This is a genomic window from Kosakonia sp. H02, from assembly GCA_030704225.1.
Taxonomy (GTDB): Bacteria; Pseudomonadota; Gammaproteobacteria; order Enterobacterales; family Enterobacteriaceae; genus Kosakonia.
Map to the genome: position 1 here is coordinate 1552083 of CP131915.1, position 922746 is coordinate 2474828.

At 54.2% G+C, this 922746-nt stretch carries 836 protein-coding genes, 15 tRNA genes, 1 other RNA gene, 13 pseudogenes, 2 riboswitches and 1 other annotated feature (2 of these 868 running past the window's edge); of the genes and pseudogenes, 461 read left to right on the forward strand and 404 right to left on the reverse strand.

From position 1 onward, the window contains the following. From tolA to pnuC, 10 genes are all read left to right on the forward strand, one after another. On the forward strand, positions 1-399 hold the 3' portion of the coding sequence (gene tolA, locus Q5705_07395; GenBank protein WLI78355.1) for a cell envelope integrity protein TolA. 813 nt of this gene lie to the left of the window's left edge; the window shows 399 of its 1212 coding nt (coding positions 814-1212); the start codon falls outside the window, past its left edge; it ends in the stop codon at positions 397-399. A 131-nt stretch (positions 400-530) separates the two neighbouring features. Next, a complete protein-coding gene (gene tolB, locus Q5705_07400) occupies positions 531-1823 on the forward strand; it encodes a Tol-Pal system beta propeller repeat protein TolB (GenBank protein WLI78356.1) in 1293 nt (430 codons plus the stop codon). 33 nt (positions 1824-1856) lie between these two features. Continuing rightward, on the forward strand, positions 1857-2372 hold the full coding sequence (gene pal, locus Q5705_07405) for a peptidoglycan-associated lipoprotein Pal (protein WLI78357.1): 516 nt from the start codon (positions 1857-1859) through the stop codon (positions 2370-2372). Between the two features lie 9 nt (positions 2373-2381). After that, positions 2382-3185 (forward strand): cell division protein CpoB, encoded by an 804-nt coding sequence (gene cpoB / locus Q5705_07410; GenBank protein ID WLI78358.1) that lies wholly within the window; start codon positions 2382-2384, stop codon positions 3183-3185. Between the two features lie 164 nt (positions 3186-3349). After that, positions 3350-3425 (forward strand) — tRNA-Lys (locus Q5705_07415). A 136-nt stretch (positions 3426-3561) separates the two neighbouring features. Continuing rightward, a tRNA-Val gene (locus Q5705_07420) sits at positions 3562-3637 on the forward strand. Between the two features lie 3 nt (positions 3638-3640). Continuing rightward, positions 3641-3716 (forward strand) — tRNA-Lys (locus tag Q5705_07425). 121 nt (positions 3717-3837) lie between these two features. Further along, a tRNA-Lys gene (locus Q5705_07430) sits at positions 3838-3913 on the forward strand. A gap of 400 nt (positions 3914-4313) precedes the next feature. Then, complete coding sequence (nadA, locus tag Q5705_07435; GenBank protein WLI78359.1) at positions 4314-5357, forward strand: quinolinate synthase NadA; 1044 nt, start codon at positions 4314-4316, stop codon at positions 5355-5357. Positions 5358-5407: 50 nt separating this feature from the next. Then, complete coding sequence (gene pnuC, locus Q5705_07440) at positions 5408-6127, forward strand: nicotinamide riboside transporter PnuC (GenBank protein ID WLI78360.1); 720 nt, start codon at positions 5408-5410, stop codon at positions 6125-6127. Here pnuC and zitB read toward each other — a convergent pair. After that, complete coding sequence (gene zitB / locus Q5705_07445) at positions 6124-7056, reverse strand: CDF family zinc transporter ZitB (protein WLI78361.1); 933 nt, start codon at positions 7054-7056, stop codon at positions 6124-6126. The two genes, pnuC and zitB, sit on opposite strands and share 4 nt — an antisense overlap. Positions 7057-7176: 120 nt before the next feature. Further along, the gene (locus Q5705_07450) at positions 7177-7563 is read right to left on the reverse strand and encodes a YbgS-like family protein (protein ID WLI78991.1); all 387 of its coding nucleotides are present in this window, start codon (positions 7561-7563) and stop codon (positions 7177-7179) included. A 318-nt stretch (positions 7564-7881) separates the two neighbouring features. Between Q5705_07450 and aroG the strand changes: the two genes are divergently transcribed. Continuing rightward, the gene (aroG, locus tag Q5705_07455; protein ID WLI78362.1) at positions 7882-8934 is read left to right on the forward strand and encodes a 3-deoxy-7-phosphoheptulonate synthase AroG; all 1053 of its coding nucleotides are present in this window, start codon (positions 7882-7884) and stop codon (positions 8932-8934) included. 76 nt (positions 8935-9010) lie between these two features. On the opposite strand, the gene gpmA is transcribed toward aroG, so the two are convergent. The 7 genes from gpmA to modE form a co-directional block, all read right to left on the reverse strand. Further along, the gene (gene gpmA / locus Q5705_07460) at positions 9011-9763 is read right to left on the reverse strand and encodes a 2,3-diphosphoglycerate-dependent phosphoglycerate mutase (protein ID WLI78363.1); all 753 of its coding nucleotides are present in this window, start codon (positions 9761-9763) and stop codon (positions 9011-9013) included. Between the two features lie 205 nt (positions 9764-9968). After that, positions 9969-11009, reverse strand: a complete 1041-nt coding sequence (galM, locus tag Q5705_07465) for a galactose-1-epimerase (GenBank protein WLI78364.1) — start codon at positions 11007-11009, stop codon at positions 9969-9971. Beyond that, entirely contained in the window at positions 11003-12151 is a 1149-nt protein-coding gene (gene galK, locus Q5705_07470) for a galactokinase (protein WLI78365.1), read from the reverse strand. The genes galM and galK overlap by 7 nt, the downstream gene beginning before the upstream one ends. A 2-nt stretch (positions 12152-12153) precedes the next feature. Then, positions 12154-13200, reverse strand: a complete 1047-nt coding sequence (galT, locus tag Q5705_07475) for a galactose-1-phosphate uridylyltransferase (GenBank protein ID WLI78366.1) — start codon at positions 13198-13200, stop codon at positions 12154-12156. A 10-nt stretch (positions 13201-13210) separates the two neighbouring features. Then, a complete protein-coding gene (gene galE / locus Q5705_07480; protein WLI78367.1) occupies positions 13211-14227 on the reverse strand; it encodes a UDP-glucose 4-epimerase GalE in 1017 nt (338 codons plus the stop codon). Between the two features lie 239 nt (positions 14228-14466). Further along, on the reverse strand, positions 14467-15942 hold the full coding sequence (gene modF / locus Q5705_07485; protein ID WLI78368.1) for a molybdate ABC transporter ATP-binding protein ModF: 1476 nt from the start codon (positions 15940-15942) through the stop codon (positions 14467-14469). 67 nt (positions 15943-16009) lie between these two features. After that, positions 16010-16798, reverse strand: coding sequence for a molybdenum-dependent transcriptional regulator (modE, locus tag Q5705_07490; GenBank protein WLI78369.1), 789 nt, complete (start codon positions 16796-16798; stop codon positions 16010-16012). 163 nt (positions 16799-16961) lie between these two features. Between modE and Q5705_07495 the strand changes: the two genes are divergently transcribed. The 4 genes from Q5705_07495 to modC all read left to right on the forward strand — a co-directional run bounded on the left by Q5705_07495 (position 16962) and on the right by modC (position 19826). Next, complete coding sequence (locus tag Q5705_07495; protein ID WLI78370.1) at positions 16962-17123, forward strand: AcrZ family multidrug efflux pump-associated protein; 162 nt, start codon at positions 16962-16964, stop codon at positions 17121-17123. 178 nt (positions 17124-17301) lie between these two features. Then, on the forward strand, positions 17302-18078 hold the full coding sequence (modA, locus tag Q5705_07500) for a molybdate ABC transporter substrate-binding protein (GenBank protein ID WLI78371.1): 777 nt from the start codon (positions 17302-17304) through the stop codon (positions 18076-18078). Further along, complete coding sequence (gene modB / locus Q5705_07505) at positions 18075-18764, forward strand: molybdate ABC transporter permease subunit (protein ID WLI78372.1); 690 nt, start codon at positions 18075-18077, stop codon at positions 18762-18764. The genes modA and modB overlap by 4 nt, the downstream gene beginning before the upstream one ends. Before the next feature lie 3 nt (positions 18765-18767). Further along, on the forward strand, positions 18768-19826 hold the full coding sequence (gene modC / locus Q5705_07510; protein WLI78373.1) for a molybdenum ABC transporter ATP-binding protein ModC: 1059 nt from the start codon (positions 18768-18770) through the stop codon (positions 19824-19826). A 17-nt stretch (positions 19827-19843) separates the two neighbouring features. On the opposite strand, the pseudogene Q5705_07515 reads toward modC, so the two are convergent. After that, a pseudogene (locus Q5705_07515) lies at positions 19844-19969 on the reverse strand (GNAT family N-acetyltransferase). A gap of 79 nt (positions 19970-20048) precedes the next feature. Here Q5705_07515 and Q5705_07520 point away from each other — a divergent pair. Together Q5705_07520 and Q5705_07525 are read left to right on the forward strand one after the other, a co-directional pair. Next, on the forward strand, positions 20049-20807 hold the full coding sequence (locus Q5705_07520) for a DUF4225 domain-containing protein (protein ID WLI78374.1): 759 nt from the start codon (positions 20049-20051) through the stop codon (positions 20805-20807). Between the two features lie 2 nt (positions 20808-20809). Next, complete coding sequence (locus Q5705_07525) at positions 20810-21133, forward strand: hypothetical protein (protein WLI78375.1); 324 nt, start codon at positions 20810-20812, stop codon at positions 21131-21133. Positions 21134-21204: 71 nt separating this feature from the next. Here Q5705_07525 and Q5705_07530 read toward each other — a convergent pair whose 3' ends face one another. Further along, positions 21205-22023, reverse strand: coding sequence for a pyridoxal phosphatase (locus Q5705_07530; protein ID WLI78376.1), 819 nt, complete (start codon positions 22021-22023; stop codon positions 21205-21207). 156 nt (positions 22024-22179) lie between these two features. Here Q5705_07530 and pgl point away from each other — a divergent pair, with 156 nt between their 5' ends. Next, complete coding sequence (gene pgl, locus Q5705_07535) at positions 22180-23175, forward strand: 6-phosphogluconolactonase (GenBank protein WLI78377.1); 996 nt, start codon at positions 22180-22182, stop codon at positions 23173-23175. A 62-nt stretch (positions 23176-23237) separates the two neighbouring features. On the opposite strand, the gene Q5705_07540 is transcribed toward pgl, so the two are convergent. From Q5705_07540 to bioA, 4 genes are all read right to left on the reverse strand, one after another. Continuing rightward, a complete protein-coding gene (locus Q5705_07540) occupies positions 23238-24521 on the reverse strand; it encodes a putative acyl-CoA thioester hydrolase (protein ID WLI78378.1) in 1284 nt (427 codons plus the stop codon). Positions 24522-24634: 113 nt separating this feature from the next. Further along, positions 24635-25111, reverse strand: coding sequence for a kinase inhibitor (locus Q5705_07545; GenBank protein WLI78379.1), 477 nt, complete (start codon positions 25109-25111; stop codon positions 24635-24637). A 13-nt stretch (positions 25112-25124) separates the two neighbouring features. Continuing rightward, complete coding sequence (locus Q5705_07550) at positions 25125-25805, reverse strand: type 1 glutamine amidotransferase domain-containing protein (GenBank protein WLI78380.1); 681 nt, start codon at positions 25803-25805, stop codon at positions 25125-25127. Between the two features lie 51 nt (positions 25806-25856). Continuing rightward, complete coding sequence (gene bioA / locus Q5705_07555) at positions 25857-27149, reverse strand: adenosylmethionine--8-amino-7-oxononanoate transaminase (protein ID WLI78381.1); 1293 nt, start codon at positions 27147-27149, stop codon at positions 25857-25859. 86 nt (positions 27150-27235) lie between these two features. On the opposite strand from bioA, the gene bioB reads away from it, so the two are divergent. Genes bioB through bioD form a run of 4 tightly spaced genes read left to right on the forward strand, consistent with a single transcriptional unit; the run spans position 27236 to position 30878 of the window. Further along, entirely contained in the window at positions 27236-28276 is a 1041-nt protein-coding gene (gene bioB, locus Q5705_07560) for a biotin synthase BioB (GenBank protein ID WLI78382.1), read from the forward strand. Next, positions 28273-29427, forward strand: coding sequence for an 8-amino-7-oxononanoate synthase (gene bioF, locus Q5705_07565; protein WLI78383.1), 1155 nt, complete (start codon positions 28273-28275; stop codon positions 29425-29427). The genes bioB and bioF overlap by 4 nt, the downstream gene beginning before the upstream one ends. Continuing rightward, a complete protein-coding gene (gene bioC, locus Q5705_07570) occupies positions 29414-30163 on the forward strand; it encodes a malonyl-ACP O-methyltransferase BioC (protein WLI78384.1) in 750 nt (249 codons plus the stop codon). The genes bioF and bioC overlap by 14 nt, the downstream gene beginning before the upstream one ends. Then, on the forward strand, positions 30156-30878 hold the full coding sequence (gene bioD, locus Q5705_07575; protein WLI78385.1) for a dethiobiotin synthase: 723 nt from the start codon (positions 30156-30158) through the stop codon (positions 30876-30878). The genes bioC and bioD overlap by 8 nt, the downstream gene beginning before the upstream one ends. On the opposite strand, the gene Q5705_07580 is transcribed toward bioD, so the two are convergent. Beyond that, positions 30820-31542, reverse strand: a complete 723-nt coding sequence (locus tag Q5705_07580) for an ATP-binding cassette domain-containing protein (GenBank protein ID WLI78386.1) — start codon at positions 31540-31542, stop codon at positions 30820-30822. The genes bioD and Q5705_07580 overlap by 59 nt on opposite strands. 749 nt (positions 31543-32291) lie before the next feature. Here Q5705_07580 and uvrB point away from each other — a divergent pair. Beyond that, entirely contained in the window at positions 32292-34313 is a 2022-nt protein-coding gene (gene uvrB / locus Q5705_07585; GenBank protein WLI78387.1) for an excinuclease ABC subunit UvrB, read from the forward strand. 120 nt (positions 34314-34433) lie between these two features. On the opposite strand, the gene pmrB is transcribed toward uvrB, so the two are convergent. The 4 genes from pmrB to yvcK all read right to left on the reverse strand — a co-directional run bounded on the left by pmrB (position 34434) and on the right by yvcK (position 38876). Continuing rightward, complete coding sequence (gene pmrB / locus Q5705_07590) at positions 34434-35546, reverse strand: two-component system sensor histidine kinase PmrB (GenBank protein ID WLI78388.1); 1113 nt, start codon at positions 35544-35546, stop codon at positions 34434-34436. Continuing rightward, positions 35546-36220, reverse strand: coding sequence for a two-component system response regulator PmrA (gene pmrA / locus Q5705_07595; protein ID WLI78389.1), 675 nt, complete (start codon positions 36218-36220; stop codon positions 35546-35548). The genes pmrB and pmrA overlap by 1 nt, the downstream gene beginning before the upstream one ends. Further along, positions 36217-37860 (reverse strand): phosphoethanolamine transferase EptA, encoded by a 1644-nt coding sequence (gene eptA, locus Q5705_07600; GenBank protein ID WLI78390.1) that lies wholly within the window; start codon positions 37858-37860, stop codon positions 36217-36219. Before eptA ends, pmrA begins: the two co-directional genes overlap by 4 nt. Positions 37861-37967: 107 nt before the next feature. Continuing rightward, positions 37968-38876 carry a uridine diphosphate-N-acetylglucosamine-binding protein YvcK gene (gene yvcK, locus Q5705_07605; protein ID WLI78391.1) on the reverse strand — a complete coding sequence of 303 codons (909 nt, stop codon included), beginning with the start codon at positions 38874-38876 and terminating at the stop codon, positions 37968-37970. A gap of 227 nt (positions 38877-39103) precedes the next feature. After that, a riboswitch (molybdenum cofactor riboswitch) is annotated at positions 39104-39248 on the forward strand. Here yvcK and moaA point away from each other — a divergent pair. The 6 genes from moaA to Q5705_07635 all read left to right on the forward strand — a co-directional run bounded on the left by moaA (position 39236) and on the right by Q5705_07635 (position 42702). Then, positions 39236-40225, forward strand: a complete 990-nt coding sequence (moaA, locus tag Q5705_07610) for a GTP 3',8-cyclase MoaA (protein ID WLI78392.1) — start codon at positions 39236-39238, stop codon at positions 40223-40225. Its footprint overlaps the riboswitch before it by 13 nt. 19 nt (positions 40226-40244) lie before the next feature. Further along, positions 40245-40757: a molybdenum cofactor biosynthesis protein B gene (gene moaB / locus Q5705_07615; protein ID WLI78393.1), complete on the forward strand. Its 513-nt coding sequence runs from the start codon at positions 40245-40247 to the stop codon at positions 40755-40757. Positions 40758-40760: 3 nt separating this feature from the next. Continuing rightward, positions 40761-41246 (forward strand): cyclic pyranopterin monophosphate synthase MoaC, encoded by a 486-nt coding sequence (gene moaC, locus Q5705_07620; GenBank protein WLI78394.1) that lies wholly within the window; start codon positions 40761-40763, stop codon positions 41244-41246. Further along, complete coding sequence (gene moaD / locus Q5705_07625; protein WLI78395.1) at positions 41239-41484, forward strand: molybdopterin synthase sulfur carrier subunit; 246 nt, start codon at positions 41239-41241, stop codon at positions 41482-41484. The genes moaC and moaD overlap by 8 nt, the downstream gene beginning before the upstream one ends. Position 41485: 1 nt before the next feature. Then, positions 41486-41938, forward strand: coding sequence for a molybdopterin synthase catalytic subunit MoaE (gene moaE / locus Q5705_07630; protein ID WLI78396.1), 453 nt, complete (start codon positions 41486-41488; stop codon positions 41936-41938). A 56-nt stretch (positions 41939-41994) separates the two neighbouring features. Beyond that, positions 41995-42702: a Bax inhibitor-1/YccA family protein gene (locus Q5705_07635; GenBank protein WLI78397.1), complete on the forward strand. Its 708-nt coding sequence runs from the start codon at positions 41995-41997 to the stop codon at positions 42700-42702. Positions 42703-42763: 61 nt separating this feature from the next. Here Q5705_07635 and Q5705_07640 read toward each other — a convergent pair whose 3' ends face one another. Genes Q5705_07640 through Q5705_07650 form a run of 3 tightly spaced genes read right to left on the reverse strand, consistent with a single transcriptional unit; the run spans position 42764 to position 45731 of the window. Beyond that, positions 42764-43729 (reverse strand): lysylphosphatidylglycerol synthase domain-containing protein, encoded by a 966-nt coding sequence (locus Q5705_07640; GenBank protein ID WLI78398.1) that lies wholly within the window; start codon positions 43727-43729, stop codon positions 42764-42766. Further along, on the reverse strand, positions 43729-44973 hold the full coding sequence (clsB, locus tag Q5705_07645; GenBank protein ID WLI78399.1) for a cardiolipin synthase ClsB: 1245 nt from the start codon (positions 44971-44973) through the stop codon (positions 43729-43731). The genes Q5705_07640 and clsB overlap by 1 nt, the downstream gene beginning before the upstream one ends. After that, positions 44970-45731 (reverse strand): endonuclease/exonuclease/phosphatase family protein, encoded by a 762-nt coding sequence (locus Q5705_07650; GenBank protein ID WLI78400.1) that lies wholly within the window; start codon positions 45729-45731, stop codon positions 44970-44972. The genes clsB and Q5705_07650 overlap by 4 nt, the downstream gene beginning before the upstream one ends. Positions 45732-45864: 133 nt before the next feature. Here Q5705_07650 and Q5705_07655 point away from each other — a divergent pair, with 133 nt between their 5' ends. Further along, on the forward strand, positions 45865-46275 hold the full coding sequence (locus Q5705_07655) for a YbhQ family protein (GenBank protein WLI78401.1): 411 nt from the start codon (positions 45865-45867) through the stop codon (positions 46273-46275). Here the strand turns inward: Q5705_07655 and Q5705_07660 are convergent. Genes Q5705_07660 through Q5705_07685 form a run of 6 tightly spaced genes read right to left on the reverse strand, consistent with a single transcriptional unit; the run spans position 46237 to position 52141 of the window. Beyond that, on the reverse strand, positions 46237-47343 hold the full coding sequence (locus Q5705_07660) for an ABC transporter permease (protein WLI78402.1): 1107 nt from the start codon (positions 47341-47343) through the stop codon (positions 46237-46239). The two genes, Q5705_07655 and Q5705_07660, sit on opposite strands and share 39 nt — an antisense overlap. Positions 47344-47352: 9 nt before the next feature. Continuing rightward, the gene (locus tag Q5705_07665; GenBank protein WLI78403.1) at positions 47353-48486 is read right to left on the reverse strand and encodes an ABC transporter permease; all 1134 of its coding nucleotides are present in this window, start codon (positions 48484-48486) and stop codon (positions 47353-47355) included. Then, on the reverse strand, positions 48476-50215 hold the full coding sequence (locus Q5705_07670; GenBank protein WLI78404.1) for an ATP-binding cassette domain-containing protein: 1740 nt from the start codon (positions 50213-50215) through the stop codon (positions 48476-48478). The genes Q5705_07665 and Q5705_07670 overlap by 11 nt, the downstream gene beginning before the upstream one ends. After that, positions 50208-51203 (reverse strand): secretion protein HlyD, encoded by a 996-nt coding sequence (hlyD, locus tag Q5705_07675; GenBank protein WLI78405.1) that lies wholly within the window; start codon positions 51201-51203, stop codon positions 50208-50210. The genes Q5705_07670 and hlyD overlap by 8 nt, the downstream gene beginning before the upstream one ends. Further along, positions 51200-51877 (reverse strand): transcriptional regulator CecR, encoded by a 678-nt coding sequence (cecR, locus tag Q5705_07680; GenBank protein ID WLI78406.1) that lies wholly within the window; start codon positions 51875-51877, stop codon positions 51200-51202. Before cecR ends, hlyD begins: the two co-directional genes overlap by 4 nt. Before the next feature lie 36 nt (positions 51878-51913). Then, the gene (locus Q5705_07685) at positions 51914-52141 is read right to left on the reverse strand and encodes a hypothetical protein (protein ID WLI78407.1); all 228 of its coding nucleotides are present in this window, start codon (positions 52139-52141) and stop codon (positions 51914-51916) included. Between the two features lie 56 nt (positions 52142-52197). On the opposite strand from Q5705_07685, the gene rhlE reads away from it, so the two are divergent. The 3 genes from rhlE (at position 52198) to ybiB (ending at position 57020) form a co-directional block, all read left to right on the forward strand. Next, positions 52198-53598 (forward strand): ATP-dependent RNA helicase RhlE, encoded by a 1401-nt coding sequence (rhlE, locus tag Q5705_07690; GenBank protein ID WLI78408.1) that lies wholly within the window; start codon positions 52198-52200, stop codon positions 53596-53598. Positions 53599-53890: 292 nt separating this feature from the next. Then, positions 53891-56032 (forward strand): ATP-dependent DNA helicase DinG, encoded by a 2142-nt coding sequence (gene dinG / locus Q5705_07695; protein WLI78409.1) that lies wholly within the window; start codon positions 53891-53893, stop codon positions 56030-56032. 25 nt (positions 56033-56057) lie between these two features. Next, complete coding sequence (ybiB, locus tag Q5705_07700; GenBank protein WLI78410.1) at positions 56058-57020, forward strand: DNA-binding protein YbiB; 963 nt, start codon at positions 56058-56060, stop codon at positions 57018-57020. 111 nt (positions 57021-57131) lie between these two features. Here ybiB and ybiJ read toward each other — a convergent pair whose 3' ends face one another. The 3 genes from ybiJ to Q5705_07715 form a co-directional block, all read right to left on the reverse strand. Next, on the reverse strand, positions 57132-57392 hold the full coding sequence (gene ybiJ / locus Q5705_07705; GenBank protein WLI78411.1) for a DUF1471 family protein YbiJ: 261 nt from the start codon (positions 57390-57392) through the stop codon (positions 57132-57134). Positions 57393-57677: 285 nt separating this feature from the next. Next, on the reverse strand, positions 57678-57944 hold the full coding sequence (locus Q5705_07710) for a DksA/TraR family C4-type zinc finger protein (protein ID WLI78412.1): 267 nt from the start codon (positions 57942-57944) through the stop codon (positions 57678-57680). A 141-nt stretch (positions 57945-58085) separates the two neighbouring features. Further along, the gene (locus Q5705_07715; protein WLI78413.1) at positions 58086-59078 is read right to left on the reverse strand and encodes a hypothetical protein; all 993 of its coding nucleotides are present in this window, start codon (positions 59076-59078) and stop codon (positions 58086-58088) included. Positions 59079-60308: 1230 nt separating this feature from the next. Here Q5705_07715 and Q5705_07720 point away from each other — a divergent pair. From Q5705_07720 to Q5705_07740, 5 genes are all read left to right on the forward strand, one after another. After that, on the forward strand, positions 60309-60623 hold the full coding sequence (locus Q5705_07720; GenBank protein ID WLI78414.1) for a phage holin family protein: 315 nt from the start codon (positions 60309-60311) through the stop codon (positions 60621-60623). Continuing rightward, complete coding sequence (locus tag Q5705_07725; GenBank protein WLI78415.1) at positions 60623-61009, forward strand: M15 family metallopeptidase; 387 nt, start codon at positions 60623-60625, stop codon at positions 61007-61009. Before Q5705_07720 ends, Q5705_07725 begins: the two co-directional genes overlap by 1 nt. Further along, complete coding sequence (locus Q5705_07730; protein ID WLI79091.1) at positions 61006-61374, forward strand: hypothetical protein; 369 nt, start codon at positions 61006-61008, stop codon at positions 61372-61374. The genes Q5705_07725 and Q5705_07730 overlap by 4 nt, the downstream gene beginning before the upstream one ends. After that, a complete protein-coding gene (locus Q5705_07735) occupies positions 61322-61543 on the forward strand; it encodes a hypothetical protein (protein ID WLI78992.1) in 222 nt (73 codons plus the stop codon). The genes Q5705_07730 and Q5705_07735 overlap by 53 nt, the downstream gene beginning before the upstream one ends. Before the next feature lie 101 nt (positions 61544-61644). After that, complete coding sequence (locus Q5705_07740; GenBank protein ID WLI78416.1) at positions 61645-62529, forward strand: endonuclease/exonuclease/phosphatase family protein; 885 nt, start codon at positions 61645-61647, stop codon at positions 62527-62529. A 311-nt stretch (positions 62530-62840) separates the two neighbouring features. Here the strand turns inward: Q5705_07740 and Q5705_07745 are convergent, their stop codons facing one another. Beyond that, positions 62841-64262 (reverse strand): RHS repeat-associated core domain-containing protein, encoded by a 1422-nt coding sequence (locus Q5705_07745; GenBank protein WLI78417.1) that lies wholly within the window; start codon positions 64260-64262, stop codon positions 62841-62843. A gap of 468 nt (positions 64263-64730) precedes the next feature. Between Q5705_07745 and Q5705_07750 the strand changes: the two genes are divergently transcribed. Continuing rightward, the gene (locus tag Q5705_07750; GenBank protein WLI78418.1) at positions 64731-65006 is read left to right on the forward strand and encodes a hypothetical protein; all 276 of its coding nucleotides are present in this window, start codon (positions 64731-64733) and stop codon (positions 65004-65006) included. A 278-nt stretch (positions 65007-65284) separates the two neighbouring features. Here Q5705_07750 and Q5705_07755 read toward each other — a convergent pair whose 3' ends face one another. Continuing rightward, complete coding sequence (locus Q5705_07755; protein WLI78419.1) at positions 65285-70249, reverse strand: RHS repeat-associated core domain-containing protein; 4965 nt, start codon at positions 70247-70249, stop codon at positions 65285-65287. A gap of 17 nt (positions 70250-70266) precedes the next feature. After that, positions 70267-71481, reverse strand: a complete 1215-nt coding sequence (locus Q5705_07760; protein ID WLI78420.1) for a hypothetical protein — start codon at positions 71479-71481, stop codon at positions 70267-70269. Positions 71482-72078: 597 nt separating this feature from the next. Here Q5705_07760 and Q5705_07765 point away from each other — a divergent pair. Together Q5705_07765 and Q5705_07770 are read left to right on the forward strand one after the other, a co-directional pair. After that, a complete protein-coding gene (locus tag Q5705_07765) occupies positions 72079-72867 on the forward strand; it encodes a LysR family transcriptional regulator (GenBank protein ID WLI78421.1) in 789 nt (262 codons plus the stop codon). Between the two features lie 266 nt (positions 72868-73133). Then, positions 73134-73508 carry a hypothetical protein gene (locus Q5705_07770; GenBank protein ID WLI78422.1) on the forward strand — a complete coding sequence of 125 codons (375 nt, stop codon included), beginning with the start codon at positions 73134-73136 and terminating at the stop codon, positions 73506-73508. Positions 73509-73576: 68 nt separating this feature from the next. Here the strand turns inward: Q5705_07770 and Q5705_07775 are convergent, their stop codons facing one another. Both Q5705_07775 and Q5705_07780 read right to left on the reverse strand, forming a co-directional pair. After that, positions 73577-74020 carry a cupin domain-containing protein gene (locus Q5705_07775; protein ID WLI78423.1) on the reverse strand — a complete coding sequence of 148 codons (444 nt, stop codon included), beginning with the start codon at positions 74018-74020 and terminating at the stop codon, positions 73577-73579. Positions 74021-74198: 178 nt separating this feature from the next. After that, complete coding sequence (locus Q5705_07780) at positions 74199-75056, reverse strand: alpha/beta fold hydrolase (protein WLI78424.1); 858 nt, start codon at positions 75054-75056, stop codon at positions 74199-74201. Between the two features lie 381 nt (positions 75057-75437). Between Q5705_07780 and iraM the strand changes: the two genes are divergently transcribed. Further along, entirely contained in the window at positions 75438-75788 is a 351-nt protein-coding gene (iraM, locus tag Q5705_07785) for an anti-adapter protein IraM (protein WLI78425.1), read from the forward strand. Positions 75789-76407: 619 nt separating this feature from the next. Here iraM and Q5705_07790 read toward each other — a convergent pair. Next, entirely contained in the window at positions 76408-77022 is a 615-nt protein-coding gene (locus Q5705_07790; protein ID WLI78426.1) for a flavin reductase family protein, read from the reverse strand. A 95-nt stretch (positions 77023-77117) separates the two neighbouring features. Here Q5705_07790 and rlmF point away from each other — a divergent pair, with 95 nt between their 5' ends. Then, positions 77118-78053, forward strand: a complete 936-nt coding sequence (rlmF, locus tag Q5705_07795) for a 23S rRNA (adenine(1618)-N(6))-methyltransferase RlmF (GenBank protein WLI78427.1) — start codon at positions 77118-77120, stop codon at positions 78051-78053. Here the strand turns inward: rlmF and ybiO are convergent. From ybiO to rhtA, 6 genes are all read right to left on the reverse strand, one after another. Continuing rightward, the gene (gene ybiO, locus Q5705_07800) at positions 78043-80286 is read right to left on the reverse strand and encodes a mechanosensitive channel protein (GenBank protein WLI78428.1); all 2244 of its coding nucleotides are present in this window, start codon (positions 80284-80286) and stop codon (positions 78043-78045) included. The genes rlmF and ybiO overlap by 11 nt on opposite strands. A 118-nt stretch (positions 80287-80404) precedes the next feature. Continuing rightward, the gene (glnQ, locus tag Q5705_07805) at positions 80405-81127 is read right to left on the reverse strand and encodes a glutamine ABC transporter ATP-binding protein GlnQ (protein ID WLI78429.1); all 723 of its coding nucleotides are present in this window, start codon (positions 81125-81127) and stop codon (positions 80405-80407) included. After that, positions 81124-81783 carry a glutamine ABC transporter permease GlnP gene (gene glnP / locus Q5705_07810; protein ID WLI78430.1) on the reverse strand — a complete coding sequence of 220 codons (660 nt, stop codon included), beginning with the start codon at positions 81781-81783 and terminating at the stop codon, positions 81124-81126. The genes glnQ and glnP overlap by 4 nt, the downstream gene beginning before the upstream one ends. A 203-nt stretch (positions 81784-81986) precedes the next feature. Then, positions 81987-82733 (reverse strand): glutamine ABC transporter substrate-binding protein GlnH, encoded by a 747-nt coding sequence (glnH, locus tag Q5705_07815; protein WLI78431.1) that lies wholly within the window; start codon positions 82731-82733, stop codon positions 81987-81989. A 364-nt stretch (positions 82734-83097) separates the two neighbouring features. After that, positions 83098-83601 carry a DNA starvation/stationary phase protection protein Dps gene (gene dps, locus Q5705_07820; protein WLI78432.1) on the reverse strand — a complete coding sequence of 168 codons (504 nt, stop codon included), beginning with the start codon at positions 83599-83601 and terminating at the stop codon, positions 83098-83100. Positions 83602-83898: 297 nt separating this feature from the next. Beyond that, the gene (rhtA, locus tag Q5705_07825; GenBank protein ID WLI78433.1) at positions 83899-84786 is read right to left on the reverse strand and encodes a threonine/homoserine exporter RhtA; all 888 of its coding nucleotides are present in this window, start codon (positions 84784-84786) and stop codon (positions 83899-83901) included. A gap of 363 nt (positions 84787-85149) precedes the next feature. Here rhtA and ompX point away from each other — a divergent pair, with 363 nt between their 5' ends. Continuing rightward, a complete protein-coding gene (gene ompX, locus Q5705_07830; protein ID WLI78434.1) occupies positions 85150-85665 on the forward strand; it encodes an outer membrane protein OmpX in 516 nt (171 codons plus the stop codon). Positions 85666-85734: 69 nt separating this feature from the next. Here ompX and Q5705_07835 read toward each other — a convergent pair whose 3' ends face one another. Continuing rightward, entirely contained in the window at positions 85735-87324 is a 1590-nt protein-coding gene (locus Q5705_07835; GenBank protein WLI78435.1) for a phosphoethanolamine transferase, read from the reverse strand. A gap of 277 nt (positions 87325-87601) precedes the next feature. Next, complete coding sequence (gene mntS / locus Q5705_07840; protein ID WLI78436.1) at positions 87602-87733, reverse strand: manganase accumulation protein MntS; 132 nt, start codon at positions 87731-87733, stop codon at positions 87602-87604. A gap of 186 nt (positions 87734-87919) precedes the next feature. On the opposite strand from mntS, the gene mntR reads away from it, so the two are divergent. The 9 genes from mntR (at position 87920) to Q5705_07885 (ending at position 98583) form a co-directional block, all read left to right on the forward strand. Beyond that, the gene (mntR, locus tag Q5705_07845; protein WLI78437.1) at positions 87920-88390 is read left to right on the forward strand and encodes a manganese-binding transcriptional regulator MntR; all 471 of its coding nucleotides are present in this window, start codon (positions 87920-87922) and stop codon (positions 88388-88390) included. Further along, positions 88387-89496 (forward strand): anion transporter, encoded by a 1110-nt coding sequence (locus tag Q5705_07850; GenBank protein WLI78438.1) that lies wholly within the window; start codon positions 88387-88389, stop codon positions 89494-89496. Before mntR ends, Q5705_07850 begins: the two co-directional genes overlap by 4 nt. A 100-nt stretch (positions 89497-89596) precedes the next feature. Further along, positions 89597-90706, forward strand: coding sequence for an HlyD family secretion protein (locus Q5705_07855; protein ID WLI78439.1), 1110 nt, complete (start codon positions 89597-89599; stop codon positions 90704-90706). Then, positions 90703-92274, forward strand: coding sequence for a DHA2 family efflux MFS transporter permease subunit (locus Q5705_07860; protein ID WLI78440.1), 1572 nt, complete (start codon positions 90703-90705; stop codon positions 92272-92274). The genes Q5705_07855 and Q5705_07860 overlap by 4 nt, the downstream gene beginning before the upstream one ends. Positions 92275-92276: 2 nt before the next feature. Next, on the forward strand, positions 92277-93800 hold the full coding sequence (locus tag Q5705_07865; protein ID WLI78441.1) for an efflux transporter outer membrane subunit: 1524 nt from the start codon (positions 92277-92279) through the stop codon (positions 93798-93800). A 101-nt stretch (positions 93801-93901) separates the two neighbouring features. Next, complete coding sequence (locus tag Q5705_07870) at positions 93902-94942, forward strand: aldo/keto reductase (protein WLI78442.1); 1041 nt, start codon at positions 93902-93904, stop codon at positions 94940-94942. Between the two features lie 187 nt (positions 94943-95129). Further along, entirely contained in the window at positions 95130-96506 is a 1377-nt protein-coding gene (locus tag Q5705_07875; protein ID WLI78443.1) for a glycoside hydrolase family 1 protein, read from the forward strand. A 24-nt stretch (positions 96507-96530) separates the two neighbouring features. After that, positions 96531-97850, forward strand: coding sequence for a PTS transporter subunit EIIC (locus tag Q5705_07880; protein ID WLI78444.1), 1320 nt, complete (start codon positions 96531-96533; stop codon positions 97848-97850). A 16-nt stretch (positions 97851-97866) separates the two neighbouring features. Continuing rightward, the gene (locus Q5705_07885; protein ID WLI78445.1) at positions 97867-98583 is read left to right on the forward strand and encodes a GntR family transcriptional regulator; all 717 of its coding nucleotides are present in this window, start codon (positions 97867-97869) and stop codon (positions 98581-98583) included. A 116-nt stretch (positions 98584-98699) separates the two neighbouring features. On the opposite strand, the gene ldtB is transcribed toward Q5705_07885, so the two are convergent. Next, complete coding sequence (gene ldtB, locus Q5705_07890; protein WLI78446.1) at positions 98700-99620, reverse strand: L,D-transpeptidase; 921 nt, start codon at positions 99618-99620, stop codon at positions 98700-98702. Positions 99621-99827: 207 nt separating this feature from the next. Between ldtB and Q5705_07895 the strand changes: the two genes are divergently transcribed. Then, positions 99828-101420 (forward strand): ABC-F family ATPase, encoded by a 1593-nt coding sequence (locus Q5705_07895; protein WLI78447.1) that lies wholly within the window; start codon positions 99828-99830, stop codon positions 101418-101420. Between the two features lie 31 nt (positions 101421-101451). Here Q5705_07895 and Q5705_07900 read toward each other — a convergent pair whose 3' ends face one another. Both Q5705_07900 and Q5705_07905 read right to left on the reverse strand, forming a co-directional pair. After that, positions 101452-103818: a glycoside hydrolase family 31 protein gene (locus Q5705_07900; protein WLI78448.1), complete on the reverse strand. Its 2367-nt coding sequence runs from the start codon at positions 103816-103818 to the stop codon at positions 101452-101454. Positions 103819-103832: 14 nt separating this feature from the next. Further along, the gene (locus Q5705_07905) at positions 103833-105134 is read right to left on the reverse strand and encodes an MFS transporter (GenBank protein WLI78449.1); all 1302 of its coding nucleotides are present in this window, start codon (positions 105132-105134) and stop codon (positions 103833-103835) included. A gap of 192 nt (positions 105135-105326) precedes the next feature. Here Q5705_07905 and Q5705_07910 point away from each other — a divergent pair, with 192 nt between their 5' ends. Next, positions 105327-106400 (forward strand): LacI family DNA-binding transcriptional regulator, encoded by a 1074-nt coding sequence (locus Q5705_07910; GenBank protein WLI78450.1) that lies wholly within the window; start codon positions 105327-105329, stop codon positions 106398-106400. Here the strand turns inward: Q5705_07910 and Q5705_07915 are convergent. The 6 genes from Q5705_07915 to moeA form a co-directional block, all read right to left on the reverse strand. Then, positions 106397-107656, reverse strand: coding sequence for a DUF1479 domain-containing protein (locus Q5705_07915; protein WLI78451.1), 1260 nt, complete (start codon positions 107654-107656; stop codon positions 106397-106399). The two genes, Q5705_07910 and Q5705_07915, sit on opposite strands and share 4 nt — an antisense overlap. Positions 107657-107805: 149 nt before the next feature. Beyond that, the gene (locus Q5705_07920; GenBank protein WLI78452.1) at positions 107806-108621 is read right to left on the reverse strand and encodes a Cof-type HAD-IIB family hydrolase; all 816 of its coding nucleotides are present in this window, start codon (positions 108619-108621) and stop codon (positions 107806-107808) included. 235 nt (positions 108622-108856) lie between these two features. After that, positions 108857-111289 (reverse strand): formate C-acetyltransferase/glycerol dehydratase family glycyl radical enzyme, encoded by a 2433-nt coding sequence (locus Q5705_07925; GenBank protein WLI78453.1) that lies wholly within the window; start codon positions 111287-111289, stop codon positions 108857-108859. Positions 111290-111293: 4 nt separating this feature from the next. Further along, positions 111294-112193: a glycyl-radical enzyme activating protein gene (locus Q5705_07930; GenBank protein WLI78454.1), complete on the reverse strand. Its 900-nt coding sequence runs from the start codon at positions 112191-112193 to the stop codon at positions 111294-111296. A gap of 117 nt (positions 112194-112310) precedes the next feature. Next, positions 112311-113063: a molybdopterin-synthase adenylyltransferase MoeB gene (gene moeB, locus Q5705_07935; protein ID WLI78455.1), complete on the reverse strand. Its 753-nt coding sequence runs from the start codon at positions 113061-113063 to the stop codon at positions 112311-112313. 2 nt (positions 113064-113065) lie between these two features. Then, positions 113066-114298, reverse strand: a complete 1233-nt coding sequence (moeA, locus tag Q5705_07940) for a molybdopterin molybdotransferase MoeA (GenBank protein WLI78456.1) — start codon at positions 114296-114298, stop codon at positions 113066-113068. A gap of 170 nt (positions 114299-114468) precedes the next feature. Between moeA and gsiA the strand changes: the two genes are divergently transcribed. The 4 genes from gsiA to gsiD are packed head-to-tail and all read left to right on the forward strand — an operon-like array spanning position 114469 to position 119796. Beyond that, positions 114469-116340, forward strand: a complete 1872-nt coding sequence (gene gsiA / locus Q5705_07945; GenBank protein ID WLI78457.1) for a glutathione ABC transporter ATP-binding protein GsiA — start codon at positions 114469-114471, stop codon at positions 116338-116340. 33 nt (positions 116341-116373) lie between these two features. Next, positions 116374-117912 carry a glutathione ABC transporter substrate-binding protein GsiB gene (gene gsiB, locus Q5705_07950; GenBank protein WLI78458.1) on the forward strand — a complete coding sequence of 513 codons (1539 nt, stop codon included), beginning with the start codon at positions 116374-116376 and terminating at the stop codon, positions 117910-117912. Positions 117913-117961: 49 nt separating this feature from the next. Beyond that, positions 117962-118882, forward strand: a complete 921-nt coding sequence (gene gsiC, locus Q5705_07955) for a glutathione ABC transporter permease GsiC (GenBank protein WLI78459.1) — start codon at positions 117962-117964, stop codon at positions 118880-118882. A gap of 2 nt (positions 118883-118884) precedes the next feature. After that, positions 118885-119796: a glutathione ABC transporter permease GsiD gene (gsiD, locus tag Q5705_07960; protein ID WLI78460.1), complete on the forward strand. Its 912-nt coding sequence runs from the start codon at positions 118885-118887 to the stop codon at positions 119794-119796. A 76-nt stretch (positions 119797-119872) separates the two neighbouring features. On the opposite strand, the pseudogene rimO reads toward gsiD, so the two are convergent. Further along, positions 119873-121205 (reverse strand): annotated as a pseudogene (gene rimO, locus Q5705_07965) (30S ribosomal protein S12 methylthiotransferase RimO). Here rimO and Q5705_07970 point away from each other — a divergent pair. Next, entirely contained in the window at positions 121197-122990 is a 1794-nt protein-coding gene (locus Q5705_07970; protein ID WLI78461.1) for a recombinase family protein, read from the forward strand. The pseudogene rimO and the gene Q5705_07970 sit on opposite strands and share 9 nt — an antisense overlap. Positions 122991-123501: 511 nt before the next feature. Here Q5705_07970 and Q5705_07975 read toward each other — a convergent pair. After that, the gene (locus Q5705_07975; GenBank protein WLI78462.1) at positions 123502-124092 is read right to left on the reverse strand and encodes a hypothetical protein; all 591 of its coding nucleotides are present in this window, start codon (positions 124090-124092) and stop codon (positions 123502-123504) included. A 159-nt stretch (positions 124093-124251) separates the two neighbouring features. Here Q5705_07975 and Q5705_07980 point away from each other — a divergent pair, with 159 nt between their 5' ends. From Q5705_07980 to Q5705_08005, 6 genes are all read left to right on the forward strand, one after another. Then, positions 124252-124461, forward strand: coding sequence for a hypothetical protein (locus Q5705_07980; GenBank protein WLI78463.1), 210 nt, complete (start codon positions 124252-124254; stop codon positions 124459-124461). Positions 124462-124595: 134 nt separating this feature from the next. Further along, positions 124596-125114, forward strand: a complete 519-nt coding sequence (locus Q5705_07985; protein ID WLI78464.1) for a hypothetical protein — start codon at positions 124596-124598, stop codon at positions 125112-125114. 10 nt (positions 125115-125124) lie between these two features. Further along, positions 125125-126528 (forward strand): PAAR domain-containing protein, encoded by a 1404-nt coding sequence (locus Q5705_07990; protein ID WLI78465.1) that lies wholly within the window; start codon positions 125125-125127, stop codon positions 126526-126528. Beyond that, positions 126521-126928 carry a hypothetical protein gene (locus Q5705_07995; GenBank protein ID WLI78466.1) on the forward strand — a complete coding sequence of 136 codons (408 nt, stop codon included), beginning with the start codon at positions 126521-126523 and terminating at the stop codon, positions 126926-126928. Before Q5705_07990 ends, Q5705_07995 begins: the two co-directional genes overlap by 8 nt. 351 nt (positions 126929-127279) lie before the next feature. Continuing rightward, on the forward strand, positions 127280-127468 hold the full coding sequence (locus tag Q5705_08000) for a hypothetical protein (GenBank protein ID WLI78467.1): 189 nt from the start codon (positions 127280-127282) through the stop codon (positions 127466-127468). Beyond that, positions 127468-128358 carry an alpha/beta hydrolase-fold protein gene (locus Q5705_08005; GenBank protein ID WLI78468.1) on the forward strand — a complete coding sequence of 297 codons (891 nt, stop codon included), beginning with the start codon at positions 127468-127470 and terminating at the stop codon, positions 128356-128358. Before Q5705_08000 ends, Q5705_08005 begins: the two co-directional genes overlap by 1 nt. A gap of 48 nt (positions 128359-128406) precedes the next feature. Here Q5705_08005 and Q5705_08010 read toward each other — a convergent pair whose 3' ends face one another. Next, a complete protein-coding gene (locus Q5705_08010; GenBank protein ID WLI78469.1) occupies positions 128407-129030 on the reverse strand; it encodes a glutathione S-transferase family protein in 624 nt (207 codons plus the stop codon). A 223-nt stretch (positions 129031-129253) separates the two neighbouring features. Then, positions 129254-129352: riboswitch (guanidine-I (ykkC/yxkD leader) on the forward strand. A gap of 57 nt (positions 129353-129409) precedes the next feature. Here Q5705_08010 and Q5705_08015 point away from each other — a divergent pair. From Q5705_08015 to Q5705_08055, 9 genes are all read left to right on the forward strand, one after another. Then, on the forward strand, positions 129410-130468 hold the full coding sequence (locus Q5705_08015) for a putative urea ABC transporter substrate-binding protein (GenBank protein ID WLI78470.1): 1059 nt from the start codon (positions 129410-129412) through the stop codon (positions 130466-130468). Between the two features lie 18 nt (positions 130469-130486). Beyond that, entirely contained in the window at positions 130487-131302 is an 816-nt protein-coding gene (locus Q5705_08020; protein ID WLI78471.1) for an ABC transporter permease subunit, read from the forward strand. Next, complete coding sequence (locus Q5705_08025; protein ID WLI78472.1) at positions 131299-132111, forward strand: ABC transporter ATP-binding protein; 813 nt, start codon at positions 131299-131301, stop codon at positions 132109-132111. The genes Q5705_08020 and Q5705_08025 overlap by 4 nt, the downstream gene beginning before the upstream one ends. Then, the gene (locus Q5705_08030; GenBank protein WLI78473.1) at positions 132080-132799 is read left to right on the forward strand and encodes an urea carboxylase-associated family protein; all 720 of its coding nucleotides are present in this window, start codon (positions 132080-132082) and stop codon (positions 132797-132799) included. The genes Q5705_08025 and Q5705_08030 overlap by 32 nt, the downstream gene beginning before the upstream one ends. Positions 132800-132810: 11 nt before the next feature. After that, positions 132811-133440, forward strand: a complete 630-nt coding sequence (locus tag Q5705_08035) for an urea carboxylase-associated family protein (protein ID WLI78474.1) — start codon at positions 132811-132813, stop codon at positions 133438-133440. Between the two features lie 152 nt (positions 133441-133592). Next, positions 133593-137195, forward strand: coding sequence for an urea carboxylase (gene uca, locus Q5705_08040; protein ID WLI78475.1), 3603 nt, complete (start codon positions 133593-133595; stop codon positions 137193-137195). Further along, the gene (atzF, locus tag Q5705_08045; GenBank protein ID WLI78476.1) at positions 137192-138991 is read left to right on the forward strand and encodes an allophanate hydrolase; all 1800 of its coding nucleotides are present in this window, start codon (positions 137192-137194) and stop codon (positions 138989-138991) included. Before uca ends, atzF begins: the two co-directional genes overlap by 4 nt. A gap of 101 nt (positions 138992-139092) precedes the next feature. Beyond that, a complete protein-coding gene (locus Q5705_08050) occupies positions 139093-139476 on the forward strand; it encodes a biofilm formation regulator BssR (protein ID WLI78477.1) in 384 nt (127 codons plus the stop codon). A 128-nt stretch (positions 139477-139604) separates the two neighbouring features. Further along, positions 139605-140711, forward strand: a complete 1107-nt coding sequence (locus Q5705_08055) for a PQQ-dependent sugar dehydrogenase (protein WLI78478.1) — start codon at positions 139605-139607, stop codon at positions 140709-140711. Between the two features lie 50 nt (positions 140712-140761). Here the strand turns inward: Q5705_08055 and Q5705_08060 are convergent, their stop codons facing one another. Next, the gene (locus Q5705_08060; protein ID WLI78479.1) at positions 140762-141391 is read right to left on the reverse strand and encodes a glutathione S-transferase family protein; all 630 of its coding nucleotides are present in this window, start codon (positions 141389-141391) and stop codon (positions 140762-140764) included. Positions 141392-141624: 233 nt separating this feature from the next. Between Q5705_08060 and dacC the strand changes: the two genes are divergently transcribed. Beyond that, positions 141625-142827 carry a serine-type D-Ala-D-Ala carboxypeptidase gene (dacC, locus tag Q5705_08065; protein WLI78480.1) on the forward strand — a complete coding sequence of 401 codons (1203 nt, stop codon included), beginning with the start codon at positions 141625-141627 and terminating at the stop codon, positions 142825-142827. Between the two features lie 31 nt (positions 142828-142858). Here the strand turns inward: dacC and deoR are convergent, their stop codons facing one another. Both deoR and ybjG read right to left on the reverse strand, forming a co-directional pair. Continuing rightward, a complete protein-coding gene (gene deoR / locus Q5705_08070) occupies positions 142859-143617 on the reverse strand; it encodes a DNA-binding transcriptional repressor DeoR (GenBank protein ID WLI78481.1) in 759 nt (252 codons plus the stop codon). 64 nt (positions 143618-143681) lie between these two features. Beyond that, positions 143682-144290 (reverse strand): undecaprenyl-diphosphate phosphatase, encoded by a 609-nt coding sequence (gene ybjG / locus Q5705_08075; protein WLI78482.1) that lies wholly within the window; start codon positions 144288-144290, stop codon positions 143682-143684. A gap of 252 nt (positions 144291-144542) precedes the next feature. Here ybjG and Q5705_08080 point away from each other — a divergent pair, with 252 nt between their 5' ends. Next, positions 144543-145775: an MFS transporter gene (locus tag Q5705_08080; GenBank protein WLI78483.1), complete on the forward strand. Its 1233-nt coding sequence runs from the start codon at positions 144543-144545 to the stop codon at positions 145773-145775. Between the two features lie 31 nt (positions 145776-145806). Here Q5705_08080 and Q5705_08085 read toward each other — a convergent pair whose 3' ends face one another. Then, entirely contained in the window at positions 145807-147009 is a 1203-nt protein-coding gene (locus Q5705_08085) for an MFS transporter (GenBank protein WLI78484.1), read from the reverse strand. 80 nt (positions 147010-147089) lie between these two features. Between Q5705_08085 and Q5705_08090 the strand changes: the two genes are divergently transcribed. The 4 genes from Q5705_08090 to Q5705_08105 all read left to right on the forward strand — a co-directional run bounded on the left by Q5705_08090 (position 147090) and on the right by Q5705_08105 (position 149210). Next, positions 147090-147632, forward strand: coding sequence for a TetR family transcriptional regulator (locus tag Q5705_08090; protein WLI78485.1), 543 nt, complete (start codon positions 147090-147092; stop codon positions 147630-147632). Positions 147633-147701: 69 nt separating this feature from the next. Further along, positions 147702-148166: a hypothetical protein gene (locus tag Q5705_08095; GenBank protein WLI78486.1), complete on the forward strand. Its 465-nt coding sequence runs from the start codon at positions 147702-147704 to the stop codon at positions 148164-148166. A 229-nt stretch (positions 148167-148395) separates the two neighbouring features. Further along, complete coding sequence (locus Q5705_08100) at positions 148396-148782, forward strand: hypothetical protein (GenBank protein ID WLI78487.1); 387 nt, start codon at positions 148396-148398, stop codon at positions 148780-148782. 11 nt (positions 148783-148793) lie between these two features. Next, on the forward strand, positions 148794-149210 hold the full coding sequence (locus tag Q5705_08105) for a DUF4225 domain-containing protein (GenBank protein WLI78488.1): 417 nt from the start codon (positions 148794-148796) through the stop codon (positions 149208-149210). Between the two features lie 13 nt (positions 149211-149223). On the opposite strand, the gene Q5705_08110 is transcribed toward Q5705_08105, so the two are convergent. Next, on the reverse strand, positions 149224-149550 hold the full coding sequence (locus Q5705_08110) for a hypothetical protein (GenBank protein WLI78489.1): 327 nt from the start codon (positions 149548-149550) through the stop codon (positions 149224-149226). 449 nt (positions 149551-149999) lie between these two features. After that, on the reverse strand, positions 150000-151685 hold the full coding sequence (locus tag Q5705_08115; GenBank protein ID WLI78490.1) for an aspartate:alanine antiporter: 1686 nt from the start codon (positions 151683-151685) through the stop codon (positions 150000-150002). A gap of 282 nt (positions 151686-151967) precedes the next feature. Between Q5705_08115 and Q5705_08120 the strand changes: the two genes are divergently transcribed. The 11 genes from Q5705_08120 to Q5705_08170 all read left to right on the forward strand — a co-directional run bounded on the left by Q5705_08120 (position 151968) and on the right by Q5705_08170 (position 163376). Beyond that, positions 151968-152339 (forward strand): inner membrane protein YbjM, encoded by a 372-nt coding sequence (locus Q5705_08120; GenBank protein WLI78491.1) that lies wholly within the window; start codon positions 151968-151970, stop codon positions 152337-152339. 84 nt (positions 152340-152423) lie between these two features. Beyond that, positions 152424-153146, forward strand: a complete 723-nt coding sequence (nfsA, locus tag Q5705_08125) for an oxygen-insensitive NADPH nitroreductase (protein WLI78492.1) — start codon at positions 152424-152426, stop codon at positions 153144-153146. A 72-nt stretch (positions 153147-153218) separates the two neighbouring features. After that, entirely contained in the window at positions 153219-154121 is a 903-nt protein-coding gene (rimK, locus tag Q5705_08130; GenBank protein WLI78493.1) for a 30S ribosomal protein S6--L-glutamate ligase, read from the forward strand. Between the two features lie 82 nt (positions 154122-154203). Then, positions 154204-154683 carry a YbjN domain-containing protein gene (locus Q5705_08135; GenBank protein WLI78494.1) on the forward strand — a complete coding sequence of 160 codons (480 nt, stop codon included), beginning with the start codon at positions 154204-154206 and terminating at the stop codon, positions 154681-154683. Positions 154684-155031: 348 nt separating this feature from the next. Beyond that, positions 155032-156144 (forward strand): spermidine/putrescine ABC transporter substrate-binding protein PotF, encoded by a 1113-nt coding sequence (gene potF, locus Q5705_08140; protein ID WLI78495.1) that lies wholly within the window; start codon positions 155032-155034, stop codon positions 156142-156144. A 139-nt stretch (positions 156145-156283) separates the two neighbouring features. Next, a complete protein-coding gene (gene potG, locus Q5705_08145; protein WLI78993.1) occupies positions 156284-157417 on the forward strand; it encodes a putrescine ABC transporter ATP-binding subunit PotG in 1134 nt (377 codons plus the stop codon). 9 nt (positions 157418-157426) lie between these two features. Further along, positions 157427-158380, forward strand: coding sequence for a putrescine ABC transporter permease PotH (gene potH, locus Q5705_08150; GenBank protein ID WLI78496.1), 954 nt, complete (start codon positions 157427-157429; stop codon positions 158378-158380). Next, a complete protein-coding gene (gene potI, locus Q5705_08155; protein WLI78497.1) occupies positions 158377-159222 on the forward strand; it encodes a putrescine ABC transporter permease PotI in 846 nt (281 codons plus the stop codon). The genes potH and potI overlap by 4 nt, the downstream gene beginning before the upstream one ends. A gap of 73 nt (positions 159223-159295) precedes the next feature. Further along, positions 159296-159766 carry a DUF2593 family protein gene (locus Q5705_08160; protein WLI78498.1) on the forward strand — a complete coding sequence of 157 codons (471 nt, stop codon included), beginning with the start codon at positions 159296-159298 and terminating at the stop codon, positions 159764-159766. A 42-nt stretch (positions 159767-159808) separates the two neighbouring features. Next, positions 159809-160936 (forward strand): 23S rRNA (uracil(747)-C(5))-methyltransferase RlmC, encoded by a 1128-nt coding sequence (gene rlmC, locus Q5705_08165; protein ID WLI78499.1) that lies wholly within the window; start codon positions 159809-159811, stop codon positions 160934-160936. Positions 160937-161048: 112 nt separating this feature from the next. After that, positions 161049-163376, forward strand: a complete 2328-nt coding sequence (locus Q5705_08170) for an FdhF/YdeP family oxidoreductase (GenBank protein ID WLI78500.1) — start codon at positions 161049-161051, stop codon at positions 163374-163376. Between the two features lie 50 nt (positions 163377-163426). Here Q5705_08170 and artJ read toward each other — a convergent pair whose 3' ends face one another. The 6 genes from artJ to Q5705_08200 form a co-directional block, all read right to left on the reverse strand. Next, complete coding sequence (artJ, locus tag Q5705_08175; protein WLI78501.1) at positions 163427-164158, reverse strand: arginine ABC transporter substrate-binding protein ArtJ; 732 nt, start codon at positions 164156-164158, stop codon at positions 163427-163429. 173 nt (positions 164159-164331) lie between these two features. Then, positions 164332-165000 (reverse strand): arginine ABC transporter permease ArtM, encoded by a 669-nt coding sequence (artM, locus tag Q5705_08180; protein WLI78502.1) that lies wholly within the window; start codon positions 164998-165000, stop codon positions 164332-164334. Beyond that, positions 165000-165716, reverse strand: coding sequence for an arginine ABC transporter permease ArtQ (gene artQ / locus Q5705_08185; protein WLI78503.1), 717 nt, complete (start codon positions 165714-165716; stop codon positions 165000-165002). The genes artM and artQ overlap by 1 nt, the downstream gene beginning before the upstream one ends. Before the next feature lie 6 nt (positions 165717-165722). Beyond that, positions 165723-166454, reverse strand: a complete 732-nt coding sequence (artI, locus tag Q5705_08190) for an arginine ABC transporter substrate-binding protein ArtI (GenBank protein ID WLI78504.1) — start codon at positions 166452-166454, stop codon at positions 165723-165725. Positions 166455-166473: 19 nt separating this feature from the next. Further along, entirely contained in the window at positions 166474-167202 is a 729-nt protein-coding gene (gene artP, locus Q5705_08195) for an arginine ABC transporter ATP-binding protein ArtP (protein WLI78505.1), read from the reverse strand. 208 nt (positions 167203-167410) lie between these two features. Continuing rightward, positions 167411-167926: a lipoprotein gene (locus Q5705_08200; protein WLI78506.1), complete on the reverse strand. Its 516-nt coding sequence runs from the start codon at positions 167924-167926 to the stop codon at positions 167411-167413. Between the two features lie 101 nt (positions 167927-168027). Here Q5705_08200 and Q5705_08205 point away from each other — a divergent pair, with 101 nt between their 5' ends. After that, positions 168028-168876, forward strand: a complete 849-nt coding sequence (locus tag Q5705_08205; GenBank protein WLI78507.1) for an N-acetylmuramoyl-L-alanine amidase — start codon at positions 168028-168030, stop codon at positions 168874-168876. Positions 168877-168890: 14 nt separating this feature from the next. Here Q5705_08205 and Q5705_08210 read toward each other — a convergent pair whose 3' ends face one another. The 4 genes from Q5705_08210 to poxB form a co-directional block, all read right to left on the reverse strand. Then, positions 168891-169904 carry an NAD(P)-dependent oxidoreductase gene (locus tag Q5705_08210; GenBank protein ID WLI78508.1) on the reverse strand — a complete coding sequence of 338 codons (1014 nt, stop codon included), beginning with the start codon at positions 169902-169904 and terminating at the stop codon, positions 168891-168893. Between the two features lie 90 nt (positions 169905-169994). Further along, positions 169995-171431 (reverse strand): DUF2867 domain-containing protein, encoded by a 1437-nt coding sequence (locus Q5705_08215; protein ID WLI78509.1) that lies wholly within the window; start codon positions 171429-171431, stop codon positions 169995-169997. Between the two features lie 10 nt (positions 171432-171441). Continuing rightward, positions 171442-172440: a low-specificity L-threonine aldolase gene (ltaE, locus tag Q5705_08220; protein ID WLI78510.1), complete on the reverse strand. Its 999-nt coding sequence runs from the start codon at positions 172438-172440 to the stop codon at positions 171442-171444. Between the two features lie 38 nt (positions 172441-172478). Then, complete coding sequence (poxB, locus tag Q5705_08225) at positions 172479-174197, reverse strand: ubiquinone-dependent pyruvate dehydrogenase (protein ID WLI78511.1); 1719 nt, start codon at positions 174195-174197, stop codon at positions 172479-172481. 152 nt (positions 174198-174349) lie between these two features. Here poxB and Q5705_08230 point away from each other — a divergent pair, with 152 nt between their 5' ends. Continuing rightward, positions 174350-174778 (forward strand): DoxX family protein, encoded by a 429-nt coding sequence (locus Q5705_08230; protein ID WLI78512.1) that lies wholly within the window; start codon positions 174350-174352, stop codon positions 174776-174778. A gap of 95 nt (positions 174779-174873) precedes the next feature. Here the strand turns inward: Q5705_08230 and hcr are convergent, their stop codons facing one another. From hcr to Q5705_08245, 3 genes are all read right to left on the reverse strand, one after another. Continuing rightward, on the reverse strand, positions 174874-175842 hold the full coding sequence (gene hcr, locus Q5705_08235; GenBank protein WLI78513.1) for an NADH oxidoreductase: 969 nt from the start codon (positions 175840-175842) through the stop codon (positions 174874-174876). A gap of 10 nt (positions 175843-175852) precedes the next feature. Further along, on the reverse strand, positions 175853-177505 hold the full coding sequence (hcp, locus tag Q5705_08240; protein WLI78514.1) for a hydroxylamine reductase: 1653 nt from the start codon (positions 177503-177505) through the stop codon (positions 175853-175855). A 149-nt stretch (positions 177506-177654) separates the two neighbouring features. Next, a complete protein-coding gene (locus Q5705_08245; protein WLI78515.1) occupies positions 177655-178554 on the reverse strand; it encodes a lysine exporter LysO family protein in 900 nt (299 codons plus the stop codon). A 175-nt stretch (positions 178555-178729) separates the two neighbouring features. Between Q5705_08245 and Q5705_08250 the strand changes: the two genes are divergently transcribed. The 3 genes from Q5705_08250 to macB all read left to right on the forward strand — a co-directional run bounded on the left by Q5705_08250 (position 178730) and on the right by macB (position 183559). After that, the gene (locus tag Q5705_08250) at positions 178730-180388 is read left to right on the forward strand and encodes an ATP-dependent endonuclease (GenBank protein ID WLI78516.1); all 1659 of its coding nucleotides are present in this window, start codon (positions 178730-178732) and stop codon (positions 180386-180388) included. Between the two features lie 112 nt (positions 180389-180500). Further along, on the forward strand, positions 180501-181616 hold the full coding sequence (gene macA / locus Q5705_08255; GenBank protein WLI78517.1) for a macrolide transporter subunit MacA: 1116 nt from the start codon (positions 180501-180503) through the stop codon (positions 181614-181616). Beyond that, positions 181613-183559 carry a macrolide ABC transporter ATP-binding protein/permease MacB gene (gene macB, locus Q5705_08260; protein ID WLI78518.1) on the forward strand — a complete coding sequence of 649 codons (1947 nt, stop codon included), beginning with the start codon at positions 181613-181615 and terminating at the stop codon, positions 183557-183559. The genes macA and macB overlap by 4 nt, the downstream gene beginning before the upstream one ends. 63 nt (positions 183560-183622) lie before the next feature. Here the strand turns inward: macB and cspD are convergent, their stop codons facing one another. Then, on the reverse strand, positions 183623-183844 hold the full coding sequence (cspD, locus tag Q5705_08265; protein WLI78519.1) for a cold shock-like protein CspD: 222 nt from the start codon (positions 183842-183844) through the stop codon (positions 183623-183625). Positions 183845-184315: 471 nt separating this feature from the next. Between cspD and Q5705_08270 the strand changes: the two genes are divergently transcribed. From Q5705_08270 to clpA, 3 genes are all read left to right on the forward strand, one after another. Further along, positions 184316-185575 (forward strand): hypothetical protein, encoded by a 1260-nt coding sequence (locus tag Q5705_08270; protein WLI78520.1) that lies wholly within the window; start codon positions 184316-184318, stop codon positions 185573-185575. A 328-nt stretch (positions 185576-185903) separates the two neighbouring features. Beyond that, a complete protein-coding gene (gene clpS, locus Q5705_08275) occupies positions 185904-186224 on the forward strand; it encodes an ATP-dependent Clp protease adapter ClpS (protein ID WLI78521.1) in 321 nt (106 codons plus the stop codon). Positions 186225-186255: 31 nt separating this feature from the next. Beyond that, complete coding sequence (gene clpA / locus Q5705_08280; GenBank protein WLI78522.1) at positions 186256-188544, forward strand: ATP-dependent Clp protease ATP-binding subunit ClpA; 2289 nt, start codon at positions 186256-186258, stop codon at positions 188542-188544. Positions 188545-188686: 142 nt separating this feature from the next. Here the strand turns inward: clpA and infA are convergent, their stop codons facing one another. The 5 genes from infA to trxB all read right to left on the reverse strand — a co-directional run bounded on the left by infA (position 188687) and on the right by trxB (position 194569). Then, entirely contained in the window at positions 188687-188905 is a 219-nt protein-coding gene (gene infA / locus Q5705_08285; GenBank protein ID WLI78523.1) for a translation initiation factor IF-1, read from the reverse strand. A 288-nt stretch (positions 188906-189193) separates the two neighbouring features. Then, on the reverse strand, positions 189194-189895 hold the full coding sequence (gene aat, locus Q5705_08290; GenBank protein ID WLI78524.1) for a leucyl/phenylalanyl-tRNA--protein transferase: 702 nt from the start codon (positions 189893-189895) through the stop codon (positions 189194-189196). A gap of 105 nt (positions 189896-190000) precedes the next feature. Then, the gene (cydC, locus tag Q5705_08295) at positions 190001-191722 is read right to left on the reverse strand and encodes a cysteine/glutathione ABC transporter ATP-binding protein/permease CydC (protein WLI78525.1); all 1722 of its coding nucleotides are present in this window, start codon (positions 191720-191722) and stop codon (positions 190001-190003) included. Further along, the gene (cydD, locus tag Q5705_08300) at positions 191723-193489 is read right to left on the reverse strand and encodes a cysteine/glutathione ABC transporter permease/ATP-binding protein CydD (GenBank protein WLI78526.1); all 1767 of its coding nucleotides are present in this window, start codon (positions 193487-193489) and stop codon (positions 191723-191725) included. Positions 193490-193603: 114 nt separating this feature from the next. Continuing rightward, on the reverse strand, positions 193604-194569 hold the full coding sequence (gene trxB / locus Q5705_08305; protein ID WLI78527.1) for a thioredoxin-disulfide reductase: 966 nt from the start codon (positions 194567-194569) through the stop codon (positions 193604-193606). A gap of 362 nt (positions 194570-194931) precedes the next feature. Here trxB and Q5705_08310 point away from each other — a divergent pair, with 362 nt between their 5' ends. The 7 genes from Q5705_08310 (at position 194932) to Q5705_08340 (ending at position 204387) form a co-directional block, all read left to right on the forward strand. Continuing rightward, the gene (locus Q5705_08310; protein WLI78528.1) at positions 194932-195069 is read left to right on the forward strand and encodes a hypothetical protein; all 138 of its coding nucleotides are present in this window, start codon (positions 194932-194934) and stop codon (positions 195067-195069) included. Between the two features lie 52 nt (positions 195070-195121). Further along, entirely contained in the window at positions 195122-195616 is a 495-nt protein-coding gene (lrp, locus tag Q5705_08315) for a leucine-responsive transcriptional regulator Lrp (GenBank protein ID WLI78529.1), read from the forward strand. A gap of 120 nt (positions 195617-195736) precedes the next feature. Then, positions 195737-199471: a DNA translocase FtsK 4TM domain-containing protein gene (locus tag Q5705_08320; GenBank protein ID WLI78530.1), complete on the forward strand. Its 3735-nt coding sequence runs from the start codon at positions 195737-195739 to the stop codon at positions 199469-199471. Positions 199472-199589: 118 nt separating this feature from the next. Beyond that, a complete protein-coding gene (gene lolA / locus Q5705_08325; GenBank protein WLI78531.1) occupies positions 199590-200201 on the forward strand; it encodes an outer membrane lipoprotein chaperone LolA in 612 nt (203 codons plus the stop codon). Positions 200202-200210: 9 nt separating this feature from the next. After that, positions 200211-201554 carry a replication-associated recombination protein RarA gene (gene rarA, locus Q5705_08330; GenBank protein WLI78532.1) on the forward strand — a complete coding sequence of 448 codons (1344 nt, stop codon included), beginning with the start codon at positions 200211-200213 and terminating at the stop codon, positions 201552-201554. A gap of 91 nt (positions 201555-201645) precedes the next feature. Continuing rightward, positions 201646-202938 carry a serine--tRNA ligase gene (gene serS / locus Q5705_08335; protein WLI78533.1) on the forward strand — a complete coding sequence of 431 codons (1293 nt, stop codon included), beginning with the start codon at positions 201646-201648 and terminating at the stop codon, positions 202936-202938. A 300-nt stretch (positions 202939-203238) separates the two neighbouring features. Next, positions 203239-204387, forward strand: coding sequence for an MFS transporter (locus Q5705_08340; GenBank protein ID WLI78534.1), 1149 nt, complete (start codon positions 203239-203241; stop codon positions 204385-204387). Positions 204388-204454: 67 nt separating this feature from the next. On the opposite strand, the gene pflA is transcribed toward Q5705_08340, so the two are convergent. From pflA to ycaO, 4 genes are all read right to left on the reverse strand, one after another. Then, positions 204455-205195, reverse strand: coding sequence for a pyruvate formate lyase 1-activating protein (pflA, locus tag Q5705_08345; GenBank protein WLI78535.1), 741 nt, complete (start codon positions 205193-205195; stop codon positions 204455-204457). A gap of 194 nt (positions 205196-205389) precedes the next feature. Continuing rightward, positions 205390-207672, reverse strand: coding sequence for a formate C-acetyltransferase (pflB, locus tag Q5705_08350; protein ID WLI78536.1), 2283 nt, complete (start codon positions 207670-207672; stop codon positions 205390-205392). Between the two features lie 51 nt (positions 207673-207723). Next, positions 207724-208581 carry a formate transporter FocA gene (gene focA, locus Q5705_08355; GenBank protein ID WLI78537.1) on the reverse strand — a complete coding sequence of 286 codons (858 nt, stop codon included), beginning with the start codon at positions 208579-208581 and terminating at the stop codon, positions 207724-207726. A gap of 406 nt (positions 208582-208987) precedes the next feature. After that, a complete protein-coding gene (gene ycaO / locus Q5705_08360; GenBank protein ID WLI78538.1) occupies positions 208988-210748 on the reverse strand; it encodes a 30S ribosomal protein S12 methylthiotransferase accessory factor YcaO in 1761 nt (586 codons plus the stop codon). A 137-nt stretch (positions 210749-210885) separates the two neighbouring features. Between ycaO and Q5705_08365 the strand changes: the two genes are divergently transcribed. The 13 genes from Q5705_08365 to Q5705_08425 all read left to right on the forward strand — a co-directional run bounded on the left by Q5705_08365 (position 210886) and on the right by Q5705_08425 (position 225808). Beyond that, positions 210886-211578, forward strand: a complete 693-nt coding sequence (locus Q5705_08365; protein ID WLI78539.1) for a DUF421 domain-containing protein — start codon at positions 210886-210888, stop codon at positions 211576-211578. A gap of 162 nt (positions 211579-211740) precedes the next feature. After that, positions 211741-212826 (forward strand): 3-phosphoserine/phosphohydroxythreonine transaminase, encoded by a 1086-nt coding sequence (gene serC / locus Q5705_08370; GenBank protein ID WLI78540.1) that lies wholly within the window; start codon positions 211741-211743, stop codon positions 212824-212826. A gap of 67 nt (positions 212827-212893) precedes the next feature. Then, complete coding sequence (aroA, locus tag Q5705_08375; GenBank protein ID WLI78541.1) at positions 212894-214177, forward strand: 3-phosphoshikimate 1-carboxyvinyltransferase; 1284 nt, start codon at positions 212894-212896, stop codon at positions 214175-214177. A 165-nt stretch (positions 214178-214342) separates the two neighbouring features. Beyond that, entirely contained in the window at positions 214343-215026 is a 684-nt protein-coding gene (cmk, locus tag Q5705_08380; GenBank protein WLI78542.1) for a (d)CMP kinase, read from the forward strand. 116 nt (positions 215027-215142) lie between these two features. After that, positions 215143-216816, forward strand: a complete 1674-nt coding sequence (rpsA, locus tag Q5705_08385) for a 30S ribosomal protein S1 (GenBank protein ID WLI78543.1) — start codon at positions 215143-215145, stop codon at positions 216814-216816. 181 nt (positions 216817-216997) lie between these two features. Further along, on the forward strand, positions 216998-217282 hold the full coding sequence (ihfB, locus tag Q5705_08390) for an integration host factor subunit beta (protein WLI78544.1): 285 nt from the start codon (positions 216998-217000) through the stop codon (positions 217280-217282). Positions 217283-217499: 217 nt separating this feature from the next. Further along, positions 217500-219764: a ComEC family protein gene (locus Q5705_08395; GenBank protein WLI78545.1), complete on the forward strand. Its 2265-nt coding sequence runs from the start codon at positions 217500-217502 to the stop codon at positions 219762-219764. Positions 219765-219800: 36 nt separating this feature from the next. Further along, a complete protein-coding gene (gene msbA, locus Q5705_08400; protein WLI78546.1) occupies positions 219801-221549 on the forward strand; it encodes a lipid A ABC transporter ATP-binding protein/permease MsbA in 1749 nt (582 codons plus the stop codon). Next, positions 221546-222523 carry a tetraacyldisaccharide 4'-kinase gene (lpxK, locus tag Q5705_08405; protein ID WLI78547.1) on the forward strand — a complete coding sequence of 326 codons (978 nt, stop codon included), beginning with the start codon at positions 221546-221548 and terminating at the stop codon, positions 222521-222523. Before msbA ends, lpxK begins: the two co-directional genes overlap by 4 nt. A gap of 45 nt (positions 222524-222568) precedes the next feature. Continuing rightward, positions 222569-223798 carry a winged helix-turn-helix domain-containing protein gene (locus Q5705_08410; protein WLI78548.1) on the forward strand — a complete coding sequence of 410 codons (1230 nt, stop codon included), beginning with the start codon at positions 222569-222571 and terminating at the stop codon, positions 223796-223798. 53 nt (positions 223799-223851) lie between these two features. Continuing rightward, the gene (gene ycaR, locus Q5705_08415; protein ID WLI78549.1) at positions 223852-224034 is read left to right on the forward strand and encodes a protein YcaR; all 183 of its coding nucleotides are present in this window, start codon (positions 223852-223854) and stop codon (positions 224032-224034) included. Beyond that, complete coding sequence (gene kdsB, locus Q5705_08420; protein WLI78550.1) at positions 224031-224780, forward strand: 3-deoxy-manno-octulosonate cytidylyltransferase; 750 nt, start codon at positions 224031-224033, stop codon at positions 224778-224780. The genes ycaR and kdsB overlap by 4 nt, the downstream gene beginning before the upstream one ends. 134 nt (positions 224781-224914) lie before the next feature. After that, positions 224915-225808, forward strand: coding sequence for a YcbJ family phosphotransferase (locus Q5705_08425; protein WLI78551.1), 894 nt, complete (start codon positions 224915-224917; stop codon positions 225806-225808). On the opposite strand, the gene elyC is transcribed toward Q5705_08425, so the two are convergent. Next, the gene (elyC, locus tag Q5705_08430) at positions 225785-226564 is read right to left on the reverse strand and encodes an envelope biogenesis factor ElyC (protein ID WLI78552.1); all 780 of its coding nucleotides are present in this window, start codon (positions 226562-226564) and stop codon (positions 225785-225787) included. The two genes, Q5705_08425 and elyC, sit on opposite strands and share 24 nt — an antisense overlap. 118 nt (positions 226565-226682) lie before the next feature. Here elyC and cmoM point away from each other — a divergent pair, with 118 nt between their 5' ends. The 7 genes from cmoM to Q5705_08465 all read left to right on the forward strand — a co-directional run bounded on the left by cmoM (position 226683) and on the right by Q5705_08465 (position 237325). Continuing rightward, positions 226683-227477: a tRNA uridine 5-oxyacetic acid(34) methyltransferase CmoM gene (cmoM, locus tag Q5705_08435; protein ID WLI78553.1), complete on the forward strand. Its 795-nt coding sequence runs from the start codon at positions 226683-226685 to the stop codon at positions 227475-227477. After that, positions 227470-228792 (forward strand): chromosome partition protein MukF, encoded by a 1323-nt coding sequence (mukF, locus tag Q5705_08440; protein WLI78554.1) that lies wholly within the window; start codon positions 227470-227472, stop codon positions 228790-228792. The genes cmoM and mukF overlap by 8 nt, the downstream gene beginning before the upstream one ends. Then, complete coding sequence (gene mukE / locus Q5705_08445) at positions 228773-229477, forward strand: chromosome partition protein MukE (GenBank protein ID WLI78555.1); 705 nt, start codon at positions 228773-228775, stop codon at positions 229475-229477. Before mukF ends, mukE begins: the two co-directional genes overlap by 20 nt. Further along, entirely contained in the window at positions 229477-233925 is a 4449-nt protein-coding gene (mukB, locus tag Q5705_08450; protein ID WLI78556.1) for a chromosome partition protein MukB, read from the forward strand. Before mukE ends, mukB begins: the two co-directional genes overlap by 1 nt. 185 nt (positions 233926-234110) lie before the next feature. Further along, positions 234111-235913, forward strand: a complete 1803-nt coding sequence (ldtD, locus tag Q5705_08455; GenBank protein WLI78557.1) for a L,D-transpeptidase — start codon at positions 234111-234113, stop codon at positions 235911-235913. Between the two features lie 189 nt (positions 235914-236102). Continuing rightward, positions 236103-236651, forward strand: a complete 549-nt coding sequence (locus tag Q5705_08460; protein WLI78558.1) for a YcbK family protein — start codon at positions 236103-236105, stop codon at positions 236649-236651. Positions 236652-236677: 26 nt separating this feature from the next. Beyond that, positions 236678-237325, forward strand: coding sequence for an MBL fold metallo-hydrolase (locus Q5705_08465; GenBank protein WLI78559.1), 648 nt, complete (start codon positions 236678-236680; stop codon positions 237323-237325). A gap of 42 nt (positions 237326-237367) precedes the next feature. Here Q5705_08465 and Q5705_08470 read toward each other — a convergent pair whose 3' ends face one another. The 4 genes from Q5705_08470 to pncB form a co-directional block, all read right to left on the reverse strand. Then, entirely contained in the window at positions 237368-238558 is a 1191-nt protein-coding gene (locus Q5705_08470; GenBank protein ID WLI78560.1) for an amino acid aminotransferase, read from the reverse strand. Between the two features lie 185 nt (positions 238559-238743). Then, a complete protein-coding gene (gene ompF, locus Q5705_08475; GenBank protein WLI78561.1) occupies positions 238744-239862 on the reverse strand; it encodes a porin OmpF in 1119 nt (372 codons plus the stop codon). A 614-nt stretch (positions 239863-240476) separates the two neighbouring features. Continuing rightward, positions 240477-241877 carry an asparagine--tRNA ligase gene (gene asnS / locus Q5705_08480; GenBank protein WLI78562.1) on the reverse strand — a complete coding sequence of 467 codons (1401 nt, stop codon included), beginning with the start codon at positions 241875-241877 and terminating at the stop codon, positions 240477-240479. Between the two features lie 159 nt (positions 241878-242036). Further along, the gene (gene pncB, locus Q5705_08485) at positions 242037-243239 is read right to left on the reverse strand and encodes a nicotinate phosphoribosyltransferase (protein ID WLI78563.1); all 1203 of its coding nucleotides are present in this window, start codon (positions 243237-243239) and stop codon (positions 242037-242039) included. 264 nt (positions 243240-243503) lie between these two features. On the opposite strand from pncB, the gene pepN reads away from it, so the two are divergent. Then, entirely contained in the window at positions 243504-246116 is a 2613-nt protein-coding gene (gene pepN, locus Q5705_08490) for an aminopeptidase N (GenBank protein WLI78564.1), read from the forward strand. Between the two features lie 44 nt (positions 246117-246160). Here the strand turns inward: pepN and ssuB are convergent, their stop codons facing one another. Genes ssuB through ssuE form a run of 5 tightly spaced genes read right to left on the reverse strand, consistent with a single transcriptional unit; the run spans position 246161 to position 250411 of the window. Beyond that, a complete protein-coding gene (gene ssuB, locus Q5705_08495) occupies positions 246161-246937 on the reverse strand; it encodes an aliphatic sulfonates ABC transporter ATP-binding protein (GenBank protein WLI78565.1) in 777 nt (258 codons plus the stop codon). After that, positions 246934-247722 carry an aliphatic sulfonate ABC transporter permease SsuC gene (ssuC, locus tag Q5705_08500; protein ID WLI78566.1) on the reverse strand — a complete coding sequence of 263 codons (789 nt, stop codon included), beginning with the start codon at positions 247720-247722 and terminating at the stop codon, positions 246934-246936. Before ssuC ends, ssuB begins: the two co-directional genes overlap by 4 nt. Positions 247723-247729: 7 nt before the next feature. Further along, the gene (ssuD, locus tag Q5705_08505; protein WLI78567.1) at positions 247730-248875 is read right to left on the reverse strand and encodes an FMNH2-dependent alkanesulfonate monooxygenase; all 1146 of its coding nucleotides are present in this window, start codon (positions 248873-248875) and stop codon (positions 247730-247732) included. After that, positions 248872-249843 (reverse strand): sulfonate ABC transporter substrate-binding protein, encoded by a 972-nt coding sequence (locus Q5705_08510; protein WLI78568.1) that lies wholly within the window; start codon positions 249841-249843, stop codon positions 248872-248874. Before Q5705_08510 ends, ssuD begins: the two co-directional genes overlap by 4 nt. After that, complete coding sequence (gene ssuE, locus Q5705_08515) at positions 249836-250411, reverse strand: NADPH-dependent FMN reductase (protein ID WLI78569.1); 576 nt, start codon at positions 250409-250411, stop codon at positions 249836-249838. The genes Q5705_08510 and ssuE overlap by 8 nt, the downstream gene beginning before the upstream one ends. Positions 250412-250659: 248 nt before the next feature. Between ssuE and pyrD the strand changes: the two genes are divergently transcribed. Together pyrD and zapC are read left to right on the forward strand one after the other, a co-directional pair. Beyond that, a complete protein-coding gene (pyrD, locus tag Q5705_08520) occupies positions 250660-251670 on the forward strand; it encodes a quinone-dependent dihydroorotate dehydrogenase (protein ID WLI78570.1) in 1011 nt (336 codons plus the stop codon). 168 nt (positions 251671-251838) lie between these two features. Further along, on the forward strand, positions 251839-252381 hold the full coding sequence (gene zapC / locus Q5705_08525) for a cell division protein ZapC (protein ID WLI78571.1): 543 nt from the start codon (positions 251839-251841) through the stop codon (positions 252379-252381). Here zapC and Q5705_08530 read toward each other — a convergent pair. Next, entirely contained in the window at positions 252378-253487 is a 1110-nt protein-coding gene (locus Q5705_08530; protein ID WLI78572.1) for a YcbX family protein, read from the reverse strand. The two genes, zapC and Q5705_08530, sit on opposite strands and share 4 nt — an antisense overlap. Positions 253488-253587: 100 nt before the next feature. On the opposite strand from Q5705_08530, the gene rlmKL reads away from it, so the two are divergent. The 6 genes from rlmKL (at position 253588) to rmf (ending at position 261517) form a co-directional block, all read left to right on the forward strand. Further along, a complete protein-coding gene (gene rlmKL, locus Q5705_08535; protein ID WLI78573.1) occupies positions 253588-255696 on the forward strand; it encodes a bifunctional 23S rRNA (guanine(2069)-N(7))-methyltransferase RlmK/23S rRNA (guanine(2445)-N(2))-methyltransferase RlmL in 2109 nt (702 codons plus the stop codon). 12 nt (positions 255697-255708) lie between these two features. Then, on the forward strand, positions 255709-257616 hold the full coding sequence (locus Q5705_08540; GenBank protein ID WLI78574.1) for an ABC transporter ATP-binding protein: 1908 nt from the start codon (positions 255709-255711) through the stop codon (positions 257614-257616). A gap of 11 nt (positions 257617-257627) precedes the next feature. Continuing rightward, a complete protein-coding gene (gene pqiA, locus Q5705_08545; protein WLI78575.1) occupies positions 257628-258896 on the forward strand; it encodes a membrane integrity-associated transporter subunit PqiA in 1269 nt (422 codons plus the stop codon). Beyond that, positions 258886-260523 (forward strand): intermembrane transport protein PqiB, encoded by a 1638-nt coding sequence (gene pqiB / locus Q5705_08550; protein WLI78576.1) that lies wholly within the window; start codon positions 258886-258888, stop codon positions 260521-260523. The genes pqiA and pqiB overlap by 11 nt, the downstream gene beginning before the upstream one ends. Further along, positions 260523-261095: a membrane integrity-associated transporter subunit PqiC gene (gene pqiC / locus Q5705_08555; protein WLI78577.1), complete on the forward strand. Its 573-nt coding sequence runs from the start codon at positions 260523-260525 to the stop codon at positions 261093-261095. The genes pqiB and pqiC overlap by 1 nt, the downstream gene beginning before the upstream one ends. A 254-nt stretch (positions 261096-261349) precedes the next feature. Beyond that, positions 261350-261517 (forward strand): ribosome modulation factor, encoded by a 168-nt coding sequence (rmf, locus tag Q5705_08560; GenBank protein WLI78578.1) that lies wholly within the window; start codon positions 261350-261352, stop codon positions 261515-261517. A 71-nt stretch (positions 261518-261588) separates the two neighbouring features. Here the strand turns inward: rmf and fabA are convergent, their stop codons facing one another. Together fabA and Q5705_08570 are read right to left on the reverse strand one after the other, a co-directional pair. Next, positions 261589-262107 (reverse strand): bifunctional 3-hydroxydecanoyl-ACP dehydratase/trans-2-decenoyl-ACP isomerase, encoded by a 519-nt coding sequence (fabA, locus tag Q5705_08565; protein WLI78579.1) that lies wholly within the window; start codon positions 262105-262107, stop codon positions 261589-261591. A gap of 78 nt (positions 262108-262185) precedes the next feature. Then, positions 262186-263937, reverse strand: coding sequence for a Lon protease family protein (locus Q5705_08570; GenBank protein ID WLI78580.1), 1752 nt, complete (start codon positions 263935-263937; stop codon positions 262186-262188). Positions 263938-264119: 182 nt separating this feature from the next. Between Q5705_08570 and matP the strand changes: the two genes are divergently transcribed. Next, positions 264120-264578 (forward strand): macrodomain Ter protein MatP, encoded by a 459-nt coding sequence (matP, locus tag Q5705_08575; GenBank protein WLI78581.1) that lies wholly within the window; start codon positions 264120-264122, stop codon positions 264576-264578. Positions 264579-264650: 72 nt separating this feature from the next. On the opposite strand, the gene ompA is transcribed toward matP, so the two are convergent. Then, positions 264651-265700: a porin OmpA gene (ompA, locus tag Q5705_08580; GenBank protein WLI78582.1), complete on the reverse strand. Its 1050-nt coding sequence runs from the start codon at positions 265698-265700 to the stop codon at positions 264651-264653. Between the two features lie 367 nt (positions 265701-266067). Then, a complete protein-coding gene (gene sulA, locus Q5705_08585) occupies positions 266068-266577 on the reverse strand; it encodes an SOS-induced cell division inhibitor SulA (protein WLI78583.1) in 510 nt (169 codons plus the stop codon). A gap of 216 nt (positions 266578-266793) precedes the next feature. Here sulA and Q5705_08590 point away from each other — a divergent pair, with 216 nt between their 5' ends. Beyond that, complete coding sequence (locus tag Q5705_08590) at positions 266794-267414, forward strand: TfoX/Sxy family DNA transformation protein (GenBank protein WLI78584.1); 621 nt, start codon at positions 266794-266796, stop codon at positions 267412-267414. On the opposite strand, the pseudogene yccS reads toward Q5705_08590, so the two are convergent. Both yccS and Q5705_08600 read right to left on the reverse strand, forming a co-directional pair. Next, positions 267411-269637 (reverse strand): annotated as a pseudogene (gene yccS, locus Q5705_08595) (YccS family putative transporter). The gene Q5705_08590 and the pseudogene yccS sit on opposite strands and share 4 nt — an antisense overlap. A gap of 15 nt (positions 269638-269652) precedes the next feature. Next, positions 269653-270099 (reverse strand): YccF domain-containing protein, encoded by a 447-nt coding sequence (locus Q5705_08600; protein WLI78585.1) that lies wholly within the window; start codon positions 270097-270099, stop codon positions 269653-269655. A gap of 122 nt (positions 270100-270221) precedes the next feature. Here Q5705_08600 and helD point away from each other — a divergent pair, with 122 nt between their 5' ends. Continuing rightward, positions 270222-272276, forward strand: a complete 2055-nt coding sequence (helD, locus tag Q5705_08605) for a DNA helicase IV (protein ID WLI78586.1) — start codon at positions 270222-270224, stop codon at positions 272274-272276. Between the two features lie 26 nt (positions 272277-272302). Here helD and mgsA read toward each other — a convergent pair whose 3' ends face one another. After that, positions 272303-272761: a methylglyoxal synthase gene (gene mgsA, locus Q5705_08610; protein WLI78587.1), complete on the reverse strand. Its 459-nt coding sequence runs from the start codon at positions 272759-272761 to the stop codon at positions 272303-272305. Between the two features lie 136 nt (positions 272762-272897). Here mgsA and Q5705_08615 point away from each other — a divergent pair, with 136 nt between their 5' ends. Further along, positions 272898-273311, forward strand: a complete 414-nt coding sequence (locus Q5705_08615) for a CoA-binding protein (GenBank protein WLI78588.1) — start codon at positions 272898-272900, stop codon at positions 273309-273311. Between the two features lie 27 nt (positions 273312-273338). Here Q5705_08615 and hspQ read toward each other — a convergent pair whose 3' ends face one another. Then, the gene (hspQ, locus tag Q5705_08620) at positions 273339-273656 is read right to left on the reverse strand and encodes a heat shock protein HspQ (protein WLI78589.1); all 318 of its coding nucleotides are present in this window, start codon (positions 273654-273656) and stop codon (positions 273339-273341) included. A 60-nt stretch (positions 273657-273716) separates the two neighbouring features. Beyond that, positions 273717-274907 carry a 23S rRNA (cytosine(1962)-C(5))-methyltransferase RlmI gene (rlmI, locus tag Q5705_08625; GenBank protein WLI78590.1) on the reverse strand — a complete coding sequence of 397 codons (1191 nt, stop codon included), beginning with the start codon at positions 274905-274907 and terminating at the stop codon, positions 273717-273719. 92 nt (positions 274908-274999) lie between these two features. On the opposite strand from rlmI, the gene yccX reads away from it, so the two are divergent. Then, complete coding sequence (gene yccX, locus Q5705_08630) at positions 275000-275281, forward strand: acylphosphatase (GenBank protein WLI78591.1); 282 nt, start codon at positions 275000-275002, stop codon at positions 275279-275281. Here the strand turns inward: yccX and tusE are convergent. After that, complete coding sequence (tusE, locus tag Q5705_08635; GenBank protein WLI78592.1) at positions 275278-275607, reverse strand: sulfurtransferase TusE; 330 nt, start codon at positions 275605-275607, stop codon at positions 275278-275280. The two genes, yccX and tusE, sit on opposite strands and share 4 nt — an antisense overlap. An 86-nt stretch (positions 275608-275693) precedes the next feature. Further along, complete coding sequence (gene yccA, locus Q5705_08640; protein WLI78593.1) at positions 275694-276353, reverse strand: FtsH protease modulator YccA; 660 nt, start codon at positions 276351-276353, stop codon at positions 275694-275696. A 272-nt stretch (positions 276354-276625) separates the two neighbouring features. Between yccA and Q5705_08645 the strand changes: the two genes are divergently transcribed. Together Q5705_08645 and Q5705_08650 are read left to right on the forward strand one after the other, a co-directional pair. Next, the gene (locus tag Q5705_08645; GenBank protein ID WLI78594.1) at positions 276626-278254 is read left to right on the forward strand and encodes an ABC transporter substrate-binding protein; all 1629 of its coding nucleotides are present in this window, start codon (positions 276626-276628) and stop codon (positions 278252-278254) included. A 138-nt stretch (positions 278255-278392) separates the two neighbouring features. Further along, a tRNA-Ser gene (locus tag Q5705_08650) sits at positions 278393-278480 on the forward strand. 143 nt (positions 278481-278623) lie between these two features. Here Q5705_08650 and Q5705_08655 read toward each other — a convergent pair. Then, positions 278624-279103 carry a hypothetical protein gene (locus Q5705_08655; protein ID WLI78994.1) on the reverse strand — a complete coding sequence of 160 codons (480 nt, stop codon included), beginning with the start codon at positions 279101-279103 and terminating at the stop codon, positions 278624-278626. Beyond that, positions 279096-279917, reverse strand: coding sequence for a winged helix-turn-helix domain-containing protein (locus Q5705_08660; GenBank protein WLI78595.1), 822 nt, complete (start codon positions 279915-279917; stop codon positions 279096-279098). The genes Q5705_08655 and Q5705_08660 overlap by 8 nt, the downstream gene beginning before the upstream one ends. A 901-nt stretch (positions 279918-280818) precedes the next feature. Between Q5705_08660 and Q5705_08665 the strand changes: the two genes are divergently transcribed. The 18 genes from Q5705_08665 (at position 280819) to Q5705_08750 (ending at position 300136) form a co-directional block, all read left to right on the forward strand. Further along, positions 280819-283080 carry a filamentous hemagglutinin N-terminal domain-containing protein gene (locus Q5705_08665; GenBank protein ID WLI78596.1) on the forward strand — a complete coding sequence of 754 codons (2262 nt, stop codon included), beginning with the start codon at positions 280819-280821 and terminating at the stop codon, positions 283078-283080. 170 nt (positions 283081-283250) lie between these two features. Next, the gene (locus tag Q5705_08670; GenBank protein ID WLI78597.1) at positions 283251-283553 is read left to right on the forward strand and encodes a hypothetical protein; all 303 of its coding nucleotides are present in this window, start codon (positions 283251-283253) and stop codon (positions 283551-283553) included. Positions 283554-283721: 168 nt separating this feature from the next. After that, entirely contained in the window at positions 283722-285257 is a 1536-nt protein-coding gene (locus tag Q5705_08675; protein ID WLI78598.1) for a ShlB/FhaC/HecB family hemolysin secretion/activation protein, read from the forward strand. 17 nt (positions 285258-285274) lie between these two features. After that, on the forward strand, positions 285275-285646 hold the full coding sequence (gene acpS / locus Q5705_08680; GenBank protein WLI78599.1) for a holo-ACP synthase: 372 nt from the start codon (positions 285275-285277) through the stop codon (positions 285644-285646). 18 nt (positions 285647-285664) lie between these two features. After that, complete coding sequence (locus tag Q5705_08685) at positions 285665-286420, forward strand: SDR family NAD(P)-dependent oxidoreductase (GenBank protein WLI78600.1); 756 nt, start codon at positions 285665-285667, stop codon at positions 286418-286420. 3 nt (positions 286421-286423) lie between these two features. Continuing rightward, positions 286424-286990, forward strand: coding sequence for a 3-hydroxyacyl-ACP dehydratase FabZ family protein (locus Q5705_08690; protein ID WLI78601.1), 567 nt, complete (start codon positions 286424-286426; stop codon positions 286988-286990). 3 nt (positions 286991-286993) lie between these two features. Continuing rightward, positions 286994-287275: a phosphopantetheine-binding protein gene (locus Q5705_08695; GenBank protein WLI78602.1), complete on the forward strand. Its 282-nt coding sequence runs from the start codon at positions 286994-286996 to the stop codon at positions 287273-287275. A gap of 32 nt (positions 287276-287307) precedes the next feature. Then, positions 287308-288495, forward strand: a complete 1188-nt coding sequence (locus Q5705_08700; GenBank protein ID WLI78603.1) for an aminomethyltransferase family protein — start codon at positions 287308-287310, stop codon at positions 288493-288495. Positions 288496-288561: 66 nt separating this feature from the next. After that, positions 288562-291120 carry a beta-ketoacyl-[acyl-carrier-protein] synthase family protein gene (locus Q5705_08705; protein WLI78604.1) on the forward strand — a complete coding sequence of 853 codons (2559 nt, stop codon included), beginning with the start codon at positions 288562-288564 and terminating at the stop codon, positions 291118-291120. Between the two features lie 4 nt (positions 291121-291124). Next, the gene (locus Q5705_08710; protein ID WLI78605.1) at positions 291125-292351 is read left to right on the forward strand and encodes a beta-ketoacyl synthase N-terminal-like domain-containing protein; all 1227 of its coding nucleotides are present in this window, start codon (positions 291125-291127) and stop codon (positions 292349-292351) included. Further along, positions 292348-293346: an ATP-binding protein gene (locus Q5705_08715; GenBank protein ID WLI78606.1), complete on the forward strand. Its 999-nt coding sequence runs from the start codon at positions 292348-292350 to the stop codon at positions 293344-293346. The genes Q5705_08710 and Q5705_08715 overlap by 4 nt, the downstream gene beginning before the upstream one ends. After that, positions 293343-294050, forward strand: coding sequence for an ABC transporter ATP-binding protein (locus Q5705_08720; protein ID WLI78607.1), 708 nt, complete (start codon positions 293343-293345; stop codon positions 294048-294050). Before Q5705_08715 ends, Q5705_08720 begins: the two co-directional genes overlap by 4 nt. Next, complete coding sequence (locus Q5705_08725) at positions 294034-294690, forward strand: hypothetical protein (GenBank protein ID WLI78608.1); 657 nt, start codon at positions 294034-294036, stop codon at positions 294688-294690. The genes Q5705_08720 and Q5705_08725 overlap by 17 nt, the downstream gene beginning before the upstream one ends. Continuing rightward, positions 294691-296001, forward strand: coding sequence for an ABC transporter permease (locus Q5705_08730; protein ID WLI78609.1), 1311 nt, complete (start codon positions 294691-294693; stop codon positions 295999-296001). A gap of 14 nt (positions 296002-296015) precedes the next feature. Next, positions 296016-296795: an outer membrane lipoprotein-sorting protein gene (locus tag Q5705_08735; protein WLI78610.1), complete on the forward strand. Its 780-nt coding sequence runs from the start codon at positions 296016-296018 to the stop codon at positions 296793-296795. Next, positions 296792-298180, forward strand: coding sequence for a hypothetical protein (locus Q5705_08740; GenBank protein ID WLI78611.1), 1389 nt, complete (start codon positions 296792-296794; stop codon positions 298178-298180). The genes Q5705_08735 and Q5705_08740 overlap by 4 nt, the downstream gene beginning before the upstream one ends. A gap of 11 nt (positions 298181-298191) precedes the next feature. Continuing rightward, complete coding sequence (locus Q5705_08745) at positions 298192-299121, forward strand: ACP S-malonyltransferase (protein ID WLI78612.1); 930 nt, start codon at positions 298192-298194, stop codon at positions 299119-299121. A gap of 13 nt (positions 299122-299134) precedes the next feature. Then, complete coding sequence (locus Q5705_08750; protein WLI78613.1) at positions 299135-300136, forward strand: hypothetical protein; 1002 nt, start codon at positions 299135-299137, stop codon at positions 300134-300136. Positions 300137-300215: 79 nt separating this feature from the next. Here Q5705_08750 and Q5705_08755 read toward each other — a convergent pair whose 3' ends face one another. Continuing rightward, the gene (locus Q5705_08755; GenBank protein WLI78614.1) at positions 300216-300788 is read right to left on the reverse strand and encodes a LuxR C-terminal-related transcriptional regulator; all 573 of its coding nucleotides are present in this window, start codon (positions 300786-300788) and stop codon (positions 300216-300218) included. A gap of 382 nt (positions 300789-301170) precedes the next feature. Between Q5705_08755 and Q5705_08760 the strand changes: the two genes are divergently transcribed. Beyond that, the gene (locus Q5705_08760) at positions 301171-302553 is read left to right on the forward strand and encodes a diguanylate cyclase (GenBank protein WLI78995.1); all 1383 of its coding nucleotides are present in this window, start codon (positions 301171-301173) and stop codon (positions 302551-302553) included. Position 302554: 1 nt separating this feature from the next. Here the strand turns inward: Q5705_08760 and Q5705_08765 are convergent, their stop codons facing one another. Beyond that, positions 302555-303448, reverse strand: a complete 894-nt coding sequence (locus Q5705_08765) for an AraC family transcriptional regulator (GenBank protein ID WLI78615.1) — start codon at positions 303446-303448, stop codon at positions 302555-302557. 162 nt (positions 303449-303610) lie between these two features. Here Q5705_08765 and Q5705_08770 point away from each other — a divergent pair, with 162 nt between their 5' ends. Together Q5705_08770 and Q5705_08775 are read left to right on the forward strand one after the other, a co-directional pair. Next, positions 303611-304327 carry an SDR family oxidoreductase gene (locus tag Q5705_08770; GenBank protein WLI78616.1) on the forward strand — a complete coding sequence of 239 codons (717 nt, stop codon included), beginning with the start codon at positions 303611-303613 and terminating at the stop codon, positions 304325-304327. Positions 304328-304337: 10 nt separating this feature from the next. After that, positions 304338-305177, forward strand: a complete 840-nt coding sequence (locus Q5705_08775; protein WLI78617.1) for an SDR family oxidoreductase — start codon at positions 304338-304340, stop codon at positions 305175-305177. A gap of 43 nt (positions 305178-305220) precedes the next feature. Here Q5705_08775 and Q5705_08780 read toward each other — a convergent pair whose 3' ends face one another. Next, positions 305221-306012, reverse strand: coding sequence for an SDR family oxidoreductase (locus tag Q5705_08780; GenBank protein WLI78618.1), 792 nt, complete (start codon positions 306010-306012; stop codon positions 305221-305223). A gap of 121 nt (positions 306013-306133) precedes the next feature. Further along, positions 306134-306583, reverse strand: a complete 450-nt coding sequence (locus tag Q5705_08785) for a helix-turn-helix domain-containing protein (GenBank protein WLI78619.1) — start codon at positions 306581-306583, stop codon at positions 306134-306136. A 149-nt stretch (positions 306584-306732) separates the two neighbouring features. On the opposite strand from Q5705_08785, the gene agp reads away from it, so the two are divergent. Beyond that, complete coding sequence (agp, locus tag Q5705_08790; GenBank protein WLI78620.1) at positions 306733-307971, forward strand: bifunctional glucose-1-phosphatase/inositol phosphatase; 1239 nt, start codon at positions 306733-306735, stop codon at positions 307969-307971. Positions 307972-308012: 41 nt separating this feature from the next. Here the strand turns inward: agp and Q5705_08795 are convergent, their stop codons facing one another. Both Q5705_08795 and wrbA read right to left on the reverse strand, forming a co-directional pair. Beyond that, positions 308013-308240 (reverse strand): YccJ family protein, encoded by a 228-nt coding sequence (locus tag Q5705_08795; GenBank protein ID WLI78621.1) that lies wholly within the window; start codon positions 308238-308240, stop codon positions 308013-308015. A gap of 20 nt (positions 308241-308260) precedes the next feature. Further along, positions 308261-308857: an NAD(P)H:quinone oxidoreductase gene (wrbA, locus tag Q5705_08800; protein WLI78622.1), complete on the reverse strand. Its 597-nt coding sequence runs from the start codon at positions 308855-308857 to the stop codon at positions 308261-308263. A 393-nt stretch (positions 308858-309250) separates the two neighbouring features. Here wrbA and Q5705_08805 point away from each other — a divergent pair, with 393 nt between their 5' ends. Beyond that, positions 309251-309424 (forward strand): general stress protein, encoded by a 174-nt coding sequence (locus tag Q5705_08805; protein WLI78623.1) that lies wholly within the window; start codon positions 309251-309253, stop codon positions 309422-309424. Positions 309425-309592: 168 nt separating this feature from the next. Continuing rightward, the gene (gene rutR / locus Q5705_08810; GenBank protein ID WLI78624.1) at positions 309593-310231 is read left to right on the forward strand and encodes an HTH-type transcriptional regulator RutR; all 639 of its coding nucleotides are present in this window, start codon (positions 309593-309595) and stop codon (positions 310229-310231) included. Here the strand turns inward: rutR and Q5705_08815 are convergent. After that, positions 310228-310623: a lysozyme inhibitor LprI family protein gene (locus Q5705_08815; GenBank protein ID WLI78625.1), complete on the reverse strand. Its 396-nt coding sequence runs from the start codon at positions 310621-310623 to the stop codon at positions 310228-310230. The genes rutR and Q5705_08815 overlap by 4 nt on opposite strands. Before the next feature lie 415 nt (positions 310624-311038). On the opposite strand from Q5705_08815, the gene Q5705_08820 reads away from it, so the two are divergent. The 6 genes from Q5705_08820 to Q5705_08845 all read left to right on the forward strand — a co-directional run bounded on the left by Q5705_08820 (position 311039) and on the right by Q5705_08845 (position 317817). After that, entirely contained in the window at positions 311039-312022 is a 984-nt protein-coding gene (locus Q5705_08820; protein WLI78626.1) for an autoinducer 2 ABC transporter substrate-binding protein, read from the forward strand. A gap of 106 nt (positions 312023-312128) precedes the next feature. Beyond that, the gene (locus tag Q5705_08825) at positions 312129-313628 is read left to right on the forward strand and encodes a sugar ABC transporter ATP-binding protein (protein ID WLI78627.1); all 1500 of its coding nucleotides are present in this window, start codon (positions 312129-312131) and stop codon (positions 313626-313628) included. Then, the gene (locus Q5705_08830) at positions 313621-314610 is read left to right on the forward strand and encodes an ABC transporter permease (protein ID WLI78628.1); all 990 of its coding nucleotides are present in this window, start codon (positions 313621-313623) and stop codon (positions 314608-314610) included. Before Q5705_08825 ends, Q5705_08830 begins: the two co-directional genes overlap by 8 nt. Position 314611: 1 nt before the next feature. Beyond that, a complete protein-coding gene (locus tag Q5705_08835; protein WLI78629.1) occupies positions 314612-315565 on the forward strand; it encodes an ABC transporter permease in 954 nt (317 codons plus the stop codon). Positions 315566-315580: 15 nt separating this feature from the next. Next, positions 315581-317218, forward strand: coding sequence for an FGGY-family carbohydrate kinase (locus tag Q5705_08840; protein ID WLI78630.1), 1638 nt, complete (start codon positions 315581-315583; stop codon positions 317216-317218). Then, on the forward strand, positions 317215-317817 hold the full coding sequence (locus tag Q5705_08845; GenBank protein ID WLI78631.1) for an SIS domain-containing protein: 603 nt from the start codon (positions 317215-317217) through the stop codon (positions 317815-317817). Before Q5705_08840 ends, Q5705_08845 begins: the two co-directional genes overlap by 4 nt. A 153-nt stretch (positions 317818-317970) precedes the next feature. Here the strand turns inward: Q5705_08845 and Q5705_08850 are convergent, their stop codons facing one another. Both Q5705_08850 and putA read right to left on the reverse strand, forming a co-directional pair. After that, positions 317971-318330, reverse strand: a complete 360-nt coding sequence (locus Q5705_08850; protein ID WLI78632.1) for a DUF943 family protein — start codon at positions 318328-318330, stop codon at positions 317971-317973. Positions 318331-318535: 205 nt separating this feature from the next. Further along, entirely contained in the window at positions 318536-322495 is a 3960-nt protein-coding gene (gene putA / locus Q5705_08855; protein WLI78633.1) for a trifunctional transcriptional regulator/proline dehydrogenase/L-glutamate gamma-semialdehyde dehydrogenase, read from the reverse strand. A gap of 416 nt (positions 322496-322911) precedes the next feature. Here putA and putP point away from each other — a divergent pair, with 416 nt between their 5' ends. The 5 genes from putP (at position 322912) to phoH (ending at position 329247) form a co-directional block, all read left to right on the forward strand. Further along, positions 322912-324420, forward strand: coding sequence for a sodium/proline symporter PutP (gene putP / locus Q5705_08860; GenBank protein ID WLI78634.1), 1509 nt, complete (start codon positions 322912-322914; stop codon positions 324418-324420). A gap of 212 nt (positions 324421-324632) precedes the next feature. Then, positions 324633-325466: an iron uptake transporter permease EfeU gene (gene efeU, locus Q5705_08865; protein ID WLI78635.1), complete on the forward strand. Its 834-nt coding sequence runs from the start codon at positions 324633-324635 to the stop codon at positions 325464-325466. Positions 325467-325505: 39 nt separating this feature from the next. Beyond that, positions 325506-326633, forward strand: coding sequence for an iron uptake system protein EfeO (gene efeO, locus Q5705_08870; protein WLI78636.1), 1128 nt, complete (start codon positions 325506-325508; stop codon positions 326631-326633). 5 nt (positions 326634-326638) lie between these two features. Further along, entirely contained in the window at positions 326639-327922 is a 1284-nt protein-coding gene (gene efeB, locus Q5705_08875; GenBank protein WLI78637.1) for an iron uptake transporter deferrochelatase/peroxidase subunit, read from the forward strand. Positions 327923-328458: 536 nt separating this feature from the next. Next, positions 328459-329247, forward strand: a complete 789-nt coding sequence (gene phoH / locus Q5705_08880) for a phosphate starvation-inducible protein PhoH (protein WLI78996.1) — start codon at positions 328459-328461, stop codon at positions 329245-329247. Positions 329248-329549: 302 nt separating this feature from the next. Here phoH and fabF read toward each other — a convergent pair whose 3' ends face one another. The 3 genes and pseudogenes from fabF to Q5705_08895 all read right to left on the reverse strand — a co-directional run bounded on the left by fabF (position 329550) and on the right by Q5705_08895 (position 331937). Next, positions 329550-330830, reverse strand: a complete 1281-nt coding sequence (gene fabF, locus Q5705_08885) for a beta-ketoacyl-ACP synthase II (protein ID WLI78638.1) — start codon at positions 330828-330830, stop codon at positions 329550-329552. Between the two features lie 19 nt (positions 330831-330849). Further along, positions 330850-331307: pseudogene (locus tag Q5705_08890) on the reverse strand (hypothetical protein). Between the two features lie 24 nt (positions 331308-331331). Next, positions 331332-331937: a helix-turn-helix domain-containing protein gene (locus Q5705_08895; GenBank protein WLI78639.1), complete on the reverse strand. Its 606-nt coding sequence runs from the start codon at positions 331935-331937 to the stop codon at positions 331332-331334. A 195-nt stretch (positions 331938-332132) separates the two neighbouring features. Here Q5705_08895 and dkgB point away from each other — a divergent pair, with 195 nt between their 5' ends. Then, positions 332133-332936, forward strand: a complete 804-nt coding sequence (gene dkgB, locus Q5705_08900; protein WLI78640.1) for a 2,5-didehydrogluconate reductase DkgB — start codon at positions 332133-332135, stop codon at positions 332934-332936. A 36-nt stretch (positions 332937-332972) separates the two neighbouring features. On the opposite strand, the gene yafC is transcribed toward dkgB, so the two are convergent. Further along, entirely contained in the window at positions 332973-333869 is an 897-nt protein-coding gene (gene yafC, locus Q5705_08905) for a DNA-binding transcriptional regulator YafC (protein ID WLI78641.1), read from the reverse strand. A 217-nt stretch (positions 333870-334086) separates the two neighbouring features. On the opposite strand from yafC, the gene Q5705_08910 reads away from it, so the two are divergent. Next, positions 334087-334887 (forward strand): endonuclease/exonuclease/phosphatase family protein, encoded by an 801-nt coding sequence (locus Q5705_08910; GenBank protein ID WLI78642.1) that lies wholly within the window; start codon positions 334087-334089, stop codon positions 334885-334887. A 61-nt stretch (positions 334888-334948) separates the two neighbouring features. On the opposite strand, the gene mltD is transcribed toward Q5705_08910, so the two are convergent. Both mltD and gloB read right to left on the reverse strand, forming a co-directional pair. Beyond that, positions 334949-336319, reverse strand: coding sequence for a murein transglycosylase D (mltD, locus tag Q5705_08915; protein ID WLI78643.1), 1371 nt, complete (start codon positions 336317-336319; stop codon positions 334949-334951). A gap of 73 nt (positions 336320-336392) precedes the next feature. Further along, positions 336393-337148 (reverse strand): hydroxyacylglutathione hydrolase, encoded by a 756-nt coding sequence (gloB, locus tag Q5705_08920; protein ID WLI78644.1) that lies wholly within the window; start codon positions 337146-337148, stop codon positions 336393-336395. A gap of 33 nt (positions 337149-337181) precedes the next feature. Between gloB and Q5705_08925 the strand changes: the two genes are divergently transcribed. Next, positions 337182-337889 (forward strand): class I SAM-dependent methyltransferase, encoded by a 708-nt coding sequence (locus tag Q5705_08925; GenBank protein ID WLI78645.1) that lies wholly within the window; start codon positions 337182-337184, stop codon positions 337887-337889. Here Q5705_08925 and rnhA read toward each other — a convergent pair. Beyond that, on the reverse strand, positions 337886-338458 hold the full coding sequence (rnhA, locus tag Q5705_08930; GenBank protein WLI78646.1) for a ribonuclease HI: 573 nt from the start codon (positions 338456-338458) through the stop codon (positions 337886-337888). The genes Q5705_08925 and rnhA overlap by 4 nt on opposite strands. Here rnhA and dnaQ point away from each other — a divergent pair. Both dnaQ and Q5705_08940 read left to right on the forward strand, forming a co-directional pair. Beyond that, on the forward strand, positions 338412-339143 hold the full coding sequence (gene dnaQ / locus Q5705_08935) for a DNA polymerase III subunit epsilon (GenBank protein ID WLI78647.1): 732 nt from the start codon (positions 338412-338414) through the stop codon (positions 339141-339143). The two genes, rnhA and dnaQ, sit on opposite strands and share 47 nt — an antisense overlap. A 134-nt stretch (positions 339144-339277) precedes the next feature. Beyond that, positions 339278-339354, forward strand: a tRNA-Asp gene (locus tag Q5705_08940). 102 nt (positions 339355-339456) lie between these two features. On the opposite strand, the gene xni is transcribed toward Q5705_08940, so the two are convergent. The 5 genes from xni to queF all read right to left on the reverse strand — a co-directional run bounded on the left by xni (position 339457) and on the right by queF (position 345787). Further along, on the reverse strand, positions 339457-340209 hold the full coding sequence (gene xni / locus Q5705_08945) for a flap endonuclease Xni (GenBank protein WLI78648.1): 753 nt from the start codon (positions 340207-340209) through the stop codon (positions 339457-339459). A gap of 112 nt (positions 340210-340321) precedes the next feature. Further along, a complete protein-coding gene (locus tag Q5705_08950) occupies positions 340322-341689 on the reverse strand; it encodes an L-serine ammonia-lyase (protein ID WLI78649.1) in 1368 nt (455 codons plus the stop codon). A 57-nt stretch (positions 341690-341746) separates the two neighbouring features. Then, the gene (locus tag Q5705_08955) at positions 341747-343036 is read right to left on the reverse strand and encodes an HAAAP family serine/threonine permease (protein ID WLI78650.1); all 1290 of its coding nucleotides are present in this window, start codon (positions 343034-343036) and stop codon (positions 341747-341749) included. A gap of 450 nt (positions 343037-343486) precedes the next feature. Further along, on the reverse strand, positions 343487-344851 hold the full coding sequence (gene ppnN, locus Q5705_08960) for a nucleotide 5'-monophosphate nucleosidase PpnN (protein WLI78651.1): 1365 nt from the start codon (positions 344849-344851) through the stop codon (positions 343487-343489). Positions 344852-344941: 90 nt separating this feature from the next. Then, positions 344942-345787, reverse strand: a complete 846-nt coding sequence (queF, locus tag Q5705_08965) for an NADPH-dependent 7-cyano-7-deazaguanine reductase QueF (protein WLI78652.1) — start codon at positions 345785-345787, stop codon at positions 344942-344944. Positions 345788-345855: 68 nt separating this feature from the next. Between queF and syd the strand changes: the two genes are divergently transcribed. The 8 genes from syd to Q5705_09005 all read left to right on the forward strand — a co-directional run bounded on the left by syd (position 345856) and on the right by Q5705_09005 (position 354280). Continuing rightward, on the forward strand, positions 345856-346401 hold the full coding sequence (syd, locus tag Q5705_08970; GenBank protein ID WLI78653.1) for a SecY-interacting protein: 546 nt from the start codon (positions 345856-345858) through the stop codon (positions 346399-346401). Between the two features lie 631 nt (positions 346402-347032). Continuing rightward, entirely contained in the window at positions 347033-347362 is a 330-nt protein-coding gene (locus tag Q5705_08975) for a YqcC family protein (protein ID WLI78654.1), read from the forward strand. Continuing rightward, the gene (truC, locus tag Q5705_08980) at positions 347362-348159 is read left to right on the forward strand and encodes a tRNA pseudouridine(65) synthase TruC (GenBank protein WLI78655.1); all 798 of its coding nucleotides are present in this window, start codon (positions 347362-347364) and stop codon (positions 348157-348159) included. The genes Q5705_08975 and truC overlap by 1 nt, the downstream gene beginning before the upstream one ends. A gap of 2 nt (positions 348160-348161) precedes the next feature. Further along, a complete protein-coding gene (locus tag Q5705_08985; protein ID WLI78656.1) occupies positions 348162-348611 on the forward strand; it encodes a flavodoxin in 450 nt (149 codons plus the stop codon). Between the two features lie 382 nt (positions 348612-348993). Then, entirely contained in the window at positions 348994-350349 is a 1356-nt protein-coding gene (locus Q5705_08990; GenBank protein ID WLI78657.1) for an MFS transporter, read from the forward strand. Next, positions 350349-351689: an enolase C-terminal domain-like protein gene (locus tag Q5705_08995; protein ID WLI78997.1), complete on the forward strand. Its 1341-nt coding sequence runs from the start codon at positions 350349-350351 to the stop codon at positions 351687-351689. The genes Q5705_08990 and Q5705_08995 overlap by 1 nt, the downstream gene beginning before the upstream one ends. Positions 351690-351709: 20 nt before the next feature. Then, a complete protein-coding gene (gudD, locus tag Q5705_09000) occupies positions 351710-353050 on the forward strand; it encodes a glucarate dehydratase (GenBank protein ID WLI78658.1) in 1341 nt (446 codons plus the stop codon). Positions 353051-353137: 87 nt separating this feature from the next. After that, complete coding sequence (locus Q5705_09005) at positions 353138-354280, forward strand: glycerate kinase (protein WLI78659.1); 1143 nt, start codon at positions 353138-353140, stop codon at positions 354278-354280. 102 nt (positions 354281-354382) lie between these two features. Here Q5705_09005 and barA read toward each other — a convergent pair whose 3' ends face one another. Further along, entirely contained in the window at positions 354383-357151 is a 2769-nt protein-coding gene (gene barA / locus Q5705_09010) for a two-component sensor histidine kinase BarA (protein WLI78660.1), read from the reverse strand. A gap of 57 nt (positions 357152-357208) precedes the next feature. Between barA and rlmD the strand changes: the two genes are divergently transcribed. The 5 genes from rlmD to eno (Q5705_09035) all read left to right on the forward strand — a co-directional run bounded on the left by rlmD (position 357209) and on the right by eno (Q5705_09035) (position 365020). Beyond that, positions 357209-358510, forward strand: a complete 1302-nt coding sequence (gene rlmD / locus Q5705_09015; protein WLI78661.1) for a 23S rRNA (uracil(1939)-C(5))-methyltransferase RlmD — start codon at positions 357209-357211, stop codon at positions 358508-358510. A 52-nt stretch (positions 358511-358562) separates the two neighbouring features. Then, on the forward strand, positions 358563-360800 hold the full coding sequence (gene relA / locus Q5705_09020) for a GTP diphosphokinase (GenBank protein ID WLI78662.1): 2238 nt from the start codon (positions 358563-358565) through the stop codon (positions 360798-360800). Positions 360801-360859: 59 nt separating this feature from the next. After that, a complete protein-coding gene (mazG, locus tag Q5705_09025) occupies positions 360860-361651 on the forward strand; it encodes a nucleoside triphosphate pyrophosphohydrolase (GenBank protein WLI78663.1) in 792 nt (263 codons plus the stop codon). Positions 361652-362003: 352 nt separating this feature from the next. Beyond that, the gene (gene pyrG, locus Q5705_09030) at positions 362004-363641 is read left to right on the forward strand and encodes a CTP synthase (glutamine hydrolyzing) (protein WLI78664.1); all 1638 of its coding nucleotides are present in this window, start codon (positions 362004-362006) and stop codon (positions 363639-363641) included. 80 nt (positions 363642-363721) lie between these two features. Beyond that, on the forward strand, positions 363722-365020 hold the full coding sequence (gene eno / locus Q5705_09035) for a phosphopyruvate hydratase (protein ID WLI78665.1): 1299 nt from the start codon (positions 363722-363724) through the stop codon (positions 365018-365020). 58 nt (positions 365021-365078) lie between these two features. Here the strand turns inward: eno (Q5705_09035) and Q5705_09040 are convergent, their stop codons facing one another. Continuing rightward, a complete protein-coding gene (locus tag Q5705_09040; protein WLI78666.1) occupies positions 365079-365906 on the reverse strand; it encodes a MurR/RpiR family transcriptional regulator in 828 nt (275 codons plus the stop codon). A gap of 169 nt (positions 365907-366075) precedes the next feature. Between Q5705_09040 and Q5705_09045 the strand changes: the two genes are divergently transcribed. From Q5705_09045 to queE, 3 genes are all read left to right on the forward strand, one after another. Continuing rightward, positions 366076-367635 carry a maltose/glucose-specific PTS transporter subunit IIC gene (locus tag Q5705_09045; GenBank protein WLI78667.1) on the forward strand — a complete coding sequence of 520 codons (1560 nt, stop codon included), beginning with the start codon at positions 366076-366078 and terminating at the stop codon, positions 367633-367635. Between the two features lie 2 nt (positions 367636-367637). Continuing rightward, entirely contained in the window at positions 367638-368327 is a 690-nt protein-coding gene (locus tag Q5705_09050; GenBank protein WLI78668.1) for an N-acetylmannosamine-6-phosphate 2-epimerase, read from the forward strand. 121 nt (positions 368328-368448) lie between these two features. Further along, entirely contained in the window at positions 368449-369120 is a 672-nt protein-coding gene (gene queE / locus Q5705_09055; protein ID WLI78669.1) for a 7-carboxy-7-deazaguanine synthase QueE, read from the forward strand. 46 nt (positions 369121-369166) lie between these two features. Here queE and queD read toward each other — a convergent pair whose 3' ends face one another. Then, the gene (gene queD / locus Q5705_09060) at positions 369167-369526 is read right to left on the reverse strand and encodes a 6-carboxytetrahydropterin synthase QueD (GenBank protein ID WLI78670.1); all 360 of its coding nucleotides are present in this window, start codon (positions 369524-369526) and stop codon (positions 369167-369169) included. A 305-nt stretch (positions 369527-369831) separates the two neighbouring features. Here queD and cysJ point away from each other — a divergent pair, with 305 nt between their 5' ends. From cysJ to cysH, 3 genes are read left to right on the forward strand one after another with little or no spacing between them, the layout of a single operon-like run. Then, the gene (gene cysJ / locus Q5705_09065; GenBank protein WLI78671.1) at positions 369832-371637 is read left to right on the forward strand and encodes an NADPH-dependent assimilatory sulfite reductase flavoprotein subunit; all 1806 of its coding nucleotides are present in this window, start codon (positions 369832-369834) and stop codon (positions 371635-371637) included. Continuing rightward, the gene (gene cysI, locus Q5705_09070; protein WLI78672.1) at positions 371637-373349 is read left to right on the forward strand and encodes an assimilatory sulfite reductase (NADPH) hemoprotein subunit; all 1713 of its coding nucleotides are present in this window, start codon (positions 371637-371639) and stop codon (positions 373347-373349) included. The genes cysJ and cysI overlap by 1 nt, the downstream gene beginning before the upstream one ends. Positions 373350-373408: 59 nt before the next feature. Next, positions 373409-374143 carry a phosphoadenosine phosphosulfate reductase gene (gene cysH / locus Q5705_09075; protein WLI78673.1) on the forward strand — a complete coding sequence of 245 codons (735 nt, stop codon included), beginning with the start codon at positions 373409-373411 and terminating at the stop codon, positions 374141-374143. A 128-nt stretch (positions 374144-374271) separates the two neighbouring features. Here the strand turns inward: cysH and Q5705_09080 are convergent, their stop codons facing one another. Continuing rightward, complete coding sequence (locus Q5705_09080; protein ID WLI78674.1) at positions 374272-375855, reverse strand: gamma-glutamyltransferase family protein; 1584 nt, start codon at positions 375853-375855, stop codon at positions 374272-374274. 144 nt (positions 375856-375999) lie between these two features. Between Q5705_09080 and Q5705_09085 the strand changes: the two genes are divergently transcribed. Continuing rightward, on the forward strand, positions 376000-376878 hold the full coding sequence (locus tag Q5705_09085; GenBank protein WLI78675.1) for an NAD(P)-dependent oxidoreductase: 879 nt from the start codon (positions 376000-376002) through the stop codon (positions 376876-376878). A gap of 62 nt (positions 376879-376940) precedes the next feature. Here the strand turns inward: Q5705_09085 and arsC are convergent, their stop codons facing one another. The 3 genes and pseudogenes from arsC to Q5705_09100 form a co-directional block, all read right to left on the reverse strand. Beyond that, positions 376941-377366, reverse strand: coding sequence for a glutaredoxin-dependent arsenate reductase (gene arsC, locus Q5705_09090; GenBank protein WLI78676.1), 426 nt, complete (start codon positions 377364-377366; stop codon positions 376941-376943). Between the two features lie 33 nt (positions 377367-377399). Then, positions 377400-377507: pseudogene (locus Q5705_09095) on the reverse strand (ArsB/NhaD family transporter). Positions 377508-377534: 27 nt separating this feature from the next. Beyond that, complete coding sequence (locus Q5705_09100) at positions 377535-377855, reverse strand: metalloregulator ArsR/SmtB family transcription factor (GenBank protein WLI78677.1); 321 nt, start codon at positions 377853-377855, stop codon at positions 377535-377537. Between the two features lie 330 nt (positions 377856-378185). Here Q5705_09100 and Q5705_09105 point away from each other — a divergent pair, with 330 nt between their 5' ends. Genes Q5705_09105 through Q5705_09135 form a run of 7 tightly spaced genes read left to right on the forward strand, consistent with a single transcriptional unit; the run spans position 378186 to position 385955 of the window. Further along, positions 378186-378902, forward strand: a complete 717-nt coding sequence (locus Q5705_09105) for an FCD domain-containing protein (GenBank protein WLI78678.1) — start codon at positions 378186-378188, stop codon at positions 378900-378902. Further along, positions 378899-379912, forward strand: coding sequence for an ABC transporter ATP-binding protein (locus Q5705_09110; GenBank protein ID WLI78679.1), 1014 nt, complete (start codon positions 378899-378901; stop codon positions 379910-379912). The genes Q5705_09105 and Q5705_09110 overlap by 4 nt, the downstream gene beginning before the upstream one ends. Then, positions 379909-380976, forward strand: coding sequence for an ATP-binding cassette domain-containing protein (locus tag Q5705_09115; protein ID WLI78680.1), 1068 nt, complete (start codon positions 379909-379911; stop codon positions 380974-380976). The genes Q5705_09110 and Q5705_09115 overlap by 4 nt, the downstream gene beginning before the upstream one ends. A gap of 11 nt (positions 380977-380987) precedes the next feature. Then, positions 380988-382502: an ABC transporter substrate-binding protein gene (locus Q5705_09120; protein WLI78681.1), complete on the forward strand. Its 1515-nt coding sequence runs from the start codon at positions 380988-380990 to the stop codon at positions 382500-382502. A 22-nt stretch (positions 382503-382524) separates the two neighbouring features. Continuing rightward, positions 382525-383469: an ABC transporter permease gene (locus Q5705_09125; protein ID WLI78682.1), complete on the forward strand. Its 945-nt coding sequence runs from the start codon at positions 382525-382527 to the stop codon at positions 383467-383469. Beyond that, on the forward strand, positions 383469-384344 hold the full coding sequence (locus Q5705_09130; GenBank protein WLI78683.1) for an ABC transporter permease: 876 nt from the start codon (positions 383469-383471) through the stop codon (positions 384342-384344). The genes Q5705_09125 and Q5705_09130 overlap by 1 nt, the downstream gene beginning before the upstream one ends. Positions 384345-384353: 9 nt before the next feature. Continuing rightward, a complete protein-coding gene (locus tag Q5705_09135) occupies positions 384354-385955 on the forward strand; it encodes a gamma-glutamyltransferase family protein (protein WLI78684.1) in 1602 nt (533 codons plus the stop codon). 498 nt (positions 385956-386453) lie between these two features. Here the strand turns inward: Q5705_09135 and Q5705_09140 are convergent, their stop codons facing one another. Together Q5705_09140 and fadE are read right to left on the reverse strand one after the other, a co-directional pair. Beyond that, on the reverse strand, positions 386454-387224 hold the full coding sequence (locus Q5705_09140; protein ID WLI78685.1) for an amidohydrolase: 771 nt from the start codon (positions 387222-387224) through the stop codon (positions 386454-386456). 113 nt (positions 387225-387337) lie between these two features. Further along, positions 387338-389785 (reverse strand): acyl-CoA dehydrogenase FadE, encoded by a 2448-nt coding sequence (gene fadE, locus Q5705_09145; protein WLI78686.1) that lies wholly within the window; start codon positions 389783-389785, stop codon positions 387338-387340. A gap of 237 nt (positions 389786-390022) precedes the next feature. Between fadE and lpcA the strand changes: the two genes are divergently transcribed. After that, positions 390023-390604, forward strand: a complete 582-nt coding sequence (lpcA, locus tag Q5705_09150) for a D-sedoheptulose 7-phosphate isomerase (GenBank protein ID WLI78687.1) — start codon at positions 390023-390025, stop codon at positions 390602-390604. A gap of 45 nt (positions 390605-390649) precedes the next feature. After that, positions 390650-391417, forward strand: a complete 768-nt coding sequence (locus tag Q5705_09155) for a class II glutamine amidotransferase (protein ID WLI78688.1) — start codon at positions 390650-390652, stop codon at positions 391415-391417. On the opposite strand, the gene dpaA is transcribed toward Q5705_09155, so the two are convergent. Continuing rightward, positions 391388-392125 (reverse strand): peptidoglycan meso-diaminopimelic acid protein amidase, encoded by a 738-nt coding sequence (gene dpaA, locus Q5705_09160; protein ID WLI78689.1) that lies wholly within the window; start codon positions 392123-392125, stop codon positions 391388-391390. The genes Q5705_09155 and dpaA overlap by 30 nt on opposite strands. Before the next feature lie 203 nt (positions 392126-392328). On the opposite strand from dpaA, the gene dinB reads away from it, so the two are divergent. After that, positions 392329-393384 carry a DNA polymerase IV gene (dinB, locus tag Q5705_09165; GenBank protein WLI78690.1) on the forward strand — a complete coding sequence of 352 codons (1056 nt, stop codon included), beginning with the start codon at positions 392329-392331 and terminating at the stop codon, positions 393382-393384. A 38-nt stretch (positions 393385-393422) separates the two neighbouring features. Here dinB and pepD read toward each other — a convergent pair whose 3' ends face one another. Next, positions 393423-394880: a cytosol nonspecific dipeptidase gene (gene pepD / locus Q5705_09170; protein ID WLI78691.1), complete on the reverse strand. Its 1458-nt coding sequence runs from the start codon at positions 394878-394880 to the stop codon at positions 393423-393425. A gap of 257 nt (positions 394881-395137) precedes the next feature. On the opposite strand from pepD, the gene gpt reads away from it, so the two are divergent. From gpt to crl, 3 genes are all read left to right on the forward strand, one after another. Beyond that, the gene (gene gpt / locus Q5705_09175) at positions 395138-395596 is read left to right on the forward strand and encodes a xanthine phosphoribosyltransferase (GenBank protein ID WLI78692.1); all 459 of its coding nucleotides are present in this window, start codon (positions 395138-395140) and stop codon (positions 395594-395596) included. Between the two features lie 105 nt (positions 395597-395701). Next, entirely contained in the window at positions 395702-396946 is a 1245-nt protein-coding gene (frsA, locus tag Q5705_09180) for an esterase FrsA (GenBank protein ID WLI78693.1), read from the forward strand. 57 nt (positions 396947-397003) lie between these two features. Continuing rightward, a complete protein-coding gene (crl, locus tag Q5705_09185) occupies positions 397004-397402 on the forward strand; it encodes a sigma factor-binding protein Crl (GenBank protein WLI78694.1) in 399 nt (132 codons plus the stop codon). Positions 397403-397459: 57 nt separating this feature from the next. Here crl and phoE read toward each other — a convergent pair whose 3' ends face one another. Beyond that, positions 397460-398533, reverse strand: a complete 1074-nt coding sequence (phoE, locus tag Q5705_09190; GenBank protein ID WLI78695.1) for a phosphoporin PhoE — start codon at positions 398531-398533, stop codon at positions 397460-397462. A gap of 294 nt (positions 398534-398827) precedes the next feature. Here phoE and proB point away from each other — a divergent pair, with 294 nt between their 5' ends. The 5 genes from proB to Q5705_09215 all read left to right on the forward strand — a co-directional run bounded on the left by proB (position 398828) and on the right by Q5705_09215 (position 402313). Next, positions 398828-399931 (forward strand): glutamate 5-kinase, encoded by a 1104-nt coding sequence (gene proB / locus Q5705_09195; protein ID WLI78696.1) that lies wholly within the window; start codon positions 398828-398830, stop codon positions 399929-399931. A gap of 11 nt (positions 399932-399942) precedes the next feature. Further along, positions 399943-401196, forward strand: coding sequence for a glutamate-5-semialdehyde dehydrogenase (gene proA, locus Q5705_09200; protein WLI78697.1), 1254 nt, complete (start codon positions 399943-399945; stop codon positions 401194-401196). Between the two features lie 111 nt (positions 401197-401307). Continuing rightward, positions 401308-401383 (forward strand) — tRNA-Thr (locus Q5705_09205). Positions 401384-401582: 199 nt separating this feature from the next. Beyond that, positions 401583-402101 carry a DUF2778 domain-containing protein gene (locus tag Q5705_09210; GenBank protein WLI78998.1) on the forward strand — a complete coding sequence of 173 codons (519 nt, stop codon included), beginning with the start codon at positions 401583-401585 and terminating at the stop codon, positions 402099-402101. Beyond that, positions 402098-402313 (forward strand): hypothetical protein, encoded by a 216-nt coding sequence (locus tag Q5705_09215; protein ID WLI78698.1) that lies wholly within the window; start codon positions 402098-402100, stop codon positions 402311-402313. The genes Q5705_09210 and Q5705_09215 overlap by 4 nt, the downstream gene beginning before the upstream one ends. A 46-nt stretch (positions 402314-402359) precedes the next feature. Here the strand turns inward: Q5705_09215 and Q5705_09220 are convergent, their stop codons facing one another. Then, complete coding sequence (locus tag Q5705_09220) at positions 402360-402722, reverse strand: helix-turn-helix domain-containing protein (GenBank protein WLI78699.1); 363 nt, start codon at positions 402720-402722, stop codon at positions 402360-402362. A gap of 89 nt (positions 402723-402811) precedes the next feature. Here Q5705_09220 and Q5705_09225 point away from each other — a divergent pair, with 89 nt between their 5' ends. Then, the gene (locus Q5705_09225; GenBank protein WLI78700.1) at positions 402812-403594 is read left to right on the forward strand and encodes an SDR family oxidoreductase; all 783 of its coding nucleotides are present in this window, start codon (positions 402812-402814) and stop codon (positions 403592-403594) included. Between the two features lie 45 nt (positions 403595-403639). Here Q5705_09225 and zinT read toward each other — a convergent pair whose 3' ends face one another. Beyond that, entirely contained in the window at positions 403640-404284 is a 645-nt protein-coding gene (zinT, locus tag Q5705_09230; protein ID WLI78701.1) for a metal-binding protein ZinT, read from the reverse strand. A gap of 315 nt (positions 404285-404599) precedes the next feature. Between zinT and Q5705_09235 the strand changes: the two genes are divergently transcribed. Further along, complete coding sequence (locus Q5705_09235; GenBank protein WLI78999.1) at positions 404600-404773, forward strand: general stress protein; 174 nt, start codon at positions 404600-404602, stop codon at positions 404771-404773. 276 nt (positions 404774-405049) lie between these two features. Then, positions 405050-405127 (forward strand): hypothetical protein, encoded by a 78-nt coding sequence (locus Q5705_09240; GenBank protein WLI79000.1) that lies wholly within the window; start codon positions 405050-405052, stop codon positions 405125-405127. A 58-nt stretch (positions 405128-405185) separates the two neighbouring features. Here the strand turns inward: Q5705_09240 and Q5705_09245 are convergent, their stop codons facing one another. Further along, a complete protein-coding gene (locus tag Q5705_09245; GenBank protein ID WLI78702.1) occupies positions 405186-405473 on the reverse strand; it encodes a SelT/SelW/SelH family protein in 288 nt (95 codons plus the stop codon). 212 nt (positions 405474-405685) lie between these two features. On the opposite strand from Q5705_09245, the gene Q5705_09250 reads away from it, so the two are divergent. The 4 genes and pseudogenes from Q5705_09250 to Q5705_09265 all read left to right on the forward strand — a co-directional run bounded on the left by Q5705_09250 (position 405686) and on the right by Q5705_09265 (position 410326). Further along, on the forward strand, positions 405686-408058 hold the full coding sequence (locus Q5705_09250) for a TonB-dependent receptor (protein WLI78703.1): 2373 nt from the start codon (positions 405686-405688) through the stop codon (positions 408056-408058). Between the two features lie 65 nt (positions 408059-408123). Beyond that, positions 408124-409176, forward strand: coding sequence for a ChuX/HutX family heme-like substrate-binding protein (locus Q5705_09255; GenBank protein ID WLI78704.1), 1053 nt, complete (start codon positions 408124-408126; stop codon positions 409174-409176). After that, positions 409173-409991: a hemin ABC transporter substrate-binding protein gene (locus Q5705_09260; protein ID WLI78705.1), complete on the forward strand. Its 819-nt coding sequence runs from the start codon at positions 409173-409175 to the stop codon at positions 409989-409991. The genes Q5705_09255 and Q5705_09260 overlap by 4 nt, the downstream gene beginning before the upstream one ends. Then, positions 409991-410326: pseudogene (locus Q5705_09265) on the forward strand (iron chelate uptake ABC transporter family permease subunit). Before Q5705_09260 ends, Q5705_09265 begins: the two are co-directional and overlap by 1 nt. Before the next feature lie 195 nt (positions 410327-410521). Here the strand turns inward: Q5705_09265 and Q5705_09270 are convergent. After that, on the reverse strand, positions 410522-411358 hold the full coding sequence (locus Q5705_09270; GenBank protein WLI78706.1) for a glycosyltransferase family 8 protein: 837 nt from the start codon (positions 411356-411358) through the stop codon (positions 410522-410524). After that, the gene (locus Q5705_09275; protein WLI78707.1) at positions 411355-412737 is read right to left on the reverse strand and encodes a D-arabinono-1,4-lactone oxidase; all 1383 of its coding nucleotides are present in this window, start codon (positions 412735-412737) and stop codon (positions 411355-411357) included. Before Q5705_09275 ends, Q5705_09270 begins: the two co-directional genes overlap by 4 nt. 167 nt (positions 412738-412904) lie before the next feature. Between Q5705_09275 and Q5705_09280 the strand changes: the two genes are divergently transcribed. Next, positions 412905-413924, forward strand: a complete 1020-nt coding sequence (locus tag Q5705_09280; GenBank protein WLI78708.1) for a LacI family DNA-binding transcriptional regulator — start codon at positions 412905-412907, stop codon at positions 413922-413924. A 70-nt stretch (positions 413925-413994) separates the two neighbouring features. Here Q5705_09280 and Q5705_09285 read toward each other — a convergent pair whose 3' ends face one another. The 15 genes from Q5705_09285 to ampH all read right to left on the reverse strand — a co-directional run bounded on the left by Q5705_09285 (position 413995) and on the right by ampH (position 430182). Further along, the gene (locus Q5705_09285) at positions 413995-414759 is read right to left on the reverse strand and encodes an HpcH/HpaI aldolase/citrate lyase family protein (protein WLI78709.1); all 765 of its coding nucleotides are present in this window, start codon (positions 414757-414759) and stop codon (positions 413995-413997) included. Between the two features lie 29 nt (positions 414760-414788). Next, positions 414789-415571, reverse strand: a complete 783-nt coding sequence (locus Q5705_09290) for a fumarylacetoacetate hydrolase family protein (GenBank protein ID WLI78710.1) — start codon at positions 415569-415571, stop codon at positions 414789-414791. Positions 415572-415598: 27 nt separating this feature from the next. Beyond that, positions 415599-416561, reverse strand: a complete 963-nt coding sequence (locus tag Q5705_09295; protein WLI78711.1) for a D-2-hydroxyacid dehydrogenase — start codon at positions 416559-416561, stop codon at positions 415599-415601. Positions 416562-416634: 73 nt separating this feature from the next. Then, positions 416635-417945: a tricarballylate/proton symporter TcuC gene (gene tcuC, locus Q5705_09300; GenBank protein WLI78712.1), complete on the reverse strand. Its 1311-nt coding sequence runs from the start codon at positions 417943-417945 to the stop codon at positions 416635-416637. Between the two features lie 120 nt (positions 417946-418065). Beyond that, positions 418066-419337, reverse strand: a complete 1272-nt coding sequence (gene eno / locus Q5705_09305; protein ID WLI78713.1) for a phosphopyruvate hydratase — start codon at positions 419335-419337, stop codon at positions 418066-418068. Next, entirely contained in the window at positions 419334-420362 is a 1029-nt protein-coding gene (locus tag Q5705_09310; protein WLI78714.1) for an aminoglycoside phosphotransferase family protein, read from the reverse strand. The genes eno (Q5705_09305) and Q5705_09310 overlap by 4 nt, the downstream gene beginning before the upstream one ends. Before the next feature lie 290 nt (positions 420363-420652). Continuing rightward, complete coding sequence (locus Q5705_09315) at positions 420653-421192, reverse strand: 2-oxo-tetronate isomerase (protein WLI78715.1); 540 nt, start codon at positions 421190-421192, stop codon at positions 420653-420655. Between the two features lie 58 nt (positions 421193-421250). Next, on the reverse strand, positions 421251-421700 hold the full coding sequence (locus Q5705_09320; GenBank protein WLI78716.1) for a DUF421 domain-containing protein: 450 nt from the start codon (positions 421698-421700) through the stop codon (positions 421251-421253). Between the two features lie 10 nt (positions 421701-421710). Next, positions 421711-422211 (reverse strand): hypothetical protein, encoded by a 501-nt coding sequence (locus Q5705_09325; GenBank protein WLI78717.1) that lies wholly within the window; start codon positions 422209-422211, stop codon positions 421711-421713. An 87-nt stretch (positions 422212-422298) separates the two neighbouring features. Continuing rightward, a complete protein-coding gene (eutC, locus tag Q5705_09330) occupies positions 422299-423072 on the reverse strand; it encodes an ethanolamine ammonia-lyase subunit EutC (protein ID WLI78718.1) in 774 nt (257 codons plus the stop codon). Further along, positions 423069-424457, reverse strand: coding sequence for an ethanolamine ammonia-lyase subunit EutB (locus Q5705_09335; GenBank protein WLI78719.1), 1389 nt, complete (start codon positions 424455-424457; stop codon positions 423069-423071). The genes eutC and Q5705_09335 overlap by 4 nt, the downstream gene beginning before the upstream one ends. Before the next feature lie 9 nt (positions 424458-424466). Next, positions 424467-425843 carry an ethanolamine permease gene (gene eat / locus Q5705_09340; GenBank protein WLI78720.1) on the reverse strand — a complete coding sequence of 459 codons (1377 nt, stop codon included), beginning with the start codon at positions 425841-425843 and terminating at the stop codon, positions 424467-424469. Between the two features lie 225 nt (positions 425844-426068). Further along, the gene (locus tag Q5705_09345) at positions 426069-427790 is read right to left on the reverse strand and encodes a GNAT family N-acyltransferase (GenBank protein ID WLI78721.1); all 1722 of its coding nucleotides are present in this window, start codon (positions 427788-427790) and stop codon (positions 426069-426071) included. Positions 427791-427933: 143 nt separating this feature from the next. Beyond that, the gene (hemB, locus tag Q5705_09350) at positions 427934-428905 is read right to left on the reverse strand and encodes a porphobilinogen synthase (GenBank protein WLI78722.1); all 972 of its coding nucleotides are present in this window, start codon (positions 428903-428905) and stop codon (positions 427934-427936) included. Between the two features lie 119 nt (positions 428906-429024). Then, the gene (ampH, locus tag Q5705_09355) at positions 429025-430182 is read right to left on the reverse strand and encodes a D-alanyl-D-alanine-carboxypeptidase/endopeptidase AmpH (GenBank protein ID WLI78723.1); all 1158 of its coding nucleotides are present in this window, start codon (positions 430180-430182) and stop codon (positions 429025-429027) included. A 190-nt stretch (positions 430183-430372) separates the two neighbouring features. On the opposite strand from ampH, the gene Q5705_09360 reads away from it, so the two are divergent. The 3 genes from Q5705_09360 (at position 430373) to Q5705_09370 (ending at position 433378) form a co-directional block, all read left to right on the forward strand. Beyond that, complete coding sequence (locus tag Q5705_09360; GenBank protein ID WLI78724.1) at positions 430373-430906, forward strand: isochorismatase family protein; 534 nt, start codon at positions 430373-430375, stop codon at positions 430904-430906. Positions 430907-431035: 129 nt separating this feature from the next. After that, positions 431036-432256: a peptide antibiotic transporter SbmA gene (gene sbmA / locus Q5705_09365; protein WLI78725.1), complete on the forward strand. Its 1221-nt coding sequence runs from the start codon at positions 431036-431038 to the stop codon at positions 432254-432256. Between the two features lie 12 nt (positions 432257-432268). Beyond that, the gene (locus tag Q5705_09370) at positions 432269-433378 is read left to right on the forward strand and encodes a DUF1615 domain-containing protein (GenBank protein ID WLI78726.1); all 1110 of its coding nucleotides are present in this window, start codon (positions 432269-432271) and stop codon (positions 433376-433378) included. On the opposite strand, the gene Q5705_09375 is transcribed toward Q5705_09370, so the two are convergent. Next, a complete protein-coding gene (locus Q5705_09375; protein WLI78727.1) occupies positions 433375-433683 on the reverse strand; it encodes a DUF2755 family protein in 309 nt (102 codons plus the stop codon). The genes Q5705_09370 and Q5705_09375 overlap by 4 nt on opposite strands. Positions 433684-433950: 267 nt before the next feature. Here Q5705_09375 and Q5705_09380 point away from each other — a divergent pair, with 267 nt between their 5' ends. Continuing rightward, positions 433951-434187 (forward strand): DUF2754 domain-containing protein, encoded by a 237-nt coding sequence (locus tag Q5705_09380; protein WLI78728.1) that lies wholly within the window; start codon positions 433951-433953, stop codon positions 434185-434187. 3 nt (positions 434188-434190) lie between these two features. On the opposite strand, the gene ddlA is transcribed toward Q5705_09380, so the two are convergent. Beyond that, positions 434191-435291, reverse strand: a complete 1101-nt coding sequence (gene ddlA, locus Q5705_09385; protein ID WLI78729.1) for a D-alanine--D-alanine ligase — start codon at positions 435289-435291, stop codon at positions 434191-434193. Between the two features lie 106 nt (positions 435292-435397). Between ddlA and Q5705_09390 the strand changes: the two genes are divergently transcribed. From Q5705_09390 to Q5705_09415, 6 genes and pseudogenes are all read left to right on the forward strand, one after another. After that, a complete protein-coding gene (locus Q5705_09390; GenBank protein WLI78730.1) occupies positions 435398-436081 on the forward strand; it encodes an extensin family protein in 684 nt (227 codons plus the stop codon). Between the two features lie 170 nt (positions 436082-436251). Beyond that, on the forward strand, positions 436252-437448 hold the full coding sequence (locus Q5705_09395) for a multidrug efflux MFS transporter (GenBank protein ID WLI78731.1): 1197 nt from the start codon (positions 436252-436254) through the stop codon (positions 437446-437448). Between the two features lie 191 nt (positions 437449-437639). Then, positions 437640-437900, forward strand: coding sequence for an anti-adapter protein IraP (gene iraP / locus Q5705_09400; protein ID WLI78732.1), 261 nt, complete (start codon positions 437640-437642; stop codon positions 437898-437900). A gap of 102 nt (positions 437901-438002) precedes the next feature. Then, positions 438003-438299: pseudogene (locus Q5705_09405) on the forward strand (alkaline phosphatase). 175 nt (positions 438300-438474) lie between these two features. Further along, positions 438475-438795 (forward strand): phosphate starvation-inducible protein PsiF, encoded by a 321-nt coding sequence (gene psiF, locus Q5705_09410; GenBank protein WLI78733.1) that lies wholly within the window; start codon positions 438475-438477, stop codon positions 438793-438795. A 169-nt stretch (positions 438796-438964) separates the two neighbouring features. Continuing rightward, complete coding sequence (locus Q5705_09415; GenBank protein ID WLI78734.1) at positions 438965-440488, forward strand: FAD-dependent oxidoreductase; 1524 nt, start codon at positions 438965-438967, stop codon at positions 440486-440488. Positions 440489-440526: 38 nt separating this feature from the next. Here Q5705_09415 and proC read toward each other — a convergent pair whose 3' ends face one another. Beyond that, a complete protein-coding gene (proC, locus tag Q5705_09420; protein ID WLI79001.1) occupies positions 440527-441333 on the reverse strand; it encodes a pyrroline-5-carboxylate reductase in 807 nt (268 codons plus the stop codon). A gap of 130 nt (positions 441334-441463) precedes the next feature. Between proC and Q5705_09425 the strand changes: the two genes are divergently transcribed. From Q5705_09425 to ppnP, 5 genes are all read left to right on the forward strand, one after another. Continuing rightward, a complete protein-coding gene (locus Q5705_09425; GenBank protein ID WLI78735.1) occupies positions 441464-441925 on the forward strand; it encodes a YaiI/YqxD family protein in 462 nt (153 codons plus the stop codon). A gap of 202 nt (positions 441926-442127) precedes the next feature. Then, positions 442128-442652, forward strand: coding sequence for a shikimate kinase AroL (aroL, locus tag Q5705_09430; protein ID WLI78736.1), 525 nt, complete (start codon positions 442128-442130; stop codon positions 442650-442652). A gap of 50 nt (positions 442653-442702) precedes the next feature. Further along, positions 442703-442894 carry a protein YaiA gene (gene yaiA / locus Q5705_09435; protein ID WLI78737.1) on the forward strand — a complete coding sequence of 64 codons (192 nt, stop codon included), beginning with the start codon at positions 442703-442705 and terminating at the stop codon, positions 442892-442894. 232 nt (positions 442895-443126) lie between these two features. Continuing rightward, a complete protein-coding gene (locus tag Q5705_09440; GenBank protein ID WLI78738.1) occupies positions 443127-443804 on the forward strand; it encodes an AroM family protein in 678 nt (225 codons plus the stop codon). Between the two features lie 88 nt (positions 443805-443892). Beyond that, positions 443893-444177 carry a pyrimidine/purine nucleoside phosphorylase gene (gene ppnP, locus Q5705_09445; GenBank protein ID WLI78739.1) on the forward strand — a complete coding sequence of 95 codons (285 nt, stop codon included), beginning with the start codon at positions 443893-443895 and terminating at the stop codon, positions 444175-444177. Between the two features lie 46 nt (positions 444178-444223). Here the strand turns inward: ppnP and rdgC are convergent, their stop codons facing one another. Further along, complete coding sequence (rdgC, locus tag Q5705_09450; GenBank protein WLI79002.1) at positions 444224-445135, reverse strand: recombination-associated protein RdgC; 912 nt, start codon at positions 445133-445135, stop codon at positions 444224-444226. Between the two features lie 99 nt (positions 445136-445234). On the opposite strand from rdgC, the gene mak reads away from it, so the two are divergent. After that, positions 445235-446143, forward strand: coding sequence for a fructokinase (gene mak, locus Q5705_09455; GenBank protein WLI78740.1), 909 nt, complete (start codon positions 445235-445237; stop codon positions 446141-446143). A gap of 33 nt (positions 446144-446176) precedes the next feature. On the opposite strand, the gene sbcC is transcribed toward mak, so the two are convergent. Beyond that, on the reverse strand, positions 446177-449317 hold the full coding sequence (gene sbcC / locus Q5705_09460; GenBank protein ID WLI78741.1) for an exonuclease subunit SbcC: 3141 nt from the start codon (positions 449315-449317) through the stop codon (positions 446177-446179). Beyond that, positions 449314-450516: an exonuclease subunit SbcD gene (gene sbcD, locus Q5705_09465; protein ID WLI78742.1), complete on the reverse strand. Its 1203-nt coding sequence runs from the start codon at positions 450514-450516 to the stop codon at positions 449314-449316. Before sbcD ends, sbcC begins: the two co-directional genes overlap by 4 nt. Positions 450517-450714: 198 nt before the next feature. On the opposite strand from sbcD, the gene phoB reads away from it, so the two are divergent. The 5 genes from phoB (at position 450715) to malZ (ending at position 457819) form a co-directional block, all read left to right on the forward strand. Next, positions 450715-451404 carry a phosphate response regulator transcription factor PhoB gene (gene phoB / locus Q5705_09470; protein WLI78743.1) on the forward strand — a complete coding sequence of 230 codons (690 nt, stop codon included), beginning with the start codon at positions 450715-450717 and terminating at the stop codon, positions 451402-451404. Positions 451405-451425: 21 nt separating this feature from the next. After that, positions 451426-452724, forward strand: a complete 1299-nt coding sequence (gene phoR / locus Q5705_09475) for a phosphate regulon sensor histidine kinase PhoR (GenBank protein WLI78744.1) — start codon at positions 451426-451428, stop codon at positions 452722-452724. 407 nt (positions 452725-453131) lie between these two features. Next, positions 453132-454451, forward strand: coding sequence for a branched-chain amino acid transporter carrier protein BrnQ (brnQ, locus tag Q5705_09480; GenBank protein WLI78745.1), 1320 nt, complete (start codon positions 453132-453134; stop codon positions 454449-454451). 84 nt (positions 454452-454535) lie between these two features. Next, the gene (gene proY / locus Q5705_09485; GenBank protein WLI78746.1) at positions 454536-455885 is read left to right on the forward strand and encodes a proline-specific permease ProY; all 1350 of its coding nucleotides are present in this window, start codon (positions 454536-454538) and stop codon (positions 455883-455885) included. Between the two features lie 116 nt (positions 455886-456001). Beyond that, a complete protein-coding gene (gene malZ / locus Q5705_09490; GenBank protein WLI78747.1) occupies positions 456002-457819 on the forward strand; it encodes a maltodextrin glucosidase in 1818 nt (605 codons plus the stop codon). Positions 457820-457861: 42 nt separating this feature from the next. Here the strand turns inward: malZ and acpH are convergent, their stop codons facing one another. Next, positions 457862-458443, reverse strand: coding sequence for an ACP phosphodiesterase (gene acpH / locus Q5705_09495; GenBank protein ID WLI78748.1), 582 nt, complete (start codon positions 458441-458443; stop codon positions 457862-457864). A gap of 94 nt (positions 458444-458537) precedes the next feature. Here acpH and queA point away from each other — a divergent pair, with 94 nt between their 5' ends. The 10 genes from queA (at position 458538) to Q5705_09545 (ending at position 470334) form a co-directional block, all read left to right on the forward strand. Further along, on the forward strand, positions 458538-459608 hold the full coding sequence (gene queA / locus Q5705_09500) for a tRNA preQ1(34) S-adenosylmethionine ribosyltransferase-isomerase QueA (GenBank protein WLI78749.1): 1071 nt from the start codon (positions 458538-458540) through the stop codon (positions 459606-459608). A gap of 51 nt (positions 459609-459659) precedes the next feature. After that, on the forward strand, positions 459660-460787 hold the full coding sequence (gene tgt / locus Q5705_09505; protein WLI78750.1) for a tRNA guanosine(34) transglycosylase Tgt: 1128 nt from the start codon (positions 459660-459662) through the stop codon (positions 460785-460787). Between the two features lie 21 nt (positions 460788-460808). Beyond that, positions 460809-461141, forward strand: a complete 333-nt coding sequence (gene yajC / locus Q5705_09510; GenBank protein ID WLI78751.1) for a preprotein translocase subunit YajC — start codon at positions 460809-460811, stop codon at positions 461139-461141. A 27-nt stretch (positions 461142-461168) separates the two neighbouring features. Next, on the forward strand, positions 461169-463016 hold the full coding sequence (gene secD, locus Q5705_09515; GenBank protein ID WLI78752.1) for a protein translocase subunit SecD: 1848 nt from the start codon (positions 461169-461171) through the stop codon (positions 463014-463016). A 10-nt stretch (positions 463017-463026) separates the two neighbouring features. Further along, entirely contained in the window at positions 463027-463998 is a 972-nt protein-coding gene (gene secF, locus Q5705_09520) for a protein translocase subunit SecF (GenBank protein ID WLI78753.1), read from the forward strand. 234 nt (positions 463999-464232) lie between these two features. Next, positions 464233-464859 carry a response regulator gene (locus Q5705_09525; protein WLI78754.1) on the forward strand — a complete coding sequence of 209 codons (627 nt, stop codon included), beginning with the start codon at positions 464233-464235 and terminating at the stop codon, positions 464857-464859. A gap of 16 nt (positions 464860-464875) precedes the next feature. Then, complete coding sequence (locus tag Q5705_09530; protein ID WLI78755.1) at positions 464876-465577, forward strand: Hpt domain-containing protein; 702 nt, start codon at positions 464876-464878, stop codon at positions 465575-465577. A gap of 72 nt (positions 465578-465649) precedes the next feature. Continuing rightward, complete coding sequence (locus tag Q5705_09535) at positions 465650-467743, forward strand: ATP-binding protein (protein WLI78756.1); 2094 nt, start codon at positions 465650-465652, stop codon at positions 467741-467743. 249 nt (positions 467744-467992) lie between these two features. Continuing rightward, positions 467993-469480, forward strand: coding sequence for a glycosyl hydrolase family 18 protein (locus tag Q5705_09540; protein ID WLI78757.1), 1488 nt, complete (start codon positions 467993-467995; stop codon positions 469478-469480). An 83-nt stretch (positions 469481-469563) separates the two neighbouring features. Then, entirely contained in the window at positions 469564-470334 is a 771-nt protein-coding gene (locus tag Q5705_09545) for a lytic polysaccharide monooxygenase (GenBank protein ID WLI78758.1), read from the forward strand. 52 nt (positions 470335-470386) lie between these two features. On the opposite strand, the gene Q5705_09550 is transcribed toward Q5705_09545, so the two are convergent. Further along, entirely contained in the window at positions 470387-471070 is a 684-nt protein-coding gene (locus Q5705_09550; GenBank protein WLI78759.1) for a response regulator transcription factor, read from the reverse strand. Between the two features lie 230 nt (positions 471071-471300). Between Q5705_09550 and gspG the strand changes: the two genes are divergently transcribed. From gspG to Q5705_09615, 13 genes are all read left to right on the forward strand, one after another. Then, complete coding sequence (gspG, locus tag Q5705_09555; GenBank protein ID WLI78760.1) at positions 471301-471723, forward strand: type II secretion system major pseudopilin GspG; 423 nt, start codon at positions 471301-471303, stop codon at positions 471721-471723. Positions 471724-471725: 2 nt separating this feature from the next. Next, positions 471726-472175, forward strand: coding sequence for a lytic transglycosylase domain-containing protein (locus Q5705_09560; protein ID WLI78761.1), 450 nt, complete (start codon positions 471726-471728; stop codon positions 472173-472175). Positions 472176-472180: 5 nt separating this feature from the next. Next, positions 472181-473359: a type II secretion system F family protein gene (locus Q5705_09565; GenBank protein ID WLI78762.1), complete on the forward strand. Its 1179-nt coding sequence runs from the start codon at positions 472181-472183 to the stop codon at positions 473357-473359. Continuing rightward, complete coding sequence (locus tag Q5705_09570) at positions 473359-474996, forward strand: GspE/PulE family protein (protein WLI78763.1); 1638 nt, start codon at positions 473359-473361, stop codon at positions 474994-474996. The genes Q5705_09565 and Q5705_09570 overlap by 1 nt, the downstream gene beginning before the upstream one ends. Further along, positions 474974-475660, forward strand: coding sequence for a hypothetical protein (locus Q5705_09575; GenBank protein ID WLI78764.1), 687 nt, complete (start codon positions 474974-474976; stop codon positions 475658-475660). The genes Q5705_09570 and Q5705_09575 overlap by 23 nt, the downstream gene beginning before the upstream one ends. Positions 475661-475884: 224 nt before the next feature. Beyond that, positions 475885-476187: a hypothetical protein gene (locus Q5705_09580; protein WLI78765.1), complete on the forward strand. Its 303-nt coding sequence runs from the start codon at positions 475885-475887 to the stop codon at positions 476185-476187. Positions 476188-476195: 8 nt separating this feature from the next. Beyond that, positions 476196-476744 (forward strand): hypothetical protein, encoded by a 549-nt coding sequence (locus Q5705_09585; GenBank protein ID WLI78766.1) that lies wholly within the window; start codon positions 476196-476198, stop codon positions 476742-476744. Then, positions 476741-477247, forward strand: a complete 507-nt coding sequence (locus Q5705_09590) for a hypothetical protein (protein WLI78767.1) — start codon at positions 476741-476743, stop codon at positions 477245-477247. The genes Q5705_09585 and Q5705_09590 overlap by 4 nt, the downstream gene beginning before the upstream one ends. Beyond that, the gene (locus Q5705_09595) at positions 477244-479106 is read left to right on the forward strand and encodes a secretin N-terminal domain-containing protein (GenBank protein WLI78768.1); all 1863 of its coding nucleotides are present in this window, start codon (positions 477244-477246) and stop codon (positions 479104-479106) included. Before Q5705_09590 ends, Q5705_09595 begins: the two co-directional genes overlap by 4 nt. Beyond that, positions 479106-479579 (forward strand): type II secretion system protein, encoded by a 474-nt coding sequence (locus Q5705_09600; protein ID WLI78769.1) that lies wholly within the window; start codon positions 479106-479108, stop codon positions 479577-479579. Before Q5705_09595 ends, Q5705_09600 begins: the two co-directional genes overlap by 1 nt. After that, on the forward strand, positions 479566-479922 hold the full coding sequence (locus Q5705_09605) for a prepilin-type N-terminal cleavage/methylation domain-containing protein (GenBank protein ID WLI78770.1): 357 nt from the start codon (positions 479566-479568) through the stop codon (positions 479920-479922). The genes Q5705_09600 and Q5705_09605 overlap by 14 nt, the downstream gene beginning before the upstream one ends. Then, positions 479912-480430 carry a hypothetical protein gene (locus Q5705_09610; GenBank protein WLI78771.1) on the forward strand — a complete coding sequence of 173 codons (519 nt, stop codon included), beginning with the start codon at positions 479912-479914 and terminating at the stop codon, positions 480428-480430. Before Q5705_09605 ends, Q5705_09610 begins: the two co-directional genes overlap by 11 nt. A 7-nt stretch (positions 480431-480437) precedes the next feature. Further along, positions 480438-481181, forward strand: coding sequence for a prepilin peptidase (locus Q5705_09615; protein WLI78772.1), 744 nt, complete (start codon positions 480438-480440; stop codon positions 481179-481181). Here the strand turns inward: Q5705_09615 and Q5705_09620 are convergent. The 6 genes from Q5705_09620 to Q5705_09645 form a co-directional block, all read right to left on the reverse strand. After that, the gene (locus Q5705_09620; protein ID WLI78773.1) at positions 481169-482335 is read right to left on the reverse strand and encodes a hypothetical protein; all 1167 of its coding nucleotides are present in this window, start codon (positions 482333-482335) and stop codon (positions 481169-481171) included. The genes Q5705_09615 and Q5705_09620 overlap by 13 nt on opposite strands. After that, entirely contained in the window at positions 482332-483123 is a 792-nt protein-coding gene (locus tag Q5705_09625; protein ID WLI78774.1) for an outer membrane lipoprotein-sorting protein, read from the reverse strand. Before Q5705_09625 ends, Q5705_09620 begins: the two co-directional genes overlap by 4 nt. 30 nt (positions 483124-483153) lie before the next feature. Further along, positions 483154-484551, reverse strand: a complete 1398-nt coding sequence (locus Q5705_09630) for an FtsX-like permease family protein (protein ID WLI78775.1) — start codon at positions 484549-484551, stop codon at positions 483154-483156. Positions 484552-484561: 10 nt separating this feature from the next. After that, positions 484562-485245, reverse strand: a complete 684-nt coding sequence (locus tag Q5705_09635; protein ID WLI78776.1) for an ABC transporter ATP-binding protein — start codon at positions 485243-485245, stop codon at positions 484562-484564. 169 nt (positions 485246-485414) lie between these two features. Beyond that, positions 485415-486299 carry a nucleoside-specific channel-forming protein Tsx gene (locus Q5705_09640; GenBank protein WLI78777.1) on the reverse strand — a complete coding sequence of 295 codons (885 nt, stop codon included), beginning with the start codon at positions 486297-486299 and terminating at the stop codon, positions 485415-485417. 297 nt (positions 486300-486596) lie between these two features. Beyond that, entirely contained in the window at positions 486597-487139 is a 543-nt protein-coding gene (locus tag Q5705_09645; protein ID WLI78778.1) for a DUF3251 domain-containing protein, read from the reverse strand. A gap of 152 nt (positions 487140-487291) precedes the next feature. Between Q5705_09645 and nrdR the strand changes: the two genes are divergently transcribed. The 6 genes from nrdR to pgpA all read left to right on the forward strand — a co-directional run bounded on the left by nrdR (position 487292) and on the right by pgpA (position 491394). Next, entirely contained in the window at positions 487292-487741 is a 450-nt protein-coding gene (gene nrdR / locus Q5705_09650) for a transcriptional regulator NrdR (protein ID WLI78779.1), read from the forward strand. Positions 487742-487743: 2 nt separating this feature from the next. Next, the gene (gene ribD, locus Q5705_09655; GenBank protein ID WLI78780.1) at positions 487744-488847 is read left to right on the forward strand and encodes a bifunctional diaminohydroxyphosphoribosylaminopyrimidine deaminase/5-amino-6-(5-phosphoribosylamino)uracil reductase RibD; all 1104 of its coding nucleotides are present in this window, start codon (positions 487744-487746) and stop codon (positions 488845-488847) included. 89 nt (positions 488848-488936) lie between these two features. After that, positions 488937-489407 carry a 6,7-dimethyl-8-ribityllumazine synthase gene (gene ribE / locus Q5705_09660; GenBank protein ID WLI78781.1) on the forward strand — a complete coding sequence of 157 codons (471 nt, stop codon included), beginning with the start codon at positions 488937-488939 and terminating at the stop codon, positions 489405-489407. Positions 489408-489426: 19 nt separating this feature from the next. Beyond that, positions 489427-489846, forward strand: coding sequence for a transcription antitermination factor NusB (gene nusB, locus Q5705_09665; GenBank protein WLI78782.1), 420 nt, complete (start codon positions 489427-489429; stop codon positions 489844-489846). A gap of 77 nt (positions 489847-489923) precedes the next feature. Next, the gene (gene thiL / locus Q5705_09670; protein ID WLI78783.1) at positions 489924-490901 is read left to right on the forward strand and encodes a thiamine-phosphate kinase; all 978 of its coding nucleotides are present in this window, start codon (positions 489924-489926) and stop codon (positions 490899-490901) included. Then, complete coding sequence (pgpA, locus tag Q5705_09675) at positions 490879-491394, forward strand: phosphatidylglycerophosphatase A (GenBank protein ID WLI78784.1); 516 nt, start codon at positions 490879-490881, stop codon at positions 491392-491394. The genes thiL and pgpA overlap by 23 nt, the downstream gene beginning before the upstream one ends. Positions 491395-491450: 56 nt before the next feature. On the opposite strand, the gene Q5705_09680 is transcribed toward pgpA, so the two are convergent. From Q5705_09680 to xseB, 4 genes are read right to left on the reverse strand one after another with little or no spacing between them, the layout of a single operon-like run. Further along, positions 491451-492425: an aldo/keto reductase gene (locus Q5705_09680; protein WLI78785.1), complete on the reverse strand. Its 975-nt coding sequence runs from the start codon at positions 492423-492425 to the stop codon at positions 491451-491453. A gap of 59 nt (positions 492426-492484) precedes the next feature. Further along, complete coding sequence (gene dxs, locus Q5705_09685) at positions 492485-494347, reverse strand: 1-deoxy-D-xylulose-5-phosphate synthase (GenBank protein WLI78786.1); 1863 nt, start codon at positions 494345-494347, stop codon at positions 492485-492487. A gap of 28 nt (positions 494348-494375) precedes the next feature. Then, the gene (gene ispA, locus Q5705_09690; GenBank protein ID WLI78787.1) at positions 494376-495275 is read right to left on the reverse strand and encodes a (2E,6E)-farnesyl diphosphate synthase; all 900 of its coding nucleotides are present in this window, start codon (positions 495273-495275) and stop codon (positions 494376-494378) included. Further along, positions 495276-495518, reverse strand: coding sequence for an exodeoxyribonuclease VII small subunit (xseB, locus tag Q5705_09695; GenBank protein WLI78788.1), 243 nt, complete (start codon positions 495516-495518; stop codon positions 495276-495278). 204 nt (positions 495519-495722) lie between these two features. On the opposite strand from xseB, the gene thiI reads away from it, so the two are divergent. Next, positions 495723-497171, forward strand: a complete 1449-nt coding sequence (gene thiI, locus Q5705_09700) for a tRNA uracil 4-sulfurtransferase ThiI (protein ID WLI78789.1) — start codon at positions 495723-495725, stop codon at positions 497169-497171. Positions 497172-497214: 43 nt separating this feature from the next. Here thiI and yajL read toward each other — a convergent pair whose 3' ends face one another. Further along, complete coding sequence (gene yajL / locus Q5705_09705) at positions 497215-497808, reverse strand: protein deglycase YajL (protein ID WLI78790.1); 594 nt, start codon at positions 497806-497808, stop codon at positions 497215-497217. Then, positions 497771-498682: a 2-dehydropantoate 2-reductase gene (gene panE / locus Q5705_09710; protein ID WLI78791.1), complete on the reverse strand. Its 912-nt coding sequence runs from the start codon at positions 498680-498682 to the stop codon at positions 497771-497773. Before panE ends, yajL begins: the two co-directional genes overlap by 38 nt. A 139-nt stretch (positions 498683-498821) precedes the next feature. Between panE and Q5705_09715 the strand changes: the two genes are divergently transcribed. Further along, the gene (locus Q5705_09715; protein WLI78792.1) at positions 498822-499313 is read left to right on the forward strand and encodes a YajQ family cyclic di-GMP-binding protein; all 492 of its coding nucleotides are present in this window, start codon (positions 498822-498824) and stop codon (positions 499311-499313) included. A 40-nt stretch (positions 499314-499353) separates the two neighbouring features. On the opposite strand, the gene Q5705_09720 is transcribed toward Q5705_09715, so the two are convergent. The 8 genes from Q5705_09720 to Q5705_09755 all read right to left on the reverse strand — a co-directional run bounded on the left by Q5705_09720 (position 499354) and on the right by Q5705_09755 (position 508331). Further along, positions 499354-500715 (reverse strand): MFS transporter, encoded by a 1362-nt coding sequence (locus tag Q5705_09720; GenBank protein WLI78793.1) that lies wholly within the window; start codon positions 500713-500715, stop codon positions 499354-499356. Positions 500716-500861: 146 nt separating this feature from the next. Beyond that, entirely contained in the window at positions 500862-501749 is an 888-nt protein-coding gene (gene cyoE, locus Q5705_09725) for a heme o synthase (protein ID WLI78794.1), read from the reverse strand. Between the two features lie 11 nt (positions 501750-501760). Continuing rightward, positions 501761-502090, reverse strand: a complete 330-nt coding sequence (locus Q5705_09730; protein WLI78795.1) for a cytochrome o ubiquinol oxidase subunit IV — start codon at positions 502088-502090, stop codon at positions 501761-501763. After that, positions 502090-502704, reverse strand: a complete 615-nt coding sequence (locus Q5705_09735) for a cytochrome o ubiquinol oxidase subunit III (protein ID WLI78796.1) — start codon at positions 502702-502704, stop codon at positions 502090-502092. Before Q5705_09735 ends, Q5705_09730 begins: the two co-directional genes overlap by 1 nt. Further along, entirely contained in the window at positions 502694-504685 is a 1992-nt protein-coding gene (cyoB, locus tag Q5705_09740) for a cytochrome o ubiquinol oxidase subunit I (protein ID WLI78797.1), read from the reverse strand. Before cyoB ends, Q5705_09735 begins: the two co-directional genes overlap by 11 nt. Before the next feature lie 16 nt (positions 504686-504701). Then, on the reverse strand, positions 504702-505649 hold the full coding sequence (gene cyoA / locus Q5705_09745) for a cytochrome o ubiquinol oxidase subunit II (GenBank protein ID WLI78798.1): 948 nt from the start codon (positions 505647-505649) through the stop codon (positions 504702-504704). A 586-nt stretch (positions 505650-506235) separates the two neighbouring features. Next, positions 506236-507711: a muropeptide MFS transporter AmpG gene (gene ampG, locus Q5705_09750; GenBank protein WLI78799.1), complete on the reverse strand. Its 1476-nt coding sequence runs from the start codon at positions 507709-507711 to the stop codon at positions 506236-506238. A gap of 41 nt (positions 507712-507752) precedes the next feature. Beyond that, a complete protein-coding gene (locus Q5705_09755) occupies positions 507753-508331 on the reverse strand; it encodes a lipoprotein (protein WLI78800.1) in 579 nt (192 codons plus the stop codon). Between the two features lie 300 nt (positions 508332-508631). Here Q5705_09755 and bolA point away from each other — a divergent pair, with 300 nt between their 5' ends. From bolA to Q5705_09800, 9 genes are all read left to right on the forward strand, one after another. Next, positions 508632-508949 carry a transcriptional regulator BolA gene (gene bolA / locus Q5705_09760; protein WLI78801.1) on the forward strand — a complete coding sequence of 106 codons (318 nt, stop codon included), beginning with the start codon at positions 508632-508634 and terminating at the stop codon, positions 508947-508949. A gap of 351 nt (positions 508950-509300) precedes the next feature. Continuing rightward, entirely contained in the window at positions 509301-510599 is a 1299-nt protein-coding gene (tig, locus tag Q5705_09765; GenBank protein WLI78802.1) for a trigger factor, read from the forward strand. A gap of 289 nt (positions 510600-510888) precedes the next feature. Beyond that, positions 510889-511512, forward strand: coding sequence for an ATP-dependent Clp endopeptidase proteolytic subunit ClpP (clpP, locus tag Q5705_09770; protein ID WLI78803.1), 624 nt, complete (start codon positions 510889-510891; stop codon positions 511510-511512). Positions 511513-511641: 129 nt separating this feature from the next. Beyond that, positions 511642-512916, forward strand: a complete 1275-nt coding sequence (clpX, locus tag Q5705_09775) for an ATP-dependent protease ATP-binding subunit ClpX (GenBank protein ID WLI78804.1) — start codon at positions 511642-511644, stop codon at positions 512914-512916. A gap of 184 nt (positions 512917-513100) precedes the next feature. Next, positions 513101-515455: an endopeptidase La gene (gene lon, locus Q5705_09780; protein WLI78805.1), complete on the forward strand. Its 2355-nt coding sequence runs from the start codon at positions 513101-513103 to the stop codon at positions 515453-515455. A gap of 208 nt (positions 515456-515663) precedes the next feature. Beyond that, positions 515664-515936, forward strand: a complete 273-nt coding sequence (hupB, locus tag Q5705_09785; protein WLI78806.1) for a nucleoid-associated protein HU-beta — start codon at positions 515664-515666, stop codon at positions 515934-515936. Between the two features lie 209 nt (positions 515937-516145). Further along, complete coding sequence (gene ppiD, locus Q5705_09790; protein WLI78807.1) at positions 516146-518020, forward strand: peptidylprolyl isomerase; 1875 nt, start codon at positions 516146-516148, stop codon at positions 518018-518020. A gap of 147 nt (positions 518021-518167) precedes the next feature. Continuing rightward, the gene (locus tag Q5705_09795; GenBank protein WLI78808.1) at positions 518168-518539 is read left to right on the forward strand and encodes a helix-hairpin-helix domain-containing protein; all 372 of its coding nucleotides are present in this window, start codon (positions 518168-518170) and stop codon (positions 518537-518539) included. Positions 518540-518634: 95 nt separating this feature from the next. Beyond that, a complete protein-coding gene (locus tag Q5705_09800) occupies positions 518635-519042 on the forward strand; it encodes a YbgC/FadM family acyl-CoA thioesterase (GenBank protein WLI78809.1) in 408 nt (135 codons plus the stop codon). A gap of 75 nt (positions 519043-519117) precedes the next feature. On the opposite strand, the gene queC is transcribed toward Q5705_09800, so the two are convergent. Both queC and Q5705_09810 read right to left on the reverse strand, forming a co-directional pair. Further along, positions 519118-519813 carry a 7-cyano-7-deazaguanine synthase QueC gene (queC, locus tag Q5705_09805; protein ID WLI78810.1) on the reverse strand — a complete coding sequence of 232 codons (696 nt, stop codon included), beginning with the start codon at positions 519811-519813 and terminating at the stop codon, positions 519118-519120. A 66-nt stretch (positions 519814-519879) separates the two neighbouring features. Continuing rightward, the gene (locus tag Q5705_09810; GenBank protein ID WLI78811.1) at positions 519880-521577 is read right to left on the reverse strand and encodes an SgrR family transcriptional regulator; all 1698 of its coding nucleotides are present in this window, start codon (positions 521575-521577) and stop codon (positions 519880-519882) included. A 99-nt stretch (positions 521578-521676) separates the two neighbouring features. Here Q5705_09810 and cof point away from each other — a divergent pair, with 99 nt between their 5' ends. Next, entirely contained in the window at positions 521677-522495 is an 819-nt protein-coding gene (gene cof / locus Q5705_09815; GenBank protein ID WLI79003.1) for an HMP-PP phosphatase, read from the forward strand. Between the two features lie 44 nt (positions 522496-522539). Here cof and Q5705_09820 read toward each other — a convergent pair whose 3' ends face one another. Continuing rightward, positions 522540-523586, reverse strand: a complete 1047-nt coding sequence (locus Q5705_09820; protein WLI78812.1) for a PLP-dependent cysteine synthase family protein — start codon at positions 523584-523586, stop codon at positions 522540-522542. Positions 523587-523701: 115 nt separating this feature from the next. Between Q5705_09820 and Q5705_09825 the strand changes: the two genes are divergently transcribed. The 5 genes from Q5705_09825 to amtB all read left to right on the forward strand — a co-directional run bounded on the left by Q5705_09825 (position 523702) and on the right by amtB (position 529657). After that, complete coding sequence (locus Q5705_09825) at positions 523702-524160, forward strand: Lrp/AsnC family transcriptional regulator (GenBank protein WLI78813.1); 459 nt, start codon at positions 523702-523704, stop codon at positions 524158-524160. A gap of 52 nt (positions 524161-524212) precedes the next feature. Continuing rightward, a complete protein-coding gene (locus Q5705_09830; protein WLI78814.1) occupies positions 524213-525976 on the forward strand; it encodes a SmdA family multidrug ABC transporter permease/ATP-binding protein in 1764 nt (587 codons plus the stop codon). Beyond that, a complete protein-coding gene (locus Q5705_09835; GenBank protein ID WLI78815.1) occupies positions 525969-527747 on the forward strand; it encodes a SmdB family multidrug efflux ABC transporter permease/ATP-binding protein in 1779 nt (592 codons plus the stop codon). Before Q5705_09830 ends, Q5705_09835 begins: the two co-directional genes overlap by 8 nt. A 253-nt stretch (positions 527748-528000) precedes the next feature. Then, positions 528001-528339 carry a P-II family nitrogen regulator gene (gene glnK, locus Q5705_09840; protein ID WLI78816.1) on the forward strand — a complete coding sequence of 113 codons (339 nt, stop codon included), beginning with the start codon at positions 528001-528003 and terminating at the stop codon, positions 528337-528339. 31 nt (positions 528340-528370) lie between these two features. Beyond that, on the forward strand, positions 528371-529657 hold the full coding sequence (gene amtB / locus Q5705_09845; protein ID WLI78817.1) for an ammonium transporter AmtB: 1287 nt from the start codon (positions 528371-528373) through the stop codon (positions 529655-529657). A 70-nt stretch (positions 529658-529727) separates the two neighbouring features. Here amtB and tesB read toward each other — a convergent pair whose 3' ends face one another. Then, on the reverse strand, positions 529728-530588 hold the full coding sequence (gene tesB / locus Q5705_09850; protein WLI78818.1) for an acyl-CoA thioesterase II: 861 nt from the start codon (positions 530586-530588) through the stop codon (positions 529728-529730). A 216-nt stretch (positions 530589-530804) separates the two neighbouring features. Here tesB and Q5705_09855 point away from each other — a divergent pair, with 216 nt between their 5' ends. Continuing rightward, positions 530805-531374: a YbaY family lipoprotein gene (locus Q5705_09855; protein WLI78819.1), complete on the forward strand. Its 570-nt coding sequence runs from the start codon at positions 530805-530807 to the stop codon at positions 531372-531374. Positions 531375-531410: 36 nt separating this feature from the next. On the opposite strand, the pseudogene Q5705_09860 reads toward Q5705_09855, so the two are convergent. Continuing rightward, a pseudogene (locus tag Q5705_09860) lies at positions 531411-531734 on the reverse strand (MGMT family protein). A gap of 153 nt (positions 531735-531887) precedes the next feature. On the opposite strand from Q5705_09860, the gene ffs reads away from it, so the two are divergent. Then, positions 531888-531984: signal recognition particle sRNA small type (gene ffs / locus Q5705_09865), an RNA gene on the forward strand. Between the two features lie 40 nt (positions 531985-532024). Here ffs and Q5705_09870 read toward each other — a convergent pair. After that, positions 532025-533446: a PLP-dependent aminotransferase family protein gene (locus Q5705_09870; GenBank protein WLI78820.1), complete on the reverse strand. Its 1422-nt coding sequence runs from the start codon at positions 533444-533446 to the stop codon at positions 532025-532027. An 84-nt stretch (positions 533447-533530) separates the two neighbouring features. Between Q5705_09870 and Q5705_09875 the strand changes: the two genes are divergently transcribed. From Q5705_09875 to Q5705_09890, 4 genes are all read left to right on the forward strand, one after another. After that, a complete protein-coding gene (locus Q5705_09875; GenBank protein ID WLI78821.1) occupies positions 533531-534142 on the forward strand; it encodes a hypothetical protein in 612 nt (203 codons plus the stop codon). A 233-nt stretch (positions 534143-534375) separates the two neighbouring features. Beyond that, positions 534376-534627 (forward strand): hypothetical protein, encoded by a 252-nt coding sequence (locus Q5705_09880; GenBank protein WLI78822.1) that lies wholly within the window; start codon positions 534376-534378, stop codon positions 534625-534627. Further along, positions 534624-534842 carry a hypothetical protein gene (locus tag Q5705_09885; protein ID WLI78823.1) on the forward strand — a complete coding sequence of 73 codons (219 nt, stop codon included), beginning with the start codon at positions 534624-534626 and terminating at the stop codon, positions 534840-534842. The genes Q5705_09880 and Q5705_09885 overlap by 4 nt, the downstream gene beginning before the upstream one ends. A gap of 282 nt (positions 534843-535124) precedes the next feature. Beyond that, positions 535125-538196, forward strand: a complete 3072-nt coding sequence (locus Q5705_09890; GenBank protein ID WLI78824.1) for a beta-galactosidase — start codon at positions 535125-535127, stop codon at positions 538194-538196. A gap of 5 nt (positions 538197-538201) precedes the next feature. Here Q5705_09890 and Q5705_09895 read toward each other — a convergent pair whose 3' ends face one another. Both Q5705_09895 and Q5705_09900 read right to left on the reverse strand, forming a co-directional pair. Further along, entirely contained in the window at positions 538202-538747 is a 546-nt protein-coding gene (locus Q5705_09895; protein WLI78825.1) for a flavin reductase family protein, read from the reverse strand. Positions 538748-538775: 28 nt separating this feature from the next. Next, positions 538776-540344, reverse strand: coding sequence for an EAL domain-containing protein (locus Q5705_09900; GenBank protein ID WLI78826.1), 1569 nt, complete (start codon positions 540342-540344; stop codon positions 538776-538778). A 98-nt stretch (positions 540345-540442) separates the two neighbouring features. Here Q5705_09900 and Q5705_09905 point away from each other — a divergent pair, with 98 nt between their 5' ends. Continuing rightward, positions 540443-541159 (forward strand): GntR family transcriptional regulator, encoded by a 717-nt coding sequence (locus tag Q5705_09905; protein ID WLI78827.1) that lies wholly within the window; start codon positions 540443-540445, stop codon positions 541157-541159. Position 541160: 1 nt separating this feature from the next. Here the strand turns inward: Q5705_09905 and Q5705_09910 are convergent, their stop codons facing one another. Beyond that, entirely contained in the window at positions 541161-542360 is a 1200-nt protein-coding gene (locus Q5705_09910) for an enolase C-terminal domain-like protein (GenBank protein ID WLI78828.1), read from the reverse strand. A 276-nt stretch (positions 542361-542636) separates the two neighbouring features. Here Q5705_09910 and Q5705_09915 point away from each other — a divergent pair, with 276 nt between their 5' ends. Next, a complete protein-coding gene (locus Q5705_09915) occupies positions 542637-544007 on the forward strand; it encodes a PTS transporter subunit EIIC (GenBank protein ID WLI78829.1) in 1371 nt (456 codons plus the stop codon). 1 nt (position 544008) lies between these two features. Here the strand turns inward: Q5705_09915 and Q5705_09920 are convergent. The 4 genes and pseudogenes from Q5705_09920 to Q5705_09935 all read right to left on the reverse strand — a co-directional run bounded on the left by Q5705_09920 (position 544009) and on the right by Q5705_09935 (position 546595). Next, positions 544009-544581: pseudogene (locus tag Q5705_09920) on the reverse strand (methionine ABC transporter permease). A gap of 237 nt (positions 544582-544818) precedes the next feature. Next, positions 544819-545034, reverse strand: a pseudogene (locus Q5705_09925) (ATP-binding cassette domain-containing protein). Further along, positions 545031-545542 (reverse strand): annotated as a pseudogene (locus Q5705_09930) (MetQ/NlpA family ABC transporter substrate-binding protein). The pseudogenes Q5705_09925 and Q5705_09930 overlap by 4 nt, the downstream one beginning before the upstream one ends. Positions 545543-545566: 24 nt before the next feature. Further along, the gene (locus tag Q5705_09935; GenBank protein ID WLI78830.1) at positions 545567-546595 is read right to left on the reverse strand and encodes an isopenicillin N synthase family oxygenase; all 1029 of its coding nucleotides are present in this window, start codon (positions 546593-546595) and stop codon (positions 545567-545569) included. 261 nt (positions 546596-546856) lie between these two features. Here Q5705_09935 and Q5705_09940 point away from each other — a divergent pair, with 261 nt between their 5' ends. Both Q5705_09940 and ykgO read left to right on the forward strand, forming a co-directional pair. Next, positions 546857-547117 carry a type B 50S ribosomal protein L31 gene (locus Q5705_09940; GenBank protein ID WLI78831.1) on the forward strand — a complete coding sequence of 87 codons (261 nt, stop codon included), beginning with the start codon at positions 546857-546859 and terminating at the stop codon, positions 547115-547117. A 3-nt stretch (positions 547118-547120) separates the two neighbouring features. Further along, positions 547121-547261, forward strand: a complete 141-nt coding sequence (gene ykgO, locus Q5705_09945) for a type B 50S ribosomal protein L36 (GenBank protein WLI78832.1) — start codon at positions 547121-547123, stop codon at positions 547259-547261. On the opposite strand, the gene Q5705_09950 is transcribed toward ykgO, so the two are convergent. From Q5705_09950 to acrA, 6 genes are all read right to left on the reverse strand, one after another. Beyond that, complete coding sequence (locus Q5705_09950) at positions 547258-547737, reverse strand: YlaC family protein (GenBank protein WLI78833.1); 480 nt, start codon at positions 547735-547737, stop codon at positions 547258-547260. The two genes, ykgO and Q5705_09950, sit on opposite strands and share 4 nt — an antisense overlap. Positions 547738-547837: 100 nt before the next feature. Next, positions 547838-548407: a maltose O-acetyltransferase gene (gene maa / locus Q5705_09955; GenBank protein WLI78834.1), complete on the reverse strand. Its 570-nt coding sequence runs from the start codon at positions 548405-548407 to the stop codon at positions 547838-547840. A gap of 78 nt (positions 548408-548485) precedes the next feature. Beyond that, positions 548486-548704 (reverse strand): HHA domain-containing protein, encoded by a 219-nt coding sequence (locus tag Q5705_09960; GenBank protein WLI78835.1) that lies wholly within the window; start codon positions 548702-548704, stop codon positions 548486-548488. Positions 548705-548727: 23 nt separating this feature from the next. Further along, positions 548728-549102 carry an Hha toxicity modulator TomB gene (gene tomB / locus Q5705_09965; GenBank protein ID WLI78836.1) on the reverse strand — a complete coding sequence of 125 codons (375 nt, stop codon included), beginning with the start codon at positions 549100-549102 and terminating at the stop codon, positions 548728-548730. A gap of 512 nt (positions 549103-549614) precedes the next feature. Beyond that, the gene (acrB, locus tag Q5705_09970) at positions 549615-552764 is read right to left on the reverse strand and encodes a multidrug efflux RND transporter permease subunit AcrB (GenBank protein WLI78837.1); all 3150 of its coding nucleotides are present in this window, start codon (positions 552762-552764) and stop codon (positions 549615-549617) included. 22 nt (positions 552765-552786) lie between these two features. After that, positions 552787-553980: a multidrug efflux RND transporter periplasmic adaptor subunit AcrA gene (gene acrA / locus Q5705_09975; GenBank protein ID WLI78838.1), complete on the reverse strand. Its 1194-nt coding sequence runs from the start codon at positions 553978-553980 to the stop codon at positions 552787-552789. A gap of 142 nt (positions 553981-554122) precedes the next feature. Here acrA and acrR point away from each other — a divergent pair, with 142 nt between their 5' ends. Then, positions 554123-554776, forward strand: coding sequence for a multidrug efflux transporter transcriptional repressor AcrR (acrR, locus tag Q5705_09980; GenBank protein ID WLI78839.1), 654 nt, complete (start codon positions 554123-554125; stop codon positions 554774-554776). Positions 554777-554902: 126 nt separating this feature from the next. Beyond that, positions 554903-558265: a mechanosensitive channel MscK gene (mscK, locus tag Q5705_09985; GenBank protein ID WLI78840.1), complete on the forward strand. Its 3363-nt coding sequence runs from the start codon at positions 554903-554905 to the stop codon at positions 558263-558265. Positions 558266-558282: 17 nt separating this feature from the next. On the opposite strand, the gene rsmS is transcribed toward mscK, so the two are convergent. Both rsmS and priC read right to left on the reverse strand, forming a co-directional pair. Then, entirely contained in the window at positions 558283-558438 is a 156-nt protein-coding gene (gene rsmS / locus Q5705_09990) for a pleiotropic regulatory protein RsmS (GenBank protein ID WLI78841.1), read from the reverse strand. Positions 558439-558451: 13 nt separating this feature from the next. After that, complete coding sequence (priC, locus tag Q5705_09995; GenBank protein ID WLI78842.1) at positions 558452-558979, reverse strand: primosomal replication protein N''; 528 nt, start codon at positions 558977-558979, stop codon at positions 558452-558454. A gap of 66 nt (positions 558980-559045) precedes the next feature. On the opposite strand from priC, the gene Q5705_10000 reads away from it, so the two are divergent. The 11 genes from Q5705_10000 to Q5705_10050 all read left to right on the forward strand — a co-directional run bounded on the left by Q5705_10000 (position 559046) and on the right by Q5705_10050 (position 570186). Beyond that, positions 559046-559423 carry a DUF454 family protein gene (locus tag Q5705_10000; GenBank protein ID WLI78843.1) on the forward strand — a complete coding sequence of 126 codons (378 nt, stop codon included), beginning with the start codon at positions 559046-559048 and terminating at the stop codon, positions 559421-559423. A gap of 151 nt (positions 559424-559574) precedes the next feature. Further along, positions 559575-560126, forward strand: coding sequence for an adenine phosphoribosyltransferase (gene apt, locus Q5705_10005; GenBank protein WLI78844.1), 552 nt, complete (start codon positions 559575-559577; stop codon positions 560124-560126). Between the two features lie 122 nt (positions 560127-560248). Continuing rightward, positions 560249-562180 (forward strand): DNA polymerase III subunit gamma/tau, encoded by a 1932-nt coding sequence (dnaX, locus tag Q5705_10010; protein ID WLI78845.1) that lies wholly within the window; start codon positions 560249-560251, stop codon positions 562178-562180. Continuing rightward, positions 561513-561577 (forward strand) — a sequence feature (DnaX frameshifting element). (Overlaps the previous gene by 65 nt.) A gap of 81 nt (positions 562181-562261) precedes the next feature. Beyond that, complete coding sequence (locus tag Q5705_10015) at positions 562262-562591, forward strand: YbaB/EbfC family nucleoid-associated protein (GenBank protein WLI78846.1); 330 nt, start codon at positions 562262-562264, stop codon at positions 562589-562591. Then, positions 562591-563196 carry a recombination mediator RecR gene (gene recR / locus Q5705_10020; GenBank protein WLI78847.1) on the forward strand — a complete coding sequence of 202 codons (606 nt, stop codon included), beginning with the start codon at positions 562591-562593 and terminating at the stop codon, positions 563194-563196. The genes Q5705_10015 and recR overlap by 1 nt, the downstream gene beginning before the upstream one ends. Before the next feature lie 109 nt (positions 563197-563305). Then, positions 563306-565180 carry a molecular chaperone HtpG gene (gene htpG / locus Q5705_10025; protein ID WLI78848.1) on the forward strand — a complete coding sequence of 625 codons (1875 nt, stop codon included), beginning with the start codon at positions 563306-563308 and terminating at the stop codon, positions 565178-565180. 171 nt (positions 565181-565351) lie between these two features. Next, on the forward strand, positions 565352-565996 hold the full coding sequence (adk, locus tag Q5705_10030) for an adenylate kinase (GenBank protein WLI78849.1): 645 nt from the start codon (positions 565352-565354) through the stop codon (positions 565994-565996). Between the two features lie 113 nt (positions 565997-566109). Further along, complete coding sequence (gene hemH, locus Q5705_10035) at positions 566110-567072, forward strand: ferrochelatase (protein ID WLI78850.1); 963 nt, start codon at positions 566110-566112, stop codon at positions 567070-567072. Positions 567073-567135: 63 nt separating this feature from the next. Then, positions 567136-568440, forward strand: a complete 1305-nt coding sequence (locus Q5705_10040) for an inosine/guanosine kinase (protein ID WLI78851.1) — start codon at positions 567136-567138, stop codon at positions 568438-568440. A gap of 174 nt (positions 568441-568614) precedes the next feature. Further along, positions 568615-568863, forward strand: a complete 249-nt coding sequence (locus Q5705_10045; GenBank protein WLI78852.1) for a helix-turn-helix domain-containing protein — start codon at positions 568615-568617, stop codon at positions 568861-568863. After that, positions 568864-570186, forward strand: coding sequence for a type II toxin-antitoxin system HipA family toxin (locus Q5705_10050; GenBank protein ID WLI78853.1), 1323 nt, complete (start codon positions 568864-568866; stop codon positions 570184-570186). It abuts the gene before it with no gap. Between the two features lie 106 nt (positions 570187-570292). Here the strand turns inward: Q5705_10050 and ybaL are convergent, their stop codons facing one another. Next, the gene (gene ybaL / locus Q5705_10055; protein ID WLI78854.1) at positions 570293-571969 is read right to left on the reverse strand and encodes a YbaL family putative K(+) efflux transporter; all 1677 of its coding nucleotides are present in this window, start codon (positions 571967-571969) and stop codon (positions 570293-570295) included. 449 nt (positions 571970-572418) lie between these two features. Here ybaL and ushA point away from each other — a divergent pair, with 449 nt between their 5' ends. After that, a complete protein-coding gene (ushA, locus tag Q5705_10060; GenBank protein WLI78855.1) occupies positions 572419-574071 on the forward strand; it encodes a bifunctional UDP-sugar hydrolase/5'-nucleotidase UshA in 1653 nt (550 codons plus the stop codon). Positions 574072-574075: 4 nt separating this feature from the next. On the opposite strand, the gene ybaK is transcribed toward ushA, so the two are convergent. The 4 genes from ybaK to Q5705_10080 all read right to left on the reverse strand — a co-directional run bounded on the left by ybaK (position 574076) and on the right by Q5705_10080 (position 578508). Continuing rightward, positions 574076-574555, reverse strand: coding sequence for a Cys-tRNA(Pro)/Cys-tRNA(Cys) deacylase YbaK (gene ybaK, locus Q5705_10065; GenBank protein ID WLI78856.1), 480 nt, complete (start codon positions 574553-574555; stop codon positions 574076-574078). Positions 574556-574630: 75 nt separating this feature from the next. Further along, complete coding sequence (locus tag Q5705_10070; protein WLI78857.1) at positions 574631-575440, reverse strand: TraB/GumN family protein; 810 nt, start codon at positions 575438-575440, stop codon at positions 574631-574633. Positions 575441-575525: 85 nt separating this feature from the next. Beyond that, entirely contained in the window at positions 575526-578024 is a 2499-nt protein-coding gene (gene copA, locus Q5705_10075) for a copper-exporting P-type ATPase CopA (GenBank protein WLI78858.1), read from the reverse strand. Between the two features lie 187 nt (positions 578025-578211). Next, a complete protein-coding gene (locus tag Q5705_10080; protein WLI78859.1) occupies positions 578212-578508 on the reverse strand; it encodes an NINE protein in 297 nt (98 codons plus the stop codon). Between the two features lie 206 nt (positions 578509-578714). On the opposite strand from Q5705_10080, the gene cueR reads away from it, so the two are divergent. Then, positions 578715-579125 carry a Cu(I)-responsive transcriptional regulator gene (gene cueR / locus Q5705_10085; protein ID WLI79004.1) on the forward strand — a complete coding sequence of 137 codons (411 nt, stop codon included), beginning with the start codon at positions 578715-578717 and terminating at the stop codon, positions 579123-579125. Between the two features lie 3 nt (positions 579126-579128). Here the strand turns inward: cueR and Q5705_10090 are convergent, their stop codons facing one another. From Q5705_10090 to tesA, 5 genes are all read right to left on the reverse strand, one after another. Then, the gene (locus tag Q5705_10090; protein WLI79005.1) at positions 579129-579587 is read right to left on the reverse strand and encodes an NfeD family protein; all 459 of its coding nucleotides are present in this window, start codon (positions 579585-579587) and stop codon (positions 579129-579131) included. Next, the gene (locus Q5705_10095) at positions 579587-580501 is read right to left on the reverse strand and encodes an SPFH domain-containing protein (protein ID WLI78860.1); all 915 of its coding nucleotides are present in this window, start codon (positions 580499-580501) and stop codon (positions 579587-579589) included. Before Q5705_10095 ends, Q5705_10090 begins: the two co-directional genes overlap by 1 nt. Positions 580502-580584: 83 nt before the next feature. Continuing rightward, entirely contained in the window at positions 580585-581439 is an 855-nt protein-coding gene (locus tag Q5705_10100; GenBank protein WLI78861.1) for a co-chaperone YbbN, read from the reverse strand. A 60-nt stretch (positions 581440-581499) separates the two neighbouring features. Continuing rightward, positions 581500-582270 carry an SDR family oxidoreductase gene (locus Q5705_10105; protein ID WLI78862.1) on the reverse strand — a complete coding sequence of 257 codons (771 nt, stop codon included), beginning with the start codon at positions 582268-582270 and terminating at the stop codon, positions 581500-581502. 28 nt (positions 582271-582298) lie between these two features. Beyond that, entirely contained in the window at positions 582299-582922 is a 624-nt protein-coding gene (tesA, locus tag Q5705_10110; GenBank protein ID WLI79006.1) for a multifunctional acyl-CoA thioesterase I/protease I/lysophospholipase L1, read from the reverse strand. Here tesA and ybbA point away from each other — a divergent pair. The 6 genes from ybbA to Q5705_10140 all read left to right on the forward strand — a co-directional run bounded on the left by ybbA (position 582893) and on the right by Q5705_10140 (position 590140). Next, positions 582893-583579 (forward strand): putative ABC transporter ATP-binding protein YbbA, encoded by a 687-nt coding sequence (gene ybbA / locus Q5705_10115; GenBank protein ID WLI78863.1) that lies wholly within the window; start codon positions 582893-582895, stop codon positions 583577-583579. The genes tesA and ybbA overlap by 30 nt on opposite strands. Then, entirely contained in the window at positions 583576-585990 is a 2415-nt protein-coding gene (ybbP, locus tag Q5705_10120) for a putative ABC transporter permease subunit YbbP (GenBank protein ID WLI78864.1), read from the forward strand. Before ybbA ends, ybbP begins: the two co-directional genes overlap by 4 nt. 182 nt (positions 585991-586172) lie before the next feature. Continuing rightward, on the forward strand, positions 586173-587318 hold the full coding sequence (locus Q5705_10125; GenBank protein ID WLI78865.1) for a porin: 1146 nt from the start codon (positions 586173-586175) through the stop codon (positions 587316-587318). 253 nt (positions 587319-587571) lie between these two features. Then, on the forward strand, positions 587572-588408 hold the full coding sequence (locus tag Q5705_10130; GenBank protein ID WLI78866.1) for a MetQ/NlpA family ABC transporter substrate-binding protein: 837 nt from the start codon (positions 587572-587574) through the stop codon (positions 588406-588408). A gap of 57 nt (positions 588409-588465) precedes the next feature. Beyond that, a complete protein-coding gene (gene sfbB / locus Q5705_10135; protein WLI78867.1) occupies positions 588466-589488 on the forward strand; it encodes a virulence-associated ABC transporter ATP-binding protein SfbB in 1023 nt (340 codons plus the stop codon). Further along, on the forward strand, positions 589481-590140 hold the full coding sequence (locus Q5705_10140) for a methionine ABC transporter permease (protein ID WLI78868.1): 660 nt from the start codon (positions 589481-589483) through the stop codon (positions 590138-590140). Before sfbB ends, Q5705_10140 begins: the two co-directional genes overlap by 8 nt. 49 nt (positions 590141-590189) lie before the next feature. Here the strand turns inward: Q5705_10140 and mnmH are convergent, their stop codons facing one another. From mnmH to ppiB, 5 genes are all read right to left on the reverse strand, one after another. Continuing rightward, positions 590190-591263 carry a tRNA 2-selenouridine(34) synthase MnmH gene (gene mnmH / locus Q5705_10145; protein ID WLI78869.1) on the reverse strand — a complete coding sequence of 358 codons (1074 nt, stop codon included), beginning with the start codon at positions 591261-591263 and terminating at the stop codon, positions 590190-590192. Between the two features lie 114 nt (positions 591264-591377). Further along, positions 591378-592442, reverse strand: coding sequence for a 5-(carboxyamino)imidazole ribonucleotide synthase (purK, locus tag Q5705_10150; protein WLI78870.1), 1065 nt, complete (start codon positions 592440-592442; stop codon positions 591378-591380). Continuing rightward, the gene (purE, locus tag Q5705_10155; protein ID WLI78871.1) at positions 592439-592948 is read right to left on the reverse strand and encodes a 5-(carboxyamino)imidazole ribonucleotide mutase; all 510 of its coding nucleotides are present in this window, start codon (positions 592946-592948) and stop codon (positions 592439-592441) included. Before purE ends, purK begins: the two co-directional genes overlap by 4 nt. A 128-nt stretch (positions 592949-593076) precedes the next feature. Then, entirely contained in the window at positions 593077-593799 is a 723-nt protein-coding gene (gene lpxH, locus Q5705_10160; protein ID WLI78872.1) for a UDP-2,3-diacylglucosamine diphosphatase, read from the reverse strand. A 3-nt stretch (positions 593800-593802) separates the two neighbouring features. Further along, entirely contained in the window at positions 593803-594297 is a 495-nt protein-coding gene (gene ppiB, locus Q5705_10165) for a peptidylprolyl isomerase B (GenBank protein WLI78873.1), read from the reverse strand. A 174-nt stretch (positions 594298-594471) separates the two neighbouring features. On the opposite strand from ppiB, the gene cysS reads away from it, so the two are divergent. Continuing rightward, positions 594472-595857 (forward strand): cysteine--tRNA ligase, encoded by a 1386-nt coding sequence (gene cysS / locus Q5705_10170; GenBank protein WLI78874.1) that lies wholly within the window; start codon positions 594472-594474, stop codon positions 595855-595857. A gap of 54 nt (positions 595858-595911) precedes the next feature. On the opposite strand, the gene malI is transcribed toward cysS, so the two are convergent. From malI to folD, 4 genes are all read right to left on the reverse strand, one after another. Beyond that, positions 595912-596928, reverse strand: a complete 1017-nt coding sequence (gene malI / locus Q5705_10175; GenBank protein ID WLI78875.1) for a Mal regulon transcriptional regulator MalI — start codon at positions 596926-596928, stop codon at positions 595912-595914. A gap of 70 nt (positions 596929-596998) precedes the next feature. Then, positions 596999-598498: a PTS transporter subunit EIIC gene (locus Q5705_10180; GenBank protein ID WLI78876.1), complete on the reverse strand. Its 1500-nt coding sequence runs from the start codon at positions 598496-598498 to the stop codon at positions 596999-597001. 226 nt (positions 598499-598724) lie between these two features. After that, positions 598725-598937 (reverse strand): ribosome-associated protein YbcJ, encoded by a 213-nt coding sequence (gene ybcJ, locus Q5705_10185; protein ID WLI78877.1) that lies wholly within the window; start codon positions 598935-598937, stop codon positions 598725-598727. A gap of 1 nt (position 598938) precedes the next feature. Further along, positions 598939-599805, reverse strand: a complete 867-nt coding sequence (gene folD / locus Q5705_10190) for a bifunctional methylenetetrahydrofolate dehydrogenase/methenyltetrahydrofolate cyclohydrolase FolD (GenBank protein WLI78878.1) — start codon at positions 599803-599805, stop codon at positions 598939-598941. Between the two features lie 530 nt (positions 599806-600335). Between folD and fimA the strand changes: the two genes are divergently transcribed. The 5 genes from fimA to sfmF all read left to right on the forward strand — a co-directional run bounded on the left by fimA (position 600336) and on the right by sfmF (position 605785). Beyond that, entirely contained in the window at positions 600336-600902 is a 567-nt protein-coding gene (fimA, locus tag Q5705_10195) for a type 1 fimbrial major subunit FimA (protein WLI78879.1), read from the forward strand. 101 nt (positions 600903-601003) lie between these two features. Next, entirely contained in the window at positions 601004-601696 is a 693-nt protein-coding gene (gene fimC / locus Q5705_10200; GenBank protein ID WLI78880.1) for a type 1 fimbria chaperone FimC, read from the forward strand. Positions 601697-601770: 74 nt separating this feature from the next. Beyond that, on the forward strand, positions 601771-604263 hold the full coding sequence (locus Q5705_10205) for a fimbrial biogenesis usher protein (GenBank protein WLI79007.1): 2493 nt from the start codon (positions 601771-601773) through the stop codon (positions 604261-604263). 4 nt (positions 604264-604267) lie between these two features. Further along, the gene (gene fimH / locus Q5705_10210) at positions 604268-605275 is read left to right on the forward strand and encodes a type 1 fimbria D-mannose specific adhesin FimH (GenBank protein ID WLI78881.1); all 1008 of its coding nucleotides are present in this window, start codon (positions 604268-604270) and stop codon (positions 605273-605275) included. Between the two features lie 9 nt (positions 605276-605284). Further along, positions 605285-605785: a fimbria assembly protein gene (gene sfmF / locus Q5705_10215; GenBank protein ID WLI78882.1), complete on the forward strand. Its 501-nt coding sequence runs from the start codon at positions 605285-605287 to the stop codon at positions 605783-605785. 60 nt (positions 605786-605845) lie between these two features. Here the strand turns inward: sfmF and fimZ are convergent, their stop codons facing one another. Together fimZ and Q5705_10225 are read right to left on the reverse strand one after the other, a co-directional pair. Beyond that, entirely contained in the window at positions 605846-606478 is a 633-nt protein-coding gene (gene fimZ / locus Q5705_10220) for a fimbria biosynthesis transcriptional regulator FimZ (GenBank protein ID WLI78883.1), read from the reverse strand. A 611-nt stretch (positions 606479-607089) separates the two neighbouring features. Beyond that, complete coding sequence (locus Q5705_10225) at positions 607090-607707, reverse strand: LuxR C-terminal-related transcriptional regulator (protein WLI78884.1); 618 nt, start codon at positions 607705-607707, stop codon at positions 607090-607092. A gap of 467 nt (positions 607708-608174) precedes the next feature. Between Q5705_10225 and Q5705_10230 the strand changes: the two genes are divergently transcribed. Both Q5705_10230 and Q5705_10235 read left to right on the forward strand, forming a co-directional pair. Further along, positions 608175-608251 (forward strand) — tRNA-Arg (locus Q5705_10230). 186 nt (positions 608252-608437) lie between these two features. Next, the gene (locus Q5705_10235; GenBank protein WLI78885.1) at positions 608438-608905 is read left to right on the forward strand and encodes an Hsp20 family protein; all 468 of its coding nucleotides are present in this window, start codon (positions 608438-608440) and stop codon (positions 608903-608905) included. 86 nt (positions 608906-608991) lie between these two features. Here the strand turns inward: Q5705_10235 and Q5705_10240 are convergent, their stop codons facing one another. Continuing rightward, positions 608992-609174, reverse strand: a complete 183-nt coding sequence (locus Q5705_10240) for a YnfU family zinc-binding protein (protein ID WLI78886.1) — start codon at positions 609172-609174, stop codon at positions 608992-608994. A 361-nt stretch (positions 609175-609535) separates the two neighbouring features. Between Q5705_10240 and Q5705_10245 the strand changes: the two genes are divergently transcribed. The 3 genes from Q5705_10245 to Q5705_10255 all read left to right on the forward strand — a co-directional run bounded on the left by Q5705_10245 (position 609536) and on the right by Q5705_10255 (position 613477). Then, complete coding sequence (locus Q5705_10245) at positions 609536-609760, forward strand: hypothetical protein (protein ID WLI78887.1); 225 nt, start codon at positions 609536-609538, stop codon at positions 609758-609760. 280 nt (positions 609761-610040) lie between these two features. Continuing rightward, the gene (gene ascB / locus Q5705_10250) at positions 610041-611444 is read left to right on the forward strand and encodes a 6-phospho-beta-glucosidase (protein ID WLI78888.1); all 1404 of its coding nucleotides are present in this window, start codon (positions 610041-610043) and stop codon (positions 611442-611444) included. A gap of 131 nt (positions 611445-611575) precedes the next feature. Beyond that, entirely contained in the window at positions 611576-613477 is a 1902-nt protein-coding gene (locus Q5705_10255; GenBank protein ID WLI78889.1) for a beta-glucoside-specific PTS transporter subunit IIABC, read from the forward strand. Between the two features lie 45 nt (positions 613478-613522). Here Q5705_10255 and Q5705_10260 read toward each other — a convergent pair whose 3' ends face one another. Together Q5705_10260 and Q5705_10265 are read right to left on the reverse strand one after the other, a co-directional pair. After that, entirely contained in the window at positions 613523-613927 is a 405-nt protein-coding gene (locus Q5705_10260) for an H-NS family nucleoid-associated regulatory protein (GenBank protein WLI78890.1), read from the reverse strand. Between the two features lie 467 nt (positions 613928-614394). Further along, positions 614395-614757 (reverse strand): annotated as a pseudogene (locus tag Q5705_10265) (LysR substrate-binding domain-containing protein). Between the two features lie 195 nt (positions 614758-614952). Between Q5705_10265 and Q5705_10270 the strand changes: the two are divergent. Further along, the gene (locus tag Q5705_10270) at positions 614953-616044 is read left to right on the forward strand and encodes an NADH:flavin oxidoreductase/NADH oxidase (GenBank protein ID WLI78891.1); all 1092 of its coding nucleotides are present in this window, start codon (positions 614953-614955) and stop codon (positions 616042-616044) included. A gap of 66 nt (positions 616045-616110) precedes the next feature. Here Q5705_10270 and Q5705_10275 read toward each other — a convergent pair whose 3' ends face one another. The 3 genes from Q5705_10275 to Q5705_10285 form a co-directional block, all read right to left on the reverse strand. Next, positions 616111-616308 carry a hypothetical protein gene (locus Q5705_10275; protein ID WLI78892.1) on the reverse strand — a complete coding sequence of 66 codons (198 nt, stop codon included), beginning with the start codon at positions 616306-616308 and terminating at the stop codon, positions 616111-616113. A gap of 155 nt (positions 616309-616463) precedes the next feature. Continuing rightward, entirely contained in the window at positions 616464-617357 is an 894-nt protein-coding gene (locus Q5705_10280; protein ID WLI78893.1) for a proline iminopeptidase-family hydrolase, read from the reverse strand. Positions 617358-617439: 82 nt separating this feature from the next. Beyond that, positions 617440-618192, reverse strand: coding sequence for a LuxR family transcriptional regulator (locus tag Q5705_10285; protein ID WLI78894.1), 753 nt, complete (start codon positions 618190-618192; stop codon positions 617440-617442). A gap of 248 nt (positions 618193-618440) precedes the next feature. Between Q5705_10285 and Q5705_10290 the strand changes: the two genes are divergently transcribed. The 5 genes from Q5705_10290 to Q5705_10310 are packed head-to-tail and all read left to right on the forward strand — an operon-like array spanning position 618441 to position 623730. Further along, positions 618441-619379, forward strand: coding sequence for an ABC transporter permease (locus tag Q5705_10290; protein ID WLI78895.1), 939 nt, complete (start codon positions 618441-618443; stop codon positions 619377-619379). Further along, on the forward strand, positions 619376-620221 hold the full coding sequence (locus Q5705_10295; protein ID WLI78896.1) for an ABC transporter permease: 846 nt from the start codon (positions 619376-619378) through the stop codon (positions 620219-620221). The genes Q5705_10290 and Q5705_10295 overlap by 4 nt, the downstream gene beginning before the upstream one ends. Then, positions 620218-621198, forward strand: coding sequence for an ABC transporter ATP-binding protein (locus tag Q5705_10300; protein ID WLI78897.1), 981 nt, complete (start codon positions 620218-620220; stop codon positions 621196-621198). Before Q5705_10295 ends, Q5705_10300 begins: the two co-directional genes overlap by 4 nt. Beyond that, positions 621198-622235 carry an ABC transporter ATP-binding protein gene (locus tag Q5705_10305; protein WLI78898.1) on the forward strand — a complete coding sequence of 346 codons (1038 nt, stop codon included), beginning with the start codon at positions 621198-621200 and terminating at the stop codon, positions 622233-622235. Before Q5705_10300 ends, Q5705_10305 begins: the two co-directional genes overlap by 1 nt. After that, positions 622216-623730, forward strand: coding sequence for an ABC transporter substrate-binding protein (locus tag Q5705_10310; protein WLI78899.1), 1515 nt, complete (start codon positions 622216-622218; stop codon positions 623728-623730). The genes Q5705_10305 and Q5705_10310 overlap by 20 nt, the downstream gene beginning before the upstream one ends. 41 nt (positions 623731-623771) lie before the next feature. Here Q5705_10310 and Q5705_10315 read toward each other — a convergent pair whose 3' ends face one another. Beyond that, positions 623772-624704 carry a nucleoside recognition family protein gene (locus tag Q5705_10315; protein ID WLI78900.1) on the reverse strand — a complete coding sequence of 311 codons (933 nt, stop codon included), beginning with the start codon at positions 624702-624704 and terminating at the stop codon, positions 623772-623774. A 109-nt stretch (positions 624705-624813) separates the two neighbouring features. After that, entirely contained in the window at positions 624814-624909 is a 96-nt protein-coding gene (locus Q5705_10320) for a YoaK family small membrane protein (GenBank protein WLI78901.1), read from the reverse strand. 523 nt (positions 624910-625432) lie between these two features. Here Q5705_10320 and Q5705_10325 point away from each other — a divergent pair. Then, positions 625433-625777 (forward strand): helix-turn-helix domain-containing protein, encoded by a 345-nt coding sequence (locus Q5705_10325; GenBank protein WLI78902.1) that lies wholly within the window; start codon positions 625433-625435, stop codon positions 625775-625777. Between the two features lie 41 nt (positions 625778-625818). On the opposite strand, the gene ompC is transcribed toward Q5705_10325, so the two are convergent. The 4 genes from ompC to Q5705_10345 form a co-directional block, all read right to left on the reverse strand. After that, the gene (gene ompC, locus Q5705_10330; protein WLI78903.1) at positions 625819-626946 is read right to left on the reverse strand and encodes a porin OmpC; all 1128 of its coding nucleotides are present in this window, start codon (positions 626944-626946) and stop codon (positions 625819-625821) included. A 566-nt stretch (positions 626947-627512) separates the two neighbouring features. Beyond that, positions 627513-627932 carry a helix-turn-helix domain-containing protein gene (locus tag Q5705_10335; protein ID WLI78904.1) on the reverse strand — a complete coding sequence of 140 codons (420 nt, stop codon included), beginning with the start codon at positions 627930-627932 and terminating at the stop codon, positions 627513-627515. A gap of 62 nt (positions 627933-627994) precedes the next feature. Further along, positions 627995-629230, reverse strand: a complete 1236-nt coding sequence (locus tag Q5705_10340) for an HDOD domain-containing protein (protein WLI78905.1) — start codon at positions 629228-629230, stop codon at positions 627995-627997. Between the two features lie 557 nt (positions 629231-629787). Further along, the gene (locus Q5705_10345; protein WLI78906.1) at positions 629788-630555 is read right to left on the reverse strand and encodes an SDR family NAD(P)-dependent oxidoreductase; all 768 of its coding nucleotides are present in this window, start codon (positions 630553-630555) and stop codon (positions 629788-629790) included. Between the two features lie 182 nt (positions 630556-630737). Between Q5705_10345 and Q5705_10350 the strand changes: the two genes are divergently transcribed. Then, complete coding sequence (locus Q5705_10350; protein ID WLI78907.1) at positions 630738-632075, forward strand: aspartate aminotransferase family protein; 1338 nt, start codon at positions 630738-630740, stop codon at positions 632073-632075. A gap of 35 nt (positions 632076-632110) precedes the next feature. Here the strand turns inward: Q5705_10350 and Q5705_10355 are convergent, their stop codons facing one another. From Q5705_10355 to Q5705_10395, 9 genes are all read right to left on the reverse strand, one after another. Further along, positions 632111-632815, reverse strand: coding sequence for an ABC transporter ATP-binding protein (locus tag Q5705_10355; protein WLI78908.1), 705 nt, complete (start codon positions 632813-632815; stop codon positions 632111-632113). Further along, on the reverse strand, positions 632802-633638 hold the full coding sequence (locus tag Q5705_10360) for an ABC transporter ATP-binding protein (GenBank protein ID WLI78909.1): 837 nt from the start codon (positions 633636-633638) through the stop codon (positions 632802-632804). Before Q5705_10360 ends, Q5705_10355 begins: the two co-directional genes overlap by 14 nt. Beyond that, entirely contained in the window at positions 633631-634464 is an 834-nt protein-coding gene (locus Q5705_10365) for an ABC transporter permease (protein WLI78910.1), read from the reverse strand. Before Q5705_10365 ends, Q5705_10360 begins: the two co-directional genes overlap by 8 nt. Then, on the reverse strand, positions 634464-635492 hold the full coding sequence (locus Q5705_10370; protein ID WLI78911.1) for an ABC transporter permease: 1029 nt from the start codon (positions 635490-635492) through the stop codon (positions 634464-634466). Before Q5705_10370 ends, Q5705_10365 begins: the two co-directional genes overlap by 1 nt. Positions 635493-635547: 55 nt before the next feature. After that, positions 635548-637116, reverse strand: coding sequence for an ABC transporter substrate-binding protein (locus Q5705_10375; GenBank protein WLI78912.1), 1569 nt, complete (start codon positions 637114-637116; stop codon positions 635548-635550). 172 nt (positions 637117-637288) lie between these two features. Beyond that, a complete protein-coding gene (locus Q5705_10380; protein ID WLI78913.1) occupies positions 637289-638785 on the reverse strand; it encodes an FGGY-family carbohydrate kinase in 1497 nt (498 codons plus the stop codon). A 15-nt stretch (positions 638786-638800) separates the two neighbouring features. After that, on the reverse strand, positions 638801-640219 hold the full coding sequence (locus tag Q5705_10385) for an L-fucose/L-arabinose isomerase family protein (protein ID WLI78914.1): 1419 nt from the start codon (positions 640217-640219) through the stop codon (positions 638801-638803). 36 nt (positions 640220-640255) lie between these two features. Then, positions 640256-641203: a transketolase C-terminal domain-containing protein gene (locus tag Q5705_10390; GenBank protein ID WLI78915.1), complete on the reverse strand. Its 948-nt coding sequence runs from the start codon at positions 641201-641203 to the stop codon at positions 640256-640258. Further along, a complete protein-coding gene (locus Q5705_10395; protein WLI78916.1) occupies positions 641196-642026 on the reverse strand; it encodes a transketolase in 831 nt (276 codons plus the stop codon). The genes Q5705_10390 and Q5705_10395 overlap by 8 nt, the downstream gene beginning before the upstream one ends. Before the next feature lie 285 nt (positions 642027-642311). On the opposite strand from Q5705_10395, the gene Q5705_10400 reads away from it, so the two are divergent. Continuing rightward, the gene (locus Q5705_10400) at positions 642312-643265 is read left to right on the forward strand and encodes a sugar-binding transcriptional regulator (protein ID WLI78917.1); all 954 of its coding nucleotides are present in this window, start codon (positions 642312-642314) and stop codon (positions 643263-643265) included. Positions 643266-643277: 12 nt separating this feature from the next. Here the strand turns inward: Q5705_10400 and Q5705_10405 are convergent, their stop codons facing one another. The 7 genes from Q5705_10405 to Q5705_10435 all read right to left on the reverse strand — a co-directional run bounded on the left by Q5705_10405 (position 643278) and on the right by Q5705_10435 (position 650776). Then, on the reverse strand, positions 643278-643799 hold the full coding sequence (locus Q5705_10405) for a GNAT family N-acetyltransferase (protein ID WLI79008.1): 522 nt from the start codon (positions 643797-643799) through the stop codon (positions 643278-643280). 12 nt (positions 643800-643811) lie between these two features. Further along, positions 643812-644081 carry a DUF1778 domain-containing protein gene (locus tag Q5705_10410; protein ID WLI78918.1) on the reverse strand — a complete coding sequence of 90 codons (270 nt, stop codon included), beginning with the start codon at positions 644079-644081 and terminating at the stop codon, positions 643812-643814. Between the two features lie 85 nt (positions 644082-644166). Further along, positions 644167-645255 carry an ABC transporter permease gene (locus Q5705_10415; protein WLI78919.1) on the reverse strand — a complete coding sequence of 363 codons (1089 nt, stop codon included), beginning with the start codon at positions 645253-645255 and terminating at the stop codon, positions 644167-644169. Position 645256: 1 nt separating this feature from the next. After that, complete coding sequence (locus Q5705_10420) at positions 645257-646771, reverse strand: sugar ABC transporter ATP-binding protein (protein WLI78920.1); 1515 nt, start codon at positions 646769-646771, stop codon at positions 645257-645259. Further along, positions 646772-647380 carry a DUF2291 family protein gene (locus tag Q5705_10425; protein ID WLI78921.1) on the reverse strand — a complete coding sequence of 203 codons (609 nt, stop codon included), beginning with the start codon at positions 647378-647380 and terminating at the stop codon, positions 646772-646774. A 12-nt stretch (positions 647381-647392) separates the two neighbouring features. Further along, a complete protein-coding gene (locus Q5705_10430; GenBank protein WLI78922.1) occupies positions 647393-648334 on the reverse strand; it encodes a D-ribose ABC transporter substrate-binding protein in 942 nt (313 codons plus the stop codon). A gap of 189 nt (positions 648335-648523) precedes the next feature. Next, a complete protein-coding gene (locus Q5705_10435; GenBank protein ID WLI78923.1) occupies positions 648524-650776 on the reverse strand; it encodes a TonB-dependent siderophore receptor in 2253 nt (750 codons plus the stop codon). Between the two features lie 257 nt (positions 650777-651033). On the opposite strand from Q5705_10435, the gene fes reads away from it, so the two are divergent. Genes fes through entF form a run of 3 tightly spaced genes read left to right on the forward strand, consistent with a single transcriptional unit; the run spans position 651034 to position 656384 of the window. Continuing rightward, complete coding sequence (gene fes / locus Q5705_10440) at positions 651034-652239, forward strand: enterochelin esterase (protein WLI78924.1); 1206 nt, start codon at positions 651034-651036, stop codon at positions 652237-652239. 27 nt (positions 652240-652266) lie between these two features. Continuing rightward, a complete protein-coding gene (locus Q5705_10445) occupies positions 652267-652485 on the forward strand; it encodes an MbtH family protein (GenBank protein WLI78925.1) in 219 nt (72 codons plus the stop codon). Beyond that, on the forward strand, positions 652482-656384 hold the full coding sequence (gene entF / locus Q5705_10450; GenBank protein WLI78926.1) for an enterobactin non-ribosomal peptide synthetase EntF: 3903 nt from the start codon (positions 652482-652484) through the stop codon (positions 656382-656384). Before Q5705_10445 ends, entF begins: the two co-directional genes overlap by 4 nt. Before the next feature lie 98 nt (positions 656385-656482). On the opposite strand, the gene fepC is transcribed toward entF, so the two are convergent. The 3 genes from fepC to fepD are packed head-to-tail and all read right to left on the reverse strand — an operon-like array spanning position 656483 to position 659273. Further along, positions 656483-657283, reverse strand: coding sequence for an iron-enterobactin ABC transporter ATP-binding protein (fepC, locus tag Q5705_10455; GenBank protein ID WLI78927.1), 801 nt, complete (start codon positions 657281-657283; stop codon positions 656483-656485). Next, positions 657280-658272, reverse strand: coding sequence for an iron-enterobactin ABC transporter permease (gene fepG / locus Q5705_10460; protein ID WLI78928.1), 993 nt, complete (start codon positions 658270-658272; stop codon positions 657280-657282). The genes fepC and fepG overlap by 4 nt, the downstream gene beginning before the upstream one ends. Further along, positions 658269-659273, reverse strand: a complete 1005-nt coding sequence (gene fepD, locus Q5705_10465) for a Fe(3+)-siderophore ABC transporter permease (protein WLI78929.1) — start codon at positions 659271-659273, stop codon at positions 658269-658271. Before fepD ends, fepG begins: the two co-directional genes overlap by 4 nt. A gap of 112 nt (positions 659274-659385) precedes the next feature. On the opposite strand from fepD, the gene entS reads away from it, so the two are divergent. Further along, positions 659386-660621: an enterobactin transporter EntS gene (gene entS / locus Q5705_10470; protein WLI78930.1), complete on the forward strand. Its 1236-nt coding sequence runs from the start codon at positions 659386-659388 to the stop codon at positions 660619-660621. Between the two features lie 57 nt (positions 660622-660678). Here the strand turns inward: entS and fepB are convergent, their stop codons facing one another. Beyond that, a complete protein-coding gene (gene fepB, locus Q5705_10475) occupies positions 660679-661605 on the reverse strand; it encodes a Fe2+-enterobactin ABC transporter substrate-binding protein (protein ID WLI79009.1) in 927 nt (308 codons plus the stop codon). A 218-nt stretch (positions 661606-661823) separates the two neighbouring features. Here fepB and entC point away from each other — a divergent pair, with 218 nt between their 5' ends. From entC to Q5705_10510, 7 genes are all read left to right on the forward strand, one after another. After that, entirely contained in the window at positions 661824-662999 is a 1176-nt protein-coding gene (gene entC / locus Q5705_10480) for an isochorismate synthase EntC (GenBank protein ID WLI78931.1), read from the forward strand. A 9-nt stretch (positions 663000-663008) separates the two neighbouring features. Further along, positions 663009-664619, forward strand: a complete 1611-nt coding sequence (gene entE, locus Q5705_10485) for a (2,3-dihydroxybenzoyl)adenylate synthase EntE (protein WLI78932.1) — start codon at positions 663009-663011, stop codon at positions 664617-664619. 10 nt (positions 664620-664629) lie between these two features. Continuing rightward, the gene (locus Q5705_10490; protein ID WLI78933.1) at positions 664630-665481 is read left to right on the forward strand and encodes an isochorismatase; all 852 of its coding nucleotides are present in this window, start codon (positions 664630-664632) and stop codon (positions 665479-665481) included. Further along, the gene (gene entA, locus Q5705_10495) at positions 665481-666236 is read left to right on the forward strand and encodes a 2,3-dihydro-2,3-dihydroxybenzoate dehydrogenase EntA (GenBank protein WLI78934.1); all 756 of its coding nucleotides are present in this window, start codon (positions 665481-665483) and stop codon (positions 666234-666236) included. Before Q5705_10490 ends, entA begins: the two co-directional genes overlap by 1 nt. Then, on the forward strand, positions 666237-666650 hold the full coding sequence (gene entH, locus Q5705_10500; GenBank protein WLI78935.1) for a proofreading thioesterase EntH: 414 nt from the start codon (positions 666237-666239) through the stop codon (positions 666648-666650). A gap of 170 nt (positions 666651-666820) precedes the next feature. Continuing rightward, the gene (gene cstA, locus Q5705_10505; protein ID WLI78936.1) at positions 666821-668926 is read left to right on the forward strand and encodes a pyruvate/proton symporter CstA; all 2106 of its coding nucleotides are present in this window, start codon (positions 666821-666823) and stop codon (positions 668924-668926) included. A 17-nt stretch (positions 668927-668943) separates the two neighbouring features. Further along, on the forward strand, positions 668944-669141 hold the full coding sequence (locus Q5705_10510; GenBank protein ID WLI75044.1) for a YbdD/YjiX family protein: 198 nt from the start codon (positions 668944-668946) through the stop codon (positions 669139-669141). 43 nt (positions 669142-669184) lie between these two features. Here the strand turns inward: Q5705_10510 and Q5705_10515 are convergent, their stop codons facing one another. Further along, entirely contained in the window at positions 669185-669928 is a 744-nt protein-coding gene (locus tag Q5705_10515; GenBank protein ID WLI75045.1) for a 3-oxoacyl-ACP reductase family protein, read from the reverse strand. 110 nt (positions 669929-670038) lie between these two features. On the opposite strand from Q5705_10515, the gene Q5705_10520 reads away from it, so the two are divergent. Continuing rightward, positions 670039-670629, forward strand: coding sequence for a TetR/AcrR family transcriptional regulator (locus Q5705_10520; protein ID WLI75046.1), 591 nt, complete (start codon positions 670039-670041; stop codon positions 670627-670629). Between the two features lie 41 nt (positions 670630-670670). Here Q5705_10520 and Q5705_10525 read toward each other — a convergent pair whose 3' ends face one another. Both Q5705_10525 and Q5705_10530 read right to left on the reverse strand, forming a co-directional pair. Beyond that, positions 670671-671747: a Fic family protein gene (locus Q5705_10525; GenBank protein WLI75047.1), complete on the reverse strand. Its 1077-nt coding sequence runs from the start codon at positions 671745-671747 to the stop codon at positions 670671-670673. Between the two features lie 141 nt (positions 671748-671888). Then, positions 671889-672977, reverse strand: a complete 1089-nt coding sequence (locus Q5705_10530; protein WLI75048.1) for an oxidoreductase — start codon at positions 672975-672977, stop codon at positions 671889-671891. 162 nt (positions 672978-673139) lie between these two features. Between Q5705_10530 and Q5705_10535 the strand changes: the two genes are divergently transcribed. From Q5705_10535 to Q5705_10550, 4 genes are all read left to right on the forward strand, one after another. Beyond that, positions 673140-674645 (forward strand): sugar ABC transporter ATP-binding protein, encoded by a 1506-nt coding sequence (locus Q5705_10535; protein WLI75049.1) that lies wholly within the window; start codon positions 673140-673142, stop codon positions 674643-674645. Next, positions 674638-675633: an ABC transporter permease gene (locus Q5705_10540; GenBank protein ID WLI75050.1), complete on the forward strand. Its 996-nt coding sequence runs from the start codon at positions 674638-674640 to the stop codon at positions 675631-675633. Before Q5705_10535 ends, Q5705_10540 begins: the two co-directional genes overlap by 8 nt. 17 nt (positions 675634-675650) lie before the next feature. Beyond that, on the forward strand, positions 675651-676715 hold the full coding sequence (locus tag Q5705_10545; protein ID WLI75051.1) for a sugar ABC transporter substrate-binding protein: 1065 nt from the start codon (positions 675651-675653) through the stop codon (positions 676713-676715). A gap of 119 nt (positions 676716-676834) precedes the next feature. Beyond that, on the forward strand, positions 676835-678079 hold the full coding sequence (locus tag Q5705_10550) for an LVIVD repeat-containing protein (protein ID WLI75052.1): 1245 nt from the start codon (positions 676835-676837) through the stop codon (positions 678077-678079). Positions 678080-678086: 7 nt separating this feature from the next. Here Q5705_10550 and mtnK read toward each other — a convergent pair whose 3' ends face one another. Next, positions 678087-679286: an S-methyl-5-thioribose kinase gene (gene mtnK, locus Q5705_10555; GenBank protein WLI75053.1), complete on the reverse strand. Its 1200-nt coding sequence runs from the start codon at positions 679284-679286 to the stop codon at positions 678087-678089. Between the two features lie 102 nt (positions 679287-679388). Here mtnK and mtnA point away from each other — a divergent pair, with 102 nt between their 5' ends. Further along, on the forward strand, positions 679389-680399 hold the full coding sequence (gene mtnA / locus Q5705_10560; protein WLI75054.1) for an S-methyl-5-thioribose-1-phosphate isomerase: 1011 nt from the start codon (positions 679389-679391) through the stop codon (positions 680397-680399). A 61-nt stretch (positions 680400-680460) separates the two neighbouring features. Here the strand turns inward: mtnA and Q5705_10565 are convergent, their stop codons facing one another. From Q5705_10565 to Q5705_10605, 9 genes are all read right to left on the reverse strand, one after another. Next, positions 680461-681027: a hypothetical protein gene (locus tag Q5705_10565; GenBank protein WLI75055.1), complete on the reverse strand. Its 567-nt coding sequence runs from the start codon at positions 681025-681027 to the stop codon at positions 680461-680463. An 81-nt stretch (positions 681028-681108) separates the two neighbouring features. Further along, positions 681109-681534, reverse strand: a complete 426-nt coding sequence (locus Q5705_10570; protein WLI75056.1) for a hypothetical protein — start codon at positions 681532-681534, stop codon at positions 681109-681111. A gap of 101 nt (positions 681535-681635) precedes the next feature. Continuing rightward, a complete protein-coding gene (locus Q5705_10575; protein WLI75057.1) occupies positions 681636-682760 on the reverse strand; it encodes an acyltransferase in 1125 nt (374 codons plus the stop codon). Positions 682761-682920: 160 nt separating this feature from the next. Further along, entirely contained in the window at positions 682921-684219 is a 1299-nt protein-coding gene (locus Q5705_10580; protein ID WLI75058.1) for a sorbosone dehydrogenase family protein, read from the reverse strand. Next, positions 684216-684650, reverse strand: coding sequence for a hypothetical protein (locus tag Q5705_10585; GenBank protein ID WLI75059.1), 435 nt, complete (start codon positions 684648-684650; stop codon positions 684216-684218). The genes Q5705_10580 and Q5705_10585 overlap by 4 nt, the downstream gene beginning before the upstream one ends. 128 nt (positions 684651-684778) lie before the next feature. Continuing rightward, positions 684779-685933 carry a hypothetical protein gene (locus Q5705_10590; protein ID WLI75060.1) on the reverse strand — a complete coding sequence of 385 codons (1155 nt, stop codon included), beginning with the start codon at positions 685931-685933 and terminating at the stop codon, positions 684779-684781. 287 nt (positions 685934-686220) lie between these two features. Continuing rightward, positions 686221-686763, reverse strand: a complete 543-nt coding sequence (locus Q5705_10595) for an acireductone dioxygenase (GenBank protein WLI75061.1) — start codon at positions 686761-686763, stop codon at positions 686221-686223. Beyond that, entirely contained in the window at positions 686760-687449 is a 690-nt protein-coding gene (gene mtnC, locus Q5705_10600; GenBank protein WLI75062.1) for an acireductone synthase, read from the reverse strand. The genes Q5705_10595 and mtnC overlap by 4 nt, the downstream gene beginning before the upstream one ends. Beyond that, positions 687446-688060 carry a methylthioribulose 1-phosphate dehydratase gene (locus tag Q5705_10605; GenBank protein ID WLI75063.1) on the reverse strand — a complete coding sequence of 205 codons (615 nt, stop codon included), beginning with the start codon at positions 688058-688060 and terminating at the stop codon, positions 687446-687448. Before Q5705_10605 ends, mtnC begins: the two co-directional genes overlap by 4 nt. 116 nt (positions 688061-688176) lie before the next feature. Between Q5705_10605 and Q5705_10610 the strand changes: the two genes are divergently transcribed. Next, the gene (locus Q5705_10610) at positions 688177-689337 is read left to right on the forward strand and encodes a pyridoxal phosphate-dependent aminotransferase (protein WLI75064.1); all 1161 of its coding nucleotides are present in this window, start codon (positions 688177-688179) and stop codon (positions 689335-689337) included. A gap of 33 nt (positions 689338-689370) precedes the next feature. On the opposite strand, the gene dsbG is transcribed toward Q5705_10610, so the two are convergent. Then, the gene (gene dsbG, locus Q5705_10615; protein ID WLI75065.1) at positions 689371-690117 is read right to left on the reverse strand and encodes a thiol:disulfide interchange protein DsbG; all 747 of its coding nucleotides are present in this window, start codon (positions 690115-690117) and stop codon (positions 689371-689373) included. 361 nt (positions 690118-690478) lie between these two features. Between dsbG and ahpC the strand changes: the two genes are divergently transcribed. Continuing rightward, on the forward strand, positions 690479-691042 hold the full coding sequence (ahpC, locus tag Q5705_10620; GenBank protein WLI75066.1) for an alkyl hydroperoxide reductase subunit C: 564 nt from the start codon (positions 690479-690481) through the stop codon (positions 691040-691042). Positions 691043-691223: 181 nt separating this feature from the next. Continuing rightward, on the forward strand, positions 691224-692789 hold the full coding sequence (gene ahpF, locus Q5705_10625) for an alkyl hydroperoxide reductase subunit F (GenBank protein WLI75067.1): 1566 nt from the start codon (positions 691224-691226) through the stop codon (positions 692787-692789). A gap of 100 nt (positions 692790-692889) precedes the next feature. Here ahpF and uspG read toward each other — a convergent pair whose 3' ends face one another. The 4 genes from uspG to dcuC all read right to left on the reverse strand — a co-directional run bounded on the left by uspG (position 692890) and on the right by dcuC (position 696291). Further along, entirely contained in the window at positions 692890-693318 is a 429-nt protein-coding gene (gene uspG / locus Q5705_10630) for a universal stress protein UspG (protein WLI75068.1), read from the reverse strand. 146 nt (positions 693319-693464) lie between these two features. Beyond that, positions 693465-693875, reverse strand: coding sequence for a nucleoside diphosphate kinase regulator (gene rnk / locus Q5705_10635; protein ID WLI75069.1), 411 nt, complete (start codon positions 693873-693875; stop codon positions 693465-693467). 137 nt (positions 693876-694012) lie between these two features. Then, entirely contained in the window at positions 694013-694816 is an 804-nt protein-coding gene (rna, locus tag Q5705_10640; protein WLI75070.1) for a ribonuclease I, read from the reverse strand. Positions 694817-694917: 101 nt separating this feature from the next. After that, positions 694918-696291 (reverse strand): anaerobic C4-dicarboxylate transporter DcuC, encoded by a 1374-nt coding sequence (gene dcuC, locus Q5705_10645; protein ID WLI79010.1) that lies wholly within the window; start codon positions 696289-696291, stop codon positions 694918-694920. Between the two features lie 349 nt (positions 696292-696640). Here dcuC and Q5705_10650 point away from each other — a divergent pair, with 349 nt between their 5' ends. From Q5705_10650 to cspE, 7 genes are all read left to right on the forward strand, one after another. Then, positions 696641-697048, forward strand: a complete 408-nt coding sequence (locus Q5705_10650; protein ID WLI75071.1) for a DUF2946 domain-containing protein — start codon at positions 696641-696643, stop codon at positions 697046-697048. Between the two features lie 59 nt (positions 697049-697107). Beyond that, the gene (locus Q5705_10655; GenBank protein WLI75072.1) at positions 697108-697455 is read left to right on the forward strand and encodes a copper-binding protein; all 348 of its coding nucleotides are present in this window, start codon (positions 697108-697110) and stop codon (positions 697453-697455) included. 12 nt (positions 697456-697467) lie between these two features. After that, positions 697468-698721 carry a TolC family protein gene (locus Q5705_10660; protein ID WLI75073.1) on the forward strand — a complete coding sequence of 418 codons (1254 nt, stop codon included), beginning with the start codon at positions 697468-697470 and terminating at the stop codon, positions 698719-698721. Continuing rightward, complete coding sequence (locus Q5705_10665) at positions 698721-700166, forward strand: efflux RND transporter periplasmic adaptor subunit (protein ID WLI79011.1); 1446 nt, start codon at positions 698721-698723, stop codon at positions 700164-700166. Before Q5705_10660 ends, Q5705_10665 begins: the two co-directional genes overlap by 1 nt. Beyond that, positions 700163-703282: an efflux RND transporter permease subunit gene (locus tag Q5705_10670; GenBank protein ID WLI75074.1), complete on the forward strand. Its 3120-nt coding sequence runs from the start codon at positions 700163-700165 to the stop codon at positions 703280-703282. Before Q5705_10665 ends, Q5705_10670 begins: the two co-directional genes overlap by 4 nt. 159 nt (positions 703283-703441) lie before the next feature. Beyond that, positions 703442-704005: a lipid IV(A) palmitoyltransferase PagP gene (gene pagP / locus Q5705_10675; protein ID WLI75075.1), complete on the forward strand. Its 564-nt coding sequence runs from the start codon at positions 703442-703444 to the stop codon at positions 704003-704005. Positions 704006-704188: 183 nt separating this feature from the next. Next, positions 704189-704398: a transcription antiterminator/RNA stability regulator CspE gene (gene cspE, locus Q5705_10680; GenBank protein ID WLI75076.1), complete on the forward strand. Its 210-nt coding sequence runs from the start codon at positions 704189-704191 to the stop codon at positions 704396-704398. 58 nt (positions 704399-704456) lie between these two features. Here cspE and crcB read toward each other — a convergent pair whose 3' ends face one another. Beyond that, a complete protein-coding gene (gene crcB, locus Q5705_10685; protein WLI75077.1) occupies positions 704457-704840 on the reverse strand; it encodes a fluoride efflux transporter CrcB in 384 nt (127 codons plus the stop codon). 89 nt (positions 704841-704929) lie between these two features. On the opposite strand from crcB, the gene Q5705_10690 reads away from it, so the two are divergent. Beyond that, positions 704930-705718 carry a deaminated glutathione amidase gene (locus Q5705_10690; protein ID WLI75078.1) on the forward strand — a complete coding sequence of 263 codons (789 nt, stop codon included), beginning with the start codon at positions 704930-704932 and terminating at the stop codon, positions 705716-705718. A 128-nt stretch (positions 705719-705846) separates the two neighbouring features. After that, on the forward strand, positions 705847-706044 hold the full coding sequence (gene tatE / locus Q5705_10695; protein ID WLI75079.1) for a twin-arginine translocase subunit TatE: 198 nt from the start codon (positions 705847-705849) through the stop codon (positions 706042-706044). A gap of 68 nt (positions 706045-706112) precedes the next feature. Here the strand turns inward: tatE and lipA are convergent, their stop codons facing one another. The 5 genes and pseudogenes from lipA to Q5705_10720 form a co-directional block, all read right to left on the reverse strand. After that, a complete protein-coding gene (lipA, locus tag Q5705_10700) occupies positions 706113-707078 on the reverse strand; it encodes a lipoyl synthase (protein WLI75080.1) in 966 nt (321 codons plus the stop codon). A gap of 210 nt (positions 707079-707288) precedes the next feature. Further along, the gene (locus Q5705_10705; GenBank protein WLI75081.1) at positions 707289-708242 is read right to left on the reverse strand and encodes a YbeF family transcriptional regulator; all 954 of its coding nucleotides are present in this window, start codon (positions 708240-708242) and stop codon (positions 707289-707291) included. 306 nt (positions 708243-708548) lie between these two features. Further along, positions 708549-709190: a lipoyl(octanoyl) transferase LipB gene (gene lipB / locus Q5705_10710; GenBank protein WLI75082.1), complete on the reverse strand. Its 642-nt coding sequence runs from the start codon at positions 709188-709190 to the stop codon at positions 708549-708551. Positions 709191-709277: 87 nt separating this feature from the next. Continuing rightward, complete coding sequence (gene ybeD / locus Q5705_10715) at positions 709278-709541, reverse strand: DUF493 family protein YbeD (GenBank protein WLI75083.1); 264 nt, start codon at positions 709539-709541, stop codon at positions 709278-709280. A 102-nt stretch (positions 709542-709643) separates the two neighbouring features. After that, positions 709644-709946: pseudogene (locus Q5705_10720) on the reverse strand (serine-type D-Ala-D-Ala carboxypeptidase). Between the two features lie 94 nt (positions 709947-710040). On the opposite strand from Q5705_10720, the gene Q5705_10725 reads away from it, so the two are divergent. Beyond that, positions 710041-710823 (forward strand): hypothetical protein, encoded by a 783-nt coding sequence (locus Q5705_10725; GenBank protein WLI75084.1) that lies wholly within the window; start codon positions 710041-710043, stop codon positions 710821-710823. A 1420-nt stretch (positions 710824-712243) separates the two neighbouring features. Here Q5705_10725 and Q5705_10730 read toward each other — a convergent pair. From Q5705_10730 to Q5705_10750, 5 genes are all read right to left on the reverse strand, one after another. Further along, a complete protein-coding gene (locus Q5705_10730) occupies positions 712244-713323 on the reverse strand; it encodes a hypothetical protein (GenBank protein ID WLI75085.1) in 1080 nt (359 codons plus the stop codon). After that, on the reverse strand, positions 713310-713951 hold the full coding sequence (locus Q5705_10735; GenBank protein WLI75086.1) for a hypothetical protein: 642 nt from the start codon (positions 713949-713951) through the stop codon (positions 713310-713312). The genes Q5705_10730 and Q5705_10735 overlap by 14 nt, the downstream gene beginning before the upstream one ends. After that, positions 713944-716031 (reverse strand): AAA family ATPase, encoded by a 2088-nt coding sequence (locus tag Q5705_10740; protein ID WLI75087.1) that lies wholly within the window; start codon positions 716029-716031, stop codon positions 713944-713946. Before Q5705_10740 ends, Q5705_10735 begins: the two co-directional genes overlap by 8 nt. 10 nt (positions 716032-716041) lie before the next feature. Beyond that, entirely contained in the window at positions 716042-717313 is a 1272-nt protein-coding gene (locus tag Q5705_10745) for a DNA methyltransferase (GenBank protein ID WLI75088.1), read from the reverse strand. A 785-nt stretch (positions 717314-718098) separates the two neighbouring features. Next, positions 718099-718284 (reverse strand): hypothetical protein, encoded by a 186-nt coding sequence (locus tag Q5705_10750; protein ID WLI75089.1) that lies wholly within the window; start codon positions 718282-718284, stop codon positions 718099-718101. Positions 718285-718529: 245 nt separating this feature from the next. Here Q5705_10750 and Q5705_10755 point away from each other — a divergent pair, with 245 nt between their 5' ends. The 3 genes from Q5705_10755 (at position 718530) to Q5705_10765 (ending at position 721162) form a co-directional block, all read left to right on the forward strand. Beyond that, a complete protein-coding gene (locus Q5705_10755; GenBank protein ID WLI75090.1) occupies positions 718530-718967 on the forward strand; it encodes a hypothetical protein in 438 nt (145 codons plus the stop codon). Next, complete coding sequence (locus Q5705_10760) at positions 718936-720204, forward strand: relaxase/mobilization nuclease domain-containing protein (protein ID WLI75091.1); 1269 nt, start codon at positions 718936-718938, stop codon at positions 720202-720204. Before Q5705_10755 ends, Q5705_10760 begins: the two co-directional genes overlap by 32 nt. A 286-nt stretch (positions 720205-720490) precedes the next feature. After that, positions 720491-721162, forward strand: coding sequence for a hypothetical protein (locus Q5705_10765; GenBank protein WLI75092.1), 672 nt, complete (start codon positions 720491-720493; stop codon positions 721160-721162). 317 nt (positions 721163-721479) lie between these two features. On the opposite strand, the gene Q5705_10770 is transcribed toward Q5705_10765, so the two are convergent. After that, positions 721480-721893 carry a hypothetical protein gene (locus Q5705_10770; protein WLI75093.1) on the reverse strand — a complete coding sequence of 138 codons (414 nt, stop codon included), beginning with the start codon at positions 721891-721893 and terminating at the stop codon, positions 721480-721482. Between the two features lie 559 nt (positions 721894-722452). On the opposite strand from Q5705_10770, the gene Q5705_10775 reads away from it, so the two are divergent. Beyond that, positions 722453-723301 (forward strand): replication initiation protein, encoded by an 849-nt coding sequence (locus Q5705_10775; GenBank protein ID WLI75094.1) that lies wholly within the window; start codon positions 722453-722455, stop codon positions 723299-723301. After that, positions 723298-723552 (forward strand): plasmid replication protein, encoded by a 255-nt coding sequence (locus Q5705_10780; protein WLI75095.1) that lies wholly within the window; start codon positions 723298-723300, stop codon positions 723550-723552. Before Q5705_10775 ends, Q5705_10780 begins: the two co-directional genes overlap by 4 nt. A 452-nt stretch (positions 723553-724004) precedes the next feature. Here Q5705_10780 and Q5705_10785 read toward each other — a convergent pair whose 3' ends face one another. From Q5705_10785 to Q5705_10805, 5 genes are all read right to left on the reverse strand, one after another. Then, positions 724005-724208 (reverse strand): AlpA family transcriptional regulator, encoded by a 204-nt coding sequence (locus tag Q5705_10785; protein WLI75096.1) that lies wholly within the window; start codon positions 724206-724208, stop codon positions 724005-724007. 120 nt (positions 724209-724328) lie between these two features. After that, entirely contained in the window at positions 724329-725198 is an 870-nt protein-coding gene (locus Q5705_10790) for a DUF6387 family protein (GenBank protein WLI75097.1), read from the reverse strand. Positions 725199-725309: 111 nt separating this feature from the next. Continuing rightward, positions 725310-726557: a tyrosine-type recombinase/integrase gene (locus Q5705_10795; GenBank protein ID WLI75098.1), complete on the reverse strand. Its 1248-nt coding sequence runs from the start codon at positions 726555-726557 to the stop codon at positions 725310-725312. A 189-nt stretch (positions 726558-726746) separates the two neighbouring features. Continuing rightward, positions 726747-726831: transfer RNA gene (locus Q5705_10800), tRNA-Leu, on the reverse strand. A 185-nt stretch (positions 726832-727016) separates the two neighbouring features. Beyond that, complete coding sequence (locus Q5705_10805) at positions 727017-727469, reverse strand: lysozyme (GenBank protein WLI75099.1); 453 nt, start codon at positions 727467-727469, stop codon at positions 727017-727019. A gap of 235 nt (positions 727470-727704) precedes the next feature. Here Q5705_10805 and Q5705_10810 point away from each other — a divergent pair, with 235 nt between their 5' ends. Further along, positions 727705-728724 (forward strand): NAD(P)-dependent alcohol dehydrogenase, encoded by a 1020-nt coding sequence (locus Q5705_10810; protein ID WLI75100.1) that lies wholly within the window; start codon positions 727705-727707, stop codon positions 728722-728724. 430 nt (positions 728725-729154) lie between these two features. Here Q5705_10810 and Q5705_10815 read toward each other — a convergent pair whose 3' ends face one another. The 4 genes from Q5705_10815 to Q5705_10830 all read right to left on the reverse strand — a co-directional run bounded on the left by Q5705_10815 (position 729155) and on the right by Q5705_10830 (position 733250). Next, positions 729155-730792, reverse strand: a complete 1638-nt coding sequence (locus Q5705_10815) for a dihydroxyacetone kinase subunit DhaK (GenBank protein WLI75101.1) — start codon at positions 730790-730792, stop codon at positions 729155-729157. A gap of 161 nt (positions 730793-730953) precedes the next feature. Then, a complete protein-coding gene (gene lptG / locus Q5705_10820; protein WLI75102.1) occupies positions 730954-732036 on the reverse strand; it encodes an LPS export ABC transporter permease LptG in 1083 nt (360 codons plus the stop codon). Beyond that, positions 732036-733136 carry an LPS export ABC transporter permease LptF gene (gene lptF, locus Q5705_10825; protein ID WLI75103.1) on the reverse strand — a complete coding sequence of 367 codons (1101 nt, stop codon included), beginning with the start codon at positions 733134-733136 and terminating at the stop codon, positions 732036-732038. Before lptF ends, lptG begins: the two co-directional genes overlap by 1 nt. A gap of 63 nt (positions 733137-733199) precedes the next feature. Continuing rightward, the gene (locus Q5705_10830; GenBank protein WLI79012.1) at positions 733200-733250 is read right to left on the reverse strand and encodes a hypothetical protein; all 51 of its coding nucleotides are present in this window, start codon (positions 733248-733250) and stop codon (positions 733200-733202) included. A gap of 153 nt (positions 733251-733403) precedes the next feature. Between Q5705_10830 and pepA the strand changes: the two genes are divergently transcribed. The 3 genes from pepA to Q5705_10845 all read left to right on the forward strand — a co-directional run bounded on the left by pepA (position 733404) and on the right by Q5705_10845 (position 738290). Next, the gene (gene pepA, locus Q5705_10835; protein WLI75104.1) at positions 733404-734915 is read left to right on the forward strand and encodes a leucyl aminopeptidase; all 1512 of its coding nucleotides are present in this window, start codon (positions 733404-733406) and stop codon (positions 734913-734915) included. Positions 734916-734991: 76 nt separating this feature from the next. Further along, complete coding sequence (gene holC, locus Q5705_10840) at positions 734992-735435, forward strand: DNA polymerase III subunit chi (protein ID WLI75105.1); 444 nt, start codon at positions 734992-734994, stop codon at positions 735433-735435. Further along, positions 735435-738290, forward strand: coding sequence for a valine--tRNA ligase (locus Q5705_10845; protein WLI75106.1), 2856 nt, complete (start codon positions 735435-735437; stop codon positions 738288-738290). Before holC ends, Q5705_10845 begins: the two co-directional genes overlap by 1 nt. Positions 738291-738350: 60 nt before the next feature. Here the strand turns inward: Q5705_10845 and Q5705_10850 are convergent, their stop codons facing one another. Beyond that, positions 738351-739553 (reverse strand): DUF898 family protein, encoded by a 1203-nt coding sequence (locus Q5705_10850; GenBank protein ID WLI75107.1) that lies wholly within the window; start codon positions 739551-739553, stop codon positions 738351-738353. Positions 739554-739744: 191 nt separating this feature from the next. On the opposite strand from Q5705_10850, the gene Q5705_10855 reads away from it, so the two are divergent. Further along, entirely contained in the window at positions 739745-740248 is a 504-nt protein-coding gene (locus Q5705_10855; protein ID WLI75108.1) for a GNAT family N-acetyltransferase, read from the forward strand. A gap of 57 nt (positions 740249-740305) precedes the next feature. Here Q5705_10855 and rraB read toward each other — a convergent pair whose 3' ends face one another. Beyond that, on the reverse strand, positions 740306-740734 hold the full coding sequence (rraB, locus tag Q5705_10860) for a ribonuclease E inhibitor RraB (GenBank protein ID WLI75109.1): 429 nt from the start codon (positions 740732-740734) through the stop codon (positions 740306-740308). A gap of 163 nt (positions 740735-740897) precedes the next feature. Between rraB and argF (Q5705_10865) the strand changes: the two genes are divergently transcribed. Beyond that, complete coding sequence (argF, locus tag Q5705_10865; protein ID WLI75110.1) at positions 740898-741902, forward strand: ornithine carbamoyltransferase; 1005 nt, start codon at positions 740898-740900, stop codon at positions 741900-741902. Between the two features lie 36 nt (positions 741903-741938). Here argF (Q5705_10865) and Q5705_10870 read toward each other — a convergent pair whose 3' ends face one another. After that, entirely contained in the window at positions 741939-742391 is a 453-nt protein-coding gene (locus tag Q5705_10870) for a YhcH/YjgK/YiaL family protein (GenBank protein WLI75111.1), read from the reverse strand. Positions 742392-743068: 677 nt separating this feature from the next. Here Q5705_10870 and arcA point away from each other — a divergent pair. From arcA to Q5705_10895, 5 genes are read left to right on the forward strand one after another with little or no spacing between them, the layout of a single operon-like run. Further along, entirely contained in the window at positions 743069-744289 is a 1221-nt protein-coding gene (arcA, locus tag Q5705_10875) for an arginine deiminase (protein WLI75112.1), read from the forward strand. 10 nt (positions 744290-744299) lie between these two features. Continuing rightward, a complete protein-coding gene (gene arcC / locus Q5705_10880) occupies positions 744300-745211 on the forward strand; it encodes a carbamate kinase (protein ID WLI75113.1) in 912 nt (303 codons plus the stop codon). 18 nt (positions 745212-745229) lie between these two features. Continuing rightward, a complete protein-coding gene (gene argF, locus Q5705_10885; GenBank protein ID WLI75114.1) occupies positions 745230-746234 on the forward strand; it encodes an ornithine carbamoyltransferase in 1005 nt (334 codons plus the stop codon). A 48-nt stretch (positions 746235-746282) separates the two neighbouring features. Next, positions 746283-747686 (forward strand): YfcC family protein, encoded by a 1404-nt coding sequence (locus tag Q5705_10890; GenBank protein WLI75115.1) that lies wholly within the window; start codon positions 746283-746285, stop codon positions 747684-747686. Between the two features lie 60 nt (positions 747687-747746). Beyond that, positions 747747-748226, forward strand: coding sequence for an ArgR family transcriptional regulator (locus Q5705_10895; protein ID WLI75116.1), 480 nt, complete (start codon positions 747747-747749; stop codon positions 748224-748226). Between the two features lie 3 nt (positions 748227-748229). On the opposite strand, the gene Q5705_10900 is transcribed toward Q5705_10895, so the two are convergent. Beyond that, on the reverse strand, positions 748230-748334 hold the full coding sequence (locus Q5705_10900; GenBank protein WLI79013.1) for a hypothetical protein: 105 nt from the start codon (positions 748332-748334) through the stop codon (positions 748230-748232). On the opposite strand from Q5705_10900, the gene Q5705_10905 reads away from it, so the two are divergent. From Q5705_10905 to ridA, 4 genes are all read left to right on the forward strand, one after another. Beyond that, positions 748326-748472 (forward strand): pyrBI operon leader peptide, encoded by a 147-nt coding sequence (locus Q5705_10905; protein ID WLI75117.1) that lies wholly within the window; start codon positions 748326-748328, stop codon positions 748470-748472. The two genes, Q5705_10900 and Q5705_10905, sit on opposite strands and share 9 nt — an antisense overlap. Then, positions 748465-749400, forward strand: a complete 936-nt coding sequence (gene pyrB / locus Q5705_10910; GenBank protein WLI75118.1) for an aspartate carbamoyltransferase — start codon at positions 748465-748467, stop codon at positions 749398-749400. The genes Q5705_10905 and pyrB overlap by 8 nt, the downstream gene beginning before the upstream one ends. A gap of 13 nt (positions 749401-749413) precedes the next feature. After that, positions 749414-749875 (forward strand): aspartate carbamoyltransferase regulatory subunit, encoded by a 462-nt coding sequence (gene pyrI, locus Q5705_10915; GenBank protein ID WLI75119.1) that lies wholly within the window; start codon positions 749414-749416, stop codon positions 749873-749875. 73 nt (positions 749876-749948) lie between these two features. After that, the gene (gene ridA, locus Q5705_10920; GenBank protein WLI75120.1) at positions 749949-750335 is read left to right on the forward strand and encodes a 2-iminobutanoate/2-iminopropanoate deaminase; all 387 of its coding nucleotides are present in this window, start codon (positions 749949-749951) and stop codon (positions 750333-750335) included. Between the two features lie 126 nt (positions 750336-750461). On the opposite strand, the gene Q5705_10925 is transcribed toward ridA, so the two are convergent. Both Q5705_10925 and mgtA read right to left on the reverse strand, forming a co-directional pair. Next, a complete protein-coding gene (locus Q5705_10925) occupies positions 750462-752846 on the reverse strand; it encodes a family 20 glycosylhydrolase (GenBank protein WLI75121.1) in 2385 nt (794 codons plus the stop codon). 160 nt (positions 752847-753006) lie between these two features. Then, positions 753007-755697 (reverse strand): magnesium-translocating P-type ATPase, encoded by a 2691-nt coding sequence (gene mgtA / locus Q5705_10930; GenBank protein WLI79014.1) that lies wholly within the window; start codon positions 755695-755697, stop codon positions 753007-753009. A gap of 341 nt (positions 755698-756038) precedes the next feature. Here mgtA and treR point away from each other — a divergent pair, with 341 nt between their 5' ends. From treR to nrdG, 3 genes are all read left to right on the forward strand, one after another. Next, complete coding sequence (gene treR / locus Q5705_10935; protein WLI75122.1) at positions 756039-756986, forward strand: trehalose operon repressor TreR; 948 nt, start codon at positions 756039-756041, stop codon at positions 756984-756986. Positions 756987-757358: 372 nt separating this feature from the next. Continuing rightward, on the forward strand, positions 757359-759494 hold the full coding sequence (nrdD, locus tag Q5705_10940; protein WLI75123.1) for an anaerobic ribonucleoside-triphosphate reductase: 2136 nt from the start codon (positions 757359-757361) through the stop codon (positions 759492-759494). Between the two features lie 95 nt (positions 759495-759589). Beyond that, entirely contained in the window at positions 759590-760054 is a 465-nt protein-coding gene (nrdG, locus tag Q5705_10945) for an anaerobic ribonucleoside-triphosphate reductase-activating protein (GenBank protein ID WLI75124.1), read from the forward strand. Between the two features lie 73 nt (positions 760055-760127). Here the strand turns inward: nrdG and Q5705_10950 are convergent, their stop codons facing one another. Beyond that, entirely contained in the window at positions 760128-760859 is a 732-nt protein-coding gene (locus Q5705_10950) for an SDR family oxidoreductase (protein WLI75125.1), read from the reverse strand. A 99-nt stretch (positions 760860-760958) separates the two neighbouring features. On the opposite strand from Q5705_10950, the gene Q5705_10955 reads away from it, so the two are divergent. Next, entirely contained in the window at positions 760959-761345 is a 387-nt protein-coding gene (locus Q5705_10955) for a helix-turn-helix domain-containing protein (protein WLI75126.1), read from the forward strand. Positions 761346-761508: 163 nt separating this feature from the next. Further along, on the forward strand, positions 761509-761988 hold the full coding sequence (locus Q5705_10960) for an Rrf2 family transcriptional regulator (GenBank protein WLI75127.1): 480 nt from the start codon (positions 761509-761511) through the stop codon (positions 761986-761988). A 67-nt stretch (positions 761989-762055) separates the two neighbouring features. On the opposite strand, the gene oqxB is transcribed toward Q5705_10960, so the two are convergent. Together oqxB and Q5705_10970 are read right to left on the reverse strand one after the other, a co-directional pair. Beyond that, a complete protein-coding gene (oqxB, locus tag Q5705_10965) occupies positions 762056-765208 on the reverse strand; it encodes a multidrug efflux RND transporter permease subunit OqxB (GenBank protein WLI75128.1) in 3153 nt (1050 codons plus the stop codon). A 23-nt stretch (positions 765209-765231) separates the two neighbouring features. Beyond that, positions 765232-766407, reverse strand: a complete 1176-nt coding sequence (locus Q5705_10970; protein ID WLI75129.1) for an efflux RND transporter periplasmic adaptor subunit — start codon at positions 766405-766407, stop codon at positions 765232-765234. 334 nt (positions 766408-766741) lie between these two features. Between Q5705_10970 and Q5705_10975 the strand changes: the two genes are divergently transcribed. Then, complete coding sequence (locus Q5705_10975) at positions 766742-767104, forward strand: helix-turn-helix domain-containing protein (GenBank protein WLI75130.1); 363 nt, start codon at positions 766742-766744, stop codon at positions 767102-767104. A 7-nt stretch (positions 767105-767111) separates the two neighbouring features. On the opposite strand, the gene Q5705_10980 is transcribed toward Q5705_10975, so the two are convergent. Then, a complete protein-coding gene (locus Q5705_10980) occupies positions 767112-768032 on the reverse strand; it encodes an AraC family transcriptional regulator (protein WLI75131.1) in 921 nt (306 codons plus the stop codon). A 105-nt stretch (positions 768033-768137) separates the two neighbouring features. Here Q5705_10980 and Q5705_10985 point away from each other — a divergent pair, with 105 nt between their 5' ends. Beyond that, positions 768138-768971: an oxidoreductase gene (locus tag Q5705_10985; GenBank protein WLI75132.1), complete on the forward strand. Its 834-nt coding sequence runs from the start codon at positions 768138-768140 to the stop codon at positions 768969-768971. Positions 768972-768973: 2 nt separating this feature from the next. On the opposite strand, the gene Q5705_10990 is transcribed toward Q5705_10985, so the two are convergent. The 10 genes from Q5705_10990 to Q5705_11035 form a co-directional block, all read right to left on the reverse strand. Next, on the reverse strand, positions 768974-770884 hold the full coding sequence (locus Q5705_10990) for a PRD domain-containing protein (GenBank protein WLI75133.1): 1911 nt from the start codon (positions 770882-770884) through the stop codon (positions 768974-768976). 40 nt (positions 770885-770924) lie between these two features. Further along, complete coding sequence (locus Q5705_10995; GenBank protein WLI75134.1) at positions 770925-771662, reverse strand: KDGP aldolase family protein; 738 nt, start codon at positions 771660-771662, stop codon at positions 770925-770927. Beyond that, entirely contained in the window at positions 771659-772777 is a 1119-nt protein-coding gene (locus Q5705_11000) for a DgaE family pyridoxal phosphate-dependent ammonia lyase (GenBank protein ID WLI75135.1), read from the reverse strand. Before Q5705_11000 ends, Q5705_10995 begins: the two co-directional genes overlap by 4 nt. Further along, complete coding sequence (locus Q5705_11005; GenBank protein ID WLI75136.1) at positions 772761-773894, reverse strand: amidohydrolase/deacetylase family metallohydrolase; 1134 nt, start codon at positions 773892-773894, stop codon at positions 772761-772763. The genes Q5705_11000 and Q5705_11005 overlap by 17 nt, the downstream gene beginning before the upstream one ends. 42 nt (positions 773895-773936) lie before the next feature. Then, a complete protein-coding gene (locus Q5705_11010; GenBank protein ID WLI75137.1) occupies positions 773937-774578 on the reverse strand; it encodes a DUF4310 family protein in 642 nt (213 codons plus the stop codon). Between the two features lie 9 nt (positions 774579-774587). Further along, positions 774588-775364: a DUF4311 domain-containing protein gene (locus Q5705_11015; protein ID WLI75138.1), complete on the reverse strand. Its 777-nt coding sequence runs from the start codon at positions 775362-775364 to the stop codon at positions 774588-774590. Positions 775365-775415: 51 nt separating this feature from the next. Further along, positions 775416-775712, reverse strand: a complete 297-nt coding sequence (locus Q5705_11020; protein WLI75139.1) for a DUF4312 family protein — start codon at positions 775710-775712, stop codon at positions 775416-775418. A gap of 2 nt (positions 775713-775714) precedes the next feature. Then, entirely contained in the window at positions 775715-776077 is a 363-nt protein-coding gene (locus Q5705_11025; GenBank protein ID WLI75140.1) for an SFCGS family glycine-rich protein, read from the reverse strand. A 10-nt stretch (positions 776078-776087) separates the two neighbouring features. After that, positions 776088-776426, reverse strand: a complete 339-nt coding sequence (locus Q5705_11030) for a glycine dehydrogenase (protein WLI75141.1) — start codon at positions 776424-776426, stop codon at positions 776088-776090. A 246-nt stretch (positions 776427-776672) separates the two neighbouring features. Then, a complete protein-coding gene (locus tag Q5705_11035) occupies positions 776673-777560 on the reverse strand; it encodes a LysR family transcriptional regulator (GenBank protein WLI75142.1) in 888 nt (295 codons plus the stop codon). Positions 777561-777675: 115 nt separating this feature from the next. Here Q5705_11035 and Q5705_11040 point away from each other — a divergent pair, with 115 nt between their 5' ends. Beyond that, positions 777676-778635 carry a quinone oxidoreductase gene (locus Q5705_11040; GenBank protein WLI75143.1) on the forward strand — a complete coding sequence of 320 codons (960 nt, stop codon included), beginning with the start codon at positions 777676-777678 and terminating at the stop codon, positions 778633-778635. Between the two features lie 41 nt (positions 778636-778676). Here Q5705_11040 and cybC read toward each other — a convergent pair whose 3' ends face one another. Together cybC and pmbA are read right to left on the reverse strand one after the other, a co-directional pair. Next, positions 778677-779063, reverse strand: a complete 387-nt coding sequence (gene cybC, locus Q5705_11045) for a cytochrome b562 (GenBank protein ID WLI75144.1) — start codon at positions 779061-779063, stop codon at positions 778677-778679. 56 nt (positions 779064-779119) lie between these two features. Then, positions 779120-780472, reverse strand: coding sequence for a metalloprotease PmbA (pmbA, locus tag Q5705_11050; protein ID WLI75145.1), 1353 nt, complete (start codon positions 780470-780472; stop codon positions 779120-779122). 94 nt (positions 780473-780566) lie between these two features. On the opposite strand from pmbA, the gene yjgA reads away from it, so the two are divergent. Next, positions 780567-781121 carry a ribosome biogenesis factor YjgA gene (gene yjgA / locus Q5705_11055; GenBank protein ID WLI75146.1) on the forward strand — a complete coding sequence of 185 codons (555 nt, stop codon included), beginning with the start codon at positions 780567-780569 and terminating at the stop codon, positions 781119-781121. Positions 781122-781217: 96 nt separating this feature from the next. Here yjgA and mpl read toward each other — a convergent pair whose 3' ends face one another. After that, a complete protein-coding gene (mpl, locus tag Q5705_11060) occupies positions 781218-782600 on the reverse strand; it encodes a UDP-N-acetylmuramate:L-alanyl-gamma-D-glutamyl-meso-diaminopimelate ligase (GenBank protein ID WLI75147.1) in 1383 nt (460 codons plus the stop codon). A gap of 243 nt (positions 782601-782843) precedes the next feature. Between mpl and fbp the strand changes: the two genes are divergently transcribed. Next, positions 782844-783842: a class 1 fructose-bisphosphatase gene (gene fbp / locus Q5705_11065; protein WLI75148.1), complete on the forward strand. Its 999-nt coding sequence runs from the start codon at positions 782844-782846 to the stop codon at positions 783840-783842. A gap of 255 nt (positions 783843-784097) precedes the next feature. On the opposite strand, the gene Q5705_11070 is transcribed toward fbp, so the two are convergent. From Q5705_11070 to ytfQ, 5 genes are all read right to left on the reverse strand, one after another. After that, positions 784098-785663: a methyl-accepting chemotaxis protein gene (locus Q5705_11070; GenBank protein ID WLI75149.1), complete on the reverse strand. Its 1566-nt coding sequence runs from the start codon at positions 785661-785663 to the stop codon at positions 784098-784100. A gap of 108 nt (positions 785664-785771) precedes the next feature. After that, positions 785772-786773: a galactofuranose ABC transporter, permease protein YjfF gene (gene yjfF / locus Q5705_11075; protein WLI75150.1), complete on the reverse strand. Its 1002-nt coding sequence runs from the start codon at positions 786771-786773 to the stop codon at positions 785772-785774. After that, positions 786760-787785, reverse strand: a complete 1026-nt coding sequence (gene ytfT, locus Q5705_11080) for a galactofuranose ABC transporter, ATP-binding protein YtfT (GenBank protein ID WLI75151.1) — start codon at positions 787783-787785, stop codon at positions 786760-786762. The genes yjfF and ytfT overlap by 14 nt, the downstream gene beginning before the upstream one ends. Positions 787786-787795: 10 nt before the next feature. Continuing rightward, complete coding sequence (gene ytfR, locus Q5705_11085) at positions 787796-789298, reverse strand: galactofuranose ABC transporter, ATP-binding protein YtfR (protein WLI75152.1); 1503 nt, start codon at positions 789296-789298, stop codon at positions 787796-787798. Positions 789299-789352: 54 nt separating this feature from the next. Further along, positions 789353-790309 (reverse strand): galactofuranose ABC transporter substrate-binding protein YtfQ, encoded by a 957-nt coding sequence (gene ytfQ / locus Q5705_11090; GenBank protein WLI75153.1) that lies wholly within the window; start codon positions 790307-790309, stop codon positions 789353-789355. Between the two features lie 400 nt (positions 790310-790709). Between ytfQ and ppa the strand changes: the two genes are divergently transcribed. Beyond that, positions 790710-791240 (forward strand): inorganic diphosphatase, encoded by a 531-nt coding sequence (ppa, locus tag Q5705_11095; GenBank protein ID WLI75154.1) that lies wholly within the window; start codon positions 790710-790712, stop codon positions 791238-791240. 161 nt (positions 791241-791401) lie between these two features. Here the strand turns inward: ppa and Q5705_11100 are convergent, their stop codons facing one another. Genes Q5705_11100 through tamA form a run of 3 tightly spaced genes read right to left on the reverse strand, consistent with a single transcriptional unit; the run spans position 791402 to position 797264 of the window. Continuing rightward, a complete protein-coding gene (locus tag Q5705_11100) occupies positions 791402-791752 on the reverse strand; it encodes a gamma-glutamylcyclotransferase (GenBank protein ID WLI75155.1) in 351 nt (116 codons plus the stop codon). A 2-nt stretch (positions 791753-791754) separates the two neighbouring features. After that, the gene (gene tamB / locus Q5705_11105) at positions 791755-795534 is read right to left on the reverse strand and encodes an autotransporter assembly complex protein TamB (protein WLI75156.1); all 3780 of its coding nucleotides are present in this window, start codon (positions 795532-795534) and stop codon (positions 791755-791757) included. Beyond that, positions 795531-797264: an autotransporter assembly complex protein TamA gene (gene tamA / locus Q5705_11110; GenBank protein WLI75157.1), complete on the reverse strand. Its 1734-nt coding sequence runs from the start codon at positions 797262-797264 to the stop codon at positions 795531-795533. Before tamA ends, tamB begins: the two co-directional genes overlap by 4 nt. Positions 797265-797511: 247 nt before the next feature. Here tamA and msrA point away from each other — a divergent pair, with 247 nt between their 5' ends. Both msrA and Q5705_11120 read left to right on the forward strand, forming a co-directional pair. Further along, complete coding sequence (msrA, locus tag Q5705_11115; protein ID WLI75158.1) at positions 797512-798156, forward strand: peptide-methionine (S)-S-oxide reductase MsrA; 645 nt, start codon at positions 797512-797514, stop codon at positions 798154-798156. 181 nt (positions 798157-798337) lie between these two features. Further along, positions 798338-799672: a hemolysin family protein gene (locus tag Q5705_11120; GenBank protein ID WLI75159.1), complete on the forward strand. Its 1335-nt coding sequence runs from the start codon at positions 798338-798340 to the stop codon at positions 799670-799672. Between the two features lie 76 nt (positions 799673-799748). Here Q5705_11120 and Q5705_11125 read toward each other — a convergent pair whose 3' ends face one another. After that, complete coding sequence (locus Q5705_11125) at positions 799749-799955, reverse strand: DUF1107 domain-containing protein (GenBank protein ID WLI75160.1); 207 nt, start codon at positions 799953-799955, stop codon at positions 799749-799751. Between the two features lie 335 nt (positions 799956-800290). Here Q5705_11125 and Q5705_11130 point away from each other — a divergent pair, with 335 nt between their 5' ends. Further along, positions 800291-800848, forward strand: a complete 558-nt coding sequence (locus tag Q5705_11130) for a YtfJ family protein (protein ID WLI75161.1) — start codon at positions 800291-800293, stop codon at positions 800846-800848. Here the strand turns inward: Q5705_11130 and cysQ are convergent. Then, complete coding sequence (gene cysQ, locus Q5705_11135; GenBank protein WLI75162.1) at positions 800838-801581, reverse strand: 3'(2'),5'-bisphosphate nucleotidase CysQ; 744 nt, start codon at positions 801579-801581, stop codon at positions 800838-800840. The genes Q5705_11130 and cysQ overlap by 11 nt on opposite strands. A gap of 190 nt (positions 801582-801771) precedes the next feature. Between cysQ and cpdB the strand changes: the two genes are divergently transcribed. The 4 genes from cpdB (at position 801772) to Q5705_11155 (ending at position 806545) form a co-directional block, all read left to right on the forward strand. Further along, positions 801772-803715, forward strand: a complete 1944-nt coding sequence (gene cpdB, locus Q5705_11140; GenBank protein ID WLI75163.1) for a 2',3'-cyclic-nucleotide 2'-phosphodiesterase — start codon at positions 801772-801774, stop codon at positions 803713-803715. A gap of 35 nt (positions 803716-803750) precedes the next feature. Next, positions 803751-804599, forward strand: a complete 849-nt coding sequence (locus Q5705_11145) for an SDR family oxidoreductase (GenBank protein ID WLI75164.1) — start codon at positions 803751-803753, stop codon at positions 804597-804599. Positions 804600-804679: 80 nt separating this feature from the next. Next, a complete protein-coding gene (locus tag Q5705_11150; GenBank protein ID WLI75165.1) occupies positions 804680-805504 on the forward strand; it encodes an AraC family transcriptional regulator in 825 nt (274 codons plus the stop codon). A gap of 75 nt (positions 805505-805579) precedes the next feature. Continuing rightward, positions 805580-806545 (forward strand): DMT family transporter, encoded by a 966-nt coding sequence (locus Q5705_11155; GenBank protein WLI75166.1) that lies wholly within the window; start codon positions 805580-805582, stop codon positions 806543-806545. Positions 806546-806571: 26 nt separating this feature from the next. Here the strand turns inward: Q5705_11155 and Q5705_11160 are convergent, their stop codons facing one another. Continuing rightward, entirely contained in the window at positions 806572-808227 is a 1656-nt protein-coding gene (locus Q5705_11160) for a methyl-accepting chemotaxis protein (GenBank protein WLI75167.1), read from the reverse strand. Between the two features lie 273 nt (positions 808228-808500). Between Q5705_11160 and ytfE the strand changes: the two genes are divergently transcribed. Further along, a complete protein-coding gene (ytfE, locus tag Q5705_11165) occupies positions 808501-809166 on the forward strand; it encodes an iron-sulfur cluster repair protein YtfE (GenBank protein WLI75168.1) in 666 nt (221 codons plus the stop codon). Positions 809167-809226: 60 nt separating this feature from the next. On the opposite strand, the gene cycA is transcribed toward ytfE, so the two are convergent. Continuing rightward, positions 809227-810639, reverse strand: a complete 1413-nt coding sequence (gene cycA / locus Q5705_11170; GenBank protein WLI75169.1) for a D-serine/D-alanine/glycine transporter — start codon at positions 810637-810639, stop codon at positions 809227-809229. A 296-nt stretch (positions 810640-810935) separates the two neighbouring features. After that, positions 810936-811556, reverse strand: coding sequence for an FKBP-type peptidyl-prolyl cis-trans isomerase (fklB, locus tag Q5705_11175; protein ID WLI75170.1), 621 nt, complete (start codon positions 811554-811556; stop codon positions 810936-810938). Between the two features lie 265 nt (positions 811557-811821). On the opposite strand from fklB, the gene Q5705_11180 reads away from it, so the two are divergent. Beyond that, a complete protein-coding gene (locus Q5705_11180; GenBank protein ID WLI75171.1) occupies positions 811822-812451 on the forward strand; it encodes a LysM-like peptidoglycan-binding domain-containing protein in 630 nt (209 codons plus the stop codon). Between the two features lie 20 nt (positions 812452-812471). On the opposite strand, the gene Q5705_11185 is transcribed toward Q5705_11180, so the two are convergent. The 5 genes from Q5705_11185 to rpsF all read right to left on the reverse strand — a co-directional run bounded on the left by Q5705_11185 (position 812472) and on the right by rpsF (position 814991). Next, entirely contained in the window at positions 812472-813401 is a 930-nt protein-coding gene (locus Q5705_11185) for a DMT family transporter (protein ID WLI75172.1), read from the reverse strand. 150 nt (positions 813402-813551) lie between these two features. Next, positions 813552-814001 carry a 50S ribosomal protein L9 gene (gene rplI / locus Q5705_11190; protein WLI75173.1) on the reverse strand — a complete coding sequence of 150 codons (450 nt, stop codon included), beginning with the start codon at positions 813999-814001 and terminating at the stop codon, positions 813552-813554. Between the two features lie 41 nt (positions 814002-814042). After that, a complete protein-coding gene (gene rpsR, locus Q5705_11195) occupies positions 814043-814270 on the reverse strand; it encodes a 30S ribosomal protein S18 (protein WLI75174.1) in 228 nt (75 codons plus the stop codon). 4 nt (positions 814271-814274) lie between these two features. After that, positions 814275-814589 (reverse strand): primosomal replication protein N, encoded by a 315-nt coding sequence (priB, locus tag Q5705_11200; protein WLI75175.1) that lies wholly within the window; start codon positions 814587-814589, stop codon positions 814275-814277. Between the two features lie 6 nt (positions 814590-814595). Further along, entirely contained in the window at positions 814596-814991 is a 396-nt protein-coding gene (gene rpsF / locus Q5705_11205; GenBank protein ID WLI75176.1) for a 30S ribosomal protein S6, read from the reverse strand. 344 nt (positions 814992-815335) lie between these two features. Between rpsF and yjfY the strand changes: the two genes are divergently transcribed. After that, on the forward strand, positions 815336-815608 hold the full coding sequence (gene yjfY, locus Q5705_11210; protein ID WLI75177.1) for a DUF1471 family protein YjfY: 273 nt from the start codon (positions 815336-815338) through the stop codon (positions 815606-815608). A 47-nt stretch (positions 815609-815655) separates the two neighbouring features. On the opposite strand, the gene yjfP is transcribed toward yjfY, so the two are convergent. Next, positions 815656-816399, reverse strand: coding sequence for an esterase (gene yjfP / locus Q5705_11215; protein WLI75178.1), 744 nt, complete (start codon positions 816397-816399; stop codon positions 815656-815658). Positions 816400-816584: 185 nt separating this feature from the next. On the opposite strand from yjfP, the gene bsmA reads away from it, so the two are divergent. From bsmA to Q5705_11230, 3 genes are all read left to right on the forward strand, one after another. After that, positions 816585-816914 (forward strand): biofilm peroxide resistance protein BsmA, encoded by a 330-nt coding sequence (bsmA, locus tag Q5705_11220; protein WLI75179.1) that lies wholly within the window; start codon positions 816585-816587, stop codon positions 816912-816914. 120 nt (positions 816915-817034) lie between these two features. Then, complete coding sequence (gene yjfN / locus Q5705_11225; GenBank protein ID WLI75180.1) at positions 817035-817322, forward strand: DUF1471 family protease activator YjfN; 288 nt, start codon at positions 817035-817037, stop codon at positions 817320-817322. A 170-nt stretch (positions 817323-817492) separates the two neighbouring features. Continuing rightward, entirely contained in the window at positions 817493-819427 is a 1935-nt protein-coding gene (locus Q5705_11230) for a Cache 3/Cache 2 fusion domain-containing protein (GenBank protein WLI75181.1), read from the forward strand. Here Q5705_11230 and Q5705_11235 read toward each other — a convergent pair. Then, positions 819424-821043 (reverse strand): isovaleryl-CoA dehydrogenase, encoded by a 1620-nt coding sequence (locus tag Q5705_11235; protein WLI75182.1) that lies wholly within the window; start codon positions 821041-821043, stop codon positions 819424-819426. The genes Q5705_11230 and Q5705_11235 overlap by 4 nt on opposite strands. A gap of 193 nt (positions 821044-821236) precedes the next feature. Between Q5705_11235 and Q5705_11240 the strand changes: the two genes are divergently transcribed. Then, positions 821237-822526 carry an MFS transporter gene (locus Q5705_11240; protein ID WLI75183.1) on the forward strand — a complete coding sequence of 430 codons (1290 nt, stop codon included), beginning with the start codon at positions 821237-821239 and terminating at the stop codon, positions 822524-822526. Between the two features lie 26 nt (positions 822527-822552). Here the strand turns inward: Q5705_11240 and rlmB are convergent, their stop codons facing one another. The 21 genes from rlmB to nnr all read right to left on the reverse strand — a co-directional run bounded on the left by rlmB (position 822553) and on the right by nnr (position 844052). After that, complete coding sequence (gene rlmB / locus Q5705_11245; GenBank protein ID WLI75184.1) at positions 822553-823284, reverse strand: 23S rRNA (guanosine(2251)-2'-O)-methyltransferase RlmB; 732 nt, start codon at positions 823282-823284, stop codon at positions 822553-822555. Between the two features lie 225 nt (positions 823285-823509). Continuing rightward, positions 823510-824289, reverse strand: a complete 780-nt coding sequence (locus Q5705_11250; protein WLI75185.1) for an ABC transporter ATP-binding protein — start codon at positions 824287-824289, stop codon at positions 823510-823512. Continuing rightward, positions 824289-825059 carry an ABC transporter permease gene (locus Q5705_11255; protein ID WLI75186.1) on the reverse strand — a complete coding sequence of 257 codons (771 nt, stop codon included), beginning with the start codon at positions 825057-825059 and terminating at the stop codon, positions 824289-824291. Before Q5705_11255 ends, Q5705_11250 begins: the two co-directional genes overlap by 1 nt. Next, a complete protein-coding gene (locus Q5705_11260) occupies positions 825056-826063 on the reverse strand; it encodes a glycine betaine ABC transporter substrate-binding protein (GenBank protein ID WLI75187.1) in 1008 nt (335 codons plus the stop codon). Before Q5705_11260 ends, Q5705_11255 begins: the two co-directional genes overlap by 4 nt. Before the next feature lie 55 nt (positions 826064-826118). Further along, on the reverse strand, positions 826119-826871 hold the full coding sequence (locus Q5705_11265) for an amino acid racemase (protein WLI75188.1): 753 nt from the start codon (positions 826869-826871) through the stop codon (positions 826119-826121). Continuing rightward, complete coding sequence (locus Q5705_11270; GenBank protein ID WLI75189.1) at positions 826864-827880, reverse strand: D-cysteine desulfhydrase; 1017 nt, start codon at positions 827878-827880, stop codon at positions 826864-826866. Before Q5705_11270 ends, Q5705_11265 begins: the two co-directional genes overlap by 8 nt. A 183-nt stretch (positions 827881-828063) precedes the next feature. Next, positions 828064-828465 (reverse strand): hypothetical protein, encoded by a 402-nt coding sequence (locus Q5705_11275; GenBank protein WLI75190.1) that lies wholly within the window; start codon positions 828463-828465, stop codon positions 828064-828066. Positions 828466-828752: 287 nt separating this feature from the next. Continuing rightward, entirely contained in the window at positions 828753-829031 is a 279-nt protein-coding gene (locus tag Q5705_11280; GenBank protein ID WLI75191.1) for a hypothetical protein, read from the reverse strand. 69 nt (positions 829032-829100) lie between these two features. Further along, positions 829101-831536 (reverse strand): ribonuclease R, encoded by a 2436-nt coding sequence (gene rnr, locus Q5705_11285; GenBank protein ID WLI75192.1) that lies wholly within the window; start codon positions 831534-831536, stop codon positions 829101-829103. A gap of 38 nt (positions 831537-831574) precedes the next feature. Continuing rightward, entirely contained in the window at positions 831575-832000 is a 426-nt protein-coding gene (nsrR, locus tag Q5705_11290) for a nitric oxide-sensing transcriptional repressor NsrR (protein WLI79015.1), read from the reverse strand. 149 nt (positions 832001-832149) lie between these two features. Next, complete coding sequence (gene purA / locus Q5705_11295) at positions 832150-833448, reverse strand: adenylosuccinate synthase (protein WLI75193.1); 1299 nt, start codon at positions 833446-833448, stop codon at positions 832150-832152. 102 nt (positions 833449-833550) lie between these two features. Then, entirely contained in the window at positions 833551-833748 is a 198-nt protein-coding gene (locus tag Q5705_11300) for a DUF2065 family protein (GenBank protein ID WLI75194.1), read from the reverse strand. 75 nt (positions 833749-833823) lie between these two features. Further along, positions 833824-834828: a protease modulator HflC gene (gene hflC, locus Q5705_11305; GenBank protein ID WLI75195.1), complete on the reverse strand. Its 1005-nt coding sequence runs from the start codon at positions 834826-834828 to the stop codon at positions 833824-833826. A 2-nt stretch (positions 834829-834830) separates the two neighbouring features. Beyond that, positions 834831-836087 carry an FtsH protease activity modulator HflK gene (gene hflK / locus Q5705_11310; GenBank protein WLI75196.1) on the reverse strand — a complete coding sequence of 419 codons (1257 nt, stop codon included), beginning with the start codon at positions 836085-836087 and terminating at the stop codon, positions 834831-834833. An 80-nt stretch (positions 836088-836167) separates the two neighbouring features. Next, positions 836168-837448 (reverse strand): ribosome rescue GTPase HflX, encoded by a 1281-nt coding sequence (gene hflX, locus Q5705_11315; GenBank protein ID WLI75197.1) that lies wholly within the window; start codon positions 837446-837448, stop codon positions 836168-836170. A gap of 75 nt (positions 837449-837523) precedes the next feature. Beyond that, a complete protein-coding gene (gene hfq / locus Q5705_11320; protein WLI75198.1) occupies positions 837524-837829 on the reverse strand; it encodes an RNA chaperone Hfq in 306 nt (101 codons plus the stop codon). A gap of 96 nt (positions 837830-837925) precedes the next feature. Continuing rightward, positions 837926-838876, reverse strand: a complete 951-nt coding sequence (gene miaA, locus Q5705_11325; GenBank protein WLI79016.1) for a tRNA (adenosine(37)-N6)-dimethylallyltransferase MiaA — start codon at positions 838874-838876, stop codon at positions 837926-837928. Next, positions 838869-840728: a DNA mismatch repair endonuclease MutL gene (mutL, locus tag Q5705_11330; GenBank protein ID WLI75199.1), complete on the reverse strand. Its 1860-nt coding sequence runs from the start codon at positions 840726-840728 to the stop codon at positions 838869-838871. Before mutL ends, miaA begins: the two co-directional genes overlap by 8 nt. 10 nt (positions 840729-840738) lie before the next feature. Further along, the gene (gene amiB / locus Q5705_11335) at positions 840739-842070 is read right to left on the reverse strand and encodes an N-acetylmuramoyl-L-alanine amidase AmiB (GenBank protein WLI79017.1); all 1332 of its coding nucleotides are present in this window, start codon (positions 842068-842070) and stop codon (positions 840739-840741) included. 16 nt (positions 842071-842086) lie between these two features. After that, on the reverse strand, positions 842087-842548 hold the full coding sequence (tsaE, locus tag Q5705_11340; GenBank protein WLI75200.1) for a tRNA (adenosine(37)-N6)-threonylcarbamoyltransferase complex ATPase subunit type 1 TsaE: 462 nt from the start codon (positions 842546-842548) through the stop codon (positions 842087-842089). After that, positions 842541-844052 (reverse strand): bifunctional ADP-dependent NAD(P)H-hydrate dehydratase/NAD(P)H-hydrate epimerase, encoded by a 1512-nt coding sequence (nnr, locus tag Q5705_11345; protein ID WLI75201.1) that lies wholly within the window; start codon positions 844050-844052, stop codon positions 842541-842543. The genes tsaE and nnr overlap by 8 nt, the downstream gene beginning before the upstream one ends. 14 nt (positions 844053-844066) lie before the next feature. On the opposite strand from nnr, the gene queG reads away from it, so the two are divergent. After that, positions 844067-845206: a tRNA epoxyqueuosine(34) reductase QueG gene (gene queG, locus Q5705_11350; protein WLI75202.1), complete on the forward strand. Its 1140-nt coding sequence runs from the start codon at positions 844067-844069 to the stop codon at positions 845204-845206. Between the two features lie 269 nt (positions 845207-845475). Here queG and Q5705_11355 read toward each other — a convergent pair. The 6 genes from Q5705_11355 to orn all read right to left on the reverse strand — a co-directional run bounded on the left by Q5705_11355 (position 845476) and on the right by orn (position 846926). Continuing rightward, positions 845476-845551, reverse strand: a tRNA-Gly gene (locus Q5705_11355). 73 nt (positions 845552-845624) lie between these two features. Further along, positions 845625-845700: transfer RNA gene (locus Q5705_11360), tRNA-Gly, on the reverse strand. 73 nt (positions 845701-845773) lie between these two features. Then, positions 845774-845849 (reverse strand) — tRNA-Gly (locus tag Q5705_11365). Positions 845850-845911: 62 nt separating this feature from the next. Next, positions 845912-845987, reverse strand: a tRNA-Gly gene (locus Q5705_11370). A gap of 62 nt (positions 845988-846049) precedes the next feature. After that, positions 846050-846125: transfer RNA gene (locus Q5705_11375), tRNA-Gly, on the reverse strand. Positions 846126-846380: 255 nt separating this feature from the next. Then, positions 846381-846926, reverse strand: a complete 546-nt coding sequence (gene orn / locus Q5705_11380; GenBank protein ID WLI75203.1) for an oligoribonuclease — start codon at positions 846924-846926, stop codon at positions 846381-846383. A gap of 94 nt (positions 846927-847020) precedes the next feature. On the opposite strand from orn, the gene rsgA reads away from it, so the two are divergent. The 3 genes from rsgA (at position 847021) to mscM (ending at position 852503) form a co-directional block, all read left to right on the forward strand. Continuing rightward, on the forward strand, positions 847021-848076 hold the full coding sequence (gene rsgA / locus Q5705_11385) for a small ribosomal subunit biogenesis GTPase RsgA (GenBank protein WLI75204.1): 1056 nt from the start codon (positions 847021-847023) through the stop codon (positions 848074-848076). Between the two features lie 101 nt (positions 848077-848177). Then, positions 848178-849149: an archaetidylserine decarboxylase gene (asd, locus tag Q5705_11390; protein ID WLI75205.1), complete on the forward strand. Its 972-nt coding sequence runs from the start codon at positions 848178-848180 to the stop codon at positions 849147-849149. A 21-nt stretch (positions 849150-849170) separates the two neighbouring features. Then, positions 849171-852503, forward strand: a complete 3333-nt coding sequence (gene mscM, locus Q5705_11395; GenBank protein WLI75206.1) for a miniconductance mechanosensitive channel MscM — start codon at positions 849171-849173, stop codon at positions 852501-852503. 105 nt (positions 852504-852608) lie between these two features. Here the strand turns inward: mscM and Q5705_11400 are convergent, their stop codons facing one another. The 3 genes from Q5705_11400 to epmA form a co-directional block, all read right to left on the reverse strand. Further along, on the reverse strand, positions 852609-852923 hold the full coding sequence (locus Q5705_11400) for a YjeO family protein (protein WLI75207.1): 315 nt from the start codon (positions 852921-852923) through the stop codon (positions 852609-852611). Next, positions 852924-853637: a hypothetical protein gene (locus tag Q5705_11405; GenBank protein WLI75208.1), complete on the reverse strand. Its 714-nt coding sequence runs from the start codon at positions 853635-853637 to the stop codon at positions 852924-852926. Positions 853638-853865: 228 nt separating this feature from the next. Further along, entirely contained in the window at positions 853866-854843 is a 978-nt protein-coding gene (gene epmA / locus Q5705_11410; protein ID WLI75209.1) for an elongation factor P--(R)-beta-lysine ligase, read from the reverse strand. 308 nt (positions 854844-855151) lie between these two features. On the opposite strand from epmA, the gene frdA reads away from it, so the two are divergent. The 5 genes from frdA (at position 855152) to Q5705_11435 (ending at position 859060) form a co-directional block, all read left to right on the forward strand. Further along, positions 855152-856942, forward strand: a complete 1791-nt coding sequence (frdA, locus tag Q5705_11415; GenBank protein ID WLI75210.1) for a fumarate reductase (quinol) flavoprotein subunit — start codon at positions 855152-855154, stop codon at positions 856940-856942. After that, positions 856935-857669: a succinate dehydrogenase/fumarate reductase iron-sulfur subunit gene (locus Q5705_11420; protein ID WLI75211.1), complete on the forward strand. Its 735-nt coding sequence runs from the start codon at positions 856935-856937 to the stop codon at positions 857667-857669. The genes frdA and Q5705_11420 overlap by 8 nt, the downstream gene beginning before the upstream one ends. A 10-nt stretch (positions 857670-857679) precedes the next feature. Further along, the gene (gene frdC / locus Q5705_11425) at positions 857680-858075 is read left to right on the forward strand and encodes a fumarate reductase subunit FrdC (protein ID WLI75212.1); all 396 of its coding nucleotides are present in this window, start codon (positions 857680-857682) and stop codon (positions 858073-858075) included. A 10-nt stretch (positions 858076-858085) separates the two neighbouring features. Next, positions 858086-858445: a fumarate reductase subunit FrdD gene (gene frdD / locus Q5705_11430; protein WLI75213.1), complete on the forward strand. Its 360-nt coding sequence runs from the start codon at positions 858086-858088 to the stop codon at positions 858443-858445. Positions 858446-858529: 84 nt separating this feature from the next. Beyond that, complete coding sequence (locus tag Q5705_11435; GenBank protein WLI75214.1) at positions 858530-859060, forward strand: lipocalin family protein; 531 nt, start codon at positions 858530-858532, stop codon at positions 859058-859060. Here Q5705_11435 and sugE read toward each other — a convergent pair. Next, positions 859057-859374: a quaternary ammonium compound efflux SMR transporter SugE gene (sugE, locus tag Q5705_11440; protein ID WLI75215.1), complete on the reverse strand. Its 318-nt coding sequence runs from the start codon at positions 859372-859374 to the stop codon at positions 859057-859059. The two genes, Q5705_11435 and sugE, sit on opposite strands and share 4 nt — an antisense overlap. A 265-nt stretch (positions 859375-859639) precedes the next feature. Here sugE and Q5705_11445 point away from each other — a divergent pair, with 265 nt between their 5' ends. Next, a complete protein-coding gene (locus Q5705_11445; protein WLI75216.1) occupies positions 859640-860236 on the forward strand; it encodes a LuxR C-terminal-related transcriptional regulator in 597 nt (198 codons plus the stop codon). A gap of 29 nt (positions 860237-860265) precedes the next feature. Here the strand turns inward: Q5705_11445 and ecnB are convergent, their stop codons facing one another. From ecnB to efp, 3 genes are all read right to left on the reverse strand, one after another. Next, positions 860266-860412: a lipoprotein toxin entericidin B gene (ecnB, locus tag Q5705_11450; GenBank protein ID WLI75217.1), complete on the reverse strand. Its 147-nt coding sequence runs from the start codon at positions 860410-860412 to the stop codon at positions 860266-860268. A gap of 107 nt (positions 860413-860519) precedes the next feature. Next, a complete protein-coding gene (locus Q5705_11455; protein ID WLI75218.1) occupies positions 860520-860651 on the reverse strand; it encodes an entericidin A/B family lipoprotein in 132 nt (43 codons plus the stop codon). A 57-nt stretch (positions 860652-860708) separates the two neighbouring features. Beyond that, positions 860709-861275, reverse strand: coding sequence for an elongation factor P (gene efp / locus Q5705_11460; protein ID WLI75219.1), 567 nt, complete (start codon positions 861273-861275; stop codon positions 860709-860711). A 41-nt stretch (positions 861276-861316) separates the two neighbouring features. On the opposite strand from efp, the gene epmB reads away from it, so the two are divergent. Beyond that, positions 861317-862345 (forward strand): EF-P beta-lysylation protein EpmB, encoded by a 1029-nt coding sequence (epmB, locus tag Q5705_11465; GenBank protein ID WLI75220.1) that lies wholly within the window; start codon positions 861317-861319, stop codon positions 862343-862345. A gap of 85 nt (positions 862346-862430) precedes the next feature. Here the strand turns inward: epmB and Q5705_11470 are convergent, their stop codons facing one another. The 4 genes from Q5705_11470 to Q5705_11485 form a co-directional block, all read right to left on the reverse strand. Further along, a complete protein-coding gene (locus Q5705_11470; GenBank protein WLI75221.1) occupies positions 862431-864068 on the reverse strand; it encodes a methyl-accepting chemotaxis protein in 1638 nt (545 codons plus the stop codon). A 334-nt stretch (positions 864069-864402) separates the two neighbouring features. After that, entirely contained in the window at positions 864403-864756 is a 354-nt protein-coding gene (locus tag Q5705_11475; GenBank protein ID WLI75222.1) for a DUF4156 domain-containing protein, read from the reverse strand. A gap of 159 nt (positions 864757-864915) precedes the next feature. Then, complete coding sequence (locus Q5705_11480; protein ID WLI75223.1) at positions 864916-868947, reverse strand: Ig-like domain-containing protein; 4032 nt, start codon at positions 868945-868947, stop codon at positions 864916-864918. A 68-nt stretch (positions 868948-869015) separates the two neighbouring features. After that, entirely contained in the window at positions 869016-869456 is a 441-nt protein-coding gene (locus Q5705_11485; protein WLI75224.1) for a hypothetical protein, read from the reverse strand. Between the two features lie 498 nt (positions 869457-869954). On the opposite strand from Q5705_11485, the gene Q5705_11490 reads away from it, so the two are divergent. Next, a complete protein-coding gene (locus Q5705_11490; protein WLI75225.1) occupies positions 869955-870527 on the forward strand; it encodes a winged helix-turn-helix domain-containing protein in 573 nt (190 codons plus the stop codon). Positions 870528-870608: 81 nt separating this feature from the next. Here Q5705_11490 and groL read toward each other — a convergent pair whose 3' ends face one another. Together groL and Q5705_11500 are read right to left on the reverse strand one after the other, a co-directional pair. Beyond that, complete coding sequence (groL, locus tag Q5705_11495; GenBank protein ID WLI75226.1) at positions 870609-872255, reverse strand: chaperonin GroEL; 1647 nt, start codon at positions 872253-872255, stop codon at positions 870609-870611. Positions 872256-872295: 40 nt separating this feature from the next. Next, positions 872296-872589, reverse strand: a complete 294-nt coding sequence (locus tag Q5705_11500) for a co-chaperone GroES (GenBank protein ID WLI75227.1) — start codon at positions 872587-872589, stop codon at positions 872296-872298. Positions 872590-872828: 239 nt separating this feature from the next. Here Q5705_11500 and yjeH point away from each other — a divergent pair, with 239 nt between their 5' ends. Beyond that, entirely contained in the window at positions 872829-874085 is a 1257-nt protein-coding gene (gene yjeH / locus Q5705_11505; protein WLI75228.1) for an L-methionine/branched-chain amino acid transporter, read from the forward strand. A gap of 31 nt (positions 874086-874116) precedes the next feature. Here the strand turns inward: yjeH and Q5705_11510 are convergent, their stop codons facing one another. Next, positions 874117-874575, reverse strand: a complete 459-nt coding sequence (locus tag Q5705_11510) for an FxsA family protein (protein ID WLI75229.1) — start codon at positions 874573-874575, stop codon at positions 874117-874119. A 337-nt stretch (positions 874576-874912) separates the two neighbouring features. Here Q5705_11510 and aspA point away from each other — a divergent pair, with 337 nt between their 5' ends. The 5 genes from aspA (at position 874913) to Q5705_11535 (ending at position 880454) form a co-directional block, all read left to right on the forward strand. Then, positions 874913-876349 (forward strand): aspartate ammonia-lyase, encoded by a 1437-nt coding sequence (gene aspA, locus Q5705_11515; GenBank protein WLI75230.1) that lies wholly within the window; start codon positions 874913-874915, stop codon positions 876347-876349. A 117-nt stretch (positions 876350-876466) separates the two neighbouring features. Then, entirely contained in the window at positions 876467-877768 is a 1302-nt protein-coding gene (locus tag Q5705_11520; GenBank protein WLI75231.1) for an anaerobic C4-dicarboxylate transporter, read from the forward strand. Positions 877769-877852: 84 nt separating this feature from the next. Further along, positions 877853-878176, forward strand: a complete 324-nt coding sequence (cutA, locus tag Q5705_11525) for a divalent cation tolerance protein CutA (protein WLI75232.1) — start codon at positions 877853-877855, stop codon at positions 878174-878176. Then, the gene (locus tag Q5705_11530; protein ID WLI75233.1) at positions 878152-879831 is read left to right on the forward strand and encodes a protein-disulfide reductase DsbD; all 1680 of its coding nucleotides are present in this window, start codon (positions 878152-878154) and stop codon (positions 879829-879831) included. Before cutA ends, Q5705_11530 begins: the two co-directional genes overlap by 25 nt. Before the next feature lie 47 nt (positions 879832-879878). Beyond that, positions 879879-880454 carry a transcriptional regulator gene (locus Q5705_11535; GenBank protein WLI75234.1) on the forward strand — a complete coding sequence of 192 codons (576 nt, stop codon included), beginning with the start codon at positions 879879-879881 and terminating at the stop codon, positions 880452-880454. Here the strand turns inward: Q5705_11535 and Q5705_11540 are convergent. Together Q5705_11540 and Q5705_11545 are read right to left on the reverse strand one after the other, a co-directional pair. After that, complete coding sequence (locus Q5705_11540; protein WLI75235.1) at positions 880451-881041, reverse strand: LysE family translocator; 591 nt, start codon at positions 881039-881041, stop codon at positions 880451-880453. The genes Q5705_11535 and Q5705_11540 overlap by 4 nt on opposite strands. A 37-nt stretch (positions 881042-881078) precedes the next feature. Then, positions 881079-881924, reverse strand: coding sequence for an AraC family transcriptional regulator (locus Q5705_11545; GenBank protein ID WLI75236.1), 846 nt, complete (start codon positions 881922-881924; stop codon positions 881079-881081). A 182-nt stretch (positions 881925-882106) separates the two neighbouring features. Between Q5705_11545 and Q5705_11550 the strand changes: the two genes are divergently transcribed. The 10 genes from Q5705_11550 to Q5705_11595 all read left to right on the forward strand — a co-directional run bounded on the left by Q5705_11550 (position 882107) and on the right by Q5705_11595 (position 889932). Further along, positions 882107-882182 (forward strand) — tRNA-Phe (locus Q5705_11550). Positions 882183-882893: 711 nt separating this feature from the next. Further along, positions 882894-883106 carry an RNA chaperone/antiterminator CspA gene (gene cspA, locus Q5705_11555; GenBank protein WLI75237.1) on the forward strand — a complete coding sequence of 71 codons (213 nt, stop codon included), beginning with the start codon at positions 882894-882896 and terminating at the stop codon, positions 883104-883106. A 278-nt stretch (positions 883107-883384) separates the two neighbouring features. Then, positions 883385-883819, forward strand: coding sequence for a RidA family protein (locus Q5705_11560; GenBank protein ID WLI75238.1), 435 nt, complete (start codon positions 883385-883387; stop codon positions 883817-883819). 4 nt (positions 883820-883823) lie between these two features. Beyond that, a complete protein-coding gene (locus tag Q5705_11565) occupies positions 883824-884498 on the forward strand; it encodes a DUF1028 domain-containing protein (protein ID WLI75239.1) in 675 nt (224 codons plus the stop codon). A gap of 4 nt (positions 884499-884502) precedes the next feature. Further along, positions 884503-885660 carry an acetylornithine deacetylase gene (gene argE / locus Q5705_11570; GenBank protein ID WLI79018.1) on the forward strand — a complete coding sequence of 386 codons (1158 nt, stop codon included), beginning with the start codon at positions 884503-884505 and terminating at the stop codon, positions 885658-885660. 122 nt (positions 885661-885782) lie between these two features. Then, the gene (locus Q5705_11575) at positions 885783-886931 is read left to right on the forward strand and encodes an ABC transporter ATP-binding protein (GenBank protein WLI75240.1); all 1149 of its coding nucleotides are present in this window, start codon (positions 885783-885785) and stop codon (positions 886929-886931) included. 6 nt (positions 886932-886937) lie between these two features. After that, on the forward strand, positions 886938-887933 hold the full coding sequence (locus Q5705_11580; protein WLI75241.1) for an NAD(P)H-quinone oxidoreductase: 996 nt from the start codon (positions 886938-886940) through the stop codon (positions 887931-887933). Further along, on the forward strand, positions 887930-888544 hold the full coding sequence (locus Q5705_11585; GenBank protein ID WLI75242.1) for a glutathione S-transferase N-terminal domain-containing protein: 615 nt from the start codon (positions 887930-887932) through the stop codon (positions 888542-888544). Before Q5705_11580 ends, Q5705_11585 begins: the two co-directional genes overlap by 4 nt. A gap of 12 nt (positions 888545-888556) precedes the next feature. Next, complete coding sequence (locus Q5705_11590; protein WLI75243.1) at positions 888557-889006, forward strand: type II 3-dehydroquinate dehydratase; 450 nt, start codon at positions 888557-888559, stop codon at positions 889004-889006. Beyond that, the gene (locus tag Q5705_11595) at positions 889003-889932 is read left to right on the forward strand and encodes a glyoxylate/hydroxypyruvate reductase A (GenBank protein ID WLI75244.1); all 930 of its coding nucleotides are present in this window, start codon (positions 889003-889005) and stop codon (positions 889930-889932) included. Before Q5705_11590 ends, Q5705_11595 begins: the two co-directional genes overlap by 4 nt. Before the next feature lie 21 nt (positions 889933-889953). Here the strand turns inward: Q5705_11595 and Q5705_11600 are convergent, their stop codons facing one another. Continuing rightward, positions 889954-890916, reverse strand: a complete 963-nt coding sequence (locus Q5705_11600) for a LysR family transcriptional regulator (GenBank protein ID WLI75245.1) — start codon at positions 890914-890916, stop codon at positions 889954-889956. 343 nt (positions 890917-891259) lie between these two features. Here Q5705_11600 and Q5705_11605 point away from each other — a divergent pair, with 343 nt between their 5' ends. From Q5705_11605 to Q5705_11625, 5 genes are all read left to right on the forward strand, one after another. Next, entirely contained in the window at positions 891260-892291 is a 1032-nt protein-coding gene (locus Q5705_11605) for an ABC transporter substrate-binding protein (GenBank protein ID WLI75246.1), read from the forward strand. A gap of 62 nt (positions 892292-892353) precedes the next feature. After that, positions 892354-893208: an ABC transporter permease gene (locus Q5705_11610; GenBank protein ID WLI75247.1), complete on the forward strand. Its 855-nt coding sequence runs from the start codon at positions 892354-892356 to the stop codon at positions 893206-893208. 1 nt (position 893209) lies between these two features. Continuing rightward, positions 893210-894028: an ABC transporter permease gene (locus Q5705_11615; protein WLI75248.1), complete on the forward strand. Its 819-nt coding sequence runs from the start codon at positions 893210-893212 to the stop codon at positions 894026-894028. A gap of 130 nt (positions 894029-894158) precedes the next feature. Further along, positions 894159-895409, forward strand: a complete 1251-nt coding sequence (locus Q5705_11620) for an NAD(P)/FAD-dependent oxidoreductase (GenBank protein WLI75249.1) — start codon at positions 894159-894161, stop codon at positions 895407-895409. 76 nt (positions 895410-895485) lie between these two features. Next, complete coding sequence (locus Q5705_11625; protein WLI75250.1) at positions 895486-896628, forward strand: alpha-hydroxy acid oxidase; 1143 nt, start codon at positions 895486-895488, stop codon at positions 896626-896628. 27 nt (positions 896629-896655) lie between these two features. Here Q5705_11625 and Q5705_11630 read toward each other — a convergent pair whose 3' ends face one another. Then, positions 896656-897444, reverse strand: a complete 789-nt coding sequence (locus tag Q5705_11630) for a helix-turn-helix transcriptional regulator (GenBank protein ID WLI75251.1) — start codon at positions 897442-897444, stop codon at positions 896656-896658. A gap of 110 nt (positions 897445-897554) precedes the next feature. Between Q5705_11630 and Q5705_11635 the strand changes: the two genes are divergently transcribed. Genes Q5705_11635 through Q5705_11645 form a run of 3 tightly spaced genes read left to right on the forward strand, consistent with a single transcriptional unit; the run spans position 897555 to position 900632 of the window. After that, complete coding sequence (locus tag Q5705_11635) at positions 897555-899564, forward strand: FUSC family protein (GenBank protein ID WLI79019.1); 2010 nt, start codon at positions 897555-897557, stop codon at positions 899562-899564. Further along, positions 899557-899772 carry a DUF1656 domain-containing protein gene (locus Q5705_11640; GenBank protein WLI75252.1) on the forward strand — a complete coding sequence of 72 codons (216 nt, stop codon included), beginning with the start codon at positions 899557-899559 and terminating at the stop codon, positions 899770-899772. The genes Q5705_11635 and Q5705_11640 overlap by 8 nt, the downstream gene beginning before the upstream one ends. After that, a complete protein-coding gene (locus Q5705_11645) occupies positions 899769-900632 on the forward strand; it encodes an HlyD family secretion protein (protein WLI75253.1) in 864 nt (287 codons plus the stop codon). Before Q5705_11640 ends, Q5705_11645 begins: the two co-directional genes overlap by 4 nt. Positions 900633-900785: 153 nt before the next feature. Here the strand turns inward: Q5705_11645 and Q5705_11650 are convergent, their stop codons facing one another. Next, entirely contained in the window at positions 900786-901547 is a 762-nt protein-coding gene (locus Q5705_11650; protein ID WLI75254.1) for a DeoR/GlpR family DNA-binding transcription regulator, read from the reverse strand. A 202-nt stretch (positions 901548-901749) separates the two neighbouring features. Here Q5705_11650 and Q5705_11655 point away from each other — a divergent pair, with 202 nt between their 5' ends. From Q5705_11655 to Q5705_11665, 3 genes are read left to right on the forward strand one after another with little or no spacing between them, the layout of a single operon-like run. Beyond that, the gene (locus Q5705_11655; GenBank protein ID WLI75255.1) at positions 901750-902763 is read left to right on the forward strand and encodes an SIS domain-containing protein; all 1014 of its coding nucleotides are present in this window, start codon (positions 901750-901752) and stop codon (positions 902761-902763) included. Continuing rightward, positions 902760-903680, forward strand: coding sequence for an ROK family protein (locus Q5705_11660; GenBank protein ID WLI75256.1), 921 nt, complete (start codon positions 902760-902762; stop codon positions 903678-903680). Before Q5705_11655 ends, Q5705_11660 begins: the two co-directional genes overlap by 4 nt. Positions 903681-903705: 25 nt before the next feature. Continuing rightward, positions 903706-905124 (forward strand): sugar porter family MFS transporter, encoded by a 1419-nt coding sequence (locus tag Q5705_11665; protein WLI75257.1) that lies wholly within the window; start codon positions 903706-903708, stop codon positions 905122-905124. An 88-nt stretch (positions 905125-905212) separates the two neighbouring features. Here the strand turns inward: Q5705_11665 and Q5705_11670 are convergent, their stop codons facing one another. The 10 genes in view from Q5705_11670 to Q5705_11715 are tightly spaced (each overlapping or abutting the next) and all read right to left on the reverse strand, a layout consistent with a single transcriptional unit that may run on beyond the window. Further along, on the reverse strand, positions 905213-906568 hold the full coding sequence (locus tag Q5705_11670; protein ID WLI75258.1) for an ABC transporter ATP-binding protein: 1356 nt from the start codon (positions 906566-906568) through the stop codon (positions 905213-905215). After that, complete coding sequence (locus tag Q5705_11675; protein ID WLI75259.1) at positions 906568-907248, reverse strand: energy-coupling factor transporter transmembrane component T; 681 nt, start codon at positions 907246-907248, stop codon at positions 906568-906570. Before Q5705_11675 ends, Q5705_11670 begins: the two co-directional genes overlap by 1 nt. After that, positions 907229-907822 (reverse strand): MptD family putative ECF transporter S component, encoded by a 594-nt coding sequence (locus Q5705_11680; protein WLI75260.1) that lies wholly within the window; start codon positions 907820-907822, stop codon positions 907229-907231. Before Q5705_11680 ends, Q5705_11675 begins: the two co-directional genes overlap by 20 nt. After that, positions 907819-909561, reverse strand: a complete 1743-nt coding sequence (locus Q5705_11685; protein ID WLI75261.1) for an ABC transporter ATP-binding protein — start codon at positions 909559-909561, stop codon at positions 907819-907821. The genes Q5705_11680 and Q5705_11685 overlap by 4 nt, the downstream gene beginning before the upstream one ends. Then, the gene (locus tag Q5705_11690) at positions 909558-911288 is read right to left on the reverse strand and encodes an ABC transporter ATP-binding protein (protein ID WLI75262.1); all 1731 of its coding nucleotides are present in this window, start codon (positions 911286-911288) and stop codon (positions 909558-909560) included. Before Q5705_11690 ends, Q5705_11685 begins: the two co-directional genes overlap by 4 nt. Continuing rightward, positions 911282-912010, reverse strand: a complete 729-nt coding sequence (locus tag Q5705_11695) for an alpha/beta fold hydrolase (GenBank protein WLI75263.1) — start codon at positions 912008-912010, stop codon at positions 911282-911284. The genes Q5705_11690 and Q5705_11695 overlap by 7 nt, the downstream gene beginning before the upstream one ends. After that, on the reverse strand, positions 912007-913017 hold the full coding sequence (locus tag Q5705_11700) for a Gfo/Idh/MocA family oxidoreductase (protein WLI75264.1): 1011 nt from the start codon (positions 913015-913017) through the stop codon (positions 912007-912009). The genes Q5705_11695 and Q5705_11700 overlap by 4 nt, the downstream gene beginning before the upstream one ends. Continuing rightward, on the reverse strand, positions 913014-914090 hold the full coding sequence (locus Q5705_11705; protein WLI75265.1) for a hypothetical protein: 1077 nt from the start codon (positions 914088-914090) through the stop codon (positions 913014-913016). The genes Q5705_11700 and Q5705_11705 overlap by 4 nt, the downstream gene beginning before the upstream one ends. After that, positions 914087-919363, reverse strand: coding sequence for an AMP-binding protein (locus Q5705_11710; protein ID WLI75266.1), 5277 nt, complete (start codon positions 919361-919363; stop codon positions 914087-914089). The genes Q5705_11705 and Q5705_11710 overlap by 4 nt, the downstream gene beginning before the upstream one ends. Then, positions 919360-922746 carry the 3' end of an amino acid adenylation domain-containing protein gene (locus Q5705_11715; protein WLI75267.1) on the reverse strand. 3459 nt of this gene lie beyond the right edge of the window, so 3387 of the gene's 6846 nt are visible here — the last part of the coding sequence; its start codon lies off the right edge, out of view; it ends in the stop codon at positions 919360-919362. The genes Q5705_11710 and Q5705_11715 overlap by 4 nt, the downstream gene beginning before the upstream one ends.

Consider the following 922746-nt stretch of genomic DNA (forward strand, 5'->3'; position numbering starts at 1 on the left):
GCCGCCGAAGGCGTAGATGACTTATTTGGCGACTTAAGTTCCGGTAAGAATGCGCCGAAAACAGGTGGTGGATCGAAAGGCAACAATGCAGCGCCGGCAGGTTCAGGTAACACTAAGAACAACGGTGCGTCGGGTGCAGACATCAGTAACTATGCAGGGCAGATTAAAGCGGCCATTGAAAGCCGTTTCTATGATGCCTCTTCCTACACGGGGAAAACCTGTACGTTACGCGTCAAACTGGCACCGGATGGCATGCTGTTAGATATTCAGTCAGAAGGGGGCGACCCGGCACTTTGTCAGGCTGCGCTGGCAGCCGCAAGACAGGCAAAAATGCCGAAGCCGCCAAGTCAGGCTGTCTATGAAGTGTTCAAAAATGCGCCGCTGGATTTCAAACCTTAAGGTACACTTTCTCTTCGCGACCTTGCGGGGGATGGTGTGAAGGTGGTTCCAACGCGGGTAGTTTTGTCTTATTGGTTTGTTAAAATTCTGCTAAGTTATCGCGGGTTTTCCGCCCGGATAAGGGAGATATGATGAAGCAGGCATTACGTGTTGCATTTGGTTTTCTGATGCTGTGGGCAGCGGTGCTGCATGCAGAAGTACGTATCGAGATCACCCAAGGGGTGGACTCGGCACGCCCGATTGGCGTTGTGCCTTTCCAGTGGGCCGGGCCGGGTGCCGCGCCTGAAGATGCGGGCGGTATCGTTGCGGCGGATCTGCGCAACAGCGGTAAATTCAACCCGCTCGATCGTTCCCGCTTGCCGCAGCAGCCGGGTAGCGCTCAGGAAGTTCAGTCGGCCGCATGGTCAGCCCTGGGCATTGATGCGGTGATTGTCGGTCAGGTGACCCCAAATCCTGACGGCAGCTACAACGTGGCTTACCAGTTGGTGGATACCGGCGGTGCGCCGGGTACCGTACTGGCGCAAAACTCTTTTAAAGTGAACAAACAGTGGCTGCGCTATGCCGCCCATGCCGCCAGTGACGAAGTGTTCGAAAAACTGACCGGTATTAAAGGCGCATTCCGCACCCGTATCGCCTATGTGGTGCAGACCGCAAACAGCCAGTTCCCGTATGAACTGCGCGTCTCGGATTACGATGGTTACAACCAGTTCCTCGTACATAAATCGCCGCAGCCGCTGATGTCTCCGGCATGGTCTCCGGACGGCTCTAAACTGGCCTATGTGACCTTTGAAAGCGGTCGTTCTGCGCTGGTTATCCAGACGCTGGCGAACGCCAGCATCCGCCAGGTGGCTTCCTTCCCGCGTCACAACGGCGCACCGGCGTTCTCACCGGACGGGACTAAGCTGGCGTTTGCGCTGTCGAAAACCGGTAGCCTGAATATCTACGTGATGGACATTGGTTCTGGCCAGATCCGCCAGGTGACCGATGGTCGCAGCAACAACACCGAACCGACCTGGTTCCCGGATAGCCAGAACCTGGCCTTCACCTCTGACCAGGCGGGTCGTCCGCAGGTTTATAAAGTCAATGTTAATGGCGGCGCGGCTCAGCGTATCACCTGGCAGGGTTCTCAGAACCAGGATGCAGACGTCAGCAGCGACGGCAAATTTATGGTGATGGTAAGCTCTGACGGTGGTCAGCAGCACATCGCTAAACAGGATCTGGAAGCGGGTGGCGTGCAGGTTTTATCGTCAACGTTTCTGGATGAAACGCCAAGTCTGGCACCTAACGGCACAATGGTCATCTATAGCTCTTCTCAGGGAATGGGATCCGTGCTGAACCTGGTTTCTACAGATGGGCGTTTCAAAGCGCGTATTCCGGCGACTGATGGACAGGTTAAATTCCCTGCCTGGTCTCCGTATCTGTAATAATAAATAAATATTTATAAAGGAATCAAAGAAATGCAACTGAACAAAGTGCTGAAAGGCCTGATGCTGGCTCTGCCAATTATGGCAATCGCTGCATGTTCTTCTCATAAGAACAACGCAAGCGACCAGAGCGGCGAAGGCATGATGGGTGCTGGCACTGGCATGAACGGTAGCGGCAACATGTCCTCTGAAGAACAAGCGCGTCTGCAAATGCAGCAGTTACAGCAGAACAACATTGTTTACTTCGATCTGGACAAGTATGACATCCGTTCTGATTTCGCAGCGATGCTGGATGCTCACGCAAACTTCCTGCGTAGCAACCCGTCTTACAAAGTTACCGTAGAAGGTCACGCGGACGAACGTGGTACTCCGGAATACAACATCTCCCTGGGCGAACGTCGTGCTAACGCCGTTAAAATGTACCTCCAGGGTAAAGGCGTTTCCGCTGACCAGATCTCCATCGTTTCTTACGGTAAAGAAAAACCCGCAGTACTGGGTCACGACGAAGCGGCTTACGCTAAAAACCGTCGCGCCGTACTGGTTTACTAAGAGAATTGCATGAGCAGTAACTTCAGACATCATCTGTTGAGTCTGTCGTTACTGGTTGGCATAGCGGCCCCCTGGGCCGCTAATGCTCAGGCGCCAATCAGTAGTGTCGGCTCAGGCTCGGTCGAAGACCGCGTCACTCAACTCGAGCGTATTTCGAATGCTCATAGCCAGCTTTTAACTCAACTCCAGCAGCAACTCTCCGATAATCAGGCCGATATTGATTCCCTGCGTGGTCAAATCCAGGAAAATCAGTATCAACTGAATCAGGTGGTTGAACGCCAACAGCAAATTTTGCAGCAAATCGGCAATTTGAGCAGCGGCGGGGCGGGGCAGACGCAGCAGGCTTCTGGCGATCAGAGCGGTGCAGCAACGCAGGCTCCGGCGGCAGCTGCGGGCGCGAATAACGGCTCGGCCAACTCTGGCGCGCCGGTACAAAGCGGTGATGCCAATACCGATTACAACGCAGCGATTGCCCTGGTACAGGATAAATCCCGCCAGGATGACGCTATCACCGCGTTTCAAAACTTCGTCAAAAAGTACCCTGATTCAACCTATATTCCGAATGCCAATTACTGGCTCGGTCAGTTGAATTACAACAAGGGTAAAAAAGACGATGCGGCGTATTACTTCGCCTCCGTGGTGAAGAATTTCCCGAAGTCGCCTAAGGCACCGGATGCGATGTACAAAGTCGGTGTGATTATGCAGGACAAGGGAGACAGTGCAAAAGCGAAAGCGGTCTACCAGCAGGTGGTCAGTAAATACCCTGGTACCGATGGCGCGAAACAAGCGCAAAAACGCCTTGGTTCGATGTAATGCATAGCGCATGACCAGAAATTGCGGTTTTTCTGGTCTTGTCGCATGAATCATAAGCAGTTAAGTTGCCCTGGTCGAAATTGTTGTTGCGCTGAGTTCTTAAATCAGTAATATATGCCGCCGTTGCCACGGGATATCTCTTAAGCCTGATGCGACGCAAAAGTGGGTCGTTAGCTCAGTTGGTAGAGCAGTTGACTTTTAATCAATTGGTCGCAGGTTCGAATCCTGCACGACCCACCACTTTAACCTCGCGGTGGAGAGGTTAAGCGTGAAGGATAACGTTGCTTCAGCAACGGCCCGTAGGGCAAGGCGAAAGCCGAGTCATCCTGCATGACCCACCACTTTAAAGATGGAAACATCTTTCCAGCGTAGTATCGGGTGATTAGCTCAGCTGGGAGAGCACCTCCCTTACAAGGAGGGGGTCGGCGGTTCGATCCCGTCATCACCCACCACTCGGGTCGTTAGCTCAGTTGGTAGAGCAGTTGACTTTTAATCAATTGGTCGCAGGTTCGAATCCTGCACGACCCACCAATTTAACCTCACGGTGGAGAGGTTAAACGTGAAGGATACGGTTGCTTCAGCAACGGTCCGTAGGGCGAGGCAAAGCCGAGTCATCCTGCACGACCCACCACTTCGAAGAATACCCCGTAAAGGGTCGTTAGCTCAGTTGGTAGAGCAGTTGACTTTTAATCACTTGGTCGCAGGTTCGAAACCTGCCCGACCCACCAATTTAACCTCGCGGTGGAGAGGTTAAACGAGAAGGATACTGTTGCTTCAGCAACGGTCCGAAGGGCGAGGCAAAGCCGAGTCATCCTGCACGACCCACCAATGTAAAAAAGCGCCCTAAAGGCGCTTTTTTACTATCTGCGATTTGGAAAGATTCGAACCCTTCTCGCCGGATGGCGGCTACGTCTCTCCATGAACCTCATCCTCCCAGGCCTGCTAAGCGCAGCGCCAGCAGGCGTTACCACCACATACTTCCCACCGCCATTGATGCTAAAAATTCACAGCGACAATAGATGCGCAATCAGCTATCTTGTTTAGTATATAAAACACAGGCGGCGTGATAACGCCATTCTGAACCGTTGTTCTGGTTATTCAGTTAAGCAAGCAAAACGAGTAAGCAAAATGAGCGTAATGTTTGATCCCGAAGCCGCAATTTACCCTTTTCCGCCCAAACCCACGCCGCTGAGCCAGCAAGAAAAGCCGTTTTATCGCGAAAAAATCAAGCGCCTGCTTAAAGCGCGAGACGCGGTGATGGTCGCGCATTACTACACTGATCCGGAAATTCAACAACTGGCGGAAGAGACCGGCGGCTGCATTGCAGATTCGCTGGAAATGGCGCGCTTTGGCGCCAGACATCCCGCCTCAACGCTGCTGGTCGCCGGTGTGCGTTTTATGGGGGAAACCGCCAAAATCCTCAGCCCGGAAAAAACCATCCTGATGCCGACACTCCAGGCGGAATGTTCGCTCGATCTCGGCTGCCCAATTGACGAATTCAGCGCCTTTTGCGATGCCCACCCGGACCGCACGGTGGTGGTCTACGCTAACACCTCGGCGGCGGTTAAAGTCCGTGCCGACTGGGTAGTAACTTCCAGTATTGCCGTTGAATTAATTGAACATCTCGACAGCCTCGGCGAAAAAATTATCTGGGCGCCGGATCGCCACCTCGGAAGCTATGTGCAGAAACAGACCGGCGCAGATGTGCTGTGCTGGCAAGGCGCATGCATTGTCCACGACGAATTTAAAACGCAGGCTCTGCTGCGCATGAAAGCGCTTTACCCCGAGGCGGCGATTCTTGTGCACCCGGAATCACCGCAATCCGTAGTCAACCTGGCAGACGCCGTGGGTTCCACCAGCCAGTTGATTAATGCCGCAAAAACATTGCCACACACGCAACTGATCGTCGCCACTGATCGCGGCATCTTTTATAAAATGCAGCAGGCGGTTCCGGAAAAAGAGTTGTTCGAAGCGCCAACCGCCGGAGAGGGGGCGACCTGTCGCAGCTGCGCACACTGCCCGTGGATGGCAATGAACGGCTTACAAGCGATTGCTGAAGGGCTGGAGCAGGGCGGCGCTGCGCATGAGATACAAGTCGATGCCGCATTGCGTGAAGGCGCGTTACTGCCGCTTAACCGCATGCTGGATTTTGCAGCTACACTACGGTCCTGAACGACGTTTTTAAAAATAAATAACGCGTAACATTACGCTCTGGGGAGAGAATGGATTTTTTTAGTACGCAGAACATCCTGGTGCATATTCCCATTGGCACCGGCGGATACGATCTTTCATGGATTGAAGCCGTAGGTACGCTGGCGGGTCTTCTCTGCATCTGGCTGGCGAGCCTCGAAAAAATCAGCAATTACGCCTTTGGGCTGATTAACGTCACGCTGTTCGCCATTATCTTCTTTCAGATTCAACTCTATGCCAGCCTGCTATTGCAGCTCTTTTTCTTCGCCGCCAATATTTATGGCTGGTATGCCTGGTCGCGCCAGACCTCCCAAAACGAAGCTGCGCTGCAAATCCGCTGGTTGCCACTGCCGAAAGCGCTCGCCTGGCTCGCCGTTTGCGTTGTCGCGATCGGCCTGATGACCCTCTTTATCAACCCGGTTTTCGCCTTCCTGACACGCATCGCGGTAGGCATTATGCAAGCCCTGGGGCTGAACGTCGTGATGCCGGAACTGCAACCCGATGCTTTCCCATTCTGGGACTCCTGCATGATGGTGCTCTCTATCGTGGCGATGATTTTGATGACGCGTAAATACGTCGAGAACTGGCTGCTGTGGGTGATTATCAACGTCATCAGCGTGGTGATTTTCGCCCTGCAAGGCGTATGGGCAATGTCGCTGGAATACATGATCCTGACATTTATTGCCCTTAACGGCAGCCGGATGTGGATTAACAGCGCGCGTGAGCGGGGTTCTCACGCGCTTTCACACTAATGATGGTGTCCGTGATGGTGTTCAGGCTGCATCTCGCCCAGATGGCAATCTGACCCTTTACAGGGCTGGTACTCCATCTGCACTGTCGCATGGGCGATATCATAATGGTGCGCCAGAAAATGGTGGATCTCGCCGAGCAGCTTGTCATGATCGCGCGGCGGGATAACCTGCACATGCAGCGTCATCAGCGGCTTTTCCCCCACCTGCCAGACATGCACATGATGAACATCGCGCACTTCCGGAATTGCCCGACGCAAATGGCGCTGCAACGCGCCAATATCCATTGAACCCGGCACGCCTTCCAGCAACTCGTTAACGCTCTCTTTCATCAACCGCCACGCGCTACGCAACACCAGCGCAGAGACCAGCACGGAGAGAACCGGGTCAATCGGCGTCCAGTTAGTCAACATAATCACCAGTGCGGCGACAATCGCTCCCACCGAACCCAGCAAATCGCCCAGCACGTGCAGGGCTGCGGCGCGCACGTTCAAATTCTTCTCTTCACTGCCGCGATGCAGCAACCAGAACGCCAGTATATTTGCCAGCAGGCCAGTAATGGCGATAGTCATCATGGTGAAACCCGCAACCGGCTGTGGATGTTGAAAACGTTGAATCGCTTCCCAGACAATCCACACGGTAATCAGCACCAGCGCGAGCGCATTCACAAAGGCGGCCAGTGTCGTCAGGCGCAGCCAGCCAAAAGTGCGCTGTGCGCTGGGTGGCTGGCGGGCAAACCAGACTGCCAGTAAGGCGAAAAGCAACGCCGCCGCGTCGGTCAGCATATGACCCGCATCGGCCAGCAGCGCCAGCGAGCCGGAAATAATTCCGCCCGCGACCTCAATAAGCATGAAAACAGCGGTAACCGTAAAGGCCAGCAGCAGACGGCGAGCGTTAGCATCGGCAGGCGTATGCGAATGTGAATGCGCCATGAGGGGATCTATCCTTTTAAGCGTTGGGTAACGTCTACATCATTGCAGATTTTTATCGGGCGGGGAAAAAATAAGGAGAGCCGAAGCTCTCCTCTTTATTACGGATTACGGCTTCACGGCTTACTGCGTGGTGCCGTCGGTTTTGGTATTGACATCATTAGTGGTGTCGCTACCGGTCTCGACTTTTTTGTTGATGTCCGGGCAACGACCGTCTTTGCACATCGTATTTTTGTGCACTTCCTCTTTACTCATATGATCGGATTGATGATTCATCTGAGTCGAAGTGGAGTTGGTATTAGTGTTGCCGGTGTTGATATTGCTGTTATCAACATTATTTGGCGCAATGTTATCTTTCGCGTCAGGTGCCACCTGGCCCGCTTTAGCTGCGGCATTCGCATCGCCATTGCCATTGCTGCTGTTGGATGCAGCGTCAGCAGCATACGCCGCGCCACCTGCCAGGGTCAGGGTAGTCGTCAGTAAAAGTGTCGCTAATTTGTTCATTTTCATCATGATGCTCCTGTTCTGGTCGTTTTTACCGCGCCAGGCGTCGGCAAAAGCTGCGCGAACGAATTATCACGCTCAGTGGTCAAAGATGTCATTTCTGCCAACAACGGCAGCATGGAATAACGAAAAAATGCAAAACTAAGGTATTTACAGTTAAAAAGTGTAGTCGGGAAATACCTGCTTGCTACTTTTATGCACGCTTTATATCAATTCCAGGAATTATCCGCCCGAAGTGTAAAATCATGTTTACACTTCGCCGCAAGCGAGATAGATTGGACGGATTGCTTTTATTACAGAAAATATGTTCACACTGGAAAGATCATGGATTATCAGAACGACGATTTACGTATTAAAGAGATCAACGAGTTATTGCCACCTGTCGCACTCCTTGAAAAATTTCCCGCTACCGAAACCGCAGCCAGGACTGTTTCCCTGGCACGCAAAGCGATTCATCAAATTCTGCGTGGTAACGATGACCGCCTGCTGGTGGTGATTGGCCCATGTTCTATTCATGATCCTGTTGCGGCAAAGGAATATGCCTCGCGCCTGCTGGCGCTCCGTGAAGAATTAAAAGGCGAGCTGGAAATTGTTATGCGCGTCTATTTCGAGAAGCCGCGCACCACCGTAGGCTGGAAAGGGCTTATTAACGATCCGCATATGGATAACAGTTTCCAGATTAACGATGGCCTGCGTATTGCGCGCAAGTTGTTGCTGGAAATTAACGACAGCGGCCTGCCTGCTGCGGGCGAGTTCCTCGATATGATCACCCCGCAATATATGGCGGATTTGATGAGCTGGGGCGCGATTGGCGCGCGTACCACGGAATCACAGGTGCACCGTGAACTGGCTTCCGGCCTTTCCTGCCCGGTGGGTTTCAAAAATGGCACCGACGGCACCATTAAAGTGGCGATTGATGCTATCAACGCGGCTGGCGCGCCGCACTGCTTCCTCTCCGTGACTAAATGGGGGCATTCCGCCATTGTTAACACGGCGGGTAATGGCGACTGCCATATCATTCTGCGCGGCGGTAAAGAGCCGAACTACAGCGCGAAACATGTGGCTGAAGTGAAAGCGGGTCTGGAGAAAGCCGGGCTGGAGCCGCAGGTGATGATCGATTTCAGCCATGCCAACTCCAGCAAGCAGTTTAAAAAGCAGATGGATGTCGGTGTGGATGTTTGCCAGCAGATTGCCGGGGGTGAAAAAGCGATTATCGGCGTGATGATCGAAAGCCATCTGGTCGAAGGCAACCAAAATCTTGAGAGTGCAGAAGCGCTGGTGTACGGCAAGAGCATCACCGATGCCTGTATTGGCTGGGAAGATACTGATGTGATTCTGCGCAAACTGGCGAATGCGGTAAAAGCGCGTCGTAGTTAAAAAACGAAGCCCGGGAGCGCGATGCTCACCGGGCCTGTAACAGAAGCCGGGCATTAACACTGTCCGGCTTTTTTTATTACTTCGCTTTACCCTGGTTTGCTACCGCAGCAGCTTTCGCGGCGATCTCTTCCGCGTTACCCAGATAGTAATGCTTCAGCGGTTTGAAGTTTTCGTCGAACTCATAAACCAGTGGCACGCCGGTCGGGATGTTCAGTTCGAGGATCGCTTCTTCGCTCATGTTGTCGAGGTATTTCACCAGCGCGCGCAGGGAGTTACCGTGTGCGGCGATGATCACGCGCTCACCGCTTTTCAGGCGCGGCAGAATAGATTCGTTCCAGTAAGGGATCACGCGATCGATGGTCAGCGCCAGGCTTTCCGTCTGCGGCAGCTCCGCGTCGGTCAGTTTGGCATAACGCGGATCGTGGCCCGGGTAACGCTCATCATCTTTGGTCAGTGCTGGCGGGGTGACGGCAAAGCCGCGACGCCATTGTTTCACCTGATCGTCACCGTATTTTTCTGCGGTTTCTGCTTTGTTCAGACCTTGCAGCGCACCATAGTGACGTTCATTCAGTTTCCAGCTTTTCTCTACCGGCAACCATGCCTGATCCAGTTCGTCCAGAACATTCCAGAGCGTATGGATGGCACGTTTCAGCACAGAGGTATAAGCAAAATCAAACGTGTAGCCTTCCTCTTTCAGCAGCTTGCCTGCCGCTTTCGCTTCGCCAACGCCTTTTTCAGACAGATCGACATCGTACCAACCGGTGAAGCGGTTTTCATTGTTCCACTGGCTTTCGCCGTGACGAACCAGAACCAGCTTAGTAACAGCCATACACTTACTCCTGTGAGCCTGATTGAATGATAACAATTCTCATTATATTGCCAGAGCGAAAGCCCGGGCAACGAATACCCTTAACCATAGCGAAAATAGCCGCTCAGTGTAAGGTGCTTGTGAATAAGAGGTTATGATTCAGCAATATTTGGCGTAAATTTCAGCGAAATACGGTTAAAAAGCCCTCCATCAGGAGGGCGGGGGATTACAGCGCGGTGAAGTGATATTCCGTCAGGCTGACATACTCATCGCCGGGGCGCAAAACGCAGTCCGGCTGCGGGTAGTCCGGGCGATTAGGGCTATCGGGCAAAAACTCGCTCTCCAGCGCCAGACCTTGCCAGGCGCTGTAGGTTTTGCCGCCACGCGCCGGGGTGCCTTCAAGAAAATTACCGGAATAGAACTGCAACGCGGGCGCGCTGGTGTAAACCGCCATCTGAAGCTGCTTATCCGCAGACCACAACTGAGCGGCAGGTTGGCTGGCATCGCCTTTGGCCTGCAACAAATAAGCATGGTCGTAACCTTTGACTGCGCGCTGGTCTTCTTCGCTGAGAAACTCTTCCGCCACGGTTTTGGGTGTGCGGAAATCGAAACTGGTCAGCGCCACTTTTTTCAGCCCGCCGGTCGGAATGCCCATCTCATCCACGGGCAAATAGGCATCGGCCAGCAGTTGCAGTGTGTGGTTACGTACGTCGGACTGCTCACCATCAAGGTTAAAGTAAGCATGGTTAGTCAGATTCACCGGGCACGGCTTATCGGTAGTCGCGCGGTATTCAATCGATATGCGGTTATCTTCGCCGAGGCGAAAGTGCGCCGTGGCGTTAACATTGCCCGGATAACCCTGGTCGCCATCCGGCGAAGTGAGGGAGAAGAGCACTTCGCTGTCATTCTGGCGTTCGATGCGCCAGCGGCGTTTATCAAAGCCTTCCGGCCCGCCGTGCAATTGGTTTTCACCCTGGCTCGGTGTCAGCGTGTATTCGACACCGTCAACGGTGAAACGGCTCTTCGCGATGCGATTGGCGTAGCGGCCTACCGAAGCACCCAGAAATGCGGTCTGCTCCCAATAGTGCTCCGGCGAGGCACAGCCAAGCAGCGCCTCGCGTACGGAACCGTCTTTCAACGGCACGCGCGCGGAAAGCAGCGTCGCGCCCCAGTCCATCAATGTGACAACCATCCCGGCGTTATTGCGCAGGGTGATCAGACGTACCGGCAGGCCGTCGGGGGCCGCCGTAGAAGTTTCGTTTAGCACTGTCCCGCTCCCTGAGAAGGTTTGCAAACATAGAACGTTTCTTTAATACCGGTTTTCGCTTCGTACTCTTTTTCCACCGCCTGTTTCACGGCAGGCACCAGCGCTTCCGGTACCAGCGCAACGACACAGCCGCCAAAGCCGCCACCGGTCATACGCACACCGCCTTTATCACCGATGGTCGCTTTAACAATTTCAACCAGCGTATCGATTTGCGGCACGGTAATTTCGAAATCATCGCGCATCGACGCATGGGATTGCGCCATCAGCTCACCCATGCGTTGCAGATCGCCTTTTTCCAGCGCGGCAGCCGCTTCCACGGTGCGGGCGTTTTCGGTCAGCACGTGGCGAACACGTTTAGCGACCAGCGGATCTAACTCATGGGCGACGGCATTAAATTTATCCAGGCTGACATCGCGCAGCGCTTTTTGCTGGAAGAAACGCGCGCCGGTTTCACACTGTTGGCGGCGGGTGTTGTATTCGCTGCCCACCAGCGTGCGTTTGAAATTGCTGTTGATGATGACAATCGCCACGCCTTGCGGCATGGAAACCGCTTTGGTGCCGAGGGAGCGGCAGTCGATCAGCAGTGCGCTGCCTTTTTTACCGAGGGCGGAAATCAGCTGATCCATGATGCCGCAGTTGCAGCCGACAAACTGGTTTTCTGCTTCCTGGCCGTTAAGGGCAATCTGCGCGCCGTCCAGCGGCAGGTGGTAAAGTTGCTGGAACACGGTACCGACCGCCACTTCCAGCGATGCAGAAGAGCTCAGCCCCGCGCCCTGCGGCACATTGCCGCTGATCACTAAATCGGCACCGCCGAAGCTCGCATCGCGCTGTTGCAGATGTTTCACCACGCCGCGCACGTAGTTTGACCATTGCTGGCTGTCATGAGTCACGATAGGCTCATCCAGCGAAAACGCATCGCTCTGGTTGTCATAGTCGGCGGCAATCACCCGCACTGTGCGATCGTTACGCGCCGCACAGCTAATCACTGTTTGATAATCAATGGCGCAGGGCAGCACAAAACCGTCGTTATAGTCGGTGTGTTCACCGATCAGGTTGACGCGGCCTGGTGCCTGAATAGTGTGGGTGGCAGGGTAGCCAAATTTTTCAGCAAACAGGGATTGTGTGTTCTCTTTCAGGCTCATTGTTATTCTCCGGATTCGCGAAAATGGATGTCACTGACCGCACGCAGACGTTCAGCGGCTTGTTCTGCGGTCAGATCGCGCTGGGTCTCGCCAAGCATTTCGTAGCCCACCATAAATTTACGTACCGTGGCGGAGCGTAACAGCGGCGGGTAAAAGTGCGCGTGTAACTGCCAGTGAGCGTTATCCTCGCCATTAAATGGCGCGCCGTGCCAGCCCATTGAGTAGGGGAAAGAGCACTGGAACAGGTTGTCATAACGACTGGTCAGCTTTTTCAATGCCAGCGCTAAGTCACTGCGCTGCGCATCGCTTAAATCCGTAATGCGCTGCACGGGCGCTTTCGGCAACAGCAAGGTTTCAAACGGCCAGGCGGCCCAGTAAGGCACTACCGCCAGCCAGTGCTCCGTTTCTACCACCGTCCGGCTGCCGTCTTTCAGTTCACGCTGAACGTAATCCACCAGCATCGGCGAACGGTGCCCGGCAAAGTACGCTTTTTGCAGGCGGTCTTCACGTTCTGCTTCGTTCGGCAGGAAGCTGTTTGCCCACACCTGACCATGCGGATGCGGGTTGGAGCAGCCCATCGCCGCGCCTTTGTTTTCAAACACCTGAACCCACGGGTAGGTCTGACCCAGCTCAGCCGTTTGTTGCTGCCAGGTTTTCACCACTTCTTCCAGTGCGCTGACGCTCAGTTCCGGCAGCGTTTTGCTGTGATCCGGCGAGAAGCAGATAACACGGCTGGTGCCGCGCGCGCTCTGGCTGCGCATCAGCGGATCGTGGCTTTCCGGCGCGTCCGGCGTGTCGGTCATCAGTGCCGCAAAGTCATTGGTGAACACATAGGTGCTGGTGTAATCAGGGTTTTTATCCCCGGTCACGCGGGTGTTTCCGGGGCAGAGGAAACAGTCCGGATCGTGCGCAGGCAGCGTCTGTTTTGCCGGTGTCTCCTGCGCCCCTTGCCAGGGGCGTTTTGCACGATGCGGAGAGACCAGAATCCACTGATCGGTAAGCGGGTTGTAACGGCGATGTGGGTGATCGACCGGATTAAATTGCGTCATTGCCATTCCTTTAATCTGGATAGCCCTGCGGGTGGCGTGACTGCCAGCGCCAGGTATCTTCTGCCATTTCTTCAAGTGTACGGGTTACGCGCCAGTTCAGCTCTTTATCGGCTTTGGTGGCATCGGCCCAGTAGGCCGGGAGATCGCCTTCGCGGCGCGGCGCGTAGTGCCAGGCCACCGGTTTGCCGCAGGCTTTGCTGAACGCATTGATAACATCCAGCACGCTGCTGCCGACACCGGCACCGAGGTTATAAATATGCACGCCCGGTTTGCCCGCCAGTTGCTGCATGGCGGCAACGTGGCCATCGGCCAGATCCATCACATGAATATAGTCGCGCACACCGGTGCCGTCCGGGGTTGGATAATCGTTGCCGAACACCGCCAGGGAATCGCGACGGCCGACTGCCACCTGAGCGATGTACGGCATTAAGTTATTCGGGATGCCCTGCGGATCTTCGCCCATATCCCCTGACGGGTGCGCACCCACCGGGTTGAAATAGCGCAGCAGCGCAATGCTCCACTCCGGCTGGGCTTTTTGCAGGTCGGTGAGGATCTGTTCCACCATCAGTTTGCTTTTCCCGTACGGGCTTTGCGGTGTGCCGGTCGGGAAGCTTTCAACATACGGGATTTTCGGCTGATCGCCGTAAACGGTGGCGGAGGAACTGAAAATGAAGTTTTTCACATTGGCGGCGCGCATGGCGTTAATCAGGCGCAGCGTACCGTTGACGTTGTTGTCGTAGTACTCCAGCGGCTTAGCGACGGATTCGCCCACCGCCTTCAGCCCGGCGAAATGAATAACGGCTTCGATGGCGTGATCGTGGAGGATCTCTGCCAGCAGTGCTTCGTCGCGAATATCGCCTTCCACAAACAGCGCCGGTTTACCGCCAAAGCGCTCAATTTGGTTCAACACGCTGCGCTTACTGTTGCAGAGGTTGTCGAGGATGATAACGTCATGGCCGTTTTGCAGCAGTTGGACGCAGGTATGACTTCCAATGTAACCGCTACCACCTGTAACCAGAACTCGCATATTTGACTCCATCAAGCGTTTGATATGAATTAACCTTAGCATAACAGAGAGGGGAAAAGTGTGACTTGCGATAAAATAGTGGAATCGTTTACACCTAACTCCTCTGCCGTGCAGCGACGCAGGCGAGGCCGGCAAAAGCCGGACTACGCCCAGGGGAGGTTATAAGTCATTGACGCCAGTCAGGCAATCAGCGCACAGGACAAAAGTCTCTATTCCAGATGTTCGCCAGAACAAACCGGTTACACGACAGTTGCACCAAGCTGATAACGATATCCCTCATCCTGCGGGATAAATTCGAGCCGGTGAGTGATGCAGGAGGGCGCATCACTTGCATGGTGAGAAACAAACAGCAATTGAGTTTCACCTTCACCGATCAGCACATCAATAAAGCGGCGGATTAACTGGCGGTTTAGCGGGTCTAAACCCTGCAACGGCTCGTCGAGAATAAGCAGCGTCGGGTGTTTCACCAGTGCGCGCACAATCAGTGCCAGCCGCTGCTGACCCCATGAAAGGCTGTGGAAAGGCGCGTCGGCGGTACGGGCGTCAAAACCAAGAATATCCAGCCACTGCTGCGCCAGCTTGTGCTGTTTGTCTGACACGGCCTGGTAAAGGCCAATTGAGTCGAAGTAGCCAGAGAGGATAACGTTACGCACCGTGGTGCTGACGCGATAATCCAGATGCAGGCTGCTGCTGACATAGCCGATATGTTTTTTGATATCCCAGATAGTTTCCCCGCTGCCGCGACGGCGGCCAAACAGCGTCAGATCGTTGCTGTAACCCTGCGGATGATCGCCGGTTATCAGGCTCAGCAGCGTTGATTTGCCCGCGCCGTTTGGCCCGGTGATTTGCCAGTGCTCGCCTGCGTTTACCGTCCAGGAAAGGTGGTTAATGATCGGCTTGTCGTTATAGGAGACCACGCCATCGTTAAGCACAATCAGCGGAGCGGCGGCGTCGAGGGTTTCGCGGGCGGGCGCGGCATCCGGCTCTGGCAACGTCATACCCGCCAGTTTCTCACTGTGGGCCAGTTGCGCGATCAATGCCTGCTGTAACAGTGCGGTTTTCTCGCCGGTTTCGGTCAGGGTGCAATCCACCAGTACGCCAGCGTTTTGCACAAAATCGGGGATCTCATCAAAGCGGTTAAGCACCAGCACAAGCGTGTAACCCTCGGCGTTTAAACGTGCCAGAAGTTCAGCCAGTTGCTGGCGGGAGTTAACATCCAGGCCGTCAAACGGCTCATCCAGAATCAGCAATTCCGGCTCAGACATCAACGCCTGGCAGAGCAAAGTTTTACGGGTTTCGCCGGTAGAGAGGTATTTGAAGCGCCGATCCAGCAGATGGGTAATGCCAAACTGCGCCGCGAGCGCTGCGCAACGTTGAGGATTTTTAACCTCATCCTGAATGATTTCGGCGGTAGTGCGCCCGGTATCGTCTTCACCGGGGCTGAGCATATCGGTGTTGTTGCGTTGCCACTCTTCGCTGACCAGCTTTTGTAACTGCTCGAAAGAGAGGCGGGTCAGTCGGGTAAACTGGCACTGGCGCTCGCCATTAAGCAACGTCAGTTCACCCGCCAGGGCGCGAGCCAGCGCCGATTTTCCACTTCCGTTCGCCCCGACAAAGGCCCAGGTTTCTCCCGCGCGCAGCGTTAACTGTTCAAGATGCAGCGTGCGGGTATCGCTAAGACGAAACGTGCCTTGCGAAATTTGCAATGATGACATGACATATCCCATTTTTTGCAGCACAGACGCTCAGGGATACGTACAATGCCGCAACTTGTCAATGGCATCAGCACAACGTGGCGAGAATCACCCGATCGGCATTAAAATATGCCGTCACCTGCTGCTGTTCCTGCAAATTATCAGCGTCTATCGATGGCACCGTGGCGCACAAGACCTGGCCGTCCGGCAGCGTCATCAGCACTTCGCTTTGCTGTTCGCCGCGCTCAATATGGCTGATACGCCCGCTGAGCTGGTTATCCGCCTGCGTTGCTTTCTGCGCATCCTGCGTGATATTGACCCACGGCGCTTTCAGCAGCACCAGCACCTCTTTGCCTTCATCCAGGCCCAGCCGTTCGCCGCTTTGCGCGGTGATCGCCACTTTCAGGCGCGTTTCGCCATCAGCCAGCAGCACATCAACATGCTGCTGCACCTGCTGATGATCGCGGGCGGTAATCGTGCCGAACCACTGATTGCGGGCGCTGGTTTGCAATGAGAAGCGGGAAATGGCTGCCAGCAGGCTGTTCAGCGGCAGGGCGTCGTCATCGCTCAGCACATCAAACGCTTTTTGCTGGATCTGACCGAGCAGGTCATAAAGCTGGATCAGGCGCTGACCATAACGCGTAACCACCGCGCCGCCACCGCCTTTGCCGCCGGTAGCGCGGTCAACCAGCGTCTGTTCGCTGAGCTGATTCATCTCATTGATGGCATCCCACGCGCTTTTATAGCTGATGCCAGCATTCTTTGCGCCCTGGCTGATAGAACCGGTTTGCGCAATCTGTTTTAACAGCGAGATGCGGCGCGGATCGGCAAAAAGACGCTGCTGGAGTTTGAGAGTAAGGAGAATTTCAGCCTGCATTACGCAATGTCCTGGCAAAAAGGCTATTGTGAAGGAAAAGCGCTGGCAAGCCTAGCCTGGCGCGGATATCCATAGCAACGCTGCGAAATCAATCGCACAAAAGGCGAGTGTTTTTCATCGCGTTCAGGCTAGAATGCCGCATTCCTACTTTCTGGAGACGACCATGTTAGAGTTGTTGAAAAGCCTGGTTTTTGCCGTGATTATGGTTCCCGTGGTTATGGCTATTATCCTCGGGCTGATTTATGGCCTGGGTGAAGTGTTCAACGTGTTTTCCGGCGTTGGACGCCGCGAAAACCGCCGCGATCAATCCAGCCAGTCGCACTGATCCTTTCCAAAACGCCCACATTCGTGGGCGTTTCTCTTTCTGCCATTCAAGATCTTATGCATTCTGGCCGATATATTTAGATAGGTTTTAATTCTTGATGGGTATTACCTGAGTGCTGAACAACTCTGGTAATATCGTTATGTTTTTTTCTATATAACGATACTTACAGGAGTGAAGAATGGCACGTACATGGCTACGCCTTTTTGCCGGAGCGACATTAACGCTTTCCGTTGCCGGGCATGCGCTGGCACAAGAGGGTAAAATCACCATTTTTGCCGCAGCGTCATTGACCAATGCGATGCAGGATATCGCGGCGGCCTATAAAAAAGAGAAAAACGTCGAGGTCGTTTCCTCGTTCGCTTCCTCTTCGACGCTGGCTCGCCAGATTGAAGCGGGCGCGCCGGCAGATCTGTTTATTTCAGCCGATCAGAAATGGATGGATTATGCGGTAGAGAAAAAATCTATCGACACGGCGACCCGCGAAACCCTGCTCGGCAATAGCCTGGTGGTGGTTGCACCGAAAAGCAGCGCGCAGGGCAACATTAAGATTGATGCAAAAACGGACTGGAACAGCCTGCTGAAAGGCGGACGTCTGGCCGTTGGCGACCCGGATCACGTTCCGGCCGGCATTTATGCCAAAGAGGCGTTACAAAAACTCGGGGCCTGGGAGACGCTCTCGCCGAAACTGGCTCCGGCGGAAGATGTACGCGGTGCACTGGCTCTGGTTGAACGCAGCGAAGCGCCGTTGGGCATTGTCTACGGCTCCGATGCGGTCGCCAGCAAAGGGGTGAAAGTGGTCGGCACTTTCCCGGAAGATTCACACCAAAAAGTGGAATACCCGCTGGCTATTATTGACGGGCATAAAAACGCAACGGTAAGCGCGTTTTATGACTACCTGAAAGGCCAGCAGGCTTCTGAAATTTTTAAACGTTACGGATTTACGACGCACGAATGATATTGACGGATCCCGAATGGCAGGCTGTTTTGCTCAGCCTTAAAGTCTCTTCCCTGGCGGTATTACTCAGTTTGCCCTTTGGGATTTTCTTTGCCTGGTTACTGGTGCGCTGCACCTTTCCGGGCAAAGCGCTCCTCGACAGTGTGCTGCATCTTCCGCTGGTGCTGCCGCCAGTGGTGGTCGGTTACTTATTGCTGATTGCCATGGGCCGACGCGGTTTTATCGGCCAGTGGCTGTACGACTGGTTTGGCATCACCTTCGCCTTTAGCTGGCGCGGTGCAGTGTTAGCCGCCGCGGTGATGTCTTTTCCGCTGATGGTGCGCGCTATCCGCCTGGCGCTGGAAAGCGTCGATACCAAACTTGAACAGGCGGCCCGCACGTTAGGTGCCGGGCGCTGGCGCGTTTTTCTCACCATCACCTTACCGCTGACCCTGCCGGGGATTATTGTCGGTACGGTACTGGCGTTTGCCCGATCGCTGGGTGAATTCGGCGCGACCATCACCTTTGTTTCCAATATTCCGGGGGAAACGCGTACGATTCCTTCGGCGATGTACACCCTGATCCAGATGCCGGGCGGCGAAAGCGCTGCCGCGCGCCTGTGTATTATTTCGATTGTTCTGGCGCTGATTTCCTTGCTGATTTCAGAGTGGCTGGCACGTATTAGCCGCGAACGGACAGGGAGATAAGCCATGCTGGAACTCAATTTCACCCAGACGCTGGGCACGCATCAATTACGCATTGCCGAAGCACTGCCCGCCAGCGGGATCACCGCCATTTTTGGCGTGTCCGGTGCCGGAAAAACCTCGTTGATTAATGCCATCGGTGGCCTGACGCGCCCGCAAGAGGGCCGCATTGTGCTTAACGATCGCGTGCTGTTCGATACCGATCGCAAAATTTGTCTGCCGCCTGAGAAACGCCGCGTTGGTTATGTGTTCCAGGATGCCCGTCTGTTCCCGCACTACAGCGTGCGCGGCAATCTGCGCTATGGCATGGCGAAATCGATGGCCGGGCAGTTTGATAAGCTGGTGGCGCTGTTAGGCATTGAACCGCTGCTCGAGCGTTTGCCCGGCAGCCTGTCCGGCGGCGAAAAGCAGCGCGTGGCGATTGGCCGCGCCTTATTAACCGCGCCGGAATTAATGCTGCTGGACGAGCCGCTGGCGTCCCTCGATATTCCCCGTAAGCGTGAGCTTTTGCCGTACCTGCAACGTCTGGCGCAGGAGATCAATATCCCGATGCTGTATGTCAGCCACTCGCTGGATGAGATCCTGCATCTGGCCGATAAAGTGATGGTGCTGGAAGCGGGCGAGGTGAAAGCTTTTGGCAATCTGGAGGAAGTCTGGGGAAGCCGGGTGATGAACCCGTGGCTGCCGCCGGAGCAGCAGAGCAGCGTGCTGAAAGTGGTAGTGCTGGAGCATCATCCGCATTATGAAATGACGGCGCTCGCGCTGGGCGATCAGCATATCTGGGTGAATAAAGTCGATCGCCCCATTAAAAGCGCGCTGCGTATTCGCATTCAGGCGACAGATGTGTCGCTGGTACTACAGCCGCCGATGAATACCAGTATTCGTAATATTCTGCGCGCCAAAGTCGTGCAGTGTTTTGATATCGACGGGCAGGTAGAAGTGCAGCTTGAAGTCGGCAGCCGCACCGTGTGGGCGCGTATCAGCCCCTGGGCCAGAGATGAGCTAAGTGTGAAACCCGGCCAGTGGCTGTACGCACAAATCAAAAGCGTGTCGATTACGGCGTAATTTACAGGAAATGGGCATTAACATTTAGGCAATGCCAGGAATAATGTCCTTTCCTGAGTGGTTGAAGCCTTAAAGCCATGGTGCATATAGAACCGCTTAGCGTCCTTCGTGAGCGCATGTACCACAATTGCCCGGACGAAAATTTGATGATGCGTGCGCCATCGGTCAGCAATGACAGTATAGTTAGTCAGCGTTACCTAACAGTAAGAAAGGGATGACTACATGTATGCACACAACCGGGATAAAGATGAATTTGAGCGTAAGAGCTTCGAATTCCTGAAACTTGCTCATAATCTGTCAACGAGGCATCTACAGTACTTACGTTCAGATTTTTACTCTAAAGCAGGAAAGTTTGTTCGGGATCTCACTAATGATATACATGCCAATTGCCTCACTTTTAAAGGTGCAGCTGAGTTACTACAGCACGAGATCCAGGAACTCAGTCGTCAGGACGTAGAACTCGTCGCCAGACAGGCAAAGCTATACGCAATAGTAAGAAAAGAAAAAATAGATAATTTGATGCAGATTGGCCTGCATCAGGTGGGCTTTGTCGGTGGGGGTTCACAGGTTTTCGGCGGCGCGGGGATATGTGTTGCGTCTTTAGGCGCTGCATGTGCTGGCTACGGTGTACCGATGCTTTTGCATGGAGTTAATAACGTTTATGAAAACGGCTATTATCTTCTGTTTAGAGAAAACGCATCAGGCACGGTTCGTGATGCTTACCGTTATGCAGCAAATAAATTAGGTTTCGGCAACCAGACCGGTGATTTAATTTATGGTGCTGTGGATATTTCCACTGCTGGCTATGGCGCTTTTCGCAAGGTATTTGAGCCCCGCGAGAAATCCTGGAAATTGTGGGACGAAATGTATAACGATTATTTTTATGGGTGGCAACAAATGAGCAAAGTTGCACTTGGAAATGACATGCTTAGTAGTGGTGTTACTGGCTGGTCTATGTATCAACTGTCAGGCGAGCAGTAATAATGGCACAGGATATTGTTTTCAACTCACCGTCATGGCTGCCAGTTGTTTTATATTATTTACTTTCATTGGCTATAGTTTTCGGTTTAATGCTGGGAAAGGTCAACGTAAACAGAAAGCATTCACGATTGCTTTTTATTTTTTATACTCTGTTTGTCTTTGGGATTGGCGCTATCCAGTTTTGTTTGGCTATACATGGCACCTCATTCCTGAAAGGCTTTCTCCATATTAATTATGATATAGATGATTCTTACTCGATTCGCTTCGGCGCCTTCGCTTTTGCGCTCTTATCATTTGTCGCAACGCCACGTAATAAGTATCGCTAGTCGGCAAGAAAGCACGGCGTACAGCCCTGTTTTACAGGCTGTACGCACTCACCAAAAGCGTGACCGCCTGATTACAGCAGTTCTTTATAGATAAACCTGGCGATGCTATCGACGGTATTATCGCCAATCACCACGTTGGCATGGGCTTTGACCGCATCGTCGGCATTGCCCATGGCAACCCCGACACCTGCCGCTTCCAGCATGCTGATATCGTTGTAATTATCACCAAAGGCGACAACATCTTTCATTGATAACCCCTGAGATTCCACCCATTCGCGCAGGCGCTTGCCTTTGCTGTTGCCGGCGCGGGCAATATCGACTTGATCGTGCCAGGACCATTCGCACTCCAGCCCCAGCGACTGTTCGACGTGATGGACACAGGTTTTCAGCTTTTGCGTATCTTCATCGGTCAGGGCGAATTTCCAGATGGCGTCAACCTCTTTTGCGGCGGCGCGCAGGGAATCGACCTGCTGGAACACCGGGCGCTGCTCCGGCGGCAATGCCTGCGCCCAGGTATTGGTGCGCAGCACATGGCCGGTCGGTTTTTCGTAGAGCATAGCGTTATCGACATACATCAGGCCGTGCACCTGGTGCTCATCCAGCAGCGTGATAAGTTGCTGGGCTTGCGAAACCGGCAATGGATCGGCGGATAACATTTTTTTTGCATGATAATCATACAAATAAGTGCCATTACAGCAAATTGCAGGTGTATCCAGCGCCAGTGCCTGATAAAAAGGATGAATGGCAACATGATGCCGACCGGTCACGATAATGGGTTGATGCCCGGCGGCTTTTGCGCGAGCCAGTGCTTCCAGGGACGAGGGCAAAAGCGTTTTTTTCGGGGTGAGGAGCGTACCGTCTAAATCCAGTGCAATAACGCGCGATGTCATATCGTATTCCGTGGTCGTTGTTGAAATTCAAGTGTCCGGGGATGGTACACCGGGTCACCGGATGAGCAAAATCTGACGCCGAATTTAAGCATCAACCTACAAAAACGGCTATCCTGGTTACTTAACGCAGAGAAGATTTAGAGGAAAGGAGTGTTCATGAAACAAACCGTTTATACCGCCAGCCCAGAAAGCCAGCAGATCCACGTCTGGCGTTTGAATCCAGAAGGTACCCTGACGCTCGCCCAGGTGGTGGATGTTCCCGGCCAGGTGCAGCCAATGGTTGTCAGCCCGGATAAACGTTACCTCTACGTGGGCGTTCGCCCTGAATTTCGCGTTATCGCTTACCGCATTGCGCCGGATGATGGCGTGCTGACTTACGCTGCCGAAGCGCCACTGCCGGGCAGCCCGACCCATATTTCCACCGATCACAGCGGGCGTTTTCTCTTCAGCGCCTCCTATAACGCCGGTAGCGTCAGCGTGGTTCGTCTTGACGACGGCATTCCGGGCGAAATTGTGGATGTGGTCGAAGGGCTGGAAGGCTGCCACTCTGCCAATATCTCCCCGGACAACCGCACGCTGTGGGTTCCGGCGCTGAAACAGGATCGTATTTGCCTGTTTACCCTCGCCGATGATGGCAGTCTTTCCGCGCAGGATCCGGCGGAAGTGGCTACTGTTGAAGGGGCCGGTCCGCGCCATATGGCCTTCCATCCGAATCAGCGTTTTGCCTACTGCGTTAACGAACTGAACAGCACGGTAGATGTGTGGCAACTGAGCGATCCGCACGGCAAGATCGAATGCGTGCAGACGCTGGATATGATGCCGCCAGATTTCACCGGCACTCGCTGGGCCGCAGACATTCATATCACGCCGGATGGCCGTCATTTATATGCCTGCGACCGCACCTCGAGCACCCTGACCATTTTCTCTATTTCGGAAGATGGCAGCGTGCTGGCGGTAGAAGGTTTCCAGCCTACGGAAACCCAGCCGCGCGGCTTTAATATCGATAACAGCGGTAAATACCTGATTGCCGCCGGGCAGAAATCCCATCACATTGCGCTGTATGAGATTGCCGGTGCGCAGGGGCTGCTGAGCGAGAAGGCGCGTTACGCTGTCGGTCAGGGGCCAATGTGGGTGGTAGTAAACGCGTTTTAATTACGCCTGATCCGGGCATAAAAAAACCTCGCATTGCGAGGTTTTTTGTTATTGCGGCTAACTTACTTCTTCGGCTCAGCCACAACCTGGCTACCCACGCCGCGGTTGTTGAATTCCCAGAAGCGGTTGAACTGCGCATCGTTCAGATCGCGCTGCACGTTGCCTTTATCATCCACCGTGCCGGTATTGCCCGCATAGGCACGACCGGAAACGGTCGCATCGGCCCACGGTTTCGCCACGTTAAAGCCTTCGTTAATCACGCTATCGCGAATCACAACCTGGCCATTGGTGTTGCTGTCGATATCCAGCGAACGGCCCAGTTGCGCGACACCGTCACCGGCGGCGTTAAAGCGGCTGTTCACCGCGAGGAAGCCGTAAAAAAGGTTAGACTGCGTCGCCGGAGCGAACACGTAGCCTTCCTGCTGAGTACGGGAGTTCACCACGCGGAAATCGGTGTTATCAAACACCACCGCACCGCGACCGGCAACGATATCCACATCACCTTCCAGATAGCTGTTGGTCACCAGCGTACGGGTCTGACGATCGCTACGCAGCGTGTTATCGACACCGCTGTTGGTGACAAAGAAGGTATTCTGGCGGCCCAGAATGTTCACGTTGTTGATCTGCACCTTATCGCCATCGCTACGCAGTGCCACCGCCTGGTGGTTGCCCGCGTCCACGCTGTCGCCCAGCGTGTTCTGAATGGTCAGGTTTTGCAGTTGCAGGCCATTGTTCTGTGACCAGAACACCGCTGAACACATCACACCCACGGTTTGGGTGCGTTTGCTCTGGCAGTTATCGAACATATACCAGGCAGGTTTACCCGGCATATATTTGCCCGATGGGTTCACCAGGCGGCGCCAGCTGGCCGGATCGATTTCAGAGTCGATCGCCTGGCCGATTTTCACATCCGCCGCTTTCTCACCGGTGCCGTAAATGGTCACGCTGCCCGACGCCGCCGGAACATAGACGGTGCCTTCATATTCACCCGGCATCACGGCAATGTACTGACGCTCGCTGGCGTGTTTATTAATGGCCGCGTCAACCGCCGCCTGAATGGTGGTATGCGTCACGCCCGGCGTACCCGCTGGCCCAACGACGAAATTCGCTTTTTCCGGCAAACGAATGGCGTAAGGTTTCCATGGCGCGCTATTAGAGGCCAGGGAGATGAAATACCGATCTGCCGTGAAGTTTTTCGCTTCACCCGCGCTAAGGATGGGGCGCGCGGAGGTACCCGGTGCAGCTTGTTCAGACGGACGTTCAGCCGGCGGGGTTGAGCTACAGGCGGTCAGTGTCACGCCAAAAGCGAGCGCCAGCGCCAGACGGGAAACCGATGATGTGTTCAAGGGGTGCTCCAGACTATGCAAGTTGAAATGAATGGCTCAAAGCCTGCTTTTTTATACTAAGTTGAGCGAAACGGGAAGCCGATTTGCACAATCGGCTGTAAATCCCGTGTTTTTTAGCTGAAAAGGGCGGTGATCGACGCGCTGGCGAGCGAATGGAAATGCACATTGAAGCCGACCATCGCGCCGCTGGCGCTCTCATCGACATCAAGATGATCCACATCCAGCGCGTGAACGGTGAAGATATAACGGTGGGTTTCGCCTTTCGGTGGTGCAGCGCCGCCGTAACCGGCTTTACCGAAATCGGTGCGCGTTTGCACGGTGCCGTCCGGCAGCGCGGCGATACCGGAGCCGGAGCCTTGCGGCAGCACGCGGGTATCTGCGGGAAGATTCGCCACAATCCAGTGCCACCAGCCGGAGCCGGTGGGCGCATCCGGGTCATAACAGGTCACGACAAAACTCTTTGTCCCGGCGGGCACCTCGTCCCACGCCAGATGCGGAGAGATATTGTCGCCGTCATAGCCCATGCCATTGAACACATGACGTAGCGGCAACTTCTCGCCGTCGCGTAAATCATGACTGACCAGCTTCATTTGTGCTCCTTGATTAGCGATGCAGTAGTTTCAGCAACTCTTGTGCGGTCTCGGCGGAAGACGCCGGGTTCTGCCCGGTAATCAAATGCCCGTCGGTCACCACATGAACGCCCCAGTCATTGGCGCGTTCGAATTGCCCACCCGCTTGTTTTAACGCATCTTCCACTAAAAACGGAACCACTTTGGTCAGGCCGACCGCTTCTTCTTCGCTATTGGTAAAACCGGTCACCCGTTTACCCTGCACCAGCGGTGAACCGTCCGGTTTGTGGGTATGACACAGCACGCCCGGTGCGTGGCACACCGCCGCCACCGGTTTGCCCTCGGCCCAATATTTTTCAATCAGGGCAATCGAAATAGGGTGCTCCGCCAGATCCCACAGCGGGCCGTGGCCGCCGGGGTAGAAAACTGCATCGTAATCACTGGCGGAAATGCTGCTTAGCGCCAGGGTATTCGCCAGCGCCTGCTGGGCTTTTTCATCTTTGCGAAAACGTTCGGTGTCCTGGGTTTGCGCATCAGGCTCATCACTTTTCGGATCGAGCGGCGGCTGCCCGCCTGCCGGTGAGGCCAGCACAACGTCCAGCCCTGCATCCTGAAAGACATACCAGGGCGCGGCAAACTCCTCCAGCCAGAAGCCGGTCTTTTTGCCGGTATCACCGAGCCTGTCATGCGAGGTCAGTACCATTAAAATTGCCATGTTTCCTCCGGATCTCAGATCAGTAATCCAGAAGTGTAGTGCATCCCCCGGTTATTCGTCGGCGAACAGGTCATGGCGCAGGACGGCGGCATTCACGGCGTGCGTTAAACGCGAGAGCAGTTGCGGGGTGATGATATACGGCGGCATAAGATAAATCAGGCGACCAAACGGGCGGATCCACACGCCTTGTTCCACAAAGAAACGCTGAAGTGCTGCCATATTCACCGGCGAGCGGGTTTCCACCACGCCGATTGCGCCCAGTACCCGCACATCCGCCACGGTGTGCGCCGCTTTCGCCGGGGCCAGTTCGGCTTTAAGTTGCGCTTCAATGGCCGCCACCTGGCTCTGCCATTCGCCGCTTTCAAGGATGCTGAGGCTTGCCGCCGCCGCCGCGCATGCCAGCGGATTACCCATAAACGTCGGGCCGTGCATAAAGCAGCCCGCCTCGCCGTTGCTGATGGTTTCGGCAACGTCACGCGTGGTCAGGGTTGCCGAAAGTGTCATGGTGCCGCCGGTCAGCGCCTTGCCGAGGCACAGAATGTCCGGCGTAATGCCCGCATGTTCACAGGCAAACAGCTTGCCGGTGCGGCCAAAACCGGTGGCGATTTCATCGGCTATTAACAGGATCCCTTCGCGATCGCACATCTTACGGATGCGTTTTAGCCACTCCGGGTGATAAATGCGCATCCCGCCCGCGCCCTGCACGATGGGTTCGAGGATCACCGCCGCGATTTCATGACGATGGGCCGCCAGCAGGCGCGCAAACGCGACCATATCGTGCTCGTCCCACTCGCCATCGAAGCGGCTTTGTGGCGCAGGCGCAAACAGGTTTTCCGGCAAATAGCCTTTCCACAAACTGTGCATCGAGTTGTCGGGGTCGCACACCGACATCGCGCCAAACGTGTCGCCGTGGTAGCCGTTGCGAAAGGTGAGAAAACGCTGCCGCGCCTCGCCTTTCGCCTGCCAGTATTGCAGCGCCATTTTCATCGCCACTTCCACAGCGACCGAACCGGAATCGGCAAGAAACACGCACTCCAGCGCCTCGGGTGTCATCGCCACCAGTTTGCGGCACAGATCAATCGCTGGCTGATGGGTGATGCCGCCAAACATGACATGGGAAACCGCGTCGATTTGCCCTTTCATCGCCGCATTCAGCGCCGGGTGACCATAACCGTGGATCGCCGCCCACCAGGAGGACATACCGTCCACCAGCCGCTCGCCGCTGGCGAGTTGCAGCTCGCAGCCCTGCGCAGAGTGCACCGGGTAGACGGGAAGAGGAGAGGTCATGGAAGTGTAAGGATGCCAGATATGGCGTTGATCGAAGGTTAAATCGTCCGGGGTCATAATCGACTTGTAAACCAAATTAAAAAGTTTTAGGTTTACGAGTCTACACCGAATAACGATTTTACAACACCTTTTGGAGATGCCCGATGGCTCACCACGCACGCTGGACTTTGTCGCAAGTCACCGCCCTGTTTGAAAAACCGCTCCTCGATCTGCTGTTTGAAGCGCAGCAGGTTCACCGTCAGCATTTTGACCCGCGCCAGGTGCAGGTCAGCACGCTGTTGTCGATCAAAACCGGGGCCTGCCCGGAAGATTGCAAATATTGCCCGCAGAGCGCCCGGTATAAAACCGGGCTGGAATCTGAACGCCTGATGGAAGTCGGGCAGGTGCTGGAATCTGCCCGCAAAGCGAAGCTGGCCGGTTCCACGCGCTTCTGCATGGGCGCGGCATGGAAAAACCCTAACGATCGCGATATGCCTTACCTCGAACAGATGGTCGAAGGGGTAAAAGCGATGGGGCTGGAAGCCTGTATGACGCTCGGCACGCTCAATGAAAACCAGGCCCAGCGTCTGGCTCACGCCGGGCTGGATTACTACAACCACAACCTCGATACCTCGCCAGAGTTCTACGGCAATATCATCACCACCCGTACTTATCAGGAGCGTCTCGACACGCTGGATAAAGTGCGCGATGCCGGGATCAAAGTCTGTTCTGGCGGCATTGTTGGCTTAGGTGAAACGGTGAAAGACAGAGCCGGTTTGCTGCTGCAACTGGCGAACCTGCCTACGCCGCCGGAAAGTGTGCCGATCAACATGCTGGTGAAAGTGAAAGGCACGCCGCTTGCTGATAACGATGACGTCGATGCATTTGATTTTATTCGCACTATTGCCGTGGCGCGTATCATGATGCCCACCTCGTATGTGCGCCTCTCTGCCGGTCGCGAGCAGATGAACGAGCAAACTCAGGCCATGTGCTTTATGGCGGGAGCGAACTCCATCTTCTACGGCTGCAAACTGCTGACCACGCCGAACCCGGAAGAGGACAAAGATCTGCAACTGTTCCACAAACTGGGGCTGAACCCGCAGCAAACCGGGGTGCTGAACGGCGATAACGAACAGCAACAGCAAATTGAGCAACAACTCCTGCACGCCGACACGGATCAGTTCTACAACGCGGCCGCCGTATGACCTGGCAAGAGACCATTGATGCCGCGCTGAGCCAACGCCGCGCGGCAGATGCCCTGCGCACGCGATTAACTGTCGGGCAGGGCGCAGGGCGTTGGTTAACCCTTGACGGGCAGCGTTTTTGTAACTTTTCGAGTAATGATTATCTCGGCTTAAGCCAGCATCCAGCGGTCATCCGCGCCTGGCAACAGGGGGCGGATCGCTACGGTGTCGGTAGCGGTGGCTCCGGGCATGTTACCGGTCATACGGCGGCGCATCAGGCGCTGGAAAGTGAACTGGCGGGTTGGCTCGGGTACGATCGCGCGCTGCTGTTTATCTCCGGCTTCTCAGCGAATCAGGCAGTGATCAGCGCGCTGACTGGTAAAGATGACCGCATCGTCGCCGATAAACTCAGCCACGCCTCACTGCTGGAAGCCGCCACCCTCAGCCCGGCGCAGTTGCGCCGTTTCGCCCACAACGATGTCGGGCAACTGAGCATGCTTCTGGACAAACCGATTGACGGGCACCAGCTTGTGGTGACCGAAGGCGTTTTCAGTATGGATGGCGACAGCGCGCCGCTCACGGCAATTGCCGGAGCAACGCAGCAAGCACAGGCGTGGCTGATGGTCGATGACGCCCACGGCATTGGCGTGCTGGGTGAGCAGGGGCGCGGCAGTTGTTATTTGCATGGTATCAAGCCGGAAATCCTCATTGTCACCTTTGGCAAAGGCTTTGGCGTGAGCGGTGCGGCGGTGCTGTGCAGCGCCAGCGTTGCCGACTATTTAGTGCAGTTCGCGCGCCATCTGATTTACAGCACCTCAATGCCGCCCGCGCAGGCGGTGGCGTTGAGCGCGTCATTGCAGGTTATCCGCAGCGCGGAAGGCGACGCCCGGCGGGAAAAACTCGCTGCGCTGATTGCGTGTTTTCGCCAGGGCACGCGCGCAATGAATCTAAAGACGACCGACGCCAGCAGCGCGATTCAGCCGCTGATCGTCGGTGATAATCGCCGCGCCTTGCAGCTTGCCGAACGCCTGCGCCAGCAGCAGATTTTCGTCACCGCGATTCGCCCGCCCACGGTGCCACCCGGCACGGCGCGTTTGCGCCTGACGTTAACCGCTGCCCACGAGCCGGAGGATATCGACCGTTTGCTGGAGGCGTTACATGCCGGTGAATAAACAGGCCGTAGCCGCCGCGTTTGGCCGCGCCGCGCAAAGCTATGCCCGCCACGATGAATTGCAGCGCCTGAGCGCCGATCGGCTGCTGTCGCAACTGGACGATATCACGCCTGCGCGCGTGCTGGATGCCGGTTGCGGGCCGGGCACCATGAGCCGTTACTGGCATGCGCAGGGTTGCGAGGTAACCGCGCTGGATCTCTCACCGTCAATGCTCGATGAGGCGCGCCGCCAGCACAGCGCCCGGCGCTATATCGCCGGGGATATTGAAGCGATGCCGCTGGAAGCGGCGCAATTTTCACTGGTGTGGAGCAACCTTGCGGTGCAGTGGTGCGACGATTTGCGCCAGGCCGTCAGCGAGCTTTATCGCGTAGCGCAACCCGGCGGCTGCGTGGCGTTTACCACCCTTGCTGAAGCCTCGCTACCAGAGCTGAACCAGGCCTGGCAGGCGGTAGATACGCTGCCGCATGCCAACCGTTTTTTACCGGTGCAGGCCATTGAGCAGGCATTGCGCGGCTGGCACGTGCGAAGCGGGGTGGAGAACATCACTCTTTATTTCGATGATGCCGCCAGCGCGCTGCGATCGCTCAAAGGCATTGGCGCAACGCACCTTCATGCGGGCAGGCAGCAGGGGCTGACGCGCGGCAAGCTGCAACGCCTGGAGCTCGGCTGGCCGCAACGGCAGGGAAAATTCCCGCTGACGTATCAACTTTTTTGGGGAGTAATCAAACGTGACTGAACGCTACTTTGTCACCGGAACCGACACCGAAGTGGGGAAAACCGTCGCCAGTTGTGCGCTGTTACAGGCGGCAAACCTGCGCGGTTTACGCAGCGCCGGTTACAAACCGGTGGCCTCCGGCAGTGAAATGACCGTAGACGGGTTGCGTAACAGCGATGCGCTGGCCTTACAGCAGCACAGCAGCCTGCCGCTGGTGTATAAAACGGTGAACCCGTATACCTTCGCTGAGCCGACTTCGCCGCATATTGTCAGTGCCGATGTCGGTGAGCCCATTGAGGCTGAAGTGATGTCAGCCGGTCTGCGGCATCTGGAAACGCAGGCCGAGTGGCTGCTGGTGGAAGGCGCAGGTGGCTGGTTCACGCCGCTGTCCGACACGCTGACCTTTGCCGATTGGGTGAAAGAGGAACAACTGCCGGTGATCCTGGTGGTAGGCGTGAAGTTGGGTTGCATCAACCATGCGATGTTAACCGCACAGGCGGTTCGCCAAGCGGGTTTACGGCTTGCGGGCTGGATTGCCAATGACGTGGTCAAACCGGGTAAACGTCATCAGGCGTATCTGGAAACGCTTCGGCGCGTGATGCAGGCTCCGCTAATTGGCGAAATCCCCTGGTTTGCCCACGCGCCGGAACAGGAAAAAACAGGTCATTATCTCGATCTCAGCGTACTGACTCCGGCGACATCCAGTGCGCCAGCATCGGATCATCTAACTGCCTGATATCCCCTTCGGCCACGTTGCGTCCGCGATGCAACAGGCAGAAGCGGTCAGCGACCCGGCGGATCAGCGACAGTTGCTGCTCCGCCAGTAATATCGTCATACCGAACTCCTGATTAAGCCGCACGATCAAATTGCCCAGTTTATGGATAAACGCCTGGCCCAGCCCGCGCGTCGGTTCGTCCAGAATCAGTAACTGCGGGCGGGTGATCAGCGCCCGCGCCATCGACAACTGCTGCTGATTATCTTCTGACAATAGCGCGCCGCGTAACTGGCGCAGCCCATAGAGTTCCGGGAACAGGTCGTAAATATCCCGGCTCATTGCGCTGCCTGGATCGCTGGCGGCGCGCATTGCCACATGGAGATTCTCCTCCACCGTCAGTTGCGAAAAGATCCGCCGGTCCTGCGGAACATAACCGATACCCACCGCGCTGCGGTGTTCGGCTTGCAGCATCAGCAGGTCACGCGGCGGTGCGCCAGCTTCCTGCCAGATCATGCTGCCGCTTTCGACAGGTAAAACACCGGTGATGCAATTCACGAGCGTGGTCTTGCCCATGCCGGGCAGGCCGATCACTGACGTGCATCTGCCGGGGGTTAAATCGAGGTCCACGTCCCATAAGGTATGTTGGTTGCCGTAATACTGGTTTACTGCCCGTAAGCTCAACATTATCCGCTCCTTGTCCGGATCTGGTGTCAATAAGGATTTGCAAAAGGCTTGCCAGAACCCGTCAAAGGAGCTTTTTTTCGGATAGCGCTGAGAAAACGTGCGATTAATATGTGATGAGACACAATCCCAGGTAAAAATTCTGCACTTTGCCGGTGCTTAGCGTGGCGGCTGTTGGTGCAGAAAAGCCGCAAAATGTGAGGATGATCTCATGCAGATCCCGCGTTTCGTTAGCTGATAATTATCAAAAAGAAGTGATAAAAATTTTTTAGTCAGCCGTTTTTGGGCCGAAAGGGGAATTTGGCGGAAGGCGGGGTGTCCGGCCTGGCGGCAGTTATCCACTATTCCTGTGGATAACCTTGTGTATTAGAGTTAGAAAACGCGTGGCAAGCGAGAGACGACGCGGCTTGCGCCTGAATTGATGCGAAACCGGACTTTTTTGTATTTCCTTTTAATATTAATGAGTTATATAAAAGCAATGCCTGTAAGAAAAGTGTCACCCCTTGCCACAAAACTTTCAAACGCGGCCTTGACAAATGTTAAAAGATGTAAAGTTCTGGGGATAACCTCAACGGCAGGATCTATTATCTTGTCCACATTGAAATTTCAGGCAGGAAGCTGTGCCTTAACGGGGGGTAGAACATATTGGCGATCTCGTTACTGTTTTTTTATCCAGTATCAGTGGTTGGCAAAAGCCAGAAGGGTGAGTAAAATATCTTACCTGCCCGCTCATTCCTTCATCAGGTGCATTCATGAGTAAACCGTTCAAACTGAATTCCGCTTTTCGCCCTTCAGGCGATCAGCCTGAAGCAATCCGTCGCCTCAAGGAAGGGCTGGAAGACGGTCTCGCGCACCAGACGTTGCTCGGGGTAACCGGTTCAGGGAAGACGTTCACCGTGGCGAATGTGATTGCCGATCTGCAACGCCCAACGATGGTGCTGGCACCGAATAAAACGCTGGCGGCTCAGCTCTATGGCGAGATGAAAGAGTTCTTCCCGGACAATGCGGTGGAGTATTTCGTCTCCTACTACGACTACTACCAGCCGGAAGCCTATGTCCCGAGTTCGGATACCTTTATCGAAAAAGATGCCTCGGTGAACGAACACATCGAGCAGATGCGTTTATCGGCCACCAAAGCACTGCTTGAGCGGCGCGACGTGGTAGTGGTGGCATCCGTTTCCGCTATCTACGGTCTGGGCGATCCCGATTTGTACCTGAAGATGATGCTGCACCTGACCAAAGGGATGATCATCGATCAGCGCTCTATTCTGCGCCGCCTGACCGAGCTGCAATACACCCGCAACGATCAAGCGTTCCAGCGCGGGACATTCCGCGTGCGCGGCGAAGTTATCGATATCTTCCCGGCGGAATCGGACGACCTGGCGCTGCGCGTCGAACTGTTCGATGAAGAGGTAGAGCGCCTGTCGCTGTTCGACCCGCTGACCGGCCATATCGAATCAACTATCCAGCGTTTTACCATCTACCCGAAAACCCACTATGTGACGCCGCGTGAGCGCATTATACAGGCGATGGAAGAGATCAAAGTCGAACTGGCGGATCGCCGCAAATCGCTGCTGGCAAACAACAAATTGCTGGAAGAGCAGCGCCTTAGCCAGCGTACGCAGTTCGATCTGGAGATGATGAACGAGCTGGGTTACTGCTCGGGGATCGAAAACTACTCGCGTTATCTTTCCGGGCGCGGGCCGGGCGAGCCGCCGCCGACGCTGTTTGATTACCTGCCAGCGGATGGCCTGCTGATTATCGACGAATCCCACGTTACCATTCCGCAAATTGGCGGGATGTATCGCGGTGACCGCGCGCGTAAAGAGACGCTGGTGGAGTACGGTTTCCGTCTGCCGTCGGCGCTGGATAACCGCCCGCTGAAGTTCGAAGAGTTCGAAGCGCTGGCTCCGCAGTCGATTTACGTCTCGGCGACGCCGGGTAACTACGAGCTGGAAAAATCGGGCGAAGAAGTGATCGACCAGGTGGTGCGCCCGACCGGGCTGCTCGATCCGATTATCGAAGTGCGCCCGGTTGCCACTCAGGTGGACGATCTGCTGTCGGAAATCCGCAAGCGCGTGGAAATCAACGAACGTGTGCTGGTCACCACGCTGACCAAACGCATGGCGGAAGATCTTACCGAATATCTGGAAGAGCACGGCGAAAAGGTGCGTTACCTGCACTCGGATATCGATACCGTCGAGCGTATGGAAATTATCCGCGATTTGCGCCTGGGTGAGTTTGATGTGCTGGTGGGCATCAACTTGCTGCGTGAGGGGCTGGATATGCCGGAAGTGTCGCTGGTGGCAATCCTTGATGCGGACAAAGAGGGTTTCCTGCGTTCCGAGCGTTCGCTTATCCAGACCATCGGTCGCGCGGCGCGTAACATCAATGGTAAAGCGATTCTGTACGGCGATAAAATCACGCCGTCAATGGCGAAAGCGATTGGCGAAACCGAACGCCGCCGCGAGCGACAGCAGCGCTATAACGAAGAGCACGGTATTACGCCGCAGGGTCTGAACAAGAAAGTGGTGGATATTCTGGCAATGGGCGAAGGGCTGGCGAAAACGCGCGCCAAAGGGCGCGGTAAATCCCGTTCGCCTGTGCAGGTGGAAGCCGCTGAGCTGGCGCTGACGCCAAAAGCACTGCAACAGAAAATTCATGAACTGGAAGGGCAGATGATGCAGCATGCGCAGAATCTGGAGTTCGAAGAGGCGGCGCAAGTGCGCGACCAGCTTCATCAACTGCGCGATCTGTTCATTGCTGCGTCTTAATGTTGGCTTAACAAACTTTGCGCAAACTCTCCTTCAGTTCGCTGGAGGAAAGTCTGATGCAACACATTAACATTCGTGAATTTATCGCCGTCGCCTTTGCGCTGGCATTAGTGATTGGCTTCACTCATCTGTGGGTGCTGAGTTACTGAGCATCCCTTTGTCGGGCGGCGCAAATTTTATCCACGCCCGCACGCCGCTTTGTGTCTGGCGGTTGTGCAGGAAAAACTGTGCGTCATGCAGTTGCGCGATCCGCGAGACAATACTCAATCCCAGGCCGGTGCCGCCGTACCGGCTGTCCATGCGTACAAACGCCTTGCTAAGCTCCCCACTGCGACTTTCGTCAATGCCAGGGCCTTCGTCTTCCACCGCGAGGATCGGCGTTTCAGCGCGTTCTACACGCACGGTAATGGCGGATCCCTCCGGACTGTAGCGATGCGCATTCTCCACCAGGTTTCTCACCAGCAGGCGCAACAGCGTGGCATCGCCCGCCACCGCCATATCATCGCTGTTGACCGGCACAACTAAACGCTGATCACGCGCGACCAGCATTGTCGTCAGCTCCTCTGTCATCGGCAGCACCACATCTTTCAGCAGCATTACTTGTTGATAGCTACCCGCAGAAAATGACTGCCCGACTCGGGCAAGCAGCAGCAACTGCGCAATATTTTCCGTCATCTGATCGAGACGCTGCACCAGCGGATCGACATTCACACCGTTGGTTTTTGCCATTAACTCCAGATGCAAACGCAGCCCGGCGAGCGGGGTACGCAGCTCGTGGGCGACGTCAGCGGTAAAAAGCCGTTCCCGGTCGAGGGTTAATGTCAGCCGGGAAACCAGTTCGTTAATCGAGGAGGTCACCGCTTCCACTTCGCTGACGCTATGGTTCAGGGTGATTGGCTGCAAATTATTCGGCGTGCGTTTGTTCAGCTCGCGCTGAAGCTCGGACAGCGGGCGGGTAATGGCTTTTACCGCCTGCATACAGATCAGCAGCGCGAGGCCGATAATCAGCAGGCTGGGCACCAGCAGGCTGGCGACCGCTTCGCGCACTTCATGCTCGATATGCTTGCGGTTGTTATGGTTATGGATAGCGCTTTGCACCAGCAACTGGATTTGCTCTTCGCTTTCATGCCACAGCCAGAAGACGCTGACCAACTGGCAAAACAGCAGAATGCCGCCGATAGTCAGCAGCAAACGGCGGCGCATACTCCAGTGCCGGAAATTGAAAAGGACCATTAATCAGTGTGTTCCTGCGGTTGTACCAGCATATAGCCAAACCCACGCACCGTACGTATGCGGGACTTACCAATCTTGTCCCGCAGGTTATGAATATGCACTTCCAGCGTGTTGGTAGAGGGTTCGTTATCCCAGTTGTAAATATCGTTGTAGAGAATTTCCCGGTGTACCGGGCTTTCTGCTTTCAGCATCAGGCGTGATAACAGCGCGTACTCTTTTGGTGTCAACTCCAGCAACTGCTTATCCAGCCACGCCTGGCGACGGGTCACGTTCAGCGTCAGGTTGCCGTGGGTGATTTCATTATCGCCCTGATTATGATGACGACGCAGCAGCGCGCGGATGCGGGCATTCAGTTCATCCAGCGCGAAGGGTTTTATCAGATAATCATCCGCGCCGGTATCCAGCCCGGCAACGCGATCTTCAAGGGTATCGCGGGCGGTCAGGATCAGCACCGGCTGGGTATATTTTTCCCGTCGCAGCCGGGTTAGCAGGTGCAAACCATCTTCATCGGGTAGCCCTAAATCAAGCACAATCAGGCTGTAATGACCATTTGCCAGACACAGCGTTGCTTCGTGGGCGGTGGAAACACCATCACAGGCGTAGCCTTCGCTTTGCATCGCCAGAATCAACCCCTGCAACAGCAGGGCATCGTCTTCAATCACCAGAATTTTCATTTCACCTGCTCCCGGCACGGCATGAGAATATCCTCTTCTGAGCGGTACTCTTTCGTGCTGACGCCCAGTATACCCAACATGGTCGGGAAGAGGTTGTCCTGAGAAACCGCCTTCTCCCGCGCATTTTTCTGCAAACATTGGCCGTTGATGCCATAACGTTTTTGATAATCCGCCGACAGCCAAATAAGCAACGGAACCTGTTTTTGTGTATCAGGCGCAATCGAGTACGGCAGCCCGTGCAAATAGACACCATTTTCGCCAAGCGACTCTCCGTGATCCGAGAGATAGATCAGGCTGGTGGTGTATTTATCCTGTTTTGATTGCAGCAATTTAATCGCTTTATCAACAATATAGTCGACATACAAAATCGTGTTGTCGTAGGTGTTCACCAGTTGCTGCCGGGAACAGGTCTGAATTTCATTGGTATCGCAGGTCGGAGTAAATTTCCTGAACTGAGAAGGGTAACGGTGGTAATAAGTAGGCCCGTGACTACCAATCGTGTGTAAAACAATCAGCCCGTCGCCCGGTAATTTATCGATATCGCGGGCGAGATCGCGAAATAAGATCTCGTCCTGGCATTCCCCTTCAATGCAGTAATCAGCGAGGTTAAATTGCGTCATATCTTTATGCGGCACGCGATCGCATACGCCTTTGCAGCCGCCGTCATTTTCATTCCACAACACGTTAATTCCGGCGCGCTGCACAATATCCAGTAACCCTTCGCGGTGATGGGCCAGTTGATCGTCGTAATGGGCGCGTGTCATTCCTGAAAACATACAGGGCACGGAAACCGCCGTGGCGGTGCCACAGGACGTGGCGTGCGGGAAATAGATAACATTGTCCTGTTTTAATAGCGGGTTAGTTTCCCGACTGTAACCGCCGAGGGAAAAATCGGCCGCGCGCGAAGTTTCGCCCAGCACCAGAATGGTCAGGTTTTTACGCGGGCCGTTTTGCATTTCCGGACGTTGACGCGCATCTTCACCGATGCGTACCAGCGGCAGGTTGTCCATGCGGTTGTGGGCATACCACGACAGCGACGCGGTAATGGAATTCGACGGGCTGAGCGATTTCACCAGCTCCTTATTATTGCGAAACAGCGAGGCGTAATCTTTATAAAACAGCAGCGCAACGGCGACGATAATTAACGCTGAAATCAGCACGCTGGTAACGCGTAGCAGAATGCTGCGTACCCCGGAGCGGCTGGGTTTAATTTTTATCCACCAGGCAATAATCACCGGCAGCAGGCCGGTTAATAACAGTGTCAGCACCATTTTTGTCGACATTAAGGCGAAACTTTCCGCCGGTGTAGTGTCGAGAATATTGGTGATCATTGAGCGGTCGATGATGATGCCAAAGGTCGAAATAAAATATTGCGCGGCGGCGCTGACCAGCACAAATACAGTCAGCACCAGGCGATCAAGGCGAATAAACGAGGCCAGCGTCAGCACAATATTCATCACGCTGAAGGCCACCAGCGGCATGGAAATAAACACCAGCCAGTTATGTACGCTGTTGACCGGCAATAACTGAAAGGCCTGGTGATAAAAGGCGATATTGAGGCCCAGCGCAATAAAGAACGCAAAGAGAAGGATAACGTGAAGACGGCTTAAGGTTGGCCGACAAAAGTGCAGCTTGCGCATACTCAGTTCCTGCAATGAAAGTAGCGCTATGCTGACAGCCGTTTTTTAAGCCAACCTTAAGAAATTAAGCAATGCGCTGGCAGGAAGCAAAAATCCCTGCCAGCGCATTAACCCAATTGCTGTACCGCTTTTTCCAGCGCACTGCGCAGCAAATGGCGGTCGTGACGATAGGGAATATCGCTGGCTTCCAGCTCTTCCTTAATAATCAGCCTGTCCGTCACCGTGCTGACATCCACTTTTGGCCCGACAATCGCCGCATCGATAATGCGCTTGCCGATGTACTGTTCCAGTATCGCCAGTTTATCGGCAAGCGACAGGCGGGCGGCGGCGGGGCTGAGTTCTTTACCGAGGTTGCCGATATAGACCACCGGCGCTGGCGTGCGGCGCAGCGCCTGCGCCAAATCATCAAGCAGCAGCAGCGGCAGCAGGCTGGTGTAAAAACTGCCGGGGCCGATAATAATCAAATCCGCTTCGGCAATTGCCTGCACCGCTTCGCGGGTGGCATGGACTTTGGGCGACAGCATCAGTTCCTGCACCGGCGCGTGAAGCTGGTCAATATTGACTTCACCGTAGACGACATTGCCTTCACTGTCCGTCGCCATTAAATCCACCGGCTGTTCGGACATCGGGATCAAAAAGGCATCTACCTTTAATAAGTTGCGAATTAAATTGATCGCTTCCAGAGGCCGCACGCTCAGGTGATCGAGCGCCTTTAACATCAGGTTTCCGAGGTTATGCCCGGAAAGTTCGCCATTCCCGCTAAAACGATACTCAAACATTGCCGAGGCCACGCTCGGTTCGGTAATCAATTGGTTCAAACAGTTACGCATATCGCCCCAGGCGATGCCGCCTTCAGAGCGGCGAATTCGCCCGGTCGAACCGCCGTTATCGGTGGTGGTGACAATGCCGGTCAGCCGCGATCCCAGCGAGGCAAGGGAGGACATCACACGCCCGAGGCCATGCCCGCCGCCGAGGGCGACAACACGATCGAGGTCTGCAAGGGTGCGATTACGCATAATTGCTCCTTATGAATTTTTTGTCGCGCTACGGTAGCGTAAATACCACTAAAAGACGATGCCGTGCAGAGCGGAAAATGACACATATCAAAGCAAAAGCGCGATTTTCGCGTAGTCTGTAACGAAAATGCACGATCAAGTCGCTATGTATTATTTTATATAGCGACAATCATGATGGCGAAATTCCGACTATCGCGCTACTATCGCCAACAGCAATTTTAGCGTTACTACATAACATACACTCAAGCCTCAGCCACCTAAGTCGACAGATACGGTGCTTTGGCCGTAGCAGAGCAAAGGCTCTTGCTGCCAGGGTGCAGGAAGAAATGACTGCATCTCCCGTATTTGGAAAGGTGTACATGGCCTCACAACTGACTGATGCGTTCGCGCGCAAGTTTTACTACTTGCGTTTGTCGATTACCGATGTGTGCAATTTCCGTTGCACCTACTGTCTGCCGGACGGTTACAAGCCGGGCGGCGTCAACAACAATGGCTTTCTCAGCGTCGATGAAATTCGTCGTGTGACCCGCGCCTTCAGCGCGATGGGCACCGAAAAAGTGCGCCTGACGGGCGGTGAACCGTCGCTACGTCGCGATTTTGCTGACATCATCGCCGCAGTGCGTGAAAACAGCGCCATCCGCCAGATTGCGGTGACCACCAACGGTTATCGCCTCGCCCGCGACGTTGCCCAGTGGCGCGACGCCGGGTTGACCGCCATCAACGTCAGCGTCGACAGCCTCGACGCCCGCCAGTTTCACGCCATTACCGGCCAGGATAAATTCCGCCAGGTGATGGACGGTATCGATGCCGCTTTTAGCGCTGGCTTTGCCAAAGTCAAAGTCAACACCGTGTTAATGCGCGACGTTAATCACCATCAACTCGACACCTTTCTGGCGTGGATCCAGACGCGCCCCATCCAGCTACGCTTTATTGAACTGATGGAAACCGGTGAGGGGAGCGAACTGTTTCGCAACCATCACCTCTCCGGCATGGTTCTGCGCGACGAACTGCTTAAACGCGGCTGGATCCACCAGTTGCGCCAGCGCAGTGACGGCCCGGCGCAGGTCTTCTGCCATCCCGATTATGTCGGTGAAATCGGTCTTATCATGCCGTATGAAAAAGATTTCTGCGCCAGTTGTAACCGCCTGCGCGTCTCCTCCACCGGCAAACTGCACTTGTGTTTGTTTGGCGATGGCGGCGTGGATTTGCGCGACTTGTTGCAGGCTGACGCACAGCAGTCAATGCTCGAACAGCGGATCTCTGTTGCGTTAACGCATAAAAAGCAGACCCACTTCCTGCATCAGGGCAACACAGGCATTACGCAAAACCTTTCATACATAGGCGGTTAAACCGCAAGGAGAGTGTGACATGAGCCAGGTCAGCGCGGAGTTTATCCCGGTCAGGCTTGCTATTTTGACGGTGTCCAGCCGCCGTGGTGAAGAGGACGATACCTCCGGCCATTTTCTGCGCGATGCCGCGCATGACGCCGGGCATCAGGTGGTTGATAAAGCGATTGTCAAAGAGAACCGCTACGCCATTCGCGCGCAGGTCTCCGCGTGGATCGCCAGCGACGAGGTACAGGTCGTATTGATTAACGGCGGCACCGGCTTTACCGAGGGCGATCAGGCTCCCGAAGCGCTGTTGCCGCTGTTTGACCGCGAAATTGAAGGCTTCGGCGAAGTGTTCCGTATGCTCTCGTTTGAAGAGATTGGCACCTCGACGCTGCAATCCCGCGCGCTCGCCGGTATCGCCAATAAAACGCTGATTTTCGCCATGCCCGGCTCGACCAAAGCCTGCCGTACCGCATGGGAAAATATCATTGCGCCGCAGCTCGATGCGCGCACGCGCCCGTGTAATTTCCATTCCCATTTGAAGAAGTAAGTTATGTCCCAACTGACCCATATTAATGCCGACGGCGAAGCGCATATGGTGGATGTCTCCGCCAAAGCGGAAACCGTGCGCGAAGCACGCGCCGAAGCGTTTGTCACTATGCAGCCGCAAACCCTGGCGATGATTGTTGATGGCAGCCACCACAAAGGTGATGTCTTCGCCACAGCGCGTATTGCCGGGATTCAGGCGGCAAAACGCACCTGGGAGCTGATCCCGCTCTGTCATCCGCTGCTGTTGAGCAAAGTGGAAGTGCTGTTGCAGGCGCAGCCGGAACACAATCGCGTGCGCATTGAAGCCGTTTGCCGCCTGAGCGGAAAAACAGGTGTGGAGATGGAAGCGCTAACGGCGGCGTCCGTTGCTGCGTTAACCATCTACGATATGTGCAAAGCGGTGCAGAAAGATATGGTGATTGGCCCGGTGCGCCTGCTGGCGAAAAGCGGCGGCAAATCAGGTGATTTCAGGGTGGATAGCGATGCTTAAGGTACTGTTTTTCGCGCAGGTGCGTGAGCTGGTGGGCTGTGACAACATCACTATTGATACTGTTTTCCCCTCCGTTGAGGCGCTGCGCCAGCATCTTGCCGCACAGGGCGACCGCTGGGCGCTGGCGCTGGAAGAGGGCAAATTGTTGGCGGCGGTGAATCAGACCTTAGTCAGTTTTGATCACCCGTTGGCGAGCGGCGACGAAGTGGCCTTTTTCCCGCCGGTCACCGGAGGCTGAGATGCGTGAAACGCGAATTTGTGTCGATCGTGCCGCGTTTAATGTTGGTGAAGAGTACACCTGGCTGGCGGCCTGCGACGAAGACGGCGCAGTGGTAACCTTCACCGGCAAAGTGCGTAATCACAATCTGGGCGACAGCGTCAGTGCGTTAACGCTGGAGCATTACCCCGGCATGACGGAAAAATCGCTGGCGGAAATTGTTGAGGACGCGCGCAGCCGCTGGCCGCTCGGGCGCGTGATGGTTTATCACCGCATTGGCGAACTCTGGCCGGGGGATGAAATTGTCTTTGTCGGCGTTGCCAGCGCGCACCGCAGCAGCGCGTTCGACGCCGGGCAATTTATTATGGATTACCTGAAAACCCGTGCGCCGTTCTGGAAGCGTGAAGCCACGCCGGAAGGGGAGCGATGGGTTGACGCTCGCGACAGCGATAAACAGGCAGCGAAACGCTGGTAATGCCCTGCCAATGATGTGTTAACCTTATAGTGTTAACCCATCAATCAGGAGTGATTATGGATCGTTTCCCTCGTTCCGATTCTATCGTGCAGCAAAGCCGTACCGGCCTACAAACCTATATGGCACAGGTGTATGGCTGGATGACCTGTGGCCTGTTACTGACCGCGTTTGTTGCGTGGTATGCCGCGCGCAGCGAAGCCATCATGAGCTTCGTCTTCTCCAGCCAGATTACATTCTTTGGCCTGATTATCGCCCAGCTGGCGCTGGTGTTTGTCCTCTCCGGGCTGATTCATAAACTGAGCCCGGCGCTGGCGACCGGCCTGTTTATGCTCTATTCCGCCTTAACCGGCCTGACGCTCTCCAGTATTTTGCTGGTTTACACTTCCCAGTCGATTGCCGCCACCTTTGTGGTGACCGCCGGGATGTTCGGCGTGATGAGCCTTTACGGCTACACTACCAAACGCGATCTTAGCGGCTTCGGCAATATGCTGTTTATGGGGCTGATTGGTATCGTACTTGCGTCATTGGTCAACTTCTGGCTGAAAAGCGAAGCGTTGATGTGGGCGGTGACCTATATCGGCGTGGTGATCTTTGTCGGGCTGACGGCGTATGACACGCAGAAGCTGAAAAGCATCGGTCAGCAGATTGATGTCAGCGACAGCTCGCTGCTGCGCAAGTACTCGATCCTCGGCGCATTAACGCTCTACCTCGACTTTATTAACCTGTTCCTGATGCTGTTGCGCATTTTCGGCAACCGCCGTTAATCGACATTTGCCGGATGGCGGCTTGTGAACTGCGCCTCATCCGGCTACACCGCCCACGCAACTACTGTTGCGCCATCGCTTTTTCATTTTTCTCGCGCAGTTTCTTCGCCCGGCTTTCCAGCAGCAGGTAGCAAATCAGCGCCAGTAAGAGCGGCAGGAAGTAATAGAGCACACGATAGGCGAGCAGGGCAGCGATAATAATCCCCTGTGACACATGCTCGCCAGCCAGCAGGGCAATAAACACGGCTTCCAGCACGCCGATCCCCGCAGGAATATGCACGATCACCCCGGCAATACTGCTTACCAGCAGCACGCCCAGCACAAAGAAGAAGTCGGCGCGCATCCCCAGCAAAATCCAGATAATCGCCCCCATCGCCACCCAGTTGGCGCTGGAGATAACCATCTGCGCCACGGCGAATTTCCATGACGGCAGAACCAGTTTGTGGCCTTTAATGGTGGCATGGCGGCGTTTAGCAAAGGCACAGGCCCACAGATAAACAGCAATCACCAGCAGTAACACCACGCCGACGATGCGCAGCGTATTCTCGTCGATATACCAGTGCGCCGGGATCTGCACTACGCCAAAGGTAAAAATCAGCCCGCCGAGCAGAATATAGCCCAGCCAGTTGGTGGTGATACTGAGCGAGAAAATACGCGTAATGGTGCTGCCCGGTAAACCGAGGCGCGAGTAGAGGCGGTAACGCATACCAATCCCGCCGACCCAGGTACTGAGCGTCAGGTTAAAGGCATAACAGATAAACGACACCAGCATCACCTGGCGTTTTGCCAGCTTATGCCCGCAATAAGCGCGCCCCAGCAAATCATAAAAGCCGTACAGCACATAGCTGATAATCACCAGCGCCACGGCGCTGAGCAGGGCGGTGCGGTTATAGTCGCGGATGACCTTCCAGACATCTTCCCAGTTCACCTTTTGCGCATACAGCACCAGTAACACCACCACGGCGATAAAAAATACCACCGTGAGAATTTTTTTAGCCAACCGCCAGCGCGGATGTGATTTTGACATCAGGGTTTTGCTCCGGAGTGCTGTGCGTCATTACGATCCTGGGTTTCCATTTCCGGCTGCACAGGCGGCCCCACCTCGGCAAGTTTCGGCGTATGCGCCGGTAACCAGCCCACCAGCGCCGGGAAATGGCGCAAAAAGTGGAACACCACAATGCTCTTACCGAGGTTCCACCAGGTACGTTTGGGGGCCATGGATTCATCCACCCGTTTACAGTCGTGCTCGATAATGGCCTGCAAATTTTCGCGCAGGGTCTGGTTGAACTCACGGTCATGAATGATGAGATTCGCCTCCAGATTCAGCGATAAACTCAGCGGATCGAGGTTGCTGGAACCCACTGTTGCCCAGTGATCGTCCATCAACGCCACTTTGCCGTGCAGCGGACGGCGGCGGTATTCGTAGACCTGCACACCGCCTTTCAGCAGATAGTTATAGAGCAGCTCAGCGCCCACTTTCACAATCGGCATATCTGGCTCGCCCTGCACAATCAGCTTCACGGTAACGCCGCGACGCGCAGCATTACGCATCGCGTGCAATAAGCGATAGCCGGGGAAGAAGTAAGCGTTGGCGATAATCACTTCTCGGCGGGCATTGGCCAGCATTTTCAGGTAGTGGCGCTCGATATCATCGCGATGATCATCATTGTCGCGCCAGATAAACAGCACCTGCGCTTCGCCCGGCTTGCGGTTCTCTTCCGGGCGATGACGCCGCCGCTGCCACCAGCGCTTCGCCGGGGCATTTTCGGGCAGGTTTTCCAGTTCGAATTGCAGAATGTCTTCCACCACCGGGCCTTCGACGCGCACGGCGTAATCCTGCTTAGCTTGCGGGCCGTAGCTGGAGAGATGTTCAGCGGAGTAGTTAATGCCGCCGACAAAGGCGACGGTATTATCAATCACGACAATTTTTCGGTGCATGCGGCGAAAGACGTTGGTGCGCATGCCGAATACGCGCGGGCGGGGATCGTAGTAACGGATAATCACGCCTGCCGAGGTCAGTTCATTAACGAACGTGTCGCTTAAATCGGGCGAACCATAGCCGTCGAGCAGCACTTCAATGCTGACGCCGCGCTGTGCCGCGCGCAGCAGGGCGCGATGCAGTTCTTTACCCACTTCGTCTTCGAACCAGATAAAGGTCTCCAGAATTATCTTTTGCTGCGCCTTATCAATGGCGTCGTACAGTGCCGGATAGTAGTTCTCTCCATTTTCCAGCAACTGGATGCGGTTACCGTCCCGCCAGCTACATTTCATAGATGGATCTCCGCACTTAATGGGGCATGATCGGACAGATGACGCCAGTTACGCAGCGGCAATGTGGTCGGCGCACTGGCGTTGGCGTTTTTCACGTAAATACGATCGAGTCGCAGCACGGGCAGGCTGACCGGGAAGGTTCGCGCAGGGCGACCGTTGGCGCGGGTAAAAATCTCTTCAAGCCCCGCCTGCACTTTCAGTGGGTGATTGGCTTTTTGCCGCCAGTCGTTAAAGTCGCCCGCCACCACCACCGGTTCATTCTCCGGCAGGGAATTTACCCACTCAGCCAGCATGTTGAGCTGGGCCTGGCGGTGCGCTTCCCGTAAACCCAAATGCACGCAAATAACGTGGAGCGGATGCCCAAGATCCGGCGGCACAATACGGCAATACAACAGGCCGCGCTTCTCACTGCCATCAACGGAAACGTCGCGATTTTCATAATACTCAATAGGATAGCGGGAGAGTACCGCATTGCCGTGGTGACCTTCCGGGTAGACCGCATTGCGCCCATAAGCGAAATCGCTCCACATGGTATCGGCAAGAAATTCGTAATGGGTGGTGTCCGGCCAGTTTTCGACATGCAACGGATGTACCTCGTGCGCGCCCATCACTTCTTGCAGGCAAACAATATCGGCACTGACGGTACGCACCGCATCACGCAGTTCCGGCAAAATAAAGCGCCGGTTAAACGTGGTAAACCCTTTATGGGTGTTGATAGTAAGCACTTTTAGTGAAAATGGTCGCGCGTGTTGGGTCATACCTCTCCTGCCAGCGTCACTCTCCTCTATGAAAATAAATTGTAGTCCCTGTCACAAAAAAGGGCGGGGTTACGGAATTTTCCGTAAATACGGGTACTCTTTTAAAAGATAAAAATCCTTCCGGAGAGATGCCATGAAGTGGCAACAGCGTGTTCAAGTGACGACAGGTCTCAGTTGCTGGCAGATTATGTTGCACATATTGGTTGTGGCGATATTAGTGATGGGCTGGATGAGCGGCGCGCTGGTGCGCGTGGGTTTAGGGCTGTGCGTGCTTTATGGCGTGACCGTGCTGCTAATGCTCTTTTTCCAGCGCCACCACGATGCAGGCTGGCGCGGCATTGGCGATGTACTGGAAGAGTTGACCACCACCTGGTATTTTGGCGCCTCGCTGATTGTTATCTGGCTGCTCTCCCGCGTACTCCAGAACAACTATCTGTTGGCGCTGGTCGGGCTGGCGATCCTTGCCGGCCCGGCGGTTGTGTCACTATTAACAAAAGAGAGAAGATTAAACGGTATGTCGTCTAAACATGGCATACGCCGCTGAACCCGTGGTCGCCGCAATCGCCAGCAGCGGCCACACGCTCCCCCAGATAATGCTCAGACTGGCATCCTTCAGGTAAATCTGCTTAGTAATATCGGTAAAGTGTCGAATCGGGTTGATCCACGTTAAATTCTGCAACCAGACCGGCATATTCTCGATCGGCGAGACAAACCCCGACAACAGTATCGCGGGCATCATAAAGACAAATACCCCGATAAATGCCTGTTGTTGTGTGGTACAGAATGAAGAAATCAGCAGGCCAAACCCCACCAGCGACAAACCGTAAACCAGCATAGTGAAATAGAACAGCAGCAGCGATCCGGCGAAGGGGATCTTATACGCCAGAATACCGAAGATAAGCACAATCGATGCCTGTAAGCACGCCACAATCAACGACGGTACCGCTTTGCCGATAAAGATCTGCCAGGTCGCCAGCGGTGAAACGAGCAGTTGATCGAACGTGCCTTGTTCGCGCTCGCGCGCCACAGAAAGCGAGGTCACCGTCATCACGCCGATGGTGGTGATCATCGCAATCAGTGACGGCACAATAAACCATTTGTACTCCAGATTCGGGTTATACCAGTTGCGAACCACCAGCTCGCTGTTATTCGGTTTCACCTGCCCGTTAAGCAGTTCTTCCTGATAATTCTTCACCACCTGCTGCAAGTAATTAGCAGCGATCTGCGCGCTGTTAGAGTTGCGCCCGTCGAGGATCAACTGCATTGGCGCAGATCTACCACTATCCAGATTGCGGGAAAAATCAGCCGGAAAACGCACCAACAACAGCGCTTTTTGTGTGTCGATAACCGGGCGGATCTCCTGCGGGCTTTTCAGCAGCAGAACATGAGTAAAGGCGCTGGCGCGAGCAAAACGTTGGGTTAATTCGACTGCGTGTTTACCATTATCTTCGTTGTAAATACCGATGGTGGCGTTGGTCACTTCAAGCGTGGCAGAGAAGGGGAACAGGAGAACCTGAAACACCACCGGAAGAATAAGGATGGCGCGAGTTTGCGGCTCGCGTAACAGTGATTGCAACTCCTTGCGGATAAGCGTCAATAAACGATGAAACATGGGTTGTCCTTAATCCAGTCTACGTTTCGTTTTCAGCCAGGTCAGGCCGATAAACATCACGGCCGACGCCACCAAAAACAGCGTGTTAATGGTCAATACCAGCGGAATATTGCCTGCCAGAAACAGGCTTTGCAGCGTACTGACGAAATAGCGCGCCGGGATAATATAGGTCACCACGCGGATAATCGCGGGCATGCTGTCTATTTGAAAGATAAAGCCGGAAAGCATAATCGACGGCAAAAAGGCAGCATTCAGCGCCACTTGCGCGGCATTAAACTGGTTACGCGTGGTGGTGGATATCAGCAGACCCATACCAAGGGTGCTGAGCAAAAACAGGCTGCTTATCAGAAACAGCAGCGTCAGCGAACCGCGATACGGCACGCCAAGAATAAATACCGACACCAGCATACAGAGCAGCATCGCCAGCATACCGAGAACGTAATAGGGAAGGAGCTTACACAGCAGCAATTCGGCGCGCGTGATTTCGGTTGAGAGCAGCGCCTCCATGGTGCCACGCTCCCACTCGCGGGCCACCACCAGCGAGGTGAGGATCGCGCCAATCACCGTCATGATAATGGTCACCGCGCCGGGAATAATAAAGTGCTGGCTAATCGCCGCCGGGTTAAACCAGTAGCGTGTCTGCACGTCAATCAGTGGGGTAAATTTCTGCCCACGGTCTTCAGCGCGCTGCTGTTGCCAGAGTTGCCAGATGCCCTGCAAATAGCCTTGCACAAAGTTAGCGGTGTTTGGCTCGCTGCCGTCGGTTACCACCTGAATCGGCGCGTTGTCACTCGCGCGCGCCATCTGCGCATCAAAATTGACCGGCACCACCACCAGGCCACGGATTTGCCCGGCCTGCATCATGCCAATCAATTGCTGGCGGTTATCGCTGATGGTGGCGTCGATATAGGGCGAACCGGTCAACGTATGGGTAAAGTCCAGCGCCTCTGCGCTGCGCTGCTCCAGCAATACGCCGACGCGCAGTTTGCCTGAATCCAGATTAATGCCGTAGCCAAATATAAACAGCAGCATTAGCGGGATCACCACGGCAATCAGCCAACTGCTCGGGTCGCGAACAATTTGCCGCGTCTCTTTAATGCACAGCGCCTGTATGCGACGCCAGGAGAGGGTTTTAATGCTCATCGCTATGCTCCTTATCCCAGTTATGGATAAGCGTGATAAACGCATGTTCCATGGTGGGATCCGGGTGGTCATCATCAGCGGTCAGCGCTTTCAGTGCATCCGGCGTCCCGCTGGCAATTAGCTTCCCGCGATAGACCAGCCCGATGCGATCGCAATACTCCGCCTCATCCATAAAGTGAGTAGTCACCATCACGGTGACGCCTTTTTCCACCATGGTATTGATATGCAGCCAGAATTCGCGCCGGGTAAGTGGGTCGACGCCGGAGGTCGGTTCATCAAGAAACAGAATATCCGGCTCGTGCATCAGCGAACAGGCTAGCGCCAGACGCTGCTTAAAACCGAGCGGTAGGGCATCCGTCGCGTGGCGGGAAATGTTTTTCAGGCCAAAGGCATCGCTCATGCGGGCGATCTTCTCGCTTTGCGCTTTACCGCGCAGGCCGTACACGCCGGAGAAAAAGCGCAGGTTTTGCTCCACGGTCAGGTTGCCGTACAGCGAAAACTTTTGCGCCATATACCCCAGGTGCTGGCGCGCTTTGCCGGAACTGACTTTCAGATCCATATTCAGCACCAGCGCCTGGCCGTCCGTTGGCACCAGCAGACCGCACATCATTTTAAAGGTGGTGGACTTGCCTGCACCGTTCGGGCCGAGCAGGCCGAAAATCTCGCCGCGCTTGACGGCAAAGTTAACGTGATCGGTGGCGGCGAAATCACCAAATTTCTTGGTCAGGGATTTGGCTTCAATCACCGTCTCCTGCGGGTTGCTTTCCACTCGGTGCAGGATCGCGCCGAGCGGCGATTCCGCTGCACCCGCGCCGCCCAGCAGATCGATAAACGCATCTTCAAAGCGCGGTGCGGTCTCTTCAATCTGTAAGGCGGGCATATCCGGCGCGTTTCGCACGGCATCTGCGTGCGCCTCTTTTTTCAGGATCATGCGTACCGAACGGCCCTGAATGACGCCGTCGCTGACCTCGGGCAATTTGAGGATCCGGCGCAGTAAGCGGCGGTTGTTCTCCTGCTCACAGGTGACTAAAAAGCTGCGTCCGGCCATGCTTTGCGTCAGCGCTTTCGGCTCCCCCTGATACAGCAGTTGCCCTTCGTTCATCAGCAATACATCGCGGCATTGCTCGGCTTCGTCCAGGTACGAGGTGCTCCAGAGAATGAGCATTCCTTCGCCAGCCAGTTCATGCACCATTTGCCACAGTTCGCGGCGCGAGATCGGATCGACGCCGACGCCCGGTTCATCAAGCAAAAGCACTTTGGGCTGGCCTACCAGCGTGCAGGCCAGCCCCAGTTTTTGCTTCATGCCGCCAGAGAGCTTGCCCGCCAACCGGTCGGTAAAGGGGGCGAGGGCGGTAAACTCCAGCAGCCTGGCAAATGTCTGGCGACGTTTCTCCCCGTTGACGCTGCGCAGATCGGCATACAACGTGAGGTTTTCCATCACCGTTAAATCTTCATACAGGCCAAATTTCTGCGGCATATAACCGAGCATGGCGTGCAGTTCGCTGTCGTTGCTAATCGGATCCAGCCCCATAACCCGCACGCTGCCTTCGTCCTGCTTCATTAGCCCGGCAAGTATGCGCATCAGGGTGGTTTTCCCCGCGCCATCCGGGCCGACCAGCCCGGTGACATACCCCGCGTTGATTTCACAATCGAGCCGCGCCACGGCAGGCTTTTCCATACCGGGAAAACGTTTTATCAGCCCATCGAGTTGGATAGTTGCCTCATTCATGACGCGACTCACCGTTAAAACGCAGGGTGACTGGCATTCCCTGACGCAGGCTGTCGTCGGCATCGGTCACGATAATGCGCAGGCGATAAACCAGGTCAGTACGCAGATCCGGGGTTTCAACGGTTTTAGGGGTGAATTCGGCGGTCGGTGAGACGAAGCCAATTTTGCCGTGGTACGGCTGGTTCGGGCGGCCATCGGTATAAAGCAGAATTTCCTGTCCAGGTTTTGCCTGGTACAAATTGCGCTCGTCGACATAGGCACGTACCCAGACCGGGCGAGTAAGAGAGAGAGTTAATACCGTGCTCCCGGCGTTGAGCATGCTGCCAGGTTCAACGGCGCGGGTCAGCACCGTACCATTACTCGGCGCCACCAGCATGGTGTCATGCAAATCGAGTTGCGCTTGCGCCAGCGCGGCCTGTGCTTGTTCAAGGCCAGCTTTGGCTTGCGCTATCTCTTGCGGGCGATTACCGGCGCGGTACTGGCTCAGTTTATCCTGTGCGGATTTCAGCGTGGCCTGCGCTTGATCCCGTGAGGAGCGGGCGTTTTCCAGATCGTTTGCCGAAATCACTTTGCTGTTCCACAGCCCTTGCTGGCGCTGATAGAAATTCTGTGCGTAATCGTATGCCGCCTGCGCCTGGTTAACGGCTGCGACGGCCTGGGCTATCTCTTCATCGCGGTAGCCCGCGGTGGCTAATTCATATTTTGCCTGCGCGGTCGACACGTTGGCCTGCGCCTGAAGCAGGGCGTTTTCATAGGGCGCTTTGTCCATCTCGCCCAGTCGTTGCCCCACCTGCACGCTATCGCCTTCATCGACGTTCAGCGCGGCAAGCCGCCCGCCGACGCGAAAGCTTAAATTGACCGTACGGATGTCGACATTCCCGTACAGCGTAAGCGTATTTTCCTGTTTACTTTGATACCACATCCAGCCGCCGCCGAGGGCGGCAAGTAAAGCCAAAACAATCAACACCACGACGATGTGCTTTTTCATAACTCCGGACTCCTGTGCGTTAATCCTTGCAAGATAAGATCGATATGGCAGGTGATAACCTGAATGATCAGTGCCGTTTTCTCTTCGTCAAACTGCGTCCACCCGGCACGCAGCAAAATGGTTTCCCGACCGAGGCGGAACGCGAGGATTTGGCCGATTAACGCATGAGCATGGATGATGGTTTGCGTATCGTCGGCATCGCGTCCAGTGTAACCAGCGAGCAGGTTGGTGAAGTGTCGGTGCATCGGGGCAATAACCTGCTCATGCACCATCTGGTAAGCTCGCGTCGGGGAGAGTTGTTCGCGGGAGATAAATTTGCTCAGGTTGAGCGTTTCGTCATGCGTCAGCAACGTAATCATATTTTGGCTGGCGCGGTGAATCAGCTCGCGCATTGCGGCTTTATCAGGATTCGGCTGTGCAAACAGCGCTTCGGCAGCCTGTACGTGAGGGCGAAAATTTTCGCTAATAAAGTCGGCGACCCACTGCGCACAGGCGAGGTATAAGTCCTCTTTTGATCCGAAATAGTAAGGGATCGCGGCAATATTTTGCCCGGCCAGCGCGGCGATATCCCGCGTAGTAGCGTGCAAGCCATATTCGCCAAACTGCGCCAGTGCGGCGGCGATTAACTGGTTTTTGGCCTGCTCACCTTTAGTGGTCGACGGTGTTGTATTCATGGGATCAATAAAAGTTAATCAATCGATTGATTAACTTTACGCTGCGAGGGAAAGCTTGTCCAGTTGGCAGTCTAAAAGTGTGATTGAAGTAGAATTTATTGCGCTGAAGACAACAACGCGATGCGAGTGCAAAACATCGAACGAGGCGGTGAAATCGACATCTATATTTTGCAGACCAACCCCTGAGGGATATTTTATGCGCCGGATCACAAAAGCTGATACACTCCGCTCCTTCATGACATTGTGGTTTTTGTCATTAGTCACATTATTATCTCCTCGAAAACTACACCTGTTACAGGTCGGGGCGGTGCGGAGTTGTTATGTCATTTGATGCCCTTGGCCTGAATCCGGAAATCCTGCGCGCTGTTGCCGAGCAGGGTTACCTTGAGCCAACCCCTATTCAGCAGCAGGCTATTCCGGCGGTGCTGCAAGGCCGCGACCTGATGGCCAGCGCCCAGACCGGCACCGGTAAAACCGCCGGTTTTACCCTGCCGCTGCTGCAACGCCTGGTGCAAACTGAACCTCATGCCAAAGGCCGTCGCCCGGTGCGCGCGTTGATCTTAACGCCGACCCGTGAGCTGGCAGCGCAGGTGGGGGAAAACGTACGTGAGTACAGTCAGTACCTGAATATCCGTTCTATGGTGGTTTTCGGTGGGGTCAGCATTAACCCGCAGATGATGAAACTGCGTAGCGGTGTGGATGTGCTGATTGCGACGCCTGGTCGTCTGCTCGATCTTGAACACCAAAATGCCCTGAAACTGGATAGCGTCGAAATCCTCGTGCTGGATGAAGCTGACCGCATGCTGGATATGGGATTTATCCATGATATTCGCCGCGTGCTGGCGAAACTTCCGCCGAAACGTCAGAACCTGCTGTTCTCCGCAACTTTCTCTGATGAGATCAAGCAACTGGCGGAAAAACTGCTGCGTAACCCGCTGGAAATCGAAGTGGCGCGTCGTAACACCGCTTCTGAACAAGTCACCCAGCATGTCCATTTCGTTGATAAGAAACGCAAACGGGAACTGTTATCACAGATGATTGGTCAGGGGAACTGGCAGCAGGTGCTGGTCTTTACCCGTACCAAACATGGCGCCAACCACCTGGCGGAACAGTTAAATAAAGATGGCATTACCAGTGCGGCTATCCACGGTAACAAAAGCCAGGGCGCACGTACCCGCGCGCTGGCCGATTTTAAATCCGGCGGCATTCGCGTGCTGGTGGCAACGGATATCGCCGCGCGCGGTCTGGATATCGAAGAGTTGCCGCATGTGGTGAACTACGAACTGCCAAACGTGCCAGAAGATTACGTGCACCGTATCGGCCGTACCGGACGCGCCGCAGCCACCGGTGAAGCGCTGTCGCTGGTCTGTGTCGATGAACACAAACTGCTGCGCGACATTGAACGCCTGCTGAAAAAAGAGATCCCGCGCATCGCTATTGAAGGCTATGAGCCGGATCCGTCCATCAAAGCCGAGCCTATCCAGAATGGTCGCGGCCAGGGGGGGGCACGTCAGGGCAGTGGACGTGGGCAGGGCGGCGGCGGTCGTGGTCAGTCCGCACCGCGTCGCAATGAGGGCGAGGCGCAAAAACCGCGCGCACCGCGTCGCAGCGAAGGTGGAGCCGCTAAAGCCGAAGGTGGGCGCCGTCTTGATGACGGCGCGAAACCGGCCGGTAATCCAACCCGTCGTCGTCGCCCGCGTAAGCCGTCTTCCGCGCAGTAATCACATGTTTTTGATGTTCCAGGTCGGATAAGCGTCAGCGCCATCCGGCAATCGAAGCCGCCATCGGGCCATTTCCCGGATGGCGGCTTCGTCTTACTCAGCCCGCAAAGGTTTAGTTACACGTCACTTTTTTGGTACAAATCTCACAGCGTTGGGATTGTGTCCCGCTGAAAACGGCAAACCGAAGAGTGACTTTTATACGAGCGTGATTCCATAACGGCAAAAAGAGTTAACTCCCGGGCGCTAAAAGTGCCACAATAGTGGTCGTTTATACAGTGCTTCAGGTTTTCTCATGGCTCTTACCGCCGCGCTCAAAGCGCAGATCGCCGCCTGGTATAAGGCGTTGCAACAACAGATCCCGGACTTTATCCCCCGGGCACCGCAGCGGCAGATGATTGCCGATGTGGCAAAAACGCTGGCGGGCGATGAAGGGCGTCATCTGGCGATTGAAGCGCCAACCGGCGTCGGGAAAACCCTCTCATATCTTATTCCGGGCATTGCGATTGCCCGCGAAGAACAAAAAACGCTGGTGGTCAGCACCGCCAACGTTGCCTTGCAGGATCAGATCTTCAGTAAAGACCTGCCCTTGTTGCGCAAAATTATCCCCGATTTACGTTTTACCGCCGCCTTTGGTCGTGGGCGCTATGTCTGCCCGCGTAATCTGGCCGCGCTCGCCAGTAGCGAGCCAAATCAGCAAGATTTGCTGGCGTTTCTTGACGATGAATTAACCCCGGGCAACCAGGAAGAGCAGAAGCGCTGCGCGGCGCTGAAAACCGATCTCGACAGCTACAAGTGGGACGGCCTGCGCGATCACACCGATAAAGCCATCAGCGATGATTTGTGGCGGCGTCTTAGCACGGATAAAGCCAGTTGCCTGAACCGTAACTGCCATTACTACCGTGAATGCCCGTTCTTTGTCGCGCGGCGTGAAATCCAGGAAGCGGAAGTGGTAGTGGCAAACCATGCGCTGGTGATGGCGGCGATGGAGAGTGAAGCGGTGTTGCCGGAGCCGAAAAACCTGCTGCTGGTGCTTGATGAAGGCCACCATCTGCCGGATGTCGCTCGCGATGCGCTGGAGATGTCGGCGGAAATCACCGCATCCTGGTATCAGTTGCAACTTGATCTGTTTACTAAACTGGTTGCCACGTGCCTTGAGCAGTTTCGCCCGAAGACCACGCCGCCGCTGGCAACGCCGGAGCGGCTCAACGCCCATTGCGAAGAGCTATTCGAACTGATCGCCTCGCTGAGCAATATTCTCAATCTCTACCTTCCTGCCGGGCAGGAAGCGGAACACCGCTTTGCTATGGGCGAACTGCCCGATGAAGTGATGGAGATTTGCCAGCGGCTGGCGAAACTCACCGAGATGCTGCGCGGGCTGGCGGAGCTATTTCTTAATGACTTAAGCGAAAAAACCGGCAGCCATGACATTGTGCGCCTGCATCGGGTGATTTTGCAGATGAACCGCGCGCTGGGCATGTTCGAAAGCCAAAGCAAATTGTGGCGGCTGGCCTCAATGATGCAGGCTTCCGGTGCGCCGGTCTCCAAATGGGTGACGCGGGAAGTGCGCGAGGGGCAACTGCATTTGCTGTTCCACTGCGTCGGCATTCGCGTGAGCGATCAGCTGGAAAAACTGCTCTGGCGCAGCGTTCCGCATATTGTGGTGACCTCAGCGACCCTGCGCTCGCTGAACAGTTTCAACCGTTTACAAGAGATGAGCGGCCTGAAAGAGAAAGCGGGCGATCGCTTTGTCAGCCTCGACTCGCCGTTCAATCATGTCGAGCAGGGGAAAATCGTCATCCCGCAGATGCGCTACGAGCCGCTGATGGAGAATGAAGAGCAGCATATTGCCGAAATGGCGACCTGGTTTCGCCTGGAAGTGGAGAGTAAAGCCCATCCGGGGATGCTGGTGCTGTTCGCCAGTCAGCGCGCCATGCAGCTATTCTTAACCTACGTGGCGGATTTGCGCCTGTTGCTGCTGGTGCAGGGCGATCAGCCGCGTTACCGGCTGGTGGAGTTACACCGTAAACGCATTGATGGCGGCGAGCGCAGCGTGCTGGTTGGTTTGCAGTCCTTCGCCGAAGGGCTGGATCTGAAAGGGGATTACCTGACTCAAGTGCATATTCATAAAATCGCGTTTCCGCCTATCGACAGCCCGGTGGTGATCACCGAAGATGAGTGGCTGAAAAGCCTCAAACGCTACCCCTTTGAAGTGCAAAGCCTGCCGAGTGCGTCGTTTAACCTGATTCAGCAGGTGGGGCGTTTGATTCGTAGCCACGCGTGCCGGGGTGAAGTGGTGATTTACGACAAACGGCTGCTGACCAAAAACTACGGCAAACGGCTGCTCGACGCGCTGCCGGTGTTTCCGATTTCGCAACCGTTGATGCCTGACGTTATAGTGAAGAAACCAGAACAAAAGCGCCGCAAGCGCCGTTAACGATGTAAGCACGCAAGGAGCTTCCATGGATTACCGCACCATCATCAAAGAGGTCGGCCGGGGTAAAAATCACGCGCGGGATCTCGACTTTGACACGGCCCGCAGCCTGTATACGCATATGCTGAACGGGGACGTACCGGAACTGGAGATGGGCGGCATTCTGATCGCCCTGCGCATTAAAGGGGAAGGCGAGGCCGAAATGCGCGGCTTCTACGCCGCCATGCAGGAACAGACCTTCAAACTGACGCCGCCGGTGGCAAAGCCGATGCCGATTGTCATTCCCAGCTATAACGGCGCGCGTAAACAGGCGAACCTAACGCCGCTGCTGGCGATTTTGCTGACCAAGCTCGGTTTCCCGGTGCTGGTGCACGGCGTCAGCGAAGATCCCTCCCGCGTGGTGAGCGAAACGATTTTTGCGCTGTTAGGCATTGAGGCGACAACGCACGCCGGCCAGGCGCAGGCAAAACTGGAAGGTCACCAGCCGGTTTATGTGCCTGTAAGCGCGCTGTGCCCGGCGCTGGAAAAACAGCTTGCGCTGCGCTGGCGGATGGGCGTGCGCAATAGCGCGCATACGCTGGCGAAGCTGGCGACGCCGTTTGCGGAAAACGCAGCGCTGTGCTTATCCAGCGTTTCGCACCCGGAATATCTGACGCGTGTTGGGAAATTTATTGCTGATATTGGTGGACGCAGTTTGTTAATGCACGGCACGGAAGGGGAGGTGTACGCCAACCCGCTGCGCTGCCCGCAGATAAACCTGGTGGATTCGCAGGGGGAACGCGTTCTTTTTGCGCGTCATGACGCGCTGCAACCGGCAACTGGTGGGGCGGCGAAAGATGCTGACAGTACCGCGCGCTGGATTGAACACTGCCTGAGCGGGCGCGAAGCGGTGCCGGAATCGCTGAAAATTCAGCTGGCCTGTTGCCTTGTGGCAACCGGTGAAGCGGAGACGCTGGAAGCCGGGCTGGCGCGGGTTGCGCAGACGTTTTGATAAAAAAAAGCCCGTCATCAAATGAGACGGGCATAAAAGGGTAACAACAGGGTCAATGAGGGTGGTGCACCCGACAAAGGGTTAAAATGCCGGGGTAAGACTTCGGTTCGGTTATTTATAGATAACCGCGGTGCCGCTCAGTTTGTTATTGCCGGTCGTGGAAGTGATGCTATAACCAGACGCGCCAGCCGCTTGTGCTTTTGCCGCCAGGCGAGCTTCCAGACCGTCCAGAGTGGTTGCACCGTGAGCGGAAACGACACCGATTTTATCCATGCTATCTGTCTGAGCAGGGTTTACAGACTGTGCCGCGAAGGCACCGAAAGAGAGCGTAGACAGGGCAACAGCAGCAACAGCATATTTGATGGTTTTCATAGGTAATCTCTCGCAGGTTATTCTGTGTGTGGGACGATGTTCCGTCGATGTGATGAGTATCACTGTTTTTTGCCAGAGAGAAAATCGAAGAGAATTGACGACCTTATTCTAAAAAATTGAATAATCGTTAATTGATTGAATTAAAAAGAGTTAATTTAAGCAGGCGCAGGTTTTTGTCCCGGCTCCATGCGGTGGCTGTTTTTGCGGCACATTTTGCTACTTATGGGGCGGGAAAGTATGGATGTAAAGGCAACCGCTTGCGCTGGCTACATCGGTCAGGAAAAGTCAACGTAGCTGGCTATCTTTCGAACCTCTGCGATTATATCCTGAGAATGTAGAGTTATGTAAATCTTTCTCCTGTTGGCATTTCACGCACAACCGCACGCCGGGTATCGCCTGGCGACGTGCTTCCGGGATCGGTTCCCCGCACTCCTCACACTCTTTCAGGCTTTCGCCGCCGGGGATATCGCGGCGAGCGCGAGCAACCGCATCTTCAATCGTGCTGTCGATCTGTTGTTGTACTGCATCATCGTTTGCCCAACCTGAAGCCATAACGTCTCCTCCTTTATTACTCTAAGTATAGACACTGACTGGGGCATATAGGCCAGATAAGCGTGGTTTGCAGGTGGGAAGCTTGCGCCTCGCCACCTGCTCCGATGAGTGTGGATTAAGGGAAACTTCTGGTTGTTACGATTAAAGTACAGCCGGTAAAGGTTGTTTACGATGCCCCAGCATACCCATCGCTCCCGCCAGTATAGCTTCAACAATAAGCATGAAGAATGTGAACCAACCTGTCCTGGCTGTAGCCGCTGCTGCTTTTTCACCTGCTTCGCGAGCTTTCTGCTCTGCCTGTTGTTTTAGCTCCTCATATTTCGCACGCGCCTGCTGATAGGTTTTTTCGGCCTGGTTAACAACCTGCTCAGCTTCCTCATCGGTTTTACCGGTACGCGCCTTAATAATATTTTTCAATGCGTCACGATCAGCTGCCTGGAATGTTGCTTCATTACGGCTAATAAGCCCCTGAATAAAGCCTGTAAGTTCGGTATCGTTCGTTTGTGGAGCGTTGGCTGTGGTATCTGCCTGCTGCTGGGCATTGTCCACTTCATTGTCTACAGAATTTTGCAAATTCTCAGGTTGTAATTCTGGCTTCCCTGTCTGGCGTAGCGTTGTCTCGAGTTCATTCTGTAAGTCGTCAAGATTGATGTTATTTTCTTTCAACTTCTCTTTTGCCATGTCTGTTATTTGTGGCGCAGCGGCAGATGCTCCGCTGCCCAACATTTGTAACCCCGAACCGGCAACATTCATTACGCCGCTCATCGTGTTATTTACCACGACAATCAGAAACCAGGCGCAGATTAATGTGTTTACACCAAACATTAACAGACCGTGCAGGGCGCCTTCCCTCGAAGCCAGATATCCGCTGGCATACGCACCAGCGGCAATGGAGAGCAACATACTGAGACCTGTCCAAATTGCAGCCCCTACGCCCAGGCCATCGAGAGGATTCCTTTCCTGCAATGGATCAATGGTACTCGCGCCAATTGCCGTACCTAAAATAGTTAATAGTAGATAAATCACCATAGAGATAATAACGCCTGCAAAAATAGCACTCCACGATATACGTTTCAGTGGAATATAGGCCGCGTTGTCATAAGGCTTACCCGCAGGTATTGTTTTTTCGATCATCCTGATATCTCCTTGAATAACCATATATTAAATGAACTAGTTTCCATAAGGTAACATAACCATCTGAACTAATGGCTATATACGACATACAATAATGAAGCGTTGTCAGCTGATTTAAGGGTAGCCATAAAAAGAAAAAATGCATAATTCCATCAGCAGATACCGGCATTTTTTACGACGAGCAAGAGAAGAAAATATCCATATGAAAACGCAGCAGCTTGTTATTGACATCTTTTAGACGACCTAAGCCAGCGTGAATGGAGCCATATAACCACTAATATCTAAAATAGTTACAACATACGTATTGATACATCATATAACCTTCACTTAAGCTTTTGCATTTTAAATTTTCCCCAGGGATGAATTTGCCTTGTATAGGGGGATATATCTGCCATTTTTTTACAAAGCTGTTACGTTTGGTTTATAATGCTTATTACATTTAAAATGTTAGCACAGATTTGATATGGAACTTCTTAACATTATTATTGTTACACTACTTTTTGCGATAAATTGCGTAGCTTTATTTTTATATTTTCGCGACAAGAAAAAGCTCAACTATTTGCAAATGAAACGCGAAGAATGTAATTGGTGTGATTTACCAGGAGACCGTTCGGCTAACCAAAAAACGTTGAGTCAACTTGAGAAGGAAACAAGATTTTCTCTGAAAACGACGCGTACACTTTTTATAATGACCACAATTTACACCTCGATAGTATTATTAATGTGTTTCACCTCAGTATGATTTCCCTCCGGAATAAGTAGCGGCTGGTTTTTTTTCAGAGGTAGGGGTAATCATTTTTTTGCTTATCTCTATCTTCTGTATGCATTTATATCCTTTTTGCCTAATCTATTGCACGCAAACAGATGTTTCAATGCAATTCCAGATATGCTTTTCCCTGGGGTTTGTAACTGGCAATAATAGCAATGATATCAATCCTAAATTTTATCTAATTGTCTTATGTGGTCATGTAACAGAAATATGCAGATTTTTTAAGCATATTCAAGCATTTCATGTTTCATTGCATTTTATTTTTTAATCCGAAAGCAATAAAAAATGAAAACTATTTTGTTGGCAATGGTTATATATTTTCACTAGCTTACTTATGAAATCATAAACAAGAAGTTAAGCAGGGTCCCTGTAATATCCTTTGAGGGGAAAGCATCACGGCGGTTTAATATTAAGTGCAGTATGTCTTCGCCGTATTTATAAGCGCAAGGAGTCAGATATTTATGATGCTTCAAAAACCATTTCCTGACGATATTCAATCTATTTCTTGGCTGATAGTCGGGTCCTTTTCTGCCTGGGGTGGGCTGGTCCGTTACCTTATGGACAGCGAGTTTGCGGCCCGCCGCTGGTCATGGATGGCCGTCTTTTCTCAAATAATTATTTCCTGCTTCACAGGTTTCCTGGGCGGCTTTTATAGCTATGAGCAAGGCTTGAGTGAATATAGAACACTCATGGTGGCCGGAATATGCAGCACATTAGGCAGCACTCTGCTCCGTTGGGTGTGGAAACGAGTTTTACAAAGACAAGAGGATAAATAATGAGCCGATTACTTACTCAGCGCAGTGAACAGGCGTTATGTGGCGTTCATCCGGAATTAGTCAGGGTAGTCCGCCGGGCTTTAGAATTAAGTCCTGTAGATTTTATCGTTATTGAAGGGCTGCGTAGCCAGGAGCGGCAGCGGGAATTAATGCAGGCAGGTGTCAGTCGCACCTTAAAGAGCCGTCATCTCACTGGCCACGCCGTGGATTTAGCCCCCTGGGTGAACGGAACTATCCCCTGGAATGACTGGCAGGCTTTCACGAACGTGGCGTTGGCTATGAAATCTGCCGCACAGGAATTGAATGTTTCGCTGGTTTGGGGGGGGGACTGGAAAACCTTTCGGGATGGGCCGCATTTTGAATTATCCCGGGAGGCTTACCCGTGAATTTGATCGCCGCTCTCCGTACCGCGGGTATGGCGTTACTTTGTCTGGTTATTTCAGCCGGTGCCCTTAAGCTGTATTTACAGAATCGCCAGTTACAGTTGCTGCTAAAACAAAATATGCAACTGACGACGCAAGCAGAGCACCTGAATAACCGATTACTTCAGATACAAGCCCAGGCTGCCGCCTTGTCAACGACGCTTGCCCGTCAGCAGCAGCAGCAAAATAAACTGGAGGAAACTAATTATGCTATTCGTCAACGATTACATAAAGCGTTGGCTCAGGATTACTGTGCCGGCCAGCCTGTGCCTGACGATGTTGTCCGGTTGCAGCGAGAAGGCTTTAAAAATATCGCCATGCCCAATTAACCTTGTACCACTCAGTTTGCTGGAACCCTGCCGGGCACCAAATTTTGATGTTCAATCATGGGGGGACTATCCTGATTATGTTGTACGGTTGGACCTGGCGCTGGAAAAATGCAACACCGATAAAATGACTGTCGCCGACTTGCTCAGAAAAATATCTGCTGAGCAATAAAAACCCAGCAGAATAAAACTTAAACTTTTCGAAGTTAGATCAGGAGGAATATTTTAATTCTTCTGGTCTATGTCTATGAAAATCAATGACAAGGAGTAAATATGAGTATTTCACAGTTTGATATCATCGATTATTCAGGACATTCCGTTTATGACTCACTAAACGATGTTTCTAATAGTCCTTTACGGCTACATACACTGACATACAACATTAAATATCCACCACCGCGAACTTCGTCACCCACAAGGACCGGGAAGATTGGTCTGGCATTAAAGCAGATTGGTAACAATTATGACGTTATCGCTTTGCAAGAGTGTTTTTTTGAAAATTATTATGAGGACATTATCGAGAAATCCTCAACTCAATCCTCCTCCTATTGTTATTATTCGAATATTGTTGGGTATCCTGATGACTTTCTTTTGAAAGATTCAGGTGGTGTGGTTTTTTTAAGTAAATGGCCAATTGTAAACCAGTGGGAACATGTTTTTACCATTAATACGATTGATGACGGTTTGGGGCGGCAACAAAAAGGCGTTATCGCCATTGAAATTAATAAAGATGGCCAGCATTATTATTTGGTCTCAACACATACTTCCCCTTATGAAAAACATGCTGATACCAGGAAAAGCCAGCTAAACGAAGTCAGGACATTCATTCGTGAAAATCTTGTTGCTGATTATCCTGTAATAGTTATGGGTGACCTTAATATCATACGTGGCTCCTCAGAAGAAAATACCATATATGAAGTCATCCCAGAGCTTAAACATATTGTTGACAGCGGTTATTATCAATACTCATGGGACTGCTTACTTAATGAATTAGTTGACGATGAAGAAGAGAATACGCTTGACTATCTTTTTTACTGGAATGACGATTTTCATCGGATTCCCGGTATAGCGAATGCAAAAATTGTTCGTCCTGTAGAAAATGGTGAGACAGATCTTTCAGACCACTTTGCCGTCCAGGGGATTTTTAATTTTGAGTGATAATGGCAGCTGTATAAGAATATTCTAAGTTTCTGAATAAGTACTGATCTTAAGATCCTGTCTGCTTCAGATTTGCTTTTCCCGAAAAGTTATATCTGTCGTGGAAACTAGTGTGAATCTGAAGCAATGGCGTTAATTTAAAGATAAAGAAGGTCCACGCTCGTCGTGGATTTTCTTCATCCTGAACTATAAGAAATGATATAGAGAAGTACGTTAACCTTCTATTTTATTATCTTTTTTCTACATTTTTCTCCGGAGATACTTTACCTCCGGAGCTTGTTGTACTCTGCTATTATGAATGCTGCATATATTCATGGTTTAAATCTGACAGGATCAAAATTCCATTGCCAGTGATCCGTAGAAAAAACTGGATAAGGGTTTGTTTTGCGTATCTCAAATATATACTTTTGAGAAAAATTACTTTTCATAAATTCAAGCCCAGCATCTCCATATGTTGCAGCAGCTTCATATAATATTTTATTTAAAACATTTACTTCAAAATTACCTGTGACGGTTCCGCGGTATGATTTAACAGGGAGGCCTGACAATGTAGCAAACTTCTGGCCAAAAGCTTCTTCTTTACCATTCCCTGAAAAACACATAATGGTTCTGATATGATCATATTCACTTAAATTTTTCCGCTTACTAATGATAGAAAATAATTCACTAGCGTCCTGATTTTCACCTGATGAACGAGCAATACGCGCGCTGCCATTTTCTTCTAATGCACCGTGAGCGACTAAATTAAGCCTTTTCCCTCCTTTATATGTATCGTCGAACAAATAAATATCTCTTCCCATTGGATCAAGGTTTTTCATCGTTCCCCCTAACGCAAAATTTTCGCTTTGCGCATGGGAACCTCCCTTTAAAGTCTTCAGCCCTGTTAATTTCAGTCCCGCAGCCATACCAGCAATGCCCGTAGCCATAGAGACCCAGCCCAGCACCGACGCTGCCTGCGGGTTCGTGTCTTCCGCTGCTCCGCTCGCTATCGCTGTCACATCCGCCATCACGCCCAGGCCACCGACGACCAGTGTTGACGTTGATGCTGCGCCCACTGCCGCCATAACGCTGCCTGCCGCCGCGATGGACGCCCCAGCAGTAACAACCGATAACGTCAGCCCAATTGCTCCCGTAACAATACCCAGGATCCCCTGCCAGCTGATATGCCCTGACGGGTCAGTGTGGTTCACCGGATCCCCGGCGCAGTAGGCGTACGGGTTAATTCCCCCTGAACCAAAGGGGCTCAGGCTGTCCGGGCAGTTAAAACGCATCAGTACCGGGTTATAGGCGCGGTAGCCGTTGCCCAGGTGATAACTGCCGCTAACAGGATCGGCACGTTCACCGTTAAAGCCCGGTAGCAGGCTGGATGCTGCTCCGCTGCCGTACGGCGACCAGACATGGAGCTTGCCGGTCTTCTGCTCCCCGCTGCGCGACCACATCAGGCTGTCATGATGATCGACCGCTGTCAGCGTCAGCGTGCTGCCGTCACTTACCCCCAAACAGGTGTGCCCCATCTTGAGCAGGCGCGTTTCCCGGCCCTGACCGGCCAGCTCTGCGCTGCGATACTTCAGTTGATGGGGGGCGCTGTCTTTTCCTGGGGTTTTATCGGTTTTTAAACTACGTTGACTCGCATTTAATTGTTTGGCATTGGTATCCAGGTTTCTGAAAATCGCTTCAGAAGAAGTCGGGATTTTAGAATTAGTGGGTTTTCGATTATTTGAGCAATTTGACATTTAATTATCCTCCAAAAAAAGAAGAGATGAGGGGGGTGTTAAATAAATTGATGGATGGTTACTTCTCATAGTGGAAGGGTTCGGCTCTGCAAACAATAATAGAAAAGATTAGAATGTGTTTCTTAGTTATTAAAAATGCTTAACCATCAGAGCCAACCATTTCCGTTATGAGAATATAATTTCGCATCACTTTAATCTGCGCGATTGATTACTTCAGTGGGATATATTACCAGTTTCAGTAATGCGGTATTGCTGGCCGCGATGAAACCAGAAGTGAAGAAAGTAAATAAGATTAGCAACAATACAAGGTGTCTTTCCTCCGATTGCTCCAGGGTTACACCGTCATTATATGCACCGGCATTATCTGGTGTTTTATGAAGAAAAATTACAGAATTTCATATTCGCGTATAAGCTTTAATCCAGTGAAGTCCCTGGCCAACAGTGAGACAAAAAGTAACAGGAGAGATTATGAAAATTTTCGTCACCAATGCTCAGGGAGAGTTAAAACAGGTCGAAGGTGAAAGTGTCGTACTGGAGCTGGAGAACGGCAAAACGGTAGAGCTGGCCGATCTCAGTAACCGCCTGGATTACCCTCATGCCGTTACTCTCTGGGGAGGAAGACAACCGCAGGAGAACTGGACTAAAGAGGACCTGCGTCTCACAGAGCAGCTAAACCTGACACTGATAGCCGGAAACTGCGTCAATATCTGGCCCGGACGGGCAAAAAAGGGAACTGTTGAGTAAAATTTATTCTTTAGAACAATAGCTTATTACTCAATAGTAATTGACATGGCATCAGCTTTACGCTTGCCTCAACTCGCTATCTGGCGGGTTGGGCCTGTAGGTTGGAGAGTGGGGGCGCGTTCAGATTGCTGCTTGCCACTGTGCTTTCTGGATAAGGTAAGCAACTGGGGTAACGACAACATCACTGATGTACCATAAAATAAAGTTATGAGGTTTCCACGGTGAACGTGGAAACCTCATAAGCAGCTATATATCAGACAGTAAAAATTTATTCAGAATTAAGCTCCTTTAAGCACCTCCGGATCCAACATCGAAAGGAGACTTTCGCTTGTAACTAAATTATCCCATACAATAGAAAAGCTGGATCTTCTCTCTGTAGGTTCAACTCGTCTTATTATAAGTTTCTCTTTGGCATAGGGAGTATTCATCATATATGATTCAAGTATGCCTTTATTATTGACCTTCGGTCTCCAAAAGACAAAACTTCCCGTTTCTTTTTCAGTAGTGAAAATACCCAGGACGACTCCCTTCCCATCGCGAATATTAGCGTAATATTTGGCTGATTCAAATTCATTGGTAATATATCCACCAAAGCTTTGTTTCGCGATTATTTTATTAGCCGCTTTTTTTGTTGTCCCATGATAGCCTATAAGTTTCTCCTCAGAAGCTGTTGCTCCTGCATTTTCAGAAAAAACATGTGATGCTGATTCTGAGTTTAAAATACGAGAATTACTTGCTATCTGGACCGAACCATTATTGCTCCTGCTACGTAATGGGGCTGTAGCGGTCATCTCGTTTATGCTGCTATTTTCAGCTGACAAAGTATTTCGCTGACGCCACACATTTTTTGCCGCCTTAATGCCCTTAACCCCTCCCTTAAATCCAGCAGCCAGACCGGCAAGACCCGTAGCCATAGAGACCCAGCCCAGCACCGACGCTGCCTGCGGGTTCGCGTCTTCCGCTGCTCCGCTCGCTATCGCTGTGACATCCGCCACCACGCCCAGGCCGCCGACGACCAGCGATGTTGTGGATGCTGCGCCCATTGCAGCCATCACTCCGCCAGCCGCCGCGATGGAGGCACCGGCCGTGAATACCGACAATGCCAGACCAATCGCACCGGTAACGATACCTACGATCCCCTGCCAGCTAATATGCCCTGACGGGTCGGTATGGTTGACCGGATCCCCGGCGCAGTAGGCATACGGGTTAATTCCCCCTGCGCCAAAGGGGCTCAGGCTGTCCGGGCAGTTAAAGCGCATCAGCACCGGGTTATAGGCGCGGTAGCCGTTGCCCAGGTGATAACTGCCGCTAACGGGATCGGCGCGTTCACCGTTAAAGCCCGGTAATTGGTCGTCCGGCTCCCCGCTGCCGTACGGCGACCAGACATGGAGCTTGCCTGTCTTCTGCTCCCCGCTGCACGACCACATCAGGCTGTCATGATGATCGGCTGCCGTCAGTGTCAGCGTGCTGCCGTCGCTTACCCCCAGGCAGGTATGCCCCGTTTTGAGCAGACGTGTTTCCCGACCTTGCTGCGCCAGCACCTCGCCGACCAACTCTGCGCCGCGGTAGTACAAGTGATGGCTATCTCCTTCACTGACGCGCTGGATGACCAGCCTGTTCAGGGCGTCGTAGCCGTAGCTGCCGCCGGGCAGGCCTTCTCCGCTGACACCGCACAACCTGCCGGTAGCGTCATACTCCAGCGTGCGGCCCGCCTCGTCGGAAATCAGACGTCCGTCGTCGTCATAGTCCAGCTCGATAATTTGCGGGTAACTGCTATGGGTATGCGTTACTGTCGACAGCTGCGTCGGGTCGGCTGCATTTTCATAGTGGTACACCGCCGTGTCTTCGCTGCCGTCGGCCAGCGTGGTGGTGACGGTGGTCAGATTGTTCAGCGCATCGTACCGGTATGTCTGTGCCGTCATTTCATGCCCGTATGCATCCAGCGGCAGGCTGCTGCCCGTCACTGTATACACCTTCAGACGGTTACGGCTGTCATAATCGTACTGCTCCGTCCTGATTTCTTTATCATTTTGCTCTGTGGTTCGGCTCTCCAGCAGACCATTTTGTAGCCAGGACTGAGTGACTATGAGCGTAGTACCACTGCTATCCGTTACTGTCCGGGTGATTTCACGCCCGAAGTCATCGTAGCCCAGTGTGGTCGTCAGGGTGGCCTGCGTGGCACAGTCTGTCACGGTCTGCACATGCAGGCGACCCAGGGCATCATAGTCAAGGATTACGGTCAGAGCCTCGTCGGTGATGACTTTCACCCGACCATGTTCGTCCCGCTCATACTCCGTCCTTTTACCCGTGATATCAGTGTAGCTTACAGCTTCCCCGGCCAGCGTACGGGTCCAGAGGGCCTTACGGGATGTTCCCTCCAGCGTGAAGGTTTCCTCCTTCAGATTACCGGACGGATACCACACATTGGTATTCTCTGTATCACCTTCCTGCGCCGATTGCAGATCGCCTGTACTGGTATCGTAGATGAAGATCTGAGTGACTCCATCTGCCGTCAGGCTACTCACCAGGTTACCCAACTCGGGAATATAGGTATATTGCAGCGTTTTTCCTGATGGTTGCGTTACCGTGGAAGGCACCGGGCTGACACCGTCATAGGCATATGTGGTGGTCCGCCCACCGATAACCCTTTCTTTCACGCGACCGAGGCTGTCAAATGTCTGCGTACCCAGTAACCAGGTTTGCAACTGCCCGTTCGCATCTGGTCCGGTTACGCTGATGCTGGCAACCTGGTCTCCGGTCAGGTGAGGGGCATAGGTACGGCGCACCGTGCTGCCGTCCGGAAGTGTCTGCGTCAATACACGCCCGTAAGCATCATAGGTTCGCGTCGTTTTATTGCCTCGCTCATCCGTTTCCGTACGCATCTGGCCTAGTCCGTCCCACTCATAGCGGCGGACGCCTTCTGTCTTACCGGACGTGTCAACACGACTTTCAGTGACGGGTAGACGGCTTTGCGTATCGTAGTCGGTGGTTACTTTGCCTGAAATCAGGCTCTCATCGTCCACGTTGCCCTGCATAAACAGCGTCCTGACCAGCGCCACCGGATCGATTTCTTGCTGGCTTTGCGTGCCGTCAGAGAACTCCTGTGTACGAACGAAACCCCAACCATCATGCTTCGCCGCACTATCAACACGGTACTGCTCTGATGAAACGGTCAGCCAGTCGCTACCGGCGCCGGAAACCACTTCGCCCAGGGCGTTATAATTTCTTGACGACACTTCATACCATTTTTGCGTCTCATCCTTATCAAAGCGCTGCCGGCTGATTTCCCGGCCAGATCCGTCCAGATATATTTTCACTTTATTGCCGACCGCATCGGTTGCGGTGGTAACAGGGCCGGTGTTTTCAATGGAGTAAGACCAGGTACTGGTGTTTTCATATTGCGTGCCCGGCGCAACGGTACGGGTCAAAGGTCGACCCAGTCGATCATGGGTATACGAGACAGTGACGCCCTGTACGTCCGTTTCCGCCAGAGTATGCCCCAGCCAGGCGTGGCGCAGAATTGAGCGGCTGGCTGTCAGACCATCGTGCCCGGTCAGGCTTTCTGTCTGGAGAAGACCCTCATGAGTGGCTTTATAGGTGAAGTCCTGCCGGCTGGTATAAGATTCATCAACCGTTACGTCCGGTGTAATAACGGAGGTACGGGTCTTCTCGCGGCCGAACGCCACGGTGTCCACCGGATCAGTGAAGTATTCCTTGCGCGTGACGATGCGCGTGCTGCCGATAGCTTCCGTTACCGTGTCAGCTACCACGGCGTAGCCGTCGCTGCCGCTCAGCTTCTTCCAGGTGTTAACCGAAACGGTAGCAGGCTCATCCCCATAAATCTGGCGAGGAGTGACCGTTTTGCTTTTTAGCCAGCGGGTGAAGCCGTACGGATCTGCCGGACAGGCGTCACCTTCGCCCTCAGCCGGATAGTAGACATATTCCGTGACGGTGCCGTCCGGGCTCTCCTGGCGCAGCGGGTTTCCCGCCTCGTCAAACTCAGTCCGGGTTACACGTGTGCGGGGTTCCGTACTGCTGCCGTCATTCCAGGTTTCAGTCTGGATGCGGGGGAGGGCATACTGCGCTGGCTGCTCCTCAAACGACGCGCCGGGTTTGGCGTGATAGTCCGTCGCCTGCGTGTAGGTTTTACCGCTCCGCAGCGTGGTTTCGGACACCTGCAAATGGTAGCTGTTATAGCGACGAGTCACCGTGCTAAGCACTGTACTGCCGTCGGTATCCATCACCTTAGCCGTGGAACCATACTGGTAATCAGCAAGTAAAATATTCAGCATCTGGTCAGTATTCGGCTGCCATTGGTTCAGGCCCGCATCTTTACCGAGGTAATTTTTCTGCGTCCAGTCCCATAGCGTGACACTCGGGGGCTGCCCACCACCGGGAGTGACAGTGTGCCGGTACACGCAGGGCAGGTCGGGCAGGCCTGCAATTTCTGGAAACTTCATACCGGTATCGGTGTAGTAATCCACCGTTTCCTTCTGGCCTGTAGGGAAGGTCAGGCCGGTAATGGCGCGGTAATTTTTTTGCGGCCCCACGTCGCCATAGTCAAACGTCCAGACCAGCGCTGGCTCGTCAGCATTACTGGTCACGCTGATCAGATGGTTGTTGGTGAATCTGAACACCATGTTGTACCTGGCATCAGCAACGTCCGGCAGCAGCGTAAATTTTGTCGTGGCCACGGAGTTATCCGGATAAGTCACGGAGCACAGTACCGTTCCATCATCATCTGTTACTTCGCTCAGACGAGCAGGGGTGTAAGAGGAATCCCACTTCAGCGTCAGGCCGCGCCCGTCGGGCGCAGTAATGCGCGAAGGGACGTATACCTCCTTGTGCAGGGACAGAAGCTCGGTGAGCCCGGACTTGTGAATGATCTGGCAGTGGCTGTCGTCCGTTTTTTTAAGGACAAAGTTTTTGAGTTTCTTCTGTTTAACGCTCAGGGTCCTGGTGTCGACACGGTACTCTTCCCCGGAGGAAAGCTGGAGTTTCCCGGTGCGTGTATCGCAGGAAGAGAGGTTAAGACCGAAACCGATGCCAAACCCATGGTTAATGTCCGACAGGGGGTTATACATCAGCGAAAGTGAAAGCGCCGGGCCAGCCAGCGACCCGGAATGAAGGTTTGCCAGCGGCAGACTGACATTAAACAACCCGGTCCGGGGGTCTACCCCCCCGGAAACAGTGCTGATAAAGTTAGCCGCCTGTGAATAAAAATCTGTATTTTTAGTTTTCATCAGGAGTTCATCCGTTATCAGTTAGGTAAAAGGGAAATGCCGCCATCGGTGTCGTTGCTGAACTCAATAGACAGCTCGTTCTCGTTACCGTAGTTATCAATAAAATAAATGACGGCTGGTTTGGCTATTTCACCACCGGATGGACGGCAGTGTTTACCCCAGTACAGCTCGGAGGAGTTGGGAATATGAAGCTGGTAGCAGTAGACAAGGAACTGTGTGTCGCTCGCTGAAGCCTTGCTATAAGGGTTAGTTGGGTTCTTGCCAGAAAAACGCGGCCAGTAAACCCAGGTAGAACCATCATATTCCCCGTCGGGTTCCCCGCTGAAATAAAATGCTGGCCAGCCTTCTTGCCCCATGCCTTCATAATTAGAGTTCAGATAATACTCATACCCCATATCAAGTCCGTTGGCGGGCTCTACATACCAGGTGTTGAGGTAGCCACCTTGCGCATCATTGGTCAACTTCATGGCTGCGGCGCCTTCCTTCTGCGTGAGCCAATTGAGCACTTGATAATAAGAAGGGATCCCCTGGCTGCGCATTTCTTTATAAGCAAGTTCGTAACCATTATTCAAAGAGATACTGATCTTTTTATGTCGAACAACACAATTGTTCGTTGTCCAGTGGCCATGCGGGTCGTATTTAATCTGGCTGCGGCGCTCAAAATATTCGCTGTTAATTTCCCATTCTCCGGCTGTCATTTTGAGCGCGTTCTGCGTGTCATATTTAAACGGCGTGACGGCCGTTACTGGTACCGACATTTTCTCTGCGCCGTTTGCCAGGTCTGACGTAGTAAAGTGACGGCCGTCATCCAGATCCAGGCGAACGGCAATACGATTTGTATTGATATCATCGGTATATACAAAGAATTGAATAGAAACCGATCCTGTATCACGTGGGTTCTGAGAAGGCTGCGTTTCATCGGCACTAATGACGTTGTTAGGAATTTCCCGGCAGTATTCATTTTTAGTCTTCGAGAAACACCAGCCCTTATTTCCATCACGCGTAAGTTTTTCGTCGGACGCCGCATGACAGAGGCTCAGACAGCGTAGCCATTCTTCTGTAGGAATATTGAGAATGACTTCATCGCCACCATCAACGGCTTTAACGGCCTTAGCAATAATTTCAATCGCAAGCTGGTTTCTGCCGTTTGCGTAAATATGCGGAGCCGCTGATCCGGAAGCAGCCTGAATAGTAAGTTCGACGGATGTTAAGTCTTTAAAAGAATCAGTCATTATATAAATCTCCAATAATGGTCAGTAGTGAGTGGAAATAAAGGGAAGTCATTTCCCGGGCTTATAGTGTCGATATTTATGTTGTGAGGCAATAAGATTATTAATTAACTTTTGTTTTTTAAGGTGTATATTTTGTTGAAAGCTTCATGTTTCGCGAGATTTCTTCCTGTAAAGAGACTATTTAACGAGGTAACCACATCAATACATTAAGAATTAGAATCTACTCATGGTGGCTTAATATAATCATTTCAAATGGCAATGTGCAGTGGAAATTAGAGGGGGGTTCTACAGAACAGATTTCTCAATTAGATAAATTCTATTCCATAGAAATTAATTTTTATCCCTTCGCATAAAGAATATATTCAGGTACGTCAAATGCCTTCAATACGGTTAATTTATAAGCAATATATGCTTGTAAAGGTGCTTTAAGTTAATAATCCTGGAGTGAGTAAAATCGCAAACAAATATCATTACCATTTAACTTAAGCTAAACGTTAATTTCTGTTTAAGTGTGAACAAAATCTATAATTTATTTATGTAACAATACCGGAAGTAAACGATATAACTCTCTTTTACGTAATAAAAGTGAGGTGTATTATGTTTGTAACGAAAGCGCTGAAAGTGTTTATCACTCTGTATCAAGAAAAAAACCTGAAGTCGGCAGCTGACAGGCTATGCCTAACGGTACCACCGGTCGCAAGAATGCTGAAACTTACGGAAGAGTGGCTTGGTGAGCAGTTGTTTATCAGCGAGCGTAATCGCCTTATTCCCACTCAAGTAGCAGATTGTGTTTATCAGCAACTTTACACGCATTACTGCGCTCTGGAGCAGTTTAATGGTAAACATAAAGCTTCGTTCCGGATCTCTTCTCCTCATGCGGGCAGATCAATTATGGCTAATTTGCTCGCGCTCTGTCCGAAAAAACTCACTGAACGGATCAGCGTTAGATATGCAGGCAGCATGCATCCAGCTGATGATATTTTTATAAGCCTGTACCCATGCGTACAGCTACCACGGTTTGAAATGCACCGGACAGATATGGTGCTGGAGCTTCAATGTGTCGAATCCGTTTGGGAACATTGGCGGGACATTCCAGTCCTGAGCGAACAAAGCCTCGAACGACTACCACAGTTCAAGCGCGTCATGGAGGAGTTGTCCAAATGTGGACATAATGGAAGTACACGAAGAGTGGATAATTCAGTATGGCTTAATGATGCATTTGAACATGGCGAAGGGCTTTATTTCCGACGTCCGCAGAATGGAACCGGGGGCTACAGGGCTCTGCCCTTTGTTATTCATTTACCATTATATATTTATATCAATGGCGTAAAAAAAGATGCTCAGCATGAAAGATTTATAACAAATTTAAAGAATGAAACACTTTAAGAATATTAAACTATAACAAAAAGTAACCTGGCGGGCTCTACTCTCACTATAAGTAATCAAACTTACCACTTTGCAGGTAGCTATTGGTCATAGCTGCCTGCATAAACGGAAAAGACAGGACTGATTGTTGGTTATTTTTATTTTCTGGTTAAGTTCATAGAATAAATATGCATGTGTCAGGATAGACTTAATTTCACATCCAATACTGGCAGAAATGTCTTTCTGGCATATACTTATATTGCATCGTAAGTGTAGGGGAGGAAATAATGTTAAGGAATATTAGTGGCCTTTTTTCTATTGTCTTAAATATATGTCTGTTAGGATATACAGCGCTGACAATTAATCGTTTTGGAATTCCTCATGAGTTAAAAGGATATATCATTATGATAGTGATGATTGTGGCGCCTGTGTTGAATATATTTTTTATCAATTATGCGAAAAAGCACAATGGTAAAGCACATAAAATCAGGAAGGGTGTTTTTTTCTCTGCCCTGCTTATTAACGGGCTTCTAACTGTTGTGGCGGTTTACTGGATATTTGCAGGTATATTATCCCAGGTCCAGGGAAGACTATTAATATTAATGTTGATAGCTTGTATAATTCTGTCGGTTAACACTGTCCGTTTAGAGAGAAAAAATTAGCTCAGGCAATGGTAATATAAATAAGAATAAAGAGAAAGGAGGCGTATAAGCCTCCTTTCTGGGTAGCGTTAATCTGCTGGTTTAGATAATGGAATTCCCCTTGCTCCTGCATAAAATACGATTAAGGTTGTTCCTTCTTTGCCGGTATAGCCGCGATGTGCGCTATTAACCATTTCAGGCAATACTTGACCAGTGCTTAAACTCATTTTTTGTCCGGTATCCTTTTTTTCCACTGTGAGCCTGCCGCGTAATACATAAGCAACATTAGGTATCGGATGTTCATGCCACGAAAGGCTGGTATAGGGAGGTATAGTAATTTTCAGGGTTGTTAGCTGAGTTTCGCCCTCAGGGTATCGATTATAAGTTACACCGTCCCATGATTTTGCTGTTTCGCTTAGTTTTTCAATAATAATCCCATCCTGATTATTATTAGCTTGAGCTTCGCTAAAAAAAGATATTACAGAAATAATGACGAGCTTTAAAGAAATAAGTAACCGGCTTGATTTACGCATAATAAACACCATGTCAATGTAGATAATTAATGATTGGCTAAAGGGTTGTGTTAGATAATAACTTCTTATATAAAATCCCTGCAAAATTATTCAGTCCTGTGGAACTGTTTTGATTATAAAAGCAGGGGTTTTCACTTACTGGCGATGGATACCTCCTTTCATTGTCATCAAAAAATAATTATTGTAATAAGTGAGTTCTAAACCAATCAATTTGCAACTTGCTGACTCTGGCAAAGTATTCGCCAGCATACATATCATAATGTCTTGCATTTTCTTCAATATAAAAACTTTTCTTATCAGCCTTTACAGCATTAAACAAAGCTTGTCCTTGTTCAGGCGGGTTAACGATATCTTTGCCAGCAGCAATGACTAAAGTTGGACAAGTTACTTTTTCGGCGTTAATCGCCGGTTTATAAAGTAATGTGTTTCTAACAGTCAAAAAGGGTATTTTTATATTCAATTCAGGATGATTGATTTTATTTTCATCGAAGAAATGCCTGGAGTCAGGATCATTTAAGATCCGGTTCACACCTACGAAAATCTCTTTCCCTGTGTTTTTCTTTTTTTCGTGCATACTATTTAGACTAGTAATGAAATTGTCTTTTTCACTGTCAGTCATATTGCTTGTAACAATCTCTTCGCCATCAGCGAACGCAAGTTGACTGACAATACATTTAACAAAAGGATTATTTACAGCAGCGCCAAAAACATGGCAACCACCAAACGAAGTCCCCCAAAGAGCAATTCTATTTTCATCTATCTCAGGTTGTTTTCTCGCCCAATCCAGAACAGAAAGAATATCTTTAATTTGTTTCTCAGGTTCAATTCGGCCTCGCTCTCCATCACTGTCACCAAAACCTAAATAATCAAAAGTTATAGTTGAAAAACCAGCTTTATTAAAGGCCTCGGCAAAGTCTGGCAACAGAATTTCCCGAATGCCACAAAAGCCATGGCAGAGAATAATCACCGCAAATTTACCTTTGCCCTCTGGTTTTTGAAAGGTTAGGGCAATACCGTCGGAAGTTTTATAATCCATATGTTACATACACCTTAAAGTTTTAGAAGTATAGAGAATAGAAACAAACACTTAGAGCAATGACAAAATTGAACAATAACGCTTGCAAGTCAAAATAAGTAACTTACTCATAAACAAGCGTGTCATTAAAATACTAATCCATTAGTAATATGATATATAAAGTCTGTCGTTTATAAATGTATATTTTTTAATCACCAGGCATTGATCGTACTTAGAATAAACTCAAATAAAATAATAAGTTACAGGAAGAGATTATATTAATTGATCAATATCAATGGCTTAGATTTGATATACATACTAGCTTTAAACAATAAACAACATCGGTAATGTTTGGTAATTAAAGACTTTGTCCGTGGATATATGTCATCTAAAGGAGAACTCATGGAGTGGTTAGTCATTAACACTATTGTATGTCCTTTTTCTGGAACTGCTTTTTCAGCGGTACAGGCGGTAAGAAACTTAAAATTAATAATATGGTATTCTGCCGAAGAATTATTAGACCCCGGAGATGTATTTCATCCTTTTAGTAACTTACTTATTGTTAATAAGAAGCCGAGGAAAATTGTAATCTATAGCGTGCAAGCATTTAATAATAATCGATGGTATCAATTGAAAAATAGCTTAGGTTGCCCAAAGAATAATGATAAAGGCAATGAGTTATGTAAAATTAAGTCCCTTTGTCGTTTCAGGCTATGCCCTTATGAAAAAGAAATGAATATAGTTTACCATTAAAAAATTAGCGCTATGAGCATACAAGTCCTCTGGAAAATTAGTTGTTTTTTCTGAGATTCACTTCATTTATAAGACGAGAATTATATAAAGCCGCCTTTCATTTGAAATCATTATAGATGTTGTGGTTTTGAAATTAAAAGAATTTTTAACTCTTTTAATGCATATGAATGGATTAAATAGTTAGAAAAATAAGGTGGGGTGGAATTTGATATTATGTCAATAGATATTAGATGAATCTTAGATTTCTAATTATTTCTTTTTGTTTTAGCTGTTTACAAATAATCTCTGTTTCACGCGCCGTATCACCAATGCTACCTGAATATATATTTTATCTTTAATCTATAGTTACAATTAAGACGGAGCTTAACCCTAATACACCATTTTTCGACTGGAGATGATAACCGATAAAACTATTTCCAGGATTATTTTTGCTAGCGTAACGAATTTATCTCCCGACTACCAGCGGTTATTATATTTCTGCAATGAATCCACGCCGGTAGCCAGCTTTTGTCATTGCGGTGGGGCTTATTCGAAGACCTCAAAACTGACGCCACAGATGGCTGTGGCGTCGGGTCCGGTTAAGGATTCTGCCACCGCATTATGCGGCCTGGCGACCCGGTTAACGGTTATCCGGGCGGATCAAATCAAAGCGTAATTCATCGCTGATGCCGTAATAGGCCGTTGGCCCGCCTGCGCGTAACACTGGCTGCGCTTTCGCGGTCTGATAAACACCGTCTTCCAGCAGCGATTCGTCGATATGTACCGCCACCACTTCTCCCAGCACCAGCCATGTGTCCACCGGCGTACCATCGGCGGCGGTGAGCTGAATACACTGCGAAAGGCGGCACTCGAAGTTAACCGGGCTTTCGGCCACGCGCGGCGCGCTAACAATACGGCTTGCTGCGGGGGTCAGACCTGCGCGCAGAAACTCATCCTCACCGTGCGCCAGCGACGCGGAGGTCTCATTCATCCGCACTGCCAGTTCGCGGGTGGTCAGGTTCCAGACAAACTCTTTGGTTTCGGTGATATTTTGCACACTGTCTTTCCAGCCGCTGCTGGCGAACCCGATAATCGGCGGGCGATAGTTAAAGCAGTTAAAAAAGCTGTATGGCGCAAGGTTGCGCTGACCCTGGCTATCCTGCGAGGCAATCCAGCCGATCGGGCGCGGGCCAATAATGGCATTCAGCGGGTCGTGCGGCAGCCCATGTCCCTTTGCGGGTTCATAAAAATACATAGCGTGTCCTGATTGGCAAAAAGTTTCTTCAGCCTCACTTATTTACCCAGCCAGCGTCAACGGGTATCTTACGCCGCTGTTAACAGGAGAATGCCATGAATGCCCAGAAGCCGGGTTTGCACCCGCGTAACCGCCACCACAGCCGCTACGATCTCGACGCCCTGTGCGCCGTTAACCCGTCGTTGCGCGCCTTTATCACCACCAACCCGAATGGCGAAGAGACGATCAATTTTGCCGATCCATTGGCGGTGAAAGCGTTAAACAAAGCGCTGCTGGCGCATTTCTATGGCGTACGTGAATGGGATATCCCGGACGGCTTTCTCTGCCCGCCGGTGCCAGGCCGCGCGGATTATGTCCACCATCTCGCCGATGTGCTGGCCGAAAGCCATGACGGCCAGATCCCAACACAGGCCAGCGTGCTGGATATCGGCATCGGCGCAAACTGCATCTATCCGCTGATTGGCGCGCATGAATATGGCTGGCGCTTTACCGGCAGCGAAGTCAATGCCGACGCTTTTGCCAGCGCACAGGCAATCATTGCCGCCAATCCAGGACTGAGTCGCGCGGTGCGCCTGCGTCGGCAAAAAGATCCGGCGGCAATCCTCACCGGCATCATCCATAAAAACGAGTCTTATGACGCCGTTATCTGCAACCCGCCCTTTCATGATTCGGCGCAAAGCGCGCAGGCAGGCAGCGAGCGCAAACGCCGCAATTTAGGCCAGTCGGTACAGGACGCAGCCAACTTTGGCGGGCAGCAACAGGAGTTGTGGTGCGAAGGCGGCGAAGTGGCATTTATCAAAACGATGATTGCTGAAAGCAAACAGTTTGCCCACCAGGTGCTGTGGTTCACTTCGCTGGTCTCTCGCGGCGATAATCTGCCGGAACTTTATCGCGCCCTGACACAAGTGGGCGCAGTGAAAGTGCAAAAAAAAGAGATGGCCCAGGGGCAAAAACAGAGCCGCTTTATTGCCTGGACATTTCTTGATGAAGCCCAGCGTAAACGCTGGGCGCAGACCCGTTTTAAAGGGTAGGTTCAGCGGGCGGCGGTGAGCCAGTGGGCGACGCGGGCTGTTGCTGTGGCATGCTGCCGGGCGCAGAAATCATCTGGTAGGTCTGCACCGGCGGGCGCACATCGGCAAGGTCGAAATGCTTTTTCACCATCGTGTCGAGGGCGAAACGTACCGTCCACTGTTTCAGCGGCAGGGTAGTGAACGTCACGCGCAACGTAAAGGCGGTGTTGGTCAGCCCGACCAGCCCGGCAAACGATGGCTCGCCGATAATCAGCCCGCGAATATCTTCCTGCTCCATCAACTCCGCCACAGCATCTTTCAGCGCCTGATTTGCTTTATCCGTATCTTCACGGCGATCGACATCGTAATTCGCTACCACCGACCCAATGCCGCGCACAAAGTTGGCGAAGGTGGTTATCGATGACCACGGAATGATGTGGTACGCGCCCGTGTCCTGCCGCACCCCCACAGAGCGGATCGACATGCGCTCCACGGTGCCGGTGAGCGCGCCGATGGTCACCAGATCGCCGGTGTTCATCCCATTCTCGAACTGAATGAATATCCCGGTAATAATATCTTTCACCAGAGTTTGCGAACCAAACGAAATCGCCAGACCCAGCGCCCCGGCACCGGCCAGCAGCGGCGCGATGTTAACGCCAATTTCCGACAGCACAATCATCACCGTAATGGTACTTATCACCACCGCCAATGCGTTGCGAAACAGCGTCAGCAAGGTGCGCGTGCGTGCGCTCGGCAATGGGCGGCCATGAATATCCGACGCCAGCCGGTTTTCGATAATACTCGCCAGCAGCGTCCAGCCCACGGCCGAGAAAAAGAGGATCAGCGCAATGCGGATCAGTATGTCGATGGTCTTCTCCCCGGCACCGTAATTAAGCCAGTGCCAGAAATCAAACAGCCGCCACGCATTGAGCAGCAGCATGATTGTGATACAGACCACCAGAAAGCGTGCGGTTTTCATCGTTGCCGACAGCCAGCCATTGAGCCTTTTTTGCAGTTCCGGGTAGTTGCGTTGCACCTGCGGCGACAGGGTGATGGTTTTATCCAGCCAGCGGGACAACACGCCGGAAACAAACGCGGCGATGCTCAGAATAGCGAGGCTGCTGAGCGATGCACTCATCATAAATTTCAGGCTGTTGCCGGGATCAAACAGCGAGAAGAAGAACAGCACAATAAAGTAGGCGCAGGCGAGCCAGTGCCAAATCAGTGCGAATGCGCGGATAAACAGGCTGAAAAAGGCCAGCGAGTTATCCGCCAGGGTAATTAAGTTGTGCTGGATCTCCTTCTTATTATGAAAGATGAGATAGAGCGCCCAGGCGGTGATAAACAGCATGATCATGACATTAGCGAGCGCGCCAAACTGCACGTTGACCTGGTTGGAAATAATCGGCACCGCCACCAGCAAGCCATAGCCAATCAGGCTACTTAATGCGCTGAGGCGCAAATGCCAGTAACGCGCGGTCTCATCGCGGATGCGAAACGGGCGCAGATCGGGAAAGTGCGGGCAGAAAATCAGCCGCAAAATGGCTTTGAAGAACTCGATCAGCGCAAAGGCATTAAGGAACAGACTTTGCTGAAAGGCGATGGTGCTGTTGCCACCATTCAGATTCGCCCGCAGGATCTGCCCGACAAACAGGGTTAGGGCCAACAGTAATAAGTCGATAATAAACGCGCCGATAATCATGGCGGGCAACTGGAGCCAATTACTGCTGTCGCGATTTTTACGCCGCCCCCAGTCGCCCATCTTGCGATAGAGCGGCGAGACGCAGAAGCGGATCAACAGCCAGAAGGCGAAAACCAACACCGCTAACAGCAAAAAATGGCTGGCGGCATTGGTAAACGTTTGCGGGTTAAAGGCTTTGTGCGGTGAACCGGTGATATTGCGATAAAGCTGGGCGAAGCGCGTGGCCAGCGCCTCGCCGTAGTAATCGGCGACTTCGGTCACATTCTCCAGCACTGTTTTTTGCTCTTCCACCGCCGGGGGCGAGATAACCGGTACCGGCTCTTGCGGCGGCGCGGTGGCGACTTTGCGCAGTTGGTCGATTAACTCTTTACGCGAATCATCGTTTTCTAACACGTCCGCCAGAGCGCCATAGGCGGCTTTCTTCTGTTCGACATTGGGTTCAGTGGTTTCGGCGGATGAGGGTGTGCTGGTCGCGGCAGGGGTGATACCGGGGATCGTCGCAGCCTGTAGCGGCGCGCACAGCAAACCAATCACTAATAAAATCCACGGCATAGCTCCTCCGGTGAGAAAATCCCGCAAAATGATAAGTATAGATGTCGGGAAGCGCCGGAGAGGAATTGAGAACAATCTGGGTAAAGAAAAACCCCTCCGGGCGGAGGGGCTGGGCAAATCAGGAAACGTGTTGCAGGAATTCCTGTAGACGCTGGCTCGGCGGATTTTCAATCAACTGCTGCGGATTGCCATCTTCAGCAATGCGGCCTTGATCAATGAAAATCAGGCGGGAGGCCACTTTTTCGGCAAAGCCGATTTCGTGGGTCACAATCACCATCGTCATGCCTTCTTCGGCCAGATCCTGCATCACTTTCAGCACTTCGTGGCGCAGTTCCGGGTCAAGCGCGGACGTTGGCTCATCGAACAGCATCATTTTCGGTTTCACCGCCAGTGCGCGGGCAATCGCCACACGCTGTTGCTGGCCGCCGGACAGTTCAGACGGATAGTGATGCGCACGCTCGGCGAGGCCGACTTTCGCCAGCAGATCTTTTGCCAGCTTCTCTGAGTCCGCTTTGTTGCTGCCACGCACGCGCAGCGGGCCAAACATCACATTTTCCAGCGCCGTCAGGTGCGGGAACAGGTAGAACTGCTGGAAAACCATGCCCGCTTCCTGGCGGATCAGGCGATCGTCGACTTTCGGATCGTTCACTTTCAGGCCGTCAACAATCAGGTCGCCGCTGGTAATCTCTTCCAGCTTGTTAATGCAGCGCAACAGCGTGGATTTACCGGAGCCGGACGGCCCGATAATGACCACCACTTCGCCCTGGGTAATGTTCAAATCGATATTGTGCAGCACCTGGGTTTTACCGAAGTGCTTGGAAACGTTTTTAAATTCAATCACAGGATTTTCATCCTTTTTTCAAGACGGCGAAGCACGATATTGAGCGCCTGGGTAATGATCAGGTAGATAACGCCAACGGCGGTCCAGATTTCCAGCGCACGGAAGTTCCCGGCGATGATCTCCTGCCCCTGGCGGGTCAATTCAGCCGCGCCGATAACAATAAACAGCGAGGTATCTTTGATACTGATGATCAACTGGTTGCCGAGCGGTGGCAGCATACGGCGCAGCGCCAGCGGCAGGATGACGTAGCGAATGGCTTCGCGACGCGACAACCCTAATGCCAGGCCCGCTTCACTGAATCCTTTGTGAATTGACAGCACGGAACCGCGAGTAATTTCCGCAATATATGCGCCTGAGTTGATCATGATGGTGATCACGGCGGCGGAGAAGGTATCGATACGCAAATCCGGCATCGCCATCGGCAGCGCGAAGTAAATGTACATCACCTGCACCACAATCGGCGTGCCGCGGACAACTTCGATGAAAATCAGTGCGATGTGGTTAATGATCCAGCCGCCATAGGTGCGGGCTAAACCGGCCAACAGGCCGATAACAATACCGCCAGCCAGACCGAGGATCGAAATCCACAAGGTCATTTTGGCCCCGTCCAGCAATAGCGGAATGGCGGGCCAGATGGCGCTCCAGTCAAACTGCATATATTAGTTCCTGTATACCGTGGTAAAACACTTCATCCTTCAAGCTGCCTCTTTGTTGGCTGCGTCTGCTCACCCCAGTCACTTACTGCTGTAAGCTCCTGGGGATTCGCAAACTTGCCGCCGCGACGCAACTTGAATGATTTTGTGTTGATATGAAGGGGGCGAAGTCCGCCCCCGAATTGTAACGCTTTATTTTCTAATGATTATTTAGGTTCGGAACCGAACCATTTTTTGTAGATTTCGTTGTAGGTGCCATTCTCATGCAGCGTTTTCAACGCACCGTTCACTTTCTCACGCAGTTCGTCGCTGCCTTTCGGGAACGCAATACCGTACTGCTGGGCTTCCAGTGAGTCGCCAACGGCTTTGAACTGACCGTTACCGGCGGTTTTGATGAAGTAGAGAATGTTCGGCGTGTCGTGCAGAACCGCGTCAGCGCGGCCGGTACCCAGTTCCATATAGGCGTTGTCGATGTTCGGGAACTGGCGCAGATCTTTGGTTTTGATATTGGCTTTTGCGTAATCAACAGAACCGGTGCCGCTCTTCACTGCCAGCACTTTGCCATCGAGATCTTTTACGCTTTTCACGTCATTGTTGTTGGCTTTTACCATCACCAGCAGGCCGCTTTTGTAGTAGCCGTCGGAGAAATCGATAGCCTTTTTACGCTCTTCAGTAATAGTGATCCCGGCCAGTGCCAGATCGATATTTTTCGTTTGCAGCGCGGGGATAATGCCGCTGAAATCCATCGGCTTCAGTTCATAATCCAGTTTCAGCTCTTTCGCCACCGCTGCCCACAGATCCACGTCGAATCCAACGTATTTGTCGCCTTGTTTGAACTCGAAAGGAACGAATGCAGTGTCGGTTGCCACAACCAGTTTTTTATCAGCAGCCTGGGAAGAAACGGCAAAAGCGAGGGTGAGTGCAGCCAGGGAAAATTTCAGTGCAGACTTCATAGTTTTTCCTTTTGTATCCGGGGAGCGAGCCCCTGCGAGAATGAACGCAGTATGAAAAAATCGTGCCAGGTTTACAACCTATTGTTTTGTAAAGACGAAGCTTTAGCCACTTGCACGCCTGGCGTGGCAACGAGGCGGTAATGCACCATTTTGAGTCACTATTTTGGTGCGTCGACCAACCATTGCCGCAATTGCTCTTATTTAGCGCAGAAGACGGGGGTAAAACAATCGTTTATTAACAATTTTGTGATGGGATAATTACGAAGTGGTAACTTTAATACGGCAAAAGAAGAAAAAGTACGCACCATAAAAGTGCAAACCCCCGCACCGAAGGCGCAGGGGTGTCATAGGTAAAGCAAATGGCTTATTCGATATTGGATTCGATGAACCACAGGAATTTATCCAGATCGCGGGAAGCGGCAGTCAGGATGTCAGCGGTATCTTCATCTTTCGCTTCGCCGATTCCTTTACGTACTTCGTTGGCAACGATGGCATAACGATCGGCCAGTTCTTTCAGATGATCCTGAACGCTGTGAATGTCCAGCGGGTAGCTTTTCAGCGCGGTTTTGCTGTTAATCACCTGCGTGGTACCCAGCGCAACACCGCCCAGCTGTACAACGCGCTCTGCCATGGTATCGAGGTGATCGATCAACGCGGTACGGAACTGATCCAGCATTTCATGCACAGCAATAAAGTTCGCGCCGCGCATGTTCCAGTGGGCCTGTTTGGTAATCAAAGACAGGTCAGTGAAATGGATCACCTGGCGATTCAGCAGCTCAATGGTCGCTTTTTTCTCGCTATCCGATACATCGTTACGGGTATAAAGCAGATTAGACGCTTTCGTTTTAACCAGTTTAGCGGTACTCATAATCTCATATCCTCTTGATGTTTGTGTCCCAGGTAAATACCGGAACTAAGTATAGCACCAGATTAACCTTATCCTGTTTTGGCTATGCCTATCGGTTCGATAGAGTAGTTAAAATATAGGATACAATTTCAAGAAATAACAACTAATCGAATGAATTGTAAGACAATTCTAAAAGTGAGGAGGCCGGGCAGTAAGAATAATTCTATTTTATGCGGGACATGACGATAAGTAAGAAATAATGACAACACGCCGGAGAATTATTCAGCATAAGGGCAATCTCATGCTGAATAATATTATTTAACCGATATCCACTTCTTTTATTGCCGCTTCCCGGCGCAGCGTTAACGTGGAGCCCATCGAGGCGATGACAATCGCCATCAGCGCCAGCACCTGCTGGAGTGCCAGGGTTTCGCCGAGGAAAATCATTCCCGATATCGCTGCTAATGCCGGTTCCATGCTCATCAATGTGCCAAACGTCCGGGTCGGCAAACGAGTGAGGGCGATCATCTCCAGTGAATAGGGCAGTGCGGTGGACAAAATCGCCACGGCAATGCCCAGCGGTAATATCGACCAGTGCCACAGCAATTCACCGGCCTGAATGGCACCGAGCGGCACAAAAATCACTGAGGCAATTAAAGATCCCAGCGCAACCGTCGCCGGGCCATGCTCTTCGCCTGCGCGCTGGCCGGTGATGATATAGATAGCCCAGCATGCCCCGGCCCCCAGCGCTAACGCGGCACCGCCCAGGTCAACATGCGCCACATCTTCCCCCAGCGGCAACAAATACCACAGGCCAAGCACCGCGAGAATAACCCAGATAAAATCCACCGGACGGCGGGAAGAGAAGAGCGCGACGGCCAGCGGACCGGTGAATTCCAGCGCCACGGCAATGCCGAGCGGCACGGTCTGGATAGCTAAATAGAACATGTAATTCATTGCGCCGAGCGCCAGGCCGTAAAACAGCAGCGGCAAACGCTGCTCACGGGTGAAGCGCAAGCGCCAGGGTTTGAAAATTATCACCAGAATGAGAGTACCCAGCGCGAGGCGCAGCGCAGTAACGCCCGGCGCACCAACCAACGGGAAGAGGGATTTCGCCAGCGACGCGCCTCCCTGAATTGATGTCATGGCGATAAGTAAAACGACCACCGGTACCCATACCGGTAATTTACGAGGCACAACAGGCATCCTTTCTCCCGTCAAGTTATGTCAATTGGCGTAAAACTGTCAGTCTACGTGAAATTGTTTTCGCGCGGTTGCCCGTTTGTTGAAAAAAACCTACAAAAAATCCGTAAAATGGTCGGCAGCCGCTGGTTTATTAAGCCATTCATTTAAGAATAATCTGGATGAATGTGCCACATAATGCGAACCATAATGGCGCGTTATGTGGGAAAAACTCAGATTTATGAAAGAGTTGGTTAGTGGCGGAAACTTTCTGTTACATGAAATGGCACTTTAGACTCTATTTCTCGCAAAGAGTTTCCTCATAAGTTTTGATATATTTAAAAACGCAGGACTCAGGAATTACTTGAAGCACATTTGAGGTGGATTATGAAAAAAATTGCATGTCTTTCAGCACTGGCCGCTCTTCTGGCGGTTTCTGCAGGTTCCGCAGTAGCAGCTACTTCTACCGTTTCTGGCGGTTATGCTCAGAGCGACGCTCAGGGTATCGCGAACAAAACTAACGGTTTCAACCTGAAATATCGCTATGAGCAGGACGACAACCCGCTGGGAGTTATCGGTTCCTTTACTTACACCGAAAAAGATCGTACCACCGGTGAAGGCGTTTATAACAAAGCACAGTACTACGGCATCACTGCTGGCCCGGCTTTCCGTCTGAACGACTGGGCAAGCATCTATGGCGTTGTGGGTGTTGGCTACGGTAAATTCCAGCAGACCGAAGACGTTGCTAAAGTTTCTGACACCAGTGACTACGGCTTCTCTTACGGTGCAGGTTTGCAGTTCAACCCGATGGAAAACGTTGCTCTGGACTTCTCTTACGAGCAGAGCCGTATTCGTAGCGTTGACGTTGGCACCTGGATTGCCGGTGTTGGTTACCGCTTCTAATCGCTTTCGCGATAATAAAAAATCCGCCTGTCAAGGCGGATTTTTTTTGCCTGCAAACAGCATAGACCGTTAACGTTTTTTGCGCGTATCGAAAACGTCCATTCCCAGGTGGTTGTAGTCCACTTTCTGCAATTTAAAGTTGGTAATGTACGCAGGCCCGCTTTTTTGCTCAGAGATAAAGCGATACGAATTTTTGATTTGCGTGGCGGTAATGCCTGTCCATTGCGAAAAAAAGCTCAAAAAATCATTTGCCGAACGGCGCGCCTTAATCAGCCTGTGTTTTGTCGCATCGCTCGACAACACCATAAACGGCACCTGGAAGTTCTGCTGGAAATGGTCATCATGGGCCAGATACTGCGCCTCTTTCCCGCGCTCTTTAAACGCCAGCCCGTGATCGGAAAAATAGACCATCGAGAAACTCTCGCCGCTGTTGCGCAGTTGCGAATAGATCTTGCCGAGCAAATCATCCGTCTGGGTTATCGAATAGAGATAGCAGGAGGTCTCTTTCGACTGCACAAATTCGTTGTATTTACCGCCGGTGCGATCGCACGCCTGCGGATGCGAGCCCATTAAATGCAGCACAATCAGCTGTGGCTGGGTACGTTTAACGCTCAGCACCTGATTGGTGAGCTTTAACAGATCGTCATCGCGGGTATTTTTATCCGCTTCGAAATCGCCTCTTTTCAGGAACTGCACTTCATCAGCGCGTTTCGCAATGCTGGCGATAGCGGTGTCATATTCGCCAATTTGCCCCTGATTGGAGAACCACCAGGTCTGGAAACCGGCGCGGTTTGCCAGCGTAACAAAGTTATCCTGATATTGCGATTTGTTGTCCACCACGCGGTTTAACGTCAAACCGAGGGATTTCTGCGTCGAACCGCTGGCAGAAATGTAATCCGTAAACAGGTAGCCGTTTACCTGGCTGGCAAACGGGGTGTTATTCCAGTGGCCGCCAAAAGCCCCAAGGGCATCGCGGCGCGCACTTTCACCAATCACCACCACATAGGTATGGTATTGCGGTTTGACGGCCGTGACGGTCCAGGTGTCTTTCATACTGGAGAGTTGCGCCATGTTCTCTTCTTCTTCCACCACTTCGTGGTAGTTGTACGCCACATCGCGTACAAAGCGCAGCACCGGGACACCGGTATCAATCAGGCGAAATTCAAAACCGCGAAAATGGTTTTGTACCGGGCCGATAAAATAGGACGCCACGCAAAACAGCACGCCGAGCGTGTCCCATTTCAGCCACGGTGTAGAAGGCACCGTCACGCGGCGGCGCAGCGAAACCACACCCAGCGCGAAAATAAACAGGCCAATAACGTAGTGATACCACGGGAAAATAGTGAGGATTTCCGTCGACTCTTCCATATTGGTCGAGCGCAGAGCCAGCAGCGTATTGAAGTTGGGTGCGCCGTAAGCCTGACCAAACGGAAAATAGCTGGCGGCAATCAGCGAGGTGATACCAAGAAAGATTTTTTGCGCGCGCGGCGCGTGACGCCAGAGTACGCAGAGTGCGCAGGTCAACACCACCGCATACAGCACGCTGAATTCGTAACCAAGAGCAAAATTGATTAACAGGGATTGTAGAAAGTAGAAACCAATCCACGGGTTAACAACCTGGCCGCGGAGGACAACGGATTCTTTAAGAATTATGCTCATAGAAGACTTCGTGAAACGCCATGTGATCACCCTGGCGTAAGGGTCAAAACCTGCCGGACAGTGCCTGGAGAAGAGAAGGGGATCCGCTTCTGCGATGCGCAATTTGTGCAGGGCTGCGCAAAGATAAAGCGAGGCGCAGATAAGGTCAACAGTAGCTAAGCGGTTGTTTTGAGAGAATGATTGCAAATCCAGCAAAAACACGCGGATTTTCAGGAAAACCGGTCAGTATGATGGGGAAATGTGACAGAAAAATGAAGCGGCGTGCCGCGACGCCGCATTAGTGTGAAGGTTTGTCGTTGCTTTGCTGTGGTTTGCCGTTGACCATATCGCACAGCATATTCAGCAGCATTAAACGAACCTTAAAGGGAGAGTGACTAAACACGCGCATACACCTCTTGAACTCATTCATCGTAACCTCCTTCCATTTGCACTCCTTCATCCATGAAGAGTGAACGCATTACATACAGATATAGCACAGGCTATATTGTATAGCTATGGCTAATACGTTAATTTTTTGTGCTGGTTCATGGATGGTTTACAATGGCGCTTCTTTTATATGATGCTGCACAGGCGTCACACCGTCAGGGGAAGAACTATGAACCGTCGCGCAGGTAAGCAAACAATAAAAAAAGTGACGCTGGTTAATGTCGAAGAGCACGTTGAGGGCTTTCGTCAGGTACGTGAAGCGCATCGTCGCGAGCTTATCGATGACTATGTTGAGCTGATTTCTGATTTGATCCGCGAAGTGGGTGAAGCCCGCCAGGTGGATATGGCTGCACGGCTCGGCGTCTCGCAACCGACGGTGGCGAAAATGCTCAAAAGGCTGGCAACGGTCGGCTTAATTGAGCAGATCCCATGGCGCGGCGTTTTTCTCACCGCCGAAGGGGAAAGGCTGGCGCAGGAAAGCCGCGAGCGCCATCAAATTGTCGAAAGCTTCTTATTAGTACTGGGCGTCAGCCCGGATATCGCCCGTCGCGACGCCGAAGGTATGGAACACCACGTCAGCCAGGAAACCCTTGAATGTTTCCGCCGCTTTACGCTGCAACACGAGACGCCGCCTGAATGAACCTGCCGTTTTTCCGCGCGATGGCGCGTGACCGGTTTCTGCATCTGTTACTGCTCATCGGTATTGCACTCTGCTTTTTTGCCCCCTTCGCACCAAAGACATGGCCTGCTGCCATTGACTGGCACACCATCATTACGCTCAGCGGGTTAATGCTGCTGACCAAGGGTGTGGAACTGAGCGGCTATTTTGATGTTATCGGGCGGCGCATGGTCCGCCGTTTACATCATGAGCGTCGGCTGGCGATGTTTTTGGTCCTGGCCGCCGCGCTGCTTTCCACCTTTCTCACCAATGATGTCGCCCTGTTTATTGTCGTCCCGTTGACCATTACGCTGAAAAAACTGTGCGAAATCCCGGTCAACCGGCTGATTATTTTTGAAGCGCTGGCGGTCAATGCCGGATCGCTGCTCACGCCCATCGGCAATCCGCAAAACATTCTGATCTGGGGTCGCTCGGGCCTCTCTTTTCCGGCATTTATTTGGCAAATGGCACCGCTGGCGCTGGCGATGATGGCGACGCTGCTGGTGCTGTGCTGGTTCTGTTTTTCGCCTAAAGCGCTGACGTACCATAGCGGCACTACGGCGCCGCAGTGGCAGCCCCGGCTGGTGTGGAGCTGTCTCGGGTTTTACCTGATTTTCATCATCGCCCTGGAGTTGAAACAGGAACTGTGGGGCCTGGCGCTGGTCGCTGTCGGGTTCTTATTTCTGGCGCGCCGGGTAGTAATGCGCGTCGACTGGACATTGCTGCTGGTATTTATCGCCATGTTTATTGATGTCCATCTCCTGACCCAGCTTCCGCTATTGCACGACATTCTGACCCGTACCGGTCATCTCTCCCCATCGGGTTTATGGTTGACGGCGATTGGCCTGTCGCAATTTATCAGCAACGTTCCCGCCACCATTTTGCTGCTCAATTATGTCCCACCGGATACGCTGCTGGCGTGGGCGGTTAACATTGGCGGCTTTGGTTTATTACCCGGCTCGCTGGCGAATCTTATCGCGCTGCGTATGGCGAATAATCGCCGCATCTGGTGGCGCTTTCATCTCTATTCCCTGCCGATGTTGCTGTGGGCCGCACTGGTCGGATACGGACTATTCTTAGTCAGATAGTGCTGATTTGTCAGTTTATCCTGGAAAATGTATTGCAACCGCCTAACTTTAGGTAACGGCGCATTCCCCGCGCCGTTACCTGACAGGAACGTTGCGATCTATGGCAGAAAACACAACTCAACCTGACGACGTTCAGGACAACGAAAACGAAAAGCAAGACGAAAACACCCGTAAACGCCCCGGAAAAAAACCGCTGATCATTCTCGCCATCGTCGTGGGCGTGATGGTGGTGGTTGCGCTGGTGTGGTGGTTACTTACCCGTAATGAAGAGACCACCGATGACGCCTTCACCGATGGCGATGCGGTAACCATTGCACCGAAAGTGGCGGGCTACGTCACCGAACTGCGGGTAAAAGATAACCAACGGGTGAAAAAAGGCGATTTGCTGGTGGTTATCGATCCGCGCGATGCCACCGCGCAGCGCGATCAGGCCCAGGCGCAGTTAGGGCTGGCAACGGCGCAGCTTCATCAGGCGCAGGCACAATTGGCGCTCTCGAAGGTGCAATATCCGGCGCAGCGTGATGAAGCCCGTGCGCAGGTGCTGAAAGCGAAAGCGGATCTCGCCAATGCTGAAGCCGCCTATCGCCGCCAGCGCGGCGTCGATCCCCGCGCCACCACGCAACAAAATATTGATAGCGCCAACGCGCAGTTGCGTAGTGCGCAGGCACAACTTGCCAGTGCGCAAGCACAGCTGGAAGTGGCCGAACAAGTGCAGTTGCAAATCCGCCAGCAGGAAACCAACGTCGAAGCGCGTCAACAGCAGGTCGAGCAGGCAAAAGCCCAGCTTGAAACTGCGAATCTGAATTTGTCGTGGACGAATGTTCGCGCGCCGTTCGATGGCTATGTCACCAAACGTAACGTGCAAACCGGCACGTTGGTGCAGGCCGGGACGGCGCTATTTTCGCTGGTGTCGCCCGATATCTGGGTGGTGGCTAACTTTAAAGAGTCGCAGCTTGAACGCATGCGTCCGGGCAATAAAGTGGCGGTGAAAGTGGATGCCTGGCCGGATCTTGAGCTGGAAGGGCATATCGACAGTATCCAGCAGGGGAGTGGCTCGAAATTCGCGGCCTTCCCGTCGGAAAACGCCACCGGTAACTTCGTGAAAATCGTCCAGCGCGTGCCGGTCAAAATCGTTATCGATAAAGGGCTGGATCCGAACAAACCGTTGCCGCTGGGGCTTTCCGTTGAACCGAAGGTTACGCTGGAATGACCGATCACAGTCATGAAAACTGGCGACCGGCCAGTAACCCGTGGGCGGTGGCGTGGGTCGTCACCCTCGCGGTGTTTATGGAGATCCTCGATACCACCATTGTTAACGTGGCGCTGCCGCACGTGGCAGGGTCGCTCTCCGCCAGTTATGACGAATCCACCTGGGTGCTGACCAGCTACCTGGTGGCGAACGGTATCGTACTGCCGATTTCCGCCTTCTTAAGCCGCACCTTCGGGCGCAAACAGTTTTTCCTGATTTGCATTGTGATGTTTACCGTCTGCTCGTTTTTGTGCGGTATTGCCACCGAGCTGTGGGAAATCATTCTGTTTCGTATTTTGCAGGGCTTTTTCGGCGGCGGTTTGCAGCCCACACAGCAGTCGGTATTGCTTGATTACTTCAAACCGGAAGATCGCGGCAAAGCCTTCGGCCTTTCGTCAATTGCAATTATTGTTGCCCCGGTTCTCGGGCCAACGCTCGGCGGCTGGATAACGGATAACTACTCGTGGCGCTGGGTGTTCTTCATCAACATTCCGGTGGGGATTGTGACGGTACTGGCGATTTACCAGTTGCTGGAAGATCCGCCGTGGGAGCGCAAATCAAAACAGAAACTCAGCATCGACTGGCCGGGTATTGGCCTTATTGCCCTCGGTCTGGGCTGCCTGCAAGTGATGCTCGATCGCGGTGAAGACGAAGACTGGTTCCAGTCCGATTTTACCCGCATCTTTGCCGTACTCACGGCGGTGGGGATTGTCGGCGCCATCTACTGGCTGCTGTATGCCAAAAAGCCGGTCGTCGATTTGCGCTGTATGGCCGACAAAAACTTTGCCGTCTCCAGCCTGCTGATGGCCGGTATGGCAATGATCCTCTACGGCAGTTCAGTGGTTATCCCGCAACTGGCGCAGCAGGATCTCGGTTATACCGCCACCTGGTCGGGGCTGGTGCTGTCGCCCGGCGCGGTGCTGATCGTGCTGACGATCCCGCTGGTGCTTAAACTGATGCCGATCGTGCAGACGCGCTGGATAATCGCCTTTGGCTTTTTCTGCCTGGCGGCCTCGTTCTGGTGGTCGCGCACGCTGACGCCGGATATCGACTTTGAGACGCTGGTGTTGTTCCGTAGCGCGCAGTCGATTGGCCTCGGTTTCCTGTTTGTGCCGCTGACCACCATCGCCTTTATCACCATTCCCCGGCAGCTTAACGCTGACGCGGCGGCGCTGTTTACCATGTTTCGTAACGTGGCGGGATCGGTCGGTATTTCGCTGTCAACGGCGGCGATCACCGAGCGTTCGCAGGCGCACATGTCTCATTTGGCCGAGCACACCTCGCCCTTTAATGAACAATTCCAGCTGGCGCTACGTTCGATGGCTGAGGCTATCCGTAATTTCACCAGCGTGGCGGGCGATCCGTTCTCTAACGCCACCGGACAGATGTACAAAGCGATGATCGCCCAGTCGCGCTTTCTGGCGTACATCGACGTCTTCACCATACTGAGCGTCGTGGCGGTTTTATTGATCCCATTTTGTTTATTGCTTTCGCCGATCAAGAGCGAAGGCAGCGCAGGAGCACATTAAATATGGCATGGCGTCGTTTTCCCGTAACCTTTCTGTCACTGTGGCTTGCAGGCTGCGCGGTGGGGCCGGATTACCAGGCTCCCCAGCCGCAAACGCCCGCGCGCTGGAATGATCCGGGTGATGCTTCGGTCAACTCGCAGGCCACTTCTCAGGCCATCAACCCACGCTGGTGGAAGACCTTTAAATCACCGCAACTGGACAGCCTGATTGAGCGAGCCATCGCCGGGAATTTGTCTTTGCAACAAACCGTGCTGCGCATTGCCGGTGCGCGTGAGCAGATAAACCAGGCCGGGGGCGCGTTCTTGCCATCGGTCAACGGTTCGCTACAGGCCACACGCCAGCAACTGGGCATTGAAGGCGAGCTGAAATCTCATGATGTGTACGGGCAACTCAACGATGTCGATCCGGCCATCAGCGGCGCGCTTGGCGCATTGACCCAGCCGGTCAATCTCTATCAGGGCAGCTTTGATGCGCAGTGGGAGCTGGATTTGTGGGGCAAAGTCCGCCGCCAGGTGGAAGCGGCCTCGGCGCAGCAGCAGCAAGCCATTGAACAGCGTAACGACGCGTTGGTGTCGCTGGAAGCGGAAGTGGCGCGCGCCTGGTTACAACTGCGCGGGGCGCAGAGCATCATCGCAACATTGAATACGCAGATTGAGAGTGCGCAAGAAACCTTCACTCTGACGGAAAACCGGCAGAAGGGCGGGTTATCACCGCAACTGGACGTGGAAAATGCCCGTGCGCAGGCGGCAAACCTGGAAGCCCAACTGCCGCAGTACCAGGCACAGGAGCGCCAGGCGATGAATGCGCTGGCGGTGCTGCTCGGCAAAACGCCGGGTGCGCTGGACAGCGAATTGCGCACGACGCAGCCGCTACCGGCGCTGCCGGATATCGTGCCGACTGGTATTCCTTCAACGCTGGCGCGCCGTCGCCCGGACGTACGTGAAGCAGAAGCCAGCCTGCATGCGGCCACCGCGCAGATTGGTGTTTCTGTCGCGCAGCTTTTCCCGAGCCTCACCCTGAGCGGCCAGTTTGGTCTGCGCAACAGCGAAACAAACTGGCTGACGGACTGGAGCAGCCATTTCTACAGCTTCGGCCCGCAGGTCTCGATCCCGATTTTCCAGGGCGGTCGGCTGGTGTCGAGCGTCAAACTGGCGCGGGCGCAGCAGGGTGCGGCGGTGCTTAATTATCGCCAGACGGTGCTCAGTGCGTTAAGCGATGTGGAAAATGCGCTGGTCAGCTATCGCGCCGATCAGCAGCGCGAAGCGAGCCTCGATAAAACGCTGGATGCGCTGCAAAGCGCATTCTCGCTGGCCAGCGACAGCTATCGCAAAGGCATTGCCAGTTTTCTTGATGTGCTCGACGCCCAGCGTCAACTGGCGCAGGCCAGCCAGCAGCGCGAACAGGCGCGGGTACAAAGCAGCCTTGATTTAGTGGCGCTGTATAAAGCGCTCGGCGGCGGTTGGGAACCGTATCAAAATGTGCAACTGCCTGATTACAAAGTGTTTGGCGATGCACCGCGTGGATAATGAGAGGATTGGGCAAGAAACAGGCAGGATCCTCACATTCGCCGCGCGGATGGATTGCGTATAACTGTTTGCGTCAACTAAACAGATGAGGAGACGCCACAATGCGCTACAAAAAACTCGGCAATACCGGACTGTTTGTTTCTGAACTGTGCCTCGGTACCATGACTTTCGGCGGTCAGGAAGGCATGTGGGGCAAAATCGGTCAACTGCAACAGGCACAGGCGGAGCAACTGGTCGGCAGCGCTCTTGATGCAGGCATTAACTTTATCGACACCGCCAACGTCTATTCCGGCGGTCGTTCGGAAGAGATAACCGGCCAGGCCTTAAAAAACCTCAATGTACCGCGTGAAGATGTCATCGTCGCCACCAAAGTGTTTGGTGAAACCGGCACCGCCGGGGTGAACTCGCGCGGCAGTTCGCGTTATCACATTATGAACAGCGTGAAAGAGAGCCTGAAGCGCCTGCAACTGGATCATATCGATCTCTATCAACTGCATGGTTTTGACCCGGCCACGCCGATGGAAGAGATGCTCTACGCGCTGGATAACCTCGTACAGCACGGTCATGTGCGTTATATCGGCGTCTCCAACTGGGCAGCATGGCAGATTGCCAAAGCGCTGGGCATTTCTGAACGCCTTGGACTGGCGCGGTTTGCCTCGTTGCAGGCGTATTACACCATCGCCGGGCGCGATCTGGAGCGCGAACTGGTGCCGATGATGCAGAGTGAAAATGTCGGTCTGATGGTCTGGAGCCCACTGGCGGGCGGTTTGCTGAGCGGGAAATATGGTCGTGACGGCCAGGCAGAAGCAGGTGGTCGCCGACTGGAGTTTGATTTCCCACCGGTGAACAAAGATCGCGCCTTTGACTGCGTGGATGTAATGCGCACTATCGCTGACAGCAAAGGGGTTTCGGTGGCGCAAATCGCGCTGGCCTGGCTGCTGCATCAGCAGGTGGTCACCAGCGTCATTATCGGCGCGAAACGCCCGGAACAACTGGACGACAACATTGCCGCCACGGCAATTCAATTGAGCGATGACGAGCTGCAACAGCTTGATGCCGTCAGCGCGTTGCCGCGCGAATACCCCGGCTGGATGTTAGAACGCCAGGGCGAGTATCGCCATAATCAGTTGAAACAGCAGTAATTTAACCCCTTCCACAACCTTCCACAGGCCGGATGAGCGTTTGAGCGCCATCCGGCATTTTTTTATTCCATCCGGCAAAATCTTTCGAAAACCGTCACAAAACTGCGCTCCTCTCTTTGCCTGTTTTTTCGCCATTCGCTATATGACTAGTCATATACACGAAATGACTAGTCATGGAGAAAGCGCGATGAGCAAAACCTTACCGACCGGCTTTTTATGGGGAAACTCCGTTTCCAGCATGCAGACCGAAGGCGCATGGAACGAGGGCGGAAAAGGGATGTCGGTCTACGATATCCGCGAAGCCAGCGAATTTGCCTCCGACTGGAAAGTCGCCACCGATTCTTACTACCGTTACCACGAAGATTTCGATTTGATGCAGGACCTGGGCATGAACTGCTACCGCTTCCAGATTGCCTGGAGCCGCGTTTGCCCGCAGGGCGACGGCGAGTTCAACGAAGAGGGCATCGCCTTTTACGACCGCTTTATTGACGATCTGCTGGCGCGTGGGATTGAACCGATGGTCTGCCTGTACCATTTCGATATGCCGCTGGCGCTGGCTGAGCAGTACAACGGTTTCGCCGACCGGCGCGTACAGGATGCCTTTGTGCGCTACGGCAAAAAGATGATCGACTGCTTCGGTAAAAAGGTGAAGTACTGGCTCACCTTCAACGAGCAGAATATTTACCACATGCCCGGCGCGTTTCAGGTGGGCGGCTATCTGAAAGGCGAGAAAACCCTGCGCGAGTTATACCAGATTCAACACCACGTGATGATGGCGCACGTGCTGCTCACGCACTACCTGCACGACACCCAGCCCGGCAAACTGATGGGCGGCATGCTGGCGCATCAACTGATTTACCCGGCGACCTGCAAACCGCGTGATGTCTTCTGCGCCACGCAATATGACGAATTCCTCAACCAGAACCTGCTGCGGGTTTATGCTGGCGAAGGATACAGCCCGGAAGTGTTGGCGGTGGTGGATCGGGAAGGCTTTCGCGATATCTACCGCGACGACGATTTAGCGCAAATCGCGCGGGTGAAAAACGATTTTATGGCCTTCAGCTACTACGCCAGTAAAACTCTGGACAGCGATGCCATCTCACCGGACACGCCAGTCAATTACTACCTGCAACAGGGCGATAAAGCCAACCCGTATCTCGACGCCACGGAATGGGGCTGGCAAATCGATCCCCTCGGTTTTCGCGCCATCATTACCCGCTACTACAACGACTGGCGCTTGCCGGTGTTCCCGATTGAAAACGGCATCGGCGTGATTGAAGAGTGGGACGGCGTGAACCCGGTTGATGATGAGTACCGCATTGCTTACCACCGCGATCATATCCAGGCGATGCAGGACGCCATCTTTGAGGACGGCGCACAGGTGATGGGCTATCTCGGCTGGGGGCTTATCGACATTCTCAGTTCGCAGGGTGATATGCGCAAACGCTACGGCGTGGTGTATGTCAACCGGGAAAACCACGATCTGAAAGATATGAAGCGCGTACCGAAAAAGAGCTACCGCTGGCTGCAACAGGTGATCCGCAGCAACGGGCGCGATATGTAACGCATTAAGTGAGAGGGCAGCGTAATGTCGGAATCTAAAATCACGCCGAATATGCAGTCATTCGTCGATAAGTTCGTTGAGTTCTCCGCCCGTCTGGCGAACCAGGTGCATCTGCGATCGCTTCGCGATGCCTTCGCCGCCGTGATGCCGATTTTTATCCTCGCCGGGCTGGCAGTGCTGATCAATAACGTTATCTTCCCCTGGGTGTTTGAGGGGGAAACACTGGCGCGCTTTAAAGTCTGGGGCGAAGCGGTAATTAACGGCACGCTGAATATCGCCGCATTATTGATTGCGCCGATGACCGCCTGGTCGCTGGCGCGCAATAAGAATTTCGATAACCCGGTGTCGGCGGTGGTCATTGCGCTCTCCAGTTTTATTATCATGATGCCAATGCAGCTAGATGTGGTGCCGGTGGGCGGCAAAACCGCAGTCACCGTCGGCCAGATGTTGTCGTTTATTAATATCGGTTCGACGGGGATTTTCGCCGGGGTGATTATCGGCCTGCTCTCGACCGAGCTGTTTATTCGTGTTTCCAGCGTGAAGCGGTTCTCCATTTCGCTGGGGGACAACGTGCCGTCGGCGGTGGGGAAATCCTTTTCGGCGCTGATCCCCACCATCATTACGCTCTCGTTATTTGCCATTGTTGCCGCGCTGCTGGCGAACCTGCTGCACACGGATTTGATCCACCTGATCACCACGCTTATCCAGCAGCCGCTGCGCCAGATCAACACCAGCCTGCCGGGCACGCTGTTTATCTACAGCTTCGGCAACTTCCTGTTTACGCTCGGTATTCACCAGACCGTGGTCAATGGCGTGATCCTTGAGCCGCTACTGCTTATTAACACCAATGAAAACATGCTGGCGTTTGCTAACGGGCAGCCGATCCCTCATATCATCAACAATATTTTTGTGCCGACGTTCGGCATGATTGGCGGTACGGGGAGCACCATTTCCTTACTGATTGCGATCTTCATTTTTGCCAGACAGCAATCGGCGAAACAGGTGGCTCGGCTCGCCATTTCGCCGGGGTTATTCAATATCAACGAACCGGTGATTTTCGGCCTGCCGATTGTCTTTAACCTGCCGCTGATGATCCCCTTTGTGCTGTTACCCGCGCTTGGCATCCTGTTTGCCTGGTTTTGTACCACCATGGGCTGGATGGCGCGCTGCGTAGTAATGATCCCGTGGACAACACCGCCGATTTTAAGCGCCTGGCTGGCTACAGCGGGCGACTGGCGAGCGGTGGTGGTTCAGTTGATAATCATCATCTTTGGTGTATTCTTCTACCTGCCTTTCCTCAAAATTGCCGAGAGAGTGGCCTTAAGAAACAATGGGATAGACTAAATTACCGGGACGGGTCATGGCGGCAAAATACATTACCATTGCGCGGGAAATTAAACGGCGCATCCTCAGCCAGCAGTATGCTGCCAGCGCGCCGTTGCCGGACCAGTTTGCGCTGGCGGCGGAGTTCAATACCAGCCGCATGACCATTCAACAGGCGATGCGTCAGCTAATTGTCGAAGGGCTGGTCTATACCCGCCAGGGGCAGGGAACGTTTATTCGCAAAAACTTCCTGCAACTGTCGCGCTGGGATCTGCCCGGGAGCGACTATTACGGCGCGACCAAAACCTGGGAAAATGTCGGTGAAGTCACCAGTAAAATCATCCGTTTTGAGCTGCGTTTTGCCACGGAAAAGGAGCAGGCGTCGCTGCTGGTTGGCCCGGACGAGCCGGTGTATGACTTTATTCGTCTGCGTTTGCTGGAAGGGGAGCCGGTGTCGCTGGAGTTTACGCTGATGCCGGTAAACCTGGTGCCGGGGTTAAACCGCACACATCTGGAAAGCTCGGTGTTTCGCTATGTGCAGGAAGAACTGGCGTTAAAGATTATGGGCTCGTACCGCATTGTCCGCGCGCTGAAACCCTGGGACGAAGATAAGCAGTATCTTAACTGCGAAGAAACCGATCCGGTGCTGGAAGTGGAGCAGGTGATTTATCTGGAAGATGGCACGCCGCTGGAGTACGCCCATTGTCATTACCGCTACGATCACGGCGGGATTATTGTGGTCAATAACGGATAAAAAAAAGCGGAGCATTGTCTCCGCTTTTTTCTGCCGGATGGCGGCTGATGCCTTAGCCGGCCTACGGGTTTTGTAGGCCCGGTAAGCGCAGCGCCACCGGGCAATCAAACCACAGATTAGTTCAAACGCACCGGCATCCCGGAACGGTTCTGGATAGCTTGATCAACCACGTTCGAATCCACATCTGACTGATTCGTCACCGTTTGCACCGCTTTGGTCAGTGCGATTGGCACGATTTCGCCGCCGGTGAACTGCGCTTCCGTGGTGGAGAGCGGGTTATGCACTTCAATGTAACGGCTGCCATCCGGCTCGGTGGTGGCTTTTACCGGCTCATCAATAAACTGCACGCGCGTGCCGACCGGCACATTCTCGAACAGGAATTTGATGTCGTCATTACGCAGACGCACGCAGCCGTGGCTTACGCGCAGGCCGATACCGAAGTTGGCGTTAGTCCCGTGGATGGCGTACAGGCGACCAATATAGAGCGCGTACAGACCCATCGGGTTATCCGGGCCTGCCGGAACCACGGCTGGCAGCGGTTGGCCCATCGCCACATACTCCGCATGCATTTTGGCCGTCGGCGTCCAGGTCGGGCCGGCTTTCTTACGTTCAACTTTGGTGGTCCAGGCAATCGGGGTATCTTTACCCAACTGGCCAATACCGATCGGCAACACAATCACGGTGTTGGTGCCTTTCGGATAGTAGTAGAGGCGCATCTCCGCACTGTTAATCACAATCCCTTCATGAACGGTGTCCGGCAGGATCAACTGCTGTGGAATGTTCATCACTGTGCCGCCTTTCGGCAGATAGGCGTCAATGCCCGGATTTGCTTCCATCATGTTGGACAGACCCATCTGGTATTCAGCCGCGAAATATTCCAGAGGCTGGGTGTTGCCTTCAGGAATGGTCACGACCTGGTTCTGACCAATCAAACGGCTGCCATCGGTCGGCAGCGGATAAGTAACAGCAGACGCGCTATTGCAAAATCCCACGACAGCAAAGGCCGCCGCGAAAAGAGTTTTTAATTTCATATTCATGTTGTGCGAGATTATTGCCACACTGGCCGTTGGGTTGAGAATGCAGGAAGCGCATTATATGTGCATTCCACCGTCCAGGGAATTCGGATGTTTACGAAATCACACTTTTTTCCCTTTGTGTGCAGTTTAGCGGCCAGACAGCGGGCAGGAATCTAATTCGGAATTGTGGCATAATATGGCGTTTGTCACATATTTCAGGATATCGCCGTGTTAGTCACCAGCAACGTCACCATGCAGTTCGGCAGTAAGCCGCTGTTCGAAAACATTTCCGTCAAATTTGGCGGCGGCAACCGTTACGGCCTGATCGGCGCGAACGGGAGCGGTAAATCCACCTTTATGAAGATCCTCGGCGGCGATTTAGAACCGTCGCTGGGTAACGTCTCTCTCGATCCGAATGAGCGCATCGGTAAGCTGCGCCAGGATCAGTTCGCCTTTGAAGAGTTCAGCGTGCTCGACACGGTGATCATGGGCCACGCGGAACTGTGGGACGTGAAACAGGAACGCGACCGTATTTATAGTCTCGCGGAAATGAGTGAAGAAGACGGCTACAAAGTGGCCGATCTCGAAGTGCTCTACGGCGAAATGGATGGCTACTCCTCCGAAGCGCGCGCGGGTGAACTGCTGCTCGGCGTCGGTATTCCGGTTGAGCAACATTACGGCCCGATGAGCGAAGTGGCACCCGGCTGGAAGCTGCGTGTGCTGCTGGCGCAGGCGCTGTTTGCCAACCCGGACATCCTGCTGCTCGATGAACCGACCAACAACCTGGACATCGATACCATTCGCTGGCTGGAACAGGTGCTCAACGATCGTGACAGCACCATGATCATCATTTCGCACGACCGTCACTTCCTGAACATGGTCTGCACCCATATGGCGGATCTCGACTACGGCGAGCTGCGTGTTTACCCGGGTAACTACGACGAATACATGACCGCCGCAACCCAGGCGCGCGAGCGTCTGCTGGCCGATAACGCCAAGAAGAAAGCGCAGATCGCTGAACTGCAATCCTTCGTCAGCCGCTTTAGCGCTAACGCCTCGAAATCCCGCCAGGCAACGTCTCGCGCCCGCCAGATCGATAAGATCAAACTGGACGAAGTGAAAGCCTCCAGCCGTCAGAACCCGTTTATCCGCTTCGAGCAGGATAAGAAACTGTTCCGTAATGCGCTGGAAGTGGAGCAACTGACCAAAGGGTTTGATAACGGTCCGCTGTTTAAAAACTTCAATCTGCTGCTGGAAGTGGGCGAGAAAGTCGCCGTCCTCGGCACCAACGGCGTGGGTAAATCGACGCTGCTGAAAACCCTGGTGGGCGAACTGACGCCGGATAACGGCACGGTGAAATGGTCGGAAAACGCGCGCATTGGCTATTACGCGCAGGATCACGCTGCGGAATTTGATAACGATCTGACGGTGTTCGACTGGATGAGCCAGTGGAAACAGGAAGGCGACGACGAGCAGGCGGTGCGCAGCATTCTCGGGCGTTTACTGTTCAGCCAGGACGATATCAAGAAACCGGCGAAGGTGCTCTCCGGCGGTGAGAAGGGCCGTATGCTGTTCGGTAAGTTGATGATGGAAAAACCCAATATCCTCATCATGGACGAACCGACCAACCACCTGGATATGGAATCGATCGAATCCCTGAACATGGCGCTGGAGATGTACCAGGGCACGCTGGTTTTCGTCTCCCACGACCGTGAGTTTGTTAGCTCGCTGGCAACCCGTGTGATTGAGATTACGCCGCAGCGCGTCGTTGATTTCAGCGGAAATTATGAAGATTATCTGCGTAGCCAAGGTATTGTGTGATAAGAAAATGGCCGGATATTCCGGCCATTTTTTACGCAAACATCCACTCTGTCGCCGCAACGCCATTGATCAATAACCGGCGTTTTTCGCCTGCGGGCAGCGTCATTTTCAATGCTTTCCACGCCGGGCGATAATCGCCACGTGCGTTGACCTGCACATCAATCGTCTCGCCGTCGCACACCATTTCCCACTCCAGCCACAGCGCATTGCCGTCTTTATAACCCCAGGTCTCGCCGTCATCCTCAAACAACAAGCCGCTGGAGCGCCCCGTGCCTTTCACCGGGAACAACTGCAATTCACGGCTCGTATCCGCTTTGGCATCCACATGGCGGATGCGCTCGCTTAACGGCAAACCCGCGCCTGCGCGCACCAGCAGCGGCAGTGTTTCCAGCGGGGCAGCCAGCGTGACCCATTGACCGGGCGCGTACCAGGCCCCGCTATAAAAATCGTACCAGCCGGTCTCATTGGCAGGCAGCCAGACGCGGCGCTCGCGCTGGCCGGGTTCCACGACGCTTGCGACCAGAATATCGCGCCCGAGCAGGAAATCGTCGCACTCCTCAAAGGTCTGCGCATCGTGCTCGTGATCGAGGAACGTGGGGCGCAACATCGGCTCATCATCGGCATGGGCTTGCCACAACAGCGTATAGAGATAGGGCAGCAGGCGGTAGCGCAACTCAATGGCGCTGCGGATCGCGGGCGTTACCGCCGGGTACATCCACGGTTCATTCACCGTGTGATCGTCATTCCACGAGTGAATGGTAAAACGCGGATGCATCACGCCGTTTTGTACCCAGCGCACAAACAGCTCCGCATCGGGTTTATCGCCGGAAAAACCGCCGACATCGTGCCCGACGTTATACAAGCCGGACAAACTCATGCCGAGGCCCATGCGTGTGTTATAGCGCAGCGTATCCCAGTTGGTGCGGTTATCGCCGCTCCAGGTCTGCACATAGCGCTGCATCCCGGCGCAGCCGGAGCGGGAAATCAGGTACGGGCGTTTTTGCGGCGCGAAACGTTGCTGGGCTTCCAGCGAGGCGCGCATCATCAGAAGCGGCATCACCGGGCGAATATGTTTAATGGCAATCTCCCGGCCAAACCCCGCGCAGCGCGCTTCGCCGTCCCACACTTCAAACTCGTTATTGTCATTCCACGTGGAATCAATTCCCATCTCCAGCAGTTGCGTGGTCACGCCTTCCTGCCACCAGGCAATGGTCTGCGGGTTGGTGAAATCAAGATTCGACCCTTCGTCATCCCAGAAACTGGAGCGTTCCGGCGCATCGGTCTGCGAATCACGAATAAACAAGCCTTTTTCCGCCACCTCGTTGTAGCGCGGGTGATCCTGCAACAGGCACGGTTTGATATTCGCCGCCAGCTTCAGCCCGGCATCGTGAAACGCCTGGCTCATCACCTTCGGCTGCGGCACTTTGTCGTCATTCCAGTTAAAGACGTAGCGTTTGCCGTTAATTGAGGTGTAGCCGGAAGAGAGCTGGAACGAATCGCAGGGGATCGCGTGCTCCTCGCACAGGCGAATAAAATTCATCAACTGGTTTTGCGCATCCGGCGCATCGGTGTAGTGCATGGTCGAACCGCTGTAGCCGAGGCTCCATTTCGGCCCGAACAGCGTTTTCCCCGTCAGGCGCACAAACGCTTTGGTGACATCCAGCGCTTGCTTGCCGGTGAATATGTAGTAATCGATATCGCCTGCTTCCGCCTGCCAGCGGCGATAGGCGGTGTGGTAGTTATCGATCTCGTTACCCAGATCCAGCCAGCAACTGCTGAGATTGTCGTAAAACAGGCCGTAACTGATGTCATCGCGGTGGGTGAGGGTAAACGGAATATGCTTGTACAGCGGATCGGTGCTCACCGCGTTATAGCCCATCGCATCAAGGTTGCGCATTTCATAGCGCTGGCCGGTGCGTTGCAGGTTGCCCGCTTTCTCGCCGAGGCCGTAAAAGCGCTCCTCTTTTTTACGGCTGAGATAGTGCGCCACGCCGTCGCCGTGAGCGTTAATCAAATAGGCGCTGGTCGGGCGATCGCTTGCCAGCCACTGCCACTCACCGGCGTCATCGCGGTAATGCCACTCCAGCCACAGCGGTTGATGCACGGTCACGCGCAGCTTTTTGCTTTGCACCGTCAGCGTCTCCTGCTGCTGGCTCAGGGACCATTCCGGCAGGGTAAAACCGGATAAATCTTCACGCGGGCGACCTTCCCACGGCACATCATCGGCGGGTGCAATGCTCCATGTTCTGTCCAGTGCCAGCTCGCCTTTGCGTTTGAGCAGCACGCGGAACAGGTTCTCTTCCAGCACATACAGGCACAGCGTATGTTGCCCGTCCACCCGCAGTTCAATATGGTGAGCGGTCTGTTTTTGTAACGTCCAGTTCTTCAGGGTTTTCATAGCAACTTCCACAATCAGGCGCGTTTTGCGCGACGTTCAGCAATAAATGCCACCAGGAACAGAGCGCCAATCAGGTCAAAGAAACCCATGGCAATAAACAGCGGGTTGAAACCAATCTTGTCGGCGGTCACGCCAATTAACAGGGAAAAGAGGAAGCTTGCGATCCACGCCGCCGAACCGCGCATGCCATTCACCGTCGCCATCTGGCCTTTATCGAACGACTCAACGACTAGCGCGCTTAACATGCAGGAGATTATCTGATGGCCGAAGCCGCCAATCGAAATCAGCACAATGGTGATGTACGGATCGCGCGTAATGGCGACGATAGCGAGCGAAATCATCAGAAACGCGCCGGTGACCGAACTGGCGACCACCGAGTTAACGCGGGTGCAGCCAAACCAGCGGGTATAGAGTTTGGTCAGATAACCACTGGCGATACTGCCGAGATCGGCGGCAAGGAACGGCAGCCAGGCGAACATCGCAATCTGTTTCAGATCCATGCCGTGCTCTTTTGCCAGATAGAGCGGCACCCAAAAGCTCAGCACCGCCCACGCCGGTTCAGCCATAAAAGCGGGAATGGCGATACCGTAAAAACGCTTGTTTTTCGACACGGTTTTGAGCGCGGTCAGGAAGGGGAGTTTCACCGCAGGCGGTTCGTTATCCTGCTGGATAAAGGCCAGTTCTTCGTGGCTCAGGTTCGGGTGTTTTTCCGGGTTGTGATAAAACGCCCACCACAAAATCACCCACAGCAGCGCCAGTACGCCGGTAAACATAAACGCGCCCTGCCAGCCAAACGAGGCATGCGCGAAGTAGATAATCGGCGGCGCGAGCATCGCGCCAATCGAGAAACCAACTCCCGCCCAACCGGCAGCCACCGGACGTTCTGATTTCGGGAACCATTCGCCAATGGTTTTGGCGTTCGCAGGCGTCGCGGCCGCTTCCGAGGCACCCATGGTGAAACGCAAAATCGCCAGGTGCAGCCAGGTGCCCGCCCCGGCGTGAAAAATACAGGCCAGCGCCCAGATAATGGCGCACACCATAAAGCCGATTTTCAGGCCAATCACATCGATCAGCCAGCCACACAGCGGCTGGAAAATCGTATACGCCAGTTGGAACGCGCCGACAATCCACGAATATTGCTCGGTGGTAATGCCGAGGCTGCTTTTCAGTTCCGGTGCCAGAATACCCAGCGAGTTCCGGGTGATGTAGTTCACCGTCACGCCAAATAAAAACAGCACCAACATCCACCAGCGTAATTTTTTGACGATCCGTCGGCTGCTGGTTGCCGCCACATCCTGGTTAATGCTCTGGCTCATTTTTTTCTCCGCATCGCGTTTTTGTAGGGGTGATTTAACCTGCGGGAGAAAAAACGGCGGCTAAAGCGGATTTTGTGCAAGGATTCTCATCAATAGTGCAAAAGATGCGCCAAACTCATTATCAGCCCATTGATGACAGCCTTTTCGGTTCATGAAAATTTTCCCATTTCACAAACGGAGCAAGATCACAGAATGGATAAAAAGCTCAAAATCAGCGAAATTGCCCGGCGAACTGACCTGTCGACCAGCACCGTTTCCCGCGTGCTGGCGGGAAAAGCCAACACCAGTGAAAAAGCCCGCGCCGCCGTGCTGGCCTGCGCCCGCGAACTTGGCGTGATGGAGGGCATCGCCGCCGGGCGCTTACTGCTCAATAACCTGATTGTATTCGCGCCGCAGCGCGCCTTCGATGAGCGTTCCGATATCTTCTATTACCGCGTGATCCAGAGCATTAGCAAAGCGCTGGAGCCCCACGATGTGCGGCTGCGTTTCTGTGCGCTGGAGGAGCTGGACAGCGACGCCAATGAATTTCTCGCCCGCATGAACGCGTCGGAAACCCAGGCCGCCATTCTGCTCGGCATTGACGATGCGCATATTCATGAACTGGCCGCCGATCTCGGCAAACCCTGCGTGTTAATTAACTGCCGCGACGGGCGTATGCGTTTACCGTCAATCGCGCCGGATCACCGCACCATTGGCGAGTTTGCCGCCAGTTATCTCTTCGATATGGGCCATCGCGATGTGGTGACGGTAATGTGTCTGCGCCGCTACACCATGGATTTGCGCCTGGCGGGGATAAAAGCGGCCTGGCAGCAGCATAACCTGCGCTTTAACAGCAAGCGGGATTTGATAACCGTGCCAAGTTTTAGCGCCAAAGAGGCGGAACAGCGGGTGGCGGAGTGGCTTGACGATCCGGCGCATAAAACGCCGCCGACCGCCTTTCTGGTGGGCGGGGATTTTATGGCTGAAGGCACCGTGCGCGCCCTGCAACAGCGCGGCCTGCGCGTGCCGCAGGATGTGTCGGTGATGAGTATCGATGCGTTTAATCTGGCGGCCATTCAGGATGTGCCGTTAACCGCGGTGCATGTCCCGCGCGATGAACTGGGCGTTGAAGCGGTGCATCTGTTGCAGCAGCGGCTGATTCGCCCGCAGGCCACCGTCGGATCGTTACTGCTGAACGGCCAGCTTGCAGTGCGCGAATCGGTACGGCGGATACGTCCGGGACAGCAACGCACCGCCGTTGCGCGCGAAGGGCTCTACGACGCTTAAACCTCGATGCCGAGCGCGCGTTTGCCGTGGATATTGAGATCGTTTAGCGTAAAGCGGCCTGACCAGTCGCTTTCGTAGTTTTCCCGTGGGAAATCCCCCGGCGATGCGCCTTGCTCCAGCGCCACTTTCACTTTGCGGGCGTAGGCGAGGTTTTTCTCGCACAGCGGCGCGGCGGGAATATACATCACATTGCCCCAGCCTTGTTGGTTCTCCACCGGTGCCACCGAGTGGATCACATCGCAGTGCCACCACACCGAATCCCCGGCCTCCAGCGCCGGAATGCTGGTCAGCGCCTCAATCAGCAGCGGATGCCACTTCTCCGAAACCGGCAGTACGCGACCGGGCGCAACGCCGCACAGTTCATCTTCCGGCACATCATCCAGCAGCGGGCGCAGCAGGATGTACGCCATCGCTTCCGGGATCGGCACGACATGCAGCAAACCCTGGCCGGGGATCATATCCGACAGCGCTGTCCAGCCCTGGAAAGTACGGAACACGGAGCATTTGGTGGTGTTGTCCACCGTGTACTCTTCCACTTCGGTGCGGTGCGCGGCGTCCCACGGATCGTACTCATCAAGCTTGCCGTTAAACACATTGGCAAAGACGCGCTGATAAGCGGGCAGGAGCCAGCGCTCCAGCGCGCCGGAATCCGTATGCGCGCCTAACCCTTTTGAAGTGGTGCCCGGCGGGCGGCGGCGGATGCGATCCGGGTAAATCACGCTCACGTCCGGGTTGAACCACTGGCGGCCTTCGCTTTCAAAGCGCCACAGGCGATTGAGGAACGACTGTACTGCCGCCATTTCGTCGCTCTGGCGCGCCTGCATTTGCGCCTGCGACCAGTAAATCGGGTAGATTTCCGGGCGCGAGGCTTCCAGCGTGCCGAAAAAGCTGTCGCCGGGGCCTTTATAAACCTCGTCGAAATGGTTTTCGTCGAGGTAATCAAGCATTGATCGATCCCAGCCGAGTGCCTGTTCGCGCGGGAAGTGGCCTTTGATCACCGCGCAACCGCGCTGCTTGATAAGCGCACGCTGTGCATCGGTGACGCGACCTGCGGCAATATCGCTGTAAGCCAGTTGCGGCCAGACGGATTCGCCGCGCGCTTTCAGCGCATTGATTTCTGCCACGCGGGTGGCGATTCGCTCGCTGAGTTGGTCAAAGACGCGTTGCACATCGCCGATATGTGCACGCAAGGCCTGTTTCATCTGCCGGATAGCCGCGTTGTGATCGGCGGGCAGCGTCTCGCTGGTAAACGTCATAGATGCCTCTCATCTTTCATTCGAAAGTTATTAAGCTTGCAAATGATAATCTAAGTTAAAAATAAGTTAATGCAAGTTTAAAAACTTGATGAGTTGCACAAAGCGGAAAAAAGAAGGGGAGAGGCCGACGCCAGCGCGTCGGCAGAAGATCAATGGTCGAACGGGGCGACGTTATCCAGCACGGCCTGAATCACATTCAGCGCACCGTGATGGTTGTTGTCATCGGTTTGATGGTGGGCAATGGCTTTGATCGCCTCACCGGCGTTGCCCATGGCAAACGAATAATGAGTCATGCGCAGCATTTCGGCGTCATTACCGCTGTCACCGATGGTGACGCACTCCTGCGGCGAGATTTTCCAGCGCTTAAGCAGACGCGTAATGCCGTTGGCTTTATGCAGGCCGGGAATAATCAAATCGACAAAGCCAAACCCGCTGGTGACCGGTTTCATAATGCCGTCCAGCGAGACATGCAGGGCGTCAATCAACTGCGGGATATCGCTGTCCGGCAGGTTCAGGGAGAACTTAAACAGCGTGTCGTTAATCTGCGTGAAGTCGCGCACCGGTTTTAAGCGGTAATAGTGTTTCGACATCAGTTCGACAAATTCCGCCGGGGCGTTTTCGCTCACATACGCGCTCTCCAGACCACACGCGACAAAGTTCAGGCCGCCATCTTTTAATAATTCACCCATTACCACCTGCGCTTCGTGGCGGGTCAGTTCCCCGTGGAACAGTTGTTGACCGTGCTCGTAGACCAGCGCGCCGTTTTCGGCGACGAAAGAGATGGTTTCTTTAAGCTCCGGGAAGAAGGAAATCAACTGGTAATACTGGTTGCCGCTGGCGACAACGAACTCAATATTACGTTTCTGAAGTTGCTCGAATTGCGCCATAAATCGCGTGCGATCGTACTGCTTGGCGTCATCAAGGAAAGTTCCGTCCATATCAGTGACGATAACTTTGACGGTCATACATAGCGCTCCTGAATGTAACTGCGACGAGGAACATTCTAGAGAGTATGTGACCAGAAGCACAAATTTTATTTCGAATGAAAGTTTAACCGTCGTCTTTCGAGCCGCAGGTGTGTTGGCTGCGGTGGCTTACCCCGGTCATTTACTTTTTGTAAACTCCCGGGGATGCGCCACCTTGCCGCCTTCCTGCAATTCGAAATACTTGGTTAAAGCGTAATGGTTTCTAACCTTAAAATCATAACGTATGTTCCGTGCGGGCAATGATATCGTCCTGCGCATCCGGCGACAGGGCGGTGAAAAACGCCGAATACCCGGCGACGCGCACCACCAAATCGCGGTACTGGTCGGGGTGCTGTTTCGCCGCCAGCAGCGTCTCGCGCGAGACAATGTTGTACTGAATATGCCAGCCCTTATGCACCTCGAAAAAGGTGCGCAGCAGCGCCATCAATTTCTGCCGATCGCCGTCATGCTCAAGCGTGGCCGGGTTCAGCTTCTGATTAAGCAGCACGCCGCCAAGGATCGCGCTGACCGGCAATTTGCCGACGGAGTTAATGACCGCCGTTGGCCCTAAATGATCGGTCCCGGACGCCGGGCTTGCGCCTTCTGCCAGCGGCGTGTGGGCTTTACGGCCGTCCGGCGTTGCCATGGTTGCTGCACCAAACGGCACGTTTGCGGAAATCGATGACGTTCCGGCGTAGTAATTGCCGCCAATCGGCCCGCGGCCGTAACGCGGGTTGTGATACTGCTTCAGTTCATCGATATAGGTTTGATAGGCGCGAACCAGCAGGGCATCAACGCTGTCATCGTCATTGCCATATTTCGGCGCGCTGTTTATCAGCCGCTGGCGTAGTTGTTCGTGGGTCAGACCGTCGAAATCTGCCGCCAGCGCGTCTGCCAGTTGCTGCTGGCCGATAGCGCCTTGATCGAAAACCAGCTTTTTCACTGCCGCCAGGCTGTTGCCGAGATTGGCGATGCCCACCTGCAAACCGGAAACCCAGTCATATTTCGCGCCGCCCTGCTTGATACTTTTCGCCCGTTCGATGCAGTCATCGACCAGTGCGGAGCAGAGAATATCCGGCACGTTCTCTTCCAGCATGGTGTCTACGACATATTCGATCTCAATGGATTTGCGCGTGTAATAACGGATCTGCGCGTCCCAGGCCTGCACTATCTCGTCGAAAGCGGCGAAATTGCCTGCTGAGAGCGCCTGCGTTTGCGGCAGGAAAATTTTGCCGCTGGTGGCATCGCGACCGCCTTCCAGCGCCGCCAGCATTACCCGGGCGAAGTTGATAAAACTCATGCCGGTGCAGCGGTAGCCCCATTTGCCGCCGACGGCGGTTTCAATACAGCCGATGGCGGCGTAGTCATAAGCATCGGCGGGTTCAACGCCGAGTTTGATAAATTCCGCGATCACGATTTCATCGTTATTAAAAGCAGGCATGCCAAAGCCGCAGCGGATCACCTGCACGCAGGCATCAAGAAAATCATTACTCATTCCGGCGTGGTAGCGCACGCTGAGGTTTGGCTGGGTGGAGCGCAGGCGGCCGCAGGACTCAAGAATGGCGTAAGAGAGCGGGTTGACCGCATCCCGCGCTTCGCCGTTGTGGAATTGCTGCCCGCCAATCGTCACGTTCTGGTACAGCGGGCTGCCCGCCGAGGCTTTCGAGTGCGAGCCGGAGCGGATTTTGTTCACTTCCAGCAATTTCAGCCAGCAGCTATGCAGCAGTTCAATGGCCTGCTCGCGTGGCAGGGATTGTTGCAGTTCGACATCGCGACGATAGAACGGATAAAGGTACTGATCCATCCGGCCAAACGAAACGGAATGGCCGTTGGATTCAATCTGCAAAATCAACTGGATGAAGTAGCACAGTTGCAGCGCCTGCCAGAAGGTTTGTGGCGGCTGATGGGCAATAAGCTGGCAGTTTTCCGCCATCATTAGCAGTTCGTCGCGGCGGCTTTCGCGCGGCTCTTCCCCGGCCATGTTGCGTGCCAGTTCGGCAAAGCATTCGATATGCAGGCTGACGGCGTTAAGCACAATATCAATCGCTTTCAGGAACTGTTCGCCGTGCAGATCCTCAAGCACCGTCAGGTTGATGCGTGCGCGGCGCTCATCGACCTTCGCACGCAGGCCATCAAGCCCCTTTTCCAGCAGCAGCGGGAAGTTCACGGCCAGGTGCGCATCGCCGGAGGTCATATTGCCTTCGGCTTTGATAATGCCGGTTTCCAGCAGAGCTTTTTGCTCGTCGGTAAACATGCCATAGCAGCGATCCTGCACCGTTTGCCCGCGCCACCACGGGCAAATCTCATGCAGCACGCGCTTGTTTTCATCGCTCACCGCAAAGCCTGCGCCGGGGCGGTCTGCCAGGTCATCGATCTCTTTTTCAATCCATGAAACCGTGTATTCCGGGAAGATCGGCGCGGCGCGAACCTCGCTTGCCTGGTTGCCGATAATCAACTCGTCATGTTTGATCCAGATGGTGCGCTGCGCCAGGTGGTGCGCCAGCGCCAGCGCGCGACGTACCGGCAGCGGTTTGTCCATATTTTGCTGATAAACCTGCGTGTAGTGCAGGGCGCGCTCGGTGCAGACCGGCGGTTTAACAATGTGCACCAGCGCGGTTTTGTGCGCCTTGATGCGCTCAGTCAGCGTCGTTAATTGCAGTGTGGTCATGGCGTTATCCTCGTAATGTCGCCGTCAGCCCTTTCTGGCTGGCAAAAGCTTCTGCAAACGCCAGCAGTTGCGGCGCGTCGAGCGGCTTTTCAGGGGCGGTGTAAGGTTCGCCGAGCAGGTGGTATTTATTGATGCCCAGCGTGTGATACGGCAGAAAGTGGATGTCGCTGACGTGCAGTTCGTCGGCGGCAAAGGTGGTGATGGCTTCAATGGAGGCTTCATCGGCGTTAAAACCGGGGATCAGCGGCACGCGAATAATCATCTTTTTCCCGGCCTGGGCGAGGCGTTTTAGGTTATCAAGCACGCGCTTTGCGGATCCTCCCGTCCAGTGATGAAACGCCGTTTCGTCCACGTGTTTTAAATCAGCAAGGAATAAATCCACAAACGGCAGGGAGGGCTCAATATAGCGCCACGGCACGTGCAGGCAGGTTTCCACTGCCGTATGAATGCCCTGCTGGTGGCTGGCCTGCAACAGTTCTTGCGACAAACACGGGTTCATAAACGGCTCGCCACCGGAAAGGGTCATACCGCCGCCGCTGCGATCGTAAAACGGTTTATCACGCAGTACGGTCGCCATGATCGCTTCTGTGGATTTCACTTCGCCGCAGACGCTTAAAGCCTGGGTCGGGCAACAGTCGGTGAGGGTATCAAGTGCCTCGTCGTTGAGTTTTTCGCGGTGGATAACCAAACCGTTCAGCGCGCGTTCAATTACCGCGGGCGCGGCGTGCTGGCATAACGTGCAGTCTGCCAGGCAAAGGCGTGGGTCAAACAGCAGATCCCGCGTGCGGGCGCGGCTTTCCGGGTTCTGGCACCAGCGGCAGCTCAGTGAACAACCTTTCAGAAACACTACCGTGCGAATACCGGGGCCATCATGCGTGGAGTAGCGCTGGATATTGAAAATCATGAATCATCTCCATACTTTTCATATGGAGATTAAAGTACTTTCGAATGAAAGTTGTTGTGACGAGGATCGAGGTTTAAAAGATGTGCCGGATGGCGGCGAACAACCATCCGACAGAGGTTACTTACCGCAAACCTCGCAATCAGGATTGCGCAGCAGTTTCATTTCGCGAAACTGGCAGGTCATTGCATCGTACATCACGATTTTGCCTGCCGCGGGCGTGCCGTAATGGGTCAAAACCTTAATGGCTTCCATCGCCTGCAAGGAACCAATCACCCCAACCAGTGGAGCCATCACGCCCGCTTCCACGCAGGTCAGCGCATTTTCGCCAAACAGGCGGCTCAGGCAGCGGTAACACGGCGCATTTTCAGCCCAGGTAAAGACGCTGATCTGCCCCTCCATACGGATTGCCGCCCCGGACACCAGCGGCACTTTATGCTGAAAACAGCCGACGTTGAGCTGATTACGAATGGCGACGTTATCGGTGCAATCCAGCACTACATCATGCGCGGCGATCTGCGCGAATAACGCCTCTTCATCCAGCAGCGCATTGATAGCCGTGTACTGCACGTTCGGGTTAATGCGCAGCAGCGATTCGCGGGCGGAGTCCACTTTCGCTTTACCGATATCGGCATCGCCGTGCAGCGTCTGGCGTTGCAGGTTTGAGAGGGCGACAGCATCAAAATCAAGCAGAGTCATATTGCCTGCACCCGCTGCCGCCAGATATTGCGCGGCGGCGCAACCCAGGCCGCCCAGGCCGACCACCAGCACGTGAGCGGCGTTTAACCGCTCCTGGCCGTCAAAATCAAACCCGCGCAAAATAATTTGCCGGTTGTAACGCATCATCTCCGAGTCGCTGAGTTCTTCGACCATCGTTAGCCTCCGAAGAGATGGTTAAACATCTCCACATCCACCCATTCACCTTCCCCTACATTGCCGCGCTCGCGCTCCAGCACCACAAAGCAGTTGCCCTGGCTAAACGAACTGAAAATGTGTGAGCCCTGATGCCCGGTGGAGCGCACCTCCAGCGTGCCATCTTCGCCACGGCTGACAATGCCGCGCTGGAAATCAAGACGACCCGGCGACTTTTTCAGGCGACCCACCACGCGGGCGCGAAAACGCAGCGGCGTAACGTCTTTGGTATTTCCGCTCAGTTTCGCCAGCAGCGGCTGCACCAACTGGTAAAAGGTGAGGGTGGCAGAAACCGGGTTACCCGGCAGGCCGCAGAACCAGCTATTTTTCAGCTTGCCGAAGGCAAAAGGTTTGCCGGGTTTGATAGCCAGTTTCCAGAAAGCAATTTCGCCCAGCTCATCAAGAATGGTTTTGGTGTAATCCGCTTCGCCAACCGAGACGCCGCCGGAGCTAATTACCACATCGGCCTGGCTGTCGGCGGCAATAAAGGTGTCGCGCAGTTTTTGCGGATCGTCCGGGATGATGCCAAGGTTAATCACATCAACACCAAGTTGTGCCAGCATCAGATGCACCGACAAACGATTGGTATCGTAAATTTGCCCGTCCGCCAGCGGTTGCCCCGGCAGTTGCAATTCATCGCCGGTGGAAAAGAGCGCCACGCGCACTTTACGCACCACGTCCACGAGCGCAATGCCCAGCGAGGCCAGCACCGGCAGTTCGGCTGCGGTCAGTTTGGTTCCGGCGGCGAACACGCTGGCGCCCTGGGTGATATCTTCGCCTGCGCGGCGGATGTTCTGGTTGGCACGCACGTCGGCGGTAAAACAGATGCCGGTATCCGTCTGTTCAGTCTGCTCTTGCATCACCACTGCATCGCACCCGGCGGGGATCGGCGCGCCGGTCATAATGCGCACGCAGGTGCCAGCGGGCCAGACGCCATCGAACGGCTGTCCGGCAAAGGCTTTGCCCGCCACCGGCAGCGGATTACCGCTGTTGATATCCGCAAGGCGGACGGCGTAACCATCCATTGCCGAATTATCAAAACCCGGCACATTCAGCGGAGAAATAATATCCTGCGCGACCACGCGGCCAAAACAGGCCACCAGCGGCAGCGTTTCGCGGTCAGTAAGCGGTGAAATGCGTGACAGCATCTGTGACAGGGCCGTCTCAAGGGAGATCAGACCATTTGTAGATTCCATAGTTAATATCCAGTCAACGCGTGAAGCGGTCATTATGGCAGAAAAGGGCTGCGCTCAACACGACTTGCATCTAGCTCATTGTTATCACATTGCTTTACATCGTTGTAACGACTTTCTATAGTCAGAAATCGTCTTCAGCGCAGGCAGAGATTGTGAAAAAGGAGAGTGGGGTGTCGCAAGGCTTAGAACCCGAGGCGGACGTGGTCCTTGACGTCAGCCATCTGAATATTGCATTCAGCGATGATAAACAGCTTACCCCGGTGGTACGTAACCTCTCTTTTACCCTGAAAAGGGGTGAAACACTGGCGATTGTCGGGGAATCCGGCTCCGGGAAATCCGTCACCGCGTTGTCTTTGCTGCGTTTGATTGAGCAGGCGGGCGGCGAAGTAAGCTGCGATCATATGTGCCTGACGCGTCGCAACCGGCAGAAAGTCGATCTGAACAAGCTCTCCTCCTCGCAGATGCGCAGCGTGCGCGGGGCGGATATCGCGATGATTTTCCAGGAGCCGATGACCTCGCTAAACCCGGTCTTTCCGGTCGGTGAGCAAATTGCCGAGTCGATTCGCCTGCACCAAAAACTGGGGCGCGAGGATGCGATGACCGAAGCGCGGCGGATGCTCGATCTGGTGCGCATTCCCGAAGCGCAGTCCATTTTATCCAGTTTTCCTCATCAACTTTCCGGCGGCATGCGCCAGCGCGTGATGATTGCCATGGCGCTCTCGTGTCGCCCGGCGGTCCTGATTGCCGACGAGCCCACCACCGCGCTGGACGTCACTATTCAGGCGCAAATTCTGCAACTGATCGCCGTGCTGCAAAAAGAGATGTCGATGGGGGTTATTTTTATTACCCACGATATGGGCGTGGTGGCGGATATTGCCGATCGCGTGCTGGTGATGAACCAGGGCGAAGCGGTGGAAACCGGCAGCGTTGGGCGGGTTTTTCGCGACCCGCAACATCCTTACACCAAAGCGCTGCTGGCGGCGGTGCCGAAGCTTGGCGCGATGAACGGCAGCAACCTTCCGCGCCGCTTCCCGCTGATTTCGCCGAAAAACCCTCAGCTTCAGGAAGCGGAAACCGAGCAGGATACCGTGGTGCCCGGCGAGCCGATTTTGCAGGTGCGGGATCTGGTCGCCCGTTTTCCGCTGCGCGGCGGCCTTCTCAATCGCGTGACCAAAGAAGTGCATGCGGTAGAAGGCGTTAGCTTCGATCTGTGGCCCGGGGAAACGCTTTCGCTGGTGGGGGAATCCGGCAGCGGTAAATCCACCACCGGGCGCGCGCTGCTGCGGCTGGTGGAAAGTCAGGGCGGGTCGATTACCTTTAATGGTGAGCGGATCGATACCTTATCCGACCATAAGATGAAGCCTATCCGCCGCGATATTCAGTTTATTTTTCAGGATCCCTACGCGTCGCTCGACCCGCGCCAGACGGTGGGCGATTCAATAATCGAGCCGCTACGCGTACATAACCTGTTGGGTGAAGCCGAAGGTCGCCAACGCGTGGAGTGGCTGCTGGAGCGGGTAGGGCTGAAGCCGGAGCACGCCTGGCGTTATCCGCATGAGTTCTCCGGCGGGCAGCGCCAGCGCATCTGTATTGCCCGCGCGCTGGCGCTAAACCCGCGAGTGGTGGTGGCCGATGAATCGGTTTCGGCATTAGATGTCTCTATTCGCGCGCAAATTATTAACTTATTGCTCGATTTGCAGCGTGAAATGGGGATCGCTTTTCTGTTTATCTCCCATGATATGGCCGTCGTGGAGCGCATCAGTCACCGGGTGGCAGTGATGTATCTGGGGCAAATTGTTGAAATTGGCCCGAGACGCGCGGTATTTGAAAACCCGCAACATCCTTACACCCGCAAACTGATGTCGGCGGTTCCGGTCGCCGATCCGGCGCATCAGCCGGCGCAACGGGTGCTGTTATCGGACGATATGCCCAGCAATATCCGCAAACGCGGCGAATCAATGCAACGCGTACAGTTGCAAAACGTGGGGCCGGGACACTTTGTTGCCAGAACGACGCCGGGCAGCACGCAATCCCGTTTTTAATTGATTACTGACAGGGTTCTTCAGGAGAGCAGTATGACAGACATCGTTTCCCGACACTGGCGGGCCGTTGCAGGCGTGATATTCGCGCTGACCGCCCTTCCGTCTTTCGCCGCGAAAGACGTGGTTGTCGCTGTGGGATCCAATTTCACTACCCTTGATCCTTATGACGCCAACGACACGCTGTCGCAGGCGGTGGCAAAGTCTTTCTATCAGGGGCTGTTTGGCCTCGATAAAGAGATGAAGCTGGTCAATGTGCTGGCGGAGAGTTACACCGTTTCCGACGACGGGATGGTGTACACCATTACGCTGCGCAAAGGGGTGAAATTCCAGGACGGGACGGATTTTAACGCCGCGGCGGTAAAGGCGAACCTCGATCGCGCCAGCAACCCGGCAAACAGCCTCAAACGCTATAACCTGTATAAAAATATCGACAAGACCGAGGTTGTGGATGACAGCACGGTAAAAATCACCCTTAAACAGCCGTTCTCGGCGTTTATCAATATTCTGGCGCACCCGGCAACGGCGATGATTTCGCCCGCGGCGTTGCAAAAATATGGCAAAGAGATCGGTTTTCACCCGGTCGGCACCGGCCCGTACGCACTCGAAGCCTGGAACCAGACCGATTTTGTGAAGGTGAAAAAGTTTACCGGGTACTGGCAGCCGGGCTTGCCCAAGCTCGATTCCATCACCTGGCGCCCTGTGGTGGACAACAATACCCGTGCGGCCATGCTGCAAACCGGCGAAGCGCAGTTCGCGTTTCCCATTCCGTATGAGCAGGCGGAAGTGCTGAAAAGAAACAGCAAGCTGGAGCTGGTCGCCAGCCTGTCGATCATGCAGCGCTACATCAGCATGAACGTGACGCAAAAGCCGTTCGATAACCTGAAAGTGCGCGAAGCGATTAACTACGCCATTAATCGCCCGGCGCTGGTGAAAGTGGCCTTTGCCGGTTTCGCCACGCCAGCCACCGGCGTCGTTCCGCCGTCGATTGCTTATGCGCAGGCGTATAAACCCTGGCCTTACGACCCGGCAAAAGCCCGCGAGTTGCTGAAAGAGGCCGGTTACCCGCAGGGCTTCAGCACCACGCTATGGTCATCCCATAACCACAGCACCGCGCAGAAAGTGTTGCAGTTCACCCAACAACAACTGGCGCAGGTAGGGATAAAAGTTCAGGTCACGGCGATGGATGCCGGGCAGCGTGCGGCGGAAGTGGAAGCAAAAGGGCAGCAGCAGAGCGGTGTGCGCATGTTTTATACCGGCTGGTCGGCCTCTACCGGCGAAGCGGACTGGGCGTTATCGCCGCTGTTTGCTTCCTGGAACTGGCCGCCAACGCAGTTCAATACTGCCTTCTACAGCAACCCGCAGGTGGATAAAGATTTCGCCGATGCGCTGAAAACCACCAGCACAGATGAGAAAGCACGTTTGTACAAACACGCGCAGGATGTCATCTGGCAGGAGTCGCCGTGGGTACCGCTGGTGGTGGAAAAACTGGTTTCAGCCCATAACAAGAAGCTGACCGGTTTTTACATCATGCCCGACACCGGGTTTAGTTTTGATAACGCTGATTTGCAATAGATAACTCACTCCGCCTTGCAGGATGGGAGGCGGCGTGAGGGAAGATAACATGCTGAATTATATTATTAAACGCCTGCTGGGCCTGATCCCCACGCTGTTGATTGTGGCCATTATGGTGTTTCTGTTTGTGCATTTGCTTCCGGGGGATCCGGCGCGGCTGATTGCCGGGCCGGAGGCAGATGCACAGGTGATTGAGCTGGTTCGCCGCCAGCTTGGGCTGGATCAGCCGCTGTGGGTGCAGTTCTGGGATTACATCTCAAACGTGGTGCAGGGCGACTTCGGCATCTCGATGGCCTCCCGTCGCCCGGTGGTGGATGAGATAGCCAGCCGTTTTATGCCGACGCTGCTGTTAACCATCACCAGTATGATTTGGGCGATGCTGTTCGGGCTGGGCGCGGGGATTGCCGCAGCCGTGTGGCGCAACCGCTGGCCGGATCATCTCGGCATGGCGCTGGCGGTTACCGGGCTCTCTTTCCCGGCTTTTGCGCTGGGGATGCTGCTGATGCAGGTCTTTTCCGTGGAGCTTGGCTGGTTGCCCACCGTGGGTGCAGATACCTGGTGGCATTACATTTTGCCGTCATTGACGCTCGGTGCGGCCGTGGCAGCGGTAATGGCGCGTTTTACCCGCGCGTCGTTTGTTGAAGTGCTGAATGAAGATTATATGCGCACCGCGCGCGCCAAGGGGGTGAGCGAACGTTGGGTGATCCTCAAGCATGGTCTGCGCAATGCGATGATCCCGGTGGTGACGATGATGGGGCTGCAATTTGGCTTTTTGCTTGGCGGCTCGATTGTGGTGGAGAAAGTCTTTAACTGGCCGGGGCTGGGCCGTTTGCTGGTGGATTCCGTTGAAATGCGCGATTACCCGGTTATCCAGGCCGAAGTGCTGCTCTTTTCGCTGGAATTTATTCTTATCAACTTAGTGGTGGATGTGCTTTACGCCGCCCTTAATCCCGCTATCAGGTACAAGTAAGGATGCGATTGTTAAACTGGCGTCGACAGGCGATTTTAAATGCCATGCCCGCGGTTAAACCGGGACATGTGCGCACTCCGTGGCATGAGTTCTGGCGACGATTTTGTCGCCAGCCCATTGCAATGACCGCCGGGCTGTTTGTGCTGCTGCTGATCCTGCTGGCGATCGTTGCGCCGTGGATTGCCCCGTTTGATGCGGAGAACTATTTCGATTATGACCGGCTGAACGAAGGGCCGTCGCTGGTGCACTGGTTTGGTGTCGATTCGCTGGGGCGCGATATCTTAAGCCGCGTGCTGGTCGGCGCGCAGATCTCTCTTGCCGCCGGGGTCTTTGCGGTGCTGATTGGCGCAGCCATTGGTACCGTGCTCGGCCTGCTGGCGGGTTACTACGAAGGCTGGTGGGACCGCATTATTATGCGCATTTGCGATGTGCTGTTTGCTTTCCCCGGCATTTTGCTGGCGATTGCTGTCGTCGCGGTGATGGGCAGCGGCATGGCGAATGTGATTATCGCCGTCGCCGTCTTTTCTGTCCCTGCCTTTGCCCGCCTGGTGCGCGGTAACACGCTGGTACTGAAGCAGCAGACGTTTATTGAATCGGCGCGCAGCATTGGTGCCAGCGATGCGGTGATTTTGTTCCACCATATTTTGCCGGGTACTGTGTCGTCGATTGTGGTCTATTTCACTATGCGAATCGGCACGTCGATTATCTCTGCCGCCAGTTTGTCCTTCCTGGGCCTGGGTGCGCAGCCGCCTACGCCGGAGTGGGGAGCAATGCTCAACGAAGCGCGCGCCGATATGGTGATTGCGCCCCATGTGGCACTGTTTCCATCGCTGGCGATTTTCCTGACGGTGCTGGCGTTTAACCTGTTGGGCGATGGCCTGCGCGACGCGCTGGATCCAAAAATTAAAGGCTGATGACTTGTAAACCGGATTCGTAGGCCGGATGGTGACGACCCGCCTTATCCGGCCTACGGAGTTCACTGCAAACGCGTTAAACGCGCGTGCCCCAAAGGTCATATTCATCGGCGTTTTCCACTTTTACGCGGATAACTTCGCCCGGTTTGACGCGGGTTTCACCGTTCAGATAGACCGCGCCGTCGATCTCTGGCGCATCTGCCATGCTGCGACCAATCGCCCCTTCTTCGTCCACTTCATCAACAATCACCAGGATTTCGCGACCGATTTTCTCTTGCAGACGTTCCGCCGAGATCTGCTGTTGCAACTGCATAAAGCGATTCCAGCGCTCCTCTTTGACCACTTCTGGTACCTGATCCGCCAGTTCGTTAGCCGTTGCGCCTTCGACCGGGCTGTATTTGAAGCAGCCCACGCGATCCAGACGTGCTTCGGTGAGGAAATCCAGCAGCATCTGGAAATCTTCTTCGGTTTCGCCAGGGAAGCCGACAATGAAGGTGGAGCGCAGCGTGAGTTCCGGGCAGATCTCACGCCAGCGTTTAATGCGCGCCAGTTGGCGATCGACCGAACCTGGGCGCTTCATCAGTTTCAAAATACGCGGGCTGGCGTGTTGCAGCGGAATATCGAGGTAGGGCAGGATCTTGCCTTCCGCCATCAGCGGGATCACGTCATCAACGTGCGGATAGGGGTAGACGTAGTGCAGGCGCGTCCAGACACCGAGTTTCGCCAGTTGCTCACACAGGCCGACCATGCTGGTTTTCACCGGCTCGCCATTGTGAAAACCCATGCGGTGTTTTACATCAACGCCGTAGGCGGAGGTATCCTGGGAGATCACCAGCAGCTCTTTTACGCCCGCATCGACCAAGCGTTTCGCTTCGGCCAGCACATCGCCAATCGGGCGGCTGATTAAATCGCCACGCATCGACGGAATGATGCAGAAGGTGCAACGGTGATTACAGCCTTCGGAAATTTTCAGGTACGCGTAGTGGCGCGGCGTCAGTTTTACGCCCTGTTCCGGTACCAGGCTTAAGAAGGGGTTGTGCTGCGGTTTCGGCACATAATGGTGAACATGGGAAAGCACCTGCTCGTAGCTGTGCGGCCCGGTGATTTCCAGCACTTTGGGGTGCACTTCGCGGATGTGATCTTCTTTTGCCCCCAGGCAGCCGGTCACAATCACTTTGCCGTTTTCGTTCAGCGCTTCGCCAATGGCTTCCAGCGACTCCTGCACGGCGCTATCGATAAAGCCGCAGGTGTTCACAATCACCATATCGGCATCGTCGTAAGTCGGCACGACATCGTAGCCTTCAGTACGCAGTTCCGTGAGGATACGTTCAGAATCCACCAGGTTTTTTGGGGCCTAAAGATATAAATCCTACTTTCGGTTGACTAGTAGGTGTTTTAGTATGGGACATGTAGATTTACTCACATTGGATCAATGGCGCGGGATTTTAATGTCATCCAAGCAGAAATTATACAGCTATGTGCGTTGGTCAAGCGAGAAACAATCAACGGGAACCTCTTTCGAAAGGCAAACGGCTAGGGCGAAGCAGTATGCTTATGATAACGGTCTTGAGTATGTCGAGATCAAAGATGCTGGTGTGTCTGCTTTCAAAGGTAAAAACTCGACTCAAGGCCAGTTAGGCGAATTTATCGCTAGCGTTGAGAAAGGTCTAATACCTAAAGATAGCTGGCTGTATGTGGAAAATTTTGATCGTATAACCCGTGAAGAAGTCACCGATGCGAATGCACTTTTCCTGCGTTTGATAAACATGGGGTTAACGATAGTTACGGGCATGGACCAGCGTGTTTTCACACGCGAAAGTGTGAATAAGAATCCGACGGATCTTATGCTTTCCATCCTAATGTTCATGCGTGCCCATGAAGAAAGTAAGACGAAATCTGACCGGGTTAACTCGCATGTACTAGCACTGTTGGCGCGTGAAAAACAGGGACTTCCTGTAAACATTAAAGCTGTTGGTAGGCATCCATTTTGGATAGATGACAGTGGTCCAGATAACGAGAAGGTTAAAGAACATCCTGAATACTGGCAGCCTGTCCAAGATGCAGTAAGGCTGTTCCTTGAAGGGCACGGTGCCTTTTATGTCACTAATTATTTGAACGAAAATTACTCCCCACCTCCTGCATTTAAAAATAAGACACGCAAAGCAGGAGGTTGGTCACAACAAGCTTTAAATAAAATGAGGAGCAATCAGGCATTGGTAGGGGCAAGGATTTTTACCTTGTCGGGTAAACCATATCACCTTGAAAATTACTATCCACCTCTTTGTACCCCAGGAGAGTTTGCACAGCTTCAGGACATTAAAGCGAATAACAACAGATACAGTGGCAAAGTATCTACGGCGATCAGTCTCCTTGGGGGAATGCAGATTATTCGATGTGGTCACTGTAACGGGACTATGACAGCTTTCCTACAGCGAGGACAATTGCGCTATATCTGTGAATATGGGCGTGCAGGTGGAAGTTGCAATGCTTGGAGTGTGAAAGCTTCTATTGTTGAGCGCTGTCTGATGCCCGTTCTGATCACGGGTTTTTTGATGGGGGCATACAAAACGCACAGTGATCTAACCTCGTTAGATGAAGAGTCAGACGAGCTAAAAGAAAAGCTTATTAAAATTCAGTCCCAGCAAGATCACGTTATTGATGCGATAGCTGAGTTCGGTAGAACGACAAAGTTTGATGCTAAGTATAAGGAGTTGGAAAAGGAAGAGCAGGTGATTAGTGGGAAGTTGCAACAGCTTGGTCAGTTGAAGGCGCTGTACGCAACGACAAAAGACTTCTCGGAGAACATTGCAGGCTTTGTTGCTGAGCAATGTCATTGGCTGATTATCTCGGATGTACATAATTCAAGACGAGAGCAGTTAAGGGAAAATGTACGTAGGGTCATCAAGTCAGTAATCGTCACAAAGAAAAACCGATGTATTCGCATAGAGTTTCAACTCATTACCGGTGAGCCTTTTGTTTTTACAGGCAGCAAATCGCCGGACTACGAAGTATTCCTCCCTCGCCGGATTCATGACATCCCGCCTGATGCTACAGAAGATGAAAAGTCTGAATGGAAAAGGTCAGATCATGAGTACAACAAGCATTTTTTGAAGCTTTGGTATGAGGTGGTCAACAAAGATTTCCTTTCACATTATCCAGAGATCGACGGGAAGGATTTTTGGCCCAAAAGATAATTGATAATAATTCTCATTAGCATTGGTTTTTGGGGCTGATTATGATAAAATAACCTCTGTGATGAATAACTTACAGAATAGAAGAGGACATTTTGTGCACCGCCTTAACCCCGCCAGCGCCAGGCACAGGGGATCGCCAGAGCTAAAGCTGAAAACAAGTACAAAGGCAGACCAGCAGATACCAATCTGCGAAGTAAGGTTGAGTCGTACCTCACCAAAGGCGGGAACACATATGCGGAGATAGCGAAACTGTGTGATTGTTCCGTTGGCATGGTCGCCAAAGTAAAGAAGCTCCTCGAAACCGCCTGACAGATAACAACCACCACCAGCACCCTACGGATATTTGGTAAAGAATCAGCGTGACCCTTGCGAGCGGAGGAAATCCGTTAGGCCGTGCTGAGAGTGCGACTGTGATATTTACGCCGCTGGCGGTGTGCAAGGTGGGGGTACTTCCGAAACCGTTCTGGCGGGGGAGTATGGTATCGGGGGATTACTCCCCCTGTGCGGTCAACTACTCAAGCAAACCACTCAACGGCGCTAACGTCACGTAAATATAATTGTCGTCGCGCTCTTCAATGGTGATGGGCATATCAATGCCATTACTCAACACCGCCTTTGCCCGGTAGTTTTTGTCTGATACCTTCCTCACGTCCTCCACAACCAGACACTTCACCTCACTCCCTTTGTCTTTGAATATAGAAGTCGTAATCTCGCACGCGCTCGTCTTTAGTGCTTCGCTGTTATCCCAAACAACGGCGATGGAGGAGCAACCCAACGCAATTGCAATGTATGCGAAGAACCACGCCCATCGTTTACTCAACTTCTCGCCAGCAGCTTTAACCCTGCCGTAAACATAAAGGGGAGGAAAAACGAGAATCCCCAGAGCCGAACCGACAAAATGCGGTTCGGATTCGTAGCCAGACTTAACCATCTCCTTTTGGTCGAAAATCACACAGACGATGGCGGTCACATAAAAAACTGCGAGAGCAGCCTTATCGTTCATGGTGAGAAAGTAAGTTGCCGGGAACAGTAACGGGATCGCCATGTAGATATAGAAGTACAGATTCTTTTGTTTCAGTTGGTTAGTAGTCAAAACAGCCATCCTTTCATGCTGTGAAGTGAAAATTCAAAGACACAATGCTAACCACTTTCATGAATTAAATCGATTATATCGATCATTTTTTCAGATCGATATAGGTAAAATATCTTTAAGATGACGCTCAACAATGAGCCTGCCCTGATAACAGCGAGGAGATACAGAATGAAAGGTTATGCAGTAATACTTTGTGGCTTGATGGTGGCCTTCAACGCCAGCGCCGGGCGCGTGACCATGAGCAACCCGGACCAGACAACTACGGCGAACGGGCAGACCTTATGCGTGTACAGCAACAGCATTTACACATTCACCTACGTCACCAGGTCGAAGCATTGCCCATACAGCAAAACCTTTGATACTTCACGGGCTGAATGAAAACAAGAAAAACATTCATACAAACAATATTTCAAAACGCAGTTTCATTTGAGGGAAAACCACTTCCGGCGAATGGGTGTTATTTGTACAATGGGTATTGAATACAGACAAATTCACAGCAAGCAGAGGGACTTATGCAGCAGTATACCAACGAACTTACTCCAGAGATTCTGGCTTCTTTTGATAAACCAGCTTTCAGTAATGAGCAACTTTCCGGAATGACTGAGGAATGGCAGGAGTTCCTTGCTAAACAGCAGGCTGACTTGAAACAGCATCCTGTTATTGAGATCTACCGCATCGCGGTTGAAGGAAGTCTGACTCGTGACGGCGGCATACTCAAAACTGCAACTGCTACTACGGAAATAGAGATCAGCAACGGTCAAAAACTGCGAGTAGCTCAAACTCTGGATACTGTTGTTTATCCCGATGGCACAGAAGCGGCAATAATAAGTGGCGCAGGCGAAGCTGGACATAATGGCACTGGGCAAAGCGTTGCACTTGTTGGCAGTCACCTCAGCAATGGTGATGAAATAATAAGCACACCACAAGGTACAGCAATACTGGTGCTTCGCCGTGGCATCCCGGCAGCTAAAGGATTTCTTGCTGACCATTTCGAAGTAGAAAAAGTACCTGAAACAGAGCTGACTCATTGAGGGATCAAAGATGGTTACGCAAAGAACGCTTGCAAAGCTGGGTAATAAAACGAGGTTCGGCCACATTGTTTCCGCCTCATCAACTATTTTTGATGAAGACCACAATCCATTGGTGAGGGCTGGTGATAAAGCATGGTGTGATGTTTGCAAAGGTGCTTTTGAAATCAATGCAACCTATACCGGACTCCTCGAAGATGGCCTTATCGCGGGTGATGGTGATCTGGTTTTATGTCACTGCAAAGATAACTTTGTGATCGCTATATCTGGTTTTACAGGTGAACGTCATCCGGGAATGATGACCGCTAAACCAACAACCTTGGGAATAGCCCCGAAACAACAAACTCAGCAAGAGCCAGAACAACATGCCCAGACAGCTAAAAAGAAACGCGCTGGTGTAGATGCTGGTTTTTGCGTAGTCCCTCGACAGTCGACAACCGAATCTTTCGAAAGCATCCTGTTTGCTGGAGGTCAGCCAGAAGGAACCCGAGAACTTTACCGCTCATTGAATGGTGCAGGTAAGGAATATAAAGCGGGATCTATTCTGCTGGTGGTTGACCCTGATAAGCAGGACAACGAACAGATCGCACACATGCAAGCGGCAAAACAGCGCATTGATACTGCGTTAGCGCCCCTCTCACACCAGCAGGCAAACTTCCTTTTCAAACATAAAGACACCATTGAGATGTTTGCAGCCGCTGCGACTACTGCAAACGATGCTGCCGGAAATGCAGGAAGAGCGACGGAAGCAGCGAAGGGATATTTCGAGAGAGTCGAAAAAATTCTCGTCGAGATCGAGAAGACATACAAAAACCAGTACATCACCAGCGGCACGCTGATTGGCGAACAGTTTTTTGTTGAGCGCCGTCGTTTGTTCGGTCAACTCGATAGCGTGCTGAAGATGTTCATGAAGCATCGCTTCATGTTCAGCGAGTACACGGATCTGAAAAGTGCCCTTGGCCTCTCCAGCCGTTCAATCACACACCGCTGGAACGAAACAGGCGTTAGCGATATTGAAGGTTACGCGACGCACATCGAAAAGTTGGCAAAGTACGTGAAGCTGATGGAAACAGCCGGGAAGATTGGCCTTGGCCTGTCAGCCCTTGATACTGCTGCGAAGATTACCGAAGCCTGCACAGTTGGACGAGATTGTGAGAAAACCGCTTTTACTTCCATTGGTGAGTTTGCGGGCAGCTTAGCAGGGGGGGCTTTGGCAAGCAGAATTATCCAAGGCAGCGCAGCAAGTTCAATCTGTGCCGTAGTACTGGGAGCTGCAACCATAGAGGCTGGTGGTGCAGGTGCCTTGCTCTGCACGATCGGCGTAAGCGGTGGTATAGCATACGGGAGTGATAAAGCATTATCTGCGGTAGGAGAGTACTCCGGCGAGCTTTTATACAAGGTAAGCAGCAATGATTAATATTCCAGATAAAGTATTCCTCGTGGCTACTTGCCTTGGTACTGTGTTCATCATTGCCAGTGTAATAGCCTCACTTCTGAACAGGAAAAGATTTAAGGAGGTCTGCCAGCTATACAAAGAGAAGTTCGGTAGCCTTCCTGATGCTGTAGTGCTATTCGAGAATGTTAACTCGCTTTATTACAAGGGGGCATATGGCATAAAAACACAGTTCATATTCATGCCGCTGTTGTGGAATAAAAGCTCTATATTGACCAAGAATGATGACAAAGACTTCATCCGGGGATTACCGAAAAGGATTATCAGGCCTTTCTATGTAGAAGCATTTCTTGGTCTGATTAGTATAGTATTTTTTGTCATTGCTGGGATTTTGATGCTGGCGATAAAACGCGGTTGGGTGTGAAAGGCGCGTCTATTGTAGATCTTTACTCTGCAACACAAACTGAGATACAGTCTGCGACACACGACAACCCCAGCGCCGCAGATGCCTGACGTATGGTTGAACGAACCCGGCTTATCGGTCAGCATCAACCCCACGAAGAACCTCGCCTCGGCGGGGTTTTTGCTTTCAAAATGCAAAGAAATAGACTAAAGAGACAATGTATTATTTTTGACTTTTGGGAGCCAAGAGAGACAAAGCCGATTTTCGGCTGCGGGTTCACATTGCTCATAGTTCAAAAAGTAATCAGTTATAGGATCTTAGGGCAGGGATTGTACAGGGCTATCGCCTGGAATTACAGGGGGAGGTGTGCTTGTGGATGAGTTAGTCAGTTTCTTTGCCGACATGCTGAAAAAATCCCTGGTTCTGATTAGCAAAGCGCCATCAGGCGTTATTCTATCTGTTGCAATCAAGAATAATTCCCATTACCGTTTGCCCCGTCTATTTCATCTTTCAGCTGGAGCCGTGGAAACGGCGCTGCTGATGCACAGGGAGAATGGGTAATGCCTGACCGTTTTGACATCGTGCGCCTGGCGGCGTTGGTTTTACTGCTACTTTGCACAAAAACGGGTTACTCGCGACCCGATATGTCGCCACTCGGGCCGAACATCGCCGATCGAGGCTCGGCGTATTATCGCTTCACCGTGAACACTTTCGATTCCAGTGATGGTCAACGGCATTACAAAGTGTGGACAGGGATACCCAATATAACCCCGCCGAAAGAGGGCTTTCCTGTGCTTTATATGCTGGACGGCAATGCGGTGATGGACAAATTATCGGATGCGTTTTTGCAGAAATTATCCGCAGCACATCCTCCCGTGCTGGTCGTTATTGGCTATCAAACGGCGCTGCCCTTTGATCTGGATGCCAGGGCCTATGACTACACGCCCGCCACAAAAGATAATCCGCAGGCGTTTCGCGGCAGAGCGGGCGGCGGCAGCGACATATTTCGCCATCTGCTGGAAAAGACCATCGCGCCGGTAGCAGAGAAGGGCATTAAGATTGATGAAAATAAGCGTGGGCTATGGGGACATTCTTACGGCGGGTTATTTGTCATGGACGCCTGGCTAAAATCGACATTTTTTAACGCTTATTACGCCGCCGTACCTTCACTGGCGCAGAATAATTTTGCGCTGCTCAACGAAGTACAATCGACCCCTCAAAACCGCGCCAGCGCGAAGCATCTGTACATTCTGGAAGGGGACGGAGATCGCGGTAAAAAAGATGAAAATAAAGGGCCTGATGTGCTGCATATCGTGCGTAACACGGTCTCGCAACTCAACGAAAAGGGGGTATCCGCAACCTACCGGCTCTATCCGGGGCTGACCCACGGCGCGATGTTTACGGCCTCGCTTTACGCCGCGTTATTACAGCAAGCTGACGCCGCGCGATAGTTCGCTTCCATTAACCTCGTAAACATGGCGGGCGCCTGGCTCGCGGCTCTACGCCATCCCATTATTCCCGTGGCGCAAAAACGCCGGGCGCTGGTTCAGACGGGCAAACCACGCGTCAATGGCTGGCATCTCCGGGTGTTCAAACGGGGTCATCTTCCAGCGGTTCACCGAAAGCCCTAAAACCACATCTGCCAGCGTGAAGGTATCGCCTGCCGCCCATGCACCGGTGCGCTGCAACTGCTGCTCCAGAATGCCCACGCAGTGGTTCCACTCTTTGATCCCCGCCGCAATAGCGTGCGGATCGTTATAGTCCGGGTTTTTGCGCACCAGCGCCGGGACGACATAACGCCAGGCGTTATTAAATTCGCTGGCCTGCCAGTCCATCCAGCGTTCGACATTAGCGCAGGCTTGCGGCTCGGTGGGCAGCAGATCATCCCGTCCCACTTTTCGCACCAGATAACGGCAAATGGCGTTGGATTCCCACAGCACAAACCCGTCGTCAATCAGCACCGGCACCATAGCGTTTGGGTTCAGGGCGCGGAATTCATCGGTCTGCGTCGAGGCAAAACCGCTGCCGTAATCCTCCTGGAGATAATCCAGCCCCACTTCTTCGCAGGTCCAGAGCACTTTGCGCACATTGATTGACGTCGTTTTGCCAAGAATTTTAAGCATGATGAGAATGTCCGTCCGCGTGATTACTTGTTTAAAAACAATACACCAGCCGAATGCTTTTCGGCCACTGTCGGCGAGCACCAGTCTGGTGCAATGCGTTATCGTGGTTCCCCAAAACAGGGACAGTGAAGCGACAAAAACATCGTAACCCGCGGATTAGCAACGCTAAACAATCTGGCACAGGCCTTGCAAAACTGATTCGGCAGTGCAACACACAATTTGAAAAATAGCTGGCTAGGGTTCCGGTTCACGTTAGTGAATGGCTGGTCCAAGAGCTGGCGACCTCTGAGAGGTTACACGGCGGGACAAAAACCCGGGAGACAGCAGCACCAAAGGGTGTCGCGCTGCCCCTTAATTTTGTGCCAACCAGAGGTCAAGAATGAAAAAATCTCCCTTACTTCGCTCACTTGTGCTGTCGCTGGCGATGCTGGTCACTTTCCCCACCTTTGCCGCAGTGAAAAAAGAGTTCAACGTCTGCTGGACCATCTACGCCGGATGGATGCCGTGGGGCACCATCAGCAATCAAAAAATCATCGACAAATGGGCCGATAAATACGGCATCAAAATCAATGTGGTTCAACTGAACGACTATATCGAATCCATTAATCAGTACACGGCGGGTCAGTTTGACGGCTGCACCATGACCAATATGGATGCGCTGACCATTCCAGCGGCGGGCGGTGTCGATACCACGGCGCTGATCCTCGGCAGCTACTCCGAAGGCAACGACGGCGTGGTGATGAAAGGCGAAGGCAAAACCCTGAGCGACCTGAAAGGGATGAAGATTTACCTGCCGGAACTCTCCGTTTCCCACTATTTGCTGGTGCGCGGGCTGGAAAAAGCCGGGCTGGCGGAGAAAGATGTCACCGTGGTGAACACCTCAGATGCGGATATCGTCTCCGCCTTCGCTACGCCAAATGTGCAGGCCGCTGTTGCCTGGAACCCGCAGCTCTCCGTTATTAAAGGCACGCCGAAAACCACCGAAGTGTTCAGCTCCTCGCAAGTGCCCGGCGAGCTTATCGACATGATGGTGGTCAACAGCGAAACCCTGAAAGACAACCCATCCCTTGGTAAAGCGCTGACCGGGGCGTGGTACGAAATGATGGGGCTGATGAAAGCCCAGGATGCCACGGCGTTGAACGCGATGGCTGCCGCGTCCGGCACCGATCTGGCCGGTTATCAGGCACAACTGAAAACCACCCACCTGTTTTATACCCCGCAGGACAACATCGCGTTTGTTACCTCGGCGGAGCTGGCGAAAACCATGCAGCGCGTGGCGCAGTTCTCCTTTGACAAGGGCCTGCTGGGCGACGGCGCGCAGAGTGCGGATTTCATCGGTATGTCCTTCCCCGGCAATGTCACGCAGGGCGATGCCAGTAACGTGAAGCTGCGTTTTGACGACAGCTTCGTGAAAATGGCCGCTGCCGGCACGCTGTGATAACGGACGGAGTTTCCCATGCGACATATTAATCGCCATCCCACCAACGGTATGCGGCTGATGCTGATCCTGCTGCCTTTTGTCCTGCTGCTGGCGGCGTATTTTATGGGGTCGGCGGTCCGCCTGGAGGCCAATCCGCAGGACAAACTGTTACCTGGCCTGCAACAGATGCTGGACGCACTGTCGCGGATGGCGTTTTCCCCGGACAAACGCAGTGGCGACTACCTGTTCTGGGTCGATACGCTGGTCAGTCTCGCCCGGCTGCTGACCGGGCTTGCGATCGCCTCGCTGATTGCCTTGTGCATTGGCATTGCTTCCGGTGTTTTTCCGCTGTGGCGCGCTTCGCTGTCGCCGTTGATGACGGTGCTGTCGATGATCCCGCCGCTGGCGATTTTACCGGTGCTGTTTATCGTTTTTGGCCTGGATGAGCTCTCCAAAGTGATGCTGATTGTTATCGGTATTACGCCGATGCTCGCCCGCGACCTTGAACACCGCGCCTGCGAAATCCCGTCGGAGATCCTTACCAAAGCGCAAACCCTTGGCGCGAATAGCTGGACGATTATCCTGCGCGTGGTGCTGCCGCAGTTGCTGTCGCGCCTGCTCACCTCACTGCGTTTACTGCTCGGTTCGGCGTGGTTGTTTCTTATCTCGGCAGAGGCTATCTCCTCTACCGCCGGGCTGGGTTACCGCATTTTCCTCGTGCGCCGCTATATGGCGATGGATGTCATCATTCCGTATGTCGTGTGGATAACGCTGCTGGCGTGGCTGATGGATCTGGCGCTACGCCAGTTACACAGCACCTGTTTCCCGTGGGCGCAAGGAGGGCGGGCATGAGTTTTATCACCATCAACAATATCTGGCAGGAGTATGGCGACCATGTGGTGCTGGAGCGCCTGAATTTGCAGGTCAAAGAAGGCGAGTTCTGCTCGATGGTGGGCGCGTCCGGCTGCGGCAAATCAACCTTCTTACGTCTGCTGCTCGGCCAGGAAGCGCCGAGCCGGGGCGCCATTACGCTCGACGGCAAGCCCTTAAGCGCCGAGCCGGACCGCAACCGGGGCGTGGTGTTCCAGCGTTATTCGGTGCTCCCGCACCTGAACGTGCTTGATAACGTCACCCTCGGGCTGGAATTGCCGCAATCGCCGCTGTTCGGGCGGCTGTTCGGCGCGAAAAAGCGTGCGGCGCGCGAGCAGGCGGGGCAGATGCTGGAGAAAGTCGGTCTCGGTCACGCCCTGCAAAAATACCCGGCGCAACTCTCCGGTGGCATGCAGCAACGCCTTGCCATTGCCCAGGCATTTATTATGCAGCCGCGCGTTTTACTGCTCGATGAGCCGTTTGGCGCGCTCGACCCCGGCATCCGTAAAGAGATGCACGCGCTTTTGCTGCAACTGTGGGGCGAAACACGCATGACAGTCTTTATGGTCACCCACGATCTGTCCGAAGGCTTCAACCTTGGCACCCGCTTACTGGTGTTCGACAAGGTGCGCATCGACCCCCACGCGCCCAACGCCTATGGCGCGCGCATTACCTATGACATCCCGCTCAATGAGACGCGGCTTTCAGCCCTGAGCGGTGCAATGCCCGATAACGTTTATGCATTACGGAGTGAATCTCATGACCACAACCTCAACGACACTGCGCGATGAGATCCTGCCCGGCGGCGGCCATCTCTCGTTTGTTCTCAAACGCGGGCAGATCCTGCGAATGACCGATATCGAAGGCGGCGCGAACGTCAGCCTGATGATGCTCAACGCCCACGAAAAGAGCGAACGCCTGAACCTGCCGGACACCCTGAAAGGCCAGCACACCGCGCGCCTGACCGCCGGGCACTGTTTCTACTCCGATATGGGGCGCGTACTGGCGGGCATCATTGCCGACACCTGTGGCTGGCACGATCCTTTTGGCGGCGTGTTGAATGCCGCCGAAGTGGCGGAAAAATACGGCCAGAGCCGCTACCAGGAACTGCGTAACGGCTATTACCGCAACGGCACCGATAACCTGCTGGTGGAGATGGGCAAATGGGATCTCAACCTCGAAGACCTGCTGATGGTGGTCAACTTTTTCAGCAAAGTGACGGTTGATGAAAACGGCCAGTTCCGCTTCCACCAAGATCATTCGCAACCGGGCAATTATGTCGAACTTTACGCGCCAATGGATGTGCTGGTGGTGCTGACCGCGCTGCCACACCCGATGGATCCCGCGCGGGACTATGCGCCGCGCCCGGTACAACTGAACTGGCGGCAGACAGAGGATGAGCAGGCGGCTATCAACGCGCTGCTGACGCGCCCGGAAAACGAACGCGCGTTCACCAACACCCACCTTTTCGCCCTGTAAGGAGAGGCATCATGACTATCAGTGAACAATCCCCTGAACAGGCCACTTTCCGCCATGTGATCCCGGCGGGCGAGCCGTATCTGTTTGAAGTAAAAAAGGGCCAGACTCTGCGCCTGCTGGATCTCGAAGGCAACCAGGCTATCGATACGCTGCTTTATAACGCCGATAACCCGCGCGAACGCTACGATCCCCAGCGCACCCTGCGTCGGCAGAACAATGCGTATCTCACCACCGGCAGCGTACTCTATTCGAACCTGGGCAACCCATTACTCACCATCGTTGCTGATACCTGCGGGCGTCACGACACCCTTGGCGGTGCGTGTGCGCAGGAGAGCAACACCGTGCGCTATGCGCTGGACAAGCGTCATATGCATAGCTGTCGCGATAACTTTCTCTGCGCCTGCCTGCACGATGGCCGCCTGCAAAAGCGCGACATTGGCGCGAATATCAACTTCTTTATGAACGTGCCGGTCACGCCGCAGGGCGGGCTGACTTTTGAAGATGGCATCTCCGCGCCGGGGAAATACGTTGAGTTACGCGCCGAGTGCAATGTGATTGTGCTGATCTCCAACTGCCCGCAGCTTAACAACCCCTGCAATGGCTGGAACCCGACCCCCGCCGAGGTGCTGGTATGGAACTGAAACCGACACGCTGGCAGCGCCTGCGCCAGATGATTTACCACCTGTTTGCCGTTCGCGCCGGGCGCATCCTGCCGTAAACGCGTTTTCCCCATGGACGACCATGCGGTGAGCCGATGACCGGCGGGACGACCCGCCACGATTGAGTGTTAACTATGTTTACGAAATTACTGATCGCCAACCGCGGGGCGATTGCCTGCCGTATTCTGCGCACCCTGCGCGCCATGGATATTGGCGGCGTGGCGGTCTATTCCGATGCGGATATCAGCAGCCTGCATCTGCGCGAAGCCGATGAAGCGATTAGCCTTGGCGATGGCCCGGCGGCAAACACCTACCTGGTCACGGAAAAAATCATTGCCGCCGCCCGTGAAAGCGGGGCGCAGGCTATTCACCCCGGCTACGGCTTTCTTTCTGAAAACGCCGCCTTTGCCGACGCCTGTGAAGCGGCGGGGATAGCGTTTGTTGGCCCGACGCCGGAGCAACTGCGCCTGTTTGGCCTGAAACACACGGCACGTGCGCTTGCGAAAGCGCAGGGCGTACCGCTGCTCGAAGGCACGGAACTGCTGGCCGATATCGGCGAAGCGCTGGACGCTGCCGAAACGGTCGGTTACCCGGTGATGCTGAAAAGCACGGCGGGCGGCGGCGGGATCGGTATGCGCGTCTGTTATCGCGCGGACGATCTGCGCGAAGCGTTCGATGCGGTAGTGCGGCTGGGGAAAAACAACTTTAGCGACGCGGGCGTATTTATCGAAAAGTACATCGAACGCGCGCGCCATCTCGAAGTGCAGCTTTTTGGCGACGGTGCGGGCGAGGTGATCGCCCTTGGCGTGCGCGACTGTTCCGTGCAGCGGCGCAACCAGAAAGTGCTGGAAGAAACTCCCGCACCCAACCTTCCGGCGGGCATGGAAAACGCGCTCTGCGCGGCGGCTATCACGCTTGGCAAGGCGGTGAATTACCGCAGCGCCGGTACCGTCGAGTTTGTTTATGACAGCGACGCCGGGCGTTTCTATTTCCTCGAAGTGAACACCCGTTTGCAGGTGGAACACGGCGTCACCGAACAGGTGTGGGGCGTGGATCTGGTGCGCTGGATGATTGCCCTCGCCGCCGGAGAGTTGCCGCCGCTGGCGGTGCTGCGCGACAGCCTGACGCCGGAAGGCCATGCGATTCAGGCGCGGGTTTATGCCGAAGATCCGGGCCGTCAGTTCCAGCCTTCGCCGGGCCTGTTAACCGAAGCTGTCTTTCCTGCCGACGATCGCCGCGCCCTGCGCATTGATAGCTGGGTGGAATCCGGCTGTGAAGTGCCGCCGTTTTTTGATCCGATGCTGGCGAAAATCATCGCCTGGCAGCCGACGCGCGAGGCGGCGCTCACCGCGCTGCATACCGCGCTGGGCGAAACCCGGCTCTACGGCGTGGAAACTAACCGCCGCTACTTACAGCAGATCCTCACTTTTGTGCCTTTCGCCAGCGGTCAACCCTGGACGCGCTGCCTGGACGGCTTAACGTACCAGGCCAACACCGTCGAGGTGCTGAGCGCCGGGACGCAAACCACGGTGCAGGATTATCCGGGTCGACTGGGTTACTGGGCGGTTGGCGTGCCGCCTTCTGGCCCGATGGACAGCCGCGCCCTGCGCCTTGGCAACCGCCTGCTCGGTAACGACGAAAATGCCGCCGCGCTGGAAATCACCCTGAGCGGCCCGACGCTGAAATTTAACTGCGACACACAGATAGTGGTAACCGGAGCGGACATTCCTCTGACGCTTGAGGGCGAAGCGCTTGAAAACAACCGCCTCTTTAGCGTGCGTGCCGGGATGACGCTGCGCATGGGGGATATCAGCGGCGATGGTGTGCGCAGCTATCTCTGCCTGCGGGGCGGGTTTTGCGTGCCGGAGTATCTTGGCAGCAAAAGCACGTTCACCCTCGGTCAGTTTGGCGGCCATGCCGGACGCGCGCTACGCACCGGCGATGTGCTGCACCTTGCGGCGCTGGAAAATGAAGCGGTGGAGGCAGCATTGCCGCAGGCGCTGCGCACCACGTTTGACGCTGTGCGCGAACTGCGGGTGATTTACGGCCCGCACGGCGCGCCGGAGTATTTCACACAAGCCTCTGTCACCACCTTTTTCGCTACCGACTGGGAAGTGCATTTCAACTCCAGTCGTACCGGCGTGCGGCTGATTGGCCCGAAACCAGAGTGGGCGCGCGACAGCGGCGGCGAAGCCGGGCTGCATCCGTCCAATATTCACGACAACCCGTATGCCATTGGCGCGGTGGATTTTACTGGCGATATGCCAGTGATCCTCGGCCCCGATGGCCCAAGCCTGGGCGGGTTTGTCTGCCCGGTGACGGTGATTGAGGCTGACCTGCACAAGGTCGGGCAACTGAAAGCCGGGGACAAAGTGCGCTTTGTTCCGGTGGATATTGCCACCGCGCGCCGTCTGGCGCAGGCGCAAACGCAGCAAATCGCCACGCTTTCGCTGGTCGATATCGCCTGGCAGCCCGCAGCGCTTGTGTCGCCGGTGGTGTTGACGTGCGGTGACGCCGACAAACGGCTGGTAGCCCGGTTATCCGGCGATACGCACCTGCTGCTGGAAATTGGCGAGCCGGAGCTGGATCTGGTGCTGCGCTTTCGCGCTCACGCCTTAATGCAGGCGCTGGAGGCGCTGGCATTGCCGGGCGTTATCGATTTAACGCCAGGTATTCGCTCATTGCAAGTGCATTACCAGCCGGAAAGCGTAAGCCTGGCGCAACTGCTGGAAATTGTCGCCGGGCTGTGGCAAACGGTTTGCGAGCGTCAGAACCTGGATGTGCCGTCGCGCGTGGTCTGGCTGCCGCTGTCGTGGGACGACCCGGCGTGCCAGAAGGCTATCGACAAATATATGACCACCGTGCGCCGCGACGCGCCCTGGTGCCCGAGTAACCTGGAGTTTATCCGCCGGATTAACGATCTGGCGAATATCGATGAGGTCTACAAAACGGTGTTTGATGCCCGCTATCTGGTGATGGGGCTGGGCGATGTCTATCTCGGCGCGCCGGTGGCGACACCGCTCGACCCGCGCCACCGGCTGGTGACTACCAAATACAACCCGGCGCGCACCTGGACGGCGGAGAACTCGGTCGGCATCGGCGGCGCGTATCTCTGCGTGTATGGCATGGAAGGGCCGGGCGGCTACCAGTTTGTCGGGCGCACGCTGCAAATGTGGAATCGCTACCGCGATGTCGCTGATTTCGGCGGCAAACCCTGGCTGCTGCGCTTTTTTGATCAGATTCGCTTCTACCCGGTTTCCGCCGATGAACTGCTGACTATTCGCCGCGACTTCCCGCTCGGGCGCTATCCGCTGCGCATCGAGCACACCACGCTGCAACTGGCCGAGTATCAGCGCTTTCTCGACGAGGAAGCGCAGAGCATTGCCGAATTCCGGGCTCATCAACAACGCGCCTTTGACGCCGAGCGCGAGCGCTGGATTGCCAGCGGTCAGGCGCATTTTGATAGCGCCGATGTACCGGCAGACGAAAGCGATGATGCGCCGCTGCAACCGGGGCAACAGGGGATTGATAGCCCGATTTCCGGCAATTTATGGCAGGTGAATGTCACGGCAGGCAGCCCGGTGCGGGAAGGGGATGTGCTGGTGGTGCTGGAATCTATGAAGATGGAGATCCCGCTGCTTGCCACACAAGACGGCGTGGTAAGTCAGGTGCGCGTTCAGCCGGGTTCCCCGGTACGCGCGGGGCAATGTGTGGTGGTGGTGGAGAAAAGCGTATGACGCATCCGTTTGATTTGCGCCTCGACGCGCTGGCCGGGGCTTATCAGCAAGGGCGTTTGACGCCCCGCGAGGTGATTAGCCAGCTACGGGCGCGGGCAGTTGAACTCAATTCCGAGTTTCACGCCTTTATTCATATTCTCAGCGAGCAAGAGCTGGAGCCGTATCTGGCGGCGCTCGACGATGTGCCACCCGCATCGCTGCCGTTATATGGCGTGCCGTTTGCCATCAAAGACAATATCGATTTAGCAGGCGTTCCCACTACCGCCGCCTGCCCGGCGTTTGCGTATACCGCAAACCAGCATGCAACGATTGTCGCGCAGCTTATCGCCCTAGGCGCGGTGCCGCTGGGTAAAACCAATCTTGACCAGTTTGCCACCGGGTTAAACGGCACGCGTTCACCTTATGGCGCGTGTCGCAACAGCGTCCATGCCGATTACCCGGCAGGCGGCTCCAGTGCGGGTTCCGCGCTGGCGGTGGCGCTCGGCATTGCCAGCTTTGCGCTCGGTACTGACACCGCAGGCAGCGGACGCGTTCCGGCGTCGCTTAATAACCTGCTCGGGCTAAAAGCGACCAAAGGGTTACTCTCCACGGCGGGCGTGGTACCCGCCTGCCGCACCCTCGATTGCGTCACGTTCTTTACCGCCACGGCCGCCGAAGCCAGCCAGTTACTGGCCTTGACGGCGGTTCAGGACTCGCGTGATGACTACAGTCGTCGCAACCCGGCGTGGAATGACGCCCTGGCGTTTGGCACACCGGAGCCGGGTTTTCGCTTTGGCGTGCCGGATAAGCTGGAATTTCTCGGCTGCGCGCAGAGTGAAGCGATGTTTCACGCGGCGAAAGCGCGGTTGACAGCACTTGGCGGTGTGCCGGTGACTATCGATTTCACGCCTTTCCTGGCGGCGGCGCGGCTGCTGTATGAAGGGCCGTGGGTGGCGGAGCGTTACCATGTGGCCGGAACGTTGATTGAACAGCAGCCAGAGGCGGTGTTGCCGGTGATTCGTGATGTGCTGCAAAAAGCGCCGTCGACCAGCGCGGTCGCGGCCTTTGACGCCCAGTATCAATTGCAGCGCTATAAAGCGCAGTGCGATGCCATTCTCCACGATCTGGCGTGCGTGTTAACGCCGACCTATCCGCGCCCGGTGACGCTGGCGGAGCTGGCTGACGAACCGGTGAAACGCAATGCCGATTTGGGGTATTACACCAACTTTATGAACCTGCTGGATTACGCGGCGGTGGCGGTTCCGGTGGGCATCATGAACGGCGGTTTACCCTCCGGCATTACGCTGTTTGGCCGGGCCTTTACCGACCAGTATCTGCTGAGCCTTGCCGATGCGTTGCAACGCCAGCAACCGCTGACATTATGTGGCGACAGAGCGATGACGGGAGACGCGCCGGTACGCCCTGCGGGCAACGATCGTATGCAGATTGTGGTCTGCGGCGCGCATCTTGATGGCCTGGCGCTTAATTATCAACTGCGCCAGCGGGGCGCAACCCTGCGCGGTGCTGCCCGCAGCGCGCCGCATTACCGTTTATATGCACTGGCGGACGGCAAGCGGCCTGGCATGGTACGCGACAGCGAGCAGGGCGCGGCGATTGCGCTGGAAGTGTGGGAACTGCCCGGCAGTGAAATGGGATCGTTTCTGGCAGGCATTCCTGCCCCGCTGGGGCTGGGGAAAGTGGAACTGGAAGATGGACGCTGGCTAACCGGCTTTATTTGCGAACATCAGGGCTTGCAGGACGCACAGGAGATCACCGCCTGGGGCGGCTGGCGGGCATGGCTTACGCGTGCGGTGTAAAAGATCGTCAAATTCGTACAATTCTTAATCGCGGCCAGGATTTTGTACAAAAAACGGCCATACTATTAATCTGCCCAATGGCTGACAAGGGAGGTAAAAGTATGACCGCTGATGAACTCGCACGTCGTTTGTTGTTAAAGTTGATTACCGCCAGAACAGACCTTGCGGCCTATATCCAGATGCGCAAAGCGAAAGGGTATATGTCGATCAGTGAAAACGATCGTCTGCGGGAGGGGTTCTTTGCACTGGCTCTCGAGATCCGCAATAAGGGCGAAAGGCTGCACGGGTTGCAGGACAGTGACTCGCGCAGCGCCATGTACAGTGCAGAAGAAGCGCTCTCTTCTGCGGCAGTCACGTTAATGAGCGGGCGACAGGATTGCCCCACCTACATCTCTGTGAATGTCGACAAGCTGGAGCGTTCGCTGAATATCCTCAATTACAGCATTCAGTATTTGAGTGAACATTCGCCGCTCGAAGAAGCCTGAGACGCACGCGTGTAAAAATGAAGGGGAGGCGACTCCCCTTTGTTATTTAAGCTTTTGTAAAAGCAAACCCGCCGGGCTTTCCGATGGCTAACCTTTATCCAGGCTCACCGCTTAATAAAGGAGTGCATATGCGCCGTGTTCCCCTGTTATTGCTGTTTCTCACCGCCTCTGTCTTTGCCGCGCCGCCAGCGGTCAAGGTTGATGTGCTGCAAACCAAACTCGATCACCCCTGGGCGCTGGCGTTTTTGCCCGATAACCACGGGATGTTAATCACCCTGCGCGGCGGGCAGCTCCGTCTGTGGCAGGCGGATAAAGGGCTTTCCGATCCCATTACCGGTGTGCCGCAAGTCTGGGCGCAGGGACAGGGCGGCTTGCTGGATGTGGCGCTGGCACCGGATTTTGCCCAGTCGCGCCGGGTCTGGCTAAGCTTCGCCGAAGCGGGCAACGATGGCAAAGCCGGAACCGCCGTCGGCTATGGCCGCCTGAGCGACGATTTCAAACACCTTGAAGATTTCCAGACCGTGTTCCGCCAGCAACCTAAGCTTTCAACCGGCAACCATTTCGGTGGTCGGCTGGTGTTTGATGGCAAAGGCTATTTGTGGATTGCGCTCGGTGAGAATAACCAGCGCCCGACGGCGCAGGATCTGGATAAATTGCAGGGCAAGCTGGTGCGCCTGACGGATCAGGGCAACGTCCCAGACGATAATCCGTTTGTGGGCAAGCAGGGCGCGCGCGCGGAAATCTGGTCGTACGGTATTCGTAACCCGCAGGGAATGGCCATCAACCCGTGGAGCAATGCGCTGTGGCTGAATGAGCACGGCCCGCGCGGCGGGGATGAGATCAATATTCCCGCAAAAGGCAAAAACTACGGCTGGCCGATTGCCACCTGGGGGATTAACTACAGCGGGTTGAAAATCCCGGAAGCGAAGGGCGAGATCGTTGCCGGTACGGAGCAGCCGATCTTCTACTGGAAGCAGTCTCCGGCGGTGAGCGGGATGGCGTTTTATAACGCCGACACCTTCCCGCAGTGGAAAAACAAGCTCTTTATCGGCGCGCTGAAAGATCAAGATCTGATCGTGATGAACGTTAATGGCGACAAGGTGACGGAAGAGGGCCGCATTTTGGGCGATCGCAAGCAGCGTATCCGCGATGTGCGCGTCGGACCGGATGGGTATTTATATGTGTTGACCGACGCGAACGACGGCGAGTTGTGGAAAGTCAGCCCGACGTCGTGATATTGCCGGATGGCGACAACGAAGCCTTATCCGGCAATCACGCCATCTTGTCAGGTCACCGGGATCATTACGGTGTTCTGAAACCCGGGACGCTCGCAAAGCTGGGCATACCAGCGCTGCAAATGCGGGCGCGGTGCCCAGCTTAGCCCTGGAATGTTAAAAAGGTTATACACGAACGGGCCGACGGCGATATCGCCACAACCAAACGCGTCCCCGGAGAGCCAGGCCTGTTTTGCCAGTTCGTCATCAAGCAGGGCGAACAGGCCTTCAAGGGCTTCTTTGGCCGCCTCAAGCGCGGCGTGGTCGCGTTTTTCCGGCGCGGTACGCACCAGCCCCATCAGCAACGGACCGTGTTTCGGGGCCAGCGTGCTGAGCGCCCAGTCCATCCACTTTTCCCCCTGCGCACGTTTGGCGGGAGAATCCTCCCACAGCCGATCCTGACCATATTGCGCCGCGAGATAGCGCACAATGGTGTTTGATTCCCACAGCACCACGCCGGTTTCATCGTCGCGCAGGAGCGGCACCAGCCCATTCGGGTTCATTGCCAGATACTCGGGATCTTTATTCAGGCCAAACTGCCCGCCCGCCAGAATGTGTTCGTATGGCAACTCCAGTTCTTCCAGCAGCCAGCGTACTTTTTTGACATTCGTCGAATTATTCCTGCCCCACAGCGTTATCATTTTTCCCCCTGCGCAAATGAATGATTCAGTGATATTCATCGTGAGCGAAAGTTAACGTTCTGGCAACGGTTAAGAAAAAGATCGTGCAAATGGAGCGCAACACGCTGTTATTGCATAAACTTTAATAACTTTACCCAGTAGCGGTTTTTTTCGTTTCGTTTGTGCGCTATTACTCACCGTTTGTTGTGGCACGGTGTTGTGACGTTTATTGAATGGATACTCGGGTGGCCTATATGACGCATTTCTCTTTATCCCTTCGCGGCCTGATGGCAGGCTCTGCGCTGTTGGTTTTCTTCTCTCCTTCGTTATATGCAGTGGAACAAACGCCAGGCGCGCCGCAGGTTGATGCCCGCGCATGGATGCTGATGGATTACGCCAGCGGCAAAGTGCTGGCGGAAGGAAACGCCGACGAAAAACTCGATCCTGCCAGCCTGACCAAACTAATGACCAGCTATGTAGTCGGCCAGGCGCTGAAAGCCGGAAAAATTCATCTCACCGACACCGTGACCGTCGGGAAAGACGCCTGGGCGACCGGCAACCCGGTGCTGCGCGGCTCGTCACTCATGTTCCTTAAACCGGGCGATCAGGTCTCGGTGGCTGATTTAAACAAAGGTGTGATTATCCAGTCTGGCAACGATGCCAGCATTGCGATTGCCGATTATGTTGCCGGTAGCCAGGATTCATTCGTCAGCCTGATGAACAGCTACGCGCAGAAGCTCGGCCTCACCAATACCACCTTTAAAACCGTGCACGGGCTGGATGCGCCGGGGCAGTTCAGTACCGCGCGCGATATGGCGCTGCTCGGCAAGGCGTTAATTCGCGATGTGCCAGACGAATACGCCATCCATAAAGAGAAAGAGTTCACCTTCAATAAAATTCGCCAGCCAAACCGCAACCGCCTGTTGTGGAGCACCAGCATGAATGTGGACGGCATGAAGACCGGGACCACAGACGGCGCGGGTTACAACCTGGTGGCCTCGGCGACGCAGGGGGATATGCGCCTGATTTCTGTCGTGCTGGGGGCGAAAACCGACCGCATCCGCTTTAATGAGTCAGAAAAACTGCTCACCTGGGGCTTCCGCTTCTTTGATACCGTCACGCCCATCAAACCGGATGCCACCTTTGTCAGCCAGCGCGTCTGGTTCGGCGACAGCAGCGAAGCAAAACTGGGTGCAGGTGATGCGGGCTCGATCACCATTCCTAAAGGTCAGTTAACTAATCTGAAAGCGAGTTACACCTTAACGCAGCCGGAGCTTGAAGCGCCGCTGACCAAAGGCCAGGTGGTGGGCACCATTGATTTTCAGTTGAATGGCAAAACCATTGAGCAGCGCCCGCTGGTGGTGATGGAAGCGGTGAACGAAGCCGGTTTCATTGGCCGGATGTGGGATTTTGTCTTACTGAAATTCCATCAGTGGTTTGGCGGCTGGTTCTCATAAATACGCACAGACCGTGCTCTTACGGGCGCGGTCAGTACATCAGCGTAATAGACTGGCTTTTTACTGCGCTCAGCAGGTCATCGTCCGGGCGGCAGTCGCTCACTATCACGTCAAACTGGTTTAGCGGCCCCATGCAGGCTGCGCGCACTTTGCCGAACTTACTGTGATCGACCACCAGCACATGGTATTGCGCGCTGGCCATCGCCCAGTGCTTCACCGGCAACTCTTCCAGATTAAAACAGGTGACGCCCTGTTGCGCATGCACACCCGCGGCGGAATAGAACGCGATGTCCGGGCGCAGGTTGCTCAGGGTTTCATTGAAATTCAACGGCTTGAAAATGGCATTGCTGGCGTGAAACTCACCGCCGCACAGAATAGCGCGACACAGTTTTTTTTCCTGGAGCGCCAGAAAGGTGTTCAGCGAGTAGCAAACGCCGGTGAAGGGCAGATCGTGAGGAATGGCATCGATAATCCACGGCGTGGTGGTGCCACAGTCAAAAAAAGCCATTTGATGCGGCTGTAACAGGCTGGCGGCAAGCGTTGCGGCGCGGCGTTTCTCATCCACCAGCCGGTTTTTTTGATCGCTCAACAGATAGTGGCTGGCGGAGCGGGGCTCCAGCACGATATAACCGCCGAGTAACACCACAGGTGCGCTGTTGGCGCTAAGATCGCGGCGAATGGTCATTTCGGATACGCCAAGTAGCGTTGCGGCCTCTTTCAGATGCAGTTTATCGCTGCGCTTCAGCGCCGCCAGCAGCTGGCTTATCCGTTCGTCACGTCTTGTTTCCATAGTTCACCTGAATAAAAGAAAGCCCTGCATAAGCAGGGCGTTTATCTTACCTGCGCCCTGGCGCTTAGTCACGCACCCAGCCGCGGCGAATCAGGAAGGCAAAACAGAGCCGGTAACCCTGCTGCGCACCGCGATAGAGCGCGGTACCAAAGCTCTGCCACAGAATTTGCGCTGTCAGGCAGCCGCAGATCCCCACCAGCAAACCGCCGAGCATATCCATCGGCCAGTGGACGCCAAGATAAACCCGCGACCAGGCAATCGCCAGGCCCGTGAGCATCAGCGCTGCGCCGGACCAGAAACGGTGCCAGGCGAGGAAGGCGACGGCGAAAGTGAAGATCACCGTGCCGTGATCGCTCGGGAAAGAGTCATCTGCCGAATGTTGCAGGAAGTTGTAGCCCACATGATCAACAAAGGGCCTGTCGTGCGGGAAGGTATGGCCTAAAATCCATGAGAGGCTGAGGCTGACGATAATCGCCAGCGCGACTTTAATCACTAACTGACGTTGTGCGCTGACCTGGCTGCGTGGCCCCCACAGCCAGAGACCTGCCGCCAGCAGTGGCACAATGTTAATCAGATCTTTGGCAATAAACACCGCGAAGGTGATAAGCCAGCGCGGAGAGTCCGGCGTGGCGTTGATCCAGTAGAACAGAGTGTGATTCAGGCTCTCTAACATAGGCTTGTTACTCTTTGATGACACAATTTTGACCAAAGCGACCACCTTAAAAGCGGTGCGACAGTGGGTAAAGGGGTTTTGTCTTACTCGTCTGAGAGTTAGACGATTCCTGGATTCACGTTACGCCACGACGCTTAAGCGAACCTTAAACGGGTAAAAAAGTGCTGTATCTGTTTTTAATTGATAATTCACTACCGCCGCCGGGTGGCTTTGATTACACTCTGCGCGATTTTTCATAGATGAAGAGATTGCATGCAAAACCATACCCTTTCCGGCCAACGTCTGGGACGACGGGCGCTGTTGTTTCCCCTCTGCCTGGTGCTCTACGAATTCTCCACCTATATCGGCAACGATATGATTCAACCCGGCATGTTGACGGTAGTGGAGCAGTACAACGCGGGGATTGAGTGGGTACCAACTTCAATGACCGCTTACCTGGCGGGCGGCATGTTTTTACAGTGGCTACTGGGGCCGCTCTCGGATCGTATTGGCCGCCGCCCGGTGATGCTTACCGGCGTGGTGTGGTTTATCGTCACCTGCCTCGCAACGCTGCTGGCACAAAATATCGAACAATTTACGCTGCTGCGCTTTTTGCAGGGCATCAGCCTCTGTTTTATTGGCGCGGTGGGGTATGCGGCGATTCAGGAGTCTTTTGAAGAAGCGGTATGCATTAAGATAACCGCGCTAATGGCGAACGTGGCGCTGATAGCACCGCTGCTTGGCCCGTTAGTCGGCGCAGCGTGGGTACATGCCGCGCCGTGGCAGGGGATGTTTGTGCTGTTCGCGCTGCTGGCGGCGGTCTCTTTCTTCGGGCTACAGCGTGCAATGCCGGAAACCGCTACCCGGTTGGGTGAGAAGCTCTCATTTAAAGCTTTGTGGCGCGATTACGCCGAAGTGATGAAAAACCTGCGTTTCGTCGCCGGATCGCTGGCGATTGGTTTTGTCTGCCTGCCGCTGCTGGCGTGGATTGCCCAGTCGCCGATTATTATCATCAGCGGCGAGCAGCTCAGCAGCTATGAATATGGGCTGTTGCAGGTACCGATTTTCGGCGCGTTGATCGCCGGTAACCTGGTGCTGGCACGTCTGACCGCGCGCCGCACTGTACGGTCACTTATTATTTTGGGCGGCTGGCCGATTGTGGCGGGTTTGTTGCTGGCAGCCGTCGCTACGCTTGCATCGTCCCATGCGTATTTGTGGATGACGGCCGGGCTGAGCCTTTACGCGTTTGGTATTGGTCTGGCGAATGCCGGGCTGGTGCGCCTGACGCTGTTTGCCAGCGAGGTGAGTAAAGGCACGGTGTCGGCGGCGATGGGCATGTTGCAGATGTTTATCTTTACCGTCGGCATTGAGATCAGCAAACACGCCTGGTTGCTCGGCGGCAACGGCTTATTCAGCGTGTTCAATTTGCTTAACGGCGTAGTGTGGCTGGGGCTGATGGTGGTGTTCCTGCGCGATAAACGCGTGGGAAATTCTCTTGAGGGATAAGGCGGCAGCCGTGCAGGCCGCCGCGCGAATATTAGCTCATCCCGGCCTGGGCTTCTGGAGCCGGTCTGGCGACGGCGCGGGCCACCAGCGCGGCTACCAGCACCAGGCTTAACACCACCAGCATTGCGCTGCGCAGGCCGTAGTGCTCACCGAGGAAACCGAGAAGCGGCGGGCCAACGAGGAATGCCAGATAGCCCGTCGTGGCCACCACGCTGACGCGGGTCGCCGTATCCGGGCCGGTATCGCTGGCGGCGGAAATAGTCAGCGGGAAACCGAGCGAGGCGCCAAGCCCCCACAAAATCACCGACACGCCCGCCACCCAGGCGCTGTCGACAAAGATAATCAGGCCAATGCCCAGCGCGCCCATTAATGCACTGGCGCGCACTACCGCCACGCGGCTGTAACGGTCAATAAACCAGCCGCCACAAAACCGTCCCACCGTCATGCCGAGCGTAAAGCCGGTATAAATCAGCGACCCGGACGTCGGGCTAAAGCCGTGGCCGTCCACCATCAACAGCGGCAGCCAGTCGTTGGCGGAACCTTCGGCAAACGCCATCGCCAGCACCACTACGCCGATCAACAGCAGTTGCGTATCGCGCCAGAACGGCATGCCTTTTTTGCCGTGCGCATTCTCTTCGCCACTGTTTTTGCCGGTGCCCTCCGGGATTGCCGCAATGGCCAGCATAATCGGCACAATCGCCACCAGACCGGCCAGCAAAATATGCACGTTTGCGGCGACGCCGAAGGCGGTTAACGACATGCCGATCCCGGCCCCGACTAACGTGCCAAAACTGTAAAAGCCATGCATCATCGGCAGCACGGTTTTGTTCATCTCCTGCTCGACGATCGCGCCTTCAATATTCATTGCCACTTCGCCCGCGCCCAGGCTGCCGCCAAAGCAGGCCAGCCCAAGGGCAAACAGCAGCGGTGAAGCAAACCACAGCGCGATACTTAACATCACCATTCCGATGACAGAGAAAGACATGCTGGCGCGAATCACTTTGCGCGCGCCAAAGCGTTTAACCAGCCATCCCGAAGAGAGAATGCCGCTCATCGAACCGACCGACAGGCCGAACAGCACCGCACCCATTTCGGCCGTGGAGACAGATAAAATATCGCGGATGGCCGGGGTGCGCGTGGCCCATGACGCCATTAATAAGCCGGGTATAAAGAAGAAGGTAAACAATGCCCATAAACGGTATCGCAGGGCTTTTCGGGGGGCGTTAGCGGTCATAACTTCACATCAACCAATGAAAAGATGAGAAAACAGTAGCAAGTAAGTGTACATTTGTACATAAATCAGTGAGAGGATTTATGGCCCGACGTCCAAACGACCCCCAGCGGCGCGATCGCATTCTTGAAGCAACGCTCGAAATGATTGCTGAACACGGCATTCATGCGGTAACGCACCGCAAAATCGCCAATTGTGCGGATGTGCCGCTCGGCTCGATGACCTATTACTTTTCCGGCATCGACGCGCTGCTTGAAGAGGCGTTTAGCCGCTTTACGCAGCAGATGTCGTTGCAGTATCAGACATTTTTCGATGATGTCGGCAGCCCTGAACAGGCGTGCGAAGCGATCACCGGGCTGATTCACAGTGCACAAGTTACCACCGCGCGCAATATGGAACTGATGTATCAGCTTTATGCCTTTATGAGCCGCCAGGCGACGTTAAAAAGTGTAATGCAAAACTGGATGCAAACCAGCCAGGCGACGCTTGAGCGCTGGTTTGATCCGGTGACGGCGCGCGCATTAGATGCCTTTATCGAAGGGATGACGCTGCACTTTGTGATTGACCGCGAACCGCTAAAGCGTGCAGAGATCCGCTTGATGGTGGGAAGAATTGCAGGGTGTTGATGGCGAGTGTGGCGTTATCAATGTAAAAATAAAGGCATTACAATTTCTTAACGATCAAGCAGGCAAGGAATGGTAGTCAATACAGCGATGTGGTTAGTGTCCTCTGCGGCGTTTTTCGCCTGGATTTTTTGCGTCACCCTGAAAAAGACCTTCCGTACCAACGCGAAATATTTTGGCATGTTGATTGTGGTGCATTTATCGCTGAGCATTACGGCTATCGCGCTGAAAAAGCACGGCATCGTTGTGCTGCATAAAGACTCTGCCCCATGGTTACGTACGTATATCGGATTGTTTCTTAAAAGCTATATGGCGTTAGTGATGATGATGTTAACGAGCTTTTTTATTGCGCTGGTCAGCAAAGGGGCGCCAAAAATGACGCATTTCCATAAAACTTATAATGCCGCCAACCTGCATCGTAACCCACTGAAATTTTACCTGCGTCGGGAGTCTGGCATTGTCTGGGGTTATCGGCTGTTCGTTATGATGGGCGGCGTTTATGTGCTGTGGGCGATATGGTTTAAATTGCCGTTTTGATGGGGATGGACGTACCGCTAGCTTAAGATGATGAGTTGCTGGAAACTCCCCGGATATCAGTTGGCCTGCTGTACCGGCGGTGTAGGCCATTCTCCCTTATACCAGGTTAGCCGCATATACCAACGAAGACACATGTCGAGGATGCGGCAAAAGTTCACAATGTAACCATAATATGATTAAGTTAGTTGCAGCGTTATATCAGGTATGAAACCGGAATGGATAAGAAAAAATGGATATATATCTGAACCAGAACAGGTCTACTAATTACTATTCTGCCATGGCGCAGATAGAAGCAAACTCTCTGTGGAACGTAGCAACGCAGGTTGCCAGCGCACACTTTAAAGATGGGCTGACCCGTATCAGGTTCCTTGATGAAATCAAAGAATTCATGAGTGCGCAGCTTAACGGTATCCGTCAGGCTAAGAATGATGACCTGTGCAAAGTGTGCATAACTAATTTAAAAGCCGAACGCGATAACCTTAAGATTCAGGACAGAATGTTGCGCACCGGTGAGGCTTATCTGGCTGCCGCCGTAAAACTTTATGAAGAAAATGGGAAAATTGTTGGTTATGTGATTGGCGCAGTAGGGGGGGCGTTGGCGCACTGCAGATTGTAGGTGGTGCATCCATGGCAATTGGATCCGCTACTACAGGGAATGTCCTGGGAGTCATTGCTGGAGCAACGCTGATCTTTCATGGAACCAGTAATCTGCTGGAAAATGTGGATAAGCTAAGTGGAGCGGCGAATCCGATAAATATTGCTCAGGATGCGTATATGGGGGCGGCAGAGTTTCTGGGATTTGAGCGTAAAACAGGCATGTTGGCATATCAGGGTATGAATCTGGTCACATCTGTATATGGCATATTCCGTCCGATGCTTAAACCTGAAAGCTGGCGGCTGTATGATTGGTTATCCAATGACTTTTATCGCAAAGTGTCAACTATGACTCGTCCGGCGCTGGCAATTGAAGTGGGCAAATCCGGCCAAAAACTTTATACAATGGGCAAAACATATAATACCAATGAGAAACAATTTGCTCGGTAGGCGAAAAGGAGGGTTATCCCTCCTTGCGTAAATATTTCACAGCCTTCCATGAAACAGACAGAGGTGCCATTCCCAATATAAAAAGACTTAAAACGATAATTATGGCGAAATAAATCAATCCATTACCGTAATCTCTTGTAACAGTGGCATAGGTGGTAAAAAGCAGTAAACCAATGACAATGAGCCAGGACGTATAGAAACGTCTTTTTAGCTCAACTAAAAGCGAATGCAGAGTGCGATCTTTACGCTGTGGTTCCTCAAGTATTGCACGTAAATTAGCGATATTTTTATCAGTAAACCCGTATGACCGAAGTTTCGTTTCCTGTTGTGCGTCTATCACCCTTCACTCCTGAACTTTGAATACTCCTGTCTGAATTATAGAAAACAATAACAGCTATAGAAGACCAAGAACAGATTCACCAATCACTGAAACCACCAGTCTCTCCATTGTGCCAGTGGGCAGACAAAGCCCGCCACGTGCGCCGCGCGCATAACAGCCAGAACATAAGCATACCCTCTCAATCCAGAGAGATTGCTTTATGGCTCGGGATTAACATCACGCGCCACGCTTGAAGCGCTGCCACCACGTATCTTGAACGGCTTCTCTAAATGGCTATTTATTAGAGCCATAAATTTCAGGCAACAAAAAACCCATCAACCTTGAACCTAATCGGCGGGGTTGATGGGCTCCACAAAATGGGGACATCAAAGAAAAGCAGTGGCACTAGTTATGACTGACACCCCAGAAAAAAGTTCTGCGCATAACCGAAATATTTTTCAGCTTCAGACTTATCCGAGACCAGGCCAGATAATAATGATCAATGTCCCTGCTAACGTCAGCAGCACGTTGGCAATCGCATAGGTTCCGGCATAGCCCAGCGCCGGAATATTGCTGCGCGCGGTATCGCTGATAATCTCCATTGCCGGAGCGCAGGTGCGGGCACCCATCATCGCGCCGAACAGCAGGGCGCGGTTCATCTTTAACACATATGCCCCAAACAGGAAGCAGATCAGCACCGGCACAAGGCTGACAATAAGACCGGCGATCAGCATCTGTCCGCCCACTGCGCCAAGCCCGTTGCCAATCCCGCTCCCGGCGCTTAAGCCGACACCGGCCATAAACACCATCAGACCGAACTCTTTCACCATCATCAGCGCGCCCTGGGGGATATAGCCGAAGGTTGGATGGTTGGCGCGCAGGAAGCCGAGCATAATCCCGGCGAACAGCAGACCGGCGGCGTTACCGATGCCAAAGCTGAACGTGCTGAACTGGAAAGTGATCATGCCGATCATCAGGCCGACAATAAAGAAGGCGCAGAAAGCGAGGAGATCGGTCACCTGGCTGTGAATCGAGATAAAGCCGATACGGTCGGCGATGGTTTTCACCCGGCGTGCATCACCGCTGACCTGCAACACATCGCCTTTGTTCAGCACGATATTGTCATCAATCGGCATTTCAATCTGGCTGCGGATCACGCGGTTAAGGAAGCAACCATGATCGGTCAGCTTTAACTGCGCCAGACGGCGACCAACGACGTTATGGTTCTTTACCACCACTTCTTCGGTAACGATGCGCATATCCAGCAGATCGCGGTCGAACACCTCTTTGCCGTTACGGAAACTGGGATCGAGACGTGCGTGCGCATCCGGGTAGCCGACCAGTGAAATTTCATCGCCCATTTGCAGCACAGCATCTCCGTCCGGGTTGGCGAGAATACCGTTGCGGCGAATACGTTCGATATAACAACCGGTCTGGCGATAAATGCCCAGTTCGCGCAGGTTCTTGCCGTCCGCCCACGCCACCAGTTCCGGCCCGACGCGATAGGCGCGGATCACCGGCAAATAAACTTTACGATGGGCATCCGTATCCAGACCGCGCTCGCGGGCGATCTGCTGGGCGCTGGTCTGCAAATCCTGATGTTGCAGCTTGGGTAAATAGCGCGCGCCGAAAATCAGGCTAACCAGACCAATCAGATAAGTTAACGCATAGCCGAGGCTGAGATTATCCAGCGCGCTTGAAAGCTGGCTGCTCTCCATGCCGGTATGGCGTAGCGTATCGCCCGCGCCCACCAGCACCGGGGTTGAGGTCATCGACCCTGCCAGCATCCCGGCCGTCAGGCCGATATCCCAGCCAAACAATTTGCCAAGCCCTAAAGCAATCAACAGCGCGCTACCGACTAATACCAACGCCAGCATCAGATAATTCTTGCCGTCGCGAAAAAAAATAGAGAAAAAATTCGGCCCAGCCTCAACACCAACGCAGAAAATAAACAGCATAAAGCCGAGGTTTAACGCATCTGTGTTTATGCTGAAATGTTGCTGACCTAATAATAAAGAAACGACCAAAACGCCAATGGAATTACCAAGTTGTACTGAACCCAAACGTAATTTACCGAGACAAAGCCCGAGTGTCAGAACGACAAACAATAACAGTATGTAATTCCCATTTAACAAATCTGCGACGTTTATATTCACGGAGGCTAACTTCTTGTTTACTTGTAAGCTGTTGATAGAAATGGTGATTTAAGCTAGTGTTTTGTCTATGCGCTGGCGTATGAAAAAAAGCAGTGCAACACCAGACACTCCTCACAAAACAAAAACAAGCTGTTAGTTTAATCGCAATAGATAACAACGGCTAGTGAGAATCGCGTATTCGCGTGGGTGCTTTTTCTGGCAAGGATTGCCGCAACGTTTTATCTGTCCGACATTCTTTTGAACGGTATAAACAGCGAAAAGAGAAAAAGTCAGGAGGATTGTTTGAAGAATAGGCGAAGTTGGGTCGGCGTTATTTGTTGCTCTTTACTTTTTATCGCTGTGTGCCTCTCTCTGGTCATCAATATGAAGGGCGTATTGCCTGCGCCTGGCGATCCGGCGGTCGGTTTACTGTTTTTCATGGTGCCCGGTATTGTCGCAGGCTTAGTTGCCCGCCGCCGCCGGGCCATTGTACCGTTGGTTGGAGCCGTCCTGGCCGCACCAGTCTGCTACCTGTTAATTCACTTACTTTTAACGCCAGTGCGATCATTCTGGCAGGAAGTGGCCTGGCTGTTTAGCGCCGTTTTCTGGTGCGGAATGGGCGGTCTGGGCTGCTATTTTGTGCACAAACTCTTTAAGCCACGTAAGCGGCTCTGAAATACGTTGTGCAAATTCCGCCTACTGCGCTCGCCGTCGCGTAGCCTATACTGGAGGTCTTGTTTATCCGGGGGATTATTCAACATGACACCCACTATTGAATTGCTGTGCGCCCATCGTTCCATTCGCCATTTTACCGACAAGCCTGTTACCGGGGCGCAGCGCGACGCCATTATCGCCAGCGCTCAGGCAACATCGAGCTCCAGCTTTTTGCAGTGCAGTTCCATTATCCGCATCACCGATCGCGCAATACGCGAGCAACTGGTGACGCTGACCGGCGGGCAAAAGCACGTGGCACAGGCGGCAGAATTTTGGGTATTCTGCGCCGACTTTCATCGTAACTTTGAAATTTGCCCGGAGGCGCAGCCAGGCCTTGCTGAGCAACTGCTGCTCGGCGTGGTCGATACCGCGTTGATGGCGCAGAACGCTTTTACGGCGGCGGAATCGCTCGGGCTGGGTGGCGTTTACATCGGCGGTATTCGTAACAACATTGAAGCGGTGGGGGAACTGCTTAACGTGCCGAAACACGTGTTGCCGCTATTTGGTCTGTGCCTTGGCTGGCCTGCGGATATACCGGATCAGAAACCACGCATGCCGGCGAAACTGATGGTGCATGAAAATCACTATCAACCCCTGGATCGCGATCTACTGGCGCAGTACGACGATGAGTTAGCCCACTATTATCTGACGCGTGACAGCAATACCCGCCGCGATACGTGGAGCGATCATATTCGTCGCACCATTATTAAAGAGAATCGTCCGTTTATTCTCGATTACTTGCATAAACAGGGCTGGGCGACGCGCTAATTCCCGTTCATCCTGCCCAACGCTGCGTGTATCATACGCAGGCTTCGACTGGTCTTCTGCGAGAGGTGCAGGGTGAAAATAGCCATATTATCCCGGGATGGAACGCTCTATTCCTGTAAACGCCTGCGCGAAGCTGCGATGCAGCGCGGGCACCAAATCGAAATCCTCGATCCTCTCTCCTGTTACATGAATATCAGCCCGGCGGCGTCGTCGATTCATTACAAAGGCCGCCAGCTTCCCCATTTTGACGCGGTGATCCCGCGTATCGGTTCGGCTATCACTTTTTATGGCACCGCTGCGCTGCGCCAGTTTGAAATTCTCGGCAGTTATCCGCTCAATGAATCGGTCGCCATTACCCGCGCCAGAGACAAGCTGCGTTCGTTGCAGTTGCTGGCACGCCAGGGGATCGACCTGCCCATTACCGGCATTGCCCACTCGCCCGATGACACCAGCGATCTGATCGACATGGTGGGCGGCGCGCCGCTGGTGGTGAAACTGGTCGAAGGCACGCAGGGCATCGGCGTGGTATTGGCAGAAACCCGCCAGGCGGCAGAGAGCGTGATCGACGCTTTTCGCGGCCTCAATGCGCACATTCTGGTGCAGGAATTTATCGCCGAAGCGAAAGGGTGCGATATTCGCTGCCTGGTGGTGGGCAACGAGGTGGTTGCGGCCATTGAGCGGCGGGCGAAAGCGGGAGATTTTCGCTCCAACCTGCACCGGGGCGGGCAGGCAACCCTTGCCACCATTACCCCGCGCGAGCGCGAAATGGCGCTGGCCGCCGCACAAACGCTGGGGCTGGACGTGGCAGGCGTCGATATTTTGCGTGCCAAACGCGGGCCGCTGGTGATGGAAGTTAATGCCTCGCCAGGTCTTGAAGGAATAGAAAAAGCCACCGGGCTGGATATTGCCGGGCGCATGATCCAGTGGATCGAACGCCACGCGACGCCAGGTTTTTGCCTGAAAACCGGCGGCTAAGTCTATTTTCCTGCGTTACGCATGGTACGCCCCTGGCTTTTTGCGTAAGCTAGGGGCAATTTTTCCCTAAGAGAGTTGTTTTATGGATTCGCTGGTCGTTCCTGGTCTGGATACGCTTCGTCACTGGCTCGATGAACTGGGCATCAATTTTTTTGAATGCGATAACTGCCAGGCGCTGCATCTGCCGCATATGCAAAATTTTGATGGCGTGTTCGATGCAAAAATCGACCTGGTTAATGATATTTTGCTCTTTACCGCCATGGCGGAAGTTAAACCTTCTGCGCTGCTGGCGCTGGCAGGCGATCTTTCCGCCATCAATGCCAGCTCATTAACCGTAAAAGCGTTTCTCGATATTCAGGATGATAATCTGCCGAAGCTGGTGGTTTGCCAGTCCTTAAGCGTTGCGGCAGGCGTTGCTTTCGAGCAATTTGCCTGGTTTATGCGCCAGAGCGAAGAGCAGATTTCGATGGTCATTATGGAGGCCAGCGCACATCAGTTGCTGTTCACTGCCGGGGAAGAAGATATGATGCCTGGCGAAGAGTCGCACAATTTTCTTCACTGATTCCCACTGCCATTAGCGCAGTCGCTACCATAGCGGCTGCATAACAAATGTTTTTATACTGCTATTAACCTTTCTTTAAAGAATTATTCACCGTCATTTCGTGCGATACGGCTTTTCCCATCGACACTTTCTGCATAAAAATTGATAAAAGGCGTTTTTTAATCTGCCCTATAGCCTGAAACCCTGGCTACAGTTATTCTTGCCGTGCTTAAAACAGCATGCGGCGTCTGCCCAAAGAGCTTTCTCCTCAAGTGCTGTGCAGAGTGACAAAATATGCATGATTCTTGCATATCCTATGATGCGTACACTTAGTTCGTATGTTAACGAGCTTTCCAGAAGGAATGAGAAATGACTGCCTTGAACAAAAAATGGGTATCGGGTCTTGTTGCGGGTGCGTTAATGGCTGTCTCTGCCAGCACGCTCGCCGCCGAACAAAAGACGCTGCATGTTTACAACTGGTCTGATTATATTGCGCCGGACACCGTTGCAAATTTTGAAAAGGAAACCGGCATCAAAGTCGTTTACGACGTGTTTGACTCCAACGAAGTGCTGGAAGGTAAATTGATGGCGGGCAGCACCGGTTTCGATCTGGTCGTGCCGTCAGCCAGTTTCCTTGAGCGCCAGCTCGCGGCAGGGGTGTTCCAGCCGCTGGATAAGAGCAAGCTGCCGAACTGGAAAAACCTCGATCCGGAAGTGCTGAAAATGGTCGCTAAGCACGACCCGGATAACAAATACGCCTTCCCGTACCTGTGGGCTACCACCGGCATTGGCTACAACGTCGATAAAGTGAAAGCGGCGCTCGGCAAAGATGTGCCGCTGGACAGTTGGGATCTGGTGCTGAAACCCGAAAACCTGGCAAAACTGAAAAGCTGTGGCGTTTCCTTCCTCGATGCGCCAGAAGAGATCTTCGCCACCGTGCTGAACTACCTTGGCAAAGATCCCAACAGCAACAAAGCGGATGATTACACCGGCCCGGCAACAGAACTATTGCTGAAGCTACGTCCGAATATCCGTTATTTCCACTCTTCTCAGTACATCAACGATCTGGCAAACGGCGATATTTGCGTCGCGATTGGCTGGGCAGGTGATGTCTGGCAGGCGGCAAACCGCGCGAAAGAAGCGAAGAATGGGGTGAATATCTCTTACACCATTCCGAAAGAGGGCGCGCTGGCGTTCTTTGATGTCTTTGCGATGCCTGCCGATGCAAAAAACAAAGACGAAGCTTATCAATTCCTTAATTATATGATGCGCCCGGATGTTATTGCCCACATCAGCGACTATGTGTACTACGCTAACGGTAACAAAGCGTCGCAACCGCTGGTCAGCGCTGAAGTGCGCGAAAACCCGGGTATCTACCCGCCAGCCGATGTCTTTGCCAAGCTGTTTACGCTTAAAGTTCAGGATCCGAAGATCGATCGCGTCAGAACCCGCGCATGGACAAAAGTTAAAAGTGGCAAATAAATCAAACATCTGAACGGTAAATGTGCTGCACCGAAACGGTGCGGTCGCCCCAACATGGACAGAGGTACTGCGCCTCTGTCCTGTCATTTGTACGACAACCTGTTGAAACAGGGTGATGTTTATGCCGGAGAGCACTGGAGTGAATGACGCTATTCCCCGCCCGCAGGCGAAGAGCCGCAAGGATCTGACGCCGTTGCTGGAAATCCGTAACCTGACCAAATCTTTTGACGGCCAGCATGCCGTTGATGATGTCAGCCTGACTATTTACAAAGGCGAAATTTTTGCCCTGCTCGGCGCGTCCGGCTGCGGCAAATCCACGCTCCTGCGCATGCTGGCAGGTTTCGAGCTGCCCACTCAGGGGCAAATTATGCTCGATGGCGTCGATCTGGCGCACGTGCCGCCCTATCTGCGTCCCATCAATATGATGTTCCAGTCTTACGCGCTCTTCCCACATATGACGGTGGAGCAGAACATCGCGTTTGGCCTGAAACAGGACAAGCTGCCAAAAGCGGAAATTACCAGCCGCGTTGCCGAAATGCTGAGTCTTGTGCACATGAGCGAGTTCGCCAAACGTAAGCCGCATCAGCTTTCCGGTGGTCAGCGTCAGCGCGTGGCGCTGGCACGCAGCCTGGCGAAGCGCCCGAAACTGCTACTGCTTGATGAGCCGATGGGCGCGCTGGATAAAAAACTGCGCGACCGCATGCAATTAGAAGTGGTCGATATTCTTGAGCGCGTCGGCGTCACCTGCGTGATGGTGACCCACGATCAGGAAGAGGCGATGACCATGGCCGGACGTATCGCGATCATGAATCGCGGCAAGTTCGTGCAGATTGGCGAGCCGGAAGAGATTTACGAGCACCCGACCACTCGATACAGCGCCGAATTTATCGGTTCCGTGAATGTCTTCGAAGGGCTGCTGAAAGAGCGCCAGGACGATGGTCTGGTGATTGACTCGCCGGGGCTGGTTCACCCGCTGAAAGTTGACCCGGATGCCTCGGTGGTGGATAACGTGCCGGTGTACGTTGCGCTGCGCCCGGAGAAAATCATGCTTTGCGACGAGCCGCCTGTTGATGGCTACAACTTTGCCGTCGGCGAAGTGGTGCATATTGCCTATCTCGGCGATCTGTCGATTTATCACGTGCGTTTGCAAAGCGGGCAGATGATCAGCGCCCAGTTGCAGAACGCGCATCGCTACCGTAAAGGCGCGCCAACCTGGGGCGATGAAGTTCGTCTCTGTTGGGACGGCGATAGTTGTGTGGTTCTGACGGTTTAAGGAGCGGTGATGAGTACACTGGAGCCCCCGGCCCGCGTTGAAAAACCGGGCGGTTTGACATTATGGCTGGCGCGCCTTCAGATGCGCCACGGGCGCAAACTGGTTATTGCGCTGCCCTACATTTGGCTGATCCTGCTGTTCCTGCTGCCGTTTTTGATCGTCTTCAAAATCAGCCTCGCTGAGATGGCGCGCCAGATCCCACCCTATACCGATCTGATTGAGTGGGCCGACAGCCAGCTCACCGTCACGTTAAACCTCGGTAATTTCCTGCAACTGACGGACGATCCGCTCTATTTTGAAGCTTATCTCCAGTCCTTGCAGGTGGCGGGTATTTCGACCCTTTGCTGCCTGCTGCTCGGCTATCCGCTGGCCTGGGCGGTGGCTCACAGCAAATCATCAACGCGTAATATCCTGCTGCTGCTGGTGATTTTGCCGTCGTGGACCTCGTTTCTGATCCGCGTTTATGCATGGATGGGGATTTTAAAAAACAACGGCGTGCTGAATAACGTCCTGCTGTGGTTGGGGGTTATCGATCAGCCGTTGACCATTTTGCATACCAATCTTGCAGTCTATATCGGCATTGTTTATGCCTATCTGCCATTTATGGTGCTGCCGATTTACACCGCGCTGACGCGCATTGATTATTCGCTGGTTGAAGCCTCGCTGGATCTTGGCGCACGTCCGCTGAAAACCTTCTTCAGCGTGATTGTGCCGCTGACCAAAGGTGGGATTATCGCCGGTTCGATGCTGGTGTTTATCCCGGCGGTGGGCGAGTTTGTTATCCCGGAACTGCTCGGCGGACCAGATAGCATCATGATTGGCCGCGTGCTGTGGCAGGAGTTCTTTAATAACCGCGACTGGCCGGTCGCCTCGGCGGTTGCCGTTATCATGCTGCTGTTGCTGATTGTGCCGATCATGTGGTTCCACAAACATCAGCAGAAACAGACGGGGGAGAAGACATGAACAATTTACCGGTTGTGCGTTCTCCCTGGCGCATTCTGATCCTCGTGATTGGCTTTACATTCCTCTACGCGCCGATGCTGATGCTGGTGATTTACTCCTTCAACAGTTCAAAGCTGGTGACGGTGTGGGCGGGCTGGTCGACGCGCTGGTACAGCGAGCTGTTTCACGATGATGCGATGATGAGCGCGGTGGGCTTAAGCCTGACGATTGCCGCCTGCGCGGCGACGATGGCGGTCATCCTTGGCACCATTGCGGCGGTGGTGATGGTGCGTTTTGGCCGCTTTCGTGGCTCCAACGGCTTTGCATTTATGATAACCGCGCCGCTGGTGATGCCGGATGTGATCACCGGTTTGTCCCTGCTGTTGCTGTTTGTGGCTCTTGCGCACGCCATTGGCTGGCCTGCGGATCGCGGCATGTTGACCATCTGGCTGGCGCACGTCACCTTCTGTACCGCCTATGTGGCGGTGGTGATTTCGTCACGCCTGCGCGAGCTTGACCGCTCGATCGAAGAAGCGGCGATGGATTTAGGCGCAACGCCGCTGAAAGTCTTTTTCGTTATCACGCTGCCGATGATCATGCCAGCCATTGTTTCCGGCTGGCTGCTGGCATTTACCCTCTCGCTGGATGATCTGGTGATCGCCAGTTTTGTCTCCGGGCCGGGTGCGACCACGCTGCCGATGCTGGTTTTCTCCAGCGTGCGCATGGGGGTGAACCCGGAAATCAACGCCCTGGCAACGCTTATCCTCGGCGTGGTCGGAATTGTTGGTTTTATCGCCTGGTATATGATGGCGCGCGCGGAAAAACAGCGTATCCGCGATATCCAGCGTGCAAGACAAGGCTGAACTCATTAGAATCGGGAAATTGTGTCACTGATGCCGCGCTTGTCGCGGCATTTTTCACAGGGAAATCATCGGATTGGGGTTCTTCAAGAAAAGCGTTCATCACGCGACGTTGAACGTACCGGCGCTGGTGCAGGTGGCGGCTATCGCCATCATTTCCATTCGCTGTGTTGATGTATTGATGATTTTTAACTTACTGGGTTGGCGCGGCCTGCTGGATTTTGTCCATCGCAGTGCGCAGACCTGGAGCCTGACGCTGATTTTTCTTGGCAGCCTGCTGCTGGTGTTTATCGAAATTCTCTGCGCCTTTTCGGTCATCAAAGGCCGCAGTTGGGCGCGCTGGCTTTACCTGCTTACGCAACTTGTCGCCACCGGTTATTTATGGGCCGCCTCGCTGGGCTACGGCTATCCGGAACTGTTCAGCATTGCCGGCGGCTCGCGCCGGGAAATTTTCCGTTCGCTGATGATGCAAAAATTGCCGGATTTACTGGTGCTATTTCTGCTGTTTGTCCCCGCGCCGAGCCGACGCTTTTTCCGCCTGCAATAACGGTGGTACAATCCCGACCCCCGCAAATCGAAAGGCTTTATTATGCAGTGCGCTCTCTTTGATGCCGGTCGCTGTCGTTCCTGTCAATGGATCGAACAACCGGTATCCACACAACTTTCCGCCAAAATGGACGATCTTCATGGCTTGCTGGCGGCATTACCGGTTGAAGCGTGGTGCGCACCCGTCAGCGGCCCGGAGCAGGGGTTTCGCAATAAAGCCAAAATGGTGGTCAGCGGCAGCGTCGAAAAACCGCTGCTGGGGATGCTGCATCGCGACGGGACGCCAGAAGATCTCACCAGTTGCCCCCTTTACCCCGACGCGTTTGCCCCGGTTTTCGCCGCGCTAAAACCCTTTATCGCCCGCGCGGGCTTAACGCCGTATAACGTGGCGCGCAAACGCGGCGAACTGAAATACCTGCTGTTAACCGAAAGTCAGCAAGATGGCGGCATGATGCTGCGTTTTGTGCTGCGTTCAGAGACGAAGCTGGAACAGTTACGTGCGGCCCTGCCGTGGTTGCAGGCACAGCTACCGCAACTGAAGGTTATTTCGGTAAATATTCAGCCAGTGCATATGGCCATTATGGAAGGGGAGACGGAGATCTTTCTGACTGAACAACAAGCGCTGGCGGAACGTTTCAACGGCGTGCCGCTGTGGATCCGCCCGCAAAGCTTCTTCCAGACTAACCCGGCTGTTGCCAGCCAGCTTTATGCCACCGCGCGCGACTGGGTGCGGGCGCTGCCGGTAAACCATATGTGGGATCTCTTTTGCGGCGTCGGCGGTTTTGGCCTGCACTGCGCAACGCCCGAAATGCGGCTCACCGGCATTGAAATCGCGCCGGAAGCCATTGCCTGCGCAACGCAATCGGCGCAGGCGCTGGGCCTGAATAATCTGCATTTCCAGGCGCTGGATTCCACCCGTTTTGCCACGGCGCAAGGCGATGTGCCGGATCTGGTGTTGGTGAACCCGCCCCGGCGCGGTATCGGGCGCGAGCTGTGTGAATACCTGAGCCGCATGGCGCCGCCCTTTATCATCTACTCAAGTTGTAATGCCGCAACGATGGCGAACGATCTCGCGTTGTTGCCGGGGTATCGCATTGCTCGGGTGCAACTCTTTGATATGTTTCCCCATACTGCGCATTATGAAGTGCTGACGCTGCTTATCAGGCGTTAAATCTCCCGCTTAAACGCCTTTTTGCGCGACTATATTCTCGTTTTTACCCCCCACATCGGCAATTTTTGTACCAGGCTTAAGCAAAAAGGGTCATCAGACAATGTGGGGCAGAATGAAAGAGCAAAAACGATCAACGATTGGTATTGCACCTTATGGCGGTTCAGCAGGCGGCTGGGGTGCGTTAAAAGCGGTTGCCGATGCGTTACGCGGCCAGATGTCCGTCAAGCAGGACGTGATTGCACTCTTCAGAGTAAACCAGCCGCAGGGCTTTGACTGCCCTGGCTGCGCCTGGCCCGATCCGCAGCACACCTCATCCTTTGAATTTTGTGAAAACGGCGCGAAGGCCGTCTCCTGGGAGGCGACCAGTAAACGCGCGACGCCGGAATTTTTCGCCACGCACACGGTGAGTGAACTGTGGGAGCGAAACGCGTTTGAGCTGGAAGGCGAGGGGCGCTTAACGCACCCGATGAAATATGATGCCGCCAGCGATACGTACCAGCCCATTGCATGGGAGACCGCTTTTCGCGAAATCGGCGAGCTGCTGCGTAGCTATGACGATCCCAACAGCGTCGAGTTTTACACCTCCGGGCGCGCCTCGAACGAAGCCGCTTTTCTCTGGCAACTGTTTGCCCGCGAGTACGGCACTAACAATTTCCCGGATTGCTCCAACATGTGTCACGAACCGACAAGCGTCGGCCTGCCGGAATCCATTGGCGTTGGCAAAGGCACCGTAGAGCTGGAAGATTTTGACCATTGCGATCTGGTGCTGTGTATCGGCCATAACCCCGGCACTAACCACCCGCGGATGCTTGGTACACTGCGTGAAGTTTCCAGACGCGGCGCAACCATTGTTGCCATCAACCCGCTGCGCGAAAGGGGGCTGGAGCGTTTTACGTCACCGCAAAGCCCGATTGAGATGCTGGCCTTAAGCTCAACCAAACTGGCGTCGACCTACTACAAAGTGCGGGTCGGCGGCGATGCCGCGATGCTGAAAGGGGTGATGAAGATCCTGCTGTCGATGCATGAAGAGGCGCTGGCAAAAGGCGAGCCGGGTGTCATCGACGAAGTGTTTATTCGCCAGCACACGCGGGGGTTTGAGGCGCTGAAAGCCGATCTTGATGCGACCGACTGGGATCATATTCTTAAAGTCTCTGGCATGGAGCGCAAAGAGATCCAGAACATCGCCCGGCTGTATGCCGACGCGGAACGCACCATTATCTGTTACGGCATGGGCATCACCCAGCACCAGTACGGCACACAGAACGTGCAGCAAATTGCTAACTTGCTGCTGCTGCGCGGCAATATCGGCAAACAGGGGGCGGGCATTTGTCCGCTGCGCGGTCACTCGAATGTGCAGGGCGACCGTACCGTCGGCATTACCGAAATCCCGTATCCTGAGCTGCTCGATAACATCGAAAAAGTCTTTGGCTTTAAACCGCCCCGTGAACACGGGCATGGCGCTGTAGCGGCGATTCAGGCGATGCGTGACGGTAAAGTCAACGCGCTGCTGTGCCTCGGTGGCAATCTGGCGGAAGCGATTTCCGACCCGCTTACGACGTTCCCGGCGATGCGCAAGCTCGATTTGGTGGTGCATATGGCCACCAAACTGAACCGCTCGCACCTGCTGTTGGGCAAACATAATTATCTGTTGCCGGTGCTGGGACGTACCGAAACGGATATGCAAGCCTCGGGCGTGCAGAGCGTGACGGTGGAAGATTCCATGTCGATGGTCCATGCCTCGCGCGGCACATTAACGCCCGCTTCGCCGCACCTTAAATCAGAACCTGCGTTGGTTGCTGCGCTGGCGAAAGCGACGCTGCCGGACACGGTGGTCGACTGGGAAAAAATGGTCAGCGATTACAGCTATATTCGTGATGCCATCGAAGCCGTCTTCCCGGCATTCAGCAATTTCAACGAGCGGGTGAAAAAACCGGGTGGATTCCGCTTACGCAATACCGCTTCTGAGCGCGTGTGGAATACGCCGTCGGGCTTTGCCGAATTCAAAGTGATGCAGGGGATTAATGAAGATCCACGTTCGCTGAAATGCCACGATCTGGTGCTGACCACATTGCGTAGCCACGATCAGTACAACACCACGCTGTATGGGCTGAACGACCGTTATCGCGGCGTCACCGGGCGGCGGGATGTGCTGTTTATTAATGCCGATGAGGCGGAAAAACGCGAATTGCGCGTTGGCGATCAGGTCAATATTGTGGCTCTCGATCCTGACGGTAACCTGACCTCGCGGCGCATGGAAAATCTGACTGTTGTGGTGCTGGATATGGCACCCGGTTCGGTGGGCGCGTATTACCCGGAGGCGAATATTCTGGTGCCGCTGGATAGCCACGATACCAAAAGTGGGATCCCGGCGTATAAAAGCATCCCGATTGCGATGGAGCGCGTCGAGGTGCCGGTTGTCACATCGGGCGCGCGGCGTTAAAGGGAGTCAGGCCCGGTAAGCGAAGCGCCACCGGGCAAAGCATCCCACGATTACTGCGGGAACCACTGATCGCTGATTTTCTGGTACGTGCCGTCAACTTTAATCGCTTTCAGCGCGGCGTTCAGTTTTTCCAGAAGTGCTTTGTTATCCGGGCGCACGGCGATGCCGAGGCCGGTGCCGAAGTATTGCGGATCGGTCACTTTCGGCGTCGCTGCACCCAACTGTGGGTTGGTTTTCAGCCACTCGTTGACCACTGCCGTATCGCCAAAGACGCCATCAATACGGCCATTTTTCAGGTCAATAATCGCGTTCTGGTAGCTGTCATACGCCACGGTAGTCACTTCCGGGTGTTTATCCTGCAAATATTTCTGATGGGTGGTGCCGTTTTCCATGCCGATGCGTTTGCCTTTGAGATCCTCAAAGGATTTGAAGGCATCTTTTTTGGCAATCACCAGCGCGGAGTTGGCGTAGTACGGGTCGGTAAACGCAACCTGCTTGCTGCGCTCCGGCGTAATGTCCATACCGGAAATCACGGCGTCATATTTTTTAAATTTCAGCGACGGGATCAGGCTGTCGAAGGCGTGGTTAGTAAAGGTACAGTTCGCCTGCATCTGCTTGCACAGCGCGTTTGCCAGATCGATATCAAAACCGACAATGTTGTTATTCGCATCCATTGATTCAAACGGCGGATAAGTGGCGGAAACGCCAAAGTTAATTTTATCGGCGGCAGAGGCACCTGCGGCAACCGTGGCGAGAAGGGCGGCCAGTATCAGTTTTTTCATTATATTGAACTCCTGTCTGTCTATCTTATTGTTGTTACCGTGTCTGCGGCATGGGGCTAACCATGCCATTAAATGAATTTATATTCAAATATCATGATTAATTATTTTATCGATGACAAAAATAAAGGCGAGTAATGAGTGCATTAGCTCGCCTTTGATTGTTATTTATGCAATTAGCTGCGTCGTTCGAACGCCAGCGCTTTGCTCTCAATCAGGCGCATCATCAGCGTCAACAAGCCGTTGACCACCAGATAAATCAAGCCTGCCGCGCCAAACACCGTGACGTCATAGGTGCGCCCATACAGCAACTGGCCGTGTCCCATTACTTCCATCAGCGTAATGGTGTAGGCCAGCGAGGTGCTTTTAAACACCAGCACCACTTCGTTGGAGTAGGAAGAGAGCGCGCGTTTAAAGGCATACGGCAGCAAAATCGCCAGCGTATCTTTCTTGCTCATCCCCAGCGCACCGCAGGATTGCCACTGCCCGTCCGGGATGGCGCGGATCGCCCCGTAAAACAGTTGCGTGGTGTAGGCCGCGCTGTTCAGTGACAGCGCCAGCATCGCGCAAAGCCACGGTTCAGAGAGCAGATGCCAGATCACCGGATAATTTTGCAGCGACGGGAATTGCCCCGGCCCGTAATAAATCAGGAAGATCTGCACCAGCAGCGGCGTGCCGGTAAACAGCGTAATGTAGCCGCGCACTATCTGCACCAGCACCGGCGTTTTCAGCGTAAGCACGATGGTAAACAGCACCGACAGGATCAGGGCCGCAATCAGCGAAGCCACGGTCAGCGTCAGACTGGTATGCAGGCCTTTGAACAGCTCAGGCATAAACTCAAGCATTATCCCGGCCTCCGTTCAAAACGCGTCGCGCGCAGGTCAATGCGTTTAAGCACCCACTGGCTGAACAAGGTGATCACCAGATAGATTGCCGCCGCCACGATATACCAGGTAAACGGCTCCTGAGTGCGGGTGGCGATACTTTTGGTTTGCAGCATCAAATCGTTAACGCTTATCAGCGACACCAGCGCGGTATCCTTCAACAGCACCAGCCACTGGTTGCCCAGCCCCGGCAGCGCATGACGCCACATTTGCGGCATCACCAGACGAAAGAAAATCGCGCCTTTCGACAACCCCAGCGCCTGGCCGGACTCGCGTTGCCCGTCCGGCACCGCTTTTAACGCACCGCGCAGGGTTTGCGAGGCGTAAGCGGCGTACAGCAAGGAGAGGGCGATCACGCCGCACAGGAACGGACTGACATCGAAGTTTTCAATCTGCATCTGCACCGGGATCTGCACAACGCCCAGGTTGATGACAAAGCCGTCCGAGAGCATCAGCAGCAATTGCGAGGAGCCGAAGTAGATAAACAGCACCACCAGGATTTCCGGCAGGCCGCGAAAAATCGTCACCAGCGCGGTGCCAATCCAGGCGATGGGACGCCACTTAACGGACTCCCAGACAGCAAAGATCATCGCCAGAATCAGGCCGATGATCAGTGCGCAGACGGCAAGGCCGACGGTCATCCCGGCGGCGCTTGCTAAAGGAAAAAATTCATTCATTCAGGATTACTTCTGGAACCATTTGTTATAGATGGTCTGGTACGTTCCATCTTTCTTCACTTTTTCCAGCGCAGTGTTGAATTTCTGCTGCAACTCGGTGTTGCCCTGGCGAACGGCAATGCCAAGGCCCGTGCCGAAGTAATCTTTATCGGTCACTTTATCGCCCACGGCGGCCAGTTTGGCGTCCGCTTTCAGCCACTCGGTCACCACCGCCGTGTCACCAAATACCGCATCGATACGGCCGTTTTGCAGATCCAGACGCGCGTTCTGGTAGCTGTCGTAAGGCACGGTGGTGATTTCCGGGTGTTTATCGGTGATGAATTTCTGGTGCGTGGTGCCGTTCTGCACGCCAACGCGTTTGCCTTTCAGCTGATCAACACTTGCGAATTTGCCCTGTTGACCCACGAACAGCGCAGAGTTGTCGTAATACGGTGTGGTGAACAGCACCTGTTTTTCACGCTCCGGGGTGATGTCCATACCGGCCATCACGGCGTCAAAGCGGCGGAATTTCAGGCTTGGGATCAGGCTGTCAAACGCCTGGTTGGTAAAGGTACAGGTTGCGTCGATCTCTTTACACAACGCATTAGCCAGGTCTACATCAAAGCCAACAATTTTATTGTTAGCGTCGGTGGATTCAAACGGAGGGTAGCTCGCTTCGGTGGCGAAACGAATGGTCTGGGCTGCTGTGGCGCTAAGGCTGACGCTTGCAAGTAGCGCGGCAATCAGTACTTTTTTCATTGTCATTATTCCCGGGTCTTCAGTGAGATAGGTAGTATTTAAACGCGTCGGTCTGCGGCGCAGCAAAGCAGCCCGCATCCCCTTGCTCAACAATGTGACCGTTTTCCATATACACCACGCGACTGGCCGTCTTGCGCGCCACTTCCACTTCGTGGGTCACGATAACTTGCGTAATACCGGTTTCCGACAGCTCACGAATGATGCTGACGATCTGCGCGGTGATCTCAGGATCGAGCGCAGCAGTAGGTTCATCAAACAGCAGCACCTGCGGCTCCATCATCAGCGCGCGGGCGATAGCGACACGCTGTTGCTGCCCGCCGGACAAATGCAACGGATAGCGATCGCTATACGGTTTGAGACGTAAACGCTCCAGCAGCTTTTCAGCCCGTTCCAGCGCCTGATCTTTGCGTAACCCAAGCACGCGGCACGGAGCTTCAATCAGGTTTTGCTGCACGGTTAAATGCGGCCAGAGATTATATTGCTGAAACACCATGCCCACGTTCTGGCGTAATTCGCGGATCGCTTTATCAGACGGGGTTTTGGCGAAGTCAAAATGATTGCCTGCAATGGTCAACTGGCCGGAGCGTGGCATTTCGAGCAGGTTGAGTACGCGCAACAGCGAACTTTTACCCGCGCCGCTTGGGCCGAGCAGCACCAGTGTTTCACCCTGCGGGCAATCCAGTGTGATATCGAACAGCGCCTGATGTGCGCCGTAAAAGCAATTGATGCTGTTTAATTTAATACTCATCGAAGCAGTCTGATAGCAATTGAGGCCGCAAATAGTAACGTTGACAGAATAGTTATGCAATATTTGTGCGTTAAAACTTAAAAATAAACCAGGTTACTACATAAAGTTAGCACAAAATACCGAACGGCGAGGGAAGCAGGTATAAATGTCGGCATTCCTTATGGAATGCCAGACATTTTATGGGGGTTAAGTTTGCTTTACTGAATAATCAACGATGTTCAATCGACTGGCGCAGCGTCCCGGCCGGGGCGTGAACCGTGCCGCCAAGATAGCGCACATCATCAATGGCCCAGCACTGTCCTTCGCGGATCATCAACACTTCATCCTGCCAGTGCTGATCGCCTTTGGTCAGCGTTACGCGCAGTGGAATATTCCGCGCATCGCTATTCGGAATGGTCGATGCGCTGGCGACATCGGCGTGCTCTGGCGCAACGGTGCGGCTGGAGAACGGATCGGCTTTCAACAGCGTGTTATTGCGCGCGTCGCGGTTGGCGGCGGTGAGCATTTTTGTTAAATCATCACTCAGGTAAGGACGCAGCGCGGACCAGTCGGTACCCGGATGGGCAATGCGGTAGTCGTAAAATTGTTGTGCCACGGTGTCGGGGCCGCCTTCTACGCACGGACCGACGCGTGAGCCGGTATCCTTATAGGCGGGCGTCACGGTGGTACAGGCGCTTAAGAGCAGCGCGCCCGGCAAGACGAAAGTCAAAACTGAATAGTGCATATGGATTTCCTTATTTCTGTTCAGAAGTCACGACTTTTCAAGAATAGTGTATTGAACCCATAATGTGTGTTGTAACGCATTGAACGTTAAAAGGGAGAGTGATGAAAAAGTGGGGATTACTGCTGCTGGCGCTCATGTTGGCAGGCTGCGCCAGTGATAAGGACAAAGAGAAAGAGGCAGGCGTTATCGAAAAGCCGGGCTATCAACTTGTTACCGGCTACCGGGCGCAAGCGGCTTATCCGCGCATCAAAGTGTTGGTTCTCCATTATACGGCCGATGATTTTGATGTCTCGCTGGCGACACTACTGGGAAAAGAGGTGAGTTCTCACTATTTAATCCCGGCGCATCCGCCGCGGGAAAACGGCAAACCGCGCATCTGGCAACTGGTGCCGGAGCAGGATCTCGCCTGGCATGCCGGCCCCAGCTTCTGGCGCGGTGCAACGCGCATCAACGATACCTCCATTGGCATTGAGCTGGAAAACCGCGGCTGGCAGAAAACGGCGAGCGGGAAAACGTTCGCCCCGTTTGCGCAAGCGCAAATTAATGCCTTGATTCCATTAGTAAAAGATATTGTCGCGCGTTACCACATTGCTCCGGAGAATGTGGTAGCCCATGCGGACATTGCGCCGCAGCGTAAAGATGATCCCGGCCCGCAATTTCCCTGGCAGTTGTTAGCGGCGCGGGGAATTGGTGCCTGGCCCGATCCGGCGCGCGTGGCATTTTACCTTAACGGCCGCGCGGAATATGAGCGGGTCAACAGCGCGACACTGCTGGATTTGCTGGCGCGTTATGGCTACGACGTCAAACCGTACATGACACCGCTGCAACAAAAGCGGGTGATCATGGCGTTTCAGATGCATTTTCGCCCGGCGCGGTGGGACGGCGTCGCTGATGCTGAAAGCTTAGCTATCGCCGAGGCGTTACTGGAAAAATACGGCCAGGCGGGATGATCCCTGCGACCCGCTTAACGGTGCAGTTTGCCGTGATCTTTCAGCCAGTACGCCGTGCGTTTGATGCCCTCATCCAGTGTCACAATCGGCGTATAGCCCAGCTCCTGCTGCGCGCGGCTGATATCCAGCGTGAAATCAAAATTAAGCTTCGAGACGCCGTAATGGGTAAACGCCGGCTCTTTCGCGCGCTTGTCGCCAAAGCGCTCCATACTGCGGGCGACCATATCGAGCATGGCATAAGGCACCGAGCGAATGCGGCAGTGAATATTTAGCTCATCAATCAATGTCTGCACGATGCTGCGCAGGGATCGCGGTTCGCCATTGGTGATGTTATAGGCGCGCCCGGAAGGCAGCGTATCGCAGTGCTGCTGGCTTGCCAGCCACATCGCATGGACCGCATTTTCGTAATAGGTCATATCCACCAGCGCATCGCCACCGCGCGGCAATAATACGCTGCGGTAATGTTGCATCATCTGCGCCAGGCGCGGGATAAAGACTTTATCGTGGGGGCCGAACAGGCTTTGCGGGCGCAAAATCGTAAACCGCGTATGCGGGTTAGCCTGCGCCAGCAAATCAATCACCTGTTCACCAGCGGCTTTACTGCGGGCGAACTCGTTGGCGAAGCGCGACGGGCGGAAATCTTCGTTGATGTCGTGATGGTGGTGATAATCAAAATAGAGAGAAGGGGAGGAGATATGAATAAAGTTACGCACGCCCCAGGCGACAGCCCATTCTCCAAGGCGGCGCGTGGCACGTACGTTGGCAAGATCGAACGCTTCCTGGGTTCCCCACGGCGAGGTGAAGCTGGAGCAGTGCCACAGCGTATCGATATCGGCGAGCATCACTTTCGCCTGCGAAGAGACCAGTTGAGTCAAATCGGCATGGACAAATTCCGCGCCCATTTTACTGAGCAGTTTGCCCATCGCTTCATTGCGACCGGTCGCCCGGACGGTAATGCCTTTTTGACGCAGATATTCGACGGCGTTTCGGCCTAAACCGCTGGTTGCGCCCGTGACCAGTACCTTCATATCAATCCACTGTGTTAAGCGTTTATCGCGGGCATTCTTCCGTGAATCACGCCCCGATGCAATGAGATTGTTAAAAGAAAAGCGTCCTGCTCAGACTTTTTCACTACTTTCTTCCGCAAGCCTGGCGATTTGCTGCGCCATGCCGCGAAAGATAAACAGATGCGCCGGGAACATTAACAGCCAGTAAAACAGCCCCGGCATGCCGTGCGGATGCCACCAGGCGCGTACGTCCAGCACCCGGTGATCGCCGTTGTCCGTCAGGGTAAAGGTCAGCCGCCCAAGCCCCGGCGCTTTCATCCCAAACAGCAACGCGAGTTGTTGTTCTGGCTCGACGATGATCACTTTCCAGCTATCCACTGCATCACCCACCTGTAAAAAGGGGCGCTCCGGTCGCCCGCGCGGCAAAGTATGGCCGATCACACCGTCCAGCGCGGCGCGGGTTTGCCACAGCAGATTGCCGAAAAAGTAGCGCTCTTTGCCGCCGATGCGGTTCACTACTTCCCATAGCGCCTGCGCACTGGCGCGGGTTTTCACGCTATAACCGGCCTGTTTCGGGTAGTAGCCATATTGTGGACGCCAGCGGGAAAACGCCTGTGGGTCGTAACCCCAGTCGCTTGAATTCACCAGCTTTTCCTCTTCCTGCAAGGTGCGGCGCACGGCGTCATCAAAGGAGATTAAGCTCTGCGGGATCAGACGACGCAGCGCGCGGTCATCGGCCAGCAGATCGTGCTTCAATCCCTGAATTAGCGCTTTGGCAATGGTGGGCGGCACGGAGGTGATGAGATGCAAAAACCAGACGGAAATCAGCCGCGTCGGCAACGGCAGGGGAATGAGCGGGCGATGTACGCCGCTAACCGCCATAAAGTGGCTAAACTGCTGCTGGTAACTCAACACTTCCGGCCCGGCGGCCTCAAACACCCGATGTTCGTTAGCCGGATGATTCAGCAACTCAAGCAGGTAATGCATTAAATTTTCCAGCGCAATCGGCGTGGTTCGTGAACGCACCCAGCGCGGCGGAGTAAGCACTGGCAGGTTAAACACCATATCGCGCATCACTTCGAAGGCCGCCGAACCGGCACCGACAATGATCCCGGCGCGTAGTTCGGTGACCGGTACGCCCGCCGTGCGCAGCAGATCGCCAGTATATTGCCGGGCCAGCAGATGATCGGAGTGTGTTGCGCCTTTTGCCTGTAACGAACTCAGAAAGATCACCTGCTTGACGGATGACTCGCGCAGCGCATCGCGCACATTGAGTGCAATTTGCCGTTCATGGGCGACGAAATCCCCGCTCTCGCCCATGCTGTGCACCAGATAGTAGAGCGTATCGATATCAGCAAGCAGTGCCGGTAAGTCCTGCGGCCAGAAGAGATCAATGGCGTGATAGCTCACGCCCGGCAACGCCTGTTTTTGCAAACGCGCTACGTGCCGCGCCGCCGCTTTTACCTGATGTCCCTGCTGGCTTAATGCCTTTACCAGCCGCTGGCCGATATAGCCGCTGGCGCCGAGCACGCCAATCCGCTGCGCCACGTTTCGCTCCTTAGCGCTGTAAAAAGGCCTGCCAGTGGCGCACTAATTCGGTCAATTGCTGGCGATTAACATCCAGATGCGTGACCAGGCGCACCACCGGTGAAACGTTTACCAACACGTCGCGCTCGCGCAGAAACGCGCCCAGCTCAGCGGCATCATCGCCCATGCGTACAAACAGCATATTGGTGTCGTGACGCATCACATCCGCGCCAATCTCGCGCAGTTGCGTTGCCAGCCAGGCGGCGTTGTCGTGATCCTCTTTTAACCGCGCGACATTGTTTTTCAGCGCATAGAGACCCGCTGCGGCGAGAATGCCCGCCTGGCGCATCCCGCCGCCGGTCATCTTGCGCCAGCGGTTAGCGCGGGCGATATAGGCTCGTTCGCCCACCAGCAGCGACCCCACTGGCGTACCAAGGCCTTTGGATAGGCAGATAGTGAACGAGTCGCAATAGTGCGCGATATCTTTTAATTCGCAGCCATATTCCACCAGCGCATTGAAGATACGCGCGCCATCAACGTGCAGCGCCAGCCCGCGCTCGCGGGTAAATTCCCACGCCTGTTTCAGGTAGTCGCGCGGCAGGACTTTGCCGTTGTGGGTGTTTTCCAGGCTGAGCAATTTAGTGCGCGCGAAGTGGATATCATCAGCTTTGATCTTCGCCGCGACTTTATCTAGCGGCAGGGTGCCGTCAGCGGCCGCGTCGATGGGCTGAGGTTGAATGCTGCCGAGCACCGCTGCGCCACCGGCTTCGTAGAGGTAGTTATGCGCGCCCTGACCGACGATATACTCTTCGCCGCGCTCACAATGGCTGAGCAGCGCCACCAGGTTGGCTTGCGTGCCGGTAGGCAGAAACAGGGCGGCTTCTTTGCCGCTGAGGTCAGCGGCGTATTGTTGCAGTTCGTTCACCGTCGGGTCGTCACCGTAAACATCATCTCCGACCGGGGCGGCCATCATCTGTTCCAGCATGGCGCGGCCTGGTCGGGTTACGGTATCACTGCGTAAATCAATCACGGCATTTCCTTAACTTGCGATAGGTAATGCCCTCTGTTTTACCTGAGCCAGTTGGTTTTCGCCAGTTCGATAACCTCGTCGCCGCGCCCGCTGATAATGGCGCGCATCATATACAAACTGAAGCCTTTGGCCTGCTCCAGCTTGATTTGCGGCGGAATAGCCAACTCCTCTTTCGCCACCGTGACATCGACCAGCACCGGGCCATCAATGGAGAACGCGCGTTGCAGCGCCTCATCAACATCGGCGGATTTTTCCACGCGGATGCCGGTAATGCCGCAGGCTTCGGCGATGCGGGCAAAGTTGGTGTCCTGCAATTCAGTGCCGTCAGTGAGATAGCCGCCCGCTTTCATCTCCATCGCCACAAAGCCGAGCACGCTGTTGTTAAAGACGATGATTTTTAGCGGCAGCTTCATCTGCGCCACCGAGAGAAAATCACCCATCAACATGCTGAAACCGCCATCGCCGCACAGCGCCACTACTTGCCGGTCCGGGTAGGTGGCTTTCGCGCCGAGCGCCTGCGGCATGGCGTTCGCCATCGAACCGTGGTTAAAAGAGCCAATCAACCGGCGTTTGCCGTTCATTTTCAAATAACGTGCTGCCCAGACGGTGGGCGTGCCGACATCGCAGGTGAAAATCGCGTCATCAGCAGCAAAATGGCTGATTTGCTGCGCCAGATATTGCGGGTGTATCGCTTTCTCGCTCGGTTTCGCCAGTTCATCCAGCCCTTTGCGCGCATCACGGTAATCTTCCAGCGCTTTATCAAGGAATGTGCGGTCGGTTTTCGCCTCCAGCAGCGGCAACAGGGCGGCGAGTGTGGCTTTGATATCGCCCACCAGCGCCATATCGACTTTACTGTGCGCGCCGAGGCTTGCCGGGTTGATATCAATCTGGATGATTTTCGCGTCGGTCGGGTAGAACGCACGATAGGGGAATTGCGTGCCGAGCAGCACGAGCGTGTCGGCGTTCATCATGGTATGGAAGCCGGATGAAAAACCAATCAGCCCGGTCATGCCGACATCGTAAGGGTTGGCATATTCCACATGCTCTTTGCCGCGCATGGCATGCACGATGGGGGCGTTGAGTTTACCGGCAAATTCCAGTAGTTCTTTGTGTGCCCCGGCGCAGCCGCTACCGCACATCAGCGCGACATTGCTGGAGTAGCGCAGCAGTTGCGCCAGTTTATGCAGCTCTTGCTCTGTGGGCACGACAACCGGTTGCGGCGCGCTGTACCAGTGGCTGCTGGCGCTTTCCGGCGCGGGCTTCAGCGCCACATCGCCTGGCAAGACCACCACGGAAACGCCTTTGTTGAGTATGGCTTTGCGCATGGCGATCGCCAGCACTTGCGGGATCTGATCCGGGTTGGAAACCAGCTCGCAATAGTGGCTGCACTCGCGAAAGAGTTCTTGTGGATGGGTTTCCTGAAAATAGCCGCTGCCGATTTCGCTCGACGGAATATGCGCGGCGATGGCGAGCACCGGAACATGGTTGCGGTGGCAGTCAAACAGGCCATTGATTAAATGCAAATTACCCGGCCCGCAGGAACCTGCACAGACCGCCAGTTCGCCGGTCAGTTGCGCTTCCGCGCCAGCGGCAAAGGCGGCGACCTCTTCGTGACGGGTTGGCATCCAGTCGATGGTGCCCATGCGGTTCAGGCTGTCGCTAAGTCCGTTAAGGGAGTCACCGGTGACGCCCCAAATCCGTTTTACGCCAGCCTGTTCCAGGGTTTTGGCGATATACGCGGCCACTGTCTGTTTCATGATGACGCTCCTTTTTGTGATCGTGCTTACAAGCTTAGACAATGAAGCGGTCACGGAGCGGAATTATTATGTCCATAAGTAAAACGGGGGTTTATTTTAATTACGAAACGGCATAGTTTTGTAACTGTCGATGAAAACAGGAATCATTTCAAATGGTTAAATCATTGTTAAATTCAGTCAATAATATGTTCTCCCATGACGATTTTGGTCGGCTGCTGTTACGTCTGGCGGTCGGTGGCCTGATGTTATTCCACGGGCTGCACAAATTAATTGGTGGTGTCGATGGGATTGCCGGGATGCTGGTGGCGAAAGGGTTTCCCGGTTTCATTGCCTACGGCGTGTTGGTGGGCGAAGTGCTGTGTCCGATTTTGATTATTCTCGGCATTTTTACGCGTCCATCGGCATTGGTGCTGGCATTCACCATGGTTGTGGCGTGGTTGATGGTGGATACTGAAATTACCTTTACGCTGGATAAAACGGGCGCATGGGCAATTGAAAGCGTGGTGTATTACTTTATCGCCGCGCTGGCGATCGCGTTTATGGGCGCGGGGCGTTATTCCGTGGCTCCCGCCTGGAAGTGAAATAATGCCGGATGGCGCTAAGCGCTTATCCGGCCTACAAAATCACATTCTCGTAGGCCGGATAAGGCGTAGCCGCCATCCGGCAATTCAATTCATCACGCCAATACTAAATCCCCCTGCGGGTGGCAGGAACAAGCCAGCACAAAACCGTCGGCAATCTCCTGTTCCGTCAGCGTCATGGTACTGCTCACCGTATACTCCCCAGAAACCACCTGCGTTTTACAACAGCCGCATACGCCCGCACGACAGGCGGCGTTGACCGGGACTTTATTGCTTTCCAGCGCCTCCAGCAGCGTGCTACCCACCGGCGCGTAGAAGGTTTTCACCGGCGACAGCTTGCTGAATTTCAGCCCGCTGGTGGCGGCTTCAGCCACTGGTGTGAAGAACTGCTCTTTAAAGAAACGCGTTACGCCGAGCGCTTTCACTTCTTGCTCTACCCATTCCATATACGGCGCAGGACCGCAGGTCATCACCGTGCGCGAGGCAAGATCCGGCACGGCGTTGAGCAGGTCGCGACTCAAACGACCCGATGCAAAGCCAGCAGTGGCGTTGTTCTCTGCCACCAGCGTCACCGGGTAGTTGCGCCACTCGTCGGCAAAAATCACGTCGTCCGGTGAACGCACATTGAAAATCACCTGCACATCGGCCTGCGGGCGGTATTTCGCCAGCCAGCGACGCATTGACATAATCGGCGTCACGCCGCACCCTGCCGCCAGCAGCAACAGCTTATCGTTCGGTTCGTTATCGCAGGTGAATTCCCCCTGCGCATCGGAAAGCCATAGATAATCGCCGCGTTTCACTTCGCGCGTCAGCCACTGCGAGCCTGCACCTTCATCAATCCGGCGGATGGTCAGCGTAATGTATTCGCTGATGCCCGGCGTAGACGAAATGGTATAGGCGCGAAGCGTCTGCGCGCTGTTGCGAATACTCACCAGCGCGTATTGCCCGGCGCGGTACGGATAGTAATCGTGGCACAGCAGCGAGAGCGTCCAGACATCCGGCGTCTCCTGGCGGATGTGATGAACCTGCATACGCCACGGGCACTGAGGGGTTGGCATGGTCATAAATCGCTCCTTACGCGCTCAGCAACTGCTGCATATCCTGTTCTACGGTAGTGACCTGGCGCAGGCCAAATTTCTCGTTCAGAACCGCCAGCAGATCCGGGGTCAGGAAGCCCGGCGCGGTCGGCCCGGTGACGATATTTTTGACGCCGAGAGAGAGCAGGGTCAGCAAAATCACAATCGCTTTTTGTTCGAACCAGGAGAGCACCAGCGACAGCGGCAGATCGTTGACGCCGCAGCCCAGTTTGTCTGCCAGCGTGACCGCCAGAATAATCGCCGAGTAAGCATCGTTACACTGTCCGGCATCGACCAGGCGCGGCAGGCCTTCAATATTGCCGAAATCAAGTTTGTTAAAGCGGTATTTACCGCAGGCCAGCGTCAGGATCAGGCAATCGTCCGGTACCTGGGTGGCGAAATCGGTGAAGTAGTTGCGTTCGCCGCGCGCGCCGTCACAGCCGCCCACGAGGAAGACGTGACGCAGTTTTTCACGGCTCACCAGATCGATCAGCGTATCGACCGCGCCCAGCAGGGTCTGGCGACCAAAACCAACGGTGATCAGGTGTTCGATTTCGCTAAACGGGAAGCCGGACATCTGCTGCGCCTGGCGGATCACAGGGGCAAAATCGTCGCCTTCCAGGTGATTGACGCCCGGCCAACCGACGATGCTGCGCGTCCAGATACGATCATCATAAGAACCAACAGTCGGGTCGATAATGCAGTTTGAGGTCATCACAATGGGGCCAGGGAAGCGGGCAAACTCCACCTGCTGATTTTGCCAGCCACTGCCGTAATTCCCGACCAGATGTTTGAATTTACGCAGCTCCGGATAACCGTGCGCTGGCAACATTTCACCGTGGGTATACACATTAACGCCGGTACCTTCGGTTTGTTGCAGCAGGTTATAGAGATCTTTCAGGTCGTGCCCGGAAATCAGGATGCATTTACCGGCCACCGCTTTCACGTTCACCTGGGTGGGCGTCGGGTGACCGTACATGCTGGTTTCACCGGCGTCGAGAATGCTCATCACGCTGAAGTTCATCTGGCCAATTTCCATTGAACACTCCAGCAGGGCGTTCATATCCGCCGGCCAGGTGCCGAGCCACGCCATAATTTTGTGGTAACGCGCATAAATATCGTTGTCGTACTGACCCAGCACATGCGCGTGTTCCATATAGGCCGCCGCGCCTTTCAGGCCGTACAGGCACAGCAGGCGCAGGCCAAGAATATTTTCGCCAATCGTGGCTTTGTCTTTGTTCGGTGTGAATTCCGCCGCCTGGCGCTGTAACGCGCCAAGATCCTCGCTCACCAGGTGCAGATCCGCCATCGGGTTATCAACATGGGCGTGTGGATCAATAGCGAGGCACAGGGCTTTCAGCGCTTCACGTTTGGCGATCGCTTCGCGGGCGTAGCCAACAATGCGCGCAGAGTCGAAATTCACGTTGGTCAGCGTTGAAAAGAAGGCACGCGGCGCGAAGTTGTCAATCTCATGGTCAATCAGATCGTAATCACGCGCTTTGCAGGCCCAGGCAGAGAGCCCCTGTAACGCGGCAATCAGCAAATCCTGAAGATCGGAGGTTTCAGCAGTTTTCCCGCACATCCCCTGCGCGTAAGAACAGCCATTGCCTGCCGGGGTACGGATGGTTTGTTCACATTGCACACAAAACATGGTCACACCTTCTTTTGTTAAAGTTATATTTTAAATACATGTTTAAGATTAGGCTTATGTGCTGGGGCGTGAAAGGGCTTTTGTCGGTAATCTACGGGGATATTGATTTAGCGCAATTTTGGCGGCAAAAATTTACCGCCAAAGCGGTATCAGGCAGAAAAGAACGCCATCAGTAACGGCACCAGCAGGCTCAGAAGAAAGCCGTGCACAATGGCGGCAGGCACCAGTTCAAGCCCGCCAGAACGTTGCAAAACGGGCAGGGTGAAATCCATCGAGGTTGCGCCACACAAACCCAGCGCGGTAGAGCGGCTGCGGCCCACCAGACCCGGAATCAGCATAATGGCAATCAGTTCACGCGCCAGATCGTTAAAGAAGGCGGCGCTGCCAATTACCGGGCCAAAGGATTCCGTCAGCAAAATGCCAGATAACGAATACCAGCCAAAACCGGAGGCCATCGCCAGACCGGTTTTCAGCGGTAGATCGAGGATCATGGCATTGATGATACCACCCACCAGCGAACTGGCCGCCACGACTACGGCGATAATTATCCCGCGACGGTTGAGCACAATCTGTTTGAGGGTCATACCGCTATTGCGTAGCTGGATGCCCACCAGCAGGAGCAGGAAAATCAACGTATATTCGCTGGCATCGGTGGCGTGCTGCAAAAAGGCCAGCCCGCTCAGGCCAATCACAAAACCGAGCACCACCACGCCGCACAGGCGTAAAGACTCCAGCGCCATCGCCACGCGCGAAGGCAATTTTTCCAGTTGGTGATGATGATTCCACGGTAACGAGCGTTCCAGCCACAGCAGCGCAACGGCGTTGCACAGCAGAATAATCACTACGCTTACCGCTGAATAGTGCAATATCGACAGCAGGTTAGCGCTAAGGTTATCGAGAAAGGCAAGGCTGATACCCATGAAAAACAGGATCAGATAAACAATCCAACTGAGCAGTTTATTAATCAGTTTGAGTGCGCCAGTGTGACGCAGAGGGATAAGATAACCCGCGATCAGAGGCAGAAGAATAATTAACAATCCTGAAAACATGAACAGCCCGAATCCTTAAAGAAATTTAAAAGCACGCACACACTACCGAAAGGCGGAAAGTGAGTAAAGCTGCGAAATCTGAGAGATTTTATGCAATGGATAGCCATCGTCGGGGTGAGATCATCCCGCTATACTTCTTGCGCAGGGAGAATGCAGCAAACAGAGCGGAGGGTGCATGATTCTGGAGCGTGTAGATATTGTGGGTTTTCGCGGTATTAATCGGTTATCGCTGATGCTCGAAAAAAATAACGTGCTGATCGGCGAAAATGCGTGGGGCAAATCGAGCCTGCTGGATGCGCTAACACTGTTACTGTCGCCACAAACGGATCTCTACCATTTTGTTCGCGACGACTTTTGGTTCCCGCCGGGCGATATTCAGGGGCGCGAACACCATCTGCACATTATTCTCACCTTTCGCGAATCTGAACCGGGGCGGCATCGCACCCGGCGCTACCGCCCGCTGGCGGCGTGCTGGGTTCCTGGCGATGACGGTTATCACCGCCTCTTTTACCGCCATGAAGGTGAGCTCTCGGAAGAGGGCAGCGTAATGACACTGCGCGGTTTCCTTGATGCACAAGGTCATTTGCTGCCGCTTGATGATATTGATGAATATGCCCGCCATCTGGTGCGGCTGTCGCCGGTATTGCGTTTACGCGATGCGCGTTTTATGCGCCGCATTCGCAACGGTAGCATGCCCGATACACCGCTGATGGAGTCCACCGCGCGGCAGCTTGATTTCCTCTCGCGCGAGCTGGTTTCCCGCCCGCAAAACCTTACCGATGCGCAGATCCGCCACGGCCTGTCGGCAATGGTGCAACTGCTGGAGCACTATTTTGCCGAGCAGGGCAGCGGGGCGTCGCACCAGCGTCTGATGCGCCGCCGCTCCCATGATGAGCAGCGAAGCTGGCGCTATCTCGACATTATTAACCGCATGATCGATAAGCCCGGCGGGCGCATGTACCGGGTGATCCTGCTGGGCTTTTTCTCGACCTTGTTACAGGCCAAAGGTACGGTGCATCTCGACCGCGATGCGCGCCCGTTGCTGCTGGTGGAAGATCCTGAAACGCGGCTGCACCCGATTATGCTCTCTGTCGCCTGGCAATTGCTGAACCTGCTGCCGCTCCAGCAGGTCACCACCACGAACTCCAGCGAGTTGCTTTCCCTCACGCCGGTGGAACATGTATGTCGGCTGGTGCGCGAGTCTTCGCGCGTGGCTGCCTGGCGGCTGGGGCCGGGCGGGTTAAGCGCCGAAGATGGGCGGCGCATTGCGTTTCACATTCGCGCTAATCGCCCTGCTTCGCTGTTTGCGCGGTGCTGGCTGTTGGTGGAAGGCGAGACGGAGACCTGGGTGATTGGCGAGCTGGCGCGCCAGTGCGGTCACCATTTTGACGCCGAAGGGATCAAAATCATCGAATTTGCTCAGTCGGGTTTAAAACCGCTGGTTAAATTCGCCCGGCGCATGGGCATCGAGTGGCATGTGCTGGTCGATGGCGACGAAGCGGGGAAAAAATACGCGGCTATCGTACGTAGCCTGCTGGATAACGATCATGAGCGAACCCGGGAGCATTTAACCGAGCTGCCCGCGCGGGATATGGAACATTTTATGTACCGCGAAGGGTTTGACACTGTTTATCATCGTGTGGCGCAACTGCCTGAACACGTGCCGATTAACCCCCGGCGGGTGATCGCCAAAGCGATACATCACTCATCGAAGCCGGATTTAGCCATTGAAGTGGCAATGGAGGCGGGCAGGCGCGGTGTCGAGTCGGTGCCGCCACTGTTTCGTAAAATGTTCTCCCGCGTGCTGTGGCTGGCGCGCGGGAGAGCGGATTAGGTTTCGCCGGGAAAGCGATATCGCATAAAAAAGGCAACTTGAGGTTCCTCTGCGGATTTGTTTCGTTAAAATCGCTTTCTGTACACCGCATGTCCGATTACTTGGGATATTTATGAAACTGAAGGGAAAACGCAGGACAGGACTCATTGCGCTTGTCGTCATTGTTTTACTGGCGGCTTTTTGGCTGTGGGGGAAGTTAAACGCGCCGGTAGTACAATACCAGACGCTGATTGTCCGCCCGGGCGAGCTGCAACAAACGGTGCTGGCCACCGGAAAACTGGATGCGCTACGTAAAGTCGATGTCGGCGCACAGGTCAACGGCCAGTTAAAAACGTTGTCGGTCAATATCGGCGACAAAGTGAAAAAGGATCAATTGCTGGGCATTATCGATCCGGATCAGGCTGAGAACCAGATTAAAGAAGTTGACGCAACATTGATGGAGCTACGGGCGCAGCGCCGCCAGGCGCAGGCCGAGTTGAAACTGGCGCAGGTGACCTATGCCCGCCAGCAGAAACTGGTGCAAAGCCACCTTGTTTCCCGCCAGGATCTCGACACCTCGGCGACGGATGTGGCGGTGAAAGAGGCGCAAATTGGCACTATCGATGCGCAAATCAAACGCAACCAGGCCACACTGGATACGGCGAAAACCAACCTTGATTACACCCGCATTCTGGCCCCGATGGCCGGTGAAGTGACGCAAATCACTACGTTACAGGGACAAACGGTGATCGCGGTGCAGCAGGCACCGAATATCCTTACCCTTGCAGATATGAGCACGATGCTGGTGAAAGCGCAGGTCTCCGAAGCGGATGTGATTCACCTCAAACCGGGGCAGAAAGCGTGGTTTACCGTGCTGGGCGATCCGGGAACCCGCTACGAAGGCGTGTTAAAAGATATTTTGCCGACGCCGGAAAAGGTGAACGACGCCATTTTTTATTACGCGCGTTTTGAAGTGCCTAACCCGCAGGGTGTGCTGCGCCTCGAAATGACCGCGCAGGTTCATATTCAACTCACCGGGCAGAAAAATGTGCTGACCATTCCGCTGTCGGCCCTCGGGGAACCGGTAGGTGACAATCGTTATAAAGTGAAAGTGCTGCGCAATGGCGAAACCCGCGAGCGGGAAGTGACGCTCGGCTCGCGTAACGATACCGAAGTCGTGGTGGTCAAAGGCCTTGATGCTGGCGATGAAGTAGTCATCGGCGAGCAGAAAAACGGAGCGGCGCAATGACGGCGTTGCTTGAGCTGAATAATATTCGCCGCAGTTATCCGTCCGGCGACGGGCAGGTTGAAGTCCTGAAAGGCATCACCCTGAATATCAATGCCGGTGAAATGGTGGCGATTGTCGGTGCGTCCGGCTCCGGCAAATCGACGCTAATGAACATTCTCGGCTGTCTGGATAAACCGACCAGCGGCACCTACCGCGTGGCGGGCACGGATGTTTCCACCCTGAGCGGTGATGCGCTGGCACAGCTTCGCCGCGAGCATTTCGGTTTTATCTTTCAGCGTTACCATCTGCTTTCTCATCTTTCCGCTGCGCAAAACGTCGAAGTCCCGGCGGTGTACGCTGGAACCGAGCGCAAAGCACGGCTGGCACGGGCAAAAGAGTTGCTGGCGCGGTTGGGGCTGGAGGAGCGTACGGATTATCAACCGTCGCAGCTTTCCGGCGGCCAGCAGCAGCGTGTCAGTATTGCCCGCGCGTTGATGAATGGCGGGCAGGTGATTCTGGCCGATGAACCTACCGGTGCGCTGGACAGCCATTCCGGCGAGGAGGTGATGGCTATCCTGCATCAACTGCGCGATCGCGGCCATACGGTCATTATCGTTACTCACGATCCGCAGGTCGCCGCGCAGGCCGAGCGGGTTATTGAGATCCGCGACGGCGAGATAATCAGTAACCCTCCGGCAAAGCAGGCTGTTACCCCGTCCGCACAGCACGATATGGCGATTGCGCAAGCGGGTGGCTGGCGGCAGTTTGTCAGCCGTTTTCAGGAGGCGTTGACCATGGCCTGGCGGGCGATGGCGGCGAACAAAATGCGCACTTTGCTCACCATGCTCGGCATCATTATTGGCATTGCTTCTGTGGTGTCGATTGTGGTGGTGGGGGATGCGGCGAAACAGTTGGTGCTGGCAGATATCCGCTCCATCGGTACCAACACCATTGATGTCTACCCCGGCAAAGATTTTGGCGATGACGAACCGCAGTATCAGCAAGCGCTGAAATATGACGATCTGCTCGCTATCCAGAAGCAGCCGTGGGTGCGTTCCGCCACACCTGCGGTGTCGCAAAATTTGCGTCTGCGTTACGGCAATATTGATGTGGCAGCCAGCGCGAATGGCGTGAGCGGGCAATATTTTAATGTTTATGGCATGACCTTTAGCGAAGGCGCATCGTTTAATGCCGAGCAGCAGAATGGCCGCGCGCAGGTGGTGGTGCTCGACAGTAACACCCGTCGGCAGCTTTTCCCTGACAAAGCCAGTGTGGTAGGTGAAGTGATTCTGGTGGGGAATATGCCTGCTACGGTGATTGGCGTCGCGCAAGAGAAGCAGTCGATGTTCGGCAGCAGCAAGATCCTGCGCGTCTGGTTGCCCTACAGCACTATCGCCGGGCGCATTATGGGCCAGTCGTGGCTGAACTCTATTACGGTGCGTGTGAATGAGGGCTACAGCAGCGAGCAAGCGGAGCAACAACTGACGCGGCTGCTCAGTTTGCGCCACGGCAAAAAGGATTTCTTCGTCTGGAATATGGACGGCGTATTAAAAACGGCAGAGAAGACCACACGGACGCTACAACTGTTTCTCACCCTGGTGGCAGTCATTTCACTGCTGGTTGGTGGTATTGGCGTGATGAATATCATGCTGGTGTCCGTCACCGAGCGTACGCGCGAAATTGGTATCAGGATGGCGGTAGGCGCACGGGCGGGCGACGTGCTGTCGCAATTTTTGATTGAGGCGGTTTTCGTTTGCCTGGTGGGTGGCGCACTGGGCGTGACGTTGTCGATGCTAATCGCGTTTACGTTGCAGCTTTTTTTGCCCGGCTGGGAAATTGGATTTTCACCAGTGGCGCTGCTGACCGCGTTTTTATGCTCAACGTTCACCGGTGTGCTGTTTGGCTGGCTACCCGCCCGCAATGCCGCCCGACTCGACCCGGTGGATGCGCTGGCCCGCGAGTAATAAAAATGCCAGCCTCATGGGCTGGCATTTAACTGCATCATGTACACAGTGAAGTAACAGGCGTCAGGCCATCGCTTCCAGTTCAACGGGCACGATAAGACTGGCATGATTGCCTTTAGGGCCCTGGTGTACATCAAACCGGACAGTCTGCCCGGCCTTTAACGTTCTGTAACCATCCATCTGGATGGTGGAATAGTGCGCGAAGATATCTTCGCCGCCGCCTTCAGGGCAGATAAAGCCAAACCCTTTGGCATTGTTGAACCACTTAACAGTACCCGTTTCCATGCTTCGACATCCTTCGTAAATCTTATTAAGTAAGATGGAATGAACCGGTGGTGGAGTAGCGGGTTGTTCAAAACCTCGCCAACTCTCGACTGTACAATTTAGATAATTCGTATAACGCGTCAAGCCTTTGGCGGGGATTCTGGGAGGCGGCGCATCAATTCTTTGAAGCAGTTAACGCTATGACAAAGAAATGTGACGGAGCTCTCGAATATTAGCGTTTTGCGCGCGTGTGTTACGCAATATTCCAGTAAATCTAATCAAATCAATGATGAGTTTTAATTACTTATTATTTTCCGTGAATTATCTGAAAGTAATGTTATCCCTGTGTTGAGCATGATAATGCGATTATTCAATACAGGAGGGAGAAAATTCCTGGCTATTATGAAAAATTAAGGGGTGAAAAAGTGCGGTGCTGGCAGGTTACTATTAACGAAGGAAAGTTAATGTAATTAAAAATGGGATGTAAATATCTTGAAAGCTTTTAAAAAAATATCGCTGGCGTTGCTTGTGTCTGCCGCAATTATTAATTCCTCTTCTGTTATTGCTGAAACTGTTGATGCCGCGCCAGCTAATATGGCCGTTAAAGGCAATCATTATCCGCTGGTCTTTGTTCATGGCTTAGCGGGCTGGGGGACGGATGAAATGCTGGGCTTTAAATACTGGGGCGGTTTTGATGACACAATTGCTTATTTAAACGGTAACGGTGTTGAATCTTATGCAGCGGCAGTCGGCCCGGTTTCAAGTAACTGGGATCGCGCGGTTGAGTTGTATTACTACATTAAAGGCGGCACGGTGGATTATGGTGCTGCACATTCGCAAAAAGCGAACCATGCCCGCTACGGGAAAACCTTTCCGGGTCTCTACCCGAAATGGGATGAGCACCATAAAATCCATTTAATTGGTCATAGCATGGGGGGATTATCCAGTCGCCAGCTAGTGGATATGTTGCAGGATGGTAACGAGGAAGAACGCGCTTACCATGAAGCTCACCCGGAAACAGAAATCTCGCCGCTTTTCGAAGGGGGTAAAGATTATGTTTTCAGCGTGTCCACCGTTGCCACGCCTAACAATGGAACTTCTTATGCGCAAAACAAAAACTTGATTGTTGGCCTTGCTGAAGATTTGATTCGCAGCGCGGCCAGCATTGCCGGAGTGACATCGCTATCGTCATTTGTTTATGATTTTAAATTAGATCAGTTCGGCTTACGCCGTGACCCGGATGAAAGTCTGTCTGACTATATTGACGACGTGTTCGCCAGTAGCATCTGGAATTCCAAAGACATCGCTTCTTATGATTTGTCGGTTGTTGGCGTGACGGCGAATAAAAAGAATATTGAGACTAAGCCCAATGTCTATTATTTCTCGTATACCGGGACAACTACCGTTGGCGTGCCGTTCACTTCCTGGCAGATCCCCTCTGTTTATACCAACCCAGCGTTAGTCCCTTCTGCGACCTATATGGGTAAAACAACCTCCGATCCTGAAACTCCTTTAATCACTGCTGCATGGACGCCGAATGATGGAGAGGTCAATGTCGTGTCCAGTTCCTATCCCTTCGGTGATAATGCAAAACCGTATGATGGTAATCCTGTTAAAGGACAATGGAGTTATTATCCGGTTATGAAAGATTGGGATCATTTAGATTTTATTGGCCTGGATGTTATTCCACAAGCGTACGTAAACGAATTTTATGCAGATATGGCGACTACATTATTGGCGCTGGATAAATAATTATTTTTCTGATAAAAAAGCGAGCCCTTAGTGGTTCGCTTTTTTATTTAAACGTCTTGTAAAAATAAGCAGATAAGATTCTTCGAAACATGAATTTTTTTTACATTAGCAAAATAGCAAGGATTGCCAAAATAACCTATAATATCGCAATATAATGAGTTACTAGCAGTATGTTCCTTCACAACCTTTCAGTTTATGCTGTTATTCAACCGCAGGGCGATCCATTATAGTTGCCTGACATCTGATGCTGACTGAAAAAGCATCTAAACTCATGTAATCGGCCGATTAGAAGCAGCCGGTATCTGTAACCTAAGATGAAGCGCTAACGATGGGCAAGAGCAATAGCTGGCTGGATTTTGACCAATTGGCGGAAGAGAAACTGCGCGACGCGCTCAAACCGCCATCGATGTACAAAGTGATGTTAATGAACGATGACTACACGCCGATGGAATTTGTTATTGACGTGCTACAAAAGTTCTTTTCTTATGATGTAGAACGTGCAACGCAACTGATGCTTACGGTTCACTATCACGGTAAGGCCATCTGCGGTGTTTTCACTGCCGAGGTCGCGGAGACGAAAGTTGCCATGGTGAACAAGTACGCCAGGGAGAACGAGCATCCGTTGTTGTGTACGCTGGAAAAAGCCTGAAGTCAGGCAATAAAACTTGGGGGAGGTGCCTATGCTCAATCAAGAACTGGAACTCAGTTTAAACATGGCTTTCGCCAGAGCGCGCGAGCACCGACATGAGTTTATGACTGTCGAGCACTTGTTACTGGCTCTGCTCAGTAACCCCTCGGCCCGCGAAGCGCTGGAAGCGTGTTCAGTGGACCTGGTGGCGCTGCGACAGGAACTCGAGGCCTTCATCGAACAAACCACACCCGTACTGCCGATGAGCGAAGAAGAGCGCGACACTCAGCCGACGCTCAGCTTCCAGCGTGTTCTTCAGCGCGCGGTGTTCCACGTTCAGTCTTCCGGGCGCAGCGAAGTGTCCGGCGCGAACGTGCTGGTTGCCATTTTTAGCGAGCAGGAGTCGCAAGCGGCTTACCTGCTGCGCAAACACGAAGTCAGCCGCCTCGACGTGGTGAACTTCATCTCTCACGGCACGCGTAAAGACGAGCCAGGCCCATCCTCTGACGCGGGTAGCAGCAGTGGCAGCCAGGCGAGCAGCGAAGAGCAAGCAGGCGGGGAGGAACGTATGGAAAACTTCACCACCAACCTTAATCAGCTTGCTCGCGTGGGAGGTATCGACCCGCTGATTGGTCGTGGTAAAGAGCTTGAGCGTGCGATTCAGGTGCTCTGCCGTCGCCGTAAAAATAACCCACTGCTGGTAGGAGAGTCTGGCGTCGGTAAAACCGCCATTGCCGAAGGGCTGGCCTGGCGTATTGTGCAGGGTGATGTGCCGGAAATTATGGCCGACTGCACCATTTACTCGCTGGACATCGGCTCGCTGCTTGCAGGTACCAAATACCGCGGTGATTTCGAGAAGCGTTTCAAAGCGCTGCTGAAACAGCTTGAGCAGGACAACAACAGTATTCTGTTTATCGATGAGATCCACACCATCATCGGTGCAGGGGCTGCGTCGGGTGGGCAGGTCGATGCCGCGAACCTGATTAAGCCGTTACTGTCGAGCGGTAAGATTCGCGTGATGGGATCGACGACCTATCAGGAATTCAGCAATATCTTCGAAAAAGATCGCGCTCTGGCGCGTCGCTTCCAGAAAATCGATATCACTGAGCCGTCCGTAGAGGAAACGGTGCAGATCATCAATGGTCTGAAACCGAAATATGAAGCGCACCACGATGTGCGTTATACGGCAAAAGCGGTGCGTGCAGCGGTTGAGCTGGCGGTGAAATATATCAATGACCGTCATCTGCCGGATAAAGCCATCGACGTTATCGACGAAGCGGGTGCGCGGGCGCGTTTGATGCCAGTGAGCAAACGTAAGAAAACCGTCAACGTGGCGGACATCGAATCGGTTGTTGCCCGTATCGCGCGTATTCCTGAGAAGAGTGTTTCCCAAAGCGATCGCGATACGCTTAAAAACCTGGGCGACCGCCTGAAAATGCTGGTGTTTGGTCAGGATAAAGCGATTGAGGCTTTAACCGAAGCCATCAAAATGAGCCGTGCAGGCCTGGGGCAAGACCATAAACCGGTAGGTTCCTTCCTTTTTGCCGGCCCAACCGGTGTGGGTAAAACCGAAGTCACGGTACAGCTGTCGAAAGCGCTGGGTATTGAACTGCTGCGTTTCGATATGTCCGAGTATATGGAGCGTCACACCGTGAGCCGTTTGATCGGTGCGCCTCCGGGATACGTTGGTTTTGACCAGGGCGGTTTGCTGACTGATGCGGTTATCAAGCATCCCCATGCGGTTCTGCTGCTTGATGAGATTGAGAAAGCACATCCGGACGTCTTTAACCTGCTGTTGCAGGTAATGGATAACGGTACGCTGACCGATAACAATGGGCGTAAAGCGGATTTCCGCAATGTGGTGCTGGTGATGACCACCAACGCCGGGGTGCGTGAAACCGAGCGTAAATCCATTGGTCTTATTCACCAGGATAACAGCACCGATGCGATGGAAGAGATCAAAAAGATCTTTACGCCGGAGTTCCGCAACCGTCTGGACAACATTATCTGGTTCGATCATTTGTCTACCGATGTTATCCATCAGGTGGTCGACAAATTTATCGTCGAGCTTCAGGTGCAGTTGGATCAGAAAGGTGTGTCGCTTGAAGTCAGTCAGGAAGCACGCGATTGGTTGGCCGAGAAGGGTTACGACCGCGCAATGGGCGCTCGCCCAATGGCGCGTGTAATTCAGGATAACCTGAAAAAACCGCTGGCTAACGAACTGTTATTCGGTTCGCTGGTTGATGGCGGCCAGGTCACGGTGACGTTGAATAAAGAGAAAAATGAGCTGGAGTATGGTTTCCAGAGTGCGCAGAAGCACAAACCGGAAGCCGCGCATTAATCTCTGTTGTTAAGTGACAAAACCGGGTTCTCAGAAACCCGGTTTTTTTATGCCTGCATTAAGCAACAAAAATACAAAAGACCGGAGTTACCCGGCCTTTAAATTTCAATATGTGCACGTATTGTTGTGCTAGCGGAAGATCTTAGCGGCTACGGAAGACAATGCGGCCTTTGCTCAGGTCGTACGGGGTCAGTTCCACAGTCACTTTATCGCCCGTCAGAATGCGGATGTAGTTTTTACGCATTTTACCGGAGATATGCGCAGTGACCACGTGACCGTTTTCCAGTTCTACGCGGAACATCGTATTAGGTAACGTTTCAAGAACGGTACCCTGCATCTCAATATTGTCTTCTTTGGCCATCTAATCCTCGGGGGTATCACTACCATAATTTTTGAACCGGCAAGATAATGCCGAAGTTCGTCTGTTAAGTAAAGATTCGTGCTGATAAAACACAGCAAAACAACTTTTGCCCATTCCCCGCACGCCACAGCCGGAGCGCGCGCAATGCGCAACCGTAAAGGGGAGCGGTGAAGTAAAACGAAGGGCATCCCTGATACGAACGACTCCCGGATGAGGCGGGGCAACAGGCAAAAGCTGCTACGAGCGACCATTATAACACTCTAAGCACAAATGTGCCGAAAACATTCTTCACTGCGACAGGAACAGCCGACGCGGCACCCAAAAATGCGAAGGGAGCGGATGCTTACGCAATTCGGCGATATGCTGCAAATAATCCCTGCGGGGGATTTCAACTGCGCCAAGGGAGGCGGTATGGCTATTCAACACCTGACAATCAATCAATTTACCGCCCATGCGCACGAACTCGTCGCTGAATACCAGCAGCGCCGTTTTTGAGGCGTTCACGCGGCGGCTGAACATCGATTCACCGCAAAACAGCGCCCCCTGAGCAACGCCATACATACCGCCCACCAGCGCATCGCCCTCCCACACTTCGATCGAGTGCGCATGTCCCAGTTCATGCAACCGGTGGTAGGCCATCACCACATCAGGCGTTATCCAGGTCCCTTCTGCACGATCTTCCGCGCAGCCGTCGATAACCTGGCCGAAAGCGTGATTCAACGTAACGCGATAAGGGGAGGTTTTATGAAAGCGCTTCATGCTGCGGCTGACGTGAAACGTTTCTGGCCACAGCACGGCGCGCGGATCGGGCGACCACCAGAGGATCGGGTCGCCGGGGGAAAACCAGGGGAAAATTCCCCGCTGATAAGCCATCAATAACCGCGCCGGGCTTAAATCACCGCCGAGCGCCAACAGCCCGTTGGGCTCACGCAGCGCCGCTTCCGGCGAAGGGAAAGCAATAGAATGACGAGAAAGCTGAACCAGGCGCATGACCGCAACGCTCCACAACGCGACTAGGGACCCTTCTAAATATCGTCATGATGTGCGTTTCACTTTAGCGCTGCTGGAGCAAGAACGACAAAATGACAATACCCACTACAGACGCTGCTTAAACTGGTAATACCGCCCCTGTTTCGCCATTAACGCTGCGTGATTACCTTGCTCAATAATTTGTCCGTTGTCCATCACAATTATCCGATCGCAGCGCGACAGTCCGCGCAGACGATGGGTAACCATTAACAGGGTTTTACCTTTCATCACATCATTAAGTAATTCAAGTATTTGACTCTCAGTTGAGGCATCCAGACCTTCGGTCGGCTCATCCAGTAACACCAGCGGAGCGTCATGCAATAACGCACGCGCAATCGCCAGGCGGCGAAGTTCACCCCCAGAAAGCTGACGCCCACCTTCGCCAAGCCAGGCATTCAGGCCGTTATCGTCGAGCAATTTCTCCAGCCCGACACGAACCAGCATCGAACTCAGCATTTCATCGCTGGCCTGCGGCGAGGCCAGCAATAAGTTATCGCGCAACGTTGCGCTGAACAGATGCACCCGCTGCGGCACCATGCTGATGAGGTTGCGCAGCGCGGGTTCAGCGTAATGGGTCAGCGGCTGATCATTTAAACGGATCTCACCCTGCTGTGGATCCCAGGCGCGCGTCAACAGTTGCAGCAGCGTCGATTTCCCACAGCCGGTACGACCGAGGATCGCAATATGTTCCCCTGCGGCAATCGACAGGGAGATATTCTCCAGTGCTTTTTGCGGCTGCCCTGGATAGCTAAACGACAGCGCCGAAAACTCGATGCCGACCTGCGTCGGAACAGGGCAGTTATCATCAGGAAAAGTGACTTCCGGCTGACAATCAGTGAGTTGCGTAATGCGGGTGGCCGATGCGATGACTTGCCCAAGATGCTGGAAGGCGGCCGTAACCGGCGCCAGCGCTTCGAAAGCGGCCAGCGCGCAAAAGACAAACAGCGCAATCAGCGCGCCGGGTTGCGTATTGCCGCCCACATCGCCGGCGGCGAACCACAGCATTGTAATCACCGCCGCGCCGCTAATTAACAGCATCAGCGCCTGGGAGATGGCACTCAAATCGGACTGACGACGCTGGGCGTCATGCCAGCTCAGCTCCGTATTTTCCAGTTGATCGCGGTAACGCTGGCTGGCGCCAAAAATGGTTAACTCCGCCTGGCCCTGCAACCAACTGGTTAACTGCTGGCGATATTGCCCGCGCAGAGCCGTAAGATTTTCACCAACGGGTTTACCCGCGCGATAAAACAGCGGCGGCAGCACGAGTAATGTTGCCAGCATGATACCGCTCAACATCAGCGCCAGAGAGATGTCCAGCACGCTTAAACCAACCAGCACAACCATGATCACGGCGAGCGCCCCCACCAGCGGGGAAATAACGCGTAAATAGAGGTGATCCAGCGTGTCGACATCCGCAACCACGCGGTTCAGTAATTCGCCCTGACGAAAGCGTGCCAGCCCGGCAGGGGAAAGTGGTAACAGTTTGCTGAACGTGGAAACGCGCAAATGTTCCAGTACGCGAAAGGTCGCGTCGTGGCTGACCAGACGCTCAAAATAGCGCCCGGCGGTACGCGTAATGGCCGCGCCGCGCACGCCTGCTGCGGGCAGCATATAGTTGAAACTATAAATTCCGGCAACGCCAACCACGGCGGACGCCGACAGAAACCAGCCCGAAAGGGTTAGCAGACCGATGCTTGCCAGCAGAGTCACAATTGCCAGAATGACGCCCAGCGTCAGCATCCATTTGTGGCGTTTATACAACGCCAGATAAGGCAGTAAGGCGCGCATTTAAATCTCCTCCTGGCGATGGGCAAGGAGCCCGGCAAATGTCCCTTGCGCGGCGGCAAGTTCGGCATAGCTGCCTTGTTCAACAATTTGCCCATCCTGCATGACCCAAATTGCATCCCATTCGCCCAGGTTTTCTAACTGGTGCGTCACCATCAACGTGGTCTGTTGATGAGAAGCCTCCGTCAGCGCCTGCATCACACGCTGCTCGCTGTGCGCATCAAGGCTGGCAGACGGTTCATCCAGCAGGAGCAATTGACAGGAAGAGAGCAGGGCGCGGGCGACGGCCACACGTTGCGCCTGGCCGACAGAGAGGCGAAAAGCCTGATCGCCGGGTTGCGTTTCCAGTCCTTCCGGCAACAGTGGCAGGAACTCGCTCACCCAGGCTTTATCCAGTGCAGCCTGGAGCTCAGCGTCGCTGGCATTGGGGCGCGACAACACGATATTTTCGCGCAACGTCGTTGCCGGAAGCTGGGGGTTTTGGCCGACCCAGCTAATCGCCTCGCGCCAGGCATCCGGATTGAGCGCGTTTAACTCAACGCCGTTGACGCAAAGCGAACCGTCATAAGGCAGGAAACCGGAGAGCACATTAATTAGCGAACTTTTCCCCGAGCCGCTACGACCCACAACCACCACGCGCTGACCGGCTGCCAGCGTGAAGTTGAGCGGCCCGGCGAGCACGGCCCCATCGGGCGATTTCAGTCGCAGATCGCGCGCCGTCAGCGTCACCGGTTCATCAGATTTCAGAACGATATCGCCACGTTGCGGATGGGCGAGCGGGGCTTCCATAAAGGTTTTCAGGCTATCGGCAGCGCCAATCGCCTGTGCTTTTGCATGGTAGAAAGTCCCGAGATCGCGCAGCGGCTGGAAAAACTCCGGTGCCAGCACCAGCGCAAGGAAACCGGCAAACAGTGTGACGCCGGTACCGTAATGGCCAAAATTCAGCTCACCGAGGTATGAGAAACCGAAATAGACCGCCACCAACGCAATGGAGAGGGAGGCGAAAAATTCCAGCACCCCGGAAGATAAGAAGGCCAGGCGCAGCACTTCCATGGTCCGGCTGCGAAAATCCTGCGAAGCACGACGAATATTGTCGGTTTCCGCTTCGCCACGGCCAAAAATACGCAGGGTTTCCATGCCGCGTAAGCGATCAAGGAAATGGCCGCTCAAACGCGCCAGTGCTTTGAAGTTGCGGCGGTTAGCATCGGCTGCGCCCATGCCGACCATCGCCATAAACAGCGGGATCAGCGGCGCGGTGCCGAGCAAAATCAGCGCGGCCGCCCAGTTAATGGGGAAGATGGTGATAACAATCAGCAGCGGCACGCTGGCGGCCAGTGCCATTTGCGGCAAGTAGCGGGCGTAAAAATCGTGCATATCGTCGATTTGCTCAAGGATTAGTGTTGCCCAGCTGCCTGCGGGCTTCCCCTGGATCCAGGCCGGGCCCGCCTGTTGCAGGCGATCCAGTACGCGGCGGCGGATCTCAAAGCGAATACGTGCTCCCGCGTGAAAACCGACACGCTCGCGCAACCACACCACCCAACTGCGCAGGATAAAAATCAACACCAGCAGGGTGAAGGGAAGCAGCAGGGCTTCGCGCGGGATATTCTCCATAATCATATGATTGAGGATGCGCGCCAGGATCCACGCTTGTGCCACGATCAGTACGCCGCTGACCACCCCAAGAAGGCGGGAAAGCGTCAACCAGCGACGGGAAATGATGCTTTGCTGTTTTAACCAGCGAGTAAGTTCTTGCTGACGGGTTTTATTCATTGCGCGCTTAGCAGGTGAAGTTATCGGATTTTTAGCCTGCGCAATGTTACAACGGAGCAAAAATAAAGGCGACTTATAGTCGCCTTATTTACCTTTGTTACTGACTTGTAAAGATTATTTACTTTCAGCCAGCCCGTCGAGATAACGTTCTGCATCCAGCGCGGCCATACAGCCGGTGCCCGCAGAAGTGATCGCCTGACGATAGATGTGGTCCATCACGTCACCCGCTGCAAAAACACCCGGGATGCTGGTCTGCGTTGCGTTGCCGTGAATACCGGACTGCACCTTAATGTAGCCGTTTTCCAGCTCCAGCTGACCGTCGAAAATCGCGGTGTTCGGGCTGTGACCGATCGCCACAAACAGGCCAGCAACGTCCAGTGACTCAACGTTGTCTGCGTTTTGTGTATCGCGCAGACGCAGGCCGCTCACGCCCATCTGATCGCCAGTCACTTCTTCCAGCGTACGGTGGGTATGCAGCACAATATTGCCGCTTTCCACTTTATCCATCAGGCGTTTGATAAGGATTTTTTCCGCGCGGAAAGTGTCGCGACGGTGAATCAAATGCACTTCAGAGGCGATGTTCGCCAGATATAATGCTTCTTCCACTGCGGTGTTGCCCCCGCCGATGACCGCCACTTTCTGGTTGCGATAGAAGAAACCGTCACAGGTCGCGCAGGCGGATACGCCGCGGCCTTTATAGGCTTCTTCTGAGGCCAGCCCCAGATAACGTGCGGAAGCGCCGGTGGCGATGATCAAGGCATCGCAGGTGTATTCGCCGCTGTCGCCGACCAGACGGAAAGGACGGTTTTGTAAATCAACGCTGTTGATGTGATCGAAAATGATTTCAGTTTCAAATTTGGTGGCATGTTCATGCATGCGTTCCATCAGCAGCGGCCCGGTCAGATCGTGCGGGTCGCCCGGCCAGTTTTCCACTTCGGTCGTGGTGGTGAGCTGGCCGCCTTTTTCCATACCGGTTATCAGAACCGGCTGTAGGTTTGCGCGCGCAGCATAGACCGCAGCGGTATAACCGGCAGGGCCTGAACCAAGGATAAGCAGCTTACTGTGTTTGGCCGTACCCATGAGATCCTCATTGTTGTTTGGCAGACATTGGGCTGGATTGTAGGGAATTTACCGGCGTAAAAAAAGGGCGCAGCGATTTTGTTAACGATATGTGTAATAGAAATGACCGATGACCCGGCGATGTTTCACCCTCGAGATATAACAATTTCTACTGAGAAAAAGTCAGTTATAAGGTGAATAAATGAGGATTAGAGAGTGACCTTGATGAATATCTGGCATGTTGTACTAAAAAAAGATGTTTTGCTTTGACAATCCCCTGCGCTTTTGCGAAAACATCAAAGGAAGAAAAAAAAGCAGTATTTCGCGCGTGAAGTAAATGCACGCATGTAAATGCCATTTTACCGTGCTAGCGAAATCTACGTATGGCGTGGACAGACGCCATTCGTGATATCGATAGCGGCCACAGGCAACGGTCTTCTCAATACTGCCCCTGGGATTATGCGTCGCGTGAATATATTTGCGCCCTGCTTAATACGATGGGCAACGATCCTGAACAGTGAAGTGCACAGGGTCAAGACAGGAGTAGGGAAGGAATACAGAGAGACAATAATAATGGTAGATAGCAAGAAGCGCCCTGGCAAAGATCTCGACCGCATCGATCGCAATATTTTGAACGAACTGCAAAAAGATGGGCGTATTTCCAACGTCGAGCTTTCTAAACGAGTGGGGCTTTCCCCGACGCCGTGCCTTGAGCGCGTGCGCAGGCTGGAAAGACAAGGGTTTATTCAGGGCTATACGGCGCTGCTTAACCCGCATTATCTGGATGCATCACTTCTGGTATTTGTTGAGATTACTCTGAATCGTGGCGCGCCGGATGTGTTTGAGCAATTCAACGCTGCTGTGCAAAAACTTGAAGAAATTCAAGAGTGTCATCTGGTTTCAGGCGATTTCGACTACCTGTTGAAAACGCGCGTACCGGATATGTCGGCTTACCGCAAGCTGTTAGGGGAAACTCTGCTGCGTCTGCCTGGCGTTAACGACACCCGCACTTATGTAGTGATGGAAGAAGTCAAACAGAGCAATCGTCTGGTAATTAAGACGCGCTAATACGGAACAGGTGCACAATCGCTGTTTTTTGATTACACTCCTGTTAATCCATACAGCAGCAGTGCCGGGGAGACCCGGCGCTGTTGTCCGTTTTAGCATGAAAGCCCTGGAGAGCCTGTCTTGAGCCAGGAATACACCGAAGACAAAGAAGTCACATTCAACAAGCTAAGCAGTGGACGCCGACTCCTGGAGGCGTTGCTGATCCTCGTTTCTCTTTCTGCCGTCTGGCTGATGGCAGCGCTTTTGAGTTTTAACCCGTCCGACCCAAGCTGGTCGCAAACGGCCTGGCATGAGCCGATCCACAATCTCGGTGGGGTGCCCGGCGCATGGCTTGCCGATACGCTGTTTTTCATCTTCGGCATCATGGCTTATACCCTTCCGGTGATCATCATTGGCGGCTGCTGGTTTGCCTGGCGTCATCGCGCCAGTGAAGATTACATCGACTATTTCGCCGTCTCTTTGCGCACAATTGGTGCGTTGGCGCTGATCCTCACCTCTTGCGGTCTGGCCGCGATAAATGCCGATGATATCTGGTACTTCGCGTCAGGTGGCGTGATTGGCAGCTTGTTGAGCACCACTCTGCAACCGTTGCTTCGCAGCAGCGGCGGTACGCTTGCTTTATTGTGCATCTGGGCCGCCGGGCTAACCCTGTTTACTGGCTGGTCGTGGGTCACCATCGCCGAGAAAATCGGCAGCGTCATTTTGAATATTCTCACTTTTGCCAGCAATCGTACCCGCCGCGATGACACGTGGGTCGATGACGATGAGTATGAAGAAGAGGATGAATACGAGGATGACGAGGCATCGAATGCCCCGCGGGAATCCCGTCGTGCCCGTATCCTGCGCGGTGCACTGGCGCGCCGAAAACGCATCGCTGAGAAGTTCGCCAATCCAATGGGGCGTAAAACTGACGAAGCGTTATTCTCCGGTAAACGCATGGATGATGACGAAGAGGTCGCTTACAGCGCGCGCGGCGTGCCTGCGCAAGCTGATGATGTGCTGTTTTCCGGCCATCGCGCTACGGAAACCGAACAAGAGTACGATCCGCTATTTAATGGTCATAGCGTAATGGAACCTGTCGCTGCCGCAGCTGCTGCGACGACCGCCGCCACGCAAGCTTATGCGGCACCCGCCGAACCAGTGGTGCAAACACCGCAGCCGGAATGGCCCTATGCGCAACCACCTGCGTCGCAGGGCGTATCGCAATATACTCAGGAACCACCTTATGAGCAGCCTGCGCCCGAATGGCAGCAGCCTGTTGCTCAAGAGTACTCGCCCTCTGATGCGCCAGTAACACCGCAGGAGAATCTCTATGCACAGACGCCGCATGAGACTCTGCCATGGCAAGAAAACGAACCGCAAATTGCGCCAGCGCCAGAGACGATTCTGGAGCCGGAGCCGATTGTAGAAGAAGTCAAACAGTCCCGTCCGCCACTCTACTATTTTGAAGAAGTTGAAGAGAAGCGCGCGCGCGAGCGTGAGCAACTGGCCGCCTGGTATCAGCCGATCCCTGAGCCTGTTCAACCCGAACCGGTAGCCAAACCCAGCACGCCGTCAATGCCGATACCTCCGGTGGTTGACCCGTCCGTTGTGCCTGTCTCCGCGGGTGTGCAGCAAGCGGCGGGCAATGCCGCAGCCGCAGCAGCGAGCGCGCCGGTCTTCAGCCTGGCCGGTGGCGCACCGCGTCAGCAGGTGAAAGAGGGGATTGGCCCGCAGCTTCCTCGCCCAAATCGTGTTCGCGTACCAACGCGTCGCGAGCTGGCCTCTTATGGCATTAAACTCCCTTCCCAGCGCATGGCCGAAGAGCGAGCGCGGGAAGATCTGCGTCAACAGAATCCTCATCTCTCCGATGATGATGTCGAAATGCTGCAACAAAATGAGCTGGCGCGTCAGTTTGCCGCCACTCAGCACGATCGCTACGGTGATGAGTACCAGCATGAGACACCGCAATTTCACGCGCAGCAGCCTGCGCTGGAAGAGGATGACGCGGAAGAAGCCGAGCTTGCTCGCCAGTTTGCTGCATCTCAGCAACAACGCTATGGCGGGGATCAGTTGGCCGGTACGCAAGCCTTTATGCCCGAGGATTTTGACCTCTCGCCGTTGAAAACGCTGGTCGATGACGGCCCGAGCGAACCGCTGTTTACGCCGGGCGTGATGCCGGAGCCGGAAGCGCCTGCACAGCCACCGCAACATTTTCAACAGCCACAACAACCTTATCAGCAACCAGTACAGCCGCAGCATTATCAGCAGCCTGTGCAACAGCCGCAGCAACACCACCAGCAGCCTCAACAACCGGCTCCGCAACCGCAGGAGAGCCTGATCCACCCGCTGTTGATGCGTAACGGCGACAGCCGTCCGGTGCAGAGGCCGACCACGCCGCTTCCGTCACTGGATCTGCTGACACAGCCGCCAGCGGAAGTCGAACCTGTCGATACCTTTGCTCTGGAGCAAATGGCGCGTCTGGTTGAAGCGCGTCTGGCCGATTTCCGCATCAAAGCTGATGTGGTGAACTACTCGCCAGGTCCGGTTATCACACGTTTTGAGCTGAACCTGGCGCCGGGTGTGAAGGCCGCGCGTATTTCTAACTTGTCCCGCGACCTGGCGCGTTCTTTGTCGACCGTTGCCGTGCGTGTGGTCGAAGTTATCCCGGGCAAGCCATATGTCGGCCTGGAACTGCCGAATAAGAAACGCCAGACCGTTTACCTGCGCGAAGTGCTGGACTGCGTGAAGTTCCGCGAAAACCCGTCGCCGCTCACCGTGGTTTTGGGTAAAGACATTGCCGGCGATCCGGTGATTGCCGATCTGGCGAAAATGCCGCACTTGTTGGTTGCCGGTACCACCGGTTCCGGTAAGTCGGTCGGGGTTAACGCCATGATCCTCAGCATGTTGTATAAAGCGACGCCGGAAGATGTGCGTTTCATCATGATCGACCCGAAAATGCTGGAGCTCTCCGTTTACGAAGGGATCCCGCATTTGTTGACCGAAGTGGTCACGGATATGAAAGACGCCGCCAACGCCCTGCGCTGGAGTGTCAACGAGATGGAGCGTCGCTATAAACTGATGTCCGCGCTGGGCGTACGTAATCTTGCGGGCTATAACGAGAAAATCGCCGAAGCCGCGCGGATGGGCCGCCCGATCCCGGATCCTTACTGGAAGCCGGGCGACAGCATGGATGCTCAGCATCCGGTGCTGGAAAAACTGCCTTACATCGTGGTGCTGGTCGATGAATTCGCCGATCTGATGATGACCGTTGGCAAGAAAGTGGAAGAGCTGATTGCGCGTCTGGCGCAGAAAGCGCGCGCCGCCGGTATCCACCTGGTGCTGGCAACCCAGCGTCCTTCCGTCGACGTTATCACTGGTTTGATCAAAGCCAACATCCCGACGCGTATTGCCTTTACCGTGTCGAGCAAAATTGACTCCCGCACCATCCTCGATCAGGGCGGCGCGGAATCTCTGCTCGGCATGGGCGACATGCTGTACTCCGGTCCGAACTCTACGTCTGCACCGGTGCGTGTCCATGGCGCGTTTGTCCGCGATCAGGAAGTTCACGCCGTGGTGCAGGACTGGAAAGCGCGCGGCCGTCCGCAATACGTCGACGGTATTACCTCCGACAGCGAAAATGAAGGCGGTGCTGGCGGTTTCGACGGCGGCGAAGATCTGGATCCACTGTTCGACCAGGCAGTCAACTTTGTGACAGAAAAACGCAAAGCGTCGATCTCGGGCGTACAGCGCCAGTTCCGCATCGGTTATAACCGCGCGGCGCGCATTATTGAACAGATGGAAGCGCAAGGCATCGTCAGCGAACAGGGACATAACGGAAACCGTGAGGTGCTGGCTCCGCCGCCGTTTGATTGATTGCAAATTTGGGTAAAAAACTAAAATTCAGTCTTTTCTTCTGTCTCTCCTGGTGCCCGTTACCTAGAGTGACAGAAGTATTCTCCCGCGTCGGGAGTGACGTATCTGAGGAACGACAATGAAAAAAATCGCCATGGTTTGTGCGCTGATGGGCAGTTTGCTGGCCAGCAACGTATGGGCGGATGCGGCAAGCGATCTCAAAAGCCGCCTTGATAAAGTGAGCAGTTTCCACGCCAGTTTTACCCAGAAAGTGACCGACGGCAGCGGTGCCGCGGTACAGGAAGGCCAGGGGGATTTATGGGTGAAACGCCCTAATTTGTTCAACTGGCATATGACCCAGCCGGACGAAAGCGTACTGGTGTCCGACGGTAAAACCCTGTGGTTTTATAACCCGTTCGTTGAGCAGGCAACGGCAACCTGGCTGAAAGATGCGACCAGCAACACGCCGTTTATGCTGATTGCCCGTAACCAGACCAGCGACTGGCAGCAGTACAATATTGAGCAAAAAGGCGACGATTTTGTGCTGACGCCAAAAAGCAGCAGCGGCAACCTGAAGCAGTTCACTATCAATGTGGGTCGTGATGGCACAATTCATCAGTTCAGCGCCATTGAGCAGGATGACCAACGCAGTAGCTATCAGTTGAAAGCACAGCAAAATGGCGCAGTTGACGCATCAAAATTCACCTTTACCCCGCCGCAGGGCGTAACGGTTGACGATCAACGTAAGTAAGAGGCGTGCATGAGCAACATGTCGCTCGATTTTTCCGATAATGCGTTTCAACCTCTGGCCGCCCGTATGCGGCCAGAAAATTTAGCGCAGTACATTGGCCAGCAACATCTTCTGGCCGCAGGCAAGCCCTTGCCGCGCGCCATTGAAGCCGGGCATTTGCATTCGATGATCCTCTGGGGGCCACCGGGAACGGGGAAAACAACCCTCGCGGAAGTGATTGCCCGTTATGCCAATGCGGATGTTGAGCGTATTTCTGCGGTAACCTCTGGCGTGAAAGAGATCCGTGAAGCCATTGAGCGCGCGCGTCAGAATCGCAATGCCGGGCGGCGCACCATCCTGTTTGTCGACGAAGTTCATCGTTTCAACAAAAGCCAACAAGATGCATTTCTGCCGCATATTGAAGACGGCACGATTACCTTTATCGGTGCGACTACCGAAAACCCCTCTTTTGAACTCAATTCTGCCCTGCTTTCCCGGGCGCGTGTTTACCTGCTGAAATCCCTGACCACGGAAGATATTGAGCACGTCCTGACTCAGGCGATGGAAGATAAAGCCCGCGGTTACGGCGGTCAGGATATCGTTCTGCCGGACGATACCCGGCGGGCCATTGCTGAGCTGGTTAATGGCGATGCGCGCCGGGCACTAAACACGCTGGAAATGATGGCGGACATGGCGGAGCTCGACGACGCCGGAAAACGCGTTTTAAAGCCGGAACTGTTGACCGAAATTGCTGGCGAGCGTAGCGCGCGCTTCGATAACAAGGGGGACCGTTTCTACGACCTGATATCCGCCTTCCACAAATCCGTACGCGGTAGCGCACCGGATGCCGCGCTCTACTGGTACGCACGCATTATTACCGCCGGTGGCGATCCGCTGTATGTGGCGCGCCGTTGTCTGGCCATCGCCTCAGAAGATGTGGGAAATGCCGATCCCCGTGCGATGCAGGTGGCGATTTCCGCCTGGGACTGTTTTACCCGGGTCGGCCCCGCTGAAGGTGAACGCGCTATTGCGCAGGCCATTGTTTACCTGGCCTGCGCACCGAAAAGCAATGCAGTTTATACCGCGTTCAAAGCGGCAATGGCCGATGCGCGCGAGCGCCCGGATTTTGACGTGCCTGTCCATTTGCGTAATGCACCGACCAAACTCATGAAAGAGATGGGGTATGGTCAGGAGTATCGTTACGCGCATGATGAACCCAATGCTTATGCCGCAGGCGAAGAGTATTTCCCACAGGAAATGGCACAAACACGCTATTACCGTCCCACCAGCAGAGGACTTGAAGGCAAGATTGGCGAAAAGCTCGCCTGGCTCGCTGAACAGGATCATAAAAGCCCTATAAAACGCTATCGCTAGTGCGGGCGTTGCGGTAAGGTTACGGCTTATACCCACGGTCGCAGGCTGCGATCGTGCTCTTTTATTTCAATTCGATAAGCACAGGAAAAGCATGCTCGATCCCAATCTGCTGCGTACCGAGCCAGACGCAGTCGCTGAAAAACTGGCACGCCGGGGCTTTAAGCTGGATGTAGATAAATTACGCGCGCTCGAGGAGCGTCGTAAAGTCTTGCAGGTTAATACTGAAAACCTTCAGGCAGAGCGTAACTCGCGATCGAAATCCATTGGCCAGGCGAAAGCACGCGGGGAAGATATCGAGCCTTTACGCCTGGAAGTCAACAAGCTGGGTGAAGAACTGGACGCGGCGAAAGCCGAGCTGGAAACCCTACAGGCAGAGATCCGCGAGATTGCCCTGACCATTCCAAACCTGCCTGACGACAGCGTTCCGGTTGGTCGTGATGAGAACGATAACGTTGAAGTCAGTCGCTGGGGCACACCGCGCCAGTTCGATTTTGACATTCGCGATCATGTCACTCTTGGCGAAATGCACAGCGGGCTCGATTTTGCCGCGGCGGTAAAACTGACCGGCTCCCGTTTTGTGGTGATGAAAGGGCAGATCGCCCGTATGCATCGCGCGCTGGCGCAGTTCATGCTGGATCTGCATACCGAACAACACGGCTACGCGGAAAACTACGTGCCGTATCTGGTGAACCACGACACACTGTACGGTACGGGCCAGTTGCCAAAATTTGCTGGCGACCTGTTCCATACTCGTCCGTTGGAAGAAGAGTCTGACAGCAGCAACTATGCACTGATCCCGACCGCAGAAGTGCCGCTGACCAACCTGGTGCGTGATGAGATCCTCGACGAAGAGGCGCTGCCAATCAAAATGACCGCGCATACACCGTGCTTCCGCTCTGAAGCTGGTTCTTACGGCCGTGATACCCGAGGTCTTATCCGTATGCATCAGTTCGACAAAGTCGAGATGGTTCAAATCGTTCGCCCGGAAGATTCAATGGCGGCGCTGGAAGAGATGACCGGTCATGCAGAAAAAGTACTGCAACTGCTCGGTCTGCCATACCGTAAAGTGCTGCTCTGTACTGGTGATATGGGCTTTGGCGCATGCAAAACCTACGATTTGGAAGTGTGGGTCCCGGCGCAGGATACCTACCGCGAAATCTCTTCCTGCTCTAACGTGTGGGATTTCCAGGCGCGTCGTATGCAAGCGCGTTGCCGCAGCAAGTCCGACAAGAAAACCCGTCTGGTGCACACGCTGAACGGATCCGGGCTGGCAGTCGGTCGTACGCTGGTTGCGGTGCTGGAAAACTATCAGCAGGCTGATGGTCGCATTGAAGTACCGGAAGTGCTGCGTCCGTATATGAACGGGCTTGAGTACATCGGTTAATCGCCGGTTCTGAATATTTCTGAAAAGCGCCTACGGGCGCTTTTTTATTGCTTATTTTTCAGCGCTGTTTGGCCGTAAATCATCATGAATTTTTTCGACTGATAAATTTGAGCACTCTGCGAAATATCCTTCATTAATCAATATGCTGTGAAATTTTCTTCGCACCCGGACAACGCAGTAGATAAGTTTTACGAATCGTCGTACCGCAAAACCCGCCAGGGCCTGAAAACAGTGGATTGACAATGTTTTTGCCAGTGGCATGATGCGCACGAAATCTGAACTTCCTCACGGTTTTTACCCATGACCACCTATACCCGGCCGGTGCTATTACTGCTCTGTGGCCTGATGCTGTTGACCCTGGCGATCGCGACGCTGAACACGCTCGTGCCACTTTGGCTCGCCCATGAAAATCTGCCAACGTGGCAGGTCGGCATGGTTGGCTCTTCCTATTTCACCGGTAATTTGCTCGGGACGTTACTCACCGGGCGCTTGATCCGTCGGCTGGGTTTCAATCGCAGCTATTACCTTGCTTCGCTGATTTTTGCTGTGGGGTGCGTAGGGTTAGGGCTGATGGTCGGCTTCTGGAGCTGGATGGTCTGGCGCTTTATTGCTGGCGTAGGCTGCGCGATGATTTGGGTCGTAGTTGAAAGTGCGCTGATGTGTAGCGGCACGTCCCACAACCGGGGACGCCTGCTGGCCGCCTATATGATGGTTTATTACGTGGGTACGGTGCTCGGTCAGTTAATGGTCAGCAAATTGCCGACCGAGTTGATGAGCGTGCTGCCGTGGGTTACCGGCCTTGTGCTGGCTGCCATTTTGCCGTTGTTATTTACCCGCATCGTCAATCAGCACAGCGAAGAGCAGGCGGCTACGTTGGTATGGCCGATGCTGCGCCTGCGTCATGCGCGTCTTGGGGTCAATGGCTGTATTATTTCCGGGATTATTCTTGGCTCTTTGTATGGACTGATGCCGCTCTATCTCTCCCATCAGGGCATTAGTGATTCCGGGATCGGCTTCTGGATGGCATTAATGGTCAGCGCTGGCATTATCGGTCAGTGGCCTGTTGGCCGTATGGCGGACCGTTTTGGTCGCTTGCTGGTGCTGCGCGTGCAGGTATTCGTGGTGATTATCGGCTGTTTCGGCATGCTCAGTAACGCAGCGATGGCTCCGGCGCTATTTGTGCTGGGCACGGCGGGTTTTACCCTTTATCCGGTGGCGATGGCCTGGGCCTGTGAAAAAGTGGAACACCATCAACTGGTGGCGATGAACCAGGCGCTGCTGCTGAGCTATACCATCGGTAGTCTGCTTGGCCCGACACTGACCGCCATGCTGATGCAGAGCTATTCCGACAGCCTGCTGTTTATCATGATTGCCGGTGTGTCGCTGGTCTATCTGGTGATGCTGATGCGTAAAGCGGGTCATCATCCGACACCCGTCGCCCACGCCTGAGGATTACCCGTCCGGCATAAAAAAAAGCCACAACACGCTGTTGTGGCTTTTTTGTTGGGGCTAAGGCTCAGTACATCACTTTATGACCGTACTGCTCCAGAATGCCTTTGACGCGCTCCATCGTCTCTTTCTTGGGCGGGTGAACGCCGTCCAGCTTGTACTCTTCACCCATCGCTACCCACTTGTGTTTGCCGAGTTCATGGTAAGGCAGCAGTTCGATTTTTTCGACATTGCCCATATTACGGGTGAACTCACCGAGGCGATGTGCGGAGTCGTCATCGTCTGACCAGCCCGGCACAACTACGTAGCGGATCCACACGTTAACATTTTTCTTCGCCAGATATTGCGCGAACTCCAGCGTACGGTGGTTAGATACGCCGACCAGATTCTGGTGGATCTCATCGTTCATCTGCTTCAGATCGAGCATCACCAGATCGGTGACTTCTAACAACTCATCGATCACCGGATCGTAACGGCGAACAAAGCCGTTGGTATCGAGGCAGGTGTGGATGCCTTCTTTGCGGCAGGCGCGAAACCAGTCACGAACAAACTCCGCCTGCAAAATAGCTTCGCCGCCGGACGCAGTAACGCCGCCGCCGGAGGCATTCATAAAGTGGCGATAGGTGACGACATCTTTCATCAGTTCTTCAACGGTAATTTCTTTACCGCCGTGCGTGTCCCAGGTATCGCGGTTATGGCAGTAGAGGCAGCGCATCAGGCAGCCCTGAAAGAAGGTAATAAAGCGGATGCCTGGGCCGTCGACCGTACCGCAGGATTCGAAGGAGTGAATGCGACCAATAACTGACATTGCGGTGTTTTCTCCAGATATGGCCCATCCGGGGCCTGTGTCTGTGCAGTTTCATTCCGTCTGCACTCAGTCTGTTTTGGCAGACATCCAGCAAGTATAGATGCCTGACAAAACGGGCTACAGGTGTTAAAAAGGCCCCACATCAGTGAGGCCTTAAGTGTACGCTTTTTACTGCGTAATTTCAGTGCATACCATTACATGGTCTGCGTGAAAGTACGGGTAATAACGTCCTGCTGCTGTTCTTTAGTCAGGGAGTTAAAGCGTACTGCATAACCGGAAACACGGATGGTCAGCTGCGGATATTTTTCCGGGTTTTCCATCGCGTCGAGCAGCATTTCGCGGTTCATCACGTTTACGTTCAGATGCTGACCACCTTCGATGGACGCTTCATGGTGGAAGTAACCATCCATCAGGCCAGCCAGGTTGGTTTTACGCACTTCGTCGTCTTTACCCAACGCATTCGGAACGATAGAGAAGGTGTAAGAAATACCATCTTTAGCGTAAGCAAACGGCAGTTTAGCCACGGAGGTCAGAGAGGCAACAGCACCTTTCTGGTCACGGCCGTGCATCGGGTTAGCGCCCGGTCCGAACGGCGCACCAGCGCGACGGCCATCCGGAGTGTTACCGGTTTTCTTACCATACACAACGTTAGACGTGATGGTCAGAACAGACTGCGTCGGGATAGCGTTGCGGTAGGTATTCAGTTTCTGAATTTTCTTCATGAAACGTTCAACCAGGTCAACGGCCAGGTCATCAACACGCGCGTCGTTGTTACCAAACTGCGGGTATTCGCCTTCGATTTCGAAGTCGATAGCCAGACCGTCTTCATCACGAATCGGTTTAACTTTCGCGTATTTGATAGCAGACAGGGAGTCAGCCGCTACGGACAGACCAGCAATACCGCAAGCCATGGTACGGATAACGTCGCGATCGTGCAGCGCCATCAGAGAAGCTTCGTAGCTGTATTTGTCGTGCATGTAGTGGATAACGTTCAGCGCGGTGACATACTGTTTAGCCAGCCAGTCCATGAAGTGATCCATACGATCCATTACTTCGTCGAACTTCAGCACGTCGCCTTTGATTGGTTCAGATTTCGGACCAACCTGCATTTTCAGTTTTTCATCAACGCCGCCGTTGATTGCATACAGCATGGTTTTCGCCAGGTTAGCGCGAGCACCGAAGAACTGCATTTGTTTACCAACCACCATCGGACTTACGCAGCAAGCAATGGCGTAGTCGTCGTTGTTGAAGTCAGGACGCATCAGGTCATCGTTCTCATATTGCAGAGAAGAGGTATCGATGGAGACTTTTGCAGCGAATTTTTTGAAGTTCAGCGGCAGTTTTTCAGACCACAGAATAGTGATGTTCGGTTCCGGAGACGGGCCCATGGTGTACAGGGTGTTCAGGAAACGGAAGCTGTTTTTGGAAACCAGCGTACGACCGTCAACGCCCATACCACCGATGGATTCGGTTGCCCAAATCGGGTCACCAGAGAACAGTTCATCATACTCAGGGGTACGCAGGAAGCGGACCATACGCAGTTTCATGACCAGGTGGTCAATCATTTCCTGTGCGTCTTGTTCAGTGATTTTGCCTGCTTTCAGGTCACGTTCGATGTACACGTCCAGGAAGGTGGATACGCGACCGAAGGACATGGCAGCGCCGTTCTGAGATTTAACAGCGGCCAGGTAGCCGAAGTAGGTCCACTGAATCGCTTCCTGAGCGGTGGTTGCCGGGCCAGAGATATCGCAGCCATATTTCGCCGCCATCTCTTTGATCTGACCCAGAGCGCGATGCTGTTCAGCAATTTCTTCGCGCAGACGGATAGTCGCTTCCAGATTCACGCCATTTTCCAGATCTGATTGCAGAGACTGGAACTGGGCATATTTGTCTTTCATCAGGAAGTCGATACCGTACAGCGCAACACGACGGTAGTCACCGATAATACGGCCACGGCCGTAAGCATCCGGCAGACCGGTCAGAACACCGGATTTACGGCAGTTCAGAATGTCTTTGGTGTAAACATCGAATACGCCCTGGTTGTGGGTTTTACGGTATTCGGTGAAGATTTTTTTAAGAGCAGGATCCAGTTCGCGGTTATACGCTTTGCAAGAACCTTCAACCATTTTGATGCCGCCGAACGGGATGATAGCGCGTTTCAGCGGAGCTTCAGTTTGCAGACCAACGATTTTCTCAAGCTGTTTGTTAATGTAGCCAGCGTCATGAGAAGTGATGGTGGAGGCAACGGAGGTGTCGAAATCAACTGGCGCGTGAGTGCGGTTTTCCAGTTTAACGCCTTCCATGACTTTGTCCCACAGCTTGGTGGTCGCGTCAGTAGCGCCAGCCAGGAAGGACTCGTCGCCTTCATACGGGGTGTAGTTTTTCTGGATAAAGTCACGTACGTTTACTGCGTTTTGCCAATCGCCTTTAGTAAAACCTTCCCAGGCTGTGGCTAATTTTTCGTTAAGCTCGGACATGTAACACCTACCTTCTTAAGTGGATTTTTTATTTACTGCCTGGAACAACCATTAATGATGATCGTTGCCACGCAGGTAAATGACCCAGTATGTCAACCCGACCAATAAGCCTCCACCAATGATGTTCCCGATTGTTACGGGGATCAGGTTATCAGTGATGAAATTCATAATGGTCAGGTGAGAAAAACTTTCCGGGCTGGAACCGATTGCGGTCCAGAACTCCGGGCTCGCAAAGTCGCGAATTACGATACCCATCGGGATCATGAACATGTTCGCAATGCTGTGCTCAAAACCGCTGGCGACAAACATCGCAACCGGCAGCACCATGATCATCGCTTTGTCCATTAAGCTGCGGCCGGAATAACTCATCCACACAGCCATGCAGACCATCAGGTTCGCCAGAATACCCAGCGCAACAGCTTCGATGAACGTATGGTGTACCTTGTGATCTGCGGTCTGGAGAACATTTAAGCCCCATCCGCCGTTGGCGACCATATGCTCGCCGGACAACCACATTAATAAGACAAAGAGCAGTGCGCCCACCAGGTTGCCGAAATAGACGTTGAGCCAGTTACGGGCCAATTGACCCCAGGTGATCCGCCCGCTGGCTTTCGCCACTACAATCAGCACGGTCGACGTGAAGAGATCTGCACCGCAAATGATGCAAAGAATTAGGCCAAGTGAGAAACAGATACCACCGATCAGTTTAGCAATACCATACGGCATCGTCGCAGTACCGGTCGTGGCAGTGATATAGAAAACGAAAGCAATGGAGATAAACACACCGGCGGTGATCGCCAGGTAAAAAGTCTTCAGCGGATGTTTAGTCGCTTTATAGACACCAGCTTCTTCGGCAACTTTTGCCATCTCAGCTGGAAGTATAAGATCAAAAGGGTTGTCAGCTTTCACACTAACTCTCTCTTTATTAAGTCGGCGACGAGATACTAACAAAGCATTATAGAAGAGAATTTGATATGGATCATATCTCGCCTGGCTTATAGGACCGCAAAGCGTATGGTTTTTCGGCAAATGCGGAGTAACTTGTTGATTATCTAAATAAAAATAAAGTTTAAAAGTTATAAAATGATTTGAATAATTTTAAGCGATCTCCCAAACAGCAGTTAATTAAAATGGGGTAATTGCCATAAAAAGTAACAAAATAAGATATGTGACGAAAATAATATTTACCCACATTTAACTTAATTATTACATCAGGCATTCATTGCCTAAATATAATAAAAAAGGGGCAATGAAATTGCCCCGTAATATAGCGTAGACCTGAGATTAAGCCTACCTCTTGTCGTGTTATTTATCGTTACTTATCCCAGTAAGCGACTTTCGCACGTTGTAATTTTTCGTAAGCGGCTAACAAAGATTGATGTGCCGGAAACGCCTGCAATGTTCCGTCGGCGGGTTGCAAACCATAGAATGGCGCTTCGCCGCTGAGCGCGGCGCTTGCTGCTTCCACCGCCTGTGCGCCATACATGCGCACAAAAGCGTTGAGATATTGCAGCGGCTCGCGTTCCTCTTCCAGCGCCAGCAGGAGTAAGGTTTGCAGGCAACGGTAGTAGTTTGCGCGTTCCGCACTGAAGATAGAGGCGTTGAATTCGATAGTCCATTCGGTCCAGGCGAGCGCCTGATCGAGATCGCCACCGGCCAGCGCCAGCATCGCTTTCAACTCGCCAATACGCAGGGTGTACCAGCCGTTATCTTTGCCGGTCGCCAGCCCCAGCAGCTCGCGCACGCGGGTAAAGTCGTCGTGACCTTCATCATCCAGTTGCGCAATCAGATTGAGGTAATCTTCTCTCTCCCACTCACTGCCCGGCAGAGAGAGGAGGGTTTCCCGCAGATGGCTGCCCATGGCGTTATTTGCCAGCCACAAATCTTCCGCCGGATAGATATCAGACATGCCCGGCACCAGAATACGGCAGGCATAGACGCCCAGATGCTCGTAATCGGCGATATACACTTCTTTATCTTCTGCCTGGAAGATGCTCATCAGCGTGGCGAACTCTTCTTCTGTCGTGCCCGCAAAGCTCCAGTCAACAAACGGATAATCGGCGTCCTGCTTGAAGAGATCCCAGGAGATCAAACCGCTTGAGTCGATGAAGTGCGTTTCGAGGTTCGCATGTTCCGCCACTTCTTCGTCATCAAAGGTCGGTGGCGTAAAGACATCCAGATCTTTCAGGCTGCGGCCCTGCAACAGCTCGGTCACGGTACGCTCCAGCGCCACGCCGAAGTCCGGGTGTGCGCCAAAAGAGGCGAAGCACGTACCGTTTGCCGGGTTGAACAACACCACGCAGATAACCGGGTATTTACCGCCCAGCGAGCCGTCGTAAGCGAAGATTGGGAAACCTTCAGCTTCCAGTTTGGCAATGGCTTCAACCACGCCCGGATAGCGCGCCAGCACTGCTTGCGGGATCTCCGGCAGGCTGATGCTCTCTGCGATAATGCGGTTTTTAATGTGACGTTCGAAAACTTCAGACAACCCTTGCACACGCGCTTCATTGCGGGTGTTACCGGCGGACATGCCGTTGGAGACATACAGGTTGCCGACGATATTCATCGGAATATACACCGTCTGCTCATCAGACTGGCGGGTGAACGGCAGGGCGCAGATGCCGCGTTCTTCGTTGCCGGATTGCAAATCAATCAGCATACCGGCGGCCAGTTCGTTTTCTGGATCGTAGTACGCACGCAAACGCGCATCGAGAATGCCTTCCGGCAGAGAGTCATCCTCCGGCAGCGGGAACCACTTCTCATTGGGATAATGAACAAACGGCCCCTGTGCGATAGCGTCGCCCAGCCAGAAGTCAGCAAAGAAGTAGTTAGTGGAAAGACGCTCGAAGTATTCACCTAACGCGGAGGCCAGTGCGGCTTTTTTCGTTGCGCCTTTGCCGTTGGTAAAGCACAGCGCGCACTCTTTATCGCGAATATGCACAGACCAGACGTTCGGCACAGGATTTAGCCAGGAGGCTTCTTCGATAGTAAAACCAAGATCGGTGAGCTTTTGCTGGAAGCGGGCGATGGAATCTTCCAGCGCGGCATCTTTGCCGGGAATAAATGTTTGAGTCATGGCAGTCACTTTTTTCGTACGTAAAGCGCGCAATGATACGGGTTTTAGGTGACTGGCGCTATCTTCCACCCTTGCCGGGCGAAAATAAAACTTCTGGCTATGCTTAATGTGAGTAACTCACTGTTAAGGCATTAAAAATGAAAGCGTTTGACCTGCATCGTATGGCGCTTGACAAGGTCCCACTGGATTTCTTGTGGGAAGTCTCGCTACGTAGCCTGTATACCTTCGTCCTGGTCTTCCTGTTTCTCAAAATCACCGGCCGGCGCGGTGTACGGCAGATGTCGCTGTTTGAGGTATTGATTATTCTGACATTAGGGTCAGCGGCAGGGGATGTGGCGTTTTATGATGATGTTCCGATGCTGCCGGTGCTGGTGGTTTTCATTACGCTGGCATTACTTTACCGCCTGGTAATGTGGCTGATGTCCCATAGCGAAAAGCTCGAAGATTTACTGGAAGGCAAACCGGTGGTCATTGTGCAGGACGGCGAGCTGGCATGGGAAAAATTGCATGAAGAGAACCTGACTGAATTCGAGTTTTTTATGGAGCTGCGCACAAATGGGGTCGAACAGTTAGGGCAAGTCCGGCTGGCGATTATGGAAACCAACGGGCAGCTTAGCGTGTATTACTTTACCGATGAGGAAGTCAAACCCGGCCTGTGTATTTTGCCGGAAGGCTGTAGCGAGCGGTTCACTGAAGTCCCCGAAGAAGGGAATTACGTGTGTGTACGGTGCAGTAAAATTGTCATGTTGCATGTCGGCGAAGAGAAAGCCTGTCCGCGCTGTGGAAATCCGGAATGGTCGAAGGCCAGCAGGGCAATTCGCGTGACATAACAGGGTTTTTATCGGGTCTGCTTTCGCCAGACAAAACATTCTGCTATGTGATATAGTGCACAACTTTCCCCCACCTCCGATTACCCGTTGCGGCGCGTGGCGCTCAATGATAAAACCGATGTCACAGGAATAACTTATTGCTTTATAGCGTGGTGAGGGGAAATGACTCAGGTCTTCAATTTTAGTTCTGGCCCGGCAGTATTACCGGCGGATGTGCTCAAACAGGCGCAACAGGAATTACGCGACTGGCAAGGTCTTGGTACGTCGGTGATGGAAATCAGCCACCGTGGCAAAGAGTTTATCCAGGTGGCGGAAGAGGCAGAAAAGGATTTTCGTGAACTGCTGAATATTCCCTCCAACTATAAGGTTTTGTTCTGTCACGGTGGCGGTCGCGGCCAGTTTGCAGGCGTACCGCTGAACCTGCTGGGCGATAAAACCACTGCCGATTACGTTGATGCTGGCTACTGGGCCGCCAGCGCGGTGAAAGAAGCGAAAAAATATTGCACACCCAATGTGATCGACGCCAAAACCACCGTTGACGGCCTGCGCGCGGTAAAACCGATGCATGACTGGCAACTAAGCGACAATGCTGCTTATTTGCATTACTGCCCGAACGAAACCATCGACGGGATCGCCATCGACGAAACCCCGGATTTTGGCGATACGATCGTGGCCGCCGATTTCTCTTCAACGATTCTCTCTCGCCCCATTGATGTCAGCCGTTTTGGTGTTATCTACGCTGGTGCGCAGAAAAACATCGGCCCGGCGGGGCTGACGCTGGTCATTGTCCGTGAAGATCTGCTTGGCAAAGCGCATCAGGCTTGCCCGTCAATTCTTGACTACACCGTACTCAATGAAAATGACTCAATGTTCAATACGCCGCCAACTTTTGCCTGGTATCTCTCAGGCCTGGTCTTTAAATGGCTGAAAAAACAGGGCGGCGTGGCCGCAATGGATGCTATCAACCAACAAAAAGCCGATTTGCTGTATGGCGTTATCGACCGCAGCGATTTCTATCGCAATGATGTGGCGAAGGCCAACCGCTCCCGTATGAACGTGCCTTTCCAACTGGCGGACAGCGCGCTGGATAAAGTTTTCCTGGAAGAGTCTTTCGCCGCCGGGCTGCACGCGCTGAAAGGCCATCGTGTGGTGGGTGGTATGCGCGCCTCTATTTATAATGCAATGCCGCTGGCTGGCGTACAGGCGCTGACCGACTTTATGGTGGACTTCGAGCGCCGTCACGGCTAATAACCTGGTCGATACTCCCCGCAGTTGGACTGCGGGGTTTTATTTTGTCTGTAGAGAGTGAAGTTTCATGGAATCCCTGACGTTACAACCCATCGCGCGGGTAGATGGCACCATCAATCTGCCTGGTTCGAAAAGTGTCTCAAACCGCGCCTTGCTGCTTGCCGCATTTGCTCGTGGTACGACCGTGCTGACCAACTTGCTGGACAGCGACGATGTGCGCCATATGCTCAATGCCCTTAATGCGCTGGGAGTTCATTACACCTTATCCGCCGATCGCACCCGCTGCGAAGTGATCGGCTTTGGCGGCCCACTGCAATCGGCGGAAAAACTCGAACTGTTTCTCGGCAACGCCGGAACGGCAATGCGTCCGCTGGCGGCTGCATTGTGCCTGGGCACAAATGATTTAGTGCTGACCGGTGAACCGCGCATGAAAGAGCGGCCGATTGGACATCTGGTCGACGCGCTGCGCCAGGGCGGGGCAAAAATCGATTATCTTGAGCAGGAAAATTATCCGCCTCTGCGCCTGCGTGGTGGTTTCACTGGCGGTAATGTTAGCGTCGATGGCAGCGTTTCCAGCCAGTTCTTAACGGCATTGCTGATGACCGCGCCGCTTGCACCGCAGGATACCGTAATTGCAATTAAAGGCGATTTGGTCTCTAAACCCTATATTGATATCACCTTGCACCTGATGAAAACATTCGGAGTTGAGGTCGAAAACCAGCAATACCAGCGTTTCGTTGTGCGCGGCGGCCAGCATTATCAGTCGCCTGGTCAGTATCTGGTGGAAGGCGATGCCTCTTCAGCCTCTTATTTTCTTGCCGCTGCGGCAATTAAAGGTGGCACGGTGAAAGTGACAGGTATTGGCCGCAACAGTGTGCAGGGCGATATCCGTTTCGCTGATGTGCTGGAAAAAATGGGTGCGACGGTGGTCTGGGGTGATGACTATATTGCCTGTACGCGCGGCGAATTGAACGCTATTGATATGGATATGAACCATATCCCGGATGCGGCAATGACTATCGCCACTGCGGCGCTGTTTGCCAAAGGCACCACGACGTTACGTAACATCTATAACTGGCGTGTGAAAGAGACCGACCGTTTGTTCGCGATGGCGACTGAGTTGCGTAAAGTCGGCGCGACGGTGGAGGAGGGCGAGGATTTTATCCGCGTGACGCCACCGGCAAAATTACAGTTTGCCGACATTAGCACCTATAACGACCACCGTATGGCAATGTGCTTCTCGCTGGTGGCGCTGTCGGATACGCCGGTGACCATTCTCGACCCGAAATGTACGGCAAAAACATTTCCAGATTATTTCGAACAATTAGCCCGCATTAGCACGCTGGCGTAACCTGCTCTCTCCCGGGCTGGTGTAAATCAGCCCGTCTCCCGCGCAATTATTCTACACTCAGCCTCATACTCTTCTGTTATTCGCACGCAACAGTAACCATCACGCGCTTTGGCGCGTATAATGCGCGGCGTTTACGTAACGATATGCCCCGATAAGGAGAAAAAGATGACGGCAATTGCCCCGGTAATTACCATTGATGGGCCAAGCGGTGCGGGGAAAGGCACCCTTTGCAAGGCAATGGCGGAAGCGTTGCAGTGGCATCTGTTAGATTCAGGCGCAATTTATCGTGTGCTGGCGCTTGCTGCGCTACATCACCATGTTGATGTCTCCTCTGAAGAGGTCCTCGTTCCGCTGGCCGCGCATCTGGACGTGCGATTCGTGTCGACCGATGGTCATCTGGAAGTGATTCTTGAAGGGGAAGATGTCAGCGGTGAAATTCGCACGCAGGATGTGGCGAATGCGGCATCGCAAATTGCGGCGTTCCCGCGCGTACGTGAAGCATTATTACGCCGCCAGCGCGCCTTTCGTGAATCGCCGGGCCTTATCGCTGATGGTCGCGATATGGGAACGGTGGTATTTCCTGATGCGCCAGTGAAAATTTTCCTTGATGCTTCTTCTGAAGAGCGCGCGCATCGGCGCATGCTACAGTTGCAGGAGAAGGGCTTTAGTGTTAACTTTGAACGCCTTTTGGCCGAGATAAAGGAACGTGACGATCGCGATCGTAATCGTCCTGTTGCACCGCTGGTTCCTGCTGCCGATGCTTTAGTGTTGGATTCCACCCGCTTAAGCATTGAGCAAGTGATTGAGAAAGCGCTACAATACGCTCGCCAAAAATTGGCTCTCGCATAAGCGACCGAATTCGTAGTACCTCCTGCTGCAATGGAGTGTGTGCAGGCATGTAAAACAACCCCATCCGGCATGAAGCCAGGTGGACGTTAAATTGAAGAATCCTGAAGATTATCAATATGACAGAATCTTTTGCTCAACTCTTTGAAGAGTCCCTGAAAGAAATCGAAACCCGCCCGGGTTCTATCGTTCGCGGTGTTGTTGTTGCTATCGACAAAGACGTAGTACTGGTTGACGCCGGTCTGAAATCTGAGTCCGCCATTCCGGCTGAGCAGTTCAAAAACGCCCAGGGCGAACTGGAAATCCAGGTTGGTGACAAAGTTGACGTTGCTCTGGATGCAGTTGAAGACGGCTTCGGTGAAACCCTGCTGTCCCGTGAAAAAGCTAAACGTCATGAAGCTTGGATCACGCTGGAAAAAGCTTACGAAGACGCTGAAACTGTTACCGGTGTTATCAACGGCAAAGTCAAGGGCGGCTTCACTGTTGAGCTGAACGGTATTCGTGCGTTCCTGCCGGGTTCCCTGGTAGACGTTCGTCCGGTCCGTGACACTCTGCACCTGGAAGGCAAAGAGCTTGAATTCAAAGTAATCAAGCTTGACCAGAAGCGTAACAACGTTGTTGTTTCCCGTCGTGCGGTTATCGAATCCGAAAACAGCGCAGAACGCGATCAGCTGCTGGAAAACCTGCAAGAAGGCATGGAAGTTAAAGGTATCGTTAAGAACCTCACTGACTACGGTGCATTCGTTGATCTGGGTGGCGTTGACGGCCTGCTGCATATCACTGATATGGCATGGAAACGCGTTAAGCATCCGAGCGAAATCGTAAACGTTGGCGACGAAATCACTGTTAAAGTGCTGAAATTCGATCGCGAGCGTACCCGTGTATCCCTGGGCCTGAAACAGCTGGGCGAAGATCCGTGGGTTGCTATTGCTAAACGTTACCCGGAAGGCACCAAGCTGACTGGCCGCGTGACCAACCTGACTGACTACGGCTGCTTCGTTGAAATCGAAGAGGGCGTTGAAGGCCTGGTTCACGTTTCCGAAATGGATTGGACCAACAAAAACATTCACCCGTCCAAAGTTGTTAACGTTGGCGACGTAGTGGAAGTTATGGTTCTGGATATCGACGAAGAACGTCGTCGTATCTCCCTGGGCCTGAAACAGTGCAAATCCAACCCGTGGCAGCAGTTCGCTGAAACCCACAACAAGGGCGACCGCGTTGAAGGTAAAATCAAGTCTATTACTGACTTTGGTATCTTCATCGGCCTGGACGGCGGTATCGACGGCCTGGTTCACCTGTCTGACATCTCCTGGAACGTTGCAGGCGAAGAAGCAGTTCGTGAATACAAAAAAGGCGACGAAATCGCAGCCGTTGTTCTGCAAGTTGATGCAGAGCGTGAACGTATCTCCCTGGGCGTTAAACAGCTCGCAGAAGATCCGTTCAACAACTACGTTGCACTGAACAAGAAAGGCGCAATCGTAAACGGTAAAGTCACTGCTGTTGACGCGAAAGGCGCAACTGTAGAACTGGCTGACGGCGTTGAAGGTTACCTGCGCGCTTCTGAAGCTTCCCGTGACCGCGTTGAAGACGCAACTCTGGTTCTGAATGTTGGCGACGATGTTGAAGCTAAGTTCACCGGTGTTGACCGTAAAAACCGCGTAGTTAGCCTGTCTGTTCGTGCGAAAGACGAAGCTGACGAGAAAGATGCCATCGCGACTGTTAACAACAAACAGGAAGAAGGTAACTTCTCTAGCGCTATGGCTGAAGCTTTCAAAGCAGCGAAAGGCGAGTAATATCAAGCGCTCCGATTTATTTACGCTGTAACAGGACGAAAGTCACAAGGTTTCAGCGTGATAGATGATGAGTAACTTGACAGATTACAGGATTCGTCCTGTAATCAATGACAAAGGGCGGCTGCGGCCGCCCTTGTTAAAGCTATTAAGCTAATTTGCGTTGAAGGAAACCGGAGGAATCATGACCAAGTCAGAATTGATCGAAAGACTTGCAAGCCAGCAATCGCATATTCCGGCTAAGGCTGTGGAAGATGCTGTTAAAGAGATGCTGGAGCATATGGCCTCTACTCTTGCCCAGGGAGAGCGCATTGAGATCCGCGGTTTCGGCAGTTTTTCCCTGCACTATCGTGCACCTCGCACCGGGCGTAACCCCAAAACAGGCGATAAAGTGGATCTGGAAGGAAAATACGTTCCGCACTTTAAGCCGGGCAAAGAATTACGTGACCGCGCCAATATTTATGAATAAATTTTAGCGAACCGCTAACGTTTAATCGTCGAAAGAGCACCCTCGGGGGTGCTTTTTTCGTTTCTGCCTCCTCGCAGTTTTCAAACCCGCTTCGCACAAATTTGCCGCTGCCGTGTAACAAAGAAAGAAGTGACCAGCCTGCGCCGCAAAAAGCCAAATACCCACCGGATTACCTCACCGCTGTGCTTCATACTGCCCGCACAACATGGAGGTGAGAATGACATTACCAGCTCTGGCCGCGTGTATTACGCTCGGTATCTTGCCGTTGGTCTGGCTACCTGCGTTACCGAACCTGTGGGGCATCTGGGGCGTCATTATCTGCGGGTGTTCGCTGGCATGCTTACGCTGGACAGCTCTGCGGTATATCGGGTTTACTTTGCTCGCCTTCGCGTGGGGAGTACTGGCAGCGATGCAGGCTCTCTGGCCAACCCAGCATCTGCCGGGAGCACACCGGCAGGTTGAAATTGTTATTACCGACACCGACAGCATGACCCGGCATCAGGGGAAAATTACCCATCTGAATGGCAAACGGCTATTGCCATCGCCAGGCATTACCCTTTACGGACAATATTTGCCAGAACCGGTATGCACGGGGCAGCGCTGGGCGATGACCATTCGGGCGCGAGCGGTTCACGGGCAGCTCAACGAGGGCGGTTTTGATTCGCAGCGTTATGCCCTGGCATCACATCAACCGCTCACCGGGCGCATTATCGATGCTCAGTTGCAAGATGGCCGCTGTAGCTGGCGCGCTGAATACCTGCAATCACTGACCTCTTCGCTGGCTTCCCGGCAGTGGTGGCCCGTCATTCTGGCGCTGGGCATGGGAGAGCGTGCAACCCTGGATAGCCAGGTCAAAGATATTCTGCGCCAAACGGGCACGGCCCACTTAATGGCTATATCCGGCTTGCATATTGCGCTGTCGGCAATGTTGGGCTGGCTTTTTGTCAGAGGTGTACAGTGTGTCTTTCCCGGCTATGGCATCAACTGGCGTTTACCCTTGTTAACCGGTCTGGCGTTCGCGGTTTGTTACGCCTGGCTTACCGGGTTACAACCGCCTGCGCTGCGCACGGCTATCTCGCTTTCCGTTTGGGCAACGTTGCGGCTTTCCGGGCGTTTATGGTCGCCCTGGCAAGTCTGGTTATGCTGCGTAGCGGCGATCCTGTTTAGCGATCCACTCGCCGTACTGTCTTATAGCCTCTGGCTGTCGGCATTTGCCGTTGCCGCGCTACTGTTCTGGTATCAATGGCTGCCCACACCGATAAAACTGCGCTCAAGGCTGGGGCAGGGTGCGGTCAATCTGCTGCATTTGCAGGCCGGAATGATGCTGCTATTACTGCCGATACAATTATCGATTTTCCATGGCATCAGTCTGAGCGCGATGGTGGCAAATATGGTTGCTGTTCCACTGGTGACCTTCGTAACCGTGCCGCTTATCTTGCTGGGGATGCTGCTTCATCTCACCGGGCCACTGCTTTTACAAGAGATGTGCTGGTCTCTGGCTGACCAAAGTCTGGCACTATTATTTACCTTCTTACGCGGGTTACCGCCGGGATGGCTGAATGTCGATACGCGATGGCAGTGGCTGGCCTGGGCTCCATGGCTATTGCTGGTTGCTGTGCGTTTTCGTTTATGGCGCTCAATGCCTGCCATCTGTCTGGCTGGCCTGACGTTGCTGGCATTTCCGCTGTGGCGTGCAGAACGTGTGGGTGAGTGGTCAGTACATATGCTGGATGTAGGGCAGGGGCTGGCAATGGTCATCGAACGTAACGGCAAAGCGGTCCTGTATGATACCGGCGTCGGCTGGCCCGGTGGCGATAGTGGTCAGCAATTGATCACCCCCTGGTTGCGCTGGCATGCATTACAACCCGAGGGAATTATCCTCAGCCACGAACACCTTGATCATCGCGGTGGGCTAGCTTCATTGTTAAAAAACTGGCCGGGGTTGTGGGTGCGAAGTTCGCTCGGCTGGACGGGGCATAAGCCCTGTTTTCGTGGAGAACAGTGGCAATGGCAAGGGCTAACTTTCACCGCGCACTGGCCACTGAGCGGATCGCAGGTGCAGGGTAACAATCGCTCGTGCGTGGTTAAAGTGGATGATGGCCGCTATAGCATGCTGTTGACGGGCGATATCGAAGCGCAGAGCGAAATGGCGATGCTTAGCCGCTACTGGACGCATTTGCCATCTACACTTGTGCAGGTGCCTCACCATGGCAGCAATACCTCATCGACATTGCCTTTTGTGCAGCGGGTTGGCGCCCAGGCGGCACTGGCATCTGCTTCGCGTTACAACGCGTGGCGTTTGCCTTCCGCGAAGGTCATAAAACGTTACCGGCAGAATGGTTATCAGTGGTATGACACGCCCCATCAGGGTCAGATAACGGTTTCTTTTACGCCCCATGGCTGGGAAATCCATAGCTTACGGGATCAAGTTTTACCTCGTTGGTATCATCAGTGGTTTGGCGTCCCCAGCGATAACGGGTAGAATATGCGGCTATTTCAACAAGTGCTGGTTTTTTGAATGCATAACGACAAAGATCTCTCTACGTGGCAGACCTTCCGCCGACTATGGCCAACTATCGCGCCTTTCAAAGCGGGTCTGATCGTGTCGGGGGTAGCGTTAATTCTCAACGCAGCCAGCGATACATTCATGCTATCGCTGCTCAAACCCTTACTGGACGATGGTTTTGGTAAAACCGACCGCTCAGTGCTGCTGTGGATGCCACTGGTGGTGATTGGGCTTATGATCCTGCGCGGTATCACCAGCTATATCTCCAGTTACTGCATCTCCTGGGTTTCCGGCAAAGTGGTGATGACCATGCGCCGCCGCCTGTTCAGCCACATGATGGGGATGCCGGTTACCTTCTTTGACAAGCAGTCCACCGGTACTTTGCTGTCGCGAATCACTTACGATTCGGAACAGGTAGCTTCCTCCTCCTCCAGCGCGTTGATTACCGTCGTGCGTGAAGGCGCGTCGATCATCGGCCTGTTCATTATGATGTTCTGGTACAGCTGGCAGCTCTCTATCATCCTGCTTGTGCTGGCACCTATCGTGTCCATCGCCATTCGCGTGGTTTCCAAACGCTTTCGTAACATCAGTAAAAATATGCAGAACACCATGGGGCAGGTGACCACCAGTGCGGAGCAAATGCTGAAAGGGCATAAAGAAGTGCTGATGTTTGGCGGCCAGGACGTGGAATCGAGCCGCTTCGACAAGGTCAGCAACAGGATGCGTTTGCAGGGGATGAAAATGGTTTCTGCCTCCTCCATCTCTGATCCGATTATTCAGCTTATCGCCTCGTTGGCGCTGGCGTTTGTGCTGTATGCCGCCAGCTTCCCGAGCGTGATGGAGACATTAACTGCCGGTACCATCACCGTGGTTTTCTCCTCAATGATCGCCCTGATGCGTCCGTTAAAATCCCTGACCAACGTCAATGCCCAGTTTCAGCGTGGCATGGCCGCCTGCCAGACCCTGTTTGCCATTCTCGATAGCGAGCAGGAAAAAGATGAAGGCACGCTGGTGGTTGACCGCGCCCGTGGCGATATTGAATTTCGCAACGTCACATTCACTTACCCTGGGCGTGAAGCGCCGGCGCTGCGCAATATCAATCTGACGCTGCCGGCTGGGAAAACCGTTGCGCTGGTTGGGCGTTCCGGTTCGGGTAAAACCACCATGGCCAGCCTGATTACGCGTTTTTACGATATTGATGAAGGGCAGATCCTGCTGGATGGCCACGACCTGCGTGAATACAAACTCACGTCGCTTCGCGATCAGGTCGCGCTGGTCTCGCAAAACGTGCATCTGTTTAATGATACTGTCGCGAACAATATTGCCTATGCGCGTACTGAACAGTACAGCCGCGAGGAGATTGAGCGCGCAGCGGAAATGGCCTACGCCCTCGACTTTATCAATAAGATGGATAACGGCCTCGATACGATGATTGGCGAAAACGGCGTGCTGCTCTCTGGCGGTCAACGTCAGCGTATCGCCATTGCCCGCGCACTGCTGCGCGATAGCCCGATCCTTATCCTCGATGAAGCCACGTCAGCGCTGGATACAGAATCTGAACGCGCAATCCAGGCGGCGCTGAGTGAGTTGCAGAAAAACCGCACCTCAATGGTGATTGCCCACCGACTGTCGACTATCGAACAGGCCGACGAAATTGTGGTCGTGGAAGATGGTCGCATCGTTGAACGCGGTAGCCATGCAGAGCTTCTGGCTCAACGTGGCGCATATGCGCAACTCCATAAGATGCAGTTTGGCGAATGATCGCACGCATCTGGTCCGGTGAATCCCCGCTGTGGCTGTTGTTGCTGCCGCTCTCCTGGCTCTATGGCCTGGTGAGCGGCATTATTCGTTTTGCTTACCGTATCGGTCTGAAAAAAGCCTGGCGCGCGCCCGTTCCGGTGGTCGTTGTCGGCAACCTGACGGCAGGCGGAAATGGTAAAACGCCGGTGGTTATCTGGTTGGTGGAACAGCTACAACAGCGCGGTATTCGCGTTGGGGTGGTATCCCGCGGCTACGGCGGTAAAGCGGAACGTTATCCGTTGCTGCTGACGCCAGAGACGCCAACTGAACAGGCGGGCGATGAGCCGGTGCTGATTTATCAACGCACTGGTGCGCCCGTGGCGGTTTCCCCTGTCAGAAGCGATGCGGTGAGCGCGATTCTGGCCCAGCATCCGGTGCAGATAATCGTAACCGATGACGGCTTGCAACATTACCGGCTGGCCCGCGACAAAGAGATCGTCGTGATTGATGGTGTCAGGCGCTTTGGTAATGGCTGGTGGTTGCCTGCCGGGCCAATGCGTGAGCGTGCGTCGCGCTTAAAAAGCGTAGATGCGGTGATAACCAACGGCGGCGAAGCCCGCTTGGGCGAGATCCCGATGCGTCTGCGCCCTGGCCTGGCGGTCAACCTGGTAACGGGCGAGCGTCGGGAGGTGCGTTACCTGGCGAATATCGTCGCTATGGCCGGTATCGGTCATCCGCCGCGTTTTTTTGCTACCCTCGCTGAATGCAGGGCGAGCTTGCTACAAACCGTTGCCCTTGCCGATCACCAGTCACTTACACTGGCGGATGTCCAGGCGCTGGTGACGCCGGGCCAGACGCTGGTGATGACCGAAAAAGACGCCGTCAAATGTCGTTCTTTTGCTCAGGATAACTGGTGGTATTTGCCTGTGGATGCGCAGCTTGAAGGTCAACAGGTGGAAAAGCTACTGCTGGAATTGCTCACTCTGGTGCGTTGACGATGGCTGCATCGGCTGCGCCCTGTTCACTAAACAGGAACTCCTATGTCTGTGCCGCAACTTTCATTGACCGCTGCTCGCCATTTACATCTTGCTGCCCAGGGGCTACTGCGCAAGCCCGCCCGGCGCGCTAAACCAGACGATATCCTGTCGGCTATCCGGCGCATGTCGCTGCTGCAAATTGATACCATCAATATCGTCGCCCGCAGCCCTTATCTGGTGCTGTTCAGCCGTCTTGGGGCCTTTCCCCAACACTGGCTTGATGACGCTCTGCGTAACGGCGAACTCATGGAGTACTGGGCGCACGAAGCCTGTTTCCTGCCGCGAGAGGACTTTGCCCTGGTGCGTCACCGTATGCTGGCCCCGGATAAAATGGGCTGGAAGTACCGCAAAGAGTGGATGCAGCAGCACGCTGGCGAGATTGAGCAGCTTATTACCCATATCGAGCAAAATGGCCCGGTACGTTCCGCTGACTTTGCGCATCCACGAAAAGGGGCCAGTGGCTGGTGGGAGTGGAAACCGCATAAGCGCCATCTCGAAGGGCTGTTTACCGCCGGAAAAGTGATGGTGGTTGAACGGCGTAATTTCCAGCGCGTTTACGACCTGATGCACAAGGTAATGCCGCACTGGGACGATGCACGGGACCTGCTTTCGCAAGAAGAGGCGGAAACCGTGATGCTGGAAAACAGCGCCCGCAGCCTGGGGCTTTTTCGTGCGCAGTGGCTGGCAGATTATTACCGCCTGCGCCAGCCCGCATTGCCGCTGTTGCTGGAGCAACTCCAGCAGGCGCAAAAGATTTTCCCGGTGAATGTTGAGCAACTGGGCCCGGCCTGGCTGCATGTCTCTTTGCTGCCGCTGCTGGAGCAGGCGCAAGCCGACAAACTCACCGCGACCCACAGCGCCGTACTCTCTCCGTTCGATCCGGTGGTCTGGGATCGTAAACGTGCGGAACAACTGTTTGATTTCAGCTACCGGCTGGAGTGCTACACCCCAGCCCCTAAACGGCAATTCGGCTATTTTGTTCTACCATTGCTGCATCGTGGCCGTCTGGTTGGGCGTATGGATGCCAAAATGCATCGCAAAGAGAGCGTGCTGGAGGTCATTGCCCTTTATCTGGAGGAGGGGATCAAACCTGGACGTTCACTGGAAAAGGGGTTACAAAGCGCAATAACCGAATTTGCACGCTGGCAGGGAGCGCAACGCGTCACTTTTTCCCGTCTGCCAGAGGGGCTTTTTACAGATCTCCGCGCCGGGCTCGACGTAGACGCGGCGTAATAAATGCATATGATGAGTTCAACCCGTTCAACGTCGGTGTATCAGGAGGAAAGATGGATCACCGTTTACTCGAAATAATTGCCTGCCCGGTTTGTAACGGCAAACTTAACTACACCCAGGATAAGCAAGAGCTGATCTGCAAAATCGATAACCTTGCTTTTCCCGTAAGGGAAGGCATTCCGGTGCTGCTGGAAACTGAAGCTCGCTCATTAACTGCGGAAGAGAGTCGTCCATGAGCTTCGTTGTTATCATCCCTGCGCGCTACGCCTCAACGCGCTTACCGGGCAAACCGTTGGTGGATATCAACGGCAAACCAATGGTTGTACATGTTCTGGAGCGCGCCCGTGAATCCGGTGCTGAGCGTATTATCGTCGCCACGGACAATGAAGATGTGATGCGTGCGGTAGAGGCGGCTGGCGGTGAAGTCTGTATGACCCGTGCCGATCACCAGTCCGGGACGGAGCGCCTTGCCGAAGTCGTGGAAAAATGCGGCTTTAGCGACGACACCGTCATTGTTAATGTGCAGGGCGATGAGCCGATGATCCCACTGGCTATCATTCGCCAGGTGGCTGAAAACCTCGCCGCGCGCCACGATGTCGGTATGGCCACGCTGGCCGTTCCCATCCACAGCGCCGAAGAGGCGTTTAACCCGAATGCGGTGAAAGTGGTCATGGACGCTGAAGGCTATGCGCTCTATTTCTCCCGCGCCACCATTCCCTGGGATCGCGATCGCTTTGCCCTTTCGCGCGAGACAATTGGCGATACGTTTCTGCGCCATATCGGTATTTATGGCTATCGCGCCGGGTTTATCCGCCGCTATGTCAGCTGGCAAACCAGCCCGCTGGAGCAAATCGAGATGCTCGAGCAACTGCGTGTGTTGTGGTACGGCGAGAAAATTCACGTCGACGTGGCAAGCGTCGTGCCGGGCACTGGCGTTGATACGCCCGAAGATCTTGAACGCGTCCGTCAGGAACTGCGTTAATTCCTCATCCCCTCCGCCCGGGGGGGATTTGCCGTTTCCGGCCAGATATTCATGCTGTTTTGATCTCATCAGGGTGACAGATATGTCCGAGGCGCTCATTATAAAAGCAGTCGTCTTTGTAGGGGCAATCTGCTATGGAACAACTCCGGGCCGAATTAAGTCATTTGCTGGGGGAAAAATTAAGCCGCATGGAGTGCGTCAGCGAAAAGCCTGATTCTGCACTCTGGTCTTTGTACGACAGCCAGGGAAACCCGATGCCGCTGCTGGCGAGATGTTTCACCACGCCGGGGCTGGCGCGACAGCTTGCCTGGAAGACGTCAATGCTGGCGCGCGGCGGCACAGTGCGTATGCCGGTGGTCTACGGCGTGATGACACACGAAGAGCACCCCGGACCCGATGTATTGCTTATAGAACGCCTGCGCGGCGTGCCTGTTGAAGCGCCCGCGCGAACACCAGAGCGTTGGGAACAGCTCAAAGATCAAATCGTCGAAGCGCTACTGGCCTGGCACCGGCAGGACAGCCACGGTTGTGTCGGCACCGTCGACAGCACGCAGGAAAATATCTGGCCCTCCTGGTATCGTCAGCGCATGGAAGTGCTGTGGACCACGCTCAATCAATATCAAAACACCGGGCTAACGATGCAGGATAAACGCATGCTGTTTCGTACCCGTGAATGCCTGCCCGCCTTGTTTGATGGTTTTAATGATAACTGCGTGCTGGTGCACGGCAGTTTCAATCTGCGCAGCATGCTCAAAGATGCCCGTAGCGATCAGTTACTGGCGATGGTTGGCCCCGGCATTATGCTGTGGGCACCGCGCGAGTATGAACTGTTTCGTCTGGTGGAAGGGCCGCAGGCGGAAGGATTGCTGTGGCACTATTTGCAGCACGCGCCGGTAGCGGAATCTTTCCTCTGGCGGCGCTGGCTGTATCTGCTCTGGGATGAAGTGGCGCAGCTGGTCAATACCGGGCGTTTCAACCGCGCCAACTTCGATCTGGCCTCGAAATCACTGCTCCCCTGGCTGGTCTGAACTGCCTTTCAGCCACTGCCAGATCCGCCCCAGCGTTTCATAACCTACCCGGTCACTGTGCAGCAGCCAGACCGGGGAAGGGATCGCGCGCTCCCACGGGTTAAGCGGTGAGTCGATCGCCAACTGATTTGCCGGTGCCGGTAGAGGTTTCAGCCCGACATGCTGGAAAAAGATAACTGCCCGTGGCAGATGCGCCGCCGACGTTACCAGCAGGAATGGCGTATCGCCAATGGCCTGTTTCACCGCAGCGGCTTCTTCTTCGGTGTCTTTAGGCTTATCCAGCGTGATGATATCGCTGCGCGGTACGCCCAGGCTTTCCGCCACCCGTGCGCCAGCTTCTGCGGTACTTACCGGGTTCGTTTTCGCGGCTGCGCCCGTAAAAATGAGTTTCGAGCCGGGATTGGCGCGCCACAGGCGGATCCCCTCATTCAGGCGCGGCAAGCTATTGCTGATCAGATTGGAACTGGGAGCCCAGGCATCATTCCAGGTGTAACCGCCGCCGAGTACCACGATGTATTTCACCGGCTCTGTTCCATGCCAGGTGGGGTAGGTATCTTCAAGGGGTTTTAACAGACGATCCGCCACGGGTTGCACACTTAAAAGCAATAAAACCAACCACCCGACGCTGATGAATACTTTGCCGGTTTTTTGCCAGCGGCTGAACCAGACCAGCACAATTCCCAAACCGATTAACAAAAGCAAAAATGGCAGCGGCAGCAGCAAGCCGCCGACGATTTTTTTGAGCGTAAAAAGCACCGTTTTCGTCTCCTTTTTGACCATACAGCAGGCGTTTTCAGCGGATTTTACACCAGATGGGTTCATTATCGGCACGGCTGTGACAAAATAGCGGTTTTGCCAGGAGCGTGGAGCATCCATGCAGGATCGAAATTTCGACGATATCGCGGAGAAATTCTCGCGCAATATCTACGGCACCACGAAAGGTCAGCTGCGTCAGGCGATCCTGTGGCAGGATCTTGATATATTGCTGGCGAAAATGGATCGCGCCCCACTTCACGTGCTTGATGCAGGCGGCGGAGAGGGACAAACGGCGATCCGCATGGCGCAATTGGGCCACCGCGTGACGTTATGCGATGTGTCGGAAACCATGATTGCGCGTGCGCAAACTGCGGCAAATGAGAAAGGTGTGAGCGGTAACATGCATTTTGTACAATGCCCCGCTCAGGACGTTGCAGAACATTTAGAATCGCCCGTTGATCTGGTATTGTTTCATGCGGTTCTTGAATGGGTTGCTGAACCCATTACCGTATTGCAAACCTTATGGTCGGTGTTAAGACCGGGCGGTGCGTTGTCGCTCATGTTTTACAACGCCGACGGTTTACTGATGCACAACATGGTGGCGGGGAATTTTGACTACGTTCAGGCCGGTATGCCGAAACGAAAAAAACGCACCCTTTCCCCGGATTATCCGCGCGCGCCCGCAGATGTTTACCGCTGGCTTGAGCAGATCGGCTGGCAAATTACCGGCAAAACCGGGGTGCGTGTCTTTCACGATTACCTGCGTGAAAAGCACCAACAGCATGACTGTTTTGACACATTACTCGAACTCGAAACGCGCTATTGCCGCCAGGAGCCGTATATCAGTCTCGGCCGTTATATTCACGTGACAGCAGTTAAGCCGCAAATCGATGGAAGGACAAACGATGAGTGAATTTTCCCAGACAGTCCCCGAACTGGTTGCCTGGGCCAGAAAAAATGATTTCTCCATCTCGCTGCCGGTCGACAGGCTCTCTTTTTTGCTGGCCGTTGCCACCCTTAACGGTGAGCGTCTGGATGGGGAAATGAGCGAAGGCGAATTGGTCGATGCCTTTCGCCACGTCAGTGAGGCGTTTGAGCAAACCAGCGAAACCATCACCCAGCGTGCTAACAACGCCATCAACGATATGGTGCGCCAGCGTTTGTTGAACCGCTTTACCAGCGAACTGGCAGAAGGCAATGCCATCTACCGCCTGACACCGCTGGGTATTGGCATCACGGATTACTATATTCGCCAGCGTGAGTTTTCCACGCTGCGCCTCTCAATGCAGTTGTCGATTGTGGCGAGTGAGCTGAAACGCGCCGCCGATGCGGCAGAAGAGGGCGGCGATGAGTTTCACTGGCACCGTAATGTCTATGCGCCGCTGAAATATTCCGTGGCGGAGATTTTCGACAGTATCGATCTGACCCAGCGGGTGATGGACGAGCAACAGCAGCAGGTAAAAGACGATATAGCGCAGTTGCTGAACAAAGACTGGCGCGCCGCCATTTCCAGTTGTGAGCTGTTATTGTCAGAAACCTCCGGTACGTTGCGCGAGCTTCAGGATACGCTGGATGCCGCTGGCGATAAGCTGCAAACCAATTTACTGAGCATTCAGGATGCGACGCTGGGCCGCGACGACCTGGAGTTCCTCGATCAACTGGTGTTCAACCTGCAAAGCAAGCTGGACCGCATTGTCAGCTGGGGCCAGCAGGCTATAGACCTGTGGATTGGTTACGATCGCCACGTACACAAATTTATCCGTACCGCTATCGATATGGATAAAAACCGCGTCTTTGCGCAGCGTTTGCGCCAGTCGGTGCAGACCTATTTTGATGCACCCTGGGCGCTAACCTACGCCAGTGCCGACAGGCTGCTGGATATGCGTGATGAAGAGATGGCGCTGCGCGACGAAGAAGTCACCGGCGAGCTGCCGCCGGATCTGGAGTTCGAAGAGTTTAACGAAATTCGCGAGCAACTCGCGGCGCTTATTGAGCAGCAACTGGCGATTTATAAAACCAAAGGTGTGCCGCTGGATCTCGGTCTCGTGGCCCGCGAATATTTGGCGCAATATCCGCGTGTACGTCATTTTGACATCGCGCGCATCGTGGTTGATCAGGCGGTACGTCTCGGCGTAGCGCAAGCAGATTTCACCGGACTGCCACCGAAATGGCAGCCGATTAATGATTACGGAGCCAAGGTACAGGCGCATGTCATCGACAAATATTGAACAAGTGATGCCGGTTAAACTGGCACAGGCGTTGGCAAACTCGCTCTTTCCGGCGCTGGACAGCGCATTGCGTTCAGGAAGACATATCGGCCTTGACGAGCTGGATAATCACGCCTTTTTGATGGATTTTCAGGAATATCTGGAAGAGTTTTACGCGCGCTATAACGTCGAACTTATCCGCGCACCGGAAGGCTTCTTTTATCTGCGTCCGCGTTCCACCACCCTGATCCCGCGTTCAGTGCTCTCTGAACTGGATATGATGGTCGGCAAAATTCTCTGTTATCTCTATCTCAGCCCTGAACGCCTGGCCAACGAAGGGATTTTTACCCAGCAGGAGCTATACGACGAGCTGATGTCGCTGGCCGATGAACCGAAGCTGCTGAAGCTGGTTAACAACCGCTCTACCGGTTCCGATCTGGACCGCCAGAAGCTTCAGGAAAAAGTCCGCTCTTCGTTAAACCGCCTGCGCCGTCTCGGCATGATCTGGTTTATGGGTAACGACAGCAGCAAGTTCCGCATCACCGAATCGGTGTTCCGCTTTGGCGCGGACGTGCGCTCGGGCGACGACCCGCGTGAAGCGCAACTGCGTATGATCCGCGACGGCGAAGCGATGCCTGTCGAAAACCATCTGCAACTCAATGATGAGCCAGAAGATAATCAGCCGGATAGCTCGGAGGAAGAGTAATGATTGATCGCGGTAAATTTCGTTCGCTTACGCTGATTAACTGGAACGGCTTTTTTGCCCGCACCTTTGACCTGGACGAACTGGTTACCACCCTTTCTGGCGGTAACGGTGCCGGGAAATCGACCACCATGGCTGCGTTTGTCACGGCGCTTATTCCCGATTTGACGCTGCTGCACTTTCGTAACACCACCGAAGCAGGCGCAACCTCTGGCTCCCGCGATAAAGGCCTGCACGGTAAGCTGAAAGCCGGCGTCTGTTATTCGGTGCTGGATGTCATCAACTCCCGCCACCAGAGGGTGCTGGTGGGCGTGCGTTTGCAGCAGGTTGCGGGTCGCGATCGCAAAGTGGATATCAAACCCTTTGCCATTCAGGGGCTACCTACCTCGGTGCTGCCGACACAACTGCTGACAGAGACACTGAATGAGCGCCAGGCGCGCGTGCTGTCATTGCAGGAAGTGAAAGACAAGCTCGATGCGATGGAAGGCGTGCAGTTCAAGCAGTTCAACTCCATTACCGATTACCACGCGCTGATGTTCGATCTGGGCATTGTGGCGCGTCGTCTGCGATCCGCCTCGGATCGTAGCAAGTTCTACCGCCTGATTGAGGCCTCGCTGTACGGCGGGATCTCCAGCGCCATTACCCGCTCTCTGCGCGACTATTTATTGCCGGAAAACAGCGGTGTGCGTAAAGCGTTCCAGGATATGGAAGCGGCGCTGCGCGAAAACCGTATGACGCTGGAAGCGATTCGCGTCACCCAGTCCGACCGTGATCTGTTTAAGCATCTGATCAGCGAAGCCACCAACTATGTGGCGGCGGATTATATGCGCCACGCCAACGAGCGCCGGGTGCATCTCGATAAAGCGCTGGAGTATCGCCGCGATCTGTTCTCCTCGCGCCAGCAACTGGCGGCGGAGCAGTACAAACATGTCGATATGGCGCGTGAGCTCTCGGAACATGCCGGTGCAGAAGGGGATCTGGAAGCGGATTATCAGGCCGCCAGCGACCACCTGAACCTGGTGCAAACCGCGCTGCGTCAGCAGGAAAAAATTGAGCGCTATGAAACGGATCTGGAAGAGTTACAAATCCGTCTCGAAGAGCAGCATGAAGTGGTGGCCGAAGCCGCCGAACGCCAGGAAGATAACGAAGCCCGCGCCGAAGCCGCTGAGCTTGAAGTGGATGAGCTGAAAAACCAGCTTGCCGATTATCAACAGGCTCTCGACGTCCAGCAAACCCGCGCCATTCAGTACAACCAGGCGTTACAGGCGCTGGAACGGGCGAAAGCGTTGTGTCATCTGCCCGATTTGACGCCGGAAAGCGCCGACGAATGGCTGGAAACTTTCCAGGCCAAAGAGCAAGAAGCGACGGAAAACCTGCTGTCGCTGGATCAAAAGATAAGCGTTTCACAAACCGCACATAGCCAGTTTGAGCAGGCGTATCAACTGGTGGCGTCCATTAATGGCCCGCTGGCGCGTAACGAAGCCTGGAGCGTGGCGCGTGAGCTGCTGCGCGATGGCGTTAATCAGCGCCATCTGGCGGAGCAGGTTCAGCCGCTGCGTATGCGCCTGACCGAACTGGAACAGCGTCTGCGCGAACAGCAGGAAGCCGAACGTTTGCTGGCCGAGTTCTGCAAGCGCCAGGGCAAACAGATTGACGCCGAAGAGCTGGAAGCGCTGCATCAGGAGCTGGAAGCGCAAATTGCCGCGCTTTCTGACAACGTTTCCGCCGCAGGCGAACAGCGCATGGCGCTGCGCCAGGAGCTGGAGCAGTTGCAGTCGCGCATTCAGACCCTGACCAAACGCGCGCCGGTGTGGCTGGCGGCACAAAGCAGCCTGTCGCAGTTGTGCGAGCAGAGCGGCGAGCAGTTTGAGTCCAGCCAGGATGTCACGGAATATCTGCAACAACTGCTGGAGCGCGAACGCGAAGCCATTGTTGAGCGTGACGAAATCGGCGCACGTAAGCGTCTGGTCGATGAAGAGATCGAACGTTTAAGCCAGCCTGGCGGTGCGGAAGACCCGCGTCTGAATGCGCTGGCAGAGCGTTTTGGCGGCGTGCTGCTGTCGGAAATCTATGACGATGTCAGCATCGACGATGCGCCGTATTACTCGGCGCTGTATGGCCCGTCGCGTCACGCGATTGTAGTGCCGGATCTGTCGCTGGTTTCTGAGATGCTGGAAGGGCTTGAAGAGTGCCCGGAAGATCTCTATCTGATCGAAGGGGACCCGCAATCCTTCGATGACAGCGTGTTTAGCGTTGATGAGCTGGAAAAAGCGGTGGTGGTGAAAATCGCCGATCGCCAGTGGCGTTACTCCCGCTTCCCGACGTTGCCGCTGTTTGGCCGCGCGGCGCGAGAAAGCCGCATCGAAAGCCTGCACGCCGAGCGTGAAGAACTGGCGGAGCGTTTCGCTACACTCTCTTTCGATGTGCAGAAAACCCAGCGCCTGCATCAGGCATTCAGCCGCTTTATCGGCAGCCATCTGGCCGTTGCTTTTGACGACGATCCGGAAGCAGAAATCCGCACGCTGAACAGCCGCCGTGGCGAGCTGGAACGCGCTATCAGCAATCATGAAAACGACAACCAGCAAAACCGCGTGCAGTTTGAACAGGCGAAAGAGGGCGTGGCCCAGCTTAACCGCCTGCTGCCGCGTGTGAATCTGCTGGCTGATGACACGCTGGCGGATCGCGTTGACGAAATTCGGGAACGCCTGGATGAAGCCGAGGAAGCCGCGCGATTCATTCAGCAGTTTGGTAACCAACTGGCGAAACTCGAACCGGTGGTCTCCGTGCTGCAAAGCGACCCGGAACAGTTTGAACAATTAAAAGCCGATTACGCTGCTTCCCAGCAGGTACAGCGTGATGCTCGCCAGCAGGCCTTTGCGCTGGCGGAAGTGGTTCAGCGACGGGCGCACTTCAGCTACTCCGATTCGGCTGAAATGTTCAACGGCAATAACGATCTCAACGAGAAGCTGCGCCAGCGTCTGGAGCAGGCGGAAGCGGAACGTACCCGGGCGCGTGAAGCGATGCGCAGCCATGCCGCGCAATTCGGCCAGTACAACCAGGTGCTGGCGTCGCTGAAAAGTTCGTTCGATACCAAAAAAGAGCTGCTCAACGACCTGCAAAAAGAGTTGCAGGATATCGGTGTTCGCGCCGATGGCGGTGCGGAAGAGCGGGCGCGTATTCGCCGCGACGAATTGCATGCGCAGCTTTCCGGCAACCGTGCGCGTCGTAACCAGCTCGAGAAAGCCATTACCTTCTGCGAAGCAGAGATGGATAACCTGACGCGTAAATTGCGCCGTCTGGAGCGCGATTACCATGAAATGCGTGAGCAGGTGGTGACGGCGAAAGCCGGCTGGTGCGCGGTGATGCGCATGGTGAAAGACAATGGCGTTGAACGCCGTCTGCACCGCCGCGAGCTGGCGTATCTCTCTGCCGACGAACTGCGTTCCATGTCGGATAAAGCCCTTGGTGCGCTGCGCCTGGCGGTGGCGGATAACGAACATCTGCGCGACGTGCTACGCCTGTCGGAAGATCCGAAACGCCCGGAACGTAAAATCCAGTTCTTCGTCGCGGTGTATCAGCATCTGCGCGAGCGTATCCGCCAGGATATTATTCGCACCGATGATCCGGTCGAAGCTATCGAGCAGATGGAGATTGAACTCAGCCGTCTGACCGAAGAGTTGACTTCCCGCGAGCAAAAACTGGCGATCAGCTCCCGCAGCGTGGCGAATATTATTCGGAAAACCATCCAGCGTGAGCAGAACCGTATCCGCATGCTGAACCAGGGGCTGCAAAGCGTCTCCTTCGGCCAGGTGAACAGCGTGCGCCTCAATGTGAACGTGCGGGAAACCCATGCCACCTTGTTGACGGTGCTCTCTGAACAGCATGAGCAGCATCAGGATCTGTTTAACAGCAGCCGCCTGACCTTTTCGGAAGCGCTGGCGAAACTCTATCAGCGCCTGAACCCGCAAATCGATATGGGGCAGCGCACGCCGCAAACCATTGGTGAAGAGCTGCTGGACTACCGCAACTATCTGGAGATGGAAGTGGAAGTTAACCGTGGCTCCGACGGCTGGCTGCGTGCGGAATCCGGCGCATTGTCGACCGGGGAAGCTATCGGTACCGGGATGTCGATTCTGGTGATGGTGGTGCAGAGCTGGGAAGATGAAGCCCGTCGACTGCGCGGTAAGGATATTTCGCCATGCCGCCTGCTGTTCCTGGATGAAGCGGCGCGCCTTGATGCCCGTTCAATCGCCACGCTGTTTGAGCTGTGCGAGCGTCTGGAGATGCAGTTAATTATCGCGGCACCGGAAAATATCAGCCCGGAAAAAGGCACCACGTACAAACTGGTGCGTAAAGTCGTGCAGAATCATGAGCATGTGCACGTTGTCGGGCTGCGCGGATTTGCCGCTCAGCTTCCGGAAACGCTGCCCGGTACGGCAGACGCATCGTAACGGCAGCACACAGTCAAAGAGCGGCAGAGATGCCGCTCTTTTTGTTTTCTGAAAAATGATTGCCAGCCGGTGTTTAATCTTTAAACTTCTTTACATTAGGGAAGGCAAATGCTTTTTTGTCTTTATATACTGAGAGAAAGGTGACGGTCCGTCACATGCAATGTGAAAGAAACAGGGGACAAGGGATGTTGCTTATGAAGTCGTATGGTCGTCGAATGTCAGCGTTGAGTTTGTGCCTGGCATTTGCATTCGCTCCGCTGTTTAATGCCCAGGCCGATGAGCCTGAAATTGTCCCGGTAGATACCTCGGCAACGCCGGGCGATCAACCAACGCTGCTCCCGCAGCCGCTGGAACAATCTCCGGCGACCGCCATGATGATCGGCGTTAAGCCACTCCCGGCAGGCGTCAACATCGCTGACGTGCGTAGCCAGTTACAGTCACAGTTGCCTGCCAACTGGACGCCCGTCTATATGGATCAGCTATCGTCGTTGTATGCAGCGCGCGGGCAGCATCCGATGTGGGATAACCGCGAGGCAGTGCAGGCATTTCAACAACAACTGGCAGAAGTGGCGATTGCCGGTTTTCAGCCGCAATTTACCACCTGGGTTGAGTTGTTAACCGATCCTGGGGTAACCGGCATAGCGCGTGATGTTGTGCTCTCTGACGCGATGATGGGGTATCTGCATTTTGTTGCCGGTATCCAGGCAAAAGGCCAGCGCTGGCTTTATAGCGATAAACCTTACACTCTGGCGACGCCCGCCATTTCTGTTATCAATCAGTGGCAAACGGCGCTGGATAACGGTTCGCTGCCGGGCTTTATCTCAAGCCTTGCGCCGCATCATCCGCAGTATGCCGCGATGCATCAATCCTTGTTGGCGCTGGTAGCCGATTCCCGCCCATGGCCGCAAATCACCAGCACGGCCTCTTTACGTCCGGGACAGTGGAGCAAAGATGTTCCGGCATTGCGTGAGATTCTACAGCGCACCGGGATGCTGGATGGCGGGCCGGATATCGTACTTCCCGGCGATAACGTCGCGGTGAGTCCTTCGGCTGAGCCTGCGAAGAAAACGCAGCCGGTACGCGCGGCCTACGATCGTACGCTGGTGGACGCGGTTAAGCGCTTCCAGGCCTGGCAAGGGCTGCATGCCGATGGCGTGATTGGTCAGGGAACCCGAGACTGGCTTAACGTCAGCCCGGCGCAGCGAGCGGGTTTACTGGCGCTGAATATTCAGCGTTTGCGCCTGCTTCCCGCCACGCTTTCCACCGGCATTATGGTTAACATCCCGGAATATTCCCTGGTCTATTACCTCAACGGCAACCAGGTGCTGGCATCCAGAGTGATTGTCGGTCGCCCGGATCGTAAAACGCCGATGATGAGCAGCGCACTGAATAATGTGGTGGTGAACCCGCCGTGGAATGTGCCGCCGACGCTGGCGCGCAAAGATATTTTGCCGAAAGTCTGGAATGACCCCACTTATCTCGAACGCCACGGTTACACCGTGCTGCGCGGCTGGAACAGCAAAGAGGCGATTGATCCGGCGATGGTTGATTGGGCGACGATTACGCCGACCAACTTACCGTTCCGTTTCCAGCAGGCGCCAGGCGTACAGAACTCGTTAGGGCGGTATAAATTCAACATGCCAAGCTCCGATGCAATCTACCTGCACGATACACCGAACCATAACTTGTTCCAGAAACAGGCGCGGGCGCTGAGTTCTGGCTGTGTGCGGGTCAATAAAGCGTCCGAACTGGCCAATATGCTGTTGCAGGATGCGGGCTGGAATGATGCGCGGATTTCCGACGCGTTAAAGCAGGGCGAAACCCGTTACGTGAATATTCGCCATGATATTCCGGTCAATCTCTATTATTTGACGGCGTTTGTCGGAACGGATGGACGCACACAATACCGTACAGATATTTACAATTACGACCTGACAGCGCGATCGGGCGCACAAATCTTGGCAAAAGCTGAACAATTAATCAGGTAAATGAAGCAGTTTGCGACATTCTGCTGTCGTATGAACAGGCAAATATCGGGCCTTTCAGTCTACAGAGCCGGAGTTTGCTGGGATGAGGCAGCCTTGACGTGGCGTTTGTTGCCCGGTAAGGTGCCTCTCGTGCGCTAAAGAAGTGCATAAATAACGTTCAATTCTGTTTTATCTGTAGACCTGATTATCATGGATAAATTTGACGCTAATCGCCGCAAATTGCTGGCGTTGGGTGGGGCCGCTCTCGGTGTCGCCATCCTACCAACACAGGCATTTGCCACTCTTTCCACGCCGCGCCCGCGTATTCTGACGCTCAATAATCTGAATACCGGAGAATCTATTAAAGCTGAGTTCTTTGATGGTAAAGGCTATATTCAGGAAGAATTAGCAAAGCTGAACCATTTTTTCCGTGATTACCGCGCGAATAAAATCAAAAGCATTGATCCTCAGTTGTTCGACCATCTTTTTCGCTTGCAGGGGCTGCTGGGAACCCGCAAACCCGTGCAGCTGATCTCTGGTTACCGTTCTCTTGATACCAATAATGAGCTTCGCGCGCACAGCCGCGGCGTGGCCAAACAGAGCTACCATACCAAAGGTCAGGCGATGGATTTCCATATCGAAGGGATTTCTCTGAGTAATATTCGCAAAGCTGCGTTATCTCTGCGCTCCGGTGGTGTAGGATACTACCCCAAAAGCAATTTTGTGCATATTGACACCGGGCCGGTAAGGCACTGGTAAATCTCAGGCTGAGCTACAGGAGCAGTATGAACTATCGTATTATTCCGGTTACCGCGTTCTCCCAGAATTGTTCGCTTATCTGGTGTGAGCAGACGCAACTTGCGGCTGTGGTCGATCCCGGCGGCGATGCAGAACGCATTATTCAGGAAGTGGATGCGTCTGGTGTGACGCTGACGCAAATCCTGCTTACCCACGGTCATCTTGATCATGTGGGCGCGGCAGCCGAGCTGGCGCAGCATTATGGTGTGCCGATTATCGGCCCGGAAAAAGAAGATGAGTTCTGGCTACAAGGTTTACCTGCTCAGAGCCGTATGTTTGGTTTAGACGAGTGCCCGCCGCTGACGCCCGATCGCTGGTTAAATGAAGGCGACAGCGTGACGGTCGGCAAGGTTAGCCTGCAAGTCCTGCACTGTCCGGGGCATACGCCGGGCCATATCGTTTTCTTCGATGCGCAGTCGCGTCTGTTGATTTCTGGCGATGTGGTGTTTAAAGGCGGCGTTGGGCGCAGCGATTTCCCGAAAGGCAACCATGCGCAGCTGATTGATTCCATCAAACGCAAATTGCTGCCGCTGGGGGATGATGTGACCTTTATTCCGGGGCACGGGCCTCTTTCAACGCTGGGCAATGAGCGGCTACATAACCCGTTCCTGCAAGATGAACAATCGGTGTGGTAAATAAAAAAGGGTCGCTTAGCGACCCTTTTACTTTTTCGCGCCTTACAGCACGGCGACGATAGCTTCACACAGCGGCGACATATTATCCGGTGTCATGCCCGCGACGTTAATACGCCCGGAAGCCACGGCGTAAATCCCGAACTCTTCACGCAGACGTAAAACCTGCTCTTTGGTCAGGCCGCTGAAGGAAAACATCCCATTCTGCCGGGTGATAAAGCTGAAATCGCGGTTGGCCCCTTTCTCTTGCAGGGTATTCACAAACAGCAGACGCATACGCTGGATGCGCTGGCGCATGTCGGTCAATTCCTGTTCCCAAATAGCACGCAGGGCGCTGTTGCTGAGAATAGTGGCAACCACAGACGCACCGTGCGCAGGCGGGTTGGAGTAGTTGGCGCGGATCACTGCTTTCATCTGGCTGAAGGCGCGATCGGCACTTTCCGCATCGGCACACACCAGCGTACAGGCACCCACGCGCTCGTTATAGAGACCAAAGTTTTTTGAGAACGAACTGGCAACCAGCAGTTCTTTATGCAGCGCGGCAAACGCCCGCAGACCTTCCGCATCCTCTTCCAGACCGCGAGCGAAACCCTGATAAGCGAAATCGAACAGTGGCAGCCAGCCTTTCTCAACAGAGAGCTTCGCCAGCATTTCCCACTGCTCAAGCGTCGGATCAATACCCGTCGGGTTATGGCAGCAGCCATGGAATAGCACCACGTCGCCGGCCTGGGCGTTGTTCAGGCTGGCCAGCAGACCGTCAAAATCAAGCGCGTGGTTCTGCGCATCGTAATAAGCGTATTCACACACTTCCAGGCCAGCAGAGTTAAAGACGCCTTTATGGTTTGGCCAGCTCGGGTTGCTGACCCAGACGCGTTTTGCAGAGGTGTTTTTGGCGAGGAAATCTGCCGCGACGCGCAGGCCACCGGTGCCGCCTGGGGTTTGCGCAGTGCGCGCGCGTTTGTCATTGATAATGGCGCTGCCTTTGCCGAACAGCAGTTCTTGCGTGCAACGGCCAAATTCAGGAATACCGTCGATGCCGAGGTAGTTTTTGGTGGCTTCATTTTCCAGCAGATAAAGTTCTGCTTTTTTTACGCTGGTCAGTACCGGCGTCTTACCGGTTTCATCTTTATAGACACCAATCCCTAAGTTGATTTTATTAGGGCGTTCATCGGCGCGAAACAAATCGGCCAGGCCCAGAATGGGGTCGGCAGGGGCAGCGGTAATATTCTCAAACATGACGAGGTTCCATTTTGATGACAGAAGGGAAATCCGCTATCAGGTTAACGGCTGCCACGGGAATTGCCAACCGTTTGCGATAAAAAGCGCGATGCTTTTCAAAACTCTTAAGCCGTTATACCGCAGACATAAAAAAACAGGGCCTAAGCCCTGTTTGATATGCATATAACAGTCGAGGGGACTGATTAGAACTGGTAAACGATACCCACTGCAACGGTGTCGTCGTAACCTACGCCCAGCGCATTGTCTTTATCGATCTGGTTGATGATGTAATCAACATAGGTGGACATGTTTTTATTGAAGTAGTAAGTCGCACCAACTTCAAAGTAGTTGATCAGCTCTACATCGCCGATGCCTTCAACATTTTTTGCTTTAGATTTGGTGTAGCCGATAGACGGGCGCAGACCGAAATCGAATTGGTACTGAGCAACTAACAGAACGTCTTCAGTTTTGTTAGCAAAACCACCAGGGATCGGAGTAGAGTTACGGGTTTCGCTGTAAGTTGCTGCCAGATAGAGATTGTTCGCATCATATTTAACAGAAGTGCCCCACTGTTCAGCTTTATCACCGTGACCCAGCAGGTCAGCATTCTGCTGTGCATTGGTACGGTCAGCTGCACCGTAAGCACCTACGATGCCGAATCCGTTGAAATCATAGCTTACAGAAGTAGCCCAGCCGTCGCCGTTGGATTTCTGAACTGTTGACAGGTTGTCGGCGCCAGTTTCGTCGTCAACAGTGTAAGCGTTGGCACGCTGGTTTTTGCCCAGATACTGTACGCCGAAGTTCAGGCCTTCAACCAGACCAAAGAAGTTGCTATTACGATAGGTAGCCAGACCGCCGTTACGACCTGCGAAGAAGTTGTCAGAGTAGGCGGTATCACCACCGAATTCTGGCAGCATATCGGTGTAACCCAGTGCATCGTAGACCAGACCGTAGTTACGACCGTAGTCGAAGGAACCAGCGTCACCGAATTTCAGGCCAGCAAATGCCAAACGGGTTTTGTTACCAGTCTGAGCGTCGCCACCTTCAGAGTTGTTACCCTGGAAGTTGTATTCCCATTGGCCGTAACCGGTCAGCTGGTCATTGATTTTGGTTTCGCCTTTAAAGCCCAGACGAGCATAGGTTTTGTCGCCGTTACCAGCGTAACCGTTTGTACCGTTATCTTTAGTGAAGTAATGCAGACCAACAGCTTTACCGTAGATATCTACTTTGTTGCCGTCTTTGTTATAGATTTCAGCAGCGTTAGCTGCACCCGCTACCAGCAGGGCAGGGATAACCACTGCCAGGATATTGCGCTTCATCATTATTTATTACCCTCATTGGTTTTTTTTGAACACCTGCCACTGCCGCCAATGAATTCCGTCAATAAAAATTTACGGAACTATTGATGAGAGTTTGGTGTCTTTCTGTGTCTGAAAGGCATCTTTCCAAACATGTAAACGTTTCGCTAGCCTGAAAGTGCTACAAATGTCTTAAAGGAGTAACAAAAAGAAATATTGTGTAAGATATTGTGAATTTAACGGAACTTTGTGAACCATCTCAAAGTTCCGAACTCACTGCTGACAAAATGACCGCTTCTAATCCTATTTATATGAATTACTTATATTTAATTAAGATAAAGGCTTTGCTTATCCAGGAATGATTCTCATTGGTGATTTTCTTATATTTGCGTTTAGCCATCTGGATTGCTGTGTGATTTTTATCCAAATGTGCTAGTTGACTGAATGAAATATTCGGTAATATTCACAAGTGTGATTTTTGTGCAGAGTTGTTTCTGGCGTAAAAATATGCAAAGAAGGGTAATTAAAGCGGGAAGCCAAATGGCGATGTCGAAAAATTGTTAACGAAAGTTGACAGGAAAGAATACGAGAAGGCCAGCGGAGCCGCTGGCCTGATACGTGCAACCTGATACGTGTAATTAAAAGGTTGCGTTACGCGGTGTACGCGGGAATGGAATCACATCACGCACGTTCTGTACGCCGGTTACGTAGGCAATCAGGCGTTCGAAGCCGAGACCGAAGCCCGCATGTGGTACGGTGCCGTAGCGACGCAGATCGCGATACCACCAGTAATCTTCTTTATTCAGACCCATCTCTGCCATACGCGCATCGAGCACATCGAGACGTTCTTCACGCTGAGAACCCCCAATGATTTCACCGATGCCCGGTGCCAGCACGTCCATCGCCGCGACGGTTTTGCCGTCATCGTTAAGGCGCATATAGAACGCTTTAATATCTTTCGGGTAGTTTTTCACCACCACCGGCGCTTTGAAGTGTTTCTCCGCCAGGTAACGTTCATGCTCGGAAGCCAGATCCACGCCCCAGTACACCGGGTTCTCGAACTTCTCACCGCATTTTTCAAGGATGGCAACCGCGTCGGTGTAATCCACCTGCGCGAAATCTGCGGCGATGAAACGCTCCAGACGGCCAATCGCATCTTTATCCACACGCTCTTCAAAGAACTTCAGATCGTCCAGACGCTCTTCTAGCACCGCTTTAAAGGCATATTTCAGCATCGCTTCCGCGAGACGGGCGTTATCGTCGAGGTTGGCAAAGGCGATTTCCGGCTCCAGCATCCAGAACTCGGCCAGATGGCGGCTGGTGTTGGAGTTTTCCGCGCGGAAAGTGGGGCCGAAGGTGTAAACCTTAGAAAGTGCGCAGGCATAGGTTTCGGCGTTCAACTGGCCGGAAACCGTCAGGAACGCTTCTTTGCCAAAGAAATCTTTATCGTAATCGACTTTTCCCTGCGCGGTGCGCGGCAGGTTTTCCATATCCAGCGTAGAAACGCGGAACATTTCGCCTGCGCCTTCGGTATCCGATGCGGTGATCAGCGGCGAGGAAACCCAGAAGAAGCCTTGCTCATCAAAGAAGCGGTGCAGCGCTTGCGCCAGCGTATGACGTACGCGGGCAACCGCGCCAATAATGTTAGTGCGCGGGCGCAGGTGGGCGACTTCGCGCAGATATTCAATGCTGTGGCGTTTTGCCGCCATCGGGTAGGTATCGGGATCTTCAACCCAGCCGGTCACTTCTACCGACGTTGCCTGAATCTCCAGACTCTGGCCTTCACCCGGTGAGGCCACGACTTTGCCGGTGACAATAACGGAGCAGCCGGTTGTCAGGTGCAATACCTCGTCATTGTAATTGGGCAGAGAATTATTAATAACGGCCTGTACAGGATTAAAGCAGGAGCCGTCATAAACGGCGAGGAAGGAGATACCAGCTTTAGAATCTCGGCGGGTGCGCACCCATCCGCGTACGGTGACTTCACTGTCAACGGCTACGCGACTATGGAATACGTCGGCTACAGGCACAACGCTCATAATATTCTCTCTATTAATAGTCGGGAAAAATAAACACTTGTCCGCCCGGAACGGGAGGGATTACCTATGTTACCTGGCGAGCGCTATCAGACAAGCAGAATTCGCAGTAAGCATTAAGAATTTGTCGATAAAAAAGGGAGCCGGACGGCTCCCTGATGGTTAACTGGCCTTTCTGACCTGCGGCAGGTCGAACGCTTCGCGCAGGGCGCGGACAAAGGCTTTATCGTGGCAAATGGTTTTGCCGGGGCTGTCGGAAAGTTTCGCCACCGGTTTACCGTTACACTCCACCAGCTTGATAACGATATTCAACGGCTTAACGCCAGGAATATCGCAGGTCAGGCGAGTCCCGATACCAAAGCCGAGTTTGATGCGGGAGGCGAAGTGGGTATAGAGATCCAGCGCCTTATCGAGATCGAGATTATCGGAGAAAACCAGCGTTTTCGACAGCGGGTCGATACCGAGCTTTTCATAATGCGCAATGGCTTTTTCGCCCCATTCAACCGGATCGCCGGAGTCATGGCGTAACCCCTGATAACGGGTGGCGAACTCGGGTCCAAAGTCGCGTAAAAACGCATCCATGGTAATACAATCCGTTAACGCTATGCCCAACTGGTCCGGGTACTCTTCCAGCCAGGCCGCAAGTGCTGCACGCTGGCTGGTTGCCAGTTCCGGGCTGATTTGCTGATGCGCCTGGAACCACTCATGGGCCTGCGTACCCATCGGCGTCAACGACAGACGACGCGCGAGGTCGTAATTGCTGGTGCCAACAAACCACGGTTCCTGCTGGAGCCGCTCAACAATCGCTTGTTGCACATCGGCGGAGAAACGGCGACGGGTGCCGAAATCCATCAGCCGGAAACCGGACATATCCAGCGATGCGGTACGCGCGGCGAAATCTGCCAGTTTTTCTTCCAGATGCAGCAGAGCCTGCTGTACGCCAGCCTGCGGCGAGCGGCAACGGTGTACCACTTCGCTGATCACCGCCAGCAGCGGCACTTCCCACATAATCACTTCCCGCCACGGGCCGGAAAGACGGATATGCAGTTTGCCATTGTCATTGCTGATGGTGACTTGCTGCGGGTCATAACGGAAGTTACGCAGCCAGTTAAGGTAATCGGGCTTAAAGAAGGGGAGGCCGGAGAGCCAAAGGTTCTCGTTATCCTGTAGGCGCAAATGCTGCATCGCATCGACCTGTTCGCGGATCGCATCGGCATAAATGCCGAGCAGATCATCGCCGCGGCAGCGGAACTCCGCCGAGACGTGCACATCATAGTAGTGGTGGAACACCGCTTGCTGCATGTGCAGTTTGTAGGCGTCGGTATCCAGCAGCGTTTGCAGACCAGAAAAAGCGAGTTGAGTCATGGCGCGCAGTAGCATCCTCTTACAGGAGCGTTTAGTAAAATAAACAAAGCAGGTAAGTCGCTGGAGTATACCTTGTTTACGAATTTATTGAACCCCGATCACACCACATCGTGTTTTGGGGGTCGATGGCATTTTGTGCCTCCTGTTATAAAAATGTAGCAGACAGAGCTTTTCCCTCTGAAAAGATGAACATTCTGCGTGGCGCGTTCGGGGCAACCGGAATAGACTGGAATCGTAACCAACAGAAGATGCTAAAGGTTTTTTATGACACAACAGCCACAAGCCAAATACCGCCACGATTACCGTGCGCCGGATTATATGATTAGCGATATTGACTTGACCTTCGATCTGGACGCCGAGAAAACCGTCGTCACTGCGGTAAGTAAAGTGTCACGCCATAGCGCCTCTGCTGTGCCGCTGCGCCTCGATGGCGGCGACCTGAAATTACTCTCCCTTCATGTCAACGACAAACCCTGGAGCGACTATAAAGAAGAAGGCTCCCAGCTGGTTATCGATGGTCTGCCAGATAGCTTTACGCTGCGCATTGTGAATGAAATCAGCCCGGCGGCGAACACCGCGCTGGAAGGGCTCTACCAATCTGGTGAAGCGCTGTGTACGCAATGTGAAGCGGAAGGTTTCCGCCACATTACCTGGTATCTCGACCGCCCGGATGTGCTGGCGCGTTTTACCACCAAATTGATTGCCGATAAAACCCGCTATCCGTTCCTGCTTTCCAACGGTAACCGCGTCGATCAGGGCGAACTGGATAATGGCCGTCACTGGGTACAGTGGCAGGATCCGTTCCCGAAACCGTGCTACCTGTTTGCGCTGGTGGCGGGGGATTTTGATGTGTTGCGCGATACGTTTACCACCCGTTCCGGGCGTGAAGTGGCGCTGGAATTATATGTGGATCGCGGCAATCTCGACCGCGCACCGTGGGCGATGACCTCCCTGAAAAACTCCATGAAATGGGATGAACAGCGCTTCGGTCTGGAGTACGACCTCGACATCTATATGATTGTCGCCGTCGACTTCTTCAACATGGGCGCGATGGAGAACAAAGGGTTGAACATCTTCAACTCGAAATATGTTCTCGCGTGTACCGATACCGCCACGGATAAAGATTACCTCGATATTGAGCGTGTCATCGGCCATGAGTATTTCCATAACTGGACCGGTAACCGCGTCACCTGCCGCGACTGGTTCCAGTTGAGCCTGAAAGAGGGGCTGACAGTATTTCGCGACCAGGAGTTTAGCTCCGATCTCGGCTCGCGCGCGGTTAACCGTATCAATAATGTGCGCACCATGCGCGGCCTGCAATTCGCCGAAGATGCCAGCCCAATGGCACATCCGATCCGCCCGGATAAAGTTATTGAAATGAATAACTTCTACACCCTGACGGTGTATGAGAAAGGCGCGGAAGTGATTCGCATGATGCACACCCTGCTGGGTGAAGAGAATTTCCAGAAAGGGATGCAGCTCTATTTCGAGCGTCACGACGGCAGCGCCGCCACCTGCGACGATTTCGTACAGGCGATGGAAGATGCTTCCAATATCGATCTGTCGCACTTCCGCCGCTGGTACAGCCAGGCGGGTACGCCAATTGTCTCCGTACAGGATGATTACAACCCGAGCACTGAGCAATATACCCTGACCATCAGCCAGCGCACTCCGCCAACGGCAGAGCAGCAGGAGAAACTGCCGCTGCATATTCCGTTCGATATTGAGCTGTACGATAACGACGGCAAGGTGATCCCGCTGCAAAAAGACGGTCATCCGGTACATAACGTGCTGAATGTCACTCAGACCGAGCAGACTTTTGTCTTTGATAACGTCTACTACCAGCCTGTGCCGTCGCTGCTACGTGAATTTTCCGCGCCGGTGAAACTGGAATATAAGTGGAGCGATCAACAACTGACATTCCTGATGCGCCATGCCAGCAATGATTTTTCACGCTGGGATGCGGCGCAAAGCCTGCTGGCGACGCACATTAAGCTGAACGTGGCGCGCCATCAGCAGGGGCTGGCACTTTCGCTACCACTGCATGTGGCCGATGCATTCCGCGCGATCTTGCTGGATGCGCAGATCGATCCGGCGCTCGCCGCTGAGATCCTGACGCTGCCGTCGGTGAATGAAATTGCCGAGCTGTTCGACATCATCGATCCGGTTGCCATTGCCGCTGTACGCGAAGCATTGACGCGCACGCTGGCCACCGAGCTTGCCGACGAATGTCTGGCGGTTTACAACGCCCATAAACTCGACAGCTACAAGGTCGAACATGCAGATATCGGCAAGCGCGCTTTGCGTAATACCTGCCTGCGCTATCTGGCTTTTGGCGATACACACCTGGCAGACAAACTGGTCAGCCAGCAGTATCACGAGGCGGATAATATGACCGATGCGCTGGCGGCGCTTTCAGCAGCCGTAGCCGCGCAGTTGCCGTGCCGCGACGCCCTGATGCAGGAGTACGATGACAAGTGGCATCATGACGGCCTGGTGATGGATAAATGGTTTATTCTGCAAGCCACCAGCCCGGCGGATAACGTGCTGGAAACGGTGCGCGATTTGCTGAATCACCGTTCGTTCACGCTCAGCAACCCGAACCGTATCCGCTCGCTGATTGGGGCGTTCGCAGGCAGCAACCCGACGGCGTTCCATGCAGAGGATGGCAGCGGGTATCAGTTCCTGGTCGAGATGCTGACCGATCTCAACAGCCGCAACCCGCAAGTGGCGTCGCGCCTGGTTGAGCCGCTGATTCGCCTGAAACGCTATGATGAAAACCGCCAGGCGCTGATGCGTGCGGCGCTGGAGCAACTGAAAGCGCTGCCGAATCTTTCCGGCGATCTGTACGAAAAAGTCAGCAAAGCGCTGGCGTAATACACGCATTGCCCGGTGGCGCTGCGCCACCGGGCAATGCCAAATCAAGCGTGGCGGGTTCGGGGAAGAACACTGTTTTCCAACTCGCCGCGCTGCATTACCCGGTTCAGCACCTGCTCTTCCAGCTCGGCCAGCCTTACCGATCCCAGTCGACGCGGGCGAGGCAAGTCGATAGTCAAATCGAGACCGATTTTCCCCTCTTCAATCAGCAATACGCGATCCGCCATGGCGACCGCTTCGCTGACATCATGCGTGACTAACACCACCGTAAATCCCTGCGTTTGCCACAGCTCGGTGATCAGCGCCTGCATCTCCAGCCGGGTGAGCGCATCCAGCGCTCCTAAGGGTTCGTCGAGCAGCAGCAAGCCCGGTTGATGCACCAGCGCCCGCGCCAGCGCGACACGCTGCTTTTGCCCGCCAGAAAGCGCCGCAGGCCACTCTTCCGCGCGCTGTTCCAGCCCAACCGAACGCAACGCCTCCCTGGCGGCATCGCGCCAGCGTCCTTTCAGACCGAGGCCAACATTATCGATAACCGATTTCCACGGCAGCAGCCGCGCATCCTGAAACATCATGCGCGTATCGTGCTGAATCGCTGCCAGCGGCGTCGTTCCCGCCAGCAATTCACCCCCATTAGGCGATTCCAGACCGGCTAACAGCCGCAACAGCGTGCTTTTCCCGCCGCCACTACGACCCACCACCGCGACAAACTGTCCGGCGGCAATATGCAAATCCAGTGTATTCAGCACCCGGTTATCGCCGTAGCGTTTGGTCACGCCGTTTAACAGAAGCGGGATCCCTTGATTCAGTCGGGCAGTATTCATGCGGTTGCCTCCTTCACATGGTATGCGGGATGCCAGCGTAGCCACAGGCGCTCAAGCAACTGCGCGCTGACATCAGCCAGTTTGCCGAGCAGGGCATAAAGAACAATCGCCACCACCACCACATCGGTTTGCAGGAATTCGCGGGCGTTCATCGCCAGATAACCGATCCCCGCATTGGCAGAAATGGTCTCGGCGACAATCAATGTCAGCCACATCAGGCCGAGGGCAAAACGCACGCCGACCATAATGGAAGGCAATGCGCCGGGCAGAACCACGTGAGTGAAAAGCGCGAAGCCGGAAAGACCATAGCTGCGCGCCATCTCCAGCAGCCCTCTGTCGATATTGCGGATCCCATGCCAGGTATTGATATAGATAGGAAAAAGTGTCCCGAGGGCGACGAGGAAAATCTTCGCCGTTTCGTCGATGCCAAACCACAGGATAACCAGCGGGATCAACGCCAGGTGCGGCACGTTACGCAGCATCTGAATCGAGGTATCCAGCAGTCGCTCGCCCCAGCGCGACAGGCCGCTCACCAGCCCAAGCACCAGGCCGATGCTGCCGCCAATCGAGAAACCAATCGCTGCGCGCCAGGCGCTGATCGCCAGATGCTGCCACAGCTCACCGCTGGCGCTCAGCGTCCAGAAGGCTTCCACAACCCCTTCCGGGGAGGGCAGGATCCGCGTGGATAGCCAGCCCACGGAAGAGGCGATTTGCCAGATGATCACAATGAGCGCCGGCAACAGCCACGGAGCCAGGCGCAATAACCATTTATTCTGCGTCGCCATAGATGCCTCAGCTTTGCGCCACTTTGCGGGGAATAAACTCGTTTGCCACCGTTTCGCCCTGTAGCTGCAACGGTTGCGGCTGCGGGATCTCCGGAATAGCGACATCCAGATGTGGGAACAGCAGTTCGCCCACGCGATACGCTTCTTCCAGATGCGGATAGCCAGAAAGGATAAAGCTGTCGATACCGAGCGCCGCGTATTCGTTAATCCGCGCGGCGACCGTGGGACCATCGCCTACCAGCGCCGTACCTGCGCCGCCGCGCACCAGCCCGACACCGGCCCACAGATTGGGGCTTATCTCCAGTTTGTCGCGTCTGCCGTTATGCAGTGCTGCCATGCGCTGCTGACCGATGGAGTCCTGGCGGGCAAACGCGGCTTGCGCCTTTTCAATGGTGGCATCGTCCAGATGGGCGATCAGGCGATCGGCTGCCTGCCACGCTTCGGCGTTAGTCTCACGAACAATTACATGCAGGCGAATACCAAAGCGCACTTTGCGCCCATACACGGCAGCCTTTTCACGCACCTGCGCAATTTTCTCTTTTACCTGTTCTGGCGGTTCTCCCCAGGTCAGATAGAGATCCACCTGCTCAGCCGCCAGATCCTGCGCCACATCCGACGACCCACCGAAATAGAGCGGCGGGCGCGGCTGTTGCACTGGCGGGAAAAAGAGTTTCGCGCCGCGAACATGAATATGTTTGCCTGCGAAATCGACGGTCTCGCCCTCCAGCAAGCGACGCCAGACATGGGTGAACTCCGACGAAACCTCATAGCGCTCGGTATGGTCAAGAAACACGCCGTCGCCTGCCAGTTCCTGCGGATCGCTGCCGGTCACCAGGTTAAACAGCGCGCGTCCGTTAGAGAGCCTGTCGAGGGTTGCCGCCTGGCGTGCCGCCACGGTGGGTGAGACCACGCTCGGGCGCAGGGCAACCAGAAATTTCAGCCGCTGCGTCACCGGGATCAATGACGCTGCAACCAGCCAGGCATCTTCGCAGGAGCGCCCGGTGGGGATCAGCACACCGCTAAACCCCTGTCTGTCTGCGGCCTGGGCTATCTGCTGTAAATAAGCGTGATCCACCGGACGCGAGCCGTGATCGGTACCCAGATAGTGACCGTCACCGTGGGTAGGTAAAAACCAGAACAGATTCAGACTCATGATTTCGCTCCTTCTTTGGTCGGTTGCCAGATGCGGCTGCGGATATCAACTTTTTTCGGTACCAGCCGGTTGTCGTAAAAGAGATCGGCCGTTTGCTGTTGCAAGGTGGCGGTAGCTTCATTCACCGGGGTGATTCTGGAAGGCGGGCGATGATCGAAATAGGTGGCAATAACCGGCTGCGGTAGCCCCATGGTTTTGGCAAACAGCGCCACACTCTCATCACGCTGGCTCAGGGTTAATGCGTCCGCTTCGCTAAAGGTGTCCAGCACGCCCTGAATAAACGCACCATTCTTTTCCGCATATGGGCGCGCCGCTAAGTAAAAAGATCCGGTCTGTTTCAGCGTGGTGCCATCTTTCAGCACACGCACACCGCCTTGCAGCAGGGCCGCGGAGTAGTAAGGATCCCAGATGGCCCACGCGTCGACGTTATTTTGCTGAAAAGCAGCGCGGGCATCCGCCGGGCTAAGGAACACGGGTTGAATATCGCTGAATTTCAGCCCGGCTTGTTGCAACGCTCGCAGTAAGAGGTTGTGCGAGCTGGAACCTTTCTGGAACGCAACTTTATGTCCTTTCAGGTCGGCGACGGTTTTAATCGGGCTATTTTCGGCCACGAGGATCACTTCAGCTTTCGGTTTGGGCGGCTCAACGCCGACATAGACCAAATCCGCGCCCGCCGCCTGGGCAAAGATCGGCGGAATATCGCCGGTACTGCCAAGATCGATGCTGCCAACATTCAGCGCTTCCAGCATTTGCGGCCCGGCCGGGAACTCAATCCAGGAGAATTTGGTGTTCGGGTAACGTTTTTCCAGCAGCTGGTAACTTTTTGCCAGCACCATACTGACGCTGCCTTTTTGGTAGCCGATACGTAGCGCATCCGGCGCGGATTCGGCGGCATGCGCCAGCACTGAAAACGTTAACAAACCGCTCAGCACGAGCCAGGGCGCAGACTGTTTGAGGTGTTTAAACATGGGCAACTCCTTGCGGTGTGTGGAAATCCGGGGCCTGAATATCCCGGCGATGCAGCGCCTGCCAGAACGTTTCCAGCGCGTTATCCAGACGGGTTTGCAGGTTCGGTGTCAGGCTCGGTTTGTGCTGATAATCCAGCACCTGGCTGTCATCAGCGAAAACGCCGTGGAGGATCTCCTGGGCTTTGAGGGCGCTTAATACGGGCTTCAGCGCATAATCTACCGCCAGCATATGCGCCACAGTGCCGCCGGTTGCCAGCGGCAGCACGACTTTGCCTTCCAGCGCCCGTTCGGGCAGCAGGTCCAACAGGGTTTTTAGCGCGCCGGAATACGCGGCTTTATAGACAGGCGTGGCAACAATCAGCCCGTCGGCGTCTCTCAACTGCTCAATAAAGGTTTGCAGTGCCGGGCTATCAAAGCGCGCGTAGATCAGATCTTCCGGCGCGAAGTTTTGTAGATGCCAGTGACACACTTCAACATCCTGCGCATTCAGGCGCTCGCGGGCATATTCCAGTAACGCACTGGAACGGGAAGGAAAGCGGGGGCTTCCGGCCAGGGTGACAACGCGCATAATCGCTCCTTATAACCAATTGTTTGCTTTTAGATAACATCCATAACAATTAATGGCAGTGTGACAGAGGCGATTTATTCCACTAAATGATTTATTCGTGCAAAAGTTGCCGAAATTTGCATAAAGGAAAAGCGGGAGGGGAAACGATTGCGTCGATTTTACTTTTTTTGCCGCAGGTCAATTCCCTTTCGCGGCGCTTTCACTGATAATACGCCCCCGGTTTGCACACCGGGAATCCAGGAGAGTTCATGTACTATCCCTTCGTTCGTAAAGCCCTTTTCCAGTTCGATCCAGAACGCGCTCATGAATTGACGTTTCAACAATTGCGTCGTATTACCGGCACACCGCTCGAAGCGCTGGTCCGTCAACGCGTGCCGGAAAAACCCGTCAAATGCATGGGCCTGACCTTTAAAAACCCGCTTGGCCTGGCAGCCGGTCTGGATAAAAACGGCGAATGCATTGATGCACTGGGGGCGATGGGGTTTGGCTCCATTGAGATCGGCACCGTTACGCCACGTCCGCAACCGGGTAATGACAAGCCACGGATCTTCCGGCTGGTGGATGCCGAAGGTTTGATCAACCGCATGGGCTTTAACAATCTCGGTGTCGATAACCTGGTCGAGAACGTAAAGAAATCCCATTTTGACGGTGTGCTGGGTATTAATATCGGCAAAAATAAAGACACTCCGGTGGAGCAGGGGAAAGATGACTACCTGATTTGCATGGAAAAAACCTATGCCTATGCGGGTTATATTGCCATCAATATTTCTTCACCAAATACGCCGGGGCTGCGCACGCTGCAATATGGCGAGGCGTTAGATGATCTGCTAACGGCAATTAAAAATAAGCAAAACGATCTTCAGAATCTTCACCATAAATATGTTCCGCTGGCGGTAAAGATCGCGCCGGATCTTTCTGAGGAAGAACTGATCCAGGTTGCCGATAGTTTAGTTCGCCACAATATTGATGGCGTTATTGCCACCAATACCACGCTGGACAGATCGTTGGTGCAGGGAATGAAACATTGCGATGAAACCGGTGGCTTAAGTGGTCGTCCGCTGCAATTAAAAAGCACTGAAATAATCCGACGACTGTCGCAGGAATTAAATGGCCGTTTACCGATTATTGGCGTCGGTGGTATCGACTCGGTGATGGCGGCGCGCGAGAAGATTGCGGCTGGCGCAACGCTGGTGCAAATTTATTCTGGTTTTATTTTTAAAGGCCCGCCGCTGATTAAAGAAATCGTTACTCACATCTAATCTTTTTCTTACTCCTGAACAACCAGGGCTTTATTTCCAGCCCTGGTTGTTTTATATTCCGTCACTGTTGCTAATTTAAACATTTTAGTCTTTTCTTATAAGGTTAATAAACGAAGCGGCAAACAGGATGAAAAAGCAACAGGATGTTTAAGGGGAGGGGAGAAAGAAATGCGAATTAAACCTGACGATAATTGGCGCTGGTATTTTGACGATGAGCATGATCGTATGATGCTCGATTTAGCCAATGGCATTTTATTTCGCTCCCGATTCGCCCGTAAAATGCTGACACCCGATGCGTTCGCGCCATCGGGTTTTTGTGTTGACGATGCCGCACTTTATTACTCCTTCGATGAAAAATGCCGCGATTTAGAATTAACCAATGAGCAGCGCGCGGAACTGGTGCTTAATGCGCTGGTTGCCATCCGTTTCCTCAAACCGCAAATGCCGAAAAGCTGGCATTTTATGACGCACGACATGTTATGGTCGCCGGGGATGGGTGAAGGCGCCTGCGTCTGGCTGAGCGATACGCATGAGTGTGTAAACCTGCTGGTGGTTGAACCGGGTGAAAATGCTGCATTGTGCTTGCTGGCACAACCCGGCGTGGTCATTGCCGGGCGCACAATGCAGTTGGGTGATGCGATTAAAGTCATGAACGATCGTCTGAAGCCGCAGCTTCACGCTGCCAGCCTCAGTTACGAGCAGGCAGTTTAAAACGCCAGCCGCAACGCGGTTTTTGGCACGCAGCTACAACTGAGGATCGTTCCATCCTGCGCTATCGCTGATTTCTTCAGCGCACTGACTTCCCCTTCCACTAAACGGATCCGACAGCAGCCGCAAATTCCCGCCCGGCAGGAATACGGCACGCGAATTCCCTGGTTCTCCAGCTGTTCCAGCAACACCTGTTGGTTATTGCCGCGAAAGGTCTGCCCCTGCCAGTTAATTTCCACTGTGCCTGTCGGCTGAACATCCGGCTCGAAAGGCTCTTCTACTTCTCCCCCGCCGTAAGTTTTCGCCGGGCCTGTTGCCAGAATGGCAACCTCATCCCCGACGCGGATCACGCCGCTATTACGAGCGATCAGGTTCTGGCCGAAATCGACATCGCCATTATCCTGCGCGGTGCGAAAACGTTGCAGCGTAGCGAGTGGTTCGCCCGCGGGATGTTTTTGCCCCCGCTCGGGGCTAACGGTGGTGAACACGCAGCGGCTACACGGTTTGACGACATCAAACACCACATCGCCAATACGCACTACTTTCCAGCTATCTTCTTCCCACGCCTGTGCGCCCGTGACCACCAGATTGGGGCGAAACTGTTCCATTTTGACGCTGGCCGGGCAGCGATTTTGCAAATCGCGCAGCGAAGCTTCGTTGGTCAATAAATAAGGGAAGCCATCAGCGAACGAGAGTGGCACATCCTCGTGACGTTTTACGCGGCGGGTTAATTGCGGGCCAACCCAGCGTAATTGCACTTCGCGGCCAAAAAAACCGCTCAGCCAGGCGTTAATCCCGCCGGGCGCAATCAGCGCGGTAAAATGGTTTCCCCATACTTCTGTTGGTGCACTTTGTGGCGCAAAATCGGCAAAGCGAATCACCGCGCTGCTGCCATCCGGGGCCGTCAGATGCAGACCATCCGTTAACGGCGAGGGCAGAAAACGTACCATCTGCGGAAACTGGCGTGCGGTAATAAAGGTGCCATCGGGCTGAGTGATCATAAAAACGCGGTCAAATGCGAGGCCGCTGATATCGGCGAGCGCATGCGTCAGGCCAATTCCGCGCATGGATTTCACCGGATGGATATAAAGACGTGAAAGCGTAGGCACGTCTTCCTCCCTGTTAGACGAAAATTAGCCCTCAACTTTATGACATGCACGCCAGATTAGCTATAATGCGCAACAATTTTCGTTGAGTGTAAGTGACATTATGATTTCTCTGTTTGCCAGTACGGCCCGTGGGCTGGAAGAGCTGTTAAAAACTGAACTGGAAAAACTCGGTGCCGTTGAATGCCGCGTTGTTCAGGGTGGTGTCCATTTTGAAGGCGACACGCGGCTCCTGTACCAAAGCCTGATGTGGAGTCGCCTGGCGTCGCGCATTATGTTGCCATTGGGAGAATGCAAGGTTTATAGCGATCTTGATCTTTATCTCGGTGTGCAGGCGATCAACTGGACAGAGATTTTCAATCCGGGCGCGACCTTTGCCGTCCACTTCAGCGGCTTGAATGACGAGATCCGCAACAGCCAGTACGGCGCATTGAAGGTCAAAGACGCCATTGTCGATAGCTTTACGCGTAAAAACCTGCCGCGACCGAATGTCGAACGCGACATGCCGGATCTGCGCATTAATGTCTGGCTGAATCAGGACACGGCAAATATCTCCCTTGATCTCAGCGGCGAAGGCCTGCATTTGCGCGGCTATCGCGATCGCACCGGTATCGCACCCATCAAAGAAAACCTTGCAGCGGCCATTGTGATGCGCTCCGGCTGGCAGCCGGGTACGCCGCTGCTGGATCCGATGTGTGGTTCCGGCACGCTGCTGATTGAAGCAGCAATGGCGGCGACGGATCGCGCGCCGGGTCTGCACCGCGGCCATTGGGGTTTTGGCGGCTGGGCGCAACATGACGACGCGCTGTGGCAAGAGGTGAAAGCCGAGGCGCAAACGCGCGCGCGTCAGGGGCTGGCCGCTTATGTATCTCATTTCTACGGTTCCGACAACGACGCGTGCGTTGTCGAGATTGCCCGTAAAAATGCCCGTCGCGCTGGCATCGGCGAGCTGATCACCTTCGACGTGAAAGACGTCGCGCAGCTGACTAATCCGCTGCCGCAAGGCCCGCACGGGACGGTTATCAGTAACCCGCCCTACGGAGAGCGTCTGGAGAGCGAACCTGCACTGATTGCACTTCACAGCCTGCTTGGGCGTTTACTGAAATCGCAATTTGGTGGCTGGAGCCTGTCGCTGTTCAGCGCCTCGGTCGACCTGCTCAACTGTTTGCAATTGCGCGCCGAGCGTCAGTTCAAGGCCAAAAATGGCCCGCTGGATTGTGTGCAGAAAAATTATCATCTGGCGGAAAACACTGGCGAAGCGAAAGCGCCGACCATGGCAGAAGATTACGCTAACCGTCTACGCAAGAACGTTAAAAAGCTGGAGAAATGGGCGCGTCAGGAAGGTATCGAATGCTACCGCCTGTATGATGCCGATTTGCCGGATTACAACGTTGCTGTCGATCGCTATGGCGATTGGGTGGTGGTGCAGGAGTACGCCGCACCAAAAACTATCGATGCGCAAAAAGCACGTCAGCGCCTGTTTGATGTCATCGCCGCTACGATTAATGTATTGGGCATTGCGCCGAATAAGCTGGTGCTGAAAACCCGCGAGCGGCAGAAGGGCAACAATCAATACCAGAAGATGAACGAAAAGGGCGACTTTATGGAAGTGAGCGAGTATAACGCTCGTCTATGGGTCAACCTGACGGATTATCTTGATACCGGTCTGTTCCTCGATCACCGCATTGCCCGCCGTATGTTGGGGCAAATGAGTAAAGGCAAGGATTTCCTCAATCTCTTCGCCTACACCGGCAGCGCCAGTGTGCATGCAGGCCTGGGCGGGGCTCGCTCCACCACCACGGTGGATATGTCGCGCACCTATCTGGAATGGGCTGAACGCAACCTGCGTCTTAATGGCCTGAGTGGTCGCGCGCATCGCCTGATCCAGGCGGATTGCCTTGGCTGGCTGCGTGAAACTGACGAGCAGTTCGATCTGATCTTTATCGATCCGCCGACCTTCTCCAACTCCAAACGTATGGAAGACTCTTTTGATGTGCAGCGCGATCATATGCGTCTGATGGAAGATCTGAAGCGTCTGCTGCGTAAAGGCGGCACCATTATGTTTTCCAATAACAAACGCGGTTTCCGTATGGATCTCGACGGGCTGGCGAAACTGGGGCTTCAGGCACAAGAAATTACCCAAAAAACGCAGTCGCAGGATTTTGCCCGTAACCGTCAAATCCATAACTGCTGGCTGATTACCGCAGCCTGAAAGGATAAATAGATGTCATTAATCAGTATGCATGGTGCGTGGCTGTCGTTCAGCGACGCGCCGCTTCTCGATAATGCTGAGCTGCATATCGAAGAAAATGAACGCGTCTGCCTAGTTGGGCGTAACGGCGCGGGCAAATCCACATTGATGAAGATCCTCAACCGGGAAATTAACCTGGACGATGGTCGCATTGTCTATGAACAGGATTTAGTCGTCGCACGCCTGCAACAGGATCCGCCTCGCAATGTTAGCGGCAGCGTTTATGATTTCGTTGCCGAAGGCATCGAAGAGCAGGCAGAGTACCTCAAGCGTTACCACGACGTTTCCCATCTGGTGATGACCGATCCGAGCGATAAAAACCTCGCCGAATTGGCGCGGGTGCAGGAGATGCTCGATCATCACGGCCTGTGGCAACTGGAAAACCGCATTAACGAGGTGCTGGCGCAACTGGGTCTGACGGCAGATATGTCGCTTTCTGCACTTTCTGGCGGCTGGCTGCGTAAGGCGGCACTGGGTCGCGCGCTGGTGAGCGGGCCGCGCGTGCTGCTGCTCGACGAACCGACTAACCACCTCGATATTGAAACCATCGACTGGCTGGAAGGTTTCCTCAAGACCTTTGGCGGCACTATTATCTTTATTTCTCACGACCGTTCGTTTATCCGCAATATGGCGACACGCATTGTCGATCTCGATCGCGGCAAACTGGTCTCTTATCCGGGCAATTACGATCAGTACCTGCTGGAAAAAGAAGAAGCGCTGCGCGTGGAAGATCTGCAAAACGCCGAGTTCGATCGCAAGCTGGCGCAGGAAGAAGTCTGGATCCGCCAGGGCATCAAAGCGCGTCGTACGCGTAACGAAGGCCGTGTTCGCGCCCTGAAAGCGATGCGCCGCGAGCGCAGTGAACGCCGCGAAGTCATGGGCAGCGCCAAAATGCAGGTCGAAGAAGCTTCCCGCTCTGGCAAAATCGTCTTCGAGATGGAGAACGTTAACTACGGCGTTGACGGCAAAGAACTGGTGCGGGATTTCTCCACCCAAGTGCAGCGTAGCGACAAAATTGCCCTGATTGGCCCGAACGGCTGCGGTAAAACGACGTTACTGAAACTGATGCTGGGGCAACTGCAAGCCGACAGCGGGCGTGTTCATGTTGGCACCAAATTGGAAGTGGCCTATTTCGATCAGCACCGTGCTGAACTCGATCCTGATAAAACCGTGATGGATAACCTTGCGGAAGGGAAGCAGGAAGTGATGGTGAACGGTAAGCCGCGCCATATTCTGGGCTATTTGCAGGACTTCCTGTTCCATCCGAAACGGGCAATGACACCGGTGCGTGCGCTCTCAGGTGGGGAACGTAACCGCCTGCTGCTGGCACGCTTGTTCCTGAAACCCAGTAACCTGCTGATCCTCGATGAACCCACCAACGATCTGGATGTAGAAACGCTGGAGCTGCTGGAAGAGTTGATCGACAGCTATCAGGGCACTGTTTTGCTGGTGAGCCACGATCGTCAGTTTGTTGATAATACTGTGACCGAATGTTGGATCTTTGAAGGTCAGGGGCGTATTGGACAGTACGTCGGCGGTTATCATGATGCGCGCGGGCAGCAGGCTGCCTCGCTGGCCCATAAACAGGCGGCCGTCGCGAAAAGCGCGGAAGCGTCAGCAGGCAAAGCAGAAACGGTCAAACGTAACACGAACAAACTAAGCTATAACCTGCAACGTGAACTGGAACAGTTACCGCAAAAGCTGGAACAACTGGAAACGGAACTGGAAACATTGCAGGCACAAGTTGCCGATGCTAACTTTTTCAGTCAGCCACACGATCATACGCAAAAAGTCTTAGCTGATATGGCTTCGGCGGACCAGGCTCTGGAAGAGGCGTTTGAACGCTGGGAGTATCTGGAGGCTCTGAAAAACGGCGCATAAAGGGAGCCTGTATGTGTGAACATCACAACGCCACTCGCCACATTCTGTGCCCGCAATGTGACATGCTGGTGGCGTTGCCGCCGTTACAACGTGGACACAAAGCGGCGTGCCCGCGCTGCGGCACCACATTGACGACCGAGTGGGACGCGCCGCGTCAGCGTCCTACTGCTTACGCGATCGTCGCGCTATTTATGTTGCTGCTCTCCAACCTCTTTCCCTTCGTCAATATGAAAGTGGCCGGTGTCACCAGCGAGGTGACGCTGCTGGAAATTCCCGGGGTGCTGTTTTCGGAAGATTACGCCAGCCTCGGTACCTTCTTCTTACTGTTTGTGCAACTTGTCCCGGCGTTCTGCCTGGTGACCATTCTGCTGTTAGTTAACCGGGTGCGCATGGATTTTCGCCTCAAAATCACGCTGGCGCGGATTTTGTTTCACCTCAAAAGTTGGGGAATGGCCGAGATTTTTCTCGCCGGGGTGCTGGTGAGTTTCGTCAAATTAATGGCCTATGGCGATATCGGCATCGGCAGCAGTTTTATCCCCTGGTGTCTGTTTTGCCTGTTACAACTGCGCGCGTTTCAGTGTGTTGATCGTCACTGGTTGTGGGACGATATCGCCCCCGTGCCGCAGCCTGCACTGCCTTTGCGTGTCGGCGTGCCGGGCATTCGTCAGGGGCTGCGATCCTGCCCATGTTGTACGGCGATCGTCGCTATTGATAACCCCGTATGCCCGCGTTGCCATACCCACGGATATGCCCGGCGGCGCAACAGTATCCAGTGGACGCTGGCACTGCTGGTGACAGCGATGATGCTCTATCTCCCGGCCAATATCTTGCCGATCATGGTGACGGATTTATTAGGTGACCGCACGCCTTCGACCATTCTGGCCGGAGTGGTTTTGTTGTGGAGCGAAGGATCATATCCGGTGGCGCTGGTGATTTTTATCGCCAGTATTATGGTGCCGACGTTAAAGATGATTGGCATCGCCTGGTTGTGTATTGATGCGAAGGGCCACGGCAAGCGCGACTGTGAACGTATGCACTTTATTTATGAAGTGGTGGAGTTCGTCGGCCGCTGGTCAATGATCGATGTGTTTGTTATAGCGGTGCTGTCTGCGCTTGTACGCATGGGCGGGCTGATGAATATTTATCCTGCGATGGGTGCGCTGATGTTTGCGCTGGTCGTTATTATCACGATGTTTGCGGCAATGACTTTCGACCCGCGTCTGAGCTGGGATCGCGAGCCACAAACGCACCATGAGGAGTCGTTAGAGCATGGGGAATAAGAGTGGGGAAGCCCAGGTGCAAAAAGTGAAAAGCTGGTCGCCGGTGTGGATTTTCCCGATTGTAACGGCGCTGATTGGCGCGTGGATCCTCTTCTACCATTACAGCCATCAGGGGCCGGAAGTGACGCTTATCACCACCAATGCAGAAGGTATTGTTGGCGGTAAAACGACTATTAAGAGTCGAAGCGTTGATGTCGGCGTGGTGGAAAGTACCACCCTGACTGACGATTTGACGCACGTTGAAATCAAAGCGCGGCTCAATTCCGGCATGGAAAAGCTGTTGCATAACGATTCGGTCTTTTGGGTGGTGAAACCACAAGTTGGCCGCGAAGGCGTGAGCGGGCTGGGTACGCTGCTTTCCGGTGCGTATATCGAGTTACAGCCCGGTGTGAAAGGCAGCGCGCCTGAGCGCTACAGTTTGCTGGATTCCCCGCCGCTGGCACCGCCGGATGCGAAAGGGATCCGTGTGATCCTCGACAGCGCTAAAGCGGGCCAGTTGGCCGCGGGCGATCCGGTGTTGTTCCGCGGTTATCGCGTCGGCTCGGTTGAAACCAGCACCTTTGATACGCAAAAGCGCACCATGAGCTACCAGCTCTTTATTAATGCGCCCAACGATCGGCTGGTGACCAGTAATGTGCGCTTCTGGAAAGATAGCGGTATTGCCGTCGATCTGACGTCTGCTGGCATGCGGGTCGAGATGGGCTCCCTGACCACGTTGTTTGGTGGCGGCGTGAGTTTTGATGTCCCGGATGGCCTGGATTTAGGTCAACCGGTGGCGGAAAAAACGGCATTTACCCTGTACGACGATCAGCGCAGCATTCAGGATTCGCTTTATACCGACCATATTGATTACCTGATGTTCTTCAAAGACTCTATTCGCGGTCTGCAACCTGGCGCGCCGGTTGAGTTCCGCGGTATTCGTCTGGGTACGGTAAGCAAAGTACCATTCTTTACCTCCGGTATGCGTCAGGCGCTCAACGATGATTATCGTATTCCGATCCTGATTCGTATCGAACCGGAACGTCTGGCGAACCAGTTAGGCGAAGATCCTGATATGAGTGCGCATCTGAATGAACTGCTTAAGCGTGGCCTGCGTGGTTCGTTAAAAACCGGCAATATTGTCACCGGCGCGCTGTATGTGGACCTGGACTTTTACATCAATGCGCCGCCGGTCAACGGCATGCGTGAGTTTGCCGGTTACCCGATTATTCCGACGATGAGTGGCGGGCTGGCGCAAATTCAGCAACGGCTGATGGATACCCTGGATAAGATCAACAACTTGCCGCTGAACCCGATGATCCAGCAGGCGACAAATACGCTTTCGGAAAGCCAGCAAACGCTGAAGCGCCTGCAAACGACGCTGGATAATCTGAATAAATTGACTGCCAGCCAGTCGATGCAGCAGCTCCCGGCGGATATGCAATCGACACTGCGTGAACTTAATCGCAGCATGCAGGGCTTCCAGCCGGGGTCAGCCGCCTATAACAAGATGGTGGCAGACATGCAGCGTCTGGATCAGGTGCTTCGTGAATTACAGCCGGTGCTGAAAACCCTCAACGATAAGAGCAATGCGCTGGTATTCGAAGCGAAAGGAAAAGATGATCCGCAGCCGAAGAGGGCGAAATAATGAAAAAAAGCGCACTGGTTATGCTTGTGCTACTGCTGACAGCCTGTAGCAGCAGCGGCGATAACAAAAGCTACTATCAATTGCCCTCACCCGCGTTAACCACGGGGCAGGCCAGCATCGGGCAGGGGCAGGGAAATCGCCAGCTATGGGTCGAGCAGGTTTCCGTTCCGGATTACCTGGCGGGTAATGGCGTGGTCTATCAAACCAGCGATGTGCAATACGTTATCGCGAATAACAACCTATGGGCCAGCCCGCTCGATCAGCAATTGCGTAATACGCTGGTGGCTAATCTGAGTAACCAACTGCCGGGATGGGTGGTTGCATCGCAGCCGCTGGGGAGCGAGCAGGACACCTTGAACGTTACGGTGACCAGCTTTCATGGTCGCTACGATGGTCGGGTGATTGTCAGCGGTGAGTGGCTGCTTAAGCATCAGGGGCAGCTTATTAAGCGTCCTTTCTATATCGAGCTGAAGCAGCAACAAGATGGCTATGACGAGATGGTAAAAATGCTAGCGCAAGGATGGCAGCAGGAAGCCGTCCGTATCGCGACTGAGTTAAATCATCTGCCATAAGTTGATTTAATGAATAAAAAAACCGTCACAGGTAAATACTGTGGCGGTTTTTTTTGGCTTTCTGCCCAATTCATTACCTGTGCTGGCTCACACTTTTTGTACAAATGATCTTTCGGGTAGCTCACATTTATGACACTGGCGTGAATTTTGCGCATTGACGACGGGGTTTATTCAAGGTATTTGTGACCTGTGGTTGTGCATTTAGTAACCACTGTTTTCTTTTCCACCAGACCAAAGCATGAGGGAAACGAGGCATGAAGAGACAAAAACGAGATCGCCTGGAACGGGCACATCAACGTGGTTATCAGGCTGGTATTACTGGACGCTCGAAAGAGATGTGTCCTTACCAAACCCTGAATCAGAGGTGTGAATGGCTTGGAGGCTGGCGGCAAGCTATGGAGGACAGGGCCGTAATTGCCTGATTCTGTCTCTTTAGGAAAAGAAACCTCCGCCCGGCGGAGGTTTCGCGTTTGAGAGGGGGAAAACCCTTCTGTCAGAAAGCAGTGGTATCCTGGAACAGTCCCACTTTTAAATCGGCTGCGGTGTAAATGAGGCGGCCATCAACCAGCACTTCACCATCTGCCAGACCCATAATCAAACGACGGTTAACGATGCGTTTGAAGTGAATGCGGTAAGTCACTTTTTTTGCGGTTGGCAGGATCTGACCGGTAAATTTCACTTCACCTACGCCCAGCGCACGGCCTTTGCCTTCGCCGCCGAGCCAGCCCAGATAGAAACCAACCAGTTGCCACATGGCATCAAGACCGAGGCAGCCTGGCATTACAGGATCACCAATGAAATGGCAGCCAAAGAACCACAGATCCGGGTTGATATCGAGTTCGGCTTCAACATAGCCTTTATCGAAATTACCACCGGTCTCCGTCATTTTGACCACACGGTCCATCATTAACATATTTGGAGCCGGTAATTGCGGGCCTTTTTCGCCAAACAGTTCGCCGCGACCAGAGGCTAGAAGATCTTCTTTTGTATAGGATTCGCGTTTATCTACCATGTTCTCAGTAAGCCTTATTTGTAATTTCGGACGCAGGATAGCTAACACGTGTACGCTGAACAAGTCCGATCAGTTTTACTAAAACCAATTTAACCAGCGCAGTGGCCACGGAAAGCGATGACGAGCATCTTGTTGCGTTGCCTGCGCGATACGTTCCTGGATGATCTGCTTAAGGTTATTCTGCCCCTCGTCATCCCATGCCAGGCCCATTAGTAAGGGTAGTGCATCCATTACATCATCCACTGCCCAAATAACGAATTGCTGTGACTGAATCGCATCAAGCAAATCCTGGTGGAGCGATAAATGGCGCACGTTAGCCGAGGGAATAATTACGCCTTGTTTACCTGTTAACTCACGTTGTTGGCAAATCGCAAAAAAACCTTCGATTTTTTCGTTTAACCCGCCGACTGGTTGCGAGCGACCAAATTGATCTACCGAGCCAGTGATGGCAATGCGCTGGTTAATGGGGATTTCGGCAAGCGCACTGATCAAAGCACAAAGTTCGGCCATTGACGCGCTGTCGCCGTCGACTTCGCTATAAGATTGTTCAAATGTGAGGGAGGCCGAGAAGGGGATCTGTTGTTCCAGCTCCAGTTCTGCCATCAGAAACGCCTGCATGATCATCATACCTTTGGCGTGGATATTACCGCCCAGCTCAGCTTTGCGTTCGATATCATTGAACTCACCGTCACCGACATGGACGACGCAACTGATGCGCGAAGGTTCGCCGAATGCGCGCGGATGGCCTGGAAACTCAATGACCGAAAGCGCGTTAATCTGGCCTACGCGTTCACCTTCGGTTTCGATCAAAATCTGCTCCAGCAGAATTTCATCCTGCATACGTTCCGCCAGAAAACCCTCTCGCCATTCACGCTGCGCAAGCATTGCCTGCAACGCTTCAGCGTTAAATGTCTCACTGTCGGATAAGGCAGCAACTTCACGAAGCTGACGTGTCAACCATAATGGGCAGAGCGGCAACGTTTCCTGGTCACCGGTATAGCGCACGGCTTCACGAATAAGTGCTGGCCATGCATCAGTTGACGGTACTGGCAGGTGCGTATCACGTGCGGTCTGCTCAACCCATCGCCGCCATACGCTCATCGCTTCAGCATCAGAAATCTGGAGAGTTTCTTCATACTCACTGTAAATGGCCTGCGAAGCGAGCTCGGGTTCCATTTCCTGAAACTCGGCCAGAGATTCACGTTCACCGACCAGAATGACTTTAAGATCCAATGGCATGGATGGCACAATGACCGGCAACGGACGGGACTCATCAAAAGAGACCCAGTCGAAACGGCGCTGCGTGACCATGGTTTTCAGGCGCATCCACAGCAGCGGCTGGGCTAATAGCGTACGTAAGGAGATGATCAAAACGCCGCCGTTAGCCTGATGAACTAAGCCTGGCTGAAGAGTTATCTCCTGATTAAACTGGCGCAGGCAGCCGAAAAGCTGTTCCGCTTCGACCCATTCAGCAACCACGGTGGGATGTTTGCCGAGGAAGTCAGCGTGCGCTTCGTCTGAATTTTCGAAGCGGATGGTTGAACCATTGATATGATACTGCCCGCCGGTGCGCGGTCGATTTTCAGGAATAAGCCTGGCGGTAGCGCGGGCAATGAGCGCCAGATATTCAGCTTCTTCCGGCGCTTTTGCCAGCAAAAAGCGTGATGTTGCCAGCGGATAGAGCAACTGCTCCAGCGCGTATTGTAATCGGGGTTGTGTATCGGCCAGTGAGGAGTCGGTTTCGCGCGCTATTGCGGACGATTCAAACACTTCCTGATAGCTCTCTGTATCAGGAACCAGGTCGTTCCATTCGAGTTTTGTAATGGTCAAAGTCGTCTTTTTAGTCGGCTGTAAAAGGCGGGATTATACCGTAAACGCTCGTGCAGCACACACCGATTACATGCTTCGGCCGTTGTAAGCTTGGGGATGGCTCACAGGTAGCGATTTCTTCTGAGCAGAGTGTAAAAAAACTGATATTCTGAACTGAGTTACACGGTAACGTTGAGAGAGCAATGAAATATCAACAACTGGAAAATCTCGAAAGCGGCTGGAAATGGAAGTATCTGGTTAAAAAGCATCGTGAGGGGGAGTTAATCACGCGCTATATAGAAGCCAGTGCTGCTAAAGATGCAGTCGATGTATTGTTGACCCTCGAAAATGAACCGGTACACGTCAACGACTGGATTAGCCAACATATGAATCCAGCGTTAGTTAACCGGATGAAGCAAACCATTCGTGCCCGGCGCAAGCGGCATTTCAATGCTGAACATCAGCATACACGTAAAAAATCTATCGACCTTGAGTTTGTTGTCTGGCAAAGACTGGCGGGGCTGGCACAGCGGCGCGGAAAAACGCTTTCTGAAACCATTGTGCAACTGATTGAAGATGCGGAGCATAAAGAGAAATATGCAACGCAAATGTCGACTTTGAAGCACGATCTACAGGCGCTACTGGGCAAAGAGAAAGGGTAGTGGTTTTTTCGACACGGAAATGAGAGCAATAAAAAACCCCGCGCAATGGCGGGGTTTTATCTGACGGGTAACTTAAGCCTGCGGCTGAGTTACAACGTCTTTGATACCTTTAACTTCGATCTCTACACGACGATCCGGAGCCAGGCAGTCGATCAACGCTGCACGAGCTTTAACGTTGTCACAGGTGTTGCCAGTAACCGGGTTGGATTCGCCCATACCACGTGCGGAGATTTTGTTCGCCGGGATACCTTTAGAAACCAGGTAATCAACAACGGACTGAGCACGTTTCTCAGACAGACCCTGGTTGTAAGCGTCAGAACCGATACGGTCGGTGAAGCCCAGAACCACTACGGAACCGTCTTTCGGATCCAGGTTGCTCAGCTGACTGTACAGCTGATCCAGTGCCTGCTGACCTTCCGGTTTCAGGGTTGCTTTGTTGAAGTTGAACAGAACGTCAGACTTCAGGGTGAAGTGTTTGGTCTGTACTTCCGGAGCCGGAGCTGGAGCCGGAGCAACTACCGGAGCCGCTTCTTCTTGCTGACCAAAGCGGTAAGAAACACCTACACTCAGCAGACCGTTGTCCGGACGACCACCAACGGTGTTTGCGTCACCAATGTTGTTGGTCCACTGGTATTCCAGACGGGTAGCGATATCGCGGGTAACCGCCCACTCAACACCACCAGCGAAGACCGGGGAAACACCGGTATCGTGATCTTTGAAGCCCTGGTTGTTTTTAGCGTCTGCACGCCAAACCATACCACCCAGACGGGTGTACAGATCCAGGTCATCAGTAATCGGGTAACCCAGTTTAGCGGTCAGCTGAACGCCCTGAGCTTTGAATGCGCCGTTTACATCGCTGCCTTTGTACGGCATGCGACCCAGCCAGTCGTAGCCCAGTTCAAAGCCAACATACGGGTTAACCTGATAACCACCGAACGCACCAGCGCCTAACTGGCTTTCGTGAGTCGGGCCATTGTTAGGGATCTGGTTGTTACCAACATCGTGGAACTGAGACCAGCCCAGTTTAGCACCCGTATACCAGGTGTTATCTTTCGGAGCGGCCTGCGCTACGGTAGCGAAGCCAGCCAGTGCCACTGCAATCGCGATAGCTGTCTTTTTCATTTTTTGCGCCTCGTTATCATCCAAAAATCGCCATGGGAATCTCGAAGAGAAGCCACGGTTAAATCCTTCACCGGGGGCATTGCTCACTGACAACTCTGCAGATATCTTTACCGATATCCTTGGCTTATGCCGAGCACCCCTGGCGATGTAAAGTCTACAACGTAGTTGGAAACTTACAAGTGTGAACTCCGTCAGGCATATGAAAAAAAAGGCTTTGTGTACACAATATTTAACATTTGTGACGCAAATTTGTCCGACACTTATAATCTGCAAAGCACGCCGCACAGGCTTTGTGGCTGTATTTCACTAATAAATTTGAAAAGCTGGCGATTGCGAAAAATAATCCCAGGAAAACTCCTAAATTTACTCAATGATACAAATTCGAGTGAATTTTTATCCCGGAAAGCTGTCTCGCACCGAGAGGATTATGGCGGATTGGGCGCATAACGAAGCCAATTGCATTACCTTCTTCTGCGGCCACAGCTAATCGACGATGCTCATCCTCTGTCAACTCTTCTGCATGCCAGCCAATCACAACGCTGTAATTGCCAGTTCGCAAAGCGCGAATCATTGACTCCAGCGTTAAGCCGGGAGAGAGCTGATTGATCTGCATAACCTTAGTCAGCGGCAGGCCGGCGGACTGCACCCATTCACGGCTCAGTTTCTGTTGAGGCGTAAGCCACAACTGCCAGCGAGACTGTTGACCAAGCTGTTGCAGTAAGGGCAACAAGAGTAATTGCGTCATCATGGGCTGGTCTTCATGGTAGACAACCTCGCTAATCAGCCCGGTAGCGATGCTGGTGGATTCAACGTGATTCAATGTGTTGAGCGCGGAAGCGAGAGTTGTTGAACGATTAGCGTAGTCTGAAGTGTACATAATCAATCCAGCCCTGTGGGTTACTGTATAAACATACAGTAACCTTTGAATGTTCAAAGATCAATCTCATTTTCTGAAAGTATCTCGCATTTTTGTTTTGTCCCTGCTAATCAATGCAAAATTCGCTTGCCGTCCTGCTCGCAGTTGCCTATGTTCCTGAGTACTGGATCCGCGATTAAAAATCTGCTTTACCAAGTGATTTATAAGGGAAAAATCATGGAAGACCTATCTTATCAACGGATATATCAATCGCGCGAATATCTCACTTCGCTCGGAAAAATTAGCCATCGCGCCCACTTCGGTGGCTATAGCCTGTCAGTAGATAACATCGTTTTTGCTATGGTCGCAGAAGGGAAACTCTACTTACGGGCCTGCGATGAAAGCGCAGAATATGATGTAGTCCGGCAAGCTCCGTTGTTGACGCTTAACAAGCGGGGCCGTCATGTATCGTTAAATTACTACTTTGTCAGTGATAGTTTGTGGGGCGATCGCGCATTGCTGCTGCAACTTTCAACGATTGCCCTGGATGCCGCACGGCGTGAAAAAGCGCAGCGCGATGCACATTTTCGCCTGCGCGATCTGCCCAATCTTTCCTGCCAGCTTGAGTTTCAATTACATGAAGCTGACATAAAGGATGTACAGACGCTGCGACTTCTCGGGGCAAAAGTCTGCTGGCTAAGGCTACGTAAAATGAATAAACAATTGGGTGTGAAAGTGCTATTTGCGCTTGAAGGAGCCATCGTTGGGGTCCATGAAGCTGCGCTCCCGGCGGCACGACGCCGGGAGTTAATTGACTGGTTCAACGACGTAACGAAAAAAGGATCTCATTCTTTTTAAACAATATGGCTTTTCAAGCGACACACTTCCGGCAATAACGCAATCAACAGGCCTATCTGTTGCAAAACAAGCGGCTCTTTGCTGTCAGGGCGCGGATCCAGGTTTTTAATGCGCTGCGACAGGTTGACGAGTGTTTCCTGCACACGGTCTTGATCGGCCGGTAAATGATGGAGTGCGTCGTCGACATAACAAACTGCGTCGTCGAGCAGGCGCAAAATATCCGGTTGGGTGAGCTTTTCGCGGTGTGCGCCTAACGCGGAAATATAACTGGTAAAAGTATGGTTCAGACATAACAGACGGAAGGCCATCTCGCGAAGTTCAGGTGAAGTGCCGGGTTCCGACGACATATTTGATACGACTGAGGCCAGCTCTGCATCGCGGTTGTAAGCGTTGCGGCGCGCGATACGATATGCAAGGCGGTTATCGCGCCCCTGGTGATATTGTTCAAGTATGGCGTCAAGATATCGGCAGTTGGCATCAAAAGCTTGTTCGGTCACGCGCGGCAGGTGCCTGAAGCGCCAGTCAGGCCAGATAAAACTAACGGCAGCCCAGGCGATGGCACAGCCAATCAATGTATCAATGATTCGCGGGACAGCGACCTCAAATCCTTCGCCCAGCAGGTTAAAACAGAGCAGTACCAACAGCGTGATAAACATAGTGGCATGGGCGTACTGCACAGTGCGAAAGGCGAAAAACAAGACACCGGTAATGACAATAAGCACCAGTTGCCCTTCATGAGAAGGAACAAAATAGAGTATCGGGAGGCCTATGGCGACCCCTACCAGCGTACCGATAACGCGCAAGCTCAGGCGATGACGCGTTGCGTTATAGTTCGGCTGACAGACAAACAGGCTGGTAAGCAATATCCAGTAGCCATGCTGTAAGCCGGTTATTTGTATAAAGGCATAGCCGATACAAAGCACCACTGACATACGTACTGCATGGCGAAAAAGCGCCGATTCCGGCGTGAGATTTTGGCGCAGCCGCAGCCAGGTATCGTTGAAGCCACTCAGGCTGTCATCAGCAAGCTGGTTCTCTGTCTCACCCGACAATTGAGGCTGTGGCTGACCTGATTCAATACTTGCCAACTGGGCGTCGATAGCCCGGAGGTTATCGAGTAGAAATCCGAGCGCGTTCAGGTGTTCTTGCTCTGTTGTCCCGCTGGCATGAATTCGGCCCAATGCTGCGTCAAGATGGACGAATACGCGCTCGAAGCGGTTGTCATGCTGGTAAGGCACGCGCAATAAAATGGCGCGGGCAAGCTGGGCGCATGCCTGAGACTGCATAGACAAAAGGCGCTGGAAGCGGAACATGACGTCGCTGTAACGAAAATGCTCGCGCAAAAAAAATGGCGCGGGCAAGCTGGGCGCATGCCTGAGACTGCATAGACAAAAGGCGCTGGAAGCGGAACATGACGTCGCTGTAACGAAAATGCTCGCGCAAAATTTGATATTGAATATGCGATGAACTTGCGCGTTCATGGATATCCTGCGCCGCAAAGTAGTAATGCAAAGCCTGCCGCGTGCTGCGCTGCCCGCGATCTCCGCGTAGGCGTGTCAGCATTGTTGCTTTGGTTTGATTAAGCGTGGCGACCAATTGGCCGTTCGCCAATGCGAGATCGTATAAAGGTGCCTGGCTTGCATCTTCAATATCCGGGTCAAACAGGCGGGATTTCAGTTCAAGGTAGTGCGCCAGTTGCTCATAACTGCGGGCCAGATTGTCCTGAAGGGCGCGAACAGGGAAGACCACATGGCCGATCAGCGTCAGCAGATTAAACCATACTGCACCGGCCAACAGTAATAACGGTTGCTGGTACCACTGCTCAAAGAGCGAAATGCCCAGCATGGTGTAAACCGCAATTAAGAGCGCACCGAATGCAATGGTTGCATAGCGCTGACCAAGCCCACCCAGCAAAATGAAGCCAATGGTCGAGCTGACAAGCCCGAGAGCAAACAACCATGGCCACGGAAATAACAATTCCACCGAAGCCGAGGCAATAAAAAACGAGATAAGGGTGATTATCAGGTTTTTTAGCCGCCCGCTCAGGCGGTCATCCAGATCGGCCAGCGCAGCGGCCACCACGCCAAGCGTCAAAGGAATGGTCAGCTTTACTTCGCCGAGCAGCCAGGGCAATGCGGCTGTACCGCAAAGGGCGATAAAAATCCTGACGTTATAAAGCCAGGCACTGTTCCATGTGTAACGGCGAAGTAGAGGGCTCAACATAGTAGCGCAGTCCGGTTACTGAAAACGACGACGGGCATTGGCTTCACGCGCGGCACGAGCTGTTTCCACCGAAACGACGCGTCGACCCACAGGCCAGAGAGCGATGGCGGCAATTTTGAAATTTGCTACGCCAACCGGAATACCAATAATGGTCAGACATTGAGCTACCCCGGCGACGATATGCATCACGCATAGCCACCAGCCAAACAATACAAACCAGAGAATGTTCAACAGGGTACCGCCTGCGTTCAACAGGCTGTTCTTGCTTTGTGGCGTAAGTTCATCGACGTGGATTGCCTCATTTCCCCACGGAATGAGCGAGAGTTTCGTAATTTCCCAGCAGGAACGCGTCAGAGGAAGAGTGATGATCAGCAGGACACTGACCACCGTTGCCAGTAGCCAGCCTAATGTAGTGGCGAAACCGCCAAGAACAAAGTTCAGTATATTCAAAATGGTACGCATAAAGCCTCAGTGCAAGCCTGTGTTCAGAGAATCCCGGCAATTGTAACGACTTTTTGGACTGGAGCGCCAATTCTCTGACGGGTAAACTGGCAATCATTGCCACAAGCTGAGAACAACACGTCATGGAACTGAAAGCGACTTCACTTGGGAAACGTCTGGCGCAACACCCTTACGATCGCGCGATTATACTCAACGCGGGCATCAAAGTGGCGGGCGATCGGCATGAATACCTTATTCCGTTCAATCAGTTGTTGGCAATTGAATGCAAAAGAGGGCTGGTTTGGGGAGAGATGGAGTTCCAGCTTGCTGATAAAAAAGTGGTGCGGCTACATGGTACCGAATGGAGTGAAACACTGCGTTTTTATCATCTCTTAAATGAGCGTTGGCGCAACTGGAGCGCTGAAATGAGCGAGGTAGCAGCAGGGGTTTTATCCGCTCAGTTAGATCTCATTTCCGGGCGTATTGAACAAACAAAGTGGCTGACGCGTAAACAAATTCAAGGATTGCAGCACCAATTGCAGCAGGCATTTCACGCGCTTCCGCTGCCGCTCGGCCGTCTGACGGAATTTGATAACTGCCGCGAGCTTTGGCGACAGTGCCAGGCGTGGCTTAACGATGTGGAAGGGCGTCGGGCGCAGCATAATCAAACATACACTGACGCCATGCTAACGCAATATGCTGCCTTTTTTGAACACATAGAAACCTCACCGTTAAATCCGGCGCAGTCGCGGGCCGTGGTTAATGGCGAGCAAGCCTTATTGGTGCTTGCCGGAGCCGGCAGTGGCAAAACGTCAGTACTGGTTGCAAGAGCAGGATGGTTGCTCGCGCGAGGTGAGGCAGCCGCTGACCAAATTCTGTTGCTTGCCTTTGGCCGTAAAGCGGCGCAGGAGATGGATGAACGCATCCGCGAACGGTTGCATACCGATGAGATAACCGCACGTACTTTTCATGCGTTGGCGTTACATATTATCCAGCAGGGAAGCAAAAAGGTGCCGGCACTAAGCGAATTAGAAAACAATACTGCCGCGCGTTTAACCTTGTTGACCACGACCTGGAGCCAGCAGTGCAGCGAGAAAAAAGCGCAGGCAAAAGGCTGGCGACAGTGGCTGGAAGAGGAGATGGGATGGAATGTGCCAGAAGGTAATTTTTGGGAAGATGAGAAATTGCAACGACGCATTGGACCAAGGCTGGATCGCTGGATTGGACTGATGCGTATGCAGGGTGGCACGCAGGCGGAGATGATCGCCAGCGCACCGGAAGAGATTCGGGAATTGTTCAGTAAGCGCATTAAGCTGATGGCCCCGTTGATGAAAGCCTGGAAAATGGCACTCAAAGCAGAAAATGCCGTCGATTTCTCCGGGCTTATTCATCAGGCAGTTAATGTGCTGGAAAAAGGGCGCTTTATTAGCCCGTGGAAACATATCCTGGTAGATGAATTTCAGGATATCTCGCCACAGCGCGCAGCGTTGCTGGCTGCATTGCGTAAGCAGAACTCGCAGACAACATTGTTTGCGGTAGGTGACGACTGGCAGGCCATTTATCGCTTTAGTGGTGCGCAGCTCTCGCTGACGACTGCCTTCCATGACTATTTCGGCGAAGGGGATCTTTGTGCCCTTGATACGACTTATCGTTTCAACTCGCGAATAGGCGAAGTCGCTAATCGCTTTATTCAGCAAAACCCCTGGCAACTCTCTAAGCCACTCAACAGCCTGACGGCAGGCGATAAAAAAGCTGTGACGTTGTTGGCGCAGGAACAGCTCGACGCGTTACTCGACAAACTCAGTGGTTACGCGACGCCGGAAGACAGGATCCTGGTGCTGGCGCGCTATCATCATGGAAAACCCACCTGCCTGGAAAAAGCCGCTACCCGCTGGCCAAAACTCCAGCTCGATTTTATGACTATTCACGCCAGTAAAGGCCAGCAAGCGGACTATGTCATTGTGGTTGGTCTGAAAGAAGGGCAAGACGGTTTTCCTGCGCCAGCGCGAGAATCCATCATGGAGCAAGCGTTGCTACCCCAGGCAGAAGAGTTTCCTGATGCAGAAGAACGTCGGTTACTTTATGTCGCGCTGACGCGTGCGCGTAAACGTGTCTGGTTGCTCTTTGATAAAGAAGACCCATCGCGTTTCGTCGAAATACTCAAGTCACTGGAAGTGCCTGTGGCGAGAAAACCTTGAATTCAGGCGGCTCAGGCCGCCTGCGTTTATTTCAGCCGTTCAGCAAGATAGCGTTGGTAATCCGGGATAAGAATATCGACGCTGTTGTTGAACTGCGGCGATTCGATAATAAAATCGGCGGTGGAGAGGTTGGTCGCGACCGGAATATTCCACACTGTGGCCAGGCGAAGCAGCGCTTTCACATCGGGATCGTGCGGAACCGCATTCAGGGGATCCCAGAAAAAAATCAAAACATCAATTTTGCCTTCTGAAATGAGGGCACCTACTTGTTGATCTCCCCCCATCGGCCCGCTCAGCATCGCGTTCACATTAAGACCCGTCGCGCGCTGAATTAAATTACCTGTTGTTCCGGTGGCGTACAGTTCATGTGTTGCCAGCACGGGCTGATGCCGTTCAACCCACTTCATTAACATCTGCTTGCAGTGATCGTGTGCGACCAGCGCAATTTTTTTACGCACGGGTAAGGTGCGGGTTGTTGATTCCATAATCGGTTTCCATCAGTGATTTTTGCTACAGATTACTGGAAGCACCTGATGCTGCAAGAGAAGCGGGTAAAAAAAACGGAAAATGGTTGAGTTCGCCTGTTTGATTTACACTTTGTGAAATCGCCCGGAGGAAACCATGAAAGAAACCGATATTGCCGAGATTTTACAATCGACTCAAACCATTGCACTGGTCGGTGCGAGTGATAAACCTGACCGCCCCAGTTATCGTGTTATGAAATACTTGCTGGATCAGGGTTACCATGTGATCCCCGTTTCACCAAAAGTGGCGGGCAGCACGCTTCTTGGGCAGCAGGGTTATGCAACTCTTGCCGATGTGCCAGAGAAAATCGATATGGTGGATGTGTTTCGCAACTCAGAGGCCGCATGGGGCGTGGCGCAAGAAGCCATTGCTGTCGGAGCAAAAACGCTCTGGATGCAGTTGGGTGTGATTAATGAGCAGGCGGCAGTGCTGGCGCGAGAAGCAGGGCTGCAAGTAGTTATGGATCGCTGCCCGGCGATCGAAATCCCTCGTCTGGGGTTGGCGAGATAAATATACCCCGCGATGAGCGGGGTATATTCAGTTGCGCAGGCGCGGAGCCTGAAGTTGTCTACGTATGGTGCGCGCAAGTTCGTCCATGGAGGGCTGCTCCGGATGTTCATCCGTGACTTCACTGGTTAACTGCGCTTCTGCCAGATAAGTGTGAACGGGTTGACCATCATCATCTTCCATCACCACATGGTACCAGGGCAGGGCGCGCAACTCGTCATTTACCGCCAGCTCGTCTGCTGACGGTTCATCAAGAGAATACTCAGGGTCGATATCGACCACTACGCCAAGATACCCCAGCAGCGAGTGGCGAACCTGCTGACCGATACCGAATTTGCTGGCAATCATTGTCACCTCCCGGGAACCTTAGATACCCTCAAATGTGGGGGCGCGGCTCCAAAATTCAAGTTACATGACGCGACAGGCAAACCCTTTCAGATAGAGCCCTTCCGGGTAGGTAGCGATCACCGGGTGATCGGCGGCCTGACGGAACTGGTCTATAAATTGTATATCACGACCAGCATCTAATGCGGCATCTGCGATGATTTTCTGAAATAAATCTGTGGTCATCAATCCTGAGCAGGAGAACGTCAGCAGCACACCGCCAGGATTTAAAAGCTGAATAGCCAGCATGTTGATGTCTTTATAGCCGCGGCAAGCGCCCATCAACTGGCTTTTGTTTTCAACAAATTTCGGCGGATCCATAACGATCACATCGAATGTTTCTCCTTGATCGCGATATTTACGCAGGAGCTTAAATACGTCGTCGCGCACAAATTCTGCTTTGCTGAGATCCAGTTTGTTCAGCGTAATGTTCTGCTTCGCGACATCCAGCGCTTCCTGAGATGTATCGACGCTCACGACCTCGCGGCAGCCGCCCATCAGCGCAGAAACGGCAAAGCCGCCTGTGTAGGAAAAACAGTTTAAAACACGTTTGTCTGCCACGTAGCGACGAGTTGCCAGACGACTGTCGCGCTGATCAAGGTAATAGCCGGTTTTGTGTCCGCCCTGAATATCGACAAACAGCTTCATGCCATTCTCTTCGATCGGTAACAATGCCGGAGGCAGCTCGCCCAGAACTGGGCCCTGCGTTAATTCCAGGCCTTCTTTTTTACGTACTGCAACATCGCTGCGATCGTAAATGGCGCACTCTGGGTAAAGAGATTGAAGAGCAGATAGCAGAGCCGGGCGCTGATATTCTGCACCTGCGCTCAGAAGTTGCAGCACCAGGAAATTGCCGAAGCGGTCAATCGTCACACCTGGCAATCCGTCAGATTCGCCAGCAATCAGACGGTAACTATCCAGCCCGTCACGCTGGGCAAGCCAGTCGCGCCACTGCTGCGCTTGTTGTAGGCGGCGAGTGAAAAAAGCAATATCGATAGTTTCATCTTTATCGAATGTCCAGATACGGGCACGGATCTGCGAGGCAGGGGATAATGCGCCTCGTGCCAGCCATTTGCCCTGGTGATTGACAATATCAACGGTTTCACCGAGGCTGGCCTTGCCTTCCATACGCGCAACGGCACCGGAGAAAACCCAGGGATGACGACGCAATAATGACTTCTCGCGTCCTTTGGCTAACACTAAACGTACACTCATATTCGGCTATTCTGTTGGCTGAAGAAAATGGGCGCTATTGTCACGGGTTCGCCGGGCAAATGCAACGCGCTCACACTGAAAGGAGACTGGATATGGCACAAGTTTGCACTATCGCCTGGGTACACGGCATCGTGCAGGGCGTTGGTTTTCGCTATACGACGCAGCATGAAGCTCAGCGTTTAGGGTTAACGGGCTATGCCCGTAATCTTGATGATGGCAGCGTAGAAGTTGTTGCCTGTGGCGAAGCAGAAAAGGTCAATAAATTGATTGAATGGCTAAAAGCCGGTGGGCCTCGCAGCGCCCGGGTTGACAGAGTTCTGAGCGAACCGCATCAACCCGACAGGGAATGGAGCGACTTTGGCATCCGTTATTAAATGCACTTTACCGGTTTGGGCAGGCCGGCAATCTTCGTTGCCTGCTTTGCTGGCCCTTTCGGAAACAGGCGATACAAATAACGGCTGTTGCCTTTCTCTTCACCATATTTATTCGCCATGGCTTTCACCAGCATACGAATAGCGGGAGATGTGTTGAATTCCAGATAGAATTCGCGCACGAAGCGTACCACTTCCCAGTGTTCCGCAGAGAGCGTAATGCTCTCTTGTTCAGCGATAATTTCTGCCAGCGCTTCGCTCCACTGCGCCGTCTCTTTCAGATAGCCTTCGCTATCGGTTTCAATTTCTTTGCCTTCAAAGATCAACATAGGGTTCACAACATCAGTCAATAACGGCGGGAGTGTAGCAAAAAACAAAGCCCCGCATAAGCGGGGCTCTCAGCAAAAGGATTTGTTTAATCTCTGCTGGCGAATCCCAGAATGCTCAGCAGACTTACAAAGATGTTGTACAGCGACACATACAGGCTGACAGTGGCACGAATATAGTTCGTTTCGCCGCCGTGGATGATGTTGCTGGTTTCAAATAGAATTGCGCCGCTGGAAATAAGGATAAACACTGCGCTAATTGCCAGGTGCAGGGCGGGCAGCTGCAAGAAGATATTCGCCACCATACCAATCAGAACCACGACAATGCCAGCCATCAACATACCGCCAAGGAAAGACATATCTTTGCGTGTGGTCAGCACATAAGCGGAGCAGCAAAAGAAAACTAACGCGGTACCGCCGAGTGCCAGGGCAATGACATCTCCCATTCCCGCCGACAGATAAGCATTCAGAATCGGCCCAAGGATATAACCGAGGAATCCGGTAAAGGCGAACGCAGCCAGAATCCCACTCGGCTTATTCGCCAGTTTATAGGTCAAAAACATCAGGCCATACATGCCAACCAACGTCAGGATCAGACCTGGAGAAGGCAGCATTAACACAGTACTGGCTGTTGCAGTGATAGCGGAAAATGCCAGGGTCAGGCTTAAAAGAAAATAGGTATTGCGAAGAACCTTGTGCGTGCTCAGCAGGGATGTGCGGTCACGCGATGAAGTAATAAGACGATCCATGAGCCACTCTCTTATGACAGATGTAATTAGCACTGGAGTCTAGGAAAGACTCGTTTGCGGACAAAGCTGTTTTACCCATCTTTACTCATCTTACAAGCCCATCAGTGCGGTAATTACTGCCAGAAAATTGCCGCCGGACAGCGTAACGGGATAAATGTGATGTAGCGCCATATTTGTCTCTTATATGTCATTGAAATGTATTGTCGTCTAACCTTTAGCACGTTAAGAGTGTAATTGCGTCGTCATAACATTAATTTCCAAGGCGAAAGGACATGAAACTACAAGCACGAAATCACATCACTCGCACTTTTTTAGCTGTCAGCGTTGCGTGCGCTTGCTCAAGCGTATATGCAGCGATAGTTCCAGCCGGAACTGCGCTGGCGGATAAACAGGAACTTGTACGTAATAACGGCAGTGAGCCCGCATCATTGGATCCACATAAAGTAGAAAGCGACGTCGAGTTCAATATTATTAGCGATATTTTTGATGGTTTAGTGGCAGTGAGAAAAGATGGCTCCATCGAGCCGCGTCTGGCTGAAAAATGGGAAAACAAAGATAATACGGTCTGGACATTCCATTTGCGCCCGGGGATCACCTGGTCTGACGGCACCGCCATTACCGCTAAAGATATCGTCTGGAGCTGGCAGCGTCTGGTTGATCCAAAAACGGCCTCACCTTATGCCAGCTACCCTGGCAATATGAATGTGGTCAACGCAACTGACATTGCACAAGGAAAAATGGCGGTCGACCAACTAGGCGTCAAGGCAATAAATGACTCGACACTGGAAATCACCCTGACGCAACCAACGGCATCTTTTTTGCCGATGCTGGCACATCCCTCCCTGGTGCCAATAGATAAGGTACTGGTCACCCGTTTCGGTGAGAAATGGACGAAACCGGAACACATTGTGACCAGCGGCGCTTATAAAGTGACAGACTGGGTTGTCAATGAACGCATCGTTGCAGAACGTAATGCGCGTTATTGGGACAATAAAGCGACGGTGATAAACAAAGTCACTTATCTTCCCATTAGTGCCGAAACAGCGGATGTTAATCGTTTCAAAGCTGGCGAGATCGATATTACTTATACGATTCCGGTCAATCAGTTCGCCCAGTTACGCAAAACGTATGGCGATCAGGTCAGTGTGGAGCCACAGCTGGCGACTTATTACTACGAATTCAACACCACAAAACCGCCATTTAACGATCCGCGTGTACGCCGTGCACTTAATATGGCGCTGGATAAAGATATCATCGCTGATAAGGTCATGGCACAGGGACAACGACCGGCATGGGTCATCAGTCAGCCAGAAATCGGTGGCGTGAAAATATCTCCGCCGGATTATGCTTCCTGGCCGCGGGATAAGCGTCTGGTTGAGGCAAAAAAGCTGCTCAATGAGGCCGGGTTTAATGATGATCACCCGCTGAGTTTCAACCTGCTTTACAACACAATGGAAACGCATCAGCGCATCGCTATTGCTGCCAGTTCAATGTGGAAGAAAAATCTTGGCGTTGAGGCAAAATTACAAAACCAGGAGTGGAAAACTATGCTGGATACAATGCATAACGGAAATTTTGATGCGGTGCGCTATGCCTGGATTGCCGATTATGACGACGCTGCAACCTTCCTGAATAACTTCCGCACTGGCGACAGCGAGAATACCAGCAAGTACAGCAATCCTGCCTATGACGAGGCTTTAAAGGACGCGGCGAAGGCTAAGGATGTTGCTGAACGCGGAAAATACTATCAGCAGGCGGAAGATCTACTTGGTCAGGATGTTCCTGCTATCCCTGTCTATCACTATGTGCGTACACATCTGGTCAAGCCATGGGTTGGCGGCTTCAATCCCGATAGCCTGGGTTATTATCTGACCAAGGATATGTACATCAAAAAGCACTGAGCCTGGTAATTTGCGCCTTATAAATAATCATTGTGCTGCTATTTCAAGCGAACAACATATTTTTGATGATTTTTCAGGCAAATGAACAGGCTCATGCTTTACATGAGCCTCAGGGATGTTTATAGTGCGCCTCACACCGGAAGTGTGGCCGAGCGGTTGAAGGCACCGGTCTTGAAAACCGGCGACCCGAAAGGGTTCCAGAGTTCGAATCTCTGCGCTTCCGCCATATTTAACAAGGGGTTACCGAAAGGTAACCCCTTTGTTTTTAGGGATTAGAAAAAGCAAAACCGCTCTTGAGCGGGCTAAATGCGCAGTATATCCCCTCGACCGTGAAGATTTATCCGGCAACCTGGGTTTTGAGGGGGTCTATTAATGAGCACAAATAAATAAGGGGCGCTTGCCTACCGTAAACAGAAAACCACTGTTTCCTTGCGCCTTGATAGAGTAGTTGACCTCTTTATTTGCATAAACATAAAAAGCAGGTAAGACCGTAGCGATAACATCGTCAGGCAGAGTTTCAGCATTATCAATTTTACTGATGCTGGCTGAGAGAAACTTATAGGTATTTCTGTTCTCTGCCCACGTATAAGAAATATCCCTTCTGATAGTGCCTTCAAAACGATTTGTCTGATGAAGTCTTCCACTCACGGAAACAACCCCATTTTTCTTTTGTTTGTTATACATAAAGTCAAAAGTAAAATTGGCCTGAATACCTTTGTGAAATACCACCACCGAAGCTGTACACGTTTCTGTAGTTCGGAGTTTTGTACTGATTAAAAAGTGAAGATATCCTGCCGAAAACCCAGCGATAAGAAAAATTAGCATTACTGACACCATTTTTTTATTCATCACTATTCACACCATTAATATGAAGTGAAATACAGCCGGGTGACATGTCCGTCGTATATTGACGTTTGCACACCAATGCCGTCAGGGTTGGTGATGTCAGTGAAGAAGGGAAGTAGACCCACGGGTAATTTTTACAGTTTAAGCCTGAATTTAAAACCAAAGATTTAAATCTCTGATACGGGTTTTTGTTGTCATGGTTATCATCTGTGGTATAGAAATGACAGCCGTTATCTGTCTCTATCATCGTATAAGTATCAAAAAAAGCGGGCTCGTCATTCAGATGCCAGATGGTATGTGTTAAGAAAAAACCTGTTACAAAGGCAATAAGAATAACCAATGCTGAAAACTGCCATCTGTGAAAATTTCCCTTATATGGTTCAGTGGTTATTTTAGGTTCTGTTGTCGGTATTTGATCATTCTCTCGGCTTTCTTCAGGAAGGCTTTCTTCTCCAGCTAACATGTCGCCAATTCCCTCATTAGCGATATGAACGCTAATCGATACAGCATCAACAATATCCTCCTGTTTAACGATTTTCACACCACCATCAATCTGAAAACCTTTCCGGGGTACGGTTGCGATCAGTTTTTGGTCTGTATCACCGACTGCGCGAAGCCCGCGACGAACAATTGAAATATTCTGATATAGCGTATTGGCAGGGACCAGCATTCCTTCCTCTTCCCAAACCTTTTTGAAAAAATCCTGCTGAAGAACGATATTAGGCGACGCTTCAAGCAACAGCAAAAGACAGCGGCAGGCCGGCGTCGTTAAAGTAACAGTCACCTCAGGGTTGCTTGCTGAGGAGAGTTTTTTCATTCCCGGTCTGAATTCAATTTTTTCGTTAATAAGCCAGTGCATATATTTAATAACGCAGCCAGGGGCTGAGTTCCTTATCAGCGTTGCGTTTTTAACATGAAGATTTCCCTTGAATTATTTCAACATGCCAGGAAATTATTTTCCATATTTTTTTAAATGATTAATGTATATTGATGAAGGTTCTGGATTTCTAAAATTCATAAGGAATAATGATAAGCAAATAATACGGATTATTGAAAAGGTCATGTGGTGGATTTCGTCAACTATTGTATTGAAGTTTAAATTACAGAAGGTCTAAACTAATGTAGTTTAGCGTATGTCTTTATCATAGTAAGTTTTATGCTTCGTAGGCTTTATATTCCCTATCGTTCAGCTTAGTCTATAACTATAGCAAATGAATAAAAATCTTAAATAAACCCTGTTTAATGGGAAGTTGAAGATAAACTGCTGAAATTGTTGAGTGTATATTACGACTTCGAAAGGAAAATTAAAAAGTGTGTTTTGTTTTTTAAGAACAATTCACTTGTTTTTATCGATTTGCTGGTAATAATTGAAAAAATCTTATTGGCATTTATGTCTAAAAGTAATAAATAAGCATTTCATTTTATGAAGCTCATGTATTAAATTACGCCAAAAGATTTAATGATCTCGCATTGTTATTGTTCCGTTTTCAACGTCGCTTGAATGATGCGTAATTTTCACTTTCGGTGAGCCTGGAATGAAATATTATGACTAATCTTACTACATAAACATTGCTGATAGATTTACAGGCTGAATAAAATACGACGGTAAAATATTCAACATGGCTGGCAAGTTATCACTTGTGCATATCAAAGCATTTGTGTTGCACAAGCATGTCTTCTTGCCAAAATAAAAACACACTTGTAATTGGTAGGTAATAATGAAGAGTAGAAGAAATAATCGTGGATTGATGTCACTCAACCCTGTAGCAGCATCAATTTTGTTATCTTTACCCCTTATGACGCAAGCTGCAAATATTAATATCAAAAATGGAACATTGACTAGCGCCAATGGCGTTCCAGTTATCAATATCAATAATCCAAATGGGAATGGTATTTCTCATAACATTTATGACGACTTCAATGTTGATAAAAATGGTGTGATTTTCAATAACACTAGTTCCGGTGCAAACACAGTACTGGGCGGGGCGATTGCGGGAAACGGTAACCTTACGTCAGGAAGTGCGAAGGTCATTCTTAACGAAGTCACCTCCAATAAAAAAAGTACACTCAATGGCATGATGGAAGTCGCTGGTGATAGAGCGCATTTGATCATAGCAAACCCAAATGGAATTACGACCCAGGGAAGTGGTTTCATCAATACCGAAAAAGCGACTATCACTACCGGTAAACCGGACATGCAAGATGGCCAGCTAAAAGGCTATGTAGTAAATGGGGGAATTATTACGGTCAACGGGTTGCAAAGCGATTCCCCTACAGAAATCCTGGCGCGCTCAGTAGCCGTGGCAGGTACGGTGGTTGCGGACGAACTCGCGGTTATCGCAGGGAATAACTATATCGACACCGATGCCAAGGTTGTGGGAGCTGTGACGGCTACTGGGCTGAGAAATACGTATGGTGTCGACGTGTCAGAACTGGGGGGGATGTACGCTAACCGCATTAATCTGATCAGTACCGAAAGTGGCGTGGGGGTTCGCAATACCGGCGTTATCGCAGGAGGGATCAATGACATCAACATTAATTCCAATGGTAAATTTATTAATAGCAATGGAGAGATTAAATCCGTTGGTAATACCCATATCAACACGAACGGCACGTTAGAAAACGTTACGGGTAGCATTGTCGGTAATGGGAAAATCTTTATCGATACTACCAAAAATACTATCAGTAACACCTCCGGAGGTAACATTTCAGCTGCGTCTGATATCATCGTTAGTAGCGGAGCTTTGAATAATACCAATGGTAAAATTGCGTCAGGAACTTTACTGGCAGTAAATACAAATGGCATGACCTTAACAAATTCAGGTAAAGGAAAGACGACGGGTCTTGAAGCGGGTGTTGTCGCATTAAAAACGGGTGTGCTAGACAATAGAAATGGCCAGATTCACGGAAATTATATTGGTATTGAATCTTCTGAAATCAACACCGCCAGTGGCGCAATGGAAGCAGTCAGTGATATTTCCTTGTTAAGTACTGGAAATATTGATAACACTCAAGGCCTAATCCGTACGCAATCAGGTGGTATCAATATTGAAACAGCCAACTCCTTCATAAATAGAAATAATATTACTGCCGATGAGACAAGTGCAGATTCTTTAGGTGTTCTTGCCGGAGTAGGCGGAATCAAAGTGAAGGCTGCGACAGTGAATAATCGAACCGGTAAATTAGGATCGTCTGGCACTATCTCCATAGAAAGCACGGGTACTATTGATAATCATCAAGGAAATATTTCAGCCAATAAAAATATTTCACTATCTACCTTAGGTGCTATAGATAACTCCACGGGTAAAATCTGGTCCGACGAAATGATCTCTATAAAGGGCGCTTCGTTGAATAACAGCTTGTATGTTGGTCATATTTTAGGGGATCAGGGGGTCAAAATTGATCTCACTGGTGTGCTTAACAACCATATTGGTGTCGTGCGCTCAGAATATGGTGATGTGCAAATCAGCGCTAAAGGTGTCAATAACAAAGGGGGGATGATTGTCGGGGAAGATATCAACATTAAATCTTCTTCTTATGTCGACAACCACTATGGATTAATGGTGGCTAATAAAAAACTGACTATAGATGCTGTTACGGATATCAATAACTCATATGGTGAAGAATTTAGTAACCTGTATGGTGATTATTTCGGTATGACCGGTCAAATCGGTGGCATGATAGGACGCGAAGGCGTTGATATTACTGCAAATACATTGGATAACACTCATAGCCGTGTGATTGCAGAATATGGTCCATTAAACTTAAAGATGTCGGGATTCATCGATAATCATTATGCTTTATTGAACAGCGGTGGAGATACTAACATCAAAACAAATCTCTTGAACAATAATTACGCGACTATTTATAGTTTAGGTGATTTAAATATTGATGTTGGTAGCCTCTCCAATTATAGTTCTGGTTCAATTGAAAAAAACAACGCCACGGGTGTTATCGCTTCGGAAAAAATCTTTCGCTGATAGTTGGTAGTGGTTTCATAAACTACGGTTGGATAAATAGTAATAAAGATGCTCTCGTTCGCGTTGCTGGATTACTTTATAACCATAACACAATTGCGGCAGATAATAATCTCGAGATTAATACTGTAGACACGTTTACCAATTATAAAGATGTTGCTGCTGGTGCTACCTTGAAGGTTAAAACAGATAAGAATCTTTATAATAGCGGTGCCGGCAATATGGTGGGTAAATTAACTTATATCGATGCTGCACGTGATATAACCAACTATGGAAATTTAATCGCTGATGATTACTTACAGGTTAGTGCCGTGCGAAATATCTATAATTATAAAAATATGTATACCGAAGGTAACGCCATTATTAACGCCCAGTCTGTCACAAATAGTGGCAGTAATGCGGTATTAGGCGGCGTTAAAGGTTTAGAGTTGAATGCTGGTAAAGTCAGTGGTAGCGGTACAATTGTTGGTATATAAGCAATAGCTTAAAAGCAGCAGCATCGCTGCTGCTTTTTATTTCTCTGAGAGTGAACATGAAGGCACGGCTACCATTACTCACGTATATTTTTTTATTCTTCAGTGTAAATGCATTTTCTGATATGCATTTAGAACGTCTTGTTAAAGATCAGCAGCGGAATGATAATAATGCACTTCGGGAAAGTAAGCAGGAAAAAAAAGACGTATTTTCGAGCAAGCGAGAAAATCATCGTTGATAATATAAAAATTCCTTATGAAGAGGTTTGTTATGCAATAGACGAACTTGTCATTGATAATGATTTTTTAAACGACTCTACTCTCGACGACATAAAAAATAAGATCGCCAAAAATTGTTTCGGTGCAAAAGGTATTCAAAGCGTTGCTACATTGATACAAGATTACTTTATCAACGAAGGTTATGTGACAACTCGAATTGAAACCCCCAATCAGAATTTAAAGTCAGGCAAGCTGTGGCTAAAAGTTGTTCCTGGGCGAATCGAAAATGTTTTTATTGAAAACAACGATGTAAGCAGCGTGGTTCTACCTTTTGCAGAAAATGACATTCTTAACTTAAGAAATATCGAACAAGGTCTTGAGAACCTTCAAAAAACCCCGAATGTAGATGTAAAAATTAATATCTCGCCGGGAAATAGAGATGGATACAGTAATATCATCATTCAGATTAATCGCAAAAAAAAATGGAACGTCAGAACGGTTTATAATAATTGGGGTGATGAAAGTACTGGTAAGCACTTGATTGGCGGGGCTGCTTATTTATACAATCTTGCTGCTCTGAGCGATGTCTTTTACTTTTCTGGAAACAGTAGTACTACCGGTGGATATAAAAATATAAGTGCCTGGTATAGCTTTCCTTATGGCTTTTGGGATTACGAGATTCTATATAGTGGAAGTTCATCAAAGCAAGGAATCGCGATCGGAAACTGGAGTTATGATTATACAGGAGAGAACAGGTATCTCAGCCTGAAAGCTTCCCGCACGCTTTATCGTGACATGGCTAAAAAAATCACAATGAGCGCTGAGATACTGAGGCGTAAATCTGCTTACAAGCTTGCGGATATTGAGCTGGCATTGCAAAAGCGCGACATGGGTAACGTTCGGTTAGCGTTAAATTATAAACAAAATTTTAGCGACGCGAGCGTGGACTCATCAATCAGCTGGCAGCGATTTTTAACATGGTTTGGTGGCAGTAAAACACCAGATATGTTATCTGGCGATGCTGATAGCGCCAGTCATTTATACAATGCAAATGTGACTTATCTGAAACGTATAACTTTTTTGCCTTTTCAGTCGTGGTACGAAATGAATATTGGAGCACAATATACTCAAGCTGAACTCACCTTGCAGGATCAGTTCTCCATCGGTAATAGATGGAGCATTAGAGGGTTTGAAAACAGTGCTGGCCTTGACGGAAATAAAGGTTTTTATATACAGAATACACTTAATTTTTTGACAGATTTTGAGGGCCTTACTGCTTATGTTGGCACTGATTATGGCCAAATAAATAGTAACGGTTATTCGCAAGAGATGTATGGACAGGAAAGCATTGTGGGGGCGACCTCTGGACTGAAAGGTTCTATCCAGTCACTTGGTTATGAGATTTCATTATCTATTCCTCTGATTTATCCAAAGCATATGGATGTGGATGATTTCACGGCAAACTTTAATTTTAGTTATCAGCTATAAAATTCAGGGTGAGTACAATGGCCTACATCGGTACGGATATTGTGGAGGTTGATCGCATTACCAGAGCAATTGAGAACGGTAAGATAAATTTTCTGGAACGTGTATTTAGCGAAAAAGAAATCAATGCCATCAATTTAAATGAGCCAAATTATGAAAGAGCTTCTGGTTTCTGGGCAGCAAAAGAAGCTATTGTCAAAGCTACAGGGTTGGGTTTTAGCAATGGTATTCGTTTTCAGAATATTGAAATCTGTCATGATCACTATGGCTGTCCCTATTATGTATTGACCGGGAGATTAAAAGAGATCCTTACTGAAAAAGGAATTGCGAAAATCTCCCTCAGCATCTCGCATTGTCGTACCTACGCTATTGCCGTAGCCATTCTTTCCTGACTAATTATGTGAACTATTATGTATAAATACGATGACTTAAATAATAAAAAAGTGTTGGTTTCCGGAGCGAGTGGGGATATTGGTCTTGCTATTTGTGAAAAATTCCTTGAGCAAGGTTGTCATGTTTATGCTCTCTATAAAACACATTCAGCGCCACTTGAAGATTTAAAAACACAACATAGTGGCGGGCAGCGTTTGAATATCTTGCAATGCGATCTGGCTGATCCTGACTGTGTAAACCAACTTGGGCTTTTTTTGTCAAATGAAATCCAGCAATTGGATGTACTGATTAATAACGCCGGTATTATAAAAGATAATCTTTTTGCCTCAATGAGTTTTGATGACTTTAGCTCCGTTATCGATACAAACCTGCTTAGTACCTTCAGGCTGACCAGGGAAATGTTGAAATTATTAAGATGTGCTGAGGCGCCTGCCATTGTCAATGTTGCATCTATTGCCGCACTTGTACCCAGTGTTGGTCAAATAAATTACAGCGCATCCAAAGGTGCGTTATTAAGTTTTACTCGCACGTTGGCATCTGAAATGGCTCCGCGCGGCGTACGTGTTAACGCAGTGGCCCCTGGAATGATCGCATCGAAAATGGTTAAAAAAGTGTCAAGAACAGTGGTACGTGACGTGACGAATTCGATTCCACTTAAACGCCTGGGCAATTGTCATGAAGTGGCAAACACGATCGTTTATTTAAGCTCATCGGCATCCAGTTATATCGTTGGTCAAACCATTGTTATCGATGGTGGCCTGGTAATGAGGTGATTTATGTCCAGATATACGATTCCGGCAAAAATATTCCTCGAAATGGGCGGGTGGCGTCAGCCGTTACTGATGGTGGACAGAATTGATGACTATAAATATGGCGATAATGGCTATATCCGGGTCATAAAACATGTCACCTATAACGAGCCTTATCTGGCCGGGCACTTTCCTGAGGATCCCATTATGCCGGGCGTGCTCATCGCGGAAATATTTGGCCAGGCAAGTGAATATTTTTCCTTTTTAACTGACATTTGTGACATTTATTTTGCGCATTTTGGTGTTGAGCTCAAGACGTTGCGGGACATCTATTCTCGTATCCATGACCGCGAAGTTCTGGAGATAATTCGCGCGCGCCGTTCGCAGGTTCGTGGTGTTCTGGCTGCGCAAAATTTGAAATTTAAAGAGGTTGCCTGGCCAGGAGATACGATTGAGGTAACAAGCAAACTTGCTTTTTCTGACCCTGGCGGATTTAAACATTACTCCGTAACGGCAAATGTCGGAAAAAAGGTGATTAGTCAAGGGACGATTATTAATTTTCGTGAAAGTAACCAACCAACCAAAGGACGGTAATATATGGATTCTATGCATGATCAAATCAATGAGCGTAAAGAAGTTCTTCTTTCCATTAAAACGGAAATCATCCAGCGTTTAAATATACAGCGTGAGCCGTCACAAATTGATGACGACACACCTTTATTTGGCAATGGCTTAAAGCTGGATTCCGTTGATGCGACGGAAATCATTGTCCTCCTCGATAAAGTATTTTCTATACAAGTGAGCGAAAGTGATGATCCTTCTTATATGCGAAGTATCAATAACCTGGCCTCATTCGTTATCACTAAACGTCAGGCTTAACTTTGGATATAAATTTCTAAATAAGGATTTTTATGAAATCACTGTATGACTTACATTTGTCGAATAACGCTAAAATGGGCATCTATAATAATCGAGCCGTTCCTTCTGCCTATAATGAGCTAGCTGTTGAATATAAAGCAGTGAGAGAAAATGCATTGCTTGTTGATTATTCGCATGTCGCTATCGTTAGCGTAATGGGGGAGGATGCATGGGCATTGGTAAACCACATGGCTTCTGCGGATGTTTCCATTATTCGTGATGAACAAGGGATGTATTCTCTGGTTTTGAATGACGATGGCACCATTCGGGGAGATATTTATACCCTGTGTACACCAGATGGTTACTATCTCATTTCCGAAAATATCGCTGTGTCAGAACTTATTGAAACACTTAATGGTTTGCTGGAACGCGCTGATGAACTGGATATCGCGGAAATTCCTGAAATCAAATCAATGGATCAGGAAGAGTGGGGAGCAATAATGCTGGAAGGTCCCTGGTCATGGGAAATTCTTGCTGAAGTATATGGTTTCGACATTATCGGATTACCTTACCACGAATATATCAATCAAGATGATGGATTGATTGTGTTCCGCTGCGGCAAACACGGTGAGTTTGGCTATATGATGCTGGGAAAACAAACAGCGCTTGTTGAACTATGGTCGAAGCTTACAGATATAGGTGAGAAGTTTCTTCTTAAGACAGGCGGCCTTGAATACCAAAACATTGTTCGCGTTGAGAATCCTTGTTGGGATGAAAATATCCATGCTCTCTATAGCCGTAACCCTGTAGAGCTTCAGATGCAATGGGCTATTCAATACGACAAAGAGGATTTTATTGGCAAATCATCCGTTATTGATCTTTCTCAAGCTGGAGCACAACGTAAACTTATCGGTATGCGTCCGCTTGCCGAAAATACGGATATTGCCTCAGGCGATAAAGTGATGGTAGGTGAGAAAGAAGTCGGCGTCATTGTCAAAGCCATTTATTCCCCAGCCCTTCAATCCTTTATTGCTCTGGCATTGATTGATGAGGATTATGCCTGGTCGGATATCCAGGGATTTGATATTCGCACTTCACTCGCTGTGATTTCTGCTAAAACTCACAATGTGCCGTTTCTTTACAACTTAAGTATGTTGATTAACCCGATAGAGCACAATTATGTCGAGTTTGCGAAATCACACATTATTTTAAATGAGTCAGTTGATTCTCACCAGAAATAACTAATTGATTATTGGTGTCAATTGTCACGTATTGGCGAAACATCCTCGCAGCCGCGGAGAATCATTATGACGTCTAGCAGAAAGAGAGTTGTTATTACAGGGATGGGCATACTCTCATCCCTGGCAGAAAACCTTCATGATTTTAAACAGGCGCTATTAGATAAAAAATGTGGCGTTACAGATAGCCAACGGTTCAGTACATGGTTTGAAAACGCACGTGCCGCGGAAGTACTGCATAACATTGACTATTCTGAACTGTCAGATGAGATTGTGCATTCATTGGATAATGCGGCATTGTGGGCTTACAAAGTCGGTAAAGACGCGTTAAGACAGGCGGGTTTGCTAGACAATGAATCCTCTCTTAATGAGACAGGCTTAATTATCGGTGTCTCCTCCGCAGGTACAGAGGCTTTTTTGCCGCTTTTTGAGCAGCGCATTGATGATTTCTCGCTGCGTAAAGCAATTTATTCAGGAGGGTTTTCCTCCTGTTGCTCCAGCGTTTCGACCTTACTTGGCCTTAAAGGTGGCGTCGAATTAGTTGCCACAGCCTGCACCGCCAGTCCAAATGCCATCGGTATGGCGTTCGATTACCTGCAAAATGGCAAAGGCAAAACCATGCTGGCAGTGGGCACTGAGCCTATCTACTTGCCGACATTCGCCGGTTTTTATGCACTCAATGTCATGCATCCCGATGCCTGCTCGCCTTTCTCCGGCCAGCCTGGCATGTCAATCGGAGAAGGTGCAGGCGCTGTCGTGCTGGAAGAGTATGAACATGCAGTCGCGCGCGGTGCCACTATTTATGGTGAAATCCTCTCCTATGCGACTTCATGTGACGCTTACCATGAAACCGGGCCCGATCCGCGTGCAAATGGTGCGGTGCAGGTCATGCTTAAAGCGATGAAAAATGCGGGCGTTACTCCCGATCAGATCGATTATGTCAATGCGCACGGCACTGGAACGGAAGCCAATGACAGAATTGAGACGATGGCGATGAATAAGGTTTTTGCCAATCGCAAAGATCTGCTTGTCAGTTCGACCAAATCTTATTTCGGCCATAACATTGGCGCGGCGGGCATTGTTGAACTAATCGCCTGCCTGGTGACCCTCCTGGATAACAAAGTATTACCGACGCTTAATTTTTCAACCGCTCGCCCGAACTGCGATCTGGACTATGTTGCCAATGCATTCAGAGACAAAGAAATTAACGTGTTTCTGAATAATAACTATGCCTTCGGCGGAAATAACTGCTGCATGGTTGTGAGTACCAAACCTGGCTCAGTACCAGTCAGTCATTATTCTAAAAAGCGTGTTGCGATTACCGGGTTTGGCGCGATTACGGCCATTGGCCATACAGTCACCGACATTTTGCATAATATCTGGCAAAACAACGCAGTTCAGGCGTTAGGCGATGTGACGTTCCCTGACGATACACTTACTGAAGCCAAAGAGTTGCTGGCAGTACTGGAGAAAACCGATCAGCTGACAGAGATGTTCGGCAGCCAGTATGTCGCAAATTCGGGAACCTTGCCGGAAGAGAGTGAGCATTTTAAAACGTTCCAGGTGATGAATCTTGATCCGCGCAAATATCTGCGCCGTTTCGATTCACGTAAAGCCACACGTGGTGGCACGCTGGCATTGGTTGCGCTAGCAGAAGCGTTAAATACAGCGAAACGGAAGATCAAACGCGACGGTGAAGAGCTCGGCCTGGTCATGGGGATGTCGCGCGGTCCACAAGAAACCACTTATAAGTACCTACAAAGCTTAAAACCTGATCCGCGTAAAGTGCGCACATCGGAATTTCCGGGTTCGTTGATGAATTCCATCGCTACTTTCTGCGGCATTTCAGAAGGGATCAAAGGCTATACAACAACCCTGGCGACGGGCGAGAACGCCGCGCTTGGCGCATTAACCTATGGCTATGAAATTGTACGACAGAATGTGCAACCCCAGGTCATCGTGGGAGGAGCAGATGAGTTTTTCCCCTCGATGTCGCTCTATATGGATGCTGTCGCACAAAAAATACATATGACCTCCGCAGCCAGTGATTATCAAATTTATGGCAAAGCGGCTAAAGGTTTTGTGCCTGGCGAAGGTGCTTGCATGCTGTTGCTTGAAGACCCGCAAGCTGCTCATGATCGTGGTGTTGATGTGCTGGCCGAAATCGTCGGTTACGGGAAATCCTGTAGCAACACTTATTTCGATGCGACACAACTGGGCGAAAAGTCATCTACTATGGCGCTGGCTATTAAGCGAGCCATGTCTGACGCAGGGATCGGCCCTCAGCAGATCGATTTAATCTGTGGTAGCAGTAATGGCGGTCAACAGGATTCGCAGGTTGAAATTGATGCAATTCGGGAAATTTTTCAGCAAGAAAATCCGCAGGTGCCCGTTGTCAACTATAACGCCTGTTTCGGCTTTGTTGCTTCTGCTGCCGGACTACTCAATCTGCTGGTACTTATCGAATGCATTAAAACACAATCTGTTCCAGCCATTCCTCATACCGAAGTGTTCGTTGATTCGCAGATCAACTTCGTTCAGGAACCGCTGAATCTCACCATTAAGCATGCACTGCTGCTCGGGGCGACAGAGGGTGGCAACTATTATGCGGTCGTAATTAAGGGGTAATGCTGTGGAAAATGCGCCCGTTATCGCTGGTTACAGTATTTTTATGCCGTATGCGAAAAGTCCACATCAGTTAATAGAAAACCTGAAGCAGGGCGTTTGCGTTAATAAAGAACCCTGGTTTCGTTCTAATGAAGAGGCAATTAAATGCGGTTTCAGTCGTAACAGGCATGTTGCCAGGCTTGAGACTCTGCATGATGGTGACTTTAAATTGATCTTCAGGTTAATAGATGAAACGCTCGCGCAAGCCCGGCTCAAGCATGATTGCCTGAGCGGAGAGAATGTCCGGGTTTATTTAACCGGGTTAGGCCCTCGTGTGGACGTCATGGACTATAAATCTTTTTATGATAATAACGACATCGAGGATATAACGCTTACTAAATCCCTCCGTCATCTGCATGTCAGAAATATGTCTCAGGATCATCTGGCTTTTCAAATCGCGAAACGCTACGGCCTGAAATACATACCGCCAAATATGCATTGCACCAGCAACTCTTCTCTGGCAGCCGCCCATCTAGGCTGCCAGGCAATAGAGCAGGGTGGCATTGATTTAGTTTGTATTGTTAATTGTTCGAAAATAAAGACGCAGGATATTTGGTTTCTTGAGAGCCAATCGATGTTGGATAGCGAAGTGGTGCAACCGTTTGGCAAAAACGGAAAAGCAGTGTTATTCGCCGAGGGACTGGCTGTCATGCTGCTTGAGCGCAATGGCTACCGTCGTGCCAGAAATATGCACGGCGGTATTCGTCTCTCGTCAGCCTATATGCAAATCAGCGCCAATCGTAGCAATGACATGGCCTGGCTCAGTGCCAATATGCTGAAAGTTATGCGTACCGTCTTAAATCAGGCTGATATCACTCTACAAGATTTATGCGCCATCATTCCTCATGGTAATGGTTCGTCAAATACCGACAAAGCCGAGGCAAAAGCCATCACGATGTTAATGGGAGAACAATCGGTGCCTGTATTGGCGTATAAAGGGCAACTCGGTTATACCGCAACCGGATCGGGAATTATTGATTTGATTATTGGTGATTATTCTGTTCGTCATTGTGAACTGCTCACGCCAGTCAGTAATGATGCAATTATTGATGACCTGGCAAATCATGTTTTGCTTGATCAAGGAGTTATTACACACAATAAGCAGCATCTATTGAAAATAGGTTTGGGTGTTGACGGATCGATTATTGGCATGGTTATGTCCGCGTTACCTGATGCGCAGGTGAAAATATGACCATTGGAATGTACTTAACTTCATTTTCGATCGCTGAGCCGGATGATGATTTTTATATTTATTATCCGGGTTGGTTAAACGCCTGGGAATCGCATTTATATAATCGGGCCTTAAACGCAACGGGAAAACGCGGTTGGGGTTTTAAACGCTTTGGTACCAACAAAGAGATCTACGCGCGCGAAATGATACGCAAGCCTGACTATCTGAGCTATATCGATGCGCTGGAACAGGCGGCCGATAGCGCATTACTCAAGATGCCGGCAAAGGCGAAGATGAGCTTGTTAAAATCACGAACCGCTTTTATTTATGTTGATGCATGGGGAGAATCGGCTGTTTTTGAAAATATCACTAGCGCCTTACATACCGCCACCATTGATACGTTGCCGAAGCATTTATTGAAGAAATTCTCCGTAAAAGATGTCAGTTGTAAAATGCGTGGAGAGAAAATGTCTCTTCTCGGGGCAATGAAGTTAGCACAAGATTATCTGCACTGGGATATTTTTGACTTTGTAGTTATCTGCGCGGCGTACCGGGCCGTCCCGTTGCTCGTTTTCTCTGAAGAAGACTTTTCTGCCGAGGTACAAAATAAAAAAGTCATGCATAAAGGGGGCGTCAATCTCACTGTCGAGCGCACTGGATGTTTCATTTTTAGTCGTCGGGAAGGCGAGCTAAAAATTCGATGTGGACCCTATCTCACAACACAAAACGCAACTGAGCCTTGTTGTGAACTGTTTCAGGATGCGCCAGATATTGCTTTTTTTTCAGAATCCGACCTGACAAATAACAGGCTTACTTTAACGCCTGAGCATGCGGCTAAGACTATCAATCTTACCGAGATCTATGGCGCGAGCGGTTTCCTGACACCCGCATTAAGTTGGGAGTACATTAAGCAACTTTCAGTATCGTCCTTGAAAATGCGCACGCTTGTTCGCGACAGTTTTGGCGGCTGTAGTTATTTCGACACCTGGTATGAGTCGGGGGAGCAATGCGTATGAGAAATCGCATAAAAACACTCCCTGCGATATTGCTAAGCGACATCTCTAAACGTTTTGGTGATGGCGAAAATAGCGTCGAGGCGCTGAAAAACATCAACCTGGAAATTGCGAAAGGTGAGTTTCTGGCCTTATGCGGACCTTCCGGCAGCGGTAAAAGTACGCTGCTCAATATCCTTTCCGGAATTGATAAGCCTTCAGCGGGAACCGTAATCTTTTTAGATAATGTCCTTAATGACTTGCCGGAAGAAGATCTGGCGCGCATTCGCTGCAAACATCTGGGATTTATCTTTCAATTTTTTAATCTGATCCCGGTGCTCAGTGTTCTGGATAATGTTTTTTATCCCCTGGTGCTCAATGGACATTGCGGCAAGAAAGAAGCGAAAGCGCGCGCGTTGCACTTTCTCGACAATGTCGGGCTCGCGCATTTAGCGGATCGTAAACCCGGACAATTGTCTGGTGGTCAACAGCAACGCGTGGCTATTGCTCGCGCTCTGGCTCACGAACCGCGTGTCATTGTTGCTGATGAGCCGACCGGTAATCTGGATTTGGCGACCGGGGAAGCCATTTTGGATCTCCTGTTGCAGACGAACCAGCAAACTAAAGCCACTTTTATCATTTCCACACATTCAAGCCAGCTCAGGGATCGGGCGCAGCGGGTGATTGAAATTAAGGATGGAGAATTAGCCTATGACTCAGCCAGGTAAATGGCGCTGGTTATTCTGGTTCTTATTGCCGCTGTCAGTCGCTGTTTACTCAGCCAGAGCAACCGCCACGCCAGAGGTGAACAATGTATTACAGCATGGCTTCCCACTACAGCCGGACGCATTAACTAAAACCACGTCTGCTTTATTTTCCGAATACACTAATAAGAGAAATATTGCTTCTCTTGTTTTTTATTCCTATGGCGTGTTACGCCAGGCAAAGCATTTTTCAGAAATAAATGATTTTATTCACGCTGCGGAATATGCAAAAACGGGTCTCTTTTATCTCGATGAAGCGGTAGACGCAAATGAAGATAATCTGCGTGTCCGTTATTTACGTGCGCGTATTGACGCTTATTTACCGACCGAAATGGGGCGCTGTGTGGTGACGTTGCATGACACCGATCTTTTGTTAAAAAGTATCAATGTATTTGATAAAGATAGCTTGAATCATATTCGATATATGCGGTATCGCGCATTGGTAAGCTGTAATTTTAAGGATCAAGCAAATGCATTGCTCAATGAAATAAAGAGTGCATCGGTGAAATCAGGGAAACATTTCATAGTGGATTTATCTCAAACGCCAGAGTGGGATATACATGAAATCACGCAGATTGTATTGCCGTTATTAAAGGGTAAGTAAATGACCAGTGATATGTTATTCGTAAATCTTGCCATGCTCTTCGTACTGCTGTTCGTTATTTATTGCCTGGTATACAAGTTCAGAGATGCAAAGTTTGCTTTTTTAAATCTCTTTCGTCACCGAAGAAGATCTTTTTCGACTATTACAGCCATTATATTGGGCGGTGTGTCAATCTTTTTATATGGCGGTTTTATTAATTACTCATTCTGGATATTAAAAGAGCAGACTATTCGCACCAATATTGGCCATGTGCAAATTTATAACCCGGCATACTTTGAAACATCTAACAAAAGCCAGAGCCTTATTGAAAATTATGCATGGCTGAAACATGAGATCCTTTCCGAGCAAGCATTGTCTGATGATATTTCCACTATTTCAGGCCAACTGGAATTCACTGGCGTGCTTTCGCAATATGAGAACGAAACGTCCAGTTACTTTGCCGGGTTGGGTGTTGAACCCTTGCCCGCGCTTAAGCTGGGCTCTTTCGATAAACTTATCAACGGCAGCGACTTATCACGCGTAAAAACAGATGAAGTCACACTGGGAAGCGGGTTGGCAAAGACGCTTAACGCTCGTTACGGTGACTGGCTGGATAGTATGGTCGTTAATGCCCACGGTGGGCAGGGGGCGATGTCATTCAAGCTCCGGGGTATTTTTGCCTCGGGCATCAAGGATTATGACGATACGGCAATGAAAATGCCGTTGACTACAGCCCAACGCTTAATGGGCACAGACGGTGTCAGTAAAGTTTTAATTTTGCTTAAAACCGACAATACTTCTGCGTTTGCGACCCGGCTACGTCACTTTATTGCCGATAGGCAGTTACCTCTTGTGGTCAAAGAATGGAAAGAGGCATCACCCTTTTACCAGCAGGTAGAAGATCTCTTATCGGGGATCTATTTCTTTATTAAACTTCTCGTTGCCGTCATCGTTATCTTTATGATCGGTAATTCACTGGCCATGAATATTGTCGAACGTACTCGTGAAATAACGACTTTACGGGCGATTGGATTACAACCATTACATGTCACCAGGTTATTTTTGCTCGAAGGGATCTTTATTGGCGTTCTTGGTGCGATGGGAAGTCTGGCACTGGGTTTTGCACTTTCATCCATTATTAATTTGCACGGTATTGCGATTCCACCTTCGCCGGGGCAATCGCAAGGTTACACCGCATTCATTAAAACATCTGATGTCGACATTATTTGGGTAACGTTTGTATTACCGGTTTTAACCGCCGCATTTGCCTCAGTTCTTCCTTCTCTGCGGGCGGCAAAACTTAACATATCTGATGCATTCAAATTTTCATAAAAAAGGGTTAAGCAATGCCTTTCTCTTACATTTATCTTTCATTATTGGTCATATTCACAACCCTGATACCCGCCGTTAGTGCGGCGAACCCCGCACAGGACATCATTCGACGCGCGGATGAAATTCGTTCTCCTAATCAGCCGTTTCGTTATACCGTTACGGTGCAGGAGTACAACGAAAATATAGCGCAAGCGGAAAATAAACAGGTTTTTGACATCTCAATGCGTTTTATAAAACCTGAAAATGGCATACCAGCAGATGCACGATCCCTTGTCCGTTTTATTTATCCCCCCAGGGACAAAGGGAAAATTATGCTCTCCGATTGGTACCAGTTATGGTTCTACTCACCTGAATTGCGCCGTCCTATGCCCGTATCACGCGAGCAACGATTAATCGGTCAAATTTCTAACAGCGATGTCATTGTAACTAACTTTGAATATTCCTATAACGCAATTTTACTCGATGATGTTTCTTGCAATGGCAAAAAATGCTTTCAATTATCGCTCGATCGAAGATCAAATGATGTCATATATCCAAAAATTATTTATCAAGTAGAGAAAAATACTTATCACCCCTACCAGGCCAGCTATTATGCCCAGGATGGGAAATTACTCAAAGACGTATTATATCAGGATTATCGACAAGTATTAGGAAAAGAGAGACCAATGAAGATTATTGTCAAGGATGCAAGGCACGGTAAAAAAATTACTGTGATGGAATATAGCGATGTCAGGCTAGAGTCGTTACCCGAATCTTTTTTTACCCGAGAATATATTCAACGAGGTGCTAAGTGAATAACCGCCTCATATCACTGAGTATTCCCCTTTCATTAATTTCATTGAGTCTACAGGCGTCGTGTCTCTCCGGGGATGAAATTAATGCGCATAGCGATGCTGCGTTATTTTTTCAGAGTGCTTATGCCAAGCGTGCCCCCTCATTATGGAAAATCTCCGGTGAAAATGCCTATGCCACCGATAATGTTTATTCTGACGCAGGTATAAAATTAAGCAGTCATTGTACGGTCATTGAGAATAAACTGGACCTGGATTTTACTCTCTATGGGCTTGCTGAATATGCTTCACAGACGCCTGGCCGGTTTGAGAAAGATAAGCGTCGATCGCGAGCATTAATTAATCAGTTGCGCATGACTTATACCGTCTCGGACAATTTACGGCTCGAAGGGGGAAAGCTACAACCTAAAGCGGGCAACTTCTTTCTTAAGTCCCCCTCTGCGTTGCTTAATAACTATTACGCCGGTTTCAAGACGAATCGACTATATGACCCAACGTTGAGACCGTTGTATATGGAGTCATCCTGGGGGGTGAGGCTGGTAAAGGAGAGTCGTGATTACACGTTGTCATTAACGGTTGTGCCGCAATTAGCATCGATTCGTCAACGCTACGAATCATCCAGCAACTGGTCTGCAAACCAGCGTGCTAATGCTGATGAGCGTTACCATTTGAGCTATACGGATTATCGTTTGGCGGACCATACGCCATCCATCAACCTGTTATTGGGTGATTCAGGTTCGGTCTCCTTCGCGGATAGTTTTAACTATACACCGCAGTTTATGATTAACGCCGGGTTAGCATTGCATCGCGCCCAACAATGGCGACATTTTTCGCCGGAAAGAGCCGCTGAAGTACAGCACTATACTTTTCCTGCCTCGCTTTATGACACGCAGAATAAAAACGGTATTGAACTGGCGATTGGCGGTCAATATACCACAGATAATTTTAATGTCTTTGGTATGGAGTATTATTTCCAAAGTGAAGGTTATTCACGGATACAGTGGAAGCAGCAAGCTGACTTTGTACGATACCTTAATACGAACAGCCCCTATGATGTTTTAAATCAGGCTTTTGATTCCTATAAATATTTAATAGGTGCAGAGATAAGTAACGTTGGAAATAGAGGGGGGTTACAAGGTAAACACTACATAAATACCTGGGCTGCTTTTCATGGTGAAAATAATATAACGCTTCAGCCTTATCTGGTCTTTAATGTGATGGATTACAGTTCATTGTTCGGAGTGCATTATTCAACTCCGCTTGAAGATATTAGTGAACACCTTGAATTCTATACAGGGGCATGGGGGGCGCTGGGTAAACAGGATGCTGAATTTTCGCTTTTTGGAAAAATGGCTGGCGTCTATATCGGCATTAAGTATTTTTTATAGGGACATTGCAGATGAATATGAATAATGCAGAAAAACCAATCGCTTTATTGTTTGCCGGGCAGGGCAATCCCGTCATCGGCATGGGTGCTGATTTATGGGATTTGAATCAAGCAACCAAAAATATCTGGGATTGTGCCAGTGATATTACAGGCATGGATATTCGCCGCCTCTGTTTGAAAGGGCCGATGAATCGTCTGATTCGAACCACTGTGCAACAGGTTGCGGTGACGGCAATTAACGTAACACTTTATACGCTGTGTCGTGAAAAGTTCGAACCAGGCCAAATAATAGGCTCATGCGGGCACAGCGTGGGCGAATACAGCGCACTGTATGCCGCAGGCGCGGTCTCGCTGGAGACGTTATTTCAACTGATTCATTTTCGCGCGAATGTGATGCATGACATCAGCCAAATCAATAAAGGATATATGCTGGCGATAAAAGGCATCGATCATCAGAGTTTGCGCAACCTGATTGCATGTTCCGGGGTGGCTGTTGACATCAGTTGCGATAACAGCCGCAACCAGCAGGTTGTGGGTGGTGCAAGTGCAGAGCTTGCTGAGTTCTCCCAGGTATTGCTGGACGCTGGTTTCGAGTCGGTGAAGCTTGGCGTAAGTGGCGCCTGGCATACTCGCCTGATGGCTGAAGGTGTCTCGTTGATGAGAGATTATCTTGAGGGTGTCGATATTCATTCCCCTCATCATGGTGTGTTGATGAATGTTACGGGCAAAGCGGAACACCATATTGAGCAAATTAAAGACAATCTCGCTTTGCATTTGACTCACACGGTGAAATGGACTGATTCGATGGATCAATTCTTGATCCACCAGCCGTTAGTTAGCTTTATCGAGATCAGCAATAAAGCTTATTTGGGGCAATTACTCAATGATTTCACCGGTTTTACACCCGATATGGCTATGCATTGCAAAATGTTCTTAGGGTAATGAGGTAACGACTGTGATACCCGATTATTTAACTTTTATGCGCTTTCAGGACAGAAAGATTATTCCCTTTTTTTTTCTCATCGTGTTTCTCCTGCTTGGGTTGTTCTGGAAAAATGTGGGTTATGAATTTGTCGCGCATGATGCAGCGTTTATAAGCGGCATCCTCGCCATTGTGCTGTTCCATTTCACTTACGAGCTAAGAGCTTATTGGGCCTATAAATGCGTGGTCAAAAATATCGATTTTTCCTGGTTTGCTGAAAAAAAATTGTGGCGCTATGAGACTATTCTTGCGCACCCGGCTATTGCCAGTCTCTTAGCCGGTCTGGTCTTTTGGCTCATGGCAAAAGCCTGTTTTCTGTTTTCTCCGCCTGGCGATGCACTGGCCGTTCTATGCCTCGTTTCACCGCTTTTTTTATATTCGGTGTTCCGCTTACTGAGAACCAGCTATATAAAACAGTTAGCTTCAACTTCAGTCGAAAAAGTTAAATACAAACATCTCTATCGTTATCTCGCCTTTTACCTTTTCCTCAGTGTTTGTTTGAGTTTGCTGACTATTGCTCCTCTGAAACATCATCCTGAATTTAATTTGGCTGGTGGTTTCTTTTCCGCGCCGTTGATGGTGGCCATGCTGGTGTTGTGCGCCATTGTGCTGGTCGTCAATCTTGTCTTTGTGCGCTTATCGAGGCGGTACATTTTTCTCGGGCGCTTGTTTTTACAAGAGATAGATTTCTATTTTTCAGCGGCCTTACCGACACTGGCGCAACGCGAAATGCCGTTCTGGTTGCGGATGGCGCTGTTAGTGGTTGTTGAAGCGGTGTGGATCATGCTGGTAAGCATGCTGCTGGCGTTAGTGGGGGGGCAAATTGCTTTCGAAGTTTATTTCCTGCTCTGCTGGTTGCCCTGCCTCGCATACAGTTATTTGCACATCTATGCGTTATGGCACAGTGACTTTTTAATGGCGTGTGATATGTACCTGCGCTGGGGGGAGATCAACAAACAATCAAGTCTCTGGTAAAACCTTATCCGTCTGTAGTGGCTTTCACTACAGACGGAATCCATGGACATGTGCATTTTTATAATCTGAGGTCGGATGTTTAAATGTGCAGAGATGGTGAAATAAATGAAACCGTATCTTCCAGTAAATTATCTTTTATTAATAGCAAATCGTTTATTTTCTTACCGCCCATCTTTTTGCATGCTTTATTCCGGTAGGCGTAAACACGTTTTGGCGAAATACTTAATAATTTTGCTATTAAATGAATGCTTTTCCCTTTGAGTGATTCATTCAGAATAATCCTTTCAATATCACTCAATGCGTTTTCTTTGTGCGTGGCCTCCTTTTCCATTTTTTGCAGTTTTTTAATTGCCTGACTTATTTGGCTGAGGGAGTCTTGCGCTTTAATTACTATGTCGGCTTTATCAATAATAATGTTTCTTGTGGCGCCCAAAATAACGAGTAATTTACTTACCTTGTTAAGATGGGATATTGCTTTTGCATATGCCATATTTTTCTTGTCAAGGTGGAGAATGACTATATCGTCTAATGTCAATTCTTCGAGGAATAATGGGGTTAATTCATGCGCTTCGATGTTCCAGCCTTTCGCATTAGCCAATGAAATAATTCCATTCTGGAAATATACATCATCACTTATTGTATAAATCTTCATATGATTGGTTACCATATCGAGTAATGCTATAGAGGTGAGTCCTGGATTGTAAATTGAACTATATGGAATCAATAATTAAATGGTCTTAAATAAGATCTTAATCCCGACTGTATAGAGCCCAGATATGTTGTGATTGCGACCTGGCGAACTATACTTTATCTCGGTGCGTTTCAGAAAATGCCGTTCTGTTGGTATAGGTTAAATTTTAACGTATTAATTTTGTTATCTTTTTTAAGTCTTATGGTTGATAACGCTATTTAGCGCTTTCTATTTTAAGGGAGGCTTATACACCCTTTTTTGCTGTGTTGATTCGCACCGATGGCTTACCCGGTTTGAATAAACCTTAGCGAAAAATGCGCTGGCTACCATAAGGGTTTGAATGATGGAAACTTATCTTAAATCGATGAAAGGTGAATGGCTTAGCCTGCTTGAAAAGGCGGATATGCACATTCGTCTTCTCACCGCAGACGTGGCTCATACTCACGCACATGCGTTGAGTGAAGAGTTTTATCGTATCGTTCTTACAGATCCCCATGCCCGGGAATTTCTCTCAAATGCGCAGGTTGAAAGACACCTTAAATCCGCTCTTGAGCGTTGGGTCATGGAGGTTTTATCCTGCACACCTGATGACGTTGACCGACTTATCCAGTTACAGCACACCATTGCTGAAGTGCATGCACGAATTGGTATTTCCGTCGAGTTGGTAGAAATGGGGTTTCGCGTACTGAAAAAAATACTCTATCCGGTGATTATCGCCACCCCTTATGAGCCTGATGAAAAGCTAAAAATTTATCATCACGCGATTAACAGCATCGATCTGGCGATGGAGGTAATGTCGCGTGCTTTTTCATTTAGTGAACACAGTTCAGCGAAAGAAGATGAAAATTACCGAATTTTTTCTTTACTGGAAAACGCTGAAGAAGAAAAAGAACGGCAAATTGCAGCGTTATTGAGTTGGGAAATTAACCTTATCTATAAAATAATTATGGATGCCGATATAGGTAATTCCCTGTCAATGAGTCAATCTGATTTTGGATTGTGGTTCAATCATAAAGGTCGCCATTACTTTAGCGGTATTGCTGAGGTGGGGCATATATCGCGGCTCGTACAGGAGCTTGACGAGATATTCCGCAACACGCGCACGACTCCACGATCATTAAGTAACCGGGCGTTGCGTGTTAACTTTTTAATCTCTGTCCGAAATAATGTTTCGCAGATCATTACCTTATTGCGTGAGTTGTTTGAAGAAGTCTCCCGCCATGAAGTCGGTATGGATGTATTAACAAAACTCCTTAACAGACGCTTTATGCCGACCATTTTTAAACGTGAAATTGCCCATGCGCACCGGGCGTCAACGCCGCTGTCGGTATTGATCATCGATGTCGACAAGTTCAAACAAATTAATGATACGTGGGGGCACCATATGGGGGATGAGATTTTGCGTAAAGTCTCAAGCGCTTTTTATGACAACGTGCGCAGCAGCGATTATGTTTTCCGTTATGGTGGGGATGAGTTTGTCATCCTTTTAACCGAGGCCTCCGAGTTTGACACGCTGCGTATTGCCGAACGTATTCGCTCACGCGTGGAAAAAACCCAAATCAAATCCGCTACAGATGAAGATATCCCTCTCTCGCTTTCTATTGGCGCGGCAATGTTTAACGGCCACCCTGATTACGAACGCTTTATCCAGTTAGCGGACGAGGCTCTCTACATCGCGAAAAAGCGTGGGCGCAATTGTGTGCAATTATGGAAAGCCACGTACTGAGTTAAATGGGCGGAAATAGCGAAAAAGCGCTTCTCATCTCTTTGGTTTCTTCCCGCGGGCTACGGCCAAATAATCGCCTGAATTCGCGATTGAATTGTGACGGGCTTTCATACCCGACCCGGAACGCTGCGCCGGCTGCGGTCACGTTATCGCGGATCATCAGTAATCTCGCCTGATTGAGTCGTACTGATTTAATGTATTGCAACGGCGATGTGCCGGTAACAGCTTTAAAGTGCTTATGAAATGCCGGCACGCTCAGACCGACATCGTTCGCCAGCACCGAAACATGCAATGGCTGCGAAAAGTGTGCGTGGATCCGCTGCAAAACCCGGGATATAGCAGCGAATTGCCCCTGATTGAGCAACGCGGCTCGCAGAGCATCACCACGCTCACCCACCAGCACCCGGTAATACAACTCCCGCACCATTTGCGGGCCGAGGATTTTGGCTTCCTGCGGCGACGCAAGGGCGCGTAATAGCCGCAGCGTTGTTTGCGCCAGCGTGGGCTCCAGCGGTGTCGACATAATCCCCTCCGGTGCCGCCGCCGCGCGTCCCGGTGGAAGATCTAATTCGAGCACCAGTTCCGTTAACACCGCCATATCAAGCCCAACGCTTACGGCCAGCAGTGGCGCTTCGGCACTGGCCTGCGTTTCGGTCGAAAAGGGAAGGGGGACCGATAACACCAGGTAATGCTGTTTGTCGTAATGGTAAACACGGTTTGCCAGATATCCTCGTTTATGACCCTGGCAAACAATCACAATGCACGGCTCATATACCACCGGCGTACGGCCCAGCGGCCGATCTGAGCGCATAAACCGCACCGTATTCAGTTGTGATCGGGTATAGCCCTCATTGGGGGCCAGTTCACGCAGTAGCGATACCATCTCGTCCGTCATTGCTTCCTCTATATGGTGATATTTAAGCAAGCATTCTGCCTCCTGAGGCATAACAAGTGAACAACATAGAGAGAAACAGGCAATCATGGAATAAGAATGCGTCTGTTTTGCCTCCCGGCTGCTGGTTAACCTGTTTGCGTACATAACACAGGAGATCACCCCATGAATAACCGCAAAATTATTTTGCTCACCGGCGCGAGCAGTGGTATCGGCGAAGCAACGGCACGTCGGCTGGTCCAGGATGGCCATCAATTGATTATCGGTGCCCGGCGTATTGAACGCCTTCATGCGCTGCGTGACGAGTTGGGCAATATTGACTGTTTACCCATTGATGTTACGCAGGCGCAGGATTTGCAGCAGATGGCGCAGTTCGCCCTGTCGCATTATGGCCGCGTTGATGTGCTAATTAACAACGCGGGCATTATGCCGCTCTCACCGCTGTCGGCGCTGAAAACGGATGAATGGCGGCAAACTATCGATGTCAATGTCTACGGCGTGCTGAACGGCATCGCCGCGGTGTTACCGGCCATGCAACAACAAGGGGCAGGACAAATTATCAATGTCGCCTCTATCGGCGCGCACACCGTTTTCCCACTCTCTGCCGTTTACTGTGCCAGCAAATTTGCCGTTCGCGCCATTTCCGATGGACTTCGTCAGGAAACCGACAGGATACGCGTGACCGTTATTAGCCCGGGCGTCGTCGGGTCGGAACTGGCCGATCATATTACTGACACCGGTGCGAAAGAGGCGATGCAGGCGTTCCGCCGTATTGCGCTGCCCGCAGAGGCGATCGCAGATGCCATTGCCTGGGCTATCGCTCAGCCTGATGGCGTTGATGTCAGCGAAATTATTGTTCGCCACACCCAAAGCCCGTATTAAGGAGGCCACCATGAAAACACGCAAAGTCTGGTTTATCACCGGAGCTGCCCGCGGGCTCGGTTTATCGCTTGCCCGCGAGGTGCTCGCGCAAGGGGATGTGGTCGCCGCGACATCACGTACGCTGCAAAGCTTACGGCACGCGCTGGGTGACAATCGCGAACAGTTTCTGGCTCTGGAAGTCGACCTGGTTTCGCAAGCGAGCGTCAAACAGGCTATCGACCAAACTATGGCGACGTTTGGCCGCATCGATGTGGTGGTTAATAACGCCGGTTATGGTCAGTTCGGCACCTTTGAGTCGCTGTCCGATGCAGAACTGCGCAGCAACTTTGATGTGAATGTTTTTGCGCCCTTGCATGTTCTGCGTCACGCATTGCCGTACCTGCGCCAGCAGCGTAGCGGGCATATTGTGAATATCGCCTCGATTGTCGGTTTTCAGGGCGGTTATGCCGGGTGGGGGAGTTACACCGCCAGTAAGTTCGCACTGGCGGGGCTGACGGAAGCCCTGGCGGCGGAAGTTGCGGAACTGGGTATCCGCGCCACGGTGGTCTATCCTGGCCCGGTGCGCACGGATTTTCTGTCAAAACAGAGTTTACAGGCAGCGCAAACGACACCTGAGGATTACGGCGCGGCGCGAGCGTCCCTCGATTTGCACCTGAATGAGCTCGATGGCAAGCAGGCCGGGGATCCACAAAAGCTGGCCTTGCTGATTATCCAGGCCGTCAATGTGGAAAACCCGCCGCTTCATCTCTTCGCCGGGAAAATCGCCAACCAACTGGCGCATGAAAAAATCGCTGCCGTAAGCGACGATCTTGCGCAGTGGAAAGGGGCAGCCGAAGCCACAGATTTCTGAACTTTGGGTCACAAAGGAGCCGATAGCGGCTCCTTTTTACGCTCTAAACGCCGGTGTATCGTGAAGCCGGTTTGGCATTGCGCGCAGCGTTAAACAGCGCCATTCGTGCCTCTTCAAGGTTCTTCCACAGTTGTAAATCCTCAACTGGCGGCAACGTGATGAGTTCTCCGTGATCCAGCCCGACCAGCGCGGCATCCACCAAATCTTCGCTGGTCATTACTGCGCCATCCGGCAATGTATCAAGCCCAATACCGGAGCGCTGCCAAAACTCCGTCGCCGTCATCGCGGGCAGCACTGCCTGAATCCGGATCTGACTGTTGGCGAACTCCTCCTGCAAGCTGCGGGTAAAATTCACCACCCACGCTTTCGTTGCGCTGTAAACAGCATTACCAGCATGGGTATAAAACGCGACAATCGAGGCGATATTAATAATTGTGCCCCGGTTTTGCGCCACAAAACGCGGCAAAACGGCCAGCGTCAGGCGCATCAAGGAAGTGATATTCAGCGTATTAATGGCTTCATGTTGATCCGCCGTGCTCTTCAGGAATGACTTAATATCTCCCGCCCCGGCATTGTTCACCAGCAGCTCTATAGAAGCATCTTCGTGCAGTATGTTCTCCACCAGCGCAATACCGCTGGTCTGGCTGAGATCGGCAATCAGCGTGTTGACCTGCACGCCGTAACGATGCTGAAGTTTGCCCGCGAGGGCGCTTAACCGATCGGCGCGGCGCGCGATCAGCACGAGATTGTAACCGCGGGCGGCCAGACGGTCGGCATAAGCCGCGCCGATACCTGACGAGGCACCGGTAATCAGAGCAGTGATTGTCATTGTCATACCTCACGAATAAATGGTTTTATGATGAAACCAAAGCAGCATCGTTTATTTGGTTTCATTATGCAACCTAGCGATGCTGCAAAATGTGCGCTTTCGCGAGTGAGTTAAATGCGTACGTGAGTTATCGGGATCCGGCGACGTGTAGCGCCACCTCATCCGGTTGTAATGTGCGCCCATCCTCAGCCACCAGCGCCAATTTTTGCAGCGGACGGCGCGACAGGTTATCGACCAGCACGCTGGTAGGCTCGCCTTCAGCGAACAGCCATTCATTGCCCCATTGCGCCAGCGCGAACAGCACGATTTGCAGTGCACGGCCTTTTTCCGTCAACACATATTCCTGCCATGCGCTACCGTCAGCGGCGGGTTGTGTTCGCAAAATCCCTTCATCAACCAGCAATTTAAGCCGTGACGTCAGCATATTTTTGGCGATACCGAGGTGTTTCTGAAATTCACCAAAACGCGTAATGCCCGCCAGCGCATCGCGCACAATCAAAAGTGACCACCAGTCGCCAATAATATCCAGCGAGCGGGCAATAGGGCAGAAAGAGTCTTCAATGCGGGTTCGTTTCATAGGGATCTCCGGTTAGCGGTTTAATTATAAAACCACTTTACGCAGATAACAGCGCTTTTTGCGCAGCCGCACACTCCCGGGCAGCGCATCTGGCGGAGCGCAATAAATGTGTCACAATCCACCTTTCAGGCAGAGACAAAGGACACAGGATGAAACGTTTATTCTGGCTGGGCGCGCTCGCGGCCAGCCTGGTGACGCCAGCCGCGCTGGCGCAAACAGCCCCCGAGGGCTACACCCTGCAACAGATTGTGATCCTCAGCCGTCACGGTATTCGTGCGCCGTTAGCCAATACCGGTAGCGCGCTGGTGCAATCCACAGACAAACCGTGGCCGAAGTGGGACGTAGCGGGCGGAGAGCTCACCGAACGGGGCGGCGCGCTGGAAGTCTTCCTTGCGCATAACATGCGTAAGTGGATGGAAAATGAAAAGGTATTGTCGACCGAAGCGTGCCCCACGCCAACGCAGTTTTACGCATGGGCTAACAGCCTGCAACGCACCTACAATACCGCCCGCTATTTCATTGCTAACACCTTTGTGGCCTGCGATGTGCCCATCTACCATCAGCGGGAAATGGGCAATATGGATCCGCTGTTTAACCCGGTGATCACTGATAACTCGGCTGAGTTTCGCCAGAAAGCAGTAAATGCGATGGAGGCGCAGCGGCAAAAATACGATTTTGATGAAAGCTATAAGCTGCTGGAAAGCATTGTCGATTACCGCCACTCGCCAGCCTGTAAAGAGAAGCCCTCATGCTCTTTGTCACAGGAGAAAGATACCTTCAGCGCCAACTACCGGCTGGAGCCGAACGTGAGCGGGCCATTGAAAACGGCGAATGCGCTGGTGGACGCTTTCACGCTGCAATATTACCAGGGGCTCCCGCGGGAGCAGGTTGCGTGGGGTGGGATCAAAAGCGACAAGCAGTGGCAACTGCTGGAAAAACTCAAAAACGGCTATCAGGATATTCTCTTCACCACGCCGGGCGTGGCGCGTAATGTGGCGAAACCGCTGCTGCAATACTTCAATCGTCAGCTTGTAGAAAAAGCGACCAGCGCGGCCAAAATTACTTTGTTGGTGGGACACGATTCAAATATTGCTTCGCTGCTCGCGGCGCTGGATGCGAAACCCTGGCAATTGCCGGGCCAGTTTGAGCGCACGCCCATTAGCGGCAAAGTGGTGTTTCAGCGTTGGCATGACACGCAGGGTAATCGCGACTTGATGAAGATTGAGTATTTTTACTTCACTGCGGAGCAGATGAGAAACCTCGACAAAATGGGCTTCGACACGCCAGTGCAGCGCTATACCCTCGAATTGAAAGGCTGCCCTGTCGACAGCAACGGTTTTTGCCCGATGCAAAAATTCAGTGCCCTGTTGGGCGAAGCAGCGAAATAGCGGCGTCTCCCCCGCGAAAGCGGGGGAGTGGGGGAGCGTAACTACACGTTTTGCCGTTCTATGGTTTGTTCTCCCCAAAAGAGTGAATCTTTATCGGTTTTCTCAAAGGCGCGCAGCAGGACTTCATCGCTACCTTCTTCCCAAATTTTCTCTGCGAGGACCTCGTCGTAGTCGGCAAGTTCGAAAATAGCTTCAGCGATTTCCGGTGAAGTATTACGTAAACTGGCCCATTCGCCCACGCGATGAGCTTTCGCTTCCTGAGTTGGCATAAGCGTCCTCCTGTAGAAAGTTAACCGTTCAGTTTGACTGCCAGGCCGGCGACGTATTCGCCCTGATAACGGGCGATCGCCAGCTCTTCGGCACTTGGCTGGCGCGAACCATCGCCACCGGCAATGGTCGTCGCGCCGTAAGGCGTACCGCCGCGAACCACTGAAACATCGAACAGTTCCTGCGCGGCATAGCCAATGGGAACAATGACCATCCCATGATGAGCAAGCGTAGTCCAGGTTGAGGAGATTGTATGCTCCTGGCCGCCTCCGGTCCCGGTGGAACTAAACACGCTCGCCAGTTTTCCGTACAGCGCACCCGAGGCCCATAGTCCGCCGGTCTGATCAAGGAAAGTGCGCATTTGTCCGCTCATGTTGCCAAACCGGGTCGGTGTACCAAAAATAATGGCATCATACTCGGGCAGTTCCTGCGGTGTGGCGACCGGCGCATTCTGCGTCTTACCCCCTGATTTTAGAAAGAGTTCGGCTGGCATCGTTTCCGGTACGCGCTTGATAACGACCTCTGCGCGATCCACTTTTTGCGCCCCCTCTGCAATGGCATGCGCCATCGTTTCGATGTGTCCATACATGGAATAATAAAGCACCAACACTTTAGCCATTTTGTATCCCTCCTGTTTGTTAAGCGCGCAGCGATTCGCTGCGTTCTTCCTTAAGCGTATGACGTGATAGCCAGAGTGCAAATAAACGCGCCACTTCTTTGATAATTAACAATTAACGGTGAAGCGCGATCTTGTTGCAAATTGACACATTTTTGCGCGGGTACATTTTTAAAGACATAAGAGGGGCTTATCGGTTTCGCTTAAGGAAACGGTCAGGTAAGCCGCTTAAGCTGTTGCAAAATATTAATAGCGGCTGGCTGATGAGCCGCCGTTTACTAAGCTTAAGTTCACGCGGCGCAGATAAAGGTTCGGCCTTTACGTCGTGAGGTGAAAGAATCCTCTTTTACTGAATGCAGAAAGATGTCTGATATTTCACTTATCTGGAGGTGAGACATGGCAAACCATCGTGGTGGTTCAGGTAACTTCGCTGAAGACCGTGAAAGAGCATCAGCAGCAGGCCGTAAAGGTGGTCAGCAAAGCGGGGGTAATTTCAAAAATGATCCTCAGCGCGCCTCAGAAGCAGGTAAAAAAGGGGGCAAAAACAGTCACGGTAGCCGCAGTAGCTAACGCGACCCGCAGACAAGCCTTTACGGTTGCTGCATAAGCCCGCCGCCGGGGAGACCCGGCGGTTTTTTTATGCATGCGCGACGCATTAATTTATGTAACCGTTCTTCTGAAAGTCGAGTCGACTTGTGTCATTTGCTATGCTGCTTCGAACCAAAAAGGGGAGCACAAATGGCACAGGGTACGGCGAAGGGCGTGGGCAAACGCACACGGGCGGTAAGTGAAAAGCGTCAGGCGATTTTAAACGCGGCGCTGGAGGTTTTTTCTCGCCTTGGTTTTCATGGGGCACGGCTGGATCAGGTTGCGGAGCAGGCGGGCGTCTCGAAAACGAATCTGCTTTATTATTTCCCGTCCAAAGAGGCGCTTTATATTGCCGTGTTGCGCCAGATCCTTGATATCTGGCTGGCACCGCTAAAAGCGTTTCGTGAGGATTTCACGCCGCTGGTGGCCATCAAAGAGTACATCCGCCTGAAACTGGAAGTCTCGCGGGACAATCCCCAGGCCTCGAAGCTGTTTTGCCAGGAGATGTTACAGGGCGCGCCGCTGCTGAAAGCAGAATTAACCGGCTCTTTAAAAGCGCTGGTGGAAGAAAAAGCGGCGATCATCGCTGGCTGGATAGTCAACGGTAAACTGGCCGCCGTCGATCCCCATCATCTGATCTTTATGATTTGGGCCTCCACGCAGCATTACGCCGATTTCGCTATTCAGGTCGAAGCCGTCACCGGCGCAACACTCCAGGATGACGCCTTTTTCCAGCAAACGGTCGATAACGTGCAGCGCATGATTATCGAAGGGATCCGCGTGCGTTAGTTGCCGGGCGGCAGCGGGCAACTCACATCGCCTTCCTCACACTGCAACAGCGAGGCCAGCCACGCTTCGCGCTCGTTGGTTTTATCTGCCAGGCACTGGTTTTCCACCATCGGCTGCACGCTGCCGCCTTCAGAACCTGAACTGACGAACGCACAATCGCTGTCGCGCAGCGTAATCCAGGTTTGCTGTGCCTTTTTCAGCAACGCTGCCTGCTGGGGCGTCGCGCGTTTAATCGCGTCCTGATAGGTCTGGTTGAGTTTTTTATCCGCAGCCTGATAAAGCGCCGCGGTGCAACTGTTCAGTTGCGATTGGCTGGAGGCGTTATCGCACTCATCGGCGAACACCGGGTGGCTTAACATTAGCGCGGTGAGCGCCAGCAGGCTTCGTTTCATGCGCGTCCCTTGTTTAACAAGTGTGATTTAGCGGATTTATTAACACAGCCCTGCGCGAATGTCACTTCAGCGGGTGAATCGCGAGCGGACGGTTTTGCCTTGCTCGTTTCAGTTCACAAATTTCAAAACTTTTTCCTGCCGCCAGGTGGCAGTAAGGGCGAAAAAAACAGGCTACCATCATGTAAATGATAAATAAAAGTTAATAAATTGTTGTTAAATTCATTTTATTTAACACATCTGAAGGCTTATAGATTTCTCTTATGGTTTAAATTAACTAAATATTAACTAATATTTAACTGTAATTTATCAATTTTGGGCATTTATCACATTTTTACGATCCGCAGTGTTTTGCCTCTTCCCTTCGTTGTTAACCTCCATTTCGCGACTTTCCTCTGTCCTCAAGAAAGGTACAACTATGAAATTCAAACTCGCCTTACTCAGCGCCGCGCTGATTTCTGCCAGCATGGTGTCCGGCCAGGCTTTTGCTGCACAGAAGTATGAAATTGCCGTCGTGGCCAAAGTAACCGGCATTCCGTGGTTCAACCGTATGGAAACCGGCGTCAATGAAGCCGCGAAAAAACTGGATGTCAATGCTTACCAGACCGGACCTTCCACCCCGGATCCGGCGCAGCAGGTAAAAGTGATTGAAGATCTGATCGCCAAAAACGTTAACGCCATCATCGTCGTACCGAATGATGCGAAAGTGCTGGAGCCGGTGCTAAAAAAAGCCCGCGACAAAGGCATCGTAGTGCTGACGCATGAATCCCCGGATCAGCAAATTGGTCAGTGGGATATTGAAACCATCGACAGCGAAAAATACGCGCAGGCAAACGTCGATGAGCTGGCAAAAGATATGGGCGGCAAAGGTGGCTATGCCATCTACGTTGGCTCACTGACCGTGCCGCTGCATAACGCCTGGGCCGATTACGCCATCAAATATCAGAAAGAAAAATACCCGGATATGTTTGAAGTCACCTCGCGTTTACCGGTGGCGGAAAGCATTGATAAATCCTACGCCACGACGCTTGACCTGATGAAAACCTACCCGCAGATGAAAGGGGTAATTGGCTTCGGATCGCTTGGGCCGATCGGTGCCGGACAGGCGGTACAGAAGAAACGCGCGAAAGACAAACTGGCGGTTGTTGGCATCGCGATGCCGGGTCAGGCTGCACCGTATCTGATGCGCGGTGACATCAAAAAAGCGCTGCTGTGGGATCCGCGTGATGCTGGTTACGCGCTGGTCACCGTTGCCGATCAGTTGCTGCAAGGAAAAGAAGTGACGTCCGATCTCTCGATTGAAGGATTGGGCAAAGCCGATGTGGATATGGATAAGAAAGTGATCCGCTTTAATAAGATCCTCGAAGTGACAAAAGAAAACGCACAATCACTCGGTTTCTGAGCCTTTCAGGCCACACCAGGGAACCGGAACGCCGGCCGTCAGGCCGGCTCTTCCGCCGCAGATTTTAACCTCGCGCCCCTTTCGGGCGCTGGCAGAGGTATTGTCGATGAGCGACACCACCGCATTTATCACCCTTGAGAATATCAGCAAGCAATTCCCGGGCGTGCTGGCGCTGGACAATGTGAATTTAACGCTGAAAAAAGGCGAAGTTCACTGCCTGGCGGGGCAAAACGGCTGCGGAAAAAGCACCATCATCAAGGTTATCTCCGGGGTCTATCACCCGGAAAAAGGGGCCAACATAGAGCTCGACGGCAAGCTGTTTCACCATCTCACGCCGCCGCTTTCCGCCCATTACGGCATTCAGGTGATTTACCAGGATCTGTCGTTATTCCCCAATTTCAGCGTCGCGGAAAATATCGCCCTGCATCGCTATTTACCCGGCGGCGATATCTGGGTGCGTCGTAGCGCCATGCGCACGCAAGCGCTGGCGGCGATGGCGCGCATTGGCGTGCGCCTCGACCCGGATAAGAAAGTAGAAAAACTCTCCATCGCCGACCGTCAATTAGTGGCAATTTGCCGCGCGATTGCCGCCGAAGCCCGGTTGGTTATCATGGATGAACCCACCGCGTCGCTCACCCGCCAGGAAGTGAACGGCTTACTGCGCGTGGTGAATGAATTGAAAGCTGCTGGTATTTGCGTGGTGTTTGTCAGCCATCGTCTGGATGAGGTGATGGAAGTTGCGGATCGCATCAGCGTGATGCGCGACGGCAAACTGATCGGCACCTGGCCGGCGAGCGAGCTCGACAGCCATGAACTGGCGTATCTGATGACCGGGCAACGTTTTCACTACAGCCCGCTACCAGAAAAACCGTCGGTCGAACAACCGCCAATGCTGGAGCTGCGCCATTTGAGCCGCAAGGGCAAATACCGCGATATCAACCTCGCGCTGCGCAGCGGCGAAATCGTGTCGATTGTCGGCCTGCTGGGTTCCGGGCGCACCGAGTTGTGCATGAGCCTGTTTGGTATGACGAAGCCGGAAGATGGCGAGATCCGCATCAATGACAAGCCGGTGAAGCTGCGTAACAACCATGACGCTATCCGCCACGGGATCGGCTATGTCTCGGAAGACCGCTTAACGCAGGGGTTGATTATGGAGCAGTCAATCTATGACAACACCATCGTCACCGTCTTCGACAAATTACATACCCGTAGCGGCTTGCTCGATCACGCCAAAGCCGGGCAACTGGTGAGCGATCTGATCCGCAATCTGAACATCAAAGTCTCCGATCCCCGCTTGCCGGTGAAAACGCTCTCTGGCGGGAATGCACAACGCATCGCCATTGCTAAATGGGTTGCCACGCAACCGCGTATTTTGATCCTCGACTCGCCTACCGTCGGCGTCGATATCGCCAACAAAGAGGGCATCTATCAGATTGCCCGCCAGTTGGCAGAGCAGGGGATGGCCGTGCTGATGATTTGTGACGAAATCCCGGAAGCCTATTACAACAGCCATCGCGTGCTGGTAATGCGCCAGGGTGAACTGGTGGCGGAATTTAACCCGCACCGCTGTACAGAACAGGAGATCGCGGAGGTGGTGAATGCGTAACGCCTCGCTTGCCCGGCTTATCGGGCAACATGAATTCTGGTTAGGCTTGCTGGTCGTTGCCCTTGCGGTCGGGCTCAGTATCCGTACCGATGAGTTTTTAACCCTTGGCAACCTGACGGATGTCGCCACCAGCTATGCCATTCTCGGCATTCTCGCCTGCGGGCTGTTTGTGGTGCTGATCTCCGGCGGGATTGATATCTCGTTCCCGGCAATGACGGCAATTGCGCAATATGCGATGGCCAGTTGGGTGATTGCCCACGGCGGCAACTTCGCGCTGGCGCTGGCTCTCTCAATGGCCGTCGGGCTTGTGCTCGGGCTGGTCAACGGTTTCCTCGTCTACTGGCTACGTGTGCCAGCGATCATCATTACCATCGCCACGCTGAACGTCTATTACGGCCTGCTGGTCTATGCCACCAAAGGCACCTGGCTGTACGGCTTCCCGGACTGGTTTATGAACGGCATCAACTGGTTCTCCTTTACCGGTTCGGACGGCTATGACTACGGGTTAACCCTGCCGCTGCTGTGCCTCGGCGCGACCATAATTTTTACCGCCGTGCTGATGAACTACACCCGCCTGGGGCGGCAGATTTACGCCATGGGCGGCAACCGCGATGCGGCGTCTCGCCTGGGGCTGAACCTGCTGAAACTGCATTTTTATGTTTACGGCTATATGGGCATTCTGGCGGGCGTGGCGGCCGTGGTACAGGCGCAGATCACCCAGTCGGTGGCGCCCAACTCGCTGCTCGGTTTTGAACTGACGGTACTGGCGGCAGTGGTACTCGGTGGCACCAGTATGTCCGGCGGGCGCGGCACGCTGACCGGCACGCTGCTGGGGGTGATTCTGCTTGCCTTCTTACAGAACGGGTTAACGTTGCTTGGCGTCTCCTCTTACTGGCATATGGTGTTTAGCGGCGCGATTATTCTGGTGAGCATCAGCGCGACCGCGTGGCATGAAAAACGCAAACTCGCAAGGGAGCTTTAAGATGAAATCCATCGTCCGAATCCTGCCCGGTGATGCCATCATTCGCTTGCAATGCGTGATTATCATCGTCGTTGCGCTGGTCTTTTCCGCGCTGCTTGGCGGGCGTTTTTTCAGCGTCGCCAACTTCCAGTCCATCGGTTCGCAACTGCCGATCCTCGGCATGTTAGCGCTCGGTATGGGCATTACCATGCTGACCGGCGGCATTAACCTGTCGATCATTGCCGGTGCCAATGCCTGTTCGCTGGTGATGGCCGCGGTGATTGTCAGTCATCCTGACAATCCGCTTTTCCTGGGGCTGGCGTTGATCGCCGGGCTGTTGGTGGCGGTGGCGATTGGCGTTCTTAATGGTGCGCTGGTGGCATGGATTGGTGTCTCGCCGATCCTCGCCACGCTCGGCACCATGACGCTGATTTCCGGCCTCAATATTCTGCTTTCCAACGGCACGGTTATCTCCGGCTTCCCGACGGCAATTCAATACCTGGGGAACGCCACTATTGTTGGCATCCCCGTGGCGCTGCTGCTGTTTCTCGCGGTCGCGCTGCTGCTGTGGGTACTGTTGGAACATACTACGCTCGGGCGCAGCCTCTATCTTGTGGGCTCCAACGAGCAGGCCACGCGCTACAGCGGCGTGAACACCGTGCGTGTGCAAATCTCGGTGTATGTCATCTCGGCAATCCTCGGTTGGGTGGCCGCCATTTTGATGATGGCGAAATTCAACTCGGCGAAAGCGGGTTATGGCGAGTCTTATCTTCTGGTGACCATTCTGGCTTCGGTGCTCGGCGGCATTAACCCGGACGGCGGCTTTGGCCGTGTGCTCGGTCTGGTGTTGGCGCTGGTGGTACTCCAGATGCTGGAAAGTGGCTTTAACTTGTTGGGTATCAGCAGTTATCTGACGATGGCGCTCTGGGGCGCGGTGCTGATCCTCTTTATCGCATTACAGAATCGTAAAGCCTGATTTCAGGAGAAAAAAATGGCGAGCTACTTTATTGGTGTGGATGTGGGGACCGGCAGCGCGCGTGCAGGCATCTTTGATCTGACGGGCCGGATGGTCAGCCAGGCGAGCCGGGCCATTGAGCTTTACCGCCCGCAGGCTGATTTTGTCGAGCAATCTTCCGACAATATCTGGCAGGCGGTGTGCAACGCCGTGCGCGATGCCGTCAACCAGGCGGATATCAACCCGATCCAGGTGAAAGGTCTGGGGTTTGATGCCACCTGTTCGCTGGTGGTGCTCGACAAAGAGGGGAATCCGCTGACTATCAGCCCCTCCGGTCGCAGCGAGCAGAACATTATTGTGTGGATGGATCACCGTGCGATTTCGCAGGCAGACCGCATCAACGCCATGCACCATCGGGTGCTGGATTATGTCGGCGGGATAATCTCGCCAGAGATGCAAACGCCCAAGCTGCTGTGGCTGAAGCAGCATATGCCGAACACCTGGGCCAACGCCGGGTACTATTTTGATCTGCCGGATTTCCTGACCTGGCGGGCGACCGGTGATGATACGCGTTCACTCTGCTCAACGGTGTGTAAGTGGACCTATATGGGTCACGAAGACAAGTGGGACACCAGCTATTTCCGCCAGATTGGCCTGGAAGACTTGCTGGAGCATGATGCCGAAAAAATTGGCCGCTATGTGAAAACCATGGGTGAACCGCTGGGGCGGGGCCTGACGCAGCGCGCCGCCACAGAAATGGGCTTGATGCCGGGTACGGCGGTGAGCGTGTCGATTATTGATGCCCATGCCGGTACCCTTGGTACGCTCGGTGCCAGCGGCCCATCCGGTGAAGTGGCGGATTTCGACCGGCGCGTGGCGCTGATTGGCGGCACCTCCACCGGGCATATGGCAATTTCACCGCAGGCGCGTTTTATCAGCGGCGTCTGGGGGCCGTATTACTCCGCGGTGCTGCCGGGCTACTGGCTGAACGAAGGCGGGCAGTCGGCGACCGGGGCGTTAATCGACCATATTATTCAGTCGCACCCTTGCTATGACACGCTGCTCGCGCAGGCAAAAACCCAGGGGCAAACCATTTACGAAGTGCTGAATGCGCTGCTGCGCAAAATGGCCGGGGAACCGGAGAATATCGCCTTCCTGACCCGCGATATTCATATTCTGCCGTACTTCCACGGTAACCGTTCCCCGCGCGCCAACCCGACCCTGACCGGGGTGATCAGCGGGTTGAAACTGTCGCGTACGCCAGAAGATATGGCGTTGCAATATCTGGCGACTATCCAGGCTATCGCCCTCGGTACGCGGCATATTATCGAAACCATGAATCAAAGTGGTTACAGCATCGATACGGTAATGGCGAGCGGTGGCGGCACGAAAAACCCAATTTTTGTCCAGGAACATGCCAATGCCACCGGTTGCGCGATGTTGCTGCCGGAAGAGAGCGAAGCGATGCTGTTGGGCGGCGCGATGATGGGCACCGTGGCGGCTGGCGTGTTCGATAGCTTCCCGGAAGCGATGTCGGCGATGAGCCGCATTGGTAAAACCGTGACGCCGCAGACCAATCGCATCAAACAGTATTACGATCGCAAATACACCGTGTTTCACCAGATGTACGAAGATCATATGAAGTACCGTTCGCTGATGCAGGAGGAGGCATGAGCAGTAGCTGGCAGCAGGCCTGTGGCGCCTGGCAAACTTACAGCGAAGAGCTGGCGGCGCTGAGTGGCCGCCTTAGCGAAGAGACCTGGGCGGCATTGATGGCGGAGCTGCGCGGTTGTAAGGGCAAGATTGTGGTCACCGGCGTCGGCACCTCCGGCATTGCGGCGCGTAAAATCGCCCATATGCTGGCCTGCGTCGAGCGCCCGGCCATTTATCTTAATGCCACCGATGCCGCGCACGGTGATTTAGGGTTTCTTGATGCTAACGACCTGGTGATTATGCTGTCGCGCGGCGGCAATTCTGAGGAGTTGACGCGTCTGCTGCCAGGGCTGGCGGTGAAAGATATTCCGATTATCAGCGTGACGGAAAACCACGCATCGGCAATTGCGCTGGCCTCACGGTTAGTTATCTCCACCGGCGTGCAGCGGGAAATCGATCCGCTGAATATGCTGGCGACCACCTCAATTGTGCTGGTGCTGGCGATTTTCGACGCCGCCTGCGCCTGCCTGATGAGTGAAAGTGGTTATTCGAAGGAGACACTGCTCGCCGTGCACCCCGGCGGCGATGTCGGCTTAACGTTAAGAAAAAAAGCGCCGTAAGGCGCTTTTTTGATGCCCGATAAGCGAAGCGCTATCGGGCATTTTGCCGGGTGGACCCGGCCTGTTAATTTATTCCACGGGTATTTTTTTATCGCCAAGTAGAATATCAATGCCGCCTCTTTTATTATTTTCAATTCGCATAATAAGATCATTCTATATGCATTTTTCGCGGTCATTATTAAAACACACCATATCTTGCGTATCTGAATTGAAAATTCTAATGTCACCTGTGGGTTTTGCTTTAAAACCCTCACCATAGTTCCAAATGCTGATATACCAATCGCCATTTTTTGCCGGGGTCGGTATCTTAAAATGCTTTTGCAATATTTGTTTATTCTCTTTCCACCACTCTTTTTTTCCGCTTTCGGTTAACGGAAAGTTTTTCACCGCAACATTAGCAAAATTGAGCTGCTGGTCGGTTGCCATGATCTCGGCTTGTCTGAAAAAATTTATATAGATAAACGCAACTGCTAATGCAAAGAGTATAAGAATGAGCGACTTAGATTTGAGCATTTTTTGACCCTTTTATTTTTTAAGTAACTTCCCTTATTAGTGAAAACCCGCATATTCCTGACGTCGTATTCTGTTAAAGCGTTTTTGATCTGGTTGATAGAGTGTGGTTAATTATCAGCATTTGTGCTCAATCACAAATAAAAAGGCACCCATAAGGTGCCTGTCTTAGCGGTTTGAAAACAACTCTGAATATCCAGATGACTTATTAACCAATCGTCATCAGGCTGGCATTACCGCCCGCAGCCGCGGTGTTGACGCTGAGCGAACGCTCCAGCCACAGGCGTTCGAGCAGGATATTGGTTTCTCCGCGTGCAAAACCCTGGACTGAGACAATCGCGCCATCGCGGGCGGCAACGCTTTCGCACAGGCTGACAAGTTGATCGGAATCGCCGTGGAAAATCACCGCATCGAACGCTTGCGCCATCAGAGCATCGGCTTTGGCGAACTGAATGCGTTGGCTGATGCTCGCCGGAAGCTGTCTGGCTAACTCACGGTGTAGCGTATCGTCCGGCCACAGCGCCTGGCTACCGCTTGCCATCACCGCCGCCAGTTGCACCAGCGCATCCTGCTCGTTATCGGCAACGCACAACACCCGCTCGCGCGGAGCCAGCGTCCAGGTGTTGCGCTCGCCGGTTGGGCCTGGCAGCAGACGCTGTGTGCCCGCCTGCGCCAGCTCGCCGAACTGACGACAAACCTGTTGCAGTTCAGGGCGGTTTTCTGCCCATGCCGTTAACGCGTCCAGCGGCTGCGTCAGCACGGATCTCAACTGCGCATCCAGCGGACGCTCAGCATCGTGGCGTGCCAGCGTTTTCAGCACGGCATTTTCCGGGCGATTGCTCAACAGACGATAGAGATAGAGCGGCCCACCGGCTTTCGGACCGGTGCCGGACAAGCCTTCGCCGCCAAACGGCTGTACGCCAACCACTGCGCCAACCATATTGCGGTTTACATACAGGTTGCCGACATGGGCATTGCCCGTCACCTGGGCGATAGTTTCATCAATGCGGGTATGCACGCCGAGCGTTAAACCGTAACCGGAGGCGTTAATCTGCGCGATCAACTGATCAAGCTGGTTACGCGAGTAACGCACCACATGCAGCACCGGGCCGAAGATCTCTTTTTTCAGCTCATCGAAGCTTTCCAGTTCAATCAGCGTTGGCGGCACAAAAGTGCCGGTGCGCCATTCGCGGGCATCTTCGCTGTTTTCCCGTGCGGCCTGGAAAACGGTGCGCCCTTTGGCCTGCATCGCCTGAATATGCTTATCGATAGTGGCTTTCGCCTCCGCATCGATAACCGGGCCAATGTCTGTGGTCAGACGTCCCGGATTACCCATCCGGCATTCGGCCATCGCGCCACGCAACATGGTCAGCGTGTGCTCAGCAATATCATCTTGCAGGCAGAGCACGCGCAGCGCCGAGCAGCGTTGACCAGCGCTGTCGAACGCTGACGCCAGCACATCAACCACCACCTGTTCGGTGAGGGCAGACGAATCAACAATCATCGCGTTCATGCCGCCGGTTTCGGCGATAAGCGGCGTCGGGCGGCCTTGCGCATCAAGGCGGGTGGCGATATTACGTTGCAGCAGGGTGGCAACGTCGGTAGAGCCGGTAAACATCACGCCGCGCACGCGCGCATCCGTTGTTAATTGTGCCCCGACGGTTTCACCGCGACCCGGTAACAGTTGCAACACGCCCGCTGGCACGCCCGCTTCCAGCAGGAGTTGCACGCCCTGGGCAGCAATCAGCGGCGTCTGTTCGGCGGGTTTTGCCAGCACACTGTTGCCTGCCGCCAGCGCAGCGGCAATCTGCCCGGTAAAGATAGCCAGTGGGAAGTTCCACGGGCTGATACAAACCACCGGGCCCAACGGACGGTGCGTTTCGTTATCAAAGTCGGTGTTCACCTGACCGGCGTAATAGCGCAGGAAATCCACCGCCTCGCGCACTTCGGCAATGGCGTTGCTGAAGGTTTTGCCCGCTTCGCGCACCAGAATGCCGATAAGCGTTTGCATGTTATCTTCCATCAGCACTGCGGCGCGTTGCAGAATCGCGGCTCGCTCCTGCGGCGGTGTGGCAAACCAGATGGGCGCATGGTTTACGGCGTTATCCAGCGCCTGGTTCACCTGGGTTTCGCTTGCTTCCACCACATAGCCGACAATATCTTTCGGCTCGGCCGGGTTGATTACCGCCGCAGCGTCGCCTTCCATCACGGTTTCTTCCAGTACCGGGCGGGCATACCATTTTTGCGCTGCGCTATTAAGCAGTGCCGAGGAGAGGGAGGCCAGCCGGTGTTCATTCGCCAGATCGAGGCCTGCTGAATTGATGCGTCCTTCGCCATACAGCGCGCGGGGCAGGGCAATTTTCGGATGCGGCAGGCCGACCTGGCCTTCCTGGGCGGCGAGTTTCTCCACTTCGGCAACCGGATCTGCCACCAGCGCGTCCAGCGGCAGCGTATTATCGGCGATGCGGTTAACAAACGAAGTGTTGGCGCCGTTTTCCAGCAGGCGACGCACCAGGTACGCCAGTAAGGTTTCATGGGTGCCGACCGGGGCGTAAATACGGCACGGGCGGTTCAGTTTGCCGTCGGCAACTTTACCCACCACCTGCTCGTACAGCGGTTCCCCCATGCCGTGCAGGCACTGGAACTCATACTGGCCTGGATAATAGTTCTGCCCGGCGAGTTGATAAATCGCCGCCAGCGTATGGGCGTTATGGGTAGCGAACTGCGGGTAAATCAGGTTTGGCACCGCGAGCAATTTTTTCGCGCAGGCGATATAAGAGACATCGGTGTAGACCTTGCGGGTATAAACCGGATAACCCTCCAGGCCTTCCATCTGCGCGCGTTTGATTTCGCTGTCCCAGTACGCGCCTTTCACCAGGCGGATCATCAGGCGGCGACGGCTGCGGGTCGCTAAATCAATCAGGTAATCAATCACAAACGGGCAGCGTTTCTGGTAGGCCTGAATCACAAAACCAATCCCGTTCCAGCCTGCCAGTTCCGGCTCAAAGCAGAGTTTTTCCAGCAGATCGAGGGAGATTTCCAGCCTGTCGGCCTCTTCAGCATCAATATTGATCCCGATGTCGTACTGGCGCGCCAGCAGGGTTAAGGATTTTAGACGCGGGTACAGTTCCTCCATCACTCTGTCGTACTGCGCGCGGCTGTAGCGTGGGTGCAGGGCAGAAAGCTTAATGGAGATCCCCGGCCCTTCGTAAATCCCGCGTCCATTCGACGCTTTGCCGATGGCATTGATCGCCTGTTGATAGGAGACCATATACGCCTGCGCGTCGGCAGCGGTGAGTGCCGCTTCACCGAGCATATCGTAAGAGTAACGGAACCCTTTCTCCTCGAGCTTGCGGGCGTTCGCCAGCGCTTCGGCGATGGTTTCGCCGGTCACAAACTGCTCGCCCATCAGGCGCATCGCCATATCCACACCCTTGCGGATCAGCGGCTCGCCGCTCTTGCCGATAATGCGGTTCAGCGAACGGGAGAGGTTGGCTTCGTTATGCGTGGAGACCAGGCGGCCAGTAAACAACAAACCCCAGGTGGCGGCATTGACAAACAGCGACGGGCTGCGGCCAATGTGCGACTGCCAGTTGCCGTTGCTGATCTTGTCGCGGATCAGCGCATCACGCGTCGCTTTATCGGGAATACGCAGCAGCGCTTCCGCGAGGCACATCAGCGCCACGCCTTCCTGTGATGAGAGAGAAAACTCCTGCAACAGGCTCTGCACCATGCCCGCACGACCGGAGGCGGTTTTTTGATGACGTAATTTTTCCGCTAACTGGTAAGCCAGTTTATGCGCGTTTTCTGCCACCGGCTGCGGCAAACGCGCCTGTTCAAGCAACATCGGCACGGCATCGGTTTCGGCCCAGCGCCACGCGCCGGTAATGGCGGAACGGGAAACGGATTGCGGCAGGATCTGTTCGGCAAAATCGAGGAATGGCTGTGGGCTCTCTTCAATCACCGCGCTGGCGTCATCCTCCTGCGGCCCGTTGGCCTGTGTATTGTTCAGTTCCGGTAATCCGTCGCTGCTTTCCAGCTTTTCAAGGAAGTTAAAAATGGCTTGTTTAATAAGCCAGTGTGGTGTGCGGTCGATGGTTGCCGCAGCGGCTTTAATCCTTTCGCGTGTTGCATCATCAAGCTTGACCCCCATAGTGGTGGTGCCCATGCTTTGCTCCTGTTTTTATGTTGTTTTGCAGAATACGCAGAAATATCCACCATGTTGCAACTTTGTGCAACCTTGTTAAATGTGACATGGCTGGCAAGGTACGGAATGAATCAATTGTTAATTAGTGGTAAGCGTAATGGCGACGGGGTAATTCACTGCTGCGCCAGGATTTATGCAGTTGATAACACTTTTTAAAGGTGCAACCTTTAAAACTGTGACGAAGTGCAACCTATCATGAAAAGTTATCCCTGACGGGATGAATTCGATGTAAATGCTGTGTTAAATCAATTGTGAATAAGTGACGCTTCCGGCAGGATACGGGCGCTTCTAATAATACATACGCACCATCGCTACGTTCCGGCGATGGATAAAAACGGCAAATAGAAATTTGTCGACGAAGGACCTGGAGACTGTTTATGGCAATGAGCACACCGATGCTGGTGACCTTTCTTGTTTATATCTTTGGCATGTTACTGATTGGTTTTATCGCCTGGCGATCAACGAAAAACTTTGACGATTATATTCTCGGTGGTCGCCGCCTTGGTCCGTTAGTCACCGCGTTATCGGCAGGGGCATCGGATATGAGCGGCTGGCTGCTGATGGGATTACCGGGGGCGATTTTTATTTCCGGTATCTCTGAAAGCTGGATTGCCATTGGCCTGACGCTGGGGGCATGGATTAACTGGAAACTGGTTGCTGGCCGCCTGCGCGTACATACCGAGGCGAACAATAATGCCCTGACCTTACCCGATTATTTCACCGGGCGTTTCGAAGATAACAGCCGTCTGCTGCGTATTATCTCCGCGCTGGTGATCCTCATTTTCTTCACTATCTATTGTGCATCCGGCATTGTGGCGGGGGCACGTCTGTTCGAAAGCACCTTCGGCATGAGCTATGAAACGGCGTTGTGGGCCGGGGCCGCAGCCACCATTATTTACACCTTTATTGGCGGTTTTCTGGCGATCAGTTGGACGGATACCGTGCAGGCCAGCCTGATGATTTTCGCGCTGATCCTGACGCCGGTGATTGTCATTATCTCCGTGGGTGGTTTCGGTGATTCCATGGAAGTAATCAAGCAAAAAAGCATTGAAAACGTCGATATGCTAAAAGGCCTCAATTTCGTCGCCATTGTGTCGCTGATGGGCTGGGGGCTTGGTTACTTCGGCCAGCCGCATATTCTGGCGCGTTTTATGGCGGCGGATTCCCACCACACGATTGTGCATGCGCGTCGCATCAGTATGGCGTGGATGATCCTTTGCCTTGCGGGTGCAGTGGCAGTGGGGTTCTTCGGCATTGCTTACTTCAACAATAATCCGTCGCTGGCAGGCGCGGTGAACCAGAACGCCGAGCGCGTGTTTATCGAACTGGCGCAGTTGCTGTTTAACCCGTGGGTTGCCGGAGTGTTGCTGTCAGCGATCCTCGCGGCGGTGATGTCGACCCTGAGCTGCCAGCTGTTGGTGTGTTCTAGCGCTATCACGGAAGATTTTTACAAAGCGTTTCTGCGTAAAGGCGCGAGCCAGAAAGAGCTGGTTTGGGTTGGCCGCGCAATGGTGCTGCTGGTGGCGCTGGTAGCCATTTCGCTGGCCGCGAATCCGGAAAACCGCGTGCTGGGCTTGGTGAGCTATGCATGGGCAGGTTTCGGTGCGGCGTTTGGCCCGGTGGTGCTGTTCTCGGTGATGTGGTCGCGCATGACGCGTAACGGCGCGCTGGCAGGGATGGTTATTGGTGCGGTTACGGTCATAGTCTGGAAACATTACGCCTGGCTGGATCTGTACGAAATCATTCCGGGCTTCCTGTTTGGCAGCATCGGGATTGTGGCGTTCAGCTTGATGGGTAAAGCGCCAACCGCCGCGATGCAGCAGCGTTTCGCCGAGGCCGATGCGCATTACCATTCTGCGCCGCCGTCCCGTGTGGCGGTCGAATAAAGTAATCTCAAACCCGCTACGGCGGGTTTTTTTATCCCTCTTTATTTGCCTGACGCGCGGCGGGGCCGGGTTAGCCCGCTACGCGTTTACATCCAGTTATCATTCTGAACATATTTCGCTTGAGTTTCTTTTTTGCGTAATGATAATCACTATCACTGCAATTTACTTTTCTTTGCACCTTCTGACTGCGCATGACATTAAGGGCGTTCTCCATGTTTGTTCCATTTCTCATTATGTTACGTGAAGGCCTTGAAGCGGCGCTGATCGTGAGCCTGATTGCCAGCTACCTGAAACGCACCCAGCGCGGGCGATGGATAGGCGTGATGTGGGTTGGCGTGTTCCTTGCTGCGGCGCTCTGCCTGGGGTTAGGGATTGCCATTAACGAAACCACCGGCGAGTTCCCGCAAAAAGAGCAGGAGTTATTCGAAGGCATCGTGGCGGTGATTGCGGTGGTTATCCTCACGTGGATGGTGTTCTGGATGCGCAAAGTGTCGCGCAACGTAAAAGTCCAGTTAGAGCAGGCGGTGGATACCGCACTTGCGCGCAGTAACAACCACGGCTGGGCGCTGATCCTGATGGTCTTTTTCGCCGTAGCGCGTGAAGGGCTGGAGTCGGTGTTCTTCCTGCTGGCGGCATTTCAGCAAGATGTGGGCATTTGGCCGCCGCTTGGCGCGGTGCTGGGTTTAACCACCGCCGTGGTGCTCGGTTTTCTGCTTTACTGGGGCGGTGTGCGCCTGAATCTTGGCGCATTTTTTAAATGGACCAGCCTGTTTATTCTCTTTGTCGCCGCCGGGCTGGCTGCGGGTGCAATTCGCGCCTTCCATGAAGCCGGCCTGTGGAATCACTTCCAGGATGTGGCGTTTGATTTAAGCAACGTGCTGACCACGCATTCGCTCACCGGCACGTTACTTGAAGGGATTTTGGGTTATCAGGAAACGCCAAGCGTCAGCGAAGTGTTCGTCTACTTTGCCTATTTGATCCCGGCGCTGGTGCTGTTTATCTCACCTCCACGCGCCGGTACGCAGCCTTCAAGGGCGGCACCATAATCGCTTTCTAGTTACAACATACTCATTAAAGGAAAGGTCATGGCTACTCATTTTCGTCGTAGTGCATTACAACTCGGGATTGCGGCGTTGATTTCTTGCGCTTTTGGTGTTCAGGCGGCGGATGTTCCGCAGGTAAAAGTGACGGTCACGGACAAGCAGTGTGAGCCGATGAACCTGACGGTTAACGCGGGCAAAACGCAGTTTATTATTCTCAACCACAGCCAGAAAGCACTGGAGTGGGAGATCCTCAAAGGCGTGATGGTGGTGGAAGAGCGCGAAAATATCGCGCCAGGATTTAGCCAGAAGCTGACCGCCAATTTGCAGCCGGGCGAATATGAGATGACCTGCGGGCTGCTCACCAACCCGAAAGGCAAACTTATCGTGAAAGGTGAAGCCACGGCTGATGCAGCAAAAGGCGATGCGTTGCTGAGCCTGAGCGGGGCGATCACCGACTATAAAGCCTATGTGGTGGCAGAAACCGCACAGCTTGTTTCCGGTACCAAAGCCTTTACCGACGCGGTGAAAGCGGGCGATATCGAAAAAGCAAAAGCACTGTATGCGCCAACGCGTCAGCACTATGAGCGTATTGAACCGATTGCGGAACTGTTCTCCGATCTGGATGGCAGCATCGATGCCCGCGAAGATGATTACGAGAAAAAAGCGGACGATCCGAAGTTCACTGGTTTCCACCGTCTGGAAAAAGCACTGTTCGGCGACAACACCACCAAAGATATGGGCCACTACGCCGACCAGCTCAATCGCGATGTCCTTGATCTGCAAACGCGAATCAATGAGCTGGCGTTCCCGCCGTCAAAAGTGGTGGGCGGCGCTGCCGGTCTGATTGAAGAAGTGGCGGCAAGCAAAATCAGTGGCGAAGAAGATCGCTACAGCCACACCGATCTGTGGGATTTCCAGGCGAACGTTGACGGCGCACAGAAAATTGTCGATTTACTGCGTCCGCAATTGCAGAAAGAGAACGCCGGACTGCTGGCGAAAGTCGATACCAACTTCAAGAAAGTGGACAGCATTCTGGCGAAATACCGCACTAAAGAGGGCTTCGAAACGTACGACAAGTTGACCGAGGCCGATCGCAATGCGCTGAAAGGGCCGATCACCACGCTGGCGGAAGATCTGGCGCAGCTTCGCGGTGTGCTGGGTCTGGACTAACAACCATGAAACAACATGATGATAACGACGTCAGTGAACCTTCCCGGCGTCGTTTATTAAAAAGTATGGGCGCGCTGGGAGGCGCGCTTGCGCTTACCGGCGGTTGCCCTGTTGCTCATGCGGCGAAACCGCAAAGCGCGCCAGGTACGCTCTCGCCCGATTCGCGTATGGAAAAACAGCCCTTTTATGGCGAGCACCAGGCGGGCGTGTTGACTGCGCAACAGGCGTCGATGATGCTGGTGGCCTTTGATGTGCTGGCGGCAGATAAGTCTGACCTTGAACGTTTGTTTCGCTTACTGACACAGCGCATTACTTTTCTCACCTCCGGCGGCCCGGCCCCGGATACGCCCAACCCGCGCCTGCCGCCGATGGATTCCGGCATTCTTGGGCCGTTTATCGCTCCGGATAACCTGACCATCACCGTGTCTGTTGGTCAGTCGCTATTTGATGAGCGCTTTGGTTTACGCCCGCAGATGCCGAAAAAGCTGCAAAAGATGGGGCGTTTTCCCAACGATTCCCTTGATGCGGCGCTGTGCCACGGCGATCTGTTGCTGCAAATCTGCGCCAACACCCAGGATACGGTTATCCATGCGCTGCGGGATGTGATTAAACACACGCCGGATTTACTCAGTGTGCGCTGGAAACGGGAAGGGTTTATTTCCGATCATGCAGCGCGCAGCTGGGGGAAAGAGACGCCGGTGAATCTGCTGGGCTTTAAAGACGGTACTGCCAATCCGGACAGCAGCGATCCTGCGCTGATGAACGAGGTGGTGTGGGTTACTGGCGAGCAGGGCGAACCGACGTGGGCGGTAGGTGGCAGTTACCAGGCGGTGCGGATTATCCAGTTTCACGTGGAGTTCTGGGATCGCACGCCGCTGAAAGAGCAGCAGACTATTTTCGGTCGGGATAAGCATTCTGGCGCGCCGCTTGGCATGAAGAATGAGCATGATGTGCCGGATTATGCCAGTGACCCTGACGGGGATGTGATTGCCCTCGACAGCCATATTCGCCTGGCGAACCCGCGTACCAAAGAGACGCAATCGAGCCTGATGATGCGTCGGGGATACAGCTATTCGCTTGGCGTCACCCACTCGGGTCAACTTGATATGGGCTTGCTGTTTGTCTGCTACCAACACGATCTGGAAAAAGGGTTCCTGACGGTACAAAAACGGCTCAATGGCGAGGCGCTGGAGGAGTATATTCGCCCGATTGGCGGCGGCTACTTCTTTGTGTTGCCGGGCGTGAAAGAGGCCAGCCGCTATCTGGCTCAGCCTCTCCTTGAAGCCTGAAGATCCTATCCTGCCCGCCTCCGGGCAGGATATTCTGTTATCTGTTGCAATTTGACATACTTTTTCTGCCATCCAGCTATCATTTTTTCGTATTAGAAAGTATCTGTTATTTTTCTGTAATATTCTTCGCAGAGACTCTGTTTAACGACGCAGAGGTCTTGCACGTTATGATTTCGTAAAAATAATGTTGCAATGATGCTACTCTCTAAGATAAGTAGTAATAACGGTTATCCCCTGCGGTGATGAAGTTTTTCTGGAGATCGCGGATGGTAAAGTCCTGTAGCGGACAAACAAAACGACCACGCAAAACCCGGCTCGGGGGCTCAACCTCCGGCAACGACTTCTTCGCCCCTGAATTTTCCTCCTCTTTTTCCGTATCCCATTCTGACGATGTGGTAAACGATGCCAATCGCTCTGCCACATCATTTTCAAAGGCAAGCCAAGGCTTACAAGGAAGCCAACCCTCAGACGTTCGTGCGCATAATCGCGTCGAATCCGACGCGTGTGATGTAAACCAACAACTCAAGGTGCTATCCATGGGAAGACAGAAAGCAGTGATCAAAGCTCGTCGTGAAGCGAAACGCGTGCTAAGACGTGATTCACGCAGTCACAAACAACGTGAAGAAGAGTCGGTCACCTCGCTTGTGCAGATGAGCGGCGTAGAATCAATTGGCATGGCGCGGGACAGCCGTGATAGTTCTCCAATTGCTGCCCGTAACGAAGCTCAGGAGCACTACCTGAATGCTATTGAGAGTAAACAGCTGATCTTCGCCACAGGCGAAGCAGGTTGTGGGAAAACGTGGATCAGCGCGGCGAAAGCTGCCGAGGCCCTGATCCATAAGGATGTGGAGAGGATTATTGTGACCCGGCCGGTCCTGCAAGCCGATGAAGATCTTGGCTTCTTACCTGGCGATATGTCGGAGAAGTTCGCGCCTTATTTCCGGCCCGTCTATGACGTGCTGTTGAAGCGCCTGGGCGCGTCCTTTATGCAATACTGCCTGCGACCTGAGATTGGCAAGGTGGAAATCGCGCCGTTCGCCTATATGCGCGGACGTACCTTTGAAAATGCGGTGGTTATTCTTGACGAGGCTCAGAATGTCACCGCTGCGCAAATGAAGATGTTTTTGACGCGCCTCGGGGAGAACGTGACCGTGATAGTCAACGGTGATATTACCCAGTGTGATTTGCCTTCCGGTGTGAAATCGGGGTTGAGCGATGCGCTGGCGCGTTTTGAGGAAGACGAGATGATTGGGGTCGTCCGCTTTAACAAAGATGACTGCGTCCGCTCTGCGCTCTGTCAACGTACATTGAAAGCGTACGATTAAGCGGTTTGGTTTTTGGTTAATGATAAAACCCGGGAAACCGGGTTTTATTTTTTGTGCAGGAATATGAGGTGGCCGTGGCGTGTAGGACTGATAAGGCGAAGCCGCCATCCGGCGCCCGGTCGGGGATTCTCATCCCCTGGCATTTGCAATATGCGAAAAAAAAGCCCGCATTTGCATGCCGCAGGGGGTCGCGGGTTCGAGTCCCGTCCGTTCCGCCACTTATTTTAAAAACCGTATCTCTCACGAGATACGGTTTTTTTTCGTCTGTTGTTTACAAAAAAGGGCCAATAAGCCCTTTGTTTTTACGCTTCCCAGCGTTTCAGCAGCAGGCTGGCATTAACCCCGCCAAAACCGAATCCGTTCGACAGCGCATAGCGCATCTCAAACGGCCGAGCGGTTAGTGCCACCAGATTCAATCCATCGGCACCTTCATCAGGATGATGTAAATTCAACGTCGGCGGAACAATCTGCTCACGCAAAGCCTGAATAGTAAAAATCGCTTCAATACCACCCGCCGCGCCCAGTAAGTGCCCCGTCGCTGATTTCGTTGACGTAATCGCCACCGAACTCGTTTCGCCAAACACACCCTTAATCGCTGCCAGTTCCCCTTTATCACCCACCTGGGTTGACGTGGCATGCGCGTTGATGTGCTGAATGTCCGCCGCTGTAATATCAGCCTGGCGGATAGCCGTCTCAATCGCACGCCGTGCACCGTTACCATCTTCCGGCGCGCCAGTGAGGTGATAAGCGTCGGCGCTGGTTCCGTATCCCACCAGTTCAGCCAGCGGTGTCGCACCACGCGCAATCGCATGATCCAGGGATTCAATAACCAATAACCCTGCGCCTTCTCCCATGACAAAGCCGTCACGATCGCGGTCAAAGGGGCGCGATGCCGCTGGCGGATCGTCATTAAAACTGCTCGACAACGCTTTTGCTGCCGCAAATCCGCCCAGACTCACCCGGTGGATCGCGGCCTCACTTCCACCGCATAAGGCGATATCAGCCTCACCATTGCGGATAAGTCGTGCCGCATCGCCAATGGCCTGCGCACCGGCGGCGCACGCCGTTACTGGCGCACCAATCGGCCCCCTAAAACCGTGCATGATGGAAACATGTCCAGCGGCAAGGTTGGCAAGAAACGAGGGAATGGTGAAAGGTGAAAGTCGGCGCGGCCCGCGTAAATCAGTTGTATGAACTGCGTTGGCTATTTCACTAAATCCGCCAATGCCGGTAGCGATCACCGTTGCCGTACGATCTTTTTCCGCTTCATCCTGAGGAAACCAGTCCGCTTGCGTCAGCGCTTCTTTTGCTGCAACCAACGCAAACTCAATAAAGCGGTCCATTTTTTTGCGATCTTTTGCCGGGATCGCCATTAACGGATCAAACCCGTGCAGTGGTTCTTCCTCAATGGAGAGCACTCTGCCAGCGACTTTACACGGGATATCGTCGACAATCTCGTCATCAAGACGAGAGATCCCGGATTTTCCTTGTAGCAGCGACTGCCAGACATGCGATACGCCGCAGCCCAGCGGGCTGACGATCCCCATTCCTGTCACGACGATGCGTTTTTGTGAAACGCTCATAATCAATTCTCCTGAAATATCATGATGTCTGCGGCTTTTTCATTAAGGAAACAAGCAGCACAGTAAACAAAAAGCCAGGCATGATCAGGTAAAAAACATCTGAAAATGCCTGCGTGCGCGCCTCCCGTAACGCAAGTGCGGAAAGGTTTTTCAGCGCTGCGCTACCGACGAGTTCCGACGAAACGCTTGTGGTCGCAGCAATTCCCGCGCTCCCCACTCATGCGTTAGCGGAATAAAGCTGTACATCGAAAATGCAAACCCGAACAGGCCTGCCATCAACAGCCAACGGAGATCTACGCGATTGGCAAGCCAGGCGTAGAAGGGAATTGAGAGCACCTGAAAGAGACCGGTTAAAAATACCGCCAGACCAATTTTCAGCGCGCTAAAACCACGAACAGTTCCAGGAAACAGCGGTGTTAGATAGATCGTAGCAAAGATGCCTACCCCTGCCATAAACGAGAAGTAGCAGCCCAGCGAGACGGCGAGCAGCGTGATGCTGAATTAATCCGCACCCCGCAGCGGAAGCGGCAAACAGCCAGCGCTCTCTTCTTGCTGGCCAGTATCATGATCGGCACCTGCATACTGCTGCGGCATGAATTTTTGCGCACTATCTCCGGCGCGTTTGCGTTGCAAATAGTCATGGCGGTAATGGATCACCGGTGAAGCTGCCGGGCCGGGAGCCAGAACATATTTCTCTGAGGTAATGGGTTCCCCGGTTGCCTTATCGACCATAATCGCTTCGACAGGGCGTTCTGTTTTGCGTTCAACCAGCTGAATTTGCGCCCCTTCTGGTGAAAAATAGCGATTACCCCATTCCGCTAACGCAAGGATCACCGGGCGGAAATCGCGGCCCAGAGCGGTGAGATGATATTCATAGCGTGGCGGTGTCGTGCTGTAGCTCACTTTTTCCATCAGCCCGTCATCGACCAGCTCTTTCAGGCGTCGGGAGAGGATATTGGGTGCGACATTGGCGCTTTTCTGGAACTCATCAAAGCGAGTAAAACCGGCAAAAGCATCGCGCAGGATAATCATGCTCCAGCTATCGCCAATGCGCCCAAGGCTGCGGGCGATGGGGCAGGGAGCGTGGCAAAGCGGTTCATTTTTCATGGTCCGTCTCACGGAGGGTAATCAACTGCGCTCAAAGTGACATAGTGACTTTCAAAATGCAAGCAACTCAATTTGCTGCGTTACGCACTATTGCGTGAGCTGCAAAAATCCTCTGCTTTTTTGCCCCTTTTTCCGCTTGCCCCGGACCGGGATAATCGCTGCATCCGTTTTGAATTGACGAAAAGAGGAATTTTTATGTCTATCCCTGCATTTGGTTTGGGTACCTTCCGTTTAACAGATGAAGCCGTTATCGCCTCGGTGAAAAATGCGCTTGAATTAGGCTATCGCGTGATTGATACCGCGCAGATTTATGGCAACGAAGCCGCTATTGGCGAAGCGCTTGCCCAGAGCGGTGTTGCGCGTGAAGAGCTGTTTATCACCACCAAAATCTGGACGGAAAACCTGGGCGAAGACTTGCTGATCCCAAGCCTGAAAGAGAGCCTGAAAAAACTCGGTACCGATTACGTTGATTTAACCCTGATCCACTGGCCTTCACCGGGCGCGGCTGTGCCGGTTGCAGTGTCTATGCAGCAACTGCTGAAAGCGAAAGAGCAGGGGCTGACGCGCCAGATTGGTGTGTCAAACTTCACCATTCCGTTGATGGAACAGGCTATTGCTGCCGTTGGCGCGGAAAATATCGCGACGAATCAGATTGAGCTGTCGCCGTATCTGCAAAACCGTAAAGTGGTGGAGTGGGCGAAACAGCAAGGTATTCACATCACCTCTTACATGACGCTGGCTTACGGTAAAGCGCTGAAGGATGAAGTGATCGGCCGTATCGCGCAGAAACACAACGCGACGCCAGCGCAAGTGATCCTCGCCTGGGCGATGGGTGAAGGTTATGCGGTGATCCCGTCTTCCACCAAGCGTGAGAACCTGGCGAGCAACCTGCAAGCGCAGTCGCTGAAGCTGGATGCGCAGGATAAAGCAGACATTGCCAAACTGGATTGCAATGACCGTCTGGTCAGCCCGGAAGGCCTTGCGCCAGAGTGGGATTAAGATGCAACACAACGGGAGCTTCGGCTCCCGTTTTTACTACTCGCTCGTCTGCGACATATGCTCGCTAATAAAATCGATAAAGGCGCGGATACGCGTACTTACTGCCCGATCGCTGTAATACACGGCGCTAAAGGGCATCTCCACCGGCAGCAGTTTGTCCGTCAGTAACTCCACCAACTCCCCACTCGCCAACTCTTTGTCAATCATATAGTCCGATAAACTGGCGATACCGTTGCCGCTCAGGCAGAGATGTTTCAGGGTTTCGCCGCTATTTGACGAGATCTCTGGTGTCACTTCGAGCAGTTGCCCGTCGGCAGAAGCGACCGGCCAGATGTTCAGAGAAGCCGGCTCGGTAAAACCAAGACAAACATGGTCACGTAACGCTTCAGCGGTTTCTGGCTTGCCGTGATGGGCAATGTAATCGGGCGAGGCAATAATTTTGCGATAGCTTTTAAATAGCGGGCGTGCGCGCAGGCTGGAGTCGGTCAGTTTGCCAACGCGAATAGCGACATCAACTTTGCGCTCAATCAGATTGATAAATGTTTCGCTGGAAACCAGCGAAAGGCTAATTTCCGGGTAGCGTTCACGAAACGGCTTTATCAATGGCATCAAAAAATGCAGCACAACCGGCGTTGCTGCGTCGATACGCAGTGTGCCGCGCGGCACAGATTTATTCTCCATCACCTCGTTTTCTGCCGCCGCCATCTCCTGCAACACAGTTTGCACACGGCGAAAATAGCGTTCGCCTTCTTCGGTCAGGCTGAGCTGGCGCGTGGTGCGGTTCAGCAGATTGACACCCAGCTTGTTTTCCAGCTTCTTCACTGAACGGCTAATGGCCGAGTTTGCCTGACCCAGCCGTTCTGCTGCCCGGCTGAAACTGCCGCTTTCCACGACAGCAACAAAAATTGCGAGTTCTTCCGAAGTGGTTTTCATTATTGCCTCTGTAGCAACATTTCAACGAGATTATATATGCGGCTGTATTTAACCATGTCGTCCGCGATGACGCCACGCCAGGCAGGCGATGTCTGTGCCATTAACCACAAGGCGTGCCTTTTCTCGCGATTGGTCGTTGAAACTATGGGCTACAATCCCTATAACTGAATGACGCCCCGGTGTTCGGGCGCGGAAATCAAAGAGGTTTAAAGCCGAAGTGCCGAAGAATACTTATGCTATGCGATATATTGCCGGACAGCCTGCGGAGCGCATCTTACCGCCGGGGTCTTTCGCGAGTATTGGTAAGGCTTTGCCTGCGGGTGTTCCGTTAAGTCAGGACGAGAAAATCCGCGTACTGGTGTGGAATATCTTCAAGCAGCAGCGTGCTGAATGGCTCTCCGTGCTGCAAAACTTTGGTAAAGACGCCCATCTGGTGCTGTTGCAGGAAGCGCAAACCACGCCTGAATTAGTGAGCTTTGCGACGACAAACTATCTTGCCGCCGACCAGGTGCCAGCGTTTGTCCTGCCGCAGCATCCGTCGGGTGTGATGACACTCTCGGCTGCGCATCCGGTTTATTGCTGTCCGCTGCGTGAGCGCGAGCCGATATTACGGCTGGCAAAGTCGGCGCTGGTTACGGTATACCCGCTGCCAGATATGCGCAATTTGATGGTGGTGAATGTCCATGCGGTGAATTTCAGCCTCGGTGTGGACGTCTACAGCAAACAGTTGTTACCCATTGGCGACCAGATTGGCCATCATGCCGGGCCGGTGATTATGGCCGGGGATTTCAATGCCTGGAGCCGCCCGCGAATGAATGCGCTTTATCGTTTTGCGCGGGAGATGTCGCTGCGCCAGGTGCGTTTTACCGATGACAACCGTCGGCGGGCTTTTGGGCGACCGCTGGATTTTGTGTTTTATCGCGGTTTAAACGTCGAGGAAGCGTCGGTGCTGGTGACGCGTGCGTCGGACCACAACCCGCTTCTGGTGGAGTTTACGCCTGGCAGAACGCCGAATTAGCGCTTAAAAAAAGATAAAAAAAAGCACCGTGGGGAATACGGTGCTTTTTTATCGGATCCGATCAGGAATCCGGCGTGGCGCTGTTCTTCACGAAAAGCGTGAGCTGATCGCCCGGCTGTAAGTTTGCGGTATCGGTGTTCCAGCGCATCACATCTTTGATGTTAACGCCGTGACGTTTCGCGATACTCGACAACGAATCACCTTTGCGTACGCGATAGGTAATGCTATCGCTGTTGCGGGCAAGACGTTGCGCACTGCTGCCTGCGCCAACTGTCAGGTTCTGGCCTACTTTCAGATTCGCGCCACGAAGATTATTCCACTGCTGGAGATCCTTCGTGCTTACGCCGAGGCGTGACGCGATGGCAGAAAGCGTGTCGCCTGAGCGAACCTTATAGCTCCGGCTGGAGAGCGGGGTGTTATCCGCCATCAAGGTCGGCTGTACGGCGGCGATTTCGCCAGATGCCAGAGATTCACGCAATTGATCGGCATGTTTCTTCGGCACCATTACGTACTGCGGGCCTGCTGAGCCTAACGTCGAACCTTTAACGCCTGCGTTAAACGCTTTCAGCTTGTTGACGGAAATTCCCGCCATTTCGGCCAACTGTTTCACCTCAACCGGACTGCTCAGCCTGACGCGTGCCAGCGCACGGCTCTCATCCGGCGTTGGCAGATTCACGCCATACCGTTTGCTGTTTTTGAGAATATCGCTCAATGCCAGCATTTTCGGAACGTAAATCTTTGTTTCATAGGGCAAAGAAAGTGACCAGAAGTCGGTGGCCTTACCCCGTGCTTTGTTCGCTTTCATCGCCTTCAGAACACGACCTTCACCGCTGTTATAAGCCGCGACTGTCAATAACCAGTCGCCGTCGAACATACGGTTAAGACGCTGCATCATGTCGAGTGCGGCCGTGGTAGAGGCCACAATGTCACGACGCGCATCGTAGCTGCGTGTCTGTTTTAAACCATAATTTCGCCCGGTGCTCGGTATGATTTGCCAAATGCCAGCGGCATTGGCACCAGACGTTGCGTGCGGGTTAAAAGCGCTCTCCACTATGGGTAGTAGTACCAGTTCCATGGGCATATTACGTTTTTTAACTTGCCCTGCTATCCAGTACATATACGGCTCTGCCCGTAAAGTTACATCGTGGAGATAGCTCTTATTGTTCAAATACTTCAGTTTCTGTTCGCGAATCCGGCTGTTTTCCGGAATTCCCATCTTTAGCTCGTCGCTAATGGAGGTCCACAAGTCACTGTTACTCTGGGCGGCGAGTGTCCCATCGTCCATCCACCGCGCCTGACTTGTAAACTTCCCTGCTTCCCCTTGACCAGCTGCAGAAAGGCTCTGTGCGTGCTGTTGGACCGTGCCATCGTGGTTAGACGCCTGGCACCCCACGAGCAGGACAGAGGCGAATAATATCGCTTTTGCCTTCATGTGTGTGTCAATAGTAGTTGCTTAAAAGACGAGCGATGATAACGGCGATGTTTGCAAAAGGCAACCCGCAATGTCAGAAGTTATCTTTCTTTGCCCTTAACCATGCGAAACGCTCTTCAGGGTGTTGCAATTTTGTTTCTTGGTTAATTACATTAATTAAATCAGCATCTTCCGTGCGTAAAAATAAATTAATTTTCCGTTCATTTTTCAGAATAACGGGCAGTGTCTTTTGATTTTTCGCACGTAACTCACTCACTTCCTTATAGTATTCGTTAAGGACAGCATCATCAGGCAAGAGGCTAATGGCAAACTTCATATTTCCTAAAGTGTATTCATGTGCGCAACAGATAATCGTGTCGTCGGGTAGGGCATTTATTTTGCAAAAAGAGTGATACATCTGGCTTGCAGTCCCTTCAAACAATCTGCCACAGCCACCGGAAAAGAGTGTATCGCCGCAAAAAAGGTAAGGAAAACTGAAGAAACAGATATGTCCTAAAGTGTGACCTGGCGTGGCGAAAACTGAAAATTCATGTTCTAAAACAGTGACCGTATCGCCTTCGGCGACAACATGAGTTGTACCTTTATCTTGTGTCTCTGCCGGGCCATATACCGCAACATCCGGGAAACGCTGGCGCAGTTCTTTTACGCCGCCAACGTGGTCATTATGATGATGAGTCAAGAAGATCGTTTCAGGCCGCCAATTATTTTCCTCTATGGCGCGCAGGATCGGCGCGGCTTCACCCGGATCAACAATCAGGCAGCGCCCGTCATCGTTGCTCAGCACCCAGATGTAGTTGTCCTGAAATGCGGGAATACTGTTAAGATTCATAAATTACCTCTCAAAGCGTAGCGGAAGGTTGTAATGAAACCGGCAAGGACTCCCCGAACACTCGTAGCACCTGCAAGCTGGGATGCGTTACCCAAAGGCGCGTATTATCGCGAGGCGCTGGAGGCAGAGCTCAAGCCGTGGTTGGCAAAAATGTATGGGTTTCATTTGCTTAAAATCGGCAATCTCAGCGCGGAAATCAATGTCGAAAGCTGCGCGATTTCCCACCAGGTGAATGTCTCTCTGGCAGGTGTTCCGGCGCAGGTCAAAGCCGATCCACTGCATTTACCCTTTGCCGAGAAATCCGTTGATGCCTGTCTGCTGGCGCACACGCTTCCCTGGTGTCCCGATCCCCACCGTCTGTTACAGGAAGTGGATCGCGTATTGATTGACGACGGCTGGCTGGTGATGAGCGGTTTCAACCCGATAAGCCTGCTGGGGATCTGCAAAGCGGTGCCGTTTGCCCGTCGCTCGCCCGCCGTTAAAAGCCGCATGTTCACCCTGATGCGCCAGTTCGACTGGCTCTCTTTGCTCAATTTCGAGGTCTTACATTATAGCCGTTTTCGCGTGCTGCCCTGGACGAAGCAGGGTGGGAAGCTGCTCAGCACACATTTACCGGCGCTGGGGTGCATGCAACTGATTGTCGCACGCAAACGCACAATCCCTCTGACCCTTAACCCGATGAAGCAAAGCCGCAGTAAAACCCCGGTTCGCCAGACCGTGGGCGCAACACGACAATCTTAAGCCAGGGTTTCCGGCTGGTAGCCAACATCCTCCTGCGTGGGATTCATCGCCGCCGCGCGCGCCAGCTCATCGCAGCGCTCGTTTTCGGGATGCCCGGCGTGGCCTTTGACCCACTCCCAGCGGATCTCGTGATGGCTGAGCGCCGCATCCAGCCGCTTCCACAGATCGACATTTTTAACCGGTTTTTTATCTGCGGTTTTCCAGCCGCGCTTTTTCCAGTTATGGATCCACTGGGTGATCCCCTGGCGCACATACTGGCTGTCGGTGCTGAGCACCACTTCGCAATGCTCTTTTAAACCTTCGAGCGCCACAATAGCCGCCATCAGTTCCATACGGTTGTTGGTGGTCAGGCGATAGCCTTCGCTAAAGGTTCTTTCATGCTGGCGATAGCGTAAAATCGCGCCATATCCACCCGGACCCGGATTGCCAAGGCACGATCCGTCGGTGAAAATTTCTACCTGTTTAAGCATCTCTGGTAGACTTCCTGAGTTGAAAACGACAAGTCTGACATAAATGGCCGCTATGAGCACTGCAATTACACGACAGATCGTCCTCGATACCGAAACCACCGGTATGAACCAAATCGGCGCTCACTACGAAGGGCACAAGATTATTGAAATCGGTGCGGTCGAGGTAATAAACCGCCGTCTTACCGGCAATAACTACCACATTTACCTGAAGCCGGACCGGCTGGTGGACCCGGAAGCGTTTGGCGTTCACGGTATCGCCGACGAGTTTCTGCTGGATAAACCGACCTTCGGTGATATCGCCGATGAGTTTATTGAATACATTCGCGGCGCGGAGCTGGTAATCCATAACGCCTCGTTTGATATCGGCTTTATGGATTATGAATTCAGCAAGCTGAATCGCGGCATTCCGAAAACGGAAACCTTCTGTAAGGTCACCGATAGCCTGGCGCTGGCGCGTAAGATGTTCCCCGGCAAGCGCAACAGCCTCGATGCGCTTTGCTCGCGTTACGAAATCGACAACAGCAAACGTACGCTGCACGGCGCGTTACTCGACTCCCAAATTCTTGCCGACGTTTATTTGATGATGACCGGCGGCCAGACATCGATGAAGTTTTCGATGGAAGGTGAAAGCCAGTCGCAGTCAGGCGAAGCGGGGATCCAGCGCGTTGTTCGTCAGGCAAGCAAGCTGCGCGTTGTTTTGGCAAGCGATGAAGAGTTGATGGCCCATGAATCGCGCCTCGATCTGGTGCAGAAGAAAGGTGGAAGCTGCCTGTGGCGCGGCTAAATCGTCTGGTTATCGTTGAAAAATCAACAGATGGGCGATTTTTGCAGCAAACGATTCAAAACAGTGGAAAAAGCGTTGACGCCACCAGGCGCAATCCGTAATATGCGCCTCGTTCCCTAACAGGAACACAACGCGGAGCGGTAGTTCAGTCGGTTAGAATACCTGCCTGTCACGCAGGGGGTCGCGGGTTCGAGTCCCGTCCGTTCCGCCACTATTCAGAAGGCCTGAATCAGCAATGATTCAGGCCTTCGTCGTTTTCGCGATACATAGTTTTATTCTTGTCGCCGCATTCAACGCGACGACAGAAAATGCCTTAGCGTACCCATCTTAATTGCTGCAAGTTACCGTCCAGATGCAGCTCCGTTTGCAGACGCGCCACATCCCGGCAAATAAACGCCATCTCCCGGTGCGTTTCCAGTTTGCTCCGCCATTTTTCCGGCACTTCATGCAGGTTTTCGTACAGCGCTTCCAGCGTGGGAAAGGTATTCAGTAACTGGGTGGCGCTTTTGGGGCCGATCCCGGCAACGCCCGGCACTTTTGAACTGCTGATGCCCGCCAGTCCCCAGTAATCCGGCAGTTGTTGCGGCGTCACGCCGTACGCCTGGGCGATAAAGGGTGCATCCAGCCAGCGTTTCTGAAAATAGTCGCGAATGCGGATAGTGGGAGAGAGTAGCTGGCAGTAGCCTTTGTCCGTCGAGACAATGGTCGCTTGCTGCCCGGCCTGCGCCATTTTCACCGCCAATGTGGCGGCGAGATCGTCCGCTTCATTACCAGGCGTTGCCCAACAGCGGATGCCGCGCTGCTCAAATGCTGCGCGCAGTGCGGGCATTTCATGGTGCAGCGTCTCTGGCATGGGCGGGCGGCCTGCTTTGTAATCCGGCAGTAGTTGATGACGCCAGCCCTGGCTGCGGGCTTCATCGTCGAACACCGCCACTGCATGGGTTGGCTGGCTATGCACAATCAACTGCTCCAGCGCGTGCAGGCAGGTTTCCGCGCAGGGTGAACCTTGCACCGCATGGATGCGACGGATCAGATTGAGTGCGTCGACAATAAGCAGATGAGCCACAGATACCCTCCTTGAAATCGTGCGCTAAGGGTAACATCGCCCGCTTTATGAGGCTACGAAACGGTAACCGTTCGGGAAGATGCCTCGCAAAACGAGGCATCTGAAGGCAGGGTTAATCGCAGGTAACAATCTTCATTGCCAGGCCACCGCGCGAGGTTTCGCGGTATTTCGCGTTCATGTCTTTCCCGGTTTCGTACATCGTCTCAATGACTTTATCGAGACAAACGCGCGGCTCACTGGTGCGGCGCAGCGCCATACGCGCAGCGTTGACCGCTTTTACCGACGCAATCGCGTTACGTTCGATACACGGTACCTGTACCTGGCCAGCCACCGGATCGCAGGTCAGACCGAGATTGTGCTCCATGCCAATTTCCGCAGCGATGCAGATCTGCGCCGGGCTACCGCCGAGCAGTTCCGCCAGCCCGGCCGCTGCCATCGAGCAGGCAACGCCCACTTCGCCCTGGCAGCCCACTTCCGCGCCGGAAATCGAGGCGTTCATTTTGTACAACGAACCAATGGCACTGGCGACCAGCATATAGCGCGCCAGCGAATTGGCATTCACCTGGCGAATAAACTTGTCGTAGTAAGCCAGCACCGCAGGCACGATCCCGCAGGCACCGTTGGTCGGTGCGGTCACCACGCGGCCACCGGCAGCGTTCTCTTCGTTGACCGCCAGCGCAAACATATTGATCCAGTCAACAACTGCCATCGGATCGGTGGTGGTTTTATCGCTGCTGACCAGCATGCGGCGCAGCGCGGCGGCGCGACGTGGAACGCGCAGTCTGCCCGGCAGAACGCCTTCGGTGGTGATCCCGCGCTCAATGCCGCTGTGCATCACGTCCCAGACGCGCGCCAGGTGCTGCTCCAGTTCTTCTTTACTGTGCAACGCCAGTTCGTTTTTCATCATCAGGCCGGAGAGCGACAGGCCAGTTTCCTGGCAGTGGCGCTGCAAATCGGCGGCATTTTTGTAGGGATAAGGGACGTCCACTGGTGCACTGCTGGTCTGGCCGAAGTGGTCTTCATCAACAATAAAGCCGCCGCCGATGGAGTAATAGGTCTGGCTGTAGAGCACATTTCCACCCGCCAGCGCCGTAATCCGCATCCCGTTTTCATGTAGTGAGAGGTTATCGGCATGAAAATTCATGCACTTGTCCACCGGAAACTCAACTTCATGCTCGCCATTCGCCAGCAACAGGCGGCCGTGGGTATTAACGTCCTGAATGAACCCCGGAATAGCATCGATATCGACGCTGTCCGGCAAGTTTCCGGCCAGCCCCATAATAATGGCGATATCCGTATGGTGGCCTTTGCCGGTCAGAGAAAGAGAGCCGTAAACGTCCACCACCACGCGGGTGACGTCGCGCAATATGTTGCGGGCAATCAGATCGTCGGTGAATTGTTTACCGGCTTTCATTGGGCCAACAGTATGCGAGCTGGACGGGCCGATACCGATTTTAAAAATATCGAATACGCTGATCATAACGCACTATCCATTGCAAGGAGGGTCGCGCCGCCCGGAGTGGACGGCGCGCAGAGATTAGCTGAACAGGGAATAGAAAATCGCGGAGATAGCGATAAAGCCCATGATAACAATGAAGATGTTGCTAATGCGGCCGCTGTATTTACGCATCGCCGGAACTTTTGCGATGGCATACATCGGCATCAGGAACAGGATCATCGCGATAATCGGGCCGCCCAGGGTTTCGATCATGCCGAGGATGCTCGGGTTCCAGGTGGCAACCGCCCAGGTGGTCAGCAGCATAAACAGCGCGGTAATGCGGTTCAGCTTGTTGATTTCGATGGTTTTACCTTTGCCGCGCAGGGACTTGATAACCATTCCGTTGAAACCTTCACGCGCGCCCAGGTAGTGGCCGAGGAAAGATTTGGTGATAGCGATCATTGCAATGATCGGCGCCATCCAGGCGATGATCGGCGCGTTAAAGTGGTTTGCCAGGTAAGAGAGAATCGAGATGTTCTGCTCTTTCGCCGAAGCCAGATCGGCAGGCGCAAGGCTCAGCACGCAACTGAAGACGAAGAACATTACCGTCAACACCATCATGATGTGTGCGAAAGCCAGAATGCGGGAGCATTTACGTTCTGCTTCTTCGCCGTACTCTTCGCGTTTTGCCACGGCAAAAGAGGAGATGATTGGCGAGTGGTTAAAGGAGAAAACCATTACCGGGATCGCCAGCCACAGGGTCATCCACAGGCCGTTGCCCGTTGCAGATGCGCTATCCAGAGAAAGTGTTTCCAGCACGGCACCGTTCCACTGCGGGATCAGATAAACCGCCAGCAGCATCAGCGCGATCACGAAAGGAAACACCAGAATGCTCATCGCTTTAACGATCATCTGCTCGCCAAAACGCACGATGGTCATCATGCCGACAATCAGAATCAGCGACAGAATGGCGCGCGGCGGCGGTGTCATGCCCAACTGATGGGTCATAAAGCTGTCAACGGTGTTGGTGATTGCCACGCTGTAGACCAGCAGAATCGGGTAGATAGCGAAGAAGTAGAGCAGGGTAATCAATTTACCCGCGCCGATACCGAAATGTTCTTCTACCACTTCAGTGATGTCTTCGCCCGGATTTTTACCGGAGAGAACAAAACGGGTCAGGCCGCGGTGGGCAAAATAGGTCATCGGGAAAGCAAGGATCGCCATAATAATCAGCGGGATCAAGCCGCCAACACCGGCGTTAATTGGCAGGAACAGCACGCCAGCGCCAATCGCAGTACCGTACAGGCCCAACATCCACATGGTGTCGGTTTTACGCCATGAACTCCGTGTTTCGGTTGTAACCAGCGTACTGGTTTGAGTCGTTTCCATTGATAAATCTCCTGGGGAAAGCAAAATGCTGCCATTTTGGGCAAATCAATTGCCGTTGACGCCAGCGGTAATATTAAATCCGGCCAATTACGGTTTTTTTATAATTTCTTCCCGTAATTATTTGCGGCGGAAAGATACATGTATGTTATGACTCTATCAGTGATCGGGATCTCAAATGCAATAATCCACTTTTTATGTGGAGATATTTAGATCATCTCTCTGCTTATTGATATCTGAATGAGATTTATGGGCGCGAAGGCTATCACTCGCCATATTTGCGATCAAATCAACACAAATGAAAGACGATAAAACACCTGTCAACTGTCGAAATCGCAGTGATTAATCGATGTTTAAGCCAACTGAAGTGGATCAATAACCGGTGTGTGTCGTGCAGATGAGCGGCAGAACCGCGTGAAGTATAAGGGCGACTTATAGGCCGCCCTGGTGGGGTTAAGCGCAGATTTCGTAACAGGGAATATAGGCAGAGCCAGGCAGTTTCATACGGTGCTGGGCGACAAAGCCCTGCAACAGATCGTCCATCCGGCGCATCATATTGCTATCGCCATGAATTTTATAAGGGCCGAAGGCTTCAATGGCGCGAATGCCATGCTCTTTCACGTTACCCGCCACAATACCGGAGAACGCCCGGCGCAGATCCGCTGCCAGCACTTCCAGCGGTTGATCCGGGTAAAGTTTCAGGTTCGCCATATTTTCGTGGGTAGGCTCGAACGGCACTTGCAGATCCGGCGCAATACGAATCGACCAGTTGAAGCTGTAAGCATCCCCGGTTTCGCGGCGATTCTCTTTCACCTGCGGCATCGCTTTTTTCATCAGGCGGGCCACTTCTGGGGCATCATTAATCACGATGGTGTAGTGACGGCGCGCGGCTTCGCCCAGCGTGTTAACAATAAATTCATCCAGCACGCGGAAATAGTCCGCACTCTCTTTCGGCCCGGTCAGGATCAGCGGCAACACCTGATTTTTATTCGCCGGATTCATCAAAATCCCCAGCAAATAGAGCAGCTCTTCCGCCGTGCCTACGCCGCCCGGGAAGATGATAATGCCGTGGGCGATACGCACAAACGCCTCCAGGCGTTTTTCGATATCCGGCATGATGATCAGTTCATTGACCAGCGGATTGGGGGGCTCAGCCGCAATGATCGACGGCTCGGTCATGCCGATAAAACGCCCCTCTTTATAACGCTGCTGCGCGTGGCCCACCGCTGCGCCTTTCATTGGCGCTTCCATTGCTCCCGGCCCGCAGCCGGTGCAGATGTTCAGTTCACGCAGGCCAAGCTGGGTGCCGACACGGCGGGCGTAAAGGTATTCAGTTTCATTGATAGAATGACCGCCCCAGCAGACCACCATGCTCGGCGCTTCGCCAACATGCAGCGCGCGGGCGTTACGCAGAATGGAAAAGACCAGGTTGGTAATGTGCGTGGAGCTTTCCAGGTCGAGATGCTGAAAACGCCCGGCGTTATGGATCTGCCCGCTAACGAACAGAATGTCGCGCAGAACGGCAAACAAGTTGGCCTGCAACGAGCGAATAATACGCCCGTCAACAAAGGCCTCTTCCGGCGGGTTAATCAACTCCAGCTTTACGCCGCGTTCACGGCGTAACACGTTGATATCAAAACTTTCGTTACGGGAGAGCAGCTCTTTGCTGCTATCGGTTTGACTCCCTGAGTTCAATACAGCGAGCGAACAGTTACGAAACAGTTGATACAGGTCGCTGCTGGCCGTGCGTTTAAGCATATCGACTTCCAGCTGCGACAACATATCCATCGAGCCAAGCGGGCTAATATGTGTAATCAAGTGAACTCCTTACGGGACGAAAATTTTATCTTCCCTGCTGATTACAATAGCCTCCGCTTATGACGTTTAACAACCTGCCCGGTGAATGTTTTACTGGCGAACCAGCCGCCCGGTGGATGGGACAAAATCCGTATTGGTGCGCCACGGGTTGATATCCAGGCCGCCACGGCGCGTATAGCGCGCGTAAACGCTCAGTGTTTCCGGCTGGCAGAAGCGTTGAATATCCGTAAAAATGCGCTCGACGCACTGTTCGTGAAACTCATTATGGTGGCGGAAGGAAACCAGATAGCGCAGCAGCTTCTCGCGGTCAATTTGCGCGCCGCGATACTGAATTTGTACCGAACCCCAGTCTGGCTGGTGGGTTATCAAACAGTTCGATTTCAGCAAATGGCTAACCAGCGTTTCCTCAACCACGTTTCCGCGGGCGGCATCGGTCAGCAGGGTGGCGTCAAATTCATAATTATCCACCTCAATGTCCTGATCATCGATGCAGGTGCCATGGAAATGGGCAATCGGCTGGCCTTCCAGTTCATCAATGCGATAGAGCGTAACGCTCACTTCGCCTTGCGCGCAGGCGCTGAGGTCACGCTGCAAGGTGTCGCGCACCTCATCCCAGCTGGCGAAACGCGTCTGGTTAAAACTGTTGAGATAGAGCTTAAAACTTTTTGATTCCACCAGGTTCTGGCTGGCGTGATCGAGTTCAACCTGGCCGACCGCTACTTGCGGCAACCCTTTAGCATTCAGCCAGGAGAGTTCATACAGTGTCCAGATATCTGCGCCGTTGAACGGCAGATTGTCCGCCTTAAGCCCGAGCGGATCGCGGTTGAGCGAGCGGGGAACGCCCTGCAACAAGCTGGCGTCGTAGGTGTCGCGGTAATCGGTGGTTTTGCCGAGTGTCAGGCCAGAGAGCGCCTGGTGGTTATCATAAGAAGACATGTTTCATCGCCATTTTGCAGGTAAACTATGGCGCAAGTTTATCCTGGCTTATGTGAAGAGAGAAATCGGTGGAAAATGAGACGGCCCAGGCGCTGAAAGCCTTTACGGAACGTTATTGCGATGCGTGGCATACCGGGCGCGGCACCTGGCCGAAAAGCGAGGATCTGTACGGTGTTCCTTCGCCGTGCATTATTTCATCCACTGATGAATACGTCATCTGGCAGCCGCAGCCGTTCACCGCGCAGCAGAATGTAAACCCCATTGAACAGGCAATGGGAATTGTGATACAACCGCCGCTTCACACGTTCTATACCACCCAGTTTGCCGGTGATATGACTGCGCGATTCGGTAATTTAGCGCTAACGCTGCTGCAAACATGGAGTGAAGAGGATTTTCAGCGGGTACAGGAGAACCTGATTGGTCACCTGGTGACGCAGAAACGACTGAAGTTGCCGCCTACGCTTTTTATTGCCACCCTCGACAGCGAGCTGGATGTGATTTCGCTCTGCAACCTGAGTGGGGAAGTGCTTCAGGAGACGTTAGGCACACGCAAACGAACTGTTTTAGCCCCGAGCCTGGCGGAATTCCTGCACCAAATCGAACCCGTTGTGTAATCCACTATACTACTCCCCTTGTGAGAGATCTCTTACAGAGCCTGTAGGAGATCGGCACTACGTTACATCCCTCCCTTTTTCATTATTTTGGTTTTAATATTTATAAATCAAATAGTTAATTTTATAAGCCCTTCGTTTTATGGCGTCTTTTAACAATGCATTTGCGTTAGGTCTCCTTGTAAGACGTCAGTGAATGGGTAATTCTATCTCTTGTCGACACGGAGTCTGACTAAGAAACGTACATTAGGATGATGTTGTTTCTGGACACACCGGGACGGTGCTTCAAGGACAGACTTCAGGACGAAGTGAAAGGACATCGCGGGAATGCGGTAAAGGACACCTCCAGGACGGAGAATGAGAGCCGGTCAGGATGTTCGGTAGATCAGGAGGATCCAGGACACGCTTTAAGGACGAGGCCAGGTCACATCGGGGTGGTGTGAGCATGACGCGCTGTTTAAGGATGAACAGGTCAGGAGACCGCAGGAAAAGTTTTCATGGATGAGCAGGGAGCACAAGAGTAGCGGGATGGCTATGAAACGAACCGGGAGCACTGTTTTTACAGTGCTCCCTTTTTTTATTTGTTCCGCTCTTTGCTATGCTGCGCGCCAGTCTGTTTTAAACGGGGGGTTCTATGACTCAACATCAACGCGTGCGCCAGCAACTTCACCTGATCGAAGCCCAACTTCGCGAGCACGATTTATGGCAAACCACGACGCCAGCACTGGGTGCATTTGAAAGCACACAGCCTTTTTGTATGGATACCCTTGAGCCGTTCGAATGGCTGCAATGGGTGTTAATTCCGCGTATGCACGCCTTGCTCGACAGCAAACAGGCGCTGCCGCACGCCTTCGCGATTGCTCCCTATTATGAAATGGCCCTTGAGGCGACCAACCCGCACCGTGAGGTGATGCTGGTACATTTACAGCAGCTTGACGCCCTGTTTGTCGGCGAAAACGACTGATGCTGGAGATAATCTACCAGGACGAGTGGCTGGTGGCGGTCAATAAACCTTCTGGCTGGCTGGTGCACCGCAGTTGGCTCGATCGCGATGAAAAAGTGGTGGTGATGCAAACCGTGCGTGACCAGATAGGTCAGCATGTTTTTACCGCCCATCGCCTCGACAGGCCCACCTCCGGCGTGTTGCTGATGGGCTTATCCAGCGAAGCCGGTCGCCGTTTATCTCAGCAGTTCGAACAGCATCAAATCCAGAAACGCTACCACGCGATTGTGCGCGGCTGGTTGATGGACGACGCACTGCTCGATTATCCGCTGGTCGAAGAACTGGATAAGATTGCCGATAAATTCGCCCGCGAAGATAAAGGCCCGCAACCGGCAGTCACTCATTACCGGGGCCTGGCGACCACGGAAATGCCCGTCGCCACCGGAAAATTTCCCACCACCCGTTATGGCCTCGTTGAGCTGGAGCCAAAAACCGGGCGCAAACACCAGCTTCGCCGCCATCTTGCTCATCTTCGCCACCCGATTATTGGCGACAGCAAACACGGTGATTTGCGGCAAAACCGCAGCGCGGCAGAGCATTTTGGCTGCACCCGATTGATGCTGCACGCCAGCCAGTTGACGCTGACGCACCCGTTCACCGGCGAAGCATTAACCCTGCGCGCCGGGCTGGATGAGGTCTGGATGCGCGCGCTCTCGCAGTTCGGCTGGAATGGGATTCTCCCTGAGAATGAAAGGGTTGAGTTTGCCGCCTACAGCAGTCAGGATGAGGATAATCTGGAATCACGCAAGGAGGAGTAAGCATGGCGAAAGTTGGAATTTTTGTCGGCACCCTGTACGGCAATTCGCTGCTGGTGGCAGAAGAAGCGCAGGAAATTTTAGCCGCGCAGGGCCATAGCGCGACGGTGTTTGAAGATCCTGAAGCCGCAGACTGGGACAATAACAAAGGCAATTACGCGCTGGTGGTCACCTCCACCACCGGGCAGGGCGATTTGCCCGAGAGCATCGCGCCACTGTTTCACTATCTGCGTGACAGCGTCGGTTACCAGCCTGAGCTGCGTTATGGTGTGATTGCCTTGGGCGATAGCACATATACCCATTTCTGCGGCGGCGGTAAACAGTTCGATGCCCTGTTGCAAGAGCAGGGCGCGCAACGCATCGGCGAGGTTCTGCTGATTGACGCAAGCGTCGATCCCGAGCCGGAAAGTGTCTCCAACCCGTGGGTGGAGCACTGGGCAACCCTGCTGAAATAAATGTTCACCCTCCCGCACGCCGGGAGGGAAAACCGGCTTTTTACCGGCCGTCAAGCGACGCAATTCACACTCTTCACGCTCGCCTGCCTTTTCTCCCCGTTGTTTACCGCCTGTTTCAATTTCCGTGAAGTACTCCCCATCCGCCTGGGCTAATGCCTCAAATCAACGTCCGGGTTCAGGTGAATGTTGTGTTGTTGCACGGTGAGTGTTGAAAAGGTGCTTCTTATACTTTTTCTTGCCAGTTAAAAAAGCCGCCCGCCGGGAACCCGTTTCCCGCGCAGGAGCGGCAAAAAAACACAACCACATCGTCCTGTCTTCCCCTACAGGTTGCGCCGTACAGGATGCATGTTGAAAAGAACATCTTTGCTTCGGGAGTATAACCATGAGTTCATTAAGCCAGGCGGCGAGCGGCGCTGAAAAGCGTACAAACGCCCGCTACTGGATAGTGGTGATGTTGTTTATCGTCACATCCTTCAACTACGGCGATCGCGCAACGTTATCGATTGCTGGTTCAGAGATGTCCAAGGCCATCGGCCTTGATCCGGTCGGTATGGGTTATGTCTTTTCCGCGTTTTCCTGGGCCTATGTGATTGGCCAGATCCCGGGCGGCTGGTTGCTTGACCGCTTCGGATCGAAACGCGTCTATTTTTGGTCCATTTTCACCTGGTCCCTGTTCACCTTATTGCAGGGCTTCGTCGATATCTTCAGTGGCTTTGGCATCATCGTCGCGCTCTTTACGCTGCGCTTTATGGTGGGCCTGGCAGAATCACCTTCTTTCCCGGGTAACAGCCGTATTGTCGCGGCCTGGTTCCCGGCTCAGGAGAGGGGCACGGCGGTAGCGATTTTTAACTCCGCGCAATACTTTGCCACGGTGATTTTCGCGCCAATCATGGGCTGGCTGACCCACGAAGTGGGCTGGTCGCACGTCTTCTTCTTTATGGGCGGACTGGGGATTTTCATCAGCTTCCTGTGGCAGAAAATGATCCATGAGCCCAATCAGCATCCGGGCGTCAATAAAAAAGAGCTGGAGTATATCGCTGAAGGTGGTGCGCTGATCAATATGGATCAGAAAAGCAGCAAGCAGAATGTCCCGTTCTCGGAGAAGTGGGGGCAAATCAAGCAACTGCTCGGTTCGCGCATGATGATCGGCGTCTATCTCGGCCAATACTGCATTAACGCCTTAACCTACTTTTTCATCACCTGGTTCCCGGTTTATCTGGTGCAGGCGCGCGGCATGTCAATTCTCAAAGCGGGCTTTGTCGCCTCGATTCCGGCCATTTGTGGGTTTGTTGGCGGCGTACTTGGCGGGATCATTTCCGACTGGTTAATGCGTCGCTACGGCTCACTGAACGTCGCGCGTAAGACGCCAATTGTGCTGGGGATGCTGCTGTCGATGAGCATGGTGTTCTGTAACTACACCGATTCGGAAATGCTGATTATCGCCTTTATGGCGCTGGCCTTCTTCGGTAAAGGCATCGGGGCGCTGGGCTGGGCGGTGATGGCAGATACCGCGCCAAAAGAGATCAGCGGCCTGAGCGGCGGCCTGTTCAATATGTTCGGTAACATCTCCGGCATCGTCACGCCGATTGCGATTGGTTACATCGTCGGGACTACCGGGTCATTCAGCGGTGCGTTGGTCTTTGTCGGTGTTCACGCGCTGGTGGCGGTACTGAGCTACCTGGTGCTGGTCGGGAATATCAAACGTATCGAACTCAAACCTGTGACAGGACGTGAATGATGAACACACAAGCAAGCCCCATTATCACGGATATGAAAGTCATTCCCGTCGCCGGGCATGACAGCATGCTGATGAACATCGGCGGCGCGCACAATGCGTATTTTACACGCAACATCGTGGTGCTGACAGACAACGCCGGGCATACCGGCGTGGGTGAAGCGCCGGGCGGTGAAGTCATTTATAAAACCCTGGTCGATGCCACGCCGATGGTGGTGGGCCAGGAAGTCGCGCGGCTGAACAAAGTGGTGCAGCGCGTACACAAAGGCAACCAGGCGGCGGATTTCGACACCTTCGGCAAAGGCGCCTGGACCTTCGAACTGCGGGTTAATGCGGTCGCGGCGCTGGAAGCCGCGCTGCTTGACCTGCTCGGCAAAGCGCTGAATGTTCCGGTCTGCGAACTGCTTGGCCCCGGCAAACAGCGCGATGCGGTGACTGTGCTTGGCTACCTGTTCTATGTCGGCGATCGCACGAAAACCGACTTGCCGTATCTGGAGGCGACGCCGGGTAATCACGAGTGGTATCGCCTGCGCCATCAGGAAGCGATGAACAGCGATGCGGTGGTGCGCCTCGCGGAAGCCTCGCAGGATCGCTATGGCTTTAAAGATTTCAAACTTAAAGGCGGCGTGTTGCCAGGCGAAAAAGAGATCGACACCGTGCGGGCGCTGAAAAAACGCTTCCCCGATGCGCGCATCACCGTCGATCCGAACGGCGCGTGGCTGCTCGACGAAGCCATCAGCCTGTGTAAAGGGCTGAACGATGTGCTGACCTACGCGGAAGATCCGTGCGGTGCGGAGCAGGGCTTCTCCGGGCGCGAAGTGATGGCCGAGTTTCGTCGCGCCACCGGTTTGCCGGTCGCCACCAATATGATCGCCACCAACTGGCGCGAACTGGGCCACGCGGTAATGCTCAACGCGGTCGATATTCCGCTGGCCGACCCCCATTTCTGGACCCTCTCCGGCGCGGTGCGCGTCGCGCAACTCTGCGATGACTGGGGCCTGACCTGGGGTTGCCACTCCAACAATCATTTCGATATTTCGCTGGCGATGTTCACCCACGTTGGCGCTGCCGCACCGGGTACGCCAACGGCTATTGATACCCACTGGATCTGGCAGGAGGGCGACGCGCGCCTGACCAAACAGCCGCTGGAGATCAAACAGGGCAAAATCGCCGTGCCGGATGCGCCAGGCCTCGGCGTTGAACTGGACTGGGATCAAATTGAGAAAGCGCACGCCGCCTATAAAACGTTGCCCGGCGGCGCGCGCAATGACGCAGGCCCGATGCAGTACCTCATCCCCGGCTGGACGTTTGACAAAAAACGCCCCGTGTTTGGACGTCATTGAGAGATCAAAAGGATAGAAAAATGAGTACTTATACTTCCACGCCCGTTGTTTCATCGATGCAAATCATCCCGGTTGCCGGTCACGACAGCATGCTGATGAACCTGAGCGGGGCGCACGCGCCGTTCTTCACCCGCAATATCGTGATTATCAAAGACAATTCAGGCCATACCGGCGTCGGTGAAATTCCGGGCGGTGAGAAAATCCGTAAAACGCTGGAAGATGCCACCCCGCTGGTGGTCGGCAAAACGCTGGGTGAGTACAAAAACGTACTTAATAGCGTGCGCAACTCTTTTGCGGATCGCGACGCCGGTGGCCGCGGCCTGCAAACCTTCGACCTGCGCACCACCATTCACGTGGTGACCGGCATTGAAGCGGCAATGCTCGATCTGCTCGGCCAACACCTCGGTGTTAACGTCGCTTCCCTGCTCGGTGAAGGCCAGCAGCGCAGCGAAGTGGAGATGCTCGGCTACCTGTTCTTCGTGGGCGATGCCAAAAAGACCCCGCTGCCGTACCAGAGCCAGCCGGATGAGAAATGCGACTGGTATCGCGTGCGTCACGAAGAGGCGATGACCCCGGATCGCGTGGTGCGCCTGGCGGAAGCGGCGTATGAAAAATATGGCTTTAACGATTTCAAACTGAAAGGCGGCGTACTGGCGGGCATGGAAGAAGCCGAGGCAATCTCTGCGCTGGCAAAACGCTTCCCGCAAGCGCGCGTAACACTGGATCCGAACGGTGCCTGGTCGCTGGAAGAGGCGATCAACATCGGTAAGCACCTGAAAGGCGTGCTGGCCTACGCCGAAGATCCGTGCGGCGCGGAGCAGGGTTTCTCCGGTCGCGAAGTGATGGCGGAGTTCCGCCGCGCCACCGGCCTGCCGACCGCGACCAATATGATCGCCACCGACTGGCGTCAAATGGGTCACACGCTGTCGCTGCAATCGGTGGATATCCCGCTGGCGGATCCGCACTTCTGGACCATGCAGGGGTCGGTGCGCGTGGCGCAGATGTGTCACGAATTCGGCCTCACCTGGGGCTCTCACTCCAATAACCACTTCGATATTTCGCTGGCGATGTTCACTCATGTGGCTGCCGCCGCGCCGGGCAAGATTACCGCAATCGACACTCACTGGATCTGGCAGGAAGGTAACCAGCGCCTCACCAAACAGCCATTCGAAATTAAGGGCGGGATGGTGCAGGTGCCAGGCACACCGGGTCTCGGCGTTGAGCTGGATATGGATCAGGTGATGAAAGCCAATGAGTTGTATCAGAAACACGGCCTCGGCGCGCGCGACGATGCCATGGGAATGCAGTATCTGATCCCGGACTGGAAGTTTGATAATAAGCGTCCTTGCATGGTGCGTTAATGAAATCGCCAGTCCTTGCGGGGGCTGGCATTTCCGCGTCTTTCCTGGGTGTATGCTTAAAGCTGTGAATATGCGTAAGGATGGCTTATGAAAATTGTGATTGCACCGGACTCCTACAAAGAAAGTTTGAGTGCTCTGGATGTTGCGACCGCTATCGAGAGCGGGTTTCGCGAAATTTTTCCCACAGCGGAGTATGTAAAAATTCCGGTTGCGGACGGTGGCGAAGGGACGGTTGAAGCCATGGTTGCCGCAACCAATGGGCGCGTTGTACAAGTGGCCGTCAAAGGCCCGCTCGGCGAACAGGCGCAGGCGTTTTACGGGATTTCCGGCGATGAGCAGTCCGCCTTTATCGAAATGGCTGCGGCCAGTGGGCTGGAAAGGGTGCCTGCTGCGAAGCGCAATCCGTTAGTGACCACGTCCTGGGGAACCGGGGAGTTGATCCGCCATGCGCTGGACGCTGGCGTGAAGCATATCATTATCGGCATTGGCGGCAGCGCAACCAACGATGGCGGTGCGGGCATGGTGCAGGCGCTTGGCGCAAAGTTACTGGATGAGCATGCCAGGCAGATTGCCCTCGGCGGCGCGGCGCTGGAAACGCTGGCGCGCATCGACATTAGCGAGCTGGATAAGCGCCTGGCGCAGTGCCGCATCGAAGTGGCCTGTGATGTTACCAACCCGCTGACGGGTAAAGAGGGCGCATCGGCAGTGTTTGGCCCGCAAAAAGGGGCAACGCCAGAGATGATCGCCCGGCTGGATAAAGCGCTGGAGCACTACGCGCAGATAATCGCCCGCGATCTGGATCTGGATGTGTTGCATCTGGCGGGCGGTGGCGCGGCCGGAGGCATGGGCGCGGCGCTGTTCGCCTTCTGCGGCGCAGAACTGCGCCAGGGCATTGAAATTGTCACCGATGCGCTGGCGCTGGATGAACATCTCGCCGACGCGGATTTGGTGATAACAGGAGAAGGGCGCATCGACAGCCAGACTGTGCACGGTAAAGTGCCGGTGGGCGTGGCGAAGGTCGCCAAACGGCATAACATTCCGGTGATCGGCATTGCCGGTAGCCTCACTGCCGATGTTGGTGTGGTACACGAGCATGGCATAGATGCGGTGTTTAGCGTGATTTATACCGTTTGTTCGCTGGAGGAGGCGCTGGCCAACGCCGGGGAGAATGTTCGCCTCACCGCCCGCAATGTGGCGGCGGTATTGAAAGCGGGTCAGGTCGCGCGTTGACGTTTGCCGGATGGCGCGTAAACGCTTATCCGGCCTACATGTGCCACATGCCGGTTTTGATTGCCGGATGAGGCGAAGCCGCCATCCGGCAATCAAACATATTTACCCAATCAACCTGCGCGCTTCACGCGCTACATTGTCCATCTCATCGAGCAATTCAAGAAACTCCGGCTCCAGCTCCTCGGCCGCCACACCACTGCGCAACTGATGTTCAATCAACTGACAGAGCTTTTTCAGGCGTGGCACACCGCTGTAGCCGCAACTGCCGTGCAGTTTATGAATGCCTTCCGCCAGACCTTCAGGCGCTTCGCCCACTAACTGCTCTTCCACCATGTTGCGGATTTCCGGCAGGAACGCCACCAGCATATGCAGCATATCCCGCGCCAGATCGCTTTTCCCCGCCGCCTGGCGCAACGCCAGTTGCCAGTCGAGCGTCGTCTCATCATCCACCACGATGGCGGCAGGCGCATGCTCCGGTTCTGGCGGCGTCAGCCACGCGCCAACGGCAATATCGGGTTTATAGCGCAGCAGCAGGTTACGCAGCTTCTCCTCTTCAATAGGCTTCGCCAGATAATCATTCATCCCGGCGCTGAGCAGTTTCTCTTTCTGCCCGGCCATCGCATGCGCCGTGACGGCAACCACCGGCGTTTGCTGCTGATGTGGCAACTGGCGAATTAACTCGCAGGCGCGGATACCGTCCATCTCCGGCATCTGAATATCCATCAAAATCAGATCGAACTGCATCTGCTTCGCCCGCTCAATCGCTTGCAGGCCGCTGTCACATAAATCAACGTGCTGAACCTGATCCTCCAGCAGCGCGCCGATAAGCTTCAGGTTGGCCGGATTGTCATCCACCGCCATCACCGACATCGGCAGCTTAGTTTCATCCGGTGGCGGTAACAGCGCCAGCCGCGTTGCCCGGCCATATTCCGTTAATGCTGGCAGTAAACGCGTCGGGGTCAGCGGTTTCAGCAGGCAGGCGGCTGCGCCATCCTGTTTTAACGCTTCGGCATTCACCTGTGCATGGCAGGGCAGCGCCAGCAGCAAATAATCGGTCATTGCTGCGGCGCGCGCGAGGCGGTCATGCTGCATACTCAGCGGCTCACGAACAGTCACTGGGATCGCCATCAGCAAAATGTCGTAATGCGCCTGCGGCAGCGCGGAAAATGACGGGCTGTAAATCACCTCCAGCGGCGTTTCGTTCAGCACATCCAGCGTGCACTGGGCGGCCGTCGCGTTGGGTTCCACGTAAGCAAGGCGTTTGCCCACCAGACAGGCGGTAGGTTGCACTTCGCTAATGGCATTAGGATTGAGATCAAGGTTGATATGGAACCAGAAGGTCGAGCCGCGATTCGGCTGGCTGTGAAAAGAGATATCACCGCCCATCTCGTTGACCAGTTTTTGCGTAATCACCAGCCCCAGCCCGGTGCCGCCGTGACGGCGCGAAATGCTGGCGTCCGCCTGACGAAACGCCTGGAACAGCCGCGACTGGTCGCGCTCCGGGATACCAATGCCGGTATCCCGGATCTGCATCTCCATCTGCACTTTGTTATTACTGATGGCGCGCTTCTCCACCACAATGTCGATATTGCCGTTTTCGGTGAACTTAATCGCGTTACCGACCAGATTGGTGATCACCTGTTGCAGGCGCAGAGGGTCGCCGATGACGTTATCCGGCACATCATTTTTGATATTTAACGTCAGCTCCAGCCCCTTATCGTGGGCGGAATGGGCCAGCAAAATAACCACTTCATCCAGCGTACTGCGCAGCGGGAACGGAATACTTTCCAGAATCAGTTTGCCCGCCTCCAGTTTGGAAAAATCGAGCACGTCATTAATGATTGCCAGCAGGTTATTGGCCGAACGCTCAATGGTGAGCAGGTGATCGCGCTGGGTCGGATTAAGCTCCGATTTCAGCGTCAGGCGAGTAAAGCCAATCACGCCGTTGAGCGGCGTACGCAGCTCGTGAGACATATTAGCGAGGAACTCGGATTTGATACGCGCGGCTTCCTGGGCGCGTTTTTTCGCCAAATCCAGTTCGACATTCTGGATCTCCATCTGCTCCAGCGTCTCACGCAGATCGGAGGTGGACTGGTCAATATTGTGCTGCATCTCTTCGTGGTATGCCGCCAGCGACATCGCCATCGAATTAATGCCGTTTTTCAGCATATCCAGCTCGCCGAGCATAAAACCTTCAACCCGGCTATCAAGCTGCCCGCGACGAATGCGATCGACGGTATTCACCATATTACGAATCGGGCTTGTGACATCGCGCATCAGCCGCCAGCCAAAGATCAGTGCAATACCGATACAGAACAAAATCATCAGACTGGAGATAAAAATCTCTTTGTATTGCTGCAAACGCACCGCTTTCAGATCCAGCTCCAGCGCGACATAACCGAGCATATTGCCGGTGATTTTATCCACCGGTAGCGCGGAATTGGCGGGCGCATATCCCCCGGTGAGAATGGGCGTGCGTAAGATCATCACATCGCCGCGCCGGGTGACGCTCAGTTTGCGCGGAAAGGGCTGCCCGCCCGCGAGCCTAAGCGCGTCGCCATCGAGCTGAAAATTGGAGGAGACGAAGACATTGTTCTTGCTGTCATAAATCGAAATGGCTCGCACAATATCTGAGTGGCGGCGGTGCAGGACGCTAACCAACTGGTCAATGGCGTCCTTGTCCTGCAACGTCATGCTGTATTCGCTGGAGACCGCCAGTGGTTCAATAATGCTGGCTCCGGCGTCTTCCAGTTGACGCTGCAAATCGTTATAGCGGTGCACGACGAAAAAAACACTCAGCAAAACACCGATAAGTACGGTGGGAGCCAGGATCAGAATCATCATGCGTGCGCGCAAGCTGTAGTTGGTCATGGAATTCCGTTATGGGAGAATGAGGTCATTCATTAGTAATTGAGATTTTTCACGGCAATGGCGCAATTCTACTCTGCAAAACGACGCGTGACGACTCGTCAGAAGATAACCGTAACAGTAAACGACCTTGACCCTTTTGGGCAGGGGGTTGCGCGTCATAACGGCAAGGCGCTGTTTATCCCCGGTTTATTGCCTACCGAAACGGCTGAAATTATCCTCAACGAGGAGAAACGGCAGTTTGCCCGTGGCGAAGTGAGCCGCCGCCTGAACGACAGTCCAGAGCGCGTTGCGCCGCGCTGCCCGCACTTTGGCGTTTGCGGCGGTTGCCAGCAACAACATGCCAGCGTTGCCCTGCAACAGCGTAGTAAAAGCGCTGCGCTGGCGCGGTTGATGAAGCAGGACATTAATGAAGTGATTGCCGCTGAGCCGTGGGGATATCGCCGCCGCGCCCGGTTAAGCCTGAACTGGCAGCCGAAAACGCAGCGTCTGGAGATGGGTTTTCGCAAAGCAGGCGACAGCAACATTGTGAATGTGTCGCGCTGCCCGGTGCTGGTGCCCCGTCTTGAGGCATTGCTCATACCGCTGCGCGACTGCCTGGCGGGGTTAAACGGCGCGCGCCATTTTGGTCATGTTGAACTGGTGGACGCCGATAATGGCCCATTAATGGTTTTACGGCATACTGCGCCATTAAGTGCGGCAGACAGAGAGAAACTGGAACGCTTTTCGCATTCCCAACAGATTGCGCTGTTCCTCGCGCCGCAAAGCGATAGTGTTGAGCAGGTAAGCGGAGAATCCCCCTGCTACCATTCTGACGGGCTACGCTTAACGTTCAGCCCGCGGGATTTTATTCAGGTCAATGATGGTGTGAACCAGCAGATGGTGGCCCGTGCGCTGGCGTGGCTTGATGTGCAACCGGACGATCGCATCCTCGATCTGTTTTGCGGCATGGGGAATTTTACGCTGCCGTTGGCGAAACGCGCGGCCCAGGTGGTTGGCGTAGAAGGTGTCGCCGAACTGGTGGCGAAGGCGCAGGAGAACGCGCTACAGAATGGCTTGCAGAATGTGACATTTTTTCACGAAAATCTGGAGGAAGATGTCACGAAACAGCCCTGGGCGAGCCGCGGGTTTGACAAAGTTTTACTCGACCCTGCGCGCGCGGGCGCGGCGGGCGTGATGCAACATATTATAAAATTGTCGCCTGGCCGGGTGGTGTACGTCTCCTGTAACCCCGCTACGCTTGCTCGCGACAGTGAAGCGCTGTTGCATGTGGGTTACCAGATTCAGCGGCTGGCGATGCTGGACATGTTCCCGCACACTGGCCACCTGGAATCGATGGTGTTGTTTGTGAATCACAAATGATTAATTTCGGCTTGTCGAGTTCGACAGGCCCGGTCCCTGAAAGGAGAGGACAATGGTTGCGGTACGCAGTGCGCATTTGAACAAAGCGGGTGAATTCGATCCGGCCAAATGGATCGCCAGTCTGGGCATTACCAGTCAGCCGTCGAGCGAACGCTTAACCGAAACCTGGGCTTATTGTCTGCAACAAACAGAAGGGCACCCGCACGCGGAAGTCCTGCTTTCGCGCGGTATTGAGATGGTGGAAATCCTCTCGATGCTGAGCATGGATACAGATACCTTACGCGCCGCGCTGCTGTTCCCGCTGGCCGATGCCGACGTGGTCAGTGAAGAGGTGCTGCGCGAAAGCGTCGGTACATCAATAGTCAATCTGATCCACGGCGTGCGCGACATGGCGGCCATCCGCCAGTTGAAAGCCACCCATACCGATTCCGTCTCCTCTGAACAGGTCGATAACGTCCGCCGGATGCTGCTCGCCATGGTGGATGATTTCCGCTGCGTGGTTATCAAGCTGGCGGAACGTATTGCGCATCTGCGCGAAGTGAAAGATGCGCCGGAAGATGAGCGCGTACTGGCGGCGAAAGAGTGTACAAATATTTATGCGCCGCTGGCGAACCGCTTAGGCATCGGGCAACTGAAGTGGGAGCTGGAAGATTATTGCTTCCGCTATTTGCATCCGGCGGAGTATAAACGCATCGCTAAGTTGCTGCACGAGCGCCGTATCGATCGTGAACACTACATTGACGAATTCGTCGGCCATTTACGTGCCGAGATGAAAACCGAAGGCGTCAAAGCCGAAGTGTATGGTCGCCCGAAACACATCTACAGCATCTGGCGCAAAATGCAGAAAAAACACCTCGCCTTTGACGAGTTGTTTGATGTCCGCGCCGTGCGTATTGTTGCCGAGCGCTTGCAGGACTGCTATGCCGCGCTGGGGATTGTGCATACCCATTACCGCCATCTGCCGGATGAGTTTGACGACTATGTCGCCAACCCGAAACCGAACGGTTACCAGTCTATTCATACCGTGGTGCTGGGGCCGGGCGGGAAAACGGTGGAAATCCAGATCCGTACCCGCCAGATGCATGAAGACGCCGAGCTGGGCGTTGCCGCGCACTGGAAATACAAAGAAGGCACCGCCACCGCAAGCGGCCCGCGTTCTGCCCATGAAGATCGCATTGCATGGCTGCGTAAACTGATTGCCTGGCAGGAAGAGATGGCCGACTCCGGCGAGCTGCTCGATGAAGTGCGCAGCCAGGTCTTCGACGATCGGGTGTATGTCTTTACACCGAAAGGCGATGTGGTGGACTTGCCGGCGGGATCGACGCCGCTCGACTTTGCCTACCATATTCACAGCGATGTCGGACACCGCTGCATTGGCGCGAAAATCAGCGGGCGCATTGTGCCCTTTACCTACCAGTTGCAGATGGGCGATCAGATTGAAATCATCACCCAGAAACAGCCAAACCCAAGCCGCGACTGGCTGAACCCGAACCTTGGCTATGTCACCACCAGCCGCGGGCGCTCAAAAATTCATGCCTGGTTCCGCAAACAGGATCGCGATAAGAACATCCTCGCGGGTCGCCAGATCCTCGACGACGAACTGGCGCACCTGGGGATCAGCCTGAAAGAGGCGGAAAAACACCTGCTGCCGCGTTACAACTTTAACGAACTGGATGAGTTGCTGGCGGCGATTGGCGGGGGCGATATCCGTCTCAATCAGATGGTTAACTTCCTGCAATCGCAGTTCAACAAGCCGAGCGCTGAAGAACAAGACGCCGCCGCGCTGAAGCAGTTGCAGCAAAAAACCTACGCGCCGCAAAGCCGCAGCAAAGACAATGGCCGCGTGGTCGTGGAAGGCGTTGGCAACCTGATGCACCACATTGCGCGCTGCTGCCAGCCGATCCCGGGCGATGAAATTGTCGGCTTTATTACGCAGGGCCGCGGAATTTCGATTCACCGCGCCGACTGCGATCAGCTTGAAGAACTGCGCAACGTAGCACCGGAGCGCATTGTCGATGCCGTCTGGGGCGAAAGCTATTCGGCGGGTTACTCGCTGGTGGTGCGCGTCACGGCGAATGACCGCAGCGGGCTGCTGCGCGATATCACCACTATTCTTGCCAACGAGAAAGTCAACGTACTGGGCGTTGCCAGCCGCAGCGATACCAAAGAGCAACTGGCAACCATCGATATGAATATCGAAATCTATAACCTGCAAGTGCTGGGCCGCGTGCTTGGCAAACTCAATCAGGTGCCGGACGTTATCGACGCCCGTCGCTTGCACGGTGGCTGATTTTCTCTTCACCCGATCCTCTCCCGTTAAGGGGAGGATCGCTATTTCAAGGATTTTTCATGACTCAAATCGAACGTCTGCTCGGGATCATGCAACGCCTGCGCGACCCGCAAACCGGCTGCCCGTGGGATAAAGAACAAACGTACGCCACCATTGCGCCCTATACCCTGGAAGAAACGTACGAAGTGCTGGATGCGATTTCCCGCGAGGATTTTGATGACCTGCGCGGCGAACTGGGCGATCTGCTGTTTCAGGTGGTGTTTTACGCGCAAATGGCGCAGGAAGAGGGGCGCTTTGACTTCAACGATATCTGCGCTGCCATCAGCGACAAACTGGAGCGCCGCCACCCGCATATTTTTGGCGATGCAAAGGCGGGAAACAGCGCAGAAGTGCTGGAACGCTGGGAGCAGATCAAAACCGCCGAGCGGGCGGAAAAATCGCAGCATTCGGCGCTGGACGATATTCCTCACAGCCTGCCAGCGTTGATGCGCGCCCATAAAATCCAGAAACGTTGTTCAACCGTCGGCTTTGACTGGACCACGATTGGCCCGGTGCTCGAAAAAGTGTACGAAGAGCTCGATGAAGTCATGGACGAGGCGAAACAAGCGGTTGTTGATCAGGCTCGCGTAGAAGAAGAGGTTGGCGATTTATTGTTCGCCACGGTGAATTTGTCCCGCCATTTGGGGGTGAAAGCGGAAGTTGCGCTGCAAAAAGCCAACCTGAAATTTGAGCGACGTTTCCGCGAAGTGGAGCGCATTGTCCGCGAGCGCGGTCTGGAAATGACCGGTGTCGATCTGGAAACAATGGAAAATGTCTGGCAACAGGTAAAGCGCCAGGAACATGATCTTTAAGGCATTTGTTACGACAAGCGCTATTTGTGTGATTTTTTAAATAGCAAGCGGTTGATTTGCGTCAAAAACATTTCTCCGAAAGCGGCTATTTTCACACACCTTAAGTTTGCTGAAACGCCTTGTGTAGCGCCTCTTCGAGTTATTCGGGTCGCAGCAAGGCGGCAACGGAGTGAATCTCCAGGAGCATAGAAATGCTATGTGACTGGAGTGAGCGAAGGAAGCCAACGCAGATGCGGCCTGAAGAACGAAGGAGAGGGAGAATGAAAGTTTGTGGCAAACACTGTCATCCGGTATACTGCTTTCCCGTCCTGGTTATTCCATCGTCTTTTAAACCTAACTTCTCAGGTTCAGCATGACAACGAACTATATTTTTGTGACCGGCGGGGTCGTATCCTCTCTGGGTAAAGGCATTGCCGCAGCCTCCCTGGCAGCCATTCTCGAAGCTCGTGGCCTCAACGTCACCATGATGAAACTGGATCCGTATATCAACGTCGATCCGGGGACGATGAGCCCAATCCAGCATGGTGAAGTGTTCGTTACCGAAGATGGCGCTGAAACCGATCTTGATTTGGGTCACTACGAGCGTTTCATCCGCACCAAAATGACCCGTCGCAACAACTTCACCACCGGTCGTATTTACTCCGATGTTCTGCGTAAAGAGCGCCGTGGCGACTATCTTGGCGCGACCGTGCAGGTTATTCCGCACATCACCAACGCGATTAAAGAACGCATTATTGCCGGTGGCGAAGGCCACGACGTTGCGCTGGTGGAAATCGGCGGTACTGTCGGTGATATCGAATCTCTGCCGTTCCTCGAAGCAATCCGTCAGATGGCGGTAGAAGTGGGTCGTGAGCGCACACTCTACATGCACCTGACCCTCGTGCCGTATATGGCCGCCTCTGGTGAAGTGAAAACCAAACCGACACAGCACTCGGTAAAAGAGTTGCTCTCCATCGGTATTCAGCCAGATATCCTGATTTGCCGTTCCGATCGCGCGGTTCCTGCTAACGAGCGGGCGAAAATTGCTTTGTTCTGTAACGTTCCAGAAAAAGCTGTAATCTCTCTAAAAGACGTCGATTCCATTTATAAAATCCCGGGCCTGTTGAAATCCCAGGGGCTGGACGATTATATTTGTAAACGATTCAGCTTAGACTGCCCGGAAGCCAATCTGGCCGAATGGGAGCAGGTAATTTACGAAGAAGCGAATCCGTCAGGCGAAGTCACGATTGGTATGGTCGGCAAATACATTGAACTGCCGGACGCCTACAAATCCGTGATCGAAGCGCTGAAACACGGTGGCCTGAAAAACCGCGTAACCGTCAACATCAAGCTGATTGATTCGCAAGATGTGGAAACGCGCGGTGTGGAAATTCTCAAAGGTCTGGATGCCATTCTCATCCCTGGCGGCTTCGGCTACCGCGGTGTGGAAGGCAAAATCGCCACCGCACGCTATGCGCGCGAAAACAATATTCCTTACCTCGGCATTTGCCTGGGTATGCAGGTTGCGTTGATTGAGTTCGCCCGTAACGTTGTCGGCATGGAGAACGCCAACTCCACCGAATTTGTGCCAGACTGTAAATACCCGGTTGTGGCGCTTATTACCGAATGGCGTGACGAAGAAGGTAACGTTGAGCAGCGTTCGGAGAAGAGCGATCTCGGTGGCACAATGCGCCTCGGTGCGCAGCAGTGTCAGCTTGGTGATGACAGCCTGGTCCGCCAGCTGTATGGCACGCCAACAATCGTTGAACGCCATCGCCATCGTTACGAAGTCAACAACATGCTGTTGAAACAAATTGAAGCTGCGGGTCTGCGCGTTGCAGGCCGTTCCGGTGATGATCAATTGGTCGAGATCATCGAAGTGCCGAATCATCCGTGGTTCGTCGCGTGTCAATTCCACCCGGAATTTACTTCTACGCCGCGTGATGGGCATCCGCTGTTTGCCGGTTTTGTTAAAGCCGCCAGCGAGTATCAAAAACGTCAGGCGAAGTAAAAAAGTTACAACGACACTGCACCCAAATGGGTGCAGTGTTTGTCTGGAGTTTTAGCTTAACTTGTACTGAGGAAAACCTAATGTCCAAAATCGTTAAAGTCATCGGTCGTGAAATCATCGACTCCCGTGGTAACCCGACTGTTGAAGCCGAAGTACACCTGGAAGGTGGTTTCGTCGGTCTGGCTGCCGCTCCGTCAGGTGCTTCCACGGGTTCCCGCGAAGCGCTGGAACTGCGCGATGGCGACAAATCCCGTTTCCTGGGTAAAGGCGTAACCAAAGCTGTTGGCGCGGTTAACGGCCCGATCGCTCAGGCAATCCTTGGCAAAGACGCCAAAGACCAGGCTGGCATCGACAAAATCATGATCGACCTGGATGGTACCGAAAACAAATCCAACTTCGGCGCGAACGCAATCCTGGCCGTTTCTCTGGCTGCTGCGAAAGCTGCCGCTGCCTCTAAAGGTCAGCCGCTGTACGAACACATCGCTGAACTGAACGGCACCCCGGGCAAATACTCCATGCCGGTTCCGATGATGAACATCATCAACGGTGGTGAGCACGCCGACAACAACGTCGACATCCAGGAATTCATGATTCAGCCGGTTGGCGCGAAAACGGTAAAAGAAGCCATCCGTATGGGTTCTGAAGTTTTCCATCACCTGGCAAAAGTGCTGAAAGGCAAAGGCATGAACACCGCTGTGGGTGACGAAGGTGGCTACGCGCCGAACCTGGGCTCCAACGCCGAAGCCCTGGCTGTTATCGCTGAAGCGGTAAAAGCAGCTGGCTACGAGCTGGGCAAAGACATCACTCTGGCGATGGACTGCGCGGCTTCTGAGTTCTACAAAGACGGTAAATACATTCTGGCTGGCGAAGGCAACAAAGCGTTCACCTCTGAAGAGTTCACCCACTTCCTGGAAGATCTGACCAAACAGTATCCGATCGTTTCCATCGAAGATGGCCTGGACGAATCTGACTGGGACGGTTTTGCCTACCAGACCAAAGTGCTGGGCGACAAAATCCAGCTGGTTGGTGACGATCTGTTCGTAACCAACACCAAAATCCTGAAAGAAGGTATCGAAAAAGGTATCGCTAACTCCATCCTGATCAAATTCAACCAGATCGGTTCTCTGACCGAAACCCTGGCTGCAATCAAGATGGCGAAAGATGCGGGCTACACTGCCGTTATCTCTCACCGCTCTGGCGAAACTGAAGACGCTACCATCGCTGACCTGGCGGTAGGTACTGCGGCTGGCCAGATCAAAACCGGTTCTATGAGCCGTTCTGACCGCGTTGCTAAATACAACCAGCTGATTCGTATCGAAGAAGCGCTGGGCGAAAAAGCACCGTTTAACGGTCTGAAAGAGATCAAAGGCCAGGCATAAGCCTGACTTTTATCGTTAAAAAACCCGCTTCGGCGGGTTTTTTTTCGTCTGTCGAACATCAGAGCAGCAGTGGTAACGTCGCGCTGGCGGTTTGCTGGCTGGTTTCACGGTAACGATCATCCAGCGCAATCAACGAGGTGGTTAATAACTCCACCAGTAACATCGCCCCCACTTTCGCATTTAGCGCGCCCGCATTAAGCGGCCCTTCCGGTTTTGCCGCCACCAGCAACAGATCGCTTATCGACGCCAGCGGGCTACGCGGTGTATTGCTGAGTGTCAAAACCCGTGCGCCAGATTTACGCGCCAGCTTCACCGCATGCAGCAGATCGCGGGTTGAACCGGAGCTGGAAATTGCCACCACAACGTCCGCCTGGCGCAGCGTGGTGGCATTCATCGACGCGCGATGCATATCGCTGAACACCTGCGCCGGCTTGCCAAGCCGCAGCAGTTTGTAATGCAAATATTCACCAACGATCGCGCTGGCGGCAACGCCGTAAATCTGCACCGATGACGCTTCGTGCAGCGCCAGCGCCGCCTGCTCCAGCATCGAGCGATCCAGCAGTTGTGCGGTATCGCGCAGCGCCTGAACGGAATCTTCCACCAGCGTATCGATCGCGTCTGCGCTCTGCATTCGCGGTTTCTGGCCGCGCTGAATATCCAGCGCCAGCGCCATTTTAAATTCGTTATAGCCTTTGCAGCGAAGCGTCCGGCACAGCCTTGTGACGCTTGCTTCGCTGGTTTCACTCTCGCGAGCCAGTTCTGTAATCGTCAGATAGAGCACGCGCGCGGGATCGGTCAGCACAAAATCCCCGAGTTTCTGCTGGGTAGGGCTGTAACCAGAGACTTCCTGGCGCAGCTTGAGCAGCAAGTTTTCATTTTCAGACATACAGGATCCTAAAGCGCTTTCGCATGGGAGTGAGTGTGCGGGAAAACCCGACACCGATGCCAGTCATTTTAAAAAAGTATGATCGCCTTCGCTATTATTGGTGATAATTTTCATTAAATGATTTTAATGTGATAAATATTTTCATCATTACAACGGCGGGGATACCAACATGACCTTCTTCAGCGGCACATCTTCAGGACGCTGGTTCGAAAAAGCACAGCGTTTCGGCAAATCTTTTATGTTACCTATCGCCGTATTACCGGCGGCTGGTTTGTTGCTCGGCATTGGCGGGGCGCTGTCGAACCCCAACACCATCACCGCGTATCCGTTTCTGGATGTCGGCTGGTTGCAGGCCATTTTCACCATCATGAGCAGCGCCGGATCGATAGTCTTCGCCAACCTGTCGGTGCTGTTTGCCGTTGGCGTGGCGGTCGGGTTGGCACGCACGGATAAAGGCACGGCAGGCCTCGCGGCGTTACTGGCTTTCCTGGTGATGAACGCCACCATCAATGCGCTGCTTATCCTCTCCGGGCAACTGGCGAAAGAGAACCCCGGCGCGGTCGGGCAGGGAATGAGCCTCGGCATTCAGACCCTGGAAACCGGCGTATTTGGCGGCGTGGTGATTGGTCTGGTGACCTGTGCGTTACACCAGCGCTTTAATAAAATCGCCCTGCCGCAGTTTCTCGGTTTCTTCGGCGGCTCGCGCTTTGTGCCAATTATCAGCTCGCTGGCGGCGATCCTCGTTGGCGCAGTGATGACGGTGGTCTGGCCGCATTTCCAGAAGCTCATCTTCGGGCTTGGTGGGTTAGTGGATGCCACCGGTTATCTCGGCACGCTGCTGTACGGTTTTATCCTGCGCATGCTTGGCCCGTTCGGCCTGCACCATATCTTTTATCTCCCTTTCTGGACCACCGCGCTCGGCGGCAGTGAGATGGTGAACGGCCAACTGGTGGAAGGCACGCAGCGCATCTTCTTCGCGCAACTGGCCGACCCGTCCACACAGCAGTTTTACGTCGGCACGTCGCGTTTTATGTCCGGGCGCTTTATTACCATGATGTTTGGCCTGATTGGCGCGTGTCTGGCGATGTACCACACCGCCAAACCGGAAAACAAAAAGCGCGTCGCCGGGCTGCTGTTATCCGCGGCGTTAACCTCGTTCCTGACCGGCATCACCGAACCGATTGAGTTCTCGTTCCTGTTTATCGCGCCGGTGCTGTATGTCATCCACGCGTTTTTCGACGGGCTGGCCTTTATGCTGGCGCACATGCTGCACATCACCATCGGCCAGACCTTCTCCGGCGGATTTATCGATTTCATCCTGTTTGGCATTTTGCAGGGCGAAGCGAAAACCCACTGGCTGTACGTCCCGCTGGTCGGTGTACCGTGGTTTTTCCTCTACTACTTTACGTTCCGCTTCCTGATCACCCGTTTCGATTTTGCCACCCCAGGGCGGGAAAAAGAGACGGTCGAAAGCGCGGTGATGAGCAGTAGCGAACGGGCGCAAGCCATCGTGGCGGGTCTTGGCGGCGATGAAAATCTGGAAGAAGTGGACTGTTGCGCCACGCGGTTGCGCGTCACGGTCATTGATGGCGGCAAAGTGAATGAGAGCGCGCTGAAAGCGACCGGCGCGCGCGGCGTGATCCTGCGCGGCAACGGCGTTCAGGTCATTTACGGCCCCCATGTCACCATTATCAAAAACGAAGTGGAAGAGTTACTAAGCAGAGGTTAACGATGTTAGAGCAAATCAAAGGGAAGCTGGTGGTCTCCTGCCAGGCGCTGGAAAATGAACCGCTGCACAGCCCATTCATCATGGCGAAAATGGGGCTGGCGGCGGCACTTGGCGGCGCGGCGGGGATCCGCGCCAACAGCGTGGTGGATATTGAAGCCATCAAACAGGAAGTAACGCTGCCGGTGATTGGCATCATCAAACGTAACTATGGCGATTGCGACGTCTTCATTACCGCCACAATGCGCGAAGTTGATGAACTGATGACCGCAGCACCCGAGATGATTGCGCTTGATGCCACCGACCGGCCACGGCCCGGCGGTTTAAGCCTCGAACAACTTGTCGGGCAGATCCGCGCGAAATACCCGCATATTTTACTGATGGCCGATACCTCAAGCGTTGAGGAAGCCATCACCGCCGAACGCCTGGGCTTTGACTGCGTTGGCACCACGCTTTACGGCTACACGGCGCAGACCCAGGGCCACAGCCTGCCGGAGAATGACTGTGCGTTGCTGAAAGCGGTACTGGCGGCGGTGAATATTCCGGTCATTGCCGAAGGCAATGTAGACACACCTGAACGCGCGGCGCGTTGCCTGGCGCTCGGCGCGCATGCGGTGGTGGTCGGTGGTGCGATTACAAGGCCGCAGCAGATCACGCAGCGTTTTATCGACGCGCTGAACTCACCCGCGGCCTGACGAACCGCTGCCATAAATGGCGTCAATACTTACAGCTACTTACCGGCAAAGCGCAAATGGCACATGATCGGGCGGGGGTTATCTGCAATAATCCCTTTTTTCACTTTCAGTAAGAGCCACCATGCAGTACCCGATTAACGAGATGTTCCAGACCTTGCAAGGCGAGGGTTACTTTACCGGCGTTCCCGCTATTTTTATTCGTTTACAGGGATGCCCGGTGGGTTGCGCCTGGTGCGACACCAAACACACCTGGGATAAGCTTGCGGATCGGGAAGTTTCGCTGTTTAGCATCCTTGCGAAAACCAAAGAGAGCGACAAATGGGGCGCGGCCAGCAGCGAAGATCTGCTTGCCATTATTACCCGCCAGGGCTGGACGGCGCGCCACGTGGTGATAACCGGCGGCGAACCGTGCATTCACGATCTGATTCCGCTCACCGCTTTGCTTGAGAAAAACGGCTTTAGTTGCCAGATAGAAACCAGCGGCACCCACGAAGTGCGCACCTCGCACTCCACCTGGGTCACCGTTTCGCCGAAGGTGAATATGCGCGGCGGGTATGATGTCCTGCAACAGGCGCTGGAGCGCGCCGATGAAATTAAACACCCGGTCGGGCGTATGCGCGATATCGAAGCGCTGGATGAATTACTGGCACAACTGAAAGATGACAAGCAGCGCGTAATCGCCTTGCAGCCCATCAGCCAGAAAGAGGACGCCACGCGGTTATGCATTGAAACCTGCATTGCCCGCAACTGGCGGCTGTCGATGCAGACGCACAAATATTTGAACATCGCCTGAAAAACAAAACCCGCCGCGGCGGGTTTTTTCGTTTAACGACAGCGGATTACCCGCGATAAACGCAGCCTGCGGTGCAGGTCTCTTTTACCATCACCGCGCTCAGCAGCGGCACGACGGGTTTCATCTGATCCCAAATCCATTTTGCCAGCACTTCGCTGGTCGGGTTTTCAAGGCCTGGGATCTCATTCAGATAGTAGTGATCCAGCCTGTCGTAAACCGGTTTGAACGCTGCTTTCAGCTCGGCAAAATCCATAATCCAGCCGGTATAAGGATCCACCTCGCCGGTTATCTCAAGGCGCACCATAAAAGAGTGGCCATGCAGACGACCGCACTTATGTCCCTCAGGAACATGCGGCAGATGATGAGCGGCTTCGAAGGTGAAATCTTTAAACAAGGTGGTCGACATAATCACTCTCAGGATGACAAAAAACCGGCGAATGGTAGCGGAAATGACCTTTTTTCGCATTAACTAAAATCGCTAAAAGTGATTACTCCCAACCTGGTTTAGCGGTGTAGTTGATTTATTGATGAAATTCAGTGGCTTATTCAACCGGTTTTAGTGTTAACAATGATAGCTAAAAGAGGTTAGTCCGTTTGGTTATTTATTATTTCCAACCTTTCTTTAATTGTTATTATCCCCGCCGTTAACCTTACTTTCTCTTCTGTTTTTCAATAAATAAAAACAGCTTTGCTACTGGAACATAACGACGCATGACGACCCAGGCTCCATCTTCCGCGTTGCTCCCGTTAAACCCGGAGCAACTGGCGCGCCTCCAGGCGGCCACTACTGACTTAACTCCCACCCAGCTTGCCTGGGTTTCTGGCTATTTCTGGGGCGTGCTGAACCAGCAGCCTGGCGCGGCGGTTACAACACCTCAACCTGTCGCCGAAACCCCTGCCATCACGCTGATTTCTGCCTCGCAGACCGGCAATGCGCGCCGCGTTGCAGAAGCGCTGCGTGACGATCTGCTGGCAGCGAAACTGAACGTCAACCTGGTGAATGCGGGCGACTACAAATTCAAACAAATCGCCAACGAAAAACTGCTGGTGGTTGTCGCCTCTACGCAGGGGGAAGGGGACGCGCCGGAAGAAGCCGTCGCGCTGCATAAATTCCTGTTCTCGAAAAAAGCGCCGAAGCTTGAAGGTACCGCCTTCGCCGTGTTTGGTCTTGGCGATACTTCCTATGAATTCTTCTGCCAGGTCGGGAAAGATTTCGACAGTCGTCTGGCGGAGCTCGGCGCAGAGCGTCTGCTCGATCGCGTTGATGCGGATGTTGAATACCAACCCGCCGCCGCTGAATGGCGTGCCCGCGTGGTTGAGGTATTAAAATCCCGCGCGCCGGTTTCAACGCCAGCGCAGGCGGTTGCCAACGCCACTGGCGCGGTGAATGAAGTCACCACCAGCCCGTACACCAAAGAAGCGCCGTTAACCGCGACTCTTTCTATTAACCAGAAGATTACCGGTCGCGATTCAGAAAAAGATGTTCGCCATATCGAAATCGATTTGGGCGACTCTGGCCTGCGCTACCAGCCGGGCGACGCGCTGGGTGTCTGGTATCAGAACGATCCGGCGCTGGTTAAAGAACTGGTTGAATTGCTGTGGCTGAAAGGCGATGAGCCGGTCACGGTGGATGGCAAAACCCTGCCGCTTGCAGAAGCGTTGCAGTGGCATGTCGAACTGACGGTCAACACCGCCAATATCGTTGAAAACTACGCCACACTGACGCGCAGTGAATCGCTGCTGCCGCTGGTGGGGGATAAAGCCCAGTTGCAGCACTATGCCGCGACAACGCCTATTGTTGATATGGTGAGGTTCTCCCCGGCACAACTGGACGCCGATGCGCTGATTGGCCTGCTGCGCCCGCTGACGCCGCGCCTGTACTCCATCGCTTCTGCGCAGGCGGAAGTTGAAAGCGAAGTGCATGTCACCGTCGCCGTGGTGCGTTATGACGTTGAAGGCCGCGCCCGCGCGGGCGGTGCCTCCAGCTTCCTTGCCGATCGCGTTGAAGAAGAAGGTGAAGTGCGGGTGTTTATTGAGCATAACGATAATTTCCGCCTGCCCGCCAACCCACAAACGCCGGTGATTATGATTGGGCCGGGCACCGGCATTGCGCCGTTCCGCGCCTTTATGCAACAGCGCGCGGCAGATGAAGCATCCGGCAAAAACTGGTTGTTCTTTGGTAACCCGCACTTTACCGAGGATTTTCTCTATCAGGTGGAGTGGCAGCGTTACGTGAAAGAGGGCTTGCTGAACCGGATTGATTTAGCCTGGTCGCGCGATCAAAAAGAAAAAGTCTACGTACAAGACAAACTGCGCGAACAAGGCGCGGAACTGTGGCGCTGGATTAACGATGGCGCACACATTTATGTCTGCGGCGACGCCAATCGCATGGCGAAAGACGTTGAGCAGGCTTTACTGGATGTGATTGCCGAATTCGGTGGCATGGATACCGAAGCGGCGGATGAATTTTTAAGTGAGCTGCGCGTTGAGCGCCGTTATCAGCGAGATGTCTACTAATGAGTGAAAAACATCCCGGCCCCCTGGTGGTCGAAGGCAAACTGGCCGATGCCGAGCGCATGAAGCGTGAAAGTAACTATCTGCGCGGCACCATTGCCGAAGATTTAAATGACGGTCTGACCGGCGGTTTCAACGGCGACAACTTCCTGCTGATCCGCTTTCACGGCATGTATCAACAAGATGACCGCGATATCCGCGCCGAACGCGCCGAGCAGAAACTCGAACCGCGCCACGCGATGATGCTGCGCTGTCGCCTGCCGGGCGGGGTGATCACCCCCAAACAGTGGCAGTCGATCGACAAATTCGCCCATGACAATACGATTTACGGCAGCATTCGTCTGACCAACCGTCAGACCTTCCAGTTCCACGGCATCTTGAAAAAGAACGTGAAACCGGCGCACCAGATGCTGCATTCCGTAGGACTGGACGCGCTGGCGACCGCCAACGATATGAACCGTAACGTGCTCTGCACGTCGAACCCGTACGAATCTGAGCTGCACGCTGAAGCGTACGAATGGGCGAAGAAGATCTCCGAACATCTGCTGCCGCGCACCCGCGCTTACGCAGAGATTTGGCTCGATCAGGAGAAAGTCGCCACTACCGACGAAGAGCCGATCCTCGGCCAGACCTATCTGCCGCGTAAATTTAAAACCACGGTGGTGATCCCGCCGCAAAACGATATCGATCTGCACGCCAACGATATGAACTTTGTGGCGATTGCGGAAAACGGCAAACTGGTCGGCTTTAACCTGCTGGTCGGCGGCGGGCTTTCTATGGAGCACGGGAATAAGAAAACCTACGCCCGCACGGCGAGCGAATTCGGCTATCTGCCGCTGGAGCACACCCTGGCGGTGGCCGAAGCGGTGGTGACCACTCAGCGCGATTGGGGTAACCGTACCGATCGTAAAAACGCCAAAACCAAATACACGCTGGAGCGCGTGGGTGTTGAGACCTTCAAAGCGGAAGTGGAACGCCGCGCGGGCATTAAGTTTGAGCCTCTGCGCCCGTACGAATTTACCGGTCGTGGCGATCGTATCGGCTGGGTGAAAGGCATCGACAATAAATGGCATCTGACGTTGTTTATTGAAAATGGTCGCATTCTCGACTATCCGGGGCGTCCGCTGAAAACCGGCCTGCTGGAAATCGCGAAGATCCACAAAGGCGAGTTCCGCATTACCGCTAACCAGAACCTGATCATCGCTGGTGTGCCGGAAAGCCAGAAAGCGAAGATCGAGAAACTGGCGCGCAGCCACGGGCTGATGGAAGCCGTCAAACCGCAGCGTGAAAACTCAATGGCCTGCGTCTCGTTCCCGACCTGTCCGCTGGCGATGGCGGAAGCCGAACGTTTCCTGCCCTCTTTCATTGATAAAGTTGAAGCGGTGATGGAGAAACACGGCGTTGGCGACGATCATATCGTGCTGCGCGTAACCGGCTGCCCGAACGGCTGTGGCCGCGCGATGCTGGCGGAGCTCGGCCTCGTCGGTAAAGCGCCGGGGCGTTATAACCTGCATCTCGGCGGTAACCGCATTGGCACGCGCATTCCGCGTATGTACCGTGAAAACATTACAGAGCCGGAAATTCTCAGTGAGATCGATTCGCTGGTTGAACGCTGGGCGCGCGAGCGTGAAGCGGGTGAAGGTTTCGGCGATTTTACCGTTCGCACTGGCATCATCCGTCCGGTGTTGGATCCGGCGCGGGATTTGTGGGAATAGCAGGTTTGTAGGCCGGATAAGGCGAAGCCGCCATCCGGCACAAATAAAGTGAGGTATCTATGTCCATACTCGATCTGAACGCCCTCAACGCCCTGGCGAAAGAGGAACGCGCCGATGCGCTGGCTGAAACCAACGCCGGGCTTGAAAAACTCAGCGCGGAAGAGCGCGTGGCCTGGGCGCTGGAAAACCTGCCGGGTGAATATGTGCTCTCATCCAGCTTCGGTATTCAGGCGGCAGTCAGCCTGCATCTGGTCAACCAGGTGCGTCCGGATATCCCGGTTATTCTCACCGATACCGGTTATCTGTTCCCGGAAACCTACCAGTTTATTGACGAGTTAACGGACAAACTCAACCTCAACCTGAAGGTGTATCGCGCAGAGCAAAGCCCGGCCTGGCAGGAAGCCCGCTACGGAAAACTGTGGGAACAGGGCGTGGAAGGGATTGAAAAGTACAACCAGATCAACAAAGTCGAGCCGATGAACCGCGCGCTGGCCGACCTCAATGCGCAAACCTGGTTCGCCGGGTTGCGCCGCGAGCAATCCGGCAGCCGCGCAACGCTGCCGGTGCTGGGTATTCAGCGCGGCGTATTCAAAGTGCTGCCGATTATCGACTGGGACAATCGCACGGTGTATCAGTACCTGCAAAAACACGGGCTGAAATACCACCCGTTGTGGGATCAGGGCTATCTGTCGGTGGGCGACACCCACACCACCCGCAAATGGGAACCGGGCATGGCAGAAGAAGAGACCCGCTTTTTCGGCCTGAAACGCGAATGCGGGCTGCACGAAGGTTAATGGTGTAGCGCGTGGCCTGGATTGGACATTTGTAGGCCGGATAAGCGCCAGCGCCATCCGGCGATCGAAGCCGCCATCGGTTGTTATGCCGGATGGCGGCTTCGCCTTATCCGGCCTACATGATCGTGCTAAAAACCCGCCGCGCTGCCGTTGCTGCGTGGATCAAATGCGCCTTCCAGCATACCGTTGGTGTGGCGCACAATCGCCCCGGCGTGTCCGGTGGCTTCGCTTAAACCTGGCAGCCACTCAACGTCATGGCCTAAATTGCGCAGCGCCTGGAATGTCGCGTCGCTAAAACGCCCCTCCAGTTTCAGGCTGTCGGATGTTTGCCCCCAAGTCCGGCCCAACAGCCAGCGCGGGGCGCATACCGCTTCCTGCAACGGCATACCTTGCATGATATGGCGGGTAAAAACCGCCGCCTGGGTTTGCGGCTGACCGTCGCCGCCCATCGTACCGTAAACCATTGTGCGCCCATCTTTTAGCCGCGCAGCCGCCGGGTTCAACGTATGGAACGGCTGTTTGCCAGGCATCAGCGCCAGCAAATGCGCGGGATCGAGGCTAAACGCCGCACCGCGGTTTTGCAGCAGTACGCCACTTTCCGGCAGCACGACGCCGCTGCCGAACTCGTGATAAATACTCTGGATAAACGACACGGCCAGCCCATTTTTATCGACCACGCCCATCCACACCGTATCGCCCGGTCCTTTGCCCTGGCCCCACGGCGCGGCGCGCTGCTCATCAATGCTGGCGGCGAGTTGTTCCAGCGGTGTCTGCTCCAGCAGGCTTTGTACCGGCAGCGTCACATGGCGCGGATCGGTGATATAGCGGTCGCGTAGCCCAAAGGCTTTTTTTGTGGCTTCAACAATGCGGTGAATGGTCTGCACTTCATTGGCGTGCGCCATGTCCAGATGATCGGTAATACCGAGGATCGCCAGCGACACCAGGCCTTGCGTCGGCGGCGTCATATTGAACACCTCGCCCTGGCTGTGCGCAAGCCTGAGCGGTACGCGCCGCTGGGCGCGGTGGTTTGCCAGATCCTGCGCCGTCACCGGCAAGCCTAAGGCGTCCATTTCACTGGCGAGCAGTTGCGCAAGCGAACCGCGATAAAAACTCTCTAATCCTTCGGTGGCAAGCCGGGTCAGCGTACGGGCCAGTTTGGGCTGGCAAAAACGGCTACCCGCCGCAGGCGCGTCGCCGTCGGGCAGAAAGGTTTGCGCAAAACCGGGGATATCCACCAGTTCCTGATATTTCGCCTGCGTCGCGCTGGCCTGCGATTGGGTCACCGGAATACCGTCTGCGGCGTAACGAATGGCATCCGCCAGCAGGCGCGAAAGGGGAAGTTGCCCGCCGCCCAGTGAAGTGGAAACCTTCAGCGCTTCATCCCAGCCGCTGAGCGTGCCGGGAACGGTTAACGCTGCCAGCGGGCCGCGATGGGGAATATGGGTATGCCCGTCATAAAACGCGAGGGTGGCATGTTGCCCGGCTGCGCCGCTGGCATCAATGGCGAGCGGTTCACCGTCCGGCGGGACAATCAGCCAAAAACCGTCGCCGCCAATCCCGTTCATATGGGGATAAACCACCGCAATGGTTGCCGCCGCCGCCACCATTGCTTCAATCGCATCGCCGCCGTGGCGCAACACCGAGAGTGCCGACTCGCTGGCGAGATGGTGCGGCGTTACCGCCATACCGGAGGGGGCCATATTACTTTGCATTGTCAAGCGTTCCTTTTTTGCGGTTGAATGCAAAAAACAAGCAAGAGTTGTTCCAGGTTAATGCCTCAAACCCGTAACCCGACTTTCGTTATTGCCATTACACTGATCAGATTTCCTTATCCCGTTTACCACAGGAGATCTGTTATGAAGATTGCGTTTCTTGGGCTTGGCACCATGGGGCTGCCAATGGCGGCAAATCTGGTGAAAGCAGGCTATCAGGTGCAGGGCTGGAACCGTTCTGCCGGGCCGGGTGAAAAACTGAGCGCCCTGGGAGCGATAAATGCGGCAACGGCGCCGGATGCGGCGAAAGATGCCGATGTGCTGATTTCGATGCTGGCAGATGATAACGCCACGCGCAGTACGTTACTGGAAGGCAATGTGCTGGCTACCCTGAAACCAGGGGCGATCCACATCAATATGGCGACTATCTCCGTCGATCTGGCAGTGGAGCTGGCACGGCTGCATCAGGCGCGAAACGTCGGTTATCTCGCCGCACCGGTGCTCGGACGCGTGAATGTTGCCGAAGCGGGACAACTGAATATCCTGGCGGCGGGTGAGCGCGTGTTACTGGCAAAAGTACAGCCGCTGCTGGATGTGCTCGGGCAGAAAACCTGGCCGTTGGGCGAGCGCCCGGAGCAGGCCAACGTCGCCAAACTGGCGGTAAACTTTATGATTGCCAGCGCGATTGGCACGATGGGTGAGGCGGTGGCGCTGGTGCAGGGGCATGACGTTGATAAGGGCGATTTTATCGATTTGATCACCTCCTCGCTGTTTGCCGCCCCGGTCTATAAAGGGTATGGGCAGGCCATTGCCACAGAGGCGTTCGAACCCGCCGGGTTTAAGCTTGCGCTTGGGCTAAAAGATGTGCGTCTCGCCCAGGACGCTGGCGAACGGGTCAATGTGCCGCTGGCGATTGCCGGAACCTTACGCGCTGCGCTGGTCGAAAGTCTGGCGCACGACGAAGGGCACCTCGATTGGGCCGCGCTTGCACGTACCGCCGCCCGCCGCGCCGGGCAAATCTAACCTGTTGCCGGGTGGCGCTACGCTTATCAATGGATAAGGCGTAGTCGCCACCCGGCATTGACTTATTTGATTCGCTTGCCGGATACGTCGATCACCTGTTCCCCGTCTTCTTTGCTGAATGCCCCTTTCTGGCCGTCCGGCAGGATGTCGAGTATCACCTCTGACGGGCGGCACAGGCGCGTGCCGAGCGGCGTCACTACGATGGGGCGGTTAATCAGAATGGGATGTTGCAGCATAAAATCAAGCAACTGATCGTCGCTGAAGCGGTCTTGTGCCAGCCCCAGTTGCTCATACGGTTCAACGTTCTTGCGCAGCAGCGCCCGCACCGAAATCCCCATATCTGCAATAAGTTTCACCAGCACATCACGCGATGGCGGTGTCTCAAGGTAAAGAATAATGGTTGGCTCCACGCCGCTGTTACGGATCATCTCCAGCGTATTACGCGACGTGCCGCAGGCCGGATTGTGGTAAATGGTGATGTTGCTCATAACGGTATCTCATGACTAATGAAAAGAAAGACGCAGCGCCAGCCCGGCCCCGATAACGGCACTCCAGCCGATACTCCACCCCTTCGGCTGCCAGATAACCAGCACCAGGGTAAACACGAAAATAACGCCAGCCAGTAACATCTATCGACTCCATCAGTATATGAATGCTTAGCAGCGACCAGGCTCCACCGCTTTCAGCCGCTTGCGGACATCGTCCCGCATGCAGTGCCAGGTGGAATCAATAACAGCGCCAGCCCAGTCAGGAAGCTCAGCAGAGAGACGATAATGGATCCATTTTCCGTCGCGCCTGTCGGTCACCAGCGCGTATTCGCGCAAGATAGCCATATGCCGGGAAACTTTCGGTTGTGACTCGCCGGTCGCGGCACAAATATCGCAAACGCAAAGTTCGCCAGCTTCACGCAGCAGCAGCACTATCGACAGCCGTGTTTCATCAGCGAGGGTTTTGAAAAGCTGAAGCGGAAGGAGCATTAATTGCCTCAATAATCTTTGAAAACACATATGGTAATGCATATATGTTTCAATGCAAACAAACCACAACTTTTCTTCTTAGTGCATCGGTTGCACTCAAATCGTGCATGTCACGCATAACGCACCTGGCCGCATCTTACCGCTTCGCCACTGTCGGCAAAAAAATAAACATTATTAAATCAAGGTATTAACAATTATTTCAAAAATATGACCGAACCAATGGCGAATTGGTTCGCTAATTGCTTAATCAATAACGAGGTGCAACGCGCATCTAAAAGCTAACTCCATGTAATTTAAGTAAAAGATAACGCGCAACACGGATGAACCAATATGGAAAAACCGTCACGCTATCTGGCCAATTCCAGTACAGCGCTTGAACAACTGCGTGGGCTTATTCATCAACATGAGTCAACACCAGGGACGCCTTTGCCCACCGAACGTGAGCTGGCCGAAGCGCTGGGCGTCGGGCGGCGGGAAGTGCGCCGCGCGCTGGACGTGCTGGAAGAGGAGGGGCGCATCTGGCGCAAGCAGGGCAAAGGCACCTTTACCGGCCCCACGGCACCGGCCAGGCCGTTCACGCTGCAAGGGTTGGTGCAGCAGACCAATATGCTGGAAGTGATGGAAGCCCGTTTGCAGATAGAACCCGGTCTGGCGCGGCTGGCGGCGCTGCGGGCCAGCGCGGAAAACCTCGCGTTAATGCAACGCATGCTGGAGCGCATCGATAACGTAAGCCCGCACGACCCGGATCTCAATGAGTTATGGGACAGCGCTTTTCACCGGGCAATTGCCGAAGCGGCGGGAAACCGTCTGCTGCTCGGCCTGTTTGACACACTGGACGCGGTGCGTCGTGAACCCGCCTGGCACCACCTGCGCGAGCTGGCGCGAACGCCAGCAAAGGTCGAACGCTACAACAGCCATCACCATCGCATTATGCAGGCGATTGGCGAGCGCCAGCCGAAAGCGGCGGCAACAGCGATGCGTGAACATCTGCTTGACCTGCAACACGCCCTGATCCAGGCCATTCATCTTGAGGACGATAAGCCATGACCACCATCCCGTTTAAAGAGGCCGCGCCGGTGCTGCGCTTGCACAACCTGAAGGTGCAGTTTGCCGGATCGCCGGTCAGCGTGCTGGACGGTATTTCGCTGACCGTCAAAAGCGGCGAAACCCTGGCGCTGGTGGGGGAGTCCGGTTGCGGCAAAAGCATCACTTCGTTGGCATTAATGGGGCTGCTGCCTGCCAGCGCGCAGATAATCAGCGGTGAGATGCAGTTTCGCGAACACAACTTGCGCCAACTTTCCCCGCGCGAATATGCCGACCTGCGCGGCAATGCGCTGGCGATGATTTTCCAGGAACCGATGACCTCCCTGAACCCGGCGTTTACCTTAGGCGATCAACTGAGCGAAGCGGTCATGCGCCATCAACATGTGCCGCACCACACGGCGATGGACGTCGCGCTTCAGATCCTCGAAAAAGTGCAAATTCCCGCCCCACAGATGCGCCTCAAAGCGTACCCGCACCAGCTTTCTGGCGGCATGCGCCAGCGCGTGATGATTGCGATGGCGCTGATTAATAACCCGCGTTTGTTGATTGCCGATGAACCGACCACCGCGCTGGATGTGACCATTCAGGCGCAGATCCTCGCGCTGCTTAATCACCTGAAAGCCGACACCGGCACGGCGGTATTGATGATCACCCACGATCTCGGCGTGGTCGCCGAAGTGGCCCAACAGGTGGCGGTGATGTACGCCGGGCAGGTGGTGGAGCAGGGCAGCGTCGAGGCGATTTTTGCCGATCCTCAGCACCCGTACACCATCGGTCTGATGGGATCGATTCCGTCCCTCGGCGCGCGCAAAGGCCAGCTTTCCACCATTCCCGGCGCGGTACCGCTGCCGGAAGCGATGCCGAAAGGCTGCCGGTTTGCCACCCGCTGCCCGTTTGCCCAGACGCGCTGCCACGAAGAAAAGCCGTCGCTACAGCCGCAGGGGCGGGGCCACCAGGTTGCCTGTTTCCGCGCTCCCCTTGAACAGCACATCGCGCTGGGAGAAACCGCATGAGCACACCCATTTTAGAAGCCCACGATCTGAGTAAACGCTTTGTCGGGCCGACGCGCCTGTTCGCCCCAAAACGTTATGTCACCGCCGTCGATCGCGTCTCGCTGACGGTGTACCCCGGCGAAACGCTGGCGATTGTCGGCGAATCCGGCTCCGGTAAATCAACGCTCGGCCGCCTGCTGCTGCGGCTACTGGCCCCTTCTGAAGGGCGGGTTTTTTACCAGGGCGAAGAGATAACTCATGCCAGCGGCGCGCGCGTAAACCAGCTCAGGCGCGAGCTGCAAATCATCTTTCAGGATCCGTTTGCCTCCCTGAACCCGCGCATGACGGTGGAACAAATCGTTGGCGAGCCGCTGTGGCTGCACCAGAAGATGGGCAAAGCCGATCGCCAGTCGCGGGTCGCGGAACTGCTGGCGATGGTGGGCTTGCCTGCCGCCTGGGCGCGGCGCTACCCCCATGAGTTTTCCGGCGGCCAGCGCCAGCGTATTGGCATTGCCCGCGCGCTGGCTTCCGGGCCAAAACTGCTGCTTGGCGATGAGCCCGTTTCAGCCCTTGATGTGTCGGTGCAGGCGCAGGTGGTTAACCTGCTGGAAAACCTTAAACAACAGCTTGGGCTGACGATGATTATCGTTGCCCATGGCCTGGCGGTGATCCGCCATATGAGCGATCGCGTGGCGGTGATGTATCTCGGGCAGATTGTCGAGATGGCCACGGTGGATGAGATTTTCGATGCGCCTTTGCACCCGTACACCCAGGCGCTGATCGCCTCTGCGCCGCAAACCCAGCCGGGCCTCGCGCGGGAAATGCCGCTGTTGCAGGGCGATTTGCCGAACCCGTCCGATCCGCCGCAGGGTTGCCGTTTTCACACCCGTTGTCCGTATGTCACCGAAGAGTGTCGCCAGCGCGAGCCGATTAACCAGGTGCTCGACGGCGGCCGCCAGGTTTCCTGCCACCGCTGGCAGGAGATTAATCGCGATCGCAGCGTTATTCAGATAGCGCCGCCCTCCGCCGCGTTTCTGCGCCGCCGTGCACTGTTTGAACACGCGGCCTCTCACTCGTCCCGTTAAAGGAAACAATAATGATTGTGCGAAATTCTCTGTTGACCGTTCTGGGAAGCGTTATGTTGCTGGGTGCGGCGCTGCCCGCCCAGGCTGAAAGTGTGCTGCGCGTTGGGCTTGGTGCGGATCCCGATATGCTCGATCCGCACCTGGCGCGCACCTACTACGGGCGTTTTGTCTTTGCCTCGCTGTGCGACCGGCTGGTGGATGTTGATGAAAATCTGAAAGTGGTGCCGGGGCTGGCGAAGGACTGGTCGTGGAGCGACGACGGCAAAACCCTGACCATGAACCTGCGCGAAGGTGTCACCTTCCACGATGGCGAAAAATTTGACGCCGCGGCGGCGAAATTCAGCCTCGATCGCGCCCTGACACTGCCAGGCTCGCTGCGTAAAAGCGAAATCTCTTCTATTGAATCGGTCGAGGTGACCGGGCCGATGCAAATCGCGCTGCACCTGAAAACGCCGGATTCGGCGCTGCTGATGCAGTTGACCGACCGCGCCGGGGCGATGCTGGCGCCTACAGCGGCGAAAAAGCCAGACTTCGCCGCGCACCCGGTCTGCTCCGGGCCGTATAAATTTGATAGCCGCGTCTCGCAGGATCGCATTGTGCTCTCGCGCTTCGACAACTACTGGAACAAAGGCGCGTACCACTTCGACAAGGTGATTTACCTGCCTATTCCGGATGCCTCCGTGCGGCTGGCAAACCTGCGCGCCGGCGATCTGGATCTGACAGAAGGGATTGCCGCCAGCGATGTAAAAACCGTGCAGGCGGACAGCAAGCTGCAATTGTCGAAAGTCACTGGCCTGGGTTACCAGGGCATTACGTTTAACATCAATAACGGCAACGTCCCGGCCAACGATCCGTTCAAAGATGCCCGCGTACGCGAAGCGTTCTCGCAGGCGATTGACCGCGATGCGCTGAACCAGGTGGTGTTCGAAGGGCTGTATGCCCCGGCGAACCAGGCGTTTTCACCGGTCAGCCCGTATCACGTGAAACTGCCGGTGCCGCCGCGCGATGTTGAGAAAGCTAAAGCGCTGCTGAAAGCAGCGGGCGTGACGACGCCGATTACGGTGTCGCTGCTGGTGCCGAATAACCCCACGTCTCAGCAGGTCGGCCAGGTATTGCAGGCGATGACCGCCGAAGCGGGCTTTAACGTTAATTTGCAAATGACCGAGTTCGCCACGCTGCTCGACCGCCAGCAGCACGGCGATTTCCAGTTGAGCTACTCCGGCTGGTCCGGTCGCCCGGATCCTGATGGCAGCATCTTCGGCTTTATTCACAGCAAAGGGACGTTGAATGATGGCCGCTACAGCAATGCGCAGGTGGATGAGTGGCTGACGCAGGCGCGGTTGCATAACGATCCGGCCAGCCGACAGGCGCTGTATGAAAAGGTGGTGAAACAACTGCAAACGGATATGCCGCTTGCCTATCTCTACTTTGAGCCACGTATTTTCGGGCTGAATAAAAACGTACAGGGCTTCAAACCTTACCCGGACGGCATTGTGCGTCTGGCGGGTCTGACGCTTGCGAAGTAAACGGCTGTTGTAAGGAGAGACCATGCTGGAATTGATTTGCAAACGCCTGCTGCTCGCGGTTCCGACGCTGCTGCTGGTCAGTATGATGGTGTTCGGGCTGCAAAAACTGCTGCCCGGCGATCCGCTGACCGCCATGTTGGGCGAGGAGCGCGATCCGGCGGTGATCGCCCAGTTACGCGCGGAGCTGAATCTGGATGCGCCGATCCCGGTGCAGTATTTCCACTGGCTGACCCGCGCGTTGCAGGGCGATCTGGGTGTCTCTTTACGTACCCAGGAGCCGGTGACCCACCTGATTGCTACCAAATTGCCGGTGACGCTGGAGATGTCGCTGCTGGCGATGGTTATCGCGCTGCTGTTTGGCATCAGCATGGGGATTATGGCGGCGGTGAACAAAAACACCTGGATCGATCACGGGACCAACTTTGTCGCCATCTCCGGGATCTCGGTGCCGCACTTTTGGCTGGGGATTTTGTTAATCCTCATTTTCTCGGTCAATTTGCAGTGGTTGCCCGCCTCCGGCTTTGTGCCGTTTAGTGAGGATCCGCTGCAAAACCTGCGCACTTTGCTGCTGCCCGCGCTGGTGCTCGGCACGGGGCTTGCGGCAACGTTGATGCGCCATACCCGCGCCTCGATGATTGCGGTGCTGAAAGCGGATTACATTCGTACCGCCCGCGCTAAAGGGTTGCTGCCAAAAGCGGTGATCATGAAGCACGCGTTTCGTAATGCGCTGGTGCCGGTGATCACGTTAACGACGCTGCTATTTGGCGAACTGTTAGGCGGTGCGGTGCTGACCGAGCAGGTGTTTACGATCCCCGGCTTCGGCAAGATGATTGTCGATTCGGTGTTCAACCGTGATTATGCGGTGGTGCAGGGCGTGGTGCTGGTGGTGGCGATAGGTTTCCTCGCGCTGAACCTGCTGGCGGACGTACTGTATGTGTTGATTAACCCGAAAATGCGGAGCCAATAATGGCAGAACTCACCACTGTCGGCGCGGCGGTGTCGCTGCCGCGCACGGAAAACCGGGTACTGAAGAAATTTCTCGCCAATAAAAGCGCGGTGATTGGCGCGGTGATTGTCGGCATCTTCGTGCTTATTGCGCTACTGGCGCCGTGGATTGCGCCGTTTGATCCGGTCAAAGCCAACTTTCTGGCGGTGCGTAAGCCGCCGTCGGAACTCTACTGGTTCGGCTCCGATGAACTGGGGCGCGATATTCTTTCGCGCATGATTTGGGGGGCGCGCACGTCGCTGCTGGCGGGTTGCGTGTCGGTGGTTATCGCGGTGGTGATCGGCGTGCCGCTCGGCTTGCTGGCCGGTTATTTTCAAGGCATCTGGGATGGGGCGATTTCACGCTTTATTGAAGCGCTGCTGGCCTGCCCGTTTCTGATTATGGCGATTGCCCTTGGTGCGTTTCTTGGGCCAAGTTTGATCAATGCGATGATCGCGATTGGCCTGTCGGCGATGCCGATTTTTGCCCGCCTGACGCGCGGTCAGGTGATCGCTATTCGTAACGAAGAGTATATCGACGGGGCGCGGGCGATTGGGCTGCCGGATCGCTGGATAATTGCGCGCTATGTGCTGCCCAATGTGATGTCACCGATTATCGTGCAGGCGACACTGGCGATTGCCTCGGCGATTATTACCGAAGCCAGCCTGTCGTTTCTCGGCCTCGGGCAACAGCCGCCGTACCCGTCATGGGGGGCGATGCTCAACACCGCCAAAGGCTTTCTTGAACAAGCGCCGTGGATGTCAATCTTTCCGGGCGTCGCTATTTTTCTGACAGTGCAGGGGTTTAATTTACTCGGCGACGGGCTGCGCGACGCGCTCGATCCGCGCCACGACTAAGGGGTTTTGATGACAAAAGCGATAGATTTTAACGTGGGTTACGCGTCGCGCCGTGCGCCGATGATGGGGCATAACGCGGTAGCAACGTCACAACCGCTGGCGGCGCAGGCGGGAATGCGGATGTTACAGCAGGGCGGCAACGCAGTTGATGCGGCCATTGCCACGGCGATGGCGCTGACGGTGGTTGAGCCGACCGGTTGCGGGATTGGTAGCGATGCGTTTGCCATTGTCTGGGACGGCAAAGAGCTGCACGGGCTGAATGCCTCCGGGCGCTCACCGGCAAGCTGGCATGCGGATCTGTTTGCCGGTCTCGACGCGGTGCCGGAACTGGGCTGGGATGCGGTGACGGTGCCTGGCGCGGTCTCCGGCTGGGTAGCGCTGGCCGAGCGTTTCGGCACGCTGCCGCTCACTACGCTGGCGCAACCGGCGATTGAGTATGCCCGCAACGGTTTTCCGGTCTCGCCGCTGATTGGTCATCTGTGGCAGCGCGGCTACAACAAGCTAAAAGATCAGCCGGGTTTTAGCGCCTGCTTTGCCCCAGAAGGGCGCGCGCCAAAAATCGGTGAAATCTTCCGTAACCCGGCGCAGGCTCGCACCCTGGAACTGATTGCACAGACTAACGGCGAAGCGTTTTATCGCGGTGAGCTGGCGCAGAAAATCGCCGCGTTCGCGAAAGAGCACGGCGCGCATCTGACGGAAGGCGATTTGGCGAACCATCAGGCCAATTGGGTTTCGCTTCTCTCACGCGAGTTTGCCGGGGGGTCAGTACAGGAGTTGCCGCCGAACGGGCAGGGCATTGCGACATTGATTGCGCTCGGCATTCTTGAGCAGTGCGATATCGGCCGCTACGACCCGGATTCGGTGCAGTCGCTGCATCTTTCCATTGAAGCGATGAAGCTGGCGCTTGCCGATCTCGACCGCTATGTCGCCGATGAAGATCATATGGAATTTGCCGCCGACATGCTGCTCAGCGATGAATACCTGAAAAGCCGCGCGGCGCTGATTGATCCGGATAAAGCCTCTGATTTTGTTTATGGTTCACCGACGCAAAGCGGCACGGTGTATCTCTCCACCGCTGACGCCAGCGGCATGATGGTGTCGTTTATTCAGTCCAACTTTATGGGCTTTGGCTCGGGCGTGGTGGTGCCGGATACCGGGATCAGCCTGCAAAACCGCGGCTGCGGCTTTGTGCTCGATCCGAAACACCCAAATGCGCTGGCGGGCAGTAAGCGTCCGTTCCACACCATTATTCCGGGCTTCGCGATGGGCGCAGACGGCAAACCGCTGATGTCCTTTGGCGTGATGGGCGGGCCGATGCAGGCGCAGGGGCATATGCAAATGGCGCTGCGCATTATGATGCACGGGCAAAACCCGCAGGCGGCCATTGATGCGCCGCGCTGGCGTGTGGTGCGCGGCCGGGAAGTGGTGGTGGAAGCGACCTTCTCGCACAACGTGATTGCCGCCCTGCGCGAGCGCGGACACCTGATAACCGTGGAAGATCCGCAGGCCGGGTATAACTTTGGCGGGGCGCAGGTGGTTTACCGCATGCCGGAAGGGCATTATCTGGCAGCGACCGAAAGCCGCAAAGATGGGCAGGCGCTGGTGAGTTAAGGGAGCTCCGCTCCCGTAGGCCGGATAAGCGGTTACGCGCCATCCGGCATTATTACCGCGGCACCGATTGCCGGATGGCATATGGGATTGGTGGAATGGTTCCGTTCACCAGGCGTGCGGCGGGATATTTTTATCACCGGTGCGATGAACGGGACAAGGGAAGCGGCCGCGCTCCCCTTGTCAATCCCCGCGGCCCCGCGAGGAAATCGGTGCTGCGCACTGCGCTCACCTCCCGCGTGCCTGACTGCGGCTGGCTCGACTCGACATCCTGTCTCGGTTCGCCTCTGTCCGCCATCCATGGCGTCCAGACCTTGTCATTCACGCTTCGGTTCGCCGATTTCAGCGGGGGTCAACACCGTCGCTGTAAGATAGGTGCCGAATGAAAAACAGTTGCTGCTGAAACCGCTTATGCCGGATAAGCGTACGCGCCATCCGGCATATCACTGCGGCACCGATTGCCGGATGGCGGCTGCGCCTTATCCGGCCTACGGGAGGGCATCACTCTAAGGTGAAGGGATCCGCGTCCTGCCATGCCGGGAACTGGGCGCGGTACTCTTGCAACGCGCTTAACGACATTTCGGCGTCGATGCGCGTGGCGAGATGCGCTTCGGCGGTGGCGATAATCTCGCCCTGCGGGCTAATCACCCGGCTGTCGCCGCGGTAATGATGCCCGTTGCCATCGGTGCCGACGCGGTTACAGCCCACCACCCAGGCCTGGTTTTCAATGGCGCGCGCCAGCAGCAGCGACTGCCAGTGCAGCGATCGCGGCGCAGGCCAGTTGGCCACGTAGAGCAGCAGATCGTAATCATTGCGGTTGCGCGACCACACCGGGAAACGCAGGTCGTAGCACACCAGCGGCAGAATGCGCCAGCCGCGCCACTCAAACACCACCCGCTCATCACCGGCGGTATAGTGATGATGCTCATCGGCCATGCGAAACAGATGGCGTTTATCGTAAAAATGAACTTTGCCCTGCGGCTCCACCAGCAAAAAGCGATTCACCGGCCCGCGTTCCGTTTGCAGCGCGGCGCTGCCAGCCACCAGCGCGTTGGTCTGGCGGGCTTTATCGCGCATCCATTCAACCACCTCTTCCTGCGCCATCGACTGTTGCGCTGCTTCCATCGCAAAGCCGGTCGTGAACATCTCCGGCAACACAATCACATCGCGCCCGGTTATCTCTTCGAGCTGAATATCAAAATGGCGCAAGTTCGCTGGCCCATCCATCCAGACCAACGGTTGTTGTAACAGCGTTATTTTTAAACCAGGCACAATGGCGACTCCCCCTAAGACGACATCTGGACACTGTAGCATGCAGAAAGCGAAAAAAACCCGCAGGGTTGCGGGTTTCGATAAGTGAATAACGTTTTCAATAGGTTAGCGCGTCACGCGGCTTCCGGCTTGCGTACTTTCTCTGGCGTTTTTACCACCGGCTGAGTCGCCAGTGCCTCCGGCTCAAAGTCATCCACATTGATGCTGCGCAGACGGCTGGCTTCCGCTTTGATAAGCAGCGCCGCTTCGTCCTGATTAATCAGCCCGCCCGCCAGCGCCTGGTGCGCCAGGTCATCCAGGCGGGTAAACGGCAGGTTTTTACCCAGCGATTTGCAGATGCGCTGGTGAATCGGATCGGCGGCAATCACATCCACTAATGCTTCTTCCAGCAGACCCACCGGGTTATGCGCGCTGGCGGTCAGATACTGGCCCCGGCCAATGCGCGAGCGGGTGGCGCTCGGTGTTTGCAGGATCTTCGCCACTTTGTGATCCAGCTTATCGGACGGCGCACGGTAGTGACGGCCGGTCGGGAAGATAACAAAACTCAGCGCGCCCGCGACAAAGCGGTTAGGGAAGTTATCCAGCAGATCGCTCATTGCTTGTTCCGCCTGGTAGAGCGCATCCTGCACGCCCCAGTGCACCAGCGGCAGATCCGCTTCCTGGCGGCCTTCGTCGTCATAGCGTTTCAATACCGCAGAGGCCAGGAACAGCTGGCTTAACACATCTCCCAGACGGGCGGAAATGCGTTCGCGACGTTTCAGGCTGCCACCCAGCACCGCCATTGACACATCGGCGAGCAGCGCAAGGTTAGCGCTCAGGCGGTTCAGATGCTGGTAATAACGTTTGGTGGCATCACCGGTTGGCGTCGCGCTGGTCAAGCCGCGCGTCAGGCCGAGCCACAAACTGCGCATTTCATTGCTGCCGACGTGGCCGATATGTTTGAACAGCAGCTTGTCGAAGGCGTCGAGGTCATTATTTTGCGCGGCGGCCATCTCTTCTAACACATACGGATGGCAGCGGATCGCCCCCTGGCCGAAGATCATCATGGTGCGGGTCAGAATATTCGCCCCTTCCACGGTGATGGCAATCGGCGCGCCCTGGTAAGGACGGGCAAGGAAGTTACCTTCGCCGAGCATAATGCCTTTCCCGCCAGCAATATCCATTGCATCAATAATTGATTGCTGACCACGATGGGTACAGTGATATTTCACAATCGCGGAGAGTACCGCCGGTTTTTCGCCGAGCATAATGCCGTAGGTGATAAGCGCCGCGGCGGCATCCATCACATAGGCGTTACCGGCAATGCGTGCCAGCGGCTCTTCGATACCTTCCATTTTGCCAATCGATACTTTGAACTGACGGCGAATATGGGCGTAAGCACCAATGCCCAGCGCGACAGATTTCAGGCCGCCTGTCGAGTTGGACGGCAGAGTAATGCCGCGACCGACCGACAGACATTCCACCAGCATACGCCAGCCCTGACCGGCCATTTTCGGGCCACCGATGATGTAATCAATCGGCACAAAAATATCTTGCCCACGGGTCGGGCCGTTCTGGAACGGCACGTTGAGCGGGAAGTGACGGCGGCCAATCTCTACGCCTGGCGTGGAGGTGGGGATCAGTGCACAGGTAATGCCCAGCTCCTCAGCGCCGCCCAGTAGTTTATCCGGGTCGGAGAGTTTAAAGGCCAGGCCCAGCACGGTGGCAATCGGCGCGAGCGTAATGTAGCGCTTGTTCCAGGTCAGCCGCATGCCGAGCACCTGCTCGCCCTGCCAGTCGCCCATACACACCACGCCGGTATCCGGGATCGCACCGGCGTCAGAACCCGCTTCCGGGCTGGTCAGTGCGAAGCAGGGGATTTCCACACCACGCGCCAGGCGTGGCAGGTAGTGATCTTTCTGCTCCTGGGTGCCGTAGTGTTGCAGCAGTTCGCCCGGGCCTAAGGAGTTAGGCACGCCGACGGTGATGGCGAGGATACCGGAAACGCCGGAGAGTTTTTGCAGCACGCGGGACTGCGCATACGCGGAGAATTCCAGCCCGCCGTACTCTTTTTTGATGATCATCGCGAAGAAACGGTGCTCTTTTAAGAAGGCCCACAGTTCCGGCGGCAGATCCGCCATTTCGTGGGTTATCTGGAAGTCATTCGCCATGCGGCACGCTTCTTCCACCGGGCCGTCAATAAAGGCCTGCTCTTCGGCGGTCAGGCGCGGCTGCGGGTAGTTGTGCAGTTTTTTCCAGTCTGGATTGCCGCGAAACAGATCGCCTTCCCACCAGGTGGTACCTGCGTCAATCGCCTCTTTCTCGGTGCGCGACATTGGCGGCATCACTTTACGAAAACCGCGAAACACCGGGGCGGAAATTAAGGCTTTACGCATCGGCGGGAGGTTGAAAGGAACCAGGATAATCGCCAGCGGCAGCAGCACCCAGATTGACCAGATGCCGGACACGCCAAGTGCGGCGGTCCACGCCAGTAAAATCACACTGCTAAGCAGTAAATTGACCCGGTGATAGAACAGCACACCGAGCAGAACGAGCGTTGCGACAATACTCAAAATCATCATACCGTAAAGCTCCCTTCTTGTAGGAGGTCTGACCACTTGTGATGTTATGGTTGTAGTAGATGGGATTTTTTTTAGCAATGTGTTTACAAAATAATTACAACCTGGTTCACATTGTTGAGGCTATTTGGCGCACGGAAAATGAAAACGGCAGGAGGGGTTACGGCTTTAGCTTCTCGCCTGGAATGCTATCCGGTACACTGCGCAATGTTATTTACATTCATGCTGAAGGATATCCTCATGTACCAGGATCTTATTCGTAACGAACTGAATGAAGCGGCGGAAACGCTGGCGAATTTCTTGAAAGATGAAGCCAATATTCACGCTATTCAGCGCGCGGCGGTGTTGCTGGCCGACAGTTTTAAAGCCGGCGGCAAAGTGTTGTCCTGTGGTAACGGTGGCTCGCATTGCGATGCGATGCATTTTGCTGAAGAGTTAACCGGGCGCTATCGTGAAAACCGCCCTGGCTACCCGGCAATTGCGATTTCCGACGTGAGCCATATCTCCTGCGTCAGCAATGACTTCGGCTATGACTTTATTTTCTCCCGCTATGTTGAAGCCGTGGGCCGCGAAGGCGACGTGCTGCTGGGGATCTCCACTTCCGGTAACTCCGCCAATGTGATCAAAGCGATTGCGGCGGCGCGTGAGAAAGGGATGAAAGTTATCACCCTGACCGGTAAAGACGGCGGCAAAATGGCCGGTACGGCGGATATTGAAATTCGCGTGCCGCATTTTGGTTATGCGGATCGTATTCAGGAGATCCATATTAAAGTGATCCACATTTTAATACAGCTTATTGAAAAAGAGATGGTGAAGTCGTAAGACGGCTTTCGGGGGCGTCTATGCCCCCACGTTGTGGAGGTATATATGTGCGAACTGCTCGGTATGAGCGCTAACGTACCAACCGATATCTGCTTCAGTTTTACCGGGCTCGTCCAGCGTGGCGGGGGAACCGGGCCGCATAAAGATGGCTGGGGCATTACCTTCTATGAAGGCAAAGGCTGTCGCACGTTTAAAGATCCGCAACCCAGCTTCAACTCGCCTGTCGCCAGACTGGTGCAGGAATACCCCATAAAATCCCGTTCGGTGATTGCCCATATTCGCCAGGCGAATCGCGGCGAAGTGGCGCTGGAAAATACGCACCCCTTTACCCGCGAGTTGTGGGGCCGCAACTGGACGTATGCCCACAACGGTCAGCTAACGGGCTACAAGTCACTGGAAACCGGCAACTTCCGCCCGGTGGGTGAAACCGACAGCGAGAAAGCCTTCTGCTGGTTGCTGCATAAGCTGACCCAGCGCTACCCGCGAACGCCGGGGAATATGGCGGCGGTGTTTAAGTATATTGCGGCGTTAGCGGCTCAACTGCGCGAGAAGGGCGTTTTCAATATGCTGCTGTCGGACGGGCGCTATGTGATGGCGTTCTGTTCCACCAATCTGTTCTGGATAACGCGACGCGCGCCGTTTGGCGTGGCAACGCTTCTGGATCAGGATGTGGAAATCGATTTTCAGCGGGAAACCACACCGAACGATGTGGTTACCGTGATTGCGACGCAGCCGCTAACCGGCAACGAAACCTGGCACAAAATTATGCCAGGCGAGTGGGCGTTATTTTGCCTGGGGGAGCGTGTAGTTTGACGCCAGCTGTGGCTGAACAGAGGTGTTCAGCGGTTTGCTGACCACATAGCGACCATCCACAACCGAGACAACCGGCGGCTGGTGGGTGTTGGCAAAGTAGTCATAGCCGGGCTTCAACTGCTGCCAGAAATCCGCGTAGGTCGAATATTTGTGACGCTGCATATTGGCGTCGGTCATGCGGAACGGATAAATGCTTACCTGCACGTTCGGCTGCCCGAAGACCAGCGCACCGGTGACAAACTGGAAGATCTCGTCGATGTTGGAATCTGTCATGGCGTAGCAGCCAACGGAAACACAGGCACCGTGGATCATCAGGTATTTGCCTTCATAGCCGTGAGCGCGGTCATAGGTGTTCGGAAAACCAATATTAATGGCTTTATAGAACCGGCTGTCCGGCTTGAGCTGGCTGCGCTGTACGGAATAGAACCCTTCCGGGCTTTTAAAATCACCCTGACGACGTTTAGGACCGAGGCCGCCCGAGTAATTACAAATTTTATAGCTGTCGAGCAACTGGTACTGCTCGCCCATCTTGACGTAAAGATCAAGGGTGCGCTCTTCTTTGAAGATTTGGATATAAACCGGCGACCCCATCAACTGCTGCTTAAACTCTTTGCTGACCGGCGTGATTGAACTGTTGCTGCCGACCAGGCCAGCAAAAGAGACGCACGGAATCAAAAGCATCGCAATAAATAATGCGATTTTGCGCATACTACTTGTTCCCTTGATAAAGCGGATACCACATTGCCAGGACGGCAAAAGATGCCCAAAATTCAGACAAATCTGTTTCGGAGCGCTCACATTAGCATTACGGCATTTTTTCGCAAGCCCCAAAACCCGACAACTTTAACGCTAATTTCTCTTTTTACATATCTGTGCTGTATACTTATCCAGTGTTCTGTGAGGGTGTACGCATGCGCAAAATCATACATGTGGATATGGACTGCTTTTTCGCGGCGGTAGAGATGCGCGATAATCCAGCCCTGCGTGACATTCCCATTGCTATTGGCGGCAGTCGCGTGCAGCGCGGCGTGATCAGCACGGCTAATTATCCGGCGCGTAAATATGGCGTACGCAGCGCGATGCCGACCGCGACGGCGCTGAAACTCTGTCCGCACCTCACATTATTACCGGGCCGTTTTGACGCTTATAAAGAAGCCTCCGGTCAGATCCGCGACATCTTTTCCCGCTACACCTCACTTATTGAACCCCTTTCGCTGGACGAAGCCTATCTGGATGTCACCGACAGCCCGCACTGCCACGGCTCGGCAACATTAATGGCGCAGGAGATCCGCCAGACCATTTTCAACGAGACGCAACTCACTGCATCGGCGGGAATCGCGCCGGTCAAGTTCCTCGCCAAAATCGCCTCGGATCTCAATAAGCCTGACGGGCAATATGTAATTACGCCCGCCGATGTCCCCGCGTTTCTGCGCACGCTGCCGTTAAGCAAAATCCCCGGCGTCGGAAAAGTCTCGGCGGCAAAACTGGAAACGCTTGGCCTTCGCACCTGTGAAGATGTGCAAAAAAGCGATCTGGCGATGCTGCTCAAACGCTTTGGTAAATTCGGCCGGGTGCTGTGGGAGCGCAGCCAGGGCATTGATGAGCGGGAAATCAGCAGTGAGCGGTTGCGTAAATCTGTCGGCGTGGAGCGCACACTGGCGGAAGACATTCATCACTGGGAAGAGTGCGAAGCCATTATCGAGCATTTATATCCGGAGCTTGAGCGGCGGCTGGCGAAGGTCAAACCGGATTTGCGTATCGCCCGGCAGGGGGTAAAACTGAAGTTCAACGACTTTCAGCTTACGACGCAAGAACATGTCTGGCCGCAGTTAAATAAAGAAGATTTAGTGGCAACGGCGCGTAAAACCTGGAATGAGCGGCGCGGTGAACGCGGCGTGCGGCTGGTTGGCTTGCATGTCACTTTGCTCGATCCACAACTCGAACGGCAACTGGTGCTGGGGCTATAGCAGGAAAATGTCCGCGCCAGGCGGCGCGGACGGCAGGCTTATTTCGCCGGGATTGCTTTCAGCAACTCGGTCAGCAGGGTCCAGTACTGGCCCACGCTTTCGATATGCACTTGTTCATCCGGTGAGTGCGGGCCGGTAATGGTCGGCCCAATAGAGACCATATCCATGTTCGGATACGGTTTTTTGAACAGACCACACTCCAGACCGGCGTGGATCACCTGAATGTTCGGCGTTTTGTTGAACAGACGCTGGTAAGTTTCACGCACCAGCGCCATCACCGGTGAATGCGCGTCCGGCTGCCAGCCAGGGTAGCCGCCTTTTGGCGCGGTCTTCGCCCCCGCCAGCGCACCCAGGGATTCCAGCACGCTCACCACGTAATCTTTACCGCTATCCACCAGCGAACGGATCAGGCAGATAATTTCCGCGCTGTCGTCTTGCAGCGTCACAACACCCACGTTCAGGGAGGTCTCTACGACGCCTTTGGCAACATCAGAGTTACGAATCACGCCGTTTGGCGTGGCGTTCAGCAGGCGGACAAACGCATCGCGTGAGGCGGTGGTCAGCGCGGCTTTATCGCTGCTTGCACTGTCAACCAGCACAACCAGGTTTTTCTCTTTCGCTTCCAGTTCGTTTTTCAGGATGGCCTGATAAGTTTCAGCCAGCGTTTTCAACTGTGCGGCTTTGTCGGCCGGAACAGCGACAACGGCAATCGCTTCACGCGGGATGGCGTTACGCAGCGTACCGCCGGTGAAATCCAGCAGACGCAAGTCCAGTTCCGCCGCGTGGCCTGCGAGGAAGCGTGCCAGCAGTTTGTTGGCGTTGCCGAGGCCTAAATGAATGTCGGCCCCGGAGTGGCCGCCTTTCAGACCTTTCAGCGTCAGTTTGAAGGTTTCAAAACCGGCGGGAACCGCTTCGCGGGTTAATGGCAGGGTGGTGATAAAATCGATCCCGCCCGCACAACCCATGTAGATTTCGCCCTCTTCTTCAGAGTCGGTGTTAATCAGAATGTCAGCTTGCAGCCAGTTCGCCTGCAAACCGAACGCACCGTCCATACCGGCTTCTTCGGTCATGGTCAGCAGCACTTCCAGCGGGCCGTGTTCGACGGACGAATCCGCCAGTACCGCCAGCGCAGAGGCCATACCAATGCCATTATCCGCGCCGAGCGTGGTGCCGCGCGCTTTGATCCACTCGCCGTCGATATAGGGGCGAATCGGATCTTTGGTGAAATCGTGTTCTGTGTCGTTATTTTTCTGCGGCACCATATCAAGGTGCGCTTGCAGAACGACCGGCTTGCGGTTTTCCATCCCGGCGGTGGCCGGTTTGCGGATCAGAATGTTGCCAACCTGGTCGCGCTCCGCGTGCAGGCCTTGCTCTTTCGCCCAGCCCATAATGTATTCGGCGAGTTGTTCTTCATGGTAGGACGGGTGTGGAATGGAGCAGATTTTGGCAAAAATATCCCACAGCGGCTGCGGAGATAGTTGAGACAGTTCAGACACGATGAGTCTCCTTACGAAGAGCCTGCGAAACTTACCTTGCAGGTCACAGGGTTTAACAAACGAATCGCAAGACTACCTTGCGAGATGGCGTTGAGAATACCACTTTCTTACGGCTTCGCGAGCACGGGGATCGGGAAAAAGCGTCTGCACTGCCGGGTAACACTGGTTTTTAGCGCTTCAGATCTCTATAATCTCGCGCAACCTATTTCCCCCTCGAATAATTTTTAAGCCGTAAAACACAGGCTGGGACACTTCACATGAGCGAAAAATACGTCGTCACCTGGGACATGTTGCAGATTCACGCCCGCAAACTTGCTGCCCGACTGATGCCTTCTGAACAGTGGAAAGGCATTATCGCCGTAAGTCGTGGCGGCCTCGTACCAGGCGCATTACTGGCGCGTGAATTGGGTATTCGTCATGTCGATACCGTTTGTATCTCCAGCTACGACCACGACAACCAGCGTGAGCTGACCGTGCTGAAACGCGCTGAAGGCGACGGTGAAGGCTTTATCGTGATTGACGATCTGGTGGACACCGGCGGCACCGCCGTAGCCATTCGCGAAATGTACCCGAAAGCACATTTTGTCACTATCTTTGCTAAACCGGCTGGCCGCCCGCTAGTGGATGATTATGTGATTGATATCCCTCAGGATACCTGGATTGAACAGCCGTGGGATATGGGCGTGGTTTTCGTTCCGCCCATTAGCGGCCGTTAATCTGGCGCATTTTCTGCACACGCCCGGCTCTGCCGGGCGTTGTTCTTTTAGGCGCATGACAGGTTACAATGCCCCCCGGTGAAATTTACAAGGAGGCTGCGCGTCATGTCCCAGTCAAATCTTAGCGAAACGTTGTTCAAACCCCGCTTTAAACACCCTGAGACCTCTACGCTGGTTCGGCGCTTTAACCCCGGCACGCAGCCGCCTGTTCAGTCCACCCTTGATGGCAAAAACGTGCCGCACTGGTACCGGATGATTAACCGGCTGATGTGGATTTGGCGCGGCGTGGACGCCCGTGAAATCCTCGAAGTGCAGGCGCGCATTGTGATGAGCCAGGCCGAGCGCACCGACCCGGACTTGCTCGATACGGTGGTTGGCTACCGTAACGGCAACTGGATCTACGAATGGTCCACCCAGGCGATGACGTGGCAACAAAAAGCGATGCAGGAAGAGGATGCAACACTCAGCGGGCGTCACTGGCTGCATGCCTCGAACTTATACAGCATTGCCGCTTATCCCCATCTCAAAGGCGATATGCTTGCCGAGCAGGCGCAGGCCCTGGCGAACCGCGCCTATGAAGAGGCGGCTCAACGTTTGCCGGGCACCATCAAAGAGCTGGAGTTCGCCATTCCTGGCGGCACACCGGTCACCGGATTTTTGCATATGCCGGAAGGCGACGGCCCGTTCCCGACGGTGCTGATGTGCGGCGGCCTGGATGGGCTGCAAAGCGATTATTACTCCCTGTATGAACGTTATTTTGCCCCGAAAGGCATTGCGATGCTGACGCTCGATATGCCTTCTGTGGGCTTCTCCTCGAAATGGAAATTGACCCAGGATTCCAGCTTGCTGCACCAGCATGCGCTGCAAGCGTTGCCGAATATTCCATGGATTGATCACACCCGTGTGGCGGCGTTTGGCTTTCGCTTTGGCGCGAACGTGGCGGTGCGCCTGGCGTATCTTGAAGCATCGCGCCTGAAAGCGGTGGCGTGCCTCGGGCCGGTGGTGCATACGCTGCTTAATGAGCCGTTACGTCAGGGGCAGGTTCCGGAAATGTATCTTGACGTACTTGCCAGCCGCCTCGGCATGCACGACGCCTCTGATGAAGCATTACGGATAGAACTCAACCGTTATTCGCTCAAAACCCAGGGTTTGCTGGGAAGACGCTGCCCGACGCCGATGCTTTCCGGCTTCTGGCAAAACGATCCATTTAGCCCGGAAGAGGAGTCGCGGTTAATCACCTCGTCATCAAGCACTGGGAAGTTGCTCGAAATTCCGTTTAACCCGGTGTATCGCAATTTTGACAACGCGTTGCAGCAAATCGCGGGTTGGATCAGCCATCATTTCGGTTAATAGATTGATAAATTCTATTGATTTGGTAAAACAGTTGCATCACAAAAGGAGATCGCAATGACGTTACCGAGTGGACATCCGAAAAGCAGGTTGATTAAAAAGTTTACTGCGCTTGGGCCTTATATCCGCGAAGAGCAGTGCGAAGAAAACCGTTTTTTCTTTGATTGCCTGGCAGTTTGCGTGAATGTGAAACCCGCGCCGGAAAAACGCGAGTTTTGGGGATGGTGGATGGAAATGGAAGCGCAGGAGAAGCGCTTTACCTATCGTTATCATTTTGGTCTCTTCGATAAAGAAGGGCACTGGAAGCCAACAAACATCAAAGATCAGGAAGTGACCGATCGCCTTGAACAAACGCTGCGCGATTTCCATGAGCGTGCGCGTACCCTTCTGGCCTCGCTCGAGTTAAAGCTGGAGCCTGCCGACGATTTCAAAGAGAAGTTAAAACTCCCCGCTTGATCCCGCAGACAAAAATGCCCTCTGACGAGGGCATTTCCGTTAACTGAAGCGAAACACTTAGAACTGGTACGTCACGCCCACGGCAACGATGTCGTCGTCGCTGATGCCCACTTTGTTGTCGTCTTTGATCTGGTTGATTTTGTAATCCACCATCGCAGAGAAGTTTTTGTTGAAGTAGTAGGTTGCGCCAACGTCGATGTAGTTAACCAGGTCTTCGTCACCAATGCCGTTTTCCATATCTTTGCCTTTGGTCAGCACATAGCCCAGAGACGGACGCAGACCGAAGTCGAACTGGTACTGGATAACGGCTTCGAAGTTCTCTGCTTTGTTAGCAAAGCCCAGTGAAGAGGTCACCGGCGTCATGTTGTAAGACATGGAGTAGAAAGAGGCGATGTACAAGTTGTTGGCGTCGTATTTCAGACCACCGGCCCAGGCTTCTGCGTTCTGACCACGGCCCAGCGCCAGATCGGTATTCTGCGCGTTGGTGCGGTCTGAGTTCGCATAGGCACCGATAATTGAAATCGGGCTACCGCCGAAATCGTACGCCAGAGATGTGCCCCAACCGTCGCCGTTCTGTTTGATAAGGCTGCTGCGACCATTTTCGTTTTTACCCTGATATTGCAGGGTCAGATCCAGACCGTCGATCATGCCGAAGAAGTCGGTGTTACGGTACGTCGCTACGCCAGAAGTACGTTTGGTCATGAAGTTATCGGTACGCGCCAGTGAGTCACCGCCGAATTCCGGGAACATATCGGTAATCGCGGCGACATCGTACAGCACGCCCAGGTTACGGCCGTAGTCGATAGAGCCAAAGTCTTTGATTTTCAGACCGGCAAACGCCAGACGGGTTTTCTGACCAGAGGTGTTTTCGTCATTGTTGCCCGCAAATTCAGATTCCCAACGACCGAAACCGGTCATTTGGTCGTTAATCTGTGTTTCGCCTTTGAAGCCGAAACGCACGTAGGTTTTATCGCCGTCGTTGCTGTTATCGTCACTGAAGTAATGCATGGCTTTCACTTTGCCGTACACGTCCAGTTTGTTGCCGTTTTTGTTATAAACTTCCGCTGCGTGAACAGAAGAAGCCGACGCAACAACGCCCAGTACCATTAATGCCAGAGTGCTCTTTTTCATTTTGCTTTCCTGAGTGAACTAACGCGCTAATATTCGCCGGGCTTAAGCCCTGTGAAAAACAGGAAGGGTTTTAACGCTGTGAAATGAAACATTTATGACAAAGTAAGAGTAATTTTAAAAAGTTGTGTTTTTTTGTTTTTGCCATAAAAGTGTCAACTCCCGCCGTTACGCTTGCTGATCCTGCGCAACAAAAAAAGGGGCGAGCCGCACTGGCGGTTGGCAAGCGCCCTGACTCCTGTTACAACGTCTGATTACTATCGAATTTTCTTATTTTCCTTAAAACGGCAGAGAATCATGAGTGACAGCCAGACGCTGGTGGTAAAACTCGGCACCAGTGTTTTAACGGGCGGTTCCCGTCGCCTGAACCGCGCCCATATTGTGGAACTGGTGCGCCAGTGCGCGCAGCAGCACGCCGCCGGGCATCGAATTGTAATTGTGACGTCCGGCGCGATTGCCGCCGGACGCGAGCATCTGGGTTACCCGGAACTGCCTGCGACCATTGCCTCGAAGCAGTTGCTGGCGGCGGTAGGACAGAGCCGTTTGATTCAACTGTGGGAGCAGTTATTTTCCATTTACGGCATTCATATTGGGCAGATGTTGCTGACCCGTGCCGATATGGAAGACCGTGAGCGTTTTCTTAACGCGCGTGACACCCTGCGTGCGCTGCTGGATAACAATATCGTCCCGGTGATTAACGAAAACGACGCGGTTGCGACCACGGAAATCAAAGTGGGCGATAACGATAACCTCTCCGCGCTGGCGGCGATCCTCGCCGGTGCCGATAAACTGCTGCTGCTGACCGATCAGCAAGGTCTGTTTACCGCCGATCCGCGCAACAATCCTGACGCAGAACTGATTAAAGATGTGTACGGCATTGACGATGCGCTGCGCGCGATTGCCGGGGACAGCGTTTCCGGCCTCGGAACCGGCGGGATGGGCACAAAATTGCAGGCCGCCGATGTCGCTTGCCGTGCGGGTATCGACACCATTATTGCCGCCGGTAGCAAGGCCGGCGTGATTGGTGATGTGATGAACGGCACGCCGGTCGGGACGCGTTTTCACGCCCAGGAATCGCCGCTGGAAAACCGTAAACGCTGGATTTTCGGCGCGCCGCCAGCGGGTGAAATTTCCGTTGATGAAGGTGCGACGGCGGCCATTCTCGAGCGCGGCAGTTCCCTGTTGCCGAAAGGGATTAAAAGCGTGACAGGCAACTTTTCCCGTGGTGAAGTGATCCGCATTCGTAATCTGCAAGGCCGCGACATTGCTCATGGTGTAAGCCGCTATAACAGCGATGCGCTGCGCCGTATTGCCGGTCACCATTCGCAGCAGATTGACGCCATTCTGGGCTATGAATACGGCCCCGTCGCGGTTCATCGCGACGATATGATCACCCGTTAAGGAGCAGAAGTATGCTGGAACAAATGGGCATCGCGGCGAAAGCTGCGTCATACAAGCTGGCATTGCTCTCCAGCCGCGAGAAAAACCGCGTGCTGGAAAAAATCGCCGATTATTTAGAAGCGCAGTCGCAAGAGATTTTATTAGCCAACGAGCAGGATCTGCTGGAAGCGCGCCGTAATGGTTTGAGCGACGCGATGCTGGATCGTCTGGCGCTCAATCCCGCACGCTTAAAAGGCATTGCCGACGATGTGCGCCAGGTATGTAAGCTGGCGGATCCTGTTGGGCAAGTTATCGACGGCGGTTTACTGGACAGCGGCCTGCGCATTGAGCGTCGCCGCGTGCCGCTGGGCGTTATCGGCGTGATTTATGAAGCGCGCCCGAACGTTACCGTCGATGTCGCCTCTTTGTGCCTGAAAACCGGCAATGCCGCTATCCTGCGCGGCGGCAAGGAGACCTGGCGCACCAACGCCGCAACGGTAAAAGTTATCCAGCAAGCGCTGGAAGAGTGCGGATTACCGGCCGGCGCGGTGCAGGCCATTGAAAGCCCGGATCGTGCCCTGGTTAACGAAATGCTGCGCATGGATAAATACATCGACATGCTGATCCCGCGTGGTGGCGCAGGTTTGCACAAGCTGTGCCGCGGGCAGTCGACGATCCCGGTGATCACCGGCGGTATTGGCGTTTGTCATATTGTGGTTGATGACACGGCGGAAATTGCCCCGGCGCTGAAGGTGATCGTCAATGCCAAAACGCAACGTCCGAGCACCTGTAATACGGTGGAAACGCTGCTGGTGCATCAGGGCATTGCCACTACTTTTCTGCCTGCACTGAGTAAGCAGATGGCGGAAAGCGGTGTGACCCTGCATGCGGATGAGCAGGCACTGACACTATTGCAAAACGGCCCGGCGAAGGTCGAAGCAGTGAAAGCGGAGCAGTATGACGATGAGTTTCTGTCGCTGGATCTGAATGTGAAGATCGTCGCCAGTCTGGATGAGGCTATCGATCATATTCGCCAGCACGGCACGCAGCACTCCGATGCAATCCTTACCCGCACGCTGCGTAACGCAGAGCGTTTTATCAACGAAGTGGATTCTTCAGCGGTGTATGTGAACGCCTCCACGCGCTTTACCGACGGCGGGCAGTTTGGTCTTGGCGCGGAAGTTGCTGTCAGCACGCAAAAACTGCACGCGCGCGGCCCGATGGGGCTGGAAGCCCTGACGACCTATAAGTGGATTGGTTTCGGCGACGATACCATTCGTGCGTAAATGAAACCGGGTGATGCAAAAGTAGCCGTTTGATTCCCAAGGGCATTGACGCATCACCCGCTTAGTTTTAACCTTCTACACCGTGATTCACGCTCGTGAACACATCGCAGGGCCGATATAGCTCAGTTGGTAGAGCAGCGCATTCGTAATGCGAAGGTCGTAGGTTCGACTCCTATTATCGGCACCATTTCAACTTCCTCAAACGTCCGTATCAGTCCATAACCTTCCAGTAGAATCCGGTATTTTTCTTCTCTTCAGAGCATTAAATCAGCTAGTAACTTAGGTTTATTCTTGCAGATTTAGTAGTTTATTTGATGCGATATTCCTGGCTATTATCAGTTCTTCATTTTGTACTCGCGAGGGATCGTAAATTGCAAATTTGCATGATGGACTATGGCCGTCTTTCGTCTGACGGAAAAAGCGTTAAATTAAATTGCTATGGCGTCGGCTCATTTGATGTGCTGTCTGGAATAGATAAATACATTAACAACCCAAATTGTTCCGATATCGAAAAGGCAGCCATTCCTCCTGGAACCTATTGGATTGTTGATCGGCCAACAGGGAGCATCGCCAATCAGCTCCGGGCAGAAGCCATCGATCTCATTCACTTGTATAAGAATCATCACTCACAATGGTTTGGGTTATATAACGCTCAGACAATGAGTGATCATGTTTATGTCAATGGTGCCCGCCGTGGTAGTTTTCGCCTTCATCCACTGAATACTGATGGGAGTGGCGTGTCGTGGGGATGTGTAACGCTCTATAACGCATCACAATTCCAGATCCTTCGTGATGCCTTGTTGCGTAGACAAAAGGTTAGAGTGCCGGGAGGCAAAGGACTGATGGCCTACGGTCGTCTGGATGTTCGCGGTATCCCGGATTTCAGTAAATGTGGTGTGAGATGAAAATTATCGTATTTATTGTTGTGCTGATTGCTGTGCTCCTTCTGCTCCCTGATCGTTGGGTTGGCGATATTTTTATGCGCCATATCTCTATTGCGGGTGACGGCGAAGAAGCGATGAATGATTATGAGTTCACTCTGTTGCTTATCAAACTTGGTTTCTCTGTCGCGATTGCTGCTCTGGCGCTATGGGGTTACCGCTTATTCAAACGTTGAGGAAATCTGGAATAACCCCGTGCCCGTAGACAACTCTGCCTGCATGTTAATTCGTACGGGCATCCGCCTCTTGCTCAGGCAGCAATTCGTCGCGTTTTTCTGCCCATTTCAGCATCGCGTCCAGCGCCGGACACAGCGCTTGTCCCCATTCGGTTAAGCGGTACTCCACTTTGGGCGGCACCTGAGGGTAAAGTTTGCGTGAAACAATGCCATCGGCTTCGAGCTGCCGCAGTTGCTGCGCCAGCATCTTCTGCGAAATGCCGGGGATCAGTTTTTCAAAATCGGAGTAGCGCTGGACTTTGCCATCAAACAGGTGGAACAGGATGATGAGTTTCCATCGTCCTTCCAGCAATCTTATTACTTTTTCCACGCCGAGCGCCGCGCTGGCTGGGGTGTATAACTGTTCCATAGGTATGTCACTTACTTTTTCGTGCGTTCTTGAAAAAGAGAAAGTCTATGTGGAAAACTCCCGTACAACAACCATACGGAGATAGTGCAATGGCTCTTCACATAGATCTTAGCGGTAAACGGGTGCTGGTAAGCGGTGGAACGCAAGGCGTGGGCGCAGCGGTGGTATCGACGCTGACAGCAGCAGGGGCGCGGGTGCTGGCCGCGGCGCGATCGATCCCTGCCGATAAAACAGAAAGCGCACTGTATGTCGCCGCAGATCTGACGACGGCGCAAGGCTGCGAAACCGTCGCGCAGGCCGTGGAGCAGCAACTCGGTGGCATTGACATCATTGTTAATGTGCTTGGCGGCTCAAGCGCGCCAGCCGGTGGCTTTGCGGCATTAAACGATGATGAATGGACGCAAGCTCTCAACCAGAATCTGATGCCCGCCGTGCGCCTCGATCGCGCGCTGTTGCCCCTGATGCTGAAGCAAAAATCGGGCGTGATTATTCATGTCACCTCCATTCAACACACCCTACCGCTGCCCGAATCCACCACGGCTTACGCTGCTGCGAAGGCCGCGCTGTCCACATACAGTAAAAGCCTGTCCAAAGAGGTGACGCCAAAAGGTGTTCGCGTCGTGCGTGTTGCGCCGGGATGGATAGAAACGCAGGCCGCCGTGCGCATGGCCCAGCGCCTGGCGGATGAAGCAGGCACAGATTATGAAGGCGGCAAGCAAATAATCATGAATAGCCTCGGCGGCATTCCGCTGGGAAGGCCGGCGAAACCGCAGGAAGTGGCAGATTTAATTGCCTTTCTCGTTTCGCCATATGCGGGCGCAATTTCCGGCACCGAATATGTTATTGACGGCGGCACCGTGCCGACAGCGTAGCTTTATTATCCGGGCGGCGCGAATTCACCGCCCGGTTTAATAGCGTTAGTGATGCAGCATCTCATCAACAACCTGGGCTTTCGTCATATTGTACGGATAATAAGTCGGCCAGTTATCCATCTCTTTTAACAGGGCTTCTTGAGATTCGTTGCCGGTGAAAATATGAAAATGCTGCGACTGACGCGGGGCGATAATATGGTCGCTGAACTGGACATATTTCGGTGCACTGGACTTCGCGTCTTTACATTCAAACAGGTAGCGCACGCCTTTTTTACCTGAAACGTAATTAAGAATTTTATATCCGGCATAATCATAACGGCAGGCGTTAACCGTTTTGCCGACGTGGAACTCAATCACGTTATTTTCAATGCCAATCAAATCGATATCCGTTGCGTAGCCCTTTTTGTAATAAGCCCGATACTCTTCCACGGATTTATCGCCTTGCTGCGCTTTTTTTTCCAGCACCGGATCTAAATCGCCGCTCAGCAGATACGGGTTCACCGACTGCCAGATGCCGTCCCAGTCGGACAGCGCCCGGTCTTTTACGTCCTTATCATCAATAATGCCTTCACTCGCTTTGCGTTCCACTTCCGTCAACGGTTTGCCGTGGTGATGATCGTGCGCGACGCTCTGCGCGCTGCTCAGCAACACGCCCATCCCCAAAACAAAAGCCGATTTCTTCATGATCATTGTGTGCTCCCTGGTTGCGATTGTACTTTGTTGCGGCTGATATGTTATATCATAACAAATTCAAACGCCAGGGTCAGGTGCAACGTGCATTGCCATTTTCCCAGGCAATAACGCAGCGACTGGTGAGTCGCAGTATATTTTTCATTTATCAATAAAAAGAAAGATATATTTCACCATGTGGGTTGTGGCGTTGGTTAATATTTTACGGCTGCGCTTTGACTAATCCTAAAACCTAACCAAACTTATTACTCGAAGGCGATTGATATGACATTCACGTCGTATCAATTATTTTTGCAACGAGAATGGAGAAATAACATGGCCGAGCATAGAGGCGGTTCCGGTAATTTCGCTGAAGATCGTGAAAAAGCCTCAGAAGCAGGGCGTAAAGGTGGTCAGCACAGCGGCGGGAATTTTAAAAATGACCCCGAACGTGCATCCGAAGCCGGTAAGAAAGGCGGGGAAAATAGCCACGGTGGCAATAAAAAATAATTGCATCGTTGCTATTTTTAAGTGACCTTAAAAATTCAAGTTCCTGAACGGCAGCGAGTCGGCAACGGCTCGCTTAATTTTTATATGAGGTCTGGCGTTTAAATAACCTCTGGCTAAGTTAATCCTCATTTATTCTCTTCCGACATATTCTTATGCAAAAAAATCCCCTCAGAAACAGACTGTCGCTTCTGTCGAAAAATTTTTCTTTTTGCCGCCTGGTTTCACGGAGGAGGGTTATCTATATTTACTGAACATGCGTCAACAAAAGGAGGTTTTGTGCTGAATATCGAAAAAGATGATCCACGTGAAGCGCCTGAGTCCGGCGACAAAAAACCGCAACCGGTTAAAAAATAGTTCCAGGGCCGCTACGGCGGCCTTTTTGATGCCTCGCCATGCAATGTCTCCCTCTGTGTTACCCGCCTTTCTTTTCCACATGGCCGAGTGGCCTTTCCGGGAAGCAGTAATCCCGCACGCGGCGTTTTAACTCTGCGGCATCGGGAAAACCGCCTTCCTGCTTACGATCCCAGATAACCTTGCCATCAATATCGATAACAAAAATCCCGCCAGTACCGGGGATCAGCGTTACGGCGCCTAAATCGGTGCTAAAGGTGTGGAGCAACTCCTGCGCCATCCAACTGGCGCGCAGCATCCAGTTACATTGTGAACAATAGTGCAGCGTAATAGCCGGTTTCATGGTCATAAGCGGGTATCCAGCGTGTGTCGAAGTTAACAAAGTTTAAGTAAGTTGTTTAATTAATGAAACCATTGCAAGTGATAATAGTTATCATTATTATCCTGCCGTATACAACGAGAATTGACGGGCAGCATTTTCTGCTGTCTTTACACAATTCCTTTCTTTTTATGGAAGTAATACGTGAGCCTCATACTAATAAATTCTAAGGCTTGCATAATATGTCTACATCGCAACTTTCCCGGCTTCGCTTCAGGAAGAGCGTGCTGGTGGCTTCACTACTCGCAGCGCTGTCTCCGGCCTCCGCTATGGCGGCGGAACCCGCTACACAGCCAATGGCATCTGCGGATGCTGAGCAGGACACAGCAGAGGAAATGCTGGTCACTGCGCCCGCTCCACAATTAAAAGCAGGAAGCAGCCATTCGGTTAGCGCCGACGATTTGCAAAACAAAGGCGCAAATGATTTTGGCTCCATCATGCGTTACGAACCGCTTATCAGCGCCACCGGCGCGAGCGGCGGCTCCGGTAACGGCAAAAGCGGCTTCGACCGTGGCGGCTATACGGGTTACAACATCCGTGGGCTTGAGAGTAACCGCGTCGGCATTGATGTCGATGGCATTCCGCAGCCGGAGGCCACCGGGCGCAGCTACGCCAGCCGCGCGGGTCTGAACACCTTCGGCATGGGCCGCGATTATATCGACCCGTATATGTACGGCAGCGTGGATATCCAGGCCGGTGCCACCCCAACCGAACAGGCCAATACCTCCATTGGCGGAAATGTCTCATTCCGCCCGAAATCCGCCGATGATTACCTGCGTCCCGGCAAAGAAAGCTGGTTTGGTTACCAGAGCGATTACGACTCCAGCGATCGCAGCTGGCACAACGGTGTTACCGGTGCAGCAGGGGATGAAACCCTGCGCGGCATCTTCGTTTACAGCCGCCGCGACGGCCAGCAAACCCGCAATAACAGCGGCACAATTGATGCTTATCCGGCGAACTGGCACTCCGATGCGCTGATGGCCTCCGGCATCTGGCAGCCCAATGATGCGCACAAATTGACCGGCACAGTGGACTTCTACCACAAGACCAACCACACCCATTATGATGCCTGGGACAGCGCAGGCAGCGACATCATTGGCAAATCTGAACAGACCAGCCAGACCCGGCGCTGGGGCGTAAGCCTGAAAGATGACTGGACGCCAATGAACGACTGGCTGGACAGCGCCTCGACCAAACTTTACTACCAACACACCGAAGCCCATGACCGCACCTACATGCCGGACAGCGTCACCGGCACAATGGAAACGGTCTACTCCAACTACGACACCGACACCTGGGGCATCCAGAATGCGCTGGCAAAAACCCTGGGACGCCACGATGTAAGCGCGGGTTTCAACGCCAGTACCAGCAAAACGAAGCGTCCGTTTAACCAGTCGCCGGTGCCCAGTATTTTCACTGAAATCATGCAGCCTGAGGCCGACAGCCGCGGCTACACATTGGGTGCATTTGCGCAGGATCAGATTAATTTTGATGCCGATGGGCACCACTTCGCCATTATTCCTGGCGTGCGCGTTGTTCATCAGTCAATCAAACCGGATAATCTTTCCAGCCTGACCACCAACAGCAGCGTGCTGGATGAGTCAGAAGCGGCCGCGTTATACGGCAAAAATGCGGACACCCAGTGGCTGCCGTCGCTGACCTTCCAGTACGACATCACGCCGCGTCTGATGACGTATCTGCAATATAAACGCGGCGCGCAGTTCCCCAATGCCAGCCAGTTGTATGGCTCCTGGAACCTGGGATCAAGCTATGCGGGAAGCGCGCAATATGCGCTGATTGGCAACACGGATCTGAAAACCGAAACCAGCGATAACCTCGAATGGGGCATGAAAGGGGAGGTCACCGAAGGCGTCACCTTACGCACCGCGCTGTTCTACAACAGCTACAAAAACTTCATCGCTTACACCCGTTATCGCCGGGCAGATAACCCGGATAAGTTCGTTAACGTGCCGTCCAATATCTACACCAGCTACCAGGCAGAAAACCGCGATAAAGCCTTTATCTACGGCGGCGAAATCAGCGCCAAATTTAACGTCGGCACCTGGTTTGAACAGGTGGATGGCCTGAGCGCCACGCTGGCGTATGGCTATAGCGAAGGCAAATCCAAATCCCGTTATATGGGCGACAAATACATCGATCTCGACAGTGTCGCGCCAATGAAAGCGATTGTCGGCGTCGCCTGGGACGATCCGGCAAAACGCTACGGCACTGCGCTCACCGCAACCTTTGTGAAAGGCAAACGCGCCACCGCCACCAGCCGTGAGTCGTATCTCAATAACGGCTCGGCGATTTCTGATGCCAGCGCGAACTATATGCGCGTGCCGGGCTACGGTCTGCTGGACTGGACCGCTTACTGGCAGGTGGCGAAACACGTCAAACTCAACGGCGGTGTGTACAACATCACCGATCGCAAATATTGGGATTATCTGAATAGCCGTACTCAGGAGGAAACCACCAACCAGGATGCCTATGACAAAGCACTGGCCGTGATGCCGGGGCGCAACTGGCAGCTTGGCGTCAATGTCGATTTTTGATTAACCCGTAACGTATCTCCCCGGTGGTCGCACCGGGGATGGTCATCATAGAGGATGTGAATAATATGACTATTTCAAGTAAAGATTACGCTGCTCTTTTACAGCAATATCAGACCGTTAAAGCGCTGGATCCGGCGAAATATGCCCGCGACATTGCCAACCAACTGGCGATAAGCGAAGCGGAATTAACCCAGGCCCGGGTGGGGTACGATGCGGTACGCCTCGATGGGGCAATGCGAGATATCCTCTCAGCGCTGGAAATGGTCGGTGAAACCAAATGCATCTGCCGCAATGAGTATGCGGTGCACGAGCAAACCGGTAGCTTTACCAATCAACATATCAGCGATCGCGCCGGGCTGGTGCTGAACCCGCGCGCCCTCGATCTGCGCCTGTTTATGAGCCAGTGGGCTTCGGTTTTTCATCTGCGGGAAAGCACGCCGCGCGGCGAACGGCGCAGCATTCAATTTTTCGATCGCCAGGGCGATGCGCTGCTGAAAGTTTACGCCACCGCAGAAACGGACATGGGGATCTGGGATGAAGTGGTCGAGCGCTTTACCGCCCGACGCGAACTGGCGTTAAGCACGTCCCCAGCGGAGGTAAAACAGCATGCGCCTAAACCGGATGCCCATGCGCTGGAGCACGAGTGGCGGGCGATGACCGATGTGCATCAGTTTTTTGGCCTGCTGAAAAAACATAACGTCTCGCGCCAGCAGGCTTTCCAGTTGGTGGGCGACGATCTGGCTTGCCGGGTCGGAAACCACGCGGTGCGAAGCCTGCTGGAAACCGTCGCTAAAGAGGGCAATGAAATCATGGTGTTCGTCGGCAATCGCGGCTGTGTGCAGATCTTTACCGGCGTGCTGGAGAAGCTCTCCCCCATGAAAGACTGGCTCAACATCTTCAATGAAAAGTTCACGCTGCACTTACGCGACATCGGCATCCATGAAAGCTGGGTGACGCGCAAGCCGACCGCCGACGGCCACGTCACCAGCCTTGAGCTGTTTGCGCAAGACGGGACGCAAATTGCCCAGTTTTACGGCCAGCGCAGCGAAGGCCAGCCGGAGCAAACCCGCTGGCGGATGCAAATCGATGCGCTGGCGCAGCAGGGGAGAGTGTCATGAAAAAACTGTTACTTCTGCTGGCGGCGCTGCCGCTGGTCGCTAATGCCGTGGCGCCCAAAATCGTTACGCTCGGCGGTGATATCACGGAAATCATCTACGGGCTGGGCGCGCAGGCGCAACTGGTCGGGCGCGACAGCACCAGTACCTGGCCGGCGGAGGCGCAAAAACTGCCGGATGTCGGCTACGTCCGCCAGCTTAATGCCGAAGGTATCCTCTCGCTGCGCCCCGATGTGGTGCTGGCAAGCAACCAGGCGCAGCCGTCACTGGTGCTGGAAAAAGTGCAGGAGAACCACGTCAATGTGGTGCCGGTGCCGGGCGGGTATCAGCTTGCCGACATTGATAAAAAAGTGGCGATTATCGCCGGCGCGATCGGCAAAACGGCGGAAAGTGCCGCCCTGCGTAAAAAACTGGCGGCGGATATCGCCGCGCTACCTACGCAGCCACTGAACAAGCGGGTGCTGTTTATTCTCAGCCACGGCGGGATGGGCGCGCTGGTCGCCGGGCAAGATACCGCAGCCGATGGCGCGATCCACGCAGCCGGGTTGCACAACGCTATGCAGGGGTTTACCCATTATCGCGGCATGTCGCAGGAAGGGGTGATCGCCAGCCAACCGGATCTGGTGGTGATTTCTGCCGACGGTGTAAAAAGCTTAGGGGGAGAAGCGAATCTGTGGAAACTGCCAGGCCTTGCGCAGACGCCTGCCGGGCGCAACAAGCAGGTATTGATGGTAGACGATATGGCTTTGTTGGGGTTTGGTTTACGCACACCCCAGGCGCTGCTTGAACTGCGCAAAAAAGCCGAGCGGTTGCCCTGATGAACCGCACGGTTTCACGTACGCTCTGGGGATTACTGCTTCTGCTGCTGGTGCTGACGGCGCTGGCTACCACGCAAGGGGCAATGTCGTTGCCGCTCGCCAGCCTGTGGCATAGCGGCGATGAGATACTGCGCCAGATCTGGCTGACCATTCGCCTGCCGCGCGTGCTATTGGCGCTGCTGGTCGGCGCGGCGCTGGCTCTTTCCGGCTGTGTTATGCAGGGGCTGTTTCGCAACCCGCTCGCCGATCCGGGTTTGTTGGGCATCAGCAGCGGCGCATCGCTGGTGGTTGCCTGCTGGCTGGTGTTGCCGCTGTCGGTTCCGGCGCTGGTGGCGCAGGGCACACCGCAGCAAGTGCTTCAGCCTGACGCCATCACCCGGTGGTACGGCGCAGAAGTGCATGTCGGCACTCATCCCGGCGGCAACACCCCGCATATCTTTCTTTCGGCATAAATAATCCATGCCGGATGGCGGCTGTGAACTGCGCCTGATCCGGCCTGCAAATACTGTGCTGGCCGCTAGCCGCCGGCCCTATTTCGTGCCTGCGTATTCCCACCACAATCGATGCAGATCGTAATATTTATCCCCCGGTTGCGGGTGTCTGTGCCACGGTTTATCGATGATGTAATGGATATTCTTCACTCGCGTGAGATCCCACATTCTCGGGTGCTGAAGCGGCAGGGTTTTTAGCGCGTTATAGCCGTAATGCAGCGGTAGCCAGCGGTCGCGGAACATCTCATTGAGAAAATCCTGCTCGGCGAATACCCAGTCGGAGATATCCTCCTTCGCCGCCAGTCGCGCCATCATTTGCTGATACACCGCCTTATCGGGTATCAGCACCAGAAAACCGCCGTTCAGATAATTATCCACCGACGCGGGCGGCGAGGCGTTCATCTGCGGATCTTCGCACCAGCTGTAGTAACAATTTTCCGGCCGCCAGCTTGCCGGGTAGCGCGCAATCTGGTTGGGATTGCAGCGACAGGCATGGCATGCTGCAAGGGTGCCTTCGGCGAGCGGCAGCTCAAATACCTCATCCATGTTTTGCACCACCAGCATATCGGCATCAAGAAAGGCGACGCGCTGATACTCCGTCAGCGTCCATACCGCCAGCTTGCTCCACACTTCGGCGAAGCGTGCGTTGGCGTAACGGTGGACAAGCGCGGGATTGGGGCCAACAACCGGTACTTCACGCACCTCGCACGCCTGCGCCCGCAAATGCTGGCGCGTGGCGGCATTAATCTTTTCCGTCACCATCACCACCAGCGGCCACGGCGATCCACACTTGCGCAGCGAGCGTTGCAGCGCTTCCACGCCGGGCACATATTCCGGCTGCGTTAACAGGGTGACCCAGGCGAACGCGGCGCTCATGACATCACCTGCGCCATAAAGGTATTCAGGAACTTGCCGTCAGGGTCGAAGCGGCGGCGCACCGCCTGAAACTCTGCCCACTGCGGGTAAAGTGTCGGCCAGTCGTACAGCGTCGGGTCGAAATATTTGCCCCAGTGCGGCCTGCCGCCTTCTTCAGCCAGCAACTGTTCCGCCGCGCGTAAAAATGCCGTGCCGTCTTCAGAAAGAGAACCATCAGCAGCGTAATAGACGACAAAACCAAAAAAGCAGGTCGGCTCCTGCCAGGCCGGGCTTAACCAGGCGCTGGATGCGCCAGTGCAACGCAAAATAATCGGGTAGTGCATATGAGGTTGCGAGGCGCTGTGCCATGCTTTCATGCGCGCGATTACGGCGGGCATACGCGACATCGGAATGCCGATTTCAATATTAATCTGCGGCGTCGCGATGCCCCGGCAAAACACCTGGTAGATATCGCCGATCACATCTGAAAAATCTTTAAAACGCGTCACCGTGCGAAACGGTTTGCCGTTTTCATCCACAATCTGCGTGTCATCGCGCATCTGTTCCAGGGTCTTGTCGACCGTGGCATTCATCTGCTCGTCCGTCTCTTCCATCTCGACCAGATTGCTGTGGTTCTCATGCCACAATGTGCGCTCTTTTTCATTGGCTTCACGGGCGTTCCACGCGTGAACTTTGTTCTCATCGGGGAACCACCAGGCTTTGCTGAACGCCCACTCCTGATTCCAGGCGATAAGATCTTCCGCCAAAGTATCTGCGCTGCTGGCGCTTTTAAAACAGGTAAACAGCGTTGACGGGCGGGTACGTAATGTCACGGCGGTAATCGCCCCCAGCGTACCCAGCCCTAACTGCGCGGCGTCAAACGCCGGGTGCTGGCGGTCGATATCGTGAACCTGACCGGCAGCGTCCACCAGCCGGATAGCCAGCGCTTCGTCGGCAAGCGAACTTTGCGCCATGCCCTGACCATGTGTGCCGGTGGAGATAGCGCCCGCCAGGGTTTGCGAATCAATCACCCCCGGCGAGGCGTGCAGCATCCGGTTCATGGCGGTGAGCGTTTCAAACACCTCATGCAAAAGCGTGCCAGCGGCAAAGGTAACGCTGTCATCGGTAATATCCAGCACACCGCGCAGGCGGGAGAGATCAATAAGCGTATCGTCAGGCTCACTCAGCGCCAGCATTCTGCCCGGAGACATCCGGCTGCCCATGATGCGCACGCGCCCGGTCGCCGCGGCAATCGCCTGCTGCAACTGGGTTTCATCTTCCGGGGAAAATACCGCCTCGCCTGGGGCCAGCGTTGCATTTTTTGCCCAGTTAAGAAGTTGTGATGATTCAATCTGTTGCTGTGGAAGGCGGCGGGGAAAAAGCGCCTGCGTTGTTGTCATTGGCAACTCCTTGCTCAATTTTTATGATGATAAATCAAGCGTAGCGCATCACAGAAAAGTGTGAAGTTTGTCGCGTATTCTCACGATAATTCTCTTATGCGCAAAATAGAGCGAGATTCACGCCGGGGGCTGATATTCTTAGCGCCAAAAGACGATAGGGAGCTGACGTGGTGACAATAAAAAAACTGGCTGCGATGTTGGGCTTATCACATACCACGGTGTCCCGGGCGTTAAACGATCATCCCGCCATCAGCCAGGCGACTAAAAACAGCGTCTTACAAGCCGCCAGAGAGTACGGCTATATTCCCAATAGCGCCGCCAGAGCGCTGCGTAATGCCAGCACCGGCGCATTTGGCCTGGTTATCCCGGATATCCAGAACGACTTCTTTATTACGCTGACCAATGCCATCGCCCACCAGGCCGCCGAACACGGCTGGCAAATGATGCTGGCCATCACCGGCGATAAACCGGAAATGGAACACACCGTGCTGCGCCGTCTGCTGACCGCGCGAGTGGACGGCATTATTTTTGCCCCCACCGCCGCGCCGCTGGTCGAAACGCAGGATCTGCTCACCCGCACCAACGCCGTGCAGCTTTTGCGCCGCCACTCCAGTTTATCCGCGCCGGTGATTGCCATTGATGACCGCGCCGGTATCGCCCTTGCGGTGCAGCATTTGCGCGATCTGGGTCATCAGCGCATCGGCTATATCGGCTCGTCACAGGCGCTCAGTACCGGTGCTGAGCGGTTACGGGGCTTTTTGCATACTTTCAGCGGTGACGAGCAGACCGCGCTCAGCGACATTATCGAACTCGGCCCGCCGCAGGCGGAGTTCGGCGGCGAAGCGTTTAAACGCATTATGGCCTCGGCCAACCCGCCCAGCGCGCTGGTGCTGGGGAGCCCGCGCTATGCGATGTCGATTTTACTGGCGGCAAAAGCGCTCAATATTCGCATCCCGCAGGATTTATCGCTGGTGGCGTATGGCGATGTGGAGTGGGGCGCGTTGCTGGACGTGAAATTAACCACCATCACGCTGCCGGAAACAGAGATTGCCGATGCCTGCGTGGCGATTATCCGCCGCCTGATGCAGGCCGATGTTCCCGTGGCACCGGAAAACTTCTATGCCACCACCGACAGCCGCATTTTTTCCCCGACGCTCAGACCAGGCGATTCGACTTCCCGGCGCTAAAGGCAAAAAACCGGATGCAAGCGCGGCTTACATCCGGAATAAGGTGCCAATCATACATGCTTCGAGGAATCTATCTGAACGTTGCCAGCAATCTTTCCGCTCCACTGGTTAATAAGCCCTGATCGGAGCCAATCGCAACCATCTGGAAACCCAGCTCAATGTAGCGGCGGGTTTGCGCTTCATTATTACAGAGAATGCCGACCGCTTTGCCCGCCGCCTGCACCCGACGTCCGGTCTCTTCAATCACCCGCACCACTTCCGGGTGTAGCGGCTGGCCGATGTAGCCGAGGCTGGCGGCGAGATCGCCGGGGCCGATAAAAAAGGCATCCACACCGTCGATGGCGGCCATCGCCTCGATATTCTCCAGCGCCTGCCGCGTTTCCGGCATCACAACCAGGCAGATTTCGGCGTCGCAGGCGGTGGCGTAATTTTTAATCCGCCCAAACCCGGAAGCGCGCGGCGCACCGCAATAACCGCGCACGCCGTGCGGCGGGTAGCGCACGGCAGAAACCAGCGCTTTGGCCTGCCCGACGGTGTCCACTTGCGGCACCATCAACGTGTTTACCCCGGCGTCGAGATAGCGCTTGATGAGCGAAATATCGTGGTTGGGAATGCGCACCACAGGCTGTGACGCGCCGCCCGCTTTGCACGCCTGCAACTGAGCATAGATGCCGAGGTAGTCGCTTGGGCCATGCTCGGCATCAAGGCCGATAAAGTCATAGCCGCAGCCCGCGAGGATCTCGGTAGTAATGGCGCTGCCCAGTTGAGTCCACAATCCAAGCTGGAGTTCGCCGTTTTTCAGCGACTGTTTGAACTGATTTTTTGCAAGTTCCATAACCATCCTTACCACTGAGGAGTGGGTTGTTATTTGGCGAAGCTGACGGCAATCGATCCGATACCGCTCAATTCCGCGCTGAACACGTCGCCCGGTTTGGCCGAAATCGCCGGGCCCATCGCGCCGGTGATCACAAACTCACCCGCGCGAAGTGGCCTGCCTGCGCGTACCATCTCATCAGCAAGCCAGGCCAGCGCCTGTAATGGGTGCCCGAGGCAGTTGGTCGCCACGCCTTCGGAAACCACGTCATCGCCGCGCCAGGTCACCATCTGGCAGCGTGTGATGTCGCAATCTTTCAGATAGACCGGCTTAGTACCGAGCACCACCAGGCTTGCGGAGGTGTTGTCGGCGACAAAATCGCAGGCGTTCACATTCCAGTCGATTACCCGGCTGTCGACAATCTCAAACGCGGCCAGCAAATAGTCACAGGCGTCGATCACATCAAGCACCGTGTGTTGGCTGTGGATGAGATCTTTTTTCAGCACCACGGCGATTTCCGTTTCCACGCGCTGGTCGCTGAGCGCCCGCTGGGTGATTTCCGCGCCGTCGCTCAGCACCGTGTCGGCGTAAATAAAGCCGTGGCAGGCCTGGGAAATACCAAACTGTTGTTGCACCGCTTTGTTGGTCAGCGCCAGTTTTCGCCCGACCAGACGGCGACCGGCGTTCTGCCACTGTTGGTGGTTGTACGCCTGCACCCGGTAGGCGGTGTCGATATCGTTATCACCGACAATGTCGTGAATCGGTTTACCCGCAACGCCGATTTGCTGCGCCTTGCGTAGCAGGTCGCCCGCTTTTTGTATGTTATTTTCCACGCTTGATTCTCCTGGTGTTGGCAAACATCACTTCTGATCGACGCGGTTTTGCGCCTGCCCGGCAATAAAGGCTTTCACGTTATCGACCGTGGTGGCGAGAATGCGCCCGCGTGCGTCAACCGATGCCCAGGCAATGTGCGGCGTGATGACGCAGTTTTTGGCGCTCAGCAGCGGGTTATCCGCCGTCGGCGGCTCTTTAGAAAGGACATCCACCGCTGCGCCAGCGATACGGCCTGCATTGAGTGCCTCGGCGAGATCCGCTTCATTCACCAGATCGCCGCGTGACGCATTCAGCAGCAGCGCGCTTTTTTTCATTTTCGCCAGCGCGGCGCGGTTAATCATGCCTTTGGTTTGCGGCGTCAGCGGGCAGTGCAGGCTGATAACATCGGCTTCGGCGTAGAGGGTATCGAGGTCGACATAGCGCAGTTGCGCGCTTTCCGGCACGCTTTGCGCTCCTTCAGAGCAGGCCAGCACGTTCATGCCAAGCGCCTGGGCAATCGTGCCAAAAGCCTGACCGATGCGGCCATAGCCAATAATGCCGACGTTTTTGCCCGTTACTTCGATCATCGGTTTTAGCCAGTAGCACCATTCGCGGCTGTTGCTCCAGCCGCCCGCGTGCACATCAGCGTCGTGCTCGCCCACGCGGTTACACAACTCCAGCATCAGCGCGGTGGTAAATTGCGCCACCGTCGAGGTGCCGTAAGTCGGGACGTTGGAAACCGCAACGTGATGCGCGCGCGCCGCCGCCAGGTCGATGATGTTGTAGCCGGTGGCGGTCACGGCAATGAATTTCAGCGTCGGGCACTGGCTGAAGATGGCCTCGCCGAGCGTCACTTTATTGGTGATGGCGACGTCAGCATCACGCAGACGCGCCACTGTTTCATCGGCCGACGTGTTGTCATAAACAGTCACTTCGCCCAGTTGTTGCAGCCCGTCCCAGGCGAGATCGCCGGGGTTGAGTACACCGCCATCTAACACAACAATTTTCATAATTTACCCATCTGGTTTTTTTATCAGCAGTACATCAAGCTAGCCGATGTACTGCCGTGAGGTAAGCACTTTCTTAATGCAATTCAACACGCTGGTTAATGGCGGTTTGTTTGTGATCCAGCGTTAGTACCGCAATCAAACTCAGCACGGCATTGAAACCCAGCCACACGCCGACCATCGCGTTACTGTTAAAAGTGTGGTTAAGCCAGGTACAGATAGCCGGGGTTAACCCGCCGAGCACCGCCGCCGCGACCGCCTGCGCAAAGGAGTAACCGGCAGTACGCGCATGGGCTGGCACCAGCTCGACCATCGCCGCCACCTGCACGGAGCTGTAGCAGGCGTACATAAACGAGAACCACAGTTCAAACACCACAAACTTAAACACCGTCGGGTCCGCCGCCAGCCACGAGAGCAGCGGCCAGGCGGAGAGCGCGCCAACCAGTGTGACGACAATCAACATGGTTTTTCTGTTTACCCGGTCAGCAATCATCGCGGTGATCGGCAGCCAGAAGAGGATCGACAGGCCAACGAAGAAGAGGGTGATAAAGCCAACGTGTTCGCCAAGATTAAGACTTTTGATAAAGGTGGGCGCATAGGTGGTGACGGTCTGGGCGGTCACTGTTGCCATCGCCACCATTCCCATGCAGGTTACAATCACCCGCCAGCCGGTGACCAGGCTGCGGCAGATCTCTTTTACCGTCGGCGTGGTTTTCTTTTTCGCGAAGACTTCAGTTTCTTGCAGATTGGTACGCAGCCAGAACATCAATGGGATCACCGCGCAGCCAATCAGCAGCGGAATGCGCCAGCCCCAGTCATGCAGATCTTTTACTTCCATGGTGTAGAGCATCACCAGACCAATCAGCGACGCTGCCATTACCGCAAACTGCTGGGAACCAACCTGCCAGCAGGTGTAGAACGCGCGGCGGTTCGGCGGCGAGATTTCCGCCAGATAAACCACCACGCCGCCCAGTTCCGCCCCGGCGGAGAAGCCCTGAAGCAAACGGCCAAATATCACAATGATCGGTGCGGCAATACCGATTGAAGCGTAGGTCGGTGTCAGGGCAATACAGAGAATACCAATCGACATTAATGTCAGGGCCATAATTAACCCTTTGCGTCGTCCGTGGCGGTCGGTATACGCCCCTAAAATAATGGCGCCGAATGGCCTTGCGAAAAAGCCTAAGGCGAACGTCATTAAGGTGAGCATTAACGAAACATATTCATTATCGGACGGGAAATAAGCCTGCGAAATATAGCGGGCGTAATAGCCGTATACCATAAAGTCATATATTTCGAGGGCGTTACCCGCGCCCACCTGGACGATGGGTTTTACCTGAATTTTCTTTCTCGCGGCGGGTACAGCCGCGTCACTGAACTGGGTCATCTGAATCTCCTCTAATTTGTAAAAACAATTTTGAAAAACTCATACAACCAGAACAGACATTGCAGGAATTCAGGTGTAGGGCACGCCTGTTCACGTAATCGGGAAATTTAAAAAAATTATTTATTTATGGTTAAGGGCATTTACGCCAAAAAATGCCAGCCCCCAGGTGTCTTCCTGACGAATCGCTTCATTCCATTTTGCGGTGCGCTCGGCGCGGGTAATGGAGCCGACTTTTAATTGCCCGGCATTTAAACCCAGCGCTAAATGCACAATCATGTGGTCTTCCGTTTCACCGGAACGCGCAGAAACAATAGTGCCGAACCCGGCTTTTTTCGCCTCGCTGAACGCGCTGCGTAACTGGCTGATGGTGCCCGCCTGGTTGGCTTTTAATAACACCGCGTTGCAGGCGCCTTTTTGCGCCGCCGCCTTGACGCGCTGCGCGTTAGTGACGAAATAGTCATCGCCGACAATTTGCACTCGCGAACCGGCGGCGCGGGTAAAGGCGATCAGCCCCTGTTCATCATCTTCCGCCAGCGGATCTTCAATCGAGCTAATCGGGTATTTATCCAGCCAGCCGAGCAGTAATTCGCACATGCCGTCGGAGTCATATTCCGTGGATTCCAGCGCCAGCCGGTAACGCCCGTTTTTGCCGAACTCGGAGGAGGCAATATCCAGCGCGATGGAAACGTCCTCGCCGGGAATAAAACCCGCGCCTTCAATGGCTTTTACCAGCGTATCGAGCGCCTGTTCGTTACTGGTAAATTCCGGCCACCAGCCGCCTTCATCCGCCACGCCGCTCAAATGACCGCGCTGCTTCATAATCCGCCCGGCGCTGTGATACACCTCGGCGGTCATTTCCAGCGCTTGTTGAAACGAACTCGCGCCGTTGGCGATCACCATTAAATCCTGAATATCGATGCGCCGCCCGGCGTGCGCGCCGCCGCCAAAAATCTGAATCTGCGGCAGCGGCAGCGCCACGTTTGCATCGCCCGCCAGGTATTTCCACAGCGGTAAGCCGGCGTTATTCGCCGCCGTATTCAGCGCGGCCATTGAGCAGGCCACTGCCGCATTACCACCCAGCCGGGAAAAGGTGCCGGTGCCGTCGAGTTCAAGCAGGGTGTTATCAATTAGCGGCTGGTCGTGGATATCGAGTCCCGCCAGCGCGGGCGCTATTTCGTGGGTAATGTTGTGCAGCGCTTGTTGCACATCTTTGCCCGCCAGTTTTGTGCCGCCGTCGCGCAGTTCCACCGCTTCGAGGCTGCCGCAGGAAGCGCCCGCTGGCGCCAGGCCGCGCCCCATCACGCCGTTTTCCAGGTGGATTTCCACTTCCACCGTTGGCCAGCCGCGCGAATCCCAGATCCGCCGCCCCAGTACGTTTTTAATTCGACTCATAACCCTACCTCCTTCTTCCAGAATGATTGAATCGCTTGCAGGCGCGTAACCTGGTTCTCTAACAGGGTGCAGGCCGCCACGCGAACGTGCCGTGCCTGTAGTGCGGTGAGGTATTCCACCGGCGATTTGCCATCAACGCGGGCAAGCAGCAGACACGGCAGCAATGTCGCCACGCGCGCTTCAAGCGCGTTGGGATCTTCCCAGTTCACCTCCTGGAAATAGCGTTGATACAGCGCCGCGAAGGCCGCCAGCAGGTTTGCTTTTTGCGCGGCGGTGGGCGCAATCACGCTTTTTAGCAAGAAGTGGTTTAAGCAAAAGGCGAGATCGAATGCCGGGTCGCCATACCAGGCGCATTCGGCATCAAGGATGACCGGGCCATCAGGGCCGCAAAGAATGTTTTTCGGGCTGATATCGCCATGCACCAGCGCCCGTTTGGTGGTTTGCGTCCGGGTTAATATCGCCATAACGTGCTCGCGATAGCGCGGATGGGCGCGGGCAATTTCACCCAGATAGGGGTCTAAACGCAGGGAGAAAAAGTTATCGTCCCAGGCAAACTGTTTTTCCAGCGCCGGGTTATTCGCCGTGTGCTGGTGGATAGTCCCCAGCACGCCGCCGACGGAGGCGGCAAAATCCACGTCGATATCCCCTGCCAGCAGGCGGGATTTCCAGTTGGCGTACTGCTCCGGGGGCAGGTAATCCATCACAAAGCAGAGCGCTTCTTTGTCGACGCCCTGAATATGCGCCACCGCCTGCGGCACAATCGCCGCCACGGTTTTCATCCAGTCGATTTCAGCAAAAACACGCTCCAGCGGCGCGTGCCACTCTTTCGCCACTTTGAGCGTTGGCAAGGCTTGCTTCAGGCAAAATTGCTGGTTTGCGGTACGGATTTTTAAAATCGTCGACGAGACACCGCCAGTCAGCGGGCTGACCTCAAGGGTTTGTTCATCGCTTATTAATGCCATGCGCTGTAATACCGCGCGAATAGCATCCTGATTCGCTGAAAGATCGTTAAAAGGCGTTTCCATGCATCCCCACATTATTGTGTTACTCAGGAATGCCTGATTTTATGCACACGTGTGCACAATCGGTCAATCAACGAATTTTGTAATTATTATGTGATTTGTCTAAATTAACGTTTATTAAATTTATCTTATTGATTTATTTAATAATTTATAAATGTGATCGCTATCATATTTATTAAATTACGTGCTAATTTGGCCTGCTTTTAAGGCGGGAACACTGCGGGGAATTAAAAATAAAAAAGCCGAACAGCAACGGTTCGGCATTAACGAAGCGTGATGAGGAGATAAAAATATTAATCGTTTAATAATACGATTAATGCCGCCAGCGCATATTTCACTGCTTGTTCAATCACGCTTTTAGTATCGCCATCGAAATGGCATTTTGACGTCACGGGCGCGCGGCCCGGCAACCCCCAGCCAAACCACACCGTACCGGCAGGCGTGCCATCTTCGCCGCCGTCTGGCCCGGTATAACCGGTTACCGCGATGCTCACCGGTTCATGGCTGACATCGCAGGCGCCTTGCGCCATCTCCGTTGCCGTTTGCTCGCTTACCGCCGTCCAGCGCGCCAGGGTTTGCGCTTTCACATGCAACAGGGTGCTTTTGGCTTCATCGGTAAAGGTGATAAACCCGCAGCCGTAAAAATCCGGCGTACTTTCGCAGGCGCACAGGGCGGTGGCAATTTGCCCGCCGGTGCAGGACTCCGCCGTTGCCACGCGCAGCCCTTTCTCGCACAGCAACGTGCCTAAGCTATCCGCCAGTGCACTGACCGGTTGCGCCAGCAGCGCGTTAACCTTCCCGGTATTTATTGAGGTCGTATTTTCAATCTTCATATCAGCCACTTACATCCGAAAGTTCACATAAGCCTGGCAAAAGTATAGCAGCTCACTTTTAGCCCGAACTTTTGGGGATGATGGAGATATGTCCATTGCGCTCGAGGATGGCAAATTTAATTTCCGCCAGAGAGACAATGCCCTGGTTGTTACGCGCCGACAGCATAATATCGTCGCGGGTGATATCCGCTTCGCGCATGTTTTCTGCCAGCATTTCGCCGTTTTCCACCAGCACCACCGGCGTGCCGTCAATAAAATTTTCCGCGCCTTTGACATACTTTTTCAGCGTGCCGAACAGGATATCGACTACCACCAGCGTGATGATGGTGAGCGCCGCGCCGGTGACGGAAAAATCATTGCCCAGCAGCGCTTGTTGGGTGGCTTCACTGATGATTAGCAACAAAATCAAATCAAACGAGGTCATCTGCAATAACGCGCGCCGACCGGCGATTTTAAACACCACCATCAGCACCAGATAAATAGCCACCGCCCGCAAAACCATGTCCATTGCTCTCTCCTTATGGCCAGATAAATTGTTTCACTGCCACCGGCGCTGCGCCGTTAAGGGAAATCTGCGCGTCGCTGCTGCCCACGCCCTGTGGCGTTAGCCCGAGCCACACGGTGAAAGGTTTGTCCGCCTGCGGGCGGGCATACTCCAGTACCAGTTCGCCGTTCTGGCTGTACATCTTCAGCGGCTGCGGTTGCAGGGTGCGGATCTCGAAATCCTGCATAAAATCCCCACCGAGGGCAAAAACGGCACGGTTTGCCTGGGCGGGGTTGGCGGTGAGCTGCATATCAATATCGCTTTGTAATCGCGCAAAACGATCGTAATGCACGGTAAGCGCGTGGTCGGCGCTGCTGGCCGTTTTCGCGCTGAGCCAGCCCCGGGAAAACAGCCCGCCCAGCGCGGCAACCACAATCAGTAGCAGAATAATGGCCCCGCCTTTTTGCATTAGCATTTCAATGTGCAGCCAGAAGGGGCTATCAACAACCGGGTATTGATGCTGTTTTTGCGCCATGCGCCCTCCACGGGATCGCTAAAAGTCACGTGTAGAGTGTAGATGAGGCGCGAAGAAAGGGCGCTTCGTTGTGAAGCGCTTAGGAATTTACTGAGAAAGGCGGGGCGTGACGCGCCCGTGTAGCGCCGGGTTGTCGCTCTCATCTTTCAGACGCACGCCGGTAAGGCGGCGCAAAAAGGCCTGCTCCAGCAACCAGGCGAGCTTAAAGGCGGCAGCGTCAAACTTCAGCCCTTCCGGGCGAATATTGGAGATGCAGTTGCGCTCAGACTCAATGCGTGTGCGCGCCGGTTTCCAGGTGAGATAAACGCCGAGGCTATCCGGTGATGACAGCCCCGGGCGCTCGCCAATCAGCATCGCCACCGCTTTGCTGCCGAGCGTTTCGCCGATGTCATCACCCAATGCCACGCGCGACTGGTGCGCCAGCACAATCGGGCCCAGGGAAATCCCCAGCGTGTACAGATACGGCAGCAGCGCCGCAATCAGCGGCACCGCCTGGCGATGTACCGCGTGGGACGAGAGCCCATCGCCAATCACCAGCAGCAGGTCATGGGCCGCCGGGCGGCTGGCGGTAAGCCGGGCGCGGCTTTCGTCACTTAACATGCGCCCTAAATCCGGGCGATTAAGATAGGTGTGCCTGTCGGGAGCCGCGCTGTGGGCATCCAGGGTTTTTAGCCCCAGCTCGTGAAGTTGAACAGCCAGGCTTTCGCTGTCAAACGGCTGGTGGATGGCGTCCCGCGCCTGGGCATGGGCGAGGCCAAAGTTGAGCACTTCCTGCGTTGGCAGGCTTGCGCCACTGCGCCCGAGCGCGATGCGGGCATCGGTAAATTCGCGCAGCAGTGACCAGGCATCGGGTGGGTTCATGCGTGCGCTCCTTGTGGCAACACGGTGAGCAGCGGATGGTTCGCGCCGGTGAGGCGCAACTGGCCGTGGCTGTCGATAATCTGCATTTTTGTCAGCCAGTCGGCAAATTCAGGCGCATGTTTCAGCCCCAGCAGACGGCGGGCGTAGAGCGCGTCGTGAAACGAGGTGCTCTGGTAGTTGAGCATGATGTCATCCGCGCCCGGTACGCCAATCAAAAACGTCAGCCCGGCGGTGCACAGCAGCGTCAGCAGGGTGTCCATATCATCCTGATCCGCTTCGGCGTGGTTGGTATAGCAAACATCGCAGCCAATCGGCAGCCCCATCAATTTGCCGCAGAAGTGATCCTCCAGCCCGGCGCGGATGATCTGTTTGCCGTCATAGAGATATTCCGGGCCGATAAACCCGACCACGGTATTGACCAGCAGCGGTTTAAAATGGCGCGCCACGGCGTAAGCGCGCGCTTCGCAGGTTTGTTGATCGACGCCAAAATGGGCGTTCGCCGAGAGGCAACTGCCCTGGCCGGTTTCGAAATACATCACGTTATTGCCGAGCGTCCCGCGTTTGAGGCTCAGCGCGGCGTCATGGGCTTCCTGTAACAGCGCAAGGTTGATGCCAAAACCGCTGTTGGCCGCTTCCGTACCGGCAACGGACTGGAACACCAGATCTACCGGCGATCCGCGCTCGATCAACTGCAAGGTGTTGGTGACGTGGGTCAGGACGCAGGATTGGGTGGGGATGGCGAAGCGGTCAATAATATCCGCCATCATATGGTTCAGTTTGTCGAGCACCGGCAGGCTGTCGCTGGCGGGGTTAATGCCGACCACCGCATCACCCGCGCCATACAACAGGCCATCAAGCATACTGGCGGCGATGCCTTTTAGATCGTCGGTCGGGTGGTTGGGCTGCAAACGTACGCTAAGGTGCCCCGGCAGACCAATGGTGTTGCGAAAGCGGGTGATGACGCTGCATTTTTTGGCCGCGAGGATCAGATCCTGGTTGCGCATCAGTTTGCTGACTGCTGCGGCCATTTCCGGCGTTACCGCCGGGGCAATCTGGCTGAGTGTTGCGGTGTCGGTGCTGTCGGCCAGCAGCCAGTCACGAAACTCGCCCACCGTTAAATGGCGAATGCGGGCAAAAGCCGCCGCGTCATGGGTGTCGATGATAAGGCGGGTGACCTCATCCTCTTCATAAGGAATTATCGGATTGTCGAGAAGGGCGCGCAGCGGCAGATCCGCAAGGGCGATTTTCGCCGCCATTCGCTCCTCAGCCGATTGCGCCGCAACGCCTGCCAGCACATCCCCGGAGCGCGCCGGGGAAGCTTTTGCCAGCAGTTCTTTCAGGCTGGCGAACGAATACGTGCGGTGCGCCAGAGTGGTTTTATACATTGAGTCTCCTCAGGAGATCGCACGCAGTTGCGGGTCCATTTCAGCACGCCCACGCGCGTGAGCCGTTTTGCGAAACCACAAATAACCGCCCAGCATCATGATGGCGAAAATCAGCGCCAGCAGGGTGTTGTACCACACCATCGCCACCAGGCAGATCACCGCCATGCCCAGTGCAAACGCGGGCGCAAACGGAAACAGCGGCGCTTTAAACGGCCTTTCCAGTTTCGGCTCGCTGCGACGCAGCTTGAACAGCGCCGCCATCGAGGTGATATACATAACGATAGCCCCGAATACCGACATCGTCACAATACAGGCGGTAAGCGGCATGCCGCTGATGGTGATTAGCGAGTCGGAAAAAATCGCCGCAATACCGACCACGCCGCCAGCGAGGATCGCCAGATGCGGCGTGCGGGTTTTACGGTTGAGGTTCGCAAGGCTCGCCGGGAGATAACCGGCGCGCGCCAGGGAGTAAATCTGGCGTGAATAACCCATGATGATGCCGTGAAACGACGCCACCAGACCAAACAGGCCGAGCCACACCAGCATATGCAGCCAGCCGCTGCTGTTGCCCACCACCACTTTCATCGCCTGCGGCAGGGGATCGTTAATGTTCGACAGCGCACGCCAGTCGCCGACGCCACCGGCAAAGATCATCACGCCGACCGCCAGCACGGTCAGGGTCAGAATACCGCCGCCGAGGGCGCGGGGAATGGTGCGTTTGGGGTCTTTGGCTTCTTCTGCCGCCATTGACGCGCCTTCAATCGCCAGAAAGAACCAGATAGCAAATGGAATGGCGGCGAACATGCCCGGCAGCGCCAGGCCGCTGAAACTCTCTGCGCCCGCCCAGCCGTTGGCGGTAAAGTTGCTCCAGGAGAAACCCGGGGCGACCACGCCCATAAATACCAGCAGCTCGAAAATCGCCAGCAGGGTGACAATCAGTTCGAAGGTGGCGGCAATGCCGACGCCAAGAATATTCAGCGTCATAAAGATAATGTACGCCCCGCAGGCCACCCATTTGGGATCCCACGTCGGGAACTGCACATTCAGGTAGGCGCCAATCGCCATGGCGATAGCCGGTGGAGCAAAGACAAATTCAATCAGTGTCGCAAAACCGGCAATAAACCCGCCCGTTGGCCCAAAGGCGCGGTAGGCATAAGCGAATGGGCCACCGGCATGGGGAATGGCGGTGGTGAGTTCGGTAAAACTGAAGATAAAGGCGCAGTACATGGCGGCAATCAGCAGGGCGACAATCAGAAAGCCAAGCGTGCCCGCCTGCGACCAACCGTAGCTCCAGCCGAAATACTCGCCGGAAATCACCAGCCCGACGGCAATGCCCCATAAACGGAAACTGCCGAGTGTTCTTTTAAGTGTTGTTTGTGTACTCATTATTGACTGCCTCGCCATTGAACGCTGTTCGTAAAGATGTGCAAAGGCAGTGCCAGAAACGCAAAGGGCGTGGATTCAGTGGTTGAGAGAAGAAGGCGAGAAAAGCGGGCAGCATTTTGGTGCACGCTGCCCTGCATTGGTGAAAGTGAATATTCGGACAATACCGCCCAATGGCGCTGCGCTTATCCGGCCTACGTTACTCCATTCTGTAGGCCGGATAAGGCGTTAGCCGCCATCCGGCAACGGTGCCAGATGTGTCCCAATATAACGCTCATACCGGTGAGCTTTCAGGCGGGTTAAATCCACCAGCACCAGACCGTCAACGCAGTTGTTAAAATCCGGGTCGCAGCCGAAGTCGATAAACTGCACGCCGCCGGGCTCGCACAGTTCAGAGTACTGTTTATACAGCGGTGGAATGCCGCAGCCCAGATTGCCCAGCAAGGATTTCAGGCGCGTCAGATCGTCGGTGTAATCTTCGCCGCCAAACTGGGCGAGCACTTCGGGTAAGGTGGCTGGCCACGGGCGACGCGATGAAGCCAGCGGCCAGGTGGCCGGGAACCACAAACGGTAGAACGCCACCAGCAGATCCCGCGCCGCAGGCGGCATGCCGCCGGAAATAGAGACCGGGCCAAACAGATAGCGGTATTGCGGGTAGCGCGCCAGATACGCGCCAATACCTGACCATAAATAATCCAGCCCGCGCCGACCCCAGTAACGCGGTTGAATAAAACTGCGCCCCAGCTCAAGCCCTTCGCGCAGCACGTCTGCCATGCGTTCATCGTAATGAAACAGACTGTAGCTATAGAGCCCTTCCGGGCCGTGGGCGGCAAGTTGTGGCGCGGTTGGCGTAAAGCGGTATGCGCCCACGATTTCCAGATCGGCGTCATCCCACAGGATCAGATGCAGGTAATCGTCGTCATATTTATCCGTATCACGACGTTTACCGCTGCCTTCACCCACCGCACGGAAGGCAATTTCCCGCAGCCGACCGAGTTCACGCAATAGCGGCGCGTCTTCCTGCCCGTTGCGCTGCCAGAGGTAGATAATTTTGCCGTCTGCCGTGCGCCCAAGGCACTCGGCGTGGTTAAGTTCACGGCGCAGCGTGGCCCTGTCTTCCGGGCGGGCAATCGCGCACTCGGTTTTGAACGGGCCGGGCAATCCCTTGCCAAGACGCAGGACATGCTGGCGACACTTATCGGCCAGCTCGCGTGGCGCGAGTGCGCTTGCGTGCCAGCTATCCCAGGGAATGCGCTGCCCAATTTTGATCGGCAGGCTGCTGTTCTGGCGGCGAAACATCTGTTGCATCAACAGCAGCAACGGCAAGGTTCCCGACACCATGGCGCTGGCGTAAAACAGCGCGCTGTTGCGGGCATCAATCCAGGCGGGCAGCAGCGGGGCGCGGAATTTGTTCGCCAGTTTGATAAAACCGGCGTGCCAGCTTTTATCGCGGATGCCTTTGCGGGTCAGGCGGGAGACTTCCCCTGCCGGAAAGAAGATCAGCACGCCGCCGCTTTGCAGGTGGTTTTCCATCTGCTGTAAGGAGGATTTACGCGTGCGCCCGCCCATATTATCCACCGGGATAAACAGCGAGCTTAGCGGTTCCAGATGAGTCAGCATGCGGTTGGTGACCACTTTCACATCGCGGCGCACGCGCGAGACGGCATACATCAGCGCCATGCCATCCAGCGTGCCGGTTGGGTGGTTGGCGATAATCACCAGCGGGCCGTGTTCGGGGATTTGTTCAAGGTCGTGAGCGGGAATGGTGCAGCGGATGTGTAAGTGGTCGAAGACTTGTTCCACCATATCCAGCCCTTTCAGGTGGCGGTGGCGTGCGGCGAATTGCTGGAACTCCTGTTCGTAAAACAGGCGTCTGAGCAGATTTTTTTGCCAGGGCGCGGGTCTGGCCTGCGGCCAGAGATCCTCAAGTACGCTGTCGAGACTAAACATGGTGGTTTCTCCTCCCGTCTTGCCGATGACAGTAGCGGGAGAAGATGACGCTTACATTTCATTACAATGAAGATATGACAATTCAAAGACGTGAGCAGAGATCGTTGTAAGCCGGATAGCCACCCTCCGGCATTTTACAGCGATCAGATCAGGCCGCGTTCGGAGAGATCGAGGGCGAAATACGTGAAGATAAGATCCGCACCGGCGCGTTTAATCGCGCTCAGGCTTTCCAGCACCACTTTATCTTCATCAATCGCGCCTGCCTGGGCGGCAAACTTGATCATCGAGTATTCACCGCTCACCTGATACGCGCCAAGCGGCAACTCGGTGCGCTCGCGGATATCGCGCAGAATATCCAGATACGCGCCCGCCGGTTTCACCATCAGGCAATCTGCCCCTTCCGCCTGGTCAATAAGCGACTCGCGGATCGCTTCGCGGCGGTTCAACGGGTTCATCTGATAGGTTTTGCGATCGCCTTTCAGCGCCGTACCTGCCGCTTCACGGAACGGGCCGTAGAAGGACGACGCGAACTTGGTGGAATAAGACATGATGGCGGTATCGGTAAAGCCCGCTGCGTCCAGCGCCTGGCGGATCGCCTGCACCTGGCCGTCCATTGCCGCCGACGGGGCAATGAAATCCGCGCCTGCCGCTGCCGCCACCACCGCTTGTTTGCCGAGGTTCAGCAGCGTGGCGTCGTTATCGACGCCGTGATCGCACAGCACGCCGCAGTGGCCGTGGGACGTATATTCACAAAAACAGGTATCGGACATCACCACCATTTCCGGCACGGTCTCTTTGCAGATGCGCGACATCCGCGCCACCAGGCCGTTTTCCTGCCAGGTATCACTGCCGGTTTCATCCGTATGGTGCGAAATACCGAAGGTCATCACCGAGCGGATCCCGGCGTTGGCGATGCGCTCAATTTCACGCGCGAGGTATTTTTCCGGAATGCGCATCACACCCGGCATGGCGGTGATGGCCTGGTAATCATCCAGCTCTTCTTCAACAAAAATAGGCAACACCAGGTCGTTTTTTGTCAGTGTTGTTTCTTCAAACAGGGCGCGCAGCGCAGGGGACTTACGCAGGCGGCGAGGACGGGTAATTAAATCGGTCATGGTATGCCTGATATTTATGGAACAGATGGCGGTATTGTAGCCGAAAATATAAACCGATGTTTTACCAAAATCGCCGTTAAACGCGGGGCAGGCAGCAACACCGCCCACCCCGCCGGGCATCAGGACGCGGGGATGACCACCGGTTTATTGCCGCTCAGCTCGCTGACCAGGTCATTTGCGCCGTCGCTCATGCTGGTAAAGCGTGTCAGTGGCGAACGGGTGATCACCACAAAGACGCCCACGTTATGCTGCGGCACCATCGCCATATAGGTGATAAAACCGCCACCGCCGCCGGTTTTCTGAATGATCCCCGGATGGCCCTCTTTCGGCGCCATATACACCCAGCCCAGACCGAGCGCGTCGGCTTTGCCCGGCACATCCATACCAATAACCCTGGTCAATTGATTGCGCGGGTAAATCAGCGTCTGCATGCGATCGGCCTGCGCATTGCGGGTGTAAAAGTCGGAAGAGAGGAACTGCTGCATCCAGCGCATCATATCGCCAGGCGTGGAGTAGACGCCGCCGCTGCCAATCGCCGCCAGCGTGTTGTTGCACGGGCTGGCGCCTTTCTCGGCCACCATCAGGCGCTTGCATTGATCCGGCGACGGGGTAAATGTCGTGTCTTTCATCCCCAGCGGGCGGGTAATTTGCTCTTCAAACAGTTGCGGATAAGGCTTACCCGCCGCCTGCGAAAGGGCATCGGCCAGCAGATCAAACGCCAGGTTGGAGTAGGCCGCCTGCGTGCCCGGCGTGGTTTTCAGTGTGGCGGTGGAGAGCCAGTTCCAGCGCTGCTGCTGTGTCGGCCAGACAAACACCGGGCGATGCGCCGCACCGCCGGGCTGTTCGCGCGGCAAGCTGCTGGTGTGCGTTGCCAGGTTCACCAGCGTAATCGGCGTGCCCTGGTAAGTCGGCACGCGTGCGCCAGGCGGGGCATATTTGCTTAACGGATCGTCGAGCCGCACTTTGCCCTGATCGAGCAGTTTTACCAGCATCTCACTGGTCATCAATTTGGAAAGCGAGGCGATACGAATAACCGAATCCAGCTGCGGGCGCACATTGTTGCCCGGACGGGTTTCGCCAAAACTGCGGAACACGCGCTGATTTCCGTCAATCACCACCATCGCCATGCCGGTCGCGCCGCTGCCGTAAAAGATATGGTTGGCATAACGATCGACAATATCTGAAGCAAACTCCGGGTCGGGGGATTGTTGCGCCGCCCGGGCGCTGGTCACACTCAGCGCACACAACATCGCGGAGAAAAGCAGACAACGTTTCAACGAAGGGATCCATTAATTACTGGGAAAGATAGAGCGTATTTATACTACTTAGCGCGTCGTTGCAAAGGGCGAATAAGCGTATTGTTTCTTCCTAATCCGTAACGATAGATGAATATGAAAATTTTTCCCTGGGGCGGCGGGGACAACGGGCTGTGATAAGCTCCTGTTTTCCTAACGCAGGAGTCAGGCAATGGCAGGTCAACGGGTAGTGATGGTCGTGGATATGCAAAACGGCGTATTCGCCACACCGCGTCTCCAACGCGAGCAGTGCGTGGCACGTATTAACCAGTTAACGGCGGCGGCAGACCAGGTAATTTTTATTCAACATGCCGAAGCGGGTGGGCTGGAAGAGGGCAGTGAAGGGTTTGCGCTGCTACCAGAGTTAAACCAGCCGGCGAACGCGTTATACGTGACCAAAACCGCCTGCGACGGTTTCTACAAAACAGCGCTGGAAAACGTCCTGCGCGAGCATAATATTTCGGCATTTGTGATGTGTGGCTGCGCCACCGATTACTGTGTTGATACGACGCTGAAAAACGGGGCCAGCCGGGGCTATGCGATTACCGTCGCGCAGGATGCGCACACCACCGCCAATCGCCCGGCGGCGCAGGCCGCGACCCTTATCGATCACTATAACGAGGTATGGCGAACGTTAACGGTGCCGGGAAATCCGGTGCAGGTGAAAACTGTCGAAACAATTGTTCACGAATGGCTTACGAACTAACAGGTTAACCTTAGGTCGAATTACGCGAACCAGCGCCGCATAATGCGGCGCTTTTTTGTCGCTGCCGCACGGCGGCAAGCCGATACACAGCATGTGTCGTTGATAATAAGAAGTACGCAGGAGAGCACTATGTTTAAATCCTTCTTTCCGAAGCCGACGCTGTTTTTCGTGTCGGCTTTTATCTGGGCGCTGCTCGCGGTGATTTTCTGGCAGGCGGGCGGTGAAAGCTGGCTGATGCGCTTAACCGGCGTGTCGGCAGAAGTGCCAATCAGCGCCACGCGCTTTTGGTGCCCCAGCTTCCTGCTTTTTTATGCTTATTACGCCGTGTGCGTTGGCCTGTTCGCGCTGGCCTGGTTTACGTTGTCGCCCCATCGCTGGCAGTACTGGTCAATTCTCGGTACGGCGTTAATTATCTTCGTCACCTGGTTTTTGGTGGAAGTGAACGTCGCTATCAACGCCTGGTATGAGCCGTTTTACGATCTGATTCAAAAAGCGCTGAGCGCGCCCAATACCGTCAGCCTTAATCAACTGTATAGCGAGATTGGCGTGTTTCTGTGGATTGCGCTGATTGCCGTGACGGTATCGGTGCTGAACAGCTTTTTCGTCAGCCACTATGTGTTTCGCTGGCGCACGGCGATGAACGAATATTACATGGCGCACTGGGAGCATCTGCGCCATATCGAAGGCGCAGCGCAGCGCGTGCAGGAAGACACCATGCGTTTTGCCTCGACGCTTGAAGATATGGGCGTCAGCTTTATCAATGCGGTGATGACGTTGATTGCCTTTTTGCCGGTGCTGGTGGCGCTGTCGCCGCGCGTGCAGGAGTTGCCGCTGGTGGGGCATATCGCTTACGGCCTGGTGATTGCCGCCATCGGTTGGGCGCTGTTTGGCACGCTGCTGCTGGCGTTAATCGGCATCAAGCTGCCGGGGCTGGAATTTAAAAACCAGCGCGTGGAAGCGGCATACCGTAAAGAGCTGGTGTATGGCGAAGATGACGCCGGTCGCGCACGGCCCCATACCGTTGCCGAGCTGTTTAATGCCGTGCGGCGGAACTATTTTCGCCTCTATTTCCACTATATGTATTTCAACATCGCCCGTATCCTGTACCTGCAAGTGGATGTGGTGTTCGGCCTGGTGGTGCTGTTCCCGACGATTGCCGCCGGGGCTATCACTTTCGGTCTGATGCGCCAAATCACTAACGTATTTGAACAGGTGCGCAGTTCGTTCCAGTATTTGATCGCCTCCTGGACGACGCTGGTGGAGCTGATGTCTATCTATAAGCGTTTGCGCAGTTTTGAGCGCGAGCTGGATGGGCACACCATCGAGCCTGTGCCTCATCATCTTGGTTAACAAAGGAACGTTATGTTTTTCGTCCCCCGTTTTGGCTGGCTGCTGGCAACCTTGATCCTTGCCGGTTGTAGTGCGCAAGGCCCGTTTTCGCAAAAGGAAACGGAGAAAGAGCAAAAGAAGGAAACGCCGCTGGATGTCGCAAGCGTCGTGCGCCAGAAGATCCCCGCCAGTGTGAAAGACAGGGATGGCTGGGCGCAGGATCTGGCGACCACCTTCAAAAGCCAGAAGCTTGCGCCGACGCTGGAAAACATCTGCTCGGTGCTGGCGGTAGCGCAGCAGGAGTCCAATTACCAGTCGGATCCGGCGGTGCCGGGGTTAAGCAAAATCGCCTGGAAAGAGATCGATAAACGTGCCGAACGGTTGCATATTCCCACGCTGCTGGTGCATACGGCGCTGAAGATCAACTCGCCCAACGGCAAAAGCTACAGCGAGCGGCTGGACCGCGTGAGAACGGAAAAAGAGCTGAGCGCCATTTTCGATGACATGATCGGCATGGTGCCGATGGGGCAAACCCTGTTTGGCTCCTTTAACCCGGTGCGCACTGGCGGGCCAATGCAGGTGAGCATCGCCTTTGCCGAGCAGCACACGGACGGCTATCCGTGGGAAATGAAAGGCACGGTGCGCCAGGAAGTCTTCACCCGCCGGGGCGGGTTGTGGTTCGGCACGTATCATCTGTTGAACTATCCTGCCAACTACAGCGCGCCAATTTACCGTTTCGCCGATTTTAACGCGGGCTTTTACGCCAGCCGCAACGCCGCTTTTCAAAATGCCGTCAGCAAGGCGACCGGCGTGAAACTGGCGTTAGATGGCGATCTTATCCTCTACGGCAGCAGTGAAGCGGGTAGCACAGAACGCGCGGTGCGCAAGCTGGGGCCACAGCTTGCGATGAGCGACAGGGATATTCGCCGCCAGCTTGAGCGGGGCGACAGCGTAAAGTTTGAAGAGACCACACTCTACGATGAGGTTTATCGTCTGGCGGAGAAACGCAGCGGGAAGCGCCTGCCGAGAGAGATGTTGCCGGGGATTCAGTTAGAAAGCCCGAAGATCACGCGCAACCTGACAACAGCCTGGTTTGCAAAGCGCGTCGACGATCGTCGGGCAGCGTGCATGGGGCAACGTTAGCGCGAATGATGCCGACGCCAGCGTAAAACGAGAATGATGACGCCTAACAATGCGCTTCCGGCGATAAACGGCACAAGACCGAAAATAGTGCCTACGCCCATCCCCATTTCAACGTGGGGACGCGTTGCGTCCTGCGCTTGCATCAGGTGTTCAAACACGCCTGGGGCGTGCACCAGCAGGTTAAGCAACTGCGCGCCTGCCCAGAAGCAAAGCAGCACAAAGACAGCGTAAGCAATATTACCCGGTCTGGAGGTGTCACGTTTTTTCGCGCCCTTAAAGGGTTTTGAGAGGGTAAAATCAGCCATAAGACCTCCGGTACTCGTTACTTTCAAACGCTCAAATAAAATGGGCTCAGAGCCGTAACTCCCGGTTAGTTTGGCACCAGTCCTGGTTTGTCAACATCAGAATGGTGATAATTTCAGACCGGGAATGATCCCAGGCGATCAATTTTTGTTTGGGCTCACATTTTTGTAACGTTTTAATTACTCTCGTAACATTTCAGATTTACCGCATACGCCACAGACCCAAATGTTGGGCTGTGCGATGATGCGGTTTTAACTGCCGGAGTTGTCATGAAGCTGCCTGAGAAAATTCGCCGTGACTGGCACTATTATGCTTTTGCGATTGGGTTGATTTTTATTCTGAACGGCGTGGTGGGTCTGCTGGGGTTTGAAGCCAGGGGCTGGCAAACCTATGCGGTGGGGCTGGTGACGTGGGTGATCAGCTTTTGGTTCGCCGGGCTGATTATCCGCCGCCGCCCGACTGAAGAGGAGACGGCAGATAAGCCCATGAATAACGGTGAGAAGTAATGTTTAACCGTTAACGGATAGTTTCAGCGCCCTGTTCGCCTGATGGCGTTCAAGCGCCAGCTCAATCAGGCGAGTGATAAGCTCTGTATAGCCGATGCCGCTCGCCTGCCACAGTTTCGGGTACATGCTGATATTGGTAAAACCCGGCAGGGTGTTGATCTCATTAATCACCACTTCATTTTCCGGCGTCAGGAACACATCTACGCGCGCCATCCCTTCACAGCCTAAGGTCTGATACGCCTGCACCGCGATGTTGCGGATTTTGTCATTCACTTCTGCGCTTAATGCCGCCGGCACCACCACTTTTGCGCCGTTATCATCAATGTATTTGGTGTCGTAGGCGTAAAACTCGCTGTTCAGCACAATCTCGCCGCAGGTGCTGGCTTGCGGATGGTCATTGCCGAGCACCGCGCATTCGATCTCGCGCCCGTTGATGCCTTTTTCCACCACTACTTTTTTGTCGAACTCAAACGCCAGGCGCACCGCCTCAAGGTATTGCGCTTCGTTGTTCACTTTGCTGACGCCAACGGATGAGCCCTGATTGGCCGGTTTGACGAACAGCGGCAGGCCAAGCTGAGCCTCAATTTCGCTAAAGGTTACTTTTTCGCGGTTGGCGCGCGTCAGGGTGATAAACGGCGCAATCGCCAGCCCGGCATCGCGCAGCAGGCGTTTGGTGACGTCTTTATCCATGCAGGCGGCGGAAGCGAGAACATCGGATCCGACAAACGGTAGGTTCGCCAGGCGCAGCATGCCTTGCAGCGTGCCATCTTCGCCGAGCGTGCCGTGGACAATCGGGAAAATCACATCGACATTTGGCAGCGGGGTGCTGTTCTCTGCCTGAATCAGTTGCTGGCGTTGCACGCCCGGAACCAGCGCGACGCTGTTATCGGAAGGGTTAAGCGCGATGTGCGCCGGATCGCTGGCGTTAAGCAGGTAATTATTCGCATCGCTGATGTGCCACTGCCCCTGTTTATCGATCCCCAGCAGTACCACCTCAAAGCGCGATTTATCCATCGCATCGACGATATTTTTCGCCGACTGTAACGACACTTCATGCTCCGCCGATTTGCCGCCAAAGACGACGCCTACCCGCAGTTTTGCCATTTCTACGTTCACTCACACTGAAATCAGAAAGGCCTTACCATAGCACGTCAAAACGCACGATTCGCGACCTTCTGCCATAATGTTTTCATCACGCAGAGGAGGAGAGGTGAGAGGGAAAAGCCTGATTGTTATTGGCGTTCTGTTAGCGGGGAGTTATGCGGCTTACCGCTATTTGCCGTCATATTACAACCCGTTTGCACCACTGCAACTGAGCGATCCGCCGGGGCGCATTACCCAATTCAAACTGCGGCGCTTAACGCCTGAAAACTGTGCGGCACTGCTGAAACAGGCCGGGCAACAGCGGCTGATTTCTGCCGTGCCGGTGGCCAATAGCGGCGGCGATTGCCCCCTTACGGACGTCGTGCGGGTGCGGGATTTCGGCCCGGTGAAGCTGAGCAGTAGCTTTCTGGCGAGCTGCCCGCTGGCGCTCAGTTCAGCGCTTTTTGTTGAGCAGCAGGCAAGGCCGCTAAGTGAAAAGATGATGGGCAGCGCGTTAACGCGCATCGATCATTTAGGCAGTTACGCCTGCCGCAATATTTATAACCGGGCAGATGCCCGGCGCAGTGAACATGCCAGCGCCGAAGCGCTTGATATCAGCGGCTTTCGGCTGGCTAACGGCGAGCAGATAACGGTGCTGCGCGGCTGGCGGCAGGCACGGACGCAACCGTGGCTACGCGCGATGCTTAGCGCCAGTTGCGGCTACTATGGAAACGGCCTTGGGCCGGAGTATAACGCCGCGCACGCCAACCATTTTCACCTTGGCATGCGCGGGTTTGGCCTCTGCCGCTAAGCATAAATCACTGAGCATTTTGAGATTTTTCCACGCCATTGATGGCGACAAACGAGACCGGAAAGATAAAACACCAAAGTTGCGCGAAGCGCATATCTGGTAACTCATCGCTGGCGCAAACTTGTTACTCTGTGCGCCGTTTGCCAAAACCTTAATAACTACGCGTATTTATGGAATCCTGGAAGGTCAATCTTATCTCGGTGTGGTTCGGGTGTTTTTTTACCGGGCTTGCCATCAGCCAAATTCTGCCGTTCTTGCCGCTGTATGTCGCGCAACTGGGCGTCACTTCTCACGAAGCGCTGTCGATGTGGTCGGGCTTAACCTTCAGCATCACGTTCCTTGTTTCGGCCATCGTTTCGCCGATGTGGGGCAGCCTGGCGGATCGCAAAGGGCGCAAGCTGATGCTGCTGCGCGCCTCCCTCGGCATGGCGATCGCCATTCTGTTGCAGGCTTTCGCCACCAACATCTGGCAGTTGTTGATCCTGCGCGGTGTGATGGGGCTGACCTCGGGTTATATCCCCAATGCGATGGCGCTGGTGGCCTCGCAGGTGCCGCGCGAGCGCAGCGGCTGGGCGCTAAGCACACTGTCGACGGCACAAATCAGCGGCGTGATTGGCGGCCCGCTAATGGGCGGTTTTCTCGCAGACCATTTAGGTTTGCGCATGGTGTTTATCATCACCGCGCTGTTGCTGATAGTGAGCTTCCTGGTGACGCTGTTTTTGATCAAAGAAGGGGGCAGGCCGAAGGTGAAAAAGGGCGAGCGGCTGAGTGGCAAAGCGGTGTTCTCCACACTTCCTTACCCGGCGCTGGTCATCAGCCTGTTTGTGACCACCATGGTCATTCAGCTCTGTAATGGATCGGTGGGGCCGATTCTGGCGCTGTTTATTCAGTCGTTATCTCCCGATACCGCCAACATTGCATTTCTCAGCGGGCTTATCGCCTCGGTACCGGGGATGTCAGCGCTGATCTCTGCGCCACGGCTGGGGAAACTCGGCGATCGCATCGGGACGTCGCGCATTTTAATGGCGACGCTGGCCTGTGCGGTGGTGCTGTTTTTTGCCATGTCGTTCGTCACTTCTCCACTGCAACTCGGTATTTTGCGTTTCCTGCTGGGCTTTGCCGATGGCGCAATGCTGCCCGCGGTACAAACTCTGTTGCTGAAGTACTCCAGCGATCAGGTCACCGGGCGCATCTTTGGTTATAACCAGTCCTTTATGTACCTCGGCAACGTTGCGGGCCCGCTAATGGGCGCGACGGTATCGGCGATGGCGGGCTTTCGCTGGGTATTTGTTGCCACAGCGATCGTCGTCTTGATTAACCTTTGGCAACTGGTGCTGGCATTTCGCCGCGTGGAGCAAAAAAGATAAAAACTGGCCGGAAATACCTTTTTCGGCCCTTACATAATAATTTCCTATATAAACTAACCGCTTCGTTATCGCTATTTTGAGAATGACCTTACTGGCATTGTGAATTAATTCTCAAAAATAGTAGATGCACCCGCTTTGCAACAACAACGTCGAATGATAACTTCATGCAACACCCCATAAGGAAATAGAACATGAAAAATCTCATCGCTGAGTTATTGGTTAAGCTTGCGGAAAAAGAAGAAGAGTCAAAAGAACTGGTTGCACAGGTTGAGGCCCTGGAAATTGTCGTGACTGCACTGCTGCGTCGTATGGCAGCCCCGGAGCAGCAAGCGTTAGTTAAGAGCATTGAAGGCGCGCTGAACGAAGTCCATCCGGGCGATCAGGTCTCACATCAGGACACGGAGCTTTTGCGACAATACATAAAAAAGCTTTTACTGCACCCGCGTAGCTGACACCTTGTTGGCCTGAACGGGCTGTCATCTCACTGACATCTGCACTGCCTATAGTCGCTCTGTTTTATTTTCTTTAAGTATTTGTACACGGAGAATATTACAGTGAAACAGAGCGCATTATACCTCGCCTTATTACCGGTGTTATTTTCGCCAGCTATTTATGCTGAAACTTCTGATGTCCAGGTGCTTGAAAATCACGCCGCTCATGGTGATATTTCCACCCCTGGCGGTGCCCGTCGTTTGAGTGGCGACCAGACTGCCGCTCTGCGCGATTCTCTGAATGATAAGCCCGCAAAAAATATTATTTTGTTGATTGGCGACGGCATGGGTGATTCCGAAATAACCGCCGCGCGCAACTACGTCGAAGGTGCCGGTGGCTACTTTAAAGGCATCGACTCGGCCGCTCCATGCGGGCAACGTGGTGGGGCTGACGGATCAGACCGATCTGTTCTACACCATGAGAGCGGCGCTGAACCTGAAGTGATCGCTGCCCGGTGGTAAATCTTTGCCACCGGGTGGTTTTTTCATCAATTAGGACCATCCTTAAAGGGTTCATTGACAGAAGGATGGCACGATGAAAATAACATTCCTGGTTACCCTCATCTTCGGTCTGCTGTTTGTCACCGCGCTGGGCGCCGCTGAAAAAACACTGACCCCGCAACAACAACGTATGACCCTCTGCAACCAACAGGCCACGGCGCAAACCCTCGCGGGGGATGCCCGCAAGCACTATATGCGTGACTGCCTGAAAAACACCAAAACCGAGCCGGGGCAAAAGAGCTTGTCTCCGCAGCAGCAGCGCATGCGCGAATGTAATGCCCAGGCAACCCAGCAGTCCCTGAAAGGGGAAGATCGCAGTAAATTCATGAGCGCCTGCCTGAAAAAACAGCCGTAATTCAATCACGTGGGCGCGGGTATGCGCCCCTGTTCCTCCCGCTTTGTTGCTCCTCGCTTAATCTCTGCCAGGCTTAATTTGTGAGCTACGTTAACTTTTTCTTTTTCTTTGCGGTTGTACGCCGCCTGGCGTTACGCCCGTTTTGCCACACCAATACGGGAGCAAAATTATGAACTATCAACACGTTACAAAACTAAATGATCTGCCGGAAAATCAGCCAGTCAAATTCAATGTCGACGGCACGTCAATGATCCTGATTCGCACCCTGAGCCAGGTGCGCGCCTTTCAAAGCAAATGCCCCCACGCTGGCGCGCCGCTGGAGCAGGGGGCTGTTTGCGACGGCAGGCTGATTTGCCCGTGGCATAAAGCCAATTTCGATATTACTAACGGCGAGTGGTGCGAGCCGCTGGCGCTGCAAAACCTGAAGCAATACCCGGTACATATTGAGCAGAACCGGGTGCTGGTTAATCCGCGCCCGCTCTCACCGGCCAGCCATACGAAAATTCGTGGCGATCGCCCGCAAACGGTGGTGATCCTCGGCACGGGAGCCGCAGGCAGCGCGGCGGCGGTGACCTTGCGCGATGCCGGTTTTAACGGCCATCTGATCCTGATTGATAAAGAGGACGAAGCGCCTTATGACCGCACGGCGCTCAGTAAATTTGTCCCGGCGGGCAAAATGAAAATCAGCGAAGTGCCGCATCTGCTGGATGACGCCTTCTACGAACAGCCGGGCGTCGAAACGGTGCGCGAAAATGTGACCGCGCTTGATAGCCAGGGCCATCAGCTAACCCTTGCCGATGGTCGCCAGATTGGCTTCGATAAATTACTGCTGGCGACCGGCGGGCAACCGGTGTGGCCGGACGTTACCGGCAACCATCTGGCGGGCGTGCATGTGCTGCGCGACATCCACCAGGCACAAACGTTACTCAGCGAAGTGGAACAAGAGCAGCAACTGGTGATTGTCGGCAACAGCTTTATCGCCATGGAGCTGGCGGCAGCGCTGCGCAATCAGGATGTCGATGTCACCGTGCTATCGCGCCATGAACTGCCGTTTGTGCCGCAGTTTGGTGAGGAGATGGGGCGACACTTTATGGAGTTGCATAAACAAAATGGCGTGAAATTTGTTACCGGAGAACCGACGGCGCTGACGGGCGAGGAGCATGTGCAGGGCGTCACCCTGAAAAATGGCCGAACGTTGCCTGCTCAGGTGGTAGTGTTTGCTACCGGTGTACAACCGGCTACAGAGATGGAGCACTCTCTGGCGCAGGAAGAGGATGGCAGCCTGACCGTGGATGAAACCCTGCGCGCGGCAGCGGATATCTGGGCCGTGGGTGATATCGCCAGCTATCCTGCGCCGGAAGGGCGTCGGCGTATTGAACACTGGCGCGTGGCGCAACAGCAGGGGCGTATCGCCGCCTTAAATATGCTGGGGGCAGAGCAGCCCTTTGACCGGGTGCCGTTTTTCTGGACCACCCACTTCGGGACTCGCTTTGAATACCTTGGCTATGCCCGTGAATGGGACAGCATGAAAATGTTGGGCTCGTTTGAGAACAAACGTTTTGCCGTGCTCTACGGCCAGAACGGGATAGTAAAAGCGGTGTTGAGCTGCGGTGAAAACACCGCGACGGCGGGGTTACTGGTGAAAATGCAGCAGCCCATCAGCATGCATGCCGCAAGCGAAATGCTCGCCTGACGATGACGCCACGGCACCGGTTGCCGTGGCGCATGCTATTAGCTGCTCAGTTTGGCGGATTTCGCCATGCAGGCATTCATCGCTTCGATGACCGCTGCGCGAAAGCCTTTTTCTTCCAGCACTTTCACCGCTTCAATCGTGGTGCCGCCGGGTGAGCACACCATATCTTTCAGTTCGCCCGGATGTTTGCCGGTTTCCAGCACCATTTTGGCGGAACCCATGACCGCCTGGGCGGCGAATTTATAAGCCTGCGTGCGCGGCATCCCACCCAGTACGGCGGCATCGGCCATCGCTTCGATAAACATAAACACATAGGCGGGCGCAGAGCCGCTCACGCCCACCACCGGGTGGATCATCGCCTCATTAACCACTTCCGCTTCGCCAAAGCTGCGGAAAATCGTCAGCGCTTCTTGCGTCTCTTCCGGCGTCACCAGCGCGTTCGGGGTGATTGAGGTCATACCGGCGTTAACCAGCGCGGGGGTATTGGGCATGGCGCGGATAATTTTGCGATCGTGGCCCAGCGCGCGGGCCAGCTGATCGAGGGTGACGCCTGCGGCAATAGAAACCACCAGCGTCTCTTTATTCAGGCTGGAGGCGACATCGCTGAGCACTTTTACCATGATGTTCGGCTTAACCGCGCCGAAGACGATGTCCGCCATCTGCGCCACATCTTGCGCGCTTTGCGCGGCATTGATGCCAAACTCATCGTGCAGGGCGGCAACTTTATCCGCCGAGGGGGTGTAAACCCAGATCTGCCCCGGTTGCACTTGCCCGCTGGCAATCAGGCCGCCCAGAATCGCCTTTCCCATGTTTCCGCAGCCGATAAAACCGATTTTTTTCTCCATCATCTCCCTCTCTCTGCTTATCACGTGTGGCACACAGCTTAACGTGGAATGCCCGTCAGGGCGAAAGGATCTCTGCTTTCCCCGGCGGACAATAAAAGCGACAATGCGCCGCACAGCATAAGGAGCGACCATGGCGATTTGGGTAGATGCGGACGCCTGTCCGAACGTAATCAAAGAGATTTTATTTCGCGCAGCCGAGCGTACACAGACGCCGCTGACGCTGGTGGCCAACCAGACTCTGCGCGTACCGCCGTCGCGCGTGATTCGATCGCTACGCGTCCCGGCGGGGTTTGACGTTGCCGATAATGAAATTGTGCGCCTGTGCGCGGCGGGTGATTTGGTGATAACGGCCGATATCCCGCTGGCGGCAGATGTGCTGGCAAAAGGGGCGGCGGCGCTTAACCCGCGTGGCGAACGCTATACTGAAGCGACCATTCGCGAAAAGCTGACGATGCGCGATTTTATGGATACCTTGCGCGCCAGCGGCATCCAGACGGGCGGGCCGGATACCCTTTCCCAGCGCGATCGCCAGCAGTTTGCCGCGCAACTGGATAAGTGGCTACTGGAAAATCAACGCCGCCAGACGCAGTAAACGCTGGCGTGCGGGCCTGTCAGACTTTGTGGTCGCCGGTAAGGAATCTTTACAGGGAAAGCGCCATCCAGTCGGGCTTCTCCTGAAAATTTCGCAAAAGTGTAACGTTATTCTTACGATGAATGTTGTACTCGTTTAGTGATATCATCGCCGTCTTATTTTGTGTCCCACATCGCATGGGATCCGGAGGGAACACCTGCTCATGACGCTACCCATTTTTCTTATCGGCGCACGCGGCTGCGGTAAAACCACCGTTGGCCGGGCGCTGGCGCTGGCGCAGGGATGCCAGTTTGTTGATACCGATAGCTGGTTGCAGGAGGCCGCGCAACAGACCATCGCCGGGATTGTTGATAACGAAGGTTGGGAAGGGTTTCGCGCCCGTGAGACGGCGGCACTGGAAGCGGTTAGCGCACCGGCTCAGGTGGTGGCGACCGGCGGCGGGATTATTCTCAGCGATTATAACCGCCGTTTTATGCGTGAAAACGGGGTAGTGGTCTATCTCTGTGCGCCGGTCGATGTGCTGGCAGGACGGCTGGAAGCGTTCCCGGAAGAGGGACAACGCCCGACGCTCACTGGCAAACCCATCAGCGAAGAGGTCAGTGAAGTGCTGGCATCGCGCGATGCGTTATACCGGGAAGCGGCGCATTACGTGGTCAACGCGGCGCAACCGCCCGCGCAGGTGGTGGAAGAGATCGAAGCGGCACTGCAACTGGCGCGCGCCAGTTAGCGAAACGTTTGTCTATACTTACAGCTCGAACCGCAAAAAGAGGAAGAGCTATGCCGACTAAACCGCCCTATCCGCGTGAAGCCCGCATTGTTGCTGTTGAAAAAGGAGCGAGCGATGCGAAGGTGACCTGGTATGAACTGCGCGCCGATCACCCGAAACCCGATTCATTGATCAGCGAGCATCCCACGGAGCAAGAGGCGCTGGACGCCAAAAAGCGTTACGAAGATCCGGACAAAAGTTAAGCTTTCGGTTTCCCCTGGGAAATTCCTGGACGCGTAAGAAAGTCGCTTGCGTCACATTTTTTGACTGGCTTAATGCCAGTCACTGACTCATATTCATTGTTACCGGAAAATATAAGAACACGGAGTGGCATGTTTTCTTTACACGGTAGCAGTGACGACACGATGCATTGTTGGCAGTGCGCCGTAGCGAGAACGCATAAGAATAAGCAGTGTAGAAAGGCGGAAATCAGAAATGAGTGCGACTTTGGCGATCCTCACCGTAGGTGTGGTGCCGGTAAAAGAGATCATACCGCTTCTGGCGGAGCATGTTTCAGAAGATCAAATCACCCATATTAGCCTGCTGGGGAAGATGGATCCGGAAGACGTCCGCATTGATTATTGCGTCGATCCCGGTGAAAGCGCGATCCCCACGCGTCTGAGCGACGATAGCCTCGGTATGGTTTCCCGCGAGAAAGTCGAGCGCGATCTGCAAAGCGTTATCGAAGTGCTGGACAACCAGGGTTACGACGTCATTTTGTTGATGAGCACGGCAGATGTTCGCGGGTTAAACGCCCGTAATGCCATTCTGGTGGAGCCGCAACGCATTATTCCGCCACTGGTTGCGTCGATTGTTGATGGGCACCAGGTGGGCGTGATCGTGCCGATCCCCGAACTGATGGCGCAGCAACAGAGAAAATGGAAGGTGCTGGAAAATGAGCCCTACTATGTGCTGGCGCATCCTTTCTTATCGAGCGAGTCTGAATTGATTAATGCGGGAAAAGAGTTGCTGGAGCGCGGAGCCGATGTGTTGATGCTCGATTGCCTTGGCTTCCATCAATATCACCGTGATTTACTCCAGAGAGCGCTTGATGTCCCGGTATTATTGTCCAATGTTCTGGTCGCGCGGCTGGCATCTGAACTGCTGGTCTAGGCCGCAGTTCAGCGCAATTTAGCGTGACAGAGGCAAAGCCCGGCCTCTATAGTGTTTTTCCTGTCATTTTCTCTATAAGGGCCAGTTCATGCTTCAAAGCAACGAATACTTTTCCGGTAAAGTGAAGTCCATTGGGTTTACCAGCAGCAGCACTGGTCGCGCCAGCGTCGGCGTCATGGTGGAAGGGGAATATACGTTCAGTACCGCACAGCCGGAAGAGATGACGGTGGTCAGTGGCGCGCTGAATGTGCTGTTGCCAGGCGAAACCGAGTGGAAAATTTTTACCGCCGGTGAGGTGTTCAACGTGCCTGGCCAGAGCGAATTCCATTTGCAGGTGGCGGAACCGAGTTCCTATCTTTGCCGCTATTTGTAAACCTTGTCGCCGGATAAGCGAAGCGCCATCCGGCAACATCAATGGCTTAACGCTGGGCTTCGCCGCCCAGGCCTTCCACCAGGTTTTGAATCAATGCCGCCAGTTCGCCGGTCATCAAAATAAAATCGGCATCAAAACGCTGGGCGACATCTTCCCGGTCGATATCTTCGTTCTGATCGCGCAGTTCATCGCTGAATTTCAGGCGTTTTACCGAACCGTCGTCGCACATCAAAAACTGGATCCGCTGTTGCCAGTCGAGCGCCAGCTTAGTGACCACCTTGCCTGCTTCGATATGCACCGCGATCTCATCGCTCACCAGATCCTGCTTTTTCGCGCGGATTACGCCGCCATCTTCCAGCAGCGCTTTCAGTTCTGCTTCGTCCAGCAACTGGAAACCCTGCGCTACCGTGCCGGAACGCACCCATTCGGTCAGCGTCAGCTCAATCGGATTTTCCATCGCCAGCGGCACGACCGGCAGCGAACCCAGGCTTTTACGCAGCAGCGCCAGCGTATCTTCTGCTTTCTTGGCGCTCGCGCAGTCGACCATAATCAAACCGTTAACGGTATCGATCCACATCATGGTCTGGCTGAAACGACTGAAAGCACGCGGCAGCAGCGAGTGCAGCACTTCGTCTTTCAGGGAATCTTTTTCCGTTTTTTTCAGTTTGCGACCCTGCTCGGCTTCGAGACGGGAAATTTTCGCTTCCAGCGCCTGTTTCACCACCGGCGTGGGCAGAATTTTTTCTTCTTTACGTGCGCAGATAATAATCTGGCCGTTATTGGTGTGGGTCAGCGCGTCGCTGTGTGAGCCCATCGGTGGAACCCATCCGGTTTTCGCCATATCCTGACTACCGCATGGAGTAAACGTTAGCGGCGCAAGCTGTTTTTCCATCTCTTCCGCTCGCAGCGCCACATCGCGGCTGAGACGGTATACCATTAAATTTTTGAACCACAGCATGATTGTTTTCACGGCCTTGTCGTTAAATGCAGCGGGCATGATAGCGAATTGTCGCCGCGCTTGCATCGCTAATGCGTGGTCCACTATGAGGAGTTTGATGTGCGTATCGGTATCGATTTGGGTGGTACAAAAACAGAGATTATCGCGCTGGACGAGGAGGGCGAAGCAGTGTTCCGCCACCGCCAGCCTACGCCGCGTGACTATCAGCAGACCATTGAGCTTATCGCTTCGCTGGTCGAGTTGACGGAAAAAGAGACCGGCCAGCGCGGCACGGTTGGCATGGGGATCCCCGGCTCTATCTCGCCTTACACGGGCGTGGTGAAAAACGCCAACTCCACCTGGCTCAACGGTAAACCGTTTGATAAGGATTTGAGCCAGCGGTTAAACCGCGAAGTGCGGCTGGCAAATGATGCAAACTGCCTGGCGGTATCAGAAGCGGTGGACGGCGCGGCGGCGGGTGCGCAGACGGTGTTTTCGGTGATTATCGGCACCGGTTGCGGTTCCGGCATCGCCCTTAACGGTCATTCCCATATTGGCGGCAACGGCACGGCGGGCGAGTGGGGCCACAATCCGCTGCCGTGGATGGACGATGACGAACTGCGTTATCGCGCCGAAGTGCCGTGTTATTGCGGCAAACAAGGGTGTATTGAAACCTTTATTTCCGGCACCGGTTTTGCCACGGATTACCAGCGCCTGAGCGGAAAATCGTTGAAGGGTAACGAGATTATGCGCCTGGTGAGCGAGCAGGATGCCGTCGCTGAACTGGCACTAAGCCGCTATGAACTGCGGCTGGCGAAATCGCTGGCGCACGTGGTGAATATCCTCGATCCGGATGTGATTGTGCTCGGCGGCGGCATGAGTAACGTCGAACGCCTGTACCAGACGGTGCCGGGGTTAATCAAAAACTGGGTGTTTGGTGGCGAATGCGAAACGCCGATCCGCAAGGCATTGCACGGTGATTCCAGCGGTGTGCGCGGCGCGGCGTGGTTATGGCCGCAGGGCGAATAAGGTGAGTGGGCGCGGTTTCCCGCGCCCATTTTGCTAGCCCACAGCATATTTCCCGTCGAGTTTGCTGTACCCCAGGCCGTTTATTTTCTTCACTTTAATCTGCACCGGGATGCGCTCTTTCATCGCCTCAACATGGCTTATCACGCCGATGGTTTTGCCGGTGGCGTTCAGCGCATCCAGCGCGTCGAGCGCGGTATCCAGCGTTTCACTGTCGAGGGTGCCGAAACCTTCATCCAGGAACAGCGAATCAATGCGGGTTTTATGGCTGACCAGATCGGATAACGCCAGCGCCAGCGCGAGGCTCACCAGGAAGCTTTCCCCGCCGGAAAGGGTACGCGTATCGCGCACCGCGTCTGCCTGCCAGGTATCCACCACTTCCAGCTCCAGCGCTTCACTCGCTTTGCGTTTCAGCAGATAACGCCCATGCAGGCGGGTAAGCTGGTTATTGGCCAGCCACACCAGGTTATCCAGCGTCAGCCCCTGGGCGAATTTACGGAATTTATCACCCTCTTTCGAGCCGATCAGCGAATTCAAGTGACCCCAGTCGTCGCAGCGCGTTGCGGCTTGCTCAATATGCTGCAACAACGTTTGCTGGCGCTTGCGATTGTCTGCGTCCTGCTTCAGTTGCTGGCGCAATTCCCCCTGGCGGGTGGTGTTTTCACGCAGCTGGCGCGACGCATTCTCCAGTGCCAGCCCGGCGCTTTCTGCGCTGGCATGGGCATCAAGATCGGCGGGCCGTTGCGCCTGATGCACGGCGACAACCTGTTCGGCGCTTACCGCCAGCGCCTGTTTCTGCTGGCAATCGGCCTCCAGCTTCTGGCGTAACTGTTCAAGGCGCAGGCGCTCGCCATCGTCGAGCAGGGCGCTTAAAAATGCTTGCCGATCGTCAAACATGCTGGCGGCCAGCGCCTCGTTAAACTGCCGCTCCAGTGCGCGTTCGGTCTCTGTCTCCTGCGCCAGTTGCTGTTGCAGGGTTTGCCACTGGCTGCGCAAGGAGACGCACGTATCGTGCACGGTGCGCCAGCCCTCCAGCGCCACCTTTTGCCCGTCGGCGGGGGTATCGTCTTCAGGCAAGGTTTCAAGGATCGGCGTTAACAGCGCCATCCGCTCGTGCAGCGCGGTCAGTTGCTGTTGATGCTGCTGCCACTGCTCCGCTTCCTGCCCACGCGCCGCCAGCCACGCCTCTTCTTCACCTTCCGGCGGCAGCGTAAGATCCAGCGACCTTAGGGCAGTGACCAGGCTTTCGCGGCGGCGCTCTACGGCCTGTTGATACTGCTCGCTCTGTTGGCGTAGCTCATTGATTTGCTGCTGCAAGGTCTGGCGCTGGTTGAGCAGGTAAAGCTGATGCTCATAGGCATCCTGCGCGCTTTGCCAGCTAGTCAGGTCGCGATGTGGCTCCAGCGTCACGCCCAGCGCCGCGCAGGCTTTAGCCCACTCTTCCAGCCAGCTTTGTTCCTCTTGCTGCAAGTTTTTGGCTTCGCGCTCATCTTTTTCATAGCGCTCGGCGAGGCCTTTGAGCCGTTCGCCCAGTGCAACCCCGTCTTCTTTCATCTGGCGGACTTCAATGTCCAGCACGTTAAAACGTGTCTGATTGATTCCCGGTTCGATAGCCTGATAGTGCGCGACCGCCGGATGTTCCGTTGCGCCGCACAGCGGGCAGGGGTGGCCCGGTTGCAGCCGCGCGCGCTCGCTTTCCAGATCTTTAATGCGGCTCTCCAGCTCGCAGATGGTGCGCACGTCGCTCAGTAACTGATTCTTTTCTTTATATTGCTCGCGCTTACGTGCCAGCTCGGCGTTGAGCTTTTCCTGCTCTGCTTTCAGATCCAGCAGGCTTTGTTGGCGCAGGCTTAATTGTTTGTGCAGCGGTGCGTAGCGGGCGTGCAGGGCGGTCAACTGCTGGCGCAGGGGGCGGTTTTGCGCGCACAGCGCCATTGCGGCGGCGGTCTCCTCAATGCCCATTTCCAGCGTCGATTCCGGCAGCGTACGCAGCCGGTCATTGTGGCTCTGCACGCGTTGCTGCAAGCCTTGCCACTGCTTTTTCTCTTCTGCTAATTGAGTGAACAGCACCCGCCAGCCGGTAAGTTCGCTCTGCCAGCGGGCAAAACGTTCATGTTCGGTTATCCAGCTCTCCAGCGTTTTGCGCGAGGCCAACAGTTCGGCATGTTGCTGCACGGCGCTAAACCGCATGCGCGCGCGTTGTACCAGGCTGGCATGTAAGCGAGTGTTCACTTCCTCATTCTGCTTGCGGGTTCGGGCCAGTACGTTGTGTTGCTCTTCAAGCCGCTGCCAGAGCGGGCGAAGCAGTTGCGCCGGTTGCGCCCGCTCCAGCGTGGCCAGCTGTGGCTGCGCCTGTTTCTGCTCCTGCTGCGCCAGTGTCAGCGCCGCCTGCGCACGGCCAAGGGCGGCGCGTAATTCCGTGTCGCGATTGAGCCATTGCGCCTGGGTCTGCACCGCGCGCTGCCCGGCCAGCAGCGCGTGTTCCTCCGAAGTGAGCGCCTGCAAACGTTGTTCAAGCTGTTCGCGCTGCTCCTCGTTTAGCAACGCCACGCCTTCGGCCTGGGTGCGCAAACTTTCCAGTTGGCTTTTCTCGGTTTTATGCTTTTCAAACACCATCGCCGAGATCTGCCCATAAATTTCAGTCCCGGTGAGTTCTTCCAGCAACTCGGCGCGCTCGCGGGGTTTTGCATTAAGAAAGGCAGCAAACTGGCCCTGCGACAGCAGCATCGAACGGGTAAAGCGCCCGTAATCCAGCCCGGTAAGTGAAGCGGTGAGATCGAGCTTATCTTTCACTTTATCGGCGAGGATCTTGCCGGATTCGCACAGCGCAAGCTCGACGCGCGGAGCCTGTAAGTTGCCGTCCACCAGCCCGCGAGCGCGGGTCTGGCTCCAGAACGCCCGGTAAGCGACGCCTTTAACTTCAAATTCCACCTCCGCCAGGCACTCGGCAGTGTCGCGGGTCATTAAATCGTTTTGCGATTGCGATAGCGTGCTCAGGCGCGGCGTTTCGTGGTACAGCGCCAGACAAATGGCGTCCAGCAGCGTCGTTTTCCCGGCGCCGGTCGCGCCGGTAATAGCAAATAAGCCATTGCTGGCAAACGGTTCGTCGGTAAAGTCGATTTTCCACTCGCCCTTCAGCGAGTTGAGGTTTTTCAGCCGTAAACTGAGGATCTTCATGCCTCGTTCTCCTCATCCAGCGCCTGGCGGGTTTCACTAAATAGCGTGAGTAAACGCGCACTTTGCGTGTCGTCGAGCTCCTCCTGAGCCAGGCGGCGGGCAAAAACGTCTTCTACTTTTAATTCACTTAACGTTTCGCGCAGTTCACCAGCCAGCAGGCGTTCCCGTAACTCGCGGCTGCGGCGCACCAGCAGCACTTCGACGGGTAAATCTTCCGTTACCTGCTGGATTTTGCGCTGCATATCCACCAGATAATCGCTGCTGATAATTTCGATATCGAGCCACACGGGTGTGTCAGTCGGCGCATCGCGCCACTGCTCAAGCTGGCGGCAAATCTCAGCAAAATCCCCTTTGACCACCGCCAACGGCTGGGTTGCAGGCACCTCAAGCGGCGTCACTTCCGCCAGCTTGCCGTCGGCGAAAGTCACCAGATTGATGCTCTTATTTTTGCCGGTCTCATCAAAACTCAGCGGGATGGGCGAACCGCAGTAGCGAATGTGCTCCTGGCCGCCGATTTTCTGCGCCCGGTGAATGTGCCCGAGCGCGATGTAATCTGCCGGCGGAAAATTTTGTGCAGGGAAAGCATCCAACGTGCCGATATAAATATCACGTACCGCGTCACTTTTGCTGGCACCGACGGTCGTCAAATGGCCGCTGGCGATGATCGGCAGCGGTTTATCGCCGCGCAGGGTGCAGGCGGCGGTGAATTGCTGTTGATAATAATCGGTGATGGCTGCCAACAGGTGTTGCTGCTTCTGCTGCCCGGACATGCCCGCCTGGCTGACGGTGATATCGCGCGGGCGCAGAAACGGTACCGGGCAAAAGATGGCGCCCGGTTCGCCATCGCGGCGGTAAAGCAGGAACGGGTCAACGCCCGCGCTGGCGACCACCGTGGTTTTCAAATACGCGAGGATTTCTTTGGATTCATTCAGCGTGGCGACGGAATCATGGTTGCCTGCCAGCACGATCAGTTGGCAGCCGGTGCGCTGCAAGTTGACCACAAAGCGGTTATATAATTCGCGTGCATAACTGGGCGGCGAACCGGTATCGAAAATGTCCCCGGCAACGATGATGGCATCCACTCGGTGGCTTTCCGCCGTGATCAGCAGCCAGTCGAGAAACGCGTTATGTTCGGCGGCCCGGCTTTTGCTGTAAAAATTTTGGCCCAGATGCCAGTCTGATGTGTGAATAATGCGCATAGTGATCCCGTGGCAATAAAGCATAACGGCGATTATAAACATTAAGCAGATGAGGGACATATCCAGGTGGAAATTTGCGTTGTCATACTCAGGACGTGAGGGTCATCTTACGGTCATCTTATTCATAAATCTGTCATAAAACTGACGCATACTAACGCCGCTATATATACTGATGACTTAATTAAAACAGGGCAAATCATGGCGAGAAGAATTCTGGTCGTAGAAGATGAAGCACCGATCCGTGAAATGGTGTGCTTCGTGCTCGAACAAAATGGTTTTCAGCCGGTAGAAGCTGAAGATTATGACAGCGCGGTGAACCAGCTTAACGAACCCTGGCCGGACCTGGTTTTGCTGGACTGGATGTTGCCCGGCGGCTCAGGTATTCAGTTTATTAAACATTTGAAGCGCGAAGCGATGACCCGCGATATTCCGGTGATGATGCTGACGGCGCGTGGGGAAGAAGAGGATCGCGTGCGCGGTCTGGAAACCGGTGCGGATGATTACATCACCAAGCCTTTTTCACCGAAAGAGTTAGTGGCGCGCATTAAAGCCGTGATGCGCCGCATTTCACCGATGGCGGTGGAAGAGGTCATTGAAATGCAGGGGCTAAGCCTCGATCCCTCGTCACACCGCGTGATGACCGGCGAAAACCCGCTGGATATGGGGCCGACGGAATTTAAACTCTTACACTTCTTTATGACCCACCCGGAGCGGGTTTACAGCCGTGAACAACTGCTGAACCACGTCTGGGGAACCAATGTTTATGTTGAAGACAGAACCGTGGATGTGCATATTCGCCGTCTGCGTAAAGCGCTCGAACACAGCGGGCACGACCGGATGGTGCAAACAGTGCGTGGCACGGGATATCGTTTTTCGACCCGTTTCTAAAATTTGACAGGAGTGTGACGCGTGCTGGAACGGCTGTCATGGAAAAGGCTGGTGCTGGAGCTCCTCCTTTGTTGTATCCCCGCCTTTATACTCGGCGCGATTTTCGGTCATCTGCCCTGGTTTTTACTGGCGGCGGTGACTGGCCTGCTGATTTGGCATTTCTGGAATCTGTTGCGTCTTTCCTGGTGGTTATGGGTCGATAAAAGTATGACTCCGCCGCCCGGCACGGGAAGCTGGGAGCCGTTGTTATATGGCCTGCACCAAATGCAGATGCGTAACAAAAAACGCCGTCGCGAACTGGGCAGCTTAATCAAACGCTTTCGCAGCGGTGCTGAATCCCTGCCGGATGCGGTGGTGCTTACTACCGAAGAGGGGATGATCTTCTGGTGTAACGGCCTTGCGCAACAACTGCTGGGGCTGCGTTGGCCGGACGATAATGGCCAGAACATCCTTAACCTGCTGCGTTATCCCGAATTCACCCAATACCTGAAAACCCAGGCGTTCGGCAAACCGCTCAATTTGGTGCTCAATACCGGGCGTCATCTGGAGATCCGCGTGATGCCCTACAGCGAGCAGCAACTGCTGATGGTGGCGCGCGATGTCACGCAAATGCACCAGCTTGAAGGCGCGCGGCGCAACTTTTTCGCCAACGTCAGCCACGAGTTGCGCACACCGCTCACCGTGCTGCAAGGCTACCTGGAGATGATGCAGGAGCAAAGTCTGGAAGGCGCGCCGCGCGAAAAAGCGTTGCACACCATGCGGGAGCAAACGTCGCGCATGGAAGGGCTGGTGCGCCAGCTTTTAACGCTGTCGAAAATTGAAGCCGCGCCAACGTTACCGCCCAACGAGATTATCGATGTCCCGATGATGCTGCGGGTGGTCGAGCGGGAAGCGCAAACCCTGAGCCAGCAAAAGCAGACGTTCACTTTTGAGGTCGACAGTGACTTAAAAGTGCTGGGTAATGATGAACAACTGCGCAGTGCCATCTCTAATCTGGTCTATAACGCGGTGAATCACACGCCTGCCGGTACGCACATTATTGTGCGCTGGCAGCGGGCGCCGCACGGCGCGGAGTTCAGCGTGGAAGATAACGGGCCGGGGATTGCCGCCGAACATATTCCGCGTCTGACCGAGCGTTTCTACCGGGTTGATAAGGCCCGTTCCCGGCAAACTGGCGGCAGTGGCCTGGGGCTGGCGATTGTCAAACATGCCGTGAATCATCACGACAGCCGCCTCGATATCGTCAGTCAACCGGGCAAGGGGACGCGCTTTAGCTTTGTCCTGCCGGAACGTCTGGTTGCCAAAGTCCCCGTTAGCTGACAACGCTGTCAGTTTATCTTTCCAGCGGCCTACCTCAGCGGGCCGCTATTTCACACTCTGAACTTCACCTGAAACGTATTTTGTACGCTTGCTGCTTTTTTGTTCGCATGATCAGCCATGTGTTTTTCTTATAAATGGAGTATTTAACTGGTTGTTGTTTTCTGCTTAGTATAAATATCTGGTTTTGCGATCCCGACTTGCCTTTAAACGTTATAAGCGTTTAAATTGCGCCCCTGAATTGTCAGACCAACTGCATTTGTGTGGTAAACCGAAAAACTATTCTTCGCCACGCTGTGTATTAAGCATTTCCCGCTGATTTAACGCCAAACTGGTGCGTTATTGTCCGCCTGGAAACGCCGAAAAAATCATCATTTTTACGACACCACATCCACAGGCAGTAAGAACTTATGACCCATCACTTAAAACCGCGTGACATCGTTGCTCTGGGCTTTATGACCTTCGCCCTGTTCGTTGGCGCAGGTAACATTATTTTTCCTCCTATGGTCGGCTTGCAGGCGGGTGAACACGTCTGGACAGCGGCGTTTGGCTTTCTGATTACGGCGGTGGGCCTGCCGGTGCTGACCGTGGTCGCGCTGGCGAAAGTGGGTGGCGGCGTCGATAGCCTCAGTACGCCGATTGGTAAAGTCGCGGGTGTCCTGCTGGCAACGGTTTGCTACCTGGCCGTCGGGCCGTTGTTCGCCACGCCGCGTACCGCAACCGTTTCTTTTGAAGTGGGAATTGCGCCGCTGACTGGCGATGGCGCAATGCCGCTTTTGATTTACAGCATCGTCTATTTTGCGCTGGTGATTCTGGTGTCGCTCTATCCGGGCAAACTGCTGGATACCGTCGGCAACTTCCTCGCGCCGCTGAAAATCATTGCCCTGACCATTCTTTCTGTCGCCGCGATTATCTGGCCTGCTGGCCCGATCAGCCACGCGCTGGAAGCTTACCAGACCGCGCCGTTCTCTAACGGTTTCGTCAATGGCTACCTGACGATGGATACGCTGGGCGCAATGGTCTTCGGTATTGTGATTGTTAACGCGGCGCGTTCGCGCGGTGTTACCGAAGCGCGTCTGCTGACCCGTTACACCGTCTGGGCTGGTCTGATGGCCGGTGTCGGCCTGACGCTGCTGTATCTGGCGCTGTTCCGTCTGGGTTCCGACAGCTCTTCGCTTGTCGATCAATCCGCGAACGGCGCGGCGATCCTGCATTCTTACGTGCAGCACACCTTCGGTGGTGCGGGCAGCTTCCTGCTGGCGGCGCTGATTTTCATCGCCTGCCTGGTCACCGCCGTTGGCCTGACCTGCGCCTGTGCTGAGTTTTTCGCGCAGTATCTGCCGCTCTCTTACCGCACGCTGGTCTTTATTCTGGGCATCTTCTCGATGGCGGTCTCCAATCTGGGTCTGAGCCACTTGATCCAGATTTCGATTCCGGTGCTGACCATGATCTACCCGCCGTGCATTGTGCTGGTGGTGTTGAGCTTTAGCCGCTCTTTCTGGCACAGTTCTACCCGCGTTATCGCACCGGCCATGTTTATCAGCTTTCTTTTTGGTATCCTTGACGGCGTGAAAGCGTCCGCGTTTGCTGAACACCTTCCGGCCTGGACACAGCGTTTACCGCTGGCAGAGCAGGGCCTGGCCTGGCTGATGCCGAGCCTGGTGATGGTGGTTCTGGCGGCAATCTGGGATCGCGCAGCAGGACGTCAGGTCACTTCCAGCGCGCATTAACAGCAGCAAACACGGTTTGTTCAACCACGGGGTAGCGCACTCCGTGGTTTTTTATTTTTGTGATGAATAACGGCAGTGGAAACGATGGAAAGTACTAATAAGCTGAAGCGTGGGCTAAGCACCCGCCATATTCGCTTTATGGCGCTGGGTTCAGCGATCGGCACCGGGCTGTTTTACGGCTCCGCAGATGCCATCAAAATGGCCGGGCCAAGCGTGTTGCTGGCCTACATTATCGGTGGGGTTGCGGCGTACATCATTATGCGGGCGCTGGGCGAAATGTCCGTGCATAACCCCTCCGCCAGCTCCTTCTCACGCTACGCGCAGGAAAACCTCGGCCCGCTGGCAGGCTATATCACCGGCTGGACTTACTGTTTTGAAATTCTGATTGTCGCTATTGCCGATGTCACCGCCTTCGGCATCTATATGGGTGTCTGGTTCCCGACGGTGCCGCACTGGATTTGGGTGCTGAGCGTGGTGCTGCTGATTTGCGCCATTAACCTGATGAGCGTGAAGGTGTTCGGCGAACTGGAGTTCTGGTTCTCTTTCTTTAAAGTCGCCACCATTATCATCATGATTGTTGCCGGTTTCGGCATCATCATCTGGGGCATTGGCAACGGCGGCCAACCGACCGGGATCAGCAATTTGTGGAGCCACGGCGGCTTCTTCAGCAACGGCTGGCTCGGCACGGTGATGGCCCTGCAAATGGTAATGTTCGCCTACGGCGGCATCGAAATTATCGGTATCACCGCCGGTGAAGCCGAAGATCCGGAGAAATCGATTCCCCGCGCCATCAACTCCGTGCCGCTGCGTATTCTGGTGTTTTACGTCGGGACGCTGTTCGTGATTATGTCCATCTATCCGTGGAACCAGGTGGGAACCGACGGTAGCCCGTTCGTGCTGACCTTCCAGCATATGGGCATTACCTTTGCCGCCAGCATTCTTAACTTTGTGGTGCTTACCGCGTCGCTTTCAGCGATCAACAGTGATGTGTTCGGCGTCGGTCGTATGCTGCACGGCATGGCCGAGCAGGGCAGCGCCCCGAAGATGTTCGCCAAAACTTCACGGCGCGGTATTCCGTGGGTCACCGTGCTGGTAATGACCCTCGCGCTGCTGATGGCGGTTTACCTCAACTACATCATGCCGGAAAACGTCTTTCTGGTAATTGCCTCGCTGGCGACCTTTGCCACCGTGTGGGTGTGGATCATGATCCTGCTGTCGCAAATTGGTTTCCGCCGCCGTCTCTCTGTTGATGATGTGAAAGCGCTGAAGTTTAAAGTGCCGGGCGGCGTGGCGACGACCATCGCCGGGCTGATTTTCCTGGTGTTTATTATCGCGCTGATTGGCTGGCACCCGGAAACCCGCATCTCCCTGTATGTGGGCTTCGCGTGGATCGTACTGCTGCTGATTGGCTGGCAGTTTAAACGCCGCAAATAAATCCCCCGCTCATCTCTGCGCCCCGCTTCTCACCCCCGTAAAAAGGTGGAAAGAAGGAGGCGCAAAACGGCATGCTGTGGCTACAGTGGTGTCATTTTGAGCAAAGGGGATTTTTGATGTTGAATGCATGGCACCTGCCCGTCGCGCCATTTGTAAAAGAGCACCAGCAACAGCTGATCATTAGCCTGTGGCTCGCCGGCACCCGCTTGCCGGAACGCGTGACATTACGCCTTGAGATCGATAACGAAGAGACCGCCGTGGTAATGCATCGCGGGCGTAAAACCGCTGAGAATGGTGTGACTGTCTGGCGGGCTGCTATCGATTTGACCCGCGGCCAGCCGCGTCGGCGCTACAGCTTTAAGCTGCTGTGGGAAAACCGCCAGCTATGGTTCACCCCGCAGGGTTTGAGCCGCTTTCCACCCGCCAGCCTGGAACAATTTGCCATCGATGCGCCCGATAGCGGCCCGGCCTGGGTCGCCGATCAGGTGTTCTATCAAATCTTCCCGGATCGCTTTGCCCGCAGCCAGCCGCGTAAGGCGAGTCAGGATAACGTCTATTACCACCACGCTGCCGGTCAGCCGATTGTTTTTCGCGACTGGGATGAACCCCTCACCGGTGAAGCGGGCGGCTCCACCTTTTACGGCGGCGATCTGGCCGGCATCAGTGAAAAACTGCCGTACCTGAAAAAACTCGGCGTCACCGCGCTCTATCTCAACCCGGTGTTTGTCGCCCCGAGCGTGCATAAATACGACACCGAAGATTACCGCCATGTCGATGCGCAATTCGGCGGCGACGACGCACTGCTCCGTTTGCGGCATAACACCCAGGAAAATGGCATGCGCCTGATCCTCGATGGCGTGTTTAATCACACAGGCGATTCCCACGCCTGGTTCGACAGGCATAACCGCGCGACGGGCGGGGCATGTCATAACCCCGATTCACGCTGGCGCAGCTGGTACAACTTTGATGAAAACGGCCACGCCCACGACTGGCTCGGCTATGCGAGTCTGCCGAAACTCGATTACCGCTCGCCAGAGCTTGTCGACGAGATCTACCAGGGGGAAGAGAGCGTCGTGCGTCACTGGCTGAAAGCGCCGGGGAACATGGATGGCTGGCGGCTGGATGTGGTGCATATGCTGGGTGAAGCGGGCGGGGCGCGCAACAACCTGCAACATGTCGCGGGCATTACCCGGGCGGCGAAAGCGACGCAGCCGCAGGCTTACATTGTGGGTGAACATTTTGGCGATGCGCGCCAGTGGTTACAGGCCGACGCCGAAGATGCGGCGATGAACTACCGGGGATTTACCCTGCCAGTGTGGGCGTTTCTGGCGCACACCGATATCTCTCTCGATCCGCAGAATATTGATGCGCAAACCTGCGCCGCGTGGATGGATAACTACCGTGCGGCGCTGTCGCATCAGCAGCAACTGCGCATGTTTAACCAGCTCGACAGCCACGACACACCGCGTTTTAAAACCGTGCTCGGCAGGGATGTGGCCCGCCTGCCGCTGGCGGTGGTCTGGCTCTTTTGCTGGCCCGGCACGCCCTGCATCTATTACGGCGACGAAGTGGGGCTGGACGGCGCCAGCGATCCCTTCTGTCGCAAGCCTTTTCCGTGGGATAAAAAACGCCAGGACAGCCGCCTGCTGGCGCTCTATCAACGTATGGCGAAACTGCGTTCGCGCAGCCAGGCCCTGCGTTACGGCGGATGTCTGGTGGTTTATGCGCAGGAAAACGTGCTGGTATTTATGCGCGTTTACCGCCAGCAGCGCGTGCTGATTGCCATTAACCGCAGCGAAGCCTGTGAAGTGGTGCTGGAGGACTCCCCTTTGCTGCGGGCGAAAAACTGGCGGCTTAAAGAAGGTGTGGGTACGTTACAGGACGGTGTGCTGGCACTTTCTGCCATCAGCGCTTCTGTCTGGTCTGCCTCCTGAGCCAGGTAAGTGCAGCGGGGTGAATTGCAGGAAGATGCGTTGCTAAAGGGCTCTGGCGCGCGCCTGCGCCATCATCCGTGGGTAAAAATCCCAGAACAATGCTTCCAGCCCGCTGTAATGGGCGTCCAGATCTTGCCAGGAGTCGCGCAGGGCATCGAGGCGCGGGCGGCGGCTCGCCATGCCGTTAAGCACATTCTGGATAAACGCCATCTCCCGGTAACGCTCCATCCAGCGCTCTGACCATAAGTAATTATTTAAATTAACAAAACGTGGCGGCGACTCCGGCAGAATGGTTGCCACCTGCGAATGGGCGTAGCGGACAAAATCCTCCAGTGCGAAGTCGGGAGAAACCTGCGCCCAGTGGCGCGAGAGAAAGTGGTCCCACATCACATCCAGCGTAATCGGCGCGACCCGGCGGGTTTGCGGGCGGAACCACTCGCGGGCGATTTTCACCTCTGGCAGATTGTCAGTCAGCACATCGATCCGCCGATGCATATGGATACCGGCCACCACCTCTGGCGCGTAACTGTTTTCCGGGTTGCCGCGAACAAAATCCGCCAGCAGGTTGCCGGGAAGGGAACTGTCGGCCAGATGGGCTAAATGCAGGTGAGCAAGGAAGTTCATAATCTGTTTCTTATCCAAAAGCGGCTAACGGTTGCAGCGAACGGGCGCGGGCACTAGACTACCCGCCTCTTATTTTTTGTCTCGAGTTAGTGTCATGCGCGTTACCGATTTCTCCTTTGAGTTGCCCGAATCCCTGATTGCCCACTATCCACAGCCCGAGCGCAGCAGTTGCCGCTTACTCTCGCTGGATGGCCCAACAGGCGCGCTGACACACGGTACTTTCACCGATTTACTCGACAAGCTCAACCCGGGCGACCTGCTGGTGTTCAACAACACCCGCGTTATCCCGGCGCGCCTGTTTGGCCGTAAAGCCAGCGGCGGCAAGATAGAAGTGCTGGTTGAGCGCATGCTCGACGATAAACGTATTCTGGCACATATTCGCGCTTCTAAAGCACCGAAACCGGGGGCCGAGCTGTTGCTTGGCGACGCGGAAGATATTCAGGCGACCATGGTTGCGCGCCATGACGCGCTCTTTGAAGTCGAGTTCCATGACGCGCGCCCGGTGCTGGATATCCTCAACGCTATCGGCCATATGCCGCTGCCGCCGTACATTGACCGCCCTGACGAAGACGCCGACCGCGAGCTATACCAGACGGTTTACAGCCAGAAGCCAGGCGCGGTTGCCGCGCCGACCGCCGGTCTGCATTTTGATGAGCCGCTTTTGGAGCGCTTGCGTAATAAAGGCATCGAAATGGCGTTCGTTACTCTGCATGTTGGTGCCGGGACTTTCCAGCCGGTGCGCGTAGACACCATTGAAGATCACATCATGCACTCTGAATATGCCGAAGTGCCGCAGGAGGTTGTTGATGCGGTGCTGGCGGCAAAAGCCCGCGGCAATCGCGTTGTTGCAGTCGGCACCACTTCCGTACGCTCCCTGGAAAGCGCAGCGCAGGCGGCAAAAGAGGCGCTGATCGAACCCTTCTTTGGCGACACGCAAATCTTCATTTATCCAGGCTATCAATACAAAGTGATTGATGCGCTGGTGACCAACTTCCATCTGCCGGAATCGACGCTGATCATGCTGGTTTCTGCATTTGCGGGTTATCAACACACCATGAATGCGTACCGCGCCGCAGTTGCAGAGAAATATCGTTTTTTTAGTTACGGGGATGCGATGTTTATCACGTACAATCCGCAAGCTCTTACAGAACGCGTCGGGGAATAGGTCCGCGGCGCTGGCTTTAAACGTCAGACTGTCTTTCTGGCTGGAGAAAAAATGAAATTTGAACTGGAGACCACCGACGGACGCGCCCGCCGCGGCCGCCTGGTGTTTGAGCGTGGCGTCGTTGAAACGCCAGCGTTTATGCCCGTGGGCACTTACGGCACCGTTAAAGGCATGACGCCGGAAGAAGTTGAAGCCACCGGCGCGCAGATAATCCTTGGTAACACCTTCCACCTGTGGCTGCGCCCGGGCCAGGAAATCATGAAACTGCACGGCGATCTGCACGATTTTATGCAGTGGAAAGGGCCGATCCTTACCGACTCCGGCGGCTTCCAGGTGTTCAGCCTCGGCGACATTCGCAAAATCACCGAAGCGGGCGTGCATTTCCGTAACCCGATCAACGGCGATCCGATTTTCCTCGATCCCGAAAAATCGATGGAGATTCAGTTCGATCTCGGCTCCGACATCGTGATGATCTTCGACGAATGTACGCCGTACCCGGCGGACTGGGATTACGCCAAACGCTCGATGGAGATGTCCCTGCGCTGGGCAAAACGCAGCCGCGATCGTTTCGACGGGCTGGGTAACAAAAATGCGCTGTTCGGCATTATTCAGGGCAGCGTTTACGAAGATTTACGCGATATCTCCGTCAAAGGTCTGGTAGAGATAGGCTTTGATGGCTACGCTGTCGGCGGTCTGGCTGTGGGCGAGCCGAAAGAAGATATGCACCGTATTCTGGAGCATGTTTGCCCGCAAATCCCCGCAGACAAACCGCGATACCTGATGGGCGTGGGTAAACCGGAAGACCTGGTTGAAGGCGTACGCCGCGGGATAGATATGTTTGACTGCGTTATGCCAACGCGTAACGCCCGTAACGGCCACCTGTTTGTGACCAACGGCGTGGTGAAAATCCGTAACGCGAAATATAAAAGCGATACCGGCCCGCTCGACACCGAGTGCGATTGCTATACATGTCGCAATTATTCGCTCGCCTACTTGCATCATCTCGATCGTTGCAACGAAATACTGGGCGCGCGTCTCAATACGATTCATAACCTGCGATACTATCAGCGCTTAATGGCTGGTTTACGCAAGGCTATCGAAGAGGGTAAATTAGAGAGCTTCGTAGCGGATTTTTACCAGCGTCAGGGTCGACCGGTTCCACCTTTGAACGTTGATTAATTTAATAATGAGGGAATTTGAATGAGCTTTTTTATTTCTGATGCGGTAGCGGCAGCAGGCGCGCCTTCACAGGGCAGCCCGATGTCCCTGATCCTGATGCTGGTCGTGTTCGGTCTGATCTTCTACTTCATGATCCTGCGCCCGCAACAAAAACGCACTAAAGAGCATAAAAAGCTGATGGACTCCATCGCTAAAGGTGATGAAGTGCTGACCAATGGTGGTCTGGTTGGTCGCGTAACCAAAGTAGCGGAAACTGGCTACATTGCTATCGCACTGAACGACACCACTGAAGTGGTAATCAAACGTGACTTCGTAGCTGCCGTTCTGCCGAAAGGCACCATGAAGGCGCTGTAATCTATCGTTTTCCCAAAGGGAACTGCCGTGTTAAACCGTTATCCTTTGTGGAAGTACATCATGCTGGTCGTCGTGATTATCGTCGGCCTGCTTTACGCACTTCCCAACCTGTATGGTGAGGATCCGGCTGTTCAAATCACTGGCGCGCGCGGCGTCGCCGCCAGTGAGCAAACGCTGATCCAGGTCCAGAACGATCTACAAAAAGAAAAAATCAACGCGAAGTCTGTGGCACTGGAAGAGGGCGCTATTCTTGCTCGCTTCGATTCTACCGATACGCAGCTCCGCGCCCGCGAAGTGCTGGTCAGCGCGTTAGGTGACCAATACGTTGTCGCGCTTAACCTTGCGCCGGCAACCCCGCGCTGGCTGGGCTACATTAAAGCCGAACCGATGAAACTCGGTCTCGACTTGCGTGGCGGCGTGCACTTCCTGATGGAAGTCGACATGCAAACCGCGCTGAGCAAATTGCAGGAACAGAATATCGACAGCCTGCGCAGCGATCTGCGCGATAAAGGCATTCCTTACACCACCGTGCGTAAGGAAGATAACTATGGTCTGAGCATTCAATTCCGCGACAGCGCGGCGCGCGATCAGGCGAATACTTACCTGACTGGCCGTCATCGCGATCTGGTTATCTCTAATCAGGGCGACAATGTGCTGCGCGCCGTAATGAGCGATGCACGCCTGAGCGAAGCCCGCGAATATGCTGTTCAGCAGAACATTAACATCCTGCGTAACCGTGTAAACCAGCTTGGCGTTGCCGAGCCGCTGGTGCAGCGTCAGGGCTCCGACCGCATCGTAGTTGAGCTGCCGGGTATTCAGGATACGGCGCGCGCGAAAGAGATCCTTGGCGCGACCGCAACGCTTGAGTTTCGTCTGGTCAATACCAGCGTAGATGCCTCCGCTGCGGCGAGTGGGCGTGTACCGGGTGATTCCGAAGTGAAACAGACGCGCGAAGGCCAGCCGGTTGTGCTGTACAAACGCGTGATCCTCACCGGCGACCATATCACCGATTCCACCTCTAATCAGGATGAATACAACCAGCCGCAGGTGAATATTTCGCTGGATAGCGCGGGTGGCAACATCATGTCGAACTTCACCAAGGACAATATCGGTAAGCCGATGGCGACCCTGTTTGTGGAGTACAAAGACAGCGGTAAGAAAGATGCGAATGGCCGTGCAGTACTGGTGAAACAGGAAGAAGTGATTAACATCGCCAACATCCAGTCTCGCCTGGGCAACAGCTTCCGTATTACCGGCATCAATAACCCGAACGAAGCACGTCAGCTGTCGCTGCTGTTACGTGCGGGCGCGCTGATTGCACCGATTCAGATCGTGGAAGAACGTACCATTGGCCCAACCCTTGGTTCGCAGAACATTACTCAAGGTCTGGAAGCCTGCCTGGCAGGTCTGGTGGTCTCCATTATCTTTATGATCTTCTTCTATAAGAAGTTCGGTCTGATCGCGACCTCCGCGCTGGTGGCGAACCTTGTGTTGATCGTCGGTATTATGTCGCTGTTGCCAGGTGCAACGCTGACCATGCCGGGGATTGCGGGGATCGTGCTCACCCTCGCGGTGGCAGTGGACGCTAACGTGCTGATAAACGAGCGTATTAAAGAAGAGCTGAGCAACGGTCGTACCGTGCAGCAGGCGATTCACGAAGGTTATCAGGGCGCGTTTTCGTCCATTTTCGATGCCAACATTACGACATTGATCAAAGTGCTTATCCTTTACGCGGTCGGTACTGGCTCAATTAAAGGCTTTGCGATCACTACCGGTATCGGTGTGGCGACGTCCATGTTCACCGCTATTGTCGGTACCCGTGCCATCGTCAACCTGTTGTACGGCGGCAAACGCATTAACAAGCTGTCTATCTGAGGAGTGCGTTGTGGCACAGGATTATACTGTTGAACAATTGAACCACGGCCGTAAAGTCTGGGACTTTATGCGCTGGGACAACTGGGCTTTTATTATTTCCGGCGTGTTGCTGATCCTCTCCCTCGTGGTGATGGGCGTTCGCGGATTTAACTGGGGCCTGGATTTTACCGGTGGTACGGTTATCGAAATTTCGCTGGAAAAACCGGCGGACATGGACTTAATGCGTGACGCGCTGGAAAAAGCGGGCTTCCAGGAGCCGCTGTTGCAGAACTTCGGCAGCAGCCGCGACATTATGGTGCGTATGCCGCCTGCGCAGGGTGAAACCGGCGGGCAGGTGCTGGGCAGCAAGGTGGTGAGCGTTATTAACGAAGCCACCAGCCAGAACGCCTCCGTGAAGCGTATCGAATTTGTGGGGCCGAGCGTAGGCGCGGATCTGGCACAAACCGGCGGCATGGCGCTGCTGGTGGCGCTGATTAGCATCCTGATTTACGTCGGTTTCCGTTTCGAGTGGCGTCTGGCGGCGGGCGTCGTTATCGCGCTGGCGCACGATGTGATCATCACGATGGGCGTGCTGTCGCTGTTCCAGATAGAGGTAGACCTGACTATCGTGGCATCGCTGATGTCCGTTATCGGTTACTCGCTGAACGACAGTATCGTGGTATCGGACCGTATTCGTGAGAACTTCCGTAAGATCCGTCGCGGTACGCCGTATGAGATCTTCAACATCTCGCTGACGCAGACGTTACATCGTACCTTGATCACCTCCGGCACCACGTTGGTCGTGATCCTGATGCTGTATCTGTTCGGCGGCGCGATGCTGAAAGGCTTCTCGCTGACGATGCTTATCGGGGTTTCCATCGGTACTGCGTCTTCTATCTATGTTGCATCAGCGCTGGCGCTGAAGCTGGGTATGAAACGCGAACATCTGCTCCAGCAGAAAGTGGAAAAAGAAGGGGCGGATCAACCGTCAATTCTGCCGTAAGCATCGGCTTACTGATAAAACCGCAGCCCCGTGTTGCGGTTTTTTTTACCTGTAATATTTATCTAATTTATGAAATATATATTTTTATTTGCGGTGTAAATAAATGCCGCTTTTTTATTATAAAAATACCCATCATTTGATTTATAAATATACATCCAGCATCGTGACATTTTTTGTTAGAGTAGCCAGCACTGTCGTTACGTTGATGTCACCTGAAAATCCGTAAATATGTTGATGAAAAAAAACATTCTGATTGCAGATGATCACCCTATTTATTTAATGGGGCTACGCGCATTACTCACACCTCTTTCACGGCAATACCTGATTATTGATGAAGCCCTGACCACGGACGAACTGGTAATGAAACTGGAACATCAGCCCACGGATATTCTCATCACCGATTTCAGTATGCCCGGTGAAAAATATAATGATGGCCTGGCGCTTATTCAGTTAATAAAACGGCGCTGGCCCACATTATTGATAATCGTGGTGACGATGATAAGTAACCCCGGCGTCCAGCGGTCGCTGCGACGGTTGGGGGTTCATGCGGTGCTCAGTAAGGCCAGCCTGTCGACGGAGTTATTGCATACCATGAAACGTCTCCCCGGCGCCTTAAGTGCCAGTAAAGTGGAGCTGGAAAACGCGCCGCCAATACCTACGCTGCGGGTAAGGCTGACGCCAAAAGAAAATGAAGTGTTGCGCCTGCTCCTTCGCGGATTAACGGTTAATGAAATCAGTACCCGGCTTAGTCGAACGAAACAGACCGTCAGCGCGCAAAAGAAAAGTGCGATGCGTAAGTTCGGCGTTACGTCTGAATACGAACTTTATCAATACCTTCAGCAAGTTGGGTTAACCAGTTAACACCATGGAGGTAAATGTGCGCACCACGCGAACGCTACTCGCTACTTTTAGTGCTGAGCAGCCATGCAGGCAAGGCGTTGATCAAAACGTGGTCATTGTGCCGGGTCGGGATGCGCTACGTTATCTGCACCAGCAAAGCTGGCACGCTTTAGCGATTGATTTAACAGAAAATACCCGCGCGGGGTTTTCTCTTCTCGATGCGGTGCTGGCTGAAGAGTTGGCCCAGGCGCTCACGCTGCCCACGTTGTTGCTGGCATGCAGTACCTGTCCGCAAACCTTAAATGAACCTTTATTACATCTTAAAGGTTTCGACCAGCTTATATCTTTGCCTTTACTCGCTCTGTCGGGCAATGAAGCGCCTCCGCTGGCCGATTTGCGCGAATTACGGGCACTGGCGGGGCAGCAGCAGGCGGTGATTGATGCAATGATACCGACGCTATTACTCACGCTGGATGGCGATATCAAACAACTTACGGAAATGTGCCAACAGGCAACGCTGATAGAGATAGCCGCTCTTGCTCACCGTATGAAGTCGTCGTGGCATCTCCTTGGCATGCGCCGCGCCAGGCGAAGTTGCATTATTATGGAGCGCTTGCCGGTTCTCATTAAGGAAGGGGGTATCAACGAGGAAAATAGCCTTAAGATGCGCACAAATTTTATTTCAGTCATGTTCAGTGAATATTGCCAGCTACGGGAATTAATGCGCCACTATTGGTAATTCATATGTGACTGTTAAATAGCCCACTTTATTTTCTATTTGTTGTGCATCTATTAAAAACCGGAGCAATTAATGCAGGGTTCTCCTTTTTATCGCCTGAAGGGGCTGTTTGTCGCGCTGGGATTATGGGTCTTTACCAATGTGGCGCTGGCTGCGACAGCCGCACAGAGTCGCCCGATATTTTCCACCCATGAAAGGCAGTGGATGCGGGATCATCCGACCATTAACGTCCTTGCTTTCGATGCGTACGCGCCGATGAGTTTTATCGATAATAAGATGAATTTCAGCGGCATCAGCGCCGACTTGTTGACGCTGATACGTCTGCGCACCGGGCTAAATTTTGCCATTACGGATGTCTCAAGCCTGCAAGCCGTGCGTGAAAAAATCGCCGCTGGACGTGCCGATATGGTGGCCGGTATTCCAGTTAATCGCTTGCCTGAATTGCGTTATTCGCGAGTCTGGTTGACCAGCAAATACGTCATGCTGATCCGTAACTCCGTCTACGCGCCAAAAACGCTGGATACACCGTCAAAGATGAGCGTGGCGGTGCGTGAGGGAACGTTAATGGCGCGCTATCTCGCCAGCCATTTTCCCCATCTGCGGTTGGTTGAAACCAGTGGACTGACTGAATCTGTCGATTTATTAGCCGCCGGTGCGGTCGATGCCGCAATCGGTATCGAAGCCAATGCAGAATATCAAATCCAGCGGGTCGGCCAGAAGCTGGTGCGCACGGCGGGCGTGCTGGATGTAAACCCGATGCATATCGCCTTTGGCGTCTCATCGCGGCAGCCGGAACTCCTTTCCATTATTAATAAGGTGCTGAACACCATACCCGAAGATGATTACCAGCAGCTTGGCAGCAGTTGGCATTATCAGGGCGGAGCGTTCTTGCAACGGTGGCGCACCCATTTCTGGCAAATCGGTTTTGGCGCCGCTCTGGTGCTGGCGCTCTCTTTGCTGTGGGGCGTTTCGCAGCGCGAACAGGTCAAACAGCGCACGCGTATGCAGCAGTTGCTCAATGAGGCGCGGGATGACGCGGTGGCGTCGAGCCTGGCGAAAACCAATTTTTTGTCGATGATGAGCCACGAAATTCGCACGCCGCTTAATGCTATTCTCGGCATTCTGGAGTTGCAGATAAAACAGAATGTGCAGGTGCAGCGGGCGCAACCGATGCTGGAGGTGGCGCACGACGCCGCGAAAAATTTACTCGCCGTGGTGGGGGACATTCTTGATATTTCCCGCATTGAGTCGGGGCGCATGGCGCTGGAGCCTTCGGTAGAGGAGTTGATTGGCCTGACCCGTTCTGTGGTGCTGTTGTTTGAAGAGGCCAGCGATCAAAAGCAGCTCGCCATTCGCTTTACGGTGGAGGGCGGTAGCCGGTGTTTATTGAAAATCGACCCTTATCGCTACAAACAGATCCTCTCCAATCTGCTGAGTAACGCCATTAAATTCACCCATGAAGGGGAGATCCGCGTCATCCTTGCCCATCATCCCACGGGCGCCGGACAGGTTACGGTCACGCTCACCGTTAATGATACCGGGGTAGGCATTGCGCCAGAGGATCAAGCCAAACTTTTCAATCCCTTTACTCAATTTGGCCTTCACGGCGAAACCCTGCACAGAGGAACCGGTCTGGGGCTGTTTATTTGCCGGACATTATGCGAATTGATGCAGGGCGAGCTGGCACTAACAAGCACGCCAGGAAAAGGCACCTCGGTCTCCTTAACGCTGCATTTGCCCGCAGTAAATGGGCCTGGCCAACAACAGAATAGCCTGAGCACACCCCAGGCCACACAGGAGGGGGGCAAGCGGGTGCTGATCGTCGATGATTATCCGCCCAACCTCATGCTGTTACGCCATCAGCTTGAGTTTTTGGGCCACCAGGTGAGCGAAGCGCAAAATGGGGAGGAAGCGCTCGAGCTTTGGCAGACACAGCATCACTTTGATTACATTTTGATTGATTGCAATATGCCGGTAATGGATGGCTTTACGCTGGCAAAGCAGCTACGTGAACAAGAGCAGCGACGTGGCGTTGCGCGCGCCACGCTACTGGGATTTACCGCCATCGCGCAGGCAGAAGTCATTGAACATTGCCTGGCCGCTGGCATGGATGGCTGTTTATTTAAACCGTGCAGCCAGGAAGAGATTGGTAAATGGATTAAATAAGATTTATACGTGAATAAGCAAAAAAATAGCCGCGTAATAATACCAGGAATATTCCCTGGCAATTATTCGCGGTTCTCATTATTTGCAAGAGGCCGCTAATGGGATTATTTTTCGGTACGAATAACATGGATGGCAGAGATGTTATTTATCCTGTAACAGGAGGTTACTTTGAAAAAGCTATCTTTGGCGGCCTTAATAGGCACACTATTACTTTCACAGTCCGCATTTTCCGCAGAAAATAACCACGTAATGAGCTATCTGACATCCTGGGGATTACCTCAGGATGCGGCAACCCAACTTGAAAAATCCCATGTTGACACCTTCTTCCTCTCCTTTGGCGGTTGGGATCAAAATGGCGATATTTCTTCATCTGACAATATTATTAAAGAAGTTGATTACGACCCGTATTGGTTACCGCCTGCGTATACTTCCTGGACGCAAACCAAACTGGCTTCACCGTCGAAAAAAATGATGGTGGCGTTTGGCGGTGAAACCTACGAAAGCATGTGGTCCCATATTGCCGATCCGGCGAGCCGGGAGAAAATCGCGCAGGGGCTGGTGAAACTGGTGAAAACCGACTTCCCTGTTTACAAAAAGGATATGAAGCCGGAAGAGATGGTGGGCGACTGCCTGAGCGCAGCCTGGGATCAGACCTGCAACATGGCAAGCTTCCAGAAAGCGGGTACCGTACAGCTTGATGGTATCGATTTTGACTATGAAAAAGTTGCCCGTCTGACGCCGCAGGAGAACGAAAACCTGCTCAATCTGGCGAAACGTGTCAAAGAATTGCTGGGGCCGAACAGCGGTAAACTCCTGAGCCTGACCACCTATCATGTAGGCGCGGATCCGGAAGCCTGTGCCAGCCCGTCGGTCATGGAAAATTGCTCGTTTATTGAAGACGCCCGCTCCACACACCACGGCGAAGCGCTTTCACTACTGACGGGTGGCCGAGATGTGTTTGATTTCTTTAACGTTATGACCTATGACGCCGGTCCGCGCTTCCGTTATGACGTGGCGATGGCGAACTACGCGCGTGCGGTAGGCGATCAGAAGAAAATCATCCTCGGCAACACCATCAACTCCCAGTGGGGGCCGGAAGGCCGCTATGTTGAATCGAAAGAAAAGAACCTCACCCGTGCGGCGTGGCAGGCTGAAAAAGGCTACGGCGGCGTATTCGTCTGGGCGCTCGGTTCCAACAATACACAACTGAGTTTTGCCGACCAGGTTAGCTACATCAACGAGATGAAACAAGCGACGGGTGGTGATGTGCCGCAGGTTGAAAACCATATTCCGGTCGCTAAAGCCACTTACCCGCAGAGCGTCACCGGTGCCGCAACGGTAGTGCTCGACGGGTCTTTATCAACGGATCCGGAAGGCGCTCCGCTGAGCTGGTCGTGGACACAGGTGTCTGGCCCGCATGTGACACTGACTCATGCCAATCAGCAGAAAGCGAGCTTTACGCTCAATAGCCCGGAAGATGAGAGCACGCTGGTGTTTAACCTGACGGTGAATGATGGCGTTCATGACTCTATTCCGCTGTCGATCACGATTAAGCACCATCCGGCAGACGGTGACGTCACCAACCCGGATATCCCGGAAGCGTCTGCCTCCTGGCAGAGCGATAAAATTTACGTTGGCGGAGATAAAGCCTCCTGGAAAGGTCAGGAGTATAAAGCACGCTGGTGGACCCGTGGCAATGAACCGGGCACAAATGAAGTCTGGCAGGTCATTAAGTAATTTCTGGTTGAGTTAATCTTTTAATGCTTCGGCCGCAATAGTGTTTATTGCGGCTTTTTTTTTCAAGATAAATGGAGTTATTTATGAAATTTTCAAAAATAGTTCTGGCCGTTGCAACATTCAGTATGGCCGGTGGGGCGATGGCGCATGGTTATGTCTCGCAACCCGCGTCGCGCGCCTTTATGTGTAATGCCAATATGGGCGCACAAAATAAAGATTGCGGCAGCGGTCCGCTGTATGAAATGCAAAGTGTGGAAGGGTCAGACGGTTACCCTGAATTGAATAAAGGACCGGAAGATGGCCATATTGCCAGCGCTGGCGTTGCCTCTATGAGCCGCCTGGACGAACAGACGGAAACACGCTGGGCGAAACATCCGATTACCGCCGGTCTTCACGACTTTTCCTGGACCTACACTGCGCCACATAAAACAAAAGCGTGGGATTACTACATCACCAAAGCCGACTGGAACCCGAACCAGCCGCTAACGCGCGCCTCTTTTGAAGCGACACCTTTTTGCCATATCGAAGGTAATAACCGCCAACCGGGCGCGGGTGCCGATCAGCCGCACGAGTGCAACGTTCCGTCACGTGAAGGCTATCATGTGATTCTGGCTGCCTGGGACGTTTCTGATACTGCCGCCACCTTTTACAACGTCATTGATGTTGATTTTGGCGGTCATAACTCGCCAGATGAGGATGAAGGCCCGCAAGCCGTTGTGTCGCCACAGTGGCATAACGACAGCGTGTATGTCGCTGACGATAAAGTGCAGTGGGACGGGAAAGAGTATCAGGCCCGCTGGTGGACAAAGGGCAACCAGCCAGGGAAGCATGAAGTCTGGGCGCTGGTGAAATAAAAAGGCAGTGTGACAAAAAGGCCATACCGTAATCAGGATGGCCTGATAACTATTACATAGCGATATCAAACATGCGTGTCTGAAAGAGCAGGCAATAAAGCTGGCAATCTGTTCGGACATTCAGTTTTGCCATAGCCCGAAGTTTATGGGCGCTGACCGTTTTAATACTGATGTTCATGCGTTTGGAAATCGTTGTTAAAGAGAGGCCGCGGCAGAGTAAGCGTAATACTTCACTTTCGCGTGTTGAGAGTTCCTGCGGGGTAATTGCGTCACGGCGGAATAAAGAATCCATTAAACCGCGCTCTATATAGACTTCTTCCATTAATACGGTGGTCATTGCCCGCCATAAAGTGCGTTCGCTGGTGTTGCGGCTGATATACCCTTTTGCACCCGCTTCGAGGGCGATGCGAACGAGATTGGTGTTGTTATACGGAGATAAAAAGATGATTTTTGTTTTGGGGTAACGGCTTGAAATCCATTTTACCAGGGCGATGCCGTCTAATTCAGATAAGGGACTGCCGGTTTTTACGATATTTAGGCCGTAGCCCAGGAAGAGTAAATCGACTTGTTTATTAGCGAGAATATTAAGGAGCTCTGCTTGCTCATGGGTATCGCCAACAACCTCGATGTCTAACCTCTCTGTATTAATATTGCTGGCTTTCAGGGAATTTATCATCGAGGTCATCCCCCGGCGAATTATCGTATGTTCATCGGCAATCAATATATTAATTGACATTATTATCCTCCCAACGTCCTGTAGGAATGAAGACTATAAAAATACGATACGGTGTTAATGGATACTTTTCTATCTGACCAGTAAGAAAAATCAGCGTTACTTTTGCCCGAAAAGAGTATTCCGTTTCCGCGCAGAGCATTCTTTATGTCTACGGGAGCAATCATCTTTCACCCACAGCGCATCGGGGGAGAATAGCAGCGGTGGACAGCAACTCTCCGAGCGAGCGAATCATGATGAATCAACTGTACGTTAAGCTTAAACAGCAGCACGGCTTTACTCTTCTTGAATTGCTGGTGGTGTTAATGATTATTGCGCTGTTGGCCGGTTTTGTTGGCCCGAAATTATTTTCCAATGTCGATCAGGCAAAAGAAAAAACGGCCATGCGTCAGATGCACGCTTTTGCTGATGCATTAACCCAGTATCGACTGGATACCGGAAGTTACCCTTCCGAAACCGAAGGGTTAAATGTATTGGTTGAGAAACCCGCCAATGTGAATAACTGGAATGGCCCTTACCTGGCGCAGAAAATCCCTCACGACCCTTGGGGTAAAGAGTATCAGTGGCATAACCCGAGCCGTCAGTCGCAAGACGTTTACGAAGTGGATATTTCTACTGCGGATAATAACGGTAAGGCCATTGTTTACGGATTTTAATCATGCTCAGGCTGATACTCGTCTTATTTTTTCTGACGGTTCATTGTGCCAATGCACATTGCTGGCAACAGGCGGGTGAGCGTTATGGTATTGAGCCTGAATTATTACAGGCGATTGCCACTGTTGAATCCGGGTTATCTGCCACGGCGTTCAACAAAAATAGAGACGGTTCCACCGATGTCGGCTTAATGCAAATTAATAGCCAGCATTTTAAGTACCTAAAAAAATATCGCATCACGCCCGGTTCACTGCTGAATAACCCTTGTCAGAATATTATGACGGGTGCCTGGGTACTGGCTGGTCAAATGCGCATATTCGGTTATAGCTGGGAAGCGGTTGGGGCCTATAACGCTGGCAACGCGCGTAACAAGAAAACCAGACTCGCGCGGATGAAATATAGCCAAAAAGTCGCTCGCGTATATCAGGGACTGAAAAGTAACGATAAGGATTGAGCTTCATGGGAAAAATGAGCACCTGGGAAGTCACTTACTTAGAAAATGGCAAACGTAAAAAAATTCGTACTCAGGCCGATACGCCTGTTACTGCTCGCCATCAGTTACAACAAGCTGGCTACGTTGTCCTTCGCGTGACGCAACAGACACAGCGGCAGGCAAAGCGTCTCTCGATTACGTTGTTTATTCAGGAACTCATGGCGTTACTTGATGCAGGCCTGGTGGTGACAGAAGCGATTGAAACGCTGTGTGCCTGCTCGAATGATGAACAAACCCTGGAAATGCTCGAAGGGTTGCTGGAAAAACTCTACGCCGGGAGCCAACTGTCGCAAGCGATGGCCACGCAGCCCGATATTTTCCCGCCGCTGCTGGTAAATACCGTCGCGTCCTCCGAGCAAACCGGGCAGCTTGCCAGCGCTCTCAAGCGTTACCATTTCTACGAACAACGCCTCGAACAACTGCGTAAACGCATTCGCGGCACCTTGACCTATCCGGTGATTGTGCTGACGGTGGGCGGGCTGATTATCTGCTTCCTGCTGGGGTTTATCGTGCCCAGTTTTTCGCAGGTATTCGAAGGCGTTAACAAACTGACGCGCAGTGCAGAGCTGATTCTCTGGTGGGGGCAGTTAGTTAAACAGTCTGGTCCGGAACTGTTGATGGGCACCATTCTCACTGTCGCCTCGCTCATCTTGTTGTGTAAGCAGAAGTGGGTGAAACAGTTACTGGTTGCAGGAGCGATGCATATTCCTCAGCTCCGCCAGCAGCAATTCCTCACCATCCTTGTGCGTTTTTACCGCACCCTGGGCTTGTTAATCGAAGGCGGGGTGCCGGTGACGCACGCGTTACGCCTCGCGCAATCCGTCGTTCCCGCTTCGCATCACTCACAACTTAATACCGTGGTTGAGCATGTCATGGCCGGGAAGAGCGTATCGGAATCGCTGGAAAGCCAGCATTTAACCACGCCGGTGGCGCTGCGTTTATTACAGGTTGGCGAGCGAAGCGGTGAACTGGCCGGCATGTGCGAGCGCATCGCGGCGTTCTACGACGAAGCGCTGGAGCGAGCCATTGAAACCTTTACGCGCATTTTTGAACCCGTATTGATGATGATCGTGGGCGGCATTGTCGGCCTGGTTGTTTTTCTGCTCTATATGCCCATTTTTGAAATGGCCGGGAGTATGTCCTGATGTTGGCGCAACATGACGTTAGCGTATTGATTGATGATCTTCTTGCCCTCGACGAGGCACAACGAGGCGAGGCATTCGACAAACTGATCCTTACCCAGCCCACTGCATTACCGCTGATTGCCGCCGCGCTTGGTGTGAACGTTTTTGCGCCGACAAATGCCGATGAAGTAGAGCCCGACTTTCAGCATGTCTCCATTAATGACGCGCTGGCGATGAACGTGCTGCCTGTTCGCTGGCAGGATCAACACTGGTTATTACTGCGCGATCCGTTTTCGCTGGCGCTACGCCAGTGGGCGCAACACTTGCCCGTCACGCTGGCAATCACGTCCCCCGGTTGGGTGCAGGAGCAACTTCAGGCGCTTGGCAGGCAACAGCGCACGCTGGATCAGCTTGAACAGCAGTCGAATGAAGATGGCGAAGATGAGGTGGTGCTGGAGATTACGCCATCGAACATTGCCAGCGAGAGCAATGCGATTATCAAGCTGGTGAACGCCACGCTCTACGATGCTATCCAGAGCCGCGCCAGCGACATCCACCTCTCTGCGGTGCCTGATGGTCTGGCAGTGAAATACCGCGTCGATGGTGTGATCCACGCTATTCGCCACTGTCCCGGCGTGCAGGCATCCGGGCAAATCATCTCGCGCATTAAAGTGCTGAGCAGCATGGATATTTCCGAGCGGCGTATTCCGCAGGATGGGCGTTTTAAAGCAGTTATCCACCAGCGGCCTGTTGATTTTCGCGTCTCGATCGTGCCCGGCATTCATGGCGAAGATGCCGTGTTGCGCGTGCTGGATAAATCCAGTAGCAGCACGCTGGATCTCGACATTCTCGGCTTTGATGACCATACGCTACGCGAAATTCGCCAGTTAACGCACCAGCCGCACGGCATGGTGTTAGTGACCGGCCCGACGGGCAGCGGCAAATCCACCACGTTGTATGCCGCCCTGAGCGAGCTGAACACTGGCGAGCACAAGATAATCACCATTGAAGATCCGGTGGAGTACCAACTGAATGATGTGCTGCAAATTCCGGTGAATGACAAAAAAGGGCTGACCTTTGCTCGTGGTCTGCGCGCCATCCTGCGCCATGACCCGGACACCATTCTGGTGGGAGAAATTCGCGACAGCGAAACCGCAGGCATTGCCGTGCAGGCCGCGTTAACCGGTCACCTGGTGCTCTCTTCCGTTCATGCCAATGATGTTTTTAGCGTGCTGGAGCGTTTTCTTTATATGAACGTGGAAGCAGAAAGTTTGCTCTCCGCCTTACGGGGCGTGCTCGCCCAGCGTCTGGTTCGTGGGATTTGCCCGGACTGCCAGCAAACCGTTGAACCGGGCGAGCAGGACATTGCCCAGTGGCAGCAAAGCGATTTGCGCCAGCTTCAGCCGGTATGGCGCAAAGGGCGCGGATGCCCGTCCTGTCGACAGAGTGGCTATCGCGGGCGGCTGGCACTGGCGGAAGTTTTACCCTTCAGCGACCGGATGAAAGAGGTACTACAGGCGCGCGGCTCGGTCCGCCAGTTACGGGAAATTGCCTTATCGGAAGGGTTCGTGCCGCTGCATAACGTTGCCATTCGCGCCGTACTCGACGGGAAAACCACCTTTCAGGAGATTAACCGTGTTATCACTCTTCCCGCATAACGTGCAGTGTGAAATTCACCCTCGGCGATTGGTGTTGCGCCGTCGCGGGCAGGTTATCGCCGAGCAAACATTAACGGATGATATCGCACTGGAGGCGGCGCTTGACCAACTATTAAACCAGCATGGGCGCGCGATCCCGTGGTGGGGGAAGCTCAGTTTCTGGCTCGCCAACAGCCAGGTTTATTACTTTACGGTGCCGTGGCAAGCGGGTATCTCCAGGCCTGAGGAGCTCCGCAGCTTTGCCGCCACGTTCGCGGCAACTCAGCCGTTTGGTCAATCGGTCAGCGCCTTCAGAACCGCATTTATCTCTGCTCCGTACGGGACAACTGCGTTGGTCGCCGCCATTGATGAGCAGCTTTGGCAGACCTTATTGCAGGTTGCGCGAAAGTGGAAATTGCGTGTGGGCGGTATCTACGTTGAGTTGCATAACCAGCTTCGCCCGTGGCAGCGGAAGTTGCCCGCCGATGTACTGTTTTGTCTTCGCGGCGCACAGTCGAGTATTTTTGCCTCGCGACGGCACGGTCAATGGCAACAGGTGTGGAGCCTGAATAATGAAAATGGCATGGATGAAAATCAACATCTGGCGCTGGTAGCACGTTTAATGGGCATGGACTCGCATATTCCGCGCTATTTCCTGAATAGCAACGGTTATTCAAAGGGGTAATTATGTTTTCTGTTCTCCAGCGAAAAAAATGGCCGTCGCCCTGTTTTCGCCACCGGCCTGTTTTTGCCTGGCCAGTTATTTCCCTGACTGTGCTTCTCTCAGCATATTTATTACTGGCTAGCGTTAAAAGCTACGAATTACGTGAGGTTTTACGCAATCAAAATCAACAGCTGCTCGAAACGGTAACGAAACAGAATGAAATCGTTCGTGGGCTGTCAGCCAGAATGCGAAAACATGAGCCTGATGCCAAAGCCGCGATGCAGGTTATCGGGATGCTTAATCCGATTGCGAAATTACTGATGCCCGATGTTGCTATTGTGAATCTGTATGCCGAACCCGGAAAGAAACGGGTCAGGCTGGAAGTGAAGGCCATGACGCTGGAAGCGTTGCTGGATTTTAGCACCCGGCTCGAAGCAATCCCTGCGCGCGTTGAGCTGCAAAACCATTCCCCGGCAAAAGGCGGCGATCGTAAATGGGCGGTGAATGCGACGCTCATGGTTATCTATGCCGATAATCAACGGCTTTGAGTGTATAAATGAAAACGTCTTTATCGTTACCTTACTTACGTTGGTCTCTTGCTTGTGTTATTGAAAAAACAGGAAAGAAGACCCTGCTGGCGGCTTTATTTCCGCTGGTTTTAGCAGGCTACTGGCAGATTTATCTGACGCCTGAAAATAAACAACTCAGCGTTGAAAATGCGGCCTTGCGCCTGCAATTAGATAAACCGTTGGCGATGTTCCCGCAAAGTCAAAACAACGCGGTTTCGCTTCAACGTGCGCTTAACGACACGGAATATCAGCAGGTCAAAGCCGTGTTCGATATTTTTCAGCAAAACCATTTACAGGTTGACGGCAGCCATTATCAGTTCGGCAAAAAAGAGAAAACCCGCCAGCGCGCACTGATGCTGACCATTCCATTACAGGGCGAGTGGATTAATCTGACGCGTTCGTTAAATACCATGAGCAAAAGCCTGATATTTAATGTTGATCGCCTGTCAATCAGCCGTGCCAACCCGGAAAGCGCCCATCTGCAAATCAGCCTTCAGTTAACACTGAATCTCGCATCCGGTCTGGAGCCGTCATGAAGCTGCCGCTATATCTGAAAATTTTATTACTGGTAACCATTGGTCTGGCGGTGTGGACGCAATTTTCCACCGATGAGCCGGGCGAGGTAGATGCCAATAGCAGGGTAACGGCGGCGAAAAAAGTGCCGGAGCGGGTTACGGCAAAACCCGCAGCCGCGAATAGCGACACCGACGCGGTTGCCGATCTCTTTCCGGTCTATTCTCCGCCGACAAAAAATGTGCCCGTGCCGGTCACACAAAGCGTCTCCTTTCCTTTTCGTGCTGTGGGTCTTTGGCAAAGCGAAGGGGCAAAAATCGTGATTCTGACAGATGGCACGCGCAACTGGCTGCTCTGTAATACCTGTCGCAAAGCGGGGTATATCCGGCCCGGAGGATTAATTACGCCTGACTGGCGGCTACAGGCCATTGAGGCCAACAATTTAATCATTGAGTCAACACCGGGGCGTATGCAAAACAGCATCAGCCTTAATTCACTGAATATAACGACAGCAATAACAAAATGAAAAAACCTATTCTCACCATGGCTTGCACATTAATGCTGCTGGCGGGCTGCGCGAGCACAAAAAGTATCGAGCCGGAAAGAAATATCTCCGCCAGCATTGATAGCATGCTCGGGGAATTACACCGCATCGACAGCCAACTTCAGGCTCGTCCACAAGATGTCGGCCTACGAACGCAGCGGCAATTAGTCATTACGCAACTGGTAAACAGTTATATACATACCGCCAATCAGGCTGCGGCAAAAAATAATTATGTCGCCGCGACAAAGGCCTGGCGCGCGGCGTTGCTTTACCAACCCGGTAATTTTCTGGCGCAGCAGGGGATAAAGAAAATAGATAGCCTGCGCGTGCTGGATAAACTTTATCAGCAGGCGATCGCGCAATATAAAACCGAGCCAGAGCAGGCATTGAAAAAAATCCAGCAGATCCTTGAGGAAGAGCCTGGCTGGCCGCAAGCGGTGGAAATACGAGATCATCTGATGCGCGAAATTGCCTTGCAAAATCAGCCGGAGAAGAAAATAAACCGTGAGTTACGCAAGCCTGTCAGTTTTAATTTTAATAAACACAACCTGAAAGAGGTGTTTTCTGCCATTAGCCAGATCACCGGTATCAATATTATTTACGACAAAGATGTACCCGATACGGCAACCACTAGCCTGATTGCCCACGATACCAGCGCAGAAAATGCCCTGAACTTGTTGCTTCTCTCTAATCAGTTGCGCAAGAAAATACTCAACAGCAATACCTTATTGATTTATCCCGCCACGCTACAAAAAGACAAAATGTACCGCGATACGGTGGTGAAAACAGTATTTCTGGGTTACGCCAAAGCGAAAGAGCTAAATGTGGCGCTGCGTAACCTGATCAAACTTCGCGATGTGCATGTGGATGAGCGTACCAATTCCGTGACCTTTCGCGGCCCGCGGGAAAGCGTGGAAAAAGCCGAGCAGCTTTTAATTACGCTGGATCGCCCGGAAGCGGAAGTGACGCTGGCGGTTGAAGTGCTGGAGGTGGACGCGAAAGACGTGGAAACGCTGGGGATTAATTTCCCGGGGCAGATTGGCGTTGGGTTTAATTCTGTTGAGTCGGGCAGCAGCAATATCGCCCTGAATGGCCTGAATAAAAGCAATATGTTTATTAACCTGGGCTCGAACCAGGGGATAAACGCCAATATGCAAAAAATCCGCTCTCATGCGCGGGTACTGGCAAACCCGCGCATCCGCGTGAAAAACAACAAAAAAGCCATTGTTGATATTGGTGAACGTATTCCGGTGCTGACCAGCAGTATTTCTGAAGGGTTTTCTCAGGAGCAGGTGGAATATCAGGATGTCGGCCTGAAACTGGAAGTGACGCCGGATATCAGCGTGGATAACACCATCTCGATGGATGTGAAATTTAACCTCAGCACCATCGGCAGTGCGGAGCATTCGAAAGATGGCGTGGCGTACTATCGCACCAATAACCGCGAGGCGGCAACGGTGCTCAGTAGCCAGAACGGTGAAACGCAGATGTTAGCCGGATTAATTAAAGACACCGAAACCGATGGCCTGACAGGGTTGCCGGGGCTGGTGGATCTTCCCGTATTGGGCAAGCTGTTTGGTAGCCATGATAGCAACCATGAGCGCACCGAAGTGGTGCTGCTGATCACGCCAAGCATTGAGCGCAGCATCGATCTACCGGGTACGCACATCAACACCATCGAAATGGGCAGCGAAGATGCGCAGGGCGAAAGCGCTTATCTGCCACCCGCCGCGCAGGAAGATGAAAAACCGCACTTTGCACCGCCGCCGCTGAGCCCACCGGCGAAGTTCCCGTCGTCTGGTAAATTGCCCGCGCCCACGCTGAGCAACAGGGGGCAGTGATGGTGCGCCAGTCCGGTTTTACGCTCATCGAAATGCTGGTGTCGCTGGCGCTGCTTGCCACACTGGCAAGCGCCGCTGTTCCGATTTACCAGCGCCAGCAGCAACAGCGTAATGAACACGAGTTGCGTATTGCGCTGCGTGAGATCCGCACGGCGCTTGATCGCTACGCCCAACTGAGTGAAGAGGGCATTATCGAAAAGCAGGTGGAGATGTCGAACTGGCCGGTTTCCCTCAATCAACTGGTTGAGGGGGTGGAAAACAAAAAATCGGCGAACCGGCAAAAAATCTACCTGTTGCGCCAGATCCCACGCGATCCCTTCTGCGACTGTGAAGGCAAGCCGAATAACGAAACCTGGCGGCTGCGCGCCTCCACGCAGGCACCGGGCGACACGACCGGCGGGAAAGATGTCTGGGACGTCAGTTCCACAAGCATGCAACCCGGGTTAAATGGGGTGCCTTATGCGCAATGGTGAGAAAGGCTTCACGCTGATTGAATTACTGGTGGTGATGGCGATTATTGCCACGTTGATGACACTGGTTGCGCCGCGTTTTTTCAACCAGACCGATCGGGCCAAAATAGTGGTGCTGGAGCATAACCGCAACGCGATCCGCTCGGCTATTGCCGCCTGGCGTCACGACTATTTGCGCGGGCCTGAGCGTCTGGATGAGCTGGTGGAGAAAGGTTATCTGTTTGAAATACCGTTAGATCCTGTCAGCAATCGTCGTGATAGCTGGGAAGTAAAACGCGATGAAGACGAGCAGATTATGGACGTCACTTCCCCGTCGCTGCCAGAGCAGGGTGATGATGAGCGCTAAGGGTCCGGGCGAGGGCGGGTTTACCTATCTGTGGGTGTTGCTGATGCTCACGGTACTTTCGCTATCGCTGTTAAAAGATACCCGCTCCCGCCAGGTGAATGACCGCCAGCAGCAGGAAGAAGAGTTGTTCTTTCGCGGCGTGCAGATCCGTAACGCTATTCAGAGCTACCAGAAAAGCGGCAGCGGCTGTTTTCCGCTCAGCTTTGACGACCTGCTGCGCGACACGCGTGATAAAAAGGTTGTTGGCCATTTGCGCCTGTGGTTTGCCGATCCGCTGACTGGCTCGCGCCAGTGGGGCATGGCTTATGACAAACAGGGCCGCTGGATTGGCGTATTCAGCAAAGGAAAAGGCAAACCGCTGCGCCATGACCTTTTTCCCCATGAGATAAAAGCGTTTAAAAACGTGGACCGCTACGAACAGTGGGTGTTTAAAACCGTGGAAGTCCCCTCCGCGCCGCTGCCTTCTGCCTGTCGCTCCTTGCTTAATCAACCCAGCGCAAAAAAGTGAGACGCGCATGACCGTTCTGTTCTTCGCGCTGCTCGGTGCGATTTTCGGCAGTTTTACCAACGTTGTTATTTACCGCCTTCCCCGCATGATGAACGGCGACGCCATCAACCTGAGCTGGCCGCCCTCATTTTGCCCGTCTTGCCAGCAACGGATAAAGAGTCGTTACAACATCCCATTGCTGGGCTGGTTGTGGCTGCGCGGGCGCAGCCGGTGCTGCCAGAAACGCATCAGCGCGCGCTATCCCTGCGTGGAAGCCACAATGGCGTTGCTGTTTGCGGGGCTTATCTGGCAGCAAGGCGTCAGTGTGCCGGCGCTGTTGGAACTCGCTTTATTGAGCTTAATGGTGGCGATGTTTTTTATCGATTTGGACCATTTGTTGTTACCCAATGTCCTGACCATCCCCTTTATTTTGCTGGCGATGCTCTGCACTTTTGCCCGGCAACCGGCGCTTACCACGCTAAATGATATTGCGCTCGGTACGGCGATTGGTTTTCTCGTCCCGTGGCTAGTCAGTTACGGGTTTGCCTTACGCAGCGGCCGCGTCGGAATGGGAATGGGGGATATAAAACTGTTTGCCGGGATCGGCGCCTGGCATGGCTGGCAGGCGCTGTTCAACATTATGCTGATTGCCTCACTGCTGGGCCTGGTGAGCGGGCTTTTACTGTTCCGGGCCAAACGTAATGAGGCATTTCCATTTGGCCCGGCGATTATTATGGCAAGCGTAGGGTGGCTACTGTTTCAGAACCAGTAATCCAGCGAGAACTGCCAGCGCCGCTCAGCCTCATCGGACAGATAGACCTTCTGCCACTGTAATGCCAGATCCAGGGCGCCAAGATGACGACGGAGTTCAGCGAAGCCCATATTGTTATGCTGCTGCAAATCCCGCTGCGCAATCAGGTTGAGATCGTACTGGTCGAGAATATCTTTCCAGTATGCCTGTACCAGTGCGCTGCGGCGGGGTTCCAGCCCGCCCGGTATCGGCTGCGCACTGCCGTTGTAATGCCCTTCAAGCCGTAACGTCAGTTGGTTTTCTCCGGTCCAGGTCATCCCCGTAGCCACACGGTTTCGCCAGGCGACATCCCACTGGCTTTCCGGCAGCGTTTCCTGCCAGTTGTAAGGCTGGCGACCGCCCGCCCATTCGCCATAAATCAGCGTCGAACGGGTAAGCACCCGCGACAGGTTAACGCCAAATTGCGGCTTACGTTGCCGCTCCTGAAAAAGGAGGAACTGCGGGTTAAAATTCTCAGCAAAACGGTAGCTCGCGCTGAGCAACAGGCGTTCGCGCGGATTGCTGGCATGCCAGTCCAGGCTGGCGCTGTGGTGATGTGTGCCGCCGCGGATTTCCGGCGACCACAACGCGGTGACGGACGCGTTGTCCCAAAAGTGTTGCAGCCGAACCATTGCATTTCCCTGCCGGTTAGTCCGTAGCGTTTCCGGGTCGGCAGAAGTAGCTGAACGTACGGTGCCGCGCCCGAGAAAGTCTGTTGGGTTGTAACCCAATGCCACACCGTAGCGGGTATTGATGCGTCCCATATCAAGCGTTGTACGCGACGTTAACTGATAACTCAGCCAGGCTTCGCGCAGTGTGTTGATATGACGCGTTTCGCTCAGTCTGTGACTAAAACGGCTATCGAGGCGGTTAGAGAGCCGCAGCCGCCAACCCTGCCTGAGTGTGGTATCCCAGCGCATATCCAGCGAAAGCCGCTGTTCTTTGCTGGCATGCTGGTTGATGGCGCTGGCCGCTTCGAACAGCATATTTAGCGCCTTGTGCTGTTCGGTGCTAAATACCGCGTTGTCCGCCACATCCAGCGCCGACAGCATATCCTCTTCTTGCGCCATCACCGGCAACGTATACAGCGCGGCAAATATCAGAAACCTGCAAAGGGAAACGCGCGGGATGTTCATGGCGTGGTGTCCCGGAAATGGGGCAGAAAATCGCGTTGTAGCCAGGATTCCGGCACCTCGCGCCATTTGAAGTTCTCCTGGCGGAGCACGGTAACCCAGTGGGCGTTCACGCCATCAATGATGACGGCTTCGGTCGAGCGGATACCGCCCAGCATGGGTTCATAACGACGATAAAAGGTGGTTTTCAGTAAATTACCGTTCACGGCATAGAATTCCGCTTTACGGCTTTTAAAATCCGTTTTGTCGACCCACAAATCCATCGACGGATAGGCCGCGTCCGGGTTGCTTGCGACCAGATGCAGATGGTAGCAGTCGCGCATTTGCCGCTCGCCATCCTGGATTCGTTCTTCCCCAACCAGGCTTGCCTGATAATCCGCCGCCCAGTTTGCCGTCACCACGTCGCCGTTGGAGGCTTGTCCCATCAGCCGCTGCTGTGGCGAAATGGGCACGCTGGCCTGGCTTGTGGGATCGTAAAGCCAAAGATCGCGGCCGCTTTTCAGCGTTAGCTTTCCTGCATCGCGCTGTGGGCTGATAAAACGCAACAGGCTGCGAAATTGCCCGCCGTTTGGCGTTACGCGCGAATAGAGCATCAGTTTACTGGTTTCATGCTGTTTGCCATTTTTGTAGCTGATAAGCGTGGTCACCAGGCTAAAGGAGCGGTCCGGGTTGCGTACCGCGTCGCTTTTTTTCAGGATCTGCTGTGCATTAAGCCCGGCGGTTGCCGGTGCAGCGCACATCAGTAGTGCTGCCAGATATGCCGGTAGCAGGCTTTTTTTCCGTAGTGGCATCGGTTCGTCCTTGTTAATCAGAGAGATGCATCAGATGTGGCGTAGTGCTTCAACAATCGAGACATTCGCTGCGCGTCGGGCTGGCCACCATGAAGAAAGGATGGTTACCAGCAACAGTGTGCCTACGACGCTTGCCAGCATGCGCCACTCTCCCCATAGAGTGATGCGAATGGGCAGTGGGGTGATCACGCCTGGCGGTTGCCAGGTCATCCCGGAGCGGTTGATGATGTACGCCAGCGCCAGCGCAAGAATGACGCCAGACAAGGAGCCAATAACGCCCAGTAGCGCGCCTTCGCTGATAAATAAACGCTGGATATCGCCGCGTTTAAGCCCCACCGCGCGCAGTGTGCCAATTTCCACCGTTCGTTCCATCACCGCCATACTCATGGTGTTGCCGACGGTGAACAGCGCAATGCACAAGATTAACGCCAGCAGGAATGTGAAGATTTTGTCAAACATGGCGAGGACCTGGTTATACAACGGCTGGAGCTGGCTAAAGTCATAAACCGCGAGCGGTTCACCCAACCGCGTATGGGTGAAGAGCTGTTGCAGGCGTGCCCGTGCGGCCTCGATTTGCGAGGTGCTATGCAGTTGCAAGAGAATTGACGTCACGCCAGGCGATTCCTGGCCAAAAAGCAGCTGCTGCGCTTGCCGCAGGTGAATGCTGACCATGCTGTCGTCCAGTTCGCGCACCTGCTGCGGTTGGGTTCCCGTCACATTGACGCGCACAATATTCGGCGCGCCAGTGGTGGATGCCGCCAATAATTCAATCTGCGAGCCACTGGCCGGAGGGCGCGCATCGTGCGCACTTTGCGAGAGTTGTAAGAGATCGTCGGGAAGGGTGCTGGCGCTGTTATTTTCCTTGGGAGGTAGACCGCAGGGCTGGTCTTTGACGAAATCACAGAGCAGTAGCAGGCGCGCAAGGCCGCTGCCAATCAGAGCCGTTTCTGGCGAGGTGCCCGTCAGCGGTTTGCGTACCGTCAGATCCGCGCCGACGTGATATTCATCCCATTGATCCAGTTGCGCTTGCCCCACCGCTTCCGTGCCGTAAATCAGCACCGGTCGTGACGTTCCGACCGCGTAGTGTCCCGCAAGGCCAGCCAGTGATAATACCGGGGTGATAACGGTGAGCATCGGTTTCAGTACGGGATCACGTGTGATGCTATCGACCACTTCCTGATAATTATGAATGCTGTACTGGGCAGGATTGCTGGAGCCGTGCAGTAAATAGTCCCGCTGCTGGATTTGCAGATGGCCGCTGTCACGGACGAAGGTGGTTTGCAGGGTGTATTCAATGGACTGGTTATAGCCGGCAAAAAGCAAGATCCCCACCGCCCCGACGATAATGGCGCACAGGGTAGAAAGCGTTCGGCTGCGGCTGCGCAACAAGTTACGCAGGGCGTGTTTCATTATGTTCGTTGTCTGCATCATGTGTTCCTCACATTGCATTCGGGCGCGTGACATGCCCGTCATGAACAACGTACAAATCATCGGCTGCGGCGATCACCTGCGGGTCGTGGGAAGAAAAAACGACCGTGACGGCGTATTCGCGCTGTAAACGTCGCAGAAGCTGCAAAATGGCCGCGCCGGTTTTGCTGTCAAGATTCGCGGTGGGTTCGTCGGCCACGATTAGCGCAGGGCGATGAATCAGTGCTCTGGCAATAGCGACCCGCTGGCGTTGCCCACCGGAGAGCTGGTTGGGCAGCGAATCGGCTTTATGACCAAGTCCGACATTTTCAAGCATTTCTTCAACGGCTTTCTTACGGTATGCGGCGCTTTGACGCTGTATCAGGAGAGGGATTTCAACATTTTCGCGCACTGTCAGCACCGGTATCAGATTGAAGTTCTGAAAGATGAAACCCAGGTGGCGTGCACGAAATGTACTGCTTTGGTCGTCATCAAGCCCGGTGATTTCGCCGCCGGCGATCAACAGGCGTCCGCTGTCGGGTTTATCAATACCACCAATTAAATTCAGGAGCGTCGTTTTGCCACTGCCTGATTGGCCGGACAAGACGGTAAAACGTTCTGGTGCAATGTTAAGCGTGACCTCTTTAAGTGCCTCAACCCACACCTGGCCCAGTAAATATCTTTTACTGATGCCCTCCATTTCTACGGCCCACATCGTTCTCTATTCCTTAGAGTTAGTTCCTGTCGCCCGCGGATTCTAAAATAGGGTGTTGGGTAATGGATGGGGAATAAGGGTGCTCGTGTATTAGAAATGTCTGTTTTTAGCGGCTGGGTACCGGCAAAAAAAAGCCGACCATCGGGTCGGCTCCTGGCATGAAAGGGGATTAGAAGTTGTAACCCACGACCAGGTAACCACCCCAGCCAGTAGAACGGACGCTAAAGTCACCATTGCCGAAGTTCAGGCTGGCGTCGTCATTCCACTGACCACCGTTATGCCAGTAACGGGCAACAACGGAATAGTGCCAGTGATCGTAGCTCAGAGAGAGAATGTGGCTGGAGGCGATGGAATCGTTGGTACGGGTTTTGATGCCATTGTTGGCGAAGCCGCCTTTATCACCGAGATCGGAACCCCAGTCAAAGTTGGTGAAGCCGATATAGCTCAGGTTGCCGCCCCACAGAGAAGTGATCGGCACAAAGTATTTCACTTTGAAACGGTAGCCATCCCAGTCATTTTCATTCTGCGCGCCATAGTTCTGCCACTGGTATTTTGCATAGACGTTCAGAGACAGGCTCATCGGCAGACCGGTGTCGATATCGGTGCCCAGACCCATATACCAGGTGCTCTGGCGGCCTGACTTATTGCGACCCATGTCGTAGATGTAGTTGTTCGCGAAGTACCACTCTTTGAACGGGCCAAAGCTCAGATCGGCACCGGTCAGTTTATCAATGGAGAAACGCGGCTCGATTTCCATAAACAGCGGGGAACCATGGTTCCAGATACCCTGCGCGCCGCTGTTACCGCCAAAGAACACCGGTGCATCCAGGTAACCATAGAAGTCGAACCACTCTTTTTTGGCGAACGCTTCGTATTCGAGGTAGGTGTCGTTGCGAATGGTCGGTCCGAAACGGGTGTGGTAGCTGCCAACGACGTTGACGCTCTGGTGCCACCAGTCGGAAACAAATTCAGGATTGCTGGTTTCCGCTGCGCTTGCAGTGAAAGATGCGGTGAACGCCAGTGCGGCACCGGCTGCGAGGATTGTTTTTTTCATCATTAAGCCACTGATAAGAGATCCCAGACGGGAGTGAAAGAAAGCACGCATTAGGTTTCTAAATGTTTCATATTTCTGCGCGCCTATTATAAGTATCCGCGCTCACAAAAATATGTGTTGTTTCACATTATTGACACATACGTAATCGATTGCGTTCACGTTTGCGTGTAATAAGCGGGGCGATTGTACTGGCATTTGTCTGCAATGCCAATTCACGAATGTGATGAATAAAAGGCGAGAGAAAAGAAAAAACGTTACAAAGCGCAAGAAAGGGCGACAACGTCGCCCTGGGAGGCGTTACTGCACAATGGCTGGCTGGATGTCGTGAATACGCACAAAGCCTAACTGATCCGGCGTGATGCCGTTGAGCTGAAGCGGAACATCCACATCGCTTGGTGCCAGCGTGCTGGCAGGGGCATTAATCAGCTGATTTTGCACATTCACTTCCTGGTAATTTTCCGTGGTGCCCTGAAGCTGCCCATATTCCACCGTACCGCTAAAGGCCGGTAACGGATCGTTGGACTCGCCCTGAATTCGCAACACGACGCGGGTGCCGTTGGCGTTTGGTGCAATGTCTTTTAGCGACATGCGCAACATGCCGATTTGGCTGTTCAGGCGAGCGGGGGTATTCGCGCCCGGTAACAGATAAACGCCGCTGCCGGATTTGGCATTCAGCGTGTTTTGCTGGGTGATTTTCACCGTTTCCTGGTTCAGCTTGCTCATCTCTTTATTGAGCGTGCTGACGCTTTGATGTAACTGGCGGACTTCGCTTTGCTGGGCGCAGGCACTGAGGGTAAAAAGGCTTCCCAGTAAGAGTATTCTTAGGTAACGTCTTGTCATTGCGTCTGTTTCCCTGAAGATGAGGAGTGCTGTAATGGTAGATCGCAACGGCGCGGTTGCCATCGATCCAATGTCTTAAAATGCTCTGCCTTTGTTGTCATGCCAGTCCAGGTTAAAATAGATTTCAGTTAACTCTCACGTCAGGACCCCGTATGCATTGCCCATTCTGTTTCGCCGTGGATACCAAAGTAATCGATTCTCGTCTGGTGAGCGAAGGTTCATCCGTTCGTCGTCGCCGGCAGTGTCTGGTTTGTAATGAGCGTTTTACCACCTTTGAAGTGGCAGAGCTTGTCATGCCGCGCGTGGTGAAAAGCAATGATGTGCGTGAACCGTTCAATGAAGACAAGCTGCGTAGCGGCATGTTGAAAGCGCTGGAAAAGCGCCCGGTCAGCGCCGATGACGTGGAAATGGCGTTAAATCATATTAAATCGCAACTTCGCGCAACCGGTGAACGTGAAGTGCCGAGTAAGATGATCGGCAATCTGGTGATGGAACAGCTGAAAAAGCTCGATAAAGTGGCCTACGTACGCTTTGCTTCCGTCTACCGCAGCTTTGAAGATATCCGCGAGTTTGGTGAAGAGATCGCGCGGTTACAGGACTAATCATGCAGGACGAAATGTACATGGCGCGGGCGCTGAAACTGGCGCAGCGCGGGCGTTTTACCACCCATCCGAACCCTCGCGTCGGCTGTGTCATTGTTAACGATGGCGAAATTGTCGGCGAAGGTTTTCACTACCGCGCCGGTGAACCTCACGCAGAAGTACATGCGCTGCGCATGGCGGGCGATCGCGCGCGCGGCGCGACGGCGTACGTGACGCTGGAGCCGTGCAGCCATCACGGGCGCACACCGCCATGTTGCGACGCGCTGATTGCCGCCGGTGTCGCGCGCGTGGTCGCCGCGATGCAGGATCCGAATCCGCAGGTAGCCGGGCGCGGTTTATATCGTCTGCAACAAGCCGGTATCGATGTCAGCCACGGCCTGATGATGAGCGAGGCCGAAGCGCTGAATAAAGGTTTCCTCAAACGTATGCGGACCGGCTTTCCGTATGTGCAGCTCAAACTGGGCGCGTCGTTAGATGGCCGAACGGCGATGGCGAACGGCGAAAGCCAGTGGATTACCTCCCCGCAGGCGCGTCGCGATGTGCAGCTGCTGCGGGCGCAAAGCCATGCGATCCTCAGTAGCAGCGCAACGGTACTGGCGGACGATCCTGCGCTGACGGTGCGCTGGGATGAGTTAAATGCCGACACCCAGGCGCTCTATCCGCAAGAAAATGTGCGTCAGCCGGTGCGCATTATCATCGACAGCCAGAACCGCGTGACGCCACAGCATCAATTGGTCGGTCTGCCGGGTGAAACCTGGTTTGCCCGCACCAAAGCTGACGATCGCGCCTGGCCTGAGGGTGTGCGCGACATTATCGTGCCGGAACACAATGGTCATGCCGATCTGGTGATGCTGATGATGCTGCTGGGTAAAGCGCAAATTAACAGCGTATGGGTTGAAGCGGGCGCAAACCTTGCCGGGGCATTATTGCAGGCAGGCCTGGTGGATGAGCTGATTGTTTATCTCGCGCCTACACTGTTAAGTAGCGATGCGCGCGGGCTGTGTGTTCTGCCGGGTTTGTCGTCGCTTGCCGATGCCCCGCACTTTAAATTCAATGAGATACGCCAGGTTGGCCCGGACGTTTGCCTGCATCTCACTCACGCGTGAGGCCTGCTGTAAAAGGGGAGCAGCGCGTAAAATATTATGCTAAAATCCGCCCCCCTGCGGGGTCCGAACTGAACTTGTGAAGGAAGTGTATGAACATTATTGAAGCCAACGTTGCTGCTCCGGACGCTCGCGTCGCCATCACCATTGCGCGTTTCAACAACTTTATTAATGACAGCCTGCTCGAAGGCGCAGTCGATGCGCTGAAACGCATTGGTCAGGTGCCGGATAACAACATCACCGTTGTCTGGGTTCCGGGGGCTTACGAGCTGCCGCTGGCGGCTGGCGCACTGGCGAAAACCGGTAAATACGACGCCGTGATTGCCCTGGGTACCGTGATTCGTGGCGGTACTGCGCATTTTGAATATGTTGCCGGTGGCGCAAGCAATGGCCTGGCGCATGTCGCTCAGGAGAGCGAAATCCCGGTTGCCTTCGGCGTGCTCACCACAGAAAGTATTGAACAAGCCATCGAACGCGCTGGCACTAAAGCCGGTAATAAAGGTGCAGAAGCCGCACTGACCGCGCTTGAAATGATTAATGTATTGAAAGCCATTAGGGCTTGATTTTAGTAAGGGGAATTCCGTGAAACCTGCTGCTCGTCGCCGCGCCCGTGAGTGTGCCGTCCAGGCGCTCTACTCCTGGCAGTTGTCCCAGAACGACATCACTGATGTTGAATACCAGTTCCTGGCGGAACAAGACGTGAAAGATGTTGACGTCGCGTACTTCCGTGAACTGTTGAACGGGGTGGCGACTAATAGCGCATATCTCGATGGCTTGATGAAGCCATACCTGTCCCGCCTGCTGGAAGAGTTGGGCCAGGTAGAGAAAGCGGTGTTGCGTATTGCACTGTTCGAACTGTCTAAGCGTGCTGATGTGCCGTACAAAGTGGCCATCAACGAAGCTATCGAACTGGCTAAAACCTTTGGCGCTGAAGACAGCCATAAGTTTGTCAACGGCGTGCTGGATAAAGCCGCTCCTGCGATCCGTCCCAACAAGAAGTGATCCGCAAGCCGGAGGCGGACGTTGCTCTGAGCGCGTCCGCCCCGGCTTTTTTCTTTTTTGCTACAGAGGAATAACGTATGGCATGTGGTGAATTCTCCCTGATTGCCCGTTATTTTGACCGCGTACGAAATGCCCGACGCGACGTCGAAACCGGTATCGGTGACGATTGTGCGCTGCTCAATGTCCCCGAAAAACAGACGCTGGCAATCAGTGTCGATACGCTGGTGGCGGGTAACCATTTTCTGCCTGATATCGATCCTGCCGATCTGGCGTATAAAGCACTGGCATCAAACTTAAGCGATCTGGCTGCGATGGGCGCCGATCCCGCGTGGTTGACGCTGGCATTAACCTTACCCGAAGCCGATGAAACCTGGCTGCAAACCTTCAGCGACAGCCTGTTTGAGCAGATAAGCTACTACGATATGCAATTGATTGGCGGTGATACCACGCGTGGGCCGCTGTCGATGACCATCGGCATTCACGGTTATGTCCCGGCCGGTCGCGCGATGAAGCGCTCCGGTGCCAGGCCCGGTGACTGGATTTATGTCACCGGAACGCCGGGTGACAGTGCCGCCGGGCTGGCAATTTTGCAAAATCGTTTAACGGTCAATGATACTGAACATGCAGAGTATCTGCTCAAACGCCATTTGCGACCCACGCCGCGCGTGCTGCATGGTCAGGCGCTGCGCAATCTCGCTACCTCCGCGATCGATTTATCCGACGGTTTGATCTCCGATCTGGCGCATGTGTTAAACGCCAGCGGCTGCGGTGCGCGTATTGACCTTGATGCGTTGCCGTTTTCTGATGCGGTTTTGCGCCATGTGGAACCTGAGCAGGCGCTGCGCTGGGCGTTGTCCGGCGGCGAAGATTACGAGCTGTGCTTTACCGTCCCGGAACTGAATCGCGGCGCGCTGGATGTCGCCATTGGTCATCTGGGCGCGCCTTTTACGTGTATTGGGCAGATCAGCGCAGATGTAGAAGGGCTGCATTTTACCCGCGCCGGTAAAGCCGTCACTCTTGACTGGAAAGGACATGACCATTTTGCCGCGCACTAAGGATATCGCCAAAAGCCGTCTTAACTTGCGTAACCCCTGGCACCTGCTGGCGACCGGGTTTGGCAGCGGGTTAAGCCCGATTGTACCGGGAACCATGGGGTCGCTGGCGGCGATCCCGTTCTGGTGGGCGATGACCTTTTTGCCCTGGCAGCTCTATTCACTGCTGGTGATGCTGGGGATTTCCCTTGGCGTTTATCTTTGTCACCAGACCGCAAAAGATATGGGTGTGCACGATCACGGCAGTATTGTCTGGGATGAGTTTATCGGCATGTGGATAACGCTGATGGCGCTCCCGACCAATGACTGGCGCTGGGTAGCTGTCGGGTTTGTGCTGTTCCGTATTCTGGATATGTGGAAGCCGTGGCCGATCCGCTGGTTTGACCGCAATGTGCACGGCGGGATGGGGATTATGGTCGACGATATTATCGCCGGGATCATCGCCGCTGGGCTGCTGTACTGGATTGGTTACCACTGGCCGATTGGATTGATTTAATTGGGATTGTAGACCGGATAAGCGAAGCGCCATCCGGCCTACAAATAAATCATGGGTTATTTAAAACCCACCACCGGATGCTGTTGATACGGCGTTTCCAGCTCGGCGATATGCTCCGGTTTCAGGGTCAAATCCACGGCGCCTAACAACTCTTCCAGCTGCTCTTCGCGGGATGTCCCGATAATCGGTGCGGCAACGCCAGGTTTACTGAGCAGCCAGGCGAGCGCCACCTGCGCGCGCGAGGCGTTCAACTCTTCTGCCACACCCGCTAGGCGTTCTGCGATTTGCGCGTCGTTTTCATCCGTTTCGCTGTACAGCGTTTTACCGAACTCATCTGACACCAGACGCGCGGTGGTTTCCCCCCACGGGCGGGTCAAACGCCCACGTGCCAGCGGGCTCCACGGAATAATCGCCACGCCTTCCTTGTAGCACAGCGGCAGCATATCGCGCTCTTCCTCACGATAAATCAGGTTGTAGTGATCCTGCATGGTGACAAAGCGCGCCCAGCCGTGCTGATCCTGGAGCGCCAGCGCCTGGGCAAACTGGCGGGCGTGCATCGACGATGCGCCGATGTAGCGCGCTTTCCCGGCTTTAACGACGTCGTTCAGGGCTTCGAGAGTCTCTTCAATCGGCGTGGTGTAGTCCCAGCGATGAATTTGCAGCAAATCGACATACTCCATGCCGAGGCGTTGCAGGCTGTCATCGATGGAGCGCAGGATCTGAGCGCGGGAGAGGCCTTCCGCCAGGTCGCCGACCTGATGGTAGACTTTGGTCGCGACAATCACCTCATCGCGGCGGGCGAAATCGCGCAGCGCACGGCCAACAATCTCTTCACTGCTGCCGTCTGAATAACTGTTGGCGGTATCGAAGAAATTAATGCCGCCTTCCAGCGCGCGTTTGATAATCGGACGGCTGCTCTCTTCCGGCAGTGTCCAGGCGTGTTTACCCCGGTCTGGCTCGCCAAACGTCATACAGCCAAGGCAAAGGCGGGAAACCTTAAGGTCTGTTTTTCCTAATGTGTTGTATTGCATGGCTCCACTCCTGCTTGTCAAGATTGACGCTTAAGCATAGCAGGAGTGGAAAGGGAAGGTCAGGCAAGCCAGTTTTTGATGCGGGTTTCAATACCGGCAGCGTCCAGACCCACTTCGGCGCGCGCCTCATCCTGCGTGCCCTGCGGGATAAAGAAATCCGGCAGACCGAGATTGAGCACCGGCACCGGTTTGCGGTTGCGCATCAACACTTCGTTGACGCCGCTGCCCGCACCGCCTGCAATGGCATTCTCTTCCAGCGTAATCAGCGCGTCATGTTGCGCTGCGGCTTGCAGAATCAGCGCTTCATCCAGCGGTTTGGCAAAACGCATATCGATAAGTGTGGCATTCAGCGCGTCGGCGGCTTTAGCCGCTTCCGGCAGCAGCGTGCCGAAGTTGAGGATTGCCACTTTTTCGCCCTGACGTTTAACCACACCTTTGCCGATCGGCAGTTTTGCCAGCGGCTCCAGCGTCACGCCAACGGCGTTTCCGCGCGGGTAGCGCACGGCGCTGGGGCCATCGGCGTAGTGATAGCCGGTGAACAGCATCTGGCGACACTCATTTTCATCGCTTGGCGTCATCACCACCATTTCCGGGATGCAGCGCAGATAAGAGATATCAAATGCGCCCTGATGGGTCTGCCCGTCGGCACCAACGATCCCGGCGCGATCGATGGCAAACAGCACCGGCAACTTCTGAATAGCCACGTCATGAATAACCTGATCGTAGGCGCGTTGCAGGAAAGTGGAATAGATAGCGACCACCGGTTTGTAACCGCCAATCGCCAGCCCGGCGGCGAAGGTCACCGCATGTTGTTCAGCAATCGCCACGTCAAAGTATTGATCCGGGTATTTACGCGAAAACTCGACCATGCCGGAGCCTTCGCGCATCGCCGGAGTGATCGCCATTAATTTGTTGTCTTTGGCGGCGGTTTCGCACAGCCAGTCGCCGAAAATCTTCGAATAGCTCGGCATCCCACCGCTACTTTTCGGCAGCGTGCCGCTGCTCGGATCAAACTTCGGCACGGCGTGGAAGGTGATGGGATCTTTTTCGGCGGGCTCATAGCCACGGCCTTTTTTGGTCATGATGTGCAGGAACTGCGGGCCTTTCAGATCGCGCATATTACGCAGTGTCTGTACCAGCCCCAGCACGTCGTGGCCGTCAACCGGGCCAATATAGTTAAAGCCCAGCTCTTCAAACAGCGTGCCCGGCACCACCATGCCTTTAATATGTTCTTCGGTGCGCTTCAGCAGCTCTTTAATTGGCGGCACGCCAGAGAGCACTTTTTTGCCGCCTTCGCGCAGGGTGGAGTAGAGCTTGCCGGAAAGCAGCTGCGCCAGATGGTTATTCAGCGCGCCGACGTTTTCGGAAATCGACATTTCATTGTCGTTGAGAATAACCAGCATATCGGGGCGAATATCGCCGGCGTGGTTCATCGCTTCAAACGCCATACCTGCGGTGATCGCGCCATCGCCAATCACGCACACGGTGCGGCGCTGTTTGCCCTCTTTCGTTGCCGCCACGGCAACACCGATCCCGGCACTGATTGAGGTGGATGAGTGGCCGACGCTCAGGACGTCGTATTCGCTTTCGCCGCGCCACGGGAACGGATGCAGACCGTTTTTCTGCCGGATAGTGCCGATTTTATCGCGCCGCCCGGTCAGGATTTTGTGCGGATAGGCCTGGTGGCCGACGTCCCAGATCAGTTGATCGAACGGCGTGTTGTAGACGTAATGTAGCGCAACGGTCAGTTCAACCGTGCCAAGCCCGGAGGCGAAGTGGCCACTGGAGCGGCTTACGCTGTCGAGAAGGTAGCGACGCAATTCGTCGCACAGCTTTGGCAAACTCTCTTTCGGCAGCAGGCGCAACTCTTGCGTGGTATCAACCAGCGCCAGCGTCGGGTATTTGGCAGTATCAAAACTCATCAGAGACTCGGACTCATGGTGTATGTCGTTATTTATCACGCTGGATTATGTAATTCGCCAGTGCTTCCAGTGCCGTCGTATCCAGCGATTGCGCCGACAGCAGGCTCAGCGCCTGGCGGGCATCGTCAATCAGATCGCGGGCTTTTGTCCGGGCTTGCTCAAGACCCAGTAATGCGGGGTAGGTGCTTTTACCCAATTGCTGGTCAGCACCCTGGCGTTTGCCAAGGGTCGCAGTATCGCCGACCACATCAAGGATGTCATCCTGAACCTGGAATGCCAGACCGATGCTTTGCGCGTAGCGATCGAGCAGCGGCAGGGCTTCGCGGCTTCTGTCGCCCGCGCTCAGCGCGCCCATTTTCACCGCCGCGCGGATCAGCGCCCCGGTTTTGTGGCGGTGGATCTGCTCCAGCCCTTCAAGGGATACCTGCTCATTTTCCGCCGCCAGATCCAGCGCCTGGCCGCCACACATACCGGCCACGCCGCTGGCGTATGCAAGCGTTGCGACCATTGCCAGGCGATCCTCTGCGGCGACGTCGGGCATTGGCGCATCGGTGAGGATCGAAAAAGCCAGCGTTTGCAATGCATCTCCCGCGAGAATGGCATTGGCTTCGCCAAATTTAATATGGCAGGTGGGCAAACCACGGCGTAAATCGTCGTTGTCCATCGCGGGCAGATCGTCATGCATCAGCGAGTAAGCATGAATGCACTCCACCGCGGCGGCGGGCGCATCCAGCGTTTGCTGGCTGACACCGAACATACTGCCAGTGGCGTAAACCAAAAATGGCCGCAGGCGTTTACCGCCTAATAATGCGCCATATTCCATGGCCTCAACCAGAGGAGTGTTCTGAAAGGGCAGAGGAGCGATAAACCGACGCAGCGCATCGTTGGCCTGTTCGACGCAGGCCTGGAGCTGTTGGTTAAAATCCATCTATTCGGCATCCGGCGCGAAAGGCGTTAACGGTGCCTCTTCGTTATCGGAAAGCAGGATCTGCACGCGCTGTTCCGCCTGCTGGAGTTTCACCTGTCCCTGGCGCGCCAGTTGCACGCCGCGTTCGAATTCATTCAGGGCATCTTCAAGCGGAAGATCGCCGCTTTCAAGACGAGTGACAATCTGTTCCAGTTCGCTCAGCGCGGTTTCGAAGCTGGCGGGTGCGTCGTTTTTCTTTGGCATAGTGAATGTCTGACTCTTCTATTATTCCAACTACGTTATGGTAGCGAAGTCGGGGCACTTAGCAAATAACGCTCTGTGGTAATGCGTTGCACATGATCTTCGCGATGGTGGTATACTTCCGCGCCTGGATGCAGCCGCGGGTATGGGCTGCTGTATTATTTTCCCATACAGGCCTTTTCGGCTTGCCAACGAACCATTGCCGCCATGAAGTTTATCATTAAATTGTTCCCGGAAATCACCATCAAAAGCCAATCTGTGCGTTTGCGCTTTATTAAAATTCTCACCGGGAATATTCGTAACGTTCTGAAGCACTATGATGAGTCGCTCGCCGTTGTCCGCCACTGGGACCACATTGAAGTGCGCGCCAAAGATGAAAACCAGCGTCTGGCGATTCGCGACGCGCTGACCCGCATTCCGGGCATCCACCATATTCTGGAAGTGGAAGATGTTCCTTTTACTTCTCTGCACGATATTTTTGAAAAAGCGCTGGTGCAGTATCGCGATCAGATTGAAGGGAAAACCTTCTGCGTACGCGTAAAACGCCGCGGCAAACATGAGTTTAGCTCGATTGAAGTCGAACGCTATGTCGGCGGCGGCTTGAATCAGCACGTTGAATCGGCGCGTGTGAAGCTGACGCACCCGGATGTCACCGTTAACCTGGAAATTGAAGACGATCGTCTGCTGCTGGTGAAAGGGCGCTATGAAGGTATTGGCGGTTTCCCAATCGGTACGCAGGAAGATGTCTTGTCGCTGATCTCCGGTGGTTTCGATTCCGGCGTTTCCAGCTATATGCTGATGCGTCGCGGCTGCCGCGTACATTACTGCTTCTTTAACCTCGGCGGCGCGGCGCATGAAATCGGCGTTCGCCAGGTTGCACACTATTTGTGGAATCGCTTTGGTAGTTCGCATCGTGTACGTTTCGTGGCGATCAACTTTGAGCCGGTGGTCGGTGAGATCCTCGAAAAAGTGGATGACGGCCAGATGGGCGTGGTGCTGAAACGCATGATGGTGCGTGCGGCGTCGCAAGTTGCCGAGCGCTATGGCGTGCAGGCGCTGGTGACCGGCGAAGCGCTGGGCCAGGTGTCGAGCCAGACGCTGACCAACCTGCGTTTGATTGATAATGTTTCGGATACGCTGATCCTGCGCCCGTTAATCTCCTATGACAAAGAGCACATCATCGATCTGGCGCGTGAGATCGGGACGGAAGATTTTGCCCGCACCATGCCGGAGTATTGCGGCGTGATTTCGAAAAGCCCGACGGTAAAAGCGGTCAAAGCGAAGATCGAAGCGGAAGAAGCCCATTTTGATTTCGCGATCCTCGATAAAGTGGTCGCAGAAGCGAATAACATTGATATTCGTGAGATTGCTCAGCAGACCACTGAAACCGTGGTTGAAGTGGAGACGGTCAGCGGTTTTGGTCAGAACGATGTGATTCTGGATATCCGCTCTATTGACGAGCAGGATGATAAACCGCTGCGACTGGAAGGCATTGATGTGGTTTCTCTGCCGTTTTATAAGCTGAGCACCAAGTTCGGCGATCTGGACCAGAGCAAAACCTGGCTGTTGTGGTGCGAACGCGGGGTGATGAGCCGCTTGCAGGCGCTGTATTTGCGTGAGCAGGGCTTTGAAAACGTTAAAGTTTATCGCCCGTAATTTAATGCCCGGTAGGCGTCAGCGCCACCGGGCATTTTAATGTTTACGCTTCGTAGTAGTTATAAATTCCCGCCGCCATCACCAGTTGTGAAGCGACTTCATGGGCTTTTTCGCGCCCCACCAGCAAATCAATAATCTTCAGACCAAAATCGATGGCGGTGCCAGGCCCCTGACTGGTCAACAGATTAACGCGCGGATCCCACACCACACGCTTATCCTGCCACTGGTCTTCCGGGATCGTCTCTTTTAAACCGGGGAAACCGGTCATATTGCCGATCGGGAAGATTTCATGGGGAACCAGCACCGTGCCCGCCGCCGCGCAAATCGCCGCGACGATGCGGCCAGAAAGGTGAAACTGGCGCACGGTTTCCACCAGCAGCGGGTTATCTCGCATACACTCTGCGCCTTTCAGCCCGCCGGGCAACACGATCGCGTCATACTCACCATCCGCCACTTCCACCAGTGGCGCATCCGCCAGCAGCTTTACGCCTCGGGAGCAGGTAATCACCAGATTGCCATCGCTGGCGACGCTGGCAGTCGTGACCGCAATACCGCCGCGCACCAGCAGGTCGATAGTGGTTACCGCCTCGGTTTCTTCGCTACCAGGGGCGAGGCATATCAGAGCCGATGCGCTCATATTCACTCTCCTTACGTTTGATCATGTCGAACAGCCGGGCATTTTCCGGCACCGCAATGCCGTGCGCGCGGGCGCGTCTGAGCAAATATCCGGTAATGTAATCGCACTCGGTATGGCGCATAGCGCGCACATCCTGCAACATTGATGAGATATTTTCCGCCGTGTTTTCAATAATCTGATTCACATATGAGAGCAGATCGTCAGCAGAAATGTGGTGGCCTTCACGCTCGATCACCGCCGCGACTTCATGGGTGATTTTTGCGACCTCTTCCGGGTACGCACGCAGATCGCCATTTTTGCAATCGTGCAGCGCCGTCAGCGGGTTGATCACGCAATTCACCGCCAGTTTGCGCCACAGCGACGGGCGAATATTGTTGTGCCAGGCGACATCCGGCAGCACCGTTTGCAGAATATCGGCCAGAAAACTGAACTCGCCTTCCTGCGGGCGTGCCGGGCCGATATGAGTGGTGCCATTGGCGACATGCATAATCACGTTGCCATCGCGGCGTGCGGCGTGCGTGGTTGTCCCCATTAACAGCGGGTTGGGCAGGGATTTCAGCTCTTCAACTGTTCCCATGCCGTTGTGAATCAACAAGATGGGCGTAGTCGGGGGCAAGATTGCCGCCAGGCCTTTCACCGCATCGGAAACCTGCCACGCTTTCAGCGTCACCAGCAGTAAGTCGCTACGGGCCAGAAAGTCAGGGTCGTTGGCCGTCAGAGATTCGTTAAAAATAGTGCCGTCTTCTTCAACCAGATTCACACTGCAAAATGGTTGAGAGATGCGCAACCAGCCCTGTACGTCATGTCCATGCTTGCACAGTGCTGTTAACCACAGTTGCCCTAAGGCTCCGCATCCAAGTACGGTAATTCTCATTGTTCCTCCTCACCTGCAACTGCGCCAGGTGTTACAGCGATAAGTATAGCGCCGTCAGCTAAGCTTCCAGTATTACACGTTGTGTTAATACGCATTGCAGGTATTATGCATCGCTACAATTACAGAGGGAGAAGAAAAGATGCCATCTTTCGACATTGTTTCCGAAATTGATCTGCGCGAAGTGCAAAACGGCGTTGAAAATGCGACCCGTGAACTGGCGACACGCTTCGACTTTCGCAATATTGAAGCGACGTTTGAATTGAACGAAGCCAATAAAACTATCAAAGTGCTGAGCGAGTCTGATTTTCAGGTCAACCAACTGCTCGACATTCTGCGTGCCAAACTGCTGAAACGCGGCATCGAAGGAACGTCTCTCGAGGTGCCGGAAGAGTTTGTCCACAGCGGCAAAACCTGGTTTGTCGAGGCCAAACTGAAACAAGGTATCGACGCGGCGACGGCGAAGAAAATCATCAAGCTGATTAAAGACAGCAAAGTGAAAGTGCAGGCGCAAATTCAGGGTGAAGAGATTCGTGTGACCGGGAAATCCCGTGATGATCTGCAATCCGCGATGGCGCTGGTGCGCGGCGGCAATCTGGGCCAGCCGTTCCAGTTCAAAAACTTCCGCGATTAAGCGAAAACCCTCTCCCCGCCGGGGAGAGGGCGCTAAAAGGTTAACCGACGATCGCTTGTTCCACCTCGAAACGGTTCGTCACTTTACTGTCGATCTTCACATAAGCGCTGCGCTCATCGGGCACCACCATCGCTTCACTTACCCCAGCGGTTGCCAGTAAACGCTGTTGCAAGGCATCATCAATCGCCACATTATCGGGAATGGCAACACGCAAGCTGGTGACATACGGCGGCTCCTGCATTGTGCCCGCCACCAATAGCCAGATCACCGCCAGCAAGGCACCGGCAAGAAACACCGTTTGCGAATCGAAAAAGCCATCGACCCAACCGCCGAGCGAGCCGCCGATCGCCACGCCAAGAAACTGGCTGGTGGAGTAAATCCCCATCGCCGTACCTTTATAGCCCGCCGGGGCTTCTTTGCTGATCAGTGACGGCAGCATTGCTTCCATTAAGTTAAAGGCGAAGAAGAAGATCTGTACGCCAATGATGATTTCCCAGAAGTGCGGGCCTGCTCCCCATAACACGATTTCCGCAATCAACAGCAGCGCGACGCAGAACAGAAAGACGCGTTTCATTTTGCGTTTCACTTCCGCGTAAATGATAAACGGCACCACGGAGACGAAAGAAATCAGCATCGTCACCAGGTAAATTTTCCAGTGCTCTGCTGCAAGGAAACCGGCCGCTTCCAACTGGCCTGGCAGCGCGACAAAAGTCGACATCAGCAGGATATGCAGGCACATAATGCCGAAATTGAGCTTCAGCAGTTTCGGGTTGACCATCACCATGCGGAAACAGTCTTTTACCATGCCGGACTCGCGGTTGCGCACGTGATGTTCGCTGTTCGGCACCACCCACAGCGTGAGTGCAATGCCCAGCGTCGCCAGCGCGGCGATCATCCAGAACAGGGCGTGCAGCCCCAGTTTGTGCGTGATTATCGGCCCCAGCACCATGGCGATGGCAAAGGTGACGCCAAAACTGACGCCGATAAACGCCATCGCTTTGGTGCGGTTTTGTTCGCGAGTCAGATCGGAGAGCAGCGCCATGACCGCCGCGGCAATCGCGCCGGAGCCTTGCAGGGCGCGGCCAAGAATAATGCCCCAGATAGAATCGGAGAGCGCGGCAATCACGCTACCGGCGACAAAAATAGCCAACCCGCCGATGATTAAGGGTTTACGGCCAATGCGGTCGGAAAGCAAACCAAAAGGGATTTGAAAGACCGCCTGCGCGAGGCCATAAATGCCGATCGCAAGGCCAATTAACGCTTCGCTGGCTCCCTGGAGCGCCATACCGTATGTGGTCAGAACGGGCAGGACCATAAACATGCCAAGCATGCGCAGTGAGAATACAGTCCCTAAACCCCAGGTGGCGCGCAACTCGCCTGGCGTCATTTTGTAATCGTTCATTACCACCTCAATTTGAAAACCGGACATAGTGTAGTGCGGGGGCAGGGCGGGGTAAATAACAGCTTAATTAACAAATATTACCCGCGAGATCCCGGGCGGCAGAATGAAAAAAGGGTGCCGAAGCACCCTTTAAAAGCGGGTCTGGATCACCAGACGTAGGTCAGCAGGCTGTGTGAATCCGGCACCATAAAATCCACCGACATCATCACGCTAAGTGAGGTGATGGCGACAATCGAGAAGACGAACAGTTTGCGCGCCCACACTTTGTCATCCGCCACGTTATACCCGCGCAGCGCCATGCCTAACCACCAGAGACTGACCGCTGCGGCAACCACCAGGTATTTGTAACCTGCGTAGCCGCCAAGCGACAGCATCAGCGTGGCGATAGCGAACGCCAGGATATAGAGCGTAATGTGGTTTTTCGCCACGGAAATGCCTTTCACCACCGGCAATACCGGGATGTTCGCCGCCTGATAATCCTTAAAGCGGAAAATCGCGATGGCGTACGAGTGGGGCATTTGCCACAGGCTGAAAATAGCCAGTAGGATCGCCGCACCGCTGTCGAACTCGTTGGTGACGGCGCAATAGCCAATCACCGGCGGCGCAGCGCCGGAGAGTGAGCCAATCAGCGTGCCGTAGACAGAGTGGCGTTTCATATACAGGCTGTAGACGCCTACATACACCACGAACCCCATCACACCGAGCCAGCAGGCCAGCGGGTTAGCGCCAAACCACAGCAGCATAAAGCCAGCAATACCCAACAAGGTGGCGTACACCAGCGAGACTTTTGGCGAGATCAGCCCTCTGACCAGCACCCTGTTTTTCGTCCGCTCCATCTTTTTATCGATGTCACGATCGATGTAGTTGTTAAAAACACAACCAGAGGCGACCACCAACGACACGCCAACCAGCGTGTAGAGGAACAGGGGATAATCGATGTGGCCTTTAGAGGCCAGCAGGAACCCCCCGATCACGGAGATCAAATTGCCAAAAATAATGCCCGGTTTCGTTACTTGCAGGTATTGCTTGAACATACTCGCCGCTCTTAGTGAACCATCATGTTGTAGTTGAGGTTCCACATGATCCAGATTGAACCCACTACCAGGATAGCGATGATAATCACGGTAAAGACAAAGGCGGTCAGGTTCCAGCGCTCCTCAGAAGAGGTGTTCATGTGCAGGAAGCAGACCAGATGTACCAGAATCTGTACCACTGCGGTGACCAGTACGGTCCCCAGAATCGCGGCGTGTGACGCCGTACCGCTCATCACCATCCAGAACGGAATTACCGTCAGGATGATCGACAGGATAAAACCTGTCATGTAGGTTTTTACGCTACCGTGGGATGCGCCGTTGTGATCGGTTGAATGACTCATTACATCGCCCCCATCAGATAAACAACAGAGAACACACAAATCCACACCACATCCAGGAAGTGCCAGAACAGGCTCAGGCACATGATGCGGGTACGGTTAGTGCTGGTCAGGCCGCGACGGGAAATCTGGAACATCAGCACCGCCATCCAGATAAGACCCGATGTCACGTGCAGACCGTGGGTGCCAACCAGCGCGAAGAACGCTGACAGGAAGCCACTGCGATCCGGACCCATGCCTTCTGCAATCAGATGATGGAATTCATAGATTTCCATCCCGATAAATCCGGCACCAAACAGGAAGGTCAGCGCAAGCCAGGAGATAACCTGGCTCTTGTTGTCCTTGTGCATGGCGATCGCCGCCATGCCGTAGGTGATGGAGCTGAACAGCAGCAGGAACGTTTCTACCAGAACGAACGGCAGTTCGAAAATGTCCTTACCGGTCGGGCCGCCCGCCGTGCCGTTCACCAGAACGGCATAGGTGGCGAACAGACAGCAGAACAGAATGCAGTCGCTCATCAGGTAGATCCAGAAACCGAAAACTTTATTCGGCCCTGCATCGTGGTGCCCGTGTTCGTGCGCGTGGGCGTGCGCGTTCGTCAGAGTATCAGTTGCCATTAGTCAGCCCTGCTTTAGTGATCTCATCGAAATGCTGTTTTTCCAGTTTCTCGATTTCTGCAACCGGTACGTAGTAATCCACGTCTTCGTCGAAGCTCTTCACAATCCAGCTAATGATGATGCCCGCGAAGCTGGCGATAGCCAACCACCAGATGTGCCAGATCATGGCAAAACCGAATACCGTTGCAAATGCGGCGATAACAATACCGGCACCGCTGTTTTTCGGCATATGAATCTCTTCATATTGCGCAGGTTGTTTGTACGCTTCGCCTTTCTCTTTCATCTCCCAAAACGCGTCACGTTCATGGATAACCGGAACATGTGCGAAGTTGTAGAACGGAGGCGGAGAAGAGGTTGCCCACTCCAGCGTACGGCCACCCCACGGGTCACCGGTCAGGTCACGGTTCTGATCGCGGTCGCGAATAGAAACGTAGATCTGAATCAGCAGACACAGGATACCGATAGCAATCAGCGCGGCACCACAAGCGGCAACAATCAGCATGCTGTGGAACTGCGGATCAATCTGCTGGCTGAGGCGACGGGTCATACCCATAAAGCCCAGCACGTACAGCGGCATAAATGCCACGAAGAAGCCGATGATCCAGAACCAGAATGCGCGTTTGCCCCAGGTTTCGTTGAGGGTGTAACCGAACGCTTTCGGCCACCAGTACGTCAGACCTGCGAAGCAACCGAACACCACGCCGCCGATGATAACGTTATGGAAGTGCGCAATCAGGAACAGGCTGTTGTGCAGTACGAAGTCTGCGCCCGGTACTGCCAGCAGCACGCCGGTCATCCCACCTACGGAGAAGGTCACGATAAAGCCGATGGTCCACAGCATGGAAGAGTGGAACACGATGCGACCCTGGTACATGGTGAACAGCCAGTTGAAGATCTTCACCCCGGTCGGGATGGCGATAATCATCGTGGTAATACCAAAGAAGGCGTTCACGTTAGCGCCGGCACCCATGGTGAAGAAGTGGTGCAGCCATACGATGAACGACAGAATGGTAATACACACGGTTGCCCATACCAGCGAGGTGTAGCCAAACAGGCGTTTACGCGAGAAGGTGGCCGTGATTTCGGAGAACACCCCGAACACCGGCAGCACCAGAATGTACACTTCCGGGTGACCCCAGGCCCAAATCAGGTTGATGTACATCATCATGTTGCCACCCAAATCGTTGGTAAAGAAATGGGTGCCCAGATAACGATCCAGGGTCAGCAGCGCAATGGTTACAGTCAGAATTGGGAACGAGGCGATAATCAGCACGTTGGCGCACAGTGACGCCCAGGTAAATACCGGCATTTTGAACATGGTCATGCCTGGCGCACGCATGCGCAGGATGGTCACGAAGAAGTTAATACCGGTCAGCGTCGTACCGATACCAGAGAGCTGGAGACTCCAGATCCAATAATCGACCCCGACACCAGGGCTGTATTCAATTCCCGAGAGCGGCGGATAAGCCAGCCAACCTGTCTGTGCGAACTCACCGACGCCCAGAGAGATGTTAACCAGAATCACGCCCACAACCGTAAACCAGAAGCTCAGGTTGTTAAGGAACGGGAACGCCACGTCGCGCGCACCGATCTGTAACGGAACCACCAGGTTCATCAGACCGATAACAAACGGCATTGCCACGAAGAAGATCATAATCACGCCGTGGGCGGTGAAGACCTGATCGTAGTGGTGAGGAGGCAAGAAGCCCGCTTCACCCGCCGACGCCAGCGCTTGTTGGCTACGCATCATGACGGCATCCGCAAAGCCACGCAGCAGCATCACTACGGCTACGAGGACATACATAATGCCAAGACGTTTATGGTCAACAGACGTTAACCACTCCTTCCATAGCCAGGACCACTTACCGAAGTAAGAGATCAGGCCGACTACCGCCAGACCACCGACGATAATCGCAGCGATCGTAACCATGATAATGGGTTCATGATACGGCACTGCATCCAGTGTAAGTTTTCCGAACATCGTTTTCCTCGGCCCCTTAGTGAGAGGTTTCCGCGTGGCTCATGTCCATGCCTTCCATCCCTTCGTGTGAGTTGTGCTCACCTTCAGGTTGGGTCATGTCCATGCTCTTGCCGTGGCCCATAAACTTGTTGATAACGTCTTTAAACAAATCGGGTTTCACGCTGGAGAAGTATTCAACCTTGTTGTATTCGCTTGGCGCGGCAATTTTCTCGTACGTAGCCATATCCGGCATGGTAGTAGAAGACTGTTTCGCTTTCGCGACCCACTGGTCGAATGCTGCGCGGTCCGGCGTTGCAATGGCTTTAAACTTCATGCCGGAGAAACCAGGGCCACTGTAGCTGGCAGAGATGCCATCATAAGTACCGGCTTCGTTGGCAATCAGATGCAGTTTGGTCTGCATACCGGCCATCGCGTAGATCTGGCTGCCCAGACGCGGGATAAAGAACGAGTTCATCACGGAGTTCGAGGTCACTTTGAATTCCACCGGAGTGTTCGCCGGGAAGGCGATTTCATTCACGGTAGCGATGCCCTGTTCCGGGTAGATGAAGAACCATTTCCAGTCCATGGCGACCACTTCAATCGTAATTGGGCGTTCGTCATGTGCCAGTGGTTTGCTCGGTTCGAGCGAGTGGGTGGTTTTCCAGGTCAATACGGCGAGGAACAGGATGATCAGAATCGGCACCGTCCAGACCACAGCTTCCACTTTATTGGAGTGTGACCAGTTCGGGCTATACTTCGCATCTTTATTGCTCGCACGATACTTCCAGGCGAAACCAACGGCCATTAAGATTGCTGGAATAACGACAATCAACATCAGGCCAAATGCCGTCAGTATCAATGAACGTTGCTCCAGACCAATCTGTCCTTTGGGGTCAAGAAGTGCAGAATCGCAACCACTGAGTAAAACAGTGCCGGCGATTAATGACAACCATCCCAAACTTTTATTGTATTTCCTGAGTCTCATTTAACGACCTCAATTCCACGGGATCTGGTGGCGCTTAAAGTGTGCGGGCATTTTACGGAAAGGTTGCGGTACTGTAAACATGATTGGCTTTGTGTCAGTAAGGTGTTACTGGGTTCTGCCGTATATGTCACACAGAATGCAACAATCTGTAAAATCGAGCATTCGCACAGCCAGAGAGAGGGATTATAACGAAACACTGACATTACAATCACCGTTGAGGGTAAATTGGTATAACCAATCAATTAAATACACATTTAATTAACAATTATCCAGCAACTACCGAACATTATTGGAACGAACCTGAAACCCAACAATTAATAACCGTGCTGAATCGTTAAAGAATAGACATTAATTTATAAGGCACAAAATAAATAAAGATTTTTTATTTTGCTGCGGGTCACTCTTGTGAAGGACAAAACTAATTTATGCCTGTTTAATGAGCAAAATAATAACGCCAGTAAATTGTTTTTCGTCGGACAATTATTTTTCCCGCTTGATTTAGCTGGGAAAATAACGCGGAAATATAATTCCGCGCGTTGATAAAATATATCGCCTGATAATTAGCCCGCTATGCAGGCGCGTCTCTTCACAACTGCTGCGTTCGGCGAAGCGCCAGCAGGTCCAGTAACCCACCGAAAACAATACCGATTATTGCCAGTAACGCACCCAGCTCCATCAACTGGCCATCGAAAAACCACTGAGTCAGCCCCAGATAATTGCTCAGTAGTATCAGCAGACCGGCCGCCAGCAGCAATGCGCCAACGCCGAGCACGCGCAACGCTAACCGGTACGCCCCGGTAAACTCCGTGCGCGGCATAAACTGTTCGGTGCGTTGTGTAAACGCCAGCGTCTTTTGGCAGAGCAGTAGCAGCAATAAACCAGGAATGGCGGCGAAGATGGAGAAGAGATAGAAGGTCGGCCAGTCGTAATTCGCAACGAACCAGCCCGCCAGCGGGCCAACATACACGCGGCCAACGGCTGAAAGGGCAGAGAGCAGGGCAAACTGCGTGGCGGAAAAAGATTTGTTACAGAGCGTCATCAGCAACGCAACAAAAGCCGCAGTGCCCATTCCGCCGCAGAGGTTCTCAAAAAAGACCGCTGCGCCCATGGTGACGATATCTTTCTCTGTTACCGACAACAGCCAGTAACCGGCATTGGAAATGGCCTGTAAAACGCCAAAAATCAGCAGCGCACGAAACAGCGTCAACCGCTGCATTAACACGCCGCCCCACAGCGCGCCGATAATCGTGGCGACAAGCCCAAGGCTTTTATTCACCATCCCCACATCACCAGGATCAAACCCAACGCCGCGAATCAGAAACAGCGTTGTGAGGCTCATGGCGAAGGCATCGCCGAGCTTATAAAGGACGATAAGTAACAAGATCAGCCAGGCGTTGTTGCGCCCGAAAAAATCACGCAGCGGTGCGACAACCGCTGCTTCCAGCGTTTTTGGCGCAGGAATGGTGTCGGCCGGTTCCGGCGCGCGCAGGGTGGCAATAATGCAGGGGATCATCAACGCGGCCATCAGCCAGTACATCCCTTGCCAGCCCAGCCAGCGATCCGCCAGCCACAGCGCCAGACCACCGGAAATCAACATACCGCAGCGATAACCGAGCACACTTATCGCTGCGCCCGCACCGCGCTCTTCAGCCGCCAGCACATCCGTTTTCCAGGCATCAAACACAATGTCCTGCGAGGCAGAACAGAAGGCGATAACTACCGCCAGGGCCGCCATCCAGCGCAGATCGCTTACCGGTTCAAGAAAGCCCATACCCGCAATCGCTACCAGCAGACAAATCTGCGTCAGCAGCAGCCAGCCGCGGCGGCGTCCCAAAAACGAAGGGGTGTAGCGATCCATGGCCGGTGACCAGAGAAATTTAAAGACGTAAGCCTGGCCAACCAGTGAGAAAAAGCCGATGGTTTTGACATCTATACCGGCAACGGTAATCCACGCCTGTAGGGTGCCGCTGGTCAGGGCGAGCGGTAAGCCGGAGGCAAAGCCAAGGATCAGCAAAATGGCTGATTTAGGTTGCGTGAAAATGCGTAAGTAGTGACTGGACATGAGTAAGAAACTGACCCGGCAGAACCGGGCCAGTGCAGCAATCAACGGGCGTTTTGCTTGATGAAGTCGTGGATGGTGGTGTCCTGTGACATATCCGCGATGGTGTCGGTCAGCACACCGTTAACCGCGTTGGCAATTTTATCGTTAGACGCCTGGAAAGCCCCTTCAACGTTGTAGCTGGCGCGGTAGTTTTTCGTCAGCTTATTGCCATTCGCTGCGGTAGCAATAATGGCGATATCGGCTTTGGTGGCGATGTTGTAACGCACGTTGCCCTGGGAAACATCGGCATAAAGCTGGTTAACGATGATTTGCAGGTTTACTGCGCCATTTGGACCAATCATATAACCGCGCGCGGTCATCTGTTTTTCCAGCACTTCCTGTAACAGGAAACGCAGATCGCGCGAGGCGGTTAAGGTGACCAACTGGTTATCGCGAGTCACTTTCGCCAGTGCCTGATCGGGACGCTGATCGGCACCGTTAATGCTTACAGTTACGCCCATCAGGCTTGGATCTTGCTGCGGAAGGGTAATGTTCGGGGTGACTTCAAGGGTGGTCGGCGGTGTCGCGCAGCCAGCCAGCATAAATAAAGCGACCAACGGGAAGAGAATTTTCTTAAACATGTTCAGGCTCTCAGGGATCTAGCTTCTGGGGGAAAATTGTCGCCATCATAACATTGCCGCCGTTAAGGGGAAGTCCTCAACGCATGTAAATTCATCGTCTTGTGCTTTTTTTCAACGCTGAAAACATCTTCAGCGCTGTTGTACGGTAAAAAACATGACGCTTTTAGTAAAGAAATTCCCGTTAAGCGTGAAAATCAGACGAATGCCAACTTTTTGTTGTTTTATTGTTATAGAGACGGTAAAAGCGGCTAACATTTAAAGAGATGGCTGGCATCTCAGCGTTGTCGGAGGCGTAATATCATGATGATGCGTGAACAAATAGAAGCAAAACTGAAAGCGGCGTTTGAGCCTGTATTTCTTGATGTTGTTGATGAAAGTTATCGTCACAATGTTCCGGCAGGTTCTGAAAGCCATTTCAAAGTGGTACTGGTAAGCGATCGCTTTACCGGGGAGCGTTTTCTGAATCGCCATCGCATGATTTACGGTACGTTGACAGACGAACTGTCAACGACAATTCATGCTCTTGCTTTGCATACTTACACACTTAAAGAGTGGGAAGGGTTACAGGATACTCTTTTGACTTCGCCAGCGTGCCGCGGTGCAGGAACTATCGCGTAGAAAACCAGGTTGCAACCGCCTGAACTTTTCCAGTATGTTGCATGCAGTTAATGTGAAACGGCCTACGGGCCGTTTTGTTTTGTCTGAATTTTGAGCGAGAAACGCCCTTTTTTGAACGAAATTGCTTCAGAAGTGTGAAAAATGACGCACCATTGCGACATTCCCGTTCTCGACTCATATCTGTGATGCCGCTATAATGCTGCGTCTTATTTTTCGGAATGTCTTCGGGATGATTCTGACGACAGGGAATGTATATCTGATTTGAGAGAGCATCCCGGTTCTGCAAAGCGAAAAAAGGTTTGCTTCGCAGAGTAGAGTTGACCGAGCACTGTGATTTTTTGAGGTAACAAGATGCAAGTTTCAGTTGAAACCACTCAGGGCCTTGGGCGCCGTGTAACGATTACAATCGCTGCTGACAGCATCGAGACCGCTGTGAAGAGCGAGCTGGTCAACGTAGCGAAGAAAGTGCGTATTGATGGCTTCCGTAAGGGCAAAGTCCCGATGAATGTCGTTGCTCAGCGTTATGGTGCTTCTGTTCGCCAGGACGTGCTGGGTGACCTGATGAGCCGCAACTTTATCGACGCGATCATCCAGGAAAAAATTAACCCGGCTGGCGCACCGAACTATGTTCCGGGCGAATACAAACTGGGCGAAGATTTCACCTACTCTGTGGAATTCGAAGTCTACCCGGAAGTTGAGCTGAAAGCGCTGGATACCATCGAAGTTGAAAAGCCGATTGTTGAAGTAACCGACGCCGATGTTGATACCATGCTGGACACTCTGCGTAAGCAGCAGGCTGACTGGAAAGAGAAAGACGGCGCAGCCGATGCTGAAGACCGCGTTACCATCGATTTCACCGGTTCTGTTGACGGCGAAGAGTTCGAAGGCGGCAAAGCAACTGATTTCGTACTGGCAATGGGCCAGGGTCGCATGATCCCGGGCTTCGAAGACGGTATCAAAGGTCATAAAGCAGGTGAAGAGTTCACCATCGACGTGACTTTCCCGGAAGAGTACCACGCTGAAAACCTGAAAGGTAAAGCGGCGAAATTCGTCATCAACCTGAAGAAAGTTGAAGAGCGTGAGCTGCCGGAACTGACTGAAGAATTCATCAAACGTTTCGGCGTTGAAGATGGTTCTATCGCGGGTCTGCGTGCTGAAGTGCGTAAAAACATGGAGCGCGAGCTGAAAGGCGCAGTGCGTAACCGTGTTAAATCTCAGGCGATCGACGGCCTGGTGAAAGCTAACGAAATCGACGTGCCGGCTGCCCTGATCGACAGCGAAATCGACGTTCTGCGTCGCCAGGCTGCACAGCGTTTCGGTGGCAACGAGAAACAGGCTCTGGAACTGCCGCGTGAACTGTTCGAAGAGCAGGCTAAACGCCGCGTTGTTGTCGGTCTGCTGCTGGGTGAAGTGATTCGTACCCATGAGCTGAAAGCTGACGAAGAGCGCGTAAAAGGCCTGATCGAAGAGATGGCCTCTGCGTATGAAGATCCGAAAGAAGTTGTTGAGTTCTATAGCAAAAACAAAGAGCTGATGGACAACATGCGTAACGTCGCGCTGGAAGAACAAGCGGTTGAAGCGGTTCTGGAAAAAGCGAAAGTGACTGAAAAAGCCACTTCCTTTAACGAACTGATGAACCAACAGGCTTAATCTACTTCTGCGATAGTCAAACGTAATAAGCCCGTCACCTGCTTGCTGGTGGCGGGCTTTTTTTATCGTATCGACGTTATCAGATCTGTGCTAAAAGCGCGTTTGAGTGTTAGCGTAACAGCAAAAGATTGTTATGCTTGAAATCAGACGATGTCATCCCCACTAAGGGAGGGAGTGACAGTAAAGACTCTGGCTGATAATCCGTCCGTGTGGGGTCGTAGTCAGACCTCCATCACTCAAGTACAATCAGTACAGCAGGTTTGTTTATTTTTTTATCCAGGAGACGGAAATGTCATACAGCGGCGAACGAGACAACTTTGCACCCCATATGGCTCTGGTGCCAATGGTTATTGAACAGACCTCACGCGGTGAGCGCTCTTTCGATATCTACTCCCGTCTTCTCAAGGAACGCGTAATTTTTCTGACCGGCCAGGTCGAAGACCATATGGCTAACCTGATTGTGGCGCAGATGCTGTTTCTGGAAGCGGAAAACCCGGAAAAAGACATCTATCTGTACATTAACTCACCAGGTGGCGTCATTACTGCCGGGATGTCAATTTACGACACCATGCAATTTATTAAGCCGGATGTCAGCACCATTTGTATGGGCCAGGCCGCGTCAATGGGCGCATTCCTGCTGACGGCTGGTGCAAAAGGCAAGCGCTTCTGCTTGCCGAATTCACGCGTGATGATTCACCAGCCGCTGGGCGGCTATCAGGGGCAGGCGACGGATATTGAAATCCACGCACGTGAAATCCTGAAAGTGAAAGGGCGTATGAATGAACTTATGGCGCATCACACGGGTCAATCTTTAGAACAAATTGAACGCGATACAGAACGTGACCGCTTCCTTGCCGCGCAAGAAGCTGTAGAGTACGGGCTGGTTGACTCAATTTTAACCCATCGTAGCTAAGCTCAGGTCGTATGTGCCGCTATACTATTTAGTTAGTGCAGGCGGCGTAACGTCTGGGTAACGTTTTGCGCCTGGAATGGCATTTGCGTCGTTGTGTGCGGCACAAAGAACAGATAAGAGGTTTTACTCATGACAGATAAACGCAAAGATGGTTCGGGCAAACTGTTGTACTGCTCTTTTTGCGGCAAAAGCCAGCATGAAGTGCGTAAGCTGATCGCCGGGCCATCCGTGTATATCTGCGACGAATGTGTGGATCTGTGTAACGACATTATTCGCGAAGAGATTAAAGAAGTTGCGCCGCATCGCGAGCGCAGCGCGCTGCCAACCCCGCATGAAATCCGCCACCACCTCGATGATTATGTCATCGGCCAGGAACAGGCGAAAAAAGTGCTGGCGGTTGCGGTCTATAACCACTACAAACGCCTGCGTAATGGTGACACCAGCAACGGTGTTGAACTGGGCAAAAGTAACATTTTGCTGATCGGCCCGACCGGTTCCGGTAAAACGCTGCTCGCAGAAACGCTGGCGCGTTTGCTGGATGTTCCGTTCACCATGGCAGATGCCACCACGCTTACCGAAGCGGGCTATGTGGGTGAAGATGTCGAAAACATCATCCAGAAGCTGCTCCAGAAGTGTGATTACGATGTGCAGAAAGCGCAGCGTGGGATTGTCTACATTGATGAGATTGACAAGATTTCGCGTAAATCTGACAACCCTTCAATCACGCGTGACGTTTCCGGTGAAGGCGTGCAGCAGGCACTGTTGAAACTGATCGAAGGCACCGTGGCTGCGGTTCCGCCGCAGGGTGGTCGCAAACATCCGCAACAGGAGTTTTTGCAGGTTGATACCTCTAAGATCCTGTTTATTTGTGGTGGTGCGTTCGCAGGTCTGGATAAAGTCATCTCTCACCGTGTTGAAACCGGCTCCGGCATTGGTTTTGGCGCAACGGTAAAAGGGAAGGCGGAAAAAGCCAAAGAGGGCGAACTGCTGGCTCAGGTTGAACCAGAAGATCTGATCAAGTTCGGTTTGATCCCTGAGTTCATCGGCCGTCTACCGGTGGTGGCAACCCTGAGTGAATTGAGCGAAGAAGCGCTGATTCAGATCCTGAAAGAGCCGAAAAACGCCCTGACCAAGCAGTATCAGGCGCTGTTCAATCTGGAAGGTGTGGATCTGGAGTTCCGCGACGAAGCGCTGGATGCTATTGCCAAGAAAGCGATGAGCCGCAAAACCGGTGCGCGTGGCCTGCGTTCTATCGTAGAAGCCGCTCTGCTGGACACCATGTACGATCTGCCGTCTCTGGAGGATGTCGAAAAAGTGGTCATCGATGAGTCGGTGATCGCCGGCCAATCTAAGCCACTGCTCATTTACGGTAAACCGGAAGCGCAGCAGGCATCTGGCGAATAATTCATCAATTCATACAGTCAGTTAATCGAAAAGGGGGGATTTTATCTCCCCTTTTATTTTTCCGCTTTCCCGCCGTTGAATGTGTGGAGAACATCCCCATATACTGCATTACATGTTAATGGTGCGTGTTGCACAGTCACGTCACCTTGATTACCTGGCGGACTTTAAACTAAGAGAGAGCTCTATGAATCCTGAGCGTTCTGAACGCATTGAAATCCCCGTATTGCCGTTGCGCGATGTGGTGGTTTATCCGCACATGGTCATTCCGTTATTTGTGGGACGGGAAAAATCGATCCGTTGTCTGGAAGCGGCCATGGACCATGATAAAAAAATCATGCTGGTTGCGCAGAAAGAAGCGTCAACGGATGAGCCGGGTGTAAACGATCTTTTCACCGTCGGGACCGTGGCGTCAATTTTGCAAATGTTGAAACTGCCCGATGGCACCGTAAAAGTGCTGGTCGAGGGGCTTCAGCGTGCGCGCATTACTACCCTTGCCGATAATGGCGAACACTTCTCTGCAAAAGCGGAATATCTCGACTCGCCAGCGATTGACGAGCGTGAGCAGGAAGTGCTGGTGCGTACCGCCATCAGCCAGTTCGAAGGCTACATCAAGCTGAACAAAAAAATCCCGCCAGAAGTGCTGACCTCGCTGAACAGCATTGACGATCCTGCTCGTCTGGCAGATACCATCGCTGCGCATATGCCGCTGAAACTGGCCGATAAGCAGTCCGTGCTGGAGATGTCCGACGTTAATGAACGTCTGGAGTATCTGATGGCGATGATGGAGTCGGAAATCGATCTGCTGCAAGTGGAAAAACGCATTCGCAACCGCGTGAAAAAGCAGATGGAAAAATCCCAGCGTGAGTACTATCTGAATGAGCAAATGAAAGCCATTCAGAAAGAGCTGGGCGAGATGGACGACGCGCCGGACGAAAACGAAGCGTTGAAACGCAGAATCGACGCGGCGAAAATGCCGAAAGAGGCGAAAGAGAAAGCCGAATCCGAGCTGCAAAAGCTGAAAATGATGTCGCCGATGTCTGCGGAAGCCACCGTAGTGCGCGGTTATATCGAATGGATGGTTCAGGTTCCGTGGAATGCGCGCAGCAAGGTCAAAAAAGATCTGCGCCAGGCGCAGGACGTGCTGGATACCGACCATTACGGCTTAGAACGCGTCAAAGACCGTATCCTTGAATATCTTGCGGTACAAAGCCGCATGAACAAGCTGAAAGGGCCGATTCTGTGCCTGGTAGGGCCGCCGGGGGTGGGGAAAACCTCTCTCGGTCAGTCCATCGCCAAAGCCACCGGGCGTAAATACATCCGCATGGCGCTGGGCGGCGTGCGTGACGAAGCGGAAATCCGCGGTCACCGCCGGACTTACATCGGCTCTATGCCGGGTAAACTGATCCAGAAAATGGCGAAAGTGGGCGTTAAAAACCCGCTGTTCCTGCTTGATGAAATCGACAAAATGTCTTCCGACATGCGTGGCGATCCGGCTTCAGCGCTGCTGGAAGTGCTGGATCCTGAGCAGAACGTGGCATTCAGCGATCACTATCTGGAAGTGGACTACGACCTGAGCGACGTCATGTTCGTGGCGACATCGAACTCCATGAACATCCCGGCACCGCTGCTGGATCGTATGGAAGTGATCCGTCTGTCCGGTTATACCGAAGACGAAAAACTGAACATCGCCAAACGCCACCTGCTGACCAAGCAGATTGAGCGTAACGCCCTGAAAAAGACCGAATTAACGGTTGATGACAGCGCGATTATTGGCATCATCCGTTACTACACGCGCGAAGCGGGTGTGCGCGGTCTGGAACGTGAAATCTCTAAACTGTGCCGCAAGGCGGTGAAACAGCTGCTGCTGGATCCGTCCCTCAAACACATTGAGATCAACGGCGACAACCTGCACGACTACCTTGGCGTTCAGCGTTTCGACTATGGCCGCGCGGACGAAGAAAACCGTGTGGGTCAGGTTACGGGTCTGGCGTGGACAGAAGTGGGCGGCGATCTGCTGACCATCGAAACCGCCTGCGTGCCGGGCAAAGGTAAACTGACGTACACCGGGTCGCTGGGTGAAGTGATGCAGGAATCTATTCAGGCAGCACTGACCGTGGTACGTGCGCGCGCTGAAAAGCTGGGCATTAACGGCGATTTCTACGAGAAACGTGATATCCACGTTCACGTACCGGAAGGCGCGACGCCAAAAGATGGCCCGAGTGCGGGTATTGCGATGTGCACCGCGCTGGTTTCTTGCCTGACCGGCAATCCGGTTCGGGCAGATGTGGCGATGACCGGGGAAATTACCCTGCGTGGCCAGGTGCTGCCGATCGGTGGTTTGAAGGAAAAACTGCTGGCTGCGCATCGTGGTGGCATCAAAACCGTGCTGATTCCTTACGAAAACAAACGTGACCTGGAAGAGATTCCGGAAAACGTGGTGGCCGATTTGGATATCCATCCGGTGAAGCGTATCGAAGAGGTTCTCAGCCTCGCGCTGCAAAATGAGCCGTTTGGCATGCAGGTCGCAACGGCAAAATAGTGACCTCGCGCAAAGTGCGTGGGAAATATAAGGCTGGTGAGTGAATTCGCACTTGCCAGTCTTTTTTTGTATAGCTAATTTAGATTGCTGGCTGAGTATGTCATCATCAACTGATGTTGTAAGGGCATGACAGGCCTGATATAACTGCTGCGCGGTCGCACTGCGAAGGATTAGGTGCGATATAAATTATAAAGAGAGGAAGAGAAGAGTGAATAAATCTCAACTGATAGACAAGATTGCCGCAGGTGCTGATATTTCTAAAGCTGCGGCTGGGCGTGCATTAGATGCGTTAATTGCTTCTGTTACTGAATCTTTGAAATCCGGGGACGACGTAGCACTGGTAGGTTTTGGTACTTTCGCTGTTAAAGAGCGCGCTGCCCGTACTGGTCGCAACCCGCAGACTGGCAAAGAAATCACCATCGCCGCAGCAAAAGTGCCTGGCTTCCGCGCAGGTAAAGCACTGAAAGACGCTGTAAACTGATTACTTTCCCCTTAGCGGGATGGTGGCAAAGCACAAGGGCGCATCGTGAGATGTGCCTTTTTTGTTTGTGCGACACTAATTTCTGCGAGTTAATGCGCAATGCGGGCTAACAATTGCTCCGTTTTCTTGTCAAAATACGCGTTTACACGCAGCGGGCAACTTGCGCTGCCTGAGATCTACAGTCACCTACAGCGGAGTGTTGTTACACCATGATGGACAATTTACGCGCGGCGGCAAATCACGTCGTGCTCAAGATCATTCTGGGTTTGATTATCGTGTCATTCATTTTGACTGGCGTGGGTAACTACCTGATTGGCGGTAACAATAATTACGCCGCAAAAGTTAATGGCCAGGAAATTGGCCGCTCGCAATTTGAAAATGCGGTAACCAGCGAGCGTAACCGCATGGCGCAGCAACTCGGTGACCAGTTCTCTGAGCTTGCCGCCAACGAAAACTATATGAAATCTGTGCGCCAGCAGGTGCTCAATCGCCTGATTGACGAAGCGCTGCTGGACCAGTACGCCAAAAAGCTCGACCTCGGCATTAGCGATGAGCAGGTCAAAAAAGCGATATTCTCGACCCAGGCTTTCCAGTCTAACGGTAAATTCGATAACAATCGTTTTAACGCTATCGTCAATCAGATGGGCATGAGCGCCGATCAATATGCGCAGGCGCTACGCAACCAGTTAACCTCTCAGCAACTGATTAATGCCGTCGCCGGCACGGATTTTATGCTTAAAGGTGAGACTGACGCGCTGGCAGCGCTGGTTTCGCAGGAGCGCGTGCTCCGCCAGGCGGTGATTGACGTCAATGCACTGGCGGCAAAACAGACCGCCAGCGACGATGAGATCGCCAGCTATTACGATCAGAATAAAAGCCGCTTTATTGCACCGGAGCAGTTCCGCGTAAGCTACATCAAGCTTGATGCCGCCGCGATGCAGGAAAACGCCACCGACGAGCAAATTCAGGCTTATTACGATCAGCATCAGGATCAATTCACGCAGCCGCAGCGTAACCGTTACAGCGTTATTCAGACGAAAACGGAAGACGAAGCAAAAGCCGTGCTTGATGAACTGAACAAGGGCGCGGATTTCGCGACCGTGGCGAAAGCCAAATCCGCTGACATTATCTCTGCCCGCAACGGTGGCGATATGGGGTGGCTGGAAGAATCCACTACACCTGACGAGCTGAAAAACGCCGGTCTGAAAGAGAAGGGCCAGCTTTCTGGTGCAATCAAATCTTCCGTGGGCTACCTGATTGTCCGTCTGGATGACGTTCAACCTGCCGTCGTGAAACCGCTGAGCGAAGTGCGTGACGAACTGGCGGCGAAAGTGAAGCAGGAAAATGCCCTGGACGCCTGGTACGCGCTGCAACAGAAAGTGAGTGAAGCGGCGAGCAACGATAATGAATCGCTGGCGGGCGCTGAGCAGGCTGCGGGTGTGAAAGCGGTGCAGACTGGCTGGTTCGGTCACGATAACCTGCCAGAAGAACTGAACTTCAAACCGGTAAGCGATGCTATCTTCAACGGCGGTCTGGTCGGGCAGAACGGCGCGCCGGGCAGCAACTCCGATATCATCACCGTCGATGGAGACCGCGCGTTTGTGCTGCGTATCACCGAGCACAAACCGGAAGCGATCAAACCGCTGGATGAAGTGAAAGCGCAGGTTACCGACATTGTGAAGCACAACAAGGCTGAGCAGCAGGCGAAGCTGGATGCTGACAAACTGGTCGACGCGCTGAAAGCAGGTAAAGGCGATGAAGCCCTGAAAGCGGCGGGCCTGAGCTTCGGAGAAGCAAAAACCGTTGCGCGTGTTGGGCAGGATCCGGTTACGCTGGCGGCCTTTAACTTGCCGCTGCCTGCAAAAGATAAACCTTCTTACGGCTCTGCCAACGATCAGCAAGGCAACGTTGTGATCATGGCGCTGGATGAAGTTAAAGCAGGCACCATGCCGGAAGCGCAGAAGAAAGCAATGGTTCAGGGCGTCACGCAGAACAATGCGCAGATCGCTTTTGAAGCGCTGATGAGCAACCTGCGTAAAGAAGCCAAAATCAAGCTGGGCGATATTGCTGAGCAGCAGCAATAACGGGAACAATCTCCCAAAAAGAAGTAACGCTCTGCAATTCTCAAAGGCCGCTTTCGCGGCCTTTTCCATTTATGAACGTTGCCCTTTGTCTGTCTTGTCTGGCTTCGTTATTGTTTCTCTCACGTTGAAAACAAAGGAGAAAACAGTATGAAACATGGAATCAGAGCACTTTTGCTTACCCTCACAATGGCTTGCGCGACACTGAGTCACAGCGCACTGGCGGCACCTTCGGCGGGCGCTAAATCGGCAGCGGTGCAGACCAGTGCAACCTCTTCTCAGGCGAAAGCGCAGGAGGTGGCAAACATCGCGGATGATGAAGATGGCACAAAAGTCAGTATCAACAGTGCCACGGCGGAAGAGCTGTCACAGGCGATGAAAGGCGTGGGCATTAAAAAAGCGCAGGCGATTGTCAGCTACCGGGACGAATACGGTCCATTCAAAACGGTAGAGGATCTGAAGCAGGTTCCCGGCATGGGCGGCAAGCTGGTGGAGCGTAATCTGGCGAATCTGAAACTGTAAGAAGCTTGCGTAGTTGCTAATGTTTGCCAGAATAAAGAGGTCATACCAGTATGGCCTCTGTCTCTATAACTATAAACGGTAAAGGTTAAAGCGCTATGCAAACGAAGATTAAAGTCCGTGGTTTCCACCTTGATGTTTACCAGCACGTTAATAATGCCCGCTATCTGGAGTTTCTCGAAGAAGCGCGCTGGGATGGGCTGGAACATAATGAGGGGTTCAAATGGATGACCGCCAACAACATCGCCTTTGTGGTGGTCAACATCAACATCAATTATCGCCGTCCGGCCGTGCTGGGTGATGTGCTTACGGTTACCAGTCACGTACAGCAGATCAATGGTAAAAGTGGCGTTCTAAGCCAGGTTGTCACGCTGGATCCAGAAGGGCCGGTGGTGGCTGATGCGCTGGTGACCTTTGTCTGTATCGATCTGAAGACCCAGAAAGCGCTGGCGGTGGAAGGGGAACTGCGGGAAAAACTGGAAACCATGATAGGCCAGCGTGATTAGGGGTTCAGCCGTTGATTGTAGGCCGGATAAGGCGAACGACGCCATCCGGCACAACAGACGACATAAAGGGCGAAATTACTTCAACCCGATTTTCTGTTTCATCGCGGCCATCACGCCAGCTTTATCCACCAGGTAATGCTGCAACCCGTTGGCGCGCAAATTACACGCTGCGCAATGGCCGCAGCCGTCGCCTTTAATGCCGTTGTAACAGGTCAGCGTCTCGCTACGCACCAAATCCAGCGCACCCCAGTAATCGGCCAGCGCCCAGGTTTCTGCTTTATCAATCCACATCAGTGGCGTTTCAAAGCGGATATCTTTTGCCAGCCCCAAATTCACCGCGTGGTTAAGGGCTTTCACAAACTCATCGCGGCAATCCGGGTAACCCGAAAAATCGGTTTCACACACGCCGGTAATCACCGCCTCGGCCTGCACCTGATACGCATAAACCGCTGCCAGCGTGAGAAACAGAATATTACGCCCGGGAACGAAGGTATTAGGAATGCCGGTCGCGTCCGGCTCATAATCCGGCACCGGAATGCTGTCACGCGTCAGGCTGCTGACCGCCAGTTCGTTAAGCAATGTGACATCCAGCACTTTATGCGCTCGCGCACCCAGTTTCTGTGCCAGTTCCCGCGCCACGTCGATTTCAGCACGGTGGCGCTGACCATAATCAAACGTGACACAATGCACTTCATCATACTGCTGCAACGCCTGAACCAGGCAGGTTGTGGAATCTTGTCCGCCACTGAACACGACAACGGCACGTTTCATAATTCTTCCTGACAATCACAAATAAAGCGCTATGGTAGCGCGTGAGCACAGCAGCGACCAGCTTCTTCACCGCGCCGGGGCAGGAAGCCAGGCTTCGGCAAAATCAAACCACCCGCGCGTGTTTAAGTGAATGCCCTCAACACCGGGCGGTGCGCTAATGCGGTAGTGATAATTAAACAGCGGCGTCAGAATAGCCTCATCCATAAGCGTGTAGAAAACATCCTTCAGCGCCCGTTTGCGCGCCTGTTCGTCTGGCTGGCGCTGTACGGCATCCAGCGTGGCCTGCAAATGCGCAAATTGCGGCGCGCTCAGCAGGTTCGGCCACAGCGAGTCGCAGCGCAGCCACTGCTCAAGGGTATATTCCGGCGCTTCGCCGATAAGCCTGTCGCCCATCATCAAGTCTGCCGCGGCAAACAGCGTATAGCCTTCCCAGTTCTTACTGTCATAAAAAATGACCGTCAATTCACAGCCGAGCGTAGCGAGATAATCCTTAAGCTGCTCCGCCATGGTGTGCAGTTCCACCGGCAAATGGTAAACAAGCGTGAGCTTCTCCGGCAGCGGAACATCTTCGGCGGGCCAATCGGGCATATGCCAGCCAGGCAACAACTCACGACTGGGGGTAATCAGGTTCTCTTCAAGCGGCAGCGTCTGCAACAGCGATGTGTGATGAATAATCTGCACCAGCCGACGTGCCTGGGCCGCGCTCAATCGTGCGCCGGGGCGCAGCGTGAGGTAACAAAAACCGAGGCTGATACTGTTACTGACCGGTTGCAAATGGCGTAACTCATCCGCTTCACCAATGGCAATCTGCACCGGATGCCGGCAACTGGTGCCTAAATCCTGTTCAAACAGTTGCGGCGTTATCCAGTACTCCACAGCTTTGAGCAGCGGGTGCCCGAGATGGTAATGCTCGTGGCTCTCCAGCCGCACCAGTTCGCGGCTGAAGGTCACCAGGCGAAACGGCCCGGTCCCCATCAGCGGATGTTGCGGATGCGCCAGGCGGCTACCGTAGCTGGCGAGCCGGTGCGCCAGCCAGTAGTCCGGGCGAGATAAGCGAAAGGTCAGACACCAGGGATGCGTTATTTCAATGCTCTCCACGCTTGCGAACAATTTCCGCAAGGCGGGGAGTTTAAGCAGAGCTTGCAACTGTTCATACAACTGTGCAGCGGTTACGGCGTCGCCATTGTGCCAGTGCAGCGTCGAATGCACATGAAAGCGCCAGCACAGGCCGTTATCACTGATGTCCCAGTGGTGCGCCAGATCCCCCTGCGGCAGAAAACTGCGGTTAATGAAGCGGGTCAGCCCGCTGAAAATCTGCCCGGCGAGATGTTGTTCGGCGCGACCAGGAAGAAATCCCGGCTGGAGCGGCTCCAGCGGGCGATAGTAGGGAATACGTAATGTCGGGGTGTCGTTTTGCCACAGCCCGCCGAGAAACGGATTGAGCAAGGCGCGCAGATCGTCGGGCGCAAGCTGCGCCAGTGCCAGCGCGTTTTGCTGCTGCCCGGCATTTAGCGCCTGCTCCAGCATGTCGCGGCGCAATAACTCCGGCGTGACGATAAAATGCAGCGTTCCGCGTTTGCCACGCCCGGATTGCGACTGCCAGGCTAACCAGCCGGAAGCCTGCATTTGGCGCAGCAGCGTGCGCATATGCCGCTCGCTGCAAAAACAACGGGCCGCCAGTTCGCTAATGCTGGCGGATTGCGCTTCCCCGCCAGACGGTTGCCAGAGGCGCTGATATTGGTTGAGTCGGTTCAGTAATCTCATAACCCGGAACAATAATTCTCATCTATTCACTATTACTTCCGTATATCCCACGCAATACTGGAACGCAATATGACGGCGTCACATCTGGAGAAGAAAATCATGGCTCGTCTGGCCGCTTTTGACATGGATGGCACCCTGTTAATGCCCGACCATCGTTTAGGCGATCAAACGTTGGCTACGCTGCGACGCTTGCATGAACGCGAGATCGCGCTGGCTTTCGCTACCGGTCGCCACGCGCTGGAGATGCAGTGGATTTTGAAGAATATCGGGCTGGATGCGTTTCTCATCACCGGCAACGGCACGCGCATTCACTCTGTCGAAGGGGAGACGCTCTATCGGCAGGATTTAAGCCCGGAAGTGGCCGATATCGTGCTGCACAGCAAATGGGACACGCAAGCGTCCATTCATGTTTTTAATGATTCCGGCTGGATGACGGACAAAGCCCTGCCTGAGGCTTTGCAAGCGCACGTCTATAGTGGCTTTACCTACCGGCTGGCGGATCTCAAACGTTTGCCCGCCCACGACGTGACGAAAATCTGTTTTCTTGGGGATCATGACGATCTCTGCCGCTTACGTATTCAGTTAAATGAGGTATTGGGCAACCGGGCACATTTATGTTTCTCGGCGATGGATTGCCTGGAAGTGCTGCCGGTGGGCTGTAACAAAGGCTCGGCGCTGGCGGTACTGAGCACCTCGTTAGGTTTTACGCTGCAAGAGTGCATGGCCTTTGGCGACGCGATGAATGACAGAGAGATGTTAGAGCGTGTCGGATACGGCATGATTATGGGCAACGCCATGCCGCAACTGCGCGCGGCGCTGCCGAATTTACCGGTTATTGGACATTGCCAGAATCAGGCGGTGTCGCACTTTTTGACCCACTGGCTGGATACACCAAATCTTCCTTATTCCCCCGAATGAAAAGATTTTTCCAGCGAGCCGAGCCCATTAAGCTCGGTTTTTTTTTATGCCATCAATCGGGTGATCTGCGCCTTCCACGGCTCAATATCGCCGAGGTTCGCCGCCACCCACTGCGGATTGTAGTAGGTTTCCAGGTAGCGCTCGCCGCTGTCGCACAACAGCGTGACAATCGAACCGCTGCGCCCTTCATCGCGCAGCCGTGCGGCAAGCTGCAATGCGCCCCACATATTGGTGCCGGTTGATGCGCCAACTTTACGGCCAAGTTGCGTTTCCAGCCACTGCGCGGTGGCAACACTTGCCGCATCCGGCACGCGCAGCATCTCATCGACGACATCGGCAATAAACGACGGCTCCACGCGCGGGCGGCCAATGCCTTCGATTTTGCTGCCCACCAGGCTGCGCAAGCTGCTGTCGCGCTGCTGCCAGTAGTCATAAAACACCGAGTTTTCCGGATCGACCACCATCAATTGCGTGTCATAACCCTGGCAGCGGATATAACGGCCAATGGTGGCGGACGTGCCGCCAGTCCCGGCGCTCATCACAATGTATTCCGGCACCGGATGCGGCTCGTTTTTCATCTGACGGAAGATGCTATCGGCAATATTGTTGTTCCCGCGCCAGTCTGTTGCGCGCTCGGCGAAGGTGAACTGATCCATATAGTGGCCGTTCAACGCTTTCGCCAGCCGTTCGGACTCGGCGTAAATCTCGCAGGCGCTGTCAACAAAGTGGCAGCGACCGCCGTAAAACTCAATTTGCTCAACCTTGCGCTTCGCCGTGCAGTACGGCATCACCGCGATAAACGGTAACCCAAGCAGGCGCGCGAACCAGGCCTCTGAAATCGCGGTGGAGCCGGACGACGCTTCAATAATCGTCGTGCCTTCGTTGATCCAGCCATTACATAAACCGTAGAGAAAAAGGGAGCGTGCCAGGCGGTGTTTCAGGCTGCCGGTGGGGTGGGTGCTTTCGTCTTTCAAATAGAGTTTGATGCCCGGAAAGTTCGGCAGCATCAGGCGGATCAGGTGGGTGTCTGCCGAGCGCTGTGCATCGGCGTTAATTTCATTAATGGCGTAGTTGACCCAGCGGCTTTTCATGGCGGTTTTCCGTTTGTCATTTTGTGCCCAGTCTAGCGAAAGCCAAAGAAAAAAAGGTTGCCATTTAGCCTTTAGGTTAGACTCTAAAGGGAAAATTATTCTCCCGGAGTGGGCAATGCTAGACAAAATTGACCGAAAGCTACTCTCTTTGCTACAGCAGGATTGTTCGCTCTCTTTGCAGGCACTGGCAGATGCCGTTAATCTGACCACCACACCTTGCTGGAAACGTCTAAAGCGACTGGAAGATGACGGGATTTTACTCGGTCGCGTCGCGGTGCTGGATGCCGAAAAACTGGGTTTAGGGTTAACGGCGTTTGTGCTGATCAAAACCCAACATCACAGCAGCGACTGGTACAACCGCTTTGTCAGTGAAGTGACACAGATGCCAGAAGTGCTAGGCTTTTGGCGTATGGCAGGCGAGTACGATTACCTGTTGCGTGTCCAGGTGGCGGATATGAAACGCTATGATGACTTCTACAAGCGGCTTGTGAACAGCGTTCCGGGTTTGTCAGATGTCACTTCTAGCTTCGCCATGGAACAGATAAAATACACCACGGCTTTGCCCATTGAATAACCCTCCCGACGGTTAACCGACCGCCGGCAAAACACGTTCAGGATGTAACCGCGTGCGATTATTTGCTCAGTTAGGCTGGTATTTTCGTCGGGAATGGCAACGCTATCTCGGCGCGGTCGCCTTACTTATCATTATTGCCATCTTGCAGCTTATCCCGCCCAAAGTGGTGGGTATCGTTGTCGATGGCGTCACCCAAAAACACTTCACACACCAACAGGTGTGGATGTGGATTGCCGTACTGGTGGTCGTTGCGGTGGTCACCTATCTGCTGCGTTATGTCTGGCGCGTCTGGCTATTTGGTGCGTCATACCAGTTAGCTGTCGAACTGCGCGAAGATTTTTACCGCCAGCTTAGCCGCCAGCACCCGGAATTTTACCTGCGCCACCGCACCGGCGATTTAATGGCTCGCGCCACCAACGATGTTGATCGGGTGGTGTTTGCCGCCGGTGAAGGCGTCCTCACTCTGGTGGATTCGCTGGTGATGGGTTGCGTGGTGCTGATTGTGATGTCGACGCAAATCAGCTGGCAGCTCACGCTACTGTCGTTGTTACCGATGCCGATTATGGCGCTGGTTATCAAGCGTTACGGCGATCAACTGCATAGCCGTTTCAAAGCGGCGCAGGCGGCGTTCTCCTCGTTAAACGATCGCACCCAGGAGAGCATGACCAGCATCCGCATGATCAAAGCTTTTGGCCTGGAAGATCGCCAGTCGGCGCTGTTTGGCAGCGAAGCGGCAGACACCGGCGTGAAAAACATGCGCGTGGCGCGCGTTGATGCGCGTTTTGATCCGACCATTTATATCGCCATCGGCATGGCGAACATGCTGGCGATTGGCGGCGGCAGCTGGATGGTGGTGAACGGTACGCTGACCCTTGGCGAGCTAACCAGCTTTGCCATGTATCTGGGCCTGATGATTTGGCCGATGCTGGCGCTGGCGTGGATGTTTAACATCGTCGAGCGCGGTAGCGCCGCTTACAGCCGTATCCGCGATATGCTGGCGGAAGCGCCGGTGGTGAGCGATGGCAGCGAACCGGTGCCCGCTGAGCGCGGTACATTAGCTATCGCTATCCGCGAATTTACCTACCCGCAGACGCAAAGCTCGGTGCTCAATAACGTCAGCGCGACGCTCGCGCCCGGCCAGATGCTGGGCATTTGCGGCCCGACCGGGGCCGGGAAAAGTACCCTGTTGTCGTTAATTCAGCGCCATTTCGATGTCGAGAGCGGCGATATCCGTTTTCACGACATTCCGCTCACGCGCCTGAAACTGGATAGCTGGCGCAGCCGCCTGGCGGTGGTCAACCAGACGCCGTTCCTGTTTTCCGATACCGTAGGCAATAACATTGCCCTGGGCAAACCGGGCGCGACGCAAGACGAGATCGAGCATGTGGCGAAACTCGCCAGCGTGCATGACGATATTCTGCGTCTGCCGCAGGGGTATGACACCGAAGTGGGTGAGCGCGGCGTGATGCTCTCCGGCGGGCAAAAACAGCGCATTTCCATTGCCCGCGCGCTGCTGCTTAACGCCGAAATCCTGCTCCTTGATGATGCGTTATCCGCCGTGGACGGGCGCACCGAACATCAGATTTTGCATAACCTGCGCCAGTGGGGGGAAGGACGCACCGTCATTATCAGCGCGCATCGCCTGTCGGCGTTGACGGAAGCCAGTGAGATTATCGTTATGCAACATGGACATATCGCCCAGCGCGGCCAACATGAACAGCTTGCGCGCCAGCCCGGCTGGTATCGCGATATGTATCGCTATCAGCAACTGGAAGCGGCGCTGGATGATGTTCCACAGGAGGAGAGCGATGCGTAATTTCACTCGCCAGTGGCCGACGCTGAAACGCCTGCTGGTCTACGGAAAACCGTGGCGCAAACCGCTGAGCAAAGCGGTAGTCATGCTGTGGATCGCGGCGATTGCCGAAGTCTCCGGCCCGGCGCTGATCAGTTATTTCATCGATAACATGGTGGCAAAAAGTTACCTGCCGCTCGGCCTGGTCGCCGGGCTGGCGGCGGCTTATGTCGGCCTGCAACTGCTGGCGGCGGCGCTACATTACGCGCAAGCCTTGCTGTTTAACCAGGCGGCGGTCGGCGTGGTGCAGCAATTGCGCACCGATGTGATGGATGCCGCTTTGCGCCAGCCGCTGAGCGAGTTTGACACCCAACCGGTTGGGCAGATTATCTCCCGTGTGACCAACGATACCGAAGTGATCCGCGATCTTTACGTCACGGTGGTCGCCACCGTGCTGCGCAGCGCGGCGCTAATTGGCGCGATGCTGGTTGCTATGTTCAGCCTCGACTGGCGCATGGCGCTGGTGGCGATGGGTATCTTCCCGGCGGTATTGATTGTGATGCTGCTTTACCAGCGTTACAGCACGCCGATTGTGCGGCGCATGCGTGCCTATCTCGCTGATATTAATGATGGCTTTAATGAAATCATTAACGGCATGAGCGTTATTCAGCAGTTTCGCCAGCAGGCGCGCTTTGGCGAGCGCATGAGCGATGCCAGCCGCTCGCACTATCTGGCGCGGATGCAAACCCTGCGCCTCGACGGCTTCCTGCTGCGCCCGCTATTGAGTCTGTTCTCAGCGCTGGTGCTGTGCGGCCTGTTGATGCTGTTTGGTTTTTCCTCCGTCGGGACGGTGGAAGTCGGGGTGCTGTATGCCTTTATCAGCTATCTCGGCCGCCTGAATGAGCCGTTAATTGAACTGACGACGCAGCAATCCATGTTGCAGCAGGCGGTGGTTGCCGGTGAACGCGTCTTTGAATTGATGGATCGTCCGCGCCAGACCTACGGCTACGACGATACGCCGCTGCAAAGCGGGGCTATTGATATCGATAATGTCTCGTTTGCTTACCGTGAAGACCAACTGGTATTGCAGGATATCTCCTTGCAGGTTGCGCCCCGCAGCTTTGTCGCGCTGGTTGGGCATACCGGCAGCGGGAAAAGTACCCTCGCCAGTTTGTTAATGGGGTATTACCCGCTCACGAAAGGGGAGATCCGCCTCGATGGGCGTCCGCTCTCTGCGCTGGGGCATTCCGCGCTGCGTAAAGGCGTGGCGATGGTGCAGCAGGATCCGGTCGTGCTGGCGGACAGCTTCTTCGCCAACGTGACGCTGGGGCGTGATATCAGCGAAGAGCAGGTATGGCAGGCGCTGGAAACGGTGCAACTGGCGGATTTGGCCCGCACGATGAGCGACGGCATTTATACGCGGCTGGGCGAGCAGGGCAACAATCTCTCCGTTGGGCAGAAGCAGTTGCTGGCGCTGGCGCGTGTGCTGGTGGACGCGCCGCAAATTCTGATTCTTGATGAAGCGACGGCAAATATCGATTCCGGCACCGAGCAGGCAATCCAGCAGGCGCTGGCGGCGGTGCGTGAACACACCACGCTTGTGGTGATTGCGCACCGTTTGTCGACCATTGTTGAGGCAGAAACCATCCTGGTGCTGCATCGCGGCCAGGCCGTTGAGCGCGGTACGCATCAGCAATTGCTGGCGGCAAAAGGGCGCTACTTCCAGATGTATCAACTGCAACTGGCGGGCGAAGAACTGGCCGCCAGCGCGCGGGAAGAGTCGCTTATCGCGTAATGCACCAAAATTAAGCACGTAACCCACAGCAACCTCTGTTGGTGCAAAAATGTAACGCATCATGCACTGCCATGGTGCGTTTTTCTTTGTTGGGAACATTCCGAACGGCGGGGCAGAATTTTCCCGCCTCATTCCCTCCTTGTCCCGTCTCCTTAAGGCGCTGAAAACGTCTTTGTTTTCATTTTTGGCACACCGCTTGCAATACCTTCTGCGTGTTAGCTGCGGCCATTATCGAATTCGACTGGAGGGATTTATGAAGCTGGTTACCGTGGTGATTAAGCCATTCAAACTTGAAGATGTGCGTGAAGCGCTCTCTTCTATTGGTATTCAAGGGCTGACCGTGACTGAAGTGAAAGGCTTCGGGCGTCAGAAGGGTCATGCCGAGCTGTACCGCGGTGCGGAATATAGCGTCAATTTCCTGCCCAAAGTGAAAATTGATGTGGCGATCGCTGACGATCAGCTGGATGAGGTTATTGATGTCATCAGCAAAGCGGCCTACACCGGAAAGATTGGCGACGGCAAAATTTTCGTTGCCGAGCTGCAACGCGTCATTCGTATTCGTACCGGCGAAGCCGACGAAGCGGCACTGTAATACCTGGCACACAGTGATAGGGATTGGAACAATGAAAAACACAACATTAAAAGCAACGCTCGCAACACTTGCACTGCTGCCTGGCCTGGCGTTGGCTGCTCCCGCCGTCGCCGACAAAGCAGATAACGGTTTTATGATGATCTGCACCGCGCTGGTGCTGTTCATGACCATTCCGGGCATTGCGCTGTTTTATGGCGGCCTGATCCGCGGTAAAAACGTGCTTTCCATGCTGACGCAGGTTGCGGTGACCTTCGCATTGGTGTGCATCCTCTGGGTGGTGTATGGCTACTCGCTGGCGTTCGGCGAGGGCAACAGTTTCTTCGGTAGTTTCAACTGGGCGATGTTGAAAAACATCGAACTGACCGCCGTGATGGGCAGCATCTATCAATACATCCATGTCGCTTTCCAGGGCTCGTTTGCCTGCATTACCGTGGGCTTGATTGTGGGTGCGCTGGCTGAACGTATTCGCTTCTCTGCGGTATTGATTTTTGTGGTGGTGTGGCTGACGCTCTCTTATGTGCCGATTGCGCACATGGTCTGGGGCGGCGGTCTGCTGGCTGCGCACGGCGCGCTGGACTTCGCTGGCGGTACGGTTGTGCATATCAACGCCGCTGTCGCAGGCCTGGTGGGGGCATATCTGGTGGGCAAACGCGTCGGCTTTGGCAAAGAAGCGTTCAAACCGCATAACCTGCCGATGGTCTTTACTGGTACCGCAATCCTATATGTCGGCTGGTTTGGCTTTAACGCCGGTTCTGCCGGTTCCGCTAACGAAATCGCCGCGCTGGCCTTTGTGAATACCGTTGTGGCAACCGCTGCTGCTATCCTCGCCTGGGTGTTTGGCGAGTGGGCAATGCGCGGCAAACCGTCGCTGCTGGGTGCCTGTTCCGGCGCGATTGCGGGTCTGGTCGGTATTACCCCGGCGTGTGGTTATGTGGGTGTCGGCGGCGCGCTGATTGTTGGCCTGGTGGCGGGTCTGGCGGGGTTGTGGGGTGTCACGGCGCTGAAACGTATGCTGCGCGTTGACGACCCGTGTGATGTATTCGGTGTGCACGGCGTGTGCGGGATTGTCGGCTGTATCCTGACTGGTATCTTCGCTGCGACTTCGCTGGGTGGTGTCGGCTACGCAGAAGGCGTGACCATGGGTCATCAGCTGCTGGTGCAACTGGAAAGTATCGCTGTCACTATCGTCTGGTCCGGCGTTGTGGCCTTTATCGGCTACAAACTGGCTGACATGACAGTGGGTCTGCGTGTACCGGAAGATCAAGAGCGTGAAGGCCTGGACGTCAACAGCCACGGCGAAAACGCTTACAATGCCTGAATGAGTTAAGTTATCTCCTGAGCCTGAAAAAGCCTCCCGTTCTGGAGGCTTTTCTTTTTTGCATCGGCGCTTAATTGCGATTGCGCATCACCCCTTCCTGCACGCTGGAGGCGACCAGGATGCCGTCCTGAGTGTAGAACTCACCACGCACAAACCCGCGCGCGCTGGAGGCTGAGGTGCTTTCCACGCTGTAGAGCAGCCATTCATTCATGTTGAACGGGCGGTGGAACCACATCGAGTGGTCAATCGTTGCTACCTGCATGCCACGCTCAAGGAACCCGACGCCGTGCGGCTGCAAAGCCACCGGCAGGAAGTTAAAGTCCGACGCGTAACCCAGCAGGTACTGATGAATGCGAAAATCGTCTTCCACTTCGCCATTGGCGCGGATCCACACCTGGCGCACCGGATCGGCAACATGGCCTTTCAGTGGGTTATGGAATTCAACCGGGCGGATCTCCAGCGGTTTATCGCTGAGGAATTTCTCTTTCACGCCGGGCGGCAGCAGGTGCGAGAGATCGCGGGCAATGTCGGTTTCCGATTTCAGTGAATCCGGCGCGGGCGCGGCGGGCATGGGTTTTTGATGCTCATAACCCGACTCCGGTGCCTGGAACGAGGCGGTCATATAAAAAATCGGTTTGCCATTCTGGATTGCCGCCACGCGACGGGCGCTGAAACTGTTGCCATCGCGCAGCACTTCCACGTCGTAGATAATCGGTTTCTCGCTGTCGCCGGGGCGCAGGAAGTAGCTATGAAAGGAGTGAACCAGACGGTCGGTGGGCACGGTCTCTTTGGCGGCATACAGCGCCTGGCCCACTACCTGGCCGCCAAAGACCTGGCGCAGTCCTAAATCTTCGCTCTGCCCACGAAACAGACCCTCTTCAATTTTTTCCAGATTCAATAATGCCAGCAGATTAGATAGCGCCTGACTCATAGATTCCCTCAAATAAATTACGGCTGACCGGGTGATTTATCGCATGAGTATAACCTGGAAAAAGGAGTGGTCCGATGGGTGCAATAATCTGAATGAAACGGTGTTTACAGGAATATATCGGGCATCTGTGCCACACTTGTTCAGGTTACGATGGTTTAGCCACACACATCTGGCAGGCGCTACGCCTGCTGGTGCATTGAAGATAAGGAGAAATCAATGAAACTCGTGCACATGTTAAGTGGTTTAGCAGTCGCGGTCGCGTTATCGGCCTGCGCCCAAAAAGGCAGCGATATTCCAACGCCTGCACCCAACCCGAATGCGCCTGCGGCAACGAATAAAGCTGCGATTACCCAACCGAGCGTTACCGGTACGGTCTGGATCCGCCAGAAAGTGGCGCTGCCGCCTGATGCGGTATTGACCGTGACAGTTTCTGATGCTTCCCAGGCTGACGCGCCGTCGAAAGTGCTGGCGCAGAAAGCGGTTCGCACGGAAGGTAAACAGCCTCCGTACAGCTTTGTGCTGCCATTTAACCCGGCTGACGTCCAGCCGAACGCCCGTATTCTGCTGAGTGCGGCGATCACGGTTGATAACAAAATCGTCTTTATTACCGATACGGTTAAGCCGGTTATCAACCAGGGCGGAACCAAAGTTGACCTGACGCTGGTGCCGGTACAGCAAACCGCTGTCCCGCTGCAACAGAGCAGTGGCGCGGCAACGACAGTGCCGTCGACCTCTCCGACGCAGGTCACGCCGTCTAACGCCACACCGGCTCCGACGCAGTACTAATGTGATAGCGCTCCTCTCCTGTCCGGGGAGGAGCCGTTAATAAATCCAGCGGTAATGTTGTAAATCAATTTGCCCACTTCCCGACACCACCACACCTTCTGCCAGCAACGCCTGACGTTGACGCTGTAAATCCGGCCCGGTCAGTGAAATGCAGCCGTGACGATTGACGACGCGATGCCACGGTAACGTGCTGCCCTCGGGTAAACGTTTGAGTACGCCGCCAACCTGCCGCGCTGCCCGCGGCGATCCGGCCAGTTTTGCTACATCGCCATAGGTGGTGACATAGCCTTCCGGTATGGCGGCAACGATTTGCCAGACCCGTTGGGGAAAAGAATCCTGAGTATCCATAACCTTGTCCTGAAGAGGGAAGGGGCAGCATAAACAGCGTTTCGTCTGCTGTGAAGGGGCAATTGCGCAAGAAACCAGCATCCGTCCGGACGCGGCTTGCAATTGCCATGCTGGATAGGGATAATGCGCCAGCGCGTTGGTTATCAACGCTCTCAATGGGGGCTCTGTTGGTTCTCCCGCAACACTACTCTGTTCACCAGGTCAGGTCCGGAAGGAAGCAGCCAGGGCAGATGACGTGTGTGCCGGGATGTAGCTGGCAGGGCCCCCACCCATTTGTATTTCCCTCCGTTTCCCCATAGCCCCTACACCACGCTGCGTTTTGGCGGCGGTTGCGTTTGATGAAGCGCCATCCACAAGGGTTTTAAGCGCAGCAGCGCATCTTCCAGCGCGGCGGATTCCAGCGCAAAGGGAATGCGTAAGTAGCGATCAAATGCGCCAGAAAGGCCAAAGCGCGTACCGGTTCCCAAATGAATGCCGATAGATTCGGCGCGGGCAGCAAACTGTGTCGCCAGCATATCGGGCAGTTCTATCCAGTACGACAGGCCGCCTTGCGGCGTGCAAAAACGCCAGTCAGGGAAATGCTCGCGCATTAACATGCCGCAGTGGTCACGACGCGCTTTTAGCATCGCTCTGCGCGCCGGTAAAAACGTATGGGCGTTTTCCATCAACCACTGTGTCGCCAGTTGCTCCAGCAGCGGCGAACCCAGATCGAGGGTATCGCGCGTCTGGGCGAGCGTGGCAATGGTGCGTGATGATGCGCGGATCCACCCCAAACGCAGCCCGCCCCAGAAGGTTTTCCCCGCCGAACCGAGAGTTATCACCGAACCTGGTGAATCGAATGCCGCCAGCGGCGGTGGCGGGGGATTTTCGTACCACAGATCGACCATTGTTTCATCCACCACTAATGTCGTGCGCGTGCGGGCGGCAATCGCGGCAATGGTTTCCCGCGTGGTGCTGTCCATACAACGCCCGGTAGGATTGTGAAAATCCGGCATCAGATAAGCAAGGCGCGGCGCAGTCTGCGCAAGCGTGGCGGCAAAGCCGTCGGTGTCCCAGCCCGTTTGCGGTAGCGATACACCTACCGGCCTGCACGACGCGCCCTGAATCGCGGCAACCGCCAGCGGATAAGTGGGGTGATCGACCACCACGCGATCGCCGGGGCCGGTCAACATCCGTAGCACCAGCGCCAGCCCGCTCAGCGCACCATTCACCACCATCACTTCATCGGCGCGGGTCGGCAACCCGCGGGTGGTGTAACGCGCAGCAATCGCTTCGCGCAGCGCCAGCACGCCAGTCTGGCCGTAACCGGTGTGCGATAAATAATGAGTCATTGAGGTCAGCGCATGGGTATATGCCTGATGGATTTCCGGCCCGGCGCTCAGGGCGGCGGTGGAGAGATCCAGTGACGTACCGGCCGTGCTGAGCGTTGGAATGGCACGGCTGTCCGGCAAGATCACCCGCGAACCGCTCCCGTGGCGGCTTTCGAGATAACCTTCGTCACGCAGATGCGCCAGCGCGCTGGCAACAGTCGTGCGGCTAACTTCCAGCGTTGCAGCCAGTTCCCGCTCACCCGGCAGGCGCGTATCGAGTGCCAGCCTGCCATCCAGGATCAGCAGACGCAGGGCGTCAGCAAGTTGACGCCACAGCGGCGTACGGGACGCGGTTTGCTGCCAGTGGCCTAACAGGCGCTGCAAAGACTGGCTACCGAAGCGACGAGATGACATAAGCGGTCCACTATCTGAAAACTGGACATTAATCATAAGTCCATTTGCGGTAATGATGAAAGCCTGCCCAACCGGAGAAGAAGAATGCTACGTCGATTGCTGCAACTTTATGTGGGCTTAGCCCTGTACGGTGTTTCTACCGCGATGTTTGTCCGTGCAGATCTGGGCGCCGATCCGTGGAACGTGTTTCATCTTGGTGTGGCGAAATTGCTGTCGTGGGATATCGGCACGGTGATGATCGTCACCGGCGCGCTGGTGTTACTCTTCTGGATCCCGCTGCGCCAGCGGCCAGGGCTTGGCACGTTCAGCAATGTGGTGGTGATTGGTCTTGCCGCCGACGCGGCGCTGTCGGTGATCCCAACCCTTGATGCGCTGGCTGGTCGCAGTGTGTTGCTGGTGTGCGCCGTGGTGGTGAATGCCATTGCTACCGGCATGTATATTGGCGCAGGTTTTGGTGCCGGGCCGCGCGACGGGCTGATGACCGGGGTTCACGCGCGTACCGGCTGGTCGGTGCGCAGTATTCGCACGGCTATCGAGCTGTCGGTGCTGCTGATTGGCTGGCTCCTCGGCGGGACATTTGGTATCGGCACCGTGCTGTATGCGTTAACCATTGGCCCACTGATCCAGCTTTGCCTGCCGTGGTTTCGCCATAAGCCACGACTAAAGCCTGAATCGCAAGTCAAACCCATCAGCTAGAATGTGCGGCGGCCTTTCCGGCTGCCGATTATTTTTCTCCAAATAAGTACTTTCTTATCTTTAATATTAATTTGTCATTTAATTGAAATATTAATTTAATCTTTTTGTCATATTTTTAAGGCAGATTAATTGTGGGGTATTTTACGTTGTTATATTTTTGAAATATATTTGTGGATCGACTTCTTAAGTTCGTGTATTAATTAGCGTGTTTATTCACACCAGAAGGGATAATCATGACCAGTGCTGTATTAAACGTAAAAATTGATGAAGCGCTAAAAGAGAAACTTCGTCATTACGCCGAAGTGAACAATGATAATTTAGGTACGGCAACACAGAAACTGCTACTGCTGGCGTTCGAAGCGGTAGAAGAGGCGGGCGTATCGGAAGAAGACATTGATAATCAGCATACTGAAGAAGAGAGCACCGCTCCGTTTACGTCTAAAGAAATCAAGGCACTACGCAAACTTCTGAAGAAGAAAAAATGAACCAACAACTGCTATCAACAGCCCATAGCTACTGTGAAGCCTGCGAGATGTTGCGTTCAGGCTTTGTCAAACAAGTACGTCTGGACTGGAATATCGGCACGGATGAGTTCTTTCGCATTGCATCGGATTGGTGCGACGCTGGCGCGAAAATTAAAAAAGAAGGGAACAGCTTTATTATTTCATTAAAAGGTTTTCCAATTCCCCGCCAGCAGTAATCTGTTTGTCATGAAACTTTCATTTTAATTGCAAGCAAAACTGTGATGATGGTTTGATAATAAAAAACATACCATCTCAAAACCCCATTATGGATGATGTTTGCGGCGAGCCACTTATGGCTCGCCGTGATTTCTTTTTTCTGCCCAATAACCTCTCCTCGCCAGTCAAAATCACAACGCCGCTTTCGTGAGGCGCTCACAGGCAGCGGACCGTGAACCGGGTATACTGCTTAAAAACCGTCGTCGCCTGGAAAACGCGGCAATAAAACAAAAGAGGTTATTATGTCCTGCGCATTAGGTTCGTTACTCTCCCGCCGCGACTGGGAAAACCCGGTTCTTACCCACTGGCATCGCTTAGCGGCTCATGCCCCGATGCGTAGCTGGCGTGACGAAACGAGCGCCCGTGATGATGCGCCATCGCCGTCGTATCGCCTGCTGAATGGTATCTGGCGTTTTAACTTTTTTGCGTCACCGGAGGCGGTGCCGGAAAGCTGGCTTGAGACGGATTGCGCAGACGCTGTTGATATGCCGGTTCCGTCAAACTGGCAGATGCAGGGTTTTGATACGCCGATTTATACCAACGTAACCTACCCGATCCCGGTTAATCCGCCGTTTGTCCCACAGGAAAACCCGACCGGTTGTTACTCGCTCACATTTGAAATGAGTGACGCGGCGCTGGCGCAGGGGCAAACGCGCATTGTGTTTGATGGCGTTAACGCGGCGTTTTATCTGTGGTGCAACGGCCAGTGGATTGGTTATTCGCAGGATAGCCGTTTACCGGCGGAGTTCGACCTGAGCGCGGTACTGAAACCCGGCACAAACCGCCTGGCGGTGATGGTGCTGCGCTGGTGCGACGGCAGCTATCTGGAAGATCAGGATATGTGGCGCATGAGCGGTATCTTCCGCGATGTCTCGTTACAACATAAGCCCACCACGCAGATTGCCGATTACCATTTCACTACCGATCTCAACGCGGAATTGACCCACGCTCAGTTGCAGCTAAATGTACAACTGGCGGGGGAATTTGCCGGTTGCCGCCTCAACGCTGCTTTGTGGCGCAACGGTGAAAAGGTGGCAACGGCGGAGCAGTCGCCGGGCAGCGAGGTGGTGGATGAACGCGGCAACTGGGCGGAACGTCTGAGCATTACGATGCCGATTGCCGCTCCGGCATTGTGGAGTGCGGAAACGCCGCATTTATACCGCCTGACCTTAACCCTGCGGGATGCGCAGGATCGGCTGCTGGAAGTGGAGGCTTGCGACGTTGGTTTCCGCAACGTTGAAATCAGTAACGGTTTATTGAAACTGAACGGCAAACCGCTGCTCATCCGCGGCGTGAACCGTCATGAACATCATCCGCAAACCGGCCAGGTGGTTGATGAAGCGACGATGCGCCGCGATATCGAACTGATGAAACAGCACAATTTCAATGCCGTGCGTTGCTCGCATTATCCCAACCATCCTTTGTGGTATCGCCTGTGTGACCAGTACGGGCTGTATGTGGTGGACGAGGCCAATATTGAAACCCACGGCATGGTGCCGATGAGCCGTTTAGCAGACGATCCGCGCTGGTTTGCGGCGATGAGTGAGCGCGTCACGCGCATGGTGCAGCGCGATCGCAACCATCCGTCGGTCATCATCTGGTCGCTGGGTAATGAATCCGGGCATGGTGCAAATCACGACGCGCTTTATCGCTGGCTGAAGACTACCGATTCCACGCGCCCGGTGCAGTACGAAGGCGGCGGGGCCAATACCGCAGCGACGGATATCGTCTGCCCGATGTATGCCCGCGTCGATCAGGATCAGCCTTTTCCGGCGGTGCCGAAATGGTCGATTAAAAAATGGATCGGCCTGCCGGAGGAATCCCGCCCGCTGATTTTGTGCGAATACGCCCATGCGATGGGCAACAGTTTTGGTGGTTTCGCTAAATACTGGGAAGCGTTTCGCGCGGCTCCGCGTCTGCAAGGCGGTTTTGTCTGGGACTGGGTTGATCAGGCATTGAGCAAAACCGATGCGCACGGGCAGACATTCTGGGCCTATGGCGGTGATTTTGGCGACACGCCAAACGACCGGCAGTTTTGTATGAACGGGCTGGTATTCCCGGATCGCACGCCGCATCCGGCTTTATATGAAGCCCAGCGCGCCCAGCAGTTTTTCCAGTTCAGCCTGCTCAGCACCACGCCGCTGGTGATTGAAGCGCAGAGCGAATATTTGTTTCGCAGTAGCGATAATGAACTGTTGCGCTGGCGCGTTGAGCGCGATGGCGAGTTGCTGGCGCAGGGCGAGGTCGTGCTGGCGATTGCTCCGCAGGGTAAACAGCGTATTGAACTGACCTTGCCTGAATTTTCCGCAGTACCCGGTGAAGTCTGGCTGAACGTCGAGGTTTACCAACGCGCGGCGACACGCTGGTCGCCGGACAATCACCTCTGCGCCTGGGATCAGTGGCGTTTACCCAGCCCGCTCTTTGTTGCCCCGCGTACGGCGCAGGGGGTTCGCCCGGCATTGCAGGAAAGCGAGCAGGCGTATGTGGTGAGCCTGCATAACCAGCGCTGGCAGTTTTGCCGGCGCAGCGGCCACCTGGTGCAGTGGTGGCGTGATGATCAACCGACCCTGCTAACGCCCGTAACGGACTGCTTTGCCCGTGCGCCGCTGGATAACGACATCGGTATCAGCGAAGTGACGCGCATCGATCCCAACGCCTGGGTAGAGCGCTGGAAGGCGGCAGGAATGTACGATCTGCAAGCGGAATTGCTCTGGTGCGAGGCGCAGGAGCACACCCACGAAATTGAAATTCACACCGCTCATCGCTGGCTGGGCGCAGGCAAAACCGGTTTTATCAGCCATAAAATCTGGCGTATCGACAGCGAAGGAACCTTGCAGGGCGATATCGAGGTGCAGATAGCGACAGATATTCCCTCCCCGGCACGGATCGGGCTAGTTTGCCAGTTAGCCGGGGTGAATGCGCAAGTAAGCTGGCTCGGTCTTGGGCCGCATGAAAACTACCCGGATCGCAAACTGGCGGCGCGTCAGGGGTTATGGACGCAACCTCTTGACGCGCTGCATACGCCGTACATTTTCCCCGGTGAAAATGGCCTGCGCTGCGATACGCGCTCGCTGCGTTACGGCACACATCGCCTCGACGGAAAATTCCATTTCTCGCTCGGGCGTTATAGCGACACGCAATTAAGGGAAACAACGCACCACCACCTGCTGCGTGAAGAAGCCGGATGCTGGCTGCATCTGGACGCGTTTCATATGGGCGTCGGCGGTGATGACTCCTGGAGCCCAGGCGTTTCGCCGGAGTTTATCCTCACGGAGGAAACGGTGCGTTATCGCTTCTGTTGGCGGCAGGCCTGAGAGCGTCAGGAGACTTTGGTGAACAGCGTCTTGCGCTCAATAACCTCCCCATCGGTGCGGAATACGCCATCGCCGGTGTAGTGCAAGGTTTGCGGCCATTCGGGTTGGGGGTTGACCCGCGCGGCAACCACTTCAAAAATAAAGAAGTTGTAGTTTTTCACCATCGCGTCGTCATAAATCCGGCACTCAAACTGGCCGAAACACTCTTTGATCGACGGCGCGGTGATTTTTTCGCTTTTCTCTGCGGTCAGGCCAAATTCGGCAAACTTATCGACATCAATGCCGGTGCAATTACCAATCCGCGCGACGGTGTCGACCATGCTTGCCTCCGGCAGATTAATCACGCACTCGCCGCTTTGCCGGATGCGCTCAAAACTGGCGTTGCCAGCAGAAATCATGCAGCCGATAAGCGACGGCGAGAACTCCAGAATGGTGTGCCAACCTAAGGTCATAATATTATTTTGCCCTTGCCAGTGGCTGCTGATGAGCACCACCGGGCCAGGCTCCAGCCAGTGACGGACATCGTGCAGCGGCCAGGATTGCTTTTTCATTATGCGTCCTCCGCGTGTTGAACCTTTTCTAACCGTAGCAAACTTCGCGCAGGTTATTTTCTGCCCAACGCACAAACTCGTCAGGCGGCAACGCTTTGCTGTACAGCCAGCCCTGACCATATTCCACGCCGTAATGGGTTAACCACTGCACCTGGCCTTCGGTTTCGATGCCTTCAGCGACCATCGCTAAGCGCAGCGCTTTTGCCATGTCGATAATGTGTGGCGTCACGGTTTTGTGCTCCAGCGCATCGACAAAGGATTTATCGATTTTGATGATGTCGACGTCCAGGTTTTGCAAATAGCTCAGGCTGCAATAGCCGGTACCAAAATCATCGATATAGATAGCGTGTCCCGCCGCGCGCAGTGTGGCGATGGCCGGGCCGCTAACCGCCGGATCGGCAAAACCACGTTCGGTGATTTCAAGGGCGATTTGCGCAGGCGAAAGTTGCCACTCGGCAAGTAACCGCGCCAGCAGGGCGGGCAGCGCCGGATCGAGCAGATCAGAAGGCTCAAGGTTAATGGAGATATGTTGTTCCGGGTGGCGTTGTAACCACGGCCCCATGGTGGCAAACACGGTCTCAACCACCAGCCTGGTCAGTTGCGGCATCAATCCTCTGTGCACCGCCAGCGGAATAAACGTGTCCGGGGCCAGCCAACTGCCATCTTTTTGCTGCCAGCGTGCCAGCGCCTCGGCACCGACCATCTGCCCGCTTCCCAGCGCGACAATCGGTTGATAAAAAACGGTAATTTCGCGCCGCTGAATAGCATCCTGCAACTGCGCGTGCGGCGATTGCAGGCGGCGCAAGACCCGCAGCAGCGCAACGGCGATAAGCACGCTGATTATCAGGCTGAGCGGCAGCCAGATCATCAGCAGGTGGTGCCAGCTTTTCTCCAGCAGGGCGAGCGGCGCCCAGGTGACGATCGCCAGCCCCATCCCGATGTCGCGCTGGACAACATACGCCATTCCTTCGTCCACGATTGTTGTCGGCCCGTCGGGCGTGATTTGCGCCAGTATCTGCGGTGACAGGCCGGTGTTACTCGCGATCCGCAAGTGGGTTTTGAGGCTGATTAGTGCCACGTTTTTCGGCGAGGTGCTAAACGACACCACATCAATAAAGGATTGCGGATCGACAACCACCGCATGATGTTCGCTGCCGATGGCTACCATGTATTGCGAGAAGCCCAGTTCGTTATGGCGCATTAACCACGCGTTAAATCCGTCGGCGGTGATTTGTTCAGCCTGTTGAAACGGGGGAACAGGGGTGTCGGCGGTCAGGGAAGAGCACAGCGGCTGTTGGCCATTGAGATAAAAAACGTCGCGGACATAGCGCCAGGAATACGAGATGCGGCGCATTGTCAGCAAATGCGCTGGCGTACAGGGCGTGCCACGGTAACTGTCCAGTTCGCGCAGCGCCGCTTTGCTCTGATTTACCACGCGCTGGGTGCGCATGCTGGCTAGGGCGGCGTACCTTTGCAGGCCATTCATAAATGTTTCTTCAGCCAGGCGGTGTGTCAGCCAGATGCTCAAGGCCAGTGGCAAAATAACAGCCAGTGCCAGAACGGCGGTAATCAGGCTCACCAATCGTCGGTTGGTCATCACCAAAAATCCTTCTTTGATACTGATAAACGTAGAGTATCTTTACCCGGCTGATGTTATAACACGCGGCAATGGTTGTTTTCTTTCGGGATTGATGAATGAAGAAAAAAGAGTTCGTCACGCAGGATTTGCTAAGCAAAATTTATCAAATCGACGCGCCCGGCCCGCGCAAACTTCCTCCAGAACGACAACTGGCGCAGGAGTATGGCGTTTCGCGTTTTACCATCCGCCAGGCGCTGGAAAAACTGGCCAGCATCGGCGTGGTGCGCATTGTGCAAGGATCCGGCATCTGGATTAACGAACAGGCGCGCAACAATCCGCTGGTCTACAACTCGATCACCGAAAAGCGGTTTGATCAGATCCGTTTTCGCATGATAAGCCTGCATAAAAAGCGCCCGGACAGGGATGAACAACAGATCTTTGGCCTGCATGCAGAGAGCTTTATCTGGCAGTTTTGCCGTCTGCGTTTTGTTGACGAACAGGCGGTACAAATTGAGATTTCCCGCATGCCGGTGGACGGTTTTGCCGACCTTAATCAGCAGGTAATCGAGCGTTCGTTACAGCAGTATGTGTTAAGCAAGGGCTACCGGATTTCTCACCTGCTCACCACCTACCGCGCGGTAAATGTCAGCCGCGAGCAGGCGGCGCTACTGGGCTGTAAAAAGGGCAGCCCGGCGATGCATATCAGTAACCGCGGCATTCTTGAAGGCGGGCAGGTGTATGAGATAAGCGACATTATTGATATCAACTATACCTGCACCTATGTGATCCCGCATAACCGCGAAAACCTGACTTTCCGCCAGGGCGGCAGTTAAGTTACGGCGTATGCATTGTGCCGTCGGCAAGACGGCTTTGCGTCCATTCATGCGGGCGATAAATGCCGGGAAACGCTCGCGCCTGCGCCTCATCAAAACCGACGCCAATACCCGGTTTCTCCGACGCATAGACAAAACCCGCTTTAACAACCGGAGCGCCGGGGAAAACAGCATCGGTGCTGGCTGAGCGCGCAATGTACTCCTGAATCGCCGCGTTATGCAGATGAATATTAAGATGTGTATTCACCGCCACACCAATCGGCGTCATATCCCCAGGCCCGTGCCACGCCAGCCGCACACCGAATGCCTGGCAGAGAACAGCCAGCTTGAGCGCGGGCGTAATACCGCCAATTTGCGAAATATGGCAGCGGATAAAATCGATACGGCGGTTAACAATGAGATCGTGCCATTCAGCCGGGTTATTAAACAGCTCGCCCATTGCCAGCGGCGCGCTGCTGTGCTGGCGCACCTGCTCCAGCCACGCGCTTTGCGACGGCGGGAGAATATCTTCGATAAAGTAGGGCTGGTACGCCTCCAGTTGTTTCGCCAGTTGCACCGCCTGCTGCGGGAAGAGGCGTTCGTGGACATCGTGCAGAATGTGTAGCTCATCGTCATATTTTTCGCGCAGGGCTTTAAACATCGCCACAGTGTTGCGCATATATGCCTGCTGATCGAAATAGGTGCCAGAGGTTGGGTTTTCCGGCGTATGCAGCTGCGCGGGCGTGCCGCCATAAAAACCGAGCTGGCAGCGAATATGGCGATAACCTTGTGTAATCAGAGCATCGACTGAGGTAAACAACTCCGCCAGCGTTTCGCCGCTGGCATGACTGTAGGCGGCGATGGCATCGCGGGATTTCCCGCCGAGTAACTGGTAGAGCGGCATATTCGCCAACTGGCCTTTAATATCCCACAGCGCCATATCGATGCCGGACATGGCGTTATTCATGATCGGGCCGTTACGCCAGTAGGCGTTGACGTTCATCATTTGCCACAGGTCTTCAATATGGTTGGCATCGCGGCCGATCAACAGCGGTTTCAGGTACTCATCGACCAGCGTTTTTACCGCCAGCGGCCGCTGCTGAAAGGTCGCGCAGCCGTGCCCCGTCACGCCTTTATCCGTTGTTACGCGCACCACCACCAGGTTGTGGCGATCGGGGCGGGTAATAAAACAGTCGATATTCTGAATAAGCGTTGGCGTCACAGAAACTCCTTACAGCGGGATATAAACGAGGAATGGCTATTATCTTCGCCCTAATTTTGGCGAAAGGTAAACGCTTTTTTGGAATAAAATTTTTGGTCAGTTATTGCCTTTGTTTTTAATTAAAAAGCATACCAATTTAAGATTTGACGCCCTTTGGTATGCTTTGTGACGGTAAATTGTGACGGGTTTCATATTTTATTGGTTTGTTTTGCGTAACGCATTTATCTACCCTTGATGGCAATGATTAAAACGACAACACATCCGGCAGGAGTTTTTATGGGGACGCAAGAAGCCATCAGCAATATTATTCGCCTGGTTGGCGGGCGGGATAATATTCATAATGTCTGGCACTGCATGACGCGCTTACGTTTCTCACTAATTGACGACGATAAAGTCGAACAGGGTGAAATCAAAAAATTGCCGGGCGTGTTGGGCGCGCAACTGCAAAGCGATCAATTCCAGATTGTGATTGGCCCGCAGGTGGAAACCTGGTACGAGCAACTGCTTGCCATGCTGGGGCAAACCCACGCTGCGCCCGCAGAGCAGGGGAAGACGCGCAAAAGCCTGGTGTCGCTGTTTATGGATACCGTTTCCGGTGTGTTTGGGCCGATTGTGCCCGCCATTGCCGGGGCCGGGATGATCAAAGGGTTGCTCGCCGGTCTTATCGCCTTACAAGTGGTGTCGGCGAAAAGTGATACGGTGATGGTTATCGACTTGATTGCCAGCGGCGTGTTCTATTTTCTGCCGTTTTTCCTTGCGGTTTCGGCGGCAAAAATATTCAAGACCAATGAATACCTGGCGGCAGCGGTGGCTGCTTGCCTGATGTACCCTTCGCTGATTGAGGCGGCAAAAGCGCTGGCAACCCATCAGGAAGGGGCGGTCAGCGCTATCTGGCTGCTGAACGCCATCCCGGTGTCGGTATTTAACTACTCCGCCAGCGTGATTCCGGTGATCTTCTCGGTGCTGGCGCTCAGCTTTATTCATCGCTGGGTTGATCGCATCATGCCGGATGTGCTGAAAACCGTTTTTACCCCGACGCTGACGTTGTTTCTTGGCGCGCTGGCGGCACTGGTGATTATTGGCCCGATTGGTATCTGGCTCGGCAAAGGGTTGGCGCTGTTTATTGAAGGGTTATTTGGTATTTCCGCCAGCTTTGCCGGGTTGGTGGTCGGCGCAATTCGCCCGGTGGCGATCCTCACCGGTATGCACCACGCCATGACGCCGATTGCGCTGCAAAACTTCAGCGACCGCGGTTATGACATGCTGATGCCGATGATGTTTATGGCCAATATGGCGATTGCCGGGGCGACGTTTGCTGTCTGGCGTATCAGCAAAAATCGGCAGGATAAAACCGTGACGCTCTCGGCGGCGATCTCTGCGCTGCTGGGCATTACGGAACCGGCACTGTTTGGCGTACTGACGCGCTACAAAAAAGCGTTTATCGCCGCCACCGTCGCCAGTTCCCTGGCCTCGGCCTTTATCGCCTTCTTTGGCGTGCGGCTGTATGGCTATATTTTGTCGAGCATTTTCAGCTTGCCCGCCTATATTGGCCCGTACTTTATCTTTGCCGTCTCCGGCGTAGCGATTGCGCTGGTGCTGTCATTTATCCTCACCACTTTGTTGGTGGCAAAAGAGACGCAGGAATAAATTAACGTCGGTGCGCCAGGCGGCGCACCAGACGATCGCCCGCCATTTGCACCCCTTGTACCAGCGCCACCAGAATCACCACCGTGCCTGCCATGATTTGATCATTAAAGCGCTGGTAACCGTAGCGAATTGCTAAATCGCCCAGACCGCCGCCGCCGATAACACCAGCCATCGATGAGAAGCCAATCAACATCACAATGGTCAGCGTAATACTCGCCAGCAGGGAAGGGAGCGCTTCGGGCAGCAGCGCTTTGCCAATCACATGCCAGAGATTGCCGCCCATCGACAAAATGGCCTCAATGCGCCCGTAATCCACTTCATCCAGCGCGTTTTCCGTCAGCCGCGCGAAGAACGGAAACGCGCCGATGGTGACCGGAACGACCGCGGCGGTACTGCCCAGGGTGGTGCCAATCAGCAGGCGGGTAAAGGGGATTAGCGCAATCAACAGCACGATAAACGGTAGCGAGCGGCCAAAATTAATCACCGCGCCGAGCAGCGCATTAAGTTTTGGCATCGGTGCCAGCCCGTTGCCACGGGAAATAAACAACAACACGCCGACCGGCAGACCAATCAGCTCGCCGTTTTCCAGCAGAGCAGCGTGATCGCAGAGCGTTTTCACCACTTCAAGCTCGTGGGTAATCAGCACGATGGTCAGTTGCAGTTTCTGGTTGATATCGACCAGCAGTTCGAGCACCGAGGCGGTGGTTTCTGGATCCAGCGCGCTGGTGGCTTCATCGCACAGCAGCACATCCGGCTTTGTCGCCAGCGCGCGGGCAATGCCGACGCGCAGGCGATGCGCGCGCAAGGCGGCTTTATCCAGTTGGGTAATGTCGTTGCCGTTCACGATGATGCGGCCCGCAGTGGGCCGCTCCAGCAAGTTAAGGCAGCGGATCAGCGTACTTTTGCCCGCACCGCTGCGCCCGAGAATGCCGTAAATCGCCCCTTTCGGTACGCTCAGCGACACCGCGTTTAACGCCGGTTGGCCTGCTCCGGCGTAGTGTTTGCTCAGCCCTTCAATCTCAATCATGACTGCGGCGCGACCGGGATCACCGAGCCGTTATATTGCTTGCGGATAAACTCCGCGACCTGCGGCGAGGTCAGATCTTTCGCCAGTTCTTTGATCCGCGGATCGTTAGCAAGCTGCGGGTTGGTGACCAGAATATTGGCGTACGGATTATGATTAGCGCAGCGCATCTTTGGCTATTTGTGCGAGTAGATCCCGAGCGGTTCGATATGCACCGTTGCTGCTACGGCAAAGGTTTTGCCCAGCGCTTTTTCCTGATCTTTCAGATACGGCACATGCGGAAATAGTTGGCGTCCACATCGCCATTTGCCAGTAATTCATTGGCATTTGCGCCGCTGGTGAGCTCAACAACGTGCAGATCCAGTTTTGGGTCGATTTTCTTGATGTAGTTAAGGATCTCCGCATGCGGAACCGGGTCGGCGGCCACGCGTAGCGCCTGGGCTTGCGCGGACATTGAGGCCAGTGAAAGAGACAGTGCTACCCCTGCCAGAGTCAAAGCGGCATGTTTCATGATGTTTTTCCTGTGTTGTTATGGTCAGACGATCAATTGCTCAGTGTAGTTACGCAGCACATCGCGGTAATAGCGTTCCGCCACGTCCGGATGGGAGCGCAGGCGTCCTTTCAGGTAGTTCCAGCCGACATCGCGCAGTAATGGGTTTTGCGGATCGCTTTCCGGCCCGTGCGCGTCTTGCGCCAGTTCTGCCGGAAGGGTGTAGACAGGCACAACGGCATCAAGCTGTGCGCCGAGGAAGAACGCAATGGAGAGCCGCTGCTGCCCGGCGGGAGGAGAAACCACGCGGTGAACCGTGGCGCGTAAATAGCCGTTGGTTGCCAGCTCCAGCAATTCGCCAATATTGACCACAAAACTGCCAGCGAGCGGGGTGGCATCAAGCCAGCGACCCGGTTTAACTTCCACCTGCAAACCTTTTTGCTCGTCCTGCAATAAGAAGCTGAGTAAGCCGGAATCTTTATGTGCGCCAACGCCTTGCGTACTCTGCGTGGTTTGCTGGCCGGGATAGCGGATCAGCTTGATATGCTCGTTAGGTTTTTCGCCATACAGCGCATCAAAGGCATCGGCGGACAGATGCAGCGCTTCGGCAAAGGCGCGCAGCAGTGTCAGAGCCATTGATGTCATCGCGCGTTGCCAGGCGAGCAGGACAGGTTTTAGCGTTGGCAGGGCGTCCGGCCACAGGTTTGGCCCCTGTAAGCGCCGCCAGCGGGGATCGCTGTCGCTCAGCAGTAACGTCGGGCGCTCAGCGCCGATATCAAACTGTTCGCGCCAGTCGGGTTGCCCACGGGTGATTTCCGAGGCCGCGCGGTTGTAACCGCGAAAATGCGGCGAGTGGATCATCGCCACTTGCTGTTTTTGCGTATCAGACAAGGCAAAAAAACGGCGGGCTTCATGCTGAACCGCAGATTGCAGTGCGTCATCGACGCCGTGATTCACCAGGTAAAAAAAGCCAATGTCGCGTGCGGCATGGCGCAGGTCGGCAAGAAAAGCGGCGCGTTCAGCGTTGTTGGTATAACGGGCGAGATCGAGGATCGGTAATGTGGTGGCGTTCATTGTTTTCTCCGCAAACGGTCAAAAAAGGGCGTCTGTTCAGGCTCAGGGTTTGGGGGCAACAACAACGCATGGCTTTATCCTCTTTGGTGATTTCAGGTAGCTTGCCTGACACACAATGAATGAACCAATAACGGTTTTTTCTAATTTATGACCGGGCAGGATCATGTGCTTTTGCAAAAAACGCATAACGCGGGGCGCTTGTAATGTCGAAATAACTCCGATAGAATTTTGTTATGTTATAACAAAACAATCGAGTTAATTATGAAATCAGATATCCATCCGTACTACCGCACCGTGGTGTTTCACGACACCAGCGCTAACGAATATTTCAAAGTGGGTTCGACCATCAAAACGGATCGCGAAATCGAACTGGAAGGCGTGACTTATCCCTATGTCACTATCGAGGTATCGTCCGCTTCGCACCCGCATTACACCGGCAAGCAGAAAGTGATTGCTAACGAAGGTAGCGCAGCGCGTTTCCAGCAGCGCTATGGCCGTTTTTTTAGTGATAAAAAGGAGTAACTCATGCAGGTGTTAAATTCTCTGCGCAGCGCAAAGCAACGCCACCCTGACTGCCAAATCGTCAAGCGCAAGGGGCGTTTATATGTGATCTGTAAATCTAACCCGCGTTTTAAAGCGGTGCAGGGTAAAAAGAAAAGACGCTAAACGGCTGATTGTTGAGCGGCGGGGCGAGTGAGCGTAAAGACGTCATAAAACGACAGCTCGCCTTTTCGCTCTATCATTTTTTGCAGTTGCGCCTTCTGCTCTGCATCTACCTGCGGTGAATGAAGGATGGCGTCGATCAAGCCTGACGGCACATAACGCGTGTTGTACCATTCGCCGTTGTAGCAGACGCGGAAATCAAGCACGTCGATATCTTCATAGTGATAGCGCGGGTAGACATCAAAAAAGAAAAAGCCATTCAGGACGATAAACAGCACCACCAGCAGCCAGACGGAGCCGATGAGGGTTTCTGATTGCAGCATGACCGCCAGGGTTGCAAACCAGGCCAGATACATGCCGACAAACAGGCCCGGATGGTTGCGAATAAAACTGATGCTGAAACGCGGACGGTTATCCCGTTTTTCGCGTTGGTTAATCTCTTCAATTGTTTCGGTGAGCAGCCGCTGTATTTCTGTCATCTTAGGCCTTTGCTGGAACTGTTTTGCAGGTGGACACGCTATTTTAAGTTGCCACTATATGTGAAAAAAGTAACAGTTCCGCCACAAAAAAAGATAACAGTTACTGCACTGTGTTATCGGGCAGGGTTTTAATGACCCGCGCCGGGTTGCCGCCTACCACAACATTCGCCGGGACATCTTTCACCACCACCGCACCGGATGCGATCACCGCATTATCGCCAATGGTCACGCCCGGATTAATCACCGCGCGCCCGCCAATCCACACATTGTGACCAATGGTGACCGGCTTACCATATTCAACGCCGCTATTGCGTTCGGTGGCATCCACAGGGTGAGTTGCCGTGTAGATATGCACGCCCGGTGCGAGCATGCAGTTATCGCCGATATGGATCGGGCAGACGTCGAGCATGACGCAATCAAAATTGGCGTAGAACGCTTTGCCGAGAAAAATATTGTAACCGTAATCACAACGGAAGCTGGGTTCGATATACGCGCCTTCACTTTGCCCGAGCAGTTCTGCGAGGAGCGCTTTGCGTTCGGCTTTGTCGTCCGGGCTGGAATGGTTATAGCGATGAAGCAAATGCCTGGCGCGCAGCCGATCGGCACGCAAGGTTTCATCACCCGGTCGATAGGGCAGACCGGCAATCATTTTTTGTTTTTCTTCATTCATGGGTTTGAATACACCTGGCACGGAGGTTGTTAAACGACGTACTGTGGCAGAAAAAACGTAAATAGAATTTCAGAAGAATTAGCGAACAAATTTCCACACGGAGGAGGGGATTTTGTCATAGAGCTTATTCATGGTCAGTTCTGCCAGACGATGATCGGCTGCTGAATAAAACACCGCAAGTTCCTCGTCAGGAAGTTCATATTTATTTTTTTCTATTACGCGTTCGAGTGTATCAATTGTCTGACAGCGTCTTAAACGCATCAAATAATCAATTTTTGTTAATGGTTTTTCGGACATACCTTCACCTTAGTGTTGAAAAATTAACAAGAGTGGCTGACTGGATTAGCCTTGCTTACATTGACGAAACTGCGGAACAGTTTGTTACCTGTTTTGCGCCATTTCTGTAAGTCGTATGTATTAATGCCATAGCTACTGAACAACATAAACGTGTCGTCGAGGTATTCGTCTATCAGTTCAATCAACTTATTATCTTCATTGTACTTAATTTTATAATTCAGCGCGAAAGTCGCGATGTGTTCAATCAGCTCGTTTAACTGCAAATTGATTGCTGAAGTCGGATCGTTAACCCACCCATGATGGCTCTCTTCAAGGTTAGCGAGGCAGTCATGGTGCAACGATTCGCAGAGAAATTTGAGCTGCGCAATATCATGCCTTTTTGGCGAGTATTCGTCCATAACGCATCCCCTTCTGAGTGGTAATTTTTTACTAGCCAAAGGCTGATTCAGGATGGGAACTTTTGCTCTGACCAGAGACATATGCTCATTTATGATCGTGATATAACTATAAGCCAGTCTGAATGGGATTTCATTGAGCTATCACGAAAAATTACAAATATTGTTTTTTCCTGCCGAAAATGGACAAATTAGTAGACAAAAGTAAACATGCGAAGCGTCTCAAGCGAGTCCATTAATGCTTGCGCAGCCTTATGATTCATTAAGTTAGCATAGTATAGATTATTCTTGTTTGGAGAATATTTTTCGACCAGGATTTTTCTGACTTAAACTGACAACAGGATAAAATTAAGATTATTACCTGGAATCAATGCCGCGTTCTAAATACACAGTGATTATATGCCTTATATAGGCAGCATAAAATAAACGAATAAACAATAAATGGTTTAATCATCGGATGAGTTGAAAAGAAAAAGGCCGCTTAACGCGGCCTTATATCTTATATCGGGACGAGATCAGTGTTGCTCAACCTTATGGCTGTGCTCAATATCTTCGTTGCGGCGGCTAAAGCGGCGGCGAACCACCACAAAGAACACCGGGACAAAGAAGATGGCCAGCACGGTTGCGGTGATCATCCCGCCCATTACGCCTGTACCGACGGCGTTCTGCGCACCGGAACCGGCACCGGTGCTGATAACCAGCGGCAGCACCCCGAGGATAAACGCCAGTGAGGTCATCAGAATCGGACGCAGACGCATACGCACGGCTTCAAGCGTGGCTTCAATCAGCCCTTTGCCCTCTTTATCCATCAGATCTTTGGCGAATTCGACGATAAGTATCGCGTTCTTCGCCGACAAGCCAATGGTTGTCAGCAGGCCCACCTGGAAGTAAACGTCGTTACCCAAACCGCGGAATGTTGCTGCAAGCAGCGCACCCACAACCCCCAGCGGCACCACCAGCATGACTGAGAACGGAATCGACCAACTCTCGTACAACGCCGCCAGACAGAGGAAGACCACAATCAGCGAAATCGCGTACAGGGCCGGAGCCTGGTTGCCGGAGAGACGTTCCTGATACGACATGCCGGTCCAGTCATAACCAATACCGGTAGGCAATTTGCTGGCCAGTTGCTCCATCATATCCATCGCTTCACCGGTACTGCGACCCGGTGCAGCCTGACCCAGCAGTTCCATCGACGGCAGACCGTTGTAACGTTCCAGACGCGGAGAACCATATTCCCAGTGCGTGGTAGAGAAGGCCGAGAACGGCACCATCTGACCATCGCTTGCGCGGACATACCAGTTGCCGATATCGCTTGGCAACATGCGGTATTTCGCCTGCGACATAACGTACACTTTCTTCACGCGACCACGGTCGATAAAGTCGTTAACGTAGCTGCCGCCCCAGGCTGCTCCCAGCGTGGTATTGATGTCGCTAATCGACACACCCAACGCCTGCGCTTTTTCCTGATCGATATCGATCTTGAACTGCGGCGTATCTTCCAGACCGTTAGGACGCACGCCCACCAGCAGATCCGGATGCTGTGCGATTTCACCAAACAGCTGGTTACGCGCCTGGGTTAACTTGTCATGTCCCAGGTTCGCCTGGTCGATTAACTGGAAGTCAAAGCCGGTTGCCGTACCCAGCTCAACGATTGCCGGCAGGTTAAAGGCGAAGACCATCGCATCTTTAATCTGCGCGAAGTGGGCACTTGCACGACCCGCAATCGCCGGAACTTTGTTATCGTCACCCGCACGATCTTCCCAGTTTTTCAGCGAAATGAACGCCAGACCGGTGTTCTGTCCGCGACCGGAGAAGCCGAAGCCGTTAACGGTAAAGACGGAGTTAACGTTCGCCTTTTCGTTTTCCAGATAGTAGTTCGTCACTTCATCCAGCACTTTCTGCGTACGCTCTTGCGTCGCACCCGCAGGCAACTGGGCCATGGTCAGAAATACGCCCTGGTCTTCGTCAGGCAGGAACGAACTCGGTAGACGGACAAACAGCACCGCCATCCCCACAACGATAATGATATAGAGCAGCAGATAACGACCGGTGCTGCGCAGAATATTGCCTACGCTGTCGGTGTAATGGTGCGTGCTCTTTTCAAACATGCGGTTGAACCAGCCGAAGAAGCCTTTTTTGCCTTCGCCGTGATCACCTTTAGCGACCGGTTTCAGCATGGTAGCACACAGCGCTGGCGTCAGGATCAACGCCACCAGCACCGACAGCACCATCGCAGAAACAATGGTAATGGAGAACTGGCGATAGATAGCACCGGTAGAACCGCCGAAGAAAGCCATCGGGATAAATACCGCTGACAGCACCAGCGCAATACCGACCAGCGCACCCTGGATTTGCTCCATCGAACGGCGGGTTGCCTCTTTCGGCGGTAGACCCTCTTCCATCATCACACGTTCGACGTTTTCCACCACCACGATGGCGTCATCCACCAACAGGCCTATCGCCAGCACCATACCGAACATGGTGAGGGTGTTTATGGAATAACCAAACGCGTTGAGTATGGCGAAAGTACCCATCAGCACTACCGGCACCGCAATCGTTGGGATCAGCGTCGCGCGGAAGTTCTGCAAGAACAGGTACATTACGAGGAATACCAGCACGATCGCTTCAACCAGCGTTTTCACCACTTCGTTAATGGAAATCTTAACGAACGGCGTGGTGTCGTACGGATAAACCACTTTCAAACCGTGCGGGAAGAACGGCTCAAGGTTAGCGATGGTGGCGCGTACTGCTTCGGCAGTATCAAGCGCGTTCGCGCCGGTCGCCAGTTTAATCCCCAGACCGGCAGCCGGTTGGCCGTTGTAGCGCGCGATAACGTCGTAGTTTTCACCACCGAGTTCAATCTTCGCCACATCGCGCAGGCGAACCTGCGAACCATCTGCATTCACTTTCAGCAGAATTTTGCCAAACTCTTCGGTCGAAGTCAGACGAGTCTGCGCGATGATCGAAGCGTTCAACTGCTGCCCTTTCACCGGCGGTGTGCCGCCTAACTGACCGGCTGCCACCTGGGCGTTCTGCGCTTTGATGGCCGCAATCACGTCAACTGGCGTTAGCTGGAAATTATTGAGTTTGTTCGGATCCATCCAGATACGCATCGCATACTGCGCACCGAACAGCTGAACGTCACCCACGCCTGAGGTACGGCTGACCGGATCTTTAATGGTCGCGCCTACGTAATCGGCGATATCTTCCTGCGTCATCGAGCCATCGGTACTGATCATACCGAGAACCATCAGGAAGCTACTGGATGATTTTTCAACGCTCACACCTTGTTGCTGCACTTCCTGCGGTAACAGCGGCATAGCCAGTTGCAGTTTGTTCTGCACCTGGACCTGCGCGATATCCGCATCGGTACCGGAATCAAAGGTGATCGTTATCTGTACCGTACCAGAGGAATCACTGTTGGAGGACATGTAAAGCAGGTTATCGATACCGTTCATGTTCTGTTCGATAACCTGCGTCACGGTGTCCTGCACCGTTTTCGCATCAGCACCCGGGTAGGAGGCCGTGATCTGAACTGCTGGTGGCGCGATCGTTGGATACTGCGCCACTGGCAATTTGAGGATCGATAGCGCCCCTGCCAGCATGATGATAATCGCGATAACCCACGCAAATATGGGGCGATCGATAAAAAACTTAGCCATGTCTTAACGGCTCCTGTTTAAGTTAAGACTTCGGTTTCTCTGACTGGCCGTTGGCCTGGGCTTGCTCTTTTTTGTCAGATGTCACTTCCTGGGCCTTGACCTGCGCACCAGGTTTGACTTTTTGTAACCCTTCAATGATCACGCGATCGCCCGTTTTCAGACCCTCGGTCACCAGCCATTTATCGCCAATGGCCTGAGATGTCGTGATATTGCGGATTTCAACTTTATCGCCTTCGCCTACGACCATAGCCGTTGCGTCGCCACGCGGTGTCCGGGTTACGCCTTGTTGCGGAACCAGCAATGCGTTCGGGTTAACCCCTTCTTCCAGTTTGGCGCGTACGAACATGCCCGGCAGCAGCGTGTGGTCCGGGTTCGGGAATACCGCGCGCAGGGTGATAGAACCCGTAGTCTGGTCAACCGTTACGCCGGAAAACTCAAGCGTACCCGCCTGCGAGTATTGAATGCCGTCATTGGTCACCAGCTCCACTTTCGCTTTGCCGTTTTCCTGTTTCAGCGTGCCGTTGGTCATCTCCTGTTGCAGACGCAGGAAATCATTGCTGGATTGGGTAACGTCGACGTAGATCGGGTCAAGTTGCTGCACGGTAGTGAGCGCAGTCGTTTGCCCGCTCTGTACCAGCGCGCCTTCCGTGACGGTAGACGTACCGGTGCGGCCGCTAATAGGGGAAGTGACTTTGGTGTAAGCCAGGTTGATGCGTGCGCTTTCTACAGCTGCTTTCGCTGCGATAACGGACGCATTCGCCTGTTGAGCATCCGCTTGCGCCGTGTCGTAATCTTGTTGGCTGATGTATTTGGTGCCCAACAGTTTTTGATAACGATTCACGGTCATCTGCGCGATATTCGCCGCAGCTTGCGCTTTGGCCAGGTCGCCTTTGGCACTGTCGTAAGCGGCCTGATAAGTTGCTGGATCAATCTGATAGAGCGAGACACCCGCTTCAACGTCACTCCCTTCGGTGAAGTTGCGTTTTAAAATAATGCCGCTGACCTGAGGGCGAACTTCAGCAATGCGATATGCAGTAGTCCGGCCCGGCAGTTCGGTAGTGATTTGCAGAGGTTCCGCTTTGACCGTGACCACACCAACTTCTGGCACCTGGCCTGCTCCCTGCTGCGCAGGTTTTTCATCACATCCTGTAAGCGCTAAGCTGCCCGAAAGCATCAGAACGACCGCCAGAGGCGTTAGTCCTCTGTTTTTGTTCATAAGTAAACCTCGAGTGTCCGATTTCAAATTGATCAATGGATCAAAGGCCTTAAAACCCATTGCTGCGTTTATATTATGGTCGTGCTATGGTACAAACATTCACAAATGTATGTAAATCTGACTCCTGTAAATTCACCAACATATGGCACGAAAAACCAAACAACAGGCGCTTGAGACGCGACAACACATTCTTGATGTCGCCATGCGGCTGTTTTCCCGGCAGGGCGTTTCTTCAACTTCGCTGGCTGAAATTGCGCAGGCGGCAGGAGTGACTCGCGGCGCGATTTACTGGCATTTCAAAAACAAGTCAGATTTGTTTAGTGAAATTTGGGAACTGTCAGAGTCCAGTATTGACGATCTTGAGCTTGAGTATCGGGCAAAATTCCCTGGCGATCCACTCTCAGTATTAAGAGAGATATTGGTTTATGTCCTTGAAGCAACGGTTGTTGACGAGCGTCGTCGCCTGATGATGGAGATAATCTTTCACAAATGTGAGTTTGTCGGCGAAATGGCCGTGGTGCAAGAAGCGCAGCGCGACTTATGTCTCGAAAGTTACGATCGCATCGAACTGACATTAAGTGAATGCATCCAGGCGAAAATGCTGCCCGCCAATTTACTCACTCGCCGCGTCGCCGTGCTGATGCGCGCCTATGTCTCTGGAATTATGGAAAACTGGCTGTTTGCGCCACAATCCTTCGATCTTAAAAAAGAAGCGCGTGCTTATGTCGCTGTCCTGCTGGAAATGTGCCAATTATGCCCAACCCTGCGCAGCGAGGAACCTTCGCTCAGCGCATAACATGCCGGCCGCCAGGATTTCTCCTGGAGGCCTCTCACTCTTCTAGGTAGTTGCATAAGTAAGTGATATTCTTCGCGCGTGGCTATCCCGGCCGCCTTTCCCGTACAGAAAACGATCGCTCAAATTATGTTGCCTAACTTACGCACGCAAAACACGTTCGCAGCATTTGCCGCCGCACTGTTTCTTATCTTTATAAGCCTGGTGGGGAATCTCGCCCAGGCCCAGACAACCAGTGATTTACCGTCGCGCAACGAGGTGCAAAGCCAGCTTGATGCACTGAATAAGCAAAAAGATCACTCCGCGCAGGACAAACTGGTTATTCAGGATCTGACCGAGACGCTGGACACCCTCGATAAAATCGAACGGGTGAAACAGGAGACCGCGCTGCTGAAGCAAAAAGTGGCGCAGGCACCTGACAAACTGCGCCAGGCAACGGATGCGCTCAACGCGCTCAGTGATAAAGACAACGACGACGAAACCCGCAAAACCCTGGCCACGCTCTCATTGCGCCAGCTGGAATCCCGCGTTTCGCAACTGCTGGAAGATCTGCAAACCTCGCAGAACGATTTATCTAACTACAACAGCCAACTGGTGTCGTTACAGACCCAGCCGGAGCGGGTACAGAACGCGATGTATACCGCCTCGCAGCAGTTGCAGCAAATCCGCAACCGCCTGAACGGCACCGCAGCGGGCGAGGGGGCATTGCGCCCGACGCAGCAAACACTATTGCAGGCCCAGCAGGCCTTGCTTAATGCTCAAATTGAGCAGTTGCGTAAAAGCCTGGAAGGGAATACCACCTTGCAGGATACCTTGCAAAAGCAGCGTGATTACGTCACCGCAAACAGCAATCGCCTCGAACATCAGTTGCAGTTACTGCAAGAAGCGGTGAACAGTAAACGCCTGACATTGACGGAAAAAACCGCGCAGGAAGCCATCACACCGGATGAAACGGCGCGTATTCAGGCCAATCCGCTGGTGAAACAGGAACTCGATATCAACCACCAGTTGAGCGAGAAACTGATTGCCGCCACCGAAAGCGGTAATGCGCTGGTGCAGCAAAATATCAAAGTGAAAAACTGGCTCGATCGCGCTTTACAGTCAGAGCGCAATATTAAAGAGCAGATTTCCGTTCTGAAAGGCAGCCTGCTGCTGTCGCGCATTCTGTACCAGCAGCAACAAACGCTGCCCTCCGCAGATGAACTGGAAGACATGACCAACCGCATCGCGGATCTGCGTCTTGAGCAGTTCGACATCAACCAGCAACGTGACGCGCTGTTCCAGAATGAAAACTTTGTCGCCAAACTGGAAGAGGGTCATCAAAGTGAAGTGAACGATGAGGTTCACGACGCGTTGCTACAGGTGGTGGATATGCGCCGCGAATTGCTCGATCAGTTGAACAAACAATTGGGCAACCAACTGATGATGGCGATTAACTTGCAGGTCAATCAGCAGCAGTTAATGAGCGTCTCAAAAAGCCTGCAAGAGATCCTGACCCAGCAAATCTTCTGGGTAAACAGCAACAAGCCGATGGACTGGGAGTGGATCAAAGCCTTCCCGAAAGCGCTGCATGACCAGATTAAAGCCACGAAGATTACGGTTAACTGGGAAAAAGCCTGGCCTGCGGTGGCCATTGCGTTCCTTGCTGGTTTGCCGCTGTTACTGATTGCCGGGGTGATCCGCTGGCGTTTGCGCTGGCTAAAAAATTACCAGGCGAAGCTTGCCGCGCAGGTGGGGCAGTTACGTGGCGACAGCCAGTTACATACGCCAAAAGCAATCTTAATCGATCTTATCCGCGCGCTGCCGGTGTGCCTGCTGATTCTGGCCGTCGGCCTGATCCTGCTTACCATGCAGCTCAATATCAGCGAACTGCTGTGGGCGTTCAGTAAAAAACTGGCGCTGTTCTGGCTGGTATTTGGCCTGTGCTGGAAAGTGCTGGAAAAAGACGGCGTTGCCGTCAGCCACTTTTCTATGCCTGCCCAACTGACCAGCCACTGGCGGCGTCAGATTGTACGTGTCAGCCTCGCATTGCTGCCGCTGCATTTCTGGTCGGTGGTATCGGAGCTTTCCCCGCTGCATCTAATGGATGATGTGCTGGGGCAGTTTGTCATCATGCTGAATCTGCTGGTCATTACCGCGCTGGTCTGGCCGATGTTTCGCGAAAGCTGGCGCGATAAAGAGTCGCACGGCATGCGCCTGGTGACGGTGACGGTGACGGTGCTGGCGATTGTGCCGATTGCATTAATGGTGCTGACCGCAACCGGGTATTTCTATACCACGCTGCGCCTCTCCGGGCGCTGGATTGAAACGGTTTATCTGGTCATTATCTGGAACCTGCTTTATCAGACTGTTCTGCGTGGTCTGAGCGTGGCGGCACGTCGTATCGCCTATCGCCGTGCGCTGGCGCGTCGACAGAATATGGTGAAAGAGGGCGCAGAAGGCGCTGAACCGCAGGAAGAGCCGACCATTGCGCTGGAACAGGTAAACCAGCAGACCTTGCGTATCACCATGCTGGTGATGGTGGCGCTGTTTGGCGTGGTGTTCTGGGCGATTTGGTCTGATTTAATTACCGTTTTTGCCTATCTCGACAGCATTACCCTGTGGCATTACAACGGTACCGAAGCCGGTGCGGCGGTTGTGAAAAGCGTCACTCTCGGCAGCTTGCTGTTTGCGGTGATTGCTTTTGTGGTGGCCTGGGCGTTGATTCGCAACTTACCCGGTTTGCTGGAAGTGCTGGTGCTCTCACGGCTCAATATGCGCCAGGGCTCATCCTATGCCGTGACGACCATTTTGAACTACATCATCATTGCCGTTGGCGCGTTGACGGTCTTCGGTTCACTGGGTGTGTCGTGGGACAAACTGCAATGGCTGGCGGCGGCATTATCGGTTGGTCTGGGTTTTGGCTTGCAGGAAATTTTCGGTAACTTCGTTTCCGGCCTGATTATCCTGTTCGAACGTCCGGTGCGCATCGGCGATACCGTGACCATCGGCACTTTCTCCGGGACGGTCAGCAAAATCCGTATCCGTGCGACGACCATTACCGACTTTGACCGCAAAGAGGTGATCATCCCGAACAAAGCGTTCGTCACCGAGCGCCTGATCAACTGGTCGTTGTCCGATACCATCACCCGCGTAGTGATCCGCCTTGGCGTAGCCTACGGTTCGGATCTGGAAAAAGTGAAAAACGTGCTGCTAAAAGCGGCGATGGATCACCCGAAAGTGATGCACGATCCCGAACCGGCGGTTTTCTTTACCACCTTCGGGCCGAGTACGCTGGATCACGAACTGCGCCTGTATGTGCGTGAACTGCGCGATCGCAGCTATACGGTGGACGAACTTAACCGCACCATCGACCAATTGTGTCGTGACAATGACATTAATATCGCCTTCAACCAGTTAGAAGTTCATCTGCGCAACGGCAAAGGCGATGAAGTGACCGAAGTGAAACGCGAACTGAAAGGCGACGATCCGACGCCATCAGCAGCAAACTAAACGCTTGCCCCTCTTCCTCAGGGGAGAGGGGCAGAAAACTGCTTCTTCTCGTAATCCCGCTTCACAATTTCCAGCGCCTTTAATACGACTTCAGGCGCGATTTCATGCTGTTCCAGCAACATAATCAGATCCACGGCCAGCTTGACCTCATCCGGGGCATTTTCCAGGGACATCATCTCTCCTCGGTTAGCGGGTTAAGCGCGCCAGCACGCTCTCAATATTGCCCAGCGCCTGGCGACAGCGCGTGAGCCTTGCGCCCAGGGCATCGACTTCTTTATGTAACTGCTGCTGCTCAACCAGCGTCGTGACCGCAGCCAGACGCTGCTCGCGCTCGTGCTTCATTGCCAGCAGACGGCGCTCATACTCCTGATGTTGCAAACGGCGGCGCTGCCAGCGGGTAATGGCAGGAGAAGAATGATCCCACTGACGCAGCGGCCAGACCGCGCTTTCACGCGTTAACGCGGCGATTTGCGCCGTTAAGTGCTCCGCCAGCCATGCCACCTGCGGCAGATGATTGCCTTTAACTGCATGGCGTAATGCTGCCAGGTTGGCGGCGGTTTCATCCAGATAAGATTGCATCCGCGTGCTGCGCGTTTGAAAAAGCTGGCGATCGAAACGGGCGCTGACCGTGGCATGCTGCGCCAGCGGCGCGGCCTGTTGGCGCAATAGTGCAAGCTGGTGTTCCAGCGTCTGTAAAAGCGCATCGCTTTTCATGGCTCTTCCCCTGTAATTCGCGGCGATTATGATACATTAGCCGCTCATCCTGTAACGATTAGCACTATGCAACGCATTATTTTAATCATCATTGGCTGGCTGGCGGTAGTGCTCGGCACTCTCGGTGTCTTCTTGCCTCTGTTACCCACCACGCCCTTTATTCTGTTGGCCGCGTGGTGTTTTGCGCGCTCGTCACCGCGTTTTCACCACTGGCTGCTTTATCGCTCGTGGTTTGGCGGCTATCTACGCCACTGGCAACAATACCGCGCTATGCCGCCGGGTGCGAAGCCGCGCGCGATTGTGGTTATTCTGCTGACCTTTGCCGTTTCATTGTATTTGGTGAAGATGTGGTGGGTGCGCGTTCTGCTGCTGGTCATATTGACCTGTTTGCTGATTTTTATGTGGCGCATTCCGGTGATTGATGCAAAGCAACAAAAACCATAAAGCGCAGTGATGGCAGTTGCAATTATCCCTGACTGCCAGTAAATTCGAGCGTTTTCGAGCACGGGTGCGTCTGGTTAAATGTTAACCAGAGGTTATATCAGCCTTTCCCGCACATACCGTGAGTAATACCGTTTCTATCAGGCAAAAATCCATGACAGCGACTGCGCAGCAGCTTGAATTTCTCAAAAACAGCATCAAAAGCATTCAGGATTACCCGAAACCGGGCATCCTGTTCCGTGATGTCACCAGTTTGCTGGAAGATCCGAAAGCGTACGCTCTCAGCATCGAACTGCTGGTTGAGCGTTACAAAAACGCCGGGATCACCAAAGTTGTTGGTACCGAAGCCCGTGGCTTCCTGTTTGGCGCGCCGGTTGCGCTGGGTCTGGGCGTTGGCTTTGTGCCGGTGCGTAAACCGCGTAAACTGCCACGCGAAACCATCGCCGAAAGCTATGAGCTGGAGTACGGCACCGATCAGTTAGAGATCCACGTTGATGCGATTCAGGCTGGCGATAAAGTGCTGGTGGTGGACGATCTGCTGGCAACCGGCGGCACCATCGAAGCGACGGTAAAACTGATTCGCCGCCTGGGTGGTGAAGTGACCGACGCCGCATTTATCATTAATTTATTCGATCTTGGCGGCGAGCAGCGCCTGCAAAAACAGGGCGTCACCAGCTACAGCCTGGTGCCGTTCCCGGGGCATTGATTCGGCTGCCCACGCAACGCCACTTCATCCCTCTCGCCTGAGGGATGAAGTGCATTCACAGTCAAGGCTGTGTTAGCATTACCCCTTCGTGAATCCACCTTCCAGCGTTTCAGAGCCTGCCAATGAGTTATCAGGTCTTAGCCCGAAAATGGCGACCACAAACTTTTGCTGACGTCGTCGGCCAGGAGCATGTGCTGACCGCACTGGCGAACGGCTTAACATCAGGACGCATTCACCATGCGTATCTGTTCTCCGGCACCCGTGGCGTCGGGAAAACCTCTATTGCCCGTTTGCTGGCGAAGGGGCTGAACTGCGAAACCGGCATTACCGCAACGCCGTGTGGCGTTTGTGATAACTGCCGTGAAATCGAGCAGGGCCGCTTTGTCGATTTGATAGAAATCGACGCCGCGTCGCGCACCAAAGTTGAAGATACCCGCGATCTGCTCGACAACGTGCAGTACGCCCCGGCGCGTGGCCGCTTCAAAGTCTATCTGATTGACGAAGTGCACATGCTCTCGCGCCACAGCTTTAACGCGCTGCTGAAAACCCTCGAAGAGCCGCCCGCGCATGTAAAATTCCTGCTGGCGACCACCGATCCGCAAAAACTGCCGGTAACCATTCTTTCCCGTTGCCTACAGTTCCACCTTAAAGCGCTGGATGTTGACCAGATCCGCACCCAGCTTGAACACATTCTCGCTGACGAGAAAATCGAATCCGAACCGCGCGCGCTGCAACTGCTGGCCCGCGCCGCCGATGGCAGTCTGCGCGATGCGCTGAGCCTGACCGATCAGGCGATTGCCAGCGGCAACGGCCAGCTTTCCGCAGCGGTAGTCAGTTCGATGCTCGGCACGCTCAACGACGACCAGGCATTGTCGCTGGTTGAAGCGGTGGTCGCTGCCAATGGCGAACGCGCGATGGCGCTGGTCACCGATGCCGCCTCGCGTGGTGTCGAGTGGGATGCGCTGCTGCTGGAGATGCAAACCCTGCTGCACCGCATCGCGATGGTTCAACTGACGCCTGCGGCGCTCGGCAGCGATATGGCCCCGATTGAGCATCGTCTGCGCGAGCTGGCCCGCACCGTGCCGCCAGCGGATGTGCAACTCTATTACCAGACACTGTTGATTGGCCGCAAAGAGCTGCCGTTTGCGCCGGACAGGCGCATGGGCGTTGAAATGACGCTGCTGCGCGCGCTGGCGTTCCATCCGCGCGCGCCGTTGCCCGCACCGGAAGTGCCACAACAATCTTTCGCGCCCGTTGCGCCAACGGCGGTAATGTCGTCGCAACAGGTGGCACCTGCCCCGCAGGCGCAGCCCGCACCGCAACAGGATGTTCCGCTGCCGCCCTCAACCAGCCAGGTGCTGGAGGCGCGCAGGCAACTGCAACGTGCTCAGGGCGCAGACAAAGCAAAAAAGAGTGAACCGGCAGCCGCAACCCGCGCGCGGCCGGTGAATAATGCCGCGCTGGAAAGGCTGGCATCGGTGACCGAGCGCGTGCAGTCACGCCCGGCTCCGGCGGCGCTCGAACAGGCAGCCGTGAAAAAAGAAGCCTATCGCTGGAAAGCGACTACGGTTGTTGAAGAGATTAAAGAAGTCATCGCGACGCCCAAGGCGCTGAAAAAGGCGCTGGAGCATGAAAAAACGCCGGAACTGGCGAAAAAACTGGCGGAAGAGGCGATTGAACGCGACGCGTGGGCCAAAGAAGTGAGCCTGCTGAAGCTACCGAAACTGGTGGAGCAGGTGGCACTCAATGCGTGGAAAGAGCAGGATGGCGAACGGCTGTGCCTGCATTTGCGCACGTCACAGCGCCATCTTAATTCGCCAGGCGCGCTGAAAGTGCTGAGCGAGGCGCTTAGCGAATTGCACGGTACTGCGGTTGAACTGACGATTGTTGAAGATGATAATCCGGCAGTGCGCACGCCGCTGGAGTGGCGTCAGGCCATTTATGAAGAGAAACTTGCGCAGGCGCGCGAGGCGATTATCGCGGATAGCAACATCCAGACGCTGCAACGCTTTTTTGATGCGGATCTGGACGAAGAGAGTATCCGCCCCCTTTGACGGGCTGCTGATGCAACCCGTTTTCAACCCTGAATGTGACTTATCACTCTGGTCAGTCACCACAGCTAAAGAGAGAAGCCTATGTTTGGAAAAGGCGGTCTGGGTAACCTGATGAAACAGGCCCAGCAGATGCAAGAAAAAATGCAGAAAGTGCAGGAAGAGATTGCGCAACTGGAAGTCACCGGCGAATCCGGCGCGGGTCTGGTGAAAGTGACCATCAACGGCGCGCATAACTGCCGTCGCGTGGAGATCGATCCAAGCCTGCTCGAAGATGACAAAGAGATGCTGGAAGACTTGGTTGCCGCTGCATTTAACGATGCTGCTCGCCGCATCGAAGAAACGCAGAAAGAGAAAATGGCGTCTGTCTCTTCCGGTATGTCTCTGCCGCCAGGCTTTAAGATGCCGTTCTGATGCAGACCAGTCCGCTGTTAACACAGCTTATGGAAGCTTTGCGCTGCCTGCCGGGCGTTGGCCCGAAGTCGGCGCAGCGCATGGCGTTTACGCTGTTGCAGCGGGATCGCAGCGGCGGTATGCGCCTCGCGCAGGCGCTGACCCGGGCGATGTCGGAAATCGGCCACTGTGCCGATTGCCGTACCTTTACCGAGCAAGAGGTGTGCAATATTTGCAGCAATCCTCGTCGCCAGGAAAACGGTCAAATCTGCGTGGTGGAAAGCCCGGCAGATATCTATGCCATCGAGCAAACCGGGCAGTTCTCCGGTCGCTACTTTGTGCTGATGGGGCATCTGTCGCCGCTGGACGGTATCGGGCCGGATGATATCGGCCTCGACAGGCTGGAGCAGCGCCTCGAGTCTGAAAAAATCCAGGAAGTGATCCTCGCCACCAACCCGACGGTGGAAGGGGAAGCGACCGCCAACTACATTGCCGAGCTTTGCGCGCAGTATGGCGTAGAAGCCAGCCGTATTGCTCACGGTGTACCGGTGGGCGGCGAGCTGGAAATGGTCGACGGGACGACGCTGTCGCATTCGTTAGCCGGGCGTCATAAGATTCGTTTTTAACCAAACGGAGGCAGAAATTTTTGCCTCCGCTTGAAAATCCTCTTCAATATCCCCACTTCTCCCTCAACGCTTTTTCTACCTTGTAAATGGCATTGTTGAGGTTTTCCCAATGAAAGGACAAGAAACACGTGGTTTTCAGTCAGAAGTGAAACAGCTTCTGCATTTGATGATCCATTCTCTTTATTCCAACAAAGAAATCTTCCTGCGTGAGCTTATCTCCAACGCCTCGGATGCGGCGGACAAACTCCGTTTCCGCGCGCTCTCCAAACCTGAATTGTATGAAGGCGACGGCGATCTGCATGTGCGTGTCTCCTTTGATAAAGAGAACCGTACGCTGACCATCGCCGATAACGGCATCGGTATGACGCGCGATGAAGTGATTGATCACCTGGGGACGATTGCCAAATCCGGCACCAAGGCTTTCCTCGAATCCATGGGCTCCGATCAGGCGAAAGATAGCCAACTGATTGGTCAGTTCGGCGTCGGCTTCTACTCGGCGTTTATTGTTGCCGATAAAGTGACCGTGCGTACCCGTGCAGCGGGCGAAAGCGCGGAAAACGGCGTGTTCTGGGAATCAGAAGGCGCGGGCGAATATACCGTTGCGGACATCACCAAAGCCGATCGCGGGACCGAAATCACCCTGCATCTGCGTGAAGGGGAAGATGATTTCCTCAACGACTGGCGAGTGCGCTCCATCATCAGCAAATATTCCGACCATATTGCGCTGCCGGTAGAGATCGAAAAACAGGAAGAGAAGGACGGCGAAACCGTCGTTTCCTGGGAAAAGATCAACAAAGCGCAGGCGCTGTGGACGCGCAACAAGTCTGAAATTAAAGACGAAGAGTACAACGAGTTCTACAAACACATTTCCCACGACTTTACCGATCCGCTTATCTGGAGCCATAACCGCGTTGAAGGGAAGCAGGAGTACACCAGCCTGCTCTATATTCCGTCGCAGGCTCCGTGGGATATGTGGAACCGCGATCACAAGCACGGCCTGAAACTTTACGTGCAGCGCGTGTTTATCATGGACGAAGCCGAACAGTTCATGCCGAACTACCTGCGTTTCGTGCGCGGGCTGGTGGATTCCAACGATCTGCCGCTGAACGTTTCCCGTGAAATTCTGCAAGACAGCAATGTCACACGTAGCCTGCGCACCGCGCTGACCAAACGCGTGCTGCAAATGCTGGAAAAACTGGCGAAAGACGACGCGGAAAAATACCAGACCTTCTGGCAACAGTTCGGTCTGGTGCTGAAAGAGGGCACCGGGGAAGACAGCGCCAACCTGGAAACCATCGCCAAACTGCTGCGCTTTGCTTCAACGCACACCGACTCCTCCGCGCAGACCGTGTCGCTGGAAGAGTATGTCTCGCGTATGAAAGAAGGGCAGGAGAAGATCTACTTCATCACCGCCGACAGCTATGCCGCCGCGAAGAGCAGCCCGCATCTGGAACTGCTGCGTAAGAAAGGCATCGAAGTGTTGCTGCTTTCCGATCGCATCGATGAATGGATGATGAGCTACCTGACGGAGTTCGACGGCAAGCCGTTCCAGTCCGTGGCGAAAGCCGATGAGTCGCTGGATAAACTGGCCGACGATGTTGATGAATCGACAAAAGAAGCGGAAAAAGCGCTGGAGCCGTTCGTTGAGCGCGTGAAAACCCTGCTTGGCGATCGCGTGAAAGAGGTGCGTCTGACCCACCGTCTGACGGACACGCCGGCCGTTGTCGTCACCGATGCCGACGAAATGAGTACGCAAATGGCGAAGCTGTTTGCCGCTGCCGGCCAGAGCGCGCCGGAAGTGAAATACATCTTCGAACTGAACCCGGATCACGCGCTGGTGAAACGCGCGTCGGATACGCAGGACGACGCGCAGTTTAACCAATGGGTTGAGCTGCTGCTGGATCAGGCGCTGTTTGCCGAGCGCGGTACGCTGGAAGATCCGAACCAGTTTATCCGCCGTATGAATCAGCTGCTGGTTTCTTAAGCAGACACAGGGAGGCAAAGTTGCCTCCCTTTTTTATCCCGCCTTATCGCAACTAAGAAAACGTATCATTAACCGTTTCAGCGTCTGCGCCTTTCTTGAGCCATCTCCGTCTTGATGTTATCTTTTAGCGCTTTTTGAAAAATTGAACCAACATTTGAGGGGATTTTCGCAATGCGTATTATTCTGCTGGGCGCTCCGGGCGCAGGTAAAGGAACTCAGGCGCAGTTCATCATGGAGAAATACGGTATTCCGCAAATCTCTACCGGTGACATGCTGCGCGCTGCTGTTAAATCGGGCAGCGAGCTGGGCAAACAGGCTAAAGACATCATGGATGCGGGCAAACTGGTTACTGACGAACTGGTTATCGCGCTGGTGAAAGAGCGTATCGCGCAGGAAGATTGCCGTAACGGTTTTCTGCTCGACGGCTTCCCGCGCACCATCCCGCAGGCGGATGCGATGAAAGAAGCGGGCATCAACGTTGATTACGTTCTTGAGTTCGACGTGCCGGATGAGCTGATTGTCGATCGCATCGTGGGTCGCCGCGTACACGCCGCTTCGGGTCGCGTTTACCACATCAAATTCAATCCGCCGAAAGTGGAAGGTAAAGACGACGTGACCGGCGAAGCGCTGACCACACGTAAAGACGACCAGGAAGAGACCGTGCGTAAACGTCTGGTGGAGTACCATCAGCTGACTGCGCCGCTGATCGGCTACTATCAGAAAGAAGCTGAAGCGGGCAACACTCAATACGCCAAAGTGGACGGCACCAAAGCCGTTAGCGATGTGCGTGCCGAGCTGGAAAAAATCCTCGGCTAAGTGTGCTCCTCCCCGGCGTCCTGTCGGGGAGAGCCCGGCAATCACAGCAATTGGTTTCGTTCAGACGCATATCGGCTACAATCATCAACCAGTTAAATGGTTAAGAGGCGCGAATGAGTCAGGCAAAAACGGGCATTTTGTTGGCCAATCTTGGCACCCCCGATGCACCCACCCCCCAGGCAGTAAAACGTTATTTACGCCAATTCCTCAGCGATAAACGTGTGGTTGATACCCCGCGCGTGCTCTGGTGGCCTTTGCTGCGCGGTGTGATCCTGCCCATTCGTTCTCCTCGTGTGGCGAAACTCTACCAGTCGGTATGGATGGAAGAGGGTTCACCGTTAATGGTTTACAGCCGCAGGCAGGAGAAGGCGCTGGCGGCCCGCTTGCCGGATGTCCCCGTTGCGCTCGGCATGAGCTACGGTTCGCCGTCACTGGAAAGCGCGGTTGATGCGCTACTGGCGCAAGATGTCGAGCATATCGTCGTGCTGGCGCTCTACCCGCAATACTCCTGCTCGACGGTTGCGGCGGTATGGGATGAGCTGGCGCGCATTCTGGCGAAAAAGCGCCATATTCCGGGCATCTCCATGATTCGCGACTACGCAGACGATACGGATTACATCGCGGCGCTGGCGAACAGCGTGCGGGCTTCTTTTGCCCAACATGGCGAGCCGGATCTGCTGCTGCTGTCTTATCACGGCATTCCGCAGCGCTATGCCGCAGAAGGGGATGATTACCCCCAGCGCTGTCGCGACACCACCCGCGAGCTGGTCTCGGCCCTCGATCTGCCGCCAGAAAAGGTGATGATGACTTTCCAGTCACGCTTTGGGCGCGAGCCGTGGTTGACGCCGTACACTGACGAAACGCTGAAAATGCTCGGGGAAAAAGGGGTGAAACATATTCAGGTGATGTCGCCAGGCTTTGCGGCGGACTGCCTGGAAACGCTGGAAGAGATTGCCGTACAGAACCGCGAGTTCTTCCTCGAAGCCGGTGGGGAAAAATATGAGTACATCCCCGCGCTGAACGATGCCCCGGAACATATCGAGATGATGGTCAACCTGACGGCGAAATATCGCTGATCGCCGCCCGGGCTGAGAGTGTGTTAACATTCACAGCCCGAATGTACTGCACGTAGCACAATCATGAAATTTCCCGGTAAACGTAAATCCAAACACTATTTCCCCGTTAACGCCCGTGATCCGTTATTGCAGCAAATCCAGCCAGAAAGCGAAAACGGCACCTGCTGGGTAGTCGGTATCGACCAGACGCTGGTGGATATCGAAGCGAAAGTGGACGATGCGTTTATCGCACGTTTTGGCCTGAGCGCCGGGCACTCGCTGGTCATTGCCGATGATGTTGCCGAAGCGCTGTACCAGGAGTTAGTTCGCGAAAACCTGATTACCCATCAGTTTGCCGGCGGCACGATTGGTAACACGTTGCACAATTATTCCGTGCTGGCAGACGATCGCTCCGTATTGCTGGGCGTGATGTGCGACAACGTGCAGATCGGCGGTTACGCTTACCGCTATCTCTGTAACACCTCCAGCCGTACCGATTTGAACTACCTGCAAGGCGTGGAGGGCGCAATTGGCCGCTGCTTTACGCTAATCAGCGACAGCGGTGAACGTACCTTTGCCATCAGTCCCGGCCATATGAACCAGTTGCGCCCGGAAAGCATCCCGGAAGCGGTGATTGCGGGCGCGTCTGCGCTGGTACTCTCCTCCTATCTGGTGCGTTGCAATCCTGGCGAACCGATGCCGGAAGCCACCATGCAGGCGGTGACTTATGCAAAAAAACATAACGTGCCGGTGGTGCTGACGCTGGGCACCAAATATGTCATTGCCGATAACGTGCCGTGGTGGCGCAATTTCCTGAAAGAGCATGTGTCGATTCTGGCGATGAACGAAGAGGAAGGCCATGCGCTGACCGGCGAGAGCGACCCGTTGCTGGCGGCGGATAAGGCGCTGGACTGGGTCGATTTGGTGCTGTGCACCGCAGGCCCGATTGGATTGTATATGGCGGGCTTTACCGAGGATGAAGCGAAGCGTAAAACCCAGCATCCGCTGCTGCCCGGTGCCATTGCCGAGTTCAACCAGTACGAGTTCAGCCGCGCGCTGCGCCATAAAGATTGTGAACATCCGCTGCGCATTTATTCGCACATAGCGCCATATATGGGCGGGCCGGAAAAGATCATGAACACCAACGGCGCGGGCGATGGTGCGCTGGCCGCGTTGCTGCATGACATTACCGCTAATAACTATCACCGCACCAACGTGCCGAACTCCAGCAAGCATAAATTCAACTGGCTCACCTACTCGTCGCTGGCGCAGGTGTGTAAATACGCCAACCGCGTCAGTTACCAGGTGCTGAACCAGCATTCGCCGCGCTTAACCCGCGGTCTGCCGGAGCGGGAAGACAGCCTCGAAGAGGCGTACTGGGAGCGTTAAGTTCACGGGGATGATTAGCAAACGAGCTGGTATAGCAGTGCTTACCAGCTTTTTTTATGCGCAATTCTCCATAAACGCAGTATTATGCGCTAATGCACATAAATTTGATTTTATGCGCTATCGCGCATAAATTGAGTTTTACGCGTGAATGGACATAAAAGTGGTGGAGGAAAAATGAAGATCACTTCCCCGGAACAACTAGCAATTTTTCTGAAAGATGCCAGAAAAAAAGAAAAATTACCGCAGGACCAACTGGCAGAAAAAGTTGGGCTGCGGCAGGAAACTATCTCCAAATTTGAAAATAGTCCGGCGAAAACTCAGGTCGAAACCTTATTCAAAATCCTGTCGGCAATGAATATGGAGCTTCATCTGGAAAAGAGAAGCGAAAATTCGACGACGCAGGCCTGGAAAGAGGAGTGGTAAATGAAAGGCTTGTCTGTGTATATGAATGGCTACCTGGTTGGGTCATTAATGCAACAAAATAGCGGCGCAAACACTTTCCAGTATCACTCTGACTGGCTGCAAACGGCAGGCGCGCGTCCCATATCACTTTCAATGCCATTACGCAAAGCGGAATACGCAGGCGAAGTAGTGTTCAATTTTTTCGATAATCTATTACCCGATAACCGTGAAATCCGCGAGAGGATTGCTCGCCGTTATCAGGCTAACTCGCTCCAGCCGTTTGATCTGTTATATGAAATCGGTCGCGATTGTGTCGGTGCGTTGATTCTTCAACCGCCGGAAGAGGCAATACAGAATATTGAGCGGATCTCGGGCGAAGTTCTGGACGATAACCAATTGGGTGAAATTCTCGCGGGTTACTTGAGTACTTCCCGTTATCTGCAACAAGAAAGTCGAGATTTTCGTATTTCAATTGCCGGGGCGCAGGAAAAGACCGCGTTATTGCGTTATCAGGATTGTTGGCAGATCCCAACAGGCGTTACACCTACCACACATATTTTTAAATTGCCTGTGGGGGAGATCCAAAGCCATAGCTATAAGCTTGATCTTCGCGAAAGCGTTGAGAATGAGTGGCTGAGCATGCTGCTGGCTGACCTTTATGGAATGGCTGTGCCGGAGTGTGAAATCATCACAACTCCACAGACTCGCGCTCTTGCGGTAACACGCTTTGACCGTCGTTTCGTAAGTGGTAACCGTTGGATTGCCCGGCTTCCGCAGGAAGATATGTGCCAGGCTCTGGGCTACCCGCCAACGAAAAAATATGAGAGTGACGGCGGGCCAGGCATTTTTGAAATTATGCGTTTTTTGTTGGGTTCTGACCGTGCGGAACAAGACCGGGAAAATTTTATGCGCTCGCATATTCTGTTCTGGTTACTTGCTGCCAGCGATGGGCATGCAAAAAATTACTCCATTTTCATACTGCCCGGCGGCGGATATCGTCTTACGCCTTTCTATGACATTTTGTCTTGTTACCCATTAACTGGCGGCCACGGGCTGGCAAGGCAAGATATCAAGATGGCGATGGCGCTACATTCTTCTGGTAAAAATGGCAAAAAATATAACTGGAATATGATTTATCCGCGCAACTTCCTGGCAACGGCAAAAAAGTGCGGGTTCAGCGAAGAGCGTATGGCGGCGTTGTTAACTGCGTTTCACGACAAGACTCCCGCAGTGATCGCAGAAGCGCGTCAGCGGTTGCCTGCGGGATTTCCAGTACATATTAGCGAGGCGATTTTTGACGGTGTGCAGCAGGCGGCTCGCCGTCTGAGAGGAGATGCGAGTTAGTGCTGGACTTTCCGACCCTACCCATCTTTGCCGGATATGTTGCCCGGTGGCGCTTCGTTTACCGGACCTACGGAAGTTGTAGGCCCGGCGATTAAAACAAAGCTATTTAACCCGTTACCGCCTCTTCCACTGGCGGTTTCTCCAGCAGCGTCAGCATGGTGTTGGCGATCTCGCGTTCGCCCATCACCACCTGGTTTGCGCCGCGCTCGGTAATGTAATCCACCTCATCGTCGTAATGTGCACGGGCGATAATCTCAATATGTGGGCATTTCTCGCGGGCGCTAGCGACAATTTCACCGGCCTCGTAGCCGTTCGGAATGGTCAGCAGCAACCAGCGGGCACAGTCCAGATGCGCCAGATTCATGATCTCTTCATTGGCGGCATTGCCCAGCACCGCGCGAATACCGCGCTCGCGCAGTTCGTCGACGCGGGTACGCGACGTTTCAATGACCACCAGCGGAATTCCCTGCGCCAGCAGTTTTTCACCCAGCAGGCTGCCAACGCGGCCAAAGCCGACCAGCAACGCGTGGTTGCAGATATCCACTGGGATCTGCTTCTCTTCTTCAATCGCCTCTTCCAGGGTCTGCTCTTCCAGCGTCTCAGTTTTATCGAGGTATTTTTCCAGCAGAGTAAACAGGATCGGGTTGAGCATAATCGACAAAATTGCCCCGGCCAGCACCAGGTTTTGCCCGGCTTGCGGCAGCAACTCCAGCGACATCCCCAGCCCCGCCAGAATAAAGGCGAACTCACCAATTTGCGCAAGACTGGCAGCAATGGTCAGCGCTGTGCGCGGCGAATGGCCGAACATCCGCACCAGCAAAAACGCCGCCGCCGATTTGCCGAAGATAATAATCGCCAGCGTAGCCAGCACCGCCAGCGGCTGCTCAATCAGGATTAACGGATCGAACAGCATCCCGACGGAGACAAAAAACAGCACCGCAAACGCATCGCGCAGCGGCAGCGTGTCGTGCGCCGCACGGTGGCTCAGCTCGGATTCGTTCAGCACCATCCCGGCGAAGAACGCGCCAAGGGCGAAGGAGACATCAAACAGTTCCACTGCGCCAAAGGCGATACCCAGCGCCAGCGCCAGCACCGAAAGGGTAAATAACTCGCGCGAACCGGTTGCGGCGCTGCGGGCCATAATCCACGGGACCAGGCGGCGACCGACCAGCATCATAATGGCGATAAACGCCACCACTTTGCCGATAGTTATCCCCATATCCAGCGCCAGCGTCGCCAGCCCGACATTGCCTTTTTCTAACATACTGGCGACCGCAGGCAGCAGCACCAGCGTTAACACCATCACCAGATCTTCAACAATCAACCAGCCAATGGCGATTTGCCCGCGCTGGCTATCAATAAGTTGCCGCTCTTCAAGGGCGCGCAGCAGCACCACCGTACTGGCGGTGGAAAGACAAAGCCCAAAGACGATACCGGTCATCAGCGACCAGCCAAGTATTGCGGAGAGCGCCATACCCAGCAGCGTCGCAACGGCGATTTGCGCTATCGCGCCGGGAATGGCGATGGCCTTTACCGCCATCAAATCCTTGAGAGAGAAATGCAGCCCAACGCCGAACATCAGCAAAATAACGCCTAATTCGGCGAGTTCCGGCGCGAGCTTGGTATCCGCCACAAAACCTGGCGTAAACGGCCCGGATAACACACCTGCTAATAAATAGCCCACCAGAGGAGAAATGCGCAGTTTGTTGGCAATCATGCCGAGGATAAAAGCGAGCACAAGCCCGCCGACAATGGTGGTGATAAGCGGTGTGGCGTGATGCATTCCGTCTCCTTTCGTTGCTACGTGGATCCCACGGTCAATGACCGATAGCTGAGTTACAGTTTATGACAATTTTCACTATTACGTTTATGAATAATTGTTGAATTATGAAGAAAACAGCAATCTGGATGAAAAAAATCGTCAAGCGGGTCATCCGTAACATAAATCATGTATCAGGCGCAGTTAAACAGGAGAGTCGCGTGAGCATTAAAGGTGTTTGCTCGTCAGGAAACCGCGATTAATGACAACTATCTGCATGAATATCGTCCTCATCCACGTTAACCACAAGAAAGCATATCTTTTACCTGCTCAACCAACCTAACGGCGTACCGGCTCCGGTTTAAAATAGCGAAGCGGAATGTTTAACGGATCTCACCGGTACCAGAAGCTATTTGTCTATTATTGTTGAGCGCTGTATTTTCACTTTTTATTACTGGGTCAGGGAGAGAAGCATGAGTTTGTTGAAGAAAGGCATTACGCTGGGGCTGCTGGCGGCAATGGGGCTGGTTAGCCTCCAGGCGCAGGCGTATGAGCAGGATAAAACCTATAACATCACCATCCTGCATACGAACGATCACCACGGTCATTTCTGGCGCAGTGACTACGGCGAATATGGGCTGGCAGCGCAAAAGACGCTGGTCGACGGTATTCGTAAAGAGGTCGCGGCTGAAGGCGGAAGCGTATTGCTGCTCTCCGGCGGCGATATTAATACCGGCGTGCCGGAATCGGATTTGCAGGATGCAGAACCCGATTTTCGCGGTATGAACCTGATTGGTTATGACGCGATGGCGGTCGGCAACCATGAATTCGACAATCCGCTGAGCGTGCTGCGCCAACAGCAAAAGTGGGCCAAATTCCCGTTCTTATCCGCCAACATCTATCAAAAAAGCACCAATGAGCGGCTGTTTAAACCGTGGATGATATTCAATCGCCAGGGGCTGAAAATCGCGGTGATTGGCCTGACAACTGACGACACGGCCAAAATTGGTAACCCGGAATTTTTTACTGATATCGAATTTCGAAAACCTGCCGTTGAAGCGAAGCTGGTGATTGAGGAGCTCAATCAGAATGAAAAACCGGATGTGATTCTGGCGACTACGCATATGGGCCATTACGACAACGGTGAACATGGTTCAAACGCGCCGGGCGATGTTGAAATGGCGCGTAGCCTGCCGAAAGGGGCGCTGACCATGATTGTGGGTGGTCACTCACAGGATCCCGTTTGTATGGCCTCCGAAAATAAAAAACAGGTCGATTACGTTCCCGGCACACCGTGCGCCCCGGATCAGCAAAATGGCATCTGGATTGTTCAGGCGCATGAGTGGGGCAAATATGTGGGCCGCGCGGATTTCCAGTTCCGTAACGGCGAGATGAAGCTGGTGCGTTATCAGTTAATCCCGGTCAACCTGAAGAAAAAGGTGACCTACGATAACGGCAAAAGCGAGCGCGTACTCTATACGCCAGAAATCACCGAAAATGCCCAGATGCTCTCCCTGCTTACGCCGTTCCAGAACCGTGGCAAAGCGCAGTTAGGCGTGAAAATCGGTAACACTAACGGCCATCTTGAAGGCGATCGCAGCAAAGTTCGCTTTGTGCAAACCAATCTCGCGCGGGTGATCCTCGCGGCGCAAATGGCGCGTACCGGTGCCGATCTCGCCGTGATGAGCGGCGGCGGTATTCGCGACTCTATCGAGGCGGGTGACATTACCTATAAAGATGTGCTGAAAGTGCAGCCGTTTGGCAACACGGTGGCGTACGCGGATCTCACCGGCAAAGCGTTGACGGATTACCTGACCGCCGTCGCGCAGATGAAGCCAGACTCCGGCGCCTACCCGCAGTTCGCTAACCTCAGCTTCGTTGCCAAAGCGGGCAAGCTGAGCGATCTGAAAATCAACGGCGAACCGGTGGATGCAGCCAAAACCTACCGTCTGGCAACCTTAAGCTTTAATGCTACCGGCGGCGATGGCTATCCGCGTCTGGATGATAAAGCCGGCTATGTGAATACCGGCTTTATCGATGCGGAAGTGCTGAAAGAGTTCATCCAGAAAAATTCACCGCTGGATGTAAATGCTTACGAACCGAAAGGGGAAGTGAGCTGGCAGTAAAGGCTTAATCGCGGCGGGCGATATCGGCAAATTTCGCGTCCAGCATTTTTGCCAGATCGCTTGCCGCCAGTTCGATATCCAGCCCGCGCTTTCCGCCGGAAACGTAGATCGACGCGAAAGTTTCTGCCGGGGCGTCAATCAGCGTCGGCAGGCGTTTTTTCTGCCCCAGCGGGCTGATACCGCCAACCAGATAACCGGTGGTGCGCTGCGCGACCATGGGGTCGGCCATATCCACTTTTTTCGCCCCAAGCGCTTTAGCCACTTTCTTCAGATCCAACTGCCCGGCGACCGGCGTTACCGCCACGGCCAGGTGTTTCATATCCCCGTTGATGGCCACGAGCAGCGTTTTATAAACCTGATCGGCATTAAGCCCCAGTTTGCGCACCACTTCGTCACCAAAATTGGTTTCGTTCGGGTCGTGATCGTAAGTGTGCACCTGAAAAGGGATGTTGTTTTTTTCGAGTAACTTCACGGCGGGCGTCATAATCATCCTTCGTATAAAACGTTATCACGCGGCTAGCATACGCCTTCGCACAGCGGCGAAAATAGTACCATCTTGCTACGGAGCCATTTTTCCCCGCAGCAGGGCGGGTAAATTACCGTCGCCATACAGATGGAGCGCACCCGCGGCCACCACATAACGCCCAGGCGGCAGAGCGAATAAGTACTCACACCACGCCTGGTTGCGCTGATGCATCAACACCTCGTGCAGCGGCTGGCTGAAGGTTGACGGCAGCGCCAGGTTATCGCCGTGCGGCGGGGTCTCCAGCCACCAGCTCAGCATCACTTGCAGCAGGCGCGCATTTTCGTGCCAGTGGGTCAGCGTATCCTGTAGTAGCTCGTTACCCTCATCCGGCAACTGGCGCAAAATATCGAGCTGGCTGGTGGTGCCTTCCAGCTCCATCACCGGCACATTGAAACGCTGCGCAGCCTGTAACAATTGATAGTCGATGCCATACTCGGGCCGTAGCCCAAGGCGTTGGGCTTGTGTCGCCTGTAACACCAGCGCGATATGCCAGGCGGGACGCTGCGAAAAGGCCTCGCGGGTCAGGGAAAGGGTCTCCAGCGTGCGATCCAGTTCGCGAAGCAGATCGGGACTCAGGCGCTGCTCAAGCGGCTCTGCCGGGGGAAGATTATCGAACGGCGAGTCAGATCCGGCGATATCTGCTTCGACAATCAGCGCATCGGCGGCGCGCACTTTTTGCAGTAGCGCGTCCGGGAGCGGCGACATGCCGTGCGTGCCCATATGAATGCTGCCCACCAGATGAAGCTGGCGATCGCCGGGTAAAATGAGATCCAGCGCAGGCCACCGATAGTGGCGCTCACGAAGCGCGAGAAAAAAGGTTTTCAATTGTTGAAACAGGCTCATACGCGCTTCCAGGAAAGAAAAAAACCATGCTAACGCGCCTGCCCGGAAGGTGCAAACCCCGCCGGCGGTGCGGCGGGGTGAAGGGTTAGTCGCGGGGGGTAAAACGCAGTAACCGGTTGGCGTTGCTGACCACGGTAATGGACGAGAGCGCCATGGCTGCACCGGCCACCACCGGATTGAGCAGCGTGCCGGTAAGCGGCCAGAGAATGCCCGCGGCGATTGGGATCCCCAGCGAGTTATACACAAACGCCCCCAGCAGGTTCTGCTTCATATTGCGCAGCGTCGCTTTGGCAATCGCCAGCGCATCAGCAACACCCATCAAACTGTGGCGCATCAGGGTGATGGCGGCGGTTTCAATCGCGACATCACTGCCGCCGCCCATCGCGATGCCGACATCGGCTTGCGCCAGTGCGGGCGCGTCGTTAATTCCGTCACCCACCATCGCCACCTGGCGGCCTTGCTGTTGCAGCTTTTTAATCGCGTCGGCTTTACCATCCGGCAGGACACCGGCGATCACCTCATCAATACCGGCTTCTTTGGCGATCGCATTGGCGGTGGTCGGGTTATCCCCGGTCAGCATGACCAGGCGATAGCCCGCGCGATGCAGGCGTTGCAGCGCTTCAACGCTGTCTTCACGCAGCGGATCGCGAATGGCGAACAGCGCCAGCGCTTTGCCATCAAGCGCCAGCAATACCGGTGTTGCGCCAAGGTTTGCCTGCCTGGTAATTTCATCATCCAGTTCACGCGTATCAACCTGTTGCTCTGCCAGCAGTGCCTGATTGCCCAGCAGCACGCTGTGCCCGTCAATCTCGCCGCTGACCCCCAGCCCGCGCAGGGTGCGGAACTGGTTCACCTCAGGCAGCGCGTCATTTCCGGCTTTTTCCAGAATGGCCCGCGCTAATGGGTGGCTGGAGCCTTGCTCCAGTGCCGCGGCCAGGCGCAATGCGTCGGCTTCATCGCCGTCGAGCGTGGTGATATTGACCACTTCCGGTTTACCGCGCGTCAAAGTGCCGGTTTTATCAAACACAATCGTATCGAGCGTGCTGGCGCGTTGCAGTGCGTCCGCATCGCGTACCAGCACACCAAATTCTGCGGCGCGACCGACGCCAGAGATAATCGACATCGGCGTTGCCAGCCCCAGCGCGCACGGGCAGGCGATAATCAGAACGGTGGTGGCAATCACCAGCGTATAGACGATTTGCGGGGCCGGGCCGAAGAAGAACCAGATTGCGCCGCTGAATAGCGCAATGGCGACCACGACGGGGACAAACACCGCCGAGATACGGTCGGCTAGCTGACCAATTTCCGGTTTACTGCTCTGCGCCTGGCGCACCATGCGGATAATGCGCGATAAGGTGGTGTGGCTACCCACGGCGCTGGCGGTAAACAGCACGCTGCCGTCCTGCACCACCGTTCCGGCGTGGATGGCGTCTCCGGCACTTTTTTCCTGCGGCACCGGCTCGCCGGTCAGCATCGCTTCATCAAACCAGCCTTCGCCCTGGCTGATCTCTCCATCTACCGGAACGCGATCGCCGGTTGTCAGGCGCAGCGTCATACCCGGCTGCACCTCGGCCAGCGGTACGTTTTTTTCACCATCGGCGGTGACAATCCGCGCCGTCGGCGGGGTTAAATCGAGTAATCGTTCCAGTGCTTTTGATGAGCGCTGGCGGGCGCGGGCTTCCAGCATATGGCCAAGATTAATCAGGCCGATAATCATGGCGCTGGCTTCGTAATAGAGGTGGCGCGCTTCCATCGGGAACCACTGCGGCCAGAGGTTGACGCTCATCGAGTAGAGCCAGGCCGCACCGGTGCCAAGCGCGACCAGCGTGTCCATCGTGGCGGTTTTATTACGCAGGCTTTTCCACGCGCTGGTATAGAAGTGTCCCCCCGCTACCACCATCACCGCCAGGGTAATCAGGCCGATAACCAGCCACAGGGAACGATTGGCTTCGGTGACCATCATATTGTCGCCGATCATTCCCCAGACCATGATCGGCACGCCGACCAAGAGGGCAACAATGGCCTGCCAGCGAAAACGTTTCATCGTTGCAAGCGCGGTTTCCTGCTGGCGTTCGCGCCGTTTTGTATCATCTTCGATGGCTTCAGCGCCGTAGCCTGCCTGCTCGACGGCACTGACTAATTCTGCGGCGGGCGCACTGCCCATCACCAGCGCAGTGCGCTCCGCCAGATTTACCCGTGCCTGCGTGACGCCGGGCACTGCCTGTAAGGCTTTTTGTACCCGGGAGACACAACTGGCGCAGCTCATCCCGTTGATTAATAGCTGTTGGCTGTCGTCAAGGTCGTCCGCTGCCGGAAGCTCAGAAGTGGCCGCTGTCAGTGCTTCCGACGGGAGTGATGACTCTGCCAGCGGTTTAGCCTTTGGGTGGCTTACGCTCGCACCGTATCCGGCTTCCTGAATGGTGGCAATTAACGCCTCGGCGCTGGCGCTGCCCGTGACCTGAGCGTGCTCAATGGTGACATCGGCAGCATCAACGTCCGGGCGTTTTTCCAGACTCTCTTTAACGCGTTTAACGCAATGGCCACAGGAGAGGCCATCAAGGTTTAGCTCTATCGTGTGAGACATAGGTGATCTCCTTGTTGGTGACGCTTGAAGTATAACTGTGATGAAGCTTAAACCTTCCAGCGAGGGGAAGGTCAAGGTTTGAGATTAAGAATCTGTTGAGCGAGAGGTTGTATCTCAATTAGCGTTAAACACTCTAAATAGAAAACCCCGCTTTAGGCGGGGTCTGGCTTCTTACTGTAAGAAAGGCTCAGCCATATTTACGGGCAAATTCTTGATCTGAATTGCACAGATAAATAATAAATTCGATAAACGCAATGATTGCCGGAATACAGGTCCAGAAAAACAGAAGATAAAGGATCCCCTGGCCTGGCTTGCCTAAATAAAATTTATGTGCGCCGAAGCCGCCCAGGAAAAAAGCAAACAGCGCGGCTGAAATGCGGCTTTTCTTGCCGGTCGTGCTCTGCGGCGCGCCGCAGCTTGGGCAAGCGACAGCTTCTTTATGTATTTCCTTTCCGCAACCACGGCAAAATGCCATATCACTCATAAAAAGCTCCTGTGTGTAAATTATTGTCATTTTTTTGAAAATTCGGCGACATGTTATAGCGAAGCGGCAAGAGAGGTAAATAAAAATGCGTTAGCGGCAGGCATATATTTGTCTTGTGACATATCGATAATTTATATTGGTTGCCTGGCAAGAGTGCAGGCTTCACGCTCTATACTCTGTGCAACGCAATCTGAGGCTGGAAAATGATGAATATCAGCGATGTGGCAAAAAGAACCGGGTTAACCAGCAAAGCGATTCGTTTTTACGAAGAAAAAGGGCTGGTTACGCCGCCGCTGCGCAGTGAAAACGGCTATCGCAGCTACAGCCAGCAGCATTTAAATGAGTTGACGCTGCTGCGCCAGGCACGCCAGGTGGGGTTTAACCTGGAAGAGTGTGGTGAGCTGGTTACGCTATTTAACGATCCCGCTCGCCACAGTGCGGATGTGAAAGCACGCACCTTACAGAAAGTGGCTGAGATTGAACGCCATATCAGTGAATTGCAGCAGATGCGCGTGCAACTGTTGGCGCTGGCGGATTCCTGCCCTGGCGATGACAGCGCCGATTGCCCGATTATCGACAATCTTTCTGGCTGCTGCCATCACCACGCGAAAGGTTGATGGCTATTCGTTTACCGCTTTAATACGTAAGGTGATGCCTTCTACAGCAATCACCTCAACGCGCGTTCCGGCAGCGAGATCGTCTTCGGCGCTCACCGGCCATGAACTGTCGCCCACGCGCATATGACCGCGACCATTCACCAGCGCACTATCGAGCTGAAAACGGCGTCCCATCAGTTGCTGCCCGCGCAGGTTGAGCGAGGCGTCGGCGGGTTTTTGCTCTTTTACTCGTCCTGAAAGCCAGTGCCACCACAGCCAGGCGGCAAGCATCGTCAGCACGGCAAACAGCACGCCTTGCCACTCCCAGCTAAACGGAATGACCCATGCCAGCAAGCCGGTGACAACCGCCGCAACACCGCTCCATAACAGATAGCCGTTGCCGCCGAGCATTTCGGCGGCGAGCAGCAACCCGCCAAGCGTCAGCCAGGCGAGATAGGTATGATCAAGCAGCAGGGCGGCTATCATTTTTTACGCTCGCTGGCGCTGTCTTTCACCAGCTCTGCAATACCGCCGATCGCCCCCATCAGGCTGCTGGCATCCAGCGGCATCATCACCACTTTGCTGTTGCTTGCCGAGCCGATTTGTTGCAGCGCTTCGGTGTATTTCTGCGCCACGAAGTAGTTCACCGCCTGGATATCGCCTGCGGCAATGGCTTCAGACACCATCTGCGTGGCGCGGGCTTCTGCTTCTGCCGAACGTTCACGGGCTTCCGCCTGTAAAAATGCCGATTGACGTTCACCTTCCGCTTTCAGGATCTGCGACTGTTTTTCCCCTTCGGCTTTGAGGATCTCCGCCTGGCGTATCCCTTCAGCTTCAAGAATATAAGCACGTTTGGTACGTTCCGCTTTCATCTGCGCGTTCATTGAGGAGATCAATTCTGCCGGTGGGCGCACGTCGCGGATCTCGATACGGGTGACTTTCACACCCCAGGGATTGGTGGCTTCATCGACGATATGCAGCAGGCGAGTGTTGATGCTGTCGCGCTGGGACAGCATTTCGTCCAGCTCCATCGAACCGAGCACGGTACGAATATTGGTCATCGTCAGGTTTACGATCGCCAGCTCCAGATTGCTGACTTCATACGCGGCGCGTGGCGCGTCGATGACCTGAATAAAGCACACCGCGTCGATAGTGACGTTGGCGTTGTCTTTGGAAATAATTTCCTGGGAAGGGATATCGAGAACTTGTTCCATCATATTGATCTTGCGACCAATACGATCCATAAACGGCACCACCAGGCTCAGACCCGGTTGTAGCGTTCGGGTAAAGCGGCCAAAACGTTCCACTGTCCACTGGAAGCCCTGCGGTACGATTTTTACGCCGGAGATAACCACAACCAGCGCGACAAAGATAAGAACCAGAATGACGATTGGCATCAAAAAAACCTCCTGTTTAATTTGATGCCATCTTAGCCCGATTTGGCGGGCAAAACAGCCCGATCGCCAAATTTAGCGGGGGATTAATAGAGCAAAGAGTAAAGCTGGCGGCGGTATTTCGAGGCCAGTGCATCGCCGGTGCCGAGCGCGGCGAGGATCTCTTGCAGCATTTTGCGTGCTTCGCCGTTGGCGGCAGAGAGATCGTTACGCAGATGGCTGAACAGCAGCTCCAGCGCTTCTTCATTGCGCCCCACCTGGTGCAATTGCAGCGCCAGTTGTGTGGCCAGCAGTGCGTCCTGCGGGTTTTCCTCGACCTGTTTTTGCAACTGCTGGATTTCCGGCGTGTCGGCGGCTTTTTTCAGCAGCTCGATCTGCGCGACCAGCCCCTGATAACGGGTGTCCTGATCCTGCAATGGCACCGTTTTCAGTACCGTTTCGGCTTCATCGGCGCGGTTTAGCGCAATCAGCGTTTCTGCCAGCAGCAGACCGATTTCGCTGTCCTGATTTGAAAGCTGCCAGGCCTCTTTCAGCAGCGGCAGCGCCTCCGCGTGCTTGCCTTCCTGCATCAGTTGCATAGCCTCTTGCGCTTTCAGTTCCTCTTCACGCGGCAGCACTTTGTCGAGCAGCGCGCGAATGGCTTCTTCCGGCTGCGGTCCCTGGAAACCGTCGACCGGTTGACCATTCTGGAACAGATAAACGGTTGGAATGGCGCGCAGGCCAAACTGCGAGGCGACCATCTGCTCAGCGTCGCAATCCACTTTTGCCAGAATAAACTGCCCGTTGTACTGCGCGGCCAGGGTTTCCAGTACCGGCGTCAGTTGCAGGCAGTGTTGGCTGCGCTCTGACCAGAAATAGAACAGCACCGGCGTGGTCATGGATTGTTCCAGCACTTGTTGCAGGTTCGCTTCGGTAATATTGACGATATTCTGTACGGACATGGGGAATTCTCTGTTTTTCTGTTAAGTAGTAGAGATGGGGACAGGCGCTGTGCCTTCAACTCACCCCTGCAAAATTTTATCCATCATACGCCCCGGCAGTAGCCGCTTCATCAGGCTGACGGCCCAGGTCACCAGCGTGACCGGATAGCGCAATTTAGGATGGCGACTTTCAAAAGCATGGCGCACTTTGGCGACCACCGCCTCCGGCCCGAGAGTAAAACGTGAGGCGATACCGGGGTTTTCTATCGGTTTATCGCTTTGCATTTGGTTAACGTTGTCGAAAAAAGGGGTACGGATGGGGCCGGGCTCAATCAGGCTCACTTTGATCCCGGTGTGGCGCAACTCCATGCGCAGCGCATCTGACCAGGCTTCCAGGGCATATTTACTGGCGGCGTAGGCTCCGCGCCCGGGCGATGAAATCAGCCCCATCACCGACGAGGTCATCACAATGCGCCCTTCACCGTGGGGCAACATGGCGGGCAGTAAACGCAGGGTTAATTGATGAGTACCAAAAAAGTTGCTCGAAAACTGCCGCTCAAGCTGTTCGCGGCTGATGGAGGCCAGCAGGCCATAGACGCCATAACCGGCGTTGTTAAAGATCCCATACAGACGGTTTTCGCTCAGGGCGATCACCTGGTCCGCTGCGCGATCGACGCTCGCTGCGTCATCAAGATCGAGCAAAATCCCGGTAAAGCCTTCCCGATCCATACGGGCGACATCGTCGGGTTTTCGGCAGGCCGCCAACACGCGAAACCCCTGGCGCTTGAGCTCGCGTGCGCTTGCCAGACCGATACCGCTGGAACATCCTGTTATTAAGACCGTTTTTTGCATAACTTTACCTGGCGTCACGCCTGAACATTCAGGAGTCGTGATTAACTAAAGGAGCCAGTCGCGTGGCCATCCAGTCGGCAATAAATGGCTGGGCATCGCGATTGGGGTGAATACCATCATCCTGCATCCACTGCGGTTTCAGATAGACCTCCTCCATAAAAAATGGCAGCAGAGGAACATCCAACTCTTTGGCAAGTTTGGGATAAATGGCGCTGAACGCCTCATTATAGCGACGTCCATAATTCGCGGGCAGCCGTATTTGCATCAATAGCGGCTCGGCGTTGGCGGCTTTCACCGCCTGTAATACCTGGCGCAAGGTTTGTTCGGTCTGCTGCGGGGCGAAACCGCGCAAACCATCATTGCCGCCCAGCTCCACCAGCACCCAGCGTGGTTGATGCTCTTTAAGTAACGTGGGCAGGCGTGACAACCCCTGCTGCGAGGTGTCGCCGCTGATGCTGGCGTTCACCACTTTTGGCTGCTGTTGCCACTTATCATTGAGCAGCGCAGGCCAGGCGGTATTCGCCGCCATGCGGTAACCGGCGCTCAGGCTGTCGCCAAGAATCAGTAACGTGTCCGCCGCCGCGGCGCGAAAGGTTAACAAAAGCAAAAACAGGAAGGGCAAATGCCAGCGGAAAACATTGTTGAAGTTCATCATCTTAAGAAGTCCGTCGGTCAGGGGGAGCATGAACTCTCCATCCTTACCGGAGTTGAGCTTGTTGTCAAACCAGCCGAGACCATTGCGCTGATTGGCGAGTCCGGCTCGGGTAAGTCGACGTTGCTGGCGATCCTCGCCGGGCTGGACGACGGCAGTAGCGGGGAGGTGCACCTGCTCGGGAGGCCGTTACATGCGATGGATGAAGAAGCCCGCGCACAACTGCGGGCGCAGAATGTCGGCTTTGTCTTTCAATCCTTTATGTTAATTCCCACCCTCAACGCGCTGGAAAACGTCGAGCTTCCGGCGTTGCTTCGTGGCGAAAATAGCGCAGAAAGCCGCAACAGCGCGAAGGCGTTACTGGAAGAGCTGGGGCTGGGCAAGCGCCTCGATCACCTTCCGGCGCAGCTTTCCGGTGGGGAACAGCAGCGCGTGGCGCTGGCCCGCGCCTTTAATGGCCGTCCGGCAGTGCTGTTTGCCGATGAGCCGACCGGCAATCTCGACAGGCAAACCGGCGACAAAATTGCCGATTTACTCTTTTCCATGAACCGCCAGTTTGGCACTACGCTGCTGCTGGTCACCCACGATCCGCAACTGGCTGCGCGCTGTGACCGGCGTCTGCGGCTTCTCAACGGCGAACTGCGGGAGGAAGCATGATTGCCCGCTGGTTCTGGCGCGAGTGGCGCTCACCGTCGCTGCTGATTGTCTGGATGGCGTTAAGCCTCGCGGTGGCCTGCGTGCTGGCGCTCGGCAATATCAGCGATCGTATGGAAAAGGGGCTGAGCCAGCAGAGCCGGGAATTTATGGCCGGTGACCGCGCACTGCGTAGCTCGCGTGAAATCCCACAGTCGTGGCTGGATGAAGCACGCAAAAACGGGCTGAAAGTCAGCGAGCAGGTCAGTTTTAACACCATGACCTTTGCCGGCGACACGCCGCAACTGGCGAGCGTGAAAGCCGTGGATGATATCTACCCGATATATGGCGAATTGCAAACTCGCCCGGCCGGGCTGAAACCACAGGCGGGGACAGTGTTGCTGGCACCGCGCCTGATGGCGCTGCTTAATTTGAAAACCGGCGATACGATTGATGTCGGCGACGCCACGCTGCGCATCGCCGGAGAAGTGATTCAGGAGCCGGATTCCGGTTTTAACCCTTTCCAGATGGCGCCACGCTTATTAATGAACATGGCCGACGTGGCGAAAACCGGTGCTGTACAGCCGGGCAGCCGCGTCAGCTGGCGGGCGAAATTTGGCGGTACGCCTGCGCAATTAGAGGCGTATGAAAAATGGCTGTTGCCGCAGCTTAAACCCGAGCACCGCTGGTATGGCCTGGAGCAGGACGAAAGTGCGCTGGGGAAATCCCTGCAACGTTCGCAGCAGTTTTTACTGTTATCGGCGCTATTAACCCTGCTACTGGCGGTGGCTGCGGTTGCCGTGGCAATGAGCCACTACTGCCGCAGCCGTTACGATCTGGTGGCGGTTCTCAAAACCCTCGGTGCCGGTCGCGCGCAACTGCGTAAGCTGATTGTCGGCCAGTGGTTGATGGTGCTTGGTCTGGCGGTGATCGCCGGTGGCGCAATGGGATTACTGTTTGAAAAAGTGCTGATGGTGCTACTCAAACCGGTGCTGCCCGCCGCACTGCCGCCCGCAAGCGGCTGGCCGTGGCTGTGGGCCGTGGGCGCAATGGGGGTGATTTCACTGCTGGTGGGGCTGCGTCCGTACCGTTTGCTGCTGGCAACGCAGCCGCTACGCGTGCTGCGCCGTGATGCCGTGGCGAATGTCTGGCCGCTTAAGTTTTATATCCCGGTCATTTGTCTCGTCACCGTGCTGTTGCTGGCCTGGCTGATGGGCGGCAGCATGCTGCTGTGGGCGGTGCTGGCGGGCGCGGTGGTGCTGGCGTTTCTCTGCGGCGTAGCTGGCTGGTTGCTGTTAAATGTGCTGAAACGGCTGACGCTGAAAGCGTTGCCGTTGCGCCTTGCGGTGAATCGTCTGCTGCGCCAGCCGTGGTCGACGCTCAGCCAGCTCTCCGCGTTCTCTTTGTCCTTTATGTTGCTGGCGATGCTGCTGGTGTTACGCGGCGATCTGCTGGATCGCTGGCAGCAGCAACTGCCACCGGAAAGCCCGAACTACTTCCTTCTCAATATTGCCCCTGAACAGGTGACGCCGTTGAAAGCGTTTCTTGCCGATCACCAGGTGATCCCGGAATCCTTCTACCCGGTCGTGCGGGCAAGGATGACGCAGATTAACGGCCAGTCGACGGAGGGCAATCCCGATGAAGCGTTAAACCGCGAGCTGAATCTGACCTGGCAACAGCAGCGCCCGGATCACAACCCGGTGACCGCCGGACGCTGGCCGCCGAAAGCGGGGGAAGTTTCGGTGGAAGAGGGGCTGGCCGAGCGCCTTGGCCTGAAGCTCGGCGATACGGTGACGTTTATGGGCGATACGCAAGAGTTCAGCGCCAAAATCAGTAGCCTGCGCAAGGTGGATTGGGAGAGCCTGAGGCCAAACTTCTTCTTTATCTTCCCGCCGGGCGCGCTCGACGGCCAGCCGCAAAGTTTTCTGACCAGTTTCCGCTGGCAGAATGGCAACGGCATGTTGACGCTGCTTAACCGCGAGTTTCCCACCGTCAGCCTGCTGGATATTGGCGCAATTTTGAAACAGGTCGGCCAGGTGTTAGAGCAGGTGAGCCGGGCGCTGGAAGTGATGGTCGTGCTGGTAACTGCCTGCGGCGTACTGCTGTTACTGGCGCAGGTGCAGGTGGGAATGCGCCAGCGCCATCAGGAGCTGGTGGTCTACCGGACGTTGGGTGCGGGCAAGCGGTTGTTACGCACCACGCTGTGGTGTGAGTTTGCTCTGCTGGGTCTGGTTTCCGGGCTGGTGGCGGCGATCGGTGCGGAAACGGCACTCTTGATGCTGCAAACGCGCGTGTTTGATTTCCCGTGGCAGCCGGACTGGCGGCTGTGGGTAACGTTACCGCTGTGCGGTGCGCTGCTGCTCTCGTTGTGCGGTGGCTGGTTAGGTACCCGGTTGTTAAAAGGCAAAGCGCTGTTTCGCCAGTTTAGTGGTTAACCCTGCCTAAAAAAACACACCGGTAATTCAACCGGTGTGTTTTCATTTCAAGGTGTAAACATTTACCGAGTAAATGTTTAGCAGCACAAAACATTAAAAAAACCACACCAAATAGAGGCTTATAACAGATATTATCCGATCGGCTAATAATCTATTAGCTGTGTCTATCCCAAGGAAAAACCATGAAAATAAAAACAAGCGCCCTGGCGACAGCCATTGGCGCAGCAGTGGCATTGGCATCTTTCGCAGCACAAGCAGAAATTACTGTTCTGAAACAAGATCCGCAGGCAGGCGATCCGCTCAGCCGTCTGAACTTCACCGTTGGCGGTTCTATTCGTCCGCAGTTCAATAACTTCACCGGCGACGGCGATAAAGGTTCTTACAAACGTAACGGCTTCGATGGCGGTACCCGTTTTCGCTTCGCTGCCGATTACTACCTGTTCGACGATATTAGTTGGGTCAGTTATTACGAACTGGGCGTAGACATCCCGAAACTGTTCGACTGGGATAACCACCACGCTGACACCGCGACCAACACCACCCGCCGTATGCTCTATACCGGCCTGAAAAGTAAAACCTGGGGTACGTTGACCTTTGGTCAGCAGAACAGCGTTTACTACGATGTGGTCGGTGCGAAAACCGATATCTGGGACTACGACATGTTAGCCCAGGCGCCAGGTAACGGTATCAAAGGCGATTACGACGGTTCTTATCGTTCACGCCAGATGCTGAAATATAAGAAAACGGTCGGCGATGCGGATCTCTATGCCGCGTATCTGTTCAATGATGATTCTTATCTGGCAACTGACGGCAACCGTTACAAACGTAAAGGCGGCGGCTCATTAGGTCTGGATTATCACCTGACGGACGATTTGACCTGGGGCGCTGCATGGAACTACACCCGCGCGGATATGCGTCAACCGTCCACCGGCGACAGCAAATCCTACGATCAGACCATTCTCGGTACGGCGTTGAGCTGGACGCCGGACAACTGGACCTTCTCCGTTGGCGGTGGCTGGTATCAAAACTTCATGTTGACCAAGAAGAAAGATGTCCATGATTACTTCGCGGGCGATGCCTGGGGCGTTGAATACTTTGCCGGTTACAAATTCCCGATTGCGCAGTACGCGGTGAAATACATTCAGCCGTACTTTATGGGGGATCGCCTGGAGTTCGCCAGCGGCCGCAATTACCAGCGTATCGACAACGGCGTGGGTATCACCTTCCAACTGGATTACGGTTTCCGCGTTGATTACGAACACGTATTCACCTCCAGCACCGATAACCTGGGTGATATGAACCTGGTGCGTCTGCGTTACGACTTCTGATTCGTACACATGTCATTGCCGGATGGCGCTAAACGCTTATCCGGCCTACGGTTTCGTTACAACGTGTAGGCCGGATAAGGCGCAGCCGCCATCCGGCGTTTTGTTACTCTCTCCACAACAAGTTGAATTTTTTTCAATTACCGCTGCGCTGGCTTTGTGCCATCTTATTCCCCGGCCTTATCTACACGTGAACATTGAACGCGCCGCACTGCATGGCGCGTCACACAGCACACCAACGCATTAGGGAGAATTTATGGGACAGCGTCTCAGCTTACGCGCGCTTTTCGGCGCACTACTTCTGGTTTGTGGTTTACCGTTCGCCCACGCCAGCAGCGATCCGCACACCATCATTTTTGGCGTGGCACCAGGCCCTTACGGCGATATGGTGAAACAGGCCATTGCCCCCTCGCTAAAAGCGAAGGGCTATAAAGTGGTGGTGCGGGAATTCAGCGATTACGTCCAGCCAAATATGGCGCTGGCAAACGGCAGCATCGATGCCAACCTGTTCCAGCACAGCCTCTATTTCGATAAATTCACCGCCGACAAAGGGCTGAAATTAACCAAATTGCTTTCAGTACCCACGGCGGGAATGGGTTTTTACTCCCACAAAATCAAAAGCCTGGATGAGCTGAAAAAGGGCGACATCGTGACGCTCTCCAATGACCCGACCAACCTGGCGCGCGGGCTGCGTTTCCTGCAATCGCTGGAGCTTATTACCATTAAAGATTCCATTGACCCCACCAAAGCCTCCGAGCGCGATATCGCCAGCAACCCGAAAGGGCTGGTATTTAAACCGCTGGAAGCCGCGCAACTGCCGCGTACACTGGATAGCGTTACCGCTTCGCTGGTTAATGGTAACTTTGCGATTGCCGCCGGGATGGATCTCAATACTGCGCTCAAACAGGAGCACCTGGATGAGAACCTGAAAAATATCATCGCCGTGCGCAGTGAAGATGCCGGTAAGCCCTTCGCCAAAGACATTGTTGAGGTGGTGAAATCGCCCGCTTACCGCGCGGTGATTGACGATCCGAAAAACATCTTTACCGCTTTCCAGAAACCAGACTGGATGCAGACCGCGGATCAGAAGTAATAATCCGGCTGAGTTAACAGGCAGGCTACGGCCTGCTTTTTGCCGTTTGAGGTTGGCATGATTGAAATAGAGAAAGTTTGCGTCGATTTCCCCACTGGGCGCGGCAGTTCAGGCGCAACGCGCGCGGTCGACGATGTTTCGCTGCGCATTGCCGCCGGGGAAATTTTTGGCATTGTCGGCACCAGCGGCGCGGGAAAAAGTACGCTGCTGCGCACCCTGAATGCGCTGCAACGTCCAGGCGAGGGCCGCGTCAATATCAATGGCGTGACCATTTCTGCGCTGGAAGGCGTAACGCTGCGCCAGGCGCGCCAGCGTATTGGTATGATTTTCCAGCACTTTAATTTGATGCATACCCGCACCGTGGCGCAAAACGTGGCGTTCAGCCTGAAAGCGGCCGGGTGGGCGCGCAGCAACATTGCCCCGCGTGTGGCAGAGATCCTCGCGTTAGTGGGCTTAAGCGATAAAGCGAACCGCTATCCGGTGCAGCTCAGCGGTGGGCAGAAACAGCGCGTTGGCATTGCCCGCGCGATTGCCAATCATCCCGATGTGTTGCTGTGCGATGAGCCGACCTCGGCGCTGGATCTGGAAACCTCCGCCACCATTCTCGCGTTGCTCAAACAGATCAACGAGCAGATGGGCATCACCATTGTGCTGATCACCCATGAGATGAATGTGATCAAATCCATCTGCGATCGCGTGGCGGTGATGTCCGCTGGCAAAGTAGTGGAGGAGGGCGAAGTGTTTGATATTTTTGCCCATCCGCAGCATCCGTTCACACAGCAACTGGTGTCGCATACCCTCAACCTGACGCTGCCGGAGCGCTTGCAGCAGCATTTACCGGGCCAGTTATTGAAAGTGCTGTTTATTGGCGATTCCGCCGAGCAGCCGGTGCTTTCCGACGCGGCGGTGAGATTTGGCGTGGCGGTGAATATTCTGCACGGCAAAATCGAGTATATCGGCGAACGGGCGTTGGGGATTCTGGTGGTGCAGCTAACCGCAACAAAGAGCCCGCAGGCGGTGAGTGACGCCGTAGACTATATTCGCAGCCGGACTGCGCAGGTGGAGGTGATCCGTGGATGATTTATTGGCCGATCTGAGCCTTGCCTTTGGCGAAACTTTCCAGATGCTCAGCATCTCAACGGTGCTGGCGATTGTTGGCGGTTTACCGCTTGGTTTCCTGATTTTCGTTACCGACCGGCACCTGTTCTGGCAAAACCGCGCGGTTTATCTGATTAGCTCGGTGCTGGTGAATATTATCCGCTCGGTGCCGTTCGTGATCCTGCTGGTGTTACTGCTGCCGCTGACGCAGTGGCTTTTAGGCAATACCATCGGGCCCATCGCCGCGTCGGTGCCGTTATCCGTTGCCGCTATTGCCTTTTACGCACGCCTGGTGGATAGCGCCCTGCGCGAAGTGGATAAGGGCATCATTGAAGCGGCGGAAGCGTTCGGAGCCAGCCCGCTACGCATTATTTGTACGGTGCTGCTGCCGGAAGCCAGCGCAGGTCTGCTGCGCGGTTTAACCATTACGCTGGTGAGCCTGATTGGTTATTCGGCGATGGCGGGGATTGTTGGCGGCGGCGGTGTCGGCGACCTGGCGATCCGCTACGGGTATTACCGCTATGAAACCCAGGTGATGATCGTGACCGTTGTGGCGCTGATTATTCTGGTGCAGGTGGTGCAGATGTTAGGTGACTGGCTGGCGAAACGGGCTGATAAACGCGATCGTCATTGATTGTTCGCCGGATGGCGGTTGCTATCCGGCTTACACATTGCGGCGGTAATTACTGCGCCGCCAGCCACGCGGAAACGTCTGCGAACGTGCCGCGAAAACGGATGACCGGGGCGCGTTTTTCAAGCTGGTAGCGATACATCGGATCGTAATACGCCTCCAGCAACGGAGCCAGCCAGGCGAAATGGCTGTCGGTGTTGCCGCTGCGCTGTTGCTCGTTCAGTGCTAATTGCAGGTGCACATTGAGCTGCTCAAAACGCTGTAACCCCAGCCGACGGCGGATAGCAAACAGCCCATGGCGCAGGTGCTCCGCATAAGCATCCCAGCCGGCCTCTTCGCCATCGCGTTCGATATAAGCCTGCAACGTCTGCACAAAATACTCTTCGCGCAGGCGTTCAAGACGGCTCTCAAACGGTTCATCCACGACTACCAGCGGCGATTGCGCCATGCGCTCACGGACGATTTCCGGCAAATGAGTGGCCCCGATCGCACGCCCTTCATCTTCCAGCAGCCAGAATTCTGGCGTGACTTTCAGCAGTGCGACCGCCAGCCGGTTTTCAAAACTTGCCTGTGCTGGCTGCGGCTGCGCCGTGCGGCCAAAAGAGGACCCGCGATGATGCGCCAGCCCTTCGAGATCGATACCGTTAGGGTGCGCGCGTACCAGCAATGTTTTGCCGCTGCCGGTACAGCCACCCACCAATAACAACGGGCGCTGCGTGCGCTGGTAGGTTACATCGATAGCCGCCTGGCGCAGGGCTTTGTAGCCGCCGACAACCAGCGGGTAATCCACCTGCCGCTCGCGCAGCCACTGCTGCACAATGTGCGAACGCTGGCCGCCCCGCGCGCAGCAAAGGTAACCCTGCGGGTATTTTTGACAGGCTTGCAGCCACGCCGCTATGCGCTGCTCACGTATCTCGCCATTGACCAGTTTATGGCCCAGCCGCAGCGCGGCGTCCGCACCTTCGCGTTTATAACAGGTGCCCACGGCAGCGCGTTCGCTGTCGTTCATCAAGGGCAGGTTGATGGCGGCGGGCATTGCGCTTTTGGCAAACTCAACCGGTGCGCGGACATCGATAAGAGGCGTTTCATCCCGCAGGATGGCGAGATAATCCGTGGCGTTGTTCATTGGGCGTCCTTCTGCAAAAACTGGCGCAGATTGTACGCCCGAAAGCGGGGAGCGCAATGGGGTAATTTTGCCGGATAAGCGCCGTTCACAGCCGCCATCCGGCGTGCATCGCCATTACAACGTTGATTGCGCCCAGGCAATACCGCTGGCATATTCCGGCGGCAATAAAGGCACCAGTGCTTCCAGCGTGGCGCTCAGGCGAGCGGTGTCGTGATCGTTGAGATTAAGATGGCCGACTTTACGCCCCGGACGCACCTCTTTGTCGTACCAGTGCAGATGCACCAGCGGCAGTTTCAGCCAGTCATAATTGAGATCGCTGCCGATCAGGTTGATCATCACCGACGGGCTGTTGACCACCGGCTGCGGCAGCGGCAAATCCACCACCGCGCGCAAATGCAGTTCAAACTGGCTGATCGACGCGCCGTTTTGCGTCCAGTGGCCGCTGTTATGCACGCGCGGCGCCAGTTCGTTGATAAGCAAACCGCCGGGCGTAATGAAACACTCCATCGCCATTACGCCAACGTAGTTCAGCTCATGCATGATCGCCGCCAGCATCGATTCCGCCTGCTTTTGCTGCTGCGCATTCGGCTGCGGGAATACGACGCTTGCCCGCAGAATGCCATCCTGGTGCAGATTGTGCGTCAGCGGATAAAAAACGGTGCTGCCGTCATGGGCGCGGGCGCCCACCAGCGACACTTCACCAGAGAAATTGATACCCTGTTCGACGATACATTCGCCATAACTGTCATCCGGTAATTGGTCGATATCCGTAGCGCGTAAACGCCACTGCCCGCGACCGTCATAGCCGCCGACGCGGCGCTTAACGATGGCGAGTTCGCCAAGGCGGGAAAACACCGCCGGCCATTCGCTTTTGTCCGCCAGCAGTTGCCACGGTGCGGTGGCGAGTTTCAGCTTATCGAAAAGCTGTTTTTGCGTCAGACGATCGGCGATAACGGGGAAAACATCGCGGTTAACAAAGGCCGGATGGCGCGCCAGCTCGCGGGTTAATGCCGTTTCCGGCCAGCGTTCAATTTCGGCGGTAATCACGCTCTGCTGGAAAGGGACGGCTTCCGGCGCGTCGTCCAGCCCCACCGGCCACACCGCAATGCTTAACGGTTCACCGGCCTGGCGCAGCATCCGGCCAAGCTGACCGTTACCTAATACACAAACCTGCTTCATGCCGCACCCCGTGGATCCGGGTTATCCAGCACGTCATCCGTTTGCGCTTGACGAAACTCCGCCAGGCGCTGATGCAGCCCGTCGTCATGCTGGGCGAGGATCTGGGCGGCTAACAGCGCGGCGTTGGCGGCACCCGCTTTGCCAATGGCCAGCGTACCGACCGGGATCCCGCGCGGCATTTGAACAATAGAGTAGAGGCTATCAACCCCGCTTAATGCGGCGCTTTGTACCGGCACACCCAGCACTGGTACCAGCGTTTTGGCGGCAATCATGCCCGGCAGATGCGCCGCGCCGCCAGCACCGGCAATAATCACCTGAAAACCGTTCTGTTCAGCGCTTTCGGCGAAACTGAAGAGCTTATCGGGGGTGCGGTGTGCGGAGACGATTTCGACATGGTGCGGGACATTCAGGGTATCGAGGATTTCTGCGGCGAATTGCATGGTGGCCCAATCGCTTTTCGAGCCCATAACAATGGCGATGCGCGCCGGTTGGTTGCTTGAGGACATGCGTCTCAAAACTCCTGTGGGTGTGCTTCAGACTACATCAGAGGGCACAGAGAATAGCACGTAAAAACACGAAGGAAAACGGTTGCGCGGCGATGTTTCCGGCATTTGTCGGGGTTTGTTACTGGCGCTCAGAAAGGGAAATGAATCAGTTCAACATCGGTGTCAGTGACGCGTACCATCGAGCCTTCGCTGTGCCATGCGCCTAATACGACTCGCCGGGCGAGCGCGTTATTGGCGGTCAGTTCATGGACTGCCGGGCGATGCGTATGGCCATGAATCAACCACTGTACGTGGTGTTTTTCCATCGCCTCAATGACCGCTTGCGGGTTCACATCCATGATTGCCAGCGATTTACTGCTGTTGGAGGCGCGGCTTCCGGCGCGCATTTTTGCGGCCACGCGGTGGCGAATAAACAGCGGCAGGGCAAGAAAAAGCCGTTGCAGCCAGGGCTGATGGACTTTGGCGCGAAACGCCTGGTAGCCCACATCGTCGGTACACAGCGTATCGCCATGCATAATCAGCACGTTGCGCCCAGAGATATCGAGCACTTTCTCCTGCGGCAATAACTGCATACCGCTTTCGCGGGCGAAGCGTTTGCCGAGCAGAAAATCGCGGTTGCCGTGAATGAAGTAGCAGGGCACGCCGCTGTCGACGAGGGATTTGATCGCCTGCGCGATGTGGCGGTGCAGCGGGGTGGGATCGTCATCGCCAATCCAGGCTTCGAAAAGATCGCCCAGAATATAGAGCGCATCGGCCTGGCGCGCCTCTCCCGCTAAAAAACGCAGAAAACCGGCGGTGATCGCCGGTTCTTCTGTGTGCAGATGGAGATCTGCGATAAAGAGTGTCGCCACGAATTACTCGCTGACGTCCACACTTTCAATAATGACGTCTTCTTTCGGTACGTCCTGATGCATACCGCTGCGGCCGGTAGAAACTGCTTTGATCTTGTCCACCACGTCCATACCTTCAACTACTTCGGCGAACACGCAGTAGCCCCAACCTTGCAGGCTTTCGCCGCTGAAGTTCAGGAAGTCGTTGTCGGCAACGTTAATGAAGAACTGTGCGGTAGCGGAGTGCGGAGCCTGAGTGCGCGCCATTGCCAGCGTGCCACGGGTGTTTTTCAGACCGTTGTTGGCTTCGTTTTGAATGGGATCTTTAGTGACTTTCTGATTCATGCCCGGTTCAAAACCGCCGCCCTGAATCATAAAACCATTGATAACACGGTGAAAAATCGTGTTGTTGTAGAAACCTTCACGGCAATAGTCCAGGAAGTTTTTAACTGTTTCAGGCGCTTTGTCATCGAAGGTTTTGATTACGATGTCGCCATGATTAGTGTGGAAAGTGACCATTAATTGCATCCTGTTCTGATAGTGTGGTGCTTCGACCCGGATGTGGGCCAGAGATAATCGCTTGTTATAGCATAACCGCGAGGCTGGATCACCTTGCAAAGTGTGCTGCTTCGGGTTTGAATTACGGGTACTATATGCGGTTTTCAGTCCACACACGTCTACACGGAATCTTCGATGTTAAAAATCTTTAATACACTGACGCGCCAAAAAGAGGAATTCAAACCTATCCATGCCGGGGAAGTCGGCATGTACGTGTGTGGTATCACTGTTTACGATCTCTGTCATATCGGCCATGGGCGCACTTTTGTTGCTTTCGACGTGGTTGCGCGCTACCTGCGTTTTCTCGGCTATAAGCTGAAATACGTGCGTAATATCACCGATATCGACGACAAAATTATCAAGCGTGCCAATGAGAACGGCGAAAGCTTCGTCGCGCTGGTTGACCGAATGATTGCCGAAATGCATAAGGATTTTGACGCGCTTAATATCCTGCGCCCGGACAACGAGCCGCGTGCGACGCACCATATCCACGAAATTATTGAGCTTACCGAACGCCTGCTTGAACGCGGTCACGCTTATGTCGCCGATAATGGCGATGTGATGTTCTCCGTGCCAACCGATCCCACTTATGGCCAGCTTTCGCGCCAGGATCTGGATCAACTGCAAGCGGGCGCACGCGTAGAAGTGGCGGACGTTAAGCGCAACCCGATGGATTTCGTGCTGTGGAAAATGTCCAAACCGGGTGAGCCGAGCTGGTCGTCGCCGTGGGGCGAAGGGCGTCCGGGCTGGCACATTGAGTGCTCCGCGATGAACTGCAAACAGTTGGGTACGCATTTTGATATTCACGGCGGCGGTTCAGATTTGATGTTCCCGCACCATGAAAACGAAATTGCGCAGTCCACCTGCGCGCACGACGGCGAATACGTCAATTACTGGATGCACTCCGGCATGGTGATGGTTGACCGCGAGAAGATGTCTAAATCGCTTGGCAACTTCTTTACCGTGCGCGATGTGCTGAACTATTACGACGCGGAAACCATCCGCTACTTCCTGATGTCGGGCCACTATCGCAGCCAGTTGAACTACAGTGAAGAGAACCTCAAGCAGGCGCGCTCTGCGCTGGAGCGTCTCTACACCGCGCTGCGCGGTACGGATGCATCCGTGGCAGCCGACGGTGGTGAATCCTTCGAAGCGCGTTTTGTGGACGCGATGAACGATGACTTCAATACGCCGGAAGCCTACTCGGTGCTGTTTGATATGGCGCGCGACGTGAACCGCCTGAAAACGGAAGATGCCCACGCGGCGAATGCGCTGGCATCCCATATGCGCAAGCTGGCCGGTGTGCTGGGGCTACTGGAGCAGGACCCTGATCTGTTCCTGCAAAGCGGTGCGCAGGCGGATGATGGCGAAGTGGCGGAAATCGAACAGCTTATCCAACAGCGTCTGGATGCGCGTAAAGCGAAAGACTGGGCAGCGGCAGATGCCGCGCGCGATCGCCTCAATGAGATGGGGATCGTGCTGGAAGATGGCCCGCAAGGAACCACCTGGCGTCGTAAGTAATACAGAAGCAGGAACCGTAAGCCGGATAAGGCGGGTAGCCGCCATCCGGCATAATTATGCAGACTCGCGCGCAATAAGCTGCCCGGAAAGGGTGATGCGCTGGGTTTGCAGGTCTGGCTCTTTGAGCTTGCGCATCATTAAACTTGCCGCCTGACGCCCGGTCTCTTCACTGGCCGAGGAGACATAAGTAAAAGAAGGGGAGGTGAGATTAACGTGCAGCATATCTTCAAAGCCGACCAGCGCGACTTGTTGTGTCAGAAACACATCTTTGCCGACGGTACGCCCGGTGTGATGGATGCCTGAAATCGAACCAATCATCGCATCAGGAGAGTGGCACAGCAGCGCGGTAATGGTGTTGTTATTTTCCAGCAGTTGCCGGGTGGCATAGCTGGCGGCTTCAGTATCATCGCTACAGGCCGGCGTCGATTCTTCGCGCACTACCAGGCCGTATTGCGTCATCGCGCTGCGAAAACCGAGCAGCCGTTGCTGGCGAATCAAATCGCCTTCTATGCCGCCAATATAGGCAATATTGCGATGGCCGTGCTCAATCAAATAGCGCGTCGCGAGCGTCGCCGCCTGGCGGTTATCGCGCATCACCACATCACACTGCTCTTCAAGCAAAGATTGCGATACTACCACCAGCGGCAGTTCACACTGGCGAATTTGCGCAGGCAAATTCAGCGAGCGCGTGTCCGACGCAAGGTAAATCACGCCCGCCACGCCCTGCTGTTTAAACGAGAGCAGGCAGCGTTCCAGCGGCTCGCCGTCATTCAACGGCTGGCCAAGAAACACCATATAGCTCTGTTTTTCCAGCTCCTGCACAATGCTGGCCATGACTTTTATCGAGAAGCTGTCGCTGAAGTCGCGCAGGATAAGGCCAATCAGGTTGGAGGTGTTGGCGCGCAGGTTGGCGGCGGCGACATTGTGGACATAACCCAGTGCCGCGATGGCCGCGTGTACTTTTTCGATGGTCGCAGCGGAAATTTTACCTTTCTGGCGTAACACCAGCGAGACCGTGGAAACGGAGACGCCCGCTTGTCTGGCGACATCAATAATGCTGACTTTCTTCAACGCGGCTCCCTGACATCCCCGGTTATCCCCCTGATATGGCGCGCGTTGGGCGCGCCAGGTCAGTATCTTATTATTTGCCAATCATGGTGGACATGGTCTGAGCAATAAACTGTGCCCTCGCGCCAAAAATCACCTGAATCCCGCTATCGCCGACAAACACAACGCCGCGCGCGCCTAAACTGTTCAGGCCATCTTTATCCACAATGTCGCTTTTTGTCACTTCCAGACGCAGACGCGTAATGCACGACCCGACAGAGTTGATATTCTGCGCGCCACCCAGCAGGCCGATGATTTCTGTTGCCAGTTCACTGTCGGTTTTGTCGTCTGCGGTGGCGGTAACTTCGGTGCGACCCGGCGTTTTCACATCAAAACGGCGGATCACAAAGCGGAAGGTGAAGTAGTAAATCAGCGCCATTGGAATACCGACGATCACTGCATTAAGGAAGTTGGTCTGGTAGCCGTTGAACGAAGGCAGAATACCGAACGACAGATAGTCGATAAAGCCTGCGGAGAACGATTTGGCGATGTGCGCATGCAGCAGGTACATCGTCATGTAGGCCAGACCGGCCATGATGGCGTTAAAAACGTAGAGGATCGGTGCCACGAAGATAAAGGTGAATTCCACCGGCTCGGTGATGCCGGTCAGGAAGCAGGTCAGCGCGGCAGAAAACAGGATCCCGAAGGCAATTTTCTTATTGCGCGTGTGCGCTTCGTGGTACATCGCCAGACAGGCCGCGGGCAGCGCAAACAGCATCAGCGGGAATTCGCCCTGCATAAACTTACCGGCATTCTGGTAAGTGTCGCTGCTGAAGGATTTCACGCCGTCTTCCAGCATTTTGAACCAGATTGTCTGATCGCCGTGGATAACCTGGCCTGTCTGCGTGGTGTAATCGCCAAACGAATACCAGAACGACGGATACCAGATGTGGTGCAGGCCGAGCGGGATCAGCGCACGTTCTACGAGACCAAAAATAAAGGTCGATGCCGCCTGGTTGTCGCCGTTAACGATAATCGACAGTGCATCAATGCCTGCCTGAATATGTTGCCAGACATACGGCAGCAGCAGGCCGAGCACAAAAGAAAGAAACGCGGTGGCAATGGCGACAAAGCGCTTTCCGGAGAAGAAGCCAAGGAACTCGGGCAACTGGAGCGTATGGAAGCGGTTGTAACACCAGGCGGCGAGAATACCGCAAATCAGGCCGCCAAAGACGCCCATCTGCAAAGTGGGAATGCCGACCACCATGGCATATTTGCCGCCCTGCGACGCCATTTCCGGCGTGATGCTGAGCATGGTGCTGATCGTAATGTTGGTAACAAACACCGATACCGCAGCGGAGAGTGCAGCAATGCCCGATTCGGACGCCAGTCCGACCGCAGAGCCAATGGCGAACAGCATCGGCAGGTTATCAAAAATAACCCCGCCGGCGTTCATCATTAGCGGCAGGTGGAATTTGTCGCCGAAAGCCAGTAATAAGCCTGCGGCAGGCAACAGTGAAATTGGCAGCATTAATGCGCGGCCAATCATCGATAATTTAGACAGCGATTTAACAAACCCTGATATCAGACTCATGCTGATTTCCCCCGAAGATGCGCTTTTTGTCGCGCTGTTATTGTAGGTAGAACGTTTTAGTAGAACGTTCTACTCATCGTGAGATAAGTCTTAAAGCGCCGCAACCAAATTTTCACATTCAGCCAGATGAATTACTGATTCTTTGAGGTCGATCGGTCATTGACCGTGGAGAGTAGAGGGGAATTGCGCAGGCCCGGTAAGCGTTAGCGCCACCGGGCATTATGATTTATGCGGTAACCGTGACGCTCTGGCCTTCAAAGCTCACCGTTTGCCCGGCGACGATTTTGCAGCGTTTGCGCGTTTCAACCACGCCGTCGACTTTCACGTAGCCATCGGCGATGACGATTTTCGCCTGCGCGCCGCTTTCGCTCCAGCCTTCCAGTTTCAGCAGATCGCACAGCTCAACGTGCGGGTGTTTACCGAGAGAAAATGTTGCCATCTTAATTGCCTTTTACATCGTGATATTCTTCGCACGCCTGGAGCGTGTTCTGGATAAGGGTGGCGACCGTCATCGGGCCAACGCCGCCCGGTACGGGCGTAATATACGCAGCGCGTGCGGCAGCATCTTCATAAACCACATCGCCCACCACTTTGCCGTTTTCCAGCCGGTTGATCCCAACATCAATCACAATCGCGCCTTCTTTGATCCACTCGCCGGGAATAAAACCCGGTTTGCCTACTGCAACAATCAGCAGATCGGCGTTTTCGACATGGTGGCGCAGGTTTTTAGTGAAACGGTGAGTCACTGTGGTGGTGCAGCCAGCCAGTAGCAGCTCCATGCTCATCGGGCGACCCACAATATTGGATGCGCCAATCACAACGGCATTGAGGCCGAAGGTGTCGATGTTATAACGCTCAAGCAGGGTAACGATACCGCGTGGTGTACACGGACGCAGGCGCGGCGCGCGCTGGCATAAACGGCCTACATTATACGGATGAAAACCATCGACATCTTTGTCCGGTGAGATACGTTCCAGCACCTTCACGTTGTCGATGCCTGCCGGTAACGGCAACTGCACCAGAATACCGTCAATGGTGGTATCGGCGTTCAGTTCGTCAATCAGCCCCAGCAGTTCTGCTTCGCTGGTGGTTTCCGGGAGATCGTAAGAGCGGGAGATGAAACCCACTTCTTCACAGGCTTTACGTTTGCTGCCGACATAAATCTGCGATGCCGGGTTGCTGCCAACCAGGACAACGGCCAGGCCCGGTGCGCGAAATCCTGCTGCGACACGTGCCCGAACTTTTTCAGCAACCTCAGAGCGCACCTGCTGCGCAATCGTTTTACCATCAATAATTTTTGCTGCCATCAGAGAGAATATTCCGTCTGTTAAATCGACTAAAGGGGATGGACGCTATTTTGTCAGAAGCACGCCGCGCTGTCAGTCACCGTTTGCGGTTTCCCCTTCCGTGAACGCCTGGGTGGGGAAGACGGCAGAGTAAACATAAAAATTAACAAAATAGAAACATTTCATCACCTCCAGGAAATTTGCGTTTAGGCCTGTTCTCATGCGGGGTGAACGGTTATTTTCCCAAACATAAATAAATTCATCTAAGGCGGATTCTTATGTCCCATTAAGAAACCGCTTAGGGAAATTGCAGTATTAACGGATATTAAAAGATTTGCCATAAGGCTATTTTATTTATGCAGTACATCGTTATGCCTATAGAGAACAATGATTTTGTATTTCCATCGGAAAGATAAATAGGGCGATAAGGACGCTCGTTTATATAATATTTTCGAAAAGAAGTTATGTTTCTCCGGCATTCCAGTCTATCTGCCAATAACCGGATTTTGGCGGAATGTCGAAACCGAATGTGCATATTACGAGGAATACTCATGAACAATAAATTAACAGTTATTTCCATTGCCACAGGTCTACTGCTGGTAACGGGGGCAACGCAAGCTGCCGATCCGGTTACCCCTCCGATGAGTGTCAGTGGCGGTAACATCCATTTTGAAGGTGAGCTGGTGCACGCCGCCTGTGCGCTCAGTATGCGATCCTCAACCCAGACCGTGACGCTTGGCTACTATCGCACCTCATCCTTCAGCAAAATTGGCGACACCACGCCGTCAGTCCCGTTCAGCCTGATGGTGAATGAGTGTGACCACAGCGTCGCGTCGACCGCCTCCGTTGCCTTCTCGGGTCGGGCGGATGCGCGAGACTCATCATTACTCTCGCTCTCTTCGGGCAGCAATGGCGCTTCCGCAACGGGAGTGGGTATTGAAATTCTGGATACCACCTCGAAACCGCTGAAGCCTGACGGTGCAAGCTTCTCTGCCGCGCAGTCGTTGGTGGGCGGGTCTAACACGTTGCGCTTCTCTGCCCGGTATAAAGCGACTGCTGCGGTTGCCACCGCAGGCCAGGCAAATGCCGATGCCACTTTTATCATGAAATATGAGTAAGTAGCGGGCGACGGGGATAATACAGTGAGTATCTTCTGATGTCTGATTTATCCCTGATTTATTTCGCAGGTTTTATGAACATTTAAAGAGTCACTCTAACCATGAACGTTTTTTTAAAATTGGGCTGGATGTTCGGCTTTGTGATGGTTATTTCACTGCCTGTGAGTGCCGATGGCGGGATTTCTTTGGGGGCTACCCGGGTTATTTATCCGGCGCAGGCAAAACAGACCTCGCTTGCTATTAATAATAGCGATGAGAGTTCGCGTTTTTTGATTAACTCATGGATTGAAAATGATCGCGGAGAAAAAGAAAAAACCTTTGTGGTGACGCCGCCACTCTTTGTCAGTGAACCGAAAAGCGAAAATACGCTGCGTATTATTTACGCCGGGAAAACGCTGCCCACCGATCGTGAATCCCTGTTCTGGATGAACGTAAAGGCGATTCCGTCGCTTGAAAAGTCGCAAGCCGAAGGGAAAAACGTGCTTAGCCTGGCGATCCTCTCCCGCATCAAGCTGTTCGTGCGCCCGCAAGGTTTGCCCGGCTCGTCAAAAGACGCACCGGAACAGTTGCAATTCACCCGCGCAGGTAATCATCTGAAAATCATCAATCCTACGGCCTATTACATCTCACTGGTGAATGTTTATATCGACAAACAGAAGATGGATAACGTCATGGTTGCGCCGAAAAACAGCGCCACGCTGGTGTTACCCTCTAATGCGCGCAGCGGCGTGACCTTTCAGACGGTCAACGATCATGGTGCGGTGACGGCGTTGAAAACCGTCGGCTTGCCTTAATCATGCGGGCGCAAACCGGAATGTCCCTGACCCTTTCACCGCAGTTGTTCTTCCCCCGGTGGCTTGGGCTGTCGATGCTCACCGTGTTCATGCCAGCGTCGAGCGAGGCTGAACACTATTTCAATCCGGCCTTTTTATCCGCCGACACCACCGGCGTGGCGGATTTATCGCGCTTTGAAAAAGGCCAACAGTCGCCCGGCGTTTATCGCGTGGATATCTGGCGTAATAATGAATTTATTGACACCCATGATCTGCGCTTTGATGTTGCCCACAGCCCAGCGGCGCAGGGCGCGGCTGGCGGATTAATGCCCTGTTTAAGCCTTAGCGAGTTGAAGCGGCTTGGCGTGAATACGCAGGTATTGTCGGCGCGCGATGGCGATTGCATTGATATTCATAAAGCGATACCGGGTGCTGAAACCCGGTTTTCTTTTTCATCCATGCGCCTGGATATCGACCTGCCACAGGCATCGATGCACAACCGTGCGCGCGGGGATATTCCGCCCGAAGAGTGGGATGACGGGATTCCCGCCGGGCTTGTGAATTACACCTTTACCGGCAGTCGCAGTACCGCCAACGACAGTGATTTTTTGAACCTGCAAAGCGGGCTGAATTACGGCCCGTGGCGGCTACGTAACAACGGGACATGGAATGCGTCCAGCGGGGGCGGTGAAAGCACGCATCGCTGGCAAAACATTGCCACCTGGCTTCAGCGCGCGATTGTGCCACTGAAAAGCGAGCTGGTCGCGGGCGACAGCAATACCAGCAATGAGCTGTTCGACAGCCTTGGGTTTCGCGGTCTGCGTCTTTTTTCCGCTGACACCATGTACCCCGATAGTCTGCAAGGTTACGCCCCGACCGTGCGGGGGATCGCCCGCACGCCCGCCCAACTCACGATCCGCCAGAACGGTTTTGTCATTTACCAAAGCTATGTGTCCGCCGGGCCGTTTGCCATAACCGACCTGACCCCGAGCGCCTCCAGCGGCGATCTCGATGTGACTGTGGAGGAGAAGGACGGGAGCCAGCAAGAGTACACGGTGCCGTATGCCACGGTGCCGCTTTTGCAACGCGAGGGACGCATGAAATATGACCTGGTCGTAGGGGATTATCGCAGCGGTGACGATCAGCAAGCCTCTCCCTTTTTCGTCCAGGGAACGCTTATTAGCGGCCTGCCACACGGCTACACCGTGTTCGGCGGGACGCAACTTGCCGGACGTTATAACGCGTTTGCCACCGGGCTTGGGAAAAACCTCGGTGATTGGGGTGCCTGGTCATTTGATGTTACCCACGCCCGCAGCCAACTGGCGGATGGCAGTTCGCACCAGGGGGAATCGCTGCGTTTGATGTATGCCAAATCGCTCAATCAGTACGGCACGCACATCCAGGTACTCGCCTGGCGTTACCTCTCGCGGGAGTTTTACACCCTGGATGATGTCGCCTGGCGCAGCATGGAAGGGTATGAATACGACGAGAACAGCGAGGGGGACCGGGTGATCCGCGACTATCACAATCTCAGCAATAACAAAAAAAGGCGCTTTCAGGTCAATATCACGCATAACTTCGCCGACTTCGGCTCACTGTATCTCTCCGGTAGTGAGCAAACTTACTGGGATAACAACAGCACCAATCGCTGGTTTCAACTGGGCTACGCCGACGGCTGGCGCGGGATTAACTACTCACTTTCATGGGCATGGAGCCAGTCGCCGGGTATCAGCGGTGCAGAGCGGATCGCCGCGCTGAATTTGTCGGTGCCATTGAGCGTGTTGAGCCGGGGGCACAACAACGTTTATGCCCGTTTCAATGCCAATCGCAACAGTAACGGACGAACCAGTTGGCAGAGCGGCATTGGCGGTACGCTGCTTGAAGGGCGCAATTTAAGTTACAACGTCAACCAGGGTCACAGCAGCACCAACGGCTACAGCGGCAGCGCCAATACCCACTGGCAGGCGGCCTGGGGCGCGCTGAGCATGGGGTACAACTACGACAAAACCCAGCGCGAGTATAACTGGCAACTCGGCGGCGGCGTGGTGGCACATGCCGATGGCGTCACGTTCAGCCAGCCGCTTGGCGACACCAATGTGTTGATCAAAGCGCCGGGCGCGCAGGGTGTGCGGGTCGAGAATCAGACCGGGATAGAAACAGACTGGCGAGGCTATGCCGTGATGCCTTACGCCACCGTGTATCGTTACAACCGCGTTGCGCTCGATAAGAACACCATGAATCACCACACTGATGTGGAAAACAGCGTCAGCAGCGTAGTGCCAACACAGGGCGCGCTGGTGCGGGCCAGTTTTGACACCCGAATTGGCGTACGGGCGCTGCTCACGGTGATGCGCGGCGAGCGCCCGGTGCCCTTTGGCTCAATGGTGCGCGAAATCGGCAGCGGTGTGACCAGTATGGTGGGCGAAGAGGGGCAAATCTATTTAAGCGGCTTGCCACTGCGGGGGAAATTATTGGTGCAATGGGGGGAAACAGAGCCCTCGCGCTGCGTTGCTCCGTATTCGTTGCCTGAATCGAGCCTGCGCCAGGCGGTGACCATGGCGAGCGCGCACTGCGAGCGTAAGGGATAAGCGTATGGGGCGATACTTTGCATGGTTTTGCAGCGCGGTACTGACGGGTGTGACACTGCCAGTGCAGGCGGTGGTTTGTGCTAACGCTACCGGTTCCGTGACGGATATCAACTACGATCTGTCTGGAACATTTAACAGTACTAACAATAAATTAGACAAGATTATCGTCCGTTCGGAGCACGCAGGCTGGGTAGGCGTGCGGGCGATTTGCCCGGCAGGGCCGAAGGCGAACTATACCTATCGCAGCTATGTCAGCCAGTTTCCCGTGGACTTTATTGCCTATGGCTACAAATTTTTGCAGATCAATGAGCATCTGCAAGTCGCGCTGAGCGTCTCCGACAGCTATGCCGGGGAGGTGCATCCGCCGGTTCACTATGTTCGCATGGGGGAACACCCGAATGTGTCCAGGCAGCAGCCGTTTGAGCTAATGGATTCGCAGCTTATCTTACGGCTGAGAGTGACAAAGCGTTTTATGAACCGGGTTATTTTTCCGCGCAAGACTTTGTTTACGGTCTACGTGACGACCAGCCTGACGGATCCGTTGACGACGCCGGTTTACACCATCAGCTACAGCGGCGTGATAGACGTACCGCAACGTTGTGAAATTAATGCGGGCCAGATTGTGGAATTCAATTTCGGCGAGATTGGGGCTGCATTATTTAGCCAGGCTGGCGCAGGAAATCGCCCACAGAGCGTCACGCCGCAAAGTAAAACATTGACGATTCAATGCTCTAACGTTGCCGTACAAGCGGCGCTTACGATACGGCTTGAAGCGGAGAATGTCTCCGGGCAAACCATGGTGTCAAATAACCCTGATCTGGGTTTTGTTGTTGCCAACGGTCAGGGGCAGCCCATTATTCCCAATAATCTCCACAGCACCCTTCCGTTCCAGCTCGACAGCAATGCTGGAGCAAAGGTCGGGATCCGCGCCTGGCCTGTCAGCGTCACCGGCAATAAACCGGTGGCAGGCCCGTTCAGTGCGCGGGGTTATTTGCGCGTGGAATATGACTGAGGAGTCGCGATGTTTAACCCATTTCGTCATCTGATGTTGCTTGCGGGCTGGTTCAGCCCGGTGTTTGCGGAAATAAACATTGAATTGCGCGCCACGGTGGTGAATGTCGGGTGTACGCTGCTGAGCGACGACAGTAATAAGACGGTTGATTTGGGCCGCTGGCCAGCAAGCCAACTGCGCATGGCGGGGAGCACGACGCCAGCGGTGCCGTTTTCCCTGCGCCTGAAAGGATGCCCGCCGGGCAGTGTCTCGGTCACCTTTTCGGGTAAATCCGCAGGCGGTACGACATACCTGGCGCTCAGCGATAGCGCAATGGCGCAGGACGTCGCTATTCAGTTGCGCCAGGGCGATCGCTCGCCTTTAGCCCTTGAAACCGCCAGCAAGGCAATTACGGTGGACGGTAGCGGTAATACGTTATTACAATTTTATGCCAACTTCATTGCACTGGCCGATAACCCTTCGCCAGGTATTGCTAAATCTGATGCGACATTTACGATTAATTATTATTAGCCATTTAAGTAATTACTCAGCCATAAAAAATATCCAGTAGGTGCTATCTATGGCTATTTTTTATAGCAGTTCGTGTGCTTTCGCATAATCAATCAGTTCAACAATGGTATGCACGCCTAATTTTGAAAATATATTCGACTTATGTGCGCTTATCGTTTTGTTGCTGAGGATCAGTTGCTCCGCAATTTCTTTGTTAGAAAAACCATTAGCCAGATAACGTAATACCGTCACTTCGCGGTTTGATAACGGCATATCGCGCGGTTCGCCTTTTCGCTTACCGGGATGATTTATGTAATTCAAGGTTTCTGAGGGAAAGAAAGAGTATCCGGCAAGGATCATTTTTACTGCGTTATAAATATCGTTGAGATCTTTTCGTTTGCTGACAAAACCGTTTGCACCGGCGCGGATAGCTCTTGCTGCATAAAAGGATTCCGATTTCGAAGATAAGAAAAGAACATTAACTTCTTCGCGTATTGCTTTGATTTTCCTTAGTAATGTAAAACCATCTGTTTTGGGTAATTCGATATCAAGAATAACCAGTTCAACCGCCTGCGCACGGATCAAATCCAGCGCGCAACGGCTGTCATCGGTTTTTAGCACTACATTTACATTCTGGTTTTTTTCAAGCAGAACTTCTATCGACATTCTGACGATAGGGTGTTCGTCCATAATAATAACGGAAGCCGGTTTCATTTTTTTACGCCTCTGGTTGTTTTTTTTATGCCTCGTCTACGCAGGTGTGCCACAGACGTTGAGAAGATTAAATTAAATTCACGTTTTCTGTGACGAAGAATAGTTCCATAGGAAAACCGGTAGCATCCTTGTTTGCTAAGTTATTTCCACTCGCAGACTGCGAATGTGGGGGATATCAGTTCCGTATTAAAGCAAAAGAAAGAGTGTATGGGTTAATGCGCTAGATCAATTATACCTGGGAAGCATCTATGGAGAGGTCTTATGAGTTAGGACAATCTGTTTCTCGACAGGAAATTCTGAGAGAAAAAACCAGGTCAGTGGGTTTTGAATCTATCTGTTATTAATTTTTAGCGTTTTGGTTGGATATTTTTTTTCCGGCGGGTAAAACAAAAGAACAGGCTAATTGTTTTCACTCTGTTAAAGATTCGCGACGTCAGCTGTGCAACGGCATTATGGCAAAAAGAGTTATCTGGCCGCGATCGCCGGGGAAAGTAGACCTTCCCACCGGCGTCCAGGATTAGTTGTAAATGTTACTTTTATGTGAAAAATAATCTGGGTTAGCCCGTCTCCTGTACCGTTCCGGCAGCACAAAAGGTGAAGCGTCATGTAATTTATTGCATTGAGTGATGCCTGTTCAGGGTGAGTCGGTGCAGGAGATGAATAAGACTTTGGCGATCGGGCAGACCAAGTATTTTTAACTGCGTATTCAGTCGGTAAACAACCCGGTGATAGGGCAGGTTGAGCTGGCGGGCAATGCGTTTCATCGTCAACCCGCGCGCCAGCGAAGAGAGGATCTTCCACTCCGTTGCCGGAAATAAAGGTGCATGAATGCTCCGCTCAGGGGGGATCAACAATGCCTGGCGAAAGGGAATAACGGAAAGATCGCGCGCGATAACATGAAACGGCCCTGCGGCTTGCAAAAAACTAATTTGTTCCGGGTCGCTTTTGGCGGCTAATAAATAGATATGTAGCCCCCGGTTGCACAGGTACGGCTGGCGTAAGGTTTCAAGCGCTTCCAGACGCGACGTCGTCAGTGTTTCCATATCCACAATCAAATGGGATAAATGCGGTTCGCCAAGCTGCTGTTGTGCCAATTCCAGCGACGGGAAAACCGCATTGCGCTTGCCGGAGAACAGGCAACAGCTCCAGGCGTAACTGAGAAAGTGATCGGTGGAGATCAACGTCTGGCTGATCATATATTCCGGCAGTGCAAAGCTCAGCTGCTGCACAAGCTGTTCCAGCGTGTCAAAGAGTGGAGGCGTTGTGCCCCGATAAGGTAAAACTCGATGTGTGGGTTTATCGCAGCGATATTTTTCTCTACGGATACGTTTTCGCATTTGTCCCTCGCCAACGTATTGCATTTCTTCCGGCTAAAACGCCCTGTCCATTCAGGCTTTTTCCGACAGCGCCATCGCGTTGCCGGATATGTTTTATGCCCCCGTTAAAGGCGACATTTTTACAACCGGATGCGCGGAGAAATAGGTCCAGATACTTAAAGGGGCATGGGATATTTCCCAAGAAGCAGAGCAGGGATAAGCCGATGGCGTAGGCGATACAGCGCGAATACCGGGGGATTGTCGCGAAAACAGGCGCGGTCGTTCACTTAGCAAGCAACCAGCCGAAAATACATTGACTCACCAGGCACTGACCGTATAATTCCAGGCGTTTCCACCGCAAAGGTGGGCTGCCACGTAATGCGCCCTTAGCTCAGCTGGATAGAGCAACGGCCTTCTAAGCCGTAGGTCACAGGTTCGAACCCTGTAGGGCGTACCATTCTGCATTAGCCAATTACGCACGTTTCATTCCCGGATTTTCCTCGACGTTATCGCCGCCAAAAGGGCGCAAAAAATTTTTTTATCAGCCCTTGAAAAACCGTTTGCAGGAATTATTTTTAGTAGCGGACAAGCAAAGCTTGCCGGTAACTTGAGCTTTTGAATGGGTTATTCAGGAGGTTAAATTATGGCACTCAAAACCTTGTCAGCTCTGCCTGGTTTTTCTGATTCCATTTTTGCTGACCGTTTTAATCGCATCGATTCGCTGTTCAGCCAATTAACGGGTAACGCACCTGTCGCCGCATTACCTGCATACGATCTGAAAAAAGTCGATGCAAATAACTATTTGTTAAATGTCAGCGTACCTGGATGGAAAGAAGATGAGCTCGAAATAGAGACCGTCGGCGGGAACCTGCATATTTCCGGTAAACGCGATGAAAGCGAGTCGCAGGACGAGCAAGGCTGGATCTACAAAGGCATACGTCGTTCGGATTTCCGTCTGAGTTTTTCGCTCCCTGAACATGCCAAAGTCAGCAATGCAAAACTGGAGAGCGGGCTTTTACAGGTCACCATTTATCAGGAAATTCCTGAGAGTGAAAAACCGCGCAAAATTGCCATTGAGAATACGCAGAAAGTGATTGAGCATCAGGCTTAATTGTCGCGCGTAAGTATGTGAATGCGATAAGGCCCGCCGATGCGGGCCTTATTTTTATCATTTTTTATTGATGAAACAGAAAAAAATCAGAGAGTCGGCTGGGCTAAGGCGTTTTTGTCCTGATGGAAAATTTTGCTGCAATGCGGACACATTAACATTGCGCCTTTCTGGACGCGGGAAAAACTGTGTTCTGAATGTTGGGAGCAGTGGGGGCAGGAACATTTAACAAGGTAATTACGGCGGTTTTTGGCATCTTTGCGTTGTGACATAGATTTTTTCCTGATGAATGGCCGGCAACCATACACGATTCTGCTGCGCATAGCTCGCTATCATTATCGTGGCGGCAGTATTGAATGAAACATATCGAGTAGGATAAATCTCATTTGTGCGCAAAATCCCATTCTAACGCTATGATTTAGATAGCTATCATCATTAACCCTATTATCCCTGATGATGTTTTTGTACCGCTCTGCTCGAGCGGTTTTTTTTTATCTTTTGCCAGTCGTTTTCCTGTCTAATCAATGGCAGATATAACTGTTTCACTAATTCCAAATGCAGTTGTGATTGCATATAGTGCTGCCCGATGTTGTTATACCCGACTGTTGGCGATAAAACCCTAAGGAGAAAACGATGTTAGAAGGATATTTTGATCTGGATGGCGCGACGGGAAATGACGCGCTGGAAAACAGAAAACGTTTACTGGCCGTGCAGGCGGCGCTGGAAATTTCTAAAGCGGCGGTCTCTGCATCAACGGCAAATGCTGGCATTCGTAGCCAGATGGATTTACGTAATGTCGCGCAGGAAGTTGCGACGCTCGCCGATGCTATTCAGGATGCGCTGGAAGCCGACTTATAAATGTCACCACCTTAATGAGATAAACCTAATAACCGGTTTCTTCGTCAAGGTGGTGCTACTTTTAGATGCGCTTCGTCCATGATTATCATCACAGTTCACGTGGTGGGCGCTTGAGCCATTTAATCTGATTCGCTATAAGATTCCCCCGGATCGTCATCGGTCACCCGAGCGAAACCTGATTCCCTTACCGCTAAATAATGCGTTAAGGGAATCAGGTTTTTTTTTGCCGTCAGGTAGGCATTTCCTGACGTGCCAGCCTATTAACAAGGAGAGATTACTGATGAAAATGGCATTTCCGGAAGGTTTTTTATGGGGCGGTTCTATTGCCGCTAACCAGGTTGAAGGGGCATGGAATCAAGGTGGAAAAGGTATTTCTACCGCTGACATGCAACCGCAGGGGATCCATGGCGCTATTCTTGGGCGCGAGGGACTCAGCAGCGCTATCAGGGATGTTGCAATCGATTTTTATCACCGCTTTCCGCAGGATATAAAACTGTTCGCTGAAATGGGATTTACCGTGCTGCGCACTTCCATTGCCTGGGCGCGAATATACCCGAACGGCGATGAAACAGAACCGAACGAAGAGGGCCTGGCATTCTACGACCGCCTGTTCGATGAAATGGCGCATTACGGTATTCAACCGCTGATTACGCTCTCGCATTATGAAATGCCGTATGGGCTGGTGAAAAATTATGACGGCTGGGGCGGGCGGAAAGTGATCGACCTGTTCGAACGCTATGCCCGCACGGTGTTCACCCGTTATCGCCACAAAGTGAAATACTGGCTCACCTTTAATGAGATCAATATGGCATTACACGCGCCATTCACCGGAATTGGGCTGATGGGGGAGCGCAGTAAACAGGAGATTTATCAGGCGATCCACCATCAGTTAGTCGCCAGCGCCCGGGCGGTGAAAGCCTGCCATGAGATTATCCCTGACGCGAAGATCGGCAGTATGCTTCTGGGCGGGATCCGCTATCCCATCAGTTGTAAACCGGACGATGTGCTCCAGGCACAGCAGGCAAACCGTGAATGGCTATTCTTTGGCGATGTTCAGGCACAAGGCGATTATCCGGCGTGGATTTCGCGCTATTTTCGCGAAAACGGTATCTCACTGGCGGTGACCGTGCAGGACAGAATCGATCTTAAAGAGACTGTCGATTTTATCTCCTTCAGTTACTACATGAGCGGCTGCGCCGCTGCGCAACCTGAGCTGTACCAAAATTCGCGTGCCAATATCCTGCGTATGATCCCCAACCCCTATCTGGAAAGTTCCGCCTGGGGCTGGCAGATCGATCCGCAGGGTTTGCGTTTTCTGCTCAATGAATTGCATGACCGTTATAAGAAGCCGTTGTTTATTGTTGAGAACGGTTTAGGCGCGAAAGACACGCCGGCGGTGGATGGCTCTATCCAGGATGACTACCGGATCCAGTATCTGCACGCGCATCTGGTGCAGGTGCGGGAAGCGATTGAAGATGGCGTCAACCTGCTGGGTTATACCGCCTGGGGGCCCATCGATTTGGTCAGTGCCGGAACGGCGCAAATGTCGAAACGCTACGGTTTTATCTATGTCGACCGCGACGACGCAGGCAACGGAACCCTCACGCGACAGCGCAAAAAAAGCTTTTACTGGTATCGCGATGTCATCAACAGCAACGGTGCCAGCCTGAGCGAACCGCTCTGACAGGGGCTGGCTGTTTTTACGCTGAAAGGGTTATCACGATGGCGTGATGACCCTTTTCTAACGTGCCAATGGATACAGGCAGCATTCGACAGGTGCTCGCGACTCCTGTTGTGTGAAAAAAAGGAAGAGTCATGCTCAGGTGCAAAGTGCTCGCAGAAAATATTCTGCGGCTGGTAGGTGGGGAAAGTAACATCGCAACGCTGGTGCATTGTGCGACACGGCTGCGTTTTACCATTGTCGATAAGCGCAAAGTCAAGCTGGCGGAACTCGCGGCGCTGGATGGCGTGATTACTGTGGTGAATGGCAGCGAACAATTGCAGGTGGTGATTGGCAGTCGCGTGTCGGAGGTATTCCACGCCTTTAACGCCCTTTCAGCCGCACAAGAAGAGGAAAATAGCGGCGAGACGCAGGCCATCGACAGTGCTTCCTTCATTGGCCGGTTGCTCGATCTGATTGCCGGAATTTTTACGCCATTGTTAGGCGTAATGGCGGCAGCCGGTATCCTGAAAGGTTTGCTGTCAATGGCAGTCGCTGCCGGGTGGTTAAGCAGCAAACAGAGCACGGCAGTTATTTTGCATGCAGCCTCTGACAGCGTTTTCTACTTCCTGCCGATGTTGCTGGCCATCACCTGCGCGCGTAAATTCGATACCAATATCTTTATTGCCGTCGCGATTGCGGGTGCGCTGGTATATCCCACAGTGATTGATTTGTTCAATACCGGGATGCCGGTGTCGCTTTTTGGCTTGCCGGTAGCAATGGTGAAATATACCGGTACGGTAATGCCGATTATTTTCAGCGTCTGGCTGATGTCGCGCCTTGAATGTTTCCTGGACCGCCATATCCATGAAAATGTCCGCGCCATTCTGACGCCTTTCTTGCTGCTGACGTTAATCGTTCCCCTGACATGGCTGGCGATTGGGCCTGTAGGCGTCGCTATCAGTAAAATTATCGCCTCGCTGTTTGCGGTGCTTTATAACATCAGTCCGGTTATTTCCTGCGCGTTAATGGCCGCCGCCTGGCCGGTACTGGTCATGTTTGGCGTCCACTGGGGATTCGTCCCTCTCTTTATTAATGATATTTCCGTTATGGGGCAAAGTTTCCTGAAAGCCGCCGCCGGGCCATCGATATTTGCTCTGGGCGGCGCGCTGCTGGCGGTAATGGTATGTACAAGGAATAAAAAATTGCGATCGCTGGCAGAGGGCACTTTTATTGCCACGCTGTTTGGCATTAGCGAACCGGGTATATATGGTGTGACATTAAAACTCAAAACACCGTTTATCTGCGCCGTTATTGCCGCAGCATTTGGTGGTGCGATGGCGGGCTACGCGAAAAGTTCAGCTATCGCAATGGGATTGCCCGGCCTGCTGACATTGCCGGTTTTTTTTGGCGAAGGGTTTATCGGTTTTATTCTCGGATGTGCAGTCGCGTTTTTGACCAGTCTGGGATTAACCCTAATTGTTGGATTTGATGAGCGCGCTGTGATGTCTGCATCAGCACTGCCTGTTGCCGGGAAAAATAATGTCCTTAGCGGTAAATTATCAAGGACGAAACCGGTTTCGGTCGTTGCAGAACAAATTATCGCCCCGGTTTCCGGGCAACTGATTTCGCTTGCCGAAGTCAATGACGGCGTTTTTTCGACGGGCATTGTTGGGCCTGGTTTTGCGATTATTCCAGATGATGGCCTGGTTTATTCACCGGTGGATGGCTATATTGCGAGCACATTTTCCAGTGGGCATGCGATAGGCATTTGTTCAAACGCGGGCGCGGAGATCTTAATTCATGTCGGTATTAATACCGTGCAACTGGCTGGGCGGTATTTTTCTATGCAGGTGAAGGAAGGGGATGTTGTGAAACAAGGTCAGTTATTGCTGACGTTTGATGTTGAAGCGATCAACGCTGCGGGTTATGACACGGTAACGCCGGTTATCATCGCAAATAGTGAGGCGTGGAGCTCATTACAGGTGAGTGAAAAACCCCGCTCGCGTACTGGCGATACTGCGCGGCGCATAATTCCACAAGAAAATAGTGTGTAGCGAAGGGAACAAAAAAACAGGGCGATATATTTATCGCCCCGAATCTTAGATGGCGAAATCTTCCAGTTTCTTTCCGTCTTCCAGTGCCTTAGCAATCACTTTTGGTGTGCGGCCCTGGCCAGTCCAGCTTTTTTCTGTGCCATCTTCGTCAATATACTTATATTTAGCAGGACGCGGCGCGCGAACGGATTTGGATTTCGTCGCCTGGCCTTTTAAAGAGGACAAAAGTTCGGTTGGGTCGATACCTTCATCCAGCAGTTTTTGACGAAATGCCGCCAGCTTGGCTTCTTTCTCTTCTTGTTCTTTACGTAAAGAAGATTCTTCTTCGCGGCGTTCTTCTACAACCACGGACAATTTCTCAAGCATTTCTTCGAGGGTTTCGAGTGTAACTTCACGAGCCTGAACTCGCAGGGTGCGAATGTTATTTAGCGATTTAAGTGCTTCTGACATGACGTCACTCCGTGTGCGGGTAAATGGAAATCTATCGGAATTAATTTTTAGTGATAACGACATAAAAATCAACTTAGGATTATACGTTTTAGCAAATAGCGAGAGGAAATTGCAACCCTGTGAGTTGATAGCTATCCCATGATAAGAAATTTAGTAACATGACGCATTGAAAAAGGCCGCGTGATTTAAGGGTTATTTTTAACTAAATCGTTAGTTAATGCTTAAGAAACTATTAAGAAATAGCCGCAGGGCGCGGGCTGGCTTTCGGTTTTAGCGCTACTGAAACTTTCCTGAACATTACTGCATGGCAACGGTGCAGTTTATGACGCAATATGCCACAGAAAATTTCACTTATATCGGTTGTAACTGAGAATATTCTCAGTTAGCAGGCTGGTGGCAGATTCAGATCATTCTTCAATGATATAAGCGTAAAGGATTTATTAGCAATAATGGCGGCTAATTTTCCATTAGGCATTTTTGTTGATATTCGGTGGGAATGTTTCCAGTAGCCAGTCAATAAACACGCGCAGGCGATGCGTGACATGGCGATTTTGCGGGTAAACCACATGGAAAGGATAAGGCACAGGACGCCACGGGCGAAGAATTTCAACTAAGGTTCCGGCTTTTAATGCGTCGCCGAGCGCATAACTAAAGGTCTGGATAATACCCAACCCCGCCAGTCCGGCTGCTAAATGCGCGTTGCTTTCATTAACACCAATACGATGCTCAACGTTAATTTCCGTTTTTTCGCCATTGCGCTCGAAGCGAAAAGGAAAAGCACGACCGGTTTGCGGTGACAGGTAGCTCACCAGCCGGTGACCGTTTTTAATGATCACGGCGTAAAAGGATTTTGTGTTCACTTTCAGCCAGTTAGTGAGCTTGTTCTATTTTGTTACGCCTGTGTGCAGGCCAGCAACGGCACATCACGCCAAAGACAAGCTATGTTAAATGACTGAAAGTTTCTCAATATTGACGCTGTTTTCTGCCCTTCAGGGCAGCGGAGCGAAGCCGCAAAAGGATGAGATATGAGCAAATTATTTTCAGAAGTAAGCATTGGGCGCGTGGCGCTGGATAACCGTATTGTGATTGCGCCAATGTGCCAGTACTCCGCCGAGGCGGGGAAAGCAACGGCCTGGCATCGCATTCATTTAGGCAACCTGGCGCTGTCGGGTGCTGGTTTGCTGATCATTGAAGCTACGGCAGTTGAACCGGAGGGGCGCATCACCCCGGAGGATTTGGGGTTATGGGATGATGCCACCGAAGAGGCGCTGCGCGTGGTGCTGGATGATATTCGTCGCTATGCGCCGGTCAAAATCGGTATTCAGTTAGGCCACGCCGGGCGCAAAGCCTCCACCCGCGCACCGTGGCTTGGCGGGCAACAACTTGCTCTGGAAGAGGGGGGTTGGCAAACCCTTTCTGCTTCCGCGCAGGCTTACGCTCCCGGAGAACGTCCGCCTCATGCCATGACCGCAGAGGATCTGGCGCGGGTAAAACAGCGCTTTGTCGACAGCGCCCTGCGTGCGGTGAAACTGGGCATTGAAGTTATCGAAATTCACGCCGCGCATGGCTACCTGCTGCATCAGTTCCTTTCACCGCTCTCAAACCAGCGTGATGATGAGTATGGCGGCAGCCTTGAAAACCGCCTGCGTTTCACCGTTGAGGTGTTCCGCGCGGTGCGTGAAGCCGTGCCGGATTCTGTAGCGGTCGGTATTCGTATCTCTGCGACCGACTGGGTAGACGGCGGCTGGGACGTGGAGCAATCGGCAGCGCTGACGGAAAAAATCGAAGCGGCAGGCGGCGATTATGTCCACGTGTCCAGCGGCGGGCTTTCACCGTTGCAGAGCATTAACGTGAAGGCGGGTTATCAGGTGCCGTTTGCGAAGGCGCTGCGTCAGCGCACGAAAATGCCGGTCATTGCCGTGGGGTTAATTACTGAACCTGAACATGCCGAGTCGATTTTAGAGCAGGGCGACGCAGATCTTATTGCGCTGGCGCGCGGTGTGCTTTATGACCCGCGCTGGCCGTGGCATGCGGCAGCGGCGTTGCAGGGTGCGGTGAACGTGCCGGTACAGTATCGTCGCGCTGAGCCGCACGGTGTGAAAGGTACGGTTAAGTAAGTTGTTCTCAGGCGAGTTTGTCGCAGTGGCAAACTCGCCTGTTTTTATGTTCTGGCTGCCAGAGTGTTATATCCCTTTGCTGACTAACTGCGCGGCTTCGAGAAAAACGTGCTCTTCAACACCATCACCCCTGCTTCTGCCTTGCCGTTCAATCTCTTGCACAATACTGTCCCGGTTAATGAGCTTACGCTCCGCAACCAGGCCAATCACCGCTGCGCCAATGGCTAATCCAATGAGTCCCGTTTGATCATCATTGAACTTCATACCCAGCCCTCCCTTTTTATCCCCAAAAAATTTACCACAGCTATGGTGTTTTTTTGTACAGATAAACAAGCGGGGGACTGTAACAAGATGTACAAAAAAAGCGCCTTGCGGCGCTTAAAGTAACAACACAATCAACCTGGTGGTGGCTGCGAAATTCAGCAAGTAGCCAATAAAAAGTCACTGACGGTCTTAATACACAGCGGCCGCTCTTCGACATGAGGCATATGGCTGGAGGATTCAAAAATCACCCATTTTGCGCCAGAAATAAGGTCTTTGAAGGGTTGTACGGCTTGCGGTGTGGCTTCATCAAAGCGCCCGGAAATTAACAGGGTGGGAGCACGCACTTGTTTTAGCCGGTCGATAATCTTCCAGTTTTTCATACTGCCGATAACGTGAAACTCCGTCGGGCCATTCATGGCGAGATAAACCGTCGGGTCGGACTCAAGGGCTTCAAACGTGCGGAGTACTTCAGGCGGCATTGGGTCAAGACGGCAAACATGGCGTTGATAAAACACCATGGTCGCCGCTTTATAGGCTTCACTATCAAGGGTTCCCGCCGCTTCGTGGCTCAGTAGCGTCTCCTGAACGTCCGGCGGAAGTTGCGCGCGCAGCGCTGCCGCGCCTTCCAGCCAAAGCGCCATTGAGGCAGGTGAATTGGCGATGATCAGCGCTTTCAGGCCATGGGGTTGCGTGACCGCATGTTCCGCCGCCAGCATCCCGCCCCAGGATTGGCCGAGCATCGCGTAGTCGTCGGCAATCTCCAGCCATTGCAACAGGTGGTGAAGTTCATCAAGAAAGAGGCCTGGCTGCCAGAAATCGGGGCTTTTGTCCGGTAAATGCGTTGAACGTCCGTTTCCGATTTGGTCGTAATGAATGACCGCGCGTCCGGTTTCGGCGATATCTTTAAATGAATCGACATAATCGTGGGTGCAGCCAGGCCCGCCATGAGCCACAACCAGCGGCGTAAGCCCGTTATGCAGATCGCCGCAAACACGAAACCAGGTCTGGTACTCCCGAAAGGGAACGTAGCCTTCACGAATGGTGTACATTGCCGACCTACCCTGTAGTAGTGAAATGGCTTTCAGGGTAGAACGTCAGGATTGTGCTGAACACTAGCAAAAATGCTAGTTCTTAACTGTCCAGCAAATGGTAATGCATCGCCCGCACCACGGCCTGTACGCGGTTGCACGCGCCGAGCTTTTTCGCCGCCGTATTCAAGTGCAATGTCACGGTGGCAACTGAACGGTGCAGTTTACGGGCAATCTCTTTTGCCGTCAGCCCTTCGGCCGACCACGCCAGACATTCGCGCTCGCGGTTGCTCAGTTTGACGTGGTGACAGGTGAGCATCGCCGGGTCGAACAGCGGAAAAGCGGACTCCTGAAAACGGTGGGCAAGAAACGTTAACTGCGCCAGCGTTTCGCTGATATCCCGCGCACGCCGCTGGCTGTCGACAATGCCGGTCAGCGTGACAAACCCGCCGTGCGGCAGATGGAGCGGAACCGTCGCACCGCAGGGCATATTGTGATCGCGCATATAATGAGTCACTTGCCGGGCGTTCTCATCCAGTCTGCCTTCCAGCGCGCTGCTGTTCGGGCGTTGATAAGACCAGAAAAACGGCGCGCAACTCTCCAGGGCGAAGTGCTGTACCGGATCAACCTGATAATAACCGCGCTCGCACCACAAACGCTGCATATCATCCGGGACGTTGCGCATCTTTAATACCGAGGGCGTGATGAGCTCCCCCTCCAGCGAGCGCGGTACGGGCGTATAGTCATAAATGACAGCATCAAAACCGAGCGCCTGCGTCTGTGAAAATAGCCCGGCAAACGCAACGGTAAGCCTGGCGGCATTGGCAGCACCAGGGTGTTCAATGTCAATAAGCATAATTACCCCCTTCAGGTTAAACGGTGCCACACCACGGGCCCGGTTTAGGCAACCGTCCCGGTAGCGTCGTCAAGGCATGCAATTCCAGTGCCCGTCCATGGAAAAAGGGCAAAACTAGTATTTTTGCTAACTATTCAGCAACAGATGTTGCCGTTAGCGTAAAGAAAATACCCAACCTGCTCGCGAGGGCGCAGATAACCAGCGGTGAGCTGCACCAACAGGGGGCAATGCACCACGGGAGAATGCAGATGCACCGTTACCGTTTTCTCTTATTCCGACCATTACAACTTCTGCCGGTACTGTTGGGGATAAGCATCATTACTTTCGCGATGGTACGGGCGATCCCCGGCGATCCGGCGCGCATTCTTTTAGGCGTGCGCAGTACTCCGGCGGCACTGGCGCGGATCCGTGCGCAGTTCGGACTGGATGAACCTTTATGGATACAGTATGGTTATTTTTTGCGCAACTTATTGCAGGGCGAATTAGGAAAATCCATAGTCTACCGTGTTGATACCGTGAAGTTGATCGGCTCACGCCTGGAACCCACCCTCTGGCTGGTGCTGGGAAGTGTGATACTGGCGATCCTTTTCACCGTGCCGCTGGCTTCCCTGGCCGCGCGTCAACGTGGGCGCATCGCCGATCAGCTTATTCGCCTGTTCACCACCGCCGGGCTGGGTTTCCCCGCCTTCTGGCTGGGCATCATGATGATTATTGTCTTCAGCGTGGTGCTGGGCTGGTTCCCGGTTTCCGGTTACGGCAGTGATTTTACCGACCAGTTGCACCATATGGTGTTGCCGTGTTTGACGGTCGCGCTGGCGCTGTCGGCGGTGCTTATTCGCAACCTGCGCGCCAGCCTGCTGATGGAGATGCGAAGCGATTATGTCATCGCCGCCAGAGCGCGCGGGCAGCGGGAAAACCGCATTTTCTGGCGTCATGTTTTGCCTAATTCCCTGGTGCCGACGCTGAATCTGCTGGCGGTGAATATCGGCTGGCTGATTGGCAGCACGGTGGTCATTGAGAGCGTATTCGCCATTCCGGGTCTCGGGCAGTTGCTGGTGAAAGCCATTTTCAGCCGCGATTACATGGTGGTGCAGGGCGTCGTACTGGTGTTTGCCCTTGCAACCGTTGCCGTCAACCTGCTGGCCGATGTCTTAACGGTCGCACTCGATCCGAGGGTGAAACTATGAGCGCCATCGGTGTGTTAACACAGTTACGCCGCCGGGCGATCCCGCGCCATCACGCGCTCACAGCTGGCATGGTGATTGTCGGCATCTGGCTGTTTATCGCGCTTTTTGTGCCGTGGCTGGCGCCGTTTGATCCGGTCACCCAGGATGCCAGCGCCAGCCTGTTACCGCCGGGCAGCACGCATCTTTTTGGCACCGACAATTTCGGTCGCGATATCTTCTCCCGCGTGCTGTGGGGCGCGCGGGTGGATCTGCAAATCTGCCTGCTGGGGGTTATCTTTCCGTTTCTGCTTGGCACCACGCTGGGCGCACTGTCGGGCTATCCTGGCGGCGCGGTGGATGCAACGATCATGCGCCTTATCGACATTGTGCTGGCGTTCCCTTTTCTCGTGCTGATGCTGGCGATCATCGCCATTCTCGGGCCGGGGCTCGGCAGCTTTTATATTGCAATGGCGATGGTCGGCTGGGTCTCTTATGCCCGGCTGGTGCGCGCCCAGGTGCTGAGCCTTAAGCAGCGGGATTTTATTCTGGCGGCGCGCAGCCTCGGTTACGGGCACCTGCGTATTCTGTTTCGCCATCTGCTGCCCAACGCATTAACCGGCGCAGTGGTGTTTTCGATGTCTGATTGCGTGCTGGTGCTGCTTAACGGCGCGGCGGTGAGCTACCTCGGGCTTGGCGTGCAGCCGCCCACCGCCGAGTGGGGCGTGATGGTGGCAGAAGGGCAAAGTTTTATTACCACCGCCTGGTGGATAACCACCTTTCCGGGGCTGGCGATTGTGTTGCTGGCGATGGGATTTAGCCTGCTGGCCGATGGCCTGGGCGACAAACTGGGAGCGCATGTATGACGTTGCTGACAGTCTCGCAACTGACCATTACCCGTGCGCCAACTATTGCGCTGGTCGATAACGTCTCATTTCAATTGAACGCTGGCGAAATGCTGGGTCTGGTGGGCGAAAGCGGCTCCGGGAAAACGGTGACATGCCGGGCGTTGATGCGCCTGTTGCCGGGCGAGCAACTCGCCATTACCGGTGGCGAAGTGCATTTTGCCGGGCGGGATATTTTGACGCTGAGCGATGCGCAGATGTCGGCGGTGCGCGGGCGGGAAATCGGCATGATTTTTCAGAACCCGGCCAGCCACCTCAACCCGGTAATGACCATTGGCGAACAGATTGCTGAAAGCCGCCGCCGCCATTTCGGCGCCAGCCGCCGCCAGGCATGGGAAGACGCCAAAGAACTGCTGCGCCAGGTCGGTATTCCCGATCCACACACCCGCGTGCATAACTATCCCCATGAGTTCTCCGGCGGGATGCGCCAGCGGGCCATGATCGCCGTGGCGCTGGCGCCGGAACCGGCGTTACTGATTGCCGATGAACCGACCACCGCGCTGGATGTCACCGTGCAGATGCAGATCCTGCGTTTGCTGAGCTCCCTGCGCCAGCAACTGGGCCTGGCGGTTATTATGATCACCCACGATCTCGGCGTGGTGGCGCAAACCTGCGATCGCATTGCGGTGATGTACGGCGGGCGGCTGTGCGAAGTGGGGGCTAAACGCGAAGTACTGGCGCAACCGCTGCACCCTTACACGCGCGGGCTGATTGATTGCCAGCCTGCAAGCGAAGGCGGGCAGGGGCGGCTTATGACCATCAACGGGCAGCCGCCGATGGCGGGCAGCTTCCCGCCGGGTTGCCGCTTTCACCCCCGTTGTCCACGCGCCAGCGACGCCTGTCAGCACCAGCCCGCGCTGCGTGCCGGACGCGACAGCCTGGCGCATGCGGCGGCCTGTCATCATGCTTTACAGCCACTTACGCAGCGGGAGGGCTAATGGCGACATCGACAAACTGGCCATTACTGGAAGCAGACCATGTTTCGGTCACGTTCCCGCTTTCCGGCGGCCTGTTCAGTAAAAAATGCGTGGTGCACGCGGTAAACGACGTGACGCTCAAAATCCACGCAGGCGAAACCCTCGGCCTGGTGGGCGAGTCCGGCAGCGGCAAAAGCACCCTCGGGCGGGCGTTATTACAGCTTGAAAAGATCAGCGAAGGCGAAGTGCGTTTCGACGGGCAGCGTGTCACGCACGGCCTGAAAAGCGAGACAGCGCGCTTAAGAGTGCAAACGGCGATGATTTTTCAGGATCCCTTCGCCTCGCTCAACCCCCGGCAGACGCTGGGCGAAAGCATTGCCGAAGTGTTGCGGGTACATCATAAAGTCCCGCGCAGCGACGTACCGGCGCGGGTGGCAGAGCTACTGACCCTGGTCGGGTTGCGCCCGGAGCAGGCCTGCGTAAAACCCGGCCAGCTAAGCGGCGGGCAGTGTCAGCGTGCCGGGATCGCCCGCGCGCTGGCCATCGAACCGCGCCTGATTGTGGCGGATGAGTGCGTGGCCGCGCTTGATGTGTCCATTCAGGGGCAGATCGTCAATTTGCTGATGGATCTGCGGGAACAAATGGGGCTGGCGATCCTGTTTATCGCCCATGATTTGGCGATTGTGCGCCGCCTGTGCGATCGGGTCGCGGTGATGTATCTCGGGCGCATTGTTGAAGAAGGCCCGGCCGAAGAGGTCTTCACCCATCCGCGCCATCCGTACACCGCGGCGCTGGTCGCGGCAATCCCGGATATCTCGCCGGACAAACCGTTACCGGAAGAATCCCTCGGCGGCGAGCCGCCCAGCCCGGTTGCCATTCCACAAGGCTGCGCATTTCATCCGCGCTGCCCGTACGCGCAGGTGCAGTGTCGCACCGGTGCATTACCCCCGACCCGGCAGATTGCCGATCACAGCTGGAGTTGTGTGTTAACACACGCAGGCGATGAGACTGTTGTTCCTTTGACTGGGAGATCCTTTGATGAAGCACAGGCAGGTTAAATTTTTGGCAGCCAGCGTATTGCTCACACTCAGTGTGGTCAGCGAAATGGCACAGGCGGCAGGTATTCTGACTATTGGACGGCGTGAAGACAGCACCACTTTTGACCCGATCAAATCGGCGCAAAACGCCGACAACTGGGTTTTTTCTAACGTTTTCGATCCATTGGTGCGGGTGGATAAAACCGGCACCAAACTGGAGCCAGGCGTGGCGGAAAGCTGGACCATTTCGCCGGATGGCAAAGTGTATACCTTTAAAATTCGCGATACGCAGTTCTCTGATGGCACGCCGGTCAGCGCCAGCGATGCCGCCTTCAGCCTGTTGCGTATTCGCGATAATGAAGGTTCGCTGTGGCGCGACTCTTACAGCATTATCGACAAAGCCGAAGCGCCGGATGCCCATACGCTTGTGATCACGCTGAAATCGCCGTCCGCGCCGTTTCTCTCGCAACTGGCGTTGCCGAACGCCTCGGTGATTTCCGAGAAAGCGTTGAAAGCGGAAGGGGAAGAGACGTTCGCGGAAAAACCGATTGGCTCCGGCGCGTTTAGCGTGAAAGAGTGGGTGCGCGGCGAAAAAATCGTGCTGGTGAAAAACCCGCATTTCTGGCAGGCGAAGAATGTCAGCCTTGATGGCGTTGACTGGCTGACCATCCCCGATGACAACACCCGCATGTTGAAAGTGCAGGCCGGGGAACTCGATGCCGCGCTGACGGTGCCGTTTTCGCGCATTGCGTCTTTGCAAAAAGACAGCAACCTGAAGGTGGAATTGGATCCATCAACCCGTGAAGATCACTTGCTGATTAACCATTCCCACGGTGCGCTCGGCAAAGTGGACGTGCGCCAGGCGCTGGATTTCGCTATCGATAAAGACGCGATTGTGAAAACCGTCACCTTTGGTTTCGGCCAGGTCGCTAACTCCTACATTCCCGCTGGCGCGTTGTATCACTACAACGACAATCTGCGTCGCCCTTACGATCCGGAAAAAGCCAAACAGATGCTGAAAGCGGCTGGCGCGTCTGATTTGAACCTCAATTATGTGGTTAACGCCGGGGATGAAGTGGACGAGCAGATCGCCATTTTGCTGCAACAGCAACTGGCGAAGGCCGGAGTGAAGGTGAATTTGCAGAAAGTCGACCCGAGCCAGAGCTGGGATATGCTGGTGGCCGGTGAGTACGATATTTCGGTGATGTACTGGACCAACGATATCCTCGACCCGGATCAGAAAACCACCTTTGTGCTCGGTCATGACGCGAACATGAACTATATGACGCGTTATAAGAACGACAAGGTGAAAGCGCTGGTCGCCGCGGCGCGGGTGGAAATGGACGCAAAAAAACGCGAACAGATGTATATCGATCTGCAAAAAATGGCGAAAGCCGACGTTAACTGGATCGATTTGTATTACAGCCCGTATCGCAACGTCAGCCGCAAGAATATCGAGGGCTTTTACCAGAATCCGTTAGGCCGGTTTTTCCTTGAAGATACGGTGAAGAAATAAGGTATTGCCGGGTGACGCTGCGTTTACCCGGCTTACGCGTTTTAAAACACCATCACATGCAACAGCGTGCGAATCAGGATGCCGACAATCGCGCCGGGAAGCGCGAAACGGAACAGGCGGACAAAACGGCTGGCGATGCCGAGGAAAATCCCAATCCCCGGCAAATCCAGCGTTTGCACCAGAAAACCCGCTGAGGCGTTAATCTGCGCTGCCGTCAACTGCCCGTGCTGTACCATCTCAGACGCCACGCCAAAGTAAGCCGTACCGCCCGCCAGGCATTTGGTTAAGGTCAGCAAGACATACACCGTCGAAATATGAAAAAACGCCAACAACGGCGTCAGCAGTGATGTTAATGCTTCCACCACGCCCGCAGCTTTGAGTAATCCCACCACCGTTAGCGATAGCAACAGCATCGGCAGCGATCCCAGCGACAAACGGATAGCGTCTGCGCCTGCGCCATTAATCACCGCAATCAGCCCGGCGCGCGGCTTGTCTTTATGCAGCTCGCCCTCTTCATCGCGCAGCGCAACGCCGGAGAGCTTTCGTCCCGAGACATAGTAAGTCAACGACGAGGCGGCCAGCCCGCCAATCAGGGAGATAATAATCGCCATTCCCCAGTGCAGGCCGAACGGGGCCAGCGGGTAGAACACATTCGCCTGACCCATGGCAAACAGCATCGCCAGCGTCGCGGCCAGGTGACGGTCGGAGGTGCCGCGCCGTTCCATAATTGCCAGCGCAGCGAGCGGTGCGGCAAAGCTGACAAAGTTAAGTTGGATCAGGGCAAAAATCCCCATGCCGCTAATGCCAAAAGGTTTTAGCACAGGGGAAGTAAGACGGACGATGCCATCCAGAACCCCTTTTTCTTCCAGGTATTTCATAATGATGAGCATCACAACCATGATCGGCAACAAGGTATATAGCGCAACATCCACGGATACCTTGCCCGCCGACATGATGACTTCAATGATATTCATTAACCACTCCGGTGAACCTTGTTGGCCGGCATTTTACACCCGCATTGCCGGGAACAGGCGCACCGATTCCATCGGTTTTACTTATTTTCTGTAAGCAGGTACTGAAACATCAGGTCGGCGTGGCGTAGCCGCCTGCGATAAACCAGGTCAGAAAGGCAACGGCGACAATAAACACCAAAATAGGAAACGCGATACCAATTCTCATAAAACCTCATTATCTTTTGTCAGCGGTTGATTATAGGGTGCCGCATCGCTTGCAGCGGCACAACGTTAGCATAAATGCCATGCTTCGGGTTCATAAAAGATAAGCCGGGTCTTATTTTTAAATGTGCTATTGACCGCCGCCCGGATTCGTTAGTTAATAAAAGCCCGCACGCAGTGAGTAAACAAAAATGATCATCATGAATCTGGCAGTGGTAGTCATACTTCTGGTTGTGATCGCCTACTCCTTTTACCGGCATATCCGTTTTTTACGCTCGCGGAAAGTTGGTCATACGCGCAGAAGTAGCAGAAAAAACTAGTTTTAATTTCGTTGACATTCTTTTTTATCGATAAGATGAAAAACCGCTATTTTTTATAATCCATAAAAGTAATGAGGCTATAGTAAATAAAAGCCTGAGAATCAGCTTAAGGCTTTTTAAATATTATTTGCTGTATTAAGCCCGGTCATGTTGGCGTAAGTATCACCGCGTTAAGGTGAGCGCTCCTGTTTTGAGGAGGCTCTAACAATGGGTATGCAGCAGACCGTTATCTTTGAAATCCAGCAGTGGATTGATGACAACATTGACAGACCGCTTCGCATTGAAGAGGTCGCCATGCGGGCGGGTTACTCGAAATGGCATTTGCAGCGCCTGTTTCAACAGGTATTACAGATCCCGTTGGGCTTTTATATTCGCGAAAAAAGGCTGGAAAGCGCCGCGCAGGCGCTGCTTGAAAGCGGGCAAACGGTGATGTCGGTATCGACGAGATATGGCTATGATTCGCAGCAGACCTTCACCCGCATATTCACCCGTAAATACCGGATGCCGCCCGGTGTCTGGCGACGACACACGCTGGGTGAGCAGGGCAGGTAAAAAAGAAAAAGGCGGCTTGCGCCGCCTCTCAAAGCATCAAATCAGAACTGATAAACCATACCCACTGCCACCACATCATCGGTATTAATACCGGCGGCTTCGGTGAATTCATCATCGTCAATCAGGTTGATTTTATAATCGACGAACATATTGAAGTTCTTGTTGAAATAATACGTGGCACCGAGATCGACATATTTCTCGATATCCTGATCGCCATAATTCGCACCGGCAGTATTGCTGCCAATATCTTTACCTTTGAGCGCGTTATAGGCGACAAATGGCTGCAAGCCAAAGTCGAATTGATAGCTGGCGTAGGCTTCGAAAATCTGCGACTGGTTAGCATAACCATATGCCGTGGTGGTATCAGAAGAGCTACCAAAACGCGATGCGTTATACGCCTGGGTAAACATGGCCGACAGATAAATATTATTGGCATCATATTTAATTGCGCCAGAATAGGCTTCTGCACGATCGCCATTGCCGAGAATATTCTCAGACGTATTTTGTTCCGTTGTGCGTTTCGAACTGGCCAGTGCGCCGACCACACTCACGCCTGCGCCAATATTATATTCCAGCGACATACCATAGCCGTCGCCATTTTGACGAAGCACATTACGCCCGGCACCCGATTCACCACCGCCGTCGTTTTTACCCTGATATTGCAAAGAGAAATTCAGGCCATCGACCAAACCAAAGAAATCGGTATTACGATAGGTCAGCATGCCGTTGCCGCGGTTGAACATAAACTGATCGGAGCCGTAGGTCATGGCGTCGAATTCCGGCTGCATATCGGTATAACCCAGCGAGTCATATAAAATACCTTTATTACGGCCATAATCAATCGAGCCATAATTGGCGACTTTCAAACCCGCAAAGCCATAACGAGTGCGCGGCGTATTGGTATCGCCTTCTGATTTATTGGCATCAATATGCATCTGCCATTGGCCATAACCAGTGACCTGGTCGTTAATTTGCGTTTCACCACGGAAACCAAGACGCATATATGTCTGGTCACCATCCCAGCCGCTGTTATCAGAAAAATAATGTTCGGCTGACACCAGACCATATAAGTCTAGCTTATTACCATCTTTATTATAGATTTCCGCAGCCTGTACCGACGAGCACAGAACCGCCGCAGAGACGAAAAGACTCAGTTGAGAAATTTTCATTTTAATAAACCCTTAAGATTTGCCACTGTTTTTATTTGAAGCAACAAGAATACCCCACCATTTATGAGAATGGCTCATGGATAATTCAGGTTGTACGACATTGTGTATCACCGTAGATCTACGGCTGTAAATGATTTAATTATTTTTAGCACATATCGTTAAATATGAATTTAAAACGCGTTGAACTATTTAAAAGCGCACAGATCGCTAACATTTTACCGCTGTATTTAGGTTACTTTACAAATGCTTTATTAACCTCATTGCATTTTTTTTGTTGTCTATTGCTTATTTTTCCCTCTATCCGGGGTTAATTCCCCGGCTTTTATTGGCAAAAAATGCGCTTAAAAAAGAGTGAGTATTAGGTCGGTTTTTTATTCGCCGATAATAGCGGACGTTTAATCGTTAAATATCCGCCGCCGCTGCATGGTTTATTTAATTAATAACAGTAAGTAATTGTCGTTACTGAAATAACGATGATCGTATCGCATAGCCGGAGTGCGAATTGGCCTGGACTGGCCCCACAAGATTTGATGGTACAGGCATTGGCTGAGGGGGCTACCCGCCTGCTAACGTACAACCCGTTGCGATGCAGCCAGATCATCACGGTGAAAAAAAGTGTTCCGACAAAAAAGTTGCAGCACTTTCTCTTCGGGGATCAAGTAGCCTTTTCCTCCGACGCGCAGAATAAACTCCTCTGGTAAATCAAAGGTTGCCAGCTTGCGCTTCAGGTTATTCATCACCTGCCACAGGCGCTGGCTGGAGCAGCTCAGGCCGTTGTTTTCCCACACCTGGATTTGCAGCGTTTTATCAGCCACTACGTTGCCCACGGCGTGTTCGAGCAGATAAGCCAGCAGGTTCGCCATGGTGGTGCGTAAATATTCGCTATTTCCCGGCGCGGCATGGTTAATCAGGCGTTTTTTGCAGGGCACAAATTCCACCTCATGGTCGTTGCCAAGGCGATAGCCATATACCGTGAGTGATTCCATCTTTTCCGTCCAAAGGGATGCATTCTGTTAATTACATCGGCCATTTGGCGCGGGAACTAAAATCAGCGCCGGTTTGCGGGAATAGCATGGGTCCATTTGGTGGCTGTTTTGACAAGCTCCGCGACCATGCCACGGTTAAAACCGAGGCGATGGCCGAGCGAGCTGACCTCTTCCCATTGGTGGTTTTCATACAGCTCAATCAACTGCAAATAGATCCACAGCGGGCCTTTTTTCGCTTTCAGCGCCATCATGACATTGTCAGAAATATCAATCTGACCGATTAAATCCGCCATCGGCATTTCAAAAATACGGTCGAGTTGTGAAAACAGGCCGACGATAAACGCATCGTCTGCTGAGCGGCGGCTGATGGAGTGGGACGAAGCCAGTTCGCAGAACTTCGCGCGGATCAGGCTTTGCTGGTAAATCTCGCCAATCTGCTCTTTATTCACCGACGTCAGGCAGGAGACCAGCACAAACCGGCGTAACTCGTTCGCGCCGAGATAAAAAATAATATCTTTCAGCGACTGGCTGCGGACGTTCTTAATCCCGCGGGCGTTAAACACAATATTTTGTGCATAGCGCATCACCTTAAAAGAGAGGGCAAGGTCTTGTTTTAGCAGTGCTTCGATTTTGCCAAAATCCGGCGAGTCGGCATTCACCTCTTTCATTAGCTTTAAGGTGATTGCCTGGTTTTGAATCAACTTATTGGCGGCATGAATCACCGGTCGGCTGAAAAAATGGCCCTGAAACAGCGTGCAGCCGAGCGTTTTATAGCATTCGTACTCTTGCTGGGTTTCGACCTTTTCTGCCAGAAACAGCGTCTCTTTCAGCAAATGTGCTTTCGCGTTGATATAGCCGCCAATCTGCTCCGGCGTGTTATTGCGCACGTCGAACTTGATGATGTTGATATAAGGCAGAAAACCATTCCATTCATCGCCCAGCGCAAAATCATCCAGCGCGATGCGAAAGCCATGCGCAGAGAGTTTTTTTACCGTATCGAGCAGCAGGGGAGTCGGTTTTGCGGTTTCGAGGATCTCGACAATCACGCGATCTTTCGGCAGGGTTTCTGCCATTCCCTGCACCAACAGGTCATACGGGAAGTTAACGAAAATCGCGCTGTACTCTTTTAGCCTGCCGAGCGGCGCGCCAAGGAATTGCTCAACAATGATTTGCGCGGTCGCGTACTCCGGCGTGACGTCGGGAAACCGGTTAGTCATGCTGTCTCTGAACAACAACTCGTAGCCGACTGTGTTCATATTTGCATCAAAAATCGCCTGACGGGCGACAAAAGAGAACATGCGATACTCCACTTACAGAGGCCTGCAAATCATACATAAAGTCGGTGGTGGGCAACGCTTGACCGGTCAGCCCCGGCTATTTTTCCACGGCTAAAAGGGAAGCCTGGACGAAAACGGCAAAGACGCAAGTCGGGCCCGGGGAAGGCGGTCTCTTTTGTAAACGCCCAGGAAATTTAAGTCAAACTCCGCAGGGCGTAATGCAATTTGCTGCGGGATTTCCAGGCAAACAGGGTAAAAAACAGGCCAGTTTCAGCGCGCAGGTTTCGCTTTGCGAAAAAGCGCCACTGCGGGAGTGACAGCCATCACAGGCCGCGGGGGCAGTTGGCGTTAAAGCATGATCGTCATCATAAATTCACCAAAGTGATGCTTTTTACCTCTTGTTAAGAACTTTCCGATAGACTATTGTGGCTCCACCCCAACAAAGAGCTAACACCACCTCAGAGTGAGTGCCGGAGATAAGCGCCGGGCGGGGTAATAAAAAGCAATACGTTTGACATCCAGGAAAAAAAATAAAACAACAGGCCCCGGCATTTATGTCGGGGCATTTTTTTGTGCACTCAATCGCGATCGATGGCAAACGGCTGCCAGGCCTGGCGCACCGGCATCACTTCCACACGGTTAATATTCATATGATCCGGCAGGGTCGCGATATAAAACATCTGCTGGGCGATATCCCGTGCGCTGAGCGGCGTGGTGCCGCGATAGAGGTTATCAGACGCGGCCCGATCGCCTTTGGTGCGCACCAGGGTAAATTCCGTTTCCGCAATGCCTGGCGCGAGATCCGTCACCCGCACACCGGTGCCGAGCAGGTCACAGCGCAGGTTATAACTGAACTGCTTCACAAAAGCTTTGGTCGCGCCATACACATGGCTACCGGGATAAGGCCACTGCCCGGCAATGGAACCGATATTAATAATTGACGTCCCTGCGCCCTGCCTGATAAGCGTCGGCAGCAGCGCGTGGGTCACATTCACCAGGCCGGTGATATTGGTGTCGATCATCGTTTGCCAGTCTTGCAGATCCACCTGTTGAGCAGGCTGGGGTGCAAGCGCCAGCCCGGCGTTGTTAATCAGCGTGGTGATGCGGGCGAATTCTGCGGGCAGCTCTGCCACGGCACGTTTCACCGCCGCGCTGCCGCGCACATCCAGTTCAATAATATGCACCGGCACTTGCCCCTGAAGCCGCGCTTTCAGGCTCTCCAGGCGCGTCAGACGACGCCCGCTCAGCACCAGCGCCCAGCCTGCGTCGGCAAACACCTGCGCCGCCGCTTCGCCAAACCCGGAGGTTGCGCCAGTAATAAACACCACTTTCTTCGCGTCTGTCATGCTCTTCTCCTGTGCTGGTTTTTGTCAGCACTATAAAAACGCCTGCGGCTGATGCTGAGAGCCAGTTGCCTGGCAACGCTGTGACACCGGTGTCACAAGTTGCTAACAAGACTGGCTCTATCTGCGAAAGAGAGACGCGTCGCATGATGCAGATAACAACAACGACAGGAGAGGAGCAGGGTATGAAACTGGCACTTCAGCGCGAGATGGCGATAACTAATGACGACGTACGTCAACTGGACCGGTCGTATGTGTTTCATTCATGGTCGATGCAGGGCAACCTCAACCCGATGGTGATTGCCGGAGCCAAAGGCTGCGAGCTGTGGGATTACGAAGGCAACCGCTACCTTGATTTCAGCAGCCAACTGGTCAACGTCAACATTGGTTATCAGCACCCGCGCGTGCTGGCGGCGATGAAAGCGCAGCTTGAAGAACTGGTGACGATTGCCCCGGCGACCGCTAACCTGGCGCGCGGCGAAGCGGCAAAACGTATTGTCGAACTGGCCCCGGACGGCTTCAGCAAAGTCTTTTTCACCAATGCCGGCGCCGATGCCAACGAAAACGCCATTCGCATGGCGCGGCTTTACACCGGGCGTGACAAAATCTTATCCGCTTACCGCTCCTATCACGGCAATACCGGTAGCGCCATTGCTGCCACCGGCGACTGGCGGCGCGTACCGAATGAATATTCCCGCGGGCACGTGCACTTTTTTAACCCGTATCTCTACCGCAGTGAATTTAACGCTACCACCGAAGCCGAAGAGTGCGAACGCGCGCTGGCGCATCTGCGGCGCATGATCGAGTGCGAAGGGCCCGGTGCCATTGCCGCGATTTTGCTGGAATCGGTACCGGGCACGGCGGGCATTCTGGTGCCGCCCGCCGGTTATATGCAGGGCGTGCGCGCTCTGGCCGACGAGTTTGGCATTATGCTTATCCTCGACGAAGTGATGGCCGGTTTTGGCCGTACCGGTAGCTGGTTCGCCTTCGAGCAGGATGGCATTGTGCCGGATCTCATCACTTTCGCCAAAGGGGTCAACGCCGGTTATGTTCCGGCGGGCGGGGTGCTGATTTCCGAACCGATCGCGCGCTATTTTGACGATCACTTCTTCGCCGGCGGGCTGACCTATTCCGGCCATCCACTGGCAATGGCGGCGATTGTTGCCACCCTCGATGTGATGAAAGAGGAGAACGTAGTCGGCAATGCGGCGACGGTCGGTAACGAGATACTGCGCCCCGGTCTGGAACGCCTGGCGGCAACCCATGCGCTGATTGGTGACGTGCGCGGTCGTGGCATGTTCCAGGCGCTGGAACTGGTGAGCGATCGCACGACAAAAACGCCGCTTGGCGCAGTCGAGATGGGCGCTATCAAAGCGGCATTAGTGCAGGCTGGTGTGCTCAGTTTTGTGGTGGAAAACCGCATTCACGTCGTCCCGCCCTGCACCATGAGCGCGGCAGACGTGCAGCGAGGGTTGGCTATTTTCGACCAGGTGTTTTCGCAGTTCACTTCATTGAGCCGTTAATGGGGACGGCATCGGTATTGGCCGATGCCGCTTGCTTAGCCCATCCGGTGCTCACCGCGCATCAGCGCGTCGCGGTCAAAAAAGCGCGCTATCACTCCGCTTGCCATAAACGCCGCCCGGTCTGACATATGGGCAATCACATCCGCATCATGGCTCACCAGCATATAACTCATGCCGTGCTGCTGTTTAAGCCGGTTCAGCAAGTTGAGGATCTCCGCCTGTACCGACATATCCAGTGCGGAAGTCGGTTCATCGAGCAGTAAAATTTTCGGTCGCAGCAACAGCGCGCGGGCAATTGCCACCCGCTGGCGCTGGCCGCCAGACAACTGATGCGGAAAGCGCGTTGCGGCGTCGGCGGGTAAACCGACCTGCTCCAGCGCAGTGCTGACGCGGGTATCGATATCGGCTTCGCCGTGGATTTTTAACGGCTCTGCCAGCGTGCGGTAAAGGCGGTGATTTGGGTGCAGCGAAGCGTAAGGGTCCTGAAACACCATCTGCACATTGCGCCGCAGCGCTCCCTGGTAACGGGTTCCGGCTTTCACTGGCTGACTAAACAGTGACACCGCACCGTGCCACTCGCGCTGTAACCCCGCCAGCACGCGCAACAGGGTTGATTTCCCGCAGCCGGACGCGCCAATCAGGCTGAAGGTTTCGCCTGCTTCAACCTGGAAACTGGCCGCAGAAACCACCGTTTTCTCACCGAAGGTAACCTGTAATTGCTGGACATCAACGATGCTCATTGCTCACCTCCGTAAAGGCGCGGCTGCGATCGAGGGTCGGCAGCATGGTGCCGTAAGTTTCTGCACCGGGGCGGCAGGTCCACAGCGTGCGGGTATAGGGATGCTGCGCGTTGGGCAATGCCTGCGCGGGCATGGCATCAACGCACTCGCCGCGGTACATCACCATTACGCGATGGCAGTGCTGCGCCACCAGCGGCAGATCATGGCTTATCAGCAACATCGCCATTTGCCGCTGCTCACACTGGGCGACCAGCAATTCGAGGATCTGATTGCGCAGCCGCGCATCCAGCGCCGAAGTGGGTTCATCGGCAATCAACACTTGCGGGTCGTTAACCAGCGCCATCGCGATCATCACCCGCTGACCCATGCCACCGGAAAGCTCGCCGGGATAACGGTGCAGCACCACAGGCTCCAGCTCCACCGCCCGCAGCGCGTCGAGGATTTTCTCGTGTCGCTGTCGGCGGCTTAAACGCTGATGCAGAGTCAGGGCTTCATCAAGCTGTGCCTGCACGGTTTGCACCGGGTTCAGGGCGTAGCGGGCATCCTGCAACACCATGGCAATGCCATTCCCGCGTAAATCACGCCAGCCGCGCGGTTTTAAGGCCGGTAAGTCGTGACCCAGCACCGTAAGCTGTTCAGCACTGACGATCCCGGGCTGGCGCACCAGCCCCATTAACGCGCGGGCGGTCATCGATTTGCCGGAGCCGGATTCGCCCACCAGCGCCAGCCGCTCGTTACCGAGGGTAAAACTCAGGTTATTCACCACTCGCGCGCCGGGGTAATCGATAGTCAGACCGGCAACGGTCACGCGTTTTTCAGTCATGTTGCGGCTCCAGTACGTCGCGCAGGCCATCGCCCAGCAGGTTAAAGGCGAGGCTTGCCAGCAAAATCACCGCGCCCGGTGCGGCGGCAATCCACCATTGATCGAAAATGACCTGCATACCGTCGGCAATCATCGCCCCCCATTCCGCCATCGGTGGGCGCGCGCCTAAACCTAAGAAACCCAGCCCGGCGGCGGCAAGAATAATCCCCGCCAGATCGAGGGCCAGGCGCACAATCGCCGAAGGCAGGCACAGCGGCAGAATATGGCCGAGCAGCAAACGCCAGCCGCTAATACCCATCATTTCGGCGGCGGCGAGGTAATCGCTGTGGCGCAGGCGCTGAATTTCACTGCGCGCCTGGCGTGCATAGGCGGGCCAGGTGGTTAGTGCTAAGGCCAGTGCACCGTTCACCAGACCCGGCCCGAGCATGGCGACAAACGCAAAAGCGAGGATCAGGCGCGGCATGGACATCACCACATCGGTAAAGCGCATCAGCACGCGTTCCACCCAGCCGCCGTAATAGCCGGACAAAATGCCCACCAGCAAGCCGCCAGGCAAGGTAATCAGCGTCACCAGCGCCACCAGGCCGAACGCCGGGCGCGCGCCATAAAGCAAGCGTGAGAGCAGATCGCGCCCGTAGCTGTCGGTGCCAAGCCAGTGCTGTGCGTCGGGCGCTTGCAGGCGCGAGGCGGCGTCCTGCCAGTTGGGATCGTGCGGGGCGAGCCACGGCGCGAACAGCGCAACCAGCAGCAGCAACAGAAGGATTATCAGGCCAGTAAACGCGGCAGGGGAGCGGCGCAGACGGCGCAAAAACAGTGTCGTCGGCATCAGCGCACCCTCGGGTCGGTTAACCGCACCAGCAGATCGGTGAGGTTATTAATCAGTACAAAGCAGACGCCAATCACCAGCGTCCCGCCCATAATCGCCGTGGTATCGCCAGCAAACAGCGCGGTAGTGAGATAGCGGCCAATTCCCGGCCAGGAGAAGACTGTTTCGGTCAGCACCGCGCCTTCGAGCATGCTGGTGTAAGCCAGCGCAATCACCGTCAGCAGCGTACCGCGAATGTTCGGCAGCACATGGCGCAGCAAAATGGTCATCTCGCCTGCGCCTTTCGCCCGCGCCAGCAAAATGTACTCTTTGTTCATCTCGCCAAGGCAGGCTGAGCGGGTCAGGCGGGTAATGCTCGCCAGCGAATAGTAGGCCAGCAGCAATACCGGCAGCAGCAAATGGCTGAGGGCATTTTTAAACGCTTCGCGATCGCCGGAAAGCCAGGTGTCGATCAGTGCAAAACCGGTTTGCGGCGTTACCGTGTACTGGTAGATATCGTCGAGCCTGCCTGGCCCGGCGCTCCATTGCAGGCGGGCGTAAAATAGCGCCAGCATCAGCAGGCCGAGCCAGAAAATCGGCACCGAATTACCCAGCAGGGTAAAGGTGCGCACCGCCAAATCTCCCGCCGAGCCTTTAAACCGCGCACACAGCACGCCAGCCATCACGCCAAGTACGGAGCCAACCACCAGTGCCAGCGTCGCCAGTTCAAGGGTCGCCGGAAAGGCGGCGAGTAAATCCTGCAATACCGGTTGCCCGGTGGCGCTGGCAGTGCCGAGATCGCCGTGCGCCAGATCCACAAGGTAGTGCCAGAACTGCACCGGCAATGGCCTGTCCAGCCCGAGATGGTGGCGAACCTGATCGTAGGTAGACTGGCTGGCATGATCGCCGACGATTTGCAGCACCCGATCGACAGGCGAGAAGGCCGACAGCGAAAAGGTGACCAGCAGCAGGCCAGACAGGGTGAGGGCGAGAGTGAACAGCCCTTGCAATAGCGCAAGCAGCGGGCGTTTAGCGAAAACCACAGACATGGAAGAACTCGTATTCAGCAAAAGAACCCTCCCGCGCAGGCGGGAGGCGGGGACATTACTTGGTTACGCGGTCATACCACACCATATCGGCATTCAGCCCTTGCTGGTAGCCTTTGACATTGTCGCGCACCACGATCTGCGTTTTGCCTTGATCGACAAACACATACGGTGAGTTGTGCTGCAACTCTTGCTGCATGGTTTTGTACAGTTCCAGACGTTTGGCGGCATCCGGCTCGGCGACCGCCGCCAGCGTCGCTTTGTTCAATTCCGGGATTTGCCAGCCGTTCAGCCCGGCAACGGTGCTGCTTTTACCGTCATTCCAGGCAAAGGCGCTGGCGTTGGAGTGGGCGTCAAAATAGTCGGGGATCCACAAACGAATCGCCGCCTGATGCTGTTTCGCCCGCACCCGCGCATACACCTGGCTGCCCGCCGCCGGGAGCAGATCCACTTTCACGCCGCCCTGGGCAAAGCTTGCCTGCATCGACTGGGCGAGAGTGATAAACGGCGGTTTGTTCTCCACATCCAGCGTGAAGTGCGCGTTTTTAATGCCCGCTTTGGCGAGGATCGCTTTGGCTTTCGCCGGGTCGAACGTAAACGGGTTGTCTTCCAGCGCGCCCGGCAGGCCCACCGGCAGGAAGCTTTGATGCACGAAATACTGGCCTTTGAGCAGATTTTTGGTGATGCCGTTGTAATCCACCAGCCAGCGCGCCGCTTCCCAGAAGGCCGGGTTATTGAGCAGCGGGTTCGCGCTGTTCCCGGCGTTAAACACCAGGTAGTTTTGTTCAGCGGATGGAATACTCAGCACCTTAACGCCTTTTTTATCCGCCAGGGCGCTGATTTGATCGGCGCCGAGATCACGCGCCACATCCGCGTCGCCCTGTTGGATCAGCAGGCGGCGCGAGGCGGGATCCGGTACGTTTTTAATAATGATGTTTTTAAGTGCGGGCGCACCGCCAGGCGAGGTGGCGTTGGCATCCAGCACAATTGCCTGGTGCGGCTGATAGACGCGCATCTTAAACGCGCCACTTCCGGCAGAGTGTAGTTTCAGCCAGCCGTTGCCGAAGTCGTTGCCTTTGATGTTAGCGCTCACCAACTTTTCATCAACGATGGAGGCAATCGGCGTGGAGAGAATATTCAGCGCCACCGCCGGGCTGACATCCGCTGTCCAGTGCAGTTGCAGGGTGTGGTCATCCACTTTCTTTAGCTGGCTGGCGATATTGTCCGGCTGCCAGCCGAGGACGTTCAGGATAAATGCCGGGGATTTGTTCAGCGTCACCGCGCGGGTATAAGAGAAAATCACATCTTCCGGGCGCAGCGGGTTGCCGGAGGCAAATTTCGCCTCGCTTTTCAGTTTGATGGTCAGGGTTTTGGCTGCCGGGTCTGCCTGCCAGCTCTCTGCCAGAATCGGGCTTATCTTTTCCGGGTGCTCACGATCCGGCTGTACCAGGCGCTGATAAAGGCTCGGCACAGTCTGAATGCTGGAAAGTTCGTTGGCTTCCGCCGGGTCGAGACTAACAATATCATCCAGACCCTGGGCAACCACCAGCGTATCTGGCGGTGTTGCCGCGTAGCTGGCAGCAGAAAGGAGCGTCAGTATGACGAGGGGTAGCAGTTTTTTTGTCATAAGAAATCCCTGAAAAGTTAATGTGATGTGATTATTTTGTCTCGCTACGGTAGGCCGCTTCTGCACTTTCTTAAAGTTTAAATTCATCTTTCTATATACATGAAATGCATAAGCCAGATCGTTTTGTCATGAGCGGGAAAAAGCGGGGCGAGCGCCCCGCGAAGAGGGGCAATTACTTCGGCGCGCGGGCCAACTGGACGGCGTTTTGCCAGTCGAACCAGCGCTGTTGCAGCCGACCGTGGCGCACCGTTTCTGGTTGAAAAGTGTGGTGTTCCGGCAGGAACGCGCGCAGCTGTTCGTTATCAATCTGCAATAGCGCTTTACGCGCCAGCAGCGCCGCGCCGATGGCCGAGAGTTCAGCGACATCGCTGCGCTGCACCGGGCAGCCGAGCAGATCCGCTTGGTACTGCATTAACCATTCATTTTTCGTCGGGCCGCCATCGACCATCAACGCGTGCAGGGCAAAATCGCTGTGCTGGCGCATCGCCACCACCACATCGGCAATCTGATAGGTAATGGCTTCCAGCGCCGCGCGGATCAGGTGCGCCCGTTTCACCCCGCGACTCAAACCATGAATCAAGCCGCGCGCGTTTTCATCCCACCACGGCGCGCCCAGGCCGGTTAATGCCGGAACGAAATAGACGCCGAGGGTGGAATCCACCGAGGCAGGCAAGGTATTAAGCGCCTGCGCCAGCCCGGCTTCCGGCAGTTCGTTAAGCCCGGTGCTTTCCACCATCCACGCCACCGCATCGCCGGTATGCGGAATATTGCCCTCCAGGGCGTACACCAGCCGCTCGCCGTCGTGCCAGGCGACAGTGGTCGCCAGCGCTTTCACATCACACTGCGCCGAGGCAACCGGCGCCATCACCGATGAACCGGTGCCGTAGGTCGCTTTGACACAGCCTGGCGCGCCCAGCCCGTGGGCAAACAGCGCGGCGTGGGAATCGCCAATCATCGCCAGCACCGGAATGCCGTCCGGGATGCCGCTCAGATTTTTGGTGTGGCCGAACAAACCGCTGGAGGGGCGGATTTCCGGCAATGCCTGGCGCGGAATGCCAAACAGCGTCAGCATGTTGTCATCCCAGCCGCCGCTGTGCAGATTGAAAAGCTGCGTGCGCGAGGCGTTGGAATAATCACAACAGAATGCCTGACCGGCGGTTAGGTGCCACAGCAACCAGCTATCGATGGTGCCAAGGCAAATCTCCCCCTGTGCCGCCAGCGCGTGGCCGTTGGGCAGCGCATCCAGCAACCAGCGCATTTTCGAGGCGGAAAACAACGGCGCGACCGGTAGCCCGGTCACCGCTTTAATCTCCGCTTCTTTTCCCTGTTCGCGCAGGCTGTGGCAAAAATCAGCGCTGCGCGAGCACTGCCAACTGAGCGCCGGGCCAATCGGCAAACCGCTGGCGCGATACCAGCCCATCGTGGTTTCGCGCTGGTTGCTGATAGCCAGCGCGGCGACGTTTTCTGCGCCCACGGTTGCAATCACCTGGCGCAGCACCGCCAGCGAGGCGCTCAGCAGTGATTCGCCGGATTGCTCAACCCAGCCTTCGCGCGGTGTTTGAATTGTCAGTGGGCGTGAGCACTTCGCCACCACCGCGCCGCGGGCATCCAGCGCCACGGCTTTGGCATTGGTGGTGCCTTCATCAAGGGCAATAATTATCCCGGACATGATCTTCTCCCGGCCTTATTGGTGCAGGTAGGTTTCTACGCCGAGATAGCGGGTAAAGGCTTCGTGCAGGATTTCCGCGCTCGCCGCATGGTTCATCGCCACATGGTGTTCAAAACCGTTGCGGCAAATCCACGCCAGCAGGTTTTCCAGGTTCGGCACTTCAATCACCGCGCGGCAACCGACGGTATCCAGCGGATCGTCAACGGAGCGGCCTGCGCCGACATAGGCTTTAATTTCGCCGCTCAAATCGTCGGTGCTCAGACGGAAGTAGGTGAGTGCGCCCGCTTTCAGGCGGCCATGCACCGCGCCGCAGGTGTTCTCTTTGCCGACGGTGGTGCCGATGATATCGGCTGTACCCATGTGGGGAGATTCGAGGCTGGCAGAGGCAAAGTTGCCGCAGTGGAACAGCACGCATTTATTGCGATCGTCGCCGAAGTTGTTGTTCCAGTCGGCAATCGACGCCGGGCTCATATTGGCGCTCGCCAGCGCATACATAGAGAGCGCGCCCATTACATCCACTTCGCAGGCCGACGGCATTAACTGGCCGGACATCACGCTCATAATCGAACAGACGTTGATGCCAAGATTCTCTTGTAGCGAGGTCCAGCACTGGATAGCCGTGGTATCGATATCGTTGGCGACCACCCATTCGCTTATCACCACAAACAGTTTTGCCATCGTTACCAGTTTGTCGGCGGGAATGCCGCTGGCATCGGCGTTATCCAGCAGCAGGCGGCGTTTCTCATCAACGCGGATATCGTCATCGCGCAGGGTTTTAATGCGGGTAAAGACTTCAGAAAGGTCCAGCGTTTCGACGGCAATGCCTAAGCGTTCAAGCAGCTTTTCGCTGTAGCGCACGGTATTAAACCCGGCCGGGCGGGCGCCAATTGCGCCAACGCGCACGCCGCGCATACTGCTGACCACGCGGCAGACTTGCTCAAAACGTTTAAGATCGTGCGCGAACACTTCACCGCTTAAGGCGCAAACATGTTGCGTGGTCAACGTGAAGGGAATGCCGTACTGGCGCAGGTTATTACAGAGTGAAATCTTGCCGCAGAAGCTATCGCGGCGCGTCGCCAGCCCCATTTTGTCCAGGTTGTCTTCTTCGGCCTGTACCAGCACGGGTACATTCAGCCCGGAGAGGCGCAGGGTTTCCGCCACTGCCTTTTCATCGCCAAAGTTTGGCAGCAATACGACTACGCCGTGAATGTCATCACGGTGCGCGCGAAATAGCTCGGCGCAGATTTTCGCATCCTGGCGGGTTTCGACGCCGCCGAGCTCGGTTTGTGTCTCGTCGAGCATAATGGTGTTGATGCCCAGGCGGCCAAACAGGGCAATAGCCTGCTCGCGCGCTTCGGCAACCAGGTAACTCGGGAAGAAACCCCGATTGCCGATAATCACCGCCATGGTCAGTTGTTGAGGAATTCGGGACATTGCGTTATCTCCAGTCAAGATGTTCTGTTTTTATTGTTATGACCGCGCGGCGAGCAGCTCGCGGGCGTTTTTCACCACGCCTGCGGCATCGATTTCATGGCGAGCGCGGGTCGCGGCGCGATCGGCGGCGATGGCGTATTGACCATCGGCAATGCCGAGCCGACGCAAAGGGATGGCGCAGGCGGCTTCGGCCAGCACTTCCGCCACCAGGCTGCCGACGCCGCCGTTAATGTTGTGTTCTTCGACGCTCACCACGGCGCGGTGGTGTTGCAGGGCCGCCAGCAGCTGCGATTTATTACAGGGGCGAATAGACGGTACACTGATAACACTTGCGTCAATACCTTCCGCTGCCAGTTGTGTGGCGGCTTCGACAATTTCATGCACTGTTGAACCCATCGCCACCAGCGCGATATCTTTGCCTTCGCACAGCACATCAATCTCACCCGGCGCGAAGCGGTAGTTGTCGTCATGCAGTTCCGGCAGGGCTTTGCCGTCGAGGCGGATATAGACCGGGCCAACGTGGGCGAGGGCGTAATCAATAATCTGCCGACACTCCAGCGGGCTGGACGGGGCGTAGATTTCGATATTGCCGAAACCGCGCAGCACCGAAATATCGTCAATGCTGTGGTGAGTACTGGCGAGCGGGCCGTAACTGGCTCCGGCATTGAGGCCGAACAGTTTTACGTTGGTGTTGTTGTAGCAGATATCGACTTTGATCTGCTCGTTGGCGCGGGAGATCAAAAACGGCGCGGCGTTACAGGTGACGGCGATTTTGCCGCCCAGCGCCAGCCCGGCGGCGGCACCCACCAGCGTTTGTTCCGCTATGCCGACATTCACCACGCGGCCGGGGAATTTTTTCATAAACGGCGAGATTTTGGCGGTGGACGTGGAATCCGCCACCACCGGCACCAGATCGACACCGCGGTCTACCGCGTCGATAAAGGCGTTGACCATCACCGTTGCCAGGTGTTCGCTATTACTCATCTTTCAGTTCCTCCAGCGCCAGTTCGATCTCTTCGCCTTTCGGCACGCGGTGGTGCCACTCTGGCCGCCCCTGAATAAAGGAGATGCCCGCGCCTTTGGTAGTGTGCGCAATCACCACATGGGGTTTACCCGCCGGTTGTAGGCTTTCCAGCGTGGCAACCACATCGGCCATGTCGTTGCCACGACACTCCGTCACCTGCATGCCGAAGGCGCGCCATTTGGCATCCAGCGGATCGGTATTGAGGATCTCTTTGGTCGATCCCGCCAGTTGCAGGCTGTTTTTGTCGTTAATGATGATCAGGTTGTCGAGCTGATAATGCGCCGCCACCAGCGCCGCTTCCCAGTTGCTGCCTTCTGCCAGTTCGCCATCGCCGGTGACAACAAACACGCGGCGTTTGCTGTTGCTGCGTTTTGCCGCCAGCGCAATGCCCACCGCGACCGGCAGGCCGTGGCCGAGTGCGCCGGTGTTCAGTTCAATGCCTGGGGTTTTGTGTTTTACCGGGTGGCCCGGCAGGTGGGAATCCGCATGCTGGTAAGTGGAGAGCCAGTCAACGGGGATAAACCCGGCTTCCGCCAGCACGCAGTAGTAGCCGCCGACCGCATGGCCTTTCGACTGGATGTAGATATCGCGCTCGTCGCTCTCTTTGGTTTGCGGCGAACAGTTCAGGATGCGGAAGTAGAGCGCGGTCAGCAGTTCCACCTGGGATAAATCAGCCCCCGTGTGCCCGCCTGCCGGGCTTTCGGCATTCAGCACGATAATGCGGCGGCGTATTGCGCGTGCTCTCTTTTCCAGCTCATCAACAGAGAGTGAAAACGGATTCATAGCGTACCTCTTGAATGTTTAATCTTTCATGAATAAATATTCAATCAGGGTGAAGAAATGCGCCCGAGCAGGGTGTTTTTACGTGTCAGGAATAAATATTCACTGCTGATTTATTATTCATGAGTAAACATATGCCTTGTGGTAAGGTTTGTCTACGCTGTGTACGGGCAAATTTCGAAGAAAGGAGAAAAGGATCACATTTGGATCGTGACGGGCGTTAAATGCCAGCTTGTTATCTATTCAGCATTGAATAAAAATATCGGGCAGCAGAGAAAGGGGAACCTCATGTCGAAGCAGGATGAACAGCGGTTGCTGGTGAAAATCGCCACGCTTTATTACAACGAAAACAAAAAACAGTCTGAAATCGCCACCGCGCTTCACCTGTCGCAATCTTTCGTCTCACGGGCGTTGACCCGCTGTCAGAAAGAGGGGCTGGTGAAAATCACCGTTGTGCAGCCGACCCATATTTTTGTCGGGCTGGAAAAGGCCATTGAGCAGCAGTACGGCCTGCGCCAGGCGATTGTGGTGGATGTCGGGGAAAATCCCGACAACGCGCAGATCAAGCACGCCATCGGCAGCGCGGCGGCGCACTATGTGGAAACGCGCCTGCGCCCGGAAGACCTGGTGGGGATTTCGTCCTGGAGCAGCACCATTCGTTGCATGGTCGATGAGATGCACCCGCAAAATATTCGCGCCGCAGGGGTTATTCAGTTGCTCGGCGGTGTCGGGCCGAATGGCAATGTGCAGGCAACGATTTTGACGCAGCAACTGGCCGCGCATTTGGGCTGTCCGTCGTGGTTGTTGCCCTCACAGAGTATTGAGCACTCGGTCGAGGAGCGCGCGCGGCTGGTGAACAGCCCGGATGTCGCGGCCGTGGTAGCGAAATTTGCCGAAGTGGATGTGGCGATTGTCGGTATCGGTGAGCTGGAGCCGTCGCAGTTGCTGAAAAATTCCGGCAACTACTACAACGAAAAGATGCTCCACTTGCTGGCAGAGCGCGGCGCGGTGGGCGATATCTGCCTGCATTATTACGATGCGGCGGGCAAGGCGGTGCTGAGCGAGGAAGAAGATCCGGTGATTGGCATGGAGCTTGCGCAGATCCGCGCGTGTCCGCAGGTGATTGCGCTGGCGGGCGGGGTGGAAAAACGCAACGCCATTCGCGGCGCGTTGCAGGGCAATTATATCGATGTGTTAATCACCGATTACCCCACCGCGCGCAGCCTTGTGCAGGCCGAATAAAACCGGCGTCATTCACAGCGGTGTATCGGTAAAAAGTTGCTCAATGGATTTGGTGGGGAAAAATAACGCGCGTTCGTTTTCGCCCACTAACGGAATAAAACCGAGGCTTACGTAAAATTGCTTCGCTCTGCCGTTCATCGCTTCAACAAATAAACCGTGAATGCCCACCGCTTGCGAGGCGAGAAAAACAACGCGCATGGCGTGGCTAACCAGCGTGCTTCCCCAGCCTTCTCCCTGAAACGCGGCGTCAATCGCCAGCCGGCCTAAGGTGATGGCGGGAACATTGCGGTAAGGCACTCGCTTTTGTTGTGTTTTTGACGGCAACGCGGCTTTCTCAAAGCTGCTGCCTGACAAGGTGTAATAACCCAGCACACGGGGAATTGGCTGGCTATCAATTAACAGATAAGCGCGTAAAAACTTGCCTGTGTGTTGACGTAATAAATGTTCCTGCAAAAAAGTATTAAGCGCTTCGTCGCCGCAATCAAAGCCCGCAAAGTCGTACGCTTTGTCTTCCAGTAACAACTCAATTTTCATCCCGTCCACAACTTACTCCATGTTTTGTAGACGCTTCGTCGCGCGTTTCAGCTTCTCATTGGGAGCGGGCGGGTTACTGATGGCATCCATCACCAGGTTCCACGATTCGTGATTAAGTACCAGGCGGCGATGTGCTTCGATAATCGCGGCGGCACGCTCTGACGCACTGCTGACCATAAACTGCGTGACAGTCTGGTTAGAGAGCGCCGCCGCTTCTTCGATGATGTGTTTATCATCATCACTCAGTCGCAAATCGATGCGCTGCTTTTTCAGGGCTGACATGCAAAAGTTCCTCAATAGGCGTACGGATGGTTTCCGTACGCACAATATAGTGAGGGCCGGGTTCGATCGCAACCTTACACAGAATTTATTTCCCCTCCATCACCGCTTTTTGTGCCACCACTGCCGCTTTTTGCTGCATACGGTTTTGCATCTGGTCGATGATCACCGCAACGATAATCACGATGCCTTTAATCACCATCTGCCAGAACTCGCTGACGCCCATCATCACCAGCCCGTCGGCGAGAAAACCAATCACAAACGCGCCAATCAACGTGCCGAGCACCGTTCCGCGACCACCTGCCAGCGACGTTCCGCCTAATACCACGGCGGCAATGGCGTTCATTTCAAAAGCCGTACCGTTGGCCGGGTGACTGGCGAGAAGCTGGGCAGAGACCACAATTCCCGCCAGCGCAGCGCACAGACCGGAAAGCGTATACACCCAGATTTTCACCTGCTTTACCCGCACGCCGGAAAGCTCGGCGGCGCGTTCGTTATCGCCAATGGCATACACATGGCGACCAAACGGCAGGCGACGGGCGATATAAGCAATCACCGCCGCCAGCACAATCATCAGCCAGATGGCCCACGGAATACCGAACAGCGTCCCGGCCCCGATTTCATCAAAACCGGTATTGCCGAGCAGCGGGTTACCGGAAAGCCCCGGAAAAGTTTGCCCGTCGGAGGTGAGCATCGCCGCACCGCGCAGCACATACATGGTGCCCAGCGTGCAGATAAACGGTGCGACGTTATAGCGCGTAATAATCCAGCCGTTTACCGCGCCTATCAGCCCGCCAATCAGCAGCACCAGCGGCACAATCACCCAGACACTGGGGAAAATGGCGATGCCAAACATCGGCAGCACAATCCCTTTGGTGATAAGCCAGCCGGCAATCATCCCGCACAGCCCGAGCGTTGCGCCAATCGACAAATCAATACCTGCGGTGATGATGACAAAGGTGATGCCGAGCGCCAGAAACGCGTTAATGGCAATGTGCTTAATCATAATCAGCAGGCTGCCGGTGGAGAGAAACCCCGGCACGGTGGCGGTAAAGAAACCGACTATTAAAAACAGCGCAATAAAGGTGCGCAGCTTCAGCAGTAACAGCAGAATGCTTTCGCGCGATAACGATGCGCCCGCGCGCGGCGCCATCGCCACAGTTTGTGTTGTTTTCATCTCAGAACCCCTGGGCACTTGCCGTTACCAGCGCCGATTCCTCGGCCCGATCGCGTTTGATATCGGCGGTCAGTTTGCCGCCGGACATCACCATAATGCGGTCAGATACCGCCATAATTTCTTTCAGATCGGAGGTCGAAAAGACCACCGCGATCCCTTGTTCAGAAAGCTGCACCATCATGCGAAACACATCGGCTTTCGCGCCGACATCAATCCCGCGCGTTGGCTCATCAAGAAACAGCACTTTCGGGTTGGTCAGCAGCGAGCGGCCAATCACCACTTTTTGCTGGTTGCCGCCGCTCAGCGCCTGAATTTCCACTTCCGGGGAAGAGACCTTGATCGACAGATTGCCGATGGTAGTGGCTACCACTTCCGCCTCCTCTTTATTCGCAATGGTCAGCCCGCGCTGCAAGCGCCGCCACAGGCTGGCAATCGTCAGGTTGGTCGCCACCGAGGAGATAGGGAAAATCCCGGTGCGTTTGCGATCTTCCGGTACCAGGCTCATGCCCATGCGAATGCGCTCAGCGGGCGTCAGCCGTTGCGGCACTGGTTTGCTGTCGAGCCACAGCTTGCCGAGATAGTTGCGCTCGGTGCCGAGCATGCACTCAAACAGCTCGGTGCGCCCCGCGCCCATCAGGCCGTAAATGCCGACAATCTCTCCGGCGTGGACGTTAAAACTGACATCATCGACGGTGGTAACGCCGCTGGCATTAACACAGGTGATGTGTTCGGCTTCCAGTATCGGTGCGCCAAATGTCCGCCCCGGCGAAAGAAAGGTGGTCACCGGATCGCTGCCCAACATTTCACGCACGATCCACGGCACGTCGATATCGCAAACTTTCGCTTCGGCCTGGAATTTGCCATCGCGCAGAATGGTGATCACATCGCCGATCGCCATCAGTTCCTCCAGGCGGTGCGAAATGTAGATGATCGTCACGCCCTGGCGGGTGAGTTCGCGGATGACGCGGAACAGGATCTCCACTTCGGTTTTACTCAGCGCCGAGGTCGGTTCGTCGAGGATCAAAATGTCTGCGTCTTCCGCCAGCGCTTTGGCGATTTCCACCAATTGCTGCTGGCCGACCTTGAGATTGCCCACCAGTTCGCGTGGCGAAATGGGCTGATCGAGGCGCCTTAGCAGTTCGGCGGTGCGTTTTTCCTGTTCTGCTTCGTTAATCGGCGTAATGCCTTTTTGCAGTTCGCGGCCTAAAAAGATGTTCTCGGCGACGTTGAGGTTTTCAAACAGGTTCAGCTCCTGGTGCACCATGCCGATCCCGTGCGCAGCGGCGGCGCGGGTATCGGCAAAATGAACCTTCTCACCGTTCAGTTCAATATCGCCGAGGCTCGGTTGCTGCACTCCGGCGAGGATTTTCATCAGTGTTGATTTGCCCGCGCCGTTCTCGCCGATAATCACGTTTACTTTGCCGCGCCAGACGTTGTAATCAACGTTATCCAGCGCGACGGTGCCGGGAAACAGCATCGATACGCCTTTGGTGCGCAGGATCACCTCATTGCTCATTTACTGTGCCTCCTGTTTCAGCGCCAGCGCGGCCGCGTTTTCCAGTTTCCCGCCGTTAAGGGTCACCGCCATCAGTACGGTGGCCGGTTTTCCTTCCCAACTGGTGTCCACTTTCGGCAGATGTTTCACCGCTTCACGGTTATAGGCGCGGGAAAGCTGCGCAAACTGCACCTGATTGGTGAAATCTTCGAATTTAAAGCCGGTCGCATCGCGGATAGCGTTGCCGCGCATCACCGGGCCGAGCTGGATTTCCAGCGGCTGGCCGTTGAAATTGATCACCAGTTTCTGCTCGCGCGCGTTGCTGGTATCCACCTTTTCCACCTGGCTTGTGAGGCGGACAAACACGCTTTGCGGCGTGGCGGTGGGGGTTTTCAATTGCGTGACGAGCGCGTTGCTGTCCAGCGCATGAAGATTGGCGGCGTCAATAACGCGTTCTTGCCAGGTTTGTTGCGCGATCTGCTGCGGGGTCTGGTTATCGAAGCTGGCTTTCGCATTCGGATCGGCAGGCAGAATCGGCTTGCCGTTTTCATCCAGATCCACCACCGTGCAGGCCGTGAGCAACAGGGCGACGCACCCTGCAAGCGCGTTACCCCATTGTTTTGACCACATAGTGCCTCCGCGTTACTTGCTGAGGTTGAACATTTTCAGTTTGCTGGCGTTGCTGTCATCAATCAGCACGCAGTCCATCAGTTGTTTTTCCTCTTTTTGCGCTCTGCCGTTTTTCAGAAAGTAATCTGCCTGTTCGACGGCCATTTGCGCCTGTTGCCAGCCCGGTTGCAGCACGGTGGCTTTGATGTTGCCTTTATTGATGATGGAATCGCGCACGTAATCGCTGCCGTCAAAACCGACCACAATGACGTTGGTTTTCCCGGCGGCTTTCAGCGCCGCTTCCGCGCCCAGCGCCATGGTGTCGTTGCCGGAAATCACGCCGACAATATCCGGATGGGTTTGCAGAATAGCTTCCATACGGGTGAAGGCTTCGGTCTGGCTCCAGTTGGCGGTTTGTTGCGCCACCATTTTCATGTCCGGGTTATCGTCCAGCACATCGTGGTAACCCTGCGAACGCACGCTGGCGTTGGTGTCTGACTGGCGACCCAGCAGTTCAACGTATTTGCCTTTGCCATTTAACAACTGGGCGAATTTCTCTGCGCCAAGCTGCGCGCCCTGGTAGTTGTTAGAGACAATTTGCGCGACCGCGATGCCGGTTTTGTTGATCTCCCGGTCAATCAGGAACGTGGGCACGCCCGCCGCTTTGGCTTTCTCCAGCGGGCCAACGGTGGCATCCGCACCGGCGTTATCCAGAATGATCGCTTTGGCTTTGCGGGCAATCGCCGTTTCGATCAACTGGTTCTGTTTGTTCACATCATCATCATGAGAAGCCACCAGCGTGGTGTAGCCCAGCTCTTTGGCTTTGCTGGCCGCGCCGTCGGCTTCTGCTTTGAAGAACGGGTTGTCGTGTGAGGGGGTAATAATGGCGATCAGGCCGTTATCTGCGGCGAACAGCGAGCCGGATGCGGCGATCATCGAAGCCAGTACAGCGGTTTTCAGTAGGGTCTTGTTCATCTTTTTCTCCACATTGAATATATATTCAATAATGATTTATTATTCAAGGTAACGATAAGACGGCAGCGGCAAACTGTCTACGCTTTGCGCAGCTAATTTCTTAAAAGGAGAAAAGGATCACGATCCGAACGCGGGAATGCGTTTTGGGCAGGGGAAAAACCCTCTCCCTTCAGGGAGAGGGCAGAGGGATTAGAAGTGGGTATTCACGCTCATATACCAGGTGCGGCCAGATTCGTTGTACGTTTCCGCGCCCGCGCCATACATATAACCGGTGCTGCCGCCAGTGCTTTGGGCGTTACCCGCGCGCCAGTGGCGTTTGTCGAACAGGTTGTCGACACCGGCGGTCAGGCTGACGTTTTTGGTCGCATCCCAGGTGCCGCTCAGGCCAACGATGCTGTACGGGCTAACTTCGTTGGTGGCTGAGCCGGTGACGCGGTTACCCTGGTAGTCATACTTTTTCGGTTCCTGCTTGCCGTACCAGGTGAAGGTCGACTGCACGGAAACGTCCTGCATCACTTGCCAGCTCAGGGTGGAGTTCAGCGTATACGCCGGGATAATCGACAGGCGTTCGCCGGTCTCTTTGTTTTTGCTTTGCAGCATATAGGTGAAGTTGTTGCTCCAGGTCACCGCTTCGGAAACCGGCACGTTCAACGTTCCTTCCAGGCCTTCCACTACTGCTTTCGGCACGTTCTCCCACTGGTAAATGTCCGTGGTGGTTGAACCGGTTGAAGTCTGGTTTACCGGCGCATAACCCGCTTCAATCTTGTTGCGGTAATCGTTGCGGAACCAGGTCACACCGGCCAGCCAGCCTTCGTGTTTGAACTCCAGCCCAATCTCTTTGTTGATGCTGGTTTCGGCTTTCAGGTCATCGTTACCCATCATGTAGCAACCTACGCCGCTGCCGCTGGCGTAGCAGCCCTGGCCTCGACTGTAGAGAATGTAGTTCGGGTTGGTTTGATACAGGCTCGGCGCTTTATAAGCGCGGCCAATACCCATTTTCAGGGTGAAATCGTCGCCCAGGCCCTGGGACAGGTTCAGCGACGGGCTCCAGTTATCGCCGACAATGGTGTGATGGTCAAAACGCAGCGCCGGGGTTAGCGTGGTGCTGTCGGTCAGTTCCATATTGTCTTCGGCAAACACCGAGTAAATATCCGCGCTGGAGTAGGGGCTGCGGTTGGTGCTGCTCACACCTTCAATTGCGCCACCCTGGAAGGTTTGCGTGTTAGAGGCCAGGTCTTTCATGCGCTGCTGGTTCCACTCGGTGCCCAGCGTCAGAGTCTGGTTCACCAGCAATTCCAGCGGCAGGTTCACTTCGTTGTGCAGCATCACATCGGAGAGGTCGATATCGGTAAATTTATTGCTGTTAAACAACCCTTCCGTACCCCCGGCAAGACCTTCGCCAAGACGCGAGTTGCGGGTGCGCTCGTACTGGATCCAGTTGCTGGTGGTTACACCGTTATCCCAGCCGCCGTTCCAGGTGACAGAGTAGTTCTGGCGATAAAGACGGTTGGTCTCTTTGCCGTAGTTCTCACGCACGTAGTTGTTGCTGCTGCTGTCGTTGTTGGTGTTCTGCGTATCGCCCGCATAGAGGTTTCCCTGGCGGCTGTAGCCCGCCTGGAACTCCAGCGATTGCAGCGGCGCAAAGTCCCAGCGCACCACGCCGTTAATATCTTTATTGATTGACCCTTCGCGACCGGCAGCCATGGTGTTGGAATAAATGCCGGTACGTTCAGACTGGTGATCCTGGTTGATATCCCACGCATCGGCCTGGGTTTTTGCCAGGTTGCCGTACAGACGGAAGCTGACATCGCCGCCCAGCGGGCCGCTCAGGCTGAAATCCGTACGCTTGGTTGCGCCTTCGGCTTTGTGCTCCGGTGCGTTGAAGTAGCTGTTCCACGACCCGTGCCATTCACTGGCGGTATCTTTTTTGGTGATGATATTCACCACGCCGCCGGCTGCGCCGTTACCGTAACGCACTGCCGCCGGGCCACGAATCACTTCAATACGTTCAATCATTTCTGGCGGCACCCAACTGGTATCGCCACGGCTGTCACGTTCGCCGCGCCAGCCCAGACGCACCGAGTTCCGGCTGGTGACCGGTTTGCCGTCGATAAGTATCAGGGTATTTTCCGGCCCCATGCCGCGAATGTCGATCTGGCGGTTGTTGCCGCGCTGACCGCTGGTGGCGTTACCGGTTAAGTTCACGCCCGGCATGGTACGGATGATTTCAGAGACATCACGCGCGGGCGGATTCTTGCGAATTTCATCGGCGGTGATGGTCGAGACGCCAGGCGCCTGTAAGTTTTGCTGCGCCGCGGTGACGACGATGGTGTCTTCGTTGGTGGTGTCGCTGGTTGTGTTATCTGCCGCCATCGCGGGCAACGCAGCGCCGTAGATCCCCAGATTGACCAATAAGGTCAGGGATTTAATCTTGTTATTCATTATGTTACCTGCTTTTTTTTCGCCGTATCCCCGACGCAATCCATATCCCAGGGGAGAGGAAACGGCATGATGAAACCAGCGCGTGGCGAGTCACTCGGCCTTGAGAAAATTCGCCCACGGCGGCCATTTTTTTATGAAAGACGCGCTTCCCACAGCGCGCCAATACGCTATTGCAAATAAGAATAGTTATCAATAATATTATCTATATTTTTTGAACTGCAAGAAAAAATTTCCACAACCGATTTGGGGTTAACGCCGTGACGTCAACGACGGGAAGTGATGCCTGGTGGGCGTCAAAACAGGGGCCTGACTGGGTCAAAAAGCCGCAAGGCAATTACGACGTGACGTTCTGGTGGCGCGATCCCGCAGGCACAGAACAAACCTCACGCGTGCGCCGGGTGTGGATCTACATTACGGGTGTGACCGACCACCATCAAAAATCACCGCCGCGATCCCTTGAGCGCATCGCCGGGACCGATGTCTGGTGCTGGACAACGCAGATTGAAGCGGGCTGGCGCGGCAGTTACTGCCTGATCCCTTCAGAAAACCCCGACGATTTCTCTACGGACGTTTTCGCTACCACGCCGCCGGATCGTACCGCGCTGCGAGAAGGCTGGCGCAAACTGTTAGCCCACGCGATTGCCGACCCGCTCAACCCGCAAAGCTGGCGCGGCGGGCGCGGTCACCCGGTTTCGGCGCTGGAAATGCCCGATGCCCCGCTGCAACCGGGCTGGCGCGAATCTGACACACTATTTAACGAACCGCATCTGCTGCACTGGCACAGCCCGCGTCTGGGCAACCGGCGGCGCGTCTGGGTTTATACCACCGGTAGCGGCAACAACGCCGAACGCCCGCTGGCGATATTGCTCGACGGCCAGTTCTGGGCGAAAAGCATGCCCGTCTGGCCTGCGCTGGCAGCGCTGACCCACGCCGGGCAACTGCCGGGCGCGGTGTACGTCCTGGTTGATGTGATTGATAACGTCCATCGCAGCCAGGAGCTGCCCTGCAATGCTGATTTCTGGCGGGCGGTGCAGGAAGAGTTACTTCCGCAGGTGCGCGAGATTGCTCCTTTTAGCGACAGCGCCGATCGCACAGTGGTGGCGGGGCAGAGTTTTGGCGGGCTTTCCGCGCTGTATGCCGGGCTGCACTGGCCGCAGCGTTTTGGCTGTGTACTGAGCCAGTCCGGTTCTTACTGGTGGCCGCACCGTGGCGGCGAGCGCGACGGCCTTCTTATCGAACAACTTAGAAAGGGTGAACTGAACCCACAGGGGCTGCGCATTGTGCTGGAAGCCGGTGTTCGCGAGCCAGTGATTTTTCGCGCCAACCAGGCGCTTTTTCCGTTGTTAGAGCAGGCACAGCAGTCGGTTTTCTGGCGTCAGGTTGACGGCGGACATGATGCGCTTTGCTGGCGCGGCGGGCTGACCTCCGGGTTAATCACCCTCTGGCAGCCGCTGACCCGCTAACGCGCTTTTCCACGACAGGAGTTTGCTATGGAGTTCACCAACCCTTTCGATAATCCGCAAGGGCAGTTTTATATTCTGCAAAACAGGGAGCAGCAGTTCAGCCTGTGGCCCGCGCAGTGCGCGTTGCCTGCGGGCTGGCGCGTGCTGTGCGAGCCGCAATCTCAGGAAGCGTGCAACGCCTGGCTGGCGGCGCACTGGCAGACATTAACCCCGGCGCATTATGCGCAATCAAGGAGCGGCAGATGACCCAACGTTTACCTTTGGTCGCCGCCCAGCCGGGGATCTGGATGGCGGAAAAACTCTCTTCACTGCCCAACGCCTGGAGCGTGGCACATTACGTAGAATTAAATAATGTTGAATTAAATGGCGATATCGACGCCGCATTGCTGGCACAGGCGATAGTCACCGGCATGGCGCAGGCCGATACGCTGCGCATGCGCTTTGTGGAAGATAACGGCGAGGTCTGGCAATGGGTTGATGAATCGCAGACCTTTGCCACACCGGCTATCACCGATCTCCGTGATAGTGACGATGCGCACCGCGCTGCCCTGCGCATTATGCAGGCCGATCTGGCGCAAAACCTGCGCGTAGAGAGCGGCAAACCGCTGGTGCACCATCACCTTTTGCGCGTCGGCGAGCAGCGCTGGTACTGGTATCAGCGTTATCACCACTTGCTGGTCGATGGTTTCAGTTTCCCGGCTATTACCCGCCAGATAGCCGCCATTTACAGCGCCTGGCGACGCGGGGAACCGACGCCTGACTCGCCGTTTACCCCGTTTGCTGAAGTGGTGGAAGAGTATCAGCGCTACCGCGACAGCGAAGCATACCGGCGCGATGCCGCTTTCTGGGCGAGCCAGCGCCGCGAATTGCCGCCGCCGGTGTCGCTGTCTGCAATGCCTTTACCGGGGCGCGCGGCCACCACCGATATTTTGCGCCTCAATGTGACGATGGACACACACGCGTTTCGCCGCCTGACGCAAGCGATGCCGCACAACCCGCCCTCCGATCTGGCGCTGGCGCTGGTGGCGCTGTGGCTTGGTCGCCTGTGTGGTCGCACCGACTATGCCGCCGGGTTTATCTTTATGCGCCGCATGGGATCGGCGGCGCTCACCGCCACCGGCCCGGTGCTCAACGTGTTGCCGCTGGGCATTCATCTTGATGGTGCCCAGACATTGCCTGCCCTTGCCAGCCAGCTTGCCACATCCCTGAAAGCGATGCGCCGCCACCAGCGTTATGACGCCGAGCAGATCGTGCGCGACGCCGGGCGAGCCGCCGGAGATGAACCGCTGTTTGGCCCGGTGCTGAACGTGAAAATGTTCGATTACCTGCTGGATGTCGACGGCATTAAAGGCACCACGCATACACTTGCCACCGGGCCGGTCAACGATCTGGAAATAGCGCTCTTCCCGGATGAAGAGGGCGGTTTGTCGCTGGAAGTGCTGGCGAACCGCAGCCGCTATCACGAAGCGGAGCTGAATGCCCATGTCGCCCGACTTGCGCAACTCTTGCAGCAGTTTGCCGATAACCCGGCGCTGCGCTGCGGCGACGCCGAATTATTATCCCCGCAGGAAGTACAGAGACTCGCGCAGATTAACGCCACTGGCGTGATGTTGCCGGACACCACGCTCAGCGAGCTGGTGGCAAAACAGGCGGCGAAAACCCCGGATGCCCCGGCGCTAAGCGATGCTCGCTGGCACTTCAGCTACCGGGAAATGCGGGAACAGGTGGTGGCGCTGGCAAAACAGTTACGCGCGCTTGGTGTTCAGCCTGGCGACAGCGTGGCGGTGGCGCTGCCACGCTCGGTGTTCCTGACGCTGGCGCTGCACGGCATTGTCGAAGCCGGAGCCGCCTGGTTGCCGCTTGATACCGGCTACCCGGACGATCGCCTGCGCATGATGCTGGAAGATGCGAAACCGCGTTTATTAATCACCTCTGCGCATCAGCTTGCGCGCTTTAATGATATTCCGGGGCTGGCGCACTTCTGCTACGAATCGCCAGTAGAAACCGACGGCAGCGAACCGCTTAATCTCGCCCGCCCGGAACAGACGGCGTATATCATTTTCACCTCCGGCTCCACCGGGCGACCCAAAGGGGTGATGGTCGGGCACACCGCCATCGTCAACCGCCTGCTGTGGATGCAGGAGCGTTACCCGTTGAGCGTTCAGGATGTAGTGGCGCAAAAAACGCCGTGCAGTTTTGATGTTTCGGTGTGGGAGTTCTGGTGGCCGTTTATCGCCGGGGCAAGCCTGGTGATGGCCGAGCCGGACGCGCACCGCGATCCGCAGGCGTTGCAGGCCTTTTTTGCCCGCGCAGGCGTGACCACCACCCATTTTGTGCCGTCGATGCTGGCAGCGTTTGTCGCCTCCCTGACGCCGGAAAGCGCGCAGCAAAGCTGCCGCACGCTCAAGCAGGTGTTCTGTAGCGGCGAGGCGCTGCCCGCCGATCTGTGCCGCGAATGGCAGCAACTGACCGGCGTGGCGCTGCATAATCTTTATGGCCCCACCGAAGCGGCGGTTGATGTCAGCTTTTATCCGGCGTATGGCGAAGCGTTAGCCAATGTGCGCGGCAACAGCGTGCCGATTGGTTACCCGGTCTGGAACACGGGCTTGCGCATTCTGGATGCGATGATGCGCCCGGTGCCGTTTGGTGTGGCGGGCGATCTCTACCTCACCGGTATTCAACTGGCGCAGGGTTATCTGGGCCGCCCGGATCTTACCGCCAGCCGGTTTATCGCCGATCCGTTTGCCCCCGGTGAGCGGATGTATCGCACCGGGGATGTCGCCCGCTGGCTGGAAAATGGGGCCGTGGAGTACTTAGGGCGCAGCGACGATCAGTTGAAAATTCGCGGTCAGCGCATCGAACTGGGTGAAATCGACCGCGCCATGCTGTCCCTGTCGGATGTCGCCCAGGCAGTGGCTCATGCCTGCGTGTTTAATCAGGCGGCGGTCAGCAGTGGCGATGCCCGCCAGTTGGTTGGTTATCTGGTTTCCGCCTCCGGTTTGCCGCTGGACACCGCAGCCTTACAGGAGCAACTGCGCGCGCAACTGCCGCCGCATATGGTGCCGGTGTTGCTGTTGCAACTGGACGCGTTACCGCTGAGCGCCAACGGCAAGCTCGACAGGAAGGCGCTGCCGCTGCCGGAACTCACGGTGAAAGCGGGTGCTCGCCCGCTCAATGCAGGGATGGAAACGCAGGTGGCGCAGGCCTTTTCCGCGCTGCTGGGCTGTGACATGAATGACGCGCAGGCGGATTTCTTCGCCCTCGGCGGCCATTCGCTGCTGGCGATGCGCCTTGCCGCGCAGCTTAGCCGTGAGTGCGCGCGGCAGGTGACGCCGGGGCAAATCATGGTCGCGTCGACGGTAGAAAAACTGGCGGCGCTGCTGGAAAAACCGCTCTCTACCGAACAGGCCGGGCGGCTCGGGCTGGAAACCGTATTGCCGCTGCGTGAAAGCGATGGCCGGACGCTGTTCTGCTTCCATCCGGCGTCGGGTTTTGCCTGGCAGTTTAGCGTGCTGGCGCGTTACCTTGCGCCGGGCTGGTCGATTACCGGGATCCAGTCGCCGCGACCAGACGGGCCGTTGCAACAGGCCGCGACGCTCGATGAGGCCTGCGAGCAGCATCTGGCAACACTGCTGGCACAACAACCGCACGGGCCGTATTACCTGTTCGGTTATTCCCTCGGCGGAACGCTGGCGCAGGGCATCGCCGCACGTCTGCGCCAGCGGGGTGAAGCGGTGGCGTTCCTCGGGTTGCTCGATACCTGGCCGCCGGAGACGCAAAACTGGGCAGAAAAAGAGGCTAACGGGCTTGATCCCGACGTGCTGGCGGAAATTGAGCGCGAGCGCCAGGCGTTTCTTGCTGCGCAGCAAGGGCAGGCATCCGGCGAACTCTTTTCTCAGATAGAAGGTAACTATGCCGATGCGGTGCGTTTGTTAACCACCGCGCACAGTATGCCGTTTGACGGAAAAGCCACGCTGTTTGTCGCCGAACGCACCTTACCGGCGGGCACCGATCCGCAACAGGCATGGGCTCCGTGGGTCGGGGAACTGGAGGTGTATCGCCAGGATTGCGCCCACGTCGATATCATCTCGCCGCAGGCGTTCGAGCGCATTGGGCCGGTGTTAAGGGAAGTGTTGGGGGAGTAGGGGGATTGTTTGCCGGATGGCGCGTAAACGCTTATCCGGCCTACGGTTTCGTTACAACATGTAGGCCGGATAAGGCGCAGCCGCCATCCGGCAAGGCGTTATGCGCCGTTGCGCCCAAGCGGCACCACCAGCGGCGTATGCGCCACCGGATCGTCGATTATCATGCAGCGCAAACCGAACACCGCATCGATCAACTCTGCGGTGACAATCTCTTTCGGCGCGCCCTGCGCCACAATGTTGCCGTCGCGCAGCGCAATCAAATGCGTGGCGTAGCGGCATGCCTGGTTCAAATCATGCAGCACCGCCGCCAGCGTATAACCCTGCTCGCGGTTCAATTCGCTCAGCAATTCCAGCAAGTCAATCTGATAGCTGATATCGAGCCAGGTGGTCGGCTCGTCGAGCAGCATAATCGCCGTCTCCTGCGCCAGCACCATTGCGATCCACGCCCGCTGACGCTGCCCGCCGGAAAGTGTGTCCACGCTCTGGTTTGCGAGGCTCTCCACGCCGGTGGCTTTCATCGCTCGTTTAACAGCCTCGTCATCTTCTTTGCGCCAGCGAGTAAACAGCGGCTGATGCGGATAACGCCCGCGCGCCACCAGTTCCTGCACCGTGATATCCCCAGGCGTGGTGGCATTTTGCGCCAGCAGGCCAATACGCCTGGCCACCTCTTTGCTGGCAAAACGCTGGATCTGCTCGCCATCGAGATAAACATGGCCTTGTGCGGGCGTCATCAGGCGGCTCAGGGTGCGCAACAGCGTCGATTTTCCGCAGCCATTCGGGCCGATAATGGCGGTGAAATGGCCATCGGGAATAGCCACGCTCAACTGCTCAGCGATAATCTTTTTGCCGTAGCCAAGGGTTAACGCTTCGCCACGCAAACGGGGGGATAACTCGGTCATTTCTTGCGGGACTCCTGAATTAACAAGGCGATAAGGTAAATACCGCCGAGGCTGACGGTCACCACACCAACCGGCAACTGATACGGCGTGAAACCGCGCTGGGCAATCATATCCGCCAGCAATAACAGCACCGCGCCGCACAGCGCCGACTGGGTTAACCCCCAGCGGGCGGTAGCGCTGAGGCGGCGGGCAATATGCGGCGCAACCAGCGCGATAAACGAAATCGGCCCGGCCAGCGCCGTGGCGGCTGCGGTCAGCGCCACCGCCACCAGCATCAACATCAAACGCGAACGCTCGACGCTGACGCCAAGCGCACAGGCGCTGTCATCGCCCATCTCCAAAAGGCGCATACGGCGCGCCAGCAGCGCGGCGAAAAGTAGCATCAGCACAATGATCGGTACGGAAGGGAAGGTTTTTGCCCAGGTCAAGCCGTTAAGCGACCCGGCATTCCACAACCCGGCGGAGAGTGCCGTTTCCAGCGAGGCCTTTAACAGAAGCCAGGTGTTGAACGCCACCAGCATGGCGCGAACGCCGATGCCGACAATAATCAGGCGGAAGGTTTCAATGCCGTTGCGCCAGGCCAGCAGCCAGACAATGAGCGAGGTGAGAATGCCGCCCGCCATCGCTGCCAGTGCAATCGCTGTAAGATGCTGACCAAACAGCACCATCGCCACCAGCACGCCGCTCCACGCCCCGGTGTTAAAACCCATCACGTCCGGGCTGCCAAGGGGGTTTCGCATCAGCGACTGGAAAATCGCGCCGCTCACGCCAAGCGCCGCACCGACCAACAACGCCATCAGCACGCGCGGCAGACGCCACTCTATCACCACTAATTGCATCGCGCGCGGCGCATGACCGGTTAGCGCGTCGAAAACCTGCGAGAACGCGAGCGTCACAGTGCCGCTGCGTAAACCCCACAGCGCCAGCAGCAGCGCGGCGATAACCATCAGCAGACAACTGCCGACTAACCGGCGCGAGGGAGCCATCATAAGCCACCTCCACGTGCGCGGCGCACCAGCACAATTAACACCGGCGCACCGATAAAGGCGCTGACCACCGAGACGCGCAGTTCGCCGGGCACAATCACCCGGCCAATAATATCCGCGAACAGCAGCAGAGCAGGGGTGGCAATCAGCGTGACGGGGAGCGACCAGCGATGATCCGCGCCCACCAGGCTGCGTGCCAGGTGCGGCATCATCAGGCCGATAAACGCAATCGGGCCGACTACCGCCGTAGCACTGCCGCACAAGACGGTGATCGCCAGCAAGCCTAACAGTTGGGTACGTGCGACTTTGCTGCCGAGCGCCGTGGCGGTGTCGCTGCCGAGACTCAGGCTATTGAGCGAGCGGCTAAGCAGCAATGCCACACCCGCCGCCAGCAGCACCGGGATCAGCACCACTTGTAAGGTTTGCAGAGTGCGGATATCCAGCGAGCCAGCCTGCCAGAAACGTAATTGATCGTAGACATCGGCATCCAGCAACGAGATGCCGCTCGATAAGCCATCGAGCACGGCGGTGAGCGCGACGCCCGCCAGCGTCAAACGCACCGGGCTGAGTTGCCCGCCGCCCTGGCTGCCGGTAAACGCTACCAGTAGCGAGGCCGCCAGCGCGCCGCAAAAGGCGAGCATGAGGTGTTCGACGGGTGATGCCGCGCCAAGCAGCGCCGCGCCGAGGACAATGGCAAAACTCGCTCCGGCGTTAACGCCTAAAAGACCGGGGTCGGCCAGTGGATTTCGCGTCAGGGTTTGCATCAGCGCACCGGCAATGCCCAGCGCACCGCCCGCAAGTAACCCCGCCAGGGTACGCGGCAGGCGGGCATCGCGGATGATGGTGCAATCAGCGCTTTGGCAGACGCCCCAGAGTGCATCGATGACCACCGACGCGGGCATCGGTTTTGCGCCAATCAACAGGCTGAGTGCGGCGGCGAGAATAAGCAGTATCAATAACCCGACGAGGATCAGTGCGCGCGCCGGGGAAGCTGAAGACGACATAAAAATCCCAAATATGATAATGATAGTAATTATCGTTATCGATCTTGTTCGGATATGTTACCATGCGCAGCCTGAGAATGGACACAGAAAGTATGGAATACAAGGTCTTGTAATGAAGCAACACTCCTGGCTGCTGAATGTGAGCCTGCTGCGTACGCATCCGGCTTATCGCGCCGTTTTCTTAGCCCGTTTTATCTCGATTTTATCGCTGGGGTTATTGGGTGTGGCGGTGCCGGTGCAAATCCAGGCAATGACGCACTCAAGCTGGCAAGTGGGTCTGTCGGTGACGCTGACCGGTGGATCGATGTTTGTCGGCCTGATGATTGGCGGCGTGCTGGCGGATCGTTTTGAACGTAAGAAACTGATTTTACTGGCGCGTTCAACCTGTGGCGTGGGCTTTATTGGCCTGTGCCTGAACGCGTTATTACCCGAGCCTTCTCTGGCGGCAATCTACCTGCTCGGCGTGTGGGATGGGTTCTTCGGCGCGCTCGGCGTGACGGCGCTGCTGGCAGCAACACCGGCGCTGGTCGGGCGTGAAAACCTGATGCAGGCAGGCGCGATTACCATGCTCACCGTACGCTTCGGTTCGGTGATTTCTCCGATGGTTGGCGGCCTGCTGCTCGCCTCCGGCGGCGTAGTGTGGAACTACGGGCTGGCGGCGGTGGGGACGTTTATCACGCTACTGCCGTTACTCAGCCTGCCAGCGTTACCGCCGCCGCCGCAACCGCGCGAACATCCTCTTAAATCCCTTCTGACCGCGCTGCAATTTCTGCTGCGTAACCCGTTGATTGGCGGCATTGCGCTGCTCGGCGGGCTATTGACGATGGCCAGCGCCGTGCGCGTGTTGTACCCGGCGCTGGCGATGAGCTGGAACATGTCGGCAGCGGAAATCGGCCTGCTGTATGCCGCGCTGCCGCTGGGTGCGGCGATTGGGGCGTTAACCAGCGGCAGGCTGGCGCACAGCGAACGTCCCGGCGTGATTATGCTCCTTACCAGCGTCGGCGCGTTTATTGCCATTGGCCTGTTTAGCCTGATGCCCGTCTGGCCGCTTGGCGTGGTGTTTCTGGCGCTCTGCGGCTGGCTGACGGCGGTCAGTTCACTACTGCAATACACCCTGCTGCAAACTCAGACGCCGGAAGCGATGCTCGGGCGCATCAACGGCTTGTGGACGGCGCAAAACGTGACGGGCGATGCCATTGGCGCGGCGCTGCTGGGTGCGATGGGATCGATGTTGACGCCCGCCGCCTCGGCAAGTATCAGCGGGCTGGTGTTAGCGGTAATTGGACTGATTCTTGTGGCGGTGCTCGGTGAATTGCGGCGTTTTCGCCAGGTTCAGCCCGGTGCGTAAAAAAATGCCCGGTGGCGCGAACGCTTACCGGGCTTACGGTGTTGCGGCAAAACAACCTCAACCAAACAATGTGGACAAGCGCTGCAACACGCGGGTCGCGCTGTAGTAATCCAGCCGGAAGGTCTCTGCGCCAAGGGCGTAAACACGTTTATTTTGCACCGCAGGAATATGCGCCAGCAGCGGGTTTGCGCTGAGGGCATCGGCATCCTTTTGGTCGCTGGCAAACAGGAATAATGCTTCGCCATTAAGCCCGGCAGCCAGATTTTCGCCGCCAAGCTGCACGATGTCATGGCGCTTGCCCTGGCTCTGGCTGGCATGCAAACCCGCAGGCAGTGGCGCGAGGGCAAAACCCAGTTGCGCCATTAATTTGCCCTGCGCGGAATCGTCCGTCCACAGGTTGGCAGCGTGCGCCGCAGGCGTATACACCAACGCAGTAACCGGCTGCGGGGGCAACTTCATACGCGCTTTCGCCGTTGCAAGTTGTTGATTAAATTCGGTAATGCGAGCGGCTGCCTGTTTTTCATGGCCGGTGATGTCGCCCAACTGCGTTAACAGGGCCTGCCAGCTTTTGTCGTCGTAATTGATGATAAGCGTCGGGGCGATGGTGGAAAGCTGGTCGTATAGCGCCAGTGCGGAGTCGCCACCCGTCGCGCTGATCAGAATTAAATCGGGCATCTGCGCGGCAACGGCTTCGGCGTTCGGTTCGCCGATGTAAAGACGCGCGACGTTGCGCTGTTTGGCAATGTCGCCCCACTGGCGCAAAAAACCCTGATCGTCGGCAAAACGGTTATTTGGCGTGGTGGCACCGCTGGCAATCACCGGGGCGTCAATCGCCAGCAGCGAGCCGGTGAGCGTTACGCTTGTCGAAACAATGCGTTGCGGCGGGCTTTTAAGCTGATGTGTCCCACGGCTATCGGTAACCTGGCGCGGCCAGTCGGCGGCCAGGGATGAGTTAAGTCCTAAAACAAAAATGCCCAATAACATTACGGTTTTGCGGCACCAGAAAGGGAATTTCACGGCTTGAGTCCTGTTTCTGTTGAGGTTAATGCTTCTCATTTTCATCGTTGAGGGATGCGGATGCAAGTCTTAGCGGTACGGGAGGAGATTCTGCTGTTGACATCGCTGGCAATAACTTTTTATCTTACTGCACAAAACAAAAATGATAATCATTCTTAATACACTTATCATTGCCGGAGGATGATATGGATACGTCTTTGGTTGAGGATCTCCAGCAGTCTGCGAAGACACTGGCCGCCGATCAGTTTTTCTTTATGTCGCCGTACCGCAGTTTCACCACCTCCGGGTGCGTGGCGCGTTTTTCTGAGCCGGCAGCCGGCGGCGATGCGCAAAACAGCGCCTTCCAGCAGAAACTGGCGCAAGCCTTTGCCGACGCAAAAGCGCAGGGCATTGCCAACCCGGTGATGGTCGGCGCGATCCCGTTCGACACCACCCAGCCCTCTGCGCTGTTTATCCCCGAAAGCTGGCAAAGTTTCTCGCGCCCGGAAAAACAGCGATCTGCCCGTTACTTCAACAGCGGCGCGATGCCGAATGTGCAAGCGCAGAAAGCGATCCCCGGGCAGGACGAGTTTATGCAGATGGTGGCAAGCGCATCAGCACGCACTGCAACGCCGGAAGTGGACAAAGTGGTGCTCTCGCGCCTGATCGACATCACCACCGACCAGCCTGTCGACAGCGGTGTATTACTGGAGCGTTTAATCGCCCAGAACCCCGCCAGTTTTAATTTCCATGTCCCGCTGCCGGATGGCGGTGCGCTGCTAGGTGCCAGCCCGGAACTGCTGCTGCGCAAAGAGCAGGATCATTTCAGTTCGCTGCCGCTGGCCGGTTCCGCCCGTCGCCAGCCGGATGACATGCTCGATCGCGAAGCGGGTATCAAGCTGCTGGCTTCCGAAAAAGACCGGCACGAGCACGAATTAGTCACCCAGGCGATGAAAACAGTGCTCGCGCCCCGTAGCCAGACGCTGAAACTGCCGGATTCGCCGCAGCTGGTAAACACGCCGACGCTGTGGCACCTGGCGACGCCAATCGAAGGCACGGCGCTTACCGGTGAAAACGCCTTAACGCTGGCCTGTCTGTTACACCCGACGCCTGCCCTGAGCGGTTTCCCGCATCAGGTAGCGAAAAAAATCATTGCCGGGCTGGAGCCGTTCAACCGCGAGTTGTTTGGCGGCATCGTCGGCTGGTGCGACGCCGAAGGTAACGGCGAGTGGGTAGTGACCATCCGCTGCGCGCGCATCCTTGATAACAATGTCCGCCTGTTTGCTGGCGCGGGCATTGTGCCCGCCTCTTCGCCACTGTCGGAGTGGCGCGAGACCGGCGTCAAATTGACCACCATGTTGAACGCTTTTGGTTTGCATTAAGGAGCAACAGTGACCATTCCTTTTACCCGCTGGCCGGAGGATTTCGCCCGGCGTTACCGTGAAAAGGGCTACTGGCAGGATTTGCCACTCAGCGATATTTTGACCCGCCACGCTATGAGCGAAGCGACTGCCGTGATCGACGGTGAACGTGCGTTCAGCTACCGCCAGTTGCACGTCGCGTCAGATAACCTGGCCTGCGCGTTGCAAGCGATGGGAATCCAGCGCGGTGACACAGCGCTGGTGCAACTGGGCAATGTGGCAGAGTTTTACATCACGCTGTTCGCGTTGCTGAAAATTGGCGTTGCGCCGGTCAATGCGCTGTTCAGCCATCAGCGCAGCGAGCTCAACGCTTATGCCGCGCAAATTAAACCGACGCTGTTGATTGCCGATCGCGAGCATGCGCTGTTTGCCACCGACGATTTTCTCACTACGTTTGCCGCTGAACACCTGTCACTGCGCGTCACGCTGCTGCGTGGAGATAACGGCGAGCGCGCGCTGGCGCAGGCGATTGCCCGCCAGGCAGATAACTTTATTGCCACGCCGACGCCTGCCGATGAAGTGGCGTTCTTCCAGCTTTCCGGCGGCAGTACCGGCACGCCAAAGCTTATTCCGCGTACGCATAACGACTATCTCTACAGCATTGCGCGCAGTAACGAGATTTGTGAATTCAGCGCGCAAACCCGCTATCTCTGCGCGTTACCGGCGGCGCATAACTATCCGATGAGCTCCCCCGGCGCGCTGGGCGTATTCCTCGCTGAAGGTTGCGTGGTGCTGGCCGCAGACCCGAGCGCCACGCTCTGCTTCCCGCTGATTGAAAAACACCAGATTAACGTCACCGCGCTAGTGCCTCCGGCGGTTAGCCTGTGGTTACAGGCTATTCAGGAGTGGGGCGGCAATGGGCAACTGGCATCGCTAAAACTGCTCCAGGTGGGCGGCGCGCGTTTGTCGGCCACGCTGGCGGCGCGTATTCCGGCGGAGATCGGCTGCCAGTTACAGCAAGTTTTCGGCATGGCCGAAGGGCTGGTGAATTACACCCGCCTTGACGATCCCTTTGATCGCATCATCAACACGCAAGGCCGCCCGATGTGCCCGGACGATGAGGTGTGGGTGGCCGATGAAAACGGCAACCCGCTGGCGCACGGCGAACCAGGACGCCTGATGACGCGCGGGCCGTATACCTTCCGCGGCTACTTTAACAGCCCGGAACATAACGCCAGCGCCTTTGATGCGAACGGTTTTTACTGCTCCGGGGATCTGATTTCCATTGATGAGCAGGGCTACATCACCGTGCAGGGACGCGAAAAAGATCAGATCAACCGCGGGGGCGAAAAAATTGCCGCCGAGGAGATCGAAAACCTGCTGCTGCGCCATGAATCGGTGATCCACGTGGCGCTCGTCAGCATGGACGACAGCCTGCTCGGCGAGAAGAGCTGTGCTTACCTGGTGGTGAAAGCGCCGGTGCGCGCGGTGGCGATCCGTCGCTTTTTGCGCGAGTTGGGCGTGGCGGAATTTAAATTGCCGGATCGCGTGGAGTGCCTGGATGCACTGCCGCTAACGCCGGTCGGTAAAGTTGATAAGAAACAATTACGTCAGTGGCTGGCACAGCGCAGCCCGGCGTAAAGGAGAGAAGATGGCAATCCCAAAACTACAGGGCTACGCGCTGCCAGGTGCGGCTGATATCCCGGAAAACAAAGTGAACTGGTCATTTGAGCCGGCGCGTGCGGCACTGCTTATCCATGATATGCAGGACTATTTTGTCAATTTCTGGGGCAATAACTGTCCGATGATGCAGCAAGTGGTGGCGAACATCGCCGCGCTGCGTGATTTCTGCAAACAGCACAACATTCCGGTCTATTACACCGCGCAGCCAAAAGAGCAGAGCGATGAAGACCGCGCGCTGCTGAATGATATGTGGGGGCCGGGCTTAACCCGTTCGCCAGAGCAACAACAGATAGTCGCCGAACTGGCCCCGGATGAGGCCGACACCGTGCTGGTGAAGTGGCGCTATAGCGCGTTTCACCGCTCGCCGCTGGAGCAGATGCTAAAAGAGACCGGGCGCAATCAACTGATTATCACCGGGGTTTACTCGCACATCGGCTGTATGACCACCGCCACCGATGCCTTTATGCGTGATATCAAGCCCTTTATGGTGGCCGATGCGCTGGCGGATTTCAGCCGCGAAGAGCATTTAATGTCGCTGAAATACGTTGCCGGGCGTTCCGGGCGTGTGGTGCTGACCCAGGAACTGCTGCCCGTGCCGGGCAGCAAAGCCGCGCTGCGCGAGGTGATCCTGCCGCTGCTGGATGAGTCCGACGAACCGCTGGATGACGAAAACCTGATCGACTACGGCCTCGATTCGGTGCGCATGATGGCGCTCGCCGCCCGCTGGCGCAAAGTGCACGGCGATATCGATTTTGTGAAGCTGGCGAAAAACCCGACGATTGATGCCTGGTGGGCGCTGCTCTCCCGCGAGGTGAAATAATGGCGCGGCTGGATTTTACCGGCAAACAGGTCTGGGTGACCGGGGCCGGAAAAGGCATCGGTTACGCGACCGCGCTGGCCTTTGTTGAGGCGGGCGCGCAGGTCACCGGTTTTGATTTATCCTTTGGCGGCAACGACTATCCTTTCGCCTGCGAAAAAGTGGATATTGCTGATGGCGCGCAGGTCGCCGCTTTGTGCCAGCGACTGCTGGTAAACAACGCGCGGCTCGACGTGCTGGTGAATGCCGCGGGCATTCTGCATATGGGCGCAACGGATGAACTCTCCGCCGAGGCCTGGCAACAGACCTTTGCGGTTAACGTTGGCGGCGCATTTAACCTGTTCCAGCAGACCATGGCGCAGTTTCGCCGCCAGCAGAGCGGGGCGATTGTCACCGTCTGTTCTGACGCCGCCCACACGCCGCGTATCGGCATGAGCGCTTATGGTGCCTCGAAAGCGGCGCTGAAAAGCCTCGCGCTGAGCGTCGGGCTGGAGTTGGCCGCCAGCCATGTGCGCTGCAATATTGTTTCGCCGGGTTCGACCGACACCGATATGCAACGCACATTGTGGGTCAGCGAGGACGCGGAGCAGCAGCGCATTCGCGGTTTCGGCGAGCAGTTCAAGCTTGGCATTCCGCTGGGTAAAATCGCCCGTCCGCAGGAAGTGGCGAACACCGTTTTGTTCCTCGCTTCCGATCTCGCCAGCCATATCACCTTGCAGGATATCGTGGTCGATGGCGGCTCGACGCTGGGGACGTAGATGATCTGGAAACGTCATTTAACCCTCGATGAACTGAACGCGACCAGCGACAACACGATGGTGGCGCATCTTGCGATTAGCTATACCCGCATCGGCGATGATTTTCTCGAAGCCGAAATGCCGGTCGATACCCGCACGCATCAGCCGTTTGGCCTGCTGCACGGCGGGGCGTCGGCAGCGCTGGCAGAAACGCTGGGGTCAATGGCCGGTTTTATGATGACCCGCGACGGCCAGTGCGTGGTCGGCACCGAACTGAACGCTACCCACCATCGCCCGGTCTCGCAGGGCAAAGTGCGTGGTGTATGCCAGCCGCTGCACCTAGGTCGCCAGAACCAAAGCTGGGAGATTGTGGTGTTCGATGAGCAGGGACGGCGCTGTTGCACCTGTCGGCTGAGCACGGCGGTGCTCGGCTAATTCTTCTCCCTCTCCTGACCGGGAGAGGGGCATTCTTGCGATCCCGTTAACACAATCATGTAAATGCCTGGTTATAGGGCAAGTTTCCCATGTTTCAAAGTTGTTAAGTCCGCAGAGTTGATATAGAAACAAAATGTAACATCTCTCTGTCTCTCAAACGGATAACCGCTATGAATAACTCAGGGAAATACCTTATTTGGGGCGCGCTCTCCCTTGTTGGTGCGTTTGCCCTCGGCTATATCGCACTGAATCGCGGCGAACAGATTAACGCTCTGTGGATTGTGGTCGCCGCCGTCTGTATTTACCTCATTGCTTATCGTTTTTATGGTCTTTATATCGCCAAAAATGTGCTGCAAGTGGACCCGACTCGCATGACGCCGGCGGTACGGCACAACGATGGTCTGGATTACGTGCCAACGGATAAAAAAGTACTGTTCGGTCACCATTTTGCCGCCATTGCAGGCGCAGGCCCGCTGGTGGGGCCGGTGCTGGCGGCGCAAATGGGCTACCTGCCCGGCATGATCTGGATCCTCGCAGGCGTAGTGCTGGCTGGTGCCGTGCAGGATTTTATGGTGCTGTTTATCTCTACGCGCCGCGACGGGCGATCCCTTGGCGAGATGGTGAAAGAGGAGATGGGGCCAACCGTTGGCGTGATTGCGCTGGTGGCGACCTTTATGATTATGGTCATCATCCTCGCGGTGCTGGCGATGATTGTCGTCAAGGCGCTGACCCACAGCCCGTGGGGCACCTACACCGTGGCGTTCACCATTCCGCTGGCGCTGTTTATGGGCATCTACATTCGCTACCTGCGCCCGGGGCGCATCGGTGAAGTGTCGGTGATTGGCCTGGTGCTGCTGGTGTTTGCCATTATTTCCGGCGGCTGGGTAGCCGAAAGCCCGACCTGGGCACCGTGGTTTGATTTCACCGGCGTACAACTGACGTGGATACTGGTGGGCTACGGGTTTGTTGCCTCGGTACTGCCGGTGTGGCTGCTGCTGGCCCCGCGTGATTACCTCTCAACCTTCCTGAAAATCGGCACCATTATCGGCCTTGCGATCGGCATTTTGATCATGCGCCCGACGCTGACCATGCCTGCGCTGACCAAATTTATCGACGGCACCGGGCCGGTGTGGACCGGGAACCTGTTCCCGTTCCTGTTTATCACCATTGCCTGCGGCGCGGTGTCCGGCTTCCATGCGCTGATCGCTTCCGGCACCACGCCGAAAATGCTCGCCAGCGAAGGCCAGGCCTGCTTTATCGGCTATGGCGGCATGTTGATGGAGTCGTTCGTGGCGATCATGGCGCTGGTTTCGGCGTGCATTATCGATCCCGGTGTTTATTTTGCGATGAACAGCCCGATGGCGGTATTAGCGCCTGCGGGCACTACCGATGTGGTGGACTCGGCGGCGCAGGTGGTGAGCAGTTGGGGCTTTAGCATTACGCCGGATACGCTCAAACAGATTGCCGATGAAGTGGGCGAGCAGTCGATTATCTCCCGTGCAGGCGGCGCACCAACGCTTGCAGTCGGCATGGCCTACATTCTGCACGGCGCGCTCGGCGGCATGATGGACGTCTCGTTCTGGTATCACTTTGCCATTCTGTTTGAGGCGCTGTTTATTCTGACGGCGGTGGACGCCGGGACCCGCGCGGCGCGCTTTATGTTGCAGGATCTGCTGGGGGTTATCTCCCCGCACCTGAAACGTACCGAATCGCTGCCTGCCAACCTGCTCTCAACAGCGCTGTGTGTGCTGGCATGGGGCTACTTCCTGCATCAGGGCGTGGTCGATCCGCTGGGCGGCATCAACACGCTGTGGCCGCTGTTCGGTATTGCCAACCAGATGCTGGCAGGCATGGCGCTGATGCTCTGCGCGGTGGTGCTGTTTAAGATGAAACGCCAGCGCTACGCGTGGGTGGCGTTAGTGCCAACGGCCTGGCTGCTGATCTGTACGCTGACGGCGGGCTGGCAAAAATCCTTCAGCCCGGACGTCAAAGTGGGCTTCCTGGCGATTGCCAATAGGTTCCAGGCGATGATCGACAGTGGCAACATTCCGGCGCAGTATACCGAGTCACAACTGGCGCAACTGGTATTCAACAACCGTCTTGATGCCGGGTTAACCATCTTCTTTATGGTCGTGGTGGTGGTGCTGGCGTTCTACTCGCTGAAAACCGCGCTGGCGGCACTGAAAGAAGAGAAACCGACGGCGAAAGAGACGCCCTATGAAGCGATGCCGGAAGACGTCGATCAGATTGTGGTTCAGGCGAAAAACGCACACTAATTAATACGGGAGTTTGTATGTTCGACACGCTTTCAAAAGCCGGGAAGTACTTAGGCCAGGCCGCGAAAATGATGATTGGCGTTCCGGATTATGACAACTATGTCGAGCATATGCGCGTTACGCATCCGGATCAGACGCCGATGACCTATGAGGAGTTTTTCCGCGAGCGCCAGGATGCGCGCTACGGCGGGAAGGGCGGCGCACGCTGCTGTTAGCGATAAAAGGCGGTGCTGAGCACCGCCTTTTCTTTGCCTGAAATCAGGCGTTCGCGCCGCCATCCACCACAATATCGGTGCCGGTAATGTGCTTCGCGGCGGGGCTGGCGAGAAATGCCACCGCTTCGGCGATATCCTGCGCCTCGCCGTAATGGCCGAGCGCCGTCAGCCGACGCTGCTCGTCTGCATTCTCGCCATCAGCCGGGTTCATATCGCTGTCCGTTGAGCCGGGTTTCACCATATTGACGGTGATACCGCGCGCACCCAGATCCCGCGCCAGCCCGCGCGTCAGCGAGTTGAGCGCCGATTTGGTCATTGAGTAAACCGTGACATTTTGTAGTGGCACGCGATCAGAAAGGCTGCTGCCGATATTGATAATGCGCCCGCCATCCGGCAAATGCGCCAGCGCTGCCTGAGTGGCAAACACCACACCGCGAATGTTCACATTGATCAGCGCGTCGATATCTTCCTGCGACATTGCTTCCATTTGGCCGCCGCGCGCGATCCCGGCGTTATTGACCAGAATATCCAGCCCGCCTAACTGCGCAACGGCTTGCCCGACGGCATCCCGCGCGGCCTGCGGATTGGCGCTGTCGGCCTGAATGGCAATACCTTTGCGCCCGAAACCACGAATGTCTTCCGCCACCGCCTGGGCTTTTTCGGCAGATTTTTCAAAGGTGATGGCGACATCCGCCCCGGCGCGGGCCAGCGTCAATGCAATGGCTTTCCCCAAACCGCGGCTCGCCCCGGTGACCAGCGCGCGTTTACCTGACAGTGAGTGTGACATGTTGACTCCTGAATTATGTGTCGATTGATACATAATTAAAATAAACAGGCTTCCATATATTCGTCAATCTTATTAATATACCGATCAGCACAAAATGTGAGGAGGTGATGATGAGCCGGGGAAGACCGCGCGAGTTTGACCGAACAGAGGCGCTGAACAAGGCGATGCTTGTTTTCTGGCGCAAGGGGTATACCGCGACCTCAATGAATGATCTGTATGAGGCGATGGGTATTAAATCGCCGAGCCTGTATGCGGCGTTTGGCGGCAAAGAGGATCTCTACGATGAGGTATTACGCCACTACGAGCAGTGTATTGCGCCGTTGATTTGGGGCGATATGGCGGATGAGCCGTCTCCAAAACGCGCCGTCGCGAAGTGGCTTGCGCACTCCGCCGAAACGCTAACGCGCTGCGACTTACCGCACGGCTGTATGGTGACGCTCTCTGCCGTCGCCAGCGAAGGCAACGATCGCCTCGGCCAGCGAGTACAGGCCCTGCGCACCGGCAGCCTTGCGTTATTGAAAGAACGCCTTGCGCAGGCGCAAGCCCTGGGGGAACTTCCCGCCGACACCGATATTGATGCCCTCGCCGGGTTATATGCCAGCCTCCAGCAAGGGATGTCGATTCAGGCGCGCGACGGCGCAAGCCGGGAAACGTTGCTCGCCATTGCGCGGATGGCGATGGGGTTGTGGCCCAATCCGTAGGCAGAGTAAGCTCCAGCGCTATCCGGCCGTCGACGTGCAACTTATTGGTTTAATTCTTGTAGCAGTCGGATATTGAGATAGAGCTTTTCCCGACCAACGCTCATCTCCTCCAGCACCCCGATGTCTACCAGTTGCTTGAGGTAGACAGATGCCGTCTGGCGTTTTGCCACACCGCCTTCAACAAGGTTTTCAATACGGCAGTAAGGTTGTGCAAAGAGTATCTGAACCAACTCATGGGTATAGATTTTGGGCAGTTTCTCGCGTACATAGCGAGTCGTCTCCACCATCAGTTCACGGATTAGCGCTATTTTTTTCTTGGTCCAAAGCGCCGTATTCTCTATTGCTTCGAGTATAAATACGATCCAGGACTCCCAATCACCTTCAGCTGTTACGCCGCGCAGCAGGGTGTAATAGTCATCGCGCCGTTCCAGGATAAAACGAGACAGATAGAGAATGGGCAATGAGAGGAGTTCTGTCTGAATGAGATAAAGGATATTCAGGATACGACCGGTTCTTCCGTTTCCGTCCGGAAAAGGATGAATGCATTCAAATTGATAATGTGAAATTGCCATTTTGACCAGCGGATCTAAATCATCGTTTCCGTGTACGAAGCGTTCCCAGTTCGCCAGTAAATCGCGAATCGAGTCTTCGCCCACTGGCGGCGTATAGACGACATTGTTGTCCTGATCGCGCAATACCGTCCCCGGTATTTTGCGAATGTCCGTTTGCACACCCCGCAGTTTCGAGCAAATCGCGATCGCTGTGTTTGTACACAGCGGGTACGCAGCCAAATGTGTAAAGCCATCGTACAAGGCAGTTCGGTAACGTAGCGCCTCTTTCGTCGCAGGATCTGCGTTTTCCGCGTGGTCGGCATATTGAAAAAGCCGATCGCTCGTCGTCACAATGTTTTCGATACGGGAAGAATCTTTTGCTTCCAGTATCGGCAGTACGTTTATTAATAGCCTCTGATCCGGGATTAATTCACCCGCCGTTTTCAATTCAGCGAGGGCAGCACGTGCGGTAATGCAGGCTTTCAATACCCGACGGGTTTCAATCCGCACCAGTTCAGGTGGCAGCAACGGAAGTTCGTTGTAAGGGGTTTCAGGGTTCCAGGACATATGTTTATGAAATCCATTTTTTTCGACATATGGCCATAATATGTCGATGGTGTGAACATGTCACGTGGATACCTTTAACAAAAGGCGTTTTATCGACATATAGGCCAGATAAGCGTTTACGCGCCATCTGGCCATTGCGATTTACCGCCCAAACATTTCCACTTTTTCAAACGCCGCATGCAGGCGCCCGGCGGTTAATTCCACCGGCAAATAGTGGATCGACTCCACCGGGCGCAGGGTATGAGCAATCACTTTATCCAGCTCGGCGCGGTTGTTGATATCCACCTCCAGCGCCGCCAGCGTGGTCGGCAGGTTGAAACGCTGATACGCGTCAATCAACTGGGCCAGCACCTCGTCCTGGTCGAGCAGGGCGCTCTGCACCAGAATGCCGTAGGCTACTTTCGTGCCGTGGAGGAATTTCTCCGTTTGCGGCAGCACTGTCAGACCGTTGTGTACCGCATGCGCCGCCGCCACGCGGGTATAACGCTCGCCAAGACCGCCGACCATGCCGCCACCAGCAATAATCGCATCCACCACATCGCGAAACACCTGTGTGACCTCGCCGCGCTGCTGATCGGCGAGCGCCGCTTCACTGCTTTCCAGTAACACATCACGGATCGCCAGCGCGCCGTTAATTCCCAGACGCACGGTTAACGGCAGGTTTTTCGGCTGCGGCGCCAGCACTACCGCTTCATACCACTTCGCCAGCGTATCGCCGATGCCCGCCAGCAAATACTCCGCAGGCGCATTAAGGATGATGTGCGGCTCGACCAGCACCAGAAAATTGGCATCATCAAAAATTTCAAAATGCAGCGCCTGACCGGCGTCGTTATACCAGACCGACAGCGGCGTCCACGCCGCGCAGGTCGCGGCAATGGTTGGGATTGCCACCACCGGCAAACCGAGTCGGCGCGCGACGGCTTTCACCGTATCCAGCAATGCGCCACCGCCAATGCCAATCACCACCGCGCGATCGTCACCCGCCTGTTGTGCCAGTTCAGCGACATCGTGTTCGCTGCAATGGCCTTTAAACAGAATATGTTTTGCGCCCGGCGCATTAAACCCCGCCGGCAGAAACGGTTTCGCCCCGGCGAAGGCGCGCTCGCCGTAGATCCACACCGCGCGGGAAAGTTGTTCGGGGGAGTAAAAATCGTGTAATCGCGCAAGGCTACCGGCATGGGAATAGTAGTTGGCGGGGCCGGGTACAACGCGAATATCAGTGCTGCTCATATGAAGTGTCCTTGTGCGTGATCGCTAACCCGATGTTATGTCTGGACATCCGGATGGCTAATATTATTTCGCTTTAACTTATGCCTTTTCTGTCGTTGCCAGTCAAGCGAGGCTGTGAAAAATTCGTTAAATCAATCTATTAATCGCAGGTATTCACGCGCTATGGGCAGTAACCTCCTCGAAATGCGTGGCATGAGCCTCGCCTTTGGCGGCTTTAAGGCGCTGTCGCAGGTTGATCTCACCTTGCGGGGCGGTTCGGTGCATGCGTTAACCGGCGCGAATGGCGCGGGGAAATCCACCTTAATGGCGGTGCTGTGCGGCACCTATGACCATTATGAAGGGGAGATTACCATCAACCATCAGGCGGTGCCGATCCGCACCCCGCGCGACGCTAAACAGCTTGGCATTCACCTGGTGCAGCAGGAAGTGGACGTCGCGCTGGTACCGGGGCTGAGCATCGCCGAAAACATCATGCTCGATAAGCTGGCAGAAACCGGTCACCGTTTTCGCTGGGGAGAAATTCGTGCTCAGGCGCGCACCGCGCTGGCGCAACTGGATATTCAGCTTGATGTTAAACGCCCGATTGATAGCTGCACGCTGGCGGAAAAACAGCAAATTTTGCTGGCACGGGCGCTCTCGCACCACTGTCGGTTTTTAATTCTGGATGAACCCACCGCGCCGCTGGATCAACACGAAAGTGAGCGCTTGTTCACGGTGGTGAAACGCCTGCAACAGCAGGGCATCGGCGTGGTGTTTATCTCCCACCGCATTCACGAAGTGAAGGCGATTTGCGACACCTTAACGGTGCTGCGCGATGGCAGGCTAATTGAGTCCGGCCCGATGGCGGCGTTGAGCGCTGAGCAGATTGTCGAAAAGATGCTCGGCCATGAGCTGAGCGACATCTACCCGCCTGCGCGCCCGCCGCACAGTGACGAACTGCTGCTCAGCGTCGATGGCCTGCATGACGAAGGGCTGCTGAAAGATATATCCCTGCGGCTGCGCAAAGGGGAAATTCTCGGCATCGGCGGGCTGGCCGGGGCGGGAAAAACCGAGCTGTGTAAGGCGCTGTTCGGCGCGAATAAAAGCCGCATCACGCGCGGCGAGCTGAACCATCAACCGTGGCGGCCGCGCGATCCGGCGGATTCGGTCACGCGCGGGCTGGCGCTGGTGCCGGAAGAGCGGCGCAAAGAGGGCATCTTTATTGATGAGCCGGTCAGCATGAATTTGGCGGTCAGCGCCGATAACAGTTTCTCGCGCTGGGGGCTGTTTGCGCATCGCCAGGCCTGGCGCTGGGCGCAGGAAGTGATCACTCGCGTTGGCGTGCGCACCACCGGGCCGGGTCAGATGCTGCGTCGCTTGTCCGGCGGTAATCAGCAAAAAGTGGCGATCGGCAAATGGCTGCGTGGTAACGCCAGGGTAGTGATTTTTGACGAGCCGACCAAGGGTGTGGACGTCAAGGCGAAAACCGATCTGTTCCAGCTTATCGACGGCCTGGCGCGGGAAGGCAAAGGCGTGATTTATGCGTCAGGCGAATTCGCCGAGCTGGTAGGTTTGTGTGACCGGATTTGTGTGCTGTGGGATGGGCGCATTGTGGCAGAAGTGCAGGGCGGGGAAGCCCGCGAAGAGACACTCCTTTACTATTCCACCGGAGGAACGGCGCGTGAGTAAGGCCCTTTCAGTCAATGCGACGACACCGTTGCGCCAGCAATTTTTTGATTTTCTCTATAAATGGGGCATGTTGCTCACCGTGGTCGTGCTGATTGCTGTTTTTGGCATCGCGTCGGACAACTTCCTCGACCCCTTTAACATCATCAATATTCTGCGGTCCATCGCCATTGTGACGGTGATTGCCATCGGCGTGTCGATTTCGCTGACGATCGGCGGCTTTGATCTTTCGGTCGGCTCCACCGCATCGCTGGCCAATGCACTGGTCATTTCGCTGTTTGTCTGGCACGGCTTCGGCACCACGGAAGCGATTCTGGTAACGCTGGCGCTCTGTACGCTGGTCGGCCTGTTTAACGCGTTTTTGATTGTGGTGCTGCGCATTCCCGACATGCTCGCCACGCTTGGCAGCCTGTTTGTTATTCAGGGCGTGGCGATGACCTATAGCTATGGCGGTTCAATCACCGAAAATATGGTGCTGCCGGGCGGTGATATGGCGGAAGGTACCATTCCGGCGGCTTTTGGCCTGCTCGGCCAGGTGCCGACGATTGTCATCATTATGCTGGTGGTGACGATTGTCGCGCAGCTTGGCCTGTCGCTGACCACCCACGGACGCCGGATGTACGCCATCGGCGGTAACCCGGAGGCTGCGCGCCTCTCGGGTATTCGCACCACGCGCTACAAAGTGGTGGCCTATGTGATTGCCTCTTTGCTGGCCGGGCTTGGCGGCATTTTGCTGGCGTCACGCATTGGCTCGTCGCAGGTCAATGCGGGCGGCGGTTATCTGATGGATGCGGTCGCCGCCGCGTGGATTGGCTTCTCGCTGGCGGGCTCAGGTAAACCGAACGCGCTTGGCACGCTGGTGGGTGCGGTTATTCTCGGCGTGCTGTCAAACGGGCTGGTGATGCTGTCGGTGCCTTATTACGCCATGGACATTATTAAGGGGCTGGTGCTGGCCGGTGCTCTTGCGTTGACTTATTTCCAGCGTCGTTAACTATTCAGGGGAAAGACATGAAGAAAATTGCACTCTCACTGTTGGCGCTGGGGTTACTGGGCGCATTGCCGGGCCACGCCGCGACGCCTGCGCCAGTACCGGACGCCATTGCCAACCATAACGGCCCGGTGCGCATTGCGCTTATCCGCAACCTTGGTTCCGACGATAACACCACGCAGTTTGTCTCCGGTGCATTGCAGGAAGGTAAAAAGCTCGGCTTTAAAATCAGCACCTTTTTAAGTAACGGTGACGACGCCAAATTCCAGGATTTCGTCAACCAGGCCATCAGCCAGAAATATGACGGCATTATTCTTTCGCAGGGGCGCGATCCCTACTCCACGGATCTGATTAAAAAAGCGGTCGCCGCCGGGATCAAAGTGGCGGTGTTTGATACCGCCGTTAACGGCGACATTCCGGGGGTGACCGTTACCCAGCAGGATGACGCTTCGCTGACCAAACTCTCGTTTGGCGAGCTGGTGAAAGATTTCAACGGCAAAGCCAACATCATCAAACTGTGGGTCGCCGGTTTCCCGCCGATGGAGCGCCGCCAGGCGGCCTATGCTGAATTACTGAAAGCCCATCCGGGGATTAAAGAGCTGGAGTCGATTGGCGCGGTGTCTTCGGATGTGCAGGGCGATACCGCCAACAAAGTGGGCGCCGTGCTGGCGAAATACCCGAAAGGCAAGATTGATGCTATCTGGGGCACCTGGGATGCCTTCAGCCAGGGGGCGTATAAGGCGCTGAAAGAGAATGGTCGCACCGAAATCAAACTCTACAGCATTGATGTGTCGAACCAGGATCTGCAACTGATGCGTGAGGCAGGCAGCCCGTGGAAGGTGAGCGTGGCGGTGGATCCGAAACTGATTGGCGCCACCAACGTGCGCCTGGTAGCCAATAAGATTGCCGGTGAGCCAACGCCCGCGACGTATGATTTTAAAGCGGCCGCCATTCCGCAGGCGCTGCTCGCCAGCCAGCCGGGCGCGGTGAATGTGGCCTCACTGGGCAAAATTATTCCGGGCTGGGGCCAGACAGAAGACTTTATCGCGCCGTGGTTTGCGACACTGGAAGCGAAGAATAAATAAGCGCGTGTTGAACGCCGGATGGCGCTTCGCTTATCCGGCCTACAAACGTCATATTGCGCTGGTGTTGTTGGCCGGATAAGGCAAACGCCGCCATCCGGCATTTTTAAGAAGGATTCAATATGGCACGTGAACTTCCGCGCCCTGACTACAGCCGCAATATGCGGCTGATTGGTCACAGCGACCAGGGCGGCCGCCCGGACGGCGTACAAATCATGGTGCATCGCGGCTTTGCCTATATCGGCCATATGGTGTCGCAGGGTTTTTCCATTGTGGATGTCCGCGACGCGAAAAACCCGAAACCCGCAGGCTACGTTGCCGCACCGCCCGGCACCTGGAATGTGCATCTGCAAGCCCACGACGATCTGCTGCTGGTCATTAACGCCCGCGATCTTTTTGCCGATGCCCGGTTTGCTGATGAAAAAGTCTATTACACCCGCTCGGTGGGCGAGACGGTCAGCGATGTGCAGGACAGAGGCTGGAGCGCCGGGCTGCGCATTTTCGATATCTCCACGCCGGATAAACCGCATGAAATCAGCTTCCTGTCGCTTAACGGCATCGGCATTCACCGCATCTGGTACGTTGGCGGTCGCTGGGCTTACGTTTCTGCACTGGTCGACGGCTTTACCGACTACATCTTCCTGACGATTGATCTGGCCGATCCGCGTAAACCGCAGGTCGCCGGGCACTGGTGGTTGCCGGGTATGAATCAGGCCGCCGGGGAAACGCCAGCGTGGGAAGAGGGCAAACGCTATGCGCTGCACCACGCGATTATCGCGGGCGATACCGCTTACGGTAGCTGGCGCGACGGCGGCCTGACGCTGCTGGATGTGAAAGACCGCACCCAGCCGAAGCTGATTAGCCACCGCAACTGGAGCCCACCGTTTGGCGGCGGCACTCATACCGCGCTGCCTTTGCCGGATCGCGAGCTGCTGGTGGTGCTGGATGAAGCAGTGCTGGATAACCAGCAAGATGGCGAGAAGCTGATTTGGCTGTTTGATATCCGCGAACCGTCGAACCCGGTGAGTATCTCCACTTTCCCGCAGCCGGATGAGACGGATTATGTGGTGAAAGGCGCGCATTTCGGCCCGCACAACCTGCACGAAAACCGCCCCGGCAGCTTTATTAGCTCGACGCTGATTTTCGCCACGTATCAGAACGCAGGCGTGCGCGCCTACGATATTTCCAACCCGTATCGCCCGGTGGAAACCGGTGCACTTGTGCCCGCTGCTCCAGCGAGAATGATGGATACCCGGCCTGGCCGCCCGCGTGTGATCCAGTCCTGCGACGTGTTTGTTGACGCGCAGGGGATTATTTACAGCACCGATTACAACGGCGGGTTATCGATAATCGAGTATCTGGGATAAAGGCGGCCTACGAATATTGCCGCACACGGGCAATTAACTCATCGACGCTCTCAATGCGTTCGGCAATCACAATCAGGGCTTTGCCGAGGGAAATCGCGTGGCGCAGGCATGCGTGGCGCATCTCTTCGTCTTTGATGGTGTCGATATCCGCCACGTGCGACAGGCCGACGCTGCGGCGAATAAGTTCGGTGCCGCAAAAGCCAATCGCATCGGCCCACACTTTTTTCAAAAACGCCGAAGCGTAGCCCGGCTGCGCCAGCGCCACATCGCGGGTTTTCTCTGTTGCCAGCGCCTGGAAGCGCTCGGCAAAAGTGGTCCACAGCGTCTGGATATCGACCAGGCGCTGTTCACGCGCCGCCGCCGCATCGCGAATGCCCAGATGCCCTGGCAGGCCGCAATAGTTAAGCAGCAGGTTGCCGATCGCCGTGCCGACATCAAAGCCTATCGGGCCGAAATAACCGAACTCGGCATCAATCGCTTTCAGGCGACCGTCTGCGACAAAAATCGACCCGCTGTGAATATCGCCGTGCAGCAGGGCTTCGGCATGGGAAAAGAAGCGGTGTTTCAACGCCGCGACCGCCCGTTTTAGCTGCGCGTCATCGCGCAGGGCGGCGACGTCCGGTTCCAGTTCAGCCGGGTAGTTATTACGCTCGTGGATTTGGTACGGGTCGTTGAAGAACAGATCTTCGGTGATTTCGCACATTTCGGGGTTAATAAACTTCGCCACCTGCGCTTTTTTCACATGCGGGTGGAGATAAAAATCGCTGGTATGAAACAGCGTGTTTGCCAGATATTCACCGAGTTGCGTGGCTGCCTGCGGGTAATAGACGTTGCGAATAAGTTCGCCGCGCCAGATTTTATGATCCGAGAGATCTTCCATCACCATCACCGCCAGTTCCGGGTCGAAATGGAGGATTTCAACCGTATGCTGCGGGCAATGCTGATAGTGCTCCACCAGGGTTTGCGCTTCGAGGCGGGCGCGATCCAGCGTCAGCGGCCAGGATTCGCCAACGCAGCGCACGTAGGGTAGCGCCTGTTTGACGATAATGCGGCTAACGCCCTGGCTGTCGAAAATTTTAAACACCAGATTGAGGTTACCGTCGCCCACCTCCTGCGCGTCCACCAGTTCGGATGGGTTGTCCAGGCCGCCAAATTGTTGTGCATATGCCACGGCATCACGGGCGGAGAAGGTACGGTATTGCGACATTGCCTCGATCCTCTTTTTGCTGATTAAGCCATTTAGACGTCTATACATCCGAACCGCATCCTGACACAATACGCCACAATAACGCAACAGGGATTTAACGATATGCCGTCATTACAGACCACCAGCCTGCGCATCGCCGAAAATCGCTTATTTATTCTCGATCAACAGGCATTACCGCAGGAGAAACGCTGGCTGCCCGCCGATACGGTAGACGACCTTGTCGGCCATATTCACGCCCTGCGCGTGCGTGGCGCGCCGCTGATTGGCCTTTCTGCGAGCCTGCTGCTGGCGCTGCTGGCAGAACGCGGCGCAAACCGTGATGAATTGGCGACGGCACTGGAAACCCTGCGCGCCGCGCGCCCGACGGCGGTGAACCTGATGAACAATCTTGATCGCATGAAACAGGCGCTGGTGCAGGAAAACTATGCGCAGGCGCTGATGGCAGAAGCGCTACGGCTTACCGAAGAAGACAAGCAGCTTTGCGATAACATTGCGCAGGCGGGAAGCGCGCTGGTAAAACCCGGCAGTCGTATCCTGACGCACTGCAATACCGGCGGGCTGGCAACGGCGGGCGTCGGTACAGCGCTCGGCGTCATTGCGCTGGCACATCAGCAGGGCAACATCGCCACTGTGTGGGTGGATGAAACGCGACCGCTGTTACAGGGCGGTCGTCTCACGGCCTGGGAATTAGGCGAGCTGGGTGTGCCGTATCAGTTGATTACCGATTCGATGGCCGCCAGCCTGATGGCACAAGGGCAGGTAGATGCGGTGTGGGTTGGCGCAGACCGGATTGCCGCGAATGGCGATGTGGCAAATAAAATCGGCACCTATTCCCTGGCGGTGCTGGCGAAATTCCACAACGTGCCGTTTTATGTCGCCGCGCCGCAAACCACGCTCGATCCGCACTGCCCGAACGGTGACGCGATCCCCATTGAGCAGCGCGCGCCTACAGAAGTCACTGGCGTTGCGGGAAGTTTTGGCGCAGTGCAGTGGGCGCCTGGCGATGCGCAAGTCTATAACCCGGCGTTTGACGTCACTCCGGCTTCGCTTATCAGCGCCTGGGTGCTTGATAGCGGCGTGGTGACCAACGCCGCGGATCTTTTCGCCGGGTAGAATAAAACATTGCCGGATGGCGGCTACGCCTGAATCCGGCCTATAAACTACGAACAAGCCATCAAACGCACGGTCCTGTCGCACATCCGTACATCATGACCAGAGGGAAGATGGGGACAATTAACGGCGCCACCCACGAAACTTCCTGCCTGGTGGTGTCGTTAATCGTCACGGTGACCGGTTTTTCCAGCTTGCGGGTGTCGGGGCCGGGTGGATGTCGAAGGATATAAATCACTTCTCCCTCTGCTCTGAAGGTGACGGCCAGCTTTTTGTTGGGCTCAATGATATTGGCATGGTAGTGATAACGCAGGCGTTCAATCTGCGCGGCAGAGAGGCCATTTGCATCGACAAAGGCTTTGTATTCAGCGGTAACCTTTTCATCTTTCACCACAAAATTGACCGCAACGCCGGGAATATGGCTGGAGAACTCCTGATAAAACGCGGCGTACTGGGTGTAAGCGTCATGCGTATCCTTGCGCTCAAAATTGTAGGCATATTTTTGTGAATAGGCAGTGATGCGATCCAGGCGCACTTCGAGCTCGGTGATTTTGTCCCATGTGGGCATGGGCGAAGTCATCACACAGCCGCTTAGCAGCGCGATAACGCACAACAGAATAATTCTTTTCATGAATGCCTCCCTGTCAAAGCTGGCAGCATACACCGCAACGGGAGCGCGCGGAGGGGAGGCTACAAGAATGGGTAGGGATGTTCAGGTTGGGGGGTGCTGCAAAATCACCGCGTTGTTCGTGGCGCTGGCCTGGCTTTGAGCCGCTTCGTCATCATGCTTTTCATAGCGCGGCGGCGTAATGATCGGGTAAACAAAGCTGCCCACTTCGCTGCACTGCACCGGATCTTCTTCTCCGGCGAAAAATAAATAGTACTGATCGGAATCCGGGAAGAAGGCCAGGTTGTCGCCATTACCGAAGCGGGTGCTCCAGAACGGTACGCCTGCTTTGGTGTGCCCCTTCTCTTTACCCGCCGCGACCTGAAAATGGTCTCCCCACTTCATGGTTATCAGGCTGTAATTGAAAAAGGAAACTGTCAGTGCGCCGCGCGTGGGGCAGTTTAGCTTCACCGCGTCGTCGGCCTGCGCGGTGGTCATAAAAATCAGCAGTAACAGTAGCGAATATTTCATGCGGGCCTCCTGTACATAGGGCAAAGCAAAAGGGTAGCGGATCGGCGGGGGTAACCGGTAAAAAAAGATGTCAGAGAATGAAACAGATCATTCTTGACGGGTTAAGCCAGGCGGTCGTGTTGTCTGGCTGATGCCGTTTTCCACATACACCGGCTTTCAACATATTTATACATTACGGGGGCAATCACCCCCGCTGCCACCATTGCGCAAATCTGCCAGACATATCCACCCGCGTTATATAGATAATGCTTAGATACTGTCTGCGTTATTCCATGTACCAGGTAGAGCGAGAAGCTACAGGTCCCCAACAACTTGAGGGGAAGAGAAGTGAGTAAGCCGAAATAATCACACCCGCATTTAACGCTGTAGAAAACCGCCAGCATATAGAGCGCGGTGGTTGGGTTATAGGCATGTCGGGTAAAACAGAGCGCGGCAATTAAAAGCGCTAAGCAGAGTAAATCCGCTGGGCGTTTATCAGTCTTTATCGTGGCAATTAAAAAGCCCGCTAAAAAATACATTACAAAAGCTAAACGTTCGTCGTTGCCGGTTAAATATTTAACCCCCAGCACCAACGCCATTAAGAAGATAACAAACGCCGTTTTACGCTCAATTTTGCGCATGACCAGGTATAAAAATGGGATCGCAAGATACAAACGAAGCTCCCAGGTTAACGTCCAGAACACACCTGAGGTTGCAATTTGCAGCGGTATGCCGTTAATGACTGCGGCCGGGTGATTAAAAATAAACGGTAGCGAGGAGATAAACCATTCACCCACAGGCGTATGGCTACCGACCCCCATAGCGAAAGTAGATAAATAGATGAGCACCAGCGTGGCAATGACTGGCGGGTAGATCCGTGCCAGGCGCGAAGCCGCAAATCGGGTGAGATCAAAAGAGGGCGCGATGGCTTTTTTGAAGAAAAGAAAACCGGAGAGCATGAAAAAAATGCCGACAGGTAATTCACCCGACATATAAATAGCGCTTTTTATTTGGCTGATATCGATATAGTCGAGGGACCAGTATTTATCCTCGGCTCCCCCATTTCGCCAGTACAAATGGAATATCGCCACTAACGCTGCGCAGACGCCGCGCAGGCCGTCGAGAGCGGCATATTTTTGCGGCAGAGGTTGGATCCCAAGAAGCGAAGAGACGACCGTTATCGTTGCAATGAGAATGCCAAAATAGAATAAGTATTCAAAAAAATAAGCTGTGTAGTTATATAACACTTTTCATCCCTTGACGCTGTATAACAGCGAAGGTGTTCGTTAGAAGAGTGTACGTAATCTACACATAGCCCTTCAAAAGTAAAGTTCTTAATTTTTAATGACTTAAGTGAAATTTTAGCGGTCGGGAAGTTGCCCTCTCCCAGAGGGGAGAGGGGCATTTTCAGCGGGCGCTGACCCGCCAGATGGCGTTGCCGGCATCGTCGGCAATCAACACGCCGCCTTGCTTATCCATTGCCAGCCCGACCGGTAAGCCGCGCACCTGCTTCTGGTCGTCGGTGAGAAAACCGGTTACCACCGGCAGCGGTTGCCCGACCGGTTTGCCGTTTTCAAATTTCACCCATACCACTTGATAACCATTGAGCGGTTTGCGGTTCCAGCTCCCGTGCTCGCTGACAAAGGCGCCGCCGCGGTATTGCGGCATATTGTCGCCGGTATAGAACAGCAGGCCGAGCGGTGCAACGTGAGAGCTCAGGGCGTAATCGGGTTTGATCGCCTGTTGTACCAGATCCGGGCGCTGCGGTTTCACGCGCTCATCGACATGCTGACCAAAGTAGCTGTACGGCCAGCCGTAGAAACCTTTCTCCTGTACCGAAGTCATGTAATCCGGTACCAGATCGGAGCCGATCTCATCGCGTTCGTTGACGATAGCCCACAGTGCGCCGCTTTCTGGCTCCCACTGTAAACCTGTCGGGTTACGCAGGCCGCTGGCGTAAATGCGGCTGGCTCCGCTGGCAGCATCCACTTCCAGCACCGCAGCGCGGCGATACTCTGCGCCAATGCCGTTTTCGGTGATGTTGCTGTTGGAGCCGACGCCGACATACAACTTGCTGCCGTCGGGGCTGGCGAGCAGGGATTTGGTCCAGTGGTGGTTAATCGGCCCGCCAGGCAGCTCAGTGACGGTTTCTCCCGGCGCGCGGATAGTGGTTTCCCCTTCCTGATAGGGGAATTTCACCAGGCTGTCGGCGTTGGCAACCCACAGTTCATTGCCGATCAACTGCATACCAAACGGCGAGTGCAGGTTCTCAATAAAGGTGTGTTTCTGCCATTTGCCGTCGACATTGCGTAGCAGGGTAATGCGATTGCCGCCGGGGCCGCCTTTACCGGAAGCCTGTTGTACTACGCCCATAATCAACTGCTTAGGGCGGGTGGTCGGTTTCGCCGGGCCGTTAGCTTCGGCGACCAGAATATCGTTATTGGGCAGTACATAGACCTGGCGCGGGTGTTGCAGGCCGTCTGCCACTTTTTCAATCTTCAGCCCCTGCGGGACTTTGGGCATTTGCCCGTCCTGCCACGGCACGCCTTCTGGCACCTGCATGGGCGGCATCAGGAAGTTTTGCGCTTTTGGCAGTTCCGGTTGTGGGCCAACCTGTTTAACCGGATCGATTGTCGCGCCCTGGTCACAGCCAGCAAGTAAGGCGGTGAAGATGAGCGCGGCCAGTGTATGTCGGGACATTTTCATGCGATTTCTCCTTTCCCGACGCGCGTGCGAACGGCGAGCTGAACGTTAGCTATCAACAGCAAAACCACCACTATTGTGGAGAGAATGACACCGAGCGGCACCACGGCGTAGGCATCACGGCTGTGCACAAAGGCATTCACAATTGCCAGTACCACGGCAACCAGCCAGAGCCAGAAATGGATTTTGACCGCGGGCGTGGCGAGATGGCGCTGGGTAAAGCACACCTGCACCAGGCTGATTAACCGCGGCACAGTGGCTATTACCAGGCCGATGGCGATAAGCCAGCTTGCCGCGTCGGTCCACATTATCTGGAAAGATTTGAGATAGAGAATATCGAAGATCCACGCGGCCACGAAAAAGCCGAGGGGGATGGGGTTTAACAGTTCGTAGAGTGCAACGGCGACCCGCGATTGTCCGGAGTAAGTTTGCATTGGTCTTCCTTAATTGAGAAATAATCGGGAAGTGACCACGACTCAAGCCACAGAACATGCCTGATAAAGGGTAGACAAAATAATCCGTAGCGGGCGTTTTGTATGGTGCGCAATATGATTTGCGGCTGTTAGCGCTTGCCCATCTTAATAAGCTGCTCTTTTTTAAACACCAGACACAGCCCGGTCACATCGGCCAGGGCTTGGCGTTTCTGCTCGTCATAGTCGGGTGAGGCAAACACGTATTTCAGGCTTTCATGATACGCGGCGGTGACATTTGGCGGGCAGACCAGCCGCACGCTACCAAAAGAGAACAGGGTGACGCCGTCGAAACGGTGGAAGTTGCCATCGGCGGTTTTCTGATAGCGCCATTCCCTCGACGAGAATGCTTCCTGCGGATACACCGTTGTGCTGACGGCATAATTGTAGGGCTGGGTATCGATAATGCCGGTTATTTTCACCGTAAAGTTGATAAGCAGGGCGGGAATAACCGGTAAAAACACCGACAGTACCATCAGCAAGCCAATGGCGGTGCCGCCGACGCAGGCCGCCTGTTTCAGCAAGCTCCACTGCCTGTCGGCTTTGATATACACCACGCCCGGTAGTAACGAGGTGAACAGCACGATGGCGCTGAGCATCAGCGTATCAAGTAACTGCGAGCGGTCATCGGCACCGGGCAGAAAGGTCAGGTTGTGCATCATCAGCGACAGCGGGAAAACATACACCCAGGAGAGCACGCCCAGAATAAACGGCGTCCCCAGATGCATACGGAGATTAAAAAAGAAGCTGTCTTTCTCATCCATATAGCGGGTGCGCTGCTGCACGACTTTGCGGTTCAACAGCAGGCTCAGGATAATACACACCGGACTGACTGCGAGGATAAGCCCGGTCATCTCCCACTGGTTAAAGGTATTCACCGGGAAAAACCACGAAACGGTCAGCAATATAAAGCTGGCGAGGTACGTCGAGATAAACAGGATTAGAATGTACTTATTTTTAATTTTTTGATAATCGCTGTAATTGCTCACTTCCCGTTTTATTACCAGCGCGGCATAAAATGATGGGGTGTAATAAACTACGCAAAACAGCAGCGTACTGATAATAAACGCGACACCAGTAAGCGAAAACAGATCCCGGAAATTCACGGTTTCCATAAAGATATCCTGGCGGGAGATCCGTAACAGATGGCCCCAAATAACCCCGTAAGCAATGATTAGCGCGGCGGCGGGTATCGCCACTTTCATCAGTTTGGTTATTCTGCTTTGCGTTTCTTCTGTTGTCGCCATTTCCCCTCCCTGTAAAACGGCCAGTTAAACGGGTTGTTTGCGCATCGTCAATCACCAGAAATGGTCGGTGGCTCGAGAGTTGATTAACGCTGTTATCCTGGAATGGGAGGCAAATCCGGCTCTATGTCTCAGTAACATTATCCTGCGAAGGAGATATTGCGGGGGGTTATTCTTAGTCTGGTGATGCCAAAACTCAGCATACTGAATGTCGATATGACTGCTTTTGGCTTTAACCACATTTCCAATTCGATAATTAATAAAAGGCTCCACGAAAGAGCCTTACTATTTTACGCCAGGCGCGGATATCCATCCGCAATATTATCCCCGGTAAACTGCGCAACCCATCCTTCGGGATTATCGAAAATCCTGATGGCGGTGAAGTTCGGTTCCGATCCTATATCAAACCAGTGTGGCGTTCCCGCAGGCACCGAAATCAGGTCGCTTTTTTCGCACAGCACCTGGTAGACTTCGTTGCCGATATGCAGACAGAACAGCCCGGCACCTTCAACAAAGAAACGCACTTCGTCTTCGCCGTGGGTGTGTTCGTTAAGAAACTTCGCGCGCAGCGTCTCTTTTTGCGGGTTATCGGCGCGCAGGCTGATCACATCCCAGCTTTGATAGCCTTTCTCGGCCACCAGCTTATCGATGGCGTGCTGATAGGCGTTGATCACCGTCTCTGGCGTCGGGTTTGCGCCCAAATCGCGGTCCGCTTGCCAGCGCTCGAAACGCACACCTTTGGCATTCAGTTGCTGCTGGATCTCGTGGGCGTCGGTGCTGTGCCACACCGGTGTGCGGGCATCTTTATCGGTATAAATCGTCAGTGCGCTCATGAAGGGATCTGCTCCGGCTTAATGGTGCTGAAAGAGTTAACCTGGTGATGATGACTGGCTGCGTCATCATCATCGCGAATCAATTGGATCGTGCGAAAGCCCGCTTCTTCGGCGGCGTCCAGCTCCTGATGAATATCGGAGAGGAATAGAATGGAAGAGGGCGGCAGACCAAGTTGTGTGGCGATATTGCGATAAGATTGCACCTCGCGTTTCGCGCCAACCAGCGTGTCGAAATATCCGCTAAACAAATGAGTAATATCACCTTCGTCGCTATAGCCAAATAACAGTTTTTGCGCCGCCACCGAGCCAGAGGAATATACATACAGATCAATGCCCTGCGCCTTCCAGTTTTCCAGCGCGGGCAGCACGTCCGGGTAAAGGTGGCCGGTAAAATCACCATTTACATAACCGTCGCGCCAGATAATGCCCTGCAACGCTTTCAGCGCCGTTGATTTGCGGTCTTCATCCATAAAGGCGAACAGCACGTCGATAAGCTCGGCGGTGCTGGCGTTCGGCTGAGCAATCTCTTCACGCAGATTATGCAGAATGGTGCTGACGGGCTCTTTATATTGTTCCGCCTGAACAAACCCCGCCAGCCGCTCGCGAGCGTAGGGGAACAGAACGTTATGGACAAAGCGGATATCGCTGGTGGTGCCTTCAATATCGGTGACAATCGCGCGGATCATAATTTCTCCAGCAGGCGGCGCTGCATCTCGCATTCAAATAAAAACTCCAGCCCTTCCAGATGGCGGCGGGCTTCGGCGACATCACGCCCCCAGCAGGTCAACCCGTGGCCGCGCAGCAGAAAACCATAGCGTAATGGGTGCGATTCTGCATACGTTGCAATGCGTTTTGCCAGCACATCGATATCCTGATCGTTATCGAAAATCGCGACCGGCACGGTGTCCAGGTGGGTAGTTTGCCCGCTGAGGGATTTTTGCATCTCATAGCCGCTCAGGTGCAGTTCAGCGGATTTTTCCACGCGCGACAGCACGGTGGCGTTAACGGTATGCACATGCAAAACCGCATTGGCTTCGGGATAGAGACGGTAAATCAGCGTATGCAGGCCGGTTTCGGCGGAGGGTTTACGCCCGGACGGCGCATGGCTGTCGGCAATCGATACCTGTAAAAAATCGTCCGGCGTCAGGCTGCCTTTATCTTTGCCGGATTCGCTCAGCCAGCACCACTGGGCGTTCTCGCGCATGGACATATTGCCGCCGGTCGCCGGTGCCCAGCCTTTCGCGCCAATCCAGTGGCAGGCAGAAACAAGTTGAAGGAGTTGCAGGTTGGCGGTCATCGCGCTTCCTTATCAGGAATAGTGTTATCGTATAGACGTCTAAGCGTCTTGATTGCCAAATACTAGCATCGTGTTATAGTGACGGCAATCCGAGTATTACCAGCAGGCACGTAACGATGAGTAATAACCCTTTGATTCCACAGAGTAAACTTCCCGCATTAGGCACCACCATCTTCACGCAAATGAGCGCGCTCGCCCAGCAGCACCAGGCCATAAACCTCTCGCAGGGTTTCCCGGATTTTGACGGCCCGCGTTATTTGCAGGAACGTCTGGCTTACCACGTGGCGCAAGGGGCGAATCAATACGCACCGATGACCGGCGTGCAGGCGCTGCGTGAAGCCATTGCCGATAAAACCGCCGCGCTGTATGGCCACAAACCGGACGTGAATAGCGACATTACCGTTACCGCCGGGGCGACGGAAGCGTTATACGCGGCGATTACTGCGCTGGTGCGCCAGGGCGATGAAGTTATCTGTTTCGATCCGAGCTACGACAGCTACGCGCCTGCGGTCGAGCTTTCTGGTGGTGTGCTTAAGCGCATTGCGTTGCAACCGCCGCACTTTCGTGTGGACTGGCAGGCCTTCGCCGCGCTGCTCAGCGATCGCACCCGGCTGGTAATTTTGAACACGCCGCATAACCCGTCGGCGAGCGTCTGGTATAAAGAAGATTTTGCCGCGCTGTGGCAGGCGATTGCCGAACGTGAAATCTATGTGCTGAGCGATGAAGTGTACGAGCACATCTGTTTTGCCGAAGCGGGACATGCCAGCGTGCTGGCGCATCCGCACCTGCGCGAGCGGGCGGTTGCCGTGTCGTCGTTTGGCAAAACCTATCATATGACCGGCTGGAAAGTGGGATATTGCATTGCACCTGCGGCCATCAGCGCGGAACTGCGCAAAGTGCATCAGTACTTAACCTTTGCGGTGAACACCCCGGCGCAACTGGCGCTGGCGGATATGCTGCGCGCCGAGCCGCAACATTATCGCGAGTTACCGGCATTTTACCGCGCCCGTCGTGATGTACTGGTGAATGCGCTCAGTCACAGCAAGCTGGAGATTTTGCCCTGCGAAGGGACTTATTTCCTGCTGGCGGATTACAGCGCAATTTCCGATCTTGATGACGTTAGTTTCTGCCAGTGGCTGACCAAAGAGGTGGGCGTGGCGGCGATCCCGCTGTCGGTGTTCTGCGCCGATCCCTTCCCGCACAAGCTGATTCGCCTGTGTTTTGCTAAGCAGGAATCGACGCTGCTGGCGGCGGCTGAACGCCTGTGTAAGCTGTAAGCCGGTGACGGCGGTGCCTGGCTGCGCCGCCGCTTATTTCTCGCCCATGATCGTTTTCAGCTTTTCTGCATCCGGCAAGCCCACTTCCTGCTGCAACGCGTTCTCTTCATTCATGTAGTAAATCGCCGGTGTCGCATTGGCCCCCAGATCGTCCATGATTTTCTGATTAATATTCAGCGATTTCATGATTTCCGGTGGGATCGTTTTTGGCAGCGCCAGCGCCATTTTGCCGTTCGATTGTTCATAGTCGTGCCAGCTTTTCGCCGGATCTTTCGCGCTCAGAATGGCCGCTGCCGCTGCCGGGCTTTCCGGTTTGATTACACCCACCATTAACGTGCGCACCTGCACTTTGCCGGATGCAACCCACGGGCGCGCCTGCTGCCAGAACTGTTTGCAGTACGGGCAATAGGGATCGGCAAACACATACACCACGCGCGGCGCCTCTTTTTTGCCATCCAGGATCCAGTCGGCTTTTCCCATCCGTTGCCACAGTTCGCGCCCGGCCGGAGCATAGATCTCTTGGTTGATCATTTTTTCGCTCAGGTTGGTGCCTGCTTCGTCGTACATATAGCCGGAAATAGCGTGCTTGCCGTCGGGCGTGAGGTAAATGGTGACGCCCATTTCCTGATATTTGCCAAGGTAGCCTTTCATACCGCCTGGCGCGTCAAAGGATTTAATGATGGTGATGCCTTGCTTTTCAATGGCTTTTACCGGCGCGGGCAGCTCTTCAGCATGCAGGGTCAGCGGGAGCAATGTCAGCATTAGCAGGCGCTTAAGCATAAAAATCCTTATAGAATCAGTGGTTAAATTTAACAAAGGTCAAACCTATTACAGCCATAGGCAAGACTCGGGTAATAAAGATTGTCGCAGGGCGTCGGGGATGGTGTAATCAACGCTGCTTGAAATCCTTCAGGTGATGAGCGCATCGCACAGCCAACGCGCTGGCACTGAAGTCATCCGCGGGTATTTCAGATATTGAGGCCACCCGTTTCGGTGGCCTTTTTACTTTTGGCGAATGTTCACAAAGTTGTTCGTTTTGGGTTGTTAGCTAACGCTTATTGATTTGATAATGCAAACGCATTAGCCCTGGCAAGGAAACTTCGTTAACTTACACCCCAACGAAAACACGGAGGAAGTATAGATGTCCTTAATTAATACCAAGATCAAACCTTTCAAAAACCAGGCGTTCAAAAACGGCGAATTCATCGAAGTAACCGAGAAAGATACCGAAGGCCGCTGGAGCGTCTTCTTCTTCTACCCGGCTGACTTCACCTTCGTATGCCCGACCGAACTGGGCGACGTGGCTGACCACTACGAAGAACTGCAAAAACTGGGCGTAGACGTTTACTCTGTTTCTACCGACACCCACTTCACGCACAAAGCATGGCACAGCAGCTCTGAAACCATCGCGAAAATCAAATACGCGATGATCGGCGACCCGACTGGTGCCCTGACCCGTAACTTTGAAAACATGCGTGAAGACGAAGGTCTGGCAGATCGCGGTACCTTTATCGTTGACCCGCAGGGCATCATCCAGGCTATCGAAGTGACCGCTGAAGGCATCGGCCGTGACGCGTCTGACCTGCTGCGTAAAGTGAAAGCGGCTCAGTACGTTGCTTCTCACCCAGGCGAAGTTTGCCCGGCTAAATGGAAAGAAGGCGAAGCGACTCTGGCTCCTTCTCTCGACCTGGTTGGCAAAATCTAAATTTCCGGCGGCGCAATGCTTACAGAGGCCTGCGAAATGTAGGCCGGGTAAGCGTAGCGCCACCCGGCGTGAAACGGGTGCAATGCACCCGTTTTTCTTCCACACACCATGATTCAAGTTGCATCCAGGCGGCTCCAATGAGGCAGCTTGCATGATGATGTTTTAAGAGAAGGATAACGACATGCTCGACACCACAATGAAAACCCAGCTCAAGGCTTACCTTGAGAAACTGACTAAACCTGTTGAGTTGATTGCTACGCTGGATGACAGCGCGAAATCAGCAGAAATCAAAGAACTGCTGGGTGAAATCGCTGAACTGTCTGACAAGGTTTCTTTTAAAGAAGACAACAGCCTGGCGGTGCGTAAACCGTCGTTCCTGATAACTAACCCGGGCGCGAATAACGGCCCGCGTTTTGCCGGTTCCCCGCTGGGTCACGAATTTACTTCACTGGTACTGGCGCTGCTGTGGACCGGTGGTCATCCGTCAAAAGAAGCGCAGGCGCTGCTTGAACAGATTCGCTCTCTCGACGGTGATTTTGAGTTTGAAACTTACTACTCGCTCTCTTGCCATAACTGCCCGGACGTGGTGCAGGCGCTGAACCTGATGGCCGTGCTGAACCCGCGTATTAAGCACACGGCGATTGATGGCGGCACCTTCCAGAACGAAATTACCGATCGCAACGTAATGGGCGTTCCGGCGGTGTTCGTTAACGGTCAGGAATTCGGCCAGGGTCGTATGACGCTGACGGAAATCGTCGCCAAAATCGATACTGGCGCTGAAAAACGTGCGGCAGAAGAGCTGAACAAACGTGACGCCTACGACGTATTGATCGTGGGTTCCGGCCCGGCGGGCGCGGCAGCATCGGTTTACTCTGCGCGTAAAGGCATTCGTACCGGTCTGATGGGCGAACGTTTTGGCGGCCAGGTGCTGGATACCGTGGATATCGAAAACTACATTTCGGTGCCGAAAACGGAAGGTCAGCAATTTGCCGGCGCGCTGAAAGCGCACGTGGCGGATTACGATGTGGATGTGATTGACAGCCAGAGCGCCAGCAAACTGGTGCCGGCAGCGGTTGAAGGCGGTCTGCATCAGATTGAAACTGCCTCTGGCGCCGTGCTGAAAGCGCGTACCGTTATCATTGCGACCGGTGCAAAATGGCGCAACATGAACGTGCCTGGTGAGGATCAGTATCGCACCAAAGGTGTGACCTACTGCCCGCACTGCGACGGCCCGCTGTTTAAAGGCAAACGCGTGGCGGTGATCGGTGGCGGTAACTCCGGCGTGGAAGCGGCTATCGATCTTGCCGGGATTGTTGAGCACGTTACGCTGCTGGAATTCGCCCCAGAGATGAAAGCAGACCAGGTGTTGCAGGATAAAGTGCGCAGCCTGAACAATGTCAACATTGTGCTGAATGCGCAAACCACCGAAGTGAAGGGCGACGGCAGCAAAGTGACCGGCCTTGAGTATCGCGACCGTGTCAGCGGTGATATTCATCAGGTGGAACTGGCGGGGATTTTCGTCCAGATTGGTCTGCTGCCGAACACCACCTGGCTGGAAGGCGCAATTGAGCGCAACCGCATGGGCGAAATCATTATCGATGCCAAGTGCGAAACCAGCGTAAAAGGTGTGTTCGCGGCGGGCGACTGCACCACGGTGCCGTACAAACAGATCATTATTGCTACCGGTGAAGGTGCAAAAGCGTCTTTGAGCGCGTTTGATTACCTGATCCGTACCAAAATCGCATAATTCAAAACAGTAAGACGACATCTGCAAATAACAAAAGCTGCCGAAAGGCAGCTTTTTTTTGCCCGGATGGCGCTAACGCAATTTACCTCACTACCAACATTTACCTCACTACCAACACTGGAATATTCGCGTGGCGCACCACGCTTGAGGCATTGGAGCCGAGCAAATGTGTCGTAATTGACGGGTTGCGTGAGGCGATCACCACCATATCTGCATGCAACTCTTCGCCCAACTCATTCACCATATCGCGCACGCTACCGAAACGAACGTGCGTGTGAATACGGGAAGGATCGATGCTGAAATGGCTCTTCATGGTATTCAGGCGCGTTTGCGCCTCCTGTTGCAGATGCTCTTCGAAACGGCGCAAATCGGCGGCGAAACGGTGCAGGCTCAGGTTGGCGGAGGCGGGTAAAACATGCAGTAAATGAATAACGCCTTCGCTCTGCGCGAGGAATTCAGCGTGACGCACGGCTTTATCGCTTAACTCCATTTCGAAAACATCGACCGGCATAATGATTGTCTGATACATAAACGCTTCTCCCTGTAGGTTATGTCAACAGAATTGAAGCACAAAGCGCGGGGTTTTTTTGCTGCCTGGCTGGCAAATCCAGAGAATGGATAAGAAACGGAAAGAGGATGCGGGCGCATCCTCTGCAAAACAAAGCAGGGCCGGGCTCAGAGCATAAAATCGCCTGCCGCTTCGGGCTGGTACAACAACTCCAGCACTTCGAGATCGGTGGTGGTACCACCTGGCAATGTCCAGTGAATGGTATTGCCAACGCGTAAACCTAACAGCGCCGCGCCGACCGGAGCCAGCACCGACAGCTGGGTTGCGCTGTCCGTCATCTGCGTCGGATAGACCAGTGTACGCACGCGCACTTCACCGCTTTTCAGCTCACGGAATTTCACCGTGCTGTTCATTGTCACCACATCTTGCGGCATTGTTTCTGGCGCGCACATCTGGGCGCGATCCAGTTCTTCATTTAACGCATCCGCGACCGGGAGGCTGGCATGAGCGGGCTGCTCAAGCAAACGGTCGAGGCGCTCGGCGTCTCGCTCATTAATAATAATGGCAGGTCTGGACATCTCTTACTCCATGTCATTTGATTGATCCAAAGAAAAACCCTCGCCGTCTGGCAGCGAGGGTTTGTCTACAGGGGATGATACTGACCAGGTCGCATACTGTGAAGTGACCCGGCGCACATTTGCCGGAATTCGGACTCTCAGTAACCTGCGCTGTCGAGAATAAAGCGATCGCCGCAGTTACCGGGATGCGGCTGGGGCAGAAGCGATCGCCCGGTGAGCGGCGCGTTAATCGTATCGGCTTTAATCGCCATCTGCATTTCGGTCAGAAACGCCGGATTGCCGCTGCACGTCAATTTCACCGCTTTAACACTCTGTGGGCCATAGGCTTGTGCGACGGCAGTATCAAACGCGGCCCGGCTAATAGTCTTACCGTAGTTATTGGCGAGAAATACGCCCAAAGAGCTCTGTTTGATTTCCGTATTCAGGCGCACCATTGCGCCAAAATAATCATCGGGATCAAAACCAAAGCAGACCCCGTGCTTGGCGTATTCATACCGCTCCAGACAGGAATTGCCGCCGGAACCCGGCATCACACCGTTCAGTTTGTTGGCAATCTCCAGCGATAAACCGGTTTCCGCCGCTGCACATTTCTGGCTGACTTTCGCTTCCGGCATATTTGGAATGGGGCGAGTGGCGCAGCCGAAGCGCATCCAGCGCCGCTCATCAACACCGCGCGTAGCAATTGATTTTGGCAAGCCCGGCCACAGGCCATGCACGGTCAGGTTATCGGCTTTATCCGCTGGTGCCTTTTGCAGACGGCACTCTTCCGGTTCGCTGCGCGTTTTGTCATGCATGCTCTGGCAAAAACCGGTTTGCCATGAAAGCGCCAGAACATAGCGATCAAAGTCGCCAAATTGTTTCGGCTGGAGGGGCGCAGCATGGGCAGAGGTGAGAAGAAGTGCGGCAATGCACACGCTAATGGGGAGTCCCTTTTTAAACATTTCTATTCCTGATGGATGAGTCCGGATAATTGCCATAGGTTATTAAAGCATAAAAAAAGCGCCGGGCTGGCGCTTTTTCATCGCAGCGCTGGCACGCGGAATTAATGTCCTGCCACACCCGGCACCAGGATTTCAGTGGCGACAATCACCACGATCAGGCCAATCACCACCGGCACCGAGGTGCGTTTAACGACTTCAAATGGCGAGATATTTGCCATCCCCGCCACGGCGACCACCACACCGGAAACCGGTGAAATCGTGCGGCCAAGGTTCGAAGCTTGCAGCATCGGAATCGACAAATAAGCAGGATTGATGCCGGATTCATGCGCCAGTTTCGGGATCATCTCAACGAAAGCATAAAACGGTGCGTTACCGGAACCGGTGGTCATTGCCGCCAGCATGGTGAGAATAACCAGCACCAGCATCAGAATAATGCTCGCCGAACCGAACGAAGTGGCAATCGAAATCAGGCTCTGGATAAAGCCAATGGTGCTCAACCCCTGGGCAAAAACGCCTGCGGCCACTAACAGCATCACCACGCCAGCGAAGGCGTCAGCCATTCCGCGCCAGGCCACATCCAGCCCGGAAAAGACATTTTGCAGGTTAAAACCACGTAAAAACTCCAGCACAGCGGCGATCAGCATGCAAATCACCAGCAGGGTGATGATATGCAGCTCCGGGCCCCATTTACCGTCGAAAATCAGCACGCCGATGATCGGCGTAAACGGCAGAATGGCGTAAAACGTCGGCGCGCGGGTGGTGATGTCTTTCACATCCAGTATTTCGCTGACGATATTCTCTTTCTTATCCAGATAGCGTTGCCAGAAAAAGTGTGCGATCGCCATGGCAACAATCGCCGCGATAGAAATGGGCAGCGTCGTTTTGAAGGCGAAATCAACCAGCGGCATTTCCGCCGCTTTGGCGGCCAGCACCACATCGCCGGACGTGGGGGAGAGAATAATCGCCGCTGGCGAGGCGCAGATGGCCGCCGCCGCACCGCGACTGATACCAACATTGACCATCACCGGGAACAGCGTTGCCATCAGCAGCACACCAAGGCCGGTTGCCGACGAAACGGCCAGTGACATCAGGCAGGCGACAAAATAGGCGGCGATCATTAACAGATAAGGCGAGTTAATAAAACGTAACGGGCGCGAAGCCAGCTTGACCACCATATCGTTTGCGCCGATATGCGTCATATAAGCGGCAAAACCGCACAGCATCATGATCATCATGCCGAGATCGCCGCCGCGACTCATCAGCAAAATTTTTACGTATTCGACAATATCGGTGGCGCTATAGCCGGTGCTGGTGGCGCTGCCCGGTAATATTTTGTGGCCCATAAAAGCGCTAACAATTAATAACGCCAGGCCGCCGACAAACAGCACGCCGGTAGCGGAGTAGCCTTTGATGATGTAGCGGGCGACGCCGACAATTACCACTACGCCGATCGACAGTTCAATCAGTGTTGAAATCATGTTTTGGGTCCCGGAGGTTGACCTGAAAGATAAATAACTAAAAAAACCAGCAACGCAATGTGCCGAATAATGCCGCATTCGTAGATGATTAAAATCAACAAAGCGGTGCGTTGAGAGCATGATCTTGTGAAATTGTTATCATCCACCAAAATAATCGCAGATTAATCGATAATTGCCGGCAATAGAAAATGATAATTATGTTTTGTTAATGATAATGCCAGGTTAATTATTTTGCGCTTTCTGGTTTCAATTAAATGCCGAGCGTAAATTCGTTAAAAAAGTCTTTAAAAATAAAAAAGGTGCTGCTTATACTCGCCGTTACTTTCCTTTCACCCATGGCGATGTTATGCACGCAGCCTGGCTTTACCGATTGCGCTTTATTAAGCGGCATTTATTAATGCTGCTGATAGCATTTGGTTGGCTGCTATTCCAGAGTCAGGTGGCGATTGCCTCCCACGACTGCGATTTGCCTGTACAGGGTGAAAGTATGCTGGTTCAGCATATGAACCATATGTCGATGGGTGATAACGCGCCGCAGACACACGCCATGAAAACGCCGCTGTGCGAAAAACATTGCGTGCCGGATCTGGTGCAGAAAGATACGTATCACCCTTCATTGGTGGCGCTGCCTGTCACGCTGACGCTGGCTGTCGCCGAACCTGTTTGCTCGTCCGTCTCTCACGATGGTTGGGCGTTAACGCCACCCGCCGCAGGCCCGCCGGCAACGATCCGTTTTTGCCGGTTCCGGGAATAGATAACTGTTAACGCATTGAATTGAATTTCATTTCATTAATGTTTAACAGGAGTCTTATTATGCGTTCTTATCTTCTCTGCATGCTCTCTGGCGTGCTGCTTTTCTCCTTCTCTGCGGCCCAGGCGCAAGAGATGCATACAATGCACGGCATGCACGATATGTCCGGGCATGCGGCGATGCAAAACCCGGTTTATCAAAGCCAGGGCACCATCAAAAAAATCAACCCGGATGCGATCTCCATCGCCCATCAGGCTATTCCTGCGCTGAACTGGCCGCCGATGACCATGCAATTTGCCGTTGCACCGGGGAATCAACTGCCGAAAGTAAACGTGGGTGACAAAGTCAGCTTCACGTTCAGCCAAAGCGAGAATGGCTACACGCTCGTTTCATTGACGCCACAGCCGTAACCGGGAGCGAAGATGAAACGATACTCGCTGAGCCTGCGGCTCGGCGGGGTCTTGCTTGGGCTGATGTGCTCCGCCGTACAGGCGGAGTCACTGACGCTGACGCAAACCCTGGCCGCCGCAGAGCGCTACTCGGCTGAACTCTCAGCCAACCGTAATGAAGCCCGGGCGCTGGATGCCATGGCGGATTCTGCCCGTCAGTTGCCTGACCCGAAACTCAAATTCGGCATTGAAAACGTCCCTGTGCAGGGCAATAACAATGGCCGCCTGACCCGCGAAGGGATGACCATGCAGCGGGTCGGCATCATGCAGCAGTATGTGAGTGCGGAAAAACGTGACCGCAAAGCTGACACTCTACTTGCCGAAGCGCAGAGCGTGAACGCCAAATCCACCGTGGTACGCGCCACATTACAGCGCGATGTGGCGCAAGCCTGGCTCGATCTGGCTCTCTCGCAGCAGGCGTTGCAAACCGCACGTAAATTACTGGCGGAAACGGAGCGCCAGCAGGGCGCACAACGCGCCAGCGTCGGCGCGGGCAATGCCATGCCGGATAGCGTGCTGGCCTTCCAGGTCGGCCTGAGCGCCATGCGCGATAAAGTGACACTTGCCGAAAGAGATGTGCAACTGGCGCAAACCCGCCTGCTGCAACTGACCGGGCAAACCGTCACTGCCGTTGCAGGCGATCTTCCTCGCTACCAACGCTTGCCCGCCGATGAAAAAACGTTGGAGCAGGGCATCGTTCAGCACCCGGATATTGTTGCCGCTGCCAGTGCTGCCAACAGTGCCAAAGCGCGTTCGGCGGAATCTGCCATTGCTGCCATTCCGGATGTCGAAGTGGAAGTGTGGTACGGGCGTCGCGCCGAGGGTTACGAAGATATGGCCGGGGTGATGTTTACCGTCGACCTGCCGCTGTTTCAGTCTCGTCGCCAGGACAAAGATCACGCCGCCGATGTTTCCCGCACCATGCAAGCCAATGACCAGTTAGCGCTCGCTGAGCGCGATCATCTTGCCCAGTTGCACTCCCTGATTGCGGAATATAACGCCGCGCAAACCTTATGGCTGCGCCAGCGGGATGAAGTGCTGCCACTGGTGCGAAACCGCGCCACGCTGTTGGCCGCGCAATACCGCTCCGGGCAGTCGGATCTCACGGCGACGCTGGAAGCGCGCCGCAGCGTACTCGACAGTGAACTGGCCGTTAATCAGGCCGAAAAAGAGATGGCGCAGAAATGGGCCGCGATCCGTTGGCTGATTCCGCAGGAGGTAATGTGATGAAGAAAACCGTGTTAGCGGTGGTAATTGCTGCGTGTGTGGCGGCGGGCGCGGGCTATTTCGCCGGGCGGCAACATTCTGCGCCTGCTGAAGCCAGCAATCAGGCACAGGTGCGCAAAGTGTTGTACTGGTACGATCCGATGGTGCCCGATCAGCGTTTCGATAAACCCGGTAAGTCGCCGTTTATGGATATGCCGCTGGTGGCAAAATATGCCGACGACGCACCTGCCAGCAGCGGTGTCAGCGTCAGTGCCCAGCAACAACAGAACCTCGGTATGACGACCGCCCGTGTGGAAAAACGCCCGCTCGCCAGTGCGTTTTCGGCGTATGCCACGGTGACGACCGATGAGCGCAGCATCCAGAGCGTGCCGTCGCCCGCCGCGGGCGTGGTCGAAAAACTGTTTGTTCGTGCGCCTCAGCAGTGGGTGAAAAAAGGCGACGCGCTGGCGCAATTATGGATCCCTCAGTGGACCACAGCGCAGCAGGAGTATCTGGCGGTGCGCCAGTTGGGCGATGGCGAGCTAACCCGCGCGGCGCGCGAACGGCTGGCATTGCAGTTTATGCCAGAAGCGATTATCCGGGCGGTGGAGCGCAGCGGGAAACCGCAAACGCGCCTGACGCTGCGGGCCGATCGCGACGGTTACGTGGTCAAGCTTGATTCCCGTGAGGGCGCGCAGGTTGCCGCCACGCAAACATTGTTCGAGCTGGCGAGCCTCGATCCCGTCTGGCTGGTGGTAGATTATCCGCAAAGCCAGGCGCAGGCGCTGGTCGCAGGCAGTGATATTGTGGCGACGTCGGCCAGTTGGCCGGGCGAGCAGTTCCACGGCCGCGTCAGTGAATTACTGCCGCAACTCGACACCACCACCCGCACGCTCAAAGCGCGCATTGTGCTGGAAAACCCGCAGCAAAAACTGAAACCCGGTATGTTCCTCACCGTTACCCGGCCCGAAACGGCGGAGCACTCTGCGGTGCTGGCGATCCCGGAAGAGGCGCTGATCGAGACCGGCGCTGCCAGCCGCGTATTGCTGGCGACGGGCGAGGGTCATTTCCAGGCGGTAAACATCACCACCGGGCGTCAGGCGCAGGGCTGGACAGAAGTCGTGTCGGGGTTAAAAGAAGGAGACGCGGTTGTCACTTCCGGCCAGTTCCTGATCGATTCCGAAGCCAGCCTGCGCAGCGCATTGCCGGAATCCCAACCTGTCGCCAAAAAAGCGCAGGAATATGCGTCTACCGGGGTAGTCAAAGCCATCGACGCGGGCAGCATTACGCTGTCGCACCAGCCGATTCCGGCGCTGAACTGGGGCGCAATGACGATGGATTTTGTGCTTAAACAACCCGATCCGGCGATCAAACCGGGCGATAAGGTGATGTTCAGTTTCACGCTTGATGACGAGGCGGGCGCGGTTATCACTCACCTGATGCCGATGCAGGAGGCGATGAAATGATTGCTGCCGTCATTCGTGCCTCTTTACGTAACCGCCTGTTGATCCTGATGGCGGCGCTGATCCTCACCGGTTGGGGCATTTGGTCGGTGCAACGCGCACCGCTGGATGCGCTACCGGATCTCTCGGATGTGCAGGTGATTATTCGCGCCAGCTATCCGGGTAAAGCGCCGCAAATCATCGAAGACCAGGTTACTTACCCGCTGACCACCGCCATGCTCTCCGTACCGGGGGCAAAAACCGTGCGCGGTTATTCGATGTTTGGCGATGCCTATGTCTATGTGCTGTTTGAAGATGACACCGATCTTTACTGGGCGCGCTCGCGGGTGCTGGAAAACTTAAGCCAAATCCAGTCTTCGCTGCCCGCCGGGGTAAATGTCGCCCTCGGGCCGGACGCGACTGGCGTCGGCTGGGTTTATGAATATGCGCTGGTGGATCGCAGCGGCAAGCATAACCTCGCGGATCTGCGCGCGTTGCAGGACTGGACGCTGAAGTTTGAACTCAAAACGGTGCCGAATGTGGCGGAAGTCGCCAGCGTTGGCGGTATGGTGCGCCAGTATCAGATTGTGCCGGATCCGCAACGGATGCGGGCGCTCAATATCACTCACGATCAAATTGTAAATGCGGTGCAGGCGGCTAACCAGGAGAGCGGCGGCGCACTGCTGGAGATGGGCGAAGCTGAATTTATGGTGCGCACCACCGGTTATTTGCGGCAGCTGGCGGATTTTCGCCAGATTGTGATCGCCAGTCGCGACGGTGTACCGGTGATGCTTTCCGATGTCGCCACCGTCCGTCTGGGGCCAGAGCTGCGCCGTGGCGTGGCGGAATACAACGGCGAAGGCGAGGTGGCCGGCGGCATTATCGTGATGCGTTACGGGAAAAACGCGCTGGAGACGATCCATGCCGTAAAAGCCAAACTCAATGAGATACAAAAAACACTGCCTGCCGGGGTGGCGATCGTGCCGGTCTATGACCGCTCCACGCTGATTGAGAGCGCAGTCGAGACTCTGACCCATAAACTGATTGAAGAATTTATTGTTGTCGCGCTGGTCTGCACCCTGTTTTTGTTCCACTTTCGCTCGGCGCTGGTGGCGATAGTCTCGCTGCCGCTGGGGATCCTCGGGGCGTTTATCGTCATGCATTACCAGGGCATCAACGCCAATATCATGTCGCTTGGTGGTATTGCTATCGCTATTGGTGCAATGGTTGATGCGGCGATTGTGATGATCGAAAACATGCACAAAGTGATGGAGCAGTGGCGGCACGATAACCCTGGACGCCAGCCTGAAAACGCAGATTACTGGCGCTTCTCGGAACAGGCGGCGGTGGAAGTCGGGCCGGCGCTGTTTTGCAGCCTGCTTATTATTACGCTGTCGTTTATCCCGGTCTTTTCGCTGGAAGCGCAGGAAGGGCACATGTTCTCCCCCCTGGCGTTCACCAAAAGCTGGGCGATGGCGGTGGCGGCCGGGCTTGGCATCACGCTGGTGCCGGTGCTGATGGCGCTATTTATTCGCGGCAAAATCCCGGATGAAAAAGCCAATCCCATCAACCGCTTTTTGATTCGTCTTTATGAACCTCTACTGGATAAAGTGCTGGCCTGGCCGAAAGCGACGCTGACGATTGCGCTGTTCATACTGTTGGCGACACTGTGGCCGCTAAGCCGCCTCGGCAGTGAATTTATGCCGCCGCTTAATGAAGGCGATTTGTTGTATATGCCCTCGACACTGCCGGGCATTTCCGCCAGGGAAGCCGGACGCTTGTTACAACAAACGGACCGGTTAATTAAAAGCGTTCCGGAAGTGGAAAGCGTGTTCGGCAAAGCGGGAAGGGCGGAAAGCGCCACCGATCCTGCCCCCCTGACCATGCTTGAAACCACCATTCGTTTTAAACCGCGCGACCAGTGGCGACCGGGCATGACGCCGGAAAAACTGGTGGAGGAACTGGATAAAACCGTCAGCGTGCCGGGTATTGCCAATGTGTGGGTGCCGCCGATCCGTAACCGGCTGGATATGCTGGCAACGGGCATCAAAAGCCCGGTTGGTATCAAAGTGAACGGCAATAACATTGCCGATATCGAGCGTGTGGCGCAGGAAATCGAACAAGTGGTGAAAACGGTGCCGGGTGTCACTTCTGCGCTGGCAGAGCGGCTGGCCGGTGGGCGCTATGTCGATATTAAAATCAACCGCCAACAGGCTGCGCGCTATGGCGTATCGGTGAAAGAACTGCAATCGTTGGTCTCTACGCTGGTCGGTGGTGAGAACATTGGCGAAGTGCTGCAAGGACGCGAGCGGTTTCCCATTAACGTGCGTTACCCGCGCGAACTGCGCGATAACGTGGACGATTTACGCGCATTGCCGGTGATCACTGAAAATGGCAGCCAGATTGCGTTAGGGGATCTGGCAGAAATTGTCATTACCGAAGGCCCGCCGATGCTGAAAAGTGAAAACGCGCGCTTGTCGAACTGGATTTACGTTGACCTGCGTGGTCGGGATTTGAAATCGGCAGTGGAAGAGATGCAGCAGCGCGTGGCGCAGCAAGTTAAGCTGCCGCAAGGCGTATCGCTTTCCTGGTCCGGGCAGTTTGAATATCTCGAACGCGCAACGGCGAAGCTGAAAATTGTCTTGCCGGTGACGTTAGTGATTATCTTCGTGCTGTTGTTTATGACCTTTAAACGGGTTTCCGATGCCTTGTTAATTATGGGCACATTACCTTTCGCGCTGATTGGTGGTGTCTGGTTACTGTGGTTGCTGGGATATAATTTGTCGGTTGCGGGCGCGGTCGGGTTTATTGCGCTGGCCGGTGTTGCGGCAGAGTTTGGCGTTATTATGGTGCTTTATCTTAATCATGCCCTTGAGAAATATCGTATCCGTGAACCCGACGGGGGAAATAAAACCTTGCTGCTTGCGATTCATGAAGGTGCGGTATTACGTGTGCGGCCCAAAGTGATGACCGTGGCGACCATCATGGCCGGGCTGTTGCCCATTATGTGGGGCGGCGGCAGTGGTTCGGAAGTGATGAGCCGTATCGCCGCGCCGATGATTGGCGGCATGGTCACTGCGCCATTGCTGTCGATGTTGGTGATCCCGGCGCTCTATTTCCTGCTGCATCGTAAACAATAAGTGAATTTATGCGCCCCAGAGCGGGGCGCATCGTTTTGTATTGTCGGGCGAAAATGCGAACATTCCTGGTCGCTTTCAGAACTAATCTAATTTTGTTAAGGAACTATTCAGATAACCTGTTTGAAAATCAATATTGGTTTTTAATATGGAATTAGTGCGGTGTCTGTTAATCATTTTTTTAAATATCTTATTGCGTTTTTATGTTGTCAATTTTGGCTAGCTTCATCAGTACATGCGGCAGACGAACCCTGGTATTCCGTTTTTGCCGATAACGTCAAGCAAACCTGGCAGCAGCCGGAGCATTACGAATTGTATGTTCCTGCCATCACCTGGCATGCGCGTTTTGCCTACGACAAAGACAAAACCGATCGCTATAACGAACGGCCCTGGGGCGCGGGTTTTGGGCAAGATCGCTGGGATGAAAAAGGGAACTGGCACGGGCTTTACCTGATGGCTTTCAAAGACTCCTATAACAAGTGGGAACCGATTGGTGGCTACGGCTGGGAAAAGACGTGGCGACCGCTGGCCGATGACAATTTCCATCTGGGCTTAGGTTACACCGCAGGGGTGACCGCGCGTGATAACTGGAAATACATTCCGATTCCAGTGTTGCTGCCACTGGCTTCAGTGGGGTACGGCCCGGCAACGTTCCAGATGACTTACATTCCTGGCACATATAACAACGGGAACGTTTACTTCGCCTGGATGCGTTTCCAGTTCTAATCCTAAAAAGCCAGTGTGCAATTATTAATCAGGTCGCAAAACGCGGAATAAACCCACACTGGAAAAAAACTTCGCGACATTTATCACTTTTTAGCGAATAACAACTGGACAAAAGTCGCCACAATTGATGTACTGATACCCGACACAGCATTTGTGTCGTTTTTTCATGTAAAGGTAATTTTGATGTCTAAGATTAAAGGTAACGTTAAGTGGTTTAATGAATCCAAAGGATTCGGTTTCATTACTCCGGAAGATGGCAGCAAAGACGTGTTCGTACACTTCTCTGCAATCCAGAGCAATGGTTTCAAAACCCTGGCTGAAGGCCAGCGCGTTGAGTTTGAAATCACTAACGGTGCCAAAGGCCCATCTGCTGCTAACGTAATGCCTGTCTAAATTCAGGGCGTACAGCAAGAATCTCAAAACCCGCCGAAAGGCGGGTTTTTTATTGCCTTCAATTCGCATTCGCAGCGGAAAAGAGCCAGAACGCCAGCGCAGTCATGGCGAAAGAACCCAGCAGATTCACCGCGACGTTCAGCAGCGCCCAACCCGCACGTCCTTCCTGAAGCAAAAACACCACTTCCGCTGAAAAGGTAGAAAACGTCGTTAAACCGCCGCAGAAACCGGTGGTCAGCAAAACCTTCCACACCGGATCGATATGCGTCATTCGATTAAACCACGCCAGCCCCATGCCAATGATAAACGCACCGGCCAGGTTGGCAGTCAGCGTCCCCAGGGGGATTATCTGATGCGCCGGGTTAAGTTTCATGCTCAGCATCCAGCGCGCCACGCTGCCAGTGCCCCCGCCAATAAATACCGCTAAAAGGAGTTGTAACACTGAGAAATCCTGCTATCTGATTTGTTAGAGTGATAAGTCTATCGTTATGCCCGCTGCCTGGCTATGGCAATACTGTAAGGAGAAAAGTGATGATTGTTGCGGCTGGACAATTTGCGGTGACACCAGACTGGCAAACCAACGCGCGCACCTGCGTGGTATTAATGGCGCAAGCAGCACAGCAACACGCATCGCTGTTGGTGCTACCAGAAGCGTTACTGGCGCGTGATGATGCGGACCCACATCTGTCGGTGAAATCCGCTCAGGCGCTTGATGGCGGCTTCCTGAGCCTGCTTTGCGAGGAGAGCCGCCGCAATACGCTGACCACGGTACTTACCATTCATGTTCCGTCCACTGAGGGTAGGGCGGTGAATACGCTGGTGGTCTTGCGTGGCGGCGCAATTATTGCCCAGTATGCCAAGCTGCATTTGTACGATGCGTTCAGTATGCAAGAATCCGCGCGGGTGGATGCAGGTAATGACATCGCGCCACTCATTGAGGTTGGCGGTATGCGGGTTGGATTAATGACCTGCTACGATTTGCGTTTTCCCGAGCTTGCCCTGGCGCTGGCGCTTCAGGGGGCTGAACTGTTAGTGTTGCCAGCAGCCTGGGTGCGCGGGCCGCTCAAGGAGATGCACTGGGCGACGCTATTGGCCGCGCGAGCGCTGGATACCACCTGTTATCTGGTGGCAGCGGGTGAGTGTGGCAATAAGAATATCGGGCAAAGCCGGATTATTGATCCACAAGGGGTCACAGTTGCCGCTGCCGCTGAAGCACCGCAGTTAATATTTGCCGATGTGACGGCAGAGCGTGTTGCACAAACGCGGGAGAAACTGCCTGTTTTACGCAACCGGCGCTTTGCCGGGCCGCAATTGTTGTGATGTTTTTTTAATCAACACTTGATTCATCTCGTTACAGATTGCTATTGTGTGCGCGCACCGAATGACCGTTAATGATGTCGGGTTATCAAAGGCGCTTTATGCAGCCTGTTTTATGAAAGAAGGTATCTATGGGTGAGATTAGTATTACTAAACTGCTGGTCGTGGCCGCGTTGGTTGTTCTGCTGTTTGGAACCAAGAAACTGCGTACACTGGGCGGCGACCTGGGCGCGGCTATCAAGGGCTTTAAAAAAGCCATGAATGACGAAGATGCAGCGAAAAAAGACGCTGATGCTGTCACAGCAGAAAAACTCTCTCACAAAGAGTAATCGCGCCACGACAGGCGAAAAAAAACCGGCTAACAAGCCGGTTTTTTTGTCTGGAGTGTAAGCAAGTATTACTTCACTTCCATCCCTTTTGCCTGCAAATCTGCATGGTATGACGAGCGAACAAACGGGCCACACGCTGCATGGGTGAAGCCCATTGCCAGCGCTTCTTCTTTCATCTCATCAAACTCATCCGGGCTGACATAACGCTGTACCGGCAGATGATGACGGCTTGGCTGTAAATATTGCCCCAGCGTCAGCATCGTTACGCCGTGACGACGCAAGTCGCGCATCACCTCGATAATTTCTGCGTTTGTTTCGCCTAAACCGACCATCAGGCCGGATTTAGTTGGGATCTCCGGATGGGCTTCTTTAAAGCGCTCCAGCAGCTTTAAAGACCAGTTGTAATCCGCGCCCGGACGCACCTGGCGATAAACACGCGGTACGTTTTCCAGGTTGTGGTTGAAGACGTCTGGCGGCGTGGCGGTGAGGATATCCAGCGCGCGATCCATACGGCCGCGGAAATCCGGTACCAGCGTTTCGATTTTGATCGACGGGTTTTTTTCACGAATAGCGGTGATGCAATCGGCAAAGTGCTGAGCGCCACCATCGCGCAGATCGTCACGGTCAACAGAGGTGATCACGACATAACGCAGCGCCATATCGGCAATCGTCTGCGCCAGTTTTTGCGGTTCGTTCGCATCCGGCGCGACAGGGCGACCATGTGCCACATCGCAGAATGGGCAGCGACGCGTACAGATTGCGCCGAGGATCATAAAAGTCGCCGTACCGTGGTTGAAACACTCAGCAAGGTTCGGGCAGGATGCTTCTTCGCACACAGAGTGCAGCCCGTTTTTGCGCATGGCGGCTTTAATACCCTGGATACGGGAGGAGTCGGCCGGGAGTTTGATTTTCATCCATTCCGGTTTTCTTAACAGGGCTTCGCGCTCTGTCACCACATTTTTAACCGGGATAAGAGCCATTTTATCGGCATCGCGATATTTAACACCGCGTTCCATCACAATGGGTTTACTCATAGCGTGCGTGTTCCAGTTGCGGATAACGAAGAAGGCATTTCAATTCAAGTGAACGTTGTATTTATCAACTATTTTTGAATTAACGTACGCGCAGTATACCATTGATGAAGAGCAGAAAGCAGCCTGACAACTGGCCAATTTGTAAAATAGTTGTTGTTTTGAGCCAGATGCCCAGTAAGGGGAAGTCGTTTCACCTGGCGTGTACGAGCGTTAAAAAGCCCGTCGGATCACATCGATAACATTTTCCAGTACCGGATCGCGCAAACTTAACTTGTTGTAATAAAGCGAGATATCGAGGCGTTCGTTATTGACAGGCGAAAAAGGTATCTCGACCAGCGGCCAGCAACCGCGGAACAATTCATACAAACGCATGGGCATCAGACCCAGCAGATCGCTGTTGCCGACCAGTGCTGCAATAGTAAACATATTGTAACTGCTAAACGTCACCTGCCGTTCCGGGAAGAGATCCTGCATCCGCTGACGCAACGCGCTCAGATTTTGTCCTTCCATCATCAACAGCGTGTGCTCATATTTCTGCAAAACGAGTTCGTTGATCGGTTCATTCAGGCAAGGGTGCCCTTTACGGCACACCAGCATTAGCCGGTCGCTATAGAGCACGTGATGGCTGATGGTTCGCGAGCTGGCAATATGCGTATCGATAATTAAATCGGTCTGAAATTGGCTGAGCTGGCTTTCAGCATCGTTGACCGGAATATTACGCATCATCAGATGTGGTGCGCTCTCTTTTATTGCCTGAAAGATGACGGGAATGACTAACGCGCCGACAGAAGGCGTGGTGCCGACGGTAATTGTTCGCTGCTTGTCATAACTGCCGGTGAGATCCAGCGCACCGAGAATAGACTCCAGCCCCTGGCTGATATATTCGTGCAAATGGGAAGCATAGGCCGTTGGCGTAACGCCCTGACCTTTGCGAATGAAAAGCGGGTCGGGAAATATCGAGCGCAATTTCTGAATGGACTGGCTAATAGCGGAAGGTGTTAAGTTGAGCACTTTCGCCGCATTGACTATCCCTTTGTGGACATATACTGCCTCAAAAATAGTCAATAAATTGAGATCAATATTGCGCAGCGTGCGGAAGATTTGCGGCTTATCGTCCTGGGGACGCACGGTTATTCGCTTTTCCGGCAGGTTATTATTATCCACGCTTGTGCTCCGTTTTCATTCGCAATATGAATGATAGTTGAATTTGTTTTTTATGATCGTTATTGCTCTGAGTCAACGTCCTGTCTCATCTCATCATTACGTAGATTTTTCATCGCGATGCCGGGCAATGCATTCGAGAAATGATTGGCCTGAAGCACGTATACGAAGTCTGGCGAAGCATTAAGAAACTTAATAGCCAGAAAAGGCAGGCAGGTTGAAAATAGAGAATATGGCTTCTATTGTAAAGCGCTAACAGGCCAAATAAATAACGACCCGCACAAATTGCGGGTCAAAATACATCATATATTAAGCACCCATATATTGATGTGGTGGATTGTTTAGTAGCGCTAAAAACTGCTGGATAAGAATTGTCCTTATTTTATCCATATCCGCATTAGCCGCCAGTTGGTTGACCTGCGTCATTTCCATACCGGCATAACCGCAGGGATTGATGCGCAGAAACGGCGCCAGATCCATATCGATATTCAGTGCCAGGCCATGAAATGAGCAGCCTTTACGAATGCGCAAACCCAGCGAGCAAATTTTCTTACCTTGTACGTAAACGCCTGGTGCATCGGCCCGCGCTTTCGCCTCGATATCCAGCGACGCCAGTGTATTAATGACCGTATTTTCCAGCAGCGTAACGAGTTCGCGTACGCCAATTTTGCGACGCTTCAGGTTAATTAATACATACATCACCTGCTGACCCGGCCCGTGGTAAGTCACCTGGCCGCCGCGATCGCTTTGAATGACCGGAATATCGCCCGCAGCCAGCACATGCTCAGCTTTGCCCGCCTGACCCTGGGTAAAAACCGGATGGTGCTCGACCAGCCAGATTTCATCAGGCGTGGTATCGGTGCGGGTATCGGTAAATTCGTGCATCGCCCGGGAGACAGGCTCATAAGGCTGTAAGCCCAGATTACGGATAAGAATGGTGTCCTGAGACAAAACGGCATCTCCGGCGGAGAAAAGAGTGCGGGGAGTATATCACAGCGAAAACGTTACCCGAATGGCTCCGGGCAACGTCCTGGACGATTACAGCACCATACGAACAATTTCGATGTTGCCGAGCTCTTCGTACAGCGTTTCAACCTGCTCAATATGCGTCGCGGTGATGGTGATCGAGACCGAGTGGTAGTTGCCTTTGCTGCTCGGTTTTACCTGCGGAGAGTAGTCACCTGGCGCATGGCGCTGTACCACTTCAACCACCAGATCAACCAGCTCTGGTTTCGCCAGACCCATCACTTTGTAAGTAAAGGGAGTCGGGAATTCAAGCAGTTCTTTAAGATTGGTTTTCATGTCAGCTCCGGCGTAAAAAATAACAACTCCTGCCGAAGGGGCAGGAGTTTTTGAGATGCTAAGTATATGGGGGCAGAGATCACACTTTCAAGTGTTCAATTTTTAGCCAAACCAGTGATGGAACATCAATTTAATGTAATCAATGATTTTGCCGAAAAAGTTGCCTTCAGGAATTTCCTGCAACACCACCAGCGGACGCTGTTCAATGGTTTTGCCATCAAGCTGGAAGTTAATCGAACCCACGACCTGATTTTTTTGCAGCGGCGCGTGCAACTCGCTGGTATTCAACACATAACTCGCTTTCAGATCTTTCATACGACCGCGAGGAATGGTCAGGTACACGTCTTTATCGACGCCCAGAGAAGCGCGATCGCTGTCGCCGAACCAGGCTGGCTCAGAAGCGAATCACTGCGGTTGTCCACAGGGCACTAATTTTCTCATCGCGCCTGGCACCGTTGAGGTTAATACCCCTTCTTGGGCTATAGCGCCTGTAGAGCCAGTGCAGCACGCACTGGCAGCGAAGAAGCAAAACAGCTTTGCTGACACCTGCAAGCCAGAAGATAACCAGCTATTGAACGGTGTTTACATCTGGACCGAAACCGGACATGCTTTTGTTTCCGTGCATGAAGACAATACTGTATACCTTTACACCTATGGCAGATACGGACGAACTGGTGGGCCATTTGGGATGACGGGTGATGGCATTCTCGATTTTATGAAAGGTGATGATGCCCGAGACTATTACAGAAAAGAACTTTACGAAAACAACGCTCGAGTTTTTAAAATCAATGATGCTGGCATACCAGAAACCCGTGCTTTCTTTGAAAATTTGTGGAAAGGGGGGCGAAAGCCCAAAGGGATAGAGGAAAACAGTGCTACAGATCGAACTGGTCACTCTATTGACTCCTACGATGTAACGGGAAGCAACTGCACAACGCACACTGTTGCTGGCATAAAAGCCGCAGGCTCAACGATCTTTGATACAAGCTACAGCTCAAAAAATACTCAGCTTCCTATTGAATCAGAAGAGCATTTTACCATACCAGTATCACTGCAAACTTATCTTCTCAGCAAAAGCCGTAGCCTACAGTCAATGGCTGTTGTAGAAGTTACTGACGAGTTTAAAAACCTGTATCCGAACGTGAACGGACAACACGTATCCCCGGAAGGAAGGGCAGGCAAAGCCAAACGATACGCCGCAGAAACAATGTCTACAATAGGTTCGATTTCTCCATACTCAGGCGAAAATGTTGGCGGTGTTCTTGGAGATTATGATGAGTAGTTCAACTAAAACCATTCTTAGATGGGCTGGAATAGTCGCTGTATCACTTTGCTACTTTATTACTCTGATAGCATCAACATTCACTTTTAGTGCATTCAGGGAAAGAGAAAGTATGCGTTTTTCTGGCCCAATCTCATTAAAAGCTTACCAAGCTTCGATAGACTCGATCATGCAAGCCACTGATGGCATTTTTACTGTCGCCCTTTTTGGTTTTGCGATCTGCGTGCCTCTTATTCTGCTTATCTTTAAAAAGGTGAGATGATGAATAAGAAGTTCTGGATCAGATGGGTAAGTATCGTGCTGATCTGCGTAACCTATTACGTTATCGTGCTTTACTTCGATCTTGTCTTCGCCGTTAACTTTTCAGAGACAGTAAGCCAAGGATGGGATTTTACACCTTCTCAGCTAACGTTGTTTGTTATGGAGCTATCGCAAAATCACTCTGATTCGGCGTTAGCCTCTGTCATTGGTTTCGCTGTTTGCGTCCCTCTGATCCTGCTTATCTTCAAGAAAGTGAGATGACCGCCAAGGCTGGATCTCTCCAGCCTTGCCCCATTCTCCCTGATTTTAGGCATAACAAACCTAATGCCCGATTGGTGATACAACATCAAGCGGAGCGGCGCGACATCATCCGGGGTTATGTCATTACAACGTGGCTTATCAGCGCGCTCGTGTATCCTCAACGGGAACCGTGAGCCAGACGGAGACAGAGCCTGCATATCGTGTGCAGGTACGAATATCACCATAAACCTGTTTATTCCCTGCAACGTCATCCCGACGTGTGGCATAAGGGAGCATCGGGCGGAATGCGCCTCGCTGTAAGTTTCAGGGATTGTTTAGAGACGGTGGCTACGTCATAGCTTTCAAGTTGAGTCAGTACGTGTTTGACGCTTGGAACTACACGCCGCTATGAGTTAACATCCCAATTACCACTATCAACCACAGCGGCTTTTTCAAGGGACATAACAGAGCATTTCTTACAGGCAAAAGAGACAGATTTAATCGTCTAACTAGCTGTATTGTAAGGAATTTAGTGACTTGGTGCGAAGGCCGGACTCGAACATCGCAACTATCCTTATGATCTTAAGAGATTAAAATTTACCAAAGAGGGTATGATACCATCATTGATACCATCAGATCCTATTGATACATATCGGTTTGATTATAATCAGTTGGCAGCATTTATGCTTATGAAAAGTATATACATTCTTAATAAAAAAAGAAGACTATTCGTTAAAAAAGCGATTTATAAGCATTCAGTATATAACTATTGATGGGCAAGATAGACATACTAAAGTAGTAATTCAAGCCCACACAAAACATATGATAGTAAAATAGAACAGGCTTTACAATGGGATGTAAAGCTTGTTCTACTTTCTAACATACCTTCAATGAATTCTATATGAACTACCGTATCAAACTAAACAGCTTGATTTTCAATTTCCTCATCACGAGCCAGGTCTGTCTTATTGTACATTCTATAGTTTATGTATTTCACATCATATTTTCCCGCGACTAATGGGATAACAGCAAACTCACTATTCTTTTCACGCCCATCAAATGAAAAAAGATATTTAGATTTGGCATCCATATCTAAAGCATAGTCTCTTGCTTGTAAGACTCCCTTATATAACCAGCGTCGGTTGTAGTTATCGCTTTTTTCATGCCTCAATACTTTTAGCTCAATAATGCATGGACCTTGATCTACACCCATCGCATTCGAATGAATAAAGATGTCAATCCTTCCACTGTTCACATTAGGCTCAGCAGCTACATTTTCCTTACCTAACTTATTTTGCAAGCTATCTCCCAATCTTGCGGAAATACGTGTCTCAGCTTTTGCTATAAGTTTAAATTCAGTTTGCTTATCCCAGATCATCATAGTGGAACTGGGATATTTAAGTTCTTTTTGATAAAAATCGTCAGTGTGCTTTTCAAGCTCAGCACAATTGTAAGTAATTTGTTTAGCATTTAGATCATAGATATCTGCATCAGCATCAGCGTTTTTTGCGTCTGGGAAAGCACTAAGCATGGAACAATCATGAGCGTATTGACAATAACTAATATTGACAGGACTTAAGCTTAATATTTTTTCAATCTCTGCCGAAAAAATATTATGCATTTCTATTTCGTCTGTGCTGGAATCACAACCTACATCCAATATTCTAACCTTAGATAATCGCACATCTAATGAAAGAATTACTTTGCCTTTTATCCCTATATTCATTGATGAAAAAAATCTATCAACTCCCTTCCCCAAATGCTCTACATCTCTTTTTATTTCGTTAGGGATAAGAATAAACAAACAATCGCCGGTTAATTTGTCATTAACAAACCGCATCCTTTTTCTAAGAAAGGCTTTAACATTTGCAGCAAAATTATAGGGGTCAGAAATAGCTCCTGACGGTAAACTATTACAAGAATCAGGTATGCTGTTTTGAGTCAAAGCTACACCTTCAGGATTCATCATTTCATTAAATTTATTTTTATCTATCTTCATGATAATTCTCCTCTTGCACATGGAGGGTATTAGTTAAATATGAAATGTAGCGATGAATACCTTCTCTTGGTGTTTGCAAGCGACTTGTAGGAAATAATTTTGAAACAGCATATCTTGTGTAATTATTATCAGGAATTGAAATATCAACGCCCTGACCATCCTCTACTGCTTTATAGTGTATCTCGTAGCTATTTATATTTAATATTTCTTCGTGATGAAGCAGAGATAAAGCTCCAAAAAACTCTCGCAGAAAGAAAGAATAGTTTTCTAAAATTGACTGTTCATTTATTTTATCTGTAATAGATAAGCCATACTTCGTTATCCGATAATTACCTTTTAACCAAAATCCATATTCATCCTGAATCACAGAGATATCAGTGGCCTCAATAACTCTTTGTGCAACGAGAATACCAATATCATATTGGGCTTGCGGAAAATATGGTCCACGACGATGTTTTAGCGTGTATTCATTAGGCATTTTTACCTTAGACAATGGGGATAACACATTTGCTAAATAAATGAATCTATGCAACATCTCCATAGAAATGGGATATAGAGCACATCTTTCAGCCGCCTCAAAAAAAAGCGTCAACCATCCTAATGAGGCCAAGCGAGTCTGTTTATTCATTTATTTTGCCTCCTTCAGGATATACAGCTTTATTATACATATCAAAATACTCATCTCTGTGAGTTTTCAACGAAAGATTTGGTGCAGATAACTCCAACAGGTTTATTATGTGATTAGCACGCTGGTTAGGTGGAATAACTCCAACTTCTACCTTATCCTCTTCAACACCAGCCCTATCTAGTATCAAGTCTATATCAGTTTTATCAAAGATTTTTGGTGAATTTATAGAACCTAACAGCGTTGGTATCATTTCGCTTTTATTTAGATTGGTACTGGCGAGAAATACATTTCGTTGACCTTGGGCATATGAAAACTCACGAAAGAGTCTACCTGCATTATGCATAAATAAGCTATCTAAGCTAGCCTCTGGCGTCTCCATTACAATCATAGCAGGAGAATTATTTTCATTAGTAATGATATCAATTAATGATAATCTAAACGCTAAATCAATAAACTCTTTTTGTGATTCTGAAACGGAATTAGCATCGTCCCGCCGCGACGGTTCTCTATCAAAAACGCCTGATGTCATTAATACTTTGAAGGAAGGAAATTCTATTGAAGGAATACCTTGACCTATTTTTCTGGGTTGTTTCTCACATTTAATAAAAACTTTTTCTGCCAAAAGGTTTTTGCTGTAATATGAAAATTTAACCTCTAATAATTTCATCTTATCTTGTAATGAAGAATTATTACTCTCAAGAATCTTAACATATTCATTATGTGAATCAATTCTAATACGATCTTCCTGACGCAGCTCAATTTCTCGATATGCAACTATACGTCGTAACTCTTGTAATTCAAATTCATCTGGAGGTAGATCGCTTTCTATTTTCCTGACTTGTTTTTGAGTCGACTTTAAATCTATTAAAGTCTCGCCAAGTAGAGTTTCAGTTTTATAAAGCTCATTCTTAAATTTTTCAAGCAAAACATCTTGAGAAGCATAAGATTTTTCAAGGATCTCAATTTTTCTATATAGGACCTGTAGATCTTTATTTAATACATCAAGATCAATAGTATTAACATTTTGTTGCTCTAATGCTGAGTTGCATATAGGACATTGATGAAGTACTTTGAATTTTTCCTCGAAATATTCACTTGAAGCACTCTTATTACCACACGCTAAGCAACCATTTCCAGAACTTAAATTTCTTAATACATATTCTATAGCAGAGTCTTGTGTCGGGAGAAAATGTTCATAAATAAGATGTTGTTTATAATCTACAGCATATTTTAATTCATCTAATTCGCGGGAGATTGTTGCTCGCGCCAATTTAGCTTCATCAATATTGTTTATTTGTTGTTGCTGCGTTTCAAGCGTTGATGCTAATTTTTCTTCTAAGGCTGCTAATTTGGCCTTTTCAATCAGAAACTGCGCTTTTGCTCCCTCGACTTCCTGATTGCTTTGTTCTGCTATTCTGTCTTTTATAGTTTTAAGTGAGGCATGAATATTACGATATTTACTATCAGCTTTCTGTGCGCGATCATAATGAGCAACTGCTGCTTTCGATGATTCAGCATCATAGAATAAAATTCGAAGCATTTCGAATTGTGCTCTTTCATCCCAAATAAGTTCAGTTCGGTCTTCAAGAAAGAAAATGAGATATTTAACAATTGAATAGAAATCTACATAATCAGCGGTTCCAGATATATCGACTACGACTTTTTCATACTCATCTTGTGAAGAAGGTAAAATGACATCATTTAATTTCAATGAAATCACTTCTAAATTCGACAATTTCCTTGTGATTTCTAAATATTCATCCCCAAAAGAAATTTTACAAGCAATAGTTGCATTTAAGGCCCCATCTTTAACCCTCGAACGAAAATAGTTGCTATTCCGCCAACCCGTAAGGGTGTGGCCAGCGCTTCCTAAAAGTGCAGTATCGTTTTTGGGAACATCTTTAGGACCAACTAATACACGGTAAAGCGCATTTAGCAATGTTGTTTTGCCAAGTCCATTAACACCAATGATCAAATGAACTCCGCCATGAATAATATGGGATATTCCAGAATTAGTGTCATTTTGATAAACTTGATAATTATTAATATCCACAGAACGAATTACTGGAAGTTTGATCATTGTCATTCCCTTAAATATCTTTACCTAAGTATATTGCTGTTTCGCTCAGACTTTTTGACCACCCTTGCTGAGCACTGGCTTTCATTATCCTAATTTCTTGAGTCTCTCTAACTGTAAATCCGATTTTTTTAGCAAGTTCACATGTTATTTTTACAGTATCAATTTTCACATCTACATATTTGCTATCGCCAATAACGACAACAGCCATTCCGTTATTATTGAGCAATCGCATTGAGTTTTCTAAGATAACATTTAAATCATAGAAATAGTTATTTACCATTGAAGGAATGTTTTTATTCCAAAGCAGTTTAACTTTAGCATCTAATTTTTCTAATGTTGATGACAAAGTTAAAGAATCAGGCATTGGTGATGCATCCATTTTTATTTGGACATGGGAACGTAATGTATTTGAGCGTAATAGCTTATTATCACTTGCGCTATTTAGATAACCTAATGCCCAAAGCTCAACATTATAAATATCAGTGTAATCAAAACTATTAGGATAGGGTGGCGAGAAAACTATTAAATCTTGTTTACAATCCAAGCTACTAAGTACACTTCGGGAATCCCCGTTGAAGAAATCATAAGTTCCAGACTTTATATTGGAATATCGAACTATATCAAAAATAGCTTCTTCAACCTTTAGTCTGAAAGCTTCATCGAATGCACTTTTCGTGAATGAAAGAATCTCCCAGTTTTTTCTATACCGGCGTCCTTTACCATTAATTATAACATTACTAAATGGAATCATAATGCTACCAAGTAGCACTCTGAATAATCTTGAATTTTTTAAATCATCAAGTTTCTTTATAATTTCTCTATATTGAGCAATCCTGAATATAATTTCACGATTAAAAATCCATCGTTCAACGTCTTTGTCTTCAAATAAAGTTTTTGGGGCATTTGAAAACATTGTATCTAACGATGGATTTTCTAACCCTACATTTTTAGAAACAAAGACCCAATCTGAAATTAATTTTTGAGTGTTATATTCAGTTAATTTACTTTCTATTAAATCGGCTAGAAAAGGATTAACTTCTATTGTCGTTGGATTTATTCCCATTAATTGAGATGTAAGTGCTGTCGTTCCAGATCCACCAAAAGGATCAAGTATCTTATCAACTTTGATGAGGGACTTCTGTATAGTATCATGTACGAATTTTGGGGAAAACGCTTCCTTAAATTTAAACCATCTTTGAAAAGGAACATTAGAAACACCTTGAGCAGTGCTTAATGGCACAGACAAATCTTGTTGTTTTAATAAACTCTCTATACCATTCATATGTCCGCACACCCAAATTTCAGCAATTCAATTAATCTATTAGTAGTTATTGCATTATAAACAAACGCAAAAAAAGTGCAATCTTTTTTGTTATTCAATAACTTAACCGCATGTTTGAGTTGAAGGCTCCATGTATAGATTCTTCCCCCCAACTCAACAAAAAGCATATAAGAAACTGAATTTACTCAACTTTTATTTTAAAAAATATATAATCCTATTTGCTTCGGCATACACCATCGCTTTACCTGAACACCTAAACGCCTTTGGAAAACTTAAATCGAGAGAAAATCCAGTTTTCAGATCACAAAAAGGAAAAATATTTATGTTTTTTTTAAGACTCTCATAAAATATTTGAAATCATCGCAAAATGAGGTATTGGCAATGCTAGCAAGATATATTGTTATTGCAATCTATGGTCTGGATACATTTTTTGGAAAAGACGTAATTTTTTTAGTTTTTGATAAAAAGAACAATAGCGTTTATAATTATTTTGAAGCGATAGTGAAGCTTTCGAATGTTGCGATGAACTTAATAACAAAGTTCTTCATTGCCATATTCTTATTGAAGCAAAGGCGACATATAACAACAATGATATTAATATAAACTCTCCCTATATCAAGGAAAATGACAACATTATTATTGTGATTTCTGAATACCTGAAGATAATTATTGAAAAAATGATATAGTTAATGATCTATTATCAAGAAAAACTCAATTAAAATCACAGATTAAATAACTTCAACTATCTCATAATAATTATCACTCTCATCAGCAACAAAGAAGAATTATATTAACTCATCCTTTGTTGCTTCTAATTTATTCAAACCAACATATACATATATTTGCTCATGACCACCTAAGTGCTTAACCCTGACAAGCATTTTACTCTCAAGACCTCCTTTGTTCTCATCAGCGAAATCATTGATATTCACTATACTACCAATCGTAAACCATGTTAATTTCTTATCCATTGCCAATCCTCTTTTATATATTTAAATTTATTTAATACATATATCTCTTTTTATTATTTTGTAAACAAGCAAGGGCTAACTCTACGAAGCGCTACGCTGCTTCTTCGAGTTCTCCCTTGTTTTTTCGCCTTACAGTTGAAAAAAATTAAAATCAAAAAAAAGCATATATTGACATTATCCATTTCTAACATATAAATAAATATTAATGAATGTTTTTTTACTTATTTAAATTGATAGGAGTTCGTATGGTCAAAAAATATAACTTTATCAAGACCACCTTTAGTAAGCGTTCCCATTATAGAAGCGGTAGCGAAACGAAGCTTCCACAGAAGCAACTTCGTTCTCATTGTGTGAGTGTCAGGCTTAATAATGAAGAGCTAACGCTTCTAAATGATAAACGTGGCAGCCATCGCAAAGGGGAATGGCTTCGTTTATCTTTTCTTAATGCGCTTCCTGGTGTTGTTCCAGCTATTAATATAGAAGCATGGAGATCTTTAGCTGACCTTTCACAGAAACTAAATAAAATTGTTGCCCACCTTGATAACAAAAGTACCGGAAGCCACCTGACAAAAACGGAACTATTTGCAGTGAAGCGACAAATTACCGATCTTCGCTTACATCTCATCACCGCCGACTTGTGGGGAGACTCCGATGAAGGGAATGCAAAAGATCCGCAGAGGTAAGAATTTTATCGGGATCGTCCTCTATACGTTAAAACCAGATTCTCATCATAGGGTAGCTCCTGTCGTGATCGGGGGAAATATGGATGGATGTGCAGCGAAAGATCTGATCACTGAATTCAATCTAACAAAAACGCTTCGCCCTGATGTGGATAAACCTGTTTGGCACAATTCGCTTCGTTTACCAAAGGACGAAGTGCTAACCGATGCTCAGTGGTCCGCTATAGCTGATGACTATATGAAGCGCATCGGCTTCTCGGAAACGCATCTCAGATGCTACGTGTTGCATGACGATGCGGTCGGTCAACACATCCACATTATCGCCAGCCGCATAGACCGTAATACAGGCAAACTCTATCTCGGAAAAAATGAAAACCTGATTAGTACACGCATTATCCAACAGCTTGAACACGACTATTCGCTACTAAGAACTAAAGGCCCTAAAACAAAAACCTCTTCAGCATTGCCCTGCCCTAAACTAAAACGAAAAAAAACACGAAATGAAGCGATGCAAGAGAAAAGGACAGGTGAACAATGCCCAAAAACCATCATCCAGAACGCTTTAGAGACGTTAGTTTCTAAAAGAGTATCGACCACTGAGTTTGTCCAACAGCTTTTTGAACGAAATATTAATGCATTACCCAATATCACATCTACAGGTAAAATGAATGGTTTCTCATTCGAATACGCCGGGATTGCTTTCAAAGCTTCGCAATTAGCTAAGTGTTATTCATGGTCGACCTTGCAGGGTAAACTCGATTATAGACCGGAACGCGATAACGGCTTTCTGTTTGACCTAAAAGCAACTATCACTAAAGCGAATGCAAACGAAATCTTAAAGGAAACCGTTAAAAACTCCTTCGAAGCATTTATTATTGATAGGCATGCAGGTAAAGACGAAAGTGCTGTCGCTTATGTAGAAGAGAAGTGTTCCTCGGAAGCTTTAGCAGGGAGTAATAAAGCGATAACAACTAAAGCCGTAAAAGAGATGCCTAATCAAAGCTACGAGGTCTCAGCATTCAGATGGATGGAAACCATACCTTACCTTGATACGATTTATCGTCTGCTGAAACAACTTAAAATCCCAATTCTTAAACGCCCCGCAAAGCACCAAGTCATCACTGAAGCGATGAAGATAGAAATCCATCCCATCAATCCCAAAAACACTCTTAAGGCGCCTTTACTTGACAGCAATTTAGTGCCACCAAGGCAACATTACCACCTTACATGTAGATTTTAGTAAGCAACATAACTCGCTAAATTGATCGTTTATACCGATCGATATGGATCTGTTGATAGATACAAACTATCATTATATGTTAATCGATCGGTACAAGTGATTTGCGTTTCCTGTAAACCCAGTCAAAATGTTAGTTCACACTGTAATGCTAACATTATGATTTAACTAGCCTATATCCTTTTCCTTAATTCACCGGTTCTGGAAATGGCAGTTACTATTCCATCTTTAGACCTAAACGATTTCATACATCATCAAATCTGATTTCATCTTAAACATAGGAATTTGTATGAGCAGCCCCATCACGAAACACTGCAATGAAGAAGTTAGCATTGACCCGTTAAGTCGCCGAGAAACGAAAGCTGAGATGACAACACCCAAATTCGAGTTGTTCGGCGAAACCTACATGTTCGTTGAGACCTTTTCTGCAACTGTCATTAGTCCCCTCCCAATCACTGACCAGGTTTGGGTTAAAACCGATACTGGGGATGAGACACAGATTCCAGCCTTTGGTATCGCATTTAGAAAATCTCACAAAATGTGTAAATACGAGCTTCGCCAGTATAGAGTTGATGGTTCATTTAGTGTCTTCAAAGATGCTCTCATTGTTAATGCAACCACTGGTGAATACGAAGTCAACTTAGATAGAAAGACAGTTATTATCCCGGCGTTTCTCACCGTACTTTTCCCTAACACTTCGATGGCATTTTATTTTAGGGCGATGCCTGTTCCTAATTTTTTTTCGACCATATTTATCTTGCTTTGTTGCACTGCATTTGTTTCATTTTTTGTGTTGCCCTGGGGTTTTAAATCTGGATATGTTTTTGATGAACACAAATATATGTGGCTAACCTATTTCGCTTCACGAATTGGAAGCTTTACCTGCATTAAATGGATAAAGAGAAGAAGCCAAAAGTTTGATAACGCACTCAGAAGAATTATTAAGTCATTAAAATTTTAAAATTAAAATCTTGAACGGTAAAATCACGAATAAAATATGTTATCATCCTTAACAAATCTTACAGCCTGAGCCCTTCTGGCAGCAAAGATAAATGTTTATACAATAAGCATAACGGCCAGTTCCAGACAAAGATATACATCCCTGCCATCGGTACTCCGTGAAAACAACGAAACAATCACGATTATGTTTAAAGGAGATAAAGTTGATTTCTACATTGCTTGTGCTGAAGCAAGCTATGTAAGTTTTGGCATTTTTCATGTAGGCATCTGATAATAAAGTGAAAGCCTTAAATTTAAATCACGGAAGTTTTTATATTGTTATAAACCATATTTTTTCCTTTTATTCTTTACTGATAAATCCCTTTTCAATGTATAAGATTTGTACTTCTTCTTTTCCTGCACATAAATTTTTTCTGTCTGACTACCATTATCGACAATGAAATTAATAAGTAATGAACATGTTCTTCTCATCCTTACTTTGTCAATTAAATTATTATCTAACCCATTAATATAATTGTAGTATGAAAATAATAGAAATGTTAAAACGACATCTTTATTTGAGAATGTTAGACTTTCAATTTCTTGCTGGTACTTAATATAATACCCTGCACAGAACAGATACGACTTCTCGATCAATTGTTGTTCAGAAACGCCTGATTCGATAATTTTATCGACAAACTTATCGAGCAGTATCAAATATCTCTCCATAATATTAAACTCTGTATTCTGCATGATGCCATCCTTAAATTTAACTATATCAATCTAACTACTTATATATGCTTTTTTTAAATTGTCAACTAATGAACCACATCACCAAAATAAAAACAACCATAGGTATTAATTAGAAAAAATTAACTTATACATTCTATATCTCCTAAAGCTTACGAATACTGTTGTTATAAATTTAAAATGTCTGATTTGAATATAAATGAAGTTGAAGTTGAGGTTGAAGTTTAACCATTAAAATTTGACAAAATCAGATTATTGAATTAACAATTAAATTAAAAGACCTGCGATCAATATTTAATTTTTATGAGATAAAGATTAATCATATTACAATATTCAATAATGATTTATGAGCCGCACTTAAAAATAAAAATATCATCATTTATATTGGCATTAAAGAATTCCCCTCTTGTTATTATAACCCCACAAGAAACACCTAATATCTGATATGGCTTTTAGACACTTGACAAACTTTTAAAACCCATTATTAAATAACTATAAAATATAATTGTATTTCCTTTTTAGAAAAACACAATAAAATGAGAATACAATAAGGAGATTATAAATGTTAAATGACGAAAATATATATAATGTAGAAAAATACAAGCTGCAAATTCAAAAATATGCTTTATGCTGTGATGATTTTAGAGATGGGGTATACAGAGCCCCTAAAGACAAAGCCCTTCTAAAGAAATATATTTGTTTTAATAATAAATCTTTTTTTAACGGTTTGGTTTTTGATGTAGATCACAAATATGGAGCGGTCGCATGGGACTTAGTTGGTTTACCAATACCAAATACGATCATACAAAACATAAAAAATGGCCATGCTCATTTACTTTATGCTTTAAAAAATCCGGTATTAAAAACAGACATGGCAAGAGATAAGCCTTTAAAATTGGCCGCTATTGTTCAGAGTGGATTTACAGAAAGGTTAGATGCAGACAGAGCTTATGCTGATGTTTTAATGAAAAATCCTCTCAACATGCATGAATGGAGAACGACATGGACAAATACTTCAGCATATGATTTACAATACCTCTTAGATTTTATTCCAGACAAAATAAGAATTTCGAGTAAAAAGAAAAGTGTTATACATGGGCTGGGCCGCAACGTTAACTTGTTCGAAGATTTAAGAATTATTGCTTATAAAGAAGTATTAATTTTTAAAAAAAGTAAAAACTATCGTTGTTTTTTTTATGACATGCTATCAAAAGCGACTTTACTTAATAATCATAGCAACCCGTATAATCCATTATCTCATGAAGAGACAAAACAAATTTGTAGCAGTATTTGTAAATGGACATGGCGTAATTTTTCAGTTCAGAAATTTTCGACAATACAATCAATAAGAGCAAAAAAAACAAGAAAAACGCAAAAAAAATTAGAAATAGCATTGGAAACATTATTATGATAATTCATGGGAAATTAATTAAAGCAAAAGACTTAGCTAAGGCTGCAGGTGTATCTCGTTCAACAGTGATTAAATATTACGGCATTAGCCGAGAGAATTACGAAAGGGTAGCAACAGAAAGAAGAAAGCTTGCTTTTGAACTAAGATCATCAGGTTTAAAATGGAAAGAAGTTGCTGAAAAAATGAACACAACAAAATATAGCGCAATTGCATATTATAGACGATATTTAGCATTAACGAAAAACAAATAAAGCATATCATTTCTGATGTACAGCACACCAATATAACCTTTTATATCAAATGTATAAGAAATAGACTATTTCGTTTTGAATCAAAATCAGCATATATTCATCAACAATTTGATGCCTGAGTGAAAACGACAAAATATTCATAACTAAAATCTAATGCAAACGGATTGATTACTCTTATACATTACGGTGATCACCTAATTTAATAGGTTAAGGAAATTGACATTTAAAGAAAGAATCACAATAACCATTTTAAAATAAGTAAGGTATTTTATAATTAATTAGTTCATTTTTAGAATAACAATACGTAATTGCTTCTAAACACCCCCTCTTTTATCACTCCATTTTTTAAAATGGCTTCAATCTCATAAATTACATTAACATACCATAATCGTCTCTTAATCAACATCAACCCTCAAGTCTGACAATGTGTGTTCATATTCTTTATTTATTTTCTAAGAAACTTTATTTCTCGAAGAACTAATCGTTTCATGAATCCAGTTATCTACTTCGCTTTCTACAAAGGCTACTGCACGAAGACCAATTTTTACTGGTTGAGGAAAACATCCCTTGCTGATAAGCCTATATATCCACGCTTTACCAAACCCAGTTTTCTTCATGACTTCTGGTAAACGGATGAGACGAGCTTGATTTTCCATATGTATGTCCTCTGTTGTGTCTACAGGGCTACAGTACAAATGAATTTCGAATTGATGAAGCGAGATTACGAACACCAGAGCCATCCTTGGCTCGAAACTATGAGTCTCTGGAGATTCATATCACTCAGAGTCTGAGAGTTTCATAACATCCGAAACCCTCATTTCTTTAATATGCTGATTTTTATTGATAAAAAAGTTAAATTGCCTTAAAAAATCAATTTCTACAGTTTTCATTGCGAAAGGCCTATCAGCATCTCTTATATGATATCCTTGGCGAATCGCCTTATCATCATCTTCATCCGTGTATAGCAATCGAGATAGTCTGTCGTCTGACAGAAGTACTTTTTTTCTTTCTGACCATGCGAGCAAATCAAGCATAGGGATAATTCGATAGCTAATTAATTTTTTTATTGCTCCATAACCAAATCTAACTGCATCAAGTGGTGCAGGTTTAACGCCTTTTACTTTTCGCCATTGTGGTAATGATACTCGCAGGGCCTCAGCTATCTCATCATCGCTTCCACTCGCAAGATCGATTTCTAACATAATCGTAGTAGGAAACTGTTCAGGAATTTTTTCGGAAATATATTCATTTTCAATAGTGGAATCAATTTTATATTGTTCTGTATTTGCTCTAATGAATAAAGCCTTTCTCATACAAGCAAAACTGATATTTGCTATTCGATCAACCGTAGTAATAAAAAAGTATGGGGGTTGATATAATTTGTTTTCGGCATCCATATAATTTAATTGCTTCTCTTTGATAAGAAAAGGATCACCATCCAATATCTGCATATAATTTTTCAATACCGTTTTCTGCATTCCTTCTTCTATTACTGGTTTGAAGAAATAGGTTCTCGCCCATATTTCATGGTAAAGCATATTAATAGAAATGTTTTCAAACTCTCGATATTTGTCCAAATCAAACCACGTTTTCACTGCTTTGGTGTCTTCTGATGTCCAACTACTCATTTTTACCCAAGATTTCATTAATGCCACTCCGTTGTAAAAAGTTTTACTTCGTAATAGCACATAAATCGCAAATAAAAAAATGACGTCTCAATTGGTTATTGAATACGCCATTTTACTTATAAAAATCAGTTAGTTATTAAAGTCAAAAGGTGCAATTCTTCTCTTAGTTGTTTCATCAAGATAATCAGCCCACCACTGCAACATAAGCCTTCTCTCATCGAGGTGTTCTGCTTTATGAATGTAGGCAGCACGAACGGAGTTTCGCTCTTGGTGGCTCATCTGCCGTTCAACAGCATCCCTTGACCATTTTCCCGATTCGATTAAGGCACTACAAGCCATCGCTCTAAAACCATGCCCACATACCTCAACGGTTGTGTCATAACCCATCGACCTTAGTGCCTTGTTGACTGTGTTTTCGCTCATAGGTTTTCTGAAATCATGATCGCCAATGAATACAAGGTCGCATTCACCGCTGATTTCTCTAATGGCTTTTAGAAGTTCTAAAGCCTGACGACTTAACGGCACGAGGTGTGGGGTCTTCATTTTTGAGCCTCGATGAGAATGTTTGACCCCTGGCAATGGCTCGCGTTCTCCAGGGATAGTCCACATCGCATTTTCAAAGTCGATCTCCGACCATCTTGCGAATCGGAGTTCACTGGAACGGATAAAAATGAGCAATGTCAGCTTCACAGCTAATTTAGTAAGTTTCCTACCTTTAAAGCTTTCAATGCGCTCTAAAAGCTCTGAGAACCTATCAAATGGTAAGGCTGGTCTGTGGGTTCGTTTCGCAACTGTAATTGCCCCAGACATATCTTGTGCTGGATTGTAGTCAATTAAGCCATTCTGGACGGCATATCGCATGATTGCTGTGGTTCGTTGTTGCAGACGAGCCGCTACTTCTAGTCGTCCAGAAGCTTCAACAGCCTTGATAGGGGCAATAAGATCTCTGGTATTAAGCTCGGATATTTTTCTTTTACCAATAGCAGTAAAGAGACCATCTTCCATGCTTTTTAGAACTCTTTCGCTGTGAGAATCTGACCATTTCCTTTTACAGGCAGTATGCCAGTCCCTTGCAACAGCTTCGAATGTCAGGGCTTCGCTGTGCTCAATCTTATCTGCTTTTTTCTTTTCAGAAGGATCGATACCATCAGATACCAACTTTTTGGCTTCATCTCGCTTCCTGCGGGCTTCACCAAGAGAGACCATTGGATAAACACCCAACGCTAAAACTTTCTGTTTGCCATCGAAACGGTATTGGAGTCGCCAGTACTTCGAGCCGTTAGGATTGATCAGCAGGTGCATACCCTGCCCATCGGTGAGTTTGAAGGGTTTGTCGGAGGGCTTGGTAGTCCTAACTTTGATATCGGTGAGAGCCATCAGTTGATACCTCCAGTGTTGGTACCAAAATCAATCGAACCGGGAATACCATCAGTTATACCATCATCAGTTGGTATATGTTCAAGGAATTGAGTAGACGTGGACAGACTAAGAAAAGTCAGAAACCTGCTTAACTTACTGTTTTTATGGACTAAAGTAGACGTTAGTAGACTTGAAAAAAGCTTTGTATGGTGCCGAAGGCCGGACTCGAACCGGCACGTATTTCTACGGTTGATTTTGAATCAACTGCGTCTACCGATTTCGCCACTTCGGCACTGAAGGGGATGCGGAAACGTGTTGGATTATACCTGCCGTAGAGGGCTATGCAAGTCACGATCCTGTCATAACCTGCTAAGTGATGAAAAAAACAGCGTAATGACAAACTGTTGCACCTGTCTCATCAACTAACAGCCTCAACAAATGAATCAAAGCCGCCGTTAACAGCGAAACACTTTCACTCTAACCCCCCTTCAAAAACAACCCCCTCTCCGCTTCGCGCCGCCTGGTCAAACCCGCCAGCACTTTCCCACCCGCTTTATTCCAGCGCGGGAACTGGTCGGCGGCCTGCGCGTACTGCCCTTGATTTAACAGCTTCAGCAATGTCGAGGTCTGCAAATTCCCGGCCCCAAGATTAAAAGTGAAAGAGACCAGCGCGTCGAACTGGTTCTGGTTGAGATCGACCGTCACCAGCTTATGCACGCCGCGTTCGGTCATCTGTAAATCAGCGCGCAACAGCGCCTCGGCCTCCGCCTCAGTGATGGGGCGCGGAAAACTCTCGTTCGGCAAAATCAAATGGCCGTAGCCAATGGTCCACTTACCGACGGCATCTTTATATTTTTCAAGCCGTAGCCCTTCAAAAGATTTGATCAACGCCAGACCGGCCTCGCCGATATGTTGTGGAAGATTTGCCATGATCGTCGCTCCCGTTTATGGAACCTGATAGCCGTTTAGCCTCTTCATTTGAGGATGGTTCGGACACATCGTGTTGCAAAGTCGCCGCGCCGAAATAGCGATATGGAAAATCCTAAAGTCGCGCATCTGCGGGCGATGTATTGGCTAAACGGGCGGTATGCGCAGCGGCAGTCTGCCGGGGAACCGTCTGATGCCCTACACTTCATGCGTCTCCCTCAAAACAAAGGAATCCGTGATGAGCATCATCAAAAACTACGTCGCGCCGCAGGCCGGTGCCGCGCTCGAACTTCAGGAATACGATGCTGGCCCGCTGGCAGCAGAAGATGTGGAAGTGCAGGTGGATTATTGCGGGATCTGCCATTCGGATTTGTCGATGATCGACAACCAATGGGGCATGTCACAGTACCCACTGGTGGCCGGGCATGAAGTGATTGGCCGCGTGGTGGAACTGGGCAGCGCGGCACAAAACAAAGGCCTGAAAGTGGGCCAGCGCGTGGGGATCGGCTGGACGGCGCGCAGCTGCGGGCACTGCGATGCCTGTATCGACGGCAACCATGTCAACTGCCTGGAAGGCACCGTCGCCACCATCCTTAATCGCGGCGGTTTTGCCGATAAACTCCGCGCCGACTGGCAGTGGGTTATTCCCTTGCCGGACAGCATTGATATTGAAACCGCCGGGCCGCTCTTATGCGGTGGCATCACGGTGTTTAAACCGTTGTTGATGCATCATGTCACCGCCACCAGCCGCGTAGGCGTGATCGGTATCGGCGGGCTGGGGCATATTGCCATTAAATTGCTCCATGCGATGGGCTGCGAAGTGACGGCGTTCAGCTCCAACCCGGCGAAAGAAGCAGAAGTCCGGCTGATGGGCGCGGATTATGTGATTAACAGCCGCGATCCGGAAGCCCTGAAAGCGCGCGCAGGACAGTACGATCTCATTATCAACACGGTTAACGTCGATTTGGACTGGCAGCCCTACTTTGAAGCGCTGGCGCACGGGGGGCATTTTCACACCGTCGGCGCAGTGCTGAAGCCGCTGGAAGTACCAGCCTTTACGCTGATTGGCGGCGATCGCAGTATCTCCGGTTCGGCGACCGGTACGCCGTATGAGCTGCGTAAGTTGATGAAGTTTGCCGGACGGGCAAAAGTGGCACCGACCACCGAGATGTTCCCGATGTCGCAAATCAACGAGGCGTTGCAGCATGTGCGTGATGGTAAGGCTCGCTATCGCGTAGTGTTGAAAGCGGATTTTTAACGCGTAGCAGGATAGTTTATAGGCCAGGTGAGACGCAGCGCCACCCGGCATATATGTCACTGTTGAGGTATTGTTCCGTTCACCAGGCGTTCGATAGTGTCTGAAACTTCACATACGATGAACGGGATAAGGGGAGCTACCGCGCTCCCCTTATCAATCCCCGCGGCCCCGCAGGGAAATCGGTGCTTCGCACTGCGCTCACCTCCCGCGTGCCTGCCTGCGGTCGGCTCGACTCGACATCCTGTCTCGGTTCGCCTCTGGCCGCCTTCCCTGGCGTCCAGACCTTGTCATTCACTCTTCGGTTCGCCGATTTCGGCGGGGGACTCAACACCCCCCCGCTTCAAATTTTGCGCCGAAATAGAGTCCCACATTGCGATAAATATAGGCCGGTTGGCGACTGCGAATTGCTGCCTTATCCAGGAAAAAAGATTTATCGGCTAATAGCAGCAAACACTTCAGCAATCGCTACAGCACCGGGATCGGTCACGCCGTCCAGGTTCTCGCTGTTCACGTACGATGAACGCCCGGCTCCCGCTTTTTGCATGGTGGCGGTGCTCTCCGCCCCTTTCTTCGCGGCGTCTACGGCGGCAGCCAGACCGTTATCGCGCAGCGCTTCTAATGCCGGTTGCAGTGCGTCGATCAGCGTACGATCGCCGAGATCCGCCCCACCGTAATGCTTCATCTGCTTCAACCCCAGCAACAACGCTTCCGGCAGCGCGGTGGCGTTATGCACCGCCTGGCCTGCGGCGGTAAAGAATATCGACATCAACACACCACTTGAGCCACCCATCACCGTTGCCAGCCGCTCGCCGACCAGTTGCAGCAACTGCGCGGTGTTGTTCAGCGGCAGCGCATTGTTCTCCAGCAGGCGTTTGATCTCGCGCGCGCCTTCGGCAAAGGTCGAGCCGGTGTCGCCATCGCCCACTTTTGCATCCAGCGCGTTGAGGCGGTTTTCGAGATCGATAAGTCGCTGCACCGCCGTGCCGACCAGCACGTTGACCTGCGGATTATCAGACGGTTCAATCTCCAGCCCATCGTAAACCGCGTTGTGCGGCTGGGTTTTCATCGGCGCGAAAGGCACCGGTTTTTGCCAGCCAACGGTCTGCACATCGGCACAAATCGCTTGCTCGAACGCCTCGTTCAGGCGCAGCAGCGACAGCGAAAAGCCTTTCATATCCAGCGAACTGACCAGCGGCGCGGGGCCAATCAGGTAAGCAAGCTGATCTTTCAGCGCTGAATGCGCCAGCTCTTTGGTCAGCAGCGCCATTTCCAGTGCGGACACGCCGCCCAGGTTGTTGATCAGCACCGCAACGCGATCGTTGCCTACTGCTGCTTTTAGCGGTTCGACCAGCGTGTCGATCAGCGCCTTGCTGTTGTGGGTATCGACAGTTGTCGCACCCGGTTCGCCGTGGATCCCCAACCCTAATTCGACATGACCTTGCTGGATGCGCCCTTCCTCGCTGTCGCTGCCCGGCAGGTTGCAGGTCTCCATCGCCAGGCCAAGGCTGTAGACGTTATCGCAGGCTTTTTGGGCGACATCGCGCACTTCGCTGAGTGATTTACCTTGCTCAGCGGCATGGCCAGCAATCTTGTGCACCAGCGCCGTGCCAGCAATGCCGCGCGGCTGTTTGTTGTCCGGCAGAGCGATGTCATCAGCGACGATCACCATCTCCACTTTCAGGCCGTAGCGTTTGGCTTTCTCCGCCGCCAGGCCGAAGTTCAGCCGGTCACCGGTGTAGTTTTTCACAATCAGCAGGCAGCCGCGATCGCCGGTCACCGCCACAATCGCGTTCAGCACGGCATCGACGCTCGGCGAGGCAAACACATCGCCGCACACCGCGGCAGTCAGCATCCCTTTGCCGACAAACCCGGCGTGCGCCGGTTCGTGACCGGAACCACCGCCGGAAATCACCGCCACGCGGCTTTTATCCCAGTCGGCGCGGGCAACAATGCGAATAGCGGGATCAATATCAAGACGAACAAGGTTGCCGTGCGGTGCCGAGATGACTAAGCCTTCAATGGCGTCATTGACCAGCTGTTTGCGGTCATTGAAAAAGAATCTGGACATAATATTCCGAATATATGTTGTGAATCGTTCCTCAAGCATAGTTCGCAAGGGGCGCAGCGGGGCAAAGAACAGAATTTACTGAGTGGTTCCAGGGCGGGATCGGCGAGGAAGCGCAACGCATCCCGGCAAAAAAAGAGAGGCCGCAGCCTCTCTTGTACTCATTAACTCTTACGCGTCATTAGCCAAAGGCTAATTAAGAAGAACGACGCGCTCGGCAACAGCGCCCCCACCACCGGTGGGATGCCGTAAACCAGCGTCAGCGGGCCGAAAATCTGATCCAGCACGTAGAAGACGAAACCGAAGCTGATGCCGGTGACAACACGTACGCCCATCGCCACGCTACGCAGCGGGCCAAAGATAAACGACAGCGCCATCAGCATCATCACCGCCACGGACAGCGGCTGGAAGATTTTGCTCCACATATTGAGCTGATAACGCCCGGAATCCTGGCCGCTCGACTTCAGGTACTTCACATAGTTGTGCAGGCCGCTAATGGAAAGCGCCTCCGGATCCAGCGCGACTACGCCCAGTTTGTCCGGGGTGAGGTTGGTCTTCCAGGTGCCGCTCACGGTCTGCGCACCGGTAACCTGCTTCGGATCCGTCAGGTTGGACTCATCCACCTGCGACAGCCGCCAGATCTTGTGTTCTGCATCGAACTTCGCCGAGGCGGCATAGCGCACCGACTGCAAACGACGCTCTTTATTAAACGAATAGATGCTGACGCCGCCCAGTTCGTCATCGCCTTTTACGCGTTCGATATAGACAAAATTATTGCCGTCTTTCGCCCACAGCCCGGATTGCGTCGAGAGCAGCGAGCCGCCATACATCGACTGCGCACGCTGGTTACGCGCCATCTGCTCGCCCTGCGGCGCAACCCATTCGCCAATCGCCATGGTCAGCAGCACCAGCGGGATCGCGGTTTTCATCACCGACAGCGCCACCTGCATACGGGTGTAACCCGATGCCTGCATCACGACGAGTTCACTGCGCTGCGCCAGCATCCCCAGGCCCAGCAGCGCGCCAAGCAGCGCGGCCATCGGGAAGAAGATTTGGATATCTTTCGGCACGCTAAGCAGGGTGTACATGCCCGCGCCGAGCGCGTCGTAACTCCCCTGCCCGGCTTTTTTCAACTGATCGACAAATTTGATAATGCCGGAGAGCGACACCAGCATGAACAGGGTCATCATGATGGTGGTAAAAATGGTTTTACCGATATAGCGGTCGAGTACGCCAAAAGCCTGCATTATACCGCTCCTCTACGCATAAAACGGGCGCGAACCCGGCGCATCGACACCGTATCCCACATGTTCAGCACCACGGCCAGTGCCAGGTAGATAAAGTTAACCACCCACATCCACACCAGCGGATCCAGTTTCCCTTTCATACCGTTTGAGCGAAGCGTGGTCTGCAACAGGAAGAACACAAGATACAGCAGCATTGCGGGCAGCATTGACAGCACGCGCCCCTGGCGCGGGTTCACCACGCTTAGCGGCACCACCATCAGCGCCATCATAAACACGGTAAAGATAAGCGTTAAACGCCAGTGCAATTCCGCGCTGGCGCGGTCGTTGTCGGTATTAAACAGCGTGCGCATGTCCATCTGCTCGGTATCCGAGGGATCCAGCGCCACCGCCTGGTGACCGATAATCGCCTGATAATCCTGGAAATCCGTAATGCGGAAATCGCGCAGCATCGCAGTACCTTCAAAGCGCGTTCCGCTATTGAGCGTCACCACCTGAGAACCGTCTTTATGCTGAGAAAGGTGGCCGGAATCCGCCAGCACCACGGAGGGGCGCGCGTTACCTTTCGGGCGGATTTGTGCGAGGAAAACATTGGTGAAATTACTGCCTTCAACGCCTTCAATAAACAGCACCGAATTGCCGTCAGTCGCCTGCTGGAACTGCCCCTGGGCGAGCGCGGCAAGGCCAGGGTTTGCTTTGGCGTCTGCCAGCACCTGATCCTGATGGCGCGAGGACCACGGCCCGGCCCACATCACGTTAACCGCCGCAACGATGCCGGTGAACAGCGCAAGGATAAGCGCGGCTTTCACCAGCACCGCCCGGCTCAGACCGCAGGCGTGCATCACCGTGATTTCGCTTTCGGTGTAGAGTTTGCCCAGCGTCATAAGCAAGCCGAGGAACAGGCTCAACGGCAGGATAAGCTGCGCCATTTCCGGCACGCCAAGGCCTAACAGTGAGAGAACGAGGTTTGTGGGGATTTCGCCATCGGCGGCTGCGCCCAAAATCCTGACCAATTTCTGACAAAAGAAAATCAGAAGCAGGATGAATAGGATCGCAAGCTGGCTTTTAAGCGTCTCCCGAACCAGATATCTTGTGATTATCACTTTAAATACGCCCGTAAAAACCAGTCTTTTTCCTGGAAAATCGCTTGTTTCATGGCTTAAACGTCATTTATTCTCTTGAGTCGTCGAAATGATCGCTAAGATTAATATACTCAGCGGATACGTGCGTGAGACCCGATTCTGACGTGCCGAAACCGAAGTAACATTAAGATTAACACGAAGTCACCGCAACAGCGGACCCGAGTTACGAAAGCTTGCAATTCTATCCGTAGCCGCCGCCGTTGTCTTTAAGATTCAGGAGCGTAGTGCATGGAGTTCAGTGTAAAAAGCGGTAGCCCGGAAAAACAGCGGAGTGCCTGCATCGTTGTCGGTGTCTTTGAACCGCGCCGGCTCTCTCCGATTGCCGAGCAGCTCGATAAGATCAGCGACGGTTACATCAGCGCACTGCTGCGTCGTGGCGAACTGGAAGGTAAGCCGGGGCAAACCCTGCTGCTGCACCATGTGCCGAATGTGCTTTCCGAACGTATTTTGCTGATTGGCTGCGGAAAAGAGCGTGAATTGGATGAGCGTCAGTATAAGCAAGTTATCCAGAAAACGATAAACACGCTGAATGATACAGGCTCAATGGAAGCGGTCTGTTTTCTGACCGAATTGCACGTTAAAGGCCGTAACACCTACTGGAAAGTGCGCCAGGCGGTCGAAACCGCAAAAGAGACGCTCTACAGTTTCGATCAACTGAAAACCACCAAAAGCGAGCCGCGTCGCCCGCTGCGCAAAATGGTGTTCAACGTGCCAACCCGCCGCGAATTGACCAGCGGCGAGCGCGCTATCCAGCACGGTCTGGCGATTTCGGCGGGCATTAAGGCCGCAAAAGATCTCGGCAATATGCCGCCGAATATCTGTAACGCGGCTTATCTTGCTTCTCAGGCGCGTCAACTGGCCGATACTTACAGTAAAAACGTGACCACCCGCGTGATTGGCGAGCAGCAGATGCGCGAGCTGGGCATGTGCTCTTACCTCGCCGTCGGCCAGGGTTCGCAGAATGAATCCCTGATGTCGGTGATGGAATACAAAGGCAACCCGTCTGAAGAAGCGCGCCCGATTGTGCTGGTCGGCAAAGGTCTGACCTTCGACTCCGGCGGTATCTCCATCAAGCCTGCCGAAGGCATGGACGAAATGAAGTACGACATGTGCGGTGCGGCGGCGGTTTACGGCGTGATGCGCATGGTGGCCGAACTGCAACTGCCGATTAACGTGATTGGCGTACTGGCAGGCTGTGAAAACATGCCCGGCGGGCGCGCATACCGCCCGGGCGATGTGCTGACCACCATGTCAGGCCAGACCGTAGAAGTGCTGAATACCGACGCCGAAGGCCGTCTGGTATTGTGCGATGTGCTGACTTACGTTGAGCGCTTCGAGCCGGAAGCGGTGATCGATGTGGCCACATTAACCGGCGCATGCGTTGTCGCGCTGGGTCATCACATTACCGGTCTGCTGTCGAACCACAACCCGCTGGCGCATGAGCTGATTGGCGCGTCCGAGCAGGCGGGCGATCGCGCGTGGCGTCTGCCAATGAGCGATGAGTATCAGGAGCAACTGGAATCCAATTTTGCGGATATGGCGAACATTGGCGGGCGTCCTGGCGGTGCGATTACCGCGGGCTGCTTCCTGGCGCGCTTTACCCGCAAGTACAATTGGGCGCACCTCGATATCGCCGGTACCGCGTGGCGTTCCGGCAAAGCCAAAGGTGCAACCGGTCGTCCGGTGGCGATGTTGTCCCAGTTCCTGCTCAATCGCGCCGGGTTTAACGGCGAAGAGTAAAAGTGCCCGTTTGTAGGCCCGGTAAGCGTAGAGCCACCGGGCTTTGCATTTAAATCCTCAACCAAAAGCCCCATATATGAAAAATGCGACGTTCTATCTTCTGGACAATGACAACGCCACCGATGGCTTAAGCGCCGTCGAGCAACTGGTGTGTGAAATTGCCGCAGAACGTTGGCGTAATGGCAAACGCGTGCTGATTGCCTGTGTCGATGAGCAACAGGCGATTCGCCTGGATGAAGCCCTGTGGGCGCGCCCGGCAGAAAGCTTTGTGCCGCACAACCTGGCAGGTGAAGGCCCACGCGGTGGCGCACCGGTTGAAATTGCCTGGCCGCAGAAGCGCAACAGCAGCCCGCGCGATATTTTAATCAGCCTGCGCACGGAATTTGCAGATTTTGCCACCGCTTTCACAGAAGTGATAGACTTCGTCCCTTACGAAGATTCCCTGAAACAACTGGCTCGCGAGCGCTATAAAGCCTACCGCGTGGCCGGTTTCAACCTGAACACGGCAACCTGGAAATAATGGAAAAGACATACAACCCCAAAGATATCGAACAGCCGCTGTACGAGCAGTGGGAAAAGCAGGGCTATTTCAAACCGAACGGTGATGAAAGCCAGGAAAGCTTCTGCATCATGATCCCGCCGCCGAACGTCACCGGCAGTTTGCATATGGGCCACGCCTTCCAGCAGACCATCATGGACACCATGATCCGCTACCAGCGCATGCAGGGGAAAAACACCCTCTGGCAGGCCGGTACTGACCACGCGGGTATCGCCACCCAAATGGTGGTTGAACGTAAAATTGCCGCTGAAGAGGGGAAAACCCGCCACGACTACGGTCGCGATGCATTCATCGACAAAATCTGGCAGTGGAAAGCGGAATCTGGCGGCACCATTACCCGCCAGATGCGTCGTCTTGGCAACTCTGTGGACTGGGAGCGCGAGCGCTTCACCATGGATGAAGGTCTTTCCAACGCCGTGAAAGAAGTGTTCGTCCGCCTGTATAAAGAAGACCTGATTTACCGTGGCAAACGCCTGGTGAACTGGGATCCGAAACTGCGTACTGCGATTTCCGATCTGGAAGTGGAAAACCGCGAGTCCAAAGGCTCGATGTGGCATATCCGCTATCCGCTGGCCGACGGCGCGAAAACCGCTGACGGCAAAGATTACCTGGTTGTCGCCACTACCCGCCCGGAAACGCTGCTGGGCGATACCGGCGTGGCCGTGAACCCGGAAGATCCGCGCTATAAAGACCTGATTGGCAAATTCGTGGTGCTGCCGCTGGTTAACCGCCGTATTCCGATTGTGGGCGATGAACACGCCGATATGGAAAAAGGCACCGGCTGCGTGAAAATCACCCCGGCGCACGATTTCAACGACTACGACGTCGGCCGTCGCCATAAGCTGCCAATGATCAACATCCTGACCTTTGACGGTGATATCCGTGAAAGCGCGCAGGTGTATGACACCAACGGCAACGAATCTGACGTTTACCCGGCGGATATCCCGGCCGAGTTCCAGAAACTGGAGCGTTTTGCCGCGCGTAAAGCGATGGTTGCCGCCGTTGACGCCCTTGGCCTGCTGGAAGAGATTAAACCGCACGACCTGACCGTGCCGTACGGCGATCGTGGCGGCGTGGTTATCGAACCGATGCTCACCGATCAATGGTACGTTCGCGCAGACGTGCTGGCGAAACCGGCGGTTGAAGCGGTGGAAAACGGTGATATCCAGTTCGTGCCGAAACAGTACGAAAACATGTATTTCTCCTGGATGCGCGACATTCAGGACTGGTGTATCTCCCGCCAGTTATGGTGGGGCCACCGCATTCCGGCCTGGTACGACAACGACGGCAATGTCTATGTCGGTCGCAACGAAGAGGAAGTGCGTCAGGAAAACAACCTGTCTGCTGATGTCGCCCTGCGCCAGGACGACGACGTGCTGGATACCTGGTTCTCCTCCGCGCTGTGGACCTTCTCTACCCTCGGCTGGCCGGAAAACACCGACGCGCTGCGTCAGTTCCACCCGACCAGCGTGATGGTGAGCGGCTTCGACATTATCTTCTTCTGGATTGCGCGCATGATCATGATGACCATGCACTTCATCAAAGATGAAAACGGCAAACCGCAGGTGCCGTTTAAGACGGTCTACATGACCGGTCTGATCCGTGATGACGAAGGCCAGAAGATGTCGAAATCCAAAGGCAACGTGATTGACCCGCTGGATATGGTCGACGGTATCTCTCTGGCGGATCTACTGGAAAAACGTACCGGCAACATGATGCAGCCGCAGCTGGCGGAGAAAATCCGCAAGCGCACCGAGAAGCAGTTCCCGGACGGCATCGAGCCGCACGGCACCGACGCTCTGCGTTTCACCCTCGCAGCGCTGGCCTCGACCGGTCGCGATATCAACTGGGATATGAAGCGCCTGGAAGGTTACCGTAACTTCTGTAACAAGCTGTGGAACGCCAGCCGCTTTGTGCTGATGAACACCGAAGATCAGGACTGCGGCTTCAACGGCGGCGAAATGGTGCTGTCACTCGCGGATCGCTGGATCCTGGCGGAATTCAACCAGACCATCAAAGCCTACCGTGACGCGCTGGATAGCTTCCGCTTCGATATTGCAGCGGGCATTCTGTATGAGTTCACCTGGAACCAGTTCTGCGACTGGTATCTGGAGCTGACCAAGCCGGTGATGAACGGCGGCTCTGAGGCGGAACTGCGCGGCACGCGCAATACGCTGGTAACGGTGCTGGAAGGCCTGCTGCGTCTGGCGCATCCGATCATTCCGTTTATCACCGAAACCATCTGGCAGCGCGTGAAAGTGCTGAAAGGCATCAACGCCGATACCATCATGTTGCAGCCGTTCCCGCAGTACGATGCGGCGCAGGTTGACGAGCAAGCGGTAGCGGATACCGAATGGCTGAAACAGGCGATCGTTGCGGTGCGTAATATCCGCGCCGAAATGAACATCGCGCCGGGCAAACCGCTGGAGCTGCTGCTGCGTAACGCCAGTGCCGAAGCGCAGCGTCGCGTGAATGACAACCTGAGCTTCCTGCAAACCCTGGCGCGTCTGGAGAGCATCACCGTGCTGCCCGCCGACGACAAAGGCCCGGTTTCGGTGACCAAGATCGTTGATGGTGCAGAGCTGCTGATCCCGATGGCCGGTCTTATCGACAAAGACGCTGAACTGGCGCGTCTGGCGAAAGAAGTGGCGAAAGTCGAGCAGGAAATTGGCCGCATCGAAAGCAAGCTGGGCAACGAAGGCTTTGTCGCCCGCGCACCGGAAGCGGTAATTGCCAAAGAGCGTGAGAAGCTGGACGGCTACGCGCAAACCAAAGCGAAGCTGATTGAGCAGCAGGCGGTTATCGCCGCGCTGTAATCGAAACGCGTAAAAAAAGCCGGGTTATCAATGCCCGGCTTTTTTATTGCACTCAATAAATTAAAACGCCGCTGGATAAAACGATAATCCGCGAGCCAGCAGGTTCGCCGGATCTTTCGCCGGTTGTACACCGTGGTTTTCCAGCGTCAGCGCATCCAGAAAGCCATGCACATGGGTGTTTTCCAGCAAGTAGCGCGTCATACGCACTTTCGCCCACGGCCACGCCAGAAACAGCGTCACAACGCAAGCCAGCATATTGCCAAGAGAAATCCACAACATACGTCCTACAGTCACGGTCGAGGAGAAACGAATGTCGCCTTCCAGCACCAGTTGGCTATAGAGGTAAGTGCGCAGTTTTACGAAAGCGAAAATAAAACACACCACGGCGCCGAGAATATAAACCAGATAACTCAGCATTAATTTGCCGTAGAAAGGTCCCATCAGCATCGCTAACTGCTGCGGGTCGCCATCTACCGCGTAGGCATATTGCGGCATCATAAAGAAGGCCGGAACAACCAGATACAACGACAGCGCGATAAACGGCACATACAGCAGCATTGCCAGCACCACAATGGTGATGCACTTTTTCAGGGAAAATGTGCCGGAGAATTTCAGTTTGCCGTACTGCAAATTATTCACCAGCATGCCAAACCACTGCGCAGTAAAGACGCCCTGCATAATGGCAACGCCCAGCAGTAATACCAGCGAGCCAATCCCCATGATCGTGAAAATAGCGCCGAATGAGGTGCTACTCATTGCTGAAGAGGTAAAGAGAGAGAACACCACCACCGAGGCGATAATAATCAGAATCGGGCAGCCCATCATCACCCACCATGCGCGCAGCGGGCTGGCGTAGAAGTTAAAGCGCGCACCGTTGATTTCCGTCATCAGCATTTGATAGCGCAGGCCCTGGGTAATCAGCCACGGGAAAAAGAGGACAAATAAGGCCATCATGCACAGTTGCAGGCCTACGTTTTGATGCGCCACGTTAATAAAGAAAATCACATATAACGCGAGCAGACAGAGCCAACCGACAAAAATCGAACGGCCGGTGGCGTGATAAGAAAAACGCGCGCCGTCGAGTTCAGTATGCGCGTAGAAATAACGACGCGCGCGGATTAACGCCCAGGGCAAATATAACCCCAGCGTTATCAGGGTAAGCAGAATATTGACCAGCCATACCATGAAATAGCCTTTCCCGCTGCCCTGAAAGAGAAAATGGCGCACGGGAGCCGTCACGGAACCATGAGTTTCGGAAGTCATAACAATCCTTATCGTAAAAAGAGACGCTAAATGGAGTAAACCACAACAATATTGCTTAAGAATTATCTCCACGGTGGAGTCTAATTAGCTTATGGTCAAAAAAATAGCGCCCAATATTCCTGGTCTTGCCAGAACGGTTCTGGAGTGGTATTAACCGGGATCACCTTAAAAGTAATAAACAGAGTGCAGAAATGAATGTGACCGCTCCGGTAGAGGTAAAATTGCGCCGCATTACGCAAGCCGATAATGCAGCAATCGCCTCTGTGATCCGCCAGGTATCTGCGGAATATGGCCTTACCGCCGATAAAGGCTACACCGTGGCCGACCCGGAACTGGACGAGCTTTATCAGCTTTACAGCCGCGAGGGTTGTGCTTACTGGGTTGTCGAACAAAACGGTGAAGTCGTGGGCGGCGGCGGTGTGGCACCGCTCAAATGCAGCGACGCGGATATTTGCGAATTACAAAAGATGTACTTCCTGCCCACTGCGCGCGGCCAGGGTCTGGCAAAGAAACTGGCGTTGATGGCGCTCGAACACGCCAAAAATAACGGTTTTACCCGCTGTTACCTCGAAACCACCGCGTTTTTAACCGACGCCATTGGCCTGTATGAGCACCTTGGCTTTGAGCATATCGACGGGCCGCTGGGCTGCACCGGCCATGTAGATTGCGAAGTGCGCATGTTAAAAGCGCTGTAACACTGTTCCCCCTTTTACACCTTGCTTTGCGGCAGCGTGCGCTGCCGCAACGTTCACTCAGTGACGGACACCGTCATCTTCTTCGTCAACGTAATCTTCGTCATCATCACCGTCTTCGCCATCTTCGCCGTTCGGATCTTCGTAGTAGGTTCCCCACCCGTCGTATTCAACGTCGAATTTCTCGGCCAAATTGAGCAACTGCTCAACCTGCGCGTCAATCAGGTCCGCATTCAGCGCGCTTTCGCTAAGAATGTCACAGCAGATAACAATTTCGCCTTCATCCAGCTCCAGCTCTTCCGGCTCGGTCACTTCGTAACCCAGTTTGAAGGCCTCTATAGCTGCTTTTTCCAGCGTTTCTAAATCATCTGCCGACAGGTGATGTTCAATGGTGTACAGCGCATCAGGATCGCTGCCGTCTTCCAGCAACTCTTCAATAATCAAACGCGTTTCTTCGCGCTGCTCTTCCAGGTGTTCAGGGTTTGCCATAAGTCGTTCCTCATCAATGTGGCAGATACTCTTATTGTCACACACCGTCGCCAATGCCTCCACTCTTCGCCGAAAAGATTTATATCGCGGGGTTGCAAATGCATATTCATCCATATAGATTGAATTTTAATTCAATAAGTGGCGCTCGCCATGTGAGGAAAATATGTCTGCGTTTTATCAGAAACATTTTTTGAAACTGCTCGATTTTACGCCCGCTGAAATCCACTCTCTGCTGCAACTCGCCTCGCAACTGAAGACCGACAAGAAAAAAGGCCAGGAAGTCCAGAAACTTACCGGCAAAAACATCGCGCTCATCTTCGAAAAAGACTCAACCCGTACACGATGCTCTTTCGAAGTTGCCGCATTCGATCAAGGCGCTCGCGTCACTTACCTCGGCCCAAGCGGCAGCCAAATCGGCCATAAAGAATCGATCAAAGATACCGCCCGCGTTTTAGGCCGCATGTATGACGGTATTCAGTATCGCGGTTACGGCCAGGAGATTGTCGAAACGCTGGCGCAATACGCGGGCGTACCGGTATGGAACGGCTTAACCAACGAGTTTCACCCCACCCAGTTGCTGGCGGATCTGCTGACCATGCGCGAACACTTGCCGGGCACCGCGTTTAATCAGATGACGCTCGTTTACGCCGGAGATGCGCGCAACAACATGGGTAACTCGATGCTGGAAGCCGCTGCGCTGGTGGGGCTTGATTTGCGCCTTGTCGCGCCAAAAGCCTGCTGGCCGGAATCAAGCCTGGTGGCGGAATGCCGGGCGCTGGCGGTGAAAAACGGCGGCAATATTCTGCTGACGGACGATATCGCAACAGGCGTGAAAGACGCCGATTTCATCTACACCGATGTCTGGCTGTCAATGGGCGAAGCCAAAGAGAAGTGGGCGGAGCGTATCGAACTGCTGCGGCCTTATCAGGTCAACAGCAAAATGCTGTCGCTGACCGGCAACCCGCAGGTGAAATTCCTCCACTGCCTGCCAGCGTTTCATGACGACCAAACGACGCTGGGTAAAAAGATGGCGCAAGAGTTTGGTCTGCACGGCGGCATGGAAGTGACAGATGAAGTGTTCGAATCCCCGGCAAGCGTGGTGTTCGATCAGGCGGAAAACCGTATGCACACCATCAAAGCGGTGATGGTGGCAACGCTCAGCCAATAATCATTTCCCCTCTCCACCAGGGAGAGGGGTAAAAAATCAGGCCACTAACAGTTTGACTACCACTTTGCGCACCTGTGCCGGGGCATTCACCGCGCACAGCGGTTTATGCACTTCACCCGGATAGAACACCACAAAATCCCCTTCGCTCAGCACCACGGTTTTTTCCTGCTCGCCCTGCGGTAAAAACGCGATGTCTTTATCGGCCAGCCAGTCGGTATCCGGCACGCCCGCAGGCTGGGTGCTGAAGGCCATTCCTTCTTTACCTTTCAGGACAATCTGGATATCAAGATAACGCGCGTGATACTCGGCGCGGCGCTCGGCAAACGGCTGCGTCATATCTTCCGACACCAGATAAAACAGGCGGCTGCCGTCAATGTCGTGCTTGCCGGTCGGCGTAGCGTCGGTCACGTGCTGCTTAATATGTTCAATTGCCTGGCGCAGCTCTGTCGGCAGCCAGGATTGCAGGTTATGAATATTGCCAACGATCATGATTTAAACCCTCAATATAAAACGTCGTTTCATTTCTAACGGTTATACGAGAATTCACACTGCCATACCACCACTTTTTGCGGGAGATTTGCGTCAACGCATGTTTATCGCAGAGTTGTTATTTGCCTGTTAAGGCATAAGCGGAAGTTATGCAGTAATTATGCATAAAACAGGAATTTGCCGAGCAGCTAAATGCGTTGACCTGTTGTTTTAAAAGCATTTAATTAAAAACCCTTTACTACATCACGTTTTATCGCTCCGTTTATTGGCGTAATTATTCGCGTGTTATTTCTCTTTTCCCGGTACCGCTAAACGGATTTATTCATTTTTCTGCATAATTATTCGAATGGCAAGAGTAAATAGCATAAAATCAAGCAGTTAAATACTCAGTGAAATCTATAAGACACTACAAATTGATAACACTCATGAATAAGTTCAGCCATTAATGCGTAGGCATTCATTTATCAGAAATAGCTAATTACTCCTTTTCTGATAAACATCATGCATTCGAACTGCTGGCCTTTAATCTCTATTTCGACGTGCGCATCATCACATTATTAATTCATACGACTTCTACTATTGGCCGTGAAATTAATTGAGATTAACCGGTGATGAACTTAGCAATAATTCATCGCCCGCCCCCTTTTTATTCTGCAAAAACACGCAAAGGAATAATTATGGAAAAGCACTACGTCGGTTCTGAAATAGGTCAATTGCGTAGCGTGATGCTGCACCGCCCGAATTTAAGTCTGAAACGCTTAACACCGTCGAATTGTCAGGAGTTGCTGTTTGACGATGTGTTATCCGTTGAGCGCGCCGGTGAAGAGCATGATGTATTCGCAAACACGCTGCGCGAGCAGGGTGTGGAGGTCCTGCTGTTAACCGATCTTCTGACACAAACCCTTGATATAGCAGAAGCCAAAGCCTGGTTATTAGAGGTGCAAATCTCGGATTATCGCCTTGGGCCAGCCTTCGCCGCAGACGTGCGCGGCTGGCTGGCGGATATGTCTCACCGCGAGCTGGCCCGGCGACTGAGTGGCGGTCTGACCTACGGCGAAATTCCGGCATTTATTAAAAATATGGTCGTCGATACCCACACGGCGAATGATTTTATTATGAAGCCGCTGCCCAATCATTTATTTACCCGGGATACCTCGTGCTGGATATATAACGGCGTGTCGATTAATCCGATGGCAAAACCGGCCCGCCAGCGTGAAACCAATAATCTGCGCGCGATATATCGCTGGCACCCCGCCTTCGCCGATGGCGAATTTATTAAATACTTCGGCGACGAAAATATTAATTATGACCACGCCACCTTAGAAGGCGGCGATGTATTAGTGCTTGGCCGTGGCGCGGTATTAATTGGCCTCTCTGAACGTACCACGCCGCAGGGCGTTGAATTCCTGGCAACCAGCCTGTTCAAACACCGCCAGGCCGAGCGCGTGGTGGTGGTTGAGCTGCCAAAACACCGCTCCTGTATGCATCTCGACACCGTGATGACCCATATCGATCTTGATACCTTCTCGGTCTATCCCGAAGTTGTCCGCCAGGATGCGCACTGCTGGACGCTGACCCCGGACGGGCGCGGCGGCCTGCAACGCACTCAGGAAACCGACTTACTGCACGCCATTGAGAAAGCGCTCGGCATTGATCAGGTGCGCCTTATCACCACCGGCGGCGACGCCTTCGAAGCCGAACGCGAACAGTGGAACGATGCTAACAACGTGCTCACCCTGCGCCCTGGCGTGGTAGTGGGCTACGAGCGCAACACCTGGACCAACGAAAAATACGACAAAGCCGGGATAACCGTGCTGCCAATACCGGGCGATGAACTGGGGCGCGGGCGCGGCGGCGCACGCTGCATGAGCTGCCCGCTGGAACGCGACGGCATTTAAAGGAGCCAACATGGAAAGAAAACCCACCCTGGTTGTCGCCCTCGGCGGCAATGCGCTGCTCAAACGCGGTGAGCCGCTGGAAGCCAGCCTTCAACGCCAGAACATTGAACTGGCGGCGCGCACTATCGCCGGGCTGACCGCGCAGTGGCGCGTGGTGCTGGTGCACGGCAACGGGCCGCAGGTCGGTCTGCTGGCGCTGCAAAACAGCGCCTACGACAAAGTGACGCCCTACCCGCTCGACATTCTCGGTGCTGAAAGCCAGGGAATGATCGGCTACATGCTGCAACAGGCGCTGAAAAACAGCCTGCCGCAGCGGGAAGTGAGCGTGCTACTGACGCAAGTGGAAGTCGACCCCGCCGATCCGGCCTTCAGCAACCCGACCAAATACATCGGCCCGGTCTACAGCGACGCGCAGGCCCAGGCGCTCAAACAGGAAAAAGGCTGGCTATTCAAGGCCGACGGCCCCTATTTCCGCCGCGTCGTTCCCTCCCCGCAGCCAAAACGCATTATCGAAAGTGACGCCATTCGCGCCCTGATCGCCCGCGATCATCTGGTGATTTGCAATGGCGGTGGCGGCGTGCCGGTGGTGGAAAACGCCAGCGGTTACCACGGTATCGAAGCGGTTATCGACAAAGATCTCTCCGCAGCACTGTTAGCGCGGCAGATAGAAGCAGACGCCCTGCTGATCCTGACCGATGCCGACGCGGTATACCTCGACTGGGGAAAACCGACGCAGCGCCCGCTCGCGCAGGTCACGCCGGAAATGCTACGCGGTATGCAGTTTGACGCCGGTTCGATGGGGCCGAAAGTCGCCGCCTGCCGCCAGTTTGTCGAAACCTGCCACGGCATCGCCGGGATCGGCGCGCTGGCCGATGGCCCGGCCATTCTTGCCGGGGACAAAGGCACTCTGATTCGTCATTGATTTCAAAAGGAAGACCTTATGAGCATCAACCTGAAAAAACGTAACTTTCTCAAACTGCTGGACTACACCCCGGCGGAGATCCAGTACCTGATCGATCTTGCGATCCAGCTTAAAGCCGACAAAAAAGCCGGGCGCGAGAAACAAACTCTGACAGGCAAAAACATCGCGCTGATTTTTGAGAAAACCTCCACCCGCACCCGCTGCGCCTTTGAAGTTGGCGCGTTCGATCAGGGTGCGCAGGTGACCTATCTCGGCCCGGTCGGTTCGCAAATTGGTCACAAAGAGTCGATGAAAGACACCGCCCGCGTGCTGGGTCGCATGTATGACGGCATCGAATACCGCGGCTACGGCCAGCAGATTGTGGAAGAGCTGGGTGAATACGCGGGCGTGCCGGTGTGGAACGGCTTAACCAACGAGTTTCACCCGACACAAATCCTGGCCGACCTGATGACCATGCTGGAGCACGCGCCGGGCAAAGGGCTGGCGGATCTCGCTTTCGCTTATCTGGGCGATGCGCGCAACAACATGGGCAACTCACTGATGGTGGGCGCGGCGAAAATGGGCATGGATATCCGCCTGGTCGCACCGAAATCGTTCTGGCCGGAAGAGGCGCTCGTTGCACAGTGCCGCGCCATCGCCAGTAAAACCGGCGCACGCATCATGCTCACTGAAGATGTAGAAGAAGGCGTGCGGGGTGTCGATTTTCTCTACACCGATGTCTGGGTGTCGATGGGCGAGCCGAAAGAGGCCTGGTCAACGCGCGTCAGCCTGATGAAACCCTACCAGGTTAACGGTGCGGTGGTGAAAGCTACCGGCAACCCGAACGTCAAATTTATGCACTGCCTGCCCGCCTTTCATAACGAGCACACCAAAGTCGGCAGCGAAATCGAGATGGCGTACGGGCTAAAAGGGCTGGAAGTGACCGAAGAGGTCTTCGAATCGCCCAACTCTATTGTTTTTGACGAAGCCGAAAACCGGATGCACACCATCAAAGCGGTCATGGTGGCAACACTCGGCGTCTAACCACCTCCCCGGCGCATCACGGGGTGCGCCGGGTTCAAGGAGCACAACATGGGCAAGTTCAAATTTCCTTCCGCTTACACCATTCTCTTTTTGTTGATTGCCATTGTGGCGGCTCTAAGCTGGGTGATCCCCGCCGGGCAGTACCAGATGGCAATGAACGAAGCCCTCGGTAAAGAGGTGCCGGTGGCGGGAACCTATACGCACGTCGCCGCGCATCCGCAGGGCATTATTGCGGTGCTGATGGCCCCGATCGGCGGTCTTTACGATCCTGATACCGGCCAGGCTGGCGCCATCGACGTGGCGCTGTTTGTACTGATCATCGGCGGCTTTCTGGGCATCGTCGGCAAAACCGGGGCGATCGATGCCGGGATCGCGCGCGTTACTGCACGTTTGCGCGGGCGCGAAGAGTGGATGATCCCGATCCTGATGGCGCTGTTTGCCGCAGGCGGCACCATCTACGGCATGGCGGAAGAGTCTCTGCCATTCTACACCCTGCTGGTGCCGGTGATGCTGGCCGCCCGTTTTGATCCGGTGGTCGCCGCGTCCACCGTGCTGCTCGGCGCGGGGATCGGCACACTGGGTTCCACTATCAACCCGTTTGCGACAGTGATCGCCGCCAACGCCGCCGGGATCCCTTTTACTCATGGCATCGGTCTGCGCGTGGCGCTGCTGGTGATCGGCTGGGTTATTTGCGTTGCCTGGGTGATGCACTATGCGCGCAAAGTGCGGGCTAACCCGGCGCTCTCGATCGTTGCCGACAAAGCGGAGGAGGATCGCGCCTATTTTCTTGGCAATACCTCCCCGGACATGCTGGTGTTCACCCCGGTACGCAAAGTGATTTTGCTGATTTTCGCGCTGGCGTTTGCGGTGATGATTTACGGCGTGGCGGTGCTCGGCTGGTGGATGGCGCAGATCTCGGCGGTGTTTCTGGCGAGCGCCATTATTGTCGGCTTGATAGCCCGCATGAGCGAAGAAGAACTGACCTCAACATTTATTAACGGCGCGCGCGATTTGCTGGGCGTCGCGCTGATTATCGGCATTGCTCGCGGTATCGTGGTGATCATGGATAAAGGTATGATTACTCATACTATTTTGCACAGCGCCGAGAATGCGGTCAGCGGGTTATCCACCATCGTATTTATTAACGTTATGTACTGGCTGGAAGTGGTGCTGTCGTTTCTTGTGCCGTCGTCATCCGGGCTTGCAGTGCTGACGATGCCGATCATGGCACCGCTGGCCGACTTCGCTAACGTCAACCGCGATCTGGTGGTGACTGCGTATCAATCTGCCTCCGGTCTCGTCAACCTGGTCACGCCAACCTCCGCCGTGGTGATGGGCGGGTTAGCCATCGCTCATGTTCCTTATGTGCGTTACCTGAAATGGGTGGCTCCGCTGTTGGCTCTCCTGACAATCGTGATTATGGCGGCGCTGAGTTTAGGCACCCTGCTGTAAACGCTGGCTTATCCGGCCTGCGGCAGGGGTAATTCAGACATCACAGATGGGAATGAAGCGATGAAAGAGTACGGAGATTATTCACCGAAAGAGCAGCTCCAGTTGGCGGTCTGCCAACACCTGATTAGCGAAAAAAGTTATCTTTCGCAGGAAGCAATCCGCCGTGATTTGCAGGATCACGGCTTTGACACCATCAGCCAGTCGACCGTCTCCCGTCTGTTGAAACTGCTCGGCGTCATAAAAATACGCAACGCCAAGGGCCATAAAATCTATTCGCTCAATCCGCAGTCGCGCCCGGCACCCGACGCCGCCCGCATGGTGTCGGAAATGGTCATCAGCGTGGAGCACAACAACGAATTTATCCTTATTCACACCGTAGCGGGATATGGCCGCGCGGTGGCGCGCATTCTGGATTACCACCAGATGCCGGAAATCCTCGGCGTGGTCGCGGGCAGCAGTATTGTCTGGGTCGCGCCCCGGGTAGTGAAGCACACGGCGCTGGTGCATAAGAAAATTAGTTATCTACTTAGAACGCATTAATATTCAAAGAGAACCGTTTGCTCTGCGTAAAATGTGCATCAATCGCTTGATCCACAAAAACAGCTGCGTATAATCCGGGACAATTTGCCGGGAGGAAGCATGGTCCAGTGTGTACGAGAATCTCTCTTACCGCGTCTGAAAAAGGGCGCAGGCCTGCCGTTTTCCGTTCCCGTTGCTTACCTATTCCACAGCCCCTCTATTGAGGGGCTTTTTTTTGCGCAGTCGTCAGGAGATAACCATGGCTAACCCGCTATATCAGAAACATATCATTTCCATAAACGATCTCAGCCGCGAAGAACTTGAACTGGTGCTCAACACGGCGGCACGTCTGAAGGCCAACCCACAGCCGGAGCTGCTTAAACATAAAGTGATCGCCAGTTGCTTCTTTGAAGCCTCCACCCGCACGCGGTTGTCGTTTGAAACTTCCATGCACCGCCTCGGCGCGAGCGTGGTCGGTTTTTCCGACAGTAGCAACACATCGCTCGGTAAAAAGGGCGAAACGCTGGCGGATACCATTTCGGTGATCAGCACCTATGTGGATGCGATTGTGATGCGCCATCCGCAAGAGGGCGCGGCGCGTCTGGCGACGGAGTTCTCTGGCGGCATTCCGGTGCTTAACGCCGGTGACGGCGCAAACCAGCACCCGACACAAACCCTGCTGGATCTGTTCACCATTCAGGAAACGCAAGGCCGCCTGGAAAACCTGCATATCGCCATGGTCGGCGACCTGAAATATGGCCGTACCGTGCACTCGCTGGCGCAGGCACTGGCAAAATTCAGCGGTAACCGTTTCTACTTTATCGCCCCGGACGCGCTGGCGATGCCGCAGTACATTCTCGATATGCTTGATGAGAAAGGCATCGCCTGGAGTGCGCACGCCAGCATTGAAGAGGTGATGGCAGAAGTGGATATTCTGTATATGACGCGCGTGCAGAAAGAGCGCCTGGATCCGTCGGAATACGCCAACGTGAAAGCGCAGTTTGTATTGCGCGCCGCTGACCTGGCTGGCGCACGCAGCAATATGAAAGTGCTGCACCCGTTACCGCGCGTCGATGAGATAACCACCGATGTGGATAAAACGCCGCACGCCTGGTATTTCCAGCAGGCTGGAAACGGTATTTTCGCTCGCCAGGCACTGCTGGCGCTGGTTCTGAATCGCGATTTGGCTCTGTGAAGGGGAAACGACAATGACTCATGATAATAAACTGCAAGTCGAAGCCATCAAACGCGGCACCGTGATTGACCATATTCCGGCCCGTGTCGGGTTTAAACTGCTGACGCTGTTCAAATTGACGGAAACCGACCAGCGCATCACCATCGGTCTGAACCTGCCATCCGGTGAAATGGGCCGTAAGGATCTGATCAAGATTGAGAACACGTTTCTCACCGACGAACAAGTCAACCAGCTTGCTCTGTATGCGCCGCGCGCCACGGTCAATCGTATTGATGATTACGAAGTGGTGGGGAAATCCCGCCCGAGCCTGCCGGAGCGCATTAATGGCGTGCTGGTGTGCCCGAACAGCAACTGCATCAGCCATGCAGAGCCGGTGTCGTCCAGTTTTGCAGTGAAACAACGCGAAAATGATATCGCATTGAAGTGCAAATATTGTGAAAAAGAGTTCTCGCACCATGTGGTGCTGGCTAACTAATTGCGGTTTGTAATGGCTGGTGCCCTCCCTATAATGGGTCGGCATCTTATTACCGCAGATTACAGGAGTGATTATGACCAAAGTTATCGCCACGGAAAACGCGCCAGCCGCTATCGGCCCTTATGTTCAGGCTGTCGATCTCGGCAACATGATCCTGACCTCTGGTCAGATCCCGGTGGATCCGAAAACCGGCAGCGTGCCGGAAGAGATTGCCGCCCAGGCGCGTCAGTCGCTGGACAACGTGAAAGCAATCGTTGAAGCCGCCGGGCTGAAAGTGGGCGACATCGTGAAAACCACCGTTTTCGTGAAAGATCTCAACGATTTCGCCACCGTTAATGCTACCTACGAAGCCTTTTTCACCGAGCACAACGCCTCTTTCCCGGCGCGCTCCTGCGTGGAAGTGGCGCGTCTGCCAAAAGACGTGAAAATCGAAATCGAAGCTATCGCCGTGCGTCGTTAAGCAAAACGCCTGATGGCGGCTGCGCCTTATCAGGCCTACAACCCCGTAGGCCCGATAAGCATAGCGCCATCGGGCAACAGCGCCTTTGTAGGCCCGATAAGCGTAGCGCCATCGGGCGATCATCATCTACTGGTTCACCGTCGCGCGCAGCAGTTTCTCCAGCGGATAGACCGCCGCGATCACCACTTCATCCTGAACTTGCGCCGCCTGATCCAGTTCGCGCTGAATAGCGCTAATTTCCCCGTCATCCAGCGTGCCCTGGCGCGCCACCAAATCGGTCAACCGCAGGCCAATCGACGCCAGCTTATCAACTTCCTGAATCACCGGCTTCATCGCTTTTAACTGATAATTGCTGTCGCAAAGCGCCAGCGCGTCACTGGTGTTGTTTTGCCAGCGGTTAAACACATGACGCAACGCCCCGGCGCTGGCACTGTCTTCCGCATCGCTGATTAACCTATCCGCCCACTGGTTCATCTGGCGCACGGTGGGACTTTCCGCAAACAACGCATCGGCAAAGCGATTAAGGGGTTCGAACTGGTGATAATTCCCCGCCTGAAACTTCACATGCTGGCGTGTGTAATAGTGGGCTGGCTCTATCGCCTGGGCGAGGATTTGCAGCGGCACAGTATCCGCATTGTTCGCCAGTCGCGTGAACTGCACCTGCTGCTGGCTGTGTTGTTGCAGGCCAACCGACACCGTCGACCAGCTATCTATCGCCTGCAAACGCGCATACATATTCTCGCTGTCGTTGACATCCTGCGCCGACCACAACCGCTCTGCCACGGCAAAGGCACGCGGCCACAATTTGATATCCAGCACCGACGCAACTACGTTTTCCGCCCATAGCGCGGCTTCTCCGCCGAGCAAATTTGCCTGCTGGCTGGCGTCCGGCACCACCGGCGCGATACCTTTCGGCACCTCATTCAACCGCGCGCCGCTAATCGGATAACGCACGTTGCCGAGCAGGAAATAACCGCTGAGTTTATCGTCGGTAAGGGTCACCACCGGGCGGGTTTCGCCCATCCAGGTATCGACACTAAATGTCACCTGGCTGTCGCTGCGCCAGTCGATCTTCTGCACCGCCCGGCGGGATTTGCCGTTGAAATCAATAAACCCGCGCCAGCCGCTCTCGCCTTTGACCAGCGTAAAACTGCCCGCAACCGGGCTGCCTTTCAGGCGCGGCATCGAAAACGACCAGCTCTGTGCGCTGTCGTTATCGGCAATCACATCCACGTTGTTTACGCCCTGCGGCACGATCTCATTGCGGTAGTGATACGCGGTGTACTGCGGTTGATCGAGATAAAAACCGGTGGAGAGAATGCCTTTATAGCCCTGCTTTGCCACCTCGCCGAGCGCATCCTGCCCCTGCCAGGACTGGATCAGAATGCTTTTTGGCAGATCCGGGTGGAAGATCTCATCCCAGCCGACCATCTGGCGGTGGTGTTTTTCAAGGATCGTTTCGAGCTTGCGGTTGAAATACGCCTGCAACGCATGGCTATCAGCAAGTTGGTGATCGCGCATAAATCGCTGGATAGCGGAGTTATTTTTCCACTGCGTATCGTCCACTTCATCGCCGCCGATGTGCAGGTACGCATCCGGGAAGATCGCCGCCAGTTCGCTGACCATCGCCTCTGCAAAGGCGTAAGTCGCCTCTTTTGTGGGATCAAGCACCGGTTTCAGCACGCCCCAGTGGCGCTCCATCGAATACGGCCCTGGCGCGCTGAGCAATTCCGGGTAGGCCACGGCAATCGCCGACGCATGTCCCGGCATGTCGATTTCCGGCACCACGCGAATACCGCGCTCGGTGGCATAGCGCACGACATCCCGCATTTGCGTTTCGGTGTAAAAAAGCCCGTCGCTGGCAAGCTGTGTCAGTTTGGGGTAGCGCTTCGAGGCAAAACGCCAGCCCTGATCGTCGGTTAAATGCCAGTGCAGCACGTTCAGTTTTGCCGCCGCCATGCCGTCAATCTGGCGTTTGATATCCTCAATCGGCACGAAATGACGGGCCGAATCGAGTAGCAGCCCACGCCACGGGAAGCGCGGCGAATCGTTAATGGTGACCCACGGTAAGACGCTATTTTCCGTAGTGTTCTGGATAAGCTGGAGCAGCGTTTCCATTCCGCGCAGTGCGCCAAAGCGGGTATTTGCCGCGATACGCACACCATTGGCATCGATTGTCAGCTTATAGCTTTCATCGCTATCGAGTGTGGGCAGCGGCGCCACTTTTTGCGCAATGGTGATGCTGATGGTGGCGTTTTGCACATCATCGGCCTGCGGTTGCAGCGTCCAGCCGGTTTGCAGGGCAATGCGCTGGCGCAAGCGGCTTACCGCCTCACCCAAATCGTCACCGCTAACGCTAACCGAGAGTTGATTATTCAGCACCAGCGCGCCCTGGCTCGCCGGCCGTTCGACACTTGCAGGCCAGGGCATTAACGGAAGGTCGCCAGCGGGTGCGGCAAGGGCAGAAGTGCCGAGCAGTAGCCCGGCAGTTAAGAGGCTGTAACGTAACATGAATGTTCCTTAGAGGCGGCGGCAAACGAGGCAAAACATTCAGGTAACATGCGCATTTTTTAGCGTCAAGCACACCGCCCGACGGCGATCACAACTTCTTGTTTTTAAGAGGATCTCCCGGTCAACATTGCCGCATAACCCGTCGCTTATCGGGCCGACATCAACCATACCGGCGGTAATAAAATCCTTTCACCCATTGGGTCAGCGTCATATAACTCGCCAGGATCGCCACCAGCCACGGGAAATAACCGGGCGGCAACGCCTGCAATTGCAAGTAACCCGCCAGCGGTGAAAACGGCAGCGCAATGCCAACGCACATCACCATCAGCGTCATCGCCATCAGCGGCCAGGCCGCACGGCTTTGAATAAACGGCACCCGGCGGGTGCGGATCATATGCACAATCAGCGTTTGCGACAGCAGCCCCACCACAAACCAGCCGGACTGAAACAGGGTTTGCGCTTCCGGCACATTGGCATTAAACACCCACCACATCACGCAAAACGTCACGATATCGAAAATGGAGCTGATCGGGCCAAAGAAGATCATAAACCGCCCCAGATCCGCCGGGTTCCAGCGCTGCGGTTTGGCGACCTGCTCCTCATCGACGTTATCAAACGGGATCGCCACCTGAGAGACATCGTAAACCAGGTTCTGGATCAGCAAATGCAGCGGCAACATCGGCAGAAACGGTAAGAACGCGCTCGCCACCAGCACACTGAACACATTGCCGAAGTTAGAACTGGCGGTAATTTTGATGTATTTCAGCATATTGGCGAACGTACGCCGCCCTTCGATAACACCGTGCTCCAGCACCATCAGGCTCTTTTCCAGCAGGATGATATCCGCCGCTTCACGGGCGATATCCACTGCGCCATCCACGGAAATGCCAATATCCGCCGCGCGCAGCGCCGGGGCGTCGTTAATGCCGTCGCCCATAAAACCCACCACATGTCCTTCGCGTTTCAGTAAGCGCACAATGCGCTCTTTATGCATCGGCGTCAGGCGGGCAAACAGGGTGATATGTTTCGCCCTCTGCGCTAATTCATCGTCGCTCAGGTGCTCAAGCTCGCTGCCGGTAAGCGTATCTCCAATATCCAGCCCCACGTCATGGCATACTTTCGCGGCCACGACTTCGCTATCGCCGGTGAGGATTTTGACGATTATACCACTGGCTTTTAGCGCTTTAAGCGCCGGTGCGGTGCTCTCTTTCGGCGGATCAAGAAAGGCGATGTAGCCTTCGAGGATCAGATCCGATTCATCAACACGCTGATAATCGCCGCTGCGCGCAGGCAGATATTTGCTGGCGACCGCCACCACCCGCAGCCCCTGGCGGTTGAGCGTGCTGGTGACGCGCGTAATGCGCCGCAGCATGGTGTCATCCAGCGGAATAATCTCGCCATTGAAACGCACCTGCGAGCAGACGCTGAGCATTTCCGTCAGCGCGCCTTTGCAAATCAACTGATGCGCGCCCGCTGCCTGCGCTACCACCACCGACATGCGGCGGCGCTCAAAATCAAAGGGGATTTCATCCACTTTGCGCCATGTCGCGGCAAGGGTTTGTGCCATGTCGGCCTCGACACTCTCCAGCACGGCGGTATCAAGCAGGTTTTTCAACCCGGTCTGGTAATGGCTGTTCAGCCACGCGCAGTGCAACACCGCGTCGCTCACCTTCCCGCTAATATCCGTATGCGTTTCCAGCACAATTTTATCCTGCGTCAGCGTGCCGGTTTTATCGGTGCAGAGAATATCCATCGCGCCGAAGTTCTGAATGGCATCCAGATGTTTCACGATGACTTTCTGTTTTGACAGTTTTACCGCGCCACGGGCCAGTGTTGAGGTGACAATCATCGGCAGCATTTCCGGTGTCAGTCCCACGGCAACCGAGAGGGAAAACAGCGCCGCTTCCCACCAGTCGCCTTTGGTAAAGCCGTTAATGAGCAGCACGATCGGCGTCATGACCAGCATAAAGCGGATGAGCAACAAGCTGACGCGGCTGATGCCTTTCTGGAAGGCGTTGGGCTCGCTTTCCTGTTCGCTGACGCGCCCGGCCAGTTGCCCGAACCAGGTATTGCCGCCGGTGGCAATCACCAGCGCCTGCGCCGTGCCGCTCACCACATTGGTGCCCATAAAACAGAGGGTGTCGCACTCCAGCGGGTTGCGCTGTGCCGCCTGGCGGGTGCAGGCGGCTTTTTCTACCGGCAGAGATTCCCCGGTGAGGGACGCCTGGGCGACAAACAGATCCCGCGCCTGCATGAGGCGCAAATCGGCAGGGATCATATCGCCAGCGGCCAGTTTGACGATATCGCCCGGCACCAGTTGGTCGATAGGCATATCGCACCAGCCATTTTCACCCTTCTCATTCACCACCCGCAGCACGGTGGCGGTGTTGCTGACCATCGCTTTTAATGCGTCTGCCGCTTTGGTCGAGCGGGCTTCTTGCAGGAAATTCAGCAGCGTGGAAATAGCCACCATCAGCGCTATCACCCCGGCGGCAAACAGATCTTCCGACGCATAAGAAATTGCGCCCAGCACGGTGAGCAGCAAGTTAAATGGGTTGCGGTAACAGAGCCACAGATGCACCCACCAGGGAGACGGCTTTTGCGCCGGGATGCGGTTTTCGCCGTGCGTTTCGCGTGCCAGTGCAACCTCCTGCGCATTAAGCCCTTCCGGGTGGCTATTGAAGGTTTGCCACAGGGCGTCCTGCTCCATCGCCGCGATAGCCAGGCAGCGTTCGCTCAGCGACGCGGGGATGTCGCCATGAGCGGTGGCGTGTACGTCAGGAAGCGGATCGCGCTGCACCAGGCGGCGCGGCAAGTGGCGGTTCAGGCGAGCGAAAAGCTGCCGGGTCATGTTCAGCATAAGAAGTCCTTGCCTTGATTGCGGGCGCGCCAAAGCCGCGCCAGCGGGCGGTTTAGTTAAGCAGGGACGAAAAAGACGTCGCTGCCTTACGCATCCGGTAAGGCAGCAAAAGCAGGCTTACCGGAAAGAGTGTCTCCGTCGCGGGAGAGGGGTGGGATCGGGATCCATGTCGCCTCCGGTAAGATTTGGAAAGTGAATGATTACGCGGCGGTATCATAGCCGCGTCGGATTAAACCGAACGTAAACCAGACTTTACTCATTGCTGTTACTCCTGATTCAGGACAACACTCCCTCACTCTGCCAACCCTCCTCGTAAGGATCAGGACGGACCCATGCAAAACCGGCTAACCATCAAAGACATTGCGCGTTTAAGCGGCGTGGGGAAATCCACCGTTTCCCGCGTGCTGAATAATGAAAGCGGCGTCAGCCCGCTCACCCGCGAGCGCGTGGAAGCGGTGGTGAATCAGCATGGGTTTTCCCCTTCCCGTTCCGCGCGCGCTATGCGCGGCCAGAGCGATAAAGTGGTGGCGATTATTGTGACGCGGCTGGATTCTCGCTCGGAAAATCTGGCGGTGCAAACCATGCTGCCGGCCTTCTATGAGCAGGGTTACGATCCGATCATGATGGAGAGCCAGTTTAAACCGGAGCTGGTGGGGGAACATTTGCGGATGCTGAGCCAGCGCAATATCGACGGCGTGGTGCTGTTTGGTTTTACCGGCCTCACCCAGGAGCGGCTCGCCGCCTGGCACGCTTCGCTGGTGCTGCTTGCGCGCGACGCCAGCGGTTTTTCCTCGGTCTGTTATGACGATGAGGGCGCCATCCATTTATTGATGGAGACACTGTATGCGCAGGGTCATCGCCAGATTAGCTTTCTGGGCGTGCCGCACAGCGACATCACCACGGGCAAGCGCCGCCATGAAGCCTACCTGGCGTTCTGCCAGCAGCGTCAGCTTGCCCCGCGTTCCGTGCTGCCCGGCCTTGGTATGAAGCAGGGCTATGAGCATGTCGCCGATGTCCTGACGCCCGGTACCACCGCGTTGCTGTGCGCCTCCGATAGCCTTGCCCTGGGGGCGAGCAAATATTTACAGGCGCAACGCATTGAACATCTTCAGCTTGCCAGCGTTGGCAACACGCCGCTTATCACCTTCCTGCACCCGGAAATCATCACGGTCGATCCTGGCTATGGCGAGGCGGGTCGCCAGGCGGCAGCGCAATTAATCACGCAGATTGGTGGACGCACCACGCCGCGCCAGATTGTGATCCCCGCCCGGCTGGTTTAACCCGGCTTCGCAGCGAAACAGCAAACATAACCTTGCTGTTTTTGTTGCATTTTTAAGCAGAATGAAAAGACGCGATTTTATATTTCTCCTGAATGCCCGCCCGCCCTGCGATCAGATTTTTACATTGTTCTGAGTCAATAAAAACGTAAACATGTTTGATGCAAATCACTATATATAGAATTTAGAATGCACCCCGGCCCTATATGTTGTATTAATCGCCTATTATTTACACAAGCCAACCGCCATAAGCGCAATTTGCTCTGTGGATAATACGGGCCAAACCAGGACGAACACATTGGTTTTAGTAATGAATAACCCGCCAGTTTGCGCGTCCTTTATTGTGGATAACCTGTTTTCTAAAATGGAGTGATCATGACACCGCATGTGATGAAACGAGATGGCTGTAAAGTGCCTTTCAACTCAGCGCGCATCCAGGAAGCTATCCTGCGTGCGGCTCAAGCAGCGGGAGTCGATGACGCAGACTATTGCGCCACCGTCGCAGAAGTGATTAGTGGTCAAATGCAGGGCCGTTCTCAGGTCGATATCAGCGAAATCCAGACCGCTGTTGAAAACCAGTTGATGTCCGGGCCGTACAAACAACTGGCGCGCGCCTACATTGAATATCGCCATGACCGCGATATCTCGCGTGAAAAACGGGGCCGTCTGAACCAGGAGATTCGCGGGCTGGTTGAGCAGACTAACTCGGCGCTACTGAACGAGAACGCCAACAAAGACAGTAAAGTGATCCCCACACAGCGCGATCTGCTGGCGGGTATCGTCGCCAAACACTACGCCCGCCAGCATCTGCTGCCGCGCGATGTGGTGCAAGCCCATGAACGTGGTGAGATCCACTATCACGATCTCGACTATTCGCCGTTCTTCCCGATGTTCAACTGTATGCTGATCGACCTGAAAGGCATGTTGACCCACGGGTTTAAGATGGGCAACGCCGAGATTGAGCCGCCTAAATCGATCTCCACCGCCACCGCCGTGACCGCGCAGATTATCGCTCAGGTCGCCAGCCATATTTATGGTGGCACCACCATCAACCGTATTGATGAAGTGCTGGCCCCGTTTGTTACCGCCAGCTTCGAAAAACATCGCAAAGTGGCAGCCGAATGGCAGATCCCGGACGCCGACAGCTATGCCCACACCCGCACCGAGAAAGAGTGCTACGACGCGTTCCAGTCGCTGGAATATGAAGTCAACACACTGCACACCGCCAACGGCCAGACGCCGTTTGTCACCTTCGGTTTTGGTCTCGGCACCAGTTGGGAATCGCGCCTGATTCAGCAATCGATTCTGCGTAACCGCATTGCGGGGCTGGGTAAAAACCGCAAAACGGCAGTGTTCCCGAAACTGGTGTTCGCCATCCGCGACGGGCTGAACCATAAGTTCAGCGATCCGAACTACGACATCAAACAACTGGCGCTGGAGTGCGCGAGCAAGCGCATGTACCCGGATATCCTGAATTACGATCAGGTCGTAAAAGTGACCGGTTCGTTTAAAACGCCGATGGGTTGCCGCAGCTTCCTCGGTGTGTATGAAGAGAATGGCGAAATGGTACACGACGGGCGTAATAACCTTGGCGTGATCAGCCTGAACTTGCCGCGTATCGCGCTGGAAGCGAAAGGTAATGAAGCGGCGTTCTGGAAACTGCTGGATAGCCGCCTGCAACTGGCGCGTAAAGCATTGATGACCCGCATCGCCCGCCTGGAAGGGGTAAAAGCGCGTGTTGCGCCGATCCTCTATATGGAAGGGGCCTGCGGCGTGCGCCTGAAAGCCGATGATGACATCGCGCCGATCTTTAAAAACGGCCGCGCGTCGATTTCGTTGGGCTATATCGGCATTCACGAAACTATTAATGCGCTCTCGGGTAATAAGCACATCTACGACAGCGAAGAACTGCGCGCGAAAGGCGTGGCGATTGTTGAGCGTTTGCGCCAGGCGGTGGATTTGTGGAAAGAGGAGACCGGCTACGGTTTCAGCCTTTACAGCACACCGAGCGAGAACCTGTGCGACCGCTTCTGCCGTATCGATACTGCCGATTTTGGCGTGGTCGAAGGCGTGACCGATAAAGGGTATTACACCAACAGCTTCCACCTCGACGTGGAGAAAAAGGTTAACCCGTACGACAAAATCGATTTCGAAGCGCCGTATCCGCCATTAGCCAGCGGCGGGTTCATCTGCTATGGCGAGTATCCGAACATTCAGCACAACCTGCGCGCGCTGGAAGATGTGTGGGATTATAGCTATCAGCATGTGCCGTATTACGGCACCAATACGCCGATCGATGAATGTTATGAATGCGGTTTTACCGGCGAGTTCGAGTGCACCAGTAAAGGCTTTACCTGCCCGAAATGCGGCAACCACGACGCCACGCGTGTCTCCGTGACCCGCCGCGTGTGCGGTTATCTCGGCAGCCCGGATGCACGCCCGTTTAACGCCGGTAAGCAGGAAGAGGTGAAACGCCGCGTGAAACATTTGGGTAACGGGCAGATTGGTTAAGTATGGATTTGCCCGATGGCGCTACGCTTATCGGGCCTACGGGTATTGTGTAGGCCGGATAAGGCGCAGCCGCCATCCGGCAATGGCTAAAGAATATGAGATACCACCAGTACTACCCTGTCGACATTGTGAACGGCCCTGGGACTCGCTGCACGCTGTTCGTTTCCGGCTGCGTGCACGAATGCCCAGGCTGCTACAACAAAAGCACCTGGCGGCTGAACTCCGGCGAGCCGTTTACTCAAGAAATGGAAGATCGCATCATCGCCGATCTCAACGATACGCGAATCAAACGCCAGGGCATCTCCCTTTCCGGCGGCGATCCGCTACATCCGCAAAACGTGCCGGATATTTTAAAACTGGTCACCCGCATTCGCGCCGAATGCCCCGGCAAAGATATCTGGGTGTGGACCGGCTACAAAATCGATGAACTGAACGCCGCACAACAGGAAATCGTCGCGCTGATCAACGTGCTGATCGACGGCAAATTCGTCCAGGATCTCAAAGACCCGATGCTTATCTGGCGCGGCAGCAGCAACCAGGTTGTGCACCATTTGCGCTGATAAATGACAGCCGTTTGCTGGAGTCTTGATAATTTTCTGAACAGCCATCCTGGGATGGCCGTCGTGTCATCGCTTAAACCTGCGTCATTCCGCCATCAACACAGATTTCTGCACCTGCAATATAGCGGCTCTCATCACTTGCAAGGAAAAATGCAGCGTTTGCGACCTCTTCAGGCTGGGCCATCCTGCCCAGTGGTATTGTGCTCGTTAATACGTTACGCACCTCCTCAGACGCTGCGGCCATCATGTCAGTGTCTACAGGACCGGGCGCGACAACGTTAACACGGATGCCGCGCGTGGCAAGTTCACGTGTCCAGGTGCGGGCAAAAGAGCGCAGTGCGGCTTTGCTGGCCGAATAAACGCCATATCCTCGCGTGCCGATAACATCAGCAATTGAACCGATCAGTACGACACTGCTGCCGGGTTTCATCAGAGGCAATGCTGCCTGCAAGGCAAAGACGGGGGAGCGAACATTCAGGCCAAAAGTCTGGTCAAAATGCGGCTCATTTATCTCTTCAAGCGTGGCGTATTCCGACATGCCAGCATTGATGACCAATATATCTATCTGACCCGATTGCTCTGAAATGGTCTGCATTATACGGTTCAGTTCATTCTTCTGACTGACATCTGCCCGCAGTGGCATAGCGATCCCTGATATTTTGCTTTTGGCTGCCTCAAGTTCTTCTTCTCGTCGCGAAGTGAACCAGGTGATTGCCCCCTCGGTGGCTAAACGCTGGCTGATAGCCAGCCCAATCCCTTTAGCGCCACCAAGAACCACCGCGACTTTTTTCTCAATTTTGCCCATCTGATTTCTCCGGTTTAGGTCGAAAACAGATGATATAAAAACTATACTTAATATCAATTACGCACTTTCACCATACCAAATATAACTGGATATATCGCTATGAAAGAAAATAACGACAACTGCATGACAGATATAGGAAAAACCCGACCGGTGTTAGAAAACATCACCAATAAATGGTCGATATTAATTCTCACGGTGTTGTGTACTGAACCTGCCCGATTCAATGAAATTCGCAGACGCCTGGATGGGATTACCCATAAGGCTCTCGCAGATGCGCTGAAACGGCTGGAGCGAAACGGTTTAGTCACTCGTCACGTTCTGCCTACTTCTCCGGTGAGTGTGGAATACACTATTACGCCGCTGGCGCAGTCACTACAGCAGCCTTTTGTTGCGCTGGCGAATTGGGCGCTGGAATTCGGTCCGGCTATGGAATTAGCGCAGGCTGAGTACGATCGTGCTCATGCAGCTAAAGCGTGCGCGGAGTAATACTTTGCTCACATCCGGCGCGCGCCGGAAACTTTTTTTTACGTGTCAAGTCAAACGTAGACTGCTTCAAAAAAATTGTCGTATTTGTTATATTGTTGCTCATTGCTTACTCACCTCTGCGGTGCCAAAAAGAACAAGATTCACCGCAACCCAGGACACTAAAATGTTAGATTACCGCTTCCCGACAGCTTTGCAGATGGTTCTCAGCGTAGCGATGGCGGAGCAATCGGGTGAACGTTCGACGAGTGCGATTCTGGCCTACGGTCTGGAAGCTAATCCGAGCTTTATCCGTAAATTAATGGTTCCTCTCACGCGTGACGGCATTATCGTCTCAACGCTTGGCCGCAACGGTTCTATTCATCTTGGTCGTCCGGCGGAGCAGATCACCCTGCGCGATATCTACATTTCTGTAATAGAAGATAAAAAACTGTGGGCGTCACGCCCCGACATACCGGCTCGCTGCGTGGTCAGCGCCAACGCGTGCTGGTACTTCAAATCTATTGCTGATGAAGCGGAGCAGGCTTCGTTAGAGGTGTTAGCTCGCCATACCGTGGCAAGCGCGCTGGAAGAAGTCAAAAAAGCCGATACCAGCGGGTGCGATCCGGTACCTGAAATGGATGCCCTGTATAAAAAAGCGCATTAATTATTTTCTTATTGCGAAAAAAAACCGCCTTCACAGTGAAGGCGGTTTTTTTATTATCTGCAAAAACTTACGCTGGCAAAACGTCCCTTACCGGTTTGCCGCGCATAACGAATTTACGCAGCGTAACGTAAAACACCGGCGTCAGGAACAGACCAAACAGCGTCACACCCAGCATACCGGAGAACACCGTGATCCCCGTGACGCCGCGCACTTCTGCGCCCGCGCCGTGGCCGAGGATCAGCGGGATCGTCCCGGCAATAAAGGCGATGGAAGTCATAACAATCGGGCGTAAACGCAGGCGACAAGCCTCCAGCGCCGCTTCGATGATCCCTTTCCCCTGGATTTCCAGCTCGCGGGCAAACTCAACGATCAGAATCGCGTTTTTACAGGCCAGCCCCATCAGTACCACCAGACCAACCTGCACGAACACGTTGTTATCGCCACCGGTCAGCCAGACGCCAAACAGCGCGGACAGCATCGTCATCGGGACGATAAGGATCACCGCCAGCGGCAGCGTCCAGCTTTCATACAGCGCCGCCAGCACCAGGAACGCCAGCAGCACCGCGACCGGGAAGACGATCAGCGCCGTATTGCCCTGAGTGGCCTGCTGGAAGCTCAGATCCGTCCATTCAATATTCATCCCATTCGGCAGGATCTGCTTAGACATCCCATCCAGTTGCGTCATCGCCTGCGAGGAAGAGAGTACGCGCGGATCGGCATCGCCAATGAGATCCGCCGCCGGATAACCATTGTAGCGAATCACCGGATCCGGCCCGTAGGTGGTACTGATATTCACCATACTGCCGATCGGCACCATTTCGCCCTGATTATTACGGGTGCGCAAATTCGCGATATCTTCCACGCTGTCGCGAAATGCCCCGTCGGCCTGCGCCATCACGCGCCAGGTACGCCCGAACTGGTTAAAATCGTTCACATAAGACGATCCCAGATAGGTTTGCAGCGTACCGAAAAGATCGGTCAACGACACGCCCTGCGCTTTCGCCTTATCACGATCGACCTGTACATCCAGTTGCGGAACGTTAGCCTGGTAAGTTGAGATAGGGAAATGCATCCCCGGCGTTTGCATAATCGCACCGGACATCGTGTTCACCGCGTTTTGCAGCGCGCCATAGCCAAGACCGGCGCGATCCTGGATGTACAGCGAATAACCAGACCCCTGACCCAGCCCTAAAATCGGCGGCGGCAAAATGGAGAAACCAAAGCCCTGCTGGATTTGCGCGATTTTAGCGTTGATTTCAGCGTTAATTTCCGCTGCAGAATGTTTACGCTGGTCGAACGGTTTCAGGCCAAAAAAAACCGTCCCGGTATTCGGCGTGTTAGTGAACTGCAACGCATTAAGCCCAGGGAAGGCTACCGCGTAATCCACACCTTCGGTATTCATACCGATTTCGCTCATTTTGCGGATCACCGCATCGGTGCGTGCCAGCGAAGAGCCTTCCGGCATTTTCACGCCGCCAATCAAATACAGCTTATCCTGAGTAGGAATAAACCCGCCGGGTACGGCTTTAAACATGACGCCAGCGGCACAGAGCAGCAGCACATAAACCGCAAACACCGCGCCACGTCGTCCGAGCGTTTTGCCAACCAGCCCCTGATAGCCGTTCGAGCTACGGTGGAAAAAGCGGTTAAACGGACGGAAAAGCCAACCGAACAGACGATCAATAAGCCGGGTCGGGAAGTCTTTCGGTGCACCGTGCGGCTTTAACAGCAGGGCAGCCAGCGCCGGAGAGAGCGTCAGCGAGTTGATGGCGGAGATCACCGTCGAAATCGCAATAGTCACCGCAAACTGTTTGTAGAACTGACCGGTTACTCCGGAGAGAAACGCCATCGGTACGAACACCGCGCACAGCACCAGCGCAATAGCGATAATCGGCCCGGAAACTTCACGCATCGCCTGATGCGCCGCCTGAAGGGGAGCAAGCCCCTCTTCGATATTTCGCTCGACGTTTTCCACCACCACGATGGCGTCGTCCACAACGATACCGATAGCCAATACCAGCCCGAACAAACTCAAGGTATTAAGCGAAAAGCCAAGCAGGTAGAGAATGCTGAACGTGCCCACGACCGATACCGGCACCGCGATCAGCGGAATAATCGACGCGCGCCAGGTTTGCAGAAACAGAATCACGACCAGTACAACCAGCACCACCGCTTCCAGCAGCGTCTGCACTACCGCGCGAATGGAATCACGTACAAAAACCGTCGGATCGTAAGGTGCCGCCCATTTCATATCTTCCGGGAAACGCGTGGACAGTTCGTCCATTTTAGCGCGCACCGCGTTAGACAAATCAATGGCGTTCGCCCCCGGGGACTGGAAGATACCAATCCCGACCGCGTCTTTATTATTAAGCTGGGAACGCAGCGCATAGCTGCCAGAACCCATTTCTATACGCGCCACGTCGCGCAGGCGTACCAGCGAGCCGTCTTGCGCGGTTTTCAGAATGATATTGCCAAACTCTTCTTCCGTGTGCAGACGGCCCTGGGCGTTAATTGAGATCAGGAAATCGCTCTCTTTCGGCAGCGGCTCGGCGCCAAGCTGCCCGGCGGAAACCTGTACGTTTTGCTCCTGCATCGCCGTCACCACATCCGAGGCAGTCAACCCGCGCGCCGCCACCTTATTGGGATCCAGCCAGACGCGCATCGCGTATTCGCCCGCGCCAAAAATCTGAATCTGGCCGACGCCGGGCAGACGCGCCAGTTCATCCTTCACTTTTAGCGTGGCGTAGTTACGCATATACAGGGAATCGTATTTACCGCCGGGCGAAAACAGATGCACCACCAGAGTCAGCGTTGGCGACTGTTTCTGGGTGGTGATGCCCAAACGCCGCACATCTTCCGGCAGACGCGCCTCGGCTTGTGATACCCGGTTTTGCACCTGAACCTGCGCCTGATCGGGGTCTGTACCCGGGCGGAAAGTTACGGTGGTCACCAGCACGCCGTCGGAGCCTGCGACAGATTTCATGTACATCATGTTTTCAACGCCGTTGATCGCTTCTTCCAGCGGCGTCGCCACGGTCTCTGCAATCACTTTCGGGTTGGCACCTGGGTACTCCGCGCGCACCTGCACGCTTGGCGGTACGACGTCAGGATATTCGCTGACCGGCAACAGCGGGATAGCGATTAATCCTGTGACAAAAATCAGAATCGACAGCACCGCGGCGAAAATCGGCCTGTCGATAAAAAAGCGGGAAAAGTCCATGTGTCGGATTCTCAGGTAAGGGATCAGTTGAGGGCGGTGCTGGCGGTCATGGCAACGGTTTTCGCGTTAACCGGCATACCCGGCATAAACACCTTTTGTAAACCATCGACGATGACTTTATCGCCAGGGTTCAGCCCCTGCTGCACGATGCGTAAACCAGCGGCCAGACGCCCCGGCGTAATATCGCGACGCTGCGCTTTACCTTCTTTATCAACGATATACACATATTTTCGATCCTGATCGGTCAGCACCGCTTTGTCGTCGATAAGCGTGGCTTTGAATTCAGCGCTGCCCGGCAGGCGTACGCGGGCAAAGAGTCCCGGCGTGAACTGACGCTGTGCGTTATCCAACAGCGCGCGCATACGGATAGTGCCAGTACTCGGCGTTAACTGATTATCAAGGAAATCCACCTTGCCCTGATGGGGGTAGCCCTCCTCGCCAACAAGGCCAATCTCAACCGGTAGCGCCAGGTGATTACTGGACGCCCCTTGCCCGCTGCGGGCGAGATTTTGATAGTGGAGGTAGGTCGACTCATCCACGTCAAAGTAGACGTAAACTGTCTTCTGCGAGACCAGCGTGGTGAGCACGCTGGCGCTGTCGCCCGCGGTGACCAGATTCCCGCTGGTGATCAACGCACGGCTGGCGCGGCCATCGATAGGCGCGGTCACTTTGGTGAAATCCAGGTTAAGTTGCGCGGCATCAACCGCCGCCTGCGCTGCGCGAATGTCGGCCTGCGCCTGGGCGGCGGCCGAACGGCGCTGCTCCCACTCTTCACGGGAAACTACGTTGGTATTAACTAATTTATCGGTACGGCTAGCTTCACTTCGCGCCAGACTGGCCTGCGTTTTGGCTCTCGTCAACGTCGCCTGCGCCTGTTCCAGCGCGGCGCGATAGGTTCTGTCATCAATCGTGAACAGCACCTCGCCCTTTTTCACCTCCTGGCCGTCGGTGTAATTCACTTTGTCAATGTAGCCAGAGACGCGGGGGCGTAGCTGAACACTTTCCACCGCTTCAATCCGTCCGTTAAAGCTATCCCACTGACTAATGGATTTCACTACCACGTCAGCGGCGCTGACGGCGGGAGCCTGTGGCGCGGCGTTTTGCGCGACACCGTCATCGCACCCGACGAGCAGTACGGAGAGTAACATCACTCCCAGCGCATTCAGCCGAAAGTTAACCCAAGGTTTTTGCAGGCTCATTATTTTTATTCCGGTAGTTGTAGCCGCCGGGCAAGACGCAGCGGGAGACGCCGCGCCACTTCCTTTGTCCGGGCGGGCTGTAGGCCATTTGTGTCGTTCATCGCCACAAAACTGTAACAGTTGCACATACACTATCGCGGCGATTGTAGGGAGGCGCTAAATTTAGTGCAAGAATAATTGATACACTTTATGTGCTGTTTCAGTCACAGGCAAAAGACGCGTTTCCGGCAAGGGTTTAAATGCAACAATAAAACTTGCAATTAATGCAAAAGCGGGCCACCTTAAATGCAACAGAAAAAGATGCTTTTTAATAAACGGCGACGGGGGAGACAAGATGAACACGGGCGCATTTATTCACGATTTACTCGACTGGATCGACAACAACCTTGAAAGCCGTCTGGACATTAACACCGTTTCCAGGCGAGCCGGCTATTCGAAATGGCACCTTCAGCGGATATTCAAAGAACATACTGGCTATCGTCTCGCCGAGTATATTCGCGCGCAAAAGCTGCAAAAATCCGTCGAGCGCTTAACCCAAACCGACGAACCGATTTTGAACGTGGCGATCGCGTTGGGCTTTGACTCCCAGCAGTCCTTCAACCGCAGCTTCAAGCGTCAGTATGGCCAGGCACCCGGCGCATGGCGCCGCAGTATCGGCTGCCCTGGAACGCAGCAATTACGCCAGCAATCCACATAATCCCCTTTCAGTGTGACGATATATATACGGACGCTGAATGAATCGGCGGAACAGCAAAGCTTTTCTGCATGCGTTTCACCTCTTCGGCAGGCGGCAGGCCGAAGAGACGTTTGAACTCGCGGTTAAATTGCGACGGGCTTTCATAGCCGACGGCGTAACTCGCAGCGGCGGCGGTTACCTGCTGGCGCACCATCAACATCCGCGCCTGGTGTAAACGCACCGATTTTACATACTGCATCGGCGGCATCTGGGTTATCCCTTTGAAATGGCTATGAAACGTCGGCACGCTCATTCCGGCTTCCCTCGCCAGTTGCGTCAGATTTAACGGCTCAGCGTAAGTGGCATGAATGCGCCGCAGCACTTTGCCGATTTTGCCAAACTGCCCCTGTAAGGCCAGCGCGGCGCGCATCGCGTTGCCCTGCGCACCGGTCAACACGCGAAAATAGAGCTCACGCACCCGCAACGGGCCGAGGATCGCCGCCTCAAGCGGGTTGCTTAGCGCTTCAAGCAAGCGCAGCACGGCGGTTTTTACCGCCTCGTCCATCGGGCTCGACATCATACTTTGCGGCGCGGCGGGCAAATGCGCCACGTCGTGCTGCTCGATTTGCAGCATCAGCTCAGCGGCGAGCTGAAAATCCAGATGCAGATAAATCGCCAGCAGCGGATGGTCCGCCGAGGCATCCGTTTCCATCACAAACGGCACCGGCACCGAAACCGCCAGATAATGCTGCTCGTCATATAAATAGATCTGCTGGCCGAAATAGCCCCGCTTACTGCCCTGACCGACAATCACGATCCCCGGATCGTAAAGCACCGGCGTTCTGGTAAGCGGGCGATCGGAGCGCAAAATACGCACATCTGTAAGCGAAGTCAGGTTGTACCCCTCCTGCGGGGCAAGTGCTTTTAACAACGCAATCATCCTGCTCATCGCGCCACCTCATAAAATCAGGCAATAAAAAGAGAAGATATGGCCTAAAAACCCGGCAGGCCAGAGAATACCATGCAACTTTCATTTTTCATGGGAGTACGCGTTATGTCATCTGTAAAAACGATTTTTATCACCGGCGTCAGCAGCGGCTTTGGTCGCGCCCTGGCGCAGGAAGCCCTTGCCGTTGGCCATCGGGTCATTGGCACTGTGCGCAACCGCGAAGCACAACAGGCTTTCGAAGCGCTTGATGCACAGCGGGCCTTTGCCCGCCTGCTTGATGTGACGGACTTTGCGCATATCAATGATGTGGTTGCAGAGGTTGAATCCACTGTCGGGCCTGTCGATGTACTGGTGAACAACGCCGGTTACGGCCATGAAGGCATCCTGGAAGAATCCCCGCTTGAAGCGATGCGCCACCAGTTTGATGTGAATGTGTTTGGCGCGGTGGCGATGATCAAAGCCGTGCTGCCGGGCATGCGCCAGCGCCGCCGCGGGCACATTATCACTATCACTTCGATGGGCGGGTTTATCACTATGCCGGGGATCGCTTACTACTGCGGCAGTAAATTCGCGCTGGAAGGGATTTCTGAAACCCTGGGAAAAGAGGTGAAGCCTTTTGGTATCCACGTGACGGCGGTCGCACCAGGATCGTTTCGCACCGACTGGGCCGGACGCTCGATGATCCGCTCACCGCGTGCGATTAGCGATTACGATGCGATTTTTGATCCCATTCGTCAGGCACGCGAAGCGAAAAGCGGCAAGCAACTGGGGGATGCGCGAAAAGCGGCGCGCGCCATTTTAACGGCCATTGAAAGCAACACACCGCCCGCGCACCTGCTGCTTGGCAGCGACGCGCTCACGCTGGTGCGGGAAAAACTGGCGGCGCTGAACGCTGAAATCGATAGCTGGGAGGCGGTGACCCGCTCCACAGACGGCTAAGGTCAAAAACGGCTCACGCACGCCATCGCCACGCTTTTAAAGGTGGCGAAATCCGCGCAGGCGCAGAGCCTGGCGGTGGCGCGCTCGCGCAGGAAGGTGACAAAAATATCGTAAATAGCCATCGCTTCTTCGTACTCGCTTTTGCTGATCGCCAGCAAAAAGATGACGTGCGCGGTTTCATCGCCCCAGGCAATGCCCTGCGGCGCCAGCACGGTGTAGACCACGGTTTTTTTCGCCAGCAGACCAAGGGCGTGCGGCAGTGCGATGCCTTCGCCAAGCATAGTGCTGACAATCGCTTCACGCTCCACCACCGAATCAAGAAATTCGCCGTCGACAAAGCCTTCGTCCTGCAACTGTTCACACAGGGTTTTAAACAGCGTTTGCTGATCCATTGCGCCGTCGATAATGCGAAAGTGCGCAGCGTCGAAGTACTTCTTCAGCATCCACGGGCGCGTTCTGTCCACCAGCACCAGTTTGCCGATCTGCTCCAGTTGGTAGTCGCTGGGGAACGGCGCAATGATGACCACCGGTTTGTCTTTTTCGCTGACGCGGGCGGTGGAAATGACAAAATCTTCACTAATGGCCTCGCACTGCTCATAGTCGCGCAGCGTCACCGTACGGGTGATAACAATCTGCGGGTATTTGCGTGCCAGCACGGCTTCAATCATGCGCACCATCGCGTTACCGGCATCGCACACCAGCAGCACGCGCGGCTGGCGTTGGTAACCGATGTTGTAATGACGCTCCAGGCCAACGCCAATGTGCAGCACCAGAAACCCAATCTCGTTTTCGCTGATCACATACGGCGTGTATTTGCCCCAGCTTGAGACCGCCGCCAGCGTCATATCCCACGCCATCGGGTAGTGCTGCTTGATGTTATCCAGCAGCGGATTGGGGATCATTATCTGGTAGCGCACACGGGTGATCATGGTTTTGATATGGGTGAGCAAATCAGCGTGCAACTGCGCATCGTTTTGCAGGTTGTAGTTATAGTGCGTGTTGATATAGCCGAGGATGTAATTGACCAGCGTTTCATCGTCGTCAGCGCTGATGGCGCTCGGCGCAAGCTCCTGTACGCGGCGCGCGGCGATATGCACCCGCAGCCAGTGCTCCTCTGCCGCCGCCAGCGGTTTGCCCGCCAGTTGTTGCAGCGCTGCCGCGATATCCTGCGCAGCCTGGCGCACATTGTCATCGCCGTCTTCGGCGGTGAATTCCGACAGTGGATAGCCTTCACTGATACGGCGCACGGCGACGGCGCAATAGAGGCGAATAAACAGGTCGCCTTCATCGGTCAGGCGAATGTGGTGGCGGTTAAAACAGTCATGCAGGAAGGACGCCAGCGCCTCCGGCACGCCGGGATTGAGGGCTTCTTCGGTGATTAACGGGTTCTGCGCGTTTTGTTGCGCCAGTTCCCACAGCAAATCCGTCAGACAGGCGCGCAGCGCCATTTCGTTGCCGAACAGTTTCATACCGTGGCGCGGGCGGGTTTCCAGCGTCAGGCGATAGCGAGAAAACCACTCGCGTACCTCGGTCATATCGTTTTGCAGCGTGGCGCGGCTGACAAACCATTCGTCGGCCAGATCCTCCAGCTTGAGAGAAAAAGCCGAGGTGAGAAAACGCACCACCAGGTAGTGCACGCGCTCCTGACCACTGCGGGGAATGCGCAGCGCGCGCGGGCGCGTGGCCTGCAACGCCTGGTACAGCGTGGCATCGTCGATTTTCAGTTGATAGCCGCTGCCACGGTTCAAAATAAATTGCGCGCCGTGGTGCTCCAGCAGCGCGTTTAAGGCAGTGATGTCTGCCCGGACGGTACGCGTGGAAACCGACAGGCGCTGCGCCAGTTCATCCTGCGGCAGCGTCTCGTTTTGCAGCAGGGTAAAAAGTTGCGCTAAACGTTGGTTCGGAAATCGCACGTCGTTGTCCTCACATTCATTTTTTGCCGGATGGCGGCCGTCACACCAATGCTTTGGTCATTGCCAACAACTGGCGAACATCTGCCGGGCGGGTATCACCGCTTACCTTATCAATAATTGAACTATAAATATGCGGAATGATTTTGCTCACTCCCGCATCGAGCGCGATGTGCAAAATCTCACTGAAATTCTCCAGATCGATGCCACCGGTCGGCTCCAGCCAGAAATCATGACGCGCACAGGCTTCGGCAACGGCTTTGTACTCTTCGCGGCATTTCAGCCCGCCCATCGGGAAATATTTAATCGAGCTGCCGCCCATATCTTTGAGCAGGGCGATTGCCGTTTCCACCGGCACAATGCCGTCTGCCGCCTGGCTGCTCAGCGGCCCGGTGGAGATTTTCACCAGCCCTGGCGTGCCGGTCGGCGATACCAGACCGTTAACCACGGTTTCGTTTTGCCCAAGCAGTGCGCGGCTGGTCGCCACCCCGGTAAACACCTGGTTGACGTGCTGCGGCTGCACTTCACGAGAGATGGCGCTGACCATCGCCGACTGGTTCGGATCGCCCGCGCCCAGGCCGACCGAGAGCGCGTTATCGATTCGCGCGGCGTATTCGCGCATATCGGCAACCGCCGTGGCAATGTCCGGGTAATTTTTTGACAGCACGCCCACCAGCACATGGCCTTCGGCGGCTTCATAAATGGCGCTAGCGTTCTCTTTACTGCCTGCCAGCACGTTCAGGCACACCCGGTCGTGGTAAAAATTCGGCGTCAGTTTCATGCGCGTTGCTCCTTATTGAGTTCTTCGGCGATGCGGCGGTAAACGATCGCCAGTTGCTCAGCGCTGACGCTGCGCACATCGGCTTCGATAATCCCTTCATTGGCTTTGTAGCCACGGAAGTAAATGGCGTATTCACCCTGTTTCAGGGCGTTGACTAACTCGCCGGTGGCGATACCGGTTACCGCTTCGTCAAACTTGATTTCGCTACGCGCAATGTCGCGCCCGGCGCTGTCCCACACCACGCGGGCGCTGACGCCGTTGAGCGTGTTCAGTTGGTCGATAAACGGCGTCATTTTGGCAACCATCTCCGCCCCGCTCTCTTTGCTGGCAGAAAGATAGTGTTCGATGGCGCAGGTGAGGCCGAGGATGCCCTCTTTACCCACCTTCATCGCCCGGCCAATGCCCGCCGTCTGGCGTTTTACCCACTCAACATACTGGGTTTTGCCGATCACCAACCCGCTGGTTGGCCCTTCAATCGCCTTCGCGCCGCTGTAAATCACCAGATCGGCCCCGGCGCGGTAGTAGCACTGCAAATCCTCTTCCGCTGCGGCATCAACAATCAGCGGCAGGTTGTGTTTACGCGCCACCACAACGGCCTGCTCGACGCTGAGCATGCTTTTTTGCACGCAGTGGTGCGACTTGATGTAGAGGATTGCCGCCGTGCGCGGCGAAATGGCTGCCGCCAGTTGATCGGCGGAGCATTCGTTGGCGTAACCGGCTTCGACTACTTTGCCGCCGCCGAGCGCCACCATCGTGCCGACCGGCGCGCCAAAGTTGACGTTGTGACCGCGCGGCAGCACGATTTCGTTGTTCTCAATCGCGGTGCTGTGCAGGTTTTCCAGCAGCCAGTCGCTCTCTTTAACCAGCACGGCGGCGACGGACTGCGCAATGCCTGCCGAGGCGCACGACACCACGGTCGCGCCTTCCACCTCTAAGAGCTTCGCGATGTACTCCCCGGTTTTATTCACCAGGTCTTTCATTTCGAAGTAGTGATTCATACCGCTGGTGACCGCCTCGACCACTTCCGGGCGCGGGGTGGAAACGCCGAGCGCCGTCATGCGACCAGAGGCGTTAATCACCTGTTTCAACTGATATTTGTCATAAATCGAAGGCATGTTCTGCACTCCCTTGTTCGGTCAGATAGCCTTTGCCCGCGCGAATGGCGGCCAGCGGCGTGAGTAACTGGTCGGCCTGCAACGTCTCTTTTTCCGCATCGGCGAACAGCACCGGCTGGCGACGCAGGTCGAAAATGGTTAAATCGGCGTCAAAACCGACCGCCAGACGCCCTTTCTGCGTCAGGCGCAGACCATCGGCGGCGTGTTCGGTCACGCAGGCAATCACCTGCGGCAGTGACAGGCCGATTGCGAGGAATTTGGACATCACGTTTGCCAGCGAGCGCACCGGGCCATCAATGCGGTTGCGGCAATAGATATCGGAACTGATGGTTTGCGGCAAAATCCCGAGGCTTATCGCCTGCTTTGCCACCGCAAAGCTGAAGCTGGCGCTGCCGTGGCCGACATCAAGGCGCACACCGCGCGCAATGGCACGGGTTACGGACGCCCGCAGTTCGCCGCCCGGCGTCAGAATGCGGTTCGGCTTGCCGTTGTAGCAGTGGGTGATGATGTCGCCGGAAGTCAGCAGCTCAGCAATTTCATCGAGGTTCGGCGGGTTATTGCCGATATGCACCATCAATGGCAGGTCGCCGTTCTCTTTCTGGATCGCTTTTGCGTGCGCCAGCGGTGTGATGCCGTTGTCGCCGACCACGCTGCTGCTCATGCGCGCTTTCAGGCCGACGATAAAATCCGGGTGGCGCTGCACCGCATCGCGCACGGCGGCGGCGTCAATATTGTTCAGGTTCGCCAGTTCGTTTTGCGCAATCAGTCCGACGCGGGAGATATTCAGCAGCGCGAAGACTTCGGTCGACGCCTTGCGGGTGATGGCGTAGAAATCATCGATATCGTCCGCGCCGGTGCTGCCTGCATCAATCACCGTGGTAATGCCGGTGGCAATGCCAACGCTGTCTGGCTCGTCGTGGTAAATCGGGGAATTTGGGTAGCAGTGAACGTGGGAGTCAATCCACCCGGCGCTCACGTAGTGCTCGCCCGCTAAATCAACGGTTTTCACCGCCGGGCCGTTAATGTCGCCGAGCGCGGCGATTTTACCCGCACTGATGGCGATATCCGTCACCGTATCGTCAACCAGACGCGCCCGGCGCAGGAGTAAATCAAACATGTCTCTCTCCAGAAGTAACGGACGCCGCAGCGCCCGTGTGGTTCAGAGTGCTACCGGGAAGATAGAGCCCAGCAGCATGGCCCCGAGGATCGCGCCCCCGGTGATTGGCTTTTGCCAGAGGTAAAACAGCAGGGCGCCCACCAGCGAACCGACACCAATTGGAATTGAGGCGGTCATCGCGCTGAGGATGATCAACGGGCCAAGGAAACGACCGGAGGCGTTACCCGCGCCCATCATCACGTCTGCGCCGTAGGTGGAGTCGCTCTGATTAATGGTGAACTTACGCGCCAGGATGATCAGGTAGCCAATCGCCACGCCGATCACCAGCCCGGTAGCCAGCGAGGCAACAAAGTTCGCCACCGGGAAGACAAAGCCCGCGCCGAGCAGCAGCGCCGGAACGCCAAGACCGACCCCGGTCTGAATCGCCCCGCCGATATCCAGAATCCCAACCAGTGAGCCTTCGATAATGCGGGCAAACAGGAAGCTGGCACCAAACGCGGCGACCGCGCCGTAAACGCCGGTCTCCATGCCGGAGCGCAGCATTGATACAAACGCCACTTCGTTAAAGGCGCCGATGCCGTACAGGTAGTACATGTGTGTCCCGGCGAAAACGCCGGAAGAGAGCAGGCCGACAAAAATCGGGAATGACCAGTCGGCGTACCAGAAGCCTTTATTCTGTTCCATTGCAGATCCTTATTTGCCGCTGAGCGAATTGTGGATGAGCTCCAGCCAGTTCGGCGCGCTCAGGTGGAAGGACGCGATCATTTTCAGGTCGAAGCCGCGGAAGAACGCACTCAGCACAAACAGCGCGACAATGGCGCTCATCATCACTTTGGTGACGCGGTTCCAGCCGCTCTCTTCCACGCCTTTACCAATCAGGATGCCAAGCACCAGGCCCGGCACGGCGTTACCCATGATCAACTGCGCTGCGCCGCCGAAAATCGTGGCCCAGAAGCCCGATTTTTTGCCCGCATCAATGGCCGCCAGCCAGAAGATAACCGGCATCACAGTGTTAACCAGCAGGTTCGCCGCCGGAACCAGCACTTTCACCGCCGTCACCTGCAAGGCAGCCGGAACGGAGGAAGCCGTCAGGTTAAGGAAGGCGACCACGACCATGCCAATCAAACCGCAGGCGATGGCCATTTTTTTCGGATCGTGCAGGGTTTCGCCGACGTTGCGGTTTTTCACCATCAACGCCGCCGCGCCCCAGTTCGGGATGATGCGGTGGTCAACGTCCTGGGTGAACGAACCCGCTGCAACGGACGATGCCCAGGCGTTAAAGAAGAAGCCCAGGCCGAAAGAGAAGTGCGATGCCGGGTCCCCTTCGCAGGAGTTCAGTTCGCCCAGTGTACGAAACGCGCCCATCCCTTGTGTGGTCGGCGCATGGAACATGCGTGCAGCCCCTGCGCCCACGCCGACGCCAACCAGGCCGCCGATAATGAGCGATTTTATTAGTATGATTAAGAACATCAGTCTGCCCTCTTCTACCCTGCAAAAATGGCTCGCGGGGTATGCGTTGTGTTATTTCGTGACGAAGTCCACTTTATCGAGATTGATGGCGGTCACGTTGACGGTGACGTCCAGCTCCACGCTGTACGTGCGTCTTTCGCGACGCAAAAAGAGGAACAAAAAAGCCTCTTTGCGCGTCGTTTCCTGCGCCTGAACAACCTGCACATCCTGTGGCTCAATACGCAGTAAAATGTGCGGCGATGCTTTCATCACCGCGGCCTGAACATGATTCAGCGCGTCAGAAAAGGCGCGCGCTTTGGCGTCGCCTTTGCCCTTCACCCTGACCGTGGTGGTGAACTGTTCTTTCATGGTTATGCGCCGTATTTTTTCTGCCACGCCTGCACCAGGCGCTCGCCTAACTCTTCTTTGTCCATAAAGCCGAAGCCGAGCACGTTGCAGCCTTCGTTGATGGCGGTAACGCCTTCGTCAACGGAACGCATGCCGTATTTGGCTTTGTAGCCGTGTTTGTTCTGCGCGGTGATGGCACCTGCGCCGCCGCTGCCGCAAAACGAGATGCCGAAGGTGGCGTTTTCTGCTTTCATCACATCGCCCAGCTTCATATCGGCTGCCACGCCCGGCACAACCACTGCGCGGCCACCGGCTTTTTCCACACCTGCCGCGACTTTCTGGCCTTTGCCCAGGCGGTCACCAATCACTACGGTAATCTGTTCCATCGTTTGCTCCTTAAAGGTTGTCTTTCGCCACTTCGAAGTGCACCGACAGTAGCCAGGCTTCTTCTTCCGGGAGGTTGCCAAATGCGGCCACTACGTCGTGGGCAAGGCGCATGGATTCTGGCGAGATCTCATCAAACAGGCTCGCGTCTACGTCCGGCAGCGGCTCGCCGGTCACTGACCGGTGCGCCATCGCGCGAACATGCGAAGTCAGCATCTGCTGCTGCACCGCGTTCGGCGTGATGTTTTGATCGTGAAGTAAGGCGTAAACCTGCGTCAGCATGCGCTCCGCAAGAGTTGCCGTTTGCGCTGCCTGCGCGCCAGCGTCGTTTATTACCGCTCCGTTATTCACTCGTCGTACCCCGTTAATGGCTTCAGATTTACACTAACGGCGCAGGTTACAAGTTTGTAGCGAGGAGTTTTCCACTTCGAAGTGGAAACGAAGAAGGCTTTAGTGATCTGCGCCACAGAATTCGGTAGCCCAGGGGTTTTTCACTGGTCAGCGGTCACAAATTTGCGGGAAAGACGCGGAAAACCGCGCCGTTAAAAGCACAAAAAAACGGAAAGCTGCGGTGAAAAAGTGTGAGGCCGATAAGGTTTACTTATCACTCAAAGCGCGCAGTAAAAAGTCGGTAAAAGACGAAACCAGCGCAAGCTGCTGTTTACCAGGCAAGCGCAGTAAATGCATCGGCCTTGCGGGTGGCTGCCAGTCCGGCAGCACGCGGCACAAGCGCCCGGCATCGATATCCGACTGCAAGGTGATGGCGGCATGTTGCACAATGCCCAGCCCGGATAACGCCGCCTGGCGTAGCGCTTCACCGGAATCGACCATCAGCCGGGGAGTCATTGCCACCTCTTGCGTACCCGTTGGCCCTTCCAGTTGCCAGCGGTGATCCGATCGCCACTGGCTGAAACTGATGCAGTGGTGCTGTTGCAGGTCAGCTGGCAGTTCAGGCATGCCCTGGCGGGCGAGGTAATCCGGCGAGGCGGCGAGGATCATGCGATAAGGCGCAAGGGGAATGGCGATCACGCCATCGTCATTGAGAGTACCCACGCGGATAGCCAGGTGAAAACGCTCTTCAATCAGCGAGACTTTGCGATTGCTGAGCACCATTTCGGCATCAACGCCGGGGTAGTGCTGCAAAAAACGCGACAGGATCGGCGTCAGCACATGTGTTCCCCACACCACCGGCGCGCTGATGCGCAGCACGCCGGCGACATTTTCATAAAGGTGGTTTGCCAGCCCGTCGGCTTCACGCACCGTGGCGAGGATTTGCAGGCCGTACTGGTAAAAACGCAGCCCCGCGTCCGTCAACCCCTGGCGGCGCGTGGTGCGGTGCAACAGCGTGCAGCCGGTTCGGCTTTCCAGTTCGCGCACATGTTTGCCAACCATCGCCGGGGTGAGGCCGAGTTTGTCGGCGGCAGCGCTAAAACTGCCGCAGGTGACGGTGTTAACAAACGATTCGACGCACTTCAGGTAGTCCATAGTTTTATCCGCATTATAAATTTTGAGTATCAAATGAAGATAACAAATCGGCATTTATCCGGCGTTGGCAAGGAGAAATAATCACCCCCATTATCGAAAGTGGGATTTTTACATCATGCAATCGTTGGTTTTTGATGAGTTTGGACAGGCGGAGGTGCTCTGGCTTCGCGACAGCCCAACGCCTGAACCGGGTGCGGGAGAGTTGTTGGTGGAGATTTCCGCCGCCGGGCTGAATTTTGCCGATATCTACCGTCGCCAGGGGCGTTACCCGCTGGCAGGCGATGCCCCGTGGGTAGCGGGGTATGAAGGTGCGGGCCGGGTTGCCAGGGTGGGAGCCGGTGTTAGCGGCTGGCAGCCCGGCGATCGGGTCGGTTTTGCGGATGTGCCACGCGCCCATGCCAGCCATATTCTGCTGCCGGTGGAGCACGCTATCCGGCTGCCGGCCTGGTTAACCGACGCGCAGGCCGCATCGCTGCTGCTTCAGGGGCTGACTGCGGATTACCTGCTGCACGATGTTTTGCCGGTGACGCCGGGGATGCATGTCGCGGTGCTGGCGGGTGCAGGCGGCGTGGGAAGTTTGCTCACTCAGATGCTGGTGCATCACGGCGTGCATGTTTTCGCGGTGGCCTCCAGCCAGGCGAAACAGGCTGTCTGCCTGCGTAACGGTGCTGAAGAGGCGGTGGATTACGCTGGCTGGGCCGGGCGGCTACGCGCCTGGCATCGACCTGGGTGCGATATTGTGTTTGATTCTGTTGGCAGCACGCTGCTGCAAAGCCTGGCGAGCCTGAAGGATGGCGGTCGGGTGGTGTTGTTTGGTATGTCTGGCGGAACCATTCCGACGCTCGATCCCGCACAGTTTTTGCTGAAATCATCCGGTGTTATCGGGGCGGATTTATGGACGTATTTGACGTCACAGGAGGAACGCCAGCGGCGCGCAGATCGCCTTTTTGGGCTGGTGAAAACGGGGCATGTTGCGCTGCCAGCGGTCACCTCGTTTCCGCTGTGTCGCGGCAAAGAGGCGCATAATCTATTAGAAAACAGATTGTTTAGCGGGAAGGTGGTGTTGATTCCGTAGGCCCGGTAAGCGCAGCGCCACCGGGCATTCGGGACGAGGGATTAACGGTATTTCTTGTGGTACGTGTTGCGGGTGGTGGCGAAATCTTTTGCCGCCGCCTGCGCCTCTTTCACTTTGCCTTCGTTCGCCAGCTTCAGTGCGCCGTCGATTTGCCCGACCAAGATAACTAAACCGTGGCGGAAGTCCTTCATTTCGGGGCTGTCCGGCGCTTTATCTTCCAGCTTCGGCGGCGTGGCTTTTTGCGCATCCAGCGCGGCGGTACGCATGTTGGTTAAGGCATCTTTCATCTCAGAAGCGTCGTTCGTTTTCTGCACCACTTTGAGATTGTCATTCAGGGTATCCATATCATCTTCAAGATCGGCGGCGAACACCGCCGACCCAACAAATAACGACGACACGGCAAGGATCGCTAACAGGTTTTTACGCATTGCTCAGTTCCTTTTTTATTATTCACGCTTAAGGCGCCGGTCTTTGCGCCACGGAGTTATTGTCCGGCGATTTTCATCTCCGGGAGTAACACTGAACCACACTGAATATTGCTACGTTGTTCGATATCGTCACCAACGGTAACGATATTACGCCACATCTCTTTCAAATTTCCTGCAATGGTAATTTCGCTCACCGGATACTGGATTTCACCGTTTTCCACCCAGAAACCCGACGCGCCGCGCGAATAATCCCCGGTGATACCGCTCACGCCCTGCCCCATCAATTCGGTGACCACAAGGCCCGTGCCCATCTCTTTCAACATTTGCTCAAAGCCGAGGCCGCGCCCGGCGATACGCCAGTTGTGAATGCCACCTGCGTGACCGGTGCTTTTCAGACCCAGTTTGCGCGCTGAATAGTTGGTCAGCAGCCACTGCATCAACACGCCATCTTTCACGATGTCACGGCGTTCAGTACGCACGCCTTCGCTGTCGAACGGCGTGGACGCCAGCCCTTTGCGCAGGTGCGGATGCTCTTCAATGGTCAGCCACTCCGGCAGGATCTGTTTGCCGAGGTAATCCAGCAGGAAAGTCGATTTGCGATAGACCGCGCCGCCCGCAATGGCGCCAACCAGATGACCAAACAGCCCGGTCGCGACTTCGCTGGCAAAAATCACCGGCGCTTTCATGGTTGATAATTTACGCGGCGACAGGCGTGACAGCGTGCGGCGCGCGCACTCTTCACCCACCCACTCCGGCGTTTTTAACTCATTGATATCGCGACTGATGGTGTAAGCGTAATCGCGCTCCATATCGCCATTTTCTTCGGCGATCACGCAGCTCGAAAGCGAATGACGGGAAGAGCAGTAGCTTTGCAGCATACCGTGGCTGTTACCGAAGACTTTGATGCCGTAATGGCTGTTAAAGCTGCCGCCTTCGGTGTTATTGATGCGTTTGTCGGCTTTCAGCGCCGCCTGTTCTGCGCGCGCCGCCCATTCTATGGCTTCATCCGGCGTTACTTCCGCCGGGTGGAAAAGATCGAGATCCGGTGCGTCAAAGGCCAGCAGCTCTTTTTCAGCGACACCGGCGTAAGGATCCGGCGAGGTGTAACGCGCAATATCCAGCGCCGCCTGCACCGTGCGGGCAATCGCTTCCGGGCTGAGATCGGTAGATGAGGCGCTGCCTTTACGGTTCTGGTGATAAACCGTGATGCCAAGCGCACCATCGCTGTTAAATTCGACATTCTCCACTTCACCGTAACGGGTACTGACGCCGATGCCGGTCGTTTTGCTGACCGCCACTTCCGCACCGTCCGCTTTGCCCGAAGCCAGCTCAAGCGCAGTAGAAACCGCGTCTTCCAGAACTTTGCGTTGTTGTGCCACTTGTGTGATTACTTTCATCGCGAATGCCATAATTAAGGGAGAGAATCTTTGAAGTCTAACAGAGAACCGTTTTTCAGTGCGCGCCTTAACTGGTAACATTAGCCTCTTTTTTAAGGAGCCTGAGATGACAAAGCAGCCCGACGACTGGCTCGACGACGTGCCCGGTGATGAGAGTGAAGACGAAGATGATGAGATTATCTGGGTCAGTAAAAGTGAAATTAAGCGCGATGCTGAAGAGTTAAAGCAGCTTGGCGCAGAAATGGTAGACCTGGGTAAAAACGCGCTGGATAAGCTCCCGCTCGACCAGGATCTGCGCGACGCCATTGAACTGGCGCAGCGCATCAAAAAAGAGGGTCGCCGCCGTCAGTTGCAGTTGATCGGTAAAATGCTGCGTCAGCGCGATGTCGATCCGATCCGCCAGGCGCTGGACAAGCTGAAAAACCGCCACAACCAGCAGGTCGCGTTTTTCCACAAACTGGAACAACTGCGCGATCGCCTGATTGAAGAAGGTGATGACGCGATACCGGACGTGCTGAATCTGTGGCCGAACGCCGATCGTCAGCAATTACGTTCGCTTATCCGCAACGCTAAAAAAGAGAAAGAGACCAACAAACCGCCTAAAACCGCGCGTTTGATTTTCCAGTATCTGCGTGACCTCGCCGAAAGTAGCGAAAGCTGATTCGCGCGTAACGCTCTCTGCATAACGAAGCGTTCTTCTTACTGATAAATAAACCGCGCCGGTTTCCCGGTCGCGGTTTTTTTTATCTCGCGGTAATTACAGGCTTTCTGCGGCGAGCTGCGCTTTTTTGGCTAAACCGTCGAGCAGCTTCTGGTGGATGCCACCAAAACCGCCGTTGCTCATCACCAGAATGTGATCGCCCGGCTGCGCGCTTTTGACAATCAAGTCTGCCAGCGTATCGACATCCGCGCTCCAGTGCGCAGGCTGAATGCAGGCTTCCGCCACTTCAGCAACCTGCCACGGAATATGCTGCGGTTGCAGCAGGAACACTTCATCGGCACGGCCCAGCGACGGAGCCAGATCGTCTTTGCAGATGCCCATTTTCATGGTGTTCGAACGCGGCTCCAGCACGGCGATGATTTTCGCGGTGCCGCCCACTTTCCCGCGCAGCGCGGCAAGCGTTGCGAGGATCGCCGTCGGGTGATGCGCGAAATCGTCATACACCGTCACGCCGTTCGCTTCACCGCGCAGTTCCAGACGGCGGCGGGCGTTAATAAACGAACCCAGCGCGTTCGCCGCATCTGCCGGAGTGACGCCAACATGGCGCGCGGCAGCAATCGCCATCAGGCCATTGTGCATGTTGTGCTCGCCAACCAGCCCCCAGTTCACCTGGCCGACACATTCACCGTCGAGCCACACTTCCCAACTGGACGCGTCGGTACTGAGCTTTTTCGCCTGCCAGTGACCCTGTTCGCCTACCAGTTCCTGCTCGCTCCAGCAGCCCATCGCCATCGTCTGTTTCAGGTTGATGTCGCTTTCCGGCCAGATGATTTTCCCCTGTCCCGGCACGATACGCACCAGGTGGTGGAACTGTTTCTGAATCGCTTTCAGGTCGTCAAAAATATCCGCGTGATCAAACTCAAGGTTATTGAGGATCAGGGTGCGCGGGCAGTAATGGACGAATTTGGAACGCTTGTCGAAGAAGGCGCAATCATATTCATCGGCTTCGATAACGAAAAAGGGGCTGTCGCCCAGACGCGCGGAAACGTCAAAATTACCCGGCACGCCGCCGATCACAAAACCCGGTTTGTAACCGCAGGCTTCGAGGATCCAGGTCGTCATACCCGCCGTGGTGGTCTTGCCGTGCGTACCGGCAACCGCCACAACCCAGCGGTCGCGCAGCACAAAGTCATGCAGCCATTGCGGGCCGGACATAAACGGAATGTTTTTCTCCAGCACCGCTTCCACGCAGGGATTTCCACGGGTCATCGCATTGCCGATAATCACCAGATCCGGCGCGGGATCAAGCTGGCTTGCGTCATATCCTTGAATTAAATCAATGCCTTGCTTTTCAAGCAACGTGCTCATCGGCGGATAAACATTGGCGTCAGAGCCCGTTACCTGGTGACCCAGCGAGCGCGCCAGCATTGCCAGCCCGCCCATAAAAGTGCCACAAATCCCCAATATATGAATGCGCATACGTCATTATCCTTGCCTAAACTGGCGCACATTTTACGCATATGTTTCCCGTCTGAGAAATGCATTTCAGGATAATCCGTATGTTGCTGGCGCGATTCACCTGTGCGCGAAGTTTTGAATCTTTGTTAGTATTGTTGCAAGTCCGCCGCGTTTTCGTTTGCGAAAGCTCTGGTTGTTACCAGCAAGCTGAAAACCACAGGCTAAGATCGCTTTACTCCATATAAAAAATGCAGGGAAAGTGTTATGAAAACGTTAGGTGAATTTATTGTCGAAAAGCAGCATGATTTCTCGCATGCAACGGGTGAACTCACTGCTTTGCTGTCGGCAATAAAACTGGGTGCCAAGATCATCCATCGCGATATCAATAAGGCCGGTCTGGTCGATATCCTGGGTGCCAGCGGTGCTGAGAACGTGCAAGGTGAAGTGCAGCAGAAACTCGATCTGTTTGCGAACGAAAAACTGAAATCCGCCCTTCGCGCCCGCGATATTGTGGCCGGTATCGCCTCTGAAGAAGAAGATGAAATTGTCGTTTTCGAAGGGTGCGAACACGCCAAATACGTGGTGCTGATGGATCCGCTGGATGGCTCCTCTAACATCGACGTTAACGTTTCTGTCGGGACGATTTTCTCCATCTATCGCCGCGTGACGCCTGTTGGCACACGAGTAACCGAAGAAGATTTCCTGCAACCCGGTAACAAACAGGTTGCTGCCGGTTATGTGGTTTATGGTTCATCCACCATGCTGGTTTACACCACTGGCTGCGGCGTTCATGCCTTTACTTACGATCCGTCACTTGGTGTTTTCTGCCTGAGCCAGGAGCGTATGCGCTTCCCGGAGCGCGGCTACACGTACTCCATCAACGAAGGCAACTACATTAAATTCCCGCAGGGCGTGAAGAAATACCTGAAGTTCTGTCAGGAGGAAGATAAGGCGACGCTGCGGCCTTATACCACGCGCTACATCGGTTCGCTGGTGGCGGATTTCCACCGTAACTTATTGAAAGGCGGGATTTACCTCTACCCGAGCACCGCAAGTCACCCGCAAGGTAAACTGCGTTTGCTGTACGAGTGCAATCCGATGGCGTTCCTTGCGGAACAGGCCGGCGGTAAAGCAAGCGACGGGAAAGAGCGGATTCTGGATATCCAGCCGGAGAGTCTGCACCAGCGCCGCCCGTTCTTTGTCGGCAATGAGCATATGGTGGAAGACGTCGAACGTTTTCTGCGTGAGTTCCCGGATGCGTAAGACTTTATAATCGTCCGCTTATCCGGCCTCGGTTCGTGCATACAGTACGGGTTTTGTAGGCCGGATAAGGCACAGTCGGCAACCGGTATTTTGGCATGAGTGGAATTATTCCGTTCACCAACTGAACGGCGGTTTCATAAAACTGGCGTGCGGTGAACGGGATAAGGAGAGCTGCCGCGCTCCCCTTATCAATCCCCGCGGCCCCGCAAGGAAATCGGTGCTTCGCACTGCGCTCAGCACATTGCGTTCGACCTGTTATCCCTGCGTCTGCAAGCGGAATGTCGCCATCGCTTGTAACAGCGCGCGCGACTGTTCTTCCAGCGAATGCGTCGCCGCAGATGACTGTTGTACCAGCGCCGCGTTTTGCTGCGCCGTTTCATCCATTTGGCTCACGGCAATGTTCACCTGCTCAATACCGCGGCTCTGCTCCTGGGAAGCATTGGCGATTTCGCGCATTAACTTGGTCATACGCAGCACTTCTTCGGCGATTTCGTCCATCGTTTCACCCGCCTGCATCGCCAGGTCGCTGCCTTCAGCAACATGCGCCTGCGAGCTGCTGATAAGCTGGCGGATCTCTTTTGCCGAGTCGGCACTGCGGCTGGCAAGGTTACGCACTTCTCCGGCGACTACCGCAAAACCACGCCCCTGCTCCCCGGCGCGCGCCGCTTCAACGGCGGCATTCAGCGCCAGAATATTGGTCTGGAAAGCAATGGCGTCGATGACGCTAAGAATATCGGCGATGTGATCGGAACTGCTGGAGATATCGCGCATTTTTTCAATGACATAGCACACCATTTCGCTGCCGCGATCGGCGGTATCAGAGACCGCTTTCGCCAGTTTATGTGCCTGCTCGGCGTTCTCGGCGTTCAGTTTCACCGTCGCCGTGATCTGCTCCATGCTCGCCGCCGTCTGCTCCAGCGACGTGGCGGTGGATTCGGTGCGCTGCGAAAGGTCAACGTTGCCTGCTGCCAGTTCCCGGCTGCCGGTATCAATCTGCGCGCTGGCATCGCGTACGCGCGTGACCGAACCGACCAGTGATTGGCGCATCTCCTCAATCGCCGCGTTCAGGCGGGTAAACTCTTTGCTCGCCACCTCCGTTTTTGCGGCGGTCAAATCCCCGGCCGCCACCTGCTCAAGCTGCTCAATCGAGGCATCCAGCGGTTTGAGCAACATATGGCGCAGCGCCAGCCAGGCCAGGATGATAATGCCGGCGACCAGCAACGCCACGACCAGGATGAGCATCATCACAAACGTTTTGCTGCTCTGCACGGCGGTCACTTCCGCTTTGCCGCGCGCTTCGCCCCAGGCCTGGAAGGCCTGCATATCGTTGTCGAATTGGCGGGAGACAGGGATCAGTTTGTTTTCCAGCAGATCGTAGTACGCATCAGCGCTTTGCTGATTGAGCGCATTCTGCATCGGCGTAATGCCCTGGCTTACATAATCGCCGTAGCTTTTTGCCACTTTCGCCAGCAGCACCGCGCCTTGTTCGTCATCGATACCGGCGCTTATCACGTCAGAAAGCGATTTCTCACCCTGGGCGATTTCACCATTGATGATTTTCACCGACTTCGCCGCGTCGTCGAGCAAGCCGACTTCCATCATGCGCACCGCCTGGCCCGCTTCATTCCGCGCGCGCAGGATCATGGTGTAGCCTTCGCTCAGACGCGCCATCTTCTCGCTCTGTAATTGATTGATGCGCTCCAGTGACGAGGAGCTTTTATTGAGTGCGTAAATCCCGATGCCGCTCACCAGCAGCAGCAGAAGGGTCATTACAGCCAGCAGAGAAAGTAAGCCTGTACGGATCGAAAGCGTTTTAAGCATGATATGAATTCCGGTAGCGAAGATACTTTTGGCGTAAATTAAGGCCATTTCGTCAGTTATCGACCGCTACCGGAATTACTTTAGGGAAAAAATAAATTTTTCAATGCGTTACTGTTTTGTTGCTTTTATGCTAACGCGTGTAACAGGCGAGCTTTGGCGATTCTCCCACAGCACCGTCAAGCCACGTTGCAGCGCGATAAAAATAAACAGCAGAATGCCGATGGCGATTTTCGTCCACCACGAACTCAGCGTGCCGTCGAAGTTGATATAGGTCTGGATCAACCCCTGGATCGCCACGCCGAACAGCGTCCCGAGCACCGTACCAACCCCGCCGCTCAATAGCGTGCCGCCAATCACCACCGAAGCAATTGCGTCCAGTTCTACGCCAACGCCCGCCAGCGCGTAGCCCGCCTGGGTATAAATCGAGAAGACAATTCCCGCCAGCGTCGCAAGCCCGGTGGAAAGCATATAAATGCGAATCGTCGTGCTACGCGTGGAAATGCCCATCAGGTTCGCCGATGTGGCGTTGCCGCCAATCGCATACACTTCGTTGCCAAAGCGGGTGCGGTGCGCGAGAAAAATCCCGACCACCACCACCAGCAACATTAACAGCCCCATCGCGCTCAGCCGCCCGCCGCCGGGGATCATCCACGCCAGGCTTGAGAGTGAGTCATAAATCGGGTGGTTGATAGGGATCGACTCTTCGGAGAGTAAATAGCTGACGCCGCGCAGGAAAAACATCCCCGCCAGGGTAATGATAAACGCCGGGATTTTTAAGGCGTCGATAAGCAGCCCCATAAACGCCCCGAAGGCGCAGCCCATCAACAAGATGATGGGAAAAGCCAGCAGCGGCGAAATCCCCCAGTCGCCAATCGCTTTCGCCAGAAAAACGCCGGTGAAGGCAATCACCGAACCGACGGACAAATCAATGCCGCCGGAGAGGATCACAAAGGTCATGCCGACGGCGATGATCCCGAGAAAGGCGTTATCCGTCAGAATGTTACAAATCACCCGCGTCGAGGCAAAGCCGGGAAACTGCGTCAGGCAGTAGAGATAGCCGAGCAAGAAAACGCCCAGCGTGATCATCAGCGGTAAGTTACGTTTTATCATGCCCACGCACTCCTTTAATCAACGCGATAAAGCGCGGCGACTGGACGATCAGCACGCACATCACCACCACCGCTTTGACCACCTGGTTGAGTTCCGGCTGAAAACCGGAGAGCAAAATGCCGGTGTTCATGCCCTGAATAATCAGCGCGCCCACCACCGAAAGCACGAGGTTAAAGCGCCCGCCCATCAACGAACCGCCGCCGATCACCACCGCCAGAATGGCGTCCAGTTCCAGCCACAGCCCGGCGTTGTTGGCATCCGCACCGCGAATATCTGCCGCGACAATCACCCCGGCAATCGCGGCACACACGCCGCTCAGCACGTAGGTCAGCATCACCACGATTCGTGTATTCACTCCGGCGTTTTTCGCCGCACGGATGTTAATCCCCGCCGCTTCAATAAACATGCCGAGGGCGGTTTTGCGGGTAAACAGCCAGAACAGAATTAGCGTCACCAGCGCGATAATCACCGGCGTCGGGAACAGCAGCAGCGAGCCGCTGCCAAGCCACGCCAGCGACGGCGCGTTAAAGGTGACAATTTGCCCGGACGTAATCAGCTGCGCGACCCCGCGCCCGGCGACCATCAAAATGAGCGTGGCGACAAAAGGCTGAATCTTCAGGATCGCCACCAGGATGCCGTTCCATAAGCCCGCCAGCACGCCCGTTGCCAGCGCCGCCAGCAACACCACCGTCAGGCTGTGCCCGGCGACAGTTAACGACGCCGCCGTCGCCCCGGCAATCGCCATCACTGCGCCAACGGAAAGATCGATGCCGCCGGTAGCGATCACCAGCGTCATGCCAATCGCCAGCAGCGCAACGGGCGCGGCACGGTTGAGAATGTCGATCGGGCTGCCAAACAGGCGGCCATCCTGCAACACAATCTGGTAGAAATGCGGCGCGACCAGGCTATCCACCAGCAAAACCAACAACAGGGCAATGACCTGCGGTGTCCCGGTCGGCCAGTTAAAGCGGCGCTTTGACTGCGTACTTTGGCCAAGTGATTGAGGCATCACACTCTACTCCTTATGCCGCAATGGCATTCATGATCGCCGGAACGGAGAGTTCCGCGAGCGGGATCTCCGCCACCTGCTTGCGATCGCGCATGATGATCACCCGATCGGCGTAACCCACCAGCTCTTCCAGCTCCGAGGAGATAACCAGCAGCGCCAGCCCGTCAGCGCACAGGGTTTCGATCAGGCGAATGATTTCGGCGTGCGCGCCAACGTCGATGCCGCGCGTCGGTTCATCAAGGATCAGGAACTGTGGCCGGGTCAGCAGCCAGCGCGAGAGCAATACTTTTTGCTGGTTGCCGCCAGAGAGAAACTCAATCGGCTGCTCGGCGCTGGGGGTGCGAATGCCAAGCTGGCGAATAAAGCGTTCTGCAATGGCGTTCTGCTCTTTGCGCGGGATTGGCCGTAGCCAGCCGCGCTGCGCCTGGAGCGCCAGCACGATATTTTCGCGCACTGACGCCGCGGCGATAATACCGTCGGTTTTTCTGTCTTCCGGGCAAAAACCGATGCCCAGGCAGGAGGCCTGATGCGGGGAGCGCAGGGTTTGCGGCTGGCCTTTGATCAGCGCACTGCCGCTATCGGCGGGTTTAATGCCGAAAATCACCTCTGCCGTTTCAGTGCGCCCGGAACCCAACAGCCCGGCCAGACCGACGATTTCGCCGGGGCGTACTTCTAAATCAAACGGCGCAATCACCCCTTTTTTGCCGAACTGATTAAATGCCGCTACCGGTTTGTCGCTCAGCAGCGTGCGGCCAGCGCGTTGCAGCGCGTGCGTGTCCAGCTCGCGCCCGAGCATCATTTTCACCAGTTCGATTTGTGGCAGCTCGCGGGTGGATTTGCAGCCAACAAAACCGCCGTTACGCAGCACGGTAATGCGGTCACTGACTTGATACACCTGGTCGAGAAAGTGGGTGACGAAAATCAGGCTGACGCCCTGATCGCGCAATTGGCGCATCAGGGTAAACAGCATCTCTACTTCCTGAGTATCCAGGCTGGCGGTCGGTTCATCGAGGATCAGCACTTTGGCAGAGAGATCAATCGCGCGGCAAATGGCGACAATCTGCTGCATAGCGACGGAATAGCGGTTGAGCGGCTCGCGCACATCCAGCGAAAAACCGTAAGATTCCATCAGCTCAGTTGCACGCTTTTCCATCTCTTTGCGGCGCAGCAGGCCAAAACGGCGCGGCTCGCGGCCGATAAACAAGTTATCCGCTACCGACATATTCGGCAGCAGGTTCACTTCCTGGTATACCGTCCCGATGCCGAGTTGCTGCGCGTGAGCGGTGTTTTTTGGATTGATCGGCTGGCCTTCCAGCCAGATGGTGCCTTTATCGGCGTGGTAAACCCCGGTTAACGCTTTGATAAGCGTCGATTTACCCGCGCCATTTTCCCCAAGCAGGGCCATAATTTCGCCGCGCCGCAGCGTGAAATCGACGTTATCGAGCGCTTTTACGCCGGGAAAGAATTTACTTAAGCCTTCGGTACGCAGAATTTCCTGGTGTGGTTCAGCGTTCATTGTTGACCCCTTACACGAATGCCCTCTCCCCGGTGGGGAGAGGGTTTACGTGACTCAGTAACCCATATTTTTCTTCTTCTCCAGCTCCTCTTTCGCCGTATCCGGCAGATAGAGGGTGGATTTGGTAATGGTCAACTTCGGCGGCTCGGTGCCGTCTTTTTTGTATTTTTCCAGCGCGTCAAACGCCGGTCCTGCCATGTTTGGCGTCAGTTCCACGCTGGCGTTGGCTTCGCCGTCGATCATCGCTTTGTAGATATCCGGCACGCCGTCGATAGAGCCGGTCAGAATATCTTTGCCCGGTTTCAGACCCGCTTCTTTAATGGCCTGAATGGCACCGATCGCCATGTCATCGTTATGGGCGTAAACCATGCAGATGTTTTTGCCGTTGTTCTCCGCTTTGATAAAGCTCTCCATCACCTCTTTACCCTTGCTGCGGGTAAAGTCGCCGGACTGGGAGCGGATAATCTTGATGTTAGACGCTTTGGAAATGGCTTCGGCGAAACCTTTCTTACGATCAATGGCCACACTTGCGCCGACGGTACCTTGCAGCTCGACAACATTACACGGTTTGCCATCGACGGTTTTCACCAGCCATTCGCCAATCAGCTTGCCTTCCAGAATGTTGTCGGCGGTAACGGTGGTCATATAAAGCGATTTGTCTTTGACATCAATTGAGCGATCGAGAAGGAAAACCGGGATTTTGGCATCTTTCGCTTCTTTCAGCACCGGCTCCCAACCGGTGGCAACAACCGGAGCGATAAAGATGGCATCCACGCCCTGGGCGATGAACGAACGCACCGCTTTAAGCTGGTTTTCCTGTTTTTGCTGGCCGTCAGCAATCTTCAACGTAATGCCACGCTTGCTGGCTTCGCTTTTCGCAACGTTGGTTTCAGCGGCTCGCCAGCCGGATTCTGATCCGACCTGCGAAAATCCCACGGTCAACGGAGCAGCCATCGCCATAGACGACATGGCTGCCGAAACTGCTGTGACAAGAAGTAAACGCTTCCACATAAGAGCATCCTCGTAGGGTTATTGTTGGTTACAACTTCGCCTGCGGGGAAACTATAGACAATGAGCGATGTAACAGAATGAGTTACATCACAAATTGGAAAAGTGAATGAAATGTTGATAGCCAGTTGCGATCTGGCGCGCGAAATCGCCTTCTGAAACACAGCAGGAATCTCTCTTGAAATTGCAGGAATTTACCGGAACGAGATCGCCGTGTGACTGCGCTGTAATCGGTTTCACAAAATTATTCAGGATGCTGCTATGGATATGGAGAAAACGGTTGTAAAAAAAGGCCGGGCATAGGTCTGAAAAATGTGAGGAAGGTAAAACACATCAAGACTTTCACCGACAGTTGGCTATAATACCCGGCACTTGTTTGCCACACATTTTAAAGGAAACAAACATGAGCTTACTCAACGTCCCGGCGGGTAAAGATCTGCCAGAAGATATCTACGTCGTTATTGAAATTCCGGCTAATGCTGACCCCATCAAATACGAAGTCGACAAAGAAAGCGGCGCGCTGTTCGTTGACCGTTTCATGTCCACCGCGATGTTCTATCCGTGCAACTACGGTTACATCAACCACACCCTCTCCCTGGATGGTGACCCGGTAGACGTGCTGGTGCCGACGCCGTACCCGCTGGAGCCAGGCTCTGTGATCCGCTGCCGTCCGGTTGGCGTGCTGAAAATGACCGACGAATCTGGTGAAGATGCGAAACTGGTTGCCGTTCCGCACACCAAACTGAGCAAAGAGTACGATCACATTAAAGATGTGAACGACCTGCCGGAACTGCTGAAAGCGCAGATCACCCACTTCTTCGAGCACTACAAAGATCTCGAAAAAGGCAAATGGGTGAAAGTTGACGGTTGGGACAATGCTGAAGCCGCCAAAGCGGAAATCATTGCGTCCTTCGAGCGCGCAGCTAAGAAGTAATCCGCTTTATTCGAAGAAAGCCCTGGTGCGTTATGCAACCGGGGCTTTTTTTTGGCTATTTTGCAGTTGAATGTCGGATGGCGCTAACGCTTATCCGACCTACAAAAGTTCGCATTAACCCATAAAAAACCGCGCCAGGCGGCGCGGTTCGCTGTGACGGATTACTTCTGATACTGGTCGCGATCGAGCCAGTTACCGCTTTCGATAAAGGTTCGCCCCTCAACCGAACGCTGGTAGACATACATCCAGGCGCTGCCATAGGGCGTCTGAATAAGTTGGCGTTTATACTCGCCGCCTGCGGTACGCAGGGCGTCCAGCTCACCGAGTGTTGCCGCGTCGATGCGATAAACCTCACCCAGCACGCGGCCTTCACCCGACACCGCGCCGGGGTAATGCCCGAGGCTGTATAACCGATGATTTTCGACGTAAAAGTCCCCCAGCCACTGAGCGTTGGTCATCCAGTGGCTGTTGCCTTGTTTGCGTCGTAAACTGCCGTAGACAAATATTCGCATTGCTAAAACTCAAACTGATAGAGCAAATCAAGTGCCTGATCTACGCCAGACACCGCTTCAAGATACAGCTTAGGCATCAGGCGATAACGTAACGTGAGAGTCGCCAGTGAGTCAAAAATTCCTACACCATATTTTACTTGTAGACCCGGCAGCACATAGCCGCTGACCACCACCTGCGAGGAATCACCGACCCCCTGCGTGTCCAGCGCCAGATTGCTGACCCCGAAAGTCTCGCCGATTTTACCCACAACCTGACCACTTTGTGCAACCCCTAAGCCAATTAGCATGGAGGTCATCGCCGCGCTGTCGCTCTGTTCACTCTCCAGCCCCTGCCCGCGCAGCAGATAGGAGAGTGCTTCCTGTTGCGACATCGCCGGGTCGGAGAAGATCTCCGCTTTCGGTTCGTCCGCCGAGCCAGTGACGCGCACGCCAGCAATCACGTCATTTTCGGTGGATTCAGGATTACGTATCGCCTCAATATTCAACAGTGGCTGATCCGGCGGACCGGAGAAGAGCAGCTCGCCTTTACGCACAATCAGATCCTGACCGTACGCGCGAAAACGCCCTTCCGGGATATTGATCTGCCCGTTCAGCCCCAGGCCTTGTTTATCCTGCGCCACTTTCAGATCGCCCGTCAGCCGCGCTCGCAGACCAAAGGCATCCAGCCGCACGTTGTTACCGACATGAACGGTCACGTTGCTGTTGATCGGGATTGCCGCGCTTTTTGCCTCTTCCGGCTGCAAATCTTTATTCAGCATCACCTCATCGCTGGAAACGCCAACCGCGCTTTCCGGCACATCATGCACCACGATGCGCGCCCACGGCACATCGACACTGCCGTCGAGGGTAAACAGGCTGGGTGTTGCTTCAAACACCACATCCGGCGACACATCCAGGCGCACCATTGGCGGCACGGTGATGCGTACTTTGCTGCCTTTCGCCGCGATACGCGCCCGCCAGTTGTCGATTTGACTCCAGTCGGCATCGCCGCTGAGATTAATTTGCCCCTGCCCGGTGCGCACCACGCCTTGCAGCGTCGAACGCGTCCCGTTGAAGTTCATCGCCAGTTGGCTGGGCTGCATGTCGAACGGCATAAAGTTGCCCTCCACATCCAGCGCGTTCAGCCCCAGTTGACCAAACAGTTGCGGGCTTTGTGCGTTACCGCCCAGCCGCAGATTCGCGTTCAGCGTCCCCGCCGCTTTCTCGCCGCGGCTGAAGATGGCGTTCGCCATTGCCAGCGAGAAGTTGCGAATATTCACATTCCCGCCGAGATTGCGCCGCCCTTGCGGGTCGGTTACCTGCACCTGGCCGTCGAACTGGCCGTTATTGGTCAGGCGCATTAACCAGCCAAAATCGGCGCGGTTATTTTGCAGCTTCGCATTAATATTCAGCGTGTCGAAGGCCACCGGCAACGGCGAACCGTTAACCACCTGCGTCACTTTCACCCCGCGCCCGGAAAGCGTCACCTGCCCCTGCGGCAAGCCCTCTTTGGTGGTGTCCCAGCTTACATCCGCTTTCCCGCTGAACACGCCGCTTGCCTGGGTGGTGTCCGGCATAAACGGTTTCAGCATCGCCAGATCAAAGCGGTTGAGATTGACCACTGCGCGCCCAGCGGCGCCCGCATCAATCGTCTGCGGGATACACAATTCCGCGCTCGGGTTCAGCCAGCAATGCGGGCCGATAGCTATTTTTTGCTCCTGATTGCGATAGTCCAGCGCAATGGCGCGCGTGAGCGACCACGGGCCAACCGGCGTGGCAAAACGCGTATCGCTCAGGGTGCCTTTCCAGCGCTGCTGCTGGCGATCAAAACTCCCCGCCAGCGTTAGCTGCCCGGAAACCGGCTCGCCCTGCACGCGCAGTTGCAACTTATGCTGCTTCTCATTGCCGTCGGCGACAAGCGTCGCCAGGCTGATATTCACGCCAGGTTGCGCAATGCGCTCCACGCGCACGTTCAGCTTGCCGCCGATCTGATCGCTTGATTTCACATCGCCCTCCACGCGCACGCGGGCGATGGAAAGTTCCTGCCAGCGCAGATTGTTGGCGGTGATATCCGCCAGCGCCTGCGGCGCATCCACGGTGCCGCGCACTTTCACCACGCCTTTTGCCGTGCCACCAAGGCCTGGCAGCGCGTTATTCAGCCCCGGCGCATCGATGGTGGCATCAAGGTTGAGATCTTTAACCCCCAGCTCGCCTTTGATATCGGCGCTGTTTTTGCCCAGTTCCACATGCAATCCGGGGATCGTCCACTGCAAGTAGCTGTTGCCTTTTAACTGTCCGTCAACATTGACCTTGTTCTGCTTCACGTTGCCGCTCAGTTTCAGCTCCGGCACATCAACCTGCCAGGTGCCGCCATACAGGCTGCCGCGCGTTTTCACCAAACCGTTGAGTTTCGACGGCCAGTCCGGGAAGGCTTTTGCTGTATCGATCCCCTTCAGCGCCAGTTCGCCGCGCCAGCTAATGGCTTGCTGCCAGTCGAGCAGCGCTTTCAGTTCGGTGGTGCCTTCCAGCGCCGCAATGGAGAGTTTATCGAGGTTAAGCTGTTGCTCGTTGCCCTTGCCATCCAGCGTGATGGTGGCGGGCGGGATCTGCTGGCCTTTTACCGCCGTGCGGAAAGAGAGTGCGTAATCGGTCATTTTGCCGGTAAATTTCAGCTTCAGATCGTCGGCCTGATACTGCTTTTCGCCGGTAAACGGCCAGTAGAGTTGCTGGCTGGTGATGTCGAGGTTCAGCGGCAAACCGGCTTCCGCCAGTTGCGTTTGCGCCCGCAGCACCATATCGACCGGGCCGGAGAGATTCACGCCAATCTCAAGCTGCTTACGCATTTCGCCGCCGACTTTCAGCTTCACTTTCTCGCCTTTCAGCGGGTCGACATTGAGCGTGGAATTCAGCGTGATATCCACCGGCCAGTTATCGCGCAGTTGCGCGCTGCCGGTGGCATTGACCTGGCCCTGGTTGGAATCGATATCCAGCGCGTCGAGCGTCATTTGCCCGTCGATGCTACTCACTTTCAGCAGCAGGCTGCGCACCAGAATGTCGGTATCGCCAGTTAAGCGCAGTTGCTCGCCGCGAAATTCTTCAATGTTGAGATTGAGCGGCAAATGGACATCAGTCATCTCCGGCAGTAGCGGTTTTTCAAACAGCGCTTTGAGGGTTTCGCCCAGCGGCTTCTCTTGCGGTTGCGGGTTCTGAATTTTTGGCTCGACGACCTCTTCTTGCGCCACATCCGCCACTTTCGGCAGCGCAATCAGCAGGCCTTGCAGCGAGGTGGGTTTCAGGGTCAGGTTTTTCTCTTGCCAGTTCAGCCCGGAACTGAAGTCCATCACCGACACGGTGGTGTCGTCGATTTTGATATTGACGTTGTGCAGCGCCACCCGGCTGAGGGTAATCGGGTACGGCGTCGAGAGGTTCAGCGGCCCGCTCTCTTCCTCTTCTTCCACCTGCTCAGCGGGGGGCATTTTTTTACTGTCGACAGCCACATTAATGTCTTTAAGCGACAAATCGTTGACACACACGCTGCTGCTGCGCAGGCACCCCAAATTGAGCGCGAAGTGGATTTCCCCGGCGTTCACCGCCACGCCCGGCTGCGTATAACGGATGTTTTTCAGCGACAGATCGCGCCAGCCGCCGGTGACCTGGCCAATCTCCAGCCCCGGCACCCAGCGGTTCGCCGCGTTAAACAGCAGATGCAGCCCGCTGGTGGTGCCCACCAGAAAGGCAACGGTGCCCAGCACTAACAGGATAAACACCAGTACGCCGAGGCTGATTTTCTTCCATAAACTCATAATTCCGGCCCCAACCCGATGTAAAACTGTAACCCGTGCTCATCTTTGTCGCCGACGGGAACCGCGAAATCGAGCTTGACTGGCCCCACCGGCGACTGCCAGCGCACGCCGACACCCGCGCCGGTTTTAAAGTCGCTGCGGCGGATATCGCTCACCGCTTCGCCGCTATCAACAAAGACTGCGCCCCACCACTTGCCGGTCACGTTGTATTGATACTCCAGCGAACCGGTCGCCAGTTTTGAGGCACCGATCAGTTTGCCTTCGTCATTTTCCGGCGCGATGGATTTATATTTATAGCCGCGAATACTGCGATCGCCCCCGGCGAAGAAGCGCAGATCCGGCGGAACGCGATCGAAATCGCCGGTTTCGATCCAGCCCAGATTGCCGCGCACCACAAAACGGTGGCGGTCATAGAGCGTACGGATCCAGACGTTTTGCGCCTGCAAGACCAGGAAGTCGACATCCGATCCCCAGGCGGTATTCGAGTAATCCACCGAATAGCGCTGCGAATCGCCCCAGGTGGGCATCAGCCCGCCGCGCGAACGGGTACGGCTGACCATGACGCCCGGATAGAGCAGCATGGTGGTATTGGTGACGTTGGCCTGGGTAAAGTGATCGAGACTCCAGCGCAGGTTGATGGCGCGCTGCCAGCCGCTGGAGAGATCCCAGTAACGCGACAGCGCAAGGGTGGTGGAATCAGCTTCGGTATCGTTCAGGTCGGTGCGTTTAAACCCGCCCTGCACCAGGTAATATTGCTCCAGCGGGTTTTTCAGCAGCGGTATTTTGTAGCTGAAGTCCAGTTGCTGCTCCGGTGCTGAGACGCTCATGGTGGTGGTCAGGCTGTGGCCGTAAGAGTTGATCCACGGCTTTTTCCATGTGGCTTTAACGCGCGGCCCAACGTCGGTGGAGTAACCGACGCCCGTTTCGAGGGTATTTTTAGTGCGCGGCGATACCACACCTTTCAGCGGCAGCACTTTGGTTTTGCGCGCTTTGTCGAATTCCGGCGCGACAATCACCGAGTTAAACCAGCCGGTGGCCGATAAACGGCGGTTAAGTTCCGCCAGATCCTGAGTCTGGTAGTAATCACCTTCGTGAAAAGGCACGAGATTTTGCAGATATTCGTCGCGGATTTGCGAGCCTTCGAAAGTGACCGCGCCAAAACGGTAGCGCTGGCCGCTGTCATAATCGATATCCCAGAATGCCTGTTGACGCTCAAGCGAGACACCAAGCTGGCTTTTGTTGAACTGGCTGTCGAAGTAGCCTTTACGCAGTGCGACGCTGGTAAGAGATTTTTTGAAGCTGTCGTAATCGTGGTGATTTAATACCGTGCCGATGGCAGGACGTTTTTTGAGGAGTGCCAGATAATCACTGTCGGTGCGCGCGCCACCGCGCAGGATCACATCCGTCCCGCCGATGCGCACGGGCTCCCCGGCTTTGACACGGGCAATCAGCACCTGACGCCCTTTCTCCGGCGGCGGGCGCAGTTCGAAATCAATGGTCGGCTCGTAGTAGCCTAACGCTTTTAACCCTTCGCGGATGGCATCATCAACGCGAGCCTGAAAGCGTCGGTCAGGCGTGACTTCATCACTTTCGATGGTCGATAACTGGGCGCGCACGTTTTTTCGCAGTTCGCCGGTTAGCCCCTCAAGTTGCAATCGCACATTAGCGGCGAAAGCCGTTTCGCTCACCAGCAACAAACCGGCAAGATATAAAAGACGGATCTTTGGCACGTTCTCTCCTGAATATCCTCGCTCCCACCCCTGGAAGGAAACGTAAGCGCAGCTCCGCGCTGGGCCTGATTCTGCCTTTAATGACAGAACGCAGGCTGATAAAAACCCGAAAAAGCGGGTTGAAAAACGGACGACTACCCCAAAATTTCTTATGTTTAAATCTAGTCGGATTTATGCCGTTTATTGTGTTAAAACACACGCCTTAACACAACCCTAACCGCAATTACCCTCTCCGGGAGGTATTACCGTGAGTCTGCTCGATAAAAAAGACCTTGTTTCTCAGTCTGATGCATTGCCGGGGCGCAGCACACCGATGCCTGTTGCCAGTTTACATGCCGTTAACGAGCATTCAATGACCCATGTTCCGGAAGGCATGGAAATTGCGCTGTTCGCGATGGGCTGTTTCTGGGGCGTTGAGCGTCTGTTCTGGCAGCTTGATGGCGTTTACAGCACCGCCGCAGGCTACACCGGCGGCTATACGCCGAACCCAACCTATCGCGAAGTGTGCACCGGGCAAACCGGTCACGCCGAAGCGGTGCGCGTGGTGTATGACCCTGCCGTTGTCAGCTACGAGCAACTGTTGCAGGTGTTCTGGGAGAATCACGATCCGGCGCAAGGTATGCGCCAGGGGAACGATCTTGGCACACAATACCGTTCGGCAATTTATCCCTTAACGCCAGAACAAAACGAAGCCGCACGCGAAAGCCTGGCACGTTTCCAGGCCGCAATGCGCGAAGCGGGTGACGCGCGTACCGTCACCACAGAAATTACCACCGCAAAACCGTTCTATTACGCGGAAGATGAGCATCAGCAGTATTTATATAAAAATCCGCAGGGATATTGCGGCATTGGCGGCATTGGCGTGTGCTTGCCGCCGCAGTTGAACCCTTAGGGTTCTGCGGAAATAATCGCCTAAAGGAGGCAAGAATGAAGCCGCTGGCAGCCTGTAACAGGCTTACGCTATACTAACGGCGAAATTGCCGGTCCACCGCTTCGGGTCGGCATTCATTGTGTTTACCACATGGATATTCCAAAAAACCCTTCCGAGGATCCGGTTAATAGCTGGATAAATTATGTTAAACAGTATCTTAGTCATACTCTGTCTGATCGCGGTGAGTGCGTTTTTCTCGTTATCCGAGATATCGCTCGCCGCATCGCGAAAAATCAAACTTAAACTGCTTGCCGATGATGGCAACATCAATGCGCAACGCATTCTCAAGATGCAGGAAAACCCCGGGACCTTCTTTACCGTCGTGCAAATTGGCCTTAACGCCGTTGCGATTCTGGGCGGTATTGTCGGCGACGCGGCATTCTCGCCAGCATTTTACAACCTGCTGCTCAATGTCGTTTCCCCGGAGCTGGCGGATCAACTGAGCTTTATTATCTCCTTCTCACTGGTAACCGGGATGTTCATCCTCTTTGCCGACCTGACACCGAAACGCATCGGTATGATTGCGCCAGAAGTTGTGGCTTTGCGCATCATCAACCCGATGCGCTTCTGTTTGTTTGTCTTCCGCCCGCTGGTCTGGTTCTTTAACGGCATGGCGAATGTCATTTTCCGTATCTTCAAACTGCCGATGGTGCGTAAAGACGACATCACCTCTGATGATATCTACGCCGTTGTGGAAGCCGGTGCGTTAGCCGGGGTGCTGCGTAAACAGGAACATGAACTGATTGAGAACGTCTTCGAGCTGGAATCGCGCACCGTGCCGTCGTCGATGACCTCGCGTGAAAACGTGATTTGGTTTGACCTGCACGAAGATGAGCAGAGCCTGAAAAACAAGGTATCTGAACATCCACACTCGAAATTTCTGGTCTGTAACGGCGATATCGACCACATCGTTGGTTATGTCGATTCCAAAGATCTGCTGAACCGCGTGCTGGCGAATCAAAGCATGGCCCTGAGCAGCGGGGTGCAGATCCGCAACACGTTGATTGTGCCGGACACCTTAACGCTCTCCGAAGCGCTGGAAAGTTTCAAAACCGCCGGGGAAGACTTTGCGGTGATCATGAACGAATACGCGCTGGTGGTCGGCGTCATCACCCTGAACGACGTGATGACCACGCTGATGGGCGACCTGGTGGGCCAGGTGGAAGAGATGATTGTCGCCCGCGACGAAAACTCATGGTTGATCGACGGCGGTACGCCGATTGATGACGTTATGCGCGTGCTGGATATCGACGAGTTCCCGCAGTCCGGCAACTATGAAACCATCGGCGGCTTCATGATGTTTATGCTGCGGAAAATCCCGAAACGCACCGATGCGGTGAAGTTCTCTGGCTACAAATTCGAAGTGGTGGATATCGACAACTACCGTATCGATCAGTTGCTGGTGACCCGCATCGACACCAGAGCGGCCGTGTTAACGCCTAAGCTGCCGGATGTTGAAGATAAAGGCGCGGCGTAATGCCGGAAGCAGAAATGTCAACGGCCCCATTGGGGCCGTTTTTTATAGTACTTAAACTACTGCATAGCACGACTGGTTAAGCCATCTCGGTTTGCAGACGCAGAACCTGACGGTTAACTTCAGACATCACAGACAGATGCTGTTTGTCTTTCACTTTCGGGATAAGGATTTTGCCCTTATCAAACTCGAAAGCGCCAACGTCCTTGATATACAACCGTCCACGGAACAGGATTTTGACGTACTTTGCCACCTGAAGTGGGTTGTAACGTTGGAAAATTTTCATTGTTGTATCTCTCCTGTAAAGCATTACGCCCTTGCGGTGCCACAATCGGCCCGACGTGAATGAGCGCAAATTTTGTTGCCCAATGACTATAGTTCAGAACCTGACTGATACATAGTGTGTATGGGTTTATTTACCTTTTGATGACAATTATTCAGAATTTTCTTTTCACACCTTGAAACAACGCAGTATAACCCCGCATTTTTTCACGGATATGTGCGTTCGCCCGCAAACTGGCATCCGGATTGCGGGAAAAGCGTATTGATCGCACTTATGATTAAAGTGACGCATTAAGTGGTCGGATCACCTGCATAAACAACAAGAGACAAGGACACACCATGACCCTACGTAACATCCTGGCAGCGACATGCTTGTTACTGCCGCTGGTCGCTTCGGCACATAACTTCGAGACCAACCAGCGCGTGCCGCCTGTGGGCATAGCCGACAGAGGGGAACTGCTTCTTGATAACGATAAGTTTAGCTATAAAAAATGGAATAGCGCCCAGCTTCCAGGAAAAGTGCGGGTTGTGATGCATATTGCCGGTCGGACCTCGGCAAAAGAGAAGAATGCCGCGCTGATTGAAGCCATCAAAAGCGCGAAACTGCCGCACGATAAATACCAGACCACCACCATCGTAAATACTGACGACGCCATTCCCGGCAGCGCGATGTTTGTGCGCAGCAGCCTTGAGAGCAATAAAAAGCTCTATCCGTGGTCACAATTTATTGTCGACAGCGAAGGCACAACGCGCAAAGCCTGGCAGCTTGAAGAAGAGAGTTCCGCGATTGTGGTGCTGGATAAAGAAGGCCGCGTGCAGTTTGCGAAAGATGGCGGTTTGACCCAGAAAGAAGTGCAGCAGGTGGTCGACCTGCTGCACAAATTACTCAGTAAATAGAGACCCGGAAGCCGGGGTTGAGGAACGATTCACGCGGGGTGTAATCCAGAGTGCGCCCCTGCCAGTCGTGAACATGCGCCCCGGCGGCCACCGCAACGGCGTGACCCGCCGCCGTATCCCACACGCTGGTTGGCCCGAAACGCGGGTACAATTGCGCCTTCCCTTCCGCCACCAGACAGAATTTCAGCGACGAACCGATTGCCGTGGTCTGGTGTTCACCCAGTTGCTGGAGATATTCCCCCAGTTCCGCATCATTGGCGTGAGAACGGCTGACCACCACCAATGGCGGACGCGCATCACGCACCCGAATGGGCTGACGGTTACCCGCTTCATCTTTCCAGGCTTTGCCGTCGGCGGCCGCGTACATCACTTTCAGCACCGGCGCGTAAACCACACCCATCACCGGTTTCCCCTTTTCGATCAAGGCGATATTGACGGTAAACTCACCGTTACGCTTGATAAACTCTTTGGTGCCGTCCAGCGGATCCACCAGCCAGTACCGATCCCAGTGCTGGCGAACGTCCCACGCGGGCGGATCTTCTTCCGACAGGACAGGAATGTCCGGCGTCAGCGCCTGCAAGCCCCGCGCAATCACATGGTGCGCCGCAATATCCGCTGCCGTGACTGGAGAATCATCCACTTTACTGGTGACCTCCATCGGTTTGTGACCGTCATACACCTGCATAATGGCATCACCCGCTTCCCGCGCGAGCTGACAAATTGCATCTAACATATCCACCTCTTGTCTGTTCAGTGGTTTGTAACTCGTTGTTTTACTTATATCGCATTGCGCCGGAATCTGCCATCTGTGAGAACGATTGCAGTTTCTTTGCTCACCTTTATGGCACTATTCACAATTCTGTAAGCAACAGTATGTACATAACAATTTCTTTTGTGGATGAGATCGAAAAAGGACGCTTCTGATGATTAAGTTTAGTGCAACGCTTCTGGCCACGCTGATTGCGGCCAGCGTGCAAGCCGCAACGGTGGATTTACGCATTCTGGAAACCACTGATTTGCATAGCAACATGATGGATTTTGATTATTACAAAGACACCGCGACGGAGAAATTCGGCCTGGTGCGCACCGCCAGCCTGATCAATGCCGCGCGCGGTGAAGTCAAAAACAGCGTGCTGGTGGATAACGGCGACTTAATCCAGGGCAGCCCATTGGGCGATTATATGGCGGCGAAGGGGCTGAAAACCGGCGATATCCACCCGGTATATAAGGCAATGAACACCCTCGATTACGCCGTTGGTAACCTCGGCAACCACGAATTTAACTACGGCCTCGATTACCTGCACAAGGCGCTGGCAGGGGCGAAATTCCCCTATGTGAACGCCAATATTATTGATGCGAAAAGCAAAAAGCCGCTGTTTACCCCGTATGTCATCAAAGAGACGCCGGTGGTTGATAAAGACGGCAAATCCCACACCCTGCGCATCGGTTATATCGGCTTTGTACCGCCGCAAATTATGGTCTGGGACAAAGCCAACCTCAGCGGCAAAGTTTTGGTGAATGACATCACCGAAACCGCGCGCAAATATGTGCCGGAAATGCGCGCAAAAGGCGCGGATGTGGTGGTCATCGTCGCCCACTCCGGGCTGTCGGCAGAGCCTTACCAGGCGATGGCGGAAAACTCCGTTTACTACCTCAGCGAAGTGCCAGGCGTGGATGCGATCCTGTTTGGTCACGCGCACGCTGTCTTTCCCGGCAAAGATTTTGCCGCCATCAAAGGCGCGGATATCAACAAAGGAACGCTGAACGGCGTGCCGTCTGTAATGCCAGGCATGTGGGGCGATCATCTTGGCGTGGTCGATCTGGTGCTGAATAACGACGCGGGCAAATGGCAGGTTAGCGACTCAAAAGCCGAAGCGCGCCCGATTTATGACGCGGCGGCGAAAAAAGCGCTGGTGGGCGAAGACAGCAAGCTGGTCGGGATCCTGAAGCACGATCACGATGCCACCCGCGAGTTTGTCGGCAAGCCGATCGGCAAATCGACGGATAACATGTACAGCTACCTGTCGCTGGTGCAGGACGATCCTACCGTGCAGGTGGTGAACAACGCGCAGAAAGCCTATGTGGAGCACTTTATTCAGGGCGATCCGGATCTGGCGAAACTGCCGGTGCTCTCCGCCGCCGCGCCGTTTAAAGCCGGTGGGCGCAAGAACGATCCCGCCAGTTTTGTCGAAGTGGAAAAAGGCCAGCTCACCTTTCGCAACGCCGCCGATTTGTACCTCTACCCCAATACGCTGGTGGTGGTGAAAGCCACCGGCAAAGAGGTAAAAGAGTGGCTGGAGTGCTCTGCCGGGCAGTTCAACCAGATCGATCCTAACAGCGATAAGCCGCAAAGCCTGATCAACTGGGATGGTTTTCGCACCTATAACTTTGATGTGATCGACGGGGTGAAATACCAGATTGATGTGACGCAACCCGCGCGCTACGATGGTGAATGCCAGAGCGTCAATCCTCAAGCGGAACGCATTAAGCATCTGACTTATAACGGTAAACCGGTCGATCCGAATGCGGTATTCCTTGTCGCCACCAATAACTACCGCGCTTACGGCGGCAAGTTTGCCGGTACGGGCGATAGCCATATTGCCTTTGCCTCGCCGGATGAAAACCGTGCGGTGCTGGCGAAGTGGATAGGCGATGAGACCCAACGCGCAGGCGAAATCCACCCGGCGGCGGACAACAACTGGCGACTCGCGCCCATTCCGGCAAGCCACAAGCTGGATATTCGTTTTGAAACCGCGCCAACGGAGAAAGCCGCCGCGTTTATTAAAGAAAAAGCGCAATACCCAATGCAAAAAGTAGCGACCGACGAGATCGGTTTTGCAATTTACAGTTTAGACTTGAGCAAGTAATCGCCCTTCTTACCTAACACGTCAGGAGAATTATCATGATCGCACTTACCGGCGCGACCGGCCAACTGGGCCAGTTTGTGGTAGAAGAACTGCTAAAAACCGTTCCCGCAAAAGAGATTATCGCCATCGTGCGTAACCCGGCGAAAGCCGAAGCGCTGAGCAAACAAGGCGTACTGGTTCGCCAGGCCGATTACAACGACCAGGCCGCACTTACTCAGGCGCTGGCAGGTGTCGACAAACTGTTGCTTATCTCCAGTAGCGAAGTGGGTCAGCGCACCGCGCAACACCGTAATGTGATCAACGCAGCCAAAGCCGCTGGCGTAAAATTTATCGCCTACACCAGCCTGCTGCATGCAGATAAATCCCCGCTTGGCCTGCACGTTGAACACGTTGAAACCGAGAAACTGCTTGCCGAATCCGGCATTCCATTCGCCCTGCTGCGTAACGGCTGGTACAGCGAAAACTACCTTGCCAGCGCGCCGCCTGCACTGGCGCATGGCGTGTTTATTGGTGCGGCGGGCGATGGCAAAATCGCCTCTGCCACCCGCGCGGATTACGCCGCCGCTGCCGCGCGCGTTATTCGCGAAGAAGGCCATGCGGGCAAGGTGTACGAGCTGGCGGGCGATACCGCCTGGACCCTGAGCGAACTGGCGGCGCTGCTAAGCAACGCGAGCGGGAAAAAGGTGGTTTATCAGAACCTGAGCGAAGCCGATTTCGCCGCCGCGCTGAAAGGCGCAGGTCTGCCAGATGCTTTCGCTAACCTGCTGGCGGATTCCGATGTCGGCGCATCAAAAGGCGGGCTGTTTGACGACAGCAAAACCCTCAGCAAACTGATTGGCCGCCCCACCACGACGATTGCCGAGAGCGTCAATGGCCTGCTGTAACGGTTAAAATTTGGTTAATTTTTGTAGCCTGTCGCCGGGTCATCCTTAATAATAAAGGCCTTGCCCGGTGGAGGATGCGTGTGGAAGGCGTACCAGACCAGTTTATTGACGAGAGAGATCGCGCACGTTTTCGCCATCTGGCGATGCTGCCAGGCGTTGAGCTGTACCACGCGCATATCTCCCGCTACGCCTTTGAACCGCACACCCACGAAGCGTTTGGCATTGGCGCAATCGAAGCCGGTGCCGAACGCTTTCGCTATCGCGGCACGCACTATGTCGCCCCGGCGAACTCCGTTGTCACCATGAATCCCGATGAGCTGCATACCGGCGAAGCCGCAGGCGCGGATGGCTGGCGCTATCGCATGGTCTATCTGGAACCCGATTTACTGGAACAGGTTACCGGCATTCGCCACTGGTGGTTCAACGACGTGACACGCCTCGATCCGCTGCGCGCCCGGCAGATCTGCACCCAAATCCACAGCCTCTGGCACACCGATGATCCGCTGGCGCAACAAGGGATCCTGCTTGATTTGATCGACACGTTCCGCCCGCTGGCCCACCATGCACCGCAGCGCCACGAAGCGGCGCACCGCTTTGAACGGGTGCGCGATTATCTGCACGACAACTATATGCGCAGCCTGACACTCGTTGAGCTGGCCAATGTTGCGGCGCTCAGCCCGTATCACTTCCAGCGCCAGTTCAAGGCGCATTTTCACGTCACCCCGCACCAGATGCTGATGGCGATCCGCCTGTGGCGCGCGAAGCTTTTTCTCACCCAGGGCATACCCGCCGCCGACGTCGCCGCCATGACCGGTTTAACAGATCAGTCGCATTTGACCCGCGCATTCACCCACCGTTATGGCATTACGCCTGTGCGCTACCAAAAACAGGTGGCGCACCGTTAAAGCGCAATCTCCTACAATATTCCCGCGCAGGGCTCCCCTACACTGGCGCAGACCAGGAGAAAAAGAGATGAAAAGATGATGAGTGGCGTGCTGTATGCCTTGCTCGCAGGGCTGCTGTGGGGGTTGATTTTCGTAGGGCCGTTGATCGTACCGGACTACCCGGCAGCGCTGCAATCGACCGGGCGCTATCTGGCGCTGGGGCTTATTGCCCTGCCGCTGGCCTGGCTGGGCCGTGCGCGTCTGCGCCAGTTAACCCGTCGCGACTGGTTTACTGCGCTGTGGCTGACCTTAATGGGCAATCTGATTTATTACGTCTGCCTCGCCAGCGCCATTCAGCGCACCGGCGGGCCGGTCTCGACGATGATTATTGCCACGCTGCCGGTGGTTATCCCGGTGTGCGCCAATCTTCTTTACAGCCAGCGGGATGGCAAACTCTCCTGGCGTCGTCTGGCGCCTGCGCTGCTCTGTATCGCGCTTGGCCTGGTGTGCGTGAATATCGCCGAATTGCGCCACGGCTTGCCGGGTTTCAGTTGGCAGCGTTACGGTTCGGGAATTGCGCTGGCTTTTATTTCCGTGGCGTGCTGGGCGTGGTATGCGCTACGCAATGCCCGCTGGCTGCGGGAAAACCCGGACAAAAATCCGATGATGTGGGCAACCGCGCAGGCGCTGGTGACGCTGCCGGTGTCGCTGGTGGGATATTTTGCTGCTTGTCTGTGGCTCGGCGTGCAGCAGCCTGATTTCGCCTTGCCTTTTGGCCCGCGCCCGCTGGTCTTTATCACCTTAATGCTGGTGATTGCGGTGTTCTGCTCATGGGTGGGTACGCTGTGCTGGAATATCGCCTGCCAGCGCTTGCCGACGGTGATTGTCGGCCCGCTGATTGTGTTTGAAACCCTCGCCGGGCTGCTTTACACCTTCCTGCTGCGCCAGAGTATGCCGCCGTTACTGACCCTTAGCGGCATTGTTCTGCTGGTGGGAGGCGTGGTGTACGCGGTGCTGTCGAAACCGCAAAAAGTCAGCGTAACGCCACTCAGGCAGCCATAAAAAACCCGGCAGTTGCCGGGTTTCGATTAGAAGGTTTCCCAGTTCGCTTCATTGACGCTTTCCGGGGCTTTCGCTTGCGGTTTTTTCACCGGCGAAAGCAGCGCAGTGCTTTGCGCGCTACGGGCGCGGTTGATTTTAAATACCGCGACGGTTTCGTTCAGGCGCGCCGCCTGCTCTTCCAGCGCACCGGCCGCCGAAGCGGACTCCTGCACCAGCGAGGCGTTCTGCTGAGTCACGCGATCCATCTCGGCAACGGCCTGGCCGACCTGGTCAATACCGCGACTCTGTTCATCAGAAGCAGAGGAGATTTCGCCCATGATGTCCGTCACCCGCGTAACGGCGCTGACTATTTCGGCCATGGTTTCCCCGGCTTCGTGAACCAGTGCGGCACCGGCATCAACGCGGTTACCGGAATCTTCGATAAGACCTTTGATCTCTTTTGCGGCCTGCGCACTGCGCTGCGCCAGCGTACGCACTTCACCGGCAACCACCGCGAATCCGCGCCCCTGCTCACCGGCACGTGCCGCTTCAACAGCCGCGTTCAGCGCCAGGATATTGGTCTGGAAGGCAATGCCGTCGATAACGTTGGTTATCTGGGCGATTTTGCTGGAGCTGGCGGCGATTTCGTCCATAGTACGCACCACGCCATCCACCACCTGACCGCCTTTTTTCGCCGTACCGGACGCATTCAGCGCCAGTTGTGTCGCCTGGCGGGCGTTGTCGGCGTTTTGTTTCACCGTTGCGGTTAACTGTTCCATGCTGGCGGCGGTCTCTTCCAGAGAAGCGGCCTGCTGCTCGGTACGGGAAGAGAGATCGTTGCTGCCCGCTGAAATTTCACCGGCACCGGTATAAATGGTGTCCGCGCCGTCACGCACCACGCTTACGGTTTTCACCAGCGATTGCTGCATCTCCTGCACGTTCTGCGCCAGGCGCGCCATCTCATTGCTGCCTTCGGCATGAATGGAATGGGTCAAATCACCGGTCGCGATGTGACGGATGTGACCCATAATGTCGTGCAAGGGTTTCAGCAGTACGCGCTGCATTGCTACCCAGCTCAGGGCAATTACCGCCAGCACCACGATCATCACTGTCGCGAGGATCCACAGGATACGCGTATAGTCGTGTTCGTTCTGCTTAACGCCTTCATTCGCCAGTACGGCCTGCGCATCACGCCACGCGCGATAGCTCTTTTGCATCGCAACCTGCTTCTGCTCCGCATTCTGGCGGAACATCTCTTCCAGATTGCCCGCCAGCAGCAGACGGTTCATTTCCGTCAGCGTGGCATGATAAGTGCCATACTGCTTTTCCAGATCGTCGGAGAGCTTTTCGTCCAGGCCCGGGGTTTCCGGAAGCTTGTAGTATTTATCAAAATGCAGTTGTGCCTGATTCAGCAAATCCGTGGCGGTTTTCGCCAGTTCGCTGAGCTGCCCGCCGTTGATTTGGCTGGCGGTGCTGCTCTGCAAACGCAACATGCCGCGGTTCAATGTTACGCGCGCCTGGTTGAGGCTTATCCAGGCGTCAGTGAATTCGGAAACGTTCTGGCTGGAAACCTGAGAAACGTTGAAGTTATTTTTGTCGTTATTAAGCGCACTGATAAAGACGCCGGCAGAAATTAGCTGCATCGCACCCAGCACGACTAACACCATGATTAATAAAGTTATAACTTTGATACGCTTGAACATCGTTGGCCTTTATTGAGTACAGGATATTGTCTGAAGAGTCACTATCGGCAGCGATGAAAAGTTGTTTAATATCAATAAATTTCCCTATCCAAAACTTTCCAGAAAATCCAATTGTATTCAATGTGTTAAATTCGAAAGAATATTTGTGATGCGTATCACGGTTTTCCGTTTAAGAAAGGCATAAGAGATGCGCCGTTCCCCGTAAGGGGTATATCATCGCTTTAAAGATGCATTTAATATACAACTTATAAAATCCACGATGAGGTAACTGCTATGGCTTTCCGCGATCAACCCCTGGGTGAGCTGGCGCTCTCTATTCCGCGCGCCTCCGCACTGTTCCGTAAATACGATATGGATTACTGCTGCGGCGGTAAGCAGACGCTGGGGCGCTCTGCGGCCCGCAAAGAGCTGGATATTGATGCCATCGAAGCGGAGCTTGCGACCCTTGCCGAGCTGCCTATCGACAAAGACTGGCGCGTTGCGGGCCTTGCAGAAATCATTGACCACATTATTGTGCGTTACCACGATCGCCACCGCGAACAGTTGCCGGAACTGATCTTACAGGCCACCAAAGTTGAACGTGTTCACGCCGATAAACCCAACGTGCCACGCGGCTTAACCAAATACCTGACCATGCTGCACCAGGAACTCTCCAGCCATATGATGAAAGAGGAGCAGATCCTGTTCCCGATGATCAAACAAGGCATGGGTTCGCAAACTGCGGGGCCGATTAGCGTGATGGAGAGCGAGCACGATGAAGCGGGTGAACTGCTGGATGTGATCAAACACATCACCAATAACGTGACGCCGCCGCCGGAAGCCTGCACCACCTGGAAAGCGATGTACAACGGCATTAACACGCTGATTGACGATTTAATGGAGCATATCAGCCTGGAAAACAACAACCTGTTCCCGCGTGCCCTCGCAGGCGAAAAATAAAAAGACGCCCGAGAGCGTCCTTGATTCATGGAAGTTTAGAGCCGCCTCGCGGCTCTTTTTTTATGGCTGACGGTTAGCGAGGCGCTTTTTACCGGCATACAGCCAGCCAGCCCCCAGCACGATAAACCACAGCGGCGTGACAATCAGCGCCTGGCGGGTATCCGCTTCCAGGGTCAGCAGCACCAGCACAAAGAGGAAAAACGCCATGCAAACCCAACACATCAATTTGCCCAGCGGCATTTTGTAGTTGGATTTTTCATGCAGTTGCGGGCGCTGTTTACGGTACACCAGGTACGAGCAGAGAATGATCGTCCAGACAAACATAAACAGGATCGCCGACACGGTGGTAATCATGGTGAACGCGGCAATCGCGCTCGGGTTCACGTACAGCATCACCACACCGCCCAGCAGGCAGATGCAGGAGAAGGTCAGGCCTTTTGCCGGAACCGCGCGTTTAGAGAGTTTGGCGAACGCTTTCGGCGCAACGCCATCCTGCGCCAGGCCAAACAGCATACGGCTGGTGGAGAAAACGCCGCTGTTAGCCGAAGAGGCCGCTGACGTCAGCACCACAAAGTTGATAATACTCGCCGCCGCCGGAATACCGACCAGCACGAACAACTCAACAAACGGGCTTTTATCCGCCACGACAGAGCCCCACGGCGTCACTGACATGATCACAATCAGCGCGAAGACGTAGAACATAATGATGCGCACCGGAATCGAGTTGATGGCGCGCGGCAGGGATTTCTCCGGATCTTTGGTTTCCGCAGCCGTGGTGCCGACCAGTTCAATCCCGACAAACGCAAAGACCGCAATCTGGAAACCGGCAAAGAAGCCGCTAATGCCTTTCGGGAACCAGCCGCCGTCATTCCACAGGTGCGTAAATGAAGCTTCCACGCCGGTGGGTGATTTAAAGTGCATCAGCACCATGCCCACCCCGACGAGGATCAGCGCCACAATGGCGACGATTTTGATCATCGCGAACCAGAATTCCATCTCGCCGAACATTTTCACGGTCGCAAGGTTAAGGCTCAGCAGCACAACCACCACCGCCAGGGCCGCGACCCAATCGGCAAGGCCAGGGTACCAGAACTGGGCATAGGCGGTGATGGCAACCACGTCCGCCATACCGGTTACCACCCAACAGAACCAGTAAGTCCAGCCAGTAAAATACCCTGCCCACGGCCCGAGCAGATCGGCGGCAAAGTCGCTAAAAGATTTGTATTCGAGGTTTGAAAGCAGTAATTCGCCCATCGCACGCATAACGAAAAACAGCATAAAACCAATGATCATATACACAAATATGATCGACGGGCCGGCGAGACTAATGGTTTTGCCGGAGCCCATAAACAAGCCAGTACCAATGGCTCCGCCGATGGCAATAAGCTGAATATGCCGGTTTGTGAGATTGCGCCGTAACGACTGTTCAGCCGGGGCCTGTTCGTCGGCCACGACTTTAACCTGATCTACCATGTTGTATTCCTGTCTGTGTTGTTGGGCTCTGCTGGCCTTTTACTGTCTGCTCCGCCCTTAAAGGACGCATCGATATTAGGTAAGAATCGGCGGGATGAATACTCAGAATTAAATCGAATGTTAAATATTTGTTTAAAGTGAGTGTTATATCACCTTGCGAACGAGAAACAGCTCACAAAAATACACCCGATTGTGCGCTTTGCAAGATAATATATCGGTAATAGTTTTATTAATGAACGATTCGCTCAGCGTAAACACCTCTCCCCTGTCGAAGAGAGGTTTTTTATGTCGGGGAATTACAGAATTTCCAGCAGTTCCACTTCAAAAACCAGCGTGCTGAACGGCGGAATAGATGCGCCAGCGCCGCGCTCGCCGTAAGCGAGATTGTGCGGAATCGTCAGTTCCCATTTCGAGCCAACCGGCATCAGGGTCAGCGCTTCAATCCAGCCTGCGATAACGCCGTTAACCGGGAATTCAGCCGGTTCGCCGCGTTCAACGGAGCTGTCAAATACGGTACCGTCGATAAGCTTACCGGTGTAGTGCACGCGAACACGGTCGGTACGTGCCGGGATTGCGCCGTCGCCCTGGTTGATTACGCGAAATTGCAGACCGGATTCGGTGCTGTTCACGCCTTCACGCTCACGGTTTTCGTCGAGATATTTCACGCCTTCCGCAGCCATTTCTTCGAAACGGGAGCGACGAACGGCATCGGCACGTTCATGAATTTCACGCAGGGCGCGATGGACAACATCCACCGGCACGGCAGGTTGTTTGCCCGCCAGCGCGTCCGCGATACCCGCAACCAGCGCTTCAGGTAACAGCCCTTCTAACCCGGATTCGCTCAGCTGCTGTCCTACCTGCAAACCAATGCCGTAGCTGGCTTGCGCTTCGATCGTGTCAAAAGTTGGGGTGGTCATGGGTTTTCCTTCCATCGCTTTTTAAAGTAGCGCGCAGCATAACAGCCGGGCTGCGCCGGGTACAACTTTGTCACAGGAAAGATGACAAATCGCAGGGAAAGGGAAAGAATACAACACGTAAGTAAAAATCCTAATTGCGGTCACAAAACGCCGTTTTTACACTGTCTTTCAGACCGTTAAACCCGGCGGACGCCGCCCTTGAAAGATTAAAGTGTATATACTCAACGAGACAGGATATTAAATGACGCGGAGCAGGAGGAAAGCCATGCCCGGGCGATTTGAACTGAAACCTACCCTTGCGAAGATCTGGCATGCCCCGGACAACGTTCGCCTGATGGACCCGCTCCCGCCTTTCCACCGTCGTGGCCTGATCTTCGCCGCTTTACTGGTGGTGATTGGTTTCCTGTTACCGACGCCGGATACGAATGCACCGCCAACCTCTTCCGGTACACGCGATGCGCAGCTTGATTTCCCGTCATCCACTCAGCCTGAACCAGCGCCGCCGCAGATCGTCAACGATCCTCAGCAAAACGCGCCCAGCGCCGAAGAGTCAATGCAACAGCAGGAGCCTGTAGAGCAGCAAGCGCCTGCCACGCAAAACACTCCGCCACTGGCTTCCACCAGCGGGATTGAACAGCAGTGGCGCACCTACCGGGTTGAAGAGGGAAAAACCCTCGCCCAGCTTTTTCGCGATCATAAATTGCCGCCAACAGATGTGTACGCCATGGCGAAAGTGGAAGGCGACGGGAAACCGCTGAGCAACTTGCAAAACGGCCAGATGGTGAAGATTCGCCAGAACGCCAACGGTGTGGTTACCGGCCTGACAATTGAGACCGGCGGCCAGCAGGTGCTGTTTACTCGCCAGCCGGACGGCAGCTTTATCCGCGCCCGCTAAATCACTGCGCCGGGCGACGTTTACCCGGCGCGTTTATTGACCCACCAGATCCCCGAACAGACCAGCACCAGCGCCACCGCGTATTTGATATCCAGGATCTTCTCGCCAAGGAAAATGGCGGAGAGCACTGTTCCCGCAACCGGCACCACAAAGTTGAACGGCGCAATCATGCTGACGCGGTTCACTTTCAAAAGCACGCTCCACAAGGCAAAAGCCACCGATGAGAGCAGTGTCAGGTAGGTGAGCACCGCAACCGCCGCCGCACTCTCGACAGCCAGCGTACCGCCTGTAAGATAGCCGCCTGCCAGCAGCGCGACGCTACCGATCGCCAGTTGCCAGCCGGTCATTACCGTTGGATCGACAGTCTGGGAGATGCGTTTGCCATACAACGTGGCGGCAGACAAGATAAAAGCCGCCAGCACAATGAAGCCATCGCCATTCCAGACAAAGCGAAAATCCCGCAAGCCGCTGTGAAAGTTCACCAACATCACGCCAGCAAACCCCAAAATACAGCCCAGGGTTTTGTTATAGCTCAGCTTGTCGTTCTGATAAATAAAGTGCGCCAGCAGCACGCTAAAAAAGGTGCCGGTCGCATTCATGATCGAGCCATTAACGCCCGTGGTGAAGGCCAGGCCAATATAGAAAAAGGTGTATTGCAGCGTCGTTTGCGTCAGCCCGAGAACCGTCAATTGCCCGAACTGCGTAGGCGTTAACCGGCCGATGGGTTTACGTTGCGCCAGGGCAAACAGCAACAACAACGCGCCGGCAAACAGAAAGCGGTAACCGGCAAACACAATTTTTGATGGAATATCATCGGTGGCGATGTGAAAGAGTTCGTAGCCGCTTTTGATAGCCGGATAAGAGCTACCCCACAGCAGACAACAGAGTGTAGCGCAGGCATAAGCGACATGGCGACGGGCAAAAACAGGTGTGGGCAGAGCGGAGTCCATGACAAATCTCAAAATTAAAATTATGTTTCAATTTAGTATCTGAGAATGTGTATGAAATAGCTACCCTGGAAGACCGGAAATGCGGGCAAGGGCCAAAAAGCAAAACGCCGACACAAGGTCGGCGTTGCTACGTTATGTCAGAGTAAATAATTACTCAGCAACAACGTTTACAGTCAGCTTAGCGAATACTTCGCTGTGAACCTGGAAGTCCACTTCGTGCTCACCGGTAGTACGCAGAACGCCGTTCGGCAGACGAACTTCGCTCTTAGCCACTTTAACGCCAGCTGCGGTTACAGCGTCAGCGATATCGCGGGTACCGATGGAACCGAACAGTTTACCTTCGTCGCCTGCTTTAGACGCGATGGTAACGTTGCCCAGTGCATTGATTTGCTCAGCACGAGCGTTAGCAGCCGCCAGAACGTCAGCCAGTTTGGCTTCCAGCTCAGCGCGACGTGCTTCGAAATACTCAACGTTTTTCTTGGTAGCCGGAACAGCTTTACCCTGCGGTACCAGGAAGTTACGAGCATAGCCCGCTTTAACGTTAACCTGATCACCCAGGCTACCCAGGTTTGCTACTTTATCAAGCAGAATAACTTGCATTACCTTATCCTCTCAAAGTCGTATTAATGGACCGTGACCGATTACTGATGACGATCAGTGTACGGCAGCAGGGACAGGTAGCGAGCGCGTTTGATAGCGCGTGCCAGCTGACGCTGATATTTTGCACGGGTACCGGTGATACGGCTCGGGACAATCTTACCGCTTTCGGTGATGTAGTTTTTCAGCGTAGCGATATCTTTGTAATCAATCTCAACAACGCCTTCCGCGGTGAAACGGCAGAACTTGCGACGACGGAAATAACGTGCCATTTGGCTAGTCTCCAGAATCTATCAATTCAATCTGCTCGGCATGCAGAACCATTTTGCTCAGGCCGTTCTTTGCCTTGTGGCAACTGATGAACCCCTGAACGGTTACTGCGCTACCGACCGTTATACTGTGAGTAATGGCCTGGTTCTCCTGCCCGCTGATTATTACAGGCATTTGGCACCACGCCTGCCGGTGAAAACCGGCTTCCTCCTGCACAGAACGGTGCTCAAGCACGAACTGGCAGTGAGGAATTCCTGAGGGGCTGACCTTTCGCAGCGGCGTCCTGCACACAGTGCCGGACAACACCAGTCGGTTGGCCATCAGTAATTACTCTTCAGAATCCCCAGCATCTGCATCATCTGCGGTTTCGTTAGCGAAATCATCGCGACGCTCACGGCGCTCGTCTTTCGCTTTAACCATCGGAGATGCTTCGGTAACAGCGTGTTTAGTACGCATCACCATGCTACGGATAACGGCATCGTTGAAGCGGAAGTTTGTTTCCAGCTCATCGATAACTTCCTGCGGGGCTTCAACATTCAGCAGAACGTAGTGCGCTTTGTGCAGTTTGTTGATCGGGTAAGCCAGCTGACGGCGGCCCCAGTCTTCCAGACGGTGGATCGTGCCTTGCGCACCGGTGATAGCACCAGTGTAACGCTCGATCATGCCCGGAACCTGTTCGCTCTGGTCAGGATGGACCATAAAAACGATTTCGTAATGACGCATCGAATTGCTCCTTACGGATTATTCAGCCTCCTGTCTGGGTCAGCCGAGGCCCGGGGAGGCAAGGAACGTGTTAAAGGTCGGCTGAAAAATTGACGCGTCATAATACTGATCTCCGCCCACTAACTCAAGGTTCATTGCACAAATAATTCGCACGCAACGCAAAGAGGGCTGCCCAATGCGGATTAAAATTAAACAAAACGCATTACGGCATTTTTTTGAACGATAGCATCAGAAATGGTCGCGATACGTTGGCAGGCAAGCAAGTACACTTTCTACAGGCCTCAAACATAAGGAGGAGAGATGTTCAAAAGATAATATTCAAAGACGTACCGGAGCGTAACATCATGAAATACATCGCATTATTGATCGCAACATTGCTACTCAGCGCAAACGCCGCAGCAGCAATAAAAATCACCGACCAGCAAGCCCGCAACATGGATGATGTGCACAGCTTAGGCGTTATCTACATTAATCATAACTTCGCCACCGCTGATGAAGCCGATCGGGCTCTTAATCAAGAAACTGACGCCCAGGGCGCAAAATATTACCGCACCATCCTGACCCACGAGCCAGGCAGCAACGGGAACATGCACGCCAGTGCCGCCATTTACCGCTAATTGCGGACTTCACGCCTTGCACTGCGGCCCTGCAACAGGGCCGCAGCTTAAAGATGACGCGTAAAAAAGCCCACCGCCGCGTCCAGCGCTTGCGGGGTAATACGATGCCTGACTCCCGCTTCCCATTGATACGTCAGATGGGTATCCAGCCCCGCATCGGCTAAAGCTTGCTGCAAGCGGAAGGATTCACCCGCTGGCACCACATCATCCTGCTCCCCATGCCAGAGCAGTAACGGGCGATCGGCGATCCGCTCTAACTGTGAACCCACGTCCCACTGCGCCAGCGGCGCGATAATCGCATCAAACGCCTGCGCGTCATTGGTGACATCCAGCGGCGGAAACAGCGTGCGGGCAAGGGAGGTGAAATAACCCGATCCCATCAGGCTGGCAACGCAGCGCACTTCCGGGTGATGGGTCATAATGCCAAGCGCGGTCATCCCGCCCATCGACGCGCCACCCACCCCCAGGCGGCTGTCATCAATCAAATCCTGGCTTTTCAGCGCATCTTGCAGCGCGGGAAACTCTTCAATATTGCCCTGCAAGATTTGCCAGAACTGGCGCAAGCGCCGTTGCCCATCGCCACCAAAACGCGCGCCGTGATCCGGGGCATCGGGCATAACTACGCGAAAACCGGCCTGCGCCAGCGCCACGGCAAAATAGCTATAGACCAGTTTTGATGACGTGAAACCGTGGTAAAACACCACGCAAGGCAGAGGTTGCGTACGTTTTCCCGCCGGGAAAGCATGCAGCGCCTCAATACCAGCAAAATGGTCTGACTGAATTTCAATCATTTCCCCTCCTTGATCTATAGTGCAGATATGCCACTGGCAAACTGGCGGCGCAAGTCAGATTTCGCATTAGCATCCGGCGCCATGAGATATAGATTACGCTTTCAGGCGACTTTCATTCGAAATAAGTGCTCGAGCTAACACTTCGGGAACATTCCCTCAAAGTGAAATTAATCAGGAACTACACTATGGCTATCAGGAGACATGAGAACGCAATGCGCGCCTTGCTGCCGCTACTGTTTGCTGTTTTGCTCAGCGGCTGTGCCGCACTGGCAGGTAAGCCGCAACCCGCACCGCCGGTCAGCAGCAGCCCGCAGGAAATCAACCGCAATCAGACGCAAAGCCTGCAACAAATCGGCGCTGTAAGCGTGACGGTATTGGGTTCTCCCATGGATGTGGAAGCGGCCATCAAAGCCAAAGCCACCGCCGCGAAAGCGGATTATTACGTCATTATTATGATGGATGACACCGTATTTCCCGGGCGCTGGTTCGGACGAGCCCTGTTATACCGGCAGTAGCGAGGCGTTGATTTTAAGGACTTTTACACTGCCTTTGCGTCCATTGATGTTCTTCTGTGCACTATAGGGTTTTTCATCCCTTGCGCGAAAGGAAGCCCTGACTGAAACGGGGTACGTAAAATGGAGCTGACAATGAAACGATCTCTCGCTTTAAACTCACTGTTGCTTTCCACGGGAATGCTGAATACAACAGCGCAGCCTGCGGAGTTCGCCAGTGCCGACTGCGTAACGGGATTAAACGAAATCGGGCTGATTTCCGTCGACAATGTGTCCGGCAGCCTGCAAGACGTCGAGCGCGTTATCGCCCTGAAAGCCGATGAACAGGGCGCATCCTGGTATCGCATCATCCGCATGCAGGAACAGAAGCAGGTCGACTACTGGCAAGTGCAGGCTATTTTGTACGCTTGAGTCGTTTTGAAAAAGCCACCAAATCAGGGTGGTTTTTTTATGCCCCTACATTCATTAAGATTATGTTATCTTAAAGATGCATCATTGTAATATTTAGTTACAAACATACACTAAATGTTGTCCGGTTTGTGCCGTTGAAGGTGGCACACACATAGAATAACGGACACATTATGAGCGCCTTATTTCGCCGCACCGGCCTCGGTGCAAAGCTCTCTCTGCTCACTGGCGCAAGCGTAGCAACGCTTTTCCTCTTATTTACTTTTCTGATGAGCAATAAAGCCAGCCAACAACTGGAAACGCTGGCCATGGAAGACCTGCACAACCAATCCACCGGCGTGGTGGACATGGTTGAAATGTTCAACAGCAGTCTGAGTGAAGAGGTTGAAAGCTACACGCGTTTGTTCAGCAGTTTTCTGCCGCAGCCACTGACCATCGACCCGCAACAGCGCCGGGAAATTAACGGTATGGATGTACCGTTATTTAAAGGTGGCGACGTTGAGCTGCATAACAATAACGCCATTCCTGATGACTTCCTCAACCGCACCGGCGCGATTGCCACACTGTTCGTGCGTAGCGGCGAGGATTTTGTCCGCGTCGCCACGTCCCTGCGTAAAGAGAACGGCGATCGCGCCATTGGCACCAAACTCGATCACACCAGCCCCGCCTTCGCGCCGGTAACAAAAGGCGAGGTTTATCGCGGCCTGGCGCTGCTGTTCGGCAAACGCTACATCACCCAATACCAGCCGGTGAAAGATGCCAGCGGCAACGTCATTGCCATTCTTTTTGTTGGCGTCGATATCTCCCGCTCCTGGGAGGTGATGCGCAATAAAATCCTTGGGCGCAAGCTGGGTGAAAGCGGCCATTTCTTCGTGATTGACCGTAACCCTGGCAAAAACTACGGCAGCTACTTATTCCACGATACAGAGGAAGGCAAACGCCCGCAGTGGGATGAAAAAGATCTGCAAACCCTGCTGAAAAACGACAGCGGGACGCTGACACAGCAAAGCGCTGATGGCCGCACGCTGCTGCTCTCTTATACCGCCCTGCCCGGCTGGAACTGGACGATTGTCGGTGAAGTGGATAAAGCCATCCTGCTTCAGGGTGTCACTACCATGCGTAACCAGTTTCTGCTGGCAGGCGTCGTAGTTTCCCTGCTGTTCGCCGCGTTATTTGTGGTGATTATTCGCCGCTGGCTGTCGCGCCCGCTGCGTAGCGTAATCGATCTGGCCCAGCAATATGCGGCAGGCGATCTGCGCGCCACGCTGGCGGTCGATCGCCAGGATGAAGTGGGTCAGTTGATTAACGCTATCAACGGTATTGGTGATGGTCTGCATAAAATCGTGCTACAAGTGCGTGAATCCGCCGCCGAGATAAACCTGGGGACGAATGCGCTGGCGTCCGACAGCAGCGAGATCAGCGATCAGATCAACAAGCAGGCCAGCAGCGTAGAAGAGACTTCCGCCAGCATGGAGCAAATTGCCGCCACCGTGCAGCAAACCGCCGCCAATATGGAGCAAACGCAACATCTGGTGAATGAGACCACCGAAGCGGTGCAAAAAGGTGGCAAAACGGTGGATCACTCCGTCGCCACGATGGAAGACATTCGCAGCGCCTCGCAGCGTATTGCCGACATTACCCACGTGATTGAGTCCATTGCCTTCCAGACCAATATCCTCGCCCTCAACGCGGCGGTGGAAGCGGCGCGCGCAGGTGAACATGGCAAAGGGTTTGCCGTGGTGGCCCAGGAAGTGCGCGCGCTGGCGGCACGCAGCGCCAACGCGGTGAAAGAGATCGAAGCGTTAATTGGCGACACGCTGAAGAAAGTGGGCGAAGGCCATGCCCAGTCAGAAGCCACGCGCATTGCGATGCAGTCGATCATCAGCCATATGAACAATATCAACCAGTTAGTGCATGAAATTAATCATGCCTCCCACGAGCAATCGGCGGGCATCAACCAGGTGAATCTGGCAATGACACATATTGGCGATGCAACGCACATCAACGCCGGACGCGTGACGCAGAGCGAAGAAACCGCCCGTCTCCTGCGGGAGAAAGGCGCGCATCTGAGTGAGCTGGTAAGCCTGTTCCGCCTGAAAATGGATTAATTCACCCCACCCGTGGCGCGCAGCAGCAGATCGTTTTTCACCTGCTCATCGATCTGCGCAGTGCCACGGGTATCCAGCATCATCTGGCACCATGCCTGCGCCATTGGCGGCGAAGCGTGGCGCAACATTTGCGCCCCCGCGCCCAGCCGCCAAAGCTGTTGCGTTATCTCCCGCCCCTGCGCTTCGTCCGGCTTACGCAGCCGCTGTTGAAGCTGTCGCCAGGCGCGCTCAAAATGGCGATCCCGCCCTTTTACTGCGGCGAACTCTTCGTTTAACAGCTCCATAATGCCCGGCTGTTTTGCCAGCACGCGCAACACATCCAGGCACATCACATTGCCGGAGCCTTCCCAGATGCTGTTTACCGGTATTTCGCGATACAGGCGCGGCAGCTCGTTATCTTCGCAATAGCCAATGCCGCCGAGCACTTCCATCGCTTCGGCGACAAACGGAATGCCGCTTTTACACACTGCAAATTTCGCCACCGGCGTAAACAAGCGCGCCCACAGCGCTTCTTGCGGATTACTGCGGCTATCCCACGCGCGCGCGAGGCGAAACAGCATCGCCGTTTGCCCTTCAAGCTGGAGCGCCATGCGGCTAAGCACTTCGCGCATTAATGGCTGATCGACCAGGTTTTTACCGAACGCCTGCCGCCGGTGCGCGTGGTACAACGCCACGGAAAAGGCGCGACGCATCAAGCCGTGGCTGCCGAGTGCGCAATCAAAGCGCGTCAGCCCGCCCATTTTGAGGATCTGGCGTATACCGTCGCCCTCTTCGCCCAGCAACCAGCCGCTGGCGTCGCAAAATTCCGCTTCGCTGCTGGCATTCGAACGGTTACCGAGTTTGTCTTTTAGCCGTTCGAGGCGCACGCCATTGCGCTGGCCGTCGGGCAGAAAACGCGGCACAAAGAAGCAGGAAAGCCCGCCTTTCGCCTGCGCCAGCACCAGATGCGCATCGCTTTGCGGCACCGAAAAGAACCATTTATGCCCCACCAGCCGGTACTCATCGCCGCTTTTTTCCGCCCGCGTGGTGTTGCTCAGCACGTCGGAGCCGCCCTGTTTTTCCGTCATCCCCATGCCAATAAGCAGCCCGCGTTTCTGGCCGCCAGGCAGCATATGCGGATCGTAACGGTCGCTCAAAAGCGGTTTCAGCCAGTGGTGAAAAGGTAGCGGGATTGACTGTCGCAACAGCGGCGTGGCGGCAAAGGTCATGGTGATGGGGCAAAGCGTGCCGGATTCTACCTGCGCATGGAGCACAAAACGCGCGCTGCGGGCAACAAAGGAACCGACGCGCGCCTCCTCTTCCCACGCCAGGTTATGCACGCGATTGCCGCACAAGCCCTGCATCAGCAGGTGCCAGGCCGGATGAAAGCGCACATCATCGAGCCGCTCGCCGGTGGTGTCATAGCGCAACAATTCCGGGGGATAGGCATTCGCCAGCCTTCCCAGCTCCAGCGACTCGGCTGTTCCCAGTTGCTGACCAATGCTGGCGAGCAGCTCGGCGTCCCACGCCGCGCCTTCGCGCATTACCGCATCGTATAGCGGGCGGTCAGACAGAAATAAGTTGCTGTTATGCAACGGGATGGGTTGGTTAAAAACGGTGTGGGTTTGCCAGTGCATACTGTCTCCCTCCTTCAGTGGCAATCACCGTAAGTATGGACAGCCCGCACCGATGCTGCATGGAAGTGGTATCACATAGCCGCGATAATGCGGCGATCATTCGTGAAATAGCTCACACAATATAAGAATAATATATTTCCCACCTGGCATTGTTGTTGAATAATTTATTCTCACCCTGCCAAAGAGAACCATTATGACTTCACCTCACCTTGCGCCGGACGCGCATAAACGTGCGTTAATTGCCGGCTCGATCGGCAACTTTATCGAGTGGTACGAATTTGCGGTGTACGGTTTTCTCGCCACCGTTATCGCAAAAAATTTCTTCCAGCTTGCAGGCGACGCGGGGCTAACCAGCCTGATCCTCACTTACGCCTCCTTTGCCATCGCTTTTTTCTTCCGCCCGCTCGGGGCCGTGGTTTTTGGCCGTATCGGCGACAGGCTCGGGCGTAAACCGACGCTGATTATCGTGCTGGTATTAATGACGCTGGCAACCGCCGCCATCGGCGTAGTGCCGGTTTACGCCAGTATTGGTATCGCCGCGCCGCTCATCATCACCGGCCTGCGCATTTTGCAGGGCCTGTTCGCCGGGGGCGAATATGGCGGCGCAGTGTCGCTGATGACGGAGTTCGCCCCGCGCGGCAAACGCGGCCTGTACGGCGCATGGCAATCCTTCACCGTCGCGCTGGGGTTATTAACCGGCGCGGGCGTGGTGGCGCTGCTTTCCGCCCTGCTCACACCCGAAGCGTTGCATGACTGGGGCTGGCGCATTCCCTTCTTCCTGGCGCTGCCAATGGGCGTAGTGGCGCTGTGGCTGCGGGTCAGCATGGAAGAGACGCCGAGCTTTGTGCAACAGCAGGAAAAACCGCTGGCTGAACGGGCAGACACGATTGCCACGCTAAAAGCGATTGTGATGGGGATTGGCCGGGTAATGGTCTGGTCCGCCGCGGGTTATACCTACCTGGTTATCATGCCGGCGTATCTGCAATCGGCGCTGCATACCGGGTTTAACCAGGCGCTGCTGATTGCGGTTATCTCCAACATTGGCTTTGCGTTGACGATTATTCCCTCCGGTATCCTGAGCGACCGTATTGGTCGGCGCACGGTGATGGTGATTGCGTCGCTGCTGCTGTTGATTCTCGCTCTGCCGCTGCTGAAGGTTTTGCAGGCAGAATCCAGCACGCTGGTGGTGAAAGCTGCTGTGGTGCTGATTGCTGGCGGGCTGGTCGGGATGCTGGCAGGCCCCGGCCCGGCGATGCTGTCGGAGATGTTCCCGACGCGCGTGCGCTATACCGGGCTTGGCGTGGCGTATTCCCTGTCGAACGCCATTTTTTCCGGCTGCGCGGGGTTGATTATTACCGGCCTGATTAAAGAGACCGGTAATCTCGATATTCCGGCCTATTACGTGATGGCAACGGCGGTGGTGAGTATTGCGGCGTTGATGACGCTCAACAAGGGCGACCATTTGCGGTCGTTAGAAGAGTAGGCCGGGTTCCCCCGGCGCAAACAAAATCAACTGCGCTGACGCACCGCTTCAAACAGGCAAATACCGGTGGCAACAGAGACGTTCAGGGATGAAACGCTGCCCGCCATCGGGATGCTTATCAGCTCATCGCAGTGCTCGCGGGTCAGGCGGCGCATACCTTCGCCTTCTGCGCCCATCACCAGCGCCATTGGGCCGGTCATTTTGCTCTGGAACAGTGTGTGATCCGCTTCGCCTGCGGTGCCGACGATCCAGATATTCTCTTCCTGCAACAGACGCATGGTGCGCGCCAGGTTGGTGACGCGGATGAGCGGGACGTTTTCCGCCGCGCCGCTGGCCACTTTTTTCGCCGTCGCGTTCAGTTGAGCAGATTTGTCTTTCGGCACGATCACCGCATGCACGCCCGCCGCATCGGCGCTACGTAAACATGCGCCCAGGTTATGCGGATCGGTCACGCCATCGAGGATCAAAAAGAAGGGTTGTTCGAGGCTGGCGATCAGATCCGGCAGATCGTTTTCCTGATACTGACGCCCCGGTTTCACGCGTGCAATGATCCCCTGGTGCACCGCGCCTTCGCTTTTCTCATCCAGATACTGGCGGTTCGCCAACTGGATAACCACGCCCTGCGCTTCCAGCGCGTGGATCAGCGGCAGCAGTCGTTTATCTTCGCGGCCTTTCAGAATAAACACTTCCTGAAAACGCTCGGGAGCGCGCTCCAGCAGGGCCTGCACCGCATGGATGCCGTAAATCATTTCACTCATTGAGGGTACTCATTTGGGGCGGTTTGCGCCGGGTTATATAAGGCGTGATAGAAATCACCGGCGCTCATTATAACCAACCCACGCCTCAGGTCGAACTTAACCATTCGCGACCGCGTGGCTTCCCCAGGCTTTCTGGCAGCACGGTGAGCAGGCTATTGGCGTAATACTCATTGCTTCCACCTTTCGTTGTGACAGTTTGTGTTTCCCGACACCGGGAGGGTTGCGTTAACTCAAGTGCCGCTTCGCCTCAAGGCGCACGCGGTGCAGCACATGCTGTTTGATCTCGCTGTATTGCGGATGTCCAGCGATGGTTTCGATATCGCGCTGGCGACCAAACGGCAGGGTAATCTCTTCGACGATTTTCCCCGGCCGCGCCGACATCACCAGGATGCGATCGGCAAGAAACAACGCCTCTTCCACATCGTGCGTGACGAACAGCAGCGTGGTGCGCGTTTCCAGCCAGGCTTCGCGCAACAGTTCCTGCATCATTAAGCGCGTCTGCGCATCCAGCGCGCCAAAAGGCTCATCCAGCAATAAAACGTCCGGGCCAGGCAGCCAGGCGCGCGCCAGCGCAACGCGCTGTTTCATGCCGCCGGAAAGCTGCCACGGCGCATGGTGCTCAAAGCCTTTCAGCCCGACGCGTGCCAGCCAGTCCAGCGCCTGCGCGTTGACGTCCGCTTTGCGATGTTTGCCAAGCCTCGGGCCGAAGGTGACGTTATCCAGCACCGACAACCACGGAAACAGGTTCGGCTGCTGGAAGATCATCCCGCGCGATGGGCCAGGCTGTTGCACGGCTTTGCCACCCGCCAGCACCTGGCCGCTGTCGGGTCGGGTAAACCCGGCGACCAGGTTGAGAATGGTGGATTTGCCGCAGCCGGACGGCCCCAGCAGCACGACAAATTCCCCCGGCGACAGCGCCAGCGAGACCTCTTCCAGCACGGTTAACGGTTGCGGTTTTGCGGCAAACGTCAGGGAGACGTTTTCCAGTGCAATTTGTGCAGTCATCACTCTTTCCCCGCCCAGGGCACCAACGCGCGTTGCAGCCCCAGCAATAATAAATCCAGCAGATAGCCAATGCCGCCGAGCAGCAGAATGCCGAGCATGACGATATCGGTGCGCAGATACGAGCTGGCGTTAATCACCATCCAGCCGAGCCCCGAACTGGCGGCGACCATTTCGGCGGCGATAAGCGACGTCCAGCCAATGCCAATCGACAAACGCACGGTGGTGAACAGTTCCGGTAAGGCGTCCGGCAGCACCACGCGCAGGAAGATCTGCCCTTTTGACGCGCCCAGGGTTTGCGCCACGCGGATCCGTGCGCGACCAATACGCTCCACCGCCGCGCTGGCACCCACCACCACGCTTAAAAATGTGGCGATAAAGATGAGGAAAAATTTCGACGACTCGCCAATCCCCAGCCACACCACCGCCAGCGGGATAAGGGCGATTTTGGGCAGCGGGCGCAGGAACTGCACAAACGGGTTAAGGACGGCGGAAAGCCCCTCCGATAACCCCATCAGCAGCCCGAGCGGAATGCCGATAATAATGGCGACGGCAAAAGCGCTGAGCGCCCGCGCCAGGCTCACGGCAATGTGCTGCCACAGCGGCACCTGGCGGTAACCGTCGGCGAGCAGTTCTTGTGCCGTCAGGCCGATGTCGGTGAGTGAGGGCAGCAACAGCGGATCGACCCATTGCCGGGTCGCCGCCACTTGCCAGAGCACAAAAAAGATCGCCACCGACATCACACTGATGGCGACATGTTGACGCAATTTCATTTTGCCGCTGCCGCCGCTTCGCGAATGTAACGGGAGTCGATGGCGTTATCCCAGTTCGCCGGAATGTCGCGTTTGCGGATTTCGCCAATCCCGGCGAGGAAGTTCGACGTTTTGCTCAATGCTTTGCCGATCCCGCTGTCGGAGGTTTGCGTGCCGTCACCCAGCCAGGCCGCCGTGCCCTGCTCGCTCAAGCTCGGGTATTCCAGCCCGCCAAGGGTATTGGTCGCAGTGGTCAACGGCGCGCCGACCTCTTTGGCGACAATCGCGGCGGCGCGTTCAGGATCTTTTCTGAACTCATCCACTTTCTGCTGGTGGACACGCAGGAAAGCGGTGACCGCTTCCGGGTACTGCTCAGCAAAGGCTTTGCGCACTACGTAGTTGTTGTAAATCAGGTAGCCATCTTTTTGCAGATCTTTGGTGGCGAAGACTTGATGGCCGCCGGAGGACTCCAGTTCCTGGGCGAACGGTGCCCAGACATAACCAGCATCAATATCGCCACGTTTCCAGGCCGCTACCATTTCTGCCGGGCGCAGCGGCAACAGGGTGATTTTGCTGCGGTCGAGTTTATTCACACTGATTGCCGCTTCCAGCGCATATTGCGCGGTGGAATTGGGCGGATAGGCCACGCGTTTGCCTTCGATATCGCGAATATTGTTAATGCCGTCTTTACCAATTAAGCGTTCGTAACTGGCAATCACGCCGGAAACACCAATAATTTCTACCGGTAATTTACGCACAATTCCGGCGGTTGCCGGGCTGGAGCCAAAATTGGCAATATCAATGGCGTTACTGGCGAAATAACTTAATGCATCGGCACCGGAGGCAAATTGCACCCACTGCACTTTGCTGTTTAAGGCTTTATCCAGCGAGCCATCGGCTTTTGACAACATTAATACTTGCGAACCGCCGCTGTAGGCGACGCGGACTTCATTTGGGGTTGCTGCGAAGCTGGCGTGAGCCCATAAGCTACCCGCTGCCAGTAATAAGCAGAGACTCTTTTTCATTTTATTTGACCTTTAGTGTGTTAGCGCCAAAACACTATATCGACAGGCTGGCGTTTTATTTATTCAAATTATTGCTTTGGGTATGCGGGAAATAAGAATGGCGATACTCCAGCCATATTTGCGCGCAGCGCTGTGCGAGTAATTGCGCCGGATCGTGAGCAACTGAAAGAGACGGCGCCGCCACTGCCTTCAGCGCAACCGGCACTTCAGTACAGGCGAGCAGCAACTGTTCGGCACCCCGTGCCAGCAGCGCACGCGCTTGTGAGTTGAGCAGGTCGCCACCGACATGCAACGCCCCGCGTTTCACCGCATAACAGCCCGGCACAAACCACTGCGCCAGTTCATCCTCATTAGGTAGCAGCACCTCGATGTTGTGCGCCGCGAGACCCTGCTGATACCAGCCTGCATCCAGCGTACCCTGCGTGGCGATAAGCCCTACCCGCTGCGGTCTTTGCGCCAACGCCAGCAGCGCATCGATAGAGGCATCAACAATATGCAACAGCTTAGCTTCACTGGCGCGGCTGAGTTCGTCAAACCAGTGATGGGCGGTGTTGCAGGGAATGACGATATGGCTTGCGCCAGCCTGGTTGAGTTTTTCGATACCGTACAGCAGTTGCGGCAGTGGCGACGGGCCCGTGCCCGCCAGCGCTTTTTGCCGGTCGGCGATTTGCGGCACGTTCCACACCACTGACGGCAACTGCTGCTGATCACTGTCGGCGGGCGTGGCTTCCAGTAATTTGTGCTGAAAATCGAGCGTGGCGAGCGGCCCCATGCCGCCCAGCACGCCGAGTAAAAAGGGCCTAGCCACGATGATGCGCCTCAAGAACCTGGCGATAGCCAAACAGCCCGGCTGATCCACCGGTATGGATAAACACCACGTTTTCATCGTGGGTGAAATGGCCTTTACGGATCAAATCGATAAGCCCGGCTGCGCCTTTCCCGGAGTAAACCGGGTCAAGCAGAATGCCTTCGTGGCGCGCGAACAGCGTCAGCGCTTCCAGCATACTTTCTGTCGGCAGGCCGTAGCCGTCGCCCACGTAATCGCTGTTGGCGACCACCGTCTCACGCGGCAATTCGCCCGGTACGCCGAGCAGTTCGCGGGTGCGCGAGGCCAGATTCCAGACGTTCTCTTCCTGCTTCGCTTTGGGCGCGCGCACGCTGATACCCAGCACCGGCACATGGCTGTTGGTGGCGGTAAACCCGGCAACTAATCCGGCTTGCGTGCCGGTGCTGCCGGTGGCGTGCACCACCTGATCAATGCGCAGACGCAGTTGTGAGGACTGGAACAGCAGCTCTTCGGCGCAGCCGACATAGCCCAGCGCCCCAATAGCATTAGACCCGCCGCCGGGAATGACATACGGGTTTTTAAATCCCTGCTCACGCAGTTGTTCCGCGTACGCTTCCATCGCTTTTTGCATATCCGTGCCGCCCGGCAGATGCGCGACTATCTCGCCGCCCAGCAGTTCATCGAGCAGCACGTTGCCGGACCGCTGGTAATCTTCGCCGAAATCGGTGACGCGTTTTTCCAGCAGCACCTTAGTGGGTAAGCCGAGTTTCGCCGCTCCGGCGATGGTCTGGCGGACATGGTTCGACTGCGTTGCGCCCTGAGTGATAATCACATCGGCATTCAAGGCCTGCGCATCCGCCAGTAAAAATTCCAGTTTGCGGGTTTTATTCCCGCCAGTGGCAAGCCCGGTGGCGTCGTCGCGTTTAATCCATAATTTCGGGCCGCCCAGAAACGCGCTTAAATTTTCCAGCGGCTCTAACGGCGTGGGGAAATGGCCTAATGACAGGCGGGGAAAACGAGCCAGATGCATAATCGCTCCTTGCAAAACAGAGATACCCGCCGCATGTTGCGTCGGGTGAATTCGGTGAATTAAAAATGAATATTCACTATATCTTTCTGTGTGCGCAGGCTAACGATAAATAATAAATATCGATGTGCGGGAAATGACTAACGCATAAAAGCCTTCATTTTTCGATGGCTTTTATTTTAGGTTTCATTCAATGAACGTCAGTTTTGTCGAATCTGTAGTTTGCGTGATGAAAGCGCCATTATCGCTGTCACCTTTGATCCACATTTTCCCCATCACAGGGTCATCTGTTTCGTGATACCCAATGGCAACAAGATAGCGCTGAATAGCTACAATATCGGCTTGCCCTGCATACTCGATCTGACTTGACTGAGGGGAGGGGCCGTCGGCGGCTCTGAAATGTAACATGACAACATCACTGAAATGAGGAGCGTTTTTTATTTCATTAGGGGTCAATAGACGGTATGCCAGCCAGTCTGACGGTGTGTAATCAACGCTGTCAGCCATAATAACCGAACAAAATTTATACAAGACTGCGGACAGCAACAGAAGGATGCAAATGGAGCCGTATGTTATCACTTTTCTCATCGGAACCTGTCCAGGGGCTTACGCCCTACATTTATAAGCACACCATTGTTTGAAATGACCTGAACGGTATCTCGTGAAAAGTCATTATAGGGTTGAACGGATTTCAGGTACGAAAAATTAGCGAGCCGGAAATTCGATTTAATTTCAGTACAATGAGTGCACACCAAGACGGCTAAAAATTGCTTTTTACCCGCCTGATAGCGCGGTGGAATTCTGCGGCTACCGTTTTTGCCCGCAGTGCCTTTTTTGGGAGCGATTTTATTTTGGAGGCGCTGCGTAAGAAAAGTTTATTCACCTTCATACACGCGCAGGATCTGCTCCTGGCGGTTCCCAACCGCAACGCATTTACCCTCAACCATGCTGATGTAGTAATAAGACGGATTGGGCATATGCTCCATCATCCAGGGCAATTCTTCAGAATATTTAGAGTCGGAAGTGGAGATTTGCCAAACCGGCTCGCCATTGAGCGTCATGGGGCAGGCCTCATGATAACGTTCATCCCAGCCACGCCCACTTTGTTGCGCGTAATGCTTTGCTATCGCAAGAGCCTTTTCTTGTGTGATCACCGCTGCACTCCATACCAGACGCTATCCATAAATAAAAAAGCCCTTCTCGATGGAAGGGCCTGGAGGGTATTACTGCGCGGTTTTCTTTTTCGCCGCGCGTTTTGCTTTGGTGGCGGCGGCGATTTTTTGCGTTTTACTCGACGGGGTTTTGGCTTTCTTCGGTTTACCCTTGCCAGCCTCGCCCCGGAAAGCGCTATCTGGCTCAAAGTTTACTTTCTTGCCAGCCTGGCGGCGCGGTGGCTTTCTGTTGCCGCCGTTTTTGCCTGCGGCGCCTTTTTTGCCGCGTTCGCGCTCGGTTTTACCCGGATTGCGCGGGCCGCGCTCGCTGGAGATCAGGGAGAAGTCGATTTTGCGTTCGTCCATGTTCACCGCTTCCACCTTCACTTCCACCCGGTCGCCCAGACGGTAGGTTTGCCCGCCGGATTCGCCAATCAGACGCTGGCCCACCTGGTCGAAACGGTAGTAGTCGTTATCCAGCGAAGAGACATGCACCAGGCCGTCGATAAACAGATCGTCAAGACGCACAAAGAAGCCAAAACCGGTGACGCTGGCGATAACGCCTTTGAAGGTGTTGCCCACCTGATCCTGCATAAAGTCGCATTTCAGCCAGTCCGACACATCGCGGGTGGCTTCATCCGCGCGGCGCTCGGTCATCGAGCAGTGCTGGCCCAGTTGCAGCACCTCTTCCATACTGTAATGCCAGCCGCCGGTTTCGGTGCTGTTGCCCTTCAGCCCTTGCTCTTTCGCCAGCAGATACTTAATGGCGCGGTGCAGGGACAAGTCCGGGTAACGGCGGATCGGCGACGTAAAGTGCGCGTAGGATTGCAGCGCCAGGCCGAAGTGACCGCGGTTTTCCGGATCGTAAATCGCCTGTTTCATCGAGCGCAGCAGCATGGTTTGCAGCATTTCGTGATCCGGACGATCGGCGATGGATTCCAGCAGCGCGGCATAATCGCGCGGCTCCGGTTTATTACCGCCCGGCAATTCCAGACCCAGCTCGGCGAGCACGGTGCGGAACGCGGTAATTGCATCGTTAGTCGGTTTATCGTGAATACGGAACAGCGCTGGCTCTTCGGCTTTCTCCACAAAACGCGCCGCAGAGATATTGGCGAGGATCATGCACTCTTCAATCAGTTTGTGCGCGTCGTTACGCTGGGTCTGTTCAATGCGCTCAATGCGGCGCTCGGCGTTGAAGATAAACTTCGCTTCTTCGCTCTCAAAAGAGATCCCGCCGCGCTCGGCACGTGCCTGGTCGAGCACTTTGTAGAGGTTATGCAGCTCTTCGATATGTTTTACCAGCGGCGCATACTGCTCGTGCAGTTCACGATCGCCTTGCAGCATGTGCCACACTTTGGTGTAGGTCAGGCGCGCGTGGGAGCTCATCACCGCTTCGTAGAACTTGTAGCCGGTCAGACGCCCTTTCGACGAGATGGTCATCTCACAGACCATGCACAGGCGATCCACCTGCGGGTTCAGGGAGCATAAACCGTTGGAGAGCACTTCCGGCAGCATCGGGATAACCTGCGACGGAAAGTAAACGGAAGTGCCGCGATTGCGGGCTTCGTTGTCGAGCGGCGTGCCGTGGCGCACGTAGTAGCTCACATCGGCGATGGCGACCCATAAGCGCCAGCCGCCGCCGCGTTTTTTCTCGCAGAATACCGCATCATCAAAGTCGCGGGCGTCTTCACCATCAATAGTCACCAGCGGCAGGTCGCGCAAATCGACGCGCCCGGCTTTCGCCTCTTCTGGCACCTGCTCTTTCAGCCCGGCAATCTGTTTTTCGACTTCCGGCGGCCACTGGTAAGGAATTTCGTGGGTGCGCAGCGCCATATCAACGGCCATGCCGGTACCCATGTTGTCGCCGAGCACTTCGACGATTTTGCCCAGCGCTTTGGTGCGGCGAGTCGGGCGCTGCGTCAGCTCCACGACCACCACATAACCCATGCGCGCGCCCATGATCTCTTCGGGCGGGATGAGAATATCAAAGCTCAGACGGCTGTCATCCGGTACCACAAAACCGACGCCGGCATCGGTAAAGTAACGACCGACGATCTGGCTGGTTTTCGGCACCAGAATGCGCACGATGCGCGCTTCGCGGCGACCTTTACGGTCGGCACCCAGCGGCTGCGCCAGAACCTGATCGCCGTGGATGCAGGTTTTCATCTGTTCGCTGGAGAGATAGAGATCGTCCTTGCGGCCTTCGACGCGCAGGAAACCATACCCATCGCGATGGCCGATGACCACGCCTTTCAGCAGATCAAGACGCTCCGGTAAGGCGTAGCACTGACGGCGGGTAAAGACCAATTGCCCGTCGCGCTCCATGGCACGCAAGCGGCGACGCAGGGCTTCGTTTTGTTCTTCGCCTTCGATATTTAACTCAATGGCCAGTTCATCCCGGCTGGCGGGCTTTTCGCGTTTTGAAAGGTGGTCGAGGATAAATTCGCGGCTGGGAATGGGGTTGGTGTATTTTTCAGATTCGCGTTCGAGGAAAGGATCTTGTGACATAGCGGTTCCTCCGTTGTCAGCTCTGGTGGAAATTTTCGTCATTCCACCAGCAATAATTTGTAAAGCGGTTGATTCTCTTCAACCAAATCGGCAAGCGTGTAGTTATCCAGTTCCTTGAGGAAACTCTGTACAGCTTTAGAAAGTGCTATTTTCAGGCGGCAAGCGCTGGTGATGTGGCAAAACTCGCTGTTGCAATTCACCAATGTCAGCGGCTCAAGAGAGCGTACGACATCACTGATGCGAATATCTCGCGCGGGTTTGCCCAGACGGATCCCCCCGTTTTTCCCACGTACGGCCGCAACATAGCCTTCACGACTTAGCTGATTGATTATCTTAACCATATGATTACGGGACACGCCATACGTTTCTGTGACTTCAGTAATGCTGGTCATTTGTCCTGCCGGCAATGACGCCATGTAGATCAGGGCGCGTAAACCGTAATCGGTAAAGCTCGTTAACTGCACATCAACCTCAATGACAGGGAAAAATGAGATACCCGCAGGTATTGACTCTATTGATGATAAACCAGCCACCTGTCAGGTCGCTAATTTATTTGAACAGAAGGGTGAAATAAGCGAGGAAAAGGGCGCGAAAATCGCGCCCCAAAACAGCATTATGCGTCGAACGGATCGCGCAGAATCATGGTTTCCGTACGATCCGGACCGGTAGAGATGATGTCGATCGGTACGCCGGTAAGTTCTTCAATACGTTTGATGTAATTCAGCGCTGCCTGCGGCAAGCCGCTGCGATCTTTCACACCAAAAGTAGATTCAGACCAGCCAGGCATGGATTCATAAATCGGCTCAATACCTTCCCAGTTATCGGCGGCCAGTGGCGTGGTGGTCACTTCGCGGCCATCCGGCATGCGGTAAGCGACGCAGATTTTCACCTCTTTCAGGCCATCCAGCACATCCAGTTTGGTCAGGCAGAAACCAGACAGGGAGTTGATCTGCACCGCGCGGCGTACCGCAACCGCATCCAGCCAGCCGGTACGACGACGACGACCGGTGGTCGCGCCATATTCGTTACCCTGTTTGCAGAGGAACTCGCCAATATCATCAAACAGTTCCGTCGGGAACGGACCCGCGCCCACACGGGTGGAGTACGCTTTGATGATACCCAGCACGTAATCGACGTAACGCGGGCCAAGACCAGAACCGGTGGCGACGCCGCCCGCAGTGGTGTTGGAAGAGGTTACGTACGGATAAGTACCGTGATCGATATCCAGCAGCGTACCCTGCGCGCCTTCGAACATCACGAAGTCGCCGCGTTTACGCGCCTGATCCAGCAAGTCGGAAACGTCCACGACCATGGCGGTCAGGATGTCGGCGATTGCCATTACATCGTCCAGCACTTTCTGGTAGTCAACAGCGTCCACTTTGTAGAAGTTCACCAGCTGGAAGTTGTGATATTCCATCACTTCTTTCAGTTTGTCGGCGAAAGTGGCTTTGTCGAACAGGTCGCCAACGCGCAGACCGCGACGGGCAACTTTATCTTCGTACGCAGGACCGATGCCGCGGCCGGTGGTGCCGATAGCTTTCGCACCACGCGCTTTTTCGCGCGCGACATCCAGTGCAACGTGATAATCAAGGATTAACGGGCATGCTTCAGAGAGCAGCAGACGTTCGCGAACCGGGATACCACGGTCTTCCAGTTCTTTCATCTCTTTCATCAGCGCAGCCGGTGACAGCACAACACCGTTACCGATGATGCTGGTTACGTTTTCACGAAGAATGCCTGATGGAATAAGATGGAGGACGGTTTTTTCACCGTTGATTACGAGAGTATGGCCTGCGTTGTGACCGCCCTGGTAGCGTACAACATATTTGGCCCGTTCAGTCAGAAGATCGACAATCTTCCCTTTACCTTCGTCACCCCATTGGGTGCCCAGTACGACGACGTTGTTACCCATTTTAAAAATCACCGATTGCTTAAAAATGGATTCTACCACCGCTTTTTTTCAGAATCAGCACTTTTTCCGTGCAAAATTGCCCTCAGATAGCCGCTTTTTTCGTCAGCCAATCGTTTTCCTCAACATGTAGTAGACAACCACGCCAGCGACCACAAGCCCACCGCCAAAGCGACGTAAAAGATTGTCCGGCAGCAAGGTCAATGTGGCGATCATTCGCCGCCAGGCACGGGGATAAAGCATCGGTCCGAGGCCTTCAAGTACCAAAACCAGCGCCAGGGCAAGCCAGATTGTTGAGTTCATACTTGATCCTTATAAAACAAAACCACCGCCCGGATTCAGGCGGTGGTTTTAATCATGAAAACCGTTGGCGCTATCTTAGCGTGTCGTGGAAGACGGTGTCTTCATATAACGGAAGAAATCGCTGTCCGGGCTGAGCACCATCACATCCTGGTTGCTCTCGAAGCTGTTTTCATACGCACGCAGGCTACGGATAAAGGCGTAGAAGTCTGGATCCTGGCTGAATGCATCAGCAAACAGTTTCGCTGCTTCGGCATCGCCTTCACCACGCATGATACGACCCTGACGCTCGGCTTCAGCCAGTGTTTTCGTCACTTCGTAATCCGCTGCGGCGCGCAGTTTTTCGGCTTCTTCCTGACCCTGTGAACGATGACGACGGGCTACCGCTTCACGCTCGGCGCGCATACGGTTGTAAATCGCATCAGACACTTCTGTCGGCAGGTTGATCTGTTTAATGCGCACATCCACCACTTCGATACCTAACGCCGCCATACTGTTCGGGTTGACAACCGGCACTTTGCCGTTGGTTTCAGCCTGAACGCGCTCTGCGGCTTTGGCAATTGCATCGTCTGCCGCTGGCGTTGACACTTCATCTTCCGTACCGGCAGAACCGGAGTTCAGCGCATCACGGACTTCCAGCGTCAAGCGACCACGAGAGTCGGTAACGATGTCTTTCACATCCAGACGACCAATTTCAGAACGCAGACGGTCAGAGAACTTACGTTTCAGCAGCACTTCCGCCTGGGAGACGTCACCGCCACCGGTCGCGAGGTAGTAACGGCTGAAATCGCTGATACGCCACTTGATGTATGAGTCGACAATCAGGTCTTTCTTCTCTTTGGTCACAAAGCGGTCTGCCTGGTTATCCATGGTCTGGATACGCGCATCGAGCAGTTTGACCGATTCAATAAACGGCAGTTTGAAGTGCAAGCCTGGCTCGAACACCAACGGCTTGTTGTCGTCGTCACGCAGCACTTTACCGAAGCGCAGCGAAATGCCTCGCTCGCCCTCTTTCACCACGAAAATAGAGGTGAAAAGCACTACCAGCACGATGATGATGATCGCGATAACTGACTTACGCATCGTTATTCCCCCTGACGCTGGTAGTCGTTACGCTGCGCGTTCACGCGGCGTTGGTCCATAATGTCTCCCGCTGACGTAGAGGGATTGCTGTTCGCGCTGCTGCCAGAGTTGGACGCAGGCGGCAGGCGCAGCAAGTTGTTCGCGCCACTGCTGTCACTCTTTGCCGCTGGCGCGTTACCGCCTTTCAGCATCTGATCCAGCGGCAGCACCATCAGGTTGCCACCTTTATCATTCACCAGCACTTTGCGGGTATGGCTCAGCACTTTCTCCATCGCTTCGATATAGAGACGCTCGCGGGTAATTTCCGGTGCTGCTTTATATTCCGGCAGGATCTTGGCAAAACGAGCCACTTCACCCTGCGCTTCCAGGATAGTCTGCGTTTTGTAGGCACGCGCCTCTTCGAGGATACGCTGCGCCTGGCCGTTCGCACGCGGCTGAACTTCGTTGGTGTACGCTTCCGCTTCACGGATGTACTGCTGCTCGTTTTCACGGGCGGCAATCGCATCATCAAATGCGGCTTTCACCTCTTCCGGCGGACGTGCGGCCTGGAAGTTAACGTCCAGCAGGGTAATCCCCATGTTGTACGGACGAATAGTCTCTTCCAGCTCGCGCTGGGTATCGCTACGAATAACGGTACGACCTTCGGTCAGAATGCGATCCATCGTGTATTTACCGATGACGCCGCGCAGAGCACTGTCTGTCGCCTGGCGCAGACTGTCGTCAGCGCTGGTGACGCTAAACAGATAGCGCTCAGGATCGGTGACGCGGTACTGCACGTTCATTTCAACGCGCACGACGTTTTCGTCAGAAGTGAGCATCACGCCAGAAGCGGCCAGTTCACGAACGGATTCAACGTTTACCGCGGTTACGCTATCGATAAAGGTCGGTTTCCAGTTCAGACCCGGCTCAACCAGATGGCTGAACTTGCCGAAGCGCATAACCACGCCGCGCTCCGCTTCTTTAATGGTATAGAACCCGGTCGCGGCCCAGATGACAACAGCGGCAACGGCAACGATGCCGATAACGCGCCCGCCAATTTGACCGCGCGGGCCAGAAGAACCAGGCGTCGCGCCGCCGGTACCTTTACCGCCGCCCAGACCACCAAGCTTTTTGCTCAGTTTACGGAAGATATCATCCAGATCAGGTGGCCCCTGATCGCGACCGCCTTTGTTTCCATTTCCCTCAGAGTTGCCGCCTGGTTTGCTGCTTCCCCACGGGTCGCGGTCTTGTCCGTTGTTACCGGGCTGATTCCACGCCATGTATGTGCTCCATATTTATTTTGCGGTGTATGCCCGCTGGCGGGCACCCCCAAAGGGGAAAAATCTTCAGGTGTTGCCGGTCAAACGATGTACTCTTCGAGTGCCGGTTCTTGTTTACAGAGTCGACGCCAGTCGACAATCGGCATACGTATCTGCATACCTACGCTGCCATCGTCTTCCATCCACTCTTTTTCTATTGCCTGAAGCTGATAAAACCGGCTTCTCAAACGCCCTTCTTCCGCTGGCAACCGCAGCGTATGCTGCGCGACTTCACCCGCAAGACGTTCTGTCAAAGCCTGGAATAACAGTGGTACGCCAACCCCTGTCTGTGCAGAAAGCCAGACGCGGGTTGGTTTGTTCTCTTCATCACGATCGATACGCGGCTCAAAATCGTCCAGCATATCGATCTTATTCATCACCAGCAGCGTTGGAATTTCGTGTGCGTCAATCTCTTCCAGCACAGTATTCACTGCATCAATGTTTTCCTGCACGCGCACATCAGCGGCGTCAATCACGTGCAGTAACAGCGTTGCCTGACGCGTCTCTTGTAGCGTTGCTTTGAACGCAGCGACCAGGTCGTGCGGCAGATGACGAATAAAGCCGACGGTATCAGCCAATACGGTTTCACCGACATCCGTGACGTCAATGCGGCGCAGCGTCGGATCCAGGGTCGCAAACAGCTGATCGGCGGCGTACACCTGCGCTTCGGTTATCTGGTTAAATAACGTCGATTTACCGGCGTTGGTGTAACCCACCAGCGAAACCGTTGGAATATCGGCTTTTGAACGGGAGCGACGCCCCTGCTCACGCTGTTTTTCAACCTTTTCGAGACGCGAGAGGATCTGAGTAATACGATTACGCAACAAACGACGGTCGGTTTCGAGCTGGGTTTCACCCGGACCGCGCAAACCAATCCCGCCCTTTTGTCGTTCAAGGTGGGTCCAGCCACGCACCAGACGCGTCGCCAGATGGCGCAACTGCGCCAGCTCAACTTGTAATTTCCCCTCGTGCGTACGTGCACGCTGGGCAAAAATATCCAAAATAAGGCCCGTGCGATCAATAACCCGACATTCGCACAGTTGCTCCAGGTTACGTTCCTGGGCTGGGGTTAGCGCATGATCAAAGAGCACGACGGAAGCACCGGTTGCTTTTACGGCATCTGCAATCTCAACTGCTTTACCTTCACCAACAAAATACTTGGGGTGCGGTGCTTTACGGCTACCGGTAATCACCTGCATTGCTTCGACACCGGCGGAAGAGACCAGAGCTTCAAATTCCTGGAGATCTTCCATATCTTTGTCTTGCGAAAAATAGATGTGTACCAGTACCGCCTGCTCACCGGCGTCATAACGGTCAAACAAGCGTAAACCCTCATAAAATACCAGCGGGGAACACAGCTTAACTGGCTCCCCGATCTGGAAAATCAGCCTTCAACCTTACTCGGTTTCTTCGCCGTCTTGCGGTGCAGTGCCCTGCGCGTTGCTACCGTGATGGTAGTTACTGCTGGAACCGCCGCCCGCATTGTTGCTGTGATGTGAAACCGGACGAGAAGGAACAACAGTAGAAATAGCGTGCTTATAGACCATCTGGCTGACCGTGTTTTTCAACAGGATCACGAACTGATCGAAAGACTCAATTTGCCCTTGCAGCTTAATACCATTCACCAAATAAATTGAAACTGGAACACGTTCCCGACGCAGTGCGTTCAGGAACGGATCTTGTAAAGATTGCCCCTTAGCCATTCTATCTTTTCCTTATATGCTTGTTTTGTACTTAGAACCCGTAAGTTCTGAAAACTGCGTAAAAATTTGCGCACGATACGACGTAATTGTACACATTCACCCTGCGATAGCACTAACAACCTGTAACACGTCATGGTAAGACTTTTCTGGCTTTTCACTCTCTAACCAGTGGACGTCATCCCAGCCGCGTAACCAGGTAATCTGTCGCTTGGCTAACTGCCTCGTGGCGCAAATACCTCGATAAACCATTTCATCGTATGAAATCTCGCCTTCAAGGTATGACCACATCTGGCGATAGCCCACACAACGAATGGAAGGCATATCCGTATGCAAATCTCCGCGAGCAAAAAGCGCCCGCACTTCTGCTTCAAAACCTGAAGCTAACATCTGATGAAAACGCTGCTCGATTCGTTGATGGAGCAGTTCACGGCTCGCCGGGGCGATGGCGAACTGATGCACCTGGTAAGGCAGAGCGTCTCCTGACGTTTGCGTCAGATCTGTTAAAGTTTTACCCGAAATGAAAAAAACTTCCAGTGCCCGGGAAAGCCTTTGCGGATCATTTGGATGAATCCGCGCTGCGGCAACGGGATCGATCTCCCTTAACTGCCCATGCAACGCTTCCCACCCACGCTCTGCCGCCTGTTTTTCAATCTCCGCCCTGACTTTTGCATCCGCAGATGGCAAAGGCGATAGCCCTTCCAACAGCGCCTTAAAGTAGAGCATCGTACCGCCCACCAGCAGCGCAATACGCCCGGCCTCGGTTATCTCTTTCATTTGCGCCAGCGCATCGCGACGAAAATCAGCCGCGGAATAGGCCTGCGCCGGATCAAGAATATCGAGGAGCCGATGCGGTGCAGCTTGCAGCTCTTCCGCGTTCGGCTTAGCGGTACCGATATTCATGCCCTGATAGATAAGGGCGGAGTCCACGCTTATCAACTCTACTGGCAAAACTTTACGTAACGCGATGGCTAACGCCGTTTTGCCGGAGGCCGTCGGCCCCATCAAAAAAATCGCCTTCGGCAGGCCTGCTTTACTCACTTCACTCATCATTCAGGGCGTTCATCGCCTTTTGTAAATCAACAGGTTGTAATAAACCATCCGGCGGGGTCTTCACCAGATGCGGACAAAGCCGTTCAACATCGGCCAAAAGTGTGATCGCCTGGGCCACGTTCCACTGCGTATGTTCACTCGCCAGATGGCGCGCCAGCCAGTGGGCGATATTCACCGCGTCAATGCTTGCCTGCTGCGCCAGGTAGCCTATCAGTTCAGGAATCAAGATTTGTAAATTTTGTTGGCGCAAGGGTAAAGGCACCGCGCGAATGGTTACGTGCTGACCATCAGGCACAAATTCAATCCCCATTTCCGCCAATACCGGCTGCGCACGTTTTAAGGCCGCACTCTCTTCGCTGGAAATTTTTAAGCGCACCGGAATCAACAGCGGCTGCCCGCAACCAGGAGCATTAGCCGGTGATAACTGCGCATGACGCAGCCAGCGCTCCGCCACCGGCAGTGCCAACAATGCCAGCTTGCCGTCACGTTCAAGTAGCGCAAAGTGCGGCGCAATCAGCGTAAGCACGCGGCCAAAACTTTGGCTATGCCCGTCCAGCGCCGGTGCGGCGGGTTGTGGCTTCTCTGCTTTACGATCGGCAACCGGCGTTTCCAGCAACTGTTGATAAAGCGCGCCCTGCTGTTTTTGATAACCCGGCTGGGCATTCGGCCAGGGCTGTGCGCCCGCGCCGCCAGACGGGCGAGAGGAACTGGACGAAGGCGTTGCAAAACGCGGCGCATCCGGTTCACGGGCGGTGCGCGGTTCAGCGAATTGATTGCGCCCCGCAGCGACACGGTTTTCCGGCAACGGGCGAGGGGCTGGCTCTTCAGACAGCGGCAGAGATGTGTCGAGCTGCTGTTGCAGCACGCTCAGCACGCCCTGATAAATAAAGTCATGCACCAGCCGCGATTGATGGAAGCGTACTTCGTGTTTTGCCGGATGGACATTCACATCCACCTGGTGAGGATCGATCTCAAGATAGAGCACAAACGCTGGTTGTTGATCCGCGCCGAGCTTGTCTTCACAAGCCTGGCGAATCGCGTGGTTGATCAATCGATCGCGCATCATGCGGCCATTCACATAGCAGTACTGAATTTCAGCCAAGGCACTGTTGGTGCTTTTCGGATCGGCAACCCAGCCGCGCAGAGCCAAATCACCGTGCTGCCATTCAATAGCCAGTGCCTGTTCAAGAAATGGCGTACCGCAAATCGCACCCAGACGGCGCTCTTTCTGACCGCCTTCTGCGACCGCGCGGTACTGGCGCACCAGTTTACCGTTGTGATTGAGGTTGATAGCCACGTCAAAACGCGCCAGCGCGATACGGCGGATCACTTCATCGATATGGCCAAATTCTGTTTTTTCTGTGCGCATAAACTTACGTCGCGCCGGAGTGTTATAGAACAGATCCAGTACTTCAAGCGTCGTTCCCACTGGATGCGCAGCAGGTTTAACCGTTACTGCCATATCGCGCCCTTCGGCGTAGGCCTGCCAGGCTTCCGGCTGTTCAGCCGTGCGCGAAGTGAGTGTCAGACGGGAAACAGAACTGATACTGGCCAGCGCTTCGCCGCGAAAACCGAGGCTGATAATGGCTTCGAGATCGTCGAGCGAGGCGATTTTACTGGTGGCATGGCGCGCTAACGCCAGCGCCAGTTCATCTTTTTTGATGCCGCCGCCGTTATCACGGATGCGGATAAGTTTGGCGCCGCCGCGCTCGATATCGATATCAATACGTGTTGCGCCGGCATCAAGGCTGTTTTCAACCAGCTCTTTCACCACCGACGCAGGACGCTCAACCACTTCGCCAGCGGCGATCTGGTTCGCAAGCTGTGGCGGGAGAACCTGTATCGGCATGAATTTATCCTTAGTTAAGCAGACCATTTGCGGGTGCGCCCGCACTGGCCGTTTGCCCGCTTCCGCCCTGCGGCGCGGACTGCAACGGATGCGCAAGGAAATAGCTACGCAGGCCACCATAAATCGCCGTAGCGATTTGCTGTTGATATTCGTCGCTGCCCAACAGCCGCTCTTCGCTGCGGTTGCTGATAAAGCCCGTTTCGACTAACACAGACGGAATATCCGGGGAGCGTAACACGCCGAGGCTGGCATGTTCCGGGCGGCGTTTATGCAGCGAACCAATGCGCTGAAGCTGGCCCAGCATACTGGTGGCGACATCATACCCTACACGCTGGGAATGACCGAATTGCAAATCCAGCACCGCCTGGCTGAGATAGGGGTCAGACTGGCTATTGGCCAGCACATCCCCTGCTCCGCCCAGCAGTTCAGACTGCTTCTCATGCTGCTCCAGCCAGCTTGCCATTTCACTGTTAGCACGACGGTTTGACAACACCCATACCGACGCACCCGTGGCATCGCGGTTCGGCGCAGCATCCGCATGGATAGAAACCAGGAAGTTGGCATTTTGCTTACGCGCCACGTCGGAGCGGCCCATTACCGAAATAAAATAGTCGCCGTCGCGGGTCATCACCGGTTTAAACATCGGATCGGCATTCAGCAAGGCGCGCAGCTTACGCGCAATAGAAATAGTGACGCTTTTCTCCTGCGTACCGCCCGCGCCAATCGCGCCAGGATCCTGGCCGCCGTGCCCGGCGTCAATCGCAATCACCACTTTATCGCCGGACGCGCTACGCGCCTGCGCCGCGGGTCGTGTGACGGTATTGCTGTTGGTCACACTGGTGATGCGATCGTTATCAGGTTTGAAAGGGTTGCGCACGGGCGTGCTCTGTCGCGGCGTCGCGGCGGGTGTTTCAACACGCTTCACCACCGCTTTGGGTGGTACTGGCGGTGGCGGTACGTCGGCATCAATCGTAAAGACCACCGTGTAGCCCGCGCCGTTCTGCTGCTTCACTGCCCGGGTTTTACCGTTTTGCGTTAAATCCACCACCAGCCGGATGGACTGGTTGTTCTGCGCTGTACCGGCACGGATGCTTTTGACCAGATTATTGCCGCTAAACTGCAATGGCAGCCCCTGGATAATGCCGGTCTGCTTGATATCCAGCGCCACGCTGCGTTTGCCCTGCTGGGTGAACGCATACTCCGGATCGCCCATAAAACTAAAGGTGATACGGGCCTGGCTATCGCCATTCGACACCTGAATATCCGCTAAACTCGCCGCACCTGCCGGTGTACACAACAAAAGCAGCGCGAATGCCAACCAATTTTTCATGCGAGAAATCATCCCGTCATCCTTCCAGTTAACCGGCCATACGCGCCAGTAACGAATCGCCAGATGAGGATACAGCACGAATGCGCGCCTCACGCCCCTGCGCCTGGTACTCTAAATGGATTTCGACATCCGGGTCAGGCAGTACACCCGCGCCTTGTTGCGGCCACTCGACCAGGCAAATTGCGTCGTTGGCAAAATAATCGCGGATCCCCATAAATTCCAGCTCCTCCGGGTCCGCAAGGCGGTATAAATCGAAGTGATAGACCATTAATTTGTCGAGAGTATAGGGCTCCACCAGGGTGTAGGTCGGGCTTTTGACATTACCGTTATGCCCCAGCGCGTGCAAAAATCCCCGGCTGAAGGTGGTTTTACCCGCCCCGAGATCGCCATACAAATAAATCACCGTCGCACCCGCGCAGGCCTGCGCCACGCGTTGGCCGAGATCCAGTGTCGATTGTTCGTCAGGTAAAGGAATCACTCGATTAATCATTTTTGGTATCAATTACATCCGGGTTAACAACACGCAACAGCGTGCCAAAAAGATCGGTTGCCAGCATACCGCGCTGGCCATACTGTGCCGCTCGCAGGTCACCCGCAGCACCGTGCGCAACGCACCCTGCGCAGGCGGCATCATATAAGCTGAATTTCTGCCCGAGCATCGCGCCGATAATCCCCGACAGCACATCGCCCATGCCGCCACTGCCCATCCCGGCATTCCCGGCATCAATAATGCCCGTTTCGCCCTGCGCGCCCGCAACGACTGTACCTGCACCTTTCAGCACCACCACGCCTGCATAACGTTGTACCAGACGCTGAGCCGCAAGTAAGCGATCACTTTCAATTTCCGCCACACTGCAATTAAGCAAACGCGCGGCCTCGCCGGGGTGCGGCGTCAGTACGCGATTGTGACGTTTATCGGGATTGATTGCCAGAAGGTTGAGCGCATCCGCATCCCACAGCATCGGTTTGCGAAAGTTCTCTACTTTTTGCAGCGCTTTTTTGCCCCACTCCTGCTGCCCAAGGCCTGGGCCAATAACCACGACATCGGCCCACTCAAGGCTTTCATCCATTGATTCAGCGGTAAGTTCGTGGACCATCAACTCCGGGCGCATAGTGATGATGGGTGCGATATTCTCGCGACGCGTCAATATGCGCACCAGCCCCGCCCCTGTTCGTAGCGCCGCTTCGCCGGTCATGCGGATCGCCCCGGCCGTACCGTGATCGCCTCCGATAATCACCAGCCGCCCGTTATCCCCTTTATGCGAGGTAGGTCGGCGTGGCGTAAACCACCGGGGAAGTTGGCTGGCGTCGAAGCGGGCAATGGGCGGTTGCTGGCCGCCAAGCCAGGCGTCAAGACCAAGCGAGTGGTGATGCAATTGGCCGACAACATCGCGCGCCTTGCCCGTCAACAGGCCCGGTTTGAGGACAATAAAAGTGACGGTATGGCGCGCCTGAATCACCGCGCCGGGTGTTACGCCAGTTTGCGCATTCAGGCCAGAGGGAATATCCAGCGCCAGCAGTGGCGCAGGATGGGCGTTGGCGCGTTCAATCAGCGACGCCACGTTGTCGCGCGGGGCGCTGGTCAGGCCCGTGCCCAGCAGGCCATCAATAATTAAATCAATCTCATCCGGCCAGAGCGCATCTTCGGCATGAACCACCCCACCGGCATTGAGCCAGGCATCACGCGCCTGCGTCGCCTCTTCCGGCAGCGGTTTGTCACTCTCCAGCGCTAACAGCGTGACCTGAATACCTGCCGCGGCGGCCAGACGCGCGACAACATAACCGTCGCCGCCGTTATTGCCGTGTCCGCACAGCACCAGCCAGCTTCGCGCCTCGGAAAACTGCTCCCGCGCCACGTTAAATGCCGCTTCACCTGCGCGCAGCATCAGTTCATACAACGTAATGCCCAGACTGTCGGCGGCCTCTTTTTCGATGCGTTTAAGGTCACCAGCAGGCCAGATAGAGTGTGGTATACTTGCTGCGTTTTTCTTCATTTCTATGGTCCGTCATGTCACAGCCCCTCGATCTCAATCATTTAGCGCAACAAATCAAGCAGTGGGGAGCTGAACTGGGTTTTCAGCAGGTCGGTATTACAAATACCGATCTCACCGCCAGCGAACCGAAGTTGCAGGCGTGGCTGGACAAACAATATCACGGCGAGATGGAATGGATGGCGCGCCACGGTATGATGCGCGCCCGCCCTCACGAGCTTCTCCCCGGCACTCTGCGCGTTATCAGCGTGCGCATGAACTATCTTCCTGCCAATGCGGCTTTCGCCAGCACGCTGAAAAACCCGGCGCTCGGCTATGTCAGCCGTTATGCGCTGGGTCGCGATTATCATAAGCTGCTGCGCAACCGGCTTAAAAAGCTCGGCGAATTGATCCAGCAGCAGTGTGCTTCGCTGAATTTTAGACCGTTTGTCGATTCTGCGCCCATTCTTGAGCGCCCGCTGGCAGAAAAAGCCGGACTTGGCTGGACAGGTAAGCACTCACTTATTCTTAGTCGCGACGCCGGATCGTTCTTTTTCCTCGGCGAATTGTTGATTGATTTACCGCTGCCCATCGACCAGCCGGTGGAAGAAGGCTGTGGCCGCTGCGTGGCCTGCATGACAATTTGCCCAACCGGCGCCATTGTCGAGCCGTATACCGTCGATGCCCGCCGCTGTATCTCCTATCTCACCATTGAACTGGAAGGCTCGATTCCCGAAGAATTTCGCCCGCTGATTGGCAACCGCATTTATGGCTGTGATGACTGCCAGTTGATTTGCCCGTGGAACCGTTTCTCACAACTGACCGATGAAGAGGATTTCAGCCCGCGCAACGCCCTTCACGCCCCGGCGCTGATTGAGCTGTTTGGCTGGAGCGAAGCGTATTTTCTGAAAATTACGCAGGGATCGGCCATTCGCCGGATAGGCCATTTGCGCTGGCTGCGAAATATTGCGGTTGCGCTGGGTAATGCGCCGTGGGATGAAGCGAACATTCGCACGCTTGAGCAACGCCTTGGTGAGCACCCACTTCTCGACGAACACATCGAGTGGGCGATTGCGCAGCAAATTGAGAAGCGAAACGCCTGCGTGGTAGAAGTACAACTGCCGAAAAAACAGCGTCTGGTGAGGGTCGTTGAAAAGGGTCTGCCGCGCGACGCCTGAGCCGTCCACAGCTTGTGTATAAAATAAAAAACACATTACGTTTCAACGTTCACAAATTCGTCAAGCGATCGAATTAACACTTTGAAATGATTTTTTTATGTTATTTTTCAGTGCACTAAAGAAAAACTATTTACTAAGCGAAGCAATATTGCAGTTGCGTATGAAAGGCTCACCTGTGGATAAGTCTGTTCACAAACTATTGGAGAGGACAATAAAAAACGCCCCCAGCGAGGAAATCCGCTGTGGATAATTTATTGGGTGTGAAAATTTGGAGCGGGAAACGAGACTCGAACTCGCGACCCCGACCTTGGCAAGGTCGTGCTCTACCAACTGAGCTATTCCCGCATACTTATCTGGTCAGGCTGTCTGCCGTGGGCCAGTAAATCTGGATGGTGCGTGCCTTTCGGCATTTCAAATTTGGAGCGGGAAACGAGACTCGAACACGCGACCCCGACCTTGGCAAGGTCGTGCTCTACCATCTGAGCTATTACCGCATACTTATCTGGTCAGGCTGTCTGCCGGGGGCCCGTAAATCTGGATGGTGCGTGCCTATCGGGTTTTCAAATTTGGAGCGGGAAACGAGACTCGACCTCGCGACCCCGACCTTGGCAAGGTCGTGCTCTACCAACTGAGCTATTCCCGCATATTTATCTGGTCAAGGCTGTTTGCCGTGGGCCAGTAAATTGGATGGTGCAATTCAAATTTTGGAGCGGGAAACGAGACTCGAACTCGCGACCCCGACCTGGGCAAGGTCGTGCTCTACCAACTGAGCTATTCCCGCATACTTATCTGGTCAAGGCTGTTTGCCGTGGGCCTGTAAATTGGATGGTGCAATTCAAATTTTGGAGTGGGAAACGAGACTCGAACTCGCGACCCCGACCTTGGCAAGGTCGTGCTCTACCAACTGAGCTATTCCCGCTTATCATCGATTTTTCAGCGAGTTACCACTCTTTTTCACTGAAATTTCGTGATGCCGTGTTGCACATTTCTGTGTCTTCACGGGAGGCGCATTATACGAGAAATCCTTCCTGCTGCAAGCCCCTGAAAGCAAATTTTCGCTTTTTTTGTCTAACTGCCGATTTAATCAGCAAAACGCGCAATTTTACAGCAAAGGCGCGCCAGTGCTGGCTTGCAGAGCCGAAAGAAAAAATCCCGGCCCTGTGTAATCGCCCCATTACAGCTTAATAAAATGCTCGCGATAGTAAGCGAGTTCTGCCACAGATTCGCGAATATCATCCAGCGCCTGGTGGGTATTCTGTTTCGTCAGCCCTTCCAGCACATCCGGCTTCCAGCGGCGCGCCAGCTCTTTCAATGTGCTGACATCCAGATAGCGGTAATGGAAGTAAGCTTCCAGTTCCGGCATGTACTTAAACAGAAAGCGGCGATCCTGGCCGATGCTGTTGCCACAAATCGGCGATTTCCCCGCCGGCACCCACTCTTTCAGAAATTCAATGGTCGCCAGCTCCGCCGCGCGATCGTCAAACTGGCTGGCCTTGACGCGATCCACCAGACCGCTGCCAGTATGGGTGCGCACGTTCCACTCATCCATTAACGCCAATTGCGCATCAGACTGATGCACCGCCATTACCGGCCCTTCCGCCAGGATATTGAGATTGGCATCGGTGACCAGCGTTGCGATCTCAATAATGCGATCGCGCTCGGGATCTAAGCCCGTCATCTCCAGATCGATCCAAATGAGGTTGTTTTCATTTGCGCTCATGCTATTTTCCACCCTTCTCGCGTCACTATATTCATCTAGAATTGCGTGTATCATAGAGGTTTTGCCCATCCGGGGCGACCAGGAGCCAGCACGATTGAGTAAAAATAAACTCTCCAAAGGGCAGCAGCGCCGCGTAAAAGCGAACCACCAGCGCCGACTGAAAACGTCTGCGGAGAAAGCTGACTACGATGACAACCTGTTCGGCGAACCGTCTGAAGGGGTGGTGATCAGCCGCTTTGGCATGCATGCCGATGTCGAATCTGCCGACGGCGCAGTGCATCGCTGCAATATCCGCCGTACGATCCGCTCGCTGGTGACCGGCGACCGCGTGGTCTGGCGGCCTGGCAAAGAAGCAGCGGAAGGCGTCAATGTAAAAGGCATCGTTGAAGCTGTACACGAACGCACTTCGGTGCTGACACGGCCGGACTTTTATGATGGCGTAAAACCTATCGCCGCGAACATTGATCAAATCGTCGTGGTTTCCGCGATCCTGCCGGAACTCTCACTGAACATTATCGATCGCTATCTGGTGGCCTGTGAGGCATTGCAGGTTGAACCGCTGATCGTATTGAATAAAATCGATCTGCTTGACGAGGACAGCAGGCGCTTCGTCAACGAGCAGATGGATATCTACCGCGGTATTGGCTATCGCGTGCTGATGGTTTCCAGCCACGCAAAAGATGGCCTGGATCCGCTGGTCGAGGCGTTAACTGACCGCATAAGCATTTTTGCGGGCCAGTCCGGCGTGGGAAAATCGAGCCTGCTCAACGCCCTGCTTGGTTTGCAGGAGGAGCAAATCCTCACCAATGACGTGTCGGGCGTTTCCGGTCTGGGGCAGCACACCACTACGGCCGCGCGCCTCTATCACTTCCCGCACGGCGGCGATGTGATTGATTCTCCGGGTGTGCGCGAATTTGGCCTCTGGCATCTCGAACCGGAACAAATCACCAACGGATTTGTCGAATTCCATGATTTTCTTGGCCACTGTAAATACCGCGATTGCAAGCACGATACCGATCCCGGCTGTGCTATTCGCGAGGCGGTAGAAAACGGCAAAATTGCGGAAAGCCGTTTCGAAAATTATCACCGCATTCTGGAAAGCATGTCGCAGGTAAAAACGCGTAAAACCTTTTCTGAATTGGATGACTGACAACTAACCTAAGCGTCGCTAGAATCGTCCCCTTTTTTGACAGACTCCGGCGTTTGGGCGTCGGGTCAGGAACGACAGAAAACAACGGCCTGGAGGCTACCTTGTTAAACTCATTCAAACTTTCGCTTCAATACATTCTGCCGAAACTGTGGCTCACTCGCCTGGCGGGCTGGGGCGCAAGCAAGCGTGCAGGCTGGCTGACCAAACTGGTTATCGATCTGTTCGTGAAATACTACAAGGTCGATATGAAAGAGGCGCAAAAGCCGGACACCGCCAGCTATCGCTCCTTTAATGACTTCTTCGTACGCGCCCTGCGCGACGACGTGCGCCCGCTCAATACCGACCCGAATGTGCTGGTGATGCCAGCAGACGGCGTGGTAAGCCAGCTTGGCGACATCGACAACGACAAAATCCTGCAAGCCAAAGGCCATAATTACAGCCTTGAAGCGCTGCTGGCAGGTAACTACCTGATGGCCGATCTGTTCCGTAACGGTAGCTTCGTCACGACGTACCTCTCGCCGCGCGACTATCATCGCGTACATATGCCCTGCAACGGCATTCTGCGTGAAATGATTTATGTGCCGGGCGATCTCTTCTCAGTTAACCATTTGACCGCGCAGAACGTGCCGAACCTGTTTGCCCGTAATGAGCGCGTTATCTGCCTGTTCGATACCGAATTTGGCCCAATGGCGCAAATCCTCGTTGGTGCGACCATTGTCGGCAGCATTGAAACTGTGTGGGCAGGCACCGTAACACCGCCGCGCGAAGGGATTATCAAACGCTGGACATTCCCTGAGGGCGAAAACGAAGGCGCGGTGGCCTTATTGAAAGGCCAGGAAATGGGCCGTTTCAAACTGGGCTCGACGGTGATTAACCTGTTCGCGCCGGGCAAAGTGAAGCTGGCGGAGCAGTTACACAGCCTTTCAGTGACCAAAATCGGTCAACCGCTGGCCGTTTCCACCGAACCTTTTGTGCCTGTTGATGCCCAGGAGCCGGCGCCGTTGCCGGAAGCCGAAATTAAAGCGGAACATGACGCCAACCCGCTGGTTGACGACAAAAAAGACGAAAACTAAGCCTCATCCAGGGAGACTGTAGTGCGCCTGATTATCGCTTTTCTGATGGCCTGGTGCCTCAGCCTGGGAGCCGTTGCCGCAACGGCTCCCGATGCCCGACAAATCACCCAGGAGCTGGAGCAAGCCAAAGCGGCGAAGAACACGCCGGATCAGGCAGAAACCGTCGAGGTGCTCCAGGCCGCGCTCAATGCGCTCGACGAACGCAAAGGTTCCCTCGAACGTGCCAAACAATATCAAGACGTTATTGATAATTTTCCTAAACTCTCCCGCACTCTGCGCTCGCAACTGGAAAACCTGCGGGATGAATCGCCCTCTGTCCCGGCGGCGATGAGCAGCGATGCGCTGAACCAGGAGATCCTGCAAGTCAGCAGCCAGTTGCTGGAGAAAACCCGACAGGCGCAGCAGGAACAGGAGCGCGCCCGGGAAATCAGCGACTCCTTAAGCCAGCTTCCCCAGCAGCAAACCGACGCCCGCCGCCAGGTGACCGAGGTTGAGCGCCGCCTGAACGCGCAAACGACCACTACGCCGCTGGCACAGGCGCAAAGCTTTGGTGCACAGGCGGAATCAGCAAAACTGAGAGCGCTGGTCGATGAACTGGAGCTGGCACAGCTTTCGGCGAATAACCGCCAGGAGCTGGCCCGTATGCGTGCAGAACTGGCGCAAAAGCAGGGCCAGCAACTGGATGCCTATTTGCAGGCACTGCGTAATCAGCTCAACAGCCAGCGCCAGCGCGAAGCGGAACAGGCGCTGGAAAGCACCGAATTATTGGCGGAAAACAGCGCCAATTTGCCCGCCAGTATCGTCGAGCAGTTCCGAATCAACCGGGAGCTATCGCAGGCGCTTAACCAGCAGGCGCAGCGCATGGATCTGGTCGCATCGCAGCAACGCCAGGCCACCGGCCAAACGTTGCAGGTTCGCCAGGCGCTGAACACGCTGCGTGAGCAATCGCAGTGGCTTGGTGCATCGAATATGCTGGGCGAAGCGCTGCGCGCGCAGGTTGCCCGTCTGCCGGAAATGCCCAAGCCGCAGCAACTGGACACCGAAATGGCGCAGTTGCGCGTTCATCGTATGCGTTATGAGGATTTGCTCAACAAACAACCGCAGTTACGCCAGATCCGTCAGGCAGACGGCAAGCCGTTAACCGCCGAGCAAAGCCGGATTCTGGAAGCGCAACTGCGCACACAGCGTGAGTTGCTCAACTCCCTGTTGCAGGGCGGTGATACGCTGATCCTCGAGTTAACCAAACTCAAAGTTTCCAATAGCCAACTGGAAGACGCACTGAAAGAGGTGAACGAAGCCACCCACCGTTATCTGTTCTGGACGGCGGATGTCAGCCCAATGAGCTTCTCCTGGCCTCTCGAAATCGTGCAGGATCTGCGCCGGTTGCTGTCGCTTGATACCATCAGCCAGTTGGGCAAAGCCAGTGCCATGGTGCTGACCAGCAAAGAGACGCTATTCCCGCTGTTTGGCGCGCTGATTCTGGTGGGCGTCAGTATCTATTCGCGCCGGCATTTTACCCGTTTTCTGGAGCGTTCCAGCGCCCGCGTGGGGAAAGTGACGCAGGATCACTTCTGGCTCACCATGCGCACCGTCTTCTGGTCAATTCTTGTGGCGTCGCCGCTACCGGTGCTGTGGGCGACGCTGGGTTACTGTTTGCAGGAAGCCTGGCCCTACCCGCTGGCGGTGGCGATTGGCGATGGCGTGACCGCCACCGTGCCGCTGCTGTGGGTAGTAATGATTTGCGCCACTTTTGCCCGCCCCACCGGCTTATTCGTCGCGCACTTTGGCTGGCCGCGTAACCGCGTCGCGCGGGGAATGCGTTACTACCTGATGAGCATCGGCTTTATTGTGCCGCTGATCATGGCGTTGATCATGTTCGATAACCTCAACGATCGGGAGTTCTCCGGCTCGCTGGGGCGGCTGTGCTTTATTCTGATTTGCGGTGCGCTGGCGATCGTGACGCTGAGCCTGAAGCGCGCCGGGATCCCGCTGTATGTCGATAAGAGCGGCAACAGCAACAATATGCCCAATCATATGCTGTGGAACCTGCTGTTATGCGCGCCGTTATCGGCGATCCTCGCCGCTGCGGTCGGTTATCTGGCAACAGCGCAGGCGCTGCTGGCTCGTCTGGAAACCTCCGTCGCCATCTGGTTCCTGCTGCTGGTGGTGTATCACATCATTCGCCGCTGGATGCTTATTCAGCGCCGTCGCCTGGCATTCGAGCGCGCCCGCCATCGCCGCGCAGAGATCCTCGCTCAACGCGCACGCGGTGAAGATGATTCCGCGCATCAAACCAGTACCGAAGGCAGCGCTGACGTGGATGAGCAGGAAGTCGATCTGGACGCGATCAGCGTGCAGTCGCTGCGCCTGGTGCGCTCGATCCTGATGCTTATCGCCCTGCTTTCAGTGATTGTGCTGTGGTCTGAGATTCACTCCGCTTTTGGTTTTCTGGAAAACATTCCTCTGTGGGATGTCACCTCAACGGTGCAGGGGGTGGAAAGCCTTGAGCCGATCACCCTCGGTGCGGTGTTGATCGCCATTCTGGTGTTTATTATCACCACGCAACTGGTACGCAATCTTCCCGCGTTGCTGGAGCTGGCGCTGTTGCAGCATCTGGAGCTAACGCCGGGTACCGGCTACGCCATTACCACCATCACCAAATATCTGCTGATGCTGTTTGGCGGGCTGGTGGGCTTCTCGATGATCGGTATTGAATGGGCCAAATTGCAGTGGCTGGTGGCGGCACTCGGCGTAGGACTGGGGTTTGGTTTGCAGGAGATCTTCGCCAACTTTATCTCTGGCCTGATCATTTTGTTTGAAAAGCCGATCCGCATTGGCGATACGGTAACGATCCGCGATCTGACCGGCAGCATCACGAAGATCAACACCCGCGCCACCACCATCAGCGACTGGGATCGCAAAGAGATCATCGTGCCGAACAAGGCCTTTATCACCGAGCAGTTTATCAACTGGTCGCTGTCAGATTCCGTTACGCGTGTAGTGCTGACCGTTCCGGCTCCGGCCGATGCCAACAGCGAAGAGATCACGCAGATCCTCTACACCGCCGCCGAGCGCTGTTCGCTGGTGATTGATAACCCGGCTCCGGAAGTGTTCCTCGTGGATTTGCAACAAGGCTTACAGCTGTTTGAATTGCGTATTTACGCCGCTGAGATGGGGCATCGTATGCCGCTGCGTCACGAAATCCACCAGCTTATCCTGGCAGGCTTCCGTGAACACGGTATCGATTTGCCCTTCCCGCCGTTCCAGATGCGCCTCGAAAGTCTCGATGGTAAACGCTCCGCCAGAACGCTCTCGTCCGCAGGCAGAACCAGCCGCCCGGCGGGTAGTTTATAAGACTGTGCGGTTAACCGCCTGATGGCGCTACGCTTATCAGGCCTACGGAGTTTCGGGTTTGTGGGTTTTCAGGCCGGGTAAGGCGTAGCCGCCACCCGGCAATGATTACAAGCACAACTTATAGCGCAAGAAAAAACGCCACAACCAAAAAGCAAAAACGGAGAGGAAGATCAGATACAGGAACCAATGGTGCTTTTTTTTCCAGATAAGCAGATAAATGAACGGGAAAAAAAGCGGGATCGTAATAACTATACCTACATCCCGGATGTCATCGCTTTCGATATAGGTAATTAAATCGCATATATTTTTTATGCCGTCGCCATCAATAAACCACTCTTTATCCTGCATTGAAAAGAGCGAGATAAGTAGAATACTGAGCCAGAACCAGACAAAACCCAGTGTAAATCCCCTCCAGCGCATCTAGTTTCCTCGCATGATTTTCATGAGACTGTCTTTCTTTTCAATAATTCGACGACCATATTCGCTGTATGCTCTTGCAGGTGTACCAGGCTGAGACTGGAATGAATCGATAAAATCATTTTTATCTCTGCCAATACCGCGGTTATATCTTGAACCGGCCAATATTATCTGCTCATCCGTCAGATTGATAGTATCGCCTCCCGGATTGTCATGAAGAATAAGATCCCGAAGATGGAATGCGACGATCCTGATGTTGAAGCGACTATCAAGCAAGCATTGCGAAAGCTTGTATTGTTGAAAGGAAGTGAGTGTTTCCGGTCTGATACCTATCGTTTGAGCCGCGGCTCGGAGCTGTATTGCAATCGAACCAACAGAAGTGGAGTTGGAATATTTATTGTCGGTTTTCCTCATAATGGTTTCTAATAATTGCCTAAATTGTAATACGCCGACACTCTTAAAGCGTTCAGGAGTACCACCAACTTCGGATACCGCAACGCCTGCAAGCAGTAACTCAGGAATTTGAGCTTCTCTGGCAAACTGCTGAATCATCCCTCTGTGATGGATGAGCCACGCCGTTTTATATAGCCACAGATACGCCGTTCCGGTGTTGTAATTCCAGTTAGTAGGGAGGGCATACCACCGGAAGAAATCAAAACCATCCCAGTGCGGGAATCCATGTTTATCAACCTTACAAAATAATAATGAATCATCCATGATTATTCCTTATTCATTAACGGAAACGATATTAAAAACCTCAGCGAAATGCTAATAACGGTGAAAGATAAATGCCGTGATATATATCGAGAAAGCATTTTATTTAAATAGTCATGGATGTTACGGAGAGAAAAAAGAATAACTTAAAAGAATTTTTATATAGGAATAATACAAGAAGAGTTAATTGTTCAGGGGCGCAATGTTATGTGCCCCTATTTATAAAAACAATTACGCCCTGTCGACGGTAAACGCCATCACCTCTGCCAGGCTTTCGGCCTGCAACGCCAGCATCACCAGGCGATCGACACCCAGCGCGACACCGGAGCAATCCGGCAGGCCGGCTTTTAGCGCTTCCAGTAAATTGACATCCACCGACTGCTGCGGCAATCCGCGCGCGGCGCGCTTGCGGTTATCCTGATCGAAACGCTGCTGCTGCTCGCGGGCATCGGTCAGTTCGTGGAACCCATTCGCCAGTTCGATGCCTTTAAAATAGACCTCAAAACGCTCGGCCACGCGGTGATCTTCGGTACTGATCTGCGCCAGCGCCGCCTGGCTTGCCGGGAAGTGATAGACAAATGCAGGACGCTCTTTACCAATCTGCGGCTCCACACCCATGGTGAACAGCAGTTGCAGCAGGGTGTCCCGGTCTTCTTCGGTATCGGCGATATTGCTCAGATCGAGCTTCGCCGCCACTTCGCGCAGTTGGGTTTTATCCGCAGAAAGGGGATCGACTTCCAGATAGCGCTGAAACGCTTGCTGATAAGAGAGGGATTCCGCCGCCGGGCATTCCAGCACCTGCTGGAGTAAATCATCCACCTCATTCATCAAACGGTACATGTCATAGTGCGGACGATACCATTCGAGCATGGTGAATTCAGGGTTGTGATGACGCCCCATCTCTTCATTACGAAAGCTGCGGCAAAGCTGGAATACCGGGCCGCAACCTGCGGCCAGCAGGCGTTTCATATGGTATTCCGGGCTGGTCATCAGATAGAGATTGATACCCTGAGAATGGCCGGGGCCAACAAAACGGGTTTCGAACGGGACCAGATGCACATCGGTCACCGTCGCCTGGCTCATACAGGGCGTTTCCACCTCCAGTACGCCACGATCGGCAAAGAAGCGACGGATTTCCGCCATAATTGCCGCGCGTTTTAATAAATTGGGGATGGATGCGCTCGGCTGCCAGGTTGCCGTCTCGCTCATGGTACGTTCTCCGATTTGAAACAAGGGCACGAAGTCTACCCGCATCGATCCCCTGAGACAAATTTTGCTCAAAAAATTTTCATTTACGCTGGCTATAAATAAAGGGGGAAACATTTTGTGGTGATATCGATCAAGATTGCTGCTGCATAACGGGAGAGAACAGCAAAAAAATCGAACACATCAAATTTCCCCGAGATCTCTACGGTTATACTGCCCCTTACCCAAAAAGGAGCAGTGGAACACTTCCGCAACTACCTTGAGCGCTTCAGGCTTATCGTTGCGGAACAACAATAATCTGGAGGAATGTCGTGCAAACCTTTCAAGCCGATATCGCTGTGATTGGCGCAGGCGGAGCAGGATTACGTACCGCGATCGCCGCGGCGCAAGCCCATCCCAACGCCAAAATCGCATTGATTTCAAAAGTCTATCCCATGCGCAGCCACACGGTTGCCGCTGAAGGTGGTTCCGCCGCCGTCGCCCAGGATCATGACAGCTTTGAGTACCATTTCCACGATACCGTCGCCGGGGGTGACTGGTTGTGCGAACAGGATGTCGTTGATTATTTTGTACATCATTGCCCGACAGAGATGACCCAGCTCGAACAGTGGGGTTGTCCGTGGAGCCGCCGCCCGGATGGCAGCGTCAATGTGCGCCGCTTCGGCGGGATGAAAATCGAACGCACCTGGTTCGCCGCCGATAAAACCGGCTTCCACATGCTGCATACCCTGTTTCAAACCTCCCTTCAGTTCCCGCAAATCCAGCGTTTTGACGAGCATTTTGTGCTCGATATTCTGGTGGATGACAACCATGCCCGCGGCCTGGTCGCCATGAATATGATGGAAGGCACGCTGGTGCAGATCCGTGCCAATGCGGTGGTGATGGCAACGGGCGGCGCGGGTCGCGTTTACCGTTACAACACCAATGGCGGAATCGTGACCGGCGACGGCATGGGCATGGCGCTGGCGCATGGTGTTCCGCTGCGCGATATGGAGTTTGTGCAGTACCATCCTACCGGCCTGCCCGGTTCCGGCATCCTGATGACCGAAGGCTGTCGCGGCGAAGGCGGGATCCTCGTCAACAAAGACGGCTACCGTTATTTGCAAGATTACGGCATGGGGCCGGAAACGCCGCTCGGCGAGCCGAAAAACAAATATATGGAACTCGGCCCGCGCGACAAAGTGTCACAGGCGTTCTGGCATGAATGGCGTAAAGGCAACACCATCTCCACGCCGCGCGGCGATGTGGTGTATCTCGATCTGCGCCATCTTGGCGAGAAAAAGATCAAAGAGCGCTTGCCGTTTATCTGTGAACTGGCGAAAGCCTATGTCGGTGTTGATCCGATCAAAGAACCGATCCCGGTTCGCCCAACCGCGCACTACACCATGGGCGGTATTGAGACCGATCAAAACTGCGAATCCCGTATTACCGGGCTGTTCGCGGTGGGCGAATGTTCGTCTGTCGGCCTGCACGGCGCCAACCGACTCGGCTCCAACTCGCTGGCGGAACTGGTGGTCTTTGGTCGCCTTGCCGGTGAACGCGCATTCGAACGTTCGGCAACAGCAAGCCAGGCGAACGACGACGCGCTGAACGCGCAGGCGGCGGACGTCGAACAGCGTCTGAAAGCGCTGGTTAATCAGAACGGCACGGAAAGCTGGGCGAAAATCCGCGATGAGATGGGCGAATCGATGGAAGAAGGCTGCGGCATTTACCGTACGCCGGAATTAATGCAGAAAACTGTCGATAAGCTGGCCGAGTTGCAGGAGCGCTTTAAACGCGTGCGCATTACCGATACTTCCAGCGTCTTCAATACCGATGTGCTCTACACCATTGAGCTGGGACACGGCCTGAACGTTGCCGAATGTATGGCGCACTCTGCGCTGGCGCGTAAAGAGTCTCGTGGTGCCCATCAGCGCCTGGATGAAGGCTGTACCGAGCGCGATGACGTTAACTTCCTCAAACACACGCTGGCTTTCCGCGATGCAGACGGCGCAACCCGTCTGGAATACAGCGATGTGAAGATCACCACGCTGCCACCGGCGAAACGCGTTTATGGCGCGGAAGCCGAGTCGGGCGAGAAGAAGGAGACGAACAATGGCTGAGATGAACAATCTGAAAGTCGAGGTGGTGCGTTACAACCCGGAAGTAGACGATGCCCCGCACAGCGCCTTTTATGATGTGCCGTACGATGAAGCCACGTCACTGCTCGACGCCCTGAACTACATCAAAGACAACCTTGCACCGGATCTGAGCTACCGCTGGTCGTGCCGTATGGCGATTTGCGGTTCCTGCGGCATGATGGTCAACAAAGTGCCGAAACTGGCCTGTAAAACCTTTTTGCGCGACTACACAAAAGGGTTGAAAGTCGAGGCGCTGGCTAACTTCCCGATTGAGCGCGATTTGGTGGTCGATATGACCCACTTTATCGAAAGCCTCGAAGCGATTAAGCCTTATATCATCGGCAATACGCGCACGCCGGATCAGGGTCCAGGGAAACAGACCCCGGCGCAAATGGCGAAGTATCACCAGTTTTCCGGCTGTATCAACTGCGGTCTCTGTTATGCCGCCTGCCCGCAATTCGGTTTGAATCCAGAGTTTATCGGCCCGGCAGCCATTACGCTGGCGCATCGCTATAACCTGGATAGCCGCGACAACGGTAAGAAAGAGCGCATGGGGCAACTCAACAGCCAGAACGGCGTGTGGAGCTGTACGTTTGTCGGTTACTGCTCGGAAGTCTGTCCGAAGCATGTCGATCCGGCTGCTGCCATTCAGCAGGGCAAGATAGAGAGCTCGAAAGACTTTCTTATCGCCACCCTGAAACCACGCTAAGGAGTGCATTATGACGACTAAACGCAAAGCCTGGGTTCGTCCCGTGCCGTCAACCTGGTGGAAAACCCTGCCGTTTTATCGCTTCTATATGCTGCGTGAAGGAACGGCGGTGCCCGCCGTCTGGTTTAGCCTTGAGCTGATCTACGGCCTTTTTGCACTCAAAAATGGCCCGGAAAGCTGGGCCGGGTTTGTGGTTTTTCTGCAAAACCCGGTGGTGCTTATCTTAAACCTGGTAGCGTTGGCGGCAGCGTTGCTGCACACCAAAACCTGGTTTGATCTGGCACCGAAAGCATCGCTCATCATTGTGAAAGACGAAAAATTGGGGCCAGAGCCGGTTGTCAGAGGGCTGTGGGTGGTAACTGCCGTGGTCACGGTGGTTGTCTTATTTATCGCCCTGTTCTGGTAAGGAGGCCATTGTGATTAACCCGAATCCAAAACGTTCCGATGAACCCATGTTCTGGGGGTTGTTTGGCGCAGGCGGTATGTGGAGCGCCATTTTCGCACCGGTGATGATTCTGCTGGTGGGCTTATTGTTACCGCTGGGGTTCTTCCCGGGCGACGCACTGAGCTATGAACGCGTGCTGGCATTTGCGCAAACCTTTATCGGCCGTGCTTTTCTCTTTTTAATGATTGTGTTGCCGGTGTGGTGCGGTTTGCACCGTATTCACCACATGATGCATGACTTAAAAATTCATGTGCCCAGCGGTAAATGGGTGTTCTATGGCCTCGCGGCGATCCTGACCATTGTTACTCTGGTAGGGGTCATTACCCTTTGATACCTGTCGCTCTCCTGCGCAAGTGGGAGAGCAAATTTCCCGCCAGCTTCTACACTTACGTAAAAGTCTGGAAGGAAAATCACCATGCGTTTGCTGCCTATTCTTGCCACAGTTGCCGCTGCGTTTTTGGTCTCTGCCTGTAGCACCCCCACTCCCCCTGACGGCGTTACCGTCGTACAGAATTTCAATACGCAACGCTATCTGGGTAAATGGTACGAAATCGCCCGCTTTGATCACCGTTTCGAGCGCGGACTGGAAAGAGTTACCGCGACTTATAGCCTGCGCGACGATGGCGGTTTAACGGTTATTAACCGCGGCTATAACCCGGCGCGCGGGAAATGGCAGCAATCTATCGGCAAGGCCTATTTCACCGGCAGCCCGAGCACCGCCGCGCTGAAAGTCTCGTTCTTTGGCCCATTTTATGGCGGCTATAACATCATCGCGCTGGATGATCAGTACCGTTACGCGTTGATCTGCGGGCCAGATCGCGACTACCTGTGGATCCTCTCTCGCACGCCAACCATTCCGGCTGAGGTGAAACAGAAAATGCTGGCAGAAGCGACCCGGCAAGGTTTCGCCGTGGAAAAACTGCTATGGATTGATCAGCCCCATTAGTGGGCGCTGAGCTTTAAGCCAATAATCCCGGCGACAATCAGGCACAGGCTGAAAATACGCGGCAGGCTTGCGGATTCGCCCAATAATACAATCCCGGCGATAGCTGCGCCAACGGCACCGATACCGGTCCAGATGGCGTACGCGGTGCCGACGGGTAGCGTTTTCATCGCCCATGACAGCAGCACTACACTTGCGATCATTGCGGTAACGGTGATGACACTTGGGGTTAAACGGGTAAATCCGTGGGTATATTTCAGGCCGATGGCCCAGACCACTTCCAGAAGACCGGCAATTAACAGAATTAACCAGGACATGATTGGCTCCAGAGCGGGGCCGTCCCCGAAAAAAGATGCGCGCTGGCGGGTCGTCCCGACAGGCATTTGCAGAAGGTCAGATCCTGCCCTCTCCGGTTCACTATTTCAACATTTTTGTTCTTACTCATTTTTGGTGGGTTAAAGCAAGAAATAGCCACTCTTAGCAGCGGAATTCACTCATTTATTCATCATATTAACCCCCTATGATGAATCGCTTTCCTGAAAACGGGAAGTTGTGCGCCACACTCTGACTGCGAAGAAAAATATGTTCAAGATGCTCGTGATTGACCGCTGTTACTTCACCCGCTCAGGGATGGAATCCTGGCTCAATCAAACGGATATGTTCCCCGCCACATTTCTCGTGACTGCTTTGCATAATCTAATGCTGGCGAAAGAACATATTGTGCAGTGGCAACCGGATCTGGTGATTATCGATCTGCACAGTTTCAAGGACGAAATACATCATATTCAACAGCTTGCCTCGCTGTTTTCAGTGTGCGGCGAATCCGTCCAGGTGATGTTGCTGGAATCCGGTGAAGATCCGCTACTCAGCGAGTTTTATACGCAATTTCCTATTCAGGCGATTGTGCAGAAAACGGCGTCGCTGGAAGAAGTGGCGCAGGCCGTTGATGCCATGGTTCAGGCGCGACCTGTTCGCACCCTGCCACGGGTCGCCGCGCCGCTGCTGACACGGCAGGAAGAAAAAGTATTAACCCTGTGGATGGAAGGCAGAAACAATGCGGCCATTGCCACCAAGCTGTGTATCAACGGGAAGACGGTTTACACCTATAAACGGAATATCAGGATGAAACTGGGGATGGGAAACCGCTTTACGCCATTTTTATCATTACCGGAAAACTAACGGTACGGCGCAGGCCGTACCGGCAGTCATCACTGTTGCGCTTTAGTTGCAGCGCCAGAAATTGCGCTGCCGCCATCAGAAATATCTTCGCCAACACCACGGGTGGTGTTGCACGCCGTCAGAACGGATGAAAGAACCAGTACAGAAAAGATCGCAGCAATTGTTTTCTTAACCATAATATCTTCCTTTTGCAGTCAATATTGTTTGTGTATAGCGACTTAAGCATAGACAAATTCGCGGAAAGTAAGCGGCAAAATTGCTTTTTTTAGGAAGAGTGGAAATTTTAGCTGGCGGCGTGGGAGATAATATGGCCGAGAGTTTGGACATCTTCGCCAATACCGCGTGCGGTATTACAGCCCGATAATAGCGCGCAGCCGATAAGTATGAGAGTGAGGCGTTTCGTAAGAGGTTTCATCATCCGTGCCTGTGAAAGCCATCGGCGCAACAGGGCGCTGCGCCGATGTCGTGAGCATTACTTCACGCGAGATACGTATTCGCCGGAGCGAGTATCTACTTTAATCACTTCACCGATCTGCACGAACAGCGGAACTTTAACCACTGCGCCGGTGCTCAGGGTTGCCGGTTTGCCGCCGGTACCTGCGGTGTCGCCTTTCAGGCCTGGATCGGTTTCGATGATTTCCAGTTCAACGAAGTTCGGCGGCGTTACGGAAATCGGCTGGCCGTTCCACAGCGTTACGATGCACTCAGCCTGATCCAGCAGCCATTTTTCGCTGTCGCCAATCGCTTTTTTGTCAGCAGACAATTGCTCGAACGTTTCGTTGTTCATGAAGTGCCAGAACTCACCGTCGTTGTAGAGGTAAGTCAGGTTCATATCGACAACGTCCGCGCCTTCAGCAGAGTCAGTAGACTTGAAGGTTTTCTCTACGCGGGTACCGGTCAGCAAACGACGCAGCTTAACGCGCGCGAAAGCCTGGCCTTTCCCCGGTTTCACGAATTCGCTGGCTTCAACCGCGTACGGTTCGCCGTCCATCATGATTTTAAGACCGGCACGAAAATCGTTGCTATAGTAAGTCGCCATAAGGCCCTCTGAAATTGTTAACTGGTAGCTTAGCCAAAAAAATGGCACACATTGTAACCCTAAAAACCCCTTCCAGAGAAGATTGGTTATTGCAACTTGCCGATGTAATCACCGATCCCGATGAACTTCTGCGTGTTTTAAATATAGACCTTGATAAACACCTGCTCGCCGGGCGTGATGCAAAACGGCTTTTTGCCCTGCGCGTGCCGCGTGCATTTGTTGCGCGTATGCGCAAAGGCGATCCGAACGATCCGCTGTTGCGTCAGGTACTTACCTCATCTGAAGAGTTCATTTACACACCGGGTTACAGCACCGATCCGCTGGAAGAACAGAGCAGCGTGGTACCCGGCTTGCTGCATAAATATCGCAACCGCGCGCTGCTGTTAGTAAAAGGCGGTTGTGCGGTAAATTGCCGCTACTGTTTCCGTCGCCATTTCCCCTATGCCGATAACCAGGGCAATAAACGTAACTGGCAAGGCGCGCTGGACTATATCGCCGCGCACCCGGAGCTGGATGAAATCATCTTTTCCGGCGGCGACCCGCTGATGGCCAAAGATCACGAACTGGACTGGCTGTTAGCACAACTGGAAGCTATCAAGCACATTAAACGGCTACGCATCCACAGCCGCCTGCCGATTGTCATTCCGGCGCGTATCACCGACACGTTGAGCGCGCGTTTCGCCCGCGCTTCCCTGCAAATCTTGCTGGTGAATCACATCAACCATGCGCAAGAAATAGGTGAGGATTTCCGTGCAGCGATGGCGCAGTTGCGCCAGGCCGGGGTGACCTTACTGAACCAGAGCGTATTGCTGCGCGGGGTGAATGATAATGCGCAAACGCTGGCGGATTTGAGCAATGCGTTATTCGACGCAGGCGTCATGCCCTATTACCTGCACGTGCTGGATAAAGTCCAGGGAGCGGCGCATTTTATGGTGAGTGATGACGAAGCACGCGAGATTATGCGCGAGCTGCTGACGTTGGTATCGGGGTATATGGTGCCAAAACTGGCGCGGGAAATTGGCGGAGAGCCAAGTAAAACGCCGCTGGATTTGCAACTGCGCCAGCGCTAAAAAAAGCACGGCCACGAAGCACACCGCGTGGCCGTGAAAACCCGGAGCCTGCAAGCGGGTCAATCAACAGGCTCCGTGCGAAAACTTAAAACGTTTCCCACCCTTCATTTCCGGTGCTGGCAACGGCCAGACGCGGGCGACGCGCGACCGATGCGGCGGTACTTGCGCGCACTGGCTGCTGGCCCGGCAGACTGAACACATCCACCAGTTGCTGCAACGTCGTCGCCTGCTCTTCAAGGCTACCCGCGGCGGCAGAAGACTCCTGAACCAGCGCGGCGTTCTGCTGCGTGGTGGTATCCATTTCCGACATGGCCTGGGCAATCTGCGCGATACCCCGGTTTTGCTCGTCGGAAGCCGCTGCGATCTCCTGCATCAAATCTTTCACCTGCATCACAGAGTGAACGATACCGCTCATGGTTTCACCGGCGAGGTCAACCTGGCGGGAACCCTCTTCGACAAAATTCACCGATTCGTTAATCAGCCCTTCAATCTCTTTCGCCGCCTGCGCGCTGCGCTGGGCTAAGGAACGCACTTCCCCGGCAACCACCGCAAATCCGCGCCCCTGATCGCCTGCTCGTGCGGCTTCCACTGCGGCGTTAAGCGCCAGGATGTTAGTCTGGAAAGCAATGCCGTTAATCACCGAAGTTATTTCGGAAATACGTTTGGAGCTTGCCATAATGTCTTTCATGCGATTCACGGCAACGCCGACGACTGAACCACCCTGTGCGGCGGTATCCGAGGCGGTGATCGCAAGCTGGCTGGCCTGATGAGCGTTTTCCGCGTTCTGTTTAACCGTCGAGCTTAACTCCTCCATGCTGGCGGCCGTTTCCACTACCGCAGCAGATTGTTGTTCGGTACGCGCCGAGAGTTCATTGTTACCGAGCGCAATCTCATTGGCTGCCGTATTAACGGAGCCGGAAGCGGCACGCACCATTTTCAGCGATTCCGCAACCCGCCCGACCAACTGGTTAAAGGCGGTCACCGCGCGACCGATTTCATCCATCCGTCCTGTCGGCAGTGTACGCGTCAGATCCAGTTTTTCACTGATATTCTCCATGCCATCTCTCATGTCATTAAGGCGACGCTTGATATTAAGCACGGTAATCAGGCCAAACACACCAAGAATAAGGGTCGCGGCAAGTGTTGCGCTCAGCGATAAAATAATCGACCTGGAAATAGAATTGGCGTTATTTTCGACCGCTTTATTTACCAGTTGCGTGTTATAGGCGACTTGTTCGGAAAAATCATTAATTAACAGCGAAATGTTACTGGCAACCAGTCCCCCTTTCATCATGGTTTTGATAATGGCAGCCCGATCGTTACTTTCCGAGATTTTAAAATACTCGCCCATTACCACACGAAATTTATCTAAATCGTCCAGCGTCTTATTCGACAGCTCCCGATCTTGTTGATCAGAAACGAGCTCTTTAAGGTAATCCTGGTGCATGGCGTATAAATCGTCATACAATTTCAGTGCATTTTGTTTTATTTCTGCCATTCCTTCGGCATCGTCCGTCAGCCCATGCAGAAAGAGCTGCCCGCGTACGGAAAGCACCTTCAGCATCTCTTTATTCATCCTGTCAAGGCTGGGTAACGTGTTTTCCTGAAAATTAGCCTGCGAATCACCCAGTTTTGATAAAGAAAATATCGCAATAAGGTTAGTGCCGATGAGGCTTAAAATCAGTAACGAGAAAGCCAGTAACAATCTCTTGGTAATATTCATTAGTAACTCCCGACACCATCATGCATACAATTATATTTTCGTTGCACAATCCCTCGCGTTATGTCCTGAGGTCACTATCGGCAAGCTGTAATATTACTTTAGACGTACTTTATATTTTTTAGAAAAAATATATTCAGAAGCTGTGAAAATAATCACATTAAGAGAAAGCTTAAGAAAACTTAATATTCAGCGCAGCCTCAGAGTAATTAGCAGGAGAATTATAATTCTGCTTACGCTTTATTAAATAAAAAAGTAATTTAACTGCGTAATAAATGTAGGGGGATTTGATGATAGCGCCGCGCCCGCCAATACAGGCGGGGCAGCACAAGGATGATCAGTTAGGACACTTGTAAACCTGAGCGTTCATTTCGCTGGCGGTCGGCACGAAGCTGGACACGAAACCTTGCGTCGGGCTGCTCACGTTGTAAAGCACATTGCCCCCCATTGCTGCGGCCTGGTTGCGCAATGCATTTGCCGCGCCGCGCAGGGAGCCGCCCTCTTCACCGTGTTGCCCGGAGAGCCAGTTACTCTGTTTGCCCGTTGCGGTGCCAAGGTACTGGCACTGCGCATCCGGTTTGTCCTGAACAAAGCGTACATTCTGCCCACCGGCGGTCAGTTCATTGCTGCTGGTGCAGCCTGCAAGCAGCAACGTTGCGCCAATCATCCCCGCTAAATATTTTACCGACATGTTATTCCCCATAATCAATGAGCTGGACGCAGATAGTCCGTGTCCAAACCTTATACTAAAAAGTTGACCAAAAGAAAAACGCCGCCATCGCAGGCCGCACAAATCGGGGAAAATCACAGAAAAAAAGCCCCGCCGTTGTCGGCGAGGCGTTTGGCTGGCTTAACAACCATTCAGATTCGAATTGTTGGTTAGCGTGCTGACGGGCTGTACGTCAACCTTCAGATTCTGGTCGACATTAATTTTAAAGACGTACCAGTTACGGTAAGACAGCGATCCGGTTGCATTTTCCACGGCCCAGGAGAACGTTCTGCCATCCGATAAATAGAGATTTACTTTTGCACTGGCCATTGTCGACTCTAATGAGTACCGCTGAACCGTATAACAGTAGCTTCCAGGATGCATGGTATTGATGGTTATGGTTTCAGGTCCATAACCCTTCGTATTATCAATATCCAGTTCTGCATCCGCCCCTGCTGGCTTCCGGTCAGAATATTGCACATGTTTGGTTCCACTTCCCACAGGCACGAACAGGTGTGAATCCAGATCCCTTGGCAAGGCATCCCAGGTCAGCACTATGCGCGCCGCTTTCCCGTTTAGCACCGGCGACAGGGCAAAACTTTTGGTGTAGTCAGTGATACCCAGCACACTTGCATCCAGCGGGGTTTCTACGGCGATATACCCTCTCCCGTAGCTTGCATGCATATGATATGTCCCTTGCTTGATATTGATGCTGTAGTTGCCGTAGCTATCTGACCTTGCCAGGTAGGCGGGTTGCGCATCGCCCAGCGCTTTAAAAAACCTCACCTCCCCACCGGAAAGAAGGCCACCCGAGACCGCATCTTTTACCACGCCGCGGACTGTCACCAACTGCGCATTAAAATTCACCTTCTTGTCGGCATTAATGTAGTTGGCGTTACTCAGTGAAGCGGCGACCTGAACAGCGAGGGCTTCCTGATACGTACTTTGCAGCACCACCGCGGCAACGCCGGCGCTATCCGTGACGCTCTGGCTGGTAAAGTTTACCGTCGCACCTTTGTCCTGCACCCAATGAACCGGTAAACCGCTAACCGGATTATTGTTTGCATCTTTTACCGTTGCCTTATAGATAAAGTTATCGCTAGCGTTGGCATTTTTATCGATTACCCCGCCGTCTAACAGGACGCTGGTGATCGTCGCTGTTGCCGTATCAGCAATGAAATTGACCTCCTTGCTGGGCGTGGTCGCTGCCACTTTTGCGGTCACGGTATAGCGACCCGCGCGCAAGCTGGTGACGCGGGTTGTCACTTTACCATCTTGATCGCTGAGGCCCTGCGCGCTGGACAGTACCGCACCCGCACTAACGATAAATTCAACCCTGACGCCGCTAAGCCGATTGCCTTTCGCATCCGTGACAATCGCGGTGATGCCATTGACCGCCGTACCATTAGCCACCGCGTCATTGGTATCAACCACCAAATTCGCGTCGGTTATCTGCGCGGTCGCAGCATCGGCAACAAAGACGGTCGACTTACTGATGACTCTACCGTTTACCGTCGCGTTCACCGTATAAACTCCGGCTTTGTTACTCACGACCGTGGTTCGGACTTGACCGTCTGCCCCGGTGACCCCGGACGTTGCCGCAAGCGTCGCGCCGTTGCTGGCGCTAAAGCTGACCGCTACGCCGGAAATGGGGTTGTCATTAGCATCAACGACGGTTGCCGTCACCCCATTTGTTGCAATGCCATTGGCAAGAGCGCCATCGGGCGAGATAACCAGGTTTTCATCAGGGAGCTGGGCCGTGTTTCCATCAGGCATGAACGTTGCTCTTACCTGTGCCGTATGGCGCGTACCCACCAGTTTTGCCGTCGCGTTAAAACTGCCCGCTCTACGACTGGTTAACGTCGTCTTTGCTTCCCCTTGTGCATCCGTCAGAGCCTGCGCGAGCGTAACGTTGACAGGGATTCCCGGAACAAACTGTATCGCCATTCCCGGTAAAGGGTTACCGAGCGCATCCGCCACTTTTACCTGCATCACGTTGCCGTCAATACCATTGGCGAGCGCATTCTGCGTCACGCTGCTGTGCACAAAATGGGCGGTTGAACGGTCAACAACAAACGCCACCGGTTTGCTGAGAGTGACACCATTCACATTCGCCGTAATGGTGGAAGTGACCGCGCGCGTATGGGTAAGCGACAGCAGAGCGTGCCCCTGAGCGTCGGTGAGTGCAATGTTTCCACCGACTAGCGTGGCGCCATTATCCGCCGTAAAGCTGACAGCATAATTGGCCAGCGGGTTGCCATAGCGATCCTTCACCGTGGCGCGTAATTCGTTGGTTTTCACACCATCTGCCACGGCATTATTGGTAATAACAGCAAGATCGGCGAGCCTGGCAGAAGAGACATCGGCAATAAATGCTACCCGGGCGCTGCTGTCATTACCGTTACGTAAGGCCGCGGTAATCACGCCGTTGCCCACGACGCGGCTTTTCAGCTTCACCGTGGCAATCCCCTGATTATTGGTATCCACATCCAGAGTGCCTTTATCCGAAGCGCTAGCGGTAAATAGCGTTGCCGCCGACACATTGTTGCTGTCGGTGAGTTGTGACACGCGAAAGGTTAAACGCTGCCCGCTAACCGGCTGCCCATCACGATTGACCACTTTCGCTGCTATCGTGAAAGCATCCTGGTTATTGGCTAATTGCGCCGTATTCGGCGTCACGTCGAGTTGTTCAACCACGATGCTCGAGCGTGTCACGTGAATAATCGTCGTCACGGGATCGCCGCGGTTGCCATTCTCATCTTCGCCGATCGCCGTTAAGACATAATCCTGCGGGGCGCTGACTGCCCTGCTGCGGCTGGTCACATACGCCGGGACCTGCACATCTAACGCCGTCATTGACGGTTGATGCCAGCGCCCACCGTTCGCCGTGAAATTGGCTGACGCGCGCCATTCAATGCGCTTCAGCCCATACTTCGCTTTGGTCACCGTAACGGGAATGCGCAACGTCGATCCTGCCTCGACAGTAAAGTGCTGAGGCACGGAAAGCGCCACCAGCAGCTGCTTGCGATACTGCATTACAATGTTGTAATTACGATCGACCAGCGCATATTTGCTCCCGATAAGGCTGCGTTGTATATCGACGTTATCAGCATCAAGTTGCCGCCAAAGCGGCACGCCGAGCCGGTAATTCAGAGCCAGATCGAAACGCGTATCGTGGCTGTCGCCAAACGAACGCTCACCGGAGAGGGTTAACAGCGGAAACGGCGAGTAATTCAGCCCCAGAGTTAATGCATAAGGATCGTTTTTAAGATCGCCACTGCTTGCCAGCGCAATATCTTTGCCAAAATAGCGCTCATATTTCAGTGTGCCGCCCCACTGCGGGTGCGAGGGCAGCCAGCCATCAAGACGAACATCAAACCCGTTAGCCGGACGTTCGTCATAATCTTTCATCTTGTCCAGGGAAGAGGGGTGCCAGTCGGTAAGCCCATAATAGGCATTGACTGACATCTTCAGGTAATCCGCCCAGGCTTCGCCACCCACACCTAAACGGGCATTCTTCCCGGTGTAGTCATAGTCATAAAAGGTGTTGACGCCGTACATCCCGCGACCGATCTGCTGGCGATAGCCAAGCCCGATATTGGCAATATTGCGTTCGTCATTCTTGCGCAGACCCAGTTGGCCAAACAGCAGTTGGTTCTCGTTATCCAGTAGCGGCACCAGCAGATCGCCGGTGACAGCGCCATCGCTACCCAGCGAGGCATTTACGCTGCCTTTGTTGTCCATCCAGTCGTTGATTTGCTGGTTGACAATCCCTTCTCCCAGGCTGCGCGCAAGATTTAATGACGAGTTAGTCATATCTTTCGACATCAAGACCTGTCCGGCCTGGGCGAGTTTCGGTGCCAGCGATTGCTCCGGTGTCGCGCTATTCACATCATTTTGCACAGCGTCGTTTTCACTGCCTAAGTCAGGCAATGATTGCGCCAGTGGCTGTGGGGGCGGGATATCGGGTGGCGGAGACGGGTGCGTCAACATTCGCGGCTCATTAACCAATGCCTGCAAACCGGACATGGTCTCATTCATGTTCCGGTAATCTTCATATTCCGTTGCCCGCGCCATGGGCGTTACGCTTAATAATAATGGGCTGAATAACTGGAGAAGTATTATTCCCCAGGCTGTACGCCGCATCCAGCCGGGCAGTTGTATTGTCTTCATTATTATGTCATCAAAAAAAGAATAAAAAAGCCGTTTCTAAAAACGGCATTAAAAAAGGGTCTGATTCGTTAAATATTGGAAAGGTTGCGCATCTTTTCTTTAACGATTTGATAACTGGTGTAGTGGGCTTTTGCACATAACGTATCCAGTTTTAAATCAAGCTGCATGGTGTATATTTCCTTCGCCTCCTTTCCCATAATGTTTTTATTGATATTCAGAAAGCGGTAACCATCACCAATTTTGGTGTAATCGGCAGAATAATTTTTATAGGTATCGGTATTAGTGCCACGAATGAAGTTAAATTGGTCGATACAAGGGTTATTCGTGGAAGCAATAACGATTCCATCGAAAAAAGGTGATTTGCGTTCTGCTATCGCCGTTTGTGACCCTTTCGCAGTGTTGTCCGACACCGCAGAGGAGGGTCTGTTTTTATTGGCGCTATTACCAGCACAAGCCGAAAGTAAAAAAGTGCACGCGGCACTTAATATAATGGCATTGAAACCTTTCATATTAGCTTTTCCTTTAAAATTAAAACATTACCACGACGGGTACGTTTTAAACCGCGCAGACAGCAGCGCGATAATGCAACTGCCAGCCTGAGCGAGCTTAATAAAGGGTAATAATAAAAGATTGCAACTCGTGCCAGCCATTTATATCGGGAAGAATCAAACAAACAACATTTATTGTTGCGCTGTAAATTTTATATAGAGAAATACCCATGCTTTATAAAAAAATAAATAACAAAACTTCAGCCTGCAAAAAAGAAATATGTCATTAAATGCCGGAAGGGCGATCCTGAAAATGAAAAAAGTCGGTCTGATTTATTGACAATAAACAGGACATCGACAATATGATTGCGTTTTTTGTTGTGCAGCTTTAATAAGCCTGTACCATGAGGATTTTGCTAACAGAAATAAAAGGCATTGTTTTTCCTTCACTATTAATGAAGTATCTAACGCGTCTCTGTTAATTATTTTGTGATGAATATCATCCTAAAGGATATTTATATGTATTTTATTATAGATAAGGAAATCTATTTCAGACCTGCCGATGGAGCCGTATGGAGGATCGGAGCTGAAAACGAAAAAAGATATTTAACGCTTGCCAGCAGCAGGTTGCTGGCTTTTTTTATTGAAAACCGTGGGGAGGTTGTCTCCCGCGATGCGATTTTTGAAGCCGTATGGGAAAGATATGGATTGCACTCATCCAATAATACGCTGAACCAGTACATCTCCCTGTTACGCCGGACGCTAGCGGACTTCGGCTTAGGCTCGCATATGATTAAAACAATTCCCAAAATCGGTTTTTTGTTTAGCACAGATATCACCGTTTCAAAGGTGACAGCAAAGCACAATGAGCCGGCGGCCACTGAACCGCCCGCCGGGAGCAATCGCTATAAGTCACTGGCGCTATGCTTACTCTTCCTTCTGTTCATTGCCTTACTGATTGGCGTATGGCAGAACCGGTCCCCTGGCGCTCCGATCTCCCTGAGCTGGCATTCTGCTGAAAAAGCCGAGCAATACCATGCCATCGCGCCTGATAGCGACAACCGCCCCCGGCTACTGGCTGAGGGCGGATGACGGGCAAAAAAAAGAGCGGGCTAAGCCCGCTCTTCTTCGTTGAACTCGCGCCCGATTAAACCGGCGCGAGCCCGCAGCACATTACATCATGCCGCCCATACCGCCCATGCCACCCATACCGCCGGCAGCACCTAAATCAGGCGCGTCGCCTTTCGGCAGGTCGGTTACCATGCACTCGGTGGTGATCATCAGACCGGCTACAGATGCCGCGTACTGCAAAGCAGAACGGGTTACTTTAGTCGGATCCAGGATACCCATGTCGATCATGTTGCCGTACTCTTCAGTGGCCGCGTTGTAACCGTAGTTACCGTCGCCCGCTTTCACGGTGTTAGCCACAACAGACGGCTCTTCGCCGCAGTTCAGTACGATCTGACGCAGCGGAGATTCCATTGCGCGCAGCGCAACTTTGATACCCACGTTCTGGTCTTCGTTCTGGCCTTTCAGGTCAGCAAGTTTGCTGGCTACGCGAATCAGCGCCACGCCACCACCGGCAACCACGCCTTCTTCAACGGCAGCACGGGTCGCGTGCAGCGCATCTTCAACGCGGGCTTTTTTCTCTTTCATTTCAACTTCGGTCGCAGCACCGACTTTGATAACCGCAACGCCGCCAGCCAGTTTCGCTACGCGCTCTTGCAGTTTTTCACGGTCGTAATCGGAAGTCGCTTCTTCGATCTGCTGGCGAATCTGAGTCACACGACCCTGGATTGCCGCTTCTTCACCAACGCCATCGATGATGGTAGTGGTGTCTTTGTTGATCACAACGCGTTTAGCCTGACCCAGGTCTTCCAGGGTGGCTTTTTCCAGTTCCATACCGATTTCTTCAGAAATCACGGTACCACCGGTCAGGGTTGCAATATCTTGCAGCATCGCTTTACGACGGTCGCCGAAGCCCGGTGCTTTCACCGCAGCCACTTTCACGATACCGCGCATGGTGTTAACCACCAGGGTCGCCAGCGCTTCGCCTTCCACATCTTCAGCGATGATCAGCAGCGGTTTGCCTGCTTTCGCAACGGCTTCCAGAACCGGCAGCATTTCGCGAATGTTGGAGATTTTTTTATCAGCCAGCAGGATGAACGGGCTTTCCAGTTCTACTGCGCCAGTTTCCGGCTTGTTGATGAAGTACGGGGACAGGTAACCGCGGTCAAACTGCATACCTTCAACCACGTCCAGTTCGTCTTGCAGACCGGTGCCGTCTTCAACGGTGATCACGCCTTCTTTACCGACTTTATCCATCGCTTCGGCGATCAGTTTACCTACAGTTTCGTCGGAGTTAGCGGAGATAGTACCCACCTGAGCAATAGCTTTAGAGTCAGAGCACGGTACAGACAGGGTTTTCAGTTCTTCAACCGCAGCAGCGACAGCTTTGTCGATACCACGTTTCAGATCCATCGGGTTCATGCCCGCCGCAACGGCTTTCAGGCCTTCAGTAATGATGGACTGTGCCAGAACGGTTGCAGTGGTGGTACCGTCGCCCGCAGCGTCGTTCGCTTTGGAAGCCACTTCTTTCACCATCTGCGCGCCCATGTTCTCGAACTTGTCTTCCAGTTCGATTTCACGTGCTACAGAAACACCATCTTTGGTGATGGTCGGTGCACCGAAAGATTTATCCAGAACCACGTTACGGCCTTTCGGACCGAGGGTAACTTTCACTGCATCTGCCAGAACATTCACGCCGCGCAGCATTTTTACACGAGCGTCGTTACCGAATTTTACGTCTTTAGCTGCCATTTTCTTTATTCCTTAAATTCGTTCAGGTTCGCGCGCGTTGTTACGCTTCAACAATTGCCAGAATGTCGCTTTCGGACATAATCAGCACTTCTTCGTTGTCGATTTTCTCAGCCTTCACACCGTAACCATCGTTGAAAATCACGATATCGCCCACTTTTACGTCCAGCGGTTGCACAGTACCGTTTTCCAGGATGCGGCCCTTACCGACAGCGATGATTTCGCCACGAGTTGATTTGCCTGCCGCAGAACCGGTCAGAACGATGCCGCCAGCAGATTTAGACTCAACTTCTTTACGTTTGACGATCACACGATCATGTAACGGACGAATACTCATTGATAGCTCTCCTTTGAGAAAGTCTTTATCAGTTATGGTGAGGCCGGATCCAAACGGTTCTCCGGCTGGTGACCAGAGAGATGGGGTTAGCGCGCTCCCCCTTCAAGGGGCAAAACAAAAAAAATTTTGCGAAAGTGCGACCGACGATCCTCCCCCCATTGCTGGCAGGCGCTGGCGCGGTCATAAGCAAAAGTGATTGTGATAATATCGACGCTCCTGAAAAGAGACAGACAGAGAAAATGAGCGGATTAAAACAAGAGCTGGGGCTGGCGCAGGGCATCGGTTTACTCTCTACGTCCTTACTCGGCACCGGCGTATTCGCGGTACCGGCGCTGGCCGCGTTAGCCGCAGGCAGCAGCAGTTTATGGGCCTGGCCATTGCTGATTATGCTGGTATTCCCGGTGGCGATTGTGTTTGCCATTCTCGGGCGCCACTTCCCAAGCGCAGGCGGCGTGGCGCATTTCGTCGGCATGGCATTTGGCCCGCGGCTGGAAAGAGTGACCGGCTGGCTGTTTCTCTCGGTTATCCCGGTAGGGCTCCCTGCCGCATTACACATCGCCGCCGGATTCTGGCAGGGCATGTTCGGCTGGCAAGGGCCGCTGCTGTTAATGACTGAGCTGGGCACGCTGGCGTTAATTTGGCTTATCGGCACGCGCGGCGCGGGTTCCAGTGCCAATCTGCAATCGATTATCGCCGGGCTGATTGTGGCGTTAATTGTCGCTATCTGGTGGCGCGGCGGCATTACCTTTACAGACATTCCGTTCCCGCCGTTATCGCAGGTATCGGTGTCCGCGATGTCCGCATCGCTGGCGGTGATGTTCTGGTGTTTCGTCGGGCTGGAGGCATTCGCGCATCTGGCCTCAGAGTTCAAAAACCCCGAGCGCGATTTCCCCCGCGCGTTGATGATTGGCCTGCTGCTGGCGGGTTCGGTCTACTGGGCCTGTACCGTGGTGGTGCTGCATTTCGATCTCTGGCATAAACTCGGCGCGGCGGCGTCGCTGCCGGTGATTGTAGTCGAGCTATTTGGCAAACAGGCGTTATGGATTGCCTGCATTATTGGTTACCTGGCCTGCTTCGCCAGCCTGAATATCTATATCCAGAGTTTCGCCCGGCTGGTGTGGTCGCAGGCGGCGTATAAGCCCGACAGCGCGCTGGCAAAGCTCTCCGCACGCCAGTTGCCGGTTAACGCCTTGAACGCGGTGATCCTCTGCTGCATGATCTGCACCCTCGCCATTTACGCCTTCGACATTAATCTCGACACGCTGATCATCTATGCCAACGGCATTTTTATTATGATCTATCTGCTCTGTATGCTGGCGGGCTGCCGGTTATTGAAGGGGCGGTTTAAAGCGCTGGCGATTGTCGGCAGCGCCCTGTGCTTGCTGTTGCTGATTATTCCCGGCTGGAAGAGTTTGTACGCGGTTATCATGCTGGCGGCACTGTGGCTGTTTTTACCGAAACGCCGCACGGACGCCATTCACGCTGTGCGCAAGTAAAACAAAGCCCGGCGAAACCGGGCTGGGGAACTTAACGATCGTCTTTATTATCGAGGCGGTTGTTGGGATCGTCTTTACGCTGATACTCCCCTTCAAAAGTATCGCCGCCGCTAAAGCCACCGCCCGGCCCGCGCGAAAAGCGCAAATGCGGCATCAGCTTCAGCGTCATAAGTTTTTGCACCGGCGGCAGGAGCAGTAACAGGCCGAGGAAGTCGGTAAAGAAGCCCGGCAACAGCAGTAACAACCCGGAGATAATCAGCGACACGCTTTTGATCATCTCAGCCGCCGGGCTTTCACCCGCCGCCAGTTTCTGCTGCATTACCATCAGGTTTTTAAAGCCCTGATTGCGCACCAGCGACATACCAATGACCGAGGTAAACAGCACCAGGATCAGTGTCATCAGCACGCCAAAGACATGAGCGACCTGAATGAAGATCGTAATCTCGATGTAAACGTATAAGAAAAAAGCAATAAACGGTATCCAGCGCACTGGCTTCTCCTGTGAACAAACAGACGCCATCAGGCCCCTGTTAAGATGAGTTTGCGAATCGCATAGAGGTGAGATGGTGGCAAAGTCGGAAAATTCAATTTCGCGCATGATGTAAAGTTTTGTTTGTTACGCAGCGGTGACTCATTTCACATATTAGTAATAATGATGGTCTGACGAATATAATAAGTGATCCCGATTACGGCAATTCACACTCGCCAGCATATAATTTCAGTTATCTGGCCGATTGAGGGAATAATCGTCGGTCGAAAAAGACACATAACCACGTAAATACTGTGTGTTTGGTGTATTCATTCGTAGCTTGAAAAAGAAGGTTCACATGTTAAACAACATTCGTATCGAAGAAGACTTGTTAGGTACCAGGGAAGTGCCAGCGGATGCCTACTATGGCGTGCATACTCTGAGAGCGATTGAAAACTTTTATATCAGCAACAGCAAAATCAGTGACATACCTGAATTTGTTCGTGGCATGGTGATGGTAAAAAAAGCAGCGGCGCTGGCAAATAAAGAGCTGCAAACCATTCCTAAAAGTATTGCGAACGCTATTGTTGCCGCATGTGATGAGGTTCTGAACAATGGCAAATGCATGGATCAGTTCCCGGTAGACGTCTATCAGGGCGGCGCGGGAACCTCGGTGAACATGAACACCAACGAAGTGCTGGCAAACATTGGCCTCGAGCTGATGGGCCATCAAAAAGGTGAATACCAGTACCTCAACCCCAACGATCACGTTAACAAATGCCAGTCGACCAACGATGCCTACCCGACCGGGTTCCGCATTGCGGTCTACGCCTCGATTGTCAAACTGATCGATGCCATCAAACAGCTTGGCGAAGGCTTTGAAAGCAAAGCGGTGGAGTTCAAAGACATCCTCAAGATGGGCCGCACGCAGTTGCAGGACGCGGTGCCGATGACCCTCGGTCAGGAGTTCCACGCCTTCAATGTGCTACTGAATGAAGAGACCAAAAACCTGCTGCGTACCGCAGAACTGCTGCTGGAAGTGAACCTCGGCGCGACGGCTATCGGTACGCGCCTGAATACACCGGACGGCTACCAGCATCTGGCGGTGCAGAAACTGGCGGAAGTCAGCAACCTGCCCGTTGTTCCGGCAGAAGATCTGATTGAAGCCACCTCCGACTGCGGCGCCTACGTGATGGTTCACAGCTCGCTGAAACGCCTGGCGGTAAAACTCTCCAAGATCTGTAACGACCTGCGCCTGCTCTCTTCCGGACCGCGCGCCGGGCTGAACGAAATCAACCTGCCGGAACTGCAAGCGGGCTCCTCCATCATGCCGGCCAAAGTCAACCCGGTGGTGCCGGAAGTGGTCAACCAGGTGTGCTTTAAAGTGATCGGCAACGACACTACCGTCACCATGGCCTCTGAAGCAGGTCAATTGCAGTTGAACGTAATGGAGCCGGTGATCGGCCAGGCGATGTTCGAGTCGATTCATATTCTGACCAACGCCTGCTATAACCTGCTGGAAAAATGCATTAACGGCATTACCGCCAACAAAGACGTGTGCGAAGGCTACGTCTACAACTCTATCGGCATCGTCACCTACCTCAACCCGTTTATCGGCCACCACAACGGCGATATTGTTGGTAAGATTTGCGCCGAAACCGGTAAGAGCGTGCGTGAAGTGGTGCTGGAGCGCGGCCTGCTGACAGAAGCTGAACTGGATGACATCTTCTCAGCGCAGAACCTGATGCACCCGGCGTATAAAGCGAAACGGTATACCGATGAAAGCGAACAGTAATTTTCCCGGCAGTTAAAAAGTAAGAAGGCACGTCCTGAGTGACGTGCCTTTTTTCTTATGGGTGGTTACTAAAATATAACAATTCAATATCACTTAGTTAAAACAAGGAAGCCAACTATGTTTGCAGCAGAGCTTGTCCTCGTCCTGATTGCCATCTACCTGGGTGCCAGGCTTGGCGGCATCGGCATCGGTTTTGCCGGTGGCCTCGGTGTGCTGGTCCTGACGCTGTTTTTCCAAATCAAACCCGGCGCAATTCCCTTCGACGTTATCGAAATTATTATGGCGGTGATCGCCGCCATTGCCGCCATGCAGGTGGCGGGCGGTATGGATTACCTCGTCAGCCTCGCCGAGCGCATGTTGCGCCGCCATCCGAAATACATCACCTTTCTCGCGCCGCTGGTCACCTGGTTTATGACCATTCTTGCGGGCACCGGGCATACGGCGTTTTCCACGCTGCCGGTGATTACCGAAGTGGCAAAAGAGCAAGGTATTCGCCCATCGCGCCCGCTCTCCATTGCCGTGGTGGCCTCGCAAATCGCCATTACCGCCTCGCCCATCTCTGCCGCCGTGGTGTTCTTCGCCGGGATCCTTGAACCGCTGGGCGTCAGCTACCTGACACTGCTGGCTATCTGCATTCCGGTGACGCTGATCGCCGTGATGCTAACCGCGGTGGTGTGTAACTTCCTCGGCAGCGAACTGAAAGACGATCCGGTTTACCAGGAGCGCCTGGCAAAAGGCGAAGTGAAACTGCGCGGTAGCCAGGTTTTTCAACTGAAGCCGCACGCCAAACGCTCGGTGCTGCTGTTCCTTATCGGCATTGTTGCAGTGATGCTCTATGCCACCGCCATCAGCCCGACGGTCGGTTTGATTACTAACCCGATGCTGCCGCGTAACGAAGCGATTGTGGTGTTTATGCTGACCATCGCCACGCTTATCTGCCTGACCTGCAAAATCGATACCGGGGAAATCCTCAACGCGAGCACCTTTAAATCCGGCATGAGCGCCTGTATCTGCGTGCTCGGCGTCGCCTGGCTTGGCGATACCTTCGTCAAACATCACATTGAAGATATTCAGATGGTGGCTGGCGACTTGCTGCACAGCTACCCGTGGCTGCTGGCGGTGGTGCTGTTCTTCGCCGCCACGCTGCTCTATTCGCAAGCCGCGACCACCAAAGCGCTGATGCCTGCCGCGCTGCTGCTCGGCGTCACGCCGCTGACAGCGGTAGCGTCATTTGCCGCCGTTTCCGCCCTGTTTGTGCTGCCGACCTACCCAACGCTGCTGGCCGCCGTCGAGATGGACGACACCGGTTCGACGCGTATTGGCAAATTCGTCTTTAACCACCCGTTCCTGATCCCCGGCGTGATCGCCATTGCACTGTGCGTTGCCCTCGGTTTCCTCTTCGGCGGCATCCTGTTGTAAATGTCGTAAAATCGGGCTGCCCGGCGGCCCGATCTTCTCCCTTCGCATGCTATAGTCCCTGCTTTCGCTGATACGAGGTTGAGAATGAACACGCCCGACGCCGTTGTTGTACTCTGCACTGCCCCGGATGAAGCCACCGCCCAGGATCTGGCGGCCAAAGCGCTGGCGGACAAACTCGCTGCCTGCGCCACCCTCCTGCCTGGCGCTACATCGCTCTATTACTGGGAAGGCAAGCTGGAGCAGGAGTACGAAGTGCAGTTGCTGCTAAAAACCGACGTCGCGCATCTGGAAGATCTCTTCGCCTGCCTGAAATCGCACCACCCGTATCAAACCCCCGAATTACTGGCATTGCCCGTTTCTCACGGAGACCACGACTACCTCTCATGGCTCAACGCATCCTTACGCTGATCCTGCTGCTGTGCAGTACATCCGCTTTCGCCGGGCTGTTTGACGCCCCTGGCCGCTCTGACTTTGTGCCTGCCGATCAGGCGTTTATTTTCGACTTTCAACAGCATCAACACGACCTGACGCTCAACTGGCAGGTAAAAGAGGGCTACTACCTCTACCGCCAGCAAATCCGCGTCATACCGGCACAGGCAACCATTGGCTCGCTGGATTTGCCCAAAGGGCAGATGCATGAAGATGAGTTTTACGGCAAAACGGAGATTTACCGCCAGAAGCTCAACCTGCCGCTCGACATCCAGCAGGCGGCAAAAGGCGCGACGCTGACCGTCACTTACCAGGGCTGCGCCGATGCCGGGTTCTGCTACCCGCCGGAAACGAAAGTGGTGCCGTTGATGGACGTCGCCGCCGCACCTGGAGGTGAACAAAACCGCGACACGCCCGATCGCCCGCTGCCCTTCTCTGCGCTCTGGGCGTTGCTGATTGGCATCGGTATCGCCTTTACGCCTTGCGTGTTGCCGATGTACCCGCTGATTTCCGGCATTGTGCTTGGCGGGAAACAGCGCCTGCCCACGCCGCGCGCGCTGCTGCTGGCGTTTATCTACGTGCAAGGCATGGCGCTGACCTACACCGCGCTGGGGCTGGTTGTGGCAGCCGCCGGGCTGTCGTTCCAGGCCGCGCTGCAACATCCGTATGTGCTTATCGGTTTATCGGTGCTGTTTAGCCTGCTGGCGCTGTCGATGTTCGGTCTGTTCAATTTGCAATTGCCGTCTGCGCTGCAAACCCGTTTAACGCTGTGGAGCAACCGCCAGCAGGGCGGCTCCGTCGGCGGCGTGTTTGCTATGGGCGCGATTGCCGGGCTGATTTGCTCGCCCTGCACCACCGCGCCATTAAGCGCCATCCTGCTTTATATCGCCCAGAGCGGAAATCTGTGGCTCGGCGGCGGCACGCTTTACCTTTATGCGCTCGGCATGGGGCTGCCGCTGATTCTGGTTACCGTGTTCGGCAACCGGCTGCTGCCAAAAAGCGGGCCGTGGATGGAGCAGGTCAAAATCGCCTTTGGTTTTGTGATCCTCGCCCTGCCGGTCTTTTTGCTGGAGCGCGTGCTTGGCGAGGCCTGGGGGCTGCGTTTGTGGTCGCTTTTGGGCGTGGCGTTTTTCGGCTGGGCGTTTATCACCAGCCTGAGCGCTAAACGCGCCTTTGTGCGCGTGCTGCAAATCGCCCTGCTCGGCGCGGCGCTGGTTTGCGTGCGTCCATTGCAGGATTGGGCTTTCGGCACATCAACTGTGCAAAACCATGCGCCGCTGGCGTTTACACCGGTGAAAACCGTTGACGATCTGAACCAGGCGCTGGCGCAGGCCAATGGTCGGCCTGTCATGTTGGATCTGTATGCTGACTGGTGCGTGGCCTGCAAAGAGTTCGAGAAATACACCTTCAGCGACCCAAATGTACAAGCGGCGCTGAAAGAGAGTGTGTTATTACAGGCCAATGTGACGGCGAACGACGCCCAGGATGCCGCGCTGCTGCGCCATCTTAATGTGCTCGGCTTGCCAACGATTCTCTTTTTCGACATGCAGGGGCGCGAGCAACCCGCCGCCCGGGTGACCGGGTTTATGGACGCCGCCGCCTTTGCGGAACATTTGCGCAATCGTTCCCCGTAAACAACACTTTGTGGGGGAGTTCGTTTCAGGTAATGGAGGATATCAGCGTGCAACGCGAAGACGTTTTAAGCCAAACCTTACAACTGCTTGAATTAAGAGGCATTGCAGACACCACTCTTGAAATGGTTGCCGAGCGCATCGACTATCCCATTGATGAGTTCCGCCGTTTCTGGCCGGACAAAGAGGCGCTGTTGTACGACGCGCTGCGTTATTTAAGCCAGCAGGTGGATATCTGGCGCAGGCAGTTATTGCTGGATGAGACGCTGGACCACGAGCAAAAATTGCTGGCGCGTTACGGCGCACTGACCGAGTGCGTCAACAATAACCGCTATCCGGGCTGTTTGTTTATTGCCGCTTGCGCCTTCTTCCCGGATCCCGGTCACCCGATCCATCAACTGGCGGATCAGCAAAAACGCGAAGCGTATGACTTTTCGCACCAGTTACTGACCGAGCTGGAAGTGGACGATCCGGCGATGGTGGCAAAGCAGATGGAACTGGTGCTGGAGGGTTGCCTGAGTCGGATGCTGGTCAACCGCAGCCAGGCGGATGTCGATACCGCCCAGCGGCTGGCAGAAGATATTTTACGCTTTGCCCGTTGCCGCCAGGGCGGCGCGCTGACTTAAACACCGAACAAGCCCGCCCACGCGGATGCGAGCAAACATAAGGCCATTACCCGCTGGAACCAGACCAGCGAGGCTGGTGTGCGAAACAGCCGGTTAACGGCTTTGCCAAGCAGCGTCCAGGCAACCAGACACAGCACCGAGATAGCCAAAAACGCCAGCGACATAAACGCTATCTCGCGCAGCGGATGCCCGCTGTGCGGGGCGAACAGGCTCACCACCGCCAGCGCCATCATCCAGGTTTTCGGGTTAATCAACTGCAACATCGCCGCCGCACGTCCACTAAACGGGCGCTGCGCCTCACCCTGTAAATCGGTGGCGGGCGCGGTAAAAAGCTGCCAGCTCATCCAGCTTAACCACAGCGCGCCTGCCCAGCTCATCCCTGCCCGCACCAGCGGATAATCCTGCAACACCTGCCCTGCTCCGGCACCCGAGATAAAGACAATCAAACTCGCCGCAATACAGGCTCCCGCCACCGCCGGCAGCGTGGCTTTCACGCCAAAGCGCTGGCTGCTGGTGAGGATCAGAATATTGGTCGGGCCGGGAGTAATCGACGCGACAAAAGCAAAGAGTAAAAACGGCAGGGTCATTATCAGGCTCCTTGGTTGCGAGCCTTAGACTGTCGCGTTATTTGCCGTCGTCGTCTGGAAGATTTGTGCACAGCCTGCGGTAATGGGCTGGCGACAGGCGATAGGCGCGCTGGAACCAGCGCCCCAGGTGGCTTTGATCGGCAAACCCCACGGCGGCGGCGACATCCGCAGGCTGCTCCCCTTTCGCCAGTTGCGCCCGCGCGGTGGCAAGACGCAACTGGATAAGCCAGGCGTGCGGGCTTAAGCCGAACTCGCGTTTAAAACAGCGCGTCAGGGTAAAGCGATCGGTGCCGGTTTCCCGCGCCAGATCCGACAAGCCGATGTTGTCGCCGATATGCGCATAAAGATAATCCCGCGCCCGGTGGGCAATTGCAGCGCTCTGGATCTGCGTCGGTATCCGTTTGCGCCACTGGCAGTGGTGCGTAAGCTGGCCGAGCAGTGCGTCCATCGTGCTTTGCTGGACAATGCGCATCTCATCGCTGTGCAGCGCGTAGAAAGTTTGCGCAATGGTGTGAATCAACTGCGGCTGGCGGGCGATGGTGTGGGAAAAATGCATGGCGTAGCTGGACGGCACCGAGTCGTACAGCCCACGCAACGTGGTGTTGAGCCAGCGATCGTCGAGATAAAAGGTGAGATAGGTAAACCCGCCTTCCACTGGCGCGTCGCCGTCGTGGATTTCACCTGGCTCCAGCAAGAATGCATCGCCCGGCCTGCTGCGATGGCGCTCGCGGCGGCAGTGAAACTGCTGGGTGCCAGACAGCGTAATGCCCACCAGATAGCTGTCATGCCAGTGCGGATCGTACGCGTGCCCTTCAAAATGGGCGCGGATTGTTTCGATGCCGGTATCCACATGCTGTCGCAGCTCCAGCCAGTCTTTAGACATATCGCCTCCGTATACCACCGGAAGTTAGCATTCATCACCCTAATGTAAATGTCTGGAAGATTTGTGCAACCGTCGCTTTTCGGCGCTGATTTGCGCGTTTTGCCGCAAAGTTGAGCAACCGAATAGAATTTAAGGAAATAAGGTTGACGCTTAAAGGCGATTACGGTTTAATGCCGCCCGTTGCCCGGATAGCTCAGTCGGTAGAGCAGGGGATTGAAAATCCCCGTGTCCTAGGTTCGATTCCGAGTCCGGGCACCACTTATTCTTAACCCTCGCCGTTGGCGGGGGTTTTTCGTTTCTGGAGTACGGACGCTCCATCGAACTTCGTTCGATTATTCGCCGCAAGCGGCGCACCCCTTCGGGGCCAGCGCGACAAGCGCGCTGTTCAACGCCTGGCGGCGTTAGTCCGAGTCCGGGCACCACTTCTTCTTAACCCTCGCCTTTGGCGGGGGTTTTTCGTTTCTGGAGTACGGACTCTCCATCGAACTTCGTTCGATTATTCGCCGCAGGCGGCGCACCCCTACGGGGCCAGCGCGACCAGCGCGCTGTTCAACGCCTGGCGGCGTTAGTCCGAGTCCGGGCACCACTTCTTCTTAACCCTCGCCTTTGGCGGGGGTTTTTCGTGTCTGGAGTACGGACTCTCCATCGAACTTCGTTCGATTATTCGCCGCAAGCGGCTCATTCCATTTGCCAATCCTACATCCGCCCTGAAGCTAACAGCCATCTGGGTGTTTAAGCGGTTAAAATAAAAAACATAAACATTGCTAAATGAATTTCTCTGTGTCTTAATAGCGCCCTTGGTTTGGAACACAGACCTTATGAAAGCAGTTTTAGTAAAGCAGTCCTCAGTTCAAGAGTTATCCAAAGATACCCTTCTTCATGAGCCTCCTCCTAAGTGCCAAATAAGTCACTCTCTAATTACAGGCCATCATCGCCACACTTAGTGGCTCATCAATTAAGGAATTATCTATGTCTAATAAAATGACTGGTTTAGTAAAATGGTTTAACTCTGATAAAGGTTTTGGCTTTATCACCCCGAACGACGGCAGCAAAGATGTATTCGTACATTTCTCTGCTATCCAGAGTGACAGCTACAAAACCCTTGATGAAGGCCAGCAAGTCTCCTTCACCATTGAAAATGGCGCGAAAGGCCCTGCTGCCGCAAACGTCACAGCGCTGTAAGACGCGCTCATTATCAGGGACGCTTACGACAGCGATGAAGACAGCAGTCTGAGCAGCTAAGCGCCGCTGATAAGAAAATGAACCCGCCTCTGCGGGTTTTTTATTGCCCAAATTTCGCCTGACACATGCCCGCTTCTGCTGGCATCCCTCCCTTTTGCGCTTACAAAATCTGGACGCGCGTTCGCATTTTCTAAACTAAAGCCTCGGATTATGCTGTTTTGTTTGTTGCGCTTGAGAAGGTATACCTTGCGGGGAATCCATTTTCCCGGCAGGCAGACATGAGCACACATACCCGCATTCGCAAATTCAATACGAAAGAAACCTACCCGAATCAGTCGCTGGATAACGATCTTTGCCAGGCCGTTCGTGCAGGCAATACCGTTTACGTTCGTGGTCAGATTGGTACTGACTTTGAAGGCAACCTGGTGGGGCTTGGCGATCCGGCGGCGCAAGCAGAGCAGGCAATGAAGAACGTTAAACAACTGCTGGAAGAAGCAGGCAGCGACCTGTCCCACATCGTGAAAACCACCACCTATATCATCGACCCGCGCTATCGCGAGCCGGTTTATCAAGTCGTTGGCAAATGGCTGAAAGGCGTCTTTCCGATCTCGACCGGGCTGGTCATTTCCGGGCTTGGTCAGCCGCAGTGGCTGATGGAAATCGATGTTATCGCCGTGATCCCCGACGATTGGCAGCCACCAGCAGGAGCATAAAATCATGACGTTATCGATTATCGGACGCTGCGCGCAAACCGGCCAGATGGGCATTGCTATCAGCTCTTCCAGCATTGCGGTGGGTGCGCGCTGCCCCTGGCTGCGAAGCCAGGTCGGTGCAGTATCAACCCAGAACATCACCTTACCGGCGCTGGGGCCGCGCATTCTTGACAGCCTGCAACAGGGCGACAGTGCCGAAACCGCGTTAAAAGCCGGGCTGGAAACGGACGACTATTTCATCTATCGCCAGGTCACCGTGCTGACGCCCGATGGAGAAAGCGCCGTCTACAGCGGTGAAAAGACGCTGGGTATCAACAACGCAGTACGCGGGGAAAACTGCGTGGCGGCGGGTAATTTGCTGGCGACCCCGGAGGTTATTAACGCGATGGTAAATGCCTTCGAACAGCAATCAGGACACCTTGCAGACAGGCTCATTGCCGCAATGCAAGCGGGGCTGGGAGCAGGCGGTGAAGCGGGCCCGGTGCATTCGGCGGCGCTGTCGATTGTGGATTCGCCAGTCTGGCCGATTGTTGATTTGCGTGTCGACTGGACAGACGCCGATCCGATTGATGAACTCAACAAGCTCTGGCAAGCCTATCAACCGCAAATGCAGGACTACTTAACGCGCGCCATCGATCCTCGCAGTGCGCCGGGTTACGGCGTGCCGGGCGATGAGTAAACCGATGATGACCAGTCGCAAACTGCTGGAACAGCTGGTGGCGTTTGATACCACCAGCCGCGAATCCAACCTGGCGTTGATTGATTTTGTCAGGCGCTACTTAACCGGGCTCGGCGTCAACTGCGAGATTATCCACAACGACGAGCGCAGCAAAGCCAATCTTTATGCGCGGCTTGGCCCGGCAGGTAGCGGCGGCGTGATGCTTTCGGGTCACAGCGATGTAGTGCCGGTGGACGGGCAGAACTGGAGCGTTCCCCCTTTTGTGCTGACAGAGCGAGACGGCAAACTGTACGGTCGCGGCACGGCGGACATGAAAGGCTTTATCGCCTGCGTACTGGCGGCGGTGCCGCATTTTCTTGCACAGCCGCTAACACAACCGCTGCACCTGGCCATTTCCTATGATGAGGAAGTCGGATGCCTTGGCGTACGCACCTTGCTGGACGCGCTGTCCAGCCGCCCGGAAAAACCCGATATCTGCCTGATTGGCGAACCCACCGAACTCCAGCCGGTCATCGGCCACAAAGGCAAGCTCGCCGTGCGCTGTGAAGTGCAAGGCGCGGCGTGCCATTCGGCCTATGCGCCGCAGGGTGTCAATGCCATCGAATATGCCGCGAAGCTTATCCACCAGCTTACAGTGATGGGCCAGCGGCTGGCCGCGCCGGAGCGCCAGGATACGCGTTTTGATCCGCCCTTTACCACGGTGCAAACCGGCGTGATCCACGGCGGTCGGGCGCTGAATATCGTGCCTGCCGACTGTGTGTTTGACTTCGAAGTGCGCACCCTGCCGCAGGATGATGCGCAGGAAGTGGTTGATGAACTGGAAAGTTATGCGCAGCGCGAGCTATTGCCGCACATGCAGGCCGTACATCGTGACGCCGCGATCCGCTTTTACCCCATCAGCGGTTATCCCGGTTTATACACCGCGGCACAAAGTGCCGCTGCGCGGCTGATTGCCCATCTCACCGGTTCAGACGCGTTCAGCACCGTCGCATTCGGTACTGAAGGGGGATTGTTCCATCAGGCCGGTATCCCAAGCGTCGTCTGTGGGCCTGGCAGCATGGCGCAGGGCCATAAACCCGATGAGTTCATCACGGTCGGGCAACTGGACGCCTGCGCTGCCCTGCTGCGCCGTCTTGCTACCTGGATGTGCCAGCCCGCGTGAAACCGCCCTTTTCCCCTGCTTTAACTTTTCCAAACGCCAGCTTCAGGAAGCACTAACCGCGTGATGCACGCTTACGCCGTATGCTGGTGACAAGCATTTGATAGCCCGTATCTGGAGATCCCATGGTAAGTGCAGAAGTCACCACATTCCCGCAGCCCGAAACGCTGCATCCCGTCGTGAACAAAGCGAACGTTGCCGTACGGCTTGATGGCGTACTGAAACGCTTTGGCGACGCCATCGCATTACACAAAATTTCCCTGACGATTGATGAAGGGGAATTTGTCACGCTGCTCGGCCCGTCAGGCTGCGGCAAAACCACGCTGCTGAACCTGATGGCAGGGTTCGCCGAAGCAGATGGCGGCGAGATCTTTATTGATGGTGATCTGGTTACGGATATACCGCCTTACCAGCGTGAAATCGGCATTGTGTTTCAGAACTACGCCCTGTTCCCGCATATGACGGTCGAAAAGAACGTGGGTTACGGCCTGCGGATGCGCGGCGTGCCAAAAGCCGAGATTGCCGAACGCGTTGAGCAGGCGCTGGCATTGGTGAAGCTTGCCGGTTACGGCCATCGCAAGCCACGCGAACTCTCTGGTGGTCAGCAGCAGCGTGTGGCACTGGCGCGTGCGCTGGTGATCCGCCCCAAAGTACTGCTGCTGGATGAGCCTTTCTCCGCGCTGGATAAGAACCTGCGCCTGTCGATGCAGGTGGAGTTGAAAGCGATTCAGCGCAAGCTTGGCGTCACCACCGTATTCGTTACGCACGATCAGGGTGAAGCGCTAAGCATGAGCGATCGCGTGGTGGTGATGTCAGCGGGGCATGTCCGCCAGATAGGCTCGCCGGATGAGATTTACCGTCGCCCACAGGATCCGTTTGTCGCGGGGTTTGTTGGCGATGTGAACATTCTGCCGGGGCGCTACGCGGGTCGTGACGGCGTTGCGATGCTGGATTTGGGCGGCAATGCGCTGCGTCTGCCGGCGGAACGTGTCCATGCCACGATTGGCGAGCGCCTTAACATCTACGTCCGCCCGGAAAACCTTCAACTGGCACCGCTTGGCCCCCATTCGCTGTTCAGCGCCACGGTAATCGCCCATGTCTTTCAGGGCGATCATGTCGATGTGCATCTTGATGTGCCTGCGCTGGGTAGCGCCGCATTGTTTGCGCGCCAGTCTGGCCTGGAATCGCTGACACGCTGGCCCGTCGGCAGCCTGGTTGGCGTGAGCGTTGATGACGAAGGCGTGTGCGCATTTAGCGCAACGGAACAGGGATAAGCGCAGATGATACCTGAAATGATGAATGCGGTGATTGCCCGCCAGCCGGGCGGCCCTGAGGTGTTAGAACAGGTGCAGCGTAACGTTCCGCAGCCCGCACCCGGTGAAGTGCTGATTCGCGTCGCCAGCGCGGGCGTGAACCGTCCCGATATCCTGCAACGCAACGGCATGCCGTTGCCGCCGGGGGTAACAGAGGTGCTGGGGCTGGAAGTCTCCGGCACCGTGGTGGCGCTGGGGGCGGGTGTTGATTCGCCTGCTGTTGGCGCGCCGGTGATGGCACTGCTCAACGGGGGCGGCTATGCCGACTACTGTGTCGCACGTGCCGAACTCTGTTTATCCGTGCCGGAAAACCTGCCGCTCGCGCAGGCCGCAGGCGTGCCGGAAGCGGCCTTTACCGTGTGGCATAACCTGTTTGAACTGGGGCGCTTGCAGCCGGGCGAAACCGTGCTGATCCACGGTGCGGCCAGCGGCGTGGGCACATTCGCCATTCAATGCGCACAGGCCTGCGGGGCGCGGGTGATTGCGACGGCAGGCGGTGCGGAGAAGATTACGGCACTGCGACAGCTCGGCGTCTGGCGCGCCATCGACCGCCACAGCGAAGATTTTGTCGCAGTCATTGTTGATGAAACTCAGGGACAGGGTGTGGATGTGGTGCTGGATAACGTCGGTGGCGATTACGTGGCGCGCAACCTGAGCGTGTTAGCGCCGGGCGGACGCCATGTCAGCCTTTCATTTATGCAAGGCGCAAAGATTGAGCTCGATCTGCAACTGGTGATGCGTAAAGGGCTGAGCCTGACCTCTTCAACGCTGCGCCCGAAAAGCGCATCCGAGAAACTGCGGCTGGCGCAGTGCATCAGCAAGCATCTGCTGCCGCTGATTGCCGCAGGCAAAATCGCACCAACCGTTTATCAAACCTTACCGTTAGCGCAAGCCGCAGACGCCCATCGCATCCTTGAGGCCAACGCCAACATCGGCAAAGTGCTGTTGCAGGTGGCGTCATGATGCAACTCTTTTTTGCCACTACCTCCGCGTACGTCCGCAAAGTGATGGTCTGCGCAACGGTGCTGGGTCTGGATGATGAGATAGAACGGCTGGATTCTGCCGCCCATCCCATCGAGCGCGACGAACGTATTGCTGCGTTTAATCCGCTGGCAAAAGTCCCGGCGCTGCGCACTGAAAGCGGGCTATGCCTCTATGACAGCCGCGTCATTTGCGAATACCTCAACGCGCGTGCGCAGGGCGATTTATTCCCCGAAAACGGTGATGCGCGCTGGAAAAGCCTGGCACGGCAGGCATTGGGCGATGGAATAATCGATGCCGCGTTGCTGGCACGCTACGAATTCACTACCCGCCCGACCGAAAAGCAGTGGCAGAACTGGGCCGACGCGCAACTGAAAAAAGTCGCCGCCGCACTGTCAGAGATAGAAAGTCAGGTCAGCGGTTTTAGCGAAAAACCCAACGACATCGGGCTTATTGCCCTCGGTTGTGCGCTCGGTTATCTCGACTTCCGCTTTGCCGAACTGAACTGGCGCGCCAGCCATCCCCTTACCGCCGCATGGTTCGCTGCCTTCGATGCGCATCCGGCCATGGCCGCTACGCGCCCGCACGTTTAATCAGGAGTGGGCATGTCACAGCAGATCTATTTTCTCAATGGGCCGAACGCCAATTTGTATGGCCTGGATAAAAACGGCACCTACGGCAGCGACAGTTTTGCCAGCCTCGGCGAGCGCTGCCAGCGTCGTGCCGAATCGCACGGGGTGATATTGCATTTTCGCCAGAGCAACCACGAAGGCGTGCTGGTCGACTGGATCCAGCAAGCACGCCAGGAAGCCGCAGGATTGATTATCAACGCGGCGGGTTTGACCTATAGTTCAGTGCCGATCCTTGATGCGCTGCTGATGTTTGATGGCCCGATCATTGAAGCGCATATGAGCAACATCTGGCAGCGCGAGCCGTTCCGCCATCACTCCATGGTGTCGAAAGCGGCAACCGGGGTGATTGCCGGACTGGGAGCCATCGGTTACGAACTGGCTATTGATGCGGTGGTCAGCCTGCTGGGAACACGAGCTACATGAGTACGTTAGTGTTCTACAGCGAATTCGACAGCTTCGAAGAGTGGTCAGCGTTACTTGCACCACATTTGCCCGGCGTGACGATTTGCCGCGCCGAAACGGTGCAACAACCTGATGACGTGCACTATGCGCTGGCATGGAAACCGCCACATGGGTTCTTTGCGCCCTACCGCAACCTCAAGCTGCTGGTGAATCTCGGCGCGGGCGTCGATTCGCTGGTGGGGCGCGACGATCTGCCAGATATCCCGATTATTCGCCTGTCCGATCCCGATATGGCGCGCATGATGGCCGGTTATGTGCTGTTTGCCGTGCTGCGCTACGCGCGCGATATCCCGGCATTCGAGCGCGCGCAGCGTGAACGGCGCTGGCATTATCTGCATCCCCGTGCGCCTTCCGGCATCCGTGTCGGCGTGCTGGGATTGGGGGAACTGGGCGCGTACGCGGCGCAGGAACTGGCGCGACAGGGCTTCGACGTGCGCGGCTGGTCGCGCTCGCAAAAAGAGATTGCAGGTATTGGCTGTAGCAGCGGGCTGGAATCGCTGAATGATTTTCTCAGCCAGAGCGACATTCTGGTGGTGATGCTGCCTCTCACGCCGCACACCACGGGCTTGCTCAGCGCTGAACGGCTGGCGCGCCTGCCGCATGGCGCCGCGTTCATCAATGTGTCGCGCGGGGCGATTGTTGACCAGGCCGCGCTGACTGACGCGTTGCGCGCGGGACACATTGCCGAAGCCACGCTGGATGTGTTCGATCGCGAACCGCTGCCGCCGCACGATCCGCTGTGGCGTATGGACAATGTATTGATCACGCCGCATCTGGCGTCCGTCGCCATTCCTGCCAGCGCCGCGCAGCAGGTCGCGGAAAACATCCAGCGCGCCGCCCGCGGTGAGCCGGTGACTAATCAGGTATTCCCGGCGCGCGGTTATTAAATTAACAACCGCGCCGCAGCGTCACGCCACCCGCACCACCTGCGGATCGAAATAGCTCGGTGCCGCCATGCCAGGAATATACTGGTCGGAGATAAACACGCGGCAGCGCTCGGCAAAGGCGTTAACCACCATGGAGTGCTGCGTGTGGGCCACGGTCGCGTAACCGAGTTGCATCGCCCTGTTCGTCCCCGCCAGCCGCACGCGGATCAGACGTTTGCCATCCTGGGAGAGGTGCGCTTTTGGCCGCACGTTGGCGATACCAAACCCCACGCCGTTTGCCACCATCGCGCGCACCACTTCCATATTGCTGGAGCGCATGACCACATTCGGCGTAACGCCCGCTTCACTAAACAGCCCGAGGAAATATTCCCGGCTCCACGGCATATCCAGCAGCACCATGGGCATCGTCGCCAGATCCTGAATCGTCACCGCCGATTGCGTCGCCAGCGGATGATGTTCCCCCACCATCACATACGGCGGCAGTTGCGCCAGCGACGTAAAGGCAATGTCGTTAGCCGGGACTAAATCATAAGTCAGGGCGATGTCGATATCGGCGGTGCGCAACTGTTTCAGCAACTGTTCATGGTTGCCTTCCACAAGGGTAATGCGCACGCCGGGAAAGGCGCGACCAAAGCCGAACACCAGTTCGGGTGTCAGCATCGGTGCCAGCGTATCCAGACAGCCCACGCGCAGCGGGCCGCGCACATTGTTCATTGATTCCGAGGCAATCGTATAGAGATTCATCATCTGTTCCAGGATGAGCTTTGCCTCTTTCAGAACCTGATGACCGATGGCGGTCAGCGACACGCCCTGCGCGTGATGGCGTACAAAAAGCTGCACGCCAAGTTCAGATTCAATATGGGTGATAGCGGCAGAGATCGACGGCGATGAAACGTGGATACGTTCTGATGCGCCAATGATGCTGCCAGCCTCCCCGGAGGCGACAAAATATTCCAGCTGACGCTGGGTGATGCGACTGAGCATGCAGGTTCTCCTGAGATCGCTGGCGCAATCATGTCGCGCCAGTCATTCTAATAGTGCATTTTCCCTGCACTTATCATGCCAAAAGGCAAACAGCAGCATAATCACCTGGCCTGTGTGACCGCCCTCCTTCGCTTCTGCCTTATCACTGGTTAGGAAAATCCGTTGCAAAGCAGCGTCTTTTTTAGCGTCAGAAATCCTGATGCAACGACGAGGAAAAGGCTGTTTTACGCAACCCGCTCACACCGTCATTATCGATTTCACACCAGGGAACACCGTTTGCACCGTTTTGGCGCGCCGGGTTTCAGATTGCTACAACAGCCATTTCATGTATGGGGATGAGAATATGTTGCGTAAGATTTGTGCCTTGACGTTGTTGACTACCAGCGTGTTAAGCGCAGGAAATGCGATGGCCGCTGACAAGCTGATTGTCAGCACCTGGGGCGGCGGCTTTAAAGATCTGATCGATGAAACCATCGCGAAAGAATTCACCAAAGAAACCGGCGTCGAGGTGCAGTTTGTCACGGGTGGCACCATCGATCGTCTCAACAAAGCCAAGCTGGCAGGCGGTTCACCTGAAACGGATGTGACCTTTACCACGGCACATGTGGGCTATCTGTATGCCAACTCTGGCCTGTTTGAAAAACTCGATATGAGCAAAATCCCGAACGCGGCGAACCTGGTAGAGCAGGCGAAAGTCAGCCCTTATCACCTTGGCGTATGGGGCTACGTTTACACCATCGGCTATCGTCCGGATCTGGTGCCAAAAGGTGAAACCTTTGCGAGCTGGAACGATCTGTGGAAGCCAGAGCTGAAAGGCACGCTGGCGCTGCCGGACTGGGATCCGAGCCATATCATTGCCGTTGCCGCCAAACTCTCCGGCACCGATGCGGCGCACTGGCAGCAGGGCCAGGCGAAGCTGAAAGCGCTAATCCCGAATATCAAATCCTTCTATACCGATGATGCCAACAGCCAGCAGTTGATCTCCACTGGCGAAACGCCGGTACAGGTGATGCTGTCAATGAACGCCTACAACATGATGGCGGAAGGGGTGGACATCAAACTGGCCATCCCCAAAGAGGGGGCGATTTTGGGCGTCGATACCATTGGTATCAACAAAGGCAGCAAACAGACCGAACTCGCGTATAAGTTTATCAATATCGCCATGAAGCCTGAAATTCAGGCGCAGGTGGCAAAGATTTATCACGGCAGCCCAACGGTCTCCAACGCACATATCGATCCTGAACTGGCGAAACTGCCGGGCATGCTGACCACGCCTGAACAGTGGAATGCCACCATCAATACCGACCCGCAACTGCGTGCGGAGAAAACCGCAGAGTGGCGTCAATGGTTCTCTGAAAACATCATGTCTCATTGATTTACCGGGCGGCTTGCGGGCCGCCCTGTTTCTACCGGCAACACATTACAGGCAGCACGTCTATGACGAGAAAACCGACATTTTTACCCTGGTTCATTCTTCCCGCCACGCTGACCGCAATCGGGCTGGTTGTCGCGATGTTCGCGGTGATGCAGTTCAGCGTGCGCGCCTATATTCCCGGTTCGCTCGATGTGGGCGGTTTTACCCTGGCGAACTTCAACGGCCTGTTCAAAAGCGTCTATGCCGATGCCTTTATTAACACCGTTATGCTCAGCGCCAAAACCGCTCTCTTTGGCCTGCTGATGAGTTATCCGCTGGCGTATGCCCTGGTGCGCACCCGCACCACGTGGATCAAATCCACTATTTTGATTATCGCCATTACGCCGCTGTTTCTCGGCGAAGTCGTGCGCACCTATTCGTGGATTATCGTGCTGGGTAACAGCGGCTTTCTGAATAGCCTGCTGCTGGCGTTGGGCGTTATCTCCACACCGATTCAGTTTATGTTTACGCAAACCGGCGTGGTGCTGGCGCTGGTGCACGTCACCATGCCGATCATGGTGTTGATGCTGGCGACCGCGTTATCGCACATTAATCCTGATTACGAGAAAGCCGCCACCAGCCTTGGCGCTGGCCCCATTCGCACCTTGCTGACCGTGACGATCCCATTGTCTATCCCCGGTATTGTCGCCAGCCTGACCACGGCGTTTGCCTGGACGTTTAGCGCCTTCGCCACACCGCAACTTATTGGCGGCGGACGCGTCAGCACGGTGGCAACCATGGTCTATCAACTGGGTTTCTCGTCGATGAACTTCCCGTTTGCCGCCGCCCTGAGCATTGCCGGTTTGATCCTCACCATCCTGTTACTGGTGGCGCTGAAACGAATGACCCGATTCCTGCACGCGATGGGGGAGCATTGATATGACCCGTTCGATGAATGACAAACTGACGACGCTGGCGGGCCGCCTGTTGGTCGTCGCTATTCTGATCTTTGTGATGCTGCCCACTATCGTGGTGTTTATCTCCTCGTTCAGCAGCACCGCCGTGTTGTTCTTTCCGCCAAAAGGCTGGTCGCTGCGCTGGTTCGAACGGGCGGTAAATTACGATGATTTCCGTCACGGCTTCTACTCCGGGCTGATTGTCACCGCATGGGCCTCGTCGCTGGCGGTGATCATCGGCACCACGCTGGCAATTGCCATTGAACGCTATGCATTCCCGTGCAAGCAGGTGCTGGAAGGGATCCTGCTGTCGCCGCTGTTTATCCCGCATTTCACCATTGGCCTGGGTCTGTTGATGCTGGTATCGCAACTCAACCTGGGACGCGGTTATCCGCTGGTGATTTTCTGCCATATCGTGCTGGTCCTGCCGTTTGTGCTGCGCAGTGTGTATGTATCGCTAAAAAACCTTGAACAGCGCATTGAGCTGGCGGCGGCAAGCCTTGGCGCATCGCCGCTACGCGTGGTGTGGACCATCACCGTGCCGCTGATTTTGCCCGGTCTGTTCGGCGGCTGGCTGTTCGCCGCGATCCTCTCTTTTAACGAATTTACCGCGTCACTGTTTATTACAACCCAGGCCACACAGACGTTACCGGTCGCGATGTACAACTATGTGCGTGAATTTGCTGACCCGACACTGGCGGCGCTGTCGGTAATTTATATTGCCGTAACCGCAGCGATGTTAATTATTGCCAATAAGTTTTTAGGGCTGGGGAAAATATTAAACGTTGAAGCCAGACATTAATAAACGGTGAATGAATGCGCTTTGGATTTTCCGAAGCGCTGCATTTAAAAAGCGTGATTACCATTAATACGGCACCCGATTACCCTTGGCGATATCACTATCGAGGGCCGCTTATATTTAGGGATTCAACATGTCAGTAGAAAAAATTAATACCGTTATTGTCGGCGCAGGTCAGGCCGGTATTGCCATGAGTGAACATCTGGCGCTGATGGGCGTGCCGCACGCCGTACTGGAGCGCAGCCGCATCGCTGAGCGCTGGCGCTCTGAACGCTGGGATTCGCTGGTGGCGAACGGCCCGGCCTGGCATGACCGCTTTCCGTCGCTGAAATTCGACAATATTTCCCAGGAAGCCTTCCCGCCGAAAGAGCGCATGGCTCAGTATTTTGAAGACTACGCAAAGATGCTTGATGCGCCAGTGCGCACCGGCGTTGAAGTGCATCAGGTGGTGCGCCTGGCAGGACGCAGCGGATTTAAAGTAGTGACCTCTGCCGGTGAATTTGAGGCCAACAATGTTGTGGCCGCCACCGGCCCGTTCCAGAAGCCGTCAGTACCGCAGATCGTGCCGGAAAGCGCCGGGCTGCACCAGATCCACTCTTCTGTCTACAAAAACCCGCAGCAACTGCCCGCAGGCGGTGTGCTGGTGGTGGGCGCGGGCGCTTCCGGGACGCAAATTGCCGAGGAGTTGCGTAAAGCGGGCCGTGATGTTTATCTCTCGGTCGGTGAACATTATCGTCCGCCGCGTTCTTACCGCGACCGTGATTACTGCTGGTGGCTCGGCGCGCTCGGTCTGTGGGATGAAGTTAAAATAAAGCCGAAAAAAGAGCACGTGGCCTTCGCGGTGAGCGGCTACGAAGGGGGGAAAACCGTGGATTTCCGCCGCCTGGCGCATATGGGCATTACGCTGGTGGGCATCACCAAAAGCTGGGATAACGGTGTGCTGAGCTTTGCCGAAGGGCTGAGTGAGAATATCGCGGCGGGCGATAAAGCCTACTTTGACGTACTGCGCGATGCGGATGCCTACATTGAACGCAACGGGCTGGATCTGCCTCCGGAGCCGCAGGCGTGGGAGTTACTGCCGGATCCGGCGTGTCTGCTCAATCCGCTGACGCAACTCGATATCGCCGCAGCGGGTATTACCACGATTATCTGGGCGACGGGTTTTAAATTTGATTTCAGTTGGTTGCAGGTTGATGCCTTCGACGAAAAAGGCCTGCCGTTCCATAAACGCGGTATTTCCGCCGAGCGCGGTATTTATTTCCTCGGCCTGCCAAATTTAGTCAACCGGGCATCGTCATTTATTTACGGCGTGTGGCATGACGCTAAATACATTGCCGATCATATTGTTTTGCAGAACGCCTATACCGACTACGTAAAATCTTAATTGCCTGAGTACTTATTCTCATCATCGCCCGTGGCTAAATACCCGTTATTTAGCCACAGCTTATTGGATAACCGCTGTGACCATTACCTGTATTGAAGAACTCCGGCTACTGGCGCGTAAGCGGGTGCCAAAAATGTTTTATGACTATGTGGATGCCGGCTCCTGGACCGAATATAGCTATCACGCTAACGAAGCGGATTTACGTCGCCTTGAGTTTCGCCAGCGCGTGGCGGTCGATATTGCCGGGCGCAGCACGGCCAGCATGATGCTCGGACACGCCGTTACGATGCCAGTCGCTATTGCGCCCACCGGGTTAACCGGCATGATCCACCCCGACGGCGAAATCCTTGCGGCGCGTGCGGCGAAAGCGTTCGGCATCCCTTTTACGCTCTCCACCATGAGCATTTGTTCGATTGAAGCGGTGGCGCGGGCAACGGATTACCATCCCTTCTGGTTTCAGCTCTATGTCATGCGCGATCGCCAGTTTGTCGCAAATCTTATCGATCGCGCGAAAGCCGCCAACTGCGGCGCGCTGGTCGTTACCATGGATCTCCAGGTATTCGGTCAGCGCCATAAAGACATCAAAAATGGCCTGTCGACGCCGCCGAAAATGACTCTGCGCAATGTTCTTAATATTGCCAGCAAACCGCGCTGGTGGCGCAAGATGCTCGCCACACGCAACCGCAACTTTGGCAATATCATTGGTCATGCCAGCGGCGTTGATAACATTGATGCGATGGTGGAGTGGACCGCGCAACAGTTCGATCCGCGCCTCTGCTGGCAGGATATCGAGTGGATTAAACAGCGCTGGGGCGGCAAGCTGATTGTGAAGGGCATTATGGATGAGGAAGATGCGCGTCTGGCGGTGTCAGCGGGTGCCGATGCGCTGATTGTCTCCAATCACGGCGGGCGGCAACTGGACGGGGTATCGTCCTCGATTAGCGTGTTGCCGGAGATTGTCGCGGCGGTGGGCGAAGATATTGAAGTCCATTTCGACGGCGGGATACGGTCCGGGCAAGATGTGCTGAAAGCGATTGCGCTGGGGGCGAAAGGCACCTATATCGGGCGCAGTATGCTGTATGGATTAGGGGCGCTCGGCGAAAGCGGTGTCACCATGGCGCTCAATATCATTCGTAATGAGTTCGATTTGTCGATGGCATTTTGCGGCAAGACCGATGTTGCTGCGATTGATGCAGGGATTTTGCGCCGCGCGCGTTAAAAACATCAGCGTGGGCGTCACGCTTTTTTATTCTGCTTTTCGCTTCGCAAAATAGTGCGCGGGTGTGCTGCCCATCGCTTTCCTGAACATGGTGATAAAGGCGTTAACGGATTCATACCCCAATTTCGCCGCCACGTTTTGTACCGATACGCCGCTGGCCAGTTCCTGTAGCGCAATAATCAAATGCAGTTGCTGACGCCATCGCCCGAAGCTGAGTCCCGTTTCGCGCAACATCAATCTTGCTAATGACCGTTCACTGAGCGCCAGTCGCTTCGCCCACGCTTTAAAGGTGCTGCGATCGTCAGGATGGCTGACCAGCGTATCAGCCATAGCACGTATTTTGGGATGCGCAGACACCGGCAAACTGAATTTTTGCTGCGGCATGGTGGCTAATTCATCCAGTGTCACTCTGGTCAGCCTGGCTGCGTGGCTATCCGGCAGGTAATCCACCGCCTCGTGGGTCAGGCGATCCACTAATTCCCGAACCAACTGCGAAATCGCCAGGGTGCAACATCTGTCCGGGAGTGCTGCGGCGCCGGGTTCAATAAATAAATAATTAAGATGCGCGTTCCAGGTGGCTTTGGCGCTATGGGGAATGCCGCCGGGGATCCACATCGCGCAGTGAGGCGGCACTATCCATATCTCATTTTCCGCACGACAGATCACAGCACCGTACAGCGCAATAATTAATTGCCCCTTGCGATGGGTATGAACCGGCACTTCGGCTTCGTAATCAACGAAATCAAGATGCCGCGCGACGGCCGGGCATGGCGTGGCATCAGGGTCAAACAACAGCGTGGCAGACTGGGGCTTCATATCATTGGCAACATTTAGGGATTTTTTGACAGAATAGAGTATTTAAGGAAGCACGCAAGCCGGTAATAATCCCCGGCATGAACAAACCAGACTTCAGCCACTTCCGTTTTATGCGGGCAATATATGTCGTGTTCCGCCGTGCAGGCGCAGCGCTGGCTTCATCCCGCTTGCTAAGCGATGCCAATGCCTTGCTGTATTCCATCAAGAGTTTTGCCGCCGCGATGCTCGCGTATTACATCGCCTTATCGATAGGCCTTGAAAAGCCGTCCTGGGCAATTATTACCGTTTATATTGTCTCGCAAACCTCGGTTGGCGCGTCAGTGAGCAGAAGCGTCTATCGCCTGGCCGGAACGGTCATTGGCGCAGGGGCGACGGTGTTGATTGTACCCACGTTCGTGAATATGCCTCTCTTTTGCAGTGTAGTACTCACCGGCTGGATCACTTTTTGTCTGTACCTGTCCCTGCTTGAACGCACGCCGCGCGCGTATGCCTTTGTATTAGCCGGTTACACCGCGAGCCTGATTGGCTTTCCCGCAGTATTTGAGCCCGGTGCGATATTTGATACCGCCATTACGCGGGTGGAGGAGATCGCGATTGGTATCCTCTGCGCAGCGCTTATTCACCGGTATGTGTTGCCAAAGCGCATCTCCGGGTTGTTCAACAGCAAGATAGCGGAAACGCTGCGCTCAGCGCGCCAGCGGGTGGCGGACACGTTAGCAGGCAGGCCTGATGAGGCCTCAGGAAACCTGCGGCTGGCGCTGGCGTTGCAGTTCCTGGAAGGCATAAGCCACCATATTCCCTACGATTTTGCGCTCTCCGCCCCTGCCCGCAACGCCAGAAAACTTATCCATGACAAGCTGGCGCGATTGTTAATCGTGAACTGTGAATTACGCGATCGCATGCAGATGATAACGACGCTACCTGCCGACATGCAGAGGCTGCTGGAAGATGTGCTGCACTGGCTTACCTGTGAAGATGAAGGGGAGCGAAAAACAACGGCAGCCACGCTGAAAGCGCGCAGTGAGGCGTTAACGGCACAATTCGCGTCAAAACCGCTGACGTTTGAAGACGCGCTGCAAGCGAGCTTTACCCGCCACCTGACGGAGGCAATCACCCTCCTGGCGCAATGCGAGCGCCTTTCTGAAGCGCTCCATCACGCGAAACCGGTGCAGATGCAAGCGGTGAAAGGCTACGTTTTTCATCGCGATCGCCTTACTGCGGCACGCACTGCGCTCGGCGCGTTCGTCATCATACTGAGCGGCTGCCTGCTCTGGATTTACTCTGCCTGGCCTGATGGCGGCACGGCGGTTTCTATTCTTGGGGTCTGTTGCACGCTGTTTGGCAGTTTCGACACCCCGGCCCCGCACATTATCAAATATATTGTCGGTTCCGTCTGGGGCGTGCTGATAAGCCTGATCTACAGCTTTGCCCTTCTTCCCCAGGTAACCGAGTTTTCTGTGCTGGTTGCGGTTCTTGCACCGGTATATCTGCTGGCCGGATCGCTACAGGCGCGACCGCCCACCACCTTTATGGCGATGGGGATCACGCTGACGCTGCCTATTTTGTGCGAGTTAGGCGCCCACTACAGCGGGGACTTCGCCGTGGCTGTCAACACCGCCGTTGCATTATTCTCCGCGACCGGTTTTGCGGTGATCAGTATGGGTTTGCTGCAAACGGTGCAGGCGGACTCTGCCATAAACCGCCTGCTACGCATTTGCAGGCGCGACATCAGGCGCAGCGTGAAAGGCGTTTTTGCACCCGACGAAGTGCACTGGACGAACCTGATGATCGACAGAACCGCGCTGTTACTGCCGCGCTTACAGCGGAGCGAGCAAGCATCAGGGCAGGCGCTTGACCAGATGTTGCATTATCTGCGTATTGGCCTCTCCATCATGCACTTACGCCGTTTTGATACGCCGACCGGCAGTGAAAAAGCCAAAGACATTAACGCGTTACTTACTCTGCTCACCCGCGAGCCAGATACCGCACTCTTACGCCAGCGTATTGAATCCCTGATTGGCATTTATACGGCGCATGAACAATCGCGCCTGTTCATCGACAGACTGATTGATCTGCACTGCGCATTACGAGAACCGCATACGGGGCAAGCTGATGATTAATGACGTCAATATCGGTGGGGTTTTCTTCCCCGGCCTGCTGGTTATCGCGCTTGTTGCCCTGTTTTGCACGCTGTTATTCGTGCCTCTTCTTACTTTTAGTAGACGCTATCGTCGTTTGCCTTGTCGCCCATTGCTGGGTTTCTCACTCTATGTTGTTACCTTTTTCCTGCTGATGCAGGGTTTGAACGCGCTGGGGTTATTCGCATGAAATCATTTCTCTCGTTGTTAAGCCGCTATGCGCTTACGTTAAGCGCCGTCGTGGTCGCCACTCTGCTGGCTTTTATGATGTGGAAACATTATGCGCAGCAGCCCTGGACCCGGGATGGCCGGGTGCGTGCTGATGTGGTGCAGATTGCGCCTGATGTTTCCGGGCCAGTCAACAGTGTGGCGGTAAAGGATAATCAGTGGGTTAATCGTGGCGATGTCCTCTATGCGATAGATGCGCACTGGTTGAAGCTGGCGGTGACCAGCGCACAAGCGGACGTCGAGGCTCAACGTCACGAGATGGTAATGCGCCAGGATGCGGCCAGACGACGCGCTCAGATCAAAGGCGTTATTTCGAAAGAAGATTTGCAACAAACAGACAGTGCGGCAAGCGTTGCGGTGGCAAATTACCACCGGGCGCTGGCCGAACTGGAACTGGCGCAGCTCAATTTATCCCACGCCACCGTTCGCTCACCGGTCGCGGGCTATGTCACGCACCTCCGGCTTCGCCCCGGTGACTATGCAACCGCCGGCGTGACAAAAGTTGCCATTATCGATGCGAACAGTTTCTGGATTGTTGGCTATTTTGAGGAGACGAAGCTGCGCCATATTCGGGTGGGGAATACTGCACAGATCGCGCTGATGGGATTTGAGCCTGTGCTAACCGGCCATGTGGAAAGCATCGGCCACGGTATCGGTGACAGCAATGACGAGACCGGCGGGCTTGGCCTGCCAGATGTCAACCCCACCTTTAACTGGGTGCGGCTTGCGCAGCGAGTACCGGTACGCATTCATATTGATACATTACCCGAGGGGGTTGAGTTAGTGGCAGGGCTGTCCGCGAGTGTCTCGCTTGTGCCTTAGCAGAGCTATTTTTTTTGCCACGAACACGGAATATGGGCGTCACTTTTTCACAGAGCCCGACAAGCCAGGCTATTGATGACTGTCCTGCCGCATGTTGCGAAAGCGCCTTGCTTCGCGCTGAAAGGTGGGACAGCCCTCAACAAAGCATGCCCCTCACCCAACGGCGTATTTCAATTTGCCGCCATATAAAGCGCCAGCCTTATCTTTTTTCTTCATGTCTGTAATGATCATGTCGATATCCTTGATATCGCAAACATGTGAAAGCGCCCGATAACCTAATTTTGACGTATCCGCTAGCACCACACGCGTTGTTGCCGCATTGAGAATCGCTTTCTTCGTCGGTAGTTCAATCGCGTTGACATTCGTAATACCTGCTTCGGGGTGGACACCTTCAGCCCCGAGGAATGCCCAGTCTGCATGTACTTCACTGAACTTTCTTGTTGCGTCGGGACCAACCAACGTATAGGCGTTTCCCACAACTACCCCACCCGTCACGTTCAGATTGATAGCCGGATACTGGCTGAGCAGCATCGCAATGTTGAGATCATTGGTAATCACCGTCAGATCTTTTTTGTATATCAGACACGCGGCAAGTTCATAAACTGTCGAGCCATTATCCAGAATAACCGAGTCACCATCCGCTATTAGCGACGCCGCATATTTGCCAATAGCCGACTTCTGCTCGTGATTTCGTCCACGCCGGATGCTGTAAGGCGTATCTTGTCCTTCCGATGAAAGCACAGGCAACACGCCGCCATGGGTCCTGACAATTTTTTGCGCCTTTTCCAGATGCATCAAATCTCTTCTGATTGTTGAGCTATCCACTTCAAAAACATCTGCCAGTTGATTGGCGTTCAGATAACCATTTGAAACCAACATAGAAAGGATCTTTTTCCGTCTTTCTTGCGCAAGCATTTTCTTCCCTCTCACGGATACGTGCAAACAATGATAGCTCTCATATCTTTATAAATAAGATTATATTCAGTAAGTTATACACACAACCTTCGTTATAAGTAAAAAATGATAGCACTTCACATTAAACGAAAACGTGCATTGACATGCACGATATCGTGCATGTAGGTTGTAGGTGAATATCTAACCAGACAACGAGAGTGCTATGAAAACTCCATACGAAAGCGACATTGCAATGCAACCCGAGGCTATTCTGGCGCAGCTGGAAACGCCCCTACCGGAAGCATTAAAAGCCATTAAATTAACCAGTTATGACCGAATTATTCTCACTGGCATGGGTTCGTCAGATTATGGTTTGATTCCTGTCGAACGTACGCTGATTGCCAAAGGTTATCCGGTATGGAGAGTGGATGCTGGTCGTCTTCTGGATATGCCAACGCTGGTGACAGAAAACACGCTTTTGTGGGCGACATCACAATCTGGCATGAGCGGTGAGATTGTTGCCCTGCTTGAAAAAGGCATTCGTCCCCGCACGCTGATTGGCTTAACCAACGATCCACAAAGCGAACTGGGTAAAAAAGCAGACATTCTTATTGCCCTCAACAGCGGCGATGAGGCAACCGTTAGCTCAAAAAGCTATCTCAATACCTTAATTGCCAGCCACAGAACACTGGCTGTTTTGCTGGGCGAGGACGAGAAACCAGTTTGTAACACGGTAAAAAGTGTTGTTCCTGTTATCCGTTCGCTGATTATCGCTAATCAGTACATTGCGGGAATGGCGGAATCCTTGTTCAGCCATGCACGCCCTCGCGTTGCCTACATTGGCACCGGCTCATTTGCATCAAGCGCGCTGACCGGCGCACTGATCACCAAAGAAGCCTCAAAAGTCAGCGCGGAAGGGTTTATTGGCGGAGAGTTCCGCCACGGTCCGCTGGAAACCTCCGGTAAAGGCATGCTCGCCATCCTGCTCGGAAAACCCGGCGATGAAACACTCAAGCGCCTTGCGACGGAAATGCAAGCCAATGGAACAACGGTCGTCACCATCGGTGAAGCCAGTTATGCCGGTTCGACGCTGTTATCAGTACCTGAAGGCGATGAACTGTGTCAGTTACTCTGCGGCTTCGTTTATATCGAGCATTTAACCGTGGAACTGGCCAGACAAAATGGTTTCGTTCCGGGGCAGTTCCTCTACGGGCAAAAAATTACGGTGGCGGTATGACAGAGCTTATCAACACGGTAAAAGCAGGTGTCGATCTTGGGGGAACCGGCACCCGTATTATCATTCAGGGTGAAAGTGGAACGCTGAATACAAAAACCATCCCAACGGCTTTATTTAACAATGTCGAACAAAACGCGCGTTCTGCACTTCTGGCTTCTCATATTCTCGCGCTAATACCGGAGGGTATGAAACTCGTAAGTTTAGGAATCGGCGCAAGTGGGCCGGTAGATACCACTTCAGGGATTATTAATAATAAAGATACGCTTGAGTGTTTCTCATTTTTCCCGTTAGTGAGTGAACTGCAAAAATTACTTAACGTTAAGGTGAGTATTGATAACGATGCAGTCGCAGCTGTGTTAGGCGAATATTATTTTGGCGTAGGTAAAAACAGTAAGCGGCTATTAATGGTGACACTCGGAACGGGAATTGGCGTGGCATTACTTGATAATGGCAAACCTTTTCGCACGAGCGATGGGCAACATCCTGAGGCAGGGCATATTCCCGTATCAGGTAATCCTAATACTTGTTATTGCGGTTTACGGGGATGCTGGGAGATGCTCGCCTCGCGAAGCTGGCTTCAACAAAATCTTGAAGCACTGCTGCCGGAGTATCCTTTTGAAAAGAATGACATCCAATTTTATAAATCGATGGCAGAGGAAAGAGAGGACGTGGCGAATATCTTTCATCGTTATGGCAATTATCTCGGTAGAGGGCTTGTCACTTTATTAACGTTATACGGTCCGGATCTCACTATTCTCAGTGGAAGTGCGGCTCATTATTACCCGCTATTCAGAACAGGATTAGAAGAGTCACTCACACGTGCAGATGCCTATGCTATTAACATAAAAGTAGTGCCCTCAGAATTAGGTGATACTGCTGGCGCGCTTGGGGCGATAGTTATTCCTGCACTTAGCTAATGATATATAACAGACAGGGGGCATCATGGGACAATTAAAAAAAAGAGCAGTCTCAAATCTTCATCACGGCACAAAAATCAGTATTTTTATTATTCTTTCAGTCATTATATCTTCCGTCGGAGGAATTATATTTGGCTATGACACGGGTATTATCGGCGGTGTAATCCCGCTAATTGGTAAAGAGTTTCACATTAACGATTTGATGCAGGGTATCGTTGTCAGCATGTCACTGCTTGGTGCCATGATTGGTTCTCTTGCTGCGGGCCCACTTGCAGATAAGTATGGGCGAAAAGTGAACCTCCTCGCTGCGGGGCTCTGCTTTGCCGCAGGCGCGGCTGTATCAGGTTTTAGTCATCAAATTGAGTTACTTATCTTTGCGCGTATTCTTCAGGGTATTGGTGTCGGCGCGTCATCTGTTCTTGTTCCTGTTTATATTGCCGAGCTGTCGCCTGCTAAAATCCGTGGCGTATTAGTCACTTCGTTCCAGTTGATGATTACCGTTGGGATCGTCATGGCATATGGTGTAAATATGGTGGCCGATAGCCATGCTGAATGGCGTATGCCGGTCGGCATCGCCGGAATATTAGGCGTTATTCTGGCAATTGGAGTGATGTTTGTCACTGAGTCGCCACGCTGGCTCATTGCCACAAACCGCAGAGATTTAGCAAAGCGGACATTAAAAAAATTAAGAGGAACGGATGACGTTGAAGAAGAAATTAATGAAACTCAACGGTTGAATGCGATTGAAAATGTGGATATGCGCTGGGGCGATCTTTTTCGTGGGCATGTCAGACCGATGATTGCTATTGGCGTTTTAGTGGCATTTTTCTCAAACGCCTGCGGTATTAATCTGGTTATCTATTTTGCCCCTCAAATTCTTCAGTCCAGCGGTTTTACCTCTTCTGCTTCATGGATAGGAACATTTGGTCTGGGAATAACAAACGTCCTGTTTACTATTGTCGGGATGCTGATAATAGAGAAAGTTGGCAGACGTCCATTATTAATATTTGGCGCCATTGGTCTGACGATAAGTCTGGCGATCCTTGCGGTTATTTTCTCAATACCTGCGTTCCCGGGCAGCAACTGGATTGCTTTTAGTTCACTCGTTTTTTATATCATCATGTACGCGGTCAGTCCGGGCATGCTGGGCTTCCTGATAATTTCAGAAATCTCACCTTTACGGGCCAGAGCAAAAGCGACGAGTTTATCAATATTTGTTATTTTCACGACCAACCTGGTTATTGCCATTTTCTCGCTTCCCATGTTGAATGGATTAGGAGCCTCAGCAACATTCTGGATATTCTCAGGAATCTGTGTTGCCTACACAATATTCAGCTTCTTCGTCCCGGAAACGGGTGGAAAAACTCTTGAAGAAGTCGAGATGTATTTCAAGAATAGAAGGCTGGATAATAAAACTGAGGTTTTAGAAAAAGCCAACACGTAAGTAAACGCTAATATCGCAGGCAGTTTTTACTTGTTAGCCCTGGTCTTATGATCAGGGCTAATTATTTAAAAAAACTCAGAGCCCTGGCTCATCCACCCAACCCCACCCGGTAATCCCCGCACAACCCACTAAACTCCTCATCATGGGTCACCAGAATCACCACCGCCCCGGTTCTCGCTAACTGTTTTAACCGCGACGCCACGTGCACAAGCCCGGCGTAATCCAACCCGGATGTCGGTTCATCGAAGATAAACACCTCGCGCTGCGCCAGCAGAGCCAGCGCTATCACCACCCGCTGCTGTTGCCCGCCAGAAAGCGCCATGGGGTGCGTATCCAGTAAATCATGCAGGTGCATATCGCGGACAATCCGCTGCCGTTGCGTATCGCTGACGACTTGCCGCCCGACCTGAAGCTCTTGCGCCACGCTGGCGGCAAAAAGCTGGCGATGCACATCCTGCATCACTAAAAAGCCGTAACGTAAACGCTGGCGCAGCGAAAAAGGTTTGCCGTCGAGCGTAATCTCGTCGCGGCACTTTTCCAGCCCCGCCAGCCTTAATGCCAGCGTACTTTTCCCCGCGCCATTATCACCGGCGAGCACCGTCACGCGCCCGCGTGGAAAGTACAGCGCCCCGTGGTTTGCATGGTGATACATAATCCCGTCGCTGCCTGCTGGCGGCTCAGTCAGCCATGCCGTTTGCGGGTTGGTTAGTGCCCGCAGCCCCTGCTCAATACGCCGGGTATTGTCGCGCTGCCAGAACTGGCTGGCGGGCACATCTTCAATAATGCGCCCCTTGCGCAGGCGCACCACGCGGTCAACCACATCACGCAAAAACCACAGCCTATGTTCGGCAATAACAATGGTCATGCCCGCCCCGCGCAGGCTTTGCAGGATCTGCGTCAGGGCAACAATGCTGCGGAGATCCAGATTAGAAGCCGGTTCATCCAGCAACAAAAACGCTGGTTGATCCATCAGGGCGGAGCCAATCGCGATGCGCTGCAACTCCCCACCGGAGAGCATAAACATATTGCGCTCCAGCAAATGCGCAATGCCCAGTTGGCTGGCTATCGTTCTCGCCCGCGCCAGGATCTCTGCCGGCTGTTGCCCGGCGTTTTCACTGCCAAAAGCCAGTTCCCCCAGCGGATCGGCGCAAAAAAATTGTCGGCGCGGGTTCTGGTAAACCGTGCCAACCTGGCAGCCCACTTCATACAGTTTCGCCTGCGCGGGCGTGGTTCCATTAATACGCACGCGCCCGTTTATCTCGCCTGGAATAACATGCGGGATGGTGCCGTTAATCAGGCGCAACAGGGTCGATTTGCCGCAGCCGCACTCGCCGGTTAATAACACGCACTCGCCGCGCGAAATGGTCAGGTTCACTCCATCCAGCGCCGGGCTTGCCGATGCAGGAAACGTCACCGAAACCTGGTTGAGTTCAATACCGCCCATTACGCGCCCTCACAGTAGAAAAACAGAACTACCAGTCCGACACAAACCGCGCCCAGCAGCACATCGCGCACTGACCAGCGCAAAGACAAAATGGAAGACGAGACGCCAGGGCTGCCCAGCCCCCGGCTGAGCGCAACGGCGGATAGCGCCTCGGCTGAACGCAGCATAGAGGCAATAAGCGGCACCAAAAAATACTCCAGCGTGCGCCAGGGGTGCAGCAATATGCCGCCACTTCCGGGAATGCCGCGCATACGCATCGCACCGCGTATCGCCTTCGCTTCCTCCTTCAGCACCGGGAAAAAACGCAACATCACAGCAAGCGGGATGATCGCCGCGCCCGGCACATGCAGGCGATGCAGACCGGCAATTAACAGGCTGGGCGTGGTGGCGCAGATAAAGTAATACCCCATAAACCCCGCGATGAGATAAGGCCGGGCATACAGCAATGCCGCCGACAGCACCGGCATAACCGGCGGCAGCAACTGAATAACACAGACACACAGCGCTAATAGCCCGGCGGCAAGCCTGCGCCGTTGCAGCATCAACAACAAACAAATCACCGCCACGCAGGCGAGCTGAAACATGCCCCCTTTACCGGTCAGCACCAGGGTGTTGATCACCAGCAACGCCAACATATTGGTGCGCACATCGATGCCGTTATCAACCGTTTTTCTGGACAAGCCCGGCCCTCACAAAATGTTTATTGAGTAAATTCAGGCCGATAACCGCGCCCAGCACGCCGCAGGCAAACATCCCTGCCAGTGTCCAGCCGATAACCGGCGCGGAATAAAAGGCGCTAAAGCGGCTGGCGTACTCCTGTCCCAGTTGCTGCGCCACCTGGGCTTCGATTTGCGGGCGCATAAACAGCAAGGGGAGCAGCGCGCCAACGGACCAGAGGTTGAAAATGCCGTAACCGAGAATCAGCCCCGAGCGGCGCTGGCTTTTTTTCGCCGCGCGGCAAATCACATCGGCCAGCCCCCCAGCCAGCAGCGCCGAGACCAGCGTCAACACATAATCCCCGGCCAGCACCGCCACCGCCGCCAACACCAGCGCCATCAGGCTAATCAGCCCTTTCTGCGTGACCCGCGTCAGCCAGAGCATAAACGGGATCCCGGCGATCATGCCGGAAAGGGATTTGGTCAGCGGGATAAGAAAGGGAGAAAACACCGCCAGCATATTTACCGCCATATCAATGGCTACCATCATCACCGCGAAAACGCCGAGCGCAATCAGCTCCTGAGCGTGAAATTTCATGGCAAAACCTCCTTGTTATGTACGTTTCCGGGGCTACGCCAGAAATGGGCATAGCGTCCTTGCCGGGCCATTAACGCCTGATGCGTTCCCTGCTCGCAGACCTGGCCGCTGTCGATAAAGACAATCTGGTCGGCGAATTGCACCGTATTAAGCTGATGGGCAATAACAACCACCGTGGCGCGCCCTTTTAAAGCGTTGATCGCCTGGGTGATTGCCCGCGCGGTAAGCGGGTCTTGCGCGGCAGTCGCTTCATCAAGCAGCAACAGCGGCGCCTCTTTTAATAACGCCCGGGCGAGGGAGACGCGCTGGCGCTCACCGCCGGAGAGCAGACGACCTCCTTCCCCAACCGGGCTGTGCCACCCCTGCGGCAAGCGGTTGATTATCTCCGTCACGCAGGCCAGCTCTACCACCGCCTGGAGTTGTGCCTCGCTGGCCTCGGGGTTGCCGATGCGGATATTGGCCTCCAGCGTGTCGTCAAACAGGTAAACGTCCTGAAAAACCAGCGACACGGCGCGCATCAGCTCCCCGTGGGGTAACTGGCGAATATCCTCGCCGCCGAGGGTGACAGACCCGTGCTGGACATCCCAGAAGCGGGCGGCCAGTCGCATCAGCGTCGTTTTACCGCAGCCGGAAGGGCCGACCAGCGCCGTCAGCGAGCCCGCGGCAATCTGCAACGTAAAATCATGGAACAGCCACGGCGCCGTATCGTGATAGCGAAAAGCGATCTGATTGAAGGCCAGGTCATGGCGAGCGGGCATGGCGCGCGGGGTTTCGGCCTCTGGCAGGCCAGGGCGCTGCACCAGTTGCACCACCTCATTAAGTTCGATTTGCGCGCGTTTAAAGGCGGTTCCCAGTTCGGAGAGCAGTTTCAGCGGCCCAATAAACTGCGCGCCCAGCCCAATCAGCGCAACGGCCCAAAGCGGGTCAAGTTGCGCACTCAGCGCCTGCCATACCGCCATCGTCACCACCAGGCCAAACAGTGACTGCACCACCAGCGACTGGGTGATAAGCCCCAGTACCGACGACCATAACGCGCGGATCGTTTCCCGCCGCTGGCAAGATATCGCCTGCGTCAACGGGCGATAGCCCTTGCTTCCTGGCCCGCTCAGCCCTGCCTGGCGCAGCAGCATCTGGTTGTCGATAAACTCCAGCAGGCGGGCATCGGTCTCCTGCGCGGCAGCATGGACCCGCGCCTGCCCGGCGGCATTGCGCTGGCTTCCCCATCGGGCAGCCAGCCAGATGAGCGGAGCCCCGGCCAACAAAAGAGCGCCCAGACGCCAGTCCAGCAACAGGCACAGCAGCGCAACCGTCAACGGCGTGGTGAGGTTGATAATCAGCGGCACCAGCAAATCCATCACCGTCTGGGCGACAAACAGCGTGCCGCGCACGGCAGCTCCGCTGGCAATCCCGGTTGAGCGGGCGCTAAACCAGCCGAGCGGTAAGGCCACCAGCCGCTCGCCCAGGCGTTGATGCATCACCGCCATAATGCGCATCGCCTCGTGAAAGCCGCGCATGGTGACCCAGGCCTGAAGTGCGCCATTTGCCAGCGCGGCGAGTGCCAGCCACGCGCAGCCGATAAGCGCGCCGTGCATATCTTCGCGAAATAGCGCATACACCACGGCAATAACGCCGCCGATAACCAGCCCCTGCAACACACCGACCAGCGCAACCGCCAGCAAAAATCGCCGCAATGTTGGCCCGCCACGGCGCGTATCCAGTTGTAATAACGCGGTAATCATGCTGCACCCTCCAGCGAAAAGGCCTGCCACAGCCGGGCATACAATTTGCCTTCGGCCAGCAGCTCAGCATGTTTTCCCTGCTCGCGCAGTTGCCCTTTTTCCATCACGAGGATGTGTGTGGCGTGCTGGAGGGTTGAAAGGCGATGGGCAATCATCAGCGTTGTTCGCCCCTGGGTGAGCGTCGCCAGCGCCTGGCGAAGATCGGCTTCGCCATCGGGATCCAGTGCCGAGGTGGCTTCATCCATAATCAGAATGAGCGGGGCAGCGAGGATAAGCCTGGCGATAGCGACCCGCTGCACTTCCCCGCCGGAAAGGCGCACATCAATACCTGGCACCGCGTCATACCCTTTTGCCAGCGTCATAATGCGCGCATCAATCCGCGCCGCGCGAGCCGCCTGGCGGATCTCCTCCAGCGACACGTTCTCCATCCCTAGTGCTATGTTTTGCGCCAGCGAGATAGCCGGTAAGGTCGGCGTTTGTTCCAGCACGCCCACCAGCCGGTAAAGCTGCGGCAACGGAATGTGGCGGATATCGTGCCCGTCAATGCAAATCTGCCCGCTTGTCACATCCTGCTGGCGGGCGAGCAGCCGCGCCAGCGTGGTTTTACCGGCACCGGAAGGGCCAACTAATGCGGTTACGCTGCCTGGCGGCAGGGTAAAACTGATATCGCGCAAGGCCGCCTTTTCGCCATAGTGAAAACCGACCTGATGCAGCGTGATTTCGCCTGGCCCCGGCAAAATCGGCGCGACGGCATTCGCCAGCGCCTCCTGATCCAGTAACTGCTGGATAGTGCTCGCCGCAACAAACGCTGCGCTGCGCACCTGGTTCGCCAGGGCAGCGGTCAAAACGGCTGCCGGAAGCAGCATCGCCACCAGCATCGCCACCAGCACGTCGGCTGCGCCGAGCGCGCCGCTGTTCATGCCACCGATCCCCGCAAGCAGCATCACCAGCGCCACCACCGGCGACGATAACGCAATGATCGCGAGGGATTGCGCTTTCATCGCCGGGCGAACCAGCGCGCTGAAATCAGCATGAAACTGGCGCGACGCCGTAGTGAAACGGTGGTAACCCTCTCCCGCGCGGCCAAAGATTTTCAGCACGGCGATACCGCGCACATAGTCCACAATCACGGCGCTTATCCCGGCCAGTTGGCGGGAAATCTGCGTCATAATGTCGCGCATACTGCCGCGCGAGAGCAGCGCCATTAACAGGAAATAGAGCACGATGGGCAGGCAGGCGGCGAGCCCTAAACGCCAGTTAAGCGAGAAACAAAAAAGCAGCCCCACCAGCGGCGTCAGCACCAGCGCAACCCCTTCCACCAGGCTGTGGGCAACCAGTTGATGCAGCGCCTCAACGTCGTTTTGAATCACCTGACGGATGTTACCCGCGCTGCGCTCGTCAAACGCGTTGCCCGGCAGGCGACCGAGCTTTTCAATCAACTGCATGCGCAGGGAATATTGCAGGTTCGCATCAGCAAAATGGGTGATCGCCAGCGCAATCGCCCCCAGGCCGGATTGCAGCCCCAGCCCGGCAATAAACCAGCCCAGCGCCGGGTAAACCTGCCGGGCTGGCAGACCCGCAACTAATCCCTGCGTGAGATCCACCAGCGCCTGCCAGGCAATCCAGCTACTCAGGCTGGCGAAAATCTGGATAACCACCGCGCCCAGCACCGGGCGCAATACCGGCTTCAGGAGCCGGAAAAAAGGGTGTGTGTTCACGTTCAGCATGGCAACAACGCCCTCAAATAATGCGCTAACGCTAGGTTGGGCGCGGCCAGGTAAAAATGGCCGCCGAGTAGTGTGGTTGAGCGAAAAACACCGCGGCTGGCGTTACGCCAGCGGGCAATCGCGGCGGGATCAATCTCCCTGTCGTCCTCGCCATAGACCACGGTTAAATTCGCCACCGTTCCCGGCTCCGCCCGGTAGGTCTCCATCAGCCGGTAGTCTTCGCGTACCGCCGGTAAAAAGAGCTGGCACAATTCGGGGTTCTGCCACAAGGCACTACTGGCCGGGTTCTGGCGGTTCATGTCGGCAATCAGCACGGCATCATCCTGTTGATGTAAACGGGTTTTGGGCGGGCAATCCGGCGGGTTTTGTCCTGAAACCACCGTAATCAGCGGGCGCTCTGGCGTCATCTGCTCCAGCCAGCGCGCCGCTTCCCAGGCCACCCACGCGCCCATGGAATGCCCAATCAGCAAGGCGGGGGCGGATTTATCCAGCAGAGGGTCGAGCTTGTAGGCGCACGCCTGTGCCAGCGCCTGAAGGGTGGCAGGCGCGGCTTCGCTAAGCCTGGCATCCCGCCCCGGATAGGTGACGCCCCAAAAGGGATGACCGGTGAATACCCGCGCCCAGTGCGCATAAAACCGGGGGCTGCCGCCCGCATGGGGAAAAACCACCACTGCCGGCGCCGCGCAGTTCTCTTCCCTGCCCAGTGGCACGATAGGGCTCATAATTCATCCTCCTTGTCAGTGAGTCCTAATAGATTGCCGATGGCCACCGGTGGCGGCAGGCGGCGTTGCTGCGGATGCCCGGCGCGGGCGCAGATTGTCTGCCAGAGCTGCAATACCGCCAGGTGCCGCTGCTGGCGAGCGCCGTTGTGGGCATCGGCGGCCATAAAACGGCGCAGCGTCATGCGAATCGCCGCCGCCATATCCTGCTGAACAGGCATAGTGGAAAGCGGGCTGGTCAGGACAACGTTGTTATCCGCCACGTCAGAAGGCGACAGCCGACGCTCCCATATCACCTGGCCAAACGGCGAGTGCAGGGTCAGCTCGCCCTCATCGCTCAGCAAAGTGACCTGCATCAGCGGCTGGGCGTTGTCATCGGGCGAGGCGGCATCAAAACGGTTCATCAGCACGATATCGGCGGCAATGCCTTGCCAGTTGCTACTGATCAATACCTTCTCCGGGGCGGCCATCGGGCTTGTCGAAATGGACGGTGAAGGCGCGCCGAGCACATCGGATAACACAAACAGCGCGCAGTGCAACGTTTGTACCGAGACGCGCATCTCGGCTGAGCGCAGAAGGCTCGTCAGCGATAAACGCCTGGCCGCACGCAGGAAACAACGCACGGTCGGCATCTGGTCATAAAAGGGCGTGACGGCAAAACGCACGCCCTGGTGCTGCGCAGTTCTTAACGTATTCACCCAGTCATGAGGATGAAGCGGCAGTTCCTGCAATACCGGTATGCCAGCCTGCAACAGACGGCGGGCGAGCGCATCCCCTTCCCCGCCGACAATGGCGGAGCGCACCGCCACCACCGCGCACGCCGGGCGCGAGTGCCCCAGCGCCTGGTCAAGGCCCGCGAAATAATCACAGGCCAGCGTTTTCGCCAGTTGTCGCCCTCTCTTTCCCCCGCAGCCAATAATGGCCCGTAACCCGTGTCCTTGTAGTGCGCGGGCATAATGGGCCCCGAACGTGGCGCCCACCACCCAAATCCCTTGTGGGGTGAAGGTCATATTTCACCCTCCTCGCAGGCCAATACGTTGTGTGGAGGGTGCCAGATGATGCGCACTCCTTCCGGCGGCTGCCGCTGCCAGTGCGACCAAATCGCCAGCGATTGCGGGCGCTGTGAAAACCAGCTTGCGCCCGGCGTTTGCGCGTGAGCATTGACCATCGCCCACGCCGCCACCGCGCCCGTCACCTGATAGCTATCAATACAGCTTAATACCGTGCGCTGGGTTCCCTCTTCAGCGCTCAGGCAAAACCACGGCGTCTTCCCTTCCAGCGCCTGCGCTATTCGCTGCGAGGCAGACGCAGGGATTTGCCCTAACACCATCATTTCATTGAGCAGATGGGTGATTTCTGTCGAGTCGGTGACGTTAAAACTGCACAGCGCCAGCAGGGATAAGTCCTCTGCGGCGCAGGCCGCTTCTTCATCGACAAAGGGGTGTACGCGCGCCGAAGCGGGAAAGTCGTTGGGCGTCGGCGGCACGTCCACCACGCGCTGCCACCGCCCTTGTTGCAAACAGAGCCCTGCATAACCGGTACGGTTGTTCACCGCTTGCAGATATTCCGCAAGCCCGGCGCAGGTGAGCGGTTGCAGGCCGCCGGTGAAAGTGACCACCTGCAATAACTCCGGGCGAGGAAAGCGGGCGGCGAGCGCACGAATAGCCACGCCCACTAACCCTGGCTGAACGCCCGCGCCGAGAATGCCGAGCCAGCCCGCCGCCGCCAGCGGTTGCTGCCAGCGCTGGATGGTCGCCGCATCGCCGCCGGGATCGATAAAAACACCGGGGCCTGGACAATGCGTTAAAAGCTGGATGAGTACCCGATCGGTCAGCACAAAAGAGGGGCCAGCACACTGAATAAACCGGCGGCAAGCGCAGACCGCCGCAGGCCACGGCGTGGAGGCCTGTACATCCAGTTCCGCAAAGCTCAGGCGTTCACAGGACAAATGGGCTAAACGGCGCCTTAAGCGAGTGATATTGCGCCCGGTGGCAAGCACGCGCTCCCCGTGGCGCAATAACGCCTCGACGCAGGCCACGCCAACCGTTCCCGCAGCACCGATCACCACAATCACCCCGCTCATGCCCAGACCTCACTCAACAGGACAGCAACAGACTCGGCGCCCTGCCCTTCCAGGCAATCAAAATGGTTACCGGCGATATCGCAGATGGTCAGTTCCCCCAGGCAATAGCGTTGCCAGAAGTGGGTCATATCGTCGCGCAGCAGCGGTAAAAAAGGGATGTCACCGCGCTGGCGCAAAAAGGTCACATTACCGACATAGCCCAGACGCGAAAATGCGCCGACGGCGCGCAGGCTGGCAAGATAGACCGCCCGCAGCGCCTGCAAGGTGGCGAGATCAAACTGTGCGTGATGCGCCAGTCGCTCAAGGCGCTGCTGGCTATCGCGTGGGGCCGTTTTTAGAACCTGCGTAATGCCCGGGAAACGGGGCGCTAACCCGGCAATGCAGCCTTCGGGGATACGGTCGTGATGGATTTTTCGCGCGTGGTTAATCAGTTCTCCCAGTTCAGCTTGCGGGAAATCCAGCCCGATATCGCCCGCCGGACGGTGCAGCAACAGCGCCAGCGAGTAATCCAGCAGCAGGTCGTCTTCAACGACAAACGGAATGCGATACGCGCTGGTAACGATAAGCTGTTTGACCTCAATGCCCGCCTCCAGCAACTTTTCCGCCATCACGGCGGCGACCAGCCCACCCATGCAGTAGCCAAACAGATAAACCCGGCGGATTTGTTGCCCCCGCAGCGCCTGCACGTAACGTTCGGCCAGCGTCTCAAATAAGGCGTCAGCGGGCAGAGTCAAATAGCCATCCCCGACGGTACGGCTGATCCCCAGCACGGCAGGCCGCTCGCGTAATGATGACAGCGCCGCCACCAGCGCGCGGTAAGGCTCCAGCCCGCCGGAGCCGTCATGAATCAGGCAAAGCACTTCGCCCTCGCGGTGTTGACCGCACGCAGGCAGAAGGAGGCTGACTGGCGAAACGTCATGGGCCGTCGCGGTCGACGATGGTGTCTGCTGCCAGGCAATCCTGGCGCAATTTTCCAGCGTCGGATCGGCGACAAACTGGCGTAACAAATCATCCCAGGCGAGGTTTTCCGCACCGGGTATGGCGCGCCGCAGCTTGCCAACACATTTTGCCAGCAGCAACGAGTCCCCGCCGACATCAAAGAAACTGGCGGCAGGCGTGAGCGCATCGGGGTTATCGAGCCCCAACACCTCCGCCCAGACGCCCGCCACCGCACGCTGGCTGTCACTCAGCGGTACGGCGAGTTGTGGCGTCGCGGTTGCGGCTGTCGGTATCGCCTGCGCTAACGCTTTGCGATCGACCTTGCCATTCGCGGTTAACGGTAAGGCATCCAGCAGCAGCAAACGGTCAGGCACCATGTAAGCAGGCAGGCGCTGGCGCAACAGCGTGTTCAGTTGATCCGCGTCGAGGCGCGCGTTGCGGCTACCTGAACGCGCCCAGATTACCGTCTGGTGGATCTTCTGCATCGCACGCTGGGCGGGATCGGCGGTGTCGGCATCGTCGGGGAACATCACATGCTGGCGAAACGCCGAGGCGTCGAGCGCCTGTCGCCAGTTATCGCGGCAATAAAATACTTCCCCGCTCGCGGCCCGCTCATCCGTAAAACCCTCCAGCCCGATGATAAATTCCATCGTGACCATTAGCGGCGCATTGGGACGAGTAGCGTCAATCACCGCTAAATCTCCGCCGGGCGCCAATAATTCATGTAGCTGATTGAGCGCCTGTGGGATATGCCGGGCGTTATGCAATACATTGGCGCAAATCACCACATCCCAGGCGGCAAGGGGAATGCCCTGCTCCGTCAGGGGGCGGTTCAGATCGACAATGCGGGTGGAAATCTCCGGCCACTGGTTCTGCGCGTCGTCGAGGAAAAAGCGGGAAACATCGGTAAACAGATACTCAAATTTCAGCCCCGGTATCTGGCGCAGATGCTCAATCACCGGCGCGCTCGTGCCGCCAACACCCGCGCCAATTTCGATAATGCGCAGCGGGCGCTGCTCCTCTATCGCCCGCCGGGCATGAGCCGACACGCCCGCGACAATCAGCGCATTCAGATAGCGGTTAATAAGGTTACCGCCGTAGGAGGCGCGCGCCACCGCCATGCTGCCCTGCGGGAAGAGTAACGCCAGCAGATCCACCTCGCCTCTCACCACCGCCTCTAGCTGGTGCAGACACTGTTCGACGTAGGCCATCTGCTGGTCGCCATAATCGATTTCCTGCGCCAGTTCGCGAGCCTGCTGCCAGAGATGCTGCGCCGTGGCAAGCGAGACAGAGACACCGACAAGCCGCACCGCGTTTTCCCGGAGCAACCGATCCCAGCGCGCCATCAGCGCCAGATGTTCTGGTTTTACGGCAATCTTGCGCTGGCGAATATCCTGCATCGCCACCAGCGCGGCCAGCTCCATAGTGTCGATAAGCTGCGCGAAACGCGGGGCATCCAGCGTGGAGATGCTCTGCTGATGCTGGTGCGCAACCGCCTCAATAACCCGGTTATCAACGGACGCGGAGCCATCGTGAATGTTGGCTGGCGTGACTGCCGCAACCAGTTGGTTTTGCGCCGTCAACACCACCGCCGCGTCGCCCACTTCAGGACGCGTGCGCAAAATGGCGGCAATTTCACCGGGTTCAATACGGTGACCATGGCGTTTTATCTGATCGTCTTTGCGGCCCAAAAACACGATATCGCCATTGTCGAGATAACGGCCAAGATCGCCGGTAAGAAAAGCTGGCTGGCCGTTCAGGGTGATAAACGCTGACGTGTCTGCGCCTAAATAGCCCGCACTGACCGCCGGGCCGATAATCACAATTTCGCCGATCTGCCCGGCAACCGTCTCTTCCCTGTCACTGTTGAGCACCTTCATCGCCTGGCCGGGAAGCGCGCGGCCATACGGAATTGAGCAACTGTAGCGCCGCCCCGGCTCGACTTCGTGGTAATTCGACCAGATTGACGCTTCCGTTGCGCCACCCAGCGCGATAAAGCGACAGTCCGGCAGCCACTGGCGCAGTTGCTCAGGCTGGGTCACCGGGATCCAGTCGCCGGACAACAGCGCCGCACGCAACGCGCAAGGCTGACGCTCTGCGCCCTCCAGCAACAGTTGCAACTGCGCGGGCACCGAGTTCCAGAGCGTCACCCGATGCCGCACAATATCCTGCGCCCACGATACCGGGTCCGGCGTGGTTCCCGCGCCCGGGATAACCAGCGCGCCGCCCGCATTCAGCACGCCAAAGACGTTAAAAATCGCCAGATCGAATGACGGGCGCGACACCGCCAGCACCCGGTCATCCTCATCCAGCGCCAGCAGCGTGTGCAGCGCCTCAAGGGTCGTCAGCGCCTGCGCGTGCGTAATCGGCACGCCTTTCGGTGTGCCGGTTGAACCGGAGGTGAAAATGATATAGGCGATATCCTCTGGCGAAACGGGGCGCGTGTTACCGGCTTCCCCGTCGCATGCATTGAGCGAGTCAGGCATCAGCCAGTACTGGCCCTGCTGCGGGAAAGTGTTTTTAAGGGTCGTGCAAATGGCCTGCTGGCGCGCCTGCGGCCAGCCGGGATCGACAGGCACAAACGCGGCACCTGCCATTAATGCGCCTATCTGCGCAGCGACCTGCTCAACGCCTGGCGCAAGCACAATCAGCGCCGTATCGCCCGGCTGGCAATCTTGCGCATCCAGCCAGGCGCACCAGCGGCTGGCGCGGTGGATAAGCTCCCCGCGCGTCAGTACGCTTTCCCCGTGAATAACCGCCACGTGGTCTGGTTTCTGCTGCGCCAGGCGGCAAAACGCCGCAATCAGACTCGTTTCAACGGGCTGCCCCATGGCGGGTAAATGCAGCGCTTTGCGCGACAGCGGCGGCTGCGACCAGCGTTCAGCATCCGCAGATAACGCGGTCATCGCCGTACAAAAATCGGCAAACGCCGCATCCAGCACCGACTCGGGGTAGCCGCCAACGCGGGTGTCCCAGACAATGGTCATGCCGCCCTGCGCATCCGCAAGCTGGATATCCAGCAGCACCTGCGGGGTGCGGCTTAACCCTTGCTCAATGCGGTTTTTAAAGAAATCGCCCTCTTCGTGACCTGCTCCGAGTGTGGAGGTCAGCACAATGGGCGTGCGCCGCGCGTCGGTCGGCAGCATACGCAGTACTTCCACGCCTGAAATATCGCGGTGATCCAGCGCATCAAAGAGCTGGCGTTGAACCTCAGCGGCGGCGTCGGCGACGCTTGTTTCCGCATCGTTTTCCAGAGCAAGCAGCAAGGTCGAGGTGAAATCGCCGACAATGCGCATCACATCGTCCGCCACCGGGTGGCGATCCATAAGCGTCAGCGTGATACGTGAATGCGCCCGATCGCCGTAACGGCGGGCAAGCTGACCGAGCACCGCCAGCGCCACCGACGTGGGTGTGACGGCATGCTGGCGGGCAAAGGCTAAAAACGCCTGCCAGGCGGGTTTATCCAGCGTATGGCTGCGGCGGCGATAGCGCACCTCATCATCAGCCATTTGCGGCTCGCCAAAACTCATCGCTGGCGGGAACGTGGCCGCTTTTTGCTGCCAGAACGTTTGCGCGCGTTGATAAGCCTGCTCGCCCGCCGGGCTTGCACGCAGACGTGCCAGATGCAGCACATAATCGCGAAACGAAAGCGATGGCGCTTCCAGCACCCGCCCAGGCTGGTTTAGCGCGCGGGCAAAATCCGCCAGCATGACGCCGATACCGATAAAATCCGTCATTAACAGATCGACCGAGAGATGCAGCGTGGCCCGCTCGCCCATCGTCACGATATGCGCCGCCATCAGCGGCGGGGTTTGCGGGTTGTAGTGCCGGTGCTTTAACCGGGCGCGAACCTCCTCCTGCACCTGGTCAAAGTCCAGCGCCGTTTCGCAGACCGAAACATCAAGCGGCACGGCAACATCCGGGTCTATCTGCTGCCAGCCTTCAGGGGAAAAACGCGCCTGCACCATGTCATGGCACGACACCATGTGCTGCCAGGCGGCCTGGTAATCCTCCACCGTCCAGCGCGCGGGAGCAGAAATATCCAGTTCAGCGTAACCATGGCAACCGGTGCCGCCCGCCTCCCAGGCCGAGGTTTGCCCCAGCAAATACGCCGCCTGCACAGCGGTCAGCGGGAAGGGTTCGTGCCGCTGTTCCGGGTGGTTCTGCACGCGATTTTGCTGGCGTAACGCCGCTAAAAGCGCCTCTTTTTGCTCACTTACCTGCTGGCGTAATTCAGCGGTAAAGACCCCTTCCGGCGCGCGAAAACACAATTTGCCGCCGCTTTCCCACAACACGATATTGAGCTGCTGTAACTGTTCAAGAAAAGTGTTCATAAGGTTCCCTCTTCATAATCCGTCCTGCTTCCTGCGGGAGGTAAAGGCTGGGCGATAAGCCCCGCCACCTGAGTACAAAAATCGCTTAAGCGCGGGTAGGTCAGTAACAGACGCAGCGAAATGCGCGTATCGATCTCCTGCTGTAGCGCGCGTATACAGCGCGTTGCCTGGAGCGAATCGCCGCCAGACTGGAAGAAATTTTCCGGCAGCGGTGCGGCCTCTGCGGGTAAATGCTGACGCCAGATCTGCGCAATCTGCGCGGATAATCCGCTTGATGCAGACGGTGCCACCCACGCCTGCAACCGGCGCGCCACGCCCGCTGTCAGGGCATTCACCTGTTCGCTGGCGAGTAATTCGCGCACATAATCCACGGTGATATGCAGCCCGCGCACATCGTCATGCACCTGGAAATCCATCGCCACCTGCGGCGTTTGCGAACGCGCGTACGTTAACGTGCCGAAGCCAAACTCATCGGAACGGGCGGTGCCCACATCCAGCCCTAAGCCACTGGTGAACACCACCGGGAACAGCCCTGCCAGCGGTTCCCCTTGCTGGCGCACCCGCTCACGGGCGACACGCAGGGTGCTGACCTGCTCCGGCGTGTCGTGCAGGGCGAGTAACCCCTGGTGGGCGACCCGCGCCTGCTCAGCAAGCTGTTGGTCATCCGTTGCCGCTGGTTCGATGTCAAACGCCACCAGCCCCAGGCGGGTAAAATCCCCCACCAGATTTGCCACGCCGGGGATATCCGGGTCGCGTTCAAAGGTGGTGACATTCAGGCTAAATGCCGGCTGTGGCGCGAGCGCCGCAATTTCAAGCGCGTACGCGGCAAGCAGCAACGCCACAGGCGTGATGCGCAACTGCCCCGCCTGCTGGCGAACGGCGCGCCATACGCCCTCGTCAACATCACAGGTACTGCGGGCAAAGTGCGGCTGGCTTACCTTTTCCAGCGCGGCGAGGTACGGCAGGCAGGGCGCGGGCGGCATGGCCTGCACCGCCACGGTTTGCGACGCCTCACGGCATTGGTTTCTGTAGTGCGCGTAGGTGATGGCGGGCAGCGCCACCACGGGCTTTCCCTGATACCTCGCCCCCAGTTCACGCAACAGCAGAAACATGGAGGTGCCATCGAGCATCAGGTTATCCATGCCGATGCCGATCGTTTTCCCGTCGGGCGTGATACGCACGCGCAGCGGGTAGTCTTGAACGGGATCGGGCGTTTCGCTTTCCGTAAGGGCGCGCACGTTCTCGCTCACGTCCACCGCCGCAGGGATGTGCGCAGTCACTTCCCCGAACGGCTCGCCATCTTGCCAGACGATGCGGGCGCGTAATGCATCATGGCGGGCGACAACCTCGCTGAGCGCCTGCTGCAAGCGGGTTTTGTCGACGCCCTGCGGGAGAGAAAATTCAAAGTAACAGTGCGAGGCAACGCCACCTAAAAGCTGCTCCGGCGAGCGCCCGGCCAGGTAGGCTTTTTGCAGCGCGGTTAAGGGGAAGTTTGCGCTCTGCCCGCCTGCAATAACCGGCAGCGCTGGCGCGGTGGTGTGCTGTGCCATCACCCGGTCAACAAAGTCGGCGAAAGTGTGATGGTTAAAGAGATCCGCCAGTTTAACCGCCGCATGTCCCTGTTGGCGCAGGGTCGTGACAATGTGCGTGGCGCGAAGCGAATCGCCGCCAAGGGCAAAAAAGTCTGCCGCAGGCGGCAAAGGCAGTTCAAGCTCCAGTACCGCGGCCCAGCAGCGGGCAATTTCTGCTTCCACCTGCGTTCGTTCGCCGGGCGCTACGCAAGGCAGCGTTTTTTCAGCGCCACGCCCGCTGAGCGTGGCTGTTACCCACACCAGGTTTGCCGCCAGCGGTTCTGTCTGCATAAGCGATGCGCCGTGCTCCGCCAGACGCTGCGCCCAGATCTCTGCGGATAATAGCGGCGACTGGCCGCCATCGACGACCGTAGGATCAAGAATGGCGGAAACCAGCGACGCCGCATCTGGCGCGGTCACCTCCAGCACGTAGAGACGAACCGGCTTGTGCGCGTGAATGGCCGCCAGACGGGACAGCAGCGCATCATCGCGATGCAGCGACGCCGGGGCAATAACCACATCCGGCACCGCCTGCTCATCTGGCAATCCCGCGCGCTGCGCCAGCGTGTTCAGCGCCTCGTTACGCTCATACTCATTCACAATGAGCGTCAGTGCGTTGGCGGCGGCGGCCTGGGCTAACGCCTGGCTAAACACGCCACTGCCCGCCCCGAGAATTAACACCCGCAGGGCGGATTGGGCACCGGGAAAATCAGCGCGAAGTGCGGCAATCAGGCGGTCAAAAAAATGGATGTGTTGCAGCGAGGCCAGCAATAAACGCTCCGGTGCCAGCAGCGGATGACGCAACAGGTCGCTACGCGGCCGCTCGCCATGAATGCAAGCGGCGAGAAACTTCCCCGGCTCCTGCCATGCCCTGTCGGCATCCGGCAGTGTCCAGCGTCGCCAGGCAGCCACCACCGGTTGCAGAGCAGCAGGCACATCGCCAATGACCGCCAGCGCCGCGGCGATGGCCTGCTCCGCTATCTGCGCGCCACCCGGCATAAGCTGCGCCACAAACCGTTTGTGCGCCGCCAGTAATTGCGATGTGTCCAGGCGTCCGGCGGCGTAATCCCAGCGGATCTCAAGCCCTTCGCCTGCGGGCTGCACCTGGCAATCAATCATCACGCCTGGGGTGCGGGTGTGTGACCAGAGAATATCGCGATAGAGCGATTCCACCTCCGCCATGCCTGCCGTGCAGGTAAAAACAAACGGATAGGCCGCGCGACCTTGCGACGCAATATAGCGATCGTCTGGCGTATGTCCGGCCACCGCATCGGCCAGCGCGTACGCAACATCCGCAGGCGTGTCGCCCTGCGCCAGGCGGCACAGGCGCAACTGGGTAAATTGCCCTAAGGCCTGAGGCGCATTGTCCGGCCGCCAGCACACCGGCACTACCACAACCACCTGCGGCCTGTCGCTTAACGGCATGATCGCCTCGCTAAAGGCGTGCAGAACCAGCGCCGAAAGGGTGACGCACGTGTGTTGCGCGCGCGCTTCAAGCTGGCGGCGTGCGGCGCTATCAAGGTGATACGTGAGGGATTCAATCCGGCCAATCGCCGGAGCCGCCAGGGCGGTGGGCACATGAGGCGGTTGCCAGTCGTCCGGATGCCACGCCCGGCAAGCCGGCGTCTGCGATTGTGCGTAACTTATAAACGGGGCGATATGCGAGTCTAACGCAAGCGCTTCATCATTCACCCGCGCCACCAGCGCCTGCAAGATGTGCATCAGGCTTTGCGCATCGAGCCCCAGATAGTTAAACATCAGGCCAATCCGCGCGGGTTGGCCTGCAACCGTCACCAGCATCAGCGGCGGGTT

What these genes read in the sequence shown, in the direction of transcription:
- tolB (WLI78356.1), top strand. Translation starts at nt 531, where the DNA reads ATGAAGCAGGCATTACGTGTTGCATTTGGTTTTCTGATGCTGTGGGCA.
- pal (WLI78357.1), top strand. Translation starts at nt 1,857, where the DNA reads ATGCAACTGAACAAAGTGCTGAAAGGCCTGATGCTGGCTCTGCCAATT.
- cpoB (WLI78358.1), top strand. Translation starts at nt 2,382, where the DNA reads ATGAGCAGTAACTTCAGACATCATCTGTTGAGTCTGTCGTTACTGGTT.
- nadA (WLI78359.1), top strand. Translation starts at nt 4,314, where the DNA reads ATGAGCGTAATGTTTGATCCCGAAGCCGCAATTTACCCTTTTCCGCCC.
- pnuC (WLI78360.1), top strand. Translation starts at nt 5,408, where the DNA reads ATGGATTTTTTTAGTACGCAGAACATCCTGGTGCATATTCCCATTGGC.
- zitB (WLI78361.1), bottom strand. Translation starts at nt 7,056, where the DNA reads ATGGCGCATTCACATTCGCATACGCCTGCCGATGCTAACGCTCGCCGT.
- Q5705_07450 (WLI78991.1), bottom strand. Translation starts at nt 7,563, where the DNA reads ATGAAAATGAACAAATTAGCGACACTTTTACTGACGACTACCCTGACC.
- aroG (WLI78362.1), top strand. Translation starts at nt 7,882, where the DNA reads ATGGATTATCAGAACGACGATTTACGTATTAAAGAGATCAACGAGTTA.
- gpmA (WLI78363.1), bottom strand. Translation starts at nt 9,763, where the DNA reads ATGGCTGTTACTAAGCTGGTTCTGGTTCGTCACGGCGAAAGCCAGTGG.
- galK (WLI78365.1), bottom strand. Translation starts at nt 12,151, where the DNA reads ATGAGCCTGAAAGAGAACACACAATCCCTGTTTGCTGAAAAATTTGGC.
- galT (WLI78366.1), bottom strand. Translation starts at nt 13,200, where the DNA reads ATGACGCAATTTAATCCGGTCGATCACCCACATCGCCGTTACAACCCG.
- galE (WLI78367.1), bottom strand. Translation starts at nt 14,227, where the DNA reads ATGCGAGTTCTGGTTACAGGTGGTAGCGGTTACATTGGAAGTCATACC.
- modF (WLI78368.1), bottom strand. Translation starts at nt 15,942, where the DNA reads ATGTCATCATTGCAAATTTCGCAAGGCACGTTTCGTCTTAGCGATACC.
- modE (WLI78369.1), bottom strand. Translation starts at nt 16,798, where the DNA reads ATGCAGGCTGAAATTCTCCTTACTCTCAAACTCCAGCAGCGTCTTTTT.
- Q5705_07495 (WLI78370.1), top strand. Translation starts at nt 16,962, where the DNA reads ATGTTAGAGTTGTTGAAAAGCCTGGTTTTTGCCGTGATTATGGTTCCC.
- modA (WLI78371.1), top strand. Translation starts at nt 17,302, where the DNA reads ATGGCACGTACATGGCTACGCCTTTTTGCCGGAGCGACATTAACGCTT.
- modB (WLI78372.1), top strand. Translation starts at nt 18,075, where the DNA reads ATGATATTGACGGATCCCGAATGGCAGGCTGTTTTGCTCAGCCTTAAA.
- modC (WLI78373.1), top strand. Translation starts at nt 18,768, where the DNA reads ATGCTGGAACTCAATTTCACCCAGACGCTGGGCACGCATCAATTACGC.
- Q5705_07520 (WLI78374.1), top strand. Translation starts at nt 20,049, where the DNA reads ATGTATGCACACAACCGGGATAAAGATGAATTTGAGCGTAAGAGCTTC.
- Q5705_07525 (WLI78375.1), top strand. Translation starts at nt 20,810, where the DNA reads ATGGCACAGGATATTGTTTTCAACTCACCGTCATGGCTGCCAGTTGTT.
- Q5705_07530 (WLI78376.1), bottom strand. Translation starts at nt 22,023, where the DNA reads ATGACATCGCGCGTTATTGCACTGGATTTAGACGGTACGCTCCTCACC.
- pgl (WLI78377.1), top strand. Translation starts at nt 22,180, where the DNA reads ATGAAACAAACCGTTTATACCGCCAGCCCAGAAAGCCAGCAGATCCAC.
- Q5705_07545 (WLI78379.1), bottom strand. Translation starts at nt 25,111, where the DNA reads ATGAAGCTGGTCAGTCATGATTTACGCGACGGCGAGAAGTTGCCGCTA.
- Q5705_07550 (WLI78380.1), bottom strand. Translation starts at nt 25,805, where the DNA reads ATGGCAATTTTAATGGTACTGACCTCGCATGACAGGCTCGGTGATACC.
- bioA (WLI78381.1), bottom strand. Translation starts at nt 27,149, where the DNA reads ATGACCCCGGACGATTTAACCTTCGATCAACGCCATATCTGGCATCCT.
- bioB (WLI78382.1), top strand. Translation starts at nt 27,236, where the DNA reads ATGGCTCACCACGCACGCTGGACTTTGTCGCAAGTCACCGCCCTGTTT.
- bioF (WLI78383.1), top strand. Translation starts at nt 28,273, where the DNA reads ATGACCTGGCAAGAGACCATTGATGCCGCGCTGAGCCAACGCCGCGCG.
- bioC (WLI78384.1), top strand. Translation starts at nt 29,414, where the DNA reads ATGCCGGTGAATAAACAGGCCGTAGCCGCCGCGTTTGGCCGCGCCGCG.
- Q5705_07580 (WLI78386.1), bottom strand. Translation starts at nt 31,542, where the DNA reads ATGTTGAGCTTACGGGCAGTAAACCAGTATTACGGCAACCAACATACC.
- uvrB (WLI78387.1), top strand. Translation starts at nt 32,292, where the DNA reads ATGAGTAAACCGTTCAAACTGAATTCCGCTTTTCGCCCTTCAGGCGAT.
- pmrB (WLI78388.1), bottom strand. Translation starts at nt 35,546, where the DNA reads ATGGTCCTTTTCAATTTCCGGCACTGGAGTATGCGCCGCCGTTTGCTG.
- pmrA (WLI78389.1), bottom strand. Translation starts at nt 36,220, where the DNA reads ATGAAAATTCTGGTGATTGAAGACGATGCCCTGCTGTTGCAGGGGTTG.
- eptA (WLI78390.1), bottom strand. Translation starts at nt 37,860, where the DNA reads ATGCGCAAGCTGCACTTTTGTCGGCCAACCTTAAGCCGTCTTCACGTT.
- yvcK (WLI78391.1), bottom strand. Translation starts at nt 38,876, where the DNA reads ATGCGTAATCGCACCCTTGCAGACCTCGATCGTGTTGTCGCCCTCGGC.
- moaA (WLI78392.1), top strand. Translation starts at nt 39,236, where the DNA reads ATGGCCTCACAACTGACTGATGCGTTCGCGCGCAAGTTTTACTACTTG.
- moaB (WLI78393.1), top strand. Translation starts at nt 40,245, where the DNA reads ATGAGCCAGGTCAGCGCGGAGTTTATCCCGGTCAGGCTTGCTATTTTG.
- moaC (WLI78394.1), top strand. Translation starts at nt 40,761, where the DNA reads ATGTCCCAACTGACCCATATTAATGCCGACGGCGAAGCGCATATGGTG.
- moaD (WLI78395.1), top strand. Translation starts at nt 41,239, where the DNA reads ATGCTTAAGGTACTGTTTTTCGCGCAGGTGCGTGAGCTGGTGGGCTGT.
- moaE (WLI78396.1), top strand. Translation starts at nt 41,486, where the DNA reads ATGCGTGAAACGCGAATTTGTGTCGATCGTGCCGCGTTTAATGTTGGT.
- Q5705_07635 (WLI78397.1), top strand. Translation starts at nt 41,995, where the DNA reads ATGGATCGTTTCCCTCGTTCCGATTCTATCGTGCAGCAAAGCCGTACC.
- Q5705_07640 (WLI78398.1), bottom strand. Translation starts at nt 43,729, where the DNA reads ATGTCAAAATCACATCCGCGCTGGCGGTTGGCTAAAAAAATTCTCACG.
- clsB (WLI78399.1), bottom strand. Translation starts at nt 44,973, where the DNA reads ATGAAATGTAGCTGGCGGGACGGTAACCGCATCCAGTTGCTGGAAAAT.
- Q5705_07650 (WLI78400.1), bottom strand. Translation starts at nt 45,731, where the DNA reads ATGACCCAACACGCGCGACCATTTTCACTAAAAGTGCTTACTATCAAC.
- Q5705_07655 (WLI78401.1), top strand. Translation starts at nt 45,865, where the DNA reads ATGAAGTGGCAACAGCGTGTTCAAGTGACGACAGGTCTCAGTTGCTGG.
- Q5705_07660 (WLI78402.1), bottom strand. Translation starts at nt 47,343, where the DNA reads ATGTTTCATCGTTTATTGACGCTTATCCGCAAGGAGTTGCAATCACTG.
- Q5705_07665 (WLI78403.1), bottom strand. Translation starts at nt 48,486, where the DNA reads ATGAGCATTAAAACCCTCTCCTGGCGTCGCATACAGGCGCTGTGCATT.
- Q5705_07670 (WLI78404.1), bottom strand. Translation starts at nt 50,215, where the DNA reads ATGAATGAGGCAACTATCCAACTCGATGGGCTGATAAAACGTTTTCCC.
- hlyD (WLI78405.1), bottom strand. Translation starts at nt 51,203, where the DNA reads ATGAAAAAGCACATCGTCGTGGTGTTGATTGTTTTGGCTTTACTTGCC.
- cecR (WLI78406.1), bottom strand. Translation starts at nt 51,877, where the DNA reads ATGAATACAACACCGTCGACCACTAAAGGTGAGCAGGCCAAAAACCAG.
- rhlE (WLI78408.1), top strand. Translation starts at nt 52,198, where the DNA reads ATGTCATTTGATGCCCTTGGCCTGAATCCGGAAATCCTGCGCGCTGTT.
- dinG (WLI78409.1), top strand. Translation starts at nt 53,891, where the DNA reads ATGGCTCTTACCGCCGCGCTCAAAGCGCAGATCGCCGCCTGGTATAAG.
- ybiB (WLI78410.1), top strand. Translation starts at nt 56,058, where the DNA reads ATGGATTACCGCACCATCATCAAAGAGGTCGGCCGGGGTAAAAATCAC.
- ybiJ (WLI78411.1), bottom strand. Translation starts at nt 57,392, where the DNA reads ATGAAAACCATCAAATATGCTGTTGCTGCTGTTGCCCTGTCTACGCTC.
- Q5705_07710 (WLI78412.1), bottom strand. Translation starts at nt 57,944, where the DNA reads ATGGCTTCAGGTTGGGCAAACGATGATGCAGTACAACAACAGATCGAC.
- Q5705_07715 (WLI78413.1), bottom strand. Translation starts at nt 59,078, where the DNA reads ATGATCGAAAAAACAATACCTGCGGGTAAGCCTTATGACAACGCGGCC.
- Q5705_07720 (WLI78414.1), top strand. Translation starts at nt 60,309, where the DNA reads ATGATGCTTCAAAAACCATTTCCTGACGATATTCAATCTATTTCTTGG.
- Q5705_07725 (WLI78415.1), top strand. Translation starts at nt 60,623, where the DNA reads ATGAGCCGATTACTTACTCAGCGCAGTGAACAGGCGTTATGTGGCGTT.
- Q5705_07735 (WLI78992.1), top strand. Translation starts at nt 61,322, where the DNA reads ATGTTGTCCGGTTGCAGCGAGAAGGCTTTAAAAATATCGCCATGCCCA.
- Q5705_07740 (WLI78416.1), top strand. Translation starts at nt 61,645, where the DNA reads ATGAGTATTTCACAGTTTGATATCATCGATTATTCAGGACATTCCGTT.
- Q5705_07745 (WLI78417.1), bottom strand. Translation starts at nt 64,262, where the DNA reads ATGTCAAATTGCTCAAATAATCGAAAACCCACTAATTCTAAAATCCCG.
- Q5705_07750 (WLI78418.1), top strand. Translation starts at nt 64,731, where the DNA reads ATGAAAATTTTCGTCACCAATGCTCAGGGAGAGTTAAAACAGGTCGAA.
- Q5705_07755 (WLI78419.1), bottom strand. Translation starts at nt 70,249, where the DNA reads ATGAAAACTAAAAATACAGATTTTTATTCACAGGCGGCTAACTTTATC.
- Q5705_07760 (WLI78420.1), bottom strand. Translation starts at nt 71,481, where the DNA reads ATGACTGATTCTTTTAAAGACTTAACATCCGTCGAACTTACTATTCAG.
- Q5705_07765 (WLI78421.1), top strand. Translation starts at nt 72,079, where the DNA reads ATGTTTGTAACGAAAGCGCTGAAAGTGTTTATCACTCTGTATCAAGAA.
- Q5705_07770 (WLI78422.1), top strand. Translation starts at nt 73,134, where the DNA reads ATGTTAAGGAATATTAGTGGCCTTTTTTCTATTGTCTTAAATATATGT.
- Q5705_07775 (WLI78423.1), bottom strand. Translation starts at nt 74,020, where the DNA reads ATGCGTAAATCAAGCCGGTTACTTATTTCTTTAAAGCTCGTCATTATT.
- Q5705_07780 (WLI78424.1), bottom strand. Translation starts at nt 75,056, where the DNA reads ATGGATTATAAAACTTCCGACGGTATTGCCCTAACCTTTCAAAAACCA.
- iraM (WLI78425.1), top strand. Translation starts at nt 75,438, where the DNA reads ATGGAGTGGTTAGTCATTAACACTATTGTATGTCCTTTTTCTGGAACT.
- Q5705_07790 (WLI78426.1), bottom strand. Translation starts at nt 77,022, where the DNA reads ATGTATTTTTATGAACCCGCAAAGGGACATGGGCTGCCGCACGACCCG.
- rlmF (WLI78427.1), top strand. Translation starts at nt 77,118, where the DNA reads ATGAATGCCCAGAAGCCGGGTTTGCACCCGCGTAACCGCCACCACAGC.
- ybiO (WLI78428.1), bottom strand. Translation starts at nt 80,286, where the DNA reads ATGCCGTGGATTTTATTAGTGATTGGTTTGCTGTGCGCGCCGCTACAG.
- glnP (WLI78430.1), bottom strand. Translation starts at nt 81,783, where the DNA reads ATGCAGTTTGACTGGAGCGCCATCTGGCCCGCCATTCCGCTATTGCTG.
- glnH (WLI78431.1), bottom strand. Translation starts at nt 82,733, where the DNA reads ATGAAGTCTGCACTGAAATTTTCCCTGGCTGCACTCACCCTCGCTTTT.
- dps (WLI78432.1), bottom strand. Translation starts at nt 83,601, where the DNA reads ATGAGTACCGCTAAACTGGTTAAAACGAAAGCGTCTAATCTGCTTTAT.
- rhtA (WLI78433.1), bottom strand. Translation starts at nt 84,786, where the DNA reads ATGCCTGTTGTGCCTCGTAAATTACCGGTATGGGTACCGGTGGTCGTT.
- ompX (WLI78434.1), top strand. Translation starts at nt 85,150, where the DNA reads ATGAAAAAAATTGCATGTCTTTCAGCACTGGCCGCTCTTCTGGCGGTT.
- Q5705_07835 (WLI78435.1), bottom strand. Translation starts at nt 87,324, where the DNA reads ATGAGCATAATTCTTAAAGAATCCGTTGTCCTCCGCGGCCAGGTTGTT.
- mntS (WLI78436.1), bottom strand. Translation starts at nt 87,733, where the DNA reads ATGAATGAGTTCAAGAGGTGTATGCGCGTGTTTAGTCACTCTCCCTTT.
- mntR (WLI78437.1), top strand. Translation starts at nt 87,920, where the DNA reads ATGAACCGTCGCGCAGGTAAGCAAACAATAAAAAAAGTGACGCTGGTT.
- Q5705_07850 (WLI78438.1), top strand. Translation starts at nt 88,387, where the DNA reads ATGAACCTGCCGTTTTTCCGCGCGATGGCGCGTGACCGGTTTCTGCAT.
- Q5705_07855 (WLI78439.1), top strand. Translation starts at nt 89,597, where the DNA reads ATGGCAGAAAACACAACTCAACCTGACGACGTTCAGGACAACGAAAAC.
- Q5705_07860 (WLI78440.1), top strand. Translation starts at nt 90,703, where the DNA reads ATGACCGATCACAGTCATGAAAACTGGCGACCGGCCAGTAACCCGTGG.
- Q5705_07865 (WLI78441.1), top strand. Translation starts at nt 92,277, where the DNA reads ATGGCATGGCGTCGTTTTCCCGTAACCTTTCTGTCACTGTGGCTTGCA.
- Q5705_07870 (WLI78442.1), top strand. Translation starts at nt 93,902, where the DNA reads ATGCGCTACAAAAAACTCGGCAATACCGGACTGTTTGTTTCTGAACTG.
- Q5705_07875 (WLI78443.1), top strand. Translation starts at nt 95,130, where the DNA reads ATGAGCAAAACCTTACCGACCGGCTTTTTATGGGGAAACTCCGTTTCC.
- Q5705_07880 (WLI78444.1), top strand. Translation starts at nt 96,531, where the DNA reads ATGTCGGAATCTAAAATCACGCCGAATATGCAGTCATTCGTCGATAAG.
- Q5705_07885 (WLI78445.1), top strand. Translation starts at nt 97,867, where the DNA reads ATGGCGGCAAAATACATTACCATTGCGCGGGAAATTAAACGGCGCATC.
- ldtB (WLI78446.1), bottom strand. Translation starts at nt 99,620, where the DNA reads ATGAATATGAAATTAAAAACTCTTTTCGCGGCGGCCTTTGCTGTCGTG.
- Q5705_07900 (WLI78448.1), bottom strand. Translation starts at nt 103,818, where the DNA reads ATGAAAACCCTGAAGAACTGGACGTTACAAAAACAGACCGCTCACCAT.
- Q5705_07905 (WLI78449.1), bottom strand. Translation starts at nt 105,134, where the DNA reads ATGAGCCAGAGCATTAACCAGGATGTGGCGGCAACCAGCAGCCGACGG.
- Q5705_07910 (WLI78450.1), top strand. Translation starts at nt 105,327, where the DNA reads ATGGATAAAAAGCTCAAAATCAGCGAAATTGCCCGGCGAACTGACCTG.
- Q5705_07915 (WLI78451.1), bottom strand. Translation starts at nt 107,656, where the DNA reads ATGACGTTTACCAGCGAGACGCTGCCCGCCGATCACAACGCGGCTATC.
- Q5705_07920 (WLI78452.1), bottom strand. Translation starts at nt 108,621, where the DNA reads ATGACCGTCAAAGTTATCGTCACTGATATGGACGGAACTTTCCTTGAT.
- Q5705_07925 (WLI78453.1), bottom strand. Translation starts at nt 111,289, where the DNA reads ATGACCACACTGCAATTAACGACGCTGACTGAGCGCATCAAGGCGCAC.
- Q5705_07930 (WLI78454.1), bottom strand. Translation starts at nt 112,193, where the DNA reads ATGATTTTCAATATCCAGCGCTACTCCACGCATGATGGCCCCGGTATT.
- moeB (WLI78455.1), bottom strand. Translation starts at nt 113,063, where the DNA reads ATGGTCGAAGAACTCAGCGACTCGGAGATGATGCGTTACAACCGGCAA.
- moeA (WLI78456.1), bottom strand. Translation starts at nt 114,298, where the DNA reads ATGGAATCTACAAATGGTCTGATCTCCCTTGAGACGGCCCTGTCACAG.
- gsiB (WLI78458.1), top strand. Translation starts at nt 116,374, where the DNA reads ATGACAGACATCGTTTCCCGACACTGGCGGGCCGTTGCAGGCGTGATA.
- gsiC (WLI78459.1), top strand. Translation starts at nt 117,962, where the DNA reads ATGCTGAATTATATTATTAAACGCCTGCTGGGCCTGATCCCCACGCTG.
- gsiD (WLI78460.1), top strand. Translation starts at nt 118,885, where the DNA reads ATGCGATTGTTAAACTGGCGTCGACAGGCGATTTTAAATGCCATGCCC.
- Q5705_07970 (WLI78461.1), top strand. Translation starts at nt 121,197, where the DNA reads ATGGGACATGTAGATTTACTCACATTGGATCAATGGCGCGGGATTTTA.
- Q5705_07975 (WLI78462.1), bottom strand. Translation starts at nt 124,092, where the DNA reads ATGGCTGTTTTGACTACTAACCAACTGAAACAAAAGAATCTGTACTTC.
- Q5705_07980 (WLI78463.1), top strand. Translation starts at nt 124,252, where the DNA reads ATGAAAGGTTATGCAGTAATACTTTGTGGCTTGATGGTGGCCTTCAAC.
- Q5705_07985 (WLI78464.1), top strand. Translation starts at nt 124,596, where the DNA reads ATGCAGCAGTATACCAACGAACTTACTCCAGAGATTCTGGCTTCTTTT.
- Q5705_07990 (WLI78465.1), top strand. Translation starts at nt 125,125, where the DNA reads ATGGTTACGCAAAGAACGCTTGCAAAGCTGGGTAATAAAACGAGGTTC.
- Q5705_07995 (WLI78466.1), top strand. Translation starts at nt 126,521, where the DNA reads ATGATTAATATTCCAGATAAAGTATTCCTCGTGGCTACTTGCCTTGGT.
- Q5705_08005 (WLI78468.1), top strand. Translation starts at nt 127,468, where the DNA reads ATGCCTGACCGTTTTGACATCGTGCGCCTGGCGGCGTTGGTTTTACTG.
- Q5705_08010 (WLI78469.1), bottom strand. Translation starts at nt 129,030, where the DNA reads ATGCTTAAAATTCTTGGCAAAACGACGTCAATCAATGTGCGCAAAGTG.
- Q5705_08015 (WLI78470.1), top strand. Translation starts at nt 129,410, where the DNA reads ATGAAAAAATCTCCCTTACTTCGCTCACTTGTGCTGTCGCTGGCGATG.
- Q5705_08020 (WLI78471.1), top strand. Translation starts at nt 130,487, where the DNA reads ATGCGACATATTAATCGCCATCCCACCAACGGTATGCGGCTGATGCTG.
- Q5705_08025 (WLI78472.1), top strand. Translation starts at nt 131,299, where the DNA reads ATGAGTTTTATCACCATCAACAATATCTGGCAGGAGTATGGCGACCAT.
- Q5705_08030 (WLI78473.1), top strand. Translation starts at nt 132,080, where the DNA reads ATGACCACAACCTCAACGACACTGCGCGATGAGATCCTGCCCGGCGGC.
- Q5705_08035 (WLI78474.1), top strand. Translation starts at nt 132,811, where the DNA reads ATGACTATCAGTGAACAATCCCCTGAACAGGCCACTTTCCGCCATGTG.
- uca (WLI78475.1), top strand. Translation starts at nt 133,593, where the DNA reads ATGTTTACGAAATTACTGATCGCCAACCGCGGGGCGATTGCCTGCCGT.
- atzF (WLI78476.1), top strand. Translation starts at nt 137,192, where the DNA reads ATGACGCATCCGTTTGATTTGCGCCTCGACGCGCTGGCCGGGGCTTAT.
- Q5705_08050 (WLI78477.1), top strand. Translation starts at nt 139,093, where the DNA reads ATGACCGCTGATGAACTCGCACGTCGTTTGTTGTTAAAGTTGATTACC.
- Q5705_08055 (WLI78478.1), top strand. Translation starts at nt 139,605, where the DNA reads ATGCGCCGTGTTCCCCTGTTATTGCTGTTTCTCACCGCCTCTGTCTTT.
- Q5705_08060 (WLI78479.1), bottom strand. Translation starts at nt 141,391, where the DNA reads ATGATAACGCTGTGGGGCAGGAATAATTCGACGAATGTCAAAAAAGTA.
- dacC (WLI78480.1), top strand. Translation starts at nt 141,625, where the DNA reads ATGACGCATTTCTCTTTATCCCTTCGCGGCCTGATGGCAGGCTCTGCG.
- deoR (WLI78481.1), bottom strand. Translation starts at nt 143,617, where the DNA reads ATGGAAACAAGACGTGACGAACGGATAAGCCAGCTGCTGGCGGCGCTG.
- ybjG (WLI78482.1), bottom strand. Translation starts at nt 144,290, where the DNA reads ATGTTAGAGAGCCTGAATCACACTCTGTTCTACTGGATCAACGCCACG.
- Q5705_08080 (WLI78483.1), top strand. Translation starts at nt 144,543, where the DNA reads ATGCAAAACCATACCCTTTCCGGCCAACGTCTGGGACGACGGGCGCTG.
- Q5705_08085 (WLI78484.1), bottom strand. Translation starts at nt 147,009, where the DNA reads ATGACCGCTAACGCCCCCCGAAAAGCCCTGCGATACCGTTTATGGGCA.
- Q5705_08090 (WLI78485.1), top strand. Translation starts at nt 147,090, where the DNA reads ATGGCCCGACGTCCAAACGACCCCCAGCGGCGCGATCGCATTCTTGAA.
- Q5705_08095 (WLI78486.1), top strand. Translation starts at nt 147,702, where the DNA reads ATGGTAGTCAATACAGCGATGTGGTTAGTGTCCTCTGCGGCGTTTTTC.
- Q5705_08100 (WLI78487.1), top strand. Translation starts at nt 148,396, where the DNA reads ATGGATATATATCTGAACCAGAACAGGTCTACTAATTACTATTCTGCC.
- Q5705_08105 (WLI78488.1), top strand. Translation starts at nt 148,794, where the DNA reads ATGGCAATTGGATCCGCTACTACAGGGAATGTCCTGGGAGTCATTGCT.
- nfsA (WLI78492.1), top strand. Translation starts at nt 152,424, where the DNA reads ATGACACCCACTATTGAATTGCTGTGCGCCCATCGTTCCATTCGCCAT.
- Q5705_08135 (WLI78494.1), top strand. Translation starts at nt 154,204, where the DNA reads ATGGATTCGCTGGTCGTTCCTGGTCTGGATACGCTTCGTCACTGGCTC.
- potF (WLI78495.1), top strand. Translation starts at nt 155,032, where the DNA reads ATGACTGCCTTGAACAAAAAATGGGTATCGGGTCTTGTTGCGGGTGCG.
- potH (WLI78496.1), top strand. Translation starts at nt 157,427, where the DNA reads ATGAGTACACTGGAGCCCCCGGCCCGCGTTGAAAAACCGGGCGGTTTG.
- potI (WLI78497.1), top strand. Translation starts at nt 158,377, where the DNA reads ATGAACAATTTACCGGTTGTGCGTTCTCCCTGGCGCATTCTGATCCTC.
- rlmC (WLI78499.1), top strand. Translation starts at nt 159,809, where the DNA reads ATGCAGTGCGCTCTCTTTGATGCCGGTCGCTGTCGTTCCTGTCAATGG.
- Q5705_08170 (WLI78500.1), top strand. Translation starts at nt 161,049, where the DNA reads ATGAAAGAGCAAAAACGATCAACGATTGGTATTGCACCTTATGGCGGT.
- artJ (WLI78501.1), bottom strand. Translation starts at nt 164,158, where the DNA reads ATGAAAAAACTGATACTGGCCGCCCTTCTCGCCACGGTTGCCGCAGGT.
- artM (WLI78502.1), bottom strand. Translation starts at nt 165,000, where the DNA reads ATGCTTGAGTTTATGCCTGAGCTGTTCAAAGGCCTGCATACCAGTCTG.
- artQ (WLI78503.1), bottom strand. Translation starts at nt 165,716, where the DNA reads ATGAATGAATTTTTTCCTTTAGCAAGCGCCGCCGGGATGACCGTCGGC.
- artI (WLI78504.1), bottom strand. Translation starts at nt 166,454, where the DNA reads ATGAAAAAAGTACTGATTGCCGCGCTACTTGCAAGCGTCAGCCTTAGC.
- artP (WLI78505.1), bottom strand. Translation starts at nt 167,202, where the DNA reads ATGAGTATTAAATTAAACAGCATCAATTGCTTTTACGGCGCACATCAG.
- Q5705_08200 (WLI78506.1), bottom strand. Translation starts at nt 167,926, where the DNA reads ATGCACTATTCAGTTTTGACTTTCGTCTTGCCGGGCGCGCTGCTCTTA.
- Q5705_08205 (WLI78507.1), top strand. Translation starts at nt 168,028, where the DNA reads ATGAAAAAGTGGGGATTACTGCTGCTGGCGCTCATGTTGGCAGGCTGC.
- Q5705_08210 (WLI78508.1), bottom strand. Translation starts at nt 169,904, where the DNA reads ATGAAGGTACTGGTCACGGGCGCAACCAGCGGTTTAGGCCGAAACGCC.
- poxB (WLI78511.1), bottom strand. Translation starts at nt 174,197, where the DNA reads ATGAAACAGACAGTGGCCGCGTATATCGCCAAAACCCTGGAACAGGCT.
- Q5705_08230 (WLI78512.1), top strand. Translation starts at nt 174,350, where the DNA reads ATGGTTAAATCATTGTTAAATTCAGTCAATAATATGTTCTCCCATGAC.
- hcr (WLI78513.1), bottom strand. Translation starts at nt 175,842, where the DNA reads ATGACCATGCCAACCCCTCAGTGCCCGTGGCGTATGCAGGTTCATCAC.
- hcp (WLI78514.1), bottom strand. Translation starts at nt 177,505, where the DNA reads ATGTTTTGTGTGCAATGTGAACAAACCATCCGTACCCCGGCAGGCAAT.
- Q5705_08245 (WLI78515.1), bottom strand. Translation starts at nt 178,554, where the DNA reads ATGTTTTCAGGATTGTTAATTATTCTTCTGCCTCTGATCGCGGGTTAT.
- Q5705_08250 (WLI78516.1), top strand. Translation starts at nt 178,730, where the DNA reads ATGATTCTGGAGCGTGTAGATATTGTGGGTTTTCGCGGTATTAATCGG.
- macA (WLI78517.1), top strand. Translation starts at nt 180,501, where the DNA reads ATGAAACTGAAGGGAAAACGCAGGACAGGACTCATTGCGCTTGTCGTC.
- macB (WLI78518.1), top strand. Translation starts at nt 181,613, where the DNA reads ATGACGGCGTTGCTTGAGCTGAATAATATTCGCCGCAGTTATCCGTCC.
- cspD (WLI78519.1), bottom strand. Translation starts at nt 183,844, where the DNA reads ATGGAAACGGGTACTGTTAAGTGGTTCAACAATGCCAAAGGGTTTGGC.
- clpS (WLI78521.1), top strand. Translation starts at nt 185,904, where the DNA reads ATGGGCAAGAGCAATAGCTGGCTGGATTTTGACCAATTGGCGGAAGAG.
- clpA (WLI78522.1), top strand. Translation starts at nt 186,256, where the DNA reads ATGCTCAATCAAGAACTGGAACTCAGTTTAAACATGGCTTTCGCCAGA.
- infA (WLI78523.1), bottom strand. Translation starts at nt 188,905, where the DNA reads ATGGCCAAAGAAGACAATATTGAGATGCAGGGTACCGTTCTTGAAACG.
- aat (WLI78524.1), bottom strand. Translation starts at nt 189,895, where the DNA reads ATGCGCCTGGTTCAGCTTTCTCGTCATTCTATTGCTTTCCCTTCGCCG.
- cydC (WLI78525.1), bottom strand. Translation starts at nt 191,722, where the DNA reads ATGCGCGCCTTACTGCCTTATCTGGCGTTGTATAAACGCCACAAATGG.
- cydD (WLI78526.1), bottom strand. Translation starts at nt 193,489, where the DNA reads ATGAATAAAACCCGTCAGCAAGAACTTACTCGCTGGTTAAAACAGCAA.
- trxB (WLI78527.1), bottom strand. Translation starts at nt 194,569, where the DNA reads ATGGGTACGGCCAAACACAGTAAGCTGCTTATCCTTGGTTCAGGCCCT.
- Q5705_08310 (WLI78528.1), top strand. Translation starts at nt 194,932, where the DNA reads ATGGCGTGGACAGACGCCATTCGTGATATCGATAGCGGCCACAGGCAA.
- lrp (WLI78529.1), top strand. Translation starts at nt 195,122, where the DNA reads ATGGTAGATAGCAAGAAGCGCCCTGGCAAAGATCTCGACCGCATCGAT.
- lolA (WLI78531.1), top strand. Translation starts at nt 199,590, where the DNA reads ATGAAAAAAATCGCCATGGTTTGTGCGCTGATGGGCAGTTTGCTGGCC.
- rarA (WLI78532.1), top strand. Translation starts at nt 200,211, where the DNA reads ATGAGCAACATGTCGCTCGATTTTTCCGATAATGCGTTTCAACCTCTG.
- serS (WLI78533.1), top strand. Translation starts at nt 201,646, where the DNA reads ATGCTCGATCCCAATCTGCTGCGTACCGAGCCAGACGCAGTCGCTGAA.
- Q5705_08340 (WLI78534.1), top strand. Translation starts at nt 203,239, where the DNA reads ATGACCACCTATACCCGGCCGGTGCTATTACTGCTCTGTGGCCTGATG.
- pflA (WLI78535.1), bottom strand. Translation starts at nt 205,195, where the DNA reads ATGTCAGTTATTGGTCGCATTCACTCCTTCGAATCCTGCGGTACGGTC.
- pflB (WLI78536.1), bottom strand. Translation starts at nt 207,672, where the DNA reads ATGTCCGAGCTTAACGAAAAATTAGCCACAGCCTGGGAAGGTTTTACT.
- ycaO (WLI78538.1), bottom strand. Translation starts at nt 210,748, where the DNA reads ATGACTCAAACATTTATTCCCGGCAAAGATGCCGCGCTGGAAGATTCC.
- Q5705_08365 (WLI78539.1), top strand. Translation starts at nt 210,886, where the DNA reads ATGAAAGCGTTTGACCTGCATCGTATGGCGCTTGACAAGGTCCCACTG.
- serC (WLI78540.1), top strand. Translation starts at nt 211,741, where the DNA reads ATGACTCAGGTCTTCAATTTTAGTTCTGGCCCGGCAGTATTACCGGCG.
- aroA (WLI78541.1), top strand. Translation starts at nt 212,894, where the DNA reads ATGGAATCCCTGACGTTACAACCCATCGCGCGGGTAGATGGCACCATC.
- cmk (WLI78542.1), top strand. Translation starts at nt 214,343, where the DNA reads ATGACGGCAATTGCCCCGGTAATTACCATTGATGGGCCAAGCGGTGCG.
- rpsA (WLI78543.1), top strand. Translation starts at nt 215,143, where the DNA reads ATGACAGAATCTTTTGCTCAACTCTTTGAAGAGTCCCTGAAAGAAATC.
- ihfB (WLI78544.1), top strand. Translation starts at nt 216,998, where the DNA reads ATGACCAAGTCAGAATTGATCGAAAGACTTGCAAGCCAGCAATCGCAT.
- Q5705_08395 (WLI78545.1), top strand. Translation starts at nt 217,500, where the DNA reads ATGACATTACCAGCTCTGGCCGCGTGTATTACGCTCGGTATCTTGCCG.
- msbA (WLI78546.1), top strand. Translation starts at nt 219,801, where the DNA reads ATGCATAACGACAAAGATCTCTCTACGTGGCAGACCTTCCGCCGACTA.
- lpxK (WLI78547.1), top strand. Translation starts at nt 221,546, where the DNA reads ATGATCGCACGCATCTGGTCCGGTGAATCCCCGCTGTGGCTGTTGTTG.
- Q5705_08410 (WLI78548.1), top strand. Translation starts at nt 222,569, where the DNA reads ATGTCTGTGCCGCAACTTTCATTGACCGCTGCTCGCCATTTACATCTT.
- ycaR (WLI78549.1), top strand. Translation starts at nt 223,852, where the DNA reads ATGGATCACCGTTTACTCGAAATAATTGCCTGCCCGGTTTGTAACGGC.
- kdsB (WLI78550.1), top strand. Translation starts at nt 224,031, where the DNA reads ATGAGCTTCGTTGTTATCATCCCTGCGCGCTACGCCTCAACGCGCTTA.
- Q5705_08425 (WLI78551.1), top strand. Translation starts at nt 224,915, where the DNA reads ATGGAACAACTCCGGGCCGAATTAAGTCATTTGCTGGGGGAAAAATTA.
- cmoM (WLI78553.1), top strand. Translation starts at nt 226,683, where the DNA reads ATGCAGGATCGAAATTTCGACGATATCGCGGAGAAATTCTCGCGCAAT.
- mukF (WLI78554.1), top strand. Translation starts at nt 227,470, where the DNA reads ATGAGTGAATTTTCCCAGACAGTCCCCGAACTGGTTGCCTGGGCCAGA.
- mukE (WLI78555.1), top strand. Translation starts at nt 228,773, where the DNA reads ATGTCATCGACAAATATTGAACAAGTGATGCCGGTTAAACTGGCACAG.
- mukB (WLI78556.1), top strand. Translation starts at nt 229,477, where the DNA reads ATGATTGATCGCGGTAAATTTCGTTCGCTTACGCTGATTAACTGGAAC.
- ldtD (WLI78557.1), top strand. Translation starts at nt 234,111, where the DNA reads ATGTTGCTTATGAAGTCGTATGGTCGTCGAATGTCAGCGTTGAGTTTG.
- Q5705_08460 (WLI78558.1), top strand. Translation starts at nt 236,103, where the DNA reads ATGGATAAATTTGACGCTAATCGCCGCAAATTGCTGGCGTTGGGTGGG.
- Q5705_08465 (WLI78559.1), top strand. Translation starts at nt 236,678, where the DNA reads ATGAACTATCGTATTATTCCGGTTACCGCGTTCTCCCAGAATTGTTCG.
- Q5705_08470 (WLI78560.1), bottom strand. Translation starts at nt 238,558, where the DNA reads ATGTTTGAGAATATTACCGCTGCCCCTGCCGACCCCATTCTGGGCCTG.
- ompF (WLI78561.1), bottom strand. Translation starts at nt 239,862, where the DNA reads ATGATGAAGCGCAATATCCTGGCAGTGGTTATCCCTGCCCTGCTGGTA.
- asnS (WLI78562.1), bottom strand. Translation starts at nt 241,877, where the DNA reads ATGAGCGTTGTGCCTGTAGCCGACGTATTCCATAGTCGCGTAGCCGTT.
- pncB (WLI78563.1), bottom strand. Translation starts at nt 243,239, where the DNA reads ATGACTCAACTCGCTTTTTCTGGTCTGCAAACGCTGCTGGATACCGAC.
- pepN (WLI78564.1), top strand. Translation starts at nt 243,504, where the DNA reads ATGACACAACAGCCACAAGCCAAATACCGCCACGATTACCGTGCGCCG.
- ssuB (WLI78565.1), bottom strand. Translation starts at nt 246,937, where the DNA reads ATGAATACTGCCCGACTGAATCAAGGGATCCCGCTTCTGTTAAACGGC.
- ssuC (WLI78566.1), bottom strand. Translation starts at nt 247,722, where the DNA reads ATGGCGACGCAGAATAAATGGTTATTGCGCCTGGCTCCGTGGCTGTTG.
- ssuD (WLI78567.1), bottom strand. Translation starts at nt 248,875, where the DNA reads ATGAGTCTGAATCTGTTCTGGTTTTTACCTACCCACGGTGACGGTCAC.
- Q5705_08510 (WLI78568.1), bottom strand. Translation starts at nt 249,843, where the DNA reads ATGTTTAAACACCTCAAACAGTCTGCGCCCTGGCTCGTGCTGAGCGGT.
- ssuE (WLI78569.1), bottom strand. Translation starts at nt 250,411, where the DNA reads ATGCGCGTTGTCACCCTGGCCGGAAGCCCCCGCTTTCCTTCCCGTTCC.
- pyrD (WLI78570.1), top strand. Translation starts at nt 250,660, where the DNA reads ATGTACTATCCCTTCGTTCGTAAAGCCCTTTTCCAGTTCGATCCAGAA.
- zapC (WLI78571.1), top strand. Translation starts at nt 251,839, where the DNA reads ATGCGAATTAAACCTGACGATAATTGGCGCTGGTATTTTGACGATGAG.
- rlmKL (WLI78573.1), top strand. Translation starts at nt 253,588, where the DNA reads ATGATTTCTCTGTTTGCCAGTACGGCCCGTGGGCTGGAAGAGCTGTTA.
- Q5705_08540 (WLI78574.1), top strand. Translation starts at nt 255,709, where the DNA reads ATGTCATTAATCAGTATGCATGGTGCGTGGCTGTCGTTCAGCGACGCG.
- pqiA (WLI78575.1), top strand. Translation starts at nt 257,628, where the DNA reads ATGTGTGAACATCACAACGCCACTCGCCACATTCTGTGCCCGCAATGT.
- pqiB (WLI78576.1), top strand. Translation starts at nt 258,886, where the DNA reads ATGGGGAATAAGAGTGGGGAAGCCCAGGTGCAAAAAGTGAAAAGCTGG.
- pqiC (WLI78577.1), top strand. Translation starts at nt 260,523, where the DNA reads ATGAAAAAAAGCGCACTGGTTATGCTTGTGCTACTGCTGACAGCCTGT.
- rmf (WLI78578.1), top strand. Translation starts at nt 261,350, where the DNA reads ATGAAGAGACAAAAACGAGATCGCCTGGAACGGGCACATCAACGTGGT.
- fabA (WLI78579.1), bottom strand. Translation starts at nt 262,107, where the DNA reads ATGGTAGATAAACGCGAATCCTATACAAAAGAAGATCTTCTAGCCTCT.
- matP (WLI78581.1), top strand. Translation starts at nt 264,120, where the DNA reads ATGAAATATCAACAACTGGAAAATCTCGAAAGCGGCTGGAAATGGAAG.
- ompA (WLI78582.1), bottom strand. Translation starts at nt 265,700, where the DNA reads ATGAAAAAGACAGCTATCGCGATTGCAGTGGCACTGGCTGGCTTCGCT.
- sulA (WLI78583.1), bottom strand. Translation starts at nt 266,577, where the DNA reads ATGTACACTTCAGACTACGCTAATCGTTCAACAACTCTCGCTTCCGCG.
- Q5705_08590 (WLI78584.1), top strand. Translation starts at nt 266,794, where the DNA reads ATGGAAGACCTATCTTATCAACGGATATATCAATCGCGCGAATATCTC.
- Q5705_08600 (WLI78585.1), bottom strand. Translation starts at nt 270,099, where the DNA reads ATGCGTACCATTTTGAATATACTGAACTTTGTTCTTGGCGGTTTCGCC.
- helD (WLI78586.1), top strand. Translation starts at nt 270,222, where the DNA reads ATGGAACTGAAAGCGACTTCACTTGGGAAACGTCTGGCGCAACACCCT.
- mgsA (WLI78587.1), bottom strand. Translation starts at nt 272,761, where the DNA reads ATGGAATCAACAACCCGCACCTTACCCGTGCGTAAAAAAATTGCGCTG.
- Q5705_08615 (WLI78588.1), top strand. Translation starts at nt 272,898, where the DNA reads ATGAAAGAAACCGATATTGCCGAGATTTTACAATCGACTCAAACCATT.
- hspQ (WLI78589.1), bottom strand. Translation starts at nt 273,656, where the DNA reads ATGATTGCCAGCAAATTCGGTATCGGTCAGCAGGTTCGCCACTCGCTG.
- rlmI (WLI78590.1), bottom strand. Translation starts at nt 274,907, where the DNA reads ATGAGTGTACGTTTAGTGTTAGCCAAAGGACGCGAGAAGTCATTATTG.
- yccX (WLI78591.1), top strand. Translation starts at nt 275,000, where the DNA reads ATGGCACAAGTTTGCACTATCGCCTGGGTACACGGCATCGTGCAGGGC.
- tusE (WLI78592.1), bottom strand. Translation starts at nt 275,607, where the DNA reads ATGTTGATCTTTGAAGGCAAAGAAATTGAAACCGATAGCGAAGGCTAT.
- yccA (WLI78593.1), bottom strand. Translation starts at nt 276,353, where the DNA reads ATGGATCGTCTTATTACTTCATCGCGTGACCGCACATCCCTGCTGAGC.
- Q5705_08645 (WLI78594.1), top strand. Translation starts at nt 276,626, where the DNA reads ATGAAACTACAAGCACGAAATCACATCACTCGCACTTTTTTAGCTGTC.
- Q5705_08655 (WLI78994.1), bottom strand. Translation starts at nt 279,103, where the DNA reads ATGAATAAAAAAATGGTGTCAGTAATGCTAATTTTTCTTATCGCTGGG.
- Q5705_08660 (WLI78595.1), bottom strand. Translation starts at nt 279,917, where the DNA reads ATGAAAAAACTCTCCTCAGCAAGCAACCCTGAGGTGACTGTTACTTTA.
- Q5705_08665 (WLI78596.1), top strand. Translation starts at nt 280,819, where the DNA reads ATGAAGAGTAGAAGAAATAATCGTGGATTGATGTCACTCAACCCTGTA.
- Q5705_08675 (WLI78598.1), top strand. Translation starts at nt 283,722, where the DNA reads ATGCACTTCGGGAAAGTAAGCAGGAAAAAAAAGACGTATTTTCGAGCA.
- acpS (WLI78599.1), top strand. Translation starts at nt 285,275, where the DNA reads ATGGCCTACATCGGTACGGATATTGTGGAGGTTGATCGCATTACCAGA.
- Q5705_08685 (WLI78600.1), top strand. Translation starts at nt 285,665, where the DNA reads ATGTATAAATACGATGACTTAAATAATAAAAAAGTGTTGGTTTCCGGA.
- Q5705_08690 (WLI78601.1), top strand. Translation starts at nt 286,424, where the DNA reads ATGTCCAGATATACGATTCCGGCAAAAATATTCCTCGAAATGGGCGGG.
- Q5705_08695 (WLI78602.1), top strand. Translation starts at nt 286,994, where the DNA reads ATGGATTCTATGCATGATCAAATCAATGAGCGTAAAGAAGTTCTTCTT.
- Q5705_08700 (WLI78603.1), top strand. Translation starts at nt 287,308, where the DNA reads ATGAAATCACTGTATGACTTACATTTGTCGAATAACGCTAAAATGGGC.
- Q5705_08705 (WLI78604.1), top strand. Translation starts at nt 288,562, where the DNA reads ATGACGTCTAGCAGAAAGAGAGTTGTTATTACAGGGATGGGCATACTC.
- Q5705_08715 (WLI78606.1), top strand. Translation starts at nt 292,348, where the DNA reads ATGACCATTGGAATGTACTTAACTTCATTTTCGATCGCTGAGCCGGAT.
- Q5705_08720 (WLI78607.1), top strand. Translation starts at nt 293,343, where the DNA reads ATGAGAAATCGCATAAAAACACTCCCTGCGATATTGCTAAGCGACATC.
- Q5705_08725 (WLI78608.1), top strand. Translation starts at nt 294,034, where the DNA reads ATGACTCAGCCAGGTAAATGGCGCTGGTTATTCTGGTTCTTATTGCCG.
- Q5705_08730 (WLI78609.1), top strand. Translation starts at nt 294,691, where the DNA reads ATGACCAGTGATATGTTATTCGTAAATCTTGCCATGCTCTTCGTACTG.
- Q5705_08735 (WLI78610.1), top strand. Translation starts at nt 296,016, where the DNA reads ATGCCTTTCTCTTACATTTATCTTTCATTATTGGTCATATTCACAACC.
- Q5705_08745 (WLI78612.1), top strand. Translation starts at nt 298,192, where the DNA reads ATGAATATGAATAATGCAGAAAAACCAATCGCTTTATTGTTTGCCGGG.
- Q5705_08755 (WLI78614.1), bottom strand. Translation starts at nt 300,788, where the DNA reads ATGAAGATTTATACAATAAGTGATGATGTATATTTCCAGAATGGAATT.
- Q5705_08760 (WLI78995.1), top strand. Translation starts at nt 301,171, where the DNA reads ATGGAAACTTATCTTAAATCGATGAAAGGTGAATGGCTTAGCCTGCTT.
- Q5705_08765 (WLI78615.1), bottom strand. Translation starts at nt 303,448, where the DNA reads ATGACGGACGAGATGGTATCGCTACTGCGTGAACTGGCCCCCAATGAG.
- Q5705_08770 (WLI78616.1), top strand. Translation starts at nt 303,611, where the DNA reads ATGAATAACCGCAAAATTATTTTGCTCACCGGCGCGAGCAGTGGTATC.
- Q5705_08775 (WLI78617.1), top strand. Translation starts at nt 304,338, where the DNA reads ATGAAAACACGCAAAGTCTGGTTTATCACCGGAGCTGCCCGCGGGCTC.
- Q5705_08780 (WLI78618.1), bottom strand. Translation starts at nt 306,012, where the DNA reads ATGACAATGACAATCACTGCTCTGATTACCGGTGCCTCGTCAGGTATC.
- Q5705_08785 (WLI78619.1), bottom strand. Translation starts at nt 306,583, where the DNA reads ATGAAACGAACCCGCATTGAAGACTCTTTCTGCCCTATTGCCCGCTCG.
- agp (WLI78620.1), top strand. Translation starts at nt 306,733, where the DNA reads ATGAAACGTTTATTCTGGCTGGGCGCGCTCGCGGCCAGCCTGGTGACG.
- Q5705_08795 (WLI78621.1), bottom strand. Translation starts at nt 308,240, where the DNA reads ATGCCAACTCAGGAAGCGAAAGCTCATCGCGTGGGCGAATGGGCCAGT.
- wrbA (WLI78622.1), bottom strand. Translation starts at nt 308,857, where the DNA reads ATGGCTAAAGTGTTGGTGCTTTATTATTCCATGTATGGACACATCGAA.
- Q5705_08805 (WLI78623.1), top strand. Translation starts at nt 309,251, where the DNA reads ATGGCAAACCATCGTGGTGGTTCAGGTAACTTCGCTGAAGACCGTGAA.
- rutR (WLI78624.1), top strand. Translation starts at nt 309,593, where the DNA reads ATGGCACAGGGTACGGCGAAGGGCGTGGGCAAACGCACACGGGCGGTA.
- Q5705_08815 (WLI78625.1), bottom strand. Translation starts at nt 310,623, where the DNA reads ATGAAACGAAGCCTGCTGGCGCTCACCGCGCTAATGTTAAGCCACCCG.
- Q5705_08820 (WLI78626.1), top strand. Translation starts at nt 311,039, where the DNA reads ATGAAATTCAAACTCGCCTTACTCAGCGCCGCGCTGATTTCTGCCAGC.
- Q5705_08825 (WLI78627.1), top strand. Translation starts at nt 312,129, where the DNA reads ATGAGCGACACCACCGCATTTATCACCCTTGAGAATATCAGCAAGCAA.
- Q5705_08830 (WLI78628.1), top strand. Translation starts at nt 313,621, where the DNA reads ATGCGTAACGCCTCGCTTGCCCGGCTTATCGGGCAACATGAATTCTGG.
- Q5705_08835 (WLI78629.1), top strand. Translation starts at nt 314,612, where the DNA reads ATGAAATCCATCGTCCGAATCCTGCCCGGTGATGCCATCATTCGCTTG.
- Q5705_08840 (WLI78630.1), top strand. Translation starts at nt 315,581, where the DNA reads ATGGCGAGCTACTTTATTGGTGTGGATGTGGGGACCGGCAGCGCGCGT.
- Q5705_08845 (WLI78631.1), top strand. Translation starts at nt 317,215, where the DNA reads ATGAGCAGTAGCTGGCAGCAGGCCTGTGGCGCCTGGCAAACTTACAGC.
- Q5705_08850 (WLI78632.1), bottom strand. Translation starts at nt 318,330, where the DNA reads ATGCTCAAATCTAAGTCGCTCATTCTTATACTCTTTGCATTAGCAGTT.
- putA (WLI78633.1), bottom strand. Translation starts at nt 322,495, where the DNA reads ATGGGCACCACCACTATGGGGGTCAAGCTTGATGATGCAACACGCGAA.
- putP (WLI78634.1), top strand. Translation starts at nt 322,912, where the DNA reads ATGGCAATGAGCACACCGATGCTGGTGACCTTTCTTGTTTATATCTTT.
- efeU (WLI78635.1), top strand. Translation starts at nt 324,633, where the DNA reads ATGTTTGTTCCATTTCTCATTATGTTACGTGAAGGCCTTGAAGCGGCG.
- efeO (WLI78636.1), top strand. Translation starts at nt 325,506, where the DNA reads ATGGCTACTCATTTTCGTCGTAGTGCATTACAACTCGGGATTGCGGCG.
- efeB (WLI78637.1), top strand. Translation starts at nt 326,639, where the DNA reads ATGAAACAACATGATGATAACGACGTCAGTGAACCTTCCCGGCGTCGT.
- phoH (WLI78996.1), top strand. Translation starts at nt 328,459, where the DNA reads ATGGGAAGACAGAAAGCAGTGATCAAAGCTCGTCGTGAAGCGAAACGC.
- fabF (WLI78638.1), bottom strand. Translation starts at nt 330,830, where the DNA reads ATGAGCGTTTCACAAAAACGCATCGTCGTGACAGGAATGGGGATCGTC.
- Q5705_08895 (WLI78639.1), bottom strand. Translation starts at nt 331,937, where the DNA reads ATGAAAAATGAACCGCTTTGCCACGCTCCCTGCCCCATCGCCCGCAGC.
- dkgB (WLI78640.1), top strand. Translation starts at nt 332,133, where the DNA reads ATGTCTATCCCTGCATTTGGTTTGGGTACCTTCCGTTTAACAGATGAA.
- yafC (WLI78641.1), bottom strand. Translation starts at nt 333,869, where the DNA reads ATGAAAACCACTTCGGAAGAACTCGCAATTTTTGTTGCTGTCGTGGAA.
- mltD (WLI78643.1), bottom strand. Translation starts at nt 336,319, where the DNA reads ATGAAGGCAAAAGCGATATTATTCGCCTCTGTCCTGCTCGTGGGGTGC.
- gloB (WLI78644.1), bottom strand. Translation starts at nt 337,148, where the DNA reads ATGAATCTTAACAGTATTCCCGCATTTCAGGACAACTACATCTGGGTG.
- Q5705_08925 (WLI78645.1), top strand. Translation starts at nt 337,182, where the DNA reads ATGAAACCGGCAAGGACTCCCCGAACACTCGTAGCACCTGCAAGCTGG.
- dnaQ (WLI78647.1), top strand. Translation starts at nt 338,412, where the DNA reads ATGAGCACTGCAATTACACGACAGATCGTCCTCGATACCGAAACCACC.
- Q5705_08950 (WLI78649.1), bottom strand. Translation starts at nt 341,689, where the DNA reads ATGATCAGCGTATTCGATATTTTTAAAATCGGTATCGGCCCGTCCAGC.
- Q5705_08955 (WLI78650.1), bottom strand. Translation starts at nt 343,036, where the DNA reads ATGGAAACGACTCAAACCAGTACGCTGGTTACAACCGAAACACGGAGT.
- queF (WLI78652.1), bottom strand. Translation starts at nt 345,787, where the DNA reads ATGTCTTCTTATGATAACCACCAGGCGCTCTCTGGCCTGACACTCGGC.
- Q5705_08975 (WLI78654.1), top strand. Translation starts at nt 347,033, where the DNA reads ATGACTCAACATCAACGCGTGCGCCAGCAACTTCACCTGATCGAAGCC.
- truC (WLI78655.1), top strand. Translation starts at nt 347,362, where the DNA reads ATGCTGGAGATAATCTACCAGGACGAGTGGCTGGTGGCGGTCAATAAA.
- Q5705_08985 (WLI78656.1), top strand. Translation starts at nt 348,162, where the DNA reads ATGGCGAAAGTTGGAATTTTTGTCGGCACCCTGTACGGCAATTCGCTG.
- Q5705_08990 (WLI78657.1), top strand. Translation starts at nt 348,994, where the DNA reads ATGAGTTCATTAAGCCAGGCGGCGAGCGGCGCTGAAAAGCGTACAAAC.
- Q5705_08995 (WLI78997.1), top strand. Translation starts at nt 350,349, where the DNA reads ATGAACACACAAGCAAGCCCCATTATCACGGATATGAAAGTCATTCCC.
- gudD (WLI78658.1), top strand. Translation starts at nt 351,710, where the DNA reads ATGAGTACTTATACTTCCACGCCCGTTGTTTCATCGATGCAAATCATC.
- Q5705_09005 (WLI78659.1), top strand. Translation starts at nt 353,138, where the DNA reads ATGAAAATTGTGATTGCACCGGACTCCTACAAAGAAAGTTTGAGTGCT.
- barA (WLI78660.1), bottom strand. Translation starts at nt 357,151, where the DNA reads ATGACCAACTACAGCTTGCGCGCACGCATGATGATTCTGATCCTGGCT.
- rlmD (WLI78661.1), top strand. Translation starts at nt 357,209, where the DNA reads ATGGCGCAATTCTACTCTGCAAAACGACGCGTGACGACTCGTCAGAAG.
- relA (WLI78662.1), top strand. Translation starts at nt 358,563, where the DNA reads ATGGTTGCGGTACGCAGTGCGCATTTGAACAAAGCGGGTGAATTCGAT.
- mazG (WLI78663.1), top strand. Translation starts at nt 360,860, where the DNA reads ATGACTCAAATCGAACGTCTGCTCGGGATCATGCAACGCCTGCGCGAC.
- pyrG (WLI78664.1), top strand. Translation starts at nt 362,004, where the DNA reads ATGACAACGAACTATATTTTTGTGACCGGCGGGGTCGTATCCTCTCTG.
- eno (WLI78665.1), top strand. Translation starts at nt 363,722, where the DNA reads ATGTCCAAAATCGTTAAAGTCATCGGTCGTGAAATCATCGACTCCCGT.
- Q5705_09040 (WLI78666.1), bottom strand. Translation starts at nt 365,906, where the DNA reads ATGTCTGAAAATGAAAACTTGCTGCTCAAGCTGCGCCAGGAAGTCTCT.
- Q5705_09045 (WLI78667.1), top strand. Translation starts at nt 366,076, where the DNA reads ATGACCTTCTTCAGCGGCACATCTTCAGGACGCTGGTTCGAAAAAGCA.
- Q5705_09050 (WLI78668.1), top strand. Translation starts at nt 367,638, where the DNA reads ATGTTAGAGCAAATCAAAGGGAAGCTGGTGGTCTCCTGCCAGGCGCTG.
- queE (WLI78669.1), top strand. Translation starts at nt 368,449, where the DNA reads ATGCAGTACCCGATTAACGAGATGTTCCAGACCTTGCAAGGCGAGGGT.
- queD (WLI78670.1), bottom strand. Translation starts at nt 369,526, where the DNA reads ATGTCGACCACCTTGTTTAAAGATTTCACCTTCGAAGCCGCTCATCAT.
- cysJ (WLI78671.1), top strand. Translation starts at nt 369,832, where the DNA reads ATGACGACCCAGGCTCCATCTTCCGCGTTGCTCCCGTTAAACCCGGAG.
- cysI (WLI78672.1), top strand. Translation starts at nt 371,637, where the DNA reads ATGAGTGAAAAACATCCCGGCCCCCTGGTGGTCGAAGGCAAACTGGCC.
- cysH (WLI78673.1), top strand. Translation starts at nt 373,409, where the DNA reads ATGTCCATACTCGATCTGAACGCCCTCAACGCCCTGGCGAAAGAGGAA.
- Q5705_09080 (WLI78674.1), bottom strand. Translation starts at nt 375,855, where the DNA reads ATGCAAAGTAATATGGCCCCCTCCGGTATGGCGGTAACGCCGCACCAT.
- Q5705_09085 (WLI78675.1), top strand. Translation starts at nt 376,000, where the DNA reads ATGAAGATTGCGTTTCTTGGGCTTGGCACCATGGGGCTGCCAATGGCG.
- arsC (WLI78676.1), bottom strand. Translation starts at nt 377,366, where the DNA reads ATGAGCAACATCACCATTTACCACAATCCGGCCTGCGGCACGTCGCGT.
- Q5705_09100 (WLI78677.1), bottom strand. Translation starts at nt 377,855, where the DNA reads ATGCTCCTTCCGCTTCAGCTTTTCAAAACCCTCGCTGATGAAACACGG.
- Q5705_09105 (WLI78678.1), top strand. Translation starts at nt 378,186, where the DNA reads ATGGAAAAACCGTCACGCTATCTGGCCAATTCCAGTACAGCGCTTGAA.
- Q5705_09110 (WLI78679.1), top strand. Translation starts at nt 378,899, where the DNA reads ATGACCACCATCCCGTTTAAAGAGGCCGCGCCGGTGCTGCGCTTGCAC.
- Q5705_09115 (WLI78680.1), top strand. Translation starts at nt 379,909, where the DNA reads ATGAGCACACCCATTTTAGAAGCCCACGATCTGAGTAAACGCTTTGTC.
- Q5705_09120 (WLI78681.1), top strand. Translation starts at nt 380,988, where the DNA reads ATGATTGTGCGAAATTCTCTGTTGACCGTTCTGGGAAGCGTTATGTTG.
- Q5705_09125 (WLI78682.1), top strand. Translation starts at nt 382,525, where the DNA reads ATGCTGGAATTGATTTGCAAACGCCTGCTGCTCGCGGTTCCGACGCTG.
- Q5705_09130 (WLI78683.1), top strand. Translation starts at nt 383,469, where the DNA reads ATGGCAGAACTCACCACTGTCGGCGCGGCGGTGTCGCTGCCGCGCACG.
- Q5705_09135 (WLI78684.1), top strand. Translation starts at nt 384,354, where the DNA reads ATGACAAAAGCGATAGATTTTAACGTGGGTTACGCGTCGCGCCGTGCG.
- fadE (WLI78686.1), bottom strand. Translation starts at nt 389,785, where the DNA reads ATGATGATTTTGAGTATTGTCGCAACGCTCGTTCTGCTCGGTGTGCTG.
- lpcA (WLI78687.1), top strand. Translation starts at nt 390,023, where the DNA reads ATGTACCAGGATCTTATTCGTAACGAACTGAATGAAGCGGCGGAAACG.
- Q5705_09155 (WLI78688.1), top strand. Translation starts at nt 390,650, where the DNA reads ATGTGCGAACTGCTCGGTATGAGCGCTAACGTACCAACCGATATCTGC.
- dpaA (WLI78689.1), bottom strand. Translation starts at nt 392,125, where the DNA reads ATGCGCAAAATCGCATTATTTATTGCGATGCTTTTGATTCCGTGCGTC.
- dinB (WLI78690.1), top strand. Translation starts at nt 392,329, where the DNA reads ATGCGCAAAATCATACATGTGGATATGGACTGCTTTTTCGCGGCGGTA.
- gpt (WLI78692.1), top strand. Translation starts at nt 395,138, where the DNA reads ATGAGCGAAAAATACGTCGTCACCTGGGACATGTTGCAGATTCACGCC.
- frsA (WLI78693.1), top strand. Translation starts at nt 395,702, where the DNA reads ATGTCCCAGTCAAATCTTAGCGAAACGTTGTTCAAACCCCGCTTTAAA.
- crl (WLI78694.1), top strand. Translation starts at nt 397,004, where the DNA reads ATGACGTTACCGAGTGGACATCCGAAAAGCAGGTTGATTAAAAAGTTT.
- phoE (WLI78695.1), bottom strand. Translation starts at nt 398,533, where the DNA reads ATGAAAAAGAGCACTCTGGCATTAATGGTACTGGGCGTTGTTGCGTCG.
- proB (WLI78696.1), top strand. Translation starts at nt 398,828, where the DNA reads ATGAGTGACAGCCAGACGCTGGTGGTAAAACTCGGCACCAGTGTTTTA.
- proA (WLI78697.1), top strand. Translation starts at nt 399,943, where the DNA reads ATGCTGGAACAAATGGGCATCGCGGCGAAAGCTGCGTCATACAAGCTG.
- Q5705_09210 (WLI78998.1), top strand. Translation starts at nt 401,583, where the DNA reads ATGGACTATGGCCGTCTTTCGTCTGACGGAAAAAGCGTTAAATTAAAT.
- Q5705_09215 (WLI78698.1), top strand. Translation starts at nt 402,098, where the DNA reads ATGAAAATTATCGTATTTATTGTTGTGCTGATTGCTGTGCTCCTTCTG.
- Q5705_09220 (WLI78699.1), bottom strand. Translation starts at nt 402,722, where the DNA reads ATGGAACAGTTATACACCCCAGCCAGCGCGGCGCTCGGCGTGGAAAAA.
- Q5705_09225 (WLI78700.1), top strand. Translation starts at nt 402,812, where the DNA reads ATGGCTCTTCACATAGATCTTAGCGGTAAACGGGTGCTGGTAAGCGGT.
- zinT (WLI78701.1), bottom strand. Translation starts at nt 404,284, where the DNA reads ATGATCATGAAGAAATCGGCTTTTGTTTTGGGGATGGGCGTGTTGCTG.
- Q5705_09235 (WLI78999.1), top strand. Translation starts at nt 404,600, where the DNA reads ATGGCCGAGCATAGAGGCGGTTCCGGTAATTTCGCTGAAGATCGTGAA.
- Q5705_09245 (WLI78702.1), bottom strand. Translation starts at nt 405,473, where the DNA reads ATGACCATGAAACCGGCTATTACGCTGCACTATTGTTCACAATGTAAC.
- Q5705_09250 (WLI78703.1), top strand. Translation starts at nt 405,686, where the DNA reads ATGTCTACATCGCAACTTTCCCGGCTTCGCTTCAGGAAGAGCGTGCTG.
- Q5705_09255 (WLI78704.1), top strand. Translation starts at nt 408,124, where the DNA reads ATGACTATTTCAAGTAAAGATTACGCTGCTCTTTTACAGCAATATCAG.
- Q5705_09260 (WLI78705.1), top strand. Translation starts at nt 409,173, where the DNA reads ATGAAAAAACTGTTACTTCTGCTGGCGGCGCTGCCGCTGGTCGCTAAT.
- Q5705_09270 (WLI78706.1), bottom strand. Translation starts at nt 411,358, where the DNA reads ATGAGCGCCGCGTTCGCCTGGGTCACCCTGTTAACGCAGCCGGAATAT.
- Q5705_09275 (WLI78707.1), bottom strand. Translation starts at nt 412,737, where the DNA reads ATGACAACAACGCAGGCGCTTTTTCCCCGCCGCCTTCCACAGCAACAG.
- Q5705_09285 (WLI78709.1), bottom strand. Translation starts at nt 414,759, where the DNA reads ATGGAACTTGCAAAAAATCAGTTCAAACAGTCGCTGAAAAACGGCGAA.
- Q5705_09295 (WLI78711.1), bottom strand. Translation starts at nt 416,561, where the DNA reads ATGAAAATTGTTGTGTTAGATGGCGGTGTACTCAACCCCGGCGATCTC.
- tcuC (WLI78712.1), bottom strand. Translation starts at nt 417,945, where the DNA reads ATGACCCAGTTCAGTGACGCGGCTGTACCCGCCGCGAGAAAGAAAATT.
- eno (WLI78713.1), bottom strand. Translation starts at nt 419,337, where the DNA reads ATGAGTCGAATTAAAAACGTACTGGGGCGGCGGATCTGGGATTCGCGC.
- Q5705_09310 (WLI78714.1), bottom strand. Translation starts at nt 420,362, where the DNA reads ATGGAAACGCCTTTTAACGATCTTTCAGCGAATCAGGATGCTATTCGC.
- Q5705_09315 (WLI78715.1), bottom strand. Translation starts at nt 421,192, where the DNA reads ATGAAGATTGAAAATACGACCTCAATAAATACCGGGAAGGTTAACGCG.
- Q5705_09320 (WLI78716.1), bottom strand. Translation starts at nt 421,700, where the DNA reads ATGGACATGGTTTTGCGGGCGGTGGCTATTTATCTGGTGCTGATGGTG.
- Q5705_09325 (WLI78717.1), bottom strand. Translation starts at nt 422,211, where the DNA reads ATGGCGCAAAAACAGCATCAATACCCGGTTGTTGATAGCCCCTTCTGG.
- eutC (WLI78718.1), bottom strand. Translation starts at nt 423,072, where the DNA reads ATGAACCCACCCGATGCCTGGTCACTGCTGCGCGAATTTACCGATGCC.
- Q5705_09335 (WLI78719.1), bottom strand. Translation starts at nt 424,457, where the DNA reads ATGTATAAAACCACTCTGGCGCACCGCACGTATTCGTTCGCCAGCCTG.
- eat (WLI78720.1), bottom strand. Translation starts at nt 425,843, where the DNA reads ATGAGTACACAAACAACACTTAAAAGAACACTCGGCAGTTTCCGTTTA.
- Q5705_09345 (WLI78721.1), bottom strand. Translation starts at nt 427,790, where the DNA reads ATGTTTAGTCTCGACAGCGTACTTGAGGATCTCTGGCCGCAGGCCAGA.
- hemB (WLI78722.1), bottom strand. Translation starts at nt 428,905, where the DNA reads ATGACCGATTTAATTACCCGTCCTCGCCGCCTGCGTAAGTCCCCTGCG.
- Q5705_09360 (WLI78724.1), top strand. Translation starts at nt 430,373, where the DNA reads ATGGCAGGTCAACGGGTAGTGATGGTCGTGGATATGCAAAACGGCGTA.
- sbmA (WLI78725.1), top strand. Translation starts at nt 431,036, where the DNA reads ATGTTTAAATCCTTCTTTCCGAAGCCGACGCTGTTTTTCGTGTCGGCT.
- Q5705_09370 (WLI78726.1), top strand. Translation starts at nt 432,269, where the DNA reads ATGTTTTTCGTCCCCCGTTTTGGCTGGCTGCTGGCAACCTTGATCCTT.
- Q5705_09375 (WLI78727.1), bottom strand. Translation starts at nt 433,683, where the DNA reads ATGGCTGATTTTACCCTCTCAAAACCCTTTAAGGGCGCGAAAAAACGT.
- Q5705_09380 (WLI78728.1), top strand. Translation starts at nt 433,951, where the DNA reads ATGAAGCTGCCTGAGAAAATTCGCCGTGACTGGCACTATTATGCTTTT.
- ddlA (WLI78729.1), bottom strand. Translation starts at nt 435,291, where the DNA reads ATGGCAAAACTGCGGGTAGGCGTCGTCTTTGGCGGCAAATCGGCGGAG.
- Q5705_09395 (WLI78731.1), top strand. Translation starts at nt 436,252, where the DNA reads ATGGAATCCTGGAAGGTCAATCTTATCTCGGTGTGGTTCGGGTGTTTT.
- iraP (WLI78732.1), top strand. Translation starts at nt 437,640, where the DNA reads ATGAAAAATCTCATCGCTGAGTTATTGGTTAAGCTTGCGGAAAAAGAA.
- psiF (WLI78733.1), top strand. Translation starts at nt 438,475, where the DNA reads ATGAAAATAACATTCCTGGTTACCCTCATCTTCGGTCTGCTGTTTGTC.
- Q5705_09415 (WLI78734.1), top strand. Translation starts at nt 438,965, where the DNA reads ATGAACTATCAACACGTTACAAAACTAAATGATCTGCCGGAAAATCAG.
- proC (WLI79001.1), bottom strand. Translation starts at nt 441,333, where the DNA reads ATGGAGAAAAAAATCGGTTTTATCGGCTGCGGAAACATGGGAAAGGCG.
- Q5705_09425 (WLI78735.1), top strand. Translation starts at nt 441,464, where the DNA reads ATGGCGATTTGGGTAGATGCGGACGCCTGTCCGAACGTAATCAAAGAG.
- aroL (WLI78736.1), top strand. Translation starts at nt 442,128, where the DNA reads ATGACGCTACCCATTTTTCTTATCGGCGCACGCGGCTGCGGTAAAACC.
- yaiA (WLI78737.1), top strand. Translation starts at nt 442,703, where the DNA reads ATGCCGACTAAACCGCCCTATCCGCGTGAAGCCCGCATTGTTGCTGTT.
- Q5705_09440 (WLI78738.1), top strand. Translation starts at nt 443,127, where the DNA reads ATGAGTGCGACTTTGGCGATCCTCACCGTAGGTGTGGTGCCGGTAAAA.
- ppnP (WLI78739.1), top strand. Translation starts at nt 443,893, where the DNA reads ATGCTTCAAAGCAACGAATACTTTTCCGGTAAAGTGAAGTCCATTGGG.
- rdgC (WLI79002.1), bottom strand. Translation starts at nt 445,135, where the DNA reads ATGCTGTGGTTCAAAAATTTAATGGTATACCGTCTCAGCCGCGATGTG.
- sbcC (WLI78741.1), bottom strand. Translation starts at nt 449,317, where the DNA reads ATGAAGATCCTCAGTTTACGGCTGAAAAACCTCAACTCGCTGAAGGGC.
- sbcD (WLI78742.1), bottom strand. Translation starts at nt 450,516, where the DNA reads ATGCGCATTATTCACACATCAGACTGGCATCTGGGCCAAAATTTTTAC.
- phoB (WLI78743.1), top strand. Translation starts at nt 450,715, where the DNA reads ATGGCGAGAAGAATTCTGGTCGTAGAAGATGAAGCACCGATCCGTGAA.
- brnQ (WLI78745.1), top strand. Translation starts at nt 453,132, where the DNA reads ATGACCCATCACTTAAAACCGCGTGACATCGTTGCTCTGGGCTTTATG.
- proY (WLI78746.1), top strand. Translation starts at nt 454,536, where the DNA reads ATGGAAAGTACTAATAAGCTGAAGCGTGGGCTAAGCACCCGCCATATT.
- malZ (WLI78747.1), top strand. Translation starts at nt 456,002, where the DNA reads ATGTTGAATGCATGGCACCTGCCCGTCGCGCCATTTGTAAAAGAGCAC.
- acpH (WLI78748.1), bottom strand. Translation starts at nt 458,443, where the DNA reads ATGAACTTCCTTGCTCACCTGCATTTAGCCCATCTGGCCGACAGTTCC.
- queA (WLI78749.1), top strand. Translation starts at nt 458,538, where the DNA reads ATGCGCGTTACCGATTTCTCCTTTGAGTTGCCCGAATCCCTGATTGCC.
- tgt (WLI78750.1), top strand. Translation starts at nt 459,660, where the DNA reads ATGAAATTTGAACTGGAGACCACCGACGGACGCGCCCGCCGCGGCCGC.
- yajC (WLI78751.1), top strand. Translation starts at nt 460,809, where the DNA reads ATGAGCTTTTTTATTTCTGATGCGGTAGCGGCAGCAGGCGCGCCTTCA.
- Q5705_09525 (WLI78754.1), top strand. Translation starts at nt 464,233, where the DNA reads ATGAAAAAAAACATTCTGATTGCAGATGATCACCCTATTTATTTAATG.
- Q5705_09535 (WLI78756.1), top strand. Translation starts at nt 465,650, where the DNA reads ATGCAGGGTTCTCCTTTTTATCGCCTGAAGGGGCTGTTTGTCGCGCTG.
- Q5705_09540 (WLI78757.1), top strand. Translation starts at nt 467,993, where the DNA reads ATGAGCTATCTGACATCCTGGGGATTACCTCAGGATGCGGCAACCCAA.
- Q5705_09545 (WLI78758.1), top strand. Translation starts at nt 469,564, where the DNA reads ATGAAATTTTCAAAAATAGTTCTGGCCGTTGCAACATTCAGTATGGCC.
- Q5705_09550 (WLI78759.1), bottom strand. Translation starts at nt 471,070, where the DNA reads ATGTCAATTAATATATTGATTGCCGATGAACATACGATAATTCGCCGG.
- gspG (WLI78760.1), top strand. Translation starts at nt 471,301, where the DNA reads ATGATGAATCAACTGTACGTTAAGCTTAAACAGCAGCACGGCTTTACT.
- Q5705_09560 (WLI78761.1), top strand. Translation starts at nt 471,726, where the DNA reads ATGCTCAGGCTGATACTCGTCTTATTTTTTCTGACGGTTCATTGTGCC.
- Q5705_09565 (WLI78762.1), top strand. Translation starts at nt 472,181, where the DNA reads ATGGGAAAAATGAGCACCTGGGAAGTCACTTACTTAGAAAATGGCAAA.
- Q5705_09570 (WLI78763.1), top strand. Translation starts at nt 473,359, where the DNA reads ATGTTGGCGCAACATGACGTTAGCGTATTGATTGATGATCTTCTTGCC.
- Q5705_09580 (WLI78765.1), top strand. Translation starts at nt 475,885, where the DNA reads ATGCGAAAACATGAGCCTGATGCCAAAGCCGCGATGCAGGTTATCGGG.
- Q5705_09585 (WLI78766.1), top strand. Translation starts at nt 476,196, where the DNA reads ATGAAAACGTCTTTATCGTTACCTTACTTACGTTGGTCTCTTGCTTGT.
- Q5705_09590 (WLI78767.1), top strand. Translation starts at nt 476,741, where the DNA reads ATGAAGCTGCCGCTATATCTGAAAATTTTATTACTGGTAACCATTGGT.
- Q5705_09595 (WLI78768.1), top strand. Translation starts at nt 477,244, where the DNA reads ATGAAAAAACCTATTCTCACCATGGCTTGCACATTAATGCTGCTGGCG.
- Q5705_09600 (WLI78769.1), top strand. Translation starts at nt 479,106, where the DNA reads ATGGTGCGCCAGTCCGGTTTTACGCTCATCGAAATGCTGGTGTCGCTG.
- Q5705_09605 (WLI78770.1), top strand. Translation starts at nt 479,566, where the DNA reads ATGCGCAATGGTGAGAAAGGCTTCACGCTGATTGAATTACTGGTGGTG.
- Q5705_09610 (WLI78771.1), top strand. Translation starts at nt 479,912, where the DNA reads ATGAGCGCTAAGGGTCCGGGCGAGGGCGGGTTTACCTATCTGTGGGTG.
- Q5705_09615 (WLI78772.1), top strand. Translation starts at nt 480,438, where the DNA reads ATGACCGTTCTGTTCTTCGCGCTGCTCGGTGCGATTTTCGGCAGTTTT.
- Q5705_09620 (WLI78773.1), bottom strand. Translation starts at nt 482,335, where the DNA reads ATGAACATCCCGCGCGTTTCCCTTTGCAGGTTTCTGATATTTGCCGCG.
- Q5705_09625 (WLI78774.1), bottom strand. Translation starts at nt 483,123, where the DNA reads ATGCCACTACGGAAAAAAAGCCTGCTACCGGCATATCTGGCAGCACTA.
- Q5705_09630 (WLI78775.1), bottom strand. Translation starts at nt 484,551, where the DNA reads ATGCAGACAACGAACATAATGAAACACGCCCTGCGTAACTTGTTGCGC.
- Q5705_09635 (WLI78776.1), bottom strand. Translation starts at nt 485,245, where the DNA reads ATGTGGGCCGTAGAAATGGAGGGCATCAGTAAAAGATATTTACTGGGC.
- Q5705_09640 (WLI78777.1), bottom strand. Translation starts at nt 486,299, where the DNA reads ATGAAAAAAACAATCCTCGCAGCCGGTGCCGCACTGGCGTTCACCGCA.
- Q5705_09645 (WLI78778.1), bottom strand. Translation starts at nt 487,139, where the DNA reads ATGACAAGACGTTACCTAAGAATACTCTTACTGGGAAGCCTTTTTACC.
- nrdR (WLI78779.1), top strand. Translation starts at nt 487,292, where the DNA reads ATGCATTGCCCATTCTGTTTCGCCGTGGATACCAAAGTAATCGATTCT.
- ribD (WLI78780.1), top strand. Translation starts at nt 487,744, where the DNA reads ATGCAGGACGAAATGTACATGGCGCGGGCGCTGAAACTGGCGCAGCGC.
- ribE (WLI78781.1), top strand. Translation starts at nt 488,937, where the DNA reads ATGAACATTATTGAAGCCAACGTTGCTGCTCCGGACGCTCGCGTCGCC.
- thiL (WLI78783.1), top strand. Translation starts at nt 489,924, where the DNA reads ATGGCATGTGGTGAATTCTCCCTGATTGCCCGTTATTTTGACCGCGTA.
- pgpA (WLI78784.1), top strand. Translation starts at nt 490,879, where the DNA reads ATGACCATTTTGCCGCGCACTAAGGATATCGCCAAAAGCCGTCTTAAC.
- Q5705_09680 (WLI78785.1), bottom strand. Translation starts at nt 492,425, where the DNA reads ATGCAATACAACACATTAGGAAAAACAGACCTTAAGGTTTCCCGCCTT.
- dxs (WLI78786.1), bottom strand. Translation starts at nt 494,347, where the DNA reads ATGAGTTTTGATACTGCCAAATACCCGACGCTGGCGCTGGTTGATACC.
- ispA (WLI78787.1), bottom strand. Translation starts at nt 495,275, where the DNA reads ATGGATTTTAACCAACAGCTCCAGGCCTGCGTCGAACAGGCCAACGAT.
- xseB (WLI78788.1), bottom strand. Translation starts at nt 495,518, where the DNA reads ATGCCAAAGAAAAACGACGCACCCGCCAGCTTCGAAACCGCGCTGAGC.
- thiI (WLI78789.1), top strand. Translation starts at nt 495,723, where the DNA reads ATGAAGTTTATCATTAAATTGTTCCCGGAAATCACCATCAAAAGCCAA.
- yajL (WLI78790.1), bottom strand. Translation starts at nt 497,808, where the DNA reads ATGAGCGCATCGGCTCTGATATGCCTCGCCCCTGGTAGCGAAGAAACC.
- panE (WLI78791.1), bottom strand. Translation starts at nt 498,682, where the DNA reads ATGAGAATTACCGTACTTGGATGCGGAGCCTTAGGGCAACTGTGGTTA.
- Q5705_09715 (WLI78792.1), top strand. Translation starts at nt 498,822, where the DNA reads ATGCCATCTTTCGACATTGTTTCCGAAATTGATCTGCGCGAAGTGCAA.
- Q5705_09720 (WLI78793.1), bottom strand. Translation starts at nt 500,715, where the DNA reads ATGAACGATTACAAAATGACGCCAGGCGAGTTGCGCGCCACCTGGGGT.
- cyoE (WLI78794.1), bottom strand. Translation starts at nt 501,749, where the DNA reads ATGTTCAAGCAATACCTGCAAGTAACGAAACCGGGCATTATTTTTGGC.
- Q5705_09730 (WLI78795.1), bottom strand. Translation starts at nt 502,090, where the DNA reads ATGAGTCATTCAACCGATCACAACGGCGCATCCCACGGTAGCGTAAAA.
- Q5705_09735 (WLI78796.1), bottom strand. Translation starts at nt 502,704, where the DNA reads ATGGCAACTGATACTCTGACGAACGCGCACGCCCACGCGCACGAACAC.
- cyoB (WLI78797.1), bottom strand. Translation starts at nt 504,685, where the DNA reads ATGTTCGGAAAACTTACACTGGATGCAGTGCCGTATCATGAACCCATT.
- cyoA (WLI78798.1), bottom strand. Translation starts at nt 505,649, where the DNA reads ATGAGACTCAGGAAATACAATAAAAGTTTGGGATGGTTGTCATTAATC.
- ampG (WLI78799.1), bottom strand. Translation starts at nt 507,711, where the DNA reads ATGTCCAGTCACTACTTACGCATTTTCACGCAACCTAAATCAGCCATT.
- Q5705_09755 (WLI78800.1), bottom strand. Translation starts at nt 508,331, where the DNA reads ATGTTTAAGAAAATTCTCTTCCCGTTGGTCGCTTTATTTATGCTGGCT.
- bolA (WLI78801.1), top strand. Translation starts at nt 508,632, where the DNA reads ATGATGATGCGTGAACAAATAGAAGCAAAACTGAAAGCGGCGTTTGAG.
- tig (WLI78802.1), top strand. Translation starts at nt 509,301, where the DNA reads ATGCAAGTTTCAGTTGAAACCACTCAGGGCCTTGGGCGCCGTGTAACG.
- clpP (WLI78803.1), top strand. Translation starts at nt 510,889, where the DNA reads ATGTCATACAGCGGCGAACGAGACAACTTTGCACCCCATATGGCTCTG.
- clpX (WLI78804.1), top strand. Translation starts at nt 511,642, where the DNA reads ATGACAGATAAACGCAAAGATGGTTCGGGCAAACTGTTGTACTGCTCT.
- lon (WLI78805.1), top strand. Translation starts at nt 513,101, where the DNA reads ATGAATCCTGAGCGTTCTGAACGCATTGAAATCCCCGTATTGCCGTTG.
- ppiD (WLI78807.1), top strand. Translation starts at nt 516,146, where the DNA reads ATGATGGACAATTTACGCGCGGCGGCAAATCACGTCGTGCTCAAGATC.
- Q5705_09795 (WLI78808.1), top strand. Translation starts at nt 518,168, where the DNA reads ATGAAACATGGAATCAGAGCACTTTTGCTTACCCTCACAATGGCTTGC.
- Q5705_09800 (WLI78809.1), top strand. Translation starts at nt 518,635, where the DNA reads ATGCAAACGAAGATTAAAGTCCGTGGTTTCCACCTTGATGTTTACCAG.
- queC (WLI78810.1), bottom strand. Translation starts at nt 519,813, where the DNA reads ATGAAACGTGCCGTTGTCGTGTTCAGTGGCGGACAAGATTCCACAACC.
- Q5705_09810 (WLI78811.1), bottom strand. Translation starts at nt 521,577, where the DNA reads ATGAGATTACTGAACCGACTCAACCAATATCAGCGCCTCTGGCAACCG.
- cof (WLI79003.1), top strand. Translation starts at nt 521,677, where the DNA reads ATGGCTCGTCTGGCCGCTTTTGACATGGATGGCACCCTGTTAATGCCC.
- Q5705_09820 (WLI78812.1), bottom strand. Translation starts at nt 523,586, where the DNA reads ATGAAAAGCCGCTGGGTCAACTACGCCATTAATGAAATTAACGCCGAT.
- Q5705_09825 (WLI78813.1), top strand. Translation starts at nt 523,702, where the DNA reads ATGCTAGACAAAATTGACCGAAAGCTACTCTCTTTGCTACAGCAGGAT.
- Q5705_09835 (WLI78815.1), top strand. Translation starts at nt 525,969, where the DNA reads ATGCGTAATTTCACTCGCCAGTGGCCGACGCTGAAACGCCTGCTGGTC.
- glnK (WLI78816.1), top strand. Translation starts at nt 528,001, where the DNA reads ATGAAGCTGGTTACCGTGGTGATTAAGCCATTCAAACTTGAAGATGTG.
- amtB (WLI78817.1), top strand. Translation starts at nt 528,371, where the DNA reads ATGAAAAACACAACATTAAAAGCAACGCTCGCAACACTTGCACTGCTG.
- tesB (WLI78818.1), bottom strand. Translation starts at nt 530,588, where the DNA reads ATGAGTCAGGCGCTATCTAATCTGCTGGCATTATTGAATCTGGAAAAA.
- Q5705_09855 (WLI78819.1), top strand. Translation starts at nt 530,805, where the DNA reads ATGAAACTCGTGCACATGTTAAGTGGTTTAGCAGTCGCGGTCGCGTTA.
- Q5705_09870 (WLI78820.1), bottom strand. Translation starts at nt 533,446, where the DNA reads ATGTCATCTCGTCGCTTCGGTAGCCAGTCTTTGCAGCGCCTGTTAGGC.
- Q5705_09875 (WLI78821.1), top strand. Translation starts at nt 533,531, where the DNA reads ATGCTACGTCGATTGCTGCAACTTTATGTGGGCTTAGCCCTGTACGGT.
- Q5705_09880 (WLI78822.1), top strand. Translation starts at nt 534,376, where the DNA reads ATGACCAGTGCTGTATTAAACGTAAAAATTGATGAAGCGCTAAAAGAG.
- Q5705_09885 (WLI78823.1), top strand. Translation starts at nt 534,624, where the DNA reads ATGAACCAACAACTGCTATCAACAGCCCATAGCTACTGTGAAGCCTGC.
- Q5705_09890 (WLI78824.1), top strand. Translation starts at nt 535,125, where the DNA reads ATGTCCTGCGCATTAGGTTCGTTACTCTCCCGCCGCGACTGGGAAAAC.
- Q5705_09895 (WLI78825.1), bottom strand. Translation starts at nt 538,747, where the DNA reads ATGAAAAAGCAATCCTGGCCGCTGCACGATGTCCGTCACTGGCTGGAG.
- Q5705_09900 (WLI78826.1), bottom strand. Translation starts at nt 540,344, where the DNA reads ATGACCAACCGACGATTGGTGAGCCTGATTACCGCCGTTCTGGCACTG.
- Q5705_09905 (WLI78827.1), top strand. Translation starts at nt 540,443, where the DNA reads ATGAAGAAAAAAGAGTTCGTCACGCAGGATTTGCTAAGCAAAATTTAT.
- Q5705_09915 (WLI78829.1), top strand. Translation starts at nt 542,637, where the DNA reads ATGGGGACGCAAGAAGCCATCAGCAATATTATTCGCCTGGTTGGCGGG.
- Q5705_09935 (WLI78830.1), bottom strand. Translation starts at nt 546,595, where the DNA reads ATGAACGCCACCACATTACCGATCCTCGATCTCGCCCGTTATACCAAC.
- Q5705_09940 (WLI78831.1), top strand. Translation starts at nt 546,857, where the DNA reads ATGAAATCAGATATCCATCCGTACTACCGCACCGTGGTGTTTCACGAC.
- ykgO (WLI78832.1), top strand. Translation starts at nt 547,121, where the DNA reads ATGCAGGTGTTAAATTCTCTGCGCAGCGCAAAGCAACGCCACCCTGAC.
- Q5705_09950 (WLI78833.1), bottom strand. Translation starts at nt 547,737, where the DNA reads ATGACAGAAATACAGCGGCTGCTCACCGAAACAATTGAAGAGATTAAC.
- maa (WLI78834.1), bottom strand. Translation starts at nt 548,407, where the DNA reads ATGAATGAAGAAAAACAAAAAATGATTGCCGGTCTGCCCTATCGACCG.
- Q5705_09960 (WLI78835.1), bottom strand. Translation starts at nt 548,704, where the DNA reads ATGTCCGAAAAACCATTAACAAAAATTGATTATTTGATGCGTTTAAGA.
- tomB (WLI78836.1), bottom strand. Translation starts at nt 549,102, where the DNA reads ATGGACGAATACTCGCCAAAAAGGCATGATATTGCGCAGCTCAAATTT.
- acrB (WLI78837.1), bottom strand. Translation starts at nt 552,764, where the DNA reads ATGGCTAAGTTTTTTATCGATCGCCCCATATTTGCGTGGGTTATCGCG.
- acrA (WLI78838.1), bottom strand. Translation starts at nt 553,980, where the DNA reads ATGAACAAAAACAGAGGACTAACGCCTCTGGCGGTCGTTCTGATGCTT.
- acrR (WLI78839.1), top strand. Translation starts at nt 554,123, where the DNA reads ATGGCACGAAAAACCAAACAACAGGCGCTTGAGACGCGACAACACATT.
- mscK (WLI78840.1), top strand. Translation starts at nt 554,903, where the DNA reads ATGTTGCCTAACTTACGCACGCAAAACACGTTCGCAGCATTTGCCGCC.
- rsmS (WLI78841.1), bottom strand. Translation starts at nt 558,438, where the DNA reads ATGTCCCTGGAAAATGCCCCGGATGAGGTCAAGCTGGCCGTGGATCTG.
- priC (WLI78842.1), bottom strand. Translation starts at nt 558,979, where the DNA reads ATGAAAAGCGATGCGCTTTTACAGACGCTGGAACACCAGCTTGCACTA.
- Q5705_10000 (WLI78843.1), top strand. Translation starts at nt 559,046, where the DNA reads ATGCAACGCATTATTTTAATCATCATTGGCTGGCTGGCGGTAGTGCTC.
- apt (WLI78844.1), top strand. Translation starts at nt 559,575, where the DNA reads ATGACAGCGACTGCGCAGCAGCTTGAATTTCTCAAAAACAGCATCAAA.
- dnaX (WLI78845.1), top strand. Translation starts at nt 560,249, where the DNA reads ATGAGTTATCAGGTCTTAGCCCGAAAATGGCGACCACAAACTTTTGCT.
- Q5705_10015 (WLI78846.1), top strand. Translation starts at nt 562,262, where the DNA reads ATGTTTGGAAAAGGCGGTCTGGGTAACCTGATGAAACAGGCCCAGCAG.
- recR (WLI78847.1), top strand. Translation starts at nt 562,591, where the DNA reads ATGCAGACCAGTCCGCTGTTAACACAGCTTATGGAAGCTTTGCGCTGC.
- htpG (WLI78848.1), top strand. Translation starts at nt 563,306, where the DNA reads ATGAAAGGACAAGAAACACGTGGTTTTCAGTCAGAAGTGAAACAGCTT.
- adk (WLI78849.1), top strand. Translation starts at nt 565,352, where the DNA reads ATGCGTATTATTCTGCTGGGCGCTCCGGGCGCAGGTAAAGGAACTCAG.
- hemH (WLI78850.1), top strand. Translation starts at nt 566,110, where the DNA reads ATGAGTCAGGCAAAAACGGGCATTTTGTTGGCCAATCTTGGCACCCCC.
- Q5705_10040 (WLI78851.1), top strand. Translation starts at nt 567,136, where the DNA reads ATGAAATTTCCCGGTAAACGTAAATCCAAACACTATTTCCCCGTTAAC.
- Q5705_10045 (WLI78852.1), top strand. Translation starts at nt 568,615, where the DNA reads ATGAAGATCACTTCCCCGGAACAACTAGCAATTTTTCTGAAAGATGCC.
- Q5705_10050 (WLI78853.1), top strand. Translation starts at nt 568,864, where the DNA reads ATGAAAGGCTTGTCTGTGTATATGAATGGCTACCTGGTTGGGTCATTA.
- ybaL (WLI78854.1), bottom strand. Translation starts at nt 571,969, where the DNA reads ATGCATCACGCCACACCGCTTATCACCACCATTGTCGGCGGGCTTGTG.
- ushA (WLI78855.1), top strand. Translation starts at nt 572,419, where the DNA reads ATGAGTTTGTTGAAGAAAGGCATTACGCTGGGGCTGCTGGCGGCAATG.
- ybaK (WLI78856.1), bottom strand. Translation starts at nt 574,555, where the DNA reads ATGACGCCCGCCGTGAAGTTACTCGAAAAAAACAACATCCCTTTTCAG.
- Q5705_10070 (WLI78857.1), bottom strand. Translation starts at nt 575,440, where the DNA reads ATGAGCCTGTTTCAACAATTGAAAACCTTTTTTCTCGCGCTTCGTGAG.
- copA (WLI78858.1), bottom strand. Translation starts at nt 578,024, where the DNA reads ATGTCTCACACGATAGAGCTAAACCTTGATGGCCTCTCCTGTGGCCAT.
- Q5705_10080 (WLI78859.1), bottom strand. Translation starts at nt 578,508, where the DNA reads ATGAGTGATATGGCATTTTGCCGTGGTTGCGGAAAGGAAATACATAAA.
- cueR (WLI79004.1), top strand. Translation starts at nt 578,715, where the DNA reads ATGAATATCAGCGATGTGGCAAAAAGAACCGGGTTAACCAGCAAAGCG.
- Q5705_10095 (WLI78860.1), bottom strand. Translation starts at nt 580,501, where the DNA reads ATGCCAATCGTCATTCTGGTTCTTATCTTTGTCGCGCTGGTTGTGGTT.
- Q5705_10100 (WLI78861.1), bottom strand. Translation starts at nt 581,439, where the DNA reads ATGTCCGTACAGAATATCGTCAATATTACCGAAGCGAACCTGCAACAA.
- Q5705_10105 (WLI78862.1), bottom strand. Translation starts at nt 582,270, where the DNA reads ATGCAAAAAACGGTCTTAATAACAGGATGTTCCAGCGGTATCGGTCTG.
- ybbA (WLI78863.1), top strand. Translation starts at nt 582,893, where the DNA reads ATGCCAGCGGAAAACATTGTTGAAGTTCATCATCTTAAGAAGTCCGTC.
- tesA (WLI79006.1), bottom strand. Translation starts at nt 582,922, where the DNA reads ATGAACTTCAACAATGTTTTCCGCTGGCATTTGCCCTTCCTGTTTTTG.
- ybbP (WLI78864.1), top strand. Translation starts at nt 583,576, where the DNA reads ATGATTGCCCGCTGGTTCTGGCGCGAGTGGCGCTCACCGTCGCTGCTG.
- Q5705_10125 (WLI78865.1), top strand. Translation starts at nt 586,173, where the DNA reads ATGAAAATAAAAACAAGCGCCCTGGCGACAGCCATTGGCGCAGCAGTG.
- Q5705_10130 (WLI78866.1), top strand. Translation starts at nt 587,572, where the DNA reads ATGGGACAGCGTCTCAGCTTACGCGCGCTTTTCGGCGCACTACTTCTG.
- sfbB (WLI78867.1), top strand. Translation starts at nt 588,466, where the DNA reads ATGATTGAAATAGAGAAAGTTTGCGTCGATTTCCCCACTGGGCGCGGC.
- mnmH (WLI78869.1), bottom strand. Translation starts at nt 591,263, where the DNA reads ATGAACAACGCCACGGATTATCTCGCCATCCTGCGGGATGAAACGCCT.
- purK (WLI78870.1), bottom strand. Translation starts at nt 592,442, where the DNA reads ATGAAGCAGGTTTGTGTATTAGGTAACGGTCAGCTTGGCCGGATGCTG.
- purE (WLI78871.1), bottom strand. Translation starts at nt 592,948, where the DNA reads ATGTCCTCAAGCAACCAACCGGCGCGCATCGCCATTGTTATGGGCTCG.
- ppiB (WLI78873.1), bottom strand. Translation starts at nt 594,297, where the DNA reads ATGGTCACTTTCCACACTAATCATGGCGACATCGTAATCAAAACCTTC.
- cysS (WLI78874.1), top strand. Translation starts at nt 594,472, where the DNA reads ATGTTAAAAATCTTTAATACACTGACGCGCCAAAAAGAGGAATTCAAA.
- Q5705_10180 (WLI78876.1), bottom strand. Translation starts at nt 598,498, where the DNA reads ATGAGTCTGATATCAGGGTTTGTTAAATCGCTGTCTAAATTATCGATG.
- ybcJ (WLI78877.1), bottom strand. Translation starts at nt 598,937, where the DNA reads ATGGCAACATTTTCTCTCGGTAAACACCCGCACGTTGAGCTGTGCGAT.
- folD (WLI78878.1), bottom strand. Translation starts at nt 599,805, where the DNA reads ATGGCAGCAAAAATTATTGATGGTAAAACGATTGCGCAGCAGGTGCGC.
- fimA (WLI78879.1), top strand. Translation starts at nt 600,336, where the DNA reads ATGAACAATAAATTAACAGTTATTTCCATTGCCACAGGTCTACTGCTG.
- fimC (WLI78880.1), top strand. Translation starts at nt 601,004, where the DNA reads ATGAACGTTTTTTTAAAATTGGGCTGGATGTTCGGCTTTGTGATGGTT.
- Q5705_10205 (WLI79007.1), top strand. Translation starts at nt 601,771, where the DNA reads ATGCTCACCGTGTTCATGCCAGCGTCGAGCGAGGCTGAACACTATTTC.
- fimH (WLI78881.1), top strand. Translation starts at nt 604,268, where the DNA reads ATGGGGCGATACTTTGCATGGTTTTGCAGCGCGGTACTGACGGGTGTG.
- sfmF (WLI78882.1), top strand. Translation starts at nt 605,285, where the DNA reads ATGTTTAACCCATTTCGTCATCTGATGTTGCTTGCGGGCTGGTTCAGC.
- fimZ (WLI78883.1), bottom strand. Translation starts at nt 606,478, where the DNA reads ATGAAACCGGCTTCCGTTATTATTATGGACGAACACCCTATCGTCAGA.
- Q5705_10235 (WLI78885.1), top strand. Translation starts at nt 608,438, where the DNA reads ATGGCACTCAAAACCTTGTCAGCTCTGCCTGGTTTTTCTGATTCCATT.
- Q5705_10240 (WLI78886.1), bottom strand. Translation starts at nt 609,174, where the DNA reads ATGTCACAACGCAAAGATGCCAAAAACCGCCGTAATTACCTTGTTAAA.
- Q5705_10245 (WLI78887.1), top strand. Translation starts at nt 609,536, where the DNA reads ATGTTAGAAGGATATTTTGATCTGGATGGCGCGACGGGAAATGACGCG.
- ascB (WLI78888.1), top strand. Translation starts at nt 610,041, where the DNA reads ATGAAAATGGCATTTCCGGAAGGTTTTTTATGGGGCGGTTCTATTGCC.
- Q5705_10255 (WLI78889.1), top strand. Translation starts at nt 611,576, where the DNA reads ATGCTCAGGTGCAAAGTGCTCGCAGAAAATATTCTGCGGCTGGTAGGT.
- Q5705_10260 (WLI78890.1), bottom strand. Translation starts at nt 613,927, where the DNA reads ATGTCAGAAGCACTTAAATCGCTAAATAACATTCGCACCCTGCGAGTT.
- Q5705_10270 (WLI78891.1), top strand. Translation starts at nt 614,953, where the DNA reads ATGAGCAAATTATTTTCAGAAGTAAGCATTGGGCGCGTGGCGCTGGAT.
- Q5705_10275 (WLI78892.1), bottom strand. Translation starts at nt 616,308, where the DNA reads ATGAAGTTCAATGATGATCAAACGGGACTCATTGGATTAGCCATTGGC.
- Q5705_10280 (WLI78893.1), bottom strand. Translation starts at nt 617,357, where the DNA reads ATGTACACCATTCGTGAAGGCTACGTTCCCTTTCGGGAGTACCAGACC.
- Q5705_10285 (WLI78894.1), bottom strand. Translation starts at nt 618,192, where the DNA reads ATGCTTATTGACATTGAACACCCTGGTGCTGCCAATGCCGCCAGGCTT.
- Q5705_10290 (WLI78895.1), top strand. Translation starts at nt 618,441, where the DNA reads ATGCACCGTTACCGTTTTCTCTTATTCCGACCATTACAACTTCTGCCG.
- Q5705_10295 (WLI78896.1), top strand. Translation starts at nt 619,376, where the DNA reads ATGAGCGCCATCGGTGTGTTAACACAGTTACGCCGCCGGGCGATCCCG.
- Q5705_10300 (WLI78897.1), top strand. Translation starts at nt 620,218, where the DNA reads ATGACGTTGCTGACAGTCTCGCAACTGACCATTACCCGTGCGCCAACT.
- Q5705_10305 (WLI78898.1), top strand. Translation starts at nt 621,198, where the DNA reads ATGGCGACATCGACAAACTGGCCATTACTGGAAGCAGACCATGTTTCG.
- Q5705_10310 (WLI78899.1), top strand. Translation starts at nt 622,216, where the DNA reads ATGAAGCACAGGCAGGTTAAATTTTTGGCAGCCAGCGTATTGCTCACA.
- Q5705_10315 (WLI78900.1), bottom strand. Translation starts at nt 624,704, where the DNA reads ATGAATATCATTGAAGTCATCATGTCGGCGGGCAAGGTATCCGTGGAT.
- Q5705_10320 (WLI78901.1), bottom strand. Translation starts at nt 624,909, where the DNA reads ATGAGAATTGGTATCGCGTTTCCTATTTTGGTGTTTATTGTCGCCGTT.
- Q5705_10325 (WLI78902.1), top strand. Translation starts at nt 625,433, where the DNA reads ATGGGTATGCAGCAGACCGTTATCTTTGAAATCCAGCAGTGGATTGAT.
- ompC (WLI78903.1), bottom strand. Translation starts at nt 626,946, where the DNA reads ATGAAAATTTCTCAACTGAGTCTTTTCGTCTCTGCGGCGGTTCTGTGC.
- Q5705_10335 (WLI78904.1), bottom strand. Translation starts at nt 627,932, where the DNA reads ATGGAATCACTCACGGTATATGGCTATCGCCTTGGCAACGACCATGAG.
- Q5705_10340 (WLI78905.1), bottom strand. Translation starts at nt 629,230, where the DNA reads ATGTTCTCTTTTGTCGCCCGTCAGGCGATTTTTGATGCAAATATGAAC.
- Q5705_10345 (WLI78906.1), bottom strand. Translation starts at nt 630,555, where the DNA reads ATGACAGACGCGAAGAAAGTGGTGTTTATTACTGGCGCAACCTCCGGG.
- Q5705_10350 (WLI78907.1), top strand. Translation starts at nt 630,738, where the DNA reads ATGAAACTGGCACTTCAGCGCGAGATGGCGATAACTAATGACGACGTA.
- Q5705_10355 (WLI78908.1), bottom strand. Translation starts at nt 632,815, where the DNA reads ATGAGCATCGTTGATGTCCAGCAATTACAGGTTACCTTCGGTGAGAAA.
- Q5705_10360 (WLI78909.1), bottom strand. Translation starts at nt 633,638, where the DNA reads ATGACTGAAAAACGCGTGACCGTTGCCGGTCTGACTATCGATTACCCC.
- Q5705_10365 (WLI78910.1), bottom strand. Translation starts at nt 634,464, where the DNA reads ATGCCGACGACACTGTTTTTGCGCCGTCTGCGCCGCTCCCCTGCCGCG.
- Q5705_10370 (WLI78911.1), bottom strand. Translation starts at nt 635,492, where the DNA reads ATGTCTGTGGTTTTCGCTAAACGCCCGCTGCTTGCGCTATTGCAAGGG.
- Q5705_10375 (WLI78912.1), bottom strand. Translation starts at nt 637,116, where the DNA reads ATGACAAAAAAACTGCTACCCCTCGTCATACTGACGCTCCTTTCTGCT.
- Q5705_10380 (WLI78913.1), bottom strand. Translation starts at nt 638,785, where the DNA reads ATGTCCGGGATAATTATTGCCCTTGATGAAGGCACCACCAATGCCAAA.
- Q5705_10385 (WLI78914.1), bottom strand. Translation starts at nt 640,219, where the DNA reads ATGTCCCGAATTCCTCAACAACTGACCATGGCGGTGATTATCGGCAAT.
- Q5705_10390 (WLI78915.1), bottom strand. Translation starts at nt 641,203, where the DNA reads ATGAGTAATAGCGAACACCTGGCAACGGTGATGGTCAACGCCTTTATC.
- Q5705_10395 (WLI78916.1), bottom strand. Translation starts at nt 642,026, where the DNA reads ATGAATCCGTTTTCACTCTCTGTTGATGAGCTGGAAAAGAGAGCACGC.
- Q5705_10400 (WLI78917.1), top strand. Translation starts at nt 642,312, where the DNA reads ATGTCGAAGCAGGATGAACAGCGGTTGCTGGTGAAAATCGCCACGCTT.
- Q5705_10405 (WLI79008.1), bottom strand. Translation starts at nt 643,799, where the DNA reads ATGAAAATTGAGTTGTTACTGGAAGACAAAGCGTACGACTTTGCGGGC.
- Q5705_10410 (WLI78918.1), bottom strand. Translation starts at nt 644,081, where the DNA reads ATGTCAGCCCTGAAAAAGCAGCGCATCGATTTGCGACTGAGTGATGAT.
- Q5705_10415 (WLI78919.1), bottom strand. Translation starts at nt 645,255, where the DNA reads ATGAAAACAACACAAACTGTGGCGATGGCGCCGCGCGCGGGCGCATCG.
- Q5705_10420 (WLI78920.1), bottom strand. Translation starts at nt 646,771, where the DNA reads ATGAGCAATGAGGTGATCCTGCGCACCAAAGGCGTATCGATGCTGTTT.
- Q5705_10425 (WLI78921.1), bottom strand. Translation starts at nt 647,380, where the DNA reads ATGTGGTCAAAACAATGGGGTAACGCGCTTGCAGGGTGCGTCGCCCTG.
- Q5705_10430 (WLI78922.1), bottom strand. Translation starts at nt 648,334, where the DNA reads ATGAACAAGACCCTACTGAAAACCGCTGTACTGGCTTCGATGATCGCC.
- Q5705_10435 (WLI78923.1), bottom strand. Translation starts at nt 650,776, where the DNA reads ATGAATAACAAGATTAAATCCCTGACCTTATTGGTCAATCTGGGGATC.
- Q5705_10445 (WLI78925.1), top strand. Translation starts at nt 652,267, where the DNA reads ATGGAGTTCACCAACCCTTTCGATAATCCGCAAGGGCAGTTTTATATT.
- entF (WLI78926.1), top strand. Translation starts at nt 652,482, where the DNA reads ATGACCCAACGTTTACCTTTGGTCGCCGCCCAGCCGGGGATCTGGATG.
- fepC (WLI78927.1), bottom strand. Translation starts at nt 657,283, where the DNA reads ATGACCGAGTTATCCCCCCGTTTGCGTGGCGAAGCGTTAACCCTTGGC.
- fepG (WLI78928.1), bottom strand. Translation starts at nt 658,272, where the DNA reads ATGATGGCTCCCTCGCGCCGGTTAGTCGGCAGTTGTCTGCTGATGGTT.
- fepD (WLI78929.1), bottom strand. Translation starts at nt 659,273, where the DNA reads ATGTCGTCTTCAGCTTCCCCGGCGCGCGCACTGATCCTCGTCGGGTTA.
- entS (WLI78930.1), top strand. Translation starts at nt 659,386, where the DNA reads ATGAAGCAACACTCCTGGCTGCTGAATGTGAGCCTGCTGCGTACGCAT.
- fepB (WLI79009.1), bottom strand. Translation starts at nt 661,605, where the DNA reads ATGTTATTGGGCATTTTTGTTTTAGGACTTAACTCATCCCTGGCCGCC.
- entC (WLI78931.1), top strand. Translation starts at nt 661,824, where the DNA reads ATGGATACGTCTTTGGTTGAGGATCTCCAGCAGTCTGCGAAGACACTG.
- Q5705_10490 (WLI78933.1), top strand. Translation starts at nt 664,630, where the DNA reads ATGGCAATCCCAAAACTACAGGGCTACGCGCTGCCAGGTGCGGCTGAT.
- entA (WLI78934.1), top strand. Translation starts at nt 665,481, where the DNA reads ATGGCGCGGCTGGATTTTACCGGCAAACAGGTCTGGGTGACCGGGGCC.
- entH (WLI78935.1), top strand. Translation starts at nt 666,237, where the DNA reads ATGATCTGGAAACGTCATTTAACCCTCGATGAACTGAACGCGACCAGC.
- cstA (WLI78936.1), top strand. Translation starts at nt 666,821, where the DNA reads ATGAATAACTCAGGGAAATACCTTATTTGGGGCGCGCTCTCCCTTGTT.
- Q5705_10510 (WLI75044.1), top strand. Translation starts at nt 668,944, where the DNA reads ATGTTCGACACGCTTTCAAAAGCCGGGAAGTACTTAGGCCAGGCCGCG.
- Q5705_10515 (WLI75045.1), bottom strand. Translation starts at nt 669,928, where the DNA reads ATGTCACACTCACTGTCAGGTAAACGCGCGCTGGTCACCGGGGCGAGC.
- Q5705_10520 (WLI75046.1), top strand. Translation starts at nt 670,039, where the DNA reads ATGAGCCGGGGAAGACCGCGCGAGTTTGACCGAACAGAGGCGCTGAAC.
- Q5705_10525 (WLI75047.1), bottom strand. Translation starts at nt 671,747, where the DNA reads ATGTCCTGGAACCCTGAAACCCCTTACAACGAACTTCCGTTGCTGCCA.
- Q5705_10530 (WLI75048.1), bottom strand. Translation starts at nt 672,977, where the DNA reads ATGAGCAGCACTGATATTCGCGTTGTACCCGGCCCCGCCAACTACTAT.
- Q5705_10535 (WLI75049.1), top strand. Translation starts at nt 673,140, where the DNA reads ATGGGCAGTAACCTCCTCGAAATGCGTGGCATGAGCCTCGCCTTTGGC.
- Q5705_10545 (WLI75051.1), top strand. Translation starts at nt 675,651, where the DNA reads ATGAAGAAAATTGCACTCTCACTGTTGGCGCTGGGGTTACTGGGCGCA.
- Q5705_10550 (WLI75052.1), top strand. Translation starts at nt 676,835, where the DNA reads ATGGCACGTGAACTTCCGCGCCCTGACTACAGCCGCAATATGCGGCTG.
- mtnK (WLI75053.1), bottom strand. Translation starts at nt 679,286, where the DNA reads ATGTCGCAATACCGTACCTTCTCCGCCCGTGATGCCGTGGCATATGCA.
- mtnA (WLI75054.1), top strand. Translation starts at nt 679,389, where the DNA reads ATGCCGTCATTACAGACCACCAGCCTGCGCATCGCCGAAAATCGCTTA.
- Q5705_10565 (WLI75055.1), bottom strand. Translation starts at nt 681,027, where the DNA reads ATGAAAAGAATTATTCTGTTGTGCGTTATCGCGCTGCTAAGCGGCTGT.
- Q5705_10570 (WLI75056.1), bottom strand. Translation starts at nt 681,534, where the DNA reads ATGAAATATTCGCTACTGTTACTGCTGATTTTTATGACCACCGCGCAG.
- Q5705_10580 (WLI75058.1), bottom strand. Translation starts at nt 684,219, where the DNA reads ATGAAAATGTCCCGACATACACTGGCCGCGCTCATCTTCACCGCCTTA.
- Q5705_10585 (WLI75059.1), bottom strand. Translation starts at nt 684,650, where the DNA reads ATGCAAACTTACTCCGGACAATCGCGGGTCGCCGTTGCACTCTACGAA.
- Q5705_10590 (WLI75060.1), bottom strand. Translation starts at nt 685,933, where the DNA reads ATGGCGACAACAGAAGAAACGCAAAGCAGAATAACCAAACTGATGAAA.
- Q5705_10595 (WLI75061.1), bottom strand. Translation starts at nt 686,763, where the DNA reads ATGAGCGCACTGACGATTTATACCGATAAAGATGCCCGCACACCGGTG.
- mtnC (WLI75062.1), bottom strand. Translation starts at nt 687,449, where the DNA reads ATGATCCGCGCGATTGTCACCGATATTGAAGGCACCACCAGCGATATC.
- Q5705_10605 (WLI75063.1), bottom strand. Translation starts at nt 688,060, where the DNA reads ATGACCGCCAACCTGCAACTCCTTCAACTTGTTTCTGCCTGCCACTGG.
- Q5705_10610 (WLI75064.1), top strand. Translation starts at nt 688,177, where the DNA reads ATGAGTAATAACCCTTTGATTCCACAGAGTAAACTTCCCGCATTAGGC.
- dsbG (WLI75065.1), bottom strand. Translation starts at nt 690,117, where the DNA reads ATGCTTAAGCGCCTGCTAATGCTGACATTGCTCCCGCTGACCCTGCAT.
- ahpC (WLI75066.1), top strand. Translation starts at nt 690,479, where the DNA reads ATGTCCTTAATTAATACCAAGATCAAACCTTTCAAAAACCAGGCGTTC.
- ahpF (WLI75067.1), top strand. Translation starts at nt 691,224, where the DNA reads ATGCTCGACACCACAATGAAAACCCAGCTCAAGGCTTACCTTGAGAAA.
- uspG (WLI75068.1), bottom strand. Translation starts at nt 693,318, where the DNA reads ATGTATCAGACAATCATTATGCCGGTCGATGTTTTCGAAATGGAGTTA.
- rnk (WLI75069.1), bottom strand. Translation starts at nt 693,875, where the DNA reads ATGTCCAGACCTGCCATTATTATTAATGAGCGAGACGCCGAGCGCCTC.
- rna (WLI75070.1), bottom strand. Translation starts at nt 694,816, where the DNA reads ATGTTTAAAAAGGGACTCCCCATTAGCGTGTGCATTGCCGCACTTCTT.
- Q5705_10650 (WLI75071.1), top strand. Translation starts at nt 696,641, where the DNA reads ATGCACGCAGCCTGGCTTTACCGATTGCGCTTTATTAAGCGGCATTTA.
- Q5705_10655 (WLI75072.1), top strand. Translation starts at nt 697,108, where the DNA reads ATGCGTTCTTATCTTCTCTGCATGCTCTCTGGCGTGCTGCTTTTCTCC.
- Q5705_10660 (WLI75073.1), top strand. Translation starts at nt 697,468, where the DNA reads ATGAAACGATACTCGCTGAGCCTGCGGCTCGGCGGGGTCTTGCTTGGG.
- Q5705_10665 (WLI79011.1), top strand. Translation starts at nt 698,721, where the DNA reads ATGAAGAAAACCGTGTTAGCGGTGGTAATTGCTGCGTGTGTGGCGGCG.
- Q5705_10670 (WLI75074.1), top strand. Translation starts at nt 700,163, where the DNA reads ATGATTGCTGCCGTCATTCGTGCCTCTTTACGTAACCGCCTGTTGATC.
- cspE (WLI75076.1), top strand. Translation starts at nt 704,189, where the DNA reads ATGTCTAAGATTAAAGGTAACGTTAAGTGGTTTAATGAATCCAAAGGA.
- Q5705_10690 (WLI75078.1), top strand. Translation starts at nt 704,930, where the DNA reads ATGATTGTTGCGGCTGGACAATTTGCGGTGACACCAGACTGGCAAACC.
- tatE (WLI75079.1), top strand. Translation starts at nt 705,847, where the DNA reads ATGGGTGAGATTAGTATTACTAAACTGCTGGTCGTGGCCGCGTTGGTT.
- lipA (WLI75080.1), bottom strand. Translation starts at nt 707,078, where the DNA reads ATGAGTAAACCCATTGTGATGGAACGCGGTGTTAAATATCGCGATGCC.
- ybeD (WLI75083.1), bottom strand. Translation starts at nt 709,541, where the DNA reads ATGAAAACCAATCTTAAAGAACTGCTTGAATTCCCGACTCCCTTTACT.
- Q5705_10730 (WLI75085.1), bottom strand. Translation starts at nt 713,323, where the DNA reads ATGAAGATAGATAAAAATAAATTTAATGAAATGATGAATCCTGAAGGT.
- Q5705_10735 (WLI75086.1), bottom strand. Translation starts at nt 713,951, where the DNA reads ATGAATAAACAGACTCGCTTGGCCTCATTAGGATGGTTGACGCTTTTT.
- Q5705_10740 (WLI75087.1), bottom strand. Translation starts at nt 716,031, where the DNA reads ATGATCAAACTTCCAGTAATTCGTTCTGTGGATATTAATAATTATCAA.
- Q5705_10745 (WLI75088.1), bottom strand. Translation starts at nt 717,313, where the DNA reads ATGAATGGTATAGAGAGTTTATTAAAACAACAAGATTTGTCTGTGCCA.
- Q5705_10750 (WLI75089.1), bottom strand. Translation starts at nt 718,284, where the DNA reads ATGGATAAGAAATTAACATGGTTTACGATTGGTAGTATAGTGAATATC.
- Q5705_10755 (WLI75090.1), top strand. Translation starts at nt 718,530, where the DNA reads ATGGTCAAAAAATATAACTTTATCAAGACCACCTTTAGTAAGCGTTCC.
- Q5705_10760 (WLI75091.1), top strand. Translation starts at nt 718,936, where the DNA reads ATGAAGGGAATGCAAAAGATCCGCAGAGGTAAGAATTTTATCGGGATC.
- Q5705_10765 (WLI75092.1), top strand. Translation starts at nt 720,491, where the DNA reads ATGAGCAGCCCCATCACGAAACACTGCAATGAAGAAGTTAGCATTGAC.
- Q5705_10770 (WLI75093.1), bottom strand. Translation starts at nt 721,893, where the DNA reads ATGCAGAATACAGAGTTTAATATTATGGAGAGATATTTGATACTGCTC.
- Q5705_10775 (WLI75094.1), top strand. Translation starts at nt 722,453, where the DNA reads ATGTTAAATGACGAAAATATATATAATGTAGAAAAATACAAGCTGCAA.
- Q5705_10780 (WLI75095.1), top strand. Translation starts at nt 723,298, where the DNA reads ATGATAATTCATGGGAAATTAATTAAAGCAAAAGACTTAGCTAAGGCT.
- Q5705_10785 (WLI75096.1), bottom strand. Translation starts at nt 724,208, where the DNA reads ATGGAAAATCAAGCTCGTCTCATCCGTTTACCAGAAGTCATGAAGAAA.
- Q5705_10790 (WLI75097.1), bottom strand. Translation starts at nt 725,198, where the DNA reads ATGAAATCTTGGGTAAAAATGAGTAGTTGGACATCAGAAGACACCAAA.
- Q5705_10795 (WLI75098.1), bottom strand. Translation starts at nt 726,557, where the DNA reads ATGGCTCTCACCGATATCAAAGTTAGGACTACCAAGCCCTCCGACAAA.
- Q5705_10805 (WLI75099.1), bottom strand. Translation starts at nt 727,469, where the DNA reads ATGGCAAATCTTCCACAACATATCGGCGAGGCCGGTCTGGCGTTGATC.
- Q5705_10810 (WLI75100.1), top strand. Translation starts at nt 727,705, where the DNA reads ATGAGCATCATCAAAAACTACGTCGCGCCGCAGGCCGGTGCCGCGCTC.
- Q5705_10815 (WLI75101.1), bottom strand. Translation starts at nt 730,792, where the DNA reads ATGTCCAGATTCTTTTTCAATGACCGCAAACAGCTGGTCAATGACGCC.
- lptG (WLI75102.1), bottom strand. Translation starts at nt 732,036, where the DNA reads ATGCAGGCTTTTGGCGTACTCGACCGCTATATCGGTAAAACCATTTTT.
- pepA (WLI75104.1), top strand. Translation starts at nt 733,404, where the DNA reads ATGGAGTTCAGTGTAAAAAGCGGTAGCCCGGAAAAACAGCGGAGTGCC.
- holC (WLI75105.1), top strand. Translation starts at nt 734,992, where the DNA reads ATGAAAAATGCGACGTTCTATCTTCTGGACAATGACAACGCCACCGAT.
- Q5705_10845 (WLI75106.1), top strand. Translation starts at nt 735,435, where the DNA reads ATGGAAAAGACATACAACCCCAAAGATATCGAACAGCCGCTGTACGAG.
- Q5705_10850 (WLI75107.1), bottom strand. Translation starts at nt 739,553, where the DNA reads ATGACTTCCGAAACTCATGGTTCCGTGACGGCTCCCGTGCGCCATTTT.
- Q5705_10855 (WLI75108.1), top strand. Translation starts at nt 739,745, where the DNA reads ATGAATGTGACCGCTCCGGTAGAGGTAAAATTGCGCCGCATTACGCAA.
- rraB (WLI75109.1), bottom strand. Translation starts at nt 740,734, where the DNA reads ATGGCAAACCCTGAACACCTGGAAGAGCAGCGCGAAGAAACGCGTTTG.
- argF (WLI75110.1), top strand. Translation starts at nt 740,898, where the DNA reads ATGTCTGCGTTTTATCAGAAACATTTTTTGAAACTGCTCGATTTTACG.
- Q5705_10870 (WLI75111.1), bottom strand. Translation starts at nt 742,391, where the DNA reads ATGATCGTTGGCAATATTCATAACCTGCAATCCTGGCTGCCGACAGAG.
- arcA (WLI75112.1), top strand. Translation starts at nt 743,069, where the DNA reads ATGGAAAAGCACTACGTCGGTTCTGAAATAGGTCAATTGCGTAGCGTG.
- arcC (WLI75113.1), top strand. Translation starts at nt 744,300, where the DNA reads ATGGAAAGAAAACCCACCCTGGTTGTCGCCCTCGGCGGCAATGCGCTG.
- argF (WLI75114.1), top strand. Translation starts at nt 745,230, where the DNA reads ATGAGCATCAACCTGAAAAAACGTAACTTTCTCAAACTGCTGGACTAC.
- Q5705_10890 (WLI75115.1), top strand. Translation starts at nt 746,283, where the DNA reads ATGGGCAAGTTCAAATTTCCTTCCGCTTACACCATTCTCTTTTTGTTG.
- Q5705_10895 (WLI75116.1), top strand. Translation starts at nt 747,747, where the DNA reads ATGAAAGAGTACGGAGATTATTCACCGAAAGAGCAGCTCCAGTTGGCG.
- Q5705_10905 (WLI75117.1), top strand. Translation starts at nt 748,326, where the DNA reads ATGGTCCAGTGTGTACGAGAATCTCTCTTACCGCGTCTGAAAAAGGGC.
- pyrB (WLI75118.1), top strand. Translation starts at nt 748,465, where the DNA reads ATGGCTAACCCGCTATATCAGAAACATATCATTTCCATAAACGATCTC.
- pyrI (WLI75119.1), top strand. Translation starts at nt 749,414, where the DNA reads ATGACTCATGATAATAAACTGCAAGTCGAAGCCATCAAACGCGGCACC.
- ridA (WLI75120.1), top strand. Translation starts at nt 749,949, where the DNA reads ATGACCAAAGTTATCGCCACGGAAAACGCGCCAGCCGCTATCGGCCCT.
- Q5705_10925 (WLI75121.1), bottom strand. Translation starts at nt 752,846, where the DNA reads ATGTTACGTTACAGCCTCTTAACTGCCGGGCTACTGCTCGGCACTTCT.
- mgtA (WLI79014.1), bottom strand. Translation starts at nt 755,697, where the DNA reads ATGACCCGGCAGCTTTTCGCTCGCCTGAACCGCCACTTGCCGCGCCGC.
- treR (WLI75122.1), top strand. Translation starts at nt 756,039, where the DNA reads ATGCAAAACCGGCTAACCATCAAAGACATTGCGCGTTTAAGCGGCGTG.
- nrdD (WLI75123.1), top strand. Translation starts at nt 757,359, where the DNA reads ATGACACCGCATGTGATGAAACGAGATGGCTGTAAAGTGCCTTTCAAC.
- nrdG (WLI75124.1), top strand. Translation starts at nt 759,590, where the DNA reads ATGAGATACCACCAGTACTACCCTGTCGACATTGTGAACGGCCCTGGG.
- Q5705_10950 (WLI75125.1), bottom strand. Translation starts at nt 760,859, where the DNA reads ATGGGCAAAATTGAGAAAAAAGTCGCGGTGGTTCTTGGTGGCGCTAAA.
- Q5705_10955 (WLI75126.1), top strand. Translation starts at nt 760,959, where the DNA reads ATGAAAGAAAATAACGACAACTGCATGACAGATATAGGAAAAACCCGA.
- Q5705_10960 (WLI75127.1), top strand. Translation starts at nt 761,509, where the DNA reads ATGTTAGATTACCGCTTCCCGACAGCTTTGCAGATGGTTCTCAGCGTA.
- oqxB (WLI75128.1), bottom strand. Translation starts at nt 765,208, where the DNA reads ATGGACTTTTCCCGCTTTTTTATCGACAGGCCGATTTTCGCCGCGGTG.
- Q5705_10970 (WLI75129.1), bottom strand. Translation starts at nt 766,407, where the DNA reads ATGAGCCTGCAAAAACCTTGGGTTAACTTTCGGCTGAATGCGCTGGGA.
- Q5705_10975 (WLI75130.1), top strand. Translation starts at nt 766,742, where the DNA reads ATGAACACGGGCGCATTTATTCACGATTTACTCGACTGGATCGACAAC.
- Q5705_10980 (WLI75131.1), bottom strand. Translation starts at nt 768,032, where the DNA reads ATGAGCAGGATGATTGCGTTGTTAAAAGCACTTGCCCCGCAGGAGGGG.
- Q5705_10985 (WLI75132.1), top strand. Translation starts at nt 768,138, where the DNA reads ATGTCATCTGTAAAAACGATTTTTATCACCGGCGTCAGCAGCGGCTTT.
- Q5705_10995 (WLI75134.1), bottom strand. Translation starts at nt 771,662, where the DNA reads ATGAAACTGACGCCGAATTTTTACCACGACCGGGTGTGCCTGAACGTG.
- Q5705_11000 (WLI75135.1), bottom strand. Translation starts at nt 772,777, where the DNA reads ATGCCTTCGATTTATGACAAATATCAGTTGAAACAGGTGATTAACGCC.
- Q5705_11005 (WLI75136.1), bottom strand. Translation starts at nt 773,894, where the DNA reads ATGTTTGATTTACTCCTGCGCCGGGCGCGTCTGGTTGACGATACGGTG.
- Q5705_11010 (WLI75137.1), bottom strand. Translation starts at nt 774,578, where the DNA reads ATGGAACAGAATAAAGGCTTCTGGTACGCCGACTGGTCATTCCCGATT.
- Q5705_11015 (WLI75138.1), bottom strand. Translation starts at nt 775,364, where the DNA reads ATGTTCTTAATCATACTAATAAAATCGCTCATTATCGGCGGCCTGGTT.
- Q5705_11020 (WLI75139.1), bottom strand. Translation starts at nt 775,712, where the DNA reads ATGAAAGAACAGTTCACCACCACGGTCAGGGTGAAGGGCAAAGGCGAC.
- Q5705_11025 (WLI75140.1), bottom strand. Translation starts at nt 776,077, where the DNA reads ATGGAACAGATTACCGTAGTGATTGGTGACCGCCTGGGCAAAGGCCAG.
- Q5705_11035 (WLI75142.1), bottom strand. Translation starts at nt 777,560, where the DNA reads ATGGACTACCTGAAGTGCGTCGAATCGTTTGTTAACACCGTCACCTGC.
- Q5705_11040 (WLI75143.1), top strand. Translation starts at nt 777,676, where the DNA reads ATGCAATCGTTGGTTTTTGATGAGTTTGGACAGGCGGAGGTGCTCTGG.
- cybC (WLI75144.1), bottom strand. Translation starts at nt 779,063, where the DNA reads ATGCGTAAAAACCTGTTAGCGATCCTTGCCGTGTCGTCGTTATTTGTT.
- pmbA (WLI75145.1), bottom strand. Translation starts at nt 780,472, where the DNA reads ATGGCATTCGCGATGAAAGTAATCACACAAGTGGCACAACAACGCAAA.
- yjgA (WLI75146.1), top strand. Translation starts at nt 780,567, where the DNA reads ATGACAAAGCAGCCCGACGACTGGCTCGACGACGTGCCCGGTGATGAG.
- mpl (WLI75147.1), bottom strand. Translation starts at nt 782,600, where the DNA reads ATGCGCATTCATATATTGGGGATTTGTGGCACTTTTATGGGCGGGCTG.
- fbp (WLI75148.1), top strand. Translation starts at nt 782,844, where the DNA reads ATGAAAACGTTAGGTGAATTTATTGTCGAAAAGCAGCATGATTTCTCG.
- Q5705_11070 (WLI75149.1), bottom strand. Translation starts at nt 785,663, where the DNA reads ATGCTTAAAACGCTTTCGATCCGTACAGGCTTACTTTCTCTGCTGGCT.
- yjfF (WLI75150.1), bottom strand. Translation starts at nt 786,773, where the DNA reads ATGATAAAACGTAACTTACCGCTGATGATCACGCTGGGCGTTTTCTTG.
- ytfR (WLI75152.1), bottom strand. Translation starts at nt 789,298, where the DNA reads ATGAACGCTGAACCACACCAGGAAATTCTGCGTACCGAAGGCTTAAGT.
- ytfQ (WLI75153.1), bottom strand. Translation starts at nt 790,309, where the DNA reads ATGTGGAAGCGTTTACTTCTTGTCACAGCAGTTTCGGCAGCCATGTCG.
- ppa (WLI75154.1), top strand. Translation starts at nt 790,710, where the DNA reads ATGAGCTTACTCAACGTCCCGGCGGGTAAAGATCTGCCAGAAGATATC.
- Q5705_11100 (WLI75155.1), bottom strand. Translation starts at nt 791,752, where the DNA reads ATGCGAATATTTGTCTACGGCAGTTTACGACGCAAACAAGGCAACAGC.
- tamB (WLI75156.1), bottom strand. Translation starts at nt 795,534, where the DNA reads ATGAGTTTATGGAAGAAAATCAGCCTCGGCGTACTGGTGTTTATCCTG.
- Q5705_11120 (WLI75159.1), top strand. Translation starts at nt 798,338, where the DNA reads ATGTTAAACAGTATCTTAGTCATACTCTGTCTGATCGCGGTGAGTGCG.
- Q5705_11125 (WLI75160.1), bottom strand. Translation starts at nt 799,955, where the DNA reads ATGAAAATTTTCCAACGTTACAACCCACTTCAGGTGGCAAAGTACGTC.
- Q5705_11130 (WLI75161.1), top strand. Translation starts at nt 800,291, where the DNA reads ATGACCCTACGTAACATCCTGGCAGCGACATGCTTGTTACTGCCGCTG.
- cysQ (WLI75162.1), bottom strand. Translation starts at nt 801,581, where the DNA reads ATGTTAGATGCAATTTGTCAGCTCGCGCGGGAAGCGGGTGATGCCATT.
- cpdB (WLI75163.1), top strand. Translation starts at nt 801,772, where the DNA reads ATGATTAAGTTTAGTGCAACGCTTCTGGCCACGCTGATTGCGGCCAGC.
- Q5705_11145 (WLI75164.1), top strand. Translation starts at nt 803,751, where the DNA reads ATGATCGCACTTACCGGCGCGACCGGCCAACTGGGCCAGTTTGTGGTA.
- Q5705_11155 (WLI75166.1), top strand. Translation starts at nt 805,580, where the DNA reads ATGATGAGTGGCGTGCTGTATGCCTTGCTCGCAGGGCTGCTGTGGGGG.
- Q5705_11160 (WLI75167.1), bottom strand. Translation starts at nt 808,227, where the DNA reads ATGTTCAAGCGTATCAAAGTTATAACTTTATTAATCATGGTGTTAGTC.
- ytfE (WLI75168.1), top strand. Translation starts at nt 808,501, where the DNA reads ATGGCTTTCCGCGATCAACCCCTGGGTGAGCTGGCGCTCTCTATTCCG.
- cycA (WLI75169.1), bottom strand. Translation starts at nt 810,639, where the DNA reads ATGGTAGATCAGGTTAAAGTCGTGGCCGACGAACAGGCCCCGGCTGAA.
- fklB (WLI75170.1), bottom strand. Translation starts at nt 811,556, where the DNA reads ATGACCACCCCAACTTTTGACACGATCGAAGCGCAAGCCAGCTACGGC.
- Q5705_11180 (WLI75171.1), top strand. Translation starts at nt 811,822, where the DNA reads ATGCCCGGGCGATTTGAACTGAAACCTACCCTTGCGAAGATCTGGCAT.
- Q5705_11185 (WLI75172.1), bottom strand. Translation starts at nt 813,401, where the DNA reads ATGGACTCCGCTCTGCCCACACCTGTTTTTGCCCGTCGCCATGTCGCT.
- rplI (WLI75173.1), bottom strand. Translation starts at nt 814,001, where the DNA reads ATGCAAGTTATTCTGCTTGATAAAGTAGCAAACCTGGGTAGCCTGGGT.
- rpsR (WLI75174.1), bottom strand. Translation starts at nt 814,270, where the DNA reads ATGGCACGTTATTTCCGTCGTCGCAAGTTCTGCCGTTTCACCGCGGAA.
- priB (WLI75175.1), bottom strand. Translation starts at nt 814,589, where the DNA reads ATGGCCAACCGACTGGTGTTGTCCGGCACTGTGTGCAGGACGCCGCTG.
- rpsF (WLI75176.1), bottom strand. Translation starts at nt 814,991, where the DNA reads ATGCGTCATTACGAAATCGTTTTTATGGTCCATCCTGACCAGAGCGAA.
- yjfY (WLI75177.1), top strand. Translation starts at nt 815,336, where the DNA reads ATGAAATACATCGCATTATTGATCGCAACATTGCTACTCAGCGCAAAC.
- yjfP (WLI75178.1), bottom strand. Translation starts at nt 816,399, where the DNA reads ATGATTGAAATTCAGTCAGACCATTTTGCTGGTATTGAGGCGCTGCAT.
- bsmA (WLI75179.1), top strand. Translation starts at nt 816,585, where the DNA reads ATGGCTATCAGGAGACATGAGAACGCAATGCGCGCCTTGCTGCCGCTA.
- yjfN (WLI75180.1), top strand. Translation starts at nt 817,035, where the DNA reads ATGGAGCTGACAATGAAACGATCTCTCGCTTTAAACTCACTGTTGCTT.
- Q5705_11230 (WLI75181.1), top strand. Translation starts at nt 817,493, where the DNA reads ATGAGCGCCTTATTTCGCCGCACCGGCCTCGGTGCAAAGCTCTCTCTG.
- Q5705_11235 (WLI75182.1), bottom strand. Translation starts at nt 821,043, where the DNA reads ATGCACTGGCAAACCCACACCGTTTTTAACCAACCCATCCCGTTGCAT.
- Q5705_11240 (WLI75183.1), top strand. Translation starts at nt 821,237, where the DNA reads ATGACTTCACCTCACCTTGCGCCGGACGCGCATAAACGTGCGTTAATT.
- rlmB (WLI75184.1), bottom strand. Translation starts at nt 823,284, where the DNA reads ATGAGTGAAATGATTTACGGCATCCATGCGGTGCAGGCCCTGCTGGAG.
- Q5705_11250 (WLI75185.1), bottom strand. Translation starts at nt 824,289, where the DNA reads ATGACTGCACAAATTGCACTGGAAAACGTCTCCCTGACGTTTGCCGCA.
- Q5705_11255 (WLI75186.1), bottom strand. Translation starts at nt 825,059, where the DNA reads ATGAAATTGCGTCAACATGTCGCCATCAGTGTGATGTCGGTGGCGATC.
- Q5705_11260 (WLI75187.1), bottom strand. Translation starts at nt 826,063, where the DNA reads ATGAAAAAGAGTCTCTGCTTATTACTGGCAGCGGGTAGCTTATGGGCT.
- Q5705_11270 (WLI75189.1), bottom strand. Translation starts at nt 827,880, where the DNA reads ATGCATCTGGCTCGTTTTCCCCGCCTGTCATTAGGCCATTTCCCCACG.
- Q5705_11275 (WLI75190.1), bottom strand. Translation starts at nt 828,465, where the DNA reads ATGAGAAAAGTGATAACATACGGCTCCATTTGCATCCTTCTGTTGCTG.
- rnr (WLI75192.1), bottom strand. Translation starts at nt 831,536, where the DNA reads ATGTCACAAGATCCTTTCCTCGAACGCGAATCTGAAAAATACACCAAC.
- purA (WLI75193.1), bottom strand. Translation starts at nt 833,448, where the DNA reads ATGGGTAACAACGTCGTCGTACTGGGCACCCAATGGGGTGACGAAGGT.
- Q5705_11300 (WLI75194.1), bottom strand. Translation starts at nt 833,748, where the DNA reads ATGAACTCAACAATCTGGCTTGCCCTGGCGCTGGTTTTGGTACTTGAA.
- hflC (WLI75195.1), bottom strand. Translation starts at nt 834,828, where the DNA reads ATGCGTAAGTCAGTTATCGCGATCATCATCATCGTGCTGGTAGTGCTT.
- hflK (WLI75196.1), bottom strand. Translation starts at nt 836,087, where the DNA reads ATGGCGTGGAATCAGCCCGGTAACAACGGACAAGACCGCGACCCGTGG.
- hfq (WLI75198.1), bottom strand. Translation starts at nt 837,829, where the DNA reads ATGGCTAAGGGGCAATCTTTACAAGATCCGTTCCTGAACGCACTGCGT.
- miaA (WLI79016.1), bottom strand. Translation starts at nt 838,876, where the DNA reads ATGAGTGAAGTGAGTAAAGCAGGCCTGCCGAAGGCGATTTTTTTGATG.
- mutL (WLI75199.1), bottom strand. Translation starts at nt 840,728, where the DNA reads ATGCCGATACAGGTTCTCCCGCCACAGCTTGCGAACCAGATCGCCGCT.
- amiB (WLI79017.1), bottom strand. Translation starts at nt 842,070, where the DNA reads ATGATTTCTCGCATGAAAAATTGGTTGGCATTCGCGCTGCTTTTGTTG.
- tsaE (WLI75200.1), bottom strand. Translation starts at nt 842,548, where the DNA reads ATGATTAATCGAGTGATTCCTTTACCTGACGAACAATCGACACTGGAT.
- nnr (WLI75201.1), bottom strand. Translation starts at nt 844,052, where the DNA reads ATGAAGAAAAACGCAGCAAGTATACCACACTCTATCTGGCCTGCTGGT.
- queG (WLI75202.1), top strand. Translation starts at nt 844,067, where the DNA reads ATGTCACAGCCCCTCGATCTCAATCATTTAGCGCAACAAATCAAGCAG.
- orn (WLI75203.1), bottom strand. Translation starts at nt 846,926, where the DNA reads ATGAGCGCAAATGAAAACAACCTCATTTGGATCGATCTGGAGATGACG.
- Q5705_11400 (WLI75207.1), bottom strand. Translation starts at nt 852,923, where the DNA reads ATGCGCTGGAGGGGATTTACACTGGGTTTTGTCTGGTTCTGGCTCAGT.
- Q5705_11405 (WLI75208.1), bottom strand. Translation starts at nt 853,637, where the DNA reads ATGGATGATTCATTATTATTTTGTAAGGTTGATAAACATGGATTCCCG.
- epmA (WLI75209.1), bottom strand. Translation starts at nt 854,843, where the DNA reads ATGAGCGAGACGGCAACCTGGCAGCCGAGCGCATCCATCCCCAATTTA.
- Q5705_11420 (WLI75211.1), top strand. Translation starts at nt 856,935, where the DNA reads ATGGCTGAGATGAACAATCTGAAAGTCGAGGTGGTGCGTTACAACCCG.
- frdC (WLI75212.1), top strand. Translation starts at nt 857,680, where the DNA reads ATGACGACTAAACGCAAAGCCTGGGTTCGTCCCGTGCCGTCAACCTGG.
- Q5705_11435 (WLI75214.1), top strand. Translation starts at nt 858,530, where the DNA reads ATGCGTTTGCTGCCTATTCTTGCCACAGTTGCCGCTGCGTTTTTGGTC.
- sugE (WLI75215.1), bottom strand. Translation starts at nt 859,374, where the DNA reads ATGTCCTGGTTAATTCTGTTAATTGCCGGTCTTCTGGAAGTGGTCTGG.
- Q5705_11445 (WLI75216.1), top strand. Translation starts at nt 859,640, where the DNA reads ATGTTCAAGATGCTCGTGATTGACCGCTGTTACTTCACCCGCTCAGGG.
- ecnB (WLI75217.1), bottom strand. Translation starts at nt 860,412, where the DNA reads ATGGTTAAGAAAACAATTGCTGCGATCTTTTCTGTACTGGTTCTTTCA.
- Q5705_11455 (WLI75218.1), bottom strand. Translation starts at nt 860,651, where the DNA reads ATGAAACCTCTTACGAAACGCCTCACTCTCATACTTATCGGCTGCGCG.
- efp (WLI75219.1), bottom strand. Translation starts at nt 861,275, where the DNA reads ATGGCGACTTACTATAGCAACGATTTTCGTGCCGGTCTTAAAATCATG.
- epmB (WLI75220.1), top strand. Translation starts at nt 861,317, where the DNA reads ATGGCACACATTGTAACCCTAAAAACCCCTTCCAGAGAAGATTGGTTA.
- Q5705_11470 (WLI75221.1), bottom strand. Translation starts at nt 864,068, where the DNA reads ATGAATATTACCAAGAGATTGTTACTGGCTTTCTCGTTACTGATTTTA.
- Q5705_11475 (WLI75222.1), bottom strand. Translation starts at nt 864,756, where the DNA reads ATGTCGGTAAAATATTTAGCGGGGATGATTGGCGCAACGTTGCTGCTT.
- Q5705_11480 (WLI75223.1), bottom strand. Translation starts at nt 868,947, where the DNA reads ATGAAGACAATACAACTGCCCGGCTGGATGCGGCGTACAGCCTGGGGA.
- Q5705_11485 (WLI75224.1), bottom strand. Translation starts at nt 869,456, where the DNA reads ATGAAAGGTTTCAATGCCATTATATTAAGTGCCGCGTGCACTTTTTTA.
- Q5705_11490 (WLI75225.1), top strand. Translation starts at nt 869,955, where the DNA reads ATGTATTTTATTATAGATAAGGAAATCTATTTCAGACCTGCCGATGGA.
- groL (WLI75226.1), bottom strand. Translation starts at nt 872,255, where the DNA reads ATGGCAGCTAAAGACGTAAAATTCGGTAACGACGCTCGTGTAAAAATG.
- Q5705_11500 (WLI75227.1), bottom strand. Translation starts at nt 872,589, where the DNA reads ATGAGTATTCGTCCGTTACATGATCGTGTGATCGTCAAACGTAAAGAA.
- yjeH (WLI75228.1), top strand. Translation starts at nt 872,829, where the DNA reads ATGAGCGGATTAAAACAAGAGCTGGGGCTGGCGCAGGGCATCGGTTTA.
- aspA (WLI75230.1), top strand. Translation starts at nt 874,913, where the DNA reads ATGTTAAACAACATTCGTATCGAAGAAGACTTGTTAGGTACCAGGGAA.
- Q5705_11520 (WLI75231.1), top strand. Translation starts at nt 876,467, where the DNA reads ATGTTTGCAGCAGAGCTTGTCCTCGTCCTGATTGCCATCTACCTGGGT.
- cutA (WLI75232.1), top strand. Translation starts at nt 877,853, where the DNA reads ATGAACACGCCCGACGCCGTTGTTGTACTCTGCACTGCCCCGGATGAA.
- Q5705_11530 (WLI75233.1), top strand. Translation starts at nt 878,152, where the DNA reads ATGGCTCAACGCATCCTTACGCTGATCCTGCTGCTGTGCAGTACATCC.
- Q5705_11540 (WLI75235.1), bottom strand. Translation starts at nt 881,041, where the DNA reads ATGACCCTGCCGTTTTTACTCTTTGCTTTTGTCGCGTCGATTACTCCC.
- Q5705_11545 (WLI75236.1), bottom strand. Translation starts at nt 881,924, where the DNA reads ATGTCTAAAGACTGGCTGGAGCTGCGACAGCATGTGGATACCGGCATC.
- cspA (WLI75237.1), top strand. Translation starts at nt 882,894, where the DNA reads ATGTCTAATAAAATGACTGGTTTAGTAAAATGGTTTAACTCTGATAAA.
- Q5705_11560 (WLI75238.1), top strand. Translation starts at nt 883,385, where the DNA reads ATGAGCACACATACCCGCATTCGCAAATTCAATACGAAAGAAACCTAC.
- Q5705_11565 (WLI75239.1), top strand. Translation starts at nt 883,824, where the DNA reads ATGACGTTATCGATTATCGGACGCTGCGCGCAAACCGGCCAGATGGGC.
- argE (WLI79018.1), top strand. Translation starts at nt 884,503, where the DNA reads ATGATGACCAGTCGCAAACTGCTGGAACAGCTGGTGGCGTTTGATACC.
- Q5705_11575 (WLI75240.1), top strand. Translation starts at nt 885,783, where the DNA reads ATGGTAAGTGCAGAAGTCACCACATTCCCGCAGCCCGAAACGCTGCAT.
- Q5705_11580 (WLI75241.1), top strand. Translation starts at nt 886,938, where the DNA reads ATGATACCTGAAATGATGAATGCGGTGATTGCCCGCCAGCCGGGCGGC.
- Q5705_11585 (WLI75242.1), top strand. Translation starts at nt 887,930, where the DNA reads ATGATGCAACTCTTTTTTGCCACTACCTCCGCGTACGTCCGCAAAGTG.
- Q5705_11590 (WLI75243.1), top strand. Translation starts at nt 888,557, where the DNA reads ATGTCACAGCAGATCTATTTTCTCAATGGGCCGAACGCCAATTTGTAT.
- Q5705_11595 (WLI75244.1), top strand. Translation starts at nt 889,003, where the DNA reads ATGAGTACGTTAGTGTTCTACAGCGAATTCGACAGCTTCGAAGAGTGG.
- Q5705_11600 (WLI75245.1), bottom strand. Translation starts at nt 890,916, where the DNA reads ATGCTCAGTCGCATCACCCAGCGTCAGCTGGAATATTTTGTCGCCTCC.
- Q5705_11605 (WLI75246.1), top strand. Translation starts at nt 891,260, where the DNA reads ATGTTGCGTAAGATTTGTGCCTTGACGTTGTTGACTACCAGCGTGTTA.
- Q5705_11610 (WLI75247.1), top strand. Translation starts at nt 892,354, where the DNA reads ATGACGAGAAAACCGACATTTTTACCCTGGTTCATTCTTCCCGCCACG.
- Q5705_11615 (WLI75248.1), top strand. Translation starts at nt 893,210, where the DNA reads ATGACCCGTTCGATGAATGACAAACTGACGACGCTGGCGGGCCGCCTG.
- Q5705_11620 (WLI75249.1), top strand. Translation starts at nt 894,159, where the DNA reads ATGTCAGTAGAAAAAATTAATACCGTTATTGTCGGCGCAGGTCAGGCC.
- Q5705_11630 (WLI75251.1), bottom strand. Translation starts at nt 897,444, where the DNA reads ATGAAGCCCCAGTCTGCCACGCTGTTGTTTGACCCTGATGCCACGCCA.
- Q5705_11635 (WLI79019.1), top strand. Translation starts at nt 897,555, where the DNA reads ATGCGGGCAATATATGTCGTGTTCCGCCGTGCAGGCGCAGCGCTGGCT.
- Q5705_11640 (WLI75252.1), top strand. Translation starts at nt 899,557, where the DNA reads ATGATTAATGACGTCAATATCGGTGGGGTTTTCTTCCCCGGCCTGCTG.
- Q5705_11645 (WLI75253.1), top strand. Translation starts at nt 899,769, where the DNA reads ATGAAATCATTTCTCTCGTTGTTAAGCCGCTATGCGCTTACGTTAAGC.
- Q5705_11650 (WLI75254.1), bottom strand. Translation starts at nt 901,547, where the DNA reads ATGCTTGCGCAAGAAAGACGGAAAAAGATCCTTTCTATGTTGGTTTCA.
- Q5705_11655 (WLI75255.1), top strand. Translation starts at nt 901,750, where the DNA reads ATGAAAACTCCATACGAAAGCGACATTGCAATGCAACCCGAGGCTATT.
- Q5705_11660 (WLI75256.1), top strand. Translation starts at nt 902,760, where the DNA reads ATGACAGAGCTTATCAACACGGTAAAAGCAGGTGTCGATCTTGGGGGA.
- Q5705_11665 (WLI75257.1), top strand. Translation starts at nt 903,706, where the DNA reads ATGGGACAATTAAAAAAAAGAGCAGTCTCAAATCTTCATCACGGCACA.
- Q5705_11670 (WLI75258.1), bottom strand. Translation starts at nt 906,568, where the DNA reads ATGGGCGGTATTGAACTCAACCAGGTTTCGGTGACGTTTCCTGCATCG.
- Q5705_11680 (WLI75260.1), bottom strand. Translation starts at nt 907,822, where the DNA reads ATGAAATTTCACGCTCAGGAGCTGATTGCGCTCGGCGTTTTCGCGGTG.
- Q5705_11685 (WLI75261.1), bottom strand. Translation starts at nt 909,561, where the DNA reads ATGATTACCGCGTTATTACAACTGGATACGCGCCGTGGCGGGCCAACA.
- Q5705_11690 (WLI75262.1), bottom strand. Translation starts at nt 911,288, where the DNA reads ATGCTGAACGTGAACACACACCCTTTTTTCCGGCTCCTGAAGCCGGTA.
- Q5705_11695 (WLI75263.1), bottom strand. Translation starts at nt 912,010, where the DNA reads ATGAGCCCTATCGTGCCACTGGGCAGGGAAGAGAACTGCGCGGCGCCG.
- Q5705_11700 (WLI75264.1), bottom strand. Translation starts at nt 913,017, where the DNA reads ATGACCTTCACCCCACAAGGGATTTGGGTGGTGGGCGCCACGTTCGGG.
- Q5705_11705 (WLI75265.1), bottom strand. Translation starts at nt 914,090, where the DNA reads ATGAGCGGGGTGATTGTGGTGATCGGTGCTGCGGGAACGGTTGGCGTG.
- Q5705_11710 (WLI75266.1), bottom strand. Translation starts at nt 919,363, where the DNA reads ATGAACACTTTTCTTGAACAGTTACAGCAGCTCAATATCGTGTTGTGG.